The sequence below is a fragment of the Thermodesulfobacteriota bacterium genome, assembly GCA_030583865.1.
Taxonomy (GTDB): Bacteria; Desulfobacterota; GWC2-55-46; order GWC2-55-46; family GWC2-55-46; genus UBA5799.
Window position 1 is genome coordinate 1612762 of the sequence record CP129479.1, and the last position, 920705, is coordinate 2533466.

General features: G+C 58.1%; 879 protein-coding genes, 16 tRNA genes, 6 pseudogenes, 1 CRISPR repeat array and 3 riboswitches (2 of these 905 only partly in view). Of the genes and pseudogenes, 309 read left to right on the forward strand and 592 right to left on the reverse strand.

What is annotated here, in order from left to right:
• The 16 genes from guaA to QY316_07670 all read right to left on the reverse strand — a co-directional run.
• A protein-coding gene (gene guaA, locus QY316_07595; GenBank protein WKZ31783.1) for a glutamine-hydrolyzing GMP synthase crosses the window boundary here: on the reverse strand, positions 1-1415 show its 5' portion. Its footprint begins 136 nt before the window's first position; 1415 of the gene's 1551 nt are visible here — the first part of the coding sequence; its start codon is at positions 1413-1415; its stop codon lies off the left edge, out of view.
• Positions 1416-1472: 57 nt separating this feature from the next.
• Positions 1473-2933, reverse strand: a complete 1461-nt coding sequence (gene guaB / locus QY316_07600) for an IMP dehydrogenase (GenBank protein WKZ31784.1) — start codon at positions 2931-2933, stop codon at positions 1473-1475.
• A gap of 45 nt (positions 2934-2978) precedes the next feature.
• Positions 2979-3950 (reverse strand): exopolyphosphatase, encoded by a 972-nt coding sequence (locus tag QY316_07605; GenBank protein WKZ31785.1) that lies wholly within the window; start codon positions 3948-3950, stop codon positions 2979-2981.
• A complete protein-coding gene (locus QY316_07610; protein ID WKZ31786.1) occupies positions 3947-4372 on the reverse strand; it encodes a biopolymer transporter ExbD in 426 nt (141 codons plus the stop codon). The genes QY316_07605 and QY316_07610 overlap by 4 nt, the downstream gene beginning before the upstream one ends.
• Positions 4347-4988 carry a MotA/TolQ/ExbB proton channel family protein gene (locus QY316_07615; GenBank protein WKZ31787.1) on the reverse strand — a complete coding sequence of 214 codons (642 nt, stop codon included), beginning with the start codon at positions 4986-4988 and terminating at the stop codon, positions 4347-4349. The genes QY316_07610 and QY316_07615 overlap by 26 nt, the downstream gene beginning before the upstream one ends.
• A 66-nt stretch (positions 4989-5054) precedes the next feature.
• Positions 5055-5615 carry a gamma carbonic anhydrase family protein gene (locus QY316_07620; GenBank protein WKZ31788.1) on the reverse strand — a complete coding sequence of 187 codons (561 nt, stop codon included), beginning with the start codon at positions 5613-5615 and terminating at the stop codon, positions 5055-5057.
• 289 nt (positions 5616-5904) lie between these two features.
• The gene (tilS, locus tag QY316_07625) at positions 5905-7293 is read right to left on the reverse strand and encodes a tRNA lysidine(34) synthetase TilS (protein WKZ31789.1); all 1389 of its coding nucleotides are present in this window, start codon (positions 7291-7293) and stop codon (positions 5905-5907) included.
• Between the two features lie 496 nt (positions 7294-7789).
• A complete protein-coding gene (locus tag QY316_07630; GenBank protein ID WKZ31790.1) occupies positions 7790-7918 on the reverse strand; it encodes a FeoB-associated Cys-rich membrane protein in 129 nt (42 codons plus the stop codon).
• Positions 7919-7937: 19 nt separating this feature from the next.
• Complete coding sequence (gene feoB, locus QY316_07635) at positions 7938-10148, reverse strand: ferrous iron transport protein B (protein ID WKZ31791.1); 2211 nt, start codon at positions 10146-10148, stop codon at positions 7938-7940.
• The gene (locus QY316_07640; GenBank protein WKZ31792.1) at positions 10145-10372 is read right to left on the reverse strand and encodes a ferrous iron transport protein A; all 228 of its coding nucleotides are present in this window, start codon (positions 10370-10372) and stop codon (positions 10145-10147) included. The genes feoB and QY316_07640 overlap by 4 nt, the downstream gene beginning before the upstream one ends.
• A 2-nt stretch (positions 10373-10374) precedes the next feature.
• Positions 10375-10638, reverse strand: coding sequence for a FeoA family protein (locus QY316_07645; GenBank protein WKZ31793.1), 264 nt, complete (start codon positions 10636-10638; stop codon positions 10375-10377).
• 41 nt (positions 10639-10679) lie between these two features.
• Complete coding sequence (locus QY316_07650) at positions 10680-11771, reverse strand: LbtU family siderophore porin (protein ID WKZ31794.1); 1092 nt, start codon at positions 11769-11771, stop codon at positions 10680-10682.
• A gap of 262 nt (positions 11772-12033) precedes the next feature.
• Positions 12034-12564, reverse strand: a complete 531-nt coding sequence (locus tag QY316_07655; protein WKZ31795.1) for a PilZ domain-containing protein — start codon at positions 12562-12564, stop codon at positions 12034-12036.
• 3 nt (positions 12565-12567) lie between these two features.
• Entirely contained in the window at positions 12568-14079 is a 1512-nt protein-coding gene (locus QY316_07660; GenBank protein WKZ31796.1) for a response regulator, read from the reverse strand.
• 35 nt (positions 14080-14114) lie between these two features.
• A complete protein-coding gene (locus QY316_07665; protein WKZ31797.1) occupies positions 14115-14714 on the reverse strand; it encodes a response regulator in 600 nt (199 codons plus the stop codon).
• A gap of 158 nt (positions 14715-14872) precedes the next feature.
• The gene (locus QY316_07670; protein ID WKZ31798.1) at positions 14873-15064 is read right to left on the reverse strand and encodes a hypothetical protein; all 192 of its coding nucleotides are present in this window, start codon (positions 15062-15064) and stop codon (positions 14873-14875) included.
• Between QY316_07670 and QY316_07675 the strand changes: the two genes are divergently transcribed.
• Entirely contained in the window at positions 15063-15263 is a 201-nt protein-coding gene (locus QY316_07675) for a hypothetical protein (GenBank protein WKZ31799.1), read from the forward strand. The genes QY316_07670 and QY316_07675 overlap by 2 nt on opposite strands.
• A 96-nt stretch (positions 15264-15359) precedes the next feature.
• Here QY316_07675 and QY316_07680 read toward each other — a convergent pair whose 3' ends face one another.
• The 77 genes from QY316_07680 to QY316_08060 all read right to left on the reverse strand — a co-directional run bounded on the left by QY316_07680 (position 15360) and on the right by QY316_08060 (position 86510).
• Positions 15360-15674, reverse strand: coding sequence for a flagellar protein FliT (locus QY316_07680; protein ID WKZ31800.1), 315 nt, complete (start codon positions 15672-15674; stop codon positions 15360-15362).
• Positions 15664-16071: a flagellar export chaperone FliS gene (gene fliS / locus QY316_07685; protein ID WKZ31801.1), complete on the reverse strand. Its 408-nt coding sequence runs from the start codon at positions 16069-16071 to the stop codon at positions 15664-15666. Before fliS ends, QY316_07680 begins: the two co-directional genes overlap by 11 nt.
• A complete protein-coding gene (gene fliD, locus QY316_07690; GenBank protein WKZ31802.1) occupies positions 16068-17414 on the reverse strand; it encodes a flagellar filament capping protein FliD in 1347 nt (448 codons plus the stop codon). The genes fliS and fliD overlap by 4 nt, the downstream gene beginning before the upstream one ends.
• 21 nt (positions 17415-17435) lie before the next feature.
• On the reverse strand, positions 17436-17783 hold the full coding sequence (locus tag QY316_07695) for a flagellar protein FlaG (protein WKZ31803.1): 348 nt from the start codon (positions 17781-17783) through the stop codon (positions 17436-17438).
• A gap of 74 nt (positions 17784-17857) precedes the next feature.
• On the reverse strand, positions 17858-18682 hold the full coding sequence (locus QY316_07700; GenBank protein ID WKZ31804.1) for a flagellin: 825 nt from the start codon (positions 18680-18682) through the stop codon (positions 17858-17860).
• A gap of 156 nt (positions 18683-18838) precedes the next feature.
• Positions 18839-19438 carry a hypothetical protein gene (locus tag QY316_07705; GenBank protein WKZ31805.1) on the reverse strand — a complete coding sequence of 200 codons (600 nt, stop codon included), beginning with the start codon at positions 19436-19438 and terminating at the stop codon, positions 18839-18841.
• Positions 19439-19451: 13 nt separating this feature from the next.
• Positions 19452-21365, reverse strand: coding sequence for a DUF115 domain-containing protein (locus tag QY316_07710; GenBank protein WKZ31806.1), 1914 nt, complete (start codon positions 21363-21365; stop codon positions 19452-19454).
• Between the two features lie 5 nt (positions 21366-21370).
• A complete protein-coding gene (locus tag QY316_07715; GenBank protein ID WKZ31807.1) occupies positions 21371-23419 on the reverse strand; it encodes a hypothetical protein in 2049 nt (682 codons plus the stop codon).
• A gap of 3 nt (positions 23420-23422) precedes the next feature.
• Positions 23423-24193: a 5-deoxy-glucuronate isomerase gene (locus tag QY316_07720; GenBank protein WKZ31808.1), complete on the reverse strand. Its 771-nt coding sequence runs from the start codon at positions 24191-24193 to the stop codon at positions 23423-23425.
• Positions 24186-25409, reverse strand: coding sequence for an ATP-grasp domain-containing protein (locus QY316_07725; GenBank protein ID WKZ31809.1), 1224 nt, complete (start codon positions 25407-25409; stop codon positions 24186-24188). The genes QY316_07720 and QY316_07725 overlap by 8 nt, the downstream gene beginning before the upstream one ends.
• Positions 25406-26170 carry a glucose 1-dehydrogenase gene (locus tag QY316_07730; protein WKZ31810.1) on the reverse strand — a complete coding sequence of 255 codons (765 nt, stop codon included), beginning with the start codon at positions 26168-26170 and terminating at the stop codon, positions 25406-25408. The genes QY316_07725 and QY316_07730 overlap by 4 nt, the downstream gene beginning before the upstream one ends.
• Positions 26167-26991 carry a class I SAM-dependent methyltransferase gene (locus QY316_07735; protein WKZ31811.1) on the reverse strand — a complete coding sequence of 275 codons (825 nt, stop codon included), beginning with the start codon at positions 26989-26991 and terminating at the stop codon, positions 26167-26169. Before QY316_07735 ends, QY316_07730 begins: the two co-directional genes overlap by 4 nt.
• Positions 26988-27893: a class I SAM-dependent methyltransferase gene (locus QY316_07740; GenBank protein ID WKZ31812.1), complete on the reverse strand. Its 906-nt coding sequence runs from the start codon at positions 27891-27893 to the stop codon at positions 26988-26990. Before QY316_07740 ends, QY316_07735 begins: the two co-directional genes overlap by 4 nt.
• Entirely contained in the window at positions 27881-28894 is a 1014-nt protein-coding gene (locus tag QY316_07745; protein WKZ31813.1) for a hypothetical protein, read from the reverse strand. The genes QY316_07740 and QY316_07745 overlap by 13 nt, the downstream gene beginning before the upstream one ends.
• Entirely contained in the window at positions 28879-29892 is a 1014-nt protein-coding gene (locus QY316_07750) for a Gfo/Idh/MocA family oxidoreductase (GenBank protein WKZ31814.1), read from the reverse strand. The genes QY316_07745 and QY316_07750 overlap by 16 nt, the downstream gene beginning before the upstream one ends.
• A 46-nt stretch (positions 29893-29938) precedes the next feature.
• A complete protein-coding gene (locus QY316_07755; protein ID WKZ31815.1) occupies positions 29939-31276 on the reverse strand; it encodes an aminotransferase class III-fold pyridoxal phosphate-dependent enzyme in 1338 nt (445 codons plus the stop codon).
• A 120-nt stretch (positions 31277-31396) separates the two neighbouring features.
• Positions 31397-32185 (reverse strand): glycosyltransferase family protein, encoded by a 789-nt coding sequence (locus tag QY316_07760; protein ID WKZ31816.1) that lies wholly within the window; start codon positions 32183-32185, stop codon positions 31397-31399.
• The gene (locus QY316_07765; protein ID WKZ31817.1) at positions 32176-33219 is read right to left on the reverse strand and encodes an N-acetylneuraminate synthase family protein; all 1044 of its coding nucleotides are present in this window, start codon (positions 33217-33219) and stop codon (positions 32176-32178) included. Before QY316_07765 ends, QY316_07760 begins: the two co-directional genes overlap by 10 nt.
• Before the next feature lie 31 nt (positions 33220-33250).
• Entirely contained in the window at positions 33251-33430 is a 180-nt protein-coding gene (locus tag QY316_07770) for a hypothetical protein (protein ID WKZ31818.1), read from the reverse strand.
• Positions 33431-33444: 14 nt separating this feature from the next.
• A complete protein-coding gene (gene pseC / locus QY316_07775; protein ID WKZ31819.1) occupies positions 33445-34650 on the reverse strand; it encodes a UDP-4-amino-4,6-dideoxy-N-acetyl-beta-L-altrosamine transaminase in 1206 nt (401 codons plus the stop codon).
• The gene (gene pseB, locus QY316_07780) at positions 34610-35623 is read right to left on the reverse strand and encodes a UDP-N-acetylglucosamine 4,6-dehydratase (inverting) (protein ID WKZ31820.1); all 1014 of its coding nucleotides are present in this window, start codon (positions 35621-35623) and stop codon (positions 34610-34612) included. Before pseB ends, pseC begins: the two co-directional genes overlap by 41 nt.
• Before the next feature lie 289 nt (positions 35624-35912).
• Positions 35913-36371, reverse strand: a complete 459-nt coding sequence (locus QY316_07785; GenBank protein WKZ31821.1) for a flagellar assembly protein FliW — start codon at positions 36369-36371, stop codon at positions 35913-35915.
• Complete coding sequence (gene csrA / locus QY316_07790) at positions 36368-36595, reverse strand: carbon storage regulator CsrA (GenBank protein WKZ31822.1); 228 nt, start codon at positions 36593-36595, stop codon at positions 36368-36370. The genes QY316_07785 and csrA overlap by 4 nt, the downstream gene beginning before the upstream one ends.
• 57 nt (positions 36596-36652) lie before the next feature.
• On the reverse strand, positions 36653-37081 hold the full coding sequence (locus tag QY316_07795) for a hypothetical protein (protein WKZ31823.1): 429 nt from the start codon (positions 37079-37081) through the stop codon (positions 36653-36655).
• Positions 37082-37098: 17 nt separating this feature from the next.
• Positions 37099-37983 carry a flagellar hook-associated protein FlgL gene (flgL, locus tag QY316_07800; protein WKZ31824.1) on the reverse strand — a complete coding sequence of 295 codons (885 nt, stop codon included), beginning with the start codon at positions 37981-37983 and terminating at the stop codon, positions 37099-37101.
• 11 nt (positions 37984-37994) lie between these two features.
• The gene (flgK, locus tag QY316_07805) at positions 37995-39632 is read right to left on the reverse strand and encodes a flagellar hook-associated protein FlgK (protein WKZ31825.1); all 1638 of its coding nucleotides are present in this window, start codon (positions 39630-39632) and stop codon (positions 37995-37997) included.
• Positions 39633-39634: 2 nt separating this feature from the next.
• On the reverse strand, positions 39635-40120 hold the full coding sequence (locus tag QY316_07810) for a flagellar protein FlgN (GenBank protein WKZ31826.1): 486 nt from the start codon (positions 40118-40120) through the stop codon (positions 39635-39637).
• Positions 40121-40126: 6 nt separating this feature from the next.
• Complete coding sequence (flgM, locus tag QY316_07815) at positions 40127-40441, reverse strand: flagellar biosynthesis anti-sigma factor FlgM (GenBank protein ID WKZ31827.1); 315 nt, start codon at positions 40439-40441, stop codon at positions 40127-40129.
• A gap of 121 nt (positions 40442-40562) precedes the next feature.
• Positions 40563-41330, reverse strand: a complete 768-nt coding sequence (locus QY316_07820; protein ID WKZ31828.1) for a peptidoglycan DD-metalloendopeptidase family protein — start codon at positions 41328-41330, stop codon at positions 40563-40565.
• 8 nt (positions 41331-41338) lie between these two features.
• Complete coding sequence (locus QY316_07825; GenBank protein ID WKZ31829.1) at positions 41339-41551, reverse strand: hypothetical protein; 213 nt, start codon at positions 41549-41551, stop codon at positions 41339-41341.
• Between the two features lie 18 nt (positions 41552-41569).
• A complete protein-coding gene (locus tag QY316_07830) occupies positions 41570-42676 on the reverse strand; it encodes a flagellar basal body P-ring protein FlgI (protein ID WKZ31830.1) in 1107 nt (368 codons plus the stop codon).
• Positions 42660-43346, reverse strand: a complete 687-nt coding sequence (locus QY316_07835; GenBank protein WKZ31831.1) for a flagellar basal body L-ring protein FlgH — start codon at positions 43344-43346, stop codon at positions 42660-42662. The genes QY316_07830 and QY316_07835 overlap by 17 nt, the downstream gene beginning before the upstream one ends.
• Before the next feature lie 11 nt (positions 43347-43357).
• Positions 43358-44044 (reverse strand): flagellar basal body P-ring formation chaperone FlgA, encoded by a 687-nt coding sequence (gene flgA / locus QY316_07840; protein ID WKZ31832.1) that lies wholly within the window; start codon positions 44042-44044, stop codon positions 43358-43360.
• A 3-nt stretch (positions 44045-44047) separates the two neighbouring features.
• Complete coding sequence (flgG, locus tag QY316_07845) at positions 44048-44836, reverse strand: flagellar basal-body rod protein FlgG (GenBank protein WKZ31833.1); 789 nt, start codon at positions 44834-44836, stop codon at positions 44048-44050.
• 26 nt (positions 44837-44862) lie between these two features.
• The gene (gene flgF, locus QY316_07850) at positions 44863-45573 is read right to left on the reverse strand and encodes a flagellar basal-body rod protein FlgF (GenBank protein ID WKZ31834.1); all 711 of its coding nucleotides are present in this window, start codon (positions 45571-45573) and stop codon (positions 44863-44865) included.
• 133 nt (positions 45574-45706) lie between these two features.
• A complete protein-coding gene (locus QY316_07855; GenBank protein ID WKZ31835.1) occupies positions 45707-46108 on the reverse strand; it encodes a hypothetical protein in 402 nt (133 codons plus the stop codon).
• A 180-nt stretch (positions 46109-46288) separates the two neighbouring features.
• On the reverse strand, positions 46289-47134 hold the full coding sequence (locus QY316_07860) for an HDOD domain-containing protein (protein ID WKZ31836.1): 846 nt from the start codon (positions 47132-47134) through the stop codon (positions 46289-46291).
• A gap of 21 nt (positions 47135-47155) precedes the next feature.
• Positions 47156-49207 carry a methyl-accepting chemotaxis protein gene (locus QY316_07865; GenBank protein WKZ31837.1) on the reverse strand — a complete coding sequence of 684 codons (2052 nt, stop codon included), beginning with the start codon at positions 49205-49207 and terminating at the stop codon, positions 47156-47158.
• Complete coding sequence (locus tag QY316_07870) at positions 49204-49683, reverse strand: chemotaxis protein CheW (GenBank protein ID WKZ31838.1); 480 nt, start codon at positions 49681-49683, stop codon at positions 49204-49206. The genes QY316_07865 and QY316_07870 overlap by 4 nt, the downstream gene beginning before the upstream one ends.
• Before the next feature lie 85 nt (positions 49684-49768).
• Entirely contained in the window at positions 49769-50488 is a 720-nt protein-coding gene (locus tag QY316_07875) for a flagellar motor protein MotB (GenBank protein ID WKZ31839.1), read from the reverse strand.
• Between the two features lie 18 nt (positions 50489-50506).
• A complete protein-coding gene (locus QY316_07880) occupies positions 50507-51262 on the reverse strand; it encodes a flagellar motor protein (protein WKZ31840.1) in 756 nt (251 codons plus the stop codon).
• Between the two features lie 16 nt (positions 51263-51278).
• Complete coding sequence (locus tag QY316_07885) at positions 51279-52331, reverse strand: chemotaxis response regulator protein-glutamate methylesterase (GenBank protein WKZ31841.1); 1053 nt, start codon at positions 52329-52331, stop codon at positions 51279-51281.
• A gap of 9 nt (positions 52332-52340) precedes the next feature.
• Positions 52341-52898 (reverse strand): chemotaxis protein CheW, encoded by a 558-nt coding sequence (locus tag QY316_07890; protein ID WKZ31842.1) that lies wholly within the window; start codon positions 52896-52898, stop codon positions 52341-52343.
• 80 nt (positions 52899-52978) lie between these two features.
• Positions 52979-54073: an Hpt domain-containing protein gene (locus tag QY316_07895; protein WKZ31843.1), complete on the reverse strand. Its 1095-nt coding sequence runs from the start codon at positions 54071-54073 to the stop codon at positions 52979-52981.
• A gap of 77 nt (positions 54074-54150) precedes the next feature.
• A complete protein-coding gene (locus tag QY316_07900; GenBank protein ID WKZ31844.1) occupies positions 54151-54732 on the reverse strand; it encodes a protein phosphatase CheZ in 582 nt (193 codons plus the stop codon).
• Positions 54733-54778: 46 nt separating this feature from the next.
• On the reverse strand, positions 54779-55168 hold the full coding sequence (cheY, locus tag QY316_07905; protein WKZ31845.1) for a chemotaxis response regulator CheY: 390 nt from the start codon (positions 55166-55168) through the stop codon (positions 54779-54781).
• Positions 55169-55208: 40 nt separating this feature from the next.
• The gene (locus tag QY316_07910; GenBank protein ID WKZ31846.1) at positions 55209-55571 is read right to left on the reverse strand and encodes a response regulator; all 363 of its coding nucleotides are present in this window, start codon (positions 55569-55571) and stop codon (positions 55209-55211) included.
• Between the two features lie 16 nt (positions 55572-55587).
• Positions 55588-56442 (reverse strand): protein-glutamate O-methyltransferase CheR, encoded by an 855-nt coding sequence (locus QY316_07915; GenBank protein ID WKZ31847.1) that lies wholly within the window; start codon positions 56440-56442, stop codon positions 55588-55590.
• Entirely contained in the window at positions 56436-58361 is a 1926-nt protein-coding gene (locus QY316_07920) for a HEAT repeat domain-containing protein (protein WKZ31848.1), read from the reverse strand. Before QY316_07920 ends, QY316_07915 begins: the two co-directional genes overlap by 7 nt.
• Positions 58362-58561: 200 nt before the next feature.
• Positions 58562-59284 carry a FliA/WhiG family RNA polymerase sigma factor gene (locus QY316_07925; protein ID WKZ31849.1) on the reverse strand — a complete coding sequence of 241 codons (723 nt, stop codon included), beginning with the start codon at positions 59282-59284 and terminating at the stop codon, positions 58562-58564.
• Between the two features lie 17 nt (positions 59285-59301).
• The gene (locus QY316_07930; GenBank protein WKZ31850.1) at positions 59302-60159 is read right to left on the reverse strand and encodes a MinD/ParA family protein; all 858 of its coding nucleotides are present in this window, start codon (positions 60157-60159) and stop codon (positions 59302-59304) included.
• A gap of 13 nt (positions 60160-60172) precedes the next feature.
• On the reverse strand, positions 60173-61285 hold the full coding sequence (flhF, locus tag QY316_07935) for a flagellar biosynthesis protein FlhF (GenBank protein ID WKZ31851.1): 1113 nt from the start codon (positions 61283-61285) through the stop codon (positions 60173-60175).
• A 1-nt stretch (position 61286) separates the two neighbouring features.
• Positions 61287-63362 (reverse strand): flagellar biosynthesis protein FlhA, encoded by a 2076-nt coding sequence (gene flhA / locus QY316_07940; GenBank protein ID WKZ31852.1) that lies wholly within the window; start codon positions 63360-63362, stop codon positions 61287-61289.
• 6 nt (positions 63363-63368) lie between these two features.
• On the reverse strand, positions 63369-64436 hold the full coding sequence (gene flhB, locus QY316_07945) for a flagellar biosynthesis protein FlhB (GenBank protein WKZ31853.1): 1068 nt from the start codon (positions 64434-64436) through the stop codon (positions 63369-63371).
• Positions 64436-65206 carry a flagellar biosynthetic protein FliR gene (fliR, locus tag QY316_07950; protein WKZ31854.1) on the reverse strand — a complete coding sequence of 257 codons (771 nt, stop codon included), beginning with the start codon at positions 65204-65206 and terminating at the stop codon, positions 64436-64438. The genes flhB and fliR overlap by 1 nt, the downstream gene beginning before the upstream one ends.
• The gene (gene fliQ / locus QY316_07955) at positions 65207-65476 is read right to left on the reverse strand and encodes a flagellar biosynthesis protein FliQ (GenBank protein WKZ31855.1); all 270 of its coding nucleotides are present in this window, start codon (positions 65474-65476) and stop codon (positions 65207-65209) included.
• 10 nt (positions 65477-65486) lie between these two features.
• Entirely contained in the window at positions 65487-66257 is a 771-nt protein-coding gene (fliP, locus tag QY316_07960; GenBank protein WKZ31856.1) for a flagellar type III secretion system pore protein FliP, read from the reverse strand.
• On the reverse strand, positions 66254-66604 hold the full coding sequence (gene fliO, locus QY316_07965) for a flagellar biosynthetic protein FliO (protein ID WKZ31857.1): 351 nt from the start codon (positions 66602-66604) through the stop codon (positions 66254-66256). The genes fliP and fliO overlap by 4 nt, the downstream gene beginning before the upstream one ends.
• Positions 66601-67020, reverse strand: coding sequence for a flagellar motor switch protein FliN (gene fliN / locus QY316_07970; GenBank protein ID WKZ31858.1), 420 nt, complete (start codon positions 67018-67020; stop codon positions 66601-66603). Before fliN ends, fliO begins: the two co-directional genes overlap by 4 nt.
• A 3-nt stretch (positions 67021-67023) precedes the next feature.
• The gene (gene fliM / locus QY316_07975) at positions 67024-68016 is read right to left on the reverse strand and encodes a flagellar motor switch protein FliM (GenBank protein WKZ31859.1); all 993 of its coding nucleotides are present in this window, start codon (positions 68014-68016) and stop codon (positions 67024-67026) included.
• A gap of 10 nt (positions 68017-68026) precedes the next feature.
• The gene (locus QY316_07980) at positions 68027-68515 is read right to left on the reverse strand and encodes a flagellar basal body-associated FliL family protein (GenBank protein ID WKZ31860.1); all 489 of its coding nucleotides are present in this window, start codon (positions 68513-68515) and stop codon (positions 68027-68029) included.
• 279 nt (positions 68516-68794) lie between these two features.
• Positions 68795-70477, reverse strand: a complete 1683-nt coding sequence (locus tag QY316_07985) for a flagellar hook protein FlgE (protein WKZ31861.1) — start codon at positions 70475-70477, stop codon at positions 68795-68797.
• A 59-nt stretch (positions 70478-70536) separates the two neighbouring features.
• Positions 70537-71193: a flagellar hook assembly protein FlgD gene (locus QY316_07990; GenBank protein ID WKZ31862.1), complete on the reverse strand. Its 657-nt coding sequence runs from the start codon at positions 71191-71193 to the stop codon at positions 70537-70539.
• A 13-nt stretch (positions 71194-71206) separates the two neighbouring features.
• Complete coding sequence (locus tag QY316_07995; GenBank protein WKZ31863.1) at positions 71207-73093, reverse strand: flagellar hook-length control protein FliK; 1887 nt, start codon at positions 73091-73093, stop codon at positions 71207-71209.
• A 403-nt stretch (positions 73094-73496) separates the two neighbouring features.
• Positions 73497-74036: a hypothetical protein gene (locus QY316_08000; protein WKZ31864.1), complete on the reverse strand. Its 540-nt coding sequence runs from the start codon at positions 74034-74036 to the stop codon at positions 73497-73499.
• The gene (gene fliJ, locus QY316_08005; GenBank protein ID WKZ31865.1) at positions 74026-74478 is read right to left on the reverse strand and encodes a flagellar export protein FliJ; all 453 of its coding nucleotides are present in this window, start codon (positions 74476-74478) and stop codon (positions 74026-74028) included. Before fliJ ends, QY316_08000 begins: the two co-directional genes overlap by 11 nt.
• A gap of 6 nt (positions 74479-74484) precedes the next feature.
• Positions 74485-75810 carry a flagellar protein export ATPase FliI gene (gene fliI / locus QY316_08010; protein WKZ31866.1) on the reverse strand — a complete coding sequence of 442 codons (1326 nt, stop codon included), beginning with the start codon at positions 75808-75810 and terminating at the stop codon, positions 74485-74487.
• A complete protein-coding gene (locus QY316_08015) occupies positions 75791-76420 on the reverse strand; it encodes a FliH/SctL family protein (GenBank protein ID WKZ31867.1) in 630 nt (209 codons plus the stop codon). The genes fliI and QY316_08015 overlap by 20 nt, the downstream gene beginning before the upstream one ends.
• Complete coding sequence (fliG, locus tag QY316_08020) at positions 76407-77414, reverse strand: flagellar motor switch protein FliG (GenBank protein WKZ31868.1); 1008 nt, start codon at positions 77412-77414, stop codon at positions 76407-76409. The genes QY316_08015 and fliG overlap by 14 nt, the downstream gene beginning before the upstream one ends.
• The gene (gene fliF, locus QY316_08025; GenBank protein WKZ31869.1) at positions 77414-79000 is read right to left on the reverse strand and encodes a flagellar basal-body MS-ring/collar protein FliF; all 1587 of its coding nucleotides are present in this window, start codon (positions 78998-79000) and stop codon (positions 77414-77416) included. The genes fliG and fliF overlap by 1 nt, the downstream gene beginning before the upstream one ends.
• A gap of 3 nt (positions 79001-79003) precedes the next feature.
• Complete coding sequence (fliE, locus tag QY316_08030) at positions 79004-79300, reverse strand: flagellar hook-basal body complex protein FliE (GenBank protein WKZ31870.1); 297 nt, start codon at positions 79298-79300, stop codon at positions 79004-79006.
• Between the two features lie 27 nt (positions 79301-79327).
• Positions 79328-79756, reverse strand: coding sequence for a flagellar basal body rod protein FlgC (flgC, locus tag QY316_08035; GenBank protein WKZ31871.1), 429 nt, complete (start codon positions 79754-79756; stop codon positions 79328-79330).
• A 1-nt stretch (position 79757) separates the two neighbouring features.
• Positions 79758-80168 (reverse strand): flagellar basal body rod protein FlgB, encoded by a 411-nt coding sequence (gene flgB, locus QY316_08040; protein WKZ31872.1) that lies wholly within the window; start codon positions 80166-80168, stop codon positions 79758-79760.
• Between the two features lie 165 nt (positions 80169-80333).
• A complete protein-coding gene (locus QY316_08045; protein ID WKZ31873.1) occupies positions 80334-81686 on the reverse strand; it encodes a sigma-54 dependent transcriptional regulator in 1353 nt (450 codons plus the stop codon).
• The gene (locus tag QY316_08050) at positions 81683-82513 is read right to left on the reverse strand and encodes an ATP-binding protein (GenBank protein WKZ31874.1); all 831 of its coding nucleotides are present in this window, start codon (positions 82511-82513) and stop codon (positions 81683-81685) included. Before QY316_08050 ends, QY316_08045 begins: the two co-directional genes overlap by 4 nt.
• Positions 82514-82520: 7 nt before the next feature.
• Entirely contained in the window at positions 82521-84818 is a 2298-nt protein-coding gene (locus tag QY316_08055) for a tetratricopeptide repeat protein (GenBank protein ID WKZ31875.1), read from the reverse strand.
• A gap of 231 nt (positions 84819-85049) precedes the next feature.
• The gene (locus QY316_08060) at positions 85050-86510 is read right to left on the reverse strand and encodes a sigma-54 dependent transcriptional regulator (GenBank protein ID WKZ31876.1); all 1461 of its coding nucleotides are present in this window, start codon (positions 86508-86510) and stop codon (positions 85050-85052) included.
• 320 nt (positions 86511-86830) lie between these two features.
• Here QY316_08060 and QY316_08065 point away from each other — a divergent pair, with 320 nt between their 5' ends.
• Both QY316_08065 and QY316_08070 read left to right on the forward strand, forming a co-directional pair.
• The gene (locus QY316_08065; protein ID WKZ31877.1) at positions 86831-87967 is read left to right on the forward strand and encodes an aminopeptidase; all 1137 of its coding nucleotides are present in this window, start codon (positions 86831-86833) and stop codon (positions 87965-87967) included.
• A gap of 34 nt (positions 87968-88001) precedes the next feature.
• Positions 88002-88493 carry a GNAT family N-acetyltransferase gene (locus tag QY316_08070; protein WKZ31878.1) on the forward strand — a complete coding sequence of 164 codons (492 nt, stop codon included), beginning with the start codon at positions 88002-88004 and terminating at the stop codon, positions 88491-88493.
• A gap of 171 nt (positions 88494-88664) precedes the next feature.
• On the opposite strand, the gene QY316_08075 is transcribed toward QY316_08070, so the two are convergent.
• The 10 genes from QY316_08075 to QY316_08120 all read right to left on the reverse strand — a co-directional run bounded on the left by QY316_08075 (position 88665) and on the right by QY316_08120 (position 97939).
• Positions 88665-89435, reverse strand: a complete 771-nt coding sequence (locus tag QY316_08075; GenBank protein WKZ31879.1) for a PEP-CTERM sorting domain-containing protein — start codon at positions 89433-89435, stop codon at positions 88665-88667.
• Between the two features lie 287 nt (positions 89436-89722).
• Positions 89723-90262, reverse strand: coding sequence for a transposase (locus tag QY316_08080; protein ID WKZ31880.1), 540 nt, complete (start codon positions 90260-90262; stop codon positions 89723-89725).
• Positions 90263-90328: 66 nt separating this feature from the next.
• Complete coding sequence (locus QY316_08085; GenBank protein WKZ31881.1) at positions 90329-91528, reverse strand: nucleoside transporter C-terminal domain-containing protein; 1200 nt, start codon at positions 91526-91528, stop codon at positions 90329-90331.
• 6 nt (positions 91529-91534) lie between these two features.
• A complete protein-coding gene (locus QY316_08090; GenBank protein WKZ31882.1) occupies positions 91535-91954 on the reverse strand; it encodes a secondary thiamine-phosphate synthase enzyme YjbQ in 420 nt (139 codons plus the stop codon).
• Between the two features lie 187 nt (positions 91955-92141).
• Positions 92142-93320 (reverse strand): FprA family A-type flavoprotein, encoded by a 1179-nt coding sequence (locus QY316_08095; protein WKZ31883.1) that lies wholly within the window; start codon positions 93318-93320, stop codon positions 92142-92144.
• 70 nt (positions 93321-93390) lie between these two features.
• Positions 93391-94512 (reverse strand): ABC transporter permease, encoded by a 1122-nt coding sequence (locus tag QY316_08100; protein ID WKZ31884.1) that lies wholly within the window; start codon positions 94510-94512, stop codon positions 93391-93393.
• Positions 94513-94515: 3 nt separating this feature from the next.
• Entirely contained in the window at positions 94516-95520 is a 1005-nt protein-coding gene (locus QY316_08105) for an ATP-binding cassette domain-containing protein (GenBank protein WKZ31885.1), read from the reverse strand.
• Entirely contained in the window at positions 95517-96572 is a 1056-nt protein-coding gene (locus QY316_08110; protein WKZ31886.1) for an efflux RND transporter periplasmic adaptor subunit, read from the reverse strand. Before QY316_08110 ends, QY316_08105 begins: the two co-directional genes overlap by 4 nt.
• A gap of 266 nt (positions 96573-96838) precedes the next feature.
• Positions 96839-97261 carry a hypothetical protein gene (locus QY316_08115; GenBank protein WKZ31887.1) on the reverse strand — a complete coding sequence of 141 codons (423 nt, stop codon included), beginning with the start codon at positions 97259-97261 and terminating at the stop codon, positions 96839-96841.
• Positions 97262-97336: 75 nt separating this feature from the next.
• Positions 97337-97939, reverse strand: coding sequence for a lytic transglycosylase domain-containing protein (locus QY316_08120; protein ID WKZ31888.1), 603 nt, complete (start codon positions 97937-97939; stop codon positions 97337-97339).
• 202 nt (positions 97940-98141) lie between these two features.
• Between QY316_08120 and QY316_08125 the strand changes: the two genes are divergently transcribed.
• Positions 98142-98759, forward strand: coding sequence for a hypothetical protein (locus tag QY316_08125; GenBank protein ID WKZ31889.1), 618 nt, complete (start codon positions 98142-98144; stop codon positions 98757-98759).
• A 52-nt stretch (positions 98760-98811) separates the two neighbouring features.
• On the opposite strand, the gene QY316_08130 is transcribed toward QY316_08125, so the two are convergent.
• Positions 98812-101073: a PAS domain S-box protein gene (locus QY316_08130; protein ID WKZ31890.1), complete on the reverse strand. Its 2262-nt coding sequence runs from the start codon at positions 101071-101073 to the stop codon at positions 98812-98814.
• Positions 101074-101278: 205 nt separating this feature from the next.
• Between QY316_08130 and QY316_08135 the strand changes: the two genes are divergently transcribed.
• From QY316_08135 to QY316_08150, 4 genes are read left to right on the forward strand one after another with little or no spacing between them, the layout of a single operon-like run.
• A complete protein-coding gene (locus QY316_08135) occupies positions 101279-102484 on the forward strand; it encodes an efflux RND transporter periplasmic adaptor subunit (GenBank protein WKZ31891.1) in 1206 nt (401 codons plus the stop codon).
• Positions 102484-103182 carry an ABC transporter ATP-binding protein gene (locus QY316_08140; GenBank protein ID WKZ31892.1) on the forward strand — a complete coding sequence of 233 codons (699 nt, stop codon included), beginning with the start codon at positions 102484-102486 and terminating at the stop codon, positions 103180-103182. Before QY316_08135 ends, QY316_08140 begins: the two co-directional genes overlap by 1 nt.
• On the forward strand, positions 103166-104326 hold the full coding sequence (locus QY316_08145) for an FtsX-like permease family protein (GenBank protein ID WKZ31893.1): 1161 nt from the start codon (positions 103166-103168) through the stop codon (positions 104324-104326). The genes QY316_08140 and QY316_08145 overlap by 17 nt, the downstream gene beginning before the upstream one ends.
• Positions 104327-104331: 5 nt before the next feature.
• Positions 104332-105498, forward strand: a complete 1167-nt coding sequence (locus QY316_08150) for an ABC transporter permease (GenBank protein ID WKZ31894.1) — start codon at positions 104332-104334, stop codon at positions 105496-105498.
• A gap of 181 nt (positions 105499-105679) precedes the next feature.
• Here the strand turns inward: QY316_08150 and dut are convergent, their stop codons facing one another.
• On the reverse strand, positions 105680-106126 hold the full coding sequence (dut, locus tag QY316_08155; protein ID WKZ31895.1) for a dUTP diphosphatase: 447 nt from the start codon (positions 106124-106126) through the stop codon (positions 105680-105682).
• A 97-nt stretch (positions 106127-106223) separates the two neighbouring features.
• Here dut and QY316_08160 point away from each other — a divergent pair, with 97 nt between their 5' ends.
• A complete protein-coding gene (locus QY316_08160) occupies positions 106224-106871 on the forward strand; it encodes a hypothetical protein (GenBank protein ID WKZ31896.1) in 648 nt (215 codons plus the stop codon).
• A gap of 120 nt (positions 106872-106991) precedes the next feature.
• On the opposite strand, the gene QY316_08165 is transcribed toward QY316_08160, so the two are convergent.
• The 3 genes from QY316_08165 to QY316_08175 all read right to left on the reverse strand — a co-directional run bounded on the left by QY316_08165 (position 106992) and on the right by QY316_08175 (position 109460).
• Positions 106992-108773, reverse strand: a complete 1782-nt coding sequence (locus QY316_08165) for a DEAD/DEAH box helicase (GenBank protein ID WKZ31897.1) — start codon at positions 108771-108773, stop codon at positions 106992-106994.
• 196 nt (positions 108774-108969) lie between these two features.
• Positions 108970-109043, reverse strand: a tRNA-Gly gene (locus QY316_08170).
• A gap of 72 nt (positions 109044-109115) precedes the next feature.
• Positions 109116-109460 (reverse strand): SH3 domain-containing protein, encoded by a 345-nt coding sequence (locus tag QY316_08175; protein WKZ31898.1) that lies wholly within the window; start codon positions 109458-109460, stop codon positions 109116-109118.
• Between the two features lie 271 nt (positions 109461-109731).
• Here QY316_08175 and QY316_08180 point away from each other — a divergent pair, with 271 nt between their 5' ends.
• The 7 genes from QY316_08180 to QY316_08210 all read left to right on the forward strand — a co-directional run bounded on the left by QY316_08180 (position 109732) and on the right by QY316_08210 (position 116805).
• Positions 109732-111225 (forward strand): aldehyde dehydrogenase family protein, encoded by a 1494-nt coding sequence (locus tag QY316_08180; GenBank protein WKZ31899.1) that lies wholly within the window; start codon positions 109732-109734, stop codon positions 111223-111225.
• A 119-nt stretch (positions 111226-111344) separates the two neighbouring features.
• Positions 111345-111839 carry a ferritin family protein gene (locus tag QY316_08185; protein ID WKZ31900.1) on the forward strand — a complete coding sequence of 165 codons (495 nt, stop codon included), beginning with the start codon at positions 111345-111347 and terminating at the stop codon, positions 111837-111839.
• 48 nt (positions 111840-111887) lie between these two features.
• On the forward strand, positions 111888-112136 hold the full coding sequence (locus QY316_08190) for a hypothetical protein (GenBank protein ID WKZ31901.1): 249 nt from the start codon (positions 111888-111890) through the stop codon (positions 112134-112136).
• Between the two features lie 280 nt (positions 112137-112416).
• Positions 112417-113688 (forward strand): aspartate aminotransferase family protein, encoded by a 1272-nt coding sequence (locus QY316_08195; protein ID WKZ31902.1) that lies wholly within the window; start codon positions 112417-112419, stop codon positions 113686-113688.
• Positions 113689-113711: 23 nt separating this feature from the next.
• Positions 113712-115001 carry a GTPase gene (locus tag QY316_08200; protein WKZ34099.1) on the forward strand — a complete coding sequence of 430 codons (1290 nt, stop codon included), beginning with the start codon at positions 113712-113714 and terminating at the stop codon, positions 114999-115001.
• Positions 114998-115846 carry a proline dehydrogenase family protein gene (locus QY316_08205; protein WKZ31903.1) on the forward strand — a complete coding sequence of 283 codons (849 nt, stop codon included), beginning with the start codon at positions 114998-115000 and terminating at the stop codon, positions 115844-115846. Before QY316_08200 ends, QY316_08205 begins: the two co-directional genes overlap by 4 nt.
• An 83-nt stretch (positions 115847-115929) precedes the next feature.
• Positions 115930-116805, forward strand: coding sequence for a hypothetical protein (locus QY316_08210; protein WKZ31904.1), 876 nt, complete (start codon positions 115930-115932; stop codon positions 116803-116805).
• Between the two features lie 52 nt (positions 116806-116857).
• On the opposite strand, the gene QY316_08215 is transcribed toward QY316_08210, so the two are convergent.
• From QY316_08215 to rplU, 12 genes are all read right to left on the reverse strand, one after another.
• Positions 116858-117394 carry a DUF1579 domain-containing protein gene (locus tag QY316_08215; protein WKZ31905.1) on the reverse strand — a complete coding sequence of 179 codons (537 nt, stop codon included), beginning with the start codon at positions 117392-117394 and terminating at the stop codon, positions 116858-116860.
• Positions 117395-117783: 389 nt separating this feature from the next.
• Complete coding sequence (locus tag QY316_08220; GenBank protein ID WKZ31906.1) at positions 117784-118305, reverse strand: type II toxin-antitoxin system VapC family toxin; 522 nt, start codon at positions 118303-118305, stop codon at positions 117784-117786.
• Positions 118306-118311: 6 nt separating this feature from the next.
• Positions 118312-118803: a molybdopterin adenylyltransferase gene (mog, locus tag QY316_08225; GenBank protein WKZ31907.1), complete on the reverse strand. Its 492-nt coding sequence runs from the start codon at positions 118801-118803 to the stop codon at positions 118312-118314.
• Between the two features lie 309 nt (positions 118804-119112).
• Positions 119113-119538 carry a molybdenum cofactor biosynthesis protein MoaE gene (locus QY316_08230; protein WKZ31908.1) on the reverse strand — a complete coding sequence of 142 codons (426 nt, stop codon included), beginning with the start codon at positions 119536-119538 and terminating at the stop codon, positions 119113-119115.
• A 167-nt stretch (positions 119539-119705) separates the two neighbouring features.
• Positions 119706-119954 (reverse strand): MoaD/ThiS family protein, encoded by a 249-nt coding sequence (locus QY316_08235; GenBank protein WKZ31909.1) that lies wholly within the window; start codon positions 119952-119954, stop codon positions 119706-119708.
• Positions 119948-122287: a GAF domain-containing protein gene (locus tag QY316_08240; GenBank protein WKZ31910.1), complete on the reverse strand. Its 2340-nt coding sequence runs from the start codon at positions 122285-122287 to the stop codon at positions 119948-119950. The genes QY316_08235 and QY316_08240 overlap by 7 nt, the downstream gene beginning before the upstream one ends.
• A 2-nt stretch (positions 122288-122289) precedes the next feature.
• Positions 122290-122694: a DUF4388 domain-containing protein gene (locus QY316_08245; GenBank protein WKZ31911.1), complete on the reverse strand. Its 405-nt coding sequence runs from the start codon at positions 122692-122694 to the stop codon at positions 122290-122292.
• An 87-nt stretch (positions 122695-122781) separates the two neighbouring features.
• Positions 122782-124038 (reverse strand): glutamate-5-semialdehyde dehydrogenase, encoded by a 1257-nt coding sequence (locus QY316_08250; GenBank protein ID WKZ31912.1) that lies wholly within the window; start codon positions 124036-124038, stop codon positions 122782-122784.
• A gap of 194 nt (positions 124039-124232) precedes the next feature.
• Positions 124233-125360 carry a glutamate 5-kinase gene (gene proB, locus QY316_08255; protein WKZ31913.1) on the reverse strand — a complete coding sequence of 376 codons (1128 nt, stop codon included), beginning with the start codon at positions 125358-125360 and terminating at the stop codon, positions 124233-124235.
• Positions 125357-126385: a GTPase ObgE gene (gene obgE / locus QY316_08260; protein ID WKZ31914.1), complete on the reverse strand. Its 1029-nt coding sequence runs from the start codon at positions 126383-126385 to the stop codon at positions 125357-125359. Before obgE ends, proB begins: the two co-directional genes overlap by 4 nt.
• A gap of 230 nt (positions 126386-126615) precedes the next feature.
• The gene (gene rpmA / locus QY316_08265; protein WKZ31915.1) at positions 126616-126867 is read right to left on the reverse strand and encodes a 50S ribosomal protein L27; all 252 of its coding nucleotides are present in this window, start codon (positions 126865-126867) and stop codon (positions 126616-126618) included.
• 28 nt (positions 126868-126895) lie between these two features.
• A complete protein-coding gene (gene rplU / locus QY316_08270) occupies positions 126896-127207 on the reverse strand; it encodes a 50S ribosomal protein L21 (GenBank protein ID WKZ31916.1) in 312 nt (103 codons plus the stop codon).
• A gap of 226 nt (positions 127208-127433) precedes the next feature.
• Here rplU and QY316_08275 point away from each other — a divergent pair, with 226 nt between their 5' ends.
• Entirely contained in the window at positions 127434-130025 is a 2592-nt protein-coding gene (locus tag QY316_08275; protein WKZ31917.1) for a fused MFS/spermidine synthase, read from the forward strand.
• Positions 130026-130082: 57 nt separating this feature from the next.
• A complete protein-coding gene (locus tag QY316_08280) occupies positions 130083-131273 on the forward strand; it encodes an MFS transporter (protein WKZ31918.1) in 1191 nt (396 codons plus the stop codon).
• Here the strand turns inward: QY316_08280 and QY316_08285 are convergent.
• Positions 131229-132125 carry a DUF3108 domain-containing protein gene (locus QY316_08285; protein ID WKZ31919.1) on the reverse strand — a complete coding sequence of 299 codons (897 nt, stop codon included), beginning with the start codon at positions 132123-132125 and terminating at the stop codon, positions 131229-131231. The genes QY316_08280 and QY316_08285 overlap by 45 nt on opposite strands.
• A gap of 191 nt (positions 132126-132316) precedes the next feature.
• Between QY316_08285 and QY316_08290 the strand changes: the two genes are divergently transcribed.
• The 4 genes from QY316_08290 (at position 132317) to mazG (ending at position 135158) form a co-directional block, all read left to right on the forward strand.
• The gene (locus tag QY316_08290; protein ID WKZ31920.1) at positions 132317-132703 is read left to right on the forward strand and encodes a hypothetical protein; all 387 of its coding nucleotides are present in this window, start codon (positions 132317-132319) and stop codon (positions 132701-132703) included.
• A gap of 319 nt (positions 132704-133022) precedes the next feature.
• The gene (gene mobB, locus QY316_08295; protein ID WKZ31921.1) at positions 133023-133679 is read left to right on the forward strand and encodes a molybdopterin-guanine dinucleotide biosynthesis protein B; all 657 of its coding nucleotides are present in this window, start codon (positions 133023-133025) and stop codon (positions 133677-133679) included.
• A gap of 116 nt (positions 133680-133795) precedes the next feature.
• Entirely contained in the window at positions 133796-134371 is a 576-nt protein-coding gene (locus QY316_08300; protein ID WKZ31922.1) for a molybdenum cofactor guanylyltransferase, read from the forward strand.
• On the forward strand, positions 134361-135158 hold the full coding sequence (gene mazG, locus QY316_08305) for a nucleoside triphosphate pyrophosphohydrolase (GenBank protein WKZ31923.1): 798 nt from the start codon (positions 134361-134363) through the stop codon (positions 135156-135158). The genes QY316_08300 and mazG overlap by 11 nt, the downstream gene beginning before the upstream one ends.
• A gap of 476 nt (positions 135159-135634) precedes the next feature.
• Here the strand turns inward: mazG and murJ are convergent, their stop codons facing one another.
• Positions 135635-137200 carry a murein biosynthesis integral membrane protein MurJ gene (gene murJ / locus QY316_08310; protein ID WKZ31924.1) on the reverse strand — a complete coding sequence of 522 codons (1566 nt, stop codon included), beginning with the start codon at positions 137198-137200 and terminating at the stop codon, positions 135635-135637.
• A 184-nt stretch (positions 137201-137384) separates the two neighbouring features.
• Between murJ and rpsT the strand changes: the two genes are divergently transcribed.
• Positions 137385-137651: a 30S ribosomal protein S20 gene (rpsT, locus tag QY316_08315; GenBank protein ID WKZ31925.1), complete on the forward strand. Its 267-nt coding sequence runs from the start codon at positions 137385-137387 to the stop codon at positions 137649-137651.
• 166 nt (positions 137652-137817) lie between these two features.
• The gene (mgtE, locus tag QY316_08320; GenBank protein WKZ31926.1) at positions 137818-139170 is read left to right on the forward strand and encodes a magnesium transporter; all 1353 of its coding nucleotides are present in this window, start codon (positions 137818-137820) and stop codon (positions 139168-139170) included.
• 615 nt (positions 139171-139785) lie between these two features.
• On the opposite strand, the gene arfB is transcribed toward mgtE, so the two are convergent.
• The 3 genes from arfB to QY316_08335 form a co-directional block, all read right to left on the reverse strand.
• Positions 139786-140202, reverse strand: a complete 417-nt coding sequence (arfB, locus tag QY316_08325; GenBank protein ID WKZ31927.1) for an alternative ribosome rescue aminoacyl-tRNA hydrolase ArfB — start codon at positions 140200-140202, stop codon at positions 139786-139788.
• Positions 140203-140295: 93 nt separating this feature from the next.
• Complete coding sequence (locus tag QY316_08330) at positions 140296-142179, reverse strand: alpha-amylase family glycosyl hydrolase (protein WKZ31928.1); 1884 nt, start codon at positions 142177-142179, stop codon at positions 140296-140298.
• Positions 142180-142539: 360 nt separating this feature from the next.
• Positions 142540-142770, reverse strand: coding sequence for a hypothetical protein (locus tag QY316_08335; protein WKZ31929.1), 231 nt, complete (start codon positions 142768-142770; stop codon positions 142540-142542).
• A gap of 147 nt (positions 142771-142917) precedes the next feature.
• On the opposite strand from QY316_08335, the gene QY316_08340 reads away from it, so the two are divergent.
• From QY316_08340 to QY316_08355, 4 genes are all read left to right on the forward strand, one after another.
• A complete protein-coding gene (locus tag QY316_08340) occupies positions 142918-143436 on the forward strand; it encodes a YHS domain-containing protein (protein WKZ31930.1) in 519 nt (172 codons plus the stop codon).
• Positions 143437-143524: 88 nt separating this feature from the next.
• Positions 143525-143920, forward strand: coding sequence for a phage holin family protein (locus QY316_08345; GenBank protein WKZ31931.1), 396 nt, complete (start codon positions 143525-143527; stop codon positions 143918-143920).
• On the forward strand, positions 143896-144564 hold the full coding sequence (locus QY316_08350; protein ID WKZ31932.1) for a DUF3618 domain-containing protein: 669 nt from the start codon (positions 143896-143898) through the stop codon (positions 144562-144564). Before QY316_08345 ends, QY316_08350 begins: the two co-directional genes overlap by 25 nt.
• Before the next feature lie 197 nt (positions 144565-144761).
• Complete coding sequence (locus QY316_08355; GenBank protein WKZ31933.1) at positions 144762-145214, forward strand: ferritin-like domain-containing protein; 453 nt, start codon at positions 144762-144764, stop codon at positions 145212-145214.
• Positions 145215-145447: 233 nt separating this feature from the next.
• Here QY316_08355 and QY316_08360 read toward each other — a convergent pair whose 3' ends face one another.
• The 5 genes from QY316_08360 to QY316_08380 all read right to left on the reverse strand — a co-directional run bounded on the left by QY316_08360 (position 145448) and on the right by QY316_08380 (position 148724).
• Positions 145448-145774: a hypothetical protein gene (locus QY316_08360; GenBank protein WKZ31934.1), complete on the reverse strand. Its 327-nt coding sequence runs from the start codon at positions 145772-145774 to the stop codon at positions 145448-145450.
• A 77-nt stretch (positions 145775-145851) separates the two neighbouring features.
• Positions 145852-146148, reverse strand: a complete 297-nt coding sequence (locus tag QY316_08365) for a DUF2325 domain-containing protein (GenBank protein WKZ31935.1) — start codon at positions 146146-146148, stop codon at positions 145852-145854.
• A gap of 97 nt (positions 146149-146245) precedes the next feature.
• Positions 146246-146953, reverse strand: a complete 708-nt coding sequence (locus QY316_08370; protein WKZ31936.1) for a phosphatase PAP2 family protein — start codon at positions 146951-146953, stop codon at positions 146246-146248.
• A gap of 155 nt (positions 146954-147108) precedes the next feature.
• On the reverse strand, positions 147109-148011 hold the full coding sequence (locus tag QY316_08375; protein ID WKZ31937.1) for a hypothetical protein: 903 nt from the start codon (positions 148009-148011) through the stop codon (positions 147109-147111).
• Positions 148012-148538: 527 nt separating this feature from the next.
• Complete coding sequence (locus QY316_08380; GenBank protein WKZ31938.1) at positions 148539-148724, reverse strand: hypothetical protein; 186 nt, start codon at positions 148722-148724, stop codon at positions 148539-148541.
• Positions 148725-148852: 128 nt separating this feature from the next.
• Between QY316_08380 and QY316_08385 the strand changes: the two genes are divergently transcribed.
• The 3 genes from QY316_08385 (at position 148853) to QY316_08395 (ending at position 152421) form a co-directional block, all read left to right on the forward strand.
• Entirely contained in the window at positions 148853-150949 is a 2097-nt protein-coding gene (locus tag QY316_08385; protein WKZ31939.1) for a M1 family aminopeptidase, read from the forward strand.
• A gap of 266 nt (positions 150950-151215) precedes the next feature.
• Positions 151216-152127, forward strand: coding sequence for a hypothetical protein (locus QY316_08390; GenBank protein WKZ31940.1), 912 nt, complete (start codon positions 151216-151218; stop codon positions 152125-152127).
• 218 nt (positions 152128-152345) lie between these two features.
• Positions 152346-152421: transfer RNA gene (locus QY316_08395), tRNA-Glu, on the forward strand.
• A gap of 342 nt (positions 152422-152763) precedes the next feature.
• On the opposite strand, the gene kaiC is transcribed toward QY316_08395, so the two are convergent.
• From kaiC to radA, 12 genes are all read right to left on the reverse strand, one after another.
• Positions 152764-154293: a circadian clock protein KaiC gene (gene kaiC / locus QY316_08400; protein ID WKZ31941.1), complete on the reverse strand. Its 1530-nt coding sequence runs from the start codon at positions 154291-154293 to the stop codon at positions 152764-152766.
• A 22-nt stretch (positions 154294-154315) separates the two neighbouring features.
• Positions 154316-154591: a circadian clock protein KaiB gene (gene kaiB, locus QY316_08405; protein WKZ31942.1), complete on the reverse strand. Its 276-nt coding sequence runs from the start codon at positions 154589-154591 to the stop codon at positions 154316-154318.
• Positions 154588-155436 carry a response regulator gene (locus tag QY316_08410; protein WKZ31943.1) on the reverse strand — a complete coding sequence of 283 codons (849 nt, stop codon included), beginning with the start codon at positions 155434-155436 and terminating at the stop codon, positions 154588-154590. Before QY316_08410 ends, kaiB begins: the two co-directional genes overlap by 4 nt.
• 52 nt (positions 155437-155488) lie before the next feature.
• Positions 155489-157303 carry an ATP-binding protein gene (locus QY316_08415; GenBank protein ID WKZ31944.1) on the reverse strand — a complete coding sequence of 605 codons (1815 nt, stop codon included), beginning with the start codon at positions 157301-157303 and terminating at the stop codon, positions 155489-155491.
• 314 nt (positions 157304-157617) lie between these two features.
• The gene (locus tag QY316_08420) at positions 157618-159594 is read right to left on the reverse strand and encodes a UvrD-helicase domain-containing protein (protein WKZ31945.1); all 1977 of its coding nucleotides are present in this window, start codon (positions 159592-159594) and stop codon (positions 157618-157620) included.
• Positions 159595-159794: 200 nt separating this feature from the next.
• Complete coding sequence (locus QY316_08425) at positions 159795-161699, reverse strand: ATP-binding cassette domain-containing protein (protein WKZ31946.1); 1905 nt, start codon at positions 161697-161699, stop codon at positions 159795-159797.
• 301 nt (positions 161700-162000) lie between these two features.
• The gene (locus QY316_08430; protein ID WKZ31947.1) at positions 162001-162567 is read right to left on the reverse strand and encodes a hypothetical protein; all 567 of its coding nucleotides are present in this window, start codon (positions 162565-162567) and stop codon (positions 162001-162003) included.
• 271 nt (positions 162568-162838) lie between these two features.
• Positions 162839-163867 (reverse strand): 6-phosphofructokinase, encoded by a 1029-nt coding sequence (locus tag QY316_08435; protein WKZ31948.1) that lies wholly within the window; start codon positions 163865-163867, stop codon positions 162839-162841.
• A 94-nt stretch (positions 163868-163961) separates the two neighbouring features.
• Positions 163962-165395, reverse strand: a complete 1434-nt coding sequence (locus QY316_08440) for an ATP-binding protein (protein WKZ31949.1) — start codon at positions 165393-165395, stop codon at positions 163962-163964.
• 45 nt (positions 165396-165440) lie between these two features.
• Positions 165441-166154 (reverse strand): Crp/Fnr family transcriptional regulator, encoded by a 714-nt coding sequence (locus tag QY316_08445; protein ID WKZ31950.1) that lies wholly within the window; start codon positions 166152-166154, stop codon positions 165441-165443.
• Positions 166151-167713 carry a poly-beta-1,6-N-acetyl-D-glucosamine N-deacetylase PgaB gene (locus tag QY316_08450; protein WKZ31951.1) on the reverse strand — a complete coding sequence of 521 codons (1563 nt, stop codon included), beginning with the start codon at positions 167711-167713 and terminating at the stop codon, positions 166151-166153. The genes QY316_08445 and QY316_08450 overlap by 4 nt, the downstream gene beginning before the upstream one ends.
• A 37-nt stretch (positions 167714-167750) precedes the next feature.
• Positions 167751-169139 carry a DNA repair protein RadA gene (gene radA / locus QY316_08455; protein ID WKZ31952.1) on the reverse strand — a complete coding sequence of 463 codons (1389 nt, stop codon included), beginning with the start codon at positions 169137-169139 and terminating at the stop codon, positions 167751-167753.
• A 111-nt stretch (positions 169140-169250) separates the two neighbouring features.
• Between radA and QY316_08460 the strand changes: the two genes are divergently transcribed.
• Positions 169251-170828 carry a HEAT repeat domain-containing protein gene (locus QY316_08460; protein WKZ31953.1) on the forward strand — a complete coding sequence of 526 codons (1578 nt, stop codon included), beginning with the start codon at positions 169251-169253 and terminating at the stop codon, positions 170826-170828.
• Positions 170825-172162 carry an HD-GYP domain-containing protein gene (locus QY316_08465; GenBank protein WKZ31954.1) on the forward strand — a complete coding sequence of 446 codons (1338 nt, stop codon included), beginning with the start codon at positions 170825-170827 and terminating at the stop codon, positions 172160-172162. Before QY316_08460 ends, QY316_08465 begins: the two co-directional genes overlap by 4 nt.
• A 226-nt stretch (positions 172163-172388) precedes the next feature.
• Here the strand turns inward: QY316_08465 and QY316_08470 are convergent, their stop codons facing one another.
• Positions 172389-172952 carry a HEAT repeat domain-containing protein gene (locus QY316_08470; GenBank protein WKZ31955.1) on the reverse strand — a complete coding sequence of 188 codons (564 nt, stop codon included), beginning with the start codon at positions 172950-172952 and terminating at the stop codon, positions 172389-172391.
• Positions 172953-172977: 25 nt separating this feature from the next.
• A complete protein-coding gene (trmFO, locus tag QY316_08475) occupies positions 172978-174270 on the reverse strand; it encodes a methylenetetrahydrofolate--tRNA-(uracil(54)-C(5))-methyltransferase (FADH(2)-oxidizing) TrmFO (protein WKZ31956.1) in 1293 nt (430 codons plus the stop codon).
• Positions 174271-174383: 113 nt separating this feature from the next.
• On the opposite strand from trmFO, the gene QY316_08480 reads away from it, so the two are divergent.
• Together QY316_08480 and QY316_08485 are read left to right on the forward strand one after the other, a co-directional pair.
• On the forward strand, positions 174384-174680 hold the full coding sequence (locus QY316_08480; GenBank protein WKZ31957.1) for an acylphosphatase: 297 nt from the start codon (positions 174384-174386) through the stop codon (positions 174678-174680).
• A 22-nt stretch (positions 174681-174702) separates the two neighbouring features.
• Positions 174703-175308: a hypothetical protein gene (locus QY316_08485; protein WKZ31958.1), complete on the forward strand. Its 606-nt coding sequence runs from the start codon at positions 174703-174705 to the stop codon at positions 175306-175308.
• Here QY316_08485 and QY316_08490 read toward each other — a convergent pair.
• The 7 genes from QY316_08490 to QY316_08520 all read right to left on the reverse strand — a co-directional run bounded on the left by QY316_08490 (position 175289) and on the right by QY316_08520 (position 180539).
• Positions 175289-175591: a hypothetical protein gene (locus QY316_08490; GenBank protein WKZ31959.1), complete on the reverse strand. Its 303-nt coding sequence runs from the start codon at positions 175589-175591 to the stop codon at positions 175289-175291. The genes QY316_08485 and QY316_08490 overlap by 20 nt on opposite strands.
• Positions 175588-176424, reverse strand: coding sequence for a 16S rRNA (cytidine(1402)-2'-O)-methyltransferase (rsmI, locus tag QY316_08495; GenBank protein ID WKZ31960.1), 837 nt, complete (start codon positions 176422-176424; stop codon positions 175588-175590). The genes QY316_08490 and rsmI overlap by 4 nt, the downstream gene beginning before the upstream one ends.
• Entirely contained in the window at positions 176421-177182 is a 762-nt protein-coding gene (locus QY316_08500) for an ABC transporter permease (GenBank protein ID WKZ31961.1), read from the reverse strand. Before QY316_08500 ends, rsmI begins: the two co-directional genes overlap by 4 nt.
• An 11-nt stretch (positions 177183-177193) precedes the next feature.
• Positions 177194-178138, reverse strand: a complete 945-nt coding sequence (locus tag QY316_08505; GenBank protein ID WKZ31962.1) for an ATP-binding cassette domain-containing protein — start codon at positions 178136-178138, stop codon at positions 177194-177196.
• 261 nt (positions 178139-178399) lie between these two features.
• The gene (locus QY316_08510) at positions 178400-179437 is read right to left on the reverse strand and encodes an ATP-binding protein (protein WKZ31963.1); all 1038 of its coding nucleotides are present in this window, start codon (positions 179435-179437) and stop codon (positions 178400-178402) included.
• Between the two features lie 9 nt (positions 179438-179446).
• Entirely contained in the window at positions 179447-180151 is a 705-nt protein-coding gene (locus QY316_08515; protein WKZ31964.1) for a response regulator, read from the reverse strand.
• A complete protein-coding gene (locus QY316_08520; protein ID WKZ31965.1) occupies positions 180114-180539 on the reverse strand; it encodes an arsenate reductase ArsC in 426 nt (141 codons plus the stop codon). The genes QY316_08515 and QY316_08520 overlap by 38 nt, the downstream gene beginning before the upstream one ends.
• 742 nt (positions 180540-181281) lie before the next feature.
• Here QY316_08520 and QY316_08525 point away from each other — a divergent pair.
• The 3 genes from QY316_08525 to QY316_08535 all read left to right on the forward strand — a co-directional run bounded on the left by QY316_08525 (position 181282) and on the right by QY316_08535 (position 182999).
• A complete protein-coding gene (locus QY316_08525) occupies positions 181282-182184 on the forward strand; it encodes a hypothetical protein (protein ID WKZ31966.1) in 903 nt (300 codons plus the stop codon).
• 110 nt (positions 182185-182294) lie between these two features.
• Positions 182295-182576: an ANTAR domain-containing protein gene (locus QY316_08530; GenBank protein ID WKZ31967.1), complete on the forward strand. Its 282-nt coding sequence runs from the start codon at positions 182295-182297 to the stop codon at positions 182574-182576.
• A gap of 93 nt (positions 182577-182669) precedes the next feature.
• On the forward strand, positions 182670-182999 hold the full coding sequence (locus QY316_08535; protein WKZ31968.1) for an ANTAR domain-containing protein: 330 nt from the start codon (positions 182670-182672) through the stop codon (positions 182997-182999).
• Between the two features lie 98 nt (positions 183000-183097).
• On the opposite strand, the gene gltA is transcribed toward QY316_08535, so the two are convergent.
• The 13 genes from gltA to QY316_08600 form a co-directional block, all read right to left on the reverse strand.
• Positions 183098-184516 carry an NADPH-dependent glutamate synthase gene (gene gltA / locus QY316_08540; protein WKZ34100.1) on the reverse strand — a complete coding sequence of 473 codons (1419 nt, stop codon included), beginning with the start codon at positions 184514-184516 and terminating at the stop codon, positions 183098-183100.
• A gap of 126 nt (positions 184517-184642) precedes the next feature.
• Positions 184643-185494 (reverse strand): sulfide/dihydroorotate dehydrogenase-like FAD/NAD-binding protein, encoded by an 852-nt coding sequence (locus QY316_08545; GenBank protein WKZ31969.1) that lies wholly within the window; start codon positions 185492-185494, stop codon positions 184643-184645.
• 97 nt (positions 185495-185591) lie between these two features.
• The gene (locus QY316_08550) at positions 185592-186344 is read right to left on the reverse strand and encodes a TlyA family RNA methyltransferase (GenBank protein ID WKZ31970.1); all 753 of its coding nucleotides are present in this window, start codon (positions 186342-186344) and stop codon (positions 185592-185594) included.
• A gap of 2 nt (positions 186345-186346) precedes the next feature.
• Positions 186347-188239 (reverse strand): 1-deoxy-D-xylulose-5-phosphate synthase, encoded by a 1893-nt coding sequence (dxs, locus tag QY316_08555; GenBank protein ID WKZ31971.1) that lies wholly within the window; start codon positions 188237-188239, stop codon positions 186347-186349.
• A 6-nt stretch (positions 188240-188245) separates the two neighbouring features.
• Positions 188246-189124, reverse strand: a complete 879-nt coding sequence (locus QY316_08560) for a polyprenyl synthetase family protein (protein WKZ31972.1) — start codon at positions 189122-189124, stop codon at positions 188246-188248.
• 468 nt (positions 189125-189592) lie between these two features.
• Positions 189593-189796, reverse strand: a complete 204-nt coding sequence (locus QY316_08565) for a cold-shock protein (protein ID WKZ31973.1) — start codon at positions 189794-189796, stop codon at positions 189593-189595.
• A 238-nt stretch (positions 189797-190034) separates the two neighbouring features.
• The gene (locus QY316_08570; GenBank protein ID WKZ31974.1) at positions 190035-190940 is read right to left on the reverse strand and encodes a divergent polysaccharide deacetylase family protein; all 906 of its coding nucleotides are present in this window, start codon (positions 190938-190940) and stop codon (positions 190035-190037) included.
• 67 nt (positions 190941-191007) lie between these two features.
• Positions 191008-192327: a S41 family peptidase gene (locus QY316_08575; GenBank protein ID WKZ34101.1), complete on the reverse strand. Its 1320-nt coding sequence runs from the start codon at positions 192325-192327 to the stop codon at positions 191008-191010.
• A 251-nt stretch (positions 192328-192578) separates the two neighbouring features.
• On the reverse strand, positions 192579-193742 hold the full coding sequence (locus QY316_08580) for a peptidoglycan DD-metalloendopeptidase family protein (GenBank protein ID WKZ31975.1): 1164 nt from the start codon (positions 193740-193742) through the stop codon (positions 192579-192581).
• Positions 193739-194635, reverse strand: coding sequence for a permease-like cell division protein FtsX (locus tag QY316_08585; GenBank protein WKZ31976.1), 897 nt, complete (start codon positions 194633-194635; stop codon positions 193739-193741). The genes QY316_08580 and QY316_08585 overlap by 4 nt, the downstream gene beginning before the upstream one ends.
• On the reverse strand, positions 194636-195286 hold the full coding sequence (ftsE, locus tag QY316_08590; protein ID WKZ31977.1) for a cell division ATP-binding protein FtsE: 651 nt from the start codon (positions 195284-195286) through the stop codon (positions 194636-194638).
• 344 nt (positions 195287-195630) lie between these two features.
• The gene (locus tag QY316_08595; protein ID WKZ31978.1) at positions 195631-196470 is read right to left on the reverse strand and encodes a phosphosulfolactate synthase; all 840 of its coding nucleotides are present in this window, start codon (positions 196468-196470) and stop codon (positions 195631-195633) included.
• 86 nt (positions 196471-196556) lie between these two features.
• A complete protein-coding gene (locus QY316_08600; GenBank protein ID WKZ31979.1) occupies positions 196557-199289 on the reverse strand; it encodes a cation-transporting P-type ATPase in 2733 nt (910 codons plus the stop codon).
• A gap of 239 nt (positions 199290-199528) precedes the next feature.
• Between QY316_08600 and hrpB the strand changes: the two genes are divergently transcribed.
• Genes hrpB through QY316_08615 form a run of 3 tightly spaced genes read left to right on the forward strand, consistent with a single transcriptional unit; the run spans position 199529 to position 203735 of the window.
• A complete protein-coding gene (hrpB, locus tag QY316_08605; protein WKZ31980.1) occupies positions 199529-202087 on the forward strand; it encodes an ATP-dependent helicase HrpB in 2559 nt (852 codons plus the stop codon).
• A gap of 16 nt (positions 202088-202103) precedes the next feature.
• Positions 202104-203273 (forward strand): MalY/PatB family protein, encoded by a 1170-nt coding sequence (locus tag QY316_08610; GenBank protein WKZ31981.1) that lies wholly within the window; start codon positions 202104-202106, stop codon positions 203271-203273.
• A 54-nt stretch (positions 203274-203327) separates the two neighbouring features.
• A complete protein-coding gene (locus QY316_08615; GenBank protein ID WKZ31982.1) occupies positions 203328-203735 on the forward strand; it encodes a cupredoxin domain-containing protein in 408 nt (135 codons plus the stop codon).
• A 95-nt stretch (positions 203736-203830) separates the two neighbouring features.
• On the opposite strand, the gene QY316_08620 is transcribed toward QY316_08615, so the two are convergent.
• The 4 genes from QY316_08620 to QY316_08635 all read right to left on the reverse strand — a co-directional run bounded on the left by QY316_08620 (position 203831) and on the right by QY316_08635 (position 207779).
• The gene (locus QY316_08620) at positions 203831-204157 is read right to left on the reverse strand and encodes a (2Fe-2S) ferredoxin domain-containing protein (GenBank protein ID WKZ31983.1); all 327 of its coding nucleotides are present in this window, start codon (positions 204155-204157) and stop codon (positions 203831-203833) included.
• A gap of 188 nt (positions 204158-204345) precedes the next feature.
• Entirely contained in the window at positions 204346-204720 is a 375-nt protein-coding gene (locus tag QY316_08625; GenBank protein ID WKZ31984.1) for a DUF1622 domain-containing protein, read from the reverse strand.
• Positions 204721-204946: 226 nt separating this feature from the next.
• Positions 204947-206464, reverse strand: a complete 1518-nt coding sequence (locus QY316_08630) for an arylsulfatase (protein ID WKZ31985.1) — start codon at positions 206462-206464, stop codon at positions 204947-204949.
• Positions 206465-206552: 88 nt separating this feature from the next.
• A complete protein-coding gene (locus QY316_08635) occupies positions 206553-207779 on the reverse strand; it encodes an anaerobic sulfatase maturase (GenBank protein ID WKZ31986.1) in 1227 nt (408 codons plus the stop codon).
• Between the two features lie 331 nt (positions 207780-208110).
• On the opposite strand from QY316_08635, the gene QY316_08640 reads away from it, so the two are divergent.
• The 4 genes from QY316_08640 (at position 208111) to QY316_08655 (ending at position 211035) form a co-directional block, all read left to right on the forward strand.
• Positions 208111-209205, forward strand: a complete 1095-nt coding sequence (locus QY316_08640; GenBank protein WKZ31987.1) for a hypothetical protein — start codon at positions 208111-208113, stop codon at positions 209203-209205.
• A gap of 115 nt (positions 209206-209320) precedes the next feature.
• Positions 209321-209659, forward strand: a complete 339-nt coding sequence (locus QY316_08645) for a hypothetical protein (GenBank protein ID WKZ31988.1) — start codon at positions 209321-209323, stop codon at positions 209657-209659.
• Complete coding sequence (locus QY316_08650; protein ID WKZ31989.1) at positions 209656-210042, forward strand: DUF202 domain-containing protein; 387 nt, start codon at positions 209656-209658, stop codon at positions 210040-210042. Before QY316_08645 ends, QY316_08650 begins: the two co-directional genes overlap by 4 nt.
• A gap of 198 nt (positions 210043-210240) precedes the next feature.
• Positions 210241-211035, forward strand: coding sequence for a hypothetical protein (locus QY316_08655; protein ID WKZ31990.1), 795 nt, complete (start codon positions 210241-210243; stop codon positions 211033-211035).
• 74 nt (positions 211036-211109) lie between these two features.
• On the opposite strand, the gene QY316_08660 is transcribed toward QY316_08655, so the two are convergent.
• The 20 genes from QY316_08660 to kdsB all read right to left on the reverse strand — a co-directional run bounded on the left by QY316_08660 (position 211110) and on the right by kdsB (position 235110).
• Positions 211110-211186, reverse strand: a tRNA-Asp gene (locus QY316_08660).
• Between the two features lie 58 nt (positions 211187-211244).
• A tRNA-Val gene (locus QY316_08665) sits at positions 211245-211320 on the reverse strand.
• 143 nt (positions 211321-211463) lie between these two features.
• Entirely contained in the window at positions 211464-213902 is a 2439-nt protein-coding gene (gene lon, locus QY316_08670; protein WKZ34102.1) for an endopeptidase La, read from the reverse strand.
• A 115-nt stretch (positions 213903-214017) separates the two neighbouring features.
• A complete protein-coding gene (clpX, locus tag QY316_08675) occupies positions 214018-215274 on the reverse strand; it encodes an ATP-dependent Clp protease ATP-binding subunit ClpX (GenBank protein ID WKZ31991.1) in 1257 nt (418 codons plus the stop codon).
• A 46-nt stretch (positions 215275-215320) separates the two neighbouring features.
• Positions 215321-215923, reverse strand: coding sequence for an ATP-dependent Clp endopeptidase proteolytic subunit ClpP (gene clpP / locus QY316_08680; GenBank protein WKZ31992.1), 603 nt, complete (start codon positions 215921-215923; stop codon positions 215321-215323).
• A 111-nt stretch (positions 215924-216034) separates the two neighbouring features.
• A complete protein-coding gene (gene tig, locus QY316_08685; protein ID WKZ31993.1) occupies positions 216035-217321 on the reverse strand; it encodes a trigger factor in 1287 nt (428 codons plus the stop codon).
• Between the two features lie 93 nt (positions 217322-217414).
• Positions 217415-217497 (reverse strand) — tRNA-Leu (locus QY316_08690).
• 243 nt (positions 217498-217740) lie between these two features.
• Positions 217741-219927 (reverse strand): methyl-accepting chemotaxis protein, encoded by a 2187-nt coding sequence (locus tag QY316_08695; protein WKZ31994.1) that lies wholly within the window; start codon positions 219925-219927, stop codon positions 217741-217743.
• Between the two features lie 372 nt (positions 219928-220299).
• Positions 220300-220965, reverse strand: coding sequence for a hypothetical protein (locus QY316_08700; protein ID WKZ31995.1), 666 nt, complete (start codon positions 220963-220965; stop codon positions 220300-220302).
• Positions 220966-222558, reverse strand: a complete 1593-nt coding sequence (locus tag QY316_08705; GenBank protein WKZ31996.1) for a hydrogenase iron-sulfur subunit — start codon at positions 222556-222558, stop codon at positions 220966-220968.
• Positions 222540-223346 carry an SCO family protein gene (locus tag QY316_08710; protein ID WKZ31997.1) on the reverse strand — a complete coding sequence of 269 codons (807 nt, stop codon included), beginning with the start codon at positions 223344-223346 and terminating at the stop codon, positions 222540-222542. The genes QY316_08705 and QY316_08710 overlap by 19 nt, the downstream gene beginning before the upstream one ends.
• Before the next feature lie 437 nt (positions 223347-223783).
• Positions 223784-225292: a cbb3-type cytochrome c oxidase subunit I gene (locus tag QY316_08715; GenBank protein WKZ31998.1), complete on the reverse strand. Its 1509-nt coding sequence runs from the start codon at positions 225290-225292 to the stop codon at positions 223784-223786.
• Positions 225293-225507: 215 nt separating this feature from the next.
• Entirely contained in the window at positions 225508-225642 is a 135-nt protein-coding gene (locus QY316_08720; protein ID WKZ31999.1) for a hypothetical protein, read from the reverse strand.
• Positions 225643-225865: 223 nt separating this feature from the next.
• Positions 225866-226402 (reverse strand): cytochrome C oxidase subunit II, encoded by a 537-nt coding sequence (locus QY316_08725; GenBank protein ID WKZ32000.1) that lies wholly within the window; start codon positions 226400-226402, stop codon positions 225866-225868.
• Between the two features lie 11 nt (positions 226403-226413).
• Positions 226414-226572: a hypothetical protein gene (locus tag QY316_08730; protein WKZ32001.1), complete on the reverse strand. Its 159-nt coding sequence runs from the start codon at positions 226570-226572 to the stop codon at positions 226414-226416.
• A 1477-nt stretch (positions 226573-228049) separates the two neighbouring features.
• On the reverse strand, positions 228050-229303 hold the full coding sequence (locus QY316_08735) for an alginate export family protein (protein WKZ32002.1): 1254 nt from the start codon (positions 229301-229303) through the stop codon (positions 228050-228052).
• Positions 229304-230160: 857 nt separating this feature from the next.
• Positions 230161-231126: a KpsF/GutQ family sugar-phosphate isomerase gene (locus QY316_08740; GenBank protein WKZ32003.1), complete on the reverse strand. Its 966-nt coding sequence runs from the start codon at positions 231124-231126 to the stop codon at positions 230161-230163.
• 485 nt (positions 231127-231611) lie between these two features.
• Positions 231612-232442 (reverse strand): 3-deoxy-8-phosphooctulonate synthase, encoded by an 831-nt coding sequence (gene kdsA / locus QY316_08745; protein WKZ32004.1) that lies wholly within the window; start codon positions 232440-232442, stop codon positions 231612-231614.
• A complete protein-coding gene (locus QY316_08750; protein ID WKZ32005.1) occupies positions 232423-234141 on the reverse strand; it encodes a CTP synthase in 1719 nt (572 codons plus the stop codon). The genes kdsA and QY316_08750 overlap by 20 nt, the downstream gene beginning before the upstream one ends.
• A 234-nt stretch (positions 234142-234375) precedes the next feature.
• Complete coding sequence (gene kdsB / locus QY316_08755; protein ID WKZ32006.1) at positions 234376-235110, reverse strand: 3-deoxy-manno-octulosonate cytidylyltransferase; 735 nt, start codon at positions 235108-235110, stop codon at positions 234376-234378.
• 433 nt (positions 235111-235543) lie between these two features.
• On the opposite strand from kdsB, the gene QY316_08760 reads away from it, so the two are divergent.
• Together QY316_08760 and QY316_08765 are read left to right on the forward strand one after the other, a co-directional pair.
• Positions 235544-235631, forward strand: a tRNA-Leu gene (locus QY316_08760).
• Positions 235632-236156: 525 nt separating this feature from the next.
• Positions 236157-236507, forward strand: coding sequence for a carboxymuconolactone decarboxylase family protein (locus QY316_08765; protein WKZ32007.1), 351 nt, complete (start codon positions 236157-236159; stop codon positions 236505-236507).
• Positions 236508-236729: 222 nt separating this feature from the next.
• On the opposite strand, the gene QY316_08770 is transcribed toward QY316_08765, so the two are convergent.
• From QY316_08770 to QY316_08780, 3 genes are all read right to left on the reverse strand, one after another.
• Positions 236730-237056, reverse strand: coding sequence for a BON domain-containing protein (locus tag QY316_08770; protein WKZ32008.1), 327 nt, complete (start codon positions 237054-237056; stop codon positions 236730-236732).
• Between the two features lie 100 nt (positions 237057-237156).
• Positions 237157-237657: a transglycosylase SLT domain-containing protein gene (locus QY316_08775; GenBank protein WKZ32009.1), complete on the reverse strand. Its 501-nt coding sequence runs from the start codon at positions 237655-237657 to the stop codon at positions 237157-237159.
• 640 nt (positions 237658-238297) lie between these two features.
• Positions 238298-238942, reverse strand: a complete 645-nt coding sequence (locus QY316_08780; protein WKZ32010.1) for a hypothetical protein — start codon at positions 238940-238942, stop codon at positions 238298-238300.
• 179 nt (positions 238943-239121) lie between these two features.
• On the opposite strand from QY316_08780, the gene QY316_08785 reads away from it, so the two are divergent.
• Entirely contained in the window at positions 239122-239427 is a 306-nt protein-coding gene (locus QY316_08785) for a DUF1540 domain-containing protein (GenBank protein ID WKZ32011.1), read from the forward strand.
• 75 nt (positions 239428-239502) lie between these two features.
• Here the strand turns inward: QY316_08785 and QY316_08790 are convergent, their stop codons facing one another.
• The 4 genes from QY316_08790 to QY316_08805 are packed head-to-tail and all read right to left on the reverse strand — an operon-like array spanning position 239503 to position 244226.
• Positions 239503-241554, reverse strand: a complete 2052-nt coding sequence (locus tag QY316_08790; GenBank protein WKZ32012.1) for a VWA domain-containing protein — start codon at positions 241552-241554, stop codon at positions 239503-239505.
• 21 nt (positions 241555-241575) lie between these two features.
• Complete coding sequence (locus QY316_08795) at positions 241576-242400, reverse strand: CbbQ/NirQ/NorQ/GpvN family protein (protein WKZ32013.1); 825 nt, start codon at positions 242398-242400, stop codon at positions 241576-241578.
• Positions 242401-242413: 13 nt separating this feature from the next.
• Positions 242414-243754, reverse strand: coding sequence for a cbb3-type cytochrome c oxidase subunit I (locus QY316_08800; GenBank protein ID WKZ32014.1), 1341 nt, complete (start codon positions 243752-243754; stop codon positions 242414-242416).
• Between the two features lie 55 nt (positions 243755-243809).
• Positions 243810-244226 (reverse strand): cytochrome c, encoded by a 417-nt coding sequence (locus QY316_08805; protein WKZ32015.1) that lies wholly within the window; start codon positions 244224-244226, stop codon positions 243810-243812.
• A 502-nt stretch (positions 244227-244728) separates the two neighbouring features.
• Here QY316_08805 and QY316_08810 point away from each other — a divergent pair.
• Together QY316_08810 and QY316_08815 are read left to right on the forward strand one after the other, a co-directional pair.
• A complete protein-coding gene (locus QY316_08810; protein ID WKZ32016.1) occupies positions 244729-245187 on the forward strand; it encodes an ester cyclase in 459 nt (152 codons plus the stop codon).
• 416 nt (positions 245188-245603) lie between these two features.
• Complete coding sequence (locus QY316_08815; protein ID WKZ32017.1) at positions 245604-248447, forward strand: N-6 DNA methylase; 2844 nt, start codon at positions 245604-245606, stop codon at positions 248445-248447.
• A 396-nt stretch (positions 248448-248843) separates the two neighbouring features.
• On the opposite strand, the gene QY316_08820 is transcribed toward QY316_08815, so the two are convergent.
• Together QY316_08820 and QY316_08825 are read right to left on the reverse strand one after the other, a co-directional pair.
• Positions 248844-249638 (reverse strand): tetratricopeptide repeat protein, encoded by a 795-nt coding sequence (locus QY316_08820; protein WKZ32018.1) that lies wholly within the window; start codon positions 249636-249638, stop codon positions 248844-248846.
• A 537-nt stretch (positions 249639-250175) separates the two neighbouring features.
• A complete protein-coding gene (locus QY316_08825; GenBank protein ID WKZ34103.1) occupies positions 250176-250685 on the reverse strand; it encodes a class I SAM-dependent methyltransferase in 510 nt (169 codons plus the stop codon).
• A 664-nt stretch (positions 250686-251349) separates the two neighbouring features.
• Between QY316_08825 and QY316_08830 the strand changes: the two genes are divergently transcribed.
• Positions 251350-252558 (forward strand): tyrosine-type recombinase/integrase, encoded by a 1209-nt coding sequence (locus QY316_08830; protein WKZ32019.1) that lies wholly within the window; start codon positions 251350-251352, stop codon positions 252556-252558.
• Between the two features lie 431 nt (positions 252559-252989).
• The gene (locus QY316_08835; GenBank protein ID WKZ32020.1) at positions 252990-253127 is read left to right on the forward strand and encodes a hypothetical protein; all 138 of its coding nucleotides are present in this window, start codon (positions 252990-252992) and stop codon (positions 253125-253127) included.
• Positions 253128-253943: 816 nt separating this feature from the next.
• Here the strand turns inward: QY316_08835 and QY316_08840 are convergent.
• Positions 253944-255055, reverse strand: a pseudogene (locus QY316_08840) (IS3 family transposase).
• Here QY316_08840 and QY316_08845 point away from each other — a divergent pair.
• Complete coding sequence (locus QY316_08845) at positions 255048-255605, forward strand: nucleotidyl transferase AbiEii/AbiGii toxin family protein (protein WKZ32021.1); 558 nt, start codon at positions 255048-255050, stop codon at positions 255603-255605. The pseudogene QY316_08840 and the gene QY316_08845 overlap by 8 nt on opposite strands.
• Positions 255606-255875: 270 nt before the next feature.
• Here the strand turns inward: QY316_08845 and QY316_08850 are convergent, their stop codons facing one another.
• The 29 genes and pseudogenes from QY316_08850 to QY316_08990 all read right to left on the reverse strand — a co-directional run bounded on the left by QY316_08850 (position 255876) and on the right by QY316_08990 (position 289553).
• Entirely contained in the window at positions 255876-256145 is a 270-nt protein-coding gene (locus QY316_08850; protein WKZ34104.1) for a sulfurtransferase TusA family protein, read from the reverse strand.
• Positions 256137-256877: pseudogene (locus QY316_08855) on the reverse strand (phosphate ABC transporter ATP-binding protein). Before QY316_08855 ends, QY316_08850 begins: the two are co-directional and overlap by 9 nt.
• A gap of 9 nt (positions 256878-256886) precedes the next feature.
• Positions 256887-257738 carry a phosphate ABC transporter permease PstA gene (pstA, locus tag QY316_08860; protein WKZ32022.1) on the reverse strand — a complete coding sequence of 284 codons (852 nt, stop codon included), beginning with the start codon at positions 257736-257738 and terminating at the stop codon, positions 256887-256889.
• A complete protein-coding gene (gene pstC, locus QY316_08865; GenBank protein ID WKZ32023.1) occupies positions 257738-258661 on the reverse strand; it encodes a phosphate ABC transporter permease subunit PstC in 924 nt (307 codons plus the stop codon). Before pstC ends, pstA begins: the two co-directional genes overlap by 1 nt.
• Before the next feature lie 57 nt (positions 258662-258718).
• Complete coding sequence (locus tag QY316_08870) at positions 258719-259654, reverse strand: substrate-binding domain-containing protein (protein WKZ32024.1); 936 nt, start codon at positions 259652-259654, stop codon at positions 258719-258721.
• A 10-nt stretch (positions 259655-259664) separates the two neighbouring features.
• Positions 259665-260768 carry a porin gene (locus tag QY316_08875; GenBank protein ID WKZ32025.1) on the reverse strand — a complete coding sequence of 368 codons (1104 nt, stop codon included), beginning with the start codon at positions 260766-260768 and terminating at the stop codon, positions 259665-259667.
• 93 nt (positions 260769-260861) lie between these two features.
• Positions 260862-261017: a YezD family protein gene (locus QY316_08880; protein WKZ32026.1), complete on the reverse strand. Its 156-nt coding sequence runs from the start codon at positions 261015-261017 to the stop codon at positions 260862-260864.
• Between the two features lie 1365 nt (positions 261018-262382).
• A complete protein-coding gene (locus QY316_08885) occupies positions 262383-263849 on the reverse strand; it encodes a catalase (protein ID WKZ32027.1) in 1467 nt (488 codons plus the stop codon).
• A 365-nt stretch (positions 263850-264214) separates the two neighbouring features.
• Positions 264215-264565, reverse strand: coding sequence for a DUF2149 domain-containing protein (locus QY316_08890; protein WKZ32028.1), 351 nt, complete (start codon positions 264563-264565; stop codon positions 264215-264217).
• Entirely contained in the window at positions 264558-265028 is a 471-nt protein-coding gene (locus QY316_08895; protein WKZ32029.1) for a MotA/TolQ/ExbB proton channel family protein, read from the reverse strand. The genes QY316_08890 and QY316_08895 overlap by 8 nt, the downstream gene beginning before the upstream one ends.
• 47 nt (positions 265029-265075) lie before the next feature.
• A complete protein-coding gene (gene cobN / locus QY316_08900) occupies positions 265076-269005 on the reverse strand; it encodes a cobaltochelatase subunit CobN (GenBank protein WKZ32030.1) in 3930 nt (1309 codons plus the stop codon).
• 18 nt (positions 269006-269023) lie between these two features.
• Positions 269024-270982 carry a TonB-dependent receptor gene (locus QY316_08905; protein WKZ32031.1) on the reverse strand — a complete coding sequence of 653 codons (1959 nt, stop codon included), beginning with the start codon at positions 270980-270982 and terminating at the stop codon, positions 269024-269026.
• A 144-nt stretch (positions 270983-271126) separates the two neighbouring features.
• Positions 271127-271915 (reverse strand): TonB family protein, encoded by a 789-nt coding sequence (locus QY316_08910; GenBank protein WKZ32032.1) that lies wholly within the window; start codon positions 271913-271915, stop codon positions 271127-271129.
• On the reverse strand, positions 271912-272334 hold the full coding sequence (exbD, locus tag QY316_08915) for a TonB system transport protein ExbD (protein ID WKZ32033.1): 423 nt from the start codon (positions 272332-272334) through the stop codon (positions 271912-271914). The genes QY316_08910 and exbD overlap by 4 nt, the downstream gene beginning before the upstream one ends.
• Positions 272325-273017, reverse strand: a pseudogene (gene exbB, locus QY316_08920) (tonB-system energizer ExbB). The gene exbD and the pseudogene exbB overlap by 10 nt, the downstream one beginning before the upstream one ends.
• A 551-nt stretch (positions 273018-273568) precedes the next feature.
• A complete protein-coding gene (locus QY316_08925) occupies positions 273569-273739 on the reverse strand; it encodes a hypothetical protein (protein WKZ32034.1) in 171 nt (56 codons plus the stop codon).
• 730 nt (positions 273740-274469) lie between these two features.
• Entirely contained in the window at positions 274470-275639 is a 1170-nt protein-coding gene (locus tag QY316_08930) for a Fic family protein (protein WKZ32035.1), read from the reverse strand.
• 755 nt (positions 275640-276394) lie between these two features.
• Positions 276395-276862, reverse strand: a complete 468-nt coding sequence (locus QY316_08935; protein ID WKZ32036.1) for a prepilin-type N-terminal cleavage/methylation domain-containing protein — start codon at positions 276860-276862, stop codon at positions 276395-276397.
• The gene (locus tag QY316_08940; protein ID WKZ32037.1) at positions 276852-277724 is read right to left on the reverse strand and encodes a hypothetical protein; all 873 of its coding nucleotides are present in this window, start codon (positions 277722-277724) and stop codon (positions 276852-276854) included. Before QY316_08940 ends, QY316_08935 begins: the two co-directional genes overlap by 11 nt.
• A gap of 22 nt (positions 277725-277746) precedes the next feature.
• Positions 277747-278091 carry a DUF5666 domain-containing protein gene (locus tag QY316_08945; protein WKZ32038.1) on the reverse strand — a complete coding sequence of 115 codons (345 nt, stop codon included), beginning with the start codon at positions 278089-278091 and terminating at the stop codon, positions 277747-277749.
• Positions 278091-281300, reverse strand: a complete 3210-nt coding sequence (locus tag QY316_08950) for a PilC/PilY family type IV pilus protein (protein ID WKZ32039.1) — start codon at positions 281298-281300, stop codon at positions 278091-278093. The genes QY316_08945 and QY316_08950 overlap by 1 nt, the downstream gene beginning before the upstream one ends.
• On the reverse strand, positions 281272-281724 hold the full coding sequence (locus QY316_08955; protein WKZ32040.1) for a pilus assembly PilX N-terminal domain-containing protein: 453 nt from the start codon (positions 281722-281724) through the stop codon (positions 281272-281274). The genes QY316_08950 and QY316_08955 overlap by 29 nt, the downstream gene beginning before the upstream one ends.
• 1 nt (position 281725) lies before the next feature.
• The gene (locus QY316_08960; GenBank protein WKZ32041.1) at positions 281726-282628 is read right to left on the reverse strand and encodes a prepilin-type N-terminal cleavage/methylation domain-containing protein; all 903 of its coding nucleotides are present in this window, start codon (positions 282626-282628) and stop codon (positions 281726-281728) included.
• Positions 282629-282641: 13 nt separating this feature from the next.
• Positions 282642-283046 (reverse strand): prepilin-type N-terminal cleavage/methylation domain-containing protein, encoded by a 405-nt coding sequence (locus QY316_08965; protein ID WKZ32042.1) that lies wholly within the window; start codon positions 283044-283046, stop codon positions 282642-282644.
• A gap of 223 nt (positions 283047-283269) precedes the next feature.
• Positions 283270-284577, reverse strand: coding sequence for a sigma-54 dependent transcriptional regulator (locus tag QY316_08970; protein WKZ32043.1), 1308 nt, complete (start codon positions 284575-284577; stop codon positions 283270-283272).
• Between the two features lie 711 nt (positions 284578-285288).
• A CRISPR array of direct repeats spans positions 285289-286538; the repeat unit is 29 nt; unit sequence CGGTTCATCCCCACGCCCGTGGGGAACAC.
• A 186-nt stretch (positions 286539-286724) separates the two neighbouring features.
• Positions 286725-287075 carry a heavy metal-binding domain-containing protein gene (locus QY316_08975; GenBank protein ID WKZ32044.1) on the reverse strand — a complete coding sequence of 117 codons (351 nt, stop codon included), beginning with the start codon at positions 287073-287075 and terminating at the stop codon, positions 286725-286727.
• Between the two features lie 893 nt (positions 287076-287968).
• The gene (locus tag QY316_08980; GenBank protein WKZ32045.1) at positions 287969-288202 is read right to left on the reverse strand and encodes a hypothetical protein; all 234 of its coding nucleotides are present in this window, start codon (positions 288200-288202) and stop codon (positions 287969-287971) included.
• A 17-nt stretch (positions 288203-288219) separates the two neighbouring features.
• The gene (locus tag QY316_08985; protein WKZ32046.1) at positions 288220-288834 is read right to left on the reverse strand and encodes an outer membrane beta-barrel protein; all 615 of its coding nucleotides are present in this window, start codon (positions 288832-288834) and stop codon (positions 288220-288222) included.
• A gap of 170 nt (positions 288835-289004) precedes the next feature.
• Positions 289005-289553 (reverse strand): hypothetical protein, encoded by a 549-nt coding sequence (locus QY316_08990; protein ID WKZ32047.1) that lies wholly within the window; start codon positions 289551-289553, stop codon positions 289005-289007.
• A gap of 219 nt (positions 289554-289772) precedes the next feature.
• Here QY316_08990 and QY316_08995 point away from each other — a divergent pair, with 219 nt between their 5' ends.
• The 7 genes from QY316_08995 to QY316_09025 all read left to right on the forward strand — a co-directional run bounded on the left by QY316_08995 (position 289773) and on the right by QY316_09025 (position 292937).
• Positions 289773-290099 (forward strand): helix-turn-helix transcriptional regulator, encoded by a 327-nt coding sequence (locus QY316_08995; GenBank protein WKZ32048.1) that lies wholly within the window; start codon positions 289773-289775, stop codon positions 290097-290099.
• A 99-nt stretch (positions 290100-290198) separates the two neighbouring features.
• On the forward strand, positions 290199-290444 hold the full coding sequence (locus QY316_09000; protein ID WKZ32049.1) for a hypothetical protein: 246 nt from the start codon (positions 290199-290201) through the stop codon (positions 290442-290444).
• A gap of 78 nt (positions 290445-290522) precedes the next feature.
• Entirely contained in the window at positions 290523-290783 is a 261-nt protein-coding gene (locus QY316_09005) for a type II toxin-antitoxin system prevent-host-death family antitoxin (protein WKZ32050.1), read from the forward strand.
• Positions 290780-291202, forward strand: a complete 423-nt coding sequence (locus tag QY316_09010; protein ID WKZ32051.1) for a type II toxin-antitoxin system VapC family toxin — start codon at positions 290780-290782, stop codon at positions 291200-291202. The genes QY316_09005 and QY316_09010 overlap by 4 nt, the downstream gene beginning before the upstream one ends.
• Before the next feature lie 163 nt (positions 291203-291365).
• On the forward strand, positions 291366-291965 hold the full coding sequence (locus QY316_09015) for a plasmid pRiA4b ORF-3 family protein (GenBank protein ID WKZ32052.1): 600 nt from the start codon (positions 291366-291368) through the stop codon (positions 291963-291965).
• Positions 291966-292104: 139 nt separating this feature from the next.
• Positions 292105-292509: a nucleotidyltransferase domain-containing protein gene (locus QY316_09020; protein WKZ32053.1), complete on the forward strand. Its 405-nt coding sequence runs from the start codon at positions 292105-292107 to the stop codon at positions 292507-292509.
• Entirely contained in the window at positions 292506-292937 is a 432-nt protein-coding gene (locus QY316_09025; GenBank protein ID WKZ32054.1) for a DUF86 domain-containing protein, read from the forward strand. Before QY316_09020 ends, QY316_09025 begins: the two co-directional genes overlap by 4 nt.
• 408 nt (positions 292938-293345) lie before the next feature.
• On the opposite strand, the gene QY316_09030 is transcribed toward QY316_09025, so the two are convergent.
• Positions 293346-293747 carry a helix-turn-helix transcriptional regulator gene (locus QY316_09030; protein WKZ32055.1) on the reverse strand — a complete coding sequence of 134 codons (402 nt, stop codon included), beginning with the start codon at positions 293745-293747 and terminating at the stop codon, positions 293346-293348.
• A gap of 522 nt (positions 293748-294269) precedes the next feature.
• On the opposite strand from QY316_09030, the gene QY316_09035 reads away from it, so the two are divergent.
• The 5 genes from QY316_09035 (at position 294270) to QY316_09055 (ending at position 298076) form a co-directional block, all read left to right on the forward strand.
• Positions 294270-296309, forward strand: a complete 2040-nt coding sequence (locus tag QY316_09035) for a methyl-accepting chemotaxis protein (GenBank protein WKZ32056.1) — start codon at positions 294270-294272, stop codon at positions 296307-296309.
• A complete protein-coding gene (locus QY316_09040) occupies positions 296309-296836 on the forward strand; it encodes a chemotaxis protein CheW (GenBank protein ID WKZ32057.1) in 528 nt (175 codons plus the stop codon). The genes QY316_09035 and QY316_09040 overlap by 1 nt, the downstream gene beginning before the upstream one ends.
• Positions 296837-296906: 70 nt before the next feature.
• Positions 296907-297332 carry a bacteriohemerythrin gene (locus QY316_09045; GenBank protein WKZ32058.1) on the forward strand — a complete coding sequence of 142 codons (426 nt, stop codon included), beginning with the start codon at positions 296907-296909 and terminating at the stop codon, positions 297330-297332.
• A 24-nt stretch (positions 297333-297356) separates the two neighbouring features.
• Positions 297357-297638 carry a DUF86 domain-containing protein gene (locus QY316_09050; GenBank protein WKZ32059.1) on the forward strand — a complete coding sequence of 94 codons (282 nt, stop codon included), beginning with the start codon at positions 297357-297359 and terminating at the stop codon, positions 297636-297638.
• A gap of 156 nt (positions 297639-297794) precedes the next feature.
• A complete protein-coding gene (locus tag QY316_09055; protein ID WKZ32060.1) occupies positions 297795-298076 on the forward strand; it encodes an HU family DNA-binding protein in 282 nt (93 codons plus the stop codon).
• 406 nt (positions 298077-298482) lie between these two features.
• On the opposite strand, the gene QY316_09060 is transcribed toward QY316_09055, so the two are convergent.
• The 44 genes from QY316_09060 to QY316_09275 all read right to left on the reverse strand — a co-directional run bounded on the left by QY316_09060 (position 298483) and on the right by QY316_09275 (position 341251).
• Positions 298483-298740 (reverse strand): hypothetical protein, encoded by a 258-nt coding sequence (locus tag QY316_09060; GenBank protein ID WKZ34105.1) that lies wholly within the window; start codon positions 298738-298740, stop codon positions 298483-298485.
• Complete coding sequence (locus QY316_09065) at positions 298716-299618, reverse strand: hypothetical protein (protein ID WKZ32061.1); 903 nt, start codon at positions 299616-299618, stop codon at positions 298716-298718. The genes QY316_09060 and QY316_09065 overlap by 25 nt, the downstream gene beginning before the upstream one ends.
• Positions 299619-299778: 160 nt before the next feature.
• Positions 299779-299855 (reverse strand) — tRNA-Pro (locus tag QY316_09070).
• 125 nt (positions 299856-299980) lie between these two features.
• Positions 299981-300331 carry a MerR family transcriptional regulator gene (locus QY316_09075; GenBank protein WKZ32062.1) on the reverse strand — a complete coding sequence of 117 codons (351 nt, stop codon included), beginning with the start codon at positions 300329-300331 and terminating at the stop codon, positions 299981-299983.
• 113 nt (positions 300332-300444) lie between these two features.
• A complete protein-coding gene (locus QY316_09080; GenBank protein WKZ32063.1) occupies positions 300445-300753 on the reverse strand; it encodes an integration host factor subunit alpha in 309 nt (102 codons plus the stop codon).
• 43 nt (positions 300754-300796) lie between these two features.
• Positions 300797-303184 (reverse strand): phenylalanine--tRNA ligase subunit beta, encoded by a 2388-nt coding sequence (gene pheT / locus QY316_09085; GenBank protein WKZ32064.1) that lies wholly within the window; start codon positions 303182-303184, stop codon positions 300797-300799.
• An 82-nt stretch (positions 303185-303266) separates the two neighbouring features.
• Positions 303267-304283: a phenylalanine--tRNA ligase subunit alpha gene (pheS, locus tag QY316_09090; GenBank protein WKZ32065.1), complete on the reverse strand. Its 1017-nt coding sequence runs from the start codon at positions 304281-304283 to the stop codon at positions 303267-303269.
• Complete coding sequence (gene rplT, locus QY316_09095) at positions 304280-304639, reverse strand: 50S ribosomal protein L20 (protein ID WKZ32066.1); 360 nt, start codon at positions 304637-304639, stop codon at positions 304280-304282. Before rplT ends, pheS begins: the two co-directional genes overlap by 4 nt.
• A 112-nt stretch (positions 304640-304751) precedes the next feature.
• Positions 304752-304949, reverse strand: a complete 198-nt coding sequence (gene rpmI, locus QY316_09100; protein WKZ32067.1) for a 50S ribosomal protein L35 — start codon at positions 304947-304949, stop codon at positions 304752-304754.
• Positions 304950-304955: 6 nt separating this feature from the next.
• Positions 304956-305534, reverse strand: coding sequence for a translation initiation factor IF-3 (infC, locus tag QY316_09105; GenBank protein ID WKZ34106.1), 579 nt, complete (start codon positions 305532-305534; stop codon positions 304956-304958).
• Positions 305535-305613: 79 nt separating this feature from the next.
• On the reverse strand, positions 305614-307539 hold the full coding sequence (gene thrS, locus QY316_09110; GenBank protein WKZ32068.1) for a threonine--tRNA ligase: 1926 nt from the start codon (positions 307537-307539) through the stop codon (positions 305614-305616).
• 111 nt (positions 307540-307650) lie between these two features.
• Positions 307651-307725: transfer RNA gene (locus QY316_09115), tRNA-Val, on the reverse strand.
• Positions 307726-308018: 293 nt separating this feature from the next.
• Positions 308019-310820, reverse strand: a complete 2802-nt coding sequence (locus QY316_09120; GenBank protein ID WKZ32069.1) for an ATP-binding protein — start codon at positions 310818-310820, stop codon at positions 308019-308021.
• On the reverse strand, positions 310817-311452 hold the full coding sequence (locus tag QY316_09125; GenBank protein ID WKZ32070.1) for a hypothetical protein: 636 nt from the start codon (positions 311450-311452) through the stop codon (positions 310817-310819). Before QY316_09125 ends, QY316_09120 begins: the two co-directional genes overlap by 4 nt.
• A gap of 294 nt (positions 311453-311746) precedes the next feature.
• Positions 311747-314029 (reverse strand): type II secretion system secretin GspD, encoded by a 2283-nt coding sequence (gene gspD, locus QY316_09130; protein WKZ32071.1) that lies wholly within the window; start codon positions 314027-314029, stop codon positions 311747-311749.
• Positions 314026-314487, reverse strand: a complete 462-nt coding sequence (locus QY316_09135) for a hypothetical protein (GenBank protein ID WKZ32072.1) — start codon at positions 314485-314487, stop codon at positions 314026-314028. Before QY316_09135 ends, gspD begins: the two co-directional genes overlap by 4 nt.
• Before the next feature lie 128 nt (positions 314488-314615).
• Positions 314616-315188, reverse strand: coding sequence for a type II secretion system protein GspM (gene gspM / locus QY316_09140; protein ID WKZ32073.1), 573 nt, complete (start codon positions 315186-315188; stop codon positions 314616-314618).
• Positions 315175-316518, reverse strand: a complete 1344-nt coding sequence (locus QY316_09145; protein WKZ32074.1) for a hypothetical protein — start codon at positions 316516-316518, stop codon at positions 315175-315177. Before QY316_09145 ends, gspM begins: the two co-directional genes overlap by 14 nt.
• Positions 316515-317438, reverse strand: a complete 924-nt coding sequence (locus tag QY316_09150; GenBank protein WKZ32075.1) for a type II secretion system protein GspK — start codon at positions 317436-317438, stop codon at positions 316515-316517. Before QY316_09150 ends, QY316_09145 begins: the two co-directional genes overlap by 4 nt.
• Positions 317435-318013: a prepilin-type N-terminal cleavage/methylation domain-containing protein gene (locus tag QY316_09155; protein ID WKZ32076.1), complete on the reverse strand. Its 579-nt coding sequence runs from the start codon at positions 318011-318013 to the stop codon at positions 317435-317437. The genes QY316_09150 and QY316_09155 overlap by 4 nt, the downstream gene beginning before the upstream one ends.
• On the reverse strand, positions 318006-318371 hold the full coding sequence (locus QY316_09160; protein WKZ32077.1) for a type II secretion system protein: 366 nt from the start codon (positions 318369-318371) through the stop codon (positions 318006-318008). The genes QY316_09155 and QY316_09160 overlap by 8 nt, the downstream gene beginning before the upstream one ends.
• The gene (locus tag QY316_09165) at positions 318368-318793 is read right to left on the reverse strand and encodes a prepilin-type N-terminal cleavage/methylation domain-containing protein (GenBank protein WKZ32078.1); all 426 of its coding nucleotides are present in this window, start codon (positions 318791-318793) and stop codon (positions 318368-318370) included. Before QY316_09165 ends, QY316_09160 begins: the two co-directional genes overlap by 4 nt.
• The gene (gene gspG, locus QY316_09170) at positions 318780-319235 is read right to left on the reverse strand and encodes a type II secretion system major pseudopilin GspG (GenBank protein WKZ32079.1); all 456 of its coding nucleotides are present in this window, start codon (positions 319233-319235) and stop codon (positions 318780-318782) included. Before gspG ends, QY316_09165 begins: the two co-directional genes overlap by 14 nt.
• A 37-nt stretch (positions 319236-319272) precedes the next feature.
• On the reverse strand, positions 319273-320484 hold the full coding sequence (locus tag QY316_09175) for a type II secretion system F family protein (GenBank protein WKZ32080.1): 1212 nt from the start codon (positions 320482-320484) through the stop codon (positions 319273-319275).
• Positions 320485-322179, reverse strand: a complete 1695-nt coding sequence (locus QY316_09180; protein ID WKZ32081.1) for an ATPase, T2SS/T4P/T4SS family — start codon at positions 322177-322179, stop codon at positions 320485-320487.
• 433 nt (positions 322180-322612) lie between these two features.
• Entirely contained in the window at positions 322613-322981 is a 369-nt protein-coding gene (locus QY316_09185) for a hypothetical protein (protein ID WKZ32082.1), read from the reverse strand.
• Entirely contained in the window at positions 322966-323571 is a 606-nt protein-coding gene (locus tag QY316_09190) for a CehA/McbA family metallohydrolase (GenBank protein ID WKZ32083.1), read from the reverse strand. Before QY316_09190 ends, QY316_09185 begins: the two co-directional genes overlap by 16 nt.
• A gap of 19 nt (positions 323572-323590) precedes the next feature.
• Complete coding sequence (locus tag QY316_09195; GenBank protein WKZ32084.1) at positions 323591-325327, reverse strand: hypothetical protein; 1737 nt, start codon at positions 325325-325327, stop codon at positions 323591-323593.
• Positions 325324-326097 (reverse strand): class I SAM-dependent methyltransferase, encoded by a 774-nt coding sequence (locus QY316_09200; GenBank protein WKZ32085.1) that lies wholly within the window; start codon positions 326095-326097, stop codon positions 325324-325326. The genes QY316_09195 and QY316_09200 overlap by 4 nt, the downstream gene beginning before the upstream one ends.
• Entirely contained in the window at positions 326090-327082 is a 993-nt protein-coding gene (locus QY316_09205) for a GNAT family N-acetyltransferase (GenBank protein WKZ32086.1), read from the reverse strand. Before QY316_09205 ends, QY316_09200 begins: the two co-directional genes overlap by 8 nt.
• On the reverse strand, positions 327066-328136 hold the full coding sequence (locus tag QY316_09210; GenBank protein ID WKZ32087.1) for a glycosyltransferase: 1071 nt from the start codon (positions 328134-328136) through the stop codon (positions 327066-327068). The genes QY316_09205 and QY316_09210 overlap by 17 nt, the downstream gene beginning before the upstream one ends.
• The gene (locus tag QY316_09215) at positions 328133-328981 is read right to left on the reverse strand and encodes a PIG-L family deacetylase (protein ID WKZ32088.1); all 849 of its coding nucleotides are present in this window, start codon (positions 328979-328981) and stop codon (positions 328133-328135) included. Before QY316_09215 ends, QY316_09210 begins: the two co-directional genes overlap by 4 nt.
• The gene (locus tag QY316_09220; protein ID WKZ32089.1) at positions 328962-329858 is read right to left on the reverse strand and encodes a beta-xylosidase; all 897 of its coding nucleotides are present in this window, start codon (positions 329856-329858) and stop codon (positions 328962-328964) included. Before QY316_09220 ends, QY316_09215 begins: the two co-directional genes overlap by 20 nt.
• The gene (locus QY316_09225; protein WKZ32090.1) at positions 329855-330592 is read right to left on the reverse strand and encodes a TIGR04290 family methyltransferase; all 738 of its coding nucleotides are present in this window, start codon (positions 330590-330592) and stop codon (positions 329855-329857) included. Before QY316_09225 ends, QY316_09220 begins: the two co-directional genes overlap by 4 nt.
• On the reverse strand, positions 330579-331325 hold the full coding sequence (locus QY316_09230) for a sugar phosphate nucleotidyltransferase (GenBank protein ID WKZ32091.1): 747 nt from the start codon (positions 331323-331325) through the stop codon (positions 330579-330581). Before QY316_09230 ends, QY316_09225 begins: the two co-directional genes overlap by 14 nt.
• Complete coding sequence (locus QY316_09235) at positions 331313-332404, reverse strand: glycosyltransferase (GenBank protein ID WKZ32092.1); 1092 nt, start codon at positions 332402-332404, stop codon at positions 331313-331315. The genes QY316_09230 and QY316_09235 overlap by 13 nt, the downstream gene beginning before the upstream one ends.
• Before the next feature lie 47 nt (positions 332405-332451).
• Positions 332452-333621, reverse strand: coding sequence for a zinc-dependent alcohol dehydrogenase (locus QY316_09240; GenBank protein ID WKZ32093.1), 1170 nt, complete (start codon positions 333619-333621; stop codon positions 332452-332454).
• 8 nt (positions 333622-333629) lie between these two features.
• Positions 333630-334340: an SRPBCC family protein gene (locus QY316_09245; protein ID WKZ32094.1), complete on the reverse strand. Its 711-nt coding sequence runs from the start codon at positions 334338-334340 to the stop codon at positions 333630-333632.
• A complete protein-coding gene (locus QY316_09250) occupies positions 334337-335428 on the reverse strand; it encodes a glycosyltransferase (protein WKZ32095.1) in 1092 nt (363 codons plus the stop codon). Before QY316_09250 ends, QY316_09245 begins: the two co-directional genes overlap by 4 nt.
• Before the next feature lie 24 nt (positions 335429-335452).
• Positions 335453-336535 carry a glycosyltransferase gene (locus QY316_09255; protein ID WKZ32096.1) on the reverse strand — a complete coding sequence of 361 codons (1083 nt, stop codon included), beginning with the start codon at positions 336533-336535 and terminating at the stop codon, positions 335453-335455.
• An 88-nt stretch (positions 336536-336623) separates the two neighbouring features.
• Positions 336624-337724 (reverse strand): glycosyltransferase, encoded by a 1101-nt coding sequence (locus tag QY316_09260; protein ID WKZ32097.1) that lies wholly within the window; start codon positions 337722-337724, stop codon positions 336624-336626.
• Positions 337712-338833 (reverse strand): glycosyltransferase family 4 protein, encoded by a 1122-nt coding sequence (locus tag QY316_09265; GenBank protein WKZ32098.1) that lies wholly within the window; start codon positions 338831-338833, stop codon positions 337712-337714. Before QY316_09265 ends, QY316_09260 begins: the two co-directional genes overlap by 13 nt.
• Entirely contained in the window at positions 338830-340107 is a 1278-nt protein-coding gene (locus tag QY316_09270; protein WKZ32099.1) for a TIGR04295 family B12-binding domain-containing radical SAM protein, read from the reverse strand. Before QY316_09270 ends, QY316_09265 begins: the two co-directional genes overlap by 4 nt.
• 31 nt (positions 340108-340138) lie before the next feature.
• Complete coding sequence (locus QY316_09275; protein ID WKZ32100.1) at positions 340139-341251, reverse strand: NAD-dependent epimerase/dehydratase family protein; 1113 nt, start codon at positions 341249-341251, stop codon at positions 340139-340141.
• Between the two features lie 476 nt (positions 341252-341727).
• Between QY316_09275 and QY316_09280 the strand changes: the two genes are divergently transcribed.
• Positions 341728-342447, forward strand: coding sequence for an endonuclease/exonuclease/phosphatase family protein (locus QY316_09280; GenBank protein WKZ32101.1), 720 nt, complete (start codon positions 341728-341730; stop codon positions 342445-342447).
• Positions 342448-342481: 34 nt separating this feature from the next.
• Positions 342482-344026 (forward strand): phospholipase D-like domain-containing protein, encoded by a 1545-nt coding sequence (locus tag QY316_09285; GenBank protein ID WKZ32102.1) that lies wholly within the window; start codon positions 342482-342484, stop codon positions 344024-344026.
• Between the two features lie 51 nt (positions 344027-344077).
• Here QY316_09285 and QY316_09290 read toward each other — a convergent pair whose 3' ends face one another.
• From QY316_09290 to QY316_09400, 23 genes are all read right to left on the reverse strand, one after another.
• Complete coding sequence (locus QY316_09290; GenBank protein ID WKZ34107.1) at positions 344078-345628, reverse strand: DEAD/DEAH box helicase; 1551 nt, start codon at positions 345626-345628, stop codon at positions 344078-344080.
• 453 nt (positions 345629-346081) lie between these two features.
• Complete coding sequence (gene dinB, locus QY316_09295) at positions 346082-347305, reverse strand: DNA polymerase IV (protein ID WKZ34108.1); 1224 nt, start codon at positions 347303-347305, stop codon at positions 346082-346084.
• Positions 347306-347320: 15 nt separating this feature from the next.
• Positions 347321-347557 (reverse strand): hypothetical protein, encoded by a 237-nt coding sequence (locus QY316_09300; protein WKZ32103.1) that lies wholly within the window; start codon positions 347555-347557, stop codon positions 347321-347323.
• Between the two features lie 196 nt (positions 347558-347753).
• Positions 347754-348371, reverse strand: a complete 618-nt coding sequence (gene lexA / locus QY316_09305; GenBank protein WKZ32104.1) for a transcriptional repressor LexA — start codon at positions 348369-348371, stop codon at positions 347754-347756.
• A gap of 131 nt (positions 348372-348502) precedes the next feature.
• Positions 348503-349990 (reverse strand): nitronate monooxygenase, encoded by a 1488-nt coding sequence (locus tag QY316_09310; protein ID WKZ32105.1) that lies wholly within the window; start codon positions 349988-349990, stop codon positions 348503-348505.
• Between the two features lie 350 nt (positions 349991-350340).
• Positions 350341-351222: a monofunctional biosynthetic peptidoglycan transglycosylase gene (mtgA, locus tag QY316_09315; GenBank protein WKZ32106.1), complete on the reverse strand. Its 882-nt coding sequence runs from the start codon at positions 351220-351222 to the stop codon at positions 350341-350343.
• A 75-nt stretch (positions 351223-351297) separates the two neighbouring features.
• Positions 351298-352512, reverse strand: a complete 1215-nt coding sequence (locus QY316_09320) for a cofactor-independent phosphoglycerate mutase (protein ID WKZ32107.1) — start codon at positions 352510-352512, stop codon at positions 351298-351300.
• 146 nt (positions 352513-352658) lie between these two features.
• Entirely contained in the window at positions 352659-353729 is a 1071-nt protein-coding gene (gene thrC, locus QY316_09325) for a threonine synthase (protein WKZ32108.1), read from the reverse strand.
• A complete protein-coding gene (locus QY316_09330) occupies positions 353716-355086 on the reverse strand; it encodes a homoserine dehydrogenase (GenBank protein ID WKZ32109.1) in 1371 nt (456 codons plus the stop codon). Before QY316_09330 ends, thrC begins: the two co-directional genes overlap by 14 nt.
• Positions 355083-356273 carry an alanine transaminase gene (gene alaC / locus QY316_09335; GenBank protein ID WKZ32110.1) on the reverse strand — a complete coding sequence of 397 codons (1191 nt, stop codon included), beginning with the start codon at positions 356271-356273 and terminating at the stop codon, positions 355083-355085. The genes QY316_09330 and alaC overlap by 4 nt, the downstream gene beginning before the upstream one ends.
• A gap of 151 nt (positions 356274-356424) precedes the next feature.
• A complete protein-coding gene (lipA, locus tag QY316_09340) occupies positions 356425-357279 on the reverse strand; it encodes a lipoyl synthase (protein WKZ32111.1) in 855 nt (284 codons plus the stop codon).
• Positions 357280-357521: 242 nt separating this feature from the next.
• Positions 357522-357689 carry a hypothetical protein gene (locus QY316_09345; GenBank protein ID WKZ32112.1) on the reverse strand — a complete coding sequence of 56 codons (168 nt, stop codon included), beginning with the start codon at positions 357687-357689 and terminating at the stop codon, positions 357522-357524.
• Positions 357676-357939 (reverse strand): DUF3343 domain-containing protein, encoded by a 264-nt coding sequence (locus QY316_09350; protein ID WKZ32113.1) that lies wholly within the window; start codon positions 357937-357939, stop codon positions 357676-357678. The genes QY316_09345 and QY316_09350 overlap by 14 nt, the downstream gene beginning before the upstream one ends.
• Positions 357940-358034: 95 nt before the next feature.
• Positions 358035-359291: a serine hydroxymethyltransferase gene (gene glyA / locus QY316_09355; protein ID WKZ32114.1), complete on the reverse strand. Its 1257-nt coding sequence runs from the start codon at positions 359289-359291 to the stop codon at positions 358035-358037.
• Between the two features lie 60 nt (positions 359292-359351).
• Entirely contained in the window at positions 359352-359804 is a 453-nt protein-coding gene (rpiB, locus tag QY316_09360) for a ribose 5-phosphate isomerase B (protein ID WKZ34109.1), read from the reverse strand.
• A gap of 77 nt (positions 359805-359881) precedes the next feature.
• Complete coding sequence (gene fabF, locus QY316_09365) at positions 359882-361117, reverse strand: beta-ketoacyl-ACP synthase II (protein ID WKZ32115.1); 1236 nt, start codon at positions 361115-361117, stop codon at positions 359882-359884.
• A 365-nt stretch (positions 361118-361482) separates the two neighbouring features.
• The gene (acpP, locus tag QY316_09370) at positions 361483-361725 is read right to left on the reverse strand and encodes an acyl carrier protein (protein ID WKZ32116.1); all 243 of its coding nucleotides are present in this window, start codon (positions 361723-361725) and stop codon (positions 361483-361485) included.
• A gap of 94 nt (positions 361726-361819) precedes the next feature.
• A complete protein-coding gene (gene fabG, locus QY316_09375) occupies positions 361820-362563 on the reverse strand; it encodes a 3-oxoacyl-[acyl-carrier-protein] reductase (protein WKZ32117.1) in 744 nt (247 codons plus the stop codon).
• 201 nt (positions 362564-362764) lie between these two features.
• Entirely contained in the window at positions 362765-363706 is a 942-nt protein-coding gene (gene fabD, locus QY316_09380) for an ACP S-malonyltransferase (GenBank protein WKZ32118.1), read from the reverse strand.
• A 117-nt stretch (positions 363707-363823) separates the two neighbouring features.
• Complete coding sequence (locus tag QY316_09385; GenBank protein WKZ32119.1) at positions 363824-364798, reverse strand: beta-ketoacyl-ACP synthase III; 975 nt, start codon at positions 364796-364798, stop codon at positions 363824-363826.
• Between the two features lie 2 nt (positions 364799-364800).
• Positions 364801-365835: a phosphate acyltransferase PlsX gene (gene plsX / locus QY316_09390; GenBank protein ID WKZ32120.1), complete on the reverse strand. Its 1035-nt coding sequence runs from the start codon at positions 365833-365835 to the stop codon at positions 364801-364803.
• Between the two features lie 99 nt (positions 365836-365934).
• A complete protein-coding gene (gene rpmF / locus QY316_09395) occupies positions 365935-366120 on the reverse strand; it encodes a 50S ribosomal protein L32 (GenBank protein WKZ32121.1) in 186 nt (61 codons plus the stop codon).
• A 446-nt stretch (positions 366121-366566) separates the two neighbouring features.
• Complete coding sequence (locus QY316_09400; protein ID WKZ32122.1) at positions 366567-367088, reverse strand: DUF177 domain-containing protein; 522 nt, start codon at positions 367086-367088, stop codon at positions 366567-366569.
• Positions 367089-367202: 114 nt separating this feature from the next.
• Between QY316_09400 and QY316_09405 the strand changes: the two genes are divergently transcribed.
• From QY316_09405 to QY316_09425, 5 genes are all read left to right on the forward strand, one after another.
• Positions 367203-367276 (forward strand) — tRNA-Gln (locus QY316_09405).
• Between the two features lie 267 nt (positions 367277-367543).
• A complete protein-coding gene (locus QY316_09410) occupies positions 367544-367771 on the forward strand; it encodes an AbrB/MazE/SpoVT family DNA-binding domain-containing protein (protein WKZ32123.1) in 228 nt (75 codons plus the stop codon).
• Positions 367771-368166 (forward strand): type II toxin-antitoxin system death-on-curing family toxin, encoded by a 396-nt coding sequence (locus QY316_09415; GenBank protein WKZ32124.1) that lies wholly within the window; start codon positions 367771-367773, stop codon positions 368164-368166. Before QY316_09410 ends, QY316_09415 begins: the two co-directional genes overlap by 1 nt.
• 104 nt (positions 368167-368270) lie before the next feature.
• Positions 368271-368621, forward strand: coding sequence for a hypothetical protein (locus tag QY316_09420; protein WKZ32125.1), 351 nt, complete (start codon positions 368271-368273; stop codon positions 368619-368621).
• A 254-nt stretch (positions 368622-368875) separates the two neighbouring features.
• Positions 368876-369532 carry a hypothetical protein gene (locus tag QY316_09425; GenBank protein ID WKZ32126.1) on the forward strand — a complete coding sequence of 219 codons (657 nt, stop codon included), beginning with the start codon at positions 368876-368878 and terminating at the stop codon, positions 369530-369532.
• A gap of 115 nt (positions 369533-369647) precedes the next feature.
• Here QY316_09425 and QY316_09430 read toward each other — a convergent pair whose 3' ends face one another.
• Positions 369648-370208, reverse strand: a complete 561-nt coding sequence (locus QY316_09430; GenBank protein WKZ32127.1) for a flavin reductase family protein — start codon at positions 370206-370208, stop codon at positions 369648-369650.
• A gap of 13 nt (positions 370209-370221) precedes the next feature.
• Positions 370222-370911 carry a PAS domain-containing protein gene (locus QY316_09435; protein WKZ32128.1) on the reverse strand — a complete coding sequence of 230 codons (690 nt, stop codon included), beginning with the start codon at positions 370909-370911 and terminating at the stop codon, positions 370222-370224.
• A gap of 102 nt (positions 370912-371013) precedes the next feature.
• Positions 371014-371215, forward strand: a riboswitch (cobalamin riboswitch).
• A 289-nt stretch (positions 371216-371504) separates the two neighbouring features.
• Here QY316_09435 and thiC point away from each other — a divergent pair.
• The 7 genes and pseudogenes from thiC (at position 371505) to QY316_09470 (ending at position 378309) form a co-directional block, all read left to right on the forward strand.
• Entirely contained in the window at positions 371505-372806 is a 1302-nt protein-coding gene (gene thiC, locus QY316_09440) for a phosphomethylpyrimidine synthase ThiC (protein ID WKZ32129.1), read from the forward strand.
• 126 nt (positions 372807-372932) lie between these two features.
• Entirely contained in the window at positions 372933-373277 is a 345-nt protein-coding gene (locus QY316_09445) for a metalloregulator ArsR/SmtB family transcription factor (protein WKZ32130.1), read from the forward strand.
• Positions 373274-373741: a hypothetical protein gene (locus QY316_09450; protein ID WKZ32131.1), complete on the forward strand. Its 468-nt coding sequence runs from the start codon at positions 373274-373276 to the stop codon at positions 373739-373741. Before QY316_09445 ends, QY316_09450 begins: the two co-directional genes overlap by 4 nt.
• Positions 373742-374097: 356 nt before the next feature.
• Positions 374098-376470, forward strand: a complete 2373-nt coding sequence (locus QY316_09455; protein WKZ32132.1) for a fused MFS/spermidine synthase — start codon at positions 374098-374100, stop codon at positions 376468-376470.
• Positions 376471-376587: 117 nt separating this feature from the next.
• Positions 376588-377121, forward strand: a pseudogene (locus QY316_09460) (cytochrome b).
• Between the two features lie 72 nt (positions 377122-377193).
• Complete coding sequence (locus QY316_09465; GenBank protein ID WKZ34110.1) at positions 377194-377679, forward strand: YceI family protein; 486 nt, start codon at positions 377194-377196, stop codon at positions 377677-377679.
• Positions 377680-377724: 45 nt separating this feature from the next.
• The gene (locus QY316_09470) at positions 377725-378309 is read left to right on the forward strand and encodes a YceI family protein (GenBank protein ID WKZ32133.1); all 585 of its coding nucleotides are present in this window, start codon (positions 377725-377727) and stop codon (positions 378307-378309) included.
• A gap of 46 nt (positions 378310-378355) precedes the next feature.
• On the opposite strand, the gene QY316_09475 is transcribed toward QY316_09470, so the two are convergent.
• Positions 378356-379141 (reverse strand): DNA-formamidopyrimidine glycosylase family protein, encoded by a 786-nt coding sequence (locus QY316_09475; protein WKZ32134.1) that lies wholly within the window; start codon positions 379139-379141, stop codon positions 378356-378358.
• A 3-nt stretch (positions 379142-379144) separates the two neighbouring features.
• Positions 379145-379504, reverse strand: coding sequence for a hypothetical protein (locus QY316_09480; protein WKZ32135.1), 360 nt, complete (start codon positions 379502-379504; stop codon positions 379145-379147).
• 287 nt (positions 379505-379791) lie between these two features.
• On the opposite strand from QY316_09480, the gene QY316_09485 reads away from it, so the two are divergent.
• Positions 379792-380226, forward strand: coding sequence for a CBS domain-containing protein (locus tag QY316_09485; protein WKZ32136.1), 435 nt, complete (start codon positions 379792-379794; stop codon positions 380224-380226).
• Between the two features lie 438 nt (positions 380227-380664).
• Here the strand turns inward: QY316_09485 and QY316_09490 are convergent, their stop codons facing one another.
• A complete protein-coding gene (locus QY316_09490) occupies positions 380665-381399 on the reverse strand; it encodes a hypothetical protein (protein ID WKZ32137.1) in 735 nt (244 codons plus the stop codon).
• A gap of 83 nt (positions 381400-381482) precedes the next feature.
• Between QY316_09490 and QY316_09495 the strand changes: the two genes are divergently transcribed.
• Both QY316_09495 and QY316_09500 read left to right on the forward strand, forming a co-directional pair.
• The gene (locus QY316_09495) at positions 381483-381983 is read left to right on the forward strand and encodes a hypothetical protein (GenBank protein WKZ32138.1); all 501 of its coding nucleotides are present in this window, start codon (positions 381483-381485) and stop codon (positions 381981-381983) included.
• 70 nt (positions 381984-382053) lie between these two features.
• On the forward strand, positions 382054-382245 hold the full coding sequence (locus QY316_09500; protein ID WKZ32139.1) for a hypothetical protein: 192 nt from the start codon (positions 382054-382056) through the stop codon (positions 382243-382245).
• Here the strand turns inward: QY316_09500 and QY316_09505 are convergent.
• From QY316_09505 to QY316_09530, 6 genes are all read right to left on the reverse strand, one after another.
• The gene (locus QY316_09505; protein ID WKZ32140.1) at positions 382240-382833 is read right to left on the reverse strand and encodes a uracil-DNA glycosylase; all 594 of its coding nucleotides are present in this window, start codon (positions 382831-382833) and stop codon (positions 382240-382242) included. The genes QY316_09500 and QY316_09505 overlap by 6 nt on opposite strands.
• Positions 382830-383873 carry an HD domain-containing protein gene (locus tag QY316_09510; GenBank protein WKZ32141.1) on the reverse strand — a complete coding sequence of 348 codons (1044 nt, stop codon included), beginning with the start codon at positions 383871-383873 and terminating at the stop codon, positions 382830-382832. Before QY316_09510 ends, QY316_09505 begins: the two co-directional genes overlap by 4 nt.
• 1 nt (position 383874) lies before the next feature.
• Positions 383875-384855 carry a GDP-mannose 4,6-dehydratase gene (locus QY316_09515; protein ID WKZ32142.1) on the reverse strand — a complete coding sequence of 327 codons (981 nt, stop codon included), beginning with the start codon at positions 384853-384855 and terminating at the stop codon, positions 383875-383877.
• Between the two features lie 96 nt (positions 384856-384951).
• The gene (locus tag QY316_09520; GenBank protein ID WKZ32143.1) at positions 384952-385383 is read right to left on the reverse strand and encodes a hypothetical protein; all 432 of its coding nucleotides are present in this window, start codon (positions 385381-385383) and stop codon (positions 384952-384954) included.
• Between the two features lie 11 nt (positions 385384-385394).
• Complete coding sequence (locus QY316_09525) at positions 385395-385817, reverse strand: hypothetical protein (GenBank protein ID WKZ32144.1); 423 nt, start codon at positions 385815-385817, stop codon at positions 385395-385397.
• A gap of 85 nt (positions 385818-385902) precedes the next feature.
• Complete coding sequence (locus QY316_09530) at positions 385903-386334, reverse strand: hypothetical protein (protein WKZ32145.1); 432 nt, start codon at positions 386332-386334, stop codon at positions 385903-385905.
• A gap of 241 nt (positions 386335-386575) precedes the next feature.
• On the opposite strand from QY316_09530, the gene QY316_09535 reads away from it, so the two are divergent.
• Together QY316_09535 and QY316_09540 are read left to right on the forward strand one after the other, a co-directional pair.
• Complete coding sequence (locus tag QY316_09535; protein WKZ32146.1) at positions 386576-388033, forward strand: RtcB family protein; 1458 nt, start codon at positions 386576-386578, stop codon at positions 388031-388033.
• Positions 388034-388081: 48 nt separating this feature from the next.
• Positions 388082-388513: an archease gene (locus QY316_09540; protein ID WKZ32147.1), complete on the forward strand. Its 432-nt coding sequence runs from the start codon at positions 388082-388084 to the stop codon at positions 388511-388513.
• 51 nt (positions 388514-388564) lie between these two features.
• On the opposite strand, the gene QY316_09545 is transcribed toward QY316_09540, so the two are convergent.
• The gene (locus QY316_09545) at positions 388565-388738 is read right to left on the reverse strand and encodes a hypothetical protein (GenBank protein WKZ32148.1); all 174 of its coding nucleotides are present in this window, start codon (positions 388736-388738) and stop codon (positions 388565-388567) included.
• A gap of 309 nt (positions 388739-389047) precedes the next feature.
• Between QY316_09545 and QY316_09550 the strand changes: the two genes are divergently transcribed.
• Positions 389048-389275 (forward strand): DUF3553 domain-containing protein, encoded by a 228-nt coding sequence (locus QY316_09550; GenBank protein ID WKZ32149.1) that lies wholly within the window; start codon positions 389048-389050, stop codon positions 389273-389275.
• A gap of 249 nt (positions 389276-389524) precedes the next feature.
• Here QY316_09550 and gpmI read toward each other — a convergent pair whose 3' ends face one another.
• From gpmI to nadD, 5 genes are all read right to left on the reverse strand, one after another.
• Positions 389525-391057 (reverse strand): 2,3-bisphosphoglycerate-independent phosphoglycerate mutase, encoded by a 1533-nt coding sequence (gene gpmI / locus QY316_09555; GenBank protein WKZ32150.1) that lies wholly within the window; start codon positions 391055-391057, stop codon positions 389525-389527.
• Positions 391058-391185: 128 nt separating this feature from the next.
• Positions 391186-392529, reverse strand: coding sequence for a tetratricopeptide repeat protein (locus QY316_09560; GenBank protein WKZ32151.1), 1344 nt, complete (start codon positions 392527-392529; stop codon positions 391186-391188).
• A gap of 171 nt (positions 392530-392700) precedes the next feature.
• Positions 392701-393171 carry a 23S rRNA (pseudouridine(1915)-N(3))-methyltransferase RlmH gene (locus QY316_09565; GenBank protein ID WKZ32152.1) on the reverse strand — a complete coding sequence of 157 codons (471 nt, stop codon included), beginning with the start codon at positions 393169-393171 and terminating at the stop codon, positions 392701-392703.
• A 12-nt stretch (positions 393172-393183) separates the two neighbouring features.
• On the reverse strand, positions 393184-393600 hold the full coding sequence (gene rsfS, locus QY316_09570; protein WKZ34111.1) for a ribosome silencing factor: 417 nt from the start codon (positions 393598-393600) through the stop codon (positions 393184-393186).
• A gap of 71 nt (positions 393601-393671) precedes the next feature.
• Complete coding sequence (gene nadD, locus QY316_09575; GenBank protein WKZ32153.1) at positions 393672-394313, reverse strand: nicotinate-nucleotide adenylyltransferase; 642 nt, start codon at positions 394311-394313, stop codon at positions 393672-393674.
• Between the two features lie 144 nt (positions 394314-394457).
• Between nadD and QY316_09580 the strand changes: the two genes are divergently transcribed.
• The 8 genes from QY316_09580 to bioD all read left to right on the forward strand — a co-directional run bounded on the left by QY316_09580 (position 394458) and on the right by bioD (position 402691).
• Positions 394458-395783 (forward strand): replication-associated recombination protein A, encoded by a 1326-nt coding sequence (locus QY316_09580; protein ID WKZ32154.1) that lies wholly within the window; start codon positions 394458-394460, stop codon positions 395781-395783.
• Between the two features lie 204 nt (positions 395784-395987).
• Positions 395988-396497, forward strand: a complete 510-nt coding sequence (locus QY316_09585) for a hypothetical protein (GenBank protein ID WKZ32155.1) — start codon at positions 395988-395990, stop codon at positions 396495-396497.
• Positions 396498-396726: 229 nt separating this feature from the next.
• Positions 396727-397710 carry a biotin synthase BioB gene (bioB, locus tag QY316_09590; GenBank protein WKZ32156.1) on the forward strand — a complete coding sequence of 328 codons (984 nt, stop codon included), beginning with the start codon at positions 396727-396729 and terminating at the stop codon, positions 397708-397710.
• A gap of 182 nt (positions 397711-397892) precedes the next feature.
• Positions 397893-399047 carry an 8-amino-7-oxononanoate synthase gene (gene bioF, locus QY316_09595; GenBank protein WKZ34112.1) on the forward strand — a complete coding sequence of 385 codons (1155 nt, stop codon included), beginning with the start codon at positions 397893-397895 and terminating at the stop codon, positions 399045-399047.
• Positions 399040-399825, forward strand: coding sequence for an alpha/beta fold hydrolase (locus QY316_09600; GenBank protein WKZ32157.1), 786 nt, complete (start codon positions 399040-399042; stop codon positions 399823-399825). Before bioF ends, QY316_09600 begins: the two co-directional genes overlap by 8 nt.
• 6 nt (positions 399826-399831) lie before the next feature.
• Positions 399832-400638, forward strand: coding sequence for a methyltransferase domain-containing protein (locus QY316_09605; GenBank protein ID WKZ32158.1), 807 nt, complete (start codon positions 399832-399834; stop codon positions 400636-400638).
• Positions 400635-402005: an adenosylmethionine--8-amino-7-oxononanoate transaminase gene (bioA, locus tag QY316_09610; protein WKZ32159.1), complete on the forward strand. Its 1371-nt coding sequence runs from the start codon at positions 400635-400637 to the stop codon at positions 402003-402005. Before QY316_09605 ends, bioA begins: the two co-directional genes overlap by 4 nt.
• On the forward strand, positions 402002-402691 hold the full coding sequence (gene bioD / locus QY316_09615; protein WKZ32160.1) for a dethiobiotin synthase: 690 nt from the start codon (positions 402002-402004) through the stop codon (positions 402689-402691). The genes bioA and bioD overlap by 4 nt, the downstream gene beginning before the upstream one ends.
• Before the next feature lie 15 nt (positions 402692-402706).
• On the opposite strand, the gene QY316_09620 is transcribed toward bioD, so the two are convergent.
• The 5 genes from QY316_09620 to QY316_09640 form a co-directional block, all read right to left on the reverse strand.
• Complete coding sequence (locus tag QY316_09620; GenBank protein WKZ32161.1) at positions 402707-404641, reverse strand: aconitate hydratase; 1935 nt, start codon at positions 404639-404641, stop codon at positions 402707-402709.
• Positions 404642-404892: 251 nt separating this feature from the next.
• Positions 404893-406773, reverse strand: coding sequence for a methyl-accepting chemotaxis protein (locus QY316_09625; protein WKZ32162.1), 1881 nt, complete (start codon positions 406771-406773; stop codon positions 404893-404895).
• Between the two features lie 14 nt (positions 406774-406787).
• Positions 406788-407354 carry a cytochrome c family protein gene (locus QY316_09630; GenBank protein WKZ32163.1) on the reverse strand — a complete coding sequence of 189 codons (567 nt, stop codon included), beginning with the start codon at positions 407352-407354 and terminating at the stop codon, positions 406788-406790.
• A 66-nt stretch (positions 407355-407420) separates the two neighbouring features.
• Positions 407421-409448, reverse strand: coding sequence for an MtrB/PioB family decaheme-associated outer membrane protein (locus QY316_09635; protein ID WKZ32164.1), 2028 nt, complete (start codon positions 409446-409448; stop codon positions 407421-407423).
• 25 nt (positions 409449-409473) lie between these two features.
• Complete coding sequence (locus tag QY316_09640) at positions 409474-410349, reverse strand: DmsE family decaheme c-type cytochrome (protein ID WKZ32165.1); 876 nt, start codon at positions 410347-410349, stop codon at positions 409474-409476.
• A gap of 172 nt (positions 410350-410521) precedes the next feature.
• On the opposite strand from QY316_09640, the gene QY316_09645 reads away from it, so the two are divergent.
• The 6 genes from QY316_09645 to QY316_09670 are packed head-to-tail and all read left to right on the forward strand — an operon-like array spanning position 410522 to position 416439.
• Positions 410522-410902 carry a DUF2267 domain-containing protein gene (locus tag QY316_09645; protein ID WKZ32166.1) on the forward strand — a complete coding sequence of 127 codons (381 nt, stop codon included), beginning with the start codon at positions 410522-410524 and terminating at the stop codon, positions 410900-410902.
• Positions 410903-410950: 48 nt separating this feature from the next.
• Entirely contained in the window at positions 410951-411958 is a 1008-nt protein-coding gene (locus QY316_09650) for an NAD(P)-dependent oxidoreductase (GenBank protein ID WKZ32167.1), read from the forward strand.
• 3 nt (positions 411959-411961) lie between these two features.
• Positions 411962-413785, forward strand: a complete 1824-nt coding sequence (locus QY316_09655) for a glycoside hydrolase family 15 protein (GenBank protein WKZ32168.1) — start codon at positions 411962-411964, stop codon at positions 413783-413785.
• Between the two features lie 60 nt (positions 413786-413845).
• Positions 413846-414253: a hypothetical protein gene (locus QY316_09660; protein ID WKZ32169.1), complete on the forward strand. Its 408-nt coding sequence runs from the start codon at positions 413846-413848 to the stop codon at positions 414251-414253.
• A gap of 1 nt (position 414254) precedes the next feature.
• Positions 414255-414851: a gluconate 2-dehydrogenase subunit 3 family protein gene (locus QY316_09665; protein ID WKZ32170.1), complete on the forward strand. Its 597-nt coding sequence runs from the start codon at positions 414255-414257 to the stop codon at positions 414849-414851.
• Positions 414852-414864: 13 nt separating this feature from the next.
• Complete coding sequence (locus QY316_09670; GenBank protein WKZ32171.1) at positions 414865-416439, forward strand: GMC family oxidoreductase; 1575 nt, start codon at positions 414865-414867, stop codon at positions 416437-416439.
• A gap of 8 nt (positions 416440-416447) precedes the next feature.
• Here QY316_09670 and QY316_09675 read toward each other — a convergent pair whose 3' ends face one another.
• From QY316_09675 to QY316_09785, 23 genes are all read right to left on the reverse strand, one after another.
• The gene (locus QY316_09675) at positions 416448-417647 is read right to left on the reverse strand and encodes an HlyD family efflux transporter periplasmic adaptor subunit (protein ID WKZ32172.1); all 1200 of its coding nucleotides are present in this window, start codon (positions 417645-417647) and stop codon (positions 416448-416450) included.
• A 3-nt stretch (positions 417648-417650) separates the two neighbouring features.
• The gene (locus tag QY316_09680) at positions 417651-420014 is read right to left on the reverse strand and encodes an ABC transporter permease (protein WKZ32173.1); all 2364 of its coding nucleotides are present in this window, start codon (positions 420012-420014) and stop codon (positions 417651-417653) included.
• Position 420015: 1 nt separating this feature from the next.
• Positions 420016-420726, reverse strand: a complete 711-nt coding sequence (locus tag QY316_09685) for an ABC transporter ATP-binding protein (GenBank protein ID WKZ32174.1) — start codon at positions 420724-420726, stop codon at positions 420016-420018.
• Positions 420727-420887: 161 nt separating this feature from the next.
• Positions 420888-421916, reverse strand: coding sequence for a glycosyltransferase (locus QY316_09690; protein WKZ32175.1), 1029 nt, complete (start codon positions 421914-421916; stop codon positions 420888-420890).
• Positions 421917-421951: 35 nt separating this feature from the next.
• A complete protein-coding gene (locus tag QY316_09695; GenBank protein ID WKZ32176.1) occupies positions 421952-422806 on the reverse strand; it encodes a glycosyltransferase family 2 protein in 855 nt (284 codons plus the stop codon).
• Positions 422807-422836: 30 nt separating this feature from the next.
• Positions 422837-424036 (reverse strand): glycosyltransferase, encoded by a 1200-nt coding sequence (locus QY316_09700; protein ID WKZ32177.1) that lies wholly within the window; start codon positions 424034-424036, stop codon positions 422837-422839.
• Positions 424037-424088: 52 nt separating this feature from the next.
• Complete coding sequence (locus QY316_09705; GenBank protein WKZ32178.1) at positions 424089-424910, reverse strand: class I SAM-dependent methyltransferase; 822 nt, start codon at positions 424908-424910, stop codon at positions 424089-424091.
• Between the two features lie 46 nt (positions 424911-424956).
• A complete protein-coding gene (locus QY316_09710) occupies positions 424957-425979 on the reverse strand; it encodes a class I SAM-dependent methyltransferase (GenBank protein ID WKZ32179.1) in 1023 nt (340 codons plus the stop codon).
• A gap of 19 nt (positions 425980-425998) precedes the next feature.
• Positions 425999-426202, reverse strand: a complete 204-nt coding sequence (locus tag QY316_09715) for a hypothetical protein (GenBank protein ID WKZ32180.1) — start codon at positions 426200-426202, stop codon at positions 425999-426001.
• 17 nt (positions 426203-426219) lie between these two features.
• The gene (locus tag QY316_09720; GenBank protein ID WKZ32181.1) at positions 426220-427632 is read right to left on the reverse strand and encodes a glycosyltransferase family 4 protein; all 1413 of its coding nucleotides are present in this window, start codon (positions 427630-427632) and stop codon (positions 426220-426222) included.
• On the reverse strand, positions 427616-428710 hold the full coding sequence (locus QY316_09725; protein ID WKZ32182.1) for a glycosyltransferase: 1095 nt from the start codon (positions 428708-428710) through the stop codon (positions 427616-427618). The genes QY316_09720 and QY316_09725 overlap by 17 nt, the downstream gene beginning before the upstream one ends.
• Before the next feature lie 2 nt (positions 428711-428712).
• Positions 428713-429666, reverse strand: a complete 954-nt coding sequence (locus tag QY316_09730) for a glycosyltransferase family 2 protein (protein ID WKZ32183.1) — start codon at positions 429664-429666, stop codon at positions 428713-428715.
• On the reverse strand, positions 429663-430676 hold the full coding sequence (locus QY316_09735; protein WKZ32184.1) for a class I SAM-dependent methyltransferase: 1014 nt from the start codon (positions 430674-430676) through the stop codon (positions 429663-429665). The genes QY316_09730 and QY316_09735 overlap by 4 nt, the downstream gene beginning before the upstream one ends.
• The gene (locus tag QY316_09740; GenBank protein ID WKZ32185.1) at positions 430651-430878 is read right to left on the reverse strand and encodes a hypothetical protein; all 228 of its coding nucleotides are present in this window, start codon (positions 430876-430878) and stop codon (positions 430651-430653) included. The genes QY316_09735 and QY316_09740 overlap by 26 nt, the downstream gene beginning before the upstream one ends.
• Positions 430879-432195: a glycosyltransferase gene (locus QY316_09745; protein ID WKZ32186.1), complete on the reverse strand. Its 1317-nt coding sequence runs from the start codon at positions 432193-432195 to the stop codon at positions 430879-430881. It abuts the gene before it with no gap.
• A 364-nt stretch (positions 432196-432559) separates the two neighbouring features.
• Positions 432560-433285, reverse strand: a complete 726-nt coding sequence (locus QY316_09750) for a methyltransferase domain-containing protein (protein WKZ32187.1) — start codon at positions 433283-433285, stop codon at positions 432560-432562.
• Between the two features lie 28 nt (positions 433286-433313).
• The gene (gene cysC, locus QY316_09755) at positions 433314-433865 is read right to left on the reverse strand and encodes an adenylyl-sulfate kinase (protein ID WKZ32188.1); all 552 of its coding nucleotides are present in this window, start codon (positions 433863-433865) and stop codon (positions 433314-433316) included.
• Positions 433866-433867: 2 nt separating this feature from the next.
• Positions 433868-434608 (reverse strand): sulfotransferase, encoded by a 741-nt coding sequence (locus QY316_09760; protein WKZ32189.1) that lies wholly within the window; start codon positions 434606-434608, stop codon positions 433868-433870.
• A gap of 11 nt (positions 434609-434619) precedes the next feature.
• Complete coding sequence (locus QY316_09765) at positions 434620-435909, reverse strand: ABC transporter ATP-binding protein (protein WKZ32190.1); 1290 nt, start codon at positions 435907-435909, stop codon at positions 434620-434622.
• A 4-nt stretch (positions 435910-435913) separates the two neighbouring features.
• Positions 435914-436732 (reverse strand): ABC transporter permease, encoded by an 819-nt coding sequence (locus QY316_09770; protein WKZ32191.1) that lies wholly within the window; start codon positions 436730-436732, stop codon positions 435914-435916.
• A gap of 725 nt (positions 436733-437457) precedes the next feature.
• Positions 437458-437532: transfer RNA gene (locus QY316_09775), tRNA-Cys, on the reverse strand.
• A 190-nt stretch (positions 437533-437722) separates the two neighbouring features.
• On the reverse strand, positions 437723-438487 hold the full coding sequence (locus QY316_09780) for a thermonuclease family protein (GenBank protein ID WKZ32192.1): 765 nt from the start codon (positions 438485-438487) through the stop codon (positions 437723-437725).
• On the reverse strand, positions 438484-439020 hold the full coding sequence (locus QY316_09785) for a hypothetical protein (protein WKZ32193.1): 537 nt from the start codon (positions 439018-439020) through the stop codon (positions 438484-438486). The genes QY316_09780 and QY316_09785 overlap by 4 nt, the downstream gene beginning before the upstream one ends.
• Positions 439021-439497: 477 nt before the next feature.
• On the opposite strand from QY316_09785, the gene QY316_09790 reads away from it, so the two are divergent.
• Positions 439498-439698, forward strand: a complete 201-nt coding sequence (locus QY316_09790) for a hypothetical protein (GenBank protein ID WKZ32194.1) — start codon at positions 439498-439500, stop codon at positions 439696-439698.
• On the forward strand, positions 439695-440141 hold the full coding sequence (locus QY316_09795) for a cupin domain-containing protein (GenBank protein WKZ32195.1): 447 nt from the start codon (positions 439695-439697) through the stop codon (positions 440139-440141). Before QY316_09790 ends, QY316_09795 begins: the two co-directional genes overlap by 4 nt.
• 521 nt (positions 440142-440662) lie before the next feature.
• Here QY316_09795 and QY316_09800 read toward each other — a convergent pair.
• The 36 genes from QY316_09800 to tmk all read right to left on the reverse strand — a co-directional run bounded on the left by QY316_09800 (position 440663) and on the right by tmk (position 478406).
• Positions 440663-441535: a methylenetetrahydrofolate reductase gene (locus QY316_09800; protein ID WKZ32196.1), complete on the reverse strand. Its 873-nt coding sequence runs from the start codon at positions 441533-441535 to the stop codon at positions 440663-440665.
• 138 nt (positions 441536-441673) lie between these two features.
• A complete protein-coding gene (gene purQ, locus QY316_09805) occupies positions 441674-442366 on the reverse strand; it encodes a phosphoribosylformylglycinamidine synthase subunit PurQ (GenBank protein WKZ32197.1) in 693 nt (230 codons plus the stop codon).
• 220 nt (positions 442367-442586) lie between these two features.
• Complete coding sequence (gene purS, locus QY316_09810) at positions 442587-442835, reverse strand: phosphoribosylformylglycinamidine synthase subunit PurS (GenBank protein WKZ32198.1); 249 nt, start codon at positions 442833-442835, stop codon at positions 442587-442589.
• Positions 442832-443536, reverse strand: coding sequence for a phosphoribosylaminoimidazolesuccinocarboxamide synthase (locus QY316_09815; GenBank protein ID WKZ32199.1), 705 nt, complete (start codon positions 443534-443536; stop codon positions 442832-442834). Before QY316_09815 ends, purS begins: the two co-directional genes overlap by 4 nt.
• 14 nt (positions 443537-443550) lie before the next feature.
• On the reverse strand, positions 443551-444459 hold the full coding sequence (locus QY316_09820) for a restriction endonuclease (GenBank protein ID WKZ32200.1): 909 nt from the start codon (positions 444457-444459) through the stop codon (positions 443551-443553).
• Positions 444446-445756 (reverse strand): adenylosuccinate lyase, encoded by a 1311-nt coding sequence (gene purB / locus QY316_09825; protein WKZ32201.1) that lies wholly within the window; start codon positions 445754-445756, stop codon positions 444446-444448. Before purB ends, QY316_09820 begins: the two co-directional genes overlap by 14 nt.
• A 144-nt stretch (positions 445757-445900) precedes the next feature.
• Complete coding sequence (locus QY316_09830; protein ID WKZ32202.1) at positions 445901-446542, reverse strand: V-type ATP synthase subunit D; 642 nt, start codon at positions 446540-446542, stop codon at positions 445901-445903.
• Positions 446543-447895 carry a V-type ATP synthase subunit B gene (locus QY316_09835; GenBank protein ID WKZ32203.1) on the reverse strand — a complete coding sequence of 451 codons (1353 nt, stop codon included), beginning with the start codon at positions 447893-447895 and terminating at the stop codon, positions 446543-446545.
• A 118-nt stretch (positions 447896-448013) separates the two neighbouring features.
• Positions 448014-449768 (reverse strand): V-type ATP synthase subunit A, encoded by a 1755-nt coding sequence (locus QY316_09840; GenBank protein ID WKZ32204.1) that lies wholly within the window; start codon positions 449766-449768, stop codon positions 448014-448016.
• Between the two features lie 9 nt (positions 449769-449777).
• A complete protein-coding gene (locus QY316_09845; protein WKZ32205.1) occupies positions 449778-450107 on the reverse strand; it encodes a V-type ATP synthase subunit F in 330 nt (109 codons plus the stop codon).
• 12 nt (positions 450108-450119) lie between these two features.
• A complete protein-coding gene (locus QY316_09850; protein ID WKZ32206.1) occupies positions 450120-451199 on the reverse strand; it encodes a V-type ATPase subunit in 1080 nt (359 codons plus the stop codon).
• 2 nt (positions 451200-451201) lie between these two features.
• Positions 451202-451801 (reverse strand): V-type ATP synthase subunit E, encoded by a 600-nt coding sequence (locus QY316_09855; GenBank protein WKZ32207.1) that lies wholly within the window; start codon positions 451799-451801, stop codon positions 451202-451204.
• A 9-nt stretch (positions 451802-451810) separates the two neighbouring features.
• Entirely contained in the window at positions 451811-452023 is a 213-nt protein-coding gene (locus tag QY316_09860) for an ATPase (protein ID WKZ32208.1), read from the reverse strand.
• A gap of 29 nt (positions 452024-452052) precedes the next feature.
• Positions 452053-453930, reverse strand: coding sequence for a V-type ATPase 116kDa subunit family protein (locus tag QY316_09865; protein WKZ32209.1), 1878 nt, complete (start codon positions 453928-453930; stop codon positions 452053-452055).
• Positions 453927-454256, reverse strand: a complete 330-nt coding sequence (locus QY316_09870; protein WKZ32210.1) for a V-type ATPase subunit subunit G family protein — start codon at positions 454254-454256, stop codon at positions 453927-453929. Before QY316_09870 ends, QY316_09865 begins: the two co-directional genes overlap by 4 nt.
• Before the next feature lie 83 nt (positions 454257-454339).
• Positions 454340-454765: a helix-hairpin-helix domain-containing protein gene (locus tag QY316_09875; GenBank protein WKZ32211.1), complete on the reverse strand. Its 426-nt coding sequence runs from the start codon at positions 454763-454765 to the stop codon at positions 454340-454342.
• Between the two features lie 53 nt (positions 454766-454818).
• Positions 454819-456411 (reverse strand): citramalate synthase, encoded by a 1593-nt coding sequence (gene cimA / locus QY316_09880; protein WKZ34113.1) that lies wholly within the window; start codon positions 456409-456411, stop codon positions 454819-454821.
• A gap of 63 nt (positions 456412-456474) precedes the next feature.
• Positions 456475-457716, reverse strand: coding sequence for an aspartate kinase (locus QY316_09885; protein ID WKZ32212.1), 1242 nt, complete (start codon positions 457714-457716; stop codon positions 456475-456477).
• Between the two features lie 156 nt (positions 457717-457872).
• Positions 457873-459261 carry a dihydrolipoyl dehydrogenase gene (gene lpdA / locus QY316_09890; protein ID WKZ32213.1) on the reverse strand — a complete coding sequence of 463 codons (1389 nt, stop codon included), beginning with the start codon at positions 459259-459261 and terminating at the stop codon, positions 457873-457875.
• Positions 459262-459445: 184 nt separating this feature from the next.
• Positions 459446-459907, reverse strand: a complete 462-nt coding sequence (gene tsaE / locus QY316_09895; protein ID WKZ32214.1) for a tRNA (adenosine(37)-N6)-threonylcarbamoyltransferase complex ATPase subunit type 1 TsaE — start codon at positions 459905-459907, stop codon at positions 459446-459448.
• Positions 459908-461455, reverse strand: coding sequence for an NAD(P)H-hydrate dehydratase (locus QY316_09900; GenBank protein ID WKZ32215.1), 1548 nt, complete (start codon positions 461453-461455; stop codon positions 459908-459910). It lies immediately after the preceding gene.
• Positions 461452-461802, reverse strand: coding sequence for a holo-ACP synthase (gene acpS / locus QY316_09905; GenBank protein WKZ32216.1), 351 nt, complete (start codon positions 461800-461802; stop codon positions 461452-461454). The genes QY316_09900 and acpS (QY316_09905) overlap by 4 nt, the downstream gene beginning before the upstream one ends.
• A 7-nt stretch (positions 461803-461809) precedes the next feature.
• Complete coding sequence (locus QY316_09910) at positions 461810-462538, reverse strand: pyridoxine 5'-phosphate synthase (GenBank protein ID WKZ32217.1); 729 nt, start codon at positions 462536-462538, stop codon at positions 461810-461812.
• A 59-nt stretch (positions 462539-462597) separates the two neighbouring features.
• Complete coding sequence (gene glmM, locus QY316_09915; protein WKZ32218.1) at positions 462598-463956, reverse strand: phosphoglucosamine mutase; 1359 nt, start codon at positions 463954-463956, stop codon at positions 462598-462600.
• A gap of 3 nt (positions 463957-463959) precedes the next feature.
• On the reverse strand, positions 463960-464607 hold the full coding sequence (locus tag QY316_09920; protein ID WKZ32219.1) for a CdaR family protein: 648 nt from the start codon (positions 464605-464607) through the stop codon (positions 463960-463962).
• Entirely contained in the window at positions 464604-465410 is an 807-nt protein-coding gene (cdaA, locus tag QY316_09925) for a diadenylate cyclase CdaA (GenBank protein WKZ32220.1), read from the reverse strand. Before cdaA ends, QY316_09920 begins: the two co-directional genes overlap by 4 nt.
• Complete coding sequence (folP, locus tag QY316_09930) at positions 465407-466552, reverse strand: dihydropteroate synthase (GenBank protein ID WKZ32221.1); 1146 nt, start codon at positions 466550-466552, stop codon at positions 465407-465409. The genes cdaA and folP overlap by 4 nt, the downstream gene beginning before the upstream one ends.
• 147 nt (positions 466553-466699) lie before the next feature.
• Positions 466700-468580: an ATP-dependent zinc metalloprotease FtsH gene (gene ftsH, locus QY316_09935; protein ID WKZ32222.1), complete on the reverse strand. Its 1881-nt coding sequence runs from the start codon at positions 468578-468580 to the stop codon at positions 466700-466702.
• Positions 468581-468707: 127 nt separating this feature from the next.
• A complete protein-coding gene (locus QY316_09940) occupies positions 468708-469562 on the reverse strand; it encodes a YihY/virulence factor BrkB family protein (GenBank protein WKZ32223.1) in 855 nt (284 codons plus the stop codon).
• Positions 469563-469565: 3 nt separating this feature from the next.
• Positions 469566-470876, reverse strand: a complete 1311-nt coding sequence (gene der / locus QY316_09945) for a ribosome biogenesis GTPase Der (protein WKZ32224.1) — start codon at positions 470874-470876, stop codon at positions 469566-469568.
• 118 nt (positions 470877-470994) lie between these two features.
• The gene (gene era / locus QY316_09950) at positions 470995-471873 is read right to left on the reverse strand and encodes a GTPase Era (protein WKZ32225.1); all 879 of its coding nucleotides are present in this window, start codon (positions 471871-471873) and stop codon (positions 470995-470997) included.
• A gap of 780 nt (positions 471874-472653) precedes the next feature.
• Positions 472654-474087, reverse strand: coding sequence for a YchF/TatD family DNA exonuclease (locus QY316_09955; protein WKZ32226.1), 1434 nt, complete (start codon positions 474085-474087; stop codon positions 472654-472656).
• Positions 474088-474181: 94 nt separating this feature from the next.
• Positions 474182-475714, reverse strand: a complete 1533-nt coding sequence (gene metG / locus QY316_09960; GenBank protein WKZ32227.1) for a methionine--tRNA ligase — start codon at positions 475712-475714, stop codon at positions 474182-474184.
• Positions 475707-476684, reverse strand: coding sequence for a stage 0 sporulation family protein (locus tag QY316_09965; GenBank protein ID WKZ32228.1), 978 nt, complete (start codon positions 476682-476684; stop codon positions 475707-475709). The genes metG and QY316_09965 overlap by 8 nt, the downstream gene beginning before the upstream one ends.
• Before the next feature lie 67 nt (positions 476685-476751).
• Complete coding sequence (gene holB, locus QY316_09970; protein WKZ32229.1) at positions 476752-477768, reverse strand: DNA polymerase III subunit delta'; 1017 nt, start codon at positions 477766-477768, stop codon at positions 476752-476754.
• 5 nt (positions 477769-477773) lie between these two features.
• Complete coding sequence (gene tmk / locus QY316_09975; protein ID WKZ32230.1) at positions 477774-478406, reverse strand: dTMP kinase; 633 nt, start codon at positions 478404-478406, stop codon at positions 477774-477776.
• A gap of 124 nt (positions 478407-478530) precedes the next feature.
• Between tmk and QY316_09980 the strand changes: the two genes are divergently transcribed.
• From QY316_09980 to QY316_10005, 6 genes are all read left to right on the forward strand, one after another.
• On the forward strand, positions 478531-478953 hold the full coding sequence (locus QY316_09980; GenBank protein WKZ32231.1) for a BlaI/MecI/CopY family transcriptional regulator: 423 nt from the start codon (positions 478531-478533) through the stop codon (positions 478951-478953).
• The gene (locus tag QY316_09985) at positions 478953-479840 is read left to right on the forward strand and encodes a M56 family metallopeptidase (GenBank protein WKZ32232.1); all 888 of its coding nucleotides are present in this window, start codon (positions 478953-478955) and stop codon (positions 479838-479840) included. Before QY316_09980 ends, QY316_09985 begins: the two co-directional genes overlap by 1 nt.
• Before the next feature lie 45 nt (positions 479841-479885).
• Positions 479886-481157, forward strand: coding sequence for a TolC family protein (locus QY316_09990; GenBank protein WKZ32233.1), 1272 nt, complete (start codon positions 479886-479888; stop codon positions 481155-481157).
• Between the two features lie 28 nt (positions 481158-481185).
• Positions 481186-482625, forward strand: a complete 1440-nt coding sequence (locus QY316_09995; GenBank protein ID WKZ32234.1) for an efflux RND transporter periplasmic adaptor subunit — start codon at positions 481186-481188, stop codon at positions 482623-482625.
• 2 nt (positions 482626-482627) lie between these two features.
• Positions 482628-485768 (forward strand): efflux RND transporter permease subunit, encoded by a 3141-nt coding sequence (locus QY316_10000; GenBank protein WKZ32235.1) that lies wholly within the window; start codon positions 482628-482630, stop codon positions 485766-485768.
• A 211-nt stretch (positions 485769-485979) separates the two neighbouring features.
• Entirely contained in the window at positions 485980-486306 is a 327-nt protein-coding gene (locus tag QY316_10005; protein WKZ32236.1) for a hypothetical protein, read from the forward strand.
• A gap of 582 nt (positions 486307-486888) precedes the next feature.
• Here the strand turns inward: QY316_10005 and QY316_10010 are convergent.
• A complete protein-coding gene (locus tag QY316_10010) occupies positions 486889-487287 on the reverse strand; it encodes a hypothetical protein (protein WKZ32237.1) in 399 nt (132 codons plus the stop codon).
• Positions 487288-487753: 466 nt separating this feature from the next.
• Here QY316_10010 and QY316_10015 point away from each other — a divergent pair, with 466 nt between their 5' ends.
• The 6 genes from QY316_10015 (at position 487754) to QY316_10040 (ending at position 493979) form a co-directional block, all read left to right on the forward strand.
• Positions 487754-488713 (forward strand): ATP synthase F0 subunit B, encoded by a 960-nt coding sequence (locus QY316_10015; GenBank protein WKZ32238.1) that lies wholly within the window; start codon positions 487754-487756, stop codon positions 488711-488713.
• A complete protein-coding gene (gene atpH, locus QY316_10020) occupies positions 488713-489258 on the forward strand; it encodes an ATP synthase F1 subunit delta (GenBank protein WKZ32239.1) in 546 nt (181 codons plus the stop codon). Before QY316_10015 ends, atpH begins: the two co-directional genes overlap by 1 nt.
• A 3-nt stretch (positions 489259-489261) precedes the next feature.
• A complete protein-coding gene (atpA, locus tag QY316_10025; protein ID WKZ32240.1) occupies positions 489262-490776 on the forward strand; it encodes a F0F1 ATP synthase subunit alpha in 1515 nt (504 codons plus the stop codon).
• 165 nt (positions 490777-490941) lie between these two features.
• Complete coding sequence (atpG, locus tag QY316_10030) at positions 490942-491808, forward strand: ATP synthase F1 subunit gamma (GenBank protein WKZ32241.1); 867 nt, start codon at positions 490942-490944, stop codon at positions 491806-491808.
• A 263-nt stretch (positions 491809-492071) separates the two neighbouring features.
• Positions 492072-493541 (forward strand): F0F1 ATP synthase subunit beta, encoded by a 1470-nt coding sequence (atpD, locus tag QY316_10035; GenBank protein WKZ32242.1) that lies wholly within the window; start codon positions 492072-492074, stop codon positions 493539-493541.
• Between the two features lie 39 nt (positions 493542-493580).
• Positions 493581-493979, forward strand: coding sequence for a F0F1 ATP synthase subunit epsilon (locus QY316_10040; GenBank protein ID WKZ32243.1), 399 nt, complete (start codon positions 493581-493583; stop codon positions 493977-493979).
• A 101-nt stretch (positions 493980-494080) separates the two neighbouring features.
• On the opposite strand, the gene QY316_10045 is transcribed toward QY316_10040, so the two are convergent.
• The 4 genes from QY316_10045 to QY316_10060 form a co-directional block, all read right to left on the reverse strand.
• Positions 494081-494665, reverse strand: coding sequence for an MXAN_5187 C-terminal domain-containing protein (locus tag QY316_10045; GenBank protein WKZ32244.1), 585 nt, complete (start codon positions 494663-494665; stop codon positions 494081-494083).
• A 70-nt stretch (positions 494666-494735) separates the two neighbouring features.
• Positions 494736-495722: an ethylbenzene dehydrogenase-related protein gene (locus tag QY316_10050; GenBank protein WKZ32245.1), complete on the reverse strand. Its 987-nt coding sequence runs from the start codon at positions 495720-495722 to the stop codon at positions 494736-494738.
• 16 nt (positions 495723-495738) lie between these two features.
• Entirely contained in the window at positions 495739-497931 is a 2193-nt protein-coding gene (locus tag QY316_10055; protein WKZ32246.1) for a methyl-accepting chemotaxis protein, read from the reverse strand.
• Positions 497932-498209: 278 nt separating this feature from the next.
• The gene (locus QY316_10060) at positions 498210-498485 is read right to left on the reverse strand and encodes a hypothetical protein (GenBank protein ID WKZ32247.1); all 276 of its coding nucleotides are present in this window, start codon (positions 498483-498485) and stop codon (positions 498210-498212) included.
• 596 nt (positions 498486-499081) lie between these two features.
• Here QY316_10060 and trpE point away from each other — a divergent pair.
• The 11 genes from trpE to QY316_10115 all read left to right on the forward strand — a co-directional run bounded on the left by trpE (position 499082) and on the right by QY316_10115 (position 511786).
• Positions 499082-500587, forward strand: coding sequence for an anthranilate synthase component I (gene trpE, locus QY316_10065; GenBank protein ID WKZ32248.1), 1506 nt, complete (start codon positions 499082-499084; stop codon positions 500585-500587).
• 2 nt (positions 500588-500589) lie between these two features.
• Complete coding sequence (gene pabA, locus QY316_10070; protein WKZ32249.1) at positions 500590-501183, forward strand: aminodeoxychorismate/anthranilate synthase component II; 594 nt, start codon at positions 500590-500592, stop codon at positions 501181-501183.
• A complete protein-coding gene (gene trpD, locus QY316_10075; GenBank protein WKZ32250.1) occupies positions 501176-502183 on the forward strand; it encodes an anthranilate phosphoribosyltransferase in 1008 nt (335 codons plus the stop codon). Before pabA ends, trpD begins: the two co-directional genes overlap by 8 nt.
• On the forward strand, positions 502180-503004 hold the full coding sequence (gene trpC / locus QY316_10080; GenBank protein ID WKZ32251.1) for an indole-3-glycerol phosphate synthase TrpC: 825 nt from the start codon (positions 502180-502182) through the stop codon (positions 503002-503004). The genes trpD and trpC overlap by 4 nt, the downstream gene beginning before the upstream one ends.
• Positions 502958-503581, forward strand: coding sequence for a phosphoribosylanthranilate isomerase (locus QY316_10085; protein WKZ32252.1), 624 nt, complete (start codon positions 502958-502960; stop codon positions 503579-503581). Before trpC ends, QY316_10085 begins: the two co-directional genes overlap by 47 nt.
• Positions 503578-504822, forward strand: a complete 1245-nt coding sequence (trpB, locus tag QY316_10090; GenBank protein ID WKZ32253.1) for a tryptophan synthase subunit beta — start codon at positions 503578-503580, stop codon at positions 504820-504822. The genes QY316_10085 and trpB overlap by 4 nt, the downstream gene beginning before the upstream one ends.
• Positions 504823-504853: 31 nt before the next feature.
• Entirely contained in the window at positions 504854-505669 is an 816-nt protein-coding gene (gene trpA, locus QY316_10095) for a tryptophan synthase subunit alpha (protein ID WKZ34114.1), read from the forward strand.
• A 168-nt stretch (positions 505670-505837) separates the two neighbouring features.
• On the forward strand, positions 505838-506680 hold the full coding sequence (gene accD, locus QY316_10100; GenBank protein WKZ32254.1) for an acetyl-CoA carboxylase, carboxyltransferase subunit beta: 843 nt from the start codon (positions 505838-505840) through the stop codon (positions 506678-506680).
• A gap of 122 nt (positions 506681-506802) precedes the next feature.
• The gene (locus tag QY316_10105; GenBank protein ID WKZ32255.1) at positions 506803-508131 is read left to right on the forward strand and encodes a folylpolyglutamate synthase/dihydrofolate synthase family protein; all 1329 of its coding nucleotides are present in this window, start codon (positions 506803-506805) and stop codon (positions 508129-508131) included.
• A gap of 667 nt (positions 508132-508798) precedes the next feature.
• Positions 508799-510958 carry an LPS assembly protein LptD gene (lptD, locus tag QY316_10110; protein WKZ32256.1) on the forward strand — a complete coding sequence of 720 codons (2160 nt, stop codon included), beginning with the start codon at positions 508799-508801 and terminating at the stop codon, positions 510956-510958.
• A gap of 135 nt (positions 510959-511093) precedes the next feature.
• On the forward strand, positions 511094-511786 hold the full coding sequence (locus QY316_10115) for a response regulator (protein ID WKZ32257.1): 693 nt from the start codon (positions 511094-511096) through the stop codon (positions 511784-511786).
• A 200-nt stretch (positions 511787-511986) separates the two neighbouring features.
• Here QY316_10115 and folE2 read toward each other — a convergent pair whose 3' ends face one another.
• Both folE2 and queD read right to left on the reverse strand, forming a co-directional pair.
• A complete protein-coding gene (folE2, locus tag QY316_10120; GenBank protein WKZ32258.1) occupies positions 511987-512769 on the reverse strand; it encodes a GTP cyclohydrolase FolE2 in 783 nt (260 codons plus the stop codon).
• A 10-nt stretch (positions 512770-512779) separates the two neighbouring features.
• On the reverse strand, positions 512780-513157 hold the full coding sequence (queD, locus tag QY316_10125) for a 6-carboxytetrahydropterin synthase QueD (GenBank protein WKZ32259.1): 378 nt from the start codon (positions 513155-513157) through the stop codon (positions 512780-512782).
• A 100-nt stretch (positions 513158-513257) separates the two neighbouring features.
• Here queD and QY316_10130 point away from each other — a divergent pair, with 100 nt between their 5' ends.
• The 5 genes from QY316_10130 (at position 513258) to QY316_10150 (ending at position 517749) form a co-directional block, all read left to right on the forward strand.
• Positions 513258-514136: a DUF4350 domain-containing protein gene (locus QY316_10130; protein ID WKZ32260.1), complete on the forward strand. Its 879-nt coding sequence runs from the start codon at positions 513258-513260 to the stop codon at positions 514134-514136.
• A 1-nt stretch (position 514137) separates the two neighbouring features.
• Positions 514138-515193, forward strand: coding sequence for a cytochrome c biogenesis protein ResB (locus QY316_10135; GenBank protein ID WKZ32261.1), 1056 nt, complete (start codon positions 514138-514140; stop codon positions 515191-515193).
• Positions 515190-516212: a sodium:calcium antiporter gene (locus tag QY316_10140; GenBank protein ID WKZ32262.1), complete on the forward strand. Its 1023-nt coding sequence runs from the start codon at positions 515190-515192 to the stop codon at positions 516210-516212. The genes QY316_10135 and QY316_10140 overlap by 4 nt, the downstream gene beginning before the upstream one ends.
• A gap of 20 nt (positions 516213-516232) precedes the next feature.
• Entirely contained in the window at positions 516233-517111 is an 879-nt protein-coding gene (locus tag QY316_10145) for a prenyltransferase (GenBank protein ID WKZ32263.1), read from the forward strand.
• 158 nt (positions 517112-517269) lie between these two features.
• Positions 517270-517749, forward strand: a complete 480-nt coding sequence (locus QY316_10150; protein ID WKZ32264.1) for an Hsp20/alpha crystallin family protein — start codon at positions 517270-517272, stop codon at positions 517747-517749.
• A gap of 233 nt (positions 517750-517982) precedes the next feature.
• On the opposite strand, the gene QY316_10155 is transcribed toward QY316_10150, so the two are convergent.
• A complete protein-coding gene (locus tag QY316_10155; protein ID WKZ32265.1) occupies positions 517983-518387 on the reverse strand; it encodes a hypothetical protein in 405 nt (134 codons plus the stop codon).
• 199 nt (positions 518388-518586) lie between these two features.
• Here QY316_10155 and QY316_10160 point away from each other — a divergent pair, with 199 nt between their 5' ends.
• The 6 genes from QY316_10160 (at position 518587) to QY316_10185 (ending at position 524906) form a co-directional block, all read left to right on the forward strand.
• Positions 518587-519954: an MmgE/PrpD family protein gene (locus QY316_10160; protein ID WKZ32266.1), complete on the forward strand. Its 1368-nt coding sequence runs from the start codon at positions 518587-518589 to the stop codon at positions 519952-519954.
• Positions 519955-520043: 89 nt separating this feature from the next.
• Positions 520044-520238, forward strand: a complete 195-nt coding sequence (locus tag QY316_10165) for a uracil-DNA glycosylase (GenBank protein ID WKZ32267.1) — start codon at positions 520044-520046, stop codon at positions 520236-520238.
• A 32-nt stretch (positions 520239-520270) separates the two neighbouring features.
• Positions 520271-521662, forward strand: a complete 1392-nt coding sequence (locus tag QY316_10170) for a TldD/PmbA family protein (GenBank protein WKZ32268.1) — start codon at positions 520271-520273, stop codon at positions 521660-521662.
• 39 nt (positions 521663-521701) lie between these two features.
• Positions 521702-522109, forward strand: coding sequence for a hypothetical protein (locus QY316_10175; protein ID WKZ32269.1), 408 nt, complete (start codon positions 521702-521704; stop codon positions 522107-522109).
• A 143-nt stretch (positions 522110-522252) separates the two neighbouring features.
• On the forward strand, positions 522253-524163 hold the full coding sequence (locus tag QY316_10180; GenBank protein ID WKZ32270.1) for a carbon starvation CstA family protein: 1911 nt from the start codon (positions 522253-522255) through the stop codon (positions 524161-524163).
• A 71-nt stretch (positions 524164-524234) separates the two neighbouring features.
• Positions 524235-524906 carry a phosphoribosyltransferase family protein gene (locus tag QY316_10185; GenBank protein WKZ32271.1) on the forward strand — a complete coding sequence of 224 codons (672 nt, stop codon included), beginning with the start codon at positions 524235-524237 and terminating at the stop codon, positions 524904-524906.
• A 1-nt stretch (position 524907) separates the two neighbouring features.
• On the opposite strand, the gene QY316_10190 is transcribed toward QY316_10185, so the two are convergent.
• A complete protein-coding gene (locus QY316_10190) occupies positions 524908-525606 on the reverse strand; it encodes a PilZ domain-containing protein (protein WKZ32272.1) in 699 nt (232 codons plus the stop codon).
• Positions 525603-526871: a P-loop NTPase gene (locus QY316_10195; protein WKZ32273.1), complete on the reverse strand. Its 1269-nt coding sequence runs from the start codon at positions 526869-526871 to the stop codon at positions 525603-525605. The genes QY316_10190 and QY316_10195 overlap by 4 nt, the downstream gene beginning before the upstream one ends.
• A 309-nt stretch (positions 526872-527180) precedes the next feature.
• Here QY316_10195 and QY316_10200 point away from each other — a divergent pair, with 309 nt between their 5' ends.
• The 10 genes from QY316_10200 to QY316_10245 all read left to right on the forward strand — a co-directional run bounded on the left by QY316_10200 (position 527181) and on the right by QY316_10245 (position 539051).
• Positions 527181-527807, forward strand: coding sequence for a cytochrome c3 family protein (locus tag QY316_10200; protein WKZ32274.1), 627 nt, complete (start codon positions 527181-527183; stop codon positions 527805-527807).
• 202 nt (positions 527808-528009) lie between these two features.
• The gene (locus tag QY316_10205; protein WKZ32275.1) at positions 528010-529059 is read left to right on the forward strand and encodes a 6-bladed beta-propeller; all 1050 of its coding nucleotides are present in this window, start codon (positions 528010-528012) and stop codon (positions 529057-529059) included.
• Positions 529060-529378: 319 nt separating this feature from the next.
• On the forward strand, positions 529379-530422 hold the full coding sequence (locus tag QY316_10210; GenBank protein ID WKZ32276.1) for a hypothetical protein: 1044 nt from the start codon (positions 529379-529381) through the stop codon (positions 530420-530422).
• Positions 530423-530991: 569 nt separating this feature from the next.
• On the forward strand, positions 530992-532011 hold the full coding sequence (locus QY316_10215) for a peptidylprolyl isomerase (GenBank protein ID WKZ32277.1): 1020 nt from the start codon (positions 530992-530994) through the stop codon (positions 532009-532011).
• 148 nt (positions 532012-532159) lie between these two features.
• Entirely contained in the window at positions 532160-532651 is a 492-nt protein-coding gene (locus QY316_10220) for a cytochrome c (protein ID WKZ32278.1), read from the forward strand.
• Positions 532641-533657 carry a formylglycine-generating enzyme family protein gene (locus QY316_10225; GenBank protein WKZ32279.1) on the forward strand — a complete coding sequence of 339 codons (1017 nt, stop codon included), beginning with the start codon at positions 532641-532643 and terminating at the stop codon, positions 533655-533657. The genes QY316_10220 and QY316_10225 overlap by 11 nt, the downstream gene beginning before the upstream one ends.
• Entirely contained in the window at positions 533626-535251 is a 1626-nt protein-coding gene (locus QY316_10230; GenBank protein WKZ32280.1) for a fused MFS/spermidine synthase, read from the forward strand. The genes QY316_10225 and QY316_10230 overlap by 32 nt, the downstream gene beginning before the upstream one ends.
• Positions 535252-535305: 54 nt before the next feature.
• On the forward strand, positions 535306-536103 hold the full coding sequence (locus tag QY316_10235) for an SUMF1/EgtB/PvdO family nonheme iron enzyme (GenBank protein WKZ32281.1): 798 nt from the start codon (positions 535306-535308) through the stop codon (positions 536101-536103).
• Between the two features lie 71 nt (positions 536104-536174).
• A complete protein-coding gene (locus QY316_10240) occupies positions 536175-538235 on the forward strand; it encodes a hypothetical protein (protein WKZ32282.1) in 2061 nt (686 codons plus the stop codon).
• Between the two features lie 6 nt (positions 538236-538241).
• Positions 538242-539051: a tetratricopeptide repeat protein gene (locus QY316_10245; GenBank protein ID WKZ32283.1), complete on the forward strand. Its 810-nt coding sequence runs from the start codon at positions 538242-538244 to the stop codon at positions 539049-539051.
• Here QY316_10245 and QY316_10250 read toward each other — a convergent pair.
• On the reverse strand, positions 539048-539839 hold the full coding sequence (locus QY316_10250) for a HEAT repeat domain-containing protein (GenBank protein ID WKZ32284.1): 792 nt from the start codon (positions 539837-539839) through the stop codon (positions 539048-539050). The genes QY316_10245 and QY316_10250 overlap by 4 nt on opposite strands.
• 418 nt (positions 539840-540257) lie before the next feature.
• On the opposite strand from QY316_10250, the gene QY316_10255 reads away from it, so the two are divergent.
• Positions 540258-542969: a hypothetical protein gene (locus QY316_10255; GenBank protein ID WKZ32285.1), complete on the forward strand. Its 2712-nt coding sequence runs from the start codon at positions 540258-540260 to the stop codon at positions 542967-542969.
• Between the two features lie 4 nt (positions 542970-542973).
• On the opposite strand, the gene larE is transcribed toward QY316_10255, so the two are convergent.
• Together larE and QY316_10265 are read right to left on the reverse strand one after the other, a co-directional pair.
• Positions 542974-543834 (reverse strand): ATP-dependent sacrificial sulfur transferase LarE, encoded by an 861-nt coding sequence (larE, locus tag QY316_10260; protein ID WKZ32286.1) that lies wholly within the window; start codon positions 543832-543834, stop codon positions 542974-542976.
• Positions 543828-544841 (reverse strand): 7-cyano-7-deazaguanine synthase, encoded by a 1014-nt coding sequence (locus QY316_10265; GenBank protein ID WKZ32287.1) that lies wholly within the window; start codon positions 544839-544841, stop codon positions 543828-543830. The genes larE and QY316_10265 overlap by 7 nt, the downstream gene beginning before the upstream one ends.
• A 165-nt stretch (positions 544842-545006) precedes the next feature.
• On the opposite strand from QY316_10265, the gene QY316_10270 reads away from it, so the two are divergent.
• Genes QY316_10270 through QY316_10285 form a run of 4 tightly spaced genes read left to right on the forward strand, consistent with a single transcriptional unit; the run spans position 545007 to position 547965 of the window.
• Positions 545007-546062, forward strand: a complete 1056-nt coding sequence (locus QY316_10270) for an AI-2E family transporter (protein WKZ32288.1) — start codon at positions 545007-545009, stop codon at positions 546060-546062.
• Positions 546063-546944, forward strand: a complete 882-nt coding sequence (locus QY316_10275) for a site-2 protease family protein (GenBank protein ID WKZ32289.1) — start codon at positions 546063-546065, stop codon at positions 546942-546944.
• A 2-nt stretch (positions 546945-546946) separates the two neighbouring features.
• A complete protein-coding gene (locus QY316_10280; GenBank protein WKZ32290.1) occupies positions 546947-547180 on the forward strand; it encodes a cytochrome b5 domain-containing protein in 234 nt (77 codons plus the stop codon).
• Positions 547181-547203: 23 nt separating this feature from the next.
• A complete protein-coding gene (locus QY316_10285; GenBank protein ID WKZ32291.1) occupies positions 547204-547965 on the forward strand; it encodes a GPMC system MBL fold metallohydrolase in 762 nt (253 codons plus the stop codon).
• 268 nt (positions 547966-548233) lie between these two features.
• Here the strand turns inward: QY316_10285 and QY316_10290 are convergent, their stop codons facing one another.
• The 29 genes from QY316_10290 to QY316_10430 form a co-directional block, all read right to left on the reverse strand.
• Positions 548234-549349, reverse strand: a complete 1116-nt coding sequence (locus tag QY316_10290; protein WKZ32292.1) for a glucose 1-dehydrogenase — start codon at positions 549347-549349, stop codon at positions 548234-548236.
• A gap of 22 nt (positions 549350-549371) precedes the next feature.
• Complete coding sequence (locus QY316_10295) at positions 549372-549731, reverse strand: hypothetical protein (GenBank protein WKZ32293.1); 360 nt, start codon at positions 549729-549731, stop codon at positions 549372-549374.
• A gap of 303 nt (positions 549732-550034) precedes the next feature.
• The gene (locus tag QY316_10300) at positions 550035-550880 is read right to left on the reverse strand and encodes an ion transporter (GenBank protein ID WKZ32294.1); all 846 of its coding nucleotides are present in this window, start codon (positions 550878-550880) and stop codon (positions 550035-550037) included.
• A gap of 1 nt (position 550881) precedes the next feature.
• On the reverse strand, positions 550882-551148 hold the full coding sequence (locus QY316_10305; GenBank protein WKZ32295.1) for a zinc ribbon domain-containing protein: 267 nt from the start codon (positions 551146-551148) through the stop codon (positions 550882-550884).
• 48 nt (positions 551149-551196) lie between these two features.
• Positions 551197-552435 (reverse strand): DUF2130 domain-containing protein, encoded by a 1239-nt coding sequence (locus tag QY316_10310; protein WKZ32296.1) that lies wholly within the window; start codon positions 552433-552435, stop codon positions 551197-551199.
• A 92-nt stretch (positions 552436-552527) separates the two neighbouring features.
• The gene (gene trxB, locus QY316_10315; protein ID WKZ32297.1) at positions 552528-553451 is read right to left on the reverse strand and encodes a thioredoxin-disulfide reductase; all 924 of its coding nucleotides are present in this window, start codon (positions 553449-553451) and stop codon (positions 552528-552530) included.
• 74 nt (positions 553452-553525) lie between these two features.
• The gene (locus QY316_10320) at positions 553526-554374 is read right to left on the reverse strand and encodes a deoxyribonuclease IV (GenBank protein WKZ32298.1); all 849 of its coding nucleotides are present in this window, start codon (positions 554372-554374) and stop codon (positions 553526-553528) included.
• On the reverse strand, positions 554374-555354 hold the full coding sequence (locus QY316_10325) for a hypothetical protein (protein WKZ32299.1): 981 nt from the start codon (positions 555352-555354) through the stop codon (positions 554374-554376). Before QY316_10325 ends, QY316_10320 begins: the two co-directional genes overlap by 1 nt.
• 4 nt (positions 555355-555358) lie before the next feature.
• Positions 555359-557458: an elongation factor G gene (fusA, locus tag QY316_10330; GenBank protein WKZ32300.1), complete on the reverse strand. Its 2100-nt coding sequence runs from the start codon at positions 557456-557458 to the stop codon at positions 555359-555361.
• Between the two features lie 179 nt (positions 557459-557637).
• Positions 557638-558105, reverse strand: coding sequence for a tetratricopeptide repeat protein (locus tag QY316_10335; protein WKZ32301.1), 468 nt, complete (start codon positions 558103-558105; stop codon positions 557638-557640).
• Complete coding sequence (locus QY316_10340) at positions 558106-558870, reverse strand: type III pantothenate kinase (protein WKZ32302.1); 765 nt, start codon at positions 558868-558870, stop codon at positions 558106-558108.
• Positions 558871-559854, reverse strand: a complete 984-nt coding sequence (locus QY316_10345; protein ID WKZ32303.1) for a biotin--[acetyl-CoA-carboxylase] ligase — start codon at positions 559852-559854, stop codon at positions 558871-558873.
• Positions 559824-560663: a carboxylating nicotinate-nucleotide diphosphorylase gene (gene nadC, locus QY316_10350; protein WKZ34115.1), complete on the reverse strand. Its 840-nt coding sequence runs from the start codon at positions 560661-560663 to the stop codon at positions 559824-559826. Before nadC ends, QY316_10345 begins: the two co-directional genes overlap by 31 nt.
• 383 nt (positions 560664-561046) lie before the next feature.
• On the reverse strand, positions 561047-563737 hold the full coding sequence (locus QY316_10355) for a valine--tRNA ligase (protein WKZ32304.1): 2691 nt from the start codon (positions 563735-563737) through the stop codon (positions 561047-561049).
• A gap of 242 nt (positions 563738-563979) precedes the next feature.
• Positions 563980-565464: a response regulator gene (locus QY316_10360; protein ID WKZ32305.1), complete on the reverse strand. Its 1485-nt coding sequence runs from the start codon at positions 565462-565464 to the stop codon at positions 563980-563982.
• A gap of 593 nt (positions 565465-566057) precedes the next feature.
• Positions 566058-567338, reverse strand: coding sequence for a methyl-accepting chemotaxis protein (locus QY316_10365; protein ID WKZ32306.1), 1281 nt, complete (start codon positions 567336-567338; stop codon positions 566058-566060).
• Positions 567339-567346: 8 nt separating this feature from the next.
• Complete coding sequence (locus QY316_10370; GenBank protein ID WKZ32307.1) at positions 567347-567745, reverse strand: hypothetical protein; 399 nt, start codon at positions 567743-567745, stop codon at positions 567347-567349.
• 267 nt (positions 567746-568012) lie between these two features.
• A complete protein-coding gene (locus QY316_10375) occupies positions 568013-568666 on the reverse strand; it encodes a response regulator transcription factor (GenBank protein ID WKZ32308.1) in 654 nt (217 codons plus the stop codon).
• Between the two features lie 306 nt (positions 568667-568972).
• Entirely contained in the window at positions 568973-570886 is a 1914-nt protein-coding gene (gene ftsH, locus QY316_10380; GenBank protein ID WKZ32309.1) for an ATP-dependent zinc metalloprotease FtsH, read from the reverse strand.
• Positions 570887-571320: 434 nt separating this feature from the next.
• Positions 571321-573798 (reverse strand): PAS domain S-box protein, encoded by a 2478-nt coding sequence (locus QY316_10385; GenBank protein ID WKZ32310.1) that lies wholly within the window; start codon positions 573796-573798, stop codon positions 571321-571323.
• Between the two features lie 56 nt (positions 573799-573854).
• The gene (locus QY316_10390; GenBank protein ID WKZ32311.1) at positions 573855-576461 is read right to left on the reverse strand and encodes a PAS domain S-box protein; all 2607 of its coding nucleotides are present in this window, start codon (positions 576459-576461) and stop codon (positions 573855-573857) included.
• A gap of 112 nt (positions 576462-576573) precedes the next feature.
• On the reverse strand, positions 576574-577062 hold the full coding sequence (locus QY316_10395; protein WKZ32312.1) for an inorganic diphosphatase: 489 nt from the start codon (positions 577060-577062) through the stop codon (positions 576574-576576).
• 216 nt (positions 577063-577278) lie between these two features.
• Entirely contained in the window at positions 577279-577914 is a 636-nt protein-coding gene (locus tag QY316_10400; protein WKZ32313.1) for a response regulator transcription factor, read from the reverse strand.
• A 228-nt stretch (positions 577915-578142) separates the two neighbouring features.
• Positions 578143-579267: a sigma-70 family RNA polymerase sigma factor gene (locus tag QY316_10405; protein WKZ32314.1), complete on the reverse strand. Its 1125-nt coding sequence runs from the start codon at positions 579265-579267 to the stop codon at positions 578143-578145.
• 24 nt (positions 579268-579291) lie between these two features.
• Positions 579292-580089, reverse strand: a complete 798-nt coding sequence (locus QY316_10410) for a response regulator (protein ID WKZ32315.1) — start codon at positions 580087-580089, stop codon at positions 579292-579294.
• A gap of 546 nt (positions 580090-580635) precedes the next feature.
• Positions 580636-582054 carry a sigma-54 dependent transcriptional regulator gene (locus tag QY316_10415; protein ID WKZ32316.1) on the reverse strand — a complete coding sequence of 473 codons (1419 nt, stop codon included), beginning with the start codon at positions 582052-582054 and terminating at the stop codon, positions 580636-580638.
• 229 nt (positions 582055-582283) lie between these two features.
• Positions 582284-583897: a hypothetical protein gene (locus QY316_10420; GenBank protein ID WKZ32317.1), complete on the reverse strand. Its 1614-nt coding sequence runs from the start codon at positions 583895-583897 to the stop codon at positions 582284-582286.
• A 136-nt stretch (positions 583898-584033) separates the two neighbouring features.
• Positions 584034-586913, reverse strand: coding sequence for an ATP-binding protein (locus QY316_10425; protein WKZ32318.1), 2880 nt, complete (start codon positions 586911-586913; stop codon positions 584034-584036).
• Positions 586910-587713, reverse strand: coding sequence for a protein-glutamate O-methyltransferase CheR (locus QY316_10430; protein WKZ32319.1), 804 nt, complete (start codon positions 587711-587713; stop codon positions 586910-586912). The genes QY316_10425 and QY316_10430 overlap by 4 nt, the downstream gene beginning before the upstream one ends.
• A gap of 424 nt (positions 587714-588137) precedes the next feature.
• On the opposite strand from QY316_10430, the gene QY316_10435 reads away from it, so the two are divergent.
• The 3 genes from QY316_10435 (at position 588138) to udp (ending at position 589889) form a co-directional block, all read left to right on the forward strand.
• A complete protein-coding gene (locus tag QY316_10435) occupies positions 588138-588647 on the forward strand; it encodes a DsrE/DsrF/DrsH-like family protein (GenBank protein WKZ32320.1) in 510 nt (169 codons plus the stop codon).
• A 209-nt stretch (positions 588648-588856) separates the two neighbouring features.
• Positions 588857-589093: a sulfurtransferase TusA family protein gene (locus QY316_10440; protein ID WKZ32321.1), complete on the forward strand. Its 237-nt coding sequence runs from the start codon at positions 588857-588859 to the stop codon at positions 589091-589093.
• 7 nt (positions 589094-589100) lie between these two features.
• Entirely contained in the window at positions 589101-589889 is a 789-nt protein-coding gene (udp, locus tag QY316_10445) for a uridine phosphorylase (protein WKZ32322.1), read from the forward strand.
• A gap of 87 nt (positions 589890-589976) precedes the next feature.
• Here the strand turns inward: udp and QY316_10450 are convergent, their stop codons facing one another.
• Positions 589977-590369: a DNA polymerase ligase N-terminal domain-containing protein gene (locus tag QY316_10450; GenBank protein WKZ32323.1), complete on the reverse strand. Its 393-nt coding sequence runs from the start codon at positions 590367-590369 to the stop codon at positions 589977-589979.
• A gap of 89 nt (positions 590370-590458) precedes the next feature.
• Here QY316_10450 and QY316_10455 point away from each other — a divergent pair, with 89 nt between their 5' ends.
• Positions 590459-590962, forward strand: a complete 504-nt coding sequence (locus QY316_10455; protein ID WKZ32324.1) for a Slp/YeaY family lipoprotein — start codon at positions 590459-590461, stop codon at positions 590960-590962.
• On the opposite strand, the gene QY316_10460 is transcribed toward QY316_10455, so the two are convergent.
• The 5 genes from QY316_10460 to trxA all read right to left on the reverse strand — a co-directional run bounded on the left by QY316_10460 (position 590944) and on the right by trxA (position 597571).
• Positions 590944-593598: a GAF domain-containing protein gene (locus QY316_10460; protein ID WKZ32325.1), complete on the reverse strand. Its 2655-nt coding sequence runs from the start codon at positions 593596-593598 to the stop codon at positions 590944-590946. The two genes, QY316_10455 and QY316_10460, sit on opposite strands and share 19 nt — an antisense overlap.
• A 144-nt stretch (positions 593599-593742) precedes the next feature.
• A complete protein-coding gene (rpe, locus tag QY316_10465; GenBank protein ID WKZ32326.1) occupies positions 593743-594399 on the reverse strand; it encodes a ribulose-phosphate 3-epimerase in 657 nt (218 codons plus the stop codon).
• A gap of 102 nt (positions 594400-594501) precedes the next feature.
• Positions 594502-596232, reverse strand: a complete 1731-nt coding sequence (locus tag QY316_10470; GenBank protein WKZ32327.1) for an adenosylcobalamin-dependent ribonucleoside-diphosphate reductase — start codon at positions 596230-596232, stop codon at positions 594502-594504.
• 275 nt (positions 596233-596507) lie between these two features.
• The gene (locus QY316_10475) at positions 596508-597059 is read right to left on the reverse strand and encodes a TlpA disulfide reductase family protein (GenBank protein WKZ32328.1); all 552 of its coding nucleotides are present in this window, start codon (positions 597057-597059) and stop codon (positions 596508-596510) included.
• A gap of 185 nt (positions 597060-597244) precedes the next feature.
• Positions 597245-597571: a thioredoxin gene (trxA, locus tag QY316_10480; protein ID WKZ32329.1), complete on the reverse strand. Its 327-nt coding sequence runs from the start codon at positions 597569-597571 to the stop codon at positions 597245-597247.
• Between the two features lie 265 nt (positions 597572-597836).
• Here trxA and QY316_10485 point away from each other — a divergent pair, with 265 nt between their 5' ends.
• The 10 genes from QY316_10485 (at position 597837) to QY316_10530 (ending at position 607703) form a co-directional block, all read left to right on the forward strand.
• Positions 597837-598130 carry a hypothetical protein gene (locus QY316_10485; protein WKZ32330.1) on the forward strand — a complete coding sequence of 98 codons (294 nt, stop codon included), beginning with the start codon at positions 597837-597839 and terminating at the stop codon, positions 598128-598130.
• Positions 598131-598517: 387 nt separating this feature from the next.
• The gene (locus QY316_10490) at positions 598518-600248 is read left to right on the forward strand and encodes a tetratricopeptide repeat protein (GenBank protein WKZ32331.1); all 1731 of its coding nucleotides are present in this window, start codon (positions 598518-598520) and stop codon (positions 600246-600248) included.
• On the forward strand, positions 600245-600886 hold the full coding sequence (locus QY316_10495; protein WKZ32332.1) for a lipoprotein insertase outer membrane protein LolB: 642 nt from the start codon (positions 600245-600247) through the stop codon (positions 600884-600886). Before QY316_10490 ends, QY316_10495 begins: the two co-directional genes overlap by 4 nt.
• A gap of 77 nt (positions 600887-600963) precedes the next feature.
• Positions 600964-601470: a CarD family transcriptional regulator gene (locus QY316_10500; GenBank protein ID WKZ32333.1), complete on the forward strand. Its 507-nt coding sequence runs from the start codon at positions 600964-600966 to the stop codon at positions 601468-601470.
• Between the two features lie 10 nt (positions 601471-601480).
• The gene (locus QY316_10505; GenBank protein WKZ32334.1) at positions 601481-602527 is read left to right on the forward strand and encodes a TRAM domain-containing protein; all 1047 of its coding nucleotides are present in this window, start codon (positions 601481-601483) and stop codon (positions 602525-602527) included.
• Positions 602528-602791: 264 nt separating this feature from the next.
• A complete protein-coding gene (gene ispD / locus QY316_10510; GenBank protein ID WKZ32335.1) occupies positions 602792-603430 on the forward strand; it encodes a 2-C-methyl-D-erythritol 4-phosphate cytidylyltransferase in 639 nt (212 codons plus the stop codon).
• Positions 603427-603906 carry a 2-C-methyl-D-erythritol 2,4-cyclodiphosphate synthase gene (gene ispF, locus QY316_10515; protein ID WKZ32336.1) on the forward strand — a complete coding sequence of 160 codons (480 nt, stop codon included), beginning with the start codon at positions 603427-603429 and terminating at the stop codon, positions 603904-603906. The genes ispD and ispF overlap by 4 nt, the downstream gene beginning before the upstream one ends.
• Positions 603906-605282, forward strand: coding sequence for a glutamate--tRNA ligase (gene gltX, locus QY316_10520; GenBank protein ID WKZ32337.1), 1377 nt, complete (start codon positions 603906-603908; stop codon positions 605280-605282). The genes ispF and gltX overlap by 1 nt, the downstream gene beginning before the upstream one ends.
• Positions 605270-606721, forward strand: a complete 1452-nt coding sequence (gene cysS / locus QY316_10525; GenBank protein ID WKZ32338.1) for a cysteine--tRNA ligase — start codon at positions 605270-605272, stop codon at positions 606719-606721. The genes gltX and cysS overlap by 13 nt, the downstream gene beginning before the upstream one ends.
• Before the next feature lie 64 nt (positions 606722-606785).
• Positions 606786-607703 carry an endonuclease NucS gene (locus QY316_10530; protein ID WKZ32339.1) on the forward strand — a complete coding sequence of 306 codons (918 nt, stop codon included), beginning with the start codon at positions 606786-606788 and terminating at the stop codon, positions 607701-607703.
• Between the two features lie 253 nt (positions 607704-607956).
• Here the strand turns inward: QY316_10530 and QY316_10535 are convergent, their stop codons facing one another.
• The 4 genes from QY316_10535 to ftsY form a co-directional block, all read right to left on the reverse strand.
• On the reverse strand, positions 607957-608286 hold the full coding sequence (locus tag QY316_10535; protein WKZ32340.1) for a PilZ domain-containing protein: 330 nt from the start codon (positions 608284-608286) through the stop codon (positions 607957-607959).
• Between the two features lie 218 nt (positions 608287-608504).
• Positions 608505-608870, reverse strand: a complete 366-nt coding sequence (locus QY316_10540; protein WKZ32341.1) for a PilZ domain-containing protein — start codon at positions 608868-608870, stop codon at positions 608505-608507.
• Positions 608857-609390: a nitroreductase family protein gene (locus QY316_10545; protein ID WKZ32342.1), complete on the reverse strand. Its 534-nt coding sequence runs from the start codon at positions 609388-609390 to the stop codon at positions 608857-608859. Before QY316_10545 ends, QY316_10540 begins: the two co-directional genes overlap by 14 nt.
• A 12-nt stretch (positions 609391-609402) precedes the next feature.
• The gene (gene ftsY / locus QY316_10550; GenBank protein WKZ32343.1) at positions 609403-610308 is read right to left on the reverse strand and encodes a signal recognition particle-docking protein FtsY; all 906 of its coding nucleotides are present in this window, start codon (positions 610306-610308) and stop codon (positions 609403-609405) included.
• A gap of 486 nt (positions 610309-610794) precedes the next feature.
• Between ftsY and QY316_10555 the strand changes: the two genes are divergently transcribed.
• Genes QY316_10555 through rfaE2 form a run of 4 tightly spaced genes read left to right on the forward strand, consistent with a single transcriptional unit; the run spans position 610795 to position 613759 of the window.
• Entirely contained in the window at positions 610795-611328 is a 534-nt protein-coding gene (locus QY316_10555) for a PAS domain-containing protein (GenBank protein ID WKZ32344.1), read from the forward strand.
• Entirely contained in the window at positions 611300-612490 is a 1191-nt protein-coding gene (locus tag QY316_10560; GenBank protein WKZ32345.1) for an ATP-binding protein, read from the forward strand. The genes QY316_10555 and QY316_10560 overlap by 29 nt, the downstream gene beginning before the upstream one ends.
• Positions 612491-612536: 46 nt before the next feature.
• On the forward strand, positions 612537-613238 hold the full coding sequence (locus QY316_10565) for a ComF family protein (protein ID WKZ32346.1): 702 nt from the start codon (positions 612537-612539) through the stop codon (positions 613236-613238).
• Between the two features lie 26 nt (positions 613239-613264).
• Positions 613265-613759: a D-glycero-beta-D-manno-heptose 1-phosphate adenylyltransferase gene (rfaE2, locus tag QY316_10570; GenBank protein WKZ32347.1), complete on the forward strand. Its 495-nt coding sequence runs from the start codon at positions 613265-613267 to the stop codon at positions 613757-613759.
• Here rfaE2 and QY316_10575 read toward each other — a convergent pair.
• From QY316_10575 to QY316_10590, 4 genes are all read right to left on the reverse strand, one after another.
• Positions 613750-614181, reverse strand: a complete 432-nt coding sequence (locus QY316_10575; protein ID WKZ32348.1) for a response regulator — start codon at positions 614179-614181, stop codon at positions 613750-613752. The two genes, rfaE2 and QY316_10575, sit on opposite strands and share 10 nt — an antisense overlap.
• A complete protein-coding gene (locus QY316_10580; GenBank protein WKZ32349.1) occupies positions 614181-617588 on the reverse strand; it encodes a PAS domain S-box protein in 3408 nt (1135 codons plus the stop codon). Before QY316_10580 ends, QY316_10575 begins: the two co-directional genes overlap by 1 nt.
• Before the next feature lie 514 nt (positions 617589-618102).
• A complete protein-coding gene (glnA, locus tag QY316_10585; GenBank protein ID WKZ32350.1) occupies positions 618103-619515 on the reverse strand; it encodes a type I glutamate--ammonia ligase in 1413 nt (470 codons plus the stop codon).
• A 200-nt stretch (positions 619516-619715) separates the two neighbouring features.
• The gene (locus QY316_10590; protein ID WKZ32351.1) at positions 619716-620054 is read right to left on the reverse strand and encodes a P-II family nitrogen regulator; all 339 of its coding nucleotides are present in this window, start codon (positions 620052-620054) and stop codon (positions 619716-619718) included.
• Positions 620055-620915: 861 nt separating this feature from the next.
• On the opposite strand from QY316_10590, the gene QY316_10595 reads away from it, so the two are divergent.
• Positions 620916-621416: an NYN domain-containing protein gene (locus tag QY316_10595; protein WKZ32352.1), complete on the forward strand. Its 501-nt coding sequence runs from the start codon at positions 620916-620918 to the stop codon at positions 621414-621416.
• A gap of 177 nt (positions 621417-621593) precedes the next feature.
• A complete protein-coding gene (locus QY316_10600) occupies positions 621594-622622 on the forward strand; it encodes an MBL fold metallo-hydrolase (GenBank protein WKZ32353.1) in 1029 nt (342 codons plus the stop codon).
• A 166-nt stretch (positions 622623-622788) separates the two neighbouring features.
• Here the strand turns inward: QY316_10600 and plsY are convergent, their stop codons facing one another.
• The 10 genes and pseudogenes from plsY to QY316_10650 form a co-directional block, all read right to left on the reverse strand.
• Positions 622789-623391 carry a glycerol-3-phosphate 1-O-acyltransferase PlsY gene (gene plsY, locus QY316_10605; protein WKZ32354.1) on the reverse strand — a complete coding sequence of 201 codons (603 nt, stop codon included), beginning with the start codon at positions 623389-623391 and terminating at the stop codon, positions 622789-622791.
• A 126-nt stretch (positions 623392-623517) separates the two neighbouring features.
• A complete protein-coding gene (locus tag QY316_10610; protein WKZ32355.1) occupies positions 623518-624699 on the reverse strand; it encodes a PAS domain S-box protein in 1182 nt (393 codons plus the stop codon).
• 145 nt (positions 624700-624844) lie between these two features.
• Positions 624845-626664, reverse strand: a pseudogene (glmS, locus tag QY316_10615) (glutamine--fructose-6-phosphate transaminase (isomerizing)).
• A complete protein-coding gene (gene glmU, locus QY316_10620) occupies positions 626664-628058 on the reverse strand; it encodes a bifunctional UDP-N-acetylglucosamine diphosphorylase/glucosamine-1-phosphate N-acetyltransferase GlmU (protein WKZ32356.1) in 1395 nt (464 codons plus the stop codon). Before glmU ends, glmS begins: the two are co-directional and overlap by 1 nt.
• A gap of 551 nt (positions 628059-628609) precedes the next feature.
• Positions 628610-629077: a hypothetical protein gene (locus tag QY316_10625; GenBank protein ID WKZ32357.1), complete on the reverse strand. Its 468-nt coding sequence runs from the start codon at positions 629075-629077 to the stop codon at positions 628610-628612.
• Positions 629078-629081: 4 nt separating this feature from the next.
• Complete coding sequence (locus tag QY316_10630) at positions 629082-629441, reverse strand: hypothetical protein (protein ID WKZ32358.1); 360 nt, start codon at positions 629439-629441, stop codon at positions 629082-629084.
• Between the two features lie 296 nt (positions 629442-629737).
• Entirely contained in the window at positions 629738-629986 is a 249-nt protein-coding gene (locus tag QY316_10635) for a hypothetical protein (protein WKZ32359.1), read from the reverse strand.
• A gap of 281 nt (positions 629987-630267) precedes the next feature.
• Positions 630268-632640, reverse strand: a complete 2373-nt coding sequence (locus QY316_10640) for a vitamin B12-dependent ribonucleotide reductase (protein WKZ32360.1) — start codon at positions 632638-632640, stop codon at positions 630268-630270.
• A gap of 325 nt (positions 632641-632965) precedes the next feature.
• The gene (locus tag QY316_10645) at positions 632966-633307 is read right to left on the reverse strand and encodes a DUF190 domain-containing protein (GenBank protein ID WKZ32361.1); all 342 of its coding nucleotides are present in this window, start codon (positions 633305-633307) and stop codon (positions 632966-632968) included.
• Between the two features lie 350 nt (positions 633308-633657).
• Entirely contained in the window at positions 633658-634032 is a 375-nt protein-coding gene (locus QY316_10650; GenBank protein ID WKZ32362.1) for a CrcB family protein, read from the reverse strand.
• A 260-nt stretch (positions 634033-634292) separates the two neighbouring features.
• Between QY316_10650 and tolQ the strand changes: the two genes are divergently transcribed.
• The 7 genes from tolQ to QY316_10685 all read left to right on the forward strand — a co-directional run bounded on the left by tolQ (position 634293) and on the right by QY316_10685 (position 639916).
• Positions 634293-634991 carry a protein TolQ gene (tolQ, locus tag QY316_10655; GenBank protein WKZ32363.1) on the forward strand — a complete coding sequence of 233 codons (699 nt, stop codon included), beginning with the start codon at positions 634293-634295 and terminating at the stop codon, positions 634989-634991.
• Between the two features lie 3 nt (positions 634992-634994).
• Positions 634995-635411 carry a protein TolR gene (gene tolR, locus QY316_10660; protein ID WKZ32364.1) on the forward strand — a complete coding sequence of 139 codons (417 nt, stop codon included), beginning with the start codon at positions 634995-634997 and terminating at the stop codon, positions 635409-635411.
• Positions 635408-636313 (forward strand): cell envelope integrity protein TolA, encoded by a 906-nt coding sequence (locus tag QY316_10665; GenBank protein WKZ32365.1) that lies wholly within the window; start codon positions 635408-635410, stop codon positions 636311-636313. The genes tolR and QY316_10665 overlap by 4 nt, the downstream gene beginning before the upstream one ends.
• Complete coding sequence (gene tolB, locus QY316_10670) at positions 636310-637641, forward strand: Tol-Pal system beta propeller repeat protein TolB (GenBank protein ID WKZ32366.1); 1332 nt, start codon at positions 636310-636312, stop codon at positions 637639-637641. The genes QY316_10665 and tolB overlap by 4 nt, the downstream gene beginning before the upstream one ends.
• 41 nt (positions 637642-637682) lie before the next feature.
• Positions 637683-638288 carry a peptidoglycan-associated lipoprotein Pal gene (pal, locus tag QY316_10675; protein ID WKZ32367.1) on the forward strand — a complete coding sequence of 202 codons (606 nt, stop codon included), beginning with the start codon at positions 637683-637685 and terminating at the stop codon, positions 638286-638288.
• A gap of 4 nt (positions 638289-638292) precedes the next feature.
• On the forward strand, positions 638293-639237 hold the full coding sequence (gene ybgF, locus QY316_10680; protein ID WKZ32368.1) for a tol-pal system protein YbgF: 945 nt from the start codon (positions 638293-638295) through the stop codon (positions 639235-639237).
• Between the two features lie 196 nt (positions 639238-639433).
• Positions 639434-639916: an adenosine-specific kinase gene (locus tag QY316_10685; GenBank protein ID WKZ32369.1), complete on the forward strand. Its 483-nt coding sequence runs from the start codon at positions 639434-639436 to the stop codon at positions 639914-639916.
• 120 nt (positions 639917-640036) lie between these two features.
• On the opposite strand, the gene QY316_10690 is transcribed toward QY316_10685, so the two are convergent.
• The 3 genes from QY316_10690 to QY316_10700 form a co-directional block, all read right to left on the reverse strand.
• Positions 640037-641110, reverse strand: coding sequence for a response regulator (locus QY316_10690; GenBank protein WKZ32370.1), 1074 nt, complete (start codon positions 641108-641110; stop codon positions 640037-640039).
• 208 nt (positions 641111-641318) lie between these two features.
• Positions 641319-641864, reverse strand: coding sequence for a hypothetical protein (locus tag QY316_10695; protein WKZ32371.1), 546 nt, complete (start codon positions 641862-641864; stop codon positions 641319-641321).
• 164 nt (positions 641865-642028) lie between these two features.
• The gene (locus QY316_10700) at positions 642029-642907 is read right to left on the reverse strand and encodes a response regulator (protein WKZ32372.1); all 879 of its coding nucleotides are present in this window, start codon (positions 642905-642907) and stop codon (positions 642029-642031) included.
• Between the two features lie 96 nt (positions 642908-643003).
• On the opposite strand from QY316_10700, the gene QY316_10705 reads away from it, so the two are divergent.
• Positions 643004-643720, forward strand: coding sequence for a hypothetical protein (locus QY316_10705; GenBank protein ID WKZ32373.1), 717 nt, complete (start codon positions 643004-643006; stop codon positions 643718-643720).
• A gap of 175 nt (positions 643721-643895) precedes the next feature.
• Here QY316_10705 and QY316_10710 read toward each other — a convergent pair whose 3' ends face one another.
• From QY316_10710 to QY316_10770, 13 genes are all read right to left on the reverse strand, one after another.
• On the reverse strand, positions 643896-644633 hold the full coding sequence (locus QY316_10710) for a cytochrome b/b6 domain-containing protein (GenBank protein ID WKZ32374.1): 738 nt from the start codon (positions 644631-644633) through the stop codon (positions 643896-643898).
• 98 nt (positions 644634-644731) lie between these two features.
• Complete coding sequence (locus QY316_10715) at positions 644732-645283, reverse strand: hypothetical protein (GenBank protein ID WKZ32375.1); 552 nt, start codon at positions 645281-645283, stop codon at positions 644732-644734.
• Complete coding sequence (locus QY316_10720) at positions 645280-645882, reverse strand: FMN-binding protein (protein WKZ32376.1); 603 nt, start codon at positions 645880-645882, stop codon at positions 645280-645282. The genes QY316_10715 and QY316_10720 overlap by 4 nt, the downstream gene beginning before the upstream one ends.
• A 16-nt stretch (positions 645883-645898) precedes the next feature.
• A complete protein-coding gene (locus QY316_10725; protein ID WKZ32377.1) occupies positions 645899-647209 on the reverse strand; it encodes a hypothetical protein in 1311 nt (436 codons plus the stop codon).
• Between the two features lie 258 nt (positions 647210-647467).
• Positions 647468-647626, reverse strand: a complete 159-nt coding sequence (locus QY316_10730; protein WKZ32378.1) for a Com family DNA-binding transcriptional regulator — start codon at positions 647624-647626, stop codon at positions 647468-647470.
• A gap of 387 nt (positions 647627-648013) precedes the next feature.
• A complete protein-coding gene (locus QY316_10735; GenBank protein WKZ32379.1) occupies positions 648014-648778 on the reverse strand; it encodes an SCO family protein in 765 nt (254 codons plus the stop codon).
• A gap of 2 nt (positions 648779-648780) precedes the next feature.
• Positions 648781-649704 carry a heme o synthase gene (gene cyoE / locus QY316_10740; GenBank protein ID WKZ32380.1) on the reverse strand — a complete coding sequence of 308 codons (924 nt, stop codon included), beginning with the start codon at positions 649702-649704 and terminating at the stop codon, positions 648781-648783.
• A gap of 185 nt (positions 649705-649889) precedes the next feature.
• Entirely contained in the window at positions 649890-651518 is a 1629-nt protein-coding gene (locus QY316_10745) for a cbb3-type cytochrome c oxidase subunit I (GenBank protein ID WKZ32381.1), read from the reverse strand.
• Positions 651519-651527: 9 nt separating this feature from the next.
• Positions 651528-652241 carry a cytochrome c oxidase subunit II gene (coxB, locus tag QY316_10750; protein WKZ32382.1) on the reverse strand — a complete coding sequence of 238 codons (714 nt, stop codon included), beginning with the start codon at positions 652239-652241 and terminating at the stop codon, positions 651528-651530.
• A gap of 40 nt (positions 652242-652281) precedes the next feature.
• Positions 652282-653043 (reverse strand): heme-copper oxidase subunit III, encoded by a 762-nt coding sequence (locus QY316_10755; GenBank protein ID WKZ32383.1) that lies wholly within the window; start codon positions 653041-653043, stop codon positions 652282-652284.
• An 82-nt stretch (positions 653044-653125) separates the two neighbouring features.
• The gene (locus QY316_10760; protein WKZ32384.1) at positions 653126-653539 is read right to left on the reverse strand and encodes an Rrf2 family transcriptional regulator; all 414 of its coding nucleotides are present in this window, start codon (positions 653537-653539) and stop codon (positions 653126-653128) included.
• A gap of 282 nt (positions 653540-653821) precedes the next feature.
• Positions 653822-655135, reverse strand: coding sequence for a sigma-54 dependent transcriptional regulator (locus tag QY316_10765; GenBank protein WKZ32385.1), 1314 nt, complete (start codon positions 655133-655135; stop codon positions 653822-653824).
• Positions 655135-656223, reverse strand: coding sequence for an ATP-binding protein (locus QY316_10770; protein ID WKZ32386.1), 1089 nt, complete (start codon positions 656221-656223; stop codon positions 655135-655137). The genes QY316_10765 and QY316_10770 overlap by 1 nt, the downstream gene beginning before the upstream one ends.
• Before the next feature lie 307 nt (positions 656224-656530).
• Between QY316_10770 and QY316_10775 the strand changes: the two genes are divergently transcribed.
• From QY316_10775 to QY316_10825, 11 genes are read left to right on the forward strand one after another with little or no spacing between them, the layout of a single operon-like run.
• The gene (locus QY316_10775; protein WKZ32387.1) at positions 656531-657850 is read left to right on the forward strand and encodes a ferric reductase-like transmembrane domain-containing protein; all 1320 of its coding nucleotides are present in this window, start codon (positions 656531-656533) and stop codon (positions 657848-657850) included.
• Positions 657847-658311, forward strand: a complete 465-nt coding sequence (locus QY316_10780; GenBank protein ID WKZ32388.1) for a hypothetical protein — start codon at positions 657847-657849, stop codon at positions 658309-658311. The genes QY316_10775 and QY316_10780 overlap by 4 nt, the downstream gene beginning before the upstream one ends.
• A gap of 11 nt (positions 658312-658322) precedes the next feature.
• Positions 658323-658850, forward strand: coding sequence for a Na+/H+ antiporter subunit E (locus QY316_10785; GenBank protein ID WKZ32389.1), 528 nt, complete (start codon positions 658323-658325; stop codon positions 658848-658850).
• Positions 658851-658861: 11 nt separating this feature from the next.
• Positions 658862-659149: a monovalent cation/H+ antiporter complex subunit F gene (locus QY316_10790; protein ID WKZ32390.1), complete on the forward strand. Its 288-nt coding sequence runs from the start codon at positions 658862-658864 to the stop codon at positions 659147-659149.
• Positions 659136-659450, forward strand: coding sequence for a monovalent cation/H(+) antiporter subunit G (gene mnhG / locus QY316_10795; GenBank protein WKZ32391.1), 315 nt, complete (start codon positions 659136-659138; stop codon positions 659448-659450). Before QY316_10790 ends, mnhG begins: the two co-directional genes overlap by 14 nt.
• Entirely contained in the window at positions 659437-659721 is a 285-nt protein-coding gene (locus QY316_10800) for a DUF4040 domain-containing protein (protein WKZ32392.1), read from the forward strand. The genes mnhG and QY316_10800 overlap by 14 nt, the downstream gene beginning before the upstream one ends.
• A gap of 9 nt (positions 659722-659730) precedes the next feature.
• Positions 659731-660420 (forward strand): MnhB domain-containing protein, encoded by a 690-nt coding sequence (locus QY316_10805; protein WKZ32393.1) that lies wholly within the window; start codon positions 659731-659733, stop codon positions 660418-660420.
• Positions 660417-660743 carry a cation:proton antiporter subunit C gene (locus tag QY316_10810; protein ID WKZ32394.1) on the forward strand — a complete coding sequence of 109 codons (327 nt, stop codon included), beginning with the start codon at positions 660417-660419 and terminating at the stop codon, positions 660741-660743. The genes QY316_10805 and QY316_10810 overlap by 4 nt, the downstream gene beginning before the upstream one ends.
• Positions 660743-662161 (forward strand): proton-conducting transporter membrane subunit, encoded by a 1419-nt coding sequence (locus tag QY316_10815; protein ID WKZ32395.1) that lies wholly within the window; start codon positions 660743-660745, stop codon positions 662159-662161. Before QY316_10810 ends, QY316_10815 begins: the two co-directional genes overlap by 1 nt.
• 26 nt (positions 662162-662187) lie before the next feature.
• Positions 662188-663684: a proton-conducting transporter membrane subunit gene (locus QY316_10820; GenBank protein ID WKZ32396.1), complete on the forward strand. Its 1497-nt coding sequence runs from the start codon at positions 662188-662190 to the stop codon at positions 663682-663684.
• Positions 663681-665453 carry a complex I subunit 5 family protein gene (locus QY316_10825; protein ID WKZ32397.1) on the forward strand — a complete coding sequence of 591 codons (1773 nt, stop codon included), beginning with the start codon at positions 663681-663683 and terminating at the stop codon, positions 665451-665453. The genes QY316_10820 and QY316_10825 overlap by 4 nt, the downstream gene beginning before the upstream one ends.
• Positions 665454-665494: 41 nt before the next feature.
• On the opposite strand, the gene QY316_10830 is transcribed toward QY316_10825, so the two are convergent.
• Complete coding sequence (locus tag QY316_10830; protein WKZ32398.1) at positions 665495-666253, reverse strand: glucose 1-dehydrogenase; 759 nt, start codon at positions 666251-666253, stop codon at positions 665495-665497.
• A gap of 337 nt (positions 666254-666590) precedes the next feature.
• Here QY316_10830 and QY316_10835 point away from each other — a divergent pair, with 337 nt between their 5' ends.
• From QY316_10835 to QY316_10845, 3 genes are all read left to right on the forward strand, one after another.
• Complete coding sequence (locus QY316_10835; GenBank protein WKZ32399.1) at positions 666591-667109, forward strand: PEP-CTERM sorting domain-containing protein; 519 nt, start codon at positions 666591-666593, stop codon at positions 667107-667109.
• A gap of 278 nt (positions 667110-667387) precedes the next feature.
• Positions 667388-667966, forward strand: a complete 579-nt coding sequence (locus QY316_10840; GenBank protein WKZ32400.1) for an OsmC family protein — start codon at positions 667388-667390, stop codon at positions 667964-667966.
• A gap of 242 nt (positions 667967-668208) precedes the next feature.
• Positions 668209-670893, forward strand: a complete 2685-nt coding sequence (locus QY316_10845; GenBank protein WKZ32401.1) for a transporter substrate-binding domain-containing protein — start codon at positions 668209-668211, stop codon at positions 670891-670893.
• Between the two features lie 153 nt (positions 670894-671046).
• Here QY316_10845 and QY316_10850 read toward each other — a convergent pair.
• The 4 genes from QY316_10850 to QY316_10865 form a co-directional block, all read right to left on the reverse strand.
• Positions 671047-671122 (reverse strand) — tRNA-Glu (locus tag QY316_10850).
• A 21-nt stretch (positions 671123-671143) separates the two neighbouring features.
• Positions 671144-671219, reverse strand: a tRNA-Lys gene (locus QY316_10855).
• A gap of 85 nt (positions 671220-671304) precedes the next feature.
• Entirely contained in the window at positions 671305-671700 is a 396-nt protein-coding gene (locus QY316_10860) for a helix-turn-helix transcriptional regulator (protein WKZ32402.1), read from the reverse strand.
• Between the two features lie 115 nt (positions 671701-671815).
• Positions 671816-672205, reverse strand: coding sequence for a HEPN domain-containing protein (locus QY316_10865; GenBank protein WKZ32403.1), 390 nt, complete (start codon positions 672203-672205; stop codon positions 671816-671818).
• Between the two features lie 269 nt (positions 672206-672474).
• On the opposite strand from QY316_10865, the gene lptF reads away from it, so the two are divergent.
• Together lptF and lptG are read left to right on the forward strand one after the other, a co-directional pair.
• Positions 672475-673617 carry an LPS export ABC transporter permease LptF gene (gene lptF, locus QY316_10870; GenBank protein ID WKZ32404.1) on the forward strand — a complete coding sequence of 381 codons (1143 nt, stop codon included), beginning with the start codon at positions 672475-672477 and terminating at the stop codon, positions 673615-673617.
• On the forward strand, positions 673614-674687 hold the full coding sequence (lptG, locus tag QY316_10875; GenBank protein WKZ32405.1) for an LPS export ABC transporter permease LptG: 1074 nt from the start codon (positions 673614-673616) through the stop codon (positions 674685-674687). Before lptF ends, lptG begins: the two co-directional genes overlap by 4 nt.
• A gap of 36 nt (positions 674688-674723) precedes the next feature.
• On the opposite strand, the gene QY316_10880 is transcribed toward lptG, so the two are convergent.
• Both QY316_10880 and aspS read right to left on the reverse strand, forming a co-directional pair.
• A complete protein-coding gene (locus tag QY316_10880) occupies positions 674724-675407 on the reverse strand; it encodes a hypothetical protein (protein WKZ32406.1) in 684 nt (227 codons plus the stop codon).
• A gap of 228 nt (positions 675408-675635) precedes the next feature.
• Complete coding sequence (gene aspS / locus QY316_10885) at positions 675636-677435, reverse strand: aspartate--tRNA ligase (protein ID WKZ32407.1); 1800 nt, start codon at positions 677433-677435, stop codon at positions 675636-675638.
• Positions 677436-677862: 427 nt separating this feature from the next.
• On the opposite strand from aspS, the gene QY316_10890 reads away from it, so the two are divergent.
• Genes QY316_10890 through QY316_10900 form a run of 3 tightly spaced genes read left to right on the forward strand, consistent with a single transcriptional unit; the run spans position 677863 to position 679265 of the window.
• Entirely contained in the window at positions 677863-678246 is a 384-nt protein-coding gene (locus tag QY316_10890) for a cytochrome c3 family protein (GenBank protein WKZ32408.1), read from the forward strand.
• Positions 678247-678258: 12 nt separating this feature from the next.
• Complete coding sequence (locus tag QY316_10895) at positions 678259-678918, forward strand: cytochrome c3 family protein (GenBank protein ID WKZ32409.1); 660 nt, start codon at positions 678259-678261, stop codon at positions 678916-678918.
• Between the two features lie 5 nt (positions 678919-678923).
• Positions 678924-679265 carry a cytochrome c3 family protein gene (locus QY316_10900; GenBank protein ID WKZ32410.1) on the forward strand — a complete coding sequence of 114 codons (342 nt, stop codon included), beginning with the start codon at positions 678924-678926 and terminating at the stop codon, positions 679263-679265.
• Between the two features lie 52 nt (positions 679266-679317).
• Here the strand turns inward: QY316_10900 and pgl are convergent, their stop codons facing one another.
• From pgl to QY316_11020, 24 genes are all read right to left on the reverse strand, one after another.
• Positions 679318-680055: a 6-phosphogluconolactonase gene (gene pgl / locus QY316_10905; GenBank protein ID WKZ32411.1), complete on the reverse strand. Its 738-nt coding sequence runs from the start codon at positions 680053-680055 to the stop codon at positions 679318-679320.
• 10 nt (positions 680056-680065) lie between these two features.
• On the reverse strand, positions 680066-681097 hold the full coding sequence (glk, locus tag QY316_10910; GenBank protein ID WKZ32412.1) for a glucokinase: 1032 nt from the start codon (positions 681095-681097) through the stop codon (positions 680066-680068).
• Positions 681087-682649 carry a glucose-6-phosphate dehydrogenase gene (gene zwf, locus QY316_10915; protein ID WKZ32413.1) on the reverse strand — a complete coding sequence of 521 codons (1563 nt, stop codon included), beginning with the start codon at positions 682647-682649 and terminating at the stop codon, positions 681087-681089. The genes glk and zwf overlap by 11 nt, the downstream gene beginning before the upstream one ends.
• A 76-nt stretch (positions 682650-682725) precedes the next feature.
• Positions 682726-683634 (reverse strand): decarboxylating 6-phosphogluconate dehydrogenase, encoded by a 909-nt coding sequence (gene gnd / locus QY316_10920; GenBank protein WKZ34116.1) that lies wholly within the window; start codon positions 683632-683634, stop codon positions 682726-682728.
• A 24-nt stretch (positions 683635-683658) separates the two neighbouring features.
• Positions 683659-686505: a bifunctional transaldolase/phosoglucose isomerase gene (locus QY316_10925; GenBank protein ID WKZ32414.1), complete on the reverse strand. Its 2847-nt coding sequence runs from the start codon at positions 686503-686505 to the stop codon at positions 683659-683661.
• A 176-nt stretch (positions 686506-686681) separates the two neighbouring features.
• Positions 686682-688733 carry a transketolase gene (tkt, locus tag QY316_10930; GenBank protein WKZ32415.1) on the reverse strand — a complete coding sequence of 684 codons (2052 nt, stop codon included), beginning with the start codon at positions 688731-688733 and terminating at the stop codon, positions 686682-686684.
• 131 nt (positions 688734-688864) lie between these two features.
• Positions 688865-689536, reverse strand: coding sequence for a DUF502 domain-containing protein (locus QY316_10935; GenBank protein ID WKZ32416.1), 672 nt, complete (start codon positions 689534-689536; stop codon positions 688865-688867).
• Entirely contained in the window at positions 689533-689913 is a 381-nt protein-coding gene (locus QY316_10940; GenBank protein ID WKZ32417.1) for an aspartate 1-decarboxylase, read from the reverse strand. Before QY316_10940 ends, QY316_10935 begins: the two co-directional genes overlap by 4 nt.
• A 21-nt stretch (positions 689914-689934) precedes the next feature.
• Positions 689935-690783: a pantoate--beta-alanine ligase gene (gene panC, locus QY316_10945; GenBank protein ID WKZ32418.1), complete on the reverse strand. Its 849-nt coding sequence runs from the start codon at positions 690781-690783 to the stop codon at positions 689935-689937.
• 327 nt (positions 690784-691110) lie between these two features.
• The gene (panB, locus tag QY316_10950) at positions 691111-691911 is read right to left on the reverse strand and encodes a 3-methyl-2-oxobutanoate hydroxymethyltransferase (GenBank protein ID WKZ32419.1); all 801 of its coding nucleotides are present in this window, start codon (positions 691909-691911) and stop codon (positions 691111-691113) included.
• A gap of 388 nt (positions 691912-692299) precedes the next feature.
• Positions 692300-692941, reverse strand: coding sequence for a deoxynucleoside kinase (locus QY316_10955; GenBank protein ID WKZ32420.1), 642 nt, complete (start codon positions 692939-692941; stop codon positions 692300-692302).
• Positions 692942-693058: 117 nt separating this feature from the next.
• Positions 693059-693916 (reverse strand): 16S rRNA (adenine(1518)-N(6)/adenine(1519)-N(6))-dimethyltransferase RsmA, encoded by an 858-nt coding sequence (gene rsmA, locus QY316_10960; GenBank protein WKZ32421.1) that lies wholly within the window; start codon positions 693914-693916, stop codon positions 693059-693061.
• A 52-nt stretch (positions 693917-693968) separates the two neighbouring features.
• A complete protein-coding gene (tsaD, locus tag QY316_10965; GenBank protein ID WKZ34117.1) occupies positions 693969-694991 on the reverse strand; it encodes a tRNA (adenosine(37)-N6)-threonylcarbamoyltransferase complex transferase subunit TsaD in 1023 nt (340 codons plus the stop codon).
• 249 nt (positions 694992-695240) lie between these two features.
• Positions 695241-696371: an aminotransferase class V-fold PLP-dependent enzyme gene (locus QY316_10970; protein WKZ32422.1), complete on the reverse strand. Its 1131-nt coding sequence runs from the start codon at positions 696369-696371 to the stop codon at positions 695241-695243.
• A gap of 333 nt (positions 696372-696704) precedes the next feature.
• Positions 696705-699605, reverse strand: coding sequence for a PAS domain S-box protein (locus QY316_10975; GenBank protein WKZ32423.1), 2901 nt, complete (start codon positions 699603-699605; stop codon positions 696705-696707).
• Positions 699605-701131, reverse strand: coding sequence for a YifB family Mg chelatase-like AAA ATPase (locus QY316_10980; GenBank protein ID WKZ32424.1), 1527 nt, complete (start codon positions 701129-701131; stop codon positions 699605-699607). The genes QY316_10975 and QY316_10980 overlap by 1 nt, the downstream gene beginning before the upstream one ends.
• 226 nt (positions 701132-701357) lie before the next feature.
• The gene (locus QY316_10985; GenBank protein ID WKZ32425.1) at positions 701358-702731 is read right to left on the reverse strand and encodes a cobyrinate a,c-diamide synthase; all 1374 of its coding nucleotides are present in this window, start codon (positions 702729-702731) and stop codon (positions 701358-701360) included.
• 162 nt (positions 702732-702893) lie between these two features.
• Entirely contained in the window at positions 702894-703529 is a 636-nt protein-coding gene (locus tag QY316_10990; GenBank protein ID WKZ32426.1) for a histidine phosphatase family protein, read from the reverse strand.
• On the reverse strand, positions 703526-704293 hold the full coding sequence (gene cobS / locus QY316_10995) for an adenosylcobinamide-GDP ribazoletransferase (GenBank protein ID WKZ32427.1): 768 nt from the start codon (positions 704291-704293) through the stop codon (positions 703526-703528). The genes QY316_10990 and cobS overlap by 4 nt, the downstream gene beginning before the upstream one ends.
• 175 nt (positions 704294-704468) lie before the next feature.
• Positions 704469-705524, reverse strand: a complete 1056-nt coding sequence (cobT, locus tag QY316_11000) for a nicotinate-nucleotide--dimethylbenzimidazole phosphoribosyltransferase (protein ID WKZ32428.1) — start codon at positions 705522-705524, stop codon at positions 704469-704471.
• Positions 705511-706008, reverse strand: a complete 498-nt coding sequence (locus QY316_11005; protein ID WKZ32429.1) for a hypothetical protein — start codon at positions 706006-706008, stop codon at positions 705511-705513. Before QY316_11005 ends, cobT begins: the two co-directional genes overlap by 14 nt.
• Positions 706005-706523, reverse strand: coding sequence for a bifunctional adenosylcobinamide kinase/adenosylcobinamide-phosphate guanylyltransferase (gene cobU / locus QY316_11010; protein ID WKZ32430.1), 519 nt, complete (start codon positions 706521-706523; stop codon positions 706005-706007). The genes QY316_11005 and cobU overlap by 4 nt, the downstream gene beginning before the upstream one ends.
• Complete coding sequence (locus QY316_11015; protein WKZ32431.1) at positions 706523-707050, reverse strand: cob(I)yrinic acid a,c-diamide adenosyltransferase; 528 nt, start codon at positions 707048-707050, stop codon at positions 706523-706525. Before QY316_11015 ends, cobU begins: the two co-directional genes overlap by 1 nt.
• Before the next feature lie 129 nt (positions 707051-707179).
• Positions 707180-707359: riboswitch (cobalamin riboswitch) on the reverse strand.
• A gap of 311 nt (positions 707360-707670) precedes the next feature.
• Positions 707671-708456 (reverse strand): sugar phosphate isomerase/epimerase family protein, encoded by a 786-nt coding sequence (locus tag QY316_11020; protein WKZ32432.1) that lies wholly within the window; start codon positions 708454-708456, stop codon positions 707671-707673.
• A gap of 357 nt (positions 708457-708813) precedes the next feature.
• On the opposite strand from QY316_11020, the gene QY316_11025 reads away from it, so the two are divergent.
• The 22 genes from QY316_11025 to QY316_11130 all read left to right on the forward strand — a co-directional run bounded on the left by QY316_11025 (position 708814) and on the right by QY316_11130 (position 727200).
• Positions 708814-709503, forward strand: coding sequence for a GntR family transcriptional regulator (locus QY316_11025; GenBank protein WKZ32433.1), 690 nt, complete (start codon positions 708814-708816; stop codon positions 709501-709503).
• Positions 709500-709766, forward strand: a complete 267-nt coding sequence (locus QY316_11030) for a hypothetical protein (GenBank protein ID WKZ32434.1) — start codon at positions 709500-709502, stop codon at positions 709764-709766. Before QY316_11025 ends, QY316_11030 begins: the two co-directional genes overlap by 4 nt.
• A gap of 81 nt (positions 709767-709847) precedes the next feature.
• On the forward strand, positions 709848-710834 hold the full coding sequence (locus QY316_11035; protein WKZ32435.1) for an RluA family pseudouridine synthase: 987 nt from the start codon (positions 709848-709850) through the stop codon (positions 710832-710834).
• Positions 710813-711595: a peptidoglycan editing factor PgeF gene (pgeF, locus tag QY316_11040; GenBank protein WKZ32436.1), complete on the forward strand. Its 783-nt coding sequence runs from the start codon at positions 710813-710815 to the stop codon at positions 711593-711595. The genes QY316_11035 and pgeF overlap by 22 nt, the downstream gene beginning before the upstream one ends.
• Positions 711592-712215: a dephospho-CoA kinase gene (gene coaE, locus QY316_11045; protein ID WKZ32437.1), complete on the forward strand. Its 624-nt coding sequence runs from the start codon at positions 711592-711594 to the stop codon at positions 712213-712215. Before pgeF ends, coaE begins: the two co-directional genes overlap by 4 nt.
• Before the next feature lie 202 nt (positions 712216-712417).
• On the forward strand, positions 712418-713683 hold the full coding sequence (gene rho / locus QY316_11050) for a transcription termination factor Rho (GenBank protein WKZ32438.1): 1266 nt from the start codon (positions 712418-712420) through the stop codon (positions 713681-713683).
• A gap of 250 nt (positions 713684-713933) precedes the next feature.
• Positions 713934-714146, forward strand: a complete 213-nt coding sequence (gene rpmE, locus QY316_11055) for a 50S ribosomal protein L31 (GenBank protein ID WKZ32439.1) — start codon at positions 713934-713936, stop codon at positions 714144-714146.
• Between the two features lie 13 nt (positions 714147-714159).
• A complete protein-coding gene (thyX, locus tag QY316_11060; GenBank protein ID WKZ32440.1) occupies positions 714160-714846 on the forward strand; it encodes an FAD-dependent thymidylate synthase in 687 nt (228 codons plus the stop codon).
• 161 nt (positions 714847-715007) lie between these two features.
• Positions 715008-716081, forward strand: coding sequence for a peptide chain release factor 1 (prfA, locus tag QY316_11065; GenBank protein ID WKZ32441.1), 1074 nt, complete (start codon positions 715008-715010; stop codon positions 716079-716081).
• Positions 716082-716716: 635 nt separating this feature from the next.
• Positions 716717-718021: a UDP-N-acetylglucosamine 1-carboxyvinyltransferase gene (gene murA / locus QY316_11070; protein ID WKZ32442.1), complete on the forward strand. Its 1305-nt coding sequence runs from the start codon at positions 716717-716719 to the stop codon at positions 718019-718021.
• Entirely contained in the window at positions 718021-718695 is a 675-nt protein-coding gene (hisG, locus tag QY316_11075) for an ATP phosphoribosyltransferase (protein ID WKZ32443.1), read from the forward strand. Before murA ends, hisG begins: the two co-directional genes overlap by 1 nt.
• Positions 718692-719990: a histidinol dehydrogenase gene (gene hisD / locus QY316_11080; protein ID WKZ32444.1), complete on the forward strand. Its 1299-nt coding sequence runs from the start codon at positions 718692-718694 to the stop codon at positions 719988-719990. Before hisG ends, hisD begins: the two co-directional genes overlap by 4 nt.
• A gap of 110 nt (positions 719991-720100) precedes the next feature.
• A complete protein-coding gene (hisB, locus tag QY316_11085; GenBank protein WKZ32445.1) occupies positions 720101-720727 on the forward strand; it encodes an imidazoleglycerol-phosphate dehydratase HisB in 627 nt (208 codons plus the stop codon).
• A gap of 36 nt (positions 720728-720763) precedes the next feature.
• Positions 720764-721372 (forward strand): imidazole glycerol phosphate synthase subunit HisH, encoded by a 609-nt coding sequence (gene hisH, locus QY316_11090; protein WKZ32446.1) that lies wholly within the window; start codon positions 720764-720766, stop codon positions 721370-721372.
• 13 nt (positions 721373-721385) lie between these two features.
• On the forward strand, positions 721386-722108 hold the full coding sequence (gene hisA, locus QY316_11095) for a 1-(5-phosphoribosyl)-5-[(5-phosphoribosylamino)methylideneamino]imidazole-4-carboxamide isomerase (GenBank protein ID WKZ32447.1): 723 nt from the start codon (positions 721386-721388) through the stop codon (positions 722106-722108).
• A gap of 153 nt (positions 722109-722261) precedes the next feature.
• The gene (gene hisF / locus QY316_11100) at positions 722262-723029 is read left to right on the forward strand and encodes an imidazole glycerol phosphate synthase subunit HisF (protein WKZ32448.1); all 768 of its coding nucleotides are present in this window, start codon (positions 722262-722264) and stop codon (positions 723027-723029) included.
• Positions 723026-723538 carry a DUF2127 domain-containing protein gene (locus tag QY316_11105; protein ID WKZ32449.1) on the forward strand — a complete coding sequence of 171 codons (513 nt, stop codon included), beginning with the start codon at positions 723026-723028 and terminating at the stop codon, positions 723536-723538. The genes hisF and QY316_11105 overlap by 4 nt, the downstream gene beginning before the upstream one ends.
• A gap of 168 nt (positions 723539-723706) precedes the next feature.
• The gene (gene rpsF, locus QY316_11110; GenBank protein WKZ32450.1) at positions 723707-724081 is read left to right on the forward strand and encodes a 30S ribosomal protein S6; all 375 of its coding nucleotides are present in this window, start codon (positions 723707-723709) and stop codon (positions 724079-724081) included.
• Entirely contained in the window at positions 724074-724397 is a 324-nt protein-coding gene (gene rpsR, locus QY316_11115) for a 30S ribosomal protein S18 (protein WKZ32451.1), read from the forward strand. Before rpsF ends, rpsR begins: the two co-directional genes overlap by 8 nt.
• Before the next feature lie 11 nt (positions 724398-724408).
• Complete coding sequence (rplI, locus tag QY316_11120; protein ID WKZ32452.1) at positions 724409-724855, forward strand: 50S ribosomal protein L9; 447 nt, start codon at positions 724409-724411, stop codon at positions 724853-724855.
• Between the two features lie 48 nt (positions 724856-724903).
• The gene (gene dnaB, locus QY316_11125) at positions 724904-726310 is read left to right on the forward strand and encodes a replicative DNA helicase (GenBank protein ID WKZ32453.1); all 1407 of its coding nucleotides are present in this window, start codon (positions 724904-724906) and stop codon (positions 726308-726310) included.
• Positions 726298-727200 (forward strand): nucleotidyl transferase AbiEii/AbiGii toxin family protein, encoded by a 903-nt coding sequence (locus QY316_11130; protein ID WKZ32454.1) that lies wholly within the window; start codon positions 726298-726300, stop codon positions 727198-727200. Before dnaB ends, QY316_11130 begins: the two co-directional genes overlap by 13 nt.
• Here the strand turns inward: QY316_11130 and QY316_11135 are convergent.
• On the reverse strand, positions 727177-728040 hold the full coding sequence (locus QY316_11135) for a hypothetical protein (GenBank protein ID WKZ32455.1): 864 nt from the start codon (positions 728038-728040) through the stop codon (positions 727177-727179). The genes QY316_11130 and QY316_11135 overlap by 24 nt on opposite strands.
• A 251-nt stretch (positions 728041-728291) precedes the next feature.
• Between QY316_11135 and priA the strand changes: the two genes are divergently transcribed.
• The 6 genes from priA (at position 728292) to htpX (ending at position 735315) form a co-directional block, all read left to right on the forward strand.
• A complete protein-coding gene (gene priA, locus QY316_11140) occupies positions 728292-730694 on the forward strand; it encodes a primosomal protein N' (protein ID WKZ32456.1) in 2403 nt (800 codons plus the stop codon).
• Positions 730695-730998: 304 nt separating this feature from the next.
• The gene (locus tag QY316_11145) at positions 730999-731616 is read left to right on the forward strand and encodes a hypothetical protein (GenBank protein ID WKZ32457.1); all 618 of its coding nucleotides are present in this window, start codon (positions 730999-731001) and stop codon (positions 731614-731616) included.
• 232 nt (positions 731617-731848) lie between these two features.
• Positions 731849-732379, forward strand: a complete 531-nt coding sequence (gene def, locus QY316_11150; GenBank protein WKZ32458.1) for a peptide deformylase — start codon at positions 731849-731851, stop codon at positions 732377-732379.
• 179 nt (positions 732380-732558) lie between these two features.
• A complete protein-coding gene (gene fmt, locus QY316_11155; protein WKZ32459.1) occupies positions 732559-733506 on the forward strand; it encodes a methionyl-tRNA formyltransferase in 948 nt (315 codons plus the stop codon).
• Positions 733499-734320: a DUF116 domain-containing protein gene (locus QY316_11160; protein ID WKZ32460.1), complete on the forward strand. Its 822-nt coding sequence runs from the start codon at positions 733499-733501 to the stop codon at positions 734318-734320. The genes fmt and QY316_11160 overlap by 8 nt, the downstream gene beginning before the upstream one ends.
• Before the next feature lie 158 nt (positions 734321-734478).
• Positions 734479-735315, forward strand: a complete 837-nt coding sequence (htpX, locus tag QY316_11165) for a zinc metalloprotease HtpX (protein WKZ32461.1) — start codon at positions 734479-734481, stop codon at positions 735313-735315.
• Between the two features lie 72 nt (positions 735316-735387).
• On the opposite strand, the gene QY316_11170 is transcribed toward htpX, so the two are convergent.
• Positions 735388-735795: a PilZ domain-containing protein gene (locus tag QY316_11170; GenBank protein ID WKZ32462.1), complete on the reverse strand. Its 408-nt coding sequence runs from the start codon at positions 735793-735795 to the stop codon at positions 735388-735390.
• 213 nt (positions 735796-736008) lie between these two features.
• Here QY316_11170 and QY316_11175 point away from each other — a divergent pair, with 213 nt between their 5' ends.
• The gene (locus tag QY316_11175; protein ID WKZ32463.1) at positions 736009-736575 is read left to right on the forward strand and encodes a tetratricopeptide repeat protein; all 567 of its coding nucleotides are present in this window, start codon (positions 736009-736011) and stop codon (positions 736573-736575) included.
• A gap of 90 nt (positions 736576-736665) precedes the next feature.
• Here the strand turns inward: QY316_11175 and QY316_11180 are convergent, their stop codons facing one another.
• The 4 genes from QY316_11180 to QY316_11195 all read right to left on the reverse strand — a co-directional run bounded on the left by QY316_11180 (position 736666) and on the right by QY316_11195 (position 741810).
• The gene (locus tag QY316_11180; protein ID WKZ34118.1) at positions 736666-737958 is read right to left on the reverse strand and encodes an adenylosuccinate synthase; all 1293 of its coding nucleotides are present in this window, start codon (positions 737956-737958) and stop codon (positions 736666-736668) included.
• A gap of 26 nt (positions 737959-737984) precedes the next feature.
• A complete protein-coding gene (gene hisZ / locus QY316_11185; GenBank protein ID WKZ32464.1) occupies positions 737985-738989 on the reverse strand; it encodes an ATP phosphoribosyltransferase regulatory subunit in 1005 nt (334 codons plus the stop codon).
• Between the two features lie 90 nt (positions 738990-739079).
• Positions 739080-740663, reverse strand: coding sequence for a phosphoglycerate dehydrogenase (serA, locus tag QY316_11190; GenBank protein WKZ32465.1), 1584 nt, complete (start codon positions 740661-740663; stop codon positions 739080-739082).
• Position 740664: 1 nt separating this feature from the next.
• On the reverse strand, positions 740665-741810 hold the full coding sequence (locus QY316_11195; GenBank protein ID WKZ32466.1) for an alanine--glyoxylate aminotransferase family protein: 1146 nt from the start codon (positions 741808-741810) through the stop codon (positions 740665-740667).
• Positions 741811-742016: 206 nt separating this feature from the next.
• Positions 742017-742102, reverse strand: a riboswitch (ZMP/ZTP riboswitch).
• Positions 742103-742487: 385 nt separating this feature from the next.
• Between QY316_11195 and QY316_11200 the strand changes: the two genes are divergently transcribed.
• The 3 genes from QY316_11200 to QY316_11210 all read left to right on the forward strand — a co-directional run bounded on the left by QY316_11200 (position 742488) and on the right by QY316_11210 (position 745436).
• Complete coding sequence (locus QY316_11200; GenBank protein WKZ32467.1) at positions 742488-743192, forward strand: polyprenol monophosphomannose synthase; 705 nt, start codon at positions 742488-742490, stop codon at positions 743190-743192.
• Between the two features lie 257 nt (positions 743193-743449).
• On the forward strand, positions 743450-744688 hold the full coding sequence (locus QY316_11205; protein ID WKZ32468.1) for a DegT/DnrJ/EryC1/StrS family aminotransferase: 1239 nt from the start codon (positions 743450-743452) through the stop codon (positions 744686-744688).
• A gap of 1 nt (position 744689) precedes the next feature.
• Positions 744690-745436 (forward strand): class I SAM-dependent methyltransferase, encoded by a 747-nt coding sequence (locus tag QY316_11210; GenBank protein WKZ32469.1) that lies wholly within the window; start codon positions 744690-744692, stop codon positions 745434-745436.
• Positions 745437-745502: 66 nt separating this feature from the next.
• Here QY316_11210 and QY316_11215 read toward each other — a convergent pair whose 3' ends face one another.
• Complete coding sequence (locus QY316_11215) at positions 745503-746918, reverse strand: radical SAM protein (protein ID WKZ32470.1); 1416 nt, start codon at positions 746916-746918, stop codon at positions 745503-745505.
• A gap of 122 nt (positions 746919-747040) precedes the next feature.
• Here QY316_11215 and QY316_11220 point away from each other — a divergent pair, with 122 nt between their 5' ends.
• From QY316_11220 to QY316_11230, 3 genes are all read left to right on the forward strand, one after another.
• Entirely contained in the window at positions 747041-748801 is a 1761-nt protein-coding gene (locus QY316_11220; protein WKZ32471.1) for a hypothetical protein, read from the forward strand.
• A gap of 77 nt (positions 748802-748878) precedes the next feature.
• Entirely contained in the window at positions 748879-750630 is a 1752-nt protein-coding gene (locus QY316_11225; protein WKZ32472.1) for a hypothetical protein, read from the forward strand.
• Between the two features lie 293 nt (positions 750631-750923).
• Positions 750924-752522 (forward strand): cytochrome D1 domain-containing protein, encoded by a 1599-nt coding sequence (locus QY316_11230; protein ID WKZ32473.1) that lies wholly within the window; start codon positions 750924-750926, stop codon positions 752520-752522.
• A 356-nt stretch (positions 752523-752878) separates the two neighbouring features.
• Here QY316_11230 and QY316_11235 read toward each other — a convergent pair whose 3' ends face one another.
• The 4 genes from QY316_11235 to QY316_11250 all read right to left on the reverse strand — a co-directional run bounded on the left by QY316_11235 (position 752879) and on the right by QY316_11250 (position 755925).
• A complete protein-coding gene (locus QY316_11235) occupies positions 752879-753346 on the reverse strand; it encodes a hypothetical protein (GenBank protein ID WKZ32474.1) in 468 nt (155 codons plus the stop codon).
• Between the two features lie 202 nt (positions 753347-753548).
• Positions 753549-754958 carry a cytochrome D1 domain-containing protein gene (locus QY316_11240; GenBank protein ID WKZ32475.1) on the reverse strand — a complete coding sequence of 470 codons (1410 nt, stop codon included), beginning with the start codon at positions 754956-754958 and terminating at the stop codon, positions 753549-753551.
• Positions 754955-755464 carry an Lrp/AsnC family transcriptional regulator gene (locus QY316_11245; protein ID WKZ32476.1) on the reverse strand — a complete coding sequence of 170 codons (510 nt, stop codon included), beginning with the start codon at positions 755462-755464 and terminating at the stop codon, positions 754955-754957. Before QY316_11245 ends, QY316_11240 begins: the two co-directional genes overlap by 4 nt.
• Positions 755461-755925 (reverse strand): AsnC family transcriptional regulator, encoded by a 465-nt coding sequence (locus QY316_11250; GenBank protein ID WKZ32477.1) that lies wholly within the window; start codon positions 755923-755925, stop codon positions 755461-755463. The genes QY316_11245 and QY316_11250 overlap by 4 nt, the downstream gene beginning before the upstream one ends.
• A 151-nt stretch (positions 755926-756076) precedes the next feature.
• Here QY316_11250 and QY316_11255 point away from each other — a divergent pair, with 151 nt between their 5' ends.
• Genes QY316_11255 through QY316_11265 form a run of 3 tightly spaced genes read left to right on the forward strand, consistent with a single transcriptional unit; the run spans position 756077 to position 758835 of the window.
• Positions 756077-757234 carry a radical SAM protein gene (locus QY316_11255; GenBank protein WKZ32478.1) on the forward strand — a complete coding sequence of 386 codons (1158 nt, stop codon included), beginning with the start codon at positions 756077-756079 and terminating at the stop codon, positions 757232-757234.
• Positions 757235-757286: 52 nt separating this feature from the next.
• Complete coding sequence (locus QY316_11260) at positions 757287-758516, forward strand: cytochrome D1 domain-containing protein (protein WKZ32479.1); 1230 nt, start codon at positions 757287-757289, stop codon at positions 758514-758516.
• A 22-nt stretch (positions 758517-758538) separates the two neighbouring features.
• Positions 758539-758835 carry a hypothetical protein gene (locus tag QY316_11265; GenBank protein ID WKZ32480.1) on the forward strand — a complete coding sequence of 99 codons (297 nt, stop codon included), beginning with the start codon at positions 758539-758541 and terminating at the stop codon, positions 758833-758835.
• 531 nt (positions 758836-759366) lie between these two features.
• On the opposite strand, the gene QY316_11270 is transcribed toward QY316_11265, so the two are convergent.
• Together QY316_11270 and QY316_11275 are read right to left on the reverse strand one after the other, a co-directional pair.
• Positions 759367-759810 (reverse strand): hypothetical protein, encoded by a 444-nt coding sequence (locus QY316_11270; GenBank protein ID WKZ32481.1) that lies wholly within the window; start codon positions 759808-759810, stop codon positions 759367-759369.
• Positions 759811-759948: 138 nt separating this feature from the next.
• A complete protein-coding gene (locus QY316_11275; protein ID WKZ32482.1) occupies positions 759949-760575 on the reverse strand; it encodes a YqgE/AlgH family protein in 627 nt (208 codons plus the stop codon).
• Between the two features lie 215 nt (positions 760576-760790).
• Between QY316_11275 and QY316_11280 the strand changes: the two genes are divergently transcribed.
• Entirely contained in the window at positions 760791-761471 is a 681-nt protein-coding gene (locus QY316_11280) for an FkbM family methyltransferase (protein ID WKZ32483.1), read from the forward strand.
• 155 nt (positions 761472-761626) lie between these two features.
• Here QY316_11280 and QY316_11285 read toward each other — a convergent pair whose 3' ends face one another.
• The 11 genes from QY316_11285 to QY316_11335 all read right to left on the reverse strand — a co-directional run bounded on the left by QY316_11285 (position 761627) and on the right by QY316_11335 (position 771748).
• Entirely contained in the window at positions 761627-762583 is a 957-nt protein-coding gene (locus QY316_11285; protein ID WKZ32484.1) for an NAD-dependent epimerase/dehydratase family protein, read from the reverse strand.
• A 51-nt stretch (positions 762584-762634) separates the two neighbouring features.
• A complete protein-coding gene (locus QY316_11290; protein WKZ32485.1) occupies positions 762635-763537 on the reverse strand; it encodes a glycosyltransferase family 2 protein in 903 nt (300 codons plus the stop codon).
• Complete coding sequence (locus QY316_11295) at positions 763537-764769, reverse strand: glycosyltransferase family 4 protein (protein ID WKZ32486.1); 1233 nt, start codon at positions 764767-764769, stop codon at positions 763537-763539. Before QY316_11295 ends, QY316_11290 begins: the two co-directional genes overlap by 1 nt.
• 7 nt (positions 764770-764776) lie before the next feature.
• Complete coding sequence (gene rfbB / locus QY316_11300) at positions 764777-765868, reverse strand: dTDP-glucose 4,6-dehydratase (protein WKZ32487.1); 1092 nt, start codon at positions 765866-765868, stop codon at positions 764777-764779.
• Complete coding sequence (gene rfbD, locus QY316_11305) at positions 765861-766751, reverse strand: dTDP-4-dehydrorhamnose reductase (protein ID WKZ32488.1); 891 nt, start codon at positions 766749-766751, stop codon at positions 765861-765863. The genes rfbB and rfbD overlap by 8 nt, the downstream gene beginning before the upstream one ends.
• A complete protein-coding gene (locus QY316_11310; GenBank protein ID WKZ32489.1) occupies positions 766751-767224 on the reverse strand; it encodes a dTDP-4-dehydrorhamnose 3,5-epimerase family protein in 474 nt (157 codons plus the stop codon). The genes rfbD and QY316_11310 overlap by 1 nt, the downstream gene beginning before the upstream one ends.
• A gap of 3 nt (positions 767225-767227) precedes the next feature.
• A complete protein-coding gene (locus QY316_11315) occupies positions 767228-768292 on the reverse strand; it encodes a glucose-1-phosphate thymidylyltransferase (protein WKZ34119.1) in 1065 nt (354 codons plus the stop codon).
• Positions 768293-768335: 43 nt separating this feature from the next.
• Entirely contained in the window at positions 768336-769277 is a 942-nt protein-coding gene (locus QY316_11320; protein ID WKZ32490.1) for a GDP-L-fucose synthase, read from the reverse strand.
• A gap of 145 nt (positions 769278-769422) precedes the next feature.
• Positions 769423-770058, reverse strand: coding sequence for a winged helix-turn-helix transcriptional regulator (locus QY316_11325; protein ID WKZ32491.1), 636 nt, complete (start codon positions 770056-770058; stop codon positions 769423-769425).
• Between the two features lie 59 nt (positions 770059-770117).
• Positions 770118-770744: a hypothetical protein gene (locus tag QY316_11330; GenBank protein ID WKZ32492.1), complete on the reverse strand. Its 627-nt coding sequence runs from the start codon at positions 770742-770744 to the stop codon at positions 770118-770120.
• Between the two features lie 323 nt (positions 770745-771067).
• Entirely contained in the window at positions 771068-771748 is a 681-nt protein-coding gene (locus QY316_11335; protein WKZ32493.1) for a hypothetical protein, read from the reverse strand.
• 437 nt (positions 771749-772185) lie between these two features.
• On the opposite strand from QY316_11335, the gene QY316_11340 reads away from it, so the two are divergent.
• Genes QY316_11340 through QY316_11355 form a run of 4 tightly spaced genes read left to right on the forward strand, consistent with a single transcriptional unit; the run spans position 772186 to position 774125 of the window.
• Positions 772186-772587, forward strand: coding sequence for a hypothetical protein (locus QY316_11340; GenBank protein WKZ32494.1), 402 nt, complete (start codon positions 772186-772188; stop codon positions 772585-772587).
• Between the two features lie 14 nt (positions 772588-772601).
• Positions 772602-773078 (forward strand): protein kinase, encoded by a 477-nt coding sequence (locus QY316_11345; GenBank protein WKZ34120.1) that lies wholly within the window; start codon positions 772602-772604, stop codon positions 773076-773078.
• Positions 773075-773590: a hypothetical protein gene (locus QY316_11350; GenBank protein ID WKZ32495.1), complete on the forward strand. Its 516-nt coding sequence runs from the start codon at positions 773075-773077 to the stop codon at positions 773588-773590. The genes QY316_11345 and QY316_11350 overlap by 4 nt, the downstream gene beginning before the upstream one ends.
• The gene (locus tag QY316_11355) at positions 773580-774125 is read left to right on the forward strand and encodes a hypothetical protein (protein ID WKZ32496.1); all 546 of its coding nucleotides are present in this window, start codon (positions 773580-773582) and stop codon (positions 774123-774125) included. The genes QY316_11350 and QY316_11355 overlap by 11 nt, the downstream gene beginning before the upstream one ends.
• Here the strand turns inward: QY316_11355 and QY316_11360 are convergent.
• The 5 genes from QY316_11360 to QY316_11380 all read right to left on the reverse strand — a co-directional run bounded on the left by QY316_11360 (position 774103) and on the right by QY316_11380 (position 776797).
• The gene (locus tag QY316_11360; GenBank protein ID WKZ32497.1) at positions 774103-774624 is read right to left on the reverse strand and encodes a hypothetical protein; all 522 of its coding nucleotides are present in this window, start codon (positions 774622-774624) and stop codon (positions 774103-774105) included. The two genes, QY316_11355 and QY316_11360, sit on opposite strands and share 23 nt — an antisense overlap.
• Positions 774625-774745: 121 nt before the next feature.
• The gene (locus QY316_11365) at positions 774746-775534 is read right to left on the reverse strand and encodes a dienelactone hydrolase family protein (protein WKZ32498.1); all 789 of its coding nucleotides are present in this window, start codon (positions 775532-775534) and stop codon (positions 774746-774748) included.
• Between the two features lie 206 nt (positions 775535-775740).
• A complete protein-coding gene (locus QY316_11370; protein ID WKZ32499.1) occupies positions 775741-776073 on the reverse strand; it encodes a hypothetical protein in 333 nt (110 codons plus the stop codon).
• Positions 776074-776580: 507 nt separating this feature from the next.
• A tRNA-Lys gene (locus QY316_11375) sits at positions 776581-776656 on the reverse strand.
• A 65-nt stretch (positions 776657-776721) separates the two neighbouring features.
• Positions 776722-776797: transfer RNA gene (locus QY316_11380), tRNA-Arg, on the reverse strand.
• A 297-nt stretch (positions 776798-777094) separates the two neighbouring features.
• On the opposite strand from QY316_11380, the gene queF reads away from it, so the two are divergent.
• Positions 777095-777463, forward strand: a complete 369-nt coding sequence (gene queF, locus QY316_11385) for a preQ(1) synthase (protein ID WKZ32500.1) — start codon at positions 777095-777097, stop codon at positions 777461-777463.
• A gap of 127 nt (positions 777464-777590) precedes the next feature.
• On the opposite strand, the gene cobD is transcribed toward queF, so the two are convergent.
• The 7 genes from cobD to QY316_11420 all read right to left on the reverse strand — a co-directional run bounded on the left by cobD (position 777591) and on the right by QY316_11420 (position 784210).
• Positions 777591-778715: a threonine-phosphate decarboxylase CobD gene (cobD, locus tag QY316_11390; GenBank protein ID WKZ32501.1), complete on the reverse strand. Its 1125-nt coding sequence runs from the start codon at positions 778713-778715 to the stop codon at positions 777591-777593.
• A gap of 173 nt (positions 778716-778888) precedes the next feature.
• Positions 778889-779593, reverse strand: coding sequence for an acetate--CoA ligase family protein (locus QY316_11395; GenBank protein WKZ32502.1), 705 nt, complete (start codon positions 779591-779593; stop codon positions 778889-778891).
• Positions 779594-779601: 8 nt separating this feature from the next.
• Positions 779602-780969 (reverse strand): CoA-binding protein, encoded by a 1368-nt coding sequence (locus tag QY316_11400; GenBank protein ID WKZ32503.1) that lies wholly within the window; start codon positions 780967-780969, stop codon positions 779602-779604.
• 18 nt (positions 780970-780987) lie between these two features.
• Positions 780988-781194: a dodecin family protein gene (locus QY316_11405; GenBank protein WKZ32504.1), complete on the reverse strand. Its 207-nt coding sequence runs from the start codon at positions 781192-781194 to the stop codon at positions 780988-780990.
• A 43-nt stretch (positions 781195-781237) separates the two neighbouring features.
• Positions 781238-781708 carry a DUF4149 domain-containing protein gene (locus tag QY316_11410; protein WKZ32505.1) on the reverse strand — a complete coding sequence of 157 codons (471 nt, stop codon included), beginning with the start codon at positions 781706-781708 and terminating at the stop codon, positions 781238-781240.
• A gap of 43 nt (positions 781709-781751) precedes the next feature.
• Positions 781752-782747, reverse strand: a complete 996-nt coding sequence (gene cbiB, locus QY316_11415; GenBank protein ID WKZ32506.1) for an adenosylcobinamide-phosphate synthase CbiB — start codon at positions 782745-782747, stop codon at positions 781752-781754.
• A complete protein-coding gene (locus tag QY316_11420) occupies positions 782744-784210 on the reverse strand; it encodes a cobyric acid synthase (protein WKZ32507.1) in 1467 nt (488 codons plus the stop codon). The genes cbiB and QY316_11420 overlap by 4 nt, the downstream gene beginning before the upstream one ends.
• Positions 784211-784271: 61 nt before the next feature.
• Between QY316_11420 and QY316_11425 the strand changes: the two genes are divergently transcribed.
• Both QY316_11425 and QY316_11430 read left to right on the forward strand, forming a co-directional pair.
• On the forward strand, positions 784272-784781 hold the full coding sequence (locus tag QY316_11425) for a M48 family metallopeptidase (protein WKZ32508.1): 510 nt from the start codon (positions 784272-784274) through the stop codon (positions 784779-784781).
• A gap of 91 nt (positions 784782-784872) precedes the next feature.
• A complete protein-coding gene (locus QY316_11430; protein WKZ32509.1) occupies positions 784873-785616 on the forward strand; it encodes an RsmE family RNA methyltransferase in 744 nt (247 codons plus the stop codon).
• Between the two features lie 162 nt (positions 785617-785778).
• Here QY316_11430 and QY316_11435 read toward each other — a convergent pair whose 3' ends face one another.
• The gene (locus QY316_11435; protein ID WKZ32510.1) at positions 785779-786474 is read right to left on the reverse strand and encodes a response regulator; all 696 of its coding nucleotides are present in this window, start codon (positions 786472-786474) and stop codon (positions 785779-785781) included.
• Between the two features lie 147 nt (positions 786475-786621).
• Between QY316_11435 and QY316_11440 the strand changes: the two genes are divergently transcribed.
• The 8 genes from QY316_11440 to QY316_11475 all read left to right on the forward strand — a co-directional run bounded on the left by QY316_11440 (position 786622) and on the right by QY316_11475 (position 792777).
• On the forward strand, positions 786622-786795 hold the full coding sequence (locus tag QY316_11440; GenBank protein WKZ32511.1) for a hypothetical protein: 174 nt from the start codon (positions 786622-786624) through the stop codon (positions 786793-786795).
• 275 nt (positions 786796-787070) lie between these two features.
• Entirely contained in the window at positions 787071-787712 is a 642-nt protein-coding gene (locus QY316_11445) for a stage II sporulation protein M (protein ID WKZ32512.1), read from the forward strand.
• 177 nt (positions 787713-787889) lie between these two features.
• A complete protein-coding gene (locus QY316_11450; protein ID WKZ32513.1) occupies positions 787890-788609 on the forward strand; it encodes a YggS family pyridoxal phosphate-dependent enzyme in 720 nt (239 codons plus the stop codon).
• Between the two features lie 281 nt (positions 788610-788890).
• Positions 788891-789727: a pyrroline-5-carboxylate reductase gene (proC, locus tag QY316_11455; GenBank protein WKZ32514.1), complete on the forward strand. Its 837-nt coding sequence runs from the start codon at positions 788891-788893 to the stop codon at positions 789725-789727.
• A 53-nt stretch (positions 789728-789780) separates the two neighbouring features.
• Complete coding sequence (locus QY316_11460; GenBank protein WKZ32515.1) at positions 789781-790092, forward strand: YggT family protein; 312 nt, start codon at positions 789781-789783, stop codon at positions 790090-790092.
• Positions 790092-790589, forward strand: coding sequence for a DivIVA domain-containing protein (locus QY316_11465; GenBank protein WKZ32516.1), 498 nt, complete (start codon positions 790092-790094; stop codon positions 790587-790589). The genes QY316_11460 and QY316_11465 overlap by 1 nt, the downstream gene beginning before the upstream one ends.
• A gap of 43 nt (positions 790590-790632) precedes the next feature.
• Entirely contained in the window at positions 790633-790887 is a 255-nt protein-coding gene (locus QY316_11470; GenBank protein WKZ32517.1) for a DUF167 domain-containing protein, read from the forward strand.
• A 750-nt stretch (positions 790888-791637) separates the two neighbouring features.
• Positions 791638-792777, forward strand: a complete 1140-nt coding sequence (locus tag QY316_11475; protein ID WKZ32518.1) for a radical SAM protein — start codon at positions 791638-791640, stop codon at positions 792775-792777.
• A gap of 295 nt (positions 792778-793072) precedes the next feature.
• Here QY316_11475 and rpoD read toward each other — a convergent pair whose 3' ends face one another.
• Entirely contained in the window at positions 793073-794590 is a 1518-nt protein-coding gene (rpoD, locus tag QY316_11480) for an RNA polymerase sigma factor RpoD (GenBank protein WKZ32519.1), read from the reverse strand.
• 251 nt (positions 794591-794841) lie between these two features.
• Between rpoD and QY316_11485 the strand changes: the two genes are divergently transcribed.
• From QY316_11485 to QY316_11500, 4 genes are all read left to right on the forward strand, one after another.
• On the forward strand, positions 794842-797082 hold the full coding sequence (locus QY316_11485) for an ABC transporter substrate-binding protein (GenBank protein WKZ32520.1): 2241 nt from the start codon (positions 794842-794844) through the stop codon (positions 797080-797082).
• A gap of 6 nt (positions 797083-797088) precedes the next feature.
• A complete protein-coding gene (locus QY316_11490; GenBank protein WKZ32521.1) occupies positions 797089-798069 on the forward strand; it encodes an ABC transporter permease in 981 nt (326 codons plus the stop codon).
• Positions 798070-798076: 7 nt separating this feature from the next.
• Positions 798077-799249, forward strand: a complete 1173-nt coding sequence (locus QY316_11495; GenBank protein ID WKZ32522.1) for an ABC transporter permease — start codon at positions 798077-798079, stop codon at positions 799247-799249.
• A gap of 212 nt (positions 799250-799461) precedes the next feature.
• On the forward strand, positions 799462-801342 hold the full coding sequence (locus QY316_11500; GenBank protein ID WKZ32523.1) for an ABC transporter ATP-binding protein: 1881 nt from the start codon (positions 799462-799464) through the stop codon (positions 801340-801342).
• 420 nt (positions 801343-801762) lie between these two features.
• Here QY316_11500 and rpoZ read toward each other — a convergent pair whose 3' ends face one another.
• The 11 genes from rpoZ to QY316_11555 form a co-directional block, all read right to left on the reverse strand.
• Positions 801763-801975, reverse strand: a complete 213-nt coding sequence (gene rpoZ / locus QY316_11505) for a DNA-directed RNA polymerase subunit omega (protein WKZ32524.1) — start codon at positions 801973-801975, stop codon at positions 801763-801765.
• Between the two features lie 65 nt (positions 801976-802040).
• Entirely contained in the window at positions 802041-802652 is a 612-nt protein-coding gene (gmk, locus tag QY316_11510) for a guanylate kinase (GenBank protein ID WKZ32525.1), read from the reverse strand.
• Between the two features lie 25 nt (positions 802653-802677).
• The gene (locus tag QY316_11515; GenBank protein ID WKZ32526.1) at positions 802678-803547 is read right to left on the reverse strand and encodes a YicC/YloC family endoribonuclease; all 870 of its coding nucleotides are present in this window, start codon (positions 803545-803547) and stop codon (positions 802678-802680) included.
• 31 nt (positions 803548-803578) lie between these two features.
• Positions 803579-804589, reverse strand: coding sequence for a D-glycero-beta-D-manno-heptose-7-phosphate kinase (gene rfaE1 / locus QY316_11520; GenBank protein WKZ32527.1), 1011 nt, complete (start codon positions 804587-804589; stop codon positions 803579-803581).
• A gap of 145 nt (positions 804590-804734) precedes the next feature.
• The gene (locus QY316_11525; protein WKZ32528.1) at positions 804735-805730 is read right to left on the reverse strand and encodes a glycosyltransferase family 4 protein; all 996 of its coding nucleotides are present in this window, start codon (positions 805728-805730) and stop codon (positions 804735-804737) included.
• A complete protein-coding gene (locus QY316_11530; GenBank protein WKZ32529.1) occupies positions 805727-807013 on the reverse strand; it encodes an O-antigen ligase family protein in 1287 nt (428 codons plus the stop codon). Before QY316_11530 ends, QY316_11525 begins: the two co-directional genes overlap by 4 nt.
• The gene (locus QY316_11535; protein WKZ32530.1) at positions 806988-807902 is read right to left on the reverse strand and encodes a glycosyltransferase; all 915 of its coding nucleotides are present in this window, start codon (positions 807900-807902) and stop codon (positions 806988-806990) included. Before QY316_11535 ends, QY316_11530 begins: the two co-directional genes overlap by 26 nt.
• On the reverse strand, positions 807902-808738 hold the full coding sequence (locus QY316_11540; GenBank protein ID WKZ32531.1) for a glycosyltransferase: 837 nt from the start codon (positions 808736-808738) through the stop codon (positions 807902-807904). Before QY316_11540 ends, QY316_11535 begins: the two co-directional genes overlap by 1 nt.
• Positions 808739-808740: 2 nt before the next feature.
• Positions 808741-809961, reverse strand: coding sequence for a glycosyltransferase family 4 protein (locus QY316_11545; GenBank protein ID WKZ32532.1), 1221 nt, complete (start codon positions 809959-809961; stop codon positions 808741-808743).
• Positions 809958-811112, reverse strand: coding sequence for a glycosyltransferase (locus QY316_11550; GenBank protein ID WKZ32533.1), 1155 nt, complete (start codon positions 811110-811112; stop codon positions 809958-809960). Before QY316_11550 ends, QY316_11545 begins: the two co-directional genes overlap by 4 nt.
• A gap of 408 nt (positions 811113-811520) precedes the next feature.
• On the reverse strand, positions 811521-812273 hold the full coding sequence (locus QY316_11555; GenBank protein WKZ32534.1) for a glycosyltransferase family 2 protein: 753 nt from the start codon (positions 812271-812273) through the stop codon (positions 811521-811523).
• Between the two features lie 371 nt (positions 812274-812644).
• Between QY316_11555 and QY316_11560 the strand changes: the two genes are divergently transcribed.
• The 6 genes from QY316_11560 to QY316_11585 all read left to right on the forward strand — a co-directional run bounded on the left by QY316_11560 (position 812645) and on the right by QY316_11585 (position 817867).
• A complete protein-coding gene (locus QY316_11560) occupies positions 812645-813637 on the forward strand; it encodes a glycosyltransferase family 2 protein (GenBank protein WKZ32535.1) in 993 nt (330 codons plus the stop codon).
• Positions 813638-813766: 129 nt separating this feature from the next.
• Complete coding sequence (locus QY316_11565) at positions 813767-814546, forward strand: glycosyltransferase family 2 protein (GenBank protein WKZ32536.1); 780 nt, start codon at positions 813767-813769, stop codon at positions 814544-814546.
• Entirely contained in the window at positions 814546-815289 is a 744-nt protein-coding gene (locus tag QY316_11570; GenBank protein ID WKZ32537.1) for an FkbM family methyltransferase, read from the forward strand. The genes QY316_11565 and QY316_11570 overlap by 1 nt, the downstream gene beginning before the upstream one ends.
• Positions 815290-815315: 26 nt before the next feature.
• On the forward strand, positions 815316-815954 hold the full coding sequence (locus QY316_11575; GenBank protein ID WKZ32538.1) for a class I SAM-dependent methyltransferase: 639 nt from the start codon (positions 815316-815318) through the stop codon (positions 815952-815954).
• Positions 815955-815960: 6 nt separating this feature from the next.
• The gene (locus QY316_11580; GenBank protein WKZ32539.1) at positions 815961-816776 is read left to right on the forward strand and encodes a DUF6492 family protein; all 816 of its coding nucleotides are present in this window, start codon (positions 815961-815963) and stop codon (positions 816774-816776) included.
• Between the two features lie 8 nt (positions 816777-816784).
• Positions 816785-817867 carry a glycosyltransferase family 9 protein gene (locus QY316_11585; GenBank protein WKZ32540.1) on the forward strand — a complete coding sequence of 361 codons (1083 nt, stop codon included), beginning with the start codon at positions 816785-816787 and terminating at the stop codon, positions 817865-817867.
• A 7-nt stretch (positions 817868-817874) separates the two neighbouring features.
• On the opposite strand, the gene QY316_11590 is transcribed toward QY316_11585, so the two are convergent.
• From QY316_11590 to waaF, 11 genes are all read right to left on the reverse strand, one after another.
• The gene (locus QY316_11590; GenBank protein ID WKZ32541.1) at positions 817875-819023 is read right to left on the reverse strand and encodes a glycosyltransferase; all 1149 of its coding nucleotides are present in this window, start codon (positions 819021-819023) and stop codon (positions 817875-817877) included.
• Between the two features lie 14 nt (positions 819024-819037).
• Positions 819038-819805 (reverse strand): hypothetical protein, encoded by a 768-nt coding sequence (locus QY316_11595; GenBank protein ID WKZ32542.1) that lies wholly within the window; start codon positions 819803-819805, stop codon positions 819038-819040.
• 166 nt (positions 819806-819971) lie between these two features.
• A complete protein-coding gene (locus tag QY316_11600) occupies positions 819972-820781 on the reverse strand; it encodes a hypothetical protein (GenBank protein WKZ32543.1) in 810 nt (269 codons plus the stop codon).
• A 60-nt stretch (positions 820782-820841) separates the two neighbouring features.
• Positions 820842-821714 carry a glycosyltransferase family 2 protein gene (locus QY316_11605; GenBank protein WKZ32544.1) on the reverse strand — a complete coding sequence of 291 codons (873 nt, stop codon included), beginning with the start codon at positions 821712-821714 and terminating at the stop codon, positions 820842-820844.
• Positions 821714-822907, reverse strand: coding sequence for a glycosyltransferase family 4 protein (locus QY316_11610; GenBank protein ID WKZ32545.1), 1194 nt, complete (start codon positions 822905-822907; stop codon positions 821714-821716). Before QY316_11610 ends, QY316_11605 begins: the two co-directional genes overlap by 1 nt.
• Positions 822907-823077, reverse strand: coding sequence for a Trm112 family protein (locus QY316_11615; protein ID WKZ32546.1), 171 nt, complete (start codon positions 823075-823077; stop codon positions 822907-822909). The genes QY316_11610 and QY316_11615 overlap by 1 nt, the downstream gene beginning before the upstream one ends.
• A gap of 201 nt (positions 823078-823278) precedes the next feature.
• Complete coding sequence (locus tag QY316_11620; protein ID WKZ32547.1) at positions 823279-824244, reverse strand: lysylphosphatidylglycerol synthase transmembrane domain-containing protein; 966 nt, start codon at positions 824242-824244, stop codon at positions 823279-823281.
• 95 nt (positions 824245-824339) lie between these two features.
• Positions 824340-824933 (reverse strand): phosphatase PAP2 family protein, encoded by a 594-nt coding sequence (locus QY316_11625; GenBank protein WKZ32548.1) that lies wholly within the window; start codon positions 824931-824933, stop codon positions 824340-824342.
• Complete coding sequence (locus QY316_11630; GenBank protein ID WKZ32549.1) at positions 824933-825961, reverse strand: glycosyltransferase family 9 protein; 1029 nt, start codon at positions 825959-825961, stop codon at positions 824933-824935. The genes QY316_11625 and QY316_11630 overlap by 1 nt, the downstream gene beginning before the upstream one ends.
• Entirely contained in the window at positions 825958-826518 is a 561-nt protein-coding gene (locus QY316_11635; protein WKZ32550.1) for an HAD family hydrolase, read from the reverse strand. Before QY316_11635 ends, QY316_11630 begins: the two co-directional genes overlap by 4 nt.
• On the reverse strand, positions 826515-827546 hold the full coding sequence (gene waaF, locus QY316_11640) for a lipopolysaccharide heptosyltransferase II (protein ID WKZ32551.1): 1032 nt from the start codon (positions 827544-827546) through the stop codon (positions 826515-826517). Before waaF ends, QY316_11635 begins: the two co-directional genes overlap by 4 nt.
• Positions 827547-827863: 317 nt before the next feature.
• Between waaF and QY316_11645 the strand changes: the two genes are divergently transcribed.
• On the forward strand, positions 827864-830476 hold the full coding sequence (locus QY316_11645; protein ID WKZ32552.1) for a cation-translocating P-type ATPase: 2613 nt from the start codon (positions 827864-827866) through the stop codon (positions 830474-830476).
• A 465-nt stretch (positions 830477-830941) separates the two neighbouring features.
• Here the strand turns inward: QY316_11645 and nadA are convergent, their stop codons facing one another.
• Complete coding sequence (nadA, locus tag QY316_11650; GenBank protein ID WKZ34121.1) at positions 830942-831862, reverse strand: quinolinate synthase NadA; 921 nt, start codon at positions 831860-831862, stop codon at positions 830942-830944.
• A gap of 104 nt (positions 831863-831966) precedes the next feature.
• Here nadA and amrA point away from each other — a divergent pair, with 104 nt between their 5' ends.
• Positions 831967-832548 carry an AmmeMemoRadiSam system protein A gene (gene amrA / locus QY316_11655; protein ID WKZ32553.1) on the forward strand — a complete coding sequence of 194 codons (582 nt, stop codon included), beginning with the start codon at positions 831967-831969 and terminating at the stop codon, positions 832546-832548.
• A 49-nt stretch (positions 832549-832597) separates the two neighbouring features.
• Here the strand turns inward: amrA and QY316_11660 are convergent, their stop codons facing one another.
• The 8 genes from QY316_11660 to QY316_11695 form a co-directional block, all read right to left on the reverse strand.
• Positions 832598-832852, reverse strand: coding sequence for a hypothetical protein (locus tag QY316_11660; protein ID WKZ32554.1), 255 nt, complete (start codon positions 832850-832852; stop codon positions 832598-832600).
• Positions 832853-832864: 12 nt separating this feature from the next.
• Positions 832865-833257, reverse strand: a complete 393-nt coding sequence (locus QY316_11665) for a hypothetical protein (GenBank protein WKZ32555.1) — start codon at positions 833255-833257, stop codon at positions 832865-832867.
• Positions 833258-833436: 179 nt separating this feature from the next.
• Positions 833437-834633 (reverse strand): pyridoxal phosphate-dependent aminotransferase, encoded by a 1197-nt coding sequence (locus QY316_11670; GenBank protein ID WKZ32556.1) that lies wholly within the window; start codon positions 834631-834633, stop codon positions 833437-833439.
• 216 nt (positions 834634-834849) lie between these two features.
• Positions 834850-835371: a pantetheine-phosphate adenylyltransferase gene (coaD, locus tag QY316_11675; protein WKZ32557.1), complete on the reverse strand. Its 522-nt coding sequence runs from the start codon at positions 835369-835371 to the stop codon at positions 834850-834852.
• 1 nt (position 835372) lies between these two features.
• Positions 835373-835921: a 16S rRNA (guanine(966)-N(2))-methyltransferase RsmD gene (gene rsmD / locus QY316_11680; protein WKZ32558.1), complete on the reverse strand. Its 549-nt coding sequence runs from the start codon at positions 835919-835921 to the stop codon at positions 835373-835375.
• Positions 835922-835924: 3 nt separating this feature from the next.
• On the reverse strand, positions 835925-836359 hold the full coding sequence (locus tag QY316_11685; GenBank protein WKZ32559.1) for a secondary thiamine-phosphate synthase enzyme YjbQ: 435 nt from the start codon (positions 836357-836359) through the stop codon (positions 835925-835927).
• Between the two features lie 92 nt (positions 836360-836451).
• Positions 836452-837165 (reverse strand): NAD-dependent deacylase, encoded by a 714-nt coding sequence (locus QY316_11690; protein ID WKZ32560.1) that lies wholly within the window; start codon positions 837163-837165, stop codon positions 836452-836454.
• A gap of 93 nt (positions 837166-837258) precedes the next feature.
• Positions 837259-837519, reverse strand: coding sequence for a DUF2007 domain-containing protein (locus tag QY316_11695; protein WKZ32561.1), 261 nt, complete (start codon positions 837517-837519; stop codon positions 837259-837261).
• Between the two features lie 375 nt (positions 837520-837894).
• Here QY316_11695 and QY316_11700 point away from each other — a divergent pair, with 375 nt between their 5' ends.
• Entirely contained in the window at positions 837895-838305 is a 411-nt protein-coding gene (locus QY316_11700; protein ID WKZ32562.1) for a hypothetical protein, read from the forward strand.
• 69 nt (positions 838306-838374) lie between these two features.
• Here the strand turns inward: QY316_11700 and QY316_11705 are convergent, their stop codons facing one another.
• The 7 genes from QY316_11705 to QY316_11735 all read right to left on the reverse strand — a co-directional run bounded on the left by QY316_11705 (position 838375) and on the right by QY316_11735 (position 845372).
• Positions 838375-839112 (reverse strand): 16S rRNA (uracil(1498)-N(3))-methyltransferase, encoded by a 738-nt coding sequence (locus QY316_11705; protein WKZ32563.1) that lies wholly within the window; start codon positions 839110-839112, stop codon positions 838375-838377.
• A complete protein-coding gene (locus QY316_11710) occupies positions 839109-840044 on the reverse strand; it encodes a 50S ribosomal protein L11 methyltransferase (protein WKZ32564.1) in 936 nt (311 codons plus the stop codon). Before QY316_11710 ends, QY316_11705 begins: the two co-directional genes overlap by 4 nt.
• Before the next feature lie 8 nt (positions 840045-840052).
• Positions 840053-840541 carry a YajQ family cyclic di-GMP-binding protein gene (locus QY316_11715; protein WKZ32565.1) on the reverse strand — a complete coding sequence of 163 codons (489 nt, stop codon included), beginning with the start codon at positions 840539-840541 and terminating at the stop codon, positions 840053-840055.
• 53 nt (positions 840542-840594) lie between these two features.
• On the reverse strand, positions 840595-841236 hold the full coding sequence (lolA, locus tag QY316_11720; GenBank protein ID WKZ32566.1) for an outer membrane lipoprotein chaperone LolA: 642 nt from the start codon (positions 841234-841236) through the stop codon (positions 840595-840597).
• Between the two features lie 261 nt (positions 841237-841497).
• Positions 841498-843639: a DNA translocase FtsK 4TM domain-containing protein gene (locus QY316_11725; GenBank protein ID WKZ32567.1), complete on the reverse strand. Its 2142-nt coding sequence runs from the start codon at positions 843637-843639 to the stop codon at positions 841498-841500.
• A 49-nt stretch (positions 843640-843688) separates the two neighbouring features.
• Positions 843689-844831 carry a 2'-deoxycytidine 5'-triphosphate deaminase gene (locus tag QY316_11730; GenBank protein ID WKZ32568.1) on the reverse strand — a complete coding sequence of 381 codons (1143 nt, stop codon included), beginning with the start codon at positions 844829-844831 and terminating at the stop codon, positions 843689-843691.
• 160 nt (positions 844832-844991) lie between these two features.
• The gene (locus tag QY316_11735; protein ID WKZ32569.1) at positions 844992-845372 is read right to left on the reverse strand and encodes a PilZ domain-containing protein; all 381 of its coding nucleotides are present in this window, start codon (positions 845370-845372) and stop codon (positions 844992-844994) included.
• A gap of 197 nt (positions 845373-845569) precedes the next feature.
• Here QY316_11735 and QY316_11740 point away from each other — a divergent pair, with 197 nt between their 5' ends.
• From QY316_11740 to QY316_11755, 4 genes are all read left to right on the forward strand, one after another.
• Entirely contained in the window at positions 845570-845884 is a 315-nt protein-coding gene (locus QY316_11740) for a septum formation initiator family protein (protein WKZ32570.1), read from the forward strand.
• A gap of 81 nt (positions 845885-845965) precedes the next feature.
• Positions 845966-846796 (forward strand): nitrilase-related carbon-nitrogen hydrolase, encoded by an 831-nt coding sequence (locus QY316_11745; protein WKZ32571.1) that lies wholly within the window; start codon positions 845966-845968, stop codon positions 846794-846796.
• On the forward strand, positions 846793-848439 hold the full coding sequence (gene argS, locus QY316_11750; protein ID WKZ32572.1) for an arginine--tRNA ligase: 1647 nt from the start codon (positions 846793-846795) through the stop codon (positions 848437-848439). The genes QY316_11745 and argS overlap by 4 nt, the downstream gene beginning before the upstream one ends.
• 392 nt (positions 848440-848831) lie before the next feature.
• A tRNA-Met gene (locus tag QY316_11755) sits at positions 848832-848908 on the forward strand.
• 267 nt (positions 848909-849175) lie between these two features.
• On the opposite strand, the gene QY316_11760 is transcribed toward QY316_11755, so the two are convergent.
• Complete coding sequence (locus tag QY316_11760) at positions 849176-849409, reverse strand: hypothetical protein (protein ID WKZ32573.1); 234 nt, start codon at positions 849407-849409, stop codon at positions 849176-849178.
• A gap of 294 nt (positions 849410-849703) precedes the next feature.
• Positions 849704-850240 carry a hypothetical protein gene (locus QY316_11765; GenBank protein ID WKZ32574.1) on the reverse strand — a complete coding sequence of 179 codons (537 nt, stop codon included), beginning with the start codon at positions 850238-850240 and terminating at the stop codon, positions 849704-849706.
• 413 nt (positions 850241-850653) lie between these two features.
• On the opposite strand from QY316_11765, the gene QY316_11770 reads away from it, so the two are divergent.
• On the forward strand, positions 850654-851628 hold the full coding sequence (locus QY316_11770; protein WKZ32575.1) for a glycosyltransferase family 2 protein: 975 nt from the start codon (positions 850654-850656) through the stop codon (positions 851626-851628).
• A gap of 644 nt (positions 851629-852272) precedes the next feature.
• Here the strand turns inward: QY316_11770 and QY316_11775 are convergent.
• The 23 genes from QY316_11775 to folD form a co-directional block, all read right to left on the reverse strand.
• Positions 852273-853187, reverse strand: coding sequence for a lysophospholipid acyltransferase family protein (locus QY316_11775; GenBank protein WKZ32576.1), 915 nt, complete (start codon positions 853185-853187; stop codon positions 852273-852275).
• Entirely contained in the window at positions 853187-854251 is a 1065-nt protein-coding gene (lpxK, locus tag QY316_11780; GenBank protein WKZ32577.1) for a tetraacyldisaccharide 4'-kinase, read from the reverse strand. The genes QY316_11775 and lpxK overlap by 1 nt, the downstream gene beginning before the upstream one ends.
• 1 nt (position 854252) lies before the next feature.
• Positions 854253-855596, reverse strand: coding sequence for a 3-deoxy-D-manno-octulosonic acid transferase (locus QY316_11785; GenBank protein WKZ32578.1), 1344 nt, complete (start codon positions 855594-855596; stop codon positions 854253-854255).
• A 114-nt stretch (positions 855597-855710) separates the two neighbouring features.
• Complete coding sequence (locus QY316_11790; protein WKZ32579.1) at positions 855711-856214, reverse strand: lysophospholipid acyltransferase family protein; 504 nt, start codon at positions 856212-856214, stop codon at positions 855711-855713.
• A 101-nt stretch (positions 856215-856315) separates the two neighbouring features.
• Positions 856316-858070: an ABC transporter transmembrane domain-containing protein gene (locus QY316_11795; protein WKZ32580.1), complete on the reverse strand. Its 1755-nt coding sequence runs from the start codon at positions 858068-858070 to the stop codon at positions 856316-856318.
• Complete coding sequence (lpxB, locus tag QY316_11800; GenBank protein ID WKZ32581.1) at positions 858067-859251, reverse strand: lipid-A-disaccharide synthase; 1185 nt, start codon at positions 859249-859251, stop codon at positions 858067-858069. Before lpxB ends, QY316_11795 begins: the two co-directional genes overlap by 4 nt.
• A gap of 129 nt (positions 859252-859380) precedes the next feature.
• Complete coding sequence (locus QY316_11805) at positions 859381-860346, reverse strand: Gfo/Idh/MocA family oxidoreductase (GenBank protein ID WKZ32582.1); 966 nt, start codon at positions 860344-860346, stop codon at positions 859381-859383.
• Positions 860324-861166: an acyl-ACP--UDP-N-acetylglucosamine O-acyltransferase gene (lpxA, locus tag QY316_11810; GenBank protein ID WKZ32583.1), complete on the reverse strand. Its 843-nt coding sequence runs from the start codon at positions 861164-861166 to the stop codon at positions 860324-860326. Before lpxA ends, QY316_11805 begins: the two co-directional genes overlap by 23 nt.
• 28 nt (positions 861167-861194) lie before the next feature.
• On the reverse strand, positions 861195-861623 hold the full coding sequence (fabZ, locus tag QY316_11815; GenBank protein ID WKZ34122.1) for a 3-hydroxyacyl-ACP dehydratase FabZ: 429 nt from the start codon (positions 861621-861623) through the stop codon (positions 861195-861197).
• A 54-nt stretch (positions 861624-861677) separates the two neighbouring features.
• The gene (gene lpxD, locus QY316_11820; protein WKZ32584.1) at positions 861678-862721 is read right to left on the reverse strand and encodes a UDP-3-O-(3-hydroxymyristoyl)glucosamine N-acyltransferase; all 1044 of its coding nucleotides are present in this window, start codon (positions 862719-862721) and stop codon (positions 861678-861680) included.
• A gap of 14 nt (positions 862722-862735) precedes the next feature.
• A complete protein-coding gene (locus QY316_11825; protein ID WKZ32585.1) occupies positions 862736-863260 on the reverse strand; it encodes an OmpH family outer membrane protein in 525 nt (174 codons plus the stop codon).
• A gap of 31 nt (positions 863261-863291) precedes the next feature.
• Positions 863292-865940, reverse strand: coding sequence for an outer membrane protein assembly factor BamA (bamA, locus tag QY316_11830; GenBank protein WKZ32586.1), 2649 nt, complete (start codon positions 865938-865940; stop codon positions 863292-863294).
• Positions 865941-866118: 178 nt separating this feature from the next.
• Entirely contained in the window at positions 866119-866790 is a 672-nt protein-coding gene (locus QY316_11835) for an ABC transporter ATP-binding protein (protein WKZ32587.1), read from the reverse strand.
• Positions 866791-866827: 37 nt separating this feature from the next.
• Positions 866828-868087: a lipoprotein-releasing ABC transporter permease subunit gene (locus tag QY316_11840; GenBank protein WKZ32588.1), complete on the reverse strand. Its 1260-nt coding sequence runs from the start codon at positions 868085-868087 to the stop codon at positions 866828-866830.
• A gap of 68 nt (positions 868088-868155) precedes the next feature.
• Entirely contained in the window at positions 868156-869634 is a 1479-nt protein-coding gene (gene lysS / locus QY316_11845; protein WKZ32589.1) for a lysine--tRNA ligase, read from the reverse strand.
• A gap of 206 nt (positions 869635-869840) precedes the next feature.
• A complete protein-coding gene (ald, locus tag QY316_11850; GenBank protein WKZ32590.1) occupies positions 869841-870962 on the reverse strand; it encodes an alanine dehydrogenase in 1122 nt (373 codons plus the stop codon).
• 96 nt (positions 870963-871058) lie between these two features.
• Positions 871059-872228: an acetoin utilization protein AcuC gene (locus tag QY316_11855; GenBank protein WKZ32591.1), complete on the reverse strand. Its 1170-nt coding sequence runs from the start codon at positions 872226-872228 to the stop codon at positions 871059-871061.
• Positions 872221-873429 (reverse strand): ABC transporter permease, encoded by a 1209-nt coding sequence (locus QY316_11860; protein WKZ32592.1) that lies wholly within the window; start codon positions 873427-873429, stop codon positions 872221-872223. The genes QY316_11855 and QY316_11860 overlap by 8 nt, the downstream gene beginning before the upstream one ends.
• 27 nt (positions 873430-873456) lie before the next feature.
• Positions 873457-874122, reverse strand: a complete 666-nt coding sequence (locus tag QY316_11865) for an ABC transporter ATP-binding protein (protein WKZ32593.1) — start codon at positions 874120-874122, stop codon at positions 873457-873459.
• 37 nt (positions 874123-874159) lie between these two features.
• Positions 874160-875302, reverse strand: a complete 1143-nt coding sequence (locus tag QY316_11870; GenBank protein ID WKZ32594.1) for an efflux RND transporter periplasmic adaptor subunit — start codon at positions 875300-875302, stop codon at positions 874160-874162.
• Positions 875299-876792, reverse strand: coding sequence for a TolC family protein (locus QY316_11875; GenBank protein WKZ32595.1), 1494 nt, complete (start codon positions 876790-876792; stop codon positions 875299-875301). Before QY316_11875 ends, QY316_11870 begins: the two co-directional genes overlap by 4 nt.
• Positions 876793-876910: 118 nt before the next feature.
• Positions 876911-877591, reverse strand: coding sequence for a methylenetetrahydrofolate reductase C-terminal domain-containing protein (locus tag QY316_11880; GenBank protein WKZ32596.1), 681 nt, complete (start codon positions 877589-877591; stop codon positions 876911-876913).
• A gap of 96 nt (positions 877592-877687) precedes the next feature.
• A complete protein-coding gene (folD, locus tag QY316_11885; protein ID WKZ32597.1) occupies positions 877688-878545 on the reverse strand; it encodes a bifunctional methylenetetrahydrofolate dehydrogenase/methenyltetrahydrofolate cyclohydrolase FolD in 858 nt (285 codons plus the stop codon).
• Positions 878546-878691: 146 nt separating this feature from the next.
• Between folD and QY316_11890 the strand changes: the two genes are divergently transcribed.
• Genes QY316_11890 through QY316_11900 form a run of 3 tightly spaced genes read left to right on the forward strand, consistent with a single transcriptional unit; the run spans position 878692 to position 881170 of the window.
• Positions 878692-879201, forward strand: coding sequence for a hypothetical protein (locus tag QY316_11890; protein WKZ32598.1), 510 nt, complete (start codon positions 878692-878694; stop codon positions 879199-879201).
• Positions 879180-880280: a cation:proton antiporter gene (locus tag QY316_11895; GenBank protein ID WKZ32599.1), complete on the forward strand. Its 1101-nt coding sequence runs from the start codon at positions 879180-879182 to the stop codon at positions 880278-880280. Before QY316_11890 ends, QY316_11895 begins: the two co-directional genes overlap by 22 nt.
• A gap of 5 nt (positions 880281-880285) precedes the next feature.
• Positions 880286-881170, forward strand: a complete 885-nt coding sequence (locus QY316_11900; protein ID WKZ32600.1) for an NAD-binding protein — start codon at positions 880286-880288, stop codon at positions 881168-881170.
• 458 nt (positions 881171-881628) lie between these two features.
• Here the strand turns inward: QY316_11900 and QY316_11905 are convergent, their stop codons facing one another.
• Together QY316_11905 and QY316_11910 are read right to left on the reverse strand one after the other, a co-directional pair.
• Complete coding sequence (locus QY316_11905; GenBank protein WKZ32601.1) at positions 881629-881832, reverse strand: hypothetical protein; 204 nt, start codon at positions 881830-881832, stop codon at positions 881629-881631.
• A gap of 108 nt (positions 881833-881940) precedes the next feature.
• A tRNA-Arg gene (locus QY316_11910) sits at positions 881941-882017 on the reverse strand.
• 493 nt (positions 882018-882510) lie between these two features.
• Here QY316_11910 and QY316_11915 point away from each other — a divergent pair.
• The 37 genes and pseudogenes from QY316_11915 to QY316_12095 form a co-directional block, all read left to right on the forward strand.
• Positions 882511-882766: pseudogene (locus QY316_11915) on the forward strand (SemiSWEET transporter).
• A gap of 166 nt (positions 882767-882932) precedes the next feature.
• On the forward strand, positions 882933-883283 hold the full coding sequence (acpS, locus tag QY316_11920) for a holo-ACP synthase (GenBank protein WKZ32602.1): 351 nt from the start codon (positions 882933-882935) through the stop codon (positions 883281-883283).
• Positions 883284-883471: 188 nt separating this feature from the next.
• Complete coding sequence (locus QY316_11925) at positions 883472-884116, forward strand: response regulator transcription factor (GenBank protein WKZ32603.1); 645 nt, start codon at positions 883472-883474, stop codon at positions 884114-884116.
• A 242-nt stretch (positions 884117-884358) separates the two neighbouring features.
• Positions 884359-884721, forward strand: a complete 363-nt coding sequence (locus QY316_11930; GenBank protein WKZ32604.1) for a hypothetical protein — start codon at positions 884359-884361, stop codon at positions 884719-884721.
• Positions 884722-884731: 10 nt separating this feature from the next.
• Entirely contained in the window at positions 884732-885316 is a 585-nt protein-coding gene (locus tag QY316_11935; protein ID WKZ32605.1) for a polysaccharide biosynthesis/export family protein, read from the forward strand.
• Positions 885306-886436: an outer membrane beta-barrel protein gene (locus tag QY316_11940; protein WKZ32606.1), complete on the forward strand. Its 1131-nt coding sequence runs from the start codon at positions 885306-885308 to the stop codon at positions 886434-886436. The genes QY316_11935 and QY316_11940 overlap by 11 nt, the downstream gene beginning before the upstream one ends.
• Before the next feature lie 2 nt (positions 886437-886438).
• On the forward strand, positions 886439-887947 hold the full coding sequence (locus QY316_11945) for a Wzz/FepE/Etk N-terminal domain-containing protein (protein ID WKZ32607.1): 1509 nt from the start codon (positions 886439-886441) through the stop codon (positions 887945-887947).
• The gene (locus QY316_11950; GenBank protein ID WKZ32608.1) at positions 887944-888984 is read left to right on the forward strand and encodes an AAA family ATPase; all 1041 of its coding nucleotides are present in this window, start codon (positions 887944-887946) and stop codon (positions 888982-888984) included. Before QY316_11945 ends, QY316_11950 begins: the two co-directional genes overlap by 4 nt.
• Entirely contained in the window at positions 888981-889967 is a 987-nt protein-coding gene (locus QY316_11955) for a polysaccharide biosynthesis tyrosine autokinase (GenBank protein WKZ32609.1), read from the forward strand. The genes QY316_11950 and QY316_11955 overlap by 4 nt, the downstream gene beginning before the upstream one ends.
• Before the next feature lie 18 nt (positions 889968-889985).
• Complete coding sequence (locus QY316_11960; GenBank protein WKZ32610.1) at positions 889986-891374, forward strand: TIGR03013 family PEP-CTERM/XrtA system glycosyltransferase; 1389 nt, start codon at positions 889986-889988, stop codon at positions 891372-891374.
• Positions 891375-891421: 47 nt separating this feature from the next.
• Entirely contained in the window at positions 891422-891907 is a 486-nt protein-coding gene (locus QY316_11965; GenBank protein ID WKZ32611.1) for a transcription termination/antitermination NusG family protein, read from the forward strand.
• A 139-nt stretch (positions 891908-892046) separates the two neighbouring features.
• The gene (asnB, locus tag QY316_11970) at positions 892047-894020 is read left to right on the forward strand and encodes an asparagine synthase (glutamine-hydrolyzing) (GenBank protein ID WKZ32612.1); all 1974 of its coding nucleotides are present in this window, start codon (positions 892047-892049) and stop codon (positions 894018-894020) included.
• A gap of 24 nt (positions 894021-894044) precedes the next feature.
• Entirely contained in the window at positions 894045-894305 is a 261-nt protein-coding gene (locus QY316_11975; GenBank protein ID WKZ32613.1) for an acyl carrier protein, read from the forward strand.
• A 98-nt stretch (positions 894306-894403) separates the two neighbouring features.
• A complete protein-coding gene (locus QY316_11980) occupies positions 894404-895981 on the forward strand; it encodes a class I adenylate-forming enzyme family protein (GenBank protein WKZ32614.1) in 1578 nt (525 codons plus the stop codon).
• Positions 895978-896976 carry a hypothetical protein gene (locus QY316_11985; GenBank protein ID WKZ32615.1) on the forward strand — a complete coding sequence of 333 codons (999 nt, stop codon included), beginning with the start codon at positions 895978-895980 and terminating at the stop codon, positions 896974-896976. Before QY316_11980 ends, QY316_11985 begins: the two co-directional genes overlap by 4 nt.
• Before the next feature lie 79 nt (positions 896977-897055).
• Complete coding sequence (locus QY316_11990) at positions 897056-898606, forward strand: AMP-binding protein (GenBank protein ID WKZ32616.1); 1551 nt, start codon at positions 897056-897058, stop codon at positions 898604-898606.
• On the forward strand, positions 898603-899442 hold the full coding sequence (locus QY316_11995; protein WKZ32617.1) for a DUF3473 domain-containing protein: 840 nt from the start codon (positions 898603-898605) through the stop codon (positions 899440-899442). Before QY316_11990 ends, QY316_11995 begins: the two co-directional genes overlap by 4 nt.
• Positions 899435-900964 (forward strand): exosortase W, encoded by a 1530-nt coding sequence (gene xrtW / locus QY316_12000; protein WKZ32618.1) that lies wholly within the window; start codon positions 899435-899437, stop codon positions 900962-900964. The genes QY316_11995 and xrtW overlap by 8 nt, the downstream gene beginning before the upstream one ends.
• Entirely contained in the window at positions 900961-901800 is an 840-nt protein-coding gene (locus QY316_12005; GenBank protein ID WKZ32619.1) for a hypothetical protein, read from the forward strand. The genes xrtW and QY316_12005 overlap by 4 nt, the downstream gene beginning before the upstream one ends.
• Positions 901801-901958: 158 nt before the next feature.
• A complete protein-coding gene (locus QY316_12010) occupies positions 901959-902999 on the forward strand; it encodes a FemAB family PEP-CTERM system-associated protein (GenBank protein ID WKZ32620.1) in 1041 nt (346 codons plus the stop codon).
• A 4-nt stretch (positions 903000-903003) separates the two neighbouring features.
• Positions 903004-904206, forward strand: a complete 1203-nt coding sequence (locus QY316_12015; GenBank protein ID WKZ32621.1) for a DegT/DnrJ/EryC1/StrS family aminotransferase — start codon at positions 903004-903006, stop codon at positions 904204-904206.
• A gap of 2 nt (positions 904207-904208) precedes the next feature.
• Positions 904209-905273: a GNAT family N-acetyltransferase gene (locus QY316_12020; protein ID WKZ32622.1), complete on the forward strand. Its 1065-nt coding sequence runs from the start codon at positions 904209-904211 to the stop codon at positions 905271-905273.
• Between the two features lie 5 nt (positions 905274-905278).
• Complete coding sequence (locus tag QY316_12025; protein ID WKZ32623.1) at positions 905279-907420, forward strand: GNAT family N-acetyltransferase; 2142 nt, start codon at positions 905279-905281, stop codon at positions 907418-907420.
• 3 nt (positions 907421-907423) lie between these two features.
• The gene (locus QY316_12030) at positions 907424-908443 is read left to right on the forward strand and encodes a polysaccharide deacetylase family protein (protein WKZ32624.1); all 1020 of its coding nucleotides are present in this window, start codon (positions 907424-907426) and stop codon (positions 908441-908443) included.
• A 6-nt stretch (positions 908444-908449) separates the two neighbouring features.
• Positions 908450-909643, forward strand: coding sequence for an ATP-grasp domain-containing protein (locus QY316_12035; protein WKZ32625.1), 1194 nt, complete (start codon positions 908450-908452; stop codon positions 909641-909643).
• Positions 909644-909646: 3 nt separating this feature from the next.
• Positions 909647-910390 carry a PHP domain-containing protein gene (locus QY316_12040; GenBank protein WKZ32626.1) on the forward strand — a complete coding sequence of 248 codons (744 nt, stop codon included), beginning with the start codon at positions 909647-909649 and terminating at the stop codon, positions 910388-910390.
• On the forward strand, positions 910387-911547 hold the full coding sequence (locus QY316_12045; protein WKZ32627.1) for a glycosyltransferase family 2 protein: 1161 nt from the start codon (positions 910387-910389) through the stop codon (positions 911545-911547). The genes QY316_12040 and QY316_12045 overlap by 4 nt, the downstream gene beginning before the upstream one ends.
• Before the next feature lies 1 nt (position 911548).
• Positions 911549-912364, forward strand: a complete 816-nt coding sequence (locus QY316_12050; protein ID WKZ32628.1) for an alpha/beta hydrolase — start codon at positions 911549-911551, stop codon at positions 912362-912364.
• Positions 912346-913293 carry a hypothetical protein gene (locus QY316_12055; GenBank protein WKZ32629.1) on the forward strand — a complete coding sequence of 316 codons (948 nt, stop codon included), beginning with the start codon at positions 912346-912348 and terminating at the stop codon, positions 913291-913293. The genes QY316_12050 and QY316_12055 overlap by 19 nt, the downstream gene beginning before the upstream one ends.
• The gene (locus QY316_12060) at positions 913290-914180 is read left to right on the forward strand and encodes a hypothetical protein (GenBank protein WKZ32630.1); all 891 of its coding nucleotides are present in this window, start codon (positions 913290-913292) and stop codon (positions 914178-914180) included. The genes QY316_12055 and QY316_12060 overlap by 4 nt, the downstream gene beginning before the upstream one ends.
• Before the next feature lie 13 nt (positions 914181-914193).
• Positions 914194-914940 carry a class I SAM-dependent methyltransferase gene (locus QY316_12065; GenBank protein ID WKZ32631.1) on the forward strand — a complete coding sequence of 249 codons (747 nt, stop codon included), beginning with the start codon at positions 914194-914196 and terminating at the stop codon, positions 914938-914940.
• Positions 914940-916418: a lipopolysaccharide biosynthesis protein gene (locus QY316_12070; protein ID WKZ32632.1), complete on the forward strand. Its 1479-nt coding sequence runs from the start codon at positions 914940-914942 to the stop codon at positions 916416-916418. The genes QY316_12065 and QY316_12070 overlap by 1 nt, the downstream gene beginning before the upstream one ends.
• Positions 916419-916430: 12 nt before the next feature.
• The gene (locus tag QY316_12075) at positions 916431-917660 is read left to right on the forward strand and encodes a glycosyltransferase family 4 protein (GenBank protein WKZ32633.1); all 1230 of its coding nucleotides are present in this window, start codon (positions 916431-916433) and stop codon (positions 917658-917660) included.
• Between the two features lie 45 nt (positions 917661-917705).
• On the forward strand, positions 917706-918995 hold the full coding sequence (locus QY316_12080) for an O-antigen ligase family protein (protein WKZ32634.1): 1290 nt from the start codon (positions 917706-917708) through the stop codon (positions 918993-918995).
• A gap of 152 nt (positions 918996-919147) precedes the next feature.
• Complete coding sequence (locus QY316_12085; GenBank protein ID WKZ32635.1) at positions 919148-919756, forward strand: acyltransferase; 609 nt, start codon at positions 919148-919150, stop codon at positions 919754-919756.
• A 21-nt stretch (positions 919757-919777) separates the two neighbouring features.
• On the forward strand, positions 919778-920599 hold the full coding sequence (locus QY316_12090; GenBank protein WKZ32636.1) for a class I SAM-dependent methyltransferase: 822 nt from the start codon (positions 919778-919780) through the stop codon (positions 920597-920599).
• Between the two features lie 43 nt (positions 920600-920642).
• On the forward strand, positions 920643-920705 hold the 5' portion of the coding sequence (locus tag QY316_12095) for a glycosyltransferase family 4 protein (GenBank protein ID WKZ32637.1). Its footprint extends 1074 nt past the window's final position; the window shows 63 of its 1137 coding nt (coding positions 1-63); the start codon lies at positions 920643-920645; the stop codon falls past the right edge of the window.

Consider the following 920705-nt stretch of genomic DNA (forward strand, 5'->3'; position numbering starts at 1 on the left):
ATGCCGTCCACGCTCTCCACGGCCCGGAGCGCCACGGTGTTCTCGTAGGTCCTCTCGTCGCCCATGACGCCCACTGTCCTTACGGGCAGGAGCACTGCAAAGGACTGCCACATCCTGGCGTAGAGTCCAGCTTTCTTTATCTCCTCGAGCACTATGGCGTCCGCCTCGCGGAGTATGCCGCACCTTTTTTTCGTGACCTCTCCGAGTATCCTTATGGCAAGCCCGGGGCCGGGGAAGGGCTGGCGGCTGACTATCTCATCGGGCATTCCGAGCTCTTTTCCGAGAAGGCGCACCTCGTCCTTGAAAAGCTCCCGGAGCGGCTCGACGAGGCCGAGCTTCATCTTCTTAAGGAGCCCGCCGACGTTGTGGTGGCTCTTTATGGTGGCCGAGGGGCCCTTGAAGGAGACGCTCTCTATGACGTCCGGGTAGAGCGTGCCCTGCGCGAGGAATTTTACATCCTTAATCCTCTTGGCCTCCGACTCGAAGACCCTCACGAACTCGCCGCCTATTATCTTCCTCTTCCTCTCGGGGTCGGTCACGCCCTTTAGCTTTTTAAGGAACCGTTCGGAAGCGTCCACCCTCCTTATGTTCATATGGAAGCTCTTCTTGAGGGTCGCCTCGACTTTGTCGGCCTCGCCCTTCCGGAGCACGCCGTTGTCGACGAAGATGCAGACAAGGCGGCTCCCTATGGCCCGGTGGACCAAAAGCGCGGCTACGGCAGAGTCCACGCCGCCGCTTATGCCGCAAACGACACGGGCATCGCCTACCTTCTCGCGGATGGCCTCGACGGATGTATCGATGAAGGACTTCATGGTCCATTTGGGCTTGCACCCGCAGATACCCATGACGAAGTTCTTAAGTATGATCTCGCCCTTGGGCGTATGCGCCACCTCGGGGTGGAACTGGACCCCGTATATGAGCCCGTTTTTATCGCGCATGGCGCAGATGCCGGAATTGCCGCTTGCGCCGATGGAGACGAACCCCGGCGGGAGCTTCCTTACCTTGTCGCCGTGGCTCATCCAGACGCGGACAGGGCCCTTGCCGAGCCCCCTGAAGATGGCGTCGGGCTTCTTCATCTCAAGGTCCGCCGCTCCGTACTCCCTTTTCCCGGACCTCTCGACCTCGCCGCCCAACGCCTTGGCCGTAAGCTGCATGCCGTAGCAGATGCCGAGGAGAGGCACCTTGAGCCCGTCGAAAAATGACTTTGGAAGGGTCGGCGCGCCCTTGTCATAGACGCTCGAAGGGCCGCCTGAGAGGATTATGCCCCTGGGGTTGAACTTCCTTATGAACTCCGGGCCGCAGTTATAGGGGTGTATCTCGCAGTAGACCTTCGCCTCCCTCACCCGCCGGGCTATTAGCTGGGTGTACTGGGAGCCGAAATCGAGTATCAATATCTTCTGGGAATGTATATCCATTTCGATTGCTGGCCGAAAATGCCGCCGCTGCCGGAAACCGGCAAGGGCATAACGGCTTCAGACCTCCTGCTTGTAGTTTGGGGCCTCTTTGGTGATGGTCACGTCGTGCACGTGGCTTTCCCTCAAGCCCGAGGGGGTTATCTTTACGAAACGCGCCTTCCTGTGGAGCTCTGCTATTGTCTTCGCCCCGCAATAGCCCATGCCGGCCCTGAGGCCGCCGACGAGCTGGAAGATGGTGGCGGCAATGGGGCCCTTATGGGGGACCCTGCCTTCTATGCCCTCGGGAACGAGCTTAAGGTCGCTCTCAACATCTTCCTGGAAGTATCTGTCCTTACTGCCTTTTTTCATGGCCTCGATGGAGCCCATGCCTCTGTAGAGCTTGAAGGTCCTGCCCTGGTAGAGTATGGTCTCTCCGGGGCTTTCGTCGGTCCCGGCAAAAAGGCCGCCTATCATGACCGAGTCCGCGCCTGCGGCGACCGCCTTGGTAACGTCCCCCGAATACTTTATGCCTCCGTCCGAGATGACCGGGATGCCTTTCTTTCGCGCCACCCTCACAACGTCCGCGACAGCCGTTATCTGGGGGACCCCTATGCCGGTTACGACCCTTGTCGTGCAGATGGACCCCGGGCCCACTCCGACCTTTATGGCGTCGACCCCTGCTTTTATGAGGGCGTCGGCAGCCTCGGCCGTGGCGACGTTGCCGGCAATAAGCTGGCAGTTGAAGCTTTTCTTGGTGGACCTCACGGCTTCGAGCACGCCCTTGCTGTGGCCGTGCGCGGTATCGATTACTATAACGTCCACGCCTGACTTCAGTAGGGCGTCAATCCTTGCCTCTCTGTCAAATGAGACCCCGACCGCAGCGCCTACCCTGAGCCTCCCCTGCCCGTCCTTGCATGAGTTGGGGAACTTCTCGCGCTTCACGATGTCGGTGACGGTTATGAGACCCTTGAGCCTCCTCTTCGAGTCCACAACCGGGAGCTTCTCTATCCTGTGCTTGTGGAGCAGGGCCTTTGCCTTTTCTATGGCGATGCCGTAGGGCGCGGTTATGACGTCCTTCGTCATAATCTCCGATATCTTCCGTGACGGGTTCGTCTCGAAGCGGAGGTCCCTGTTCGTGAGTATGCCGACGAGCACGCCGTCTTTCACTATGGGGAACCCGGAGATGTTCTCCTTCTTCATTATGTCGAGGGCGTCGGAGACGAGCTGGTCGGGGCTCAGGGTGAGCGGCTTCGTGATGACGACCGACTCGTATTTCTTGACCTTGTCGACCATCGCCGACTGCTCGTCTATGGAAAGGTTCTTGTGTATCATGCCTATGCCGCCTTCGAGCGCGATGGCTATGGCCATCCTCCACTCGGTCACGGTGTCCATCGCCGCGCTCACGAGCGGCATGTTGAGCCGTATCTCGTTAGTAAGCCTCGTCGAGATGTCTACGTCCCGCGGAAGCACCTGCGAGAAAGCCGGCTCAAGGAGCACGTCGTCGAATGTAAGGGCGGTCCTTACCTTGATTGATTCCATCTATTTAAAACCTCCTCCCATTTCATAAAGGAAGCCGAAGCCTCTTTACTGGTACTTTATGGAACTGATCCCGGGCTTGAGCCTGTCGATGATGATGCCTTCCAGGAGGCCCGCGTCGCTTACCCTGGCCTCATTGAAACCGAACGCCCCCATCACAAGAAGGGTTATCGCTGTCCCGGGTATTATAAGGTCCTCCCTCCCCTTCTCAAGGGAGAGGACCTCTTCGCGCTCTTTAAGCCGGAGGCCCGAAAGCCTTCTAAGTATTTCGGCAACCTTCTCTTTCTTGAGCGTGTGCCTGTTTATCCTGGACCTGTCGTACTCCTTGAGGTCCTGGTCTATGGAAGCGAGCGTGGTTATGGTGCCTGCCGTGCCCACGAACTCGGCCCCGCTTTTCCCCGAATACTCCCCGGGGTCAACACCGTCCGCCCTCATGCGGGCCTTGAGGTCGTTTATCGTCCTCAAGGCCTCCCCGGCGACGAGCGCAAGCTCGCTTTCCGCGGGGGGGTCGCTCTTGAGATACTTTTCAGTCAAATGGACGACCCCGAGCTCCATGGACCAAGCGCCTATCTCGGCCCCGCCGGACGAGGCTATGAACTCGGTAGAGCCGCCGCCTATGTCCATGACGAGCTTCCTGCCATTGGTCCCGTCCAGGACCGAAAGCACTCCCAGTAGCGAAAGGCGCGCCTCCTCGTTCCCCGATATGACGGTAACGTCTATCCCCGTCCGCCTTTTAGTCTCATCCATGAACCAGCCGCGGTTCACGGCCCTCCTTACGACGCTCGTCGCAAAGGCCATTACTGCTTCCGCGCCAGTCGAGTCTATCTCTTCCTTGTACTCCCTGAGGGCCGCGAACGTCCTCTCGGCGGAGGCGGCGTCTATCCCTGATTCTTCTTTGTAACAGCCCCCGAGCCTCGTTATCTTCCTTTTATAGACCAGGGGCCGGAGGTCCCTGCCCGAAGGCTCTGCTATGAGGAGCCTTAATGTGTTCGTCCCGATATCTATGGAGGCGTATCTCATGGGAGCGGAGAGCGCCTCTCCTGTTCCGCAGCTATTGAGAGCCTTTCCGCCCCGGCTTGCCTCGCGTTATCGAGTACGTTCACCACGATACCGTGCCTTACGCCCCTATCGGCCCTTACTATGACGGTCCTCTCGCTACTCTGGCCGAATGCCGTCTTGAGGGCATCCTGAAGGCCGTCAAGCGCCACGGCCCTGCCGTTCAATGTAATCTCCCCGGCCTCGCTTATAGCCACGACCATCCCCTTTCCGGGCTCGGCGTCCGCGCTTACCGCCCTCGGGAGCCTCACCTTGAACGAGTCCGTCATTATGAGCGGGGTCGTCACCATGAATATGACGAGAAGGACGAGCATCACGTCCGCAAGCGGCGTGATGTTTATCTCCGCCATCGTCCTCTCGCTACCTTGCCTCAGTTTCCAGCCCATGCCTGCCTATGGGGTCAACGAACTCCGAGGCGCAAGACTCGAGGTCGAGCATGCGCCTGGAGGCCGACCTGACGAAAAGGTTATACGCCACTACCGCCGGGACCGCGACGAAAAGCCCCGCCGCGGTCGCGACCAGCGCCTCTGCTATGCCGTCGGATACGGCAGCCGGGCCCGCGCCGTCGGTTATTGCAAGGTCGCTGAAGGCATGGATTATGCCGAGGACCGTGCCGAAAAGGCCAATAAAGGGGGCTGTAGAGCCTATGGTGCCGAGGATACCGAGATACCGTTCGAGCCTGGATAGCTCCCTTCTACCGGCAAGCTCCATGGCCTCCGCCACCTCTTCCTTTCCCCTTCCCGACCGCTCGAAGCCGGAAAGTAGCACCGGGGCAAGCGGCGAGCTATTGGCCTTGCACATCTGATAGACCGCTGATATGCCGCTTTCACGGGCCGCGCTCCTCAAGGCGGGGAAGAACTCCTCGACGCCCCTTGAGAACTTCCTGTGCGCCCAGGCGCGCTCGAGTATGATGGCGATTGAAAGGACGGAAAGGAGCGCCAGGACGGCTACGGTTATCCCGCCCTTTTGCATGAGGCTTATGAATGAAAGGTCTTCGAACATCCTTTTCCTGAAGGCTGCTGAAAAAGCCCGAAGATGAGATTTTGAGCTTGTCAGCAACCTGCCGAATTAATTCTCCGAAGGCGTCTTTGCGGCCTGCGGCGCGCCAGCTTCGATGGCATCCGGGCCGACATAATTCCTGGTATATTCGATATAGTTCCTGGCCGACCTGAGTATCCGGGCCTTTTCCTCAGGCTTAAGCTCCCTTACCACCTTTGCGGGCATCCCGAGCACTAGCGACCCTGGCGGCACTTTCGTACCTTCGGTCACGAGCGCCCCGGCGCCGACGATACAGTCCTCCCCTATCTCGGCCCTGTCGAGTATTATTGCGCCCATGCCGATAAGGCACCTGTCCTTTACGGTGCAGCCGTGGAGCACCACGCTATGTCCGATGGTGATGTCGCTTCCGATTATTAGCGGGCAGGTGTCCTTGGTGACGTGGAGGGTGGAGTTGTCCTGGACGTTGGTCCTGTCGCCTATCCTGATGTAGTTGACGTCGCCACGTACCACGGCGTTGAACCAGATGCTCGAGCCCTCGCCTATCCACACGTCCCCTATGACCTGGGCGCTCTCCTCCACGAATACGCTCTCATGGAGCTTGGGCCATATCCCCTTGTAAGGCTTGAGCATTTCCAACCCCGCGAAAAATGCCTGGTAAATTCAGATAATATACCAAAAAAGACCGTGAACCACAAAGGGAAAATGGAAACCGGCGGCAGTGCCTCTCGCAGCTTGCTGAAAAACTCCGTTTTTATTCAGGCTGCTCAAAAAGCTCCAGATGCGAGGCCTCATTGGACAAGGGAGCGAGGAATGAGGCGTACTTTTCGTGTACGCCGGAGTGTCCAGCGACGAAGACAACGACGCAGATGGACTTTTTCAGCAGCCTGCCAGGGCACAAACATATCGGTGTTGCCCTGGTTCAGGCCGGTATGAACTCTACCCTCAGGGCCTTTGGCGCGCCCTTTTCGACCCTGTAGAGGCCTGAGCGCCTTAAGCCAGCTACCCAGATTATGTCGTCGCCCGAAAAAACGACCGGCGTCCGGCGCCTCTCTCCTGGCGGGATTTTCATGTCTATGAAGAGGTCCTTAAGCTTCCTCCGCCCTTTCATGCCGAAGGGCGCGAGCCTGTCTCCGGGGCGCGCCCGCCTCGCGATTAGCGGCCCTGTGGAAAGCGCCTTCAAATCGAACCAGGCAACGGCCTCGCCTTCCTTAAGGCCCCCTGCACGGGGCTTTTTGAGCTCTGCCCTGAACTCTCCTATGCCCTCGATGACGGTCCTCCCGGGGACGTTAATAACCGCCTCGAACCCGGCCGCTTCCCGGGCCGCCTCCGCAGTTACGACGACCCTGTCGTAAACGCGCTCCGCCCGTATCCCGAAGGGGAGCGCTATGGAGGCGTTCGGCTTTTTCCCCTTCGCCATATCCATGAAGGCCTCGACATGGGCGCTCCCGAGCTCGAGCCCCTCTTTCCCGAGGCTCCTTCCGGCAAGGAGAAAGACCCTGGAGATTATCGCCCCGTGGGCGCTAAGAAGCTTAAGCCTATCGAGCGTTATTGAATGATGGCGCGCCTCGATGCAGGCGGAGCGAAAAGCCCTTTTCGCAGCCTTCTCAATGTACTCGTCATCGGCCCGAAGGAGAGCGGCCGTCCGCGACAGCGTCTCCCTGATATTTGGGTTGTATTCCCTTTGGAGCACGGGGATGAGGTCGAGGCGTATGCGGTTTCTCAGGTATTTGCGTTCGAGGTTGGTGGAATCAATGACGAATGAGAGGCCCTCTGCCGCTGCGTACTCCTCGATCTCCTTCCTGCTTATTGAAAGGAGCGGCCTTATGTACTTATCCCTCTTTGCCGGGATTCCCGCGAGGCCTGAAAGGGATGCGCCCTTTAGAAGCCGCATGAGTACCGTCTCTGCCTGGTCGTCGAGCGTGTGGCCGAGCGCAATCCTGGCTGCCTCGTTGTCTGCAGCCGCCCGTTCGAGGAACTCGTACCTCTTCTCCCTTGCGGCCTCCTGCGGCGAGCCGGGAAGCCTCTTGAGCTCCCCGGGCTTCAGTCTCCCGCCCTCGAACCGCAGGCCGAGGCCCTTCGCGAGCCCCTCTGTAAAAAGGTAGTCCCTCCTTGATTCGCGGCCGCGGAGGCCGTGGTCAAGGTGGGCGACGATTATCTTGAGCTCCATCTCCTCCCTCATCCTCCAGAGGAGATGGAGCATTACGACCGAATCGGCCCCGCCCGAGACGGCGGCGATTACAACATCGCCAGGCGATAGCATACGGCTGCGCCTTATATCTTCCCTTACGCGGACGAGAAGGTCTGACATCGGAAATATAACCTTTAAAAAGGAATGAAGTGCCTCTTCCGGCATTATGGAATGCCGGAAGCCTTTTTGGCAACCTCTAAAAAACAGATATTTTTCCCCGATTTTCCCGGAAGTCCGGGAATAAAAAGCGGAGCATATATGAATAATATGTGAGCATTTTTATTCACGGCCTGACACAAAGTCCGGGGAAAAGATCAATTTTCAGAGGTTTCCTTTTGATTATACTTGCATGGAGGGGCTCAAGACAAGGGAATCCCTGAGATAAATGGAATCGAGCCGGGTATTAAAACCCCGGCTCGACAGGAAAGCTATGCGCTCACGCATAATAAATATTTCAGTGAACTTCTGACCAATTCAAGCGTTCGGCATTGCGAGCGCGTGAGCCAAAGCCGCGAGCGAAACGTAGGGAAATCCGGCGCTTTGGATTGCCTCGTCGTTTCGCTGAGAATCGATCAGAGCTTCTTTAGTACTCTGAGGATTCGAAAATGGTTTCGCCCTACTCCTCCTTATCGCACCCTGTCGAGCAGCCCTGGCAATGGCCCTTCTTTTTCCAGAGCGAGCGGTAGAGGAGATAAAGCGCTCCGCCTATGATGGCGGCCGCTATGATTATATCCGGAAGTCCCATGACATCCCTCCTTTCGAGGCTACCCGAGCCCCAGGAGCCTGCCGCCCTGGTAGATAATGAACGCCGCGGTCCAGGCGAGCGCGCTCTGGTAGGCGAAGGCTATGCCGAACCACTTCCATGTGCCGAACTCGTGTTTCATGGCTATGGCGACCACAACGCATGGCATGTAAAGTAGCACGAAGACCATGAAGGCGTACGCGGTAAGAGGCGTGAACGCGCCCTGCACGACCTTCCGTAACGATTCCCCGCTTTCGTCTTCCGCCGATATGCTGGCTATACCTATGGTTGAGAAGACGTTCGTCCCGGCGTCCCTCAACGCCCCGCCGAAAGAGGTGACGACCTCGGCAAGGTCCTCGCCGAAGGTGGGCGGCTCGCCCCCGTCCTCCTCCGCGGCCTCCGATATGTATATCTCCCCCATTGTACCGACCACTATCTCCTTGGCGATAAGGCCGGATATGAGGGACGAGGCCGCCTCCCAGTTGCCGAAGCCGAGCGGCGCAAGCACCGGCGCTACCGCCTGCCCCATCTGCCCGAGATACGAGTCCTTCTTCTGCTCGACCCCCCACGGCAGGTTGAGCATGAACCAGATGAGAATCGAGACCGCGAGTATGTAGGTGCCGGCCTTTATGAGGAAGTGCTTGCCCTTCTCCCACGTGTGTATCACAAGGCTCTTGAAAGAGGGCATCCTGTAGGGCGGAAGCTCCATTATGAAGACCGGCGCCTCCCCCCTGAAAAGGGTCCTTTTGAAGACCATGCCCGCGAGCACGGCAAGGACTATGCCGAGGACGTAGAGCGACCAGAGGACGGTGCCCGCGCTCGCCGCGAAGAAGACGCCCACGAAAAGCACGTATACCGGGAGCCTGGCGCCGCAGGACATGAGCGGTATGAGGAGGGCCGTAAGGGCCTTGTCCCTCGGGTTCTCGAGCGTCCTCGTCGCGTATATGGCCGGCACGTTGCAGCCGAAGCCCATGAGCATGGGTATGAAGGATTTCCCGTGGAGCCCCATCGAGTGCATGGCCCTGTCCATGACGAACGCGGCCCTGGCCATGTAGCCGCTCCCCTCGAGGAAGCTTATGAAAAAGAGCATGGCGAATATGACCGGCACGAAGACCAGCACGAAGCCGACACCCGCGATTATGCCTTCCGTAACGAGCGAGACCGTCCAGTCAGGGGCGGAGACGGCCCCCATGACCGCAGCCGCCCACCGGCTGAACGGCCCAGCCGTCACGCCGTCTATCCAGTCCACGAAAGGACTGGCGATGTCGAACGTGAGCTTGAACATGACCCACATGGCCGCGAGGAATATAGGGATGCCGAGGATGCGGTTGAGGACTATGGCGTCTATCTTTTCCGTAAGCTCCCTCTTCCTCGTCTCCGGTTTTTTGAGGACCTCCCGCGAAAGGCCCGCTGCCTGGGCGTATCTCGCGTCGGCCATGAGCGACTGCATGTCCTCGCCGTGCGCTTTTTTAAGATGCCCGACAACCTCGTCGCCCGCGAGCAGCTGGCCGACGGAAGCCTCTCCCGCCAACACCTCGTCTCCCTCCAGGAGCTTGAACGCGAGCCAGCGCGCCGGGTACTTCTCCGCAACGCGCGGTGCCGACTCCTGCATCTTGGAGGAGAGCGACTTTACGGCGGCCTCAATGTCCTCGCCGTAATTGAGCGCGCGGGGCTTGTGCGCTTCGGGGTCCCGGGCCGCTGAAAGGGCCGCATTGAGTAGCTCATCGAGACCTTTTTTCCTGGTCGCCACGGTCGGGACGACCATGACCCCGAGGAGGCCGCTGAGCTTGGCTATATCGATGGTGATGCCCTTCTTCTCGGCCTCGTCGTAGATATTGAGCGCTATGACGACCGGGATGCCGAGCTCGAGGAGCTGGACGGTGAGGTAGAGGTTCCTTTCGAGGTTGGTCGCATCGACGACGTTTATTATGACGTCCGGCTTCTTGTGCACCAGGTAGTCGCGAGCTATTATCTCCTCCTGCGTGTACGGGCTCAGGCTGTAGGTGCCCGGCAGGTCCACGAGCTTCAGGTCCCTGCCCTCGAAGGAAAATGCGGCCTCCTTCTTCTCCACAGTGACGCCGGGCCAGTTGCCTACGTGGAGCCTCGTGCCGGCTATCGCGTTTATGAGGGTCGATTTGCCGGAGTTCGGGTTCCCAGCGACCGCGATCGCCACCTTCCTTTCGAGAGAACGCGCACCCGGCGCCCTTTTATCAGCAAGCTCAACAGAGCTCATCTAAGCACCTCCACGCTTATGCCCTCAGCCTCCCGTTTTCTGAGAGAGAGCTTGTAGCTCTTTATGGTAACCTCTATGGGGTCCCCGAGCGGCGCGACCTTTTCGACCCTCACTTCCTCGCCGTGGACAACGCCCATGTCCATAAGCCTTCTCTTCAGCGGGCCCGTCACTCCGAGGGAGATTATCCTGCCTTTTTCCCCGGGCTTTAGCATGGAAAGGTTCATGGCTATATCCTCCTCAGGAATATCTTCATTGCCATGCCTCTGGCGAGCGCTATCCTCGATTCGTCCACCTTTATGAGCATTGGCCCGCTGCCTTCGTTACGCAGCACCTCAACGACCTTGCCGCTCCTTATGCCCATGTTCTCGGCATGGCAGCGGCTCTTCTCTTTTTCCAGGCATTCCGCCCCGGCCTGGATTTCGGCTGCGCCGGCCTTTATCTCCAGCACCTCGCCCTTCTCGCCCGACATGAAAAGCCCCAAAGGCATCATGGCTGCCTCCTTCCTTAATGCTTATGCCCGGTTTGCGCGGCTCAGAACTCGACCGCGAGCTGGACTGTTACAACGTCCCTGTCCCCGGCGTCGTCCGCGAACTCGCCGTGAAGGAACTCGATTGAAGCCGAAACGTTCTCGAAGAGAGCGTACGAGGCGTCGACCCCGTACTGCCTCTTGGGAAAGCCCGCGAAGTCGTCGCTACCCTCGTACTTGGCCGCCATCTCGAGCTTATCCGAAATGTCGTAGGCGACCTCGAGATTATAAGCCATTGGCTTGTCTCCACCCGCATTGGCCGAGGCGAGGTCCGCAGGGTCGAACCTCTTTACAGCGGAAATTATTTCCGCGCTGACCTGGACCGCGCCCCTTGTGACGCCGGCAAAGACGCCCCATCCTGCGATGGTATCCGCCATGAATGGAGCGTTTGCGACCGGAAGGCCCGCGTCTGTGTCTGCGATATCGGAAAGGTAAAAGGCGCTGAGGACTATATCGTCATTCGGTGCATACGTAACTGAAAGGACATAGTCTCTCACGTCGTCCTCTTCGCCCTGTTCGGCCACCGAGCCCCTGAACGCGCCGGCGGAAAGCCCGAGCGGGCCAGCCGAGTATGAAAGGAGGAGCGCCGTCTCGTTAGTCTCCCCGAGTTCGAGCGTCAACGGGTCGGATATGAAATGGCTCTCGAACACCCCGAATGGCAGGTACATCTTCCCGGCAGTGAGGCTCACGCCTTTTGAAAGGTCAATGGTGATAGTGCCCTCGTCGAGCGCAACGGGGTCAGTATCGTCCTCCTCCCAGAGGAAGAGCACGTGCGCCCTGACCCGCTCGTTTATCTCGGCGTCGACCGCGAGCTCGACGGTTGCGAGCGTTATGTCCGAGGAGTTGCCGTCGACGTAAGCCTCGACCTCCAAAAGACCGCCGAACCTGATCCTGTCCGATATCATGGACTTTAGCCCAGGCTCTTTTTTCTCCTCGAGCGTGTGGTACAGTTCTGACTGCGACTTTTCGATCTTGAGGAGCCGTTCATTCAGGTCGCCCAGCTCGTCGGCGACGGCAAGCTGAGGTGAGAGCGCCAGCACGCCTGGGACAATTATCGTAAGCACAGCTTTAGAGAGTCTATTCAGGAAAAACCGCATTGCAAGCCACCGGAACGGATTATTTTGATTCTGAATATCATTTTCAAAATGCCGTGTCAACAACTTTCTTCAGGGAGGCCGGGGAGGATGCGCGGACAATCCATGGGGGCGCGCATGCAGGCCGAGTCAAATAGCTGAAAGTATTAAGAAAATTATAGCAGGGTTTTTCCAGGGTGTCTTACAGGAGAATATTGATGGGACGGCGGAAACGGCGGCCCGGATGGTGCGGGCCGAGGACCGCAGGCGCGGCCCCTCCCCGCCCTCAGGGCTTGTTCTTCTCGCTCCGGAGCATCTGCCTCTGGCGGGCGAAGATGTACTTTATTATCTTGTCGCGGGTGGTGTCGTCTATGTCCGTGTACTTGACGGCCGTTTCAAACCCGTCCGCAATGGGGACCGACCTCACGACCTCGCATTTTAGCTTTATGACGTGGGCGTAGGTCGGGAGAAAGGTCTTGAGCACGAGCCTGTCGCCGACCTCGAACTTCTCCTTGGCCAGGAACCTCAGGCCGCCTCCGCTTATGTTTACTTCCCTCGCCTCAGGCATGTTGAAGCCGTTTTTTTCCGAGAGGTGGTTGAGGAGTATGTTGAGCTTCTGGTTTATATCGAAAAGAAGCTCGTAAAGCCTCGGGTTCTCCTCGGGCCTGGGCTCTATCTCGTCAAAGAGGAGCTCCCAGTCGAAGACCGTCTTCTGCTCCTCGGCCCCTTCCCCGAGGGCCTCGTAGTAGACCGGTATGACGTCGCTCGTCCTTACGAACTCCCGCCTGGGGTCCTGTTCCATCTCTTCTTCGCTCATGTCCTACGCCTTCAGAATTTCGCTTTCGAGGAACGCGCTCACGACTTCCGGATCGAACTGCGTGCCCTTGCACCTCGTTATCTCGTCCCTTGCCACGTCTATCCCGAGCGCCCGCCTGTAGGGCCTCGTGGAGGTCATGGCGTCGAAGGTGTCGGCGACGCTGAAAATGCGAGCAACGAGCGGTATCTCGCACCCGGCAAGCCCCATCGGGTAGCCGTTGCCGTCCCACCTCTCGTGGTGGTAGAGGACGACCGCCTTTTCCGAGGTCAAGAGGTTCAGGGGCCTCAGTATCTCCTCGCCCCTGACCACGTGGCTCTTCATTACTTCACGCTCCTCGACCGTGAAGTTCCCCGCCTTGAGGAGTATGTCGTCGCGGACCCCTATCTTCCCGATGTCGTGCAGGGGGCCCGCGAAGCTAATGCTGTCGATGACGTCCTGGGGGCACCCCATAGCCTTCGCGATCTTGACGGCGTATTGCGTGACCCTGTGAGAATGGTCTTTCGTGTAGGTATCGCGGGCGTCCAGTGCGTTCAATAGCGAGTTCATGGCGGCTATGATGCTCAGGAATATGTTCTCGGAAAGGGCTATGTTCTCGAGCTTGAGCGCAGCCTTGGCCGTGAGGTTCAGAAGGAGCGACAGGGCGTCGTTCGTAAGCTCCTTTCCGCCTGTTTTTCCCGCAAGGCCCAGGATAACCACGACTTCCCTGTTGATGACCAGCGGAGCAAGGAGCACCGGCACGGAGCCGAGGCCAGGAAGCAGGCTTCCGAGCGCCCCGCCCCCGGAGGCGAAATACGAATAGGACTTCGTGGAGATGACCTCGCGGAACGGGTCGTCATTCGTGCTGAGCTTCATGCCGACTATGGATGGGCCGCTTTCATACCCGGCAGCCCCCCTGACGACAAGGTCGTTCGTGTCGTGCTCCGCGACGAGCACGAAGGCCCGCTCGGAGTCCGCGATTATCTGCGCGATGTCCATCGTCTTCCGGAAGATGTCCTCTTTTTCGTTCACATCGTCCAGCGACTCGCTTATCGTGTGGAGTATAGAAAGCTCCTTTATCTTGTCTTCGAGCCTCTTCCTCGCAAGCTCCGGAAGGGTGCCTATGGCCCTGGTCTTGTCGACAGGCCGGCCGGCGGCCTCGGAGCCCGCGTTCCTCACGGCTTTTCTTACGATAATCTCCAGCTCCTCGGCCTTGAACGGCTTTGGCAGGAAATCCACGGCCCCGAATTTGATGGCCTCGACCGCGAGGTCTATGGAGGGGTATCCGGTTATCATGATGACCGGCACCGCCGGGGCGGACTCCTTCGCCATGCGGAGAAAGTCCATGCCGCCGATACCCGGCATGTTGATGTCCGCCAGGACCGCGTCGAAACGCTCTTGCCTCAGGGCCTTTATCGCCTCCTCGGCGTCCCCGAAGTCGGATACCTTCCAGCCCCGCCTTGAAAGTATCTCGGAGAGCGCCTCGCGTACGCTCGTTTCGTCGTCGACGAGCATTATCCTCAGCTGTTCTATCTGCAACAACCTTGCTGCCTGCAACTTGAAATCCCCTCCAGTCAGGTCTTTGGCGCGGTCTTCTTGGAGAACCTGTCGGCCTCCCTCATATACTCCTGGTACTTGAGCGGGTTGAGTCCGTCCTTGTGCGCGGCCTCGGCCAGGGCCTCCCGGTCCCGCCCGGACCCTGGAGCCTCGGCGCCTGTCCCGAGCGCCTTCTTCAGGACGGCTATTTCGCCGTAGGCGGTCCGGAGCTCCTCCAGAAGGTTCCTGTTCTGCAGCATGAGCCTCAGGCGCTCGCAAGCGTTCTTAATGACTATCATGAGCTCGTCGAGCCTGAATGGCTTCGCGATGTAGTCGTACGCGCCGGTCTCTATGGCCTTGACCGCGGTCTCTATCGTGGCGTAGCCGGTTATTATGATGACGAGTATGTCGCCGTCGAGCTCCCTTATGCGCTGAAGGAGCTGGAGGCCGTCCATGCCAGGCATCATCAGGTCGGTTATGACCATGTGGAAGTGGTCCATCCTGAGCTTCTTCAGCGCCTCCTCGCCGTCCCTGGCGAGAGACACTTCATAGCCCCAGTTCCTGACCGCTTCGATAAGGAGCTCCCTCAAATCGAGGTCGTCGTCCGCTATGAGTATCTTGAATTTCTCTTCGGACATCTTCGTCCAGCTCGCTATCCCCTGGGCAAAACGCGCGATGCGCCCGGCCCGGAAAAGATGAGCCGGGCGAAGGATAAATAATGTTTTCCTGGTTGAATCAGGATAGTCACTGCCTGCCAAGTCAGGCCAGGCATGTTAACGGGCATGGCATACCACGGTCAGTACCCTTTGTACGGTCCCTGCCCGGAAATCCTGGCCTGTATCTGCGAGAGTATGTGCTTTCTCTTGCCGTCCTCGGATATATGGACCTTGTCCACAGCCCCGGCGCTTTTTTCCGGCTCCTTACGCGCTCCCTTTTCAAGCTCCGGCAAGCCCAGCCCCGCGATAACAGTCCCGTCGACTTTTATCATGCTCCCCTCCCCGCAGTTCCGACAAGGTCATATCGACTGTCAAAGAGGTATACTTGAGGCGTTTTTAACATTTCAAGGGCTTGAGAAGGAAGAAAAATCTGAAGGGGGCATGGCATTAAAAGTTGCTGAAAAACCCAAAATCACATCCAGGCTGCTCAAAAAGGTCGAGATGCAAGGAGTCGCGAAAAATGAGGAATGATGAGTACTTATCTTGTACGCCGCAATGACGAATTTTGAAGACGACGCCGCAGATTGGCCTTTTTCAGCAGCCTGTTAAGGCCCGGTCCGTCTCACATCACCGGGAGTAGGCCTTGAGCGCGCTCCGTCCGGTCTTTACCTGGCCGAGCTTCGACGAGATGCCGCCCATGACGGCCCGCACCTCTGAGGCGAGAAGGTTGTCGTTTTCGAGGAGCTTTTCAAGAAGCCGCCGGGCCTCCGTGTCATTGCAGCCCTCGACTGGAAGGCCCAGGTCCAGGAAAAGCCTTTCCCTTTCGGCCTGACAAGCCACAAACTCATCTATTCTTTTTTCCTTTATAAATCGAAGCTGTATAGTAGAAATCTCAAGCAGCCTGTTAAGCTTTTCCCTGAGGGCCGATCTGTTAAGCTCCACAGCTTAAGCTCCTCGGCTCAGCCCTCTCCTGCTTCTGCCTTTCGGTCGAGATGGCCTCCCAGCCGGCCTTGAGCTCTGATATCACCCTGTTCACCGGCTCTATACTGGAGGCGTCGTTTTTAAGGTTCGCCTCGGTGAGGGCCAGGGTGCAGAACTCATAGAGCCTTGCGAGGTTCGAGGCTATCTCGCCCCCCCCGTCGCCGTCGAGGGCCGTAGTAAGCTCGCCGATTATCGCGAGCGACCTGTTGAGATACCTGCCCCTCCCGCCTATGTCGTTATTGCCGATGGCCATCTGGGCGAGCTTGTTGAAGCGCAAAATCCCGTCGTAGAGCATTATGATCAGGCTGACCTTGTCGGCCGTCATTACCTGCACGGTCTGGTATTTGGCTACGCTCAAAACGCCCCCCCCCCTAAATAGTTCAAAAGAGTGGCCCCCTGGCTCTTGAGACTCGCGAGCATGGTCTCAAGGGTCATGAACTGCGCCCTCAGCCGCTCCTCGTAGGTCACAAGGTGGTCCTCTTTCCTCCGTATGTCTTCCTCTATCCTCTTTATGTTCTTGTCTATGCCGCTCTGGCGGTTCTTTATCCTGCCGTCCACGATGTCGTTTATGCCGTTCGCCACCTCGTGGATGAGCTCGCCGAAGCCGGAGACGTCCCCCTTCGTGAAGAGGCCCAATACCCCTTCATAGTTCTCAGAGAGGGCGCTCGTGAACTTCGATGAGTCGAGCGTAAGGAGCCCGTCCTCGCCGGTCTTTACGCCGACGTGCATAAGCCTGTTCATGTCCTCGGGCAGCCCGCTTATGGCCGACCCGAACACCCTCCTCAAGTCCTCCCAGACGCTCCTGGCGACGCTGTCGCCGAAGAAGGGGCCTCCCTTCTTGGTCTCGCTGTCGTACCTGTTGTTGGACTTGATATAGCTTACGACGCCGTTGTACGCGTCAATCAGGGCCTTTACCTTCTTTTCGGCCTCCTCCGTGTCCCTGTCGACTGAAAGAGTGACGGTGGCCCCCGGGTCGGCTGCCTTGAGGTTGAGGGTGACTCCGGTAACGAGGTCCGATATCGTATTGGAGGACCTGGTGACCGGCAGGCCGTCGATTGTCAGCGTGGCGTCCTGGGCTTCCTGGAGCGTTGTCGAGAAGACGAGGTCAGTGTCGTTCTGCGTGACGTTTATTGCGGCGGCTGTCCCGGTGGTGTCGCTCTTCAGGACCAGCCTGTAGGAGTTCCCGCCCGAGCCGTCGTTTACGATGGAGGCTGTCACCCCGGCATTGAGGGCGTTTATGGAGTCCTTGAGGCCCGCGAGCGTGGTGGTAGAGTCGACAGAGACGGTCTCTACGTCGCCCCCGCCCACCTGGAAGCTGAAAGAGCCGGCTCCCGGCGAGATTACCGCCGTATCGGAGCTCACTCCGTCCGCGGCTATCTTGTGGGCCTTGGCAAGGGTGTTTACTGTTATCTCGTGGGTGCCCGCCGCAGCGGACTGGCTTGCGGACGCCGTGAAGTACGTGCTGTCGCTTACGGTCGCCTTGAAGGAATTGAAAGCGTTTCCGGTCCTCAGCGCGTTAGCGGCGGTTACGAGCGCCGAAACCTTGTTGCCGAGCTCCGAATACGCGGATTTGGCCTTGTTGAGGACTGTCTTGTCGTACTCAAGCTGGTTCAGGGACTGCTTTCTTATGCTTACGAGCTGGGTTATGAGCGACTGGTATTCGATGTTGCTCACGACACCCGAAGTGGCGCTTATGCTCATGGTGCCCTCCCGTCCGGGCGTTTAGGAATGGTTTTTATTGAGCATCCGCAGAAGCTCGTCCATCCTCTTCCTGATGGCAATCATCTCCTCGGACGGTATCTGCCGTATGACCTCGTCCGTCTCAGGGTCGATGATCTTGACGAGGACCTCTTTCAGGCGGCTGTCGGCCTCGAACCGGAGCTCGGTGTTCATCCTCTTCAGGTATATCCGTTCATCCGACGCGGCCTTGTCGAGCTCGCTTGCGCTCTCGGACTTATCCGGGCCGGGCCCGGCGGACGCCTTCTCCTTTTCGGCTGGCTTTTGCGGCTCGGGACGCCTCGCGTGCTCGATATCGATTGCAGTGACGCCTTTTATTTTTTCTATGCTCATGTCGCGCCTCATAGCGGGCGGGGATGGCAGACCCATCCCCGCCCCTGCTACGGACCCGTCGGATTACGGGATTATTACCTCAGGAGTCCAAGTACGTTCTGAGGCAGCTGGTTCGCCTGTGCGAGGACCGAGGTGCCGGCCTGTACCATTATCTGGTTCCTAGTGTACTGGGCGGTCTCCATCGCGAAGTCCGCGTCCCTTATCCTCGATTCCGCGGCCTGGAAGTTGGTGTAGGTGACCTGCAGGTTCGAGAGGGCTGCGGTAAGCCGGTTGCTGGACGCACCGTAGATGGCGCGGGCGTCGTTTATGGTCTTGAGTGCGGTGTTTATCGAGCTCAGGGTATCGAAGGCCTCGGCCCTGGTCGATATGGCCCCGGACACGAGCCCGAGCACGCCGGTCGTGAGCGCGTTGAGGCTTACGCTCAGCTCGTCGTTGGAGGTGTTCTTGAAGCCTATGAACATCGTGAGCGCGGCGGTGCCGCCGTCGAGGATCTTGTATCCGCCAAATTCCGTGGTGGCCGCGATCCTGTCGATTTCCTTGATGAGGGTGTTGAACTCGTCGCTGTAGTAGGACCTGTTGTCGTCGTCCAGGGTGCCCTGGGCAGCGCTGGCGGCGAGTTCGCCCATCCTCGTGACGATGTTGGTTATCTGCTCGGCGGCCTTGTCGCTTATCTCCATCGCGCTTATGCCGTCATTGATGTTCCTGATGGACGCCTGGATCATCCTGGACTGGCTGCGGAGCTGGTCCGCCCTGCCGAGGCCGGCGGCGTCGTCGGCGGCGCTGTTGATCCTGAAGCCTGACGAGAGCCTGGAAACGCTTACCTTGAGCTGGGAGTTGGTGACCGCGAGGTTCTGCTGTGCTACAAGAGCGGATACGTTGGTATTGATTACGAGTGACATTATGATACCCTCCTTAGTGTTTGGTTCGGCATCCTTGCCGTTTTTTTTCGGGTCCTGCCCCGGCCTTTTCCGACCTGCCTCCCTTTCGGCCTGTCTTGGGCTGAAGCCCTCTTAATGCTATTATCGGAAAGCCGCCTGGAATCCTTTAGGGAAAAATCAGGCGTTGAAGTGGAAAAGTTTCTCCTCCATCTCCCCGACAAAGGGCGAGAGCTCGTATTCCATGAGGTCGGCGAGCGCGACGTGGTCGCCGGATTCCCTTGCCTCCTTCATGTCCTCGAGGAATTTGACTATGGGGCCGAAGTAACCGGCCGGGTTGACGTTAAAAAGGTCCATGTTATACTTCTCTCCGCCCTTGACCAGGGCGTCTATGGTCCTCACCACCTCGACAAGGCCGTCGAAAACCGACGAGAACGACGCGTCCGCCCTGGTGTTCCCGGTCCTGAGATCGCTTATGCAGAGCTTTATATTGTCCCCGGTGACCCTCAGGTATTCCTGGGCGAGGTCGAGTCCCTCGAGCGCCACCTCCTCCATCGAGGCGGTCTTGAGGACAAAGCCCCTGTGCACGGAAAGGGGTTTCTTCATGACTTCGGTACCCCTCCACCCCGAAAGCCTCTCCCCGTCGACCCAGAGCTCCATTACGAAACGCCTGTGGGACGTGAGGTCCTTCTCGACCGCGTCTATGAGCTCCCCTATCGTAGAGCTCCTGCCGCGGTCCTCGAAATCCAGCCTTGTGTCGTCCAGGTATACCTCGGTCATGTCTGTATTCTCCTCAGGTTCGTAAAGTGACTTCCCTGGCCCTGTGCGCCCCTGCATGGCGCTTGAGCGCCCTGGATGCGGCCAGCAGGACCGGCCTGTACCTTTTGCAGGCCTCGGCTACCTTGCCGTAGGAGGAGGCCATGGAATCAAGCTCCTGCCTTATGAGCTTTTCCGGATCGTTTTCGTCATGGTCGTCCCGCAGGCGCTCTTTGAGCCTGTAAGTATTTTCCATCAGCGCTTCCCATATGAAAGGCGAGCTCTCGGCGGACTTGAAAAGCCTCTCCTCCAGCCTCTTGATCCTCGCGACACCTGACTCTATCTCGCGCGGGTCCAGATGGTCCCTCAGGAGCTTCCTTATGGAAGATACTTCCTTGAGTATAGAATCGGCAAATCCGCCCGCTTCCTTTAGCTTCATCTGCATGGCCTCAAGGGACGATGAAAGCCCTTTGAGATCGGCAGGTTTGGCCGAGGACCTGGCGGCGCTTATGACATCATCGAGCATGACTTCATTTATTGCACATTTTTCAAGCACTTGGGAAAGCGGGATGTGCTCCATCCCCTCGATATAGGCCCCGCCCTCGGTCGCGTTTATCACGTTGAGGGGAACACCCTTTTTTTTCACCACGGCCAGGTAGTTCTCGAACCACTGGTGGAAGGTCACCCAGTCGTACTTGCTCGGCACGGGCTTGCCGTCGACGCCCTTGAGCCACATGAGCTTGAAGGCGCTTCTTGCCTTTTCGCTCAGGGTCACATAGTCCTCCTCTACGACCACCTCGCCTTTTTCAGCGTCTATCCTGACGTCCTGGGCCATATAGACCCCGCCCTTCGCGTGAGTGCCGCTTTCGCCGAAACACAGGTCCTGGCCTATGAAGATTATCGGGCTGCACCCGAGCATGGCCCCGATATCGAGCGCGGCCGTTGTGACGCTTCCGCCGCTTGCGGGGAAGTAGTCCGAGCCGAAAAACCCGGCGTGCTCCTGGCCGAGCGTCATGAACGGGCTGAAAAAGACGAACTTTTCCTTTACCTCCCTCGTGAACATGCCGGGGTGCGAGACCTCTCCGAGTATGAGCCTGGTCTGCCGGTCGTTTTCGTCATACGCGAAATACTCCGGTAAATCGACCTTCTCGGAGGCTATTATGAAGTCCGGCACCACACCGTGCTTGAGGAGCGGCTTATAGGCGGTGATGGCCGCGATGATTACGGCCTTGCCCCTGGCCTCCCTGAGTAGATGGGCGTTCTTATGGAGAGACGGCCCCGCGCCCGCGATTACGAGGGGCAGCCCCTTTAGGCCGTCCCTCAAGGCGTCTATGGGCGTGCAGTCCAGTATCTGCGGGATGTTCTCAAGGTAGTTCCTTATCCAGGCCCCCCTGGAATCCATATCGGTCCTGATATTGACCTTGTTGCTTACCTGCGCGTTGTTTACCTTGTTTATGAAATCGAGGTACTCCTTCGGGAAGCTCATCTTGTAAGGGCTGGTCGTATAGCAGAGCAGGTCGTCGAATCCGTCCATCTGCCTTACCTTCGCGACCACGCCCTGCGTATCGTCGCAGAGAAAGACATCGTCCAGGGCGAGCATGCCTGAGAGGTCGGCCTGCCTCAAGACCCCGTTAAGGACCTCCGGCGAGGGCTCGTAGACCACCACATTTTTCTGTCCTTTTTCAACAAGCGCCTTGAGGAGATGCCCGCAGCCGAGGCCGAAGAGGAGCACCCAGTCCGCCTTTTTCGATACAAGCTCCTCAGCCTGCGCCACTGCCTCCTTTGCCGGGTCGTACGCGCTATGGAAGAGGCGTCCCATGTGCCTGAATGTAGGCTCCCCGGATTTGGCGGCCTCGACTTTTACGGATTCGCCGCTCCATCCGGCAATGCGCCCGGCGAGGGCCGTGTCCTTTTTCCCTATGGCATCGAGGTTTTTCGCAAGCGGCCCCATATCCGTCAACTCCTCACTGCCCTTATCGTGAAGACGGCCTCGTTAAAGCCTCTCCATACCCACCATGCCGTATCGTCGAACTCGCCCAGCGAATGATAGACCCGGAGGAAGAAGGAGTCCTCGCCGGTGAGCTCCATGTATCTCAGCATGGGGACGGTATATAGCCTTGCCTTGTCGGTCGATATCTCGACTGCCTTCTCCCTGTCGCCTATCCTCAGCCAGCCCTCGGTCGCGCCGAGGCACGAGCTTGCGGAAACACCCTGGCTGACGGGCTCCTCATGGGCGAGCGAACGCCCGCCGAGGATGAACCTCTCGGGGCCGGAGCCGCCGTTGACGGTCTCGAACCAGAGGCTGTCGCGGTCGAAGCTCGAAGGGACTAGGGTGAATATCCCCGCCCTAAGCGACGACGCCGTTAGGCCGTTGACCTTGAGCCTGTAGGTTAGCACGACCTCAGGCTCGGTCTTCGAGATGTCGTACCTCTTCCAGAGGACCCCTATGTCGAGCGGGCTTTTTACTAGTACGCTTACCTTCTCGCGCTCCTCCTTTACCTCCACCTGCGAACGGCCGAGGTCGGCCGTCTGCTTCCCCTCGCGCGAGGTATGTATAAGGTGGCCGCTGAAGTAGTCGGCCCCGAGCCTAATGTCCTCGTAATGGCCGTGCGGAAGAGTTCCAAGAAGAGGCGATTTCGAAATGGACGGGAAGACGAGGGATTTTATCGCATAGCCCTTGTTAGGCATGAACTCGGCAATAACGGCCGGTGTCGAAACCTTCAGCTCGCTTTCGGAAGACCGGACCTGCGAGCGCCCTTCAGCGCCCATTGAGGCGCCGTCCACGCGCCCCTCCTCTCCTTCCAGTGCGAGCGCCGGGGACACGGGGTTTCCTCCGTACACCCAGGCAAGGAGCGGGGTCCTGTGCTGGTGGTTTCCGAGGAGCCTTTCCGTCTCCATCTTGAGCCACCCGAGCCTGTTCTGGAACCAGGCGTACTTCTCGTCTATCGTGTTGGTCCTGTAATCGCTCCCCCAGAGGTCGCAGAGCACCTCCTTGAAGTCCTCTATAGGTTCCTTCTCAAGGGCCCCCTGCCTGATGAGGGCCTTCAGGTTATTGTAGACCCTGTGGCATTCGGTATTCACGTGTATGCTGTCCCTGCCCGAGGCGGCCCAGCGGAGCGGGTTGTACTTCTCCTGTTTCTTGCATACCACCGGGGTCTCGGCCGACTCGAGCCTTATGAGGTTCCCGGCGCCCTTGCTGCCCCTGAGGGATTCGAGCATGCGGCCCGGAGTAGTTAGCCTTACCCTGGGGTCCTCAGCAGCCTTCCTGAGCAGGCGGGCCATCCTCCCGTGCTCATCCGCTGCCGTCGGCTCGCCACCTGGCCTGTATCCGAAGACCTCGGCGTCGTTACTGTAGGCCGTGAACCCCCTCTCCTCGTCCCCGTCCTTCGGAGCGTGGGAGAAGAGATACTCGAAGTACTCGGCCTCGGGTATCTCGCCGTGCACGCACCTCTGGAACTTCTGGAAGGCGATGGAATGGCTCCATATGACTTCCACTTCGGTGGAAAGTCCGGCTGCCCTCTGCGGGAGGTACTTGTATTGGAGAGGGTACCTGTTATGCTGGAACGAATTGTTCCAGTCCATGATTATGGCCTCGTACCCGGCTTCCCTGTAAAGGTCCACGATGCCCCTTGAAAAGGTCTGCTCGTTTACGAGGGCTATTTTCGGCCTCCTGCCGAGGAGGTCGAGATAATATTTGTTCCCCAGCTCCAGGTTCCACCTGTTCACATCCGTCGGCACCAGCGGGAATATCGACTGCGAATAGCCCGAGCCGATGAACTCGCATCTACCCTCGTCCCAGAGCGAACGGAGCCTCTCGATGAAATACGGGTCTATGGTGTTGACCTCCTTGAGAGTCCAGGCCGTCATCTCGACGGCGACAGGTATGCCGCTCTCTGCAAGGCCAAGGAGCGGGGCATAGCACCTCTCGACCACGAGAGGGAAATGCTCCCTCGGGATGGAGGAGAAGGCAAGGTTACAGTGGAACATCGTGTACAGGTTAAGCACGGGCTAAGCCTCAAGCCATTTGAATTTCGGGTCCGTATTGGGCCTTAATATCCTGTTGTCACCGGCGAGGAACCAGAGGTAGTAAAGTGAATGCCCTGGCATGGCAGATACCGGGTGATAGCCCCAGGGTATTGTTACGGCGTCATAGTCTTCTACCATGAAGGAATGGCTTCCCTGTTCGCCATATATGGCCTGGGTGCCGAAGCCGGTTGCCGGGTCGAGCCTGAAAAGATATATCTCCTCCATCCTGGCCTCCTGGCCGGGGATTTCGGTATCGTGCTTGTGGGGAGGGAAGCTCGACCAGCCCCCGGGAGGGTTGAATGTCTCGCCGAGGACAAGCCTCGATGCGCCCTCCTCAGGGCCGATTATATCCACGACCTTCCTCTTCCAGGCGTCCCTGCCGACCGTCTTCTCCTTGCCCGAAGGCACGTGGAAAACGGCCCTCTTTTCATCCGTCCTGGCCTTGCATAACGCAAGCTCGCTGTATCTTGAGGCCTTGATCGCAGCGCTCGAACCCCTCGGGATGTAAAGGGCGGAGCCCGGGGTTTTCCAGACGCTCTCCCTTTGAAGACTGTACGCGCCGCCCTCAACTGAAAAGCAGGCATCGCCGGCAAGCGGGACTATGGCCATTTCATACTCGCCTGTCTCAAGGGTAAAGGAGTCTCCTGTATCGAGCACAAGGAGGTCGAGCGCAAGGCATTCAAGCTCCCTGCCGCCAAAGACCGTGTTCAGCCCCTTGTCTTTCGCCGCCATTTTCTTTATTGGGCTAAGCATGTTTCCTCGCGGGAACTGTCGTTATCCTCAATGTCCCGGCAGCCGCTTCCCAGTTTTCCAGCGCTTCGGCCCGGGTGCCGCCTACCGCGATTATGTAACATACCCTGTGGGCGCAGTTCCTGTATGGAAGGACCTCATCACCGGGCTTTACCATCAGGAAGACCTCCTCGACCCCGGGGCGCCTCCTCACCTCTTCAAGGCCCTCTATCGAGCTTACGATCCCCGGCTCGGGAAAGACCGCCTTGCAGATTGCGGTCCTCTCAAGGGAGGGAGTGAAATAATCTTCCCTTACCGGAAGCCCTGTTGCGAGGGCTATGGCCATCTTCTGCGGCTCGAGACCTGTCGCGAGCGGCGTCGTGTACTGCGAATGGAAGCCGCCCGAGAGCCTCGCCGGAAGCTCGAGGACCATCGGCCCCTTTTTCGTCATAATGGTGTCGGCCTTGTACGGGCCGAATTCGATGCCGAGCGAAATTGCGGCCCTTGTCACGAGCCCGTAAAGGCCCTCCTGGGCCGTAATAGAAAGGGCCGTGGGGTTCGTGTGGCCGGTCTCTATGGGGAAAGGCCGGAAACCGAAGTGCCTGTCCACGATGCCGAACCTGTAATGCCTGCCGGCGTGCGCGATAAGCTCCACGCTCTGCTCGTCTCCCTCGACGAACTCCTCTACGAGAGCGGTCCTGGTGGAAGAATGGTTTTTTGCGTCCTCAAGGGCCTCGGGAAGCTCATCAAGTGAATCTATCCTCCGCGAGCCCCTTGATGCCGCGTTGTCTATGGCTTTCACCATGCAGGGGAAACCGACCTTGCTTGCCGCCATCCGGGCCTCTGAAAGGCTTACGACCTCTTCGGCGTAAGGAGTCGGGACCCTGTCCGCCAGCCACCTCTTCTTCATGAGCCACTTGTTATTCGACCTCTCGGCGGCCTCGACTGGTATGCCGGGAAGGCCGAGCGCGCTCGATACCGAAGCCGCTGTTATGGCTACGTCCGCGCCTGCGACAACGCCGCCCAGATTGAGGCGTTCGCGGTTCTCAAGCGCCCATCTGACGTGCGCTTCGGGGTCTTTTATATCCAGCACGAGCGCCTGGTCTGCCTCTTTAAAACCCTCAGCCTCCGGGTTCCTGTCAGAGGCGATTGTATAGAGCCCCATGCCCCTGGCTTTCCGTATGAGAGAGACCTGCATGGGGCCCGCGCCGAGTATCAATATGGATTTCCTTGTCATCATATGCCCCAGGCGAGAAACCCGCCGTCTACCGGGATAACGGCGCCGGTCACGAAATCGGACGCCGAGCTCGCGAGATAGACGGCAGTCCCGGCCAGCTCCTCGGCCCTGCCGAGGCGCTTCATCGGGGTGTTCGCCAATATCCTCTCGAGCCTCTCGCCTACAAGCACCTTCTCGTTCAGCGCGGTCCTGAAGACTCCGGGGGCTATGGCGTTCACCTGTATGTTGTCAGGGGCGAGCTCGACCGCCAGGTTCATCGTAAGGAGCACAAGACCCGCCTTTGACGACGTGTACGCTGCCGCATCCTTTAGCGCCCTGAAAGAACCGAGCGAGGCGATATTGATTATCTTCCCGCTGCCCTGCCTCTTCATTATCGTCCCGACGGCCCTGCATACCCTGAACGCGCCCGTGAGGTTGGTGTCGAGTACGCGGCTCCACTCCTCTTCGGTCACTTCGAGCGTCGGCTTTTTAAGGTGCACCCCCGCCGAGTTGACGAGTATGTGTATACCCCCGGCCTTTTCCGCGGCCTCCTGGACGGCATGCCTTACCGATCCCCCGTCGAGTATGTCCATGCGGACCGGGAATGCCGAGCCGCCGGAGCCCTCAATGAGGCGCACTGTCTCGTCGAGCTTCGATACGTCCCTGCCCGCAACCGCAACGGTCGCGCCCGCCCTTGAGAGGCCGACGGCTATGGCCTGACCGAGGCCGCTTCCGCCCCCGGTCACGAGGGCCGTCTTGCCTGTGAGGCTGAAAAGTCCTGTCAATTGCCCACCTTCCTTGCCCTGAGCGCGATGGTGTCGCCTATGCAGAGGCGCTTCGTTATCGTGTCTATGACCCTTTTATTCAAATCGGGTATCGAGCCCCTGGGGTTGCAGCTCCCGAACCTTACCCAGCTTACGACCGCGAAGCCCGTCTCCGAAAGGAGCCTGAAGAGCGACTCCTGCGAAAAGAGATGCAGGTGCTGGACCGGAAGGTAATAGAGCCACCTGTCGCCGAAAAGCTCGGATATCATGCCCGTGCACGGGGTCTGGATGACCACCTCTCCGTTGGCTGCAAGGACAGACCTTGATTTCTCGAGCATCCGCCTCGGGTCCGGCACGTGCTCTATCACGTCCCAGAAGGTGAGCATGTCATATTCGCCTTCGATATCGAAGAGGTCCTTTACAACGCAGCTGAGGCCGTTCTTCCTTGCGGCCTCGACCATCTCCGCGGAGATGTCTATGCCGGAGCCGTCCATGCCGAGCCTGTTCGCGTACTCGATGAACTGTCCGTTCGCGCAGCCCACGTCAAGGAGCTTCCTGCCCCGTAGCGCGGCACGGTCCAGGCGGAGGTCGGCGAAGGTCAGGTCCTTTTCCGCGAAATAGGTCTCCCTGTACTCCGGCGCGAAATGGAGGTGGTGCCCCAGGTTGTTGAATTCTTTCTCCATGTAGCCTGACTCGTAAAACCTGCTGCATTCCTCGGCTGAAGGGTACTCCGTCATACGCTCAACGCCGCACCCGGCGCACCGCACGTACTGGTATCCGGCGACCGTCGCCGTTGCCGCGGCTTCGGCCCCGCCGCATATCCTGCACCTGTCGAGCTTCATTCCCTCACCCCGTATATGACCATTTCCCGGCCTATGCCGTGCCTGGCCATGAGCTCATACATCTCCTTTTTGAAACCCGCGAGGCCCGGCTCGTTCAGCAAGAGGTCGAGCCTTTTTCTCCTGGCGTGGCATTCCCTTCCGAGGCTGTCGTTCCCGACGTAGTTGTCTCCCATGAGGAGGAAAAGGTCGATGGGGAACATTGAAGTCCTCCCGACAACCCTGAACCCCGACCTTTCAAGTAGGGCCGACAGCGATTCGAAGCTGAAATAATTTACATGGTGCGGGGGGGCGAGCCAGTACTGGCCGAACCCGAGCCTGTCGGTCAATACCTTCTGGACCGGGCTGAAGTCGTTCGGGACGACACAGCATATGACGCCGCCCTTTGAAAGGAGCCCTGCCGCTTCCATAAGGAGCGCGTCGGGCTCCGGCACGTGCTCAAGCACCTCCGAGAGGTGGAGCGCGTCGAACTTCCTCTTGATGCCTGAGGCCGTCTCCTTATTGAAAAAGCCGTTTATGACTTCGACGCCGAGCGTCATTGCGTGGGCCGAGGCCTGCCTTGACGGCTCTATTCCCAGGCCGCTCCAGCCACGCTCCATGCCCCTTTTGAGGAAATATCCGGGGCCTGAGCCGATGTCGAGTATCGAGCGCCGCCCGTCCTTGAGCCTCGATTCGAGAAAATCCAACCTCTCGTCGTAGACAGACCTCCACCAGTCAAGGTCCTCTATGACGCGCTCGATGAATAGAGGCTTTTCGTCCCTGTAATATTCCTCGGCGTAGACACTCTGAAGCTCGGCGGGCCCTGGCACAGGGTCCATGTGTATGAAGCCGCACTCAATGCAGTCGATTATCCCGTAGCCGTTCGCGTTCCCGACGACGCTCCCGGCGTGCTTTATCCCGGCCATCCGTCCCTCCCCGCTTCCCGGGCCCCATCGAGGAGCGACCTTATAAGCGACGCTATCCGGAAAGCTCCCTTCCCGTCGGTAAGGCTCATGGCCTTCGCGGACATTTCCTCCCACTCCCGCCTGTTAGTTTTGAAAAAATCGATTGCCCCGGCTATGCTGGACGCGCTTACTTCCGTCTGGCAGCCTAGGCTCCTGGATATGCCGAGCCTTTCGACTGCGGCGAGGTCCTCCCTGTCGCTCTCGTAATTGCCGATAAGGACCGAGGGCACGCCCATGTACGCAAGCTCGAATACGGTCGTGCCCATTGCCGTGAAGGCCAAGTGGGTTTCCTTCATAAGCGGGGCCAGGTCCTTGACGTTATGGACGAACCTGAACCTACCGCCGCAGCCGGCCATGAATTCCTCGAGGGCGCCTCCGGTCCTGAAGGCCGGCCCTATGACTGCGGTGACCTCTATGTCCCTTACATCGTAGAGGCCCTTGAGCGCGAGCCCGGTCAGGTTGAAAGGGTCCGAGCCGCCCATTGTGACGAGCACCTTCAGCGGCATGGAGTGGCCTGGCCGCTTCCCGTCCCGCGCCCGCCTGAAGTTCTCGCCGATGATTATGTATTCGTTGCCGGAAACGAGGTTGCCGTTCACCCCTCCCCTGTAAAGCGGCGTCGGCATGACTACCGCGTCGGCCTCCCCGGAAGATGAGTTATCTATAAGGACGACCTTCTTGCCCTCGTCCTTGAGTGCGTGCACCTGCTCGCATACGTCCCTTTTGGTGTCTATCACGACGACGCCGCCTGTCAAGCGGCCAGCGTGCCTGCCCGTAATGGGATAGGTGATATGGAAGAGCGACTCGGAGTTGAGCCGGTCTATGACGGGCCGTTCGTTGTTCACGAGGAAATGGAGCGGGAGCTCTTCCGACTCGAGCGCGTGGGCGATGTTGATGCACCGCATCACGTGCCCCATCCCGACGGTGGAGCCGCCCTCGGTCCAGAAAGTCACGCCGTTTTGCACCGGGCCTCCCTTCCCTCCAGGAGGTTCCTCGAGCCCTTCACCCTTAGCGCCAGTTCGAGCGTCGCAATGCCTTCGCGCACGCCGGCGCGCGGGGGAAGCCCCCTCTCTATGCATTCGAGGAAATGCCTCGACTCTGCCAAGTACATCTCGTTTACCTCGAAGCCTATCCTGCCCTTGTACCACTTTCCAAGCTCAGCCGAATAGGTCTCCACGGTACCGTCAAGCAGGTCGGCCCTTATGGTCCCCCTCGATCCGGCCACGACCAGCCTGTGCTGGTTCGCCCTCTGGATGAAATCGGTCTGCCAGTTCACGTACGCCCCGCTTTTAAGCCTCATGACGGCAGTTGCGATGTCCTCGACGTCCATCTCGAGCCCGCTCACCCTGTCTACGAAAGCGAAGACCTCGTCGACCTCGCCGAAAAGCCACCTGATGTTGTCGAGCCCGTGTATGCTCGTCAGGACCACCCCGCCGCCGAGGTCCTTCCTCGCCGCGTACTCGGTCCTGTAATCGGCCTGAGGGTGCCAGTCGGGGAGATAATGCCCGCCGTAGTAATTGACATGGTGGACCTTGCCTATGACCTCGGACGCAAGAAGGCTCTCTATCTGGAGGAATACTGGATGGAACCTGTAGCACATGGCCATCATGGCCGTTATGCCCTTCCCGTCCGCGAGCTTCAGAAGCTCAGTTACCCCGTCCATCTTGTCGGAAAGCGGCTTTTCTATTAGGATGTGCACCCCGCGCCTGGCAAGCTCAAGCGCCATGTCGAGGTGCATGGAAGACGGAGTGCATATGACAGCCGCGTCGGGCAGCTTCGCCAGCGCATCGTTGAAGCTCGTGGTAAAGACCGGCCTCTCGATGCCCCTCGCGGCTCTATCGAGCGCGCCCGCATTCGTGTCGCAGAGTATGAAATCCCTTACGCCGAGGGCCGCCAGGTTCTTTATGTGCCGTTTCCCTATCGAGCCGCAGCCCACCACGAGCGTTTTAAGGCCTTTTCCCATCAATCCGATTCTCCTTGCCTTATTGCTTTGAAATGAAAACCCGCGTTCAGTTCCTTTGCCTGAAGACGACGCCTATCGGCTCGCCTTCCAGAAACCCGGCTGGGTTTCCGCTGTCGACCGCCTTTTTAAGGACCGAGAGCGCCTCCCTTGAAGCCTCTATCGTCTTTGCTATGTCCTCGTCGGTATGCGAGTAGCTTATGAAGACCGGCCCCCCGTAGAGCACTCCCCTCTTCACGGTCTCCTGGAGGAATACGCTCTTAAGGAGCAGGTCGTCTTCTCCGGAGGAGTTCCTTGCCGATATGCCTCCCCTCGGCGGCTTCCCGGTTATGCTGAAATCCACGCCTATCTCCCTGGCGAACCCGTTTATGCCGTCATGGAGCCTCTTGCCGGCCTCCCATATCCGGTCTATCACGGGCTTCGTCATAAGCTCGTTTATGGTTGCCCTGGCCGCTGAAAGGCCTATCGCGTCTCCCGAATAGGTCATGGAGAAGAAGACCTCGTTCAATTCCTTCATGAACTCGCGCTTCCCGGCGATAGCCGATATCGGGAACCCGTTCGCCATGCCCTTCCCGAAGCAGGCGAGGTCCGGGACGACCCCGTAGTATTTCCCCGCGCCCCCGAGCGAATACCTGAAGCCGGTCACTATCTCGTCGAGCACGAAGAGAGCGCCGTTCCTGTTCGCGGCTTCCTTTGCGAGCTGGAGGAAGTTCTTTCCGGTCTCCGGGTCAACGAGCGGGTCGGTCCCCGGGACCTCCATTATGACGCAGGCAATCTTCCCGGGGTTTTCGGCGAAGGCCTTCTCAAGGGTCTCTATACGGTTGTATTCGAACTTGTGCATGTAATCGGCGAGAGGGCGCGGGATGCCCTTGTTGCGGGGCGTTACGACAGCGTACCAGTCCTGGCAGCCGTGGTAGCCGCAGTACGCGATGTGGTCCCTTCCCGTGGAGGCCCTCGCCACCTTTACTGCGGCGCTCGTGGCGTCCGCGCCGTTCTTGCCGAACCTCACCATCTCGGCGCACGGGATGACCGAGCGCATGAGCTCCGCCACCTCTACCTCGAGCGGGTGCATGAGCGTGAATGTCGTGCCTTCCCTGACCTGCCTTATGACTGCCTCGCTCACCGGAGCGTAGTCGTAGCCGAGGAGTATGGGCCCGAGGGCCAGGGGGTAGTCTATGTACTCGTTCCCGTCCAGGTCCCATACGCGGGCGCCCTTGCCGCGGCAAAGGTACTTGGGGGTCACGCCCCTTACGAACTGGTCGGGCCCCTTGCTCAGCGTCTGCGTGCCTGCGGGTATGACCTCTATTGCGCGTTCCCACATGGCGTCGGATGCGGGGAAAAGACTTTCGTTCGAATGCTTTTTAAGCGCCTGTTCCATTGCCATCATCCACCTTTCGGAATAATTTTCGCGCAGCCCTCATTTTTCAACAAAGCAATTCTATCGATTGGATTTTTTCCCGCTTTTACCAAAGGCCGGGATGTTGGAAAAGCTTGGAGTTTTTTACCCCTATACCGCCTTGTCCTCACTTAAAGACCTGGCATAGCCCTCGTTCCGCTCAATATCCGCGTTTATTCCCAGAAGCGCAGGGTGCGCCTCCAGGAATTCAAGTATCTTTTCCATGTGGAAAATCCCGCCGTTCGCGCCGATGCCGTCGTATATGGCGTTTACGAGCGTCAGGTCCCTCTCGTCGTCCACGGTCCAGCGCATCTTCGAAAGGTCGGTTTCGCACCGTATCTTGCATATCCTGAAAATCGTGTGGTTTTTCCAGATATACGGGGTCACATGCTCGCGCTCCGAGGAAAGCGCGGCCCGCATATAGGCCTTCTCAAGCGCCTCGAACGAGAAGACCTCGGCGTCGAGCCCGTCCGGGAAGCTCGGGTCTATGCTTACGTAATCGAGCCCGCCCTCGCCGAACTTCCTTATGGCCCTGTCCACGAGCGCCGGGTCGAGCAAAGGGCAGTCAGAGGTTATCCTCACGACCGTCCTGGCCTTGGACGCCAGTGCGGCGTAGAAGTACCTGTCCAGGACGTCGTTTACGCTCCCCCTGTGGCAGCACACGTTGTTCTCGGCGCACCACTCCGCGATCCTGTCGTCCGATCCTTCCTGGGTCGTGGCTACCACAATCTTTTCGACGAGAGCGGAGGCGGCGAGCCTCGTCACAACGTGCCACAGCATGGGTTTTCCGCCTATCTCCATCATTACCTTGCCCGGGAGCCTGGTGGAGCCCATGCGGGCCTGCACTATCCCCACTACCGGCCCTATTGCCGCCTTGACGTCCTTATCCGTTATCTGCATAGGTCCTCGCTCCTTACCGGCATGTCCTTGCGGAGGTCCCTTGCCGCGACGCTCCCTATGACACGCCCCATCTCTTTTGGCTCAAGCCCGTATGCGTGTCGAACGAGCTTCAATTTCTCCGACGTGACGACCTCGCCTTTCGGTATGTCGGTCTTCGCGTATATGGACCTCCTTGCGCCGGTCCTCTCGGCCATCTCGTTAGGCGACGGCTTTTTTATGCCGTCGCCGAGCGCCTTTTCGAGGTCCCTTACCCCGGATATCATTGTCCTGAACTCCTCGACCTCCATCGCGTACGGGTGGTCGGGGCCCTTAAGGTTCCTGTCGAGTGTCAGATGCTTTTCTACGATCGACGCCCCGAGCGCCACTGCCCCGAGGGCCACGGTGCTGCCCGGCGTGTGGTCGGATATCCCGACCGGGCAGGCGAACTCCCTCGCGAGCGCGGCCATTGCCCTGATGTTCACGTCCTCGTATGAAGGCGGATAGAGCGATGCGCAATGCAGCAGCGCCACCTGGTGGTTCTTCTGCCCTGTTACGAGCTCGACCGCCCTCCTTACCTCTTCCATGTAGGCCGCGCCGGTGGACAGTATAACTGGCTTCCCGAAGGAGGCGACCTCCTCTATGAACGGCTCGTTCGTAAGCTCGCCTGAGGCGAGCTTGAACGCATCTACCCCTATCTCGTTCAAGAGCGCGGCCCTTTTGCTCTCGAACGGCGCGGAAAGGAAGGTTATCCCGACCGAGGCGCAGTGCATCTTCAGGATCTCATGCCATTCCTCCGGAAGCGTAAGCCTCTCCAATACGGGATACGCCGGGTGCGGCGCCCATTTTCCGCTCTCGTCAGGCCTCAAGGGATTAAGTAGCCCCTCTGCCGTAAAGGACTGGAACTTTACCGCGTCGGCTCCGGCGTATTTCGCCGCTTCTATCAGTTCCCTGGCCCTGCCGAGGTCGGAGTCGTGGTTCGAGCCTATCTCGGCTATCACATAGGCCGGGTATCCCGCGCCTACAGGGCGATTTCCTATACTGATGACGCTTCTCATGGTCCCGCCTTTCAACCAGTATTCCGCCCTCTCAGGCGGCTTTCCAGGGGTTTCCGGCAGGTTTGCGCACGCCGGCCTTCCCGATATCCTTTTTCTCCGTAAGCTCGCCTTCGCATTCCGGGCACGAGTGCCTTCCGGACCTCATCATGTATTCGGCGCCCCATCCGCAGTATTCTTTTTTGCATTTCCCGCACACGTAAGTCGGCATCATCGCGCACCCCCTTTTTAAACCGCGACCGGTCTCTTTGCCTGGACCGAAAGGCAGGCCAGGGACGAAAGGAGCCCCTCGGCAACCGCCCCGGCCTCCTCGTCCGAAAGGAGCGGGTATATGGGGAGGCTTACCTCCTCGGCGTAGAACCTGAGCGCCCTCGGGAAATCCCCGGGCTTGAACCCCATTGCCCTGTAATATGGCTGCGTATGGACGGGTATGTAATGGACCTGCAGGCCTATGCCTATCTCGGACATGAGCCTGAAGAGGTCTTTCCTTTCGACCCCGAGCTCGGAAAAGGGTATCCTTACCGGATAGAGGTGCCACGCGCTCCTCGCCCCCTCGGGCGCGGAAGGGGGCCTAACGAACGGGTACTTGGAGAAGAGCCTGTCGTAGAGGGCGGCTATGCCGGCCCTCCTCTCGATGAAGCGGTCGAGCTTCTTCAATTGGCTTATGCCGAGGGCGCAGTTTATGTCCGGGAGCCTGTAGTTGAAGCCGAGGTCCTGCATCTCGTAATACCAGGGGCCCTCGGCTTTTGAAAGCCTTGCGGGGTCCTTGACGACGCCGTGGCTCCGTAGCGTCTTGAGCTTCTCATAAAGCGCGGGGTCGTTGGTCGTGACCGCCCCGCCCTCGCCTGTCGTTATGGATTTGACGGGGTGGAAACTGAATACAGTCATGTCCGAATGGCTGCAAGAGCCGACCTTCCGTACCTTGCCTTTCGAGTCGGTCCACCCGGCCCCGAGCGCGTGGCAGGCGTCCTCTATGACGATAAGGCCGTGCTTGATGGCGGCCTCACGTATCTCCTCCATGCGGCACGGGACCCCAGCGAAATGGACCGGCACGACCGCCTTTACGGCCCTGTCTTTCGCGGCCTTTCTCCTCAAGCTTTCGGGGTCCAGGTTCATGCCGTCCGCCTCAATGTCGGCGAAGTCGGGCCTCGCGCCGGCGTATAGCGCGGCGTTCGCCGAGGCGAGAAAGGTTATCGGGGATGTCACGGCCTTGTGCCCCTCGCCGAGCCCGGCGGCCTTCATCGCGAGATGGAGCGCTGCGGTCCCGTTCGAGCATACGACCGCGTATCTTGCGCCGGTGTATCCGGCTATCTCCGCCTCGAAGGCCTCGACGAGCGGGCCCTGGGTAAGCATGCCGTCGAGGGACTTCGCGACCGCCTCTATGTCGGAAAGGTCAATTGTTTGCCGCCCGTAGGATATGGCTGTCTTCGCCATCGGAGAACTCCTGTATTATTTTCCGTATCTCAAGGACGTTCAGCACGCTGTCGTTCCTCTCGCTCGAGTAGACGAAGCCCTCGGTCACCGGCCTTCCGCCGTTCTTCCTTTCCTCCCCCCACCACTTGAACTGCGGCTGTATGACATAGTAGTCGTCGTATTCGAGGGTGAGCCTGCCGTCGTCCTCGGATATGAGCGTCTCGTGGAGCTTCTCGCCCGGACGTATGCCCACGACCTCTACCGAGCAATCGGGGGCCACCGCCTTCGCGATCTCCGTTATCGCGGCGCTCGGTATCTTCGGGACGAATATCTCCCCGCCCTTCATCCTTTCGAGGGAGGCGAGCACGAACTCGGCGCCCTCGTCGAGGGTAATCCAGAACCTCGTCATCCTGGTGTCGGTTACCGGGAGCACGCCCTTCTCCTTGAGCTTCAAAAAGAGGGGTATGACGCTTCCGCGGCTCCCGACGACGTTCCCGTAACGGACCACAGAGAACCTCGTGGGCTTGGAACCTGCATATGAATTGCCCGCTATGAAGAGCTTGTCAGAGCAGAGCTTTGTCGCTCCGTAGAGGTTAATGGGGTTTGCGGCCTTGTCGGTCGAGAGCGCGACCACCTTTTTGACCCCCAGGTCCACGCATACGTCTATGACGTTCTGAGCGCCGAGGACGTTTGTCTTTATCGCCTCGAACGGGTTGTATTCGGCCGCCGGGACCTGCTTGAGGGCCGCCGCGTGGACGACGTAGTCGACACCGTCGAAGGCCCTGTAGAGCCTCTCCTTGTCCCTTACGTCGCCTATGAAGAACCTCAAAGAGGGATCGTTGAACGACTGCATCATCTCCGACTGCTTGAGCTCGTCCCTGCTGAGTATTACGAGCCTTTTGGGCCTGTACCTCGAAAGTATCTTCCTTGTGAGCTTCTTTCCGAGGGAACCCGTGCCGCCGGTGATGAGTATGGTCCTGCCGTTCAAGTCCATGAATAAGCTCTCCTTGAGGTTTTAAGGTGCGGGTTGATCTCGCAATAGGTACTTAGCAATATGCGTGCCACATTAAAGAGATAATGCCTGCTTTAAATAAAACTAGCAAAAACAGGGCATTAGAATGAGCAGCAGAAGCTGTGGGCTGGTTTGAGGCAGGTTCGGGACAGTGAAAGTCAAATATCTGACAAGGCCGGTGATGAATAGGGAAAAGATTTCCCGGTCAATAAACCTCTTTCCGGAAAGGCAGTTGCGCGGGCTGACCGGGAAAAAGGGACTTCTTCCCGGGTCAGACCTTGATCGGGAAGTTGGAAGGGTAATCGTCCCTGTCTATGACGCACTGGATGGCGTTCATGCTCTCGGCGTTGAAAACGACCGGGCCCTTGAGGTTCAGGCTCAACTCCCTCGCGTCGCGGGCAACGCAGACCATAACAAGCGTAACAAGCCCTTCGGGGCTTTCCGCCCCAAGCTTCTCCATCTCCCATTTCTTGAGCGGGACCGAGTAGCCGGGCTTGAAGGCGCTCGGGTCGGTAAGGAGAAAGGCCACTCCCGGGTCGTCGATCGACTGCATCCACCTGAACGTGCCCTGTTCGTCGTGGTCGATGATTATGAACCTCCTGAGCCTTTCGAAACCAGGCATGGCCTGTACGAACCTGATGACCTTGTTCTCGGGGACCGATATCTCGCCGAAGCGGGAAGTCGAGAAGCTTATCGCGGACGAAGGGGCCTTCACCGTAGCAGTGATCATTTTTTCCTGAATCCTTTCAATTTATCAGCCACTTCGCTCGGAAGCCCGGCGGCTTTCACGTTCGTTTCCTGTATCCTCAGGTATATCTCCTCGCGGTGCACCGCGCAGCTCTGCGGGGCCTCTATCCCGAGCTTTACATGGTTGTCCTTGACCTCTACCACGACGAGCTTTATGTCGTCGCCGATCCTTATCCCCTCTCCCGACTTCCTTGTCAGTACCAGCATGGCGCCCTCCCTGGCTTACCTTTTTTTTCGGGGACGGTGCCCCGGTTTATCCTATTTTCACGCCGCCGGCCTCAATCTGTCAAGGAGGCTGTAAAGCCCCCGGTCCTCGCGCTCTATCATCTTTGCCATAACGTAGAAAAACATTCTCGTCTCATACATGAACCCCACGGGGTTGGCCCGTATCGAGCCCGGGTCGCCCCACTTGAGCCTGTAGGCCGTAAAGGACGCGAGCGTAATCTCCATATCGTCGATGAACCTGCAGGCGTCGGCCCTGTGCGACTCCCCCATTCTCCGGGAAAGGGCCTCCTTGAGCGAATCGACCTCGGACTCGACGTGCACCGAGAGTTTTCCCGAGAGGCGCGACAGCCGTTCTGCAGCCCTTTCTGCTTCGGTCCTGAGAGCCCCGGCGCTAAGGGACTTCACAAGCCCCGCTATCTCCCTCAGGAGTTCATTGTGCTGCCTTCTCAGGCTTTCCGAGGTTGCCATGCCCGCCCCCGGCTTACTCAGCGCAGGTAATCGAATATGCTGAGGCTGAAGACCCTTCCGGCGGACGCGAGCGCGGCCTGCAGGGCCACCTCGCCCGCCTTGAGGTCGGTTATGAGCTCCGCCATGTCCGCGTCCTCAAGCACCGATACGGTCGACTGGAGCTCGAGCTTGTAGACCGAGAGGTCCTGCTCGGCGGCGTTGAGCCGTGTGACCCTGCCGCCTATGCCGGATACTCCCTTTGAGAGCTGCGCAAACCCGGCATCGAGGCCGTCGATGGCCGCGCGCACGCCGTCGCCGTCGTCGGCTGCCAGGGCTGCGGAAAAGGCCGCGACGGTAGCCATTATGTCCGTTCCGCCGCCGCTGCCTCCGAAGACTTCTCCGCCGTTAATAGCCATGTCGACCGAGGCCGACGAGCCTATCTTTATCGCCTGCACGTTCGAGTCGCCCTGAAAAGCGCCCGAAGGGTCGAACGCCGGCGAGTCGGACCTGTATCCAGCGAAGATATACCTGTTGTCGAACCTGGTGTTCCCTATGCTTACGAGCTCGTCGAAGAGGTTGTCGACCTCCGCCTTTATCATCTCCCTGGTCTCGGAGGTCGCGGTGCCGCTGGCGGCAGTGACCGCAAGCTCCTGGAGCCTTATGACCGCGTCCTTGGCCCTGTCCAGCGCCTGCTCCGTGATCCCCAGGTGCGAAAGGGCGTAGCCTATGTTCCTCTCGTACTGGCCGAACTGGGATATGAGGGACTTGGAGGTCAGTATCTTGTGCGCGTTCACCGGGTCGTCGGAAGGGGCGTTGACCTTCCGGCCCGACGAAATCTGCTTGTTTATGTTGTATATCTTCTCCTGGCGAAGGAGGAGGTCGCTTACGTACCTGTCATATGAAAGCTTCTGGGTGACCCTCATCTTACCGCCTCCTATCTGATGCTGAGGAGCGTTTCAAGCATCTGGTCCACGGTCGACATGACCTTCGCGGCCGCTTCGTATGCCCTCTGGAGCTTAACGAGGTTTATGGCCTCCTCCTCTATGGAGACCCCGGAGACCGAGTCCCTGGCCGCCCGGAGCTCGGACATGTATATCTTCTGGGCCTCGGCCCTGGCCTTCGCGTTTCCGGCGCTGGTCCCGAGGTCCGTTACCACCCTGTTGTAGAAGTTCCCGAACGAGGCGCCGCTTATCGAAGCCTTGTCCCTCAGCCCGGCAAGCTCCGTGGCGTTCGTGTTGTCGCCGGGGACGCCCGCGGACGTGGAGGAAGCCGCGACCTTGTCAGGGTCCGTTACCGCCACCGAGAAATTCCTGGCAGCGCTTTCGGTCGCGCTTACCATGAACTTGTCCCCTGCCGCCGGAGGGCGGGCGCCGTCGGTTATGGTGACGCTCAGGCCGTCGAAGCCAATGGTGGAGCCCGAAGTGTAAGCGCCTGTCGCGACTACGCTATTCTGCCCTGCATTGAATACCGTATACGCGCCGGGCCCGGAAAACCGTATCTCGTAGTCGTCGAGCGTAAGCTGGCTTAAGTCGGTGACGGCCCCCGCGGATATGACCGCGCCGCCCTGGTTCGTGCCTGCGGACCGAGTGGACACGGAAAGTGGTGTAAAGAAATCGACCCCTGTCGAGCCGTCAAGGCCCCATCCGGCCGAGTGCTGCAGGTTGACCTCCTTTACGAGCGATGCCGCGAGGAGGTTTATCTTCGAGTGGGCGTCCTTGAAATACGCGTATCCGTCGATATCTCCCTTTATGCTGCCGCTCGATATCCTCGACTCGATCGATGCGCCGTTCAGGTAGAGCTTGAACGCGTCAATGGAGTCAGGGTCGGTCCCTGCCGTCATCTCCGAGCTCTTTACGCCGGCTACTATGAACGAGCCGCCGAGGAATACGTCTACCTGGCCCTGGTCGTTCTCCGCTACCGAGACGTCCACGACCTTCGCGAGGCCCTCAAGGAGGACGTCCCTCCTGTCCCTTAGGTCGTTGGCGTCCATGCCTGAAAGCTCGGTGGCCGATATCTGCTGGTTGAGGCCCGCTATCTCGGAGGCTATCCCGTTTATCTCGCTTACCTTGGCCTCTATCGAGCCCCTTATGTTGGAGACGTTGTCCCTTATCGCGCCGTCGATGGAATTTATCGTGTCGGCGAGGACGGTGGCCCTCGCTATCAGGGACGACCTCTCGCCGTAGGACGACGGATTGGCCGCGAGCTCCTGGAAGGCGTTGAAAAGGGCGTCGAGCCTGGAGCTCAGGCCCGAGCCGTCGAAGTCGTTCAATATCGATTCCAGGGCATACAAGTGGCTGCCCGCGGTCTCGTAGCTGGAGAAAAGCGACACCGCGCTCCTCAACTGGACCGTCCGGAAGGAATCGTAGACCCGCTCTATGGCCGTGACGCTTACGCCGGTGCCGTACTGGAGGCCTCCGAAGGTCACGGGGTTGTTCGCCGAAAGCACGGCCCGCTGCCTGGTATACCCGTCGGTGTTGGCGTTCGAGATGTTGTGGGATGTGACGTTCAGGGCCTTCTGGCTGGTCATGAGGGCCGATTTGGCTATGTTGAAGACACCGTTCAGGCTCGACATGCTCAGGCCCCCTTGCTCAAGCGCGAGCCCTTGAAGGCGAGCTCTTCGGCCTTGCCGCCGGGCCTGTACGCGCTCGGCTGAAGGAAGTTGCCCAGGAACCCGAGGGTCTTCTTGACGTTGTCGAGAGAGCTCCGGATCGCCAGGCTGTTGAGGTCGTTAAGCTCCTTTATGCTCGCCGCGAGCGACGCGAGTGTTTTAAGGCACCCGTCGAGCTCGGCCCCTAACTCGCCTCCATGCCTCACTATGCTTTCGAGCGCGGGTCCGTCGTCGCACTGAATGCCGAGAGAAGCGCATGCATCCTCTATGCGCTTTACCCTCGCCGCTACGGAGGCGTCGATCTTTCTTACGAGCCCTTCTTTTTCACCCGCTGCCTCATAGAGCGCCTTGTAGTCCCTCGCTACTATGGACTCCGTCTCCCTGTGGAGAACGGCTATGAGCTCCTTGCAGAGCCCTATCTCTTTTTTGAGGTGTCCTATGAGCCCGTCCATATCATCCTATTTTTTGGCTTGCAGGGCGTCCCTGACCGCACGCTCTATCATCTTTTCCGCCACTTTGCCGGCGTCTACCTCGTAGCTCCCCTGGTCCACTTCGTTCTTGAGCTTTACTACTTTTTCGACCCTCATGTCAGGGACCGTGTCGAGGAGCGACTTGGCCCTCTGGAACTCCCTTGCCCTGGGTGATATGTCTACGCTGTCGCCGGAAGTCGCTCCGCCGCTGCCGCCGCTTTTCTTTACATTTCCGCCGTCACCGGCCTTTTTAACGTAATTGTCAGTCCCTACTCCGCCTGGCTTTTTGCCGCCGATTTTCATGAATTCCTCCTAAAGTGCCATATGAATCAACTTACGTCCATATCGGCGGCGTTTTTCCAAAACTTTAGGAGTGCGGGGCCTTTTGCGTCAATATTCCGGACATGCCGGGGCTTAATGCGTTTCAGCCGTAAAAAGTGTCAGGGTTCAGGGCAATCCCGTTCATCAGGACCTCGAAATGGAGGTGAGGCCCGGTGGAGCGGCCTGTGGAGCCGACATATGCTATGGGCCTGGAGAAATCGACCCTGTCCCCGGCCTTTACGAGGTTTTCGGCGTTATGCCCGTACCTGGTAACATGGCCGTCATCATGGAGCACCTCGACAAGGTTCCCGTAACCGCCCTTCCAGCCGCTGAAGACTACCCTGCCCGGAGCGGCCGGGAAAACGGGAGTGCCCTCGGCCGCGGCTATGTCGATCCCGTGATGGAACCTCTCCTCACGGGTCAGGGGGTCGGTCCTCATCCCGAAACCCGAGCTTACCTTTGCTTCCCCCTTGACCGGGAACATGAACTCCATGCCCCTTGCCGGTGCCTCAGGCGCAAAGGGCATTCGGACCTCAGGCGCATGTGCATATGCCCTTAAAGGGAGGCCCTTATCGAGCAGAAGGGGATCGGCCCCCGTGAAATCCCTGAGGAGTATATCCCCGAGCCCGATGCCGCCCGCCCGGGCCATTACCCTCGAAAGCTCGGCGTCGAGAAGAGAGGTATATATCTCCTCGCCGCTGCCGCCGCTAAACAGGTCGCCTTTATTAACGGTCTCCCTCATGGTCTTCAGCATCTGGTTTATGAACAGGGCCTCGAAATCGGCCACAGCCTTCCTGAGTTCCGCCTGGGTCCCGTCCCTACCGGCAGATACGCCTTCCCGGGCCCCGCTTATCGTATTTACGACGTCCATGTGCATTCCTAAAGGCCGACCTTTTCGAGGTCGCCGGCTATGTGGATTATCGCGCCCTCGAGCTCCTTTAGCGCGCCTGGCTCTTCCTGTATCTTCATCGCGAGGCCCATGATGGATACGAGGCCGTTCCTCACATGGTGTGAGATATAATGCTTGCACTCCTTCGGTATCCTGTGTGAGCTCCTTATAGCAAGTTCTTCGCCGACGACGTCCGCGCCCATTGTGCACTCACCCGCCTTTCAGATTATTTCAAGAGTTGCCTGCAGCGCTCCCGCCGCCTTTATGGCCTGGAGTATGGCGACAAGGTCGCGCGGGGTCACTCCTATGAGATTCAAGGCCCTCACCACCTCCCCGAGTGTCACGCTCTCCGGGAGGACTATGAGCCTTGATTTCTGCTCGTCCACCTCGACCTCGTCGTATGGGACTACGACCGTTTCACCCTTCGGAGAGAAAGGCCCCGGTTGCGAGATCGCGTACTGCGTCCTTATCTCTATCGAGATGTCCCCGTGGGACACGGCGACCGTCGATATCCTGACGTTTTCGCCCATGACGACGGTCCCGGTCCTCTCGTTCACCACTATCCTGGTGACCGCATCGGGGCTCACGTCTATCCTCTCCACCGTGGAGATGAAAGCGACCGGGTTGTCGAAACCACCGGGCAGGTTTAGCCTTATGCTCCCGGGGTCTACGGCGGTCGCGACGCCTTCCATGCCGAAATGCTCGTTTACCGCGCTTGCAACCCTCTCGGCGGTCGTAAAATCGGGCGACCGGAGCGAAAGGAAGAGCTCCTGCCTGCCGGCAATCGAGAGCGGGACTTCCTTCTCTATAATCGCGCCGTCGGGTATCTTGGCCGCTGTCTGGTGGTTCTTGGTTACCCTTGCCGTCTCGGTGCCAGCCGCAAAGCCCGCGAGCGCAAGGGGGCCCTGCGCCACCGCGTAGACCGCGCCGTCATGCCCCCTTAACGGAGTGGCGATGAGCGTGCCGCCCTGGAGGCTCGTCGCGTCACCGAGCGAGGAGACGACTACGTCTATGCCGGAGCCGGGCTTCGCAAAGGCCTGGATCTCGGCCGTTACGAGCACCGCGGCGGTGTTCTTGACCTTTATGCTGCTGGGGTCGAACTTGAGCCCGAGCTTGTTGAGCATGTTCGCGATGGACTGAGTCGTGTAGACCGCGCTCGACTTGTCGCCGGTGCCGTTAAGCCCGACGACCAGGCCGTACCCTATGAGCTGGTTCGGCCTTACGCCCTCGACATATGCTATGTCCTTTATGCGGGCGGCGCCTGCGTCCTGGACCGCCGCCAGAAGGAACGCGGCGAGCGTTATGAAAACCCTAAAAAGGCCAGACATTGTCAAGTACCCTCCTGAGCCATCCCGGCGATTGCCCGTCCGCGACCACGCCGCTTCCGGAATACTCTATTTTAGCGTCCGAAAGGAGTATGGACGGGATCACGTTCTCCTCGTTTATGTCCTCGGGCCGCGCTATGCCGCTTAAAACTATGTACTGCTGCTCGTTATTGACTATCGTGTCCTTCCTGCCCTCCAGTACCAGGTTCCCGTTCTGGAGGACTTCCACGACCCTTGTCGCTATGACCGCGCTCAATTCGCCGCTCCTGCTGGTCGTGCCGGAGCCGTCGAATTCGGCGTCGTAGCTCGACTGCACCTCGGGGCTGAACGGCTGCCCCTGGCCGAGGAAGTTCCTCATGCCGAAATTAAGCGGCATGCCGAAGAACCTCGATATGCTTATGTCGTTCGATGACGCCCTGGCGGTAGAGGTATTGGCCCCGTTTATGGCGCTCGTCTTCTCGGTTATCCTGACGGTCACTATGTCGCCGACGTTCTTGGCCCTGAGGTCCTGGAAAAAGGCGTTCCTCGAAGTCTCGCCGGGCCATATGGAGCCTGTGGTCGCCGGAGTATCCCCCCCCTTTACGGGTATCCGGGTCAGGTCTATCTTCCTGGGCTGCGGCGTTGAGCAGCCCGCGACCAGTGCCAGGATTATTATGAATAGAGCTTTTTTCATGCCCACCTTCTTTAGAATTTTATGACTACCCTGCCCGGCCCGGCCACGGTGCCTAGCACCTCTCTGCCATTCGCGGTCTTTACCGGTATCTTCGAGCCCCTGTGGCCGTCCCGGGAGGCCACTCCCGTGGACCTCACGGTAATATTCTCGCCCTCGAGCTTCAGAAGGACCCTTTCACCCCTTTTAACGACCACCTCCGGGCCCACATGCGTCTTTTTTATGACAGAGCCCGCAGGGACCGGCCTTGTCGCAATGAGGCCTGCAAGCTCGCTGGTCGCGGCAAAGGAATCCCTGGCCTCTTCGAGCTCCACCCTTGCCACCTTGAGGTCGTCCTCGCTTATCTTCGTGCGCGCCTTCAAGGGCTTAAGGGCCAGGACCGCGTCCCTGAAGACCCTTACCCTGGCGCTGCCCCAGACCGTCCTCGGTTCCTGCCCTGCCCTTTTCAATTCAAGCTGGTAAGAGACCTTGCCCGGCTGGGATATCCTCCTCGGGAGCACGAGCCTCATGGAATCGTATTTCGCAGGCCCGAGCCCGGATATATCTATCTCGTCAATCTCGATTGCCTCCCTCTCCCAGGGAAGCCCCTTCGCGAGCTCGGCCTTTACGAACGAAATAGCGCCCGCGCTGCTCCCGGCCTCGGCAGTGCAGGCGAGGAAGAGCGGGAGAAACGCGAATATGAACAGTATCCTTGAAATCATCACTTATCTCTTCATTGACGTGGCGGTCTGGAGCATCTCGTCGGTCGTCTGTATGGACTTGGAGTTTATCTCGTATGCCCTCTGCGCGGCTATCATGCTGACCATCTCCTCGACCACGCTCACGTTCGACATCTCGAGGAAGCCCTGGGCGAGCGTGCCGAGGCCGTCGGTCCCCGGTGCGCCGACCGTGGCCTGGCCGGACGCCGCGGTCTCCTGGTAGAGGTTTCTTCCGACCGGCTGCAGGCCGGCGGGGTTTACGAACCTCGCCAGTTCCATGGTGCCCACCTGCGTGGGTATCGCTATGCCGGGCTGTGTGGCCGATACTATGCCGTCCGCGCTGATGCTCAAGGCTATCGCGTCCGCCGGTATGGTTATCTGCGGCTCGACAAGGTACCCGTCAGAGGTGACGAGGCGGCCTTCGCTGTCGACCTTGAACTCGCCGGTCCGGGTGTACGCCGTGAGGCCGTCGGGCTTCGCTATCTGGAAGAACCCGTCGCCCTCTATGGCGAGGTCGAGAGGGTTCCCGCTCTGCTTGAAATTCCCCTGGCTGAAGACCTTCTCGGTCGAGACGGTCCTTACGCCCTGGCCCACCTGTATGCCCGTCGGGACCATTGTCGACGGCGATGACGAAGAGCCCGCTGATTTCATCTCCTGGTAGAGGAGGTCCTGGTAGTCGGCCCTGCTCCTTTTGAACCCCGTGGTGTTCACGTTCGCGAGGTTGTGGGCTATTATGTCTATGTTCATCTGCTGGGCTTCCATACCGGTGGAAGCCGTCCAAAGAGCCCTTATCATCGTCAAATCCTCCTTTTCATGCCTTGTCAGGACGTCCTGCCTACTTCGTCTATGGCCTTTTTGGTCATCTCGTCCATGCTCTGTATGAGCTTGGTGTTGGTCTCATATGACCTCATTGCCTCTATCATCGTCGTCATGGCCCTTACGGCGTTCACGTTCGAGCCCTCGAGAAAGCCCTGGTCCACCTGGGTATCGGGGCTTGCGGGCATCTCCCCCGCGCCCGGGAGCGCCACGAAGTAGTTGCCCTCCCTCCTGAGCTCCAAAGGGTTGGCGAACGAGACGAGCTTTAGCCTGCCGATTGCGGCCTCGTTCACGTGCATGCCGCCGTCCGGGTCTATAAGCACGTCCGGCCCAGCGAGCGTTATCGGACCGTCCTCGCCCATGACCCTGTGCCCTTCCTTGGTCACGAGCACGCCCGCGGGGTCGAGCACGAAACTGCCGTCCCTCGTATACCTCGTGCCGGCCTGCGTATCGACCGCGAAAAACCCCTCGCCCCTTACGGCTACGTCGAGCTTCCTGTGCGTCATCTGCGAAGGCCCCTGGCCTATGTCGGTCACGACGTCGTCGAGCCTCCCGAAGGTCCGGACGCGGAAAGCGTCCGTCATCGAGTCCTCGAAAAGGGGCCTCTGGGCCTTGAAGCCGGTCGTGTTTACGTTCGCGAGGTTGTCGGTCAGGACCTCCATCCTCCTTTCCTGGAGCACGGCGCCTGAGAGAGCTACGAAGATCGATTTATCCATTTACGACTCCTTTGATGCAATTTACCTTTGCAACCGCCATGCCAAGACGAAGGTCATAAGAAAGTCGAATAAAGAACGCCTTTGCGGGCCAAGCAGGTGGACTATTTTTCCCGCTGCGGAATTTTTTTCCGCATCAAAGCCGTTTAAGCGAGCATAGAAGCTCGACCTCGCCGTTAAAAAGCCCCAGCACCCTCGCTATCTCGCTCACAGGTACCCCGGAGCTCTGCATCTTGAGCGCCCTTGAATATACGTCGTCCCGGCCCTCCGGCGCGCCGCTGTATTGGAGAGCGGGAGGCACAGCGTCGAGCGTGGCTTTTTTACCGGAGAGGCCGGCCTCGGTACGCCGTATCTCAGAGCCGAGCGCCGAGGCGGCCCTACGCATTTCCGTAAGCTCGGTCCTCAGCTTTTCAAGGTCGTACGTCCCGGCATGAGCGCCAGGCGCGGCCACGGCGCCCCTCCTGCAGAGCAATATGTAGAGTATTCCGCCCATGAAGGCGACGTTGATCACAAGGAGGACGACTGCCCAGATGAACATGCTAGACCCCTGTCCGATTATTTTCGGGCCGGACACGGCCCTGTAAGCCGGTCAAGTAAAACTGCAAAACCCGTGCCCTTCATCTTTCAATGTGATTGTTTTGACTAAGAGGCCAGGAGCAGAAATGAAAAAAGGGGCCCGAGGCCCCAGGGAGGAAGAAAAAACAATCGATAAAACAGGCTAATACAGGTCAGCGCTCTCTGCAAAGGCGAGTTTCACCTTCTCCTCGAGCGCCTCTAACCCCTTTTTCTCAAGGCCGAGCGACTTTGGCAGTCCGCCGTAGGCTATCTCATCACCGCCAGGTTTCCTCCATCCCATGCCAAACTTTTGGCACATGCTGTCCGCCAGGGCTATCGTATTGACGAGGTTCCGGATGTTTTCATCCACTGAGGGAGCACCCTTGCCGTCAAAACCGCGTATCAGGTTCTCGAGTGACTCGGGGAAGCCCCACTTCCTGACTATATAGGCGCCTACGTCCCTCTGGGAAAAATCAAAGTGCTCCCTTTCCGCTACATCGAACGGGACCATCTCGTTATACACGCTCTGCAACATGAGCGCGAACTTCTCGGGGAACTCGTTATTCAAGACCACCTTGCCGACGTCATGCAGAAGGCCCCCTATGAAGGCGTCCTCCGGGTCGGAGCGGCGCGTGTCCCTGGCTATGATGCTCGCCGCGACAGCGGCCCCGATCATCTGCTCCCATATGAGCTTCTCGGTGAGGCCGAACCTCTTATAGACGTTTTTCATCGAGGTCGCAACGACTATGTTCCTGACAGAGTTGAGCCCGAGCCTGAGTATCGCCTGTGTCGGGTTCTGGATATTGCGGTAGCTCCCGTAAAAGGCTGAATTGGCCACCTTCATGATCTTCGTGGTAAGCCCCGGGTCGGTGCTGATTATCTTCTTTATCTTCTCTATCGAGACGTCCGGGTCGGCCATCATCCCGAGCACTCTCTGGGTCGTGGCCGGCAGGACCGGCAGGTCAAGGGTCCTGTTGATGACCTCTTCAAGATTTCTGGCTGGCTGCATGGCGCTCTCCTTTTGTTCCTATTAGATGGTCCCGGCGGCTTCCAGTCTCTCGCTTGGTGGCAGGAAAACGTCACCATCAAGCGCCTCTCTGCCGCCCGCTGTCCCGGACGAAACCCTGAAATTCGAGACGAGGTCGCTTAGGTCGCCGGCGAGCCGGGCCATTTCATTGGTCGCCTTGGTAACCTCTTCTATCGCGTACGCGTTGGTCCTTGCGACCTCCGCTATCGAGTCCATGTTCCTGGCTATTTCGTCGGCAGTCGAGCTCTGCTCCTCGGCAGACGTGGCTATATGGGCGATGCGGTCAGTGACGTTCTCCACCCCCGTGACTATCTGCTTGAGGGCGGTCCCGGCGCTGTTCGCGAGCGAAACGCCGTTCTCGACCTTCTTCGAGCCCGCGGACATGGCCGAGACCGCCTTGCCGGTCTCGCCCTGTATCGCTCCTATCATCCCGCTTATTTCCTTGGTGGCCTTCGTCGTCCTTTCGGCGAGCTTCCTTACCTCGTCAGCGACCACGGCAAAGCCCCTGCCCTGCTCGCCGGCCCTCGCCGCCTCTATCGCGGCGTTCAGCGCAAGAAGGTTCGTCTGGTCGGCTATGTCGTTTATGACGGAGACTATCGTCCCTATCTCCTCCGAGCTCCTGTCGAGGCTTTTTATGGTATCGGAGGTCGCGCTTGTGGCCCGCGCGACCTCCATCATTGCCGAGATTGCGTCGGATACTATGCTCCCGCCCTCGATAGCTATCTCCTGTGCCGCCTTCGCTGATTCCGAGACCTGCTGGGAATTCCGCGCCACTTCTATGACAGTGGCGTTCATCTCCTCCATCGCGGTAGCGACCTGTGTAGTCTGCGAGGACTGCCTGCCGGCGCCTTCCGACATCTGGGCCGCCGATACGGAGAGCTCCTCGGATGCCGAGGCCAGGTGGCTGGAGGTCTCGGCTATCTTGCCGATGAGGGCCGAGATCTGCTCGCCGATCCTGTCGGTGCTCCTGCCGAGCGCCCATATCTCGTCCCTGGCGTCCATTTCCGTTAAGGCCGCGCCCAGTCCGGTCCTTCTCGTGAGGTCGCCCGCGGCAAAACCCTCGACCGTCCCCGCGATCCTGCCGAGCGGCTCAAGCACGCGCCTGTTAACCGCCCACATGAGGAAGACCACGCAGGCGACGGAAGCGAGTATCGACGTTGCGACAACGGCCATGCCCTTAAGCGCGCCGTTCCATGCGCCCGGCGCGGCGCCCCCGGAAAGCCTCTCGCTTGCGTCCGCTACCTTCGGGAGGTGCACGGCCGATATCTCTTTGGCCCTGGATGAAAACTCGTCCTTGCTCTTTACGGCCCTGTCGATAAGTTCTTTCCTTTCAGCCCAGAGCGGGTCTATCTGGCCGAATATCCGTTCCAGCTCCCTGCCGGAAGCGGGCTTCATGCCAAGCGGCGCCGAGCCGTTCCGAATAAGATCGAGCTCTTTATCGAACTCGTCAAGCGTGACGTAAAGCTCTGCTCCAGTGTGCTGCGTGTCGTAGTCGGACCTGGCGTAGCGCTCGGCGAGGAACGCGAGCCTCGCGTTCTTTTCCATGAGCGAGCCGGCCACCTCGACGTGCCTTGCATATGATGCGTCGCGCAGCAGCGCGCTCCCCAGCTCCTTAAGCCTCTCGGCGGACGGGCCGGTCCCGTCCTCGATCCCCGCCATCGCCGAGGCCAGCCTCTCGCCGCTCCTCGCGGCATTGTCAAGGGCTCTGCCCATTGAATGCCATGCGTCGGAAAGGGACGCAATCTCGTCACTTCCTGTCCCGCGGCTTTTCTCTTTAAGCGCGGCGAGGATCTCGCCGAACTCAGCCTTTTTAGCGTCCAAGAGGCGCTCGATGCCCTCGCCCCCGCTCAAAGTGCGCCTGTTGAGGACCTGTTCCATTTCGACGGCCCTGGCCTTCAGGTCCCCGGCGATTTCCAGCCGGGCATACTTGCCGCTCAGGCCGTCAACCACGAAGTAGACCACAGGGATCTGAAGAAGGAGCACGAAAAGTATGAAGGCGTAGCTTCCGAGCAGCCTCGACCTTACGGTCCCGAAGATTTCACGCACACTTCTCATGCAACCGCCGTCAAAGCCTCCTTCTCGTTCCTGGAGAGCACCTTTTCGACGTCAAGAAGGATGAGGAGCCTTCCGTCGAGCTTGCCTACCCCTTTGATGTACTCGGACTCGACGCCGGTCACCATCTCCGGGGGCGCCTCGACCCTGTCGGCCGGAAGCCTCAGGACCTCTGAGACCGCGTCGACCTTGAGCCCCACCGTCTTGTCGTCGACTTCGACGACTATTATCCGTGTTTCATTCGTCATCTCGTCCGACCCGAGCCCGAACCGTTTCCTGAGGTCAAGTACCGGTATGACCTTGCCCCTGAGGTTTATGACCCCGTCCACGAAATCCGGCGTCTTGGGGACCCTCGTCAGCTCCATGTGCCGGATTATCTCCTGCACCCGGAGTATGTCGAGAGAGAACTCCTCTTTTCCGAGCCTGAAGGTGACGAGCTGGAGCACCTCCCTTGCGTCTAGATCCTTTTTCGCTTCCATTTGAACCTCCATACGTCCGCTTGAGCGCGCACTCTTCTATTCGGACGGCGTCCGCGGAAACTTGAGGCCCCCTGCGGGGCGCGGTTTACATCAGCTGCAGGTCCGGGCTGTGCACCATGATGTCGACCCTCCTGTTTTTCGTCCTGCCGGAGGGCGTGTCGTTCGTGTCTATGGGCCTGTACTCGCCGAAGCCTATGGCGGATAGCTTCCTCGGGTCGTGGCTGTGGTTGTCGATGAAATACTTGAGTATCCTTATGGACCGGGCGCTGGAGAGGTCCCAGTTTGAAGGGAATCGCTCGGTGGATATTGGTATGTTGTCGGTATGCCCCTCTATCCTCACGCTGTTGGGCATGTCGACGAGCGCCCTGGCGACCTCGTCGATTACGGGAAGGCCCTCGTCCAGCAGCTTGTCGCTCCCCGGCTCGAAGAGCATCCCCTCGGAAATCCTGATGGTCACCTTCTGCTCCTCGAATATGAGCGTGAGCTTCTGGTTCTCCTGAAGCTCACGGAGGGCGGCCTGGATCTTCTCGTAGTTGTTGGTGTGCATGTCCTTGAACTCGTCCCTGACCTGGGCGCGCTGCTCCCTTACGAACTTCGGGCCCTCCTGCATGCGGGTCGAGGTGAAAAGCGTCGGGTTGAAGGCTATGGCAAGCGACTCGCTCATTATACGGAACTTGCCCTCGTTTACCGAGGAGATGGCGTACATGCTCGTAAAGAACGCGAAGAGGAGCGTTATGAAGTCCGCGTAGGATACGAGCCAGCGCTCGTGGTTCTCGTGCTCCTCGTGTTTTTTCTTCCTGGCCATACTGTCTATTTCCTCTGGCTATTTCCTCTGGGACTCCCTCAGGAAGCCGACGAGCTTCTCCTCGACCCTCCTCGGGTTTTCGCCCTCTGAAAGGGATATGAGCCCCTCCACCGCCATCTCCTGCATTATCACCTGCTCGCGTATCTTCATCTTTATCTTTCCGGCCATAGGCAGGTAGACGAGGTTGGCGGAGGCGACGCCGTATACCGTGGCGACGAACGCGACCGCTATTCCAGCGCCGAGCTTCGAGGGGTCAGAGAGGTTCTCCATTACGTGGATGAGCCCGAGGACCGCGCCTATGATGCCTATGGTCGGGGCGTAGCCGCCCGCCGACTCGTACACCTTGGCTGACGTGAGGTTGTATTCCTCGGTATGCGCTATGTCTATCTCCAGTATCTCGCGGGTGAGCTTGGGCTCGGCCCCGTCCACCACGAGCTGCAGGCCCTTCCGGAGGAACGGGTCCTGTACCCTCTTGATGCTCGACTCGAGCGCAAGGAGGCCGTCCTTCCTGGCGGTGGCCGAAAGCTCGGCTATGAGCTTTATGACCGTGTAAGGGTCGCTCGTCTTCTGGAAAAGCGCGAGCTTCGCGTTCTTGAGCGCCAGGACGAATACGTTAAGCGGGTAATTGACGAGGACCGCGCCGAGGGTCCCGCCGAATACGATGACTGCCGCAGCCACCTGGGCAATGGACCCGAGGTGCCCGCCTTCGAGCACCATGCCGCCGAGAACGGCCCCGAAGCCGAGTACGAGCCCGAGTATAGTCAATATATCCATTAAGCCGGTACTCCCGTCATATCATATTTATTATTTCTGCAGCTATGAGCTCGATCGGAACGACCTTGTCGGCCAGCCCGGCCTCTATGACCGACTTCGGCATCCCGTAGACTGTGCAGGTGTGCTCGTCCTGGGCTATGGTCTTTCCGCCCTTCTCCTTTATGAGCCGCATGCCCTCCCTGCCGTCGCTCCCCATCCCGGTAAGGATCACGCCGAGCGACCTGCCGGGATAGCTCTCGGCAACGGAAGACATGGATATGTCGATTGAGGGCCTGTACATGGCGTCCCTGGGCTCGTTGTCGACCTGGAAGAAGAACTCCGTAAGCCCCTTCCTCCTGACCCGCGTCTGAAGGCCGCCTGGAGATACGAACACCTTGCCGAAGCCGACGCTCTCGCCGTTTTCGGCCTCCTTGACCGGGAGCTTGCAGACCTCGTTCATCCTCTCGGCGAACGCGCCCGTGAACATCCTCGGCATGTGGACCGAGACGAGTATGCTCGTATCGAGGCCTGCCGGCAGGTTCGCAAGGACGGCCTGGACGGCCCTCGGCCCGCCCGTGGACGCGCCTATTGAAACGAAGGCGACCTTGAGGCTCGCAAGCCCTCTTTTTACCGCCGGGACCGGGGGCGGCGGGCCGGGTTTCGCGGCCCTGAGCGAGGCGAAATGGTGCTTTTTCCTCGCTATCGCCTTGACCTTTGTTATGAGCTCGTCCTGTATCTTCATGAGGTCCAGGGCGGAGGTGACGAGGTTTTTGGAGATATAGTCCGCGGCGCCCTTGTCCATCGCCTCGAAGGTCGCCTTGGCCCCTTCCTTGGTAATCGAGCTCACCATCAGTATGGGGACTGGCATCCTTTCCATGAGCGCCTCTGTCGCCTCGAGGCCGTTCATCTTCGGCATCTCGACGTCCATGGTGATAACGTCGGGCTTGAGCTCAAGCGCCATCGAGACGCCCTCGGCCCCGTCCCGCGCGGTCCCGGCGACCTCGATCCCGGGGTCGGTCTCCAGCATCTGCTTCAAGACGCGCCTCATGAAGGCCGAATCGTCGACTACGAGCACCCTTATCTTGGACATTTCACTCCCTCAATGGACATAGGCGCCCTTGGCTGACGTCAGGAGTCCCGCCATGTCGAGTATCAATATTACGTTGCCGTCGCCCGTGATGCATGCCCCGGCGACACCTTCCGTGCCCTTAAGGTACTCGCTCATGGACTTCATGACTATCTCTTCCTGGCCGTGGAGCCTGTCTACCAGGACCCCGAAGGACTTCTCGCCTATGCCTATGACAACGATATATTTCCATTCGGACTTAGACGGAGAGTCCTTGCCGGAGACGAGGGCGCCGAGCCTCACGACCGGGACGACCCTGTCCCTTATGTTTATGGCCTCCCTGCCCTCAATCGTCTTTATCTCGTCCGCGGTCACCCGGATGTTCTCTATTACGTTCGAAAGCGGTATGGCGTAGACCTCTCCTCCGGCCTCGACCGTAAGCGCCTGTATTATCGCGAGCGTCAGGGGGAGCCTGAACACTATCCTCGTCCCCTTGCCGATTTCCGAATCTATGGATATGGTGCCGTTTATGCGCGATATGTTCGTCTTTACCACGTCCATGCCCACGCCGCGCCCGGAGATGCTGCTCACCTCTTTTGCGGTAGAGAAGCCCGGAAGGAAGATCAGTCCCAGCGCGTCGCGCTCGGAGAGCCTCTCGGCCTCGTCCTCGCTTATTCGGAGAGCCTCTCGGCCTCGTCCTCGCTTATGATGCCCTTCTCGACAGCCGACCTTTTTACCGCCTCGGGGTCTATGCCCTTGCCGTCGTCCGAAACCGAGACGATTATGTTCCTCCCCTCCTGGTAGGCAGAAAGGGCGATCGTGCCGGATTGCGGCTTGCCCTTTGCGGCCCGCTCTTCCGGGAGCTCCATCCCGTGGTCCACGGCGTTCCTTATGAGGTGGACGAGGGGGTCGCCTATCTCTTCGATTACGGTCTTGTCCATCTCGGTCTCCTCGCCGCTCAGGACAAGCTCCACCTGTTTTCCCGTCTGCCTCGCAAGGTCCCTCACCATCCTCGGGAACTTGTTGAAGACCTTGGCGATGGGCTGCATCCTTATCTTCATGACGCCGAGCTGGAGGTCGGAGGTCACGAGGTCCAGCTGTGCTATCGCCTCGCTCACCTGGGACTGCAACTCGCCGTCGATGCTGCTTTCGGACAGCCTCGTCCCGAGCCTCATGAGCCTGTTCCTCGAAAGCACCAGCTCGCCGGCGAGGTTAAGGACGGTATCCAGCCTGTCTATGTCGACCCTTATGGCGTGGTCCTTGGCCGATGCTGCGGCGCCCTGGGCCTCGTCGGGCCGCTGCTGTTTCTGCTCCTCGTCCGCCGCGGACTTCTCCGGAATGGTGGGCGCGCCTGCGTCCTTCCCTGCCGCCTCGCCGTTCAGTATGCCTCCAAGCAGCGCAAGGACCCCGCTCGTGTCCTCTTTTCTCCCGTTCTTTTCGCGTATATTGGCGAGTATGACCCTGATCATGTCAACCGCGCGCAATATGGCGTCCATCACGGCAGGGGTCACGCTCATCTCGGATTTCCTGAGCTTGTTGAGCACGTCCTCGGTCACGTGAGTGACCTCGACCATCTGGTCGAAGCCAAGGAAACCTGCCGCGCCCTTGATGGTGTGAATGGACCTGAATATGTCGTTAAGGAGCGGCAGGTCCCCCGGCTTCTTCTCGAGCTCCACGAATTTCTGGTCGAGGGTCTCCAGCGATTCCGCGGATTCCGCGATGAAATCGTTTATAATGTCGTCCATCTCGTCCGTGGGGAATGACACGGCTCTTCCTCTCTCTTTAAGAATTCCGTCCAGGCCTTTTCAGGCGCGACAAAAGGCTGAACCGTCTAGATGCGGGGCTACGAGCCTATCTCCTTCAGGAGCCTGTCCACCATGTCCTGGCTCGCAGGCGCCTCCTTCGGCTTCCTGGGCTCGCTCGGCTTCGATGCCGCGCCGCCGTCCTCGAACCCGAAGCTCATGGCCACCTCGACTATCTTCTGCTCGACGAACGAGAGCGATTTTATGACTTTCGCGAGCTTCTGGCCGGTCAGGTCCTGGAAGGACATGAGGGCGAAGAGCTCGACCATCTCGCCCTTGCTCTTGGCGTTTATCATCTGGAGCTCGCTTATGAGCGACGCGCCCTTCCCGGGGTCGCTCCCCGGCGAAGCGGCCCACTCCGAGAGCGACTTGAGCGCCGTCCCCGCCTTGTCCTGCTCAGCCATGAGCCCCTCGACTATGTTCATTATCTTGTTTGCGGCGGTCTCGAGGTCCCCCGTGACCGACGAAAGCTGCGTCGACGCTTCCGGGAACTGCTCGGTTCCCATCTTGACGGTAGTCTCTATGGTGTCTATCCCCTGCCTTGTCTTGTCAATGAACTTTGCGAGGCCGGTAAGCTCCTCGCGTATCTTGCTCATCACGCCGCTCCATTCCCTCTGTGTCATCTTTTCCCTCCGTGGCAATTCGTTTATGCGCCGACGCGGCGCCTTATTACTGGTTTACCTTCTGCAGGATGAGGTCTATCCTCTCCTTGAGCGCCGCCGCGGTAAAAGGCTTCACTATGTAGTTGTTCACGCCGGCCTGCACCGCGCTCACGATGTTTTCCTTCGCCGCCTCCGCCGTCACCATCAGGACCGGGGTGTCCTTGAGGGCCCCGTCCGACCTTATCGCCTTCAAAAGTTCTATCCCTGGCATGTTCGGCATGTTCCAGTCGGTGACGACGAAGTCGAACTTCGACGCCCTGAGCTTCTCGAGCGCGGTAGTCCCGTCGTCGGCCTCCTCGACGTTGTTGTAGCCTATCTCCCGGAGGATGTTCTTTATTATCCTTCTCATCGTGGAGAAGTCGTCCACTACGAGTATCTTCATGTTCTGGTCCAGCATCTGGCCCCCCTCCTCTTTATATATGGCGAATGGAATCAGTTCATATCAGTTTTTCGATCTCGTAAAGAAGCCTTTGCGGCGATATGGGTTTTGAGAGATAGGTCGTGACGCCCGCCTCCAGGCCCATCCGCCTGTCCGCCTCCCCGGCCTCGGTCGTTATCATTATTATCGGGATCTCCCTGTAGGCGTCCTGCCCGCGGAGGCTCTTGGAGAGCTCGTATCCGTCCATCTGCGGCATGTTGAGGTCGGTGACTATGAGGTCTATGGGGCTCGTGGCCATCAATTCCAGCGCCTCTATCCCGTTCGACGCGCTGATTATCTTGTACCCCTTCTCCTTGATGATGTAGGACAGGAGCTTCCTCGTCGTGTCGCAGTCGTCGACCACAAGAATTTTCTTCTCCATGCTACGGCCCCTTGAATCAGATTTTTTTATAGACTACCGAGCGCTCCACGCTCACCGGCCTGAAAAGCCTGGTTACGCTGTGGAGCGATTCCGAAAACCCCACCAGCAGGTACCCGCCTTTTTCCATGCTGTCGTAGAGATGACCTATCGCCTTTTTCTTGGACGCGTCGTCGAAGTATATGAGCACGTTCCTGCAGAAGACTATGTCCATGCCGCGGACCATCCTCGTCTCGTTGGCGTCTACGAGGTTTATCTTCTTGTAGCGCACGAGCGAGCGGGCCTTGCTGCTTATGGTGTACGTTTCGCCGTTGCCGGTGAAGTATTTCCTTATATACTCCTCCGGCGTGTTCCGGAGGGAGTACTTGTCGTATACCCCGGCAGCTGCGGCCCTGAGGACGCCGTCGCTTATGTCGCTTCCGAGTATGTCGACGTTCCAGCCCCTCGCCGGCACCCCCTCCTCGTGGAGCATCATGGAGATGGTGAGCGGCTCCTCGCCCGTCGAGCACGCGGCGCTCCAGACCCTGATGCTCCTGTTGGAGGCCCTTGACTTCTCCTCGATCACCCTGGAAACCACTCCCTTCCTGAAAGCCTCCAGCTGGGGGCCGTCCCTGAAAAAGCTCGTCTCGTTCGTGACGACCGAATTGCAGAGGGCCTGGAGCTCGCGCTCCCTCTCCGCGTCGTAGGTGAGGAAGTAATAGTAGTCCTCGAAGGTCTTCAGGTCCTTCAGCTCAAGCCTCCTCGCGAGCCTCGTCTCCAGGAGATACTTCTTGTTCTCCGGGAAGAAGATTCCCGACCGCTTGTAGACGATGTCCCGGAGTAGATAGAAGGTCTCGTCGGACAGCTTGGGCTTATTTATTCCCAGAGTCAGCATCTAAGAGTTTCTATGGCGCTCTCGACCGCCCCCCTGACGCTGGGGTCGGGATGGTTTACGAACTGCTCGAGCGCGCCTATGGCGCCGGTTGCGCCGAGCCTCTCGAGGGCCCTGGCCGCAGCGGCCTTCACGGGCGCCTCGTCCTTTATGAGCTTTTCTATTATGAGGCCCTCGATATCGTGCTCGCCCAGTTCCCCGAGAAGCAGCACCGAGTGGTACCTCACCCAGATGTTCCTGTCCTTTAGCGTCCTGAGCAGCGCGGCTTTGATCTTCTCGCCGCACCAGCCGTTGAGGCCTTTCAGGACAGACAGCTTCACTTCGTCGCTGTCGTCCGCGAGCCCCTCTATGAGGGCGTCTATCGCGTACGGGAGCCCGAGCCTGGCCATGGACTTGTATGCGGCCTTCCTGACGCCGGGGCATTTGTCCCGGGCGGCGGCCTTGAGCGCGTCCAGGGCCTTGTCGTCGCCGATGAGCCCCAGGCCCCTTGCCCCCATCTCCCTCATCTGCTCGTTCGGGTCTTCGAGAAGCGACGTGAAGCCCTTCCTTGCCGAATCCGCGGGGATGAGCGCGAGGCTGTCCGTTATCTCCTCCATTACGTCCCTGTACGACTCTTTCCGCACCGCGTCGAAAAGCCTTGAGACGGCCGCCGGCCCGGCGAGCGAAGCGAGCGCCCTGGCCGCGATCTTCCGGGTATGCCCGTCCGGCCCCTCGAGGAAATCATAGAGCACCTCTATGGAGCTGGGCGAACCAATGGCTTCGAGTGCAGCGACCACTTCGCGGAGCTCGTTCTTCCCGACCTTGCTCACGAGTTCCTTCAGCGCAGGTACCGCGGCCACGGCCTTCATCTCGCCGAGCGCCTTGACCGTCAACTTGAGGCTTTTGCCTCCATTATGGACCTTCTCCTTCAGGGCCGGCAGGAACCTCCGGCCTGAAACGCTCACTATCGAGTCGACCAGCAGGGCTTCGGTCTCCTCGTCAATGTCGTTCTGGCCCTCTATGTAGCTGAATATGCAGTCCAGCGACTCGGGCAGCTTGAGGAGCGAAAGCCCCCTTATGGCCTTCAGCTGCCCGGCCCTGTCGGTCTCCTCGCTGAAATTCCTTGTCAGGAAGGCGAAGTAGGTCTTCCTGAACTCCGGGCCGGGCCTGAAGTCCGACCCTGCCGAGAAGACCTTTTCGAGGAGCTCGACTATCGCCCCGGTGCTGAAGTCCTTACCTTTCCGCACCATCGGCTCGAGCTTCTGGAGGACTGCGGACGCGTCAACGGCGGAAGCCATCTTCGCGACGGCGTCGATAGCCGCCTCCTTTATGAGCCCCGAGTCCGTCTCGGTCATCCTCATGAGCGGCTGAAGGGCCCGCCTGTCCTGCATGAGGCCGAGTCCCTCGATTGCGGAAAACTTGACCCATTCCTCGGGGTCCTCGAGCGCGTTAAGGAGCTCGGGGACCGACTCCTGGTCCCTGAGCTTTCCGAGGCAGACCGCAACCGAGGCCCTGACGTTCGGGTTTTCGTGCCTGATGAGCGGATAAAGGAGGCTCAGGAACCCGTCGTTCCTGGTATTTGAAATTATGTCGATGGCGAACTTGACAACGTCCTGGTCGCTGTCCTTAAGGAGGGTCGCGATCGCAGACGAGGCGTCCTGCCCCAGGAGCTCGAGTATCTCTATCCCGATGTTCCTTATGGCCGCGCTCGAATCTCTAAGGAGCGGCACCATTGCGTCGGCGACCTCCGGGCCCCCGATCGAGGACAGGGCATTAAGGGCAGCTTCCCTCACGCCCGGGTCGGCGTCCCTCAAAGCCTCCGTAAGGGCGGGCACGAACTGGCAAAGCCTGCCCTCCTCGATCCTCTCGCAGGCGTCCCTTCTCAGGCAGGGGTCCTGGGAGGCGAGCATTTCCCTCAGGGAATCGATATCGACGTTTTCCATAACCACCCCTTCATGTTATCGGGTAAAAGGCAGTTTTCCTTTAATTTATTCGAAAAAGGCCTGCTTCCGGCCTGATGCTTTTTCCATTCCCGGAAAGCCGGGAATAAAAAAGCGGAGCATATGCGTGAATATGTGAGCTTTTTTATTCGTCTACGCAGAGTCAGGGGAAAATAGCAATTATTCAGACGTGCCCGAGTGGATTATAGGGTCCTCTTAAGCCTCCCCTTGAGCCTGTGCATGGTCTGGCTGTGGAGCTGGCAGACGCGGGACTCGGTTATGTCCAGGACCTTGCCGATTTCCTTCAAGGTAAGCTCGTCGTAATAGTAGAGGGATATTATGAGCTTTTCCTTGTCCGGGAGCGTTTCCACGGCCTCGGCCACCTTCTTCTTTATCTGCTCGAGCTTGATGAGCTGCATGGGGTCGGTGCCGTCGGGGTCCTTTATGCATTCGAGTATGTTCATCCCCTCGTCATGGCTCATGCCGAGGTCCTCGAGGTTCAGGACGCTCACCGCGCTCACCTGGCTCAACATGCTGTTAAGCTCGTCGGTCGATATCTCCAGGAACCTGGCCACCTCCTCGGTCTCGGCGGGCCGCCCGGTCTTCCTCTCTATCTGGTCGTACGCCTTCTCGAGCTGGTTCGACTTGTCCCTCATGGACCTCGTCATCCAGTCCATGCTCCGCAGCTCGTCCATAATCGCGCCCCTTATCCTGATGGATGCGTAGGTATTGAACTGGACGCCCTTCGCGGAGTCGAACCTGTCGATGGACTCGAGGAGCCCGATGGTCCCGGCGCTTATGAGGTCGTTCACGTCGATGTGCGGCGGTAGGTTCACCGCGACCTGGTAGGCTATTATCTTCACCAGGTGTATGTTCTCCTCAAGCAGCCTGTCTCTCTCAGTCTTCACGTTCTGCATTGTAGTCATATGCCTGCCCTTCTTTTTCAGATATTCCGGTCCAGGAACTGTCTCCAGAAAAACTGCATCCCGCCCTTGAGGGCGCCCTCTGCCGGCGCTTCGCTTATCTCCCTCGCTATCTCCTCGTAGCACTGGCAGGCCTTGGACCCCGGAAAGAGCTCCATGACCGCCTTCTGCCTTGCGACCGACTTCTGGACGTTCTCGTCCAGAAGCACGCAGCCGACATACTCGACCGAGATGCTCAGGAACCTTTCAGCCGCGAGGCTTATCTTCCTGTAGACCTCGATCCCCTCCTTCCGGTTCCTGGCCTCGTTCACGAGGAGCTTGAACCTCCTCTCGCCGTGCTTGTGGAGGAGGACCTTCATCAGGGCGTAGGCGTCGGTGATGGAGGTCGGCTCCGGGGTGACCACCACCATTATCTCCTGGGCCGCCATGTTGAAGAAAAGGACGTTATCGGAGATGCCGGCCCCGGTGTCGATTATCATGACGTCGAACTCTGACTCGAGTGTTTCCAGGTGCGAGGCGAGCGCGAGACGCTCCTCGGCGGAGAGGCTCGTAAGCTCCTGCACACCGGAGCTCGCCGGGAGTATCTTTATGCCTCCGGGGCCGTCGGCCAGGACCTCCTTTATGTTCCTTTCGCCGCGAAGGAGGTGCCCGATATTGTACCTGGGCGCAAGCCCCAGGAGCACGTCGAGGTTGCCGAGCCCGAGGTCCGCGTCAAGGAGGAGCACCCTCTTTCCCATCCGCGTAAACGCTATCGCAAGGTTCACCACCGAATTGGTCTTGCCGACGCCGCCCTTTCCGCTGCTGACCGAGATGACCCTCGTCTCCCTGGCCGCCGGGTTCGCCTGTGCGTACTTCATTAAAGTAACTGCCTGGTCCATTCAATCCTTCTCCTTAATTCGGCATGATGAACTTCACGAGATTTTCCCTGGAGGCGGGCTCCAGGTCTTCCGGCACCCGCGACCCGGTCGAAAGGTACGCGACCGGTTTCCTCGCGAGCATCATCGCATTCAGTATCGGCCCGTGGGCACCGCCCTCGTCGAGGCGCGTAAATGACAGCGAATCTATGGGCAGGGCGGAGAAGCCCTTCACGGCGTCGTACATGGCCTCGTCCCTGGTCTGGGAATTGAGGACGAGGTTGAACCTTATCGATGGCGAAGCCCCGGCAAGCTCATGGAGCTCCTTCATGCGGGCCGGGTCCTTCTGGCTCCTCCCGGCGGTATCAACGAGGACCAGGTCCTTGTCCCTGTGCACGCTCAAAAGGGCCTTCAGCTCGCCGGGGTCCCTCGCGACGTCCACGGGCACGCCCATGAGCTTGCCGTAGACGCGGAGCTGCTCGGCGGCCGCAATCCTGTACGTGTCCATGGTCACGAGGGCCATGCTCCTCTTTTTCTTCAGCGCGTTAAGGGCCGCGAGCTTTGCTATAGTGGTGGTCTTCCCGACGCCGGACGGCCCGATGAAGGCGACGACCCCCTTCTCCGAGAGCGGGTCCGCCACAGCCAGCTTTTCGTACACCTTCTCCCTTATGCACGACTTCAGGTAGGCTATGTCGGACGCCTTGTCCCTGGCAACTCCGCCGAGGGTATTGAGGAGTATTTTCCTCGCGAGCCTCCTGTCGATTCCGTTCGCGGCAAGGTTCTCCTCGAGCCTCCTGAAGACGCCTGAGACCGGGCTCCCGGAATTGGAGACTACCGCCATGCAGAGCCTTTTGAGCTCCTTAAGCTCCCCCAGCTCCCTCCTGAGCTCTTCAGCCAGCAGGTCCGGGCGGCCGTCCCGGACAAAGTCATTTGCGCCTGACCGGGGCTTCTCCGGGCCTGCGCTCATATCATCCTTTTCCATGTCCAGCGTAACCGGGGCTGAAAGGTCGTAGTCGACCGCGGCCACTACCTCGTGCCGCCCTGCGCCGAGCCGCTTCGTGGAGAGTATGAGGGCGTTCTCCCCGAACTCATCCTTTACAGCCTTGATCGCCTCCCTGACGGTTACGCCGTTGAACCTTTTTATCCTCATGCTACAACCTCACCACTTTTAATGTCTGGACCCTTGCGTTTCCGGCAATCTCGTTATGGGAAAGGATGGCTATCGCCGGGAAGACCCTCTCGGTAAGCCTCCTTACGAACCTTCTCGTCTGGTGCGATACGAGGAGCACCGGCTGGTGCCCTTTCGACATCGTCTCCTCGAGCCCCTCCTTGAGCCTCGAAAGTATCCTCTGCGCGAGCCCCGGCTCTATGGTGAGGAACGAGCCCTGCGGCGTCTCATGCACCGACTTCGTTATCGCCTCCTCGATCTCGTGGCTGAGTGAAATGGCCTGTATGGTCGAATCGCCTGATATGTGGCTTTTGGTAATCTGCCTCGCGAGACCCATCCTCACGTATTCGGTGAGCAGGTCGGTGTCTTTTGTTATAGGGGCGTAGTCGGCCAGGGTCTCGAGTATGGTCTGGAGGTCCCTTATCGATATCCTCTCCTTCAGGAGGTTCTGGAGGACCTTCTGCACGGCCCCGAGGCTCAGGAGCCCCGGCACCAGCTCCTCTACTACCTTCGGGTGTGTCTTCGCCACCCTGTCGATGAGGGACTGAACCTCCTGGCGCCCGAGTATCTCGTTCGCGTAGCTCCTTATGACCTCGGTAACGTGAGTCGCGACTATGGCCGAGTGGTTTACGACGGTATAGCCCATGAGCTGCGCCCTCTCGACCTGCGCGTCAGGCACCCATATGGAGGGGAGCCCGAAAGCCGGGTCGGTCGTCGCAACGCCTTCAAGGCCGGGCTGTGCGTTACCCGGGTCTATGGCGAGCGAATGCCCGGCGAGGAGCTCGCCTTTCGCGACCTCAACGCCCTTTACGAGGAACACGTACTCGGAAGGCTTAAGCTGCAGGTTGTCCTTTATGTGCACCGGAGGCACCATTATGCCCATGTCCTCGGCGAACTGCCTCCTTATTGCCTTTATCCTCTCCAGGAGCTCGCCTCCCTCGCTCGAATCCACGAGCGGGATGAGCCTGTAGCCGACTTCGAGGCTCAGGGTGTCTATGAGCGGCACCTCGTCAGTCGCCTCTTTAGCCGCCGGCTTGGCCTCGGCCGCCTTCCTCTCGGTCTCTTCCGCCATAATCTTCTCCTCCGCCGACCTGTAGACCAGGTAGCCGATAGCGCCGGTTATCGCGGAAAGCGTGAGAAAGGCAAGGTGCGGAAGGCCCGGGACCAGGCCGAAGACGAAGAGTATGGCGGCTGCTATGAAGAGCGGCTTGGGGCTCAGGAGGAACTGCCTGCCTATGGAGTCGCTCAGGCCGGACTCCGAGCTTACGTTAGTTACGACGATACCTGCGGCAGTCGATATGATGAGGGCCGGTATCTGGGTGACCAGGCCGTCTCCGACCGTGAGGAGCGTGTAGGTCATGGCCGCCTCGCCGACCGGGAGCCCCTGCTGGAGTACCCCGATGACCAGGCCGCCCGCGATATTGATTATGGTGATAAGGATGCCGGCGACCGCGTCTCCCCTGACGAACTTGCTTGCGCCGTCCATGGCCCCGTAGAAGTCCGACTCCTGGGAGACCTCTTTCCTCCGCCTCCTCGCCTCCTCGTCGCCTATGAGCCCGGCGTTCAGGTCCGCGTCGATGGCCATCTGCTTGCCTGGCATTGCGTCCAGGGTGAACCTGGCGGCTACCTCGGCTATGCGGCCTGCGCCCTTTGTGATGACCACGAAGTTTATGATGACGAGTATCGAGAATACTATGAAGCCGACGGCGTAGTTTCCGCCGACGACGAAATTCCCGAATGACATGATCACCTGCCCCGCAGCTGACGGGCCCTCCGAGCCGTGCAGGAGTATGAGCCTCGTCGACGCAACGTTCAGGGCGAGCCTGAAAAGGGTCGTGACCAGAAGTAGTATCGGGAATGTCGAGAAATCGAGCGGCTTCTTGACATAGACTGCCACGAGCAGGATGATTATGGCGGCGGTCACGTTGAACGTAAGGAGGAGGTCGAGCGCCAGCGGCGGCACCGGCAGTATCATTATGAAGATGACCGCCACGATGCCGGCGGGCAGCATCAGGTCCGAACCCTTCTTCCAGGAAGCGATATCCCTCAAACCAGCCATAACCCTCTATCTCCCGGCCTTTCCCTTGAGCCTGTAGACGTAGGCCAGCACCTCGGCCACCGCCTTGTACATGTTGACCGGCACCTCGGCGCCTATCTTGACCGCCTTGTAGAGGCCCCTTGCGAGGGGCTTGTTCTCAAGCACGGGCACGTTGTGCTTCCGCGCCAGTTCCTTTATCTTTTCGGCTATGAGGCCGGCGCCCTTTGCGACGACGACCGGCGCGTTCGATTTCGACCTGTCGTACTTCAAGGCGACCGCGATGTGCGTGGGGTTCGTCACCACGACGTCGGCCTTGGGCACGTCCTGCATCATCCTCTTCCGGGCCATGTCCCTCTGCATGGACTTTATCCTAGCCTTCACGATGGGGTCGCCCTCGGACTCCTTGTGCTCCTCTTTTATCTGCTGCTTTGTCATCCGGAGGCCCTTCTCGAAATTCCATCTCTGGAAGGCGTAGTCGATAACGGCTATGGCCGCTATCACCCAGACCGTCCTGAGCATTATTCTGAACGTGACCTGCCCGACGTACAGGACCGAGGCCGCCGAGTCCACGTCTATGAGGAAAGGGAGGTTCTCCCACTCGGCCTTTACGCTTGCGTAGACGACATACGTGAGAACCGACACCTTGAGGACCGACTTCACCAGCTCGGCAAGCGAGTTCATGGAGAAGAGCCTTCCAAGACCCGCTATCGGGTTTATCTTCTTGAAGTCCGGCTCAAGGGGCTTGGTCGAGAGGTTGAAGCCGTTCTGGAGCACGTACGAAATGGCGCCGAAAAGCGGTATCGCGAGCGCCGGGGCGATGATCACGAGGTATCTCCAGGACAGGTCCTGGAAAATCGTATGCGCGTCCTTTATGGTAAGCTCGCCCCTGAAAAGGCCGAAGTACTTCCTCATTACCTCTGACATTCCCGAATACATCCAGGCCGAGGAAAAATAAAGGACTACTATCCCGGCGGTTATCATGAAGAGGGTGCTGACCTCGCGGGAGGTCGCAAAGCTCCCATCCTGCCGGGCCTGCTCGCGCCTTCTGGATGTAGGTTGTTCTGTCCGTTCCTGGTCCTTGTCGTCGTCAGCCATCACATCGCTCTCATGAGGTTAAATACGCCGGTCCACATCCGGTCGAAGACCGCCTGTACGGCGGTCCCGAATACCGGGAGGGACATGCTTATCACCAGGAAACCGGATATTATCGTCAGGGCGAACCCTATTACGAACATGTTTATCTGCGGCACCGTCCTAGCCATTATGCCGAGCGAGACGTTCACGAATATCAGCATCGCAACCACCGGGGCCGAAAACTTGAAGGCCAGGACGAATATCTCCCTTGAGAAAGCGACGAAACTCTCCATGAGCCCCGCGGAAAGAGTGAAGCTGAAGGGCGGGATGGAATCGAAGCTTTTCTGAAGGACCATCAGGACCATCAGGTGGCCGTTGACCGAAAGGAATATGAGGAGCGTCAAAATGCTCAGGAATTTCCCGAGCACCGTCACCTGTGAGCTGTTAATTGGGTCGTAGGCGGTAGCCATGCCTATGCCCATCTGGAAGCCTGCGACCTGCCCGGCGAACTCTATGCCCGCCAACACGAACCTTATCGCGAGCCCTATGGCGGCGCCTATGAGGACCTCTCCTGCCAGTGCGACAGTGAGGCCCACGAGGGTCGCCGGCATCGGGACCTGGGGCGTAAGGGGCGTCAGGAGAAGCGCCACCATGAGCGTAAGCCCCAGCTTCACCTGCATGGGCACGTTCAAGGCCCCGAATATCGGGGCCGCAAGCAGTATCGAGCCCGTCCTCACCATTACGAAAAGGAAGGTCGAATAATTTGCGGCTATGTAGTTCGCGAATTCCATCTATCTTATATAGTTGGGTATGTTCGTGAATATCTGGCTCGTATATTTCACTATCACCTCCATCATCCAGGGCGAGAGCGCAAGGAGGACAAGGAGTACGGTTATTATCTTTGGCACGAACGAGAGCGTCATCTCCTGGATCTGCGTCACCGCCTGGAAGATGCTTATGACGAGGCCCACCGCCATCCCGGCGAAGAGGACCGGGGCGGATATGAGGAGTATCATCGTTATCGTCTCCTTGCCGATGCCTGTCACGAATTCCGGCGTCACTCTCTTCCCCCTATCCGAAGCTCTGGACGAGCGAGCCGACGAGCAGGTACCAGCCGTCGACCAGCACGAAGAGCATGAGTTTGAAAGGCATGGAAACCATTACCGGGGGCACCATCATCATGCCCATGGACATGAGGACGCTCGCGACTATCATGTCTATGGCGAGGAACGGCAGGTAGATGAGGAACCCGATCTGGAACGCGGTCTTCAATTCGCTCGTGACGAACGCCGGTATGAGGGCGAGCGTCGGGATATCGTCCTTCGTGCGGGGGGCCTCGGATTTCGAGAGCCTGAGGAACAGCTCCATGTCCTTTTCCCTGGTGTTCTTCAGCATGAACTCGCGGAGCGGCTCTATTGCGCCAGTGAATGCGGCCTCCTGCGATATGGCCCCCTGCATGTACGGCCTGAGCGCGTTCTCGTTTATCTTCATGAAAGCCGGTGACATTATGAAAAAAGTAAGGAAGAGCGCGAGCCCCACGACGACCTGGTTGGGCGGGGCCTGCTGGACGCCGAGGGCCTGCCTCAAAAGCGAGAACACGATCACAAGCCTCGTAAACGAGGTCATCATCAATAATATGGCCGGAGCGACCGTGAGGACCGTAAGGAGAAGGACTATCTGGATTGCGGTGCTCAGCCCCTGCGGCGAGCTCTCCCCGCCTATCGAGAGGTTGACGTTCGGAAGCCCCAGAGCGTCGGCGGCAAGCGAGGCGCCTGGCGCAAGGAGGACGGGCGCGGCGGCCGATGCGATACAGAACGCTTTTTTAAGGGCCCCTGGCGTCATATGCCCCCCTGCAGGAGCCCGAAGAGCGACCTCTGCTTCCCGTCCTTGAGTCTCCTGAGGTCCTCAAGCGCGTCCTTTCCCTCTATCTTGGAAAGGAACGTTATTGTGGTCGGCGTAAGCCCCAGGACCAGCATCTCCCCCGCGACCTCCACTATGGCTATGTTCCTCTTGGGGCCGAGGAAGGCGGATGCGATGACCTTCACTGGCTTCATAGCCGCCCTGGAAGAGGGGGCGCCCCCGGAGCGCGCGAAACGCTTGAGCGCGTACATGGCGGCTCCGAAAAGGCCAAGGAGGAAAACGAGCGTGAGTATGGATTTCACGAGGAGATACATGTACGATTCGGTCATTTCAGCCTGCTTATCCTCTCGCTCGGGCTTACTATGTCGGTGAGCTTCACCCCGAACTTCTCGTTAACCACGACTGCCTCGCCGCGGGCGATGAGCCTGCCGTTCACGAGTATTTCCATGGGCTCCCCGGCGAGCTTCTCGAGCTCTATGACCGCGCCCTGGCCGAGCTGAAGGAGGTCCTTCACAAGTAGCCTGGTCCTCCCTATCTCGACGGACACCGTTAGCGGTATGTCGAGGAGCATGTCCATGTTGGTCACGGCGCCGGAATTCTCCGGCTTCAGGTTCGAGAAGCTTGCCGGCCTTGCCTCGACCTCGTCCTTTTTGGCTGGAGCCTGGGCCTGCCTGGTCTCCTCGAAGGCCGCGCCCCACTCGTCGTTCAGGGAACCGGACTGGATACCTTCTTCGTTCTCTTTCATCGCCTAACCCCTTTCTCCTTTTGCTGCGTCCACGACCTTTAGGGCGTAATTGCCGTCCATGACCCCGGGCCTCGCCAGGAGCTTGGTCATGCCTTCCACCTCGACCTCCAAGAGGTCCTTTACCTTCCTGTTGAGCTGTATGACGTCCCCGGACCGCAGGCTAAGGAGGTCCGAGAGGCTTATCTCCGCCCTGCCCATCTCCCCGGAGACCGCCAGCGGCACGTACCCGAACTGCTCCCGGAGATTGTCGAACCACCGGGCGTCCACCTCGGAGGTGTCTATCCGCTGGGTGCCGAGGAGCTTGTCCTTTATGGGCTCGATCGTGTTGTAGGGCAGGCAAAGCGTGAAGTTGCCGGCATTGGACTCGATCTCCATCCTGAAGGCCGAGAGTATGACGTGCTCGGAGACGCCCACAACGTTCACGAACTGGGGGTTCATCTCCGTCCTCATGTACTTGAAATCCACTGGATGGACCGCCTTCCATACGGCCGTCATCTCGTGGAATATGATGTCCACGACCTTCTTTATGACCGCCTGCTCGACGTTCGTGAAGTCCCGCCCCTCGATCCGCGTCTGGAACCTGCCGTCCCCGCCGAAGTAGCTGTCCACTATGAGAAAGACCAGGCTCGGGTCAATGGCGAGGACCCCCTGCCCCCTGAACGGGACGAACTGGAATACGTTGAGGCTCGAGGGGACCTGAAGGTTCCGGACGAAGTCCTCGTACTTGGCCGTCCTCATGCTCTCGGGGCTTATGTCGACCGACTTCCTCATGAGGTTGAAGACCGACGCCCTGAGTGACCTGCTGAACTTCTCGTTTATCATCTCGAGTGTCGGGAGCTTGCCCCGGACCACCTTCTCCTGGTTGGCGAAATCGTACGGCTGGACGTCGCCGGTATCCGGCCCTTCGGCCCTTTCCTGCTCGGTCTGTATGTCGCCGTTCGAAAGCCCCCTCAGGAGGGCGTCTACCTCGACCTGTGTAAGTATCTGCTCTGCCATCCGGCGCCCCTTACTGGATTACGAACTCGGTGAAATATGCCGTATTCACCTTGCTTTTGGTCAGGTACTGGTTAACCCTGGCCACTATCTCGTCGCGCATCCTGTACTTGCCCTCGACGGTGCCTATGTCCGAGTAGCTCTTGCTGCTCAAGAGTATGATGAGGGAGTCGCGTATCTGGGTCGACTGGTTGTTGAGCTCGGTAAGCATGGAGCCCGGAGGAAGCTCGAGGTTCACGGTGAGCTTGAGGTATCTGGTGCCCGAGTTGTCCTGAAGGTTTACTATGAAGGGCTCCAGGGCGAATATGGTGCCCTTGGCCGGTTCCGCGGACTGGCTCTCGTCGACCTGCTTTGCGCTCTCCCCCCCTCCCTTTGAGCTTGAGAGGACGATATACGCCCCGGCCGCGGCGGCAAGGAGCACCACCGCGACTATGCCTATGATGAGACCGGCCCCTTTTTTCTTTGGAGCTGCCTCTTCCTTTTTATCGACTTCCGCCGCCATACCTGCCTCCTTTAGTTCAAGCGGCCCGGACCGGGCCCTGGCATATAAGTGAATGCAGGGTTGTTTTGCAATACCTGTGCCAGCTGCCGGCCAGTAGCCCTGAAATCGCAAGTATGCGGAATATCGGAATAAAAAGTCGTGTCCAGTTGATGGGTGGGGAGATGGGGAATACGAAGGTCAACCTATTGCAGTTGCGAGCGTCATAAAAATGACTGGGTCGGCCAGGACAGGAACAAAAAAAAGGGCGGCGGCCTGAGCCGCCGCCCTTCATGACCTGTGTTAACGCTTGAGGTTCACGAGTTCCATAAGGAGCTCATCGGTCGTCGTTATTATCTTGGAGTTGGCCTGAAAGCCGCGCTGGGCGGTTATCATGTTCACGAACTCCCTTGCGAGGTCGACGTTCGAAAGCTCAAGGGTCTCGGACTGGACAAGCCCCATCCCCGAGGTCCCGGGCGTGCCGATAAGGGGCTGGCCCGAGTCGAAGGTCTCGGAGTAGAGGTTCATGCCGGCGCTCGAAAGGGAGGTGGGGCTCGGGAAATCGGCCAGGAGCACCTGCGCGAGGTTGAGGGCCCTGCCGTTCGTGAATATGCCCTGTATGACGCCGTCCTGGTTGATGGCTATCCTCTGGAGCGTGCCCGAGGAGTAGCCGTCCTGTATAAGCCTGGATACGCCCGAGGCGGTGGCGTACTGGGTGGTGCCGTTGGTGCCTGTTCCGCCCTCGGTTATGCTGGCTCCGAAGTCGAAGGCTATGGTCTGCCCGCCGCCTGCCCCGCCGGTAAAGTCGAACCCGGTCGCCGGCGTGCCAGCGGGGTTGCTGACCGAGTAATGGGTATAATCAATGGGGTCTTCGGAATGGAGCGCGCCGCTCGAATCGAAGGTGACCCTGCCCTGGGCCTGTATCTCGGTTTCGCCGGTCAGAGACTCGCTCCCGTCAACCACCGCGAACCACTGCCATGTGTTGCCGATGCTCCCGAGCGACTCCTTCCTGAAAAACATGGTGACTGTATGGTCGTTACCGAGGGTGTCGTAGACCGTGAGCGGAACGGAAAAGTTGGAGGTGTTACCGGCGTTCGCGAGGTCGAAGGCGCCGCCCGCCGCGTCGGAGGTATAGCTCGAACCGTCGGCTGCAAGGGGCGCGCCGGGGTTGGCAGTATATCCGAGGAGCGAACCGGCGCTCGACGAGACCATGTCGAAATCGAGGGTGCCGGTATTGCCAGCGTCATTTGCTATGGTGAACATGCCGGTCTGGTCGTCGTAGGAAACGGTATAGGTATTTCCGCTCGCCGCGCCCTGGAGGACGGCCCTTACCGCGGCGTTTACCTGGTCGGCGGTCGCGGCGGCGCCGGATATGAGGCCGCCGTCGGTCACGAGGCTCCTGGTATAGGCGGTGCCGCCTATGTCGAAGGTGAGCTCGTCGTTTACGCCGGTAGTGAAAACGAAGCCGGTTATCGGCGCGTTCGAGTCGAGGTTCGCGTTCAGGAGCGCGCTCGTCGTCGCGCTCGGGGTAATTATCCTGGTCGCAAGCTGTATGTCAGATATCGAGTTCTGGAAGGTGCCGGCGGCGTTTGCCATGTAGCCCTGAAGGCGCATGCCCTCGGGGTTCACTATGAAGCCCTCCTTGTCGGTCGAGAACTGGCCTGCCCTGGTATAGTACCTGGTATCCAGCACTGGGTCGTTCACCATGTAAAACCCGTTGCCGCTTATTGCGAGGTCGAGGGCGTTCCCGGTGCTCTCGAAGGCGCCCTGGGTGAAGACCTTCTGGATGCTGCTCATGACGACTCCGAGGCCTATCTGGTTGGTGCCGCCGCCGCCTGAAAGGGTCTGGCTCAGGACGTCGCCGAACGTGACCCTGCTCCCCTTGAAGCCCACGGTGTTGACGTTTGAGATGTTGTTGCCGATTACCGAGAGGTTGGACATGTTCGCGTTCAGGCCGCTTATTCCGGTATAGAGAGCTGACTGCATATTCACTTCCTCCTTTGGTTGCCTTGAGTTTTTCGGCGCCCTTAAGCGCCAGTCAGTTACTAATATATTTCCTTTATGCTTTCCTTTTTGACTGGTGTACCGTTCACGTAGAGGCTTGAGCCTCCGGCTTCGGAGAGGTTGACTCCGGTAACGAAGCCGAGGAGATATCTCGCGGCCCCGATTGCCGAGCCGTTGGAGCCCCTGGCGCCGACCGAGAAGGAGTACTTTCCGGGGGGAAGCTGTGAGCCGCTGCCGTCGGTGCCGTCCCAGACGATCTCGTGCTCGCCCGCGGGCAGGGGGCCGAGGTCGAAAGTCCTTACCGCCAGGCCGTATTCGTTGCTGATAGTAAGCTGCGTCGAGCTTGACGCGGAGCCGAGCTCGAAGCCGATGCCGTGCTCCTGTCCGGCAACGCGCTCGAAAACGTCCGCCTCCGCCTTGACCATCCTGCCGATGAGCCCGGCGGAACCCATGTCGCTCAGGGCGCCAAGGCTCCCGGCCATGCCCGTCATGGTTGAATTCAGGTTCTGTATCCCCTCGAGCGAGCTGAACTGCGCAAGCTGGGCAACAAACTCGGTATTCTCCATGGGGTTGAGCGGGTCCTGGTTCTGGAGCTGCGTGACAAGGAGCTTAAGGAACGCGTCCTTGCCCATCGCCTCCTCGGCCCTTGTCCTGTTGAGTCCCGTAGACGAACCGTATACTCCTACATTAGAAACCATTCTCTTTCACCTCTCAGGCAAAAAGGTCTATGCCGCCGTAAGCGGGTTGATACTTCCTTTGGCTGCTCCCGTCGTAGCCGCTCTTCCGTCCGTCCTTCCCTTCGCTGCCGCTCCCGCGGGCCTCCTCCCGGCGCTCCTCGAAGAGGCCTTCCCTCCGTTCCGGCAGGCCGGCGTCAACCCTGGAACTCACGCTTACCACGCATTCGCGGAGCACAAGCCCCTGCTGCGCCAGCGAGTCTTTTAGCATGGAGGAGTTTGCCTCCAGGAGCGCCTTGGCCTCGTGGCTCTCGGCGGTTATCTCGGCAGTTACAGCGCCATTGCTTATGCTGAGCCGTATCGAGAGCTCGCCGAGGCTTTCAGGGTTGAGCTTCATCCTGACCTCGCCCCCGCCGTTCCGGACCGAGATGCGGAGGACCTCATCGAGCTGCTTCCCCATCTCAACCGGGTATGCCTGGGGCTCGGGCCTGTAAGCCGAGGCCGAATCGACAAGGTTTCTGAAAGCGGCCCCCGGGAGCGCCCCGTGAGCGGGCCTCTGGGCGTCAGGTTCCGCCTCCGGCCGCCCGCCGTCCCCGTCCTGCGAGAGGTCGAGCTTCAATCCGGTCTCGCCGGCATCCTTCAAGGAAAACTCATTGGCGCCTTCGGCCTGGGGCGCGTCAGCGCCTTCCTGGCCATTGGAATCGACGTAAGCGTCAGTCCGTGCGGCAGGCACTCCGTTCGCGATGTCTTTTTGCAACCCGTTTTCAACGGCAACAGCGACGGGCCTGGGAGAACTGCCATGCAGAGGACCCATCCCGGCATGCAGGCTTTCTGTCTTTTGAGAGAGCCTTGGAGCGATATTGTCCGCTGCGTCCGGCTCTTTACCTGAAACTTCAATCCCCGGCCTTTCCGCGCTGCCCATATCCTCTTCCGGCAAGGGCATCTGTCCCGTCTTGTCAGGTCCGTTCCCGGTGACCCGGCCATCGGCTGACGGCGTCTCAGGCGGAACTGCCCGCACCCTTTCACCACTTCCGGAGCCCGCGGCTGACTCTGAGCCTTGAGCCGTCCAGGTGCTCCCGGAGACGGCTGCATCCGCGTGCGTCTCGCCGCGGGCTGCCAATACCGGCTCCTTGATTGCTTGATACGGAGCTCTTTCGAAATGCCCGGCAATCCTTTCGCCTTCTTCTGAAGCTGCCGGCCTGGCGTCTTCTGCCGGCCCGGCGTCCTCTGAATGAACGGCCCTGTCACGCCCGGCCTGAGCTTCTGAAACAGGCACAGCCGGGCCGGGCACATTGATATCGGCTTTGGCATTGCCATGACCATACTGACGGACACTCGGCACCGCCGCTTCAGTCGGCGCATCGCTTCCTGCAAGGCCGTTACCCGGCTGTGTCACCTTTACTTCATTGGCGGCAATCGGACGGGATGCCGGGAAAGCGGCATATTCCAGGCCCTGGGCTTTGAATTCCTTCTGGGAGTCCGCCACAAAACCTGAGCCTTTGCCTTCCGGATCATTTGAGCCTTCGTAATGCGCGGGCTCAAGGAGCTGTATATTGTTTTTTACCGCCTCGGTCTGAGGCTCGCTGCCTTTAAAGAACTTAGCGGGAATGTAATTTGCCTGGTGCAGGAGGTCCGCCGGGCCTGCCGAGACATCCTCGGGCCCGGACCCATCGTGAATCTGCCTTCCTGTATGGAGAGCGCCGGACATGACGGTCTCCTGGGCTTTTGCGGCCTCGGCATGCACGTCGCCGGAGTTGTCCGCGAACACCATCCCATTACGGTACGTTTCCATGAGGGACATGAATTCTCCGCCGGTGGAAGCCGCCTTTACGCCGGCTGCTGTCTCCGTGCCCGGCTCGGGTAATGCCGGTCCAAATATCGAAAGAAACGGTATGTTCACCTGCTCCACCTTTCGGTCGTTCACAATAGCGTTATAGCAACCCGCGTGCCAAACAGAATGGACGTTCAAATGTCCGATTTTCAATATAAAAAGAAGGAGCGAGACTGGAAGGAGCGGGGAAGTTCATCCTGGGTAGGAATCTTTTTCCCGGCTCGGCGGGCAGCTTTTTCCGCTGGCCGGTTTTTCGCTGGCCAGATGGGGCCAGCGTAAAAAAAAAAGGGCGGCTTAGCCGCCCCGCTCACCGGGGAAAAGATTAATTTTTAGCAGCTTGCTGAAAAATTCCGTTTTTATTCAGGCTGCTCAAAAAGCTCCAGGTGCGAGGCGTCGAGGAGCGAGGAATGAGGCGTACTTTTCGTGTACGCCGCAGTGACGAGCGACGAAGACAACGACGCAGATGGACTTTTTCAGCAGCCTGTTAGAGGTTGCCTTATTTTTTGGCCCTGAACATCCTGCTCAGCTCCACGGCCTTGTCCACGCTTACGAACTCCAGGAGCTTCGCAGCCTTCTTTTCGTTCATCGAGGAAAGTATCATCACGGCCATGTCATTGTCGAGCCCCTCGAGCCTCGGCGCGGCCTCCTCGGGGTTCATCGTCTCGTATATCTTTACGATCCGCCTTATCCTTTCCTCGCGGGCCTCGTTTATCTTCCTGACCATTGCCTCGATGTCCTGATGGACCTTCCTGAGCTCCGCTGACCTGGCTTCCATGTCGGCCTTTATCGCCTCGAGCCTGGCCTCCTTTGCCCTGAGGGCCTCTTCCCGGGCTTCGAGCTCCTTCTCCTTCCTGTTTATCGCGGCTATGAGCGACCTTTCGGGCGCGGTCACGAAAGGCTCCGGCTGCCCGGGGGCCCCGCCCTCCGCTGGCTGGCTCGCGAGCACCGGCGAGGCTATGACCCCATACCACCCGAATATAAGGACAAATGCCGTGAATACCCCGGCGAGCATTTGCACACGCACCCTATTTTTCATCGCCGTTCCTCCCGTACCTCAATGTCACGAGCTCGTCGGACTCCCTCTGTTCTCTGCGCCTGGCCTCTTTATTGTACGATTCCAGCGACTTGTCCTTGAAGGCCTCTATGACCTTCCTGTTTTTGGAAGCCTCGACCAGCTCGCCCCTTTTCCTCTCGGCGAGCAGGTTGACCTCCCTCAATATCCTCTCCTGGTCTGCTATATGCTTTTTAAGCCCGTCGACATACGAGTAATGAAGGTCGAGATCTCCCGGGGACTCGCCCTTCTCCTTAAGCGAGTCTATCTCCGCGCTCGACTGCCTGTAGAGCTCCCTAAGGCGCTCTATCTTCCTTTCCTCTTCCTTTAGGAGGCCGAGGGCCTCCTCGAAACCCTTCCGGCAGAGGTCTTCCAGCCTCTGCCTGTAGTTGAATAGCGGCTCAAGCGTGAAGGTGAACTTTTTCATGCGCCTCTAAGCCGGGAGGGCGAACAGCGCCTGCAGGCTGTTGTCATAGCCCACCCCTTCAGATATGTCCTGCCTGAGGAAAGCGTTCACCTTGTCTATGACCTCTATTGCATGGTCCACGGCAGGGTCGCTCCCTTTTTTGTACGCGCCTATGCTTATGAGGTCGTACGCCTTTTTGTAGGTCGAGAGCACTGAGCGCAGCCGCGTGGCCGCCTTCCTGTGCTCGGGGTTCACGATGTCGTTCATTACCCTGCTTATGCTCGAAAGTACGTCTATCGCGGGGTAATGCGCCTGGTGGGCGAGTTCCCTCGAAAGGACTATGTGGCCGTCGAGCACCGCCCTCGCGGCGTCGGCGACAGGATCGTTCACGTCGTCTCCTTCGGCGAGTATAGTGTAAAAACCAGTTATGCTCCCCTTCCCCTCGGAGGTGCCGGCCCGCTCAAGGAGCCTCGGCAAATGCGCAAAAACCGAGGGCGGATAGCCTTTTGTGGCGGGCGGCTCGCCAATGGCAAGTCCTATCTCCCTCTGGGCCATGCAGAACCGCGATATCGAGTCCATCATGAGGAGGACGTTCTTGCCCTGGTCCCTGAAATACTCGGCTATGGCAGTCGCCACCATCGGCGCCCTCATCCGGAGGAGAGGCGGCTGGTCGGAGGTCGCGACCACCAGCACGGACCTTTTAAGGCCCTCCTCGCCGAGGTCCTTCTCTATGAACTCCTTTACCTCCCTGCCCCTCTCGCCTATGAGGCCGATGACGTTCACGTCGGCCTCGGTATTCCGGGCCATCATGCCCATGAGTACGCTTTTTCCAACGCCGCTTCCGGCGAAGATGCCTATCCTCTGCCCCTTGCCCACGGTAAGGACGCTGTTTATCGCCCTTATGCCGACGTTGAGCGGCTCCTCTATCCTCTTTCTCGAAAGCGGGTTCGGAGGGGTCGAATAAAGAGGGTATTCGGTTTCGGCCTCGAAGGAGCCGAGCCCGTCAAGGGGGGAGCCGAGCCCGTCAAGGGTCCTCCCGAGAAGCCCCGGCCCGACCTTGACCGATGCGCTCACCCTTTTCGATACTATCTTGCTGCCCGGCCCGATGCCCCTTACTTCCCCGAGGGGCATGAGGAGTATCTTGTCATCCGAAAAACCGACGACCTCGCACTGGATGGGCTCGTGCCCGTCCTTCGGGTACACGTGGCAGAACTCGCCGACCGAAGACCCGGGACCGAGCCCTTCCATCACGAGTCCGACTACCCTCGTGACCCTGCCGTGCACCCTCACGGGGTTTATCTCCCCGACGGCATTCCTCTGCCTTCGGAGATATTCAATCGCGCGCGTATGCATCCTTTAGCTTCGCCTCTATTTCCTCCGAGATGGACGCGATCGTCGCGTCTATCTCGCCGCAGCTCGTGGACACGAGGCAGCCTCCCCTCTGGACTAGCTCGTCGGGCTCGACGCTCAAACCCCTCAGGCCGCCGCAGAGCCTCATGAGCTCGGGCCTGAAGTTGTTGACGACTTCGAACTCCTTCGGGTTTACCCTTATCGTGACCTCGCCGCTTGCAGCGACCGCCCTGAGCGCGGACTTGACGCATTCGAGGACCCCGTCCGGATTGATTTCAACCTCCCTCTGGACGACTTTCACGGCTATGGCCAGCGCGAGGGCTGTAATCTCCCTTTCGCACTCGGCGTAGAGCGATTCCCTGAACGATACGAGATCCCTTACAAGCCCCTCGAGGCCGCTGAAATGGACCTCGGCCTTTTTAAGGCCGAATTCGAACCCGGCCTTTTCGCCGGCGCTGAAGCCCCTCTCGTAGGCCTCTCTCTCCAGGGCCTCCAGGCGGCTGCCGACATCCTCGGTCTTCTCCTCCTGCTGCGTTTCCTGGCCGGAGACGAGCGTGAAGGGCTCGGACATTATCCTGACGGCCCTGTTCCTTATGATGTTAGATGAGGACATCCCCGCTCCTTCCGGACCTTACGAGCTTCCCTTCCTGCTCGAGCCTCCTCGCTATCTTTATTATCTCCTGCTGGGACTTCTCCACCTCCGAAAGCTTCACGGGGCCCTTGGCCTCCATGTCCTCGAGGAGCATCTCTGAGGCGCGCTCGGACATGTTGCCGAGGAACTTTTCCCTGATGGCCTCGTCCGCGGCCTTGAGGGCGAGGCAGAGTACGTCGCCGCTGAGTTCCTTTATGATGAGCTGCAGGCCCCTGTCGTCGACCTCCATGAGGTCGGCGAAGACGAACATCTTTTCCTGTATGCGCATGGCGAGATCCGGGCTCGCCTTCTCTATCGCGTCTATTATATCGCCCTCCGCCTTCGAATCCACCTGGTTCAGTATCTCGGCGGCAAGCTTCACGCCTTCGACAGACGCGCCCTGGCTGGACTCGGCAGAGAGCATCTGCTCGCTTATGAGCGCCTCGAGGTCCCTTACCGCAGCCTGGGGTATCCTCTTCAGGTTCCCAACCCTCAGCATGACCTCGCCCCTGAGCCTCTCGTTCTGGATGTTAAGGAGCACCATGGCTGCCCTGTCCGCGTCGAGGTGCGCGAGTATCAGGGCTATTATCTGCGGGTGCTCGTCCTTTATTATATTGGCGACAATCGCGGGGTCCATCCATTTGAGGGACTCTATGCCCCCGCCGCCCATCTCCCTGGTTATCTGGTCGAGTATGTACTGGGCCCTTTCCGGGCCGAGCGTCTTTACGAGCACGTTCCTCGTGAACTCGATGCCCTCGACGAAGAGCTCCCCCTTGTCGAGTATCTCTATGAACTCGCCCACGACGTGCCTCCCCATCTGGAGAGAAACGGACTCCTTCCTGACCATCATGCCGCCAAGGAGCTGCATCTCCGAGGGGGTCATGAACTTGAAGACCTCGCTCGCAAGCTCCTCGCCGATGTTCATGAGGAGGACGGCGGCCTTCTCCGGCCCCGTAAGCCTCGGCTCCTTGGCCATCACTTCTCCTTTATCCAGTTCTTGAGGACCATAGCCACCTGCTGAGGGTTCTCCTTCACTGTCTTCTTGAGCCTGTCGATAGAGTCCCTGTCGGCGCTGACGGCGGATTCGCTCAGCTCGGCGCCGCCCGCTGTAAGTACCTGCGGCATCCTCCTCTGGATCTCCTCGAGCGCCATGGTTTCCTTCGTGACCCTCTTGATGAGGGGACGCACGACGAAGAGCAGGATGAAAAGGGTTATCAGGACCACGGTACCGTACTTGATGAGAACCGGCACGAGGTGGGGCGGTATATAATCATCGGGTCCGCCGGCGGCCTCGAACGCGGCAGCCGCCGCCCCGGCCCCGGCCTGCTCGAAAGGCGTGCTGACGACGACGACGGTATCGCCCCTCGATTCCTCGTAGCCTACGGCGGCCTTGACCATCTCGGTGAACTTCGAGAGCTCCTCGTCGGTCCTCGGCGAGTAGGCCGTCGTCTCGTTCCCATCGGCGTCCTTTACCGCCTGGTATGTGCCGTCCACCAGAACCGAGACCGCGAGCCTCTTGAGCGAACCTACGGGCTCGACCACGCGGCTCGTGACCTTGCTTATTTCATAGTTGATGAGTTCGTCCTGCCTCTGGGTCTGGGCTGGTGTCGCGGCCACCTGGGGTATCTCGACCGCGGTCTCGGGGAGGTTCGAGAGGACGCCGGGTATGCCGACCGGGGCAGTTCCGCCTATGCTCTTTTCCTTGTTCCTGTGCTCGCTCCTCACGACCTGGCCGTCGGGGTCGAACCTCTCTTCCGTCCTCTCCACGTGCCGCGTGTCCACCTCGACCGCGACCCTGGCCACGACCCTGTTCGCGCCCACCGCCTTCTCGAGCATGCTCTGGAGCCTCTGCTCGAAATGGTTCTCGATGGACCTCTTGTACTCGAGCTGCGTGCCCGAAAGCATCAAGGCGTCATCGTCGCCGGCCTCCCTCGTCCACATCCTCCCGGAAGTGTCGACCACCGCGACGTCCTCGGGCTTGAGGTTGTCGGTGCTGTTCGCCACGAGGTGAACTATGGAGCTCACCTGGCCGCGGCTCAATTCCTTGCCGGCCCTGAGCTTCACTATTACCGACGCGCGAGCCTTTTTCTGGTCGTCGAGGAAGACTCCCTTTTCGGGTAGCGCGAGGTGGACCCGGGCGCTCTCTATTTCCTTTATCTGCGTTACGGTCCTCGCGAGCTCGCCCTGGAGCGCCCGCTTGTAGTTGACCTTCTGCACGAAATCGGTGATGCCGAAGGACGTCTTGTCGAATATCTCGAAGCCCACGCCGCCGCCCTGGGGAAGCCCCTCTCCGGCAAGCTCCATCCTGGTCTCGTACACCTTGTCCGCCGGCACGCTTATCGTACCGCCGTCCACCCTGTAGGGGACCCGCTTCTCCTTCAGCCGCTCGATGACCGAGCCTGCGTCCTCGTCCGAGAGCTGGGTGTAGAGGGTCTGGTACTCCGGCCCCTGGTTCCATAGTATGAGGACCACCACCGCGGCTATGATTGCCGCTGCAGAGGCGAGCACAATGGCCGGCCTCTGTCCCACGAACTTCTTCAGGTCCTGGAGGAGCTTTTCCATCCGTTACACCTGCGTCCTCATTACTTCCTCATACGCATGGACAAGCTTGTTCCTGACCTGGAGCATGAGGTTGAAAGACAGGCTGGCCTTCTCTATGGCTATCATCGTATCGTGTATGTTGTTGACCTGCCCGGAGGCGAGCCCCTGTATGGCCTGGTCGGCGTCGCTCTGGAGCTTGTTTACGCTCTCGATCGACTGCTTGAGGACGTCTGAAAAACCGGTGCCGGAGGCGGCTTCTGTCGTCGCCTTGCCGAGCGAGTTCAACTCCGCGCTGAGCGCGCCTTTTATCGAATCGACCATTTCCGTTCTCCTTTTTTGAAGCTTCCGTTACTGGCCTATCTCAAGCGCCTTTAAAGCCATCTCTCTCGTCGCCTTGAAGGCGGTCACGTTAGCCTCGTAGCTCCTCGATGCCGCTATCATGTTTACCATCTCCTCGGCCACGTTGATGTTCGGGAAAGCGACATACCCGTCCCTTCCGGCGTCCGGATGGGCCGGGTCGTATACGTATTTCAGGGGCCTGGCGTCCTCGATTATCCCCGCCACCTTCACCTTGGTATTGTATGCGGAGGAGGCCTCCTTCAGCAGGCTCCCGAAATCATTCCGGTTCTCGGCGGCAAAGACTATGTCCTTCCTCCTGTAGGCACCGCCGTTCGCGGTCCTGGTGGTCTCGACGTTAGCGAGGTTGCTCGCAATTAGGTTCATCCTGAGCCTCTGGGCCTCCATGCCCGAGGCCGCCACGGAGAATAGATCCGACATGTTATCTGCCTCCTTCCTTTATCGCGTTCATCAGCCCGTTGAACTTGCCCTTGAGGAGCCTTGACGAGACGGTGTACATGAGCGTGTTCTCGGAAAGCCTCGCCATCTCGGCCTCGATGCCGACCGAGTTCCCGTCAAAGCCGGGCAGGTCTGTCGCCCTGTCGAGCACCCTCGGCGCGGACGAGCCGTAGTAGCCGGTCATGTGCCCCCGGCTGGTCCTCGCGAGATCGACGAAAGGGGCGCCGCCCTCCCGCCTTCTCAGTTCGTCCTCGAAGTTGATGTCCACGGCCCTGTAGCCGGGGGTCTCCTGGTTCGCGATGTTTGATGTCAGGAGCTTGTGCCTTGCGGCCCTCAAGTCCATGGAATTGGTGAGGACCGTTATTGCCTTGCTATCGAATAGGCCTGTCGGCATGTCTTTACCCCTGTCTTATGAAAAAAGGCTGATTTTGGTCAGCGGATTGAACTTGATGGCACCTTAATAGCAAAACATTTGCAAATGCCATACCAAACACATCCAGCCATCAATCCCCATGATCTCCCCGGGCCCAGGGGAATGAAGGCTTCGGGAAAATTTTTCCTACCCCGGCAAAAGCTGCCCATATTCCTTGAGTTTATTCCTTAGGGTCCTTACCGAGATGCCGAGTATCCTGGCCGCCTGGGTCCTATTTCCCTCGACCTCGCCGAGCGTGCGGGTTATGAGCCCCTTTTCCATCTCCCAGAGCGTCATTAAATTGGCGCCGCCGTCATCAGGTTTCCTGTCAACAGGGCAATCCTCCTGGGCCTCACTACGGCAAGATTCAGGAGACACGAGTATGTGCTCGACCTCGAGCGTCCTGCCCTCAGCAAGGAGGACGGCCCGCTCAAGGGTATTCTCCATCTCCCTTATGTTGCCCCTCCATTCGCATCTTTTTATATGCTCCATCGCCTCAGGGGACACCCCTTCAAGGCGCCTGCCGTACTTGGCGCTGAACTTTTTTATGAAATGCTCCGCAAGGAATTCTACTTCCTCGCCGCGCTCGCGTAGCGGCGGGAGCGTAAGCGGGAAGATATTGAGGCGGTAGTAGAGGTCTTCCCTGAAGCGGCCCTCCCTTACCTCTTTCTTCATGTCCCTGTTGGTCGTTGCTATTATCCTGATGTCCAGGGGCACGGGCGAGCTCCCGCCCACCCTCTCGACTTCCTTTTCCTGGATGACGCGCAGCAGCTTGGCCTGCAGCTTTATGTCCATCTCGCTTATCTCGTCAAGGAGTATGGTGCCCTTGTCCGCAAGCTCGAACCTGCCCTGCCGGAGGGCATGGGCCCCCGTAAACGCCCCTTTCTCATGGCCGAAAAGCTCGCTTTCAAGGAGCCCCTCGGGGATGGACGCGCAGTTTACTGCCACGAAGGGCATCTTCCGCCTCGGGCTGTTCTCGTGTATGAAGCGGGCTAGCAGCTCTTTCCCCGTTCCGCTCTCGCCGGATATGAGGACGGTCGCGTCGCTCGCAGCGGCGACCATTGCCATTGAGACCACCTTCTGCATGACCGGGGCCCTTGCGAGCATATTCTTTCCCCTGGTCTCGAATCCGGATATGCCCTCCCTCATCCTGAAGGCCTTCTCGACCGTCTCTTCGAGCGATTGCAGGCTGAAGGGCTTAAGGATAAAGTCCACCGCTCCTTCCTTTACAGCCTCGACCGCTTTCTGGACCGTTCCGAACGCGGTTATGAGGAGGACAGGCACATGGGGGGATAACTTCTTCACCTCGCGCAGGAGCTCCATGCCGCCGAGGCCCGGCATGTTCACGTCGCTTATGACCATTCCGTAGCCCCGGGGGAGTTTCTTAAGCGCCTCCCTGCCATCCTCGGCAAGCTCCACCTCATAGCCCTTCCGGCAGAGCGCCTCGTTTATGGCTATCCTCATTCCCGCTTCGTCGTCGACCACAAGCACCCTCTTCATGACAGATACTCCCTTCCCGCCGGGATCCCGAGCGTGAACGTCGTCCCCTTGCCCGGCTCCGACCGTACGTCCAGGCGGCCCATGTGCGCGTCAACGACCGCGGAGACTATCGCGAGGCCGAGGCCTGTGCCCCTCTCCTTAGTGGAGAAGAACGGGTCGAATATCCTGTCTATCTGTTCGCGCGGGATGCCCCTGCCGTTGTCGCTCACCTTTATTACCACGCTGCCTTCTTCCGTTTCGGTATCGACGCTTATTCCGATACGGCCGTCTTCCTCGACCGCGTCGAGCGCGTTTATGACGAGGTTAAGGAATAGCTGCCTCAAGAGGTTCGGGTCGGCCATGACGCGCTTCCGGCCCTTGTAGGAGGCCCGTATCTCCACCCCGGCCTTCCCCCTGTCCCCTGCAAGGAGTATGGCGTCGTCCACTATGTCATTGAGCTCTACCGGCTTGAGCTTCGCCTCGGGCGCGCCGGCAAAGAGGAGCATGTTCGAAAGTAGGTTGTCGAGGGTCTTTATGCCCTTGCTGATATGCTCCGCGAGCTTCGCCCTGTCAGGCACGTCCGCGAGCTCCCTTTCAAGGAGGGTCGCGAATATGGCCATCGAGCCGAGCGGGTTCCGTATCTCGTGGGCTATCCTTGCGGCCATCTCGCCCATTGCCGCGAGCCTCCTCGACCGCTCTATGGCCCTGTTCTTCTCCGCGAGCTCCGCGTTCAGCTCCTCTATCCTGGTTTCCAGGAGCGAGTACTGCTGCTCGAGTTTTTTGGAAGCGTCCCTGAAGACGTTGAAAGCGTCGTTCAGGAGCTCGATCGGTACCTGCGTGGTCATCATGCCTCCTTTAAATGCCTGCCGGGTCCATCATTATGGCTTCGGACCACGGGGCCAGCTCGCCGCCAAGCGCTTCAAGCTCCCTGAGCGCCGACGCCTTGTCATCGGCGCGGCCTAGCCTTCCGTAGCACTGGGCCATCCTGTAGAGCGCCCAGGACCTGTCCGCTGTCTCTTTTTCATCCATGTGCCTTATGGCCTGCCTGTACGCCTCGGCAGCCCGCGCGAAGTTACCGGCCTCGAAGAGGGCGTCGGCGGACTTGATGAACGACCTTGAGGCCTCGCTTTCGTTCCCCTCGGCCTTGAACCCTTTTGCCGCGCTCTCGAAGAGCGGGGCCGACTGGCCCGTCAGTCCGGCCCGGTAGCTCGATTCGGCTTTCATGAGGACGGCCCCGGGCCTGTCCACGGCCTTTTCGCGCGAGACCTTCCCGTACTCCCCCTTTTCGAATGCTATGAGCGTTTCAAGCTCCCGTATCTCGGCGGCCCTGCCGTTCGCCGGAAACTTCGCCCTGAAGGCCTTGAGCATCCTTTCCGCCGAGCCAGTGTCCTTCTGCTCGATATAGACCCGGATGAGCGCCATCATCGCCTCCTCGGTAACCTGTCCGCTCCCGAGCTTGACGGCGTTGTCGAGCATGTTGACGGCTTCGTTCCTCAGGCCCGCGGCCATGCACGACTTTCCGACCTTCAGGTAGGTCTCTGCCTTTTTGCCGAAAGGCGCGGCGAGAGGGACGTCGAGGAATAGCTTTACCACAGCGAGGTGGTCGCCCTTTTTGTAAAGTGAGTCCAGCCATTCGTAAAAAAGGACCGACGAAAGGAGGCCCATGTCCTGCCTGTAGATGCTGAGCGGGTATTTGCTGTTGAACGCCTTGAAGGAGGCATAGCCCTCCTCGAATTTTCCGAGCCGTATCCTGGCCGAGAGGAGCTTGAGCGCCGTTATCTCGGAGGCCGCGAAGCCGCCGGCGGCAACAGTCCCGTAGAGCCTTTCTGCCTCCTCGAGCGGCCCGGCCTCACCTGAAAGGAAGTAGGCGTCAGCGAGCGAGAGCGTTGCCATTGCCCACACTTCGCCAGTAAACCTCCCCTTTGCGCCTATGTATAATTGGAGCGCCTCCTTTGCCCTGCCTTCCGCAAGGAGCGTGTCGCCCTCCTTGAGCAACAGGAATACGCCTATGAACCCGTCCGCCGGATACCCGGCGCTCATCTCGCGATATATCCTCCGGGCCTCGGCGTAATCGCCCCTTGTGAGGTGCATGTCGCCGAGGCTGAGCCTCGATATGCCGTCAAGAGCGGCAGAAGCGGCGTTTTCCCTGTATAGCGTCCACGCGCTCTCGATCTCTCCTTTAATGAGCGCCGTGTTCGCAAGCCACAGCCCTGCGCCCTTATAGCCCGCTTCCAGCGAGGCCCTGAAGAGTTCCTTGGCCTCGGCGTATTTCCTTTCGAAAAAGAATATGCGCGCCTTCCTGAATAGGGCCTCGCCCTTGACGGGATTGTCCTCTCCCTCGGCTGCGCGCGAGAACTTGCCGGCTGCTTCGGGATAAAAGCCTTTCCGCTCAAAATGGTCGCCCAGCACGAAATAGCCGAGCCGCGAATAGAGAGGGTCGGGGTTGGACCTTAGAGCCATATCGAGCTCGTGGGGGGCCGTCTTTCCGCCGGCGAAGTCGATTACGGCGTTCAATGCGCCTGCCTTCCCGTGCTCACCCTTCTTCCTGTGCTCCGATGCGGCCTTCACGGCCTCATCGAGGAACCTGTCATTTCCGGGCTCAAGCCCCAGCACGCCCCTGAACGCCCCGGATACCGGGTCGCCGTATAGCTCGGGCTTGAGCATTTCAACGGCCTTGTTCCTGTAGACCCACCTCCATGAATCGTTGAAGGCAACGAGCTTCGAGGAATGGGGCTTGAGGAACTGGGCCTCGACCGTCGTCCTCCGTTCTTCCTGAAAATCTTTTTCCTCGGGGGCTGACGGCGGGTATACGTCCACCATCAGCCTGAATGGATCGGACTGCATGGAATGACGGACTGTTGCCCCCTCAGTCACCTGCAACTCGAGCATCGCGAAGACGCCCGAGGGGTCGGAGCCGCGGCTTAAACCGTTCACCTTGAAAAACCCGGTCGAAGGAAAGTTGCTCATTACGCCGGCCCTTATGTCCCTCATGCGGACGAATAGCTTGTCGCCCTTCCTCGACACGCCGGTATCGACTTTTTCGGAGAAAACGAGGGTAAGCCTGTGGAAGTCGTCCTGCTCGGAAGCGCGGATGGCGACTATCTCAGCCGCTTCAACAGACGACCACAGCGGGACAGAAAGGATGGATATCAATATAGCGAAGAATATTCTCATGGCATGGGTGTGGTTACCGGGTAAGGCTTTTTGCAACTACCATGCCAGCCAGAGGCAGAGATTGTATGAGGAGATAGGAAGGAGGATTATTTATCTAAATATTTCAGCCGGTTGGGAATTTAAGATGAGACGGCCTATCAAGCGATTCCCGCCTTGGTTGGCAGGTCTATGCGGGTGTTTTCAGGTGGCCGGGGCCAATGAACGTCAAATTCATGACCCGGCGAACTCATTTTCAGCGGCCTCAGCTGAATCGAATTGCTCAAGAAGCCCCTTCCTCTTCATCTTCTCGATGAGGGTGGTCCTGTTGAGGTTCAGGTACTCGGCGGCCTTCTTCTTTATGCCGTTCACCCTCTGGAGGGCCGAGATTATGAGCTCCTTCTCGAAGTTGTCGACAGCCACGTTGAAGTCTATGCCCTTGTCGGAGAGGTTGACTGACCCTGCGCTCAGGGTGAAGCCTTCGAGTTTAGCCTGGCGTATCTTGTCAGGCAGGTCGCGCAGGGTGATGGAGCTGCCGTCCTCCTTGAGCACCACGAGCCTCTCTATCAGGTTTTCGAGCTCCCGGATGTTCCCCGGCCAGTCGTATGCCGCAAGAAGCCTCATGGTGTCCGTGGCGGTCCCCCTTATCTTCTTCCTCTTCCGGGTGGATATCTTTTCAATGAAATGGTCTACGAGGACCGGTATGTCCTCATTCCTTTCCCTCAAGGGCGGAAGGTTAACCGGGATGACGTTCAGCCTGTAGTAGAGGTCGTTCCTGAACTTCTTCTCCGCGACCGCCTTTTCAAGGTCCTGGTTGGTCGCGGCAACGACCCTTACGTCGACCTTGATGGTATTCCTGCCGCCGACCCTCTCGAACTCCTTCTCCTGGAGGACCCGTAGTATCTTTACCTGAAGGCCCGGGCTCATGTCCCCTATCTCGTCGAGGAAAACGGTCCCGTCGTTGGCGGCCTCGAACCTGCCTATCTTCGTGGCTATGGCGCCGGTGAACGCGCCTTTCTCATAGCCGAAGAGCTCGCTTTCAAGGAGGTCCTCGGGTATGGCCCCGCAGTTTATGGGCACAAAGGGCTTGTTCTTCCTCGAACTTCCGTAATGCAGGGCCCTGGCCACGAGCTCTTTGCCGGTGCCGCTCTCGCCGAGTATGAGTACCGTCGAGTCCGTGTCGGCTATCCTGTCTATGATGTCCCGTATCCTCTGTATCTCCTGGCTCGTGCCGAGGATCGCGGTCGTGCAGGTTTTCTTGAGCTCGTCCCTGAGCTTGGAGTTCTCTTCCTTCAGTAAAGGGACCTCCCTGGCCTGCCTCGCGTTATTTCGGACCTCCGCCGCCTTCTCAAGCGTCACAAGGAGCTTGTCCTTGCCGATGACCGGCTTTTCAAGATAGGTGAAGGCGCCGAGCCTCATGGCCTCTACCGTGCTCTCAATAGACGGGTTGCCGGTTATGATTATGCAGGCGGTATCAGGGGATGCGGACTTTACGGAGCGGATCACGTCGATTCCGCTCATGCCGGGGAGCATGAGGTCTGAAAGGACTATGTCGAATTCGATTTTGCGGGCAAGCTCAATGCCTTCCTCGCCTGTGGGCGAGGCAATGACGCTGTACCCGTTCATCTCGAGGATTTCCTTAAGGGATTCGCGGACTGATTCCTCGTCCTCAACGAGTAGGATATTACAGCTCATGAACGGTTCGCTCCAGATGCTGGTGCATGGACGGGCTTGTATTTTGGCACGCATTATAGAACAACTCACAACCCATGTCAATATTTTGAACAAGGGGCATGTTAATGACCAAAGGCTACCTCTAAAAATTAGAGATTTTCCCGCAATCAAGGAAGGCCGGTATGCAATATGTGAGCATTTTTAGTTCCGCCCTGACACAGAGATCAGGAAAAATAATCATTTTTCAGAGATAGCCCGAAATTGACAAAAGGCCTGCCGATGATATATTGATGGTACTGATTGCCATCGGATTCAATGGCAATGGAGATGGGAGGACGGAAATGCCCGACGAAGCGATAAAAAAGATTTTTACGGTAAATCTGGGGGTGCAAAAGGACGAGGAAGTGCTGGTCTTTACCGACCTCATCGAAGACCCTGATGCGGTGCCGCTTGAAGAGCGGAAGAAACGGGAAGCCCTCGTGCCACTTGCGAAAGAGGCCGCCGAAATAGGGAGCGCCCTCTGCAGGACCGCCTATTTCGAGTTCCAGGCTGCCGGAAGCCACGGCAAGGAGCCCCCAAAGTCCCTGTGGGAGGCGGCCTTCGGGGGCGCGGCGGTAAGGGAGCTTGAAAGAAAATGCCTGCTCGAAAAGATATTGAAAAAAGAGGCCAAGCCGCGGGACCTCGCCGAGGCCGAAGGCGTAATAAGGGAGCTTGCCGAGTCCCCTGACGCGGTCATCGCCCTCTCGAACTACTCTACCTCGCATACCAGGTTCAGGGACCTCCTTACGAGGGTAATGGGGACGCGCTACGCGAGCATGCCGCTATTCGAGCGCGAGATGCTCGACGGCTCCATGACCGCCGACTGGAAAGAGGTCGAGAGGCGGACCATCAGGCTTGCCCGGATGATGTCGGGCGCTGATACGGCTGTAATCACATCGCATAACGGCACATCTATAAGTTTTTCGATAAAGGGACGGGACGCCAAGCCAGATACAGGAATACTCGTTGAGCGCGGCTCGTTCGGCAATCTCCCGGCAGGCGAGGCCTTCCTTGCGCCTGTGGAAGGGACAGCCGAGGGGGTCCTCATACTCGAATGGGCGCCGACGGGGCGGCTCCATAAGCCTGTCGAGCTGGTGGTAAAAAAAGGACTTGTTGTCGAGGTGGTCGGGACTGACGACTTCTCAAGGAAGCTAAGGGAGAGGATAGAGGCGAACCCGCTCTGCGGCAACATCGCGGAACTCGGCATAGGCACGAACGAGAAAGCGTCGAGGCCGGACAACATCCTTGAAACAGAGAAGATACTCGGCACCGTGCATATCGCGCTCGGCGACAACTCGTCGTTCGGGGGAAAGGTGAGCGTGCCCTTCCACCAGGACTTCATCTTCTTCAGGCCCAACCTTGAGGTAATAAAAGGAGAGGAGAAGATAGAGCTTTTAATCGACGGGGAGCCGAGGTTTGAGGCGGAGGGAATAAGGTGAGCCCATTTTCGGCAGGGCTGCCGCTCTAACGCCCATGAAAGTGCGCCTTGCCGAGGTCGGGAACGCGGACCTGCCTCTTATCGAAAAATGGTTTCGCTCGGAGCATGTGATACGGTTCTGGGGCGAACCAGCTAAAAACATCCGGCTCCTCCGCGAACCGGAGCCGGAGACCCGGAGGGCGATAATAGAAGCCGACGGGCGGAAGGTCGGTCTCATACTCTGGCAGCACCCGACGCGGGCGGAGCTCGACGGGGCCGGGCTTCATGAGATACCAACCAGCGTAATCGACATGGACGTAATGGTAGGCGAGCAGGAGACTACCGGAAAAGGCGTCGGCACCGCCGCCATAAGGCTCGTGGCCGAAAAGGCTCTTTCTGACCCTGACGTTCCATTCGTAATAGGCGAAACATCGATATGGAACACGGCATCCATAAGGGCGTTTGAAAAGGCAGGGTTCAGGCGGGAAAGGGAGTTCGATGACCCGGAGAGCGGCAGGTGCGTACTAATGGTGCGGGGAAGGGATTAGTTCCGTAGGGTGCGCCGTGCGCATCATTTGAGTTGGGTTACGCTGCGCCCCCCAACTTACCAGCTGAAATAAGTTGGGGGGGGGTGGCATACGCCACCCCCCCCATGTTTGCATTTCTGCCGGGCTTCATAAAGCACGCCCATTTAAGTAAGCGCAATTGACTATGGCTTTTTACGCAAGTCGATTTCCAGTATTTAGCTGAGAGAAACGGCGTGCCGCAAACACGCCGGCACCGGCCAGTCCAAGCAGAATCATTGACGATGGCTCAGGGACGGCCGCCTTTTTCTTTGTACCATCAAAAAAGGCATAGCTATTTCCTACAGCATCAGTTCCTTGGGTTACTTTATATTGAAGAGTGTAACTATCCGGCGCAGGCGCAGTCCAACTCCAGTGTTCCCATGGGAGTGGCCCAAAATCAGCAATTTTATTAATTTCACCCATCGCTTGACCTTCGGATGTTGTCACACGATAACCTATATCAAAGGAATCAGCGTACCAAGGCACATCTACAATATTGCCTTGACTGTTCAAGATACTAATTAAGGCATAATCATTATAATTATCCGCATCAATAGGCTGATACGGATAATATACTTCTGAACCGCAACAAAAAGTAGCCCAGCCTTCGAGCTTGTCGCCTCTGTTTAAAGAAACTCTCTGAGAGAGCATGGTAAAATCTCTATCAGGCTCACCCGTTTCAAGGACTGCGAAGTAATTGCCCTCAACAGGCTTATAGGTTGCAGTCCACCTTTCTGAAGCACCCGCAATAGTGCTCTGACCGGTCCAGTCAGCCACAACATCAATTTTGCCAAAGTTTTGCGGATAAGTCTCCGTCCAGCCGGTAGTATCCCCCGTTTCAAAACCAAAATTCTGCGGAAGCGCGAATGCGGTGCCTGACAAAGCCATAAAAGAAACAGAGAACGCAAGTATGAATCTCTTCATGCCCCCCCCTTTTTGATTGAGGATTAACAATTATTATCGAAAGTACATACAAAGAGTCTAATACACTTTTCAGGAATTTCAATTTGTGAGCTGCCACACGATAAACGCGCACTCTCGTAGTGTGCGCTGTGCGCACCATTTAAATCCGGCGGGCGCAGCCTGCCCTACCTTATTTATTCCGCCCCTATGCCGGCAAAATCGACAACGCCCCCACCCCAATCCGCAGTCTCGTAGGGTGCGCTGTGCGCACCATTTAAATCCGGCGGGCGCAGCCCGTCCTAACTTATTTACTCCGCCCCTATGCCTGCGCACTCGACAACACCCCCGCCCCAATCCGGGGCGTAAAGCCTTTTTTCGACATATTCGCGGAAAGACGAATACACCCACTCCCTCGGGGCGGAAGCAAGCCCATGTTTCACGGGATTGTAATGAATGTATTCTACATGGGCGCTGAGGTCGGCATCATCCCTTATTTTGTGCTCCCAGAAACGCCTTTGCCAGACCGTCCCCTCTCTCCTTTTAATCCGCGACGAATCCGGGTGCGGGGTCTTGAGGCTTCCGCTCACCTTCTTTGTGAATCCTTTTTTGATCAAGGCCCATCTGGTCGAAAAATCCGAATCGCCGTCCGGAAGCTCCCATATCGCATGAATATGGTCCGGCAAGACAACCCATGCCTTTAGCTCGAAAGGCCTGTCGCGCCTAACCTCGCGAGTCGTCTCCTCGAAAGCCTTCAATGAATAATCAAGACACAGTATAGGCTGGCGCATGTAAGTAACGACCGTGAAAAAATATGTGCTACCACCTCGCGCCCTTCTGTAATCAGACATGTCGGCGTAAGCAACCCCACAAAATGAATTGAATGGTGCGCAGAGCGCACCCTACATTTGATTAACTCACAGCAGCATCCCCGCTATCGTAGCGGTCGTGAAGCTCGCGAGCACACCGGCTGCGAGGGCCTTGAGGCTCAGGCGGGCAATCTCCTTTTTCCTCTCGGGCGCAATCGAGCCTATGCCGCCGATGAGAATTGCAATCGACCCGAAATTCGCGAAGCTGCATAGCGCATATGTGGCTATGGCGATTGAGCGCGGCTGTAAGGCCCCTGCCTCTATCATCCCCTGCATCCGCTGGTAGGAGATGAACTCGTTAAAGACTATCTTTATGCCGAGAAGCTCGCCCACCTTGAAGCAGTCCTCCCAGGGCACGCCCATGAGGAAGGCGAACGGCGTGAACACATAGCCAGATATCTCCTCGAAGGACGTCCCGGCAAGGCCGAGGAAGTGGTTTGCCATGCCGATGAGCGCGACAAAGGCAAGGAGCATCGCTCCGATCGTGGCGGCAAGCTTCACGCCCTCGGATGCGCCGTTCGCCGCGGCTTCTATTATGTTCGAGTCCCCGCTCCGGAAAAGAACGGCATTCCCTTCGGCCTTTGCCCGTCCCTTTTCAGTCTCGGGCAGCATGAGTTTCGCCATGACCAGGGCAGCGGGCGCGCTCATGACCGACGCGGCAAGGAGGTGCCCGGGGCTAGCGCCGAAGCTCGCGTAGACCGCCATGACGCTCCCGGCTATCGTTGACATGAAGGCAGTCATGACCGCGAACACTTCCGAAGCGGTCATGCGCCGGAAGTATTCCCTTGCCCCTGAGACGGCCTCTATGCCCATGAAGACGAAGACCGAGGCCATGAACGCCTCAATGCCCGAGGCCTTCATGGTCCGCTCCATGACCCAGGCCATTCCGGCCACTATGAGCTGGATGACCCGCAGGTAATAGAGTATGCCCATGAGGGATGATACGAAGATTATGACCGGGAGCACCTTGAAGGCGAGGACCGCCCCGATGTTCAAGTCGGTTGTGAGGCTGCCGAAGAGGAAGCGCGAGCCTATGTCCGTAAAATCAAGGACGCTCGTCATCACGACGCGGGCGAAATCGAAGACCAAAAGGCCCGGCCCTGTCTTGAGTATCACGACTGCGAAAAGGGCCTGAAGCCCAACGCCCCAGGCGACGAGCCTCCAGCTTATTGATTTGCGTGAACTGCTCAAGCCCCATGCTATAAGAAGGAATACAAAAAGCCCTGCAAGGCCAAGAAGCTTCTCCAAACGCGGCTACTCCCCGATTATCTTTACAAGCACCCTTTTTCTCCGCCTGCCGTCGAACTCGCCGTAGAATATCTGTTCCCAGGTGCCGAAGTCAAGCCTTCCGCCGGTTACGGCGACAACGACCTCGCGCCCCATGATTGTCCTCTTGAGATGCGCGTCAGCGTTGTCCTCGCCAGTGTCGTTGTGCCTGTAGCCGGAGACTGGCTCGTGCGGGGCGAGCTTTTCAAGCCACTTCCTGAAATCATTATGCAGCCCGCTCTCGTCGTCGTTTATGAAGACCGACGAGGTGATGTGCATGGAGTTTACGAGGACAAGGCCCTCTTTGATGCCGCTCTCTTTAAGGCATTCATCGACGTTCGGGGTTATGTTCACGAAGCCGACCCTCTCCGGGATGTTGAAAAAAAGCTCCTTCCTGAATGATTTCATCCGCGCCCCCTTATATTGAACCCGAACCTCTGCAAGCGGCAGGTTCAAGCCAGGTAGGGTGGGCACAGCCCACCATTTTTTGGCGGGCAATGCCCGCCCTACGAGACTGCCTCTCCCACAAGGGGAGAGGGGATTAGAAATATCAGCTCCTCGATGTAAAAGAGAAAGTCAAGATAACTCGACAACTTTACAGCAGCCCGGCTTCCTTGTGCTTCGCTGCTATGGCCCGGGCGAGCCTTTCTATCTCGGCGAAATCCGCTTCCCTCGGTTTGCCTTTTACGAGCACGGGGGCAAGCATCTCGGCCTTGAGGTTCCCCATGTTCGACGTCAATTGCTCGGGCATCCTGCCGGCCCAGCCGAGCGAGCCGATGATGGAGGCGAACCTGAGCTTTGGCCTTAGCGCGTTCACGAGGAAGGCGGCTGAGACCGCGAGCGGGTGCGCTCCGCCGAGCACGGTCGGTGAGCCGATGACTATCGTCGCCGCGTCCACGAGCGACATGGCGAGCTTCCCTAGGTCCGCGTGCGCGAGGTTGAAGACCTCGACCTCCACGCCATCCCTCCAGAGCGCCTCGGAAAGCGCCTCGGAAAGCGCCTCCGTCGAGCCGTGCATGGTCGCGAAGGCGATGACAGCGCTGTTCCTTACCCTGTCCGAGACCCATTCCGCGTGCGAATCCATTATGCACCGGGGGTCTTTATAGACCGGGCCGTGGCTCGAGGCTATGGTCTTTATGTGGTATTTCGCGAAGCGCTCCAGGTGCTTCCTTATGGTCGGCCTGAAGGGCATCATGACCTCGGAGAAGTACCTCTTGGAGGCCTCGCATACCTTCTGTTCGTCCTCGATATATATGCCTGAAAACGAGAGGTGCGAGCCGAAAAGGTCGCAGCTGAAGAGTATGCCGTCCTCTTCGAGGAAGGTGCATATCGTCTCCGGCCAGTGCACCCAGGGCGTGTGTATGAACTCGAGCGTCTTCCCTCCGAGGGAGAGCTTCTCGCCGTCCGCGACCGTCCTCACGCGGCCTTCCGCGATGTGGAGGTGGTCTATAAGGAGCTCCCTGCCCTTGGGGCTTGCGACGACCACCGCGTCCCTGTACTTATCGAGCACGGCGGGCAGCGCGCCCGAGTGGTCCTGCTCGGCGTGGTGCGCGACCACGTAGTCTATTTTCGCGATTTTTTCGAGCCTGGCCATGAGCTCGTGCGTCTTTGACGGGTCGACGGTGTCGAGGAGCGCGGTCTTTTCCGTCCCCTCGACGATGTAGGCGTTGTAGCTCGTCCCGTCCGGGAGCGGTATGAGGGAGTCGAAGAGCCGCCGGTCCCTGTCGACAGCCCCGGCCCAAAAAACACCTTCGGTTATCTTCCTGGGTTCCATCGGTCCTCCTTCCTTGCGTTACGATATTCGATACATATCACAGGGGCCGGTTTTTTTCAACGAAGCGGGCTCAGAGCGCCCGCTTGAATATCAGGAGGCCGGACGAGATGGATATGACGGCGAATACCGCAAGGAAGATTATGTCGTACTGCACGGCCGCGAGCCCCGCGCCCTTGAAAAGGAGGGCCCGGATCGCGTGGACGGAGTATGTCTCTGGGTTCGCCATCGCGAAGGCCCGGAGCCACCCTGGAAAGCTCTCCACGGGATATATGGCGCCGCTCGGAAAGAAGAGTATGACGTTAAGGAAGCCGCCGAGCACGCCGACGATCCTCGGGTGGTTTATCCGGCCCATTATCATGAACATGAGCCCCTGCAGGCCGAGCGTCGAGAGGACGATAACGAGCATGAGGAGGAAGAGCGAGCCCGGCGTGAGCATGCTCCAGAGATGGATGCCCGAGATAAGGGACCCGATAAACAGTACCAGCACGGCGAGGACGGTCGTTATAAGAAGCCCGCTCGCGATAAGCCCCATGACTATGTCGCCCTTGGTAAGGGGCGTGAGGAAATAGCTCTCCTCGATGCCGAGGAACTTGTCCATGACCATGTTGAACGCGCCCGTCGTCATCGCGCCCAGGAATATGGCCATTATTACGACGCCCGGGAGTAGCGACTGGTCGTAGTCGACCTTCCTGTAGAGCTCCATGTCCCGGAGCACTGGGCGCGACCTCTCCTCCCGTATGGGGATGAACTCTTCTCCAAGCGAAGGGAGGGCCGAGGAGACTGCCATGCGTATGGCGTTGGCGGATATGGCCTCGGTATTGTCGAGGTAAAGGCCGAGCTCGGGCCAGGCCCCCCTTATGGACCTTCTCGTAAAGTCCGGCGGTATGACCATCACGCCTTTATAGTCCCCTTCCCTAAGCCCCCGCATGGCCTCGCCCTGGTCAGCGACCATTCTCACCTCGATGGTAGCCGGCCCGGCCTCTATCGCGCGAAGGAGGTCCATGACGCTCTCGGCCCTGGGCCCGTTGTCCTGGTCGACGACCGCAAGGGGCAGGCGCTTGAGCTCGCCCTGGAAGGAATGGCCGAGCACAAGGAGGTAGATTATCGGCATAAGGAGGCTCATGGCCACCACGAGCGGGTTTCTTATGAACTTCCTCAAGTCCCTTTCGAATATGGCGATAAAGCGGTTCAACCCCTATCTCCCCCACTTCGTCGGGATGCCCGCGCCGAGGAGGAAGCTCACCTTCCTCGCCTCCTCCTCGCGTATGGGCCTTCCGGTATAGTGGATAAAGACGTCCTCAAGCGTCTGCTCCTTGAGAGTGACCCTTGAAACCCTGCCCCCCAGGGCCCTGAGCGCTTCCACGGCCTCGGGGATTATCTCCGCGCCCTTGTCGGAGGAAAGGATGATGCTCTCTCCGCTATAGTCAGCGGAGGCCGCGCCGGGGACCGCCTTCACGCGCTCTGCGGCCTTTTCCATGTCAATGCCGCTTACGACAAGCTCGACCCTGTCCTTCTGCGGAATTGCCCACTTGAGCCCCGGCACTGTATCGAGCGCGACTATCTTCCCGTAGTCGATTATGGCCACGTGGTCGCAGAGCGTCTCGGCCTCTTCCATGTAGTGCGTCGTAAGGAGAATCGTCAGCCTGTCCGCCTTCCTGAAGTTGTCGAGGAGCTCCCAGACCACGTGCCTTGACTGCGGGTCGAGGCCTATGGTCGGCTCGTCGAGTATCAGTAGCGAGGGCCTGTGCACAAGCCCCCTCGCGATCTCGAGCCTCCGCCTCATGCCGCCCGAATACGTCGCGACGAGGTCGCCCGCCCTCTCCTTCAAGCCGACCATCGAAAGGAGCTCATCCGCCCTTTCCCTCCGCTCGGCCCTGGGTATCCCGTAGAACCGGGCGTATATGTCCATTGTCTCGTAGCCTGTAAGGTCGAGGTCGCTCGTCATTGCCTGCGGCACGACTCCTATTTCCGCCCGGACAGCCGATGGCTCGCGGACCACGTCCCTGCCCATGACCCTTGCCGAGCCGGAGGTCGGCCTTATGAGGGTGGTGAGTATCCTTATTAGAGTAGTCTTCCCCGCGCCGTTCGGGCCCAGAAGGCCGAAGAAGTCGCCCTCTGGTATAGTAAGGCCAACGCCGTCGAGGGCCTTGACATCCCCGTAGCTCTTTGAAAGGTCTTTTGTCTCTACAGCGGCTCTCATCTCTCGGCCCTGCCGAAATATATCCTTGCCACTACGGTCATGCCGGGCTTGATAACGCCGCCGGTATCGCCCAGCGCTATCCTTACCCTGAAGGTCTTAATGTCCAGGCGGCCCCTGGTCACGTCCCTCTGGGTCGCGAAGCCGCCGAGCTGGCCTATTTCGGCCACCTCGCCGGTAAAGGTCCTTTCGCCGCCTATGGGCGTCACCTCGGCCCTGCCGCCGACCACTATCTCCTGTATGCCGGTCTCGGGTATGTCCACGCGCGCCCAGATGTCGTCAGGGTCGTAAATCGCATATATCACATCGCCGGGGTTCGCGTATTCCCCTGCCTCGAAAGCCTTGTACGAGATTATCCCGCTTATCGGGGAGGTCAAAACCGCGTCCTCGAGGCGCGCCTCGAGCGCGCGCACCTCTGCCTCTGCCTGGCCGAGCCTTGCCCTGGAAGCGGCGATCCTGGCCTCGGCGGCCCTGATGCGGACCGCCGCGTTCCGAAGGTCCGCCTCCGAGCTCCTCTGCCTAGACCTTGCGCTCTCAAGGAGCGCCCGGCTCGAATCGTATGCGGCCCTTGCCCCGTCCAGTTCCCTTCTGGAGACGAAGCCCCGGCTAAAAAGCCCCTCGGCCCTTTCGAAGTTCTCGCCGGCCTCCTGAAGGCGCGCGCTTGCGGCCTCGGCCTCGGCCCGGAGCGCCTCGGCCTCGTGCGCCGCCGCTTCCCTCTCTACCCTGGCGTTATCGAGAGCAGACCTGGCCTCTTCTATCGCCTCCCTCTCCGCGGCGGCTGCGGCCCTCCCTTGCTCGACCCTGGCCAGAAGCTCCCTTTCATCGAGCCTCGCGGCGACAGCGCCCTTTTCTATCCGCTCTCCCTCCCTGCAGCAGAGCCAGTCGATACGCCCGGGTATTTTAGGCGCGAGGTCTACTTCGGTCGCTTCCGCCACCCCTGCCGTCTCTACGAAACCCGGAGGGGACTTCGGGCTCAAATAAAAGAAATACGCGGCAAACGCAACTGCCAGCAGAAATACGAATATCGCCAGGGACTTGAGTCTCTTTAGAGCCATTACGAAGCTCCACGATTTTTCTGTAAGCTTAACAGAATAAGCCTGATATTACCATGCACCAGCATTGATTGTTACAAGGCGGAGCAGAGGAAACTAATCCTCCGGGGGCCCGGCAGGTTAGAAGGAGAGCTGTCTTGCAGGTTTAAGGGGACTTAAAAAGGAAACCGCCGGCATGCGCGAAAAAAACCGGCGGTGAAATCACCTGCATTTGAATACGGACGGACTAATCGGATTTGCCTCCGAAGGAGGCCTGGACCCCTCTGCTTCTAGCCATTTGCCTTCTCGGCGTTTGCCACTATCATCCCGCCTATCTCGATGCCGCCCTCCTGCGCGGCCTTGACCGAGGCATGGTCCCAGTCCTGGCCGTCCTGCCTCCAGACGGCGTTAAAGACCATCCGCTCGCCGCCCGCGAGCATCTCAAGGGGCGGGCTTTTGGTCTTGTACCTCGGGACGAAAAGGAGGCTTTTGAAGACGGAATCGCCGTATTTTATGGGAGTGCATGCGGCCACGAACCAGTGCTCTGTAAGCACCTCAACGGTCTTTGCGCCGGCTATCATGTCAGCGGCCCTGGGCATGGCCTCGACCTCCCTTGAGCCGCTCAAGCCGTCAACGACCGTCGCTGTAAACCTGTTTGTCCCGTCGCCCGAGTCGAAACCACGCGGCTCGCCGACCTGGATCGCCAATTTCATCAGCCACTCCTCTGCCCTTTTTTTATCAGTTCATGTTATAACACCGGGCGCTCAGGTTGCAAATGAAAAAAATGCTCAGCTATAGCGGCCCAGCGCGGCCTTTACCTTTACGATGTAGTTCTCGCCGCTCACCGGAAGGTTGCCCCTGTAATACCTGGCTATGCCTTCGTCGAAGCCCCAGCGCCGTATGTTCTCGGCAAGTATCCGGCACCCCGCGTTTATGTTATTGTCTATGTCGAAGAGCGTGCCATGCACTCCCAGCTCCTTTTTCCAGAACGGCATAACCTGCATGAGGCCCTGCGCCCCCTTGCTGCTCACCGCAAACGGGTTGCCGCTGGATTCGACTTTTATTATCGCGGCGACGAGGCCGGGCTCAAGCCCGTACCGGCTGCTGTAGCGAAGGAGCGCCCTCACGATCTCGCCGGCTTCCCGATCGGTGAGCCGCGGGTTCATCGCCGAGATCAGCCCCTGCCAGTACGCGCTGTCCGCATCGAGCCGCCCTTCGTGGCCGTAAAGCCCTTCTGAAGGCGCATCGTCGAACGGCCCGCTTCCGGTGTGCCGCTCAAAGGCCGCGCTCGTCGCGAGCCAGAACGGCAGAAAAACGGCCAGGCAGAAGAAGAAAGAGGAATAGCCGCCTGAGCGCCTCTTCAAGGCCAAACAATCTCCCCTTGGCTCCATCGGTCATCCTCCTTTTCCGGCAGAGTTGAAAAACTCCATCGCAGCGCATCGCCGCCGGGCAACATGCCTCTAAAGACGGGCTTTCATCCGGCCCCATAAAGTATAGCCGGGGTTTCCAGTTTCTGCAGAAGTACGGACGGGATTGACTTGCGCCTCGAGGCCTTCCTGCTATCCTTTTATGTGACCGGAGGAGGAATATCGGATGCGCAAACAGACCAGGGCAGCAGTTTTCGCGGCCCTTCTCGCGATTTTGGGAGCCGTTGCGGGCTTAAGTCACGCCGGAGCAGCGGAGCCCGGGTATTCCTTCAGCGTAAAGACGGCGATGGACACCGTCTCCCGCTGGCCCGACGCTTCCAGGGGAGCCGCAATGGAGATGATAGGGAAGTACGGCGCCCCTGACGGCTTGACAGTCGAGATTATTTACTGGAGGAACAGGGGCGAATGGCTTGAGATTACGGTAAGGAGAACGGGGGCGCCCCATAATTTCCCGGCGCCCCACGAGGACGTGCTCGAGCAGGTCGTGGCCTATGAGGTACCGCCGGGGAGGCATAACGACCTCGCCGTATTCGACGGAAGCGTCGTCGCCGAGCGCACGAGAGGGACCCTCTCTGCCCGGTGCCGGAGCGAGGCCATGAACTATGCGGCCCTCAACCTCGCGCACGAAATCATAACCGAGGGCATGAGCATAGAGGCCGCAAGGGAGAGCTTCGCCGCGATAATGCGCGGCCATGCGGAGGGGAGGGAGCACAGGTATACGCGCGGCCTGCAGTTCCGGCTGGAGATACCTGAAGATACAAGGGACCCGGACTTCGCCTTTTGAGGCCAGATTTGAATCGGGATCATCCGCCCCCCCCCGTTTCAGTCAGGGACGGTCATTCCTCCCCACCAGGCCCAGCCGTCAGGAACTTTCCCACCAGCGCCATCATCTCCCTTGCCTTGTACGGCTTGGAGATGACGCCTGAGAAGCCGAACTTGCCGTAGTCGGACATGACAGGGTCGTCGGAGTAGCCGCTTGATACTATAACCCTGGCCGCCGGGTCTATCTCGAGGACGCGGCGGACAGCCTCCTTCCCGCCCATGCCTGCAGGGATGGTAAGGTCCATTATCACGAGGTCGAAGCCCCTGCCCCCCGACCTGGCCTCCTTGAAAAGCGCGACCGCCTCGGCCCCGTCCCTTGCCGATTCCACCTCGCACTCCATGCCCTTAAGCATCTCGCCCAGGGCTTCCCTGATGGTCTCGTCGTCGTCCATGACCAGGACCCTGCCCTTATGCGAAGGCGCCGGGAACGGATCCATCTCCATATACGCGCCCGCGTCGGGTGACGCCGGGAGGTAGACGGAGAAGGCCGAGCCCTTTCCCGGCGCTGACTCAACCTCTATGAAGCCCCCGTGGTCCCTTACTACCGAATACGCGGCGGCAAGGCCTAGCCCGCTCCCGCCTTCCTTCGTCGTGTAGTAAGGGTCGAAGACCTTTTCCACGTCCGCATCCGGTATTCCCGCGCCATTGTCTTCCACGCGGATGCACACGTGCGGCGGGCCGAGAGGACGGTCCTTGGCGGACGAGGCGTTGAACGCGCTCACCTTTATCACTCCCCCGGAAGGCATGGCCTCGTCGGCGTTGACGATTATGTTCTGGATGGCCTGGGAGAGCATTCCCTCGTCCGCCTCTATCGGCAGGAGGCCGGGGGCTATCGAGAACTCGCATTTCGATTTGGAGCCAGTGGTAACGAACGAACACCAGTCGGCTATTACGTTTTCAAGGAAGAGCATGCTCTTTACCGGCGCCCCTCCCTTTGAGAACGTCAGGAACTGGCGCACCAGCCGCTTGGCCTCGTTGCAGGCCTTCTCCGCTTCCCTTAGCCGCCCGGACACCTTCTCGTCAGGCCCGTAAAAGAGCGCGAGCGAGACGTTCCCGATTATCCCGGTGAGGAGGTTATTGAAGTCGTGGGCTATGCCGCCGGCGAGCCTGCCGAGGGATTCGAGCTTCTGCGACTTGATAAACTCGGCCTCAAGCCCCTTCCTCAGGGTGATGTCCTTGACCGTGGCGCAGTAATTGAGGATGTTGCCCTTCTGGTCGGTTATGACGTAAGGGCTTATGATGACCGGGAAGAGGCTTCCGTCCTTTCTCCTGAAGACGAACTCATGGTCGCCCTCTTTCCCGGCTTCAAGGTCCGAAAAGGCCGCCTCAATCCTGGGCAGCTCCTCCTCGGGCCAGTAAGGCATCGGGGCTTTTCTACCGGCAAGCTCGTCTTTCTTAAATCCGACCATATTGAAAAAGGCCGGGTTCCCGTCCACGAACCTCCGTTCGCCGTCGAACATGCTGAAGCCGTCGTGCATGGACCTTATGAGGCTCTCGGTGCGGCTCTTGCTGTCGATGAGGGCCTTTTCGTATTCAACCCTGTCGCTTATGTCCCTGAAGATGCCGAGTATGCGCCCGCCCTCTCCGAACGAGAGCGGGGCCGCGCTTATACGGACGTTTACTATCGTGCCGTCCTTCCTTATTACCTCCCCGTCGTAGTCGGCGGCCCTGCCCTTTACCGAATGGGCGGCGAACTTGCCCCTGTATTCCTCGGCCTTTCCGGGAGGGTGGAGCTTCGACTGGTGCATCCCGATAAGCTCTTCCCTCGTCCTCCCGGTAAGGACCTCGGCCTCCTTGTTTGCGTCGACAAGGAATCCGGTCTCCATATCGGCGAGGAAGGCGGCGTCATTTAGGTTCTCGAAGAGGTGCCTGTACTTCTCCTCCGAGACCCGGAGACGCTCCTCCGCCATCCTGTAATCCGTTATGTCCCTGGCCATGACCACGGCCCCGGCTACGGTCCCGTCGTAGTCGAGATAGGGGTAGTACGTGACGTTCATGAACCTGCGGCCGGCGGCCCGGAAGGTGAACCATGCCCTGTAATTTATGACCTCTCCTGCAAAGCAGCGGTCCAGGTAGTCTTTTATGAAATTATTAAATACGGCATCACCGAGGAGCTCTGGGACCTTATGCCCTACGATCTCCTCCCTGCTCTTTCCGTGGGCCTTCAAATATGCGTAGCTTACTACAAGGTATTCGTAATTCCTGCCGACTATCGAGATATGGTCCGGGGAGGGGGAGATGAACCGCTCGTAAAACCTGAGGAATTCCTGTGGCATACGGCTTCTCCTGATGGCTTTTGGAAGGGATGGGCACCACAGTTTTTAAAGCGCTGGCGCACCCTGTTGGCACCATCCCGGGACAGGAAGCAACCCCCATCCAGCGCTGAAATTATATCACAAACGTAACCACCCTGTCATCCGATAAAGGCCCTGGGCGGGCGCAGCGCCCCGGGACTTCGGCTATAATCGCAAATAGGTAAAAATGCCAGAAGACATATCAAAACTCAGGATCGAGAAGAGTCCAGGAAAGGGGTACAGGAGAAGAAAATGGAGGCCTGCATACTGGGGGGCCGCCCTTTTACTACTCTTCCTCTCCGGCTACCTGGCCTTTCGCACCCTGAGCGTTACACAGGTAAGGGCGGCGGAGGTGTCCGTCACGTACCCTTCAGAAGGCCTTACCGTCCTTAACGCGAGCGGCTATGTCGAGGCCGAACGGAAGGCCGCGCTCTCCTCCAAGATAACGGGAAGGCTCGTATGGCTCGGGGTCGAGGAAGGGAGCCCCGTCGAGAAGGGACAGATCGTCGCGCGCCTTGAAAGCGCCGACCTCGAGGCCGCGCTCGACGAGGCAAGGGCCTCTCTCAGGGCCTCCAGGGACAACATGGAGGCCGCAAGGGCCGAGCTCGATGACGCAAGGAGCGACTACCGGAGGAAAAAAGAGCTTATGGATATGGAGTTCATAGCCCGAAGCGTCTTCGATGCCGCGGGTGCGAGGCTCAAGAAAGCGGAGGCCGCTTTCGAGGCGGCCAGGGCGGGGGTGCGGGCTGCCGAGGCCGCTGAGCGGGGCGCAAGCGCCTCGCTCGGCTTCACGGAAATAAGGGCCCCCTTCAGCGGGGTCGTCCTCACAAAGAACGCGGACATTGGCGATATCGTCACCCCGGTCGGAGCCGCGGCTGACGCCAAGGCGGCCGTGGTTACGGTCGCGGACATGGATACGCTCTACGTCGAGGCCGACATATCCGAGGCGAATATCGGGAAGGTATACGCCGGAATGCCGTGCGAGATCGAGCTGGATTCGTCGCCCGGCGAAAAGAGGAGGGGGAGCGTCCACATGATAGTGCCAACAGCCGACAGGACCAAGGCCTCCGTAATGGTAAAGGTCCGGTTCCTTGACGGCACCGAGAGGGTGCTTCCCGAGATGAGCGCCAAGGTGGCCTTCCTCTCAAGGGCACCTTCCCGGGAAGAGAACAAACCGCTGCCGACGGTTCCCGGCCAGTCGATAGTCTCCGAGGAGGGCCGGGATTTCGTCTTTATAATCGACGGCGAAAGGGCAGGGAAAAAAGAGGTGCGGACAGGGAAACGGATAGGAGAGGCGATCGAGGTATCGGGAGTGGAGCCCGGGACGAGGATAGTCCTCGCCCCTCCCGAAGGCCTCGAAGACGGCTCGAAGATAGAGGTCATAGAGGAATAATGGCAGGGGCAAAGGAAAGCCCGCTTGTGAGGATAAGGGGCCTTAACAAGTCTTACGCGCGGGGCAGCCGCGTTATCCCGGTCCTCCGGGACATAGACCTCGACATCGAAAATGCCGGGTTCATGGCGCTAATGGGCCCTTCGGGCTCGGGGAAGAGCACGCTCCTTAACCTCATAGCCGGAATAGACAGGCCGGACAGCGGCACAATCGAAATCGGCGGCATAGAGACCACCTCTCTTGCCGAGTCCGAGCTCGCCTCCTGGCGCTCGGACCACGTAGGCTTCATATTCCAGTTCTACAACCTCATGCCGGTCCTTACCGCCCTCGAAAACGTGGAGCTTCCGCTCCTTCTTAAGGACATGCCCCGGAAAGAAAGGCGCGAGAGGGCCGGAATGCTCCTCGGGCTCGTAGGCCTCTCCGAGCGCCTGGACCATTACCCCGGCGAGCTCTCGGGCGGGGAACAGCAGCGGGTCGCCATATCGAGGGCGATGGTCACGGACCCTACCATTCTCGTCGCGGACGAGCCGACCGGCGACCTTGACATGGAATCCGCGGAAGAGGTGCTGCGCTTAATGGAGAGGCTGAACGTGGAATTCGGGAAGACCGTCATCCTGGTCACGCACGACCCCAAGGCCGCCGGGAAGGCGCGCACCGTTAGGCGCCTCGAAAAGGGTTACCTTAATGCCGCTGTTTTTTAAGCTACTATTGAGGAACGCCTTCCGCCACAGGCTCCGCACCATGCTCACGGTCCTCGGCATGGCGGTCGCTATACTCTCATTCGGGCTACTCCGTACGGTAGTGGACGCCTGGTACGCGGGGGTCGAGGCCTCGGCGGCCAACCGGCTCATAACCAGAAACGCCATATCCCTCACATTTTCGCTCCCGCTCTCATATTACGAGAAGATACGGCAGGTCGACGGGGTCGAGAAGCTCTCTTACGGCAACTGGTTCGGCGGCGTATACGGGGACGAGCGGAAATTCTTCGCCAACTTCGCGATGCAGGCGGAAAGCCACCTCAACATAGTGACCGAGCTCGTCCTCTCCCCCGGGGAAAAAGACGCATACCTGAAAGACAGGAAAGGCGCGATAGCCGGAAAAAAACTCGCCCAGAGGTTCGGCTGGGAGATCGGAGACGCCATAACGCTTAAAGGCACTGTCTTTTCAGGCGATTGGGACTTTACTCTCCGGGGCATATACAGGGGACGGGACGACACCGTTGACGAGAGCCTTTTTTTCTTCCACTGGGAATACCTGAACGAGACCCTTGAGGCGCGCGAGCCGATGAGGGCCGGAAGGGTAGGCTTCTACCTCGCGGAGATCGAAAGGCCAGAACTCGCAGCCGTCGTCTCGGGCCGCATAGACTCTCTCTTCGAGAACTCCCTTGCGGAGACGCTCACTGAAACGGAGCGCTCTTTCCAGATGAGCTTCGTAAGCATGACGGAGGCGATAATGACAGCGATCCGGCTCGTCTCGGTCGTGGTCATATTCATAATCATGGCGGTCGTGGCTAACACGATGGCGATGTCGGTCAGGGAGCGCATGGGCGAGTTCGCGGTCATGAAGGCGCTGGGCTTCGGGGCCCGGCATATCACTCTACTCGTATTCGGGGAGTCGCTGGCCATCGCGGCCCTCGGCGCGGCCCTCGGGGCCGCCCTCACCTTCCCCGCCGCTTCTTTTTTCAGGGCCGAACTCGGGCAATACTTTCCGGTGTTCATCATAAAGCCAGCTACCTTCTGGCTGGACGCGGCAGCCGCCCTGATAGTCGCCGCATCCGCTTCCGTCATCCCTTCATACAGGGCCTCGACCGTCCCCATAACCGCCGCCTTGAGAAGGGCGGTATAACAACAATGCCAGTACCGCTCTCATACAGCCTCAAGTCGCTCCTTGCAAGAAAGCTCACGACAGCCCTCACCGCCGGCGGCATGGCCCTCGTCGTCTTCGTCTTCGCCGCGATAACGATGCTGGCCGAGGGGCTCGAGGCCACCCTGGTAGAGACCGGCTCAAGGGACAACATGATCGTCGTAAGGAAGGGAGCGCCATCGGAGGTCCAGAGCACAATAACCCGGGACCAGGCCGCCATAATAGAGTCGCTTCCCGGCGTGGCGCCGGGCCCCGGCGGGATCAGGCTCGCGGCAAAAGAGATAGTCGTCCTCATATCGCTCCAAAAGCGCGGCACCGAAAGCCCCTCCAACGTGGTCATACGGGGGATAACGCCCGCTTCTCTCGAACTCAGGCCGCAGGCAAGGCTCGTCGAAGGCAGGATGCCGAGGCCCGGCACTTACGAGATAATATCCGGAAAGGCGGTCTCAGGCAGGTTCGAGGGGGCGGGCATGGGGGAAAAGCTCTCCTTTGCGATGAGGGAATGGACTGTCGTCGGCATATTCGACGCCGGCGCTACCGGGTTCTCCTCCGAGATATGGGGCGACACCGACTCCCTCATGCAGGCCTTCAGACGTCCCATCTACTCGTCAGTGGTATTCAGGATGGAAGACCCGGAAAGGCTCGATTCCATAAAGGCCGCGATTGAAGACGACCCCAGGCTAAGCCTCGACGCCAAGCGCGAGACGGAGTTCTACTCCGAGCAGTCCAGGGCCCTCTCCCTCTTCCTGAGGGTACTCGGCACCACGCTCACGGCCATATTTTCAATAGGGGCCGTAATCGGGGCCATGATAACAATGTACTCGGCTGTGGCAGGGAGGGTCGGCGAGATCGGGACGCTCCGCGCCCTCGGCTTCGGCAGGACCAGCATACTCGCGGCCTTCCTCGTCGAGTCGCTCCTTACCGGCCTGGCCGGAGGCGCAATCGGCCTCCTTGCCGCATCGTTCCTCCGCTTCATCTCGTTCTCCACGCTCAACTTCCAGACCTTCTCGGAGCTGGCCTTCTCGTTCACCCTCACCCTGAAAACAGCCGTGCTCTCCATAACCGTCGCGCTCATCATGGGCCTCGCAGGAGGACTCCTGCCGGCCCTCAAAGCCTCAAGGATGAAGATAACGGACGCACTCCGGACCGGATAGGCTGCCGGAGCCTCTTGGGGGAAACTTTCTGTAGAAAGTTTCCCCCAAACCCCCTTCAAAGACTTTTAGTTCCTGAGCGTACCCCCTATTTGGGGGTACGCTCAGGAAAAACTGAAAATTTTTGGAGAGAGTTTGAGATGACCTTTTACAAAGGGCCCTCTTAAGGGGTCTTCGGCACCTGTCAGCGTCCGGTGCTTCCGAATCCGTTTTCGCCTCGTGTGGAGGTTGAGAGGTCTTCGGCGAGTTCGATTGCTACCTGGGGGACCGGGAGGAAGACCATTTGCGCGACCTTGTCGCCGGGCCTGAAGGCGAAGGCAGGGCCGTCCGGGGCGGAGTTGCCGTTTATCGCGACTACGCCTATCTCGCCCCTGTAGGAGCTGTCGACGACTCCTGCCGTCACGATGAGGCCTTTTGCGCCGAGGCCGCTCCTGGATTTTATCTGACCGTACCAGCCGTGCGGTATCTGCATTGCGATGCCGGTTTTTATAATCATTGTGCCGCCCGGGGGTATGGTCGCCTCCTCGGACGCGAAGAGGTCCCAGCCCGCGTCGCCGTCGTGCGACTTGCAGGGCGCCTTGGCGGACGCGGAAAGGAGCCTTATCCTGACCGTGAGCGGGGCTTTTTCCATTTTTTCTCCTCTCAAGGGCTGAATTGATATCATATCTGCGCAGCCGGGCGCAAAAGTATTTGTAATCGGCCCGCGCTTATAATAAAATATCCGGACTATGGAAAACAAGAAGACAAAGACGCGGCAAGAGCTAGAGGCTTACCTTAAATCACTTCTGCAGTTCATGCTGAAATCCGGACAGGCGTATGACATGGGGTTCGAGGGCGAGGCCCAGAGGCTTGCGGTGGCGCTGAAGGCCATACTCGATGACCCTGACGGCTCGGGCTCGCTCATCGAGAAGATCGGGCTCGACCTCTACTTTTACGACAACTGCCCGGACTACGACGAGAAGCTCGCGCTGCCGATGAGCGGGCTTGCGCTCTTTGCGCCGTCGAGCAAGGAAAAGAACAGGTATGTTCCGAGGCTCGGCAGGAACCCCGGGATTGCCATGAACAAGGCCAAGTTCGGCGAATGGTGGAGCAAGCCGGTCATCGTGGACGACATCAAAGGGGTGCGCCTCACAAGGAAAGACATAGTAAACGCCGTTTCAAATACCGAGGCAAAGGGCGCGAGGCCGGTCCTTAACGAGGACTTCAACAAGCTCCTTAAGGAGAACCCCATCGGCTGGGTGGACGATGAGGCCGGGCTCAAAAAAGAGCCACTTCTGGGGATGGAGTTCGCGAGCGCCAGGCATATCGCCTTCGAGGTGCTGGTCTCATTCGAGGAGCAGCTCCCGCATTACTTCGAAGGCCTTTACCCGAACTGACCCAATCCGACGATTCAAATCCAGGGCTTTAAAAGACAAGGGGAGCTTCTTTCGAAGCTCCCCTTGGTTTTTTTGTTTTCAAATTAGATTAAGGCATCCTCTTTTAGAGGCTGCCTTGCCTCAGGATTTTTTCAGGAACTTAAGGAAACGCTTGAGAAGCCCCGTCTTTTCCTCTTTTTGAGCCGGCTGCACCTTCGAGGGCTCAAATGCCTTGGACTCCTTCTCCTGCCTCGCTATCGCCATTGCGGCCTGCTCTACCTGCCTTGTATTGTACTGCCTGCCGCCTGCCGGCCTCTTCGTTTCCCGGTCTCCGGCCTTGAAGCCCTGGCCCCTTTTCCTGGGCGGCCTCTGGCCCCTCTCCTGGGACTGCCGGCTGCCTGGCTCGGGTTTCGCGTTCAGGGCGCGCGGCTCTCCTGAAGTAATCTCTTTCGGATTCGCCCCAGCCGGGCTGTTCCCTTTCCGGCGGTTTCTCGGGCGGTTCCTTTTCGGACGGTCCCCGGGCTGACGGCTGCCGGGCTGCCCTGGCTGACTATCAGGCCGAGCGGCCTTTTCCGGTTCCAACGGCAAGGCCTGCGCCAAGGCAGGTCCTGCCGCCGCCTTATCATCGCGCGGAGGGCCCTTTTTCTCATGGCGCCTCTCCGGCCGCTTTCCGTCTTTCTGGAAAGACCTCTCGCGCCCGCCTGGGCCCGGCCTTTTTCCGCCGCCCCCTGCCCTCTCGTGCGGCCTCTCCCTTCTCGGCCTCTCCTTTATGACGAGGTCCCTGACCATTTCCCCTTCTTCTATCCATTCGGTCTCGAGTTTGCGCTCGATGTACTTCTCTATCTCCGGGAGGTTAAGTACATGGTCTTCGCATGCGAGGCTGTACGCCTTGCCGCTTTTACCGGCCCTCGCGGTCCTGCCGATGCGGTGGACGTAATTCGCCGCGTCGTCCGGGAGGTCGTAGTTTATGACGTGGGTCACTCCCTCTATGTGCAGCCCGCGCGCCGCGACGTCCGTGGCGACAAGCACGTTGATCTTCCCGGCCTTGATGCCCTCAATTATCTTCTCGCGCCTGGCCTGGGTCACGTCGCCGGTGAGGACCTTGGCCGGGATGCCGTTCGCCACGAGGTTTATGCCGACCTTCTCGGCTGTGGATTTCATGTTCGTGAATATGATGGCGCGCTCGACGTCGGGGCGCTTGAGGAGCGCAAAGAGTGACGGAAGCTTCTCCTCGTTCGAGACGTAGATTATCCTCTGGTCTATCGCGCTTACGGTAACCTGCTCGGGCTCTATCTCGACCATGACCGGGTCGGGTTTCATGTAGCGCGACGCGAGCCTCCTGACGTTCGAGTCGATGGTCGCGGAAAAGAGCATCGTCTGGCGGGGCTTGCCTTTCGGGAGCTTGCTTGCGATGTACATGATGTCCGGGGCGAAGCCCATGTCGAACATGCGGTCCGCCTCGTCTATGACGAATATCTCGATGGAGTCGAGCGAGAGTGTCTTGGACTTGTAGAGGTCTATCATGCGGCCCGGGGTGGCGACCACCAGCTCGACCCCTTCCTTCAACGCGTTCACCTGCTTGCCGTACTCCACGCCGCCGTAGACTGCGACCGACCTGAACGGCAGGTGCTTTCCGAGCTTTTCTGCATCTTCGATTATCTGGGACGCAAGCTCGCGGGTCGGGGCCATGACGAGCGCCCTTGGCTGCCCGGTCGTATTGGGTCCGGCTGCCATGACCCTGCTGAATATCGTAAGGAGGAAGACCGCGGTCTTTCCTGTGCCGGTCTGGGACTGAGCTATGACGTCCTGCCCGTCAAGGCACGTTGGAAGGGATTGCTCCTGAATGGGTGTACAGTGCTCGAATCCGGCATCGCTAATCCCTCTAAGGATGTCCGGGTGCAGAGCTAAACTTTCAAATTTCATCCGTTCTTTTCAAATCTCCTTTGTTCGGCTATGGCATCTGCCGGTCTGATTGCATAAAACAATATAATATTACACCATTTTTAGCACAATGGAGTCAAGGATTAGTTTCAGGGTACGATTTCGAGTGGAAAGGCGGCCTGAAGATACAATAAAAAAAGCCGGCCACGGAACCTCCGGGCCGGCTCTATTTCGAATCTGGAGCGGGCGATGGGAATCGAACCCACGTCTAAAGCTTGGGAAGCTTTCATTCTACCATTGAACTACGCCCGCGTGATTTCGCTATAAAAATACATCATGCCCGCCGTCGAGTCAAGTCCAATTCCGGGAGCGCGGCTCTTATATTCACCACCATTTAGGCTTGCATTCCTCGCCGTCGCCGGGCTCCTGGACGAAGGTCGTCTCCACAATCGAGCTGCTCACCCAGCCCACATGCCCGCCCTGCTCGTCAGAAGACCTGACCTTCACGAACCCATCGCTCTTTTCGAGCACCTGTACCAGCGCGCCGGGCCTGAGAGTGCCTACTATCTTCACCATGCCCGGCGAGTCCCACATGAGTATCGAGATCCTGCCCTGGGCCCAGTTTGTCGCGAAGTAATCCATGTCGCGGATAACGCCGTGCTCAACGCAGGCAAAGGCCCAGGCGGACATCATTACGCTCAGAACTATCGAGAGGACGACTTTTTTCATGATGTGTTCTCGCCGCAGCCGACCCGGAAGCCTCAGCCGAAACTTCACCTAATTATAACTATTGTAACATTCTTTCATGTTTTGTCCCGTTTGTCCACTGTTTCCCGAAATTTCCTGGGCCCCCGGCTCGCTTGCCCGTCATTTTCAGCTCTGATATACTCAACTGGATTTTATATTATTTCGGTTCCCACTGAACGCACACCCGTAGCCGCAAAATGACCTCTCAGGGTCTGAGCAAGGGTCTTGACGCCTTAGCCTGATAGGAGGAGCGATGCCCCCTGAATTCCTGAACCTCATAGGCGGGAAATGGTCCGCCGCCTCGTCGGGGAAGACGATCGAGAGCGTAAACCCTGCGGATACCGGCGACATAGTCGGCCTTGTCCCGGCTTCAGGAAAAGAGGAGGTCGACAGGGCGGTGGCGGCGGCACGGGAGGCCTACGAGGGCTGGCGCCTTACTCCCGCGCCCAAGCGCGGGGAGATACTATTCAGGGCCGCGGAGCTGCTTCTTAAGCACAAGGACGAGCTTTCAAGGCTCGTAACGAGGGAGATGGGGAAGATACTCCCCGAGGGCATGGGAGACGTGCAGGAGGCCATTGACATGGCCTACTACATGGCGGGGGAAGGCAGGAGGCTGTCCGGCGAGACCGTCCCTTCAGAGCTGTTCGCAAAGGACTGCAAGTCGCTCCGCGTACCCATAGGCGTATTCGCGCTAATAACCCCCTGGAACTTCCCGACCGCCATCCCCGCGTGGAAGATATTCCCCTGCATGATAGCCGGGAATACCGCTGTCTTCAAGCCGTCGAGCTACACGCCCATAGCCGCGGCAAGGCTCGTGGAGCTAATCGCCGAATCCGGCCTCCCGCCCGGCGTACTCAACCTCGTACACGGGACCGGGGATGATACCGGGGAGTACCTTGCCACGCACCCTGGAGTTGACGGGGTCTCCTTCACGGGGTCGTCTGCCGTGGGCGAGAGGCTTGCCAAGCTCTGCAGCGGCCTGGAAAAGGAGATATCCTGCGAGATGGGCGGAAAAAACCCCATCATCGTCATGGACGACGCAAGGCTCGACCTCGCGGTCGAGGGCGCGCTCTGGGGGGCCTTCGGCACTTCCGGGCAGAGGTGCACTGCGGCGAGCAGGCTCATCGTCCATGAGAAGGTCTACGACCGCTTCCTCGGGATGTTCCTCGACGCGGCCCGGAGGCTCAAGACAGGGCGCGGGCTCGACCCCGGCACCCACATGGGGCCGGTCATAAACGAGGCCCAGATGAAGAAGGTTCTGGGCTATATTGAAATCGGCAAGAAGGAAGGCGCGAGGCTCGTCCTCGGAGGCAACAGGCTTGATGACGGAAACTACTCGAAAGGCTTCTTCATAGAGCCGACCGTGTTCGCGGACGTGTCCCCGGAGATGAGGATAGCCCAGGAGGAGATATTCGGCCCCGTCGCCTCGGTCATCAGGTCAAAAGACCTGAAGGACGCCATAGGGATAGCGAACGGGGTCCGGTACGGCCTTTCGTCTTCGATATACACCCAGGACGTGAATAGCTCGGCCATAGCAGAGCGCGACCTCGAAGCCGGGATAGTCTACATAAACGCGCCGACAATCGGGGCCGAGGTGCAGCTCCCGTTCGGCGGGACGAAAAGGAGCGGGCTCGGCAGGAAGGAGGCGGGCGGAAGGGGCGGCTCGCTCGACATGTTCACGAAATGGAAGGTCGTATACAGGGACTTCAGCGGCCGCCTCCAGAAAGCCCAGATAGACAAGGAGTGAAACCGGCGGGCAAAAGGGACAAACGTCCGTTTTTGATCTGGAAAGGACCCGGGTCTTAAACCTCTTCAACCACCTCCCCTTTTTTGCTATAATCCGAAAAAATCAGACTGGAGGGGGGTATGGACCCGGTGCATTTCACAGGCAAGGAAGTTCTCGACATGGCTGTCAGGATAGAGGAAAACGGGATGCGTTTCTACGCGGACGCGTCGAAGGGCGCAAGCAGCAAGGAATTGAAGGCGCTCTTCAAGGCCCTTTCCGAGGAGGAAGGCACCCACATAAAGCTCTTCCTCGAACTCAAGAAGCTCTTGACCGATGAGACGTCCAACGGGTTCGACCCGTATCTCGAAGAGGCGCAGCAGTACCTCAAGACCATGGCCGACGGCGAGGTCTTCACGAACCCGGACGCGGGCAAGGAAGCGGCTGGCGCCGTGAAGAACGAGGAAGAGGCCCTCAAGATGGCGATAGACATGGAGAAGGACTCGCTCCTCTTCTACTACGAGCTTGAGAGGATGATAAGAGAGAAGGACAGGAAGGTCATAGATTCCCTTATAGAGCAGGAAAAGGAGCATGTGAGGAAACTCACCGCGATACAGGCGAGCCTCTTCGGGAAATAAGCGGCTCTTTTCAGGCAGGCAATTCAAAACATTACAAGGAGCGTTCGGATGGTACAATACGTCAAGACCTATTCCTGTCCCACATGCAGCGGGCTCGCGAGCGGACGCGGCCACCTCTGCCACCCGAGGACCGAGGGCCTGCCGTTCGTGTGCGAGTTCTGCGGCAAGGAAGTCTCCGACCCCAGGCACGTCTGCCCCAAGATGGTCGACGAGATCGAGTACGTCTGCAAGAAATGCGGCAGGCTCGCCATCTACGACTCCCTCCTCTGCGAGCCCCAGCCGATAGACACGGAATGAAGCCGGAGCCGGATGGCGCAGGCCGTCCGGCTTGCATTCCATCCTTCCCGGAATGAACTGAAGGCAACCTCAAAAATCTCAGATTTTCCCCGCGATCAATACGCAGAGTCCGGGGAATAAATCGATCTCAAAATCTTATTCAGGCTGCTCAAAAAGCTCAAGATGCAAGGAGTCGAAAATGAGGGCTGAGGCATACTTTTATTGTACGCCGGAATGTCCAATTTTGAAGACAACGCCTTGAAGCGGGTTTTTCAGCAGCCTGTAGGGGATTCGGAGGCCCATGGGGAACGACCTTAAAGAGCGGGCGAAGAAACACATAACCCCGGCCCTTGTTTTCCACACCGACATAGAGGTCAAAAAGGCGGAAGGGCTCTATGTCGAATCGACCGGGGGGAAGAGGTACATGGACTTCTCCTCGGGCCTTGCGACCGCGAACCTGGGGCACTGCCCGCCAGAGGTGCTCGAAGCCGCCAGGCGCCAGATGGACTCTCTCGTCCATTCGGGCTGCATATTCAGGTACTCGTCGCAGGTCGAGCTTGCCGAAAGGCTTGCTGAGATAACCCCCGGCGCAATCGACATGTTCTTCTTCTCAAATAGCGGCGCGGAAGCTATAGAAGGGGCCATAAAGCTCGCGCGCTTTGCAACCGGGCGCCAGGGAATAATCAGCTTCACCGGCGGGTTCCACGGGAGGACGATGGGGGCCCTGACGCTTACGACCTCTGCCGCCAAATACAGGCGCGGCTTCCACCCTCTCTTGCCGTCCGTCTACCACGCGCCCTACCCTTACTGCTACCGCTGCCTGCTCGGGCATCAGAGGAAAGACTGCTCTCTCGAATGCTACGAATACCTCGAAGGCATCCTGAGGCACCAGATATCGCCTGAGGACGTTGCCTGCATGGTAATCGAGCCGGTACTGGGCGAAGGAGGATACGCCCCTCCGCCTCCAGAGGTCCTCTTCAGGCTCCGCGACCTCTGCTCAAGGCACGGCATCCTCCTTATCGCCGACGAGGTGCAGAGCGGTTTCGGCAGGACCGGGAGATGGTTCGCCTCCGAGCACTTCGGCCTTGAGCCTGACATAATCGTCATGGCAAAAGGCATAGCCTCGGGCTTTCCGCTGAGCGCCTTCGGGGCCTCAGCAAGCCTCATGTCAAAGTGGCCTCCCGGAGCGCACGGCACCACATTCGGCGGGAACCCGGTCTCCGCTGCCGCGGCTGTAGCTACAATCGACACAATAAGAAAAAGGGGCCTCCTTGAGAACTCCGCGAGGACCGGAGAGTACGCGCTATCCAGGCTGAACGACATGAAAAAGCGGCACAGCATAATCGGCGACGTGCGCGGGCTCGGCCTCATGATAGGCATCGAGTTCGTGAAGGAGGACGGAGGCCCTGATAAGGAAGGGCTCGAAAGGGTGATGGAACGGTGCCTGGATAACGGGCTAGTCATAATCGAGTGCGGCCCGGGAAAGAACGTCGCCCGCCTCATGCCGCCGCTCACCGTGACCAGGGAAGAGATGGACGCGGCGCTTTCCATATTCGAGGAGGCCCTTCCTTGAGCCGAAGGAAGCGCATTATCATCATGGGGGCCGCCGGACGGGACTTCCACAACTTCAACGTCCTCTACAGGGACGACCCTTCGATAGAGGTCGTCGCCTTCACCGCCGCCCAGATACCCTTTATCGAAAACCGGACCTACCCCCCTTCCCTCGCGGGCCCGCTCTATCCCGAAGGCATAAGGATATATCCGGAAGACGAGCTTCCGGAGCTTATTAAAAAATACGGGGCCGACGAGGTCGTCTTCTCCTACAGCGACGTCTCTTACGAATACGTCATGCAAAGGGCCGCGCTCGCAATCTCGCTGGGCGCGGGTTTTGTGCTACCCTCGGCAGAGGCCGCGATGATAAAGGCAGAAAGGCCGGTTATCTCGGTTTCTGCCGTGCGGACCGGGTGCGGCAAGAGCGGGGTAACGAGGTATATCGGTAAAAAACTCCTCCAAGCCGGGAAAAGGCCGGTTGCCATACGCCATCCCATGCCGTACGGCGACCTCGAGAGGCAGCGGCTGCAGAGGTTCTCATCCCGCGAGGATCTGGTAAAAGCGCAGTGCACTATTGAGGAGCTCGAGGAATACGAGCCGCTTGTCGAATCCGGCCTCGTTGTATACGCCGGGGTCGACTACAGGGCGATACTTGACGAGGCCGAAAAAGAAGGCAACATCATCCTCTGGGACGGCGGGAATAACGACCTCCCTTTCATCCGTCCGGATTTCGAGATTGTCGTCACTGACCCGCTAAGGCCGGGGCACGAACTCGGATATTACCCCGGGGAAGCGAACCTCCGGAGGGCGCATCTCGTGGTCGTCAACAAGGCCGGGAGCGCCGGGGCGGAGGTGGAGCTTGTCGCCTCGAACGCGAGGGCCGTAAACCCCCGCGCCACGATATTGAGGACCGATTCGGCGATAACTGTCGAGGGAGATATAAAGGGGAAGAAGGCGCTGGTCGTGGAGGACGGCCCCACCCTCACCCACGGAGGCATGGCCTTCGGCGCCGGGATTGCAGCAGCAAGGGCATTCGGGGCCGTGCCCGTGGACCCGAGGCCCTACGCCTCCGGCACGATAAAGGAGGCCTTCCGCAAATACCCGGACCTTCAAAACCTCCTGCCGGCGATGGGCTATTCGGAGGGGCAGAAAAAAGAGCTTCAGGAGATAATAGAGAAGACCCCTGCGGACCTGGTCCTCATAGCCACGCCTATAGACCTTTCCCGCGTCGTCCCGATAACGAAACCGGCTGTGCGAGTCCGCTATGAGATAGAGGAGATGGACAGGCCCGGGCTATGGGACGAGGTGCGCGCCTTCCTTTCAAAAACCGGATGAAGGATTTTCTCCTTATACTCGCCAGTAGATACATAGCAGGGACCGAGAGGCGGGACGCGATAGGCGCGGCAGCGGCCCTGAACGCTCTCGGTTTGAAGGCGACCATAGACAGCCTCGGAGAGAACGTAAATACCGCCGAAGAGGCCGCGCGCTCTGCCGAAGAGTACCTGGCCCTCCTCGCCGACATCAAAGAATCCGGCGTAGACTCTCACGTATCCTTGAAGCTAACGCATATGGGCCTTGCGCTATCGGATGAACTCGCCCGGAAGAACACGGAAAAAGTAGTGCAAAGAGCCGCTGACCTCGGGAACTTCGTCCGCATCGACATGGAGGGCTCGGCATTCACGCAGGCGACCATCGACATCTTTCTCGGACTGAGGGACAAATACCCGGACGTCGGAATCGCAATACAGAGCGCCCTTAAAAGGAGCATGGAAGACGCGAGGCGGGTCGCCGCTTCTGGCGGAAGCATCAGGCTCGTAAAGGGCGCGTACAAGGAGCCGCCGTCCATCGCCTTCGCCGACAAGAAAGACGTGGACAGGAGCTTTGAGCGTATCATGAAAGAGCTCCTCTTGAGCGATACCCGCCCAGCCATAGCCACCCACGACGAGAGGCTCATAGACGAAACCAAAAGGTTCGCGGAGGAAAAAGGCATCCCGAAGGGGGCGTTCGATTTCGAGATGCTACTCGGCATCAAAAGGACTCTCCAGAAGAGGCTTTCCGGCGAGGGATATGCCATGAGGGTCTATGTGCCTTATGGCAGGGACTGGCTACCGTACATGCTGAGGAGGGTCCGCGAGCGGAAGGAAAACGCCTGGTTCGTGCTGAGGAACATTCTCGATTGAAATATCGGGCAATCCATTCTATACTTTGGCGATTGATTGAGGCTGCTGAGTGACAATGGCATCGCGGGGGGTCACGAATGGGGATGGACAAAACTATCGGAGGCCTTCTTGCGATGCGTGAGATAACCGACTGGCTGTGCCGGGTCGAGGCAGCCGCGGCTGAGGCATACGGGCTCGCGGCCTCGGTGTTTTCCGAGGACGAGGAATTCGTCCGGCTGCTCCACAAGCTCAAGGCAGACGAACTGGAGCACTATAAGGCCGCCAGGAAGGCTTCGGAGCTTATTGCGGGCGGGATAGACCTGCCCTGCATATTGTCCCTTGACCGCGCTGACATGGAGTATGTGGAAGACTTTCTCCTCTTCCTCAAGGGCAGGATAATGGCGGGCAAGATGACCAAGGAGGGCCTGCTCCATTATATCATCACCATAGAATCCAAGGAATGCAACGACTTCATGTCCTATGTGGTCAACTGGCTTTTCAGGGAGGGCCATTTGGACGGAAATGCGGAAGAGCTCGTCTTCGGGCACAGGAAGAGACTGGAGGATTATGTCGAGTCATTGAACTGGGACCCGCTCATCCAAAGGCTCGAAACCGGTTTTTCGCCGCTACGCGGCAAGAGGCTCCTCGTGGTCTCCCGCGATGGGCTGCTCGAGGAAGGCCTTAAGGCCATATACTCCGGCGTGGAGGTCGTCCTCGACAGCGCAGTGACCGGTAAAGAGGCCCTCGACAGGATTGGCCAATGCGGGTATTCCGCCGTCATGGCCGACGAAGACGTATCCGGCCTTGACCAGGAGTTATTCCCAGCGGCCACGGGGCTCCGCCCGGAGCTGAAAGACAGGCTCATTCTCCTTACGCGAAAACCGGCCTCAGACCCCTCGTTCACGTTAGACGGGCTCAGGGTCCTTCGCAAACCTGCGAGGGTACAGGAGATAAAAAACGCGCTTAATGAAATTGCCTGAGCGCCCTCGCCTTATCGTTCGACTCGCGCTTCCGGCCTATTCCGCATTTCACCTACTGCTTCCGGGTATACGTAATCTCCATCATCTTCTCTTCCTTTCCTCCGACGGGCGTGCCGTACATCTCGAAGGTCACGGTATTGTCGTCCACGAGCCTGCATGTGGAACGCCATTCGGTCGGGCCCTTGACCGGGTCGTCATAGCGGCTCCGCTGTGTGAAGCCCTTGCCGTCTTTATCGATCGGGCCCTCGAAGTAGTATATGGCCGTGCCCATCGAGTCCATCCAGGTGGAGACGAACTTCTTTGTGTTGTTGTCGTATCCCGTGAAGCCCAGGCCGTTGAAGGTGCCGCCCATCCACTCGCCTGTGGACTCCTGCTGAAGGATCCTCCCTCCGAGTATCATCTTCTGCTCGCACGTGCCTGATGATTCCTCAGGCGGCATGCCGGGCTCCCATGATTTCGTCTTCGTATTCCAGCTCCCGGCCATGCGGGAGAGCAACGCATGCGGCGCTCCCGGGGTGCCGAGCTTTATGTAAAGCTCCTTCATGGCCTCGGGGTCCATCTTTCTTTCAGGCTTTCTCTCGGTAGCCATAAAAGCCTCCTTTCAATGCATACCATTACATCATAATTAAGAATATGCGCGGGATGGGGTGGTGTCAAGACGGGAGGGGCGTTGAATGTCATTCCGAAGGAAATCGCTTGTCATCCTGAGCGGAGCGAAGAATCTGCTTTGGGAGGAGTTAAAAATCCCTCTTTTCTAAAGGAAGATTAGATACAGTTAATCTCCCCCGCCCCTCTTTAAAAAAGAGGGGAAAAGCCTTTGCAGGGTGCGACGCTTCGCGCACAAAGTCCTTTGAATTCCAAGGGCAGATGGATTCAAAAAAAGGGCTCACGGAAAAGGGTTACCGCATATCAGTGGTGCGCATAGCGCACCCTACGGAACTGGTGCGCACAACGCACCCCTACGTATTCATCATTACATTAAGGTGGATTAGAATCTTTCAAAACATTCCAGCAGAGAACTCCAAAATCATTTGCCGCCTGTGATAGTTTTTCGTCTGCTGTAACAAAGATACCTTTACTTGCAAATTCAAATCTGCAATGATTCAAAAAAAGAGCGTCAAGAAAGTCAACATCGTATTTTTTTACAATCTCAGAAGATTCTCCGAAGTACTTGGACAATGACAAATCATGCAGAACAAGCCGCTTGTTATCAATTTTGTATCTGATTCTGTTAATCAGCAAAAGATATCCATCCACAGAAAGCACTCCATCACGAAACCATTTTCTTTTCAACACTCCAAATACTTCCCCAATACAATATTCAGAAGTATGGATTCGTATACCAGGTTGCCTTGATAAATATGATTGCAAAATTTCCGTTCCAGGCTCATTTAATTCATTCGCCAACAATTTAAAAAGCGCACATGTATCTAAGAACAAATTGGCGTACTTGGCAGATTTATCCTCTGCAATGAATTTAGGAGGGTTATTTATGTTCATAAAAGACTACCCCCTCCCGCACTCCTCCTTGCTTCCCTTTATCTTCTCTATCGTGTGATTTAGGGCGGGCATGACTACCGCTAAGTTTTCGCGTACGGCCCTGGGACTTCCGGGTAGGTTAATTATGAGGGAGCATTTCCGTATCCCGCAGACCGCGCGGGATATCATTGCGTTGGGGGTCTTCTTGAGGCTCTCGGCGCGCATGGCCTCCGACATCCCGGGGAGCTCCCTTTCGATTACGGCCTTTGTGGCCTCGGGGGTCACGTCCCTGGGGGTTACGCCGGTGCCGCCGGTAGTGAGGATGAGGTCCAGATTCAGAACATCGGCGTATTCGATGAGCTTGGCCTTGATTATGTCCGTCTCGTCCGGGATGACCTCATAGGCCTTTACCTCGGCGGGGAGCGTCTTTATCATGCGCTCGATCTCGGCGCCGCTAAGGTCTTCCCTTTCGCCGCGCGAGCCCTTGTCGCTCATAGTGAGTATTCCGACTGTTACCATGACATGACTCTCCTAAGGAAGCTCTGATTAATTCACAAATGTTGTCATTCTGAGCGCAGCGAAGAAGCTCGTATTTAGAAAATCAGCAACTTACGAGATTCTTCGGTCGCTTACGCTCCCTCAGAATGAAAGAAAACGGAATAAATCAGACCTTACCTAATGTTGCTTAAAACTCAACTCACATGCAGGCTGCTCAAAAAGCTCCAGATGCGAGGCGTCGAGGAGCGAGGAATGAGGCGTACTTTTCGTGTACGCCGCAGTGACGAGCGACGAAGACAACGAAGCAGATGGACTTTTTCAGTAGCCTGCTTAAGGCGTCTCCGAGACCCAGACATCCCCCTTCGAGGTCGTCTCGCTCTTCCAGATGGGGGTCGTCCTCTTGAGCTCGGTTATGGCCCACTCGCAGGCCATGAAGGAGTCGTTCCTGTGCGCGGAGGCGGCGACGATAAGGACGATGTTCTCGCCTATGTCTATCTTCCCTGTCCTGTGGACTATGCCCATCTCTATTATGTTGAAGTTCCTGAGGGCCCTCTCCCTTATGTCCGCGAGCTTCTTCTCGGCCATCACCGGATAATGCTCGAATGAAAGGCCGGTTATGGTCTCGCCCTTGGAGAAGTCCCTTGCCGCGCCTAAAAAAGTGACCACCGCGCCGATGCCATTTGAGGCGGCGGTCACACGGCGCACCTCCTCGTCAATGGAGAAGTCCTTTTCCTGTATCCTTACGAGATCTGACATCAGGTTATCACTCCCTGCTCAAGGAAAGTTGAAAAGATATAGCTCCCCTTTTTTCTAATTAGGGGCAGGGGAGATTATTTGGGTGCGCTATGCGCACCATTATAAATCCCCCTCATTCCCCCTTTAGGAAAGGGGGTAATTCAATTGGCCCCGAAAAGTCTTTAAGCCTACCCGCCCGAGAAAGGCGGCAAAAATCCCACCTCGTCGCCGTCCTTCACGACTGCGTCTTTCTCAGCGAACTCCTGGTTTATGGAGACGAGCACCGAGCGGCTGTCAAGGAGCCCCTTGAGCGCCGGGAAGTCCCTTTTGATGAGGGACTTGAGCTCGTCAAGCGGCAGAGGCGAGCTTATGTCGTATTCCTTTATCTCAGTCTTCGCAAGCCCCTTGAGCATGGCGAAGAACCTTACGGTTACCATTGCTGACCCAGTCCCTTCAGTTCAGTGTCCTGGACCCTGTTCAAGTCCAATTTGACCCTGTTCGAGGCCTTTGCGAATAGCTCGGCAAAAGAGTCGCCCTCCCTCGGGAAGGTGGCATACCCGTAGAGTATGTCGGCCCTGCCCTCGGAAAAGGCGCTCTTGAAGGCCGGCTCGTTCGCTATGACCGCTGATATGGAATGGAGGAGCCTTGTGACCTTCTCGTCGGTATCGAGGAAGAGGAAGCCGAAGGTCTCCTCGTTGAGCCTTATTACTATATCGAAGCTACGGGTCTTTTTCCGTATCTCGCCTATGAGCCTCGTCTCGAAATCGGATTTCCCGGTGCCCATGTCCTTGAGGCCCGCGACCCTTATCGTAGCCAGCACCAGGCCCCTGTCGAACCTCCTTGCGCGGTTAAGCTCCTGCTCGACCTTCTCCTCGAAGATGGTTAGGGGCGCAGGGCCCGTAGCCTCGGCCTCTTTCGAGGCCTCCTTCGGCGCTGGCGCGTGCATGTTGGCGAGAGCTTTTTCCGCGTACACGCAGAAGCGGGAGAGTATCTCGAGGTCCTGCTTCGTGAAGCCGCACGGGAAGATCGAATTGTCCCCGGTCTTGTTGAAGAGCGAGATGACCGCGACCGTCTCCTCGCCTATCATAATGGGCTTCGAGAGGACCGACCTTATGTAAGGGCTCGCCTCCTCGGAAAACTCGCGCATTACCGGCTCTTTTCTCCGGAGGACCTCCATGACCGTTTCCTTCTCGAACGGAAGGAAGTAGTCCCGGACTGCCGCGTCGTCGAGCCCGTAGGTGGCCGCGGTCTGGAACCTCTTGGAGCCGGCCTGCTTTATCCTGAGGAGCGCCCCCTCCGCCCCGAGTATGACGGCGGGGGTGGTGGCGATAATGGTGACGAGCTTCTTCGGGTCCTTCATGGATATCATCTCAAGGCCCGCTTCGTCCACGGCGAACATCTTCCTTGAGCGGAGCTTGTCCTTCTCGCTCTGCTTGTGCTTCCATATGCTCTCGGCAAGGAGGGTCCTTATGTCCTTCAGGAAAGACTCGTGGTAGACCGAAAGCCCGCCGTGGGATATTATCTGCCCGTTCAGGGTGCCCACGAGCCGCCCCTTGGTTATCATGGGAAGCGAAAGATAGACCTTCTTTATCTGACCGTGCTCGGTCCTGTCGACAAGGAAGGTGTCGACCACCCCGTCGAGCGACGCGCCCTCTATGCCCTCGCCCGGGCGGAGCGTAAGGAGCCCGAGGCCCTTGGTGTCCCTGATGCTCGAGGCCTGCAGCATGAGCCTTCCGGAGTCGTCGTCCAGGATGTAGATGAAGCAGGTCAGCCCCGGCACTATCTCCACGAGCCTCTTGCATACGGCGCTCAGGCGCTTCTCCATCGGCTGGTTGGAGGACATGAGCGAGTCCACCTCTTTCCAGAAGGTGAACTTGGCGGAATCCACCCGGAGCTTCTCGTACTCGTTCGACCTCTGTATGACCTCGGCGGCCAGACCGGCAAGGCTCGTAAGGAAGTTAAGGTCTTCCTCAGTGAAGACGTGGGTCGATTCGCTCGAGCTTACGTTTATGACGCCGATTACCTCGCCGTTTACGACGAGCGGGACAGACATTGCGCTCTTTACGTCGCTACGGTCCATTGGACGCGAGAACTGCCCTGACTTGGCCTTTCCGCTCAAGAGCAAGGGCTTTGCCGTGCCGGCGACCTTCCCGGAGACGCCCTCGCCCACCGAGACCCGTATCTTCCTCACGACCTCCTCGTCCATGCCCTTCGCGATCTCGACCCTCAGCATCTTCTCGTCGTTCATGAGCATTATCGAGCCGCGCTCGGCGCGGGTGGACTCTGTCGCGAGCTTCAAGATAACGGAGAGGAGCTCTTTCCTGTCTATGGTGAGCCTTACGGCGTCCACTATCTCGCGGAAGGAGGTGAGTAGGTTGGCCTGCTCGTGCACCTTGTCCTGGCAGTGCCCGTCGTGCGCGGTCGAGGCCCTCACGCCCCATATGAGCCTGGTGGAAAGCGGGCCGAGCTTCTCGACGTCCCTGAACTCCGGCGATTCGAGGAACTTTTCGGTTGCCTGGTCCTGGAGCGCGTTCACGATTACGTCGAGGTCGGGGATTTTCTTGAGGCTTTCGAGGTCGGTGGTCGTCTCTACGTTGAACCTCGAGGCTATGCGGTATCCCAGCTCCTTCAATTTGAAGAGCATGGCGTTCCTGTTCGGGTCGGCTATGAGGCGGATGCGCGTACGCTGGTCCCCGAGGAGAATGGGCAGGAGCTTCAATCCTTCCTTGTTCGCGCCTATCAGGGCTATGTTCTTGACCTCGGCGGGCATACTCAGGACTTCTCCAGTATCTCAAGCTCTATGAGCCTGTTCATGAGCCTTATGGACTCAAGGTCCCCTACGTTCCCCCCGGCCCGCACGTCCTTGCCCCTGGTTTCGTCAAGCCTCCGGAGGCCTTCGAGTATGAGCCCCTCAGAGGACTCGTTTATGGTCCTGTCGTGCGTGACGGCGTCAGGCTCCACCTCGAACTCGCCGTCCTTCCACGCAAGGAGCTGGAAGAAGCCCTCCGCGCCGAGTGCGTCCCTGTAAACGGCGTGCACTACCTGGCCGTCCTTTAGATACACACGCCCGTAACCGAGCTCCGAGCCGAGGTGTATGGCGACCGTCTTCCGTTCCGCATTGAAGATCTGGATTATGTCCACGAGGCTCATGTCCCTGAGCCTGCCCTTGACGCCCACGCCCGCCTCCCGGCCCCGGAAAAGGGCCCTTTTAACCGTTTTATTTTATCCTAAAACCCTTATTTTTTCTACCCTTCGCGCCAGGCCCTATTCCCTTACCTGGCCTTCGCCGAAGATTATGAATTTGCGGGTAGTAAGCTCCTCAAGCCCCATCGGGCCGAAGGCGTGTATCTTGGTGGTCGATATGCCTATCTCCGCGCCGAGCCCGAGCTGGAAACCGTCCGAAAACCTCGTCGAGGCGTTGACGAGCACGGTCGAGGAGTTGACCTCTCGGAGAAACCTCTGGGCGTTGCCGTAGTCGCTCGTGACTATCGATTCGGTATGGAGCGAACCGTACCGCGCTATGTGCCCTATGGCCTCGTCCATGCCGTCGACCACCTTTACCGCGAGTATGAGGTCGAGGTACTCGGATCCCCAGTCCTCTTCGGTCGCGGGGACGGCGTCTTTCAAAATCTCCCTCGTCCTTTCGCAGCCCCTCACTTCCACCCCGGCGGCCTTGTATTTTTCATACATGGAAGGCAGGAACTTCACGGCTGCGTCCTTATGGACGAGGAGCGTCTCCATCGCGTTGCATACGCCAGGCCTCTGGACCTTGGCGTTGAAGGCTATCCTCTCGGCCATCCCGAGGTCGGCTGAAGAGTCGACAAATACGTGGCAGACCCCCTTATAGTGCTTTATTACAGGTATTTTCGAGTTCTCGACTACGAACCTTATGAGCCCCTCGCCTCCCCTCGGTATTATGAGGTCGATCTCCTCCTCGAGCTTCAGCATCTCGAGGACGGCCTCCCTCTCAATCGTGGGTATGACCTGTATCGCGCCCGAAGGCACGCCGGCTTCTGCGCATGCCTCCTTCAGCACTTTTGCGATGGCGTTGTTGGAGTTAATGGCTTCGCTCCCGCCCCGCAGTATCACGGCGTTCCCGGACTTAAGGCAGAGGCCTGCCGCGTCCGCGGTCACGTTCGGCCTGGACTCGTAGATAATGCCTATCACCCCGATGGGGATGCGCATCCTACCGACCATGAGGCCGTTCGGCCTCTTCTGCATCCCGGTTATCTCTCCCACCGGGTCGGGCAGGGCCGCGACTTCCTTGAGCCCGGCTGCCATGGAGCCTATGACCTTATCCGAGAGCGTGAGCCTCTCGACCATTGCCTTCTGAAGGCCCTTGGCCGTGGCAGCCTCCACGTCCTTCCGGTTTTCCTTCTTTAGAAAGTCCGAGGCGACCAAAAGCCCCTCGGCCATATTCACAAGGGCCCGGTTCTTTGCGGCAGTATCGAGCCTTGCCACACCGTAAGAGGCCTCTTTAGCAGCCTTTGCAATCCCCAGGACGCTATCCCTTACAGACATGAAAATCTCCTTGAGAAAATAAATGTAACTACCTTGTTTTTCTCCGGTTTTCCATTCCGAAAGGGGCATCCAAAATGGCGGGGCGATTTGGCCGCGCTCTATGCCGATACGATACTATCGGTAGGAACCCCCCAAGGGTTTAGGAAAAACACGCATTTACATTCCAGGGTGCCTCTAAAAAGAGGCCCCCTCAATCAGAGCACGACCAGGTTGTCCCTGTGGATGACCTCGTCATAGACCTTGTATCCGAGGACGCCCACCACGTCGGCGGTCTTGAGGCCCTTTATCCTCTTTATCTCGGATGAGCTGTAGTTTGCGACCCCCCTCGCGAACTCCATCCCCGACTGGTCCACGCAGTGGACTACCTCCCCGGCCTCGAATGCGCCGTCGACCTCGCTTATGCCGGAGGGCAGCAGGCTCCTCCCCTTTTCAAGGAGAGCGTCCCTTGCGCCGTTGTCTACGAAGACCCTTCCGGTGGGCCGCGCGGAGAAGGCTATCCAGTGCTTCTTGCTTGTCAGCCTGTCCTCCTTGGGGAGAAATAGCGTGCCCTCGTCCTCGCCGGCCATTACGCGGGAGATTACGCCCGGCCTGTTCCCGTTTGCGATGACCGTCGCGGCCCCGAAGTGGGCCGCGAGCCTTGCGGCCTCGCACTTGGACCTTATGCCGCCGGTGCCGAGCCGGTTCGCTGAATTTGCCATCGAGTCGGTCCTCAAGGCGTCGACGTCCTCGACCACGTGCACCTTTTTCGCGTCAGGGAACGCCTTTGGGTCCTTTTCATAGAGCCCGTCTATGTCGGAGAGTATGAGAAGGAGGTCGGCCTCGACCAGGTTCGTGGCAAGGGCCGAGAGTGCGTCGTTGTCGCCGAACTTTATCTCCTCCACGGCCACGGTGTCGTTCTCGTTTATGACAGGCACTATGCCGAGCCTGAAAAGGGCAGTGAGGGTATTGCGGGCGTTAAGGAAGCGCTTGCGGCTCCCCAGGTCGTCGTGGGTAAGGAGCACCTGCGCGGCCTTCTCTTCAACCGCCGAGAACGCGCTGTCGTACATGGCCATGAGCGAGCCCTGCCCCACGGCGGCGGCGGCCTGCCGCTCGGGGATGGCAACGGGCCTATCCCTCATGCCGAGCCTTCTCATGCCGAGGGCGATGGCGCCCGAGCTTACTACCGCTGTCTCCCTGCCCGAGGTCTTAAGCTCCTTTATCGCGGAGGCGAGCCTTGCGAATATGTCCGCGCCGTCAACGGGCGGTGCGGCTATTACGGCGCTCCCGACCTTTATTACGACCCTGCGGGCCTTCTTTGCTATCTTCTTCCTTAAGTCCTTCACCTTGCCTCGGATGCTCCCCCGCCCTTTGAGGCGGATACCTCCCTGCCGACGTAGTTCACAAGCTCCTTAAGGCCTTTTCCCGTGGCTGCTGAGATCGGAAATACCTTTATACCCAAACCGTTAAAAAATTTCAATAACTCCGCGACCTTCTCCTCGGCCTCCGGTATGTCGGTCTTGTTGAGCGCAACCACCTGGGGCCTCTCCGCCAGCTCGGCCTTGAAGGCCCGCAGCTCCCGGTTCACTACCTCGAAGTCCTCTTTCGGGTCCCTGCCCGACACGGGAGAGAGGTCTATGACATGGATGAATATGCTCGTCCGCTCGATGTGCTTCAAAAACCTCACGCCGAGCCCCTTGCCCTCGTGCGCCCCTTCTATGAGGCCCGGGATGTCGGCCACGACGAACCCGCCAAAATCTCCGAATTTCACAATGCCGAGGTTCGGGACGAGGGTCGTGAAGGGGTAATCGGCAATCCTGGGCTTTGCAGCCGAGATATGTGAGATCAGGGTCGATTTCCCGGCGTTCGGAAAGCCTATTATGCCGACGTCGGCAAGGAGCTTGAGCTCTAATTTAAGATTTTTCTCCTCGCCCGGCTCGCCGGGCTGGGCGAACCTGGGCGTCTGGTGGGTGGAGGTCGCGAAATGGGCGTTCCCCTTGCCGCCCCTTCCGCCACGCGATACCAGGTACTCCTGGCCGTCCGCCACGAGGTCGGCGAGCGCCTCCCCGGTGTCCGCGTCCTTTACGACAGTGCCAACGGGCACGTTTATCCTCAAGTCAAGCCCGTCCCTGCCGCTGCACATGCTGCCCATGCCGTGCTGGCCGCGCTCCGCCTTGTATTCGCGCTTGTACTTGAAGTCAAGGAGGCTCGCGAGCCTGCCCTCGGCAATGAGGAGGACGTCGCCGCCCCTTCCGCCGTTGCCGCCGTCAGGGCCGCCCTTGGGCACGTATTTCTCGCGCCTGAAGCTGACGCAGCCCCTGCCGCCGTCGCCGGCCTTTACGTATATCTTTGCCTCGTCTATGAACTTCATCTTTATAATTCCGTTCGGCGCTCACGCGGATTGCCTCCGGTAAGGCACGTTTTATTTACAAGAGACCTTTTAACGCGCTGGAGCGCTGTGCGCGCCATGAATTGTCCGCTCCGCTTATGCCCGGACTACTTCTTAAATATAAAAAAGCGCTGAAATGCAAAAAGGGCGGATGGAAAGACTGAAAAAGCCTCTCCTTTCCGCCCTTATGAATGATTTTTCCAGACCCTTTTCTACTGCGGAAGGATGTTTACGACCTTCTTGGCTCCCCTGTCCTCGAACTGGACCACCCCGCTTACCTTCGCGAATATGGTGAAGTCCCTGCCCATGCCTGCGTTCGAGCCGGGGTATACCTTGCTCCCCACCTGCCTGACTATTATGGAGCCGGCGGAGACGGCCTGGCCCGAGAAGCGCTTGACACCCCTTCTCTGGCCGTTCGAGTCCCTGCCGTTCCTTGAGCTTCCGCCCGCCTTTTTATGTGCCACTGTAAAACCTCCTGAAAGCCTTAAAATATCAAGACCTGATTTCCTGTATCTTTATGCTGGTGAAGGGCTGCCTGTGACCCTGGCGCTTGTCGTAGCCCTTCCTCCTCTTCTTCTTGTAGATGATAACCTTCTTGTCCCTGTCCTGGGTGAGTATCTCGGCGACGACTACCGCCCCCTCCACCCTCGGGGAGCCCACCTTTATGCTCTCTCCCTCGCCGACAGCAAGCACGTCGGAAAGCTCTATTCTCGCGCCGGGCTCGCCGGAGAGCTTCTCAACGTTCAGGACGTCTCCTTCCGAGACCCTGTACTGCTTTCCGCCTGTTTTAATGACCGCATACATCTTCTAATGCCCTCCAGGAATCTATTCCAAGCCTTTTGAATGTTAAATAATAACGGTTTTGGAAACCCGTGTCAAGCCCTTTGTCACAGGGTGCAAGGCGACCCGCGCCTGGTGCAATCCGGCCTTGCAAACACATCTCGGATATTCTATCCTGTCTCCTAACAAAAACAAATCATTAAATATTTCCATAGAGAGCCAGCCTGCTCAGTATCGCAGCCTGAAGACCATGCCGCCAGTAAGAGAGCTCCGGAAAGACCATATCGTACTCGCCTTTTTTTTCGTAACCGGCCTTACCGGCCTCGCCTACGAGGTCGTGTGGATACGGCTTCTGATACTCTCCTTCGGCTCCACCCAGTTCGCGGTCACCACGGTCCTTTCGACCTTCATGGCCGGGCTCGCGCTCGGGAGCGCCATTTTCGGCAGGGTCGTCGACCGCTCCGACGCTCCCCTCAGGACCTACGCCGTCCTCATAATAGCGCTCGGGGCATACTGCATCGCCTCGCCCCTGGTCTTCAGCCTCGTAAAGGGCGTCTACCTTTACGCCTCGCCCATAACCGGGGATTCCACTTACAGGGCCGGTTTCGAGCCGGCGCAGTTCGGGCTGTCGCTCCTGGCCCTTATCGTCCCTACGACGCTCATGGGCGGCACCCTGCCAGCCGTTGTCAAACACTTCGCATCTACAGAGAGGATCGGTTTCCATATAGCCGTCCCGTATGCCGTAAACACACTCGGGGCTGTAACGGGCTGCCTCGCCACGGGGCTCTTTTCGCTTTACTACCTCGGCGTTAGCTCGACCCTTTACCTGGCAGGGGCGGTGGACATCATCGCCGGGCTCCTGTTACTCGCTTTTTTCAGGCATGACGGCGCGCGGAAGGCGGGCCCGGCGCCGGTGGCGGAAGCTCCTTGCGCCCAGGAGGCAGGCGCCGCAAAAATGAGGCTGAACGCCTTCATCATATCCGCCTTCTTCCTTTCCGGCTTCGCGAGCCTCGCCTATGAAGTCCTCTGGACGCGGATACTCTCGCTTGTCCTGGGCTCGTCAGTGTACGCGTTCACCATAATGCTCTCGACATTTCTCGCAGGGATCGGCCTCGGGAGCATCGCCTTCGCCCCGCTCGTGGACAGGTTGAGGCGGCCCGTATTCTGGTTCGCGCTCCTCGAAGCCGTGATAGGCCTATTCGCCCTCGCCTCCATATTCCTTTATAAAGAGCTCCCGTTCGTGTTCTTCAACCTGAAGCAGGCCTTCGGCGAGAGGTTCTGGCTCTTCCTCGTCTTCAAGTTCCTCATGGCCTCAATGGTCATGATAGTGCCCGCGCTCGCGATGGGCGCCCTATTCCCGCTCGTCAACAGGATATATTCGGAGGGGCGCCGGTCAATCGGAAAGAGGGTCGGGAACGTCTACTTCTTCAACACCTCCGGAGCGATACTCGGCTCTTTCTCCGGCGGCTTTATCCTCATCCCCTGGCTCGGGGCCCAGAACGGGGTCGTCCTCATAGCGGCCCTCAATATGGCGATATGCATTTCCGCGCTGGCCTTCTCAGGCCTTTCCGCCTCATGGAAATCCCGGTGGGCGGCCGCGTTTGCGGCAATTTACATCGTGACGGCCCTAATGCTCCCGTCATGGGAAAGGCAGGCCATGACGACTGGGATGTACGCAAACGATTACGGGAATACAGGCGGAAAGGCTTCCTTCAGGGACTGGGCATTCAACGACAAACTCCTCTACTATAACGAGGGGCTTAACGCCGTCATAACCGTCCGGAGCTCAGGGCCCGACGGCGAGACGCTCACCTACCAGGCGAACGGGAAACAGGAGGCCAGAAGCGACCGGGGGAAGCCCCCGGCAAGCTGGACGGTGCTCGGCCACATCCCGGCCATACTACACCGCGGGGACCCCCGGGACGCGCTCCTCATAGGCCTCGGCTCGGGCGTGACCCTCGGCATGTTGGAGCTTTACCCTTTCAGTGCCTTCGACGTGGTCGAGCTCGAGCCCGCCGTAGTGGACGCGGCAAGGTTCTTCTCCAGGGCAAACAACAACGCGCTGGAAGACCCCAGGGTGCGCCTCCATGTGACCGACGGCAGGAGCTTCCTCTCGTCGGTCAAGCGCAAATACGACGTCATCGTGTCGGGCGTTTCAGACCCCTGGATCTCCGGGGTCTCGAACCTTTTCACATACGACTATTTCATGGAGCTCAAGGGCAGGCTGAATGATGGCGGCATAGTGGCGGTCTGGTTTTCCAATTACAACAGCACGCCCGAGGACTTCAAAACAGGCCTCAACTCCTTTGCCGCCGCTTTCCCGCACGCGAGCGTATGGTTCCATTTCAGGGAGTCCCTCGACCTGGTGGTCATCGGGAGCGTCGGGGAGCACCCGGTCGACATGGCGCGCCTCAGGGCAGTCTTCGCGGACCGAAGGATAAGGGAGAGCCTTCAAAGCGTGGACATGAACACACCCTACGACTTCTTCGGCCTGCACCTTGCCGGCGATGCGGAACTCCGTAAATACATAGGGGACTCCGTCATAAACACGGACGAGAGGCCGGTACTCGAATTCTCTCTCCCGAAGAGCCTTTACAGGAAGGTGACCGGCCCGGACAGGGTCGCGGAGCTACTTGAATCTGCCGGATGGGAAGCGCCGGGAGTGGTCCTCCGTGGAGAGGAGCCCGGGGAATTCTATCTTAACCTCGGGAAGAGCTACAACCAGTACGCGTTCAGGCTCGAACAGGCCCGCCGGGCTTTCCTAAGGTCGCTCGAATCAGACCCCGGCAATGCGGAAGCGCGGGTTTACGCCGAAAGGCTCGGAAAAGAGCTCGGCCGCTGACCCCTCCTTTCCTCCCCTCCTTGCAAAACACGGCAAAATCGGCAAGAATCACATTGTATGGACCGGGGCGGAGGAGAAAGAAAATATATCTTCGGGCTCAACCGGAACGTATTCTATACCGGTTTCGTGAGCATGCTGATGGACATCTCTTCAGAGATGGTCTATCCGCTCCTGCCTCTTTTCCTCACGACGGTACTAGGCGCCACAAAGACCGCCGTAGGCATAATCGAGGGCATAGCCGAGACCACTGCCTCGATCCTCAAGATCTTCTCGGGCTGGCTCTCTGACAAGCTCGGCAAAAGGAAGCTCCTCATGGGCGCGGGCTACGGCATATCCGCCGTGAGCAGGCCCCTCATCGCGATCGCGACAGCGTGGTCGCACGTGCTCGGCGCTCGGTTCATAGACAGGGTCGGCAAGGGCACCAGGACCGCCCCGCGTGACGCGATAATCGCAGACTCGACGGAAAAGGAGAAGCTCGGCCTGGCGTTCGGCTTCCACAGGTCGATGGATACCGTGGGGGCCATAATAGGCCCGGGCATCGCGTTCCTTATACTCCTTTTCTTCGTAGGCAACCTCCGGCTCGTGTTCCTCCTCTCGACCATACCGGCCCTTATATCCGTCCTGGTCATAATAATTTTCATAACCGAAAAAAAGAGGACCAGAGAGGAGGCCGCGAGGCTACCGAGGTTCTCGATATCCGATTTCGACGGCCCGTTCAGGCGCTACCTTGTGGTAGTCGGGATTTTCTCGCTCGGATATTTCGCCGACGCCTTCGTGATACTCAGGGCCGAAGACCTGGGGGTGAGTAGCGCCCTCATCCCGATAATATATCTCGCTTTCAATATCGTCTACGCGCTTTCTTCGACGCCAATGGGGGCGCTCGCAGACAAGATAGGCCTCCGGCGCATGGTGCTGGCCGGCTTCGTTTATTACTCCGTTATATTCGTCCTCATCGCCTTCTCTACCGAAGCACTCCACATCTGGATATTATTCCCGCTCTACGGCATATTCAAGGGCATGAGCGAGGGGACACTCCGGGCCTACCTCGCGACCCTCGCCCCGCCGGAGCGGAAGGCCACGGCATTCGGCGTGTACCATACGGTGGTCGGCCTCATGCTCCTTCCGGCAAGCGTGATGGCAGGATACCTCTGGGACAACGTGGGCCCGGAAGCGACCTTCCTTTACGGAAGCGGCATGTCCGCCTTAGCCGCCCTTGTTTTCGTGGTATTCAGGCCGGGGAAGGGATGAGATGGCCGGCGCGGCTTGAGACGCCGCGACAGTGCGGGAAAGGTTTACTTCGCGGAGCTTGCCCTTGACGTCGCCGAATAGGATCACGCCCTTGGCGACGGCCTGCACAGGCAGCATCCCGTTGGTGAAATTTATCTCTATCTCGCCGTTCTTGGAGCCGAAGAGGTCCTTGTCTATCCGGGCGTCCGCCAGGTAGTCGGAGGTCCTCCTTTTTCTTTTCTTCTTAAGCTCCTTTTCAGGCACTATCCTTATGCTTATCTCGGGGAAGCGGCCGTCCCTGGGAAAGCTCGCTATATTGTAGACGCGACCTTCCTCTATTTTACCGTACGACCCGAACCTGAAGTTATAGAAGGCGGCTATGGGGTCATCGACGAACATGCCCTCCGGTATGTCCGCCGCACCCTCCTTATCCTTCTTTTCGCCCTTCCAATAGTCCCAGATCACGGTCATTTTCGCGTAATCCACGGTATGGACCGACCTTTTCCTGTCCTTCCCGTCTATCTCGACCTCTTTCTCGAAGCGCTCGGTCACGAACCTTTTGCCGTCGTCGGTCATCCTGAGAGTTGCGATATACTTATCCCGCCTGTGGCGCAAAATCGTTCCCACGAAGCCCGAGGTCTGGGCCGTAAGGGTCGCCGTGTACAGGCCGCCTTCCCCCTCCTCTATCTTGAGCCTGCCTTCAGCGACGTCGTCGAATATCCAGAAACCTATCTCATAGACGAGTTCCTCGCCGGCAAAGGCCTGGCCTATCGTCTTTTCGTTTCCGGACCCCGCATGCAGGGGGGCGGCTGTCGATGAGAGGAGAAGTAAAACCAGACTTAAGCTGAAAAGGCACTTGATTGAATTACGCATGGGTTTTATTTTAAAGAATTTCAGGAGGTAAATCAAGCAAATACAAACGCGAGCCCGGCCCGGGGTTGCGCTGGCCGGTTCTTGACATATAATTGTTGGAAGGGATGCTTCATTTCCATGTCATCGGTATGGGAATAGTCTGCGTCCCGCCAACCGGCAGTCAAATAAACCCCAACGAGGAGGAGAATGAAATGAAGAGGTCAACTCTTTCAGCCGTAGCCGTATCGTTTTTCCTGTCCGCATTCGCCGTAGCGCCGGCTATTTCCAACGCGCAGGATATGACCGCCCAGCAGAGGCAGCAGCAGATGCAGCAGCCCATGACCCAGCAGCAGGCCGTGCAGCAGACGCAGCAGGCGATAGACAACCTCAAATCGGCCCTCAAGACCTTCCAGCAGCAGCAACAGGCCGCGGCAGATGACGAGCACATCAAGGAGGCGGTAAGCAACACCGAAGAGGCGATAGAGAACGCCGAGAAGGCCCTTGAGCACGCGAGGCTTTCCCAGCCCCAGGCAGGCGCAGGGCAGCAGCCCCGCGCAACACCCGGCTCGGAGCGCGGCACGACCGGCGGCGGGATGTAAGAGAGCCCAGCCTGGACTTTAAATCCAGGGCCCAAGGGAACGATAGCGCCTGAACGTTGGCACACTGGCAATAATCAGAGGGACGGGCAAAAACCCGTCCCTTTCTTTTTTCATCCTGTTCGCTTCCGGAGCGCCCATGCCAGTGCCTCCTCTCAGGAATTGCAAGCCTTTAAGGGTTTGCGATTCAAGAATCACGTTCAGGCTGCCCAAACAGCTCAATTTCACACCAGCGCACTTTTACCGGTTTTCAAGACACGGGCTGCCTTTAAAATGATTTACAAGCCGCCATAAGTCATAGTATATTAAGCGTTATCCAACCATGGCGCCCATCGTATCGATAGTAGGGAAATCCGGGAGCGGCAAGACTACGCTCCTCGAGAAGGTCATCTCCGAGCTTACCCGGAGGGGCTACAGGGTAGGCGTATTGAAGCACGACGCGCACGGCTTCGAGATAGACCACGAGGGCAAGGACTCCTGGAGGCACAAGCAGGCCGGCGCAAGGGTCGTGGCCCTCTCGTCTCCAGAGAAGTTCGCGGTAATAAAAGACGTTGAAAAGGAATGGCCGCCCGAGAGGCTTATCGCCTCCTATCTTTCCGGGGTGGATGTGGTCGTCCTCGAAGGCTTCAAGAAATCGCCCTTCCCCAAAATAGAGGTGGTGCGGAAGGCGAACTCGTCAAGGCCGGTCTGCGCCAAGGACAAGAACCTCATGGCCTTTGCCTCGGACTTCAAGGTGAGCAGGCGCCTGCCCGTCTATAAGCTTAACGATTTCAAAGGCATATCCGACCTCATCGAAGAGAGGATAATAAAGGGGCACAGGGACCCCGGCGTAAGCCTTCTGGTTAACGGGACCAACGTTGAGCTGAAGCCGTTCATAGAAAACCTCCTCCGGGACGGCGTGACCGGCATGATAAAGAGCCTAAAGGGATGCGGCGAAGCCGACGAGATCGAGATAAGGATCACCAGGCGCGGCTCATGAACGCTTGTACCTGAGGCTCTTCCGAGAACTGAATCGCGCCAAGGGCGATATGCCTCCACAAACGGCTTGATAAACCACTCGCCTTGAACAACTTACCTCAAAATCCGCCCTTGAAGATGACCGGAGCGATACTCGCCGGCGGCCAGAGCCGCCGGATGGGCTTCAACAAGGCCTTCATAGATACTGCCCAGGGCACCATTATAGAAAGGACGGTCCGCGTCGTGGGGTCGGTATTCGACCCCGCCTTCATAGTCGCGAACGATATTGCGCTGTACGGCAGCCTGGGTCTTCCTGTGCACGAGGACATAATCAAGGGGGCCGGGAGCCTGGGAGGGATCTACACCGCCCTTTACCTTTCCGGATCCGAGCATGCGTTCGTAACGGCCTGCGACATGCCTCACCTCGACGCTGGATGCGTAAGGGCGGTCGCGGAAAGGGCATCGAAAGCGGACTGCGTCATACCTTTCATAGGCGGCATGCTACACCCCATGCACGCGGCCTACTCCAAAAGGTGCATGTCGGCAATAGAGGAGATGGTAAGGGCCGGAAACCTCAGGATAAACGACCTCTTCGGGAAGATAGATACGATGAGGCTTACGGAAGAGGACTTCCCGGGCCTCGACATATCCATATCCGTCGAGAACGTGAACACCAGAGACGACCTCAAAAGGGCCGGGATAGATGAAAAGTGACGGGAAAGCGGATATCGGAAAGCTCGAAACCCTGATGGAGAGGCTGCGGGCAGAGGACGGCTGCCCCTGGGACAGGGCGCAGTCCATGGATTCCCTCGTGCCTTTCATAATCGAGGAGGCCTACGAGGTCATATGCGCCATAGACTCCGGCATTCCCGATGAAATCCGGGACGAGCTGGGGGACCTCCTTTTCCAGGTCATATTCATTTCGCAAATAGCGAAGGAAAAAGGGGACTTCACGCTCGCAGACGTCATAGACCGCTCAAACTCGAAGATGATAAGCCGACACCCCCATGTGTTCGGAGAGGCCAGGGCCGAAACGCCCGAAGAGGTGCTCCGCCAGTGGGCTGAGATAAAAAAGAAGGAGAAGAGCGGCAAGGAGACCGGCGGACGCCTTGCCGGGGTCCCGGAAGTCCTGCCTGCGCTCCTTCGGGCGCACAAGATAAGCCAGAAGGCGGCAAAGGCGGGATTCGACTGGAAGAATACGGAAGAGGTACTGGAAAAACTCAACGAGGAGCTTGACGAATTCAAGGAGGCTGTAAGGAAGAAGGAGCCTCTTCAAATGGAAGAAGAGCTCGGCGACATGCTCTTCACCCTCGTAAACGTCGGGAGGTTCCTCGAAGTAAACCCCGAGGACGCACTTAGAAAGACCATCGCGAAGTTCATAACCCGCTTCCACCACATCGAAAGCGAGCTCCTTAAACAGGGCCGCGACCTCTCATCAACCCCCATTGACGAGCTCGAACGCCTCTGGCAAGAGGCAAAGTCGCCCAAAAGACAGGATTAGCAGGCGGCAGAAAGACTCTGGGGAAAACTTTCCGTAGAAAGCCTGGTGACGCTCTGCGCACCAGCGAATTGCAAAGGCCTTTTAACGCGCTGCCGCGCTTTTCGGCATAAGGCTCCGCTCTCTTTCCGCCACCAGCCTCCGGGCTCGGCCCTTATGTCGCTCGGCCCGCTACGGGGCCTCGCTCCTGTTGCCCCGCCTCGCCCGCCCTTCCTCCAACCCTATGTTCGCTCCGCCTTATGCCAGGGTTATTTTGTAGAAGCAAAACAAAAAGTGCCTCTCAAAAAAATTTTTCCAGCAGCCTGCTAAATCAAGGGCTTCAGGAGATTTCCCCACATGCTGTGGATAAGCTGTTGAAAAGAGGGCCTATGCAAAAAACGGCAAAACCGGATTATATGGGCGTTCTGAACGTTGCTCTTTTTTTAGGCACAAAATAACTCGGTAAATTAAACGCTTGGGGCCATTCGCCCCTTATTCATTTAACCCGCCTTTTTGCCTCTCCGAAATAAAAAACCTTTTAAAAACGCGAGCTCAGTAACGCCCATGAGCCTGGATGCCGCGACATAGGAAATAACACCCAGTCCGAGACAGGCGCTTAAGAGGGCCGCCTTCCACACGCCTCCCGGGATATCGACTATGCCGAATGCCAGTAGATATACGAGGACGCCCATGACGAGCGCAGCTCCCGTGGACTTAAGCCCTGAGACTAACATCCCTGTCACGCCGAAACGCCCGAACTTCATCCGGAGGACGACAAAGAGAATCGAGCAGTTCACAAGCGCGGCGAGCGTTGTCGCCAGCGCGAGCCCGCCGTGCCCGAGCGGTCCTATGAGCACGAAGCAGAAGACCGCATTGAACAGGAAGGCTATGAGGGCTATCCAGACAGGGGTCATGGTGTCCTTGAGCGAATAGAAGACCGAGGTGAGTATCCGGGCGATTGCCACCGGCACTAGGCCGAAGGCGTAAAAGTAGAGGGCGGTCGCGGTCCCGGCGGCGTCGGCGGCGCTGAACTCCCCTCTCGTGAAAAGGAGCTCGATTATCGGGTATGAGAGGACCAGGAGGCCGATGGTAGCCGGTATCATGACGAAATTCACTATCCTCACGGCAAAGGAGATGGAGCCCTTGAAGCCGTCCCAGTCTTGTCTCGTCACCTGCTCGGAGAGGCTCGGGAGCACCGCGGTCGTTACCGAGACCCCAAAAACGCCGAGCGGGAGCTCCATGAGCCTCCCCGCGTAATAAAGGTACGAGACAGCTCCCTCGGGCAGCCCGGAGGCGAACCACATGGTTACGAATATATTGAGCTGGTATACGCCTATGCCGAAGGCGGCAGGCCCCATGAGGGCGAATATCTTCCTTATTGCGCTGTCCCTGAACCCGAATGAGAATCTAGGGAGCATCCCGACCCTGCCCAGGAACGGCACCTGCAGAAGCAGCTGGAAAACACCGCCCGCAAGCACCCCCACCACCAGGGCGTAGACCGGGGAGTCGAGGTACGGGGCTATCGCGAAGATGCTCGCGATGATGGCCAGATTGAAAAGGACCGGCGAAAGGGCCGGGGCCGTGAAATGCCTGTAGGAATTCAAGACCCCCATGGCGATGCCCATTAGCCCCACGAAGAGCATGTAGGGGAACATCCACCTGGTTAGGGATACCGTAAGCTCGAATTTGCCCGGGTCGGAGAGGAAGCCCGGGGCCATCAACCAGACTATCTCCCTTGAGAAGATGATGCCGATTATGGCGAGGGCGGCAAGGATAAGTGCGAAGAGGGTGAAGACGCTCGAGGCGAGAGACCTCAATGCGCTCCGGTCCCTTCTGCTCATCTCGTCCGTGAATATGGGGATAAATGAGGATGTAAGGGCGCCCTCGCCCACGAGCCGGCGGAGGAGGTTCGATATCCTGAAGGCCATGAAGAAGGCGTCCGCAACAAGGCCGGCGCCGAAAACATAGGCCAGGGCCGCGTCCCTCAGGTAGCCGAGCACCCTGCTTGCCGCTGTAAGGGCGCTTATGACCGAGGCGGCCCCGGTGATCCTCCTTTCGTGGCTCACACGGCGCACCCAAAGGGCTTGACAAGGGGTCTAAAAACAAATATCATGTCTCTTTATCCGAAAACCGGGCCTATCTCGGACGAAGCAGGCCAATATAGATGCAATCTATAAAGATCAAGGTTAACAAATTAGCGCCTTAAAAGGTAGCATAAATTAAAGGGAAAGATACTTTCAGGAGGATATCTTGGCCAATCACGCGTCGGCAATAAAGAGGCACAAACAGAGCGAGAAGAGGAGGCAGAGGAACGCCTCCGTTAAGTCCTCGTTGAGGACGGCGGTAAAGAAAGTGAAAGAGGCGGTTGCGGCAGGAAAGGCCGACGAGGCGAAAACGAGCCTCAAGAACGCGATAACCGAGCTTGACAAGGCCGCTTCAAAGGGCGTTCTCCACAAGAATAACGCCTCAAGGAGGGTATCCCGCCTCTCTAAGCTTGTTAACCAGAAGACGAAGTAGATAATACCTCATAGAAACCAGAAGACCTCCGGGCAAAAACCCGGAGGTCTTTTTTTTGCGTTCAGTACTCCCTGAGAGAAGTTCCCTTCCAGAAGCTTATTTGCGCCCCTCATGTTTGTCGGTTAAGCTGATTATCAGCTGAAATCCCCGACCTTCAGGAGGACCCATGAAAAGACGCCTTCCTGCCCACGACGAGGTCCGAAGGACTCTCATGCACGGTGACTTTGGCCGCATTCAGGAGCTTGCCGGCAAGCTCCACACAGCGGACCTCGCTCATTACCTTGGCGAGCTCCTTCCAGCAGAGGCGGCGCGTATCATCACGATACTCCAGGAAAGGAACCAGGCCGAGGTCCTGAGCTATTTTCCCCTCCCCTACCAGCTCGCGCTCGTAAGAGAGCTCGGCCCCGGAAGGCTCGGGCCGATAATGAACCTCATGTCGCACGACGACCGCGCCGACCTCCTCAAGGCCCTCCCGGAGGACCTCCGCTACGACGTCCTCCATTCCATGGCAAAGGCCGAGAGGGAGGACATAATAATGCTCGGAGCCTATCCCGAGGGGAGCGCCGGGTCGATAATGACGTCCGACTACGCGGTCCTCTACCCCGAGCTTACAGCCGCTGCCTCGGTAGAGACGCTAAGGAGGGAAGCGCCGGAAAAGGAGACCATAGACAGGGCGTTCGTAATCGACCCCGACCGCCGCCTCCTCGGTACCGTGAGGTTCCAGTCCCTGGTATTCGCTAAGCCGGGCACGCTCGTGCGGGAGTTGATGGAGGGGCTTACCCACGCCGTAAGGACGGACGACACGGCCGAACACGCGGCAAGGCAGATAGGGCGCTACGACATACCGGCCCTGCCCGTCGTGGACGGAGAGGACAGGCTCGTGGGCATCATCACCCACGACGACGCGATGGACGTCCTGCAGGCGGAGGCTACCGAAGACTTCCACAAGGCCGGGACCATAGGGAAGCTCCCAGGGAACGTCAGGACCGCGAGCCCGTGGCTCCTTTACCGGAAGAGAGTGGTATGGCTGGTGCTTCTCGTATTCGGGAACGTCTTCTCCGGCGCAGGCATAGCGTATTTCGAGGAGACCATCGCGGCATTCGTCACGCTGGTATTTTTCCTCCCGCTCCTCATTGACAGCAGCGGGAACGCGGGTTCGCAGGCCGCAACCCTCATGATACGCGCGCTCGCCACCGGGGACGTGGAGGTTAAGGACTGGGGACGGATGCTCGGGCGCGAGATATTCATCGCGCTCGCCCTCGGGCTGACCATGGCCGCTGCGGTCTCTCTCATAGGGGTTGCGCGCGGCGGGCCGGAAATAGCGCTCGTCGTATCGCTATCCATGCTGGCGGTAGTGATAATCGGGAGCCTTTTCGGCCTGAGCCTGCCCTTTATCCTGAGCCGCCTCAGGATGGACCCCGCGGCCGCGAGCGCGCCCCTTATAACGTCGGTAGCCGACGCCCTGGGCGTTTTCATCTATTTCCTGATAGCGAACGCGCTCCTCATGAGGGGGGTGTAAGGAGCTTTTGTCCTAAAGACCTTATGCGCGCTGCCGCGCTTTTTTTCGGACTTAAGCGGAAGACCTTTTCCGCACTGCCGTGCGTTTTCGAGGGTAAGACTCGCTTGCTAGCCCCCTCCCCGTGAACACACAAAAGCGAAGAGAGACCCCGGAATTTTTTCGGGGTCGAGCGAGCGGATGCAAATCCGGAAATCTTCCTCTTGTGTTGAAGATTCCCGGCGGAATGCCGGGAATCTTCAACGGGCCCCCAAAGTCGCGGAGTTTACCCTGAGCAAAGCGAAGGGCTAGTTCTACTTCCCCGGCCCGTTCACGCTCTTCCTCCCTATGCAGCGCTCGCCTTACCCTCAGGGGTTTGTTTAAAGACAAAAAAAGGAATTCGTGCCGCAAATTTGTTTTTGCATTTCAAGATACCGGGGCACAAGGCGTTGCGAGTGCATAGGGATGGAGGAAGGGCGGGCGAGGCGGAGCAGCAGGAGCGAGGCCCCGAAGGGGGCCGAGCGACTTAAGGGCCGAGCCCGGAGGCGGATAGCGAGCCGAGCCTTGTGCCCAAAAAAGCGCGGCAGCGCGCAAAAGGCTTTTGGTAAGAGCATAGCTGAACGACCCGCAAAATCCTCTCTACTCCTCCCCTCCCTTTCTCCTCATCTTCTTTTTCACTCCCCTTATCGACTTTGCTTTCAAGCGCCGCTCCTTAGACGCGGCGGTGGGCCTCGTCTTTCTCCTCCGCCTCGGTTTTTCCGTTGCGCGCGCTACGAGGTCTATGAGCTTTTGAAGGGCTTCGGTCCTGTTCCGCTCCTGACTCCTGGACTCACGCGCCTCTATGACAATGTCCCCCGCAGCCGTAAGCCTGTGCCCGGCAATCGCCTTGAGCCTGTCCTTTACGTCCTGGGGCAGGGAGGAGGAATTTACGTTGAACCTGAGCTGCACGGCCGTCGAGGCCTTGTTTACGTGCTGCCCGCCCGGCCCGCCCGCGCGGACGAACTCCCACGAAAGCTCGCCCTCAAGGAGCCATATGGTATCTGTCACCTTTATCATGGGGTGAGTTTACACCAGCCGGGGGCCGCGCTCAAGGCGCAAAAAAAGCCGCGGAAGGCTTCCGCGGCTTGAAATACTGGCGAGCTTCAGGCGTTACTGCCCGATTGTCCATACCCTCCCGTAATTGCCCGGTATCGGGAGCCTTATGTTCTCATCGGCCTGGATGTTCCAGAGGTTCACGTCAGCCCCTTCCCTGCCGTGGAGCTCCTCTATGTAGTTTCCGCTTACCGGGAACGGGAAAGAGACCTCCTGGTCCTGGTCGCTGAAGTTGAGGGCCGTAAGGCTGAAGGCCCCGTCCATCTTTCTCGAAAAGAGCAGCACGCCCTTCGATATGTACTGGTCGTCGTTGTAGAAGAAATGCTCGCCGTTCCTGAACTGGGCGCTTCTCCTCCGGAGGTCGAGAAGCTTTCTTACGAGCGCGACCATGTTCTTTCCGACTTCGTCGTAGAAGTACTCCCAGCGCATGGGCCTGAAGAGCGCCACCCTGCCCCATCCCTGGTCGGGCACGTAGTAGTTTTCGCCGAACTCCTGCCCCTGCCACAGCATCGGGATGCCCTTTGCCGTCAAAAGGCCTATTAGGTATGGCTGCACCTTGTACCACATGGAGCGGTCGCCCTCGGCAAGGAGCTCGTTGCCGTTGAAGAAGGTCTTGAAGTTGCAGATGAAGCGGGCATGGTCGTGGTTCTCGATGTACTGCACCGCGCTCTTTCGTATCCTGTCGCCGTTATAGGTTACCGCGTCAGGGTAGCCCATGAGGCCGAACTGGAACCCGAGGCTCCGGAGGGCCTCGGCGCTTCCGCGCGTCACGTCCTCCGCCGCGCCGAGGGTCTCGTTCTGCCAGGTGCAGTTGGAATAAGTATCCTCGACTATCTCCCTGGGCCTCTCGAGCTGCTCGGCGCACTGCACGAGGTTTATCCCCTCTTCGGAGAAGAACCTCTGCCAATGGGTCATCCAGTGCCCCTCGCCCGCCTTTGCCTGCACGGTCTTGTAGGTCTCGTAGGTGAGGGCGGCGTAGCCGGTCCCGAGCGGACCGTCCCACCAGTCGGGCACGCAGTCGTAGCGGAAGCCGTCCACGTGGTAGCAGTCCAGCCAGTGGCAGTTCACCGTGTAGAAAAAGTCCCTTGTGAACCCGCGCCTGAAATCCGTGCTCTCGCCGTAATAGTCCTTCGCGAAATGCCCTATGAAGGGGTTCTCCTCGTACCCGAGCCTCTTGTACACGTAGGAGTACGGGAAGTGCTCGCTCGTGTGCCCGTATACGGAGTCGATGAGGACCGCCATGTCTTTCCTGTGCGCCTCCTCTATGAGCCTCTGCATGTCCCTTCTCTTCCCGAACCTCTCGTCCACCCCGAAATACCCTATCGGGAGATATCCCCAGTCCACCTGGTTGGCGACGTTCGATACCGGCATGAGCTGGATGCAGTTCACCCCGAGGTCACGGAGGTAATCGAGATGTGCTATGGTCCTTTCAACGTCGCCGCCGAACTCGCTTATTATGAGCTCGTATATGACGAGGTTATCGACCCTCGGCGTCTTCCAGCGTATCTCGTTATCGTGCCACTTGTAGTGCTCGTACCCGAGGGTGAATGCCGAGAGCTTCCCGACCCCGAACTCCCTGGCAAATGGGTCGATTATCCAGTCTATTTCGCGGGCCGGCGCGGAAGCCGCGTTCGGGTTTTCGAGGAAGTACCTGTAGACATAGCGGCCCGGCCTTCCCCATGCCGATTTCTCGACCGGCTTTGAATCCGGTGTTATGGGGACCTGGACCGACCAGTAATCGCCGTACTCCGGGTCGGTCGCGTGGCCCATCTCGAACCGGAGGGGCTGTATATCCTGTATGAACTGGTCGTTCTCATGTATGACCTTTACCCATAACCTGTGCCCGTTCTCCGGCGTTACCCAGGGGAGGAATATGCCGAACCGGACAACCCCGTTCTCCATTTCCCTGGTCCCGAGCTTCTCAAGAGGAAGTAGCTTCATGGTCGTTCTCTCCTTTCAGAAGGCCTAAAGGCCGAACGTATCAGGCCCGCGAGCCGGCGCGAGCCAAGCGCCCGAAAAACCGGACGTTTCAGGGGAAACCGGGCCTTTTGAAGCCCGATAAAAATTAAGTATAGCAGGGTTTTGGGATGACGCTGAATTCGGGAAAGAGCGTGTTCGCCTTTAGAATGCCTGGCCAGAAAGGCAGGAATGCAGGGAAATCTAATTCAAGGCAAGCCCTGAAATCAGAGATTTTCCCGCTTTCCGGAAGGGCTGTAATGAAAGCGGAGCATATATGTGAATATGTGAGCTTCCGGGTATAAGATTGATTTCAACTTCCTCAAGAGCAGGGAAAAGGCAGGCTCAGCCTTTCTCCATCATGGTAAGTTCCCATTCGTCCATGCCCCTGTCATATTTGATGATATATGTGCAGTCGTCGTCAGCCCGGAGCTTATAATACTCCTCCGCCTCCCCCTGCCACCTGTCGAGTATCTCCTCGATATTGAGGGTCTTTCCCCCGATGGTGAAAGAGACGGGCTTCTCCTCGGACTCGTAGCCCGAGTATGTGTTGACCCTTATGTTGATCCCGGTCATATACGTTAATTATACCTCATTTTTCCGGCCCCTCATCCTTGCACGCAAAAAATCCGGCGAGTGACTTGCCCGTATTATGGAAACTCCTTATGGTTAAAGTAGGCATGTATCCGGAAGCAACCGAAATAACAAAGGGGGTAAAGGCAAATGGAAAAAGACCCCGTATGCGGCAATATGATAGACCCGGCGTCTGCCGGGCACCTGAGCGAGTACGGCGGGAAGGTATACCGGTTCGATTCCTCCAAATGCAAGCACGATTTCGATTCCGACCCTGCGAAATACATATCGGGAGGCGGAGCGGCGGCGAAGGAGGTACGCGAAACCGGCAGGAAGGCCGCTCAAAAATCGCGCTCGTTCGCCAAAAGCGTCGTCTCCGGCAGGAAATCCCAGGCTGCGGACGTGATCGGGAGCGTATCAAAGGCCCTGCACGACCTCTCAAGGTCACTTGACGAGAAGGACAGGCACGAGCTCTCGCGCGTGGTTGAGAAGACGGCGGAAGAGACGGACGCGGCATCGACGTATTTCAGGGACAGGGACGCGGACGACATAATCGAGCGCATCGAGGAGTTCGTGAACGAAAGGCCAGGGCTTTCCATAGGAGGCGCGCTCGGCGCCGGTTTCATCGCCGCGCGGCTCCTTAAGGGCGACAGCGCCTGGAGAGAATGACCGCGTCCTGGAACCGACCGGAAAGGCAGGCGCGTTGATTCCGATGCCAATCCAGGACCCAAGACCGGATATACGGCAGGAGGTTAAAATGGCTTACGTCAGGAAAGATGAACGGACGCTCGGGGAATTGTTCTCCGACCTCTCGGACCAGTTACAGGACATGGTCCGGAAAGAGTTCCTGCTCGCCAGGAACGAGATGGCTACAAAGGTCTCCCGCGGCGCGGAGGACGCAAGGAGCGCCGCCATAGGCGGGGTGCTGATGCACACTGGCGCGCTTGCGGTCGCTGCGGCGGTGATACTGCTCCTCGGCCTCATAATACCGCTCTGGCTCTCGGCGCTCATCGTGGGGATAGGGGCGGCCTGGTTCGGGTACGGCCTCGCGCAAAAGGGCATCTCGGACCTTAAGCGGATCGACATAACTCCTCACCAAACCGTATCTACACTAAAGGAGAACAGACAATGGCTGAGAAGAAAGGCGCATTGACCGAAAGGGAGAGGGAAAACCGGGCCGAGGCCCGCGAAGAGTCCGCCAGCAGGCGCCCGGAACATGGAAAAGGCCCGTACGAGCTCCGTGAGGACATAGCGCGCGACCGCGCAGAAATTTCGGAGACCATTGACCTCATCGCAAGGAAGTTCTCCACGGAGCGCCTTAAGGGCATGGTAAAGGAAGAAGTACGCGAGTTCGGAGGCTACGACAGGGTAAGGGACTTTACCGGCTCGGTCATGGACACGATAAGGGAAAACCCCATTCCGGCGGCGCTTGCCTCGGCCGGCCTTATACTTCTCTTCGCAAAGGGAGAGGAACGGGTAAAGGCCGGAAGTGAAGGGCTTAGGGGAGAGAAAGAGGAGCTACGGGCCAGGGTCGAGGGTAAGGGGGCCGAGATTGCCGGAAGGGCAAGGGAGGCCAGGGAAGCGATATCAGGCAGGGCCGGCGCGGCAAAGGGCACTATCCAGGAGGCCTTTCGAGGCAACATGCTGGCCGCCGTAGCTGCAGCGTTCGCGATAGGCGCGGTTGCCGGCCTGGTCCTCCCGGAAACAAGGAAGGAAGAGGAAGTCCTGGGCCAGGCAGCCGGAGAAATAAAGGAGGCTGCCCGGGAAGCGGAAGGCGAAGCGCGGAAGGCAGCCTGAATGGGAAACCGCTCCTATCTCCCTTGCTCCACAAGCGTCCTTCCAAAAGTCGGCGGCTGCCCGAGCCTTGAACGTACTCAGGTACGGGACTATAATCTGAACAGGAGTCGGGCATGCTTGTTTGTGCCTGCGCCCCCTATATAGGGTCAGGGGAGGCAGGGCATGCGTCCAACACGAAAGGGACAAGGAGGGCATTTATGGAGAACAAGGAAATCGCAAAGGAGCTCATTTCCCTCTGTAAAATAGACATAGACGCGGTGCACGCCTATAACCAGGCCTTGCGCCACCTCGACATCGCAGGAGTCAGGAATGAGATAGAGTCGTTCAGGGGTGACCATGAGCGGCATATAAAGGAGCTTTCCGACGCGATTCGCACTTTCGACGAGGAGCCTCCCGAGTTCTCAAAGGACTTCAAGGGCTATCTCCTTGACGCATTCACCCGTGTGCGGAGCCTTACCGGGGCCGAGGGCGCGTTGAAGGCCCTGAAGGGCGGCGAGGAGATGACCAACAGGAACTACTCGAACGCCGTAAAGATGGCCTTCCCCCCGCCGCTCAAGTCCCTCATTGAAAAGAACTACAGGGACGAACAGAGGCACTTGAATTACATTGAGCAGGCCATCAGGGACCAGGTCTGGAAAAAAGCGGCCTGACGAACTCCCGATAAAGGAAAAAGCCGTAAATCAATGATTACGGCTTTCTCTTTTATGATTGCGTTAAACAGTTCTAACAGACTGGCATCGAAAAACCCAATTCTTTCAGGCTGCCCAAAAAGCTCCAGCTGCGAGGCCCCATTAGGAACAGGGAGCGAGGCGTATTTTTGTATACGCCGGAGTGTCAAAGCGACGTAGCTTCCGAAGCAGATGGGGACTTTTTGAGCAGCCTGCTAATTGGATACGGCAGCGCCGCCGCTCAAGACGCGGACGAATATCAGGAATGCCTCTTCCTCCTGCCAGAGTATCTCGGAAGCGGTTATCTCGACCCTGACCTCTTCCCCGTTCCGGCCCCTTACAACGGTTTCGTACTGGCAGACGTAAGGGGCGCGCCTTACTACGCTCCTGTAGAGCTTGAGCGCCCTTGAAAGCTTCTCGATGAATTCGGGCATGCGTCCGCGCTCCCCGGATAATTTCTCCGCGAGCGCGGCCATGCAGTGGTTCACGTATACGGTCCTCTCCGTATGCACGGTAGAGACGACCGCGCCGTCCCCGGGCATGCCATCTTCCGATGCTCCGGGACCATTGCAGGGCGGTTCTCCCGTCCGCCCGCCGACTACCTTCAAACGTCCGGCAATCATGACCACGCCTCCTTTCCGGAAATGCCGGCAAGGCACTTCTCGAAGCTCGATACCCCGCACCCCTTGCACATGACGACCGGGACGCCAGCCGCCCTGCCGGTGGCCCTTGCGGCGTTTGCGATCTTGTGGGAGGCCATGCCCGAGAAAACTATTATTGCGTCCACGCCGCCGAGCCTCCTTTCAAGCCGCGGGCAGGACCTCAGGTAGTGCTGCAGGGTAACCTTGTGCCTGCCGGCTATCTCCCTGTAGCCTGCGCTCAATCTGTCCATCCCTCCTATAACGGCTATGCACATTTGGGCCCTCCTAAATGAAAATGACTTTCATTTTCATTTAGTATAGCAGAACCGCCTCCCCTGTCAAGCGGGAACTCGGTCGGGTCCGGAAAAATTGTCAGGACAGTATTATTATTACGAGCTTCCTTACCCCCCGGAGCAACCCGCGGCTGCTGCTGAAGAGGTCGGCTATCTGGTACGTGACGAGGAAAAGAAGCGGGTAAAAGACGGCGGGCCTTGAGTCCAGCCATGCGTAGGCTGACTTGAAAGCGCGGCTTCCCGCGAGGTAAGGCACGGCGAGCCACCCTATGGCTATGCCCATGCCCGCGCCCGCGAGCACGTCCGTGGGGTAATGGAAGCCGAGGTATACCCGCGGGAGCCCTATCACGAAAGCGGCATACGCGAGCGCGAAGACCCCGGCGGGCCTCGATATATAGAGGAGGCCGGTCGCTATGGTGAAGAAGAGGACGGCGTGGTCGCTCGGAAATGAGCTCCACCCGTCAAGGACGCTCTGGTCGACCCCGTGCGGCATGACGAACCCGCCTTCCGGCTCGTGAAGCGGGCGAAGTCTCATGGGCAGGGCGGCTGCAAGCCCCCGCGCCAGGGCAATGGCTGGAAAACAGGCGAGGAGCGCCGCAAGCACGCGCTCGCGGCCAAGCTCGCGCGTGCCGCCGCACCTGAACCAAAGCCACCATACGAGGGTGGCCAAAACGCCCCCCTTGATGAGCGGGTTTATTGCTACCCATCCGACCAGGTTGTCGAAGAATTCAGATTGCCTGGCATAGGCGTTTATGAGGGCAATCAGGGGCCCGTCGATGAAATTCATAGGCCTTGGCCTCCCTTGCTTTAAGCGACATCAAAAAAATGGAGATTTCCCGCTCTTTCCGGAAGTCCGGAAAAAAAAGCGGAATACATATGCGAATATGTGCGCCTTTTTATCACGTAACTACGCAGAGTCCTTGGAAAGGACATTTTGAGGCTTTATTTATGGTGGCATGTCCGGCATACGCCGGAGCCGCTGTTCCCGCCCACCCGCCTCAGGAAGAGCCCGTTCGACTCGAACCTCAGGTTCTGCACGCCGCCTGGACCGTATGTGTAGTCGATCTCGGTCCAGGACTTATTGTTGAAATGAGGGTCGTGGCACGAGGTGCATTCGACCCTCCACTGCCCGTCCGTGACCCTCAAAAGGTCCTGGATGGTCGCGGTATCGGATATGTAGCCCATCACGGCCCAGAGATTCCTGTCGAGGTTTCCCCGATCGAATTGAAGCGCGCCCGTATTGAGCCCGTCGGCGAGGTCTATGTCGCTTATGACCGTGTCCATCGGCCTCAAGCCGGCCGTGAACTCGGTATAAGGGATCGATATAGGGTGGTCGTTCGACAGGTCGCGGCCGATATTAAGCGCCGGGTCGGTTATATAGTCCGCGGTCTGGCCCGAAGGGCTGAAAAAGCTCCATCCCCTGTCAGTGCCGGTCAGTGTCACTCCACCCTTGCCAGGCGCGTTCACGAGGCTGTCGAAGGTGACGACGCCGTCATGGCAGCTAAGGCAGGCGAGCGAGGACGAGCCGATGCTCGTGGCCCCGGCGAACTCTTCACCCATAGTCGGGCCGTAGGCCACAAACGACGCGGAGCTGGCGGAATACCTGTTCCAGAGCGGCTTTATCCCGTTCTCCCTGTTAGAGTGGTGCGGCGTGTGGCAGAAAACGCATATCTCCGTCGTATTGCCGGTCATCGTGAAAAAACCGGTTGCGCCGAGGTTGTGCCGCGACGAGGCTATGCCGGTAGCCGCGTCGCCGACGGTGTACGTATCGATCGCTTCAGCCGTGCCGGCTGTCCAGAAGCAGGCTGAAATGACCGCCATCGTAATACAGGTTAGTCTTTTCATCTCCGTGCTCCTTTCAGGTTGTCTTTCGCGGCGTTCGGAAATTGGAAAAGGAAATAGCGCGGCCTCGCCGTGTGAAAAGGCGCTGCTTGTCGTGATTTTTATTAACCGGCTATTCGGTACGGAAGAGACCTGCAGCATTTGCGGCTGCATGGAAGAGGGCTGCCCAAGCCCGGCAAGCGTCTACATAAAAAATTTTAGCAGAGAAATCCGCGCCCGCTCGCGGAAATACGGAAGAAAAATCGGCTGTAAAAAATACTGCATGGCTGAAAAAATCCTTTATAGGCGGAAGTAAAGAAGCTTTACTCGTGAGGCTTCCGGCCTGAAAGGGAAAAGCGAGTCAGCATCGCGCATTTGTGAAAAAAGGCGCGATTGCCATCCTCAAGAGGTATTTCCGTTGTAAATTGATTTTACCGGACGGGAGGTCAAAAAAAATTCTGGCCCACGGCGCGAATGGGGAAATCCAGGGCCAGGGGCCTGGAGCGGGACCGCAAAATCCATGCCGCCGCTCCGGGCCGCCAGGCCCGGGTCTACTGAAGCTTGCTGCAGGATTTCTCGCTGAGAAGCAGAACGCTCGTCTCGCTCAAAAGGTAGTACACGCCCGGCGGTATCGGAGGGTTCCCGTCCGCTCCGGACGCATTCTCTTCAGCCGCTTTTTCCTCGGAAAGGCCTTTCTCAAAGGAAACGAACTCATTGAAGTTCATCCTCCTTGCCATTTTTCCTCTCCTTGCGTTTATTTTGCGGCTTTCCTCAAGTATAGCAGATAAACCGGGTTGTCATGCCGGGCCAAACAGCCTGGCGGATAATAGACCAAAGGGCCCCGATATGGTATCCTTAGCCGAGGATGAGAGACCTTAAGCTCATAGTATTATCGCTTATGGCAGCTTTTATTGCGCTCCTTGCGCTTTCAGGAAGCGTTGCCGCGGGGCCGCCGGTTCCAGAGCCCGTTACCCGCCATTCGCTCAAGGTGTCTCTCGATATCGCCTCGGGGACGGTGGAGGGCACGGACCATATAACACTTTGGCGGGAGGCTCAAGAAGCGCGTTTCATACTGAGGGACGGGACGGAAGTGATTCGGGCCAGTGCGGAAGATTCCGAGCTTCAGTTCGAACTCTCTCACATAGGCGGCGGCTTGCAAGAGTTGAAGGTGAAACTCCCTTCCGGCGGGAAGAGGCTTTCAATAGCGTTCAGCGGAAAATTCCAGTCCCCGGCAGAGGCTTCCCGGCAAATCAAGAAGGGCGTTGCTCATCTCAAGGACGGCATCATCGGCGAGGAAGGGGTCTTTCTACCGTCCTTCTCGTACTGGTTTCCGCAGGAGCCGGAAACGCTGATGGTCTTCGAGGCCGAGGTCGCCCTGCCCGAGGGATACAAATCGGTAATGGAGGGCGAGCTCGTCTCAAACGAGGAAAAGGACGGCGGCACGGTCGAGAGATGGAAGGAATGGAAGCCGGTGGACGGGATCGACCTTGTGGCCGGCAGGTACTTCGTCGAAAAAGAGGCCCATGACGGCATAGACATCTACACGTATTTCTTCTCCAGGGACGACGCCCTCTCCAAAACCTATATCGAAAAGACGAAGGAGCGCCTGGACGCCCTGCAGCGGCTCATAGGCCCCTACCCTTTCAGGAAGTTCGCGGTGGTCGAGAACTTCATGCCCACGGGGTACGGGATGCCTTCATTCACGCTTCTCGGCTCTGCCGTCATAAGGCTTCCCTTCATACCCGACACCTCGCTCGGCCACGAGATAGCGCACAACTGGTGGGGCAATTCCGTGTTCGTCGACCCCTCGGAGGGGAACTGGGTCGAGGCCATAACGACCTATGTCGCGGATTATTCATACGAGAGGGAAAAGGGGCCTGAGAAGGCAAGGGAGTTCCGCGCAGCCAAGCTCCGCGGTTTCAAGAACTACGCCGGCGGCTCGGAGATAGCGCTCAAGGACTTCATCGACACCTCGGATTCGGCATCGAGGGCCGTGGGCTACAACAAAGGCTTTATGGTCTTCAACATGCTCGAAGAGACGCTCGGCGAAGATACGTTCAAGGCCGGGCTGAGAAGGCTCTATTCCGATAACGCCTTCGGGCGCGCGTCCTGGTCCGGAGTGCGCGAGGCCTTTGAGGCCGCGTCTGGCAGGGACCTGAAATGGTTCTTCAGCCAGTGGCTGGAATCGCCGGGCGGGCCGGTCCTTCGACTTGAAAACGCAGCCTACGCCAAAAAATCAGGCAGCCATGCGGTCTCTTTCAAGCTCAGGCAGGGCTCCCCGCCGTACGCGCTGGACCTGCCGGTCCTCATAAAAACCGAGGCAGGCGAGGTCTGGAAGACCGTAAGGCTCGAAAAGGAATCCGAGGGGTTCACCATAGAGTCCGGCTCAAAACCCATATCGATTGAAATCGACCCCGGGCTCCACGTCTTCAGGATACTGGACGATAGCGAGGTCCCGCCGACCTTCGCGGGCCTCCTTGGAGACAAGGGCTCAAAAATAATCGTTCCGGAAAAAGAAAAGGCCGGGCAAAAATATCAGGGCGCGGCAGATCTCTTTTCGTCTGATTTCGGGCTCGATACCATATCCGACGACGAGGCCGGGAAAACAGGCTACTTGAAGGACTCTTTTCTTATCCTGGGCGGGCCGGGCGAGAACAGGTTTTACAGGCTTATGGGCCAGCACTTCTCCCGGAATATCAGGATTAATGACGCTACCGTCGAGGTTGCAGGAAAGAGCTTTCCGAGAAAGGGGACAACGCTTGCCGTGGCGATCAAGAACCCGAACGACACCACGAAGACGCTGGTCCTTCTCCTGGGCGAGGACGACGCCGAAGGCATAAGCGCGACGGCGCGGAGGATCCGCCACCTGACCGATTTCAGCTACCTTGTCTTTACGCCCGACGGCAAGGTTGAGAAAGGCCACTTCGAGGGTGATAAGGTCCTGAAGCACGTATTCCGGTAACCGAGCTTTCACACCATCCGTCCTGGAAGGCATGAGAGGCATAAGGAAGGCCTGATCAATTCCGTTTCCGGTTGCCATTGCGAGGAGTAGCTCCGAAGCAATCTAAAAATGTTGAACTTCCGAAAAATGAGATTTTCATATCGCTCGCAATGACGAACACATGAATATCAGATATTCATGGTTTAGAGAAACATCCCCCGCCCCCATTTATCGAGGGGCCCCCTGCATCTCGATTTTCACCTCCGACGAACCCAAAGGAGGTAAGTATGTTTAAGTCGTCCCTCATCGCACTGGTCACCGCACTCGTCACCGCACTCTTCTCAGCCCCGTCAATCGCTGCAGCAGCAGGGCCGGACAATGACCGGCGCGCGGCGGAAATAAGCGCAATCGAGCTGAAATTGGGAAAGAGCCTCGTCCTCATGAAGGGGGCGAGAAAGATCGTTGACGAAAGCGGCTCGCCGGAGGCTGCGGCCCTCATGCAAGAAGCCGAGGCTTCCTTAAAAGAGGCTTTTGAGTTACTCGATTCAGGCGACCACGATTCGGCCCGGAAAGCGGCCTTTGACTCCATCCAGGCGGCGGTCAGCGCGATAGTCGCCTCAAAGGGGCCGGGCGCCGGCGCGCTCCGTGATACGGCCATGGAAGAGAAGGCTGTCAAAAGGGCCGCAAGGGACGAGGACCAGTTGGAAGCGAGGCTCCATAAGCTCGCCTCAGAGGTCGAGACCTTCCTCAAGGTGGCTGAAAGGCTCTCGGGCCGCACGGACGCCAACGCAAGCATGGCAGAGGCAAGAAAGCTTCACGCATCGTCGCTTGAGAGGTCTGCCGCGGGCGACCGTGACGGGGCGCTTGTTGATATGAAGGCGGCTTACAGGCTGGCCACCGCCGGGGTAAGGGAGCTTAAGCGCTCGCGCGGCGAGGTCATAACATTCCCGCCCCCCTCCCCGTCCGACCCGGACGAGGCCCTCGCCTACGAGCTGAGGAAGAATGACACATACGCCTTCTTTTCATCGAACCTGTTAGATGAGGTGGAAGGCGCGCAGGTTGGTAAGCTCAAGGCGGCTTTTGCGGCCCGGGAGGATGCCATGAAATCGATGCGCTCTGGGGATACGGAAAGAGCACTGGAGCGCATCCGCGCCTCGACCGAGCTTTATATAAACGCTATCAAGGCACCCGGCAGGTGACCTGCTAACAGGCTGCTGAAAAAGTCCATCTGCTTCGTTGTCTTCTCGCTCGTCATTGCGGCGTATACAAAAATACGCCTCATTCCTCGCTTCTCGACGCCTCGCATCTGGAGCTTTTTGAGCAGCCTGATCGGATTTCGCGTTTTTCCGCAACCTGCTAAAAACCGGTTGACAACCGTAGCCACTATATTATATCTTTTTAAGGATAAAGTTCGATTGGTCCTATCGTCTAGAGGCCTAGGACGTGGCCCTCTCAAGGCTAAAACCGGGGTTCGAATCCCCGTAGGACCGCCAGAAAAATCAAGGGGTTACGCTATGCGTAACCCCTTTTTTCTTTCCAGTGCCACCAGATTGTAACCATTTTTGGCCTTGCAAGGACACTTGAGCCCAGCTAATGTACCACTTCAATGTATATCCAACAGGATGTTGAAAGAGTCCTTCCTGGCTTTTTCAACCATTGGCCGGAATGGATCGTCCAGATTGATTACTGCGTAATTTTAACACTTGTGATGCAAAAAGGTCGAACTTAGTTGCATCTTAGCTGTTCCGTCCAAATATGGAATGCCAATGCTCTGTCACACCAAGCAAGGCGGCGGGGATACAAAATCGTCTTTCTGCATCGAAAACGCCCGAGTATTACTCCTTGAACATCTCGTCAAGCCTTTGAAGCCTTTCAGGCACTATCTGCATGGGCGTGCCTGTAAGTATTCCGCTTATCGTCCTGAAGGGCTTTCCTATGTGCATCCCGTTCCCGTCAATTGAAAACTCGCGTATGTCCTTATCGTGCATCGACCCGCGCATCTTGAGTACGGTCAGGCCCCTGAGCATCTCGCCGTACATCTCCACATAGCGCAGCAGTATTATGGAATCAGTTATGGTAGATATGTGCGCCTCGGTTATCGAAGTGCCGCCGATAAGGTTCGAGGTCGTTGCGGTAAACAGTCCCGCCACCTCCTGGTGCTTTATGAACGAGGTCAGGCTTATTACGAACTCACGGAAGCCCTTTGTGGTCGATACCCGCTCAAGGGCCGAAAGGCTGTCGACCGCGACCCGGTGAGGCTTGAACTCCTCCATTATGTGCTTTATGCGGATAAGCAGGTCTTCGAGGCTTGTTGCCTCCGGGTACTCGCAGGCTATCTTGAGCTTGCCCTCGGCTTCCATCCTTTTGAAATCTATTCCCCAGCCGGTGGCGTTCCTCATGAGCTGCTCGCGGCTCTCTTCGAAGCCCAATAGCAGGCACCGCTCGCCGGTCGTATACCCTCCATTCATGAACTGCGTCACTATCAGGGTCTTCCCGGCGCCGGTCGCCCCTGACACGAGGACGATGGAGTCGCGGAAAAAACCGCCCCCGCACATCCTGTCGAGCTCGCTTGAACCTGAGGTGATGCGCTTGTAGGAAGACTTCTGCTTGAGCTCCAGGGCCGAAAGGGGTATCACCATTATGCCCTGGTGGGGGAATATGGTGAAGGGGAACTCCCCTTTCTGGTGGTATGTGCCTCGGAACTTGAGTATCTCGACCGTTCTCCTGCGCTTTTCGTCCTCAAGGACGTTCCTCAGTATGACTACGCTGTCCGCGACGAACTCCTCGATGCCGAAGCGCGTGATGCCGCCGTATTCCTGGTTTCTCTCGGCTGTCAGTACTGCGGTGACCTTCATCTTTTTAAGCGCCGCCGAGATCCTGAAGATCTCCTTCCGCACAAGCGAGGAATCTGTGAACTGGTTGAAGACCGCCCCTAGCGAGTCCATCGAGACCCTGGAGGCGCCGATCTTCCGCACCGCGTGCTCTATCCTCGCAAGGAGCGCCCCGAAATCGTAAGACCCGCTTTCCACCTGGTCATTCGAAGGCTGGGGAGATGCGTCGACGAACGCCCATTTCCCCTCCTTTTCCAGCCTGCCGATGTCCCAGCCGAAGCTCATCATGTTCTTGCGGATGTCCTCAGGGGGCTCTTCGAAGGTCACGAACACGCCCGGCTCGTCTTTCTTGTATATGCCAGCGGAAAGGAACTGCGCGGCAAAGATGGTCTTGGCGCTCCCGGCGGTCCCGGCGACCAGGCATGCGCGCCCCCTGGGGATGCCGCCGTCGGCTATGAGGTCGAACCCCTCGATGCCGGTCTCGATCTTTTCGACGGCCCTCTTCGATTTCCTGACAATGTTTTTAGCGGCCATTTTGCGCACCTCTTAAATTTTCTTACTTGATATGCTGGAGATCCAGGCCTAGCAGCACTTTTTCGGTATTCGAAAGATCGCCTATGATTCTCCGCAAAGGAGGCGGGAGCTCTTTGATGAGGGTGGGCGTCGCCAGGATCTTTTCGTCCTCGGCCAGCTGCGGCTGCTCGAGAACATCGATTATCTGCAATAGGTAATTGTCCTTAAGCTCCTCGGAGCAGATATCCTGCAGGTTGGATATCGCCTTTTGAGACCTCGATGTCTTTCCCGTGATGTAGAGCTTGAGCTTGATTTTCATTCCACTGTCCCTTTTGTCTGGATTGAGTACGAGTTATTCTGATAGTACATGATCATGAAGCCCATCAGCTCCAGGACTATCATTTGAGCCTCTTCCACATAAATCCCGGCTTTCAGCTGGTTTGATGACTTGAACTTCTCATACAGAGCTTCGCGGTGCATGCCGAGAACGTCTTTGGGCCCGGCCCTCAGGAAGCCCAGCCTCTCGGACATGGAGCGGAGCTTTCCGGATATGTCGTATTCGACCTTATATGCGCGCTGCTCAAGGGCCATGTCCAGGATGTCACAGTATTCCCTTACCAGCTCCTTGTATATTGAGGGTTGGTTTTCCTTAACGGACGCAAGGCCGAATGCGCTTGCCGTTACCGGCGTCGGATTCGAAGTGGCAAGGCGGTCGAACCCGTCCATCGCCCTCGTGCGGTTCTCAACGGCCCTGTGCCGCTCCACCTCTGCTATGAGCCTCCGCCTCTCGATCGCATAGCGGAGCGACCTTACGAGCAGGGCGCTCGGGAGCCTGTTTTTCACGAGGTAATCCTGGGCGCCTTTTTTCAGGGCTTCCATCCCGGTCTTTTCGCTCATCTTGTCGGTAAGGACTACTATCGGCGTGTTGTCCGCCTTCTCGATGCAGGCCATCAGCGCTTCAGTCCCTGAAAAGCCCGGCAACGCCAAATCCAGCAATATCACATCAGCTTTTTTCCTGGAAAGGTGCTTGAGCCCGGCTGAGACCGAGCCCGCCGCATGGACGGAGAACTTCACATGCTCGGTCCTGGAAAGCAGCTCCTTGATGCGCGCGGCATACAAGGGAGAGCTCTCAATCAGCAATGCCGAGATATTCTCATGTTTCATTACTCACCACCCCGGCAGGGCCGCGGCTTCGCGGCCAGTTTGCGAATACGCACTAATTCAGCACTTTTTGCAGAACGGAGCTGAAGCTTTTGATGGTATATGGCTTCAGGATCACATCGGAGAAACCGTACTCCTTGAAATTCGCTATTATTGTGTCGCTGGAATAACCGCTCGACACTATCGCTTTGGCGTTCGGGTCTATTTCGAGCAGTTGCTTGATCGCCTCCTTGCCTCCCATGCCGCCCGGCACGGTCAGGTCCATTATCACCGCGTCGAACGGAACTCCGACCTCAAGGGCGCGCATGTACTTCTGCAAGGCCTCAATGCCGTCCTTGGCGGTCGCCACCTCGCATCCCATGCATTCGAGCAGCTCCCCTGCCACTTCCCTGATGATATCCTCGTCGTCCATCACGAGGACCCTTCCCCTGGCCTTGAAGATGCTAGCCGATTCATCGGCCTCCCGCTCTGTTGACGCGGAAGTCGAGATAGATGCAGGGATGTAGACATTGAAGATGGTCCCGGCGCCGGGGCTTGAGATGAAATCGATATGCCCGCCGTGTTTCTTTATTATGGAGTATGTTATGGCCAGCCCCAGGCCGTTCCCCTTGTGCTTGGTCGTGAAATAGGGGTCGAATATCTTCTGGAAATGCTCCTCGGGGATGCCAGTGCCCTGGTCCTTGATGGATATTTTCACATAAGCGCATTCCTCGCCGGACGGTTCGTTGTTTTTGAGCCGCACGTTCTCACAGCAGACGCTAATGATGCCGCCGTTCGGCATGGACTGCGAGGCGTTCAGGACCAGGTTGTTTATCACCTGGCCTATCTGGCCGGGGTCCGCGTCCGCGGGCCACAGTGTGTCGGGGATGACGAACTCTGAAAGCGCCTTCGAGCCGCTGAGGGCGAATGTCGCGGCTTCGGTTACGACCTCCTTGAGGGCGACAGTCTTTTTTACCGGCTCTCCGCCCTTTGCGAACACAAGGAGCTGGTTCGTGAGGTCGGCGGCCCTTTTTGCGGCCCTCTCGCTGTCCGAGAGTATCTTGTAAGCCCTGTCGCCAGGGCTCAACAGCACCTTCGCCAGTGAAATGCTCCCGGTAATGCCCGTAAGCAGGTTGTTGAAGTCGTGGGCTATGCCGCCTGCAAGTACCCCGAGCGAGTCGAGCTTCTGGCTCTTGATGATCTCTTCCTCTATCCTCTTCCTTTCGGTAAGGTCGAGTATCGTCCCAATGATGCTTCCGACCTTGCCGGCCCTGTCCAGCTTAGGCTGGGCATGGCAATGCACGAACCTCTCCCTGTTGTTCGGCTGGATGATCCTGAAATCAAGGCTGCAGGTCCCGGCATGGGCGGCCTTTACCATCATGCCCCGAACCGCTTCCCTGTCCTCGGGGTGGACGCTATGAAGGAAAGCCTCGAGAGTTTCCGAAAACCCATCGCTCATGATGCCGAGTATGTTGAATATCTCTTCAGAGCACTTCAAGGACGAGCTTGCAAGGTCCCATTCCCAGCTGCCGATATGGGCGATGTGCTGCGCCTCTGCAAGGCTTTCTTCGCTTATGTGGAGGGCGTCTTCGGCTTTCTTGAGGTCGGTTACGTCACGGAGATACGCTATGTAGGAAGGCCCGCCGAGGCATATCGACTTTTCGGCATACAGTTCGGCCACACCGTAATCCCCGCCTTTCCGGACAAAATCTATCTCGATTTTTGAACCGTCGAGAGGGACCCCGAATTCCTTGCCTAGAAGGTCTTCCGCGTCACGTCCCAGAAGGGCCTCGCCGGCAGGATTTACGTACCTTACGGCGCCATCCGAATCGAGGACGATTATCCCTTCGGAAGTCTTTTCGACAATTTCCTTGAAAAACAGACTGTCCACGCTGAGTCTCTCGAAAAACGGAATATTACCCTGGGTATTCTGAAAGGCTCGGGCCTTTTTTGGAAAGCCCGGTTCGAAATACTTCTACGGTATTAAACTTACCATCATCACAAAATCCGCTCAAGGATTTTTTGATGCGTAAGGACTTGAAATAAATAGGATTACCATACTCTTTTAATCGGTTTTTTTGATAATCTTCCATCCCGATTTACTTGCGCTGAATATGCGGAAGGCCAAAAAAAACCAAGACATTCGACAAATCTACCGGATAGCGAATATTGACCTGGAGTGAAGCGAGAAGCCCGATCGGCATTCTACGCCGGGTTCAGTATCTTCCTTATGGCGTCCATGTGCTCCCGTATCCTCTCGGCAGGGACATAGGCCTTTTTCGTTACGAACGCAGCGTCTATCTCCGCTATGAAACGCGAGGGCAGCTGCGAAGAGGTCTCCTTGCCGCTCGTGCGGTGCTTTGCCGAGGTCAGGAATAGGAGCCTCCTTGCGCGGGTCATGCCCACGTAGCAGAGCCTACGTTCCTCCTCTTCGGTCTCCTCGTCGATGCTCCTCTTGTGCGGGAAAAGCCCCTCCTCCATGCCCACCATGAAGACGACCGGGAACTCGAGCCCCTTCGCCGAGTGGATGGTCATCAGGGTGACCCTGTTGTGCCTGTCCTCGACCTGGTCGGCGTCGCTCATGAGGGAAACAAGATTAAGGTAGTCGGATAGAGCCGCCTTCGGATGGGCCTCGACGTATTTCTTGACCGACGCCACAAGGCCCTGCAGGTTCTTTACGCGCACGTCAGCCTCTTCAGTCCGTTTCCTTGCCCAGAAGTCCTCGTATCCGGTTATGTCGAGCACCCTTGCGACGAAATCATGGAGAGGCATGCCCGGCATCTCCTCGCGGAGCATCTCGAAGGTGCCGATGAAGTCGCTTGCGTCCTGGTTGAGCGCGCCTTCTTTTCTCGCCTTCCTGAATGCCTCGTAAAGGGACGTTTCGTGGGCGTCGCTTATCCTGTGCACCCTTTCAAGCGTGGCCTTTCCGATGCCCCTCGGCGGCACGTTCACGATCCGGAGGAAGTTAAGGGAGTCGTCGGGGTTCTGTATGGCCTTGAGATAGGCAAGGCTGTCCTTTATCTCCCGCCTGTCGAAAAACCTGAAGCCTCCGACTATCGTATAGGGCAAGCCCTCCTCGAAGAAAAGCTCCTCAAAGGGCCTCGACTGCGTGTTGGTCCTGTAGAGTATCGTAAAGTCCTTGAACTTCATCGAAGGGTCGGCGGCCTTGAGCCTCTTTATCTCCTTTACGACGAAGCGGGCCTCCTCGTCCTCGTTCAGGCATTCCTCATATGTGACGGGCTCTCCCTGACCGTTACCAGTCCAGAGGTTTTTTTCTATCCTGTCCTCGTTGTTCATTATGACGGAATTGGCGGCCCCGAGGATGTTGCTCGTGGAGCGGTAGTTCTGCTCGAGCTTGATCAAGGTCGCGCCCTTGTAGTCTTCCTGGAACTTGAGGATGTTATCTATAGACGCCCCCCTCCACCCGTATATCGACTGGTCCGGGTCGCCGACAGCGCAGAGGTCGGCCTGGCCTGAGGCAATGAGCCTCGTCATGGTGTACTGCGACCTGTTTGTATCCTGGTACTCGTCAATGAGTATGGATGAGAACCTCTCCTGGTATTTCCTGAGCGCCGCCTCGTCGGTCTTCAATAGCTCTATCGGCTTCATGATGAGGTCGCCGAAGTCCACCGCGTTCAGTGTCTTGAGCTTTCTCTGGTAGGCCCGGTATATCGGTGCGATTGCGTCCCTCAGGTCGGACTCCCCGCGCCTTGCGTACTCGTCTGGCGACAGGCAGTTGTTCTTCGCGAGGTTTATCTCCCAGAGGACGGTCTTGTACGGCAGGTCCTTGTTGTTCATCGATAGCTCGGACATGACATAATTCACGAGAAGAAGCTGCTCCTCCTCGTCGTATATCGTAAGGTTGGGCTTTAGGCCGTAGTGCTTGGCCTCTTCCCTTATTATCCGGAGGCCTATGGTGTGGAACGTCCCGGCCCATATCTTTTCGGCCCTCTCCCCTATGAGCCCTTGAAGCCGTTCCTTTATCTCCTGGGCCGCCTTGTTCGTGAAGGTGACCGCCAGGATGCTTTCGGGCCTGGCCTTCCTGTCCAGTATGAGATGGGCGATCCTTGAGGTAAGGACCTTCGTCTTCCCGCTTCCGGCGCCCGCAAGGACAAGGAGAGGGCCTTTCCCGTATGTCGCCGCCCTGAGCTGCAGGGGGTTAAGGGATTTCAAATGACTCATTTCGGCCTTTCGTGAAGCATTGATTATCTCTTGTGTCACATACCCCGCAGCTTGCTGCGCCAGTATTTGACTCCTCCCCCTTGACGGGGGAGGCAGGGAGGGGGTGTAGAGATTTCACCCTCCCCTCTTATCCCCTCCCATCATGGGAGGGGAGGTTTTATAGATACCCCGCAGCTTGCTGCGGAGAGGTTCATTTCGGCTTACGACCGGGCGCGTCCTGACGCGGCTTCGCTACGCGCCTCAAGCTCTTCCCATTTCGAATAGAGGGCCTTAAGCTCCGCCTCTATCTCCACGGCCCTCGCCCCTGCCCCGGCGGCATTCTGCCCTTCCAGCCTGTAGAAATCCGGGTCTGCCATTCTGGAATATAAGGAGTTCTGCTCGGCTTCGAGCGCCTCTATCCGGCCGGGCAGCTCCTTAAGCTCCCGCTCCTCCTTGAAGCTGAGCTTCAGGGGCTTGTCTTTTTTCGGCTTCTCCTGCTTTTCTTTCCTCTCCGCCTTTTCGGGAAGGGATTCCGGCCTCTGGCTGAGCCAGTCGTCATACCCGCCTACGTACTCGTTCAGGCCGTTGTTCTCGAACACGATCGTGCTCGTGACCGTGTTATTGAGAAAAGCCCTGTCGTGGCTTACGAGTAGCACCGTCCCGGCGTACTCGACGATGATGTCTTCGAGGAGGTCGAGGGTTTCAATGTCCAGGTCGTTCGTCGGCTCGTCCATGACGAGGAGGTTCGAGGGCCTTGAAAAGAGCTTCGCGAGCATGAGCCTGTTCCTCTCGCCGCCGGAGAGCGCCTTTACAGGGGTCCTCGACCTCTCGGGCGAGAAGAGGAAGTCCTGGAGGTAGCCGATAACGTGCCTGGGCTTGCCGTCGATCGTTATCGTGTCGTTCCCTTCGCCGACGTTCTCCTGGACCGTCCTCTCCTCGTCAAGCGCGGCCCTGTGCTGGTCGAAATACGAAACCTCGAGGCGGCTCCCCAGCCGCACCGTGCCCGAAACGGGCTTGAGCTTTCCCAGGAGGAGGTTTATGAGGGTGGTCTTCCCGGACCCGTTCGGGCCTATGATGCCGACCTTGTCTCCTCTCATTATGACCGTGGAGAAGCCTTCTATGGCCGGGCCCTTTCCGTTCCCGTACGAAAAGCTTATGTCCTTTGCCTCTAGCACGAGCCTTCCTGAAAGCTCGGCCGCCTCAGACCTTATCCTTGCGCTCCCTTCGAGGTCGCGCCGCTCCATGCGGCGCTTCCTCATCTCCATCAACGCCCTCACCCTGCCTTCGTTCCTGGTCCGGCGTGCCTTTATGCCCTGCCGCACCCAGGCCTCTTCCTGGGAGAGCTTCTTGTCGAAAAGGGCGTTCTCCCTGGCCTCGGCGTTAAGTAGAGATTCCTTGCGCTCAAGGTATTCCCTGTAGCCGCATTGCCAGTTGATCAGCCGTCCCCTGTCTATCTCTATTATCCTCGTAGCCGCCTTCTGCATGAGCATCCTGTCATGCGTGACGAAGAGGAGGGTGCCCCTGTAGCCGAGGATGAAATCCTCGAGCCAGCTTATGGACTCCATGTCGAGGTGGTTTGTCGGCTCGTCGAGGAGAAGGATATCGGGCTCCGAAACGAGCGCCCTCCCGAGGAGGACCCTTCTCTTGTAACCCCCTGAAAGCTCGGAGAACCCGGCCTTGTCCGGGAGCCTGAGCCTCGAGACGACCGCCTCTACCCTCTGGGCGGCCTGCCATGAGCCCTTTGCCTCCAGCTCATGGTGGACCCTCTCAAGCTCGGCCATTGCCCTTTCCTCGCCGTTTTCGAGGGCGGAAAGGGCCGCGTGGTACTCGGCCAGAAGCCCGTGTATGTCGCCGAGTCCGTTGGTTATGACGTCGAACACGCTCCCCTGCAGGTCTTTGGGGACCTCCTGGGAAAGGATAGCCGCCCTGAGCCCAGGAGAGCGGGCTACCTCGCCCCCGTCCGGATTGAGTTCGCCGCTTAATATGCGCATGAGGGTCGTCTTCCCTGCCCCGTTACGCCCGACCAGGCAGATGCGCTCGCCTCTCTCGATCTGCAGGTCGACCCCGTCGAGGAGCATGGGGTTTCCGAACCCGAGCTTTACTTTTTTAAGTGTTATAAGCGCCATTATCCTCTTGTTGCGTCAAACGCTCCTTCCTGAACTATTTATACTAAACTCAGCTCAAATCAAAGACAAGCCCAAACCTGCATGTTCCTATCATTTTTTTTCGTTGGAGGGCGCTAAGGGCTCTCGTTCCGGTCCAAAGGCTATCAGGAATGCTATGTTCCCAAGCCGTCGAGTTTTATGAGCTTTTTTGCCGGACGGCAGACGTGTATTTTGTACCGGCTCGCGCCAGGGATTCCAGGCCGCGAAAAAAAAAGAGGCCCCGGACGGATTCCGGGGCCTCTTTGCGAAGCAAGCCTTGCTGTCAGCGTAATGCCGGCGGGCGCTTGCCGTTTTTCTTGAAGGACTTCTTGAAATTGTTCTTATTGTACTTATTATACGAGGCATTGCCCTTCTTGTGCTTCTTGGCATTGATGATCTTCTTCTTGCTGTCATGCTTGGACGGCTTGCAGACGGTATTTTTCTTGTTGTGCTTATTGTTATTCTTAAGAGAGATCTTCTTCTTGCTCTTCTTGGTGAAGTGCTTTCCGTCAGGCTTGCAGCAGCCGTTCAGGTTGCCGTTCACGTAACCGTTGCCGACGCCCTTTCCGTTTATCCAGCCCTTGCCCTTGCTAATGCCGTTGTTCTTCTTGAGCTTCTTCTTGACATAGGAATTGCCGCTCATGTTGACTTGCTTCTTGGTTTTCTTGCCGTGCTTGAGGAACGACTTCTTCTGGTTGAAGTTCTTGCCCTTGCCATAAGTGCTGTTGGTGTTTTTGCCATACGAGCTGCCCCACGTGGCGCCGCCGGCGCTTGCGGGCGCCACGGAAGCAAAGAGAGACCCGACTGAGAACAAGAGTGCTGTGGATACGGCAATGAGAAACTTGCCCATAATATTCCCCCTCTTTTTGTTTTCAGCGTCTTCTGTGCTTATGTACAAAAGGCTAATCACAAAAGAACTCTGGTGCAAGTAGGTTGGAAAAATATCCGGCCCGGGCGGGAGTATTGCGCGGCTTCGACGCGATTGAAAGTGCTTGTTATCTGCGTAGATACGGCGTGAAGGGAAGGAACCGGCAAGGACGGAAAAAAATCGAAGGGCGGGCCGAAGCCCGCCCTGGCAAGGCGGTAGATTGGGTTTTTAATTAGCTACTATCCGCGCCGTATCAGCCAAAGAAAATCTGGGCCGTCCGGAGCATCTCGAGGTCCACGGTCTTGAGCTCGGCGGTGGCCTCTTTCAACGAGACGTCAACGACCTTGTTCCCCTGCAGCGCGACCATCCTCCCGTACTTTCCGTCGTGCACCATCTCGATTGCCTTCACCCCGAAGCGCGTGGCGAGCACCCTGTCGTAGGCCGTCGGCGTGCCGCCCCTCTGGAGATGGCCGAGAACGACATACCTGGACTCGACGCCGAGCCTCTTCTCTATCTCGTTCGCGAGGAACTCGCCGACCCCGCCGAGCCTTGCGTGCCCGAAGGCGTCGAGCGCCTTGTCCTTCGTTATCATGCCGCCTGCCCCCTTGGGAAAGGCGCCCTCCGCGGCGACGATGAGGCTGAAGTATTTGCCTGCTTCCCTCCGCTTCGTCACGTATCCGCAGACCTCGTCTATGTCAAAAGGCTGCTCGGGGATGAGTATCACGTCAGCGCCGCCGGCCATGCCGCCGTACACCGCTATCCACCCGGCGTGCCTGCCCATCACCTCCACTACCATCACCCTCTGGTGCGCCTCGGTCGTCGAATGGAGCCTGTCCAGGGCCCATGTCACTATGCTCACGGCGGTGTCGAAGCCGAAGGTGAAGTCGGTTCCCGAGAGGTCGTTGTCTATGGTCTTAGGCACGCCGACGGTCTTTACGCCCTTCTCATGTAGCTTCGAGGCGACGCTCAGGGTGTCGTCGCCACCTATGCAGACGAGGGCGTCTATCTTCAATTCATCAAGGTTCCTGAAGAGCTTCTCGGCGTCCCTGGGGTCCTTCAAGGGGTTCGTGCGCGAGGTGCCCAGTATGGTCCCTCCGAGAGGCAGGAGGCCCGAGACCGACTCCCTCGCAAGCTTCATGGTCCTGGCCTCGACGAGCCCCCTCCAGCCCTCGCGTATCCCCGTGAACTCGTGCCCGAGCTGGAGCCCTCTCTTCACGACCGACCTTATGACCGCATTAAGCCCGGGGCAGTCGCCACCCCCGGTAAGTATGCCGATATTCATCCGTCCCCCCTCCGTTCTGCATGCTTCGATTTGCGCGCTTTCGAACTCCCGCCCCTGCTCAAGACTCTCGTATATGAAACCTGCGGTGCAAAAATCATGTTACGGCATGCCGGCCAGCGGCCCCCGCAAGCGGGAGGCTCACGATGAAGGTGGAGCCCTTTCCGGGCTCGCTCTCAACGTCTATCGAGCCGCCGTGGGCAAGCGCTATCTCCTTGCAGATGCTCAGGCCCAGCCCCGCCCCGTGCACGTCCCTCGTCCGGACCTTGTCAACGCGGTAGAACCTGTCGAATATGTAAGGGAGGTCCTCCTTCGAGATGCCTACCCCGGTGTCCCTGACCCTGAAAAGGGCTTTCCCGCCATTCCCAGTCAAGGAGAGCTCGACCCTTCCGCCCCGGGGCGTGTACTTAATGGCGTTGTCGATGAGGTTGAAGACGAGCTGGCTTACCCTCACGAGGTCGCCCTTTATTACAAGCGGCTTATTCTCAATGATATCCAACTGTATTCCGCTGTCAAGGGCGCGCCTTTTGAGCTGGTCGTGCCTTTCGGCGACGACCCTGTCGAGGCCGACCTTCTCCTTCGCGGTCGCCCCCTTTTCGACGTCCATCTTCGCGAGGTCGAGGAGGTTCCTCACGATGTAGCTCATCCTGTCTATCTCCTCGAGGCTCGATTCCAGGACCTCCCTCATGTAGGCGGTATCGCCCCTGGAGCGGAGCGCTATCTCCATCTCGCCCTTCAAGATCGTAAGCGGTGTCTTGAGCTCGTGGGAAGCGTCCGCCGTGAACTGCTTTATCTGCTTGAAGGAGTTCTCGAGCCTTTCTATCATCTCGTTCATGGTGGCCGTGAGCCTGCCTATCTCGTCCTGCGGCCCTGCAGCGGGTATGCGCTCGTTGAGGTTCTCGGCCTTTATCCTCCTTGCGGCCTCGGTTATGGTCGTAACCGGCTTCAAGGCCTTTTTCGCGAGGAACGAGCCCACTGCCGCCGCGACTATGACCGACGCGAATATGGCGGAGATGAGGATGTACGCCATGGAATGGAATATCTCGTCCATTCCCTCGAGGGAGGACCCGACCTGCACTATCATCACGAGACGGTTGTCGCCGATTATCAAGGGTTTCGTCACCACCCGGACAGGGTACCTGCCGATGTTCCTTACGACCTCGTAGGTCGTGGCCCCGCCCAAGGCGGCGTGGTAGGTGCCCTTCGTAAGCGGGAGCCTGAAGTTGTCGAGGTTGGAGGACCTGGCGACCATCTCGCCGTGGGGGTCTAGGACCTGTATGAAGTTGCCGGCCGTCCTTACGCCGAAGAACCTGCCGAGGATTATGTCGAAGTCCCTCGGCAGGAATATCTCGCCGGACGGCCTTATGATGGCGTGGGTCATCATGTTGGCGACCGAGCTTATCTGGTCGTCCATGCGGTAGATGAATATCTTGAGGAGCGAGTAAGAGAAGACCGCGCCGAAGGCTATGAGGCTCACGAAGAGGAGCGATGTGTACCAGAGCGTGAGTTTTGTGCGGATGGAAAGGTTCATCAGAATGCTTTCGCCGCCCTGCGGGGGCGGGACTTCCGCCCGCCCCTATTCACCGAGCTCCTTGAGCCTTGAGAGCGAGTTTATGACTATTTCCTTACGCCTTATGTCGATGATGCCCTCTTCCTTGAAGCTCTTCAGGAGCCTTATCGACGTCTCCTGCGTTATGCCGAGGAGCTCCGCTATCTCGAGCCTCGAAAGCGTAAGGTTGAGCTTTACGGCGCCGTCCTCCTTGACCCCGTAGTCGGTCGCGAGGGTGTAGAGGAGGTGCGCGAGCTTCTCCCTGGCATTAAGGAGCCCGAGGCGGCTTATCCTCTCGTACGCGCTATTGAGCTCCTTGCCCAGCGCGATTATAAGCTTACGGGCGATGGCCGGTTCGGTCTCCAGTATCTTGAAGAGCGCGTGCCGGTCGATGTAGCAGAGGTCGCAGTCATCCATCGAGACGGCGGTGTTCTTGTAGGTGCGCGCGTTGTAGAAGACCTCGAAGCCGAGGAGGTCTCCGGGATTGAGTATCTTTATTATATGTTCCTTCCCCGTTGAGGACGACCTTACGAGCTTGACCCTGCCGGCCCTCAGGATGTAGATGCCGGTGCAGTCGTCGCCTTCCATGAAGACTATGCCGCGCTTCTTGTAGTTGTTTACGACTACCGCTTCCTTGAAGGCCTCGAGCTGCCTTTCGTTCAAGCCGGTGAAAAGGGTGTTCTCCCTTATGTGGCACCTGCAGAGCGCGCAGACCGATTCCTTGTCCAGCATGGTTTTCATTCAGCCGCCCCCGTCACGAAATGGCCGCCTTCCAGCGCCGCGAGCCTTCCGCCGGAGAGCTCGCTGAAGGGGAAATCACCCCTGTACGGCACGACCGCAAGGCTCACGTCCTTCCTCCTCATGTCCCTTATAAGCTCCACGACCTCGCTGTCCGATATCGGCCCCCCGGTCCTCCAGTCTATCGTCTGGAGCTTGATGAGGACCCTGGCGGGCTCGCCCACCGTCCTGACAGCGTCCTCGGCCATCCTGGTTATCATCTCCCGTATCTCGCCCTCCGTCTTTTCCAGCTCCTCGCCCATCTGCCTGTGGTATGCCATTATCGAGAAATAATCGAAACCGGCCATGAGCGCGGCGCTCAGGTCCTGGGAAAGCCAGGCGAGCGCGTAAGGCGGGTTCGTGAGGCTCTCGTACATGAGGTTTATGGCGAACGCGGTCCCGGGCCTCTTTTCACTTACCGCCTCTTTCAAGCGACCAGCTACTTCCAGAAGACGCCTGTTCTTCCACGTGGCCCACTTCCAGAAAAGAGGCGTGTAATGCACGGCGCCTGAATCCGGAATCCGCACATACAGCTCCTCCGGGGCCAGATCTTTCCCGAAGTCATCCCTGAAGAGCGCCGCGGCGTGAGGCCCGAGCCCCTCGTTGTGCCTGAGGACCATGTCGTCCTGGAAGAGGACCCCGTCTATGTCGTTAAGCGCGAGGTCCGAATATATCCTTTCGAGCCGCTCGACTGCCGCCTCGTTAAAGAGGTCCAGCCCCTTGCACCTGGAATACGCCCTTGCCGAAAGGTCGTACGATACGCACGCGAGCCCCTCGTCGTCCTCGATACCGTAGTCCGCGTACCGGGTGGTCATCCACGCGAAGACCTTTAGCCCGTTGGCGCGCGCAAGCTCGATAAGCTTCGGGAGCATGTCGTCCACCACCGGCGCGTGCTCGGTTGCGAAGTACACTCCACGCCTGGCAGCCGGGGAGGCTGCGGGATAGAACCTGTCGCCGCTATTGTGGAAGACGCGGAGTATGACAGTGTCGATGCCCGAGGCCTTGAGGGCCGCCATCTCGGTGCCGACCTCGTCGAAGGTCATGCCCTCGAAGCGCATGACCTGGACCGCCCTCAAACCCGGCCTTTTCTCCCTGAGGACAGGCCCAGGCCGGGCCGCAGGAGACGGGCGCTTGCGCTTCTCCAGGGCTTCCAGCATCCTTATTTCAGCTACTATCGAGAACGGGCTTTCAGGGAAGTTCGAGATATAGAGCTTCCACTGGGATTCGGCCTCATTGAACCTGCCGGCGAGCATGTAGGCCTCGGCCATGCTGAACTGGGCCTCTGGCATGAGCGGGCTTCCCGGGAAGTTCTCTATGAACCTCCCGAATTCCCTCAGGGCGCCGTCGTAATCGCCCTCGTCCATCAGGAACTTGGCATAGTTGAACTGCCCGATGTCCGTGAAGTATTTATTCGACCCCGCGCCGGCGTCCCCCGGCAGGCCGGGGAACAGGGAGGCCAGGCAGAATATCAAAGCCGCAATGACGGCGGAGGCCTTAGCTGCCGCGCTTGAACCCGTTTTCAATAGCCCGCTCCAGCTGGTAAATTCAGGTTTTATTATATCAAAATGGGCCCTTCCGGGCCACAGTTAAAGAAAAGAGCCCCTCCAGGGCCTCCTTGACCGTAGAAACGCCGTCGAGGGCTATGTCCCGGTGCCCCTTCATGCCCTTCAAGCTGTCCCTGGGCATTACGCACCTCTTGAACCCGAGCTTGGCGGCCTCCCGTATCCTCGGCTCGACCTGGCTTATGGCCCTCACCTCCCCGGCAAGGCCGACCTCCCCGAATATGACCGTGCTCGGCTCGATGGGCTTGTCCAAGTAGTTGGAGGCTATGGCGGCCAGGACGCCCAAATCGACCGCAGGCTCCTCAAGCTTAAGCCCGCCCGCCACCTTTATGAATATGTCGTGGTTCGCGAGCTGCACCCCGGCCTTTTTCTCGAGGACCGCGGCCAGGAGCATGACCTTGTTGTAGTCCACACCCACGACCGTCCGCCTCGGCATGCCGAAAAGCGTCGGGCAGACGAGCGACTGGACCTCAACGAGTATGGTCCGCGTGCCTTCGAGACTTGAGACCACGGCCGAGCCCGAGGCGCCCTCTGGCCTTTCGGCCAGGAATACCTCCGACGGGTTCGAAACCTCCCGGAGCCCCTCCTCCTTCATCTCGAAGACGCCTATCTCCATGACCGAGCCGAACCTGTTCTTTACGGCCCTCAATATCCTGAATGCGTGCCCCCGCTCGCCCTCGAAATAAAGTACGGTATCGACCATGTGCTCGAGGACCTTTGGTCCCGCTATGGCCCCCTCCTTGGTGACGTGCCCGACAAGGAAGACCGGGACCTCCATCGACTTGGCGAGGGCGGTCAGCCTGGCCGATATCTCCCGCACCTGGCTCACGCTGCCAGGAGAAGATTCGAGCGCCTCGGAGTAGATGGTCTGCACGGAGTCCACCACGACGGCCGCCGGCCGTATCTCCTTGAAGGCCTCGATGATCCTTTCAAGGGAGGTCTCGGGATAGACCAGGAGGTCGCCGCTTACGGCCCCGAGGCGCTCGCCCCTGAGCCGTATCTGCCTCGATGATTCCTCGCCGGTCACATAGAGCACCTTGAGCCCCTTCCCGGCAAGCGCGCTCATGGCCTGAAGGAGTATTGTCGATTTGCCTATGCCCGGGTCGCCGCCTATGAGTATCGCGGAGCCCGGCACGATGCCGCCCCCGAGCACCCTGTCGAATTCGGCTATGCCGGTCTGGATCCTGTCCTCTTCGGTTATGCTGAGCGCGTCGATCGGCTCCGGGCGGGCGGACGACTCGGGGCGCCTGGGGTCGGACTTCCTTCGGGGCGCGGCCTTCTCCTCCAGGAACGTGTTCCAGCCCCCGCAGTCAGGGCACTTGCCGAGCCATTTGTATGAGGTGTTCCCGCATCCCTGGCAGGAGTATGTCGTCTTTTCCCTGGCCATCTCTTCCTTCCAAAAACCGGCTTGCGGCAAATTATTCAAGGGCGGGCTTACAGATTGACAAAGACGGCAGTTTTGCTATGATAACCGGGTCAAAATATGGAAGCCCGGGAAATGCCTGCAGAAACCGACAACTACGCCACCATACTAATGGAACTCATAAAGGCTGTCAAGATGCACAATTTCTATCCGCAGGGGCATCCGCAGCTCGAGTCCGTAATCGATAAGTCCTTCCTGCACCTCAAAAAAAGCATAGAGAAGACCGGTGAGCTCAAGTGGCGCGTGGACCAGCGCGGCTTCTATTTCGGCAAGGTCCCCTTCGGCGCCGGGAACCCCGAGATAGCCGGCATGGCCAAGAAGCTCTTTTTCAGGAAGGTGAAGGAGATAGCCTTCACCCCGGAGCTAAGGCCTCCGGACCTGAAGGTGTTCATCTCAGCGGTGAACACCGAGCCCGAGGATATACAGGCCGGGGGGGGCATAGAGGCCTTTTTCGCGAGCCGCGGCATAGAAGGCATCCTGCTTAACGAGCAGCGCTATGAAGACATAAAAAAGCTCAAGGCCGAGCTAAAGGACAAGGAAGAGGAAAAGGCCGTCACCGACGACCATGCGAAAAAGGCCGGGGACTCCGAGCAGAGCAAGAAGGAAGAGGAGGAAAAGCCCAAAGAAGAGGTCCGGGACGAGCCGCTCCATGAGCTCGTCGAGCGGCTTAAGGCCGAGGATGACTCCATAAAATATAACGACCTCGCCGTGAGGGTAAAGGAGAAGATCGAACTCCTCCTGATCGAAGGGAAGACGGACGAGGCTTTTCCCGTCCTCATCGTACTCCATGAGCATTCGGACAAGTATTCCGGGAAAAGCGCCGCGATAACGGAAGCGGCGCTTGTGGTTCTCAAGGGCCTCTTGACACCTGAGACCCTCAAGTACCTCGCAGGCAAAGCCGGCTCTAATGACGAGGCTAACCGGTGGGCGGTGCAGGGGATGCTCATCGCGGCAGGCCCGGCCGGCGCCGATGCGCTCCTGGACGAAATAATAACCGCCCCGGAGGCTGCGGCAAGGCGGAACCTCTTTAACGCCCTCGTGCTCTTCGGGCCGGGGCTCCGCCCGCTTGCCGAGGCCAGGCTCGAGCACCAGGAATGGTACGTAACGAGGCAGATGGCCGCGCTCCTTGGCGAGATAGGCGGCGAGGAGGCCCTGCCCGCGCTTGAGGCCGCGTACGACAACCCCGAGCCACGCGTGAAAAAAGAGGTCCTCAAGAGCATGGTCAAGATAGGCGGCGGCCGCGTGACCAATTTCATGGTCAAGGTGCTTGATGAGGACGACCAGTCCATAGTCGCTCAGGCCATAATCTCGCTCGGGGCGTTGAAAGACGCAGCAGCCGTTGACGCTCTCAAGGACATAGCATTCCAGCGGGAGGGTTTTGCCGAGCCCTCCGACGCCGCGAAGGAAGCGGTCAAGGCACTCGGCATGATTGGCGACCCGAAGGCGGTGCCGCACCTTAAAAGGATACTCTCAAGGAAGGTCTGGTTCGGAAGGAAAGCCAACGAGGAGATGCGCTCGATGGCCGCCATGTCCCTCGGCATGATAGGCACCCCGGAGGCGATACAGGCCGTTGAAGACGTTTTCGCCCACTCGGCAGGCGAGCTCTTCATGGCCTGCAAGAGGGTACTCGACGGAAGAGGGAAAGATAGATGAACGCAGACAGGGAAAACATCCTTAAAAACATCAACGCCGCGCTAAAGAGCAGAAAACTCTACCCGGCAGGCCACCCGGCGACCACCGCTCCGGTAGCGAAGACCTACGCCCTGCTCGTGGACGAGCTGAAATCCAGGAACAATCTTGTCATCGCCCTGACAGGCGAGGCGCTCCTCTACGAGGAGGACTTCATCCAGGACGCCGAGAAGCTCTACGCCGACCTCATACAGCACATGGGCGCGAAGAACATCGACGCCATCATCTTCGAGAAAGGCCTTTCGGAGAAGGAGATGGGCTCGCTTTTCGAGATAATGGCCGGGGCCGACATAAAAGGCGCGGAGCTCCAGAGGGAGATGTACAACAAGGGCGTGACCCACATAACGCTGAAATCCATGCCCATCGGCAAGAGGAACATCCTCGAGATATACAACGGGGCGGTCGAGGTCGTAAAGAACGTCATGGGCGAGGTCCGGATGGGGAAGATCCCCAAATCCGAGCCGGTCGAGAGCATTATCGGCGAGATGACGGATTCGGTCCTCTCGGACCCGAACGCCATGATCGGGCTTACGATGATAAAGAACTACGACAACTACCTTTACAACCATTCGGTGAACGTCTCCATACTGTCGCTGTCGCTCGCGAAGTTCATGGGCCTTTCGGACCAGGAAGTCCACGACGCTGGCGTCGGCGCGCTCCTCCACGACATCGGGAAGACGGGCGTATCAGAGCAGATAATAAGGAAGCCCGGGGGGCTCAGTTCCGAGGAATGGGAGAAGATAAAGGAGCACCCCCTGCTCGGCTCGAACATCATAAAGAGGATGGAGGGGATGAACGAGGCGGTCGGCAGGATCATATACGAGCACCATATAAAGTACGACCACTCGGGCTACCCGCAGACCACTTCGAGCCTCCATCCCCTGAGCCAGATAATCTGCATCTGCGACGCGTACGACGCGCTCACGACCTTAAGGGTCTACCAGAAGCCTCACGACCCGTCCGAGGCCATAAGGATACTCACGAACTTCTCGGGCAAGCACTTCAACCCCGAGACTTTGAGCGCGTTCGTCCGCATGATGGGCGTCTACCCCGTCGGCACGATGGTAAGGCTTTCGACGAACGAATTGGGCGTGGTCACGAGGCTCAACCAGGAGTCGCCGGAAAGGCCCGTGGTCAAGGTGCTCTACGGGAGCGACGGCGTCGAAGTGGCCTCCCCTTACGAGCTCGACCTCATCTCGGACGGCTCCCTGGACATCGTGACCAACGTAAACCCCTCTTTTACCGTAACGGACCTCGAAGCCTTTTTCGAGAGGGAGGCGGCTGAAGGCCAGGGTTGATGCTGTCCGTTCCAGTCTGAAAAACTAAAAGGCAAGCCGGATGGCTTGCCTTTTTAATTTTAATTAACAGTTTGCCGGATAACTCAAAACCATGTACAGGCTGCTCAAAAAGTCCAAGATGCGAGGAGTCGAAAAATGAGGAATGAGGCGTACTTTTTTTGTACGCCGCAATGACGAATTTTGAAGACGACAAAGCAGATTGGTCTTTTTCAGCAGCCTGTTAGATTTACCTGTCCATAACCCCGAGGCCTCTGAGCGCTATAGACCTCATCCTCTGGTTGCCGTTCTTAGCGAAGTGCACGAGCGCGTCCTCGGCCCTCTTATCCCCTATCATTGAAACCGCCTCGAGCGCGCGCTCCACGACACCCGGGTCCTTGTGCTTGAGGGCGTGCACCAACGGGCCGAGAAGCCTCTGGTCCCTGAACCCGGAGAGCGATTCTACGGCTGCCCTGACCACTATTTCGTTTTCGTCCTTGAGGGCCTCGACAAGGGCCTGAAGGGTCGAGTGGTCGCCGAGAGAGCCCAGCGCCCTCGCCGCAGCGGCCCTGACGTCGTCTGAATCGTCCTTCAGGGCCCCCGTAAGCGCCCCTGCTATCTGCGGGCCCCTCAAGTCGGAAAGAGCGTAGATGACGCGTATCTTCTCGAGCATCGCGCCCGCAGAGAGCTTTTTAAGGAGCTCTTCGAGCCTGTCCCTCGCCTGGAGCTTCTCAAGCGCCCATGCGGCTGATTTCCTTACCTCCTCGTCGGTCTCCTTGAGCGCGCCGATGAGGACCTCTTTACGCCTGTCCATGCGCTAATCTATATCAGAACGGAAATCAAGTTGCAAGGGCTTCCTCGGCCCACCTTCCGAAGTCCTCTATCGCCCTCGCCGCCTGCATCTCCCTCCTCGTCTTGCCCTCGATGTATGGCAGGAGGCCCATGTTGGCGTTCATGGGTGAAAACTCCCCTTCCTTTCCGGAAATGTAGCGCATGAGCGCCCCTGAAATTGTAGTCTCCGGCGGACATACGGGAATAAGCCCCCTGGAATACTTCAAGGCGTTTATGCCTGCCAGGGCCCCTGACATCGCTGATTCCACGTAGCCTTCAACTCCGGTAATCTGCCCGGCGAAAAAGAGCCCCGGGGAATCCTTAAGCTCCTGGCCGCTTGAAAGGAGCCTCGGGGAGTCCAGGTAGCTGTTCCGGTGTAGCTTCCCGAGCCTCGCGAACTCCGCCCTTTCGAGCGCGGGTATCATCCTGAATATCCTTTTCTGCTCCGGGTACGCGAGCCTCGTCTGGAAGCCTACCATATTATAGAGCGTGCCTTCCCTGTTCTCGCGCCTTAGCTGCACGACCGCAAAGGGCCTCTTCCCTGTCCCAGGGTCGATAAGTCCCACGGGACGCATGGGGCCGAAGAGGAGGGTCCTGGGGCCCCTCTCGGCCATCGCCTCTACTGGCATGCAGGCCTCGAAGCTTTCCATCTTCTCGAACTCGCGCTCCCTGGCCCTGTCCGCTTTTACAAGCTCTGCATAAAAGGCCTCGTACTCGCTCTCGGTAAGGGGACAGTTGATGTAATCGTCCCCGCCCTTCCCGTAGCGGGAGGCCAGGAATGCGCGCTCCATGTCTATCGACTCAGCGTATACTATGGGCGCGACCGCGTCGTAGAAGTTGAGCCCCTTGCCTACGAGCCCTTCAAGCGCCGCCGCAAAGGCGTCAGAGGTGAGCGGGCCTGTGGCCACGACCAGCGGGCGGTCTTCCGGAAGCTCCATCACCTCTCCCCTTTCCACCTGCACCCCGGCCCGTTCAAGCCCGGAGGTGACGAATTCCGAGAAAGCGGCCCTGTCGACCGCCAGGGTCTTGCCGGCAGGCACCCTCGTCGCCTCGGCGGCCCTTATTATGAGCGAATCGATTGCGCGGAGCTCGGACTTCAGCACCCCCGAGGCGTTATCAAGGCTGTCGGATTTCAAGGAGTTGCTGCAGACAAGCTCGGCCAATGTCGGCATATTGTGCGCGGGAGAAAACCTCTCCGGCTTCATCTCGCGGATGACGGCCTTTCCGCCGAGCCTCGATATCTGCCAGGCTGCCTCGCACCCGGCAAGCCCGCCGCCTATTATGATAATATTTTCGATCACATGCCCTCCGGTTGTCCTTCCATATTAACCCCCGGCCATCTCCTCTTCAAGCCCATTATGCGAATAGTTTCCGGGCACTTGCGGGTAGTGATTTTTTGTGATAGCTTCTCAGGATGGAAAAGATGGTAAGGGCCCGCGTAGTCATCGAAGGCCGCGTGCAGGGAGTGGCCTTCCGCGCCAGCATGGTCGAGGAGGCCAGGCGCCACGGCGTGGCCGGATGGGTGAAGAACAACCCTGACGGCACGGTCGAGGCCGTGGTCGAGGGCAAGGAAGGGCCGGTCAAAAAATTGCTCGCATGGTGCCAGAATGGGCCGACGCTTGCGCGGGTTGACGACGTCAGGCTTGCATGGGAGCCCTTCAAGAACGAATTCGACGACTTTACCGCGCTTACGAGATACAGCACGTATTGAGGGCAAGATGAGGGTTGATGGAATGAAGAGGCGTGCAGGCTCAAAAGGGACGGCGCCCGGGCTCCGGATATTCATTGCCCTTCTCGTCATGATCGCACTGGCCTGCGGCTGCCACCCTAAACCCAGGGCCGCGATGTACCTTGCGCCCGATGAGAAGGGGCCGGCAGGCTACAAGGCAGCAGCCGGGGCCGGGGTAATCGAGAACGGCCATATGAAAGTCGCAGCCCGCCAGGTACGGAAAGGCGAGGAAGGCTCTGCCCTCCTTGCGAGGCTCCTGGAGGAAAACTTCATAATAATAGACCTCGTTATCCAGAACACCTCGGACAGGACGATCATCTACAAGCCGAACCTCACTTCGCTTACGAACGACGCGATGGACTTCCTTAGGCCGCTCGACTATACCGACCTCTACGATCTCGGAGACTTCGACGCGCTCGACGAGATACGCGGGAGGTTTTACGACCTAGACGTCACGCTCAGGCCCGGCCAGAGGTCCTCGCGGCTCCTCATATTCAGGCCCGTATCAAAAAACGCAAAAAAGGCCGTCCTCAACATAGACGACCTTTACCTCGGGACCGACACGCTGAGGCTCACCTTCCCCTTTTCGTTCAAGGCGCATACTCTTTGACCTTGTCCGCGCCCTTGTCCACGGCCTCTTTGGTCTTCCCTATCGTCTTCTGGACGGCCCCCTTGGCGTTTTCGGCCTTTTCCTTGACCGTCTCAGCCGTATCCGTTATGGCCTCCTTTGCCTCCTGAGCCGTGTGCTTAAGCCCCTTCTCGTACTTCTCAAGCCTTGCCCCGGCCTCTTCGGTCTTGCTGCCCGCGAGCTTCACGTAGCCGGGTCCGCCGAAATAGAGGAACGCGGTGATTGCGATTATTCCGAGCAGGAAACCGAACAGCACTTTTTTCATTCCTTGTCCTCCCTTGATTCCGCCCTGATCGCGAGGGCCGCCTTATAGACCTCGGCCCTTGGAAGGCCGAAGTCTTTTGCCACGGCCTTTACGGCCTCGTTGAGCTTCGCCCCGGATGAAAGGAGTGTTTCCAGGGCCGGCATGAAATCACCCTTTGCCTCCTCCCCGGTCCGGACGGCTATGGTCACCTCACCTTTTACCTCCCCTGCCCTGAGCCTGTCCATGACCATGCTCACATTTCCCCTTATAACCTCCTCGTGCACCTTCGTAAGCTCGCGTCCTACCGCTATTTCCACCTCACCGAGCGCCTCTCTTATCACCGCGAGCGTCTTTTTGAGCCTCCTGGGGGATTCGTAAAAAATGTAGGTGTGAGAGCCGGAAAGGCCCGAAAGGAGGTCCCGGAGGGCGCCCTCCTTTTCCGGGAGAAAGCCCTTGAAGGTGAACTCGTCAGTCGGCAGGCCTGATACGCTGACGAGCGAGATTATGGCCGAAGGGCCCGGCACCGGCACGACCTCGATAGAGTGCTCCAGCGCGAGCCTCACTATCCTGAAACCAGGGTCGGATATGCCGGGCGTGCCCGCGTCGGATACGAGCGCGACATCCGTTCCGGCCTCGAGCCTATCGAGGAGCAGGCCAGCTTTTTCGCGTTCGTTATGCTCGTGGTAGCTCGTAAGCGGGGTATCTATCCCGTAATGGGCAAGGAGCTTTCTGGTGTGCCTCGTGTCCTCGGCGGCTATGAGGCCCGCCTCCTTCAGCACCCTTACTGCCCTGAAGGTCATGTCCTCGAGGTTCCCTATCGGGGTAGCGACGACGAAAAGCCTTCCCTTCCTCATTTCCTCCTCTCGAAGACAAATGCCGAAGCGAAGGTAAAGGCGATCGCGAAGACCGAGACGAAAGCGATGTCGAGAAGCATCGGGAACTCCGGCGCGAGCCGCCCGGTCCCCGGAAGAAGGACGTGCTTGAATGAATCGACCCCGTAGCAGAGCGGGTTTACATACGCGAACACCTTTATATACGGCGGCAGCGACCCGACCGGGTATAGCGCTCCGCTCAGGAAGAACATCGGTAGCACTATGAAGTTCATGATCACGTTAAAGCCTTCGAGCGAGGCAAGGAACGAGGCCACGAAAAGGCCGAGCGCCGTTATGGCGAGCGCGACAAGCGCCATGAGGGCGAACATGGCGAGGAAGTCGAGGACGCCCACGCCGAGCCCCAGGAAGGGGGCTATGAGAAGGAGTGCAGCGCCCTGAAATACCGACAGGGTGGTCCCGGAAAGGAGCTTCCCGAATACTATCGTGACCCTCGAAACCGGGGATACCAGCATCTCCCGGAGGAACCCGAACTCCCTGTCCCAGACAACGGATATGGTCGAGAAAATTGAGCTGAAGAGTATGGTCATGCCGACTATGCCCGGCAGTATGAACTGGATGTACTCGACCTCGTCGGTGTCGATGAGCATGGTAAAGCCCGAGCCCACGATGAAGAGCCATATAAGCGGCCTCGCGGCAGTGACAACAAGCCTTCCCTTCTGGCGGAAGAACCTCTTAAATTCCCTTAAGGTTATGACGTAAATGGCCTTGTATGTTAGCATTTTTAGACCAGCTACCCCCGGAGCCTCTGCTGAACGCCGTTATCCCGTATCTCCCTGCCAGTGAGGTTTATGAAGACGTCCTCCAGGCTGGGCCTCTTCAGGTTCACGGAGACGACTCCCACGGAAAGGGCCTCGAAGAGCCGGGGTATAAACTTTTCGCCGCTCTCGACCGTGAAGGCGAGCCCGCCTTCGAGCCGCCGGGGACTGAGGCCCAGTCTGCCGCTTATTTCAGACGCGGCGGTAGCGTCATCAGTTGTCCGGAGGTATATAGTATCTCCACGGAGCGCCCTTTTGAGCTCATCAGGGCTTCCGCATGCGATTATCCGGCCCCGGTCTATTATGGCGATCCTGTCGCAGACCTCCGCCTCTTCCATGTAATGGGTGGTCATGAATACGGTATTTCCCTCCGACCTCTTAAGCTCCATTATGAACTCCCATACATGGCTCCTGGTCTGAGGGTCAAGCCCGAGCGTGGGCTCGTCGAGGAAAAGGACCTTGGGCCTGTGGAGGAGCCCACGCGCTATCTCGAGCCGCCTCTTCATGCCGCCCGAGAACTTCCTTACGAGGTCGTCTCTCCGTTCGCTCAAGCCGACCACGTCCAGTATCTCCCTTATCCTGGCCTCCGCGAGCCTCTTCTCCATGTTGTACATATAGCAGTGGAACTTGAGGTTCTCGTATGCGGTAAGGTCGTTATCAAGGGTTATCTCCTGGAATACGAGGCCGATGGATGAGCGGACGCTGTGGGGCTCGTTCCTGCAATCGTGTCCGTTCACCAGGGCGGTACCGGAATCGAAGCCGAGGAGCGTGCAGAGGATATTTATGGTCGTGGTCTTTCCAGCGCCGTTCGGGCCGAGAAAGCCGAAAGTCTCCCCTTCCTCCACATCGAAGGAGACGCCGCTTACAGCCTCTGTACCGTTATACCTCTTTACGAGGTCCTTTACCTGGATGATCGACATCGAACCTGCCCATTTGGAATAACCGGCGGATTATATCACGAACCTGAACGGCCGTCCTGTTTTATTGCTGTACCGGGAGATAGCCCCTGGGGGGCGAAGCGCCTTTTTTCGGAGTCTACGGCATGGTTTGAAGAGGTGGCAACCTTTAAAATTAGAGATCTTTATCGCAATCAAGGGAAGGCGGGAATTAAAAGCGGAGCACATGACAATGTGAGCATTTTTATTCCCGTAATTACGCAGAGTCCGGGGAAAAGATCAATTTTAGAGATTGCCGGGCTTGCAGGCCTTGAGCGAAAAGCTGAAAGTCGAGCCTACGCCGGGGGCGCTCTCTACGTGCAGCCTGCCGTTATGCCCCTGTATTATGTGCTTTACTATCGCGAGGCCGAGTCCGGTGCCGCCGAGTTCCCTGCTCCGGGCCTTGTCCACCCGGTAAAAGCGCTCGAATATCCTCGGTATGTCGGCAGCCGGTATGCCGATGCCGGTGTCCTTCACCTCCACCCTGACGCTCTGGCCGTCGGAACCGGCGGTGACCGTAACCCTTCCGCCGGACGGGGTGTACTTTATGGCGTTATCGAGGAGGTTCACGAGCACCTGTTCGAGCCTGTCGTGGTCGCCGAGAGCCTTCGGGAGCCCGTCCGGGATGCCGGTCGATACCGTTATGGACTTGTCCCTTGCCTGCTTCTCGAACGCGGGTATCATCGAGAGCACGAGGTCTTTTATGTCGACCGGCGCGGAGACTATCGTCATCTGGTGGGATTCGAGCCTGGAAAGGGTAAGGAGGTCGTCGATGAGCCTCGACATCCTTGTCGCGTGCCTGTCGATCACGCGAAGGAACTCCCTCAGCGTCTCCCCGTCCTCCATGCCGCCGTCAAGGAGGGTCTCGGAGTAGCCCTTTATGGAGGCGAGCGGGGTCCGGAGCTCGTGCGAGACGTTCGCAACGAAGTCCCTTTTTATGGTCTCGACCCTCTTCTCCTCGGTTATGTCCTGGAGGAAGAGGATAAGCGAGAAGTCCGCCTTCTCCTTTATCGGGACGAGCCTGGCGCTGTAGAAGACAGGGCCCTCGCCTATCTCCATGCTCTCGGGGATTGCGCGCCTCTTCTCGAGGAACCCCGCCACGGCCTTAAGTAGAGCCGCGTTGGTCATGAACCCGGAAACGTGCTTCCCCTCGACCCCGCCCTCGACCGGGAAGAACTGCAGGAAGGACGGGTTTGCGTAGAGCGCCGAGCCGTTCCGGTCAAGGACAAGGACGCCTATCCTCATCTCGCGGGCGATGGTCTCCAATATCAGGTACTTGCCCATGCGGCGAACCTACTCCTCTTTAAACCTGTAACCAGCGCCCCGCACCGTCTCGATAAAGTCTCCGGCCCTGCCGAGCTTCGACCGGAGCCTCCTCACATGGGTATCAACGGTCCTCGGTATGACGAAACAGTCCCTGCCCCAAGCCCTGTCCAGGATGGCGTCCCTGCTCAAGACCCTTCCTCCTGCCTGCATGAGCGCGGAAAGGAGCCGGAATTCGGTGGTCGAAAGTTCTACGGGCCTGCCTTCGACAGAGACCTTGTGTTTCGAGAGGTCGACCGTGAGACAGTTGAAGGTCATGACCCGGCCCTCCTCCTCGCCTCCGGGCCGCTCGGACGTTCTCTTCAGGACCGCCTTGACCCTGAGTATCAGCTCCCTCGGGCTGAAGGGCTTGGTTATGTAGTCCTCGGCCCCGAGCTCGAAACCGATCACCTTGTCGATTTCCTCGCCCTTGGCCGTGAGCATTATGACTGGTATGCTTTTTGTGGAGTCACTGGATTTAAGACGCCTGAGGACCTCGGTCCCTTCCATATTGGGGAGCATTATATCGAGTATGACGAGGTCGGGCCTGTTGGCCCTTGCGGACTCTATGGCCTCCGGGCCGTCCCTGGCGAGGAGTATGCGGAACCCGGCCTTCTTGAGGTTGTACTCAAGCAGGTTCAGTATGTCGGATTCGTCGTCAACGACAAGTATCCGGGACCCGTTCGCATTCTGCAATGATAAGCTCCCTGACCCTTTTCTCAATATCGTCCCTGACCCGCTGCATGACATCCCAGGGCCTTCCGAGCGGGTCCTCTATCCTCCAGTCGTATTTCCTGCCCTTGAACCAGCCAGGGCATATCTCGTCGGCAGGGGCCGAGCCCATCGTTACAACCACGTCCGCCCACCGGATGTGCTCGTCCGTAAGCTGGTCCGAAGACTGGCCGGAGATATCTATCCCGGCCTCCTTCATGGCCTCGACGGTGCTCCTGTTGAGAAAACCGGATGCGCTAGTGCCGGCGCTACGCACCTCCACCTTGACCCCGCCGTGCCGCTTTGCGAAACCCTCGGCTATCTGGCTCCGGCAGGTGTTGCCTACGCACACGAATAATAATTTAATCGGCATCAAAACGCCTTTCTTCAGGATATCACGTTATTTTAACACCCGGACCGACCGGGAGGCAATGATAAATAACCGAGCGACCGGCCCTGAGTAAAATTTGAAGCGTTTTCAGGCAGGGGGATGCAGTAGTTACAATTCCACGCAGCCGCATGCATAACCCGAAGATTAATAAGAGATTAATTTTTTAGCTTGACAATTTTAATCCCATTCAATAGAATGGGCTGACTTATATATAATCAAGACCAGAGAGGCTTCAAGTGAGAAGAGAGGGTCATACAGAACCCCAGGCAGTTATTTTCCACAAAGGCGCAAAAGACTATTGCCTTTTTATGCGTTAAGGCGCATAGAAGGGCTTTTTTTTTGAACTCACACCTTCCGCTGTCAAAAAAATTAGTAGGGGTTCCAGAAGGTTTGCCCCTTAACGAGCTGAAACAGGGCCGGACGTAGCTCAAGGCGGGCTGCCCGGCTTTTTGAAGCCATGCATGTCGGTTTGCTCGGCACCTTTGAAGCAATGACCTGACATTGCCGCTTGAACAATTACAGCCGGAGCCCATGAAGGGCTCCGGTGTCAAGGCCACGAATGCCTCGCAGTATCGCCGATTTCATATCGGCATGCTCAAGGCATTTTTTTTTGGCCTTGGGCGGCCCGCTGCATGCGGGACCTGAGCAGTGTTCATGAAACGGCCCTGCGAAGGTAGGGGCCTCGACGCCCCCTCAACCCATAAACGACTAAAGGAGAACTTCCATGAAAAGGTTTCTCATATTCGCAGTAGCAGCCGCTTCAGCTGGCTTCATAGCCCTCGGCACCGCCTCGGTCGCCAACGCGGTCGACGTCGACGACTACCCGGCTGATGCTCCGGCCAACGGCATAGGCAAATCCAGGCACAACCTCGGTGCCCTGGGTATGCACAGGATCGCCGACGAAATACCCGGCACGACCGAGATATGCGTGTTCTGCCATACGCCTCACCATACGAACGTGACCGGGTTCGCCGCCGGTGAGGCAGCGCCCCTCTGGAACAGGACCAACTCCACAAGTAGCTACACCCCCTACGGCCCGAACGGCGCAACCGTTGGCGGCACCACCGTCACACAGGTCGGCGGCGCAACGCTCGCCAGCCTGAGCTGCCATGACGGCGTCACCACCTTCGACAACCTGGTGAACGCGCCCGGCAAGGGCCTTAACTCGGGCAGCCAGGGCTGGAACTTCAACGAGGACGGAAACCCGATCGGCAACGGCATAACTGGCAGCTCCCGCCTGAACATCGGCACGGACCTGACGAACGACCACCCGGTCTCAATCGAGTACATCGCCCCGAGGGCCAGCTTGAGGGACACGTCGACGACGCTCGATTCGATAGACCTCACCTCTGACGTCTTCTCGACGACCCACAGCGCGATCACCACAAACCTCAACCAGAACCGCTGGGCGGTCAACGGTTACATATGCGCGGACTGCACCATCGAAACCCTGCTCAGGAACGGCAAGGTCGAGTGCTCCAGCTGCCACGACCCGCACTTCGCCAACAAGTCCTGGGACGAGGTCGACGACACCTGGGGTAGCGAGGATGACTCGGACGGCATGTTCCTCAGAAGGGTCGGCGGAAACACCGGCTCCGGCGTCTGCAAGACCTGCCACGCGAAGTAAGCTTTTCGCTCTGCCGTGCAATCCGGAGCGGGCCGGGGTTTCCCCGGCCCCGCCCGGTTGTACAAGGACCAAAAGACATCATGCATACAGCCAGGACGAACCGAAACCAAATGAGCGGAAAATCGCACCGAAAGACATGCAAGCCGTTAGCCGAACTCCGCGCTGAAATAGACCGGCTCAAGCTCGAACTCGAGGAGAAACGGGTCGTGGAAAAGGCCAAGGGGCTTCTCGTAAGCACCAAGGGCGTAACGGAAAGAGAGGCTTGCGAACTGCTTGAGAGCTTCTCGATTGAACACAACAAGACCCTTATTGAAGCCGCGGAGATCATACTATTCGGTAACAGGCTGCTCAAGCCGGTATCGCGGCGGCGGAAAGCCAAAAGAAAACAGTAGGGGATCAGTGCTGCGAAAGCGGCTCCACCCGGGTTGGCATGCTTTTATGAAAATGTAACGGCCCTCAACATTCGAACAGGGAGGGATACGGAAATGGAGAACTGCAATCAGCATGGGAACTGCAACTTCCCTCGCAGCATATGCGAGAAGATATGCACCGCTTACATAAACCTCTCGTCGGAAGCCGAAGTCATAAGGGGAAAAATAGGCGAGAAAAACCTGGTCAACAAGGCCAAATGGACCTTGGTTGAGCAGAAAGGTCTGAGCGAGAAGGAGGCCCTCGGCATCATGGTGAGGGAAAGCCGCAAGAAAAGGCAGAAGCTGGCCGAAACCGCGGCGCTGGTACTGACTGGAAAGGCCATCGAAGAGCCTTATGCGAGCGCACGGAAGCTCCAAAAGTCATCCGGGGTCCAGGCGGGCTGACCAAAGCCAGGGTTGGCAGCCACCGCAAGCAGCGGGGTATCTCTACAGCTTCCCGTACCTTGACGGGAGGCCACCGGGCGTCCGGGATTCCCTATAAGCTACCAGAGGCCGGTCGTAAGGTACTCGTGCATGGACTCGGCGGCCTTTCTGCCGTCGCCCATGGCGAGTATGACGGTTGCGCCTCCCCTCACGATGTCGCCGCCGGAGAAGACCCCCTTCTTGCTGGTCCTGCCGGTATCAGGGTCCACGGTGATGTTCCCCCACTTGTTTACCTTTATGTCGGGCGAGGTCTGGGGTATGAGGGGGTTGGCCCCGTTCCCTATCGCCACGATCGCCACGTCCACTTCCATCGTGAACTCGGAGCCCGGGACCTCCACGGGCCTTCTCCTACCCGAATCGTCTGGCGGGCCAAGCTCCATCCTGAGGCATTCCATCGCCTTGAGCCTTCCGTCGTCGTCGCCTATGAACCTCTTGGGAGCCGTGAGGAGCTTGAAGACGAGCCCCTCCTCCTCGCCGTGGTGTATCTCCTCGACCCTCGCTGGCATCTCCTCCCTCGAACGCCTGTAGACTATCGAGACCTCCTCGGGGCAGAGCCTTAGCGCGGTCCGGGCCGCGTCCATGGCCGTGTTGCCGCCGCCGATTACGACGACCCTCTTGCCGCGTATGATCGGGGTGTCGTACTCCGGGAACATGTAGGCCTTCATGAGGTTGACCCTCGTAAGATACTCGTTCGCGGAATAGACGCCCGCGAGGTTCTCGCCGGGTATGTTCATGAAGTTCGGAAGCCCTGCGCCCGAGCCGATGAACACGGCGTCAAAGCCGTTCGAAAGGAGCTCGTCGACCGTCTCTATCTTCCCCACCACGGCGTTCAATACTATCTCGACGCCCATGCGCCTGAGGTAATCGACCTCCGACTGGACTATCTTCTTGGGGAGCCTGAACTCGGGTATGCCGTAGACAAGGACGCCGCCCGCCACGTGGAGCGCCTCGAAGACCGTTACCTTGTGCCCCTTCTTTACCATATCCCCTGCCACGGTAAGCCCCGCCGGGCCCGCGCCGACCACGGCCACCTTCTTGCCGCTCCAGGAGGGTATATGCGGTATGGTTATCTCGCCGTGCTCCCTCTCGAAGTCGGCTGCGAACCTCTCAAGCCTCCCTATGGAGACCGGCTCGTTCTTTTTCCCTATGACGCAGACCTTCTCGCACTGGTCCTCCTGCGGGCAGACCCTGCCGCAGACCGCCGGAAGCCCGTTCGTCTCCTTTATCTTCCTCGCCGCCTCGACGAACTTGCCCTCGGCTAAGAGCCTCAGGAACCAGGGTATGTCTATATTGACCGGGCAGCCGCCCACGCAAAGGGGCTTCTTGCACTGGATGCACCGCCTGGCCTCCTCCATCGCCTGCTCAGGCGTGTACCCGTAAGGCACCTCGTAGAAGTTCCCCACCCTCTCCTTCGGGTCCTGCTCAGCCATGGGCTGCTTCGGTATTTTCATCCGTTCCTTGATCTCTTTCGGGGCCATATCCATCTCGGGACTCGCTCCTTATATCATCGTAGATGAGGTCAGCCTGTAGGGCCTGTCAGAGTATTCCGGGGGAAGCTTTCTGTAAAAAGGTTCTCTCAAGAAAAGCTCCAACAATCCTCCGGGCTACTTCCTCTCGTAGCACTTCGCGCCTTCGTGGTAGGTGAGCTCCTCCATCGCGAGCTTCTCTTCCTTGATGTAGCTCCTGTTCCTGAGTATGAGCTCTGCGAAGTCGACCTGGTGGCCGTCGAACTCCGGACCGTCCACGCACACGAACTTGGTCTTTCCGCCTATTGTCACCCTGCATGCCCCGCACATGCCCGTTCCGTCCACCATTATCGGGTTGAGGCTCACGACCGTCGGGATGCCGTAGGGCTTGGTTACGTTGCTTACGGCCCTCATCATGGGCACCGGGCCTATGCCCACGACGCAGCCTATCTTCATGCCTTCGTCGATGAGGTTCTGGAGGACCTGCGTTACGAACCCGTGGTGGCCGTAGCTCCCGTCGTCTGTCGTCACATGCAGCTCGTCGCTTACCTCCCTCATCTCCTGCTCGAGTATGAGGAGGGGCTTGCTGCGCGCGCCTATTATGGAGACGACCCTGTTCCCGGCCTCCTTCATGGCCTTGGCTATCGGATACACCGGCGCGGTGCCGATGCCCCCGCCAACGCAAACGGCTATCCCGAAGTCCTCAATGTGGGTGGGTTTGCCGAGCGGGCCGACGACGTCGAGGATGTTGTCGCCTACTCCCATGTTCCCGAGCATGGCGGTCGATTTACCGACCTCCTGGACGATTATGGTGATCGTCCCCTCGCGGGCGTCGGAATCGACGATGGTGAGCGGGATGCGCTCGCCGTTTTCGTTCATCCGGAGGACCACGAACTGCCCGGCCTTCCGCTTGGCAGCTATCTTCGGGGCCTTTACCTTGAACTGGTATACGGTATGGGCAAGCTCTTTCTTGTCCGTTATCTCGAACATCTTTGGACTCCTTGTGAAGTTACCCGTCAAGTTATCAGGGCGCCAAAAGCCGGAGAATGATACCAGAAGAGTTTCCGGGTTTCAATGAAATCAGCGATCACGATTTTTCCAGCCGAATCCAGAACTCCCTGTTTCCCTTTGCCCCGGTTATGGGGGACTCGCCTGTTGAAATGACCTTGTAGCCAACGCCTTCCGAGAACCTCGATATCCTCTCCACGACTTCGGCGTGCATGCGGGGGTCCCTCACTACCCCGCCCTTGCCCACCTGTCCCTTCCCTACCTCGAACTGGGGCTTTATCAGCGCCAGTACCGCCCCTTTTTCCTTAAGGAACTCCATTACCCTGGGCAATACCTTTTCAAGGGATATGAACGAGACGTCTATGACCGCGAGGTCTACCGGGACGCCGACCTCGGAGGGGTCCAGATACCTTATGTTCCTTTCCTCAAGGACGACTACCCTTGGGTCGGACCGGAGGCCCTGGTCTATGAGCCCCTTACCGACGTCAACGGCGTATACCCTTGCCGCGCCCCTTTTAAGGAGGCAATCCGTAAAGCCGCCGGTCGATGCGCCTATGTCAATGGCCGTCATCCCGGCCACATCAAGGCCCGTCTGGTCGAGAAACGAGGCGAGCTTCACGCCTCCCCGCCCAACGAACGGCAGGCCTTCCTTCAGCGATATTTCGGACTCGGGGTCTATTTCCCTGCCCGGCTTATCAACAAGCTCGCCGTCCACGAAGACCTTGCCGGCCATTATGAGGGCCTGGGCCTTCTGGCGGCTCTGAACCAGTCCCTTTTCCACAAGGAGGCTGTCTATCCGCTCCTTTTTCCTTTTCTGCCCGGAGCCGCCCACCCTTAGAAGGCCATCTTGAGCTTGCCTGAGCCCGAGACAAGCGCCTTTGCCGCGGCCTCGATGCCCTCGGCGGTAAGGCCGAGCCTTGCCCGAAGCTCCTCCTGGCTCCCGTGCTCGATGAACTCGTCCGGCACTCCGAGCCTTTTTACAGGGACCTGCACGCCGCGCTCTTCGAGGAGCTCCAGTACCGCGCTCCCGAAGCCGCCCTGGAGCGAACCCTCCTCGACGGTCAAGAGCGCCCCTGCAGAGGAAGCGGCCTGGAGGATGCACTCGGCGTCAAGCGGCTTCGCGAACCTCGCGTTTATTACCCCGGCCTTGACGCCCGCCTTCTCAAGGCGGCCTGCCGCTTCGAGCGCCGGATGCACCATGTTGCCTATAGCGAGTATAGCCGCGTCCTTGCCTTCCTTAAGCACCTCGGCCATGCCGAGGGGTATCTGCCTCATGGGCCCTGAGGTGTCTACGCCCGTGCAGGCGCCCCTGGGGTACCTGAGCGCGACGGGCCTGCCGTAATTCACGGCGGAATAAAGGAGGTGCCTCAGCTCGTCCTCGTCCCTGGGCGCGGCTACTATCATATTCGGCAGGTGCCTGAGATACGCGATATCGAATAGGCCGTGGTGGGTGGGGCCGTCCTGCCCCACTATGCCGGCCCTGTCCATCGCAATGACGACCGGCAGGTCCTGGAGGCAGACGTCATGGAAGACCTCGTCATAGGCCCTCTGCAGGAAGGTCGAATAGATTGCCGTGACCGGGACAAAACCCTCCCTAGCGAGCCCGGCGGCGAAGGTAAGGGCGTGCTGCTCCGCTATGCCCACGTCAAAAAACCTGTCCGGGTATCTTTCCGCGAATTTGGAGAGGCCAGTCCCCTCGGGCATTGCGGCGGTTATGGCGACTACTCGCCTGTCCGAGGCGGCGATATCAAGGAGCGCGGAGCTGAAGACGTTGGTATAGGAGGGTTTCGAGGGCTTCCTCGGCTTTCCGGTCTCCCTTATGAACGGCCCCACGCCGTGGAAGGCGGCAGGGTCGGACTCCGCAGGGAGATAGCCCTTGCCTTTCTTTGTAAGGACGTGCAGCAGTACCGGGCCGTCGACGGATGAGACGTCCTTGAGAGAGGCGACCAGGGCCTCGATGTCATGTCCGTCAAGAGGGCCGACATAGTGGAACCCGAGGCCCTCGAAGAGCATGCCGGGCGTAAGCAGCGTTATAATCGAGTCCTCCGCCCTCTTGGCGATATCGAGGAGCCTCGTCCCGAACCTGGGTATCGTCTTTATGAACCTCTCGATCTCCTTCTTGAGGTTCATGGCGAAGCGGCCCGTCAATTTTCTGCTCAGGAACTGCGAGAGGGCCCCGACGTTTTTGGAGATGGACATCTCGTTGTCGTTGAGGATGACTATCAGGTCCTTCTTGAGGTGCCCCGCCTGGTTGAGCCCCTCGAATGCGAGCCCGGCCGTAAGCGAGCCGTCGCCGATTACGGCAACCACCTTTCTCGCGCTGCCCGCGAGATCGCGCGCGGAGGCCATGCCGAGGGCGGCGGAGATGGACGTGGACGAGTGTCCGGCCACGAAGGCGTCGTAGGGGCTCTCCGAGGGTTTCGGAAAGCCGCTTATCCCGCCGTACTGCCTGAGCGTCCTGAACTCGTCTCTCCTTCCGGTCAGTATCTTGTGCGCGTAGGCCTGGTGGCCCACGTCCCATACGATCCTGTCGTGGGGGGTGTCGAGCGCATGGTGGAGCGCTATCGCTATCTCGACGGCCCCGAGGCTCGAGGCGAGATGGCCGCCCTTGTCGGAGACGGTCTCGATTATGAGTTCCCTCACCTCTTCGGCAAGGGTCCTGAGCTCGTCCGGGCCGAGGGCCTTCAAGTCCGCCGGGGACTCGATTTTCTCAAGGACGCTCTTCAACGCGGCCTACCTTTTCCTCTCGACTATGTACCTTGCGATCTCACGGAGCGGGTCGGCCTTCTCGTCCAGGCCGGATATGGAATGCAGCGCTATCTCAAGGAGCTCCGAGGCCCTTTTTTTCGACTCGTCGAGGCCGATCGCGGCAGGGTACGTCGCCTTGCCCTTCTTCTCGTCAGACCCGGCGTTCTTGCCCATCTCCAGGGTAGAGCCCTCGACGTCCAGTATGTCATCGGCTATCTGGAAGGCAAGGCCGATGGATTTGCCGAACTTCGTAAGAGAATCGAGTTCCTTCTTTTTGGCGCCGCCGAGGATGGCCCCGCACTTTACGGCCGCGAGCAGGAGCTCCCCTGTCTTGTGTATGTGTATGTACTCGAGGACCGGGAATAGGATTTCCCTGCCCTCGGATTCAATGTCTATCATCTGCCCGCCAATCATCCCGGTCGAGCCCGCGGCCTTCGCCATCTCGAGGATGCACCTGGTTACCGCCGACCTCTTGCCCCCGCTCCTTGCGGCCATGTCGAACGCAGCCGTGAGGAGCGCGTCACCCGCCAGTATGGCCGCGGCCTCGCCGAAGGCCTTGTGGCAGGTGGGCCTGCCTCTCCGGAGGTCGTCGTTGTCTATGGCTGGCAGGTCGTCGTGGATGAGCGAGTAGGTGTGGATGCACTCGAAGGCGCAGGCTATGTTCAGGGCGCCCGATGCTTCTCCCCCCGCGGCCTCGGCAGAGGCAAGGACCAGTATCGGCCTTATCCTCTTCCCGCCGGCAAAGAGGCTGTAGTGCATGGCCCTGTGCAGGGTCTGAGGGTACTCCTCCTCACCCGGCAGGAGCTCCTTGAGCGTCCTGTTTATGATCTCGGTCTTTTCAGTAAAATATTTATTAAGGTCCAAGGTCGCTCCAACCGGTCTTACGCAAGATTACGCAAGAGGCTTGCCCAAGGCACGCAAGAGACTACGCCTTGAACGGCTAATATATTATATTATCAGAACAAAAATTTAATTACAAGGGCATGAAGGAAGGATTCAGAGGTAAGAAAACAAACGGTTTTACGATTTGGTTGCGACCTCCTTGTGCCAAAAGCGCATGTAGTCATTGGCAGTTTTTAGCACCTTGCCAAAAAAAACCATGTCTTATTCAGGCTGCTCAAAAAGCTCCGGACCGCGAGGCCCCGTTGGAACAGGGGAGCGAGAAATGAGGCCGTACTTTTCGTGTACGCCGGAGTGTCAAACGGCGCAGCCTTCGACGCAGATGGACTCTTTCATCAGCCTTAAAATTAAAAACCCCCTCCTGCCTGGGCAGGAGGGGGAGTGCGGTTCAGGAACAAAGCCGTCCGCGGTTTAAGATCGGCAGGGCCGGCCTTAAGCCACTTTCATTACGTTCGACGCCTGGGGGCCCTTGGGTCCCTGGGTTATCTCGAATTCAACCTCTTCGCCTTCCTTAAGGGTCTTGAAACCCTCGCCGGTGATGGCCGTATAATGCACGAATACGTCCTCGCCGGATTCCTGCTGGATGAACCCGAAACCCTTGGTGTCGTTGAACCACTTCACTCTGCCTCTTGCCATTACAGTGCCTCCTTGTTTTTCTGGTACCCTCTTGCAGCATAAAAAAGCCGCGGAGTTACTGAGTCCCTCCACGGCCTGACTGGCAATAACCCCATCCCATACTGCAAAGAATCCCATGTATAATTTGACGCAATACTATCAATATAAATTTTTGGTGTCAAGGACTTTTTTATTAAAACTAAACTTTTAATTTTGCTGCATTTTTCTGAGTTTACCACGGAAATGACCCGGCCGTCCTTCACTCCGCTATCTCGGATAGTCCGACTATCTCGACGCCTTCGAGGCCTGGAATGGCCTCCTTGAGCGCCCTTATGGTCTCGGGATAGGGATGCCCTATGGCGACGGCCTTGCCGCTCTTCCTCGCTATGCTGACCGCTTCCATCAGCTGGCCCTTTATGTAGTCCACGTCCCTATTGTTGTCGAGGAAGACGTCCCTCTCCGCGCTCCTGACCTTGAGCTTGCGCGCGATAGAGCCTCCGACGGTCTCGGCCGAGGTGCGGCTGTCGAGGAATAGCAGCCCCCTATCCTTTACGTTCCTAAGGACCACTCTCATCTTCTCAGGGTCTTCGGTAAACCTCGAGCCCATGTGGTTATTGAGGCCGATTGCGCCCGGGACGGACTTGAATCCCTCATCCAGCAGATAGGCTATCTCCTCGTCGGTCATCGCGACCAGGAGTGCGCCGTTCCCTGGGTTGTGCCCTTCCGTGTTCCTGGGCTCCATCGGCATGTGCACTATTACGTCAAGGCCGCCCGAGGCCGCCTCCCTGGAAACCTCCTTTGAATACCGCATCTTCGGCATCACCGCAATGGTGACGGGCTTATCGAGCGCAAGAAGCTCGCGGAGCTTATTGAGGTCGGGGCCCATGTCGTCTATGACGACGGCAAGCCTGGGTAGCGGAGGACGGGGTATCGCCTTCCCCGGCACCGGCTCTTCTTCAATGGGCGGAGGCGCTTCATGCGGAACGGGCCTCCTCTCGGGCTCGACCATCGCGGGAGGAGGAACGCTCGCCCTGGGCCTCTCCGGAGCTGTCCTCTCAAAGCCCATGTACTTGAGCCCCAGGACGGCAATGATGGCGCCCGTTATAAACCCTAGCGCTATGAGCGCCAGGGTATACCCTCCGGTCTTTTTCCTTCTCTTTCCCATTCAGGCCGCCTCCATAAGGCAAAGGCCCCTTTCGGGGCCTTTGCCGACATCCTTACTGTTCTGAGTTTCAGCTCGCCTTGGCAGTGACCTTCTTCTGCAGCTGCTTCTTCAGGTACTCGACCGCTTCCTTGAGCTGTATGTCCTCGGGCTCTTCGCCCGGCTTGGACGGCTCAGCCGGGGCCGCCTTTATCTTTTCTATTTCCGGCTTCTCGCCCTTTTCCTCTGCAGCCGGCCCCTCGGGCGCGAGATGGCCCTCGAGGTCTGCCTCTTTGATATGCCCTTTCGGGGCCTCGCCCACCACGATGTCTGGCTCGATGCCTTTGGCCTGTATGGACCTGCCAGACGGCGTGTAATACTTGGACGTCGTAAGCCTGACGGCCGAGCCGTCCGAGAGCGGGATTATGGTCTGGACAGAGCCCTTGCCGAAGGTGGGCACGCCCATGACGACCGCCCTCTTGTGGTCCTGTAGGGCCCCGGCGACTATCTCGGAGGCCGAAGCGCTCCCGTTATTCACGAGCACTATTATCGGATAGTCCGGCTGGCTCCGGGCCTTGTCCGCGTTGAAGGTCATGTTCTGCCCGGGCGCCCTGCCCTTCGTATAGACAATGAGGCCGGAGTCGAGGAACTCGTTCGAGACAGAGACCGCCTCCTGGAGGAGCCCTCCGGGGTTGTTCCTCAAATCCAGCACCAGCCCCGTAAGCCCGCCGTTGGTCCTGGAGGCGAGGTCCTTCAAAGCCTTGTCAAGGTCCTCGGAGGTGCGCTCCTGGAACTGGTTCAGCTTGACGTAGCCGATGCCTTCCTCGAGCATCTTATATTTGACGCTCTTGACCTTTATGATGGCCCTGACGATCGTGAACGGCTTGGGCTCGTCGAACCCTTCCCTCATTATATGGATGGTCACCGGGGTGCCCTTGGGCCCCCTCATGAGACCTATCGCGTCCTGGATGCTTATGTCCTTGGTGTGCTTGTCCCCTATCTTCACGATCCTGTCGCCCGCGAGGATGCCTGCCGTGAAGGCCGGGGTGTCCTCTATGGGGGCGACTACCGTAAGGGCGTTGTCCCGCATGCCTATCTCGATGCCGAGGCCGCCGAAGCTCCCCCTGGTGTCGACCTGCATCTCCTTGTACTCTTCGGGGGTCATGAAGCTCGAATGAGGGTCGAGCCCCTTGACCATGCCCTTTATGGAGTTGTAGATGACGTCCTTCGAGTCGATGTCCTCGGCATAGCTATCCTGCACGATGCCCAGGACGTCGGTATAGAGCTTCAGGGTCTCGTAGGTGCCGTCCGGCACCGAAGCCGACTTCTGCACCCCCCAGGATGAAAATGAGAAGACCGCTATTATGGCCAAAGCCCCGGCCAGGAGCCTGGGGTCGAATATCTTCCTCATCAAAATTTTTTCCTCCTTCTCTGCGCTATGAAAGCCGAAACTGGCCGCAGTTCCAACATTATAACAAATGACGAGCCGTCCTTAAAACACAAAAATCACATAAGGGTGACTCTAAAAATTAAGGATTTTTCCGAGGTCAAGGAAGGGCGGAAATAAAAAGCGCAGCATATATGGGAATATGTGAGCTTTTTTATTCAGCCCTGACACAGAGACCAGGAAAAATAATCATTTTTAGAGGTAGCCTTAATTTTTTACCGCGTTGAAAGCCAGGCCATCGGGTCCCTGGGGACCCCCTTCTGCCGTATCTCGAAATAAAGGCCGGGCCTGCCGTCCGGGCCGGAGTCGCCTATCAGGCCGACCTCAGCCCCGGATTCGACCTCGTCGCCCGTCTCCTTCAGGACCTTGCCGAGATGCGCGTAAAGGGTATAGAAGCCGCCCTTGTGGTCTATAATCATAACCTGCCCGTAGCCCTTGAGCCACCCGACATAAATCACCTTGCCGGCGTAGACGCCCTTTACCGGCTGCCCGAGCGGTGACTCTATCGTGATGCCGTTATTGAAGGTAACCGTCTGGAACTTCGGGTGTTTTACCTTCCCGTAGAACGAGACGACCTTTCCCTTTACCGGCATGGGCAGCCTCCCCTTCATCGAAGGGAAACCGGCGCCCGGCGGCGGCGATTCGTCTTCCGCGGCCCTCAGCCTGTCTATGAGCTTCGATAGCTCCGCCGCGGCCTCCTCTAGCTCCTTGGCGACCCGCTCGCGCCTCGCCTTCTCCTGCTTGACGCTCGCAAGGAGCGCGAGCTTTTTCCTCTGGATGGCCTCAGCCTCCTTCTGCCTTGAGAGGGCCTCTCCCCTGGCCTTGCCTAGCTCGGCAAGGAGCCCGGCGTTTTTCTCCTTCTCGGCCTCAAGGCTTGCTATTATCGCCGAGAAGTCCTCCATGAGCTCGGCGTCCATGTCCATCAGCATCGTGAGGTATTTGTGCCTCTTGCCAAGGTTCCCGGCGTCCGATGAGAAGAGGACCTCCACCGCCTCGCCCCTTTTCATCTTGTACATGGCCTTGAGCCTTGCCTTGAGCCTGTCCGCGAGCTCCTTTTTCCGCGCCTCGAGCCTCTCTATCTCGGCGCCGACCTTCGCCGACTCCTTCCGTATCTTCTGGATCGAAGCCCTTACGGCCCTGAGCTCTTCCCTCTTGGCCTCGAGGTCCTTGCTTATCCCCTCGAGCTCGCCGAGTATGCCGGTTTCCTTCTCGGCGGCCTCGGTAATCCCTTTTTTATTTTCCCTTATCTGCCGCTTTACGTCCTCGAGGCTCTTCTCTTTTTTAAGAAGCTCCTGCCTTGCGCTCTTCTCGGCGGCAAGGGCATTGCCCCAGCACGCCGCGATAAGGAGCGGGAGGAGCGCAAGGACAAGCCGCCTCATACCTTGAGGAACCTGTTCATGGATATGAGGCTCCCGGCAACGCCCATTATTACACCCGAGGCGGCGAGCACAACGAGAAAGAGCGGGACCGGGTAGGGCATCTCAAGGGCGAACCTCAGGTACGGAGGCACCTGGCCCATTATCGCGGCCCTGCCGGCGGCCAGTATGCCCATCGCGAGGAGGCCGCCGAAAACGCCCTGGATTACGCCCTCTATCATGAAGGGCGCCTTCACGTACATGTCAGAGGCGCCGACGAGCTTCATTATCTCGATCTCGTCCCGGCGCGAGTAGACCGCGAGCCTTATCGTATTGGAGATTATGAAGAGGGTCGCGGCGGCGAGAAAAAGGCCGATGGTCGCGGCGGCGAGCTTTATGAACCTCAGCAGGGAGGCGAGCTTCTCGGCCCATTCCTTGCTGTACTGCACCTCCTCGACCCAGGCCTCGGCCTTGAGCCCCGAAACGATTGATGCAAGCCTCGCGGGCTCTATGTACTCTTCGTGTACCTTGATCTCGAACGACGCCGGGAGCGGGTTTGAATCGACCCCTTCGAGTATGCCCTCGTGCCCCTTGAGCTCGAGCCTCAATTCTCCGAGGGCCTTCTCCTTGGATACGAACTCCGCGCCCCTGACCCCTTCCATCCCGAGTATCTTCTCCTTCAGGGCCTCTGGGGACGGGCCGGGGGCGTCTTTCAGGTAAGCTATGACCTGGGTCCTGTCGCCCCAGCTCTTTACGACCGTATTGAGGTTCGTTATCACGAAGGCGAAGAGCGAGAATATCGCGAGCGAAAACCCGAGCGTAAGCGAGGTAAGCGCCGTCGTGCCCTTGTTCTCCTTGAGGGAGCCCAGGGCGTCGGAGACGATGTAGAAGATATTCGCCGAGCCTGTCCCCGCCATCTACGCGAGCCTCCCGGCCTCGAGGGCTATGGTGCGCTTCGCGTACCTTTCAAGGAGGCCCTTGTCGTGCGTTGCGACTACCACGGTAGTGCCGCGGCTGTTCACTTCCCTGAAAAGCTCTATTATCTGGACCGAGAGCTCGGGGTCGAGGTTTCCCGTAGGCTCGTCCGCGAGTATTATGGCCGGGTCCTTCACGAGGGCCCTTGCGATGGCCACCCTCTGCTGCTCCCCGCCGGAGAGCTGAAGCGGCTTGAAATTCGCGCGGTGCTGGAGCCTCACATAGGAGAGCATTTTCGTTACCCGCTTTTTTATCTCCGAAGGAGGCGTCCCCATGACCTTCAGGGAAAGGGCTATGTTGTCGTATACGCTTTTTTTCGGAAGGAGCTTGAAATCCTGGAATACGAACCCGATACGCCTCCTCAAGGGCGGGAGCTCCTCAGGGGGTATCCTCACGTAGTTCCTCCCGTCGAGTATTATCTGACCCTCGGTAGGCGCCTCGGAGCCGCACATTATCTTAAGGAGGGTGGATTTGCCGGCGCCGCTCGGCCCGGTTATGAAGACGAACTCGCCTTTCTGCACCTTGAGCGTTATGTCCGTAAGGGCCGGCGCGCCGCCCTCGTAGCTCTTGGAGACATGGAACATCTGTATCATCGGCAACAGTCCTCTGGGGAGGAAATATCTGGAAAAGACTCGTTTTTTCAGCTACTTGAGGAAAAACCGGGACCGGGATATTATCCCAGCAGCGCCCTTTCCTGTCAAGCGGTATCGGGCCTTGGAAAGCGGGGAATAACATCGAGAAGCGTATCGAAGGACTTTTTGCTCAGGAAAGAAAGAATTTGGCGTGATTGCTTATGGGCAACCTCTAAAAATTGGAAATTTTTCCCGCAATCAAGGAAGGGCGGGAATAGAAAGCGGAGCATATACGTGAATATGTGAGCATTTTTATTCCCGCCCTGACGCAGAGTCCGGGGAAAATAGCAATTTTTAGAGGTTGCCTAAGGCTTGTATGTGACCACCCTCCCCCACACGTCCTTCGTGCCCCATATGCCGGAACGTAGGCTTTCGAGGAGCACAATCTGGCTGTGGTCCACGAAGAGGTTCACCTCCGGACCGTAGCTCTTAACGTACCATGTGAAGACCTCGGGGTCCGCGGCCTCGAACATGACCCGGTCGAGCCCCAGCTCCCCGATAAAGGCGCTTATCACGTCCGTCCGCCAGCTTGAGACGCCTTCGGTTATGCCTTCCGACTCGACCATGATCATCGACGCGCCCGCGTCAAGGTGCCTTTTAGCCTGCCGGATGGCCCAGCCGGGGTCCTGGACGCCTTCGGAGGCGAGCTCCCTTGAGGGGCTGCCCCCACCGGCTCCGAACTGTATCCCGACCTCGGCCTTGGCCCTCAAGCCCGCGGCGACTATCTTCGAGGTCAGCCTTACCATGTCGTCCACCGGGACGGAGATGAATCCCTTCGAGACCTCTATTATGTCGAACTCGAAATCCTTGCATTCTTCAATGTATTTATCGACCGCGTCCGCGCCCCTCGTGAGCACATGCTCGATGAATCCGCCGGTATCGACCTCCACGCCGTAGGCGTGCGCAAGGTCTATTATGTCGCGGAGCGCCTGCGCCGGCATGAGGGAGAAGGAGCCGCCGGCGAACTTCAATATGTCGACGTATTCGCCGAAGGTCTCGAATATGTCCTCGAGCTGCCTTTTGCCCACGGGCGTATAATAGGGGCCGCGTATCTCGGTTATTCCCCTTTGCCTGGGCTTGGCATCCCGCCTGTTAAGCCCCATGAACGAAAAGGCGCGCCGCTCTTTCCCGGAAGTCTCATCCATGACGGCCTCCCTGGTCGAGATTCGCAATATGAAACCGCCCCTACGCTAGGGGCCTGTAGAATTTCAAAAACAGGACTGGCGCGGAATCAGGACCCGTGCCTTCCATGCCTGATCCCGGTCGTCCTCTGGCTTTTCCTGTCTATCAGGAATTTCTCCAGTTCCACGAGGACGAAAACCGTAAACGCGACCGCCACTATCCTCAGCCAGTCCGATGCTCCTATATCGGCCGTACCGAAGAGCGTCTGCAAGAACGGAACGTATGTGAACAGGAGCTGGAAGAAGACGACCAGGGTTATCGCGACAAGGGCGTACCTGTTGCCGAAGAACCCTTCGAAGGACACCACGGACCTCCTCAGGTACCTGGTGTTCAGGAGATAGAAGACCTCGAACATGACGAGCGTATTCACGGCCACCGTCCGGGCCTCCTCTATCGGGGTACCGTTAGTCCTCTCCATGACGAAGAGCCCGAACGTCCCGACAATGATGATGCCGGAGACGAAAAGTATCCTCCATATGAGAAAGGCCGAGAGTATCGGCTCCTTGGGGTCCCTCGGGGGACGCCTCATGATGTCCGCCTCGGGCGGCTCGAAGGCGAGCGAAAGGGCAAGGGTCACGGCGGTTATCATGTTAACCCAGAGTATCTGGACCGGGGTTATCGGGAGCATCATCCCGGAGAATATGGCGGCAAGTATTATGCCCGCCTCGCCCCCGTTCGTGGGGAGTATGAACGTTATCGACTTTATTATGTTGTCGTAGACGGTCCTACCCTCCTCGACCGCGTTCGATATCGAGGCGAAGTTGTCGTCGGCAAGTACCATCTCCGAGGACTCCTTAGCGACCTCGGTCCCCTTTATGCCCATTGCCACTCCGACGTCGGCCCTCTTGAGGGCCGGGGCGTCGTTCACGCCGTCGCCTGTCATGGCCGCTATCTCGCCGTTGTCCTGAAGGGCCTCGACGAGCTTCAGCTTGTGCTCAGGGCTTACGCGCGCGAAGACGTCGCAGTCGGTGACCGCTTCTTTCAGGCTGGCCGCGTCCATTGACTCGACCTCCTCGCCGGTTATGGCCTGTTTGTTCTCGCCTATGCCGATGGCGGTGCCTATGGCCCGGGCGGTGAGGGCGTGGTCGCCGGTTATCATCTTGACACGTATTCCGGCGGACTTGCAGAGCGCCACGGCGCTTATCGCCTCGGCCCTGGGCGGGTCGATTATGCCGAACATCCCTAGAAGCGTAAGGCCGCCTTCCACGTCTGAAAAGGAAAGCTCATGCATATCCGCCGATACCGGCTTGCAAGCGACCGCTATGAGCCTCTGCCCCTGGCTCGCGGTTTCCGCCACCTTGCCCTGCCACCAGGACGCGTCAAGGGGCTCTTCGCCTCCCCCGGGAGCCCTTTGCGCGCGACACATCCTCAAGACCCGTTCAGGCGCGCCCTTTAGAAATATGAAGGCGTGCCCTTCGTGGTCGTGGTTGAGGGTCGCCATGAAGCGGTGCTCGGATTCGAAGGGTATCGCGTCCTCCCTCGGGAACGTCTCGTTGAGGAGCGCGTGGTCCAGCCCGGCCTTGAGCGCCAGGGTCACGAGCGCCCCCTCGGTAGGGTCGCCGTTTACCATCCACCCTTCGTCGTCCTTGCTGAGGCTGGCGTCGTTACATAGGAGGCCGGCCCTCGCCATATCCATGAGCCACGGGTGGTCGTCGGGGACTGCGTCCCTGCCTTCGAGGAGAAAGCCGCCGTGGGGGTCGTAGCCCACGCCGCTCACGGCGAAGGTCTTGCCCGGGGTTATTACCGTCTGGACGGTCATCTCGTTACGGGTGAGCGTGCCTGTCTTGTCCGAGCATATGACGGTCACGGAGCCGAGCGTTTCGACCGCCGGGAGGCGCCTTATTATCGCGTTACGCCTCGCCATCCTCTGGACGCCTATGGCGAGCGTTATCGTAATTATGGCGGGCAGCCCCTCGGGTATGGCGGCGACCGCGAGGCCAATGCCGGCGAGGAACATCTCTCCTGCCGAATAGTCCCTCACGAGTATGCCGAAAAAGAACGTCGCGGCGGCAAGCGCGATTATCGCGGCGGAGAGCCACCTTCCGAACTGGGCCATGCTGAGGAGGAGGCGAGTCGTAAGGGGCTCTACCTCAGAAAGGAGAGAGCTTATGCGTCCTATCTCCGTCGAGTCGCCCGTCGCAACGACGACCCCGCTCGCCTGGCCGTAAGTGACGAGCGTGCCTGAAAAGGCGAGAGAGCTCCTGTCGCCGATGGTCGCTTGCTCCGGCACGGGCTCGGCCCTTTTTTCGACCGGCACCGACTCGCCGGTGAGAGCCGCCTCGTCGACCCTCAGGCTCTTGACCGAAACCAGCCTCATGTCTGCCGGCACCTTGTCCCCGGACTGGAGGAAGACCATGTCGCCCGGGACAAGCTCCTCGGCGTGGATAGTGGTCTTCACGTTGTCACGGAGGACGAGCGCGTTCAGCGACAGCATCTTCTTTATCGCGTCCAGCGCCTTTTCGGCCTTGCCCTCCTGGATGAACCCGATGAGCGCGTTTACGAGGACGACCCCCAGAATGACCCCGGAGTCCACCCAGTGCTCAAGGAGCGCCGTTATCACAGCGGCAATAAGGAGCACGTAGATGAGGACGTTATGGAATTGCGAGAAAAACCTGGCGAGCGGCCCCCGCTTTTTCTGCGGAGTGAGGCGGTTGGGGCCGAACTCCTTGAGCCTCCGGGCCGCCTCTGGCGCGGTAATACCCTTTGGCCCCGAATCGAGGGCCTCCAGGGCCTCCTTTACGCCGAGCGAATGCCATTTCACTTCAGTCAACTTCTCCTTCATCTGACCCCCCGAAAAAATCCGGGCCGTCGGCCCGGAGGACTGTTCACTGGCTGCGCCAAGTTACCGGCTGCTTCCAGGGTTGGCAGCCCTGGACCGACCGGCTTGATAAACCTATAAAAGTCTATCAGATTACAAAATAACATCAAATATCGGCCCCCGGAAGCGGAATCGGGTTTTTAACGCGAGGACGCGGACTTGAATTGATTTGGGCCCGGGTTGTTTTTATGTTAAAAATCCATATGCTTAAAGACCTTTCCAATCTCGTCAGGGACGCCGGCCTGCCGGTTAACGAGGCCGTTCCGGAACTCCTTTTTGCGCTCAAGAGAGGACGGAACGCTGTACTCGAGGCCCCTCCTGGCGCGGGAAAGACCACGATGGTCCCACTGGCGGTCCTCGGAGAGGGCGGTGGCGACGGGTGGCTCGCGAAAAATCGCATCCTGATGCTCGAGCCGAGGAGGCTCGCGGCAAGGGCCGCGGCATCGAGGATGGCCGAACTCCTCGGCGAAAAGACCGGCGAGACCGTGGGCTACAGGACAAGGCTCGACAGCGCCATCGGCCCTCGGACGAGGATAGAGGTGGTTACGGAAGGGATACTCACGCGCCTCATTCAGGACGACCCATCGCTCGAAGGGACCGGGATAGTCGTCTTCGACGAATTCCATGAAAGGAGCGTGCACGCGGACCTCGGGCTCGCCCTGACTCTCGAATGCCAGTCGGCGTTAAGGGAAGACCTCCGGATACTCGTCATGTCGGCGACGCTCGACGGCAGGGAGATAGCCTCCCTCCTTGGAGGTGCGCCTGTCATAAGGAGCTTCGGGAGCTCGTATCCGGTGGACGTCAGGTATCTGCCCGGCGCATTGAGGCCCGAGCGGGCCGATACTGAGACCGGGCCGGATTTCATTAAAAAGGCGGTTTCAGCGGCCCTTTCGGCCTTGAGGGAAGAGGCCGGGAGCGTCCTGGTCTTTCTTCCCGGTAGCGGCGAGATAAAGCGGGTGGAAGCCGCGCTCAGGGAAAAGACCCTTACGCCGGACGTGGACATAGTCCCGCTATATGGAGACCTCTCCAGGGAGGCGCAGGACCTGGCCATAAGGCCCTCTCCTTTGGGGAGGAGAAAAATAGTGCTCGCGACTTCCATAGCGGAGACGAGCCTCACGATAGACGGTATACGGGTGGTCATAGACTCGGGGCTTAAGCGCGTGCCGCGCTTTTCTCCGGCAACAGGCTTGAGCAGGCTGGAGACGGTCAGGGTCACAAAGGACTCCGCGGCCCAGAGATGCGGCAGGGCCGGGAGGATAGCGCCCGGCGTCTGCCTGAGGCTATGGCCCGAGCACATGAACGCGGCCCTTAAGGAACGCGCGTCGCCCGAGATACTGGAAGCCGACCTCCTGCCCCTGGCCCTTGAGCTTTCGGTCTGGGGGGCCGCCGGCCCGGAGAAGCTCAAGTGGCTCGACCCGCCGCCAAAAGGGGCGCTCTCCCAGGCAAGGGAGCTTCTCCTCCGGCTTGGGGCCGTCAACTGCGACGGAGCCGCGACCGCCCACGGAAGGGATATGGCGAGGCTTCCCCTTCACCCGCGCCTTGCTCACATGGTCATCAAGGGAAATTCAATCGGACTCGGCGCGCTCGCATGCGGTATCGCCGCCTTCCTTACTGAGCGGGACTTCCTCAAGGACGAAAGGGACCCGGACCTTAGGCACAGGCTGGAGCTACTCTCCGGCAACGCCAGCGGCGGGGCCCGTTCAATAGACAGGCACGCCCTTGAAAGGGTAAAGTCGGCCTCCCGGCAGCTCGAAAAACAGCTCGGCATAAGGGGCCGGCCACGAGACCCGGACAAGGCAGGGCTGCTCCTCGCCTTCGCGTACCCGGACAGGATCGGAAAAAGGAGGGGCGGCGCGCGGGACGGACGCTATCTCCTCGCAAACGGAAGGGGCGCTATCCTTCAGGCCTCGACCGCGGGCGCGGAGTATATCGTAGCCGCAAGCCTCGAAGGCGGAGAGAGGGACTCGCGCGTATTTCTCGCGGCCCCGCTCATCGAATCCTGGATAGACGAACATTTCAGCGACCTGATCGAAGCAGTTGAAATCATCGATTGGGACCAGCAGGAGAAATGCGTCATAGCCAGGACCGAAAGGAGGCTCTCGGCGCTCGTCCTATCCGAAAGGCAGATAAAGGACCCGGACAGGGAAAGGGTGCTTGATGCGCTCTTCAAGGGAATAAGGCTGAACGGCATCAAGGCGCTACCCTGGGACAGGCACTCGGAAGGCCTCAGGGCGCGCATAAACTTTCTAAACCGCGTAGGCAATCTTACCGGGGCCGCCTTCCCCGGCCTTACGGACGAGAAGCTCCTGGGCTCGCTTGAGGAATGGCTCGGGCCGTGCGCATCCGGCATGACAAGGCTTGAGCACCTTAAAGGAATCGACATGAAGGCCGCCATGCTCGGCTTGCTTTCGTGGGATGAGCGCGAATCGCTCGAAAGGCTCGCCCCGTCCCACATCATAGTACCGAGCGGCTCCAGGATAGCCATAGACTATTCGGGCGAGCGCCCTGTGCTCGCCGTAAGGCTCCAGGAGATGTTCGGGCTCGCCTCGACCCCCGCGATAGCAGGAGGAAAAGCAAAGCTCCTCCTGCACCTCCTTTCCCCCGCGGGCCGCCCGATGCAGGTAACCGACGACCTTGCCGGTTTCTGGGCCTCAAGCTACCAGCTCGTCAAAAAGGAGCTCCGGGGAAGGTACCCGAAGCACCACTGGCCGGACGACCCGATGGCTGCCGAGCCGTCAAGGGGCGCTAAAAGGAAGAAATAGAAAATCGGAGGAATGCGTGAAATACGACTTCGACAGGATAATCCCCAGGACCGGGACAGATTCGGTCAAATGGGACCACCACCAGATGAAGGGCGAGGTGGACGAGATGATCCCCATGTCCATAGCGGACATGGACTTCGAGGCCCCTGACTTCGTTATTGAAGCGATAATAGAAAGGGCCAGGCACGGCATCTTCGGTTATACGGTAGTGCCTGAGGGCTATTATTCTTCGCTCTCCGGATGGCTCTTTAGGAGGTCGGGCTGGGAGGTGAGGAAGGAATGGATACGGCCCACTCCCGGGGTAATCCCGGCCCTCGCCTTTGCGGTGCAGTCATTCACCGAGCCCGGGGATGGAGTAATAATTCAGCCGCCCGTCTACCACCCGTTCAGGGCCGTAATCGCCGATAACGGCAGGACCGTCGTGAATAACCCGCTCAAATGCGAAGGAAACGCGTATTCGATGGATATCGAGGGGCTTAAGCGCGCAGCCAACGGCAGGACGAAGATGATAATCATCTCCAGCCCGCACAACCCTGTAGGCAGGGTATGGCGACGGGAGGAGCTTGAGGAGCTGGCGGAAGTCTGCCTTGAAAACGGCATTATAATCATATCCGACGAGATACACGCGGACCTCGTTATGCCAGGCTGCACGCACACGCCCACGGCAACGCTTTCGGACGAGGTTTCGAAAATAACCGTAACTTGCACATCCCCGAGCAAGACCTTCAACCTCGCGGAGCTTCACGTTGCAAACACCATAATCCCTGACAGGGGGCTCTATGAAAGGTTCGACCTGGCGCTCTCCAAGGCGGGGCTCAAGAGGCCGAACGTGCTCGGCATGGCCGCACTGGAGGCCGCCTACACAAAGGGCGGCGCATGGGTAAATGAGCTCATCGCCTATCTCAACGGGAACTACCTTTTCATGAGGGACTTTTTTCCGGAAAAGCTCCCTGAGGTAAAGGTATCGGCAATGGAAGGGACCTATCTCGGATGGCTCGATTTCAGGGGTCTAGGCCTCCCGGAGGCCGCGGTGGATGAAAGGCTCCTTTTGAAGGCAAGGGTGGACATGACGCCCGGGCGCATATTCGGCCCGGGCGGGGAAGGCTTCTACAGGATGAACCTGGCCTGCCCGAGGGCGGCGCTTGAAAAGGCGCTCACGCGGATATACGGGGCCTTCAGGGAATAGCGTCGCCTCTTTCTGTTATACTCCTTATGAAAAAGATGAGGAACCGGAGGCCGGATGAGTCATCTGATTATTGCCGTTATCCTGATTGCGCTCGGGGCGGTACCGGCGCTTACGCAGCAGAAAGGCGATGCATACGAGGCGCAAACCGGTCCGGACGGCGTTCAAAGGGCTGCGGTAACAGCCAGGAGCTATTATTTCAGGCCGGATCATATTATCGTCAAGGCCGGGGAGCCTGTCGAGCTTGAGTTAAGGTCCGATTCACTCATCGTCCCGCACGATTTTATCATAGACGCCCCTGAAGCGGGTATCGAGGTCTCGGAGGAGCTTACCAGGAAGCCTGTCTTCGTAAGGTTCACGCCGGTAAAAACCGGGATATACCGGTTCTACTGCGGGAAGGACTTCCCTCTTCAAAGGAGCCACAGGGAAAAGGGGATGGAAGGGGTGCTTGAAGTCATGCCCTGATATTGCGTTCTCGTGCGGCAGTGGAAAGGAAAAGGGAGGCTGTCCCGCCTGGGACAGCCTCCCTTTGACATTGCCCCTGCTTTCTTCTGCTCCGTCTACTTCCAGTCCCTGTCCTCCATCACCTTCCTGTTGACGGGTTTTCCACCGACAAGGTGCTCCTTTGTGATGGCCGCCGCGTCTGCCGGGGCCAAGTCCCTGTAGAAGACGTTGTCCGGGAATACGGCGGCAATGGGCCCCTCGAAGCACGGCCCCATGCAGCCTGTCTGCACGAGCGCGAACCTGCCGAAGAGGTCCTGCTGCTCGAATTCCTTCGCGAATGCCATTAGCACCTCGCGGCCACCCCTCAGCGTGCATGAGCCCTTCGGGTGCCCTTCGGGCCTCTCGTTCACGCATACGTAGACGAACTTTTCCGGTTTTGCCATGTATCCCCCTCCTGCAGAAAATCTGATTTGCGGCCCCACGGGGCCCGGCCAATGGATTATATCAAAAAATCGAATTCGCGGCAGGGTACCCTGAAAAAAAGCCCTGAAACCCGTTTTTCCGGGTTTCAGGGCTTTTCGTGTCTGCGGGGCCGACGGGAGCGGAGGGCCATCGGGTGACTTCTTGAAAGTCAGTGCTTTTCGCCCCTACCCTCAGGTGCCGTCTTTTTCGATCCCTGCCAGGGCCAGTGCCCTTCGATGTCAAGAGAAAGGGTCCATCCCAGGAACGTCCGCACCACTACGAGGCCGCCCAGCAGAGCGAGACTTTGCGGCGTCATCTCGACGACGGTACGGATTATATCAGCGGCCACCAGGAGTTCGAGACCTAGCAGGAGCGTCTTCCCCAGCACTATACGGTACCTCTCATAGGCGCCTGCGACCGTCGTCGTCGCCGAGTTTAAAAGCCATCGTACCGTTCCGAATGTGATGAGGCAGACCATGACCAGCACAGCCAATGCCTCAATGCCGGTGGCGGCGAGTTCGCTCCAGCCGCTTACCTGTTCCATCGCCTGCCTCCTGCCCCGTGTTCCTGGCGTCCGAAAGCGGCACGAGCTCTGCCTGCTTTCCCGCCACGCTGCCCGTCGTCAAGGCAATCGACCGGCCTCGGATACGGATACCCTGCAAAGCGCTATGGCGTCCTTCCGCTGTCAATGTAAATAAATCCAAATAAAAAGCCGCGGTATTTGACCGGCGGACTACAGTCCGGCGGTCAAGTGCCGGGTTCAGGCTTGCTCAAGCCGCCTTTGAGCCCGACGAGGCGGATTCAAGAGCCTCTTTCTTTCGCTGGAGGCTCTCCATCACATCGCCCATAGCCCAGCTTTCCGGGCGCTGCCTTGGCGGAAATTCCATCAAGGTCTTCATATATTCGCCAACGAGCGCGCTGGCCGGGATAAGCATGAACATCCGGTCAGCACGCCACTTCTGGTAGAAGACGTCAGCGGATACTTCCGCGTTCTCGAAAGGATCAGACCGCAGGTTGACGAGTATCGGCCACCTCAAATTTGTGAACGGTTCCTGCCAAACCTGAAGGCCCTCCCCCCGCTGGACGGTAAAATGGACTTTCCAGTTGCCGTAACGGAGCGCCATCAGGTCGCCTTCGTCGCTCCAGTAAAGAAAGCCATGCCGCGGGTTCTCCTTTACCTCGCCTTTCCAGTAAGGGAGGAGATTTATGCCGTCAATATGGACCTTGAATCTCTTCTTGCCTGCGGCGTAGCCTTTTTTGAGCTTCTCGACGATGTCCGGTTCCCCGGCTGCTGCCGCAAGCGTCGGCAGCATGTCCTGGTGAGAGAATATGTCGTTGCTGACGGTGCCCGGCTTTATTACCCCGGGCCAGCGTATGGCGCACGGCACGCGCCAGCCGCCTTCCCAGTTAGTGTCCTTCTCCCCGCGGAAAGGGGTAGTGCCCCCGTCCGGCCAGCTCAGCTCTTCGGCGCCGTTGTCGGTAGAGTACATGACGATAGTGTTGTCGGCTATACCGAGTTCATCGAGCTTGGCAAGGATCTCGCCCACCTGGCGGTCGTGTTCGACCAGTCCGTCGGCGGTAACGCCCAAGCCTGTCCTGCCCGCGCATTCCTTTTTCAAGTGCGTCCAGACGTGCATTTTTGTCGAGTTCCACCAGCAGAAGAAGGGCTTTCCGGCCTTGTGCTGGCGCTCGATGAAGTCTATCGCGCTTGCCGTTACCTCCTCGTCCATTGTCTCCATGCGCTTTCTGGTCAGCGGGCCGGTATCCTCGATCTTCTGTGTGCCGTCAGGATTCGCCAAGCAGCGCAGCACGCCCCGCGGCCCGAACTTCTTCCTGAATTCGGGGTCCTTGGGGTAGTCCTCGTTTTCCGGTTCCTCTTCAGCGTTCAAGTGATAAAGGTTTCCGAAAAACTCGTCGAAGCCGTGAACAGTGGGCAAAAACTCATCCCGGTCGCCGAGGTGATTTTTGCCGAACTGGCCGCAGACGTACCCGTGCGGCTTGAGCATGTCGGCGATGGTGGGGTCTTCCGGCTGAAGGCCGATCTTGGAGCCGGGGAGCCCGACCTTCGTCAGCCCCGTCCGGATCGGGGACTGGCCGGTGATGAAAGCCGCCCTCCCGGCGGTGCAGCTTTGCTGCCCGTACCAGTCCGTGAACATCGCCCCTTCCCTGGCGATCCGGTCGATGTTTGGGGTCCTATAGCCCATGATGCCGTGGTTGTATGCGCTTATGTTGAACCAGCCGATATCATCACCAAACAGAATCAGAATATTCGGTTGTTTCTTGGCCATGTTTTTCCTCCCGTTCTGATTGACCTTCATTGACGCGCCGAGACCGCGGCATCGGTCATGGAATCCATTTTGCCGAAAAATCCGGTCTTTACGTCGCGTTTTGCACCTTGCCTCTTCGTTTTCGTTCCGCTCCCATCAAATTCATGACCTCACCAGCCGGCCTTCCTCGCCGGATCAGGCCGGCCATAATTTTCATGGGACGGTCCGCATGCCTGAAAAACGCCTTGTAGCCGCCGCAGAGGTAGTTCAAACCAGCCTCTCCGTCCGGCGTGCGCATGAAACGGTTCTTTGGACATTCGCCGTTGCAGATATGAAGGACTTCGCATTTGAGGCAATACCCTGGGAGCGTGTCCCGCTTGTCGTTCCCGAACCGCTCCTGTTGGGCCGAGGACACGAGCTCTATCATCGGCGTCTTAAGTATGTTTCCCAGGTAGAAATCGGGCGAGACGAAGTGGTCGCAGGAATACAGGTCGCCATTGTGTTCCAGCGCCGTCCCCTGGCCGCATGTAGGCCCGAATATGCAAAGGGTCCCCGCCATTCCGAGCCAGCCGGCAAGGGCCCCGTCAAAGTTCAGGATGAAGGACCGGCCCACGTCGTTTACGACCCATTCGTCAAAGATCTCGATCAGAAAGCGCGCCCATTGCCCTGGCCGAACGCTCTTTTCCGTGACCGCATTGCCTTCTGCTTCCCTCTCTACTATCGGGATGAACTGGAGATACTGTGATCTGAGCTCGTCGCGAAGAAACCGGTATACCTTAAGAGGATGCTCGGCGTTCATCCTGTTGACCGTGCAGAGGATGTTGAATTCCACGCGGTGCTTCTGCAGCAGCCTGGCGGCCTTCATGGCCCGCTCGAACGTCCCATGACCTCCCATGTCCTTCCGGTAGAAGTCGTGAAGTTCTCGGGGGCCGTCCATGCTCAAGCCGACGAGGAAATTGTTCTCATGAAAGAATTGACACCAATTGTCGGCGAGCAGTACTCCGTTGGTCTGGAAAGAGTTCTCGATTACGGTTCCGGGCTTTTTGTACCTTCTTTGCAGCTCGACCGAACGCCTGAAAAAGTCTAGCCCCATGAGCGTCGGCTCGCCGCCCTGCCATGCCACGGTCACTCGCGGCACCTGATGAGCCTCGAAGAGCTGCCTTATGTAAGACTCGTGGACGTCGTCCGGCATCCGGAAATTGCTTCCAGGATACAGTTCCTTTTTTTTAAGGAAAAAACAGTAGTCGCAATTCAGATTGCAGGCGGAGCCTGACGGCTTTGCCATGACATGAAATGCCATGGGGGCTTTTATCGACCCGCTTTCGGCCTTTGTCATGCGTGTTGTGCCTCTTCTGGAATTCAGCCGTATCGACTGCGTTTGGCTCATGCACTATGCCGGTGTGCGGCGCTTCCACAGCCCGTGCATACTGCTTGGGCGTCCTGTCCTCTTATTTAAGTTTTATCTCAATTCCGATTTTGTCAAACCATAAGCCTCTGGCGGCCTGCGGCCACCCTAGGCCGCTTGCAGGCAGATGAATCGGTGCTAAGCTAATATGTATCTGAACAGTTTTTCAATTCCTCACCTGAAGGCAGGGCTTCACGGACCCTTACCAGCCGCGCCGCAAAATGGGGCAAGCGTCCAATTCATAGAACCAGGGGACGAGCGGATGCAGGAGCATGGCGGGGAAAATGCTATCACTCGCGGGGAGCGGCGCTTTGTGGCCCTGTGGTCCGCGCTAATCCTGCTACTTTATGCCATTTACGGAGCTGCTGCCGTAAGCAAGTTGCTGCATTACAGGAGCGAGGCGGAAAGGACGCAATCGTACGCTTTCGGCAGCGCGCCCGCCGGACCTTCCGTACAGCCTGAAAGTGAGTTCGGGCAAGTCGTCACGGGAATATACGTCAATCACATCGGGGAATTTTCCGTCAGGGAGGGCGGCTGGGCGGCCGACTTTGACATCTGGTTCCGGTGGGCCGGAAGCGAGGTCAACCCGGCAGAGAGGTTTCGCGTTGTTAACGGCGAAGTCGATTCGAGCCAAAAGATTGAGTCATATGTCCGGCGGGGGGAGGGATACGAGCGTTACCGCGTTAAGGCGCGTTTCACTAAAGACTTCGATTCCGGCAGGTTCCCTTACAGTGATGAAATTTTGACCATTCAGATAGAGGACGCCGTCCAGGGTGCGCAGGCGTTAAGCTATGTTGCCGACGAAACCGGAAGCGCTGTCAACGCCGCCGGGGTTCCGAGCTTCCTTAAGATTGAGAAAACGACGATTAGAAGCAAGCTGCAAGAAAGCAGAGCGCGCGTGGGCTCGCCTGGCCTTCCAAATGGAGGTCCTAAAACTCGCTCCACGCTCATCTTTGCCATGCTTGTGGATCTTCCCGGCTCGGCCATTTACATGCGGTTGTCCCAGGCGCTTTTCGCCTCCGTAGCTATTGCGTTCATTGCCTTCTTTATCAAGCCCACTCATGTAGACCCGCGCTTCGGGCTGGGCATCGGAGCTGTTTTTGCCTCGGTCGCCAACAACATTTCCGTCCAGGCAGCGCTGCCACCCCCGATGCATATTACCATTCTCCAGATGGCCTATACCGTGTGCCTGGCGACGATATTCTTCGTACTTGTTCAGTCGGCCATTTCCCTGTACATACTTGATACGCTTGGCAGGGAAAAGCTGTACCGTTATTTCGACAAGGCGTCTTTTGCTGTTTTCGCGTTCGGATATACGGCCGTAAATCTTGCGCTGCCGATTGCAGCAAGTGCATGAAGGAGCGAAAATGAACACGTCAGCTGGCTCAGGACGGCTCGGATGAAAAAGGGTACATGCGTTGGATGATCTGACACGCACATTCGAGGATATAATCGGTCGGATAAGCGGGCCGATGAAGTTCCGGCTGGTCCTTCAGCCGCTCATCGCATCGCTTTTTGCGATCCGCGACGGGCTTAAGGACGCCAGAGAGGCCCGCCCCGCCTATTTATGGGCCATATTCACCCAGGCAGGTCACCGACGGGAGCTTTTGCGGGACGGCTGGAAATCGGTTGCCAGGGTCTTTACATTCGCCGTCTTCATGGACGCTCTTTACCAATTGATAGCCCTCCGGTGGTTCTATCCCGGCGAGGCGCTCATGGTCGCCGCGACCCTGGCTTTCGTCCCCTATCTGCTGATTCGCGGCCCTGTCAACCGGATAGCCAGGCGCGCCCATGTGGGCCGTGAAAGATGACCGGCCGGACCGTCGAGACCGCAGCCGGCCCTTCGGCTGGCACGAAACTCGCGGTCGCGCGCACCAACTTGGCCTGGGAACGCACATTGATGGCCTGGATACGCACATCCATGTCGTTGATAACATTCGGGTTCACGATTTACAAGATATTTCAATTCGAAGAGAGGGAGGGCCTTCGGCAGTACATAGGGCCGCGCGAGTTTGCTATGATTATGATAGCAATAGCCCTGGTCTCGCTAACTGCGGCAACTGTGCAGAACCTGAAGAACAGGGCAGCCCTCGGGAAAATAACCGAACTCCCGCGTTCGGTGGCGGTATGGGCATCGGCGCTGACATCGCTGCTCGGAATCGGAGCAATGATCGCCGTGGTCTTCAGGCTGTAACCGGCGCCATCGTGTGACTTCGCCAGGGCGCAAAAAAATCTATCCAGGCAGATTGCGCAGCGCGGAATCTGTGCTAAACTTTTTGAATCACGAAACCGTTACCCGGATTTTGCCGCCGAATTCTCGACAAACCAACGCCGCAGGCCGTGTGGCCGCCTCAAACTACCGGCAACTATGAAGCGACCAAGGAGAATTCTCATGCTCAAGAGACTGGTTATGGCGTTATTCGTCCTCGTTGGGACCACTTCAGTGGCTGTGGCGCAGGATGACGAAAAAAGCAAACAGGATGTAACGATAGAGCTGGAGGGGCGCTATTTGTTTCCAGATTTCGAGGCGGACGTGAGGGCTGGGTTGGGCAACATACAAGGCTCCGACATAGACCTCGAAAGAGACTTTGATGCAGATATCGACGACATACCAATCGGCAGGCTGAACTGGTACACCGGCCCCAAGAGCAGGATCTTCCTGGAATATCGCAGGAGTAAAATCGACGGGGAGGCGGCTCTCGCGAGGCCTATAACCTTCAAGGACGTCACCTACGATGTGAATGCTTCGGCCAGCGCTGAACTCGAGATAGACTACTACAGGCTGGGCTGGATATGGCAGTTCATAACCGCATCAGAGGGCAAATTCAAGTTCGGAACCCAGCTCGAGGCGAGATACTTGCACGCAGAAGCTACCCTTGAAGGACAGGTAGGCGGCACTTTCGCATCGAGGTCCGAGAATTTTGACGCGGCATTGCCTGTTATCGGCCTAGCCCTCGATGTCAACCCCGTCGAGGAGATCAACCTGTTCGTCAGCGTTGTAGGCCTGCCCGAGATCGAGGGAGTACGCTATTTCACCGCAAAAGGTGGACTGAAGTTCATACCCATAAGAAATTTCAGCATATCCGCTGGCTACAGGTATGACGAGGTGAAGGCCGAAGGCGATAATGACGACTTCATCAAGGTATCCATCAATGGGCCGGTTGTCGCCGCTTCGTTGAGGTTCTGAGGTTCGGCAAGCATTATTCGAAATAAAACAAAGCCCTAAAACCAGATTTTCTCGGTTTTAGGGCTTTTTTTGTCTGGCGGGGCCGACGGGACTCGAACCCGCGCCCTCTGGCTTGACAGGCCAGCGTTATAACCGACTTAACTACGGCCCCGTTTTTTACGCTTTAAAAGCCCACCCTCTTTATTATAGCAGGGTGCGGCTGCATTTCATGGTAGGCGGAACAGGGTTCGAACCTGTGACCCCAGCCTTGTAAGGGCTGTGCTCTACCGACTGAGCTATCCGCCCTCTGAAACCGGCGCGGCATCCGGGCTTTTATAGCGCCCAATTGAATGGAACTGCCCGGCCTCTCAAGTTGAATCCCCCGCCTTTCGGTGGGGGATTTGATTTTATATCAATTCCAGCTCTCCCTGTCAAGGAGATTCGGAGCTTTAGTGCCTTACGAGGTCACCTGCAACCGGCGCGGGCGGCTCGGCAGGAGCTTCAGGGACGACAGCCGTCTCTACGGCCTTGACCTTGAAAATCTCCTCCCTGGTCTTCGCGTCCAGCGCCTTTATCAGCACCTCGTCCATGTGCTCGACGAGCTCGGTCTTGACCTTCTTCAATATCTGCTGCGGTATCTCCTTGAGGTCCTTCTCGTTCTCCGCCGGGATGAGCACCTTTGGTATGCCGGCCCTGTGCGCCGCGAGGAGCTTCTCCTTCAGGCCGCCTATGGGAAGTACCTTTCCGCGTAGCGTTATCTCTCCGGTCATCGCGACGTCCTTACGGACGGGTATCTTCGTAAGCGCGGACACGAGCGCCGTTGCCATTGTGATGCCCGCGGACGGCCCGTCCTTCGGGATCGCGCCCTCGGGGACGTGGATGTGCGTATCGAGCTTCTGGTAGAAGTCCCTCTCGAGGCCGAGCTCGGTTGCGCGGCTCCGGACGTAGGTCATGGCGGCCTGCGCGGACTCCTGCATCACCTCTCCGAGCTTCCCGGTTATCGTTAGCTTCCCTTTTCCGGGGACCAGCGCCACCTCTATTACCAGGAGCTCGCCGCCGACCTCGGTCCAGGCAAGGCCCGTGGCCATGCCCACCTCGTTCGTCTTGTCCACGGTGCCGTAGCGGTAGGGCGGCACGCCGAGGTACTTGGCGAGCGACCTGGCCGTTACCGTCACCTTCGCGTTCAGGCCCTTCTTCAGTATCTCCTTGGCCGCCTTCCTGCATATGGCAGCGACCTGGCGCTCGAGGTTCCTTACGCCCGCCTCTTTCGTGTATCTCCTTATGAGCATGAGGATGGTGGACTTCCCCATGTCCAGGTTCGTCTTTGTAAGGCCGTGCATCTTGAGCTGCTTCGGGAGCAGGAACCGCTCCACGATATGGAGCTTCTCAAGCTCGGTGTACCCGGGTATCCTTATAAGCTCCATCCTGTCGAGGAGCGGATAAGGGATGCCCTGCACCGAATTGGCGGTCGTTATGAACATTATCTTCGAGAGGTCGTAGTCGCAGTCGAGGTAATGGTCGCTGAACGTATGGTTCTGCTCAGGGTCCAGCACCTCAAGGAGCGCGCTAGCCGGGTCGCCCCTGAAGTCGTGGCTCATCTTGTCCACCTCGTCAAGGAGGAAGACCGGGTTGTTGGAGCCGGCTTTTTTCAAGGACTGCACGATCTTACCGGGCATGGAGCCTATGTACGTCCTCCTGTGGCCCCGTATCTCGGCCTCGTCCTTCACTCCGCCCAGCGATAGCCTGACGAAGTTCCTGCCGGTCGCCCTTGCGATGGACTTCGCGAGCGAGGTCTTCCCGACGCCCGGAGGGCCGACGAGGCAGAGTATCGGGCCCTTCATCTCGTCCACGAGGCCCCTTACCGCCAGGTACTCGATTATCCGCTCTTTCACGGCCTTTAGCCCGTAATGGTCTTCGTCCAGGACCTTCTCGGCCTCGGTTATGTCCTTCTTCTCGTCGGTGACGTTCTCCCAGGGGAGCGAGAGGAGCCAGTCTATGTAATTCCTGGAGACCGTGGCCTCCGCCGACATGGGCGACATCAGGCGGAGCTTCTTAAGCTCCTGCTTGGCCTTCCTGGTCGCCTCCTTGGACATCTTCTTGGTCTTGAGCTTTTCCTCGAACTCCTGTATCTCGCCCTTAAGGTCGTCCTTCTCGCCGAGCTCCTTCTGTATGGCCTTCATCTGCTCGGAGAGGTAGTACTCCTTCTGGGTCTTCTCCATCTGGCGCTTCACCCTCTGGCGGATCTTCTGCTCCACCTCGAGTATCTCTATCTCGCTCTCCATGATGGAGTAGAGCCTCTCGAGCCTCTTCGTGGGGCTCGGGAGCGCGAGGAGCGCCTGCTTGTCCTCTATCTTGATCGTCAGGTGCGAACAGATGGTGTCCGCGAGCCTGCCCGGGTCCTCTATCGAGGATACGCTCATCAGCATCTCGGGCGGGACCCTCTTGTTGAACTTGACGTAGCTCTCGAAGGACTTTATGACCGACCTCGTGAGGGCCTCGGTCTCGACGGTCTCGTCTATTACCTCATCGACCTCCTCGACCGCGACCATGAAACAGTCGTCCTCGGAGACGTACTCCTTTATCTTCGCCCTCTTCTTGCCCTCGACCAGCACCTTGACTGTCCCGTCCGGGAGCCTCAAGAGCTGGAGGATGGTGCCGAGCGTGCCGACCTCGTAGATGTCGTCCTGGCCGGGCTCCTCCGTCTTGGCCTTCTTCTGGGCCGCGAGCAGTATGGATTTGTCCGAGCCCATCGCGAGCTCGAGGGCCTTTATGGACTTCTCCCTTCCCACGAAGAGGGGCACTACCATGTATGGAAATATTATTATGTCCCTTAACGGTATGAGCGGGACTATCATCCTGTCTCTCTTCAAATCCCTTCCTCCCTTTATGAAGGACAGCATCTCTGAAACCCTCCGGGCCCGGGCTTACGGCCTGCCCTGGCGCCGCCCGCCTGCCCGGCGGCCAGTTGTCCGAAAACTTGAATACGCCGTCTCAGGCGGGGTCTCAGGCCGTCTCGGCCCTGTTGCCGTACACGATAATGGGCTTGGCCTTGTCGAAGATAACGTCCTCGTTGATTATGCACTCCTTGATGTTGGTCTGCGAGGGGAGCTCGTACATCGTATCGAGCATCACGTTCTCGAGGATTGCGCGGAGGCCCCTTGCCCCTGCCTTCCTCCTCATCGACTCCTTCGCGACCGCGGAGAGCGCGCTGTCGGTGAACTTGAGCTTCACGTTCTCGAACTCGAAAAGCTTCTGGTACTGCTTTATGAGGGCGTTCCTGGGCTCCGTGAGTATCCTCACCAGGTCCTTTTCGCTCAGTTCGTCGAGGACGGCCGTCACCGGGAGCCTCCCCATGAACTCGGGTATAAGCCCGTATTTCAGGAAATCCCCGGGCTCGACCTGGTGCATGAGCTTCGTGTAGCTCGTGTCCACGTCCTTCTGCTTAGATTCGTCCGTACTGAACCCCACGGCCCTCTTCCCTACCCTCTGGGCCACGATGGAATCCAGGCCCGAGAAGGCGCCGCCGCAGATGAAAAGTATGTTGGTGGTGTCCACCTGCAGGAACTCCTGCTGAGGGTGCTTGCGGCCTCCCTTGGGCGGCACGTTTGCGACCGTGCCCTCGATAATCTTCAGGAGCGCCTGCTGTACGCCCTCTCCGGAGACGTCCCTTGTTATCGAGGGGCTGTCGCTCTTCCTCGATATCTTGTCGATCTCGTCTATGTAGACTATGCCCTTCTGGCACCTCTCGATGTCGTACTCCGAGTTCTGCAGAAGGGAGAGTATTATGTTCTCCACGTCCTCGCCGACGTACCCGGCCTCGGTCAGGGTGGTGGCGTCGGCTATGGTGAAGGGCACGTTCAGTATCTTCGCGAGTGTCTGCGCAAGGAGGGTCTTCCCTGAGCCGGTCGGGCCGACGAGCAGTATGTTGGACTTCTGGAGCTCAACGTTCCCGAGGGACACCTTGGACTCGATCCGCTTGTAGTGGTTGTGGACCGCGACCGAAAGGACCCTCTTCGCGTGCTCCTGCCCGATGACGTACTCGTCGAGGATGTTCTTTATCTCCGCGGGCTTGGGGATGGCATGCTCCCTCTTCTTGAACTCCTCTTTCTCGTACTCCTCGGCAATGATGTCATTGCAGAGCTCTATGCACTCGTCGCAGATGTACACCATCGGCCCGGCTACGAGCTTCCTCACCTCATCCTGCCCCTTGCTGCAAAACGAGCAGGTCAGGTAGCTGCCGCTTTTCTTGTTGATCGACATCTTCTCCTCCGACCATTCCTTTGGCCGAAACCCGCGTTTTTAATCCCTATTTCGGCTTGGCTTCAGTTGTGACCCTCTTCTCTATGACCTTGTCAATTATACCATACTCGACCGCCTGCTGCCCAGTCATAAAAAAGTCGCGCTCCGTGTCCCTGTGTATCCTGTCGAGAGGCTGGCCGGTATGCCGGGCCAGTATGGTTGTCAGCTCTTCCCTTACACGCAGTATCTCCTTGGCCTGTATGTCTATGTCGGTAGCCTGCCCCTGCGCGCCTCCGAGCGGCTGGTGTATGAGTATCCTCGAATGCGGGAGAGCGTAGCGCTTGCCCGGCGCGCCGCCCGCGAGGAGGAGCGCCCCCATCGACGCCGCCTGCCCGATGCAGATGGTCGAGACGTCGGGCTTTACGTACTGCATGGTGTCGTAGATCGCGAGGCCGGCGGTAACGAGCCCTCCGGGGGAGTTCACGTAGATGTGGATGTCCTTATCAGGGTCTTCGGATTCGAGGAAAAGGAGCTGGGCGACGATCAGGTTCGCGATGTTGTCGTCCACGCCGCTCCCCAGGAAGATTATCCTGTCCTTGAGGAGCCTTGAATAGATGTCGTACGACCGCTCTCCCCTGCCAGTCTGCTCGACTACTATAGGGACAAGCATTTACCCCTCCGTTTATCGGCAACCTCTAAAAACGATCTTTTTTCCGGCCTTCCTTGATTGCGGAAAAAATCTCCAATTTTATAGGTTGCCTGTTTTTATTGCCCGCCCCGATTACGGGGCCGGCTTGCTCGCCTCTATGATGATGTCGAAAACCTTCTCGTGCCTGAGCCCGTCCCTTATGACCCCGAGGGCCCCTTCCCTCTCTATCCTGGCCATGAGGGACTCGTAGGAAACGCCCCGCTGGGCCGCTATGTTCCTTACAGCTTCCTCCACCTCGAGGGAGCTCGCGTCCACCTGCTCCTTCGCTGATATGTAGTCGAGCACTATGTCTTCCTTGACAGAACGCACAGCCGCGGGCGCGTACTTCTCCTTTAGCTTCTCTATGTCGAGCCCCTTGTCCTCCGGGGCTATCACCCCGGCCTTCATGTTCTCAATAACCCTGCCTAGTATTATGCCCAGGTACCTGTTGACGAGCGCCTGGGGCACATCGAACGGGTGTTTCTCTATGAGCCTCGTGAGTATTTCGGTCTTAAGGCGCTCCTTGGCATCGGCTTTCTTGTGCTTCTCTATTTCCTCCCTGACCTTTGCGCGAAGCGCCTCTACGCTCTCGAGGCCCAGCTCCTTGGCGAAGTCGTCGTTCACCTCGGGGGTCCCCTTCTCCTTCACGGATTTCACGACCACCTTGAAAAGGCCGGTCTTGCCGGCAAGGCCGGTTTCGCTGTAGTTCTCGGGGAACTTGATTTCAAATTCCCTTTTCTCGCCTTTTTTTGCGCCCTTGAGCGCCTCGTCAAATCCGGGCAGGAGCGTCTTCTCACCTATTATACACCCGTAATCCGAGCTTTTTCCGTTCTTTATCGGCTCCCCGTCGAGGAACGCCTCGAAGTCCACTACGGCCATGTCGCCGTTCTCCGCGCTTCTATCCGCCTCGACCCATTCGCCAGCGGCCTTGCAGAGGTTGTCAAGGCCCCTTTTGATGTCTTCCTCCGTGACCGTAACCTCCTCCTTTTTAAGCTCCATGCCCTTGTAGCCGTCGATATCGACGCTAGGCTGGACCTCAACGGTCACCGAATATGAGAAGTCGTTGTCCTCGCTTATCTTCTCGGTCTTGAGCTCGAAGCTCGGGGCCTCTACAGGCATGAGCTTCTTCTCCTCCAGAGCATGGGGGTAGGTCGACTCTATCAGCTTCCTGGTCACGTCCTCCTGGACATGGCCTGCGAACCTGGCCTTCAAGATATTCAGCGGGACCGAGCCCTTCCTGAACCCGGCGACGTTCGCCGTGGACTTCATAGAGCGGTACGCCGCGTCTATTTCCTTCCTTACCGTCTCGGCGGGCACCGAGATATCGAGCTTCTTCTTTACCGGGGTCAAATCCTCGACTTCGACTCTGATGTTCTGCATCGTACCCTTCCCTCTATTCTATATGAGATTTCTGTCAGGCTGCAGCCTGAACATGCTTTGAGTCTTTCAGTAACCTGCGAGACCCTAAGAAACTGGTGCGAGAGGGGGGAGTTGAACCCCCACGGTTGCCCACCAGATCCTAAGTCTGGCGCGTCTGCCGATTCCGCCACTCTCGCAAGGGACTTTTCCTTCCGGGCCGAAGAGCAGGCCCATTCCCATGTTCAGGAGCAATGCCGCCAGCTGAGAAGCTTCAAAATAAGGCAGGTTTGCTTAGGCCGGAGCCCTTTAAGAGGGCTTTGCAGCGCAAAAAGGCGACTTTTATAACAAACTTAGGGTATTATAAGGTATCAAATCCCCCCATGCAAGCCCTTTTACTGCCGGAAGGCCCTGGTTTCAGGCCGTTTAACCCCGGTCCCCTCCTATTTGAGCTTGAACCTCTTTACCCGCTCGGTCATCTCGCGGTCGAGCCTGGCAAGCTCCTCGACCGCCCTGTCCGCGGCAACCGCCCTCTCGATGTTCTCGAATGAGACCTTCCGGACGGCGTCCAGCGCCTCGATGACCTTGGTGGTATTCCTGCTCTGCTCCTTTATTACGTCGTTTATGTATGTGACCATCCTGTTTACGTCGCCTATGGTGGATGTTATCTGGCGAGTCGACTCGGCCTGAGATTTGGTGGTGGCCTTGACCCTGTAGGTTATATCGGACATGCGCTCGGTCGCCTTGTTTATGAGCTCGCTGCCCCTGGCGTGCTCGTGGGTGGCGTTCACGATCCTCCTCGTCATCTCCGCGAGCTTTTCGGTGGTCTCGGCGACCATCCTGCTCTCTCTTGCCTGGAGCTCGGATGCGGCGGCTATCTGCCTTACGCTCGTCGTCGACCGCTGGGCGCTCCCCAGTATCTTCTCGAGCCCCTCCCCGGCCTTCATCGAGAGCCTTACGCCCTCCTCTACGCTCAGGTAGCCGCGCTCCATTGACTTCACCGCCCTGTCGGACTCTATCTCAACCGCGTGGATTATCTCCGAAACTTCTTTTGCGGAGGTGGAGGCCCTTTCGGCCAGGTCCTTTATCTCGTTGGCCACGACCGAGAAGCTCTTGCCGTGGTCGCCGGTCTGGGCCGCGATGATGGCGGCGTTAAGGGCCAGGAGGTTCGTCTCCTCCGCCACCTCCTGTATCACATCGAGAATTTTGCCGATTTCTTTAATCCTTTCAGAGAGGCTGTTTATAACGTGCGTCGACTCCCTGGTTATCTCCTTGGCCTTGAGTATCCCGTCTATGGTCGACTCGACAGTCTCCATGCCTGCCTTGGCGTCCTTTATGACCTCTTCCGCGAACATCGAGGCCTCCGCGGCGTTCGCCTCAACCTCCCTTATGCTCGCGCTTATGTGGGTTATCGACGACGAGACCTGGGTTACGGCCGAAGAGAGGCTCTCAATGCTCTCGGATACGTCCTTTATCGAGAAGGACATATCCCTCGTCGAGGACGAGGTCTCGTCAACGCTCATTGATAGCGCCTCCATGCTGTCAACGACCTCGTTTATGCTAGCCCCGAGCTCGAGCACCGAAATGGAGCCCTTTTCGAGCGACTTAGCAAGGACCTCGGTGTAGTTTGCTATGCCTGATATGGAGGCGTTTATACCGCCCATGTTGGCGCCTATTGAATCAAGTGCCGCGCCCTGGGCGTTCGAGCCCTCGAGGACGGAGCTGCTCATCTCGGCGACCCTCTTCGAGATTCCCGTGGCCTCGTCAGAGGTCCTCCTCATGTCCTCTATCATCCTGTGGAGGTTCCTTACGACCTCGTTCATCTGCACCCCGAGGTCGCCTATCTCGTCGTTCGAGTCAACCTCGGCCTTGCCCGTGAGGTCGCCGGATGCGAGGTGCCTCGTCGTCTCGACGAGGGAGAGTATCGGCGATGTGACGACCTTCCTTATGAAGGCCAGCCCCACGAGGCCCATTGCAAGGACCACCACGAAACCGAAGCCTATTGAGCGCCATATGTCGTTCATGGCCGCCGCAAGCTCGTTCTCTATTGGTATTATGACCTCGAGCCCGCCGGTGACGTCACCTATCCTGTAGTCCTTTTTCGGGCTTGCCGCATGATTGTTGTGGCAGTCGACGCAGGTCTGGGAAGTGGCCACGTCCGGCAGCATGTACCTTATGGACCTCTTCCCCTTATAGTCCTCAAACCTGTAGAACTCGGCTGAAGCGCCCTTGTCGAACCTGCCGAGGGCCTCCCTCTGGAAGTCGTCCTTCGGAAGGTTGGCGGGGTTTACGGGCCGGAGGCTCACGAGCTCCATGTGGAAGAAGCCCTCTGAGCCGAGGCCCTGGGAGGCCTCCTTAAGGAAAGTCAAATGTAGCGGTATGGACCGTTCCTCATCGAGATAGGAACTCGACACGGAAAGGCCGGAATCGAGGGCCTTTTTTACGACCGTCGAGGTATAGTACTGCCGCCCGGCGGCGAGCTCCCGAGTAAGATAGCTCGCTGTCATGTGGGCCATCCTCTGGGTCTGGGCGATCCTCTCGTTATATATGTATACGCTGTAGATGCCGAAGATAACGGCCCAGACAAGGGCGGCGAAGATGAGGAGCTTGACCCTGATACCTATTCTCATTAAACCCCTTTTGAAAGGCTGGCATTCATGCGCAGGAAAGCACCGGATGCGCAACGTACTGTGGCGTAACCACCTCGTATTATAACCTAAAATGCCATTTTACAAAGGAATTTCTGCAAGGCGGGATGGAAAGGGGACGGGAGTGGCGAAACTGGAGAGACTACTGGGGGGAACTTTCTATAGAAAGCTCCCCCCGATTAGCTTTCGACTTTACTATTAATGCAACCTCTTAAAATTTGAGATTTTTTCCCGCAATCAAGGAAGACCGGGAATAAAAAGCGGAGCATATATGAAAATATGTGAGCATTTTTATTCCCGGCCTGACGCAGAGTCCGGGGAAAAGATCAATTTTCAGAGGTTGCAGGCCCCTGGCTAATCCAGGGCAAGGTTACCTGCCTTATCGCTGAACCAGATGACCTTCACGTCGCCGGGCGCGACGTCGATGGTTGTTTCGACAGCATAGGCGGGTTTTTCCTTTGTCCCGGCGTTATACATGAGCGCCTTTATCCTCCGCTCGCCGGGTTTGAGGCTTAATTCGCTATAGATATAGGAAGCCATGTCCCTTTTAAGGCCGGTGGGCGCGTAAGATTTATCGAGCGCCTTTTCACCGTCTATGTATACCTCGACCATGACGGGGTGCCTCTCGCGCGAGCACTTGGCGAGCCTCGCGATGTCCATCTGCACCCTTCTCGCGTCCTTAAGCTCTCCCCTGTACCTCTCGCCCTCCTGCCTTATGAGCCCGCCTTCGTCGCAGTCCTCGACCCTTTGCCCGGACTGCTTGAAGGCGACCTTCAGGAGCGAATCATCCGGGCCGTAATGTGCGTACGGCGGGTCGGATATGAAATAGACCGGGGCGAGGAGTATGAGAAGCGCAAGGGTCGCCCTTACGACCCCCCATATCGGCACGGGCTCCTTTTTTTTCGGGACAATGCCTTCCCTGGCATCCTTTTCCCTGCCCTTCCTCCATTCCCTCCACAGCACGAACGCTACCGGGATGAGGAAAGCGAAAAGGGTTACCAGGATTATGGCCATCTTCATTTATTTACTCCTGTCAGCGAGCGAGGAGCGGAACTCGTCCAGGACCTTGAAGAATTCGCTCTCTTCGGCTGACGATAGATAAACGGTCCGTATCCTGGACCTGTCGATTGATTTCCTGACGAGCGGCGGCCTGTACCCGTGGAGCCTTCCCGTGAACCACTCGTCCCCCTTTCTGTACTGGCAGTCGCCCTGGCGGCAGCTCGAGACGAAGACGCCGTCGAGGCCTACGGACTTCTCGAACGGTATGGATAGCATCGACGGCTGGAGCATGCCTATGCACGGGAGTGATACCACCCTGGCCCATTCGCGGCCCTTGAGCCTTCCGTCGGGGCCCGTGAAGGCGTCGAGCCTTGCGCCCTTGGCGCACGCGAATACGAGCACACCGGGGCCTTCCACCCCGGATTCCTTAATCTCCTTTGAAAGGCCCCGTATCCTGGCCTTTACGTCCGCCTCGGTCATGTCCGGGAGGTCAAGGGCCTTGTAGTCGCAGGAGCCCATGCATATGCCGCAGCTTGCGCACCGCTTCGGCACTATCACCGCCTCAAGAGGGTAAGGCATGCCGTCGGTCCTCTTCCTCATGTATATTGCCTGGTACGGGCAGTCCTCCATGCATAGCTCGCACCCGGTGCAGTTTTCGAGCGTAAGCCGCACCGCCGGGCCGCGCCTTGAGCGCGTAAGCCACGGCACCGCCGCGGCGACAAGGGTCGCGGCGGCCAAAAAGCCCCAGAGCTGGTGGGCGCTCATGTAGGCGAGGAGCGGGTATATGAACATGTAAAACCAGTCGAACGGGACCGCCTCGACGAGCCTGCCGAGCTCCGCGGGCGGCGCGCTCGTGGCGGGCCTTATGAACGAGACCGCGAACAGGGCGGCCATTACCGCGTAGGCAAGGACCCGCGGCGGGTTTATGACGGCCCTCGTTACCCTGACTATGTGGACGAGGAGCAGTATGAAAAGGAAGAATATGGACGAGAAGTGGATGAATAGTATTATGTAGAAGAACTGGTCGGTCAGGTGCTCGGCCCTCGCGAAATTGAGGCTCAAGGGTATGCCGAATATGGGTATGTTCTCGAGCATGTGCGCCGAGAGAGTGGCTATGAGCTGCGCCCTCTGGTCCCACACCATCCAGTACCCGAAAATGCCGGCCGCGACTATCACCCAGGCTATGCCTATGCCCGTGACCCACGCCACCCACCTCCAGTGGGCGTACCTGTCGAGCATGTAGCACCTTAAGGCGTGGAGTACCATGACGAGCACGAGGGCGTCGGACGCGTACCTGTGTAGGCTCCTCATGACCCCGCCGAGGTACCACTGGTTGACGGTCAGGTCCTGTACCGAGAGCCACGCGCCCTTTACGCTTATGCTGTAGAAGAGGAAGAGGTATATGCCTGAGACGAGTATGACCCAGAGGAAGAATATCCCGAGCGCGCCGAGGTAGTAGAAGGGGTTGTAGGCAGGGGTCGTCAGGCGGTTCACCTGGGCCTCCATCAGTAGCCACAACCTCTGGAGCGCGCCGCCCGAGAACTCCCGTTTAGCTCCCGGAGCGCCTCCGCCGACCGGCGCTTCCGCGCTCCTCGTCATTTCCTTTTCATCCATCTGCCTATCCTTCTCCCCCATACCGCGTATACTATGGCACCGATTATGAGCGCCTGGAGCGCTATGCTCACGAAGACGGGGTAGTCGAGCACGTATTTACCGGACTGCGGGTCGTACCTGTAGCAGAAGAACTTTATCCTGTCCACCAACGTGAGCGAGCCCGAGACCGCGGCCTTGCCAGCTATGAGCTCGTCAAGGCGCATGGCAAGGTTCTGCGGCTGGGAACGGATGCTGAAGACCTGCCTGTAAATCGTGCCGTCCGGCTTTACCGTGGTCACCATGTCCATGTGGTCGAAGCTCCCGTCGTCCTGCCTGAAGGAGAAAAACCCGGCGTCGGCGAGGAGCTTCTCTATTGTCTCATGGTCGCCGCCCGCGAACCTGAAGCCCTCGAAGCTCTTGGTGTAGCTCGACCCGTATCTATTAAGGCGCTCCGGGGTGTCGTTCGCCGCGTCAAAGCCTATGGTAAGGACCTCGAACCTGTCCCCGAACTTCGCCCTTGCGCCGTCGACCGCCCTCTTAAGCTCCATCGTTATCGTGGGGCATACCTCCGGGCAGCTCGTGTAGATATAGCTCAGCACCAGCGGCTTTCCCTTCCCGAAATACTCGCTCAGCATGAAACGGTTCCCGTCCTGGTCGAAGAGGGCGTAGTCGCCGAGCTTGCGGCCCTCGGCCTTCAGCGAATTGTCTACGGCGGCCTTAAGGACCACGGGGTCGGGCTGCTGGAGAGCGAAAGAGGGCGCGGGAAAGACGTGCAGGAAGATGAGCAACAGTGCCAGGTATGCGGGCATTTCAGGTCCTTCCGGAACGTAATCTAAGGAAGCTCTGATTTATTCCGTTTCTGTCATTCTGAGGGAGCGTAAGCGACAGAAGAATCTCGTGACTTGCAGGTTTTTCAGAATACGAGATCCTGATCTCGCCCCGTCCTGGGGCACGCCCCTTCGGGCCTTGCACCTTTGGTGCAAGTTCAATTTTCGCTATCCTGCGAAAATTGTCGCTTCGCTCAGAATGACAACATTTGCGAATTAATCAGAACTTCCCTAATACAATCGTAACAGCCGGGGATGGTTCTTTACATGACCTTTGTCAGGAAGCTAATGCCTTGAAAATTATATCATTTTACGGCAAGGAAATACAGGGGACTGCCCCATAAAAAAAGCGGGGCCGCAAAACGGCCCCGCCTGCCTGTGCGTTCAAGTAAAGCGCAGTCCCTGCGCTCCCATCCTGGTCAGCCCTCTATCCTTTTCCCCCAGATGATTGAGCCGAACGAGAGCGCTATGTAGAGCGCGCCGCCGGTGACCGCGAGCACGCCCCCGACGCCCATCATTGAGAGGAAGAGGTCGATGGACGGGTCGAAGGAGAATGAGAAGGGCGCGCCCGAGAAGGTTATGTCGTAGTGCCTCCTGGGTACGCCAAACGAGCCCGCCGACATCATGCCGATTGAGAGGAGCGCGACCCCGACGCCGTAAATATAGGGCTGTATGCTCGCAAAGCCCTTCCAGATGAGCTCCCTCCTGAAGACGTAAGGCACGAGGAGGTAGGTGAAGCCCATGAAGGCCACTGTCGTGCCCGCGACGACGGTGCCGTGGAAGTGGCCCGTTATGGCGATCGTGTTGTGGCGGATGATGTTGAACTGCTCGGTGCCGAAGATGACGCCGGTGATGCCGCCGAGGAAACCGAAGAGGAGTATCGAGATGGCGATGGACGAGAAGGCCGGGTTGCCCCAGGGCGCCTTCTTGAGCCACTCGAAGAGGCCCCTCGTGTGCCCCTGGTTCCTCAAGGCCACTTCCATCGAGGCCGGGACCGCGAAGGCGTGTATCATGCTGGCGAGGACCGCGAGGTGCATCATGTAGCTCGTGTTCACGATCTTGTGCCAGTTCGAGAGCGCCGGGTCCACGAGAAGGTGGTGCTCGGAGGCGACGTTTATGAAGAGTATGTAGAGGACGAATGCCGTCCTCGAGAGCTTCTCGTTAAGTGGCTTGCCGCCGATGACGAAGTACGAGGTCATGTACCACACCGCGACCATCGCGCTGACGTTTATCTGCTGCGAGGGGTGGCCGAGGCCCCAGAACACCAGCCTGTACGCCGCCGGGTCGATGTAGCTCATTATGTCCATCGACCAGAGGAGAGTTGGTATCATGATGGCCGCGCCGTGGGCGAGCGTGAGGATGCCTATGATGCTCGCGGCCAGCATGCCGAAAGCGCCGAGCGGCAGGGTCCGCTTGTACCCGCCGTCCCTCTTCGAGAGCGCGACGTTTATGAAGAAGATGATGAAGCCGATGAGCGCGCCCACCGCGAAGAGGATGACCCCGAGGTAATAGAGCGGGTCGCCCTTCAAGGGCACGTACGAGGTGAACATAACGTCGGCACCGCCCATGAGGACGATTATGTTGATTATCGCCCCGCCTATGAGCATGAGCGCGAATGCCACCCAGCCGAGCCACGGCACGTATGAGCGCGTGCCCAGGAGCGCCGCGGAGGTGAAGTGCACGAGCGCGACCTCGAAGAAGATTATCCAGGCAAGGAGCGCGTCTATGCCGTGGAGCGTCAGGAACCTGTAATAGTAATCGAGCGGCAGGAGATGCACGCTCGGCCACCTGGTAAGGACGACGAGGAGCCCCAGAAGGCCGCCTACCGCGAATGTCGCGAGGGCGGCGATCACGTTCCACCTTACCAGGTGCTCGGTCTGCGAATCTATCTTGAGCCCTGAGAGCGGGTCCGTCCTGAAAATAGCCATATTATGTCAAGCACCTCCCGTTCTGATTTTAGGCAGCCTTTAGCAGGCTGCTGAAAAAGCTCAATCTGCTGAGCCTTCAAACTTGGCAACTCCGGCGTTCAAAAAAGTACGCCTCATTCCTCATTTTTCGACTTCTTGCATCTTGAGCTTTTTGAGCAGCCTGAACGTGCTTTGGTTTCAACAAACAGAACCCTGCGTCCGGGCAGCGCCGGATGCTACTGCACGCCCCAGACGTCCGTAAGCCATTTGAGGTGCACGAACCATATCACGATGAAAACGACTAGGAATATGAGGGCAAGGACGAAAACGCCCGGCGCCTCGATTATGTCCCTGTGGTCCTGCTTAGGCATTTCAGACCTCCTTTGGTTGAGCCTTGATAACTCCGCGCCTCCCCTTGTCTATTCAGCAGAGGTAGGGTGCGCTATGCGCACCATGCTCCGGCGGGCACAGCCCGCCCTACAATTGCCGAATTTCCCCCTTTTCCAAAGGGGGACTGAGAAGGATTTGTAATGGCGCGCAGGCGCACACTAGATAATCTCCCCTGCCCCTCTTTATGAAAGAGGGGGATACCTGTCAAGCCTCCGGCTCACTCACGTACATCTTGCCCACCATCAGGTGGTGGCCCAGGCCGCAGTACTCGTTGCAGACTATGTGGAACTCGCCTGAAGTCGTCGGCGTGAGCGTAAGCACGTAATCATAGTCCGGGAGCACCATGAAGTTCATGTTTATGGGCAGTATGGAGAACCCGTGCTGTATGTCCACTGACGAGAGGTGGAGCTTGTAGGTCCTACCCTTCTCAAGCTCGACTATGGGGTACCACTGCCACATGGACGCCCTTATGTAGACCGGCTCGTCCGGGTTGGGGCGGACGACAGGGAAGCCGGCCTCCTCGCCCACCTGGTATTTCTCCACCATGCCGTCTACGAGCCTGTCAAAGTCCTCGGCTGAGACCCTGTACGTCTCGGAAGGCGGGTTCTGCGCGCCCACGAGGTGGTATACCGGCATGAAGACGAACGAGACGAGCATCCAGATGAGGGCCAGCGCGACCCATATCCTCTCGTCCTTGCTTAGCGGGTTCCACCATACTCTTTCAGGTTCGTGTATCGCCATTTCCTACCTCCTTAAGGGGCCACGGGGAGCTGCGGCACCATTACTATCTCTATGAGCCCCCATACCGTGTAGACCACAGTCGGCAGAACGACGCCGAGTATCAGAAGAAGCCAGATGTTGTCGTAAAAGACCTGCCAGGCCGGAATCGGCCCATCCGCTTTTTCAGCCATTTACTCCTCCTTTTTTGGCGTCTGCCGCCGGCACGAAGGTGCACTTGTGCCGTTTTCAGGTAAGTTCCGGGACACTATATAAGGATGCCGCCGGGAGAGAATATGACATTTGTCATATTTCCTGAACTTCCAATAATTTTTGAGAAACTACGGAATTCCAACGGGCCGCAAGCGTATTTAACGCTTTTTCCGGCCCGGATGCCGGTTCGTACGGCCTTTGAAACATGGAAGAAAGGACCTGATGAGTCGACGGGCATGCCCGTCCGCGGACAACTACAGCTTACCTCGCAAGAATTTATATCAAATCCGGGTATTTGTCAATAATTGAACCTGACAGCCTCCCCTCCCCATTGTTTAATCAGGCGGGAGGGGATAAATGGGAAGGGTGATGCTTAAATCACTAATGACGCGCGGAGCTATTTCGCGGCACTGCCGCCATTGCGAGGGACTTTAGTCCCGAAACAATCTCATGCACTTACGGAAATATATGAGATTGCCGAGGCGCTTAAGCGCCTCGCAATAACCGCAATCGGTTAATCTCCCCTTTCCCCCTCTTTAAAAAAGAGGGGAACCCTTTTAACTTCCACCTTAGAAAAGGCGCGGTATAAGGGATTTCCCCCTTTTCTAAAGGGGGAAGGAGGGGGATTATATTAGGGATGCGCGGAGCGCAACCAATGCTATTGGCAGGAATCAGTGTCCCAGTTCTGAGGTCCGGAATCGTATCGCAACTGGGAAGGGTCTCTTTAATCTCCCCTGTTCCCTCTTTAGAAAAGAGGGGGACCCTCATAACCTACACCTTAGAAAAGGCGGGACCGGAAATTTTCTCCCTTTTCTAAAGGGGGACGGAGGGGGATTATATTAATGGTGCGCACACACACCCTACGCAAACTGAAGCGCCTCGCAATGACTGCAATCGGTTAATCTCCCCTTTCCCCCTCTTTAGAAAAGAGGGGAACCCTCATAATCAACACCTTAGAAAAGGCGGAACCGGGAATTTTCTCCCTTTCCTAAAGGGGGACGGAGGGGGATTATATTAATGGTGCGCACAGCGCACCGTACGCAACTGGGAAGGGTCTCTTTAATCTCCCCTGTCCCCTCTTTAGAAAAGAGGGGGACCCTCATAACCTACACCTTAGAAAAGGCGGGCTCAGGAATCTCCCACTTTTCTAAAGGGGGACGGAGGGGGATTATATTAATGGTGCGCACAGCGCACCGTACGCAACTGGGAAGGGTCTCTTTAATCTCCCCTGTTCCCTCTTTAGAAAAGAGGGGGACCCTCATAACCTACACCTTAGAAAAGGCGGGACCGGAAATTTTCTCCCTTTTCTAAAGGGGGACGGAGGGGGATTATATTAATGGTGCGCACACACACCCTACGCCACTGCCGCTCTTTAGGAAAAAGGGAGTAGGAAACAAAAAAAACGGGGCAGGCTAAAAAGCCTGCCCCGTTCGGTTGTGCTTGATTCAGACTGCCAGATTAGAACTTGCCGGTGAACTGGAGGTATGCCCAGTCCTGGTCGTCGTCCGGGCTCCCGGCAGGGGCCTGAATGTCGCCGGGCATAAGGCGGGAAGCGCCGGCTTCGATGGTCAGGTTGTTGTTGTACTTGTAGGTGGCCACGAGGTCGATGGAGCTGCCGAGGTCGTCAGAAGCGCCGGGTGCCACTTCGTTACGGGTGTAATCCCAGTACGCCGCATAGACCCTGAGCTTTTCGGTGACATTGGCCGAGACATTGAGGCTCCAGGCCTGGATGTTCGACCAGGTGTTCACGCTCGGGTCGTCGATGTTGCCGAAGTGGGCGTGGTTGGTCGGGAAGAGGTTCCTGAACGTCTCGTCGTCAGTATCAGTCGGATCGTCATCGCCGGTGGCGTAATCAAACTCCGCACCCACCCTGAGGTTCATGGGAGCGCCGGGGATGGTGTAGCCGGCCTTGGCGGCAAGGGCCCACGCCTTTATGTCGTTGCCGGTCGCGTTGTCGCCGAACTGATAGGGGAACTCGACGGTGTAGTCGAGGCCTGCGGCAGAGCCCGCGAGCCTGGCGCCTACGGTGTAGACGTCATCGCCGATCGCCGCGCCCCATGTGCCGCCGCCGTTGTGGACGTTAAGGAGGTACACATCAAGGGTGTTGTTCGGGATTATCTGGCCGAGGGTGGCATAGATGCCGTTCAGTGTGGTGTCGTCGTTGGTGCCGGTCAGGGTCACGCCGCCGGTGTTGGCGCTAGTGGCAACGACTACGGTCTCGGTCAGGGTCATCCTGAAGATGTCTACATTGAGCCCTTCCTGAGCGTAGCTGAGCTTGATGCCGTCAAAGGCCCTGCCGTTGTTCGACCATGCGAAGTTGCCGATGAGCCTCTGGTCGCCATAGGCGAGCTCCATGCGGCCTATCCTGAAGTTCACAGGGGTGTCGAAGATGTTGCTGACGTTCAGGTATGCCTCGTGGAAGTCCGGGCTCTCGGTGGTGTCGGTGATGAGGGCGTCCGAGCCGCCGAGTATCCTTGTGTCCTGGAGTGTGAACTTCATGGAAACGTCGTCGGTCGCCTGGGCGTTGGCGGTGATCCTGATCCTCTGGCCTATGTAGGCCCTGCTGTCATCGACATTGTCATCGAAGAGCTGGTTATTCCTGTACTCGCCCCTTGCCCTATACTCCCCGCCAAATGTCACGTCAGCACTCGCGGGAACCGTCCATGCCACGGTCACCGCAGCCGCAAATACAGACAACAAGATTCTCTTCATCCGTCTCTTCCTCCTTCTTCTGTGTGAGTTAGTACTGCACTCTGCGTTATAAACGCATGCTTGCATGCGCTTTGGGCTCAGCTTCAACGGTGCGCGAAGAACTTAAGAGACTCTTGCCTTGCTATCCATCGGTGCGCGCGGCGCACCGGCTTATCTTTTTTTGCGTTTTCTTTTTTTTCGGGAGCCGCTTGCAGTTTCGTCATTCGTGTTGACACCAACTTCAGCTTCGCTACGGTACGGCTTTGTCAGACTTGACTGAGACTGGACTTCGGGAACTCCCCGCCTAAATCGGCGAGGCCTGGTCGGAATTTGGCTTATTTTTGACGACGTTATACAACACCAGGAATATGCTGTCAAGCGTTTTAGTTAAAAAATCTTGAAAAAATGATTAAAACGTAAAAATAAGAACCTGCCGGTATCTTAAGTCACTGCGATGGGCGCATGTCCCGAAGCGATCTCAGGCGCTTATTTGCATGAGATTGCCACGGCGCTTAAGCGCCTCGCAATGACTCATCGGATAATCTCCCCTGTCCCCTCTTTAAAAAAGAGGGGGAGTTTCCCCCTTTTCCAAATGGGGATCATATTAATGGTGCGCACAGCGCCCCCTACGCCTGCTGAGGGAGTGAAACGACCGAAGAATCCCGGCGCGTTCAAATCAAAAAGCAGATTCTTATCTCGCCCCGTCCTGGGGCTCGACCCTTCGGGCTGCCTCGCCAAGAGGCTCGGCATTCAATTTTTGCTGTCCTGCAAAAATTGTCGTCGCCTCCGGCTCCTCAGAATGACAGCCGCTAATGGTGCTACAATGCTCCGCTCAGCCTGGTTTAGCTCCGTAGCGGGGAAGAGGCGGGCCGCCCGCCTCACACCACCCCCGCCTTCAAAAGGTCGTGCATGTGGACGACGCCGACGGTTGCGCCGTCCTCGCCGGTGACGAAGAGCGAGGTTATGGAGTGCTCTTCCATCATGCGGAGCGCGGCCTCGGCAAGAGAGTCGCCCGGTATGGTCTTGGGGTTTCTGTGCATCACCTCTCGGGCTGAAAGGCCCATTATGTCCGAGCCCTTCTCAAGCGCCCTCCTTAAATCGCCGTCGGTTATGACGCCCGCGAGCCTCTCGCCCTCGAAGACGCCCGTAAGGCCCATGCGCTTCGCGGTCATCTCGAATATCGCGTCCTTCATCGACGCGCCGGGGCCGACTTTAGGCATGGCGCTGCCGCTGTGCATGAGCTCGGAGACCTTCTGGAGCTTCCTCCCGAGGCTTCCCGCAGGGTGGAGCCCGGCGAAGTCCTCGACCCTGAACCCCTTCTTCTCTATGAGGGCAACGGCGAGCGCGTCGCCCATCGCGAGCGTGGCGGTCGTGGAGGCCGTGGGCGCAAGCCCGAGAGGGCAGGCCTCCTCGGCCACGCCCACGTCGAGGACAGCGTCGCCGTGGCGGGCAAGCGTAGAGTCCTTCCGCCCGGTCATGGCTATCATCTTGAGGCCCATCCTCTTAACGATGGGTATTATCTTTATAAGCTCTTCGGTTTCGCCGGAATTCGAGATGGCTATGAGTACGTCGGTCTTCATGAGCATCCCGAGGTCTCCGTGGACGCCCTCCGCGGGGTGGAGGAAAAAGGACGGCGTGCCTGTTGAGGCGAGCGTCGAGGCTATCTTCTGCCCGATGATGCCGGACTTGCCCATACCGCAGACCACGACCTTGCCCGGTGCGGCGCAGATGATGTCAACGGCCCTTGCGAAATCCGCATCGAGCCTGTCGATAAGCGCCCTCACGGCCTCGGCCTCTATTGCGAGCACCCTTTTCGCGGTCTCTATGGCGTCTTTGGTCAGCATCCGGATTTGCTACGTTTTCCAAAACTGGAATTCAACTTAATCTCCCCTGCCCTATTTTATAAAGAGGGGCACACTCGTAATCTCCCCATTTTCTAAAGGGGACGGAGGGGGATTATATGAATGGTGCGCACAGCGCACCCTACGACCACGACACTCATTGTAATGGAGCGAGCGTATTTTAAAATGACAAAAAGCAGGTTTTCAGCCGATTACATGGACCGCTTTAAGGAAGGGCTGATTAATTCCGTTTTCTGTCATTCTGAGGGAGCGTAAGCGACCGAAGAACCTTTTAACTTGCTGTTTTTCTAAATACGAGATCCTTCGCTGCGCTCAGAATGACAACATTCTATTAATCAGGCCTTACTTAAGATAATCTCCCCTGTCCCCTCTTTAGAAAAGAGGGGAACCCTTTGGCGTACTTTTCGTGTACGCCTTCGTAGCCAGCGACGTAGCCTTCGACGCAGATGGACTTTTTCAGCAGCCTGCTACCCCGCGGCCAGCGCTGCCTTATCAATCGCCCCGTCTATCCCGACTACCTCCTTGAGGAGGCCGGAGACGTCCTTCAGGGCTATGGAGTTCGGGCCGTCGCAGAGGGCCTTGTCAGGCTCGGGGTGCACCTCGAAGAAAAAGCCGTCCACGCCGATTGCGGCTGCGGCCCTGGCAAGGTGCATGGCCATCGCCCTGTCCCCCCCGGACGACGCGCCCATGCCTCCGGGAGACTGCACGCTATGCGTCGCGTCGAATACCACCGGGTATCCGAAGCCCCTCATTATTGGTATCGACCTGAAATCCACGACAAGGTTGTTGTAGCCGAAGCTCGTGCCTCGCTCGGTAAGGAAGATATTGTCGTTCCCGGCTGAGAGGGCCTTTTTCACGGGATTGAGCATGTCCTTGGGGGACATGAACTGGCCCTTCTTTATATTGATGACGCGCCCGGTGCGCGCGGCGGCGACAATGAGGTCGGTCTGCCTGCAGAGGAACGCTGGTATCTGGAGTATGTCCGCGACCTGGGCTGCCTCTTCCGCCTCCTCGGGGGAATGCACATCGGTGAGTATGGGGACACTGAACTCCTTGCCAACTTTCCCTAATATGCGGAGCCCCTCCTTTATGCCGGGGCCGCGAAAGGACGAGACGGAAGTCCTGTTTGCCTTGTCGTAGGACGATTTGAATACGAAGGGGACCTTGAGCTCTGCGGTTATGCGCTTAAGCGCCTCTGCCGTACGGAGGGTAGTTGCCTCGTTCTCTATCACGCAGGGGCCGAGGATGAAAAAAAGCCCCTCGCCTATGGCGAAGTCCTTAAGACCTATCCGCTTCATTCAGGTGGACCTGTCTTTTCGAATTCGCCTTGCGCGGGGCCGATTTCCCCTTACGCGGGGCCTTGCCGCCTTTGGCGGCCTGGAGCTTTTCGGACAGAACGGCCTTTATGAAGCCCTTGAAAAGAGGGTGCGGCTCCATGGGCCTGCTCTTGAACTCCGGGTGGAACTGGCAGGCCACGAACCAGGGGTGGTTTCTGTATTCCATTATCTCGACGAGCGAGCCGTCCGGCGAAAGGCCGCTGAACTCGACCCCGGCCTTCTCAAGCTCGGCCCTGTAGGAGTTGTTCACCTCGAAGCGGTGCCTGTGGCGCTCGCTTATCTCCGTGGAGCCGTAGGCCGCGTGCGCCCTGGTGCCCCTCTTTATGACGCAGGGATACGCCCCGAGCCTCATGGTGCCGCCCTTTGCGTTCACGGCCCTCTGGGCCTCCATTATATGGACCACCGGGTAAGGCGTCTCAGGGTCGAACTCAGAGGAGTTCGCGAATTTCATGGAGGCGAGCCCCCTCGCTATCTCGATGATCGCGACCTGCATGCCGAGGCAGATGCCGAAAAAGGGCATTCTGGATTCGCGGGCGTATTTGATGGAGGCTATCTTCCCCTCGACCCCCCTGCCGCCGAAGCCGCCGGGGATGAGTATGCCGTCAACGCCCTTCAAGAGCGCCTGCGGGCCCTTCTTCTCTATCTCCTCGGAGTCTATGTAGCGCATCGTGACCTTGCAGTTCGCGGCAATGCCGCCGTGAATAAGCGCCTCGTGGAGGCTCTTGTACGAGTCCTGCAGGTTAACGTACTTGCCGACCACGCCGATGGTGACCTCGTGCTTGGGGTTTCCCACCCTCTTGACGAGCGCCTCCCAGTCCTCCAATTTCGGCGAGCGGGTCCAGATATTGAGGAGCTTCACTATCTTCTCGTCAAGCGCCTGGCTGTGGAATACGAGCGGCACCTCGTAGATGCATTTGACGTCTTCGGCTGAGATGACGGCGTCCTTATCGACGTTGCAGAAGAGGGCTATCTTGCCCTTCAGCTCCGGCGTAAGCGCCCTGTCCGAGCGGCAGAGGAGTATGTCGGGCTGGATGCCTATCTCGCGGAGCTTGTTTACGCTGTGCTGTGTGGGCTTGGTCTTTACCTCGTGGGCCGTGGCTATATAAGGAAGGAGCGTAAGGTGGACGTAAAGGACGTTCTCTTTCCCGAGGTCGAACCGGAGCTGCCTTATGGCCTCGAGGAAGGGCAGCGATTCTATGTCGCCCACGGTTCCGCCTATCTCTATTATGGCTATGTCGACGCCGTTCCCGATGGCGAGTATCTTCCCCTTTATCTCGTCGGTCACGTGCGGCACGACCTGGACGGTGCAGCCGAGGTAGTCGCCCCGCCTCTCCTTCTGTATTATGGAGTCGTAGACCTGGCCCGTTGTGAAGTTGTTCCTCCGGGAGAGCCGGGCGTTCGTGAACCTCTCGTAGTGGCCGAGGTCGAGGTCCGTCTCAGCGCCGTCGTCCGTCACGAAGACCTCTCCGTGCTGGAAGGGGCTCATGGTGCCGGGGTCTACGTTAATATATGGGTCGAGCTTCTGCAGCGTAATCGTGAGGCCGCGCGATTCGAGCAGCGCGCCGATGGACGCGCTCGCAAGGCCCTTGCCCAGGGAGGAGACGACACCACCGGTAACGAAAATGTATTTTGTCTTTGATTGTTTTTTGTGCTCGCTCATTGGCAAAAGAAGGGAGTTATTTGGATTAAAGCGATACTATAACCTGAAACCGCTCCTGATTTGAACTACTTTTTACGGCTTACCGTCATTTATTTTGTCATATACCCCCGGCAAAACCGGGTTGCTTGAAAATACGCACCTCAAAGGAGCTAAATACTAACTGCAAGACTTCCCCTCCCTTTCCCTTGACGGGGGAGGGGTCAAAACCAAAACGCGCCGCAAGCGGCGGGGAATTCAACCCGTAGAGATTAACGCCCGCACCCTCTCCAGGTCTTCGGGGGTATCTACCGATATAGGGTTATAATCCACCTCCACCACCTTTATCCTGAGCCCGTTCTCAAGAGCGCGGAGCTGCTCAAGCATCTCGGTATTCTCAAGGGGCGCGGGCTTAAGCCGCGTGAACTCGAAGAGCGCGTCCCGCCTGTAAACGTAAAGCCCTATGTGCTTAAAGGGCGGGGAATGAAGCTCATTGAATAGGGTGCGGCCAGCGGGGATGGGGCTCCGGGAAAAATATAGGGCGTACCCGTCCCTGTCCGTCACCACCTTGACCGCGTTCGGGTTCCGGTACTCTTCTTCCGTGGTTATCCTTGTCTTGAGCGTGGAGATGCGGACCTGGGGGTCGTCGAGCATGGGGCGGATGGCGGCGTCTATGCAGCGGGGGTCGATAAGCGGCTCGTCGCCCTGGAGGTTTACGATTATTTCGGCGTCGGTTGACAGCGCGGCCTCTGCAACCCTGTCCGTGCCGGATGCGTGCGAGGCCGAGGTCATTACAGCCCTGCCGCCCAGGTTCGTGACCGCATCGAATATTCTCTCGTCGTCGGTAGCGACCAAGACTTCATCAGGGAGGCCCGCCGCCATTGCCCTCTCGTATACCCGCCAGACCATCGGCTTTCCGTTCAGGTCGGCAAGGGGCTTTCCTTCCAGGCGGGTGGATGCGTGCCTGGCCGGGATTATGACGGCGATTTTCATTCACGCCAATATATCAAAACGGGTTTTGAAGTCAATAGGTGAGGACTGGGGTTTTGGGGGGATTTGCCCCTCCCCCTTATGGGGGAGGCCGGGCGGGGGTGAAGGAAAGTTCCCCACCTTTCAAAGGGCGCGGTATTATAAATCCGATACGCCCTCCACTCTGACGGGGTCAAGGGGGAGGGCAATATCCCTCCTTTTCTAAAGGGGGGGGTTGGGGGGATTACTTCATCATTAAAGAATAGGGGCGCACAGGGGTTGTCCGGGGGCTGGAACAGCCCCGGACATTCGCGTTGACAGTAAACAGGCGCTGTGATATTTTTTTGCAGGAAACTTCCTAAAAATTAGAGATTTTTCCCGCAATCGAGGAAGGCCGGGAAAAAGATCAATTTTTAGAGGTTGCCTGAAGTGCATTTCCTTTCAATCCGACCTCTTAGCCGGAGTGGTGAAACTGGCAGACGCGCGGGACTCAAAATCCCGTGGGGTATCCCCCCGTGCGGGTTCGACCCCCGCCTCCGGCACCAATATTTGATAAGTATAGGCGCGTCAACCCCTTCATATAATTTCAATATTTTTCTCAGGAAAGTGTATGTAATTATTCTGAGATAGAATTAATAACCGAAAGCGATAACCCGACCCCTTAAATTCTTCGCAAAAAAAACGGGGGCAGCCAATTGGCTGCCCCCGTTTTAATTCTATCTACCTTTAAAGAAACCTGAGCGCCTTCCCGTTCTTTGCCCCTATCCCCTCGGCGCCGGCGGCGTTTGCAGGTTATTCTGCACCGAGGCGACGCCCATTAATTTTCAAGGCGCCATAGTCTTGTAGGTCGGGGCAGCGGAGCGAATAACCCGACAATCGATTTTCGTAGTGCCCCCCTCCCCCCGTGTGGATTGAGCCATCCGCGGGGTCCCTGGGCGCGCCCTTACCGGCCCCTGCAGGCCTGGTCAGCATCGCGCAACCCGGCATTCCTTCTGGCACCCGTCCGATTGACCATGCCAAGTAGTGGGGATATACTTAATATGAATTTGCTCTAAACAGAGGAGGGCGACATGAAAGCAGACGTTAGAAAAGAGCTGCCCGAGTTCCTTCAAAATGTAATAAAAAGGTACCCGGGGGTGTGGGACAGCTTTGACGCGCTCGGGAACTCCATCAGAGACCTGCCCGGCGGCATCGACAGGAAAACCCAGCACCTTGTGAAGCTGGGGATAGCCATAGGCGCAGGCAGCGAAGGGGCCGTCCACTCACATGTGCGGAGGGCCAAAAAGGCCGGTTTCACGAACGAAGAGATATACCATGCCGCGCTGCTCTCGATAACAACCATAGGCTGGCCCGGCGCGGTGGCAAGGCTCTCCTGGATAGACGATGAGCTGAAGGAGATCAAGGCCAAAAAGGTCGCCTGACTCTGAGCGGCGCCCACCAGAGGTAGCCTCGCAGGTCGTGCGGCGAAGCATAACCTGACATCATAAACCTCGCACAAAAAAACGGGGGCAACCGGCTGGTTGCCCCCGTTCATTATTTTCGTCCGCAAAAAGTAACTACGGGTGCTCTGTGCGCGCGCCAATTCATGTAGCGACGTATCCAATCACGACCGCCAACCCGACTTATACCCCATTCCTTTAACCCTATCCCCTCGGCGGTGGCGGCGTTTGCAGGTTGTTCTGCACCGAGGCCACGCCCGGGGTTTCCCTTGCTATCTCGGCCGCCCTCCTGGCGTCTTCATCAGTGTTCACAAACCCGTTCAGCTGGACAACGCCCCTGTATGTGTCCACGTCTATCTGGAGCGCCCGCAAAGCCTCGTCCTGCAGGAGGTTGGCTTTTACTCGCGACGTTACCGTAGCGTCGTCCACCGTCTCGCCCGCGGTCCTTGTCGTCTCTGTCGCGGCGCAGGCGCTCAGCACGGCTGCGAGAATGAAGACTGCAAGGAACCTCGATACTTTATATCTCACCATGGTTTCGCTCCTTTTCTGTTTGAAAATCCCCCTACAGAAAAGGATAAGCCAGAATGAACGCCTGTCAAATCCAGCTCTGGCTTTCAAGCCGCGAGCAAGCTCAGCCGATGGACTCCATCGCCTTTTGCACCTTCCCGATGTAAGCGTCCCCGCTCACCGGAAGTGTCCCGCGGTAATACCTTGCTATCCCCTCCTCGAACCCATAGCGGTTGATATAATGAGCAAGTATATGAGCGCCGGCCCCTATGTTCGTGTCGATATCGAAAAGCGTGCCCTCGATGCCCAGCTCTTTTTTCCAGAACGGCATCACCTGCATCAGACCCTTCGCCCCCTTCGGGCTCACGGCAGAAACCCTGCCGCTCGATTCGACCATGATTACGGCCACGATGAGCCTTGGCGAAAGCCCGTACTGGCCGCTGTATTTGACGACGGCGCTGCCGATCTCGTCCGCCTCGGAGCTTGTAAGCGATGGGTTCATCGACGCGACCAGGCCGCCCCAGTAGCGCATCTCCTCAATGCTCTTGGCAATCTCACGACGGTTCTCTGCCTCAATGTCTTCGCCTGACGCGTGCTTTGCCAATGTGTCCTTTATCGAGGGCATGGCCGCCGACCCTGACAGCGCATACGCGAATACTGAAACGGTCAGGACACTGAGCAGAACGGCTGTCCGCCGTCCGCGGGAAATGTGCCGTGGGCGCCAAAGCGCGGCAGCTTTGAAAAGGATTTTTTTCATCGTCATATTTCACCTCCGCACATTCTCGGCCCACTGCCTTCGCAAACACCTTGCCAAACCCTTCCTGTCCGTTCCTAAGTGTCTGTTTTAATGAAAATCCGGATAATCACGCGTGAGCCGGCATGCAAAATTGTAAAGAATCTGGACACCTTGAATCGACTTTCAAGAGGGATATTAGCGAGTGAATACTTTTATAAATCGGAAAGTTACTGAGCAAATCCCCCTGCCCAGCCATGCTTTGGGACGAAATAAAAAAAGGCCTGGGCGCGTCCCAAGCCTAATTCCTCCTTTTTATGTACGAATTTATTCATCGCAGCGCTTCAGAGGCCCGCGCTACTGTCGGATTACTTTACACTCGCCCCCGCCGGTTTTGGCAAAAGAAAAAAACGGGGCAGCCATTTGGCTGCCCCGTTCCGCTTTTAAATACATTCAGGCAATCTCAAAAAAAACATATTTTCCCGCATCCGGGGAAAAGATCAATTTTGAAGGTTGCCTCAGCTCCCTGCCCCTAACCCGACCACGCGGCTTTAACCCACCTCCAAGCCGCTGGAAACCCCGGCCCTGCAACGAACATGGCCGAGCGCACCTTCCTCAGCTCCCTGCCCTTGACGCGCGAAGACAGCCCTTCCAGAAGGCCTGTCGACTCGACCGGGTCTATCTTCCTCAAGAGCTTCGAAAGCTCCATCGTGACCTCGAAATTCCAGGGGTCGAGTTCAAAGGCCTTTCTCAGCATGCTTACGGCCTTTCCCCTTTCAGGCCCGTTCCTGAAAAAGCGGTGCCCGTTGAAAAGGGTATGCATGGCCTCGGCCCTTCTCCCCTGCATCATATAGACGTTGGCCATCGTCTCCCATACCTCGGGGTTCCTCGGCATGAACTTGGCCGCCTGCGCATACATGCTTATCGCCTTCTGGCTGAAACCGGCTGCGAGGTATCTTGAACCGGCTATCTTGAAGCTCATCCAGGCCTCCTCGAAATTCCTGATGCGCGCAAGGAGCGGCGCCATCTTTGCGTGCACGAGGTAATCGTCGGGGTCCGCTTCGAGGACCCTCCTGTAATGGCCGACGGCCTTTTTAAGCCTTCCCCCGGCCTGCGCCTTTGCGGCGTCCGCAAGGCACCTTTCCCTGTCATAGGACTTTTCGCGCCAAAAAAACATGTGTCTCCCCTGCCCTGCGGGTCATTTCCTGACCAGCCCCCATCACATTCTTCTACAAGCGTTTTTCTTTTTATGTGACTTTTGGCACCTCGCGCCGCTTGCGGCCCTCCCCGGTTTGACAAAATGAGTCTTCGAATTATATTCAATACATAGGGTTCATTACAAAAAAGGAGGGGCACATGGCAAAGCCGATACAATCATGCACCGATATGCCGAAGGTAAAGGCCTGCGAGGTTACCGATTGCGCATACAACATCGACAGGAACTGCCATGCCATAGCCATAACCGTCGGCAATTCGGAGGCGGCAAGGTGCGATACCTTCTACAGGCATAAAAAAGGCGGCATAAGGAGCCTGACCGGCGGCGTCGGCGCCTGCAAGATGGACGATTGCAAGTTCAACACCGACCTTGAGTGCTACGCTGAGGGCATAAATGTCGCGACCAACGGGGGCGAGGCGATCTGCAAGACCTTCGCGAGGAGATAGGATTTGAAAATGAAGACGGCACGGGTGTCTTTCGCTAAGGACACCCGGGCGCGGTCTTTTGTCAGCAGGTTCCGGTCAGAGCTTATGGATTATCCTTGCGTACAGCTCCGGGAGCTTCTTTGCGAGCATGTCAACACCGGGGAGGACCGCATAGTTCCCGCGCCCGAAGACCCCCGGCAGGTAGTCGGAAGCGCCCGTGTCCACGGTAAGGCAGAAGGGGGTTATCCCCTCTCTCTCAGCCTCCTTTATCGCCATCCTCGTATCCTCTAGGCCGTACCTCCCTTCGTATACGTCCACGTCGTTCGGCTTGCCGTCGGAGAGGATAAAAAGGAGCTTTGTCCGGGCCCTCTCGGTTGCGAGTATCGCGGTCGCGTGCCTTACGGCCGCCCCCATCCGTGTATATGAATAGGGTATGAGCCCGCCTATCCTCTTTTTCACAGTCTCTCCATAGCTTTCCTTGAAGCCCTTTACGCGGAAGAAACGGCAGCCCTTCCTGGATTTACCCGAAAAGCCGTAAATCGCGTACCTGTCGCGCAGCTTCTTCATCGCCTCGCAGAGTATGACGAGCGATTCCTTTTCATGGTCTATTATCTTTGAGCCTCCGGCCCATCCGTCTGTCGACATGCTCAAATCCACGAGAAAGAGAGCCGATATATCGCGCTCGGTCTTTACGTACGCGGAATAAAGCCTCTCGTCGGGCGTGTGCCCCGCCTCGAGGTCTGCCATCGCGTCCACGGCCGCGTTGAGGTCGATTGACGTCCCCTCGGCCTGGCGTCCCAGGAGCCTTGCGGAAGGTGACACCATCTCGAAGCTCCTCGTCACCTGCCTTATAAGCCCGCGCTTTTCGCAAAGCACCCTTTCCGAGAAGCCCGCGTCCTCTCCTTCGGCAGGGGCTTCCACGAGGCGGGAGTAATCGGGCCTGTAGGCGCGCCTCTTGTAGTCCCATTCAGGGTAGAAAAAAGACTCTTCCACGGGGTCGGCTTCCTGCTCCTCGGCCCCGGCGTATGCGCCGGCTTTTTCAAGCTCGGCGTTAAAGGTGTTTGCCGTAGTCCTTTCAAGGGAAGCGGTTGAGAGCTCCTCGCACTCGTCGGCCTTTTTACCGGGGTCGTCCTCAGGGTCGTCGTCAAAGGGCCTTTTGACGTTCACGAACTCGGCCCAGGTGATTATCTTGTCGTAGATATTGAGCGTAAGGCCGTTCTCGTTCTCCTTCTCGTCGACCTTTTCGGTCCGGGCCGCGTACCTTGAGCCCTTCCGCGGCCCTTCCTTTTCAGGGGCCTTCTCGTCGCCTGCCGGGGCCGGGGCGGCGCTCGCAATATTACCAGCCTGAAAAGAAGCCGCGCCGCCGTGTTTAATCCTCTCGGTAATGAGCTTCCCCCAGGGGAAAAAAGGGACTATAGCCCTGTATTGCGACGTCTTTATCCCTTCGGCATTCCATTTTCCTTTTATCCCGGCCGCGAGCCGGAGGCTCTCCCCGGCGCTCCTGGAATTGAAAAGGCCGCCTGCGCCCCGGAAGGTCGATTCGAGCGCCTCTTTAAGGAACTCCTCAACCTTTTCCTCGGCCTTGTTAAGGTGCCTGGCCGGAGGCCTTCTTTCAAGGAGATGGCCCGCCAGCGCGTTCCATTCCCTCAATACTCCAGGATACTCGGCGAATATCTCACGGCAAAGCCTCGCGTTCTCGACAATCCAGAAAAGGTCGGCAGTGAGGCGGTCGGACGCGAGCATGGAGCGGTTTTCGAATGCGACGGCGAGCGTGCCACGGCTCGCCTGAAAGGAAAGGAAGAAGAGTAGCGCCCTTGCCACCCCTTCCCTCGCAGCCTCGTCCGGCATCTCGACTATCGAGACCGGAAAAAAATGCGTCTCGCCATCGCTCCAGCCGAACCCGTGCTCTGGGAGAAGGGCCGGGTGCGCCATTTTATAGAGGACCGGCCAATAGGGCCGAGGGGGCGTGTCTCCCCTTATGTGCGAGACCTCGATTTCGCGCCCGGCTATAATCGACGCGACAGCCGAAAACCTCCGGCAATTGCCCTCCATTCCAAAAGGCGCGCCCTCGCCCTTCCAGGCCTCCATGCGCTTACGGTGGATTAGCTGGATGGCCTTGTCCACGCCTTTTCCGATCAGATGTTCCATAAAAGCCCTGTTTCCAGCGCGTTAGAATGAGGCGTTGAGTATGTCCATCATGGCCTTGTGCAGCTCAGGGTCGTCGGTTACAGGCCTTACGACCGCCGCCTCAAAGGCCTCCCCAGGCGAAAGCCCCTTGTTTATGAGGGCCGCCGCGTGAACCAGAAGCCTGGTGCCGGGAGGCGATTCGAGACCCGAGTCCACGAGCTTCCTCATCCTCCGCCCGGCGCGGACGAGCCTGCCTGCAAGGTCCGCGTCGAGCCCGCCCTCCCTTGCGACTATCTCCGATTCGACGTCCTCGGGCGGGTAATCGAATTCGAGTGAGATGAACCTCTGGCGCGTGGACGGCTTCAGGTCCTTCAGTATGTGCTGGTATCCGGGGTTGTAGGATATGACCAGCATGAAACTGTCCGGCGCATGGAGCTCCTCGCCGGTCTTTTCGACCGAAAGGATGCGCCTGTCGTCCGAAAGGGGATGGAGTATTACGGTAGTGTCCTTCCGGGCCTCCACCACCTCGTCAAGGTAGCATATGCCGCCGCCCCGGACGGCGGTGGTAAGCGGGCCGTCCATCCATATTGTCTCGCGCCCCTTTATGAGGTAGCGCCCGACGAGGTCCGAGCTCGTGAGGTCGTCATGGCAGGCTACGGTATGGACCGGAAGCCCGAGCCTCCATGCCATGTGCGAGACGAAACGGGTCTTCCCGCACCCGGTCGGCCCTTTGAGAAGCACGGCCATCCTCGATTTGTATGCGGCCTCGAATATCTCTATTTCACGGCCCAGTGGCCTGTAGTAAGGCTCTTTGGTAGAGGAGGCGCAGGCCTCGGCCTGCGCCTCCTTCGCGTCTGAATTGCCCATTTCCTGCTCCCGCTTATGCCACGTTAAGGGACTTGGACCTTCCCGGGAAGAAGAAGTCGTAGAGGTAAACCACGAGCCCTATGGCGAAGGTCACCCCGAAGAAGAGCCTGATGCCGTAGAAGAGGCCCATGTACGCCTGCGTCTCCATATAGGAGATGCCGAGCACCCTCTGGAGGTACACCTGGACAATCCCCGCCCCGGTAAGCGCAAGCGCTATGAAGACCATCGAGACGGCCATGGTCCAGAAGGCGAATACTTCCTGCTTCTGGTGGGTGATTATGCCGCTGGACTTCCTCAGGTTCGGGACCGCGTAGCTCGCCATCGCGAGGACTATTACGGCGTATGCGCCGTAGAAGGCGAGGTGGCCGTGGCTCGCGGTTATCTGGGTGCCGTGCGTGTAGAAGTTGACCGACGGGAGCGTGTGCATAAAGCCCCATACCCCGGCGCCGAGAAAGCTCAGCACCGCGGCGCCGACTGTCCAGAGGACGGCCGCGCGGTTCGGGTGCTGGCGTGCGCGCTTGCTGACCATCTTGAAGCTGAAGGCCACCATAGCGGCGAAGGGCAGCACCTCTATTGCTGAAAACCACGCGCCCCAGGTCTGCCAGAAAGCCGGGGTGCCTATCCAGTAATAATGGTGGCCGGTGCCTATGATGCCGGTAAGGAAGGTGAGCCCGACAATGACATATAGCCACTTCTCGGCGACCTCGCGGTCTATGCCCGTGAGCTTTATCAAGAGGAACGAGAGGAAAGCGGCCATGATAAGCTCCCACACTCCCTCGACCCAGAGATGGACCACCCACCACCAGTAGTACTTGTCCACGGTCATGTTAGCGGGCTTGTAGAACGCGAATAGATAGAAGACCGCGAGCCCGAGGAAGCCTATGAGAAGCACTATCGAGATGCTGGTCCTGCGCCTCCCCTTTATCATGGTCATTATCATGTTGTAGATGAACATCAGGACCACTATGACTATGCCTATCTTTATGATGGTAGGCTGCTCAAGGAACTCCCTGCCGTCGTGCCACCTGAAGAGATAGCCGACTATTGCGGCAGCGCCGCCCGCGAGAAAAAGCCAGAACTGTACCATCGCCAGTTTAGGGCTATATATCTCGCCCTCGACCTCCTCGGGCAAGAGGTAATAGGCCGCGCCCATGAAGCCGAATATGAGCCAAACTATAAGCAGGTTAATGTGTATCATCCTGCCGATGTTGAAAGGGATGGCCGGGAAGAGAAGGTCCGGCCAGAGGTACTGCGCGCCGATAAGGAGCCCGAAGATAATCTGGGCGCCGAAGAGCAGCATGGCGGCTACGAAGTAAGGGTAGCTGAGCCGTTGCGATTCGTACTGGTATTTCATCAACTCGTCTCCTGTTTGTCGTTTTTCCTGCCCGGCTTTCCGAATCCGCCCGGTGTCAGCCTTCCTTGTTCGGGGGCCAGTTGTGCGTGTCAACCCGGTTCATCCATTTGAAGAACTCGACAAGCGCGTCAATGTCCGACTCTGAAAGGTCGAAGCGCGGCATCCTCCTCGTCCCGCCCCAGCCCTCGACTGCAGTGGTCTCAAGGACCGTGCGGAGGAACGCCTCGCCGCGCCTATCGATCACGTTTCCGAGCTCGGGCGCGTAATAGGCCCCCTCCCCGAGTAGCGTGTGGCAGTTTATGCACGCGTGCTTTTCCCAGACCTCCTTGCCGTGCGCCACCTGGGGGGTGATGTCCTCGGGGTTCGTCATGGCGGTGAAGGCCACGTGGGACAGGTAGGTGAGGTATAGGAATACAGCCGTCACTACGACAGTCGCCACGATGAACATGTTTCTTGCCGACATCTTGGTCATTATCGTTCCCTTCTCCTTATCTTGATGGCCGCTCAAGGGATTGCGCGGGGGCATGGCGTCCCATGTGCCCCGTAAACCCTCTGCGTGCCCCTTTTCAGGCGCAACTATAGCCTGGCAGGCGCGAAACTCAGTTTCGCGCGCCCATTACGGAACACCTCCGTGACTTTTTCTGTTTTTTTCCTACACCGGATGGCAGGGTGGCCTGTCCCTGGGGACCGGCTCTGGCGCGTCTTCTACTAAAGTCCTTCTCTCCCAAAAGGACAGAGCCAGAAGACAGCTCCGATTTTAACAGGGCGCGCTGAAAACAAAATGATTTATATCAACACATGAAAAACAAAATGCCTCCTTTTCCCTGCAGGGCTTGTTCCTCTTTAATACAGGCCAGGATGCGGCGGAAGCTTCCCTCTTCTTGACCATCGACAGCGGCCCTGTGATACTTAAAAGAGGACCACAATAATCGTTTTGGCCGCGGCCTTCACGCATGCGGCCGGGGAGGTGCGATATGGAAGCAAGGAAGTTCAATATCGAAGAGATAGAAGAAGAGAACCTTTCGAAGTTCGACGACCTGGATTACAACGTCTTTTCGGGCCAGAAATGGGACCAGTTCAAGAGGAGCCACGATAACGACATAGTCGTGCACTGGCCCGACGGACGCGAGACCAGGGGCCTCGGCGTGCACATAAAGGACCTCAAGGAGATGTTCGTATACGCGCCGGACACACACATAAAGGAGCACCCCATAAGGATAGCCCAGGGCGAATGGACGGCGGTGATGGGCATCATGGAGGGGACCTTCTCGAAGCCCATGCCCGCCGGGAACGGCCAGACGATCCAGCCGACCGGCAAATCCTTCAGGCTGACGATGGCCACGATCGGGCGCTGGAAGGACGGCGTGATGGTGGAGGAGTGGCTATTCTGGGACAACAAGGCCTTCATGAAACAGATAGGCCTTCTGGAGTAGCCGCAGGGCCGGCTTTTAAGCGTTGTCATTCTGATCGGGCGGAGAATCTCGCACAGAATGACAGAAAACTGAACTGAACCGCTACCGCCCGGGAAGCGGCAGGTTCAAGGCTGAAAAGGCCGACCGGGAGTCAAACCATTAGCTTCGGCTGTTGCCCCCTCTTGTCCCCTCTCCCGCGAAGGGAGAGGAAATTATAAATTTCCCCTCCCTTGATGGGAGGGGATGGAGGGGAGGGTGAAACTCTTTCTCACCCCCACCCCTGCCCTCCCCCGTCAAGGTGGAGGGAGAAAAAAACGATGTGCGGTTTTTTATTCCCGTAACTACCCAAAGTCCGGGGAAAAAAGTTCAAATGTTGCCCTGAAGCCGCCCTTCCTATTCTCTTCAAAACGCCTTCATTCCGTGTTACATTACGCCCCATGCCGTTATCCCTGAACGAGATTAAAGACCGGGCTCTCGCATTTTCGCGCGAGTGGACGGGCGAGCGCTCGGAAAAGGCCGAGGCGCAGACCTTCTGGAACGAGTTTTTCAACGTCTTCGGCGTAACGCGAAGGCGGCTCGCGAGCTTCGAGGAGCCGGTGCGCATGGCGCGCACTAGGTTCGAGGCAAAAGGCGGCAAGGGCGGCTTCATAGACCTATTCTGGCGCGGCATGCTCATAGCCGAGCACAAGTCCCTGGGCCGCGACCTCGACTCGGCCTACGAGCAGGCCCTTGAGTATTTCGAGGGGCTTGCCGAGCGCGACCTCCCCCGCTATGTCATCGTCTCGGACTTCGCGCGCATCCGACTCTACGACCTCGACGCCGGAAGCGAAGACGAGTTCCCCCTTAAAGACCTCTACCGGAACATCAGGCTTTTCGGGTTTATCGCCGGGTATACCACGCAGCGGATAACCGCGCAGGACCCGGTCAATATAAAGGCCGCCGAGCGCATGGGCAGGCTCCACGATCGCCTCCGCTCAGCCGGTTACAGGGGGCACGCCCTCGAGGTGCTCCTTGTCCGCCTCCTCTTCTGCCTTTTCGCCGAGGACACCTCGCTTTTCGAGCGCGGCTCGTTCCGCGATTTCCTAGAGAACAGCACGCGCGAGGACGGCTCCGACCTCGGCCCCAGGCTCATGCATCTTTTCCAGGTGCTGAACACCCCTGAAAGCAGCCGCCAGACGAACCTCGACGAGGGGCTTGCCGCCTTCCCGTATGTGAACGGCAAGCTCTTCGAGGAGGCCCTGCCCATCCCGGCCTGCGACGCCGCGATGCGCGGCCTCCTGCTCGACTGCTGCGCGCTCGACTGGGGCAAGATTTCCCCGGCCATCTTCGGCGCGCTCTTCCAGTGCGTGATGGACGAGGAGGGCTCTTCCCGCCGCCGCAACCTCGGCGCGCACTACACGAGCGAGGAGAACATCCTGAAGCTCATAAACCCGCTCTTCCTCGACGGCCTTCGGGCCGAGTTCGAGTCCGCGAAGCGGAGCACCAGCAGGCTTTTCGAGCTGCTGAAGAAGATAGAAAGGCTCAAGTTCCTCGACCCGGCCTGCGGGTGCGGCAACTTCCTCGTCATCGCCTACAGGGAGCTGAGGGAGCTTGAGCTTGAGATACTCCGCGCCGCGCGCGCGACCGGCCAGAGGCACCTCGACATCTTCCAGCTCGTTCAGGCGAGCGTAAGCCAGTTCCACGGAATAGAGATAGAGGAGTTCCCGGCCCAGATAGCCCAGGTCGCGCTATGGCTCACCGACCACCAGATGAACATGAAGGTTTCAGAGGAGTTCGGGCAGTACTTCCGCCGCCTTCCGCTCATCGACTCCGCGAAAATCGTTTGCGGCAACGCCCTCCGCATGGACTGGAACGAGGTAATATCCGCGGAGCAGGTGGACTACATACTCGGCAACCCGCCGTTTGTGGGCTCTAAATTTCAGAACGCTTCACAGCGGGCGGACATGGAACATGTTTTCAACGGCATAAAAGGAGCTGGCGTCCTCGATTATGTCTCCGCATGGTATCTGAAGGCGGCGAAATATATCAGGGGAGACGAAAAGATCGACAAAGCCTTGGAAGCGATGCCAGGAGCCCAGAAGCCGCCAAGGGAGAGGGTGATGGCCGCCTTTGTCTCGACGAACTCCATCACACAGGGCGAGCAGGTCGGCGTGCTGTGGACCGAGCTCCTGAGGCGCGGGGTAAAGATACACTTCGCCCACCGCACCTTTCAATGGAGCAACGAGGCGCGAGGCAAGGCCGCGGTGCATTGCGTGATAATCGGATTTGCCCTGCACGACACCGCACGAAAGGTCATTTACGATTATGAAGACATCAGGGGCGATGCGCATGCAGTGGTGGCGGACAACATTAATCCATATATAGCAAACGCGCCAGACGTAGTATTGCAACGCCGAAACTTGCCTCTCTGCGATGTTCCAATCATGCGCAGCGGCAACAAACCAATCGACGATGGCAATTTTTTATTCACGCCCGAGGAAAAAGCCGACTTCATCAAAAGAGAGCCAATGTCTGCGCAATGGTTTAAACTCTGGCTGGGCGGCGAGGAATTTATTAATAATATTGAACGTTGGTATCTCTGGTTGGGTGATTGCCCTCCTCAGGACTTGAAAAAAATGCCTGAGGTAATGAAGCGTGTTGAGGCAGTCGCTTCGTTCCGGCGCAATAGCGTAAGCGCACCAACTCGAATGATTGCCGATATGCCTACTCGATTCCACACGGAATGTATTCCAAACGGACGTTATCTTGCGTTACCGGAAGTTTCATCAGAACGCCGCCCTTATATACCAATTGCGTTTCTAGATAAATCCGTTCTTTGTGGAAACAAGCTGAGGATAGTTGAACCTGCAACAATGTATCATTTCGGCGTATTACATTCTTTAATGCACATGGCATGGGTACGATATACAAGCGGCAGGTTGAAAAGTGATTACCAGTATTCAATCATCATCGTCTACAACAACTTCCCCTGGCCTGACGCGCCCACCGAAAAACAGAAGGCGGCAATAGAGGCCGCCGCGCAAGCGGTGCTCGACGCGCGCTCCGCGCACCCCGAGGCCTCGCTCGCGGACCTCTACGACCCCATAGCCATGCCGCCTGATTTGAGGCGCGCGCACCAGGCCCTTGACAGGGCCGTTGACGCGGCCTACGGGAAGAAGGCCTTCTCATCCGACGCGGAACGGGTCGCGTTCCTCTTCGAGCTCTACCACAGGTACACGAGCCTCTTCCCCGCCCCGGCCAAGCCTAGAAAACGAAAGAAGCCTGCCCCGTCCTTCGCCTGAGCGCGCCGCATTGATGCCTCACAATGGTATCTAAACCCCTCGCCTTCAGGCGAAAACTTCCGGTGCGTGTTGAGTGGCTAAAAACATCCCCTTCCATAATTCAATCAGGCTAGAGGGATAATTATAGAGCCCCCTCTCCCCTTGCGGGAGAGGGCAGGGTGAGGGGGCAACAAGCCGAAGCTCAATGATTGGACCCTCAGTCGGGCTTTCATCCGGCCAGGACTTTAAGCCTGCCCTTCAGAGGGTAGTGGTTCAGTAAAAAAAGAGGGATTACGGTTTGAAAAACCGTAATCCCTCTTTTCAATCTGGCGGGTGCGAATGGGTCCCGGACCCCGGCGCCTGCCAGGAACAAAGGCCCGGAAAGTGGACGCCAGCGGAAAACCGGGGCGCGCGGCATTACCTGGGCGGCCTGGGCTTGAATTCCCTTGAGAGCTTTTGCCCTCTTGCAATCTGGGCAGGCGTCATTATTATTTCAAGCTCCTTGAGGTTCTTTCTTGCTATCTCATATCCCTGTGCCGCCGAAAGATGATACCACTTGTAAGCCGCAACGTAATCCTTTGGCACGCCGCGCCCGTTGTGATACATGGCCCCGAGGTTATTCTGAGCGGACGCGTTCCCCTGCTCCGCCGCCCGCGTGTACCATTTTAGCGCCTCGGAATAGTCCCTCGGCATTCCCTTGCCCTCGAAATACATGAGGCCCAGGTTATACTGGGCGGCATCAGAGCCCTGCCTTGCCGCCTTCGTGCTCCATTTCAGCGATTCGGAATAGTTCCGCGGCACTCCCTTGCCGGCCCCGTAAATATACCCGAGCTGGGCCTGGGCGTCCACATTTCCCTGCTCCGCCGCCCTTGTGTACCACTTTATCGCTTCGGCGTAGTCCCCCGGCCCCTTGCCGCGGCTGTACAACATGTGCCCCAGGCTGTTTTGAGCGAAGGAGTTACCCTGCTCCGCGGCTTTTGTGTACCACCTTATCGCCTTCGCGTAATCCCTTTCCACTCCCTCGCCGTGCTCGTACAAAGACCCGAGAATGGCCTGGGCCTGGGCATGCCCCTGCTCTGCCGGAATTTTGCACTCCTTGAAAGCAATGTCGAAATCATCTTCCGAATACGCTTCAAAGCAGCTTTTAAAATCGGCGAAAGAATGCGATGCGGTAAATAAAAGCAATGCTGAAATCGCAAATAGTCGCGTCATGGCGCTAAATCTCCCCGTTGGCGGATACACAAGAGCCGATTAAATAATATCTCATGGTTGCCCGCGGCGTCAAATAGCGAAGGCCAAAGCCGTTTGCCGGGATGAGATGTCTTTTTCGGCTTTATAAGCTGGGGGAAAAGTCGGCAGCTGTCATTCTGAGGGAGCGTAAGCGGCATTCAATTTTTGCAGGACAGCAAAAATTGAATGCCGAGCCTTTTGGCGAGGCAGCCCGAAAGGTCGAGCCCCAGGCGAGATAAGAACCTATAGTAACTTGCTGATTTTTCAATTACGAGATCCTTCGCTACGCTCAGAATGACATGCGGTTGCGAATTAATCAGAGCTTCCATTGAAATTGATCTTTTCCCCGACCCCGGGTAGTTACGGGAAAAAATGCCCAGATTGTCATATATGCTCCGCTTTTTACTCCCCCCTTTCTCGATTTCGGAAAAGGGCTTGGAAAACTCCGCAAATCCTTGTTCAATCTGGTCGGGGCAAGAGAAGGGGCTGTTGCCAGTTGTCGCATCCTTGAATCTGTCCTTATCCCTTTTCAAGCCTCACAGACACAAACCCGGCCTTCTCGTCATAAAAGGAAACTGGCTCTTCTAAGCGGGCAGGGCCGGATGGGGCCTGAAAAAGCGTGCTCGAAATCGAAGCGACACGAAAACCCGCGGCGTTCGCTGACCTTTCGATATCCGGCAGGGACAGGAATCTCGCGCCACTGTAAAAGGGACTCCCTTCGCGCTTCTTTTTTTCGTAAAGCTCGCCCCACGGCGAGCCGCGCGGAATGAACCCCGCTACGGCGCTCCCGCCGGATGCCAGGACGCGGGCGGCCTCATCAAAAACGGCCTGCGGCTCCCGGACAAAGCAGAGAGTTACGACCATGAGGACCGCATTGAAGATACCATCCCTGAACGGAAGGGATTCCCCTGCCCCGCACACGCACCTGATCCCCCTCGTCATGGCGAATTTCAGCGCCCCAGGCGCCGGGTCGAGCCCGAAAGCGCCGGAAAAGCGCATGGCGACGAACCTCCCAGTGCCTACGCCTATTTCAAGCAGGGGATTAAGCCTTGCCGGGAGAACGGCCTCAACGCACCGGAACTCGCTCTCATAAATGGGCCTGCCCCGGCCTGAATCATACCAGGAGTCGTATCAGCCGTCATCCTGTCGAATGGGCTTTCCATGACACGATTATCCCCGACTCTCAAAGCGGAAGCAAAGAAAAAAGGGGTTACGGAAACTCCGTAACCCTTTGATTCAATTGGTCGGGGCGAGAGGATTCGGCTTCCACTCGTTCGCCTTCCTGGCTCCTCGTTCCCAGCCGCGCCGCTTCGCTTTCGGCCCCGTCCCTGGGGCCTCATCCTCGCTGTCGCTCGGCGCTCAGCGTCTTTCGAATCCTGCCACCATAGAATAAGAAGGGCCAATCCATTCGGATTGGCCCTTCTTTATTCTGGTCGGGGCGAGAGGATTCGAACCTCCGACCACTAGCACCCCATGAGAATGCAGACCATTTTCAGGCCCTTTCGACTCCCTTCACCTTACGCCAGAAAAACCTTGACATAATCGCTATTTTGGCCTAATCTGCCGTTCAAGCTGTTCACCTTGGCAAGCTGTTTTTCATGTCAAAATGGATAACAGTTGGATAACAGTTTCCGACCACTTTTTACCCCGGAAATATAAGTGGTCGGTATAATGCGTCATAAGGAGGGGCAAAATGCTCACCGATTTGAAGCTCAAAAGGTACAAATGCACGCCAGGGAAGCGAGAGATTTTATGGGATAGGAACGGGCTTGGCTTACTCACCGGCGCAAGGAAAAAAACATGGGTCTTCAGATACACCTTTGATGCAGAACGCAAGCTCATTACGCTGGGCGAGTATCCGGTAATGGGGCTCGAGGAGGCCAGGAAGGAAGCAGCGGAAGCCAAGCTGAAGGTCAAGAAAGGGATTGACCCTGGGACGATTAAAAAAATCGAAAAGGCCGAAAGACAGGCCTCACCTACCTTCGAGGAACTAGTCAGCGAGTTTTGGGACCGGGAGCTGAGCAAGCAGAAATCCGGCGCAGACAGGCGGCGGCTCCTCCTGAAAGACGTTGTGCCGGTATGGGGGCGGCTCAAGGTAAAGGATATCAAGCGCCGTCATATCGTCGTCCTCCTGGACGAAATAGAAAAGCGATCCAAATCTACCAGAAACCACGTCCACGGCGTATTGGGGCGGCTCTTTAATTTCGCAGCCGAGCGCGGCGTTATCGAGGATAGCCCTTGCACCCGCATAAAGAAGCCCAAAGAGGAATCCAGAAGCCGCGTCCTATCGGATAAAGAAATCAAGCTGGTATGGGCGGCCCTGGACCCTTCAAACAAAAAGATAGACATGTACGTTATTACAAAACTGGCCTTGAGGATGATTCTACTCACTGGCCAGAGGCCCGGAGAGGTTGCGGGAATGTCATTGGAGGAGCTCACCCCGGAGGGATTCTGGACCATACCGGCTGAAAGGATGAAAGGCTCCGAGGCTCACACGGTTCCGCTCTGTCCTCTGGCGCTTGAGACGATAGAACGGGCCCGGAGCTTCTCGGGAGATTGCCCTTTCGTATTCAGAAGCTCCTACAAAGAGAATGCACCCGTAACCAGGGCGGCCCTATCCCGCGCCGTCGTCCGGCATTGGAAGGCTATGGGGCTTAAAGAAGCCTTCACACCTCACGATCTCAGGCGAACCCTCCGCACAAGGCTTGCCGAATTGGGTATAGATGATATCGTCGCAGAAAAGGTAATCGGGCACCGGCTCCAAGGGATGCTGGCCGTCTACAACAGGCATAGCTACGACATGGAAAAACGACATACCCTCGAATTATGGGAGCGGAAACTCCGGTCGATATTGGAGATCGATGCGCCGGTAGTGGCGAAAATCATACCGATGGGGAGGTAGGGTCACTAAGCAGTGGGCCGGGGGTTCGAATCCCTCCAGGCGAGCCAATCAAATCATGGGGCTACGGGATTTTTCTTAACCCTTTTTTCTTAAAAAGCACATTGTTATACAATTTACCAGCCACCAGCCTACATCTATGCGATGTTTTTCAATTAAGTCCAGGACCTCCGCAAAAGACCGAGCCTACTTAGTAGGAGATTAACTTTACCCGTGAATAGGCCCTGGCTTCCGGGCCTCCGTTCTGACTCTGCTCGCCAATAGATCAAATTATTGTTATCTCCTTAAATTATATTTCCTTTGGGCTTAAGGGTCACAAAACCAGAATAAATTTCTTTAAAATATTCTTTAAAAACCAGCCTTTCCGAAATCAGGGGTAGAAAAAATACCGCATATATATAGAAGTCAAATTCAGTGCGGGAGGTGCACATCATATGGACGAGAGGGAGAGACTGGTTTTTGGCTTTGAACGACTCTGCGAAGAAAGGAAAGCTGCCTTGCTGGAGGTTCTTGATGCGTTCCTTTCAGCGGAGGTTCTGCTCGCTATAAATGCTCTAAAAGTTCCGGGGTGACGGTTTATACTTTTGATGTTGAATCTCTCTACAATGGTTTCAAGGCGTGATAGCGCTCGTCGTTATCCCATTTCGAGTATCAGAACGATGCCGGGCTTTCGGTCAGTCTTGATTCCTGTCAAGGGGCACTGACTGACCGATTAGCCTCGGCTCCCACTGTTCGTGAAGTCTAACTCGATTGCGTACTCATAAGTAAGACCATGTGCGTTTTGTCTTCGAATTAGAACTCACCTCCCCTCCAGGCGGCCTGGGGCTCCTAGTCCTTCTCCCGAATAGCAATTTTCCCAATTCCCAGATATACTTATTGATACAACTCGTTTTTTCCTGCCAGAGCATCCAGCTGACTTCCGCAAAATTTCGTAAAGAAGCGTGTTTCTCAAAAATTCATTTGGGATTGAAGCGAACTTTTCATTTTAATCCTGAAAGAACATGTCATTATTTCAAATTATATTCTCATTATCCCTACTTATTACTTTGAATATCCCCCTTACAGCTGAAGCTTGCTCTTGTTTTGATGATGATTTTGAGATTTATAAACCGACTTACGGAATTCTTCAATTTGGCACGATAGATCGGAATAATAATAGTGATTCGACTACCGTGAAATTTCAAGTGAACTTCACAAAAAATGTAACCAAGGGGGAGCTGCTCGCAATACCGATGGAGCTAGAGTTCGCTTACACTCTCAAAGCATTATGGAATATAGAGGTGGCCCCGGTTGTTTGGACAGGTTGGCGGCATAAATAAGGTGGAAAGCCATGGGGGTTAAGCCGCCTGTACGGAGGGACGGCTGGAGTAGCCGGCCCTGGGTTTTTGCCAGTATGCCTCAAAAGGGGTCTTGTCGTCCAGACTTGAGTGCGGACGGCGCTCGTTGTAGAAGCTGATCCAGCGAGAGAGTCCATCCCGGAGCTCGCTTCCGGTTTCATAGGCGTTCAGATACACGCATTCATACTTGAGAGACCGCCAGAGCCTCTCGATCATCACATTATCCATCCAGCGCCCCTTGCCGTCCATCGAGATCCGGATACCGGCATCTTTGAGCGCGTTGGTAAAAGCAAAGCTTGTGAACTGGCTTCCCTGGTCGGTGTTGAAGATCTCAGGGCGCCCGTAACGCTCCAGGGCATCCTCCAGGGCCGCCACGCAGAAGTCGGCGTCCAGGGTGTTAGAGAGCCGCCAGGACAGGACCTTGCGGCTGGCCCAGTCCATGATGGCTACCAGGTGTAGAAAGCCTCGACGCATCGGGATATAGCTGACGCCGGCGCACCAGACCTGGTTCGGAGTGTCAATTGCCATGCCGCGTAGCAGATACGGATAGATCTTGTGTTCCGGGTGCGGCTTTGAAGTGTTGGGCCGCTGATAGATCGGCGAGAGCCCCATGACCCTCATAAGCCGGCCAATACGCTTGCGGCTTACACAGTACCCAAGGCGACGCAGGTGACGTGCCATCTGCCTGGCGCCGTAACACGGGGTTTCCAGAAACTGCTCGTCAACCAGGCGCATCAGTTCCAGGTTCAGCGGTGTCTCGCCGAGGGACTGATAATACCAGGATGACCGCTTAATCGAGAGCAGTCTGCATTGCCGGGCAATGCTCAAGCCTTGGGCATGCCCGGGTTCGACCAGGCTTTTCCTCCGGACGTGGCTCAACGACCGAAGGCTTTGGCTAAAAAATCCCGCTCCACCGTCAACTGCCCGATCTTGGCGTGCAGATCCTTGATCTGGGCCTCGTTGGCGGCGCCGGCACGCTCAGCCCTGCCGGAAAAGGTCTCGGCCATGTTCTCGATGGCCTGGCGCTTCCAGGTGGCAATCATATTCGGGTGTACGTCGTATCTGGTGGCCAGTTCGGACAGGGTCTTTTCGCCCCTGATGGCATCCAGGGCGACCTTGGCCTTGAACTCTGCTGAATAACGGGTTCGTTTCGTCTTGCTCATCGGTGGTCCTCCTTCAGTGTGCGGCTTTACACCTTATCACACTGTCCAAATTTTGGGGACCACCTCTGGTTTTGGCGATATAATAATTCCTTCACCTCTTTCTCTAGATTATCCTACGATACTCGAATTCCCAGCACCACACCTTCGTGGTTACACCATGGAAAGCACTATTGCAGAAAAATTTGAAGCGATGGTAAAGCTGGATATTTTGAACAGCCGCATGAAAGATTTCTTCGATATTTGGTTACTATCAAGACAGTTTGATTTTGATGGAGAAACATTAGCAAAGGCAATCACGATGACCTTCTCTGCGCGTGGCACGGGAATCCCGTCAGAGCCGCCTCCTTTGACAGATACCTTTGCTTCCGATGCCACAAAAGTTAAACAATGGCAAGGTTTTATCCGCAAAAACAGATTAACCGATGTCCCGGAGGATTTCGGAAAAATAATTAAGAATCTCGCTACCTTCCTTGGACCTATTGCCGTAAGTTTGGCCGCGGGTCATGATTTCAAAGGTATCTGGAAAGCACCAGGCCCTTGGTCAAGCTAAATCTCATTGGCTACACTACTGCAAAATTGTTGCAGACAGGGCGTTGGGGGAAGGAAGAGAACATATAACTCTTTGATTTTCAAGTCAAAACCGGAATGCCAGACTGGAGTATATTCCCACAACGCGATAAGGGGATTACAGCTTTCGCTGTAACCACTTAATTTTAATTGCTGGGACAGGAGGTTTCAGTAGTTGTATTTTAAAAAACAATTGCGCCTGCCACTAGCGGTTTAACCGAAAAACCTCGGAAAAACCATCATCTATTTGTCATCAAAAATCGGCTTCACCGCTCTTCTGGACAAGCACCTCCCAGTCGGTGGAGTTCAGTCGTTTGACCTCAAGCACCCTGTGCCCCTCGAACTCTATCGCCCTTGGCATCTCGGTTACGGCCTGCTCATGGTCGACTATTATCTTCAATACCTGGCCTTCGTTAAGCTTTTCAAGCGATAGCTTTGCGTGGACGAAGTTTCCCGGGCAGGTGGTGCCCTTCAGGTCAATTTCTTTGTCCGGTCTGTGTTCTACAATCGATTGCCCGTTTATGTAAGCTCTCGTCTTTGCGAACCTCGGGTTGTTGAAGAACTCTTCAGCAGGGCCGTGCTCGATAAGGTTCCCAAGGTACATGAAAAGGACATAGTCGGCGAGCTTTCTTGCCTGCCTCAGGCTGTGGGTCACAAGGACGATGGTATATCTGCCCTTCAGCTCCTGAAACTTGTTTTCAATATGCTCCGCGGAGATAGGGTCGAGCGCGGAGGTGGGCTCGTCGCCGAGTATCACTTCAGGCTCTACCGCAAGGCTCCGGGCAAGGCATAGCCTCTGTTGCTGTCCTATGGAAAGGGCCGACGCTGGAAACGCAAGACGGCCCCTCACCTCTTCCCAAAGGCCAGCTATCCTGAGCTTCTCTTCAATAATAGCGTCAAGTGTCTTCCTGTCTTTTATGCCGTGTATCCTCGGGCCGTAAGCTATATTGTCGTATATGGACATTGGCAGCGTCTGCGGCCTCTGGGCAAGAAGCCCCACCTTCTTCCTTAAATGAGTAACTTCGGTCTTGGGGCTGTAGATATCCTCCCCGTCTATCAACACCTGCCCGTCTACCTTTACACCGTCATTAAGCTCAAGTAGCCTGTTAAAGGATTTAAGGAGCGTGGTCTTGCCGCAGCCCGAAGGGCCGATGATGGCTGTGACCTTTTTATCGGGTATATCGACTGAAATATTGTTGAGGGCCTTGTGGCCTCCGTACGAAACAGTAAGGTCTTTTATCTGGATGTGTTTCATCTTCTTCTCCTACTTGACAGTGTTTTTTGTAAACCTTCTGCTTATGATCCTCGCGGCGATGCTTATCGCCAGTATTATCACAGTAAGGACGAGGGCTGACGCATAGCCTCGTTCCTGTACTTCCGGAAATGGAGTGCCCAGTTGGAAGAAGATTGCAAGAGGCAATGTGGCAACCGGCTGGAAGAGCGAATAAGGGAGCGAATCCGTAAAGCCAGCCGTAAAAAGCACTGAAGCGGCGTCACTTATGGCCCTCCCGAAGGAAATGAGAACGGCGGTAAGTAGACCCGGCAAGGCCTGCCGCAGCATTACTTTCAGCCCGGTTTCAAGCCTGTTCGCGCCTAAAGCCAGCGAGACTTCCTTGAGGTCAAAGGGCACGGTCTTCAAGACCTCGTCCATGGCCCTTGTCATGACAGGGACTACGAGCAGCGCGACGGTTATTACCCCTGCAAGGAGCGATGCCCTGAGCCCGAAGAAGACCATTATGATGAAGCCGAAAGCGCCGTATACGATCGACGGCACCCCGAATAGTATGTCCAAAAGAAAGCGTGCCGAAAAAGCGAACCTCGATGACTTCCGGAGGTAAAGGTTCAAGTAGAGTGCCAAAGGCAGGCTCAAGATAAAGGCCAGCGCCGTGGCCCCCAGGCTCAATACCAGAGAGCCCGTGATGGCATTGAGTATGCCGCCCTCCTTGCCCATGTAGAAGCCGCCCTGCGGCGTCTTAATCAGCATATCGATAGAGAGAGCGCTGAAGCCTTTTATGAAAACGGTAGCGAGGATGAGCGCGAGAGAGCCGACGACGATAAAGGTGGCGGCGAGCATGAGCGCCTTGAATATCTTTTCTTCCAAAAGCGGCCTTTTCACTACGCGCCTCCTTTTTCCAATTTGAGGAGTATCCCCCAGCCGAGCATGTTGAACGCGGCAGTGACCGCCAGAAGAACGAAGGCAGCGAGAAATACGGCTGAATCGTAAAGCGGTATGGACATGAGCTCGCCGTATGTATTTGCGATAAAGGCCGGGAGCGGATAGGCCGTGTCGAATATGGATGCCGGAAGGACATTAAGAGCAGAGCCAGCCACCATCAGCACAGCCATCGTCTCGCCTAAGGCCCTTGAGAGCCCCAGTATCACGGCAGCTATAATTCCAGGCCATGCCTTTCTTACAACCGCGTGCTTGACCGTCTGCCACTTTGTCGCTCCCAACGAAAGAGAAACTTCCCGCAATCCTTCAGGCACGGTCCTCATGACCTCTTCGGCAACAGAGATGATTATCGGGAAGACCATCACCGAAAGAACAATACCCGCGCTCAGGGCTGAAAAGCCCGTGTAGTTGTCAGAGGCGAACGGGAAGAACGGGAATGTTTCGCTTACGAACGGCATGATGTAGTCCCGCACCAGCGGCACGACCACTATTACGCCCCATACGCCGTATATGATGGGAGATATCCCTGCGAGCAAGTCTATTACCGGCTTGATGATACCTCTTACCCGTCTATCGGCATACTCGGACAAATAAATGGCCGTCAACATGCCGAGGGGGACGGCTATTACAATCGCGACTCCAGTGACAAGGAATGTGCCGATTATGAAGTTGGCTAGCCCGAACCTGCCTTCATCGGGGTGCCAATAGCCGGAGAGCAATATGTCTCCTATACCCGCCGATGAAAAGACGGGGGTAGCCCTCGCGAAAAGAACAAGGGCAATAAAAAACGCGAGGCTTATAACCGAGGCGCAGATGAAAAACATCACGCGCCTGGCGAGCCTGTCTTTAAGTTTTCTGATATCCATCCATTATTCTCCCTATGTGGCGCCCCTTCCGTTCGGGCCGGAAGGGGCTTTTATTTCTTACTGCAGGCTCTTCAATACCTTTTCGCGCTCTGCCTTTGGGATGGGCAGGCTTGTGCCTACCTCATCGACTATCCTTGCGCCTTCGTCCGACAAGGCGAACCTGATGAATTCCAACACGTGCCCCTGCGGCTTTTCCTTCACGAAGAAGTAGTTCTTCCTCGTCGCGGGATAACGCCCGGCTTCGATAGCCTTTATCGCAGAGTCACGGTCCTTAAAGACCTCGTCAGGGTCTGCCTTGCCGTTGCCGTTCGCGTCGATGGGAACGAGCTTAATTCCCTTCGCGACTGCTCCTTCACGGGTGAAGACAAAGCTGAAGTTACTGTAACCGATGCCCAGGGGGTCTCTCCTTACTGCCTCTACGAGGCCCGGGTCGCCGTAGACTCCCACGCCTTTAAGATCTTCCTGCTTTTTATTGCCTATGTATTTGGCCCAGCTTGCGGCAGCGCCGCAGGAATCAGAGCGTGTGTAGACATGGACCTTTTTGCCTGTCTTTGTCCCGGCGACTTCGTCCCATGTGGAGAGGAGGCCAGTGATGTAGAGGCCTGACCACTTGTCTTTCGCGATCCCCTTTTTCAAAAGGCCATCCAGCGAAGGGTTTCTCTCGCTCACAATCGGGAAGACCGCGTCATGCAGGATGTATACCGGCGTTACGCCTTTCTTTAGCTCGGCCGGGTCAGGCTCCCTTGAGACCATCCCTATATCCGCGAGCCCTGCGATGGCATCGGCCGCGCCTTTCCCAGCCCCTCCGGCTGATATATCTATCCTCACTTCAGGGTGCTTTGCCCGGAAGGCATCGGCCCAGGCGACCGCTGTCGGATATATGGCCCACGCACCCGAGATCGTTATGGACCCCTTCAGCTCGGCAGCATGGGCGGCTCGCCCCCCGGACAACAACAGTAAAAATGCAAAAAACAGTAACGCTATCTTTTTCATTCCGGCCTCCTTAGAATTGAACAGTCAACTGCCCAGTGAGGGCGTTATTGTCGACCTTGGTCCCCTTTTCCCTTTTGTCCTCATAGTTCACCTGCAGGAAGGACCATTTATTGAAGTAGATGTTCGCGCCAGCCGTATAGACGTCTGTTTCGTTTTTACTCACGCCCTTGTCAGGGTCGAACGTGTCGAACTTGACTACCCCCTGAAGCAGCTTCGGGATGATGAAATACCCCGCCTGCAGGTACCAGCCTTCCTTGTCCTTCGAGCCGTCCTCCCCGCGGATATACTCGCCTTTTATGGAGAAGGGGTCGCCAGTGTAGGCGAACTCCACTCCGACCCTGTCCCTGTTCGCTCCGGTATAGCTGCCTTCATAAACGGACGTGCCTATGGAAAGGTCATTGAGGACGCGAAAGGCCACTCGGCCGATGATGTCCTTTTGCTCATCCTGGTCGGCCCTGTTTATGCCTGAGCCGTTGAATACGCCCACAGAGTATTCGACGAGCTTGCGGCCGCCGTAGTCGATGAGACTGCCGCTTGCCTGCACGCCGGTATCGCGCCCGTTGTGGTTGCCGATCACATCGCTGCCGCGCGCGACAAGGGCTTCGACCACCTGCGAACGATTTATGGTCTCGAGCTTTGTATTGGAGGTGACGTTCTCGAGACTGAAGGGGACTAGGAACTGCCCTGCAGTTATCCTGAGACCAGGGGACCATGCGTAGGCTGCCGTGGCATCGAGTATTTTGGCCGATGAACCCGCAAGCTCGGTCTGAAGCCTCAACTCAAGCCTTTCGGTAGGCGCGGCCCTCAGGTCAAGCCTTGCCCGCCTTACATCGAAGGTATCTTTTATGCTCTCATCATTTCTGTATCTGACCTGCGCGTAGCCGCCGAGCTTTACCGGCCTCCCGGCGATTACAAAGAACTCTTTCTGGTTTTCCTTTTCTTCCTGTTCCCTTACCGCCTCCTCGGCCCTTAAACTCGCGGCATCTTCCTTGCTCACCGAGCCCTTCTCCACAAGCAGGTCAAGGAGCCTGTCGTACCCTTGTCCTGCCCAGGAAAGAGGGGTTAAAACAAAAAGGCTGACAAACAGCCCAATGGAAAGCGCAAAACTCTTCATACATACCTCCAAAGTTTTTGCGGCCTCCAGTTGACTGGTCAGCCTATTATTATTTTTTTATGCCTGAGAACCTTACATCTGGAAAAAACTTTCTTAAGCTTCACCTCCTTTTTTGCAATTCTGGCCGAGCCTTATCTTTTCCGTCTTGTCGATCTGCACGACTTTTGAGTCCTGGATGATTATCTGCACGTTCCCGAACTTTACGCTCTTTACGGCCTTCAATATTTCCTCGCTTATCCCCTTTTCCATTTCCCTCTCCATTTGGTCGCTAAAAAAACAAAAAACCCACTACCGTACTCGGGTAATGGGTTTTGGGGAGCCGTTCTGTAGTTGTTTTTCTTACACGGATAGACCCCTGCCCATTACCATATGCGTACAACAACACATACACGTGGTAGTGGACAAATTTAAGATGTTAGAAAGGTCTATTTTCATGGTCTAAATACTTGAGTAACGCAGTAAGATATTAAGAAGATACTCTGAGCTTAGTTCATTGTCAAGAAAAAAGATTTTGTGAGCTGAAAAGAAGGAAATGGAAACCATTTCAGTTCGTAACAAAGGAGCTATTCAGGTAACTGTATTAATTTTGTAGTAGAATTCGCGGCTGTCTTTAGACTCAGTAGCCTCTTTAGCCTTCCTGGAAAACCTTCCAACCCCCTATTTCATAAGGCAAAACGGGAAATCAAGCCTAAGATCAGGGAGTTATGTTTTTGGGCTTTATTGCCCTCAAAATCCCGTGGGGTATCCCCCCGTGCGGGTTCGACCCCCGCCTCCGGCACCATCTAATCCCCTGAAAACATTATGTTTTCAGGCCGTTGCGACTTCCGAAGCTTCCACGACCTTCAGGTGGTTTTTACCCGACTGTACTAATTTTGTATTAATTTTTTTCTGGAGGCGGTCGAAACTCGCCTCTGAACACAAAATTTTCCTCTTCGAAATTAATGACTTACATTTTTCATTCTCAATTAGCTTCTTCCCGCGCGGGACTTTTTGTGCAGTGCGTTTCTTTGCTGTAAAATAATAACAATTTCAAACGGTTTAAGATGAACTCAATAAACATAAAAGAGCTTAGGGCTGAATTACGACGTTATCTCGACAGGGTATTGCATGGCGAGTAGTTCGTCATAACAGACCGCGGGAAGGAAGTGGCCTTATTAGCACCTGTTCCAAGCGATGGTCATGTCATCCGTTTACTCATCGATGCCAAAAAAGCGAAATTGAACGGAGGGAAGCCAGCAGGCATAAAAGGTATCCGCATAAAAGGTGAACTCCTTTCGGAGACCACCCTTAAGAAGAGGCGGTGAGGTGAATTGATCTTTATGTCGATAACGGCAGCATGTGTATAAGTGGCGAGTTCGGGTCTTCCCCTGCCATTTGAATGTATTAGCAAAGGGAATTTACTTCAGACATCGACTGAAGTCAGCAAAACAGCTAAGGGCAACACGTGAAGGTGGTTGTGATTGTCATTGTTTGCCCCTCTTTATGATGAGCCCAGCATCTGCGATTGATAACTGCAAAAAAAGATGGAGGACAATTATTATTGCCCCCCATCCTCTAACAGGCACCACACTTCATTTCAAATAACGGGTAGAAATGACAATCTATGGCCAGCCGCTACGCTTTAGACGACAATTCATCGAGTTCGATTCCGAGCGCGTCAGCCACTCCCTTTCCGTAAGCCGCATCGCATTTCAGGCAGTTGTTGATGTGTCGGGTTTTGATCTCCCTGGGCGCGTCGCCCATAGCAGCGGCCGTATTCGAAAAGAGCGTCTTCTGCTGTTCGGCGCTCATAAGTCTGAAGAGTAGCCGGGGCTGGGAGTAGTAATCGTCGTCATCGCGATGGTTCCAGTGATCAGCGGCCCCTTCAAGGCTGAGTGGCGGTTCGCTGAAATCCGGCTGCTGTTGCCACTCGCCGTAGCTGTTAGGCTCATAACCAAGCGTGCTGCCGTGATTGCCATCCACCCTCATGGCCCCATCCCTATGGTAACTGTGTGCGGGGCATCGAGAGGCATTGACCGGGATCAAGTGGTGGTTTACGCCAAGGCGGTACCGCTGGGCATCGGCATAGGAGAAGAGCCGACCCTGGAGCATCTTGTCCGGCGAGAAACCGATGCCAGGCACCACGCTGGCCGGATTGAAGGCCGCCTGTTCAACTTCGGCGAAATAGTTCTCGGGATTCCTGTTAAGCTCAAGGACGCCGACTTCCATAAGAGGGTAGTCCTTGTGCAGCCAGACCTTTGTGAGATCAAAGGGGTTGTACGGACATTTGGAAGCGTCTTTCTCCGGCATTACCTGAATATACATGGTCCAACGGGGGAACTCTTTCCGCTCGATGCTCTCGTATAGGTCGCGCTGATGGCTTTCCCGGTCTTTGGCTATGATAGCTTCCGCCTCGGCATTTGTGAGGTTCCGGATCCCCTGCTGCGTCTTGAAATGGAACTTCACCCAATGCCGCTCTTTTTTGGCATTTATCATGCTGAAAGTGTGGCTGCCGAAGCCGTGCATGTGGCGGTATGAATAGGGAATGCCCCTGTCGCTCATCACTATTGTAACCTGATGCAGCGCCTCGGGCAGCGATGTCCAGAAGTCCCAGTTGTTGCGTGCGCTCCTCATATTGGTGCGCGGGTCGCGCTTGACCGCGTGGTTGAGATCAGGGAACTTGAGCGGGTCGCGCAGGAAAAAGACGGGTGTATTATTGCCGACCAGGTCCCAGTTGCCCTCTTCCGTATAGAACTTCAAGGCAAAGCCCCTGATGTCGCGCTCGGCATCGGCTGCCCCGCGCTCTCCCGCCACGGTGGAAAAACGGACGAAGAGGTCCGTTTTTTTGCCGATTCCAGCGAATATTTTCGCCTTCGTGTATCTCGTCATGTCGTGCGTGACGGTAAACGTACCGTAGGCGGCTGAGCCTTTTGCGTGCATGCGGCGTTCCGGTATCACCTCTCTGTCGAAATGAGCGAGCTTCTCCAGAAACCAGACGTCCTGCAGGAGCATCGGCCCGCGCCTGCCGGCAGTTAAAACGTTCTGGTTGTCCACAACCGGGGAGCCGGCGTTGTTTGTGAGCTTCTTCTTATCGTCTTTCATAGACTCTTCTCTCCATTAATCAGGATTCGTGCTTCGGATTCTTACTTGCACGTGACCTTTCAATCCGCGCCATTGGATTTTGCATCCAGGCCCTTTCGGAGCTTCCAATGCGAGGTTTGCTAAAGCTTATCCAACAGGTCGGCTGCTGTCAACCTATGCCGTTCCGGGCTCTTCTCCGCGCGTTCGGTCACTGGAGCCACGGTCTATTCCCCGCCGTGTAAAGCAATATATATTATCCTTGCCTGAAACCCTCATGGCATTTCACGCCCTTCATAACGCCGGAAAACCGCCGGGTACGCTCGTAGTCTTTCCTCTCGCGTCCTCGGCCAACCTTATGGCCTTTATCAAGGCCTGTCTGCTCCGCCCTAAGGCTTGTTCTCCCCCTCAGGCACGTAGATCATGGTGCCGTCAGCCAGCCTGTAGGCAACGCCTGCACGCATGCCCTCCCCCTCCCCGATCTCGCCGGTAGACTTGTAGTGCTTCAATTCCTGCCCCTCCTTCATGAGTATCTCCATGTTCTCCTTGCCGGGGTTCTTGATTACCGTGACATCCTCATTCGAAAACGGGTTCAGCGGGTTCTGCGATATTATGATCACCAGCACCGCTATGACTACAAGAAAGACGTCGACGATATTGATTGCAGAGAGCACCGGGTCCTCTGTCTCATCTCCCTGAAGGTACCGCCTTCTCGGCTGGTGGACGGTTTTTTCAGACATGGCCCCGCTCCTCCAGCCTTCTTAAATCGTCCATCAGCCACCGCCTGCGCACGGTAAGGAGCCAGAAGGATATGGAGGCCGCTATGAGCGCGATTATGACAGCGGCGAACGCGATTACCAGGTTTTCACTCACTCCCTGCGTGTTGCCGTCCGTAAGCGACATAAGCGCAGGCCCCATCGGTATCATGGTTGCCACCAGACCCAGCATGGGGGCTGTGCGCGAGGCCAGGCGCAGGGGCTCGAGCCTCCGAAGCATCCAGAGCTCAAGGTCCTCGGCGGCGCAGCCGGTGCGTTCCCAATGAATATGTAAGTCGGGTTTATTGCCCTTCCGCCTCTGCCATGCCTCGACCGCGAAACGCCCGCTGGAATAGAACGCGAATACGAAGAGCCCCAGTATTATGAGTAGCACCGGGGCAAGAAAGAGCTGCCCCAGCTGGTACATCAGCACTTCAAGAGCGTACATCGAAATTCTCCTTTCAACCTTTTCATCTTTTGTATTGTCCGGCCAGTCTACTCTGCCTGGCGCCTCTGCCTGCCCTTGTTCCATTGCGCCAGCGCCCCTGAGAGGAAGACCACAGCCAGGAGCCCCGCCATAAGGAAGACCATCCGGAGGTCGTGCGTGTTGATTGATTCAGCTGCTTTCATGACCTGGCCTGCGACCTTGGCGGCCGCGTTCGCGGCCCCGCCGCTGCCACTCGCCTTGAAGCCGTCCATCCCGAAACCCGCGGCCGCCTGGCGCGCGTACTCGTCAAGGAGCTTGTTATCCGTCTTGTAGTCGTGCCGCTCGACCGCGTCCAGGTATGTTTCGACCAGGGCGCGTACAGTGGCTTCGTCCGCGTCCCAGTAGTCCTTCCTTACGGCTTCGAGCATGCGCTCGGCGACCTGGGCCAGGGCAACTGGGTTGGTCTCCTCGAACCACTCCCGGATGCCGAGGTCGAGCGAGTCCTTGACGTATACGTCGAAGAAGCTTTGCCACTGGTCGTCACGGACTATCTCGGGCGCGGTTACCTGCCAGCCCCAGAAATTATTGACCGTATCCACGATATTAAGGGTGCCGGCGTGGCCTTCGGACTTCATGGCCTCCACCCACTGGGGATGGTGATAGCGGGTGCGGAGCTCTGAAGCCAGGAATTTCGCGGCAGACTCCGTCCGGCCGTTGGCTGAGTCCCTCAGGTTGCTGATGTACAGTCCGGGGCTTTTCCCGTCGATGTTCCGAACTGCCAGCGAAATGCCGCCCAGATACTGGAACGGGTCGTCGGTGCTGAGCATGCCGTAGAGGTTTGAGGAACGGGAGAGCACTGCGGCCTCGACTCCCTTGAGCTGCTCCTTGTACAGGTTCAATCCCTCGGGCTTCATCCCCCAGCGCTCCGGATCAGGGCCGTACGCGTACTGCATCTTGCTGAGGTAGAGATCCGCCATGCGGCTGTCGTTCTCCCAGGTGTCGGAAGCAAGGGCAGCGTCCTCAAGTCCGGTGCCGTACGCGCCGCTCTCGCTGGAAAAGACCCTTGTCAGGGCCATGTCCCTCGCCTCCGCGGCGGCGATGCCCTTTTCGAGCAGCGCCTTCTCAAGCGCGATGGCGTTCGTGCGCACGGCGTTGTCAGGCTCGTCCAGTTCCGCCACCTTCACCACGGCCTTTGCAATCTGGTCAATGATGATGGGGAAGTGGTCGCGGTACAGGCCGGTGGCCGAGACCACGACGTCTATGCGGGGCCTTCCGAGCTCGTCGCGGGGGATGACCTCTATTTCGGTTACCCGGCCTGCCTTGTCCCAGACCGGACGGACGCCGAGGGCGTAAAAGACCTGAGCCTCCAGAACCCCGAGGTGGCGCATCGTCTCGACAGACCAAAGGGAAAAGGCAAGCTTCTCCGGATAGCCGCCGTTCTCGGCCTTGTGAGCCTCCAGAAGGGAGTTCAGGGCCTCGCGGCCAGCCTTAGACGCCTGGACGGTAGGCACCTTCGAAGGGTCGAAACCGTACAGGTTCCGGCCGGTCGGCAGCGTGTCCGTATTCCGGATCGGGTCGCCTCCATAGCTCGTCTCCACGTGGCGCCCGCCGAGCGCTGCCAGCACCCCCGAAAACTCCTTGCCCGCGCCGAAGGAATCGTAATACTCGCGCGCTTTCTCAATGAACGGGCGGAGCGACTTGTCCGCAACAGGGACTCTTTTTGCCACATGGCGCTCCAGGAAACGATACGGCGCGGACTGGGTAAGCTTCGAGTAGTCCTCTACGAAAAGCTCCTCGCTGTCTTCGAGCGCGAGCTTCTCATAGAAGTCGGGGCCCAGCATCTGCATGACGGTCATGAGCCTGTGGACCGGTTCAGGGGCTTCGCCGAGGGTATGAAGGCCCAGCGGCTGCGCGGCCTGGGCCAGTTCATGAAGATAATCATGAAGCTGGCGATGGAACCCCGGGAAATCACCGCGCGCGGACTCGGCGGTCCAGCCCAGGTCCTCAAGCATCTTCCGCTCGGCTGCCGCCTCGACTATGGCCTCGCCGGTCCGGACCTTCACCGCGCCCTCGTCAAGCAGCTCGTACTCGTGGATAAGGTCGTGTAGCGGCATAAGCTCCTTATGCAGGCCTGCCGGGGCGAACGGGGGCGTCTGGTGGCTAATGATAACGGCCCTGCCGCGGCGCTTGGCCTGGGTCGCCTCGCCTATGTTGTCCACTATATACGGATAGACCACCGGCAGGTCACCGAGAACCAGCAGCGGGTCGTCGTATATCGAAAGACCCCGCTCCTTGCCCGGCGTCCACTCCTGGCTGCCGTGCGTGCCCAGATGGATGAGCGCGTCGGCGCTGAAGGCCTTCCGCACATACAGGTATGCGGCCGCATAGAAATGGTTTATCGGGACCTTGCTGTCGTGATAGATGGCCTTTTCCGCCGGTTCGCCGGCCTGCCCCCTGGGCGGCTGCGGCATTATAAGGAGGTTGCCGCGCACCATGCGCGGGACGGCGAAGTACTTTGCCCCGTCGCGCTCAATGACCATCGGGTCGGTTTCAGGGCCTCCCCAGCGCGCCTCAATCCTGTCCTGCACCTTTTTCGGGAGGGCCCTGTACCAGCCCAGATAATCCTCCATGGGCAAAAGACCTGCCAGGTCGCGCTCCAGAAGCGCCGTAAGCTGGTCGTCCCTATAAAAAGGCCTAAGCATGGCCGTGCATTCGTCAACGGCCGTTTTCTCCTCAAGGGGGCCGGTAGCATACCCCTCCCCTTTCAATGCGCCGTTCAGGGTCACAAGGCTCCTCGGGACGTTCAAAAACGAGGCCGAGAGATTCTTTTCGCCCCGAGGGTAGTTGTAGAACATCACAGCCACCCTCTTCTGGGCGTTGGGCATTGCGCGAAGCCGGGCGAGCCGCATGGCCTTGGCCACCATCGCGTCCATCTGCTCCGGTATGGCCGCAAGTCGGCCGCCCTCAACGGCGGAGACCACCATTGGGTCTATGACACCGGTATACTCCGGTATTGCGAGATAGAACGGGATGCCGCTCATGGGGATGCCTATCTTGCTCTCGGACCAATCGGCAATGTCACCGTTCCGCCAGCTTATGGCGTGGAGGACCGGCACGCCGAGCGCCGCGTAGGAATCGCGCCGCACGTCAAGGTACATGACCTGGTAGTTGATGAGCACGTCGACCGCAGGCCTCCCGTCCTCTCTCGTAATCAATGCAAGAGGCTGCCCGCCGCTCCGCTGAGGCTCGAGCGGCTCGTAGAAGACAACCGGGAGCGCCCCCTGCTTTTCCAGCCTGGATATAAGCGCGTCTATATGGTCCGTCAGCGCGTCGCTTATCGAAGCCTTGTGGATGGATACCCCTATGACAGGGGTGCGGCTGGAAGCCTCCTTGCCGAGCCAATCCAGATACTCATCCAGGCTTTCGACCACGCGCTCGGGATGGCCGGGGTGGTATATGCCCGTTGCCGGCAGTACTACGGGCGGCGGGACTTCGCCTCCGCCGCCCAGCACCGCGCTCTCAAGATAGCGGAAAAAGTTCCCGAAGTTTATAAGCCCGCCGTTCCTGTAATAGGCATACAGGGTTTCCGCCTGCTCTTTTTCAAGACCGGCGTACTCAGGCCCGGCTCCCGTCACAAGCAGCCAAGGAGCGCCAGCTTCCTGCAGAGCCTGGCCGGCCTTTTCACGGGCCTTGGACGCATCGGACGCCCTTGGGGCATCCAAGAGAACGAGTTCGGCCCTGCGCATGGCGGGAATCAAATCAGCCGGGTCCGTCTCGTCGAGGTTGTATTTCACGGCACTCACGCCCGCAGCACGCGCGGCATCCGTGACCGTATCGAATTTCCCGGCCAGGACGAAGCTGTTACTGAGGATTACCACCTGCGGACCGGCGGAAGCCTTCCTGTTTTTAACGACCCCAAAGAGGACGGCGGCCACCGCTATGAATACGGCGAGGCCCGCTGCCAGCCAGGGAGTGCGTAAGTAAGCCTTTTTTTTCATTAACCTCTGCCCCCCAACCTAAAACTGCGCCCGCAGGCTCGCGTAGTAAAAGCGGCCGCGCTCGACAGTCGTGAAATTCCGGGATTTATCGCTCAGGCGCTCGTCCGTAAGGTTCTCTATGCCAACACCGAGCTCGACTCCGGGGGCAATCTCCTTCCTGACGTTCATGTGCCACAGGGTATATGCCGGCAGGTCCACCGGCGTATTTACGTTGTAAACCACCTGCTCGCCCGTGTAGACCCCGCGGACCTGGGGCTTTAACCCCCACGGGGCTTCGCTCCAGTCTACCCGTAGAGAGGCCGCATGCCTGGGCCGCTCCGCCAACGCGCGGTTGTTAGTCAGGTCGTCCGCCTCAAGCCACGAGTGGTTGAAGGAGACGTCAATACCGTACTGGAAGGCGTAGCCCAATACGAGCTCGGTGCCCTGCGTGCGCGCCTTTTCCACATTGAGATGCTCGTATACGCGCCCGAGCGGAGCAAGGCAGTTCGAGACGCAGACGTTCATTATCAGGTCGTCGATCTCGTTCCTGAAGACCGTGAGCTGCGCGCTCAGGGCACCGGCGCGGTACTCGGCACCTGCCTCATAGCTCTGCGAGCGCTCGGGCTTGAGGTCCGGGTTGCCCGTGAACGTGTACGGCCCCACAAAGATGTATTCCGGCGATATCTGCTTCAAGGTCGGCGCCCTGAATCCTTCGCCGTAGCCCGCCTTGAAGGTCCACTGCGGGTTGGCATGATAGACTATATATCCCTTGGGGCTGAGCTCTGAGCCGAAAAAGGCGTGGCTGTCGTTACGCGCCCCAATGGTTACTGATAGGGCGTCCGTGAGGAATATCTCGTCCTGGAGAAATATGGCCCGGTTTATCGCCTTTCCCTCGCCGCCGGCGAGGGCGGCGTGCTCGAGTATCTCCTCGCGGAACTCGCCGCCGAAGGTTACCAGCTGTTTTTTACCGAGCGGTATCGTCAGCTGCGCGTCCGCGACCCTGTCTATGAGCTTCTGGGACTCTGTTGGAGCCACAAGCGCGTTATCGGTCCGATTTTCCGCCTTCAGGCTGTTCTGGTACGCGTTTGCCGAGACCCTTGCCGCTCCGAACTCGCCGTGATAACTCAGGGAATTCTGCTCCCTGGTCAGGTCATAGCTGCTTACATGCAGTATGGTGTTGTTGCGGTTGAAGGTATTCCGCCAGCGCTCCTCGTCGCCACGGGTAAAGGTCAGCTCGAAACGATGCCCGTCGACGGGGGACAGGGTTATCCCGGCGGTGCCGGTAAGTAGGTCCTTGCCCTCAAGCTCGGAAATCCTCGAATCGATCGCGCTCGGCGTGGCCCCGACCCAGGCGTTCTGCACCGACAGCTTCAGTCCGAGCCGGTCCTGCACGATCGGACCCGTGAGGGACAATCCGAGCTGGTATTCGTCGCCGCCCCGCCCGTCCTCTCGCTTGCCGCCCATTGCGCTTATAGAGCCGCGCCATTCCTTGCCGACCGGCCTGGTGATTATGTTGACGACGCCCCCCATCGCGTCTGAGCCGTATAATGACGACGCGGGGCCGCGCACCACCTCTATCCGCTCGATGTCTTCGAGCGGGATCCAGGTAAATCCGTAGTCGGAATGCCCGATGTACTCATCAGAGGCCGTAATCCGGCGCCCGTCGACCATGAGCAGCACGTGCTTGCTGTCGAAGCCGCGGAGCCTTATCGTTTCCCGCCCGCTCAGGCCCTTTCCGGACAGGGTTATTCCAGGCACGTCGCGTATGGCGTCGACTATGTCGCGCGCCGGGCGCGACTCGATGTCCTCGCGAGTGATGACGGTCACTGAAGCCGGCACGTCTTCCAGCGAAACCTCCGTCTTTGTGGCGGTGACGAAAACGCCCTTCGATTCGACCGACTCGCTCTCGGCGGCGCCCGCGACCGCCGCGCCTGAAACCACGAAAGCCGTTAACAGACCGCATACTCCTGTAATGACCTTTCTTTTTTGCACTTCCATCTTTCTTCTCCCGTCTTTTTTATTGATTGCGGCTCGCGCCTGCCTATATAATTTAATATTGAAATTGAATGTCATTTTCATATGCTGAACAGGGTTTCGCACGGCGGGCCGCGCAAGCTGGCCGGCGTGGCTTTGCGAAGCCGCTCATCTCAGCGAGAAAAAAATCGGCACCACCAGTTCAAGCTGCTCTGACGCGATTTCCATCGGCAGGGCCGGGAGCGGCTCGGAACGCCTGAGTAGCGCCATCGATTCATGGTCCAGGGAGCTTATGCCCGAGCTTCTTTCTATATCCAGCGAGACAACATCCCCGCGCCTGTTCATCACAAACCTGAGGTAGACCACCCCTTCCTGGCGGCGGAGCCTCGCGTCCCTCGGATATCGCTTGTTCCTTTCCAGATGGGCCAGGAGCCTTGTTTCAAACCTCTCAATGCCCAGCCTGGTGGCCGCGGCCTGAGGCGGAGGCCCGGGTTCATGCTCATCCTCCCGGCCCCCCTCCCGGGTTTCAACCGAAGCCTCGGAGGCAGAGGCGGCAGCCTTTGGCTGTGCTTCAAACGCCTCTGGAGTCGGTTCCGCCTCTCTTGCGCTTAAGCTTGCCGCCTCCTGGAGAGGCTTCTCAACAGGCTCCTCAGCCGCGTCCGGCTCAGTCCTGGCCGGCTCCGCCAATACCGGCCGTTCGATCGCTTGATCCTTTTTCACGGCCTGTTTTTCGGCTGAAGCAACGGCCTTTTCGATTTTCGGCCTGCTCGGGGTCTCATGCGACGCCTCGGCAGGCGCATTAGCAAACCCGATCCCTATCTCGAATTCAAGCGGCAGCCCTGCAGGCTCCACGTCAACTGCATGCCCGGCCAGGTATAGAGTGATCGCCAGGTGCGCGAAGGCCGCAGCCATGAAGCTTGCGAGCCAACGGCGGCGCTCCCCGGAGAATATTTTCATCTCCGGACTTCCTCGCGTCCAACCAGCGCGACCTTCAGGTAGCCTGACGAACGCAGGGAATTGAGCACTTCCATGAGCGCCTCATAGGACACCGTCCTGTCGGCCCTGAAGAAAATCCGCCTGTCCCTGTCATTCCCCGTGGCCCTGTCAAGGGCCGGCGTGAGTTCATTCAGCGCTACTGCCGAGTTTCCGAGCACGAGGCTCAGGTCTGACTTCAGAGTCAGGTAAAGCGGCTCCTCGGGCCGCTCCTGCGGCGCGGCGTTTGAAGCCGGTAAGTCGACCGGCACGTCGACCGTTGCGAGAGGGGCGGCGACCATGAAGATTATGAGGAGGACGAGCATAACGTCTATGAATGGAGTGACGTTTATCTCATGGTTCTCGCTTAGGCCGTCGTCGCTGCGGTCGAGCATTACGCCCATGAGCCCTCCTCGGCCCCGGACGGCCCCGCGCCCCTATCCATGTCGCGGGAGACGAGCTTTTGTATCTCAGAAGACACATCGGCCAGTTCCGCCTTCGTTTCCGATATCGAGCGCGCGAAATGGTTGTAGATGACTACCGCCGGGATTGCGGCGATAAGCCCGGCGGCGGTCGCAAGAAGCGCCTCGGCAATGCCGGGCGCGACGACCGCCAGATTGGTCGTCTGGGTTTTCGATATACCGATAAAGCTGTTCATTATCCCCCAAACCGTGCCGAACAGGCCGACAAACGGCGCGGTCGAACCGATGGTGGCCAGAACGCCCGTGCCGGTCTTGAGACGCCTCCCAGCGGACGCCTCAACCCGTTCGAGACTCAGCGCGACGCGTTCCTTTACGCTTGTGTTTGAACGGGAGCCCCCGGACAGGCGCAGCTCGGATTTGGCGGCGTGGAGGAGCTCACCGGCCTCGCCACCCTTCACGCGTGCGGCAGCTTCTTCAAGCGAGGCGGCATTCCGCAGGTCCTCGACGGAGCGGCAAATCCTCTTTTTAGCCGAAGACAGCTCTCTCGTCTTCGCGATCCAGACTGTCCATGTGAGCACGGACGCAAGGACCAACCCGGCCATCACGGCCTTAACGACGGCGTCAGCCGCCATGAACATTCCGGAGATCGAAAGGTCATGCGGGATAGATGTCTCTGCCGACGCATCAACAGCACCGAAAAGCATGGCAGGCAATACATAAAATATGAGCCTGCTTAAGCCCGGGGGCTTGATTACGGGACGGAAAGCCTTCTTTAATTTGAATAATAATGTTCCATATCTCATATGCGATCCCTTCCATGGCTGAAAAAACCGATGTCGCCTTCATGTTCCGGGTCCTTTTACCGTGCGGGCGGAAGCGCGGCGGCGGACAAAGGAGGAGGAAAATCCGCCGCCGCGCTTCACACCCTGCCCCTTCTCTCCACTCCAGGAGTCCCCGGTCCTGTAGCGGAGCTGGTTCGAGGGGAGGCCGCGCCTGCAACTCACATGCAGGCAGGGCCAACGGCTTAAGCCCTTGATACCCTCATTTATTACGCCCGAGAAGGAACTGCCCCCATTGCCTTGCGCCCGACTTAAGTCTCAATCGGACCAATTCTGAAATTGAATATCATTTTCATTTTGTGGCGTCAAGCTGTTTTTTTTAGTGAGCTGCCAATCCTTAGTCGGTTTTTATTTTCCAAGCGAGAGTTTGTTCTGGTTTACTGGGGGTTTTCCTGCCGGGGGCGCTTAATGCCCCTGGCTTCTGACTCGAAGCCGAGGAGCATGGACATGAATGAATTTCCGTGGAGACCAGCTGAGTTCACGACTCTGTCGAAGACGATCGCGGCCATAGCCATGTACTTGCTTTTAGATGTAGCTTTTAATATCATCGCGAATATCTCGCCACGAACACGAGCGCGAACCCTACCCCGGTGAGTGTGCCTTTGGTAACAAGCGGGACCGTCCAGTCGGGGCGTATGCGGCCGCCATGACCGCTGCCCGCCCGCCTGCCGAACGGTCCCGCTGTTACGCCGTCTGGCCAGCCCACAAAAGGCTTACGCCGTCAAATGCGAGTTTGAATATGACCCACATGTCAGCTAAAATGAGCGGGGCCAAGCACCCTGTTCAATACTATCGAGTCCGTCTTTTCCGCCAGTTCCACTTTCGCGCTAAGGTAACCATCTAAAGACACTTGCTGCAACAACCTTCCATGTCGATACCGAACCAGGACGCAATTTCGTCTGGACCCAGGCTCTGCAGCTCAAGCCCCTTTGAATCGGTTATCCTCTGCAAAGGCAGATAAACATTGCGCCCTCCTTTTTTGAAAATAATATTCATTTTCAATTAAAAGTCAGGCACAATAAAAAACACCGGGAGCCAACTATGCATTCACAGGACCCCTTTTCCATCAAACAGAAAAGGGGTCCTGTGTCTGTTCTAGTAGCCGTAGAACTGGTTTGTGGGGCTGCTTTGGTAATATTCGTATATTACGCTAAAGGCTGGCTTTAATTCTTTCAAGGCCGTTTTAACCCATTCAAACCCGATTATCTCTTCTCCGACATGCCCGCTGGAATCGTCGCAGTTCCCAGCGGCGCATGCGTTTAAGTCCGGCCAGCTTTGTCACTGCCCTGGCAATCCGGCGCCCCGGTTCATTATATCGATGTAACGCGTATAGCTAAAAAGCCGGTTGCGCCTTTTGGCGGTCAACTCCCGCACGATACCAAGACGCTCCAGATGGCCCAGACACTTGTTGACCGTGGCCGGAGTTATGCCGGTCTTGTCCACCAGATAGCCTGCTGATGCAATTGGATGCTCCATCAAGGCTCGGTACACCTGTAAGGTGGAAGCCGCAGCCCTGCCAAGTCCGAGGACCTTGGCACGGTCCTTGTTCGATAGGTCGAGAAGCTGCTGGGCCGTTTCCACCGCCTGGGTCGCGGTAACAACTACCGCCTCCGCGAAAAAATCGAGCCAAGCTTCCCAGTCACCTGTCAGGCGGACGTTATTCAGCAGTTCGTAGTAGTATTGCCGATGCGTCTTGAAGTAGAGGCTCAGGTAGAGCATCGGGGAGCGCAATACCTTCTGCTCGCACAAGAGCAGCGTTATCAATAGGCGGCCAAGACGGCCGTTACCGTCCAGAAATGGATGGATGGTCTCGAATTGCACATGAGCCAACGCCGCTTTTAGCAGCACTGGCGTAGGCTCGGGCTTATCGTGCAGGAACAATTCAAGTTTGCCCATGCACTCCATTACCCGCTCGGCCGGAGGCGGAACGAAGGCGGCGTTGCCAGGCCGCGTTCCTCCAATCCAGTTCTGGCTGCGCCTGAACTCGCCCGGCGTCTGATTGCTGCCGCGCCCCCTGGCCAGCAACACGCCGTGAATCTCTTTGATGAGACGCAGCGACAACGGAAAACCATCAGCCAACCGGTTCAGCCCATAATTCAGGGCGGCAACATAGTTGCTGACCTCCTGGACATCGTCAAGCGGTACACCCGGCTCCAGATCAAGCTCAAATAACAGCAGGTCGGAGAGCGATGACTGCGTTCCCTCAATCATGGAGGAGAGCACAGCCTCCTTGCGGACATACATGTAAAGAAAGCGCGAAGTGTCCTGTAGCAGCGTGGAGACGCTGTCTAACCGGCCGAGCGCCAGCAAAGCCTGGTCAAACCTGTTACGCAGTTCCGGTGTCCAGTCGACGGACGGGCGCGGCGGTAGCGGCGCGGGTACAAAGGCCTTGACCTTCTCACCCACGGTAGACACAGTCACATAATGTCCTTGGAGCTCTCGCTTCATTTGTCCTGCCACGAACCTAAAATAAGATATCTTGTTATTTTAATTTAAAGCCAAATCATAAAATAACAAGATAGAAAACAAAAAGCAAGGGCATTTTCTAACTTAAGAGTCAACTCTGAAATTGTATTAATTTTGTATTAGATTTGGCGGCAGACAGTGGAATTCTACAGCCTCGTTTGACTCCTAAGAAAATCTCGCAACCCCTTGGTTCATAAGGCAAAACGTAAAATCAAGTCTGATACCGGGGAGTTACGATTTTTTGCCTCAAACAGCCTGGCAGTCTTGAGGTCAGGGGTTCGATCCCCCTCTGCTCCACCAAGAAAAACAAGGGGTTACGCGTTAAGCGTAGCCCCTTGTTTCTTTGGACTGTTGCAGCTTTATCCAGCACCTCTACCCAGTCCCTCAAGCTCTCGGGTAATGATGCGAATACCTCTGTGTCATTTTTATATCCTTATGCCCCAAGCTTCGCTATCTTGTATAGATCTACACCGGCCTGGGCAAGCCCTTGTGGCGAAGGTATGGCGGAGGTCAAGGATGCGGCTGCCATTGGATTGCGCTGCAACCAGAATAGGGGTCCGCCTTCGCGCGGACTCTGGATTTGGTCCTGTTCTTAGACCGCTCTTCTTCGCTCAGTTCTCTATTGCGACAGCCCTTCTTCTGGGTAAAGTCCCTAGCCTTCGGCGCATGCTCCCGGATAATGCTGCCTTGCCGCGAGTCGCCCCATACCCGCGTTTCGATGGCCCACCCGCTTTACCTCAAGTGATCGAAGCCCTTCCGCTAGTGGCGTTCAGGTTTATGCGGAACCTTACTGCCGCGTACGGGTCCTTTATGCAGAGGGTCGCGGCCTGGGCCGAGCCGTTGGGCTTGAATGTGATGTTCAGGCCCGCGGTGCTGACGCAGGCGTCTCCGCTCGCGTAATTCGCGCTCCGGGGAAGCTCCGTCCACTGCCTTACAGGCGTCCATACGTTGCTGCCCGAGGGGCGGTCGCCCCTGGCCAGCCTGAACCTCTTTGATGCGAAATCAACCTCCACCCTGTGCTCAAGGTTCGTGGACATGGCTAGCTGCTTGCAGTCCCTGAGCCCGGCAAGCATGCTCCAGGCCGCCTCCTTGAACTCAAGCGATTGCGACCACCTGTAGAGCGACGGGACCGCTATGGCCGCGAGCACGCCTGCTATGCCGATGGCGATTATCGTCTCGACGAGCGAATACCCGCTATTCCGCATCCTGCCCCTCCTTTCCGACGGAAAGCCTGAACGACTGGAGAGCGCTCCCGCCGTGGCCGTCGTCCGCTGATATCACGACCTCGGCCTGGCCCTCGCCGCCCTTTGCCTCCCATTCGAGCCTGTTGCCGTTAAGCGTCATGCCCTCGGGCTTTTTTTCAAGAGTGAAGCTTACCTCGTCGCCGTCCGGGTCAATGGCCTTTACCTCGTAGATAAAGAGCCCGGAAAACTCGGCGGGCGGAGACGATACGAAGCGGGGCGGGGAATTCGCCGCGGAGATGCCCGGGACCTCGAAAGGCTCGCTCTCGTCGTCGCCGTCAAAGGCGGCCACCCTTAATGAAATCTCCTCTCCGCGCCTCACGTGCTCCCCGGAAAGGGCCTCCCCGTAAAACCGCTCGCCGTTGACAGACCAGACGAAATCATAGCTGAGGAGGTCGTTATCCGGGTCGTGCCCCTGGGCCTCCGCCGAAATCCCGGTGCCGGAGCCAAAGACCTCAGGCCGTATCCTTACGGATAATATCGAGGGGGGCATGTTCGCGGCCACGGTCTCGGCAGATGATTCCATGCCCCCGGCCCCTGCCGTGACCCTTATCGTATCGCCTTTCCTGAACGTGCCTTTCCCGAGCGTGTCGCCGTCCGCTTCGACTGCCTCGCCGTTTACCTCCCAGAGGAACTCGACCTCTCCGGCCTGCCCGCTTACGACGGCTCTTACCTCGGCTCCAGCGCTCGGGCGCTCAGGCGCGAGAACGACAGAAAAGGCGCCCTGGTTTTCATCCGTCAGGGTCCAGGGCTCCTCGGGCGCGCTATCGCCTTTACAGCCAAACGCGAGGGCCAAAGGCGCCAGGAGAAGCAGGAGCCGGAACATCCGGCCCGCAAATGACTCGACCTCAGGGCGACTGCATGAAATCATACCTCTTCTTCCCTTCCCTGCCTTCGGGCAGTATGTATATCTTTTCAGCCTCGATGCTCCCGTCCGGATAAGGCACGCCTTCCACATAGACCCTCTTTTTCGGTTCGAGGCTGTAATAGGCGGCCTCCCTGCCCGATGCGTCGTAAAAAGAGGTCTCATGCGTGACGGCCACCCTGTGTCGCTCGTTAAGGACGAAACCCGGGCCGTCGAAGCCGCTCACCACACCCTTCAGAAATTTGTATTCGGCGATGCCGCTCTCCTCCGCGCCGCACGCCGTGGCGAAGGCAAGGAGGATTATCCCAATCCAAAACGCGTTCCTCATCAGCGCACCTCCCTCCAGTAGAGCGGGATGCTCGAACCGCCCTCTTTCACATCGGGCTTTATTATGGCGCCGCCGGAGCCGATAAGCGCCGAGAACCCGCCCGGGCCGACCGATGTCACGATGCCCGAGGCCATGCCGGGGCCTATCACCTTCGACCTGTCTGTACTGTCCTTTACCGGCCCGTTGTCCTCGCCGCCTTCACCGCCGTCCGGGACAGGGTCGTTGTAGGGGTTATAGTTGTAGGCCGCGGCGGCGGTCAGGTAGTCGACGGCGTAGAGCCTTGAGGTGCCGCTGCTGTCGGTCGAGCATACGCCTGCCGTGGAAGCGGGCTCGTATGTCGTATAGTAGGCTACCTTGCCGAAGACGGCGGCCCCGGCAAGGGCCTTTTCCCCGCCGTTTTCAAGGTCTATGTACCAGCCGTACACGCCTTCAATGTCCACATAGTCCACGCTGGTGGCGTCCAGGAGGTCGCCGTCGGTCCTTGCAGTCGTCTGCCCTGCGTCCTTCAGGGCATAGAGCCTGTCGGATACGCCCGTGGATAGCGGGTGCTCGCGGTCGCCCGTTCCGAAGAAGAGGAGCTCGTAGCCCGGCTCAAGCGCTACCGATGGCTTGTAGAAAATCTTCCTCCCGCCGCCCGCGCTGAATATCTTTTCTCCGTCCCAGGAGGACGTAAGAGTCGAGCCGAGGCTTAAGCGCCACACGTTCCCGGCAAGGTCGCCCGCGTAGACGGTATCAGCGTAGCCGTTCCCGTTTACGTCAAGCACGGCCATCTGCGAAGGCATGGACCTCGCCATGCCCGCGTCGTCCGCGCGGGTGTAGCCCCATATCTTCCAGCCGCTACGCGCAAGGCTTATCGAGCCCGGCGTCGTTATGTCCGCGACCTCTACGACGTACATGCCCCTCCCTGTCGTGGACTCGCCCGCAGGCTCGAGGTCCTCGGCCAGGTTGTCGTATCCGGCGCCTATGAAGGCCGCGACCTTCCTTTTTACGACCCCGGCGACGTTCACGCGCACCTTTGCGAATACCGGCTCGGACCAGCTCTCCGCAAGCTCGGAGTATTCGGTATTCACCCCGGACGGGCTCTCCGTGGAGCTTATCCTCCAGAGATACACAGGCTGGTCCGGGTCTGTCACGTCCAGCGCGTAATAATAGCCCCCCCCCCTACGCTCCCCGAAGATCACGATGACCCTGTCGCTCCCCGCGTCTATCCTGCCGTCTCCGTTCGCGTCAAAGGTGTATGCCACGGGGGACGAGTCCACGAAATAGGTGTGGACGGCGGCTGGCATGTGCTTGAGGTTCGGTAGGAGGTCGGGCGGGACAAAGGCCCATCTTTCGCTTCCGTCGCAGTCGCTGAAGGCGTGGAGCATGCCGTCGTTCGCCCCGACCAGGACTATCGACTCGTTCGCGCCGCAGTTGCCCTCGTCTACGTACGAGTACCTGTCATACTTCACGACCTGGGGCCTGGAATGGAGCACGTCCCCCATTATCCAGTCCCTCTTCTCGTCGGTTACGCCGTTCCCGTCCTCGTCGTAAGAGTCGTATCCGTGCACGTATCCTATGAGCCGGCCTTTTTCTGTATCGTCCGAGAGCCCGAGCATGGCTGCCGTGACCGCCGCGTTAGAGGCCGAAAAGAGGTTTGTCGGGTCGGTCAGGTCCGCGCTCGAACCGGTGTAGGTGTAGATGTTACGGGGGGCGGTCCTGGTAAGGAGGGCCGCCCCGGCGCCGCCGCGCTCCACCTCGCCGCCGTCCGGGGCCGAGCTCCAGAACGACACGGCGTTCTCCCTCAGGCTCCCGTCCGAGTTGGTCGCCCTGGCGCCGCTGCTGTCCACCACGTCGCCATCGGCGTCCAGGCCGAATTTCTTGAGGTTCCCGCTCCAGAAGGCCTTGCCCTTGGGCTTGAAAAAACCCATATATATCCTGTCGCCGGAGTAGGTGCGGTTCTCGGGGCTTACCGGGAGGACGGGCGCCACGAACGACGTGTTGTCCTCGACTATTATCGAGAGTATCTGCCTCAGGGATTCGCTCAGACCCGCTGTCGAGTCCGCGGAGTAATACTCGCCGCCGCCGTTATAGGCCGTCTCCCTCAGGAGCTCCTCCGCATACTGCACCCCTGCGAGGCCGAAGCCTATCGTATACGTGACCGCGTACTGCCTGCCGAAGGTCCTCTCCTGACCCGTATCTGGCAGAAGGTCGGTCTCGTAAATGTATTTGGCGACGTCGTCCAGGTAGTCCGAGCCCTGGGAATCGTAGACCTTATCAGGGTCGCCCGCCGGCTCGAACCGGTCGCCGTCGCAGTCGCCGTCATTGCAGATGCTCCTCAAGACGGGGCTCCTGTCCTCCGTGGACATGCCGTCGCTTATGAGTATTATGTAGTTCTTCTGGCAGCTGTACTCTATGGGGCTCGAATATACGTAGCTCCCGTTGAAGGCCGTCCTCTCGCCCTGGAAATACTTCATTGCCTCGAACATGGTCTCGGCAAGGGGGGTCCAGGTGCTCGGCTCCACGTTGTTTATGGTATTGACGAGCGCGGTCCTGTTGGTGGTAGAGCCCGAGAATATCTCCTCCATGTCCTTTACGTAAGCGTCGTATCCATTGTGGCCGTAGCTGTCGCCCACGCCCGCGACGTGTCCGCCGTTCGACTGGTTGAAGAGCATGAGCCCGAACTTTACTCCCGAGGTGGTGTTGACGAGGCTCGAAAGCACCTCCTGCGCGACCTCCATCTTCGAGCGGTAGCCGCCGCTGGCCGTAAGCCAGTTTACGTAGTTGCCGAGCGCGAAGCTCCCGGTCGTGTTGGTGCAGGTCCCGTTCGTCCGGAGACGGCCCTGGTAGAGCCCGCTCTCAAGGAGGGCGCTCCTCGCGGAGTTGCAGCTTATGGAGTTCACGTCGCTTATGTAGTTGACCCACTTTCCCTCTATGGCCCTCCACCTGTACACCCTGTTTGTCTCGCAGGGCTGTCCCTGGCAGCCGTCGCCCGGCGGATAGACCGTAGCCGAGTCGTAGGGGCCGCCCGAGACTATCTCATCGTCCATGCTGCCCGAGTTGTCGAGTATGATAAGGACGTTCGGCTGAATGGTCTCGGTGGACGCGCCGTAGATGACCGTATCGCCCGGGTACTGGTCCAGCGCCGATGAAGCCGGTGCCGCCAGGTGCGAAGAGGCGAGGAACGCGATGAAGGCGAGGCTAATTTTTAGGGACGATCTTTGCGACATTTACCTCTATCTCCGTTCTTGAGTTGAGAGGGCCGGCGCCTTCCACGTTCACGGCGAAATAGTTTGCCTCGAACTCGGTCGCGTCCATCCCTGAGCCCCTGGGCGGGTTGCCGCGGGTCAGGTATTCAACCGTACCCGAGGCGTCGCTCGTACCGGATTCGAGGCTCACGCCGCCCACGGGTATGGCGACCGACCCCGTGCCTACTGCCGCGTATATGGCCGGGTCGCTCTTGGCGTATTCTACGCCCCTCTCCGCGGCGTAGAGCGCCTCGTTCATCACCTTGTAGTTCTTTGCGCCGAGCATCTCCGAGCTTGAGGTCGTGAAGACGATCCCTCCCAGCATGCTCATCAAAAAAAGAGCTATAAGGGCTATGACCAGTGCCATCCCGCTCTCGTTGCCCGCTATCTTCTTCGTCTTCATCATGTCACCTGTTCCGTATCCTTGAGATTGCCGCGAACTCCCTGGTCTTCGGCGAGCCCGAGAGCGCCGCGGTTTCCACCGTCTCGCCCGATACCGTTATCCGCACGTCGCGGACGGACGAGAGGTCGGCAGGGGCGGCGGTCTCAGCCGTGCTGCCGTCCAGGACATATCTGAACTGGAGGCCGCCCATGTTGGTTGCAACGATGGAGTCCTCGGACGGCTCGTTGTTCACTATCCTCATCAGGCAATCGCCTGCGGGACACGGCACGTCCGGGGCGCACGCGGGGGCCGGCCCCATGCAGTACCTCACGGTATTCGGGAAGGTATCGGGCAGGGACTGCCCGGTCCTGGCGATAACGAACCCCCTCTTGAACTCCACGGCGCCTCCATCGAACTGCGGACTCAAGGTTATGCTCGGGGCTGCGGCGTTTTTGGAGACCACCGTATACGCGGTCTCCGCAGGCTGGGCCCGCTCGCCGGGGCTTAATATCCTTACCGAGTCCCCGGCGGCAAAGCCGTCGAGATCGCGCTCGGACGAAACCGCGAGCGTGAAGGCGGCCCCTGACAGGATATCGACGGTCAGGTCGGCGTCCACCCTGCAAACGGCCCCGTTAGCGGCGGCGGTATTTATCGTAATGAGGTCGCTCGCCGCAGGGCCTGCCCCGTCCATTGCCGATTCGATGGGGTCCTGCCCGTCCGGCACCATGAGCCCGGCCATCCTCAGGTCCTTGAGCATGCTTTGGACCGCGAGCCTCAGGTTCTGCTGCACGTCAGCGACGTCCGTCTCGATATAGGCGACCTTGCGCTGGGTATTGTAGACCGAGAATATCGCAGCAGTGACCAGCCCGAGGATGCCCATTGCTATGATGAGCTCTACGAGCGTAAAGCCTTTGTCGTCCGTTCTCATCCCTTGCCCCGCCTCATAGCACGCTCTTAAGCGATGAATACCTCGCCATGCGTCCGCTGCTTGTCACCACCACCTCTATGCTCGCAACCCCGGCGACCGGGGAGTTGGGAGCTACCGAGTAGACTGCAGAATACCTCCTGCCCTGCACTACAAGGCTTATTTCGGCAGAGGACGGGTCAAGGTCGTAGACCGCGTTCGCGATGCTGGACGAGAAGACCGGGTCTGAGCCGTCCCTCGACATCAACTCCTCGAGCACCGAAACAGCGACCGAGCTCTCGGCGGCCACCATGTGCGCGAACCGTCCTGACTTTATTCCAGTCGTCATCATCGTGGCAACGCCCAGTATGCCGACCGAAAGTATCGACATGGCGATGAGCAGCTCAAGAAGCGTATAACCTTTATCGCCGCATTTGCCCATAGGTCCCCCGTAATTTAGAGTGTCGTGAGGAATAATCGCAATACCCATGCCATGCCCATAGACGCGGCTAACCACTTGTTTCTGCTATTTAATTTTTCTTGGGCTGGATTTCGAAGCTGCGATTGGTGTGCGGTTTTGGCACACCCGTATGATGTGCCTTTGTGACTTTAATCACTAAATATGTGGAATTATTTGAAATTCGTTGGTGTGCGCTTTTGGACGGTCAATCCACAGAGTACTTTTCGAGCTTCCTTAGAAGCGCCCTTCTGCTAATCCCTAATGCCTTTGCAGCCTTTGTCCTGTTCCCCCCGAATTCGTCGAGGACGGCAGTTATGTGCCCTTTTATGACGTCTTCGAGCTTTTTCGGGAACGGCCCGGCACTGCTGGCCCCTGGCAAGGACTCTATTATTTCCGCGCCGAGGTGCTCTATCTTTACGAATGGCTCGCTGGCGAGTATGGCCGCGTGCTCGATAACATTTTCGAGCTCCCTGATGTTGCCGGGCCAGTCGTAGGCCATGAGCGCCGCCTGTGCGGGCCGCGACACGCCCGCAACCTCTTTTCCGGTCTTTTTGCGGAAATTATCGAGTATGTGCCTTGCGAGGAGCGGTATATCGTCCTTCCGCTCCCGCAGAGGCGGCACATGTACCGAAAGCGGCGTAAGCCTGAAATACAGGTCCTCCCTGAACCTGCCCTCGGCTACTTCCTTTTTCAGGTCCTTGTTGGTCGCGGCGATCACCCTGCACGAGGTCTTGAGGGGCTTTGCGCTACCGAGCTTCCTGAACTCGCCGTTCTGAAGCACCCTCAAAAGGTGCGGCTGGAACGAAAGCGGCAAGTCTCCTATCTCGTCGAGGAAGACTACACCTTCGCCAGCGGTCTCGAATACGCCCGTCTTGTCGGAATTGGCGCCCGTGAAGGCGCCCTTTACATGGCCAAAAAACTCGGATTCCACGAGGCTCTCGACGAGGCCGCCGCAATTGCAGGCCACGAAAGGCTGACCGGAAAGGGGGCTCAGCGAGTGCAGCGCCTTGGCAACGGCCTCCTTGCCCGTGCCGGTCTCCCCGGTAACGGTCACCGTCTTGTAATACGGGGCTATCTTTCTCAGGAACCTGAATAGCTCGAGCATTCGGGGGTTCCTGGCGACGATGCCGGCATAGGTGTATTTCTCGACGAGGAGCCTCTCCAACTCGTCGGTTTCGCTCATCAGGTTTACGTGCGCGACGACCGACTCGACTGCCGCCCTGAACCTCTCCCTGTCTATGGGCCGGGTAAAACAGGCCGTCGCGCCCATCTTCAAATGACCGATGGCGTCCGCGCACCTTTCCCCGACCACGAATATCTCGGCCCTCGGGTCGGCTGCCGTTATCGATGGAATAAGCTTTACCGACTCTTCAAGGATTATGAGATGGTAGGAGCCGCTGAGGGCCTTCAGCACAAGCTCTTCTTTTTTACAGGTCTTCTCGACGGAATGCCCGGAAAGCAAATCCCGGATATCCGACGCAGTACCTTCTCCGTACAATAGTACCTTGAGCATCTCTCTTTCCTGAGTGGCTATTTCCTGATATCCTTGTTTTCCTGTTTTATACCATTTGCGCTTGAAGAAAGGCCAAAAAAAAACCGCGATTCGCCATTCCCCTTCCGGCACATAGACCCTGTTGCCGTCGGCCAGCCTGCAAACGGAAGATAAAGCAGCCTCTACCTGTCCAGCCTCTGAAGGCATAGAGAGTCCACCAGGACTGACTGACCGATTAGCCTCGGCTCCCACTGTTCGTGAAGTCTAACTCGATTGCGTACTCATAACTAAGACCACGTGCGCTTTGTCTTCGAATTAGAACTCGCTCGATATGGGTTTCCCGTCCACGCCGTTGCACTCCAGCGCTCCCGTAGGGTCGACTAATGGCCCTTGCTGATCACCTCGCCCTTCATCACCGTCGTGTCGCCGCCCGCCTTCTTGAGCATTCTGAAGAGCCCCCTGACCCCGGCGAGGTCCATTTTGACGTTTATATCCATACTTGATATATCCAAACCCTGTTTGATATCTCATATCGTGGAATGATGGTTGGGCTGCCCGCCCCGATAACGGTTATTCCTACCCGCCATGCGGCAGAATGGGAGTGAGGGCCCTAATGGAGCGCGCTGAATAGCGCGCTTTCATCATTTCGGCCTGGTCCATATGAGCCTTACGACCCGCTGCTTATTTAGATAATTCATGTCCGTTGTCGGAACCATGCCGCCTCCTTTAGCCCGGTTCATCCCCACGCCCGTGGGGAACACACAAACCCCGCGCCCGCGCCGATTGCCGCGCTCGGTTCATCCCCACGCCCGTGGGGAACACAGCTCGTCATACCCGGCCCACAGCTCGACCTGCGGTTCATCCCCACGCCCGTGGGGAACACTTTACCCGGATTTCCTGCACCGCGAAGTCGAACGGTTCATCCCCACGCCCGTGGGGAACACGGGACGTAATAGTGGACTATGTAGGCGTTCAGCGGTTCATCCCCACGCCCGTGGGGAACACGAGGATATATCCGCATACATATTGAACAGAGTCGGTTCATCCCCACGCCCGTGGGGAACACGCATAGTGACCCGTGAGGTCTATTTGAGCGACCGGTTCATCCCCACGCCCGTGGGGAACACCAAAAGTGTAGACCCGCCGACCCTCGGGTTGACGGTTCATCCCCACGCCCGTGGGGAACACGAAGACGTTCCGCCGGTGAAATACTATGTCCTCGGTTCATCCCCACGCCCGTGGGGAACACTCGTAGAAGGGTATGTATTCGAGCACCCTGTCGAGGTTCATCCCCACGCCCGTGGGGAACACTAGAAATCATCACGAGTGGCCCTAAACCACATCGGTTCATCCCCACGCCCGTGGGGAACACCCCGGTGATGCTCGTCGAACTTTTTTTTCGTGCGGTTCATCCCCACGCCCGTGGGGAACACATGTAACCATGCTCCGGAAAGAAACGTTTGAACGGTTCATCCCCACGCCCGTGGGGAACACCATGGCGGGCTTCTATCTCAACCTCGTCCTTACGGTTCATCCCCACGCCCGTGGGGAACACGCCCTGCACGCGCTGGAGGGCTTTTAAAAAGACGGTTCATCCCCACGCCCGTGGGGAACACTTGCCCGTCTCCGTTTCCGGCTGCTCGTGATGCGGTTCATCCCCACGCCCGTGGGGAACACTCTCGGTGCAAACACCATTGCATATCAGCCTGCGGTTCATCCCCACGCCCGTGGGGAACACTCTCGGTGCAAACACCATTGCATATCAGCCTGCGGTTCATCCCCACGCCCGTGGGGAACACACAAGCACCAGAAGTGGGAATATTTTTTCCTGCGGTTCATCCCCACGCCCGTGGGGAACACTTTTTCAGTGCATGAAGCACCTCCGTTCTAGCCGGTTCATCCCCACGCCCGTGGGGAACACCCAAAGAGCCGCCCGATGAACTCTATCATCTCCGGTTCATCCCCACGCCCGTGGGGAACACATTGGAATGAGTTACTCCTCTCAAAAGGGCTCCTGATACCGCAGAGATATCGAATTCGATTTTTATTTCTTATAAGATTCAGTCTCTGAGTCAACAATGGTCTCACAATGGCCCAATCTCCTCAACCTGTACCAATAGACCGGTCGAGGAGATATTGGACGGGTTGTTTCAGCTTCAGGAGGATGACTACCTTTTAATCAGGACCGCTGTACCGGTATAGGTCACCTTGGAGACCATCCACTGGGAGCCCTGCTGCTGATAGCTCCCGGTACTCATCTTAAGGTCGACGACCCCGTTTGCTCCGAGCTCAAGGGCACGGTTCATAAGATTATAGAGGGCTTCTTTCTCCGCCAGCTTGAATTCCTCCCCGAATGAAGCGGCCGTGTCCGATACCCCGCTGACGACACCTATGATATCGAGCTCCTTGCCAGGGATGGCGCTTGAGGTGACTACAAGAATCTTCTCCCCCAGTTCCTTGCACTTCTTCTCCGTATCTGCCAGCTTGGCAGTGGCTCTTAGTCTTGCTGCAATGATCAATATACTACAATCACAGCTCCGATTAAAATTATTGTAAGCATTTTTTCTATTCTCCTTTTTCTGAAAACTTAATCAGTCATTTACAGACAAGACAGGTTCTTCCTATCCACCTCATGTCGCCATGCTTCAATTTGAGGTACTTCCAATAACTCTGGAAACCTTACTGGGGCTCGGGATTCGATGCGGCTGACTGTGAATCAGCTTGGTCCTAGCGGCCTTTATGGGTTCGAATCCCTCCCCCCTGTAAGGTTTTAGCCCCTATGGGCCGTGAACGGCGGCATTGATGTAAGTGCAATGAGCTTCATTTTCACAGCCGCCGTTCTCCTCATCACCTCCCTTCTTGAGAATTTATCTATCCCCCACACCAGGAAGCCCTATGGCTTCCATTTGCTATCTCGTCTTCCTTTCAGCCTCTATTTTCCGGTCATGCCGGCGTACCAGGTATGTCCCGACGAGGCCTATGACCGTCATTACCGCAAAGAATATCTCCAGCGTTCCCATAATTTAGCTCCTTTCAATGCCACAATTTGCAGTCCTTTGATTTTAAATATCTTTTCAAATGCCTTTTCTTTTTTTCCTTTTAATTGTCCTACGCCTTAAGATGATTTATGAGGTCCCGTATAGGCGCTATGGTCAGTAATATAGTCATGAGGTCCGCCGTTACGGCTATGAGCTGCTTGATAAGCCCTGCCATGTATCCCCTCCTTTCCGCCCCCAAGGCTACTTAAAGCCCCTGAGGCCGTTCTCTTTGTTTTCCCAGTATCAATTTGCGTGTTTCGTGTTGCCCGTTTCGTTATCCCTGCCTTGCCCTCCAATCACTATTTTCCGTATTTTCCACTCAGCTTCATGATAACATACCGTTCGGGGGCAAAAATTTCGTGCCCGTTCTCGAATCAGTTCTGAAGCTCCTCCCTGGCCTCCTCTGCAAGAGCCAGAATCCTTATGAGCTTCTTCTTTGAGGCCATCCTGGTTACGTAATGCCTGAGTTCATTGGAATCGAGCTCGAAGCTCAGGAACTCCCCGCTCTTTCTGTCAAGGAGGCTTATCCTGAGCCCGGCCTTGCGGATGCTTATTCCCATAAGAAGGTCCGCTTCTTTCATCGTTCCCCATTCTTTTATGAGTGGCATGGTCATTTGTAACTCCTTTACAGCTTATATATGAGGTTCAGGAAGGTGCTGGTAAACCTGAACGAGCCTAATTTGGTTGTGGCCATATGATACTTGAGGTCTGCACCTACGCCGACACGGTTGGTAAACATGTACTCAAGACCAAGGCCGGGGACCAGGCCCCAGCCCCGGCGGGTCCCGTCCTCAGGGTGGATGTCCTCCCATTTGGTCTGGTAGTAGCCAAGCCCAAACGAAACATATGGCCTGACCCCGTATGCCAGGAAAGCATCGGAATAACCCCGTAAGCTCAAAATGAGACCGAGCAGCATGGCGTCCGCATTCGAGATGGACTTGCCATGGGCCTCCCAGATGTCCTTGGAAGCATCCCAGGTAGTGCCCTGGTACGACTGGTACAGAAAATCGAGCCGGACCTCGGTGGATTCCTCGATCTCTGCGCCTATCCCGAGGTTAAGGCCGTAGGTCAGCTCGCCATTTAATCCGGAGGTCAGTTCATATCCCAAGGACAATTTTGTATCCCCCAATTGTGCCCATGCCATGGTAGGGCTTAATATGATTAGAACGAAGGCGATCAGAACGAATATCCTCTTCACGGCTGTTCTCCATGTTTGTTTTTTTATCGTTTTAATGTTCATTATTTTCGCCTTCAATCCGCATATGTGCCTGAAATACAAGGACTAATCACCAATCCGATTAAAGAGAAATTACTCCACCCCTGCCCTGACACAAGTACAGGGCAGCCGAATCCGCCATCTCCCCCGTTCAGTGCGTATCCCTTTTAGCTTTTAATCAGCAGACGTGGAACCTATCTGGGCAGGATGCCCCCGGGCTCGGATACCTTGGAGCTCTTTATAAGCTCAGCCCCGGGGACAAGGGTTGAGAGCTTCTCGGCTATCTTGTCCAGACTCCGCTCGGCTGCGTCCTCGTTACTGCCTACGAGGCCCTTTTTAACCGCCGAGTTGACCATCCCGGTGAGCCCGTCTCTGTGGGTCGTGGTGCTTACGACCACGATATGGACTCTGGTGCCTTCCCTATATGGATAGAGGCAGGCGGTGTAGTTATCCGACTGGGTAGTGCCGGATCTCGAGAAGCCGCCGCTATTTGAAATAATGGTATACGCATTAGGGCACTTGACCGTCTGGAAACTCATGCCGGCTCCAAAGGGCATCGCTATCTGCTGGAGGCCCATCTCGAAGTTCCCGGGCCTCTCGGGCAAGGTATCCGATACGATTCCTCTTGTGACCATGAGGTTGCTTGCCCTCACGGCCATGGCCGTCTTTACCGGCTCGACGAGCCTCTCCGGGCTCATCGAAAGTGGCACGTCATAGCTCCTGAACGAGGTCACGGATTCCATGCGAGGGGTAGTAGCGCAGCCTGCCAACACCAGAAAACCTAAACAGATTAAAAACAGTCTCATAAGTATCAGCCTCCTTAAGAATTGAAATTGAGCAAAACTTCAACCAGATGGGTAGAATACTCTACCTAAAAGGGAAATTTTTGTCAATAGCTTCTACCATATCAATAGTTTCAATCCTCCGATAATTCAGGGAAATTATCCGGACCGGAGGTGAGCATGAAAAAGGATATGAATAAGCTGTTCGGGAACAGGATCAAGAGCCTCAGGAAGAGATTGGGCTATTCGCAGGAGAAGCTTGCGGAAATGACTGAAATAAGCTCAAAGTATTTAAGCAGGCTCGAGACGGGAGACCAGTTCCCGTCATTGGAGGTGCTGGAGAGGCTTGCGGAAAACCTTAATGTCGAGCCAAAGGACCTTTTCGAGTTCTATCATGAAGAACAGAGTCCGAGAAAGCTCAAGGAGACCCTAACGGCCCTCATAACCAAAGCGGACGAAGAGGAACTGCGCATACTGGTGAGGATTGCCAGAGCAATACTGAAGTAGCAGCATATGTTTATTTGTATCCAGATGAATCGTCTGCCGTCCCGAAGACCTGGACAATGGTCCACTCCTTCTTTATTGATCTTATGCAGTTTATGGGGCGTGAGTACGAATACATTCCCGCTCTCAAGGGCCGACCTGAAGACCAGGTCTTGCATATCCGCGAAGTTAAGCGTCCGTCCGGCGTCGCACCCCAGGGATTCCGCAAAGAGGCTCCTTTCGCGTTCTGTGGCGCCTCCATGCATCAGCCTCGTCCTCGTCCATGCCAAACGCGAACCTGTCGATGCGCGCCTGGAGCTTAAGCCCGGTGCTCACGGCATTTATGCAGAGGGTGTTTATGGCCCCTGAGGCCAGGGAGGAGACTTGACAAATAACCATAATTTTGGTAAAAAGTAGTTATAAATAATAGTGGAGGTAGTCCTTTATATGCATACAGTAGGCATAAAAGAGCTCAAGGCCAAATTAAGCAGCTATGTCGATAAAGCCTCGCATGGTGAAAAAATCATCATAACCGATCACGGGAAAGAAGTGGCCCTGATAGTGCCCATTTCAAGTGAGCGCCATGCTATAAGCTCGCTAATGGAGGCCAATAAGGCGCAATGGGATGGCGGAAAGCCGTCGGGGTTAAAAGGCATCCACATCAAGGGCAAGCCCCTTTCGGAGACCGTGCTGGAGGAAAGACGTTGATCCTTTATCTCGACACCAGCAGTATCGTAAAATTGTACATCGAGGAGGAAGGGACGGAAGCCGTAAGAAGGTGGGCCGAAGAGGCTGAAGTGTTGGCCACTTGCCGGGTAGCCTGCCCGGAATTTATTTCCGCCCTTACACGGCGCTTTAAAGTAGGCGATTTATCCAAAAAAGAGTTCCGGGCCCTGGTCGACGGATTTTTAAAAGAGTGGAGCGAATTCGCCGTAATAGACTTTGACGAGTTGGAGGCCGCCCGTCTTGCCGAAAAACACGGGCTGAGAGGCTTTGATGCCATTCATCTTTCAGCATTGAAATTATTAAAAAAAAGAGATAATAATATTTCAGTGGCTTTTTCCTCTTTCGACAAGGAGCTGAACCGGGCCGCCGCCTCGGAGGGATTCACAGTCTTGACCACCTGACAGTCTCCGACCCACTCCGAGGCCATTTTGGCAACGGTGACCTTTACATCGGCCATAACATATGCAGCTTTAACTCGAATGAGCTAACTCCGAGTTTTTCAGCAAGCTGCCAAAGAAAAACTGTCTATCTGAATACCTCTGAAATCCAAAGAAGGATTTCATAATGGCGAGCAGGTTCGAGAACGTCTATGAATTCAAGATTACATTGCTTGGAATCGATCCGCCGGTATGGCGGAAGATCAGGGTTCCCGAAAACTATACGTTCTGGGATTTGCATGTAGCAATACAAGACTCGATGGGCTGGATGGATTCGCATCTCCACGAGTTCAACTTGAAAAACCCTTCAACATCGAGGAAAGCTGTTATCGGTATTCCAGACGACTCGTTCGACGACAAAAGGGGTGTCCTGCCTGGTTGGGAGCAAAAGATTGCTGATTACTTCTCACCAAAGAACCCAAAGGCAGCCTATTTATATGACTTTGGGGATGATTGGACGCATGAGGTAAAACTCGAAAAGATACTCGCTCGGGAAAAGGGCAAGCGCTATCCGGTCTGCATTGCCGGCGAGCGTGCGTGTCCGCCTGAGGACTGCGGCGGGATATGGGGTTACCAGAATTTTCTAAAAATCATCGCCAACCTGGCCCACCAGGAACACGCGGAAACGCTCGAGTGGGTCGGCGGTTCCTTCGACCCGGAGCGTTTCGACCCCAAAGGCGTCCTTTTCGACAACCCGAAGAAGCGCTGGAAACTGGCGTTCGAGTGAGTTTCACTGCCTAATTCGGTTGTCTGCCCTCCGTCCACCATTCCAAGCCGTCCTATAAACGCACGTGATGACTCCGGATGTTTACCTGTTGATTTAACCCACCTTTTGTGGAAGAATCTACACACAGGAGGCTTGCAATATGCTTTCCATATCCGACATAAAGGAGAGGCTTGCTCCCCTTTTCGATGCTGACGGCCTTAGTCTAATCATCTTGTTCGGATCCATGGCCTCTGGAGCTGTCCACGCCCGAAGCGACGTGGACCTCGCCTTTCTCTATGACGATAAAGTAGACATCCTTGAGCTTACAAACAGGACTTCTGCGCTGCTTGGGATCAACAGGGTCGACTTGGTAGACTTGAGGCTCGCAGACCCCCTTCTTAAGTTCGCTATTGCCAAGACCGGAAAGATCGTCTACGAGAGGTCGCCGGGGGAATTCAGCGAATTCTACTCCCTCGCTTTCAGAAGATATGTGGACACGAAAAAGCTCCGGGACGCCCAGGAAGGCTCCGTAAGGATGTTCCTGGCTGAAAGGGGGCTTTCGTGAGCCCGTTTGAGAAGGATATCCTCAGAAGAAAGCTTGCCGTGATCGTTGAATGCCTGAGAGCCCTCGCTCCCATAAAGGAGATGGAACCCGATAAATACGCAGAAGACATCTACAAAAGGAAAGCGACCGAGAGACTCCTGCAGGAGATGATCGAGGCTGCGATAGACATAAATACTCACATAATCGTCTCGGCCGGAGGAGGAGCCCCTGAGGATTACTTCCAGAGCTTCATCAAGCTCGGCGAGATGGGTGTTATCCCTGTAAAGCTGGCCAAAAATCTCGCCCCCTCGACGGGCCTGAGAAACAGACTCGTCCACGAGTACGACGACACCGACAACACGATCGTCCTCGCCGCCGTCAAGATGGCTGACGACCTCTACCCCCAATATATCGGGGCGGTAGAGGCCCACATAAAATCGACTGACTGAACCTATCAGGATGTTGAAAAAGTCCGTCCTGGACTTTTTCAAGCGCGACTTGCCCGAAGTGAATTCGTGCAAGTTTTACAAATTACTCGACTTTTACAGTCTCGCAATTTGGCACTCCAGCCATGGCTTGCCTTAGCAGGGTGTTTTTCAACCCTGCTAGAGCTATTGAGCTTTTCGCGTAATTTCCTTGACCTGCAATTTGGAAAGCATATTCCTTGCATTTATCTAATTTGCTCTCATTCGACAATCTATCAAGCTTGATGGGATTTACAGGAAAAATTCCCTTTAGCGCTCAAAAGCGCTCTACAGTAAGATTATGTGTCAAAATTTTCGGAGGAGATTTGAATGGGAATTTTCACTGGAATAGCAGGGCATGGAATTTGAGTCTGGTTCATCTCCTGAACGGATTTAGGAGTTGATTATCTCGATAATTTTTTTAAGTTTATGGAACTCATTTCTTTTTTTCGCGCGCATATCAAGCAGAATGGAAATCAGACTTGATATCTCGGGAGGGTACATATCCAGATCCCGGGAATGCCTTTCCTTGCAAAGTTCCGTACAGTACTTATAGAGATCAGGCCTCGCTAGCTTGACCAGCCGACCGAAATCGCCCTGCAGCGTTTCACTGATTTTCCATAGAGTATCAATATCCAGCTCCTTCCCCCGCCTGCCGTGCATCCAGTTTTGGTATGCCTGGGCAGTAACCCCTATTTTTTCGGCGACTTTCCTCTGAGTCCACTTTTCGTTGGTCTTTCCGGTAAGCTCGGCCCTGAGCCGCTCCAGCTCTTTACCTAAAGATGTCTTTGGCATATATCTTCCCCGGATGAGAATGCTGCAACTCCCGCTGGCGGTCGGGATTAGAAGAAAATAATCTAATTAAGAGCCGCGCTCAAGTTATGCAAATTTGAATGCTGCGCTTGCTGTATAAAAACAGAGATGCCGGTGCGGGCACGAGAAAATTGTGATGGCGGTCGGGCCGAAAGCAACAGTGCCGGGGTGATGCTTGAAATTTAGCAAATTTTCCAGATTTGTAAAGCAACGTAGTGTTATGAAATTTTACGGATTTGCCTGCGATGGCCTCCCCCTAAACGAATCAAAGCCCCATTGTTTTTTGTTTATATTATTGTTTTATATGGTTTTTTTAAAAAAGACTAAAGCAGTAATCTTTCGGGCCGATAATATAACAGTTTGTTATGGTATATCTGAATTCAGGTGGACAAATCCTCCTGCAACGGGTTGCGATGGGGGCCTTTCCGGCCTGGTAGCCACGAGCGCGCGCCCGGTTTTTGAAGCTGTCAAAAAAAGGGATGGGGAGGGAACATGTTGAATCGTTTGAGCATCAAGTTTTTTCTGACGGGAGTCATAGGTCTATTGGTCCTCTTTCTTATTGGGATTTCAGCCGGCAATGTCTGGGATTCTTACAAAAAAGCGACCGCGGTAAAGCAGCTGGAAAAAGCCAACCGCCTTTCCGATCACATCCTGCGCGCTTCAGGTTACCAGGCCAAAGAACGAGGGATCACCGCAATATTCCTTGCTCCTGAAGCGGTCATGGACGACACTACTTTTATGAAACTTAAAGAAATCAGGAGCGCCGGGGACGAAGCTTTCAATAATGCGCAAAGCCTGGCCAAGGAGCTTTTTGAGCACGACCCGTCAAACCTCCTTTTGAAGACCGCGATGGAAAGGGCCAGCGGCTCCTTTTCCGGATTGCATGAGATGAGAAAGAGCGTCGACGGAAACCTGATGAACCCGACCAAGACACTCACGGCAACGAGCTGGATAGGCTCAATGACGAGGTTGATCGACGACTGCGCCGAACTTCGTCTTGCCCCATTCATGTCCTCAAAGAACAGCGAAACCCTGCATGATGCGCTCAGGATGAATATTGAGATTAAGCAGGCGGTGTGGCTTGTAAGCGAGTACGCCGGCAGGGAGCGCGCCACCATGGGTAGTTTCGTAAGTTCGAGAAGACCGGTTGAGCCTGCCGCCCTCGAGAGGCTTAATACATTCAGGGCGGTAGTCGAGATCAACATAATACCGATATTGCGCCTTAAGGAGACGGCAGGAATCGATCCGGCAGTACTGAGGGCCGTAACGGAAATGGAAAAGGTATTCCTCAGCGCCTTCGGGGAGGTCAGAAGTGGAGTCTACGCAGCAACTTCCACCGGAAACTATCCTGTTACCGGAAAGGAATGGGTTGAAAAAAGCAGCGAAGGCATAGACAGCATTCTGCATGTTTCAGACGCCATTGGAAAGATGGTCAGCTCTAAGCTCGACAGCGAGCTTAGAAGATACGAAAAGAGCATTTTACTGGATTCGGCTCTGCTTGCGGCGGTAGCGGCGATCTGCTTGATCTCGGTCATTTTCATCACGAGAAAAGTCATAGGACCGATGAATTACCTCAAGGAGGCGATGTCGGAAATCGAACGGACCGGCAATATCTCTTTAAAGCTCAAGGTGGATTCTCGCGACGAATGCGGCCAGATGGCCGAGACATTTAACCGGATGATGGGGCATATTCACGCCATAATCAAGGACATCAACGGTTCGGTTGAGCAGCTCGCGTCTTCATCCGAGGAGCTGAACGGCAGCGCCCAGCAGATATCCTCCGGCGCGACAGAGCAGGCCTCCTCTATTGAGGAAACCTCGACGGCAATGGAGCAAATGGCATCGAACATAAGGCAAAACACAACAAACGCAAGCGAGACCGAGGCGATAGCCATAAAGTCGGCCTCCGACGCGCTCAAGAGCGGTAAGGCAGTGGCTGAAACTGTAAGCGCGATGAAGGATATCGCCACCAGGATATCAATTATCGAGGAGATAGCGCGGCAGACGAACCTGCTCGCATTGAATGCCGCCATCGAGGCGGCGAGGGCCGGGGAGCACGGCAAGGGGTTTGCGGTAGTGGCATCCGAGGTCAGGAAGCTGGCCGAGCGGAGCCAGGCCGCGGCAGGGGAGATAGGCAAACTCTCTACCGCCAGCGTGCACACGGCCGAAGAGACTGGCGAAATGCTCGCCACGCTCGTGCCGGACATACAGAAAACGGCTGATCTCGTTAAAGAGATCACCTCCGCAAGCAACGAGCAAAGCGCAGGCGCGGACCAGATAAACAAGGCTATCCAGGAGCTTGACCACATAATCCAGCAGAACGCAAGCGGGGCCGAAGAGCTCTCGGCGACATCCGAGGAACTCGCAGCGCAGGCGGCAAGGCTCCAAAGCGCGATAGCCTACTTTAAACTCGAAGATAAGAAGGCGGGGGCCGGACCGACCAGCCGTAAATCCCATGCACCTTTACGCGTCGCACAGCTCAAGAAGCCCGAGGCTGTAAATGGCGCTCCCGGCGCGGGGATACGAGTCCAGGAGGCCTATTAATGGACACTGCATCCGTTTCCGGACCGAGACAGTACCTTACCTTCATGCTTGAGGACGAGGTCTTCGCGCTCGAGATCTCGCAAGTAAAAGAGATCCTCGACCTCACATATATCACGAAGGTTCCGCGCATGCCGGAATTCATGAGGGGGGTCATCAACCTAAGGGGGAATGTCGTCCCGGTATTGGACCTCAGGCTCAAACTTGGCCTCTCCGAGAAAGACAACAGCAAGGACACGTGCATAATCATAGTCGAGGTCGCGCATGAGGGCGCTCAAACTGTAATAGGAGCGTTGGCGGATTCGGTCCGGGAGGTGATCTGCCTTGAACCAGCTCAGATAGAGCCCCCTCCCAGGGTTGGTATGACCGTGGACGCGACGATTATCAAAGGAATGGGGAAGCTGGACCAGGAGTTCGTAATCATATTGGATTCCGGCCGCGTTTTCACGGCTGAAAAGATAGAAGCCACCCATGTGATGCAGGAAGCCCTTCAGCACGGGCCTGGAGAGGTGGCCGTGCTGAGCGTTTAGAATCAATTCAAGTTGCAGGTCTACGCCACGGGGCAGTAATGCATGAACACGCAAGGGGGGGGGCGAACCTATGACGATAGAATGGAACGACTCATACATGGTGGGCTTGGATATCTTGGACTCGCAGCACAAGGAGCTGGTCGAAAGGATAAGGGTTCTGCTCGAAGCTATGCGACAGGGAAGGGGCGACGTGGCAACCATTTTGGGGGTTCTCGAAGGATATGCGATAGAGCACTTCGACACGGAGGAGCGGCTTATGTCATCAAAGCCTGAAATCGATTTCAGCAAGCATAAAGAGCAGCACTATTTTTTCAGGCGGGCCATGACCAACTTGATGGATAAATATAGCTCTCGCGGCGAATCAGCCAAACTGGCCCTAAACCTGCAACAGAACCTATGGCAATGGCTCGGAAGTCATATGATGATAACAGACAAAAAGTTTGCAAAAATATTGCGCGGGAAAGAATCTGCGCAGATGATTCAGCTATCCGCGTAAAAAATTCAACCAATCAATCAGGAATTGAGAACTATCCCGACTACTTATCAGCACGCATATAATCGTCTCGGCCGGAGGAGGCGCCCCACGGACTACTTCCAGAGCTTCATCAAGCTCGGCGAGCTGGGTATTATCCCTTTAAAGCTGGCCAAAGACCTCGCCCCCTCGACAGGGCTAAGAAACAGACTCGTCCACGAGTACGACGACACCGACAACTCGATCGTCCTCGCCGCCGTCAAGATGGCTGACGACCTCTATCCCAAATATATAAGTGCGGTAGAGGCCCACATAAAATCGACTGACTGAACAAAGAGCTACTGAGACTTGGCACTGAAAATCAGCTCGATATCAAGAGCACGGGCGATTCATGGGCCAGTTTACGGGTAAAAATTCACTTTTAGCTTAAAAAAAGAAGCGATTCCCCTGTAAGATTCCGTATCAAATTTTTTGAAGGAGATTTAAATGGCCAAGGCACTCACAAAATCCCAAATAGCTGAAAGCATCGCCAAGAAAAACGGTGTTACAAAAAAGCTGGCCGCGGATGTGATTGCAGCTCTGACTCAGCTGGCCTATAAAGAGGTCAAAAACGCTTTTACGCTACCAGGAATCGGCAAGCTCGTTCTTGTTAAGAGAAAGGCAAGGATGGGCAGAAACCCCCAGACAGGAAAGGCTATAAAGATTCCCGCTAAGAAGGTCGTGAAGTTCAGGGTGGCAAAGGCATGCAAGGATGCGGTGCTGGGGTAGGTAGGCTGTAGTATCGAAATTTGAATCGTCCCAATCGGCCCCCGAGAGTGTATCGTGGGGGCTTTTTAATTGTGAGTTTTTCAGTAATGCAGTCGGTATCGAAAGCCATACGTTTTCCGTAAGGCAATCGATTTTAATCTGTTAATGTAGTTCTAACCTGCTGCTTCATGGAAGCATAAAATAGGGCCGACTATAGGGGATAAAGGCTATAGGCCTTCAGCCCCAAAAAGCTTCAGAAAAACAAGTACTTTGAAGAAATTTTCCGCTCTACCCGAAAGCCACTATTGACGCCATGTCCGGAGCCACTCCTTTTTTAGCCCTCACGAACAACTTGGCGTGTCTGAAATTGTATAGGAAGCTGCCAACCCCATAAGGGTTTTATTTTCAGCAACTGCATCATGCGGAATCAGCAGATAGGCACACGGCTTACCCCCTGCTTCATCTCGTGGTCCGTCGCGTTGGCGCACCACTCTGCGGCCGCCCTTGCCTTGGCCTGGACTTCCCTGTCATCCAGTTCATCTGCGGCTTTCGGCTCGCAAAGAAATTTCATCTTATTTGTTTCTACCACAAAGTCTGGCTCGTAAGACGCGTCACTGCAGTAATGGATTTGAAAATCCCCCCTGCCCGGCTTGAACCACTTCAGGACGTCCCTGTCCTTTTCCAGTATGACGGCGAATCGCCTCTCAGTGTCCGAATCGAATTTCTGAACCCTATAAAGGCATTCTCGAACCCGGTGAAAAGCATTCTTCGAATGTCTTGTTTATTGGATACAGGCACATTGAAATCACGCTCAGCCTCCCCGGCGGGTGCCGAATAATTATGGACTCGCAAGTTGGTGAATCCCCTGCTCACATGAATTTCGTAACCTGCCGCCTTCTCCTCGTAGTGGGATTGCATCTGTGCGTGTATCAGGTTAACCAGAGGCTGCTGATGATATTGAAGCACATTTAAAACTTCATCCTCGTTCTTCAGGTAGGTCCTTAGATGTGCGACTGCCTGTCCGGCCAGATCATATAGAAGCCCGGCGTGCTCGTCATAACAAATGTCGTTGAACTCCATCAAGCCGCGCACTATGTAATCTTCCGGCTTATCCTCAGGCATAATACCCGTCCCGCTCATGATAAGGCTTTGCTGCCTGCGGTGCAATTCCTGAATCAAGATTTCATTCTCTACCGGTTGGAGGCGCACGCCCGAAAGGTCCAGCGTAAACTCCTTGTATCCCCGAGTCACATTTCCAACCGGCTGGATTATAATGCGTGGGATATCAATTGAAAGCTCATTCCTGAGAGAAATGGTCCTTGCGACGACATCGGCCAGGTTTATAGGCTTTTCAAGATCGAGCTCCTTCTGCACAGGGATTACTATCTCAGAACAGCCTTGTATTGAGCCGCTTCCCGTCTCTGGAAGAGTGGCTTTTTTTATTGCATTAACAAAGTGGACAACAAAGTGGATAACAGTTCCATTTTTCAAGAAAAAAGGGGTTACGGAAAACTCCGTAACCCCATGATTTAACTGGTCGGGGCGAGAGGATTCGGCTTCCACTCGTTCGCCTTCCTGGCTCCTCGTTCCAGCCGCGCCGCTTCGCTTTCGGCCCCGTCCCTGGGGCCTCATCCTCGCTGTCGCTCGGCGCTCAGCGTCTTTCGAATCCTGCCACCATAGAATAAAGAAGGGCCAATCCATTCGGATTGGCCCTTCTTTATTCTGGTCGGGGCGAGAGGATTCGAACCTCCGACCACTAGCACCCCATGCTAGTGCGCTACCAGGCTGCGCTACGCCCCGAAAGTGATTCAATTTTTAAGGGGGCCAGCGGCCCCCGTACAATCATTGGTAGGGTGCGCTATGCGCACCGTAAATATCTTAGCACACCGCCAAACGCCTTACCAGAAAAAACCCGGAAAATTTTCTCAGGCCAGCATCTTTCTTATCGACGCAAGCTCCTTCTGGATGGCCTTGAGCGCGCCGTGCACCTTCTTTTCCGAAAACCCGAGGTCGAGCTGTTTCGCGCGCTCGGCCTGTATCTCCTTAACCTTCTTCTTCGCGCCTTCGAGCGTGAAGCCTTCCTTGTAAAGGAGCCGCTTTATGTCGAGTATGAGCTCTATGTCCCGCCTGCTGTACACCCTCTGCTTGGTGAGGGACTTTTTCGGGCTGATTATCCTGAACTCGCTCTCCCAATACCTGAGAACGTAGGGCTTGACCTTGGTGATGCTTGCGACCTCGCCGATCTTGAAATAGAGCTTTTCCGGTATCTGCGTCATCAGGGCCTGCGTGGGTTCTCTTCAACTTGGTACCGCGAAAGCTTACGCGGGGCTCATCATGCCGGCGGCCTTCGGGCCGCGGCTCAAGGACCGCTTGAAAACGAGCTCTACGGCTAAACTGCCGCTGTCGGCGCCTGCGCGGGGGCGCCCTGGTTTATGGCCTTCTTGAGGAGCTGGCTCGCCTTGAAGGTCATGACCCTGCGCTCTTCTATGGTTATCTCGCTGCCGGTCTGGGGGTTTCTGCCCCTCCTGGCCCTCTTCTGGCGGATGGTAAAATTGCCGAAACCGGAGATCTTGACCTTCTCGCCCGTCTCAAGGGTCGTCTTGATGGTCTCGAAAATCTCCTCGATAACGGTGGATACGTCCTTCTTTGAAAAGCCTACCTTCTCGAAGACAATCTCTACGATATCCGCCTTGGTCATGGTAAAACCTCCTCTTAAAAGCGGGGCTGAATGGTGCGCGTCATCATGAAACCCGGATTTCCGCCTTGAACCTCTCGGAAAGCATCTTAACTACCTTGCCGTGCGTGTCTTCGACTTCCTGGTTGGTAAGGGTCCTCTCCCTTGACCTGTAGGTAACCCTGACCGCGAGACTCCTTGTACCGGAAGGTATGTTCCGGCCATAGTATACATCAAACAATTCAACCGTTTCAATAGTTTTCAGGTCCGTTTTTCTTATGGCTTCCAGTATGTCCCCGAAAGGCACATCTTCGGAGACGATGAAGGCTATGTCCCTGGCCGACTCCGGAAACCTGGGGAGTTCCCTGTATTTTTTGCCCTTGCCGGACGCCTTCTCGATCGGCTCGATATCGAGCTCAAAGGCGTAAGCGGGTTTCCGAAGGCCGTAGCGGCCCCAGAGGTCGGGGTGGAGTTCGCCCAGGACCCCGGCGTTTTTGCCTTCAATTCTGAGGGCGGCAGTCTTGCCCGGATGAAGGAGCGGATGCCCGGAAGCCTCGAAACGGGCACCCTGGATTCCCAGCCCTTCGAGAAGGCGCTCGACAACCCCTTTGGCGTCGAAGAAATCGACCGTGTCCTTCGGATAGCTCCATCCCGGCTCGTAACGGTTCCCGTAGAGGAGCCCGGCGAGCCTCCATCTTTCCTCCGGCAGGCCTTCTCCGGGGACGAACGCCGGGGCTATCTCGTATATCCTCAAATCCTCGCGCTTCCACGCGAGGTTCCGGGCCATGTTCTCAATGAGCGACGGGATGAGGCCGGCCCTCATGACCGTCTGCTCCTCGGTGAGCGGGTTAAGAAGCTCGACACCCTTTCCCGCTTCCACCCCGGACATGGCGAACAGCTCCCTTGAAACAAAGCTATAGTTCATGACCTCGGTAAAACCGGAGCCGGAGAGGAGGCTTCTTATCCTCCGCCGGAGGGCCGTGGCCTTCCCGGTCTCGCCGGGGGACATGGCCGCTATGGGCAGCGTCGTCGGTATATTATTATACCCGAAAATCCTGGCGACCTCTTCCATGAGGTCTATCTCGGTCGTCAGGTCCATCCTGTAGGACGGCGGGGCCGCGCTTATCACGCCGGGCGATGTTTCGCGGGCCGATATGCCGAGCCTCGATAGAATTTCAAGCGCCTCTTCCGCGCTTACTTCGACACCGAGCACACGGGCGGCCCTTTCGGTCCTGAAAATTATCTCGGCCGGTGCATGCTTCCCCGGATACATGTCTATGGAGCCTTTTGCGGCCTTCCCGCCCGCGAGCTTGAGGACAAGGCTTGCGGCCATGTCCAGCGCCCTTTTTACGCCTTCGATGTCCACACCCCTCTCGAACCTGTAGGAGGATTCTGACGAAAGGGCCTGCCTCCTCGACGTTTTCCTTACGCTCGACGGCTCGAACCACGCGCTCTCGATGAGGATCCGTTTTGTGGAATCCGTCACCTCGCTTCCGCTCCCGCCCATTACTCCGGCAAGGGCGACAGGGCCTTTCGAGTCGGCTATGACGAGAGTCGATGGGTCTAGGTTACGGCTCTTCCCGTCTATCGTCTCGATCGTCTCGCCTTCTCCGGCGAATCTCACGATTATGGAAGCCCCGTTGAGCCTGTCGAGGTCGAATGCGTGTAGCGGCTGGCCTGTTTCAAGGAGGACGAGGTTGGTGACGTCCACGACGTTGTTTATCGACCTTACGCCGTGGGCTTCGAGCCTTTTTTTAATATCATCGGGCGAGGGGCCGATGGCAACGCCCTCGATAACCCTGGCGGCGTATCTCCGGCACGTCGCGCCCTCTTCGATTGTAACGGTCGCGCACTCCCCTATCGGCCTTCCGGCCTCGTCTACCTTGAACTCCTTTTCCCTGAAGGCGGCCCTGGTGACGGCTGCCGCCTCCCTTGCCATGCCCCTTATGGAGAGGAGGTCAGCCCTGTTCGGGGTTATCCCGGCCTCCATCATGAAATCAGCGCCCAATATCGACCGGAAATCGACCCCGAGCGGCGCGTCCTCCGGGAGTATCATTATGCCCTCGGATGTGTCCTTAAGCCCGAGCTCCACCTCGGAGCACATCATGCCCTGGGACTCGACACCGCGTATCTTGGACTTCTTTATCTTGAAGCCGCCCGGAAGCTCCGCGCCGGGAATGGCCAGGGCGACCTTGTCGCCCGGCTTCATGTTCTTCGCGCCGCAGACGATGGAAAACTCTTCCTTGTCGGTCCTCACCTTGCAGAGCGAGAGCTTGTCGGCGTTCGGGTGCTTCTCGCACTCCACGACCTGGGCCGTAATAACGTTCGTAAACCCGCCGCCGATTTCCGCGACCGACTCTATCTCCGTGCCGGTCATGGTGAGCCTTTCGGCAAGCTCGCGGGCAGGTGGCGCGCCTTCGAGATACTCTTTTAGCCAATTGTAGCTGAAAAGCATTTTACTACCCTTTAACAGCCAGAATGATATTTTTAATTAACTTATTTGCGTAAGATATTGATTCAGAAAGGGAATGAACTGCCTAAAACTGCTCCAGGAACCTCATGTCGTTCTCGAAGAGGAGCCTCAAGTCGCCTATGCCGAATTTGAGCATCGCGACCCTCTCTACACCCAGCCCGAATGCGAAGCCGGTGTATTCCTCGGGGTCGTAGCCCACGCTTCTAAAGACGTTCGGGTGTATCATCCCGGCGCCCAGTATCTCGAGCCAGCCCGTGCCCTTGCATACCCTGCAGCCGTTGCCGCCACAGATTACGCACCTTATGTCAACCTCGGCCCCGGGCTCGACGAACGGGAAGAAGCTCGGGCGGAACCTGACGGCCGTCTGGCCGAATAGCCTTTCGAGGAATAGAGTAAGCACTGCCTTGAGGTTTGCGAACGATATGTCCCTGTCCACCATGAAACCCTCTATCTGGTGGAACATCGGGGAATGGGTAAGGTCGGAGTCCCTGCGGTAGACGGTGCCGGGGGCGATTACCCGGAGCGGCGGACGGCCCTTCTCCATGACCCGTATCTGGACCGGGGACGTATGCGTGCGGAGCACCACCTCGTCCGAGACGAAGAAGGTGTCCTGCATGTCCCTTGCTGGATGGTCCTTGGGGAAATTCAGGGCCTCGAAGTTGTAGTAGTCGAGCTCGACCTCCGGGCCCTCGGCTATGTCGAAGCCAAGGCCAGTGAAGATGTCCTCGATCTCGTCTGTTATCTGGGTTACGGGATGGAGCTTTCCGGGGCGTATGGACCTTCCGGGAAGGGTTATGTCGACCCGTTCCTTTTCGAGCCTTTCCCTCTTCCCGCTTTCATCCAGGGCCGAGAGAGCCCTGTCAAAGGCCTCTTCGAGCCGGGTCTTGAGGTTATTTATGGCTTCCCCGGCCTTCTTTCTCTCTTCAGGCGGAAGGGTGCCGAGGCCCTTCAGAAGCTCCGCGACCTCCCCCTTCCTCCCGAGATACCTGTTCCGGGCCTCCCTGAGGGCCTCCCTTTCCGAGGAGGCCCCTGAAAGCTCGTCGAGGGCCTCCCTTTCGAGGTCTTCGACTCTCCGGCTCATGCAGCGAGGCTGGTCCTGGCTATCTCGACTACCCTGGTGAAGGCGGCCGGATCCTTTACGGCCATGTCGGCCAGGGTCTTCCTGTCGATCTCGACATTGGCCCTCAAGAGCCCGTTCATCAAGCGGCTGTAGGTGATGTCGTTCATCCTGGCCGCCGCGTTTATCCTGGCTATCCAGAGGCTCCTTATCTCCCTCTTCTTGGTCCTCCTGTGCGCGTACGCGTACACGAGGGCCCTGTCCACGGCCTCCGTCGCTATGCGGTAGAGCTTTCCGCGGCCCGCCCTGTAGCCCTTTGCGGCCTTTAGTACCTTCTTCCTCTTCTTCTTGGCGTTGACGCCTCTTTTGACCCTCGGCATAACTGCTCCTTGACTGGTGATTTCATGCGGCGGGACTGCTGCGCTGGCACGACGGCCCCGCGCCCGCCTTTATTCGTTTCGGCCCTGCAGGTTTCCGGCAGGGCGAGCATCCTTAACCGTATGGCAGGAGCTTCTTTATCGAGTCCTCGTGCGTCGCGGAAATGAGGTCGGATTTCCTGAGCACCCTCTTGGCCTTGCTGGCCTTGCTCGTGAGGATGTGCCTCATGCCGGACTTCATCCTCTTGACCTTGCCTGTGCCGGTTATCTTGAACCTCTTCGCGGCGCCCTTGTTCGTCTTAAGCTTTGGCATTGCCTTCTATTCCTCCTGTGTCGTGGCCCCTGCGTCCTGGGCCGCTTCCGCCTTTACCGGCTTCTCGGCCTTTTGCGGGGCCGGCGCCAATATCATGCTCATGTTCCGGCCCTCGAGCCTTGGCGACGACTCGATGACCGCAAGGTCCTTGACCTCTTCGGCCACCCTCTTGAGCATCCCCATGCCGAGCTCGGTATGCGTTATCTCGCGGCCCCTGAAGATGATGGTGACCTTTACCTTGTCGCCCTCGCTCAGGAACCTCTTTATGTTCCGGAGCTTGAACTGGAAATCGTGCTCCCCGGTCTTGCCACGGAGCTTCATCTCCTTGATGCTGATAACGGTCTGCTTCTTCTTGGCTTCCTTGGCCTTCTTGCTCGTCTGGTACTTGAACTTGCCATAGTCCATTATGCGGCAGACCGGCGGGACCGCGGTCGGGGCCACCTCTACGAGGTCGAGCCCGACGCCCTCGGCTGCCGCGAGCGCGTCCCTCGTGGCCATGACCCCGAGCTGGTTGCCCTCGGCGTCAATGACCCTCACCTGCGGGACCCTTATCATCCTGTTTATTCTCGTAGTATCCTTTGCTATGAAAAATCACCCCCTAACTATTTCGGGCCTGTGCGGCTTTGTAGCGTTGCAAAATCGAATACGGGAGACTTGCCCCCGGTCAGCCCTGGACAACGGGCCTGTTCTCGGCCTTTATTACGGCAAGGAACTCCTCAACCGCCATCGACGGAAGCGTTGCCCCTCCACGTAGCCTCGGGGATACCTGCCTCGACTCGGTCTCCTTGTCGCCAATCACGAGCTGGTAGGGGACCTTCCGCAGCTGCGCCTCCCTCACCTTGAAACCGAGCTTCTCGTTTCTAATGTCGAGCTCGGCCCTTATGCCCTCGGCCTTGAGCTTCCTGTGGACCTCGCGGGCGAAGTCGTCGTTCCTCTCCGTGACCGTGAGCACTATGGCCTGCACCGGCGCGAGCCAGACCGGGAAAGCGCCGGCATAGTGCTCAACAAGGCAGCCGAAGAAGCGCTCGAGCGAGCCCATGAGCGCCCTGTGTATCATGATGGGCCTGCTCTCGCCGCCGTTTTCGTCCCTGTACGTGACGTCGAACCTCTCCGGGAGGTTGAAGTCGACCTGTATGGTCGAGCACTGCCATGCCCTCCCGAGGACGTCTTTTATCTTTATGTCTATCTTCGGGCCGTAGAAGACCCCCTCGCCGGGGTCTATGCTGTATTTCAATCCCTGGGATTCGAGCGCGCCCTTAAGGGCGGATTCCGCCTTTGCCCAGTTATCGAGGCTCCCGACGTACTTCTCGGGCCTGGTGCTCAAGTATATATCAAATTCGCTGAATCCAAAAGAATTTAATACGAAAAGGGTAAATTTCAGGACCCCCTTGATCTCGTCCTCAAGCTGGTCCGGGGTCATGAAAATGTGCGCGTCGTCCTGGGTGAAGCCCCTTACCCTCAAAAGCCCGTGCAGCGCGCCGGAGCGCTCATATCTGTAAACCGTGCCGAGCTCGGCGTAACGCATGGGCAGGTCCCTGTAGCTACGGAGCTGGCTCTTGTATATATTGATGTGGAACGGGCAGTTCATGGGCTTGACTATATAGTCCTGCCCCTCGACGTCCATCGGGGAGAAGAGGCTCTCCCTGTAGAAGTCCCAGTGCCCGCTCGTCTTCCAGAGGCCCACCTGCGCTATGTGCGGGGTGTATATTATCGAGTAATCGGCCTTTACGTGCTCGGCCTTCCAGAAGTCCTCGATAAGCATCCTGACGGTTGCGCCGTTCGGGTGCCAGAGGACCAGGCCGGAGCCTATGTCCTCCCCGGTAGAGAAAAGGTCAAGCTCCTTGCCGAGCTTCCTGTGGTCCCTCCTCTTTGCCTCCTCGAGCCTCTCAAGGTGCGCCTTAAGGTCCTCTTTCCTGGCGAAGGCCGTGCCGTAGACCCTCTGGAGCATCTTCCTCTTCTCGTCGCCCCTCCAGTAGGCACCGGCTGCGCCGGTGAGCTTGAATGCCTTTATCCAGCCCGTTGACGGGAGGTGCGGCCCCCGGCAGAGGTCGACGAAACCGGAGTGCCTGTAAAGGCTCACCTCGCCTTCGGGCAGCTCCCGTATTATCTCTTCCTTGTATGTCTCGCCCATTCCGGAGAAGAGCTTCAGGGCATCTTCCCTGGAGACCGCCTCCCTCGCGAACGGGTGGTCGCCCTTTATTATCTCCCCCATCCTCTTTTCGATCTTCTCGATGTCCTCGGGGGTGAAGGGCCGGTCGACTTCGAAATCGTAGTAGAACCCGTCCTCGATGGCCGGGCCTATGGCTATCCTGGCCTCCTTGTAAAGCGACTTCACGGCCTCCGCCATGACGTGCGCGGCGGAGTGGCGGAGTATCTCAAGGCCTTCGGGCGATTCGAGCGTTACCGGCTCGACCTTAATGGCCCCGTTCCCGGCGCCGAGCCTGGACCTCAAGTCCCTTGCGGATCCGTCAACCCTGGCTGCCACGGTCTTTTTCAGAAGGTCCCTGTCATGGGCCTTCAAGACCTCGAAGAGGCACGCCTCTGGGGCGAATTCCAGCTCGTCCCCGCTCGGGAAAATAACTTTTGCCATCAAAGACCTGTGCCCGGCTCCGTTTCTGTGAAATCAACAAAAGGCATCACCCGCCACAAACGGCAATATCTAGCTGCTGCCGCCGTGGTGCATGATACCTTGGCTAACAAATGGTAGGCACGGGCGGTTTCGAACCGCCGACCTCTACCGTGTCAAGGTAGCGCTCTACCCCTGAGCTACGCGCCTATGGGATTCTCAAGTTCCAACAGTCCTGAACGCAGCCTGCAAGGCGTCCCTCTCCGGCTTGTCCAGGGCATATTCTCCCGGGCCTCTCATTGTAAATCCCGGGGAAATGAACATAGAACCTGAATATATAAACATTTTTGAAGATTTTGTCAAGACAGTTTATGACCTTAAGGCGCGTCCGTTGCCAGCGCTTTATATATTAACAGAAACAATACATCCGATAAACCATTTTCAAGCCGGTCGAAACACCGGGCTTGCCGTTCCGCTGGATGCGCTTATCTATGGATTTTGCCTCATCCGCCCGGGAAGGCGGTTTTCGGGATTGTGAAATGGAAGCTTGAGCCGGCTCCTGGCTCCGACTCCACCCATATTCGGCCGCCATGCCTCTCGACCACCTTCTTTGATATCGCGAGCCCGAGGCCGGTCCCGGGGTACTCCGGCCCGTGAAGCCGCTGGAAGAGGTCGAATACCTTATCCAGATGCGCCGGGTCTATCCCTATGCCGTTGTCGGCAACAGTAAAGACCCATTCACCCTCTCCCTCCGCGGCAAAAACCCGTATCTCCGGCCTCCTGGCCTTTTCGCGGAACTTCATCGCGTTCGCCAGAAGGTTCTGGAAGACCTGCGAGAGCTGGACCGGGTCTGCCATGACCCGCGGCAGCTCGCCCTTTTCAATGACGGCCCGCGACTCCTTTATCGCGACCGTGAGGTTCCCGAGCACCTCGTCAAGCACCTCTCCGGTGTCGACTGGCTCGAACGGCCGCGCCTGGGTGGTGACGCGCGAGTATTCGAGGAGGTCGTCGATTATCTTCTGCATCCTTGCCGCCCCTGCAGAGGCGAACGCTATCCGCTTCCTGGCCTCCTCGTCGAGGCTTCCGGCGTACTTCCTCTCGACCAGCCTCAAGTACCCGTCTATCATCCGGAGCGGCTCCTTAAGGTCGTGCGAGGCGATATATGCGAAATTCTGGAGCTCTTCGTTGCTCCTTTCAAGCTCCCTGGCGTACGACCTCGTCTCCCTGAAAAGGCGGGCGATCGATATCGCGAGGGCGGCCCTGTCCGCAAGGTCCTGGAGAAGGAGCTTCTCCGCCGGGGTGAACGATTCGCCTTCATCCGGCCTGAAGCATGCGATAAGCCCGATGACCCTGCCTTCAGACCTGAGCGGGGTAACGAGAGCGCTCCTTATCCCGAGGCGCTCCATCACGGCGCGGTATTCGGGCCGGATGGTCTTCCAAATCTCCTCGGGCGAGCCGAATGAAAACTGGCGGCCCTCGCTCATCATCCTGCCGCCCACTCCCCTGCCGGAGGGCTGGGGATTGGAGGCTATGAATCCCAGCATCTCCTCACGAAGCCCCTTTTCAGGATGGTAAACGGCCACGGGTTCGAGCCACTTGCCGTCCCTGGAGACAAGCCTTATTACGCATGGCACCTTCACGAGGTCGCCTATGTACTTCGCTATCGTGTCCAGCACGCCCTGGTAATCGGTAACCACGTTGGCCATGGCGTCCGAGAGCTCGGAGAGCGCCCTGGACCTCTCGGCCTCCCTCCTCACTTCTTCCGCCCTCTTGAGCCCGGTTATATCCAGCATGGTCCCGGAGATTACCTCATGAAGGACGGTAGCGCTCATGAGAATGGTCTTCACCTCGCCGGTCTTCGTAAGCCCCTCGACCTCGAAGGCGTCGACCCGCCCTTTTTCACTGAGTATCCCCAGGAACTCCGCCCTTGATGAAGGGTCCCTGTACCTCGGCATCGCGCCCGCCCTCACCATCTCTTCAGGCGAGTCGAAGTCGAATATCCTGGCAAGCGCCGCGTTCGCGAAAAGAAGCTCTCCATCGAATGTAGACCTGAATATGCCGGCAAGAGACGTGTCTACAAGGTTCCTGTACTTGGTTTCCGAAAGCCTCAAGGCCTCTATGGCCCGGATCCTTTCAGCCGTTTCCCTGGCAAGCTCGTCCCTTGACGCTGTGACTTTCTTAAGGTCCTCCGCCATCTTGTCGAACGACCTTGAAAAAGCGGCCAGCTCGTCCTTCCCTTCTATCCCGACCCTGTAGTCGAGGTTGCCTGTCGCGAACTCCATCGCCCCTTTCCTCAGCTCTTCAATGGGCCGCGTAATGGCGAGCGCGGTGGAATATGATATGAATACAGCGACCACGGCAACGCACGCGCCGACGAGGAAGATGACATAGTTCACGTTTTTGAGCGGCGCTACGGCATAAGACTCCTCCTGCTCTACGACGAGCGCCCACCTGGGCCCGTCCTGGATATTCACGCACTCGGACGCGCCCCAGACGTTTTGTCCGACCTTGTCGACCCACATGCCGAGCGCGTCGCTCGACCGGGCCAGGCATTCATCGACCGGGAAGGTCAGTATCTTTTCCGAAAGCGGCGCTAAAACCGGGGCCTTCCTGGAGCTCGTGAGAAGGAGCCCCTCCCGGTTCACGATGAAGATGTCGACCCCTGCCCGCCTTTCTATCTCGGACGGCTCGTCGCCGAGCCTTTCGAGCCGCTCGCCCGTCACAAGCTCGTCGGCAAGGGTTATGCTGTACCCGTTCATAAGGACGCCCACTACTTCTCCGCCGCTCCTTACGGGCGCTGATACCGGTATGTAATAATGTGTCCGTCCGGCATGGTAATGGAGACTCGCGTCCTGTATGTTGCTCTTTTGAAGTCCGGTCCTGAAATAGGGTTCTTCGCTCTCGTCCCTGCCGACGAAATCGGGGTCCGTGCTCGCGACCACCCTCCCTGAAAGGTCAAGCAGGTGTATCTCTATTATCTCCTCATCCAGGGGGCGCTTATCCGCCCTAAGGTAGTCTCCGAGTGCTCCGCCCTCTATCGTAATCTCAGGCGGGGACATGGCGCGCATGCGGGCGAGCGTCCCGGCTATCCTGTCGTCTGAGGAGAATACCCGCGCGATTTCCTTTTTAGCCTGCAGGAACTCAAGGAGTTGCGCCTTTTTCGTGACTGCCAGGAAGCTCAGGTTTGACAGCGTGTTCCTTTCGATGTACCTTCTGCCGTTCTCAAGGAGGAGAAGGCCGATGAAAATGGCCGGTATGAGAGAAAAGGCGAGGAAAAGTATGATGAGGCGGGACTTTATGCTCATCTCCGCGACCTCGCTATTATAATGAGGCAGATCCCAATCGATACGAAGAGTATGGCGGTCGGGACTGCCATCGCCCCGCTCACCCCCGGCATCAGGAAATAGAGTCCGGGCTCGCCGAGCAGATAGCCGAGGAGGGATGAAAGTCCAGTGAGCGCGATGAAGACGCCAAAGGCCCAGGACCACCAGGGAAGGACCCTTTGCCTGAGGAGCACGGCTATCGCGAGGGCGGCGATAAGTATGAAATCCAGCATGGTGGCTATGGAGGGCATGCCCGGCACCTCGGTCATTGCCGCGGACGGGTCCTCCCTTACGAACAGGGCCTCGACTCCCGCCGCGACGCCGAATAACGAGGAAGCGAAAAGCGTTGCCATGAGGAGGAGTATCACGAGAGCCGATATAGGGAGCGCCACCTGCGCCCCCGACATCTCGCCCCTTGCGGCCTCGGCGAGGTAATAAAGGACCACTCCGCTAAGGAAAAAAGACAGTGCGGTTGAGAACTTCATGGTCACATAGCCCGGGGCGAACGTCGTCAGGAATTCCAGCCCCAGCCACCAGGCCGCCATCTCGACCAAACCGCCCGCCGCCACAGCGATTGAAATGGCCCTGGCAGCCCTGAGCCTGTCGATTGCCATCACCTGCACCCCCGTATCCGGCGCTCCAATATGGTCAGCTGTCCCCAATATAAAAAGGCTGCATGAGGGCCGTTTTGTCAAACGCCCAAACAAAAAAGCCCGCCTTATGGCGGGCTTTTTATTGCTCCGTACGCGGCTCCTGTCAGGATGCTGGAAAAGTCCTTCCTGGACCTTTTAACCACTGCTTGGCCGGAATGAATCCGTCCAAACCTCACAAATTGCCCGGCTTGGATAGTCTTCGCAATTCTGCAATCCATCCGCGGATTGCCCCGGCAGGGTGTTTCCAGCACCGTGTCAGCTGTTTTTCCCTTTTTCCCTCAGCTGTTTCCTGAGGGCGGGGAGCTTGTCCCTGAACTCGCGTGTTGCCGAGGCCGCGTCCCCGGGCCCGGCAACCACAGTGGGCTTTATGAGTATCACGAGCTCTGTCTTGCTTTTGGATCTGCTGCTGAACTTGAAAAGGTTCCCGATTACTGGCACCCTGCTCAAGACCGGTATCCCGCTCGAGGAGGAATCGAACCTCTCCTGTATGAGCCCGCCTATGACGAGCGTTTCACCGTCGGAGGCAACTACCGAGGTCTCGGCCTCCCTCTTCGTGAAGGACGGATAGGTGGCGTTCCCTATAACCCTGTCAGTTGACCTGTCGCTCACCTCCTGTCTGATGGTCATGGCTACCTTGCCGGTCTCCGTTATGTAAGGCACGACCGTGAGTATCACGCCCGTTTTCCTGTACTCGATATTCTGGATAATTCCGGCGGTGCCGGTTACCGCGTTCTGGGTAGACTGGGTCGAGACTGGCTCGTCGCTCCCGACGTTTATGGACGCCTTCTCGTAGTTCTTAACCATGATATGCGGGTTGCTCAATATGTCCACCTTGCCCTCCGAGGCAAGGGCCTGTATGGCCGCGAAGAACCTGCTCGCGTCGGTAGCGAGTACCGACAGCCCGGATGGCGCAGGAGCGCCTATGGGAGGTATTATAGGCGCCCTCGGGTCGGCAAGCGTGGGGTTTGGCACAATCCCGGTATTCTGCTGAAGGTTCGCCTCGCCCGAAAGGAGCGACCACTGTATGCCGAACCTCGTGCTCTCATCGAGCTTTATCTCCGCGATGAGCGCCTCGATGAGCACCTGCCTGGGGAACTTATCGAGCTCGTTTAGCGTACCCAGCATCTTGAGGTACTCTCCCTGTGGGGCGTTTATGATGAGCGCGTTGGCAGGCTCGTATAGCAGTATCCTGGCCCGGTCGCCGGATCGCAGTGCGCCGCGCACCTGAGCCTGCTCAGGTATGGGAGCTATGTTCGCCGGGGCAGGAGGGGCTGCGCCGGTCCGGGACGAAGGGCCGCCTCCGTAGACCTCCTCGAGCACGGCCATAAGGTTCGAGGCCATGTCGTTCCTGGCGTAATAAACGTGAATCGAAGTCGACCCGGCCGGGGAAGCGGTATCGAGCCGGGCTATCCACCCGGCCACGGACTCCATCAACTCCTTGCCTGAAGAGAGGACGATGATGCTATTAAGGCGCTCAAGCGGCACGACCGCAAGCTGCGCGTCATCCTTGCCGATGCCGACGGCCGAGAGGATCTCCTCAAGCTCGCCGTAAAGGGCCCTTGCGTCCGCGTTCCTTACCGGGACCATCGCTATCTCCACCCTCTCGAAGGCGTCCACGTCGAGGCTTTTGATGAGCTCTATCATGCCCCTGCCCCTGGCCGAGCCATCGGTTATCACAAGGGTATTCGACCTTGGCAGCGCGGTTATGCTACCCGCGCTTGAGAGCATGGGCTTAAGGACTGCAAGCATGTCGTTGGCCGATATGAAATGAAGCGGCACTACGATGGTCGTTAGGCCGCTTGCAAGGCTTATCTCCCCCGGGTCCTTTTTGCTCAGGATGTTCCCTGGATGCTGCCTTCCGCCCGATGCCGGGACGACCTTGTAATAGTCCCCGGATTTCACTGCCGAAAGGCCGTTCACCTCCAGTATCGATTCGAGTATGGCAAGCATGTCTTCGCGCCGCACCGGCCTCACCGTCTCGACAGACACCCTGGCGTTTATGCCCGGAGCGATTATGAAGTTCTCGCCGGTGAGCTCGCCTATTGTGCGGAGCACTTCCCGGAGGCCGGCGTCGTTGAAGTTAAGCATGGCACTGCCGGCTGCGGGCCTCAAGCCCCTGCCTGGCCGGAGCTCCTGGTCCGGGCCTGACCGGCTGAGCGGAGGAAGCCCGTGATGGGTGTCGGGACCCTCCATCACATTATCTGAAGGACTCTCGGATGACGGCGCCATACCGCCGGAAGCCTCCTCCGGGACAAGCTCTTGAGAAGGGACCTGGTCCGGCGAAACCCCCTTGACCGGGCCGTCTCCGGGGGCGGTCGTTTCCGGGGCGGCCTCCGCGGCAATTCGATGAGCATCATCAGGGGAAATTCTTTTCTCTTCAAGGATGGGCGTTATTGTGACCTCGTCTGATGTGAAAAATGGCCTTGCTGAAGCCTCCTCTGCATGCGAGAGGCCCGGTAAAAGGAGCGCCCCGCAGAGCGCGAGCGCACAAAAGACGCCGCCGGAGAGCGGCTTATGGGACGCCATGTTTTCCGTCATTCGCCGGCCCATTCGTTTCCGCCGTTCTCTTCCATCCCGTCCTCTGTTTTTCCGGGGGCCGGCATATCTGATTGGACGCCGCCCCCGGTAACGGCAGGCGAAAAATTCCGGAACGCCCCTGTGCGATGCTGCCCGGGAACCCGGTCTGCCGCGGGCTTTCGCCCGCTGGACATCCTCGCCCTAAGCACCTCGTCACCGCGCTTAAGGACGACCGTGTCCCTCGTTATGTCCACTATGATGAATTCCTCTATCTGGTCTCCCACCCTGTAAGCACCGGAGCCGGAAGAGGAGCCATGCCAGCTGAGCATCGCCACGCCGCCCGTATCGAGTATCACGGTGCCGGTGAGGGTCACCTCGGGAGCCGGCCTCTGGGGCGGCTTGACCGGCCCGGATTTCGTACCGGGCCTCCGCGCCTGATCGGGCTTCTCCCTCGACGGCCTGAAAAGGTCCTTATCCACTATCACTCCGAGATTCGCCTCGCCTTTGCGGACAGCCGCCTCCGAGGGGCTGGAAGCCTCATGGACCGTAGCGAGCGCGGCAAACGCCGCAAAAATCAACCAGGCGTTTGGGCAAGGTCGCCTCCGCATCAGCTCGCAAGCTCCACTTTCCTTATGACCCCTTCGACCACGAGCGTAACGTCAAGCCTTCCGGGCTCGCGCTCTCCCCGCGACCGTATCCTTACCGACCTTACTCCCATTGCCGGACTGGAGCCCTTCATATCCGAAAGGAGCTCCTTCAATTCCGAGATGCCGGCCCTGAACCGGAACTCAACCGGCACGCCGACGTATCTCCCCCTGTCAACGGTCTTGAGGGCGCGCTCGGAAGATATCCTTATGCCGCTCCTGGCGGAATGGTCCCTGAACGCGCCCTGAAGGTGCGCGGCCCCGAGCGACGGCGTCGTGCCGGGAAGAAGCCCCTCTTCGAGCTTTTGAAGCTCCTCCGTCTTTTTCTCCACAAGCTCCTCCAGTTCATCGGCTCGGTCGACGAGGTCGGCCCAGACGACAAGCTCCCCGCTCTTCAACCGGGCCTCCTCTTTCATGCCTGAGTAATACTCGGAAACCGAGCCTGCGGCCAGGAACGCGACAAGCGCAGCGGCCAGAAGGTATACCGCCGAAGGCACTTTCCCGGCCCGGGACCGGAGCCCGTCACCTCCGCGCATCGGCTTCCTCCCCGGCCGGGTTGTTGACCCTGAACCGTATCCTGAAGCGCTCCTTCCCGTCCGGCCCTGCGGTGACCGGGCCGTCGAACTCGATTGAGCTGCCGAGCCCGGAGCGTTCAAGCGCCATGAAAAGCCCTGAGGCCTTTCCTGAGGCCCCCTCGACCTCTATCGTCTTCCCGTCGTATTCCATCCCGGTCAGATAGGTGTCGGACGGGGTGGCCTCGGTAAGCCTCTTCAAAATCTCCAGGAACTCCGGAGCGCCCTCTCCCCTGACCTCGCGGAAAACGCTTATGTCTGCCTCTATGGCTGAGAGAGCGGCGGTAAGCGCCTGGGCCCTGCCCCTCTCAGGCCCGAGCTCGGCAAGCGCCCTGTTGAGCTTCCTTAGCGTGAGCGCTTCGTTCACCAGAAAGAACGCGGGAAGGAGGAGCGCGAGCCCGAGCGCACCGCCTGCCGCCGTCAGTGCCGCGCCCCTGGCCTTAAGCGCGCCCTTCGACCTCGGCTGAAGGCCGGCTGACCTTGCTTTCCTGTCGAACAGAAGGAGCGCGGCCCCGTTCGCAACGGATATGGCCGGCGCATCATCGTATCCGGAAACCTCAAGCCCAGTTTGCCGGGCTGCCTCCTGTGCCTCTTCCGCCTGCCGCGAATCCCCGCCTTCGCATACTATGAAACAGCGGCTCAGGGCCCCTTCCGCCGCCATCGATGCGAACCTGAGCTCCCTCTCGAACGCGCCCCGCCCGGCAGCCTTGAAGGAGCGGGAATAGCACGGCGTTCTGGCTCTTGCCCATGCGATTATTTGGACCCCGTCCTCCTTTATTGCGAGCAAAGCGGCCCCGAGAGGAGGCGCTTTGCTCGCACGGGAGAGCGCCTTCAGGACGGCCCTTTCCGCGGTAGTCACAAAGAGGAGGCGCAGCCCGGCGCTCTCAAGCGCCTTAAGCGTCATCTCGACTGTCTCCGAAGGCGCTGCGGAAAAGAGCAACAGCTGACTCTCCGGCCCCGACTCGATCTTTTCGAATGAGTACGCCCATTCCGACGAATCGGAAGGCAGGTGCTTTTCGAGCTCAAAGGCCAGCACCCCCCGGAGCGAATCCCCCCCGGCGGGAGGCAGCCCTATCGACCTTGAGACATAGCCTCCAAAGGGAAGCGCAACAGAGACCCCAAGCCCCATGAGGCGCTTCCTCTCCGCGTATTCCTTGAGCCCTGCGGCCCTTTCATCGACGCTTCCATCGAGCGTAAAGGCCCTTTCAGCCCTTAGCCCCGAGGCCTTCCTCCTCAGGTGAAATGCATTCCAGCGGCGCTTTCCCGCCTCAATGCCTATCGCGTTCAGTATCAACGGTACCCGACCCCATGCTCGCGCCAGGAGATGAAGACCGCGTCCTTTCCGCCGGGCTTTTTCGCTATGGCGGCCTCTATCGTGTACCGGATGCCGCCCTTTTCGCCGGTCGAGGTAGCGACGAAGAACTCCGAGGTGACGAGCCCGCCGTGCGACCTGATACTCATGAAGCCCTCGGTCTTTCTCTTGAGGAGTATCTCGTTCGCGACCCCGGGCCCGTAAACGGCCGAAAGCACCGTCTCGCCCGCGGTATTGAGGTTCAGTCTGCCGTCCCCGTGCACGGTAACGAGCCTCCCGATGCCGCCATTCCCGCCGTCCCGCCCGTAAAAGAACTCCCGGCTTACGCCCTTCACGAGCAGCAGCTCTTCCGTGAAATCGAAAGGGCCGTCCTTTGAGCCGTAGGGGAAAGGCAGCGAGCCGTAATAGTCGTCCTCGGCGCCGTTCATGTGATAGTCGCCGTTTTCGTCACGCCAGTCGATTATGGAATCGGTTATCGAGTCCCTCGCGGCCTTGTCCGCTCCGGAAAGGCGCAGAAGCTCGTCGATTACACCCCGCTGGGCCGTGTTCAGGTTTACCTTGGCCCGCTCGTCCTCTATTCCGTATGAGACCGTGCCCTCTCCCAGCTTGAACTCCCTTTTGGAAGGAAGCGGATGAAATCCGTCCGAAGTCTTTTCAAGGAACACGAGCCCGGCCTCGCTTGACGCCACCACCTCGTAGTCTGCCGAGACCTCGGCAGCCGCCATGTACACCCCTGCCACCGCGAGCGCCCATGCAGAGGCCTCGTCCTCGAAGCTCGATGTCGCGGCGCTTTCAATCCTCATCGTGTACACGAACCCAGGCGCTATGAGGAACATGAGCGCAAGGAGCCATAAGACCAGCACGAGCGAGAGGCCTCTTTCGGAAGCGCGGGCGGCCTTCAATCACCTGCCCCGCTGCCTTTCCCGGCCATGAGCGCCGTCTCGAATGAGACCGGAGCGCCGCTATTTCCTGAAAGCCTCACCCTCACCATTTGAGGGAGCTTCTTCGTGAGCGCCGCGTCCCACTCATCGCGCCACGCGCCGTCGCCGAAATAGGCGAACTCCAGGGCCGCGGCAGCGCCTGCCACGACTGAACGCTTTCCGCCCCCGTCCGCGAGCGGGAGAGCGGATTCTTCCAGCAGAAGCCCCTCTCCCGTGGCCGAATACCGTATGAGCACCGCGCCGCCCCAGGGCACGCCGGGAGAAACGGTCCTCCCCGAAGTGACGAAGGCGATGCTTTCCGGGCCGCCGAGGAAGATGATTTCCCCTTCCCCGTCCCTGTATGGGTAAGCTGACGCGAGCGTTTTCCTCATCTCGCCCGAGACATACCTTTTCATGAACGCCTCTTCCGCCGCCCTGTCGCCGCTCTCCCAGACCCCTAGCCCGAACCTCAGGGCTGCAAGGGCGGTAAGGGCGATTACAGCGACGACCGAGATTGAGATTAGGACCTCCAAAAGGGTGAATCCCCTTTTATCCACCAGAGAGGCCCTTTAACGAAATGAGCCTGAACTCGGCCCCGGAGGCGAGGTCCGTCGTCGTGACGACCACCTTGAGCAGCCTGGGAGCGCCGTCTACAGCCGCGCCGTAAGGATAGGCCTCCATCCTCCAGGCGAACCCGTCGCCCGTGACCCCTTCGGAGACGCCTTCTTCCATAAGCCCCTCGAACATGGACCCGAACCTCTCACTGGCTGCGAGAACAAGCCCTGTCCGGCCGTTCGCCTCCTTGGCGAGCCTGAGCCCGCCGGCTACAAGCGCAAGGAGCACGCCCAGGGCCGCCCCCATGATGGCAATGGAGGCCATGACCTCTATAAGGGTAAAACCGTTTTTATCCTTCACTCGCCTGCGGCCTCGACCCTCACTCGGCCCGAGCCGTCTAGTACGAGCCTGTATGCGGCCTCTCCGTATTTCACGTCGAACTCAGCGGGGCTTGAAGTGCCTGCCGGAAAGAACGCGGCCTCGGATCCCCTGACCTCCCCGTTCCCTTGAGGGAGCGCGACCTCTTTCACCGTCCCTATTCCGTCACGTATGGCGAGTACGCCGCCGGTATAGACCGCGTAATGGACTGCCCTGTCCCTTACGGCCCTTATCCGGGCGTCTTCCAGCCCGGCCTTGAGCGTACGCACGGCCGATTTGGCCCTGAAACCTTCCAGCCCCGGGGTAATGGAAGGCGCCACAAATGCCGCCGCCACCCCGATGATGACCAGCACAAGGAGGAGTTCCAGGAACGTAAAGCCCCCTGGCCTTCTACAGGCCGCCATCGAGGCTTCTCCAGCTTACGATGTCCGTGGCGTCTCCCTCGCCGCCTGGCGCGCCGTCTGAGCCGAAGGAGACTATTTCGTACTCCTCGCGCTCGCCCGGCGACCTGTACATGAACTCCCGTCCCCAGGGGTCTTTTGGTATCTCCTTCCTCAGATATGGCCCCCGCCAGCGCTCTATATTCATCGGGTTCTCCCGGAGCGCGGCCAGGCCTTCAACCGTCGTCGGGTATCTCCCCGCGTCGAGGCGGAACTGGTCAAGGGCCGCCCCGAATAGCTCTATCTGGACCTCTGCGGCCTTGATCCTCGACCGCTCGACTTTTCCGAGGAACCTGGGGGCCACAAGGGCCGCAAGGAGGCCGATGATAACGACCACGACCATGAGTTCGACGAGCGTGAAGGCGCGCTCTGACGAAACAAAGGCCGTTTTCCCGGCGTGCCGCATCTCGCTCCTTTCCTTTAAGACCCGCGGAGGGGCGCCCCTAAAGGGGGATGTCGTTAAGGCTGAAGACCGCAAGGAGCATCGATATGACGATCGAGCCGACGATAAGGGACATGACGAGTATTATGGCGGGCTCAAGCGTAGAGACTGCCCTCTTGACCGAAGTCCTTATCTCGTGCTCGTAGTCCGAAGCTACTTTAAGGAGCATCTCATCGAGTCTACCGGTCTCCTCGCCGACCGCGAGCATGTGGGAGGCGAGCCTCGGGAAGGAGCCGGTTTCCGCGACCGGGGCCGCCACTCCCCTTCCCTTCCTTACCCCTTCGAGCACCGGGGCAAGGTCTTTTTCCATCGCCACGTTCCCCGTAGACCTGACAGAGAGGCCGAGGGCCTCGATAATCGGCACGCCGGACTTAAGGAGCATCCCGAGCGTCCTTGAAAACCTCGCGGCAGCCGCCTTCCCAAGTATCGGACCGAGTATCGGCAGGGAGAGCTTGCGGCGGTCGAGCCAGAGCCGCCCATCCGGGCTGCCGCGGAACCTCTCAAGCCCGAGCCATGCGAGCCCAAACGCGAGCGGCAGGACCCAGAACCACGAAGAGAGGAAACGCCCTGCCGCAACGAGCGCCACAGCCGGAAGCGGCGCGGCCCCGCCGAGGTCCTCGAAGATCATTGCGAACCTCGGCACGACGAAGATGAGCATGAAGACCACGGCCCCGCCGCCGAAAGTCGTAAGGAGCAGGGGGTATACAAGCGCCGACCGTATCTCGTCCTTCAGCCTCTCGGTCTCCTCAAGATACGCGCCGAGCCGCTTAAGGCAATCCTCTAGCGTGCCGCCGGCCTCCCCTGCCCTGGCGGTATTTACATAAAGTGCCGGGAACTCCACGTTACGCTCAAGGCAGTCCGCCAGCGGCCTCCCGCCCCGGACTCCATTGAGTACGTCGCTTATGACAGCCGTGAAAGAGGCGTCCTCCTCAAGCTCGGCAAGGAGCGCGAGCGACTTATCCAGAGGTATGCCGGCCTCGAGCATGCTCGCGAGCTGGTGCGTGAACGAGGCTACGCGCCTGCAGCCGGCCTTCCTCTTGAAAAGGGACCTCCCTTTCGGCTCTTTTTCCGTCCGGGCGGCCCTGGACGCGGATGAAGGATAATAGCCCATTGAGCGGAGCCTATCGGCAAGGTCCCGCTCGTCCCTGGCCTTGAGCCTCCCCCTTATCTCCTTTCCGGACCGGTCTACAGCCTTGTAGCTGAATGTCTCCATTTACTGAAGGGTAACCCGTTCCACCTCTTCCACCGTGGTAATTCCCGAGATGACCTTGTCCCAGCCGTCGGACCTCAATGGCGCCATGCCCTCCGAGATGGCGGCGCGCTTGATCGCCGCTGCCCCCTGCCGCTCTACCGTAAGCTCCCGGATCCTGTCAGTCACGGCCATGAGCTCGAATATCCCGGTCCGGCCCCTGTAGCCGGTCCCGCCGCACTCCGCGCAGCCGCCGCCCCTCGCAAGGACTGCGATGCGTTCAGGAGGAACCCTTGCTTCAATGAGGAGCTTGAGTTCCCTCTCAGACGGGGCATAGCTCTCCCTGCAGGCGGGGCAGATGACCCGCACGAGCCTCTGGGCGAGCACGCCGAGGAGGCATGAGGAGATGAGATACCCTTCGATGCCCATGTCCAGGAGCCTTGCCACCGCGCCGGCGGCGTCGTTCGTGTGCATGGTCGAGAGTATCAGGTGCCCGGTAAGGGCCGAATGGACGGCTATTTCGGCCGTCTCGGCGTCCCTTATCTCGCCCACCATTATTATGTCAGGGTCCTGCCTCACGATTGAGCGGAGGCCGTTCGCGAAGGTCAGGCCTATGCCCGGCTTGACCTGTATCTGGTTCACTCCCTCGAGCTTGTACTCTATCGGGTCCTCGATGGTTATGACCTTCCTGCTGCAGGTGTCCATCCTGGAGAGGGCCGCATAGAGCGTGGTCGTTTTCCCGCTCCCGGTCGGGCCGGTGACCAGTATCATCCCGTGCGGCTGGGCGGCGAGGGCGGAGAAGGCGTCCCTTGTTTGCCCGGGAAAGCCGAGGCCATCGAGCGCGAGCGCGGGGTCCGGGTCAAGGAGCCTCATTACGATGCTCTCGCCGTAGAGGGTCGGCACCGTCGAGACCCTTATGTCGACCTCCCTGCCCGAGGCCGTGTGCTTTATCCTGCCGTCCTGGGGAAGCCTCCTCTCGGCTATATTGAGCCTGGCCATTATCTTGACCCTCGAAGAGACGACCGGATGGAGCCTTCCGGGCAGGGTCTCCGAGAGGTGGAGGACGCCGTCGACCCTGTACCTGATATTCAGCCCGCCCTCGAACGGCTCTATGTGGATGTCGCTTGCGCGCCTCTCAACCGCCCTCGCGATCACGAGGTTCACGAGCTCTATTACCGGGGCCTCGAGCGCGGCCTCCTTGAGCCCCTCCATTTCGTCACGGTCCCTGCGGGCCTGGCCCGTCTCCTTCTCGTCGAGGTCGCCGATCAGCTCGTTCATTTCCCTGCCCCGGCTGCCGTAACTCCTTTCAATGAAATCGAGTATCTGCCCCGGCGCCCCGAAAGCCAGCTCTACCTCCATGCCGGTAAACGCCTTCAGGGCCTCGGCAGGGAAAGGGTCCTGCGGGCGCGCCGAGGCGACCAGAAGCGTTCCGCCTTCGACTGCCACCGGGACCACGCGGTTCTCTTTCAGGAAAGCGCAGGCAGGCTGCCGCCCTAAAGGGACAGGCCCCTCCGGGAAATCCTTTTCCACCACCGCCCGCACTCCCAGGGAGCCCGCTACCTGAAGCGCGAAATCATCGGCCGAGATGAAACCCAGCCGCGCGAGCGCCTCTCCGGTCATGCGTCCTGTCCGCGACCCTTCATCCAGCGCGGCCAGGAGCATCTCCTCCGTGATGAGAGAGAGCCTCATGAGCCTCTCGCCGATCCTCTCGCGGCACATAGGCAGAAGGGCGCCCGACCCTTTTCGCTCAATTACGGACAAAGGGCGGCGGTGCACCGGCTGAATTTTTTCCGGGCCAAATTGCCTCGTTATGCCTGCAACGGCTGTCGATAAAGGATGAAAGGAAACGCCTGGCGACTCCACCCTTCGCATTGCCGGCCCGCAGGCCGGACCAGTATGGAGTTGGAGCCCGCTATCGGTTTTCACGTGCGGGTGGAGGCGTCAAGCGTATTCCGGCCAGGCCAGAGCCCGTGGCCGGGTTTCAGGAAAAAACGCGCTTGGCTCAGGTCAAGGCCGGTGATCGGCTACCGGCGATTTTGGTTGTTTATGGAAGTTAGCGCCCGCCGCGGCAGGGCGCATGGGAAGAACCACGGCATCGACGAAATAACTCTATACCATCTTTTCCGGTTGTCAATGGAGCGGAGTAAAATGTTCAGCCGCGGACTACAGCTGCGGAAGAAAATTTTCCAATCACCACGAGGACGCTGTCGCCGGGCTTTAGTATGTTACCGTGATTGGGGATCGTTACGCGCGAAGTTCCGCTCTCGTACCTCAAGGGGCAGCTCAGCCACACGCCCGTCCCCTGGTGGACTACCGCTACCCTGTCGCTCCCGGACAAGGCGCGGACGAGCCCGCCGGGCCCGGTCTCTTCGAGGATTATGACCGCCGTGCCGTCCCCTTCAAGCTCCACCCCCTTGAGCTCGGCCCGGTTCGCGCCTGAACGGTCCTCGCACGAGGCCAGGAAGAGCAGGCATAAAATGGCGAGCGCAAAAGGACGCGCTTTAATCAGGGCCTCGCGCATACGCCCCTGTAGCGCCCTGACTTCAGGGCCGCGGCCAGGCCGTCCTCCGTTACAATGTCGAGGAATTCCGTATAGCACCTGCCCACGTCCTCCTTGCCGTGAGAGTCGCTCCCGCCCGTGGCCGGCAAGCCCAGGGACATGGCCGCGCGCAGGGCCTTCTCGTTCTCACCGGCGGTGTTGTGGCCGTTGAACGCCTCTATTGCGGTAATTCCTTGCACCATTGAAAGGTCTGTTTTGAAAGGGCCCGCGCCCCTGAAAGGGTGCGCGACTATGGCGACCGCCCCCCTGGGCTCAAGGTACGTCAGTACCTCGGAGGCCGGCGCGAACATGCCGAGGTCCATGAAGCCGTTGTCTGTTATGCCGAAAAGAAGAAGGTGCCCTTCGGCGGCGTCGTATTCGGCGCCCCTGAATATCGTAATCCTCCCCGAATACTCGCGCTTCAGCTCCTCGGCCCTAAGGCTTGCCGAATACGAATTGTGCTCGGTGAAAACTATGCCGTCGAGGCCGGCGGCTATCGCGGCCTCTATCACCTCCTCCGGCCCGGAGGCGCTTTCATAGGTGAACGCATGGTTATGAATGTCTATCTTCAATAACCTCAATCCCGCTATCTCAATCCGCCAGCCAGAGGAGCTCCCTTTTGAGCCTCGAGGCGTAGCGGTGCGCGAGCGACCTGAACCTCGGCCCCTCGGGTGTTGCGGCAAGCTCCTCCGAGGCGAAGGACGAGTAACCGAGCCTGAACGCCAGATAGGCTATGAGATATAACCGGAAGCGCTCGCTTCCGACCGTGTCGCCGGAAGCGGCCGCGTACCTCGAAAGCATGTAATTGAGCTCCATCGGGTTCATCTCGAACTCCACGGCGGCCATCGCCAGGTCCCATGCTATGTCCTGGCAGGCCGGAAAGAACTGGTCGAGGTGGTGGTCCAGGCAATCGGTTTTCCTGTACCCCTTTGACGTGATGATCCACTCGAAAGGGAACATCCTGCCGTCCAGCTCGATCGGCTCGAAACCCTCGTAGACGCCGCGCATGCGTTCGAGTGGGGCCGCTTTCACAGCCCAGTCCTCCCCAAGCCCCAGGGTGATATTGCGGGCGGCCATGCCGTGGAACTCCTCGAAGCTCATCCTCTCGCACGCATGGAAGTTCCTTTTGAGGAAGGCGCTGTACCTGGCTATTTCGTCGAGGAGGATCTGGTTCAACTCCCTTTCCGTGACCGGCCTGCCCGGGACGAACTCCTGCACCACGAACCCGTTCGTGAAGCCGGAGACCGGGGGCATGAGGCCCTCCCCGGCAAGGAGCCCGGCCCTTTCGAGCTTGGAGACACCGTACCTGCCGTGCCCCGCGAACTTTAGCAACAGGGTCTTCCCGCCGGCTCCCCTGCCCAGGTACTTCCTCCTCTCGTGCCTGGGATGCGCGGCCGGGTAATCGGCCCCGTCCTGGTAAAAAAGCCCCCGCCACATCCCGGCGGAGATGTCCATCGGAGCGGACTCAAGGCCCGCCTCCTTTTCGAGCCTCCCGCTTTCGAGCCAGACCTTCTCGAAAAAAGAAACGTACTTGGGATGTCTGTCCCACACTTCCCGGGCCGAATTCGAGAGGAATGAACTGCCGTCCGGAAGCCAGCTCGGGAAAATGACGATATTTTTCTCGGGCACCCCGAGGCCCAAGAGTTTCCGGGCAACAGACGAAAAGGACGAGCCGGACAGGCCAGGCCCCTCGTCGACCATGATAAAGGCGCTCCCCCTCAGGCAGCTTACGATCTCCTCCAGCTCAGGCGTGAAGAAAGCCTTTCTCTTGAAGGGGTGCCCCCTGGGCCTGAGCGTAAAGGAGACTACCTGGCAGCCGAGCGATTCAAGAGCGGCGGAGACTACCGAAGAGAGGCTCGCGCCTATGCTCCTTAATCCGATGCACACCACATGGCAGCGCCCGCGCTCCCTGAAGAAGTCGCGCGCGGATTCTACATAGACCTCGGGAAAGAGGCCGTAATGCGCATAGCCTTCGGGGATGCGGGTCTCCATCCTATCCGGGAGCCCGGTCATGAGGGCGGCGGAAAGGAGGTCCTTGAAAAGCGCGGCCCATTTCCCGGCCTCGTCATTTCTCCCTTCCCAGGAGGCGCAAAAAAGGCGTCCTGCTGCCAGGGAGGCGTTCCGGAGTGCGCCGCTCTCCTCGCGTATCCCGTCCCGTTCGGGAAAGATGGCGTCGGCAAGGCCGGACTCGAACCTCCCGGCCTCCATGAGAAGCTCGGTTGCGTGCTCGTGGCTAAGTCCTTTTCCGGCAAGGTCCGCGAGGGCGAACAGCTCATCAGCGAACGGCTTGGTATCCTTCGTCTCCAGGGTCTTCCTGTACACTATCAACCAGGCCCCACCTCCCTTTTTTTAGCCCTTATGAACACCCTCCCCGTGCCCTCGTCCGCCGGCATGTCGAAATCTACTCCCGCCCGGCTGACCTCGATACCGCTAAAGCCGCAGGATTCAAGGGAAGAGACCACTTCGCCGAGCGGGTGGAACCTCTCAGTGACGGTCACGTCGTCTCTTTTCCAGCCGCCGTCGTCCCTGAAGAGCGTAAGCTTCACGCTTGCCATGCGCGTCGGGCGGTCGTATGTCCCGCAGATGAGGCATGCGTTGTCATCCTCGAGGAAAAAGCCCGATTTTTTCCACATCACCTCGTAAGCCTCCTCGAGGAGAAGGTCGAACGCGAAGACCCCGCCTTCGCAAAGCGACGCTTCCACGTTCCTGAATACGCGCTCGAGGTCCAGCGGCTCCATTATGTGGTTCATGCTGTCGAAGGTAGAGACCACGGCGTCGAACCGGGCCGGCAAAACAAGCGTCCTCGCGTCAGCCGCGAAAAAGCCGGCTCCGGGCGTTTTCCTTTTCGCGAACCTGAGCATCTCAAGCGAGCAGTCCGCCCCGACAACCTTGAAGCCCCGGTCGAAGAGCATCCTCGTAAGGTGCCCCGTTCCGCAGCAGAGGTCCAGGACCAGTGCCCCGGGCGGAAGCTCGGACAAAAGCACCTTGTCGAGGGCGGCCATGACGAAGCTGTGGAAGTTATAGCCGCTCCCGCCCCAGTACCTGTCGTAAAACCACGCCAGGCAGTCGTAAGGGGAATTGTCTCTCGTTTCACCCATGCTCTATCACCAGTGTCGAGTTTCTTTTCTCATCCGGCCCCCAGGCGTATTTGTACTTCTCGCCGCCCCTAAGGAAATCCAGCTCCCTTACGCCCTCCTTTACCGCGTCCTCCACGGCGCGCCGGAGTATATGCGCTCCCGGGCTGAATTCAAGGAAAGCGGGGTCGAACCCGCCAAGGTACGCGTACATGCGTTCGCGGTGGATGAAGGCGTACAGGGCCGCTAAATCAATGCCCCTGTATCTCATCCTGTAGAGCCTGAGGATGCCTTTCCCGAGGAGGCCCGAGGCGGCCTCCTCGTGGAAAGACCTGAGCTCCGGCCCGCTCAGGACGCCTGTCCCGCCGAGAGCCCGCCATCTCATATCATGCAGGCGGAAGAACGCATCCATGAACGCTGAAAGATTACCCCAGCCTGCGGTCTCGACCAGAAGCTCTCCGCTTTCCTCCAGCATCCTTCTCGTGCGCTTGGAGCCGTTCTTCCCGCTTCGCGGCCCACGCCTCCCGAGCTTATCCGCCCTGTCCGGGAGGCTCACGGTGAGGCAGGGCTCGCCTGCGCTTCTTGAGACGTTGAGGCCGAAAGGCGGGGCAGCGGCAAGGAGCTTGGACCCGGACCGGAGCTCGTAAAGGGCGCACCTTCTCCAGCTGTCTTTTCTCCTCAGAAGGCATTCAAAAAAGACCGACGCCGCTTCATCCCCGATTTCAGGGACTGCCAGCATGTCCAGGTAATCCGAAACGCCCGTCCCGATGAAGGCCGCCTCCTCGCCGCGGAGCATCAGGGGCAGAAGGGCCGAGAGCACCCCGCTCTGCCTCAGGGCCAGGACAAAGGGCCTGCCGTTCCCGAGATGCCTCATCCAGGGCAGAAGCCACCCCGGCGACTGGAACGGGGTGGCTGCGGGGCACTTATCGAAAAGAGAATCCCACTCAGGGGCGAGGTCTTCAAGCCTCTCTTTGTCGGAGACCTCCTCTATCTCAAACACCTCTCCCATTCCATCTTCCCCCGTTCCTCCTGATATTGATAATCCTCCTGTAGAGGTCAATGTAACGACCTGCCATAAGGGTAGACGAAAACGTGCGGGAGGCCTGCATGCAGGCGTCCGAAGAGATGGTGCCCGCCCTCCTTATGGCCCTCGCCATACCCTCCACCCCTTGCACAAGGAACCCGGTCCTGCCGTGCTCGACCACCTCAACGAGGGCGCCTGCAGGGAAGGCTATTACCGGAGCGCCTGCCGCAAGGGCCTCCATCGCGACGAGCGAGCTAGTCTCTGGCACGATTGATGGTATGAGGACGCACCGCGCTCCTGCAAGGAGCCGCCTTTTCCTGTCGAACCCTGCAGGGCCGGCGAACCAGAAGCCCTTGTCCCCGAGCTTCGGAGCGATATTCTCCTTGAAATACTCCTCGTGCTCGGGGTAGGGGAAAACGGCCCCGGCCAGGACAAAAGGCGCCCCGGCCATTCTCGCGGCCTTCATCGCGATGTGGAAGCCCTTTTCCGGGCATATCCTCCCGAGCGAGAGCGCGTACTGCCTTCGCCTGACCGCGGCCTTAAGCCGCTCAACCGGAACGCCGTTCCGGATAGTGCAAACGACCTCGAGCCATTCCGGCGCATCGTCCCTCTGGGTGGCCGAGACGCAGTTAAAAAAAGTATGTGGCCGCCCGGTGCGGAAAGCCTGCTCGGGATACCACTTGAGCGGCAGATGGAGCGTCACGAGGAGGGGCACGCCCGCAGCCGGCATATAATCGTGGAAGTCAAGGCCGTGCATGTGGACAATGTCTATCTTCCAGTGCCGGAGGGCGAAGCCTATGGCCTTCCTGTAGAGCCCGTGGATATAGGACCGGACCTGCCAGTCTATCCTGCCCTTTACGAACGGGGCCGGTATGAGCGTCCCCTCGACCTTCGAGCCCTCGGGGGCTATGACGACCGAGCCCCATCCTTCGGATACGAGCGCGGCGTCGAGAGAAAGCAGCACCTGTTCGGCCCCGCCGGGCGTATCGGGCCTGACCTGCGCGAAGGGAAAGGAGACCCCGAGGACCACAGGCTTCACATCGGGCTCCCCAGCCCAAGCTCCTTCATGGCCCCGGAGGCGAGCTCTCTCCATTCCTTTCCGTCGATGCCCCAGTCGAACTGCTCGTAATGGAGCCTCCCCTCGTGAGGAGGCGCGGTAAAGTCGTAGGCCGGGGCCGGCCTGAACCTCTCTGTCTGCAGCGGGAACATGCTGAGCACCGCGGACTGTGTTACGAAACAGTCCACCATCAGGCCCTTTATCCGCCTGTCCTCCTCGGAGAGCATGAACGTTATCTCGTCGAATCCCTCCCTCGGTATGAACTCGAGCGAGGTCAATTTGCCGTCCATGGCGTTGTACAGCGCATACTCTATGATCGGCGGCGGGTGGTCGCCCCCTTTACGGATAAGACCGGCCGCCGCGTGCGCGGCAAAAGAGACCGAGTCATGGTCCGGATGGCCGCCCTCATAGGATGGGACAAGGACCGATTCAGCCCCGGTACCGATTATCGCGTCCCTGAGCTTGAGGGTTATCTCAGCGAGATGCGACCCGGCCTCCCTGTCAGGCACCCAGGGCGGGAAGCAGTCCTCCGGCCTTATGCCCGCCAGCGAAAGGGCGGAGAAAAGCTCCCTCCTCCTCGCATCGGCATACTCCCCGGCGGAGCCGAAGCCGTGCGAGACGGCGTCTGCCATGTCCCTCGGCGCGCCGTCGGTTACGTGGACGAACAAGGCGCGCTCCAGGTGCCTCAAAAGCGCCCCCGCGCCGGCGACCTCGTCATCCGGGTGCGCCGCCACGACGAGCGTTTTTCCGCCGAATATGTCCTTCACGAACTCCCTCACGTAGCCCATGAAGGAGGTCCTTATGAACCTAAGCTCCCGCGTGCGCATATCTCCTGACCATTGCCGAGCAGAATTCAGCGAATTCCTCGGGCCTGGAAGGCGGACTCGTGTGGTCGGGCCTCAAGCCCCTCGAATCCGGGGTGAAGCAGAACGTGAGCGTCAGGTCGAATTCCTCGAGCGCCCTCATCTGCCTGTCGAACCAGGCGCCGGCGTTCGGGCGGAAGCTGTCTGCCCAGCTGAGCCCGGTCCTGAGCTTCCTAACCCCGAGCCTCCTGAGCCAATTGACCGCGCCCTCGAGCCTGTGGTCCTCGAAATGGAACCACTGGCAGATGCCGAGGCTGGGCGCGTACTCTGTAAAGAGCCTCAAGGCCCTCTTGGGCGTCCCGTCCTCTCGGAGGAGCCCCATGTAAAAATGCCTGTAATATGCAGAGCCCTCGGCCTCGCGGTGCCTGGTCGTGGCGGGCCATGTCCTCGGGAGGTCGTAGAGGCTGTACCAATGTATCCGCTCCGCCCTCCCGATAAGGAGTTCGGCCGACCGCTTGAGCCCGAACTCCTGGACCTCCTCTGCCCCGAAGGTCGATACCCCCACCTCGGAAACCCATACGGGCAGGTCCGTGACGGCCTGTATCTCGGAAATCTTCTCCGGCCATTCGTGAATGGTCCAGTGGTTCCAGTCGAGAGGGAAGCCGTGGACGGCCACTACATCGATTGAATCGAGCACCCCCTTGCCCTTGAGGTTCGTTATAAAGCCCGGGTCAATGGGCGATATGCCTCCCAGCACCTTCCGGACCTCGCCGTCCTCAGCGGAGACCGCCTCTGAGGCGAGCTTCACCATGCCGGAGTATATGGCCCAGTCCGGGTCGAGGTGGAAGTCCCAGTGCGACAGGTTATTCGGCTCGTTCCAGAACATCACCGCTTCGATCACGGCGTCCCGAACCCCCTTTCCGACCTTCCGCAGATATAGACCTCTTCCTCGGGGCGGCTCATTATCCTGAAGCCGGAGCTCCTGAGCATGGCCTCCACGCACGACCTGTTCGGAAGCCACCAGTTCGTGGGGTCGCCGGAGTAGCTCTTTTCCATGAAATAGAGCTTCGGAAAACAGGGCCTGTCGAAAACGCCCGTCTCGGAAAAAGGATAGTCGTCCTCCGTCTCCTCGACATCGCCGCAGCCCCGGAGCATCGACTGGAATACCATGAGGTCCGAGACAGCGTACTCATGAAGGAGGTCGAGCGCTAATAGCGGGTGCCTCAGGTGATACAGCACGCCCATGAATAGCACTATGTCGAACCTCTCCCTGAGGTCCGGCACCTCGTAGACCGACATCTTCATGAAATCGACATCGACGCCCCTCACGCGGGCCGCGAAGCGGGCCTGCTCGAGATAGAGCTCGTCGATGTCTATTCCCAGGACCCTTGTCGCCCCCCTCTCCTTCATCTCTATGGAATAAAAGCCGGCGTTGCAGCCCACGTCCAGCACCGTAGAGCCCTCGAGGCTTTCAGGAATGGCGTGCGAGAACTTCCTCCATTTGACCATGGGGTAGTCGCCCAGGAAATGCCCGGGCGCGGTAAAGACCCCCTTGAGCTCTATGTTCTGGAACCAGGGGCCCAGTTCCCTGACCCTTCTCTCTACTTCATCGGGCGTCAGCTCATTGCTTCCCATCCATCGTTTCTCCGGGCGAGCCAAGGAGCCTCATTGCCTCCCTATAGCCGTTTATCGTGCCGACGTCCACATACGAGCTGCCGCCCCTCACGCCGACGGCCCTGCCCCCTGACTCAAGATAGGCGTTCACGAGCGTGCCGATGTACTCGTCTTCCTTTCCCCTTGCGAGCCAGAGTCCGTACAGCTCCGCCAGGACAGCCCCGCTCAGCTTGAAGGAGCCCCAGACCCAGTTGGTCGAGGCCCGTTTCCGCTTTACCTGCACCTCGACGACTCCGCCCGCCTCGTCAAGGACGACGGCGTCGAAATATTCAGGCGAGCCGACGGGGAAGAGGAGGAAGGAAAGGCCGTCCTCGCCGAGCGAGCTGAAGCCGTCCTCAGGGAACCATATGGTGTCCGGAAGGCCCACAAGCACATGCTCGCCGGGGCCCACGAGCGGGAGCGCCCTGAAAATGGAATCGCAGAGGCCGCGCGGCTCGGGCTGCACCACGTAGCATATGCTAGCCCGCCCTATATGGCCGCCGTAATACTCGAGTATGTCGGATTTGCCGGGCGAGATTATGAAACATATCTTCGTTGCCCCGGCCATGAGCATCCGGTCAAGAAGGTATTCGCTTACGGCCCTGGGGCGCTCGTCCGTGCCCTCTCCTCGGCTACCCACCGGGAGGAGCTCCTTTGAGAACGCCAACGGCTGTATCCTCGACCCGGCGCCTGCCGCCGGGATTATCCCCCACATGCCTCTCCCTTTCCGCGGAGCGCCTCTTCCATAAGCCTTTCGAATTCGGCGACCCTCTCATGGGACGTATGCTCCGCCAGCGCCCGCTCCCTTGCCCTTCTCGAGATCCTCTTCCTCTCCGCCCAGGTCATGCTCAGCGCTTCCCTTACGTCGTCCGCCGAGCGCACTATGGCTATCTCCGAGCCCGGCGCGAAGAAACCGTCAATGCCCTCCCACCAGTCGCTGAGGACAGGGCTGCCGCATGCCGCCGCCTCGAATAGCCTTCCCGAAGGGCACCAGCCGAGCCCGGCCATCGCGCCCCTTGTGACATTGAGCGTCCATGCGGCCGACGAATAAAAGGCCGGGTGCATGGGCGGCGGCACGTGCCTTACGAAGTACATGTTTTCAGTCCAGGGAAAGCTTTCCGGATAAAGCGAGCCGCCGAGCACGAACCTTTTCCCCGGGGCCGTCCTGGCCGGCTTTACGAAAAGCTCGATGAGCGCGGCCTGCCTGTCCTCGGAAAAGGTGCCGAGGTACGAAAGGTCCGCCCTGTATTCCTCCACGCCCGAAGAAGGGAAATGAGAAGCCGGATCCACGCTCCCGTAGAGGGGCTCCGCCCTTCTCGCGCCCAGGAGCGACTTAAGCTCTTTGAGGGCCCTTCCGCCCGTGTAGCTCAGGACGATATCGAAGCCGCCGAGCCCGTCCACCGGCAGATAACCGGCCCTTTTGCCTTCCTTCAGGCCCTTCAGCGTCACCGGCGTATCCAGGTCGTAAAAACACTTTATCCGCGCGCCTGAAGAGAGGAGGAGGCCCGAGGCCTCTACCCCGTCGGGGCAGTACGAAGTCACCATCCCGACGTCGGAGTCCTTAAGCTCTTCCGATGCCCTGCCCCTTATGCCGTCCCAGTCTTTATAGATGACGAGAGAGGCCCACGGCGGCGCATCGAGGTCCCTGTGGGACGCGTAATACGGCGCGTCCTTCTCGAAAAATACGACCTTGTGCCCCCGCCCGTTGAGCGCCTTTGCGAGGCCCCGCCAGATGGTGGCGTGCCCGTTGCCCCATGACGAGCTCATCGTAAGCCCGAAGACCACGAGCTTCATCCCGGCTCCTTAAAGCGTTTTTTCGGAAGCTAACGTCCATAACCGGCTCATGGCTTAAGGACCACCTTTACGCAGCCGTCCTCCTTGTGCTTGAAGACCTCGTAGGCGATGGGGCCTTCCTCAAGGCCGAAACTGTGGGTTATGACGTCCGAGGGGTCGGCCTTGCCGTCCTCGACGAGGTTGAGGAGGCGTGGCATGTACTTCTGCACATGGGTCTGCCCGCCTTTGATTGTGATGCCCTTGTTGAAGGCCGCTCCGACCGGGACCTTGTCCACATACCCGGCATAGGCCCCCGCGATCGAGACCGTCCCGCCCTTCCTGCAGGCGAGGATGGCCTGGCGTAGAGCGGTGGGCCTGTCGGTCTCGGCCCGGAGCTTATTTTTAACCGCGTCGTAGACCCGGCCGTGGCCCTTGCCGTGCGCCTCCATGCCCACGGCGTCTATGCAGGCGTCGGGCCCCATTCCGCCGGTTATGTCGCGGAGCGCCTCGTCTACGTCCACGTCCTCGTAATTGAGGGCTACGGCGTCCGCGAGCCTGGAGGCGAGGCCGAGCCTTTCAGGGAACCTGTCTATCGCGATTACCCTTTCAGCCCCCAGAAGTGACGCGCTCTTCATGGCGAGAAGCCCCACCGGTCCCGCGCCCCATACCGCGACCGTGTCCCCTTCCTGTATGGAGCAGTTCTCCGCGGCCATGTAGCCGGTCGGGAAGACGTCGCAAAGGAGGACCGCCTTCTCGTCGGATACGCTCTCCGGGAGCTTCAGGAGTCCCGAGTCAGCGAAGGGGACCCTTACGTACTCGGCCTGCCCCCCGGCGTAGCCGCCGAAGAGATGCGAGTAGCCGTAGATGCCTGCCGGCGAATAGCCGTAGAGGGCCTCAGCCGCGTAAGCGTTCGGGTTCGAGTTGTCGCAGAGCGACCATAGCTCCCTTTCGCAGAAGAAGCACCTGCCGCACGAGATGGTGAACGGGACGGCGACCCTGTCTCCGGGGCGGAAGCCTTCGACCCTTCCGCCCACGTCCACGACCGTGCCCACGAACTCGTGACCGAGTATGTCGCCCCTTTCCATCGAGGGCACATGGCCGTTATAGAGGTGGAGGTCCGAGCCGCAGACCGCGGAAAGCGACACCCGCACAATGGCGTCCCTCGGCCCGAGTATCTCAGGCTCCGGGACTTCCATGACCCTCAAGTCACGCTTGCCGTACCAGCACAGGGCTTTCATCGCTTCTCCTATTCCCCGACCGCGCGGCCCCGGACCTGGCCCTCGGTGGTGGGGACTTCCCCGGTCTCCATTATCTGCTTGAACCTCCTGAGCTCTTCGCGTATCTGCCTGAAGGATATTGCGGCAAGCAGCCTCTGTACAGGCGCGGAGGCGCCGTCGCCCGGGAGGTTGTATATCATGTGCACCCGGAGCTCCGTGCCCCTGTGGCCGGGCGCGGTGCTGAACTCGACCATGCCCTCGCTCTCAATATCCGAGAAGGGGAGCGACTTCCATGCTATGTACTCGTTCTCCCTTTCTCCGGTTATTTCCGCGTCCCATTCGACTTTTATGCCGCCGGGCGCGCTCGCCACCCAATGGGAGCGCTTGTCGTCTATGACCCTTACCTCTTCTATGTGCCTCATGAACTCCGGGATGTTGCCGAGGTTCCTCCAATATGAATAAATCTCGTGGACTGGCCTGTTTATGATGACGCTCTCGTCTATCTCTATGGCGCGCCTGGCCGTGCTGACGCCAATTTTCTCGTAAAGGTTGCAGCGGCCCGTCGAGCCCCTGTACATTAGATATCCTCCGGCGAGCGCGGTAGCGAGTCCACCGAGCCTGCCTTTCCTCACGCCCCTGGCCGCCATATAGCCTCCGAGGAGGACAGAAAGAAGCCGCTCCGACGGGCCTACGTTGACGTCTTTCCCGGTCTTCGGGTATCTGGGTTCGTAGCGTGTCATTTCACTACCTCCTGTTTTTTTAGGACGCGGGCCATGAAGCCCTCCAGCTCGTCCACCCTGTGGACGGCCGTGTGGCCCTCAAGCACCCTTTGCCTCCCCCTTTCGCCGATCTTCCGGACCTCCTCGTCGGGGGTCTCCCTGAGGTGCCTCATGGTGTCTTCCGGAGACCTTGAGACGAGTATCTCGGTCCCGGGTGTGAAGAACCTGTCCAGCCCGACCCACCAGTCTGAAATGACCGCTGTGCCGCAGGCTGCGGCCTCGAAAAGCCGTACGCTCGGCGAATAGCCTGCCCGCACCATGTCCGCCCTGGTTATGTTCATCGTGAACTTCATCGAGTTGTAGAATGAGCGGTGCCTGCCCGGCGGCAGGTGCTCTATCCTCTCGACGTTCGCGGGCCAGTCGATGCCTTCCGGGTAGAGCGGCCCGGCTACTATGAAGCTCCCCTCGAGCCTTCTTGCAGGCTCGAGGAGAAGCGAGTCGAGCGCTTCCTGCCTGTCCGCGCTGTATGTGCCTATGTAGCCGATATCCCAGGCATTGGGAGCACGCGAAGGCCTGTAAAACTCAGTATCGACCGAACAATAGAGGGGCCTCGCCATGGGCGAGCCGTATTCGCTCTCTATCCTTTCGAGTATCGGCCCGCCCGTGAACGAAAGGTAGATGTCGAACCTGGATATGAGCTCCGGGGTAAGGTACTCGCAATCCCCTCTTCTGAGCCTCGATAGCGTCACGGGGGTATCTATGTCATAGAACGCCGCCGCGCCCCGGGAGATACCCAGCACCCAGTCCGCCACAATTGCGCCCTCCGGCACATACGAGCCCACCATCACGAAATCAGCCTCGCTTATTTCCCGGCAGAAGCGATCTTTAAGCTCCTCCATCGACGAATATAGCCCGGTCCTCCCCCACGGCGGCCTTTCGAGGTCGCGGTTGTCGCGGTACCACGGCACGTCCCGCTCGAGGAAGAGGACGTCGTGCCCCCTGGCGGAGAGCTCCCTTACGAGGCTCCTGTAAGTGGTTGCGTGCCCGTTCCCCCAGGACGAGGTTATCGAAAGCCCGAGCATCACGATCTTTACAGGCTCTAGCGCCATTTGCGCTCCTCAAATAAGGCCGGCTCAGTTACGGACAAGCCCGCATAGTATGGAATCCACTTCCCTCGCCCTAGCCTCATAGGTATGCTCGGAGGTCACGCGCCTGAATGCGTTCCTCCCTATCCGGGCGGCCCTCTCGGGCGTAAGGCCCTTCAGTATTTCAGCCACCTCGCTCCCGTCCGACGCGACCAGCACCTCGCTTCCGGGTTCGAGAAATCGCTCTATGCCCTCCCACCTGTCCGTTATTATGCACGCGCCGGCGCCCGCGGCCTCGAAGACGCGCGTGGGCGGAGAATACCCGTACCTGGCCATTGATTCCCTGTTTATGTTGAGGACGGCCAGGCAGGTGGAGTTGAACGCGTTGTGCTCTGCGGTATAGACGTGCCCCAGCCGCCTTACGTTCTTTACCTCGATATCGTCCCAGCCGCTGCCGCCGAGTATGAACCGTTTCTCCGGGAGATCTGATGCCGCCCTGAAAAAGAACTCCCAGACCCTGGACTCGCGGTCCGGCATGCGGTTCCCCAGGAACCCGAGGTCCGCGTTGAACTTCTCGACCGGCTGGACAGGGTAGTGCGTCTCCGGGTCGAGGGCGTTGTAGACCGGCGTGCACTCCTTTGCGCCGAAGGCAAGGTAGTCCTCGACCACCCGGGGCCCGCCCCCGTATGTAAAGACCATGTCGTACTCTCCGACAAGGGGCCTGAAGTAGTCGGCCTTTCTTTTTTTCATCCTCTCGAGGGTAGCGGGCGCGTCCACGTCCCAGAAGGCGGCGAGCGCCCCGGGCCTCCTGGCCGCCGGCACCGCCTTTTCGAGGTACTCGTCGAATACGCCCACGCCGCTCGCCTTTATTATGAGGTCGGCGCTCCTGCCCTCATCAAGCGCCGCTTCCACCCCCTCCACGGTCGGCTTGTATACGACGACCCTCGCCCACTCAGGGTCTGGTATGTCCCTGTGCGACTGCCTGTTATACGCGTCCGGCTCATAGAAGGTCACCTCGTACCCGAGCTCATCAAGGCCCCTTATTATCCCCCTGTAGTACGTCGCGGCCCCGTTCCAGTATGCCGAGACGAGGCTCGACCCGAAAAACGAAATTCTCATGCCCTTTCCCATTCTGAACGCCCCCTCTTTCTGTCCGCCCGCAAGCCGCGGGGTCATATTCAATCGTTTTAACGCCGGCACTTTAAAAGAAATACGCTTCCTACGCGCCTGCCGTCATATTGATCTCCGAGCAAATCGTGAAGAGCTCATCGACCCTGTTTCCGCACGTGTGGCGCATCAGGACCGTCTCAATCCCGTTTTTTGCAAGCTCCTCCCTCATCCCGGCGTCGTTCAGAAGCTCCCTCAGGCGCCTTGCCATCTCATTTCCGTTCCTCGCGACAAGATAGTCTTTTCCGGGCCTGAAGAGCCCCTCGGAATCCTCCCACGGGGCCGAGACAAGGGGGATTCCGCACGATAAGGCCTCAAAGACCCTTATCGTGGGTATGCCGGGGAGCGTCTCGGCATATGGCCTCCTCGGCACGTGCACCGTGCACATGAATGAAGCGAATACCTTTGGCGCCTCGAAATTCGGCAGCCAGCCGCCGTACTCGATGCCGGCCTCTCCGAGGAGCTTGAGAGCGCACTCCGGGTATCTCACGCCGTGCGCCCTGGCCTTGAGCCCAAGGGTCTTCACCGGGCCTAAAAGGAACTCCCCGAGCTCGGCCGTCCTCTCGTCGTCCCCCCAGTTCCCAATCCAGACGAGGTCGCCTTTTTTTCCGCGAAAGGGCCTGGGCCGGAACACCCGGGTATCGGCGGCCTCGTGCCACGTCCATACCCTCCTGGCCCAGCCGCGCCGTATATAGACCTCCTTCACCGCCTCGCCGAAGGCGAGCACCCCGTCATAGCCGGAAAGGTCGTATGAGGCCATGTTCCATGGCTCGGTCATGGAGCGGTGGTGCGTGTCGTGGAAAAAGAGCGTGTACGGGGCGCGACCGGCCCTGTGCCGCCCAATTCTTCTAACAAGCTCATGCTCGTTCCACTCGTGGACTATCACCACGTCAGCGCCTTCGAGCGCCTCGTCGAGGTCGAGGTCGTCGATGTCGTAGCGCGTGCTCCCCAGATGGGGATACGCGGAATGGAAGAGCCCTGAAGCTTCTCCGCACGTCTCGAACAGGTTCCTGACGCACCATGAATCCCTCGGCTCGTATACCGAGACCTCGTGCCCCCTTGAAAGGAGCTCCGTTGCAACGCCCCGGAGGAAATGCGCGTTCCCGTGGTTCCAGTCGGAGACGAGTGATTGATAGAACATCACAAAGCGCACGCATCACCTTCCCTTTCCGCGGCGCTCGAAAGCCGGCCATAGAGCGCATGATACGCCCCGGCCATCCTTTCCGGCGCGTACTCCGCCGCCCTCTCCCTCGCCAGCATGCCGAGCCTTGCCCGGAGCGCCCTGTCGGAAGCGAGCATCTCGAGCGCTATCGCAAGCCGCCCGGCGTCTCCGGGCTCGACGAAAAGCGCCGCGCCGTCCCAGAGCTCCCTCAGGCTCGGTATATCGCCTAGGACGAGTGCGCACTCTGAAAGGGCCGCTTCCAGGACCGTAAGGCCGAAGGGCTCGTACCTTGCCGGGAGCGCGAATATGGAGGCCCTGGACATCCACTCAGCCATCTCCGTCTTCGACAGCCGCCCGAGCATCCTGATGGCTCCATCGGGGATAAAACTCCCTTGGTCGTGCTCATACGCGCCTGCCGCGCATACGGGCCAGCTTATGGAACGAGCCGCCCGCTCCAGGGCCCGGATGTTTTTGGCCTCGTCCCAGAGCCTGCCCGCCGTGAGGATGAAGTCCTCCTTTACGCCGGGCCTGAAGCTCTCATTGCTCCTGCCGTTATATATTACAAACGCCGGGGCGCTGAACGCGTGTGTCCTTTTGAGCGACTCCAGCATCGCATACGACGGCGCTATAACGGCTTGAGCGCTCCTTAAGCCCTTTTCCACTTCCATACCGTACCTCGTCCATCCGCCCCCTGCGGGCCCCTCCTTCACCGCCTCCCACCAGGAGAGGACGCACGAGTGCGCGACGATTATAACCGGCGCACTCCAGCGAAGAGCGCCGTGGCAGTAGCCGTTAAGGTGAACGACATCCGGGCTCAAGGATTTTTCGAGGCCAAGGAGCCATTCCCCGGCTTCCGCGACGCTTTCCCAGGGGTCTTCCATCCACTCGAGCCTGAAGCCGCCCTGAAAGATTTCGAGCCCCTTTACCTCACGGGCCTCGTCCATCTGCCCCTTCGTGACCTCCGGGCCCATGGTCGCGAGGAACACCTTTACACCCCGGGCCGAGAGCGCGGAGGCAAGCTCCATTGAATAGGCCCATACGCCGCCGACCGTGTCTGCGGTCATAAGGACAGTCAGGGGTCTTTCCCCGCCATTGCTCATGCGCCCTCCAGCTCGGCCAGGGGCAGGGGGGCGCTCTCCTGGATGTCGCTGAAGGACCCGTTCTCGGCGAGGTAGTGCTCGTGCGCGCGCTCCCATGCATTTGAATCCGGCTCGCCCCACCTCCTCGAGTACTCTTCAGAGCCCGGATACGGGAAGAGCGGCACCGGACTGTTCACCCATATGCCCGCGCTTATGAGAAGCGACCTCCACGCCTCCACGACCTCGGGGTCGTCCATGCTCGAATCGAGGAGAGTCGCCTGCACGAAATTGACTCCCCTCTTCGCGGTCATCAGGAGGAACGCCAACTCGTCCGTCGTTATCGCGCACTTCTTCCCGAGGTGCTTTCTTCCGGCCTCCGAAACACTCTCGATGCCCGCTTCTATCGATACGCAGCCCGCCTCGCCAAGAAGCTCGAGCATCTGCGGCTTCCAGAGGTCTATCCGCGTCTGTATCCCGAACTTGACCCTCCTGGCTGAAAGCGACTCGAGGAGCTTCCTGTCGGGCATGAATATCTCGTCGATGAAGTATATGTATTCCACGCCCTCCGCGATAAGCCCGTCTATCTCGTCGAGCACGGCCGGGAGCGGCCTTTTCCGGTAATTGTTACGGAACTCCCTCTTGGCGCAGAAGGTGCACGAATACGGGCACCCCCTCGACGCCTCCACCTCTGCCCCGCAGCCTGAGACATTCGAACAGAACCTGTGGTGGTGATGTGCGCGCCTTCTGACGTATTCACGGGGCCACCTGAGCGCCGGGAGGGCCGTCAGGTCAGAGGCGCGCGGGCCGCCCTGTGTCCTTATGACAGGGCCCGACCGGTAGCATATGGACTTGACCTTGTCGAGGCTACCGCCCGCGAGCTCGGGCAATACCGTCTCGGGCTCGCCCATCACAACGACGTCTGCCCCGAGCTTCGTAAGCGCCGCGGAAGGGGTTACCGAGGCGTGCGGGCCGACAGCCACCTTGATGGCAGGAATGTCTGCAAGCTCCGCAAAGAGCCGCTTGGGGACCCGCAGCTCCGGCTGCGGGCATCTCCAGAAAAGGTATCCGGGCGCGGTCGTTACGACGACGAAGTCGGGCCTAAGTTCCCCGACCCTCTTTTTCGTCTCTTCCGGGGAGAGGCCTTCGAGGTGCGCGTCGATTATGCGGGCGCTGTGCCCGGCCCTTTCGATGAGCGCCTTCGAGTAGCCGAGCTCGAGCGGGAAATGGGGCTCCCTGCACCCGAAATATATGCTCCCTGAAAAATCCCAACCAGGGTTGACCAGCGCGAATATCATCGGTCCGATCCTGTTGTTTTTAGGCCGCCTTTTATATCGTGAGTCCGCGCCCCGCCAGTTCCTCGCTCGCTTCCGCCACGCGGTCCGGGGCGTCCTTCCCCTCAAGCCATGACGCAAGCTCGACAAGCCCGTCCTCGAGGGCCACCCTCGGCTCGTAGCCCAGGACGGCCCTCGCAAGGCCTATGTCCGCAAAGCAGTGCCTTATGTCGCCCATCCTGCACTTGCCCGTTATCTCCGGGCTTATCTCCTTGCCGAACATGCGCGACATCCTCTCGGCGATCTCGACCACCGCGTGGCTCCTGCCGCTCCCGACGTTGAAGGCCCTGTAGTCCGCCCCTTCCGACTCAAGGGCGAGCCTGCAGGCGTATGCCACGTCGCGCACGTTCACGAAGTCCCTCTGCTGCAGCCCGTCCTCGTATATGAGGGGCGGCTTCCCGTTGATGAGCCTCGCCGAGAAAATAGCGAGGACGCCGGTATAGGGATTGGAGAACGCCTGCCTCGGCCCGAATGCGTTGAAGAACCTGAGGGCCACGGTCGGTATGCCGTATGCGCTCCCGGTTACCAGGCACATCCTCTCCTGGTCGAATTTCGTGAGCGCGTATATCGAGGCTATCGAAGGTGGCTTGGTCTCGGGCGTCGGCACCGGGACGAGCACACGCCCGGCCTGGTCCACGAGCTCCCATTCGCCTTTCCTCAGGCGCCCTATGGACCTCTCCGCCGTCTCGGCCGCGGCCCCGTCGACCGTACGGTACAGGCCCTCGCCGTATATGCTCATGCTGGACGCGACCACGAGCTTTTCGACGGGCCTTTTGATTAAAGCCTCAAGGAGGACCGCCGTGCCCCTGCAGTTGACGTCCACGTAGTCTTCTATCCGGTACATCGACTGCCCGACTCCCACGGCCGCCGCGAGATGAAAGACCGCGTCGACGCCCTCGAGCGCCTTCCCGACCGCCTCGGGATCCCTTATGTCGCCGGCAAGGAGCTCCACCTCGTCAGGAAGGTATTCCGGCCTTTTTCCGCCTGGCCCGTGCACCTGCTCGACGAGCGAATCAAGGGCCCTTACCTTGTAGCCGCAATTAAGCAGCTCATCCGCGAGGTGCGAGCCTATGAACCCGGCCCCTCCGGTAACCAGTATCTTCTCCATTCGATATCCTCCCTGCTCTCCCTGCGGGCGTTGTCGAGCGGCACCTCCGGGCAATAGTCTGCTGATGCCAAATTTCAGAGAAACCAGCACGGTGCAGGGCGTTCGATTTTCGGCTAAGCGCTTCAGACGGACCGCTGGAAAGGGGAAAATGCAACCGGCTACGGGCTCGCGGGCAGAGGCATAAGCAGCTCCTTTAGAATGAATGAAGCTTTCCTTCTAAACTTATATCAGGAATCGGCTTTGTCAAGGAGGAGCGGCCCACAACGCGGGATTGGCGGGGCCGTGGCACAAATCCTTTCCAATCCCGCCCCGGGCGTGTTATAATTTTCGCGGTCAAACCAGTCCACGGCAGCCATAGCGCGCACCCCGCTCACGTCGTCCCACGCTCATAGACCGCCTCCGGTTGAGATTCTGCCGCCATCACCTATAATAGAAATAGCAGCGATATGCCGTATCCGCAAAAGCCGCTCCGGGTAATGACATACAACGTACACAGCTGCGTGGGCTCGGACGGAAAGCTATCCTCCTACAGGATAGCCGACGTCATCGCCAGGTACGAGCCTGACATCGTGGCCCTGCAGGAGCTGGATGCCGGGCTCGCCAGGACGAACCACGCGCACCAGGCGGAGGAGATAGCCGCGCACCTCGACATGGATTTCCATTTCCATCCGTCGCTGGAGATCCAGAACGGCAAGTACGGCAACGCTGTCCTGAGCAGGTACCCGCTCCGCCTCGTGCAGGCGGGAGCGCTGCCGTCGCCCTGGTGGTTCCGGCCCTTCGAAAGGAGGGGGGCGCTCTGGGCGGCGGTGAGTTTCAGGGGGAGGGAAGTCCAGATAATAAACACGCATTTCGGGCACAACTGGAGGGAAAGGGTGCTGCAGGCCGAGGCGCTTCTGGGGGCCGAGTGGGCCGCGCACTCTTCATGCGCGCCGCCGCTACTCCTCTGCGGCGACCTCAACACCCTTCCGGTCTCGTCCGTTTACAAAAGGTTCAGGAGGTCCCTCTCGGACGCGCAGCTCTCGATTTCGGGCAAGAAGCCCGGGAAGACGTACCCGAGCCGCTATCCGATCGCCCGTATCGACCACATCTTCTCGAGCCGCGAGGTCATGGTCCTTAATACCGACGTGCCGAGGACGATCCTTACCCGGGCCGCCTCGGACCACCTCCCCCTCATAGCAGATATTGACATACGCTGACACCGGAAGAAAGACCCGGAGGTGCGAACACATAATGTGGGACCGGATAATAGAGCCGGGCCGCAACTGCTTCGGGAATTCCGCCGTCGAGGAATCGGGGGTCTACGTCGACGGCGCGGAATACTATAGCGCCTTCTACCGCGCGGCCCTCAAAGCGCGGAGATACATAATAATCTCCGGCTGGCAGTTCGACAGCGAGGTGTCCCTCATCCGCGGCCCGGAGGCCATGAGGGCAAGGCGGGATGTGACGCTTCTCAAGTTCCTCGATTCGCTCTGCAGGAGGAACCCGGAGCTCCGCGTCTACATACTCGCCTGGGACTTCAGCCTCATATTCCTGCACGAGCGCGAATGGATGCAGGAGGTGGTCTTCAACTGGTCCACGAGCGAGCGCCTCCTCTTCCGCTTCGACGGCAAGCACGCCATAGGCGCGAGCCAGCACCAGAAATACACGGTCATAGACGGGGCCATAGCCTTCCTCGGCGGCATGGACTTCGCCGCAGGCAGGTGGGACGACAGGCGCCATCTCGCGCGGAACCCCGATAGGACCAACCCTGACGGAAAGTCCTACGCCCCCTACCATGACATGCAGGCCTACTTCACCGGCCCGCTCGTCTCCGACCTTTCAAGGATGTTCGAGGAGCGCTGGAGGCTTTCGGCGGGAAACGAGATCCGTCTTCCCGGCCCCCTCGAAGGCGACTACCTGCCGACGGGAATAGGGACACCCATACGGGCCAGGAGCGCTTCGCTCAGCAGGACCCAGGGCAAGACGTTCTTCAGGCCCGACGGGCCCGTGAAGGAGATACGGGCCCTCTTCCTCGACGCCATAAAGGCCGCCCGGAAGCTCGTCTACATCGAAAGCCAGTACTTCAGCTCGCATGCAATATACAGGGCTTTGACGGAAAGGATGGAGGACGGGTCGGCCCCCAAGCTCGACATAGTCATCATACTCCCCATGAAGCCCCACGCGCTCGTGGAGGAGCTCTCAGTGGGCCTCCTTCAGACGCGGATACTGAGCCTTTTGAGGCAGACGGCCAAACGCCAGGGCCACTCGCTCGGCATCTACTATTCGGCGGCGCCTGGAGAGGGCGGGGAAGAGGTCCCGGTGTACATACATTCCAAGATAATGATAGTGGACGACAGGTTCCTTACCGTGGGCTCGGCTAACGCCACGAACAGGAGCATGGGGCTTGACTCGGAGCTGAATATCTCGTGGGAGGCCTGTTCTCTCCGGGACTTGAGCCTCATCCGTTCAATAAGGGAGTTCAGGGCGGGTCTCCTCGCCGAATACATCGGGACCGACTCCGGGATAGACATGAGGAGGCTTAGGAGGCCGCCGGGACTTGTCGAGTACCTCGACTACCTGGCGGAGACCAGGCTGTACCGGCTCCAGAGGCACAACATAAGCGGCTATCTTGCAGGCAATGAGATCCTGAAGGCGCTCGATGAGCTCCTGATGGACCCGGAAAAGGCATTCATAGAAGAGAACGTCTTCGAGATATTCTCTCCGGACGTTGCGTCGGCCTTCTCCGAAGGGATGACCTTATTCAAGAAATACCTCTTCAGGAAACGCGCCGGCTGAAATGCAAAAGCCCGGCATGGCCGGGCTTTATCGTTCTATCCAAGGCCTGTATTATTTCCTGAGGGCCCTGGGCTTTGCCGGGGCCACCGCCACCTTCCTCCCCGAGATTATCGAGCGGTGCATGAACTCGATTATCTTTTCAGCTGACTCCCTCGGCACCTCGACGAATGTGAAGGACTCGAATATGCTGACCTTCTTTATCTGCTGCCTCGGGAGGTCGGCCTTTTTCGATATCGCGTCAACAATGTCCATTGCGCTTACGCCCTGCTCCCTGCCGATGGTCATGAAGAGCCTCGCCATGCCGGGTGCCGCCCCGGTGTCGTCGAGCGAGCCCCTCTCATCCATTTCTTCGGGGGCCCTGTCAAAGCCTTCGAGCTGGAACTTAAGGAGCGCCGCGAGCGCCTCGACGGGCTTAAGCCTCTCCGAGAGCTTCTCGGCCATGCCGAGGAACCTGTCGAACTTCTTGTCGTCGATGAACTCGTTTATCTTCTCCTCCAGGGAGGCGAGCCTTACGCCGAGGACCTCTTCCCTGCTGGGGAGCTTGCCCTTCTTTATCTCCGCCTTGGACACTGCCTTTATGAGCCGGAATTGCCTGTCCTCCCTCGGGGTGACGAAGGTTATTGCCACCCCTTCCCTTCCGGCCCTGCCGGTCCTCCCGATCCTGTGCACGTACGATTCGGGGTTCTGCGGGATTGAATAGTTCACGACGTGGGAGATGCTGCTTATGTCGAGGCCGCGCGCGGCGACGTCGGTTGCGACGAGCACGTCCACCTTGCCGCCCTTGAATTTCTTGAGCACGGCCTCCCTCTGCGACTGCGTGTAGTCGCCGTGCATGGCGTCCGCGTCGTATCCGCGGAGTTTGAGGTTAGAGGTGACCTCGTCCACCTCTTTCTTGGTGTGGCAGAAGACCAGGAACGTGCCCTCGGCGTCGAAGTCGATGAGCCTCGAGAGCGCGTCCATCTTGTCCGAATTCCTCAGCTCGTAGACTATCTGCCGTATCTTCGCCGCAGTGAGCGTGTCAGCGGCTATCCGGACCCTCTCCGGGCTCTTCATGTATCTCTTGGATATCCGGAGGACCTCTTCGGGCATGGTCGCGGAGAAAAGGAGCGTCTGCCTGGCCTCCGGCGTGTCCTTGAGTATCTTCGTGATGTCGTCGATGAAGCCCATGTCGAGCATCTCGTCGGCCTCGTCGAGGACCACGATCCTTACGTCCTTCAGAGAAAGCGTCCGCCTCTCTATGTGGTCCAATACCCTGCCGGGCGTGCCTACGACGATCTGGACACCTTTGGCTATGGCCTTTATCTGACGGTCTATTGAGGTCCCGCCGTAGACCGGAAGGGCGTGCACCTTCTTGTAGGCCCCGAGCTTGTTTATCTCCTCGGCGGCCTGGATCGCGAGCTCCCTCGTCGGCGCGAGAATGATGGCCTGGACCGGGCCCCTGCCCTTGTCGACCTTTTCTATCACGGGTATGCCGAATGCTGCCGTCTTCCCGGTGCCTGTCTGCGCCTGGCCTATCACGTCCTTCCCGGACAGAAGGAGCGGTATCGTCTTCTCCTGTATGGGGGTCGGCTCCTCGAACCCCATTGCCGCCACTGCCTTCATGACCTCCGGCGAGAGTCCGAAGTCATTGAAACTCTTCTTTTCCCTGCTTTCCAATTGTGTTCCGTCTCCTTTTTGCAATCTGTGGTGATTTAATCTTCAAATATATCATGGAAGCGGTCATTTTGGTAACGAAATCGGCCCATGTCCCACGATTCCGGTTCAATTCCAAAGTATTGGGGAATTGCCTTCTCAGGCGGCCCGGGCGCAAAAAAAGCCGGGAGTGGGCGCTCCCGGCAAGAGGGGGGTAAACAGGGCTCCCACGGAAAAACAGGGAACCATGCTGGAAAAAACTTTAGCAGGGTTTTCCGGGTTGTCAACATGGTTTACAGAAATTTCTTTTGTGCAGAGCCGTTTTTACAGCTGCCTGCAAAGTTTTTTACGGCTATATAAAAACTGGGCACAATGAGCATTAATTTACGCCTGGCAGACAGACCAGGGTGAAAAGCGATTTTTTCACCTTACATCGACCCTCTTAACACCCTCGGGCCTCCACGCCGGGGATATTACGCCGGCAGGGTCGTCCCAGGGGTCCTTCTCAAAGAGCGCGGCCCATGTGACGGTCGAGGAGCCGAAGGACCTGTTCAGGCCGTCCATTGCGCCGAGGAGCCTCTCGCGCCTCCGGTCGTCCTCGAAAAGCTGCATCTGGAGCGAGCCCTTTGAGATGTCCGAGAGCGTGACGCCGAGGAGACGCACCGCTGTCTTAAGACGCAGGCCTTCGAGTATCCCCAATGCCGCCGAGTATATGGCCCGCGTGTCGTTCGTCGGGGCCGGGAGGGTCTTCTGCTTCGAGAAGGTATAGAAGTCCGGATACCTTATGGTAAGGGCCACTTTGCGGCCATAGAGGCTGTGCTCCCTTGCCCTTGCGCCGACCTTCTCGGACAACTTCAGCATGTGCCTCCTTATTACCGGCTTATCCGAGGCGTCGACAGGCAGTGTCATGGAGTGCCCGACGCTCTTTGCCTCTTCCTCCTGTCCGATGGGCACTACACCGCTCTCGTATATGCCCCGCCCCATCAATTTAAGCCTCTCGCCTATTATGCCGAAGCGCTCCCTCAAGATGCTCGCCGGGAACCTGCCGAGCTCACCGCAGGTAACGACCCCAAGGGCGGCGAGGTGGGCCGTGAGCCTCGGGCCTATGCCCCAGAGCTCATTTACCGGCAGGTCCTCGAGGAGGGCCGGGACCTCTTCCGGCGCCAGGACGACAAGACCGTCGGGCTTTTTCATGTCGGATGCGAGCTTTGCGATGAGCTTATTCGGGGCTATGCCTATGGAGCATGTAAGGCGGCTCCCGAGCTCCTCCCGTATCCTCTTCTTTACTGCCGCTGCAAGGGCCGAGGGAGAGCCGTATGCAGAGAGGCAGCCCGTTATGTCCACGAACGCCTCGTCGATGGAATACGCCTCGACCATCGGCGAGAAGTCCTTCAGTATCCCGATTATCCGGACCGAGGCGTCGGTGTATTTGCGGTTGTCCCCTGCGACGAATATAAGGCCGGGGCAGGCCCTTTTGGCCTCGACCCTGTTCATGCCGGTCTTTACGCCGAACGCCCTTGCCTCGTAGGAGGCGGTCGTCACTACGGTCCTCTGGGCCGAGCCCACGACCGCTATGGGCTTTCCTCTCAGGGAGGGGTTCGCCTGCTGCTCTACCGAGGCGAAAAAGGCGTTCATGTCGATGTGCATGATGAGGCGGCCCAATTACTCGACCTCCTCGATCGACCAGCCGAGGCTCGACGAGTCATAGGCGAGCTCGAAAAGCGTTGCGCCGTCAGAGACCGTGAAATGGAGGATGCGCGCGCTCCCCTCCCTGGACGCCCAAGTGTATGTTATTTCCTTTACGCCGTATACCCGCCCCCTCCATTTGAACTTTACAGGCCTTACCCCCTTGTCGAAGATTGCCACGACCTTTATCGGGTCCTTTACCTTTGTCGCCATTGCACATCCCCAAGGGCATCTGACGGCGGTCTCTCGCCTGCGATGCCCGGTTACGCTATTCCAACCTCTAAAAATCAGAGATTTTTCCCGCAACAAGGAGGGGCGGGAATAAAAAGCGGAGCATATATGAACAATATGTGAGCATTTTTATTCCCGGCCCGACGCAGAGTCCGGGGAAAAAGATCAATTTTTAGGCCTATTCAAGCCGCCTTATTACGGATATGACCTTTCCTATAATGGCGAAATCGCTGCCGTCTTTGACTACGATAGGCTCCATCGAATGGTTCTCGGGCTTAAGTACGACCCTCCCGCCGGTCTTCAATAGCCTCTTGACAGTGGCCTCGTTATCCACGAGGGCCACGACTATGTCTCCGCCCGAGGCGTCGGGCTGGGGCCTTACGACCACGAGGTCGCCCTCGGAGATGCCCGCTTCCACCATGCTCTCTCCCTCGACCTTCAAAAGGAACGCGTCCCTGCACTTGAAGAAGCGCTCATCGAGCACCACATGGCCGAGTACGTCCTCGACCGCCTCTTCAGGCGCGCCCGCCCTCACCCGTCCGGCTATCGGCAGAAGGACGCCGCCCTGTTGCGCCCTGTTGCGCCCAAGGAGGGAGATCGCGCGCGATGCCGAGCCGCCCCTTTTTATGAAGCCCTTCTTTTCGAGGGCAACAAGGTGCTTTGCGGCGTTCTTCGGCCCCTTTATCCCGAACCTGGCGCATATGTCCCTAAGGGAAGGCGGGTAGCCCGCCTCCCCTATGAACTCGCGGAGGAAATCGAGTATCTCTTTCTGGCGTGATGTAAGCTCGCTGTCCATAGGGCTACATTTGTTACCCTAAGGATAATCCAGGAACTTTCGCGTGTCAAGGGAAGAAGATGGGAAGAACGGCTATGAGGGAATAGCCCTAACCATTTGGAATATGAATCATTTCACGGCAAGGCCGGATATCAGCGGCAATTAGAGCTTTTTGCAAGGAGCTCCTCTTTGAGAATGAAGTCAAGGATGTCTTTCGCGGAATACGAAAGCTTGCCGGTCTTCTCAAGGACCTCCTTTATAAGGGAGAAGTCCTTGCCGGCCGTTATCAGCGGCTTCTCGACATAGCCGCACGACCTTACCTGCGGGAGGCCGATATTGGCCATGAGCCCGTTACAGAGGCATTTGCAGCCTTCGGTATCCTCGATTCTGCCGCCCTTACGGACGTATTCATCAACAGGCTCTGCCGGGCAGCGATAGCCCAGGGAGCCGCCGTCCTTTTTATAGACGTGCCTCAGGTATCCGAGGTCGCAGACCCTCTCCCTTTCCTCGAAGACGTCCTTCTCGGAATGCGAGCCTGAGACGGCGGCCACCTTGAAGGGGAAGCCCGTCGGAGACGCCTTGGAATCCGTAAAGACGCGGACCGAGCCGGATGAGACGGCCGAGAGCACTTCAGCCCGGATCTCATCGGTCAAGCCGGACTCCGCAGAGAATGCGAACGGGGTTCCGGCCTGGATGCCGCTTGCGCCGAGCGATAGCGCCTCCTTGAGCCTCATGGCCCCGCCGTACGCGCCGGCGAGCCAGAAAGGCACGCCGAGGGCTTTTATGCTGTCGAGGTCGACATCGTCCTTGGGGCCGTATACCGGTTCATCGTGCTCGTCGAGCCTCAGCGCACCCCTGGGGAGCGCGTTGTGCCCGCCTGCCGAGGCCCCCTCTATGACGAGCCCGTCCACCCGGCCCGTGCCCTTCTTTACTAGCGTCTGGGCCAGCACCGTAGAGGCGACTATGGCGATGAATGCCGGGCGCTTCAATGTGGGGAGTTCGGCACCTTCCGCGAACTCATGCGGACTGAACGTAATCCTGAAGTCGTCGTCCTTGTCCGCGCCGAGCACGTTGAGCTTGAGCGAGGCGTCCCTGTTGGCCGCGAACTCATCGAGGACGCCTGGTATCTCCCTGGGTATGCCGGCGCCTACCATGACATAATCCACCCCGGCAAGCATCGCCCCGTATATGGAGGCGAGCTGCGGAAGCTGTATCTTCTCAAGATAATTTATCCCGACCCTGCCGGCGTGCCCCTCCTTCGCAAGATAGACCTCGACGAAGTTGGCTACGGCTATGAGCTCCAGGTGCGCTTTTGAAAGCGCTGCCGAGCACATGGGCACCGGCTTGAACGGCTCGCCTTCTCCCTTGCCGCCGGGCATGAAATACCTTTCAAGCACGCGCGCGGCCATGGCCGGGAAAGGGAACTGCATGAGGGCGCGGCGCATATGCCCGCCTGCGTCTCCTTTCTGCAGCCTCCGGGCAAGTATCATGTCAAGGGCCGTGCCGGAAACTACCCCGAGCTGGCCCGCTTTTGAGACCATTTTGGCCAGGGTCCAGGAGGATACCCCCGCGCCCATGCCTCCCTGTATCACAAGCGGGCTCCAAATGGCAGCGCACTCCTTTAATTCATGAACTTTCATAATGTGGCGTCCTGATTTGTGGTGAAATGGGGCCTGTTTGGCCTGTGCCTTTGCCGGGAACTTCAGGAAAATTGGAGTCAGAGGGGATTAAAAGAGGGAATTCCGCAAGCTGAGTCCAGACCTGAACCTTTTTCCTCGTGTATTCTAACCTATTTGCCTTATCATTTGCAAACAAAGTATCTCAGGGCCCCGGATGATTCAAGGCAACCTCTGAAATCAGCAGGGTGTTGACAAAACCCTGCCAGGCAATCCACGGATGGGTTGCCAGATTGCGAAGACCTATTCCAAGTCGAGCATTGAGTGACCGGGCTGATTCATTCCGGGCCAAGCCTTGGTTGAAAAGCCCTTCTTTACTCCATTGCCTGAATGCCGCCGGGCCCATTGATGGTCTCTTGCTCCGGCCCCGGTCCGGGTTCCGGCGCGGACGTATCGGCAGCTTCCTCGCTGGTTTCCGCTTGAGGCGCCCCGTAAGGTGCTTCCTCTACCGGAACGGCCTCGGGCACGACCGCCTCTTCCAGCGGCCCGGGTTCAAGCTCTTCGAATTCCGGCACCACGAAGCCCCTTTTTACCATGATGTTGTATATGACGTCGGCCCTTTTCTCCACATACCGCTGCGTTCCTGAGGCGTTGAGCCGCCTCGGGTTCGGCAGCACGACCGCAAGCCTGGCCGCCTCCAACGGTGTAAGCTCCGCGGCGGACTTCCCGAAATGATGGCGCGAGGCGGCCTCGACCCCGAATATGCCCTCGCCCCATTCGGCTACGTTCAGATAAAGCTCGAGTATCCGGCGCTTCTTTAGCGCCCTTTCGAGCCTCCACGTGATTATCGCCTCCCGTACTTTCCGTATCGGGGATTTCGTCGGCTTAAGGAAGAGGTTTTTCGCGAGCTGCTGGCTTATGGTCGAGCCCCCGGCCTTGAATTTGCGGGCCTTGAGGTCTTTTTCGAGCGCCTTCTGTATGGCCTCGAAATCAAAGCCCTCATGGCTCCAGAACTTGTCGTCCTCGGCTATTATCACCGCCTTCACCATGTGAGGTGATATCCGCGAGTAAGGGACCCATTTGTGGCGGACCTTTACCTTCTTGCCAGCGGCCTTCCACTCGGCCTCCCTGTGCTCCATCATGGCGGTCTTCTCCGGGTTTTCCTTTTCAAGGCGCGAGACATCCGGGAAGAACGCAAGATAGAGGATGGAAAGTATGGGTATCGATATCAGGACGGCGTAGAACGCCTTTTTCACCGGACTGACCTTTTTAGCGGGTTATAAAAAAGGCCCGCTAAGCGGGCCTTTTTTATGGATTATACCTGCCTATTTTCAGGAGAGCGCCTTTTTCTCGGCCCTTCCGTAGAAGTCCCGGGCGAGCGCTCCGCATTCCTCTATTACGAGGCCGGTTGCCGCCGCGTTCTTTTCCGAGAACTTCACGGGGCTTCCCTCGTCGCCGTCCCTGAAAAGGACGAACGGGACCGGGTCCGAGGTGTGGGTCTTGAGCGCTATGGGCGTCGGATGGTCAGGGAGGACCATGACCGCGAACGGGCCCAGGCGGCGCGCGCCCTCCAGCACGGGCCCGACTATCCTCAAGTCGAAGTCCTCTATGGCCTGGAGCTTGTGCCCGAGGTTCCCGTTGTGGCCCGCCTCGTCAGGCGCCTCTATATGCACGCAGATGAGGTCCCTCGTCTCAAGCGCCTTCAAGGCCGCTTCGGCCTTGCCCTTGTAGTTCGTGTCGATATAGCCTGTTGCGCCCTCAACCTTTATCACGTCGAGCCCGGCGTATATGCCTATGCCCTTCATCAGGTCCACTGCCGATATTATCGCGCCGTTCACGCCGAACCTCTCCTTCAACGTGGGCATGGCAGGGGCGCTCCCCTGCCCCCAGAGCCAGATCGAGGTCGCGGGCTTCTTTCCTTCCGCGGTCCTTCTGGCGTTTACCGGATGGTCCCTGAGCACATCCTGCGATAGCCTCATCAGGTTGATAAGCTTATCGGCCCCTTCGCCTTTCGGGAGATGGGGCCCTGTCGCCTTGTCGGATATGTCGTGCGGGGGCACTGTCTTTAATTCCTTCGAGCCGTTGCCCCAGACCATGAGGTGCCTGTAGCCGGTGCCGGGATAGAACCTCACGCCCTCGCGCGAAAGGGCCCTGTCGAGGTCGAGGACCATCTCCCTCGCCTCCTCAGTGGAGATGTGCCCGGCGCTGTAGTCGCCCATGACCGTAGAGCCGTCCTTCTCGATGAGGGTCACGAGGTTGCACCTGAAAGCGATGTCGGAGGGGCCGAGCTTCACGCCTATGGAGGCCGCCTCAAGCGGCGCCCTGCCCGAATAGTATTTTGCCGGGCTGTAGCCGAGTACGCTCAGGTTCGCGACGTCGCTCCCGGGCGAAAAGCCGTCGGGGACCGTCCTGAAGAGGCCGAACCTCCCCGCGCCGGCGAGCCTGTCCATGTTCGGGGTGTCAGCGGCCTCGAGCGGCGTCTTTCCGCCGAGGCTTTCGATCGGTGCGTCGGCCATGCCGTCGCCTATGAGGATTATGTATTTCATTCAGTCAACAACCTCTAAAAATTGGAGATTTTCCCGGAATCAAGGAAGGCCGGGAATTAAAAGCGGAGCATATATGATAAGTATATGAGCATTTTTATTGCCGGGCTGACACAGAGTCCGGGGAAAGATCAATTTTTAGTCCTCTTTCAGAATCCCATCGCCTTCAGTATCTTCGCCGTCTCGGCGGCAACCTTCAAGGGCTTCTCCGAGGACTTTAGCGCTATGTCCGGGTCTTTCAGGCCGTGGCCCGTGAGCGTGCAGACGACCGTGTCGCCGTCATTGAGGACGCCTTCCTTCTTGAGCTTCAGCGCCCCCGCGAGGCTCGCCGCGGACGCGGGCTCGCAGAATATGCCCTCGCGCGAGGCGAGGAGCTTGTATGCATCGAGTATCTCGGCGTCGCTTACCGCCTCTATCACCCCGCCGCTCTCGTCCCTGGCCTTGAGGGCCGAGTCCCAGCTCGCCGGGTTCCCTATCTTTATCGCCGTCGCGATGGTCTCTGGCTTCTCGACCGGGCGGCCCAGCACTATGGGGGACGCGCCCTCGGCCTGGAAGCCCATCATCTTCGGAAGGTTCGATATTATGCCCTCGTTATGGTACTGCTTGTAGCCTTTCCAGTAGGCCGTGATGTTGCCGGCGTTCCCGACCGGGAGGAAGTGGTATGTGGGCGCGTATCCCAGGTGCTCGCATACCTCGAAGGCGCCGGTCTTCTGCCCCTCTATCCTGAAGGGGTTTATCGAGTTTACCATCTTTACGGGGTAGCCCCCGGTTATCTCCTTCACTATCTCCAGCGCGTCATCGAAGCTCCCCTTTATCTGGAGGACGAGCGCCCCGTGCATGATGGCCTGCGAGAGTTTCCCCATTGCTATCGACCCGTCCGGCACGAGGACGAACGCCTTCATCCCGGCCTTCGAGGCGTACGCGGCCGCCGAGGCAGAGGTGTTTCCGGTCGAGGCGCAGATTATGGCCTCGGCCCCCTCCTCCCTGGCCTTGGATACAGCCATCGTCATGCCGCGGTCCTTGAACGAGCCCGTGGGGTTCAAGCCCTCGCACTTAAGTAGGAGCCTCAGGTCTCCGAACACATCCTTCAGGTTCACGCTCTCGACAAGAGGTGTATTCCCCTCAAGGAGCGTAGTTATCGAGCCGTCGCCGACCTCCGGAAGGAAGTCCCTGAACTCCCTTATAATGCCGCCCCAAAGGCCTTTCCTAGTTAGCTGCACCCAGGTTCTCCTCTATCCTTATATAGACTATCTTGTCGTGTATTATGTCCATCTTGGATACTTCCGCGACCGCTGCCCGCAGCTCCCTCTCAAGGGCGTTATGCGTAAGCACCACGAGCGGGACCGCGCCGCCGACCTTCCTGTCCCTCTGTATTACCGAAGATATGCTTATGTTGTGGCTTCCGAGCACGCCGGATATCTTCGAGAGGACCCCGGGCTTGTCCATCGCCAGGAAGCGTATGTAATATGGCATCTCAACGGATTCCGTCTCGCGTAAAGCGACGGGCCTCGCCTCCTCTTCCGGACACGAAAGCGGAGGGACTCGCCGGACCGCTCCGGTAGAGATGTTCCTCGCAATGTCCATGAGGTCCGAAACGACCGCGCTCGCCGTGGGCATCATGCCTGCGCCCATGCCGTAGAGGAGGACCGAGCCAACGGCGTTACCCTTGAGATATATGCCGTTATAGGCGCCGTCGATGGTCGCGAGCGGGTGCTGGGCCGGTATCATCGTGGGGTGCACCCTGGCCTCTACCTTCCCGTCGACCGATTTAGTTATGGCCAGGAGCTTTATCCTGTAGCCGAACTCCTTTGCGAACTTTATATCGAGCTGGCTTATGCTCGATATGCCCTCCGTATAGATGTCCTCGAGCCTTATGTGCGTGCCGTACGCGAGGTTTATGAGTATGGCGAGCTTGTGGGCCGTATCTATGCCTTCGACGTCATAGGTGGGGTCGGCCTCGGCATAGCCCTTCTCCTGCGCCCTCCTCAAGACGTCCTCGAACTTGCCGCCCTCGTTCGTCATCTTGGAAAGGATGTAATTGGCCGTACCGTTTATTATGCCGTAGATGGACTCTATCCTGTTCGCGGCGAGCCCTTCGCGCAGAGCCTTTATAACCGGGATGCCGCCCCCGACGCTCGCCTCGAAGCCGATATCGACCCCCTTCCCGGCGGCCTTGCCGAATATCTCTTTGCCGTGGGTCGAAAGGAGGGCCTTATTGGCGGTCACGACGTGCTTTCCGCGCTCGAAGGCTTCCAGTATGAATTCCTTTGCGACCCCGGTGCCGCCGACGAGCTCTATGACGATTGAGATGTCAGGGTCGTTTATTATGTCCCTTGCGTCGGCGGTAAGTACACCGTCGGCGAGCCTGACGCCCCTGTCCCTCGCAAGGTCCCTGTCGGCCACCCGCTTAAGGACGAGCTCGCAGCCGAGCTTCGCCGCTATTATGTCGGCGTTCTCCTTCAATACCCTGACGACGCCCGTGCCGACGGTGCCGAAGCCTATGAGCCCGACGTTTATGCTTTTGGCCCTCGCCCCGTGCGCTCCGGAAAGGCTCTCTATCGACGCGGTCTTCGTCATACGGCCTCTTTTGCCGAGCCATCCAGGGCCTTCTTTATGCACTTGGCCGCCTGGCGTATCCTGTGCTCGTTCTCGACGAGCGCGAGCCTGACGTAATCGTCGCCGTACTCGCCGAAGCCCACCCCGGGCGATACGGCCACCTTGGCCTTCTTAAGTAGGAACTTCGAGAACTCGAGCGACTTCATGGAGCTGAACGGCTCGGGTATCTTCGCCCAGACGAACATGCTGGCCTTGGGCTTCTCTATCTCCCAGCCGGCCTTTCCGAAGCTCTCTACGAGGGCGTTCCTCCTCGATTCGTACGTGCCGCACATCTCGGTCACGCAGTCCTGGGGGCCGTTGAGGGCTATTATCCCGGCTATCTGTATGGGCTGGAACATGCCGTAGTCCAGGTAGCTCTTGATCCTCGTAAGCGCCCCCACGAGCTTTCTGTTGCCGACCGCAAAGCCCACCCTCCATCCGGGCATGTTGTAGCTCTTGGAGAGGGTAAAGAACTCCACGCCCACGTCCTTGGCCCCCGGCACCTCTAAAAAGCTCGGTGCCTTGTAGCCGTCGAAGACTATGTCGGCGTAGGCCAGGTCGTGAACCACCATGAGGTCGTTCTCCTTTGCGAAGTCCACGACCTTTACGAAGAACTCCCTTTCGACCACAAGGGTTGTCGGGTTGTGCGGGTAGTTTATTATGAGCATCTTCGGCTTGGGCCAGGTCTGCTTCACTGCCTTCTGGAGCTCGTCGAAAAAGTCCACTCCGGGGAGGAGAGGTATGCTCCTCAAGTCACCGCCCGCGATGACGACAGAATAGGCGTGTATGGGATATGTCGGGTTCGGGACGAAGACGACGTCTCCGGGGCCTATGACCGCGAGCGCAAGGTGGGCTATGCCCTCCTTGGAGCCGATGGTGGCGACCGCTTCTGTCTCAGGGTCTATCTCGACGTTATAGCGCCTCTTGTACCAGTCGGCTATGGCGAGCCGGAGCTTATATATGCCCCTCGAAGCCGAATACCTGTGGTTCCTCGGGTTGTGGGCCGCCTCTATGAGCTTGTCGACTATGTGCCTGGGCGTGGGCTGGTCGGGGTTGCCCATCCCGAAGTCTATTATGTCCTCGCCTCTCTTCCGGGCCTCTACCTTGAGCTCCGTCACAATGTTGAACACATACGGCGGAAGCCTTTTTATCCTGTGAAACTCATCCATCTACGGCGCACCTTTCAGTTCATGCACTTCTAAAACTTAGTTTTTTTCCGCAATCAAGAAGGGCCGGGAATAAAAGCGGAGCATAATATATGAAACAAATGTGAGCTTTTATATTTCCGGCCCGACGCAGAGTCCGGGGAAAATATCAATTTTAGCCGCCCATTTCTCCGAGAAGCCTCTCAGCATTATAAGAGCTTCTTACGAACGGCCCGGAATAGACGTGCCTTATCCCTATGCTCTTTCCGAAATCCTCGTATTCCTTGAACTTTTCTGGATCGACATATTCCTCGACCTCGAGGCTTTTTCTGGTCGGGCGGAGGTACTGCCCTATGGTGACCGCGTCGCATCCGGCGGACTTCAAGTCCTTTAAGAGGGCCATCACCTCTTCCGTGGTCTCGCCCAGGCCGACCATGATGCCGGATTTCACCACTATTCCCGGGCGCTTCGCCTCCCGGAGCACATTAAGCGACCGTTCATACCCGGCCCCGGGCCTTACCTTGGGATAAAGCGACGGGACGGTCTCGAGGTTGTGGTTGAAGATGTCCGGGCGGGCTTCGAGGACCGTACCAAGCGCCTCCGTGTCCCCCTTGAAATCAGGGGTCAGGACCTCCACTAAAATGCCGGAAATGTTATCCTTAACGGCCTTTATTGTCAAGGCAAATTGCCCCGCTCCGCCATCGGAGAGGTCGTCCCTTGTGACGGACGTGATCACCACGTGCCTCAAGCCGAGCTCCCTTGAGGCAAGGGCGATATTGGCCGGCTCGTCGGGGTCTGCCTGAAGTGGCCTTGCCCCCTTATCGACCGAGCAGAAGCCGCAGCGCCTGGTGCAGACGTCCCCCAGTATCATGAAGGTGGCCGTTGGTTTCGTGAAGCATTCCCCGATGTTCGGGCACCTTGCCGATTCGCAGACCGTGTGGAGGTTCCTTTTACGCAAGATGGATTTGACCTCGTGCAGGCGCGTAAGCGGACCTATCGATTTCTTCGTCCAGGGCGGAAGGCGCTTCATGCATGTAGGATAACATGACGGCCCCTCTTCCGCAATGAGGAACCCCCCTCCGGGGGCCGATGGAGAGCGCGCGGAATCTTAATGCCGTGATTCAGACAAGGGATATAAACACTCGAATTCCGGATAGTTTGGGTTGAATTGACACACGGGAGGAAACAGGCGGTAGTCTGGCATTGGTCCTGGCTGGACAATCAGGCCCCCTGGATTCAGTAAAGCGGGCTGTGCAGGCCGCCCTGTTGCCGCTACTTCCCGGCCTTCAGCCTTGCCTGGCGCTCCCGCTCCTTCTTAAGTGAGCAATCGGGGCAGGCATATCTTTTTTCGTGCTTGACCGTGAGCCTGTCATAGTCCTGGTCAAGGGCCACCCTGGCGACATTATCCGATTCCCTGCCGCAGAAATCACACTTTAACATACTCCTCACCTTCTTTCCTGTACACGTTCCTTGGCAAAAGCCCTCCTTTTTGAAGGGTCTGGTAAGCCTCGTCGAACAAGCCCCCGTCAACGGATATGACAAGCCCGCACGCCGAATCAAGGGCCTTTGGCACAGGGAGCAGCCTGAAAGGGATGGCCGCGCTCTTCAATAGCTCCTCTGCCTTCAAGGCCCTGTGGGTCGAGCCGAAGCCCAGTATATACTCTATTTGCCGGAAATTATCAAATTTCATGGCGCTACGCAAGAACGGGATTTTCAGGCCAAAAAAAACGCCCGCCGCATTCATGGAATGGGCGGGCGGTCCTGGTCATCACCATCGAGCTTTTTTCAGACCGAAGCCTTTTCCAACCTGTTCTTATAAAGCGGGAACCTCGAGCAGAGCTCCTTTACCTCTGCCTTTATGCCTTCGAGGGCGGCATCGTCGTTCCTCTTCTCAAGGGCCCTCTGGATGAAGCCGGCTATGACCTTCATCTCCGGCTCCTTCATGCCCTTGGTGGTGGCCGCGGGCACGCCTATCCTTACGCCGCTCGTTACAAAGGGGCTCCTCGTCTCGAACGGGATGGTGTTCTTGTTGACGGTAATCCCGGCCTTGACGAGCGCCTCCTCGGCCTCCTTGCCGGTTATGTCCTGCTTCGTGAGGTCCACGAGCATGAGGTGGTTGTCGGTCCCGCCGGATACGAGCGTAAAGCCCCTTGAGACGAGCTCGCCCGAGAGGACTTTGGCATTCGCGAGCACCTGCTTCTGGTAGGCCGTAAACGAGGGCTCCAGCGCCTCCTTGAAGGCCACGGCCTTGGCCGCTATTATGTGCATGAGCGGGCCGCCCTGGATCCCGGGGAATATCTGCTTATCCACAGCCTTCGCGAACTCCTCCCTGCACATGATGACGCCGCTACGCGGGCCTCTGAGCGTCTTGTGCGTGGTGGTGGTGACGAACTCGGCGTGGGGCACCGGGCTCGGGTGGAGGCCTGTTGCCACGAGCCCTGCTATATGGGCTATGTCCACCATGACCTTCGCGCCGACCTCGTCAGCAACTTCCCTGAAGGCCTTGAAATCTATTATCCTCGGATAGGCGCTCGCGCCTACCACGATAAGCTTGGGGTTGTTTTTCTTCGCGAGGTCCCGGACCTGGTCCATGTCGATCCTCTGGTCGCCCTGGCGGACGCCGTAGAAGACGACATTATAGAGCTGGCCCGAAAAGTTCACGGGGCTTCCGTGCGTAAGGTGCCCGCCGTGGGACAAATTCATGCCCATGACGGTGTCGCCGGGCTTTACGGTAGCGAGGTAGACCGCCATGTTTGCCTGCGAGCCGGAATGGGGCTGCACGTTCACGTGGTCTGCGCCGAAGAGCTTCTTCGCCCTCTCTATCGCGAGCCTCTCGACTATGTCCACGAACTCGCAGCCGCCGTAATAGCGCTTGCCGGGGTAGCCTTCGGCGTACTTGTTGGTCATTACGCTACCGGCAGCCTCCAAAACAGCCTCGCTTACAAAGTTCTCGGACGCGATGAGCTCGAGCTTAAGCTCCTGCCTTTCGGTCTCAAGCCGTATGGCGTCGTATACTTCGGGGTCGAATTCCTTAAGGGCCATCTTCTTTACTGCCTCCCGTTTTAAAATAACACGGGCCGCGCTAAAAGGCGCGGCCTCTACTTACCTTCCGTTTTTCTTCTCGACTTCCCTGATCTTGTCGAGCCGCTTCTGGTGCCTTCCGCCCTCGAAGGCCGTCTCGAGCCAGGTCTTGAGCATCTCCCTGGCAAGCCCCTTCCCGGCTATCCTGCCGCCTATCACGAGTATATTTGCGTCGTTATGCTCCTTGGCCATGCGGGCGGTGTAGACGTCGTTCACAAGCGCGGCCCGGACATTGCTGAACTTGTTGGCGAGTATGCTCATCCCTATGCCCGTGCCGCAAACGAGCACCCCTTTGGGGACATCGCCTTTCGAGACCCTCTCCGCCACAGGTATGCCGTAATCAGGGTAGTCGACGGACTTGTCGTCGTTAACGCCCATGTCCAGCACTTCCACTCCGAGGGAGGCCATGAACTCCTTAAGGTCTTCCTTGAGCTCTCTCCCGGCATGGTCGCTTGCTATGGCTATCCTTTCCATCTGATCCATCTGGCGCCTCTTTCCCGCTTAATCCTCATTCTAATATTATGCGCCTTTCAAGGACACGAGGCAAGGCCTTACTCGAACCTCTTGAAGGCGAGCACGCCGTTGGTGCCGCCGAAGCCGAAGGAGTTCGAGAGCGCCGCCTTTACCCTGGCCTCCCTTGCGGCGTTCGGCACGTAGTCGAGGTCGCATTCCGGGTCGGGCGTGGTGTAGTTTATGGTCGGGGGGAGCACCCCGTGGTGGAGCGAGAGCGCGGTGAATACGGCCTCTATGCCGCCGGCAGCCCCGAGGAGATGGCCTGTCATGCCCTTTGTCGAGCTTACGGCGAGCTTACTTGCGTGCCCGCCGAAAACGGTCTTTACCGCCATCGTCTCGTAGAGGTCGTTATAGTAGGTAGATGTGCCGTGGGCGTTTATGTAGCCGATGTCCTCGGGGTTGAGCCCCGCCGTCCTCAAGGCCATCTTCATGCACCTGGCAGCTCCTTCTCCGTTGGGCGCGGGCGTGGTCATGTGGTTGGCGTCGGCATTCAGTCCATACCCGGCTATCTCCGCGTATATCTTCGCGCCGCGTTTTTTGGCTGATTCCAGCTCTTCGAGGAAAAGGACCCCCGCGCCCTCGCCTATGACGAAGCCGTCCCTGTCCTTGTCAAATGGCCTGCTCGCGGCCTTCGGGTCGTCGTTCCTCGTCGAGAGGGCCTTCATGGCGTTAAAGCCCGCCACACAGAGCGGGGTTATGGTGGACTCGGCCCCGCCAGCGACCATCACATCCGCCACGCCCGTCTGTATGAGCCTGGCTGCGTCCCCTATGGAATGGGTGCCGGTCGCGCAGGCCGTGACAGCGCAGCTATTGGGGCCCTTTGCGCCGAGCTTTATCGATACCTGCCCGGAGGCGAGGTTTATTATGACCATCGGGATGAAGAAAGGGGTTATCCGGTCCGGCCCCTTTTCCTTCAGGACGTCGAACCAGTGCTCGATGGCGGGGAGGCCGCCTATTCCGGCCCCGATATAGACCCCGGCCATCTCGGCGTTCTCGTCGGTTATCCTGTAACCGGAGTCCTCGTAGGCCATCTGGCTCGCGGCGACCGCGTACTGGATGAAGAGGTCCATCTTCTTGACCTCTTTCTTCTCTATGTACTGGAGCGGGTCGAAGTCAGGGACCTCGCCTGCTATCTTCACGGGGAAGCTCGAAGCGTCGAAACGGGTTATCTCCCTCACGCCGGAGCGGCCCTGGATAACGGCCTCCCAGTTCTTTTCGACTCCGGTCCCGAGCGGGCTCGTTATGCCGATGCCTGTTACTGCTACCCTTCTCATCTTTATATTCCTCTGGATTCCCGGATTTCCCTGGGCTTTCAAGGCCAGGGATGAAAGAATCGCCCGGAGCGAGCCGAACTTTCAGGCGGGCGCCAGTCCATAATCGTTTTGAAAACCCGGTTTTCAGGACACCCTGGATTTCAAGCCGGCGTGGTCATTGGGCCAGGGACTTGATAGCAGGCTCCCTACTCCCCTTGCCGTCCGCCTTAAAAAACCGCCGGGGGTCGAAGCTCCTCCCGGCGGGCATGTAGGAATGCGGTCCTGAAAACAGATTTCCTTCCCGGGGCCGCAGGGGAAAATAACAAAACGATACGGGCGTTAACCGCCCCTGCGAAAGGATCGGGGAAAAAGCGGCAAGGCGCGGGCTACTTCCCGGCCTTTTTATTGATGTACTCTATCGCGTCCTGGACGGTCTTTATCTTCTCTGCGTCCTCGTCGGGTATCTCTATCCCGAACTCCTCCTCGAAGGCCATGACCATCTCGACGGTGTCGAGGGAGTCGGCCCCGAGGTCGTCCACGAAGGAGGCCTGCTGGGTGACCTCGTCCTCGGTCACGTCCAGCTGGTCTATTATTATCTTCTTAACCTTATTCTCAACAGACATTCTCATCCCTCCTGGAATATTGTCCGAAATTACCGCCTTTTGCGCCAGACCCCAGTGTATAACACCTACCGGGGAGGTTGTCAATTTTAAACATGCGCCATTACTGCATGGCCATGCCGCCGTTTACGTTGAGAACGTGCCCGGTTATGTAGCCCGAGGCGTTCGAGGAGAGGAAGAGCACCCCGTTGGCCACGTCCGCGGGGCCGCCGAGCCTGCCGAGCGGTATCCTGTCCATGAGCTCCTTTTTCACGTTCTCGGAAAGGGCGTCGGTCATGGCCGTCTCTATGAAGCCAGGGGCCACGGCGTTACAGGTTATGTTCCTGCTCGCGAACTCCCTGGCTATTGTCTTTGTCAATCCGATGAGCCCGGCCTTGCTCGCGGCGTAGTTCGCCTGCCCGGCGTTGCCCATGACCCCCACGACAGAGGCTATGTTGACGATCCTCCCCCAGCGCGCCTTTGTCATGTACTTCAGGACGGCCTTGGTGCAGTTGAACGCGCCCTTCAGGTTCACGTTCATTACCGCGTCCCAGTCCTCTTCCGTCATCCTGAGGACGAGGCCGTCCCTGGTGATCCCGGCGTTATTGACGAGTATGTGGATGGCCTCGAACTCCTTGAAGATCTTTTCAGCAGCCTCCTCGCACTCCTTCAAGTTCGTGACGTCGAGCTTGAGGGCCATAGCGCGCCTGCCCATGGCCTTTATGGAATTGGCCACCTCGGTCGCCTTCTCGAGGTTCACATCGGCCACGGCCACGTCGGCCCCGTAAGAGCCGAGCTTCTCGGCTATCGACCTGCCGATGCCCTGCGCGCCGCCTGTAACGAGGGCTATCCTTCCGGTTACGTTCATCTGTCTCCTCCTCTTTTAACAGGCTGCTGAAAAGTCCATCTGCTTCGAAGGCTACGTCGCTGGCTACGAAGGCGTACAAAATAGTACGCCTCATCCCTCGCTCCCCTGTTCCAACGGGGCCTCGCATCTGGAGCTTTTTGAGCAGCCCAAGCGAATTTTACGTTTTTCCGCACCCTGTTAAGTCGAGCTGGCCTGAACCGCTTACGCCCCGAATAAAGGAAGCGCCTTCTCTATATCCGAAGCCTCCGAGACGCTCAAGGCGTTCATGTCCTTCTCTATCCTCTTTACAAGGCCCGTAAGCACCTTGCCGGGGCCGACCTCGATGATGGTGTCGACCCCGTCGGCCTTCATCTGCCGCACTATATCCACCCACCTCACGGGGCTCGTAAGCTGGAGGCAAAGGAGCTCCTTGATCCTTGAGCCGTCCTTTACAGGCGCGGCCTCGACGTTAGTATATACGGGTATCCTCAGTCCATCCACGCTTATCTTCTGAAGCTCCCCGCCGAGGCGCTCGCTCGCCTTCTCCATAAGGGGCGAATGCGAAGGGGCGCTCACCTGCAGCGGCACCACCCTCTTCGCGCCCCTCTCCCTGGCGAGGTTTGCGGCTATCTCGACAGCGGCGGCGCTGCCGGAAATGACTATCTGCTCCGGGGTGTTTATGTTCGCCGGGACGACCCGGGCCGTGTCAATGGATGCGGAATCGCATATGACCTGGACAGTAGCGAGGTCGAGTCCCAGTATGGCGCACATCTTTCCGGCGCCCTGAGGCACGCTCTCCTGCATGAATTTCCCGCGAAGATGGACGAGCCGGACGGCGTCCCTGAAATCGAGCGCGCCGGAGGCCACGAGGGCCGTGTACTCGCCAAGGCTGTGCCCGGCCATGCAGGCCGGGGTGAAACCCGTCCTCTCGCCGAGCGCCCGAAGCGCAGCGATGGAGGCCGAAAGTAGCGCTGGCTGCGTGTACTCGGTCCTGTCGAGGAGGTCCGCAGGCCCTTCGAACGCAAGCTTCGAAAGCTCGCACCCCATCGCCTCGTCAGCTTCGGCAAAGGTCTTTCTGGCGGCCTCGGAGGAATCGTAAAAGCTCTTCCCCATGCCGACCGACTGCGAGCCTTGGCCAGGGAATACAAAAGCTATTTTACCCATGAGCCCCATTCTCCTCAGGATAAGACTTCAATATCTTTTAGGCAACCTCTAAAATCAGAGATTTTTCCCGCAATCGAGGAAGTCCGGGGAAAAGATCGATTTTTAGAGGTTGCCTGATTACCACCTTACGGCCGCTGACGCCCACGTGAGCCCGCCGCCGAAGGCCACGAACAATATTATGTCGTTGTCTTTAATCTTTCCGTCCCTCACCGCCTCGTCAAGGGCGATGGGGATTGAGGCCGCCGAGGTGTTCCCGTACCTGTCTAGGTTCGTGTAGACCCTTTCCTCGGGGAGCTTAAGCCTCTCCCTTGCGGCGTTTATTATCCTCATGTTGGCCTGGTGGGGGATGAGCAGCGATATGTCCTCGGGCTTGAGCCCCGTCTCCTCCATCACCTCTTTTATGGCCTGGCCCATTGTGCGGACCGCTATCTTGAAGGTCTCGTTGCCGTTCATTACGAGATATGGCTGCTCGTTGCCCTTATCCTCGAACGGGCTATCCGGCCGGGAGGCCCTGCAATAAAGGGTGTCCCAGTGCCTTCCGTCGGAATGGACTCGGCATGAGAGTACGCCTCTCGGCCCCTTTTCCGCGGAGAGGACGGCAGCGCCCGCCCCGTCGCCGAAGAGGACGCAGGTGGACCTGTCTTTCCAGTCTATGAGGTTGGAGAACTTGTCTACCCCGATGACCAGGGCCTTCCCCGCCCCGCCTGACCTCAAGTACCTGTCGGCTATGTCCAGCGCGTATAGGAACCCGGAGCAGGCAGCAGACACGTCGAAAGCCGCTGCCCCGGACTTTATGCCGAGCTCGGACTGTATAAGGCAGGCTACCGACGGGAACGCCATCTCGGCGGTCACGGTGCCGACTACCACGAGGTCTATGTCCTTTGCAGACAACCCCGCGGCCTTGAGCGCAGCCTTCGCGGCCCTGGCCGCCATCCCGGAGGCTGTCTCCCCGGCGGCGATCCTCCGCTCCCTTATCCCGGTGCGGGTGGATATCCATTCGTCCGAGGTCTCGACCATGCCCTCCAGATCGCGGTTGGTGAGAACCTTTTCCGGCACGTAAGAGCCGGTGCCTATTATCCTCGACCTGAGCATTTCTAACTGCCCGAGACGGCTTCGCTGCGGCCGTTCTTCATGAGGTCCTGGTTTTTTTCCATCTCTTCCATCAGGTGGGAGTTCACGTTCCCCTGTGCGTACTCGTGGGCGCGGAGCACCGCGTTCCTCATGGCCTTGGCGTTCGACCTGCCGTGGCTTATGATGCAGACGCCCTCTATGCCGAGGAGCGGCGCGCCGCCGTACTCCGAATAGTCTATTTTCTTTTTGAGCCTCTTGAAAGCGCCCTTGGAGAGGAGATAGCCTATCCTCGACGGGAGGCTAGACATTATCTCGTTCTTGAGCATGGTTGTCACGGCCTCGACAAGCCCCTCGCTGAGCTTGAGGACGACGTTCCCGACGAAGCCGTCGGTCACGACAACGTCCACCCCGCCCTGGTATATGTCCCTGCCCTCGACGTAGCCTATGTAGTTTATGGAGGCCTTCTTTAAAAGGGCGTGGGTCTCCCTCGTAAGCTCGTTGCCCTTGCCGTCCTCCTCTCCGTTCGAGAGGAGGCCGACCCTGGGCCTCTTCTCCTTGAGGACGTACCTTGCGTAGACCTCGCCCATGAGGGCGAACTGGAAAAGGTGCACTGGCTTGCAGTCGACGTTGCCGCCCACGTCGAGGACTATGGCCGGGTCTTTTATGGTGGGGACGGATACTGCTATGGCGGGCCTGTCGATGCCCTTTACCTTCTTAAGGAGGAGTATCCCGGCGGCCATTGCCGCGCCGGAGTTCCCGGCGCTAACGACGGCCCCGGCCTCTCCGCTCCTTACGAGCTCGAAGCAGACCCGTAGCGACGAGTCCTTCTTTTTCCTGACGGCCTGAGTGGGGGATTCGTCCATGCCCACGACCTCAGAGGCGTGGACGATGGAGACGTTGGACGGAACGCCCTTGTGCTTCGCAAGCTCGTCCTCTACCCGGGATTTGTCTCCGACGAGGACGATGGGGATATTGAGCTCGCTCGCGGCCCGGACGGCCCCTTCTACAACCATGGCGGGGGCGAAATCCCCGCCCATCGCGTCAACGGCAATCTTCATCTCTATTCGGCTGAGAACGCAAAAAAGGATGCGGCTCCCGGCAAGGCCGGATTAAAGGCCTTTTCGGAAGCCGTGGCGGTTGATGAAAGGAGCACGGCCTTAGACGGCCTCTTTCTTCTTGATAACAGTCCTGCCCTTGTATGTGCCGCAGCTCGGACAGACGTGGTGCGGGCGCTTGGGCTCGCCGCACTGGGGGCAGGTGGAGACCGCCGGAGCGGACAGCGCGTCGTGGCTCCTTCTCTGGCCCCTCTTGCAGCTCGAATGTCTTTTCTTGGGGTTCGGCATGTCTAAAACCTCTCTTTTCGGTTTGGGTTCGCTTATTGAAAAACTATAGCCTGTCATTCTGAGCGAAGCGAAGAATCTCGGGGCTGATAAAATCAACAAATTACGAGGTTCCTATCCCGCCCCGCCCTGGAGCTCGACCCTTCGGCTCTTCAGAATGACGGTATCTCGGGCCTTTTCATGCTAAGGAAGCTCTGATTAATTCTCGTTTCCTGTCATTCTGAGGGCGCGTAAGCGACCGAAGAATCTTGCAGCTACTTATCTTGAATACCAGATTCTTCGCTACGCTCAGAATGACAACATTCACGAATCGATCAGGCATTACCTAAACGGAGTCCGGCCCCCTTGAAGAGCCTCACATCCGGATTACCTCCCGGACCACACCTTTATATAGGATTTGGCCGCGCTCTTCAATAATAAAAATCACGGGCGCTAATCGCCGCGCCCTGTCAGCGCTTGAAGTCCTTGAGCTTGGCGAGCCTCGGGTCTGTCTTATCCTCGCCCCCGCAGCCGCAGTCGCCGAGGTTCAGGTCTGCCCCGCACTTCGGGCAGAGCCCCTTGCAATCAGGCCTGCAGAGCGGCTGCATGGGGAGCTCAAGGGCTATCTGGCCCAGGAGCACCTCTGAGGTGTCGAGGGAGTCGCCCGCTATGAAGTTAACGTCCATGTCCTCGGGCTTGAGTTCCTTCTCCTTCTCAGGCTCCCTGCCCAGCTCGTAATAGGAGGCGAAATCAGACGCGTAAGGGTACTCGAACTCCTTAAGGCACCTGCTGCACTCCACCTTGATGCCGGCCTTTATGTCCCCGGAGACGAATACGCTCTGCCCCCTCTTCGAGACCTCAAGGTGGGCCTTCACGGGAGTCGAGAAGTCGAGGTCGAGCTTCCCTCCGGCGAATTCCTTCAAAGCCGCGCAGCTCTCCTCGATGTCGAGCGAAAGCCCTGAAGGCGGTATGTCCTCTATCCGTATCTTCATCTATTGCCCCGCATAAAGACCTATAAGTATACAAGAACCGGTTCGATAGTGTCAACAGAATTTGCTTGACTTGGACGGCAAGGATAATTATATTGGAATATCTTTGTCCGAGATTGGGGGATCGTCTAACGGCAGGACAACGGGCTCTGAACTCGTTTATCCAGGTTCGAATCCTGGTCCCCCAGCCAGAAAATCAAAGGGGTTACAGCGGATGCTGTAACCCCTTATTGCATTTCGGGGGTTTAGCAATTGACGACAGCGCATCCTGGTGATACAATGTTAGTACATTGTTTGCAGAAAGGTCTGTGTAACGAGGTTTGTCATTCTGAGAACGCGCGAAGAATCTATTTTTTGTAGAAATCAGCAAGTATGAGATTCTTCGGTCGCTTATGCTCCCTCAGAATGACAAAAAAATTGAATCAGCAGACATTCCAACTTAACGAAGGAGCATGGCCTTGATAAAAAAACTCGCCAAACACGGGAACAGCCTGGCCCTCGTAATCGATAAAGGAGTGCTTGAGCTCCTTGAAATTGACGACAAGACCCCCCTCGACATCTCGACTGACGGCAAGGTGCTCATAATCGCCCCTGTAAGGGACGAGAAGCGACGCAAGCAGTTCGAGGAGGCCCTTGAAAAGGCCAACCGGAAGTACGGCCGCGCGCTCAAAAAGCTTGCGAGCTGATGGAGTTTGTATTCCTAGGCCTTGACGAGGTCGTGGAGATACACCGCGACCAGATAACGAGATACGGGGGAAGCCCCGGCATCCGCGACATGGAGTTATTGCAGTCCGCGGTTGCAATGCCGTCCGCAGCCTATGGTGGGGAATACCTCCATGCCGATATCTCCGAGATGGCCGCCGCCTACCTCTTCCACATCATCCGCAACCACCCCTTCGTGGACGGCAACAAGAGGACCGGCGCTGTCGCCGCCCTTGTCTTTCTCGCCCTTAACGGGACGGAACTCCACGCGAGCGAAAAGAGCTTTGAATCGATGGTGCGCTCAACAGCCGAAGGGAAGCTTGAAAAATCTAAAATCGCTTCCTTCTTTCGAAGGCACGTGAGGGAGCAAGGGGGTTGATGTAAGGCAAACCCTTAGGATGAGCGCACGTACAGGCTCCGGGCAAGGTAGTTGCGAAGATAAAGAAGGATTACAGTATATCAACGACATAGATGGAGGTAAAAATGGGAATTCTCGAAAATGCCAAAGATGTGGTGAAGCTTGTTAAAGAAATTGATAACATTGAACTCTATAGAAAGATACTAGATCTTCAATCTGAATTAATGGATGTACTCCAAGAATTAGGCGAACTCAAAAAAGAGAATGCATCGTTAAAAGAACTTCTCGAAAGAAGGGAATCTTTAAAATATGAAAATAACGCATACTGGCGCGACCTAAATGGCAAGAAAGAAGGGCCATTCTGTGCAACTTGCCACGACACAAAAGAACTCCTTGTGAGGTTGCATTATGTCAATGGAGACGGAATTATTGAACCATATCATGTTTGTAGGTCTTGTGGAACTTCAATTGACTAAATAATTCCCCTGCACAGATTGAATAACCGAATAGCCGCGACCTTGACGGCCTTGCTGGGAGTGAACTTACAAGTCACATATGGCGCGAAACCCTACCTTCCATCTGAAGCTGGTGGGTTCACACCGGAACACGAGGCGTGCGCCTCGCCCACCAATTTTCTTTCACGCCTCCGCTCTGGCTTTTCCTGAGACAATCACATATAATAACCCGGCATGTTGTTCTAAATCCCTGCCATACCCACAGGAGAAAACCTTTGAAACTCGCAAAGCTCTTTATCGCGACCATTATGGCTGTTCTGTTAATGACCGCCTCATATGCGTTCGCCGGGCCGCAGCACACCGGAGTCGTCCTTGAGGCCGTCTCGGGCGGCGGGTACACCTATCTGGAGGTCAATGAAAACGGAAATAAATTCTGGATAGCAAGCCCGGAAACTCCGGTCAGCACAGGGGCGACCGTCAGCTTCTCCGAACAGATATGGATGCCCAACTTCACGAGCAAGGCGCTGAACCGCACATTCGAGAAGATATTGTTCGTAGACGGTATCAACGTCGCATCATCCGGGACGAGCCCGTCCGCAGAGGCGCAGGATGCACCAGCCAAGCCGGCCCAGGCTGCCACGGCATATACCATCAAGGAAATATACACAAAGAGGTATGAATTAAGCGGGCAGCCCATCAAGGTGCGCGGGAATGTCGTAAAGGTATCTGAAAACATCATGGGGAAGACCTGGGTGCACATCAAGGACGGCACTGGAAATGAAGGCCGCGATACGCTTATATTCCTTTCAAAGGGTGACTCGGCGGCGGTAGGGTCTGTCGTGACCGCCGAGGGCGTGCTTGAAACGGACAAGAATTTCGGGTTCGGATATTTTTACTCCGTGATAGTAGACGGGTCGACCTTTTCGGAATAGAAACACTTGGGAGGATGGTTTAAGCCTCGCGGGGTGGGCGCATAGCCCACCCTCTTTTTTTTCAGAACTTCGCCTCTTTTCGCGACGCTGCTGGATCAGCAAGCCGGCAGAGCGATCAAAGCATCCCTGGCCTGAAGAGCTTCCTCTTGTTGATGGTCTTGCCTGAAACCATGAATACGCCGTCTCCGGTGTAGTGGAGCGTCTCGGGATACTTCGGCGTAACGGCGGCATGGGCCTTCACCACTTCGAAGATGAAGAAATCGTATTTTTCGACGAGCGCGTCGTCGTAGAGCCTGCATTCGAAGTTGGCGTGGCATTCTTTTATCAAGGGCGCGCCAACCTCAAACGCCTCCTCGGGCGTAAGGCCGAATTCCTTGAACTTGTCGATTTCCGCGCCGGTGGTGTTCCCCACCCTTACGACAGTGTCCGCAAGGCCGGCGGTCGGAAGGTTTATGACGCATTCGCCGCTGCCGCGTATCATCCGGAAGCTGTGGTTGGCGCTTGAGATGACGCAGCCGACGAGCGAGGGAGTGAATTCCATCACCGTGTGCCAGCCCATCGTCATTATATTCGTCTTCCCTTTCCACCTCGACGAAACGAGCACGATTGGGCCGGGCTCAAGGAAGCGCCTCACCTCGCTTACCGGGAGGTCCCTCTTTTTGGGATATTTGACCATTGTTCATCGCCAGTCATTTATCTGTCTTCTCACCTTTTTCGCCGTAAAGCCTTTCAGCGCAGTCCGGGCATATGCCGTGGCTGAAGACCGCTTCCGAGCGCTGCTCTATGTATTTCTCGATGGACTGCCAGTTGCCCAAGTCGTCCTGGATCCGTTTGCATACGGCGCATAGGTTAAGCATGCCGCTCAGCACCTTCACCTTCCTCAGGGCCTCGTTCAGCTCGATGTTCAGACTCCTTATCCTTTCCTCGGCGGCCTTGCGCTCGCTTATGTCAACCCACGAAAGCACGGCGCCGACCACTTCGCCAGCCTCGTTCAAGACCGGACACGAATTCATGAGAACGATGACTTTCGCTCCTTCAGGAGTCCTGAAAACCCATTCTTCGTTCTCAAAACAGGCATTTTGATCAATCGTCCTCTTGAGTATGAACTCATCGTCCGTGGGCTTGCTTACGCCGTCGCTTTTGAAGATATGCCATCGCTCGACCACCTCGTCAATCGGTATGCGTTCGAGCTCTTCCCTTGTGCGCCTCGCGTACAATGCCGCATATCTGCTGACGCTCTTGACGGTATTGCTATCAGTGTCTATCAGGGCAAGCCCCTCTGGAACATGCTCTATGACGGCATCAAAATAGCTTGCCCTGCGTTGGAGCTCGTATCCTTCCCTTTCAAGGTATATCCTGAGCGCGTTTTCTTCCTGCATAGCCCCCTCCACTTTATTCAAGTATAAACGGAATCTGCTAAAGAGCGAGCCGAGGCATCAGCCGAGGCAAACCCCTTGACAGCGGAAGCCCTCCATATTAAAGTACGCCCACATATATCAGGTAATCCCCTTCGGGGATTAAGAGGGAATCCCGTGGCCGGTTTCTGAAACCGGGAATCGGGAGCGGTCCCGCCGCTGTGACCGGGGACGAAAGCCGACAATACCACTGGGAACCATCCTGGGAAGGTCGGGCGAGTAGGCTGATCCGGAAGCCAGAAGACCTGCCTGATGTGAATTGCCGAAGGCCTTCTCGCGGACTGGAAGGCCTCGCCGAAAACACAAATTACTGAGGGTGAAGTAACGGGTGCAATCCTCAGAGCGAAAGCTCTGAGGATTTTTTTATTTCAGCAAGTTGCAAAAAGTTTATCGAAAATAAGCATTTCATTCTGGGCATAGCGAAGAATCTCGGTTTTTTATGAATCAGCCGTGTCACGGATTCCCCGTCGCCTTCGGCTCCTCAAAATGACATCGATATATCGTTCAAAAAGACTTTTTAATCCCATGCCATGGAACTGGCAAATTCAGGAGAAAACATGACGCAGATAGAAGCCGCAAGGAAAGGCGTTAAAACGAAAGAGATGGAAGAGGCCGCGGTAAGCGAAGGCAGGACGGCCGAATACATCCGGCAGATGATAGCCGAGGGAAAAGCCGTAATCCCCAACAACACCGGAAGGAAGGCCCGGCTCGTGGCAATAGGCGCTGGTCTCAGGACCAAGGTCAACGCGAGCATCGGGACGTCTTCCGACATAATCGACGTGAAGGCCGAGGTGGAAAAGGCCATTGCCGCCGAGAAGGCCGGGGCAGACACCCTGATGGAGCTTTCCGTCGGAGGAGACCTCGACGCCATAAGGAAGGAGGTGCTTGCGGCCACCTCCCTTTCTGTAGGGAGCGTCCCGCTCTACCAGGCCTTCAAGGAGGCGATCGAAAAATACCACGACCCGAACAAGCTTACGGAAGAGCTCCTTTTCGACGTGCTTGAGAGGCAGTGCGCGGACGGCATCTCTTTCATGGCCGTCCACTGCGGCATCAACAGGCTCACGATAGAGCGATTGAACAGGCAGGGCTACCGCTACGGCGGGCTCGTATCCCGGGGCGGCTCCTACATGGTCGGCTGGATGCTCAGGAATAACAAGGAGAACCCGCTCTACGAGAAATTCGACAAAGTAGTCGGGATACTCAAGAAGTACGACTGCGTGCTGAGCCTCGGGAACGGCCTGCGAGCCGGCGCGGTGCACGACAGCCTCGACAGGGCCCAGGTGCAGGAGCTACTCATAAACTGCGAGCTTGCGGAGGCCGGGCAGGAGATGGGCTGCCAGATGATGTGCGAGGGGCCGGGGCATCTGCCGCTCGACGACATAGAGGCCAACGTCAAGCTGCAAAAGAGGATGAGCAATGACGCCCCGTTCTACGTGCTCGGCCCGCTCACGACCGACGTCGCAGCCGGGTACGACCACATATCCGCGGCAATAGGGGCTGCCGAGGCCGCGCGCTACGGGGCAGACCTCATATGCTACGTGACCCCGGCGGAGCACCTTGCCCTGCCGAACAAAGACGACGTCGTCGAGGGAGTGAGGGCCGCAAGGATAGCCGCGCACGCAGGCGACATGGTGAAGCTCAAGAACGGCTCAAGGGATATGGCGATGGCAAAGGCCAGGAGGGACTTAAAGTGGGACGAGCAGCAGAGGCTCGGCTTGTTCGGCGAGAGGGCCGCCGAGATAAGAATGAGCCGCGCACCTGAGGAGCCCGACACCTGCACCATGTGCGGGAGCTTCTGCGCGCTCGACAACGTGAACACATATTTCAGGGATAGCCTACGAGGCGGCGGGAAGGCCTGAATTCAATGCAAGGCAGGGGAAACGTCCCGCCTTCCCCTGCCCTCTTTTTTCCCTTGACCGGAAGGCCCGGCCCGGGCTATTATTTAAGTAGTTTATTAAATAATTGAATCTACGGGAATCGACCAGGTGAGCAAAAAGGACTCCATACGGAAAGAGGTCTTCGAGATACAGGCGGGCGTATGCCAGTGCCTTGCGAACCCCAAGCGCCTCGAGATACTCCATATCCTCCGCGACAGGGAGCTTTCGGCGACCGATATAGCAGGAAAGGTCGGCATCTCCAACGCGAACGCATCCCAGCACCTGGCCATCATGCGGACCAAGGGGCTCCTTAAGAGCAGGCGCGAGGGGGTGAGCATCCGCTACTCGCTAGCGAACCCGAAGGTAACGACGGCCTGCGACATCATGAGGGAGGTCCTTTTCGAGCACCTTGACGAAAAGCGGCGCCTTACGGGAAGGGTGAGGACGCCATGATATCGAAAGAGGAGAAGACAATGACGCACGATTTCTCAAAGGAGTTTTTCGCCGCATACCACGCGGCCGTTTTCGAGGCCCTCGGCGAGGACGCGCAGAAATATAACGCCAGGATAGGGGCGCTCCTTGCCAATGCCTGGCAGAAGACGCTGAAGGAGCTTCCAGCTGACCGGGCAGGGTTCAAGGAAGCGATAGAGGCCTGGATGAGCGGGCCGTTCAGGTTTTCGGACGTGGCCAGGCTTGAGTTCAACGACGACGGCACCGCCTACCTCTACGTCAAGGGCTGCGACATCTGCAACGGCAACGAGGTCCTGAGAAGCGGCGGCAAAAAGGGCGTGTGCCCCATAAGCCAGATGGTCAAGTCCGCGATGGGGAAGGCCCTCAAGACTGGGATAGAGCTTACGGGGAGCGAGAAGCCGGGCCCTGTCGGGGAGTGCTACTTGAGATACAAGCTCGGCAAATGACCCCGGCGCTCTCCTCGGGGTGGATATAAGCTCAATCCACGCCTCCCGCGCAGTATCTCGCTATTCCGCTCGAATCCGCCGCGCCCTGCCGCCTTGCCAGCCATAACCGATGTCCCCACCGGGCCCTATTTCTATTTGAAAACGCAGGGATAGCCCCTCGCCCCTTTCCTCCGGCCCATTTTGCCTGTTGATAATTGTTCCGATTTTTTATACAATTCCGGAACGCTCCAGAAAACAGGGGACCGCTTGAGGGGACCGGACCTGATGCGGTGCAATCATGCCTCAAGCTCAGCCCGGTTTGGAAACGCATTCGCCTTGCACATCAGCCTCAGCGAAAGGATAAGCGTGTTGGGAATATGAGAAGGAAGGGGGTCGCCGTACTGCTTCTGACCGCGTTCGCGGTCAATTTCATCTCCCTCGTCTACCAGGTCCTCTGGACCCGCAACATAATGGCAATATTCGGCTCGACCGCCCTCTCAATATCGACCACTCTTACCGTATTCCTCTCAGGCATAGCCCTGGGCGGCTATCTCGGCGGCATCTGGATACGGAAGGCGAAGAACAAATACATGACCATGGGCGCGCTCCTCGTGTTGCTTGGCGCCTATTGCTTCTTCATAGGGCACCTCTTCGGCCTGGTTGACCTCATATATACAAGCCTCTCAGGCAATATCGAATCCGCCCTCGCCTCAAACCTTATCAAGCTCGTACTCATATTCGCGATACTCATATTCCCGACGACCATAATAGGCTCCATGTTCCCCATATGCACCTACCTTTATTCAATCGAGTTCGGCAAGCTCGGGAAGGACGTGGCCTTCATATATTTCCTCGACACGCTCGGGGCGGCCCTCGGCGCGGTCGTGAGCGGGTTCGTCCTCGTCCCGCATATTGGCCTCCGGGAGTCCTCCTTTATCGCGGCCCTCGCCTATGTGCTCCTCGGCGCGTTCATACTGGCCACGAAGCGTGGCGCGCCGGAAGAGGCGGCCGTGGCGGAGGGAGCCGCGGGCGCAAAGGCCGGGCTAAAGCTCGACCCTGCAAGGGCCTTCATACTCGCGGCCCTCTTTTTCGGGGGCTTCTCCGCCCTCATGCTCGAGGTCGTCTGGTCCAGGTATTTCCACCTCATTTTCGGCACCAGCATATACGCGTTCTCGATTGTAATCGCGGCGTTTCTCCTGGGGCTCTCCATCGGAAGCTTCGCGGTAAAGCGCCGCATCGAAAGCCTCAGGAATCCGCTACTCCTTTTCGCCTACATCGAAATCCTTATCGGGGGGTTCGCGCTCCTGGTCATACGCTCCTCATCATGGATCGAGACGATATACTTCAAGCTCTTCCTGGCCATTGACAATTTCTATATCTTTCAAGGCACCCTCTTCACAATCGCCTTCGTCATAATGCTCGTGCCTGCCGCCCTCATGGGCGCCAACTTCCCGCTGGCGGTCAGGATATTCGGGAGGAAAAAGGAGACCAGGGGCGAGGACGCGGGCATAACCTTCGCCTTCAACACCGCGGGCGGGATAGCCGGGGCCTTTGCCGCCGGTTTCTTCATTATACCCTCCCTCGGCCTCGAAAAGACCAACTTCCTGGCCTTCGCGGCATATCTCCTCATCGGCTTCGCGGCCCTCGCGATGGCCGGAGGCCGCGCCAGGCTCCATTACGCCCTTGGCGCAGGCCTGGCCGGAGTCTTTCTCGCTGGAGGCTATCTCTTCGGCAACCCGCCCTCGCTCAACTGGGGCGTATATTACGGGGGCATAAGGAAATCATCGCTCGAAGAATTCAAGTACAACAAGTACTACATGGAAAGGGACATCATCTACTCCAGGCACGGGCACTACGGGCTCGTCTCCGTCCGGCACGACAAGGTCCAGAACGAGCTCCAGCTCATCAATAACGGCAAGGTGGACGCGTCCAACAACATCGCCGACACCCATACGCAGCTCCTGATAGGGCACCTGCCGCTTTTCCTCCACAAAAACCCCGAGAGGGTGCTGAACATAGGGCTGGGCGGCGGGTTTACAGTAGGGGCCATAAAGGCCCATCCGCAGGTGAAGCACATAGACGTGGTGGAGATCGACCCGCTGGTCGTCGAGGCCACCGGGACCCATTTCAGGGGGGTAAATAACGACGCCCTGAACGACCCGAGGATAAGCGTCCACATCCACGACGGCCGCCATTTCATAAAGACTACCCCCCACAAGTACGACGTAATCGTTTCCGAACCGCCGAATATCTGGGTCTCGGGGGTTTCGATGCTCTTTACGCGCGAGTTCTACAAGCTCGCCGACGAGCGGCTCAAAAAAGGCGGCCTCCTTTTCCAGTGGGCGCCCGGCTACGAGATGAGCATAGAGGACATGAAGCTCATAATCAAGACCCTGAGGGAGCGGTTCGAATACGTCTCATACTGGGTCGAGGGCTTCGACGTGGCCATCATCGCCTCTCACGAATATCCGGCCGTGGACCCGGCCTACATAGAAAGCCTTCTCGCCATACCTAGGATCAAGTACGACGCGGGGAACCTTTTTGCCAAGGCCACTTCGGATTTCATCGTCTCATACATCCAGACGCCGGTAGTGCCTTTCGATATGATCGACTATCACCTGAGAGACTTCAACCTCGTGAATACCGACAACCTGCCCCACCTCGAATTCAATACTGCGCGGAACATGTTCAACTTCCAGAAGGCCGTCGATGAAGGCCCTTCTGCCAATAAGCGGAAGCAGGGGCATTGACTCACTGGCGGCAAAGCGGTCTCCTTCACGCTCGGCATGAGGAAGACAGGCAGACTATAAAATCGCATAATTAACGACTTATCCGTCAGGCAGGCCTTGGAGAAGCGATCGCGTAATATGATAGTCGAAGCCGGTCCAGGCAGGTACACCCTCACCGCCATAGCCCTACACTGGGCGAGCGCGGTCCTCGTCGTCTCCGCGTTTGCGCTCGGCGCGTACATGGTAACGCTTGCCTTTTCGCCCCTCAAGCTCCAGCTCTTCTCCTATCACAAATGGGCCGGGGTCGCCGTCTTTCTACTCGCAGTCATAAGGCTGGGCTGGCGGTCCTTCAACGCCCCGCCGCCCCTTCCAGAGAAGATGCCTTCATGGGAACGCGCCGCGGCCAGGGCCTCGCATATCATCCTTTACCTGCTCGCGCTGGCTGTCCCGCTCTCAGGCTGGCTCATGAGCTCGGCCCACGGCTTCCAGACCGTCTTTCTCGGGGCCTTTCCTATTCCCGACCTCGTAGGCAAGGACAAGGCCCTTGCGGAGCGGCTCGAGCTCGTCCACTTCATCATGAACAAGGCCTTTCTGGCCGCGGTCGCGCTCCACATAATGGCGGCCCTCAAGCACCACTTCATTGACAGGGACGACGTCCTCCGGCGCATGCTCGGGCTCCGCACGATTGCTGGCGCCCTCCTTCTGATCGCCATGCTGCCTGACGCTGCAGCTTCAGTCCCTATAATGAAGGAAGACAGCCGTATCGACTTCATATCAAGGCAGATGGGTGTCCCGATCAAGGGGGGCTTCGGGAAGTTCGACGCCGACGTGAATTTCGACTCTGCGGACCCCGGGAAGAGCAGCGCATCCATAACCATATACCTCGACAGCATTGACGCGGGCTCGGACGAGGCCACAATCGAGATAAAACGCAAACCCTGGTTCCATACGGCAAGCTACCCCAGGGCGGAGTTCAGGTCGAGTTCGCTAAAGGAGACCGGGCCCGGCCGATACGTCGTAAACGGGACCATGACCATAAAGGGCCGGGAAAAGGAGGCAAGCGCGCCCTTTACCGCCAAAAAGGCCGGGGATTCGTGGGTCTTCGAAGGCAGGTTCGTAATAAAGCGCCTTGATTTCGGGATAGGCGAAGGCGCATGGTCCGACACCGGCACCGTTGCGGACGAGGTGGAGATACACTTCAGGTTCAAGGCGCCGGCGGTAAGGAAATAAATGATAACCGGCAATTCAACCATCAAAAAGGAGGGCTTGACGGGCATGAAAAGACTGATGGCAACGGTTTCGCTCCTATTCATCGCGCTCCCGGCCTACGCGGAGGTGGAGAACTTCGTTATCGACCAGAGGCACACTTACCCGAGCTTCGAGGTGAGCCACATGGGGCTTTCGACCCAGCGGGGCCGCTTCGATGGGACGAGCGGCCGCATAACGCTCGACCGCGCGGCAAAGACGGGCTCCGTGGAGATAACGATAGACGCCAGGACAGTAAGCACCGGGCTCGATGAGCTGGAGAAGCACTTGAGGAACGAAGATTTCTTTAACGTCGAGAAGCACCCGACCATAACCTTCAAGTCAAGCTCGATCGAGTTCGAGAATGATGTGCCAAAGAGCGTCGTCGGCGATCTCACGCTTCTGGGAATAACCAGGCCCGTCACCCTCTCGATATCATCTTTCGACTGCAAGGTGCATCCGATAAACAAGAAGTTCGTCTGCGGGGCTGACGCGGCCACGACGATAAAGCGCTCGGAGTTCGGAATGACTTACGCCATACCGGCCGTAAGCGACGAGGTGAAGCTCCTCCTGCAGGTGGAGGCGTTCAAGGAAGGGCAGCAAACGCAACCTTAGTACATGGAAATTCAAAAGGGGCGCTCTCCGAAAGGGGCGCCCCTTTTTATTTTCCTCGCCTCTGGCAGGCCGGGCAGAAATAAGCCGTCCTTTTCTGTATGGAGAGCGCCTCGATTGCCGCCCCGCACCTCGGGCAGCGCGCGCCTTTGTGCCTTTTCGGTATTATGAACCCCTCCGGGAACCGGGACGCTTGAGCCTCAAGGCCCACTGCCTTCCGTAGCGATTTTCCAATGGCCTCGAAAAGCCTCCGCGCCTCGTCGTCGCCAAGGCCTCCGGCGTCCTCAAGCGGGTGTATGCCGGCCTGGAAAAGGGCCTCGTCGGCGTACACGTTACCGAGCCCGGCCAGGACCGACTGGTCCATGAGGGCCTGCTTTATCCCCCTCCTCGTCTTTTTGAGGGCCGCCCTGAACGGGCCGAAATCGATCGAGAGCGCGTCCGGTCCGAGCCTTTTCCGCCTGATGAACTCGTCGACGTCGCCCGATATGCCGGCCCTGCCGAACATCCTCGTGTCGAAAAAATAGAGACGCGAGCCGTCGTCAAAGCCGAAGGCCACCCTCGAGTGCGGAGGCGGGGCTTTGCCGTCTGTCTTGAGCTCGATCCCGCCAGTCATGCCGAAGTGGAGCACCAGCCACGGGCCTTCCGCCGAGGCGAAGAGGTACTTCCCGTGCCTCCTCGTGGAGGTGAACCGCCTTCCTTTCAATGCGGCCCGGAATTCGCCCGGGCTGCCATCGAGCACGCTCCGTGTCATTATCTCGACCTCAGCCACCCGTTTTCCGAGGGAAGTCCTTTCAAAGTAGCGCCTCATCGTCTCCACGTCGGGGAGCTCGGGCATCGACTAGTCCGCCTCCGGCCAGGCATAGAGGCGCATCCCGGTCTTCACAAGCTTCCTCATAAGGCTCGCGAACCCGGAGCCCTGCTCGGAAGCGCCGTCCGCCTTACGTTTTTCAGGTATGGGCTTTATAAACGAGCCGTCCTCGTACCCGGCCTTGCCGGCTTTACTCAGGTCCCTGCACGGGACCGGCGCCCTTCCCGAAGCGCCGGCGCAGTCGCCTGGGGTTCCATCCTTCGCGACGGCGCTACCCGCTGCCATCGCCATCGTCCCCTTCTTCGGCTCTATGACGATGACGGAGTCTATCAACTCGCACCCGGAGACCAGGAAAAAGAGTACGGGGATAGCGTATGCCAGGAGGCCCATGTGCCCACTCCGGTCCGGTAAATTGGTTTCAATCTTTTCTTTGCAAGGGAGGCCTTGCCCGGGCAGGAAGGGCGCGGCTTCGGAAGACGTATTTTAAAAGTATACTCCCGGACAATGGCGAGTCAAACGATGAGCCGTGAGCCCATGTGCGCATATCCATCTATTCCCGCCCGACTTGACACCCCCCGATTTTGGGATACCATCAAAGTAAGGCATTGACGCAAGGGTTCGGGCGTCTTGACAAAGACAGGTTATGGATTACGATTTATACATGAGCCTGTCTCCCCATGAACAGGAAAGGGGTAAGGGAAATGCAGCTAAGGCAGATAATGCAGAAAAAGGTCGTAACGGCCAGTCCTGACGCGAGCGTAAGGGAAGTCGCGAAGAAGATGAAGGACTACAGGATAGGGTATCTGCTTCTCACGAACGGAGAGTCGATCAAGGGTTGCGTGACAGACCGCGACATAGTCGTGTGGCTGGCGGGAGGAAAGGATCCGGACGCGACGAAAATAAATTCGATAATGCGGTCGAACGTCATAACCTCGCCTCCGGACACCGACGTCTTCGACGCCTCAAGGCTCATGGCGAGGAAGAAGATCCGGAGGCTGCCGATCGTGGAGGGCAATAAGCTCCTGGGCCTCGTCTCGGTTTCGGACCTCGCGTCGGTAATCGAGGAGGAAGTCGACAACTTCTTCCACGTGGAAGAGGCGTACCAGATTTAGCAGGTACGAAAAATCGAAATCCGCTGGAAGCTGCCCAAAAAGCTCCAGATGCGAGGCGTCGAGAAGCTAGGAATGAGGCGTATTTTTTGTATACGCTGCAAGACAACGAAGCAGATGGGCTTTTTCAGCAGCCGACTTGAAGGTTGCTTTCCCGGACCGGGATATCCGGCTGGTAAGAGGAGAGATAAGAAAGCCGTCTTCGGATGGTTGTCGAAACCTCCTCTAACCGGCTGGAAAAACCGGTCCGGGAAAGCAAGGGCTGTCTTCGCGGGCAGGAAACCCGATCGGCAAGAGAAGGATGTGGGGGCCGTCTTCGGATGGCTTAACTATCCATCTCTTACCGACCGGAGAGTACTGTCCGCGGAGACAAAAAGGCGGCAGGTAAGACCTGCCGCCTTTATTTTTGTCATCCTCCGGCCCGCCTCGCCAGGACGGGGCTTATTCAGTGTCCCGAGCGCCCTCTTCCGTCGGCCCGGCCCCTGGGTCCGCCCGTTTAATCCGCGCCCTCGCTCGTTTCATCCTGTTACCCGTTCCGAATACTTCGCCTAGGGGCCTGGCAAGCCTTTTCCGTTCGTCCGGGTTCGCGTATCTGACATAAGCCATGCCCAGCGCCGCGACGACCGAGCCGCCCATAAAGTCGCTTATGAGGTCCCACATCGTGTCGCCGAGCCCCTTCTGGGTGTTCTTACCGAAGAGGCTGTCGACCGTAAACTCCCCGATCTCCCACATGGCGCCCATGGCCATGGCGAACGTCAAGGTAAAGACCCCGATAAAAGGCAACGAGAGGCGCACTTTTCCGGTATAATTCAAAGTATATACGACGATGAAAGCCAGGAGGCCCACGACGCCGCTGCTGTATACGTGAAGGAGCTTGTCGTAAAGCCATACCTTCTCGTAGAAATCGAGCCATTCGCCCATGAACGTGTTCGCGAATATGGAGACGGTTATAAGCAGGTCCATCTCGAAAGGGAGCGTCACCTTGTAGTTCCTCTCCAGTAGGCTCGGTATAAGGGACACCGCTATCGAGAAGAATATGAGTGCGATAAAGAGGTATTCTCCCTTTATGGCCGCGACCGGGAGAAGCAGCGCCATAAGGAGCTTCATAATCCATGAAAGTCCGGCTGTTATCGAGAGCGTGCGCCAGTTCTTAAGGATACTTGCGATGCCCGGCATGGAAGACCCTTCCTCGGGATTTCGTCACGGATGAATCAATTATATATGCGTATGCCCTGCCGGCAACCGTGAACGGGAAAACAATGCCCCTATTATTATTGTATGGCATGCTCGCGGCCACATTCCATGCAGCTGCACCTGCACTTTCCGGCACTCTGCCAGGCGCATGGTGGAGCGACCCGCCCATGCAGGGCGAAGGCCCGGGAGCGCCTCAGGATCCCTTAAGCTCCATACTCGACCCGGGTTTCCCGCCGACCCTTTACGGCCTCATGGAAGGCAATTACACCAGGGACAGCGCACGGCTCCTGAGCATCCCCGGCGCCGGGGTTTCGGACCTCCTTTCCGACGAAAGCCGGATGGTAGGCACCGGGCTGGGGCTTAACCTCGGCCCCGGCATAAAGTTCCAGGGCTTCGGCGTCTATGACATGGAGGAGGGGAGCACGTTTGCAGGCCCGGCGCTGAAGTACGACCTGCCCGGCGGCCTGGATTTCACTACCGGGGTGCAGATACCCCTTAACGACAGGAGAGAGATTGCCTCCGGAAGCTCGGATTTCTACTTCGCCGAGTTCAGGCTCCTTTTCTGACGCAACGGCAGGGTTTCGCACGCGGGCTGGAACGGCGGTATAATTAATAAAAAAGGCCCGAGGGGTTCTTATGGAATTGAGCGAGGGGAAAAAAGACAAAAAGATGAACGTGCCAGGGGAGGAGGTCTGCCCGGTCTGCACCTACCCTGCCGAGGACTGCGTCTGCTGCGCAGAGTGCGGCCATGATTGCCCGCTCGACGCCGGTCTCCCGTATTGCCCGGTATGCAGCCCCGTCAGTCAACAAAAGGGCGGCGGCCTATGACCCGAGCTTCTCTCTAACGGATTCAAGCGAGCCCTTCAGCTCCGCGACGCTCTCCTTGAGCCTTTTCTGCCTTCTCAAGAGGTATGACGGATGGTAGACGGGCATGACCGCCCTGCCCTCGTATTCGGCCCATTCGCCGGGCATAAAGGGCCTCCCGGGGAAAAGCGCCAAAAATGCCGTCTTGCCGGCTGTTATGATGACAGCCGGGTCCACTATGCCTATCTCCTCAAGAAGGAATGGGACGAAGAACGCGGCTTCGTCTCTCTCCGGGGGCCTTGTCCGGCGCCTTTTCGTCTCGACATTGGGCCAGATATTGAGGACGTTCGTTATATAAACCTCGTCCCTCCCCAGCCCCAGCGCCTCTTCAAGGACGCCAACAAAAAAAGACCCGCCCTTGCCCACGAAAGGCCTCCCGAGCCTGGTTTCGTCGCGCCCCGGGGCCTCGCCTATGACCATGAGCCTGCACGGGACAGGGCCCTCTCCGAATACCGGGACGGAGCCCTTGAAGTTGACCGCGCACGCACGGGCGATCCTTCTCCGGAGCGCCTCTCTTTTCTTTTCGGGGTCCATCGTGAAGGCGGGGCTCATTTGAAGAGGTTCAGGTTTCCCTTGCCGTCCTCGCCGCCGTCATCCGTCCTGTCCGCCCTGTCAGCGGCCCGCTCGTCTTGACCTCCCGCAGGGGTCCCGCCCTTGTAGATGTAACGCTCGAAGAGCCTCTGGTAGGATGTCCAGTTGGAGCCGTCGCCCTTGTCCTCGATAAGCCCCTTTACGGTGCTGACCTTGGCGTCGAGGTCGTCGAGGTAGGAAAGTATTATGGCCTCGATCGTCTTGGGCCTCTTGGGCGAGCCGAACTCGAGCTGGCCGTGGTGGGATAGCACGAGGTGCTTGAGGAGCATCGAAAGCTCCCTCGGAAAGCCAGGGATGGCGCCGGCCTTTCTCTCGATGAGGTCCGTACCCATCGTGATATGCCCGATAAGCCTGCCCTCGTCAGTGTAGTCGAAGGACCTCTGGTATGAAAGCTCCCATATTTTGCCTATGTCGTGGAGCAGCGCGCCTGCCGTGAGGAGGTCTTTGTTCACGCACTCCCCGTAGTGCCCAGCCACCTTCTCGACCAGGCCGCATATCGAGAGCACGTGCTCAGCGAGTCCGCCCAGGTACGGATGGTGCATGGATTTGGCAGCAGGGGCCATTAGGAAGGCCCCCCTTATCTCCGGGTCGGAGAATATGGATTCGATGAGCGCCTTTATATGCCTGTCCTTTATGCCCGCGATGACCGAAGCGAGGCCGGATGAAAGCTCCTCGTGCGTCTTTCCTGAAGACGGAAGGAAGTCCCGGAGCTGGTACTTCTCCTCAGGCGCAGCCTTTACGGCGGACACATTGAGCTGAACGCCGCCCTGGTAGGCTACGGCAAAGCCCTTGATTATGACTATGTCGTCCTTCTTGAAGCCCCTTGAAAGCTCCTCGGCGTCGTCCCATACCCTCGCCTCCATCTCCCCGGTCGAGTCCATGAGCTTCATGTTAAGATAGGGCTTCCCGGACTTGCTTATGCCGGTCTCCTTTTTCGTGACGAGGAAGGCGTCCTGGACGCTGTCCCTTTCCTTTATCGATTTTATGAAGGTCTTTTTCAATTCACGCTCCCGGCCGAGTGCAAGCGGAGAGCCTGCGCTCCCTCTCGACGAACCATTTTACGTATCTCCCGACTCCCTCTTGTATCCCCACGGAAGGGCTGAAACCCAGGAGCCTTTTCGCCCTGGATACGTCCGCGTGCGTAATGGGCACGTCCCCCGGCGCGGGCGGCAGGTGCCTTACCTTCGCCTTCGTTCCGAGGGCCGCCTCTATTAGGGCGATAAGCCCCCTCACCTCGATCGTATTGGCCCCGCCGAGGTTTATTATCTCGTACCTCGAAGGCGAGTATATCGACTTGAGTATTCCGGAGACGATGTCGCCGATGTAGGTGAAGTCCCTCCTGGCCGTTCCGTCGCCGTAGACCTCTATCTCCTTGCCGGCGCTTATTAGGCGGGTGAATTTGGCGACCGCCATGTCGGGCCTCCCCCTTTCGCCGTACACCGTAAAGAAACGGAGGCACGTAACCGGGAGGTTCCAGAGATGCGAGTAGGTGAAGCACATTAGCTCGCCTGACCTTTTCGTGGCCGCGTAGGGGGATATCGGACAGGTTATCGGGTCCTCTTCGGAAAAGGGGGTCTTGCTGTTTATGCCGTACACGGATGACGACGAGGCGAAGACGAAGTTGGTCATGCCGCTCTTCCTCGAGAGCTCGAGGAGGTTCAGCGTTCCGAGGCAGTTCACTTCCTCGTAGAGGACTGGGTCGTCTATGGAGGGCCTCACCCCGGCCCTGGCCGCAAGATGGCATATGGCGTCGGGCTTGAACGCGGCGAACGCTTTTTCGACCGCCTTGCGGTCCCTTATGTCCGCTTCGAAAAGTCTGAAAGACGGGTTTTTCAGGAGCGTTTCCGCGTTCTCCCTCTTGAGACGCGGGTCGTAGAAGTCGTTGAAGTCGTCTATTGCGGCAACTTGTTCCCCGCGCTCGAGGAGCGCGGCCGCGAGGTGCGAGCCTATGAAGCCGGCACCGCCGGTCACGATTATTTTCATGCGGATAAAGCTATCACAGTTCTTCTCAGGGGGTCAAGGGAAAGGGCCGGAAACCCGGGGGCTGGCGCTCCAATGCGCGCCAGCCCCCGGCACCTGTCAGCCTATGCCATCGAGGCCGGCTGCGAAGGCCGTCTGCATCCCCTCCACGGTCGGGGCGCCTTCCGGGTGCCAGGCCACCTCGATCCTTTCCCATCTCGCCAGTTCCTCTTCAGGTATGGCGGCGCTGAAAACACCTTTCCCCTCGGAGTCGGTCCTGAAGCCGTGCTCCATCGGGCTTACCATCTCCGCCTCGCTCCTCTCTTCGCTCACGAGCCAGACTGTGTACACGGAGTCCGGCATGAGGTCATCGGCGCGAATCGTTATCTCCTTTTCGCCCTCGGCCGCGTCAGTAATCTCGACCTCGGCCCTTGAGTCCTCCCAGAGGAAGCTCTCCATCTCCATCGTTCCGGCATATGCTGAAGCCTGCGGGAGCGCCAATGCGACCGCAGCCGCGAGCGCCAATCCCAAGGCTATTCCAAGCGCGTTCATTTGCGCCTCCTTTAACCCCAGAAGCTGCCCAGGAGCGCGAGCTCGGCGCCCTCCAGGTCCTCGGTGTCGTTATTCGGATGGTGCAGTATCTCTATCTTGTCCCAGTCCTTGAACTGCCGGGCCGGGATCCTGACTATATAGGTGCCGTTCCCCTCGGCGTCGGTCTCGAACGTCAGGTCCCCGGAGCCTATCCCGATGTCTCCGAGCATCGGCGTTTCGTCTATCAGCCATATGGAGTAAATGGAGTTGGGCTGGAGGCCGCTGGCTTCCACCCGTATCTCCTTCTCCTCGTTCTCGACGTCGGTTATCACGGCTTCGCCCGCGGCGCTGTCCCATGCCTCGCCCGTGAGCTCGACCCTGGAGGATGAGCCCCATACGGCGGCGGAGGTAAGGAAGACTGCCGCGAACGCGATTATCAAAAGGCGGTACTTCATCGTTTACCTCTCTTTTTGCAGCCCGGAAAATCAAAAGGGCCTCCGGCTTGAGCCGAGGCCCTCGACAACCGAACCCTTGCGCGATTTAGCCATACAGGCCCAGTTCGCCCCTGAGGGCTATTTCCGCGTTTTCGAGATCAGCCGGGTCTCCGGTGGGGTGATAGGCTATCTCGAGCATGTCCCACCTGTTAAGCTCGCCCTCGGGCACAGTGGCTATGAACCTGCCGTTGCCTGCCGCGTCGGTGCGGAAGGAGTAATCGTCCACGCCGAGGCCCTGCATCCTTTCAGGCCCGTCAGCCAGCCACGCCGTGTACACGGAATTGGGCCTCAAACCCCTTACCTCGACAGTAACCTCCTGCTGCGCCGTCCCGGACGGATAATCGCTCACCTCTATGGTGCCCTCGGCATCCGGGAACTGGAAGACGCCTTCGAGCGGGATCCTGTACTGGGCGTCGGCAGTGGATATGAAAGCGGCCGAAATGAAGCCCATTACGGCCGCCATTAAAAACTTTTTCATACTCGCACCTCCATTATATGCAAAACACTCGAAATCATGCCGCGAATCGACTGCTTGCGGCCGCGTAAACCATTCATATCTTGATTCTAGACCCGCGGACAGGCTTGTCAAGTAGCCGGAATTTTCCGGTCCTGCCCGGAAAACAAGCTTGCTTTTTTCTGATAAAGTAATGACTATACCGGGACCAGGGCGCCCGCCGTGAGGGCCCGCGCCGGAAATTAATAAACCTGAAAGGCCAGGCATGGGCGCTCCTCCGTCAATAAAAAGAATATCCGAGACCGTCTGGGAGATCCCCAAGGGCTACAAGCAGGGTATGCTCGTCCCGGCGCGCATATACGCGACCGAGAAGCTCATAGGGGAGATGGACGAAGGCGTCTTCAACCAGGTGACGAACGTCGCATGCCTGCCGGGCATAGTCAAATACGCCTGCTGCATGCCTGACGGGCACTGGGGCTACGGCTTCCCCATAGGCGGTGTGGCCGCCATGGACATCCATGAAGGGGTGATATCGCCCGGCGGCATAGGCTTCGACATAAACTGCGGGATGAGGCTTGCCGTAACGGACCTCACCCTCGAAGAGGTGAAGCCCAGGCTCAAGGAGCTCGTTGACGCGCTCTTCTACAGGATACCCTCGGGCGTGGGCTCCACGGGCTTTCTGAGGCTCGACCGCAACGAGTTCAGGGAGGCGCTTGAAGAGGGCTCGCGCTGGTGCCTCAAAAAGGGCTACGCCTGGCCCGAGGACATCGAGCTTACCGAGGAGCGGGGCTGCTTCGAGGGGGCGGACGCCTCGAAGGTGAGCGAAAAGGCCATAGACCGGGGGTTCGACCAGGTGGGCACGCTCGGGAGCGGGAACCACTACTGCGAGATACAGGTAGCGAAACCCGAGAACGTCATCGACGGAGAGACGGCCAGGGCCTTCGGTTTCACTCTCCCCGACCAGGTGGCCATAATGTTCCACTGCGGGAGCCGCGGGTTCGGCCACCAGGTGGCGACCGACTACCTTCAGTCATTCCTGCGTGTGATGGAGCCGAAGTACGGGATAAAGGTGCTCGACAGGGAGCTCGCCTCCGCGCCATTCAACTCTCGTGAAGGGCAGGACTATTTCAAGGCCATGAAGTGCGCCGCCAACATGGCGTTCGTGAACAGGCAGGTGATACTCCACAGGATACGCGAGGTCTTCTCGGCTGTATTCAGGAGGCCGCCCGAGGACCTCGGGATACGGATGGTATACGACGTAACCCACAACACGGCCAAGGTGGAAAGGCATATGGTCGACGGCAGGGAGATGGAGCTCCTCGTCCACAGGAAGGGCGCGACAAGGGCCTTCCCGCCCGGCATGAAGGGACTGCCCGGGAAATACATGCAGACCGGCCAGCCGGTCATAATCGGCGGGAGCATGGAGACGGGCTCATATCTGCTCGCGGGCCTCGCGACCGGCAAGGACGCGTTCTACACGACAGCGCACGGGAGCGGCAGGACCATGAGCAGGCACCACGCGAAACGCATGTACAGGGGCTCGAAGCTCCAGCACGAGATGGAGGAGAGGGGCATATACGTGAGGAGCGTTACATGGGGCGGGCTTGCCGAGGAGGCGGGCGCGGCATATAAAAAAATCGACGAGGTGGTCGGGGCCACGGAATCGGCCGGGCTCAGCAAGCGCGTAGTCCGGCTCATACCCATCGGGAACATAAAAGGCTAGCCGTAATAAAAATGCGGCGCATGAAATCCGCGCAAGGGGAAAACCGGGATGCCGTACCGCTATCTCGATGAAATCGCAACTGCCGACGTCGCGTTCGAGGCAACAGGCGGAAGCCTTGAAGAGGTCTTCACATCCGCAGCCGAGGCGACGGTGAACGTGATGGTAGACGAGCCGGAGAGGATAGAGAGGAGGAAGCGCGTGGCCGTAAAGCTCGAAAACCCTGAACGGGACATGCTCCTCTACGATTTTCTTAACGAGCTCGTGTACCTGAAAGACGCGAAAAAGCTCCTTATGCGGGTGGAAAAAATGGAGATAAAGGAGGGAGCTGAGGGCTTAAGCCTCGTCGCCGAACTATCTGGAGAGGAGCTTGACCCCGCGAAGCACCCGCTCGGCGCCGACGTGAAGGCAGTTACGCTCCACATGTTCAGCCTGGAGAGGGACGGCGGCGGGTGGAAGGCTACCGCCGTGCTGGACATCTAGCAGGTTGCTGAATCACTCAAATCGCGTTCAGGCTTTTTCAGCAGCCCGCGTTCAGAAATCCTCCTCAAGAAAGAGCTCTTCCGTCTCCTTCTCCTTCCGGAGCGCGAGCGGGGTCTGGCAGTAGGGGCAATAGACGCTCTCCCCGATCTTTTCATCCCCGGCCATCGGCACTTCCACATCGCACATCGGGCAGGTGAGATAATTACAGGAGCCTTTCTGCGGCATAGGTCGCCCTCCCTGGAGGATGTTGAACTTTTTCAATAACGGTTTGGCCGGAATGAATCCGTCCAGGCCTCGCAATGCCGGACTTTCAAGCCTTCGCAATTTGGCAATCCATCCGCAGATTGATCGCCTGGCAGGGTGTTTTCAACACCCTGCAGTGAAATCCCGCATATCATCTCATACCGGGGCCGCGGTTTCAAGGGCCTCCGGGACTCTCGTCCATCGCCGGTAAAAAAAAACGCATGGCGCGTTTCACCCAGTCGCTACGCGGGTTTTCCTTGACGGAGCTCACCAAAAGACGGAAAATTAATTATGCGCGAGGAGAGAAGAAAACTGTACCTCTCCGTAGGAGAAGTAGTCGTCCACCTGAGGCACCCGGAGTGGGGCCAGGGACGGGTGGTCGAGGAGATGAACTCCACCATACCAGGGGGCATATCCTTCATCAGGATAGAGTTCAGGTACGCAGGCAGGAGGACCTTCGATAACAATATCGAAAGCCTGCAGTGCTGCTACCATGCGGGCGTAAGAAGGGTAGGCTGAAAAAAGGAATACCTGCCGAGGAGCTTCCAGGCGGATTGCAGTATTCGCAGCCCGCTTTTTTTGAGCGAATAAGAGAGGCGAAATCCAACAGCTTGCTGAAAAACTCCGTTTTTATTCAGGCTGCTCAAAAAGCTCCAGATGCGAGGCCCCATTAGGAGCAGGGGAGCGAGGAATGAGGCGTACTTTTCGCGTACGCCGGAGTTATGAGCGACGTAGCCTTCGAAGCAGATGGACTTTTTCAGCAGCCTGCTAAAAAAGCGGCTTGCCGGTCATCTCCGAGGGCTGGGGCAGTCCCATGAGCTTAAGGATGGTCGGAGCGACGTCGTCAAGCCCGCCGTGCTTGAGCCTCGTCCCCTTCATATCGGGGTCAACCAGTATGAACGGCGCAAGGTTCGTGGTGTGGGCCGTGTGGACCTCTCCCGAAGACTGGTCTTTCATCTGCTCGGCATTGCCGTGGTCGGCGGTTATCAATACCGACCAGCCGTTTTCAATGGCCGCCCCGGCCACGATGCCCAGGGCCCGATCCACCGCCTCGCAGGCCTTGATCGCGGCGTCCAGGACCCCGGTGTGTCCCACCATGTCGCAGTTCGCGAAGTTCATGAGCATGAAGGAATAGCGCCCCTCCCGTATCTTCATGGCCGCGGCCTCGGCTATCTCAAGGGCCCGCATCTCCGGCTTCTTGTCGTAAGTCGGCACGTCCTGCGCCGACGGGATAAGGAGCCTCTCCTCCCCCTCGAACGGCTCTTCCCTTCCGCCGTTGAAGAAAAAGGTCACGTGGGCGTACTTCTCGGTCTCTGAGACCCTGAACTGCCTGAGCCCGCTTGAGGAGAGAACGTCCGCGAGTATGTTCCTTAGCGCCTGCGGCGCGAACAGGACCGGAAGCCCGAGCCTCTGGTCGTACTCGGTCATGCAGACGAACCTCGAAAGGGCAGGCCTCGCCTTCCTCTCGAAGCCGGTAAAGCCGTCGTCCACGAAGGCCCTTGTTATCTCCCTTGCCCTGTCCGACCTGAAATTGAAGAAGAGGACGGCATCTCCGTCCGAGACCGGGGCCACGGGCCTTCCTTCCCGGACCAGCACCGTAGGCTGGACGAACTCGTCCGTCTCCTCCCTCGCGTAAGCCGCCTTCACTGCTTCGAGAGGGTCTTCGGCGGCCGCCCCCATCCCCCCGGCAATCGCGTCATACGCCTTCTTTACGCGCTCCCACCTGTTGTCACGGTCCATCGCGTAATACCTGCCGCACACTGTGGCCACCCTGGCAGGCGAGTTGCTTTTCGCAAGGTACGAAAGGAGCGACTCCATGTAGGCGGCGCCGCTCGAAGGAGGGGTGTCCCTGCCGTCGAGTATAGCGTGTATAAAGACCCTCTCAACGCCCTTTCTCCTGAAGATGTCCAGAAGGCCGAAGAGGTGCTCGATATGGCTGTGCACCCCGCCGTCCGAGAGGAGGCCAATGAGATGGAGCGCGCCGCCACTCCGTTTCAGTCCGCTTGCGAGCTCGTCGATCATGGGGCGGGATTCAAGCTCGCCTTCCTTTATGGCCTTTGATATCCTCACGAGTTCCTGGTATACGACCCTGCCCGCGCCCATTGTGAGATGGCCGACCTCGGAATTCCCCATCTGCCCCTCCGGGAGGCCCACTGAAAACCCGGAGGTGTCTATCGTCGATACGGGATATTCCCGGACCAGGCGGTCATAATTGGGGGTCGAGGCCAGGAGCACGGCGTTCGAGTCGTTGTCCTGGTTAATGCCCCATCCGTCCAGCACGATCAGGCAGACCTTTTTCAATCCGGTTCTCCTGCTTTTTTTTGAAAGGGGAATAAACAGAGCACGGTCAGGCGGCATGACGGCCCCGGTCAAGTCGCCCGCGAATGGCCGCCATCAGCTCCGCCTGATGTGGCGGGACTTTGAAGGGCTCAGAAGAGCTTTCTCAGGGCCGGCGCCCTGTGCTGGGATTCCAACCCCCTCATTACAAGTGTATCCCACTCCCCGCAAGAGGTACACCTGGCCTTCCATGAGACCACATCGGAGCCGCACCCGGAGCACCTGAAATGAGGGCTGTACTCCCTGTCAAGCCCGAGCGCCCTGTGGAAGAGGTGCGCGGCCCTGCCACCCTGCTTGCGCCTGAGATAGGCCTCGCCAAGGAGCACCGAATGGTAAAAGCCTTCCTCGCCCTCGTTCTGGAGCCTTTCGAGCTCTTCTATGGCGTTGTCGACCATCTCGAGCCTCAGGTAAAGGCGTGCCAGCAGGAGCCTCATATTGGGCCCGTTCGAATGCGTGAGTATCTCCTTATTATACCTTTCGAGTATCCTCTCCGGGGCCGATTCCTTTATGCAGAGGTCTTCGAGCTTGAGGATGATCGGTTCGGGCGTGCTGAACCTGGCGAGCGCCTTCTCCCATACCTTTGCGGCGCTCGCAGAGCTCCCCTGCCTGTCGAGCACCTCTCCGAGGAGGATATGCCCGGGTAGGAACTTGTCGTCGTTCTTCAACGCCTCTTTTACCCTGACGAGCGCCTCGGTAAGCCTCCCCTCGTTCATGGACACGCATGCCGACTCGTAAAGGAGCCCCGTAAGGAGCTTTTTCTCCTTTTTCCTGAGTTCCTCGTTCCTTTCGGAATCCATGACCTTCTTCTGCAGCTCCGCCGCATCGGACCAGAGGGCCTCCCTTGTCCTCAGGTCCCTCAATTTCCTTAATGCGTAGAGGTTGCCCGGGTCGAGCTTCACGACCTCCTCCAGGGCCTTGGCCGCCCTCTGCGCGTCCCCGGATTCGGTCGCGCAACGGGCAAGCGAGCTCAATACGCCTATGGAGGAAGGGTTGTTGAGGAACCCCTTCTCAAGCACCTTGACCGCCTCCCTGGGCCTGTCCTCCCTCATGTATGTCTCGGCGAGGCTTATTATCATGCCGGTCTCGTTCGGCTTTGCGGCGTGGGCCTTCTCGAAAAGCTCCCTTGCGGAAGAGGTATCGCCCTTCACAAGGAGCTCGGCCCCTTTTCTATAATTCTCGTCGGCCTGCGCAAGGAGCTTCTTCTCCTTCCGCTCCTTCATCTCCTTAAGGGCCCTCCTTGCGTCGGCCACGAGCGAATTCAGGACCGCAAGCACGACGCCAGCGAGGAAGCCGAAAAAGACGAGGAGGGCGGCCGGGAGCGCGTAGGTGTACTCGCTCGTTACGACGAAGGTGACGATGCCGGGGTTCTTGGTATGTAGATAGAAGAACGCCCCCAGGACGAGTATGATTACTACGAGGAGTACCTTGGTGTACATCTGCCGCCGCTTCTTCCTTTGTTCAGTCAACTCTAACTCTAAAAATCGACCTTTTCCCCGGGCTCCGCGTGGCTACGGGATAAAAATGCTCGCATATCAGCATGATGCTCCGCTTTTTATTCCCGGCTTCCCTTGGATTGCAGGAAAAACCAAAATTTTCAGAAGTTGCCTTCAGTGCGAGTAGGGTTCGTTCCGCATTATGGTGAAGCCCCTGTAGACCTGCTCGTACAGGACAAGCCTCGCGAGGTCATGGGGCAGCGTCATCGACGAAAGCGAAAGCACCATTTGAGACCTGTCGTATACGTCCTTGTGGAGGCCCCACGCGCCGCCCACTATGAAGACCAGCCTTTTCCTGCCCGAGGACATGATGCCGGAGAGGAACTCCGCGAGGCCCGCGGAAGTCATTCCGGTCCCCGTGTCGGCGAGCGAGACGACATAATCGCCGGGCATGAGCTTCGCGATTATCCTCTGCCCCTCGCCCCTTGCCACGTCCTCCCTGGGCGCCTTGGCCGGGGCCTTCTCGTCCTTTACCTCCACGGCCTCGACGGGCGCGTATCTCCGTATCCTTTTAAGATATTCCGCTGCGGCTTCCCTCAGGCTCTCCTTCTTCATCCGGCCCACGGAGATGAAAACTATCTTCAAGGCGCCACCGGCCTAACCGCCCTTTTTACCCGGCCCTTTTTTGCCGCCCTTTGCGCCGGGTTTCGCCGCGCCGGAAAGCTTCAATTTATCCGCGACCTCCGTGGCCGGCGCCTCGGCCCACAGCCCTTCGAGGTCGTAGAAAGACCTTATATGCTCGAGGAAGACATGGACCACGACGTCGTTATAGTCCATGAGCGCCCACTTCCCTTCGGCTGCGCCTTCAATGCCGAGAGGCCGCTCTCCGGCCTTCCTGAGCCCCTCTTCCACGGCATTGACTATGGCCTGGACCTGCCTCTCGGATTCCGCGCTGCATATGACGAGATAGTCAGATACAGTGGAGAGCTTCTTGATATTCAGTATCACTACTTTCTCGGCCTTCTTGTCGAGGGCGAGCCTTGCGATCTCGAGCGCCTTCTTCTTTGGTTCCAGTTTAAGAGCTCCTTGATGGATTTTTGGGGGCCTCCCCCATTACGGACGGGCCGCCTAAGCGGCAGGCCCGGTCATCGATAAAGCTCATGCTCTTCTATGAGCTTAAGGACGCTCTCGGGCACGAGGTACCTTATCGAGAGCCCTTTGCGCACCTTCTCCCTTATGGCCGATGAAGAGATGTCCATAAGGGTCGTACTCAGGTAAGTTATAGAGATACCGGCGGAATTGACGTAAGCTCCGGTTTCCGAATCATACCAGAACTTACGGGCCACTTCAACCGGCAACACCTCCGCCGGTTTTTTGACCGGGTGCCCGGGCCTCGGCACGACTATGAGGCTTGCGAGGCCCAAAAGCTCCTCGTACTCATACCATGAGGTTATCTCGTTAAAAGAGTCGTTCCCTATTATGAGGCTCACGGAGGACCCGGGCCGCTCCCTCCTAAGCTCCCTCACGGTGTCGACGGTAAAAGACCTGCCCCCGCGCCGTATCTCGATATCCGAGACCTCGAAGCCGGGGTTCCCCTCAATCGCGCGCCTTACAAGCTCATGGCGCGCTTCAGGCGGCGTAAGCGACTCCCTCAGCTTATGCGGGGTTATGTGCGTGGGCACGAAGACCACGCGCTCGAACGAAAGCGCCTCCCTGGCCTCCTCAGCAATCCTCAGGTGGCCCAGGTGTATGGGATTGAACGTGCCCCCTAAAACCGCTACCCGCATTGAAGCTCTCTCAAGGAATTTGAGTGCTGATTTCGGTGGATATGCTATCCCATAGGGTCTCTGCTGTCAACGGTTAAGGGTGCTGCCCCTTCCTTCCATTTCCTTTCCGCATATAGTAAAATTTCGTTAAAGGAGACATTTTATATGGAACTTGAGCTTTTCGATGAAGGCCGAAGTGGGCTCAACCCCGCCCCTCTTGCCGAAAGGATGCGGCCAAAGGACCTTTCGGGCTTCATAGGGCAGGAGCACCTCATTGGAGAGGGGAAGCTCCTGGACAGGGTGATAAAAAAGGGCGACCTCCCCTCCCTGATCCTCTGGGGGCCGCCCGGCACAGGGAAGACCACCATCGCCAGGATAGCGGCCGAGGCCTCGAAATCGGAATTTCTGGAGTTTTCGGCGGTCCTCTCGGGCGTGAAGGAGATTCGGGAGGTAATAAAGGTTGCAAAGGAAAACCTCCGGCGCGGCAAAAAGACCGTCCTTTTCGTGGACGAGATACACAGGTTCAACAAGGCGCAGCAGGACGCGTTCCTGCATAGCGTGGAGGACGGCACCATAACCCTCATAGGGGCGACGACCGAGAACCCGTCTTTCGAGGTGAACGCGCCGCTCCTTTCGAGGTGCAAGGTGCTGGTGCTCGAATCCCTCTCCTCCGGGGCGCTCAGGGAGATACTGGGTCGCGCCATGAAGGACAAAGAGCGCGGTCTCGGCAAATTCAGGGCCGAGCTTGAGGAGGGCGTCGTCGATTTCCTCTCCGAGATATCGGCGGGAGACGCGAGGACGGCGCTAAACGCCCTTGAGGCCGCCTACATGCTTGCCGAGCCTGACCCCGAAGGGGTCAGGCATATAAGCCTGAAGGCCGCCGAGGAAGCGGTGCAGAGGAAGGCCATCCTATACGACAAGGGCGGGGAGGAGCACTATAACGTCATCTCTGCCTTCATAAAATCCATGCGGGGGAGCGACCCGCACGCTGCAATCTACTGGCTCGCAAGGATGGTCGAGGCGGGCGAGGACCCGCTCTTTATCGCGAGGCGCATGGTAATATTCGCATCCGAAGACATCGGTAACGCCGACCCAGCTGCCCTGAGGCTCGCGATCGACGTAAAGGACGCGGTCGACTTCGTGGGGATGCCCGAGGGCTGGATACCGCTGGCGCACGGGGTCGCCTATCTCGCGACAGCCCCGAAATCCAACGCCTCGTATCTCGCCTATCTCGAAGCCGCTGGAGACGTAAGGAAGCACGGCGCCCTCCCGGCGCCGCTCCATATAAGGAACGCGCCCACAAGCCTCATGAAAGGCCTCGGCTACGGCAAGGGCTACAAGTACCCGCACAGCTTCAAGGACGCGGAGGTCGAGCAGGAATACCTGCCCGAGACCCTTAAGGGCAGCATTTATTACAGGCCGAATGAGAGGGGAAATGAAATCGAAATCGCCGAGAGGATGAGAAGGAAAGGGAAAAAGGAGCAAAAATAAGGAGTTTAAAAATCAAGATTTGCCATGGATAAGTCCGTGACCCAGGTCACGGACTTAAGAGACAAAAAAACGATAGAAGGAAAGGAGAGGTTTAAAAAAAGTAAAAATCGGCTTTTCAGTAAACCGGTTCTTTTCAAAACCTCACATCACAATTTCCAGCCCGGTCCCGCACCACGACTGAAATAGAATAGAAAGGAAGGCGCCATGAAGAGATACGCGCTCTTGGCTGCGGGTCCCAAGGGCAGGAAGCTCACGGAACTCTTCTGCTCGCTCAAGGATAGCGGGTGCCTGGTCGGGGATTCCATAATATCGTCCTTTGGCGGCCACTTTGCGGCAGTAATCGAAGTAATCGGAAAGGACCGGAAGACCCTTGTAAGGGCCGTAAACAGGGTAAAGGGCCTGTTGACCCTGAAATCAAAGGAGCTTGCAATCGAAAAAAGCCGGACCTTCGGAAACGTGCATATCATGCTACACGGCCCGAACAGGCCCGACGCCCTCTACATGGTCTCGAAGCTCCTTGACGGCTCCAAGGCGGCAGTGACCTGCATTGAGTCCAAGTCCGATTCAGGGGGCATGCTATTCGCGGTAACGATAGAGGCCTATTGCCCTTCCAGCTCCGCCCGGAAAAAGCTTGAGGGCCAGGTCCATTCACTTGCCCGGCGGCTCGGCGTGAAATCCTCTGTAAGCTTCCTGGACTCGGACGAGATCCCCTGATTTCACATGTCTACCTTTTCGCACCAGATTATGCCTATGAAACAAGGCCGTTCCGCCCGCAAGGGCATTGTCAACCTATTCTATGTTTAAGTTGACAATGCCCTTGCGCTATGCTATTCAAATCCTGGGAACATACTTCAAATAATTGGAGGCAGCCTCTAAAAAATCAGAGCTTTTTCCCGCAGAGTCCTGGGAAAAGATCAATTTTAGAAGGCTGCCTGGAAAGACAATGGAAACCATACTGAAGACCGCCCTTGAAAAGGGCCTCTCGGGCGAAGGCCTCTCCGAAGGCGAGGCCCTTGAGTTTGCAAGCCTGCCGGATTCGTCCATTTACGAATCACTCGCAATTACCGAGAAAGTCAGGCGCCGTCACAAGGGGGTCGAGGTAAACCTCTGCGCCATCGTAAACGCAAAGAGCGGCCTGTGCAAGGAGGACTGCTCCTTCTGCTCCCAATCCGTCAAGTACCCCACGGGAGCGGCCGAATACCCCATGTCCGGGCCATCCGAGATCATCGGCGCGGCAATAGAAGCGGCAAGGACCGGGGCGCGCGAGTTCTCGATAGTCGCAAGCGGCACCCGGATAGAGAAGGAGAAGGACATATCCGCGCTTTCCGAAGCCATAAGAGGGATGCGGGGCATGGAGCTTGAGAGCTGCGCCTCGCTCGGCATGCTCACGAGAGATACCCTGAAGAAATTAAAAGAGAGCGGGCTTGAGAGCTACCACCACAACCTCGAGACCGGTCGGAGCTTCTTTCCAAAGGTTTGCACGACACACGAATACGAAGAGGACGTTGCGGTTATAAAGGCAGCCAAGGAACTCGGGTTTCACGTCTGCTCGGGCGGCATATTCGGGCTCGGAGAGGGCTGGGATGTGAGGATAGAGCTACTTTCCACCTTAAGGGAGCTTGAGGTCGATTCCATCCCCATAAACTTCCTGAACCCCAGGCCGGGCACGCCGCTCGAAGGGGCGAGCTACCTTACCCCGATAGAGTGCCTGAAGATAATAGCCCTCGCGAGGCTCATGCTCCCTGCGAGGGACATAATAATCTGCGGCGGCAGGCAGGTGAACCTCCGCGACCTGCAGCCCCTCATATTCGCGGCAGGCGCGAACGGCATGATGATAGGCAACTACCTCACCACACCCGGGCGGGCCCCTGAAGAAGACCTCCGGATGCTCTCGGACCTGGGCCTCAGGCCCCGCGGCTACAAGTAATCTTTATATAGCAGCTTTCTAAAACTCCGTTTTTATCCAGGCTGCTCAAAAAGCTCCAGATGCGAGGCCCCACTGGAACAGGGGAGCAAGGAATGAGGCGTACTTTTCGTGTACGCCGGAGTGTCCAGCGACGTAGCCTTCGACGCAGATGGACTTTTTCAGTAGCCTGATAGATGAACCCCATGCTCAAATACATAGATGAAGAGCTATTGAGGCTCGACTCCCTGGGCCTTTTGCGGAAGCTCAAGACCGTTCACGGGCCGCAGGGGCCGAGGGGCGTCGTGAACGGCAGGGAAGCGCTTATAATGTGCTCTAATGATTACCTGGGCCTTGCCGGACACCCGCTCGTAAAGGAGGCCGCAATCGAGGCCGTCAGGAAGTGGGGGGCCGGGGCCGGGGCGTCGAGGCTCGTATCAGGCACAATGGAGCCCCATGTAATGCTCGAAGGGCGGATAACGGCCTTCAAAAAGGCCGAGGCCGCGCTCCTATTCAATTCCGGCTATAATGCGAACCTCGGCGTCATCTCCGCCCTTATGGACAGGTCCTCCGAGGTATTCTCGGATAAACTTAATCATGCGTCCATCGTGGACGCCTGCGTACTCAGCCGGGCCAAGGCCAGGAGATACCCTTCAAGGGACGTAAACGCCCTTGAAAGGCTCCTCAAGGCTTCGAAGGCTAAAAGAAAGCTGATAGCCACCGACAGCGTCTTCAGCATGGACGGGACCATAGCGCCATTGAACGATATTACAGGACTCCTCGATAAATACGGGGCCATGCTCCTTGTCGATGACGCGCACTCAACCGGCGTCCTCGGCCCCGGAGGCCGCGGGAGCCTCGAGCATTTCAGCATCAGCCACCCGGCTGTAATCGTAATGGGCACTCTCGGCAAGGCGCTCGGCTCATTCGGAGCGTTCGTGACAGGGGGCCGCGCCTTGATAGGCCTCCTGGTCTCGAAGGCACGGCCGTTCATCTACACGACCGCCCTTCCACCCTCGGTCTGCGGCGCGGCCATGAAGGCGTTCGATATCGTGGAGAACGAGCCCGGCCTCAGGCAAAGGCTCTGGGAGAATACGGCAAGGCTCAAGGAAGGCCTTTTGGGTTTGGGGCTCGACACACTGGGGAGCGAAACGCCCATTGTGCCGGTAAAGCTCGGCGCAGCAAAAAAGGCAATGGACATATCGGACAGGCTCCTTGAAAGGGGCGTCTTCATACAGGCCATCAGGCCTCCGACCGTGCCCGAGGGGACCTCGCGCCTCCGGATGACATTGTCCGCATCGCACACCGCGGAGGACGTCGATTCCGTGCTCTCCGCGCTGAGGGATGCCCTCTATGGCTGAGGGCGGCTTAGTATTCGTCCACGGATGGGCGACAGACAGCCGGTCCTGGGACGCGGCAACGGAAAGGCTCGGGAGCGGACATATAACGGTAAATCTGCCCGGCCACGGCGGCCAAAGGGCCTGGGACGAACCTACCCTTGCCCCGGCAATAAGGGAGCTATCGGAGCGCACGCAAGGCCTCAGGGACGCGGTCGGCATAGGATGGTCACTCGGCGCGGAGGTGCTTATTGCGGCATATCCGGCTCTTAAGGAAAGGTTCCGCGCCCTCATACTCGTCGGCTCGACCCCGTGCTTCGTTGCAAAGGATGACTTCCCCTGGGGCCAGTCCAGGGCGCTCGTGAAACGCATGATAACGGACATGAAAAAAGACCCGGCCTCGACGGTCGAAAGGTTTTATAAGCTCAACTTCACGGACGAGGAGCTGGCTTCTGCCGGGGCCACGGCCTTTCTTGGGCGATACAGGTATCCGGGGCCGATATCCTGCGAAGGCCCGGTCCCCGGCTGTTTTCCGTCTTTCAGGTACGATGAAATAACCAGGGCGCTTGAGGCGCTTTACTCCGCTGACCTGAGGGACAGGCTAAAGGAAATAAACTTGCCGGTACTCCTCGTACACGGGGCGATGGACACCGTTTGCCCGCCAGGGGCCGCCGAGTACATGGCCGAAAAAATAAAAAACGCCAGGCTCGAAATAATGAGGGGGACCGGGCATGCGCCCTTCATTACAAAGCCCGATTCGTTCATGTCCGTCGTAAACGATTTTATTTCCTCATCGGGGTAGGTTTGCATGCTAAAGGCCTGTTTCGACAAATCAGCGGTCAGGAGGTCCTTTTCGCGGGCGGCATCCACCTACGACGAGTTCGCGGACTTTCAGTACGAAACCGCCAATAAAGTCTCGGCAGCGCTGAGAGAACTCCTTCCGGAAGGCGGAATCGGCAAGGGCATGTCCGTCCTCGATATAGGCTGCGGCACAGGCTCGCTCGCGGAGCTTATACTGTCATGCCTTCCGGGGGCCAGGGTCTTCGGGTGCGACCTGGCCTTCCCTATGCTCCGCAGGGCAGGCGAGAAGCTCGGACAGAGGCTTACGGGCCTTGCAGGGGCGGACTGCGAAGCCCTTCCGTTCAGGGATTCCACCTTTGATTGCGCGGCATCAAGCCTTACATACCAGTGGGCCGGGGACCTCTCCTCGGCTTTTGCCGAGGCGTGCCGCGTGCTCAAGCCGGGCGGCCTCTTCGCCATCTCTACGCTCGGGCCAGGGACCTTGTCCGAATTGAGGGAATGCTACCCCGGATACCGGGGCCTTGAGTTCAAAGCTTCCGATGAAGTCACGAACGAGGCGGAGAGGGCCGGTCTTGAGATAATAAGTGCGGATAAAAGAATTGTCAAAAAGGCCTATAAGGATTTCTATGAGCTTCTACGGACGCTCAAGCACATAGGCGCCGCGCCTCCGTTGGAGCGCGGCAAAGGGCTTGCGCCCGTAAGGGAGCTCAGGGAGGCAGGGGCTGCCTATGCCCGGAAGTTCCCGGCTGATGGCCAGGGCGTCACCGCAAGCTACGGGCTTATAATAATCACCGCAAGGAAAAAACGGCCATGAAAAAAAAGACAGCCGGGCTAGTCGGGCTGGATAAAAACCACGTGTGGCATCCCTTCACGCAGATGCGCGAATGGGAGGCTTCCGACCCCCTTGTAATCGAGCGGGGACAAGGGAGCTACCTCATCGATACCGAGGGCAGGCGCTACCTGGACGGCGTATCCTCCCTTTGGGTCAATGTCCACGGCCACAGGAAAAGGGAGGTAGACCGGGCCATAAAAGAGCAGCTGGGCCGAATCGCCCACTCGACTCTCCTCGGGCTCGCAAACGTCCCATCCATAAAACTTGCGGAAAGGCTCGTAAAGGCCGCGCCGAAGGGGCTTACCAGGGTCTTCTATTCGGACAACGGCTCTACTGCCGTCGAGATAGCCCTCAAGATGGCCTTCCAGTTCTGTGAAGAGACCGCAAAACCCGGGAAGAAACGGTTCGTCGCCTTCACCGGGGCCTATCACGGCGACACCTTCGGGTCAATGAGCGTCGGCGAGATAGACATATTCGTAAAGAAGTACAGGCCGCTCCTCTTCAGGCCCTTCCGCGCTCCATACCCGTACTGCTACAGGTGCCCGATCAAGGCGAAAAAAGCCTTCCCGGACTGCAAGACCGCGTGCCTCAAGGCTTTCGAGGATGTGTTAAAGAAGCACCACAAGGAGATCGCGGCCTGCGTGATCGAGCCGATCCTTCAGGGCGCGGCGGGCGTGGTCATCTCGCCCCCCGGGTTCCTCAAGGAAGTAAGAAGGCTTACGAAAAAATATGACGTCCTCCTCATAGCCGACGAGGTCGCTACAGGCTTCGGCAGGACCGGCCATATGTTCGCCTGCGATGCCGAAAAGGTCTCCCCTGATTTCCTCTGCCTTGCCAAGGGCCTTACAGGGGGCTACCTCCCGCTTGCCGCGACCCTCACGACGGACAGGGTCTATAAGGCATTTTTAGGCAAATACGAGGAGTACAAGAGCTTCTTCCACGGGCACACCTATACCGGGAACCCGCTAGGTTGCGCTGCCGCAATCGCCAGCCTCGATGTATTTGAAAAGGAAAAGGTGCTGCAAAAACTCGCACCAAAAGTGAATATTTTCAACGTGTTACTTGAGAAGCTTAAAGGACTGCCGCATGTCGGCGACGTCAGGCGGATAGGGCTCGTTGCCGGGATAGAGCTCGTAAAGGACAAAAGGACGAAAGAGGCCTACACTGCCCGCGAGCGGGTGGGCTACCGGGCCTGCCTCCGCGCCAGGGACTACGGGGTAATACTCCGGCCCCTCGGGGACGTTGTCGTCATAATGCCGCCCTTGAGCGCTACCGCAAGAGAAATAGAGAAGATAGTGGATGCGGCCTACAGGGGGATAAGGGAGATTACGGAGGGCATTGCCCAGTGAAACGCGCCTTCTTCATCACAGGCACCGACACCGGAGTCGGCAAGACCGAGGCCGCCTGCATGCTCGCAAGGGCCTTCAGGGCAGCGGGCTTGAAGCCCGGGGTCATGAAGCCGGTGGAGACCGGCTGCCCTGAAAGGGACGGCAGGCTCGTGCCGACTGACGCCCTGAGGCTCAAGGAGGCATCCGGCACCGAAGCCCCGCTTGAGCTTATAAACCCATACAGGTTCGCGCCGCCGCTCGCGCCTTTTACCGCTTCTGAGCTTTCAGGCGCAACAATTGATTTTGAGAGGATAAGATCCTGCCTTAAAGAGCTTTCGAATATGCATGACCTCATGCTCGTCGAGGGTGCGGGCGGACTCCTTACGCCGATCGCTCAGGATACATACATGGCAGACCTTGCCCTCGACCTCGGCCTCCCTGCCATCATCGTTTCAGCCAACCGGCTCGGCACAATCAACCACACGCTCATGACGATTAAGTGCGCCGGGTACATGGGCATCAAAGTGGCCGGGATAATCCTCAACAACCCCGGCCCCAACGGAAGCGACCCGAGCCGCGCACACAACCGGGCCTCAATCGAAAGGCTCTCCCCAGCGCCAATCCTCTTCGAAGCGCCGTTCTCCTCAAAAAACGAGGCCCCCTTCCTTCCGGAAGAGGGCCTCGTCGCAAGCCTTCTCAGGGCCTGACCCTTTCGGATCCGCTTAAGCCCTTGCGGCGGTCGTGTAATTGAGCGTGCCGCCCGCGAGTATGGTCTCTATCTGCCTCGGCGAATAGCCGTGCCTGAGCTTGTATTCGCTGCCCTTGGTCACGTTCTTGAGCGTTACCGTCTCGCTTGAGGTCAGGGCCTGCCTGAGGCCGGGAAGCTCGAGCTCGTCGCCGTCGGCAATGGAGTCATAATCCGCCGGGTTCTCGAAGGTAAGGGGCAGTATGCCGAAGTTCACGAGGTTGTCCTTGTGGATGCGGGCGAAGCTCTTGGCGATAATCGCCTTTATCCCGAGGTACATGGGGCAGAGGGCCGCGTGCTCGCGCGAAGAGCCCTGGCCGTAGTTCTCGCCGCCCAGCACGAACCCGCCTCCGGCGGCCTTGGCCTTCTCGTGGAACTTGGCGTCTATCTGCGAAAAGACGCTCTCGGAATACTTGGGCACGTTAGAGCGGTACTTGAGCCACGTGCCCGCAGGGGTTATGTGGTCGGTCGTAATGTTGTCCCCGAGCTTTATGAGCACATTGCCCTTCAATGAATCCGGCAGGGCGGCCTGCTTGGGTAGCTCCTTTATGTTCGGGCCCCTGGCTACGGTCACCTTCGAGGGGTCCTTTGCCGGGGGTATTACCATCGAATCGTCTATGAGGAACTTGGCCGGCGCCTTGACCTTGGGGAACTTGCCGAGCTTCCTCGGGTCGGTTATTACGCCGTATACCGCGGCGGCCACAGCCACCTCGGGGCTGCAGAGGTAGACCTTGCCGTCCTTGGTGCCGGACCTTCCCTCGAAGTTCCTGTTGAATGTGCGGAGAGATACGCCTCCGGACGGGGGCGACTGGCCGTTCCCTATGCACGGGCCGCAGGTGGCTTCGAGTATCCTCGCGCCAGCCTCTATCAGGTGCGAAAGCCCCTTGTTCAAGGCCATCATGTCGAGCACCTGCTTGGAGCCCGGGGAGATGGTCATGCTTACCTCGGGGTGCACCTTGTGCCCGCCCTTGTGAAGGACCTCGGAAACGAGCATCAGGTCCCTGTATGAGGAGTTCGTGCAGCTTCCCACGCAGACCTGGTCGACCTTAAGCCCCTCGACTTCCGAGACCTTGCAGACCTGGTCAGGCATGTGGGGCCTGGCTATCATGGGCTCGAGCTTGGAGAGGTCTATGTCTATCACCTCGTCGTACTTCGCGTCCTCGTCCGCCTTGAGCTCTATCCAGTCCGCTTCCCTGCCCTGCGCGGCGAGGAATTCCATTGTGACCTCGTCGGAGGGGAAAACCGAGCTTGTGGCGCCGAGCTCCGCGCCCATGTTGGTTATCGTGGCCCTCTCCGGGACCGAGAGGGATTTCACGCCCTCTCCGCCGTACTCGATTACCTTGCCAACGCCGCCCTTCACGGTCATCCTGCGGAGGAGCTCGAGGATCACGTCCTTGGCGGACACCCAGGGCTTGAGCTTGCCCTTGAGCTTGACGAGGACTATCTTCGGATAGGTAAGGCTGAACGGGCCGCCGCCCATGGCGACGGCAACGTCGAGGCCGCCCGCGCCTATGGCAAGCATGCCTATGCCGCCGCCCGTGGGGGTGTGGCTGTCGGAGCCGAGCATGGTCTTGCCGGGCTTTCCGAACCTTTCGAGATGGACCTGGTGGCAGATGCCGTTCCCGGGCTTTGAAAAGTAGATGCCGTATTTGGAGGCGAGGGTCTGGAGGAACCTGTGGTCGTCGGCGTTCTCGAATCCGCCGTACTGGAGCGTGTTGTGATCTACGTAGCTCACCGAAAGCTCGGTTGCGACCCTCGGCACGCCCATCGCCTCGAACTGCAGGTACGCCATCGTGCCCGTGGCGTCCTGGGTGATGGTCTGGTCTATCCTGATGTTCACCTCTTTGCCCTTTACGGGCTCACCTGAGACCAGGTGGCTGTCAATCAGCTTTTCCGCAACGCTCTTGCCCACGATTGCTCCTCCTGTTATGGTATGGAAGACGACTTCTTATTATATCTTACCAGGGTCCTTTATTCCACAAAAACAGGCACTTACGTTTTGAGGAATTTGGAGCAAATGAGGATACACAAATAAGCCCGAAAAGTCAATCTAAACCGGAGGGAAGCAAGGTGAGATAAAGGGCGGCACAGTGTGCGGAGCGCGCAATTAAAAAGGCCTCCCCTTTGGGGGGAGGCCTCTGGCAAATCGAATTCGGACACTTCTTATTTCACGAGGGCGAGCTTCCTTTTCCGCTCTACCGGCCGCTCCTGGACCGAAGGCGCCTCGGGCTTGTCGCCGTGGGCGGTCTTGAAGAGCGATATCATCTCCTTGAGCCTTGCCGAGAGCTTGGCGAGGTCCACCGCGGCGTCGGCCACGTGCCCCACGTCGTCCGCCCTGCTCTTCGCCACCTCGGCAACGGCCTCGATGTCGCGGCTTATCTGGCCCGCGGCTGTGGACTGCTGCTCCGAGGCGGTCGCTATCTGCTGGACCATCACCGAGACCTGCTCGACCTGGAGGAGTATCTCGTCAAGCGCTGCCCCGGCTTCCTTGGCGTAGCCCGACGCTTCCTCGACGGCCTTGACCTCCTTGTCGGTGCTCTCTATGGCCTTCTTCGTGTCCTCCTGGATCGCCTTTATCATGACGCTTATTTCCTTGGTGGCAAGGGTCGTCCTCTCGGCGAGCTTCTTCACCTCGTCCGCGACCACGGCAAAGCCCCTGCCCTGCTCGCCGGCCCTCGCGGCCTCGATCGCAGCGTTCAGCGCAAGCAGGTTCGTCTGGTCGGCGATGTCGTTGATGACGCCGACTATCTTCCCTATCTCGGCGGAGCGGCTGCCGAGCTTGGATATGGTCTCCGAAGACTCGTTCACTATCGGCACTATGGAGCTCATGCCGTTTATGGAATGGGCCACTATGTCCGCGCCCATCCTCGCGGCGCTGCTGGCCTTCTTGGCGGCCTCGGCCGCGCCGTGCGTATTGCCGGCGACCTCGTTTATGGTGGCCGAGAGCTCCTCGGACGCGGTAGCGACCTGCGCGGTCTTTGCCTTCTGGGCGTCCGTGCCGTTCACTATCTGGGTAGACGAGGCCGAGAGCTCCTCGGAGGTGACCGCCATCTTGACCGTAGCGTCCTGTATCTCGCCTATCATGCCGTTGAACCTGTCGACGAACGAGTTGAAGCCGCGGGCGAGCTTGCCCATCTCGTCCTCGCTCTCGACCTTGAGCTTGGCGGAAAAGTCGCCGCCTGATAGCCTGTTGAACCCGGCGAGGAGCGACCTCACGTTCCTTATGACGAAAACGGACATGAAGAACGAGAGTATGCCGAGTATTATCGCAAGCCTCACGGCGCCGACCCCGGCGGTCTTCAGGTTATTGGCGACTATGTCCTTCTGTATGTCGGCTATCGAGAACTCCATGCTTATCGCGCCGAGGACGTCGCCCTCCCTGGCCATCTTATGGCAGCCGCTCGTGGATGCGCAGCTCTTCTGCGCGATATAGGGGATGAGGACCCTGCCCTTGTCGCCGGCGAAATGGTATATCGGCTGGCCTGTCGCGAGCACTTCCCTGTCGAGGTCGTCCTTGGGTACCTCCCTAGGGTCGGTCTCGCGGACGAGCCTGGCATTCGTTATCTTCTCCTCGGCGTCGGCTATGTAGCCCTTTATGTCCTCTATCTCCTCTTTTATCTCGTCCCTTTCATCGGGGTCCCTCGCGGCCATGAGGTCGTCCTCAAGGCTTGCGATGTCGTCCTTGAAGGCCTTTATGGCCTCTATCTCCCTGGGGATGAGCTCCTGCTCGTTCATCATCCTGAAGCCCTCGTCGACCTTGGGGCCCCTTATTATCCTCACGTGCTCGACGCCGCTTATCTCCTTTGACATGGCGTCGAGCATGGAGAAGCGGATGTCCATCTTGTCCTCGCGCATGAGGGTGTTGAGGGTGGTCCTCACGTTCTCGGCAAAGACGAAGGTCCACTTCTTGATGTCCTTGTACATTATGTCCTTTTCCTTTTTCATGCTGAACCACACGTCAAAGGCCGTAAGGACCACAAGGGCGGCGCCGATGGTTATCATCACCTTCGCGCCAAGGCTCAAATTCCGGAACTTTTTCTTCATCGATCTCCCCGGACTCAGTGTTTACCCTCGAGCGGGTAATATTCATGGAAGGCGCGGTTTTTCTTGAGCGCATCCTGCACGTTGAAATCATCGCTCCTGAAGGGGTTGTCCTTGTGCTTGTGGCACGAGTTGCAGACCTCGGGGTCGAGCGAGCCGTAGAGCTGCCCCGCAGCCATCGCCTCCGCCCGGGTGAACTTCGTCGTCTTCTCCTTATGGAGCGCCCTGTATTCGCTTCCCGGGCCGTGGCACATCTCGCAGCCCACGCCGGTCATCTTCGGAGTCGAGGCCGTATTGGCGAAACCGCCGTCCTTCTCGTATCCGGTTGTATGGCATTTGAGGCATTTGGCGTCGTTCCCGTAGTCCTTGTCCGGCTCAAGCCCGGCGCTCTTCTTCTTTGAGGCTTTCTTCCCCGACTGCAGCAGGTCTACGGCCTTTGAATGCACGCTCCGTTCCCAGTCGGCTATCTCGGATTTATGGCACTTGCACCCGTCTACCCCCACGTATTTCGGCGCGGTCTCCGCCTCTGATGCCGAAAGAGTCAACACAAACGCCGCTGATACCACCATGCCCCAGAACCTCATCTGAATCGCGCTCCTTTCAATCCTTGATGATTTTTATTTCTGCTCCATTGCCTGCTGCGCCGGACTTCAGCTGCCGAAACGGTATGTCAGGAACAAGAGCGCCTGGTGCGCCTCGTAGTCCTGGACCGGGCCGCTAAGGGTGATTACGTTGGCGATATCAGCCGAACCCGGGTCTACGACATCGGTCTGCCAGTCGTCGGACCGGTAGTTCTCATATCTGTACCCGGCACTGAGGCTCAGGTTTTTATCGATATTGTACGTGCCTGTAAGGGCGGCGGAGTGGAGCCTCGTAACAAGGTCCGGCATAGGCGGGCGGCCAGGCAGGAAGGTCAGTCTCGCGGTGCTCTGTGAATATGAGTAGTCCGTCTTGAATACGAGCCTGTTCTCCAGGAACCCGAAATTGACCCCGATACCGGCCGTGTCTATGTCCTCGTCATGGTTTACGGCCCAGTCCAGATTACCGCCCGTCCTGCCGACCTGGCCGGTGTCTATGCGCTCCCTCGTATAAAAGCCGTAGAAGGCTGCCTCCCTGGAGAACGTCCAGTTGGCGTCAACGGTATAGGTATTCCCTTTCCTAACCTGAAGGCCGAGGGCTGAGTTGTCGAAATCGTCCTGGAAATACGAAGCCGCCGCTGAAAAGGCGAGGGCCGCCGAAGGCAGGTAGGTAGCGCTTGCGCTCACCTTCGTCCTGTCGCGGTCGGCAAGGTCGATCTGGAGTATAGTATCCCCCTCCTCGGCCTTCCTTTCGGAATAGGCCACGTTCAGGCCGAGCGACAGGTTACCGAAATACCCGCTCTGTACCCCTGCCTTCAGGGTATTCTCCCTTGTCTTCTCCGCGTCGCGGTGGGACCTCTTGACGACCTCTTTTTCGTACCCGGCCCTCAAGGTGGTCGCGCCGGAGAGGAAGTACGAGCCGTCGAGGCTCAAGTTGTTCGAGGTGTAATCGAAAGGCTCGCTGGTCAATGTTGTCGTGGTCACGGTGTTGTCGTTCCGCAGGTATACGAAAGTCTCCTCGGGCGTCCTGTTGTCGGTCGAGTAGTACCTGTACCTGAGGTTCAGCCCGAGCCTGGGCGCGGGCCTGGAAGCCGCGTTGAAGACCAGCGTCTTGGTCCTTATCTCGGCCTCCGCGCTCTCCCTGGGCGGGATATTGGCCGGGTCGTTCTCGGGGAGGTTGACCGAAAAGGGCAATAGCTTCTCGTCCTGCTCCATCATCCCGTACTCGGCGAGGAAGTTCACCCTCGTCGAATAGAACGGAAGGGCCGTGCCGCCGGAAAGGCTGAACCTCTGGTGCCTGTTGTCCGGGGGCAGGGATATCCTCGCGAAATCAACCGTGGTAAAAGGACTTTCCCATGAAAGCGTCTCGATGCTGTTGTCGAAGTCGGAAAGGAGATAGTCGAACCGGATATAAGACGCCTCTTTCTGCCAGTCCAATCCGGCCCTCAACTCGTCAACCCTGTAATCGACAGGCTCCGGCAGGATCACTCCTCTTGCGCTGGCTGGGCTGCCGGACGTACCGACGGTGCCGCCGATTGATTTCAGGCCTTCCTTGTCCTCCCTGGAGACCGCAAGCGAGTAACCGAACCCGCTCCGAAGCCTCTCGGAGAAGCCAAGCGCAGCCTTCTTCCTTTTCAGCTCAAGCTTTACGTCCTGAAGGTTATCTCCGATGTTGGTCAGGGCGGGTGTGTTGGTGCCTCGTACAAAGCCTGCAGGCAGCGTAAGGTTTGAACTCCCCACGCCGTCGAAGAACGTCCTGCTGTTATTGGATATGAGCCTTGGCGTCTGGCTGAACGATATGAACGAATCGAACCTCCCGAACTGCCCGCCCCTCAGGAAGAGCTCCCTGCTGTCGAGCCCGATGTCACTGGCAGCGAACTCGAGATAATAGGGCCCGCTGTAGCGCCCGATATCCGCGCTCCCCAGGAGATACGCGCCGTCCTTTGCAAGCCCGGAGTATTCCCCGAACTTGTATGACTCGTTGTCGATATCGAGGATGCCGACCCCGATCGAAGCCGAACCGGCAAGCTCTGCCCCGCTTGAGTCGGCAGGAGCCGCGAGAAGGGCGGCGACTGCGGCGATATAAAGGAATCTTTTCATCTCAGGCCTTTTCCTCCAGCTTCGGTTACCTCTGGAACCTTGCTCCAGAAGGATGGTTTGAGCCGTGCACCTGGCTGTGGCAATTGAGGCAACCTTTTCCGGCAAGCTGTTGCGCTGTAAGATTGCCGCCGTCATACCTGTTTCGCGGATGGCTGCCCAGAGTGGTGTGGCACGTCTGGCAAAGGTACGGGTTCTTTATCTTGAGGAGCGATTCGAAGTTCGACCCGTGCGGGTCGTGGCAGTTCGCGCAGTTCTCCCTAACGGGCGGGTGCTCCCATATCACGGGCCCGCGCTTCTCCTGGTGGCAGGCGTAGCAGTTCTCGTTCACGGACGCCTGCCTCAGAGCGCTCGGTCCCGGGCCGCCGTGGGGGTTGTGGCAGTTATTGCAGGTCATCTTCCCTTCACGGAGCGGCATGTGGGAAGTCCTCTGGAGCTGCGCCCTCCTCTCCTGGTGGCAGGCGAAGCATACGTCCATCGCGGGCCTCGCCTCCTCGGCGTGTATCTTGTGGCAGGACGCGCACCTCATGCCCGAGAGTTCGTGCCGGCTCCCTTTCCAGAAGCCCCTTTCGCCGTTCTCGTGGCAGGCGAGGCACCTTGCGTTAGCCTCGGTCGGAATGCCCTTTTCCGGCCTGAAGTTCTGTATCCTCAGGTCGAGGTCCTCCCTGTCCACGGCGTCTATATGCTCGGCGCCGGGACCGTGGCAGGCCTCGCAACCCCTGGCCTGGAGCTCGCCGTTGGGGGCCGAGGTAAATACCCTCCCGTGCCTGTCCTTCGCGTATTCCGCCCTTATCTCCTTGTGGCAGGCGTAACATTCCCTTTCACCGACATATCCGCCGTTGTCAGCGGCGTATGCCGGGGATATGGCGAGAAACAAGATGGCGACATAGAACAACCTGAGCATGACTTCCCCCCGAGCCTGTTTCTTTCCTTGCTTATCGTCCGGCGTCCTGGAAACTTTATTCTTTTTCACAACCAGGCGCATTTTCCCCTGATTTGACAATCAGATAACATATGTTTAAATCGATTTAGAAGCGGTAATTATTCCCCTGATCCTCATTCAAAGAGAGGGCTTTATGGAGTACGTACGGTTCATAGACGAGGTAAAAAAATTCGACTTCATAGGAAGCGAGGAGCGGGCCGATTCCCTCGTCAAGGCGGTCCTCGGCATTCTCGCAAGCTCGGTTGACGAAGAAACGGCGCGCAAATTCACCGAAAGGCTTCCGGACCCGCTTACGTTCGAAAAGCTCCGGGGCCATCAGGCGAGGCCCGTCGAAATAACCATGGAGGAGTTCTTTTCCGAGATAGGCGCGCAGTTCAAGATTAACCCTGACGAGGCCAAGACGGCTGTGGACGCCGTCTTCCACCTTGTAAAAGAGGCGGTGGGTGCCCCTACGCTCTCTGAAGTGGAATACTCCATGCCTCCGGACGTGGCCGAGGAACTCGAGGCGGCCTGAGCGCCCTCCTCCCCGCCACCTGGGCGCCTTTACGAACGGCGAGTCCCCATGAAGATAATCTTCTTTGAGACAGGGCCGTGGGAGGAAAAGGCGCTTGAAGGGCTTTCCGGGCATGAGGTCGTGTTCAGCGCCGAGCCGCTTACCGTCGAAAACGCCGGGCTCGCTTCGGGCGCCGAGGTCGTATCCGCCTCCATATACTCGAATCTCTCATCCGGGGTGCTGGAAAAGCTCGACCGCCTCGGCATGGTGGCCGTCCGCTCGGTCGGGTATGACAACGTGGACGTGGGCTATTGCCTCAAGCGCGGCATCGTGGTCTCCCGGGTGCCAGAGTACGGCGGGAACACTGTAGCCGAGTTCACCCTCGCGCTCATGCTCGCGGCGAGCAGGAAGGTGGTCCGGGCGGCTGCCAGGGCCAGGGAGGGGGATTTTTCGCTCGCGGGCCTGAACGGGTTCGACCTGGCCGGGCGCGTCCTGGGCGTCATAGGGACCGGGAGGATAGGGAAGCAGGTTATAAAATACGCCGGGTGCATGGGCATGGAGGCGGTCGCGTTCAGCAGGACGAGGTACGCGGACCTCGAAAGGGAGCTGGGCTTCAGGTATACGGGGTTCCGCGAGCTCCTCTCCCTCTCCGATATCGTCTCGCTCCACGTGCCAGCCACTCCCCAGACCCGGGGCATGCTCTCCGACGGCGAGTTCGCGGCAATGAAGAAAGGCGCGGTGCTCGTAAACACATCGAGGGGTGAGGTAGTGGACACAAAGGCGCTCCTCCGGGCCCTCGCGTCAGGAAGGGTTTCGGCGGCGGCGCTCGACGTGCTGCCCCGCGAAAAGACACTGAGGAGCGAACCGGAGATGCTCCGCGCCGCATGCGAGGGGTGCGAAGACCCGGAGGGGCTGCTCGCGGCTGAGGCGCTCCTTCGCCACAGGAACGTGATCGCAACCCCGCATATCGCCTTCTTCACGGACGAGGCCATGAGGCGCGCCCTGGAGGTCACCATCGAGAACATAGCCTCCTATATAAAGGGACAGCCCGTCAACTCGGTAACCCGGGCCGCTTGACCCATGTACAAGAAGATATCTGATTACGGCGTAATCGGGAACTTCCACTCCCTCGCGCTGATAGGGCTCGACGGCTCGATAGACTGGCTCTGCCTCCCCCACCTCTATTCCCCCAGCATCTTCGGCGCGCTCCTGGATTCCGAAAAGGGCGGCTACTTCTCCGTGACCCCTGAGGGCGAGTACGACTCCACGGCCGAATACCTGGAAAACACGAACATACTCTCGACCTGTTTCAGGACCCGGCAGGGAGAGGCTACCCTTACCGACTTCATGACCGTGCCGTTCGGGCCGGAGGAGGAAAGAAAGAAGGAGCGGCATGAGCTCTACAGGCGTATCGAGGTAGTCAAGGGGGGAATGGAATTCCGCGTGCGCTTTGAGCCGCGGCTCGATTACGGAAGGGCCGCTGCAAAAATCAGCGGCATTGACTGCACGGTAAAGGCCGTGGCCGGGCGGGATAGTATTCATCTCGAGGCCACCAGGCCTCTTGAGATCCTCGGAGACAGGGCCGAAGGCGCCTGGGTCGTGAGGGAGGGCGAGACGGCCTGGCTCCATATGAGATACGGCATCGGCATAGAGGGCGGCTTCGACGCCGCGAAGGCCGAACGGGCGCTCGACCAGTCTGCCAGGTACTGGAGGATATGGGCCAAGAAGAGCGAGACCGGGGTCAGGGTGGACCTCGGGCCCTACAAGGAGATGATAATGCGCTCGGCCCTCATATTGAAGCTCCTCTATTTCTACCCGAAAGGGACGATGGCGGCCGCGGCCACGACCTCGCTCCCCGAAGTGGTCCGGGGCGTAAGGAACTGGGACTACAGGCACGCGTGGCTCAGGGACACGTTCTTCACCCTGGAGGCGCTCTTCAACATAGGGCACGGCGAGGAGGCGCACGGGTACTTCGGCTGGATAGAGGAGCTTGTGATGAAGTACGGCCCGGCAATCCAGAGCGTATACGGCCTGAACGGCGAAAAGGACCTGCCTGAATGCGAGCTCGGCCATCTGGACGGGTACAAGGGCTCGAGGCCGGTACGCATAGGCAACAACGCGGCTCTGCAGCGCCAGAACGATATCTACGGGGATATACTCAATGCCGTGCACAAGCACGCGGAGCTCACCGGCGAACTCAACCCGAGGCTGTGGCCGTCGCTACGGAGCATCTGCGATTTCGCCGCCGAAAGCTGGCGCGACAAGGACTACGGCATATGGGAGATGAAGAGCGGGCCGCACCATTTCACGTATTCGAAGGTAATGTGCTGGACCGCGCTCGAAAGGGGCATCAGGCTCGCCGAGAGCTACGGCCTTAACGGCGACACCAGGGGATGGAAGGACGAGGCGGGCGAGATAAGGCGCGACATAATGGAAAATGGCTGGGACGAGGGCAGGCTGGCGTTCGTCCAGCACTATGAGACCGACCGCATGGACGCGAGCAGCCTCCTGATACCGATGGTGGGCTTCCTGCCATTCGACGACCCAAGGGTAATATCGACGGTCGAGGCGACGAAGCGCGAGCTATCGTTCAATGATTGCTTCTTTTACAGGTACAAGACCGACGACGGGCTCCCCGGAGAGGAAGGCGCATTCCTCATCTGCTCCTTCTGGTACATCGACTACCTTATCGCCAGGTGGAGGCTCGAGGAGGCGGAGACGTATCTCAGGAGGACCGAGACGGTCTCGAACCACCTAGGCCTTTTCTCGGAGGAGTACGATTTCAAATGGATGGAGCCGCTGGGGAATTTCCCCCAGGCGTACACGCACCTCGGCTATATAAACTCGGTGCTCGCTCTCAGGAAGGCCAGGGCGGCCCTCAAAAGGGCCGGGCCTGTGGTTTGACACCGGTTCAAGTGGTGCTTTACTTGAATCATGGCCTGCCATCCAGGCGCGGAGACTGTCATGGAAAGATGGGACGCATGGACTCCGGAGCGCTTCTTTTACCTCTTCATCGGGCTCGCGTACCTGATGGTCTGGGTCCAGGCGCTCCTGATGCACTGGAGGGGAGCCTTCCGCTTCAGGGTCATGTGGGCGCCGGTCATCGAAGGACCGGCGCTTTCTCTCATGGGTGTCGTTTTCGCCTTCGTTCACGGCGGCTGGCTCAATACGCTTTTCATAATCGTCTTCACTTTGGGCGCGCTTGGCGGCCTGGCCGGGACGTACTTTCATTTAAAGGGAATACGGCGCTACATAGGCGGGTGGACCCTCCGGAACTTCTTGGCAGGGCCGCCGCCCATGCTGCCGCTTACCTTCTCCGCGCTCTCGATAGGCGCGCTCCTCGTCTACTTCGCCTGGCACACGGGAGGATAGGATGGCGCTCACCAGGAAAGACTTCGAGGCCTTCATGGAGAACTGGGACGAAAAGGCCAGGCGCATCATAACCGGGCGCATGGAGGGCCGTTTCGTACGGGAGCGTCTCCTGAGGTTCACACCCGAAGAGGGAGAGATCCTGAGGGCTCTTCTTAAGCGCCTCATCCCCGGGGACGAGGGCATAGACCTCGTCGGCTTTCTCGACTGGGCGCTCGACAAGCCGCTCGGGCGCGGGGACAGGCCTGAAGGCATGCCCGAAGACCACGTCCTTTTCAAGGAAGGGCTGAGGGGAATAGAGGAGAGCGTAATGGCAGGCTATAATAAAAGCTCCTTCATTGAGCTTGCTCCTGGTGAACAGGACCGGTTTCTAACGGCTCTCCAGGAAGGGCGGCTCAAGGGCGGGGTGTGGGAAAGGATACCCCCGTCCTATTTCTTTATAAAGCTCCTTACAAGGGCCCTTACGGGCTACTGCTCGCACCCGCTCGTGTGGATGCGTATGGGGTTCCCCGGCCCGAGCTTTCCCGAGGGCTATGTCTGGATAAGCCGCGAAGAGGTCTCGGCCAGGCGGCGGCACGCGCCCGGCTGGAAGACCCTTTAATGAGGATTAAGTAATGAAGCCCATGCGCGAGCACATGAGAAGACATGATGGCCCGGTGGACGTCTGCATCGTCGGGGCTGGCGCAGCCGGTGCCGTGCTCGCAAAGGAGCTGTCCGAGGGCGGGTCGAGTGTCGTAGTAATCGAGGCCGGGCCCTGGCTTGATACCGGTGAAGACTTCGTAAACGACGAATTGACCATGCTCGACGGCCGCATGGACTGGGACGACCTGAGGATAACTGGCGGGAGCGACCCTATCCCCCTCGGGAGGAACAACACCGGGAGGGCGGTCGGCGGCAGCACGGTCCATTATACGGCAGCCACGCTACGCCTCCACGAGGACGACTTCGAGCTTAAATCCCGCGAGGGCCTGGCAGACGACTGGCCCATAAAGTACCATGAGCTGGCCCCGTATTACGACAGGGTGGAAAGGTATCTAGGGGTGTCCGGGCCCAGGCGCTTCCCGTGGCCTCCGCACCACGGGCCGTTCCCTTACCCGGAACTCCCCTGGAGCGCGAGGGACCAGTACCTGGGCCGGGGCATGATACGCCTCGGGCTTACTCCCGCAAAGGCGCCTCACGCCATAATAACCGGCTCGAAGGACGGCAGGTCCCCGTGCATGATGTACGGCTTCTGCACGAGCGGCTGCAAATCCGACGCGAAGTCGAGCACCCTCGTTACCTACATACCGGACGCAGTGAAGGCGGGCGCCGAGATCAGGGAGGGCTCTTTCGCGGTCAAGGTGAATACGAGGGCCGACGGCCTGGCCAGGTCAGTCACTTACATCCGAGAGGGAAGGGAATACGAGCAGGAGGCCGCAATAATAATCCTTTCATGCTATGCGGTAGAGACGCCGAGGCTCCTCTTGAACTCCGCGCCCGGAGGCCTTGCGAATTCGAGCGGCATGGTCGGGAGGAACTTCATGGTCCACCTCGGCGACAACGTCATCGGGAGCTTCGACGAGCCGGTGGACAACTGGGTAACGCCGCCAGTCGGCATCATGAACCAGGACCGATACGGCACGATAAAGGGCAATGACTTCGTCCGGGGCTATACGCTCGAGGCCTACAACATGTTCCCCATAGAGTTCTACACGGGCTTCGTCGAGGCGAACCCCCACCTTTGGGGAGGGAAGTTGATGGATTTCATAGACTCCTACCAGAACCGGACCATGATAGGGAACGTCGGCGAGGTCCTCCCGAACGAGGGCAATTACGTGGGGCTTGCCGCCGAGACCGACCGGCACGGCGTGCCTGTTGCGAAGGTGGTGTTTTCAAGGGACGAGAACACGAGGAAGCTATCGAAAGACTCGATGGACCTCTGCGAGGAGATACTCAAGGCTGCGGGGGCCAGGGATGTTATGCGGCAGGAATCGACCATACACGTGCTCGGGACCTGCAGAATGGGCGACGACCCTTCGAGGTCCGTCGTTGACAAGTGGTGCCGCTCTCACGACATCCCCAACCTCTTCATCTGCGACGGCAGCGTCTTCGTGACCGGCGGCGCCGTGAACCCGAGCCTTACGATAGAGGCGCTCGCCACGAGGACCGCGGGACACATACTGGAATACGGCGGAGCGAAGGCCGCCTGAAAGGAGCCTCACCTCTTCATCCTGGTTATCCTCGAGCCGTCCTCGAGCGCTTCGTCCGGATGCACAACTACCTCCTCGCCTTCCGACAGGCCTGATAACACCTCTGCCGTGAAGCCGTTCCTGTGTCCTATGGAGATCATCCTCTCCCTGGCCCTCCCGTTATCCGCAATGAATACAGCGTCCCGGTCCCCGGACCTGAAAAGGGCGCTCACGGGGACCTTGAGGACGCTCTCGTCCTCCCAGACAATGAAGCTCGTCTCGACCCTGTAGCCGTCCCCGAGCCTGTGCCAGGTCCCGGCAGGGGAGAGAATATCCACGGTCACGAAGACCCTCTGCTCCTCGACGCCGAGGCTCGATACCTTCGTGAATGCCGAGGGCTCGACAATCCTGACGCTCCCGTCGAGCGGGACGCCCCCTCCCCACCGCTCTATGACGACCGGGGTGCCGGGGCGAAGGAGCACCGCGTCCGACGAGAGCACCTCCGCGCGTATCTCGAGGGCTCCTGTGTTGCCGATGTCAACAAGCGGCTCCCCTGCCCTCACGGCCCCTTCGCTCTCGCGGTGGAGCCTCAAGACCCGCCCGACTATCGGGCTCCTGACATGGACTGTCCTCAAACCGCCGTTTTCAGCCCCTTCTCCAGCCGGAATGAGCGCGGCCCGCGCCCTCTGGAGCTCCGAGCGCGCGGCGTTCACGTTGGCCTCGGCCGAGTTAAGGACCGCCTCGGCCTGCCTGGCCGCGGCCTCGACCCGGTCCATCTCGCTCCTCGGGACGTGCCCGCCGCTAAAGAGCTCCCTGGTCCTCGAAAGCGTTTCCCTGGCGTATTCGGCTTCCGCGCGCCTCGCTTCAGCCACCTCCCTCGCCGCGCGTAACGACGCCTCGGCTGCCGAGACCGCCGCCTCGGAAGCAGCCCTTGTCCTCGGGTCGAGCGGCTCGGCCCTCAAGGGCTCGATTTCCGCGAGCGCCTCGCCTTCGGCCACGAGCGCGCCTGCCCTCAGGCCTATGCGCCTCATATGGCCGGATACGGGGGCCGATACGACGAACCTGTCGGTCACGATCGCCCTGCCCTCCTCGCTCACGGTAACCGACATGGGGCCGCGCTCTACTCGCGCAGTCTCGACCCTTGCGGGCCCGGGCATGAGCCCGTATACGACGGCCAGGACGACGAGGGCCGTTCCCGCCGCTATCAATATCTTCTTTCTTCTATCCATGTTTTATTCCCTTGCCTTCAGGACTTCCACCAGGTCCAGCCTGTCGAGCCTCCTCCTGACTATGAGGCCGGAGACCGCGGCAGAGCCGAGGACCACGGCCGCCGACATGGCGTAAGTCGACGTGTCTATCACAAGAGGGAGGCGGAAGAGGTCGGAGCCCAGCTCGTTGACCATGTACGCCGCTATCCCTCTCCCGAAAAGGAACCCGAGCGGCACCGAGGCGAGCGTAAGGACCGCAAGCTCGCCGAGGAGTATATATGATATCTCCCCCCTGGTATACCCTAAAACACGGAGGCTCGCAAGCTCCCTGCTCCTTTCCGAGAGCGCAATGCGGGCGGTATTGTAGATCACGCCGAAAGCTATCGTCGCCGCCAGCAGAGTCGCGATGAACGTGAAAAACAGGAATACCTCCGCCTGGGTCTCGTAGAAGTTCCTTATGTCGTCGGTCCTCACCGCCGTGCCCGCTACCCTGGGCATGCCCGAAAGCTCGCCGTATATCGCCGGGAGGCGCGCCCTGTCTATCACGAGGTTTGCCCCGGTCACCGCCCTCCCCTCGCCCGCGAGCCTGTTAAGCTCGTCAATGTCCATGTAGGCCGAAACGCCGATGTATTGCTTGACGAGCATCGCTACAGGCGCCTCCACGACCGGCTTCGCGCCCTCGAGGACTTCGATCGTCACGAGGTCGCCGGGCCCGGCCCCGAGGATGCTCCCCAGATGGTCCGTAAGCACGAGCCCCTTGGGCGGCACCTCTATCGGATTGAGGTCTGTATCAAGGAGGTCCTGGAGGCGGTTTTCAGGCGCCACCCCCTGCACCGCGGTCCTGTAGCTCCTGTGCCTGAACCTGAGCGTTGCCGGGACTGACCTCGCCGGCTCGGCCCTGTAGACCCCCTCGACCCCTTCAAGGCCGTAAAGCGCCGTCCATGAGACCGGGCCAGTGAAGGTCACCCTCATGTCCTCCCTCTGGGCGAGCCTGAACTGCACGTCTACAAGGAAATCGATTGCGTCGTTGAAGAATATGCCAGCGATGAGAATCGCGCCGGCGAGCGAAATGCCGATAATCGACAAGAGGGACTTTATCGGCCTCCTCTCTATGTTCCTGATTATCATCCTCGACGGCTGCGAGAGCACGCGGCCGTACCCGAGGGTATCGAGGAGCGTCTGCCTGTACCGTGCCGGGGGCTCGGGCCGCAAGGCCTCGGCGGGCGGGAGCGCGGCCGCCCTGTAGACCGCGAATATCGTCCCGGCAAGGGCCGCGGCGCCGGTTATGGCGGAAGCAATGATGACGACCCCGGGCCTCAGGTCGTAAAGGAGGTGCGGGAACCTGTAGAAATCCATGTAGAGCTCCGAAAGCCTTGTGCCTAGCCACACGCCGGCCGCGAGCCCTCCCGCCGTGCCGGCAATGACGATAAGGAACATGAGCTGCACGTAATGCAGGCCTATTGCGAAGTTGCCGTACCCGAAGGCCTTGAGCGCGGCTATCTGCTCGCGCTGCGTGCTCACCGTGCGGCTTATGACGACGTTAAGGAGGAACGCGGCCACCCCAATGAATATGGCCGGGAATATGGTCGCGCTCCTTTCGAGCTGGTTGAACTCCTCGGTAAGGTACCTGTGCGAGACCTGGTCTTCGCGCGTGGTAGCGCCGAGCGCGCCGTAGCGGGCGAGAAGCTCATCCAATCCTGCTATCACCCGGGAGGGGTCCGCCCCTGAAGAGAGCGAGGCTACGACGTCGTTGAAGGCGCCCTCCATGTCATAGGCCGCCTCTACCGCGTCCCTTGACATCCAGACTATCGCGTACCGCTTGAAATCCGGGCTCAAGGCCCCGGGCCTTACCTGCAGGATGAACTCCGGCGAGAGCGCGATCCCCGAAATGCTCAGCTCCTTCATCCGACCTTCGATGACGGCTTTTACGGTGTCCCCGATGCCCAGTCCGTGCGCCTCGGCAAAGGCCTCGCTCAAGACCGCCTCGTCGTCCCTATCCGGGTCCGGGAGCCTACCCTGCCTGAGGTACAGCCTGTTGAGGTGCGCGGGCCGCTCCGGCGGAAGCGAGACGAGCATGCCAGATACCGGCTCACCGAAGCCGCTTACCTCAAGCCTTATGTCGGCAACGACCCTGGTCTCTGCCAGCTCGACCCCGGGAATCTCCTCTATCCTCTCCTTGAGGCCCTCGGGCGCGCGCTTGAGCCTCGAGAAGACCTCGGCAAAGCCGTATTCCCTGTAGAACGAGTCCCTCATCAGCTTCAGGGAATCCATCGTGCTCGCGAGGAGGATGAAGGTGGCCACCCCGCTCGCGATGACCAGGGAGATGGCAAGGGCCTGCCCCCTCATGAGCCAGAGGTCCCTTATGAGCTTCCTGTCAAGCGCCTTCATGTCACCAGTGGAGCTCCCTAGGGGGTTTCTTCACGGGATTGGAGAGGACCTCGGAGATATGGCCGTTGCTCAGGTGGATGACGCGGTCGGCCATGCCCGCGATATCGGAGTTGTGGGTTATGACCGCGGTCGTGGTGCCGAGCTCCTTGTTTATCCTGTCGAGGGCCTCAAGAACGACTATGCCGGTCTCGGAATCGAGCGCGCCGGTGGGCTCGTCGCAGAGGAGCACGTCGGGGTTCTTCGAGATGGCCCTGGCTATGGCGACACGCTGCTGCTCGCCGCCCGAGAGCTGGGCCGGAAAGTGGTCGAGCCTTTCGCCGAGCCCCACAATCGATAGCGCGTCCTCGGGCCGCATGGGCTTCGCAGCTATCTCCGTGACCACGGCGACGTTCTCCCTCGCGGTGAGGCTCGGTATGAGGTTATAGAACTGGAAGACGAAGCCTACGTGGAAGCGGCGGTATTCGGTAAGCTCCGCCTCGTTTGCCCTCGTAAGCTCCCTTTCCCTGTACATGACCCTGCCGCTCGTCGCGACGTCAAGCCCGCCCATGATGTTCAAGAGGGTCGATTTGCCGCTCCCGGACGGGCCGAGGAACACTACAAGCTCGCCTGACCAGAGCTCGAGGTCAACGCCCCGGAGAGCGTGCACCTCCACCTCTCCCATCCGGTAGACCTTTGTAAGGCCCTGTATGCTGAAGACCAGGTCCCTTTGCATCGCTCCTCCGAAGAACCGTTTTTCACAGGCGATTATAAGCGGATACCGAGTACAATGGAAGGCTATCCTGAAATGGAGCCGGACCAGGGAAGGGGGCTAAAGAAATTTGAGATCATGCGCTTAAATGCCTCATGGCATCAATCATCGACATGGGCATGCCGCTAAGGCAACAACCCCTTGAGCGAACCGTAGAACGCCCTCATGGGCGCGGTCAGCTTCCTGCCGAATGCCTGGAATATCGAATGGCGTTTTTTCTTAAACCCGGCGAATGTCTCAAGTGCCCTCAGGACCCTGAAGTCGTCCTGGGGGTCTGAGACAAGGATCTGATGCAAAAACCCCATTGCGTACCTCTCCTGGCATCTCATCGTAAATTCCGGCACGCCCATGGTCCTCTCAAGATCCCTGGCCGAAAGGCGGAGCTGGGTGTAAGGATATGTTCTCAAGGCGCTCCCCAGTACGGCATCGGAACGGCCCTGCCAATAAAAGCGGCGCAAGAACCACCTCTTGTTGAGCCTCGACGCGGATATCTTATGGTGCACCACGGCCCCCGGCACGAGGACCGTGCGCTTCCCTTCACGTTTAATCCTCGCGCAAAGGAGTATCTCCTCGTTGGACAAGAGGAGCTTCCCCTTCCTCCCGAGGTCTTCGGGAAATCCGCCGAACTCCTCGAAGACGCGCCTCCTGAAGGCCATGTTGGCGCCCCAGGGGTTGTCGTTCTCGTCCTTGAACTCGTTGCCGTTTTTGCGGGCCTCCATGAATTCGCTTACGGCGAGGAAGCCGAGGAACCCGTCGGTCAGCCATTCAGGACGCTGCCCCGGCCAGACCGGCCTTAAGGGCCCTCCGGCGGCATATACCTCCGGGTCCCTGAATGCGGTGTCATATTCCCTGAGCCAGCTCGGGTCGGCCTCTATGTCGTCGTCCGTAAAGACGATGACCTCGCCTTCCGCGTGCATTACGCCCGTGTTCCTGGCGTTCGAGAGCCCCTGCCTGCCCTCGAAGACATACTTTATCCTGACCGGGGAGGATGAAGCGAAGCCCTCGACGACCTCTTTTGTCGAGTCGTTCGAGTTGTTGTCCACCACGACTAATTCGTATTCGCCCTTGGGGAAGTCCTGGCTGATTATGGAGCGCATGGAATCCTTCAGCAGGGCCGAACGGTTGTATGTGCAGATTATTACCGATACCCTCATCTTTGCTCCTTGGGGCGGGCAAGCCGGGGGGGCTTTCATCTTACATACCTCTTCGTGAAATGATTACCCTTGAATATGAATACCGGCCTTATGAACGGAAAAAGGAACTCGGCTGGCCGCCTCATCTCGAACCGCGAGAGGCCGCGTATATACCCAAGCATAACGCCGAAGTTGAAAAAATCACGCACCATATCGGTTGCGGAGTAATCCTGCCCTACGTTCCTCCAGCCGAGTCCTTCGTTTTCGCACCTTTTGGCAAGCTCGGAAAAACCATATTGATGCGAATGGAATACAACGGACTTCTCTTGCAATACAATTCTCTGCCCTTTCTCCGTAAGCTTTTTCTGGAAGACCTTGTCCTCGCTCATCTCTACCAGGCCGAGCCTGTTCTCCTCCCAGACGCTCCTACGGACCGCGCAGCAGACGAATGAAAGCCCGAGGCCTCCGTTCCGACTAATCCAGTCCGCGCATTCCCTCGTATAAAAGAAAAGCCGGGCCTTATGCCAGTAAAATGCGTCAGCGCCCCGGGGAATCTCTTCGACCCCCTGGACGGCGGCGACCGAGGGGTCGTCAAAAGGCGAGAACAGGTCCTTCAACCAGTTCCGCCCAACAGGCACCGCGTCCTGCGAGAGTGTAATGAGTATCTCGCCCTTCGCAAGGGAGAAGCCGTAGTCGCGCGTAAGCCCGAAGTTGAACTCTTCCGGCCTTATCGAATGCACCCTCACGGGACGCTCTTTCATTATTCCGAGCGTCCCGTCGGTCGAGCCGGAATCGACCGCTATCACCTCGAACTCGAAGGGCGCCTCCTGCGAAAGGACGGCATCGAGGGATTCCCTGAATACCGCGCCACCGTTCCTGGTCAAGTATATTATAGAGGCTTTAACGCCCACGGCTGCTGCCCTATCATACAAGGCCGGGGTTCATGCCTGTCTTGCGGCCTTTTTATCTATTTCCTGGAATATCTCGCCCAAAAACCCGGCGACTATCTCAGGCGAGTATTTGTTTTTTATGTAGTTGAAGCTGTTCCCTGAAACGCTCCTGTAAAGCGCTTCATCCTCGCTGAGCCTCAATATGCATTCGGAAAAGGCCTCGGGCGTGTCGCCCACCATTATATCCCGACCGATGCGGGCATCCATGCCCTGCACCCCTATGGAGGTCGTAACTACCGGAAGGCCGATGGACATTGCCTCGCCTATCTTGCCCTTTAGTCCAGCGCCGAACCGGAGCGGCGCTATTGAGATATGGCTCGTCCGGAGATATGGCATGGTATCCGGCACGCGCCCGGTCACCTCTATGGAACCCGACCGCAGGGCGGTGATCGAGGGCGGGGGGCTGTCGCCGACAATCCTGAGCCTCACTCCAGGCATTCGTTTCCTCACGAGCGGCAGCACCTCGTTGCAGAAATAGAGCACCGCGTCCTCGTTCGGCCTGTGCCTGAACCCGCCGACGAACACGAGGACGCCCTTTTCCCTTTCGGAGGTGTCGGACGGAGCGGCGCTCATCTCATGCACGTTGGGGACAATGGCTACGTTCAGCCCAGGCTCCTCAGCGAGAAGTACGTCCATGTCGAGCCCGGTAACGGTCCAGACCATGTCCGATTTCTTGTATACGTCGAGCTCCCTTTTCCTGGTCTCAAGGGCGCTCCTGCGCATTTCGCCGTCGTTATAGACCTCGGCCATCTTCATCTCGCGGTAGAAAAAGACGTCGACCGAGTCGGTGATTATGAACGTATCCGGGCTCCGGGCCCTGATCTCATCGATGTATTTCTCCGCCGTTGAGTAGACCTCGAGCAGGGCGAACCGGAAATTCTCCTTGAGTATGCTCTTGAGAGTGAAACGCGCCACATGGACAGTAACGCCCAGTTCTCGAAGCGCGTCTACATACTTGTCGCTTCTCCCTTTCCTGTACCCTTGGTGGCGCTCCCGGGAGAGATAGGTGATGTTGTAGCGCCTGGAAAGAAGCCTTATTATCGAAAGAAACCTGAGCTCGCCCGACCCGCGGTCGAATTCCGGGACGAACCTGGAGATTATGAGGAGGTTCATCTTCCCGTTATCTTCAGGGGGATGCGCGGGTGTGGACCCGGAAAGGAGTGTCTCGCATGCGGCCCGGAAAGGCGCCATCAATTTTTTAAAGCCCTTCACCTTCATCGCTTATGCATTCCGTTTTTTCGCCTTAAAAATCAAGCATGGAAGCAAGGTCGAAGTTCGGATTTCTGGCTCCGATAATGACGCCTTGCCGCGGGACGCCCAGTTGAGCCAACTCCCTTTCGAAATAAATGGTTGTGAACCCGACGCCCCTCATCGCATCAAGGAGGTCCCGGCCGTAATCGCGGTACACGAGCGTCCGGCCCCCGTGGTAGACCGGCGGCAGCAGGTGGTGGTCCTCGTCACCCCTCGTCTCCACGCGAGTTACGGTCTTCTCCATCGAATGGTCGTAGGGTATCTGAAGGAGAAAGACCCCATCTGTGTCAAGCACCCTGCAGACCTCCTTCAAAGCGGCCTCGTACAGCCGCACGTGCTCAAGGACATCCGAAGCTATAACGACATCAAAGGAGCGGTCAGGGTAGTGCAGGGACTGGAGGTCGGCGTATTTCCTGCGGTCGAAGGTCCTTTTTTTTAGCACCCCGGGGTCGTACTGCGCGTTTATGTAGTCGAATGTCCTGGCAAGATAACTGCAGTATCTTGCGACCCCGCTCGCCTCGAATATCCTGACGCTCCTCTCTTTTCCAAGCATGGCCAGCGGCTCTTCCTTGAATCCAAGCACCAGCCCGAGCGTATAGACCAGGAACCTGTTCCTGCTCGTCGAATTGCATAAGGGGCAGCGAAAGCTTTCCCTGGGGCTTGAGGGCTCGACATCCTCGAAGGCGACCTCGCAGCCGCATATATTGCAAATGCCCCTGGGCGATCCCGGGCGCTCCGCCCTGAACCCGTAGGTCATCCTCCTTGAAAGGTGCTCAAGCTCGCCGTAGATCTTTCTGAGTAATTGCGCTCTCATAGTGCGCCGCAGCCCTCCAAAACAGGCTCGCCCTTCTACCTGGGAATTATCCATTCCCGAATATGCCCAGGAACTCGGTCGGGCGGAGCGCTTTTGAATCTACGCTCCTGTCGTCCTCTTGAATGAGGTAATCAAGTACGCCCCTGGCCTCGGCCGTGTCCTCGGAGAGGTTCCTCCCCAGAACGGGATGGGTTGCGATGAACCTGATGAACGCGTTATGGGGGTAGACGAACTTCGTTTTCATGTGGTCGAGAAGGATGCCGTACAGCTCCTCCTGCCTGATCCCCTCCATGCCTTCCCCCTTGCTGATGGATATCTTCTTTATCAGGCGGCCTCTCTCGTCCCTCCTGAACCTCTCCGGTATTTCACGGACGAGCCTGTTAAGGAACCTGAGGTTCTCGTCCCAGAGGATAACGCGATTCTTTCCGATTATGTCAGCTATGTAAAACTCGCCGTTCTCCGATAGGGCCTTCCTTATCTGATCGAAGAGGTGCTCGAGGTTCATTATATGATGGAGGGAGGCCTGCGAAAAGATGAAATCAAATCCGCCCTCGGGAAGGGATATGTAGTTCAGGTCCGCGCACTCGAACTTGATGTTCAGTTTCTCGCGGGCCGCCGTCTCGCGCGCCGTCTTCAATATGTTCTCGTTCAGGTCGAGCGCGGTTATATGGTAGCCTGTCCTGAGCCTCCTCGCCAGGCCCAGCTCGTGCCCCCCGTGGCCGCAGCCCAGGCTCAATATCCTGGGCCGCTCCATCGCGTTCGCGTTTTTTTCCATTAGTGGCCATATGTTGGAGCAGCCCAGGCGCTCCTCGACCCTTCTGTTCACGTGCTTCCAGTAATAGTGCCACGCGCCCATGTCATGTATCCCGCCAAGCTTCAAATCCTTCGTTATCTCGACGCTGCTGTACTCGGCTATCTCCTCCTGCACGAGTTTCTTGTACTCCTGGTTGTCGCACCTGTCGTTTTTGACGTTCCCGACCTGCCAGGGGTGCTTTATGGATGGGGCCGCGTCAGGCGTGCCCCGCCCGGCGAACCTACCGGAGAGAATAGAGAAGAGCTTGTTCAGCACGGCTGCTCCACAAGTAATGTCAGGACTTTTTCATCATCCCGAGTATGCGCCGTACAGGCGCGGTTATTTTCCAGCTCCATGAGTTCAGTATAGACTGGAGCTGGCGGTCTTTTTCCGCAAGCTCGCTTGAGAGCTTCCGGTTACGCTCCACGAGATTACGGAGCCTATCTCCCACTTCTCCGGGAGTGAACTCCCATTCGGCCTTATTTCCCGTGTTCTTCATATGCCATATTCTTCAAGTCAGGGCTTCCTTGCGCTTTCAAAAACGCGGCGGAGCGGCCCTGTGACCTTCCAGCTCCAGGAATCGAGCAGCGCCTGTATCTGGCGGTCCTTCTCGGCTAGCAGGCGGTCCTTCTCCGCAAGCTCGCGCTCCATTTTGGCGAGCTTGCTTATCTGCATGAAAATCCCGTACAGCTCGTCAGGCCCTATTATGGAGGAGACATCATAGAGCAGCTTCTCATGAGTGGATGGCCGGGGAGCTTCTTTTTCGTATCGTCCGTGAACTTCCCTGAATACGCTCTCGATGCCCGAAATGTAATTCTCTTTTGTGAACACATTCAGGACGCGCTCCCTTCCGGCTGCCCCCATCCTTTCGGCAAGCGCGGGGTCGCCGAGTATCCTCATTATGGCCTCTGCCATTCTGTCCGGGGCGCGCACAGGCACGAGGAGCCCTGTCACGCCGTCGACAACTATTTCCGGAGACGCGCCGGTATTTGTCGCGACAACGGGTTTTCCAGCTGCCATCGCCTCGATGGTCGTCCTCCCGAAGGGCTCGCCGAGCGAGGCGACGACTATTATATCCAGCTCGCTGAAGACCTCGGGCATGTCGTTACGGAAGTCGACGAATTTGACGGAGTCGCCGAGGCTGTGCCTTTCAATAAGCTCAAGGAGGACGGGCTTGTATTCGCGGTCGGGCTGCCCGATTATAAGGAGCTTCGCCTTGCTCTCATCCTTTTTGAGGTGCGCGAACGCGTTCAGGAGGTCTTCGTGGTTTTTGTGCCTGTGTATGGTGCCGATTATCCCGACAAGGGGGCAGTCCTGGCCGATGCCGAGCTCGTTCCGGAGTTTCCCGGCCGGCTTCGCGCTTACGAACGCGCCGGTATCGACCGCGTTGTACACGACCGAGACCTTGCCCTCCGGGGCGGACGGGAACTGCGCTGCCACGCTCTTCGAGTTGGTTATGAGCCGGTCGGAGAGACATTCGACAATGCCGAATGTCGCGTCGATGCTGAAAGGGCTCCTTAGAGGGTGGTCCTTCAACACCTCCCTTATGTGCCAGACATGCGGCTTTCCGGCGAGCCTGGCCGCTATGGCCCCGGAAATCCTGGTCATGGTGTTCGTATAGACAATGTCTATCGACTCGTCGCGTATGAGATTTACGAGGGGCCCGACGAGCTTAAGCTCGCTAACGAGCCCTGCCGCGGCCTCCAAAGGGGCAGCCGGGCGTATCCACGAGGTCGGGGCTTCAAGGACAATCTTTTTAAGGCCCAGGCCGTCGAGCTTATCGACAAGCGCGCCCTTCCCTCCCGGGAGCACGACAACGGGCTCGAAGACGCCCCTGTCCATGTGCCGGAGCAGAAAAAACATGCTCTGCTCCGCGCCGTAGAACGCGGAGGAATGGGAGATGAAGAGGATTTTAATTTTTTTGTTCATGGCAATTTACGCGGCCTAAAAGAGTCCCGAACGCCATGCGTGAAATCTCCGCCGACCTCTCCCAGCTGTAGGCTGATGCCTTTACACAGGCGGCCTCAGACGCCTTCGCAAAATCAACCGTTCTTATCTTCCGCATGGCTTCTAAAAGGTTTTCGTTAGCCGCGTCCGGCGAATACTTTACCCCGCAGCTATCGTCCACCACCTCCGAGATTATGCCCATATCCGGTGCGACCACCGGCCTGCTGAAGGTCAACGCCAGGAAGAGATTGCCGGACGTGAATACCTGTCTGTACGGGAGCAGAACGGCATCCGAGGCGTTAAAAAAATACTGGACTTCGTTTTTTTCTATGAACCTGAGGAAAGGGAATATCCGGGTGTTCGACCTTGCCTCGTCCGAGACGAAGTCGCCCAGGTGCTTGTCTTTCGGGTTCCCGGCGACGATTAGGACCGAGCCCTTGTCGTCCATCTTTTTGAAGGCCTGAATCGCGCTCTCAATCCCCTTATAGGGCCTTACCGGACCGAAGAGGATGTAGACGAATGCATCCGGCGGGATGCCGAGCCGTTTTCTCGCCTCATCCCTGCCGCATTTATTTTCGAAGATTGCGCTGAAATTGCCGTGGGGTATCATATAGACATCTTTCTTTCTCAGAAAAAACCGGGACACCATTCCTTTCGCCTCAAGAAAATGCACGAATACGACATCCGAAAACCACGATATGGCAAGCCGCCCAGCGTATTCGAGCGCCATATTGTTCCGCTCATGGGGGAAGAGGTTGTGAACTGTCCACGCTATCTTATATCCCATTGATTTTGCGCGGCGGAGGTTCAGGATGAAAAGAAGAAGCTTTTTCAAAAAAACAAGGGCGTTCCGGTCAGAATACAAATACGCTGGCCAGTGGAAATGCAATATCCGCACCCTGCCGCTGTTCTCCTTGAGCCAGGCCGGGCCGAAGGATTTACCCTTCGTGTCCACTATCTTATACCCATGCTTCGCAAGCGCGTCATAGTAAAGCCTGAAATAATAGGTGTCCTCGTCGGGCATGGGGAAGGAGGCGATTTCTATTGCTCTCTCAGCCATATCTACCTGACCCAGAACCGGCGGAAGTCGAGGTTGTTTCTTTTCCCTAATCTTCCCAGCATGAAATCGAGCTCGCCCGCGAACATCGCAAAAAGCCTTTCAATCCGCTGTTCGGGGTTCTCCAATTCAAGCCACCTTAAATTCCTTCTCAGGCATTTAAGATAGGCTTTCAGGCGGGCAAGGCCGCTAAGGTGGCGGTTTACCAGGAGGAGATTATTCCTGACGTAATAGTATATCCAGGAAGGCGCGCGGGCCGCCCGTTTGGCGCGAGGCTTGCCGAAGGAAAAGGAGGTAGAGCATTTATGGTAGACTCTTGCGCCGGGCACATAGAATATCCCGTATCCCGCCTTTCTTGCCCTGAGGCACCAGTCGGTCTCTTCAAAGAGCAGAAAATAATCGGGGGACATGAGCCCGACCTCGTTTATGACACCTGCCTTTATAAGAAATGCGCAGCCCGTTATGTAATCCGTCTCGACGGCCTCGTCGAACTTACCGTCGTCGGGCCTGCCGCCGCCCCTGTGAGAGGAGCCCTTGTCGAAATCGACGATACCGCCAGCGAACCATATCCTTCCGGGCTCAGAATAAAAAAGGATCTTCGGCCCGACTATGCCTGTCCTTGTATCTGTTTCCGCAAAATCGACCAGATGGCCCAATGCGTCCGGCTCTATCGTCGTGTCGTTATTCAGTAGAAAAACATATTCCGCGCCGTTCTTAAGCGCGTATCTTATCCCGACGTTATTTCCTTCCGCAAAGCCGAGGTTCTCCCCGGTCTCTATCAGGCGCAACCCGGGGAATTTCTCTTTTAGTGCCTCTACGGAACCGTCACTTGACCCGTTATCAACGACTATGGTCTCGAAGTTGGGATAGCTGAGCTTGCCGACGGACTCAAGGCATTCCAGCGTGTCCTTCTTCCCGTTCCAGTTAAGGATGATAAGGTGGACCTTCGGGCGGTTCATCCCCGTGTTTTTTTCCTCATCCAGAAGCTGCCGCCGCCCCAGAACGGCTCCGAATTGGGGAAAGCGGCCTTCATCTCCGGAAGGAACTTGAGCGCCATATAGCTGTTGCAGAAGAGCACTTCGTATTGGTTGTTAAATGCCAGAAAGCCCTGGAGCAAATACTGCTCCGTCCAGGAGCGGTACAGCTTGAACATCCAGCTCTTCGGGTATTCCTTCGGGAAGAATATGTCATGCACATGGATAATGACCCCCGGCGCGAGCCTCGGGATTATCTCCAGGTATATCCTGTGCACGTCGTTGCCGCACCTCAACACATGAGACGTATCGATGAATAAGATGTCCCCATCCTTCAACTCGCTGAAGATGGACAGGTCGACCTCTTCTATCTTCTGCACGCTGAGCCTTGAGAGCCCTGGAAAACCCTTTTTAAGGACTTCGGAAGGATAAGGCTCTATCGAGGTCAGTTCGGTATTCCCGTTCATCAGTGCGGCCTTTGCGGACATGAGCGTCGAGAAGCCCGAACCGCACTCGATTATCCGTTTGGGCTTGAAATGGCGCACCATGCAGTAGAGGACGAGCGCGTCCGTGCCGTCGAACATCCTGTTATTGAAGTGGAACTCGTGCGGAACGCCGGTCGGCCCCTTCGGGAACCCGTCATACTCTTCCCTGAACCGGGGGAATATGTTTAGAAGGAAATCCTTCTGGGCCTCGACTCTCATGTCCACGCCAGGCATCTCTGATTCGCGTTCCCATAATTCGTCCTTTAGAGTCCGGGTGTCGGGTATGGGCTGGTAATAGTGGTTCGGGGTGACATGGAAGCCGTTCTTTTCCCAGAAAGGGAACCACTTCATGTAATTCGTTCCCTTGACATACTTCGGCAGAAGCTTCGCTATCAAGGAGGCGACCTCCACCTCGTTCTCTTCGTGGCCGGCGTACTTGAGGACCTCGCCCATCAGGTCCTTTTTTTCAGTTTCCGCCTTTTCCCTATTTAGTATCTTTGAAAAAACCATACAAGCTCCTCAGAGGCCCCGTTATTTTCCAGCTTATGCTGTTATAAATAGCCTGAATCTCGTTTTCCAACCGGAATACCTGCGCTTCGAGAATTTTTATGCGCTCGTTCTTCCGTGCATGATTTTTTTTGTATTCGGTCAGTTTCTCAATAATGGCGCTGCTGTCCTTCTGAAGGATCCTGCTACTCTCGCCATCGCTCATTTAGCTGCCCTCCCCGATGCAGGTTTTCTCAAGCTCGTCGACGTATCGGCTGATATTCTGAAGCTCTCTCTCGTATGCGCGTATCTTCCCGGATTTTACATTCAGTTCCTCTTTCTTTTGCTGCAAATCGCTCTCAAATTCGGCGGCAAAGCCCCTCACCCTTTCTTCGAGCATTTGCCTGAGGCTTCCGGAAAGTCCGGATATGGGCTCCCGCCCTTTCAGCAGTCCCTTGAAAAGGCCTTCGAGCCTTTCCATCTCAGCCCCGTGGCTGTAAAGCCTTTCTATATTTGCCCTGCCCTCTTTTCCCATCCGCCTTCTCAGGTCAGGGTCGCGGATAAGCTCCTTTAGCCTCCGGGCAAGCAGGGCAGTGTCCTTCTCGGGCGCAAGGAATCCGGTCTTCCCGTCTATGACGACCTCCGGGATGCCGGTGTGCAGGCTCGATACCACCGGCAGGCCAGTTGCCGAGGCCTCCATTATCGAGACTGGCACGCCCTCCCTGTCGCCGTTTTCAGCGGTAACGGAGGGAAGGAGGAATATGTCAGCTCCTTCCATCTCTTTCAAGACGGCAGACTGCGGCATGGGGCCGAGGAGCACGACCTTCTCTTGGAGGTTGAAGGCGTTTATCATCCCGACGATTTCGTCCTTCAGCTCCCCGTCGCCGATTATCCTTAGTTCCGCATTGCCTATCTCAGAGGCGACATCTTTGAATGCCTCAATCGCGTGGCGGATTCCTTTTTTCTCGACAAAGCGTCCGACAAAGAGAATCCTTACCTTGTCTCCGGGATTCCTCTCGACTAAATTAAAATCCTCAAGCCTGACCCCGCACCTTACGACCTCTATCTTTTCCCTCAGGTCCTCGCCGAGCAGTTTTAAAAGATAGTCCTTGTTGAAATGCGAAATCGTAATCGCCTTTGATGCCGCTTCGAACTTCTCGCGGAGCGCGCCTGCATCCGGGTTTACGAATATGTCATAGGCATGGGCCGTGAAAACATACGGGATGCCGAACGACCTCGCAATTTTCAGGGCTACTTCCGTCTGTCTCGCCGCAAAGTGGGCGTGGATGATATCGGTGAAAAAAAGGGCGGAGACGAGCCTCTCGTTAAGCTCGAAACCGATGGTTGACTGGTTTCTCGTAAGGTAATGGGTCTTCCGGAGAAGGCCGTATCGCTCAACGCTCTCGTGGACGACCTCTTCCTTCGGCCTGTTCGCTGATATTATCTCGACGTCGTGACCCATGTCAATGAGGTCGGTTATCTGGTTCAGCACGAACGTCTCTGATAGCTTGGGGAAAATGCCGACTATGTATGTTATCTTCACTCTATTACCCTGCAAAAAGAAGGTTAGGGAAGGTCTGATTAATTCGGAAATTCATTCTGAGCGAAGCGAAGAATCTCGTATTTAGGAAACAACAAGTTACGAGATTCTTCGGTCGCTTTCGCTCCCTCAGAATGACAGAAAAAGGAATTAATCAGACTTTCCTTAGTCATTGAGCGGCTCAGTTTGCTTTAGAGCTTTCTCCCGAACGGCGAATTAAAAATTACTGGTCGGCTGAAAGCCCGGCTGAATAATCCCCCTTTTCTAAAGGGGGACAGAGGGGGATTAATAATGGTGCGCATAGCGCAACAAGATAATCTCCCCTCCCCCTCTCTAGAAAAGATGGGAGCAGAACTTTTCTTAGCCCTCAAACCGCCTTCGTCTTTATGACCACCTGATACCCGAAAAGGTTCGGGTATTTTCTCATGAACCCGTTCACCATGCCTTTCGGGAGGTACTTCTGCATGAACTTGGGCGGGATGAACTCGCCGCCTATTTCCAGCGACTCAAGCCCGGAGTCCTTCAAGAGCTTCATGAAAGTGTGCATAGTGAAATCATGCAGGTGCTCGGCATGATGGTAAAGCCTGCTCTCCTCAGGGAAGTGCCCCTTAAGGAGCGTCAATCTGTATTTCCACCAGGCGATATTCGGGAAGGAGACTATCATCCTGCCGTCCTTTGAAAGGAGGCCCTTCAACTTCTTTAGCGCCCTGTCCGGGTGCATGAGATGTTCGAGTATCTCGACGCATACGATATAATCGAACCTCTCGTTCCCGACCCTTTGCTCAAGGCTGTCGTTATCAAGGTCCACCTGGGCCGTCTTGTCGTAAAAGGGGCGCGCGAGCTCGACGGTGTTTTCGGAAATGTCGCACCCGACAGCGTAGAGGTCCTTGAACTTCTCCTTGAGGAGCATCCCCAAGGTGCCCTCGCCGCAGCCCATGTCGAGCACCTTTATTTTTCTGCCGTCGGCGGGCATGAGGGAGACAACGGCCTTTAGCCTCTCCGGGATATAATATCCCTTCTTGGTGTGTATCTTCCCTATCTGTTTCCGGTGCTCCCAGTAGCCTTCGTAGAAATCTTTGAAATCTCTGCTCATAACCTATTCGCCCCTTCGGGAATACAGTTCAGATAAGCCCTTTTTCGGAGATATGCTTCAATATCATATCCACGCCTTGTTGCACCGAGACCTGGTCGGTCCTTATATGGATTTCAGGATTGTGCGGCGGCTCGTAAGGGTCGTCAACCCCGGTGAAGAGCTTAAGCTCGCCGGCCCTCGCCTTTGCATAAAGGCCCTTCACATCCCTCTTTTCGCAGACCTCGACCGGGCAGTCGACGAACACCTCAATAAACTCTCCCCCGGTGTGTTCTATCAAGTTCCTGACCTCGTCCCTGACTTCCCTGTATGGTGAAATGGCGGATACGAGATTCGGAACCCTGTGCTTGGAAAGGAGGTGGGCGACCCAGCCTATCCTCCTTATGTTGGTGTCCCTGTCTTCCTTGGTGAAGCCCAGCCCCTTGGAAAGGTGCGTCCTTACGACATCGCCGTCAAGCACCTCGACGTTTGTCACGCCCCTTTCCTGAAGGCTATGGTGCAGGAGGTTCGAAAGCGTCGTTTTTCCCGCGCCGGATAGCCCGGTGAACCAGATTGTGAAGCCTTTTTGCATGTATGAGCCCATCCTTACTTCAACTCCGAATAGGAAAACTCTTTCAAATAAGGCCTGCAAACGTCATTAATTATCCCAATGTTACTTTTCCCGAAAAATTCCGCGAGAGGCTTGCCCCTTCCAGAGCCCCTTGACTGATATTGGATATCGAGAAGCCCTGAAATGTCATTCTTCTGCTCGATTCCAAGTTTTTCAGCGGTCCTTTTTATGAAACCGTATTTATCGCAAACAAAATCTTCGTATTTCGCCAGCAGCATCCTGTCCCTGTTCTTCAAATATACTTCTGTAGCAATGACCCATCTCCTTGCGAGCCTTTCAATGTACTTTTCACTTCCTTTCAGATTTAGAAGGGAGCCGTAAAAAACATCCCTCCAGGCCTTGTGAAATCCATCGGCAAGCTCGACATCTTCAAGGTCTCCAGGCACTTTCAGCCTGTCCAGCATACTCCTGATATTGTCAGCCGGATGCCGGACCACAAAAATATGCCGCGAATCAGGGAAAACCTTCAGGACATCATCGTAAAAAAATGTCAGGCATGGCTCTTTGAGCAAAGAAACCGCATACCTGTGCGGATTAGCATTTACAAAAGACTCGAAAGACAATCTGCCGGAATGAATGCTCTGCTCGGCTTCCCAAAATTCGGGAATATCCATTTGCTTCGACAAGCCTCCGAAATCCGCTATGAGACTGGCTATTGCAGTAGTCCCCGACTTTTGATTGCCAAACACTATGTATTTCAGAAGAGCGCGGTCCATAATCGTTCGCCTTATATATTTGTCATATCGATCCGGCTTAGTGAAATCGAACTATTGCAATCAATCAGTCCGTGAGATCCTGTCGTACCTATCACCTTGAAAAATATCACGTCAAGCCTTCTGTCGTGGAATACCCTTTCGCTCTTGTCGAATTCCGCAACCGAGGAAGTTATCGCGTACTGGCCGGGGTTGAGGTTCATTTTCTGGTCGAAGCGTATCTCCCTGACATCTCCCTTCTTTACAGCCCCTATCGGGGTCTTCGCAGATTCGGTGCTCGCGCCTGAAAGCTCCAGGCCGTTCAGCGTCTTTATCATGAAGCCCAGGACAGGCTCTTCCATGTCCTTTTTAAAGAGCACCCTGGCTCTGACTGTATACGGCTCTCCGGCCTCGACGAATGTCGTCGGCTCGCCATTCCCGTTCAGAAGCTCGATTTCCTTCAATTCCGCGCCGCCCGCGCCGAAGCGAAATTCGCCGGTGCCCTCGACCCTCTCGTCCTCCCCGTCCTCCGTCCAGTTCGTTGCCGCAGCATCTTTCCCGCCGCTCATCTTCCTGGCGTACTCGGCCTCCCTCTCAGCCAGCGCCTTGCTGTATGCGTTCACCACCTCTTTGGGGCTTCCCATGCACACCACCCTGCCCCTGTCAAGGAACATGGCCTGCGTGCAGATGCTCGTGACGGTGCCGACGTTGTGCGAGACGAACAATATCGTCTTCCCGCTCTTCTGGAACTCCTCAAGCCTCCGGTAGCACCGCCTTTGGAACATCGCGTCGCCCACGGCAAGCGCCTCGTCCACTATGAGTATCTCCGGGTCTATGTTTATGGCGCAGGCGAAGGCGAGCCGCACGTACATGCCGCTCGAATACTTCTTAACGGGCTGGTCTATGAAGTGGCCTATGTCGGCAAAGGCCGTTATGGAGTCGAACTTCTCCTCCATCTCCTCCCTCGATATTCCCCGCATCGCGCCCTGCAGGAAGACGTTCTCCCTGCCGGTGAATTCCTTGTTAAAACCAGCGCCGAGCTCAAGAAGGGCCGATATCCTGCCGCTTACCTCAACGCTCCCCGTAGTGGGGCTGAGTATCCCGGCGATTATCTGCAAAAGCGTGCTTTTCCCGGAGCCGTTCTGCCCGACTATGCCGAAGGTCGTGCCCTTCGGCACCTCAAGGCTTACGTCCCGGAGCGCCCAGAAGTCCTTGTGGTATTTCTTGCCGAAGGGATGGAGGAGCTCCTTCATCCTGTCGGCAGGGGCGGGGTACATACGGTAGCTCTTGCTTACGTTATTTATGCGTATGGCGGTCCCGGACATAGGCCTACAGGACCTCCGCGAAGCCGGGCTTCAGGCGCCTGAAAAAGAGGCCGCCGATGCCGAAGGTTATTAACGAAACGAACGCCAAATAGGCGATGACCTGCGGGTTCGGAAGCCTGCCGGAGAGGAGCGATTCCCTGAACCCCTCTACCACCAGGAAAAGCGGGTTGAACTTGAGGAATGCCATCATGCCCGGCGGCACTATGGACGGCGGATAGAATATCGGAGTGAGGAAGAACCACGCCAGCATGAGCATGTCGATTACCTGCTTCAAATCCCTGAGATACACGCTTACGCTCGAAAGTATCCAGCCGAGCCCTATCGCGAAAAGGGAGATGAAGAAGAGATAGGGGATTATCAAAGGCGCATACAGCGGGACATGCCACTCTATGAGCACGAGCGCGGCGAACAAAAGGCCCAGCCCGATGAGGTGGTTGATAAAGCTGCTCATTATCGAGATTATGGGCAGAAGCTCCGACGGGAAGCCCACGGCCTTCTTGACGAGGTTGCTGTTCGAGTTTATGGAGCCCATTGCCGATGTGACGCCCTGCTGGAAGAACTGCCAGGGGAGTATGCCGGTGAGGAGGAAAAGGATATAGCTGTCGGTGCCGTATGACTCATCGGGCCTGGACTTGAAGATGACGCCGAAGACCAGGCCGTATACCAGGACCTGCACTAGCGGGTGGACGACCGCCCAGGTGAGGCCGAAGACGCTCCCCACGTATTTGGCCTTGAGGTCGCGGAGGGCCATAGCCCAGAGCATCTGCCTGCTTTTGAAGAGCTTCCGCACGAAATCAACGGAGATAAGTACGCTTTGCTTCATCGGCTATTTTCAGCTCTCTGCGGGGATTTTTCAGGCCTTTTCGGCCCCGGCAGCCACACAAAACCGCGCCGGATAGAACATGGGGCGCATGGTCTGTTCACAAAATGAACATAGCATGGCAAAGGAACCCCTGTCAAGGCCAATGTCGGGCGGAAAGGCTTCGGCGAGGGGGGTGAAATACCATTTTCTAAGGGGGGGGAAGAAGGGGGAATGAACCTCCCCGCAGCAAGCTGCGGGGTATCTTCAAACATCCCCTCCCTTGATGGGAGGGGATAAGAGGGGAGGGTGACTTATCCTTCACCCCTCCCAACCTCCCCCATCAAGGGGGAGGAGTTAAAAGACAGCGCAGCAAGCTGCGGGGATTTGACCCGAACATGATTAAAACCAAGGAAGGTCTGATTATCATTGCGAGCGGTAGCGAAGCAATCTGATCTTTTTGAAAATCAAGCACTTTGAGATTGCTTCGGAGCTAAAGCTCCTCGCAATGACGGCAGAAACGGGAATTAATCAGACCTTCCCTAATCTCCCCCTGCCCCTCTTTATGAAAGAGGGGGTGCAAGGGTGCAACATCCCCCTTTCCTAAAGGGGGATGAAGGGGGATTACAAATGACTTCAAGATAATCTCCCTTTCCCCTATCTAAAAAAGATGGGTGGAATAATCATGAAGCCGAAAACATGATGATCCGGGGGTTACGAGGGTATGCGGCGCGAAAAAAGGGAGAAAATGGAGGCGGCGAGCGGATTCGAACCGCTGGATGGCAGTTTTGCAGACTGCTCCCTTGCCACTTGGGTACGCCGCCTTAAGTTTTCATCTTAATCAACCGGGCTCGGTATTGTCAACACAAAAAACAGGGGGAGCTCCCTCCAGGCAACCTCTAAAAATTAGAGATTTTTCACGCAATCAAGGAAGGCCGGGAATAAAAAGCGGAGCATATATGATAATATGTGAGCATTTTTATTCCCGGCCTGACACAGAGTCCGTGAAAAAGATCAATTTTTAGAGTTTGCCTCTATCCTCGAAGGCGAGTCTATGAGTATCTCCAGGCCGCTCCTGCCTTCATGAAGTATGCCTGTTACGGTTATAGTCTTTCCCTTGAAGGAATGCAGGCTTATGCCCCTTCTCTCGAACTCGAAGAAGGCCCTCGGCATGACGACGGCCTTCACGTCATCCGGCCAGAACTCCAGGAACCAGGTGTCGCCGAACCTGACCGCGTCGCTCACCTCTCCCGTCATCCTGACCATCTCGCCAACGTGCATCCAGGCCTCGAACGGGGCTATCGAGAGCGCCTGAGATTTGGCCGCGCTCCCCCAAATTCCGCGCTTCTCGGACTTTGCCTCGGCTTCGACAGCCGCAAGCCTCTTCGCGGTCCTCACCCCGCAGGGCGGTATGGCAAGGGCCCTGCCGAGCCCCTCCCTTATGAGGGTCTCGCTCACGAGCTCGCCTTCAGGCGAGTAGACCCACGCGAGCACCCTGCCGTACTTGTCCCGTTTTTCAGCCCCGCAGACGTCCACGCGGACAAGCCTGCCGAGCACGAGAGACATGTTCCTCACCCTGGCCTCCAGCCAGTGGAACTCGTTCACCTCAGGGGTGTCCACCCCTATATACCTGACCGTCTCTCCGTTCGAGAGTATGACGGTGTCGCCGTCAATCACCTCGCGCACCCGGTAGTCGCCTGAGGGCATTGCAAAGGCATACTCGGAAAATATGACAATCGCCGCCATTGCGAGCGCCATTATGCGGATTGCCCGGATCATTTTCCCGCCTCCTTGACCTTGCCGATAAGCTCTTTAAGCTCGGCGCACAGGCCGGGGTCGCCCTTCCCTGAATCGAGCTCACCGGCTATCCGCTCAAGCCTTGAAAGTATCTCTACCAAGAGCCGTTCCTCGTTCTTTTTAGCGGCCTCGAAGCCGGCAACGAAAGAGTTTACGAAATTTATGAAGTTCCTTATGTGCAGGTCGTCCTGCGTCCTGACCGAGAGCCGCTTGGACAAGTCCCCGGCCTGTATGAGCTTCATCTCGTATTCAAGACGCCTGAAAGGTCCCACGAGACGGTAGGTGAAGAAGACGGCAAGTAGGAGCACGATGCCGACGTATCCGGCTGCCAGGAAAACGGCCAGCAGGGGGGAGCTCATGCCATACCAGGTGATAAGGGCCGAGGACACGGCCTGGAGGAATATGCCCGCAAGGAGGGCGAGCACCACGAGCAGGGCTATGGAGAACTGCAGGTCCCTGGACGAGAAATACCGCTGCTTGGTAATCCTCGATATGAGGCGGTTCTCCTTCTGCATGTTTGCCCTTTAGCAGGCTGCTCAAAAAGCCCAATCTGCGTCGTCTTCAAATTCGTCACTGCGGCGTACAAAAAAGTACGCCTCATTCCTCATTTTTCGACTCCTTGCATCTTGGACTTTTTGAGCAGCCTGCACGTGCCATGAGTTTTTAAGCAACCTGTTAGTCATGAGCGCCTTGTGTTGCGTCAGGCGTTCGAAAGCAAGCTGTCTTCTTCGAAAGGCCTGCCCGAACGGGAAGAGTGCGAGGCCCGCTTGAAAAAAAGGTGGGGGCATCCGGAGCGGCCGACCCCTGGACCGCGGTCCAGGTTTATCCGGAAAGCCGAGTTCAGCTTGATATACGCCGCTCACCTGAAATTATTGCAAAAAAGAAGGTCATTGTACACTTAAATTCTTGACTACTCCGGGAGCTGCCTAATATACTATATACGATGGCATGCACCGTGCTTCGGCACGCGCTTCAAAAACTCATCTATACCCATGAAAGACAAGATAATAAAAATCGAGAAGGGCAAGGAAGGCGTCGTCCTCCCCGCTGAGTACCTGAGGTTTTTAGAGCTCATCCCAGGGGCCGAGGTGGAGGTCCTGCTTGACCGCGAAAAAAAAGAGATCATAGTCCGCCCGCTCCGCGGCGAGGACTTTATCGAGCACTTCAAGGACACGATGGAATCGATGGCATGAAGATATACAGGCTGCCGCAGCTCGCCGAAGCCCGCGAAGACGGGACGTACACCCTCGGCATCGAGGAACTGAAGTCCAATGCGGTCTACATGGCATACGCAAGGCTCAGGCCCGGAGACGCGCCAAGGAAACTCGCCCCGCCGGACGGCAGGGAGGAAATAATATTAGTTTTGAAGGGGAGCCTCCTCGTAAAGAGCGGCAAGACCTCCGTGCCGGTCGGCCCTGGCGAGGCCTTCCATGTCAAAGGTTCCGACAACACCAGCCTTGAGAACAACGGCAGCGAGGACGCGGTCTATATCAGAGCAGGCGGCAGCGCCTTTAAGGCCGAGGAGGTGTTAAGGGAGGAGGCCATCGAGGCCCCCCCCGTAAACCAGGCCTTTGAGGCCGCACCCGAGGAAGGGGAGCCTGAATTCATAATAACCAGAGAGGGCTCAGGCGAGTAACCGCATAGGGCCGCGCCATTCCATCCTGACATTCTTTCCAGAAGCAGCCACTTCCAATTCCTGATGAGAGAAATTTCTAAAACCCGTGTGAGCGTTTCACGCGTTTTCAAGCATGGCCTCTGCCATTCCGGTACGCTGAGCGCAACGGGTCATTGCGAGGGACTTTAGTCCTGAAGCAATCCAATTTCTACTGCATTCGGATGAGATTGCCACGGAGCCAAGCTCCTCGATGACAGACTCATGCCCTTAGTACGTGAACTACCCTGCGCCAAGAGCGCAGGGCGTCTTGCAAAAAACAGTATGTCATTCTGAGCGCAGCGAAGGATCTCGTCTTTACAAACCGGCGGCTCATGTGATTCTTCGGTCGCTTGCGCTCCCTCAGAATGACAGAAAAAAAATACTCTGAGGCGCTTTCTTGGCCGATTTTAAAGACCAGAGTATACGTTTGAAATGGTTTATGGTTCAAGAAGAACCGGCCGGCTTGCGGTAAATCGGGGGCTGGAGTTTGCGCGCGCGGGGGCTCAAGCCCCTTCTATTATTTCCACCACGCTCTCTTCCTGGCCGATGGCCATAATGTGAGCGCCGTGGCAGAAGCCTTTAAGCTCCCGCACCTGCCTTGACGCTATCTCTATGCCTTTTTTCAACTGGTCGGGCGCGGCCTCGAGCTCGTCTATAAGCCCCTGCGGCACGTGGACGCCCGGGACGTTGTTATTCAGGTAATGCGCCATCTTCGCGGACTTTAAAAGCAGTATCCCGCCGAGCACCTTGACCCCGCTTTTTCCCGCGCCTTCGAAAAACCTCTTGAACTTCTCCATGTCGAAGATGGCCTGGGTCTGGAAGAACCTGGCCCCGGACGCGACCTTTTTCTCGAATTTTATCCCCTCCGGCCCCCAGGGATTGGCCTCGGGCGCGACTACAGCGCCGATATAGAAGTCAGTCTTTCCGCGCAGCTCCGTATCCTTCATGTTCCTGCCGCGGTTCAGGGTGTCTATGAGGCCCACGAGCTGGACAGAGTCCACGTCGAAGACGGCCTTTGCCTCCCTGTGGTCGCCGAAGGCGACATGGTCGCCGGTAAGTGCCAGTATGTTCCTCACCCCCAGGACCCACGCGCCCATGATGTCCGACTGGAGCGCGAGCCTGTTCCTGTCCCTGCAGGTCATCTGGAAGACGGGGTCTATGCCCTCGTTAAGTAGGAGCACAGAGCAGGCAAGCGAAGAAAGGCGCATGACCGCCCTCTGGTTGTCCGTGACGTTCGCGGCGGCGATCCTGCCCTTCAAGAGCCTGGCCTTTCTCACGAACGCCCCGGTGTCCGTGCCCCTGGGCGGGCATATCTCGGCTGTTATGACGAACCTTCCTGATTCGAGCTCGTCTTTGAAGCGCGTCTTCGGTTCCATGTTCACCTGTTCTGATTCAAAAAAACCAGGATTAAATCGTGTATTCGTCATTGCGAGCGCGTGAGCCGAAGCCGCGAGCGAAGCGTGGCGGGAAGCAATGACAGCAAATGAGAATTAATCAGAGCTTCATTAAGGAGTTTATGCCCTTACGCGGCCAAGTATCGACTCAAATACGCCCCTGCCGTCGAGCGAGCCCAGCTCGCCCTCAAGCGCCCTCTCCGGGTGCGGCATCATGCCGAGCACGTTCCCCTTCTCGTTCAAGATGCCCGCTATGTTTGAAATGGAGCCGTTGGGGTTTGCCGCGTCGCTAACGATGCCGTCCGGGGTCGAATACCTGAAGGCAACCCTGCCCTCCCCTTCGAGCCTCGCTATGGTCTCGGGGTCCGCGTAGTAGTTGCCGTCCGCGTGGGCTATGGGTATGTCCACGACCTGGCCGCCTGAGTAGCGGCTTGTGAAGCGCGATTCATTGTTCTCCACCCTTAAATGGGTGTGCTCGCAGATGAACTTAAGTCCCTTGTTCCGCATGAGCACGCCCGGAAGGAGGCCGGTTTCGGTCAGAATCTGGAAGCCGTTGCAGATGCCTATTACGAGGCCCCCTTTTTTAGCGAACGAGACGACCTCGTTCATGACCGGCGAAAAGCTCGCGATCGCGCCGGTGCGGAGGTAGTCGCCGTAGGAAAAGCCGCCCGGCAGTATGACGCAGTCGAAGCCATCGAGGCTCGTGGACTTGTGCCAGACGTATTCGGCCTCCTGGCCGAATACGTGCTTTACGGCGTGGTAGCAGTCGTGGTCGCAGTTGGACCCGGGGAAAACGATTATACCGAACTTCATAAATTCCCTTCATCTCGCATACCTGCCATACGGGGCCGGTATGCGCTTTTCTATTCAAGGCAGCCTCTAAAAAACAGGGGAAGGTCTAATTAATTCGCAAACGCTGTCATTCTGAGCGAAGCGAAGAATCTCGTATTTAGGTAATTCAGCAAGTTACGAGATTCTTCGGTCGCTTTTACGCTCCCTCAGAATGACAGAAACGGAACTGATCAGACCTTCCTTAGAGGGTTGCCTCCAGCTCTATCCTGTAGTTCTCTATCACCGTGTTTGCGAGGAGCTTCTCGCACATCTCGCGGAGCCTCTTCTCTGCCGCTTCCGGCGAAGCACCGTCAAGCTCCACCTCCATGAACTTCCCGACCCTTACGTCCTGCACTTCATCGAAGCCCATCGAGCCCAGCGCGCCCATAACCGCCTTGCCCTGCGGGTCGAGTACGCCCTTCTTGAGCGTCACGTATACCTTCGCCCTCATTCCATCACCTTCCTCAGGACCTCCTGGTAGGCCTCGCCGACCTTGCCGAGGTCCCTCCTGAACCTGTCCTTGTCGAGCTTCTCGCGCGTCTTCTTGTCCCAGAGCCTGCATCCGTCCGGGGTTATCTCGTCGCCCAGAAGCACCTCTCCCTTGTGCTCGCCGAACTCGAGCTTGAAATCCACCAGTATTATACCCCTCTCGTCGAAAAACCGGGAGAGTATTTCGTTTATCCTGAGCGCGGCCACTGACATTTCCTTGAGCTCGGCGTCGGTCGCCCACCCGAAGGCCCTGGCGTGGTACTCGTTTATCATGGGGTCGCCGAGCGGGTCGCTCTTGTAGAAGAACTCGACGATGGGCTCGCTCAAGGCCGTCCCCTCCTCTATGCCGAGCCTCTTTGAAAGGCTTCCGGCGATGAGGTTCCTTACGACCACCTCGACCGGGATTATGCGGAGCCTTTTAACCAGCATCTCCCTGTCGTTCAACTGCTCGACGAAATGGGTCTTTACGCCGTTGGATTCGAGCATCTTGAAGATGGCCGATGATATCTTGTTATTGAGGACGCCCTTCTCCTCGATAACGCCTTTTTTCTTCCCGTCAAAGGCGGTCGCCTCGTCCTTGAAATACTGTATCAGCAGGTCCTTGTCATCCGTGGAGTACAGGACCTTCGCCTTGCCCTCGTAAAGTTTTTCGCGCTTTTCCATAGCCCCCTCCAAATCTATTCTTCTGCAAAGTAATCTGAGTCTATTTTCTTAACATCGTAGGATGCAATCCTTGAAACACCCACATCGTAATCCATCATTAATTGGGATAATGACTCGCCGTCGATTAAAACTATTTTCGTATCGATACGAGCGGCATAATCGAGGGCCTCTCTGGAAAAATCCGAGGTGGTAATGAAAATCCCCTTTTTTGCTCTAACTCCTTGCAATGCTCCGGCAAACTTCTGTATTTCTGGGCGACCGACTGTGGACTCCCATCTCTTTGCTTGTAAATAAATAGCATCCAATCCGAGCTTATCCTCTTTGATTATTCCGTCAATGCCTCCGTCTCCGCTCTTTCCCACAGCGCTTCCAGCATCTTTTCTGGAGCCGCCGTAACCCATTTTGACAAGTAATTCGACAACTGTTTTTTCAAAAAAAGATGGGGAGCTATTTTTAACTTTTGTCAATAATTCAAATGCCAAATCTTGTCTGATTTTTTGATAACTATGTTCAAAGACTTCTTCAGGAGTTTGCCCGTCCGCTCCTGTTTCAATTGCATCAACTTCGTTTATACCGACCTTTGTACTTCTAAATTCAAGAAATTCCGGGAATTGCTTCAAAAACTTAATATTGATATACTCCGGGTTTTGCTTGACCACATCCAAACCGCTATTGGTTATTTTGAAGCAGCCTCTTTTTGTATATTCGATCAGGCCAGCTTTTTTCAAATAAGAACGCGCCCAGCCAACCCTGTTTGCAAAAACACCTTGTTGGCCGCTGGGCAACATCTCTTCCAATTCATCATCAGAAAGGCTGAAGCATTTTGCGAGGTATTCTCTCGCGTCGCTTATAGTATGCTCTTGCTTATCGCCGGCATATTTCAAGAAAGGGAACATTATGCTCTGGAAATCAGGAATTGGCATCTTTCTTCCCGAAGGTCCTCTTGAAGATATAGTCGACGTGCTTCAAATACGGCTTTATGTCGAAAGAGGACTCTATCTCCTTCTCCGTAAGATAGCCCCTCACTTCATCGTCGTCCATGAGTATGGATTTGAAGTCCCCGAGCCCTTCCCAGACCTTCATGGCGTTTCTCTGCACTATGGCGTAAGCCTCTTCCCTGATTACGCCCTTGTCGACGAGCTTAAGGAGCACCTTCTGCGAAAATACGATTCCCTTCAGCCTGTCGATATTTTCCATCATGTTCGCCGGGTATACGACAAGGTCCCTTACGAGGCCCGTGGCCCTCGAAAGCATGAAGTCGACGAGTATCGTCGCATCCGGCGCTATTACCCGCTCTACCGACGAATGGCTTATGTCCCTCTCGTGCCAGAGCGGGATGTTCTCTATGGCGCTCACGGAATATCCGCGCACAAGCCTCGCAAGCCCGGTCAGGTTTTCCGAGAGTATGGGGTTTCTCTTGTGAGGCATGGCGGACGAGCCCTTCTGCCCCTTGGTGAAAGGCTCCTCAGCCTCCAGGACCTCCGTCCTCTGGAGGTGCCGTATCTCGACCGCGAACTTCTCTATGGACGACGCGATGATGGCGAGCGTGGAGAAGAACTCCGCGTGCCTGTCCCTGTGGACGACCTGGGTTGCGACCGTCTCGGGCTTCAAGCCGAGCTTCTTGAGGGTATACTTCTCCACCCTCGGGTCTATCTGCGAGAAGGTGCCGACCGCGCCGGAGAGCTTGCCGTAGGAGATTACCTCCCTTGCCCGCTCCATCCGTTCGAGGTTCCTCCCCATCTCGTCATACCAGAGGGCCATCTTGAGGCCGAAGGTCGTGGGCTCCGCGTGTATGCCGTGCGAGCGGCCCATCATGGGGGTCGTCTTGTGCTCGAATGCCTTCTTTTCAAGCGCCGCCATGAGGCCCTTTATGTCGGCTATTATCAGGTCTGCGGATTCCCTCAAAAGGAGCGCGAGAGAGGTGTCAAGGACATCCGACGAGGTAAGCCCCATGTGTATGAAGCGCGAGTCAGGCCCGACGAACTCGGCAACCGATGTAAGAAAGGCGATTACGTCGTGCTTTACCGTCCTCTCTATCTCGTCGATGCGCGCGACGTTGAAATCCGCTTTCTTTTTGATTACTTCCAGGGATTTTCTCGGGATCTTCCCGAGCCTTTCCCAGGCCTCGCAGGCCGCGATCTCCACCTCGAGCCACTTCCGGAACCTGTTCTCAGGCTCCCATATGCGGCCCATCTCCTTCCTCGTGTACCTCTCTATCACCTTGAAACCCCTGCGGATGGAATGAAAAAAATTAATATACCAGAAGGGGACGGCCCAATACAAGAGGGATATGAAAGGGAGTTTTCCGATTTTGGGTAGGGTTGGAAGGCTGCGAGCCGGACAGGATTCAGCCCCAGGCCGGGCTCAGCTCCCCTCCCCGGCCTGCCTTTTCGCCTTGTTCCTCTTCAACCTGAATATCTCTTCCCTCTCCCTTTCCTCGAGCACGCGCTCTATGTATTTTATCCTGTCCTTTATGGAAGGGAGTATTACCTCGCTTATGGCGTTTATCTTACGGGAGTCCGAGCGTATGACCTCGCCTATGCGGGTTAGCCTTATCTCACGCGAGGCAATCTTTACGATAAGCTCCGTCGCGGCCTCGAACTCTTTTGCCGCGTCGAGCACCTCGGCCCTTTCGCCGAGCGGGGAAATGTCCCGCGCCTCAAGCGACCTCGTGAGGCTCACCTCGTCTATCTCGGGTATGAATATGCCCCATATGTTCCTGGCCTTTATGCTCAAGGGCACGCTCCTTTTCGAGGCATGGGCAAACGATTCTATCGACGCTCCGTCTATGGCCCTCGCGCGCTCTACCCGCCTCTGGGCGTCGGCAAGGAGATTGTTCAACTCTTCGCGCATTCTTATCGATTCGTCAACGATGCCGAAGAACTCCTTCATGAGCGCTTCGCGCTTGCTCTTAAGGAGTTCCAGGCCCTTGCCTATGACCTCGTACCTCCGCCGGAGGGCCATGAACTGCTCACGGGTCGGCGCGCTCTTTTCGAGTACCGCCATCTATTTTCTCCTTGCCACTGCCTCCCTCTCGGGCACGGCCTTAAGGAGCTCAAGCCCGAGGTCCAGTGTCTCGTCAATCGAGCGGTCTTCCCAGCCCTGGCCCACAAACCTCTTTTCGAACTCGTCGGAGAAAGAGAGGTATCTCCTGTCAAGGTCAGAGAGCCCCTCCTCGCCGACAATGGTCACGAGCCTCCTTACGTCGATGCCCCTTGCGTAGGCCGAATAGAGCTGGTCGGCTATGGTCCTGTGCCCGTCCCTCGTCTTCCCCTTCCCTATGCCGAGGTTCATGAGCCTCGAAAGGCACGGGAGTACGTCTATGGGCGGGTATATCCCTTTCCTGTGCAAGGCCCTGCTCAAGACTATCTGCCCCTCGGTGATGTAGCCTGTAAGGTCGGGTATGGGGTGCGTTATGTCGTCGTCAGGCATGGTTAATATGGGCATGAGCGTCACGGAGCCCTTGCCGCCCTTGAGCCTCCCTGCCCTCTCGTAGAGGGTCGCAAGGTCGGTGTACATGTAGCCTGGGTAGCTCCGTCTTCCGGGGATCTCCTCGCGCGCGCTCCCTATCTCCCGTAGCGATTCGCAGTATGATGTCATGTCGGTAAGGACCACCATCACGTGAAAACCGCGCTCGAAGGCGAGGTACTCGGCTACCGTTAGCGCTATACGAGGCGTAAAGAGCCTTTCTATGGTCGGGTCGTTCACCTGGTTTATGAAGGCGATCGTCCGCTCAAGCGCCCCCGCCTCCTCAAGCGACCTCCTGAAAAAGAAGCTCTCCCTCGATGTTATGCCCATTGCGCCGAGTATGACGGCGAACTCTTCCGCCTCCGCGACCCTTGCTTGCCTCACTATCTGAAGGGCCAGCTCCTTTGCCGGGAGCCCGGCGCCCGAGAATATCGGGAGCTTCTGCCCTCTTACGAGCGTATTGAGCCCGTCTATCGCGGAGATGCCGGTCTGGACGAAAAAGTCCGGCTTCTCGCGCGCGGCCGGGTTCATGGGAAGGCCGTTTATGTCCTTGTACTCGTCAGGCACGATGGGCGGCAGGCCGTCTATGGGCTCGCCGAAGCCGTTAAGCACCCTGCCGAAGAGGTCCATCGAGACGCCTACCCTCGCCGTCTCGCCGGTCGGCAGCACGCTCGACTCGTCCGAGTCTATGCCGGAGGTACCCTCGAGCACCTGTATGACGGCCCTCTCCCCCATTAGCTGGAGTATCTGCCCGGTCCTCTGCTCGCCCTCGGGGAGGTCGACGACGCACATCTCGCCGAGGCTCCCCCTTGTCATCCTGTCCACGAATATGAGCGGGCCTGATATGGTCGCCAGCGTCCGGTACTGTCTTTTTATGAGGTCTAATGACATGGTAACCTCTATTGCTATAAATCTTCCCTCCCTCGATGAGAGGGGAGGTTTGGAGATACTCCGGAGCTTCCTGCGGGGAGGTTCTTAAAGAGGTTCCTTGGAGATTCTTCCCGCGTTCCTATTTTTCCTCCAACATGCTGAACTCGCTCACTACCTCGCCTATGAGGGCCCGGGCCTTACCGGAGAAGCCCTCGTTCGGCTCGTCTTTCATGCGCGCGAGCTTCCATTTCACTGGGCTTTCCAGTATGGTCTCAATGAAGACCCCTCTTTCCAGGGCCTCCTCTGCGCTCTCAAGGTAGGCGAATATGGACTTGAGCATCCAGTACTGTTTCTCGTAGGTGTTGAAGGCGTCTATCTCGCTGAATGCGCTCTGCTTCAAGAAGGCGTCGGTTGCGATGTTCGCCGCCTCCAGGGTAAGCCTGTCCGATTCCTGCAGCGCCTCCACGCCTATTATCTGTATTATGTCCTTCAATTCCGTCTGCCTCTGGAGTAGCGAGTAGAGCCTGTCCCTGAGCCTCACCATGTCCTCCGCCACCTCCCTTCCGAACCAGTCGTCGAGCTCGGCCTGGAAGAGGCTGAAGCTCGCAAGCCAGTTTACGGCCGGGAAGTGCCTCCTGTAAGCGAGGTCAGGGTCGAGAGCCCATAGCGTGCCCGCGAACCGGAGAGAAGCCTGCGTTACGGGCTCGGAGAAGTCCCCGCCCGGAGGAGAGACGGCGCTTATTACCGTGACGGAGCCGGTCCGCTCTTCCGACCCCAGGCACCTGACCTTCCCGGAACGCTCGTAGAACATGCCCAGCTGGGTCGCCAGATACGGCGGAAAGCCCTCCTCTCCGGGCATCTCCTCGAGCCTCGACGATATCTCACGGAGGGCCTCGGCCCATCTCGATATGGAGTCCGCGAGCATGGCTACGCTGTAGCCCATGTCCCTGAAATACTCGGCGATCGTAATGCCGGTAAAGATCGAGGCCTCGCGCGCCGCAACCGGCATGTTGGAGGTATTGACGACTATGACCGTCCGGAGGCTCAGCGGAAGCCCGGAGGTCGGGTCCTTGAGCTTGGGGAAATCCGAGAGTATCTCAGACATCTCGTTTCCCCTCTCGCCGCACCCGACGTATACGACTATGTCGCTACGCGAGAACTTCGCGATGGTCTGCTCGACGACGGTCTTCCCTGTCCCGAAGCCGCCGGGCACTATGGCCGTTCCTCCCTCGGCGACCGGCAAGAGCGTATCGAAGACCCTCTGCCCGGTTATGAAAGGCGCCTCGGGCTGAAGCTTCGCCTTGAAGGGCCTGGGCCTTCTCACGGGCCATTCCTGGTAGAGCTCTATGAATTGCCCATTCTCGAGCATGCATATGTACTCGGCCCCGGAGACCTTCCCGGACTTTATCTCCTTTACAACGCCCCCGAGCCCCGGCGGCACCATCACCCTGTGCGTAATGCGCTCCGTCTCCTCGATGGTGCCGAGTATGTCGCCGGGCGCGACCGTGTCGCCCTTTTTCCTTATTGGAGTGAACTCCCATATTCTATCCAAGTCGAGCGCCTCGACCTTGACGCCCCTTGTAAGAAACCCCCCTGCGGTGTCCCGTATCTTGTCGAGCGGCCTCTGTATGCCGTCGAATAGGCCCGAAAGGAGACCCGGTCCGAGCGTGACGCTAAGGGGGATGCCGTAGCTTATTACGTCCTCGCCGACCGATATCCCGACGGTGTCCTCGTAGACCTGGAGCGTCGCCATGTCGTCCTTTATGCGGATTATCTCGCCGAGGAGCCCGTGCCTGCCCACGAGGCAGACGGTATTCATTATCGCGCCGGTCATGCCCTTTACCATGACCGTCGGGCCGGCTACCCCGTATATCTTTCCCCTCGTCTCTTTCATGCTATCTCATTATCTCTTTATCTTTATCTGATACCCTATCGCCCTTCTTATAAGGCGCACCACCGGGGACTCGGCTGCCCCGGCCTCGCCCCACTTGAGCGGCAGACTAATGGGCATGATAATGGGGAGACCCTTTTTCCTCAAGCGCTTCATCGCAAGCTCAGGCACCCTCTCCAGGAGCCGCTCCTCGACCGCGACGAGCCCGTACTTTCCGGTCGACTGGATATTGAGGAGCGTACCCGATATATCGGCGTCCTCCTTGACCTCAAGGGTGTCGACCCCGGCGCACCTGAAACCGAGAGAGGCGCCCGGGCCTGTTATGACCAGAAGTTCCGCCATTTTCTTTCCGGCTTATAAAGGAATGAAGATGAGCTTCCGTACCTCGTCTTCCGGCATCCCGAAGAGCTTTCCCCTGTATATGAGCCTCAGGTTCCTGGTCTCACGGACTTTCATGTGTATGTAAGCCGCGCCCAGGGCTATTGAGAGCGGCTCCGAGACCGCGATCCCGGCAAGACGCCTCTCGAGCGCCTTTTCAGCCGCCTCTTCAAGGAGCGCAGGGTCGCGCGGGTCAGATGAGTCGAGCACACCTTTTATGGCAGGCTCGGCTATAACTCCTCTGAGCGCCTCGAAAAGCTCCTCCCTGGTCGTAAGCGACGAAAGCCTTATGAACTCGCTTTTCCTCAGCGCCTTTCCGCCCTTTACGAAGAACTCCCCCGCGCCCTCGGCGGTATAGGATTCGCCGGAGATCTTGACGAGGGTGGTTATATTGATGAAGTCTATCCTCATCGCGGTCCAGCCCCTCATTATGCGCGCGTCCAGCCATTCGCCTTCGAGCGCGGAAAGAAGCTCCTCGCCCGAATGCCTGTCGAGGGCTATCTCCATCTCCGCGGTCCTGCCGTTTTTAAGGAACGCGGGCAGGCCCTTTGAGACCGGCCTGGCGTATGTGCTCCCCCATGTACGGAGGAAGCTCGCAAGGTCCTCGACGTTCCTGGATGAAAGGAGGGTGTTGAGCGCGGCTGTATCGAGCTCTCCCGCGGGTATGAGGACGTCGCGGATGTCGTCGCTCCTTACGCCCCTCGATATCCCGCGTATGATGGCCTTGAGGTCAAAGGCCTCCCAGATGCTTAAGACGGCCTTGAGGAAAGGCCTTGCGCCTTCGGGGGCCAGTTTCCAGAGAAGCTTGAACGAGTCCGAGAGGCTGGATTTGAGGGCCGCCGGGAACGCCTCCTCGATCGAGCCGAAACGCGCCAGTGCGGCTTCCATATCCGCTCCGTAAGCGGTCGAGCGGAGCCTTTCCGCCGCCTGGGCGGGGCTTTCGGCCTGGATTAGCGCCTCATAGTCCTGGCTCTTGAGGAGCCTTCCCCGTAACCCCCTGACCCTGGAGTTAAAGTAGCTCAAGTCCGTCCGGGACGGGAGCATAGAGGCAGGCATTATCACGGGAGCGCCTCCCTGAAGAGGAGCTTGTCGATTGGGACCATGAGCTTTCTTGCCCGCTCGACGACCGACTGGACCGTGTTCTCGAAGACCACCCTGCCGTCGACCGAGGTGAAGACGACCCCGCCCGCCACCTTGGAGTCCGGCTCGACCCTGGCGCCGTCGGCCCGCACGCGGGCAGCGTCAGCCGGGTTCAGGCGGATAATGGCCTGCTCGCCGGGCCTCGCCTTATCCCATTCGCCCTTCAGGGCTTCGTAAAGGCTTGTAACAAGCCTTCCGTACTCGGCGTCCGGGAGCGAGACGAGCCTCTTTTGCGCCTCAACGAGAACGCTATCGAGAAGCTCCTGCCTGACCCCCAGCTTGAGTCCCGCGGCCCTTGTCCTGGCGCTATTCAGCTTCGCGGCCCTCTCGCGGCCAAGCCTTTCGCGCACCATCGAGAGGCGCTCGTCCGCCTCTTTCGCGGCCTCGGCCCTTGCGCGCCGGAGCATCTCCTCCCTCGCCTCTTCGGCCTCCTCGACGAGCCTAGAAGCCTGGGCCCTGGCGTCCTCCTCAAGCGCGGCTATGAGCGGGTCCCGGGAGTCCTGTGGGTTGGCGGCCATGCCCGCCCCCTATCCGCTTATAACGAGGTACGCGACGACAAAGCCCAGGAGCACCATTGTCTCGGGGATGGCGACCAGGATGATGACTATGCCTGTGAGCTCCGGTTTTTCCGCCACGGCCCCGGCCCCGGCAGCGCCTATCTTGCTCTGCGCCCAGCCGGTAGCCAGGGCCGGCAGCCCTATGGCCAGCGCGGCTGCGAGAGCTATGAGTCCCTCTTGCATATTCGCCTCCTAAGGTTTTTGTGCTTCGGCTAACGCCTCCTGAAAGGCCTGTATCTCCTCCCGCCGCCCTCGTAGAACTTGCTGAAGAACTCTACATACTGGAGCCTCATGGACTGTATCGAGGGGCTCAGGATGCTCAAGAGCAGGTTGAGGACATGCACGAGCCCTGCTACGAGCACGCCGATCGCCAGGCTCTCCGGGATGGACCCCAGCTTGTTCGCGACCAGGGCCATGACGACCGAAGCCGTGCCGACTGCCATGATACGGACGTAGGATACGATATTGCCGAGGGCCTCGAGGAAGTCCACGGGGCCGAGTATGCCCTCCAGGAGGACGAGCGCCGCAAAGGAAAGGGCCGAAACAACAGCCGCTGCCATGAGGTATTCGCCCGGCAGGTTGCCCGTCGTTGCGCCGAGCACGCAGAGGAACGAGACTACGAGCAGGAAGAAAGCCGCCTTTGCCGCCGCCTTTTTGTTTTTTTTCCTGGCGATGCTGCTCTTTATGCCGAGCGCTATGCCCAGAAGCACATGGAAGACGCCTATACCTATGGTGACGTAAATGAGCGTAGTAAGGGCCTCTATCCTGTGAAAGATTATGGGATGTAGCCCGAGCCTCTCTCCCAGGTCGCCGAAGAACTCGCCGAAAAGAAAGCCGAAGACGATGGCCGAGGCGCTCGCAATCGCAAGCACCGTCGCTATGTCCCTGTATGCCTTTCTTTCCTTGAGCCTTGAGCGGAGGGTCAAGGCCAGCGCCATCGTGACTGCGCCGTAGCCCATGTCCGCAACTATAAGGCCGAAGAAGGCCGGGAAGAATATAGCCACATAAAGGGTCGGGTCCACAGAGCCGTATCTCGGCGGCGGCAGCGCCGAGAGGAAGACCTCGAAAGGCCTTATGAACCAGGGGTTCCTTATGAGTACCGGCACCGAGTCGTCCTGGGCCAAGTCCGTTTCCATGATACTTACCATCACGCTCCCGCCGAACGACCTCCGGAACTCCTCTTTCAGGGCGCCATACCTCTCGGCAGGGACCCATCCCTCGATTATGAACGCGAAGGAGCTCGCCGCAGCGTACGAGAACGCGCCGAACTCGTCGAGCGCGTTATCTATCGCCCTCGCGGTCCCGTCTATTTCGTCGTACCATTGCAATGAAATGGTCGACAACTCCCTGTCGATGTCGCTTACGAGGCCCGGTATCAGGGCCCGCCTCCTCCCCATCAGCACCAGGGCCTCTACGAGGGCCATGTCCGCGTACTCGTCCGGCAGGCGCACCTCGCCGATGGCCCTGCCCGCAAGGAGCGTTTTGACCTGTTGGTCGAAGTGCTTCGGGTATGCGAGCACCACCCCGATGGTCCCGGCGTCCAGGTCCTTCGTAAGGATCCTGTAGGCGCCTTCGGTTATCCTCGACACCTCGGATTCAAGAAGGCCCGCTATGTCCTCCCTCGTCCGCTCGAGCGTGACGCCGGTGACCTCGAAGTTCTTCAGGCCCCCGAGCCTCGATACGATGGGCGCGAAGCCGCGGAGCAGCTTCTCGTATTTCCCCAAGGAGGAAAGCTCCTCCGAGAGCGCGTCCTTCCGCGCCCGGAGCTCCCTTGCCCTCTCGCCGATATGGGCGAGGTCGCCCATGTACCGGGGTATTTCCCGGGCCTCGACCCGCACGGGCCTTACGACCGGCGGCTCAGGCAGAAGGGCCGCGAGGTTCTTAAGCGCGTCGCGCGCCTTTTCGAGCTCTTCCCTCTCCCTTACCCTTTCCGCCTCTATGGGGAGCCTCCGTAGGAGCCCGCCGTTACCGATGTCCTCCTCAGGGACCGTCTCTATATGGAGCACGGCGGCCGAGTGCAGCGCCTTTACGGCCTCATCGATGCGGCTCTTCGGGCCGATTATCCTCGCCTTGAGCATCTTCTTTATCACCTTGGCGCACCTATCGATTCCATGAGGAAACGCATGACCTCCGAAACGGCCCCCTCGAACTTCCTTTCGCCCTTTTCCCTCAGTTCACTCGCCTCTCTCCTGCCCCTTTCCCCTATTTCACCGGCTTCTCTTTCTGTCTTTTCGCGCTCTGACGCGGCAAGCCGAGCCGCCTCGGCATCGGCCGCGGCCACGAGCGACTCCTTGAGCGCCCTGGCTTCCCTGGCCGCCTCCTCCCTTATGCGGGCGGCCCTTTGCCTGGCGTCGTTTATCAGGGCCTCCATCTCCTCTTCCCTGGCCCTGAGCTCTGAGAGAATGTCATCCGGCATAATCAAGACCCGCCCTTAAAGAGACCTTCTATGTGCTTGTTTTTCGTGAAAAAATTAGAAGGACGGCTATTTACGGAAGGCTATCATGGAGCGGAACGCGGCGGCGCGGCGTAGGGCCCGGCAAAGACGAGGGCGCGTATCCTCTCCAACTTGACTTTACCAACCCACTTGACCTCTGTCAAATCGTCGACCGTCCGGAAACCGTCCATTTCCGCCCTTTTCTCGACTATCCTCAATGCGGTCTTTTCGCCGATGCCGGGAAGCAGCATCAGGTCTTCGACGGCGGCCTTATTGATGTCGAGCGGGAATACCGGGATGGAGGGCGGCCTCGGGTCCTCCGGGGCCGCACTTGCGAGCGGGGCGGGAGCATGGCCCGCCTGGGCGGTTGAAAGCGGCTTTTCCGGCGGTGTTGAAGGGTTTTCAGGAAAGAGCGACGGGTTGCGGTAGATGAATAGAACCAGAAGGGCTATTGAGACGAGGAGGAAAGCAGGGTAGCGCTTGTCTCTCATTTTGCCCCCTGACCTTGAAAGGGACCGGTTAAGAACAACTGCAGGCGCAAGGCTTACGCGCGGGGCTTGCCTTTCCTTTTCTTCCCGTCCTTGAAGAGCTTGTATTCGAGGCTGTCGACAAGTGCCTGCCAGCTCGCCTCGATAACGTTTTCGGAAACCCCGACGGTGCCCCATTTATCAGCCCCGTCGCCGGACTCGACAAGGACGCGCACCTTCGCCGCGGTGCCCTGCATCCCGGCGAGCACCCTCACCTTGAAATCCAGGAGTTCCACTTCCCGGATGGAAGGGTAGAACCTCTCAAGCGCCTTCCGGAGGGCCCTGTCAAGGGCGTTTACAGGGCCGTTACCCTCGGCGGCGGTGTGCTCGACCACCCCGTTAACCTCGAGCTTTATGGTGGCCTCGGAGTGGGGGGCTTCGTCCTCGCTCTTTTTCTCGTCAATGACCCTGAAGTCGAGGAGCTTGAAGTACCTCTCCTTTTTCTTCATGGCCTTGCGGATGAGGAGCTCGAACGATGCCTCGGCCCCCTCGTACTGGAAGCCCTGGTGCTCAAGCAGCTTAAGCTCGTTAAGGACGCCCTTTACTACCTCCGAGCCGCTCGATATGTCGACCCCGTACTCCTCGGCCTTGTAGATGATATTGGACCTGCCGGAGAGGTCGGACACGAGCACGCGCTGGATGTTGCCCACGAGATCCGGGCTCATGTGCTCGTAGGTCGCGGGGTTCTTAAGTATGGCGCTCACGTGGATGCCGCCCTTGTGCGCGAAGGCGCTGTCGCCCACATAGGGCTGGTGCTTCAGATGAGGGAGGTTCGCAAGCTCGTTTACGAACCTCGCCGTGCTCCTCAGTTTCCTGAGCCTCTCGGAGGTGATGCAGTCGAGGCCCATCTTGACCTTCAGGGCCGGTATTATGGAGCAGAGGTTCGCGTTGCCGCACCTCTCCCCGAAGCCGTTCACCGTGCCCTGCACCATTACGGCCCCTTCCCTTACGGCGGACAGTGAGTTCGCAACGGCGGTGTCGGAGTCGTTATGCGCATGAATGCCTATCCGGGCCGAGGTATTGAGCCTGACTTCCCTCGTTATCTCGGCGACCTCGAAGGGCAGGGTCCCGCCGTTCGTGTCGCAGAGGACCAGGAAGTCCGCCCCTGCCTCCTCCGCCGCCTTGAGGGTCTTGAGCGCATAGGCCGGGTCGTCCTTATAGGCGTCGAAGAAGTGCTCGGCGTCGTAGAAGACCTCGCCGACCCGCTTCTTGAGATAGGCTACCGAGTCGAATATCATCTCGACGTTCTCGTCGAGCGAAACCCTGATGGCCTTCAAGACATGGAGCTTCCAGGTCTTCCCGAAGATGGCGACAGCCGGGGTGCGCGACGAGACGAGGGCCTTCAAGTTCGCGTCTTGCGCGGCCCTTGCGCCAGCGCGCCTGGTGGAGCCGAAGCTCACGAGCCTGGAACTCCCGAGCTTCTCCCCGGACATGGACTTGAAGAACTCGATATCGCGCGGGTTGCTGCCGGGCCAGCCGCCCTCGATGTAGTGGACCCCGAGGTCGTCGAGCGCCCTGGCTATCCGTACCTTGTCCTCGACGGAAAAGGAGATGTCCTCGGCCTGCGTGCCGTCGCGGAGCGTAGTGTCGTAAAGGAAGATCATCCAAATACTCTCAAATGAAATGCGGCTGCCTTATGAGATGCCCCGCCGAAAGCGGCGGGTATCGAACCCTTATGCCCCCGCCTCCTCCGTAACCTCGCCCCTGCCGAGGCCGAAGGCCTCGTGGAGGACCCTTACCGCGAGCTCGGTGTACTTCACGTCCACCACTATCGATATCTTTATCTCCGAGGTGGATATCATCTGTATGTTTATGCCCTCGTTGGCCATGACGTCGAACATCTTCGAGGCCACTCCCGCGTGGCTCCTCATCCCCGCGCCAACTATGGAGACCTTGGCTATGCCGGTGTCACCCCTGACCTCCTTGGCCTCGATGGAAGCCGCCGTGGCCTCGACGATCTTCAAGGCCCTCTTGTAGTCCTCCTTGGAGACCGTGAAGGTCAGGTCGGTGTGCGCGTCGTGGCTTATGTTCTGCACGATCACGTCGACGTTTATGCCGGCCTCGGTAAGCGGCCTGAAGAGCTTGGCGGCTATGCCCGGCCTGTCCGGCACCCGGAGGACCGAAATCTTGGCCTCGTTCTTATTGTAGGTGATGCCTGAGACCACCACTTTTTCCATTTCCTTGTCCTCCTTGCAGACGAGCGTGCCCTCTGAATCGTTGAACGAGGACCTCACCATGACAGGCACCTCGTATTTCTTCGCGAACTCGACGGACCTCGTCTGCAGCACCTTGGCCCCGAGGCTCGCCATCTCGAGCATCTCGTCGTAGGAGACCTTCTTCAATTTCCGGGCCTCCTGGCAGATGTTGGGGTCGGTCGTGTAGACTCCGTCCACGTCGGTGTATATCTCGCAGAGGTCGGCCTTCAATGCCGCGGCAAGCGCGACGGCGGTGGTATCAGAGCCGCCCCTGCCGAGCGTAGTTATGTTGCCCTCCGGGTCAACGCCCTGGAAGCCCGCCACAACCACTATCGAGCCCTTCGCGAGCTCGTCCTTTATGCCCGTTCCGTCGATGGACTCTATCCGGGCGGAGCCGAACTGCGAGTCGGTCACAATCGGCACCTGGTGGCCCGTGAAGCTCCTGGCCTTGAGGCCCATCTCCTTCAGGACGATCGAGAGCAGCCCTATGGTGACCTGCTCGCCAGTGGAGATTACGACGTCGTACTCGCGGCCTATCGGGAACTCGCTCGCCTCATGGCAAAGGGCCACCAGCCTGTTGGTCTCGCCGGACATGGCGGAGAGTACCACGACTACGTCGTTGCCTTCTCCCCTGGCCTTGGCGGCCCTCCTGGCCACGTTCTTGATGCGCTCGACATTGCCTACCGACGTCCCGCCGTACTTCTGGACTATCAATGCCATAAAACTACCTTTCAATGCGTCTGTGCTTTGATAGGCTTCTTTTGCTTGCTGTCATTCTGAGGGAGCGCAAGCGACCGAAGAATCTCGTGATTTGCCGATTCTAAAAACAAAGTCCTTCGCTTCGCTCGGTAAGACACTCACCATTTCCTTTTACGCCTACCTCTTTCTCCCTATCTTATGGATCGCCATGCCGTGCACGTCCTCCGCGGCCTCCATGACGAGCTCGGGAAGCGTCGGATGCGCGTGTATTGTCTCCGCGAGATCCTTCACGGTTACCCCGGCCCGCATGGCAATGGCGGCCTCGCCAATGAGGTCGGTCGCGTGCGCGCCCACTATCGAGCAGCCGAGGACCTTGTCGGTCCCCGGGTCGGCGACTATCTGGACGAAGCCTTCGGTCTCGCCCATGCCGAGCGCCTTGCCGCTCGCAGCGTACGGGAACCTGCCGACCCTGACCTCGATGCCCTTTTCCACAGCGTCCTTTTCACGCAAGCCGACGCTCGCTATCTCGGGGTCGGTGAATATACCGGCCGGTATCACGGAATAGTCCATCCTGGCGTCCTTGCCGAGCGCGGCGTTTGCGGCGACGATGCCCTGTGTCGAGGCCACGTGCGCAAGGAGCATCTTGCCTGTAACGTCGCCTATGGCGTAGACGCCCTTGACGTTCGTCTCCATGCGCTCGTCAACCGCTATCCTGCCCTTTTCGATATTCACGCCCAGGGCGTCAAGGCCTATGCCGGAAGAGTTGAACGAGCGGCCTATGGCGACCATGACCTTCTCGGTAATGAACTCGCGCCCGTCCTTGAGCCTGGTCTTTACGCAGCCGTCCTCGGGGACGACCGCCTCGACCTGGACGTCCGTAAGCACGTTCACGCCGGTCTCCTTGAACCTCTTGGCGATGACCCTTGAGACCATCCTGTCCTCGGTAGTTAGTATGGAGGGAAGGAGCTCGACTACCATGACCCTGCTCCCGAAGGCTGAGAAGAGGGTGGCGAACTCGCAGCCCATGACGCCCCCGCCTATCACGAGGAGCGATTCCGGCACCTTCTTAACGTCCAGCATCTCCGTGGACGTGAGCACGTTTTTCCCGTCTATGTTGAAGGCGGGTATCATGGCCGGCTCAGAGCCGGTCGCGACTATTATGGACTTTGCGGCAATGGCCTCGGTCGAGCCGTTGGTAACCCTCACCCTTCCGGCGGACTCAAGGAAGGCGCTCCCCTTTATGACCTCGACCTTGTTGCCCTTAAGGAGCTGCTCGACCCCTCCGACGAGCTTCTTTACGACCCCGTCCTTCCGCTCTACCGCCTTCGCAAGGTCGAAGGATATCTCCCCCACGTTCACGCCGAAATCCGCGGCGTGCTTCGAGGCCTCCAGGGCCTTTGCCGAATAATAAAGGGCCTTGGTCGGTATGCAGCCCCGGTTGAGGCAAGTGCCGCCGATACTGTCCCTTTCGACCAGGGCGGTCTTGGCGCCGAGCTGCGCGGCCCTTATCGCCGCGACATACCCGCCTGGCCCGGCCCCGACTACAACGATATCGAACTCTCGCACTCTCGAATACCCCCGCTATAAAAATATAAGGCAACCTCTAAAAATTATATATTTTTCACGCAATCAAGGAAGGCCGGGAATAAAAAGCGGAGCATATATGATAATATGTGAGCATTTTTATTCCCGGCCTGACGCAGAGTCCGGGGAAAAGATCAATTTTTAGAGCTTGCCATAAGTCTTTCACTTATAACACAGGCTTTCCATGCTTTCCAGCGTCGTCTTTTATCCTGAGCTCGATCTCCCTCTCGGTATCCGAGACGTACCTGAACCGGACCATTATCCTGCAGTCACGGAGGAGCGATGGCGCGCGCTCGGCCCATTCAATGACGGCGACCCCATTTCCGTGGACATATTCCTCGAGCCCGGCGAAAAGGAACTCCTCCTCGCCCATTATCCTGTAGAGGTCCATGTGGTAGAGGGGCAGCCTGCCCCCTTCGTAGATATTGAGTATCGTGAAGCTCGGGCTCTTTACGGCCCCTTTTGCGCCGAGGCCCCTGGCCAAGCCCCTTACGAAGCGGGTCTTGCCGCCGCCGAGCTCGCCTGTTAGCGCAACACAGTCCCCAGCCCCTAGCTTCACCGCAAGCCCTTCGCCTATGCGTTCCGTCTCTTCAGGGGAGGAAGTCAGGTATGTGAATGCCTCTTCCATTCAGGAGTGGTCTACAAAGGAGTTCATCAGGCGTGGGATCTCCGGCACGAGGTCCATCGCCATCATCCCGAGCTCGCCCTGCGCCCTCTTCACCTCGTCGCCGGCAAGGCCGTGGATGTAGGCGGCAGCGCACGCGGCCTGGGCCGGGCCATAACCCTGGGCAAGGAGGCCGCCGAGCATGCCGGCGAGCACGTCGCCGGTGCCGGCTGTCGCAAGCCCCGGGTTTCCCGTGAGGTTTATGAATATCTCGCCCGAAGGGACGGATATGAGGGTCCCGGCGCCTTTCAAGACGACTGTCGCGCCCGTTATGCGCGTAAGCTCCTCTGCCGCGCCTATCCTGTCGGACTGGACCTCTGCCGCGCTCCTCCCGAGGAGCCTTGCCATCTCGCCCGGGTGCGGGGTAAGGACGATATCCAGGCCCTCTCTCTTGACGGCGGCTATTCCAGGGCCGAAGGAATTGAGCCCGTCGGCGTCGATCACGACCGGGACCCGGACCTCATGAAGGAGCGTCTCGATAAGCCGCCTTGCCTCATCCGAGCTCCTCATCCCGGGTCCGACCACCACGGCGGTCTTGCCGGGCAGGAGTTTTTTTATTGCCTCGAAGGAGACTGCGCCGAGAGTCCCTTCCCTGGTCTCAGGAAGGCCCAGGCTCATCACCTCGGTCGTCTTTGCCTCCATGATAACGTTCAGCCGTTCCGGAACGCCGAGTGTGGCAAGCCCCGTCCCTGCCCTCATGGCTGCGACAGCCGCCATGTAAGCGGCCCCGGTCATGCCTGGAGAGCCCGCGAGCACAAGGAGATGCCCGTGCGTGGACTTATGGGCCTCGGGCCGCCTGGGCCTAAGGGTCTTCCTTATATCAGCCCCTGTAAGGAGGTTCCATCTAATGCCGCCGTCTTCAAGGAGCTCGCGCGGGACGCCTATGTCTATAACCTCTACCCTGCCCGCGTAAGTCCTTCCGGGATAGAGCAGGAGCCCGAGCTTGGGCATTGCCATTGTGGCCGTTATATCGGCCATTACGGCAGAGCCCCATAACTTACCGGTCGTGGCGTCTATGCCGGAAGGGACGTCGACGGCTATGGTCTTTTTTCCGAGAGAGTTGATGAATTCTATCGCGCTTGCGTGTATCCCTGAAATATCGGCCTTAAGCCCTGTCCCGAATATAGCGTCTACGACCAGTGACGAATGCCTTATCGAGGACGCGGCTGAATCGAGGCCCGCGCTTGAGAGGACCTCCCGCGCATCGCCGCCCATCTTCCGCCATATCCCGGCGTTCGTTGCGGCATCGCCGCTTAGCTCCTCGGTCCTGCAAAGGGAATAGACAACGGCATCGCGCCCCGAGTTCCTCAGGTGCCTGGCAGCCACATAACCATCCCCGCCGTTATTGCCCTTTCCGGCGAATATGGCCACCCGGCCCGGGCCAGCCTCCTTCAGCGCGATTTCGGCCACGCCCCGTCCGGCGTTCTCCATGAGCTGCAAGCCCGTCAGTCCGTACCTCTCCAGCGCGGCCCCATCCACCTTGCGTATGGTCTCGGAATCGGCGGCCTTCAAGAGTCCCTCTCGATTATGGTCTCCGCGATGCTCAGGTCCCCGTCGTGGGATATGGAAACGCTCACCCTCAGGCCCTCGGAGAGGCCCTTTACGCTAAGGGCTGGCGCGCCGGACGAGGCCCTTACGACCTCTACGTCCCTCCACGGCACGGGTTTTCCGAGGGCCTTGAAGAAGCTCACCTTGGCGGCGAACCTCGCGGCAAGGTGGCGCTCGGGCCTCCTAAGGCGGAGCGAATACGCGAGCTCCGGCCCGGTAAAGAGCCTTGAGGTAAGCCTTTCGCCCCACCTCTCCATTGCCCGCTTGAACCTGGGGACCTCTACAGCGTCTATGCCTATGCCGTGGATCATGGCTTTATTATCTGGGCCTCGATTCCATTATGAGGCGCTTCATCTCGCGGACCGCCTCGCCGATGCCGGTATATACCGCGCGGGAGACGATGCTGAACCCTATGGCGAAGCCGTCTATCTCCCTTATGGCCGCGACGTCGAGGATGTTCAGGTAGTCGAGTCCGTGGCCCGCGTGCGTCTTAAGGCCGAGCTTCCTCGACAGCACCGCCGAATCATGTATCCGCCTCAGCTCACCTTGCCTTGCCTGCTCCCCCTTGGCTTCGGCGTATGTGCCCGTGTGGAGCTCGACCCCGTCCGAGCCTATCCTGGCAGAGGCCTTAACCGCCTCGGGCGAGGGGTCTATGAAGAGGTTCACCCTTATACGCCCATCCCGGAGCTGCCCAACAAACTTCCTGAGGTACTCGGCATGCGGTTTCAAGTCGAGGCCGCCCTCGGTCGTGAGCTCCTTCCTCTTTTCCGGGACGAGCGTCACAAGCTCGGGCTTCACCTCAAGCGCCATGTCGAGCATCTCTTTCGTTGCGGCCATCTCGAGGTTAAGCTCGGTCTTCACCGTTTTCCTCAAGACCCGGAGGTCCCTGTCCTGTATGTGCCTCCTGTCCTCCCGGAGGTGGACGGTTATGCCGTCAGCGCCTGCAAGCTCCGCCATCATAGCGGCGGCGACCGGGTCCGGTTCGCTCCCGAGCCGCGCCTGCCTTATTGTAGCCACATGGTCAACGTTAACAGAAAGCCTGGACATCCAAGGGGACTCCTTTCAGCATGTTCAGATCGGACTGTTCCAATTAAAAGGCGCCTTTCTCAGCCTATTTCCTTTTTCAACAGCTCCGCAAGCTCGCTGGCCATGACCGAGATCTCGTCCTCTTTCTCGCCCTCTATGGTTATCCTCGCGAGCGGCTCGGTCCCGGAATAGCGTATGAACGCCCGGCCCCGGTTGCTGAGCTTCTCCTCGACCGCCTTCAACGCCTTCGTGACCGCCGGTATGGAGCCCAGGTCCTTTTTCTCCCTGACCCTTACGTTAAGGAGTATCTGCGGGTAGGTCTTCATGGCCGAGGCGAGCTCGGAAAGGGGCTTCCCCTCCTCGGCCATCCTCTTCAAGACCTGCAGGGCCGATATGACGCCGTCTCCGGTAGTGGTGTGGTCGAGGTAGACGATATGGCCGGACTGCTCACCTCCGAGGTTGTAGCCGCGCCTGAGCATCTCCTCCACCACGTACCTGTCGCCGACAGAGGTCCTTACGACCTTGCCCCCGGCCCGCTCTATGGCCTCCTCAAGGCCCGAGTTGCTCATTATGGTGGCGACGACCGTATTGCCCTTGAGGGAGCCCTCCCTCAGCATGGCCGTGGCCGAGACCGCGAGCATGTGGTCGCCGTCGAGGATAGTGCCCTTCTCGTCGACCATTATGCACCTGTCGCCGTCGCCGTCGAGCGCGAACCCCGCGTGCGCCCCGGACTCCCTCACCGCCGCGGCGAGCCTCTCCGGGTGGAGCGCCCCGCAGTCGCGGTTTATGTTCTCGCCGTCGGGCTTGACGCCCAGGGGTATGACCTCGGCCCCGAGCTCGTAGAAGACCGCCGGGGCCACCTTGTACGCGGCGCCGTTCGCGCAGTCGACCGCTATCCTGAGTCCGTCGAGCGTAAGCTCCCTGGGGAAGGTGTTCTTCGCGAACACGACGTAGCGGCCAATCGCGTCGTCCACCCTGTATGCCTTGCCGACCTCGCTCGCCGTGGGACGGTGGCTCGGGTCCTGGTTCTCGAAGATGAACTCCTCTATCTTAAGCTCCATCTCGTCCGGGAGCTTAAGGCCGCTCCTCGAGAAGAACTTGATGCCGTTGTCCTGGTACTGGTTGTGGGAGGCCGATATGACGACACCCGCGTCCGCCCTCATGCTGGAGGTGAGGAAGGCTATGCCCGGGGTGGGGAGCGGCCCCACCATGAGCGCGTCCACCCCCATTGAGCAGATGCCGGCCATCATCGCGCCCTCGAGCATGTAGCCCGAGAGCCGGGTGTCCTTCCCGACCACTATCCTGTGGCGCCTCGCCTCCTTCTTGAATATGTAGGCGATGGCCCTGCCGAGCTGCAGGGCCATCTCTGCGGTCATTGGCTCGATGTTCGCAACGCCCCTTACGCCGTCGGTGCCGAAGAGCCTCTTCCTGGCCTGCATGGGCTATCTCTCCTTCCTCGGGAGTATTCTCACTTCAACGCTGTCGATGCTCAGGCTCCGGAGCTCAAGGCCTGCATGGTCCAACTGGACCTTGACGCTCAGCGGGGCGTCTATCCCGGAGATGTCGATGGGCCTGGTGCTAATCTCCTTTATCTTCCTCATCTCCTTTTCAGTGCCGGTTACGGATATGGTCGCCGGCGCTACTGTCACGTCCGCGACCCTGTACCCGGCCGCCGGCCTGCCGGTGAGCTTCGCCTTTACGGGCAGCTCTGCCCTTACGACCTTTTCGAGCTTCACCTCTATGGAGCTTGGCCGGAGCCTCTGGACCTCGACGCCCATGGGCGTGATTATGTCCTTGGACTGTATGCGGTAGGTATTGAGCCCTTCCCTTGCGCCGCTCAAGTCTATCTCGGCGGTTATGTGGGTGGGCGAGAGGTTGTTTATGAAGAGCTTGGGCCCGGTGACCCTCACCTCCAGCTCGTCAGGCGGCATGCTGGTCATGACCATGTCCTTGGGTATACCCTTGAACCCCAGCGGCACCAGGAAGCCCACCTCTGTCCTCGACTGCCCGGCCACGAAGAACCAGAGCGCAAGGGCGAATACGAGGGCCAGCACCTTGAGTTTCGTGTTGGATGCGAGAAAGGACCTCATTTCGCCCCGGACCTCCAGGGGAATATGGCCTCGCTGCCTGCAAAACCCGCGGCAAAGAGCTTTCTAAGGTCGTCAAGGAGCTTTTCAGCCCCGAGGCCCACGAAAAGGCCGTCCTCGACCGCGAGCGTCACCTCTCCGGTCTCCTCGGAGACGACTATTATGGCCGCGTCCGTCTCCTCGGCAAGGCCTATCGCGGCCCTGTGCCTCGTGCCCATTGATTTGGAGAGCTCCTTGTTGGTGAGCGGCAGTATGCACCCGGCCCTGAGCACCCTTCCCTTCCGGATTATTACCGCGCCGTCGTGTATGGGGGACGACGGGTTGAATATCGAGAGGACTAGCTCCTTTGAGACCTTCGCGTCTATCTCGAGCCCGGCCCCCTCGCCGACGAAGTCCGTCAAGTCTATCGAGCGCTCCAGCACAATGATGCCGCCGGTCCTCGACTCCGACATCATAGAGACGGCCTTTACAATCTCGTCGAGCGCGCCGTCCGAGGTCATGGCGTCCCTGGTGCTGAAGGGCTTTCCCATGTGGACTAGCGCGCGCCTTATGTCCTGCTGGAATACGACTATTATGAATATGACTATGGACCCGAGGAAGTTCGAGAGTATCCAGTGGAGCGTCAGCAGCTCGAACCTCTGGGACACGAAGTAGACCGTCACGATTATCCCGAGCCCCCATAGCATCCTCTCGGCCCTGGTGCCCTTGAACATGAGCATGAGCCAGTAGAGGACGAAGGCCACGATGAGGACGTCGAGCACGGCCACCACGGCGTTGAAGCCGAATATGTTCTCCATGAAGTTCATAATTGAGCCACGGCGTCCGCGAGCGCGGACGCCTCCCTGGCCTCCCTTACGTCATGCACCCTGAGTATAGAGGCGCCGTTAAGTACCGAGGCCGCGAGCGCCGCAAGGGTCGCCGGAAGCCTCTCGCCTGCCCCCTTGCCGGACGAGAACCTTCCGAGGAAGGACTTCCTCGAAGGCCCCGCGAGAACGGGCCTGCCCAGAGACTTGAATTCCCTCAGCCTCTTCAATATCTCGATATTGCCCTCGCCGGACTTCCCGAAGCCTATGCCGGGGTCTATGATAGTGCTCTCAGGGTCTATACCCTTGGATACGGCGTACTCAAGCCTCGAATGAAGCCAGCCGTAGACCTCCCCAATGAGGTCATCGTATGATGTGTCGAGCTGCATGGTCCTGGGCGTGCCCCTCGTGTGCATGAGGACGACCGGCGCCCCGCTTTCCGCTACCACTTCCGCCATCCTCCCGTCATACGACATGGCGCTTATGTCGTTTACGATGGAGGCCCCTGCCTCAAGGGCCGCCCTGGCGACCTCCGCCTTTGTCGTGTCGACGGATACGATCGCCCCCGCTTTTGAAAGGGCCCCTATGACAGGGACGACCCGGGCGGCCTCGGAAGCCGCATCGACCGGCTCGGCCCCAGGCCTCGTGGACTCGCCGCCTACGTCTATCCAGTCCGCGCCCTCCTCGAGCATCTCAAGCCCCCTCTGGACCGCGGCATCGAGGTCCAGGAACCTCCCCCCGTCCGAGAAGGAGTCCGGGGTCACGTTCAGTATCCCCATTATGACAGTGCGGGGGCCGACCTCGAAGCTCCGCTTCCGGCCACGGACTGACCAGGTTTTGAGGTCCCTGCTCCCTATGGCCCTCCTGAGCGAGCCCGCGACCTCCGGAAGGCCGAAGGGCTGGCATTCGAGCTTGCCTATGAGGTCGGTTATCTGCCTGAGCGTGCCAGAGACGATGGCGTCGGTCCGTTCGACTGCCGAAGAGACGGTCCCCCATGCGACAGCGGCCTCGCCCCCGATGGAAAGGGCGTCCTGCTTAAGGATATTCGCCTCTGCCGGGGTGAGCCCTTCTATCTTCAAGTTGTAATGGAAATGCTTCGGGGCCATTATGCGGACCCCGGCGGGGTCTACGCCGATACGCTCCATCTCTCTTTGCGATATCCCGGCTGAAGCGATCTCAAGACACCGTACTGGCAACCTCAAGGTATCGGTCCGAATAATTTTAAGGGTTAAAGGCCGGACGCCCTGTGGCGTCCGGCCTGCTTTATGGATAGGTTGTGGAGCGGGGCCGGGCTATTTCAGGACGACACCGAGCCTGGCCGCGTCCTCCGGCTTGAGCGATTCGGGCCTGGCCTCGGGGGGCGTCCCCTCTCCAGGGTCGTCCTCGCCGCCCGAGGAGATGAGCCTGTCTATCTCCGGGGCGTCCAGGACCTCTTTTTCAAGCAGGGCCTTGGCGAGCCTGTGGAGGGCGCCCATGTGGGATTCTATGAGCTTCCTGGCCCTGGTGTAGTTCTCGAGGACCACCTTCTTTATCTCGGCGTCTATCTCCTCGGCGGTCTCCTCGCTGAAGTCCCTTCTCTGGGCCATCTCCTTGCCAAGGAAGATATGCTCCTCCTTCTTGCCGAAGGTAAGGGGACCGAGCTTCTCGCTCATGCCCCATTCGCAGACCATCTTGCGCGCCATCTCGGTCGCCCTCTCGATGTCGTTGCCGGCGCCGGTAGTCATGTGGTTAAGCACGAGCTCCTCGGCGGCCCTGCCGCCCATGAGGACGGAGATGTTGTTCTGCAGGAACTCCTTGCTGTAGGTGTGCCTCTCGTCTATGGGGAGCTGCTGGGTAAGGCCCAAAGCCATGCCCCTCGGTATTATCGAGACCTTGTGTATGGGGTCGGTGCCCGGGATGAGGCGCGCTACCAGCGTGTGGCCCGCCTCGTGGTAGGCGGTGTTCCTCTTCTCGGCCTCGCTTATTATCATGCTCCTCCTCTCGGTGCCCATGAGGAGCTTGTCTTTCGCGTCGTCGAATTCCGCCTTTTCGAGCTTGTCCTTGCCTCTCCTTGCCGCAAGGAGGGCCGCCTCGTTCACGAGGTTCGAGAGGTCGGCGCCGGAGAACCCCGGGGTGCCCCGGGCTATTATCTCCATGTTCACGTCCGAGGCGAGCGGGGTCTTCGACGTGTGGACCCTGAGTATCTCCTCCCTGCCCTTAAGGTCGGGCTTCGGCACCACGACGTTCCTGTCGAACCTCCCGGGACGCAGCAGCGCCGGGTCGAGCACGTCGGGCCTGTTGGTGGCCGCTATTATTATGACGCCCTCGTTCGACTCGAAGCCGTCCATCTCGACGAGGAGCTGGTTAAGGGTCTGCTCCCTCTCGTCGTGGCCGCCTCCGAGGCCCGCGCCCCTGTGGCGCCCGACCGCGTCTATCTCGTCTATGAATATTATGCAGGGCGCGTTCTTCTTGCCCTGGACAAAGAGGTCGCGGACGCGCGATGCGCCGACGCCCACGAACATCTCGACGAAGTCGCTTCCGGATATCGAGAAGAACGGCACTCCCGCCTCGCCTGCTATGGCCTTGGCAAGGAGCGTCTTTCCGGTGCCGGGCTGACCTACGAGGAGCACTCCCTTGGGGATGCGGCCGCCGAGGCGCGTGAACTTCTTCGGGTCCTTGAGGAAGTCTATTATCTCCTCGACCTCCTCCTTGGCCTCCTCGATGCCTGCCACGTCCTTGAAGGTGACCCTGTGCTGGGTTTCGCTAAGAAGCTTGGCCTTGGATTTCCCGAAGCTCATGGCCTTGCCGCCGCCGCTCTGCATCTGGCGCATGAAGAATATCCACACTCCTATAAGGAGTATCATTGGGAACCAGGATACGAATATCGTGCCCCATGAAGGGCTGTCGACTACCGGCTCGGCTGCTATCTTCACGCCGCTTGTGCGGAGCTTGGCTATCAGGTCGGGGTACTGCGGGGAGAAGGTCTGGAACGTCTTCCCGTCCTTGTATTTCCCGCTTATGTCATTGCCCTGTATGGTGACCTCGACGACGTTCCCGGACTCGACTTCCTGGATGAAATCGCTGAAGACGACCTTGTCCGAGGAGGGCTGCTTATAGCTTATGAGATTGAACATGAGCACGACCGTGGCGATAATGATGAGCCACATGGCTATGTTCTTGTATAGCTGGTTCATCTATGCTCCTATGTAATGAGTAGTTTTCATCGCAATTTAAATACGAACAATTGTGTCACAGATTCCGCCGTTTTACAATAAAAATCTCAACCACAAAAGCCCGTAACCCCCGTAAAGACCACGGTTTTCAATGTGTTCGGGGCCGCGGCGCCCGCCGCGGCCCCGAGGCGAGGTACGCGGCCCTGGCAACCGACGCCGAGAGAAGGAACAGGCTCGCGGAGTAGTATATCCACATGAGCAGTATCATGAGCGCGCCTATGGAGCCGTAGAACTTATTATAACTCTGAAAATTCGCCACGTAGAGGGCGAAGAGCTGCTTTGCCGCCTCCCACAGGATGGCGAAGACCATGCTGCCCAGGAAGGCGTGCCTGAAATCCAGGTTTGCCCCCGCAAGCACCCTGAAGACCACGGCTATTATGCCAGCCACCAGGAAAAACGGCAGTATGAGCCCGAATAGCAGGAGCGAAAGAAGGTTAAAAACGTACTGGAGCCCCTGTATTCCGGTATTGAGGTCCTGGATCGTGTACGACAGGGCGGTCACGGCTACGGATGAGAGTGCGGCCAGGATGGCGAGGAGTATCATCAAGAGGCCTATGAGCCTTGTGCGGAGTATCCCGAAGCTCTTTTCCGTGCCGAATATCGAGGTAAGCGCCCGGACCATCGCGCTCATCACGAACTCCGCCGCGAAGACCAGCGAGAGGAGGCCTATCCAGCCGAAGGTCCTCCAGTTCTCCGAAAGCTCCTCGAGCTCCCTGATTATCGTGTCGCTCAGGTAGGGAAGGCTCTCGCTCACCATGCCCACGACCCTTTCCTGGAGCTCGGGCCTCGCGCCGAGGACGAAGCCGACCCCGGCGGTCACGAGGAACATGACCGGTATGAGCGAAAAGAAGGCGTAGAAGGAAATGGCCGCGGCGTTCGTCGAGCCGCTTGCGCGCATGAAAATCCTTATCCCCTCACGTGCGACGGATATGAATTCCCTCATCCCTCAATGTCTTTCCCTGAAAACGAGCCTCAAGGGTACCTCCTCGAGCCCGAGTGTTTCCCGGAGCCCCGATGCCAGGTACCGCTTGTAGGAGTCTTCGACGCCCTCCGGGTGGTTGGTGAAGATTATGAAGGCAGGCGGCGCGGTGCCGACCTGGGTGGCGTAGTAGAACTTCACTTCCTTGCCCCTGAAGGCGTGGGGGCCGTACCTTGAGACCACCGATTCAAGGGCGCTGTTAAGGGCCGAGGTGGCCACCTGCCTCCTTGATTTCTCGACCAGCGAGTCCACTGTCTCCAATATCCTCGGCACCCTCTGGCCGGTGAGGGCAGAGACGAATAGCACGGGCGCGTAGGAGATGAACGGGAGCTTCTTCCTTATGGTATCCGCCGCGTAGTCGGCGGTACGCGTGTCCTTCTCCACGAGGTCCCACTTATTGACGAGGACGACGCAGCATTTTTTCCTGTCCTCGATGAGGCCCGCTATCTTCTCGTCCTGCGAGGTTATGCCGTCCTTGCCGTCTACCACGAGGATGGCGGCGTCGCACCGCTCTATCGACCTTATGGCCTCCATGACCGAGTAGGTCTCGACAGTCATGCTGACCTTGCTCTTCCTCCTTATCCCCGCGGTATCGACGAAGAGGTATTTCCTGCCGTCTATATCGACCGGCATGTCAACGGGGTCCCTGGTCGTACCGGCGACGGCGCTCACTATGGCCCTGGGCCTGCCGGTTATGCGGTTGAGGAGCGAGGACTTTCCGACGTTGGGCCTTCCCACTATCGCAACCCTCACCCTCTCCTCGTCCTCGGGGGCCTGGGGCTTCTGAGGGAGCTTTTCCAGCACCGCGTCCAGGAGCTCGTTTATTCCCGCGCCGTGCTCCGCCGATATCGCCAGCACCTCGCCTATGCCGAGAGAGTAGAACTCCATGGCGAGGGCCTCATACCTGGGCGTGTCTATCTTGTTTACCGCGTACACGACGGGCTTCCCTGATTTCCTGAGCATCCCCACGAGCTCGATATCGTCCGGGGCCGGGCCATTTCTACCGTCCATTACGAATACGATGAGGTCCGCGTCCTCGATCGCAAGGCGGGCCTGCTCCCGCACCTGGGCAAGGACGATGTCTTCGGTTTCGGATTCGAAGCCGCCGGTGTCCACGAGCGTGAACTGGCGGCCTCCTTCCTCCATGTCGGCGAAATTCAGGTCTCTCGTCACCCCCGGCATATCGTGCACGATGGCCCGTTTCCTCCCGAGGAGCTTGTTAAAAAGGGTCGACTTCCCCACGTTGGGCCTGCCGACGATAGCTACGACCGGTTTCATAAATGCTTACGCCTGGACTCCTTTAATCTACTCTCACTTACAATCCCTCCGCCTTAGGGGAGGTCCATAACCGCCACCCTCTCCCCTTGCGGGAGAGGGCAGGGGTGAGTGGTATCAATCAGTATCCGAATTCCTTCAACGCGCCCGGCTTTTTTGTCCACTCCTTCTGGACGCGTACGAACAGCTCCAAAAAGACCCTGGAGCCGAGGAGCTTTTCTATCTCCTCGCGCGCGGAAGTGCCAATCTTCTTGAGCATGGACCCGCCCTTGCCGATGATTATGCCCTTCTGGGACTCCCTCTCGACGTTTATGGTGGCGGTTATGGATATGAGCCCCTTCTTTTCGACGAACTTGTCCACGACCACTGCGACCGAGTATGGTATCTCCTCGCGGACGAAGAGGAAGACCTTCTCCCTCACTATCTCCGCGGCTATGAACCTCTCGGGCACGTCGGTAAGGATGTCGTCCGGGAAGTATTTCGGCCCCTCTGGCATGAGGGCCGAGAGCGTCCCTACAAGGAGCTCCACACCCTCTCCTTTTAGCGCCGAAAGGGGAATCACTTCCCTGAAGGCGTACATCTTCGAGTATTCGTCGATAAGGGGGAGTATCTGCCGCTTGTCTATCCTGTCTACCTTGTTTACCCCGAGAAGGACAGGGCACTTGAGGCCCTTCAGCGAGTTGATTATTTGCCTGTCCTCGTCCGTAACGGGCCTGTCCGCCTCCACGAGGAGGACCACCGCGTCCACGTCCTTTAGTGAAGCGACAGCCTCCCTTACCATACGTTCGTTAAGGAGGCCCTTGCCCTTGTGTATGCCGGGCGTGTCTATGAAGACCATCTGGCAGTCTTCGAGGTTCTTGATGCCCCTTACGACGTTCCGGGTCGTCTGCGGCTTGGGCGAGACGATGGATATCTTCTCGCCGAGGACGCTATTCAAGAGCGTGGACTTCCCAGCATTGGGCCTGCCTATTATGGAAACAAAACCTGACCTGAATGACATAAGCTTCTACTCCAATGGATGAGGATACCATCAAGGGATGGGAGTGTCAAAAGAAGGATTAGGGTTGATTCCGCAAAGCGAATAGTTTCTGATGACAAACGGAGCAGACCTTTTCCGGATTGCCGTGAGATTTGTGCAAAAGGCCTTTTCCGCGCTTCCCGCGGTTTTGTGCAAAAGACCTTTTCCGCGCTTCCGCGCGGTTTTCGAGGGTAAGACTCGCTTGCTTGCCACCTCCCCACCCCGTGAACGGGCCCCTGAAGTCGCGGAGTTTACCCTGAGCGAAGCGAAGGGCCTCGTTCTACATCCCCAGCCCGTTCACGCTCTGCATCCCTTATGCTACGCTCGCCTTACCCTCTGGGGTTTGTTTCAAGACCAAAAGAATCTCACATCACCTTTGTTTTTGCATTTCAAACCACCCAGGGGCATAAGGCGTGCGAGCATAAGGCAGGGGGAAGAAGCGAGCGGAGCCTTATGCCCAAAAAAAGCGCGGCAGCGCGTTAATGGCTTTTTGCACAAGGCCTGAGAATGTCTTTAACCGTATTGCGCGAATCCCATTAAGAGAGAGCACAAAGCTTTGTCGGGTTACGCTGCGCTAACCCGACCTACAATCTTACTGCGCGAATTCCGTCAGGCAACCTCTGAAAATTGGAGATTTTTCCCGAAATCAAGGAAGGCCGGGAATAAAAAGCGGAGCATATGTGACAATATGTGAGCAATTTTATTCCCGGCCTGACACAGAGTCCGGAGAAAAGATCAATTTTCCAGAGGTTGCCTAAGCGCTCACCCTACCGTATTATACTCCCTCACCCTGAACTTCACTCCTATCTCGTCTTCGGCAACTTTACGGCAGGCCTCGATATCAAGGCCGGGCACGGCCACGACGCTTGCCACCACCTTCGATATGTGCTTCTTGGCTTCCCTCAAGAAAAAGAGTATGGCGGGAAAGGCGTCGTCCTTGAACGGGGTCTTGACGAGCTTCTGGTATGTCTTCGAGTCCGGGGCATTGAGGCTCACGGAAACGCAGTCAACGAACTTCAGTTCCGGAAGAACGTTCCTCCCGTGGACGAGGTTCGCAAGGCCGTCGGTGTCTATCCGGATCCTGCAGCCCCTACGCTTAAGGTACATCCCGACTTCTTTGACGATATCGAGCCTTATTAGCGGCTCCCCGAATCCGCAGAAGACTATCTCGTCGTACTTCTCCTCCGGGTCAGGGCCTATGGCGGAGACTATCTCGGCGAATGTCGGCTCCTCGCGTAGCCTCAGGTAATGCCCCTTGACCGTATATGACTTGAACTTGGCGCAGAAGGTGCAATGGTTCGAGCACCTGTTTGTTATGTTGAGGTACAGGGACTTCCTTATGGGATAAGCTATCCGGGCCTTGTCAATTGCGCCCCTGAGGCCGAAGAGGTCTTCCGCGTTGAGGCTCGTTATCCTGGCCACATCGTCGAAGCTCAAGCCCTTTACGGCCGCTATCTCCCTTGCCGTCTCCAGGACGAACGAGGGCTCGTTCCTCCGGCCCCTGTAGGGCTCGGGCGCGAGATACGGGCAGTCGGTCTCGATGAGCATCTTCTCTATGGGCACGGTCTTTACGACCTCGCGGAGCGCTTCGGCTTTGGCGAATGTGACGACCCCGGTGAAGGAAAGATGGAAGCCCATGTCCAGTGCTGCCTTTGCCATCTCCTTCGAGCCTGAGAAGCAATGGAAGACCCCGCCGATCTCTCCCGCCCCCTCGGAGCGGAGGATGTCGAGGGTGTCGGCCTCAGCGTCCCTCGTGTGTATGATGAGAGGGAGGTTCAGCTCCCTCGCAAGCCTTATCTGCTTAAGGAACGCGTCCTTCTGCGCCTTCTTGGGCGAGTGGTCGTAATAATAGTCGAGCCCGGTCTCGCCTATCGCCACGAGCTTTTTTATCGCGGGGCCCTCTCCGAGAGCGAACTTCCGTATCTCGTCCCAGGGGGCCTTGCCCGCGGCGTCCCTTGAGTCGTGCGGGTGAACCCCGAGCGCGAGATAGATGAAATCGTGCTTCGAGGCAAGCTCCACCGGCCTTACGAAGCCGTCCTTCTTGCTCCAGCACCCTACGGTGATTATGGTCTTTAGCCCCGCCTCTTTTGCCCTGGTTATGACCTCATCGAGGTCGTCCGCGAACCTCGGGTCGTCGAGGTGGGCGTGGCTGTCGATCAGATATGGTTTTTCCATCAACGAATCAATATATCCCATATGAATATCCCCCTTTTCTAAAGGGGGATAAAGGGGGATTATAAAATCGATTTGATAATCTCCCCGTTCCCCTCTTTAAAAAAGAGGGGCCTCGCTACTGCACCCTCGGGAAGAGCGGGGGCGTTTTTTTGACCTTGAGGCCTGAAAGCGTATTTCCCCAGGCCACTGCCTCATCGAACCCTGCCTTTCCTATGTCGCCTTCAAGCCCGAGGCTCTCCCATATCTTTTGGGCAGAGTCCGGGATAACGGGCCATGCGTATATCGCGATTATCCGGAGCCCTTCCGCGAGGGTCGCCAGCACAGCCGAAAGCGTCGCCTCGTCCTTCTCCTTCCACGGAGCGGCCTTGTCGACGTACATGTTGAGCTCCCTTACGATTGCCCATGCCTTTCCGATGGCCTCGTGGAAAGAGAGCCCGTTCATTTTTTCTTCGTACTGGTGCGGGAGCTCTTTAAAAAGGAACCTGACCCTCCCTTCAAGCTCCTCCCTCTCGACCGAATCCGCCCGGGGGACGACGCCTGCCCTGTACTTCTCTATCATGGTGACCGACCTGCTCAAGAGATTCCCGAGGTCGTTCGCGAGGTCGCTATTGAGCCTCCCTACAAGTGCCTTCTCGGAAAAGTCGCCGTCGACCCCGAACGGCACCTCGCGCAAAAGGAAATAGCGGAACGCGTCAACCCCGAACTTCTCGGCAGTCGCCCAGGGGTCCACGACATTCCCCTTTGACTTGCTCATCTTCTGCCCCTCGATGGTCCACCACCCGTGGGCAAAGACCTCTTTCGGAGGCTCAAGGCCCGCTGCCATGAGGAAGGCGGGCCAGTATACCGCATGGAAGCGGAGTATGTCTTTCCCGATAAGATGCACGTCAGCGGGCCAGTACCTTTTGTTCCGGCCCATGTCGTCCGGGTAGCCCGTCGCGGTCAGGTAATTGGTGAGCGCGTCGAACCAGACGTACATGACGTGCGCCGGGTCGCCCGGCACCGGTATGCCCCATTTGAAGGTGGTCCTGCTTACGCTCAGGTCGCGGAGCCCTTCTCTTAAAAAGGAGACGACCTCGTTTCTCCTGTTCTCGGGCCTTATGAAGCCCGGGTTCCCTTCAATATGTTTAAGTAGCGGCTCGCCGTATTTGGAGAGCCTGAAAAAATAGCTCGGCTCCTTGAGCTTCTCAACCGGGCGGCCGCAGTCCGGGCATTTGCCGTCCTTGAGCTGCTTGTCGGTCCAGAAACTCTCGCACGGGGTGCAGTACCAGTCCTCGTACTCGCCGAGATAGATTTCGCCCTTTGCCTGCACCGTCTCCCAGAGCCTGGAGACCGCCTTAAGGTGCCTCTCCTCGGTAGTCCTTATGAAGTCGTCGTTCGTGATATTGAGCCTGGCCCAGAGGTCCTTGAACCTCTGCCCCACGCCCGAGGCGAAATCCGAAGGCGCTAGCCCGGCAGCCGCAGCGGCCTTCTCGACCTTCTGGCCGTGCTCGTCGGTGCCTGTCAGGAAAAGGACGTCGAGGCCCTTGAGCCTCTTGAAACGGGCTATGCAGTCCGCGGCTACGGTCGTGTAGGCGTGCCCTATGTGCGGCACGTCGTTCACGTAATAAATCGGCGTGGTGACGTAAAAGGTCTTTTCAGCCTCAGGCATTTCCGTCAGCCCCCTGCCCGGGTTTTCCGTCAGCCCCCTGCCCGGGTTTCCCGTCATTCCTGGGCCTGTGCTTTTTCTTGTCATGCCTTCCGCAGCCGCCGCACCCGCTTTTCTGTCCCTGCTGTCCCTGCTGTCCCTGCTGTCCCTGCTGTCCCTGCTGTCCCTGCTGTCCCTGCTGTCCCTGCTGTCCTTGTGCGGCCTTGCCCGGCTTTTTTCCACGGTCCCGGTCGGGCCTCTGGCGCTTCTCGTCGCCCTTGCCCCTGTCGTTTGTGTCCTTGGCGCCGTCCCTTACGCCATCCCTTTCCTTTTCCCTGTCCCTCTTCCTCTCGCTCTGGTAGAAGTCGTGCTCGTAGGAGAGGCAGCACATGAGCCTGCCGCATATGCCGGAGATCTTGACGGGGTTCAAGGCCAGGTTCTGCTCCTTGGCCATCTTTATGGTCACGGGCTCGAAGTCCGCGAGGAACCCCGAGCAGCATAGCTCCCTGCCGCACGGGCCGAGGCCGCCTATCATCTTGGCCTCGTCCCTCACGCCTATCTGCCGCATCTCTATCCTGGTGTGGAAGGTAGCGGCAAGGTCCTTTACCAGCTCGCGGAAATCGACCCTGGTGTCGGACGTGAAATAGAATATGGCCTTGCTCGAATCGAAGAGGTACTCTACCCTTATGAGCTTCATGGGAAGGTTGTACTTGAGTATCCTCTCCTTGCAAATGGCCAAGGCCTCGTTCTCCCTCTCGGTATTGAAGCCGAGCCTTTCTATGTCCACGGCGTCGGCCTTCCTGACAATCTTCTTAAGCGGCCTCGCGAGCGTTGCCGGGTCCACCTCCCTGGGGCTGTAGACGAGCGTCCCCATGCCGAGGCCCCTTTCGACCTCCACTATCACTGCGTCCCCCGGACGGAGCTCCAGGACCCCGGCCTCGAAATCGTAGACCTTGCAAGCCTTCTTGAACCTGACTCCAGCTACCCTTACCATGCCTTTATCCTTTGCCTGTGCGTCCGCCCGTCAATCCCGCGGCTTAGCCATCCTGTTCCGGTTTGAGCTACATCAGGAGCGCGCCAGAGAGCTTCAAGACCAGCGCCTCCATCGTGAGCTGCCTGTTCCCGTACCTCGGGGGCGCGATGTTCCTCAGTGCCTCCTCGACCGCCCAGAAAGAGGAAGAGAGGCGGTTAAAGTCCTCCACGCGGTCGTCCTTCATGCGCCTTTGCATGTCGGTATTGGCTATGAGGTGCGGCGCGCCCTCGAACGCCACTATCCTGTCCCTGTACCACGATTTAAGGAAGTCGAGCGTCTCGTCGAGGTCGTCCCTCTTTGAAAGCTCCTCGGCGAACTTAAGCGCCTCGTCCGCGTCGTTCGGGCCGAACGACAGGAGCCTCTCGACGACGTCTCTCCTCTTCTGGAGCCAACCCTCTTCGATATAATTTACGGCCATCGATACGGAGCCCCCGGAAAGGCGCGCCACGGCCCCTGCCTCGGCCGGGGCGACTCCCTTTTTTTCTATGAGGAAGGCCCTTACAGCGTCCTCGGAGAGCGGCCTGAAGTTTACCCTCCTGCACCTTGAGACGACCGTAGGGAGGAGGTCCGCGGGCCTGGAGGATACGAGTATGATCACAGACCCGCCGGGCGGCTCTTCGAGGGTCTTCAAAAACGCGTTCGCGGCGGCGGGCATGAACCTGTCGGCCCCGTTCACGATTACGACCTTCGAGCCGCGCTCGGCCCTGTACCTGAGGACCGACTGCACCTCCCTTATCTGGTCTATCCTTACGAGGCCGAGCGGGTCCCTTTCGCCCCCCTTGTCGACCGGCTTATCGAGCGGCCATATCTCTATTACGTTGGGGTGCGACCCGCCCTCGATCGCGGCGCAGTCGCGGCATAGCCCGCACGAGTTGCCGCCGGGAGATTCGCAGTTGAGCGCCGCGGCAAAGGCCCTTGCCACGAGCTTCTTTCCAATGCCGTCAGGACCCGCGAACAGGAACGCGTGCGGGACCCTTCCCGAATTTATGAGCCCCTTGAGTATCGCTATCTCGCGCTCGTGCCCGGTTATCTCCTGAAAGCCCATTTCAGCTAGCCCATCGCCCTGTCAATGATATCACATATCTCCTTGTGGACCGTAGAGATTTCAGCGGAGCCGTCCACGACCCTCATCCTCGGCTCCCGTTTTGCCGCCCTGAGAAACCCGTCCCTTACGCGCCTGTGGAAATCGAGGTCCTCCCTTTCGAAACGGTCCTCCCTTGCTCCTTTTGCGGAGGCTATGCGCGAAAAGGCCCTCTTCAAGCCCTCTTCCACTTCGCAATCTATGAGGAAGGTCAGATCCGGGACCAGGCCGCCGGAGCCGAGGCTATTGAGCTTTTTTACAGCCGCCCTGTCAAGGCCTCTTCCATAGCCCTGGTAGGCGAGGGTCGAGTCGTAGAAACGGTCGGATATGACCACCTTGCCGGCCTCAAGGGCCGGCCTTATGACGCGCGTTACGAGCTGCGCCCTGCAGGCCTGGTAAAGGAACAGCTCGGCCCAGGGGGCTATGGGTTCCTCCCCGCGCTCAAGAAGGACGGCCCTTACCTTCTCTCCAAGGAGAGTGCCGCCAGGCTCCCTGACCGTAATGACCTCCCTGCCCTTCCGTTCGAGATAGCCCTTAAGGAGCTCCCGCTGGGTGGATTTGCCGCAGCCCTCTATGCCCTCGAATGTTATAAAGAAACCCAAAAAGCCTCCGAATGGAAAAGAAACGGGTTTGTTGGATTTTTAATGGTACAGCAATAGAACCCTCCTTGGCAAGGAATTCCTCTTGACTTTCTACGCCTTGTCGAATATATTGAAAGCGGAGAAGATGATGACCAAAAAGGCCAGATTCGACGGATACGGCAAGCTCCTGGGGCCCCTTGAGCAGGAGATAATGGAGTTCCTCTGGAATAGCGGGGAGGCTAGCGGCAGGGAACTCCATTCAGGGCTCGCCTCAAGGCAGGTCGCACTCACGACCGTCCTGACGGTACTTGAAAGGCTCGTGAACAAGGGGCTCGTCAGTAAATCCAAGGGCGAGAGCGTATTCCTGTTCAGGCCGGCGTACACCAAAGACGAGTTCGCCAGGGCCGTGTCCCAGGACGTCTTCCGGGGCATAATGGAGATATCATCTTCCGGCATATGCGCCTCGTTCGTGGACGCCCTGGCCGACGCCGACCCGGATGAGCTCGAACGCCTGTCAACGCTCATTGAGACGAAAAAAAGAGAGCTGCAGTCAAAGGAGGAAGGCTGATGGCCGCCCCTCTCCTTTTCATATCCGTATTCGCGTTTTCAGCCGCATGGCTCATTTACGCGCTGCCGACCCTACTCTTCTTTACCGGGAGCGTGCTTGAGGCATGCCAATCTCTCCTTGTCATGTGCATAGAGTTCCTTTCCATCGGCAAGCTTGCGTTCTTCTGGTCCGGGGCAATCCTCGCCGCCACCGGCTTCGCGTATGCCGCTTTCCGGGCGGCCTCGTCCCTCGCAAGCACGAGAAAGGCTGTAATAAAACTCCCGGTGCATTACTGCGAGGGCGGGCTCGCCGTCATAAAAGACGATAGCGTCAGGGCCGCGTTTACCTGCGGCCTTTTGAGGCCCAGGGTCTATATATCCACCGGGCTCTTCAAAAGCCTTTCAAGTGAAGAGGCGAAGGCCGTCCTCCTGCATGAGATAAACCATAAAAGGAGAAAGGACCCGTTGAGGTTTTTCGTCTTCGGCTTCCTCAAGGACGCATTCTTCTATATCCCGGCTGCGCGCCAGCTCGCATCATACTCAAGGCTAAAAAGGGAAGAGGAGGCGGACGACTCGGCGGCAAGGTCTTCCTGCGGGCCGGTCACGCTCGCGTCCGCCATACTCAAGGTCGCAAGGAACAACATCTGCCTGCCTGTCCCTTCGATAACCGGCAGCCAGGCGGACGTATCCGGCAGGATACGGAGGCTTGTCGAAGGGAAAAAGACCGCGTTCTCAGTCACGCCCGGGAAAGCGGCTGCGAGCGTGGCAATCGCCTTTCTCCTGGCGGCATCCCTCGCCATGCCGATATATGCGGGCCCGCTTTCGCATGATTGCACGATGGATCGGTGCGAGACCCATGCCGAGCTGATAGACGACTGCAAGACCCACTGCTCTCACAAGGGACACTGATTTTTTTGGATTTTGATTCTACATTTTGTAGAAGGAGGAGCGGGGATGATAGGAAGCACCCGAGTGCTGGCATATGTTGCATCGGCATTCATTGCCGTTTTCTCGCTCGCCTCTCCGGGCGCGGCGCATTCGGAAGACGAGCTTCAGCTCCGCCCCCTTCTCGATGAGGCCCTGGCCAACAACCCGGAGATACGGGCCATGCAGGAGAGGGCCAGCGCCCTCATGGCCCGCTCCAGGGCCGAGGGCGCCCTTGACGACCCGGTCTTCCGGATCGAGAGAGAAGAGATACCGACCGGAAGCCCCTTCGAGCTCGGAAGCCCGCCGGCAATAACCAGATATTCGATAAGCCAGATGTTCCCCTTCCCCGGCAAAAGGCCGCTCAGGGAGAATATCGCGCTAAGGGAGGCCGGGGCCGCGAAGGCGGAATTGAGGGCCAGGGAGCTCGAGGTCATCGAATCGGTAAAGAACGCATACTACGATTACGCGCTTCTGGATGAATCCATCAGGATTACGCGGGAGATAAAAAGACTGCTTGAGGACATGACAAGGATAGCTGAGTCGAAGTACGCGACAGGTCAGGCCTCCCAGCAGGACGTCATAAGGGTGAACGTCGAGACAGCGGCCATAAACGAGGAAATAATCTCGCTCGAGGCCCGGAAGGGGATAGCGGCTTCAAGGCTCAAGGCCCTCTTGGACAGGCCGCAGGATTCGGCATTGCCGGAAAGGGCGGCGCTCCCGCTTAACAGGGCGGCGCTCGACCTTGAAGGGCTTACCAGGGCCGCCCTCTCGCAAAACCCTGAGGTAAAGGCGCTCGAATCCGAGGCCGAGGCCAACGAGCTCTCGGCCAGGCTGGCGAAAAAGAACTACTACCCCGACTTCATGGTGGGGTTCGAGCCCATGGAGCGGGACGGCAGGTTCGACAGCTACGGGGTGATGTTCCAGATGAACATCCCCATCTGGCGGGGCAAGTACGACAGCCTCTCGGAAGAGGCGCGCGCGGGGGCGCGCTCGGCAAAGGCGCGGCTCCGGGCAGCGGAGAACCGCAAGGGCTTTGAGGTAAGGAGCGCGGTCCTCTTGATCGAGGCCGCCGAAAGGACCATAGACCTCTATGAGACGAGCCTTCTGCCCCTCGTCGAGCTTTCGTACGAATCAGCGGTCAGGAACTACCAGGCCGGGAAGGCCGGTCTCCTTGCCCTCCTCGACACGGAACGGGAGCTTAAGAGGGTCAGGGTAGAGCGCGTAGCGGCAGTAGCGGAGTACATGAAGAGGATCGCCGAACTCGAGAAGGTCATAGGGTCCGGCCTGGACTTCAACTGAGAGGGTAAAGAAATATCAGGAGATACGGATGAAGAAGCCTTATCTGGCCGCTATCGTTTTTCTTGCGCTCGGACTGGCAGCCGGCGGGCTGCTTGCATGGAACCTTAAGCCTGGCGAGGCACCGGTCCGGACCGAGACAGAAAGAAAAGTCCTCTATTACCGCAACCCCATGAACCCGGAGATAACCTCCCCGGTTCCCATGAAGGACTCGATGGGCATGGACTACATACCGGTGTACGAGGGCGACGCACCGGAGGTGCCTGGCACAGTGAGGATAAGCCCGGAGCGGCTTCAGATGATAGGGGTAAGGTCGGAGGAGGCCGCCCGCCGGAGGCTTGAGAGGGTCATAAGGACCGTAGGCAGGGTCGAGCCGGTGGAGAACAGGGTCTTCGTCATAAACGCGAAGGTGCCAGGATGGGTCGAGAAGCTTTACGTGGACCGGACGGACCAGATGGTCGAGACGGGGCAGAAGCTCCTTGAGCTCTTCAGCCCCGACCTCGTCTCGGCGCAGGAGGAATACCTCCTTGCGTGGAAGGGCGCGGAAGAGGTCAATGGAAGCCCGTACCCCGAGGTCCGTAAAGGGGCCCGGGCCCTCCTCGAGGCCGCAGGGCAGCGCCTCAGGTACTGGGACATCTCGGAGGAGCAGATTGAGCTCCTGAGGAAATCCGGGAAGGTCATGAGGACCATGACCATAAGCGCCCCGTCGAGCGGGAGCGTTACCGAGAAGATGGTCGTAGAGGGGCAGCGTATAGACGCGGGAGAGCCCCTTTTCAAGATAATAGACCACTCGGCGGTATGGGTCTACGGCGAGATATACGAATACGAGATGCCGTATGTGAAGAAGGGGCAGAAGGCGGCCCTCACCCCTGCCTATTCGCCCGGAGAGGCCTACGCCGGGAAGATAGAACACATATACAGCCACCTGGGCTCCATAAGATACGTGCCGGAGGCCGGCACGGAAGTGAGGACAATGAAGGTCAGGTTCGAGCTCCCTAACCCTGGCCACAGGCTTAAGCTCGGCATGTACCTGAACGTGGAGCTTTCTGTAAATATCGCGGAATCCGCCGTAGCCGTGCCGGATTCCGCCGTGATCGATTCCGGCGAGAGGCAGATAATCATAATCGACAGGCGGGACGGGACCTTTGAGCCCAGGGAAGTAACGACCGGCGGCAAGGCTGACGGCTGGTTCCAGGTGCTGAAAGGCGTAAGGGAAGGCGAATGGGTCGTAACCCAGGCAAACTTCCTCATCGACTCGGAAAGCAAGCTCAAGGCAGCCGTCGCCGGTCTGGGAGCGCACAGGCACGGCAATGGAGCGACCGGGAAGGAAGCCCCGGCCCCTCCTCCGGAAAAGGCTCAAGAAGACCATTCAGGACATATCACGCCCCAGGGTGGCCCCGGGAGCCTGCCGCACGGGACCGGCCTTGACCGCTCAGGCCGCGAACTGGCCGATCCGCACGAGGGGCACTGAAGATGCTCGGCAGGATAATAGAGATTTCCGTAAGGAACAGGCTCCTGGTCCTCCTCGCGACCGCGTTCCTCATCGGCTGGGGCGTGTACGCGGTCTCGAAGACCCCGGTTGACGCCATACCCGACCTTTCCGACGTGCAGGTAATCATATATACGGAACACCCGGGCCAGGCCCCGCAGGTCGTGGAGGACCAGGTCACGTACCCGCTCGCCACCGCGATGATGTCGGTACCAAAGGCAAAGACCGTCCGGGGCTATTCCTTCTTCGGCGTCTCGTTCGTGTACGTCATCTTCGAGGACGGCACGGACATATACTGGGCCAGGAGCCGCGTCCTCGAATACCTGAACTTCGCCTCGGGCAAGCTCCCGAAGGGCGTTACGCCTTCCCTCGGCCCCGACGCCACGGGCGTCGGATGGGTCTACGAGTATACAATCGAGGGCAAGGGGTACAGCCTCGCGGAGCTCCGCTCCATACAGGACTGGTACATAAGATACCAGCTCACCTCTGTGCCGGGAGTTGCCGAGGTGGCCTCCATCGGCGGGTTCGTAAAGCAATACCAGGTCAACGTCGACCCCAACAGGCTCCTTACATACGGCGTCTCCATCGGCGAAGTCGCGAAAGCCATAGAGATGAGCAACCGCGACGTGGGCGGCAGGGTCATCGAGATGGCCGAGCGCGAGTACATGGTGAGGGGCCTCGGCTATATCGAGGGCGTAGCGGACATAGAGGACATCGTACTGAAGACGGACAGGACCGGCACGCCGGTAAGGATACGGGACATTGCGAGGGTCGAGCTCGGGCCCGACGAGAGGCGGGGCCTTGCGGAGCTTAACGGCAAGGGCGAGGCCGTGGGCGGCATAGTCGTCATGCGCTTCGGCGAGAACGCCCTTGATGTCATACAAGGGGTAAAGGACAAGCTCAGGGAGCTTGAGGCGGGCCTCCCGCCGGGGGTCGAGATAAGGACGGCCTACGACAGGAGCGGCCTCATTCACCGGGCAATAGACACGCTGAAGGAAAAGATAGTCGAGGAGCTAGTCCTCGTCTCGCTCGTCTGCGTCGTCTTCCTCCTCCATTTCAGGTCGTCGCTCGTCGCGATAATAACGCTACCCATAGCGGTCCTCGCCTCCTTCATCGTCATGAGGCTCATGGGGATAAACGCCAACATCATGAGCCTCGGCGGCATCGCCATAGCCATAGGCGCGATGATAGACGGCGCGATAGTAATGATCGAGAACGCCCACAAGCACATCGAGAGGGGGGAAGGCAAGGGCAAAGACCACTGGGGCATGATAACCGAGGCCGCAAAGGAGGTGGGGCCCGCCCTCTTCTTCTCGCTCCTCATAATCACCGTCTCTTTCATGCCGGTCTTCACGCTGGAGGCCGAGGAAGGCAGGCTCTTCAAGCCCCTTGCCTTCACCAAGACCTTCGCGATGGCCGCGGCCGCGTTCCTTACCATAACGCTCGTCCCGGTCCTCATGGGCATATTCATAAAGGGGCGGATAAGGCCCGAGGAAAAAAACCCCATCACGAAATTCCTCGTCTGGCTCTACAGGCCCGCGGTCCTGAAAACACTGAAATACAGGAAGACGGCAATCTTTATCGCGCTCCTTGCCCTTGCCTCGGCCATCTATCCCATGAAGAGGATAGGGAGCGAGTTCATGCCTCCGCTGAACGAAGGTACCCTCTTCTACATGCCCGTTACGCTTCCGGGCGTATCCGTGACAAAGGCGCAGGAGATGCTCCAGACGCAGAACAGGATAATAAAGGGCTTTCCGGAGGTCGAGAGCGTCTTCGGCAAGTCAGGGCGCGCCATGACCGCAACCGACCCGGCCCCGTTCGAGATGTTCGAGACGATAATCAACCTCAAGCCCGAAAGGGAATGGCGTCCCGGCATGACGATGGAAAGGCTCATCGAGGAGCTTGACGAGGCCCTCCGGATGCCGGGCGTGACAAACGCCTGGACAATGCCCATAAAGGCCAGGCTCGACATGCTCTCCACGGGCATAAGGACTCCGGTGGGTGTGAAGGTCTTCGGGAATGACCTTTCCGAGCTCGAAAGGCTCTCCCTCGAGATAGAGGCTGCGCTCAAAGAGGTGCCCGGCACGGCGAGCGCCTTCGCCGAAAGGGCGCTAGGTGGATACTACCTCGACATCCGCATAAAGCGCGGCGAGGCGGCGAGGTACGGGCTCAGGGTGGAGGACATACAGGAGGTCATAACCTCGGCCGTGGGGGGGGAGAACGTGACCACCACGGTCGAGGGGCTTGAACGGTATCCCGTGAACGTGAGGTACAAGCGGGAGTTGAGGGACGACATCGTAAAGATAGGACGCGTGCTCGTCCCCGCGGAAGGAGGGCAGCACGTGCCGCTATCGCAGGTGGCGCTCATAGAGGTCAGGAAGGGCCCGGCCGCGGTAAGGACCGAGAACGCGCTTCTCACCAACTGGATATTCGTGGACGTGAGGGGAAGGGACATCGGCGGCTTCGTGCAGGACGCGAAGGCGGCCATATCGGAGAACATAGAATTCCCTCCGGGCTATTACGCCGTGTGGACCGGCCAATACGAGTACATGGAGAGGGCCTACGGAAAGCTCAAGGTCATAGTGCCGCTTACGCTCGGCATAATTTTCCTCCTCCTTTATCTCAATTTCAAGTCCGTAACCGAGTGCCTGATAATACTCCTTGCCGTCCCTTTCTCGCTCATCGGGGCCGCATGGACGCTCTACCTCCTCGACTACAACCTGAGCATAGGGGTGGCGGTGGGGCTTCTGGCGCTGGCGGGCCTCGACGCCGAGACCGGCATCATCATGCTCATGTACCTGAAGCACGCCTACGAGAAACGGGCCTCCGAAGGGAGGATGAATACGCGCGAGGACCTCTACGAGGCGATTCGGGAGGGCGCGGTCATGAGGGTCAGGCCCAAGGTGATGACCGCGTCGGCCACGATAGCCGGACTCCTGCCCATAATGTGGAGCGCCGGCACCGGCGCCGACGTGATGAAAAGGATAGCCGCGCCCATGGTCGGCGGCATGGTGACGGCCGTCCTCCTCGAATTGCTCGTGCTCCCGGCCATCTACGCCCTCTGGAAAGGGAGGAGGCTTGGCGGTGAAGTGATCCCGCCCGGGACCGGGAAGCCGCCCTCCTAACAACTTGCTGAAAAACTCCATTTTTATTCAGGCTGCTCAAAAAGCTCCAGCTGCGAGACGTCGAGGAGCGAGGAATGAGGCGTACTTTTCGTGTACGCCTTCGTAGCCAGCGACGAAGACAACGAAGCAGATGGACTTTTTCAGCAGCCTGCTAACGCGCCATGAAAGTTCTGCTATAGTCGAGACAGGAAATCCATGCGGAGGGATGAGCATGAAAAAGACCTGGTTTCCGCTTCTTGCCTCGCTTCTGCTCCTTTCAGCGCATTCCGCCTCGGCTGGACCGGGCGGGCGCGCGATACCCGTGCAATTGCCTCCACAGGAATTCCGGCAGCCTGCCGATCCCTTCCTGGCAATGGAAAGGGAGCAGCTCATGCAGGAGACACTGATGGCCCTCCGTGAGCTCATAGACCTGATGGAGCAGGTCGGGGAGATGCCGCCCGATGCGAGGGACAGGCTTGCGATGCTCTCCGAGAGGATGGACTTCCTCATAACTCGACAGCAGGACCTTGCCATGCGGCAGAGGATGGGGATGCGGTAAGCGCGCGACAGGCTCGGCCTCTTCTGAAGGTATGTTCTTTTTAGCAGCTTGCTGAAAAACTCCGTTTTATCCAGGCTGCTCAAAAAGCTCCAGATGCGAGGCCCCCTTTGGAGTAGGGGAGCGAGGAATGAGGCGTACTTTTCGTGTACGCCTTCGTAGCCAGCGACGTAGCCTTCGAAGCAGATGGACTTTTTCTGCAGCCTGAGGTCTTCTGAAGGTATGCTCTTTTTCGTGCATACTTTAATGATAGTGCATCCGACTTATCCGAAAAGGAGGAAAACCTGTCATGAAAAAGACGACCGCACCTCTAGCCGCCGTCTTTTCCGTCTTTCTAACCGCAGGCGTCGCGTCCGCCCAGGCCGGGGCAGCCCCGGCGCCCGGAGCGCCTTCCGGTGCGCCGTCCCTGGGGCCGCCTCAGGCAACGACGCCCTTGCCGCCTCCGACAACCGCGACGCCGCCTCCGGTTACCGCGACCCCTCCGCCTGCTACGACGATACCTCCTCCCACGACAACCGTCCCTCCCCCGACTGCACAGCTTCCGCAGACGACAACTCCGCTGCCTCCGGCCACTACCGAGATCCCTCAGCCGACGACACCGCTTCCGCCAGCGACAACCGAACTTCCCCAGACCACGACACCGCTTCCGCCTGCCACTACCGAGCTTCCCCCGGCTACAACGCCGCTTCCGCCTCCGGTTGCAGGCGGGATATCTCCGTTTGAAACTCCGCCCCAGCCGTCCCTGGGGCCGCCCAGGGCGCTTAGCGAAACTCCCCCCGTGCTTCCTGATGTGCCGTCCCCGGCAGTCGACGTCCCTCCTGAGACGGCCCTCCTTTTTCCCCCGTTCCCTTCGCCTGGCGAGCTCGAGCCGGGGGTAACCCCGGGGATAACCATTGTCCAGCCGCCGCCGGTCGCCCAGGCCGTCCCGGGCATTACGGAAGAGCCCGGCTCCCTTTCGCCCGGCAGCGACTCCCTGGGCCGCACAGAAGGCCGGGTCCTCCGTGATTTCGAAAGCGAGACCCCGGTCACGATACTGGGGGAGCAGGGACGACCATAATTAAGGAGCCAGGCGGCGAAAAGGATTGAATGGCTCCGCATCCCTGTGTTACAATCCCCTCCGAAGTGCAGGGCCGCGTAGCGGCCCTGCACTTTTCATGAGGACCCTCAGCCAGCCGTTCCGACCTCCTGCATGTCCCCTTACCATGGCCGGGTTCTTGATAACCGCGCACGCGTTAAGCGTACCGGCGCACCGGTGTTTTTATAACGCGCGGACGGCTCAAGCCCGCAAATTAAATCGCTTGACAACGAACTTTTGTATATGATAGCAATACCCTGTTTTAGTTTTGAAAAATCGGCTTTCACACACCCCGGACAATCTGAGGCCCCCATGCGGCCCGCGGTTCAGGGCGCTTACGGAAGAAGTGTAAAAAAAACCAAAGGCTCTCTATAGATGATATCACTCGACCAGACCCTCCTTTTCCAGATAATCGGCTTTTTCGTGCTGCTTATCATCCTCAACAGGCTCCTTTACAGGCCCGTCCAGCGTATATTGAAGGAACGGGACGAGCGCATAGCCGGGAGCCTCAAGAAGGCCGCCGGGACCGAGAAAGAAGTCGCCGACGGGCTCCTCGGATATGAGAAGAGGCTCAAGGAAGCGGCCATTAAGGGGCACGAGGAGAGGGGCAGGCTCAGGCAGGAAGGCATCGACAGGGAAAAGGCAATAATCGAGGCCGCCCGGGCCGAGGCCGCTTCCGAGCTCGCCAAGATAAGAAAGGAACTCGATTCGAGCAGGCAGGGCGCGCTTGCCGGATTGAAGACCGAGGCAAGGGGCCTTGCCAGGGAGATAGCCGGTAAAGTCCTCGACAGGAGCGTTGCCGGGCTTATCGCGATATTCCTCCTTGTGCCGTCCTTTGCCTTCGCAGCCGCCGGAGGCGACCACGGAAACGGCATGATATGGAAGGTCGCCAACTTCATCGTGCTCGCAATCGGCGTCTACCTGGTATGGACGAAGGTCGTAAACAAGCTCCTGGACAAGAGGAGCGCCGAGATAAAGACCGCCATCGAAGAGGCCCAGGCAGCCAAGGAAGAGGCCGAGAGGAAGGCCGCGGAGTACAGGGCCAAGCTGGGCCTCCTTGACGCGAGGATAGCCGAGATACATAACGAGCTACGGGCGGAGGGCGAATCCGAGAGGGAAAGGATAATAGCCGAGGCGGGGAAATCAGCCGAGAGGCTCAAGGAGCAGGCAAAGGCCGCCGCCGAGCAGGAAATAAAGAAGGCGAAGATCGAGATACGCGAAGAGGCCGCAAGGGCCGCGGTCGAGCTGGCCGAGGAGATACTCAAGAAGGAGTTCACCCCTGCGGACCAGGACAGGCTCGTTAAAGGATACCTAAACAACCTGAGGATCAACTGATGAAGAGTTCCGCGTCCAAGAGGTTCGCGAAGGCCCTCATAGAGGTCGGAAGGGAAAACAACACCTGGGACCAGTACGGGAAGGAGCTCCGCTCGGTGCTCGCGGTATTCAGCGGCAACCCCGGGCTCGAAAAGGCGCTCCTTAACCCCATGTACAAGCTGGAGGACCGCCTGTCCCTGATGGACAACGTGGCCGCCTCCGCCGGGCTCTCGTCCCATGTCGCCAAATTCCTCGGGATACTCGTCCGCACCAGGAACTTGAGGTTCCTGGACGAGATAACAGCCGCGTACTCGGCCTACGAGGACGGGCTCGCGGGCAGGATCAGGGCCTCGGTGGACTCCCCGACCGAGCTTCCCCTGGCCCTCGTCGATGAGATAAGGAAAAAACTCTCATCCCTTACCGGCAAGGACGTGGTACTTACATGCAATCATAACCCTCTCCTCCTGGGCGGGCTTGTCCTCAAGATCGGGAACACCATCCTGGACGGGAGCTTGAAGACCCAGCTCGAACTCATGAAGGAAAAAATACTCGAAGGGGTGGTTTAGAAGATGATCAAGGTAGAGGAAATAAGCCAGCTCATAAAGACCCAGATAAAGGGATTTGAGAAGGAAATCGACATACAGGAAGTCGGCACCGTCATATCTGTCGGCGACGGGATAGCGAGGATATACGGCCTCGAGAAGGCAATGGCCGGGGAACTCCTCGAATTCCAGGGCGGCCTCCAGGGCATGGTCCTGAACCTCGAGGAGGACAACGTCGGAGCGGCGCTCCTCGGAAGCGACCAGACGGTAAAGGAAGGCTCGACGGTCAAGAGGACCGGAAGGATAGTCGAGGTCCCGGTCGGCAAGGGCCTCATGGGCAGGGTCGTAAACGCCCTCGGGCAGCCCATAGACAACAAGGGCCCCTTGGAGGCGGCAGAGAGGCGGAGGGTCGAGATAAAGGCCCCCGGCATAGTCGCGAGGAAATCCGTCAAGGAGCCGCTCCAGACCGGAATCAAGGCCATAGACGCCATGATACCCATCGGCAGGGGCCAGAGGGAGCTCATAATCGGCGACCGCCAGACCGGAAAGACCGCGGTCGCGATCGACACCATCATAAACCAGAAAGGGCAGAACGTCTTCTGCATATACGTCGCCATCGGCCAGAAGCAGTCGACGGTCGCCCAGATATCCGAGAAATTGAAGCAGTTCGGCGCGATGGACTACACCGTTATCGTCGCCGCCACTGCAAGCTCCCCGGCTCCCCTGCAGTTCCTGGCCCCGTACGCAGGCTGCGCCATAGGCGAGTACTTCAGGGACAACGGGATGCACGCCCTCATAATCTACGACGACCTCTCGAAGCACGCGGTCGCCTACAGGCAGCTTTCGCTCCTGCTCCGCAGGCCCCCGGGCCGAGAGGCATACCCCGGAGACGTCTTCTACCTCCACTCAAGGCTCCTCGAGAGGGCCGCGAAGCTCTCTGACACCCTCGGAGGCGGGTCGCTTACGGCGCTCCCGATAATCGAGACGCAGGCTGGCGACGTCTCGGCCTACATCCCGACGAACGTCATATCCATTACCGACGGGCAGATATTCCTCGAGACCGACCTCTTCTACTCCGGCATAAGGCCCGCCATCAACGTCGGGCTTTCGGTCTCCCGCGTCGGCGGAAGCGCCCAGATAAAGGCCATGAAGTCGGTCGCCGGCACATTGAGGCTCGAGCTAGCGCAGTACAGGGAGCTCGCGGCGTTCGCCCAGTTCGGAAGCGACCTCGACCCGGCGACACAGAAGCAGCTCAACAGGGGCTCCAAGCTCGTCGAGATACTTAAGCAGGGGCAGTACAAGCCCCTTCCCGTCGAAAAGCAGGTGCTCGTCATATACGCCGCCACAAACGGCTATGTTGACGCCTACCCCAACTCGGCCCTCAAGAGGTACGAGGAAGAGCTCATAGCCTTCATGGAGTCCAGGCACCCCGAGATAATAGAGGAGATACGCACCAAGAAGGCCATAGACAACGACCTTAAGCCCAGGCTCAATAAGGCGCTTGACGACTTGAAGGGCCTGTTCGTTGCCGAGGGCAAATAGCACAAGGCAATACCTGAAAATTAGAGATTTTTCCCGCAATCAAGGAAGGGCCGGGAATAAAAAGCGGAGCATATATGTAATATGTGAGCATTTTTATTCACGGCCTGACGCAGAGTCCGGGGAAAAGATCAATTTTCAAGAAAACTACCGGGGACGACCACATAGATGCCCAGCCTCAAGGACATAAAAAGACGGATAAAGTCGGTCAAGAACACGCGGCAGATAACCAAGGCCATGAAGATGGTCTCCGCCGCGAAGCTCAAGAAGGCCCAGGACGAGATAGTCGCGGCCCGGCCCTATGCCGAGAAGATGCTCGAGCTCATAGGCTCGCTCGCATCCAAGGCCTCGCCCGACAGCCATCCCCTTCTTGAAAAAAGGGACGTAAAGAACGTCACCCTTGCGCTCTTCACCTCGGACAGGGGACTTTGCGGAAGCTTCAACTCGCAGCTCCTCCGGACCGCGGAAAGGTTCCTCCGCGAGCGCGGCTCGTCCGGCGCAAGCCTTTATCTCGTCGGCAAGCGCGGCGGCGAGTACTTCAAGAGGCGCAGCATCAAGGTCCTCAACGCACGCCCTGTCGGGAGCGGCAGGCCGGCTTACGGCACCGCCGTGGAGATAGCCAACGACCTCGTGGGCTCGTATTTGAAGGGCGAGACCGACGAGGTCCACATGATATTCAGCGAATTCAAATCCGCCCTCACCCAGAAGCCGCTTACGATAAAGCTTCTGCCCGTCTCGGCCCCCGAGGACGAGGAAAATAAGGAAGGCGAGGGCAAGGGCGAGTATATCTACGAGCCCGGCGAAGAGGCGGTGCTTGCGAGCCTCCTTCCGAAGTATGTTGAGGTGCAGGCCTTCAGGGCCCTTCTGGAAACCTCGGCCAGCGAGCACGGGGCGAGGATGACGGCAATGGACTCGGCCTCGAAGAACGCGGGCCAGATGATAAGCGGCCTTACGCTCGTGTATAACAGGCTCCGCCAGGCCGCCATCACCAAGGAGCTCATGGAGATAATCGGAGGCGCGGAGGCGCTTAAGTAACCCGCGCGTCGGGTCACTGATTTCAACCCCGGAAACGGGCAACAGGGGAAAGGGCCGAAAGGCCGTTCCAAAACTTTCAAGCAACCAAGGTAACCTCTAAAAATTTGAGATTTTTCCCGCAATCAAGAAAGGCCGGGAATAAAAAGCGGAACATATTATGATAATATGTGAGCATTTTTATTCCCGGACTGACACAGAGTCCGGGGCAAAGATCGATTTTTAGAGATTGCCTCAAAAGATTCCGCAAGGGAGGTCTTCCTCAAATGTCCGAAGTCCAGAGAACAGCAGCCGGCCTGACAGCCGAGGGTGTCGGGAAGGAAAGGAATATCGGCAGGATCACGCAGGTCATCGGCCCGGTGCTCGACATCGAGTTCCCGCCCGGCAGGCTCCCGGCCATAAATAACGCCGTGAGGGTCACCAACAAGAGCATCAGCAATGATGAATGGAACCTCGTTACCGAAGTCGCCCAGCACCTCGGTGAAAACACGGTAAGGTGCATAGCCATGGACGCGAGCGAAGGCCTCGTAAGGGGCACCGAGGCCTGGGACACCGGCGCCGCCATAACCGTCCCGGTCGGCAAGCCCGTCCTCGGGCGCATAATAAACGTCATCGGCGAGCCGGTCGACGAGCTCGGCCCCATAGCGAGCGAGAAGAAGTACGGCATACACCGCCCTGCCCCGACCTTCGAGCAGCAGTCGACCAAGATGGAGGTCTTCGAGACCGGCATCAAGGTCGTCGACCTCCTCACCCCCTACCTTAAGGGCGGCAAGATCGGCCTCTTCGGCGGCGCGGGCGTTGGGAAGACCGTGCTCATCATGGAGCTCATCAACAACGTCGCCATGCAGCACGGCGGGTTCTCGGTCTTCGGCGGAGTCGGCGAGAGGACAAGGGAAGGAAACGACCTCTGGGAGGAGATGAAGGAGTCTGGCGTTCTCGGGAAGACCGCCCTCGTCTACGGGCAGATGAACGAGCCCCCTGGAGCGAGGGCAAGGGTCGCTCTCACGGCGCTCACGATGGCCGAGTACTTCAGGGACGAGGAGAACCAGGACGTCCTCCTCTTCATAGACAACATATTCAGGTTCGTGCAGGCCAACTCGGAAGTCTCCGCGCTCCTGGGCCGCATACCCTCGGCCGTCGGATACCAGCCGACGCTCGGCACCGACGTGGGCGGCCTCCAGGAGAGGATCACCTCGACGCTCAACGGCTCCATCACCTCGGTGCAGGCCATATACGTGCCGGCGGACGACCTGACCGACCCGGCCCCTGCGACGACTTTCGCGCACCTTGACGCAACCACCGTTCTTTCGAGGCAGATAGCCGAGCTCGGCATCTATCCTGCCGTGGACCCGCTGGACTCCACCTCGAGGATCCTCGACCCGCAGATAGTCGGCGACGAGCATTACTCCACCGCAAGGCGGGTGCAGGCGATACTCCAGAAGTACAAGGACCTACAGGACATCATCGCCATCCTCGGCATGGACGAGCTCTCGGAAGAGGACAAGCTCGTGGTCGCCCGCGCGAGGAAGATACAGAGGTTCCTCTCGCAGCCTTTCTTCGTGGCCGAGCAGTTCACCGGAACGCCCGGCAAGTACGTAAGCGTGAAGGACACCATCAAGGGCTTCAACATGATAGCCAACGGCGAGCTTGACGACATCCCGGAGCAGGCCTTCTACATGGTCGGCACCATAGAAGAGGCGCTGGAGAAGGCCGAGAAGATACGGGCGAGCGTCTAACCCAAGGGCAGGACAATGGCGGAAAATACTACAACCTTTTTGCTCGAAATAGTAACACCCCAGAGGAAGCTCCTCTCAATGGAGGTCGAGGAAACGACCGCCCCCGGACAGGAAGGCGAGTTCGGGGTGCTCGCGGGGCATACCCCGTTCCTCACGGTATTGAAGCCCGGCGAGGTGGCCTTCAAGAAAGGCGCTGAATCAGGCGTGCTCGCCGTGGGGAGGGGCTACGCGGAGGTGCTGCCCGGGAAGACCACCATACTGGTCGACACTGCTGCAAGGGAATCCGAGATCGACGTTGAGGCCGCCAGGAAGGAAGCCCAAGAGGCTTCCGCGGTCCTCGGCTCCCTGAGCCAGGATGACGCGGCCTATGCGCAGGCCCAGGACAGGCTCGAGTACGCGCAAGCCAGGCTCAGGGTAAAGGAAAAGGGCAGGGCTTAGGATACGGAAATACAGGATTAAAAAGGAAGGCGGGCCAAGAGCCCGCCTTTTTTGTTGGAAGCAACAACTACTTATGACAGGGAAGACACTGCTTTTCCCGCCTACTTCTTCGGCACGATCGTAAGCTTCGCCTTCCCGTCCTTCACATAGACCCTGACGTCCACGTTGCTCGTCTTGTACTGCTCCTCCACCTTCTTCTTGTACTGCTCTATAGTCTTTTTGAGGCTCTCGACGGTTATGCCCTCCACCGGCTCGCGGCACTCCTTTCTCGCCTCTATGTACCTCTTGTAGATGTCCTCGAAGCCGCCGTCCGACGGCGCGGGGCCTTTTGCGCCGGCCTTTTGCGCCTGCACAGGCTGACTGGACGGGGCAGGCCGTCCCGCCTCGGCAGCCACCTGCCCCGGCGCGCCCTCGGCCTTCCTGACGTAAGTCCCCTCCTCTATTGCGCGGAGCACCCTGTCCCAGTGCTGCCTGTATGAATTGTACCTGGCGACGATCGAATTGAGCTTGAACTTTGTCGAGGTATTGTTTATGGTCCTGCCGTTCAGGGAGAGTATCGTTTTTTCGATGTCGTTCCTGAGCTTTGACGGCTCGCGCTTCAATACCCTGGCAAAGTACTGCTCGTACTCGACCTTGAGCCGGATGATCTTCCCGTCCAGTATCTCTATGTCCTCTCTATCGCCCATATGCCTCTGAGTCTAACAGATTACCTGATGCAAGGCCGGGAAGTATGTGATTTGCGTCCGGGCCTTTTCTTCAGTCCTTGAGCCTTATTGCCTGTATATCGCCGCCCGAGCCGATTCCTATCGAGACCGGCAGGGAGACGTAATGCCTCCTCTCCCTTGTCCCGTCCTCGTGGATTGCGATGGCGATGGTAAAGACATCGCCTTCGGAGACTGCCATGTCATATTTGCCTGCCCGGCCCATAGGCTTCTTGAAAACCGCCGTGTACGCGCCCTCCGACCAGTATCCCGAGCCTTCGAAAGCAGGCCTCTCTTCCCATGCCTTTTCATCATAGACCCATCCGTCGGCGGCCCTGGCGAGCCCCTTCCCCAGCTCTACCGATTTCAGGTCTATGAGCCCGGCGGCCTTGCTGTCCTCCGCATCGGCTTTCCTTTTGTCCCAGGACGATTTCGCGTGGACGGAATACAGGCTCACCTCGTCCTTGCCCCTGTAGGCCGGATGCTCGCCTATCTCCTTTTTGGAAGGGGCGTGCGGCATGGTTGAAAGGTCGTTATGGCATGTTATGAAGCAGCCGCTCGCCCTGAATAACGGGTCCGACTTATTCGCCTGCACTGATATCCTGTCAGGGGTTTTTGCCGACTTGTCCCATCCGGCGCCGGCTGAGCTCCACCTGAACCTTAGGTAAAGGTGCTCGCCGTCGTACGCGGCCTGGACCTCCGCCGAGATGAAGCCCTTCCTGCCGGCGCCCGGCTCAGGCTCGAAGGGCTTCAAAGACCTCTTCATCTTGAGCGAGCCCGAGGCTATCTCGTCGGCCTTTATGTCGAGCGTCCCGTCCTTTGCGAGATGGCAGTTCCTGCAGTCCTTCCTGCCGGACTTTATCATCCTTGCGCCCAGCCTGTGGTCCTCGCTCACGAGGAATTCCCAGGAGACGACACCCGGGTAGAAGAGGGCGATCTTGGCGGGCTTGACCCCGCGCCAGTCAACGTCCGCGGCCTCCGACGGGGCGGCAAGCACGGCGCCGGAAAGCAACAGCGCCAAAAGGATGACCCTGGCACGCATAAAAACGACCTTTCCGCTACGCCTTGAAGTTCGCAACCGTGCTCTTCAACGCGTCAGCCTCCCTGTTCATCTCCTCGACGGTCCTCTCGAGCCTTGCCGCCAGGGTCGCGTTGTCCTCAGCGGTCTTCTTGATTGTATCTACCGCGTTCACTATCCTTTTCGAGAAGACCATCTGCTCGGAGGTGGCGTCGGCAACCTTCGATATCTTCTCCAGCACCCTGAATATCGCCTCCGCGACCCTCCTCGTCTCCCTGGCCTGCTCCATAGTCGAGGACTTGACCTTCTCCATGAACTCGCGCATCTGGGCCGTGTCCTTCAGGATCTCCTTTGCCGCGTGGGACTGCTCTCCCGCCGCGTTCTTTATGTCGCCGACCATGTGGCTCATCACCTGCACGGCGCTCGCGATCTGGCCCGTGCCCCTGGTCTGCTCTATGGTGGCCTTCTCGATGAGCTTGGCCATCTCGAAGGACCTCCGGGACGAATCGAGTATCTTTATGAGCGCCTCCTGCGCGTTCCTCGAAAGGAGCACCCCGTCCTCGACCTTCTCCGAGCTCCTCCTCATGGACTCGACCGCCACCGAGACCTCGCTCTGGACCTGCGTTATGAGGCCCGCTATCTCCTTGGTGGAAGAGGTAGTCTTGGTGGCAAGCTCCTTAACCTGGCGGGCGACGACAGCGAACCCCTTGCCGTGCTCTCCGGCCTGGGCCGCCAGTATCGTGGCGTTCAACGCAAGGAGGTGGGTCGTGTCCGCTATGTCGTTTATGACGGTAAGTATCTTCCCTATCTCCTTCGACCTCTCGCCGAGGCGGTTAACGACGAGGGCCGTGGAGGCCACCTCCTCGCTCACCTTCTCTATCCCCTCCCTCGTCTTCACGACCGACGCCATGCCGAGGTCCTCGGCGTCCACCCTGACACGTTCCGCGAGCTCGGCCTGGCTCCTCGAATAGGCCTCGACCTCCTTGACGTTCTCTCCTATGTCGATGATGGAGGAGACGACGTCCTCCGTGTTCTTGAAGAGCTCGTCAACGTGGGAGGCCACCTGGTTTATGGAGACCGCTATCTCGTTTATCGACGACGTGGTCGACGAGCCGGAGATGAAGAGCTTCTCTATGTTGACCTTAACGTCCTCGACCGAGCCTGACATGGTGCGGACCGACTCCGAGACCTCGCTAGAGGAGCTACGGAGCGCCTCGGCCTCCTCCGCGACCGTCTTTATCGACGCGTCCATCTCCTGTATGGAGGCGGACGTGTCCTCGGCGGCCTGGAGCTGTTTTTTCGCAGCGTCTATTATCTTTTCCGAGGACGCCCCGATCTGCCGGGAAGCTGCCGAGACCTCCCTGGAGATGCCGAAGATGTCGCTGACCATTACCTGCATGCCCTCGACGAACTTATTGAACCACCTGCCCAAAAGACCTATCTCGTCGTTCGAGCTTATCTCGAGCCTCTTCGTAAGGTCGCCCTTGCCCTCGGCTATCGCCTTGAGCATGACGACCGCCCGGTCGATGGGGCGTGTGATGACGCCGGTCACGAGGAAACTGAGCGTCACGGCTATGGCGCTCATGGTCAGCAGGCCGTAGAATATCCACTTGTTCCTCGCCCCGTCGAGGATGCCGTACATCTCGTCAAGCGAGGTGGTTATCATGAGTACACCCCTCGCCGCCTCCTCGTGCTCGTGGCATGAGGAGCATTTGGGCCTGTACTCTATTGGCCGGAGATAAGTGAAAAGGCTTCTGTCCCCCTCGCTCTCGATGTACCAGGCCGCCTCTTTCTGCCCCTCGTTGAAGGCCTGGAGGACCTCCTTGAAATCGGGGTTGTTTATGCCCTTGGCGATGTTATTTAGCTTATTGGGGTGGTCGACGAGCCACTCGGGCTTTATCTCCCCGAATTCGGCCTTGACCGCCTCGAGGGTCTTGAAATCCTGGAAGGCCTCCTCTACGCCGTTAGACCTTATGAGCTGGACCCGCTCAACGCCCTTGATGGTCTTCAGGCCCTCTATGAGGAAGCGCGGCATGTCCGCGCGCTCGTCGAGCATGTCCTTGTAAATCGTGTGGAGTATGGGCTGGGCCATGAGTTCGCTCGCGTTGAAGCGCTCTCTCAAGAGGCTCTTCTCCTCCTCGTTTATGACGAGATAGATGAGCGCCCCGAAGCCGATGAGGGTGAGCCCGATGGTAAGGGTCAGTATCTTGGATTTCAAGCCCTGCCGGAACATCGCATTACCCCTGGAATGTCTCGGCGCAAGCCGGAAGAAAGGTCAGCAAAAACGCGGTACGGCGAAATGGATGAAAGGTCGTTCTCCGCAAGGAAAAACGGCTTGCACGTTTGAAGGTATTATAAGATTTCAGGGCGCGGAATTCTATCGAAATGGGACTGTCCCCGTCATGAGGTTATCCCGGGCCGGTCCCGGGCGCATGCCCGCCGTCAGGCTGCGTTCCATCATATCGGACGATGACGGTGTTACTTTAGCTGGAATGGCCAGGCTGAAGGGCGTTATCTCCTGGCCTTTTTAGGCGCAGGCCTTGACCTCAGCACCTCTATTTCCATCCTCCTCGCGTCAAGCTCGGCTGTAAGGGCCGTGACCCTCGACTTCGTGTCCCCGAGCTCCTTCTGGAGATAGGCGACCTCGGCCTGGAGCGCGCCCTTTTCCCCGTCGAGTTCCGAGATGCGGGCCTTGAGGTTCTCGTTCTCCTTCTTTATCGACTGCCCGCAGCCCGAAATTACAAGCAATGCCGCCAGCGCGGTCCCCAGGTAAAGAACTCTTCTCATCCCCCAGTCCTGCAACTCCCTTCAATGCCGGATTGCGCGATTGTACGAAAAAGCCCGGAGAGCTGTCAAGGCCCAAAAAAGGTCCTCGCCGGACGGGCAATTGCGCCTGGTCGCTTTCATGGGAGCTGTCGGCAGCACATCTGATACAAGCATTTGGTTCTATCAACAAAAAAAGAGCAAAAAACCCTGCAATATGGTATTCTTACGGCTGTCACCGGCGGTTTCGAAGCCGGGTGAAAAACGAGGCAACCTCTAAAAATTAGAGATTTTTCCCGCTTTTCCCGGAAGGCCGGGAATAAAAAGCGGAGCATATATGGCAATATGTGAGCATTTTTATTCCCGTAACTACACAGAATCCGGGGAAAAGATCGAGTTTTCAGTAGCTTGCTGAAAAACTCTATTTTTATTCAGGCTGCTCAAAAAGCTCCAGATGCGAGGCCCCGTTGGAATAGGGGTGCGAGGAATGAGGCGTACTTTATCGTGTACGCCTTCGTAGCCAGCGACGTAGCCTTCGAAGCAGATGGACTTTTTCAGCAGCCTGCCAGAGGTTGCCATAATTGACTATGCTACATATACTGTGATATTGTAGGTTGCTTATGAGAAGGCCCATCCACTGCCCTTCCCCCGAAGTATTCAAGGAATTAGCCAAAACGCGCAATATTGTGCCCGTCGTGAGGGAGATCCTCGCGGACACCGACACGCCTGTCTCCGCCTTCATGAAGATAGACGGAGGCGGCGACGCGTTCCTCCTCGAAAGCGTCGAGGGCGGCGAGAAATGGGGCAGGTACAGCATCCTCGGCAACTCACCCAGGAAAGTCGTACGGGGCTCGGGGAGAAAGCTTGAAGTAATCGAGAACGGAAGAACAAAAATACTTGAAGGCAACCCGCTAGACATCATACGGGAGATGATGTCCGCGTACGACCCGGCTGAGGTCGAGGGCGCGCCCAGGTTTTCGGGCGGCGCGATCGGCTACATGGGCTACGACATAGTCCGCCATATAGAGGTCCTCCCGGATTCAACCCCCAAGGAGCTCGGCCTCGACGACATATACCTCATATTCACCGATACCTTCCTCGTCTTCGACAACGTCGAGCACAGGATAAAGATAGTCTCGAACGCATACATGAACGAGGGAGACGACCCTGACAAGGCCTACAAAGACTGCGTTGAGAAAATTGACGCGCTGGTCCGGAAGATGAGGGGGCCGGCGCCTGGGACTTCCGTCATAAGAGAAACCGACGCGATATTGAACGAGGGGCGCAGGCTTGAGACCGTCTCGAACTTCAAGAGGGAGGAGTTCCTCCGGGCGGTAGAGCGCATAAAGGAGTACATCGTCGAGGGCGACATATTCCAGGCTGTCATATCGCAGAGGTTCTCCGCGCCGCTCGCCTGCGACCCGTTCGAGATATACCGGGCGTTGAGGGTCATAAACCCCTCCCCCTACATGTTCTTCCTGAGGCTCGGGGAAGCCACCCTCGTCGGGTCCTCTCCGGAGATACTCGTCAGGGTCGACGGCGGGAGCGTGAACGTAAAGCCCATAGCAGGCACGCGGAAACGCGGCAGGGACGAGGGCGAGGACACATCGCTCGAAAAGGACCTCCTTTCAGACCCCAAGGAACTCTCGGAGCACATCATGCTCGTGGACCTCGGGAGAAACGACGTGGGCAGGGTCGCACGGGCCGGGACTGTCGAGGTGGACGAGCTGATGGCGATCGAGAGGTACTCGCATGTCATGCACATCGTCTCCAACGTAAAGGGCGAGCTCGTAAAAGGCATGGGCCCGTTCGACGCATTAAAGGCCTGCTTCCCCGCGGGCACCCTCACCGGCGCGCCCAAGGTGCGGGCAATGGAGATAATTGAGGAGCTCGAGCCCTCGAAGAGGGAGGTCTACGGCGGCTGCGTAGGGTACTTCGGCTTCTCAGGAAACATGGACATGTGCATAGCCATACGGACGCTCGTCATATCAGGGGGCCGCATACACATGCAGGCCGGGGCTGGCGTGGTAGCCGACTCGGTCCCCGAAAAGGAGTTCGAGGAGACCGAGAACAAGGCAAAAGGCATGCTCAAGGCCGTCGAGATGGCAATGGAAGGGCTTTTCTGAATATGATACTCATGATAGACAACTACGATTCCTTCACCTTCAACCTTGTCCAGTATTTCATGGAGCTCGGCGAGGACGTCCTGGTAAGAAGGAACGACGCCATAAAGGTCTCGGACATCGAGAAGCTCGCGCCCGGCGCGATAGTCGTCTCTCCGGGGCCGTGCGACCCGCCCAGGGCCGGCATTTCGGTCGAGGCCATAAAGGTTTTTGCAGGGAAGATACCCATACTCGGGGTATGCCTCGGCCACCAGGCTATTGGCTACGCCTTCGGCGGGGAGATCGTAAAGGCACCGCGCCTCATGCACGGCAAGACCTCGATGATATACCACGACGGGAAGACCGTATTCGAGGGCATCCCGAACCCGTTCGAGGCAAACCGCTACCATTCGCTCATCGTAAGGAAGGAAAGCCTGCCCGAATGCCTCGAGATAAGCGCCTGGACCGAGATGGACGAGATAATGGGCCTCCGGCACAAAGAGCTTCCGATAGAGGGCGTCCAGTTCCACCCGGAATCGATACTCACGAAGGCCGGGAAGGATATTTTGAGGAACTTCCTCAGGACGTACCGGGCCCGGGAGGCGAGAAGCAATGATTAAGGAAGCCCTTGGGAAGGTCATAAAAGGAACGGACCTGAGCGAGTCCGAGATGTCCGGGGTCATGAACGAGGTCATGACCGGCGCGGCGAGCCCTGCCCAGATAGGGGCGTTCCTCACCGCGCTCAGGATGAAGGGCGAGACCGTCGACGAGATAACCGGCGCCGCCAGGGTCATGCGCGAGAAGGCCACGAGGATAGACGCGCCCGAGGGCGCCGTCGATACCTGCGGCACGGGCGGGGACGAGTCCATGACCTTCAACATCTCGACCGCCGCCGCGCTCGTAGCCTCCGCTGCGGGCGTAACCATAGCCAAGCACGGGAACCGCTCCGTATCGTCCAGGTGCGGGAGCGCTGACGTGCTCCGCGCCCTCGGCGTAAACATAGAGGCCGAGTGCGCGAGGGTCGAGGAGTGCATACGCGAGGCCGGAATAGGCTTCCTCTTCGCGCCCATGCTCCACGGCGCCATGAAATACGCGGCCCCGGTAAGGAGGGAGATAGGCATAAGGAGCGTATTCAACATCCTCGGCCCGCTCACGAACCCGGCTGGCTCCAAGAGGCAGGTAATAGGGGTCTACGACCCGGCGCTCACGGACACGCTCGCAAAGGTGCTCTTTAACCTGGGCTCAATCCGCGCCTTCATCGTCCGGGGCGAGGACGGCCTGGACGAGATAACGCTTGCCGCCGAGACGAAGATAACGGAGCTTAAGGACGGCTCCATCCATACCTATCACCTCAAGCCCGAGGACCTGGGCTTCGAGAGGTGCGCGCCCGGGGACCTTAAGGGCGGCGGGCCTGACGAGAACGCCGATATCATACTCAACGTCCTCCGGGGAGGAAAAGGCCCTGCAAGGGACATCGTAATACTGAACGCGGCCGCCGCGATAACCGCGGCAGGCTCCGTACCTGGCTTTAGAGAGGGCGTTGCCGCCGCAAGGGGCGCCATAGATTCGGGCAAGGCCCTCGAGAAGCTCGAAAAGCTAAAGGAAATATCCAACAGATGATACTCGACGACATACTTCAAAACAAAAGACTGGAGATAGAGAAGGCCAAGGCCGAGTTCCCCATTGACGGCATAATGGACAAGCTCACCAAGGTGCCCAGGCCCAAGGACTTCGAGAGGGCCGTCGCCTACAGGGGCGGCGCGGACCGCATACGGATAATAGCCGAGATAAAGAGGGGCTCCCCTTCCAAGGGGATGATACGGGAATACTTCGTGCCTGCCGAGATAGCGCGCGGATACATAGAAGGCGGCGCAGCGGCCATCTCGGTCATAACCGACGAGAAGTTCTTCATGGGTAAGCTAGAATACCTCACGGCCTTGAGAGGCAACATAAGGCTTCCGCTACTCCGGAAGGACTTCATCATAGACGAATACCAGGTCTATGAATCGAGGGTATCCGGGGCCGACGCGCTCCTCCTCATCGTCGCGGCGCTCCCGAAGGACGAGCTTAAGAGGCTCCTCGGCCTTACCTGCTCGCTCGGCATGTCCGCCCTTGTAGAGGTGCACGACGAAAAGGAACTTGAGACGGCTTTGGACTCGGGCGCCAGGATAATAGGCGTAAACAACAGGGACTTGAAGACCTTCAAGACCGACCTTGAGACGACTGAGAGGCTCGCCCCTTACGTGCCGAAGGACAGGGTCCTCGTAAGCGAGAGCGGCATAAACACGCACGATGACATACTGAGGCTCAGGGAATGCGGGGTCGAGGCCTTCCTCATCGGAGAGGCGCTCATGAGGGAGGAGAACTTCAGAAGGAAGCTGAGGGAACTTAGAGGTGTCAAAGAGTATACGGGTAAAGATATGTGGAATCACAAACCTTGAGGACGCGCTCAAGGCCGCCGAGCTCGGGGCCGATTCGCTTGGCTTCATCTTCTACAAGAAGAGCCCGAGGCACATAAGCCCGAGGACGGCAGGGCTCATAATAAGGGAGCTGCCGCCTTTCGTGACCCCTGTCGGCGTCTTCGTGGACGAGGAGCTTTCAAGGGCTGCCGCGACCGTTGCCGAGACGGGAATATGCACGGCGCAGCTACACGGCAACGAGACGCCGGAGTACTGCGAACGGCTCGGCATAAAGGTAATAAAGGCCATAAGGGTCAGGGACATGGCCGACATAAACAGGCTCAGGCCCTACAGCGTCTCGGCCTACCTCCTCGACACCTTCAAGGAGGGGGTCCACGGCGGCACAGGCGAGACCTTCGACTGGGACATAGCAGTGGAGGCAAAGGCGCTCGGGCGCATCGTACTCTCAGGCGGCCTGAACCCGGAAAACGTGAAAGAGGCCGTGGAGAAGGTCAGGCCATACGCGGTGGACGCCTGCTCCGGCGTGGAGATGAAGGACAGGCCGGGCAGGAAGGACCACGCAAAGCTTAAGGAATTCATGGAGCGGGTAAGAGGATGAGAAAAACAGGCAAGGGCAGCAGGGCTTCGGCGCAAAATGGTTCACGACCCGGCAGGGTACCGGACAGGCTCGGCCACTTCGGCATCTACGGCGGAAGATACATCTCCGAGACCCTTATGCCCGCCGTGGTGGAGCTCGAAGAGGCCTATCTAAAGTGGAAGAAAGACCCGGAGTTCAAGAAGGAATTCGCCTACTACCTCGGCGAGTACGTCGGAAGGCCGACCCCGTTATACTACGCGGAGAGGCTCACGAAGAAGGCCGGCGGCGCCGACATATTCCTTAAAAGGGAGGACCTCTGCCACACCGGCGCGCACAAGATAAACAACACCATCGGCCAGATACTCCTCGCGAAGAGAATGGGGAAGAAACGCGTCATTGCGGAAACCGGCGCGGGCCAGCACGGGGTGGCGACCGCCACGGTCGCGGCGATGTTCGGCCTCGAATGCGAGATATACATGGGAGAGGACGACATAAAAAGGCAGCTCCCCAACGTCTTCAGGATGAAGCTCCTGGGCGCGAAGGTGACCCCCGTGACCTCGGGCAGCAGGACGCTTAAAGACGCCATGAACGAGGCGCTCCGTGACTGGGTAACGAACGTCTACAATACCTTTTACATAATAGGGACTGTCGCGGGGCCGCACCCCTACCCCATGCTCGTCAGGGACTTCCAGTCGATAATAGGCGTTGAGGCGAGAAAGCAGATGCGGGAGATGACCGGCGGGCTTCCCGAGCTGCTTGTTGCCTGCGTGGGCGGCGGCAGCAACGCCATAGGCCTTTTCCACGCATTCCTCGAAGACAGGAAAGTCAGGATGGCGGGGGTCGAGGCCGGGGGCGAGGGCTTGAGGACCGGCAGGCACGCGGCATCGATAAACGGCGGAAGGGTCGGCGTGCTCCACGGCAACAAGACCTATCTCCTGCAGGACAATTACGGCCAGATAATAGACACCCACTCCATATCGGCAGGTCTCGACTACCCCGGCGTAGGCCCGGAGCACGCGTACCTCAACGATACGGGCAGGGTCGGGTATACTACCATCACCGATAAAGAGGCGCTCGAAGGCTTCAAGGCGCTTACGCTCTCAGAGGGCATCATACCCGCGCTCGAAAGCTCCCATGCGGTCGCGTATGCCATGAAGGCGGCAAGGGAGATGAAGAAGGGCTCGAAGATAATAGTCTGCCTCTCGGGGAGGGGCGATAAGGACCTGAATACCGTATCGAAGGCCTTCAATTTCGAGATATGATATGCCCATGCATACACCAAGAGGGGTCGAGATGGCCGTAAAGGGAAAAAACAGGATAGAATCACTATTCGAGAGGCTCAGGGCGGACGGGAGAAAGGCGCTGATCACATTCGTCACAGCCGGCGACCCTGACCTCGCGACCTCGAAAAAAATCGTCCGGGAGCTTGAGAGTGCCGGGGCAGACCTCATAGAGCTCGGCATCCCCTTCTCCGACCCAATGGCGGACGGCCCGACGATACAGGCCTCGTCGGAGCGCGCTCTCAAGAAGGATGTCCATATCGATGAAGTGCTGGGACTCGTCCGCGAGATAAGGAAAGGAAGCGAAATACCGATCGTCCTCTTCGGCTACTATAATCCGGTCTTCAGCTACGGCCTTAAGAGGTTCGCGAAGGAAATCCGCGCCGCCGGGGCAGACGGGGTCCTCATAGTGGACCTCCCCGCAGAGGAGGCCGACGAGCTCAAAGCTGAGCTCGACAGGAACTCCGTGGACCTCATATTCCTCCTTACGCCCACGAGCGACGAGAGGAGGATGCGGCTTGTGGCCTCGAAGGCGTCGGGGTTCATATACTTCGTAAGCGTCACGGGGGTCACCGGCGCTCGGAAGAGCGTCTCTGCTGACATCCCCGCTTATGTGAGGCGCTTAAGGAAATTCACGAAGCTTCCGATAGGAGTGGGCTTCGGCATCTCGACGCCAAAGCAGGCGCGCGAGGTCTGCAAAAGCGCGGACGCGGCTGTAGTCGGGAGCGCGATCGTAAACATAATCGCGGGCATGAAGGGCTCGAAAAAGCGCATGGGCGAGCTTGGGGCTTTTGTCTCGGGGCTTAAAAAAGGCATAAGCAGGCCTTAAATAACGGCATAGAGGCAACCTCGTTTTGAGATCTTTCCCGCAATCAAGGAAGGCCGTAATCAAAAGCGGAGCATACATGATAACAAGCGTGCATTTTTATTCTTGTAACCGCAAAGAGTCCGGGGAAAAGACCAATTTTCAGAGGTTGCCTTCAAGACCGGAGGAAATATGATCTGGTTCAAGAAAGACCTCTTCACGAACGGGGAAGAGAGCAAAAGCGTCAAGGTCCCTTTCGGGCTTTGGGTGAAATGCGACCACTGCGGCGAGATAATCTACAAGAAAGAGGTAGAGCGCAACCTCGACGTCTGCCCCAAGTGCGACTACCACTTCCGCATCTCCGCAAAGGCCAGGATAGAGATAACCTTCGACGAGGGGACATTCCGCGAGTTCGACCAGGCAATGGAGCCGGTGGACGCCCTGGAGTTCAGGGACGTAAAGAAGTACAAGGACAGACTCAAGTCGGCGCAGAGGGAGACCGGGCTCAAGGACGCGATGGTCTCCGGCGAGGGCCTCATAGGCGGCGAGCGGGCTACCGCCGCTGTCTTCGAGTTCTCGTACATGGGCGGCTCGATGGGGTCGGTAGTGGGCGAGAAGATCGCCCGCGCGGTGGAGAGGGCGGTCGAAAGCCGCTCCGGCGTGGTCATATTCTCGTCGTCCGGAGGGGCCAGGATGCAGGAGTCGATACTTTCGCTCATGCAGATGGCCAAGACCTCGGCTGCGCTCGCGAAGCTCCGCGAATCAGGGCTCCCCTACATATCGGTCCTCACCGACCCAACGATGGGCGGCGTCTCGGCGAGCTTCGCCATGCTCGGCGACGTGATAATCGCCGAGCCCAGGGCTCTCATCGGCTTCGCGGGCCCCAGGGTCATAGCCGAAACAATTAGGCAGAAGCTCCCTGAAGGCTTCCAGAGGTCCGAGTATCTCCTCGAGCACGGCATTATCGACATGATAGTCGAAAGGAAGCTCATGAAGGAGACGATCTCGAAGCTCCTTTCCATGCTCAAGGGCTGAATCCCGCCAACATGTTGCTGAAAAATTCATGAACATATGCAGGCTGCTCAAAAAGCTCAAAATGCAAGTAGTCGAAAAATAAGGAATGAGGCATACTTTTTTGTACGCCTCATTGACGAATTTTGAAGACGACACAGCAGATTGGGCTTTTCGAGCGGCATGCCGACCCGGCCCTCAGATTCCTCTATGGCCTCGAGAAGCACGGCATAAAACCCGGCCTCGGGAGAATAAATAAAATAGTCTCGCTCCTCGGAGGCCCCCAGAAGAGCTTCCCTGTCGTTCACGTGGCCGGCACCAACGGCAAGGGTTCCACGTCCGCCATCATAGCATCCATACTCCAGGAAGCCGGCCTCCGGACAGGCCTTTACACCTCGCCCCACCTCGAAAAGTTCAATGAGAGAATACGCGTCTCCGGGAAGATGATAACCGGACCGGAGCTCATCCGCGCGGTCAAGGCCGTCAGGTCGGCGGCGAGGAAGATGGCCGGCAGCTCCCCCCTCACTTTCTTCGAGTTCACGACCGCGATGGCGTTCCTGCATTTCAGGGAAAAGAAGGTCGATATGGCGGTAATCGAGACCGGCATGGGCGGGAGGTTCGACGCGACGAACGTAGTCACCCCGGAAGTGTCCGTGATAACAAACATAGGCATGGACCATACGCGCTTTCTCGGCAAAAGCCTCGAAGACATAGCCTTTGAAAAGGCGGGGATAATAAAACCAGGAACGCCTGTGGTAACGGGAGAGGGCAGAAAGGGCCCCCTCTCCGTAATAAGGAAGACCGCAAAACGCCTGTCCGCGCCGCTCCATGTAATCGACAAGGATTTCAGCGCCACAGGCGGGCCGCGCTCATTCGCTTACGATGGAGTCAACAGCCGCCTTGTAAGCCTGAAGCTCGGGCTCCTGGGCCCCCACCAGGTAAGGAACGCGGCGTGCGCGCTCGCGGCAATAGAGGTGCTCAGGGGAAAGGGCTTCGAAATCCCGGCAAAGGCTGCAAGGGAAGGACTTAAAAAAGCCGCCTGGCCGGGCAGGTTCGAGATCATCTCAAGAAGGCCCCTGGTCGTGCTCGACGGCGCGCACAACCCGGCCGGCGCAAGGACGCTCGCCCTTGCACTTGAGGGCCTTGGGAAAAAACCCGTGCTTGTGCTTGGCGTAATGGCGGACAAGGACATGGACGGCATACTCAGGGAGATCCTCCCCTCGTGTGGGACGGTAATCGCTACGAGCCCGAGGAACGAGCGCTCCGAGAACGCCTTTGCGCTGGCTGAAAAAATAAAACGGCTCGGGAAAGATGCAGTCGCAAGGGAAAGCGTAAAAGAGGCCGTTAAAGAGGCCGTCCTGAGGGCAGGCACGCACGGCGCGGTCTGCGTGACAGGCTCGCTCTTCACGGTCGGAGAGGCAAGGGGTTATCTGAGGAGGGCCGTCCTGCTTAAAAGGTACATCCTTTTTATTTAAATCAAATTAAACTTATCGCCGATGACTTTTCCGCGCTTCCGCGCGGTTTCGAGGGTAAGGCTCGCTCGCTTGCCCCCTCCCCCACCCCGTGAACACACAAAAGCGAGCAGAGACCCCGGAGCTTTTTCGGGGTCGAGCGAGCGGATGCAAATCCGGAAATCTTCCTCTTGTGTCGGAGATTCCCGGCGTTACGCCGGGAAATCTTCAACGGGCCCCTGAAGTCGCTCCGCTCCTGACTTCCTCGGCCCGTTCACGCTCATCCTCCCTTATGCTACGCTCACCTTACCCTCCGGGGTTTGTTTAATGACAAAAACCACCATTACTGCTCCTGTTTTTGCTTTTCAAAACAACCCAGGGGCATAAGGCGTTGCGAGCATAAGGCTGGGGGAAGGGCGAGCGAGGCGAGGAAGCAGGAGCTCGGCCCCAAGGGGCCGAGCGACATAAGGGCCGAGCTCGGAGGATGGAGGCGGAGAGCGAGCCGAGCCTTATGCCCAAAAAAAGCGCGGCAGCGCGCAAAAGGCCTTTTTCCAAAAGAAAATATATAGACCTCGGTTTTTTACCTTTAAGAGACACCGAGCACAAGGTGGCCAGCTTTGCCTTGTAAAAACCCCCTTCATGTGCTAATTTTTTTCGCTAATCCGCATCTACTCCCCAAGGCAAGGAAACGGTGGCGACCGCAATAAGACCCTTACTGATAACGCTCCTCCTTTTTTCTTTTGCGCTCGCCGGGGCCGCATACGCCCAGGAGGAGAGGCCCCACGGCGAGCTCTTCAGCCCTGACATGCCTGTCGAGATAACGGCGGACTCGATAACCTACGACAGGGCCGCGGACAGGTATCACGCCTCGGGGAACGTCGAGATAGCCCAGGAGGGCATCTCCGTCAGGGCGGATACCGCGATACTCGACATGGCGGCGGGGGTCGGAACCGTCTCGGGCAACATAAGGGCGGTTGACGAGGGCGGGAGCGCCCTCACGGGCAACACCCTCCAGTTCAACATAAGGGACAAGACCGCCGTGCTCGCGAACGGCAGGCTCTTCTACCGCGAGGGCAACGTCCACCTTACCGCGGACTCCATCAGGAAGACCGGCCCGGAGTCCTACGCGGCGGAGCGCGTGACCTACACAACCTGCGACTGCCCACCGGAGGAAGACCCGGACTGGAGCTTCGCGGCCACCTCGGCGCGCGTAACGGTGGGCCGGTACCTTACAGGCTGGAACGCGAGGTTCTACATAAAAGGCGTCCCTGTCCTCTACTCGCCCTATATATCAATCCCTATAAAGCGCGAAAGGCAGTCGGGCTTCCTCCAGCCAAGGCCCGGCTTTTCGGAATTGAGGGGCTTCATCCTCGACACCTCCTATTTCTGGGCCATTGCCAGGAACCAGGACGCCACCTTCTACCTCGACGTGGAGTCGAGGCGCGGCCTCGGCAAAGGCGCCGAATACAGGTATATCCGCACCCGGAAGAGCTCCGGCGAGATATTCCTCTACCAGTTCCAGGAAAAAAGCATAGAGAGGGCCAGGGAATTCAGGCAGGACGTTGACAACCTTTCAAGGCCGGAGGAGGCTACCGACAACAGGTGGAGGCTCAGGCTCGTGCACAGGGAGCTTTTCGAGAGCGGCCTGAACCTCCGCGCAAACCTGAACCTCGTAAGCGACGACGAGTACTTCATAGACTTCGGAAGGGGCCAGGAAGAGCGCTCGCTGGAGGCGCTGGAAAGCAACCTTTCCGCCAGCTTCAACCGTGGCAACTGGAGCCTCGTGGGCCAGGCGAGGTTTTTCGACAACCTCCTTGACGCGGAAGACGACGAAACGCTCCAGAGACTCCCGGAAATAACGCTCGCGAGCACGGCGGAGAGGATATCCGGCACCCCCTTGTACTTCTCCAGCCAGTCCTCTTACGTGAACTTCTGGAGGGAGGAGGGCCTACGGGGGCAGAGGCTCGATTTCCGGCCCCGGCTATCCATGCCCATAAGGCCGGGCGGCTATTTCGATTTCCTGCTCTCTGCGGGCCCTGCGGCGACCCTCTGGTTCGTGGAGCGGCACCCCGAGAAAGACCGCTTCGACAGGTTCACATACGACGTTACCGCCGAGCTGACCACTACATTCGTCCGGGTCTTCAGGGCCGAAGAGCCCGGCGTTACCGCCCTCAGGCATACTCTGAGGCCCGGGATCGCTTACGTCTACGCGCCAGACATCTTTCAGGACGACCTTCCCAGCTTCGACGACCTCGACAGGATATCGGCCGCTAACAGCATAAGCTATTCCCTGAACTCCACGCTCACCGGAAGGAGCGGCGAGGGCGACGGGGCGGTCTATTTCGAGTACCTCTACCTCGACCTCAGGCAGAGCTACAACTTCCACGAGGCTGAAAGGGAGCTTGCAGGGCCGGGCGACAAGAAGAGGCCCTTTTCCGACGTCACGGGCGAGCTGATCTTGAGGCCCCTGCCGCTCGTGACCGGTGTGGCCAAGGGCACGCTCGACGTATACGAGAGCCACTTCACCGCCTACGAGGTCTCGGTGACCGCATCCGACAGGAGGGGCGACAGCCTTGCCGTATCCCACAGGTTCGTAAAGGACGGTGCCAACTACCTTGAAGGGTCGCTCCGGGCGCGGCTCCCAAAGGGGATCGACTTCACCTTCCTCAAGAGGTTCTCCTTCGACGAGCGGAGGTCCCTTGAGACATCCTACGGGATCGAGTACTTCCAGCAGTGCTGGAGCGCAACCCTCACCTACACGGAACGGCTCGAGGAGAAGATGGTATACCTGACCTTCAACCTGCTGGGCCTCGGCAGGGTCGCGGGCGTGCAGGGGAGGCTCGAACATTAACGAACCATTGACACCCGGAGCCCTGTTGGGTTAAACTGCTTTTTCAATTGAACTATATACCCTTGGAATTCAAGCCGTTCTGCCAATGCCGGACTTTCTGGTCCCTGGCGGGCGGCAATGGATTGAAAAGTCCTTATGCCTGATACGCAAGTCAACAAAACAGTCGCTGGGAAAGAACCCGTTGAGGTCGCCTGCGCCGGGTGCGGTTCGAGGTTCAGGCTCTGGGTCCCGGTTGAATCTTTTCCTGAATGGGAACAAGGCGTTAACATAAGCTGCGTAAGGTGCGGGGCGCGTTTCCTTGCAAAGAGGGAGGCCGAGGCCTTCGTCATAACGCCGGTTGCCGCCGAGAAGCCGGAACCCAAAGCGCCCGAAGCGCCGAAAAAGGAGGCTTACGAGGCCCCTGAGGAAAGAGCCGAGCCGGAGGCGGGTGTTGAGACTATCCTCCTCATAGAAGACGACCGTATCGCGAGGGAGATGGTGGAAACGGCGCTCTCGGACATCGGCTTCAGGATAGTAAAGGCAAAGAACGCCTCAGAGGCGCTCACGGCAGCCCGGAAGGAGCGGCCTGACCTTATCGTATCCGACCTCTATCTCAAGAACGCGGCCGACCCGTCCTCGGACATGGACGGCGGCGAGCTGCTCCAGAAGATGCAAGACGCCGGGACAGGCGCGCCGGCCATCATAACCACTGGCAAGGAGATATTCGACGACCTGCTCCTCGACCCCAGGTGGTTCGACCTCAAGGTAAAGGGCTTCATACAGAAAGGGAACCCGTTCTGGGTGGAGGAGCTTAAGCTAAAGGTAAAGGAAGTCCTCTACAAGGGATAAACGGCGATTGCAGAAAGATGAAACGGCCCGGGGGCGACCCGGGCCGTTTTGATTTCAGGCGGGACCTCTGAAAATTCAGGATTCTTCCCGCAATTCAAGGAAGGCCGGGAATGAAAAGCGGAGCATCATGGCAATATGTGAGCATTTTAATTCCTGTAACTACCCGGAGCCCGGGAAAATATCATTTTAGCGGTCGCCTTTCAGAGCTTCTTTTCAAGGAAGGCGTAGGCGCTGTGGTTGTGGATGGATTCCCAGTTCTCGGCCTCCACCCTGAACCACTTGAGCTTCTTCAGCTTCCCGAGGTTTATGGCCACTTCCCTTACCACGTCCTCAACGAACATGGGGTTGTCATAGGCCCTCTCGGTCACGTACTTCTCATCCGGCCTCTTCAAGAGCGAGTAGACCGGGCTCGATGCCGACCTTTCGACCGCCGCTATTATGTCCTCGAGCCAGACGAACCCCTTGAAGCGGACCCCGACCTTGACCTTGCCCCTCTGGTTGTGCGCGCCCCTCTCGCTTATCTCTTTCGAGCAGGGGCAAAGGGTCGAGACCGGCACCTCGACCTCGAGCATGAAATCCCTTTCGGCCCCGAGCACCCCGAGATACCTGCACCTGTATTCCATCATGCCCCTGGATTTCGAAACCGGCGCGCTCTTCTCGATGAAATAGGGGAACTCGACCTCCAGGTGGGCGGTTGAAGCCGATAGCTTCACCTTCATCTTCTCCAGTATCTGCGGGAAGTTCTTTACCGTGAGCTCGCCCCTGTGCTCGTTAAGTATCTCGACGAACCTCGACATGTGCGTGCCCTTGAACTGGTGCGGGAGGTCGACGTACATGCTTATGGTAGCCACCGTGTGCTGGAATTTGTTCTTCCTGTCGAGCACCACGATAGGGTAGCGGATGTCCTTCACACCCACCTTGTCGATGGGTATCTGCCTGTAGTCCGGCTCGGCCTGGACGTCCCTCAGTTTCTTAACCGGCATCCGGCCCCTCCTATTCATAATAAGCAGCAGCCGCGCTCTCGGATTCCCATACCCTGACCTTCGAGACCTTCACGGCGCCGAAGCCGCCGCCTTCGAGGGCCGCCGATACCTCCTTGAAAATATGCCTTGCGATGTTCTCGGCAGTCGCGTTCTCCTTGTCGAACGGCGGCACCTCGTTCAGGTACTTGTGGTCGAGCCGGTCGATTACGCCCCTCGCCTTTTCCTTGAGCGACTTGAAATCGACTACCATGCCGAGGCCGTCGAGACTCCCGGAGCGCACCTCCACCTCCACCTTCCAGTTGTGGCCGTGGAGGTTCTCGCAGGCCCCCTGGTAGCCCCTCAGGTTGTGAGCGGACGAAAACCAGGAAATTATCAAAAGCTCGTACATCCCCTCAGTTTATCATATCCGGACGCCTTGAAATCAAGTGGAATTCCAGCCCCCTTTCTTTTCCTTGACACGCCCATGCCGCAACCGCTATCCTGAACCGGTGAGACCGACGGCAACCTTTTTACGCGCTTCAAGGGCGATCAGGACGGCCCTCCTGTCGATATCCGTCCTGGCCCTGGCAGCCGCCATCCCGCTCTTTTCAGCGGATAATGCCCAGGCCAGGGCCGAAAGGGCTCTTTTTGACGCCGCGGGCCAGCCTGCCGGGCCGGGCCTCACGGCAAAGGCACGGAAAACTGTATTCGACCTCTCTCATTCCGAGATATTCTCGCCCGTAAGGGCGGGAGAGCTGGATTATTCCTCTTTCTATTCGCTCATAAGGGACAGCGGCACGGGGGCCGAGGTCGGGGTGAACGAGGGGCCGGTTACCGCTGAATCGCTCGAAGGGGTCGGGACCTATATAATAGCCGGTCCGGCCCGCGGTTTTTCGCCCGGTGAGTCAGCGGCGCTCAAGGGGTTCGTCGAGCGGGGCGGGAACCTACTGGTGCTCCTCCACATCTCCCCTCCTGTCGCGTCGCTTACGCACGAGTTCGGCATCATAGTCTCGAACTTCGTCGTATGCGAGAGGTCCGGCCTGATAGGCGGGAAGCCTCAGGATTTTCTGGTCACCAGATTCGCGGCGCACCCGGTTACATCCGGGCTCAAGGGGATAGCCGTATACGGCACTTGGGGGCTTCTGCCGGTGAACGGGGCCTCTCCGGTCGCGATGACCTCCGGGGCCGCGTGGGCCGACCTTGATAGAAATAGGGAATTCAGGGAAGGCGAGCCGGTAGAGGAGTTCGCTATCATAGCCGTGCGCGAGCTCGGGGCAGGCAAGGTCGTGGTCGTGGCCGACGACGCGCCCTTTCAGAACCGCTTCATAAACGACGCGGACAACAGGAAGCTCGCCGAAAACATAATCAGGTGGTTCAAGCAGCGGTAATATGAGAAGCGTCTGGAAATTTTTTTCATCTGTCTACCTAACCATATTCCTTGCCGTCATTATCTGCGCCATTTCGGCCTGGGGCTCGATGGTCGTCGTAAGGAACCAGCGTTTCTTCAGCGCGCTCGACCACGAGGTGCTTTTCCCCTTCCTCCTTTCCCTGAAAACGGAATACATCGGGCTTACGCTCTGGGTCTGGGCCCTCATATTCCTTACGGCCGTCTTCGCCGTGAACACGGTCGTATGCACGGCTGACAAGGCCTGGTCCGTCATCCGGACGAGGAAGCCCTGGCAGGCCCTTTTCCCCCACATAGTGCACGTCGGCTTCCTTATCGCGCTCCTCGGGCACCTGGTGGGTAGCGTCTGGGGTTTCAGGAGCTACGGCCATGTGCTCTATAAGGGCGAATCCATCCCTGTCCCATACCAGAGCGGCGTCCAGGTAAGGCTCGACGAGACGGAGATGAGGGCGGGCATAAGGGGCGACCTTGATTACCTCCGGACCAGGCTTACGCTCGTAAACGAGGACGGGAGCGAGGTCGTCACCAAGGACATAGGCCTTAATAACCCCCTCATATGGAAGGGCATAGCCTTTTACCATTTCGACCAGGGGCAGAGCCCGACCGGGCTCGTTTTGGACGCGGGCGGCCGCACTTCCGAGGTCGCCCTGGAGGGCTCCTTCAGCGCCCCTGACGGGAGCACATACAGGCTCGGGAGCGTTTACCCGGATTTCGCGCTCGACGAAAGCGGCAGGCCATTCAGCCGCTCTGGCCTCTTCGCCAACCCGCATATCGAAATAATATCGGCTGGCGGAAGCGTCTACTTCCTCAACATCTCCGAGCCCGGCACGTCCGTTACCGGCGCGCGGCACGCCATAACGCTCAAGGGATACGTGTTCACCCCGTACGTCGTCCTCACCATCAACAAGGACCCGGGCATCGGTTTCATAATAGCCGGCTCGATTGTCCTGGTCGTCGGAATGGTGCTCCTACTCTTTTTCAGGGGCGAACGGGCCGAGCTCGTCCGGCCCAGGCCGGGGGTGGAGGAGAGGGGCGCTTGATACAGGAGCTGCTCTTACTCGTCTTCTGGCTGGTCGTGATAGTCGCGGCGGCCGAGGTGTTCACAAACGCGATAGAGTCGCTCGGGGCCAGGCTCAAGTTCTCAGAAGGCGTCACCGGGAGCATTTTCGCCGCGGTCGGCACGGCGCTCCCCGAGACCATGGTGCCGCTCGTCGCCATATTCGGCGGCGGGAGCGTCCATGTCAGGGAGGAGGTAGGCGTCGGCGCGATACTCGGCGCCCCCTTCATGCTCTCGACCCTCGCCATGTTCCTCATCGGGGCGGCCCTCTGGCAGTTCCAGGGCACGAGGAGGAAGACCAGCCTCACGCCCGAGAGGAGCGGCTTCAGGAGAGACATCGAGTTTTTCCTCTTCGCCTTCACCCTGGCTTTTCTCGTCGCCTTCACCCCGCAGGAATACCGGCTCTTGAGGGTATTCATCGCGGCGGTCCTCGTCATAACGTACTTCTACTACATACTCGAGACCGTAAAGGCCAGCGCCGCGCTTGTCGAGGACGGGCACGCGACCGAGAACTCCAAGCCCCTTTACCTGGGGGTCGTCCTCAAGGACCGCATGTGGGTCATCGTCCTCCAGCTCCTCCTGGCGCTCGGGCTGATAATAGCCGGGGCAAAGGGTTTCGTGCACGGGGTCGAGTATCTTTCAGAGGCGCTCCGAATGCCTGTAATGGCGCTCGCCCTCCTCATAATCCCCGTGGCTACCGAGCTCCCGGAGAAGGTAAACAGCATAATCTGGATAAGGAGGGGCAAGGACACCATGGCCCTCGGGAACATCACCGGGGCCATGGTCTTCCAAGGCACGCTCCTGCCCGCTATCGGAATATTCCTCACGCCCTGGACAGTCAACCTGACGGTCGTAGCTAGCAGCGCCCTCACCATCGCAGCCGGCGTCTGGCTCTACTTCATCGCGATGAGGGTCAAAAGGATAGCCCCCTGGCTCTTCATAGTCAACGGCGCGCTGTACATGGCATTCGTCTACATAGTCCTCGTCATAGCGCGAGCATGAAAAACCCGGCGACCCTTTTCATGGCGACGAGGCCGCAGTTCCTCCCGGCGACCGCGGTCGCGGTCGGGCTCGGCGCATCAGTTGCCTGGCGCGAGGCCCGCGCGTTCGACATGGCTGTTTTCGCCTTGTCCATGCTAGCCGCCCTCCTCTGCCACGCGGGAATGAACACCCTGAACGACTATTACGACTCGAAGAACGGGGCCGACGACCTCAACAGGAGCGCGCTCACCCCTTTTACCGGCGGAAGCAGGTTCATACAAAAGGGCCTCATGACCCAGGGTGAGACGCTGGCGCTGGGTGCGGCCCTCGTTCTGGCCGGTGGTTTGACCGGCGCATACCTTGCGTTCACAATAAGCCCGGTCCTTTTCGTAATAGGGCTCCTCGGAATCGCCTCAGGGTACTTCTACTCGGCCCCTCCTTTTTTCCTGGCCGGACGCGGGCTCGGGGAGATTACGGTGGGCGTTACCTTCGGCCTCCTTATAGTGCTCGGGGCCTATGCGGCGCAGACCGGGTCAATCGGGGCAGGCCCGGCAATAGCCTCGCTCCCCCTCACCTTCCTCATAGCCGCCATACTTTTCGTAAACGAGTTCCCGGATTTCGAGTCTGACCGGGCCGCCGGAAAAAGGACCCTCGTAGTCCGTCTCGGGCCGCAAAGGGCCCGGTGGGGGCTCGCACTGATATTCGCGATGGCGTACGCGAGCGTCGTTGCCGGGGTCATCCTGGGCCTCCTTCCCACAGGGTCGCTTATCGCCCTCCTTACCGTCTTCATAGCCATACCTGGCGCGCTGCGCCTCCTCAGAAATTACGACCGGACGGGAGCGCTTACCCCGGCCATCAAGGCCGTGATCGCCATACACTTCTTTACAGGCCTCATACAGATAGCCGCGAACCTCGTCTGAGCGCTCCCGTTCGCGGGGTACAGTCCTTCCTTTTTCCAAGTCCCTTGCCCCCCGTGCCTTGACATACGGCGGCCCCGTACCTATCATTTAAGCAAAGGACGGCTTTGTTCCGGGGCCCCGGGCCGAAATTTTCCAACAGAAGGCGAAAGGAGGACAGCATGCCGCTTGAGAAATGGAACCCTTTAAGGGAGCTTGAGACGATGAGGAGGGAGATGGACAGGATATGGGACGACGTATTCCCGTCCAGGAAGATGGGCCTGTCCTGGAAAAGGCAGCCCGGCGCGCAAGCCGAGACCGGGGCCGCCACACCGGCCATAGACGTCATAGACAAGAACGACTCGGTTGTGGTAAAGGCCGAGATGCCCGGCGTTTCAAAGGACTCCGTAGACGTCACCCTCGAGGACAACGTCCTTACGCTCAGGGGCGAGCTGAAGGAAGAACCAGAGATAAAGGAAGGGAACTACGCCTACTCCGAGAGGAACTACAGGTATTTCCTCAGGGCCATAAGCATACCTTTCAAGATACGCAGGGACGGCATAAAGGCGTCTCTCAAGGACGGGGTCTTGAGCGTCGTCCTACCCAAGGCCGTGGAGGAGCAGACAAAGAAGATAACTGTCGAGGTCTCCGGACAGCCATAGTTATATACCATGAACGCCGCGGAGCCGCGCCTGGCGCGGCTCCGCAGGCGCTTACGCCTTGACCAACTTTCCAACAGGTTCCGAAAAACTCGAAATCACATTCAGGCTGCTCAAAAAGCTCAAGATGCAAGGAGTCGGAAAATGAGGAATGAGACGTACTTTTATCGTACGTCGCAATGACGAATTTTGAAGACGACGCAGCAGATTGGGCTTTTTCAGCAGCCTGCCAACCCTCATTCAATACGGGCCTGAAAGGAAGGCCTCCCGCCTGCCTGAATGTCTCCCGGAGAGGCGGTCCAGACAGTTATGCCGAGCCCTGCCGATGCCCTCAAAAGCCTCTCAAGATGCTTCCTGTCCTTTTCGTCGCGCATTATGAGGAGTATGCCCGGCTTCTTCCCGGTCACCGCGGCATAATAAAGGGACTGGCCTATTGCCTCGGCCCACTTGGGCGCGAAATCCACCTCGACCGCGTGCTCATCCGTAAGGCAGTCCACCCTGGCCCTGTCCGGCAGCACGAATTCCGCGGTACCGCCCGCCTGGCCGCACCAATGAGATTGATAATCCCGCTCGGGATGGCGCTCCCCTGCCAGGAGAGCGGACGGCGTAATCAGCAGGAGCGCCAAAAATACGTTCTTCATCCCTTTTCCCGTCCCTTCCGCCGGGCCCCTTGCCGGGGCGGCGGTTGTGGGCTATATTCATCAAGTCGCGGACGATTTCATCACACTGCTTGCAACGGGATTCGACGCAGACGTGCTGACGGGTGCGAAAGCGGCTTGTCGCATTATAGCAGACGAAAACGGTCCTGTACGGAATGCGCCAGGCTTGAAAGGAGAACTATTGAAAAAAGGCTTTCTTGCCGAAAGGATAGCTGATTACGCGCTTGGCCTGAAGTCCGCTGACCTGCCGCAAGCAATAGCGCACGAGGCCAAAAAGCGTGTCGTGGACTCCTTTGCCTGCATGCTCGGCGCTCTGGAATCCCCTCCGGCACGGGCCGCCATCGGAGCCTTGCCCGAAGTCTCGCGCGGGCTCTCGGCAACCGTCCTCGGAACGAAAATCCGCACGACACCTGAGCACGCCGCGTTCTCTAACGGCATACTGGTCCGGTATCTCGACTTTAACGACACATATCTCTCGAAAGAGCCCTCGCACCCGTCGGACAATATCGCCGCCGCGCTCGCAGCGGCTGAAGCGTCCGGCGCAAGCGGCACGGATTTCATAAAAGCGGTCGTTACGGCCTATGAGGTGCAGATGAGGCTCTGCGACGCGGCAAGGCTGAGGGACCGCGGATGGGACCACGTGGCCTACGGCGCGTTCTCGGCAACGGCCGCCGCTGCCATGCTCCTTGGCCTAGGAAGGGACGAGTTTGTGAACGCCCTCAACATAGCCGGGACCGTCTCCCCCGCGCTCCGGCAGTCGCGCGCGGGGGAGCTCTCGATGTGGAAGGGGTGCGCGTTCGCCAACACCTCTAAAGACGCGCTCTTCTCTGCCATCATGGCGAAGAACGGCATGACAGGCCCGGCCCCGATATTCGAGGGCGAGTTCGGGTTCGAGAAGGTCGTATCCGGCCCACTCGCGCTCTCTCCCACATTCGGCGGCGAAGGGGGCGAGCCGTTCAAGATACCCGACAGCTCGCTTAAGTTCTACCCCGCCGAGCACCATTCGCAGAGCGCCATAGCCGCCGCCATCGAGCTTGTTTCTGAAATTGAAGACATCAAGGAGATAGAGTCCGTCCGCGTAAGCACCTTCGGCGCGGGATACGAGATAATCGGCTCAGGCCCGGAGAAGTGGCGGCCCTCGACCAGGGAGGCCGCTGACCACAGCCTCCCCTTCCTCGTCTCCGCCGCGCTCATCGACGGGAACGTTAATCTCGCAACCTATTCCGAAAGGATGGACGACCCTGATTTGAAGGAGCTTATCCGAAAGGTAAGCGTCGTCAAAGACCCGGAGCTCGACAGGCTCTATCCGGAGGCGGTGCCGAACAGGGTCGAGGTCAGGCTATCATCCGGGAAGGTCCTTTCAAGCGAGGTCATTTATCCGAGGGGGCACCCGAAAAATCCGATGACGGAAAAGGAAATAGAAGACAAGTTCAAATATTTGAGCGGCTGGTATCTCGGGGACGGCCTTGCTGAAAAGGTCCTCCCGGCCCTCTGGGATATAGACCGGGCCGGGAGCATTGGCAAGATCATGGCCCTCTTCATAAGATGAGCTTGCATATCCAGAACAGGCTGGATGAACGGAATGAAATGGGTTATGCTTTTAGCTCCGCCCTGCAATCTTCGAGGCGGTTTTAGGACATGGCGGCAGATGAAGACCACATAAACTGCTTCCAATGCAGTCACTTCTACGTGACCTGGGACGAGTTCTTCCCCAGGGGGTGCAAGGCCCTGCGCTTCAAAAGCAGGGAGATGCCCTCTGACGTGGTAAGGAGGTCCTCGGGCATGGATTGCCAGCTGTTCGAAAAGAAAGAACGGGGAAGACGAAGCGGGTAAAAAGCTCTCCCGTTAAGGAGGTTTGAGGATCGATGGGACTAATTGACGCGTTCGACCCTTTCAGGGTCCTTAAGGCCGCTCTCGCAAACGGGGGCGAGTACGCGGACATCTACGTTGAAGACACCGCCAACACCTCGATAGTCGCCGAGGAAAAAAGGATAGAGCGGGTCGTAACCGGCAGGGACCGGGGCGCGGGGATACGGGTAATAGCAGGGCTCAAGACCTACTACGCGTACACGAACGACCTTACGGAGAAGGGGCTTATTGAAGTGGCAGGCGCGGTTGCCAAGGGGGTTAGCGAAGGGAAAGAAATAGGCGACCTGAACCTCACCAGGAAAGAGGCCGCGCCTGGTTTCGATATAAAGCGCCTGCCGTATAAGGCTCCGCTCGACGAGAAGGTCGGCTTTGTAAAGAGGGCCGAGAAGACGGCCTGGGCGTTCGATAAGAGGATACGGCAGGTCAGGGTCGTCTACGGCGACGGCCTCCGGAGGACCGCAGTCGTAAACTCGCTCGGCGAGTGGGTCGAGGAGGAGAGGAACGCGCTCCTCTTCCTCTGTAACGCCGTATCCGCCGAAGGCGATGTCATGCAGACCGGATACGAGCCGCTCGGCGGCATAATGGGCCTTGAGGCCTTTGACGAGACCCCGCCAGAGGCCATAGCCGAGGCAGCCGCAAAAAGGGCGATTATGATGCTCGCCGCAAGGCGGGCCCCCGGCGGGAGCATGGCCGTGGTTCTCTCAAGCGATGCCGGAGGCACCATGATACACGAGGCAGTGGGCCACGGCCTTGAGGCCGACCTCGCCTTACAGAACCTTTCGGTTTATTCCGGGAAACTCGGTGAGAAGGTAGCAAACGAATCCATAACGGTGCTCGACGACGCTACAATTCCATACAAGAGGGGCTCGTTCTTTTTCGACGACGAGGGCACCCCGGCGGAAAGGACCGTGCTCGTCGAGAACGGAATCCTCCGCTCGTACATGTGCGACAGGCTCAATTCCATGAAATCCGGCCTCAGGCCTACAGGGAACGGCAGGCGGGAGTCCTACCACCACAGGCCAATACCGAGGATGACGAACACCATAATCGCGCCAGGGAAGGAAAGCCCGGAGGCCATAATAAGCTCGCTTGAAAAGGGGCTATTCGTAAAGAAGATGGGCGGCGGCCAGGTGAATACCGTGAACGGGGATTTCGTCTTCGAGGTGACCGAGGGCTACCTTATCGAGAAGGGCAAAATAGGCGAGCCTGTCCGCGGCGCGACTCTTACCGGGAACGGCCCGGACGTGCTCATGAAGATAGACATGGTCGGCACAGACCTTGGCTTCGGCATAGGCACCTGCGGGAAGGACAGCCAGGGCGTGCCTGTCTCGGATGCGCAGCCTACTCTTCGTATTCCGGAGATTACGGTCGGGGGAGAGGCGAAGTAGCTCTGTCAAGGGATGTGATTTTCTGCTGAGGAGGAGCTTATGAGTGATTTGGTTCTTTCGCCTTATTGTGTGTACACAATTCTTCATTCCGAAAAGCTGCACGCTGCCTATGAGAAAGCCGGAAAAGGCGTATTTAAGGAAGAAACAAACTGGAAGTCGGGTTTCGAACTACTGCAAGAATCAAAGGAAGAAAACCAAATTCTTCCGATAATTTTCGCCGCCGCAGAATCGACCTCGAAACTTTTATACTGGGGTCGTCTAGTAGATATCAAAATTGAACAGCCTTCGGAAAAGAATTTTAAAACTACCTATAAGTTTGAGGCCCTGAAAAGGATAGGAAAAGGACATGTTAAAACAGATCTAATTTTGCGGTTCTCAGGTAAAAATATCTCAGAAGGTTACATCAGGCCTTATTCGATTTGCAGAACACCGGACTTCTTGAAGTAAAAGATGGAAGAAAGAGTAATAACCTTAAACTAAAAAGGAACTTACATTAAAATCAATTTGAGAAAACCCATGCTCCCTTGACACCTCCATGCCGCCTGCCTTAAAATACCCCACCTGCGACTCTCCCTAAAGGCATACGCTCCATGAAGCTTTCAGGCATTGTGATAGCCGTCCTTGCTCTCCTCTTCGCGATTTCCTTTGGCGTGGCAACCCGCATCGTAAACCCCTCTGAGAGCGTAAACGCCCTCTGGCTCGTCATTGCCGCCGCGTGCTTCTTCATAATCGCATACCGCCTTTACGGGGCCTTCATAGCCGCGAAGGTCCTGGCCCTTGACGACAGGAGGACCACCCCGGCAATTCGCCTGAACGACGGGTCTGACTTTCACCCCACGCATCCGCTTGTCCTCTTCGGCCACCACTTCGCCTCCATCGCCGGGGCAGGCCCCCTCATAGGCCCTGTGCTTGCCGCCCAGTTCGGCTATCTGCCGGGCTTTCTCTGGATACTCGTGGGAGCGGTCTTCGGCGGCGCGGTACACGACATGGTCATACTATTCGCTTCGGTCAGGAGGAACGGCTGCTCCCTTGCCGAGATAGCAAGGAAGGAGATAGGGCCGGTCGCTGGCTTCACGGCGGCGCTTGCCGTCCTCTTCATCATAATAGTCGCCCTTGCCGGGCTCGGGCTCGCGGTCGTGAACGCCCTATTCAAAAGCCCCTGGGGCACCTTCACCATAGCCGCCACAATCCCCATAGCCCTTTTCATGGGCATATACCTGCAGAAGCTCCGGCCCGGAAGGGTCGGGGAAGTGAGCGTCATCGGGATAGCCCTTCTCATAGCCGCAGTCATCGGCGGCAGCTATATCCAGGGCACTTTTCTTGAGCCCATATTCGACAGGGACAGGGAGTTCCTCATCTGGTCAATCGCCGTGTACGGCTTTTTCGCGTCGGTGCTGCCCATCTGGCTCCTCCTTGCGCCAAGGGACTACCTCTCCACCTTCATGAAGATAGGGACTGTCGTATTACTCGCCGCAGGGGTCATATTCCTTGCGCCCGAGATACAGATGCCGGCTGTGACGCGCTTCATCGACGGCGGCGGGCCCATAATCCCGGGCACCGTCTTCCCGTTCATGTTCATAACAATAGCGTGCGGGGCCATCTCCGGCTTCCATTCGCTCATAGCATCGGGCACGACGCCCAAGATGATAATAAGGGAGCGTGACATAAAGCCCATCGGATTCGGCGCCATGCTCGCGGAGGGGTTCGTCGCGGTCATCGCCCTCATAGCCGCGTCAGTCCTCATCCCGGGCGACTACTTCGCCATAAACACCACCCTCTCATTTGACGCGCTCTCGGCAATGGGCTTTGCCCCTGAAAAGATAAAAGAGCTCTCCGCAACCGTGGGCACCGATGTTGCCGGAAGGCCCGGCGGCGCGGTCTCGCTCGCCGTAGGCATGGCATACATCTTCAGCGCCCTCCCCGGCATGACAGGGCTCATGCCGTACTGGTACAACTTCGCGCTCATGTTCGAGGCGCTTTTCATACTCACCACCATAGACGGCGGAACAAGGGTGGCGCGGTTCATACTCCAGGAGTTCGGCGCTACTTTCTATAAGCCCCTGGGTAGGACGGGCTCCATGCCCGCCATCATAGTCCTCACGGCGCTTGTGGTAGCGGCATGGGGCTACCTCATAAGCTCGGGGAGCGTGGCCACAATCTGGCCCATGTTCGGCGTGGCCAACCAGCTCCTTGCCGCCATAGCGCTATCGGTCGGGACTACCATACTCATCAGGATGGGCAATGCCAGGTACGCATGGGTAACGCTTGTCCCGATGGCCTTCATGGTGGTAATGACCCTCGTTGCCGCCTGGAAGCTCTTCTGGATCTTCTCAGCCAAGGCAGCTGCGGCGGCAGACCCCTCTCAGGCCTTTACCTTCCGCCTCGATTCCGTGCTCGTAGCCGTGATGGCCGTGCTCGCCGTGATAGCGGTCGCGGACGCGGCAGTCAAATGGATAGGCCTGGCAAATCAAAAGCATATTCCCTCAGCTGAAACGGAATAGGATGGACGCAAGCCTTTCCCTCTCTTGACAAGGGTTCATTAAAAGATAAGATTTAGGCAGGAGGCAATCGAATGGACAGGCCTGCCCCTTACCAGGACAGGGTGGATGCCGGACGCGCCCTTGCGGAGAGCCTGAAGAGGTACGCTGGCGAAGCGCCGGTGATCGTGGGGCTCCCGAGGGGCGGGGTTGTTGTGGCCGCGGAGCTGGCAAGGGCACTCGGGGCCGAGCTCGACGTCATACTCGCGGGAAAGCTCAGGGCCCAGTACAACCCGGAGCTCGCCATCGGGGCGGTATCAGAGGACGGGCATGTGTACCTTAACCGCCTCGCGATACGGGGATTGCACGTCAAGGACAGCTATATCGAAGAGGAGACAAAATCGAGGCTCCGCACCATGAGGGAGCGCCTTAACCTATACAGGGCCGTAAAGGGGAAGGTGCCGCTGAAGGGGAGGACCGTCGTCATAGTCGACGACGGTCTCGCCACCGGCTCCACCATGATCTCAGCCATACAGGCCGCGCACGCCTCGGGCGCAAAAAAGATAATAGCCGCCGTGCCCGGCGGGCCCGCGGACACGGTTGAGCGCATACGCGAGATGGAAGAGGTCTCGGAGGTCGTATGCCCGCACATACCCGACCTCTTCTTCGCGGTAAGCCAGCTATACGTGGATTTCAGCCAGGTAGAGGACAGCGAGGTGGCGGAGATACTCAGGACATCGAGCAAAGAGGAACGGAAGCGCGCCTGAGCTAAAAAACCGTCTCTATGTAACTCTCTATAAGGTTCCTGTCCTTTTCGGGCATGTCCGTGAAGAGAAGCGCCATGCCCGGATGAGACACGAGCCTTTTGAAAGGGTCCCCGGGGCTCGATATGATATTCAAGTCCCTGTTCACGCTAATCTGGTAAAGGACCCTGGCCCCGGTCGCAAGCTCTTTTTGTGTGCCGGGAAGGTTGAAACGCAGCGTGCAGGTCGAGTTCACAGGCGGCGGATTGAGGCTCACGACGAATATGCCGTCCCTGCTCAGGAGAGTCGCAAAGGAGCTTACCTCCCTCGGGCCGAATGAGAGCGCAACAGGTATGTTTACCGGGGCCCTCGGGTTACGGCGCAGCATCTTTTCATAGAAGAAGGCCTTCTTAAGGAGGAACGCAAGGTCCTCGGGCGGAGTCTCCTCAAAAATGACCCCGAGAAGGCCGGCCTCCTTGAGCTTCTGCATCTCGGCCTCGGGCATAACGAGTCCTGTATAGACGAGAAAGGGCCTCGGGGTCTCGAAGTCCGCAGCCTTAAGCCCCTCCGCGCCGGAAACGCCCACGACAGGCAGGTCGTCGGCTTCGGGGGCAACGCCCCGGCCCCCGACAAAGACCGGGAAGCCGCATTCAGCGACGAGGTCGTTGAACGCTGGATGAAAGGCTTCAAGGTCTCCAGTGATAAATACCCTGCCCGAGCTCATGTCTTTATCGTTATCCTGTTCGCTTTTATTGCCGCCACCGCTGCCCTGTGCTGCCTTGCGGCGAACTCCTTGAAGCCTGCCCGGGCCGCTTCCGGGGCCGCTTCCTTCCAGCGGGTCCTTTTCGAGAAGAATATCCTGCCGCCGTTGTAGATGATGGTCTCGATGAATGCGTCGGCGCCGCCCTGGGCCTCCGTCTGCACGTGGAAGACGGCCCCTTCATGGCTTATGTTCTCGTTGAAGCCGAAGACCTCATCTCCGGCAGGCACACCAGCTTGGGCCGCCGGGACCGCGGGAGTCGCGGGCTCAGGGCCTTTTTCCGGGCGGCCTTCCTGACCATTTGCCTCAGGCTCTTCTTTCACAAGCTCTTCGGATCCAAGGAGGTTCCGTATTATCCTTTTCATGTCTTCGTTAGCGTCCACAGCCGATTCCTCCAGCATAAAGGGCCTCATCTTCCGCGCCGCGTCTTTAATGATGCGCCTTGACATGACGGCGCCGATAAAGTCGGTCTCAAGGCCGAGAAATGTAGCGGCCGCGCCCTTGAAGGCCTCGGCCACCCTGACGTCTTCCGCGGAAGACGCCATGTTCAGGAGGAGCCTGGGCCTGAAGCCCTTGACCTCCGTAACGGCGCGGGACGCCGCGTCCCTGTCCTCGGCCGCTATCCTTTCGCAAAGGTCCGGGAAGGACTTGACCGCGCCCCGGCTCCTCGGGTCCGTCGCGTCCTGTATTATTTCAATGAGCCTCTGGTTTCCCGAGAAGAGCCTCTGAAGCCTCCTGTACACGAAGCTCTTCAGGAATATGTAGGCGTTCTGTATGGCGGCCGGCTCGGGCGCAAGGACCACAATCCCCTGGCTTGAGAGCGAGAAGAAATCAAGGGTGTTGAAGGAAGAACCCGCGCCGAGGTCGACGATTATGTAATCCGCGGCGAGCTTCCTTATGCCGTTCATGAGCTTCTGCTTTTTGGCATGGGCCGGGTTGGCGATGCCGAGGAACTCGCCCGCGCCGCATATGAGGCTGAGGCCGGGGAGCGCCGTCCCTATCATGGCCTGGTCGAGCTCGGCTATCCGGCCCTTCAGGAAGTCGTCAAGGCCGGTCGGAGGGTATTTTATACCGAAATAGGTGTGTAGGTTGGCCCCTCCGAGGTCCGCGTCAACGAGGACCACCTTCTTTCCCATACCGGCGAGAGCGCATCCTATGTTGGCGGTCATGACGCTCTTGCCTATGCCGCCCTTTCCCCCGCCAATGGACCATATGGCCTTTCTTTTCATGCGTCCTAAAGTATATCTTTGTACGGGAATTGTCAAATATATTCAAGATATGCGCGCCATAATGCTTGACAAAATCCACTCGCGTCTGGTACAAAGTATATGGACGGGAAAATGTAAAAATCGCAACCTGTCCGTTGGCAGGGTGTTGAAAAACACGCTGCCAATGCAATCCATGGATGGATTGCCAAATTGCGAGGCTTGGAAAGTCGAGCAATTTGTGAGGTTTGGCCGAATTCAATTCGGACAAACCGTGGTTGAAAAAGTCCAGGAAGGACTTTTTCAACATCCTGTTAGTTAGAAGGCCTGCAATTGAAACCTCTCCCATTGAAAAAGCGCCTCTTCGCCATCTTCTCCATTCTTTTAATGGCCCTCGCCGCCGTTGGCTGCGGTGAAACCCTCGACACTTTAATCGACCCCAGGGCGCAAAAAACCGCCAGCGCCAAGGCAACCCGCGAGTCTGAGACGGATTATTACGAGAAATTCTATAAAGAGCTCGCTACCAGGGCGGTGATCCGAAAGGGGACAACCGATATACAGGCGCTTGACGCGCTGCCGAAGGACCCCTCGGGCGAGGTCAACTGGACCGCCGCGGTCATGGGAGGATATATAAACCCCAGGGGCTCCATCGACCCGGGGGCAGAGGAGGAACCGATACTTGACCTGAACGTCTTTATCGAGGCGAAGGTCCCCCTCATGTTCAACGTCCTGTTCCCGCACTCCATTCATACTTACTGGCTGAGCTGCAACAACTGCCATCCCAAGATATTCATCCCCGAGGTCGGCGCAAACCCGATAACGATGGACGAGATATTCCAGGGCCAGTGGTGCGGGAGGTGCCACGGCAAGGTCGCCTTCACCTTCTGGCCCAGGGACAACTGCGTAAGATGCCATATAGTTAAGAAGGGCGAATCCCTTGAAAGGGAACGGTGGAGGTGACAAAACCCTGAATCCTCGAGCGGCGAAGAGGTCCAAACAGCTTGACTCGCCGGATTCAGCTGTGTAATATATCCCCTGGCGGGAGCGGCATTCGCAAAATACCAGAACACCAGGTATCTTATAAAAACCGCCGTGGTCCTTTCGGCTACAGGCTATGGCAACCCATAATCATTATCATTTGAAAAGGAACGAGGAAGGCAAAATGAGCAGATTCGCAAGGAAGCTTCTTTTCGTTTTGGCCGGCGCAATGATACTCTACGGGTGCGCGCAGACAAACCCTCACGGCGACCTCTTCTGGCCCGAACCGCCTGACCAGCCCCGCATTAAATACGTAAGGGCCCACAGGGGCACCGCCGACTTCTCCAAAAGCGGGGTCGCTGCCAGCCTGTTCCTAGGCGAGACCTCCGGGACGAACCTCAGCAAGCCCATGGGTGTGCACGTGGACAGGCACGGAAAGGTCTTCGTGACCGACACGGCCAAATCCGACATCTTCGTCTTCGATGCAAAAAACTCGAAGGTGTTCACCTTGAGCGGCATGGGCGTAAAAATATTCTACAAGCCCATAAGCGTGGTGACCGACGACTCCGACAGGATATTCGTCTCAGACTCCCAGGTCGACACCGTGACCGTCATCGCCCCGGACGGGAAGGTCATCGCGATATTAAAGCCCGAGGTCCCATTCCAGCAGCCCACTGGGCTGGCGGTCGACAATAAAAACAAAAAGCTTTATGTAATCGACACGCATACGCACGACGTGAGGGTCTTCGACCTCGAAACGCTCAAGCAAATAAACACCATCGGGAAAAGGGGCAAGGAGGAAGGCGAATTCAACTTTCCGTCCCACATAGCCGTGGACGCAACCGGCAATATTTACGTCGTCGACACCATGAACGGCAGGATGCAGATATTCGATTCGGAAGGCAAGTTCATCAGGGCGTTCGGCCAGTTCGGGGACTCGCCCGGCATGTTCGCGCGGCCGAGGGGTGTCGCGCTCGACAGCGAGGGGCACCTGTATGTGGTGGATGCGGCCTTCAATAACGTCCAGATATTCAATGCTGAGGGACGGATACTCCTCGGCTTCTCGGGATACGGCAGCGGAAGGGGCGCGATGATACTCCCTGCCGGCATAGCCATCGACAACGAGGACCATATATATGTAGTCGACTCATGGAACTCGAGGGTAAACGTATACGAGTTCCTTGGCGAGAAATCAAAGGCAAGGGCCCAGGCCGCCCAGGTAAAGAAAAAATAAAAGCCCCAGCCCCTCAAAGGCCGCCCCTCCCGGGGCGGCCTTTTTTTGGAACATATTGACTTATAAAGAAAAAACCCGGCCCACTGCCAGGCATATCCCCGGATTAAATTCAGATTAATTTTCCCTTGACAGCTTTTAATTTCGAGGTATAATGGAGCTAACCTAAGTAGACTCGAGGGCTCACGGTGGGCCTTCAAAAGTTTTGCCGGCGACGATGCCGCAATACTGCCGATGACGGCGGACAGTATTGACGGCCTTTTTTTTGGCCGTCACGGACGATCTTCAAAACAACGAAAAAACAAATCAAAGGAGTAGGATTATGAAAAGGTTCACTCTCAGAAAAGCGCTCCTTACAGCCGCCGTCTTCACAGCCGCCGTCTGTACCGGAAGCGTCGTAAGCGCGACCGACTTCTCAACTGAATTCCAGGCCGGCTCCGCCGCGAACGGCATCGGTAAATCCAGGCACAACCTGGGAGCCTTGGGCGGTCCGATAGCGACCCAGAACACCACCGAAATATGCGTGTTCTGTCACACCCCTCACCATTCCAACACGACCGGGTTCGCGGCTGGCGAAGCAGCTCCCCTTTGGAACAGGACCAACCAGTCCGCAACGCCTTACACCCCCTACGGCACGACTGCTGCAGGCACCACGATCACCCAGGTGGGCGGCGCGACACTGGCCTGTCTTAGCTGCCACGACGGCGTAACGACCTTCGACAACCTCGTGAACGCGCCCGGCAAGGGTCTCAACACCGGCGACCAGGGTTGGACCTTCCAGATGGGTGTTCTGAGCGTAGGCAGCTACAGGGCCCCCGGCAACGGCCGCGACACACTCGGCTGTACCTACGGCTGCCACGGCGGCACCACCACGACCTTCGCTGTCAGCCAGATCGGCAGGCTCAACATCGGCACTGACCTCAGCAACGACCACCCGGTCTCCGTAACCTACTACGGCGCGGACCATGTCGATGGCGGCAGGGCGAGCCTCAGGGCCACCACCACGGACATAGCCTCGATCGACCTCGCCTCTGACGTATGGTCGACCGCTCACAGCGCTGTCCAGGCCGGCGGCAACCTCACCCAGAACCGCTGGGCCGTAGGCGGTTTCGTGTCCGACACCGCGACCATCGCCGACCTCCTCAGGAACGACAAGGTCGAGTGCGTCAGCTGCCACGACCCGCACTTCAAGAACACCAGCTGGGATGAGGTCAAGCACACCTACCTCGACGGCTATGAGCACACCGGCAACAGCTGGTCCAACTGGTGCGGCAACAGCGGCGAAACCTGCACCGACGGTATGTTCCTCAGAAGGGTCGGTGGAAACACGGGTTCCGGCGTTTGCAAGACCTGCCACGAGAAGTAAAACAGCCCGCGCCTGAAAGGGCGCTCGGTTGAGAGTTGAAGAAGGGCCGGCTATATGCCGGCCCTTCTTTTTTATTCCGCCTTTTCCCGCCCTGTCCTTGAATCAACCAAATCCTTGCCTGCAAGCACGTGAGTGCAGGCGCAGAGGGATACCAGCTCGATAACGCCTTGTGCAACCGAGCCGTCAGGATTCCGGCCATGACTGTCCTAAATCCGCGTAGCGGCGCAGACCTCCATTGTGCAACCCCAAAAAATGCCATTTTTCCGGCTTTCCGGGACTCGGGAATAAAAAGCCGAGCAAATTGACGGATCAGCATGCGTTTATTCACATTCAGGTCGCCTTATTAAAAATTTTTAATAACCCGATAACCCATGTTTTAAGCAAAAAAGGCTAAGATGGCCCTGAACCATACCATGCCAATCGGTAGGATATCGCGTCGGCTTTTTTCGTTTCCTAAGGTCCGCGGCTTAAGGAGGCACCCCGGGGAAAATACGGCGGAACGCCTGAAAAATGTTTTATATTCCCGAGCTTTGTATTATAATGCAGCCCATAAAAACGGAGGTTCTCATATGATGCGTCCATTCCTGGGTTCTTTATTGGCCTCAGTCTCCGCCGTGCTTATCGCCTTCTCGCCGGCCGGAGCAGAACAGAACTATCAACTGCTCGGCCCTACTGACGCGGTAGCCAAGGTGAACGGAGTAACCATCACCAAGGGGCAGCTCGAAGGGACCATGAACAAGCTGCTCCCCTTCATGACATATCATAGTTCTGTCTCTGACGAGCGTTATATCAAGATACAGAAAAAAGCGCTCAATACCCTGATAGAGACGGAGCTCATCTACGATTTCGCGAAAAAGAACAAGCTGGACAAGGTCGAAAAAAAGGAACTTGACAAGGCTGTAAGCGACGTCAAGAAGAACGTGCCCAAGGGGGACAGCTTCGAAAAGGTGCTTAAAAGGAGCAACATGACCGTGAACGACCTGCGCGAAATGCTGAAGAAGGAGCGCGTGGTCACCAAGATTTCGGCTGAGAAGAGGGACGAGTTCGAGAAGAAGGCTTTTGAGGCGGTTACAGAGGAGTTCATGAGGGACTACTACAACAAGAACAAGGAAAAGTTCATGGAGCCCGAGAAGCTGCATTTAAGGTCCATCCTCGTCAAGGCCGACCCGGGCGGCGGCGCCGTCGTCTGGAACGAGTCCAAGAGGAAGGCCGAGGAGATACTGAAACAGGCGAAATCGGGCAAGGACTTTGCCAAGCTGGCGGAAGAGTTCTCCGAGGACCCTTACGCCAAAACCGGCGGGGACATGGGCTGGGCCCACGTGGGCAGCATATTCGAGGAGATCGAGGAGGCGGTGGAAACCGCGGAAGTGGGCAAGATGCTCGGGCCCGTGATGACCATACACGGCTATCACCTGATAAAGGTCGAGGGCCGCAAGCCACCGGTCCAGAAGAAATTCGAGGAGCTCGACATCGAGAAGCTGAATTTCGACCTCAGGCAGAAAGAGCACAGGAAATACTGGAGCGACTGGATGAAAGGCATGATGGACGCCGCGAAGATCGAGTACGTGCTCGAATCCCTGAAAGAGTAGCCCCGGGTCCCCGGTCTGGCGGCCAAGTCCATTGCCGGGGACCAAATCAAGACCAAGAGCTTCGGTTGGGCTCGCGTCCAGTCCATACGGTTCGCAATCGAAGCCCTAATCGCCTTCATTTAACATCAGCATCGAAGGAACGAGACGCATGAGCGATCCTGTAAACAGGAAACCACGGGCCGGCGCGGTTTTTGCCGCGGCTGCGCTGGCTGTTATCGCCGCGCTGGCAATCGGCTGCTCAGGAGGGAGCTCCGCGCCCGGCAACGGCCCCAAAAAGCCGGCGAGGACTGATCTCGCCCAGGGCGAGGAGGTCTACTTCAGGTATTGCCACTTCTGCCACGGCCGCAAGGGGTACGGAGACGGCCCGGTCGGGATAGCGCTAACACCACACCCCGCTAACTTCGTCGAGGACAGGAAGAGAATGGCCAAGACCGACCTGGAGATGTTCGACTCCATAACGGAAGGCATACACAAGGACATCGGCGGAGAGGCCATGTCCATGCCGAGGTGGCAGGAGATTTTGACCGACGAGGAGCGATGGAACGTGCTCGCATATATCAGGCACCTCGAAAAAGAGGGCCTCAAGGCCCTGGAGGCAGAGGGCCTGCCCGCCGCCACGGAGGGCGCTGATGAGAAATAGCTCCAAGGGCATCATAGCGGCGCTATTCCTGGCGTCGGCAGCCGCAGGAGTAAACGGGCTCGCCGGGCAGTCCGGCGACTACGACCCGGTCACCGGCGAGCCTGACTGCACCAAATGCCATACCCCGGACCGGCGGTACTCGATCGACTACACGAGGGACGACACCTGCGCCGAGTGCCACGGGCCGGGCCTGAGCGAAAGCTATCTCGATATTAACGAGAGGTACGGGTCGCCACACGGCGCGGAAGAGGCGGACAAGTACGCCAGGGCCGCGGCAAAGGCGGAGGAGAGGAAGAAATCCCCCGCAAAAGGCCCCTCGGCGGCCCCCGAGGGCATGGTCCTGGTGCCTGCCGGCGAGTTCACGATGGGCTCTGACGACTGGTGGCCCAAGAGCCAGCCCGAGCACAAGGTCAGGCTGGACTCGTTCTATATCGACAGGTACGAAGTCACCAACAAGCGGTTCAAGCGGTTTGTGGACGCGACCGGCCGCTCCCATCCTGACCACTGGAAAGACGGCCGCATACCCGACGGCAAGGAAGACCACCCGGTGGTGTACGTGAGCTGGGCCGACGCCGACGCCTTCTGCAAATGGGAGGGCAAAAGGCTCCCGACCGAGCAGGAATGGGAGAAGGCCGCAAGGGGCACCGACGGCAGGACCTTCCCCTGGGGCGACAAGTTCGACAGGAACAAGGGCAACACCCCCCAGTACGGGAACGAGGACACGCTGCCTGTCGGGAGCTTCGAGGACGGCAAGAGCCCGTATGGCGTGTACGACATGGCCGGCAACGCCTTCGAATGGACCGACAGCTGGTTCAAGCCCCATCCCGGGAATACCCACGAGGACGAGAACTACGGCGAGATATACAAGGTCCTTAAAGGCGGCTCCTGGTACGACTGCACCTATTACAAGTGCGGCATCAGCGCCCCGGTTTTCAACAGGATATTTTTCCATACTCTGACGAGGAATAACAACTTTGGCTTCAGGTGCGCAAAAGACGCAAGATAGCGCCGGGGCATGGAGGGGTGCTGAGCGGAGCGGGACCGCAATAGGAGCGTACCTGGTCTTCACCGCTTTTCTAAGCGGCGCTATCGTGATGGTAATCGAGCTCCTCGGCTCGAGGATCATCGGCCCGCCGTTCGGCGTAAGCCTTTTCGTATGGACCTCGCTCATAACCGTGGCCCTCGTCTCCCTGGCCATCGGATACTGGTTCGGCGGCAGGCTCGCTGACAGGAGAGCAAGCTGCGGCGCCCTCTTCTCCATAATACTGCTTGCCGGCGCCTTCGTGCTCTCGATCCCCCTCATCAAGGGGGTCGTCATAGGAAAGGCCGTCTACCTGGGCCTCCGGGCCGGGTCGCTGGCGAGCTCCGCCGTCCTTTTCGGCCCGCCCCTCTTTCTCCTCGGCATGGTAAGCCCGTATACGGTCAAGCTTTACATGCGCGACGGCATGGGGGTCGGAAGGACCGTCGGATGGCTCTATGCCGTTTCCACATTAGGGAGCGTCACGGGTACTGTCCTTACGGGCTTTATCCTCATCCCGAACCTCGGTGTCAACAACATCATTTATCTGTCCGCCTTCGTCCTCTTCGGGATTTCCGCCGCTTACTGGGCGGTCTTCATGAGGAAGCCGCTTGCGGTCGCCCTCATGGCCCTCCCCGCGGTCTTTTTTTTCATCCCTGACGAGCTCCCCTCGATTACGAGGCCGGACGGCACCAGCGTATCGGTAGTCATGAGCAAGGACAGCCCCTACGGGCAGATAAAGGTCGTGGACTACTCCTATGGAGACACCAGGTACAGGGAGTTCCTCCTTGAGAACATAATCCAGGGCGCAATCGACGTCACGACCGGCCTCCCAATATCGAAATACACCTATTACGCCGAGCAGCTCGCGATAACGTACCGGCCGGATTCAGAGCGGGCCCTCGTTATAGGTCTGGGGAGCGGCATACTCCCCAAGAGGTTCAGCCGCTACGGCATCTCCACGGATATTGTCGAGATAGACCGGACTGTCATAGACACGGCCTCGAAGTACTTCTCGTTCGACCCGGGAAAGCACAGGATATTCATCCAGGACGGGCGGTACTTCCTCAAGTCCCCGGGAGAGGACTACGATGTCATCTTCCTCGACGCGTTCTCAGGCGATACTCCGCCAAGCCACCTTGTGAGCATCGAGGCGTTCGAACTCATGAAAAAAAGGCTCTCAAGCGGCGGGGTACTTCTTATAAACTTCATCGGCGAGAGCCGGACAGGAACGCACGAGGTCCCTTCCATGCTTAAGGGCACGCTCAAGCGCGTCTTTTCGCACGTGGACGTATACGCGTCAGCGGGATATTTTTCCGACACTCCGCAGGTCGTCAATCTCCTTTTCGCCGCTTACGACGGGGAAAGGGACATTGACGGCGGGTTCGTGCCGGATGACGTGTTCCCGCCGTTCATTGAAGACCTGAAGGGGCTTTATTCCAGGAAGATACCGCTCGAAAAGACAGGCGGCATTCTTTTCACCGACGACCACAACCCTATCGATTTTCATGACCTGAAGACCAGGGAACGGTTCAGGGAGTCGATAATTTCAAGCACCGACAGCGCTGTTTTCATCCACTGATACAAACCCCCGGAGGCCGGCGGCTGCCCGGGTTTACACACAAGGAGGCCTTTGATGCTCGGGACTGTATTGAGGAACTTCGCGCTCGTTTCCGCGCTCGCGGTTTTGACCGCCTGCTCTTCCGCCACGCCTCCCGAGGGCATGATACGCGTCCCTAAGGGGAAGTTCACGATGGGAAGCAACGAGGTCGACAAGGACGCCAAATCGATACAATACGGCGACAGGAGGCCCTGGTACGCCAACGAATGGCCTGAAAGGACGGAGAAGCTCAAGGAGTTCCACATCGACGCCACGGAGGTGACCAACCGCCAGTTCATGGAATTCCTGGCGGCCACCGGACGGCCCGCGCCGCCGCACTGGATGGAAGGCAGCTATCCGGCCGGACTCGACGACCACCCGGTAGTCATGGTCACATGGAATGAAGCCGACGAGTTCTGCAGATGGACAGGGAAACGGCTCCCCACGGAAGCCGAATGGGAAAAAGCCGCCCGCGGCACGGACGGAAGGCGGTTCCCCTGGGGGGACGATTTCGACCTTAAGAAAGTGAACACGCTTGGGGCGTACAACGGCACCCTGCCGGTCGGCACCTTAAAGGACGGGGCCAGCCCGTACGGCGTGATGGACATGGCGGGGAACGCCCAGGAATGGACCGCCGACTGGTACCAGCCATATCCGGGAAACGATTTCAACGACAAGGATTACGGCGAGCGCTTCAAGGTAGTGCGCGGCGGCGGGTGGGGAGGCATGGGCCATTACAGCCTGCAGGTCTATGTGAGGACGGCTTTCAGGAACGCCGCGCCACCTCAGGGCCGGTTTGACGACGTGGGGTTCAGGTGCGCCTGGCAGGGGTAGCCGGTTTCCCCCTGCCGCGGGCCCGGTCCCCGGCGCGATAACGGCTGAACTGATGGAAAGGACTGTTTTTGATGTCTGTTGGCGGCAAAAAGGCGATATGGTTGACCCTGTTCCTGGCTACGACAGGCGTTCTATTGCCGGCTGCCGGACTCTGCGACGACCCGCGGGACCCGTATATATACAGGCTCCTGTACGGGAGCGTCCAGTTCGATTTCAAGCACCATACCTCTGAGGACGAGAACCGCACAAGGGAGAGCGATTCATTCAAGCAGACCTACAAGCTTGACACCCTGGGCAATATCTATTCGCGCTACCTTATGACGTACAACGCCGGGGTGCGGTTCGTAACGAGCGACTCCACGTATTCCTATACCGCCGACCGCAAAAGGGACGCCTTGAATTACTATCTCAAGACCTCGTTCCTCCCGAAGTCGACGATGCCGCTGGACCTCTCGGTAAACCGGACCACGAACACGACCTCATTCTCCGGGACCGAGGCCGAAGACACCGTCACTAAATACACCCTCAGGTGGGCCTTGAAGCGGGACGACCTCCCCAAGACCCTTCTTACGGCCTCGCAGACCGAGTCCGACCACAACGGCGCCACCTCGACCGCCTCGCATTACAGGCTCGAGATGCAAAAGCAACTCGGGCGCACGCACAACAACTTCTATTACAACTACACGACCGGCGACAACTCGGATAGCATAACCGGCGTCAACTTCATAAACCGGACCATCCTATCAAGGGACACGACACTTAGGTTCGGGTATGCGAGGAACCACAAGGACCCGCGTTTCGATAACGAATCCGAAGAGACCACCCAGGGTATAACCATCAACCTGAGGTCCAGGCCCGGACGGGAATTCAGCCAGTCCCACAACTACAGCTATTACCTGACCGAGAACGAAACGCAAGATATCCACGGGCAGTCATACAGCGGCGCGGTCAACTATAGGTTTTCGAGCAACCTGAGCACGAACATGAGCCTCTATACCAGCGAGTCGGTAACCGAATCAGCGACATCGACGCTCGAAAGCTCAAGCATGGACCTGAACCTCGGCGCGAGCTATATACTCAGCCAGAACGTTTCGCTGGGGCAGACGGTCACTTATAATTATGACAAGTTCACAAACGGCAGGATCAGGGAAAGCATCATTACCCAGACCTCGGTCACCTACGGTAAAGGCCTGGGTTGGGCGGACCTCTCCACCTCTTACGGGCTCGGCTACAGGGAAAACGCCCTGGACGAGGACCGGCTGAATACGAGCACGGAGCTCACCGGCCTAGACCAGAACGTCTCCGCTACCCTCAGCAATATCGACCTGACCAGGTTCGTTCTATTCAACGCCTCAGCCAGCTACAATCTTTTTATCGACGGGTCCGAGACTCTCAGCGAAGGCCTCTCGTATTCACTGAGCGCATCGAGCCGGGAGTGGCTGAAATACGCTACTGTCACCACTAACTATTTTTATTTCACGAACACCTCGCAGATACTCATCGACACCAAGGACGAGGAACGCATCAACCTGAACGCAAACTCGAGCTATTTCAAATACCTGGACCTGAGCCTCTTTTATGAGACCGTCTCGAAAACCAATGAGTTCGTGGAGCTTGAAAACAGGGAGGAGGAGCAGTTCAAGTTTACCGCCAATTCAACATATTTCAAGAACACCACCCTGAGCTTCTCTTACGACTTCTTCAAGGTCACCGACCCTGTGAACGGCACGTCAAAAACAACGAACACGAACTTCGGGGCCGGACACCTCCTCACGCACAGGAGGAGCCTCATGGGAGGCGACCTGGTCCTGCGCCTCGGGCTTACTCGTAGGAAGAACGATTACTACGTGGAAAGTGAAACGATAACGGCGCTGAACCTCTCCGCCGCATACAGGAGGCGCATATTAAGAAACTCGGAATGGAACGCGACCGCCGAAAGGTCGTCCACCTGGCGGAACGACGAGCTCATAGAGATAACCTCCATTACCAATGCCCTCAATACCGGCCTCAGGCATTGGAACTTCTTTCTCGAGCACCGTTTCCTGATACACGAGGAGGACCGGAACGAGAGGACTGAGAACACTTTCTACCTGAGGGCGTCAAGGGGCTTCTTCAGAATGCTGCCTTTTTAGCTTGAAATGGACAGGACACGCGCGATAGCGGCATCGCTCGCGTCGGGCCTCCTGCTCGCCGCGGCGGTGGCCCTCTCCTTCGCCACCCACGCGAGAAACGCGGTGTGGTCGGACCAGCTCGCGATGTGGAGCGACGTCGTGGAAAAGTCGCCCATGAAGGCCAGGGCGCACCTGAACTACGCGATAGTGCTCGCAAGGCAGGGGCAGCTCGACAAGGCGCTGGATGAGAACATGAAGGCGGCCGCTCTAAGCCCCGGCCTTGCAAAGGCGCACTTCAACATAGGCGCCATATACCACCTTCGCGGTTGGGCCGACGAGGCCGTCGAAAAATACCGGCTTGCCCTGTCGCTGGACCCGCAGATAGCGCAGGCCCGCAACAACCTCGGATACGCGTATTACACGCAAGGACTTCTGGACGAGGCCATGGAGGAATACAGGCTCGCCATCGAGATAAAGCCCGCCAACACGAGCTCGCATATCAATATCGGGAAGATCCACGCGGACAGGGGGGAGCTTGAAAAGGCTCTGGAAGCGTACGGGAAGGCCCTGTCTTACGAGCCTGGGAACCTCGTGGCTGGCTTGGGGGCCGGGGCCGCCCTGATTGCCATTGATAGGCACGGGGAGGCGGAGTCCGCCCTCAGGGAGACCGTAAGGCTCAACCCGGGCTCAGCCGAGGCACATTACGCCCTTGGAGACGTCCTTATGAAATCCGGGAAGACGGATGAGGCGAGGGCCGAGTTCCAGACCGCCCTGCGGCTGGACCCTTCGCATGAGAAAGCGGGGGAATCTCTCAAAGGCGCGTACCGCGCCCGTTAGGGCCTTATCTTCCGGAGTGCGCTCGTTGCCTCGGACCTTACCTGCTCGAAGGGGGAGTCAGCGAAGGCCTGTATGAACCCCTCGAAGCCCCTTGCCTTGTCCCTGAGCGACGCGACCACCTTCAGCAGCCCTATTATCGAGGCGCGGTCTTCCCTGTCTCCGGCGTTCGTAAGCGCCTCAAAGACCTTCTGCACGTCACCCGCGCCCAACTCCTCGGCGGAATCCGCCAGCGCCTCTGCCGCGACATCCAGCCCCTCAGGGCTCCCGGAGCCGAGGACCATTAGGAGAGCCTCCACACCCTTCCTGCCCGATTCAACCAGTGCCTGGGCCGACGAGGACCTGAGTTCCGGCTCCCTGTCCCCGATCACGTGGCGCTTGACTATGTCCAGCCCTTCGGGAAAACCCTGTATGAGCGCTACGGCCGAGGCTTTCCTCACATGGGGGGTATCGTGGTTCAGATTTTCCGTAAGGAGGTTCCTGGCCTCGAAGGACTTTATCCTGGCAAGCTCCTGGGCCGACAGAATGGAGACGTCCTCGTCCCTGTTCAAGAGCCCTGTGGCCATGATCTCGTAAAAGGCCTTGTTCCTTGCAAGCGCCACCATGTGCAGAATGGTCTTTGGGTAGACACCCTGGGGGGGCGCATCGACAAGGCTTAAAAGCTCTTCAGCCGTCCCGGAAGGGTCCTCTTTCGCCAGGTGGTTGAGGAGCATCGCCCCTTCCTCCCTGGTTACGGTCCCGGCCACCACCTTGAGGAACATGTTGTTAAGCTTTTCTTTTATCGAGCTCATCTGCATTAAATCCTCGATTGGATTTGGCCCGTATAGCTTTCGCCCGGGCTGGACTCTTGCCTGTCAGCTGATGAGAAGAACGATTCCCCGGGTCTTATACCACAAAAACGGCCTGGGGAAAACAGGTTTAATGCGTTCCCGCCAGGCGGCTGGAACTTACCGCAGATACCGGTTCAACGGACCTGGAAGCTGCAGGGCCTGTTTTTTTATCGTAAACCATGGAATCGAATCTCTTCAGTGACCGGGCGCACTAGCGCCCTGGAGGTGTGACTTAAACCCTTGATTTGAAGTCCTTTGTACTGATAAGCTTAGGTTGCGCAGGGTCCTTTCGCGGGGCCTTGTTACAAGCTTATTCTTTCCGGGCCGGGACTGGCAAGCCATCCAGGGCCGGCCGGAGCTGACCCCTAAAGGATTGCAGATGAGCGGCTATAACGGCAGGAGGCTTGAGCTTCTGAACCGGCTCGCCTCAAGGAATGTTGACTTTACCGGGGGCAGGCCCTGGACGATAGACCCCCGGGAACTGCGCTTCAAGCACGGCGAGACCATAACGGAACTCAAGCTCCCGTATCACATGGGGGGCGAGGACGAGGCCTGCGTTGAAGAGGCCGTCTTGGGGCTGGCCTCCAATCTCTGCAAGCGTTACGACCCCAAGATGGAAGGCGCGGACCCGGCCCCCATGCTCCTCCTTACGGGCCAGCTCAAGCCCAAGACCTTCAGGACCGACCTCTTCATCTCCGGCTCGCTCGAAAAAGAGACCGCTTCCCTGGCGCTCGCCGGGGTGCCGTACGTAGACAGCGCCATACTCGCCAACTGGCTGGGCTCTGAGGGCCACGGCAGGAAGTTCGTAAAATGGGTCTACGGGTACTTTGAAAAGATGCTCAAAGAGGAAGCCCGCTCCGGAGGGGAGGAAAGGACCTCCTATATCGCGCTCCTGGCCCTCATAAATACGATAAGAAAAAAGAAGGAGAAGGCAAAAGGGCTCAGGATAAAAGGCATCCCTTACGAAAAAGCCGACCTCGCCACGGGCCTCGTGATGTTTCTTACGCTCAGCGGGGCGCTAAGCTCCTTTCTTGAAAGGCTCAGGGAATCGGAGGCCTCGTATTTAAACGACGATACCCGGCTCCTCCTCGTCTCGGCCCTTGCCCCAAAGTCATTTCTCTCCATACCCGACGCCCTCGTCTCCAGCGCGATAAACCCCTACGGGATAAACAAAGATACTTTCGCAGCGCTCTCGAAGGTTGCTGCCGGTCTCGACGAGGCCCTCTCGATCGAAGACATGGTCAAGGCCACACTTAAGGCCGCCGGCAAGGACCCTGAAGTAAGCGAGGCCGTGCGCGCCCAGTCGTACATAAACGCCTTCCGGCGCGAATCGCTCGCCTTCCTTTCCGAATTCGACCAGCCCTCGGAAGCGCAATCGGCCCTCTTTGAGACATACAACGAGGACAGGCTCATAAGGAGCTTCCTCTCGGACCAGAAGCAGATCTCCGACCTCTGGGCAGGGCTCGAGGAGACAAGGAAAAGGTATGCGCTCGACCGGCAGAGGAACGATACGGTGCTGTCCTTCCAGAAGTTTATCGAGGGTTTCAGGAAATCGAGGTTCGGAAGCCTCCTTAAGCGCCCGAAGAGGCCCGGGGAAGACGCGGCCGGGGTCATAGAAGGCTATTACGCCTGCGTCTTCGACGACCTCGTTGAAAGTTTCACCGGGCCCATGAGGAACTGCCTCGCTGACAGGCGCGGGGAGCTCAAGCCGGGCCTCCTGGTCGAGGAATACGGGAGGGGACGCCTTTACCGTTTTTCGGTGGACGACAGGGCCGTCCTCAAGGGGCTCGCCCTCGAAGAGGAAGGCCAGCTCTTCATAGACATGAAGGACTTCTCGAGGAGGACCTTGAAGGTCAGGGAAATAGCCATGGCGGACTTCATGCGGGAGCACTTCTACAAGCCCATACTGGACGCGGCCAGCAGGTACGGGACTGGAAGCGGGGTCGCCGCCGACGAGCGCGGCATAAGGCTTGCGAACCTCCCTGGGGACGCGGCGATATTTTCCGGCGGGGTATCATACCTCGTGGCCCTGGCCAGGGACATCCAGCAGATAATACGGAAGTACAGGGAAGAGCTCCTTAAAAAGCTCCCGCCAAAAAGGGAGGAAGAGCTCCTTGATGAGGTGCACAGGAGGTTCGCCGCGAGGAAAGACGACCTCAAGCGCAAAAGGGCCGAGATAAACGCGGCGCTTGCGAGGAACGAGGCAGGGGTGGAGGAAAGGCTCGCCTCCCTCGGGGAGGAGGAGCACAGGCTGGAGGCCACCTACAGGGAAGAACTTGAGACGGCCATAAAGGGCGAGCTCGAGGCAGGACTCTACATCGCCTACGGCGCAAAGGCCGAGACCCTCATAATCGAGACCAGGCAGGGCTTTTCCGACCCCGTGAGCGTCTCCATAGGCGGCAAGATAAACGAGGCCTCCAGGGGCACATTCAGGAACCCGCTCGTAAGGGCGAAGCTCGAGCGCTCGCTCGAAAACGAGAGGGCTAAACGCGGCCACAAGGGGCTGAAGTATCCCTTCAACGCCTACATAGACAGGGTCTGCTCGGTCAAGCTCCCGCCCGAGCTCGACAACGCCTTCGAGAAGCTCGTATACTCGAGGATGGCCGCGAACTCGAAGGCAATGGCGCAGGTGCTGGCGAACGAGTTCCTGAACGACGTAAACCGCATAATCTCCGGCGAGCCGTTCTCGAACCTCAAGGTCATCTCGCCGACAGCCGACATCTACAACAAGGGCGAAGTGCTGAGCCTCAATGCGCTCGAGGCTTATATCAAGGAAGGAAAGGGCTCGAAATGGTTCTTCAAAAAGCAGGTCAGGCCGGAGGACCTGCACCAATCCATAAGGGATGAGTTCTTCTTCCCGTTCGAGCCTCTCGACTTCTGGTTCAGCCACGAGCAGGTGAAAGGGGCGGATAAGGTCGAGGCCTTCTGCAAGATAGGAGAGGTCATCTTCAAGGGCTTCGAGGAAGCGACACCCATGCCCGTCTACGAGATAGTGAACTCGGAAGGGGACTTCTTCAAGGCCCTCTTGAAGCACCATTTCAGGGAATGGCGCGATGAGGCGCGAAAGGAAAGGACGGCTGAAGTGGTTTGACGAATCACGCCTTTTTAAGCGACTCGTTCATGCTTCCGGTCCTGTAGCCCTGCAGGTCGAGCGTGATATAATCGAAACCCGCTGATTTAAGCCCGAGGACGACCTTCTTCCTCAGGGCGTCGTCGAGGAAACGCCCGAGGTCCCCTTCCTCCACCTCTATTCTCACGGTCTCGCCGTGGTAGCGCACCCTGAACTGCCTGAAACCGAGAGACCTCAAGAGCTCCTCGCCGAGGGCGACCTTTTCAATGCGCTCCACGGTTATCCTGGTCCCGTACGGGAAGCGGGACGAAAGGCAGGCCTGGCTAGGCTTGTCCCAGGTCGGGAGGCCGAGATCTTTACTCAAAAGCCTTATTTCAGCCTTTGTCAGCCCGGCTTCATGAAGAGGGCTCCTCACGCCGAGCTCGGAAGCGGCGGTCCTCCCGGGCCTGTAATCGAGGGCGTCGTCGGCGTTCGATCCGTCGGCTACGTTTTTAAAGCCCAGCGACCCGGCCCTTTCCCGGCTTATGGCGAAAAGCTCGCTCTTGCAGTAATAACACCTTTTTTCGTCGTTCTCGGCGAAGTTCGGTATCTCGAGCTCGTTTGAGTCCACTATGACGTGCCTTGCCCCGATAAGACCGGCGAGCGAGCATGCCTCCTTAAGCTCGCTTTCGGGATAGGTGGGGGACACCGCGGTAATGGCGGCGGCCTTCTCGCCGAGCGTATCCACGGCCGCCTTCAAAAGGAAGGTCGAATCGACCCCGCCTGAGAATGCAACGAGCACGGAATCCATGCCGAGGAGTATGCCCTTGAGCTTCGCGAGCTTGAGGAGAGCCGGCTCCCTCTCAGCGCCTCCCGACGGCTCGCCGGAAGCCGGGCCGCTCAGCATACCCTCGTCTCCTCGATAACCGGCTCGGGGGCCGGGCCCTCCACCTCGAATTCCATCGACCAGTCGCCGCGCGTGGCCTTGAGGCCTCTCAGCCCTCCTGCCTTGTCGAGGGCGTATTTGAGGATAAGGCTACCCGCGAACCGGAGCGCGTCTTCCCCGCCCTCGCCGGATAGGACCGCGACCGGGCCCGGGAACCCGCCCGGCTCTATGAGGGTGTCCCCTTCCTGGAGCATGTGGCGGAGCCTCGTATTGTCGGCCTCGTTCCTTCCGATTATTACCTTTGATTTCTTGTACCTGAAGTGCCTGCCGGTTTTAAGGAGCTCCAGGTCCCTCTTGGTGACGTCCGACTTGTTCCGGAGGAGGTCCCTCACCTTCTTCGAGAAGATCTTGTCCGTAAGGAGGCAGCCTCCGGAAGGGCACGGGTAATCGTTTATATCGAGGTCCTCGGCAAGGTCTATCTGCTTACGCCTCGACCTGCCGAGGACGTCGAGGAGCCTTTCCCTGTCGACCAGCCCCTCTTTTTCGGGTATCGTGGGCTCGAGCTGCTTGGCGCTCAAGGGCCGGAGGATAAGCCCTTCGAGCCCGCTCTCCCTCTCGATCACCCTCATGGCGTCCTTCCTCTGGCTCATGGGACGCTGGCCGAGCACCTCTCCGGTTATGATGAAAGACGCCCCAATCTCGCGCATGTACTCCCCCGCGCGCCTGAACATGTAGACCCTGCAGTCGACGCAGGGGTTCATGCCCTTGCCGTAGCCGTGCCTGGGGTTGCGGACGATCTCGATATAGTCCATGCCCTTGGCGAGCACCTTGATGGGGATGCCGAACTCCTCGGCGACCCTCCTTGCCTCGCTCTTGCAGCCGCCCCCTCCACTGCCGCCGTGGTTGCAGGTGCAGAAACCTGAAGTGAAGTTGAGCGCGTATACCTCTATGCCCTGGTCGAGCATGAGCTTTACAGCGAGCGTCGAGTCCAGGCCGCCTGAAAGAAGCGCCACTGCCTTTATAGCCACTTTGCAAACTCCATGTTGGGATTATTGGGTCAAGTTGATATGCCGGGATTTCAAGCCTTTACAGGGAGTTCTCGCGAACACGATAAATCCTTGTATTTCCGCGAAATATAATTATACTGAGAAGGTGCGGGGAAATCAAAAAGATTCTCCTTCGCCTACTTAGCCATGAAATGGGAATACCTTCTCACCCTTGTAATTTCAGTCATAATCGGCTACCTGATGTACCTGGTCATGGTGCCGTTCCTTATACCGGTTTTCTGGGCCATAATCTTCGTAATCCTTTTCTATCCCTATTATATTTGGCTCACAAGGCGGTTTCGAGGGCGGAAGTCGCTTGCCTCCATTATCGCGTGCGCCAGCATAGCCCTTTTCCTGATAGTGCCCATGGCCATCCTGGGGTCGGCGCTTGCCGCCGAGCTGCTTAACCTGTATGCGTGGGCCGAGAACTATATCAAGGACATATCGGCACGCGCCGCCACACCTGGCTTTTTCTTCACGTGGGCCGAAAAATACCTCGGCGGCTATGTAGACCTGGGGGCGCTTGACATAAGGGGCATGGCCGCCACGGTAATAAGGGAGGCCGCAGGCTTCGCCGGCCAGGGTATAACCGGCTTCTTCAAAGGCTTCGCAAGCCTCGTAATAAACCTCTTTCTCGCGTTTTTCACCATGTATTTCCTTTTCAAGGACGGAGACAAGCTCTTCAGGGTCGTAAAGGACCTCGTGCCGGTCTCCCCGGAGCACAAGGAGGAGATAATACGGAAGAACAGGGGGGTCATATACGCGACCATTTACGGAGGCGTGCTCGTTGGCGTGGTGCAGGCCATACTGGGCGGCATAGCCCTGTGGTATCTGGGCATAGAGGCTGTACTGGTCCTGACTTTCGTCATGTTCCTCACCACGTTCATCCCGAACATCGGGGCTTCGCTCGTATGGGCGCCTGTCGCCGTTTACCTTGCGGTGAACGGCGACTACATCGGCGCCGTCGGGCTTTCGGTCTGGGGCATATTCGTAATAGGCCTTGTTGATAATTTCATGAGGCCGTATCTCGTGAGCGGCAGGACCAACCTCCACCCGCTCCTCCTCTTCTTCAGCATACTCGGGGCAATGAACGCGTTCGGGCTCATCGGCATAATCGCCGGTCCGCTGATAATCTCCATCGGGCAGGCCATGGTCGAGTTCTATCACGAGTACGTCGAAAAGCAGAACACCCGGGCGGGTTAAATGAACGGCGACAACGGATACACAATCGCATACGGGCCTGAAAGGCCCCGGGTGCTCCTGCCTCTGGCCCTCTTCATGCTAACGGTAGCAACTACCGTCGCATCCGGGGCCATGCAGCAGGGGGTGGACATATTTTCAAACCCTTATGGGCTTACGCAGGGCATCCCATTCTCCGCCTCGCTCCTCCTTATACTCGGGACGCATGAGCTCGGACATTTCATCGCTTCCAGGAGGCACGGCGTGCTTACGACCCTGCCGACGTTCATACCCGCGCCCCCGTTCCCGCCCATGATAGGCACCTTCGGGGCGCTCATCAAGATAAAGTCCCCCATAACCACGAAGGCCGCGCTCGTCGATATCGGGGCGGCAGGGCCGCTCGCGGGGTTCGTCATAGCGATATTCGTGACCATCTGGGGGCTCGGGGAGTCGATGATAGTGCCAAAGGGCGCGGTCGCGGGCTCGCTCGGCCTCGGCTCGTCGATAATATTCCAGGCCCTTTCGTATCTGGTCATGGGCCCTCTCCCGGATACGCACGACGTGCTCTTGAGCCCGGTGGCCTTCGCCGGGTGGATAGGCATGTTCGTCACGGCCATGAACCTCCTGCCCATAGGCCAGCTCGACGGCGGCCACCTCGTCTACGCGCTCCTCGGCCCGATGCACAGGGCCTTTTCTTTCGGCATGCTCGCCGTCCTCGTAATTCTCGGGTTCGCGGCCTGGCCAGGCTGGTTCATATGGGCCGCCCTGATAGCGGTAATCGGCACCTTCCACCCGCCGGTAGAAGACCAGCACGAGCCCATGGACGGCAGAAGGATGCTCATAACAGCCGCAACCACGGCGGTATTTGTATTGACTTTCATACCCGCGCCATTTTATATTGCATGATCATGAAGATATTCGATGAAAAAGAGCTCAAGCAGTTCGACGGCAGCGACCCCTCCAGGCCCGTCTACATAGCGTACAACGGCAAGGTCTATGACGTGACCGGAAACCCGCTCTTTATCGACGGCATGCATTTCGAGCATTACTCAGGGGAGGACCTTACGGATTTCATTGCCGACGCCCCCCACGGCGAGGACGTCTTCGAGAAGCTCACTATCGTAGGCGAGTTAAAAAAGTAAAGCCCCAAAGAGAAGCCGGCTGGATGAATATCGTTATACTCGGCTGCGGCACGTCCACCGGCGTGCCGGTCATAGGCTGCCACTGCGAGGTCTGCTCCTCCCCGAACCCGCTCGATAAGCGCACCAGGTCTTCCCTCCTCATACGGACAAACGGCAGGAACATCCTCATAGATACCTCGACCGACTTAAGGGCGCAGGCCCTCGCGAACGGGGTCGAAAGGATAGACGCGGTACTCTATACGCACCCGCACGCCGACCACATCCACGGCATAGACGACCTACGGGCCTTCAACCTCTCCAACGATAACGCCGCCATCCCATGCTACGGGAGCCAAAGGACCGTAAGCCGCATAAAATCCACTTTCGAGTACATATTCAAAGACGACGGCAGGGACGGCTGGAAGCCGAACCTCTCGATACAGGCGGTCGAGGGGCCTTTCGAGCTATTCGGCGAGAATGTCGCGCCCGTGCCGGTCATGCACGGACAGGCGACGATATTCGGCTGGAGGGTCGGGCAGCTCGCTTACGTGACCGACTGCAGCGAGATACCCGAAGGCTCTTTCGAGGCGCTCCGCGGCGCTGAAATCCTTGTCCTCGGCGCATTGAGGCATAAGCCGCACCCCACTCACTTCACCATATCCCAGGCGCTGGAGGCCGCGGGGAAAATAGGCGCTCCCAGGACCATCTTCACCCACCTCAGCCACAACGTCCTCTATGGAAGGGACGGCAAGACCCTGCCCCCGGGAGTCGAATTCGCTTACGACGGGCTTACAGCGGAGATATAATCAGGTTGCCGGAAATCCTTTGGGGGTAACTTTCTGTAGAAAGTTTCCCCCAAGCCCTTTCAAAGACTTTTAGTTCCTGAGAAAACCCCCTATTGGGGGTTTTCTCAGGAAGAACTGAAAATTTTTGGAGAGAGTGTTAGGGTCCGATGGATGAAAATGTGATCTATGAGGCTATAAGCCCTATGAGCCTCTTAAGCATCCAACGGCTCTAGAACCTTTTATAAAAAGGTCCTCTCAAGAATCTTTCGGCAGCTTGCTAATAAAACCCCTAAGCCGCCCATTTCAGGACGGCCTTTATCTCTTCCTCGGGATGCGTGGTCATGGCCTCCCTGTATTCCGTGAAGTCGAGCTCCCGGTTTATCATCTTCGCCGTATGCCCCCGCCAACTGTACTCGGCCATTGCGAAGTCGTCGAGGGCCATCCTGAAGTGCCCCTCAGCGGAGCTTACGGTCCCGAAGACGAGCTGGTTTTTCCTTACGAGCTGGTCCATCAACCGGGCGCCCGGTATGCGGATTGTCCTCTCGTGGACCGCCTCGGATGGGATGCCCGCCACGACATAAACGGCGTTCCTCGCCAGGGCGTCTATCAGGTTGAACATGAGCCCCGGCACGCCAGCGGACTCGAATACCAGGTCCATTGGCCCCAGTTCCTCGTCTACCTTCTCGGGCTTGACATTTCTGCCGTCTATGTAGGTCCCCTGTATTCCTGAAAGCCAGCGGGGCCTCGGAGAATCCCCGTCCAGGATGTCCACGCCGTAAACCGAAGCTCCCCGGAGCCTAAGGGCCAGGCAGGCAAGGAGGCCTATCGTCCCTGTACCTGCTACGAGCGCCCTTTTCCCACGGAACCAGTCGCTCCCTATATTTGCTTCAGGCAGCCTCGCTGACTGGAACTTCACAACTTCATCAAGGGCCTTTTCGACGACCGACATTGGCTCCAGGAGGACGCCTGCCGGAGCAAGCTCTTCAGGGACGTGTATTACGTGCCTCTGGCTGTCAACGACGTACTCGGAATTGAACCCGTCGATCCCGGAAAGGCCCCTGTCCCTGTATTTCCCCGTCCTGCACATGTCCGGGCGGCCCATGCGGCATGGGGCGCACTCGTCGCAGCCCCGCCTTATGGTAAAGACGGCGTAGTCGCCGGGGCTGACCGCGTCGACCTCCTTCCCTGCCTCCACCACTCTTCCGAAGCTCTCGTGCCCGATGACCAGGTCGTCGAAGCCCTCGGGCGGCGGAGCCTTGCCCTCGGCTATGCGCTCGCGGTCGGTGCCGCAGACGCCCACCCTCGAGACCATCAGCTTGACCTGGTCACCGGCCCTTATGGCCGGTTCGGGCCGCTCGACAATCCCAAGCTCCCTTCTGCCTGGAGAATACGCTATGGCCTTCATACGCTAACCTCCTGAGGGCTTCCTATATCTCCAACCCGTACATGGCCCGGTTGTTCTTGAGGTAGAAGGCCCCTTTCACTATCCTGTAGATGACCCATACGGCCACGGCCAGGAGTATGAAATACCCTATTACGAGGAGATAGGTCAGGGCGCCTATGACGGCCCACAGTATGCTGAACCAGAAGGTCCTTATCTGCCACCTGAAGTGCGACTCTATCCACGTGCCTCTTACGTCGGATGCCTTGACGTAATTGATTATGACCGCGATTATGTACGTTATGCCTATGAAAAGGCCGATGGCCTGCAGGACATATACGGTTGCGGCTATCTTTTTGCCTGCGACCACGGTATCTTCGTAAGTGTCGACCGTTGTCCTTGGCATGGCATTACTCCTTTCCCCCGGTTTCATTCAAGCCGGCAAGACCTGCCCTACATGGCTGGAGGGCCGCTTATCGTCCATATTAAAGTATAACCCCTATTGAGTGTAGATGGCCCGCAATCTGCGAAAAGCGGGAGGTTGGCGTGAAAAAGCGGAATAGCAGGGCGTTGAAACACCCTGCCAAGCGATCAAGGATGGATTGCCGAATTCCGAAGACTATCCAAAGTCTGGCAATTTATGAGGCTTGGACGGATTCATCCGGCCAGGCCGTGGTCGAAAGTCCAGAAAGGATTTTTCAGCATTCTGTTAGTTGAGTTTCGAGCCGCAGCATTTGCAGAAGACCGCGTCCGTGTCATGGCCTTCAGCGACGCACGATGGGCAGGCCTGGGTCGATTTCCTCGAGGACGCCGCCTGCTGCACCATCTCGACCGTCACTATGCCGGTGGGGATGGCGATTATCCCGTACCCGATTATCATGACCGCCGTGGCAAGCCCCATGCCGAGCGCGGTATTGGGCGCGATGTCGCCGTAACCCACAGTCGTGAGCGTCACCACGCACCAGTATACGCTCATGGGGATGCTGGTAAAGCCGTTCTCCTCGCCCTCCACGAGGTACATGAGCGAGCCGAGGACGACGACGAGGTTCATGACAGCGAAAAGGAAAACGGATATTTTTTTCCTGCTGGCCTTGAGCGCCCTTATGATGTAAGCGCCCTCGTCCATGTACTCGAAGAGCTTGAAGGTGCGGAATATGCGTAGCACCCTGAGCACCCGGACCGCCATCAGGTAGCGGCCGCCCGGCAGGAGGAGGTCGATATAGGTAGGGATTACGGCAAGGAGGTCTATTATGCCTAAGGTGCTTGTAGCGTACTTTAGGGGCCTTGCGACGCAGATGAGCCTCAAGGCGTATTCTATCGTAAACAGGACGGTGAAGAACCACTCGGCCACATATAGCGCGGTCCCGTATTCCTCGGAAATCCAGGACACGCTGTCGAGCATGACTACAAGGACGCTAAGGAGTATGGCGGCTATGAGTGCCTTGTCGAAAAGCCTGCCGGCCGGAGTGTCGGCCTCGTATATTATCTGATGAAGGGCCGCCCTCCAGCCCGTCAGCACGCTTTTTCCGCGTATCGCGCCCGCTCTCCCGTCCATCTCAGAATTCTATAAACTCGTGTCCGCACCTGGGGCAGTGCGCGGCGGATATGTTCACCTTCATCCTGCAGAAGCCGCAGGTCCTTGTGCCTCCGCCCACGAACCTCAGGCCCCTGTCCAGAAATAGGGCGTGCGGCATGGCGATAATGAACGCCAGCGTGCCGTAGACCCACCATTTAAGGAAGCTCCGGCCCTTCTGCATGGCTATGAAAGCGGGCATTATCCCGAGCGAGACCGCTATTATGATCACGAGCACTACCGTATGCATATCATCACTTCTCCCGGCCCGGCTTCCCGGGCCATTTGCGTTCCTGCCTTACTCCTCTTCCCCGGAGCCGAGCTCCAGGGACTTAAGCTCAGGCAAAGTAGAGCCTATTATGCCCTGCATGTCGCCGTACATGCCTGCCGTGTTGGCGACGGCCCTCTCGAGCTGTTTTTCCCTGCGCGCCCACAGCTTGGTCATGGCCCTCTTCTCGGCCTCGAGCTCCTCCTTGAGCTCCTTGAAGGACTCCACTATCCCCTCGACCCTCTGCCTGAAGCCCTGGCCGGAAAGATAGTCGTATATGGCCTCCATCTTCTCGTTCTTTCCGACCGACGAAAGCCTCGCAAGCGACAGCTGGATGAGCCCGGCCCGGAGCACTTCAGCAAGGCAGCCCGCAAGGCCGACGACCGACACCCACACGCCGTCCATCTGGGCGAAGGACGAGACACCCTTTGGAAGGGCCTCGGTCACGAGCACCGCGACCTCGGCCTTTATGTCCCTCTGGTCGTCCTTGAGCTTTGCCAGCCACTCGTCGTTCCACGCCTTGGTCCTCTTGGACTCCCACACGATGGAGCCGCAGTGCTGTCCGGTCCGCGTGTAGACCTTCTGGATTATGTCCGCGCCCCGCACGCCCTTGGGCACCGGCTCGATGATGTCCACCGGGAACATCGACTTCAAAAGAGCTTCGAGGTCGAGCTCCAGGACCTCGCCCTGGGCCTGCATGGAGCCCTGCTCGCCCTTACGCTTAAGCTCCTCTATGGTCTTGAGCATATCGCTTATCTTCTTGTCCTTCTCAAGGTCCCTGAGCCTGTGCTCCTCGGAGAAGATCTCGAGGGCCGACTGGCGTATCTTATCCCTCTCGGAGTCGATCTTCCTGGCCACCTCGATATCGAGCGCCTTCTTCGCCTCCTCGAGCTCCCTTGCCTTTTTCCTCAGCTCAAGCTCCCTTTTCCGGGCGTCTTCAAGGAGCTCGTCCTTCCTGGCCTGCTCCTCCTTCATGTCCCTGAGCTCGGTCTCGAACCTCTCAAGGGCCTTTTTCCGCGCCTCTTCGACAAGCTTCGCCTTCTCGGCGGATAGCCTCGACGCGACAGTATCCTCGACCGCTTTCCTCGCCTCATCCAGCTCCGAAAGCTTTTTCCTGAGCTCCTCTTCCCTCTTCCGGACCTCCAATTCCTTCCGGACGGCCTTCTCCTCGTACTCGGCCCTGAGCCCCTCCTTGATGCGGTCCGAAAGCGCTTCGGTGAGCTGGAACTCGATATGGCAGTTGGGACACTTTATCGTATGGTCGGACATCGAGAAATCAAGGACGCTTAACAGGTTGGCGAGAGGCTTTTTGGGGGAAACTTTCTGTAGAAAGGTTTCCCCCAGAGTCTTTCAGCAGCCTGCTATGCCCTTGCCTCCGTTTCGAATTGTTCGATATAGTCTATGGCGGATGCCGCGGCTATGGCCCCGTCGCCGACCGCTGTCGCCACCTGTAGTAAAGGGGTTGTCCGGCAGTCGCCTGCCGCGAATACGCCCGGCATGCTCGTCTGCAGCCTTGCATCCGTCTTTATAAAGCCGTTATCGTCCTTGTCAACGTCCACGAAGTCGGTCGTTGGGTTTATGCCCACGAATATGAAGACCCCCTCGACGTCTATGGACTTCTTCTCTCCTGTTCTGATGTCGTCAAGGATGGCGCTCTTGACGAGCCCGGCTTCTTCTTTTATGTGCGTGAGTATGTGGCTCTTCAATATCTCTATATTGGGCGTGCTCTCGAGTTTCTCCTGGTGCATCTTCTCGGCCCTGAACCTGTCCCTCCTGTGGGAGATGTATACCTTGGCCGCTATCCTCGAAAGGTAGACTGCCTCCTTTACGGCGGTGTCGCCCCCGCCCACGACCAGGACCTTGAGGTTCCTGAAGAACGGGCCGTCGCAGGTGGCGCAGTAGGAGACGCCCTTTCCGGTAAGCTCTTTCTCTCCGGGCACGCCGAGCCTCTTAGGTCTGGCGCCTGTCGCTATTATAACGGCCTTGGCCCTTATTTCGCCCTCGGTGGTCTTTAATACCTTTACGCCGCCTTCGAGCGCGATGTCATTTACGCCCGCGAGCCGTATCTCGAGGCCGAGGCCGCGCGCGTGCTCCTCGAACTTCTCCATGAGCCCTGCGCCGCTTATGGACGGGAAACCGGGATAGTTCTCGATAACGTCGCTCACGGCTATCTGGCCGCCCACCATCTGCTTCTCAATAAGCACCGTCTTGAGCCTCGCCCTTTGCGCGTATATGCCGGCCGTGAGCCCGGCAGGCCCGCCCCCGATTATGACAAGATCGTACATCGCGTGAAAGCCTCCTTCTGAGCGTATAAGAATAATCCTAAACCAGATAAGGGGTATAATTCAAGGCAATCTATCTATGCCCCGAGTATCCGCCTGACCTCTGCGAGGTTCCTCAAGTCGTCCTCGTCCGAGTCCTTCGGGGTCTCGAGTATCATGGGCACCTTCTTTATCTTCGGGTGGTTGAGGAAGTGCCTGAACGATTCGCTCCCTATCGCGCCCTTGCCGATATCGGCGTGCCGGTCGAGCTTCGAGCCAAGTCCGCCGCGCGAGTCGTTAAGGTGTATGACCCTGAGGCTCCCGCGTCCGGCCTCCGCTTCTATCCTCTTTGCGAGTGAATCGGCCTCTTTCGCTGTCGAGTAGGAATAGCCTGCTGCGAACGCATGGCATGTGTCGAAGCAGAGGCCCGCATCGAGCCCGTTTTCCTTGGCGCCCCTTATTATCCGCCCGATGTCGTCGAGCCTGCTCCCGAAGCCCGACCCTGATCCCGATGTGTTCTCAAGGAGGACGCGCGTGGTCCTGCCGAGGCCGCTGCCCGCCACCTCCATGAGGGCAAGGGAAACCCTCTTCAGCGCGAAAGCGGGGCCCATGTCCTGCGGGCTTCCGAGGTGCGTGACCAGGTAGTCCGCGCCTATGGCCTCGGCTATTCCCAGCTCCTTTTTGAACATGTCGATCGACTTGTGGAAGATGGCGTCGTCCGGCGCGGTGAGGTTTATGAGGTAGTTCGTATGGACGACCACCGGGAAAAGGCCGGCCTCCTTCCTCAGGGCCCTGAAGAGCCGGGCCTCGGCTTCGGGGAGCGGCGTGTATATCCAGCTCCTCGGGTTCCTGCCGAATATCTGCATGGCGTCGCACCCGAGCCGCCTGGCCCTCTCTATCGACTTCGAGACCCCTCCGGCGATCGAGACATGGACGCCGAGCGGCATCAGCCCCTGCCCGCCTTGGCCTCGAGCCTTCTCCTCGCGGCGGACGCGAGGGCCGAGGATACGTTCTTGCTTTTGGCTATCGTCTGCAGGTCCTTTTCGAACACCGTATCGAGGAGCTTAAGTGAAATGGCGAGCGGCGTCTTTGGGTTTGACAGCATCCCGGTCCTTATCGTATGGCTCTTCATCCATTCCTTATTCCGGGATATCTGGCGCAGCAGGTCGTCGCTCGTCCCTTTTGAAGCCGTAACCTTCTGGACCTCCTCCTCGGTGACCCTCGGGTTTTTGAGCACCGCCACCGCGATTATCTTGTTCGGGTCTTTTACAAGGAGCTCCCTCGCGGCCTTGTTCCCGCAAAGCGCGAGCTTAAGCTTCTGGCCCATTGTCATGCTGGATACGGCCTTGTAGATGTTCTGCTCGTCCGCCTTGGCCCTCTTTTCGTCAAGGAGGTCTTTCTCTATCTGCTCGGAGGGGAGGGGGCCTGCCTCGCCCGGTTTCGCCGTCCCGGGGTTAAGCAACCGCTCTTCAAGGAGGCCGGACATGGAAAGCGTCATGAGGGGGTTCTTTCTGAGCGCCTCGACGAGAAAGGGCTTTCTTGAAAGCAAAGCGCCGTCCTCTGAAATAGCGGCCACGACCTCCTCAGGCCCGGTCTCGGCAAGTGACTTCAGCGTCTCGTCATCGGTGCCCGGGTTAAGAGCGGCCATTATCCGGAGCGAGTCGTCGTCCCTGAGCTCGAGCGCCTTTTTTATGACAAGCGGGTCGAGCTTCTCTTCAAGCGCCTTTATCAGACCCTCAAGTGGATACTCGCCGAGGCTCTTTTTTGCCGCGCCCGACACTGCCGGGTCCTTGTCAAAGCCCAGGACAAAGAGGACCGTCACCTCGTCTGAGGGAGGGAGCGCCTCGTCCCCGGCCCTTTTTGCCAGCGCGAGCCGACCCTCGGGCGGCGCCTTGAAAAACCTGAGAAGCTCCTGCCGGACCTTCATCCCTTCACTCCGCCTTTTCCTTCTCCGGCCTGTGCGCGGCTATTATCTTCTGGCGGAGGTGCGTCGGCACCTCCTCGTAATGCGAGAACTCCATCGTGAATATGCCCCTGTCGCCCGTCATTCCTCGGAGATCAGTCGCGTATGTAATGACCTCCGCCATGGGCACGAGGGCCCTTATGGTCTGGCTGCCTGCCTTGGGCTCGGCGCCCAGTATCTTCCCGCGCCGCGAGTTTATGTCTCCGATAACGTCCCCGAGCTTCTCTTCCGGTACGCCTATCTCCATCCTCATGACCGGTTCGAGGATGACCGGGTTTGCCTCCTCAAGCCCCTTCTTGAAGCCCATTGACCCCGCTATCTTGAAGGCCATCTCGGACGAATCTACCGTGTGGTAAGTGCCGTCATAGAGGGCTACCCTGACGTCCACGACCGGGAACCCGGCAAGCACCCCGTGCCTCATGGCCTCGATTACGCCTTTTTCTACGGCGGGTATGTACTGCCTCGGTATGGCGCCCCCGGTTATCTGGTCCACGAACTCGAATCCCTTGCCCCTGGGGAGCGGGCTTATGTCGAGCCACGTATCCCCGTACTGCCCCCTGCCGCCCGACTGCTTTTTGTATTTCCCCTGCACCTTCACATGGGACCTTATGGTCTCCTTGTAGGGCACCATCGGGGTCTTGAGCTCCACCTCGCAGCCGAACTTCCTTTTAAGCTTCTCGACCGATACTTCGATGTGCACCTGCCCCACGCCGGAGAGGAGAAATTCGTGCGTCTCCTCTTCCATCCTGAAATCCAGGCTCGGGTCCTCCTCCATGAGCTTGGCTATGGCGAGCGGGGCCTTGTCCTCGTCCGCCTTGGTCTTCGGGTGTATGGCATAGGAGAGCGATGACACGATAGGCGGAAACTGCGGGAAGCTCACGGGCCCGGCGATGTCCGATAGCGTGTCGCCTATGTGAGTGTCCTTCAATTTCGAGACGGCCGCTATGTCCCCGGCCTCTACCCTCCCTACCTCTTTCAGTTTCTTCCCCTCCATCAGGTAAAGGTGGCTTATCTTCTCTTTTATGTCCCTCGTGGGGTTGAGGACCGTAGAGTCGGCGTGCAGGGCCCCGGAGAAGACCCTGAATATGGAGAGCTTTCCGGTGTAGGGGTCGATGAGCGACTTGAAGACGAAAGCCGAAAAGGGCTCCTCGACCCTGGGCTCCCGCTCTATCTCCTCCCCGGTCCTCGGGTCAACGCCCCTTATATGCCCACGGATGGCGCCCTTGTCGAGCGGAGAAGGCAGGTTCCCGTTCACCGCGTCCATCAACAGATTCACGCCCATGTTCTTGAGCGCGGAGCCCAGGTAGACAGGGATGAACCTCCTTGTGAGGACCCCTTCCCTCAGGGCCTTCATGAGCTCCTCTTTCGATATCTCGTCGCCGTTAAGGTATTTCTCCGTAAGCGCCTCGTCCGATTCGGCCACCGCGGCTATCATGTTCTCCCTCATTGCCGCGGCCTCGGATTCGAGCTCTTTCGGGACTACGCCGGTTTCGAATCCTCCGGAGCCGTCGTCCTTGTATATATAGGCCTTCATGGAGACGAGGTCCACGAGCCCCCTGAAGCCGTGCCCCTCGCCTATGGGTATCTGCATGGGCACGCCCTTGACCTTGAGGACCTTCTCCATGTCGTCCACGGCCCTTAGATAGCCCGCCCTCTCGCGGTCCATCTTGTTGACGAAGGCTATGCGGGAGACCTCGAACTCGTCAGCGAACTCCCAAATCTTTTCTGTCTGGACTTTCACGCCGGATATGGCGCTGAGGATGACCACGGCCCCGCCGACCACCCTGAGCGAGTCCCTGGTCTCGGTGAGGAAGTTCGAATACCCCGGGGTGTCTATCACGTTCACCCGGCAGCCGTCCCAATCGTAGTGGTGTATGGCCGCGGAAATGGTAATCTTCCGCTTCTGCTCCTCGGGCTCGAAGTCGAGGTGCGAAGTGCCGTCGTCCACCTTGCCGAGCCTGTCGATCGCCCCGGCGTTGAAGAGCATCGCCTCAGCGAGGGAGGTCTTGCCCGCGCCGCCGTGCGCGATGACGGATATGTTCCTCTTTTTCTCCAGCGAGACTTCCATCAAACCACCTCCTCCGGGTTGAGGGTCTCACGTATGTTTGGCAATCTCTAAAGATCAGAGATCTTTCCTGAAATCAAGGAAGGCCGGAATAAAAAGCGGAGCATATATGACAATATGTGAGCATTTTTATTCCAGTAACTACCCGGATTCCGGGGAAAGACCAATCTTCAGAGGTTGCCCTATCTGTTTTTCTTTTTTCCCAGAAGGCCGGGGACCGTCCTCCTCAGTAGTATCCCGAGGAACTTGTTCAGCGGGTTAGACCTGTCGAGGACCGGGATGACCGGCCTGTTCCTGAACCCGAGCTGTATGAGGAGCGAGTTCATCTCCTCGTTCGCGGCGTCGTACCTCAAGCCCTTCTTGAATACCTTTATGGCCCCTTTTTTATTTCCCGCGGCCATGTAGACCTTGCCGAGGTTCAGGTAGAACTCGGCCCTGAAGAACTCCTTCTTTACGGCCCTGGTGCAGAACTCGAGGCCAAGGCCGATCTCCCCGGCCCTCATGGCCCTGACCATGCCGTAGTACGACATGTACTCAGGGTTCTCCTTGTCCTCTTTCCAGGCCTTGTCGAACGATTTCAAGGCCCTGTCAAGGTTGTCTTCCTTAAGAAAGCGTTTCCCAGCGATGAAGTGTTCCCGGCCTTCAGACATCTAATCTATCTTCCCTCCGTGGATTATCCTTAAGCCCTTGAGGGTCAGGAATTCGTCTACTTCGGTTATGCGCCTCGACCTGCCCTTGAAAAGGCCCGCGTATCCGCCTGTCGCGACCACCATGGGCCTTGTCCCGGCTTCTTCGGCCATCCTCTCCAGTATGCCCTCCACGAGCCCCAGGAATCCGTAGAATATCCCGGAGCGCATGGCCTCGACAGTGTTCCTGCCGATAACCCTGTCGGGCTTATCGGGCTCGACCCTTGGGAGCACTGCGGTCTTCGAATGGAGCGCCTCTGCCGACAAGCCCATGCCAGGGGCGATCGCGCCGCCTGCGAACTCGCCTTTCCCCGTAACGTAATCGAATGTCGCCGCGGTCCCGAGATCGGCCACTATGAGCGGCTTCCTATGTATGCTGAAAGCCGCGACCGCGTTTACGAGCCTGTCAGGGCCTACCTCCGAGGGTCTTTCCGTGAGGACCTTAATCCCGCAGTTCTCATGCGTGACGAACGTCGCGCTAAGGCCCAGGTATCTGGCGAGCGCGTCCTTCATGGCCCCATTCAGCTGCGGAACGACCGAAGAGACTATGGCCGCCTTGAGGTCCGGTGCCTTTATGCCCGAGGATGACAAGAGCGCAACGAGCGAGGCCCCGTACTCGTCAGCCGTCCTACCGGCGTCCGTCGAGAGACGCCAGCTCTCCGTAAGCCCTGCGCCCCTGAAAGCACCCAGGGTGATGGATGTATTGCCTATGTCTACGGTCAGGAGCACCTATTCGGATGCCGCCTCCATGTCTCCGGCCACTATCTTTCTTACGGCGCCGCCCGGCTCCCTGATAAGGAGCGCCCCGGTATCGTCGACACCCAGGCAGACGCCTTTTACGGCATTGCCGAACGAGACGACCCGTATCTCCTTGCCCTCAAAGCCGAAATACCTCTTCCATTCCGAAAGTATGGGCACGGGACCCTCGGCTAAGTATACCTTATACCACAGCTCGACGCTCGATAAAAGGCGGGCCGCCAGGGCGCTTCTATCGACCTCGCCCCCCTTGGCCTCCCGGACGGAAGTGGCCGTATTCCTTATGTATTCCGGGAACATGGACCTGGTCATATTGACGTTCACGCCGATGCCCATCACCACGAAATGCACCCTCTCGGGCTCGGAGCCCATCTCAAGGAGTATGCCTGCCGCCTTCCTCCCGTTGATGAGTACGTCGTTCGGCCATTTCAGGACCGGCCTTGCCGGGCAAAATTCCGATATCGCCTCTGCCGCTGCAACGGCCGCCACGAACGTAAGCCAGTGCGCCTCTTCCGGCGGTATGAGCGGCCTTAAGAGTATCGACATGTAGATATTTAGCCCTGCAGGAGACTCCCATTTCCTCCCGAGCCGCCCCTTTCCACCGGCCTGGCTCTCGGCCATTACGACCGTGCCTTCTCTTGACCCGTTCCGGGCAAGCTCAAAGGCCTCGGCATTGGTGGAGCCGACTTCATTGTGGAAGCGGAGTTCCCTTCCGATAAAGCCTGTCTTGAGAAGTGACGATACCTCCGTGCCGTTAAACGGTAGGGAGCCCTCCAGCCTGTAGCCCTTTGAAGGGCTTGCCTCTATCGTGTAACCGGATTTCCTGAGGGCCTCGATGTGCTTCCAGACCGCGGTCCTGGTAACACCCAGCGCCCTGCTGAGCTTCTGCCCCGAGACATGGCCCGGCCCCGCCTTTAGGAGCCTTATTATCTCTCTTTCCTGACCCTTGTCCCGCATAGGGATACCACTTCCATGCTGATGTCCACGGCCCGCGCCGAATGTGTAATGCTCCCGGCGGATATGAAATCCACGCCCGTTTTCGATATGGGGCCTATGGTTTCAAGGCTCACGTTCCCCGACGCCTCCACGAGCGCCCTTTTCCCGATTATCTTCACGGCCTTCCTCATCTCAGAGGGGGCCATGTTGTCGAGCATTATTATATCCGCCCCGCCTGCTTCCAGGGCTTCCCTTGTCTCGCGGAGGTCCGTGACCTCCACTTCCACCTTCACCCTGCCCCGGTATTTCCTCCTCACTGAATCCAGCGCGGCGGCAACCGACCCCGCCGCCTTTATGTGGTTGTCCTTTATCAAGACCGCATCGAAGAGGCCTGACCTGTGGTTCTCCCCGCCCCCGGCTTTAACGGCATACCTCTCAAGGGGCCTCATGCACGGGGTCGTCTTCCTGGTGTCCAGGAGTTTCACGTCCGGGGACTTTATTCTCCGCGCGAACTCATGGGTCCTCGTAGCTATGCCGGAGAGGCGCTGCAGGAAGTTGAGGGCGACCCTTTCGCCCGTAAGGAGCGCGGAGAGCTTGCCCGAGACTGTAGCGATGGCCTGCCCTTTCCCCACCCGCTCGCCGTCTGTAAAGCCGGACCTGAATACGGCCTTTCTGTCGAGCTTTTTAAAGACCATCTCCGGGATGAAGAGCCCGGCTATTACCATGTCTTCCTTTGCAATGAACTCCGCGGCCCCGGCCTGCCCTTTTTTGACTATCGCATCGGTCGTAATGTCGCCGGCGCCCACGTCCTCTGCAAGGGCCGCGTCTATGAGAAGGGCCGCGTAGTTTTTGAGCGCCTTGCCTACACCAAGTCGGCCACGTTTTTCCCGGGCGATATTCTTTCTCAAGGCAACCTCTAAAAATTTGAGATTTTTCCCGCTTTTCCCGAAGGCCGGGGATAAAAGGCGGAGCATATATGACAATACGTGAACATTTTTATTCCCGCTAACTACGCGGTTAGGGGAAAATATCAATTTTTAGCTTGCTGAAAAACTCCGTTTTTATTCAGGCTGCTCAAAAAGCTCCAGATGCGAGGCCCCAGTTGGAACAGGGGAGAGAGGAATGCGGCGTACTTTTCGTGTACGCCTTCGTAGCCAGCGACGTAGCCTTCGACGCAGATGGACTTTTTCAGCAGCCTGTGTCAGAGGCTGCCTCAAGCCCTTATGCTCCTTATGCGCTCCAGCCCGGCCTTGAGCTTTCCTGTCTTTTCCTCCAAAGCTTCGAGCCTGGCCCTGTCCTTCTCGACCACCTCGGGCGGGGCCTTTTTCGTGAACTCCTCGTTCCCGAGCTTCTTTGCGAGTCCCGAGGCTTCGGCCTCAGTCTTGGAAAGCTCCTTCGTTATCCTTTTCTCCTCGACTTCGAAGTCCACGAGACCGCCGAGCGGCACGAAGACCTCGGCCTTCTTCTGCCCTGCCCCGGCCACGGCTGATACGGAATCCCCGGGCCTTTCCCCTTTTTCGGCAATGACCAGCCCCTTTATCCTCGCGAGGAGCTTGATGTACTCCGCCCCCTCTGAAATCGTCTCCCTCAAGCCAGGGTCGTCGGCAAAGCAGAAACAATCGGCCATTGCCGAAGGCGGGACGTTCATGTCGGTCCTGATGTTCCTTACGGCCCTTATGACGTCCATCACGTCCTCCATGCGCGCGGCCTCGTCGGGAAATGCCCTGCCCTCTTTCGGGAAGTCGCCTGACATGAGGCTCCCTTTGTATCCAGGGAGCTTTTCCGCTATCTCCTCGGTTATGAAGGGCATGAAGGGATGGAGGAGCTTCATGGTGTCCATCATGACTGCCGCGAGGGTCGCCTGCGCTTCGAGCTTCCTCTCGGCGCCGCTCTCGCCACGGAGGTCGAGCTTTACAAGCTCCACGTACCAGTCGCATAGCTCGTGCCATACGAACCTGTAAAGGACCCTGGCGGCCTCGTCGAACCTGTAGGTGTCGATGGCCTCGGTCACCTCCCGTATGCAGGCGTTCCGACGCTCCCATATCCACTTGTCCGCCATGTTGAAGCGGGATTCGTCCACCCCGGCCTTGCCCGAAGCCATTGCCTCGAAAAACGGCCCGTCGAGGTTCATGAGCGTGAACCTCGCGACGTTCCATATCTTGTTGCAGAAGTTCCTGTATCCGGCGATGCGGTCCTCCGCGAGCTTTATGTCCCTGCCCTGCGCCGCGAGCACGGCGAGCGTGAACCTGAAGGCGTCGGTCCCGTACTGCTCCATCATCACAAGGGGGTCTATGACGTTCCCCTTGCTCTTGCTCATCTTCTGCCCCTTGGCGTCCCTTATGAGGGCATGAATATAGACGTCCTTGAAAGGTACGTCTCCCATGAACTTAAGGCCCATCATCGCCATCCTGGCGACCCAGAAAAAGATGATGTCGAAGCTCGTGGAAAGTACCGACGTGGGGTAGAAGGCCTTAAGGTCATTTGTCTTATCGGGCCAGCCGAGTGTCGAGAAAGGCCAGAGGGCCGACGAGAACCAGGTATCGAGCACGTCCGGGTCCTGCTCGATATTCCCGCCCCCGCACTTCTCGCACTTCTCCGGGACTGCGGCAGAGACAGTCACCCCGCCGCAGTCCTTGCAATGCCACGCGGGTATCCTGTGCCCCCACCATATCTGGCGGGATATGCACCAGTCCCGGATGTTCCTCATCCAGTCGAAATACAGGTTCTCCCAGTTCTTCGGCACGAATTTTATGCGGCCGTCCTCCACGGCCTCGATGGCCGGGCCGGCCAGCGGCGCGACCTTCACGAACCACTGCTTGGATAAGGTCGGCTCTACGATTGTAGCGCACCTGTAGCAGGCGCCGAGCATGAGCTTGTGCTTCTCCGTTTTTTCGAGGAGGCCCTTTTCCTCGAGCCCGGAGATTACCTTTTTCCGGGCCTCATATCTATCCATGCCCTTGAAGGGCCCTGCGTTCTCGTTCATCCGGGCGCTCTCGTCCATTACCTTTATGGACGGTAGATTGTGCCTTCTGCCGACCTCGAAGTCATTGAAGTCGTGGGCGGGGGTTATCTTGACCGCGCCGGTGCCGAACTCTATGGAGACCGAATCGTCTCCTATTACTGGTATCTCGCGCTCGACGAACGGCAGCCTGAGCTTCTTCCCGATGACGGCCTTGTACCTCTCGTCCTCGGGGTTTACTGCCACGGCGGTATCGCCCAGCATAGTCTCAGGCCTGGTGGTGGCGACCGTAAGGTATTCGATATTGCCAGCCGGCTCAACGAGCGGGTAGCGCATGTACCAGAGGCTGCCTTCGGTCTCGTTGAACTCGACCTCGAGGTCGGAGAGCGCGGTATGGCACCTGGGGCACCAGTTTATGATGTAGTCGCCCCTGTATATGAGCCCCTCTTTGTAGAGCGAGGTAAAGACCTCGCGGACGGCCTTCGAGAGCCCCTCGTCCATTGTGAAGCGGAGCCTCGTCCAGTCGCACGAGGCCCCGAGCCTTTTAAGCTGATTTATTATAGTGCCGCCGGACTCGTTCTTCCATTTCCAGACCCGCTCCATGAAGGCTTCTCTTCCGACCTTGTGCCTGTCGAGGCCTTCAACGGCAAGCTGCTTCTCCACCACGTTCTGCGTCGCTATGCCGGCGTGGTCTATGCCCGGAAGCCAGAGGACGTTAAAGCCCCTCATGCGCCTGGACCTTGCGAGTATGTCCTGGAGGGTTGAATTCAGTGCGTGGCCGAGATGCAGGGCGCCGGTGATGTTAGGCGGCGGTATGACCATCGAGAAAGGGGGTTTTTCGGAGCGCTCATCGGGAGTCGCGAGCTTCTCCCGTATCCAGTGCTCCGCCCACCGGCCCTCGACGGAGCCGGGCTCGTAAGTCTTCTCAAGCGTCTTCTCGCTCATCCAAACCTTCCTGATTTTTTTTGACGGGAAAAACCGCTGCGGGCGGAACGGCTGCAGGCACAATACTGGGCCATGCCGCCGGTGAGGGGAAGGACCCCGGAGCCGAAGCCACGGCTTGCAAGCCGTTTTATTTCTCGGACCGCCAATTTGAAATTATAAGTTGGAACGGCCGTAAAAAAAACAAAAAAATTCTCTGCCGCTCGGAAAACGGCAGAGAATTCGATAATTGCCTATGGCCGCGCTTACCTGGTCTTGAGGAACGCTTCCTTGGCCTTTCTGATCTCCTCTTTTATGAGGCGCTCCGCAAGCTCGGGGACCACATCCCAAGAGACGTGCTCCACGACCTGCTTGGCGGACCTGGAGACGACTGCTTCCACCTGCTCCTTCGGGACCGAGAGCCCCTGGAGGCGCTGAACGAGCTCTCCCCGTATCTTCTCTTCCATCCTCTCGGCTGCCCTTTCGGCGGCCTCGGCGACAAGGGAATCGAGGCGGGCAAGCTTCGATGCGAGCTCATTCCTGAGCCTTTCCTCGACCCTCTCCGCCACCTTCTCAATGACCTCAGCCGCATTGGCCTCGGCCTTCCCGAGCCTCTTCTCGAGGTTGGAGGCGATCCTCTCCTCTATCCCGTCCGCAACGCGCTCGACCGCGGCCCGTATCTCGGACTCGGGCGCCACTGCGGAGCGCGGCTGGGGTGCGCTGGCCGGCGGCTCCGGAACTGCCTTCATTAAAGACGGCGCCTCAGGCCTGGAGTCGATAACCTCTTCCGGTATCTCCAGGAGGTCGGGCTCGGCTATCTCGCCTTCCTCCTCAAAAATGTCTTCAACCCTGGATATCTCCTCTACCGGAGCGGTTTCCTCCCTGAAGGGCTGGAAAGAACCAATACCTGGGATCTCTTCCGCTTCCTCCCTCTTCGCAGGTCCGCTCCCGAACGGCTCGGCTTCGAGCGCCACGGTTGACCTGTTATCCGCGTTATAGAAACTGTCGAACGCGCCAAGGTCGAACGGCGGCTCGCCTTTCCTTTCCTCCTCGCCGGAATCGAAGCCTTTAAGCTCGAACGGGGCTTCGGGGGCCGCTTCAGTGACGGCAGGACCGGAGCCCGTCTTAAACTCGTCTTCGTTTATAACGAGGTCCGTGAAGTCGTCCGCCTTCGGCTGCCCCTTCTCATCGTCCTCGAAAAGCCCGCCGGAGGTCAGGAAATCAAGGTCAACGCCGCCCGTATCCTCGACTTTAGTCTCGAACTCGTCCGGCGCGCTGAGGAACCCTCCCGCAGACCAGATATCCTCCGCCCCTGCGCCCTGGGCGGCGGATGCGCCGGTCTTCGAAGGGGCCGTTGAGGCGGCCTGCGCCTGTCTCGACTCGGCGCTTGCAAGTAGGTCCCTTACCTTGTCCAGGAGGTCCTGGGACTCGAAGGGCTTGACTATGCTGTCGTCCGCGCCTACCCTCATGGCCTCGTTCCTGTCGAGCGGCTCGAACGTGCCCGCAAGCAGGAGGACCGGCGTATTCCTAAGCTCCGGGTCGGACTTTACAGCGGCCGCAACCTCATAACCCGACTTTCCGGGCATGGCTATATCGGCTATGATGAGGTCCGGCTTCTCCTCCCAGGCTTTTCTCAAGGCCGTATCCCCGTCACCAGCTATGATAAGCTCATAGTCTTCAGAGGCGAAAGTAATGGATATGACCTTCTGGATCGTAATGGAATCGTCTGCCAGAAGTATCTTCCTTGCCATTATAAGGCCCCCTTTTATTGACGTGTTCAACTGGAAACTTACCCCTTGCCAGCTGGAAAGTCAAGGTAAATTTGACAGTTACGGCCCTCGGCGCATCTCCCGCTTCCACCCTGGGAACGCAAGTGCCCGTCCACTACTCTTCGGCGGTTCCGGTTGAAATATTAAGAATTTTGTTGAAACCGCCGCTGAGGTGGGCCGGTGCCGCCCCGGGCGGCGCTTGACTCAAAAAAGGCGGCCTCTAGAAATTAGAGTTTTTTCGCTTTTCCCGGAAGGCCGGAATAAAAAGCGGAGCATATATGACAATATGCGAGCATTTTCATTCCAGCTAACTACGCGGTTAGGGGAAAATATCAATTTTTAGCTTGCTGAAAAACTCCGTTTCTACTCAGGCTGCTCAAAAAGCTCCAGATGCGAGGCCCCTGTGGGACAGGGGAGCGAGGAATGAGGCGTGTTTTTCGTGTACGCCTTCGTAGCCAGCGACGTAGCCTTCGACGCAGATGGACTTTTTCAGCAGCCTGTCAGCGGTTGCCAAAAAGGGAGTGGATGGCGCCCCCCGGTGGACGGGGGGCGGCAGGCAGTCGCTTAAGCTGGTGCTACGCTTCTCTGGTGTAGGCTGGAGTGGCTTTACGGAGGGGATGCACTATGCGGAGCCTGTTGTGAACGGCCCTTTCCGGGCCGGTCTCTTCATCATCTCGGTCTTTTGCCTTGAAGCCCGATACGAGGCTTTTTAGCTCAGCAGCCAGAGCCGCAAGCTCGCCCGTGGCCCTCGCCACCTCGCCAGTGGCGGAAACGTTCTCCTTTGAGACCTCTGCTATCGATTCAACGCTCCTTGCGATCTCGTCCGTCGTGGCGCTCTGCTCCTCGGCGGAGGTCGCTATCTGCGCTATCATGTCGGTCACGAGCTCGACACCCGATACGATGTCTTTAAGGGCCTGGCCTGCCTCGTTTGCGAGCCTGACGCCGTTTTCTACCTTCAGGTTGCCTTCGTTCATCGCCGAAACCGCCCTGGAGGTCTCCTCCTGTATTGAAGTTATCATGACCCCGATCTCCCTCGTCGCCCGGGTCGTCCTTTCCGCAAGCTTCCTGACCTCGTCGGCGACGACCGCGAAACCGCGGCCCTGCTCGCCGGCCCTCGCGGCCTCTATCGCTGCGTTGAGCGCAAGGAGGTTCGTCTGGTCCGCTATGTCGTTTATGACGGAAACGATCGTCCCTATCTCCTCCGACCTGCTGCCGAGCCTCTGTATCGTGGTGGCCGAAACGGACGTGGCTTCGGCGACCTCCTGCATGGCGGAGGTCGCCCCGCTCACCACCTGTCCGCCCCTTGAGGCAGTCTCGCTCGCTTTTTTCGCGTCTATCGAGGCCTGGTGGGAGTTCTTCGCGACCTCCAGTACCGTGGCGTTCATCTGGTCCATTGCGGTCGCGGTGTAGGAGGTCTGGCCGGACTGCCTCATCGCGCCCTCGGATATGTGCGCGGAGGTGGCCGAGAGCTCTTCCGACGCCGAAGCGAGATGGGTCGAGGTCTCTTCTATCTTTTCTATGAGGCGCGATACCTTTTCAGCCATGCAGTTCACGCTCTCGCTCAGCCCAGCAAACTCGTCCTTCATCTCGATACCAAGCACCCTTACCTTAACGTCCGACCTTACCGAGAAGTTCCCTGCCGAAAGCCCGTCTATGGCGTTTTTGATGTCGCGTAGCGGTGCGAGTATGTGTCTTCCGGCAATGAGCATGAAGACCGCCGTGAGCCCGCAAATCGCCGCCGATATGAGCGCAAACGCGACGATGCCTGTTGACGAGCCTGCCGCCCAATAGACGAACAGCGCGAAAAGGCCGAGCAGTATGCCGAAACCGCCAGTCAACCGTATTTTAATTGACATCCAATCCATCAGAGGTTCCTCGTCGATTTTGCGTTGAAAAGGGCTATTTTCACCATTTCAAGAAGCTGCTCCGAAGAGAACGGGGCCGCAAGCAGGCACGCGGCCCCGGCCTCCATCCATTCCATACGCCTGTCCAGGTCGTCCCGCGATGCCAGTATCGCCAGTATCGGCGAGCGCCTTAGCACTGAAAGGCCGCTTATGCTCCTGAGCCACCCCCCTGCGGCGGGCCACGGGCCGCACCCGCATATGACGAGCTCGGGCGCGAAGCCGGAGCTTATCGCGCTCAACGCGGAGCTGGCGCCGGACGCTTCCTTCACCTCGAAATCCTCAAGGGCCAGCGAGAAGCCGACCATTGTCCTCATCATGCGGTCCTCGGAGACCACCAGTATCCTTGCGCGCTGTTTCACCCTTTATTCCTTATCGGTGGAACTGGAGCGCTGATAATCGGGACTAAACCCTATTTTGAGGGATTTAAATCGATGATTCAGGACTAATGCGAAAGGTTGAGGCTCGACCGGGCAAAAGGTTTAGCAGGCTGGGCCTCTATGACGAAAGCCCTGATTGCCGTGTGTCGCGCAGGGCCCCGCATGGGTTTTGCCGGAGATTTAAACTAAATACTGGTGGTGCTTGGCAGGAGGTGGGCTGGTTGCGAGGGCAGGAGGCTCATGGTCCCGTCAATCTGGCTGGACCATGCCTTTCCTGATCGCAATCTTTATAAGGCTCGCCATGTCGCTCACCTTCAGTTTCTTCATTATGTTGTTCCTGTGGCTTTTTACGGTAGCAAGCGATATGAAGAGCTTTTCGGCTATTTCCTTGCTGGTGGACCCGTCCGCGATGTGTTTGAGCACCTCTTTTTCCCTTCCGGAGAGGGTGTCGAAGGGGTCGTGGCTCTGCTCTTTCTTTATGACGTCCACGAAGTCGTTAAGTATCTCCTCCGTGACGGCCGGGCTCGCGTACTTGCTCCCGGTCCTCACTTTCTCGACCGCCCTCAAGAGCTCCCCCGGCTCCGAGTCCTTGAGCACGTAGCCGAGCGCCCCTGCCCTGAAGGCCTCCAGCGGGCGCGACAGGTCCGCGTGCATGGAGAGTATGATTATCCTGGTCTCCGGGAATTCCTCCACCACGCGCCTCGTTACCGCTATGCCGTCCAGGTCCGGCATGGTGATGTCGAGAATGGCTATGTCCGGCCTGAGCGCGGCTATGCCCTTCAAGGCCGCCATGCCGTTGTCGGCCTCCCCCACCACCTCGTATTCATCCGGGGGGAAAATCGCCTTTATGCCCCTGCGCAGCACCGGATGGTCGTCGGCTATGAACACTGTGGTCTTTTGCATACCTGCCTGAAGGGAAGAGGCATCGCCTCTTCGGTACCGAAACCGCCGGGACACGGGGCCGCCGGCTCCTGTGGGGGGGTAAATGGATTAAGGACGGTTTATTATATGAAAGGGCGGGGGTAAAAGCAAGGACTCTCACGCGCGTACGCGTTATTGGGTTGCTGAAATACTCAAAATTACATGAAGGCTGCTCAAAAAGCTCAAGATGCAAGGAGTCGAAAAGCGAGGAATGAGGCGTACTTCTGTGGTACGCCGGAGTGTCCAACTTTGAAGACGACACAGCAGATTGGGCTTTTTCAGCAGCCTTTAGTTGCTTATTTTACGGAGGGGCTCAACCCCTTTCGTCCTCCTGATTATCTTCTCCACGTCCTCCTTATCGAGGGACTCGTCCTTGAGGAGCGCGGCCGCAAGCTCCTCGAGTGTTTTCCGCCCCCGGAGAAGGAGCTCGTCAGCCTTTCTTTCAGCCGTCAGTATGAGGTTCCTTATCTCCTTGTCCATGAGCCAGGCCATCGTCTCGCTGTACCGCTTCTGGACAGATATGTCCCTGCCGATGAACGGGTGCTCCTCGCCCCTGCCGAAGTTTATGGGCCCGACCTTGTCGGACATGCCCCACTGGGCGACCATCTTCTCCGCAAGGGCCGTTGCGTTCTTCAAGTCGTCGTTCGCGCCGCTGCTTACGTCCATGAAGACCAGCTTTTCGGCGGCCCTCCCCGCGAGCGCGACGCAGAGCCTGTTTATGAGGTAGCTCTTCGGGTAATAGTGCCGGTCCTCCTCGGGAAGGAACTGGGTTACTCCGAGGGCCATGCCCCTCGGTATTATCGAGACCTTGTGTATGGGGTCCGTATGCGGGAGCTCCCAGGAGACCAGCGTGTGGCCGGCCTCGTGGTACGCGGTTATCCTCTTTTCGTCCTCGGAGAAGCTCTCCTCCCTCTTGGAGCCCATCATGACCCTGTCCCTCGCCTCCTCGAAGTCCCTCATCTCTACCCGCTCCTTGCCTTTTTTCACGGCTTCGAGCGCGGCCTCGTTCATGAGGTTCTCAAGGTCGGCCCCGGTCATGCCGGGCGTTCCCTTTGCTATCTTCTCGAAGTCGACCTCTGGGGCTATCCTCTTGTTCCTTGCGTGGACCTCGAGTATGGACTTCCTGTCCTTCCAGCCTGGCCTGTCTATGACGATGTGGCGGTCGAAGCGGCCGGGCCTCAAGAGCGCCGGGTCGAGCACGTCAGGCCTGTTGGTCGCGGCTATGACGATTATCTCATCGTGCGGCTCGAATCCGTCCATCTCGCTCAAAAGCTGGTTCAAGGTCTGCTCCCTCTCGTCGTGCCCCCCGCCGAGGCCCGCGCCCCTTACCCTCCCGACGGAATCTATCTCGTCTATAAATATTATCGATGGCCTGGTCTCCTTGGCCTTCTTGAACATGTCCCTCACCCTGGACGCACCCACGCCAACGAACATCTCGACGAACTCTGAGGCGCTTATGCTGAAGAAGGGGACGCCGGCCTCGCCTGCAGTGGCCCGGGCAAGGAGCGTTTTGCCGGTGCCGGGCGGCCCTATCAGGAGTATGCCCTTGGGGACCTTGGCCCCTATGGACGTGAACCGGGCCGGGTTCTTGAGGAACTCGACCGTCTCCTGGAGCTCTACTTTCGCGTTCTCAAGCCCGGCGACGTTCATGAAGGTTATGCTGGGCTTGCGCATATTGTAGAGCTTCGCCTTGCTCATGCCGAAGTTGAAGAGCCCCGGCTGCCCTCCGCCCTGCGATTGCTGCACCCTCCTTATGATGAGGAACCATATGCCGATAATGAGGACCCACGGCAGCAGCAGTATCACGAACTGCCATAAAGGGGACCCGCCTTCGTCAGGCTCGACGTTCACGGCAATGCCTTTCTTTTCGAATTCACCCAGTATCTCCGGGCCCTGGAACACAGGGAGATAGGTCATGAAACCTGCGGCAGGCCCGGGCGCGCCATCAGGTCCTGGGGCGCCCACCTGGACCGGGCTCTTGAACTCGCCGGTCACCTCCTGCCCCTTCATGGTTATCGAGCGGATGTTCCCGGCCTCGAGCTGCTCCTGGAACTCGGTGTAGCTTATCCTCTGCGCGGTCCCTGTATCCTCCTCGACCGACTGGCCCCATATATAGAGGAAGAGCCCGAAGAGCACCAGGGCAATCAATATCTTCCACCCGCCCCCCCTCTCGGAGTTGGGGTATTTGGAGTCCTCGGCCATATTTAGAGTCTATAAGATATTCCGATTAAATCAATCCGCGAGAAATGAATCGGCCTGAGAGACTGGAAGGATTGCAGGATTCTTTGAGGAGTCTACGGGTGACGCGAGTGCCGGATTCAGACAACCTCTAAGGATTAGAGATTGTCTCCGCTTTTCTCGGAAGGCCGGGAATAAAAAGTGGAGCATATATGTCATATGTGAGCATTTTTATTCCCGTCATTACGCAAAGTCAGGGGAAAAGATTCAATCTTTTAGCAGCTTGCTGAAAAACTCCGTTTTTATTCAGGCTGCTCAAAAAGCTCCAGATGCGAAGCCCCATTAGGAACAGGGGAGCGAGGAATGAGGCGTACTTTTCGTGTACGCCGGAGTGTCCAGCGACGTAGCCTTCGAAGCAGATGGACTTTTTCAGCAGCCTAATATGGGTTGTCTGGATTCTATGCCGCCGGAAGCCTTATGGAAACGGTAGTGCCTTTCCCTGGCTCGGATTCAAAGTCCATGCTACCTCTGTGCTCCCTTATTATCGAATAGGATATGGAAAGGCCGAGCCCAGTGCCTCCGGCATCACCCCTCGTCGTAAAAAAGGGCTCGGTTATCCTCTCCAGCACCTCCCTGGACATTCCCGCGCCCTCGTCACGGACCTCGATAACCACCTCGCCCTTTTCCTTGTCATGGAAAGACCTTACATGGACGCCCCTCGACCTGTCCGGGAGCGCGTGGAGGGCGTTGATTACAAGATTTATGAGCACCTGCTCTATTTTCTGGGAGCTGCCCCGGACGGCAGGGAGGCCCTCGGCGGTCGAGACCTCGAATTTGTCCGTGTGCTTCATTATCTGGCTGCTGAGGATCGACACCGCCGCCAGCACCGCCCTGTTCACGTCGAGTTTCCCATCGAAGCAGGCCTTGTCCGGCCTCGAGAAGTCCTTCAAGCTATCCACTATCCCCTTTATCCTCCTCGACCCGTCGGTTATCCCCGAAAGGAGCTCGGGTATGACCTCGGACATCTCCGAGTAAGGGAGCCCCCCGAGCGAGAAGTCGCCGTGCTCGCGGTAATACCCGTCGAGTATCCTTACAGAGTCCTTCCACGCGTCCGCGAGAAGGGACGAGTTGAAGAGTATGAAATTATTGGGGTTGTTTATCTCGTGGGCGACCCCGGACGCGAGCGTCCCTATAGAGGTCATCTTGTTCGCGTGTATGAGCTTGGCCTGCATGAGGCGGGCCTCCTCCTCCATCCTTATGAAGTCGGTCAGGTCCTGGACCGTGCAGAGGACCATCTTCCCGTCCCTGCCCTTGAGCTTTATGACCTGGCCCCTTGCCGAGAAGGTCACCCTGGTGCCGTCCTTCCGCACGCTCTCCGACCTGTCTATGACGAACCCGGCCTCCCTGGCCGAAAGTCTATTTACCGACTCCGAAAGGACATGGAGGAACGGCGGCGGGTCGGATGAGGCGAGCTCCTCCCTCGAATATCCGAAGAGCATTATGGCCGCCGGGTTCGCGTCGGTTATCCTGCAGCTCCCGTCTTCTATGAGTATCTGCGCGTTCTGGTTCTGCTCGAATATCTGCCTGAACCGCTCCTCGCTTTCCCTGAGGGCGTCCTCGGCGTTTTTTCTCGCGGTTATGTCCCTTTTTATGCCGAGGGCGAGTTCCCTTTCGCCGACCTTGAAAGGCGTTATGGCCATGTCCACCCAAAGGACCGAGCCGTCCTTCCTCCGTAGCGGCACCTCCTGCACGAAACCGCCCTTTTTCCAGAGGTCCCTGTGCAGCTTGAGCCTGTCGAGCCTCCCGGGGATGGCGAGCAGGGTCACGTCGGACGAGAGTATCTCCTCGCGCGAATAGCCGGCCATAAGGCAGCCCGCGAGGTTTACGTCGAGGTAGCGCCCCTCCATGTCGATGACGAACATGCCGTCCATCGCGGATTCGAAGATGGTCCTCAGGCGCTCCTCGCTCTCCCTGAGGGCCTCTACCGCCTTCCTGCGCTCCGCGGCCTCCTCTATCGATTGGAGTGCAAACCCCACGTCCGCGGCAAGGCTCTGAAGAAGGTCCACCATTTTCTCGAAAAAGACAGAGGGGTTTTCAGAGTAGACGGTAAGGGCTCCGAAAACCGACCCCCTTACCACGAGAGGGAAAGAAGCGCACGCCCTGTAACCCCGGCTCGCGGCCTCGCCCGCCAGTGGGTTCAGGCTTTCGTCGCCTCCGATATCGAGGCACACGGAATAGGAGCCGGTGTCGATTGCCCTGTCCACGGTGCCGGGCCCGGGCGGGATACCGTCGCGCCTCCTCCGGGCTATCCGAAGGAAATCATTGTCGCAGCCTGAGGCTGCAAGCGGTACGACCTCGCCGGTCGAAACTCCCGATTTCCCTATCCAAGCCGCCCTGAACCCGGCCTTTTCAACGAGTATGCGGCAGGTCTCGGAAAGGACGCTCCGCCCGGAGGACTCCCTTACGAGCATCTTGTCGACCTCGGTCAGGGTCTCAAGGAGCCGGTTAAGGGCCCGGAGCTCCTCTTCAGCCTTCCTGTGCGCCCTTTTCGTGGCATAGTCGCGAAGCTCGCGCTCAATTGCCGGGAGGAGCCTGAAGAGCCTGTCCTTCAATATGTAGTCGTCAGCCCCGGCCTTCATGGTGGTGACCGCCAGGTCCTCGCCCATGAGGCCCGACACGACTATGACCGGCACCTCGAGGCCGCGCTCCCTTACGGCCTTCACCACCTCGAGGCCGCAGAGCCTCGGCATTATGTAATCCGAGATGACAATGTCCCACGGGCCTTTTTCAAGGGCGTCCTGCAGGTCCCTTTCATCGTCCACCCTTAAAAAGGACATCTCGTAGCCGCCGCGCCGGAGTTCGCGCATGAGGAATATGAGATCGTCTTCCGAGTCTTCGGCGATAAGGACCTTTAGAGGGATGGCTTCAGGGTGCATTCGCTCTCAGGGTGCCTCCCGGTTTAAAAATTGTAACAATTGTAACCCACTTACGGTTAAAGAGTAAAATAAAAAGTTGCGCCCTTTTCCCTTTCTCCTTCGGCCCGGATACTGCCCCCGTGTCGCTGTATTATCCTCTGGACCGTTGCAAGGCCGATGCCGGTGCCCGGAAATTCGTCCTCGCCGTGGAGCCTCTGGAATGGGTTAAAGAGCCTTTCCGCGTACTTCATCTCGAAACCTGCGCCGTTGTCTCTCACGAAAAAGACCGTCTTCCCGTCCTCCATCCCGGATGAGCCGAACTCGATCCTGGCCGCGTCTTTCTTGGAGGTGAACTTCCAGGCGTTCCCCAGGAGGTTCTCCATCACGGTTTTTAGAAGCCCCGGGTCGCCGTCCGCGGCAAGGTTCTCATGGATGATAAACTCGGCATTTCGCTCGGGCTGGGCCCTCCTGAGGTCCGAGGCGATGGCCCTCGCGATGCCGCTCAAGTACACCCGCTCTAGCGTCATCTCCGCCCTCATGACGCGCGAGAGCTTCAAGAGCGCGTCTATGAGCTCGCCCATGCGCCTGCTCGCGGCAACGAGCCTTTCAAGGTATTCCCTTCCCGAGGGGCCGAGCGCCTCGGGGCTGTCCTTCATGAGTATCCGGGCGAACCCGTCTATCGTCCTCAACGGGGTCTTCAGGTCGTGCGCGACGCTGTAGCTGAAGGCCTCGAGCTCGCGGTTCGCCGCCTCGAGCTCCGCCGTCCTCTCGGCCACGCGCTCCTCGAGCTCGGCATTGAGTTTCCGTATTTCGTCCTCGGCCTTCTTCCGCTCGGTTATGTCCAGGACCGTGCCGGTCATTCTGAGGGGTTTGCCGTCATCATAGACGACTTCTCCTTCCTCATGCACTGTCTTCCCGGTCCCGTCATGGAGCACTATCATGTGGTCGATGGAGTAGGGCTTTTTATCATAGAGCGCCTCGTTGACCGCAGTAATTACCTTATCCCTGTCGTCCGGGTGCACGTAGTTGAGGAAAGCATCGTAAGTCGCCCCGAATTCCCTGGGAGCGACCCCGAATATCCTGTATATCTCGTCCGACCAGTGAAGCTCGTTCGTACCTATGTCCCAGTCCCAGTTCCCGAGACTCGCTATCCTCTGCGCGTTGGCGAGCCTCGATTCGCTCTTTCTCAAGGCGTCCTCGGCCGCCTTCCTTTCGGTTACGTCCCTGTCAATGCCACGGTAGCCCCGGAAGACCCCGTTAGAATCGAAGATTGGGGAGGCGTTTGTCTCAAGCACGACGATGGAGCCGTCTTTTTTCAGGTTCGTGTTCTCGTAGGCGTTGAACGGCTCTCTTCTTTCGACCGCCTGCGCGACGTCTTTCTCGACCCTTTCGGCCTCTTCCGGCGGCATGAGCATAAAGGGCGTCCTTCCGACGAGCTCTTCGGGCTCGTATCCGAGGAGGCTCCTGACCTTCGGGCTTACGTAGGTATATACGAGGTTCTCGTCCACTTCCCAGACCCAGTCGTTTATGGCCTCGATGAGGCCCCTGAACCTCTCTTCGCTCTCCTTCAGGGCGCGGCTCCTTTCCTGCACGTCGGCAACCATCCTGTTGAAATGGCCCGCAAGGATACCTATCTCGTCCCCGCTCCTTACCGGCACTCGGGCGGCATAGTTCCCGGCGGCTATCTCCTTCGAGGCTGAGGCAATGGTCTTGAGCTGCCTGGCCATCCTGAGGAAATAAAGAGCGAATCCGGAGACGAGGACCAGCACCGCTACCCCGGTCAGCGCACCGTAATTAACCAGGCGACTGATCGGCACGAAGGCCTCTTTTTTGTCCACCTCCGTCAAGAGGACCCAGCCGAAATCCGGCATGCAGATGGACGTCCCGAATACGGCCTCGCCCCTGTAGTCTTCGTAGACGCCCATGTGTTCCCTTCCTTCATTCAGGCAGGCCCTCACCGCCTCGGTGTCCACGGTGGTCCTGAAGACGGTGCCCTCGATGAGCCACGAAGGGGTTATCATGAGCCTGTCCATATTCACGAGGTATATATCCAGTGTCCTGTAGCCCTCCAGCGCGTAGCGGGTGATGCCGATGTCACGCCCCCTTTCGCGTGCCAGTATATCCCCAAGCCGCTCCTTGGGGACAAAGGCCGCGAGCACGCCTATGAAATCTCCATTCTCCCTGCTCCGGAGCGGTACCGAGACGACAAGATCAGGAACACCGGTAGGCCTGACCGTGATCGAAGGAACCTCGCTCCCCTTCAGGAAAAAATCCTGGCCTGAGCGGTCCTCCCCGATAACGGCCTGGTCCGTAGAGGAGACGACCTTTCCGTCCATGCGCATCACCGAAAGCCTGTATGCGTCCTCAAGGACCGGGAGCTTATGCTCGGTTAGATAAGCGCTAAGTGCAGGGTCCTCGGAAAGGCCGTCCCTGACCGCCCTCTCCGGGTTGTCCCTTATCATCCCGTCGGTCGAGAAATCCACGACACGCTCCTTAAGCGATTCAAGGAAGAAGAGGAGTTCCGCTGACCTGGCTTCCGCGGTAGCCCTTAAGTTCTCATTCACAAGGGCGCCTGTGTTCCTGCTGATGCTCTTGAGGCTAATGAGGAACATGGCGGATATGGGAAGGAGGACTACAAGGAATGCCAACACGACTTTGTATGCGAGGGGAAAGGGCCTTTTCATTCTCTCTCTGCTGAAAGGCGTCCAGGATGAGATAAGGGAGCGCCTTACGCACTCCGTAATTGTTGATGTGCCGCCTTTGCTCCGAATAAAGGCTATACCGCTACGGTCCTGTCTACTGCCCGCGGAACCGGGCCCTCGACTCGGCTATGACCTTTTCCGCGGATTCCCGGCCTGCCCAGCCCTCGACACCGGTCTTTTTCTCTTCCAGGTCCTTGTAAATCTCGAAGAAGTGGCCTATCTCCTTGAGTAAATGCGGCGGTACGTCCTTAAGCTCGTTTATGTAGTTCCAGAGCGGGTCTTTTAGCGGCACGCAGAGTATCTTCTCGTCAGGCCCCTTCTCGTCCCGCATCTTGAATACGCCCACCGCCTTGGCTTCGATATGGCATCCGGGAAAGGTCGGCTCCCATACGAGCACCAGCGCGTCGAGCGCGTCGCCGTCCCCGGCGAGCGTGTCGGGTATGAAGCCGTAGTCGCTCGGGTAATGGACCGCCGAGAAGAGCATCCGGTCGAACCGGATGACCTTTGCCACAGGGTCGTACTCGTACTTGTTGCGGCACCCTTTCGGTATCTCCACGACTACAGTGACGGCCTTGTCCTTCAAAGGCCCTCCGGCTTATGGATTGTCCGCCCCGGCCAGGCGGCCGCTTTGACCGGCCGCTTCCTAAGGGGGCGCATGGGGATTGAGAAGACTTTCAGGCGCTCGAAGGGACAGCTTTGCCTGAAACGGCGGGCTGTAGCGTCTCCGCCTTGAAAGGATTTTATATCAGGGCACGGAGTGTGTCAAACCCCTCTGTCCGTACGGACAGGCCGGAGGCGGTCAGGCGCTCCCCTCGGCCTGGCGCTCGTTCCGGTTCCTCAGGGCGAACGTTATGAGCTGGGGCCTGTTCTGGATATCGAGCTTGTGGAATATGCGCTGGAGGTGTGTTTTGACGGTCGGCTCGCTTATGCAGAGCCTCAAGGCAATCTCCTTGTTCCTGAACCCCTGGCCCACGAGGCTAACGACCTCCCATTCCCGTTCGGAAAGAGACGGCCTTGCAGCCTTCTTGAGGGCGTGGAGCCCGGTCAGTATGTTTTTCACTTCTATCTTGTCCAGCCATATCTCGCCGCAGGCGACGGCCCTTATGGCCTTCTTGAGAAGAAGCGGGGTCGAGCCTGCGGACAGGACCCCCTTGAGCCCCTTTGTGAGCACCGCCGAGACTATGTTCTCTTCGCCGCATCTGGTGTCGAGGAGTATGAACCTGCCCGAGGCGGGGCCGTCGTCCCCGAACCCGTTGAAAAGGGTGGTGAAATCCACCAGTACGCAGTCTGGTCTCAGGGATTCCATGGCCTCCCTGGGGCTTGCGCCAGGCTCTACCGTCCCGGCGACCTGTATATCCCCGGTCCCTTCCAGTAGCTTCCTTATGCCTTCAGAGAAGAGCCGGTTGCTGAAGGCGATGAGGACTTTTATCGTCATACCGCCTCCTTCCATTTTGTGCCGCAGCAGGATTTCATTTGGAACGCCCAAGACCCGCTCCCCGGGCCGGACCTTTCATTGGCAACCTCTAAAAATTAGAGATTTTTCCCGCTTTTCCCGGAAGGCCGGGAATAAAATGCGGAGCATATATGACAATATGTGAGCATTTTTATTCCCGGACTGACGCAGAGTCCGGGGAAAAGATCAATTTTTAGAGGTTGCCCATTATCAGACCGAATCGAACGAAAGTATGTCCGACTGGCGTATTATCTTCTTGAGCTTGTCAAGTGCCTTTACTTCTATCTGGCGCACGCGCTCCCTGGTCACGCCGAACGACTTTCCTATGGCTTCGAGCGTCTGGGGCTCGTCCTCCTCCAGGCCGAACCTGAGCTTGAGTATCGTCCTCTCGTTCTCGTCAAGCATCCCGAGCCAGGAGTTTATCCTGTCGACCCTCCGGGAATCGTCGATGACCTCCATCGGGGTCGGGAACCTGTCGTCCTCCAGCCTGTCGAGGAGCGACTGGTCGGTGTCGTCCGGGAAGCTCGCCTCGAGAGAATAGCTTTTCTTGCTGATGGTGTTGAGCTTCTTTACGTACCTCCCGGAGAGCCCCGTCTTTTCCGAGAGCTCGACCAGGCTCGGCTCCCTTTTAAGCGACCTCGTAAGCTCCCTGTTGGCCCGGGTGAGCTTGGATATGTCCGCCGTCACGTGTATAGGGAGCCGCACTATCGAGGACTGGTTGGCTATGGCGCGCTCTATCGCCTGCTTTATCCAGTAGGTTGCGTAGGTGGAGAACTTGCACCCTTTCGTGGCCTTGAACCGCTCGACGGATTTTATGAGGCCGATATTCCCTTCCTCTATGAGGTCCTGGAGCGGAAGACCGCGGTTGAGGTACCTTTTCGCTATGTTGACCACGAGCCGGAGGTTCGCCTCTATCATCTTCCTCCTGGCCTGGGTATCGCCTTTCGCGATCCTCCTGGCGAGCGTCTTCTCCTCGTCCGACGTAAGGAGCGCGAACTTCTTTATGCCGCTGAAATATACCTTCACCGAATCGGTAGCGGTAGTTTCCTTTTCCCTGTCCTCTTTCCTGCCGCGCCTTTTCCCGGCCGGCTTGGCGGCCGCTTCGGGCCCGAGGGCCGATTCGTCTTTCATGTAGTCGCGTCCGGGCCTGTCCTCGTGGCCGGGGACGGCCTTTCCGGCATCCTCCGCTTTATTCCTGCGGTAGGGGAGGGGCCACTTCTGCTGGGTCCGCGACGGCGCCCCTTCCGAGAGTTTTTTCATGGGCACGAACGGCTTCTCCTCGCCGTTTCCGCCGAAGCCCACGTATTTCTTGTCCTTGCCTTTGCCTTTGAGCATTTGCTCCTCCTTAGGCGCTGATTTTCAAAGATGTTTTTGAGGAAGGGCGTTTCCAGGACGGAATTCCCGGGCCTCTGGCCCCGCCTGCCTGGCCGCCGCGTTTACGAGTGAAGATACCGGCACCGGCTCGTCCAGCCTGAGCCCCGAGAGAATGGAGCCGCCTGCCTGTGCCGACCACGCCACTACCGCCTTTCTCCCGGTCTCGAACCCCCGGCCTATGCCGAGGCTAAGGCCGATAACAGCGCCTGTCTCAAGAAGGTCGCCGCCCGGATACTCCACCTTCACGCCGTGCGGTGAGATGTCGACAGTCCGGGCCGCGAGCTCCGCGCCGCACGCCGTGATACGACAGTCCAGGGCGGTATCGATCCTCCCCTCGGCCCTCTTGCCTCCGCCGCTCCCCGGCGCCCCCATGAGCGACTTCTCCATGAGCTTTTCCACCCTTTCGAGGAACTCTGATATCCGGAAAGGCTTGGGGAGGCAGGAGAGCCCGGCATCCGCGACGCGGCCGAACGCCCAATCGGGGTTGCCGGTCACGAAAAGGAACTTCTCCCGGAGCCCGGGGCTATTCTCCAGGGCGGCCCTGTAGAACTCCATGCCGCCGAGCCCGGGCATGTTCATGTCGGAGACGACCAGGTCGTATCGGAAACCCGAATTCCGGAGCCTCTCAAGGCCCTCGAGCCCGTGCCTTGCGGTATCCACCTGGTACCCGGCAACGCGCAGCACCTCCGAGCAGAGGTCCCGTATGTTCTCGTCGTCGTCGACGACGAGTATCTTCCTCGAGTCGAGCATGCCTGTATCCACGAGCTGAGTTTTCCCGCTCACCCGGGAGCGCCGGGCTTCGTTTTCATGACCTGCGAATCAGAAAGCGTTCTGTCTGGGAGGTCCGGCCTTCAGAGGTATCCTAAGGGAATCCTGAAAGGGCACTCACATATGCGCTTGGCCGCTTGTCTCAGTGAAGGGGATGTTTTGCAGAAAGCATGCCACGGGGCCGGCATCGGATTTCGCAGACAATATGGGCGCCCTGGGCCTTTCCGCATGCGGGATGGGATGCGACGGTTGTTCAAAGGTTTTGTGCCTGGCAAGCGAAATGGACTGTCGGGGCAAGGGTTTCATGCGGGTGCAAAAAAAATCGCAGGAGCAAAAATTGTCTCAGGGGTGTTTCAGGCCAGGCCTTGGGACGGTTCGGGGAGGAAATGAGATTAATTACGCCATGCCGGAATGACAGATGGCTCGGGGGTGGACGGAATGCTTAAAGGATCAAGGAAGAGTCGGCAATTCGCAAACGCTGTTAACACCTGGAAACAGATGTCTCCGCTTCGCTCAAAATGACAATATTCAATCCTTGCAAAGGGAAGATCCTGATTATCCCTAACGCTTGCGTAGGTCCTTTCTCTTCAGCCGTTTATTCAGCGCTTGGCGGGTAATCCCAAGGAGGCTCGCGGCTATGCCCTGGTTACCGTGGGAAAGCTCAAGTGCCCTGGCTATGAGGGCGTCTTCCGATTCCTTCAGGGTGGGGAAGTTCTCGGCGGATACGGGCGGCCCCGGCTTAAGCTCCTTTTGAGGGGCGGCCGCCGTCCTCTCCCTGCCTATTATGTCCCTGAAGCTTTCCATCGATAGCACGCCGCCCTTGTGCCTGGCTACGGCGTCGTAGACCATTGCCTGGAGCTCCCGGACGTTTCCCGGGAAATGATAGGTGGACATGAGGGTGGCGAGCTCGGTCGGCGGGGTAGGCTTCTTTTTTTTCATGGCGTCCGCGGCCTCTGCGATGAAGTGGTTAAGGAGCACCGGGATGTCCTCCTGGCGTTCGCGAAGAGGCGGGATGTGGACCTGGTGGGCCCGGAGCCTGTAGTAGAGGTCCTTCCTGAAGCCGCCTTCGGCAATTAGCTTCCGGAAGTCGTGGTTCGTGGCGACGACTATACGGACGTCGCTCTTCTTGGGGACGTCCGATCCCAGCGGGTAGTATTTCTGGTCCTGAAGTAGACGCAGGAGCTTCACCTGGGAGGACTCGTTCGTGTCCCCGATCTCGTCAAGGAAGAGGGTCCCGCCTGCGGCATGGGCTATGAGCCCCTCCCTCGCCTCGTCCGCCCCGGTATACGCGCCCTTCTTGTGGCCGAAAAGCGTGTCCGAGAACATTGTATCGTCAAGCCCGGCCACGTTCACGGCCACGAACTCCCCTTTCCTGCCGCTTATGTCGTGGACCGCCCTTGCGAAGAGCTCCTTCCCTACCCCGGTCTCGCCGGTTATGAGGACCGGCTGCTGGGTGGCTGCTATGACCTCGACGTACTGGAATATGGCCCTCATCTTCTTGTTTACGGTGATTATGGAGGAGAAGGCCTCCTCGTTCTCGAGGTCGCCCATCAAGAGGCTCCTCTTGAGGGAAAGGACCTCGATCCGGAGAGAATGGAAATCGAGCGCCCTCCTTACGCTCGCCTCGAACCTGCTACGCTCCACGGGCTTCACGAGATAATCGAACGCGCCCGACTTCATGCATTCGACCGCCGTCTCGATGTCGTTTACGGCCGTGAGTATTATGACCGGCACCATCGGGCGGCTGTTCGCTATTTCATGGAGGAGTTTCGTCCCGGAGACATGGGGCATGGAAAGGTCGAGGGCGATGGCCGCGACCTCCTGCTTCTCGAGTAGCGGCATCACCTGCCTGCTGTCGTCGACCGTCAGGACCTGCTTTATCCCGGCGCTACGGAGCATGACGCTGTAGCTCTTGAGTATCTGGGCCTCGTCGTCGACAAGGAGGACCGGCAGGGGCATTTTAGCGGATTTTACCGACATTCTCGTTCCTTTCCTCAAGCCCGGGGGCTGATGCGGGCCGCCCCCGGCTACTGACTATCGGCAACCTCTAAAAATCGATCTTTTCCCCGGACTCTGTGTCAGGCCGTGAATAAAAATGCTCACATATTCCCATATATGCTCCGCTTTTTATTCCCGGCCTTCCTTGATTGCGGGAAAAATCTCTAATTTTTTAGAGGTTGCCTTATCTTCGCTTCGCGCGGCGCATCCGTCAAGGGGAAAAGACCCTCCCCAGCCTGCATATTATAAACTGGTCCTCTATGGAGCTGAAAGTGCGGCACTCCTCTTTAACGGCGTACATTTCGAATTTGCCAGCGGTGCTCTCTATCTGCAATATGTTCGGGAAAGGCACCAGGATATATGCCGGGCCGTTATGGTTTTTCAGAAGCTCCCGTATCTCCGCCTGGAATTTCGTGTCCTTGTGCGGGGCGGTAAAATTGCTCTCGACCCTCACGAAACGGACATTCTCCGGGAAATACGGGATTATATACGAATACGGCCGTATCCCTGCCATTATTACGACCGAACCTTTCTCAATGGCCGCGGGCGGCCTCTCAAGCCCGAACAGTGTCTCCGACCAGCTGGTCCTTCCCCAATCCGGGGCCTTCGCAAACGATATGATGGAAATAAACGCTGCGGCGACCGAGATGTAGAACCACGGCCTGCCTTTTACGATATGGCTCAAAAGCACCGCAATCAGGACCGGGGACAACAACTCCAGCGGCACGATATACCTGTAATACGGCAAATTGACCTGCCAAACAATATAGGAAACCACGAAAAAGACGGCCATGAATGCGTATTTGTCTCTCGATTGGCGGTCCAGTCCGGCCGGCGTTTCGGCCCTCTTCCTGAAAATATCATACAGGAGCACGGCCGCTGCGAGCACTATCAGGACATATGCCACTGCAAAGCGTATGTCCCTGAAGTGCAGTTCCAGCACCAGGTTGTTGCTCTTCGCGAAATAGAACGGATAGAAAAGCGCCTGGACTGCTCCTTTCGGGTAAAAGCGCGCGTCTCCTATCTCAACCGGGTCGAAATACGGCGATTTGAAGATGGAATTGAAGAACGGGAAAAACGGGCTTTCGAACCTTTTCCACAACATGAACATCCAGACGCCGGAGGACAGCAATAGCCCGAAGGCGATGCCGAGTCCCCATGATACAGCGCTTGCAGCGGCCTTTCCGAGGGCCCTTGACGCGGCAAGCACGGCAATGAGGGCGCCAACGGCATATATCAATAGCGTAAGCTTAAGCCCAACGCCTGCGCCGAGGGCGAGGCCGCTCAGGAAAACGAGGCATAAGTATGCCCGCCGGTCCTCCTTTTCAAAAGCCAGTAGCATCAGGAGAAATGCTCCCAGCACGAAAATGGCGACGAGGTTGTCGTTCAAGGTCGTGCCGAGCTCGGCGATGAAGCCGGCGCCAAGGACGCCGACAACGGCAGCGAAGAACGAAAGGGCGCTTCTTTTGAGGCCATCCTCAAATGTAAACAGCTTCAGGCCTATGAGGTACAACAGCCAGAAATTAATCCCGTGCAGGGCGCCCATGACAAAGCCCGCGCATACCGGTTTCCCGAGGTAATGGACGGAGAGATAGAACGGCAAGTCAAGTACCGGGTTCAGATAGTTCTGGAGCTGGGCAGGCCCGAAATCGAAGTCGAGGCGGCCGTTGAGGAAAGCGTACGGGTTGTAGAAATGGTAGTTCTTCAAGTCCCAGTCTATGACCGGGCCCAGGGCTACGGACAGGGCTCCGAAAAAAAGCATGCTTGAAAAAAGGAGCAGCAGGCCCTGCGCTCCAGGGGTGAGGAAATGCTTTTTTTGCCCCATTTTTCAAGGCTCCAAGCTGGACTACGGATGACTCAGGCCGGGAATTGCCGGCCCATACTATACATCCTTTCGTGTCAGCGCTTCAACGGGGAATTGGCCGGAGGGGAGGCGCTGACGCGTCGCCGGGGCCGGGCTCTCAATTCACCAGTTTCGAGACGACGCTGCTGAGCTCGTCTATAGTGAAAGGCTTCTTGATGGAAGGCGCGCCCACCCTGGAAAGGAAGGCCTGCGTCTCCGTGTTTATGCTGTCTCCCGATATGAAGATCATCTTCTTGAGGGCCTCCGGCCTCAGGACCTGCACCTCGTTGTAGAACCCCTTGCCGCCGAGCCCCGGCATCTTGATGTCGCTTATTATGAGGTCGTAGTCCGAGCCGGACACCTTGACGATGGCGTCCTCGGCGGACGAGCACCTGTCCACCACGAATCCGAAGCCGGTGAGCGAGTCCATGAGGAGGTCAAGCACTATGGGCTCGTCGTCCACTACGAGGGCCTTCTTGCCGTCCACCTTCAGCTTCTCGGATGCTTCGCCTCCGCTGTAAAAGAGGCCTTCGGAGCCGTCACCCGCTACCGGCAGCTCCACGATGAAGGTGGTCCCGTTCCTCCTCCGGCTGGACGCGTATATGTTGCCGCCGTGCTCGTGCACTATGCCGTACGAGATGGAGAGGCCGAGCCCGGTCCCCTTCCCCACCTCCTTTGTGGTAAAGAACGGGTCGAATATCCTGTTGGCTATCTCCTCGGATATGCCCTTGCCGGAATCCTCTACGCTTACGACTATCTTCCCGTTGCCGTGCCTGCTTGTTATCCTGATAGTGCCGCCGGAGCCGCCCTCCTTTATCGCGTCGCTCGCGTTGTTTATGAGGTTCAGGAACACCTGCTGTATCTGGTTGGCGTCCAGCATGGTCCCGGGTATCGATTCGTCAAGGTCGAGGTCGATTTTTATGTTGTCGATCCTCAGCTGGTACGCCCTGAAGTCCAGGCTGTCCCTTATTATGCGGTTTACGTCGCCGTACTTCTTCTCCGGCCTCTTCCACCTGGCGAAGGTGAGGAGGTTCTCGATTATCTTCTTGCAGCGGTGCGAGGCCTCGTTGATCTTCCGTATCTTGGAGCTTGCGCTCTCGCCGAGCTTGTCCTCGAGGAGGAGCTCGGAGAAGCACATTATCCCGGTAAGCGGGTTATTGAGCTCGTGGGCGACCCCGGATACGAGCTCCCCGAGAGACGAAAGCTTGTCCGACTGGAGGAGCTTCTGCGTAAGGAGCCGCTTCTCCGTAACGTCGTGGACGTAGACGACGGCGCTCCCGGGATTTGCCCCGTCCAGCACCGGATAGGACTGCCAGACGAACACCTTGCCGTCCGGGGTAGTGAACTCCATCTCGGCGGTGGACGAGTGATCTATCGACTTCCTTACCGGGCAGTTCCTGGCCGGCGGCTCAAGCCCGAACGCGGCGTACACGTTCCTGCCGACGGCTGCCCGCTCCGTCAGGCCCGTCATCTCAAGGAAAGACCTGTTCGCCTCGACTATCTTGTAATCGCTCCCGACGAGCAGTATGAAATCCCTTATGCCGTCGTAGATGAGCCGTAGCTTGTTCTTGGCCTTCTTGAGTTCCTCTTCCTCCTTGAGTATTATCCTGTTGGCCTTCTGGAGCTCGGTGTTCTTCCTGTCCAGGTCCTCGTTAAGGAGCTTCAGCTCCTCGTTAATGGCATGGAGCTCCTCGGTCTGGCTCTGCGTTTCCTCGTACGCGATCTCGAGCTCCTCGTTGGATATCCGGAGCTCCTCGTTCAGGTGGGCAAGCTCGGTGTTCTTGGCCTCTATCTCGGCAAGGTACCTGGCCTTCTCGGCCTCCCTTCCGTCCGCCTCGTCCGCCATCCTGTTGAACACCTTCGCGAGCACGGCTATCTCGTCCACGGCCTCGGCGTCCTCGACCGCTATCCTGACGCCCTGGTCGCCCCTGCCGTACGCGAGAAGCTTCTCCTTTACCTCCTTGAGGGGCCTCGTTATCCTGTGGGTCGAGACGAAGGCGGCCATGAGCGCGAAGCTGAAGCCTATGAGGGTTATTACTGCTATGACCAGCTGGTTTTCCCTCTGTATGGCCCAAAGCCTCTCCTTGGAGATGCCGACTTGCAGGGAGCCGACTATATTGCCCCTCGAGTCCCTGATCGGCTCGGACAACGATATCAGCGAAAGCCCTCCTACGGCCATCTCGCCGAGGAAAGACTTGCCTGCCGCAAGCTCCGAATATGCAGTCCCGTTTATGCGCGTGCCGCGCATATTCCTTCCGTTCTCGTCGGTTATGTTTGTCGATACGCGCACGCCCATGGCGGATATGGTCGTGAAGAACCCGGGGAGCTTCCGGGACACCATGTCAGGCACGAAGCTGTCGTTATTAAGCACGTCACCGGTTATTATGGTGCCGGTTACCGCGCCGCGCCCGTCCAGCACCGGCGTGACCACCATGAGCGCCAGCACGCCGGGGGAGTCGCCGCCGGGCGCGCTCGCGTCCGGCGACGCGTTCATGGCAAGCTCCGGCCCTTCGAGCCTCAAGGCCGCCCCGTCGAGGAGCTCGGTGGAAGTCCGGGCCTCCCTGCCCTCCACGGCCTGCCTGGTAAGCCCGCCGAGGAGGAAGAGGTCGCCGGCGGATGCGCTGTTGAGCCTTGCTATGACCCTGCCTTCACCGTCGGTAACGGCCCAGATGTCCACATATGGCCTCGCCTTTTTCCAGGATGCCATGCTGTCCCTGAGATACCTGGCGTCCCCCGAGGCGACCGCCTCCTGTATCTCGCGCATTGCAGCGGCCTGGAGCATGCCGTAGCGCATCTGGTCGCCGCGGACGTGATACTCGGTCCACGCCGCCTTTATGCCCGTGGAGACCTGCTCGACCGCGTGCTCCATGAGCCTCGTGTCTATCACCCTGTAGGAGATATAGGCAAGGAGGAACATCGGGACAAGGACGACGGAAAGGAAGACGACCGTGAACTTGAAACCCATCGGCCGTCCGTAGAAGTACCTGAGCGGTCTCATGGGCATTTCCTGTAGATGTTGAGGCCGCGCGCGAGCGGCTCATACCCTGCGGAGTACATGTGCGGCAGCACCTCCGCCTTCCCCATGACCAATATGCCGCCTGGGCGGAGCGCGTAATCGAGCTTCGCGAAGACCTTCTCCTGGAGGGGCTTGTTGAAATATATGAAAAGGTTCCTGCAGAAGAGTATGTTCACCCCCCTTATGGAAGGGCTCTGGACTATGTCCAGGGTGCCGAACCGCACCAGGCCCCTCAAGTCCATGCTCACCCGGTAGAAGCCGTCCGCCGGCACGAAGTACTTCTCCCGGAGCGCAGGCGGGACGTTCGCTATAGCTTCCTCCCTGTATACGGCCCTCCTGGCCTGGTCAAGCGCGTCGCAATCCATGTCGGTCGCGAAGATACGCGAGCCGGCAAGCGCCTCGGGGCTCATGGCCTCGGCAAAGAGCGCGCCGAGCGAATAGGCCTCCTCGCCGTAGGCGCACCCGCAGCACCAAGACTTCAACGGCGTATTTCGGAACTCGCGCCTGACGATGCCTTCCAGGACGGAGAAGACCTCCGGCTCCCTGAAAAACTCGCTTACCTTTATCGTGAGCGTGGAGAAGAGCCTGTGGTACTCGTAAGGGTCTTTTCCGAGGATATGGAGGTAGTCTTCGCAGGAGCGCGCCCTGGCGGAGTGAAGGAGTTTCGAGACCCTCCGCGAAAGCGTCGACCTCTTGTAATTTCTGAAATCCCAGCCCCGCTCCTCGTAGACCTTCTCCAGAAGCGAGGAAAGTCCGTCTGAGGAACCGCTCTGGCCGTGCATATGGAGGGTCCCGTGGACAAGATTCATAAGTTGTATACCAGGAAGAGGTAAAGGCCTAAATAGCAGGGTTTGAAAACACCCCGCCAGGCAATCCACGATGGATTGCCAAATTGCGAAGACTTTCCGAGTCGGGCAATTTGTGAGGCCTGGACGGATTCATTCCGGCCAGGCCGTAGTTGAAAAAATCCAAGAAGGATTTTTTCAACACCCTGATTGAAGGGAGTTTTGGTTCCGAGTGCCCCCTCAACCAGAACAGATAGCACAAATCTGTTTTTTTTGCAATAATTTGTTTAGGCCTGACGAACCGACGGTCTAATTTACTCACCCAACCGTGCCTGGGGGCGCGCTGCCGGGCCAAGCTGGAGGCGAGCGTTTTCCCCGAAAAACCTTGAACATAATGCGGTTTCCGGGGTATCATACCCGTATGGCAACCGGTTTACAAACAGCTCCGGCGGAGCCCCGAAAAAGCGTCACAATCGTCCTTTTCAGCGGCGACCTCGACAAGGCCATCGCGGCCTTCGTCATAGCCACTGCCGCCGCTTCAATGGGCATGAAAGTCAACATCTTCTTCACCTTCTGGGGGCTTAACGCCATAAAGAGAAAGGGCGGGCTCATAAAAGGGCAGGGCTGGATGCAGAAGATGCTGAATATAATGAATTACGGCCATGCCAGGAAGCTCGCCCTATCGAAGCTCAACATGATGGGCATGGGCCCGGCAATGCTGAAGACCATGATGTCTAAAAAGCGGGTGCCGAGCCTCGATGAATTCATAAAGACCGCTTCCGCCCTGGGCGTCGGGTTCTATGCCTGCGAGATGAGCATGACGGTGATGGGCCTCCGGAAGGAGGACTTCATAGACGAGTGCCGCGACGTCATAGGGGCGGTAAGCTATATTTCCATAGCAAAGGACTCGAACGTCAACCTTTTCATTTGAGGCCGGGTCCGCCTTGCGGAACGGCACAACCGGCGGACTTCTAACAGCTTGCCGTTTTATTCAGGCTGCTCAAAAAGCTCCGGATGCGAGGCCCCGTTGGAACAGGGGAGCAAGGATGCGGCGTGCTTTTCGTGTACGCCGGAGTGTCAATCGACGCAGATGGGCTTTTTCAGCAGCCTGCCTAGCCGTTCAGGAAAAGAGAGGGTATCATGGAAGAGTTCGCTCCTGACAAGACCCTTGACGCAAGGGGCTTAAGCTGTCCCATGCCGTCCGTAAAGACGGCCCTGGCGCTCGAAGGGATGGTCCCGGGACAGGTGCTCCTGGTGCTTACGGACGACCCTGTCTCCCAGAAAGAGCTGCCGCTCTGGGCCGAAGCGACCGGCAACAAGCTCCTGGCCCTCGACCGCGAGGAGAAGACCATCAGGATATTCCTCAGGAAGGGATGACCGCCGGATGGCGAAGGCCTACCACCTCGACCTTGACAGGAAAGCGATAAAGGGCGCTGCTATCGCGCTTCTCCCGGGCGACCCAGGGAGGTCAAGGCCCATAGCCGAGGCAGTCGCCAGGGCCTACGGCACCGATTTCTCCCTCGTCGCATCCAGGCGCGAGTTCACCACCTGCCTTACGGAGGCCCTCGGCAGGAAGGTGCTCGTAACCTCAACTGGCATAGGCGGCCCGTCCACATCCATAGCGATCGACGAGCTCGCCCAGCTGGGCGTCACCCATTTCATCCGCGTCGGCACGACCGGGGCAATACAGGACAATATAAAGAACGGGGACTGCGTCATAACCACGGGCTCGGTACGCCTTGACGGCGCGTCCACGCACTACGCCCCCATCGAATACCCGGCTGTCGCGGATTTTTCGATTGTGGCAGCCCTCGTCCTCGGCGCGAAAGAGGCCGGCGTCCGGTTCCATGTGGGCGTGACGGCCTCGTCCGACACCTTCTACCCCGGCGAGGAGAGGCCGGACTCCTTCATGAAGTACAAGCTCCGGAGGTTCAGGGGCGCGACGAGGGAATGGAAGGCGCTCCATGTGCTCAACTACGAGATGGAGTCCTCGACGCTGCTTACGGTTACCTCTGCCCTGGGGTTAAAGGGCGGCTGCGTGACCGGGGTCGTGAACAGGGGCAGCACCGGGAAGATAACCGCGAACGCGCTCCGGGCAGGCACGGAGAACGCGGTCAGGACCGCTGTTGCAGCGATAGGGTTCCTGCTTGAAGGGGAAGGCGGGCTTCCCTGAGTCTCCAGTGCCGTTCAGGTCCCGGCAGTTCTATCAGGATGTTAAAAAGTCCTTCCTGGACTTTTCGAACCTCCTGACAAAAGAGCTTCATCCGGAACGGATCACTCCGCGCGGCTTGAGCTTGAGGAGAAGCCAGTTCTTCTCCATGAAGCGGACCAGGGCATATCTCCCGGAAATCTTCTTGCCAATTAATTCAACGACTATCCTGTCTTTTTCCCAGGCCTCCACGACGTAGGCGCCGAGGTCCCAGACCTCTATCTTGCCTGCGCCGTACCGCCCTTCAGGTATGGCGCCTTCGAAGCCGAAGTGCTCGAGCGGGTGGTCCTCCACCTCGATTGCCAGCCTTTTTACCCCGGGCTGCCCGGGCATTCCCTTGGGGACGGCCCAGCTCTTCAATACCCCTCCCCTTTCGAGCCTCAGGTCATAATGCGGGCGCCTTGCCTCGTGCCAGTGCACGACGAATTTCCGGTTTTCCCCCAATCCGTCCTCCGGGTTGACAGCTCCCATTTACATGCTATTTTCATTATAGTGGCCGCACTGCGATTACACAACCAGGAAGGATAACGCCAATGGCCAAGAGGTTCCTCCTGCTTTCAGCGCTTGCAGCCGTTCTATTCTCGGGATGCGCGCCGGTCATCTCAAAGGAAACGCTCGGGACCGTCAACCGCGGACTCGAGTTCAGCGAGGTCGCATCCAGGCCGGCGGACTACGTGGGCACGTCGGTTGTCTTCGGAGGGACCATCCTCGAGACCCGCAACGAAGAGGGCCGGACGGTCGTCGAGGTACTCCAGGAGGGTCTCGATTCCAGGCTCAGGCCCTCCGAGCGGGGCGAATCGGAAGGGCGGTTCCTTGTAGAGTTCGAGGGTTTCAGGGACCCGGCCATATACTCGAAGGGCAAGAGGATAACCGTCGCGGGCGAGGTCATCGGCACAGAGAGGCTCCGCGTCGGCAGGGGCGCATACGACTACCCGGTGATACAGCCAAGGGAGCATGCGCTCCTCGACCCCCCTTCGTACGACCCGGGGCCGCGCATCGGCATAGGCATAGGGCTCGGCTACACCCGCGTGAGGTGACCTGGCCTCCCGTCGACCGTCCTCAGGAATGCCTTGACCACCTCCGGGTCGAACTGCGTGCCCGAGCACCTCTTAAGCTCCCGCAGGATGTTCTCGATGGGCAGGCCCTTCCTGTATGGCCTGTCGGCGCTCATGGCGTCCACGGTGTCCGCAACTGCCAGTATCCGCGCCATGAGCGGTATCTCGCCGCCCTTGAAGCCCCCGGGATAACCCGATCCGTCGTATGACTCGTGATGGTGCATTATGGCAGGAACTATCCTTTTCATCTGCCTTATGGGCGAGAGTATGTCCGCGCCCTTCTGCGGGTGCCTCCTTATGATGGCTATCTCCTCGTCGGTGAGCCTGCCGGGCTTGTCCAGTATGGACTCGTAGGTCCCGAGCTTACCTATGTCATGGAGGAGCCCCGCAAGCTCCATGTCCTTGAGCTCCTCCGCCGAGAAGGACATCTCGCGCGCTATTTCCATCGCGTATTTCGTGACCCTGTCCGAGTGCCCCTTTGTCCAGGAGCTCTTGGCGTCGATCGCCTCGGAAAGGGTCTTCACTATGCCGAGGAAAAGCTCGCTCAAGTCGCTTACCAGCCGCGCGTTCTCGAGGGCCACCCCTATCTGGGAGGCGAGCTTCTCCATGACCGACAGGTCGTCGGAGGTGAAGGCGGCCTTCCTCCTGGCCCCGACCGTAAGCACCCCGACCACCTCTCCCTTTATCGCGAGCGGGACCCTTAGGTGCGAAAGGAAACCGTCCTTGAACAAGGCCTCCTCGAGGCGCAGCCGGACGGATTCGGCTATATCAGGCACGAACTGCGGCCTGCCGGCGCTCAATATATCGGTCGTGGTCGTGTCCGAAAACGTGATGAGGCTCCCCTTCTCGAGGGATATTCCGAAGCCCGCCTCGTATACGAACCCGCCTTTTTCCCTGTCGACGAGGGCCACGGTGGCCCGGTCGCAGGAGATTATCTTCGAGACCATCCTGGCGGCTATCTCGAGTATCTCGTTGGGCTCGAGGGTGGAGAGGATGGACTTGTCTATCTCGTGCATGATGCCTATGGTCTCGACCTTCCTTGACAGGTCGAGCGCCCTGTTTATAGAGTCCTGGTAGAGCTTGGCCTCGTCCAGCGCGGTCGAGACCTGGTAGGATATGCCGCCGAGCACATCCTTGTCCCTCCTTGTAAGTCCCCCGCTGTACTTGCCCGGCGGGCAGGTATAAAGGCAGAGGAGCACGCCCAGCCATTCGCTTTTACGGACAAGTGGCAGGATTATCGCGGCCTCGGCGCCGCCCGTCCATTCAAGCGCCTCTTTCCCGCTGCCGCCCCCCTCGAAGACCTCGATGCCCGGGCCGGACTCCATTGCATTCATGATGAACGGCAGGTCGGGCTTAAGGGGGTTTATCCTGAAGAGGGGGGCCAGGTCGGCCGGGAGCCCCTTCTGGGTCGATGGCTCGAAGACGCCCTTTTCCCTGTCCCAGAGGTACGAAATGCAGCAATCCGCCTCCATTATGGATCGAAGGCTCTCGACCACGTGCCCCATGAGCTTGTCTATGTCCGTCGTGTGCTCGGTGGCAAAGGCTATGGCGAGGAGGTGCCTCGTTATCTCCATCTCCTCTTTCATCCTCTGCGAGGTCTCCTTGAGCTCGCTGAATAGCTTCGCGTTCCTGATGCAGAGGGCCGCGTGGTTCGCAAGGGTCTGGAGGAACGGGACCTCGTTTTGCGGGAATTCTTCCTTTTCGGAGCAGATGGTAAGAACGGCGATGGGTTTCCCGGCCTCGGTTATGGGGAAAGAGGCCGCGGACCCCGGCCCTGGTTCCGTACCGTCCGGGACGGCCTTCCACGGGGCCGGGACAACGTTCTGGATCTCCGGGACCCCGCTCCTTACTGCACTCGACGAGAGCCCCTCGGCGTACTGCAGATGACCGGAAGGGCCCGATGCGGCCTCGGTTACCGATGGCGGGCGCCCCTCGGAAGCCGTTGCGAGCGTCCTGGACAGTATCTCTCCGGTATCCGGGTCGAGGAGCCCCACCCAGGCGATGCTGAAGCCGAAACTTACGGCCGTGCCGCATATCCTCTTGAGCCTGAACGCGAGGTCGAGGCTCCCCATGACGTCCTGCGAGAGCTCGTATACGAGCCGTTCCCTTTCGGTCCTCCTCTTCTCCTCCGTTATGTCCCTGAATATCTGGATGGCCGTGGGCTCGTCCTTTTCGAGCACATAGAAACTCACATCGTAGACCCTGTCAGGGCCCGCAACCCGTATCTCCTCGGTGCAGGCGTGGTGCTCCCCTTTCCCGATCATCTTCCTGCACGCCTCGAAGGGCCCGGGCATTTTCGGGAAGACCTCGTAGTACCTCCTCCCTATGATCGCGCTGAACGGCATGCCCGCGGCGTCCTGGTAGGCCCTGTTGCACTTCAAGACCCTCATGTCGGAATCGTGGATGAGAATGGGGTCGAGTATGCTGTCGAAGGTGGTCTCCCATTCCCTCTTGGATTTCATAATGCCCTCGGCGATGGCGGTGTTGTCCTCGAGGAGCGAGAGCATCGCGCGGCGCGTGCTTATGAACTCCTTCTCGCGCTCCCTCGCCCTTTCAAGCTCTTTCCTGAGCTTTCCCAGTTCCGCTGAGGCGCGGCCGCTTGAGGCGGGTCTATTCAAGAGGTCTTCTCCTCCGGGCGGCCCCTTTTGGCCAAGGGGCCGCCGAATCTCCCTGGAGGACGGGATGCGGGTTTCAGGTTGAAGGGAGAACTAATATGAAAGTGAGCGCGAGGTGAATGGCGGGATGGGTGCCGGAATCCGGACTTATGCGGAAGCGATCTCTTTTTTCATCTGCGCTATCGTCTTCGCGTAATCGGGGGTTGAGAAGACACCCGAGCCCGAGACGAAGACGTCGGCCCCGGCGGCCGCCACGGTACGGATGTTCCCGGCCTTTATGCCGCCGTCCACTTCGAGCTCTATTTTCCTGCCCGTGGACTCTATCATTGCGCGGACCGTCTTTATCTTGCCGAGTGTCGCGGGTATGAAGTCCTGGCCGCTGAACCCCGGGTTCACGGACATGACGAGGACTAGGTCCACGTCCCCGATTATCGCTTCGAGGGACGACGCCGGGGTGCCGGGGTTTATCGAAACGCCCGCCCTGAGCCCGTGCCCCTTTATGGCCTGCACCGCTTTGTGGAGGTGGGTGGCGGCCTCGACGTGGACGGTTATGATGGAGCTTCCGGCCCTGGCGAAATCGTCTATATACCTTTCCGGCTCCTCTATCATGAGGTGCACGTCAAGCGGGAGCTTAGTCCCCCTCCTTATGGCCTCGACGACGAAAGGCCCTATGGTGATGTTGGGGACGAACCGCCCGTCCATTACGTCCACATGGACGTAATCGGCGCCTCCGTCCTCAAGGGCCTTGAGTTCCTGGCCGAGCCTGGTGAAGTCGGCCGAGAGTATCGAGGGGGAAATCTTCATTTTTACCGTCCAATCACGTGGGAGTATGGGTCGCGGGATGCGGAGCTAAGCGCCTCGTCCCAATTTCTTATCAGAATCGAGGAGCTTTGTCCACCCGTACTTTCAGCAATAGAGGGGGCTTTTGCAGGTCAGCACCTGCTCTGCCCTGGTCCCCGACCTGTAGACGGTAACGCCCTTGCAGCCGAGGCTCCATGCGGCGAGGTAGGCGGCCCTCACGTCCTCGACAGAGGCGTCAGGCGGAAGGTTTATGGTCTTTGAAACCGCGTTGTCGGTATATTCCTGGAAGGCGGCCTGCATCTTTATATGCGCCTCGGGCGGCAGCTCATAGGCGGCCACGAATATATCCCTTATCCGCTCCGGCACCTCGTCCCTGTCCCTCAAATCGCCTCCCCTGGCCACGTGCTCGATGAGGCTCTCGTTATGGAACCCCTCTTCCTTCGCGACCTCGGCGACGAGCGGGTTCACCTCGGGTATCTCGACTCCGTTCAAGACCTGCCTTATATAGCTGAGTGAGAAGAAAGGCTCGATACCCGAGGAGCAGGCGGCTATGATGCTGAGCGTCCCTGTGGGCGCTATGGTCGTAACCGTCGCGTTCCTTACGGGAGCGGCCCCCGGCTTGTCAAAGACGCTCCCCATTATATTGGGGAAGGGGCCCCTTTCACGGGCAAGGGCCCTGGAAGCCTCCCACGCCCTCTCGCTTATGAACCGCATGAGCCTGCGCGCGAACGCGATGCTTTCGTCGCTGCCGTACCGGAGCCGGAGGCGGACGAGGAGGTCGGCAAAGCCCATGACGCCGAGGCCGACTTTCCTATTTCCCTTGGCCATCGCGTCTATCTCGCTCGTGGGGTACTTGCTCATCTCTATGACGTCGTCGAGGAAGCGGACGGAGAGGTCCACCGTATTTTGAAGCTTCTCCCAATCAAGGGCCCATGCGCCGCGCTCATCCTTCACCATCTTCCCGAGGTTTATGGAGCCCAGGTTGCACGGCTCATAGGGCAGAAGAGGCTGCTCGCCGCAGGGGTTCGTAGCCTCGAATGGGCCGAGGCGCGGGGTCGGGTTCATCCTGTTTATGCGGTCTATGAAGAGGACCCCTGGCTCGCCGCTCCTCCAGGCGCTCCTCGCTATGAGGCCGAAGACCTCGCTTGCGGAGAGCTTCCCGGCAGGCGCGCCGGTCCTCGGGTTCACGAGCTCGTATGAGCCGCCCTCATCGAGGGCGCGCATGAAAAGGTCGGTGACCGCGACAGAGAGGTTGAAGTTCCTGAACTCGGCGGGGTCTTCCTTTACGGTTATGAACTGTATTACGTCCGGGTGGTCCACGCGGAGCACCCCCATGTTCGCGCCCCTTCGCGTGCCGCCCTGCTTTATCGCCTCGGTCGCTGCGTTAAAGACCCTCATGAACGAGACCGGCCCGCTCGCGGCGCCTCCGGTAGAGCTTACGATGTCGTCCGCCGGGCGGAGCCTTGAGAACGAAAACCCGGTGCCGCCGCCGGACTGGTGTATGAGCGCGGTATTCTTTACCGCCTTGAATATTGATTCGAGGGAGTCGTCGACAGGGATGACGAAGCAGGCCGCGAGCTGCTGGAGCCTTCTCCCGGCGTTCATGAGGGTCGGGGAGTTCGGAAGGAATTCGAGCCGGGACATGAGGCCGTAGAAGGCCTCCCCGTAGCTGGAGGCGTCCCCGGGCCTCCCGAATAGGGCCTCGGCCTGCGCAATATTTTCGGCCACGCGCCTGAACATCCCTTCAGGGCTTTCGACCACGCGGCCTGATTCGTCTTTCTTGAGATAGCGCTTCTCAAGGACGGTCATTGCGCCGGGCGAAAGCCGGAGGGCCATCAGGCACACCTCACAAGGATGATTTTACATGTTTTTAACTTATCAGGCTTTTTAAAGGCTATGAAGGCAACCTCTAAAAATTCGAGATTTTTCCCGCAATCAAGGAAGGCCGGGAATAAAAAGCGGAGCATATATGATAATATGTGAGCATTTTTATTCCCGTAACTACACAGAGTCCGGGGAAAAGACCAATTTTCAGATGTTGCCTGAATAGATTTTAACAGTGAAGGAAATGAGGCGCAACCGGGCCGGGGAAAACCGGTGGCCGGCTACCCCTAAAGATGGCCCTGGATAAGGTCGGAGAGTGTTTTCTGCGTCACCATGCCGTTAAAGACCTGGAGGACCGTGCCGTCCCTCCCTATGACGTAGGTCATGGGTATGAAGCCTATCTTGTAATCGGAGATTATCCGCCTGTCGGAATCGATGCCCGCCGGGAAGGTGACATTGTACCTCTTTATGAACTCACGCGCGTTTGTCTCAGTGTCGTCGACCGCGATGGCCACGAACTCGACGCCGCTGCCCTTGAACTCGGCCCAGGTCCGCTCAAGCTCAGGGGCCTCCATCCTGCACGGCCCGCACCAGCTCGCGAAGAAATTGACGACCACGAGCTTGCCCTTTAGATCATCAAGCCCAAGCTCCCTGCCGTCGAACCCCATTATCTTGAAAGGTATCGCCTTCTGGGGGGCAGCCTCACGGGCGGCATTGGATTTCTCTTCCGTCTTCGGCCTGTCCTCGACTTTGCCGCAGCCCCAGAGGCCGACAACGAAGGATAAGAGGACTACCGCTATATTGAGCACATGGCCGCGCGGGCCTGCATTAGTTCCCATCTCAGTGTACCTTCCGGCTTTTTTTGTGATTTTAACCTTATTGGAGGCGCTTTGCAACGGAAAGCAAAAGAGGCAGGCCTTTCGGCCTGCCTCCGGATACCAGACATATTTTGGATAAATCCAGGATTTTCCCAGCTTTTCCCGTAACTATGCAGAGTCCGAGGAAAAGATCAATTTTAACTGTATCAAAGCGCCTTTTCGATGAGCTCTTTTACCTGGTCTTTCGGCACCGCTCCGACAAGCTGGTCAACGACCTTCCCGTCCTTGAAGAGTATCAGGGTAGGTATGCCCCTTACGCCATACCTGCCCGGGGTGGATGGGTTATCGTCCACGTTCATCTTAGCCACCCTCACCTTGCCGGAATAGGCCGCGGCCATCTCGTCGACGATGGGGGCGATAGCCTTGCACGGGGCGCACCAGCTCGCCCAGAAGTCCACCAGGGCCGGGATTTCGGATTTCAGCACCATGGACTCAAAATTGGAATCTGATACGTTTATCGTGTTCTCGCCCATCTACGGCTCCTTTCAAGGCTATTATGCAGAAAAGCGGCTTTCCAAAGAGAAAATGGAAGATTCCGGGCAATTCAATACTGTATGAATATAATTCAACTACCCTGGTGTGTCAACTTATTTGTCCGAAGCCCGATAGCATCGTTTAAACCGGGTCAGAAAGGCCGAAGGCGGCCCTGCATAAAAGCGTATCGGGCTCAATAGCCGGTCGGGCCGGGACCTCTTTTGACTTGACACAAGGGCGCCTTTCCTGGAAAATATACCGGCAATGAAGGACGAAGCACTACTCCAGGCACTCGAAGAAGCAGCCGAACGGCTCTCGATAAAGCTCTCGTATGAAGACCTCCGGAAAGGCGAAGTCACCGCCCGTGGCGGCATCTTCCAGCTCCGGGGCGAGACGCGGATAATCGTACACAGGGGCCTTCCCGTGAAGGACAGGGCCGAAGTGTTGATCGATATCCTCTCGGGGGTGGATACGTCCTCAATACACCTTGCGCCCGGAGTGCGGGAAAGGCTTGAAAAAGCAAGGGAAAGGGCCATCCCCAGGGCTGCCGAGGCCTGATCAGGCCCGGCATGAGCACATGCTCTAACCCGGGTCTTTAATTGCTTCTGGAGACTCCTTAAAACCGCATACCCCCAGTTCACGCTCCCGGCTCTAACCAGCGCTCCCGATACTCTTCCAATTGATTCCGGCTCGTTTCCGGCCTTAAACAAATGCCGGTGTTTATCTGCATTGCCGCCAACAGGCTTTTCTTATCTTCTTTCTTGGATTGACTCCTGGATATTGCGGATGGTATCATAGGAAGCGGCAGATTTTTGGCCGGAAAAACCCCGGAGATTACGGGGCCCCAATGGAACCAGGCTCCGCCGCCAATGGACCGCGGCACCAGTCAGGCCTGAAGCGAAGCGCGATTGAGCGCATCTTCGAGGCCGGTTCGGAGGAATAGTCGTGAAAGAATCCACCTATTTCAGAAAACTGGTAGTGCCCGCGCTTGCGGCGCTCCTTCTTGTGCCTTCCTTTGCCGCCAAATCGCACGCCAAGGACAACAAAAGCGCCAAGGTCAGCCTGAAAAAATCCGGAAAGGCGGGCGACTCCTATTACTACTACATGGCCGCGCAGATGCTCAGGAATAGCGGCGACCTCGCCGGCGCAATAGACCTCTACAAGCGCTCCGTCTCCCTGAACCCTGGTTCCGCGGTACTGCATTCCGAGCTGGGGAGCCTCTATATAGGCTCCGGAGACGTGCAGTCCGCGAAAAAACACCTCGAAACCGCGATAGAGAAGGACCCCGGGTACGCGCCCCCGTACGCGCTGCTTGCGGAGATACACTCCTTCCAGAAGGACCTGGCGGGAGCCGCCAGGAACTACGAGAAAGCCATCGAGCTCGACCCCTCCGACAGCAAGAGCTACCTGATGCTCGGCTCCATGCATTCCAAATCGAAGGAATACGATAAGGCCGAGGCGGTCCTGAAGAAGCTCCTTTCCGTCAAGCCGGACTCCGCGATGGCGTATTACTACCTCGCCAAGAACGAGTTCGACAGGGCTGACTACGGCAAGGCCGCCGAGTATTACCAGGGCGCCCTCAACCTCAACTCGCGCTTCGGGACCGTTTACTTCGAGCTCGGGGTCACCTTCGAGCTTGCCAAGCAGTTCGACAAGGCTATCGAGATATATTCGCAGGGCGTGCTCCTCATGCCCAACGATACCGGCATGGTAAACCGTCTTAGCACGCTCTACATCCAGCAGAACAGGCTCGATGAGGCGCTGGAGCAGCTCAGGAAGCTCGAGAACAGGGACGAGACGCGCCTGGACGCGATGGTCAGGACCGGGCTCATCTACTTCGAGAAAAAGAGGTTCGACGACGCCATCGCGAAGTTCAACGACATACTCTCCATAAACCCCGAGCTCCACAGGGTCCGCTACTACCTCGGGACCACATACGAGGAGAAGGGGGACCTCGCCAACGCGGCGGCAGAGTTCGTAAAGATACCGGAGAAGGACACGAGCTTCATCGACTCTAAGATACACCTGGCGTACATATACGAGCGCCAGGGAAGGCTCGACAGCACAATAAAGGAGCTGAACGAGGCCATAAAGGCCCGTGGCGAGAGCGTTGAGCTTCTTAAGCTCCTCGCCACCATATACCGCGACGCCAAGAGGCACACCGAATCGATAGATACGCTCGAAGTGGCCGTGAAGCTCAAGCCCGATGACCCGGACCTCCTGTTCCTCCTCGGTGTCCTCTACGACGAGGCCAAGGTCGATGACAAGTTCATCCCCACCATGTACAGGGTGATCGAGCTTGACCCCAGGCACGCCAACGCCCTTAACTATATCGGCTACACCTACGCCGAGAGGGGCATCGAGCTCGACAAGGCCGAGGAGCTCATAAAGAGGGCTTTGGAGGTATCGCCCGAGAGCGGCCACATACTCGACAGCCTCGGCTGGGTCTATTTCAAGAAAGGCGAGATAGACAAGGCCATCGCCGAGCTCGAAAAGGCCCTTAAGCTCCTTCCAGACGACCCGGTCGTGATAGAGCACCTCGGTGACGCGTATGCGAGCAGGGACACGGAGAGGGCGCTTTCTCTCTTCGAGTCCGCCCTCGGCAAAGACCCGGAAAACCAGGGGCTGAGGGAGAAAATAGACCGCCTCAGGAAAGAAATGAAGGCCGCCAAGTGAGGAGGCTCCTTCTGCTTGCCGCCCTTGTCCCGCTCCTTGCGGCAGGGTGCGCGGCAAAACGCCCCCTGACTCTTTCCCCCCCCGAGATAACCCCGGTAACGCTACGCGCATACGGGGCCGTCGAGATGAAGCGGGTCTTCACCGTAAGCGGCAGGGCCTTGATACTCGCCAGCAGCCCCGCCTCCTTCAGGATAGAGGTCTACGGGCCCTTCGGCCAGACCGCCGCGATAATTGCGAGCGACGGAGAGACGGTTTACACCGTTACTGAAGACGGCGCCGAGTCTTTCAACCGCGATGAACCCGGCGTTCCATATTCGATTAAGCCCGAGGACGTCACATCCTTCCTGCTTGGGAACCCCCGCCCGGCATACGAGCTTTCCGGAAACATGGTCGAGACGGCGATGGACGAGCACGGAAGGCTCCGGCTCTTTTCCAGGCCGGCTGAAGACGGAGGGCGCGGCCTCAAGGTGCTCCTCGAGGACTACAGGGAGGTGTCGGGGGCCCACATACCTTTCAGGATAATCATCGACGACGGCAAAAGGACGGTCACGATAAAATACAATGAAGTCGAGGTAAACCCGGCGCTTCCGGAAGACCTCTTCAGCGCCGGACAGGCAGCCCGGGAGGCCAGCCCGTAAAGGCAAAGAAGTTGACTATAAAAGACGGATATGTTATAAAGATAATACCTCTTTTCCCCACATTCTAAAGGACCTTCATGTCCAAAATCGTAATAGACATCTTCAAGACCGGCGAGCTTGCCGTCTACCCTGCCCATGGCGTCGGAATGATAATGGGCATCGAGACAAGGGAAGTATCGGGTGTAAACAAAAACTTTTACATAATCAAGATACTCGACACTGAAGCCACGATAATGGTGCCGACCGACACGGCCGCTGCGGTAGGGCTCCGCAAGATAGTAAAGAAGTCCCTTGTCCCCAAGGTGTACGAGATATTGAAGGACCGCTCCGAGGTCTGCCTCGACAACCAGACATGGAACAGAAGATACAGGGACTACACCGACAAGATAAAAAGCGGCTGCGTGATGGAAGTGGCGCGGGTGCTAAGGGACCTCTACATCCTCAAGTACGACAAGGAATTGTCGTTCGGCGAACGCAGGATGCTGGACACGGCCAAGAACCTCCTTGTAAAAGAGATCTCGATCGCCAAGAAGATAAAGGAAGAGAAGGTCGAGGAAGAGCTTTTCCGCCTGATGCAGCGTTAAGGAGGCCGACTTGTATCTCGTAATGCGCTCCCTTCTGGTGATATTCGCTTCGGCCAGCGGGTACTACATAGTCCTCCGGATACTCGGCGGAAAGTTCGCCCTCGTGGGCCTCGTAAGCGGACTGCTCATTTCCGTCCTCGCCATCTTTTTCGAAAAGCGCGTAAAGAAGACCCCTTTGAGGATCGTCCTCGGCGGGGCCATAGGGCTCATAATAGGGCTCACTGTCGCTAACCTCCTCACTTATCCGCTGATGCTCAAATCCCAGTTCGGGAGCGAGTACTTCGAGCTGGCGGTCTACCTCCTTACAAACATAATCATCGGCTACCTGGGCCTTAGCATCGGGATGAAAAAAGGAGACGAGTTCGACTGGCACAAGGCCGTCAAGCTCTTCACCGAGCACCAGAAGGGCGGAGAGGCGCCGGAAAAGGCCGCCATAAAGGCAAGCCCGCTCGTGATAGACACGAGCGTCATAATAGACGGCAGGATAGCCGAGGTCACGGAGACCGGCTTCCTGGAAGGCAAGCTCATAGTGCCGCAGTTCGTGCTCCAGGAGCTCCAGCACATAGCCGACTCGGCAGACCCGGTCAAAAGGGCCCGCGGCAAGAGGGGGCTCGACGTATTGAAGCAGATACAGTCAACGAACAGGACGTCGGTCGAGATATCCGGGAGGGACTTCCCTGAAATAAGGGAGGTTGACTCGAAGCTCGTGGCGCTCGCAAAGGAGATTTCCGGGAAGATACTCACGAACGACGCCAACCTCAACAAGGTGGCGGAGCTCCACGGCGTGAGCGTACTCAACATGAACAAGCTCGCGACAGCCATGAAGCCCGTGGTGCTCCCCGGAGAGGCCCTCAACATCCTGGTCCTCAAGGAGGGCAAGGAGCACGGCCAGGGCGTGGGCTACCTCGAGGACGGGACAATGGTCGTCATAGACAACGGCCGCGAGTTCGTGGGAAAGACCATAGACGTCACCATAACGAGCGTCCTTCAGACGACCGGCGGGAGGATGATATTCTCCAAGGCCCGGGAGGACTTCAGGAAAGCCGCCTACCAGTAGACGTTTGCAAAAAGCCCTTCGGCTGTCGGCCGCGCTATTCCGATTCCCTGTACGATCAGGCAGTACCATCGTCCCCGAAATCCGCTTAAAAATCCTTTAAATCGAGCCGAAATAATATTAAACTGTCCGGAGCCGTCAAACCTGACGATTCCTTTCATCTCTTTTTGAGCCGCCTTGACTGATATGAAAAATCCGTGTGAACGGGTTAAAACTCTCGCCATAATACCTTCCGCCGGCATGGGGCGCAGGATGGGGTCAGGGAAGATGAAGAACTACATCGACCTCCTCGGAAAACCGGTGCTCGCCCGCACGATAGAGCCTTTCGAGGCCTCGGGCATGGTCGATTCCATCGTCGTCGTAGCGCCCCCGGCAGACGAGAGGTTCTGCAGGGAGCGGATAATAGAGGAGTACGGCTTCCAGAAGGTCATCTGCGTGGCAGGCGGCGGGGCCGAGAGGCAGGACTCGGTCGAGAACGGCCTCAATGCCGCCGGAGAGGGTTTCGGGGCCGTCATAGTCCACGACGGGGCTCGGCCCCTCGTCACACCTGATATAATCGAGAAGACCATAAGGGCCGCGCTCGATATCGGCGCGGCCATAGCCGCGGTGCCGGTAAAGGACACTATAAAGGAAGCGGGCGACGGCATCGTGAGGTCGACCCTTAAAAGGGAAGCGCTCATCGCGGTGCAGACCCCGCAGGCCTTCAGGACCGAGGTGCTCATAGAGGCCTTCAGGAAGGCGAAGGCAGACGGATTCTTAGGCACGGACGAAAGCTCTCTCGTGGAGAGGACGGGCGCGAAGGTGAAGGTGGTCATCGGCTCATACGAAAACATAAAGATAACGACGCCAGGCGACCTCTTGCTCGCCGAATGCATATTGAGGCAGAGGGAGGGGATAACGACATGAGGATAGGTTTCGGATACGACGTCCACAGGCTTGTGGAGGGAAGAAGGCTCGTGCTCGGGGGCGTGGAGGTGCCCTTTGAAAAGGGCCTTGACGGCCACTCCGACGCTGACGTCCTCCTCCATGCGGTGATAGACGCGCTCATCGGGGCCGCGGGCCTTGGCGACATCGGAAAGCACTTTCCCCCGACGGACCCCGCGTGGAAGGGCGCATCGAGCCTCGACCTCCTGGCCAGGGCCGCGTCACTTCTTAGGGAAAAGGGCTATACCGTCGGGAACATCGACTCGACCATCGTATGCGAGGCTCCCAAGCTCCTCGGCCACATGCCCGGCATAGTCAGGAACATCTCGCGGGTGCTTGGCTGCGGCGAAGAGAGAGTGAACGTAAAGGCCAAGACAGAGGAAGGGCTCGGCTTTACCGGGAGCGGGGACGGCATAAGCGCCTACGCCGTTGTCCTCATCGAGGGGGGCCGCGGGTAATGGTCCGGACCAGGTTCGCGCCGAGCCCGACTGGCGCGCTCCACCTGGGGAACGCCAGGACCGCGCTGTTCAACTGGCTTTTCGCCCGCCGCCATAAAGGGAGCTTCATACTCAGGATAGAGGATACCGACACCAAAAGGTCCACCTACGAGGCCGAGAAAGGCATATACGAGGACCTCAAGTGGCTCGGGCTCAACTGGGACGAGGGGCCGGATGCAGGCGGGCCATTTGGCCCATACAGGCAATCAGAGCGGCTTTCCATTTACAAAGACGAGGCCGAGAGGCTCGTTGACGAGGGCAAGGCGTACAGGTGCTATTGCACTGTCGAGAGGCTTGAAGAGCTCCGCGCGGAACAGGCCGCAAAGGGCCTGCCCTCGCGCTATGACGGCAGGTGCAGGGAGCTCGACCCCCGGAAGGCGCCTGAGGGCGCGCCTTCTGTCATACGCTTCAAGGTGCCTGTAAAAGACGTCATGCTCATGGACGCGGTCCACGGGCTTTTGAGCTTCGATTCACGCGCCATAGGCGACTTCGTCATAATGGGCTCTGATGGCATCGCGGCCTATAATTTCGCCGCCGTTGTGGACGACTCCGGGATGAGCATTTCCCACGTGATACGCGGTGACGACCACCTCTCGAACACGCCGAGGCAGATACTCCTTTTCGAGTCGCTCGGCAGGCGCGCGCCCATATACAGCCATGTGCCGCTGGTACTCGGGCCTGACAGGACGCCCCTCAGCAAGCGCCACGGCGACTTCTCACTAAAGGGCCTCCGGGAAGAGGGCTATCTACCCGAGGCAATCGCTAACGCAATAGCCCGGCTCGGATGGAGCCCGGGCGAAGGTCTTTTTACGCTTGAAGAGATGGCCGGGAGGTTTACGCTTGAGCGGCTCTCGAAATCCGGCTCGGAATTCGATATCGCGAGGCTTAAGTCCTACAGCAAGGTAGCGCTCGCCAGGAGGTCCGGGGAAGGGCTTGCCTCTCTCGTTGGGATCGAGGGCGCGGATACCAATAAGCTCGTTGAGCTTTCGGACGCGCTCAAGAAGAACGCATCGACCATTAACGAGCTACGCGCCCTCATGCGTCCGTTCCTCTCAGAACCCGCTCCCGGAGAGGCCGCGCTTTCGGAATTAAAAGAAGAGCGGAGCCGCAGGGTAATAACGGCGTTCAAGGAAGAGCTGGAGAAGATTACCGGGCCGGAGGATTACGAGGCGATAATAGAAAGGGTCAAGGCCGCCACGGGCGAAAAGGGTAGGCATCTTCTCATGCCCGCGCGGCTCGCCCTCACGGGCGAGCGCGAAGGCATAGAGCTACCCGGGGTCTTTAGGCTCCTCGGAAAAAGAGAAGCGATAAGGAGGCTTGAAAAATGGCTTCGATAAGGGTCTTCAACTCCCTCACGGGCGAGAGGGAGGAGTTTAAGCCGAAGGAGCCCGGCAAGGTCTCGATGTACGTATGCGGCCCGACCGTCTACGACCTGAGCCACATAGGGCACGCGAGGAGCGCGGTCTCCTTCGACGCCATACAGAAATACTTCAGGTACAGGGGGTACGAGGTCAAATACGCCCGGAACTACACGGACGTAGACGACAAGATAATCAAGAGGGCCGCTACAGAGGGCATCTCTTCCGAAGCTGTCGCGGAGAAGTACATCAAGGCCTTTGACGAGGACATGGCCGCCCTCGGCGTGGGCCTCCCGGACCTGAGGCCCAAGGCAACCGAGAGCATAGGGAAGATAATAGAGGTCACGGATTCCCTCATAAAGAATGGCTTCGCCTATGAGATGGGAGGAGACGTCTACTACTCAGTCAGGAAAAAAGCCGACTACGGGAAGCTCTCCGGCAAGAACATAGACGAGCTCGAAAGCGGCGCGAGGGTAGAGGTGGACGAGCGTAAGAAAGACCCGCTGGATTTCGCCCTCTGGAAGGCGAGTAAGCCCGGCGAGCCCTCGTGGGAAAGCCCCTGGGGCAAGGGCCGCCCGGGCTGGCACATTGAGTGCAGCGCGATGGTATTGGAATGGCTCGGAGACACCATAGACATACACGGCGGCGGCAAGGACCTCATCTTCCCGCACCACGAAAACGAGATAGCGCAGAGCGAGGCCGCCACAGGCAAAACACCCTATGCAAGTTATTGGCTCCACAACGGGTTCGTGAATATCGAAAAAGAAAAGATGAGCAAGTCCCTCGGGAACATCCTTAACATCAGGGACGCGCTCAAGGACCACACGGCAGAGGCCATAAGGCTTTTCCTGCTTTCGAGCCACTACCGCTCGCCCATAGACTACACGGCGGAGTCGCTACGCGAATCCGAGAGCGCGGTAGAGAGATATTACAAGACCCTCCAGCGCGCGGCAGCCGAGTACCCGACCATACTCGAGGCCGAGCCTTGCTTAAGCTGTGTGGAGGACAGGCTACACGACGCCTTCAAGCCCATGGACGACGACTTCAACACCGCCGAGGTCATAGGGAACCTCTTCAAGGAAATAACGCGCATGAACAAGGCCATGGACGAGGCAAGGAGCAAAGGCGAGAAAAAGGGCGTATGGGAGGAGCTTTCGAACTCGCTCGCGGTCATACGCGAGGCAGCGAAGTTCCTGGGCGTCTTCAACCGCACGCCAGAGGAGTATTACAGGGACAAGAACTCCCGCGTCCGGCTTGAGCTTTCGGCGGAAGAGATCGAGAGGCTTATTGCCGAAAGGAACGATGCCCGTAAAAGGAAAGACTTTGCCCGGGCCGACGCGATAAGAAAAGAGCTATCGGACAAGGGCGTCGAGCTTGAGGACACGCCGAAGGGGACGACGTGGAGCGTGAAGGGGTGAGGGCCGGCAATGCATTGTTGGGCTACTAAAAGGCTTATCAAAATCTTTTCAGAGGAGGACATTAATGCCTCGCTATTGGGTGATTGCTCCTGTCGAATCTAAGCCTTCGGAATTGTTCGATAAGGTCTGGCAGTTTGATCTTACCAACAAATTAATCTCAATTGGCTGGAAACAGCTTGGCGATGTATCAAAAATGAGTCGAGAGGAGCTTTTTAATGCAATCGCATCAACATATCCAGATAAGCCACAGGCAACGAAATCGCTTTATGCAAATATGATTTGGGCCTTCTATCATGAAATCAAGCCGGGCGACATAGTTATTGCTCGAAGAGGACGCAAGATCCTTGCAGCTATTGGAAAGGTGAGCCGATCAGCTTTTTATACTCCAGGAAAAAATCCTATTCACTACCATTCACACTTCATAGAAGTCGCCTGGCAGGATTTTCCGCGCGACAAGGTCTTCTCCACAGTTGTATTTCCAATGCACACACTCACCGAATTTTCTGAGGAACAATTTCATAATCTCTTAGAAGGATCGGGAATTCAATTTCAGCCGGACGTTTCTGCGGCGATTGAGGACCTCAATGCTTTTGTCCTTGAGAAATATCTCGAAGATTTCATTGTAAGTAACTTCGACACGATTTTCAAAGGTGAACTGAAGATATACGAGGATGAAGAGGGCAATGATGGTCAGCAATACGCAACGGAAATCGGTCCAATAGATATTTTAGCGGTTGACCCCACATCAAAGGCGTTCGTAGTCATCGAGTTGAAAAAAGGTCGTCCATCTGATTCCGTTATTGGTCAGGTCCTGCGTTATATGGGTTGGGTCAAGCAGAACCTTTGCGCAGCAAACCAAGCCGTAAAGGGACTCATCATCTGCCGCGATCCCGATCCCAAATTGTCTTATGCATTGGAAATGACGAAAAACGTGTTGGTTCGGTATTATAGTGTTTCTTTCAAACTTAGAGAAGTCTCGTAGCGTACGCTCCACGCACCAAATCTCATTTTAAAATTTTGTATCCGGAATCAGTCTCGTAGGGTGGGCACCGCCCACCAAATCGTATTGAAATCGGCACCTCCACCGTGGACAAGTAACCTTCGAATCGCGAAGCGTAACCCAACACAAGGGGTCTGTGTGACTTTTTCCTGTTGGGTCTGCTTCGCGACCCTAACCTACAAGAAATCTCAAAATGAATGGTGCGCACATCTCACCCTGCGAGCTGAGAGGCCTTTCAGTGCCGCGCCTTCCTATTATGGTAGTGCTTTGTGAGCCCCTCGTCCACGCGCGAGAACTCGACCCCCATCCCGCATTTGGCGATGTGCACCATGCCATGCGGGACCTTCTTTGCCCAGGCCACCACGCCCTCGGCCATGTAGTCAACATCGTCTATGGTAATCTTGAGATATAGCTTCGTCCCGACGCCGAAAACCTGGCTGGCCTTTATGCAGATGCCTGTCTCCGACAGGTCAGTGATGAACGCGAACTGCTCTGGCGGATCGGTCAACCCGTAACGGACGCTTGCGCGCATTTTTAACCTGGGGCTTTTTCTTTTGTCGACCATCGCTTTCTTTTTTTCTGCGAATTCTTACGGCTTATGCGCCTTATACTTGAGGGAGGCCGGACCGTAGTCTCGTAGGGTGCGCTCAACGCGCCAAATCTCACTTAAATATTTTGCATCCGGAATCAAAGCAAACGGTGCCTGAGCGCACCGTACCACTTATCCAAAAAAAGGCGGACAGTTTTTCCTGTCCGCCTTTTACGATTTCGCAATTAATTTCCCTACTGCCTCTTGAGCCACTCCTCTACCGCGTTCTTGCCCGCCTCGTCGAGGTCCAGGAACTGTATGCCCATGCCCGGCTCCTTTTTCACAAGCGAGTCGTACTCCCTCGACCAGGCGACCACGCACCTGCATTTTATGTCGAGGTCGCCGAGCTTGAAGGAAATCTCGAACTCCTCGCCGGCTTTTTTCGGGTTTACGGAGGCTATGAACATGCCGCCCCTGCCGACCGTCTTGGCGTAGCCGAAAAAGACCCCGGCCTTGTCCTCGCCCCTGACCTTGAGGACAAGCAACTGCTTTCGGAGGTTCTTCCTCCTGTCAGACCTCAGGACAACGTAATCGTCTTCCGGGTTCTTACCATTTCCCATTATGGATTATCTCCGAGACGGGTTTTCTGGTCTTGGCCTCTCTTTTGAGCTCGTCCTTAGGGTACCCTATGGCTATGACGGCGACCACCTCTATCTTTTCGGGTATTCCGAGCCTTTTCTTTACCGCTTCGGCGTCTATGGCTGCCACCCAGCAGGTGCCGAGCCCTTCGGCGGTCGCGGCCCCTATCATCTCAGTCACGGCGATGGTCACGTCCACCCATGAATAATTGATGTTGTCGGTCTTCCTTATCCAGGCCTGGGCGGGGTCCGCGCACGCGACTATCAATACCGGGGCGCGCTTGAAGCCCTCCTTCGTAAAGAGGTCATTTATCCGCCCCCTCCCCTCCTCGTCGGAAAGGACGACGAAGTGCCACGGCTGCCTGTTCGCCGCGCTCTGGGCCCTGCAGAGGGATATGATCAGCCTCTCAAGCTTTTCGGGCTCAACGGGCCTGTCCGCGAAATCCCGTATGCTCTTTCTCCTCTCGTAGAGGTCGTAAAAGTCCCTGAGCTTTTCGTCCACGCTGCCCCTCCGCTATATAAGCGCCTCTGCGAACTCCCTGGCGTCGAATTCCTTCAAGTCCTCGACCGTTTCTCCCACTCCCACGAACCTTACGGGGATGCCGAGCTCCCTGGCTATGGCGATGATGATGCCGCCCTTTGCCGTGCCGTCGAGCTTTGTAAGCGCTATGCCGGTTACGCCCACGGCCTCGTTGAAGAGCCTGGCCTGGTTGAGGGCGTTCTGCCCGGTTGAGGCGTCGAGCACGAGGAGGTTTTCATGCGGCGCGCCGGGGAGCTCCCTTGCAGCCACACGCGTTACCTTCTTAAGCTCCTCCATGAGGTTTACTTTCGTATGGAGCCTTCCGGCGGTGTCGAGAAGCACCACGTCCGCCCTTCTGGCTGCCGCGGCCTTCATGGCGTCGAAGACGACCGCCCCAGGGTCCCCGCCCTGGGCCTGCCTTATCACGGGGCAGCCTGTGCGCTTGCCCCAGCCTTCGAGCTGCTCGATCGCGGCCGCCCTGAAGGTGTCGCCTGCCGCGAGGACCACCGACCTGCCCTCGGAGGAAAGCCTGGACGCGAGCTTCCCTATGGTCGTGGTCTTCCCCACCCCGTTCACCCCGAGGACCATTATCACGAACGGGCTTGTGGTTATCTCAAGCGGCTTCTCCACCTTTTTGAGTATTTCATATACCGAGTCCCTCAGGTGTTTCCTGAGCTTCTCCTCGTCCTTGCCGACAAGGACTTCTCTCATTTTATCGACGATCTCGGTCGAGGCTGTAACGCCCACGTCCGAGAGGATGAGCGATTCCTCGAGAGATTCGAGGATGTCCTCCCTTGATTTACCGGTAAAGGCGGCCTCGACCCCGCCCATTATCGCGTTATGGGTCCGGGCGAGCCCGGCCTTAAGGCCCTCGAAGCCGGCCTTCAGCTTTTTAAACATCCTGTCTTCTTTCCCTTTCGATTCGTTCATGTTCTTTTAGCACAAAAAACTTATTATTTGAAGTTTTTTAAGCCCGCGCCACTGAAACGCCTCTCACATGATTATAACCCAAGCGGTTTCCGCTTGATTTGGGCTCCCGCGAAATGTTAGATTCCATAAACAGGCAGTTACCTCACCTCGGAAACTCACCAGGCCACATTCCCAGGGCTTCACCTCGACAGAGCATCCCAGTCTGGCCCCAAAAGGGCACGTATGTCAGTACGCAAACTCACAATCATTTCCGCTTCTGGCCTTGCGCTCTCGGCTATTCCGCTTCTTTTATATTCGGCATGGCTGGGCGGCTTTACGTTCTTCCTGTTTGTATTTGCGGCCATCTCCCTGTCAGGAGCTTTGGCCGCGTGGTGGGCGATGCGGAGTCTAAGCAGGCCGCTTTTACTGGCCTCTTCCGGTCGGTTGAATGCCTGTCCGAAAGGGATTCCGCGAGAGATGAAGGTAATAGCCGGGCGCATTGTCGAGGGCACAGCGGCCCGGGAGGCGATAACGAAAGAGGTGCTGGACTCGCTCCCCGACCCTGTGATCGAGACCGATAGCGCGGGCCGTATCGTCTTCGTCAACAAGGCCGCTCTCCTCGCGTCCGGCTCTGATGCAGAGGCGTTCGGAAAACAGTGCACGGAGTTCCTGACGGCGGCAGCCCGCTCTCTTTCTCGGCATGAGACTTTCGAGGCGCCTCTTTTGATAGAGGACGGGAGCACGCGTTTTTTCGAGTTCAAATCAGCAAGGCACGGGAACGGCTCGATATTCATAGGCAGGGACTCGGATGAGAGGAAGCGCATCCTGGATGAGCTTACCACGGCCCGGACGCAGGAGGTCGAGGCCTCGACAAAGCTCAAAAAAACCATAAGCGACCTCGAGGAGTTCGCCCTTCTCGCGATACGGAGGGAGCTTAAGATGCAGGAGCTCAGGGAGCGCTTCGTAAGTCTCAAGGAGGAGCATGAGATTACTAAAGACTTCCCGGGCTGATGCGGAAGGCGCGCGCACAGTTGAGCCGGCCTGGCCCGGAGTGATAGCATCGAGCCCGCTCCCGGCCGCTCTCCTCTTTCCTGACCGCTCCATTGCCGAGCCAAGCGAGGGGCTTATGCTGCTTACGGGCTTCACCTGGAGCGAGCTTGCCGGCATGCCCCTTTGCAAGCTCCTTGAGGAGGGTGAGCCCCGGACAGATGCCGGGCATTCCGGACGGCTCCTGACGAAAAGCCGGGGGAAGGTCCCTGTGGCGGCGTATCTGTCGGAAGCGCCCGGACCAACGCTCGCAGCCTTCCACCCTCTCGAAAACGAAATGACGCTCGCAAGTGAGCTTAAGGCCGCAAAGGAGAGGCTCACGGCGCGAGAGAGATATATAGAGGACTTCAGGACCGGGGTCTTCAGGATGATAACCGACCTTGACAGGAGCGAGAGCGAGCTCAAGGGGGCGCTTGAGAGGCTCGGCGAGACACGGATGCAGCTTGTGCAGTCGAGCAAGCTGACCGCGCTTGGCGAGCTCGCAGCCGGGCTCGCCCACGAGGTCAGCCAGCCGCTAACAGTGATAAAGGGCCTTTCCCTGGGCATGCTCCGCTCGCTTCCGGAGGGCTCTCCGTATCTTGAAAAACTGAGCCTCGTAGCCGAGGCCTCGAAGAAGATGGAATCCATAGTCAAGCACCTCCGGGCGTTCACGAGGTCAGAGCCTCCTGTAATGAAGACAGTGGACCTGAACTCGGTCGTGAGGGACGCCTTCCTGATACTCCGCGAGACGCTGAAATCTCATTCGATAGGAACGGCCATCGAGCTAAGGGAAGTGCCTGCCATATCAGGCGACCCGAACAGGCTCGAACAGGTCATAATAAACCTGGTCGCGAACGCCAAGGACGCCATGCCCGGGGGAGGGTCGCTCAGGGTCTCGACCGGAACAGTGGAAATAACGGGCAGGAGATACGCAAGGCTCGTTGTCGAAGACACGGGCGAGGGCATTCCCAGCGAACTTGTCGAAAAGGTATTCGACCCTTTTGTAACGACCAAAGAGGCCGGAAAAGGGACGGGCCTGGGCCTCTCCATAACGAGCGGTATAATAAAGGAGCACCGGGGCGAGATAACGGTCGATAGCGAGCGCGGCAGGGGGACGGCCATCACCATCACCATCCCGTCCGGCTGAGAAGGTATTGAACTCGCCTTCCTGAAATGATAGAAATCGCAGAAGCGTGCTGAAGGCCTTACTGGACATATTGCTCCCCCGCCTCTGCCTCCTCTGCGCATCCGACGCAGAGGACGATGGCCTTTGCCCCGGGTGCGCCGACCTCTTCATGGAAAAAAAGATTGGCCCGCCCGTGTGCAGCGTATGCGGGGAGCCCTTTCCGGACTCGGCGGGGCCTGACCGCGAGTGCGGCGCGTGCATCTCGAAGGCCCCGCCCTTCATCTCGGCCCGGAGCGCCTATCTGTATGAAGGGGCCGTGCAGGACGCGGTGCACAGGCTCAAGTACGCGGGAGAGGTGGGGCTTGCAAAACCGCTGGGAAGGCTCCTTTCCCGGCTCCCGATGCAGTACATCCCGCATAAGGTCGTGCCGGTCCCTCTCCATCCGGGGAGGCTCAGGGAGCGCGGCTTCAACCAGTCGCTCCTGCTTGCAGGGGCGCTCTGCAAAGGGCTCGGGCTCCCTCTTGCCAGGGCCGGGCTCGAAAGGACGAGGGACACGGAAAAGCAGACCGGCCTCGGGGCCGACGAGAGAAAAAAGAACGTCGCGGGAGCCTTCAGGGTGAGAGGGCCCGGCTCATTCAAGGGGATGCGTGTGCTCCTCGTAGACGACGTATACACTACGGGCGCTACCATAAGGGAGTGCGCCAGGGCGCTAAAAAAGGACGGGGCCGAGGTCATGGTCCTGACCCTTGCGAGGGCAAAAAGGGTATGATAACCTCTTCAGGAAAAGGGGTACGCATGGGAAAATTGATAGCCCGGTCGATGCTCGCAAAAGAGCTTGCCGGAGCGCGAAGAAAAAAGAAAAAGATCGTCTTCACGAACGGCTGCTTCGACATCATCCACGCCGGACACGTAAGGTACCTTAAAAAAGCAAGGTCCCTGGGAGACGTGCTCGTCGTGGGCCTGAATAGCGACTCATCGGTGCGTTCGATAAAAGGCGACAAGCGGCCCATAGTCCCGTGCAGGGAGCGCGCCGAGGTGCTCTCCGCGCTCGGGTGCGTCGACTATGTGGTCGTATTCAACGAAGACACCCCCTTGAGGCTCATCGAGGCCGTGAGGCCGGACGTCCTCGCCAAGGGCGCGGACTGGGCCGCGAAAGACATAGTCGGCGGGGACGCGGTCAGGAAGGGCGGCGGAAGGGTCGCCAGGATAAATCTCGTCAAGGGCAAATCCACCACCAACATAATAAGAAGGGTGCTCGAGCTCCATAAGGGGCGCAGCCGTCAGGCATAGGGCCGCCTGTTGAAGCATACCCAGTACTCGCAGGCTGCCCTTATCATCCTCGTGTACTCGTCATAGTCGAGCGGCTTCACGAGGAAGCTGTTCGCCCCGAGCCTGTAGGCCGTCTCCATGTCGCTTTTAAGCTCGGATATGGTCAGCATCACGACGGGGACCATCGAAGTAAGCCTCTCGGCGCGTATCTTCTGAAGCGCCTCGAAGCCGCTCATGCCGGGAAGCCGTATGTCCATGAGCACGAGCTCCGGCCTCCTTGCCGGGTCCCTTCCGGCGTATTTCCCTGTCCCGGAGAGCCATTCCAGCGCCTCTTCGCCATTTCTCGCAATCACCAGCTCCGCCTGTACCGGACAGCCCGAGAAGGCGCCCCTTGTCAGCGTTATCGATTCGGGGCTGTCCTCGATCAAGAGTATCGTCGCCATCAGCCTTCTCCCTTCTGGAGGGTGAAATAGAAGGCGGCCCCCCTGCCCGGCTCGCCCTCGGCCCAGACCCTGCCGCCGTGCCTCTGGATTATCCTCTGCACCGTAGCGAGTCCTATTCCGGTGCCCGGGAACTCATCGGATGGATGGAGCCTCTGGAAGGGATGGAAGAGCCTGTCCGCGTGCTTCATGTCAAAGCCCGCCCCGTTGTCCCTGACATGGAGTATCATCCTGCCGTCCTCATGGCCCGTGACTCCCAGCTCTATCCTTGGTGCCGGGGTCTTCGATGTGAACTTCCACGCGTTCCCCAGAAGGTTCTCAAGAACGAGCTTCAGGAGCTTCTCGTCGCCCCTGGCCTTGAGGCCTTCTTCTATGTGGAATGACGCGATCCTCTCGGGCTCGGCCTTCACGAGGTTGCCCGCTATGGACCTGGCAAGGCCGCTCAGGTCCACGCCCTCGTAGGCTATCTCCGCCCTCATAACGTACGAAAGGTTAAGGAGGTCGTCGATGAGCTCCCCCATGCGCTTGACGGCCTCCCGTATCCTCATTATCTGGTCCTGGGCGTCCTTGTCGAGCTTCTCCTTCTGCTTCTTCACGAGGAGCATGCTGAAGCCGTCCACGAGCCTCAAGGGCGAGCGGAGGTCGTGCGCGACCGAATATGTGAAAGTCTCTATCTCCCTGTTGGCCGCCGAGAGGCCCTCCATCGCCGTCTTGAGCTCCGCCGTCCTCTCCTCCACCCGCTTCTCGAGCTCGATGTTTAATTTCCTGACCTCCTCCTCGGCCCTCTTTCTTTCGGTTATATCGAGGATTATGCCCGTCATGCGGGTCGGCCTGCCTTCCTTGTCGAGAATGCACTCCGCCTCGGAATGTACTATCCTCTCCTCGCCGCCGGGCCTCAGTATCCTGTAATCTATGGAGTAGGGCCTGGCCTCGTTAAGGAGCCCCCTCATGGCCTCCTTAACCCTTTCAAGGTCGTCCGGGTGGACGGCGCTTGTGAAGTCCATCAGGTTCTCAAGCTCACCTTTTCCCCTGCCGGATATGCGGTAGACCTCGTCCGAGATATACAGCATGTCGGTTGTGACGTCGTGCTCGAAATTTCCGAGGTGGGCGATACGCTGCGCCTCTCGGAGGCTCGCCTCGCTCCGCCGGAGCGCATCCTCCGCGCGCTTGAGGGATGTTATGTCGGTCACGACCCCGCACATGGCGTACTTTTTGCCGTCCTTGTCCCTGAGCGTGAACTTTGTAGTAAGGGCGTAATGCAGCCCGTCCGGGAGCGGGACCTCGTCTTCGAACTGTATGGGCTCGTCCGCCTCCATCGCCCTCAGGTCGTCTTCATGCAGTTCTTTCGCTACTTCAGGCGGGAATATGTCGAATACGCTCTTTCCGTAGGCCTCTTCCGGCTCAAGCTCAAGGCTGGAAAGGAAAATCCTGTTCACGAACAAGAACTTTCCATCCATGTCCTGTATAAAGACAGGGTTCCCCATGCCTTCGAGTATTGCCCTGAGCCTTTTCTCGCTTTCCCTCAAGGCGTCCTCGGCAAGCCTCTTTTCGCTTGTGTCGATTAACCCGGTGATTGAGCCCCTGTACTCGCCGCCTTTCATCAAAGGCGCCGCCGCGACAGTCACATAGAGCGCCCCTCCGTCTTTTTTCAGATACTCCGAATCGAAGTTCTGGGTTATGCCCTGTCTCCTGCGTTCGAGCCTTTCCCTGGCCCTTTCAGACTCAGCCCTGTCCATGAACTCGAAGAGCGGCCTTCCCATCATATCCTGCACCGTGTATCCGAGCATCTCCGCCATCCTCGGGTTCACGTAGACGATGTTGTCATTTTCATCCAACGCAATTATCCCTTCCTGCAAGTTCTCTACGAGCGTCCTGTATCTCAGCTCGCTCTCTTCGAGCGCCCTTTCGACCCGCCTGTGCTCGGTTATATCCTGCACTGTCCCGGACATCCTGGCCGGGTTCCCGCTTTCGTCTTTCACTACCTCGGCCTCCTCATGTACTATCCTTTCCGTCCCGTCCGCGCGTATGATCCTGTGCTCATGGGAATAGTGCCCACCATTTTGGAGCGCCTCGCTGACTTTCCTTTCCAGCGTCTCCCTGTCATCCGGGTGCGCAAAGGACAGGAAACCCTTGTAATCCGGGGCCGGGGCCGAGGTTTCCAGGCCGAATATCCTGTAAGTCTCCTCAGACCAGGTCGCTGCATCGTTAACAATGTCCCACTCCCAGCCCCCCAGCCGCGCTATCCTCTGGGCGTTCGCGAGGGTCTCGCGCTCTTTCCTAAGCTCGCTTGTCCTCGTCTCTATGCTCGCGGCCATCGCGTTGAAAGCCCCTGTGAGGGCGCCCATCTCATCCCTGCTACGGACAGGCACCCGAACTCCGTAGTCCCCGGAAGCGACCGCAGTTGCCCCGGCCATGAGCCTTCGGACCTGGGCGATGACTGCCATTAAAAAATAGAGCACAAGCGCCCCGATAAAAAGCAACACGACTATTATCAGGACGATTATGTTCTGCTGAAAGCCGCGGACAGGCTCAAAGACATCAAACGTGTTCACCTCGGTGACGAAGGTCCACCCGAGGGAGGGCAGGCACATTGAGGCGCCAGCAACCTCGACGCCCCTGTAATCTCGATAAATTTCCGCTATCTCCCTGCCCTCCTCAAGACAGGCCCTGACCGGCGGCGTATCAACCCGTTGCTTGAGGACCGCATCAGGCGTAAACACGGATTCCGTAATCATGAGCTTGTCCCTGTTCACTATATATATCTCCATTGTTTCCCAGGGAGGGGGGCTCCATGAGAGCGCGCCGAGCCCCTTTATGAATTCGCCTGTGAAGAGCTCACCGAACCTCTCAAGGTCCATGAAGCCGGTTATTACCCCCAGGAGCCTGCCGCCGTTGCGCCTGCTGTAGATGGGGGCCGAGAATGCCAGTTCGGGCATGTCGTCAGGGCCTATTACCTCCACCACGGAAAGACCCTTGCTGCCCTGCAGAAAAAACTCTTCATGTGAAAAATCCATTCCTTCGAAGCCAGGGAGAGTGGAGGCCAACACTATTCCATCAGGGGCCGTAAGCACGCTTAAGCGGTACATTTGCCTCAAAACAGGCAGCTTGTGACGGCTTATGTAATCCGAAAGCTCCCGCCCGCCCGCCTCCCTGCCCTTGATGTCCTCAAGGGCGTTCACTATGGTGCCGTCAGTGGAGAAGTCCTGTATCCTGTTCCTGCTCATCTCGATATACATGAGCACATAGGCCTGTCGCTCGTCGGCTATACGTTTAAGTGTGCTGAAAAATTCTTTTCGGAGCTCGTTCCTCTCCTGGATGAATAGCGCGCTTATTGCCATGAATATTGGGACGAGGATGAGGAGAAAGGCTATAAGCACCTTTTGTATAAGGGTCAGGCCGGTTTTGGACATTTTTCTCCCTCTCGGGGGATGGAGCGGAAAAGGCTCTGATTCGAGTCTACTTTAAGGAAGGGTGTTGTCAACGGGGAGGGCGGGCGGCTTTTGCTATATGATTTTGCAGCGCCTTTCCGCTAATCGCAGGCAGCCTGCTAAGTTCAAAAAAAAACTCAAGACGCAAATGAGCCTAAAAATGTGGGATGAAAACCGGAAGAGATGAAAAAAGGAGCTGCGCCGGGTCAATGGGGAGGGTTTTAGGGCAGTTATCAAAGAGAGAGCCCCGCGCAGAACTGCGCGGGGCTCTCTTATTTCAAGCTATGGTCGGCTGAAAGTCCAGCCGGACACAACACGGTCGTCATTGCGAGGGACTTTAGTCCCGAAGCAATCTCAGGTATTTCTGATAAGCCCTATTGAGATTGCCACGGCGCTAAAGCGCCTCGCAATGACAGACACCGCCCCACAATCTTTAAATCTTCGCCCGGAAGCCGTAGGATTTTACGCTCCAGTCGCGAGACGGTCAGGGATTTCCTTAGCAGTCATAGTAAAGCGCAAACTCAAACGGCACCGGCCTTAGCCTGATGGGATCAAGCTCGGCCTTTTTCTTGTACTCTATCCAGGTGTCGACCACGTCCTGCGTGAAGACGTCGCCCTTAAGGAGGAACTCGTGGTCTTTCTTGAGCGCGTCAAGGGCATCTTCGAGGGAGCCGCAGGCAGAGGGCACCTTTGAGAGCTCCTCGGGCGAGAGGCCGTAGATGTCCTTATCGAGCGGCTCGCCGGGATGTATCTTGTTCTGTATGCCGTCGAGCCCGGCCATCAACATGGCCGCGAAGGCGAGGTAGCCGTTGCAGGACGGGTCCGGGAACCTCACCTCTATCCTCTTGGACTTGGGAGATGGCGAATACATGGGGATCCTGATGGCTGCGGAGCGGTTCCTTGAGGAGTAGGCCAGGTTAATGGGCGCCTCGTAGCCGGGAACGAGCCTCCTGTAGGAGTTGGTGCCCGGGTTGCAGAAGGCGTTCAATGCCCTCGCGTGCTTCAGGATGCCGCCTATGTAATAGAGGGCCATCTCGCTCATGCCGCCGTACTCGCTTCCGGCGAAGAGGGGCTTGCCGCCCTTCCAGATGGACTGGTGCACGTGCATGCCGCTCCCGTTGTCCCCGAATATGGGCTTGGGCATGAAGGTGACGGTCTTCCCCCACCTCTTGGCCACGTTCTTGACGATATACTTGAACCACATGAGCTTATCGCCCATCCGAAGGAGGCTGTCGAACCTCATGTCTATCTCCGCCTGTCCGGCTGTGGCGACCTCGTGGTGCTGCCTCTCCACCCTTATGCCGACCTGCTCCATCGCGAGGCACATCTCGGAGCGGATGTCCTCCTGGCTGTCTGTCGGCGGGACCGGGAAGTAGCCCTCCTTGTGCCTGGGCTTGTAGCCGAGGTTCGGGCATTCCTCCCTGCCGGTATTCCATATGCCCTCGACCGAGTCGATGTGGTAGAAGCCCTGGTTCGCGCTCTGGCTGTACCTGATGTCGTCGAATATGAAGAACTCGGGCTCGGGGCCGAAATACGCGACGTCGCCTATGCCCGTGGATTTCAGATAGGCCTCGGCCTTTGTGGCGATGTTCCTCGGGTCCCTCGAGTAGGGCTCCTTGGTTATGGGGTCGACTATGTTGCATATGATGCTCAGGGAGGGTGTCTCGTGGAACGGGTCCATTATGGCGGTCGTGGGGTCGGGCATCACCAGCATGTCGGATGCGTGTATGGGCTGCCAGCCCCTGATGCTCGAGCCGTCGAAGCCGAGCCCCTCCTCGAATATATCCTCGGAGAGCTCGCTAACGGGCACTGAGAAGTGCTGCCATATGCCCACGAAATCGAGGAACTTGAAATCCACCATCTTCGCGTTCTTTTCCTGTGAAAACTTAAGTACGTCCTTCGGCGTCATTACAGTAACCCTCCTTTTAACAGGCTGCCGAAAAAGCCCAATCTGCTGTGTCGTCTTCAAAGTTGGACACTCCGGCGTACGATAAAAGTACGCCTCATTCCTCACTTTTCGACTCCTTGCATCTTTAGCTTTTTGAGCAGCCTGAATGTGATTTTGAGTTTTTCAGCAACCTGTTAATAATCCGTGTCGCAAAACGCGGCTCAGATCGCCTCTTCCCCGCGCTCTCCGGTCCTTATCCTCACGACCTCGTCGACGGAGGTGACGAAGACCTTGCCGTCCCCTATGCGCCCGGTACGGGCCGCGTTCACGATGGTCTCGACCACCTTGGCGACCATCTCCTCCCTTACGACTATCTCCATCTTTATCTTGGGGAGGAAATCGACGACGTATTCGGTCCCGCGGTAGAGCTCAGTATGCCCCTTCTGGCGGCCGAAGCCCTTCACCTCTGAGACGGTGATGCCCTTTATCCCTATCTCGTTAAGGGCCTCCTTCACCTCGTCGAGCTTGAAAGGCTTTATGATGGCCTCGATCTTCTTCATCGACCGCACCTCCGGGGATTGGATTCCCAAGAAACTAACACACGAAAGCCGCCTTGTAAAGCCGCTTCGGGCCTTTTGGCCGGGCCAGGCAGCCACTTTCTGCATTACTCTGCATTACATTGTTTAGCAATATCCATGCCGCCATATTACTAATAAAAACCGGCTATTTTCATGCTCCGGAAATGCCCGGAAGGTCAAAAAAGATGCAAGGGCGGGAGGTGCTGCACACTTTTTAAGCAGATACGGATATCTATGTTGTATAAAGCCGTTCGAAACTCATTCCAGTAAGGCCATTATCGCGCTGCCGCGCTCTTTTCGAGGGTAAGGGCTCGCTTGTTAGCCGCCCACCCACCCCTTGAACACACAAAAACGAGCAGAGACCCCGAGTTTTGTCGGGGTCGAGCGAGCGGATGTAAATCCGGAAATCTTCCTCTTGCGTTGGAGATTCCCGGCGGAATGCCGGGAATCTCCAACGGGCCCCTGAAGTCGCTCCTCTGCTGCTTTCTCGGCCCGTTCACGTTCTTCCTCCCTTATGCAGCGCTCGCCTTACCCTCCGGTGTTTGATAAAGACAAAAAAATGCAAGAGTAGCGCGATTGCGTTTTTGTTTCTATCTTTCAAAACAACCCCGGGCATAAGGCGGAGCGAACATATGGATGGGGGAAAGCCGAGCGAGCGACATAAGGGCCGAGCCCGGAGGGAGGAGGCGGAAAGGGCGCGAGCCTTATGCCCGAAAAGAGCGCGGCAGCGCGCAAAAGGCCTTTTGGGATGAGTTATAAATAGAACTCAAATATTTGCTTTCATAAACATGCATACGCCCGCGTGCCTTCAAATCCGCACCCTATCCGGTGTATAATATCAAAATGGCCCTGAACCTTATCATAGACGGGTATAACCTCATAGGTTCCAGAAGGGGCGGCCTCGGCGACATAGAAGAAGAGAGGCGGTGCCTCCTCGAAACCCTTGTAATCTATAAGAGGCTCAAGAAGGCCAGGATAACCGTCGTATTCGACGGCCCGGCAATGACATATCCGGGCTCGCATCCCGCAGGGCTCGAGGTCGTCTTCTCAGCCGGAAGGCAGGCTGACGCGGTTATAAGGGATATGGTCGCCCGGAAGGGCTCCGGCGCTACCGTAATCACATCCGACAGGGAAATAGCCGGGTTCGCGAAGGCGCGGGGCGCGGTGGTCCTGGGCTCGGATGAGTTCAGCGCATTTCTTGACGATGCGCTTTACGAAGATATGAAAGGGGTAGCCGCTGAAGAGGAGGACGCGTCCGGCCCGGCCAGGAAAGGCCCTTCACGGAGGCTCCCGAAAGACGAGAGGAAGAAACAGGGCAGAATAAGGAAGCTACGCGGAAAATGAACAACTCCGCTGCAAGCAGCGGGGTATCTTTTAGACTTCCCCTCCCCGAATTTAATCAGGCAGGAGGGGACAAGAGGGGAGGGTGAAATTTTCTTCACCCCCTCCCAGCCTCCCCTATCAAGGGGGAGGAGTCAAGGCAAACACCCGCAAGGAGCGGGTTTCAGACCCTAAGAGAGAATGAAGGCAGCCGCGATCATAACAACCACGGCCATTATGCTTCTGGCCTTATCCCCCTTCATCCAGTGCATTGCCGCGGAGGAACTGTCCTTGAGTAAAGCGCCCGTTGACAAGGACGGCAGGTTCTACAACCCCTGGGCAGGAGAGGCCGGGGGCTCGTTCCTCGATCTCCTCAGATGGAAGCTCTCCAGGAACCCTTATGCCGAGGAAAAGAAGAGGCCGGTCTCTTTTCCGGTTGCGCGGCCCGACTTCGACCATCTCAACACATTGAACGGCGACTGGTTCGTCTGGCTCGGCCACTCTACCGTGCTCATGAGGGCCGGAGGCTCGACCATCATCACCGACCCCGTTTTCTGGGACGTGAACTTCCTCGTAAAGAGGAAGACCCCGTTCCCCGTAGACCCTGCGGAACTGCCGAAGATAGGCATCGTACTCATATCACACGGCCACTACGACCACCTTGACACCAAATCGATAGAGTTCCTTCGGGACAGGGACGACCCGCTATTCATAACCGGCCCCGGCTACGCGGACTATTTCGAATCGCTCGGCATTAAAAAGCATGCCTCCTTGAACTGGTCAGAGGTCTATGCCGCGGATGGGCTCGTGATAACCTCGCTTCCGGTGCAGCACTGGTCCAAGAGGACGCCCTTTGACGGGAACAGGAAGCTTTGGTGCAGCTTCCTTGTCGAACACTCGGATAAAAAATACCTCTGGATAGGTGATTCCGGCTATTTTTCGGGGTTTGGCGAAATAGGAAGGAAACACGGCCCCATGGACGTGGTCTTCGCTCCCATAGGGGCCTATGAGCCGAGATGGTTCATGAAGAAGAACCACATGAACCCGGAAGAGGCGCTAAAGGCCGCGGCAGACCTCCGTGCCCGCGTCTTCGTTCCCATACACTGGGGGACCTTCGACATTACAGACGAGCCGCTCTGGCTTCCCATCGAGCGGCTGAAGGAGGTCTATAATAACGGCTCGGAGCCGGTCCTCAGGATACTCGGCCACGGCGAGCACCTCATACCCTGACCTGAAGTGGCTTCAGAATGCTGAAAAAACTCAAAATCACATGCAGGCTGCTCAAAAAGTCCAAGATGCAAGGAGTCGAAAAATGAGGAATGAGGCGTACTTTTTAGTACGCCGCAATGACGAATTTTGAAGACGACACAGCAGATTGGGCTTTTTCAGCAGCCTGTCAGCCCTTCTTCCCGCCTATCCTGTTCTCCGTCCCCGAGGCGAGCCTTTTGATGTTGTCCTTGTGCTTGAGTATTATGAGGACGGCTATGGAGAGGCCGAGGGGCGCGTATTCCCTTACATCCTCCAGCATATAAAGAAAGGCCGGCATTGAGGCAGCCGAGAGCATCGAGGCGAGCGAGACATACCTCTTAAGGGCTGCGGCAATTACGAATACTGCGGCGCTCAAAAGAGTTGCCAAAGGGCTTATTACCGCGAGCACGCCACAGGCCGTTGCGACCCCCTTCCCTCCCCTGAAGCCGAGGAAGACGGGGAGGAGGTGGCCGATGAAGGCAGCAAGGCCGACCAGGCTTATGAGAAGGGGCCCGCCGCCGAGCCAGAAAGCGGCAAGCACCGGGAGCGCGCCCTTCAGGATGTCGCCGATGAGCGTAAGCGCGCCCGCGAGCTTCCCGGAAGTGCGGCTAACGTTTGTTGCGCCGATATTGCCGCTTCCGGCCTTTCTCGGGTCGACCCCGCCGAAGGCCCTGGTGACAAGCACCCCTGTCGGTATTGAGCCGAGTAGATAGGCGAGAGGCACGAGCGCGTAAAATATATTATTATCCAAACCAGGCGTCCTTCCGAGAGCATCCCGGAAGAGTAAACGTCAATCCCTTCCGGCCCAAGGCCCGGGATTATACCATCCTGCCGCCATCAGGCAAAGGATAGAATAGCGGAAGGGCAGGTCAGGAATTCAGCCCGGCCCGCTGGCGCCGTCCCGGGGCACGTCCTCAAGCTCCCTCACCCGGTCGCGGAGCATCCTCACTTCCTCCCTCAGCTCCTCCATCCTCAACTCCCTCCCTACCATCAGCCGGTTCATCCGTTCCAGGTCTTCGATATTCCGCCTCAGCTCCTCTTCGAGGAGCTTCCGGGCTGTTATGTCCCTGATTATGCCGACGGCGTTCCATTTACCGTCCAGGTTGAACGCGGCAAGCGATACCTCTACAGGGAACTCCGAGCCGTCGCGCCGCATGGATTCGACCTCGACGGTCCTGCCCAGCATGTCGCCTTTGCCTGACCTGAAGAAATCGTTAAGGCGCTTCCGCGCCTTTTCCCTGTAACGCAGAGGCACGATGAGCTCGTGCATCTCGCTTCCCACCGCCTCCGAGGCCGGATAGCCGAACATCTCCTCGGCCTTCCGGTTCCAGATGTAAACCCTGTCCCTGGGGCCGAGACAGACGATCGCGTCGCTCGCTGTCTCCAGCACGGCCCTGAACCTCTCCTCGCTCCCCCGGAGCGCAAGCTCCGCCGCCTTCCTTTCCAGGACCTCGGCGCTCAGCGCCGAGGTCCTCTCCCTCACCATGTCCTCGAGCCTCTCGTTAAGGAGCTTAAGCTCCTCCTGGGCCCTGCATAACTCCTTATTCTGCAATACCGCGTTCTCGTAGGTGGAAAGGAGGAACCTCACGGTCTGGGCCCTTCCGGCGTTCACGGAGAAATGCATGCCGCCGTACTCGAGCTCCATCCTCTTTTCATCTCGGTTATTCTGCACCAGGGGCCCGTTTGAAAGGAGCGACGCTATCCTTGAGAGCACGAATTCCGGATTGAAGGGCCTGGTTATATACCCGTCCGCCCCGCAGTCCAGGCCCTTCAATATGTCCTCGAGGTCCGAAAGCTCCGTGGCGAGCACTACAGGGACGCCGCTTAGCGACGGGTCTGCCTTGAGCTCCCTGCATACGCTCAAACCGTCCATATCGGGCAAGAACATCTCGCTAAGCACAAGGGACGGCCTCTTCTTTCGCGCGCCTTCAATGGCCTCTCTCCCGTTCCGGGCGACAAGCGTGTCATATCCGTTCTTGCCGAGCATGGACTTCAGGGAAAGCGCCTGCGGGGCGCTGCCCTCCACTATTAAAATCGTCTTTTTGCCGGTTCTCTTCATTGTGCGGAAATTCCCCGAATAGCCGGGCTGGACGCTCGGGATGAACGCTTTAAGGTTGATTGCGATGGATGGAATATCGAGATGAGGGATTCGGCCCTTGGGCCGCAATGGACAACCCGGGCAGGACGCCCGGGATTGATAGATTCTACTCTACAGTGACGCTTTTTGCAAGGTTCCTCGGCTGGTCCACGTCAGTGCCCTTGAGTACGGCTATGTGATAGGCCAGGAGCTGAAGGGGCACGGCCATCAGGACCGGCGTAAGATAGGCCGATGCCGCTGGTATTGAGACGATGTCGTCCGCCTTTGTCCCGGCTTCGGTATCGCCCTCGGTGACGACCGCGATTATCCGGCCCCCGCGCGCCTTCACCTCCTCGATATTGCCGAGCATCTTCGGGTAGCTCGCGTCCCTCGGGGCAAGGGCCACCACCGGCATGTCCTCGTCTATGAGGGCGATGGGGCCGTGCTTCATCTCACCGGCGGCGTAGCCCTCGGCGTGTATGTACGATATCTCCTTGAGCTTAAGCGCGCCTTCGAGAGCTATGGGGTAGTTAAGCCCCCTGCCGAGATAGATGAAATCCCTGTAGTGGAAATATTTTTTCGCGAGCGACTCTATTCCCGACGCGCCGTCGAGCACCCTCTCGACCTTCTTTGGGAGCCTTACCAGCTCCTGTATGAGGGCCACCCCCTCTTCCTGCCCGATCCTACCGGATTTCCTGCCCATGTAGAGGGCTATGAGGTAAAGGGCCACGAGCTGGGTTGTGAAGGCCTTTGTCGATGCAACGCCTATCTCGGGGCCCGCGTGCGTCATGAACGACCAGTCGGTCTCGCGCGTAAGGCTCGACTCCATGACGTTGCATATGGAAATCGTCCTTCCGCCGCACCTCCTTACCTCTTTGATCGCGGCGAGAGTGTCTGCGGTCTCGCCCGACTGCGAGATGGATATGACGAGGCAGTCCTCGTCGATGAGCGCGTTCCTGTAGCGGAACTCGCTCGCGAGGTCCACTTCAACCGGGACCCTGAAGAAGTCCTCGATGAGCGATCTCCCACGAGCCCGGCGTGCCAGGAGGTGCCGCAGGCGACTATGTATACGCGCTTTACCTTGTCGAGCGGTATGTCGAAGCCGTTAAGGTAGACGTCCCCGCTTTCTTCGAGTATCAAGCTCCTGAAGGTGTCGGTGAGGGCCCTCGGCTGCTCGAATATCTCCTTGAGCATGAAATGCCTGTAGCCGCCCTTTTCGGCCATGACCGGCGACCAGTTTATGACGCTCGGCTCTCTCGTGACCTTCTTCCCGTCGAAGGTCGTTATCTCGGCACCGTCGTCCGTGATGGTGACTATCTCGCCGTCCTTGAGGAATATGGCCTCCCGCGTTATGTCCAGTATGGCCGGTATGTCGGATGAGAGGATGGACTCGCGCTCGCCTATGCCGAGGATGAGGGGGCACTCCATGCGCGCGCCCACGACCTTTCCCGGCTCGCTCTCGCATATCGCGGCCAGGGCATATGTGCCCTTAACGAGCCGCACGGCGGCCCGTACCGCCCCGGCGAGGTCGAGCCCTTTTTTCATCTCGCGGCATATGAGGTGGCTGAGTATCTCGGTATCGGTTTCGGACTTGAAGCTCGCGCCCTCTTTAAGGAGCTCTTCCTTGAGGGTAAGGTAGTTCTCGATTATCCCGTTATGGACGACCGCAACGCCGCCCTCTATATGGGGGTGCGCGTTCTGCTCGGACGGCCTGCCGTGGGTCGCCCAGCGCGTGTGGCCTATGCCGACGTTCCCGACGAGGGGCCTCTTCACGAGCTCTGCGGCGAGCTTCTCAAGCTTGCCGACGCTTCTACGTAGCTCGATCTTGCCTTCCTTGAAGACCGCAAGGCCCGAGGAGTCGTAGCCCCTGTATTCGAGGCGCTTCAACCCCCCCATGAGTATCCCGACCGAGTCCTTCGGCCCGACATATCCTACGATGCCGCACATCAGCCCTTACCCCCGGACTTCTTTTTCCTCTCGGCCCAGCCCTCGATGACCTTCTCTGGCGCCCTCGTCACCACGAGCGCGCCCGGAGGCACGTCTTTGGTTACCGTCGTCCCGGAGCCCACATAAGCGCCCTTGCCGACGGTTACGGGCGCGACGAGCTGGGAATCGCTCCCTATGAATGCGCCGTCCTCGATGACGGTCCGGTGTTTATTCACGCCGTCGTAGTTGCAGGTTATGGAGCCAGCGCCGATGTTAACGCCTTCGCCGACGGTCGTGTCGCCTATGTAGCTCAAGTGGTTTGCCTTGCTCCCCTTGCCGATGGCGCTCTTCTTTATCTCCACAAAATTTCCCACCCGGGCCTGGTCGCCTATGGAACTTCCGGGCCGCAGGCGCGCAAAGGGGCCTATGCATACGCCCTTTCCTATCTTCGAGTCCTCGATTACGGACGAGCTTTTTACGACTGTCCCGTCCCCGATTTCAGCCGACTCTATCACGCAGTTGTCTTCGATTAAGCAGCCGGAGCCTATGGAGCTTTTCCCCGTAATTCGCGTTCCGGGGTATATGACCGTATCAGATCCGGCTGCAACGCCGTAATCCACATATGTGGCCGCAGGGTCGACTACCGTCACCCCGGAGAGCATGAGTGTTTCGAGTATCCTGGAGCGCATGTTGGCCTCTGCCCTCGCAAGCTCTATTCTGTTATTTATTCCCATGACCTCGACCGGGTCAGGCGCTATAAGCGCCTCTACGCGCCCGCCCTGGGTAACGGCAAGCTGAACGAGGTCAGGCAGATAATACTCGCCCTGTGCGTTATTCTTCCCGATCTTTCTTATGTTCTTTGAAAGAAAGCCGCTTTCCGCGAGATAGATGCCGCAATTAACCTCTTTTATGGCCTTCTGGAGCGGGCTTGCGTCCTTGTCCTCGACTATCCGCGTGATATGGCCGTGCTCGTCGCGGACGATGCGCCCGTACCCGGCAGGGTTATCGACGACTGTCGTTACAAGCGAAAGGACGGCCTTTTTCCTGCCCTTCCCGTGGAGGCTTGCGAGCCCCGAAAGGGTCTCTTTTTTGATGAGCGGCACGTCCCCGGAAAGGATGAGCACGTCGCCCTCAAAGCCCTTGAGTTCCTTTAAGGCGCACATTACCGCGTGCCCGGTGCCGAGCTGCTCCGTCTGATGGACGAACGCGGCCTTCTCGCCATCAAAGGCCTTCCGTATCCCGTCCGCGCCGTGGCCCACGACCACGAGCACCCTTCCGGCCTTCAATTCCTTAAGGAGTTGAAGGGGATAAAAAAGCATAGGCCTGCCGGCTATGCCGTGCAGGACCTTGGGTGTCCTGGATTTCATCCTCGTGCCTTTGCCCGCGGCGAGCACGATTGCCGCTAAATTCCTCATAGGTTCAAAGATATATGAACCGCTCTGGTTCGTCAAGGAGTTTGATAGTGGTTGAAATATAAAGATATTTTATTTGTATAGTCAACGGTCGGGAAGGGTCCGGAAACTGGCAGGACAGGACGGCTTAGTGTTTATTTGAGGGTATTTACAATCTCCCCTCCCTTGATGGGAGGGGATGAGAGGGGAGGGTGAAAGGAACTTTACAAATTGAGGAGGTAGGGTGTGCTCCGCGCACCAGAGTTTTTCCTCTGTCATTCTGAGGGAACGCAAGCTCCCGAAAGAATCTCATAGAGCAAGGCCTGTAGCAAAAGGCCCTTTAACGCGCTGCCGCGCTCTTTTTGGGCATAAGGCTCCGCTCTCTTTCCGCCTCCATCCTCCGGGCTCGGCCCTTAAGTCGCTCGGCCTTGGGCCTCGCTCCTACAGCCCCGCCTCGCCCGCCCCTCCCCCAACCCTATGTTCGCTCCGCCTTATGCCCCTGGGTTGTTTTTAAGACAAAACTATGAGGATGTGGCGCGCACGGCGCGCCCTGCCGGGCTGCCGGGCTAGCCATCTCAGGCCAAAAAATCTCCCTCAATATTTAAGCACTCTGCTTCTACTAATCGAGACAGAATCTCACGACATGCATGTTCTAAATCTAAGAATTTATCCTGTCCCAAAAATGTACACTCATGAACAAGTATATGTCTGTATTCGATAGCATACAAAAAGTTTTCCCAAATTTTATCTCCGAAAAAAAATTTAGGCTCTGGCAATCCTTTTGCTCTTAGATACAATTCAATCAAACAAATAGGATTTTTATATTTATATTCATTGTATATTTTAGATAGTTCTTCCTTCGCTTCTGCTTTTTGGTGCATAGCAAGCGCGCGAGCAAAGCCTTCCACGGCAGAAACATAAATCACAAGGACATCAGGGCCATACCCAAGTTCAATTCTTTGACGAATTATATGCAATCGCTGCTTAATACTTGCCTCAATATAAAATTTTCTTAAATCACCTATATGCTGCCTGTAATCCATTTATTTACTTACCCCTATAGATTGACAATATTTCTCCTGATGATTTTTCAACAAAAATTCCTAAATCGCCCCCTAAAATTATATTGGTATCTCCTATGTTATGAAAAAAATAAATTAAATAATAAGATTTATTTTTTAATTTTTTTTGCCTTTCTAAAACATATTCAGATTCTGAATCTTTTGGCAACAGATTATTCCAAGGAGTTGTATATTCATAAATCTCAACTTCCATGACATTTATATCACAACCAAGCTCGTTTGCTTTTATTTGAGCTATATTCAAAGCTTTTTCGTGTGGTATTTCCATTTCTGCATATGAATTAAGTGGAACTAGAATTATTAAAAGTATCAGAAACCTAAGCATACTCATTTTACTCACAATTAGCTTCATCGGACACCAAGTTGTTGTTTTGCCAGTCGCAATAGGGTGCGCTCCGCCTCATAATGATTGTTTCTCCAAATCCATCTAATCTTATTCCCCTCAAAACAAGAAAGGCGCCTTCCGCGCCTCTCTTTAAGGCAACCTCTAAAAATTAGAGATTTTTCCCGAAATCAAGGAAGGCCGGGAATAAAAAGCGGAGCATATATGAATCATATGTGAGCATTTTTATTCCCGGCCTGACACAGAGTCCGAGGAAAAGATCAATTTTTTGAGGTTGCCTATAGCTTTATCTTGTTCTCTGCCAGATACCTGGCCCCGGGCAGTCGTTCCGGCGCGCCGGACTCGTCCCCGTCCGTAAGCGCCCTTTCGCTTCTCATTAAAAGGGCCGTGCCCGAGCAGAACGGGCATTTCACGGCCCTCCCGTGTTCCATCTCAAGGAAGCTCTTGGTAAAGAGCCAGCCGCAGTCGCGGCACTCGAAATCCATCTCTATGTCCATTGCTTCCCCTTTCGTCTCCAGCTGCATCATTTGCTTTTGCCCCCTCCCCCTTGATGGGGGAGGCTGGGAGGGGGTGAAGAGATTTCACCCTCCCCTCTCATCCCCTCCCATCAAGGGAGGGGACGTTTAAAGATACCCGGTTGCTTGCGGCGGGGCAGTCTATTCAGGGTGCCTCTAAAAAATAGATATTTTTTCCGAGGTCGAGGCAGCGCGAAAATAAAGAGCGGAGCATATATAAGAATATGTGAGCATTTTTATTTTCGCGCTAACGAAGAGATCGGGAAAAAGAGCATTTTTTAGAGGCGCCCGGCTTAGCCGCACTCGCTATACCCGCACCCCCTGCACACCAGGCACCCGTCCGAATGCTCGACCGCGCTCCCGCAATCGGGGCATGCGCCGCGCTTAAATACCTCGGGGCCCATCGTGAACTGCTTGGGGAGCGTCGAGAGCGCGTCCCTGTCCGCGGTTATGCACCCGGTCTGCCTCTTGTAGCCGAGATACCAGTCCATTGCCTGGGCCATCGCGTCGGCGCATGACATGACCCTTCCCGCGCCGAAGCCCACGGGCAGGTGGCAGCTTATGCCGCGCATCTGCTTCACTATCTCGTGGGGCTCCACACCGCTACGGAGCGCAAGCGATGTCATCCTGCCCATAGCCTCGCACTGGGATGCAACGCACCCGCCGGCCTTGCCTATCTGCGTGAATATCTCGAAGGGCCTGCCTTCCTCGTCCTCGTTTATCGTGATGTAGAGGTTGCCGCAGCCGGTCTTAATCTTGCGGGTTATGCCGAAGGCCACCTCGCCCCTGGGCTTGGGCCTTGCGGCGTGCTCCATCGCAGGGGCCTGCTCTGCCCTTGCTTCTGCCGCTACTTCCGCCTTTGCCTGCTTTTCGCTCCCCTTGGTGAGGACCTGCACGTCCCTTGAGCCGTCCCTGTAGACGGTGATGCCCTTGCAGCCGAGCTTGTAGGCCAGGAGATACGCGGAGGCCACGTCATCTTCGGTAGCCTCGTTCGGGAAGTTCACGGTCTTGGAGACGGCGTTGTCGGTATATTTCTGGAACGCGGCCTGCATCTTTATGTGCCACTCCGGCGAGATGTCGTGCGCGGTAGTAAAGACCCGCTTCGCCTCGTCCGGGATGCCCTCGACGTCGTGGAGGGTGCCTTTGTTCGCGACCTCTTTCATGATCTCGGGGCTATCGAAGCCCATCTCCTTGGCGTACTCCTCGAATAGGGGGTTCACCTCAAGGAGCTCGGTCCCTTCCATGACGTTTCTGGTGAAGGCGAGCGCGAAGAGCGGCTCTATGCCCGACGAGCAGCCCGCTATTATGGAAATGGTGCCGGTCGGCGCTATGGTAGTAACGGTAGCGTTCCTCGGGGGCTTGCCTTTGCCGTCGTATATGGAGCCCTTGAAGTTGGGGAAGGTCCCTCTTTCCGTTGCCAGGTCCCTGGACGCCTGCCTGCCCTTCTTCTGTATGAAGGACATTATCTCCTCGGCGAGCGAGATGGCCTCTTCGGAGTTGTACGGGATGCCCAAGCGGATGAGGAGGTCGGCAAAGCCCATTACGCCGAGGCCTATCTTCCTGTTGGATTTGGTGACCTTCTCTATCTGCTCAATCGGGTACTTGTTCATCTCTATGACGTTGTCGAGGAAGTGTACGGACTTCTTTACCGTCTCCTCGAGCCGGGCCCAGTCGAACTCGCACCCCTCTTCGCCCTTTACGACCATGCGGCTCAAATTTATGGAGCCCAGGTTGCAGGACTCGTAAGGGAGAAGAGGCTGCTCGCCGCACGGGTTGGTGGACTCTATCTGGCCCACGTGCGGGGTGGGGTTGTCGGCGTTCATGCTGTCTATGTATATGATGCCGGGGTCGCCGTTCTTCCAGGCCATCTTGACTATCTTGTCGAAGACCTCGCGTGCCCTGAGCGCTCCCACGGGCTTCCCGTCCCTCGGGTTCTTGAGGTCGAATTCCCCGTCCTCCTCGACCGCCTTCATGAATTCCTCGGTGAGGCTAACGGAGATGTTGAAGTTATTGAGCTTGGAGTTGTCCTCCTTGCAGGTTATGAAGTTCATGATGTCCGGGTGGTCTACCCGGAGTATGCCCATGTTAGCGCCCCTTCTCGTGCCGCCCTGCTTTATGGCCTCGGTCGCGCTGTCGAATACGGTCATGAAGGATATGGGGCCTGAGGAGATCCCGGAGGTAGAGCCGACGGAATCCCCGGAGGGGCGGAGCCGCGAGAACGAAAACCCGGTGCCGCCGCCGGACTTGTGTATGAGCGCCGTATGCTTAACTGCCTCGAAGATGGACTCCATCGAGTCCTCGACCGGGAGGACGAAGCAGGCCGATAGCTGCTGGAGTTCCCTGCCCGCGTTCATGAGCGTCGGGGAGTTGGGCAGGAACTCGAGCGAGGCCATCATCCCGTAGAACTCGTCCGCCACGGCCTCGACGTTTGCGTTGGGGTCGAAGAACCTTTCGGCCTCGGCTATGTTCGAGCTCACGCGCCAGAACATTTCCTCGATCGTCTCTACGGGGTTGCCGAGCACGTCCCTCTTCAAATACCTCTTCTCAAGGACCCTGCGCCCGTTCTCGTTCACCTCTATCCGGGGCTTTGCATGGGCGCCACCCCGTTTCGATGCCTTAGCGGCCGTCTCGGCGGTCAATAAGCGGCTGTAAATGTCACTGTCCATTCCCATTCAATACCCCCCTAATACATTTTTAAACGTCGCATTTTTGAATAACGGATTTTTTTGAGGTGCTTTTATAGAAACCGGAGGCCAGAATCCCGCCCGGAAATAAGTACCTTTCATCTCATATCCAGGGGACCTGAAAGCCCTGCCTTAGGCCCGGATTTACGGAAAAGGCGTCCGGCGTACAACTCATTGATTTACTTGAACAATAGCCTATGTTGTAGGATGAGAGGCAGTAAACCACAATATATTGTGCCTGTCAAGGGGAAATACCGGGGCGGGCCCAAAAAAAATCGGAAAAAAGATAACCAGTGGCGAGGGGCCGTCAGTCCGCCTTCCGGCCCCTGTAGGCGAATACCTTTACCGGCTCGATGGTTATGAGTCCTTCGCCAACCATCCTGTCGAGGACCGGGAGAAAGGCCTCGATGCGCTCGGCCCTGTCGACAAGCTCGACGATCATCGGAAGGTCCTCGGATATCCGGAGCACCTTGGCCGTATGGAGGCGGCTGTGGACCCCGAAGCCCATGAGACCCCTTAAGACCGTCGCGCCGGCAAGTCCGAAGCCGCGCGCCTCTTCCACGATGGCCTGGTAAAGGGGGCGGCCCTCGAATCTATCGCTCTCGCCTATGAATATTCTGACTGACTGCGCCTCTTCCGGAAGCCGCATCTCTCACCTCCAGCTTGATGAACCACCCCGCCGCAAGCGGCGATTTATTCAACCCTTGGAGATTAAAGGCAACCTATGAACCTCTCCCGGGCCTGAAGGCCGGGGTATCGGGAAACCGTGAGGCGATATTGCCTCCGCTACGCCAGCTTACGCTGGCTTCGCTACGGGCGGCCATTCATCCCCGGCCTTGAAAGGCCGGGGGTTTCTGACCGTTTCTCTAAAAATTAGAAATTTTTCCCGCAATCAAGGAAGGCCGGGAATAAAAAGCGGAGCATATATGACAATATGTGAGCATTTTTATTACCGTAACTACACAGACTCCGGGCAAAAGATCAATTTTGAGAGATTGCCTAAAGGAGCCTCCCCAATGCAAGGCCCAGGAAAAGAAAGATTATGCCCGTGACGTTCTGAAGGGCGATGTTACCGATGGCAAGCGCCCACTGGGAGTCCCGCATGAGCGCTCCGGTCTCGAACATGAGGGTCGAAAACGTCGTGAACGCGCCGAAAAACCCGATAAAGACGATTGCCCGCGCCTCGCCGCTGAAGGAGAGCCTCTCCTCGGCAAGGGCCCAGACGAGCCCGAAAAGGAAGGTGCCGCTTATGTTCACGGCAAAGGTGCCCCAGGGGAAGGGCCCGCCGTAGAGCTTCTGGACGATGCCTCCAAGAAAATAACGCGAGAGGGTGCCTGCGGCGCCAGCGGCAGCCATGAGGAGGAGCTTGGTCATATTTTACACCGGATTCGGAAGTTGGTAAGCGTATTCGCGTATTCTATTTTAAACGCGGTCCCAAGGCAAACCTTTTCTCAATTGATTTCCGCGCGAATCCCGCGCCGAATTTTCCGATGTTGATTGACTACGGGAAATAATGATGTTATTTTTGAGGAATGTGCGCGTGAGCGAATAAAAGTCACGGAAACACCCCACCTTATGGGCTATAACGTTTTTTCCGAAGCCTTCCGGAAGGCAATAAAAAAGGAGAAACTCGTTTGGAAACGCCTCTGGCTGCCGTAAACTCCGGTCTCTGGGAAATGGTCTGGAGCGCCGGACCAATGGTCAAATTCGTAATCCTTATCCTCGTCCTTTTCTCGGTCGTCTCGTGGGCCATCATAGGCTACAAGGTCATGGTATTGAGAAAGATCGAAAAGGAATCGACCGCTTTCCACGACCTTTTCTGGGAAAAGCGCCAGTTCGCGCACGTCTTCAACGCTGCCAAGAACTATAAGAACACGCCCCTTGCAGGCATATTCGCCGCCGCTTATAACGAGATAACGGGCCTTAAAAAAGCGGCCGAGGGCGGCGAGTGGCTGAGGAAAGAGGACCTCGAAAGGTTCGAGAGGATACTTAAGAAGGCGATGGACTCGGAGACGGCCAAGCTCGAGTACGCGGTCGGGTTCCTGGCCACTACCGGCAACACCGCCCCTTTCATCGGCCTTTTCGGCACGGTCTGGGGCATAATGACCTCGTTCAGGGACATAGGCGCAAAGGGCGCGGCCAACCTCGCCGTCGTCGCGCCAGGCATCTCGGAGGCCCTTGTGGCCACCGCGATAGGGCTCGTTGCCGCGATACCGGCGGTTATGGGTTATAATCACATACAGATCAGGATAGGGCGCATCTCCACGGAGATGGGCAACTTTTCGGCTGATATTATGAACGTACTTGAGAAGCAGGCGGGCAAGAAGGGTTAGCCGATGGAGACCGGAGGCGGGCGCAACACCAGGCTCATGTCCCAGATAAACGTCACGCCCTTCGTGGACGTGATGCTGGTGCTCCTCATCATCTTCATGGTAACGGCCCCGATGATGCAGGAGGGGCTCGATGTCGACCTGCCGCAGGTCGAGGCGGGCGCGATAAGCTCGGCGGACGAGCCGCTCGTGGTCACTATTGACAGGAAAAAGCGCATATTGCTCAACGACAGGGTGATGAGCGAGAAGGAACTCGGGGCCAAGCTCAAGGCCATAGCCGCAGAGAACGCTGCGCGAATGGTCCTTTTAAGGGCCGACGAATCGGTCCCGTACGGGTTTGTCGTCAGCACCATGAGCGCCATAAGAAAGGCTGGAATAAGCAAGGTGGGCATGGTCACCGAGCCCCCCGGTCGGGGTAGATGACCCGCTACCGCATGAAGGGCTTCGGCAGGGTCGTGTGGGTCTCGGCGCTCCTGCACGCGGGGGTCGCCGTAGCCGTCGCGCTCCTCTTCAACTCCGAGCCCGGCAGGGTCTTCATCAACCCTGTACAGATGGTGGACCTGGTCGCGGAGCCTGGGCCCAGGCAAGCAAAGCCCGCTCCCCAGGCCCCTCCAAAGGCGGAGAAGGAGAAGCCCCCTGCCCCGGCTGAACCGGAAAAGGCGCCTGAGGAAAAGCCCCGGCCAGCGCCGAAGCCGGAAGAGGCCGCAAAAATTGAGACGCCGAAGGAGAGCCCGGCCCAGAGCGTAAAGATAAAGGAAAAAGAGGCCCCGAAGCCCCCGGACGCTTCGATAGACGACACCTTGCGGAGCATAACCGAGAGCGTAAAGAAAAGAGAGGACAAGGCGTCCGTCAGCTCGAAGGTGGACGAGATAAAGAAGAAGCTCGAAGAGGATGAGGCGCGGAAAGACAGGCTTAAGAAGCTCAGGGCCGAGATAGCTTCCCGAGAGAGCAGAAAGCCCCCTGAACCGAGCGCCCAGGCGGGGCCGGCGCCTGCGGAGGGACGCCCGTCCGGCGGGTCGGTAAAGACCTTCGAGGACAAGTACCCGGCGTATTACACGATAATAAAGGCCCGGATAGACGACAACTGGACGTACCCGCAGGCATTGAGGGAGAGCAGGGTATCTCTCATAGTCGCGATAAAGATTGCACGCTCCGGGGAGCTCGTGAGCGCCTCCGTCGAGGTAAGCTCCGGCAACCCGGTCTTTGACGAATCTCTCGTCAGCGCCGTGTGGAGGGCAGCTCCCTTCCCTCCGCTACCGGCTGATTTCGAAGGGAATTTCCTGGAGACGGGCTTGAGGTTCTGTCCTGGATGCACCCAAAGATGACCATCAGAGCATTCGCCTTCGCAGCCGTTTTTCTGCTCCTCCAGACCGCGCTTTCCTCTGCAGCCTGGGGCAAGGTCTATATAGACCTGGCAGGACCCGCTTTCAAGAAGCTCCCAATGGGAGTGCTGGAGTTCAAGGACCTCGGCCCGGCCCCGCGCTCGGCCGAGGAGCGCGCCCTGAGAGAATCGATTAAAAAAGAGCTCCTTGACGCGGCGCTCACGGACTTGAGGTTCTCCGGCTTCTTCACCATTATCGACCAGAAGGCATACATAGAAGAAGCCGGCAGCGCCGGCCTTACCGCCGGGGAGACCAACTTCAGGAACTGGCGGACCATAGGGGCCCAGGCGCTCCTCAAGGGCGGGTTCCTCGTCGAAGGCGAAAAGCTCACGGTCGAGGTCCGCTTCTTCGATACGGCCACTGAAAAGCAGGTAATCGGGAAAAAGCTCTCGGGGTCTGTGAAGAACCCCCGGAGGGTCGTCCATTACTTCTCCGACTCCCTCTACGAGGAGCTTACGGGGAGCAAGGGCATATTCACCACCAAGATACTCTTCGTCTCCGGGGTTGGCGGCAACAAGGAGATATACGTCGCGGACTACGACGGCAAGAACGCCGTGAAGCTCACCCGGAACAGGTCCATAAACCTCTCTCCCCAGTGGTCGCCGGACGGGAAGAAGGTGCTCTATGTCTCCTACAAGAAAGGAGCGCCGTCCCTGTATCTCCTCGACCTCTCGACCGGCAGGGACGAGCCGCTTTCGGCAAAGCCCGGCATAAACATCTCGGGGAGGTTCTCGCCCGACGGCACGAAGGTTGCGCTCACCATGAGCGGCGACAATTCACCCGAGCTGGTGCTCCTGGACTTGAGGACGATGGAGTACAGGAGGCTTACGAGCAACCACGGCATAGACGTCTCGCCTTCGTGGTCGCCGGACGGAACGAAGCTCGCCTACGTCTCCGATAGCGCTGGAAACCCGCATATCTATGTGTTAGACTTGCTTTCTGGAAAATCAAGGAGATTGACCTTTTCCGGGAGGTACAATTCGAGCCCGGCATGGTCGCCGGACGGGAAACTCATTGCATTCGCCCGCTCCGACAAGTCTTTCAACATATGGGTGGTAAGGCCCGACGGCGAAAAGCCGACTCAGCTTACATTCAGCGGGGACAACAGGAACCCCTCGTGGGCCCCTGACGGCAGGCATATCGTCTTCAGCTCCACGGAGAAAGGTGTCGCATCGCTCAAGATAATACGCTCGGACGGGACCGAGGCAATGAGGCTTAATACGGGGATTGGCGGCGAAAAGGCACCGTCCTGGTCGCCATACCTAAAGTGACAATGTACCATGAACATTCAAGCACAGGAGGGGGTAAAAAAATGAAAGGGTCTCTCAGGACACTGCCGGTCATATTACTTATATTCCTGCTTGCGGCCGGATGCGGCAAAAGGATAGCAACAGAGGATTTTGCCGGGGAGGCCGCAGCGCCTGGCGCAGTCACCGAATCAACGGTGGTCGCCCCCGAAGAGGGCGTGGTCTCAGGCGACGTGACCGCCGAGGACATACTCGGCAACGCAGACGCCAGGGTCGGCGGCAGGTACGCCTCGCTCTCGCCCGACGACGAGCTCACGAGGAAGGCCGCCGAAAAAGGGCTCCTCTACACCATCTACTTCGACTATGACAGGTATACGGTGAGGGACACGGACCTCGACAACCTCGGGAAGAACGCCAAATGGCTGGGGCTCAACGCCAACGTAAAGATACGCATCGAGGGGCACGCCGACGAGCGCGGCGAGACGGAATACAACCTCGCGCTCGGCGACAAGAGGGCCAGGAGCGTAAAGAAGTACCTCGAAGACCTCGGCGTCAAGACCGACAGGATGGAAGTGGTGAGCTACGGCGAGGAAAAGCCTGCTGTCGCCGGCTCCAACGAGGAGGCCTGGTCCAAGAACAGAAGGGCCGAGTTCGTAATAATAGCCAACTGACGAGATGAAAAGACATTCGGCTTTCATAGCTCTTCTTTTCCTTGCGATGGCCATTCCGGCCTGCGGCCCTGGTTTTCCCATAATGACGGGCGAGCAGGAAAAGTTCATGAACGACGTGGACAGGCTCGTGAAGGACAACGAGGAACTGAAGCGCAAGGTCGCCGTGCTCGAGGGCTCAGGGGGCCTCTCAAGCCTCAGGACCGAGGTCGACGGGCTTAAAAGGAGCCTTGCCGAGTCCAACATCGGCCTTGACAAGCTCAGGCAGGACATGGCCTTCGTGAGGGGCGCTGTCGAGGAAGGCACGCATGAGAAAGAGGAGATACTCGACGCCGTCAGGGCGGCGGACACCAACTCGGCGGACCTCGTGAGCAGGCTCGCGGCCATAGAGTCCTCCGTAAGGTCAGTCCAGGACGGCCTCGCGTCGATGGAGGTATCCCAGCAGTATAACGACTCCCGCTTTAGCGAGCTCAAGGACGAGGTCGCCGCGCTCAATAAGCAGGCGTTGATGCTTGAGCAGGCGGTCGCCGGGGCCAGGACCGAGGCGGCGGGCCTCAAGGAGGGCGCGGAGGGGCCAGGCGGCGCAGAGGACCTCTATAACAAGGGCTTCAGGGAGACCACGGCCAAGGACTATTCGAGCGCCATACAGTCTTTCCAGAAGTTCCTTTCCGCGCACCCCGAACACAAGCTCGCTGGGAACGCCCAGTACTGGCTTGGCGAGATATACTACGCCAAGGGCGACATGGAGATGGCGATCCTCGAATTCGACAAGGCCCTGAAAAAATACCCGGGGAGCGAAAAGACCCCGGCATCGCTCCTCAAGCAGGCCTTCGCCTTCGAGAAGCTCGGGGCCAAGAAAGAGGCCAGGGTGCTCCTCCAGGAGGTCATACAGAAATACCCTAAATCCGGAGAGGCAGGCCTCGCGCGTAAAAGGCTCGATGCGCTAAAGTAGCCCAAGCCGGACCAGCCCATCAAAGCCGGGGCGCGCCAAGGCCGCGCCCCGGCTTTTCTTTTCCCTTTAAAACCCATTCCGGACGGCAACAATAGTAATCCTCTGGCTCAGGCGCGCGGACTTGCCCGGAACGGGTTTATCTGCTATCTTCAGTATCGTCGGGCTGCACGAATAGTCCGGACCAGGGAGGCACGGCATGGAGCTTCAAGCCGTTGAGGTCGATATACCCGAGGGCTCTAACGTAATACTCGGCCAGGCCCATTTCATAAAGACCGTCGAGGACCTGTATGAGATAATACGGACTACCGTGCCGGAGGCGGGCTTCGGCGTCGCGCTCGCCGAGGCATCGGGCCCGTGCCTTGTGAGGGTGGAGGGGAACGACGAAGCGCTCATGAAGGCCGCGGCCGGGAACGCGGTGGCGATAGGCGCGGGGCACCTGTTCATCATTATCCTCAAAGGCGCTTACCCCATAAGCGTCCTCAACCAGATAAAGAACTGCCCCGAGGTCTGCTCGGTCTGGTGCGCTACAGCCAACCCGCTTCAGGTGATCGTCACGAGGACCGGACAGGGGAAAGGCGTAGTGGGCGTAATCGACGGGTTCAGCCCGCTCATGGCCGAGGGGGAAAAGGACAGGCTTGAGCGGAAGCAATTCCTGAGGAAGATAGGCTACAAGCTCTAGCAGGCTAGCCTTGGATGCGTCGTCTTCAAAATGAACACTAGGAGTTTTTCAGCTTTTAAGAAAAGAACCGGGCTTACCTTCCAGCCACATGGTGACCGGGCGGAACGTCCCGGGTTCACGCTAATCCCTGTAGATCTCGAATATTTCGTTGAAGTCCGCGGAAGCGTCCAGAAAGGCCTCGAGCACGCGCGGGTCGAAGTGCCCGGGGCTAGTCCTTGCGTTCCCCTTGCTTATGACCTTCACGGCCTCTTCATGGCCCATCGCGTCCTTGTAAGGCCTCTTGCTCCTTAACGCGTCATACTGGTCCACTATCATGACTATCCTGCCCTCGAGCGGGATGTCCTCGCCCCTGAGCCCGCCGGGGTAGCCGGAACCGTCCCATCGCTCGTGGTGGGTCCTCGCTATCACGGCCGCGGTCTGGATGGAAGGGTAAGGAGAGTCGAGGAGCATCCTCTCGCCCATGAGAGTGTGCCCCTTCATGGAATCGAACTCCCGGCCGGTGAGCGCCCCCGGCTTGAGGAGGATGACGTCAGGGATGCCCACCTTGCCTATGTCGTGCATGGGGCTTGCGAAGGTTATGCTGTCCACGAAGTCCTCGGACGCGCCGAGCACCCTGGCGAGCCTACCGGAGTAGAGCCCTATCCTCTTTATGTGCGCCCCGGTGTCGCTGTCCCTGAACTCGGATATCCTCATTATCCGGTGGACGAGCTCCTTGCTCGTCTCTTTTATCATCTGGAGCGCGTCCGCGAGCTCCGCCGTCCTTTTCCTTACGTCCTCCTCGAGGCGGTGCTTGTAGTTCCTCTCCATCTGGACGAGCCTCGCGTACTTGACGGCCTTCTCTACCGCGTGGACGAGGTGCTCGGGCTTGTAGGGCTTTATTATGAAGTCGAAGGCGCCCTTCTTGATGGCGTCCACGACCACGTCTACATCCGCGTAGGCGGTCATGAAGATGACCGGGACTTCCTTGTTCGTGGTCCGTATCCTGTCGAGGAGGTCGAGCCCCGAGAGCCCCGGCATCTTGATATCAGTGAGGACCGCGTCCGGCGCACCTCCCCTCAGGGCCTCGATCGACTCGCGCGCGTCCCTGCAGGGGGTTACCTTGAACCCCAGGCCGGAAAGGAGGAGGACCGTGCTCTCCAGCACGAAATGGTTGTCATCCGCGACCAGTATGTGAGCGGGACTTTGAGGTGTCATCTGTCCAGGCCCTTTCCATTCACGCCCCCGGCATTGATTCATGCCCGAACCGATTACGCGGGGCGCATTCTCGCTACGCCTTGCAGCCGGAACCGCCCCCCTTCTCTTATCGGCGTTTATCGAGCGATATTGAGCTATTAAGCCCGGCAAGCTTAGGAGTGGAAAGGACAGGCTGAAAGGCGGCTTGAGGACTTCCGCTTAAAAGTCCTCATGGCGTTTCGCAGGTATATGCGTATGAGACCTCCTCGACCCACCCCTTTGCCGCCCCTACCCTGGCTATGAAGCTTACACAGGGCCCGAGCTGGGCACGGTACTCGACCGTGTGCCTGTCCCGGTAGGTCTCGGCGATGCCCGGATATTCCTTGAGGAGGTCTTTTTCCGAGAGCTTCCCGAGCTCTTTCAATTCGGAGACCATGACGAGCCGCTTGCCCTCGTTAAAGTAGAGCGAGTACATCGTCTGCCAGGGGTTGTAGACGAACTTGAGCTCAGGCAGGCCGCCGGGGGCGGAGGGGTCCTCCTCGGCCTGGCGAACGTCGCCGTCGTAAGGCTTGAAGGGCGCCTCCGGGTGCATCCTCATGGCCTCATCGAGCGTGGTCATTCCGAGCACGAGTGCCCCGGCCTTTTTTCCGTTAGTGAGGAATGACTCGATGACGTACTGCGCGGCCTGGGCCTTTTCCGGCTGCCCGGCCAGGGCCCGGAAATCGGTAAAGATGAACATCCAGGCCAATGGAGCTATTGCGGAGCCTACAGCCAACTTCCTTAGATTCATTTCAGTTTTTCCCGGGAAAAGGTTTTGAGAGCGGTCTATGAGTCATATTTACACCTTTTTCCAAAACTTTTCAACGGGATAGAATGGAGGCGGGGGCAAAACCGGAGCCGGAAGGCACCAAATGCGCGGAGTAGGGCTTTTGAGGCTCTTCAACCCTTCCCTGAATTGACGATCTCCCGGACCCTCAGCCTGATTACGTTTATCGGGGCCGGTTTTCTGAGTAACTTCAAATCCCGTCCCATTATGAACCTGACGCTTTCAGGATCGGCTGAGGCGGTGATAAAGACGAACCTCGACTTATAGCAAGGGGACACCTCGACGGCCTTCAGGTAGAGCTCTATCCCGTTCATCCCAGGCAGGTCGACGTCGGATACTACCGCCGCGAACGGGGGGCCGGATTCGATGGCCTTAAGCGCGTCTCGGCCGTTCGTCGCGGTCTCGATAATCCCCTCTCCGGCCAGCACCGCCCCGAGGAGCTTGAGGTTCATCTCATTGTCCTCAACGAGGAGTATCCTTTCCCTTGCCACCCTCGGCAGCCTCAGGGCCCTCTCCAGAAGCGCATCAAGCCCGGGCCTTCCGGAAAGGAACTCCCTTATGTGGTCCTTGTGCCCGTTCATTTCCCGTGCGACCGAGCTGAACTCTTCCGGCGACCTTTCCCTGAGGACGTCCATGAAATAAAGGAAGATGTCGTTGAACTCGGAAAACTCAATGGTTATAATGTGGCCGAGGAGCTCTTCCCTGGAGAGTGTGCCGCTCTCAAGCCCTGAAGAAAGCTCCTGGAACGGCTTCTCGACCCTCTGCCTGGTCTCCGGGTCGAGGGAGACTACCAGGCCGTCTTCCCGTCCGGAGAGTGCATCTCCGGCGCGGAGTACCAGCTCATGGTGCGTCCTCTCTTCATCCGATAGATGCCTGAGGAGGCCCGCGAGCTCGCTATCGTCCTCAAAGGCGGCTGCCGCGGCTGCGTAGACCTTCGAGGCCGTGTCCTCGACCGATGCGACCCAGTTTATGATCTCTTTTTGATTTTCCATCGTCTTCTCGCGAGATTCCGGCCATACGGGATTCAGGCCATTCTTCAACTATAGCATACGAAAGCCGGGCGGCAATCGGCCGGCCCAGGGAGGAATATGGGAATACCTGCCAAGGTTACGGCCCTTGCGGCCCTTTTTATCTGGTTCGCGGGCTGCGCGGCCATATCGCCCGTTGAGCCGAACACGTTTACGACGGATACGGTTTCCTACTCCATCGGCCAGGTGCATGAAAGGAATACCGGCGAGGCGATCGCCGTGGAGGAGAGGCTCATGGTCCGGCAGGCCCTTGTAGCCATCTCTGATTTCAAGCCCCCCCGGCAGGCCGGGGCCGAATACCCTTCCATAAGGAAAGGGATGGAGCTTAAGCCTTACGGGAAACTGCCTGGCGGCGGTGTGCTTTACACAAACGGGAAGCTCAGGCCCAGGACATCGCTCGGGAGGCCTGCGACATGGGAATACTGCATCGCGGTTGACGAAAAAGGCGCGGCCTACGGCGACGCAGCCTGCGCCCTCGGGCTGGTAAGGGTTTGGGAGCCGAAACCGGATGGGGTCCTCAAGATGAAAACCATTTATAAAAGAGGGTCAATAAGGCGCGAGCTTTCCTACAGCGGCAGGCAGGGGAATTCCATAAGGATGGCCTACCGCGAGTACCGGAGGGGAATGGATGCACCTTCAGTATCCGAAGAACTGGTCTACGACCTCCCCGGCCAGGGGCTCGTCCGCTTCAAGGGCATGGAAATAGAGGTGCTGGAGGCGACGAGGAACGGGATACGGTATGTCGTAAGGTCCAGGATGGACGGGTCGGGGAAGTGAGGCGGGCCCGACTCAGTCCTCGAACAACTTGCTGAAAAACTCCATTTTTATTCGGGCTGCTCAAAAAGCTCCAGATGCGAGGCGTCGAGGAGCGAGGAATGAGGCGTACTTTTCGTGTACGCCGCAGTGACGAGCGACGAAGACAACGATGCAGATGGACTTTTTCAGCAGCCTGTTAATCGACCGGCTTTTTCCCGAAGACCTTCCGCCCGGTAAACATGGCGGAGATTATGCCGTTTCTTTCCCGTATCTCGGTCACGACTGCGCCGGCTATATGCGCGGCTATTAGGGCGAGAAGGACGTAGTAGAGCGTTTCGTGCGTCGTTATGAACGGCTTCCTCAAGGCCCGCATCTCGTTGAATCTGGCCTCGTTCACGTTCTCTTTCGAGTAGGGCCTTATCACCTCAAGGTTGGACCGGTCTTCGGCTATCCATGATTTCATGCTCCCGCCGAAAGGCGGATAGTAGATATCCGTCCCGGCGAGCATGAGGCCCGACCCTCCCATCGCAAGGAGGACCGCGAAGAGGGCCGCGACCATGAGCTTTCCTATCGGGTTATGCCCGAGCCAGCCGGGGGCGTCGCCCATCCTGAAGCCTGCCGAGTATTCCCTCAAATCGGCCATATAGCCCCTGCCGAAGGGCAGCACGGCCCTCCACCTCGCGTAGCGGTTGCCGATGAAGCCCCAGACTATCCTCCATGCGAGGTTCACGACAAAGACATAGCCCGTGAGCACGTGGACGGTCTTAAGGAGCACCTTGCCGTCGTTCCCGATCCCCAGCTCCTTGCTGAAGAGTATGACCGTCCCGAGGACGATAAGCCCAAGGACGGATGCGAAGTTTATCCAGTGGAACCAGCGGACCGTGCGGTCCCAGACATGATATTCCTTGAGGTCAGCCTTTGCGATATGCCCCATATCGACTCCTGAAAAAAATAAATCACACGACGCTTCAACCGTCATTTTATGCCGGACAAAGCGAAAAGTCAATACTGGTTTTTTCTAATTGATTGAATTTACTTGCTTTTTCTGGCAGGCGCAGGATGACGTCTTTCGACGTGGCCTTCGGGTTTCCTGCCTGACGGCGCGCCGTTTTTCGCGACCCTCAACGACAGGAAGGCCGCGATAAGAAGCAGGGCGAAGGAGACCTCGAACAAGGTGAGCGAGGCGATCTTCAAGTAGGCGAATTCTTCCGATACATAGACTATGAGCCAGCCTGAGAGCGCATCCGTAAGGCCGGACGCGATGGGCAGGAGCACGAGCAGGTACTTGGCGGCCATGGAAATCGGCAGGGCAGCCGCGAGATGGCCGGCAAGGAGTATGGCTATGCCCATGGAGAACATGTGCATGTGCGTAATCTCGAGGAGCCCCTGGAATGAGACGGGGTTCTTGAACGCCTCCTCCGAGCCGAGGTAATGGGTCACCACCGCTTCATAGCTCCACCCTATCCTTTCGGCGTGTATTACTATGCCCGACAGGTGCGAGAAGGCGAGATAGAGGAGCCCGGCAAAGAGGACGACCTTCAAGAGATTCCCCTGCGGAGCCTCCCCTTTTCCAAGGTACTTCATCTCATGCCTCCGGGGACGGCTATCTCCATTGTGGCGAGCGTCTTCCTTACTTCCCTCGTTAGTCCGAACGCGGTAAGCGTCGCCCCGGTTATTGCCTGTATGTCCCTGTTTATCCAGAGGCTTTCGGAAAGCCTTTTACCCCTGAACTGGTCGAGCCACCTCTTGGAGGGTATGTATTCGAGCGGCTCGTAGAAGGCGAGTATCTCGACATAGCGGAGCTCCCCTCCTGGACTTATAACGGCCATGTACGCCTCGGGCTTGGTCCTGACTACATGGCTCTCTATTACCGCGTAGCCTTCTATGCCGGCTTTTCCTCGGGCCGCGTAATAGGTGAAGAGCTTTGAGCCCGGCCTCACCCCTGAGGCCTTCTCGATCTCATCGAGGTCCGAGTCCTTGAGGAAGACCGATTCTTTTTGTATCTCAAGGCCGGGGAAGGCCCTCGCCAGGGCCTCGTCCCTCGTCGAAAATACCTTCGCATCGAGGGGCAAGGCCCAGACGAGGAGCGCCGCAAGGACCAGGAAAACCGACCACGCCTTCAATGCGGACGCCCTGGCCGTATTGAAGCGAAGGAGGAAGAGAGGTCTTTTTTTCTGTCCCATGCAGGCGCCTTTCATCTTAGAATATGAAGCCGACTCCCAGGTTGAACTGGTCTATCTTGTTCTCGTCGAGCCCGGTCCCCTTGCCTTCCGGCAGGCCGGAAGCGGTGTCCCTTATCTGGTAGTCCGCCTTTATGACGACGTTATGTATGGGCTTGTAGCCGACGCCTATGGTCGTTATCTTCCTGTGCTGGGTCGGGTCCTTCGTAACGCCCGCGAAGACCTCGTGGTGGGTGTCGTAGTCCTCGTAGCGTATAAATGGCGTAAGCGACGACTCGGACATGGGCTTTATATGGGGCATTACATCATAGGCAGCCTCCACATACCAGCCCTTGGCCTTCTTGCCTACCGGAGCAGTAGTAAGAGGATCCGCCGTTGTGCCCGGAGGTGCCGTCTCGAACGCGCTATTGCCGTCGAGCTTGCCCTCGGCATACAGGCCGCGTAGCTCAAGCCCCTTCTGCCGGAATATGGTGTGAACCTCCCAGAAATCAATGTCTGCGTTCTTGTCCGCAGCCGAAACCACGCTTCCGCCCGCGCCTGCCCCGGCCTCGCCGAAGTAGTAGCTGCCGCCGACGGAAAAGCCCTCTGTCACCCCGTACTCGAGGCTCAGGACATAGGCCAGGCTCTCGGCGTTGGCGCTCGTGCCCTTGAACCTGCCGTTCCTTATCCAGTCGGCCTTCCTGAAGCTGTCGGATCTAAGGCCGTTCAAGACCGCGGCCTTGTAGGAGAGGCCGCCCACCTCGCCGTGCACCATTACGCCGAGGTCGCGCCAGGTGGTGGGGATTATGTTCCTCTCGACCTCGGGGCGGTTGACCCCGTGGAAGGTCGTGGGCTCGTGGAACTCGTTCACTATGCCCATGGGCACGAGCACGAGTCCGGGCCTTACGTTGAAGGCCTCGTTAATAAGGAAGTCGATATAAAGGAACTCTACGAAGACCTCGTTCGCGTGCTCGAACTCTATCTCCGCGTTGAGGACGATGTTGTCCGTGAACTTGTACCCGGTGTACAGGATGAACCTGAGCGTATCAGCCAGGTCTTTTTTCGTGTCGTCGAGATAGTTGGTGTAGAAGAACTCGCCGTAGCCGCCTATCGAGAGGCCGCCCCTTTTGCCGTAGACCTTCGATGCCGCCGGGCCGAGGCCGGAGAACGACTCGTACTTGTCGTCCGCCACCTCACCGAGCTTCAATTTCTCGACCTCTCCGGTCAGGATTTCCACCTTCCTGTTAAGCTCGCTCAAATCGCTTTCCGCCGCCCGGCTCTCCGGCGGCGCGACCCCCAAAAGCAGCGCAGCCGTGAACGCCATCGCGGTCATGTTTCTCAAGCCCTTCATCTTCCCCTCCTTGCATGGTTGATTGTCTTCACCAGCCCGGCATTGCAGCCGACCGGCAGTGCAGCCGAAAAAACCCAATCGGCTCCGAACGCCAGCTTGCATCCAGAGCCCCGCTTGCTACTACTCGAGCCGCATGCATTGTGCGGCATCTGTACGGGACTCGGAATCCTCTACAAACTACATACGGCGCTCGGAAAGCACTCGCCCTGGCCCGGGATGGGCATTGGAGGGGTAAACACAGGTACTAGACGGGGGAAATCATTCTTCGGCCTCAGGCGTGCCGATCTCCTGGATGAGGCCGCATTTCGGGCATTTTATCTCGATATGCCTGACCTCTCCCTTCATGAGGAGCCTTTTGCATTTCCGGCACCTTATCTCGCTTTTCATCTGCTTCTCGTAGTCAACGCACATGTTCATGCTCCGCCTCATTTTTGAACATGAATTTCACTTTCATTACCCAGCAAAAGGCCAGCCATGATTTTGATTTTCATATTCATCAGCTCAGGAATCGTGGCTCGCGAAGGACTCTGGCCTGCCACATGGAGGGCCTTAGCCCCTGGACCGCAAGGCGCCCTCTTTCGCGCCACATGGCCGGAGCGCGTCTATGAATTTGACTTTCATATTCATTTACACCGGATCTACTCGCCTTGTCAAGCGGATTCGTGCAGGCCGCTCCTTTTTCTTTATCCGTGTTTTTCGGCCCAGGAATAATGCCGCAGTAAGTCCCTGTCCTGGAAAGGAAATTCCTTATAAGGTCCTTGAACCTCAGGAAGGGCCTTGGTGCGGAGCGGCGCCCGTTTTCAGCTAAAGGCCGGGCCTTTTCCTTGCCGATCGGAATATGTAGAGCGCGAAGAAGAGGAAGGCCGTATAGACCACGAGCCCCATCCCGACCTTTGCGAGGAAGCCGTAATCGGGGCCGTATGTCCCGGTCTCCTCGTCGTAGGTGTAGCAGATGGATTTGAGAAAGGCCATGATGCCCGAGGACGCCGGGACAGCCGGCCCGGCCGCCGGGTCCGTTGAGAGCCTTATTGCCCTGGAGAGTTCTCCCGGGTCGACCTGGTTGCCGTAAAGCCTCGTTGCCACCCTGCCGTCGGGCCCGATGACGACCGCCAGGCTGGGGTGGTCGAAGCCGTTTTCGGTCTTCCTGTACGCGAAGCCCGCCTCCTTTACGAGCGCGTCAACCGTCTCCTGGCCGGATGTCGCAAACCTCCACGGGCCGAAGTCGTCCGTGAAGTTCGCGCCGTACTCCTTGAGGGCAGCCGGGGTGTCGTTCGCCGTATCGAAGCCTATTGTAAGCGCGTTGAATTCAGTGCCGAAGCCCGAGCCGGGGCTCGTGAACGCGCCCTTGAGGCTGTCGGTATGGGTCCCGCAGGTATGTGTACAGTCGGTGTAGACGAAGCTCAGGACGATGGGCTTCCCGTAGAGATCGCTCAGCCTGAAGGCCTTGCCGTCCTGGTCCACGAGCGCGCGGTCGGTCAGCCGGGCGCCTGCGGGGACCTCGGCAAAGGGCGCGGGCGGGGCGGCAAGGGCCAGTATCGCTATCATTATGAAGACAAGCGCGCGGAGCATGGCTATCCTGCCAGGGCGTCCAGCATTACGCCTGCGAAGAGTATGGCAAGATACGCCATTGAGGCCTTGAAGTTCCTCCATGCGGCTTCCTTTGACTGCTCTCTTACGAGGAGCGCGCTCCGGTAAAGGAAGAGCCCCCCGGCGACCGAGGCGGCGGCAGCGTAGAGCGCCCCGAAAAGGCCGAGGGCTACCGGCACGAAAGAGGACGCGACGAGCACCGCGGTATTCCCCATTATCCAGAGGGCCGCCTTCCGGTTGCCCACGACGTTCGGGAGCATCGGCACCCCCGCCCTCTCGTAGTCTTCCCTGTGCACTATCGCGAAACTCCAGAAGTGCGAAGGGGTCCAGAAAAAGAGCACCACCGCGAGCAGGGCAGGCGCAGAGCAGAAGGCCGGCTCGGCCGACGCCCCTCCGGCGAGCACGGCGAAGCTGCCGGCGAGGCCGCCTATGACGATATTGAGGCTGCTCCTTCTTTTGAGCCACACCGTATAGACGACCGCGTAGACGAACGCGCCCAGGAATAGGTGCAGGACCACCATGTAGTTGAGCTTGAGTAGCGAGACCGCCGCCGAAACGGCAAGGAGGACAAGGGCGAGCGCCGGGGCTGCCGAAGGCGGGCAGGCCCCGACGAGCGGCCTGCCCCTGGTCCTTTTCATTACAGCGTCTATGTCCCTGTCGAAATAGTGGTTGAGCGCGCTCGCCGCCGAGGCCGCGGCCAGCGTCGCGAGCGCGAGATACAGCGCCTTTTCAGCCGAAAAGCCGTACGGCGCGGCCATAAGCCCCACCACCGCAGTGAGCGTTATGAGCCAGCATATCCTGAGCTTCAGAAGGGCCAGGCACCTCGATTGCCTGAGGAGCCCCGCGGCTCCGGAAGCCGCGACGGCCCTGAGCCCGGATGGGACTATATGCATCATCGTTCCCCGCATGGCAGCCTCCCTGTCAGTCTCTCATCTCGGCCCGGCCGGGCCTTGCAACGTGCCTGCATCTCTCGCTCGCTGGGCAGCCTGACCCGGCCCTGCACGCCGGACATGCGACCGCCTCCGGCGCCCCGTCCGGCCGCTCGGGAATCACCCCTGTTCCGCCCATGGCCGGACCATTTCCTGGCCTTATGCTATTTGCCGTATCCGTAAGGGCTCCAGTCCTCCGGTACCTTCACCTCCCCGCCGAAGTTGCCGGGCGGAGGGGGCGAGGGAGCGTGCGTCCATTCGAGCGAGCGCGAGCCCCAGGGGTTGGGCCCGACCTTCTTGCCGAAAAAGACGCAGTGCAGCCAGGAGACGAGCACAACGAGCGCCCCCAGTAGTATTATATACGAGCCGATGGTCGCCCACTGCTGCATCCATTCGAGCTCGGGGAACTGCTGGTAGTCGTAATACCTCCTCGGAAGGCCCTTAACCCCCATCAGGAGAGTGAACATGAAGGTTATGTTCACGCCAATGAAGAAGAGAATGAAGCCGAGCTTCCCAAGCGTTTCGCTGTACATCCTGCCGGTCATCTTGGGGAGCACGTAATAGGTGCCGCCGAGGATCGCGGTAGTCATGGAAACCGCCATGACGTAATGGAAGTGGCCGGGCATCCAGTAGGTGTCCGTGAGGTGCATGTAAATGGCGGACATGGCGTTCGGTATGCCGGTCAGGCCCCCTATGAGGAAAAGGAAGAGGAACCCTGCGGCGTAGAGCATCGGCGTCGAGTACTGGATGGAGCCCTTGTAGAGCGTGCCGACGAGCCCTATCATGAGGAGCCCCACAGGGATGCTTATCAGAAGCGTTGTGAATACATGCACGAGGACCATCCAGTTGGGTATGCCCGCGATGTAGAGGTGGTGGGCCCAGACGAGGCCCGTTAGCGCCAGGACGCCGAAGATGCCGTAGTAGACCATCTTCATGTGGTTGAATATCCTGTTCCTCGCGAAGGTGGCCACTATCTCGTATATGAGACCGACCGCGGGGAGGAATATGACGTAGACCGCCGGGTGCGAATAGAACCAGAAGAGGTTCTCGTATATGAGGGCGCTCCCGCCGGCGGCGGCGTTGAAGAAGTGCGTGCCGAGATACTTGTCGAGCGAGAGCATCGTGACCGCCACGCCCAGTATCGGGACGAAGATTATCTGAATGATGAAGGCCGCCAGCGTGCACCAGATGAAGATATTGAGCTTGCTCCAGGTCAGGCCGGGCGCCCTCATGTAGATTATGGTCGTAAGGAAGTTCACGCCCGCCGCTATGGAGGAAAAGCCCATCAGGAGCACTGTGAAGGTGTAGAAGGCCGTGTTCCCGCCGGTGAGTATGGAGTACGGCGGGTACCCCGTCCACATTATGTCCGGCGGGTCGGGTATTACGAAGGTGAGTAGCGCCACCACAAGGCCCATCCAGAAGAGCCAGACGCTCAACGCGTTCACCCTCGGGAACGCCACGTCCTTCGCGCCTATCATGAGGGGGACGTAGTAGTTGGCGAAAAACCCGGTGAGGGCCGGTATCTGGTAGCCGAGTATCATCGCGGCCCCATGGAAGTAGAGCCATGTGTTATAGGTGCTCGGGTTGTCGGTAACGGTAGGGCCGAGGCTCGCGAGCTCCGTCCTCATGAGGATGGCCATTATGCCCGCTATAAGGAAGGCGGCGAAGGCGCCTACCATGTAGAGCACCGCGACCCTCTTGTGGTCGGTAGTGAAGACCCATTCCTTCAAACTGAAACCGGAGCCGGCCGCGTGGTGCGTTTCAACGGAACCGGTGACCATGGTTGAGCTCATATACCCCTCCTAAGCTTCTTTATTCCGAGGAGTGTTCTCCTCTATCCATTTTTTAAACTCGGCCTCGGGCATCACGATGACCTTGCCGTGCATGCTCGAATGCAGCACCCCGCAGAACTCCGCGCAGGTCATGACGTGCTCGCCCGCCTTCTTCGGGTAGAACCAGATGTAGGTGTCCATGCCCGGGACCGTGTCCCACTTGACCTTGAAATCAGGTATGAAGAAGCTGTGGAGGACGTCCCTGCTCGAGAGCGAGACCTTTATGGGCGTGCCCTCCGGCACCCTGAGCTCGTTCGTGGCGGTCGCCCCGCCCGGGTAGGTTATGTCCCAGCCCCACATGTAGGACTCGACCTTGACCTCGTAGGCCCCTTCCGGCACTTCCCTCATCTTGTTCCACAGCTCGAAGTTCTTGGCGGCCAGGTAGACGTCGTCCGCGAGGAAGATGAACGCGGGTATGAGCACCCAGCCCAGCGAGGCCAGGGGCGAGAGACTTGAGCCCTTCCCCTCCTCCCCTTCCCTCCTCCTCCTGTACTTAATAAGGAGATACAGCGTCACGGCCGCGAAGATGACGCCTATTATGGTAATATCGAGAATGAGCTCCTGCCAGAGGTGGTGCCAGCCCTCGGTTATGTCCGGCACTGCCCCGCCGCCCTCCGCAGCCTCGGAGGCCGCGGCGGGAAGGAGGAGGGCGCCCCCCGCGATGAGCCGCTTGAATGTCTTCATATGTACCAGCTCCTTTCCTTTCATGATAATCTCCCCCGCCCTACCAGAAATAGAGCTGCGAGACCACGAAGAACCAGACTACGTCCACGAAGTGCCAGTAGACCGATGCCGATTTTACGAAGGCCTTGTTGACCTTGCCCGAGAGCGCCGGCAGCAGTATGCACAGGAATAGCGCAAGCCCCACCAGGACGTGCGAGCCGTGGAAACCCGTTATGGAGAAGAAAGACGACGAGAAGACGTTCGTGCCGAAGGTGAAGCCGTGGTGGTAGAACTCGGTCCACTCGAAGGCGGATATGCCGAGGAAGACCGTGCCCAATACCATCGTGACCACCAGCCAGAAGATGAACCCCTTCCTGTCGTAATGCTCGTCCTCGATCTTCCCCTCGGCGAGGTGGATGGTGAAGCTCGAGGCCACCAGTATGAAAGTCATGACGACCGGCAGCGCCATCGATATATCCGGGGTGCCCGGCGGCGGCCAGAAGGGGGCCGTAAGCCTCGTCACCCAGTATGCCGCGAAAAAGCCTACGAAAAGGAAGGCCTCGGCCACTATGAAAAACGGCATCGCCCAGACGCTTAAGCCCATCGAGTACCCGTGCTCGTCCTCCAGCCCCTCCCTGACCCAGCCTACGATGGATATGAGCACCAGGGGGGTCCCTATCCCGAGGCAGATCAAGGCCGCCATCGGCATCTTGTAGACGAAATAGAAGCCGAAGGCCAGCGGCGCGAGGAAGAGTATCCCCACGCTCACCAGGAGAGGCCAGTAACTGGTGTGCCACTTCAGTTCATGCGCGTGCCCGTTCATCTCGTTTTTACCTCCTGGACAGTCCGGCCCTCAGGCCGGATTTTTGCGATTTTCTGGATAATTAAGGTCTTCTTAGTCCTTTTTATTTGCAAAAAAAACCGGGCCCTATCCCCCCGATGCTCTCGGATGCGAGGATGCCCGCGACGCTCAACGAACACCTTTTAAGCACGGCGTGCAGCAGGCATTCGGAAAGGTCCGAGCAATCGCCGTCCTTTATGGCGCACCCTGCCTCGACCGGGCCGTCTATGGCCTCCACGACCTCGAGGAGGGTGATGGCGCCCGGGTCCCTGTCGAGCATGAACCCGCCGTCCCTACCCCTTGCCGACCTGATGATGCCCCTTGATGCGAGCGTCCGGAAGAGCTTCGCGAGGTACTGCTTCGAAATCCCCGTGGCCCTCGATATCTCGTCTATCCCGGTGTAATCGGATGCCTTGCTGGTGGATATGTACACGAGACCGGCTATCGCGTAACCGGAACCTTTGCTGAACCTGAACAAATTACACCCTCTCTTCCCGCGCCGGTTGGAAGACAGCCGAGCAGCCGTTGTGTATAGCTTAGCATGTATTGACATATTGGCAACTTAGCAACAAGCGTGCCAATAACGCATAAGGCTTTTTCAAAGGGGTTTTTCGGAATCCAGACTGGTTCTGGCGGAAGGACGCTGCGGCATAATGCCGCTCTGTTGGATTTTTCCTGAAGGAAAAAAGCTGTAATACCGTAAGCTTACCGGCAGATGCGCCATTTTGCCGCATGCGGCATTTTTGCGCCTTGCCACGTATCAGGCGGGGCCGCCCTGCCTCAAGCCGTACTTGGCGATCTTCCTCTGGAGGGTGCGGCGGTCTATCCTGAGGACCCGTGCCGAGCGGCTTACGTTCCAGCCGTTGGCCTCAAGGACGCCTGCTATGCAGTCCCTCTCGGAGCATTCGAGCGTGCCTGTTTCCGGGCGCGCCAGGGGACCGGAGCGGCGTCTTTTGAGCGAATCCGAAAGCAGGCCCTCTGTTATGGCCTCGCCCGTGCTCATGACCGCCGCGCTTTCAATGAGGTTCTTAAGCTCCCTTACGTTACCCGGCCAGTTGTGGGCTTTAAGGATATCGAGCGCGCCCTGGCCGAAGCAGAGCCTTTTCCCGCGCGCCTTAGAAGCCCGCTCAAGGAAAAAGGACGCGAGCGCCGGTATGTCCTCGGGCCTTTCCCTGAGCGGCGGTATATGGACCCTGCATACGTTCAGCCTGTAATAGAAGTCCAGCCTGAACCTCCCGGCCGCAACCTCCTTTTCAATGTCCTTGTTGATGGCCGCCACTATCCGGGTGTTTACGCTCATCTCGCGGTTCGAGCCCAGTGGCCGGAACGAGCCCGTCTCCATGAACCTCAAGAGCATGGCCTGCACCGGGAGTTCCATGTCGCCTATCTCGTCGATGAAGAGGGTGCCGTTGTCGGCTGCCCGCAGCAACCCGTCCTTCGAGTCCAGCGCGCCCGTGAACGCGCCCTTTACGTGCCCGAAGAGCTCGTTCTCCAGGAGGCCCGCTTTCAAAGAGGCGCAGTTCACGGCGATGAAGGGCATCTCCTTTCTCACGCTCTCGAAATGGAGGGCGCGCGCAACAAGCTCCTTTCCCGTGCCGCTCTCGCCGGAGATGAGCACAGGAAGGCCCGTGTCCTTTACCCGCAGCACGAACCTCGCGACCTCCTTCATGGCGGGGCTCGACCCTGCCATGCCCTGGCAGGCGGGCTCGGGCCCGTCCGCCGGGGTCATGCCCGAGAGCACCTTCTCTATCTCGTCTATGGAGCACGGTTTCGTGAGGTAGTTATAGCCGCCGAGCTTCATGGCGGTCACCGCGTCGGCTATGGAGCCGTACCCTGTAAGTATGATGCAGGCCGTGGCGGGCCTGGCCACCCGGAGCCTTGAAAGCACCTCGAAGCCGTTCATGCCGGGCATCATCATGTCTATAATGGCGGCGTCAAAGGGCGAAGACGAGGCGATCGCGAGCGCCTCGTCGCCTGTAGCCGCGGGCTTAACGTCGTGTCCGCGGGCGGAGAGCGCCATGCAGAGCGTTTTCCTGAAGACCCTGTCGTCGTCGAGGACCAGTATGCGCGCCATCAGCCTGCCCCCTTTCCGCTACCATCGGCAGCCGGGGGCAGGAGGAGGTCCACCCTGGTGAGGCCGGGCCTGCTCTCTATCCGTATCTCGCCCTTAAGGTCGCGCATTATGCCGTAGCTCACGGAGAGGCCGAGGCCCGTGCCCTTGCCGACCGGCTTTGTCGTGAAGAAGGGCTCGAAGACCCTCTTTAAGAGCTCCCTGGGGATGCCTGGACCGTCGTCCGACACGCTCACCCGCACGAAGCCGGAGAAGGAGGTAGAAACCGAAACCTTTCCGCCCCCGTTCTCCTCGACCGCGTCCATCGCGTTCCTTACGACGTTAAAGAGGACCTGCCTGAACCTGTCCGGGTCCGTGGAGGCAAGCGGTATTTCGGGATCGAGGCTGGTGGAAAGCTCGACCGATTTCGACCCCTCCCCCCTGGTGGCGAACTTCAAGGCCCTCTGGACGAGCGGGTTTATGTCGGTCGGCTGAAGGCGAGTGGCCCCGGCCTGCGAGAAACCCAGGAGGTCGTTTATTATGCCCCTGCACCTTTCTATCTCGCCCTTCATGTCTGAGAGGTGCTCGCTCAGGACCTCCCGAGGGAGGTCCTGAGAGCCGCCCCTTTCCACCATGCGCGCTATTTCGTCGGAGATTATCGAGATGGTGCCGAGGGGGGTATTGAGCTCATGGGCTATGCCGGCGGCAAGCTGGCCTATGGCGGCCATCTTCTCGACCTTCTCCATAAGCTCCTCCTGCTTGATCCTTATGAGCCCCTTTCCGGTCACGTCCATTATGATCTCGAAGACGCTGCCCGGGGCGCCGCCCTTGCCGCCCGCAGGGACGGCAACCACCTCGAGCTCGCGCGGCCCGCCGTCGCCCTCGAGCGTGAACTCGTAGTGGGCGGGCGCGCCGCATTCGATGGCTCGCCCGGTGGGGCAGATGGCGCAGAACTCCAACCCCCTGCTCGCGACCCTGTAGCAGGCCCTTCTCCTGCCCGTCCGGGCCCCGAACCACTCGGCGGCCCTCCGGTTCATCCACTGTATCTGGTGCCGGCAGTCTATATAGAGCAGCGCGGCATCCAGGCTGTCGAGCGCTTCCTCGATCTTCATGGGTCAATCCGGTTTGAGAAAAGGACCGCTTTCCTGGCCAAGGCGGCTCGGAACTTCTGACGCGGCCCTGCCCCTGGATTATACTCCTAAGAAACCGCCCCAGACAAGAAGAGAGATGCCAGGCCGCACGGTGCGGCGCTTTTGTATTTAGCCCCGGCAGGTCTTAAACCAAAAAAAGACGGGTCCAAAATGGATTGACAAAGGCGTAAAAGATAAATAATCTGGTCAGGGCCTGCCGGTCCGGACGTAGTCTGCGCGATACGCCCGGACCGGGCCCGCAAACCGCCTTCAGGGGGACCATCTCCGCATGAGGCACCTCCTTTACGGGGCCTTCTGGATAACGATATATCTCGTGCTCGCCGTCTCGCCGCTTCTCGTCCTCCTCCTCGGCGATGCCCCTTCCGGAAGGGACTTCTGGAGGGACTTCTCTGTCGGCCTGGGGTTCACGGGCCTTTCCATGGCCGGGCTCCAGTTTTTCCTCACCGGGCGCTTCAAGGGGCTTACGCTCCCATACGGCATAGACGTGGTCTACCATTTCCACCGCCAGATATCCATAATCGCCTTCTTCTTCGTCCTATCCCACCCGGCAATCCTCATCATATCGAGCCCGGAGACGCTCTCCATCCTCCGGCCTTCCGGGATGCCCTGGAGGACGGCAGCCGGGGTCGCCGCGCTCGCCTCCTTCGCGGTTATAATAATAACTTCCGTTTACCGCGGACGGCTCGGCATCGCGTACGAGCGCTGGCGGGTGATACACGGGTATGTGGCGGTCGGCGCAGTGGCCCTTGCAGTGGCGCACATAATCGGGGTGGACTACTACACGCAGGCACCGCTTAAGCGCTGGTTCTGGGTGGCCCTCGCGTCCGCCTGGGTGCTGGCCCTCGTCTATATCCGCATCGGCAAGCCGGCGATGATGCTCAGGAGACCGTACAGGGTGGAGAAGGTGATAAGGGAGCGGGGCAGCTCCTGGACCCTGGTATTGAAGCCCGACGGGCACGCGGGCATCCGGTTCAAGCCCGGGCAGTTCGCGTGGCTCACGCTCGGCAGGTCGCCTTTCTCGATAAAGGAGAACCCGTTCTCGTTCTCGTCGAGCGCCATGAGGACCGGCGAAGTCCGCATGACCATCAAGGAGCTCGGGGACTTCACCTCGCGAATAAAGGACACGGCTCCGGGCACGCGCGCCTACATAGACGGGCCATACGGCATGTTCACCATAGACAGGCACCTGGCCCCGGGCTATGTCTTCATAGCGGGCGGGGTCGGGATAGCCCCGATCATGGGCATGCTGCGGACGCTTGCCGACAGGGCGGACAAGCGCCCGCTCTTCCTTTTCTATTGCAGCAGGTCGTGGGAGGAGGCAACGTTCCGGGAAGAGATCGCCGAGCTTGAGGAGAGGCTCGACCTCAAGACCGTATACATACTCGAGAAGCACCATGAAGGCTGGGCCGGGGAGACCGGCTATATAAGCGCCCCTGTTATGTCGCGACACCTGAAGACGCCTGAAAGGCTGGATTACGAGTATTTCGTATGCGGCACGCACCTCATGCAGCTGGCGGTAAAGGACGCCCTGGACGAGCTCGGGGTGCCCATGGAGCAGGTCCAGTCGGAGAGCTTCAATTTCATATGAGAGAGACGTATTCGACGCACATAGCCCTCCTTACCGGCTTCCTAATACTCGTGGTCACGGCCGCCTTCGCGCTTATCCAGAACCCCGGCCTTTCGGCCCTGGACAGGAGGAGCGCCCCGTACATCCCTCACGGGACAGATGGAAAGGAGAACTGCCTGGCCTGCCACGGGCACGGCGCCACGAGCCCGTACCCGCAAAAACACCTTGGCTGGAAAGAGGCGAGCTGCACGAGGTGCCATGTCCAGGCGGCCAGGCCGGAGGCCGGGCCTGAGCCGGACGCCAATCCCGCGCCCCCCGCCGGGGCGTCTGCAGCGCACGCACGCCCCGTACCGCATCCGTTCGACGGATACGAAAGATGTTTCGGCTGCCACCACCCGGATACAGGCATGATGCGGGCGCCGTCGGACCACAGGGACCGGCCGGAGGGCGGCTGCTCGGGATGCCATGCCGACGGCTTGTAGACGGGCAAGGCTTGGCAAGCCAGGGCCCGGTGTTCTATAATAGCGCCATGCCTGTAGCGAGCCGAAATTTTTCGTATATGCGCCTGGCCCTTCATACCGCTCTGCTCCTCGTCATCTGGTGGTCTCTCACTGACGGCGATACGGGGGCGCTCTTCGCGGGCCTGCCCTTTGCCGTCATAGGCGCCGTCATCTGGTCGCTTCTCGGAAGCCCGCCTCCGATAAGCGCCCGGGGGCTTGCGGCCTTCGTGCCCTTTTTCGCGTGGGAGTCGCTCCAGTCCGGGCTCGACGTTGCCTTCAGGGTATTCAACCCGCGCATCCCGGTGGCGCCGGCCTTCATCCTTGTCCCGCTCCGGCTGCCCGAGAGCGCGCCGAGGACCTTCCTTGCCGGCGCGCTCAACCTCCTGCCGGGGACGCTTAGCGTGGAGATAAACGGGGACCTGATCCAAGTGCACGTGATCGACGAAAACGGAGGCGCCATGAGGCGATTGAAGATGCTTGAAGAGCGCGTGGCCGGCGTATTCGGCCTGCGGCTCGATTGACGGGGGCCGGAATGGACAGGCTCTTCTTCGCCCTTGCGGTCTTCCTGATACTCAACATACTCGCGGGCCTGTACCGCGTGCTGCGCGGCCCGACCAGGGCCGACAGGATGCTGGCCTTCCAGCTCTTCGGGACTACCGGGGTAGCAGCGCTCCTCCTCCTTTCCGAGGCCGCTCAGGAACCCATGCTCCGTGATATCGCCCTTGTCTTCGCGCTCCTTTCGGTCATAACGTCCGCCGGTTTCGCGAGGACGGTAAGAGGCCGTACGGCCCCGGGGGGAGCGGCAGATGACCGTGGTTGACGCGCTCTCGACGGCCCTCCTCCTTTCAGGCGCGGTCTTTTTCCTCGCGGGGACGGTCGGCATCATACGCCTCCCGGACGTCTACACGAGGCTACATGCCCTTACCAAGGCCGACAACCTGGGGCTGGGGCTCATAACGGCGGGGCTCGTCCTGCAGGCAGGGTCCCTTCCCGGAGCGATAAAACTCGCCCTCATCTGGTTCCTGGTGATATCAAACAGCTCTACCATAAGCTATCTGATAGCGAACGCCGCGAAGAAATCGGGCGTAATGCCCTGGAGGAAGGGCGATGGAAAACGCTAGCCTACTCGACATTATCCTCGCCGCCTCGCTTGTCCTCCTTGCCTGGCGTCTCATCACGACCCCTGACCTTTTCAAGGCGGCGGTCCTTTTCATCACGCTGAGCCTCTTGATGGCGCTGGCCTGGGTGCGCCTCAAAGCCCCGGACATAGCCCTTGCCGAGGCGGCCATAGGCGCCGGGATCACCGGCATCCTCCTCATAGACACGCTCGGGCGGCTCGGCACGGGACGTCGCGGCAGAGGGGACGGCGGCTGCGGCAGGCAGGGAGAGTAAGGATATTGGATGGGAACAAGCAGGCTTCATAAGATATTGGCCGCCCTCCTTTCGGGAGGCCTCGCGCTGGCCCTTGTCGCAGCTATTTCCGGCCTGAACGGGGGAGAGGGCCTTTCGCGCCAGGTCCGCGCCTCGCTCGCGGAAAGCGGCGTGAAAAGCGAGGTAACCGCCGTGCTCCTCAATTTCAGGGGCTATGATACGCTCCTCGAGATAGCGGTGCTCCTCCTGGCGCTCATAGGCGTGACGGCCCTGGCCGAGGGGGAAGCGGCCCCGGAAAAGGCAGTAGCCCGCGACCCGGCCCTCTCGGGCCTTGCGGAGCTTATACTGCCTCTCATGGTGCTGGCCTCGGGCTATCTCCTCTATGCCGGCACATACGCGCCCGGAGGGGCGTTCCAGGCAGGGGCGGTGCTGGCGGCCGCCATACTCCTGGCGCGCCTTGCCGGGATTGCCGAGCCTGAAAGGCGGAAAGGCGCGCTCGCTGGCATTGCGGCCATCGGTTTCGCCGCGTTCCTCTCCGCGGCACTCGTCCCGCTTCTGCTCGGCGCTCGTTTTTTCGATTATCCCGGACAGGCCGCGCACGTAATCATCATCGTAATCGAGGCGGCCCTTACCATCTCGACCGCCCTGATACTCTACCTCCTGTTTTCCGGATGCTCCTCCATCCGGCAGTGGCGCGGTCGGGAAGGAGGGGCAGAATGACCCAGTGGATGACGTATTCCGTATGCGGGCTGCTCCTCTTCACAATCGGCCTGTACGGCGCCATAGCCTACGGCCACATCTTCCGGAAAGTACTCTCCTTCAACATAATGGGGAGCGGCATATTCCTTTTCCTCGTAAGCATAGCCAGCCGCTCGCCAGGCTCCACCGACCCGGTGCCCCATGCAATGGTGCTTACCGGCATAGTGGTGACCGTGAGCGCAACGGCCTTTGCCCTCGCGCTCCTGGGAAAAATAAATTCTGAAACCGGAGAGGAAAGCCTCGGGCCGGGGCAGGAGCACCATTCCGGGAAGGGGGGCGAGTGATGCAGGGCGCTCCGCCGTGGGCCGCACTGGCCATAGCCCTGCCGCTCGCCGCCGGGGTTTTGGCGCTCCTCATCAGGGGCCGCCCGGCAAGGGCCGTTTCGGCTGCAACGGCGCTCCTCATACCCGGCTCGCTCGCGCTGCTCTCGGAAACGGTCCTCCGGGGCGGCGCGCTCCGTTATCGCGTAGGCGGGTGGGGAGCGCCGCTGGGCATAGACCTTTTCGCGGACGGCCTGAGCATGGTAATGCTCTGGATGACCGCGCTCGTGGGGACGGCCGTCACTGCCTACTCCGTCTTCTACTTCCGGGACAATACCGAAAAAGAGCGCTTCTTCTGGCCGCTCTGGATGTTCCTCTGGGCGGGGCTCAACGCCATTTTCCTTTCAGGAGACGTCTTCAACCTCTACGTCTCCATAGAGGTGATGGGGCTCTCGGCGGTGGCCCTCGTCTGCATCGCGGGAGGCAGAGATGCACTCACTGCGGGCATGAGGTACTTCCTTGTGGCCATAACGGGCTCTCTCACCTATCTCCTCGGCGTGGCCATGCTCTACGCCCAGTACGGGGCGCTCGACCTCTCCCTTATCGGGGAGGCTGCCGGGCCCGGGCCTGCCGCGGCTATGGCGGCGGCGCTCATGACAGCCGGCCTCCTTGCCAAGACCGCGCTCTTCCCGCTCCATTTCTGGCTCCCGAGGGCGCACGCGAGCGCGCTCTCCCCGGTCAGCGCCGTCCTTTCGGCGCTGGTCGTAAAGGCGTCCTTCTACATGGTTCTGCGCCTCTGGACCGGCGCCTTCGAGAAAGTGCTTGCCCCTCAGGCCGGCCTCATCCTCGGCGCGCTCGGATGCGCGGCCGTCATCTGGGGCGCGCTCATGGCAATGAGGCAGAAGAGGCTAAAGATGCTCGTGGCCTACTCTACAGTCAGCCAGATAGGCTACCTCTTTCTCTTCTTCCCCATGTCGGCCCATTCGGACGCTTTTACCGGGGCCGTGTACCAGGCCCTCTCCCACGCGTTCGCAAAGGCGTCCATATTCCTGTCCGTCGGCAACATGATGAAGGCTATCGGGAACGACTCCGTCGACGGGCTCGCCGGGGCAGGGAAGAGCGTCCAGACAAGCGTGTTCGCCTTCGGCATCTCGGGGGCGAGCCTGATGGGACTTCCGCCGAGCGGAGGCTTCATAGCCAAATGGCAGCTCGTAAAGGCCTCCGTCGAAACAGGGCAGTGGTGGTGGGCCGCCGTGATAATGGCCGGGGGGCTGCTTGCGGCGGCATACGTGTTCCCGGTCCTCCGGCGCTCTTTCGCGGACGGGGAGGCCGCCGGAGAGGCTAAAAGGGTGCCGTACGGGATGGAGGCGGCGGCTATGGCCCTGGCCGTGCTTTCCCTTGTCCTCGGGATAGGCGCGGCGATACCGCTTTCTTTCTTCTGACCTGCGCGGCATAAGGAAGGGATCAAATGAGCGCTGAAAACTGGATGCCGATATTCGTCCTCATGAGCTCTTTCATGACCGGGCTCCTCATCTTCAGCCTGGATGAGGGCCGGCACGCGCTCCGGACCGTCCTTAACATGCTCGGGGCCACCATTAAGCTCGTCCTCGTCGGCGTCATGCTCTGGGGCGTCTTCCACGAGAGGGCGTACGAGATGCGCTTTCCCGTGGTCCCGGGCGTTGAAATGATATTGCGGGCGGACGCCCTGGCCATGATATTCCTCACGCTCTCCGCGGTACTCTGGCTCGTGACCACTGCCTATGCGGTCGGCTACCTCGAGGGCGCGCCGAACAGGAGGAGGTTTTTCGGGTTCTTCAGCCTCTGCGTCACCTCCACAATGGGCATCTCGCTGGCCGGGAACCTCTTTACCTTCTTCATATTCTACGAGATGCTCACGCTCACGACCTATCCGCTCGTGGTGCACAGGGGCACGAAAAAGGCCCTTGACGCCGGCGCTGCATATCTAAGGTACACGCTCGCCGGCGGCGCCGTGCTGCTTGTCGGCATAGTCTGGCTCCACGCGCTCGCCGGGCCGTTCGAGTTCACGACCGGCGGGGCGCTCGGCCATTTGGGCACGGAGCACGCGTCCTCCCTCGTCATCATCTTCGCTATCCTCATGGCCGGGCTCGGGGTGAAGGCGGCCATAGTGCCCCTTCACGGATGGCTCCCGACAGCAATGGTCGCGCCCGCGCCGGTAAGCGCGCTCCTGCATGCGGTCGCCGTCGTCAAGGCGGGTGTCTTCGGCATCGTGCGGGTTGTCTATAACGTCTACGGCATCGAGTCCGCCTCGGCCCTGGGCGTGACCGCGCCGCTGGCGGCTGTCGCGGCTGTGACGATCGTGTACGCATCCGTAAGGGCCCTTTCGCAGGACGACTTGAAAAGACGGCTCGCCTTTTCTACCGTCAGCCAGTTGTCGTACATAATCCTCGGCATAGCGCTTGCCGGGCCGATATCCACGGTCGGGGGGCTCGCACACCTGGCGCACCAGGGCATAATGAAGATTACCCTCTTCTTCTCGGCAGGGATAATAGCCGAGACAATAGGGCTCCACAGGATAAGCGAGATGAACGGGGTTGGCCGAAGGCTCCCAGTCACCTCAGCCGCGTTCACGATCGCGGCCCTCGGCATGATAGGCGTTCCGCCCACGGCGGGTTTCATATCCAAATGGTACCTCGGGACCGGCGCGCTCGCCTCCGGGCAGCCCTGGGTCCTCGCCGTGCTGGCCGTGAGCACGCTCCTGAACGCGGCCTACTTCCTTCCCGTAATAAACGCCCTTTGGTTCGGGGAGCGCAGCGCCTCCTGGCCGGAAGAGAAGGGCCGCGGGCGGTTGTGGGAGACCGACCCGTGGCTCCTCGTCCCGATGTGCGTGACCGCGGCCATGACCGTGCTCGCGGGCCTGCTTGCAGGCGAGTTCTTGAGCCCCCTCGAATGGGCGAAGCTCATAGCCTGGAGGGAGTACAAGTGACGGAGGAGCTCCTCATATCCGCAGGGGGCGCGCTCAGGCCGTGGCTGCCGGTTATCGCCGCCGCCCTGCCGCTCTTTGCAGCTCTCCTTTTAGCTCTCATTGCGAGATTCAGGGAAAGCCGGTCGGTCATCCTATGGCTTGCGCTCATCCCGGCTCTAGTCGCGGCTAGCCTGGCCGTATCCGGCTACAGGTCTATCGAAGTCTATCCGGGCGCGCTCCTGGGCCTGAGGCTCGGTCTCGACGACATCGGGGCGGCGTTCCTCCTTTTCACCTCCTTTCTATGGGCGGCCTCCGGCGCATACGCGAACCATTATATAAAGGGAGATGGCTCGCGGAGGAGGTTCTTCTTTTTCCACCTACTAGCGATGTCCGGCAATTTCGGAGTGATACTGGCGCAGGATATCGCGGGCTTTTACATGTTCTTCGCGCTCCTGACCTTTTCAGCCTACGCGCTGGTGATACATGACGGCACCGGGGCGGCGCTCCGCGCCGGCAGGGTGTACATTGCAATGGCGGTCCTCGGCGAGGCCCTCCTTGCGATAGCTTTCTTCCTTGCAGCTGACGCGGCGGGCGGGCTGACAGATTTATCCATCATCCCGTCGGTTGTCGCGAGCGGTACCTACCGCGACTTGATCATCGCTCTCCTAATCTCAGGCTTCGGCATAAAGGCCGGCATGGTGGTCCTTCACGTGTGGCTGCCGCTCGCCCACCCGGTCGCCCCGGTGCCGGCGAGCGCGCTCCTTAGCGGCGCAATGATCAAGGCGGGCTTGCTCGGATGGATAAGGTTTCTGCCGCTTGGTGAGGCCGCGCTTCCGGAATGGGGTTGGCTCCTCATGGGAGCCGGCCTTTCAGGGGCCTTTTTTGGAGCAATCGCGGGCTCTCTACAGGAGGACAAAAAGACCGTCCTCGCGTATTCGAGCGTAAGCCAGATGGGAGTGATGGCGGCCGCCCTGGGCATTGCCCTCGTCGCGCCGGACGCGTGGCCAGGGGTCCTCGCGGCCGTCCTCATCCTTGCGGCGCACCATGCATTCGCAAAGGGTGCGCTATTTCTTTCGACCGGCATCCCAATGCCGGGCAGGCACCGTGCGCCGGCACGCGCTCTTTTTTTAACAGGCGTGCTGCTGCCTGCCCTGGCCCTTGCCGGAGCGCCGTTTACGACCGGCGTTATGGCAAAGTCGGCCCTCAAGGAGAGCCTTTCCTTCCTCCCCGCGGACGGAGGACCGGCAATGGAGGTTATGCTCCTTCTCTCGTCAATTGCCACTTCCGTTATCATGGCAAGGTTCGTTGTCGTCATGCTCCGGACGGAAAGCCCCCATGCCGGAGGCAGCCTGGCCCGGCCCGGCCTGGTGCTCCCCTGGGCCGCGCTGGTCGCGCTCGCTCCGGCCGTTCTTTTCGCGCTCTATCGGGAAAGCTCCGCGGTATTGAATCCCTCGGTCCAGTCCGTGGCCGCGTCCGTCTACCCGGTCATGGCAGGGGTCCTTGCCTACGCCATCATGGCGATACTGGCCCGAAGGACGGCCTTCAGGATATCCGTCCCTCCCGGGGATCTGCTGGTCATTATGGTTCTTTTGCTGGGCGCGGCAAGGAGGGCTTTAACGGGTATCCCTTCCGCACTTTCAATCGGGCCGGGCCGGGCCGCCGCCAGGACGGCAGGGCTCAATGAGGCCCTTACAAGCACCCTGGAAAGGCTTGAGGCGAGGTTCCTCGACGGCCTGGGCTGGCTTTTATTTCTCGCCATCGCTGCCGGGCTGGCGCTCATATTCTATTAAGGGCCGGAACGCATAACGGATGATGACCGGTCCTATGCCGGTCAGAGCATCGCTGTCCAGCCGCCGTCTATGACTAGCGCGTGGCCTGTTACGTAATCCGACGCCCTTGAGGCCAGGAAGACCGCGGTCCCCGCGAGCTCTTCCGGCCTTGCGCCCCTTCCGAGCGGGACCCTTTCCCTTATGAACTCCATGAATGAGCTGTCGCCCGTCAAGTCCATGGTCATGTCCGTCTCGAACAAGCCGGGGCAGACCGCGTTCACCTGTATGTTGTGCTTGCCCCACTCGGCGGCAAGGGTCTTGGTAAGGAGTATCACCCCTGCCTTGCTCGCGTTATAGGCCGCCGATTCGGGAAATGCCGCGAGCCCGGCAACGCTCGCGATATTGATTATCTTGCCGGAGCGCTGCCGTATCATGTGCCTGCCCGCCTCCTTTGCGCAAAGGAGCTGTCCCCTGAGGTTAACGTCCAATACCGCGTCCCAGTCCTCTGTCTTCATATTCTCCGCGGAGGATATCCTGAAGATGCCCGCGTTATTGACGAGTATGTCTATTCTGCCGAGCTCTGCTATCGTCTTTTCGACCAATGTCCTTACGCTCCCCTCGTCTCCGACGTCGGCCTTAACGCCAATCGCGTTTCTCCCCAGGGCCATCACTCCGTCCACCGCTTCGCCAGTGTCGATTATATCCGATACAGCCACATCGGCGCCTGCGCCGGCGAGGCCAAGGGCCATTGCCCTGCCGAGCCCCCTTGCCCCGCCCGTCACGATGGCGACCTTGCCCGCCAGATCGAAAAGACCAGTCATAGCCCACCTCTGTTTCAATTTCGGAATAAAAACCGTTTGTGCGAACCGGACCTCTTATAAGTATACCAACCGCTGTTCAGTTTTGTTTTCTGGCAGGACAGCCGGCGCATTGCTGCTCTGCCGTGGAACTCTCGATTTGACAAGAGAGCAATATGGGTCAGAATAGAAATATAGAGAAGAGCATCTGTCCAGAAGGTGAATACCTTCCCCTCTGCTTTAAACCTCTTAGGACCGTTCACCAAGAATCACGCCACCTTCTCCCAAACAATCAATCTCGAGCGACAGGGGAACAAGAACCCCTTGAGGGGGAACCCTTCCGATAAAGGAGGTGCATGAGATGGCAAAGAGGCACATTCTGAGCGGCGTAATATCGGCAGCAACTCTTGCTGCGTTATCCATAACCGATGTCAATGCGGCTTCATTGGACGGAGCCTCTCTTATTAAAAAAGACCCCGCCACAGCCGAGGAACCCACGGTGGGGAGAGCCCCTATCCCCGTAGCCGAGGAGCCCACGGTGGGGAGAGCCCCTATCCCCGTAGCCGAGGAGCCCACGGTGGGGAGAGCCCCTATACCCGTAGCCGAGGAGCCCACGGTGGGGAGAGCCCCTATACCCGTAGCCGAGGAGCCCACGGTGGGGAGAGCCCCTATACCCATAGCCGAGGAGCCCACGGTGGGGAGAGCCCCTATACCCGTAGCCGAGGAACCCACGGTGACAAGGGCGCGTATTCCAGTGACCGTACCTGAAAGGCCTACTCAGGTTCCCGAGCCTGCGACCATGGCCATGCTTGGTGCAGCTTTTGGCGGGCTGTTTTTTACGCGTCGTTATTTGCGCGAACTGAAAAATCCTAAGCTGTAAAGGGTCCCCCCCTGTCGCCAAGTCCCGCTTTCAGGCGGGACTGGCCCCGCCATTCCGGCGGGGCTTTTTCGTCTACTCAATCGACTTGCCTTTTTCCAATCCCGGTGATGTAAATGATGCTGACCAGCGCCCAGTGCCGCGTAATAACGTGGTTTCCATTGGTTGTTTACGCCTATCACAAATATACATAGCCATTCCTACCCCACATTCCTGGTGTGAATTGAAATCCGGGCCGGTTCATATAGAATCGGTTTATGGGGACATAAGGAGGTATTGCCATGTCGGTAAAAAGACTTGAGGAATTCGAAGGCAGGCCCGAGGTCTTGAACGGAATAGACCTTAATAAGCTCCTCGCCTCGGTGGATGCGCTGAAAAACAACCCCGAGCTCGCGAAGTTCAAGTTCAGGCTGCACAACAGATGGATAGGAGGCGGGCACAACCGATCCCGGATAAGCGGGTTTTTCGGGGTCAGCCAGGAGAACAGGCACAGGCAGCCCTTCGAGCTCGACGGCGACGAACCCGATGTGCTGGCCGGCACGGATGAAGGGGCAAACCCGGTAGAGCACCTGCTTAACGCCCTTGCCGCCTGCCTTACCACGACGATGGTCTACCATGCGGCCCTGAGGAATATCAAGATAGACGAGCTCGAATCGGAGCTGGAGGGCGATATAGACCTGAGGGGCTTCCTCGGCCTGTCGAACGACGTGCGGCGTGGTTACCAGGACATCCGGGTAACCTTCAGGGTCAAGACCGACGAGAAGAACCTGGACAGGCTCAGGGCCTTGTCCAAGCTCTCGCCGGTGTTCGACGTCACGTCCAACGGCACCGCTATAGACGTACGGGTGGAAAGGAAATAGTCGAAACGGCTCACATGCATCAGGCGGGCCGCGCCAAGGCCCGCCATGCCTGGCAGCTTGGACGAAAAAAAACAGCCCTCCCCCGCTGCATGGGCTCACTCGCCTACGCTTCTCTTTTTTTCCAGATATATAATATTCATTTTAAAAAAAGTTAAAACCGTGGTAAATATTTTCATATTTGATTAAAAACATGGATCCTCCATGTCAAAATATTCAGCGAGCCGCATTAAAACAAAGACCAGATGAAATCAGCCGTTCAGTCGCGTTTACATTTTATCGGCCTTTTCGCCGCGCTGCTCGCGTTCCTCTTCGCCGGGAGCGCGTCCAGTGCGGAAGTCCCTGCCTCAATCCGAGTAGCCTCCGAGCGGGAGTTCAAGCCCTACGCCTTTGAAGACGCAAGCGGCAGGCCCGCCGGCTTCGGCGTAGAGCTAATAAGTGCTGTTGCAGAGGCTATGGACATCCCCGTGGAAATATATTCCGTCTCGTGGGATACCGCCTGGAACGGGCTTGTAGAGGGCCGCTTCGACGCGCTCCCGATCGTCGCGAAGCTTCCGAGCCGCGTACCCCTCGTCGACTTCAGCCTTCCTCATACCGAGACCTTTGATTCGTTTTTCGTCCGCGACGGCGCCCCCCTCATCAGGGACATCGCAGGGGCCGAAGGCAAGGAAATAATAGTCATGCGCTCGGACGCGGCCCACCACGCGCTTTTGGAGCGCGGGTTCAATGGCAAGGTCGTCCCTGTAGAGACCATCTCGGAAATGCTCCACCTACTCGCGTCCGGGAAATACGACGCGCTACTTTACCCGAAACTCCTCGGCATGATAATGATGAAAGACCTCAAGATAAAAGGTGTCGTGGCCGGGCCGACCATACCGGACTACAAGCGCGAGTTCTCCTTTGCGGTAAAGAAGGGAGACAGAGAGCTCCTTGAAAAACTCAACCAGGGCCTCCTCATAGTCAAATCCAACGGGGAATACGAGCGCATTTACAAAAAATGGTTCGGGTTCGAGAACCCGTGGCGGAGATACGTCGAATATTTCTGGCCAGTGATGGTCGTCTCAGCCGTGATAGCGGTTACGGCTTCCGTGAGCGCGGTAATGCTCCGGGGGATGGTAAGAAAGCGCACCGACGAGCTGGCTGAAAAGAACAGGCTCCTTAGCCTTGCAAGGGAAGAGCTGAACGACAGGGTCGTGCAGAGGACGGCGGAGCTTTTGAAGGCGAACGCCGCGCTCATGAGCGAGAACGCGGAGCGGAGGCTCGCCGAGGCCACTCTACGGGACAGCGAGGAGCGGTACCGGTCGCACATAGAAGTGACCGGCCAGATCGGCTGGTCCACTGACGCGGGAGGAAATGTCGTGGACGACATCCCGGCCTGGAGGAGGTACACCGGGCAGACCATGGATGAAATAAAGGGGGCGGGCTGGGCCAGGGCCGTCCATCCGGACGATTTAAACCGCACTATCGAGAAGTGGCAAAAGTCAATTACCGAAGGGGGCTTTTACGAGACGGAGTACAGGATCCGAAGGCTTGACGGCGCGTACCGCCATTTCATGGCCCGCGGCATACCCCTTTTCAGGGAGGACGGGAGGATACGGGAATGGGTGGGCACCTGCATAGACATAACCGAGCGGAAGCAGTCTGAAGACCTCCTGAGGAAGGCGCACGAGGAGCTGGAAACGAGGATCATAGAGCGCACGGCCGAGCTCAAGGCCGCCAACATGCGACTCAAGCAGGAGATAGCCGAGCGGGAGCGGATGGAGGACGAGCTTATAAAGGCGCAAAAGCTCGAATCGCTGGGAGTGTTCGCGGGCGGCATCGCCCACGACTTCAACAACCTCCTTCAGTCCATAACGAACAACATAGGCGTCGCCAGGCTTTACGCTTCTGAGAAAAACAGCGTGGAGGGCGCGCTGGGCGACGCTGAAACGGCGGCGAAGTACGCCTCGCAGCTTAGCCAGCGCCTCCTGACCTTCGCAAAGGGAGGCAGCCCCGTAAAGAAGGCCACCCCCGTATCCCGCCTTATAGAGGAATCTATCTGTATCTCGCTTAGCGGCTCGAATATCCTCACCGAGTGCGAAATCCCGGAGGGCCTGAGCCCCGTGGAAGCGGACGAGGGGCAGATAAACCAGGTGCTCAACAACCTGCTGATAAACGCCAAGGAGGCCATGCCCCGCGGCGGAAAGATAAGGATACGGGCCGAGGGCGTGAAGGCCGGCGAGAGCGACAATCTTTTCCTTAACGAAGGAGACTACGTGCGGATATCCGTGGAGGACCAGGGAGCAGGCATACCCGGGGAAAACCTCTTAAGGATATTCGACCCCTATTTCAGCACTAAGGAGCGGGGGGCGGAGAAGGGCACCGGGCTCGGGCTCTCGGTCTGCCACTCGATACTCATGAAGCACGGCGGGCTGATAAGCGTTGAGTCGAAGGTGGGCGTCGGCTCTATCTTCCATGTCTTCCTTCCCGCTTCAAAGGAGCCGCTTCCCGAGGCCGAGGACAGGGCGCCCGGATTTGGCTCGCCAGGCGGAAGGATATTGTTCATGGAGGACGAAAAGACCATGTGGAAGTCCGCCGGGCTGCTTCTCAAGACGATGGGGCTCGATGTGGAGTTCACGATGAACGGGGCTGAGGCCCTATCCCTTTATGAGAAGGCGCTCGGAGACGGGCGGCCGTTCGACGGCGTCATCCTCGACCTCACGATACCGGGGGGCATGGGAGGCAAGGAGACAATAGCGCGCCTCCGCGAGATCGACAGCGGCGTAAAGGCGATAGTCGTGAGCGGCTATACCGACGACCCGGTGATGACGAACTTCAGGGAATACGGTTTCGTGCGCGCCCTGGCAAAGCCGTACACGGTGGAGCAGCTGAATAACGCCGTCCGCGAGGAATTCGGAGGCGCCCGGCCCGCGTCCGCGGGGCTGAGCTGAAGTGAACCAGCCTGTTCTGAGATAGTAATCACCTGACACTTGACTGCTTTTAAATCGGAATAATACGCTTTATAGATTGCATACCCCTTTCCAGCGGAGGCCCCGGAAACAAAAATGCCGCAATCGCGAAGCGATTGCGGCATCGATTTTTCTTGGCGTCCCCACAGGGATTCGAACCCTGGTCGCCGCCGTGAAAGGGCGGTGTCCTTGGCCTCTAGACGATGGGGACTTTATGATTTATTTTTTCTTATGGTGAGCCGCCCGGGACTCGAACCCGGGACCACCTGCTTAAAAGGCAGATGCTCTACCAACTGAGCTAGCGGCTCATGGACCCTGGGGGGCATCGAACTTAGACAAAATAAAATATCACAGCACCCCTGGGTTGTCAAACGCAAAACCGGCACAGCCGGTTCAGGCCTCTGCCGCCAGCCTCTTCAGGGCATCCAGCGCCGCCTTCCTTCTTATGCTCTTGAACTTCAGGTATACCGTGCCGACGAAATCGTCCTGCTCGGCAGGCCTGAGCATACGGTAAAACCTTACGAGCCTGCGCTCCCTGGGAGCGAGATCGGACATGACCAACACGGATTTTCCCGAGGCGTTGAAAAAAAACGACGGGTCGCGGCCCAGCGCCTTCGCGAGCTTGAGCCATTCGTCTGTGGTTATCGGGATGGCCCCAAGTTCCTTCCGGACGTAGGTAGACCTGTCCACCCCGAGGCGCGCCGCAAGGTGCTCCTGCCTGAGGACAAGCTCTTCCCTGAGCTCTCTGAGCCTCGCGAGAATATCTCCGGTGCTGAAGGTGCCGCCCATATCCCTTATACTACCTTAACGAGCGTTCCAAGTCGAGATGCATGGCGACCACCGCGTATTCCCGGCAGATGCCCGGACCGGAATGGGGCTTGCCGGCCCCATGCAGAAGAACCCCTCAGCCCTTCACCGTCCGCCTGAGAAAGTCCTTGACCTCGTACAGAAGGTCTCTTGCCTGATATATGCGAAAAAGCGATTCGTTCTCGGTGTAGTCGATTGCGGCGCTGTAGCCCCATTCCTTTCTCGACTCCAGGAGCTTCTCCAGGAAAGGGTCCAGCTTGGAGCTGAACTTCTGAAGCGAGTTGACGAAGCCCGTAAACGAGCTCGCCTGCGCCTTGACCGTACCGGCAGTGAGGAACGCAGCCAGGGCCGCATGGACCGAGGAATAGCAGGCAAGCGTCATGGCCGGGTTGTAAAGGCCGCTCTTATGCAGCGCCTCTGCCGCATGAAAGTACTCCTCGGCCATACGGAACTCGACCTTTATCCTCTCAGCGCTTCTGGACCTCAAAAGCAAAGCCTCGCGGGAAGAGGTGATTCCCGGCATTGATGAACTGGTTAACATAAAAAACCTTGACTCGCGTCGTATTAGGCACGCGGGATTTTAAATACCTGAAATCCAGGCCATTGTCAATATCCCTATGAGCCGGCCCGGTATTTGTCTCGAAATAAAACGCCTATATTTCTTTTTCGGACGAGCGGGCGGATTCTTTAATTTACAAAAAGGACGGGCCCCTTTAACAGATTGTCCGTAAACCGTCTTTATAGTATTATTGTGTAATGCGCTGGATCCTCGGCCGTTACATACTCAAGGAGATATGGACCCCGTTTCTCCTGAGCCTCGTCATATTGACCGCGATTTCGCTACTTACAAAGGCGGTCCGGATAGTAGAGCTCCTGCTCGTGCAGGGCGTTGGCGGCGGGTTCATCCTGTGGTTCATCGTCTCGGTGCTGCCGTCGCTCCTTCTCTACACCCTTCCCATCGCATTTCTCATAGGCGTCCTCGTGGCGTTCACGCGGCTCAGCTCCGACAGCGAGCTTACGGCCATGAAGGCCTCGGGCCTGAGCCTTTACGCGGCGCTCCGGCCCGTCCTTCTTTTCGCGGCGTTCGTGTACGCGGCGAGCCTCGTCGTTACCCTTTACCTCTTCCCCTGGGGGAACCTCACTCTCAAGAACCTCGTCTACGAGGCCTCAAAGGAAAGGTTCATCTCCGGCCTCGAGGAAAAGACATTTTACGACAGTTTCAAGGGCTTCGTCATCTATATAGACAAGATAAACCTCAAGAACGGAGAGATGGAAGGCATATTCATCTCGGAGTCCGGCGGCGAGGGCGAGCCGAGCCTCTTCTTCGCTGCAGGCGGCGTGTTTTCCCCGGCAACCGACCGCCACACGGTCTATCTCAAGCTGAACGACGGGGTAATGCACCGGAAGACCGAGGGCGACCGCACCTATCACATAGCCGATTTCTCCTCGTACACACTTGAGCTCGGCCTCTCGGGCCAGCCCGGCTCCGCCGGCGAAAGGCGCAACAAGGAAATGTACGCCGGAGAGCTGCGGGATAAGATAGAGCTTGCAAAGGCATCCGGCGAAGACCCTTCACGCCACATAATAGACCTGCATAAGAGGTTCGCCATCCCCTCGTCCGTCTTCGTCTTCGCGCTCCTGGGGGTCCCGCTGGGGCTTCAGAAGATACGGGTTGCGCGCTTTACGGGCTTCTCGATAGCCATAGGCGTGGTGCTCGTATATTACCTCCTCTCAACGGGCTTCGAGGCCCTTGGCGAGAGCGGCTCGTTAAACCCGTTCGTCGCTGTCTGGGCGACCGACTTCGTCTTCCTAGTCGCGGGCCTTTTTGTATTCTCACGGACATCGGCCGACAGGCCGGCAAACCCGCTGATGATGTTCCGCGCGGGGAGGTCGAGATGAAGGTACTGCAGAAATACCTCCTCCGCGAGTTCCTCAAGCTCGCCGCCATCGCCGCGGCAGGCTTCGTCGTGCTCTTCGTGACGGTCGATATTTTCGAGAACATGGACAGCCTCATGGAGCACAAGGTCCCGCTCGTCTCAGCCGCGGGGTTCTTCCTTTACAAGATACCTTTCATAATAAGCCAGGTCCTGCCGGTCGCGCTCCTGGTGGCGACGTTCGTCTCTCTCGGCCTCCTCTCAAGGCACGGCGAGATAACTGCTGTAAAAGCCGGGGGCGTGCGGGTGCTCCGGGCGGCCTTGCCACTTCTTGCCGCGGGGCTCGTCGCAAGCGCCGGCGTGATACTCATGAACGAATACGTAACGCCGACCGCCATGAAAAAGGCCGATTCCTTCCGGCAGAGGTGGCTCGGCGCACAGGAAGGGAGCTTCGGCAGGGAAGGCCTCTGGATAAAGACCTCCGAGGGCATACTGAACGCGAAAAACATGGACCCCGACGGCAGCCGCCTTCACGGCGTGACATATTATTTCATCGGAAAGCCCTTCACGCCCACGGGCCGGGTCCATTCGAGGACGGCCGTCTGGAAAGGGAGCGCATGGGCCGCAGAGGAAGCGACGGTCTGGAATTTCACACCGGGGAGAGAGGCCCAGATGACTGAAAGGGCCTCTTTTATACTTCCGGGGCTCGCGAAGCCGGAAGAGATGATAAACATGGAGAGCTTCCAGCGGAACATGGGCTTCATGGACTTAAGGGAATACGTGAAAGACCTCGAAAAGGAGGGCTACGAGGCGACCCGGTTCAAAACCGACCTCTGGAGCAAGCTCTCATTCCCGCTCGTCAACTTCATAATGGTGCTCGTGGGCATCCCCTTCGCCCTACGGACAGGAAGGCAAAGCGGCATAGCAGCCGGAATAGGCCTGAGCATCGTTATCGCTTTCAGCTACTGGGGGGTGTACGCGCTTACGAGGTCGCTCGGACAGAGCCAGCTCGTGCCGCCGTTCCTCGCGGCTTTCTTCCCGGATATACTTTTTGTCGCAATCGGCGCGCTGATGCTGGGGTATGTGAGGGAGTAGGGGCAAATACAAGCTGGTTACGCTAAGACAAGAGAATTACTCGAAACGCACCCGTTGATAATTTGGCATTACTTTGATTTGTGCAAAAAAAGCGTCAGCAAATTCGACAACAGAACTAATTGCCCAAAAAGCACAACCCGCTCCGAGGCATTTGTCAGGGAAAAAAGGATTTCCGCTATTTTTCATCATTTTATTTTCAGGAAAATATGATTTCAAAGAATCGCCCAATTCGTGTGGAATATCACTACAGACATCCTCTGGCATGAAATGAACAAGCGTATTACGTAATTTTATTACTAAAGCGACCTCTTGGAATGGAGTTTTTCCTTTATCGAATGGCTTTAGCCCACAACATTCCATTGCTATATTATATTTTTCAAGTATTGATTTATGTATTCTTCGTGATCCATAAAACCATTCTTTCCACTTCGCTCCGAGTAAACCTATTGCTTTTTTACTGAGCGGTTCGATATAACTCAAATCCTTCTTATCTGTGGCATCTTGGTATAATTCATTAATGGCAGATTCAAGAAAAGCCACAGAGGAAAGAATAGTTCCATTAATCAACGCTCGATGTCTAATATCAAATTTTGATTTTTCTCCCGAGTGCATTTTTTCCAATGCTTGCGCTTCATCAGCAAACATCCTTGCTGCCCAAAGATGATGGCTTGAAAAATAATTTCGCATTGAAATGCGAAGTTCAAAAATGTCACTACTCATATTATAAATGGCATTATCAAAACCTTAAATCAGCCGGGTAGGGTACGCTGTGCGCACCATCGATGTGAGCCCGCCTGAGATTGCTTCGGGGCCTCGCCCCTCGCAATGACGACCTGAATCTCCCCCTTTTTCTAAAGGGGGACGAAGGGGGATTTGTTATGGTGCGCATAGCGCACCATAACAAGATAATCTCCACCGTCTCCTCTTTAAAAAAGAGGGGCGTTTTTCCTACGCCCCCGTCTTCTCCGCCTGCCTCTTGGCTACCCTTATAAAGAGATCGTCGAGCTGCTTCTGGTCCACTACCGACGGCGCGTCGCTCATGAGGTCAGTGCCCTTCTGCGTCTTGGGGAAGGCTATTACGTCCCTGATGGACTCCGATCCCGTCATTATGGCGAGTATCCTATCGAGGCCGAAGGCTATGCCGCCGTGCGGGGGCGTGCCGAACTTCAATGCATCTAGGAGGAAGCCGAACCTTGCCTTTGCCTCCTCCTCGGCTATGCCGAGCATCTTGAATACACGGGCCTGCACGTCGCTCCTGTGTATCCTTATGGAGCCGCCTCCTATTTCGCTGCCGTTCAATACGAGGTCATAGGCCTTTGCCCTGACGCTAAGGGGCGCGCTCTCCATCCTGTCGATGTCCTCGTCCATCGGAGAGGTGAATGGGTGGTGGACAGCCACGTGCCTCTTCTCGGCCTCGTCGTACTCGAACATCGGGAAGTCGGTCACCCAGACGAAGCTCGTGCCCTCTTTCGGGATAAGGCCGAGCCTTCCGCCGATGTTGAGCCTCAAGCGCCCGAGCACGGTATTGGCTATCGAGGGCTTATCCGCCCCGAAGAGGAGGAGGTCGCCTGTCGCCGCGCCAGTGGCCTTTGCTATGCCTTCCTTTTCCGCGTCGCTCAGGAACTTGGCGATGGGCGACTGCCAGCCTTCTTCGGTTATCTTCACCCAAGCGAGCCCCTTTGCGCCGAAAGAGACGGCGAACTCGGTGAGGTCGTCGAGGTCCTTCCTCGAAAAAGAGGCCCCGCCCTTTACGCATAGCGCCTTCACGATTCCGCCTTTCGATACTGCGTCCGCAAAGACCTTGAAGCCCGAGCCTGAAAGGAGGGTCGAAAGGTCGACGAGCTCGAGGCCGAACCTGACGTCAGGGTTATCCACCCCGTACCTGCCGATTGCTTCCGAATAGGTGAGCCTCGGGAAAGGCGGCTTAAGCTCCACGCCCGCCTCCTTGAAGAGCCGCACGATAAGCCCTTCCATCAGGGCCATCACGTCTTCCCTGTCCACAAAGCTCATCTCCGCGTCTATCTGCGTGAACTCGGGCTGGCGGTCCGCGCGAAGGTCCTCGTCCCTGAAGCACTTGACTACCTGGAAGTACCTGTCGAACCCGGCTATCATCAGTATCTGCTTAAAAAGCTGCGGCGACTGCGGCAGGGCGAAGAAGCTCCCGGGGTTAAGCCTGCTCGGCACGAGGAAGTCCCTCGCGCCCTCGGGGGTGCTCTTCGTAAGGACAGGTGTTTCCATCTCGATAAAGCCGTTCTCCGCGAGATAGTTCCTGGCGGCCATGGCCACCCTGTGCCTCAGCATCAGCTTTTTCTGCAGCTCTGGCCTCCGGAGGTCGAGGTACCTGTATGTGAGCCTCGTCGTCTCGGACACGTCGGTGTCGTCCTCTATCATGAAGGGGAGCGTTTCCGAGTCGTTCAGGATCCTGAGCTCGTGCACCTCTATCTCGACCTCGCCGGTAGGGATGTTCGGGTTGTCCGTCCCCTCCGGGCGCTTCCTTACGAGGCCCTCGATCGCCAGCACGAACTCGTTCCTCAATCCGTGAGCCCTCTTATGCACCTCGTTAGGGCTGTTTGGGCTGAATACGAGCTGCACGATCCCTGCCCTGTCCCTCAGGTCTATGAATATAAGCCCGCCGTGGTCCCTCCTCCTCTGCACCCAGCCCATAAGGCAGGCCTTTTTTCCTATATCGGCCCGGGAGAGATCCCCGCAGTAGGAGCTCCTTCTCCAGCCACCCATTTTCTCAAACAAATCGAATACCTCCTTCAAGCGGTTGTAAATATGATTTTTCAGGCTATCATATACTGTATACGCTACCTCTAAAAATGATTATTTTTCCTGATCTCTGTGTCAGGGCTGAAATAAAAATGCTCACATATTCCCATATATGCTGCGCTTTTTATTTCCGCCCTTCCTTGACCTCAGAAAAAAATTCCTAAATTTTAGAGGCATCTTATAATAAATAGCAACCGTTCCAAAAAACAAGAAAAATCTTGACTGGTCCGCGCCTTCGGGAGCGGAGCGCCTCCGTCATGAGCCTGCCCCATCAAGAGCCATAAAATTATACGGCAAAATCCATTTTTGTCTTGACAGTAAGTACGTACTCAGGGCTATAATGCAACTTCTGTAACCCCAAAAAAGCCCATATCCCAGGGAAACATACACAAGGAGGCACCCGATGAAGAGAACGCGCTTCTGGACTCTCCTCCTGGCTTGTATCGGTATGGCCGCAGGGTTGCTCGTTCCGGGCAGCGGCCAGGCGGAATACGGGGACATAGTCCTCAACAACAAGTCAGAGAGCATGCAAAAGGCCGGAGTGGACCCGGTCCTCTTTCCGCATTGGTTCCACAGGATCAGGTTCAAGTGCAAGGTTTGCCACGAGGACATATTCATCCTCAAAAAGGGCGCCAACGACATCAACATGGCCGCCATAATGAGCGGCGAGTTCTGCGGCAAATGCCACAACGGACTGGTAGCCTGGGAGCCTCTTTATTGCGACAGGTGCCATAGCTACAAAGGCGATCCGGCGGCGGCCGGCGCTCCAAGCAGGATTTCCGAATAAAGGAGGATTGAGATGAACGCATCTTCATTCAGAAAATTGAAGGTCGCTCTCCTCTGCTCGCTTGTGGCGGTAATCGGCTATACTTTCGCCGGCACGGTCGCCGACGCGGCGCAGACAAAGAGGCAGCAGCCACCAGCATCCAAGGAAACGGCGCCTCCGCCAAAGATAGACCCCAACGACCCGTCGAGCGTCATCTACCTCGACAGCGCCGGGAAGCCGGCAGGCATAGGCGACCCGAACAAGCCCGCGAGCGAGGCCTTCAAGGCCGGCATGGGCTGGCACCCGCAGGCCCTTTCAGCCGCAGGGCTCCCCAAGGACAGGTACGGGCTCGTCGACTGGGCGAAGCTCGTGAGGCAGAACATAATAAACCCCAAGCACTCGCTCGACCCGGCCGAGGAAGAGGCCCCGCCCCTTAAAATGGACGTGGTGATACCGGCCAAGGGCGACTTCGTGGACGACGTCATATACCCGCACGAGATGCACACCTACTGGCTCAAGTGCGACGTATGCCATCCCCAGATATTCGTCCCCGCAAGGGGCGCGAACGAAATGACGATGGTGGGCATAGTTAAGGGCGACTGGTGCGGCAGGTGCCACGGGAAGGTGGCCTTCCCGCTCACGGACTGCAATAAGTGCCATTCCGTGCCCAAGAACAAGGCCTCGAAGAAGTAATCCGTATGCGGCCAGGCTTGATCGCGTTCGTAGCTGCCCTGGCGATGGCACTGCCGGGAACCGTACCGGCGGCGGCCGTTGGAGACATAGTGCTCGACTCCAAATCAGGGAGCATGGGCAAGGCGGGCGTCGGGCCGGTCGTTTACCCGCACGCGCTTCACGAGAAGCTCTATAAATGCGCCGCATGCCACCCGAAGATTTTCAAGGAGAAGGCCGGCGCGACAGAGATGTCGATGAAGCTCAACATGGAGGGCAAGCTCTGCGGCTCTCCGAACTGCCACAACAGCGAGAAGGCCTTCCCGCTTTACAATTGCGTCAAGTGCCATACCAAAGCAGGGGCGAAGTGATCCGCCCCTGCTTTTTTTCATCCCTTCGCTGAAATCCTCTCATAATGCGCTTTTAATTGGATTGTTCCCCCAGGAGGGCCGCCGCCTCCCTGTCAACATGCCACACGACCTCCCTGGCTTCGACCAGTCCGGCCGGACCGGCCCCCGGCGCTTCGCCCCGCAGGACGTCCCTCAAGGCCGCAGCCTTGTCCCAGCCGGAGGTGAGGAACATTGCCTTGCGGGACTCCCTGAGGGCGCTTATGGTGAGCGTCACCCTCCACGAGCCGAGCATGCTTACGTAGTTCTCGGTGACGAGCCTTTCCTTCTCTCCGAGGGCATTTGTCCCCTGGAAGACTGAGAGCGTGTGGCCGTCTGCGCCGAGTCCCAGGAGCACGAGGTCGAAAGGGGGCGGCTTTCCGGGGCCGAGGCTGAAAAACGACCGTATCTCGTCCTCATAGGCCCGGGCAGCCTCTTCCGGGGGGAGCTCCCCTTTTATGCGGTGGATGTTTTCGGGAGGTATCGCTATCCGGGAGATGAGGCTTTCGCTTGCCGCCTTGAAATTGCTCTCGTCGCTCTCGGGCGGGACGCACCTTTCGTCGCCCCAGAAAAGGTGCACGCGGCTCCACTCGATCTTGTCGCGGTATTCCGCGCCAAGGAGCTCGTACAGCGCCCTGGGGGTCCTTCCGCCCGAAAGGACTGCCGTAAAAAAGCCCCTCTCGCGGACGGCTGCCCTGCCGGCATCATGGAATATCGAGGCGGCACCCCTTGCAAGCTCCTTTACCCCGCGGTGGATGACAAGGCCTTTTCTCATCCGCGTCCCCCTACTTCCCGTTGGCCCCGATTATCCTCTCGGCCCTTTCCCCGGCGAGAAGGGCCGCGTAGCTCGCCGCGCCCATGAGCCCGGTCCTGTCATTGAGGATCACACGGACAGGGATGCCTGCCATGAAATCCCTGAACCTGCCCTTGTCCCTGAAGGCTTCGAGGAACCCGCCTTTCTTTAACGCTTCGATTATCTTCGGAGCGATCCCTCCGCCGATGTAGACCCCGGCAATCGAAAGGGCCTTCAAGGCCAGGTTTCCCGCCTCCGCGCCGTATACAGAGACGAAAAGGGCAAGGGCTTCTTTACAGTCCGCGTCCGTGCCGTTTATCGCCTCGTCCGATATAACTGGAGCAGCGCCTTCGGCTTCCATCCTCGCCCGAAGGCGCTCAGGCGGCTTCCTGTCATTTTTCGCAAGCAGGAACTCGTATATGTTCGCGAGGCCCGGGCCTGAGACTATCCTTTCATAGCTCACGTGCCCGTACCTGGGAATGAGGTATTGAAGCAGCCCTATTTCAATGTCGTTCCTCGGGCCGAAGTCCGTGTGCCCGCCTTCGGAAGCGGACGGCCTGAACCCCTCTGCTTCCCTCACGAGTATCGCCTCTCCGAGCCCCGTTCCGGCGGCTATGAGCGCCGCGTTTCCGGGCCCTGCGGCCCCCTCCTGCAAGGCTAAAAAATCAGCCTTGCCCAGCAGCCCTACGCCCCATCCCAGGGCCTCGAGGTCGTTTATGAGGCCGAGCTTTTTGAGCCCGAACCTTTTCTTAAGCCCCTCGCCGTCAACTACCCAGCCGAGGTTCGTGAGAGTGCAGCGGTTCCCGATAATCGGGCATGCGAGCCCGAGGGCCGCGCCCTCGACCTTCGGGGCCTCGCCCTCCTCCAGGAACTCGCCGAGTATGGCCTCCGGCCCGGAGTAGCGTTCGTTGGAGTATACGCTTTCTCTTATGGAGGAGAGCGCACCTGCGGAGAGCGCGTAAAGCGCCATGTAGGTCTTTGTGCCGCCTATGTCTCCGGCGAGGACGAGCCGCTCACCCTTCATAGTTCACCCAGGCCCTCCCGTCCCTTGCCATCATCCTTTCCGCCTCGGCCGGGCCGAAGCTCCCGGCCCTGTAAAGGTGGAGGTCCGATCTTCCGGGACCCTTGCCGTCCGCGCGGTCGAGTGCCGGGCCGAGCCAGCTCCAGCTGAGTTCCATTCCGTCCCTCCTTACGAAGAGCATCTTGTCGCCAGTCATGCAGTCCATGAGCACTCTCTCGTAAGCGTCGAGCACCAGCCCCTGATAGCCGGAGAGGTATGAAAAATCCATGACCACGTCCCTCAGGCAGACCCTCGACCCCGGGTTCTTGGCGTGGAACTTGAGCTGTATCCTCTCGTCCGGCTGTATCCTCATTATGAGGGCGTTGGGGCCTATCTCGCCGGGGAAAACGCCCCTGAACATGAGGTGCGGCACGTTCTTGAACTGAATGGTTATTTGCGTGAAGCGGCTCCTGAGCCTCTTCCCCGAGCGGAGGTAAAAAGGGACCCCCTGCCATCTCCAGTTGTCTATGTGCGCCTTCATGGCGGCGAAGGTCGGCACGATCGAATGGCTGGAGACCCCCTCCTCCTCGGTATACCCTTTCACGTGCCTGCCCTCTGATTCGCCTTCCACATATTGCCCGAGGACAAGCGATTCGTCGAGCAGGCTGTCGAGCGGACGGATCGCCCTCAAAAGCTTCACCCTCTCGTCCCTGACAAGTTCGGACGAGTAGACCGAGGGCGGCTCCATCGTGACAAAGGAAAGGACCTGCAGCATGTGGTTCTGGAAGATGTCCCTCAAGACCCCCGACTCCTCGTAGAAGCCCGCCCTCTTTCCTATGCCGATGGATTCCGCCACGGTTATCTGGACGTGGTCTATGAAGTGCCTGTTCCAGACCGGCTCGAATATGGCGTTCGCGAACCTGAACATCATTATGTTCTGGACGGTGTCCTTGCCGAGGTAGTGGTCTATCCTGAAGACCTGCCCTTCGCGGAGGCAGCGGCCCACGGTCTCCTCGAGGGCGAGAGCGCTTGCGAGGTCCCTGCCGTGGGGCTTCTCGATGACGAGCCTCACCCAGCCGCCCTCCTCTCTGAAAAGGCCCGCGCCCGCGGTGGACTCTATGATGTCGGAGTAGACCGATGGAGGGGTGGCGAGATAGAACATCCTGTTCCCGCCGGTCCCGTACTCCCCTGCCTTCTCGTGAAGGAACGCCTTGAGCGCGCCCAAGGACGCGCTGTCCCCGTAGTCGGCCCTCCTGTAATAAAGCCTGCCGGCGAATTCGGCCCATGCGGACTCGTCGAAGTTGCCGGCCTTCTTCACCGCCTTTTCCATCTCGGCGCGGAAAGAGCCGTCGTCGAGCTCGGTCCTCGCGACCCCGAGCATGAAAAAGTTACTGGAAAGGAGCTTGTTCCTGAAGAGGAAAAAGAGGGCCGGGAGGAGCTTCCTTTTCGTAAGGTCGCCGGAGGCCCCGAATATCACCATCGCGCACGGGTCCGGGGCCGTCTCCTCGCAGGGCTGGCCCGTTGCGGCGACCTTGCCGATCCTTATGGCCGGGCGCCCTTCTGAACTGTCGTCCATCTTCACCTGTTTTCCATCGGATTATTCGCTAACGGGTTTTCCGAGTATCCAATAGCTTGCTGAAAAAACTCCGTTTTTATTCAGGGACGCGCTTTACGGCATGGCCGCCGAACTCCTCCCTCAAGGCGGCAAGGAGCTTTTCTCCAAAGGGCTCCTCCTGCCTGGAGCGGAACCTCCGCATGAGTGACTCGGTTATGGCCGGGATGCTTACGCCCATGTCCACCGCCTCCTTGACCATCCACCTGCCCTCGCCAGAGTCCTCGACGTATCCGATTATGGATTCGAGCCCGTCTTCCTTATCAAAAGCGCTCTCAAGGAGCTCCAGCAGCCATGACCGCACGACGCTTCCCCTGTTCCAGAGGCGCGCAAGCTCAGCGTTCCTGATTCCCTCGCCGTACGGAGAGGCCTTTATGAGCTCGAAACCTTCCGCATAGGCCTCCATGAGGCCGTATTCTATCCCGTTATGCACCATCTTCATGAAATGCCCTGCGCCGACCTCTCCGCACCAGAGATAGCCTCCGGGCGGGGCGAGGGTCTTAAGGACCGGCTCCAGGACTTCGAACGCGGCCCTCTCACCGCCTATCATCGTGCAATAGCCTTTTTCGAGCCCCCATATGCCTCCGCTTACGCCGGCGTCCACGTAACGAAGCCCGAGCGGCTTTAGACCCTCGGACCTCCGGAGGTCGTCCTTGTAATATGTATTCCCGCCCTCCACCACCATATCTCCGGATGCCAGGAGCGGCTTAAGAGACTCTATGGTGTCGTCCACTGGCCTGCCTGCCGGGAGCATCATCCAGACGGTCCTCGGCCTCGGGAGCTTATCGACCAGTTCGGCGAGCGAATATGCGCCCTCGATGCCTTCCGCCTCGGCGCTCTTCGTCGCCTGTGCCGTCCTGTTGTAGCCGACAACCCTGTGCCCGCCCCTCGCGAGCCGCCTGGCCATGTTGAGCCCCATGCGGCCCAGGCCTATCATGCCGACGTCCATCATCCCTCCCGGTGCATCGCTTTTTTATTGAGCGCTCTTGAGAAGAGACTCGAATTCCCTGAGGCACCCTGTGCCGGGTTCCTTCATGTCAACGAGCGCGACCCTCAGGCCCTTGGAGTCGAGCGCCTCCATGTCGCCGTAGGCCTGCGAGAGCTCAAGCTCTGAAAAGCTGAAATTGCTCCCAGGCACTTTAATGTCATCCCCGGGCCTGTGGCAGAGGATGAGGAACACGCCGCTACGCGGCCCGCCCTTATGCAGCTGCCCTGTAGAGTGCAGGTACCTCGGCCCGTACCCGAGCTGGACCGCCGCGCCCGTCATCTCTCTCAGCGTTCTCCTCAGGCTTTCAAGCCCCGCTCCTATCCCGGTGTCAGAGGGGTTGTAATAGGCGAGGAGGCCTATGTAGTCGCCCGCCCCTACCAGGCCCACGAACTCCTTGAGCATCTTTCCAGGGTCGGAATCAACGGCCCCGAGCTTATCGAAGGTGTTCCTCCCGAGGCGCACCCCGAACCTTTCCGCCTCAGTGCCGATGCCGGGAGGCTTGAGCCCGTCGGGTTTCCCGATGCTGTTGAGCCTAGATATGGTAAGCTTCTTGGCGAGCTCTACATCAGGCTGGTCAAAGGGGTTTATGCCGAGTATCTGCCCGGCTACTGCCGTAGCTATCTCCCACCTCAGGAACTCGCCGCCGAGCTCGTACTTGCTCTCGAGCCTGAAATCGATGATGGGATGCCCGTCCTCGGCCAGCCGTTTCAAGGCCCGTCCGCGCTCGGCGTCCTCTTCTCCGAGCGTGATGGATATGAAGACCCTGTCGTTCCCGTAGCTTCCCGGGTCCCCGAGCGGCTCGCCCACGACTGGCACGAGCCCCTTCCCCTCCTTGCCGGTGCTCTCCGCTATGAGCTGCTCAAGCCACATGCCGAACGGCGCTATCTCTTTCGAGATGAAAAAAGTGAGCTTGTCCCTTCCGAGCCTCCCGAGCGTGCCGAGCGCGGCACCGAGCATGAGGACCGGGTTCTCGTCGGTCGCGCACGGATGGACCGCCGCCTCCACCCTCGATGCGTGCTCAAGGAGCATTGTGAGGTCCATGCCAATGAGGCCGGCTGGAACGAGCCCGAAATATGAAAGCACTGAGAACCTGCCGCCTATGTCGCTCGGGTTCGTGAATAGCTTCCTGAAACCGTACTTCCGGGCAAAGCCCTCCAACGGCGTGCCGGGGTCGGTTATGGCGATAAAGCTCTTCCCTGCCGCCTCGCCCATGCCTGAAGACAACTTATCGTGGAAGAACTCGAATAGGCTCAGAGGCTCTATGGTCGAGCCGGACTTGCTCGACACGATAAACAGCGTCCTCTCCGGGTCGATGGCCCTTGCGACCGAGCTTACGGCCTCCGGGTCGGTAGAGTCCAGGACCGTAAGCCCGGGATACCCCGGGGCGCTGCCGAAGGCCTCGGCAAAGACGAGAGGAGCGAGGCTCGACCCGCCCATGCCTAAGAGGACCGCGTCCCTGAAGCCCGCCTCCTTCACCTCTTTCGCGAAGCCTTCTATCTCGCCTATATGGTCGTCCATTATCTCGGCCAGGGCCACCCAGCCGAGCGCGTCCTTTATGAGCTTCCTGTCCTCGGGCCCCGTCTTCCAGAGGGTGGGGTCCTTGGCCCAGAGCCTCTCAAGGAAGTTTTCGCTCCCGACCTCCTGGAGCGCCTCGGAGACGGCTGCCTCGAACCCGTTCAGGGAAAACCTAACGGCAAACGCCTTCTTTCTTTCCAGCGCCTCCCTTTTAGCGGCTATCGAGGAGAGTATGCCGATATAGGAGACGGAGAAGGCGTCTATGCCCTCCTTTTCGAGCCTGTCGGTCGCCGCCCGGTAGTCGATGCCGAGGGACTTTATCTCCTCGAAGACCTTTTCCGGGCCGTCGAACTCCTCGACGAGGGCCGGCTCGGCCTTGCCGTGGTCGTAGAAGGCGAGCATCGTATGGAGCGGCATGGTGTTCACCGTGCCGCTCATGACGAGCTCCTCGACGTATTTGACATCAGAATAGCGCGGGTTCTTGGTCCCGGTGCTCGCCCAGAGGAGCCTCTGGGGCCTTGCACCTGCGTCCTTCAACTTCCTGAACCTCTCCCCCGAGTATATCTCCCCGAATTTGAGATAGGCGAGCTTCGCGTTGGCAACGGCCACCCTGCCGAGAAGGGATTTGAAGTGCGCCTTCTCGTCATTCGATTTTGAGCGCTCTATCCTTTCCTCCATTGTCCTGTCGAAAATGGAATCGACCCTGCTCACGAAAAAACTCGCCACACTCGATATGTTGTCCACCGGCAGGCCGTTCGAAAGCCTCTTCTCAAGCCCCCTTATGTAGGCGTCCGCTACCTCCGCGTACCGGTCGACTGAGAAGAGGAGCGTGACGTTTATGTTCCGGCCTTCGAGCGTAAGCTCCTCGAGCGCCTTCAGACCCTCGACGGTGCCCGGCACCTTTACCATGACGTTCGGCCTGTCCACGGCCTCAAAAAGCCTCCTCGCCTCGTCGATGGTCGAGCCCGCGTCCCCGGCAAGCCTCGGGTCGACCTCGATGGAGACGAACCCGTCGATGCCGCCCGTGGCCTTTGAGGACTCGGCCATGACGTCGGCAGCCAGCCTTATGTCCCTCGTAACCAGCCTTTCGAGTATGGCGTCGTCGTCGAGGCCTTCCTTGAGGAGCCTGCGGATGTCCTCGTCGTACTCGGTCGTCCCAGCTATGGCCCTCTCGAAGGTATTTGGGTTCGAGGTCACGCCCGATACGGCGTACTCGTCCATGAAGCGCTTGAGCTCCCCTGAGGTGACGAGGCCCTTCCGGAGGTTGTCATACCAGACGCTCTGGCCGATCTTGTTAAGCTCTATCAAGGGGTTCATAAAGGACTCCTGGACCGGAAAAACTCCTCCGGAAAAGAACGGGGCCCTCAGCAAGGCGCGCGCAACCGCCCGCCCCGCAAGGGACTTTCGATTAAAGGCAAGAAGGACCTGGGAAACGGATATACAGAAGGCCGGTTTAACTTTTTCAGGGCCTGCTGTAAACTATAGCAGGGATATCAGATTCCATCAACAAACCGGCCCTTTTTGGCGTTGAGAAGGGCCAGCGCCTTTTCGGCGACGTTTCCGGCAGTGAGGCCGTATTTCTCGAAGACGATTTTGTAGGGGGCGGATGCGCCGAAACGGTCTATGCCTATTACAGCCCCGTCGATGCCGGTGTACCTGTGCCAGCCCATTGGCGAGGCCGCCTCAACCGCGACCCTGACCCTTACATCCTGAGGGAACACGCTTGATTTATAGGCATCGTCCTGGGCCTCAAAGAGCTCCCAGCTCGGCATGTTCACGACCCTCGCCCTGACGCCCCTCTTCGAGAGGTCCTCGTAGGCGGCGACCGCAAGTTGCACCTCGGAGCCGGTTGCCATGATGATGACCTCGGGTTTGCCTTCCCTGGGGTCGGCCAGCACATAGGCGCCCTTCGAGAGGCCTTCCGCCGGGGCGTATTTCGTCCTGTCTATTACGGGCACGCCCTGCCTCGTGAGCACGAGCGCGGTGGGGCCGGTCTCGTTAAGGAGCGCGGCCTTCCATGCCTCGGCGGTCTCGTTCGCGTCAGCGGGCCTTATTACGGTCAGGTTCGGAATGGCCCTGAGGCCCGCGAGCTGCTCGACGGGCTGGTGGGTGGGGCCGTCCTCGCCGAGGCCGATGGAGTCGTGCGTGAAGACATAGACGACCTGGAGGCCCATGAGGGCCGCAAGCCGTATCGCGGGCTTCATGTAATCGGAAAATATGAGGAAAGTAGCGCCGTAGGGCACCACTCCCTTTGTGAGGGCCATTCCGTTAAGGAGCGAGCCCATCGCGTGCTCGCGGACGCCGAAGTGGAGGTTCCTGCCGACCCCAGTGGGGAGGAAGTTACCCATGCCCTTCATGAGGGTGTTGGTCGAGGGCGCAAGGTCGGCAGAGCCGCCTATGAGGAACGGCGCGCTCGCCGCTATTGCATTAAGCACCTTGCCGGAGGCGCTCCGGGTGGCCACTGCGCCGTCCTTTTCCGCGAAGGACGGCAGTTTCCCCATCCATGCACTGTCCCGCGTCCCGTTCATTATCGCCCTGACTTCGCGCCCCTCCTCCGGGTATTCCTTCTCGTATTTTTCGAGCATGGAAAGCCATTCCCTCTCAAGGGCCTCTCCCCTGGGGAGCAATTCCCTGAAGTCCTTCAAGACCTCCTCGGGGATGAAGAACTCGGGCTCGAGCGGCCAGCCGAGCTTCTCCTTGGTGGCCCTTACCTCGTCCTTGCCTAATGGCGCGCCGTGCACCTCGGCGGTGTCCTGCTTGCCGGGGCTCCCGAAGCCGATGATGGTCCTCGCGATTATTATGGAAGGCCTCGTGCGCTCTTCTTTTGCCGACTCTATCGCAAGGGCGATCGCTCCGAGGTCGTTTCCGCCTACGTGCTGCACGTGCCAGCCGAGCGCCTCGAACCTTTTCCCCGCGTCCTCGGACATGGAGAGGTCGGTCTTGCCCTCGATGGTTATCCTGTTGTCCGAATAGAGATATATTATATTCCCGAGCTTGAGATGTCCGGCGATGGAGGCCGCCTCGTTCGAGACGCCTTCCATTATATCGCCGTCGCTGCATATGGCGTAGATGTCGTAGTCGAAAAGCGGATAGCCGGGCCTGTTGAACCTGTGCGCGAGGTATTTCTGTGCCATCGCCATGCCGACGCCGTTAGCGAAACCCTGGCCAAGAGGGCCGGTCGTCGTCTCTATCCCGATTTTCGGGTCGTGCTCGGGGTGGCCCGGCGTGTGGCTCCCCCACTGCCTGAACCTCTTTATCTCGTCGATCGGGAGCGGATAGCCCGAGAGGTGTAGGAGCGCGTAGAGGAGCATGGAGCCGTGTCCGGCTGAGAGGACGAACCTGTCCCTTGCGGGCCACTGGGGGTTCGAGGGATTATGCCTCAAGATGCGCCTCCAGAGGACATATGCCATGGGAGCGTCCCCCATCGGCATCCCGGGATGGCCGGAATTGGCGGCCTCGACTGCGTCGACTGCAAGGAAGCGCAATGTATTTATGGACATTTCGTCAAGGGGTTCGAATTTGTAGGAACGTGGTCTCTTTTCCATCAGGTCCTCTTAAAATCGGGTATTCTGAAAAGATTGCATATTATCAGATCCGGCCAAAAAGACAACGTAAATTTGCGCATTTCAAGCGGAATGTTCTGGCCGAAATTATGCTTTGGGATTATAGATGTGGATCAGGGGATATTGCCTGCAGCGTCCTTGGCTGCCGGGTTCTGCACGACCACCTTGAGCCCGTTCTTGCCCTCAGGAGGGGCGACCATGCCGCCTGTCATTATGACCTTGAACGCGTCCTCCACCGACATGTCGAGGAACACGACCTCGTTCTCCGGGATGACGGCGAAATAGCCGGATGTGGGGTTCGGGGTTGTGGGGATGAAGACGCATATGGAAGGCTCCGAGGTCTTGCACTTTATTTCCCCGCAGGTGACCCTGCTGGTCATGAAGCCCATGGAGAATAGCCCTTTCCTGGGGAACTCCACCAGCACGACCTGCCTGAAGCCCTGGTTCCCGTGGGTAAAAAAAGTCTCCATGAACTGCTTGGTGGCGTTATATATCATTCTCGCCACAGGCACTTTGAGCATTATCCTCTCGGCGAACTCAAGGACCCTTTTCCCAAGGAAGTTGGTTGCAAGGACGCCGATTATGATTATGCTCAGGACGGTAAAGATTATGCCGAGGCCCGGTATGTGGAAAGGCAGATAGGTGTGCGGATGCACAACCTTCGGGAGCAGGTTCAGCATGCTGTCCATGAACCTGACTATGAGCGAGACGACGTAGATGGACAGGTAAAGGGGCACCACCACCAGAAGCCCGGTAATGAAATAGCCTCTCAGGTGTTTTGTCATAGGCAGTGGGCCGCCAGCTCAGCGCTTATCTTCTTAATAGAGTTCTTTTCGTCGACGTAGACGAGAACAGGCGCGTGCTTCCTGGCCTCGGACTCCTCAAGGACAGAATAGCTCGCTATTATGACCAGGTCCCCCCTGGCGGCAAGGTGGGCCGCGGCCCCGTTTATGGAAATAACGCCGCTCCCCCGCTCGCCTTTTATGGCATAGGTGGTAAGCCGGTTTCCGTTCCGGATGTTGTATATCTGGACCTGCTCGAACTCGTAGATTCCGGCAGCTTCCATAAGGGCCTCGTCGATAGCGACCGAGCCCTCGTAATCGAGGTTGGCGTCAGTGACGGTGGCCCTGTGAATCTTGCTCTTGAGCATCATCCGCTGCATCTTGTAGAAATGTCCTCCCTTTTATTGCACGAGCTTCGTGTTGTCTATGAGCCTCGCCTTCCCTATCCTGACCGCGAGGAAAAGAACGGAGCCGCTTGACGTAATTTCGGTATCCTCAAGCGATTCGCCGTCGCACACCCTGATATATTCTATCACGGCTAGAGGCTCTCCCTCTATGATTTTTTTCACTTTTTCGATGATTATCCGGCTTTCCCGCACCCCGGCCCCTACCGCCTCGCGGGCCGCCGTAATGGAGGCCGGGATGGCGCGGGCGGCCATCCTCTCAACAGGCGTAAGATACGAATTACGTGAGCTCATGGCCAGGCCGTCAGCCTCCCTTACGGTTTCTACCCCGATTATTTCAACGGGAAGGTCGAGGTCCCTGGCCATTTTCCGTATTACCCTGAACTGCTGGAAGTCCTTCAGCCCGAATACGGCCTTTTGAGGCTGGACCGCGTTAAAGAGCTTCAGGACGACCGTCGCGACCCCCCTGAAGTGGCCGGGCCTTGCCGCCCCGCAGAGCTTCTCCGACAGCCCCTCTACCTCGACCCACGTACTGAACCGGGGGGGGTACATCTCACCGGCGTTCGGCGCGAATACGATATCCACGCCCTCTTCGGAGGCTGTCTTCAGGTCCCGGTCAAGGTCCCTCGGATAGGACGCGAAATCCTCTGCCGGGCCGAACTGGGAAGGGTTTACGAAAAGGCTCATCACGAGGAGGCCCCCCTCGGCCCTGCCCTTTTTGAGGAGCGCCCTGTGGCCGTCGTGGAGATACCCCATTGTCGGCACGAGGACGACCGCCTTCCCCTTTGAACGCGCCTCGCTGGAGGCCTCGCGCATATCTCTTATACTGGTTACGACTCTTGTCATATACGACAAAGCACCTTAAAATTTCTTCCCTAATAAATAGCAAAATCAAAAAGTAATTCGGGCTGCTCAAAAAGCTCAAGATGCAAGGAGTCGAAAAATGAGGGATGAGGCGTACTTTCTTTGTACGCCGCAGTGACGAATTTGAAGACGACGCCTTGAAGCGGGCTTTTTCAGCAGCCTGCTAATGGCAACCTCTAAAAATTCGAGAATTTTCCCGCAATCGAGGAAGACAGGGAATAAAAAGCGGAGCATATATTACAATATGTGAGCATTTTTATTCACGGCCTGACAAAGAGTCCGGGAAAAAGATCAATTTTTCGAGGTTGCCTAATACGAATGCTCCTTTGAGGGAAACCTCTCCTCCACAACGTCCTTTATATACTCGGTAGCCGCAAGGAAGATGAGATTCCTCAAGTCCGCATACCTCTTCACGAACCTCGGGACCTTCTGCCCGGTGAGCCCGAGCATGTCGTTCACCACCAGCACCTGCCCGTCGCAGTGCGGTCCCGCGCCTATGCCTATGGTCGGTATGCCGAGCCTTCCGGTTATCTCCCTTGCGAGCCCCGAGGGCACGCCTTCGAGGACTATAGAGAAGGCGCCCGCCTCCTCCACGGCAAGCGCGTCCTCGAGTATCTCCTCGGCCTCGTCTTTTGTCTTCCCCTGCACCCTGTAGCCGCCCATCCTGTGGACCGACTGGGGCGTAAGCCCCACGTGGCCCATCACAGGCACGTCCATGCCCGTTATGGCCCTTATGGCCTCCGCGGCCCGTCTTCCGCCTTCGAGCTTTACCGCCTCTGCCCCGCCCTCCTTGACAATCCTCGCGGCGTTCCTCCGTGCGTCGTCAATGGAGGCCTGGTAAGAGCCGAAGGGCATGTCGCTAACGACGAGCGCGTTGGTCCTGCCCCTCGCTACGGCCCTCGTATGGTAGATTATCTCGTCAACGGTCACGGGGAGGGTGGTCTCGTAGCCAGCCTCGACCATGCCCGCCGAATCTCCCACCAGTAATAGCGGTATCCCGGCCTCGTCCAGTATGCTTGCGGTCGCGAAATCATAGGCAGTAAGGACGGGTATCTTCCTCCCGTCCTTCTTCATTTTCAGGATTTCCGCTATCGTGTACTTCTTCATCATCTGGACCCGCCGCTTTCTGGTTGAGAGGGTGTTGAAAAACACCCTGCCAGGCAATCCACGGATGGATCGCCAGATTACGAAGACTTTCCAAGTCGAGCAGTTTGTGAGGCCTGGGCGGATTCATTCCGGCCAAGCCGTGTTGAAAAAATCCAGAAGGACTTTTTCAACATCCTGCCGGTGGCTTACTACTGCGCCTCTTATTATTCAATCCCATTATCCGGGTTATTGCAAGGGGAATGGGGTACATGCACGGCCTCTACCTATGTATGCTGAAGGCCAAAAAGCTCCGGTATTCCCTTTTTTCAAGCCAGGCCGCCGGCAATCCGGTATTATAAACCAATGCCGACACTGGTACAATATCCCCAATACGGGTCAAAAAAGGGTGGGTTTACCTTGAGGCGACTGGGATATAGTGCTGGGACCCGCCTCTTATGGACCTTATTTCCTTGACAAGGCTTGCGAGGTCGGCGGGGTTGTTGACGAAATCTATGTCGGTCGTGTTTACGACAAGAAGGGGCGTGTCGCTGTAATAGAAGAAATACCTGTTGTAGGCGTCGACGAGCTTCTCAAGGTAGTCCTCCCTGACATGCTTCTCGTAATCTATGCCCCTGCCGGCTATCCTTTCAAGGAGCACCCCTGTCGAGGCCTGGAGGTATATGACGAGGTCCGGCTTCGGTATCCTCGTATCGAGGAGCCTGTAGACCTGCTCGTAGAGGCATAGCTCGTTCTCGTCGAGGTTCAGGTAGGCGAATATCCTGTCCTTGGCAAAAAGGTAGTCCGCGACCACCGATGTCTTGAAGAGGTCCTGCTGGAACATCTCTTTCTGCTGCTGGTAGCGGCTCAGGAGAAAGAAAAGCTGGGTCTGGAACGCGTATTTCTTTATGTCCGAGTAGAACCTGGGGAGGAACGGGTTATCGTCGACCGCCTCGAGGAGGGTCCTCCCTCCGAGCTCCTTTGCAAGGAGCTCGACAAGGCTCGATTTGCCGACCCCGATCGGGCCCTCTATGGCTACGTATTGCGATTTTTCCATTAAGTCTCGGGGATGAAACCTGGCTGAAATCCAGCTGGTTTTCGGGAATCCGGGAATCGAAGCAGAGACAAGTTATCTCAGGGGCAGAAAAAAGTCAAGAGCGTATAAAGACTGATTTTACGCGCCCGGCCCGGCCTTTTTCCTTTCCAGTAGGGCGCGCGTAAGCCGCCCGAAATCATTCAAATCGAGGGTCTCGCCGCGCCTTCCGGGGTCTATCCCGGCCTCCTTGAGGGCCGCCTCGATGTCCGGCTTTTGAAGGCCGGTTAATGCGAGCGAATTTATGAGCATCTTGCGCCGTGTCCCGAACGCCGCCCTCACGGTTGACTTGAAAAACCGCTCGTCTTCAATTGGCACCTTCGGCGAGTCCAGCACCCTGAAGCTCAAAACCGTCGAGTCGACCTTCGGCTTCGGGAAAAAGAGCCTGGCAGGCACGTCGAATTCCCTTTTTACTTCAGTATACGCCTGCGCAAGTACGGAGAGTATGCCGTAGTCGCGGCTCCCTGGCCCGGATACGATCCTGTCGCCGACCTCCTTCTGGAACATGAGCACCATCACCGTGAAGGCATCCCTCTCGTCGAGGAGCTTTGCGAGGACCGGCCCCGAGATGTAATAGGGCAGGTTGGCGACGAGCTTTAGCTTCCCGTGCCGCTCTCCCAACTCCCTGCCCAGTTCCCGGAACGACAGCTTCAAGGCGTCGCCCTTTATGACCTCGACCCTGTCCGCCGGGAACCTCTCCCTTAAGCCGTCGGCCAGCTCCTCATCCACCTCTATGGCGAGGACCCTTGCCCCTGCTTCGACGAGCGCCTCGGTAAGCGCGCCTCTTCCCGGGCCTATTTCCAGGACCAGTTCGCCTTCCGAGACTTCCGCGGCTGAGACTATTTTCCTTACGATATTCTTATCGGTAAGGAAGTGCTGCCCGTACCTCTTCTTTGGCCTTGCCGGACGTGTGCCGCCTTTACGCGTGGCTGAAGACATAAAAAACCCTTTCAAAGGGGATGCTGCTTCGAAAAAAAGCCCTGCGCCCTGGTCAGAACCCCTCCCAGGTTGGTTTTGCGTTCATGTCGAGCCCCGCAAGCCGGCCTTTCCTGATCTGGTGAAAGCCGAGGGACGCGACCATCGAGGCGTTGTCTGTGCAATATTTTGGCGGCGGAATGAAAAGCCTGAGCCCCTCTTCTTCGGCCATCTCCGCAAGCCTTGCCCTGAACCGCGAATTCGAGGCCACGCCCCCGGCTGCCACGAGGTCTTTTGCGCCCGTAGCCCGGAGGGCCCAGAGCGCCTTTGTTACGAGGGCGTCTACGACCGCCTCCTGGAAGCTCGCCGAAAGGTCTTTTAAATGCGCCTCCGTCGGCGGCCCGTCGAGCTTCCTGACATGGGTTAGCATCGAGGTCTTGAGCCCGCTGAAGCTGAAGTCCAGGCTGCCCTTGCCCATGAGCGGCCTGGGGAAATCGATCGCCCTCCTGTCGCCCTCCCGGGCGAGCCTGTCTATTGCCGCGCCCCCGGGATACCCGAGCCCCAGTAGCTTCGCCACCTTGTCGAAGGCCTCGCCCGCAGAGTCGTCAAGGGTCTGGCCGAGCACCCTGTAAGAGGTAACGTCCTCGAAGAGGAGCAGTGTCGTATGCCCGCCGGAGACGATGAGCGCGACAAAGGGGAAGCCCGGCCCCTCGCCCTCTCCCTCTCTTTCCGTAAGGAAGGCCGCGTGCGCGTGCGCCTCGATATGGTTTACGCCGGTAAGCGGAAGCCCCCTTGCAAGCGAAAGCGACTTGGCGAAGGAGAGGCCTATGAGGAGCGAGCCCACGAGCCCGGGGCCCTGCGTAACGGAGATGCCGTCGATATCGTCGAGAGTCTTCCCGGCTTCAGACAGGGCTTCTTCCACAACGGGCACTATTGCTTCTATGTGCCTCCGCGACGCAAGTTCAGGGACAACGCCCCCGTATTTCGCGTGGACGGACTCCTGCGACGCGACCACCGACGAGAGCACGACCCGGCCATTGTGCAGGACTGACGCGGCCGTGTCGTCGCACGAGGATTCTATGCCGAGGATTATCATAATGGCGTGCGTTTTCCCGATTTCGTACTAACAGCTTGCTGAAAAACTCCGTTTTTGTTCAGGCTGCTCAAAAAGCTCCAGATGCGAGGCCCCATCAGGAACAGGGGAGCGAGGAATGAGGCGTACTTTTCGTGTACGCCTTCGTAGCCAGCGACGTAGCCTTCGAAGCAGATGGACTTTTTCAGCAGCCTGCAAGGGCATGATAACCGAGGAGGGGGGCCGATATCCAGCCTTAAAGCGGCAAGGGGCTGGCTATCTCGACGCCAGCTTTTTTACGGCCCGTATGAGCGCCTCTATCTCTTCTTCGGTCGTGAAATATCCTGGGCTCACCCTTATCGAGCCTTCGGGCCAGGTGCCTGCCTGCCTGTGCGCCTCGGGCGCGCAATGCGTGCCGCACCTCGCCATTATGCCGAACTCCTGGTCGAGCCTGAGCCCGGCCTCGGAGGGAGACACGCCCTCAATATTGAAGGAGACGAGCGCGGTTCTCCTGGACGCGTCCCGGGGCCCTGTGATGGAGACCTTGTCTATGCCTGAAATGCCCCTTAGGACCATGTCCACGAGATCCTCCTCCCTGGCTTTTATCCTGGGAAGCTTTTCGGAAAGGAGGAACTCAACGCCCGCGCCGAGGCCGCCAATGCCCGGGGTATTGTGGGTCCCGGCCTCGAGCCTCTCGGGGAGCTCCGCCGCGTGCGCGCCCTCGCCACCCGAGCCTCCATCGACCAGGGGCTCGGGCTCGATGCCCTCTTCCACGTAAAGAAACCCTGTGCCCTGCGGGCCGAAAAGGGCCTTGTGTCCGGTCGCGGCCAGGACATTCACCCCCATGCCCCTCACGTCCAGCGGCATGGCCCCCATCGTCTGCGCGGCATCGGACATGAAGACAACCCCCTTCCTCTTGCAAATCTTGCCGATTTCATCGAGGGGCTGTATGGCGCCGAATACGTTCGAGGCGTGGGAGATTACTACCATCCTTGTATTCCGCCTGATGGCCGCCCCTATCGAGGCGGGCGAGAGGAACCCCTCCTCATCCGGCGCTACCCTTGTCGCCTCCACCCCGGACTTTTCAAGTCTCAGGACGCACCTTGCGACCGCGTTGTGCTCGAAGGTGGAGGTGACAAGGTGGTCGCCGGGCTTCAAGAGCCCTTTAAGCGCGATGTTTATGGCCTCGGTAGCGTTCTTGGTGAATACTATCCTCGACGAGTCCGGGATCCCCATGAGCATGGCAACGGACTCCCTGGCCCTGAATACTACGCGGCTCGCCTCTATGGCAAGTGTGTGGCTCGCCTTCCCGGGGTTGCCGCCCTTTTCCCTAAGGACCTCGTTGATCCTCTGGTAGACCGATTCCGGCTTGGGGAATGAGGTGGCGGCATTGTCGAGGTAAATCATGAGATGACCTTTCTTGAGGAAAAACCCTGATGGAAATTCCAAAACAGGCGGCTGTTACTCAACAGGCTGCTGAAAAACTATTTTAGCCTGTCATTCTGAGCGAAGCGAAGAATCTCGGCGCTAATAAGATCAATGAATCTACGAGATTCTTCGTCGCCTTCGGCTCCTCAGAATGACAGCTCTCGGGATTTTTCCCGCAATCGAGGAAGGCCGGGAATAAAAAGCGGAGCATATATGATTAATTTGTGAGCATTTTTATGCCCGGCCTGACAAAGAGTCCGGGGAAAAGATCAATTTTTAGGGGTTGCCTTATTAAATGATAGCACCTTTTTTCTACCCCTTGCCTCCCTGCTCATTCCCGCCGTCGCCTACGACCTTCTTTACGACCTTGCTGAACTCGGCCACCCTGTAGGGCTTGGCCATTACGGCCGAGAACCCGAACTTCCTGTAATCCGCCATTATCGGGTCTTTGGAGTAGCCGCTTGACACTATGGCCCTTACGCCGGGGTCTATCTCCTTAAGCTTCTGCATGGTCTCCATGCCGCCGAGGCCGCCGGGGACCGTCAAGTCGAGTATGACTGCGTCAAAAGGCCTGCCCTCGTCCCTGGCCTTCATGAAAAGCTCTATCGCCTCGCCGCCGCTTACGGCGAAGACGGCCTCATATCCGAGGAGCTTGAGCATCTCTCCGGAGACGTCACGTATAAGCTCCTCGTCGTCCATGACGAGGACCCTGCCCGCGCCCTTTACTACCGTGTCGTCGGAGGCCGCATCAACAGGCTTCCCCGCCGACGCGGGCAGGTACACGTGGAACGAGGAACCCTCGCCAATTTCAGAGTCCACGCCTATGTGGCCGCTGTGCTTCTTTATTATGGAATAGGTGACCGATAGCCCGAGGCCGCTCGCCTTTTTCCTGGTCGTGAAGAACGGGTCGAAGAGCTTGGGGAGGAGCTTTACGGGAATGCCGGTCCCGTAGTCCCTGAAGGTCGTCTTTATGTATTTGCCTGGCTTAAGCGGCAGGTGCGCCTGCTCGTCCACTTCGATATTCGAGGCGCTCACCCGGAGCCTTCCGCCGTCCGGCATGGCCTGGAGGGCATTGAGGACTATGTTGCTCACGGCCTGGGCCATCTGCCCCTGGTCGACCTCGACCGGCCAGAGCCCGTCCGGGAACGAGTACTCGCAGACCACCTCGGAGCCCCGTAATACCAGGGGCGCGGAGTCCCTCACAATCTGCTCGATCGACGCAGGCTCCCGCACCGGCTCCCCGCCCCGCGAAAAAGTGAGTAGCTGGCGCGTGAGGCTCTTTGTCCGTAAGGCCGCCTTCTCTATCTCATCGAGCACGCCCGCGACCCTGTCAGCGGGCTTCACCAGGTTCTTGGCTATTGAGACGTTCCCCAGTATCCCGAGCAGCAGATTATTGAAGTCATGTGCTATGCCACCGGCAAGGACGCCGATCGAGTCGAGCTTCTGCGCCCTCAGCATCTCGGCCTCGAGCCTCTTGTGCTCGGTAACATCCTGGACAGTGCCGTACATGCGGACGGGCTTCCCTTCGGGGTCCCTCACGACCTCGGCCCGCTCGGTCACGATGCGCTCGGTTCCGTCTGGCCGGAGCACCCTGTGCCGGACATCGTAAGGCTTGCCGTGCTCCAGCGCCTCTTTCACCGCTATCTGCACCTCATCCCTGTCGTCCGGATGGACGAGCGAGAGGAAGGCGTCGTAAGTGGCCTCGAACTCCGCGGCGTCGAGGCCGAATATCCTGAATATCTCGTCCGACCAGTGGAGCCTGTTATTCGGTATGTCCCAGTCCCAGTTCCCGATATGCGCTATGGCCTGGGCCTCCCTGAGCCGCTCCTCGCTCCTTCTCAAGGCCTCTTCGATCTTCTTCCTTTCGGTTATGTCCGTGGAGATGGCGCAGATGGCGCCCGGCAGACCGGGGACCGGGAACTTGACCGAAAGGAAGGTAAGGAGCCTGCCGTCGGGGTTCAAGACCTCCTCCTCGAACTCGACGGGCCTGCCAGCCTCGAGCGCCTTTATGTCGTTCGCCCTGAAGCCCGCCGCGGTCAGCGCCGGAAAGAGGTCACGGTCCCTTAAGCCGAGTATCTCCTCTTTCTTCCTTTTGAACAGGTCCTCGAACGACTTGTTTACGAATATGTGCCTGCCTTCCGAATCCTTGATCAATATCGCCGCGCCCGAGTGGTCGGAGATGATATTGAGCATCTCGATGGACTTCTTCCTCTCGTCCTCGGACCTCTTCCTCTCCAGTTCGAGGGCCGCCCTGAGCGCAAAGAGGCGCATTAGCGCCCTCGCGTCATGCTCCACGACAAGGGGCTTGTCGTCTATGGCCACAAGGAGGCCCAGGGCCCTGCCGTCCGAGCCCACGAGCGGCACGCCCACGTAGCTCTCGGCCTCCATCTGGACGAGATACCGGTCCCGGGGAAAGGCCTCCTGCACGCGGCTCGGGTATGCGCAGAGCTCGCCCCTGGCGACATTTTCACAAGGGGTGCCTTCGAGCGCGTATTCGAAATTATCCGCGAACCGCCCCTTGGCCCAGAACGCCAGGGTTCGGGCCTTCATCCCGCCGACGTGCTCCGCCACGAGCGCGTATTTGAATTCCAGCGCGACGGCGAGATGGCGGACGAGGGTACGCAGGAACTCCTCGCCCGTTACGGACGAGGTCGCCTTCAGGATGGTATGGAGGAGCTCTTCGGTCCTCACCCTCTTCGATATCTGCATCTCGAGGGACCTGTTGACCGACTTCAGCTCGGCCGTGCGCCTCCTGACCTTCTCTTCCAGCTGCTCCTTCGAGGTCCTTATCCCGTCGAGGTACTTCTTCCGCTCGGTAACGTCCCTTTTTACGGCAAGCTTGAGCTTCTCGCCGCCGGCCTGGACCGTCTTGACCGTCATGCCCACCCAGACCTCGGACCCGTCCTTCCTCCTCATCCTGTAGCTCGGGTGAAATACCCCGTCACTACTCCTTATCTCCTCGAAGGCCCTCGGCGCGTCCTCGGGGAAAAGGAGGAGGCTCGTATCCGAGATCATGAGCTCTTCACGCGAGTACCCGAACATCATGCAGCCCGCTGGGTTCACCTCGCGGTATCTCCCGTCCATGCCGATGACGAATATCCCGTCCATCGCGGAATCGAAGATGGCTGAGAGTAGCTCGATATCCGCGCCTCCGGGCCAGCGCTTCGCCTCCGGCTTGCCCGGGGCCTCTTTTATGTCCTTACCGTCCTTCATCAAACGAGCTGCCTGTCGAGGCTCCTGTACTGGATGGCCTCGGATACGTGGTTCGAAAGTATTATTTCCGAGCCGTCGAGGTCGGCTATCGTCCTTGCGACCTTCAATACCCTCGTATACGCCCTTGCCGAGAGGCCGAGCCTCTCGACGGCGGTCTCAAGGAGCTTCGAGGTCTCTCCCTTCACCTCGCAGAACTTCCTTACGAGCCTTGCCGTGAGCCTGCTGTTCGAGAATATGCCCAGGCCCTTGAACCGCTCGGCCTGCGCGGCCCTGGCCCTGTCGACCCTCTCCTTTATGTCCGCCGAGGCCTCCCCGGACCTCGATCCCGAAAGCTCCCTGAACCTCACGGCAGGCACCTCGCAGTGTATGTCTATCCTATCGAGAAGCGGCCCGGATATCCTCGACCTGTACTGCTGCACCTGAAGGGGCGTGCACACGCATTCCTTGTGCGCGTCTCCCAGATACCCGCAAGGGCAGGGGTTCATGGCCCCTATAAGCATGAACTCGGCCGGATATGTGAGCGATACCGCGGCCCGGGAGATGGTGACCTTGCCGTCTTCCAAGGGCTGCCTCAGGACCTCGAGGACGTTCTTCCTGAACTCGGGCAGCTCGTCGAGGAAAAGTACCCCGTTATGGGCGAGGCTCACCTCGCCCGGGCGGGGCACCCGCCCGCCGCCGATGAGCCCGGCGTCGGATATCGTGTGGTGCGGCGACCTGAACGGCCGCTCGGTTACGAGCGCGCTCCCCGGCAGAAGCATTCCGGCCACGCTGTGCACCTTTGTCGTACCGATCGCCTCGTCGAGGGTGAAGTCCGGCAATATCGTCGGGACCCTCTTTGCGAGCATGGTCTTCCCGGAGCCGGGCGGGCCTATCATAAGGACGTTGTGCCCGCCGGCGGCCGCGACCTCAAGCGCCCGCTTTACGTGCTCCTGCCCCTTGACGTCTGAGATATCAAGGCGGCTCCCTGGATCGGCGCTCAAGGCCGCATTTTCATCTATAGTAAAAGGCTCGATGCTGGAATTGCCGTTCAGGAACTCCATAAGCTCCGCAAGGCTCCCTACCCCGAAGACGTCCACGCCCTTCACTATGGCCGCCTCGCTACGGTTCTCCAACGGCAGGATGATTTTTTTACGCAGCTCGCGCGCGAGCACGGCCACGGAGAGCGCCCCCCTTATGGGCCTAATGCCGCCGTCGAGCGAAAGCTCGCCCATTACCAGGTAATCCTCGATCGACTCGCTCTTTATCATGCCTTCGGCTTTGAGTATGCCGACAGCGACCGGCAGGTCGAAGGTGGTCCCTTCTTTCTTGATGTAGGCAGGGGCGAGGTTTACGGTAATCTTCTTGGCCGGGAGCGCATATCCCGAGTTCTTGACAGCGGCCCTTACCCTGTCCTTGCTTTCCTTGACCGCGTTGTCAGGAAGGCCGACCGTTGAAAAGGAGGGGAGGCCCCTTGAAATGTCGACCTCTACCTCTACGAGCAGGGCATCAACTCCGAGCGTAGATGCCGTAAGCACCCTTGAAAGCATATGGCGGAACCCGTCTGAATTGTGAAGGAGCCCAAGTGGAACGGAGGGATATAGTACCAGAAAAAAACGGCTGGTTACAAGCGGAACGGGAGACTGCCCAGGATGAGGCCCAAGCCCTTGATTAACATGCGTTTACTTTAGGGCGCCTCTAAATTAGGATTTTTTCTGAGGTCGAGGAAGGGCGGAAAATAAAAAGCGCAGCATCTATGTGAATATGTGAGCATTTTCATTTCAGCCTCCGGTATAGCATCGCGGTACGGAGAAAGGCCCTGGGGAAGGCCGGGTTGCTCGCGAAATGGAGATGTATATAGCTCGCAAGGGCGCTCCCTTTGCTGAACCCTTCTGGAAAGGTTTCAGGGCCGCCCCTGGCCATGTAACCCATGCCCACCCCCTTTGGGCCGGAAGCCATCTCCGAGTAATGGAACTCATGCCCCCGGACCGTGCCCCTCTTGAGGAAAGGGCACTCCTGCGTAAGAGAGACCTCCCTGTAGCCGAGCGCCTTTCTCCTGGAAAGAAGCCGCGTGGTCCAGGGAAAGACCCCTGCCATGCCGGACCTTTTACCCTCGCGCTCGATCGCCTTCCCGAGATACATGAGGCCGCCGCATTCGGCATATATGGGAAGCCCTTTTTTTGCAAGCACCCTTATTGAGTCCCTCAAGAATCTATTCGCTTCGAGGGCCGGGGCATGCAGCTCCGGGTATCCGCCTCCGATATAGAGGCCGTCAACGCCTTCGGGCAGCTTTTCGTCCCTTAAGGGGCTGAAGGGCAAGATATCCGCCCCGAGCCATACAAGGATATCGAGGTTCTCCTGGTAATAAAAGGAGAAGGCCTCGTCCATTGCGACAGCTATCCTGACCTTCCCGCCTTTAGCGGGCCGGGTTTCAGTAAAGCGCGCTACCTTCACACCCTGCTTAAGGAGCCTGTCGAGGTCGATGGAGGACTCAATGGCGAGCGCCGCCTTTTTTGCCGCTCTCCTTATGATATCCGGGTCTTCCGAGGCGGTCACAAGGCCAAGGTGCCTTTCCTTTATCCCGAGGGACTCGTCCCTCCTGATACACCCCAAGAGCTTTATACCCGAACCCCGGGGCATGGAGTCCATCAATATTTCAGCGTGCCTTGGGCTCCCGGTCTTGTTGAATATCGCCCATCTTATGTCCACTCCGGGGTCATACGCCTCGAAGCCCTTTATGACCGCGCCCATGCTGCGGGCGGCCTTCTCGGCGTTGGCAACGAGAAGTACCGGCACGCCGAGCGTCTTTGAAAGGTGCGCTGTTGAGCCTTCCTCGCTCCTGCCGTCCCTGCCGTCAAAGAGCCCCATGACGCCTTCTATTACCGCGCAGTCCGCGTCTTTTACCGCACGGGCGAAGGTCTCCCTTACGCCTTCTGCACCCATCATCCAGGTGTCGAGGTTATAGGAGGGGCGTCCGAGGACAGCCCTGTGGAGGCCGGGGTCTATGTAGTCCGGCCCGGCCTTGAAGGCCTGCACCTTGAGGCCCCGCTTCTTAAGCGCCTCCAATATGCCGAGGGTCACAAGCGTCTTTCCTGAGCCGCTCGCCGCCCCTGCCACGATGAATGCGGGTATCTTTCGGGTCTCTGACAAAGGAATCCTACCGGCTTACCAAGCTCGGCTTTAAGGCTGATCAAAAAGCTCCGGATGCGAGGCCCCCATTGGAACAGGGGAGCGAGTAACGAGGCGTACTTTTCGTGTACGCCTTCGTAGCCAGCGACGTAGCCTTCGACGCAGATGGATTTTTTGAGCAGCCTAGTATATTTCCGTGGGCCGCATATCCTGGTTCGGCCCCCCGTTAAGTAGCTTCACTACCTTCAGGCCGTCGTCCAGGTAGTCGATTACGTTGAGGCAGCCGAAGTCCTGCTCGATGCTGAAAAACCTTTCGAGCGGCAGGCCCATTGCCTCGCTCAAGACCACCCTGTTTACGCCCCCGTGTGCGACGACGCATACGGACTCGTGCCTGTGGCGGTCGAGTAGGGTGGCGAGGGCCGGGACCACCCTTGCCCGGAGCTCCACGAGGCTTTCGCCTTCCTTCACCTTGCTCGTCGCAAGGTCCTTGAAGCTGAAGTCCGCCTCCTCGGGGTATCTGGCTATGGCCTCCTCCCTCGTAAGGCCCTCCCACCTCCCGAGGTTAAGCTCGCGGAGGTCGTGCACCATGACCGGCTCGATCCCCAGGGCCTTGCCTATGATGCGCGCGCCCTTCACGGCCCTCTGGAGGTCGCTCGAATAGACCGCCTTTATGGGCTCCGTTGCGAGGAACTCGGACACCCTCCTCATCTGATCGACCCCGGTAGGGGTTATGTCGATATCGAAGTGGCCGTTATAGCGGTACTCGTGGTGGTTCACCACCTGTCCGTGCCTTATCAGGTAAAGCCTTGTGGCTCTCATATCCCAATGCCTCCGGTCGATCTCGTGCCTGCTATCGCGAGCGCCCCGATAAGGAAAAGGAGCTCGGCCATCTCGCTGTGGAAACCGAACACGTCACCCGTCACCCCGCCGAGCTTTCTTTTGAAGTATAGTGACGACATATAGATTATAACCCCGAGAAGAGCGAAAATGAGAACGGGAAACGGACCGGCGAACGGCGCGGCAAGGACGACCGCGAGCAACGTGGCCATAACGAGCACACCTTTCGTATTCCCGGCGAATGCCTCTCCGAGGCCGCCCGAGGGCCTCGCGTAGCCGGAGAACGCGGCAAGCGGCACCATCGCCCACCTCCCGAATACCGGAAATAGGAATATGGCCCAGGCCTTATCGCTTGAAGGAAGCTCGTGGAGCGAAAGGAACTTCAAAAGGATAATGAGCGTGACTCCTGCCGCGCCTATGGCGCCCACGGAGCTGTCGCGCATTATGCGGAGGATATCCTCCCTGTCCCTTCCGCCCGCGAGCCCGTCTATCGTGTCAGCGAACCCGTCCAGGTGAAGTCCCCCGTTCGTAAGGAGGAGGACCGGGATGAGGGAGGCCAGGGCCACACTCTCGGGCAGGAACGCCTTAAGGACGGAATACGCGACGACCAGTATAAGCCCCTGGAGCGCCCCGACTACCGGGAACCAGGCCATTGAGCGGGAAAGCTCCCGGGGCTCGGGCACACTTACGGGCTTCCCGATCCTGAAGATGGTAAGGAACTGGAGGGCTACTATGAATCCTTTCAATTTCTCTCCCGTTTTAATTAGCAGGCTGCCGGAAAACTCGGAATCACATTTTCAGGCTGCTCAAAAAGTTCAAGATGCAAGGAGTCGAAAAATGAGGAATGAGGCGTACTTTTTGGTACGCCGCAATGACGAATTTTGAAGACGACGCCGCAGATTGAGCTTTTTGAGCAGCCTGCTACGCGTTTTCTTCAGAGACGCCCGCGTCCCCGAAGGTCGCCATCTCGTTATACGCCCTTAAAGCGGCTTCGATGAGCGTTATGCCTATGGCCGCGCCAGTGCCCTCCCCGAGCCTCAAATCCAGGTCCACGAAAGGCTTAAGGCCCAGCCTTTCGAGCATCGCGCCGTGCCCCTTCTCCACAGACCTGTGCGCGGCGAACATGTACTGGGCGGTAACTGGCTCAAGCTCGCGTGCCATGAGAGCGCCCGCGGTGGAGATGAAGCCGTCCACCACGACAGGCACCCTTTTTGAGGCCGCGCCTATTACAAGCCCGGCTATACCCGCTATCTCCGCGCCGCCGAGCTTTGCGAGCACGTCGAGCGGGTCCGAGGGGTCGGGCCTGTTGACGGCTATCGCGTCCTCAATGACCTTCACCTTGTGCCTGAATATCGCGTGGTCTATCCCGGTGCCCCTTCCGGTTACCGCCTCCGGCGGAAGGCCCGAGAGCGCGGCTATTATGGCGCTCGCCGGGGTGGTATTCGCTATGCCCATCTCCCCTGTGCCGAATATCGCGCCCTTGCCGGCGTAATCCCTGGCAAGGGAAATGCCGACCTCAATGCAGTTTACCGTCTCTCCCCTGGTCATGGCCGGGCCCTTCCGGATATTCCGCGTGCCACGGACGACCTTCCTTTTAACCAGCCCCGGCGCGTCGTCGAAATCAAAGTCCACGCCTATGTCGACCACCACCACATCCGCGCCTGCGTGCCTGGCAAGGGCGTTTATCCCGGCCCCGCCCATGAGGAAGTTATGGACCATCTGCCGTGTGACTTCCTTCGGGAACGCCGATACCCCTTCGTCGGCCACCCCGTGGTCACCGGCAAAGGTGAAGATCGTTTTCCTGTCCAGACAAGGCCTGAGCTCGCCGGTTATTGCGACCATCCTTTTCGCGAACTCCTCGAGCCTTCCCAGGCTGTCCCTGGGCTTAGTAAGTGAGTCGAGCCGCTTCCGGGCCTCTTCGATGAGCCCGGCGTCGACCGGCCTTATGCCCCCGAGGGCTTCCTCAAACATCGACATCCGCCGTCTCCTTTTTATTTTTACCGAAGACCGCGCTCCCGGCAATGCCGCCGAGCGCGGTCATAGCGAGAAACAGGGCCAGGTACATCAACCTTTCCGGGCCTCCGCCTGCTTTTACGAGGAAGAAGACGGAGAGCGGAGACGCCGCGAGGACCGACCATACTATCGCGAGCCTTCTATTTTTCGCGAGCATCGCCCCGGCAAAAAAGCCCATTACGAAACCGGAAACCGGCGTGAGGAAGAGGTTGGCGAACGTCGAGGCCTCGGCCAGCATCGATTCGAAAAGGGCCCTCTCCGACTCTATCCGCGCCGCTGCCTCTTCCCTGGTCCTGCCCCTGAAAAAGGCCGCCACGAACCTGCCGTATGGGGTGATATTGAAAAAGGCCAGGGCCCAGGCGATTGCCGCGTTAAAGAAAACGAAGACAAGGTTTCCGCCGAAAACGGCGGCAAAGATGCGGGTTTTTGACGTCGCGCTCTTCGTCATTTCATTCTAAGGGGCAGGCCCGCCGCGAGAAACCATACCTCTTTAGCGGAGGAAGCCATCTCCTTATTGACCGCGCCCGAGAGGTCCCTGAACCTCCTTGCGAGCGCGTTCTCCGGCACTATGCCGAGTCCGACCTCGTTTGATACGGCGACCACGCTTGAGGCGGACTCTTTGCACGCCATTGCGAGCGCCCCTGCCTCGTCCAATATATCCCTGTCAGAAAGGCCCCGGGAGATTAAATTCGTTATCCACAGCGTAAGGCAATCTATTACCACGGCGCATCCCGGGCCGAGCGACGATACCCTCTTGCCCAGCTCCTTACCCTCTTCGATAGTCTCCCATTCCGCGCCGCGCTCCTCCCTGTGCCTCCGTATCCTCTCATCCATCTCCGGGTCGAGGGCCTCGGCTGTAGCTATGTAGACCTTCCTCCCGGGCAGGTTCGAGGCGAGGCCGAGCGCGAACGCGCTCTTGCCGGAACGCGCGCCGCCGATGACGAAAGAGAACTCTCCCGGCATCAGAACTCTATCCCCTTCCTCGCCTGCACCCCGTGGTCGAACGGGTGCTTTATCTTGAGCATCTCGGTTACGTAGTCAGCCGCCTTCACAAGCTCCAGGGGCGCGTTCCTTCCGGTAAGGACGACTTCGAGAGAGGCCGGCCTTGAATCGAAAAAGCCGAGCACGTCGTCAGCGCTTATCCAGCCGCCGTTCACGGCAGACATTATCTCGTCGAAGACCGCGAGGCCGTAGCCGCCTTCCGACAGCTTGTCCTTTGCCGCCTCGTAGGTCCCCACAACGGACGCCTTGACCGCCTGTAGGTCGGTCTTCCCGCCTGTGAACATGGGATGACGCACATCGGACCGGACAAGGTCCACCCCGAGACTCCTCAGGCTCTCCTTTTCGCCGGACGAGGCCTTCTCCTCCTTGAAGAACTGTATAAAAAGCACCTTCATGCCCTGGCCGGCGGCCCTGGCCGCGAGCCCCACAGCGGCGGTAGTCTTCCCCTTGCCTTCGCCGGTATAAATGTGAACCAGACCACGCTCCATGCGGACCTCCATTTACGGTCTCAAATGCCGGAAATGAGAAAACCCGGCCTTCTCTTCCGAAGGACGGGTCACGGGCAAGCCATGCGCCACAATCATGCTTCCAGCGCCTGCCGACCCTCTCCCTCGGAAGGTCTTCGAAAAAGCTCCGGCAGGTCTCCTGGCTCGCGGGTCTTCCTACTCCCTCGCCCTTCCCGGCCAAGGCCAGTGGATCCGCAAGGTTTCGTCGCCGCTCACAGTTGCGGGGCAGCTCCCGTTTTTACGGGAATTCCCTATTGGCCCGGCTGAGAGGCAGAAGACTTTTGAGAGAACCTTTTTGTAAAAAGGTTCTCTCAAACTCTTTTTGAAGGGGGTCTGGGGGAAACTTTCTACAGAAAGTTTCCCCCAAAAGGTTCTTCAGCCTCCAAGCGGGCACCGGTGCGTCGAGTTTCGCGTAAGGCTAACAGGTTGCCCGGGGGCAGTCAAGGGAAAAGCTTTTAAAGGCAACCTCTAAAAACTAGAGATTTTTCACGCACTCAAGGAAAGCCGGGAATAAAAAGCGGGGCATATATGATTAATATGTGAGCATCTTTATTCACGGCCTGACACAGAATCCGGGGAAAAGATCACTTTTTAGAGGTTGCCTACAGGTAGCGCCTGACCGCCTCGATGGCCCGGAACATGGCGTCCTCGCCGTGCGGCTCGATCGTGTAGACGGGGTCTTTAGTATATTTCGAGAGGAGGTCCATGAACCTTTCGAAGTCTATCGAGCCGTCGCCTATGGGGAGGTGGTCGTCGCGCTTTCCGTGGTTGTCGTGCAAATGGACCTCGGCGACCCTCGGGCCGAGCGCGGCGAACCATTCCTCGAAATCCACCTCCGAGAAGACCCTCATGTGGCCGGCGTCCAGGCAGATCCCCAGGTTCGGGGAGGGTAATTCATCCATGAGAAGCCTCAAGGTCGAAGGCTCCCTCTCGAATATGTTCTCCACGGCAATAACGGTACCTATGCGCTCTGCCCTTTTGACGAACTCAGGCCAGGTCTTGAGGCTCTGAGAGAGCCAGAGGTCCTTATCCCCCTTGTATTTGCGCTCGTGGTAGCCGGCATGGAGGACCACTGTCCTGGGCTTCAAAATCTCCACCACCCCGAAGAGCCTGTCATAAACGCCGACGGTCAGTAACCTCGTCTTCTCTTCCCTGCTCCCGGGGTTAAGGTCGATGTAAGGGCCGTGGACTGTAATCGTGAGCCCCTTTTCCGCGAAGGCGTCGCGTATGCGCTCAAGGTCCCTTGGCCTGGCCTCCTCGATGAAGAAGGCGTCCATGAATATCTCGGGGTTGATGCCCAGGTCCATGAGGCGTCCGGTCTTTTCGAGCAGATACGGATAGGGCACATGTACCTGCACTCTTTTCCTGTCTCCCATTACCTCGAGCACACCTTTCCGTCCGGACTCAAAATAAACATTAAACCTGAAATGATGGCCGGGCGCAAGCAATTCCGGGCGAACGGGTCCGTTCGCCCGGAGCCCGGCCCGCCGTCAATACATGCCCTGCTCCCCTCCCAGGCAGACTGCCTTAACCCCGAAAACGCTTGACTTTTCGCTATGTATACAGTATACATTAATATCAAATGGACTGTGTTCTTGCCGCAGGCGGCCGGGTACCAGGGCTCCCGGAAGGGCCCGCACGGCAAAAAGCGGGCGATTGGGTCTGCTTCCATCTTTAAAAAGCCCCGCCCCGGAGAGCAGGGAGGATTAACCCTGAATCTACCCACCAGAACCCGATTGACTGAAATGGAAAAGATAAAGGTGCTTGATTACCCGGTGGAGAGGCCCCTCACACTGAGGGAACGGATAGTGGACTTCATAAAGGACTCCATCGTCACAGGCCGCCTTAAGCCCGGCGAAAGGGTCCCGGAGCAGGAGATAGCCGCAAGCTTCGGCATATCGAGGACACCTATCCGCGAGGCCTTCCGCCAGCTCGAGAGCGAAGGCTTCATCTCGGTCGTGCCCAGGAAGGGCGCGGTAGTAAGCCCTATAACCGACAAGGACGTAAGCGAGTTCTACGAGATAAAGGGCCTCCTCGAGGGCTACGCCGCGAGGACCGCCTGCGGGAAGCTCTCGGACAAGGACATCGAGAGGCTCGAATCCCTTAACGCGAAGATGGAAAAATGCGCGGAAAGGGGCGACGTGAAGAACTTCTTCCGGCTCGACAACCAGTTCCACGACACCTTCCTAGTCTCCTGCGGGAATGACAAGCTCTGCGCCACGGTGCACCACCTTGTCCGGCAGTTCGAGAGGTTCAGGATAACCGCGCTCTCGCTCCCGGGCCGCATGTCCGACTCGGTGCGGCAGCACAAGGACATAATAGAAGCGTTCAGGCAGAAAGACTCGTCCCTCATAGAGTCGCTCGTGAGGGCGAACGCCGAGAGGGGCAGGGACGTGCTCGTAAACGAGATCACACAGAAGAGGGTCCAGGCATGAGTCTTATAACCAACCGCGAGGCGGCCGCGAGGCTCGCAAGGACCATAGTCTCCGACATAGCCATCTACAACAAGGAAAAGATCCTCGAAGGCATAAAGAACGACAACATCTTCGACCTCCTCGAAAAGGAGATCAACGAGGGGCTCGAGCTCTACAGGAGCAGGGTGGCCCCGGACCTCGACAAGAAGAACGGCCTGTACAACCGGGCCATCGTGGACATCCTCATAAAAAGGAACGGCAATATCGAGTCCGGGATCTGGTAGCCCCTTTTCGCTTTCTTCAAGGCCCCGCGCATGGTACCGGGCAGCCGCCCGTAAAACTCTCTCCCGCGGTCTGATTCTTTGATGGGAAAAATCAGCACCTTCACGGTAACGCCCGAGAAATCCCGGCAAAGGGTCGACGTATTTTTATCGTCCATGATGCCCGAAGTCACCCGTTCGCGCATGAAGGCCCTTTCGGAGGAAGGAAGGGTCCTTGTGAACGGGAAGCCCGTGAAGGCCGGGCACAAGGTCCGTGAAAACGATTCAGTACAGGTCTCCTTGCCGGAGCGGGCCCCGGAGTACCCGGAGCCCGAGGACATGCCCCTAGACATACTCTACGAGGACAAGGACATAATCGTCGTAAACAAGCCCGCGGGCATGGCGGTCCACCCCGGCGCCGGGAGGACAAGCGGGACTCTCGTGAACGCGCTCCTCCACCACACCGGCCCCGGCGGGCTTGCCTTGACCGGCGCGCCTCTCCGCCCCGGCATAGTGCACAGGCTGGACAGGGACACGACCGGGTCGCTCGCGGTCGCCAAAAACGACAGGAGCTATCTTTCCCTTGCAAGGCAGCTAAAAGAGCGTAGCGCGAGGAGGAGGTACATAGCGCTCGTCTGGGGCTCGTTCAAGGACGACGAGGGCTCGATAGACCTCGCCATAGGCAGGGACCCCGTGCAGAGGAAAAAGATCTCCACGAGGGCAAGGATAAAGAGGCGCGCGGTCACGAGGTACAAGGTGCTCAAGAGGTTCCCGCTCATGACGCTCCTTGAGCTAAGGCTCGAGACCGGGAGGACGCACCAGATAAGGGTGCATTTGAACGCCGTGCACCACCCCGTGGTCGGCGACCAGGTCTACGGGAAACGGGCCATTCCGCCCGCGCTCCCCAAGGCCGCTACGGACGTCCTCAAGGGCATAAGACGGCAGATGCTCCATGCCTGGTCGCTCGGCATAGAGCACCCGGCGACCGGCGAGCACATGGAGTTCAGGGCGCCGATACCGCCGGACATGCAAAGGCTCGTCAACGCGCTTGAAAAGGGATCGGAACCCGAATGCGGACACTTAACGGCATAACATACCTCTCGTCGCACGTATTCGACGAAGGGGTTGCCCACGGCTTCCTCACGAGGAAGGGGGGCGTAAGCGCGCCCCCGTATGAAAGCCTCAACTTCGGCGAGCGGGAAGCCGATAAGAGGGAACACGTCGACGAGAACAGGAAACGGGTGCTCGCCGCGTTCGGCGCGGGCTCGCTTTTTACTATAAACCAGGTGCATGGAGCCTCGGTCTTCCGCCTGGGGCCCGACGCCCCGCTTGCCCCGCCCGATGCGGACGCGATAATCACGGCAGAGGAAGGGGCCGCCATAGGCATACTCACAGCCGACTGCCTTCCGGTGCTCCTCTTCGACCCGGTGAACCGAGCGGTCTCCGCCGTACACGCCGGATGGAGAGGGACCGCGCTCGGGGTCACGCTCAATGCAGTAAGGGAGATGGGGAAGGCCTTCGGCACAAAGCCCCGCGACCTCAAGGCCGCCATAGGGCCGTCCATAGGGCCGTGCTGCTATTCGGTCGGCGAGAACGTCTACGAGGAATTCAGGGCAGAGGGCAGGTCGCTCGACTCGTTCATCTCGCTCGACGACGGCCTGAGGCTCGACCTCGGGGCCGAGAACATAAGCCAGCTCCTGAGCCTCGGCGTGGGGCAGCGTAATATAAGCGGCTCCGCCCCGTGCACGTCCTGCTCCGGGGACTTTTTCTCGTACAGGCGGGACCAGGGCAGGACCGGCAGGCAGCTGAGCTTCATAATGCTCGTGGCCCGCGGCGGGGCGGCAGGACGATGATAGTAGGCCTCACGGGCGGCATAGCCACCGGCAAGAGCCTGGTCTCGGCGGAGCTCAAGCGGCTCGGGGCAAAAGTCATCGACGCGGACGAGATAGCGCGCGAGGTGGTGGAGCCTGGAAAACCGGCCTATGTAGAGATAATAGCGGAGTTCGGAAGCCCGGTCCTTAACCCCGACGCTACCATCAACAGGAAGGCCCTGGCCGAAAGGGTCTTCTCCGATAAAGAGGCGCTCGCGAAGCTTAACGGGATCACTCATCCGAGAATACGGATGAGGATACGGGAGAGGATACGCGAGGAGATGGCCCGGGCAGGGACGGACGAGCTCGTGGTCATCGACGTGCCGCTCCTCCTCGAGGGGCCCTTGAAAGACGAGGTTGACAGGATAATAGTAGTCTATGCCGACGAGGAAAGACAGCTGGAGAGGCTCGCGAAAAGGAACGGCGCGTCAAGGGAGGAAGCTCTCCGAAGGCTTGCTTCCCAGATGCCCGTAAGCGAGAAGCTCAAGTACGCGGACTACGTGATAGATAATAACGGAGCGATAGAGGAGACCCTCTCCAGGGCGCGGGAGCTCTTCGGGGAGCTCGCAAGCGCCCTTAAAACCGGAAAAAAAGGCACTTGACAGCCCATTTCAGCCGTGTTAAAGTTGAGATACCTTTCAAAATATAGTTCAACATTACTGCTGCCCTCAAAGCTACAATCCGAAAGATTTAAGCCCAGAGGAAAACAAACCCATTACATGACCCGCTTCAAAATCGCAAAAGGCCTGGAGTAAGACCGCTTACCCCTATTTCATCTTCACAACACCCTTCACAGGAGTACATATGAACCTCAAGGAATTAAAGGAAAAAAAGATAAACGAGCTCACATCGCTCGCGAAGAAATATAACATAGAATCCGCGTCCAGCATGAGAAAGCAGGACCTCATCTTCGCGCTCCTCCAGTCGCAGAGCGAGCAGAACGGGATGATATACGGAGAGGGCGTGCTGGAAACGCTCCCGGACGGCTTCGGCTTCCTCCGCGCGCCGGACTATAACTACCTGCCCGGGCCTGACGACATATACGTATCTCCCTCGCAGATACGGAGGTTCAACCTCCGGACCGGCGACATAGTCTCGGGCCAGATACGGCCGCCCAAGGAGGGCGAGAGGTACTTCGCGCTCCTCAAGGTCGAAAAGGTAAACTACGAGGACCCCGAGGTCGCAAGGGACAAGATCCTCTTCGACAACCTCACGCCGCTCTATCCACAGGAAAAGATACACCTGGAATTGAAGAGCGAGGCAAAGGGCGCCCCGAGCGACATATCGATGAGGATAATGGACCTCTTCACCCCCATCGGAAAGGGGCAAAGGGGCCTCATAGTCTCCCCGCCCAGGGCCGGCAAGACCATCCTCCTCCAGAAGATAGCCAACTCCATTACCACGAACCACCCGGAAGTCGTCCTCCTCGTTCTCCTCATAGACGAGCGGCCCGAAGAGGTGACCGACATGCAGCGCTCCGTTAACGGCGAGGTCATAAGCTCGACCTTCGACGAGCCCGCGCAAAGGCACGTCCAGGTGGCCGAGATGATAATAGAGAAGGCGAAGAGGCTCGTCGAGCACCAGAAGGACGTCGTCATACTGCTCGACTCAATAACGAGGCTCGCGAGGGCCTATAACGCGGTAGTGCCGCCGAGCGGCAAGGTCCTCTCGGGCGGCGTCGACTCGAACGCGCTCCACAAGCCCAAGAGGTTTTTCGGCGCGGCGAGGAACATCGAGGAGGGCGGAAGCCTCACCATCATAGCGACGGCCCTCATAGACACCGGAAGCCGCATGGACGAGGTCATCTTCGAGGAGTTCAAGGGTACCGGCAACATGGAAATAGTCCTCGACAGGAAGCTCGCTGAGAGGAGGATCTTCCCGGCCATAGACCTCAACAAGTCGGGTACGAGGAAGGAGGACCTCCTCCTTACGAAAGAGGCGCTCAACAGGATATGGATACTCCGGAAGGTGCTCCAGCCTCTGAACCCCATCGAGTCGATGGAGTTCCTGCTCGATAAGATACAGAGCACGCCCAGCAACAAGGCCTTCCTAGATTCCATGAGCAGGTAGGCGCACCACGCTAAAAAAGAGGCAATCCAGGCCTGCCCGCGCCTTTTCGGGCGGGCCTTCCTTTTATGTTGAAATCCAGGCATATAGTTGCTATTATGTGCTATTACGCTTGGCCGGGAAGGGTCTTCCCCGGCATTTCCGCCCCCGGATAACGGGGCGGTATTAGCAGAGTTGCCGAAAAAAAACATTTGCTCGCCCGCACATCGAAAGAGATGGAAAGCGCTGCGAGGCATTATCAGGAGGGAAGAAGATGAAAGAGGGAATACACCCCGCCTACAACGAGACAAAGATACACTGCGCGTGCGGGAACGTGGTCGCAACCGGCTCGACGAAGAAGGACATATCGGTCGAGATATGCTCCAACTGCCATCCCTTCTACACCGGGGAGCAGAAATTCCTCGACACCGCCGGGAAGATCGAGAAGTTCAGGAAGAAGTACCAGAAGCACGCGAAACAGGCCTGAGCCCGGAGGTCCGGTGAAGGTTATCCTCCTCAGGCACACGCCGGAGCCGGAGAAGACCGTCGCCATGGCGGCCCGGCTCTGCTATTCGGACTCCGGCATCCGTGAGATTGAGGAGAAGGTCTCGGGGATCTCCATCGAGAAGTTCCTCGGGAAGATCCTCAAGATGGGGCACCTTTCGGTCCTTGAGCACGCCTCCTTTACCTTCGGCATAGAAGGCATCTCAAGGGCCACGTCTCACCAGCTCGTGCGCCACAGGCTCGCCTCCTATTCCCAGCAAAGCCAGAGATACGTGACCGCCTCCGCCCCGGAGTACGCGGTGCCGCACACAATCGCCTCGGACCCGGAAAAGAAAAAGCTCTTCGAAGGGGCCGTAAAGCGGGCCTACAGGGATTACAGGAAGCTCGTGGATATGGGCATCCCGGCAGAGGACGCGAGGTACCTTCTCCCCAACGCCGCCTGCACCAAGATAATAGTCACGATGAACGCCCGGGAGCTATTGCATTTCTTAAGCCTCCGCTGCTGCGAAAGGGCCCAATGGGAGATCCGCGAGATGGCCGTCGAGATGCTCCGGTGCGTTAAAAACGTAGCCCCGTTCATATTCAGGGACTCGGGCCCGTCGTGCGTTAGCGGCAAATGCTCCGAGGGCGAGATGACCTGCGGCAAACCCAAAGAGACCAGGGAAAGGTTCAGGAGCCTGTAGCCCGGCGGCGCGCTTCCTTTTCAGCCGTCCCGCGCAATCCGGCGCATGAATACGGGCCCTTTTCAGTATCCCGTTTTCCAAAGGGGGACTGAGGTGGATTAAAATTCAAGATTAATCTCCCCTGCCCCTCTTTAGAAATGAGGGGCACTTGATATTCCAAAATGATTGAAAAAAGACTTGAAGACATAGAAGCCCGGCACGCCGAGATTTCAGATATGCTGGCCCTCCCTGATGTGGCAGGAAACCCCGAGGTCTACCAGAAATACGCCAGGGAGCAGGCCGCTATCAATGATATAGTCGAGGCGTACAGGGAATTGAAGAGGCTCGACCGCGAACTAGCCGATAACAGGCAGATACTCGAAGGAAAGGACGCGGAGCTTAGGGAGCTTGCCAAAGAGGAGATACCGCTTCTCCAGGAAAAAAGGGAGGAGGTCTCAAAGGCCATTAAGATAATGCTCCTCCCAAAAGACCCCAATGACGAAAAGGGCATAATCCTCGAGATACGGGCCGGGGCGGGCGGGGAGGAATCGTCGCTCTTCGCCGGGGAGCTCTTCAGGATGTACTCGAGGTACGCCGAGCAGCGCGGCTGGAAGGTCGAGGTCATGAGCTCAAGCCCCACGGGCCTTAACGGCCTTAAGGAGGTCATAGCCTCCATAGAGGGCAAGGGCGCGTACTCGCGCTTCAAGTACGAGAGCGGGGTGCACCGCGTGCAGAGGGTCCCGGAGACAGAGGCATCCGGCAGGAGGCACACCTCCACCGTGACGGTCGCGGTCATGCCCGAGGCCGAGGACGTCGAGGTCGACATCCGCATGGACGACATAAGGGTCGATACCTTCAGGTCGGGCGGGCACGGAGGACAGAACGTCAACAAGGTCGAGACCGCCGTCCGCATGACCCACATCCCCACGGGCGTGGTCGTGGCCTGCCAGGAGGAGAAGAGCCAGCACAAGAACCGGGAGAAGGCCTTCAAGGTATTGAAGGCCCGGATACTCGACATGAAGATACAGGAGCAGCAGAAAAAGATCGCGGCGGACAGGAAAACCCAGGTCGGCACCGGCGACAGGAGCGAGAAGATACGGACCTACAACTTCCCGCAGAACAGGGTCACGGACCACAGGATAGGGCTTACGCTCCACAGGCTAACCGAGGTCATGGAGGGCGACCTCGACGAGCTTACGGACAGCCTCATAGGCTATTACCAGACCGAGGCCTTGAAGGAGCAAGGAGCGGCCTGAAGCAACAAGGACCTTTTCCGCACTACCGTGCGGTTTTGAGGGTAAGGCTCGCTTGCTAGCCTCCTCCCCCACCCCGTGAACGGGCCCCTTAAGTCGCTTCGCTCCTGGCTTCCCCGGCCCGTTCACGCTCCGCCTCCCTTATGCAGCGCTCGCCTTACCCTCCGGGGTTTGTTTCAAGACAAAAAGAATCTCACTCGTTTTTGTTTTCTGCATTTCAAACCACCACGGGGCATAAGGCGGAGCGAACATAGGGTTGGAGGAGGGGCGGGCGAGGCGGGGCAGCAGGAGCGAGGCCAAAGGCCGAGCGACTTAAGGGCCGAGCCCGGAGGATGGAGGCGGAAGGGAGCGGAGCCTTATGCCCAAAAAGAGCGCGACAGCGCGATAAAGGGCTTTTTGCAACAAGGCTTAGTACAAGATTCTTCGGTCGCTAACACTCCCTCAGAATGACGAAAAAATCAGAAAGGCAGAGGCCGGGCAACATGGCGGTCTGAACGCATGGACTGCCCCCGTAAGGGTGAAACCCTCAAAAGTCTTAAATCGCCCTACCCTTCAAAAAGTTTTCAAATTCTTTCGTTCCATGATATTAATATCCGATATCCGGCAGGACATAATACCAAAAAGGGCTTTTTTCTGAGATGGATAAGATACTAATCAGGGGCGGCAGGCGCCTCGTAGGGGAAGTCACGGTAGGAGGGGCGAAGAACGCTGTTCTGCCGCTCATGGCCGCATCTCTCCTCGTAGACGGCTGGATGACGATAACGAACGTCCCGAGGCTCAGGGACATAGACACCTTCAAGGTGCTCCTTGCCCACCTGGGCTCCGAGATATCCGGAGACGACGGGAACCGTACCTTGCGGATACGGACAAGGGACGTGGCCGCCCCCGAAGCCCCCTACGAGCTCGTAAAGACGATGCGTGCCGCCGTCCTCGTCCTCGGGCCGCTTGTCGCCCGGTTCAAGAGGGCAAGGGTGTCGCTGCCCGGCGGGTGCGCAATCGGGGCGAGGCCCATAGACCTGCACTTGAAAGGCCTTAAGGCCATGGGCGCGGAGGTCGAGATAGAGCACGGGTACGTGACCGTCTCAGCCGAAAGGCTCAGGGGAGCCAAGATTTACATGGACACGGTCACGGTCACGGGCACCGAGAATCTCATGCTCGCGGCCGTCCATGCCGATGGCACCACCATATTGGAGAACGCGGCCCTTGAGCCCGAGGTCGTATGCCTCGCGGACGCGCTTAACGCCATGGGAGCGAGGATAACCGGGGCCGGGACTGACACCATAAAAATAGAAGGGGTCGAGAAGCTACACCCCGTAGAGACGAGGGTCATACCGGACAGGATAGAGGCGGGCACCTTCATGGTCGCCGCGGCCATGACCAAGGGCAACGTCCTAATAAAGGACTGCCCGCACGAGCACCTCCATGCCCTTAACCTCAAGCTCAAGGAAGCTGGCACGGAGATAATCCAGGAGGACGGGGGCGTAAGGGTCATAGGCGACATACCCATAAGGAGCGTGGACGTTAAGACCCTCCCCTACCCCGGCTTTCCGACTGACATGCAGGCCCAGGTCATGGCCATGATGGCCGTTGCGAGCGGCCTTTCGGTAATAACCGAGACGGTATTCGAGAACAGGTTCATGCACGTGGGAGAGCTTAAGAGGATGGGCGCGGACATAACCATAGACGGCAGGAGCGCTGTCGTGAAGGGCGTAAAAAGATTGAGCGGCGCGCCCCTCATGGCCACGGACCTCCGCGCGAGCGCCTCCCTCATATTGGCCGGGCTTGTGGCAGACGGCCTTACCGAGGTATCTCGGATATACCACCTGGACCGCGGGTACGAAAAGATAGAAGAGAAGCTTATGGCGCTGGGTGCGGACATAGAGCGGATAAAAAGCAAGGAGACCGCAGCCAGGGCCTCGAACCACGCAAAGGCGGAGGCGTGATGCCGGGCCGTGACGTACTTACCATAGCGCTCCCCAAGGGGCGGATACTCAAAGAGGCGGCCTCGCTCTTCAAGGCCGCTGGCGTCGACATCACCCCAGTGATGCAGGACGACCGGAGGCTCATCTTCGAGGACATCGCGGACGGCCTCAGGTTCATGGTCATAAGGAGCCAGGACGTGCCCACGTACGTGGAGTACGGGGCAGCTGACATAGGCATCGCCGGTAAGGACGTGCTCCTTGAGCAGGCAAAGGACCTCTACGAGCCGCTCGACTTGAACATAGGCGTGTGCAGGATGATGGTCGCCGAGCCTGTCGAGCTCTCTGCCAGGGACAACCCCAAGCAGTGGACGCACATAAGGGTCGCGACCAAGTACCCGAACATCACCATGAACCACTTCTTAGGCAAAGGCATCCAGGTCGACATAATAAAGCTCTACGGCTCCATAGAGCTTGCGCCGCTCCTCGGCCTCTCCGAAAGGATAGTGGACCTCGTGCAGACTGGCGAAACCTTGAGGAAAAACGGCCTCACCGAGGTCGAGCACATAATGCACATCTCGTCGAAGCTCGTCTGCAACAGGGCAAGCCTGAAGACCAAGCCCAGGCGCGTAAAGGAGCTCGTGGACGCGCTCGGGAGGTCGGTCGCGCAGAACGGACGGTCCGCCGTAAAGTCATGAAGATAGTGTCTTCCAGTGACAAGGGATTCAGGACGCTCCTCGCCTCCATACTCCGGCGCGGCGACGAGGACACCTCCGCAGTCGAGGCCGCGGTAAAGGATATAATCAGCGCGGTAAAAACGCGCGGCGACAAGGCCCTCGTAGACTATACAAGCAAGTTCGACAGGGCCGACATCGGCGGGAGGATAGAGGTCCCCAGGGCCGAGATAAAAAAAGCGGCCCGGTCCGTGCCGAAAAAAGAGCTCGAACTCATTGAGCTTGCCGCCTCGCGCATAAGGGCCTTTCACGAGCTCCAGAAAGAGAATTCGTGGTTTACGACGAGCCCGGACGGGACACTGCTGGGCTCAAAGGTAGCGCCCCTTGAGCGCGTCGGCATATACGTGCCGGGCGGCAAGGCGGCCTATCCTTCGACCGTCCTCATGAACGCCATCCCCGCGCGTGTCGCCGGTGTGGGCGAGGTCGTTATGGCCACTCCCCCGGGTAGAAACGGCATAAACCCGCTCGTCCTTGCGGCAGCCGACATTGCCGGGGTAGACAGGGTCTTCAGGGCGGGCGGGGCGCAGGCAATAGCCGCCCTCGCCTACGGCACCAGGACCGTGCCGAGGGTCGATAAGATTACCGGCCCGGGCAACATATATGTCGCCACGGCAAAAAGGCTCGTCTTCGGCGCGGTCGATATCGACATGATAGCCGGGCCGAGCGAGATACTAATAATAAACGACGGCACAGGCGACCCGTCCTGGATCGCGATGGACCTGCTCTCGCAGGCTGAGCACGACGAGTTAGCGTCGTCCATACTCGTAACCACCTCGCGCCGGATGGCAAAGGAGGTATCGGAAGAGGTCGGAAGGCAGATCAAGAAGCTAAAAAGGAAAGAGATAGCCGGGGCCTCGATAGAACGCTACGGCGTCATAATAACGGCAAAAGACCTTGCAGAGGCTGCGGACATATCGAACGGCATAGCGCCAGAGCACCTGGAACTTTTCGTCGAGCGGCCTTTCGAGCTTCTCGGTTCCATTAAAAACGCCGGCGCGGTATTCCTCGGCCACTACACGCCCGAGGCCGCAGGGGATTATATCGCGGGCCCTAACCACACGCTCCCTACAGGCGGCACGGCCCGCTTCTCATCCCCGCTGGGGGTGTACGATTTCGTAAAGAGGATGAGCGTTGTAAGCTTCTCGCGCTCTTCCTTCGAGAAGCTCGGGGGGAGCGTAAAGAGGTTCGCGGACCTCGAAGGGCTCGAGGCCCACGGCCTGAGCGCGGCAAAGAGGCTCGGGCCGGGAAAGAAATCATAATAATGTCATTCTGAGGGGCGACGAAGAATCACTGAGCTTATTGACTCGCCGGCCCGGAGATTCTTCACTTCGTTCAGAATGACCTTTTATCTCTGATACGGAGTGCAATCATGGCCCGCAAGGCGAAGATCGCAAGAAAGACCCGGGAGACGGACATAACCATCGAGGTAAACCTTGACGGCTCGGGAAAAGCGGACGTAAAGACGCCGCTCCCGTTCTTCGACCACATGCTCGCGAACATGGCAAGGCACGGCCTCCTTGACTTGAAGGTCCGCGCAAAGGGCGACATAGAGGTAGACTTCCACCACACGGTAGAGGACGTGGGCATAACCCTCGGCGAGGCCGTAAGGAAGGCCCTTGGGAAGAACGCCGGGATAAGGAGGTGCGCCTCCGCGACCGTGCCCATGATGGACTCGCTCTCGACAGTCGTGCTGGACGCAAGCAACAGGCCCTATTTCAAGTTCAACCAGACGAAGGCCTCTTTCTCGGTCAACGAGGTCTACTCCTCGGTCAAGGGCAATACCGTAGAGAAGACCTTCGACATGGGCCTCATGAAGGAGTTCATGAAGGCCCTCTCGAACAGCGCCGGGCTCGACCTCCACATAACCCTCCACTACGGGGAGGACATCCACCACGCGATAGAGTCCGTGTACAAGGCCCTGGGCCGGGCGCTCGGCGCGGCGACTGCCATAGACCCCAGGATAAAAGGGGTGCTCTCTACAAAGGGCAAGCTCTGAGGAGCCGCCCTCCGCGTTCCCATACAAGATTCGATTATGATAGCGATAATAGATTACGACATGGGGAACCTCCGAAGCGTTGCCAAGGGCTTCGAAAGGGTCGGCGCGAATGCGCTTGTGACCAGGGACAGCCGCGCCATAATGGACGCGAGCCATTTGGTGCTTCCGGGTGTCGGAGCGTTCAAGGACTGCATGAGGAACCTGGAGGAATACGGGCTGGTGGAGCCCATCCTAAAATCCATAGAAAAGGGAAAGCCGTTCCTCGGCATATGCCTGGGACTTCAGCTCCTTTTCGAGGAATCCGAGGAGTTCGGCCCGCATAAGGGCCTCGGGGTCATAAGGGGACGGGTGAAGCGATTTCCCGCCGCACAGGGGCTCAAGGTGCCGCACATGGGCTGGAACGAGGCCAGGAAAAAGAAGGGCTCGGCCCTTCTCGAAGGGATAGAGGACAATTCCTTCTTCTACTTCGTGCACTCGTACTACGCCTCTCCGGAGGACAGGTCGGTGGACCTTACCACCACCGAATACGGAGTGGAGTTCACGAGCGCGATAGAGCGGGATAACGTCATGGCCTGCCAGTTCCACCCTGAAAAGAGCCAGAAGACGGGCCTCAAGGTGCTCGATAATTTCAGCAGGATGCGCTAAAGGGAGGCAGGAAATGATAATTTTCCCTGCAATAGACATAAAGAACGGCAGGTGCGTGCGCCTTACGCAGGGCCGGATGGAGGACGAGACCGTCTACTCGGACGAGCCCTGGGAAGTGGCGAAGAGGTGGGAGTCCCTGGGCGCGTCGGTCATACACCTTGTCGACCTTGACGGCGCGGTCGAGGGCAATGCCCGGAACCTGCCTGTCATAAAGAAGATAATCTCCAACATAAAGATTCCCGTGCAGATAGGCGGCGGCATAAGGGACGTAAAGACCGCAGAGACCTATGTATCCATCCCAGGCGTAAAGAGGATCATAATCGGCACGGCGGCCTACGAGAACCCGGCGCTCGTCCACACCCTCACCCGCAAGTACCCGGGGAGGGTCGCGGTCGGCATAGACGCGAAGAACGGGAAAGTGGCCATAAAGGGGTGGGTCACCGTCACCGACGAGCGGGCTTCCGAGTTCGCTAAGAAGCTCGAAGGCGCGGGGGTCGCCTGCATCATCTACACCGACATCTCCCGTGACGGGATGCTTGCCGGGCCGAACGTAGAGGCGACGAGGGAGATGGCCGAAAGCGTGAATATCCCGGTCGTGGCCTCGGGCGGCATATCGGCCATCGCGGACATCGAATCATACAGGGGCGTGCCCCTCGAGGGCATGATCATCGGCAAAGCGCTCTATTCCGGCGCAATCGACCTCGGAGAGGCGATAAAAGCCGCGGGAAATCTTTAGCAGCTTGATGAAGAACTCTATTTTTATTCAGGCTGCTCAAAAAGCTCCAGATGCGAGGCGTCGAGGAGCGAGGAATGAGGCGTACTTTTCGTGTACGCCGCAGTGACGAGTGACGAAACAACGACGCAGATGGACTTTTTGAGCAGCCTATAGATGCTTACCAAAAGGATAATACCCTGCCTGGACGTCAAGGACGGCCGGGTGGTAAAGGGCGTAAGCTTCCTCGAGCTACGGGACGCGGGAGACCCTGTCGAGTCGGCCAAGGCCTACGAGGAGCAGGGCGCGGACGAGCTCGTCTTCCTCGACATTACCGCCTCGCACGAGGAGAGAAAGACCATCCTCGACGTGGTCGAGAAGACGGCCTCCGAGGTCTTCATGCCGCTTACCGTGGGCGGCGGCATAAGGACGCTCGGCGACATAAGGGAGCTTCTGCACGCCGGGACAGACAAGGTCTCGATAAATACGACCGCGGTCGAGGACCCGGACTTCGTAAGGCGCGCCTCCGAGCGCTTCGGCAGCCAATGCATAGTCGTCGCCATAGACGCGAAGAGAGCGGGCAACGGCTGGGAGGTCTTCACCCACGGCGGGAGGAAACCGCGCGGCCTCGACGTTGTAGAATGGGCGCGGAAGGTCGAGTCCCTCGGCGCCGGGGAGATACTCCTTACGAGCATGGACAGGGACGGGACCAAAGACGGCTACGACCTGGAGCTTACGAGGGCAGTTTCGCTTGCCACCTCCATACCGGTCATCGCATCTGGCGGGGCAGGCACACTGGAGCACATGTACGAGGCGTTCGAGGCCGGGCTCGCGGACGCGGCGCTCGCGGCCTCCATCTTCCACTTCGGGGTCTTCACCATACCGGAGACAAAGGAATACCTTAAGAGGAAGGGCGTAAGGGTGCGCCCGCCCGGGAAGGGATGAAAAAAAAGAACGACGGGTTCCTTAAATTCATCATAGCCTACAAAATCGTCCTCGGGATAGCCGAGGTGGCCGTGGGCTTGAGCATCTACAGGCACCTCGGGGCGGACGTCCAGGAGGCCCTGACCGTAATGGCAGTGAACCTCAACCTCGACGCCGACAACAGGTTCATAGGCGCGGTCATAAGCAGGGCCGGCATGATGGGAAGCGGGACCCTGAAGCTCATGGTCGGGGTCGTCCTCTTCCTCGGGGTGCTCAACTTCTTCGAGTGCGCGGGCCTGTACTTGAGGCAGCGCTGGGCCGAATGGACGACCGTCTTTACGACCGGCATATTCATACCCTTCGAAATATACGAGATATTGGACGAACCGACCCTTTTCCGGACGGCTATCCTCGCGATAAACATAGCTATTGTCTACTATCTCGCCAAGCACAAGGAACTTTTCGGCAGGCGTCCCCGTGCCGCGCACAACCCCCGTAAGCCGTCTTATACCAATCCCGCCAGCAAATAAAACTTGCGCATTCCCGGCTGAAATAGTATAAAATCTGTTTCCATAAGTGCATAGGGGCTATGCACCCGGCCGCTGCTTCGAGAGTGCCGGCCTATATCAACCACCACCTTGTCCCGTAAAAACGGGAACAGACCCGCTCGAATTAGCGGGGGACCAGAAGGAGGAAACATGAACAGGTACGAAACGGTCTGCATTGTCCGGCCCGACATTGCAGAGGATGCCATAAAAGGCATCATCCAGAAGGCCTCGTCGTCGCTCGAAGGCGCCGGCGGGACCGTGGTAAGGGTCGACGAATGGGGGAGGAGGAAGCTCGCCTATCCCATTCAGAAAAAGGGAGAGGGCTACTATTTCGTCCTCCAGTACACGAGCTCGCCCGAGGCCAGCAAGGAAGTCGAAAGGCTCTTCAAGTTGAGCGAGGACGTGCTCCGTTACCAGACCATCAGGATCATCGCCACAAAGAAGGCTGAGGAGAAGACGGCGGCAGAGGCCCCGGCGGCCGCTGCCGAAGCAGCCCCGGCGGAAGGAGGTCAGGCAAATGGCTAACGAAAGACCTGAGAGGCCCGAAAGGCCTGAAAGACCCTCAAGGCCGGGCGGCGGCAGGCCTGACAGGCGCGAAGGCGGACGCCCCGATAGAAGGCCCTACCACAAGAAAAAAGTCTGCCGCTTCTGCAAGGACAAGGCGCTGGCGATGATAGACTACAAGGACGCAAAGGCCCTGCGGCCTTTCGTGACGGAAAAGGGCAGGATAGTCCCGAGGAGGATTTCCGGGACCTGCGCCAAGCACCAGAGGATGGTCAGCAACGCCCTGAAGAGGGCGCGTAACCTCGCCATCCTGCCGTTCACGACTACCAGCATATAGGAGCTAATGTCATGAGGGTGATACTTAAAAAAGACATGGATAACCTCGGGGCATTCGGCGACGTGGTCAAGGTGGCCCCGGGATATGCAAGGAACTACCTCATACCGCAGGGCATCGCGGCAGAGGCCAACAGGAGCAACTTGAGGCAGTTCGAGGCGGAGAAGGATGCGCACCTCCGTAAGCTCCAGGCGAAAAGAGAAAAGGCCGAGACGCTGAAAGCCAGGCTCGACGCGGTCTCATTGAGCTTTACGAGGAAGACATCCGAAGAGGACAAGCTCTTCGGCTCGGTCACGGCTCACGACATCGAGGAAGGGCTCAAGGCCCAGGGCTTCGAGTTCGAGAGAAAGGACATCGTGCTCGAAGAGCCCATAAAGAGCCTCGGGGAGCACGCGGTGAAAGTAAAGCTCCACCCCGGCATTTCAGCGGAAGTCAAGGTCAGCGTCCTTAAAGAAGAATAACCTCCCAACTTGGGCCGCCGCCCAGGCGGCGGCCCTTTTTTTCTCCCCATGGCTATTCAGGCACCGAAAGAGATCGCCACCCGCAGGGTGCCGCCGCACAACATCGAAGCGGAGCAGTCGGTCCTCGGCGGCATACTCCTTGAAAAAGACTCCATAAACAAGGTCCTCGAAGTCCTTTCCCCCGACGGCTCGGATTTCTACCACGACGCGCACGCGAAGCTATTCAAGGGCATGGTCAAGCTCTTCGAGAAGACGACGCCCATTGACGTCGTGACCCTATCGGACCTCTTCAAGGGCTCGGACGAGCTCGCGTCCGTAGGCGGACTGCCCTACATAATCGAGCTCGTTGAGACCACGCCCACTGCCGCCAACATCATGTACTACGCCCGGATCGTAAAGGGCAAGGCGGTGGTGAGGCGGCTCATAGGCGCGGCGACCGAAATCGCCACCCTGGGGTACGAGGGGGTCGAAAACCCAGACGACTTCGTTGACCAGGCCGAGCAGAAGATATTCCAGATATCCCAGGACAGGACCAAGAAGTCCTTTTATGCGTTAAAAGACCTCATAAAGGGCGCCTTCGAGTCCATAGAGAAGCTATACGAGAGGAAGAGCCACGTTACTGGCATCTCCACGGGCTTCAGGGAGCTCGACAAGCTCACAGCGGGGCTACAGGATTCCGACCTCGTAATCATAGCCGGAAGGCCGGGCATGGGGAAGACCTCCTTTGCCCTGAACCTCGCCGAGAACGCCGCTATCGACGCGAACGCCCCAGTCGCCGTCTTTTCGCTCGAGATGAGCAAGGAGCAGCTCGTCCAGAGGATGCTCGCCTCAAGGGCCAGGATAGACCTCCAGAAGCTCAGGAACGGGTTTCTGAAAGACGAGGACTGGGGAAAGCTCACGACAGCCGTGGGCACCCTGTACGAGGCGCCCATCTACATAGACGACACGCCCGCGCAGACCGTCCTAGAGATGAGGGCAAAGGCCCGCAGGTGGAAAGAAGAGTTCGGCCTCAGGCTCATAATGGTAGACTATTTGCAGCTCATGCGCGGCAGGAAGGGCGCGGACAGCCGCGAGCAGGAGATATCCGACATATCGCGGTCTTTAAAGGCCCTGGCAAAGGAGCTGCACGTGCCTGTTGTGGCCCTCTCGCAGCTTTCGAGGCGGGCTGAGCAGCGCGAGGGGAGCGTTCCCCAGCTATCGGACCTCCGCGAATCAGGGGCGATAGAGCAGGACGCGGACGTCGTAATGTTCGTCTACAGGGAAGGCGTCTACAAGAAGTGCGAGTGCCCTGCGGACCTATGCACCTGCGGCGTGAGGAAGAGCGCGGAGATACGGGTCGAGAAGCAGAGGAACGGCCCCACCGGGGTAGCCAGGCTCACCTTCATGAACGAGTACACCCGGTTCGAGGACCAGGCCCCGCACGAGTACGACATACAGGGCGAGTGGGTGGAGTAGTGTTAACGCGTGATAATAAAAAATCTCAAATAGAATTCATTAAGAGAACCGCGATAATCGCCCTTTTTTCTGACGATCATCTCATGAATATATTTGTCTTGAAAGGAGGTAACGCCATTGATTTAATTCTGAATATCAATGAAAGGTCTTCAATGGATCTGGATTTTTCAATTGAAAACGACTTTTCAGAAGAAGAACTTGACCAAATTAAATTGAGAATCGAGCGTACTCTTGAGAATACTTTCAAAACACATGGATTCGTAGTCTTTGATTTGTCTTTTCAGAAAAGGCCGGAGATCATTCCGGATAGCATTAAAGAATTTTGGGGCGGCTATCAAATTGAATTCAAAGTAATAGACATGGTAAAAAAAGGGTTCGCAAAAAATTTGAATGATTTGAGAAGAAGGGCAGAGATTATCGGCAATAAACAGCAGAAAAAAATCAAAGTCGATATCAGTAAATATGAATATTGCATTCCGAAGATCGAAAAAGAGATCGACGGCTATACGATTTACATATATTCTCCTGAAATGATTGTATGCGAAAAACTACGCGCAATATGCCAGCAAATGCCTGAATACATTGAAAAAACAGGCAACAGAAAACCATCGGCCCGCGCCAGAGATTTCTTTGATATCTATCATGTTTCAAAAAATTTTGGAATTGATTTGGCTGAGGAGGAAAATTCGAGACTACTTAAGCTCATTTTTGAAGCAAAACGAGTTCCTTTACATTTAATTGGACAAATAGAAAAGGAAAAAGAATTTCACAGTCACGACTTTATTGCTGTCAAAGATACGGTGAGAAGCAACAAAATAGAAGATTTTGCTTTTTATTTCGAATACGTTGTTAACATGACCAAAGGATTAAAACCCCTTTGGGAAATATAACTTCCAAGTCTTTGAATATTCCATTTCATGCATCTGATAAGTCAGATAAAAATCATATTTGATTTCAAATTTTCTCATAAGATTAATTTGAGTCTCTGAATATTTGCCAGTCCGCTCCAGATAGAATCCAACGGCCTGATGATACGGATAAATATAATTCAGTTGTTTTAAAACAGCAGAAAGCTTATTGACAGAAACCCTTTCACTTGCCGATCTATACGCATTAAGTACTTCGAAAACTCCACCTGAGTAATTAGGCCTTACTACTATATCAATCAGAGTTCTCTCAATGTCAGTAATTGGCAATAAGCTCGCCCCCACCTCCATGTCGATTACACTCAAACTGCCGGTATGCATGCCATTTAAAATACAGACCTTTTTGCCGTCAAATTCCGCAATATTGTTCGATTGGCGTGGTCTTTTTTTAAAAGCCAGGTCAATACGGTTTTGTTCCAAATTGCCTTCTTGTCGAATTTTGGGCGGTTGTTCGAAATTTAGATAAATTGTATTTGGTATTTGCTCCGTCAAGTCGTGCAAAAACATCGCGGTATAGTGTGAAAAATATGCATTTGGTTTTAACGACAAAACAAGTTCAAAAATTGATGCTTCTCCCAAGCTGTACCTTATTATATTTCTTGACGGAAAGCTGAACCTGAGTTCCTTTAAGCCAATGTTATCGATTAAAAAAGCTATGAATTTCTGAACAGTAATTGATTCTGGCAGCTCCCACGCGACCCTATTCAGATTCATATGACCTTCGATATTGGCGCGGGTCATCACTCGCGATGCGTTCTCAAAAAAGCTTTTTATCTCAGGTAATTTTTTTCTGGTTTTTTTCATTCTCAATCAAGATACACTTCCATCATGTTATATATATGGAAGTGCCTATTATAGAGTATATGTAGTATATATACAACATATACTCGGCATCTAACGATTGCCATAGGTGAGTATGTTGTATATATACATCATACTCACTGAATAGCCACAGGTCAAACTAAAAAAACAATGAAACCAACCACTTCAAAAATGACTTGCCATACTTGACAGGCATGGTGTTGTATATATACTACACCATGCCAAATCCTACAATGAAAAAATACGCAGAGATAGCCGTGGCCCTTCCGGTCGAGACGACCTTCACCTACAGCGTCCCGGAGGAGTTGGCGGGAGAGGCGGCCCTGGGAAAGCGCGCCCTCGTGCCCTTCGGGAGGCGGCTCGTGACCGGATACATCATAGGTCTCCATGCCGCCCCTCCCGCAGGGATAAAGGAGATAAAGGCCGTCTCGGACATACTCGACGCCTATCCTCTTTTCGACGAAAAGCGCCTCAAGTTCTTCAAATGGCTCTCCTCATATTATTACGCGCCCCTCGGCGAGGCGCTCTCTCTCATACACCCCGGGGCCGCCAACCTCAAAAGCTCCCGCTTTATACGGGCCTCCGCGGACGTGGAAGTCCCGAGCGGGCTCTGCCGGCTTGAGGCTTCCATACTTGAAGCGGCTGCCGGGAAGGGCGTCTCGGTCTCGGCATTGAAAAAGAGGTTCAGCGGAAAACCCGTATATAGCGTCATCTCGAGACTCGGGAAAAAGGGCCTCATAATCGAGGAAGATTCAATCGAGGGCGGCGGCTCGAAAAAGACCGAAAGGCTCGTGAAGCTGCTGGACCAGGGGGCCGCCGAGGCCGTCAAGGCCCCTCTCCAGAAAAATGTATTGGCTTTCCTTGACGGCGCTGGCGGCGAGGCAACGATGGGGGCGCTCGTTGACGGGCTCGGAAACGGCGCAAGAAACGCTGTGGCGAGGCTTGCGGAAAAGGGCATGGTGAAGATAGAGGAGCGCCGTGTCCACAGGGACCCCTTTTCTGCCATAGCCCCGAGACAGGTCCTGTTCGAGCCCAATGCCGAGCAGAAGGCCGCTATAGACAGGATAGCCGAGGCCATCGGCACGGGCGGCTACAGCCCCTTCCTCCTCTACGGCGTGACCGGGAGCGGGAAAACGCTCGTGTATCTCAAGGCCCTGCAAAAGGCGGTGGAGGCAGGGAAAAGGGCCATCATCCTCTCGCCGGAGATAGCCCTCACGCCCTGGCCCGCAGCCTACCTTAGCGCCCTTTTCCCCGGAAGGGTAGCGCTCGCGCATAGCGGCCTTTCCGAAGGCGAGAGGCTTGACGAGTGGCAGAAGGCGGTGGAGGGCAGGGCCGACATAGTGGTCGGGGCGCGCTCGGCCCTTTTCACGCCTTTAAGCAGCCTCGGGCTCATCATAGTGGACGAGGAGCACGAGACCTCCTACAAGCAGGAGGACGGGGTAAGGTACAATGCGCGCGACTCGGCCCTCATGCTCGCAAAGCACCTGGGCATAACGGTGGTCCTCGGCTCGGCTACGCCTTCCATAGAGACCTTCCATAACGCAAACACCGGGAAGCTTGCGCCGCTCGTCATAACGAAGAGGGTGGATTCAAGGCCGCTCCCCACGATGGAGCTTGAGGACATGCGGGGGAAAAAAGAGGTCGTCTCAGAGAGGCTCTCCTCACTCCTTTCCGAGACCCTGGCCTCGGGAATGCAGTCGCTCCTTTTCCTCAACAGGCGCGGGTTCGGAAGCTCCATAATATGCAAGGATTGCGGAAGGCGTTTCGAGTGCCTGAACTGCTCGGTGCCCCTTACGCTGCATAAGGGAAAAAGGAAGCTCCTCTGCCACTACTGCGACCTCTCCATTCCGGCGCCCTCGCTCTGCCCGGACTGCTCCGGGGCAAACCTCGCCTCGATCGGCGCTGGGACCGAGAGGGTCGAGGAGGAGGTCCTGCGAATCCTGCCTGAGGCCCGCGTCGGCAGGATGGACCGGGACACCGCATCGCTTAAAGGGGCAGCGAGGAGGATAATCGGGGAGGTGGAGGATAAGAAACTCGACGTCCTCATAGGCACGCAGATGGCCTCGAAAGGGCACCACTTCCCGGGTGTTACGCTCGTGGGTGTAGTGTCCGGCGACACGTCCCTCAATATCCCGGATTTCAGGTCTACTGAAAGGACATTCCAGCTCATAACCCAGGCAGCCGGACGGGCCGGGAGGGGGAACGACCCGGGGCACGTGGTCATACAGACCCTGAACCCGGGCCATTACTGCTTCAGGGCCATAATGGCCCATGATTACGACTCCTTTTTCAGGGAGGAGATCGAGAACCGTAGAGAGCTACTCTATCCTCCCTTTACCCGCCTCTGCGTCTTGAGGTTCGACGGCTTGAACGAAGGAGAGGTGGCCAAGGCCGCAAGCGCCCTCAAATTGGCGGCAGAGAAGATAATCACGGTTAAAAAATTTGAAATATTTGCGCTCGGACCTGCCCCGGCCCTTGTGCAGATGGTGAAAAACCGGCATAGATGGCAGATACTGTTGAAAAGCAGCGAAATAAACCCCCTCCATTCGCTGGTCCGCGCCCTCAAGGCCCATTTCGAGGCCGGCAAAAGCAGGGTTGCCCTCTCCATAGACATGGACCCGGCAACCGTGGTCTAAGCAGGCTGCTGAAAAATCCATCTGCGTCGAAGGCTACGCCGCTGGCTACGAAGGCGGACACGAAAAGCACGCCTCATTCCTCCCTCCCCTGTTCCAATGGGGCCTCGCATCTTGAGCTTTTTTGAACAGCCTGTATAAAACCTGTATAAAAAAGGAGCTCCAGCAGGCTGCTGGCCCGGCACGAAGGAAAAACCGCCCCTGAACCCTCTCCCAAGCCCGAATTGACACCCCCCACACCCGGGTATAGACTTAAAATAGGTACTCTAAGTAGGTGTAACATATATGTTTTAAGGAAGGAGGCAATATGGCATACGTATCGGACACCGGTACTCCCGGCATGTACAAATACGAGCCCTGGTACTACCGTGTCTCATGGGGCGGGATCTTTGCCGGCACGCTGGTAGCCCTTGGCACACAGCTGCTGCTGATGCTGCTGGGCATGGGTATCGGCATGGGTATCATCAGCCCTGCCGAGGGTTTTGAGGGCGTAGGGGTCGGCACAGGTATCTATATCCTTCTGGCAACGCTGGTGTCGCTCTTTGTAGGCGGCTGGGTTGCCTGCAGGATTTCCGGGATAACCGATAAGCTCAAAAGCGGCCTTCATGGTCTTGTCGTCTGGGCGCTTTTCACATTCACGGCGTTCTACCTCATGACCACGGCCGCGGGCGGGCTTATCAGCTCCTTTGCAGGCATAATCGGCAGGAGCGCGGCGATAGCAGCCGGCGAATTCCCGGGCGTAACCCCTGAGATGACGCAGGCAGCCCTTGACGCGGCTTCACGGGCTTCGCTCTGGGCTTTCTTCGCCCTTATCCTGAGCGCCGCAGCGGCGGTGCTCGGCGGATGGGTGGGCCGCTCCAAGGAGGTAACCACCATCGGCGCGGCAGCTGCCGAGGAAAGGGAAAGAGGCAGAAGGGCCGCATAATGGCTGCGTTCACCTCAAAAAGCCCGCGTGTAGACGCACGCGGGCTTTTTTTGGGCCTGAGATAACTGGTTTGTGCTCAAATACCGCCTTTACAAGGGCCCGGCCCGTGTATTATCATATTGTAATAAGGCCTTTAGCGGCCTTATGGCGTAAAAAGCAAGGCATCCGCCAAAAATCAGGCACTTTCCCGCTTCTCCCGTAAGGCCGGGAATATAAGCGGAGCATACATGGCATGATACTCGAAATACTGAAATATCCCGACCCTTTCCTGAAGACAAAGGCCGGGCCCGTTGAGGCCGTTGACGACGGCATAAGGAAGCTCATAGACGACATGGTCGAGACCATGTACCACGCGAAGGGAATCGGCCTCGCCTCCGTGCAGGTAGGCGTGGACAAGAGGGTCGTTGTCCTCGACGTCCCCGATGAAGACGACCGGGAGCGGGTAAAGGGAAAAAACCTTCTGGCGCTCGTGAACCCCGAGATAATATACAAAGAGGGCGTGACCACCTTCGAGGAGGGCTGCCTGAGCGTCCCCGGCTTCACAGCTGACGTCGAGCGAGCCTCGGTCTTGAAGGTCAAGGCCCTTGACAGGAACGGCAGCCCTGTCGAAATAGAGGCCGGCGGACTTCTGGCCATCGCCATCCAGCACGAGATAGACCACATAGACGGGTTCCTTTTTATCGACAGGCTCTCGCGCATAAAAAAGGAAATGATGAAGAGAAAGATAAAGAAGGCGCTGGAGGCGGAGGAGAAGGCCCTCTGAAACCGGGCCCGGCTTCTTCATCGGCAAACCTTTTCTCGTAAACTTTTTTAAGCCAACCTCTAAAGAGAGCTTTCCCGCAATCAAAGGAAAAGTATTTTTATTCGCGTAATTACGCAGAGTCAGGGGAAAAGATCAATTTTTAAAGGTTGACTTATTCCGCCCAGGAGACCTTTCAAGCATTGGCCGGGCCGGCAGCAAAGATAATTTTCATGGGAACGCCGCTTTTCGCGGTGCCGTCTCTTCGCGCCCTCATTGCCGCAGGGCACCATGTGCTCGCGGTCGTGACCCAGCCGGACAAGCCCCGTGGAAGGGGTCTTTCTCCCCTGCCCTCTCCGGTAAAGGTCCTTGCGCTCGAAAACGGCATACCCGTAATCGAACCACTGAAATTGAGGGACGAATCCTTCGTCGAAAGACTTCGGAGCCTCGGGCCCGACCTTATCGCAGTCGTGGCCTACGGGAAGATACTGCCGCCTGCCATACTCTCACTCCCCCCGAAGGGGTGCGTCAACCTCCACGCGTCGCTTCTGCCGAAATACAGGGGTGCGGCCCCCATAAACCGGGCCATAATGAACGGCGAGAAGGAGACCGGCGTTTGCACCATGCTCATGGACGAGGGCATGGACACCGGGGACACGCTCATCTGCGAACGCGTGCCCATAGGAGAGGATGATACGGCAGAGGACCTCGCGAGGACGCTTTCGGAAAAAGGGGCCGCAGCGCTCCTTAACACCGTGGACCTCATGGTAAAAGACGCTGTGAAGCCCGTTCCGCAGGACGATAGCCTCGCCACGTACGCGCCTGTTTTAAAAAAAGAAGACGGCAGGGTCGATTGGACCAGGAGCGGCATTGAGGTAAAAAACCAGGTCAGGGGGCTCTACCCGTGGCCCGGCGCTTTTACTTGCCGGAAGGGCTCGCTTTTGAAAATACACCGCGGCATGGCAAAAGAGTCCGCAGCCCCTGCGGGCGAGCCCGGGGCCGTGCTGGAGGCGGGCAAGGACGGCATACTCGTGGCCTGCGGGAAAGGGGCTTTCCTCATAACCGAGCTTCAGCCCGAGAATAAGAAACGGATGAGCGCGGCAGAGTTCGTGGCCGGCTACAGGATCGCACAGGGGGAGCGGCTTGGCTGACGGGCGCACGCACGGAGGGACGCATGGCATAGGTCGCGGGAGCGCCGGGAGCGTTTCCTACAGACCCGGGCGGAGCCTCTTCGCGGGCCTTGTCTTGCTCCTTGCATTTGCGGCGGCGACCTTCGGCTTTCTCCTGTGGTATGTGCCGACCGTGGGCCTCAGGAACATCCACCCGGCGCTTCCCTGGCTCCTGGGCGTCGTAACGCTCGTACTTTCGCTTGCCATCTTCGGCGGCGGCGCCATCATACTCAATGCCGCGCTCCGGGGCAAGGTCCCCTTCTACGCCGGGTGGCTCCGCTGGCTCATAATGAGGTTCTATCTCCCGGTCATGTCCATGGCCGGGGCGCTCCTCAAGATGCCGAAGATACGGGTCGAGCAGGCCTTCATAGATCTCAACAACCAGATGGTCAGGATGATGGCCAGGGGCTTGAAACCAGGGCGCCTCCTCATACTCATGCCCCACTGCATACAGTTCGACAACTGCAGGATAAAGGTAACGAGGGACGTAAGGAACTGCGCCGGCTGCGGAAAGTGCGAGATAGGAGAGCTCATTTCGCTAAGCGACGAGTTCGGCGTCAGCCTCTTCATCTCGACCGGCGGCACCGTCGCAAGGAGAAAAGTCCAGGAGGAGAGGCCGGACGCGGTCATAGCGGTCGCATGCGAGAGGGACCTCGCGAGCGGCCTTCAGGACGCATATCCCCTTCCGGTCCTGGCCATAGTGAACGAAAGGCCCCGCGGCTACTGCATGGAGACCGGGGTCGCGGTCAAAGACGTGCGGCAGGCCGTCATAGAGCTTGCAGGCCGGGCCCCTTAGCCCTTTTTCAGCGCAGGAATCGGAAGCATTTTCTTCCCCATCCCAACCCTTCAAACAGTACTCCCTTAATAAGATATAATCAAAAGAGGGCCCGGTAGCTTCCCGGAGCCGGGATTGAGAGGGTTTCCGGCGGGCAGGCCCGGGCCGGGAGGGGCCTTATGAATTATTTGAAGACAGCCGCCCTTTTAGCGGTGCTTACAGCCTTGTTGATCTTTCTGGGAGACATGCTCGGCGGACGCCAGGGCGCGGTCCTCGCGCTCGTCTTCGCGGGAGCCATGAACTTCGGTGCCTACTGGTGGAGCGACAGGATAGTCCTTCGGATGTATAATGCAAGGAGGGTGGACGAGGGGAGCGCGCCCGGACTCTATAGCATAGTGGCGGAGCTTGCGGGAAGGGCCGGGATGCCGGTGCCGGCGGTCTATGTAATAGAGAACGACACCCCGAACGCCTTTGCGACCGGCCGGAACCCTGACCACGCCGCGGTGGCCGTGACCACCGGCATCGTGAGGATACTCGAAAGGGAGGAGCTCGAAGGGGTAATAGCGCACGAGCTTTCGCACGTAAGGCACCGGGACATACTCATCTCATCAATCGCGGCGACCATCGCCGGCGCCATAATCCTTCTTGCGCGCCTCGCGTACTTTTCGGCCATATTCGGCGGGCGGCGCGGACGGGGCGGCAACCCTCTTGCGCTGCTCGTGATGATGATAGTCGCGCCGATTGCCGCGATGATAGTGCGGCTCGCGGTGTCGAGGTCGAGGGAGTACGGCGCCGACGACGGAGGGGCCGGCCTTACGAACCCCCTTTACCTGGCGAGCGCCTTAAGGAAGCTCGAATACCAGAACAGGAGCCATCCCATGCAGGTGAACGACGCCACGGCGCACCTCTTCATCGTGAACCCGCTAAGCGGGCAGTCGTTCGCGAGGCTCTTCTCAACCCACCCGCCCATAGCGGAACGGGTCCGGCGGCTTGAGGGTAAAGCCGCGGGCATGTGAGGCGAGCGCAAAAAAAAGGCGGCCCGTTGGAAGGGACCGCCTTTTGATTTCAAACAGAGCGCCTGGCAGGGTTCAGGTCCTCTGGTGCTCGTTCCTTTTCTTGTAGAAGGTCAGGAATTCGTCCATCGCGACCCTGTCAGAGTCGTTAAGGTCGAGGAACATGATGCCGTAGCGGAGTATCTTCCTCGTGTTTTCGCCCGAGGGCCGTATCCTCCTCGGCGCATCCGTCCCGGGCTCCACGCGAATAATCTCGCCTGTTATCTCAACCGACCTGTCGGTGCCGGGCAGGGTGAAGGTGTACTTCACGAGGGAGCCCTTGGGGACGATGAAGCCGGTCTCCACGAGCGCGCCGCTCGTGCTTATGTTCACGGTGTTGCAGAGGCATGATTCCGCCGGAACGGAGCTCCCTTCGAGCTTGAGCTTGCCGAGTATCTGCAGCTCAAACCTGTCCGCCCTCGCCAGCTCCTTCAGGTTGCCCATCTCGAATCCCCTCTCGTGGCCGATGCGTAAAAGGCTTTCCTACCAGTTGAAATCCAAGGATTTGCACTATATATCACGAATGAAAGCTCAGGTGAAATCTTTTTTTCATGCGCGGGCCGGGCCGCCTTTATGCCAAATATGATTTGCGTTGATTTTCAGGCCATGTTTTGTTAGTATCCGAAAAAATACCCCTGTCTAAGCAATAGGAGGAATATGGGCAGCTCAAACGCATATGATAGGCTTTTAAAGACGACAATATTGTCCCTGACCGCTCTAATTCTGGTTGCGCCTTACGGCTGCTCCAAGGCCGAGAAGGAAGCCGCCGCTCCCGCGGAACAGCAGCAGCAAGGGCAGCAGACCGCCGACCCTTCCGACCCGGCAAAGGCGCACTTCGAAAAAGGTGTGCAGCATCTCCTTAAAAAGGAATACGACCTCGCAATAAAGGAATACGAGACCGTGCTCCAGTACAATCCCAGGAGCGCCGAGGCCCACAACAACCTCGGGTTCGCTTATTTCGACACCGGGGAGTTTGAAAAGGCCGCGGAGTCCCAGAAGAAGGCGATTGAGATAAAGCCCGACCTCGCAAACGCATACTACGGCCTCGCAATGGCCCAGGAAAAGGCCGGCGACCTTATAGGGGCCCTTGAGAGCTGGAAGTCCTTCTCGGACCTTTCGCAGCCGAACAGCAAGTGGTGGACCAAGGCCCAGGAGCGCATACAGATCCTGGAAAACTACAAGTCAGCCCACGGCGAGGACGCAGGCAAGCCCGCCGGACACTAAAACCCGCAAGACCTTAAAACGAAAGAGGCAGGCCTTCCGGCCTGCCTCTTTTTTTTCTTTGATGAGGTGTGGTCTAAGGACGCGCTGAATCTACCTGAACGGGTCTTTCATTACGATCGCGTCTTTCCTGTTAGCGCCAACAGAGACTATGACGGCCTCCACCCCTGAGAGCTCTTCAAGCCGCCTTACGTAATCCTGCGCCTTGCCCGGCAGCCTCTCGAAACTCGTCACGCCCTGCGTGGGCGCGCGCCAGCCCTCCATCTCCTCGTAGACCGGCTCGCAGCCGGAAAGGACCGAGCCTTCGGTCGGGAAGTCGTCTATCAACTTCCCCTTGTACCTGTAGCCGGTGCAGACCTTTATCTTCTCGAGCTTGTCAAGCACGTCGAGCTTGGTTATCACGAGGCCGTCAAGCCCGTTGACCCTGGCAGCGTACCGCAAGGCCACCGCGTCGAACCAGCCGCACCTCCTCGGCCTGCCGGTCGTCGCGCCGTACTCGCCGCCCTGCTCGCGGAGCCATTCGGCCTCGGCCCCGGAAAGCTCGGTCGGAAAGGGCCCCTCGCCCACCCTCGTGCAGTACGCCTTTGTTATGCCTATGACCTTGTCTATCCTTGAAGGCCCCATGCCGCTCCCGGTGGCCGCGCCGCCCGCGACAGTGCTGCTGGACGTGACGTAGGGATACGTCCCGTGGTCTATGTCGAGGAGAGTGCCCTGGGCGCCCTCGAAGAGTATCTTTTTGCCTTTGGACGAGGCGGACCAGAGGAACCTTGACGTATCGCTTATGAAAGGCGCGATAGCCTTTGCATAGGACATGTACGCCTCATGGACCTGGCCGGCCTCGAAGCCTTCCTCTCCCAGTATGGCGCTTATGAAATGGTTCTTCTCGACGAGGTTGGCGTCGAGCTTCTTCCTGAATGAGTCGGCGTCGAGGAGGTCTCCGCACTTAATGCCGCACCTTGCGACCTTGTCCTCGTAGGCCGGGCCGATGCCGCGCCCGGTCGTGCCAATTTTCGCCGCGCCCCTCAGCTTTTCACGCGCTATGTCGAGCATCTTGTGATAGGGCATTATGAGGTGCGCGTCCTTGCTTATAAGGAGGTCCTCGGGCCTGAACATGCCTTTAGCCTTCAGGAGCTCTATCTCCTTCACGAGCACCTCCGGGTCTAGCACCACGCCCGCGCCGATCACGCAGGTCTTTCCCGGATGGAGCACGCCGGACGGAAGGAGGTGGAATATGTACTTTTCCTCGCCGACGATGACGGTATGACCCGCGTTATTCCCGCCCTGGAAGCGGACGACCACGTCCGCGCTCTCCGTTAGTATGTCGACTATCTTCCCCTTGCCCTCGTCCCCCCACTGGGCGCCTACTATTACTATGTTCCTGGCCATCCTTCCCCTGTCCTTTTCCGAATTCTTCATTTTCCGCCGGGCCTGGACTCCAGGCCGGACGAGAGCTGCTCGACGTCGAAGGCGAAGCCGGTGGCCCTGCACGGATAACCGTACTTCTCAAGCAGGCTGTCGTACCTGCCGCCCGAGAGTATGGGCTTTCCGATGCCCGGGGCGAAGCCTTCGAATATGATGCCCGTGTAATAGTCGAAGCCCCTGACCTCGCCTAGGTCTATGGTTATCCAGTCCTTGAGCCCTTTGGACGCTATCGCCTCAACGACGCTCCTCAGGTAATCGAGCGATGCAAGGGCCGAAGGGTCTTTCGTGAGAGACGCGGCCTTTTCTATGACCTCTTCCTCGCCGTAGAAGTTGGTGAGGTTCATAAGGAGCTCCTTGTCGCCCGCGCCTATGCTGCCGGTCCCGCGAAGGAGCGCTTCCAGCCCCGAGGTGTCCTTTTTCTCGAGGAGCCCCTGCACGGCCTTCCTCGATCCCTCGTCAAAATGGCTCTCAAGGACCTTCTTGAGGAACCCGACGTCGCCGATGTCGATCTTGAAGTCCTTGAGGCCCACGGACTTAAGGGCCTCGATGGCCATTATAATCATCCTGGCGTCGTCTTCCGGGGAGGCCTCGGAGGATATGTACTCCGCCCCTATCTGCAGGACCTCCCTTTTCCTTCCGTCCCTCGCGTCCTGGTACCTTACGACGCTTTCGTTATAGCAGAGCTTCAAGGGGAGCGCGTGAGCGCGCATCCTGGTAGCGGCCACCCTCGCTATCTGGGGCGTTATGTCCGGCCTTATGGCTATGACGCGGCCGGTGGGCGGGTCTATGAACTTTATGACGCTCTCCAGGAGGTCGGCCCCTGCCCCGATGGAAAGGACGTCCGCGTACTCGAGGAGCGGCGTTATCACCTTCCTGAAGCCGTACCTTGAGAAAACCGAGAGTATCCCGGACTCGACTGCCCCGATCCTCTCGGCCTCGTCAGGCAATATGTCTCTGACGCCCTGCGGCAGGGATATGGTTGGCGTATCTATCATCTTTTTCCCGGAAAAAAGCCGTGTTACGCATAACATAACACGGCTTTATCCGACGGTCTATTGATTTTTATTAAAGGATTTTCGTGCGGCTCAGAGCTCCACCACGTCCGCCTTAAGCATGTGGGGGAGCTTGAGTATCTTCTCTATCAGGCCCTTGGATATGGGCGTATCAACGCTCCAGACCGATACGGCCGCGCCGCCGACCGCCTGCCTGCCGAGGTGGAGCCTGGCGACGTTTATGTTGTTCGCGGCAAGGAGCGTGCCCACGTTCCCGATGACGCCCGGCTTGTCCTCGTTCTGGAGAAGGAGGAGGTACCCTTCCGGCACGGCGTCGAGGAGGAACTTGTCTATCCTCACTATCCGCGGCTCCTTCTTGCCGAAGAGCGCTCCCTCGACCACGTTCTCCTCGTCCTTGGTGCCGACCTTTATGGTAACGGAGCTTGCGAAGTCGGTGGACCTCGAGCTCTTTATCTCGACCACCTTTATCCCGCGCTCCTTTGCGACGAACGGGGCGTTCACGAAATTGACGTACATGTCGAGCACCTGGTCGAGGAGGCCTTTAAGACACGCTATTGTTATGGGCGCGACGTCATAGTTTACGACGTCGCCGCTGTACTCGATAGTGACCTCCTCAATGCCGCCCTTAAGTATCTGCCCCTGGAAGCTCCCGAGCTTCTCGCCGAGTGAGATATAGGGCCCGAGGGCAGCGAGGAGCTCGGCCGGGATGGAAGGCACGTTCACAGCGTTCCTTATTGTGCCGTTCACGAGGTAGTCGACGATCTGCTCGGCTATGGCGACCGCAACGCTTTCCTGGGCCTCCTGGGTGGATGCGCCGAGGTGCGGGGTGAGGATAACCTCTTCGAGGTTGAGAAGCGGGTTGTCGGCCGGGGTGGGCTCCTTCTCGAAGACGTCCATTGCCGCGCCCGAGACTATCTTGTCCTTTATGGCCTGGGCGAGGTCGGCCTCGCTCACGATGCCGCCCCTTGCGCAGTTTATTATCTTAACGCCCTTCTTCATCTTCCGGAAGGCGTCGGCGTTCACTACGTTCCTGGTCTCGTTCGTAAGCGGCACGTGTATGGAGATGAAGTCGCTCCTCCTGAAGAGCTCGTCCATGGTGACGAGGGCGATGCCCATCTTGTCGGCGGCCTCCTCGGATATGAAGGGGTCGTAGGCTATGACGTTCATCCTGAGGCCCAGGGCCCTGCTCGCGACGACGCTCCCGATATTGCCCACGCCGAGGATGCCGAGGGTCTTGCCGGTTATTTCGGTCCCCTCGAACTTCTTCTTCTCCCATTCGCCCTTCCTCATGGAAGCGGTAGCCTGGGGTATCTTCCGAGCAAGCGCCATCATCATGGCGATCGCGTGCTCTGCCGTAGTTACGGTGTTGCCGCCAGGGGTGTTCATGACGACTATGCCCTTTTTGGTGGCGGCGACCGTGTCTATGTTGTCCACACCCGTGCCGGCGCGGCCTATGACCTTCAAGTTCTCCGCTGCCTCGATTATCTCGGCGGTCGCCTTCGTGGCGCTCCTTACGACAAGGCCGTGGTAGTCCTTTATCTTCGCCTTGAGCTCATCGGGCTTCAAGTTGGTTATTACGTCCACTTCGAGGCCGGGGGTGTTTTTGAGGACGTCCACGGCCCTGGAAGACATGCTGTCGCTTATGAGTACCTTCATATCACTTGTATCCTTCCGCGAGAATTTGAAGGGCGGCAGCAACACCCTTCCCGTACTGGGCCTTGTACCCGAACTTGTTGAGGGCTACTTCAAGGGCCGAGACGGCCGTTACGACGTCGAAGGTGTCCACGTACCCGAGGTGCGCGACCCTGACTATCTTGCCCTTCAAGTGGTCCTGGCCGCCGGCCATCGTGACGCCCATGACGTCCCTCATGTATTTCACGAGCTTTCCGCCTTCGACCCCCTCGGGGACGAAAATGCCGGTGGTTGCATTGGAAGGGCTCTCGGGGGCGAGGAGCTTAAGCCCCAGGGCAACGGCCGCGGCCCTTGTGGCCCTGGCTAATCTATCGTGCCTCGCGAATACGTTCTGGAGCCCTTCCTCCTTTATCATAAGAAGGGCCTGCCTCAGGCCGGTTATGAGGGAGACGGCCGGGGTATATGCAGATGTATTGTCCTTGAGGTTCTTCCTCTCTTTCTTGAAGTCGAAATAGAACCTGGGGCACTTGGCGGTCTCCTGGAACCTCCAGGCCTTCTCCGAAAGGGCCACGAAAGCAAGCCCGGGCGGGAGCATGAACGCCTTCTGCGAGCCGGATACGAGGACGTCTATGCCCCAATCGTCCATCGGGAGGTCGAATACGCCGACGCCGGTTATGCCGTCGACTATGAGAAGGCATTCCCTGTCCTTCGTAAGGGCCGCAAGCTCCTTTGTCGGGTGGGCTACTGTCGTCGAGGTCTCGCTCGCCTGGACCAGCACTGCCCGTGACTTCGGGTTTTCGTCAAGGACCTTCTTGACGACAGCCGGGTCAACTGCCTTGCCCCATTCGACGTTTATCCAGTGGGCCTTCAGGCCGTAGGCCTCGGAGATCTTCCCCCACCTCTCGCCGAATTTTCCGCCGTTTATTACGACCACCTCGTCACCGGGGGAGAAGAGGTTCGTGATAGAGCCTTCCATGGCGCCGGTCCCGGAGGCGGCCAGCATGAGGACGTCCTGTTTGGTCTGGAAAACGTATTTAAGGAGCTCGGCCGTCTCCTTGAAGACCTCCGAAAACTGGGGGGTCCTGTGGTGGATTATGGGCTGGGCCATCGCAAGGAGCGCCGACTCGGGCACAGGTGTAGGGCCGGGCGCCAGAAGGTAATTCTTTCTCATGACTAAGATTCCTCCCTTTCATCTTTATAAAAATAAATTAAGTATCAGAACACAAGAAGGCCGCCAGCCCCACCCATAAATGGCGGCATACCGGCTGCGCCACCTAAGGGGCGGCCCTAACCGCCTGATCATAAAGGCATTTTATGGCCCTTCTGCAGCCAAAAAAAACCGCCTGGAGCCGTTACATACTACCTCGGAAGAGGTAAATGCGATGCCCAGACGGTCGACAAGTATATGATCCTTCGCTCCCCGGTGGTCCCCCACCTTGATTCCGTCAGTCACGAAGGAGACTGCCTCTGTATGGGGTCTATACTAATCTCACTCCGGGGTTTTTGTCAAGCGGGATTTTGGGTCCTTGCCGGACGGGCAATTCCACTCCCGTACGCATTTCTGGAAATCAGCTCCTGACCTGTTTTGCACAATATGCGCTTGACGTTACCTTTGGGTCCTCGCCGGACGGGCAATTGCTCATGGTGCGGTTTTGTTGAAACCGGATTCCGATTGCCCGGCCGCACAGAGGCCTTGACCTTGCCTCCGGGCACCGGGCCGGAACCAGGCGGGCCCGCCAGCCGCTTCCCCTTGCTTTCCTTTTGGTTTTGCTTACGCGGACGAAAAGGGTTATATTGGAGACGGCCCTCGGGGCCCGAGATTCAGCAACCCTCGAAGGACGGTATGTGGTGCCAAAAGGCGTAACTGTAGTGCTCCCGACCTATAACGAAAGGGAGAACATAGGGAAGCTCGTCCGCGGGATACTAGATTCCGTAAAGGCCGACGTCGAGATAATAGTCGTTGACGACGACTCGAAAGACCTCACATGGAAGGCGGTGGAGGATATGAACCTGCCTTCGGTCCGGGTCATAAGGAGGGTCGGCGAGAACGGGCTCACCTCGGCGATAAAGCGCGGCATAGACGAAAGCCGCAATGAGACCGTGGTCTGGATGGACGCGGACCTCTCCATGCCGCCGGAGAAGATAAACGACCTCCTGGCCTGCCTTGAGAGCCGCGACATAGCCATAGGCTCGCGGTACGTCCCAGGCGGCAGGGACATGGGGGACTCGATGACCGCGCGCTTCATGAGCCGCCTACTCGGCATAATCGCCAAGACTGTCCTGAATGTCCCGGTGAACGACATGAACAGCGGCTTTGTCGCAACGAAAAAAAGGATAGTCAAGGAGCTCGGGCTGAGGGGCGATTACGGCGAATACTGCCTCGACTTCCTCTACAGGGCCCATAAGAAAGGATATAGCATAGCCGAGGCGCCGTATGTGTGCGTGCCGCGGCTTAAGGGCGTATCCAAGACCGCCACCGGCCTCCTGGGCTTTTTCTGGCGCGGGAGAAAGTACATATACGCCATAATGAAGCTGCGGCTTTCCCGGATATGAGACCGGCGTTCGGTCGGCAGAAGAGCCTCCCCTCCGCCCATCCTGCTCCCTATACAAGGTCGCCCCAAATCCTCCTATCAGACCGTCCTGCAGCCCCCCTTATCCTACAATTCTCTTGAATAAAGCCGGTTTATTAGAGTAAAATACCCGTCTGGCAAAAGACATTCTTCAATATGTTCCGTTTTTTTTCGAGCTTGCAAGCGCAGCGCTCTTCGGCTCCGGACTGGCAGGCGGAACGGGAAAGCGGGGTTAATGGCATGCTTAAAAGAACCGTACAGCCGGAAGATTATTCCTTCGGGGAAAAGCTCAATGTGCTTCCCGGCAAGGACCCGGAGGTAAAGATAACCCTAAAGCGCATCCCGGTTGTCGAGGAAGAGGGGAAGATGATCCCGGTCTGCGAGCCTACACTCCAGGGGAACGAGCTCAAGTACCTGAAGGAGTGCGTGGAGACGAACTGGATATCCTCAACCGGCCGGAAGATAATCGCCTTTGAAGAGGCCTTTGCCGAAAAGGTGGGGGCAAAGTATGGCGTTTCCTGCACCAACGGCACAACGGCCCTCCAGCTCGCCCTCTACGTGGCTGGGATAGGGCCGGGCGACGAGGTGATACTCCCGACCTTTACCATGATAGCCACTGCAAACGTGGTCACTCACCTGGGCGCCAGGCCCGTCCTCGTGGATGCCGACCCGTACACCTATACGATGGACCCAGGCAAAGTCGAGGAGAAGATAACCGAAAAGACCAGGGCCATAGTGCCGGTGGACATCTACGGCCACCCCTGCGACATGGACCCCCTACTTGAGATGGCCGACAAGCACGGCCTCGCGGTCATCGAGGACGCGGCAGAGGCGCACGGCGCGGAATACCGCGGAAGGAAGATAGGCTCCATTTCAGACGCCTCGACTTTCAGCTTCTACGCCAATAAGATAATCACCACCGGCGAGGGCGGCATGATAACGACCGACAGCCGCGAGTTCTACGACAAGGCCAGGAACATAAGGGACCACGCCTTCTCGGAAGAGAGGCACTTCTGGCACAAGTACGTGGGCTTCAACTTCCGGATGACCAACCTCCAGGCCGCGATAGGGCTTGCGCAGGTAGAGCGCTTCGAAGAGCTCGTGGGCGCCCGCATAAGGAACGCAGCGCTTTACAACTCGCTCCTCAGGGACGTCCCGGGCCTGAGATTGCCGCCGGAGGCCGAAGGGGTCAAGAACGTCTTCTGGATGTATGCCCTCGTCGTGGAGGACGAGTTCGGCATGAGCCGCGACGAATTGAGGAAACAGCTTGCGGACAGGGGCATCGAGACGAGGACGTTCTTCATCCCCATACACCTCCAGCCCATATACCACAAGCTATTCAAGGGAGAGTCCTTCCCCGTTTCGGAGTCCCTTTGCGCCAGGGGCCTGTACCTGCCCTCTTCGTCCGGCCTGAGCGAAAGGGACATCAGGCACGTATCTGCCGCCGTCAGAGAGATCAGGGAGGCGGCTGTCAGCTAAGGTGGAAGAATATGTATACAAAGACCTGTACGAGATGGAGGACACGTACTGGTGGTTCAGGGGGCAGAGAGAAGTGCTCTCCTCTCTTTTCGGAAAACTGGGGATCTCTTCGGGAACAGGGGCAAGGAAAAAGATACTGGACATGGGCTGCGGCACAGGGAGGATGCTGGAGAGCCTTGCCGAGATCGGAGACGCCTATGGAATCGACTTTTCACCCACCGCGATAGACTTTTGCAGGGAGCGGAATCTCCGAAAGATCGTCCGGGGCACAGGGGAGGTCCTGCCTTTCGCCGACAGGACCTTTGATATCGTAACCGCACTTGGCGTACTGTGCCATCGCGGCATTCGCGATGACGGGGCAACTCTTAAAGAGCTGGCGCGCACCATAAAGAGCGGCGGATATCTGGTACTGAGCGAACCGGCCTTCATGTTCGTGTACGGCCCGCATGACGAAGCGCAGCACTGCAGAAAAAGGTATACTGCGGGAGAAATGAAGAAACTCACCGAAGCATGCGGACTGAGAGTTGAAAAACTCACTTATTTCAATTTCTTCCTCTTTCCGGTTTTCGTAGCCCACAGGCTCCGCAAAAGATGGAGCGGCATCGAATCGGAATCCGACGTGCAGAGAATAAGCCCTCTGCTCAACAGCCTTCTATGCATCCTGCTCAGGCTTGAGGCTGGCATCATAGGCGGCCTGACGAGCCTTCCGCTCGGAAGCTCCGTCGTCTGCATCGCGAGAAAACCCTAAACGAGTACTCCACGAAAACGCCTGGCCGGTCATCGTCAGGTGCTCCCAAATCCAAAGGCTTGCGGTTCAAAGTTCGAAGATGGCGAAGAAGCCGTTCACCTGGCCTTTGAGCTGGTCAAGCGACCTTATGGAGAGGAGCCTTCTCAGGATATAGGAGGGCCGGAGATAGAAGCTCCGGTACATCCGGTCGAGGTATTTCCTGTAGGCATCGGGGTCTATGCCCTCAGGCACGTACAGCAGGGCCGAGTGGTCGAGTATGCTCGAGCTCTTCGTGAAGTCGAATTTATATCCCTTGGAGGTTAGGCTGTTGTAAAGCTCGGTCCCGGGGAGCGGGACGAACTTGTTGAAGTGGGCGTAGTCGACCTTGAGCCGCTTGGCGAAATCGAGGGTTTTTTTCATGCTATCGAGGGTCTCCCCGGGCGTGCCCACGATGAAGTCGGCCCTGACGCTCAGGCCGATCTGCTTGGCCCACCTGGTCGCGTCCTCGCTCTGCTTTAGGGTTATACCCTTGCTCAAGAGATTGAGCATCCCCTCGTCGCCGGATTCGAGGCCGTAGAGGACCTGCCAGCAGCCCGCCTGCTTCATCCTCTTGAGCATCTCAAGAGTAACGGAGCTGACGCGCGTCAGGCACGTCCAGGGTATCCTTATCTTCCTCTTTTCGAACTCGTCGCATATCTCGAAGACGCGCTTCTTGTTCATGGTGAGCGTGTCGTCGAAAAACCTTATCTCCCGTGCGCCGTACCTGCCAATAAGCTCCTCGACCTCGTCCATCACGTTGGCCGCGCTCCGCACCCGGTAGGTGGTGCCGAATACGGCCCGGTCGCAGAACGTGCACTGGAAAGGGCATCCCCTCGAGGTTATCATGACCCCGAGAGGCAGCTTCCTGTAGGACGCAGGAGTCGGCCTGTAGGCCGAAAGAGGCGGGAGGAGGTGTCTGGCGGGAAAAGGAAGGCTGTCCAGGTCTTTTATGAATGGGCGCCTGCCCGTCGATCTGACCTTCTCCTCCTCCCTGAAGACTATGCCCTGGACGTCGCCAAAGTTCCTGCGCCCGTGCTCCTCGAAGTGCCGCACCAGGGCCAGAAAGGTCTCCTCGCCCTCGCCGATTACGCCGGCGTCAAACGGCGCGGAGGCCATAGCCTCGCCGGGGAGCGCGGTCATGTGCGCGCCGCCGCCCACAATCAAGGCACCAGGCAGGATGCCCCGGGCATCCCTGGCCACCCTGTACATGCTCACGGACGAAGGGGTCGTGCCGGTTATGCCTATGACGCCAGGGCGCTCCCTTTTAAGCGCCTCGACAAGCTCCGAATGGGACATGCCGAGGGTGCAGTCGAATATCTTGACCTCGTAGCCGGCCCTCTCTGCATAGGCGGCGACGTAGGCGAGGCCGAGGGCCGGGATGACGTTCAATACCTTCTGGATGCTCTTGCTCGCGCCGACCGAGAGCTCTTCTTCGAATGGGGGGTCTACGAGTACGATCTTCATCGGAGTCACTGCCTGCTATTTTATGCCAAAGCCCCGTAAATGGCAAATAAAAAAAGGGAAATTTGCAACCAGGGCCCTCTTTACGGCTTGTTTTTCACCCAGAAAAACAGTATAAAAATACCATGCCAAACGGAAAAGACCGGAAGCTGAACCGCCTGCTTTTCGCCCTCGCGGCCGTATTGCTCATACTTTTCTCGGTGAGCATCTTCAGGCACATCTCCTACCCGCTCCTCTGGAATGACGAGGGCGACACCGCCATGTTCGCCACCCGCATCCTCGAATACGGGTTCCCCAAGGTCCACGACGGGAAGAACGTGCTCTACGTCCACCCGGTCCGCATGGACCTGGGAGTGAATAAATTCGGCATGTACACGGCCGACGCGGTCCTGACATACTACATGGCTGTCCCTGGCGCATGGCTCGCGCAAATGTCAGAGGACATTTACACCAAGACCCTTCTTTTCAGACTCCCTTTCGCCATCATGGGCCTTCTTGGCGTCCTCGTATTCGCGTTGACAGCTTCCAATTTTTTCGAGAAAAAGAAACCAGCGAGGCCTCTCTTTTACGCGCTCTACTTCCTTTTCGCCCTCACTTCCATATCCCTGGCCCTCCATCTGAGGGAAGCGCGTTACTACTCGCCCATAGTGCTCTTTTCCGCCTGCATATTTTACTCCTACATAAACCACAGGCTTTTTGGAAAATTGAGCTTCATGCTCCATACGGCGGTAGTAGCGGCCATGCTCCTTTTCATATTCCATAACTTCTACCCGCTCTATATCGTTTTCATAGCGTTTATCGGCGCCTATGAACTCGTGGAGATGGCCAAGAAGCTGAGAAGAGAACGGGAACAGGGCCGCGCCTTTGCGCTTCCGGGCATAAGGGACTTCAGGCATTTCCTGCCGCTCGTCTTTTCCATACTTACCGTAATACCCTTCGTCATAGTCTTCAGGACGGTCGAGGTCATACTGGACGGGGCCCCGGCAATGGGCTTCAGCCTGGCCAAATACCTCGAAAACCTCTATTTCACCATGAGCTTTTTCGCAAAACACGAATTCCTGTACCTTGCCATCTTCACGAAGGCCGCTCTTGTCCTCGCCATCCTGCTTAACCGTCCCGCGGGAAAAAGGACTTCCGGGTCGATATCCAAAAGAATCATCGCCTCCAACTTCCTTACATTCTTTTTCGCGGTACATGTTATCGCCATAGCCGGAGTGCCGTACGAGTTCACACGCTACTTCATCGTCCTCCTGCCTGTGCTGTACATAATACTGCTGCTCGACGCCTCCTCTGTGTACGCCATCCTCGAGGAGAGAGGCGGCTCCGGAAGGAAATGGCAGCGATTGTTCCTCATCGCGGCCGCCGGGATATTCCTGTTCACCGCATATGGCAAGGCGGAAGACATCAAGGGACGGATTTACGAGCTTACGCATCAATATAGAGGCCCCCTGGACTTTATCGTCGCTTACGTAAAAGAGAACCATGAGAAACCCGAGGACCTCATAATCGCCACCAACTATGAAGAAGCCTCCCTGATGTATTACCTGGGGAGCAAGGTGATAATCGGCTACACCTGGAACAACTTCGAAGAAGACATGAGGGAAACCGCGGACATACTGGTCTACCGGAGCTTCTGGGGGGGCGACCACACAAGGGGGCTCTTTTATCGGCGGCTCATGAAAAAGGCCGACTATGAAGCGGTCACCTTTCCCGTTCTGGACCTCCCGGCAAACAATATTCCGGACCTGCATTACAGAATCAGACATTTTTACCGGACTCCCATAGCCGAGTATGAAGCCGGTCGTCTTAAGATCCACATCAGAAGAGACAATCCCACGGGAGGAGCGCGGCAGACGGCAGGGCCAGAACCTGTTTTTCAACGATAATAACCCCTCGACCGCTTGCGGCTGCAGCCCAGGTCCTAAGCGCCAGGGAGCATGATTTCCCCGGAAATAATCAGACCATGCAGAACGTAAAAGAAAAAAAACTGAACCGCCTCTTCGTAGCCCTCGCGGCAGTGATGGTGGTGCTCTTTTCAATCACCCTCTTCAAGCACCTCTCATACCCGCTCCTCTGGAACGACGAGGGCGACACGGCCATGTTCGCGACGCGCGTCCTCGAGTACGGTTTCCCAAAGGTCTATGACGGGAAGAACGTGGTCTACGTCCACCCGGTCGATATAAAAATCGGCGTAAACAAGTTCGGCATGTTCGTCGCAGACCCCATACTCATCTATTATCTGGCAGCTCCAGGCGCCTGGCTCGCGGAAAAGGTGGCAGACGTATACGACAAAACGCTCCTCTTCAGGCTGCCCTTTGCTCTTGCAGGGCTAATTGGGGCATTCGTAATGGCGATAGCCGGGGCCGGCCTTTTCGAAAAGGGACGTCCGGGCAGGCCCCTTTTCATTGCGCTATTTTTCCTTTTCGCGACACTCTCAATCTCCCTGGCCCTCCACCTCCGGGAGGCCCGGTATTATTCGCCGCTCGTCCTCTTCTCGGCCATCCTCTTCTATTTCCATTTCAAGCACCGGCTCCTCGGGGAATCGAGCTACAAGGCGTATTTCGCCGTGTCCGTATTCATGCTCTTTCTTGTCTACAACACCTTCTACCCGCTCTATTTCATGCTGCTCGCCTCTATCGGCCTCTACGAGATATTCACGCTTCTGGGGAAGATGCGTAAGGAACGGGCCACGGGCCGGGCCCTCGCGCCCCCTGGACTCAAGGACCTGAAGCCCTTTATCCCGCTGATCGTCTCCTTCATTACCGTCATCCCCCTGATGATATTCTTCAGGACCATAGAGGTGGCCCTCCTGAAGGGGTCTACCGTCGGTTTCAGCATGGGAAGGTACATCGCGAACCTGCAGTTCATCTTCGGCTACTTCGCAAAGCACGAGTTCCTCTATATCGCGCTCATGATAAAGGCCGCCCTCGCCTTTGTTCTCCTGCGGGGCCGCATAACGGGGGAGGCGCTGCAGGAAGAAACCGCGAGGAAGGTAAGCGCCTCCAACTTCCTTACCCTTTTCTTCCTCGTCCACGTATTCGTGACCGCAGCCACCCCTCTCATGTTCACCCGTTACTTCATAGTGCTCCTGCCGGTCGTGACTGTCATAATGCTACTCGACGCCTTCACCGTTTTTGAGATTGCTAAAAAATTTCCAGCCACGTCACGGAAGGCATGGCAGGGCGCCCTGGTCGCCGCCTCGGCAGCGCTCTTTATCCTGGGGCTTGCCGGCAAGGCCGGGGACATGTTGGGGCGCGCTTACGAGCTCACCCATCAGTACAAGGGGCCCCTTGATTTCGTGGTGCCCTTCGTAATCGAGAACTACGAAAGGCCCGAGGACATAATCATAGCAACGAACTACGAAGAGGCCTCGCTCATGTACTACACTAAGAGCATGGTCATAATCGGTTTCATCGGGATAAACCTCACTGAAGACATGAAAGAGACGCCTGACGTCATAATCCACAGGGACTTCTGGCCCGATATCCCCTATCCATTCCCGGCCCTCCTTCAAAAAGCCGAGTACGTGAAGGTCGCCTTCCCGGTAAGAGACTACCAGGTGAACAACATACCCGACCTCCACATCACTCCGAGGCACCTCTACCGGACCAGGACCCCCCCGGACCGAGGCCGAAAGCATGACCATATTCGTCAGGAGATAGCCCCGGTCCCGCCGAGTGCCGTTAAATTGAACCACCGGGCCGCCCCAATTTGACAACCCGGCCTTCTTGAGCTATCGTTTCCATATCTCTGCGTCTGCCGTCCTTTGAACGGTTTCCCCGGTCTGCCTCTTTTTCAAACGCCGCATCGAATATTTTAGCAGCTTGCTGAAAAACTCCGTTTTTATTCAGGCTGCTCAAAAAGCTCCGGATGCGAGACGTCGAGGAGCGAGGAATGAGGGCGTACTTTTCGTGTACGCCGGAGTGTCCAGCGACGTAGCCTTCGAAGCAGATGGACTTTTTCAGCAGCCTGTTAGGATTTAACAACCTGCCTACAAGGAGAGACCGCATGGCCCTAACTGGCGTCCTCAAGCTCGCTATTCTCGCCGTTTCCCTTGCAGCATCCGTTCCGGCCTTTGCGGAGGAGGCCGCGCCCAAGCTTTCAGATTCGGAATTCGCCAGGGCCAAGCAGATATACTTTGACAGGTGCGCCGGATGCCACGGCACCCTTAGGAAGGGGGCGACCGGGCCCAACCTGGAGCCCGAAAAGACGCGGGTGATACCGGTAGAATCGCTGGCCATCATACTCGCCGAAGGCACCGCCGGAGGCATGCCGCCCTGGAAGGACATACTCTCGAACGAGGAGATGGAGCTGGTATCCAGGTACCTGCACCTCGACCCGCCGCTTCCGCCTGAATGGAGCATGGACCAGGTAAGGGAGTCATGGAAGCTCGTGGTCCCTGTCGACAAGAGGCCCCAAAGCCCCCCGAAGAGGAACTGGCAGAACTACTTCGGCGTCATACAGAGGGACGTGGGCCAGGTCAGCATAATAGACGGCGACACCAAGGAGGTACTCTCCACCCTTGATACTGGGTTCGCGGTCCATATCCTGCGCACGTCGGCATCGGGCAGGTACATGTACTCCATAGGCCGGGACGGAAAGGCCACCATGATAGACCTCTGGATGGACCCGCCCGGCATAGCAGCCGAGATAAAGACAGGCATAGACGCGCGCTCGATAGACACGAGCAAGTACAAGGGCGAACTCGGGGACTTTACCGACACCTACGCGGTGGTCGGCAATTACTGGCCGCCGCATTATGTGATCATGAAAGGAGACACCCTCGAGCCGCTCAAGATCGTAAGCACGAGGGGTTACACCTACGACACGAACGAGTTCCACCCCGAGCCGAGGGTCGCCTCGATAGTATCGTCACATAACGCGCCCGAGTTCGTCCTGAACATAAAAGAAACCGGGGTCGTCCTCCTTGTGGACTACAGCAAGCTCGACGCAGGGACCGTGACCGAAACCAAGATAAACGCCGAACGATTCCTGCATGACGGCGGCTGGGACTCTACCAAGCGCTACTTCCTCGTTGCCGCTAACATGAGGAACAAGGTCGCGGCCATAGACACCCTGGAAAGAAAACTTACCGCCCTAATAGAGACAGGGAACAAGCCGCACCCCGGGAGGGGCGCCAACTGGATAGACCCCGAGTACGGCCCTGTCTGGGCCACCCCGCACATGGGCGAGCCAATGGTGGCCGTCATAGGCACGGACCCCGAGGGGCACCCCGAGCACGCCTGGAAGGTCGTAAGGAAGATACCGGTTGCCGGGAACGGGCTCTTCATCAAGACCCACCCGAAGAGCGACAATATCTGGATCGACAATATCCTCAGCAAGGACGCGGAGGTCGCACAGACGCTCACGGTCATAAGCAAGAGCGACATCGGAGCTGAGCCGGTAAACCTCCGGCTCAGCGACTGGGGCAAGCTGGTCCATATGGAGTACAACCGGGCGGGCGACGAGGTGTGGGTATCTGTCTGGGAAAGGGAGGGCGAGATAATCGTAATAGACGACAAGACCCGGGAGATAAAGAATAGAATCAAGCTCGCCACCCCCACGGGAAAGTTCAACGTCTACAATACGATGATGGACATATATTGAAGACAACCTATGAACCTCTCCCCGGCCTGAAGGCCGGGGTATCGGGAAACCGTGAGGCGATATTGCCTCCGCTACGCCAGCTTACGCTGGCTTCGCTACGGGCGGCCATTCATCCCCGGCCTTGAAAGGCCGGGGGTTTCTGACCGTTTCTCTAAAAATTGATCTTTTCCCCGGACTCTGTGTCAGGCCGTGAATAAAAATGCTCACATATTAATAATATATCCTCCGCTTTTAATTCCCGGCCTTCCGGGAAAAGCGGGAAAAACTTCTAATTTTTAGAGGTTTTCTGAAAAAAAGAGGGGGCTAAAAAGCCCCCTCTTTGCTTTACGTGGATTTTCTTGCAATGCGCCCGCGCATCACCTGCATGCCGATGAATAGGACGCCGCCGCCTCTCCGAGGAGGTCCGCGTCTGTATGCGCGCAACTGTCCTTCAGCACGCTGAACCTGCTCCTCTCCATGATCGCCGGATACCTTTCCGGGCTGTATCGGTCTTCAAGGGCGGTGAATATGCTCTCCTGTGAATGGATGTTCCTGTAGGACGCCGGCACGGAGGGCTCAGCGCCTTCGCCGCTCTCTTTTTTGTCCCTGGCCGCGCCCCCGTCGCTCTCCTTCTTGTCTTTATCCAGGGCCGCGCTCTCGCGGTTGTCTTCCAGGGCGGACACGAACCTCTGGAAGTTGGTGTAGGTCGATTTATTCAGGTAGGCGACCTGCACCTCCGATGACCCGTCCCTGCCGGAAATACTCCCGGATGCGGATGCCTGGGAGGCAACCGAAACTGCCGTGAATGCCGCCAGGGCAAACGAAAAAAACGTAAACCTCTTCACCTTCTGCCTCCTTCCTCGCGATATGCTGCACGCAATAGAATGCCGCGCCCCCGGATCGGGGCCTTTTTGCCGATTGGTCCAGTTGATGGTGATCGCAAGAGAGAGAAGCGAGCTGCAGGAGGGTACATCTATAATACGAAATGGGCGCCCTTGTCAAGGCCAAAGTTCCAACGGGCGCTTAAACAGCGGATGAAACGGGTATTCAGAACCGCCTGTTCGAGGCGTTATACTTGCCGACGGGCCTTTTGAAGGGGATCCCCTTTACAGGCTCAAGAGTCCTGGTGTCGTATACGGCTATCCTCCCGTCGTCTTCCGAGACGCTGACGAGCGCATACGCCCCGTCCCCCGTGAACTCGATGTGCATGGCCTTTTTCCCTGGCTCAGGGACCACCTCGCCCGCGATGGCGAGGGTCTTTTTATCTATGAGCTGGATCGTGTCCGTTCCGGTATCGACCCAGACGTGCGGGACGTTCTCATGCGTGCGGGCGAAAAAGCCCGGCCCCTTCACCTTTATTTCTGCCAGAAGCTCCCAGTCCCCGAGCCTGAGGACGCTCAAGACCGGCTCGCCTATGTGCGGGAACGCGGCGAACCTTTCATTGTCCGACTCCCAGAACGACGCTGAGGCGAGGTGCGGCATGCCCGATTTCAAGGGAATCTCCTTTACGGTCTTCTCTTCCTTCAAGTCCACTACCCATAGTTTCCCGCTTCCCCTTGAGGTGGCGGCCATGTATCTTTCGCCCGGCTCGATGAAGAAATCCGTCACGGGCATCGGTGTCCGCATGAACTTTTCCTCAAGCGTTCCGTCGTCGATAAAAACAAGGCCTGCCCTGTCCCTTGTTGCAGCAACGAACCTCCGCCCCTCTCTCAAGGCGTAGACAGCGCTCATGGCCCCGGAATCCCGGAACGACTTTACCGGCAGAAGGGTCGCGGCATCGAAGACCACGAGCCCCGCCGGCAGAAGGGACGCTACCGCCACTTTTTTGCCGTCAGACGAAATTGCCAGGTTCCTCGCGCTTATGCCTGCCCGTATCCTGCCGGCTTCCCTCAAGTTCAGGAGGTCGTATTTTATGACCCACCCGTCTCTTGACGAGATGAACGCATGCTCAAGGCCGGGGCCGAACTTTGGCCCGCCGTGGACAGCTCCGGCCTTAACGCTCCCCATAAGCTCGAATCTCGCTCCGTCCATGAAATGGACCGTCCCCTTCCCGGCCTCGACGACCATGAAAAGGTTCTCCCTGTCGTATCCAAGGCCGTGGCCTGGCCCGTACTCCTCCGACGAGACAACCCGGGTCGAGAGCATCTCCTCAAAGCCCCACTCAGGGGCCTTTGCCGGCGTCTTTATGAAGCGGACGGTGTCAAGGATCTCTTCTTCGGAAAGAACGCCCTTGAAGGCGGGCATATTGGTCGCCTCAAGCCCGTTTCGTATTATCAGGGCGAGCTCGGTTTCATTTTTGGAGCCGAGGTACTCTGGTATGAGGGGCGGCCCGCTCAGGCCGTGCCTTTCCGGGTGGTGGCAGGATGCGCAGTGCTTGAGATACAGGTCTTCTACCCCGGCCAGGGCGCTTGAGCATAGCAGTAACAGGCCGATTACGACAGTAAAGGGGAGTCTCATGCTTTTGAGCTCCCTGCGGGCTCAACCCGGTAATCCATGAAATATACAGGCGAGCTTTTTTTAAACTCCCTCACTGTGTGCAGCGCCTTTTGCCTGGACGCGCCCGCCCTTTCCGCCAGCTCGGCTGTCACGCCCTCAAGGTCTTCGCGCGAATTCCCGTGGACCATCGTGTAGATATTGAAGGGGAAGCCCTCGAACCTGGGCCTTATGTAGCAGTGGCTCACCCTCGGGTGCCCGGAAAGGGCGCTCCCGGCCTCCTCTGCCTTTTTGTCGTCGATATCCCAGACCACCATCGCGTTATGCCTGAACCCCGCGTTCCTTGGGGTAAGCGCGGCCCCGAACCTCCTTATGACCCCGCGCTCAAGCAGTGCTGCCGAGCGCTCAAGCGCCTCCTCCACGCTCCAGCCGAGGCGCTCCGCCGCCTCGTGGAAGGGCCTGGCCGTGAGGAAGAGTCCCTCGTCCTGGAGGACCCTTATAAGCGCTATGTCCCTGGGGTCGTTTATCATTCCACTTTTAAATCCACCTTGACCTTGAACATCTTTGAAGCCGGGATATTATGCACCCGGCATATCCCGGCCCTTTCGCATATGTCGGATATGACCTCGCCTATGGCCTCTTTCGAAGGGGCGATTACCGTGAACCATAGGTTCGGGACCCCGTCACGCTGGTAGTTATGCGTGACCTCGGGCCGGGAATTCACGACCGACGCGACGTGCTCTATATTCTCCGGAGGCACATGGACAGCACAGAGCGTGGATGCGGAGCCCATCTTTCTGGCGTCGAAGAACGGCCCCACCTTGCGGACGACCCCGGCTTCAACAAGCCGCCTGACCCGGGAAAGCGCCTCATCCCCGGACACCCCCGCCATTCTCCCAAGCTCCTCATAGGGCTCCGCCTTGAGCGGGAAGCCGCCCTGGATTATATTGAGGAGCGCCTTGTCGATGCTGTCGAGCATATGTTCTGCCATGCCATCCCCCGGGCCGTGCCTAAGGAAAGTAGAACACCACAAATGCGCCATGTCAACCGGGCGCATGGCAGTGCGGATTTCCTTTTTTCTGCTATGCTGACTAATATCCAGGCCGGGGGCCGGGCGCATTGGCGGCCCCCTTGGGGGTGCGATGCTATCGGTTTCAGCGCTACTTTCCGGAAAGGTCCTTTGCAGCAGCCCGACGGAAAGGCTCCGCTATTCGCGGGAGCCCAGGCCGGTAGTCGTCTGGAACCTGACCAGGAGCTGCACCTTGAGGTGCCTGCATTGCTATAACGATTCCCGGGACAGGGCGTTCGGAGGGGAGCTTCCGACCAAAGAGGCCGCCTCGGTAATCGACGGCCTTTCCGCGTTCCACGTACCTGCCATAATCTTCTCCGGCGGCGACCCGCTTACGAGGGCCGACATCTTTTACCTGGCGGAATACGCAGGCGCAAAAGGGATACGGACCGTCCTCTCGACAAGCGGGGTGCTCATCGACAAACCGGCTGCCCGGAAGATAAAAAAAGCCGGGTTCTCGTATGCGGGAGTAAGCATCGACGGGAGCGAGGAGACGAACGACAGGCTCAGGGGCTCGAAGGGGAGCTTCAAAAAGGCCCTGGACGGGATAAGACGCCTGAAGGACCAGTGCATACCCACGGGCGTCCGCCTGACCTTGAGCAGGAGCAACGTCGGGGAGCTCCCCTTCATATTCGACCTTATTGAAAACGAGGGGCTTGACAGGGGGTATTTTGCGCACCTCGTCTACTCCGGCAGGGGCGGGGCCTTTTCAAAGGAAGACCTCGGATACACCGAGACGAGGGCGGCGCTCGATTATATATTCGAGCGCGCGGCAGGCCTTATCGAAAAGGGCGTCCATAGGGAGATCGTCACGGGCAGTAACGACGCCGACGGGGCCTATCTGTATTTGAAGCTCAAGGAGAGCGACCCGGAAAGGGCGGAGGCGGTGCGCGGGCTCCTTTCCGGAAGGGGCGGCAACACCGCAGGCGTGAACATCGCCTGCATAGACAACCTCGGCATGGTGCACGCGGACCAGTTCTGGCAAGGGCATACGCTCGGGAGCGTAAGGGAGCGGCCCTTCGGAGACATATGGAAGGGCCCGGAGCCGCTCCTTAATGCCCTCAGGGACAGGAAGGCGTTCATAAAAGGCCGCTGCAACTGGTGCTCTTTCTTCGACATCTGCGGCGGGAACAGCAGGGCAAGGGCCGCGTCCGCATACGGCGATTTCTGGGCAGAGGACCCCGCCTGCTATCTTACGGACGAGGAGATAGGGATAACGCTCGGCAAATGAACCGCCAGGCAAGCGGCGGGTAATTCAATCTTAGGGGTTAAAAGGAGGCGGAATGAGAATTTCGGGTATCATAATCGGGGCCCTTTTCTTTTTCCTTTCAAGCGCGTGCCAGTCCATAGCGGAGGAGAGCGCAAGAAAAGTCTACGGGACCGCGGCCCTGATGGTCGTGGTCGAAAGGGAAGACGGCAGGGTCGCGGTCTTCGATTCCGTGAACCACGAGCTCATAGGTAGGATAGCGGGGCTCGGCAACCTGAAGCACGCCTCGATCGTATTTTCAAGGGACGCACGGTTCGCGTTCGTCGCGGCAAGGGACGGCACGATAAGCAAGATAGACCTCCTGGGCATGGAACTCGCCGCACAGAAGAAGGCGGGCGAAAGCTCCATCGGCATCGCCATATCCAGGGACAACAGGTACATAATGGTATGCAACTACGAGCCGGGCGGGGCCGTCGTAATGGACTCCGCGACCCTTGAAGTGGTAAAGGATATCCCGGCGGAGTTCACCCTGCCGGACGGGAGCAAGTCGAGGGCGAGGACAATCGGCCCGCTCGACACTGCCGACAACCTCATGATATTCGCCCTCATGGAAGGGAACGCGGTCTGGGTGGTGGACATGAGGCAGGAAGGGTTCCCGGCTGTCAGGAAATTCGAGGACGTGGGCGATACCCCCTACGACCAGCTCATAACGCCCGACGGCAGGCACTACATGGTCGGCCTCCTCAATTCCGACTGGATGGGGCTTCTGGATACCTGGAAGCTCGACGGGATGAAGAGGATAGACGTACGCGAGAGGAGGTCGGCCATAAAGAAGGACGCCGAAAAAGTGCCGCTCCACCATATCCCTCACCTCGAGTCCTGGGCCATAGCAGGGAGGCTCGCATTTGTTCCGGCCTTCGCTGAAAAGAGGGTGATAGTCTATGAGACGGACGGCTGGACGGTGGTGAAGTCCATACCCGTCTCAGGCACGCCGCTTTTCGTCGTGGCGCGTCCGGGAGGCAGGGAGATATGGGTCGATAACGTCGGAGAGCCAGGAAGCAAGGAGGAAAGGCTTATTGAAGTCATCGACGTCGAACGGCTCGAGGTCAAGAAGACCATAGACGCGGGCAAGGGGGCCATCCACCCGCAGTTCACGCCAAAGGGCGAGGCGGTCTACGTATCGATACAGGGCGAGGACAGGATAGCGGTCTACGACGCCGACACCTACACGCTCATAAAGGATTTTCCGGCAAATAGGCCCTCCGGGATATTCTCGTCGGACAGGGCCTCGAAGTTCGGCCTCTGATACGGGTTTTGATTTCAAACGCATGGGTGTTATAATAACGGCCATGGCACAGTGCTTCCACTGCAAGAAGGCCATCGAGGCCAGGTACAGGCCCGGAAGGGGCGAGGCATGCCCGGTCTGCGGCTCGGACCTCCTCGTGTGCCTGAACTGCAGGTTCTACGACCCAGCCTCATACAATGAATGCAGGGAACCGGCGGCAGAGCGCGTGCTCGACAAGGAAAAGTCCAACTTCTGCGAGTACTTCGAGTTCAGGGAGGCGGCAGGAAGCGGCAAGGCAATCGACCCGGTAGAGGAGCTTAAGAAGCTATTCAAGTCCTGAAAAGCCGCTGCGCTTAAAGATAGCTTTTTTTGCAGAAGGCCTTTTAACGCGCTACCGCGCTCTTTTGGGCATAAGGCTCCGCTCGCTTTCCGCCCCCATCCTCCTCGCTCGGCCCCTTGGCCGAGTTCCTGCTTCCTCGCCTCGCTCGCCCTTTCCCCGGGGTGGTTTGAAAAACAAAAGTGCTTCGATTCTTTTTTGTCTTTAACAAACCCCGGAGGGTAAGGTGAGCGCGGCATAAGGGAGGAAGAGCGTGAACGGGCCGGGGAAGCAGAACGAGGCCCTTCGCTTCGCTCAGGGTAAACTCCGCGACTTAAGGGGCCCGTTGAAGATTCCCGGCATTTCGCCGGGAATCTCCGACACAAGAGGAAGATTGCCGGATTTAAATCCGCTCGCTCGACCCCGGAAAAATAACTCCGGGGTCTCTGCTCGCTTTTGTGTGTTCACGGGGTCGGGGAGGCGGCTAGCAAGCGATCCTTACCCTCGAAAGCCGCACGGCAGTGCGGAAAAAGTTCTTTTAGCCCCCGTCCAATCCTAATCGTGCACCTTGTGCCCGTTCTCCGAGAGCCAGTTCATCTGCTCGGCGCTGAGCCTTTTCTGGCAGACGTACCAGTTCTCGTTATATATCCTCACCCAGCCCTGGTCCTCAAGCTCAGGCACCTTCATGCCGAGGACGCAGAACGCGAGCACGTCGTGCGCGTAGGTGGGGCAGCCATAGAACCTCCCTTCGCGCGACAGCCACCCGGAATTGCATTCCGGGTCGTAGTACGGTGTCCTTGTCCAATCAAGGAGGCGGATGTGCTCTGACGAGACCGATTCCAGCACAATGTCTCGCACGTCCTTTTCCTTCCAGCGGCTCCGCGCGGCATCTTCCCAATGCCCGCCCTTGTCCCTCATCCAGTAAGCCGGGGGCCCTGGCTTGTCCAGCTCGGAGCCGGGGGAGACGAGGAAGTATTTCTTATGTCCGGGACTTTTCATCCGAAAACGCCCATTCTTGCATGGCCCTGCTCATTCAGGCCATGATTTTTACGGGCCGTATTTGCTTATGTTCAAAGTATAGACCTGGCCGTGAAACCGGTCAAACGTTGGCGCAATCCCGGGAAAAGGCGAGGCGGCTCAGCCCGGCAGCAGCTCGTCCCAGAGCCTCGCGGGATCAGGGGAGAAGACCGCGTCCGGGACAGCGTCTATGACATGCCAGCCGCCCCTGAGGAGTTCCCTCTCGAGCTGGCTCGTGGCCCATCCGGCGTACCCGGCATAGATGCGGAAAGAATCCGACGGCATGCCGGCCTCCATACCCTTTTTGAGGTTCGCCTCGCTCGTGCTCACGCAAACGCCGGGGAGTACCGGCCCGCAGCCCTCAATATCCTCCTCGGTCCGGAATAGCATCCAGACATTGCCGGGCTCGACCGGGCCGCCGAAGAAAAGCGGGTCGTCCTTTCGGGAATCGGCAACACCCGGTATGCTGTCCGCGAGCTTCATTTTCAAGGGCCGGTTGAGTATCAGCCCGGCTGCGCCGTGGCTCCCGTATTCAAATAGGAGTATAACGGTCTTATTAAAGACCGGGTCATTCAAGCCGGCCTCTGCCACAAGAAACTTGCCCTTTGCCAGCGGCAAATCATGCCTGTACGTCTCGGGGTCGAGCCTTTCGGGTTCGTCTTGCGCTATATGTGCGCGGATGGGGGGAAGCGCAATGCCCCAGATGAGAAGCGTTAGCAGGACCGTCTTCAAAGTGGATGACTTCATGCCTGAGACCCCTGGAAGGTATATCGAAAACCACCGTATCCGGCCACTGTGAATGAAGGCCAATTTTATCTTAAAACGGCCCAGTTTGCACCATGAAACAGAGAAACGCGAGCGATTCCGAACCGAGGGACTCAGCCATGTCCGACAAAGGACTTTATAACCGGTCCCGTAAGTGATAACCTCGAAATGCAAAGATTTTTCCGGGAGCGGTCCCTATGCCTCATTTCGATCTCCGCCATTTCCTTGAAACGCTCGGCCAAAGGCTCGGGAGCCGCGCCTTTGTCGTCCAGGTCGGCGCCATGGACGGCAGGACCTTCGACCCGGTGCACGAATATATAAGGCGATTCGGCTGGGGCGGGCTCCTTATCGAGCCCGTAATGGAGCATTTCGAGAAGCTGAAGGAGACCTACCGGGAAAACCCGGGGATCGCCTTTTCAAACGTGGCTGTTGCCGGGCACTGCGGGACTATAGATCTCTTCAGGGTCCCTTCCGAGCATGTCATCGAAGGCCGCGTGCCGAGATGGGGGCTTGGTGCCGCATCAATCTACGCGGACCGGAACGCCCTATCCTTCCCCGAGGTCCGTCCGTTCGTGGTGAAGGAGGAGGTGCCCTGCATGACCCTTCCGGAGGTATTGAGGGAGCATAATGTGGCGCGGATAGACATCATGCAGATAGACGCCGAGGGCTTTGATTACCATGTCCTGAAGCAGCTCGACTTCAGCGCCTTCCATCCCTGGGTCATAAACATGGAAATCGTCAACATGCCAAAAAGCGAACGGACCGCCTGCAAGCGCCTTCTTGATTCACACGGGTACACCTATGTAAAGGCAGGGTATGACCTGCTTGCGATCTCGCTCGAAGATTTCGTGAAGCAGGAAGAGAGCCGGGAATCCTGACAGCTTGCGGAAACGCAAAATCCGCTTAGGCTGTTCAAAAAGCTCCAGATGCGAGGCCCCCATTGGAATAGGGGAGCGATGAATGAGGCGTATTTTTGTATACGCCTTCGTAGCCAGCGACGTAGCCTTCGAAGCAGATGGACTTTTTCAGCAGCCTAAAGCGTTTTCCCGAGTCTCCAGTCGAGGGTTAATCCCAGTCCGCCTTCGAGCCGAACAATCGGTTCCCAGTCAAGCCCCTTTTTTGCCCTCTCAATCCTCAGGCAGCTCCTTTTGATATCCCCGGGCCTCGCATCGCCTTTAGCAGGGGTTTTTATGGCCTCAGGCAAGGGTCTGACCCGGCTCAGGGCTGAAGCGATGCCGTTAAAGAGCTCCAATGTATGGGTCGCGATGCCTGTGCCTATATTGTATATGCCCCCGCTACCCTTTTCGAGGGCCAGGAGGTTGGCCCGGGCCACATCAGACACGAAACAGTAGTCCCTGGTCATGCCCTTCGGCTCGTCCTTATAGGCGTTGACCGTGCAGGGAAGCCCGGATATGAGCCTGTCCATGAATATGGCGACAACGCCGGCCTCGCCGTGCGGGACCTGCCTGGGGCCGTATATGTTAGCGTACCTCAATACCGAGTAGTCGAGCCCGTACTGGTTCCGGTAGAAGTCGAGGTACTTCTCGGAAACGAGCTTTGTTATGGCGTAGGGCGACGCGGGCCTGGGAGGATAATCCTCCCCGGTCGGGTATTCCGCAGCCTCTCCGTAGACGGCCCCGCCCGAGGATATGAATATCACCTTTTTCGTCCCGTTCCTCCTTGCGGCCTCGAGGACGTTGAGAAAGCCCCTTACGTTCACGTCCGCGTCGAAGAGCGGGTCCTCGACCGAGGCCGGGACAGACATCTGCGCCGCGTGGTGGTTAACGACATCCGGCCTTTCGTGCTCGAACACCTTTCGGACCTCGGGCGAGCGCACGTCCATGAGGTAGAACTTCGCCCTTGGGTTCAGGTTCTCACGCCTGCCGGTAAAGAGGTTGTCGAGTATGACCACCTCGTGCCCGGCCTCTATGTACGCGTCGGCCACGTTCGAGCCGATGAATCCCGCGCCGCCTGTAACAAGTATCTTCATATCGCCCCTCTGAAATGGAAAATGGAATTCAGCAAGTCCGTCATTTCGCGTTCAGCGCAATTCCCCTTTTATCCCCCTCAGGTAGTCCCTGAAGCCCTTTATAATCAGCCTCGCGCCGGGGGCCGCCGGGGTCTTCATGGTAAAAAGGCTTAAAAACGAGGCTGCGAATATCGAAAGGTACCTCGCGTGCCGCAATGGAAAGGGTAAAGGCCTGTTCAGGTCAACGCACCTCAAGGTGTTCCGGGTCGAGTAATAAAGCGACGCGGCCACCCCTACGGCCCCGCTCGATGCCGATACCTTGTGCCAGACCTTCGAGGAGGGCACGTAGAGCACCTTGAACCCGGACTTTTTCGCGCGCATTCCCCAGTCGAGGTCCTCGGCGTAGCAGAAATAGTCCTCGTCGAAGAGGCCTGTCCTCTCGCAAAGCTCCCTCGTCACCATCATGGCGCATCCCGTGGGACGGCCTGTCTCCATTGCCCCGGAACCGCCGGGGTCCTTCCTATTGAAACCCAGGTGCCTGCCCCAACCCAAAAGGCTGTTGAAGTACGCCCCCGAGTACCATACTACATCAGGCCTGTCATGGAAATACACCTTTGAGCAGAGTATTCCCGCCCGGGGCTCGACTTCAGCGGCGGCAACAAGCTCTTTTACGAAATCGGGCGCTACGACCGTGTCGTTATTCAGGAGCAGGACATAATCCGCCCCGTCTTGAAGGGCCTGCCTTATGCCCGCATTGCAGCCACCGGCAAAGCCAAGGTTTTTCCCGGTCCCGATGAACCTTATGCCGGATGGAAAACGCCTCTTGAGGGCATTCAAGGAGCCGTCTACAGAGCCGTTATCGACGACTATTATCTCAAGGTCCGGATAGGCTGCTTTTTTAAGCGACTGCACGCACTCCGCCGTATCCTTATACCCGTTCCAGTTGAGGACGATTATCGAGACCTTCGGGGCCATTAATTCAGCGCCTTCCGGTTTCCAGGGGCCTTTCTGCCCTTTTCCGCGAGGAGCTCCATGTATCTCCGCTCAAGCCCGGCCGCTATCTTCTCCCAGGAATACTTCTCCGTGACAAGGGCGTAGCCGCCCCTCCGTATCCTGTCGGATAGAGGGCGGTCTTCCATGAGCCTCTTGCAGGCCTCCGCGAACTCCCGGGGGGTATCGGCTATGAGGATGTTCTCGTTATTCCTTGCCTCTATGCCCTCGCACCCTATCGAGGTCGAAACGACCGGCGAGCCGGCTGCCATCGCCTCCAGTATCTTAAGCCTAGTGCCGCTCCCGACCCTGAGCGGCACTATGGATATTGCCTTTTTTAGCATCGGCCCGGTCTCTTTGACGAACCCGTGAAGCCTTATATCCGGGTCTGACTCAAGGGGCTTAAGCGCGCCCACGGGGTCGCTCCCCGCCACGTCCAATTTCACGCCCGGGCATATCTCCTTGAGTATCGGGAATATGGCTTCATGGAAGTAGAGGAGGCCGTCCCTGTTCGGCCAGTGGCCGGTAGAACCTATGTATAGCAGCCTTTTCCCAGGCTCAAAAGGCGCGAGCGCCTCTTCGGGGCTTAAAGGATTCGCCCCGTTCGGCGTAACCAGAAACCTGTCTCCCGGACAAAGCCTCCGGAGCGTTTCCGCGTCGGATTCCGACATCATTATCCTGAGGTCGAAGCGTCCGGAAAGTTTTTTCTCAAGCCACCTGCTCTTAAGCCACTGGATGTAGAAAAACGCCTTCCAGACAATGCCGGGGGCGTTCCTGGCGCGGCGGTGCTGGGTCACGAATGAAAGGTCCTGCTCGGTAAGGGCCTTTACGCCGGGAAAGGCCTCCGGGAGATAGCGCGCCATCTCCGTAAGCTCAATCTGGACGACGTCGAAGGAGCCCGAGGCAAGCAGGGCGTTCAGCCTTTCATGCATCCGCTTCGAGCGGTAAGCGAGGGATATTATCGGGTATGGCGAGAGTATGTGGCGCATGTTGAAGAAGAGGGAGCCAAGCCCGACGAGTTCCCTTCTTTCCACCGGCTCGACCCTGCAGTATCTCTCGAGCTCCTTGAGGGCGGAAAGCTCGCCCTCTCCGGCGTAGAAGCATATGAGCGTGACCTCGTTCCTTTGCGAAAGCTCCCTTATGAGGTTAAAGACCCTGACCTTGCCGCCGTCGGCAGGCGGAAAGGGCGGGAAGGGCGATACTACGAGTATCCTCATAAAGGCTTCATTCAACCTGCTTGACCAGTCTTCCGCCGTACTGGAGGCTGAAATATTTCGTATACTCGCCGGAGATTATACGCTCCCACCAGTCGCGGTTGGCGATGTACCAGCCTATGGTCTTCGCTATCCCGTCCTCGAAGCAATGCGCCGGGGCCCAGCCGAGCTCCTTCTCCATCTTAGAGCAATCGATGGCGTACCTCCGGTCGTGGCCGGGCCTGTCCTTGACGAAAGTTATGAGCTTTTCGCGGCTCCCCTCGAACGGGTATTCCTTAAGCGCGCCTTCCGCCGCCTTCCTGTCCAGTACCGAGCAGATGAGCTTCACTATCTCGATATTTTTCTTCTCGTTCCGGCCGCCTATGTTGTAGGTCTCGCCGAGCATGCCTTTTTCAAGTACCGTGTCCACGGCCCTGCAGTGGTCCTCGACATAGAGCCAGTCCCGGACGTTCAGCCCGTCGCCGTAGACCGGCAGGGACTTGCCCTTAAGGGCGTTTATGACCATGAGCGGGATGAGCTTTTCCGGGAACTGGTACGGCCCGTAGTTGTTCGAGCAGTTGGTCGTAAGCACAGGGAGCCCGTAGGTGTGGAAATAGGCCCTGACGAGATGGTCGGACGAGGCCTTGCTCGCGGCATATGGCGAGTTGGGGCTGTAGGCGGTCGTCTCGGTGAAAAAGCCCGTGGGCCCGAGCGTGCCGTAGACCTCGTCCGTAGAGACGTGCAGGAACCTTTTCCCGCCGTGATTATCGCCCCAGTGCTTCCTCGCGGCCTCGAGGAGCGTAAAGGTGCCGAGGATGTTCGTTTCGATAAAGTCCCTGGGGCCGAGTATGGAGCGATCGACGTGCGATTCCGCCGCGAAGTTAACGACAGTGTCCAGGCCCTCCTCCGTAAAGAGCGCGTCAACGAGGTTCTTGTCGGTTATATCGCCCTTTACGAACCTGTAGAGCGGCCCCTCCTTTAAGGACGCGAGGTTTTCGAGGTTGCCCGCATATGTGAGCTTGTCGAGCACCACGAGCCTGTCGCCGGGGTGGGCGGCCCTCATGTGGAGGACGAAATTTGAGCCGATGAAACCTGCGCCGCCGGTTATTAGTATCTTACGCATTGCCGACCCCCTTGAGTTCCTTTAGCATCGAACGGAGCGAATCTCTCCAGTAGGGGATCCTGAGCCCGAAGGCCCCCTTTATCTTCGCCTTGTCCAGGACCGAGAAAGCGGGCCTCCTGGCCGGGACAGGATATTCAGCCGTGAGTATCGGCTCTATGGACGAGCACTTGAGCCCCATGCCCAGCGCCCTCGCCTCCTCGCAGATAGCAACCGCGAAGTCGAACCAGCTCGCAACACCCTCATTGGAATAATGGTAAATACCCCACGGGGTCTTGCCCGCGCTGATTGCCTTTGCGGCCTCGACTATAGCGGAGGCCAAGTCAGCGCTCCAGGTGGGCGAGCCTACCTGGTCGTATACCACCCTGAGCGTTTCTCGCTCGGATGCGAGCCTTAAAATCGTCTTTACGAAATTATGCCCCGTAACACCATAGACCCATGAGGTGCGTATTACCGCGCGCTTATCCAAAAGGACCGCAAGCGCCGCCTCGCCCGCGAGCTTGGATTCGCCATAGGCGCTCTGGGGGTTGGTCGCGTCGTCTTCCCTGTAAGGGACCGCCCTCGCCCCGTCGAACACGAAATCCGTCGAGACGTGTATGACCGGGACCCCGGATTCCAGCGCGGCCCTCCCGAGGTTTGCCGGGCCGTCGGAATTCACGGCAAAGGCCCTCTCCCGTTCCTTTTCCGCGAGGTCGACCTTCGTATAGGCCGCCGCGTTTATGATAAGGCCGGGCTTCTCCTTGCGGACGGCCCCGAAGACCGCAGCGGCGTCGCTAATGTCTAGCTCAGTAGAGCCGAAGGCAGCGGCCTCAAAACCGGCCTTCTCAAGGAGCGGCCCGAGGTCGCTCCCGAGCTGCCCTTTTGCGCCCGTGAGAAGTACCTTCATCAATCCAGCCTGTATGGGGAGTTCGGGTCGTTCTCGTACCTCACCTCGTCCACGGGCTCCTTCTTGCCTTCTCCCTTAAAGAGCCTGTTCGGGCAGTTTATGACGAGCCCGTCCTCGCTCCCCACGTTCCTGTACGCGTGCACTACCTTCTTAGGGACGATGACTACCGAGGGGCTGGATTCGCCGGCGATGAACGCCATCCTGTTCCCGTAGGTCTTTGAATCCATTCTATTGTCCCAGAGGTACACCTTGAAATCCGACGGCCCGGCAAAGCAGAAGTAGTCTGCCTGGTCCATGTGCTCATGCGGCCCCCTCGCCACCCCCGGCCTCGTAAGCGAGACGTAGGTCATGACCGGCACGTACTCAGCTGAAATCTCGTCGGTCCGGAAGAGCTCCATGAGCCACCCGCGGTCGTCCGCATACCTCTTGAGCTCCTTTATCACAATACCTTCGATCGGCCCGTCCTTGAACATGCCCTACACCTCCACCACGGAATCGTCGCCTATCATTAGACGGAGCGCCTCGTGCTTCTCATGGCACCTCCGGACCTTCGCGTTCCTGCCGATAAGGCTGTCCTCGAGCCTGTCCACGTGATCGACCTCGGAGCCGGAGAGTATGACGCAGTGCTCGACGATGGATTTGAAGACGCGCGTCTTCGCGCCTATGCTCGTGAAGGGGCCGATGAAGCTACCTTCTATCAAGGCCCCCTTGCCTATCACAATCGGCCCCCTGAGCGTGCTGTTTACGACCTTGGCCCCTTCCTCTATCGTAACCCTGCCGGTTATCTCGGAATTCTCCACCTCGCCCCTTATGTCGCGCTTGTACCATTCGTCAAGGACGATGGTATTGGCGGCCAGGAGGTCGTCTTTCTTTCCGGTGTCGAGCCACCAGGTGTCGAGGACATGGCTGTGAACCGGCCTCCCCTGGTTTATCAGCTCCTGTATGGCGTCGGTTATCTCGAGCTCGCCCCGCGCCGAGGGCTTTATCCTCGATATCGCCCTGTGTATCTCCGTCGAGAATATGTATACGCCGACGAGCGCAAGGTTGCTCTTCGGGGCCTTGGGTTTTTCCTCAAGACATATTATACGCCCTGTCCCGTCGGTCTCAGCCACCCCGAATGAGGACGGGTTTTCCACTGGCTTTAAGAGGATGACCGCGTCGGCCCCTGTTGATTTGAACGTGCTTACGAAAGACTCTATCCCGGTGCCGATGAGGTTGTCGCCGAGGTACATGACAAATGGGCTGCCGCCGAGGAATGCGCTCCCGGTGATGACCGCGTGGGCGAGGCCGCCGGGCTTCTCCTGCATGATGTAGGTGATGGCGACCCCCCAGTCCGAGCCGTCGCCCATTGTGTCCTTCACCTCCTGCCCTGTCTCCGGGGAGATGATTATGCCGACCTCCTTTATGCCCGCCCTGGCGATATTATCGAGCACATAGGCGAGTATGGGGCGGTTGGCTATGGGGACGAGCTGCTTCGCGCCCGTATGCGTAAGGGGCCGGAGCCTCGTGCCTTTGCCGCCGCTTAGGACAAGGGCCTTCATCTCGGACATGACTCGGTATCCTCCTCTTCGTCTTGTTTCTTCCTCAGCCGGGCTGAAGCGACCCCTTGTACCACTCTATCGTGTTACGGAGCCCTTCCTCAAAGCCTGTCGCCGCCCTGAAGCCGAACTCCTTCTCGGCCCTCGTGACGTCGAGGCACCTCCTGGGCTGGCCGTCGGGCTTGGAGGTGTCCCATATTATCTCGCCCTTGAAGCCCGTAAGCTTCGCTATGAGCTGGACGAGTTCCCTTATGGAAATCTCGAAGCCCGCGCCGAGGTTCACGGGCTCGGGCTTCTCGTATTTTTCGGTCGCGAGCGCGATTCCCTCTGCCGCGTCCTCGGCGTAAAGGAACTCCCTTGTGGCCCTGCCCGTGCCCCAGACGGTTATGGAGGGCGCGCCCGCCTCAATGGCGTCGAGGCACTTCTTTATGAGGGCCGGGATCACATGGGAGGAGGCCGGGTCGAAGTTGTCGCGCGGGCCGTACAGGTTTACGGGCAGAAGATAGATGGAGTTGAAGCCGTACTGCTCCCTGTAAGCCTCGGACTGCACAAGGAGCATCTTTTTCGCGATGCCGTAGGGCGCGTTCGTCTCCTCGGGGTAGCCGTTCCAGAGGTTTTCTTCCTTGAACGGCACTGGTGTGAACTTTGGGTAGGCGCAGATGGTGCCGAGCGCGACGAACTTCTCTATTCCGAAGAGCCTCCCCTCCTCCATCATGAGCGCGCCCATCATAAGGTTGTCGAAAAAGAACTTCCCGGGGTTTTCCCTGTTCGCGCCTATGCCGCCCACCTTGGCGGCAAGGTGTATGACTATATCCGGGCGCGCGTCCTTGTAGAGCCTTTTGCAGGCGTCCCTCTCGACGAGGTCGTATACGGCGCTCCTCGGCACGAAGACCTCGGCGCCCCTCTCTTTAAGCTTGTCCACGGCAAAGGAGCCCAGGAAACCCGCGCCGCCGGTCACCACAATCCTTTTCCCCTTCAAAACTCGCATCCTACCAAGACCCCCTGCCTGGTCTAATTCAAATCTTTGTCAATTCCTTGCTGTGGCAAATTCCTCCTTTTCTAAAGGGGGAGAGGGGGATTATCAAGATAATCTCCCCCGCCCCCTCTTTATTAAAGAGGGGTTATCAAAAAACTCACGCTGCCGGGCCTTCTATCTTCTTGAGCCATCCGCCTGAGCTTATGGAGAGGACCTTCTTCTCATCGACCCCGGCGCGGACAAGCCCCTTCCGCAGGGCCTCGTCGTCCTTGAAATTCGTTATCACCACCACATCAAAGGGAATGCTCTTTATGTCCGCAACGGCCCTGACCTCGTGGCCGAGGAACCTCTGCTTGGCGGGTTCGGAGTCCACGATGCCGGTAAGCTCAAGGTCGGTATCCTTCAAGGAAAGGTAAGCTATCTCTGTCACCTCGTCAACCCCGGAGAACGCGACCCTCTTTACGCCCGAGGCCGCTAGCCTGGTGAAAAGGGCGCTAAAGTCCCTACGGGCCACCCTGTAGAGCGCCGTGAAGTTCTGCAGGTGGCGGTATGTGAGGCGGGTCTTCTCCGCGAAGCCGTGAGGCGTGAGGTAATATGCGTATCTTTTCCGGGGTATGGTGGATATGGTTATGTAGCCCTTGGCGGCAAGGTTCTTGAGGTATGAGTTTATGAGGCCGAGCGCGACCCCGAGCTTCCGGCTAAGGTCACGCTGGGTAAGCTCGTGGTTCCTGGATATCTCGTCAAGGAGCTGTAGCGAGCGGTAGTCGTCTGTCTGCTCGTCCTTGTTGTTCATGAAATGAACATACCATAGGAAAGCTGGTGCAGTCAAGGGGGAGGGGGGCTAGTCGGGGGTTATATTTCTACAAACTGATTCCCTATAAACTGACACACAATGGGCGCAGAATCAGCCTTCCATTCACTGGGATGCGGAAGAAAGGCTGCATAAATATTTCCTCTACATGCTCCGGCAGGTTTCGCGAGGGTTTTCATGAATTTTTTGCACATGACACTATCTTTCGCTTTACTGTTATTTTTTACCAATGACCCAACAAACAACTTATTATCTGCCGAGCCCAGAACAAGTTTATTAAAATCAATGATCGCCTGTTTACTATCTCTGGCAAACTCGGATTCAACCTGCCAATATACTCTTGTAATATAGCTGAGCTTCACCTTTTTTTGTTTCGGTGCTTTAGATTTTGAAACGCTGCAAACAGCAATGTCATGCAATAACTCATTTAGTCCGAAGCTGCATCTATTCTTTCTACACCCTCTTGAAAAAACAATAATTTTTTCAGACTTATGCTTTTTATATCTTTTATATTCATTATCAAAGTTCTCGGCCAGCATCTCGACGAAGTTCTTCGAACGCTGCCTATTACGGTCACCTTCAGTCGAAGCAATTATCTGAGGTTTCGCTCCATTAGACGCATCATAAGCTTTCTTATAACTTTTTATTATTATATTTTTGATATCCATTTTGACTGTTTTCCTCCATAGCTGCTTTGGCCAAAATAATTCAATAAGGTAACTGGGTCGTAGCAAAAAAAAGGTGTTTTATTGCCTATGACCTGCGGCGATATGCTTTCATGACATGAATTCCGAGACCTGAGGATACGGATCTTCCCCCTTTGAAAAAGGGGGATAAGAGGGGGATTTTTCGAATGTTTTAATCCCCCCTCGCCCCCCTTTGGAAAGGGGGAAGTTAACGGGACAGCAATGAGCGTATATGTCAATATGTGAGCATCTTTATTCCCTAACTACCCAGAGTCTTCGGAAAAGATCAATTTTTGGAACTTGCCTTATCTCAAGGGCGAACGGACTATGAATCTGATATCAGAGTGCGTGGCCTCAAGCACCTCAATCTTCATGTTCTTGAAGCCGATGGTCCTCGATTCAGAAAGATTGTAGGAGAGGTCCTGGTAAAAGGCGGGCCTCGTGAAATCGTCCCGGTACTCCCTGTAGGAGAGCCTTATCGTGTCCTGTGATTTGCCGTCATAGACGATCTCGGCCTTGAAAGACCCCTTCTGGTAGATCCTCCCCGGTTTGAACGGCGTGCCCGACAGGTTCCAGTCGCGCACAAATCCGAGCACGCATTCCGCGTCGCCATAGACCTGGTTCATCTCGTTAACGGCGAGGCAGTAGTTCCAGCTGCCCTTTTGGGAGATGATCTTATTCGGCTCTCTGTAAAGCGTCGCCCCGCTCGTCAATTTTCCGTAGGCCCTGAAACCGGCTCCGGCGGGAATGATTGGGTATGGTGGGGCGCCCATCTGGGCGGGCGGCTGGAAGTCTTCTGTCGCGACTATGCCCTCATAAAAGGTGGCGTCCTCCTCTACTATCATGGGGTTGCCGACCACGGCCTCCTGGATTTCATTGATCTGAAAAGAGGTAAAGCTCGCATGCTCCACGGGATTGGAAACCATCGAGACCGCGGCACACCCGGAAATAAAAACAATGGACAGCAAGGCCAGTATCCGCTTCATGCCTCCTCCGCGATTCCGTGATGCCGGTTCCTGTAAACCGGGCTTTGGTTGCATGCGAGACGACGCACGATTGAGGGTGCAAAAGACCGGAAGCAAAAAATATGAATAGCTCACAAGAAACTATATAGCCGTAACCAGACCTGGATGAATGCGGTAAATGAGACGCGTCTTATCGCCGTGAGGCGTATGATTACAGGCCTATCTTTTCAAGGGAATGGTGGATATGATTATCGAGCGGTAGTCGCCTGCCTGCTCGTCATTATTGTTCACGAAATGAACATACCATAGGAAAGCTGGTGCGGTCAAGGGCCTCTTTTGAAACGTTTCCATAACATAAACAAAGAACAACCTTGAAAAAAATTCTAATTAATGTTAAAAAATTTATATTCAAAAAGTTGCATATCGCACTTTTTAATTTGCAAGCAGAATGAGGCAATATGCCACCGTCAATTGAAAAAATTTCGAGCCATTTCGAACAACTCACGGAAATCGAGTTAATTGATAGCGGAGGTTTTAAGGTTGTCTACAAAGCGCGAATTGAAGGAAAAATAGAAGCTTTGAAACTTGTTAAGATACCCAAGTCCGCTGGAATAAATCCCGAAGAAGCAGAAAGTTTTAGACAGGAACAAATTAGAAGAATTTCACGAGAATTAAATGTCCTTGCAAAATGCTCAACTCCTGAAATAGTAAGGCTTGGCAAATTAAAGCCGACGCCTATAACTATTGATGAAGAAGACTATATATTTTATTCAGAAGAATTCCTCGATGGAAAATCATTACGGAAATCTATCTTCGTAAAAGAGCACCCAGCTGAACCCGAGCTCAAAATTTTACTATAAATCTTTTAAAAGCAATAGATTCATTATGGGCCTTAGGGATCGTTCATCGAGATATTAAGCCCGAAAACGTGATAAAACTGGATACTCCCGAACGCCCTTTTGTTCTGATTGATCTAGGTATTGCTTTTTCTGTTATAGATACTCCCCTTACAGTCAATCCCTATCAAATCCCTGGAACAGCTCGCTATATAGCACCTGAAATGTTAAAGTTTAGTTTCCGTAAATCGCTCGACTATAGAAGCGATTTATATACAGCCGGTTTAACTGTATACGAATATGCATCAGGCATTTATCCATTTGCTCAGATAGGAGATGATCTTTATAAGACATTTTACAGAATAGAAAAAGAAAAAGCTGCTCCTCTTAAAGCACATCGACCTGATTTATCCGATTCCTTTGTTTTAATAATTGAGCAATTACTTAGAAAAAAACCTGTCTTAAGGCCTTCAAATATTGAGGGCTTAATTAGGCAATTGGAGGCTGGCACATGAAGCTATACGCACAACATGGGTATGGAGAAGGTGATAAAATATCTCTAGGTCTAAGTAATAATGTACTTTCTGGAGTTATTTACGGAGGAAAAGATGTGTCACCTGTTAATCTAAGAGGGAAATTGGCAGACATAGCTGAAACATATCCAAGTGCAGGTCGGCTATTTGATTCTCAATTTTATGTAAACTTATATACATCTGAGCCCAACATCAAGCTTGGGAATCTTGAGGATTATCCTTATTACAATCCATTACGGCGCAGTCAACTTGAAGATAGTGCATTTGTGTCTGAACAAATACGTAGAGTTTTAGAATTTCAAATTTCTTTGCCTGTTAGCCACATTATAGCGCCTAATATATTCATTTCTAATTCCTTTGATTCTATAGAATCTGTAATATCAAAAAATTTCATACGTAAGAGTATGGAAATTTATAAAAGTTTTGGAGATACTAGGCCTTTACTATCTACCCTCGCTGTTTCAAAAGATGCTTTGATCTTGGATGCTTCTTAATTATGCCTTGAAAAGCAATGACTTTTTAATTGTAAACGGATATTCTGATATTATTTCTCCTTTCCTCGGTGCAGTTGGTGGAGACATAGGATGCACTGGTTGGTGGTCTAACCTCAGACAATTCTCAATAGAAAGATGGTTGCCTGAAGCAACTGGAGGAAGACAGCCCGTACCTCGATATCTGGTAATCAAGCTTCTTAATAGAATTACTTTCGATGAATTAAACAGATTGAGCAGATTCTTACCTGAAATAGTGAATGGACTGGGAACGGATAGTGGGTATACTGCTGCTCACCCCACCCGAGTTGAAGAGATACTTCAATCCTGGGATGCCCTAAATACTTTATTGAGTACTCTTACATCCAATGATCTGAATACAAATTTAAAAAAATGTATAGAATTAATCAATGGGGCGGAAGGATTATATGGGGCCATTTCGACATTTAGTGCAACTCTTGATTCGAAATCAGGAAATTATCATTTAGACCCGCTTAAAGATGGCATAGCTCTATTTAGACAGAAAGCAGAGATTTGAAATTTTCAATAAAAAGAGCTCTAGCCTTTTCATTTGCAACTTTGCTTAAAGGCAATTCTTGTTTGGGCTCATAAAAAGTATGAATAATTTTTCTGCTGGCATCAAAAGCAATCAAGCCAATATTTAAAATTTGAAATAATTTTAAATATTGACTAGCCTTTTCTGCCTCATTAAAAGGAAGCACCACGGATACCAAATCCGAATAATACTTATAACGATAAGCTTGAGAGAGTGCCTTACGCCATCCTTTTAATTTCATCTCAAAAGCATATAAAAATGTATCGTTTCGATTTTGACGCACTGCTACCATATCCGCTATTCCAAATCCAGGAATATACATTTCCCTCACAAGCTCAAAGACCTGATTTTTCCTAAGTTTCTTATTAACTTCAACACGAAAAGCTCTCCCAAAGGCAAGCACAAAATCAGACTCCTTACGCTTTCTGCCGTTTGGTAAATTCTTTCGTGGATGCTTGCTATAAGAAGTTATATATTTCATGCTCTTATTATATCGCAAATTGCAGACTACTTTAACGATAAAGTTCAAAATGTCAATAAGTTTTTTGTTTTAGTCAATCATTGTCCTCGTCTCGCTTAATCCTGTGTATTATCCATTTTCATCATCTCCGTTCCCCAAGCACCTCCCTTAGAAAATCCTTCATCGCCTCCCAGGAGCGTTTGTCAGCCTTTTCGTTATAGGCAAGGCCGTCCGAGGGGTCCGTGTCGTTATTCGGGTTTGAGAAGCCGTGCACCGCGCCGCCGTAGCTTGTGAAGACCCAGTCCACTCCTGCCTTACGCATCTCTTCCTTGAAGGCGCGCACATCCTCGGGCTTTACATGCGGGTCTTCCGCGCCGTGCAGCACCAGGACGCTCCCCTTTATGTCGCCGGGCCTGGCCGGGTTTTTCGTGGCGAGGCTCCCATGAAAAGAAACTGTGCCGGAGACGGGCGCGCCGCTTCTCGCAAGCTCAAGGGCCGCTCCGCCGCCGAAGCAATACCCGATGGCAGCTATGCGCGAAGTGTCCGCGAGCTCGACTTCCCTCAAGGCCTCAAGCCCGGCAATCGCGCGGGAGCGCATGAGGGCGTTATCGGCCCGTAGCTTCCCGGCGGCCTCCCCGGCCGCCCTGGGGTCGGTCGGGCGCACTCCTTTCCCGTACATATCCGGCGCGAAGGCCACATAGCCGAGCCTCGCGAGCTCGTCCGCGCGCCCTCTAATATAATCGTTTATCCCCCACCACTCGTGAAAGACAAGCACGCCCGGCCTCGGGCCGCTCACCTCGTCGTCGTATACGAGATATCCCTCAAGGACGGTATCATTGGAATTGTATTCGATCGTCTCGCCGACTATCTTCGCGTGCGCGTTCACGGAAAAGAGAAGCAGGACTGCCGCAGCCGCAATAAGGCTCTTCATCGTGACCTCCTTGAAGGCCGCCCTTCAGGCAAACAGGGCCGGGAGTTTTTTGGCATCGGGCATTCAGACTTCTCGCCTGTTCATAAGGAGTATACAGTATTTTTTGAAAGTGGAGGGGCCTGGTGCGAGCAAGAAAGGGGTTACCATTAATCGAGTATCGCGGGTCCGAGAAGCTTCGACCAAGATGACAATTTAATCAGGTCAACTTAACTTCGAACCACGCCATTCCGTGAGACATTACCAGGAGTTCCCATTGTATTGTAGTCCCTGAAATAAACCGCCAATGCCCGGAGGATGACCAGAGGGATACCCAGCTCCAAGGATTCTTCGAGATAGGTGAAATACTCCGCGCGGGCATCCGGCAGATATACTCCCAGAGACCTGAGCTTCCGCTGGAACCCATCGAGGGTTTTCGCCAGGGCTGCCAGCAGAAAACCAGCTATGGACAATATGTAAAGCCTGCGATAAATGGCAAAGTCCTGCCTGAAACGGAACAGGTGTTGCCGCAGGATCGTCACGGCAATCCACGCCAGCATCATAAGCACCAGACCCCCCAACAACTTTTCCCCTAACGGAGCATGCCCTGTATAAAGCTCGAGCTTCAGCAAGCCGACTGATGTGAATCTTCTATTGAAATCCAACTCTCTCAACGCGCAAAAAACAAACAGAACAATAAAGTAAACCGGGTACGGACGAACCGAGTACCCCCTTTGAGAACGGCGTAAGCCATTGCCAGGCCGTATCCCAGCGCCGACAAGCTCTCGATCAAATTATGTTCCTCGAATAATGCGGCAGAGCCAGGCAGGAGGTAAGGCAGAAACGAAACTCCAAAAAGGGTCAGCACCAAGAAGAAACAGAACAGGATATCCCTCGCGTTGCATGGCAATAAACAGCCTCCGCGCGTGGAGGTTCACCGCTGACAAAGACAATTCAGGCCGTTGAAGTGCTTCAGAGGCTATAACCGGGACATCGATTATACAAAAGTATACCGTACAAAAAGAAAAAGGGGTTGCAGGACCATGAAAAATCCCGTAACCCCTTCAACTTGGTGGGCCGCGTAGGGATCGAACCTACGACCCGCTGATTAAGAGTCAGCTGCTCTACCAACTGAGCTAGCGGCCCAAGAAGAAATCTATTTGAAAGTCAGCGCCTGTACTGCGTTTTTCCTTCCCGGCCCGCCCTGAATCTGGCGCGCCTGAGAGGATTTGAACCTCCGACCCTCGGCTTCGGAGGCCGATGCTCTATCCACTGAGCTACAGGCGCGTAAAACCGAATCTTTTCAGGTTACAAAAAAGGAGGCTTTTTGTCAAGGCAAAATCCATATTCCCTGAAAACGGGGGCGTCACGCCTTTTATGCCCTGAGCTCCCTGCCCGTGCTATTCTATCACCCAGGGCTCCCTCCCGGAGCATCGGGTGCACTCCCATTAAGCCCGAAAATACCGCCCCCTGTCAAGCCATTCAGGAAATGCCGCTCAAAACGGCTTTATTTTTTACCGGATTTTGCTAATATGGTTCATAAGCCCGCTTCGCGGCGGGTTTCAAAAGAAAGGCTTTAAACGGATGACCGAAAAGAAATACGGCGCAAAGGCCATAGAGGAAGCCAAGCTCGAGGCCTGGGACAACGCCAGCCCGGACAGGGACTATACGATAGAGATAAGCTACCCGGAGTTCACCTGCGTGTGCCCGCGCTCGGGGTATCCCGACTTCGCGACGATCAACGTAACCTATGTGCCTGACAGGAAGGTCGTAGAGCTTAAGTCGCTTAAACTTTACCTCAACTCCTTCCGCGAAAGGGCCATCTCGCACGAGGCCGCAACGAACCTCATCTTCGACGATTTGAAGAAGCTCCTCTCCCCGAGGAAGCTCGACGTAGTCGCGGATTTCAATGTGCGCGGGAATGTGAAGACGGTCGTGAAAGTAAGCCTTTAGGCTCTTTCGCGGCGGGAAGCTTGTGAGTATTTTCTGAAAGGGAGATTATACATGATTTTGAATAATCTCCCATGCCCCCTCTTCAAGAATGAGGGGGAAAGACCCTCTTACGGAACGGGAAGAATCCTCACGCGGTCCGTTCGCCCCGCTTCCTGGCGCCCTTCTTCCGAGCGCCAGCTTCGCCCATCGCCTGTTTAAGAGAATTTATAAGAAACCTGTTAGCATCCCTCCCGAGCACGGCCACCCTGAAGAACTCAGGGCCGAGCCCCCTGAAGGCGCTCAAATCGCGTATGAGTATCCCCTGCTGAAAAAGTCTGGAAGCGAGCGCCCTGGCGTCAAGGCGCGGCTTTGATATCCTTACCATCAGGTAATTGGCCGAGGACGGGAGCGGCTCAAGTCCCTTTACGGAAGCGATGCCTTTCGAGAGCGCATCCCTCTCCGTCGAAAGCCATTCTGCCGTCAGATCACTGTATCGCGCGTCAGCGAGGCAGGCGGCCCCTGCAATGGACGAGAGCGTATTTACAGACCAGGGCGGTTTGAGCCTTTCAAGCCTTGAGAGGAGCTTCCTTTCCGCCGCCGCGTACCCGAGCCGGAGGCCCGCGAGCGCGTAGAACTTGGTCATTGAGCGGAGCACGATGGCATTACCCGCCCTTATTGCCTCCCGCATTACGCTACCGCCCGAGAAGTCTATGAAGGCCTCGTCGAGCACAGCCAGGGCTCCGCTCGTGCGCGATAGCTTCAGGAACGAAAGCGTCTCTTCTTCGGAATAGAGTACGCCCGTCGGGTTCGCGGGGTTTGCCATGAAGACCAGGCTGAAGCCCTTTGAGAGCCTTCTCCCGAGCTTCCCGAGGTCGAGCCTGAAGCCATCCTCTTTGTCCATGACAAAGCTCTCGGCCTTCCATCCCGCAAGGGCAAGGGCCTTTTTGTATTCGCTGAAGGCGGGCTCTATGATTAACGCCCTGCCGGGTTTAATGAGCCTGGGGATCAGATAGATAAGCTCGGTCGAGCCGTTTGCAGGGAGTATATTGTCCGTTGATACGCCATGACGTGCCGCGAGCGCCTCCTTGAGGGCGTTCGCGGAAGGGTCCGGGTAAGGGGGTATGAGCCTCAGCCCTTCCTCTATCGCCTTTATGGCCGAAGTCGGCGGGCCGAGCGGGTTTATGCTAGCGCTGAAATCGATTATCTTTTCAAGGGGCCTGGAGGCCTCTTTAGCCGCCTGCCAGATATTCCCCCCGTGTATGTCCTTGACCAACGAACCAGACCTCGAAATTTGTGAATACCTTAACTCTGATGAATTCCACTTTCCTAAGGGAGACAAGGGGGGATTTGCAATGGTGCGCATAGCGCACCCTAGAAAACTAATCACAGCTTCCTGAGCACTTTACTTGACCCCTCTTTAGAAAAGAGGGGAAGCAACAAAGCCTGCTATCCAAGCACTGCCCGGGCATCCACCGCCAGGGCCCCTCTCTCATACACCACAAGGGGGTTTATCTCAAGCTCTTTTATGGCGCTGACCCCCTCCATTATCCTTCCGATCTTCATTATGACGTCGGCTATGGCGTCCAGGTCCTTGTGGCTTCCACCCCTGAAGCCGGTAAGGAGAGGGTAGCTCTTTACCTCGGAGATCATATCAAAGGCCTCCTCCCTCGAAACCGGGGCGAGCCTGAAGGCTACGTCCTTAAGAAGCTCTACGGCCACGCCGCCGAGGCCGAACATCACGGCGGGGCCGAACTGCGCGTCCCTTATGCCGCCGACGATTACCTCTGTCCCTTGTCCGGCCATCTCCTCGATAAGGAAGCCTTCGATAACGGAGGCCGGGGCCTCGTCCGCAGCGCCGAGTATAATCCGCGACCAGTTCAGTTCAAGCTCCCCAGCGTCCCTTATGCCAAGCGCCACGCCGCCTATGTCGCTCTTGTGCAGTATGTCCGGCGATATGAGCTTAAGCGCGACCGGATAGCCTATCTCTGAAGCGGCCTCGACCGCCCCGGCCATGTCCTTAACCACCTTGTGCCTGGGTACCGGGATGGACGCTAGGCTTATGACGGCCTTTGCCTCGGGCTCGATGAGCGTCTTTCTCCCCAGGCTCAAGGTCTCCTTTACTATCTTCTCTATCGCGGCCTTTTCCGCCATAGGCGCTCCTATCGTCCCCTTGCGAGGACAGCCGCCGCGCGCACCGCACCCTCGGGTGTCGTGAATACAGGGAGCCCCGCTTCCCTGAAGAGCCTCAGGCGCGACCTCGAATACTCGCCCCCCGGCGAGCAGATGATGATGGGCTTCTCGGAAAACCCCGGCTTCTGCGCGAGCATGCCCGGGAGAGCGTCCGTAAGCGCTGGCGGGCCCCAGAGCGCCGCGACTATGGCGATGTCGTAATGCCCGCCCGCCATCGTCTTCTGCACCGAGAGGGCAAATGACTCGTCCGTTGCGCTCCCTGTAAGGTCAAGGGGGTTTGAGACGGAAAAATACGGCGGGAAGACGGCCTTGAGCCCTTGTTCCAGTTCCTGCGGAAGCGGCGCGGCATCGAGCCCGAGGGCGTGGCAGGCGTCCGCGATGCCCACGCCCATGCCGCCGCCGTCCGTTATTATCATGACCCTTTTGCCTCCGGCCCTCCCCTGAAGCCCGAAGGCCTTGCAGGCTGCCTGGAACTCCTCGTAGCCGTTAAGCTCGGTAACGCCCGTCTTCTTGAAAGCGGCCCTGTATATCTCGTACCTTCCGGCGATCGCGCCGGTGTGGGAACGGGCGGCGGCAGCGCCCGCGCCGAATTTCCCGACCTTGACGGCCATGACGGGCTTTTGAGCGGCACACCTCGATGCGGCTTCGACGAACCTCCTGCCGTCGGCGACCGATTCCATGTACAAGACGACGGCCTTCGTCTCCGGGTCGGATGCGAGGAACTCCAGGCAGTCCGACTCATTGACGTCAACGGCGTTCCCATAGCTCACTATCTTTGCGGCGCCGATGCCTTCCGCCGCGAGCTCGTCCATGGCGACCGCGGCGAAGGAGCCGCTCTGCGAGAGAATGGAAAGGCCTCCCCTTCCCGGCCTGCCGGCCCTGTCCGTGGGTATGAAGAAGGTATCCACCTTCGAGGCAGCGTCGTAGATGCCGAGGCAGTTCGGACCGATTACGCGCACCCCGCCTTTTCGCGCTATCTCCAGGACCTCCTTTTCAAGGGCCTTCCCCTTTTCACCGGCCTCCCCGAAACCGCCGCTCACTATTACCGCGCCCCGCACCTTCCCTTCGGCGCGCCTGAGCGCGGCTGGTACGGACGCAGCGGGTATGGCGAAGACGGCAAGGTCTACTACCTCCCTCGAATCCTCAAGGGACGGCAGGCACTCAAGCCCCATGATGGAGGCCTGCCCGGGGTTCACCGGGATAATCCTCTTGCCGAATCCCGCGCCGACGAGGTTCCTGAGAATTATATTCGATATCTTCCCGGGCTCAGGCGAGGCGCCGACCACGGCCACGCTTGCAGGATTAAAGAAGAACGATATGTCCCCGCCATTCGGCATGAGTTCCGGCCCGCCTCCCTAATCGTCGAGCTTGAAAGCCACCCTTACGACAGCCTGGAACTCGGCTATCTTGCCGTCAGCGACCCTGCCGTGCTGCTCGACGACCTCGAACCACGCGAGGCCGTGGAGGGTCTTGGAGGCCTTTTCTATCGCGTGCGTAACCGCGTCCTCGAAACTCTTGGAAGAGATGCCGACAAGCTCTATCTTCTTGTATACCCTGTTCATGCCGCCTCCCTTTCTATCTTCTACAGGTCTTTTGAGGACTGCATTACAGCCTGAGATTCCTCGAAACGAGGAATACGAGGACAATGCCTGCGACCATGATCACCAGGTTCAGGGCAAAGCTCGTCCTGTGGACGCCCCTGAATTCGCTCCGGAGCTCTTCGAGCCTCTGGGGGTCCTCTACAACCTTCATCTGGGCCTTAATCGTCTGCGCCTCCGGAGCCACAACAAGCCCCGAGTAGAAGGTGAGCGCGGTCATGAGCGCCAGGATGAGTATCCTGGCCATGGGGAATACCTTCTCGATGAACGACATCGCGATGAGGGAGGCAAGCGAGAGTATGGCCGCTACATAGCCGATGCCCCAGTATCTGGGGAATATGTGCGAGACCACGTCGCCCGCCAGCTCCCTCGGCAGGGCCCTGAATATGCTCGGGGTTACGAAGAGGGTATAGAAGATTATCATCCCCACCCATGTCACGATGCTCATGAGGAAGATGAACCTGAGCGCGTTAAGCATCGATCTCCTCTTTCTGCCCCGGACACGGTCCGATGGGCGGCATTCAGTCGAAAAGGAGCATTATCGTCATTACGGCCCCGGCCATCGTCAGGCCCGCTGCCCGCATTATACTGACCGAGGACATTACCGTTCCCGTGTCAATGTCCTTAACCGGGTCGCCGATCCAGGGCTTTTCAGAGAATACGCCGCCGTAGAACGACCCTCCGCCGAGCTTCACACCCAGCGCGCCGGCCATCGCGGCCTCCGGGACCCCGGAGTTGGGGCTAAGGTGGTTGCGGCCGTCTCGCGCCAGCATGGCCGCGGACTTCATCCAATTATATCCTAAAATGAAAGAGGCTGTGATTATGAGCGCGCCCGAGAGCCTCGCGGGCACAAAATTCGCCGCGTCGTCCATCCTCGCCGAAAACCAGCCGAAGTGCCTGTACCTCTCGTTCCGGTAGCCCACCATCGAATCGAGCGTGTTTACGGCCTTGTAGGCCATCATGAGCGCCGGGCCGCCGAGCAAAAGGAAACAGAGCGGGGCTATGACGCCGTCGGAGGTGTTCTCGGCAACCGTCTCGACAGCGGCCTTGAGCACCTCTTTCTCTTCAAGATCGCCGGTGTCCCTCCCCACTATGCGGCCGAGCCGCCTTCTCCCCTCGTCCAGCCCATGCCCGAGCGCCCTTACGACCGCCAGGGCCTCGTCCCCGAGAGCCTTCATGGAAAGACCGGCCCATATGAAAAAGACCGAAAGCACAAAGGAAAGCGCGGTCGAATGGAGGCCCGCATAATGAATGACAAGGGCCGTTGCCGCGTAAGCGCCGCCCACAACGAAGACCCACAGGAGCGCTCCGCCGAGCCTCTCCCATCCGGCGCTATTTGGCAGGGCCTTCCTTATTGCGGCCTCAAGGAAGGCCGCAATCCTCCCGATCCACCTGACCGGGTGCGGCGCCTTTTCAGGGTCCCCTATGATAAGGTCGAGGATTAGCGCCGTAAGGAACGCGAGCGCGGAAAGGGGGACGATATCAAGCGCGCCTTCAAGCGCCTCGTGGCCTGTCATGCCCCGATTATCCGGAGGACGCGCTCCATGTCCACGCTACCCTCGAATATCGAGGCAAGCGAAGCGAGCGCGCTCTCGCGCCCGGATTCGAAGCTCGCTACTGTCCCGCACTTTCCGCCGGAGAGCGCGGATACTACAGCCTGCCTGAAGACGTCGTTATCGAATACTCCGTGCACATAGGTGCCCCAGACCATGCCGTCATGGGTCGCCGCCCCGTCCGGGGCGTAGCATGTCCTGCCGTTCCGCTCAAGTATCCTTGCGAACGGGCTTCCCTTTACAATGGTCTCGCCCATGTGTATCTCATAGCCCCTGACCTCGTAGTCCCTTCCCATCAGCCTTGCCACAGCCGAGACTTCGAAGGTCTTCTTCTCCCTGCGCAGGACCGTCACGGCGTCCACGAGGCCGAAGCCCTCGGCCTCACCGGCGGCTGCTTCCACTCCCTGCGGGTCCTTTACAGCTGTCCCGAGCATCTGGAACCCCCCGCAAATGCCCGCTACCATGCCGCCTTTCTCGATGTGTTCCCTTATTGCCGGGCCGAAACCCCTGGATTTCATCCACATGAGGTCGGCTATCGTGCTCTTTGTGCCCGGTATTATGACGAGCCCTGCCCCGGCCATCTCATGCGGGGAGCTTATGAACGATAGCTCTATGCCGGCGTCGCCCCTGAACGGGTCGAAGTCCGTGAAATTCGAAAGGCGCGGCAGCTTAAGAACCGCTATTTTCAACCCGCTGCCTGGCTTTAACGCGCTCCTTTCATCGAGGGAGACGCTGTCCTCGTCCGGTATGAGGAGGCCCGAAAAGCTCGGCACAACTCCCAAAACCTGCTTCCCGATCCGTGCCTCCAGGAAATCGAGCCCCGGCCTAAGGAGGCCTATGTCGCCCCTGAACTTGTTTATTATGAACCCCTTTACCCTCTCCCTTTCTTCAATCGAAAGGAGCTCGAGCGTGCCCACGAGCGAGGCGAACACCCCGCCCCTGTCTATGTCGCCGATGAGGACGACGGGGCTCCCGACCGCGCCCGCCATGCCCATGTTGGCTATGTCGTTATCGCGTAGGTTCACCTCCGCCGGGCTTCCGGCCCCTTCGATGACGATTACGTCGTAATCAAGGGCAAGTTTCGAATAGCTCTCCAGCACATGGCCCAGGGCCTCCTTCTTGAAGGCATGGTACTCGGCTGCGGTCATCATGCCGACAGGCTTGCCGTGAATTATGACCTGGGACATGGAATCGCCGGTTGGCTTGAGGAGCACTGGGTTCATGTGTACCGAGGGCTTGAGGCCAGCCGCCTCGGCCTGAAAGGCCTGAGCCCTGCCTATCTCGCCTCCCTCAACCGCGACAGCCGAATTGAGGGCCATATTCTGTGCCTTGAAAGGGGCGACCCTGAAGCCCCTGTCCTTCAGGGCTCTTATGAGCGCAGCCGAGAGGACGCTTTTCCCCACATGGGAAGAAGTGCCCTGAAACATTATATTTTTCGCGTAGTTTCCCATTGAATCCACACCCGGGCCGTGCTAAAATATGCGGCTGATGCTTACTTTCCTTAAAAAATCAGTCCTATCCATCGTCATTGCGGCTTTCATCGCGGCGGCAGCGCCTTTTTCCGTGGCGTATGCCGGAGAAGCGGCAGACCCCAGGATGACAATGATAGCGGACGTCCTCTCAAGGATCGAGGCTGCAACCGGCTTCAGCCCCAGGGTGACATTAAGCGATGACGCCTCAATGAGCGCCTTTGTCATGCCCGACGGAACGGTCGTCCTCTCGGCCGGGCTGGTCTCCGCCACCATGACCGACGACGAGATGGCTTTCATTATCGCCCATGAGGCCTCCCACATACTCGCCGGGGACCAGTCTCCGGCGCTCGCAGACAGCGACAGCCCCCTTCTGCGGGAGATGGAGGCTGATGCAAGCGCCCTCGACATCATGGAGCGGGCCGGGTTCGATCCCGGCGCCTCGGTCGACATCCTCTTGAGGCTCTCCGGAAGGGCCGAGATCAAGTCCCGCATACTCGCCATCTCAAGGCTCCTCGGCCTGAATTAGCCGCCTTAAAACAGCCCATATCGCCCTTCCAAGCCCCCGGGCGCTGGTGTAAGATTATACTACTTCACTCCGCTTCAACAAGGAGATTCTGGTGTTTTCCGGCCTCGGAGAGATACGGGTAGAAAGGGTTCTCCTCAACGGAGACAACTTTACGCTCGACAATGAAAATACCTGCAGGCTCCTTTCATGGGAGCCCAGGCCGGGCGAGGCGTTCACTATAATTGACGGGCGGGGCGAGCTTGTCCGTGGAAGGCTCATCTCATTATCTGATGGAAAAGCCGAGATCACGGTCTTCGAGGAGATGGGGGCTATCGAGCCCGGCCCCGTGGTGCTCCTTATCCAGGCCCTGCCCGATAGGGAGCGGATGGAGGCCATAATACAGAAAACGACCGAGCTCGGGGTCACCGCGGTTCTCCCATTCAAGTCCGATAAATCCATTTCAATCGAGGAACTCGACTCAAGGCAGAAGAGGTCGCATAACTGGCAGCGGATAGCTCTCAAGGCCGCGAGGCAGTCGAGGAGGAGGGACATACCCGTATTACTCCCCTATGCGACTTACAAGGAAGCGCTGCGCGAAACCGTGGCTACGGAGCTTAAAATAATGCTCCGGGAAGGTCAAGGACTGAAAGGCTTGAAGGCGTTCTTAAGCGAGATTAAACAGCCGGTCAGGAGCGTTGCGTTGCTCGTGGGGCCTGAAGGCGGCTTCACCGAAGAAGAGGCGGCCCTGGCAAAGGAAATGGGTTTTGTTCAGGCAAGCCTCGGAAGCAGGGTCTTACGGACGGAGACCGCCGCGATATTCGGAGTCGGGCTATTGAGGTACGAGCTCGGCGGGTAGATTCCTAATAATTCTGTTTCTGCTGTCATTGCAAGGATTTGGCTCCGAAGCAATCCTCAAAATGGTTGATTTATTAAAAAGATTGCTTCCCGCCGTGCTCGCTCGCGGCTTCGGCTCACAATTCGCAATGACGAATAAAGGAAAATTTAATCAGGGCTTCAATCAGAGCAGACCTTCTCCGCCCTCTCCTATGACCTGGTCCTCGATGAACTTACGGAGGCCTGCCTGTATATTCGGGTCGAGGCCGACGAACCTTATGCCCATGCCGGGCTCCGAGAGCTTGTCCGGCATCTCCTTGACGGCATAGAGCACTTCTCCGTCGAGCACAAGGGGCTTGGGCGTCGGGAGCTCCAGCGAGACCTTGACATTCGTGCCCTCGGCAAAGGGCTTGAGCGTCCTTATGAAAACACCCTGCTCCGAGAGGGCGGTCGCGAATGTAGAGCGGCCAGTAGCGCCGGTTATGACCGTCGCCTTGAAAAGGACCCGTATCCTCAAAAAGTTCCTTGGCCGGGGCTCGATGAGCTTTTGTATGGTCCTGTAGAGCTCGGTCGGGCTTACGGGCCTTGTGACATATCCCGCGGCGCCCCTTGAAAGCGAGGCCACGAGGTCGGCTGTGCGCCCCACCTCCGAGGTCGTGATTATCTTGATAATGCTCAGGCTCCTGTTAGACCTCAAGGCCTCCAGGCAGGGCTGGCCTGATATGGGGGGCATATCGAGGTCAAGGAGCACGGCGTTCGGTATTATGCCGGAGGTTATCCGGACAAGGTCAGAGCCGTTCGAGGCGAGGAAGACGTTGTAGTCGAGCCTTTTGACCATCGTGGCGAGCTTAAGGCACCTTGAGGCGTCAGGATCGGCCACGACGATTGTCTTCGGTGGAGTAAGAATGGGTGCGGCTCCTTTTTAGGTTCCAATACATTTAAGGGATTTCCATCCTTTTGTCAACATCGGAGGCTCAGGGCCGAGATTCCGCTTGAGGAAGCGCGTATAAGGCATTAAAATCCACCCATGAGCGGACCGACAACCTGCATAGAATGCGTCCATGCCGTTTTCCTGGATCCTAAAAAAGAGATCTGCTACAAGACCGGGGGCCTTTACTGCAAGAAGCTCAAGGCGATAGTCGGGAAATACGACCCGTGCCGCATGAAACCCGCGAAGAAGGCTAAAGACAAGGACAAGTAGCCATAACCGGCCCCGGGCCTCACAGCCTATGACGGTTTCACGGCGCCCGGCCCTTCCCATTTCCGATTCTGGTATATTATATAATTCGCCCTTGTTTTTACGCATACCTAAACAACTGAAGGGTGCCTCTAAAAATTATGAATTTTTTCTGAGGTCAAGGAAGGGCGGAAATAAAAAGCGAAGCATACATGGGAATATGTGAACATTTTTATTTCCGCCCTGACACAGAGATCAGGAAAAATAATCATTTTTAGAGGTAGCCTGAAAGAGTCCGAATGGAACTCAACGCGACATTCGCCAAATCGCTCGGGGCGGCAGGGAAACTCAGGAACCTCATCATATTCTATGCGGCCGTCCATGTGATATTCCTCTTTTTCGGGCAATGGATGGTTGCCCAGGGATATCCGGGGGTGATCGAGCTCCGGGAGGAGCAGCTTAAGGAGATACAGGAGCTCCCGTATCTTAAGCCGCTCACGGGCGTGCTCGCCGAGAACCTCCCGCTCAAGGTCCTCTACACTTTCTCTTTCAACCTGGTATTCGGGGCGTTCCTCAGCACCACCCTTACCGGACTCGTATTCTTCCTGCCTTATGTCGTAGCCGTCTGGAGGGGATTTATCATAGGGATACTCATAGCCGGAATGGACGTGAACGCTACGATGCTCATCGTATTCTACGGCACTTTTGTCCTCGAATTCGGAGCATACTGCCTTTCGTCCTCGGTAGGGACCGACCTGGGCCTTTCCCTCATCTGGCCTGACCGCAAGGGCACGTCCTCGAGGAAAGAAGCCCTCCTCGCTGCCGGAAGGAACGGGGCGAGGCTGTATGTGTTTATAATCATTATTCTTTTCATAGCCGCCATATGGGAGATGTCCCTGCTGCATTACCTGCGGCCGATATCGGGCCCTGTAGCTTCCTGATTTTTTCCAGCAAAATCCGCCTGAAAACCAAGATTTCTCTTGGACACTTCCCCCCATATATGCTATAAGGTCTCGTAAACAACAGGTGATAAGTTATTTCCAGCAAAGTCGCTTCTCTTCTCCCCGCTCGGTTTTAAAGGGCCGTCGGCCCCTAAATACTGTTTGCCGGATTCCCTGATGGCTGGAAACAATATTTCTGAGAATATCCTTAATATTTACGACCGGATAAGGAGGGCGGCACGGAAGGCTGGCCGCGACCCCGGCGAGATAACGGTCGTGGCTGTCACCAAGATGGTGGAAGCCAAAAAGGTCAAGGAGGCCGTATCGGCTGGCCTCCGGGTCTTCGGCGAAAACTACGTGCAGGAGGCCCAGGAAAAGATAAGTAAGGTCAAGGACAAGAAGATAAAGTGGCACTTCATAGGCCATCTCCAGAAGAACAAGGCTAAACTCGCCGTAGAGCTTTTTGACATGATCGAGAGCGTGGACTCGATAGAGCTCGCAAAGGAGCTTGAAAAGAGGGCTTCCGCGCCGCTCGATATCATGATAGAGGTGAACATAGCGAGGGAGAAGACAAAAGGCGGGGTAAGCCCGGACGAGGCCGTGAAGCTCGCCAGGGGCGTATCAGGCATGGCGAACCTCCGGCTCAAGGGCCTTATGGCCATCCCCCCCTTCTTCGAGGACGCCGAGATGTCAAGGCCGTACTTCGCCATGCTCCGGCGCCTCGCCGAGCGCATCAATAAGGAAAGGTTCCCCGGCGTTTTCCTTAAGGACCTCTCGATGGGCATGTCAAGCGACTTCGAGGTGGCAATAGAGGAAGGCGCCACTATCGTCCGGATCGGGACCGCCATATTCGGCAGCAGGGAAGCACAAGGTAAAAAGGCCGCCAAGTCCGCCTGACAGGCTCCCGGAAAAGCTCAAGTGCAGGGTCGAAAAATAAGGGCTCCGGGCGTGTTTTCCCGAATGCCGGAGCGTCCGAATTTTGAGGACCCGCTCGATGGCTTTTTCAGCAGCCGAATTAATGACAACCTCTAAAAATTGAAGATTTTTCCCGCAATCAAGGAAGGCCGGGAATAAAAAGCGGAGCATATATGATAATATGTGAGCATTTTTATTCATGGCCTGACGCAGAGTCCGGGGAAAAGATTAATTTTTAGAGTTGCCTTAATCCTGCAAACAACATGCTCACAAGGAAAACCATAGGCTTTCTCGGAAGCGGGAACCTGGCCGAGGCCCTCATCAAGGGGCTGCTCGCCTCATCGAAGTTAAGTCCCGGGCAGATAATCGCAAGCGACAGGATAAACGAGCGGCTCATCCACCTCGCCGAGAGCTACGAGGTAAAGGTCCTCAGCAAGAACTTCGAAACCGCCAGGAATGCTGATATAATATTCCTGACGGTCAAGCCAGGCGACGTCGAAGGCGTCTTGAGGGAGATAGCCCCCGAGATAGAGGCCGGGAAGCTCCTTATCTCGACCGCAGCCGGCATAACCACCTCGCGCATACTCGAGGTCCTGAAGGAAGCGGGCCTTTCGCATTTTCTGCCTGTAGTGAGGGCCATGCCCAATACCCCCGCGATCGTCCGCGAGGGGGTTACGGCCGTTTGCGCTGGGCTCGGCACTGGCGAGCGCCACCTCGAGTTCGCAACCGAGATATTCGGGTCTATCGGGAAGGTAGTCGCGGTAAAGGAAGAGTCCCTTATGGACGCGGTAACGGGACTTAGCGGAAGCGGGCCCGCGTACGTCTTCCTCTTTATCGAAGCGCTCATCGACGGCGGGATAAGGGCGGGCCTTCCTGCGGACACGTCAAAGGAGCTCGCCTTCCAGACCGTGCTCGGCGCCGCGAAGCTCGCGATGGAGAGCCCGATGGGGCTTGACGCGCTCAGGCGCATGGTCGCCTCCCCAGGCGGGACCACGATCGAGGGCCTCCGGAGGCTCGATGAGGGCGGCCTAAAGGAGACGGTCGCTTCCGCCGTAATCGCTGCGGCTAAAAGGGCACGGGAGCTTTCAGGGGGGAAGTAGGCGCGAGCTCCCGTAAGTCATCAAAGACAAAACCATATAACAAGGAAAACTGAATGTTCATGCTGGCCAATATCATAATCGGGCTCACAAAGGTGCTCGACACTGTCCTGACCCTCTATTTCTGGATAATAGTCATAAGGGCCATCCTCTCGTGGGTGAACCCGGACCCCTATAATCCAATAGTAAGGTTCCTGTACCAGATAACGGAACCGGTCCTCGGAAGGGTGCGGAGGATGCTGCCCCAGATGGGCGGGCTCGATATCTCTCCTCTCGTTGTGATTTTAATCATATATTTCATTCAGGCCGGCATAATACCCTCCCTATATGAACTCGCCAGCAGGCTCAAGACAGGAGGAGGCTTCTGATGAAGATAACCGCGCTCGAGATAAAGGGGCACGCATTAAGGAAGCGCTTCAGGGGCTATGACGTAAAGGAAGTGGAGGAGCTCCGCGATGCCGCTTCCGAGGCCCTGGGCGAGGCGACGAAAGAGATAATGGACCTTAAGGAGAGGCTCGAAGACGCAGGGGAGCGCATACGTGCGTACGCTTCCAACGAGAACATCCTCCGGGAGGCAATCACCACGGTGCAGAGGATGGCCGAGGAGATGAAAGCTAACGCGAGGAAAGAGGCGGAAATACTCCTTGCCGAGGCAAGGCTCCAGGCAGACGAGATAATCAGGCAGGCCCAGTCCCGCTCATCCGCGCTCCAGGACGAGATATTCCGGTTGAGGAAGCAGAGGAAAGAGCTGGAATCCTCCATAAAATCGGTCATAGAATACCATTCATCCATCCTGCTCCTTGAAGAGGAAGAGGCCAGAAAGGCCGATGAGGAATCGGACAAGCTCAAGTTCCTCCCGAAATAGCTCTTCATATGTAACGCCCGCCGAAGGGGGCGCGTTCATCAGGGTGAGGCTCAAGCCGCGCTCCTCAAGAAACATGGTCGAGGGCGTGGAGGAGGGCTCGCTCAAGATACGGATAACGGCCCCGCCTGTAGAGGGCGAGGCGAACAGGGCCCTCATAGAGTTCCTCTCCGCCCTTACCGGCATAAGGAAAAGCGCCTTCCACATAGAGTCCGGCCTCAAATCCAGGGAAAAGAAAGTATTCGTGGCAGGGGCGACCGCAGCCGAAATTGAAGAGGCCGTCTCGTCCAGGATTTCTTAGACCTGAACCGTTAAATTTTTCCATTTTGTTAATGTCAGCATTTTGCGCACTGGTATGCGTTTTTTGTGCAAAGGGCTTTTAACATGCTATCGCGCTTTCGGGCATAAGCGAAAGACCTTTTTCCGCGCTTTCCGCGTGGTTTCGAGGGTACGGCTCGTTTGCTGTCTACCTCCACCACCCCGTGAACACACAAAAGCGAGCAGCGACCCAGGAGCTTTTTCTGGGTCAAGCGAGCGGATGCAAATCCGGGAATCTTCAACGGGCCCCCAAAGTCGCGGAGTTTACCTGAGCGAAGCGAAGGGCCTCGTTCTACTTACCCGGCCCGTTCACGCTCCGCTCCCTAAGGCTACGCTCGCCTTACCCTCCAGGGTCTGTTGAAATACAAAAACCTCTTTGTTTTGTCTTTGAGAATAACCCGGGCGTAAGGCGGAGCGAACATAGGGATGGGGGAGGGGCGGGCGAGGCGGGGCAGCAGGAGCGAGGCTAAAGGCCGAGCGATAATGGTGCGCACAGCGCACCTACAGGGCCGAGCCTGGAGGATGGAGGCGGGTAGTGAGGAGCCTTATGCAAAAAAGCGCGGCAGCGCCCAAACGGCCTTTGGATAAAAACCGCACGGCAGTGCGGAAAAGGCCTTTTGCTACCGGCTTACCAGTGTGAATTGCCAATGGTATCAGTAATTGTACAATGTTATAATGTACCCTGTCCGGCCTTCCTCCCGGAAACGGCCCTGGGATTTTCAAGGAGATGCTAATGGACGGCATAATCTGCCCCGCGCCCTGGAATAGCCTCCATTTTTTCGAGGCCGGGCGCGTATTCACCTGCTGCACCGGATGGGTAAAATCCCCGGTAGGGAGCCTCAGGAAGCAGACCATCTCCGAGATATGGAACGGCCCGGAAATCCAGTCCATGCGGAAAAGGATGCTCGAAGGGGCATGGCAGGAGATATGCCGCCCATCTTGCCCTTTCATCCAGTGGCACCTCTCGGGGGGCAGAGACGTAAAATTCGCCGACCTTGAAAAGCACGGGGTCATACCCGCCGCAGCGGACGAGATACGGGCCGGGAAGACCGTCGTCTCGACCCCGCCCACCGTATTCAACTTCTCCAACTCCGGCTACTGCAACCTGAAGTGCATCATGTGCAACACCAATCTCAAGGAGGACAAGGACCTCCTTGAGAGGGCCTATAATGACTTCATCACCTACCTGCCCACGGCGCGGAAGGTGATCCTGAGCGGCTGGGGAGACCCCTTCGCGAGGCCCGATACGCGCAAGATACTCACCGAATTCGACGGGAGCCGCTACCCTGACTTGAAGTTCAGCCTCATAACGAACGGGCTCCTCCTCAAGAGGTACTGGGAAAGGATCAAGCACCAGAACTTCGCCGGAATAAACATCTCGGTCGACGCGGCGACAAAGGAGACGTACGAGAAGATACGGGTGGGCGGCAGGTGGGAGGACCTCCTTGAAAACCTCGACCTGGTGAGGGAGGTGAGGGGCAGGTTCAGCGAGGTCGTCATAAACATGACCGTCATGAGGGCCAACTACAGGGAGATACCTGCCTTCGTGGACTTCGGCGAAAGCTACGGGTTCAACGTGGTCTTCCAGAAGATAACCGGGAGGTGCGGCGACCAGAACTTCTTCCTGCACGGGGACAGGCAGCTCATCGCAGAGGTCAAGGCGATGCTAACGGAAATAAAGGCGTCCAGGAAGGCGCGGAAGATCTCCGTGGACGTCGAATCGAACTTCGGGAACCTCCTTTCAGGAGACGACGGAGGGGAAAGGCGCCTGCACGCGCTCATCAATTACTGGGGCTGGAAGCTTACGGCCCCGGTATCAAAGGCGGTTGAGCTATTAAAGGGGCGGCCCGGAACGCCTGGCCACCCTGACTGAACAGGATAATCCGACAGGCGGAGAGATAAAAAAAGGGAGGCGATTCACGCCCCCCCTTTTTTTTGAGTCCCATTTTAAGACAATTACTAAAAATTAGAGATTTTCCCCGCAATCAAGGAAGGGCGGGAATAAAAAGCGGAGCATATATATCAGGGTGCCTCTAAAAATTAGCCATTTTTCCCGAGGTCGAGGCAGGGTGGAAGTAAAAAGCGCAGCATATATGCCAATATGTGAGCATTTTTACTTACACCCTAACGAAGAGATCTGGGAAAAGGGCAACTTTTAGAGCAGCCTGCTAGCCTTCGCTGAAGCCCTTAAGGAGCTTGGCCCTCGTCGGGTGCCTGAGCCTCCTTATGGCCTTGGCCTCTATCTGGCGCACCCTCTCGCGGGTTACGCCGAGAACCTTGCCGACCTCTTCCAGCGTATAGTCCTGCTTCTCGCCGATCCCGAACCTCATACGGAGGACCTTCTCCTCCCTCGGGGTAAGGGTCTCGAGGACCGAGTTCGTCTGGTCCGAGAGGTCCTTTTCTATTGCCGCGTCCGAAGGCGAAGGAGACTTCTCGTCCTCGATGAAATCGCCTAGCGAGCTCTCCTCGTCGTCGCCTATCGGGGTTTCGAGGGAGAGCGTCTGCTTCATCAGCCTGAGGATGCGCCTGACCTTCTGGATGGGGATGTCCATCCTTTCGGCTATCTCCTCGGGATAGGGCTCCCTGCCGAGTTCCTTGAGGAGCTGCCTCGAGGTCTGCAATAGCCTGTTGATGGTCTCTATCATGTGGACGGGGATCCTTATGGTCCTCCCGTGGTCGGCTATGGACCTTGTGATAGCCTGCCGTATCCACCATGTGGCGTAGGTCGAGAACTTGTAGCCCTTCTTGTAGTCGAACTTGTCGACGGCCTTCATGAGGCCGATATTGCCTTCCTGGATGAGGTCCGAGAACTTGAGCCCCAGGTTCACGTATCTCTTCGCGATGGAGACCACGAGCCGGAGGTTGGCCTCTATGAGCCTCTGCTTGGCTTCCCACATGTTGAAGTCGTGTATCTTTACCTGCCTTGCGATCTCGCGGAGGTCGCCCCTCTTCATCTCGAGGCGCCTCATTATCTTCCTGATGCGGGCCTTTGCGCGCTCCTGCTTGCGGGGGCCTTTTTTCGACTCTTCGCGCTCGATGAGGTGCTCCAGGCGGACTATCCTCTTGACGACGCGCCTTATGATGTTGGCGCTCAGGTTCATGTCCTTCAGGAGCTTGTACGCGCTATCGGGCTTGCGCCTCCTGAGCCTTTCGAACTTGGCGAGCACCTCGTCCGTCGCCGCGGTAGCCTCTTCGGCCTGGTTTTCCTCGGCCTCTTCCTCTATGAGGTCGCGCAGCGACGCCTTTCCGGCTTTCACGCGGCCCACCAGCCTCAATATCTCTATGACCGCAAAGGGGCTGGAGAGGGTAAGCCTCCTGAGTTCGTTCCTGCTCTCCTCTATCCTCTTCGCGTAGACTATCTCTTCCTCGCGCTTAAGGAGCGGTACGGCGCCCATCTCGCGCATGTAGATCCTTACCGGGTCTTCGACCCGCTCCACTTCCTCGACCTCGAACTCGCGCGGCTCCGCGGGTTCCTGGGCCTCCTGGCCGCCCTTTTCGGCGCTATCCACAACGTCTATTCCGAGCTCACCGAGGGTCTCAAGCAAGTTGTCCATCTCCTCCACAGAAAAATTGTCCTGCGGGAACGCGTCGTTTATTTCATCATAGGTGAGAAAGCCTTTGTCCTTCCCTATGTCGATAAGGCCCAAAAGTTCCACGCTCTGGCTGTTTCCTGCTTTTTTGCTCATAAACCCTTCCTTTACTTGCTTTCCCTGGGCAGAAAAATTATTTAATCCTAACATAACTATAAGACAAATGTCAAGCCCCGTCAAGCCATGCCAAGTTACCGATTTTACGCTCTTTTGGGCCGTCCCGCTTGACCTCGCAGCCTGGATGTGTTAAAGTTTTTAATTCTAACATATTGTTCATTATAAGCTTTTTTACAGCACCGGTCAGTGACTTATGTTGCCCAGACGCACGTCAATTAAATATGAAGTTTATGGAGAGAGGAGCAATCGGTAGGAACCTTCCCAGAGCCCTCGGGGCGCTGGCCCTCGCGCTATTGGTATTCATCGCAGGCTGCACGCCCAACGACCCGTACCGCCCGTCCGAACGCGGCAAGAACATCTTCTACACCACCTTTTTCGAGCCCCCCAAGCACCTCGACCCAGGCCGCGCCTACAGTTCCGACGAATACGACATAATCGGGCAGATATACGAGCCCCCGCTCGAATACCATTACCTGAAGAGGCCGTATGAACTCAAGCCCCTCACGGTCGAGGAGGTCCCGGAACCCGTCTATTTCGGCAAGGACGGGCGGATGCTCCCTGCCGGAGCGCCGGCAGAGGCCGTGCACAGGGCCGTCTACGAGCTGAAAGTCAGGGATGGGATACTCTACCAGGACCACCCCGCATTTGCCCTTGACCGGGACGGAGACCCTCTTTACAGGGGCCTTGCGAATAGCGACATGGCCGGGATAAAGAATGTCTCTGATTTCAAGGTCAAAGGCACGAGGGAGCTTACAGCCGACGACTTCATCTACCAGATAATGAGGCTCGCGGACCCGCAGGTCGAAAGCCCCATACTCTCCATCCTTGAAAAATACATACTCGGGCTCGAAGAGTATGCAAAAGCCTTGAGGGCCGACCTGGAAGAGATAAGGGCCAAGAGGCGGGCCGAAGCCGGTTTCTCCTACAACCAGGCGGCTGACGAGAAAGAGAACCCCATCGTCCTCGACTACCGGAAGCACCCCTTCCCAGGGGTCGAGAAGATAGACGACCGCACGTTCAGGATAGTCTTGAAGACCAAGTACCCGCAGTTCGTCTACTGGCTGGCCATGCCCTTTTTCGCGCCCATGCCCAGGGAGGCCGCCGAGTTCTACAAGCAGGGCGCGCTCGGCGACAGGAACATGACCCTCAACAGGTTCCCGGTGGGCACGGGCCCGTACATGATGGAGACCTTCAACCCGAACATGGAGATAGTGCTCGCAAAAAACGGGAACTACCGACATGACCCGTATCCCGGGGCCGGCGAGGAGGGCGACGCCGAAAAGGGGCTTCTCAGGCACGCGGGAGCGGGCCTGCCTTTCATCGAGAAGATAATCTTCAAGCTCGAAAAGGAGGCCATCCCCAGGTGGAACAAGTTCCTCCAGGGCTATTATGACAACTCCGGCATAAGCTCGGAAAGCTTCGACCAGGCCGTCTCCATAGGCAGCGGCGGAAGGCCCGAGCTTACGGACGATATGCGGGAGAGGGGCATGAGGCTCCTTACGTCGGTCCGCCCCTCGGTCTATTACTCCGGGTTCAACATGCTCGATGACGTAGTGGGGGGCTACACGCCGGAAAAGCAGAAGCTCCGGCAGGCCATCTCCATAGTTCTCGACTACGATGAATTCATCTCGATATTCAATAACGGGAGGGGCATAGGCGCGATGTCGCCTATCCCGCCGGGCATATTCGGCCACAAGGAAGGCGAGGAGGGAATAAACCCGTACGCCTACGGCTGGGACCCGAAAAGGAACAGGCCTGTCAGGAAGTCGCTGGACGAGGCCAGGAAGCTCATGGCTGAGGCCGGCTACCCCGGCGGAAGGACCCCCGGCGGAAGGCCGCTCGTCATCACCTTCGACAACGCCTGGACCGGGGCCGATTCCACCCCGCTCATAAACTGGTACATAAAGAAGTTCGCGCTCCTCGGCATCCAGCTCGAAAACAGGACGACCGACTACAACCGCTTCCAGGAAAAGATGTTCAAGGGCAACTTCCAGTTCTTCTCCTGGGGCTGGAACGCCGACTATCCTGACCCGGAGAACTTCTTCTTCCTCCTTGCCGGCCCGAACGGCAAGGTGAAGTTCCAGGGCGAGAACACCGCCAACTACTCGAACCCCGAGTTCGACAGGCTCTTCAAAAGGATGGAGAACATGGAGAACGGCCCTGCCCGGCAGGAGGTCATAGACGGGATGATAGAGATACTCAGAAGGGACGCGCCCTGGGTATGGGGATACCACCCCGTTGCGTTCTCGCTCTTCCACGGCTGGGTGGAGAACGTAAAGCCCAACGCCATGTCGAACAACACGATGAAGTATATAAAACTGGACGCGGAGAAGCGGCAGGCGTCCAGGGACGAATGGAACAGGCCCGTAATATGGCCGGTAGCGGCGCTCATAGCCGTGATAATCATCGGGTCGCTCCCGGCCATAATAACCGTCCGCAGAAGGCGCGGCCTCGGCACGAAGGCCAGGTAGGGCAACATGCTATCGTACATCATAAGAAGGATACTCTACGCCGTCCCCATAATAATCGGCGTGAACGTGCTGACCGCGCTCCTCTTCTTCTACGTGAACACGCCCGACGACATGGCCCGCCAGGTATTAGGGGAAAAGAACGTCACTCCGGCTGCCATTGAAAACTGGAAGAGGGACCACGGCTACGACCTGCCGGCCTTCGTGAACACGGAGGAGCCGGGCTTGAAGAAGGTGACGGAGACGGTCTTCTTCCAGAAGTCCGTGCCGCTACTCTGGTTCGACTTCAGCAGGTCCGACCGGAACAATATCGACATCGGCCAGGAGATACGGACGCGCATGTGGGCGAGCCTCGCCATAAGCGTCCCAATGTTCATGGCCGGGGTGGCGGTGAACCTCTTCTTGGCGATGATGTTAGCCTATTACCGGGCAACCTACATAGACATATGGGGGGTTATTCTGGCGGTCGTCCTCATGTCCGTATCGACCCTCTTCTATATCATCGGCGGGCAGTACATACTCGGGAAACTCCTCCGTCTGTTCCCCATTTCGGGCTTTGACGCGGGGCTCCACTCCGTCAAGTTCCTGGTGCTCCCGGTCATAATCGGGATCATAGCGTCCATAGGCACGGGGGTCCGCTTCTACAGGACTGTTTTCCTCGAGGAGATAAACAAGGATTATGTAAGGACAGCAAGGGCAAAAGGGCTCACCGAAGGCAGGGTGCTCTTCAAGCACGCGCTTAAGAACGCGATGATACCGGTCTTAACGAACGTGGTCGTATCCATACCCTTCCTCTTTTACGGAAGCCTTATACTCGAGACCTTTTTCGCCATACCAGGGCTCGGGAGCTTCACCATAGACGCCATACAGTCCCAGGACTTCGCCATAGTGCGCTCAATGGTATATCTTGGCTCGATACTCTACATAATCGGGCTCATTATGACCGACATAAGCTACACCCTCGTTGACCCGAGGGTCAGGTTCGAATAGGAATGAAATGCCAGTAATCCTAGCGACAGATTTCATAGTATTTTTCCTTGCCGGCGCGATTGTATACTTCGCGGTTGCCGTACGGAAGGACGGCGCCGCGGCTTCGGCCTGGCGGGAGATAAGAAAGAACAGGCTCGCCATGGCCTGCCTCGCGGTATTGGCGCTTTATTTTTCGGTTGCGCTGCTCGACAGCATCCGCTACAGGGATCCGGTGATTGCCGAGGACGGCGTCCAGGCCAGGACAGCGGAGGGCAGCGCGATCTATAGCGCGCAGGCCCTGAGCCTCCTTGACAGGGCATTCGAGGGCATGAGGACAAACCACGAAAAGACCTACTCGGCCCCGCTCGCAAAGCACCTCTTCGTAAAGGAGAATATCGAGCTCCCGGACGGGACTACCGTACGCGAATACGCGCCTCTCAAGCACCCGGGGGCGCACTGGCTCGGCACGGACAAGGTCGGAAACGACGTCTTTTTCAACGCCCTCAAGGGCGTAAGGACAGCGGTCGTCATTGGCGCGGGCACGACCCTCATAATAGTCCCGTTCGCTATCTTCTTCGGGGTGGTCGCAGGGTACTTCGGCGGCATACTCGACGACATAGTCCAGTACATATATACGACCCTCGCCTCGATACCCGGCGTGCTCCTCATAGTGGCGTTCATGCTCCTTTTCGGCACATCAGGCTACCAGGGCGGGCTCATATCCGAGGGGCAGTTGAGCCTCGGGGTCTTCGTCTTCAACGACCGGCTCTTCTGGCTCGCCCTCATATTAGGCATCACCTCGTGGACCGACCTCTGCAGGCTCATAAGGGGTGAAACGCTTAAATTGCGGGAGCTCGAATACGTGCAGGCTTCGAGGGCCTTCGGAGTATCCAGGCCCGGCATAATCTACAGGCACATCGTGCCTAACGTAATGCACCTGGTCCTCATAACCTTCGTCCTCCAGTTCAGCGCCCTTGTGCTCGCGGAGGCCATATTGAGCTACATAGGCATAGGCGTGGGCCCGCAGATGGGGAGCTGGGGCAACATGATAAACACCTCCCGGCTGGAACTCTCGATGGACCCGGTCGTCTGGTGGAACCTTACGGCCTCGTTCATATTCATGTTCGGACTGGTCCTCCCCGCCAATATATTCGGGGACGCCGTAAGGGACGCGCTCGACCCGAGGCTCAGGTACAGGTAGCGCATTTATCATTGTCATTCTGAGGCGAAGCCGAAGAATCCAGGCGCTGATGAACCACTACCGCCTGGAAGGCGGTAAGTTCAAAGTTTTGGTCGGCTGAAAGCCCGACTGAATTTCCCCCTTTTCTAAAGGGGGACAAAGGGGGATTACAAATTGACTTTAAAGTAATCTCCCCTCCCCCTCTTTAAAAAAGAGGGGAACATGACATCAATATGGAACCTGTCATAAAAGTAAAAGACCTCCGCGCCTATTTCAAGACCCCCAAGGGGCTTGCGAAGGCCGTTGACGGCGTCTCGTTCGAGATACCGAAGGGGGGGACATTTGCCCTGGTCGGGGAATCCGGGTGCGGAAAGTCCGTTACCGCGCTCTCCCTCATACAGCTCGTGCCCGAGCCCGCGGGCTACATAGCAGGAGGGGAAATATTCCTTAACGGCAGGGACATAGTGCCGCTCGATGAGAGATCGAAAAGGGAGATACGCGGCAACAAGATCTCCATGATATTCCAGGAGCCCATGACGTCCCTTAACCCGGTCTTCACCATCGGCGACCAGCTCATGGAGACCATCGTCCTCCATCAGGGGAAGCGCAAGGGAGAGGCCCGGAAGGCGGCAATCGAGATGCTCGAAAAGGTGCATCTCCCTGAGCCGGAGAGGCTTTTCGGCGAGTACCCGCACAGGCTTTCGGGCGGGCAGCGACAGAGGGTTATGATAGCAATGGCCCTTGCCTGCAGGCCCGACCTCCTCATAGCCGACGAGCCCACCACCGCCCTCGACGTGACCATCCAGGAGGAGATACTCAGGCTCATAAGGGAGATGAAGGACACCCTCGGCACAGCCGTCCTCCTCATAACCCACAATATGGCGCTCGTTTACAGGAACGCGGACATGGTCGGGGTGATGTACGCGGGGAAGCTCGTTGAGTCCGCCTCAACGCAGGAGCTATTCCGTAACCCCATGCACCCGTATACCATAAAGCTCCTTCGCTCCATACCGGGGCAGGAGAAAAGGGGCAAGGCGCTCGACACCATACCCGGCGCGGTCCCCTCGGCGGTCTCCTATCCTGCTGGGTGCCACTTCTCGGGCAGATGCCCGAGGGAGATGGAAGGGTGCGCATCGATTGAGCCGCCACTTGCCGAGAGGGCCCAGGGGCATTCAGTTGCATGCCACCTCCACGACCCTGGCTTCATGGACCGGCCCCATTCAAGGCCCTTGAGGCAGGAGCCGGACGCGCTCCCGCCTCTGGCAGTGCCGGCTTCCGAGAGGGAGACCATCCTTGAAGTGCGCAATTTGAAGACATGGTATCCCATAAGGAAAGGGGTGCTTAAAAGGACGGTGGGCCATGTGAAGGCCGTGGACGGCATCGACATTACCATAAGAAAGGGCTCGACCCTTGCTCTTGTGGGAGAATCGGGCTGCGGGAAGACGACCGCGGGCAAGTCAATAATTCAGCTCATAAAGCCCACAGGAGGGGAAGTCCTCTACAAGGGCGCGGATATCGCCGCGCTCGGCGAGCGGAGGCTCAAGACCTTCAGGTCGTCGCTCCAGATTATATTCCAGGACCCGTACTCGTCCCTGAACCCGAGGCTCACCGTTAGGGAAACAATAGAGGAGGGGCTCCGGGCCGTAAAGCCCGGCATGGGGAAGATTGAAAGGGCCGAGAAGGTAAGAAGCGTCCTCGAACGGGTCGGGCTCGGGCCAGAGGCCATGTCCCGGTACCCGCACGAGTTCTCTGGCGGCCAGCGCCAGAGGATAGGCATAGCCAGGGCCCTTGCCGTGGACCCCGAGTTCATAGTCTGCGACGAGGCGGTCTCGGCCCTGGACGTCTCGGTGCAGGCGCAGATATTAAATCTCTTGAAATCCATACAGAGGGACTTCGGCCTCTCGTTCCTCTTCATAACCCACGACCTCGGGGTGGTCGAGTACATAGCGGACGAAGTGGCCGTCATGCACAGGGGGATGATCGTCGAGCGCGGGACCACAACCGAGATATTCTCAAACCCCAGGCACGACTACACGAAGAAGCTCCTTTCAGCCGTGCCGAAAATAGACAGCCGCCTCGCCGGTTTCTGGCATTTGCCGGGGCGAAGCCAGTAGGAAGTTCATGGCGGGCACAGTCTGTGGGCTGTGCCCGCCATTTCTCATCATTCTGAGGTGCAAGGCGGTCGAATAATCTCATACTCAAGCCTCGTCGCAAAAAGCCTTTTAACGCGCTGCCGCGCTCTTTTCGGGCATGAGGCTCCGCGCACTTTCCGCCTCCTTCCTCCGGGCCCTTATGTCGCTCGGCCTTTGGCCTCGCTCCTAACAGCCCCGCCTCGCCCGCCCCTCCCCCATCCCTATGTTCGCTATGCCTCATGCCCAGGTTGTTGTGAAAGACGGAACAAAAAACGCAATCGCGCTGCGCGCGCATATTCTTTGTCTTTAACGGACCGAGGCGGTAGAACGCCGCCAAAAAGAAAGGGGGCTGCCAAGGCAGCCCCCTCTTTGCTTTCCAATCCAGTCAGTCTTATTCCGGTCTTATTCCGCCAGCTTTTTCTTATTGCCCGGCTGCTGCGCAACGACCTTCCCTGCCGCGACCTCGCGGAGCGCCGTCACAACGGCCTTGTTGTCCGATTTTATGAACGAGGGTGAGCCCTTTATGAGGTCTCTCGCCCTCTGCGCGGCGAGGTGCACGAGCATGAACCTGCTCGGTATCTCCTTCAAGCAATCCTCTACGGTTATCCTTGCCATTTTAACCCCTCCTTGAAAAACAGGCTTAAATTATACAGTTTCGAGGGGCCGGTGTCAACCGCCCCCTATCCGACGAGGCCGCCGAAAAGCTCCTTGAGCTTACCGGCCATCCGGGACGACCGGGATTTTTCGGCGGTTATGACGGCTGAAAACTCCTCGAAGGCACGCCTCAAGTCGTCGTTTATTATCATATAATCGTACTCGACGGCCCTCTTTATCTCTCCGGCGGCTATGCCGAGCCTCCGACGTATCTCTTCGGTCGTGTCCTTGCCCCTGGCTATGAGCCTTTCCTCGGCTGCCTTTAAAGACGGCGGGAGCACGAAGACGAAGACCCCTCCGTCGAGCCTTTCCCTTACCTTTGCCGCGCCCTGCACGTCTATTTCGAGAATGACGCTTACGCCCTTCTCAAGGAGGTCTTCGAGGTCCTTTCTCGACGTGCCGTACCGCTTCCCGTAAACGTCTGCGTACTCGAGGAACTCTCCCCTTTCCACCATCCCTGCGAAGGTATCTTCGTCCACGAACCAGTAATCGACCCCGTTCACCTCTCCGTGCCTGGGCTTTCTGGTCGTGTAGGATACCGAAATCCTCAGATCCGGGAACCTGTCCGCAGCCATCTTGCAGAGCGTGGTCTTCCCCGAGCCCGAAGGCGCCGAGACTATGAATGCTATGCCGCTCATTTACTCTCTTCCTCTCAGGCCGGCGTCATTCGACGTTCTGGACCTGCTCCCTTATCTTCTCGACCTCGCTCTTCATGTCGATGACGGTCTGGGTGATCTTCACGTCGTTGGCCTTTGAGCCTATGGTGTTTATCTCCCTGCCCAGCTCCTGGCACAGGAAATCGAGCTTCTTGCCGATGGGCCCATCGGAGGCCGCGAGCTTACGGAACATCTCGATATGGCTCTTAAGGCGCGTCGCCTCCTCTGCGGTGTCGGTCTTTTCAGCGAATATGGCGGCTTCCAGGAGTATCCGCGACTCCTCTATCCTCTCGGCCAGCACCTTTTCCATCTCGGCCTTTAGCCTCTCCCTGTATGATTCGAGCATCTTCGGAATCCGGGCCTCTATGGTGAAGAGGAGCCCTTCGAGCGAATCGGCCCTTGAAAGGAGGTCGGTCCTCAGAGCCTCCCCTTCCCTCGCCCTCCAGGCCTCGACCTGGTTGAGGGCGCTTTCGAGCCCGGCGCGAAGCGGTTCCCAGTCCTCGTCCGTTATCGAGCCCCTCCTCTCGAAGGTGAAGATGTCCTTCTGCCTCAAGAGGGAGGCGAGGTCCATCTCGCCCCTTACATCGTAAGCTGACTTTAGCTCCGCTGCGGCGTCCAGATAGAGCTTCGCCATCTGCAGGTTGAGCCTCAATGGCGGCGCTTCCGCGGAGACCGGGATTATGTGGACCGAGAAAGAGCCCCGGGCGAACCTCTTCTTTATCTCGTCGCGGATTTTCGTCTCAAACGGAGAGAACCTCTCGGGCGCCCTCATCGAGATGTCGATGAACCTGTGGTTAAGGGCCTTTACCTCTATGGCGTAAAGGTCTCCCCCGATATTGAAATCGCCTTTGCCCCAGCCTGTCATTGACCTTGCCATGCGGACCCTTCCCGGAAAGATTCTGGCGTGCCTACTTCGGCAGCCCTGTTCTCAGGTTCGATTGAGCCGCCTTGAGTAGCTCAACGGGGGTGAGGGTGGCGGTCCCGATCTTCCCGACCACCACGCCGGCCGCGAAGTTCGCGAGGACGGCGGCCTCCCTGTAACTTGCCCCTGCGGCGAGCGCGAGCGCGAGCGTCCCAATGACCGTGTCTCCGGCGCCGCTTACGTCAAAGACCTCCTGCGCGACGGTCGGTATGTGGGTTTCCCTGCCCGGCTCAAAAAGGCTCATGCCGTTCTCCCCCCTGGTTACGAGGAGCGCCTGGCAACCGAGCCTGCTGAAAAGGGCCTGCCCGGCCCTGTGGAGAGACTCGTCATCGGTTATTTCGATGCCGGAGCCCTGCCCAGCTTCGAGGTTATTGGGGGTGACTATGGACGAGCCCCTGTAGAAGTCGAAATGCTCGACCTTGGGGTCGATTGCCACGGGCTTCCCCATATCGCGGCAGAGCGAGTTCGTCTCATCCATCAGGCGCTGGGTAACAAGCCCCTTGGCATAGTCCGATACGACCACAACGTCAGCGGACCTGGCGGCTTTTTTAATGTATTTCAGCACCTTGTCGGTCGCTTCAGGGTCGATCCTGTCACGCATCTCGCGGTCGAACCTTACGACCTGCTGGTGATGGGCGATTATCCTTGTCTTTATGGTGGTAGGCCTCTTACGGTCGGTTACTATGCCGTCTGCCGGGATGCCCTTCTCCTTAAGGGAGGCGACGAGCTTCTTCCCGTCGGAGTCGTTCCCAACGACTCCCGTTACGAGCGATCTGCCGCCGAGGCTGTGGATGTTGTTCACGACGTTTGCCGCCCCGCCGAGCATTATGGACTCGGAGGTGACCTCGACGACCGGGACCGGGGCCTCAGGCGATATCCTCTTCACCTTGCCCCATATGAAATGGTCCATTATGAGGTCGCCGACCACGAGGACCCGCGCCCTTCCGAACTTCTCGATTATCGACTGCGCCCGCCTGGCGCTCAGGTACTTTTTCATGTCTTTTGCCGTAATTGTGCCAATTGAGATTTATAACACAGATACATTTGGCAAGGCAATAAAGTAAGCTGAAATGTCTCGATGGGCATGGGAATTCAAAAAGAAGGGCAACAGGGCTCAGGGGCAGGGGTCGAATCCGGGCTTTTTACGCACTTCCAGACTGAAGGGCGTTGAGGAAAAACTCCTCGTATTTCCGTGCGATAGCCCCGGGGTCGTTCCGTTTCATAAGGAGCTCATGCCCCTTTTTCCCGAGCCCCTCCCTGAGCGACTTGTCCTTTACGAGCCTGTCGAGGAGCGCGGCCATGCCCTGAATGTCGTTAAGGCGGGCCAGGAGCCCCCCTTCGCCCACAACCTCCCTGTTCGCGGCGTCGTCATAGGTGATTATGGGGAGATTATTCGCCATCGCCTCGAGGAAGACCATGCCGTAGGATTCATTGGATGTGGGATAAAGGAAGACGTCGGAAAGGCGCATGAGGCTCATTTTTTCGTCCTCGGTAAGCCTACTTCTTAGCACCGTAACCCTCTTTCTCCCGAAAAAATAGTTATAGGACCTTTCAGACCTTATGACGAAATGCGCGTCCGGGTTTTCATAGCGCCTCGCTATCCGCATGAAATGTGTGTTCTCTTTCCTGGCGTTCCCGATTGAGCAAATCAAGAGCTTCCCTTCGGGGAGGCCGAAATGGGCCCTCCCGTAGCGGGCGTCGTATTCTCCTGCGTCAAAAGGCAGGTCTATCCGTATTATGTTCTCCTTCCTCTTCTGGAGCGAAAGGACGAAGCCTGAGAGGACGACCGAACCTGCCACGTCGTCGAAGTTTCCGGCCTGCCTCGGGCACATGACCGTCTGTGTTACAGTCGTAAGGCGAGCGGACTTCCTTATGTATTCGTGGTCGCTTCCGCCGCCCGGGGCGCAGTGAACGATGTCGGGCCTTAGCCGCCGTATGTAGTCTTCTATATTCGGATAATCGGGGCCGTCATAGAAGACCGGGTAACTGGCCTCGAACTTTTCGCTCAACCCCCCCTTCCCCATGGCAAGGACGCTCACCATGAACCGGGACCTGTCCAGGTGCTTTGCCCAGTGGTGTATCCCGAGCTGCGAGCCCCCGTAGTCGAGCCTGTGAGGGCATATCAGAAGGTGTATCATGCTGGCCTCCGTTCATCCGTACCGGAACTTTTCAGGCTCCCGAGGACCATGCCCGACAGGGCCCAAAAGGTCTGCCCCGTATGCCGGGTCATTATGTCTTCCGTCATGTTGAGCACCAGAAAGGCCAGGAGGAGCCCCACGCCTGATACGCCTATATAGAACCCTTCCTTTCCCGGGCGGGAAATTGAAACAGCCGAATGCATGAGGCTGAAGAGCCTCCAGAAAAGGAGCAGCAGGAAAATAATCCCGCCTGCCCCGGCCATTACCCCGTAGCTTAAAAAGAGGTTATGCGGATAGACATGGCCGAGCCTGAACGCGGGGACGAATATCTCCTTGTTGCCGAAGCCGAGGCCCTGGAAAGGCCTCTTCATTATCTCACGGAAAGAGCCCTCCCAGATTATCCACCTCTCCTCGACCTTGAGCTCCTTTATCGCGCCCCTCCACCCTTCGATGCTCAAATCCATGTTCAGGTCGCGCGTGGTCGATACCATCGGGACAACCGAGACCAGGACGAGCGCCGCGACCGCAATCGAAGCCAGGCGCACCTTGAGGCCGTACCGCAGTATCTTCCCATATATGATGAAAACCGCGGCAGCGGCTATGACCGCGAGATACCCGGCCCTTAGCCTCGCGAAGTAGATGCCGAGCATGCAAAGCGGCGCAAGCCCAAGCGCGAACGCCCGGACCCAGCCCGGCCCTCTCGCAAGCCCGAGTCCCAGCCCGACCACCGCGGCAGAGGCCATGAAGAAACCGTAATAGGCCCTCTTGCCGTAGGCAAACCCGCTCTCTTCCAGTGAGTCGAAGCCGAGGCCCAGGACATAATAAAAATAGATGCCTGCCGCGACCATGAGCGCGGCCCCTGAAAGAAACCACATGCCGAGATACGCGAAGTCCCGCCCGCTCCTCGTCATTGCATAAAAGACCCAGAAGGCCAGCACAGGATAGACTATCTCTTTCTTTATCTCCGAGAGGGAACGGGAGACGTCCTCGCCGGGGATTATCGTAAGGAGAGCGAGCGCGGGCCAGATGAAGAGTAGAAGGCGCATGGGAGGCCATTCCACCCTGCCCTTTCTCCACATGTGCGCGGCCGCCAGAAAAAGCGCGAGGAAGAAGCCGGCCTCCCTCAGGGTGACAACGCCTGGAAGGTTCAACGCGAAGAGGTACACTCCCATCGAGGCGAGCGCGGCCCTTTCAAGGGCCGGGGTTGGCGAGTTTGAAGGTCCGGATGTGTTCAGGTTGTTTCCCTCTCGGCTTCCGTCACCTGCCGTCGAGAACGGAGGCAATTATTTCGTTGCAACGCTGGAGATAAGTATGGTTCTCAAGCACGCGCCTTTGCCCTTCCCTTGCAATCTCTACCGCCTCTTCCGGGTTTTTAGAGTAGTAGAGGGCCTTTTGAACTGCCTCCTCTTCGGTCCTGTAGCCGATATAATGCCGACCTTCCTCGAAAAGCTCTTCATAGCCGAGCCCCTCGTAGGTGTTGGTAAGGAGCATGCACTGGCCGTTGGCCATTGTCTCGAATACCCGCATGTTCATGTCCATTCCCTTTGCGCCGTCAAAACCGGCCCCGGCGTTGAAGCCGATAGTTGAGCGAGCAAGCTCGCGCGTGGCCGCCACCCCGAACCTCTTCCTGAAAAGGAACCTGGCCGATAGCCCTGATTTCTTGAAAAGCCGCTCGAACCTCCTCCTGTGTTCGTACGGGGCGCCGCACATGGCTATGTCGTAGTGCCTCTTCCGGAAGAGCCTGTCAAAAAATCCCCCCCCTGCCATGCCAGGCCTGTAGGCGTGCGACTCGGGCTCGGCGGCAAGCGGCAGCCACCTTGCGTTACTGCCGAACTCCTTGACGACATGCTTCTGCGCCACCCAGATGAAGTCGAACGCGTACCTCTCACAGAGCGCCCGGTGCATGGGTAGCTTGTGGCAGGAATCTATGCTCACGAAGCCCTTTGCGCCGCCGAAGCTCTCAAGCGCCGGCAAATCGATCGGCAGGCCGCAGTCAATCAGGATAGCCAGGTCCGAGTCAGGTATGCTTTTCAATTCCGGAGTCTCGCGGGGATGGAACGGAAGGTCGACGAGGTCCACTCCAAGCCGCTTGAAGGCCCTGAAATAATACCAGGCGGTCGTATGCGGGACTACGGAGCGGAGGAGCGCTATCCTGGGCCTCCGTGCGGCCATTATTCAGCCCCCGCCATAGACGACGCCGGAGACGGATTGAAGACGCTCCTCACCTTTTTAGCGTCCGCCGCGTCCCTTATCCGGGCCTTTTTGGCCCTGAACATCCCTGCAGATATGTCCTTGCTCCCGGACCTCTCGTGACCAAGGTGGAACTGTATCGCCCTGTACCTCACGGACCTCATGGCAAAGCCCGCTTTCTCAAGCCTGTAGCTTACGTCCGTGTCCTCGCCACCGCCCCTGTGCTCGTACTCCTCGTCAAAGCCGTTGACCGAAAGGAGGTCTTCCCTGTGTATTGAAAAATTGCACCCGAGGAGGCTGAAGGGACTATTCCCCCTCAGGCGATAAAGCGGCCTCAGCGCCTCCTCGTAATACCTGAGCCCCCCCCTGAGCGTATGGTAAAGGCCCCAGAGGGTCGGCCCGTCGAAGTATCCCCTATCGACCATCTCCGCCGTGACCCTCTCGGAGACGGGGATACCCATCATCACCCTCCTCCCGCCGAGGAACTCCCCGCGCCTGCGGCTCCTGAAGTGCACATCGAGGAAGTCCCTTGCGACTATACAGTCCGCGTCAAGGAAGACGATATACCTGCCCCTCGCCTCCATCACCGCGCGGTTCAATATCCTGCATTTCCTGAAGCCCCTCTTCTCCTGCCAGACGTGGCGGAGCGGGAAAAAGGACTTCCGGGCCCTGAGCCATGCCCCGACCTCCGGGCCTGAGCCGTCATCGGCCACAAGCGCCTCAAAGTCCCTGAAGGTCTGCCTTTCAAGCGCGCGGATGCAGAGCTTGAGATACGGGAGGCTGTCATACGCGCCTATGATTACGCTTGCCTCCGGCATGCTCAAGCGAGCCCGGCCTGCAGGGAGGCCTCGTTGAGCGCCCTTTTGGACAGCGCAATTTCGTCAACAAGAGAGGCAAAGACCGCGGTCACCTCCTCGGCCGAGCACTTCTGCGCAGCTTCCCTTCTCCGGGCCCGCTCTCTTGCTAGCCCGCCAATCCGCCTGAGCATCCGGTCCGTCGAAAGCGCCTCCTGGATAAGACCTGCAAGCTCATCCGGGTCGGCAGGGGTCTGGATGACCTTTCCTGCCCTCTCCTTCTGAATAAAAAAAGCTGCGCCCGCCCCCTTCCCTATTATGACCGGCAGCCCGGCTGCGAGGGCTTCGATAGCCGCTGCCCCGAATGTCTCGAAGAGCGACGGCAGCACGAATACATCGGATGCGTCATATAGCGCTCCGACGTCTTTCACCCCGCCCGGAAAATAAACATTCCCGGATACGCCCAGGCTCCTGGCGAGACTGCCAAGCCGCTTTGTCCCGCTCCTGTCCTTTCCCGCCGCAAGCAGGAGCGCTTCCCTGCCGTCACTTTTAAGGGCCGCAAGCGCCCTGATCGTCGCCTCAAGTCCTTTTATGCGGAAACCCGAGCCCACATGGAGAATGACAGGGATTTGGCCGGGTATGCCCAGGGCCTTTCTCGCAGGGCCTTTCCGCTCATCTGTCGGGCTGAACCCTATCCGGTCAAGGTCGACGGCAGGCGGTACGACCGTGAAAAGGTCCCGCTCCAGTCCATGATGGCGGCATATCTCATCCCTCCCGCGGTCGGAGAGGACCACTATCCTCCCTCCCCTTTCCACCAAGCCCCTCAACAGCCTCTTTTCCAGCCCGCTTACCACCGCGTGGAGAGGGTTCATGAGGACCGACAACCTGTCCCTCAGCCCGAAATTATTCTTCCTGAACGCAAGCCATTCCCTGTGGCAGGCGTTCCCTGCCCTGTAGATATCAGCTACGAGCGTCCTGTCAAAGGCGATTACAATATCGAAGCCCCCGGGCCGCCTTGATATAACCGACCTGCTGGAGAGGGCGAAAGAGAGCACCTTGAGCCACGAAGAGAGCCTTATTACCGGCGCCCTTATCACTTCCATGCCTTCTTCCGGGGCCCCTTCGAACGACCCGGCTATTATCGTCACACGGTCGCCCCTTTTTGCAAGCGCCCTTGCAAGGATCGCGGCCTGACGCTCATAGCCCCCGAAGGGGTTGTATTTCATAAGGACGATGGCTACATTCACCTGGTCTCAGCCTTCCATAGGAGGCCCCTGCCGGCTATCCGGCATTTCGATGAGCCGAGGAGCTCCCCATATATCTCCTCTGTCCTGTCGAGCATTCTATTTATTGAAAACCTTTCGATGGCGAGCCTCCGAGCGTTCACGTAAAGCCTCCTGGCAAGCAATCTGTCTTCAAGGAGTATGGATATACTATCGGCGAGCCCCCGGGGGTCGTTTGCCTTGAAGAGGAGCCCCGTCCTCCCGTCCTCCACTATCTCCCTGAAGGAGGGAAGGTCAGAGGCCACGACCGGGACTTTCATGGCCATAGCCTGCATGATCGACTGGGGAACGCCTTCGTTCGCGTACGACGGCTGGACAAACACGTCGAGAGAGGAGAGGAGCATCGGCACATCGTCCCTGTGCCCGAGCATCAGTACGGTCTTTTCGAGCCCGGAAGAGGCGATCTTTTTACTGATATGTTCCCCCCTCGGCCCGTCGCCCGCTATTATGAAGCAGGCCTCGGGATACGTCTTTTTGACGAGCGCTGCCGCATCGATAAGGCAGTCGTGTCCCTTCCAGCTCCTCAAGACCGATACCATCCCTGTAAGGGGAGAAGAAGCAGGAAGCCCAAGTTCCGCCCGGAGGTCCGGGTGCCTGATCTCCGGGTCGAACGCGTCCATGTCTATGCCTGTGTGGACGGAAACGGCCTTCCCGGGCTCGACCCTGTTTACATCGATGAGCCGTTCCCTTATTGCCTCGGAGGTAGTTATTATGCGGTCAGGGATATGCCTGTAGATTATGGAGGACGCGAGCCCTGTCGATACCGGCGTTGATATGTGGCGGGTCCTTATGATGACGGGCCTTGGCCTTATGAGCATGGCCGCGGCCGAGGCGAGCCAGCTGTCCCTTGAGCTGTGCGTGTTTACGATATCCGGCCTTAAGCTCCTTATCATCTTTACGAGCTTCACGAGCGAGGCGGGGTAGTCCTTTTTCCTGAACGAAACAGGCATGGCCTCAATGCCCGCCTGCCGGGCCTTCCGGAAAATCCCGCTGTTCTCCTCTGAGATAATAACAGGCCTGTGCCCCCTGGACTTCATGCCGAGGCACTCGTTCAGCACCCGTATCTCCTGCCCGCCCCAGCCGAGAGAGGCTTCTGTATGGAATATGGTCCACATGATTACGGCCCCAGATTGAATTAAGGCAACCTCTAAAAATTGCTATTTTCCACGGACTCAGCATCAGGGCGCGAATAAAAATGCTCACATATTCACATATATGCTCCGCTTTTTATTCCCGCCCTTCCGGGAAAAGCGGGAAAAATCTCTAATTTTTCGAGGTTGCCTTAATACGATCCGTTATTCCGTTTTCTGTCATCCTGAGGGAGCGCAAGCGACCGGCAATTTTTGCAGGACAGCAAAAATTGAATGCCGAGCCTCTTGGCGAGGCAGTCCGGAGGGGCGAGATACGAATCTCGTATCCTGAAAAGTCAGCATGATACGAGATTCTTCCCCTTCGATTCACTCAGGGCTTCGGCTCACCCGCTCAGAATGACAACGTTTGTTGATTAATCAGGCCTTCCCTGCTCATCCCCTGATGCCAGCCTTCATCTCCCACAGCTTTGCGTACTTGGCGAGCGTATAGGAGGCATAGAGTATGGAGAGGACCACCCCTGCGGTGCCGTCCAGGAAGCCGCGCCTGAGCACATACATCTTGAAAAAAGTGAACGTGGGCCTGAAGAAGATGTCCGCCAGCCCCGCGCTCCTGCCTGCGTTCAGCATCTCCTCCGCGGCGAGGGACGAATATTTTTCCATCCTTTTGAGGTAATCCGAGACATCCCTGTACGTCATGTGGACGAGCGGGTTCGATAGCCTTTCCGTCCGGCCGTTCACGACAACCTTCTCGTGGACGTACCTGTCGATGAACCGGCCCGCGCCCTTCCTGTAGAGCCGCAGGTTGTAGTCCGGCCACCAGCCGCAGTGCCTTATCCACTTGCCTCCGAAAAAGTTCTTTCTCGGAACGAGATACCCGGCCCTTCCGTCCGACCCGATTGCGCGGAGCATCTCGTTCTTCAAGTCGGGGGAGACCCTCTCGTCGGCGTCTATGTTCAGTATCCAGTCGCCGGAGGCCCTGTCTCCCACGAGGTTTTTCTGGCGGCCGAACCCGAGCCATTCGTCGCTATAGACCCTGGCCCCGTACTCCTTGCATATCTCAACGGTCCTGTCGGTGCTGCCGGAGTCCGAGACAAGCACCTCGTCGGCCCAGCTCACGCTCTCAAGGCAGTCGCGGATCCTGGCCTCCTCGTTCAGGGCTATTATGGTTACTGAGATTCTGGGCATAGAAGATGTGTTCCAGTCTAAAGGGCTGCTTAAAAAGCCCAATCTGCCGTGTCGTCTTCAGAATTCGTCATTGCGGCGCACAAAAAAGTACGCTCATTCCTCATTTTTCGACTCCTTGCACCTTGAGCTTTTTGAGCAGCCTGAATGAGATTTGGAAATGGCCTGTAATTGGCAAGTTTAGCACAAAAAAAAATCCCTGCCGGGCGGCCCTCCACGAAAGATAGCCCTCCGGGCGCTTTCCGTCCCGGCGCTCCGGGACCTGCGTAACCGCTCACAATTAGCTTGAAAAAAAAATCCAGATTATTTAGCATATTAAGGCGTTGTGTCCGGGAATGGCCGCCTCCGGCCCCACTCCTTAAATCGGTGAAAATATGGTCAGTCCTGCCGTTTCATTCGTAATCGTAAACTGGAATACCAAGGACCTCCTCCGGGACTGCCTCGAGTCCATCCGGAAGACGGTCAGGCTGCCCTTCGAGATATGGGTCGTTGACAACGGAAGCTCCGACGGGAGCGTCCGCATGGTCCGGGAGCGCTTCCCCCAGGCAAAGCTCATCCAGAACTCCGAAAACCTCGGCTTTGCCAGGGCGAACAACCTTGCCCTCAAGAGGATTTCCGGCAAATACGCCGTGCTACTCAACTCCGATACGGTCCTTAAGGAGAACGCGATAGCGTCTCTCGTCGAGTGCATGGAAAAGAACCCCCGGGCAGGCGTATGCGGCGGCTCCCTCCTTAACGAGGACGGCTCAAGGCAGAACTCGATAGCTAACTTCCCGACGCTCGCAACCGAGCTCCTGAACAAAAGCGTGCTGCGGAGGCTCTTCCCGAAAAGGTTTCCCGGAAAGGAGAACGGGGCAGCCAGGGGGATTCAACAGGTCGAATCCATAGTCGGCGCCTGCATGGTCGTGAGGAAAAAGGCCATTGAGGAGACAGGCCTCCTTGACGAGGACTACTTCTTCTTCCTCGAAGAGACCGACTGGTGCCTGAGGTTCAGGGAAAAAGGCTGGGACGTCCTCCATAACCCGGCAGCGGAGATATACCACCTGCAGGGCGGGAGCGCCCGCAAGGTCCCGGTAAGGGCGAGGACGGAATACTGGCGGTCGCGCTACATATTCTTCCGGAAGAACAGGAGCAGAAAGGCTTTGGCGCTACTCAAGGCCGGGCTTGTGGCGAAGCTCTCCTGGAGCTTCGTTTCCATCGGCCTCCTGAACCTCGCGACCCTGTTTTTAGTCGGGCGGCTTCGCTCGAAGCTCCGGCTCTACGCGGCCCTCCTCAACTGGCACCTCGAAGGCTGCCCGGAAGCGCTGGGGCAGAGGCCTGAAAAGGCGGCCACGCAGAAACCCCGCGAAATACTGAAGGAAGCATAAAGTACGTGGCGGCCGACTTGCCTTCCGGTCAAAATGCGCTTCGGCACGCTTCGGCCAGATCCCCTATCTCCATTCTCAACAAAAAAACCCGCGGCGCCGGCTGGAAGGCGCTTGATTGATTGACAGGACATGGAAACTGCCGTCTCGTGCATATTGATAGTGAAGGACGAGGAGAGGAACATCGGCGCGTGCCTGGATACTCTCTCGTGGGCCGATGAGATAATAGTAGTCGATTCCGGCAGCGCCGACCGGACCGCGGCCATATGCGCCGGATACCCGAAGGTGGTCTACCGCGATTTTCCATGGGAGGGCTTCGGGGCGCAGAAAAACCGCGCGCTCGCTCTCGCCACCAAAGAATGGATCTTCTCGCTGGACGCTGACGAGCGCGTGACCAGAGAGCTTGCAAGCGAGATAATCTCAACGGTCCGGGCCCCGCGATTCGAGGCCTATCGCGTCAAGCGCAAAAACATCTACCAAGGGACCTGGGTGCGAAGGGGCGGCTGGTGGCCGGACGAGGTCTTGCGCCTTTTCAGGCGCGGATCCGCAAGGTTTGACGACCGCATAGTGCACGAGACGGTGCTCTATGGCGGGCAGACTGGGCTCCTTGAGAGCCCGCTTCTCCACCACTCCTATAACGAGGCAGGAGATTTCCTGAGCCGCGTTGACCGCTACTCCACCCTCGGCGCAAGGCTTCTTAACAAGCGCGGCAAGCGCGCCGGGACGCTAAACATACTGGCAAGGACGCTCTTCGTATTCCTTAAGTCTTATGTGTTCAAGCTCGGGTTCCTCGACGGCAGGGCGGGGCTACTCGTCGCGTTCTCGACCGCCGAGGTTACTTTCTACAAGTACATGAAGCTTGCGGAGATGGGGGAAGGAGGCCAAAGAAAGCTTCCGCAATCGCCGACTTGATGTTCAGTTTTTCCGGTTTCCAAAAAAATCCGGCAATTTTGGAGAAAAGTCCCTTGGGTGCGATTAAAAGGTTACTGTTTGGCAAGCATTCGAAAATCAGCTATTCGCAGTGCGGCGAAGACATTATCATCGCGGGCGTCCTTGCCGCTTTAGGCATTAAAAGACCCACTTATATCGATATCGGGGCATTTAATCCTGTCTACCTCAGCAATACCTACTTTTTCTATCAAAAAGGGAGCAACGGGGTCTGCATTGAGCCGAACCGGGTACTGTGCAAGAACATCCAAAGAAAAAGACCGAAAGACATATGCATTAATATGGGCATCGGGCTCTCCGCAGCCGCTGAAGCCCCTTTTTATATTATGAATGAGGCAACGCTCAGCACATTTTCAAAAGAGGAAGCCGAGCGTATGTGTTCATATGGGAATCTGAGCATAGAAAAAGTAATTACAATCCCGCTAATAACCTTAGTGGAAGTCATAGAAAAATATTTAAAGGGTTGTCCCAATTTCATATCCCTGGATGTCGAAGGGCTTGACCTGGAAATCCTGAAATCATTCGATTTTGCCAAGTACCGGCCCGAAATCTTTTGCGTTGAAACAATCACCTATACGGAGGACAAATCCGAAAAGAAGATAGTGCCTACCATCGAGTTCATGCAGAGCAACGGTTATTTTGTTTATGCCGATACCTATATAAACACAATTTTTGTGGATAGGGCTGCTTGGGCAGCCAGGCCATAATGCTGCACATTACGAGGGGGGGTTTCATGGAAGGCATAGATTCGATTGTCGATGAAATAACCGTCTTGGGCAAAGACGACAAGGTGTTTGATAAAATAGAGCTCTCTTTCCAGGAGCAGGCATATGAAAGAGGGAAACCGCATAAATACCTGATGGCTTCATTGAAGCTCTTCAATGCCATAAAAGGCCGTGTCATCGTCGAGATCGGGTGCATGAGAAAGGAGATGCTTCACGGCATAAACGAGTTCAACCCCGAATGCTGCAACGACGGCCATTCAACCGTTATCTGGGCCAGCTCAGGCGCGCAGGTCTATTCCGTGGACATAGACCGCAAAGCCGTTTCAATCGCAAAGAGAAGCTGCAAGAAATACAGGAACTGTACAGTAAAGAAGGCCGATGGGATAGGGTTCCTCGAAAAGTTCAGGGATAAGATCGACCTCCTGTACCTGGACGCATGGGACGTGCTTCCAGGGACCGAATACGCCGAGAATCATGTGCTGGCATACCTCAAGGCCAAGCCCAAGCTCAACAGGCCCAACATAATAGTCATAGACGACACCGATATCGCGTCCGGCGGGAAAGGCCGCCTCCTTTTGCCTGTGCTTGCCGCCGACGGATACCGGATACTAGTTCGCGGGCGCCAGACAGTCGCCATTGCGGGATGATGCGCAATGAAGGTCGACGTCGTCATACCCTTTCACCCGAAAGACATTGATACCCTCCCCTGGTGCATCGAGGGCATACGATCCAATCTCCCGGCATCTCGTGTCCTCGTAATAGGGAGCGCCGCCTCAAGGCCCTTGCTTGAGAAGTACGATATCGAGTTCGTGGACGAGGACGCCGTTATTCCCGGACTCAAGCTCTCCTCCCACTCCGGCAAGCGTTGGGGCTGGTATTTCCAGCAGATATTGAAGCTCGGCATAGCGGATCATGTTACAACGGACCACTACCTTGCGGTCGATGCAGATACCGTTTTTTTGAGAAAAACCCCTCTTTTCAGCGCTTCAGGCAAGCCACTTTACGCTACAAGCGAAAGCATCGACCACCATAAGCCGTATTTCGAAGGTTTCGAGCGGCTGATGGGGTTTCAGGCCGAGCGCGAATATTCGTTCGTAGTCCACCATATGCTATTCAACAAACAGCGTGTCAGCGAGATGCGCGAGATGTTCACCGGCGGCCCTCCCTGGTATGCCGCAATAATCAATCGCATGAATCAGGGGCTGCCTTTTTCCGAGTACGAGACATATGGCCATTATCTCAAGCACAAGTACCCTGATGATTTCGAGCTGCGTCAGTTGCGGTGGTCGGATATTTGGATATTACCGACCCGGCGGTTGATCGGGCGGCTCGCGACATGCTATGATTTTTGCGCCTTCCACGCGCACTTCCGCGAGAAGCCCCTAGGCAGGCTGCAACGTGCCGCGATCCGCTTCAAGATCGAGCGCAGGATTGTCAGACACCGGCTGCGGTCTTGTTTGAAAAGATGAATCATTCTGTGGCCAGCGCATCAAATATTCTTCTCGTCCAGCTCGGCGATATCGGCGACGTCGTCCTCACCACCCCTTCGATACGCGCTATTAAGGAAAAATATCCTGGAGCATTTGTTTCCGTAATGGTGCGGAAGCCGTTTGGCGGCCTCCTCGCGGCCGACCCGCACCTCCATGAGGTCGTGGAGGCCGGGAAGGTGCGCGGCAACCCCTTGAAAGCCTTTGCAGGACAAGCGTCTTTAGTCCGCCGCATCCGCAAGGCGCGGTACGACCTCGTAATAGACCTCCGCACCGGGGACAGGGGGGCCGTCATGAGCTTTCTTACAGGCGCGCGGACGCGCGTCGGCGTGCACTGCAAAAAGCCCGTCTGGCGTAACCTCCTTTTCACCAGGACAGTCCGGGACCTCATGCCCGCTCCTTTGCCTGTTCACCCCGGAGCGGACCAGTCGCTCCGCATACTCCGCGCCATCGGCATAGAGACAAAAGACTCGATGCCGCGCCTTTATTTTTCGCAGAACGACCTCGCGCGCGCCCGGACGCTCGTTTCAGAATCAGGTCTTCCGCGCGGCACAAGGCTGATCACGATAAACCCCTTTTCGCGCTGGAAGTACAAGGAATGGCCGGGGAGGAAATGGGGGGAGGTCATTGACGAGCTCTGGGGAAATTGCCGGGTTCCATCAGTGCTGGTCGGCTCCAAAGACGAATCTCCGGAAGCGGAAAAAATCAGAACAGGCCGCGAGGGTCACACTTTCAATCTTGCCGGGAAGACTAATCTTCCGGAGCTTTCAGCTCTCATTGCACTGAGCGCGCTCCAGTTGGGGGTGGACAGCGCCGCATCCCATATCGCGGCGGCAGTAGGGACGCCGACAATCACAATCCACGGCCCCACGGACTGGCGCGACTGGCGGGTGCTGGACGGCCTTCACAGGGTTGTTGCCCCGGAAATGCATTGCCTGCCTTGCAGCAATAAGGGCTGTAACGGGAGCGGAAAGAGCATCTGCCTTGACGAGCTGACAGCAGTACCCGTCATTAAAGAAGCGTTATCAATACTGGACATGAAAAAAACCGGGCCGGTTGCAATACGCGAGTAGGTTCTGTTCAGCAATTCTTACTCAACGCCCCTACAAGCCGGAACGCCCTCTCGAACCTCATCTCCCACGTGTGCTCGCGTAGCGCGCGCTCCCTGCCCGCGCGGCGTATGGCCTCAGCCTCGTCCGGGCTGGAAAGTAGCCGGCGTATCTTTTCGACCAGGTCGTCGAAACCGGAATATGTGGCTATCTCGCGGCCTATCTCGTAAAACGGGGCGAGCTCTTCGTGGTGCTCCGTGAGGTAGAGCCCGCCGCTCATGGGCACCTCGAAATCGCGGCCCTTGAGGCAGAAAGCGCCCTTGTGCCCGAGAACTCCGCCGAAGCCGAGGTTTATGCGGGAGCGGGACCATGTGCGGACCATCTCTTCGGTCGGCAGTGGGCCGTTAGGCCAGCCCGGCCCAAAGGCCTCGATCTTTATGCCTGCCGCCCTCAGCCGAGAGACGACCTCTGGCCGGTTCCCGTAGCACTGCCCCACGAAGGAAATATCGAACTCCTTCTCCACCTCATACGGCCTGTGGACGAGCGGGTTGGCCCCCTCGGGCATGTAAATGGGTATCGCGCCTTCGGCCAGGTACTTCGGGAGCGCGTCCTCGGTGCTGGTCCAGCAGAGGTCAAAGCGGCCGCATATGTCCCTTGCGCCGCGAGCGCGTCCGCCGCGTACCTTGCCGACAAAGGCCTCCTTGTCGTTAAGGGCGAGATTGACAATGGGCGCGCCAAGCGCGCGAAGCCCGTCCATCGCCTCGGGCGTTATCTGCTCGCCTGATATGTAGGTGAAGACTGCGTCAAAGGGGCGGACTGAATTCCATTCAGCCGCCTTCCGAAGGAGGCCCCCGTTCATCCGGGCCATCCAGCCCTTTTCGCCCTGCTTTATTCCACCCGCGAGCGCGGGGTCGCGCCAGTCGATCGTGCGCACCTCGCCGAATGCCGCAAGCGACGGCCCGAAGGACGGCCCCTCCCAGTTGTAATTGTGATAGACGGCTAAGATGTGCAGGCGGACTTTCGGCTTGGGGGTCTTATCCGGGAAGCGCCTCTTTACGAGCGCGCTGATTTCCGCGTCCCCGGGGATGGAGAGGCCCCGCTCCCGGAAGAGCCTTTCATAATGCCCCCCCTCCTTTTCAAGGCGGCGGCAGTTCTTCCAGGCCCGGAAGGACCGTCTCATTTCACGGAGCTTGCTCATCTCTTGAATGTATACAGGCGCGGCCCGTTTGACTTCCGCTCAAGCCCGTTCATCATGTTTATGATGTGCCCCGCGTCAATGGCGGGGACGGAAAACCTCTTGGCCGCATCCACGCACACCTGGAGCGCGCCCACGCCTGCCCCCACCAGGAAGCAGTCCGGCTTTTCCTTGACCGCGCGGAAAACGCCCTCTCGCATCGAGTCCCACCTGGTCGCGGCGTATGAATCAGGGATGGGTGCGTGTATGAGCCTCGGATGAGAACCAGCCCGCCCGAACCAGCCATAGCATTCTTTCTCGTTAAAATCCGAATTGATGACGCAGACCGTCTTGCTATCCACTGCCGCCGCGAACCTTTCTCCTGAAAGATAGGCGTAGACCGCGTAAAAAGGCATGTAATTGGCGCCGGTCAGGTTTATCCCGTATCGGGCAAGAAACTCGAGGAAACGGAGCGCGGAATCCTCCCCGTTCTTTTTACCCAGGAGCGCGCGAAACCGGCCACGGCGGCGCATGTTGCCGGGGAAAAGAAGCGGGGCCATGAAGCCGTTCATGGAAAGATACCTGAGGGCTTCCGCGTGCGCCGGGAACGCCGCGCGGATAGCCTCGACGGACTCGGCCTGCTTATACAGGCCATTGCATTTAAGTGAAGCGCTGTAGAACTCGTATTCGCCGTCAGCGAAACGGACGACAGGAAGCGGGCGGCGGTCTTTTATTCCTGTCTCGACGCGCTCGGAAAGGAGGGAGACATAAGCATCACCTGAGGGCATGTCCTTATGGAAAAGGCAAAATTCCTCTTCCCTCTGTCCAGGCGCGTTCCGGGAGAGGACAGGCTCATTATCGATGCCGGATATGGCAAGGCGCTCGAAGCGGAAGTCTTCGCAGCCGGGTAATGCGCCGACAGACACAGCTTCCGGGATTATTCCCGTTGCAGGCCTATTCCCCATTTCCACCCATGCCCTGCAAGAAATCCTTATACCTTTCGGCAAACTTTGGATTCAGGGAATTGCTGCAAATGATGACATTATCCGAAAACCTGTCGTTCTTGTAAATGTCCACTGTTACGTCCTGGAATACGAACTCAAACAGAGCCTTCGTGTTGTTTTCATCGAAAACATGGAAATGTATGTAAGGGTACTCCAACGGGTACTTCTCATGGAATTTTTTCTGCCAGCCGTCTTTCACAATGGCCGATTGCCTGTAGTCCTCTACATGGCTGGAATCCGAAGCGTCAGCCATTTTCTCAAAATCCTCGATCATGTGCTCAAGAGGCGTAGGGGCCCTGAACTTGTCATAGGTAAAAGAATAATGGGGGATGGCATGGAACTGATGGCCCTCTTCCCTGGTTATAAAATGAAAATTCAGGAGGAGCCATATCGGGTTAGGCGAGTGCTCCAGCAGGTTGGAGGAAATTGAACAATCATATCTGTGCTTCAGCCGCGAAACCTTATGCGCATCGTGCATGTCAAGAATAATGGTTTTCCTGTCCCTGGATATTCTATGCCCGTGCCACAGAAATTTTATTTCCTGCTTTATAAGTCTTCTCAAAATGGAGATGGAATATTTGAAACCGGGCGTATTGCCAGCCTTCCAGACCTTCCCGAAACCCCCATCGGGTATGTTGACGTCTTCCACGGTGCAGGACCCGTATTCTACCAACTGTTCGACTCTCCCCCCAGCACGCGCGACCAGCCCCCGGATATTCTTTTTTACGGAAATATCTATTTCCGTTCCGCGCAGAAGCATTCTAAGCCCTTTCTGAGCCCTTTCAATTCCGACTGCCAAAACCAGCGATTGACCACGCCTCTATCCGGCTGCTTCTTCCATCACAACCCTGTACCTTTCGAGCTTCCGGAGCGCCGCTGTCTTGTCAGCTGCCACGGGGAGCAGCATGCGGATGCTCAATATGCGCCAGAGTGCGTGCAGTCTCTGTGCGTTCCGTATCCTCCGAATGGACTCAGCCCTGTAATGCTTCCGGTAAAACAGGTACTCCGCACGCATTTTTTTCCTGACCAGCTCCGCCGGGAGCGTGTCGATCTCGCTCTGGCCACCGTGGTGCATTATAACGGCGTCCCGGATAAAGCCAATCTCGAAGCCGTGTTTGCGCACCCTGAGGCAGAGGTCCTGGTCCTCGCCGTAGAGAAAAAAATCTTCGTCAAAGCCGCCGAGGTCCCGCATAAGGCTTGCGCGGGCGATCTGGCAGGCCCCCAGCACGCAGGCTATCTCCCCCGGGAGGCGGCCAAGATCAGCGGCCCCGTGCCGGTGCCCCGGGTAGCGTAAGGAGACGGAGTCCTGCCGCGTGCCGTCGGCATTGAGCACCATCGGCCCGGCCAGCCCGGTTTCCGGGTGCCCGTCCATAAACTCGGCCATTTTCCTGAACGAATCCGGCTCGACCGTGGTATCCGGGTTCAGGAGCACAATGTATCTTCCGGCGCAGCCGGGGAGCGCCTGGTTATTAGCGGCCCCGAAGCCCCTGTTGGTTTTGTTGACGATGAGCCTGATTGAGGGGAACCGTTTTCGGACCACCTCGGGGCTTCCGTCCTTTGAGGCGTTGTCCACGACCGTGATTTCATACGAGACGCCCTCTGTAGCCAGGACAGATTCGAGGCAGGACGCGAGCAGGCCCGCGGTATTGTAAGAGACTATCACGACCGATATGTCAGGCGCTTTCCCGGCCATCACGCGCCTGCCCCGGCAAGGGCGCAGCCTTTAAGAAGGACTTCCTGGTAAACTATTCTCATCTTACCGGTCAGTCTGTCCCAGTCGTGTAAAGACGCGGTCCTCGCCGCCGCCTTTCCCATTGCCTCGCGCCGGAGCGCATCCAGCAGCTGCAATACCCTTTCAGCCGCCTCATCCGCGTCCTTTCCGTCCGGCAGGACAAAGCCGTTTACGCCGTCCTCGACCAGGTCCTTTGCCCCGACATTCGGGCTTACTATTACGGGGAGTCCTGCCGCCATTCCTTCCAGGACCACCATGCCGAAGGTATCGAAGGCCGAGAGCATTATAAAAAGGTCTGCGGCCCTGTAATACCTCTCCAGCCCCTCCGCCTGCTTGCCCGCGAATATAACCGCGTCTCCGATGCCGAGCGAGCGGGCAAGCTCGCCGTATCTCTTTTCGTCTCCCCGCCCCACAACCAGAAGCCTTATTCCCGCACCCGGCCTTCTGGAGCGCGCCAGCGAAACGGCCCTTATAATGGCATCCAGCCCCTTGACCTCGAAGTTCATGCCCACGAAAAGGAGGAGGAGGTCCGAATCCTTTATGCCGTAGCGCTCCCGTATCCCGGCCCGGCATGCGGCGCGGTCAGGCCTGGAGAACCTTTCATACTCCACACCCGGGTGCATGGTCTGCCAGCGTCCGGCGAGGGAGGGGTATTCGCGGCGGAACGCCTCTAAAGCGATGGACGAGACCGGAAGGAAGACCGAGGCGCTCCCTGACGCGAGCATCCGCCTCTCAAGGCCCGTTATCGCCCGGTCAAAGAGGCTCGGGTGCTTCCTCCTTACCTCCCGCGCCCAGCCCGCGTGGGGCACGCAGTGCATTGTAAAGACGTCTGCGCGGAATATCCAGTCGTGCGCGTGGACGATATCGAATCCGCCACTGTCTACCAGCTTCTGCGCGAAAAACGCGAACGACAACGGGCGGAGAAACCTGGGGAAGCGGACCATCGGGACCTTGTGGAACGTTATCCGGCCCGAGCGCGCCACCCATTTGTTCGCGAAGACGTGTATCTCGTACTCTCCGGAGAGCGCAAGGCGCTCCGTAAGCTCGCTCGCGAAGCGCTCGCCGCCGCCTACAAGCCCGAACTTTGGGATGGCTACAGCGACCCTTGCCCTTCCGGTTTTATATCCGCCGCCCTGTGGCGTTCCCTGCCCCATTACCTGAGCGGCGAAGCCTCTTCAACGAGCATCACCGGGATATCGTCCTTTATCGGGTAGACGAGCTTGCACCTTTCGCAGACGAGCCCGTCCTTCTTCTCATTCAGCTTTATGCCGCCCTTGCACTTCGGGCACGCAAGTATATCGAGAAGCTCCTTGTCGATTGCCATCAATCACCTCCGTTAAATGATTACGAAAGGCCTGCGCCGCAAAAAACATGTGAAGGGTGCCTCTAAAAATTAAGAATTTTTTCTGAGGTCAAGGAAGGGCGGAAATAAAAAGCGCAGCATATATGGTAATATGTGAGCATTTTTATTTCCGCCCTGACACAGAGATCAGGAAAAATAATCATTTTTAGAGGTAGCCTGAAATCACTTCCGGGCCATGCCTTCCTCGACAGCCTTCCTGCCGCCCATCCTTACGTACTCGACCCCCCCTATGATGCTCACGAACACGCCGGTCGCGAACCAGAGTAGAGATAAAGCGATTGCCTGCTCCTTCGAGGCGCCTATCATCGTGAAGAGGAATATGAACGCGCCCTCCCTTATGCCGAGCCCTGATAGCGAAATAGGGAGCATGGAGATGGCTGTCGTGAGCGGGATGAAGAGGAAGTAGTAGCCCACCGGCACGTCCATCCCCAGCCCTGAGCCGAGCACATAGTAGCCGATTATGACCCCTCCCTGGATGACGAACGAGCAAGCGAATATCCGGTAGAGTATGCCGTGATGCCTCTTATAGCTCATGAGCACCTTGTAGAAGGTGTCTATCTTCCTGTTGATGCCGTAGAAGTGGACCCTGTCCAATATGCGCATGGCCCAGGAATGGAGCGGCCCTATCCAGATGACCATGCTCATGAAGGTGAAGCCGCCTATGAGGAGGACGAAAAAGCCCGGAAGTCCGGTCCCGGCTATGAGCGGGTACCCGGGGACGAGGGCCAGCGCCGTTATGCACATGAGCGCGGCGAAACCCGCGTACCTGTCCATGAATATAGAGGCGAGCGCGACGTCTCCCTTTTTCGAATGCTTGTAGAGATAGTAGCCCTTGACGAGGTCCCCGCCGACCATTGTCGGGAGGAAATTATTGAAGAAGAGGCCGATGAAATAGATGGAGAGGAGCCTTGAATAGGGGACGGTCATGTCCTTCCTGAGTATCACCGACCACCTGTACGTGGCTATGGTCTGCACCGAAAGGAAGACAAAGGCCACGAAGGCGACGGAGAGCGGGTTTACCGAGGCAAATGTCTTCCAGAGCGCGTCAAGGTCGAGGTTCCGGAGGAGCACATACATTATCGCTCCGCTTACGCAGACCTTGACCAGTGTCGAGATTACGCTTTTCATCCGCCTATTCCGCCTTTCCGGGGGAAACCCCCAGATTGTAACCTTTCCCGAGCGATTATTCCAGAGGATTGCCGCGCTTACAGTCTTTAGCCAACCTATTCAGAATACTTCTCTTTATCTTCATCCTCTTTTTCATCCCTGCCCCTGTCGGGGGCCGCGCCCCCGAAAAACCTCTCTTCCGCCTTGATTGCGGCGAGCGCTATAAAAGTCCCGAGGAGCGCGCCGGCGGCGATATCGGCCGGGTAATGCACTCCCGCATAGGGTCGCGTGTACGCGACAAAGGCGGCAAAAACAATAAAAAGCGGCCAGAACCTCCTGTGCCTTGCCGAAAGAAAGACCATCGCCGCAAAGGCGGCGGTAGCGTGCCCGGAAGGGAGCGAATAAGAGGAGGGACAGCCGACAAGAAGCCTGACCCCTTCGAGCGCCTGGCACGGCCTGGGCCTCATGAGGGCGAACTTAAAAAGGGTAGTCATGAGCTCTCCGACTAAAACCGCAGCCGGAAGGATGAAAAGCCCGCGGAAATCGCGCCTCCTCCCCAGTATCCAGACAAGCGCCGCGCCCACTATCATCATGCCGACGAAGTTGAGCTTCTCGGTCGCGTATGCCATGACCGGGTCTAGGGCCTGGGAGGTCCAGGCGGTGTTCATGAGCCGGAAAAGGCGGATGTCGAGTCCCGTGATAAAATCCATCAGCCTTTACGCGACTGGCACATTTTTTCCACCGCCTCCATTACGTCGTCAATAGAAATAAGCGTCATGCACCTCGGGTCCCTGCACTCCCTTTTGAAGCAGGGGCTGCAATCGATGCCTTTCCGTATTACGATGTGCCCGTCTCCATACGGCCCGGTCCTCCAGGGCGCGGTCGGCCCGAAAAGGGCGATAACGCGCGCGCCCGCGGCTGCGGCTATGTGCATGGGGCCGGAATCGACGGTCACGACGAACCTGGATAGCCTCATAAGGGCCGCAAGCTCCTTCAGGTCCGTCTCGCCCGCAAGGCTTACAGCGCCCTTCCCTATGGCCCGGGCCATTGATGAAAGACCTGACGCGTCGGAAGGGCCGCCTATGAGCACGGGCCGTAGTCCCTTCTCTTCCGCTATCCTACGGGCAAGCCCGACGAATTTATCGTCGTCCCAGAGCTTGGTGGCCCACCTCGCCCTGGCCGCCATCACGAAAAAAGGGCCTTCCGCCCCCTTTCCGGCAAGCTTCTTCTTAATAGACCTCTCCGCTCCCCCGAGGCCGCGGGTAAAGGCGGGCGCGTCCAACGGCCCCCCCACCCCAACGACATGCCTTGCGAGGTCGAGGTACCTGTCTACCGCGTGCCTTTCAGGGTCGTAGGCCGGGAGCTTTTCATTTAAAAAAACATGGCTCAACTCCCGTGAATTGGAGAAGCCTACCCTCCTTTTAGCGGCAATAAGCCAGACCCATGCGCCGCTTTTAAGGAGCCCCTGGAAATCGAGCGCAAGGTCGTAGCGCCGCTCTCTCAAGCGCCTCGCGGTCCGGAGGTTATCCTTGAGGTTCCGCGCCCAGCCGCGCCTTACGATTATAACCTCGTCGATGGAGGGGTGCCCCTTCAGGACGCCGCTTGCGGCCTCCTCGACGAGCCAGTCTATCCTGGCCTTAACGCCCTTTGCCCTGAAGCCCTTCTTTAGGGCGTCAAGGGCCGGGAGCGTGTGCACTACGTCCCCGATGGACGATAGCTTGATTATGAGGACCTTCATAAGGGAGGCCGTTCAAGGTCTGCGAGGATCCAGGCCGCGGCTTCGAGGATGTCCCTGGCTATGAAGTCCGGGGCCTCTTCCATGCCCTCGAGCTCGCCCGCGCCCTTGCCCGTAAGGACGAGTATGCCTTTAGCGCCTATGTTCCTGGCAAGCCCGACATCAGAGGCCTTGTCTCCGACCATGTAGGCCTTCTTCGAATCGAACTCGTGCTCAAGCGCCGCGAGCTCCACGAGGCCGGGCAAAGGCTTCCTGCACTGGCAGTCTATATCGGGGTGGTGGTTGCAATAGTATACCCCGTCGATTATCGCGCCTTCCCTGCCGAGGAGGTCCTTGAGCCTCCGGTTCACGGCGTGCACCTGGGCGTCGGTATAATAGCCCCTTCCCACGCCTGACTGGTTGCTCAAGACTATCACCTTAAGGTCGCGCTCGTTAAAGAGCCTTATGGCCTTTGTCGCGCCCTCGATGAGGATAAGGCCGTCCGGGTCCGAAAGATAGCCCACGTCCTCGTTTATGGTGCCGTCCCTGTCGAGGAAGACCGCCCCCGCTGTTTTCTTCATGCGATCAAGCCCTTGGCTGCCTTAAGGACCTCGTCCGCATCTATGGCCCTAAGGCACACGTAGTGTCCGAATTTGCATTCCCTTTTAAAACAGGGGCTGCATTCCATCTTCTTGCCGACGACTGCCGTTTTTTTCCCTACAGGCCCGGTAAGGACGGAATCGGTCGAGCCGAATATGGCTACTGTCGGGACGCCCAATGCGGCTGATATGTGCATGGGCCCCGAGTCGTTCGTGATAAAGGCGTCGAGGAGCGACATGAGCGACATGGACTGCCTGAGACTCAGCTCTCCCGACAAATCCGATGCCCGGGGATACGCCCGCTTGAGCGCGCCGCACGCCTCCTTGTCGTCCGGGCCGCCGAAGACAAGGGCAGCGCCTTTCCGGGCCTCTGAAAGCTCTTTAAGGACCGAGGCGAACCTTTCCGGGGGCCACATCTTTGCCGGGCCGTAGCTCGCTCCCGGCGCGGCCCCGAAAAGAGGGCGGCCTGAAAGCCCTTTGTCCCTCAGGAACCCCCTTGCCCAGCCTGCCTCCTCCTCGCTTATATAGAGCTTCGGGATTGGCGCTATCTCTTTATCTACCGAGCGCCCAAGCGCCTCGACAAGGTTAAGGTAATAGTATACTTGGTGCCTTTTCTTTATTTCCCGGGTCACCGGGACCGCCTTCGTGAGGAAGGCAGACCTAAAGTCCCTTGCGTAGCCGACCCGCTCGGGTATCCTTGAGAGGAAGGAGATGAAGGCGGCCTCAAAGGCGTTCTGAAAAAGAAGGGCCGTATCAAACCCCCTGCCCTTAAGCTCCGAGGAGACGCTAAGCTTTTCGAGTATGCCGCCTTTTTTCGAGCCGAACTCAAGTATTTCCGAAATGGCCGGGTTATTCTCGAATACCGGTATTACCTTGGGTTTCGCGAGTACGGTTATCCTCGAAGAAGGGTACAGGCTCTTCAGCGCCTCCAGTGCCGGCAGGCACATGACCGCATCGCCTATCCAGTTGGGCACCCTTACGAGGATCTTTTTTCCGTCTTCCCTGCGCATACGCCTGCCTAATGACATGAATTCGGGGGAACCAAGGCGCTTGACCGTGCAAGGACCATCCCTGGATTGCATTGATTATAGTACGAAAAAGGGCGGGGTTTCAATCTGCAAAACCCGGGGCGCCTTGACTTGGCGCCAGGCTTTTGCTATTTTTTTCAAATACATCCGTGCCCAAGCCGCTCGAAATCACCCCAGGCGCCTTTTCCATCGGAGTGATGCCTGGCAAGGCCTGTTCATGCCCTTCCTTTTACCTGTGAAAACAGGGAAGTTCAAATCTTCTGATACGACAATAAGGCTTTCACGCCCCCGGAGGACCGATGAACTGGCATCTTAAGGAATACGAGGAAGTCCTTGGCGAGCTACGCTCGGCCCCCCAGGGACTCACGCAGGAGGAGGCCGCCAGGAGGCTCGAAGAGTACGGGCCGAACGTCCTGGAAGAAAAAAAGAAGCGGTCCGTGTTCGCCATGTTCCTCGACCAGTTCAAGGACTTCATGATAATAGTCCTTCTCGCGGCTGCGGTCGTTTCGGGGCTCATAGGGGAGGCGGCCGACACCATCGCCATAATAGTCATAGTCGTACTGAACGCGGTCATAGGCTTTGTCCAGGAGTACAGGGCCGAAAGGGCGATAGCGGCGCTCAAGAAGATGGCCGCGCCCTCGGCGCTCGTCCTCCGGGACGGCGAGCCTGTCGCAGTCCCCGCCTCCATGCTCGTGCCCGGCGACATCGTCATTTTGGAGGCCGGGAACATCGTTCCGGCTGACTTGAGGCTAATCGAGGCTGCGCGGCTCCTCTCCGAGGAGGCCGCGCTCACGGGCGAATCGGCCCCGGTCGAAAAGCACACCCGCGCACTCCACGAAAAAGACCTCCCCATAGGCGACAGGAGGAACATGGCCTTCAGCAGTACCTCCGTGACCCACGGCAGGGGCAGAGGGGTCGTGGCCGCGACAGGCGCTGAGACCGAGATAGGGCGGATCGCCTCGCTCCTCGAGGAAGACGCGGAAATAAAGACCCCCCTTCAGAAAAGGCTGGCGAGCTTCGGGCAGAAGCTCGCCATTGCGGTTATCCTCATCTCCGCCGCAGTATTCGGAATAGGCATGCTCAGGGGGGAGCCTGCGCTCCTCATGCTACTTACGGCCATCTCCCTCGCGGTCGCCGCCATACCAGAGGCCCTTCCCGCTGTCGTTACCATCTCTCTGGCGCTGGGGGCCAAGAGGCTCGTGAGGCAGCACGCCCTCGTAAGGAAGCTCCCGGCTGTGGAAACGCTCGGCTCCATAACCTACATATGCTCGGATAAGACCGGGACGCTCACCATGAACAGGATGGCTGTCGAGGAGGCCTTCATAGGCGAGAGGCTCTGGAAAACCGGGGAGAAGGCCTCGGGAGGCGCATCTCTCGAATTCATGAGGGCCATCGCACTCAGTAACGACGCGCGCGAGGGCGCTGAAGGGATTATCGGCGACCCCACGGAAGTGGCGCTCTTCAGCTACGCGAAAGAGCACGGCTTCGAAAAAAAGGCGCTTGAGGAGGAGTACCCGCGGGAGGACGAGATACCCTTTGACCCTGAAAGAAAGGCCATGACGACCGTGCATCTCCTTCCGGACGGCCGCTTCATGAGCATCACAAAGGGCGCGCTCGAGGTGCTCCTCGAAAGGTCGGTGGACATGCTCACGGACGATGGCAGGAAGCCCCTCGACAGCGCCCGATTAGCCGCGGGCGGAGAGAGGATGGCGGCAGACGGCCTCCGCGTGCTTTGCGTGGCGAAAAGGGACTGGGCGAGCGTCCCCGAGGAGCTTAAGGCCGGAGAGGTGGAAACAGGGCTGACCATATTGGGGCTTGCCGGGATAATGGACCCTCCGAGGGACGAGGCCAGGGAGGCCATCGCCGACTGCAAGAGCGCCGGGATAAAGCCCGTGATGATAACGGGCGACCACCCGATAACCGCGCGTGTGATAGCGAAAAGGCTGGGCCTCATGGAAGGCGACGACGCCAAATCCATAATGACCGGCAGGGAGCTTGAAAAACTCCCCATGGACGAGTTCGAGAACCGGGTGGAGGATATAAGGGTCTACGCGCGCGTGGCTCCAGAACAGAAATTGAAAATAGTGCGGGCGCTCCAGGACAAGGGCGAGTTCGTGGCCATGACCGGAGACGGCGTCAACGACGCGCCTGCCCTCAAGAGGGCCGACATAGGCGTCGCAATGGGCATAACCGGCACCGACGTGGCAAAGGAATCCGCGGACATGGTATTGACCGACGACAACTTCGCGACCATCGTGAAATCGGTGAGGGACGGCAGGAGGATATTCGACAACATAAGGAAGTTCATAAAGTACACCATGACCAGCAACTCGGGCGAGATATGGACCATATCCCTCGCGCCCTTCTTCGGCCTGCCCATACCGCTCCTTCCCATACACATACTCTGGATAAACCTCGTTACGGACGGCCTCCCGGGGCTCGCGCTTGCTGCCGAGCGCTCGGAGAAGGACGTGATGAAAAGGCCGCCCAGGCACCCGAAGGAGAGCATCTTCGCGCACGGGCTCGGGGCGCACATCATCTGGGTCGGGCTCTTGATGGGCGGCATATCTATACTTACCCAGGCCCTGAGCATAAATACGGGCGCTGCCCCCTGGCAGACCATGGTATTTACGGTGCTGTGCCTCAGCCAGATAGGGCACGTCCTTGCGATCAGGTCTGATACCGAGTCGCTCTTCACTATGGGGCTTTTCTCGAACAAGCCCCTTCTCGGGGCCGCCCTTCTTACGTTCGGGCTGCAGATGGCCGTCATCTATGTGCCGTTCCTCAACCCGATATTCAAGACAGAGCCGCTTACGGTTCTCGAGCTTGCGGCAACGCTCGCGCTTTCGTCGGTGGTATTCATAGCGGTAGAGTTCGAGAAGCTCTTCAAGAGGCGTATGAGGCGGGGGTGAATGAAAAATAAAAGCCCCACCGAATGCGGCGGGGTAACAGGGGCCTTTCATCACAAGCATTGTGTCATTCTGAGCGTAGCGAAGAATCTTGACTTAGGGGAAAGCTGCAATTTACGAAATTCTTATCTCACCCCGTCCTGGGGCTCGACCTTTCGGGCTGCCTCAAGAGGCTCGGCATTCAATTTTTGCTGTCTGCAAAATTTGTCGCGCTTACGCTCCCTCAGAATGACGAAACAGATAACGAAGATTCCCGAAATGTGCTTGCTCGCCTTACCCTCACGGTTTTTTTAGAAACAGAAAAACTGTTGTTTCTGTAAAGGCAACCTCTAAAAATCAGAGATTTTTCCCGCTTTTCCCGGAAGACCGGGAATAAAAAGCGGAGCATATATGACAATATGTGAGCATTTTTGATTCCCGGCCTGACAAAGAGTCCGGGGAAAAGATCAATTTTTAGAGGTTGCCTGCTCAGAAATCCCTCGGCACCGCCAACATCCTGTCGAGCGCGGCCTTTGCCCTGGCCCTGATGTCCCCGGGGACCGTTACCACGTTCTTCATCTCCCGGAGGCTCGTCCTTACGTCCTCAAGGGTTATGAGCTTCATATTCGGACAGATAAGGGACTTCGAGGGCAGCACGAAGTTCTTCTCCGGGTTCTCCTTCCTGAGCCTGTAGAGGATGCCCATCTCCGTCCCGATTATGAGGGTCTTTGCGCCGGTAGAGGCCGCGAACTTGTACATGCCGGAGGTAGAGCAGACGTGGTCGGCAAGTTTCACGACCTCGGGCCTGCACTCAGGGTGGCAGACGAAGAGGGCGCCCGGGTTCTCCTCCTTCGCCTTCAAAACGTCCTCGACCGTGAGCCTCTCGTGGGTCGGGCAGTAGCCGTCCCACCACTCCATCCGCTTCTTCGCCCTCAGCGACACGTAATGCGATAGGTTCCTGTCGGGTATCATGTAGGCCCGGTCCTCGGCGAGGGAATCGACCACCTTGACTGCGTTAGCCGAGGTGCAGCAGATGTCGCTCAAGGCCTTGACCGCCGCGCTGGTATTGACATACGCGACCACCGGCACGCCGGGCCTCTTTTCCTTCTCTTTGGCCAGGTCTTCGGGAGTTATCATGTCAGCCATCGGGCAGCCTGCGTCCATCCTCGGGAGTATGACCGTCTTTTGCGGGGATAGTATGGCCGCGCTCTCTGCCATGAAGTGCACACCGCAGAAGACTATCACCCCGGCCTCGCTTTCGGCGGCGGCCTGGCTCAATGCAAGCGAGTCGCCCGTTATGTCGGCTATCTCCTGCACCTCGTCCCTCTGGTAGTTGTGGGCGAGCATTATGGCGTTCCGTTCCTTAAGGAGCGCCCTTACCTCTTTTTTAAGTTCTTCCCTGCCGTCCATCTCTTCCCCATGCGTCATGTATTCCCGCGGACCAACACCCTTTATCCCGCGCGTCAACTTATGATATTATTCCAAAAAAACAGGCCGGTAAAGGATTTAATGAGATGCCGCTTAATGAATCGGAAAAAAGGGAGCTCCTCCTGATAGCGCGCGAGGCCATAGAAAGCAGGGCCCGAAGGACCGCTACGAACTTTAAGATTGATAACGCCTCAGGCGCCTTGAACGAGGATGCAGGCGCGTTCGTAACGATAAACAGGAAAGGACGGCTCCGGGGGTGCATAGGCGTTTTCGCCTCAAAAGACCCGCTCTGGAAGACGGTTGAGCGGATGGCCGGGGCTGCGGCAGCCGAGGACCCGAGGTTCGTGCCTATCGGAGAGGACGAGCTTCCGGATATCGAAATCGAGATTTCCGTCCTTACGCCTTTGAGGAAGATAGACGACCCGGAAGAGGTTGAGGTGGGCCGCCACGGACTCGTCATCGCGCTCGGGATGAAGCGCGGCGCGCTCCTTCCGCAGGTGGCGACCGAGCACGGCTTTGACAGGGAGACATTCCTTTCCGAAACCTGCGTAAAGGCGGGCCTCAAGCCGGACGCGTGGAAAGACGGCGCGTCGATATACGTATTCGAGGCGGAGGTGTTCGGGGAGGTGCCTTCTCCCAAATTAGGTACAAATACTTCGCACCAATGAACCTCTCCCCGGCCTTAAAAGGCCGGGGGGTTCTGACCGTTTCTCTTAATCAGGTTACACTGATATATCCCGGCAGTTCTGATATTGTTATTCTTGTATTTACCTTTACGTTTATATTCAGGTAAGGACATTCCAAAAATTCCTTCTCAGTTCTGAAAAACAGATAACCGCTTGGGTCGCATAATGCTCCAGGGAACTGCGTTAATCTCTCATAAAATTTTCCATCTTTGTGGAATAGAGCTTGTTTAGCACCTATACCCCAAGCTACATTTAACCGTTTCCCAGAATCTGTTCTGTGTGACATCGCTCTTCTCCTTTATTTTGTTAAGTGGTACCCAGAATCAGTAAGCGCTTTTCTGATTGCATTTATTTGGCCGATAGTAGCGTCATTCTCGTGCGCGAATACCGATGCTTCTTCAATTACTTTACGGATTTCTTTTTTTTCATTGCGAGAAGGTAGAACCCATTCCCTTCGAGATCCATTTTGAAAATCCACAACGAGTTTTCCGGCATCATTCACGCGAGTTGATAATCGATTTTTAGTTTTATTTCTACTACGAAACACTCCGTTTTTTTCAAGAGAATCGGATGTTGTCTTTTTTTTATTCAATCCAAAAACGCGTCGAAGGACATCGTCTTCTGTTTCTCCAAAATAACCTCTTTTTGCGATTTCATTCCAAACATCATCTGAAATTCTAATATTTTTCATATTTTTATCCTTTAAGTATTTTCATACTTTTCAGTATAGCAATAAATTAAATACTTGTCAAGTCCCTGCTCAAATGGATTTAGCTTTGTTCCATTTATAAACATGTGCTGATGATGCGCCTCGGGAAAAAAAAGGGCCAGCCTTTTTGGCTGGCCCTTTTTTTTATCAAACAGGAATCTCTACCTAAGCTCCCCTACCGCCTCCCCTATCTTCTTTATTCCCTTTACTATGTTGTCCATCGAGGTCGCGTAGGATAGCCTCATGAAGCGGTCGTCGCCGAAGGGCTCGCCGGGCACGACGGCGATCCCGGCCTCGTCAATGAGGTAAGTCGCTAGCGCAACCGAGCCGTCTATCTTCTTCCCCTTATACGACCTTCCGAAGAGGCCGGAGATGTTCGCGAAGACATAGAACGCGCCCTGCGGCCTTATGGCGCTTATGCCGTCTATGGCGTTCAAGCCGTCCACCATAACGTCCCGCCTCTTGCCGAACTCAGTAAGCATGCGGGTTATGACGTCCTGCGGGCCGCTTATGGCCTCGACCGCCGCCCACTGGCTGATTGACGCCGGGTTCGAGGTGGACTGGCTCTGGATGTTGGTCATGGCCTTTATTATCTCCTTCGGCCCGGCGGCGTAGCCTATCCTCCAGCCTGTCATGGAATAGGTCTTGGAGACTCCGTTAAGGACTATGGTCCTCTTCCTGACCTCGTCGGAGACGGAGGCGATAGAAGTCGCCCGGAAGCCGCCGTAAGTGAGCTTCTCGTAAATCTCATCCGAGATGATGAGGAGGCCGTTCTCAAGCGCTATCTCAGCGAGCCTTTCAAGCTCCTTTTCCGTGTAGGCCGCGCCAGTGGGGTTGGAGGGGCTGTTTATGACGATTGCCTTGGTATTGGGGCCTATGGCCGCCCTGAAGGCCTCCGGGGTCATCCTGAAACCAGCGGCCTCGTCCGTGTGCACGACCCTTGGTATGCCGCCGCCGAGCGCGGCCATGACAGGGTAAGAGACCCAGTACGGCGCGGGTATTATGACCTCGTCGCCGGGGTCGAGTACGGCCTGAAAAAGGTTGAAGATGGAGTGCTTGCCGCCGCAGGATACTATTATCTCGTCGCGCGAATAGTCGAGGGAGTTATCGCGGCTGAACTTCCCGATGATGGCGTCCTTCAATTCATTTATGCCGCCGACCGCCGTATACTTGGTGTGCCCGTCGCGTATGGCCCTTATTGCGGCCTCTTTTATGTTCTCGGGCGTGTCGAAGTCGGGCTCGCCAGCGCCGAAGCCTATTACGTCCCTGCCCTCCGCCTTAAGCGCGCGCGCCTTGGCGGTTATGGCGAGAGTTACCGATTCCTCTAATCCTGAAAGCCTTCCTGCAAGCTTGAACATCCCGATGCTCCTTCGTGCCGTGGTTCGTTATTGAAAATCTTTTTGGGGGAAACTTTCTGTAGAAAGGTTCCCCCCAGACCCCCTTCAAAGACTTTTAGTTCCTGAGGGGAACCCCCAATTCAGGTGGTTCCCCTCAGGAAGAACTTAAAGTTTTTGGAGAGAGTTTGAAAGAAACTTTTTACAAAAAGGTTCTCTCAAGAATTTTTCAGCAACCTGCTATTTCCTGCGGCCACCTTTGACTTTGAGGGCCGACTTAAACTTTTCCTTAAGCCTTTTCGCCACCCTGGGTGTCACAAACGCGTTCACATCGCCGCCGTAGCGGGCTATCTCCTTTATGAACCGCGAGCTGACGGGCGCGTAGTTATCAGAGGTCATCATGAAGACCGTCTCTATCGAGGGGTCGAGCTTCCTGTTTATGAGCGCCATCTGGAACTCGTACTCGAAATCCGACATGACCCGGAGGCCCCGGAGGACTATATTCGCCCCCTTCATTTTCACATAGTCCATTAGGAGCGAGTCGAAGCTCTCTACCTTAACGCTCCTGTGCCTCCCCACCTCTTCCCGTATCATGGCGAGCCGCTCATCTGCCGTGAAGAGCGGGGCCTTCCCCGGGCTCTCGGCAACGGCGACGACAAGGACGTCAAAGAGCTTTACACCGCGCTCTATTATGTCGAGGTGGCCCCTCGTAATCGGGTCGAAGGTCCCGGGGTATACGCATATGCGCCTGGAAGCCGCCATTTTAGCTCCGCTTGAGGAAGTATACGAGCGTATCTCCGTATTTCCTCTGGTCGAAGACCGTAAGACCCTCTATTTCAGTTTCTACGAGCGGCGCCCTTTTAGCCGACTCCGCGATTATCACCCCTTCCGGGGAGACGAGGCCTCCGCGTCCTATGGCCTTAAGTGTACTGACAAACAGCTCTGAGCTGTAGGGGGGGTCTATTATTATAAGGTCGAAGCGGTCGCCCTTCCTCGAAAGCTCCTCAACGGCCTTTACCGCGTCCTTCCGGATTATGCGGGCCTCCTGGCCGCAGATGTCCAAGTTCTTCCGTATGACCTGGGCAGCGCCCTTGTCGCTCTCGACGAAGGTGGCCTCGGAAGCCCCCCTTGAGATGGCCTCGATGCCCATTGCGCCCGTCCCGGCGTAGATGTCGAGGACCGTCCTGAACGGGAACTCCCTGGGGAGGATGTTGAAGACAGCCTCCCTCACCTTGTCAGAGGTGGGCCTTATGTTCAAGCCCCGGAAAGAAGCTAGCCTCCTGCCCTTGAGCCTGCCTCCTATTATCCTCAAAGCCTATTGCCCGCCGCCCGCGGGCACCCCGAAGACCTTTATGGAGATGAGCCTTTTCCTGGGGCCGTCGAACTCGGAAAAGTACACGGCCTGCCACTGCCCCAAGGCGAGCCTCCCCTTCGTGACCGGCACGGTCACGCTGTTTCCGACGAGGAGAGATTTCAGGTGGGCGTCAGCGTTCCTGCCGTAATCGCCCTTGTTGTGCTTGTATTCGGGCTTGTTAGGGACCATCTCCTTAAGGAAGTTATGGAAGTCCTCCTCGAGGTCGCGGTCGGCGTTATTCAGGTGTATGCTCGCTGTCGTATGGCCCGTGAATACCAGCGCCATGCCTTCATGGATGCCGCTCTCCGATATCACGGCCTCCACCTGGTTCGTAATGTTGACCTCCTCGGTCTTGGCACCCGTCTTGACCCTGATAGCGCTGGCAAAGACCTTCATCTGCCCTCCTTGGAATCGGAAATCTGGCCGCCCTCATCTCCCCGCGGGCCAGTATTATACTTTATGTGCCGGGCGAAATTCCACTGGAACAATCAGCCTATGAGCCGGGGCAGCAACTCGCCTGCCCTTCCCTGAAGGACCGCGTCCACGCGCCCCGAAAGGGGCGTTGTCTCCGGGTTTATCTCGATGACGAAAGCGCCCGCGTCCTTTGCCCTGGCCGCGAAAGAGGCGGCAGGCTGGACTATGCCGGAAGTGCCGACGACCAGCATGATATCAGCGCTTGAGGCGGCCTCGAACGACCTGTACAGGAGGTCCTCCGGGAGCGCTTCGCCAAACCAGACGACTCCCGGCCTCAAAAGCCCGCCGCAGCCGCACCTCGGCAGTATTTTTATCGGCACATCCCTGTTTTCGCTTGAATTTCCGCATTCAACGCACCGGACCGTCCATATGGAGCCGTGTATCTCGATTGCGTTCCCGCTCCCGGCGATCCTGTGCAGGCCGTCCACGTTCTGGGTAATTAGAGTGAAGGCAGGATTCCGGCTCTCGAGTTCCGCAAGGGCATAGTGAGCAGGGTTGGGGTTTATCCCGGCAATCAGGGAGCGCCTCCAGTCATACCACTCCCAGACAAGGGCCGGGTCGCGCTCGAACGCCTCCGGGGTCGCGAGGTCCTCGGGCCTGAAATTCCTCCACAGGCCGTCCGGCCCCCTGAAGGTCGGCACGCCGCTCTCGGCGGATATGCCCGCGCCTGTAAGCGCAACCGGCGAGCGGGCCGACATGAGCCTTTCCTTTATCGCTTCAAATTCCATCGGGTATGCTGGTCGGCTGGACGGCTGAGGACCGGCCTAAGGGTCCGGGGCGCGGGTCAGCCGGTTTTCGGAGAGACGGCGCGGGGCGGGGCCTCAGGTCCTGAACTTGCCCTCTTTGGAGATTACTCCGTTCCTTATCGCTTCCTTGATAATCCTTCTTGCGCTCTCGATCTGCTCTTCCTCGACCGCGATCCTCTTTTCGATGTAGGCGCCTATGTCGGTAGCAAAGCGCAGCTTGCCGAGCGACCTGAATGAGCATGTGATATTCCGGCCCTCCATGAGGGTCTCCACTACGCTTGCGTCAAGGTCGTTATAGAAGGAATAAAGGTCTATGAACTTGATCCTGGTTGCCATAAGCCGAAAAAAGTATACTGAAAACCGCTGTTTTTGTCAAACTTTGCTTCGTTTACAGGCCCCCTTGCTCCTTATGTGGGGCCGCATTCCTTCGCGTAATGCGGCGGGTCCGCTTGACTTTTATGGCGTGGGCCTGAGATAATCGGTAAATTCCGCCAAGGCGCGCTCAAGCGAACGTTCAATTATAAGGCAAGCTCTAAAGGGTGCCTCTAAAAATTAAGAATTTTTTCTGAGGTCAAGGAAGGGCGGAAATAAAAAGCGCTGCATATATGGGAATATGTGAGCATTTTTATTTCCGCCCTGACACAGAGATCAGGAAAAATAATCATTTTTAGAGGTAGCCTAAATTACATCGGCTTACGGAGGAACAGCACAGTGCTCATAAAAAGGTCTTTGGCGGTCTTTGCCGCCCTCTTTATCTGGGTCACTCTCTCGGGAATGGGCAAGGGGCCCGGCACCGAGGTCCCGCTGCCTGAGATCAACTTCAAGGCGACCGTAAGGGACGACCAGGACATAACGACAAAGGTGCAGAACGCCTCGTGGGAGGGGGAGATATTCTTCATAGGCACCCGGGGCAAGGGCACCGTTACGGTCTTCTTCGAGAAGACAAGGAAAATAACGGCCACCGGCACCGGGGCCGACAACAAGAGCGACTTCCAGGTCACCATGAAGAACGGCGATGTCGTAGCCATAAGCCTGGATAACGACCAGCGCTTCTTCGGCACCACGAACTACGGCACATACAGGGTGCTCGCGAAGAACATAAAAGAGATAACCTTCGATTAGGGCGCAGCCTGAAAGGGAAAAAGGCGGGCTGGATTCCAGCCCGCCTTTTTTATTCATTATCGGATATCCTCAGCCCAGGTCTCCCTGCGCGTGCTGCACTATGGACATTATGGCCAGGGCAGCGGTCTCGGCGCGTAGTATCCTCGGGCCGAGACCCGCTTTCACGAACCCTGCTCCAATGGCCTCTGCCGCCTCGCCCGGCGATAGCCCGCCTTCGGGGCCGACAAGCACCGAAACGCCGGACTTGCCCCGCGCGCCCTTAAGGGCCTCTTTAAGCCCAACCGCCCCGTCCTTTTCCCATAGGAGGAGCTTGAGGTTATCGTCGTGCCCTTTTAACGCGCCCTTCAGGTCCGGCGCAAAGTTTATCTCAGGGAGTACCGTCCTCCCGCACTGCTTGGCCGCCTCGATTGCTGCCTTTTTCCACCTCGCCTGCCTGGAGGCCTCTTTATCCGAGCTTACGCGGGGTATGGTCCTTGAGGTGCTGTAGAAGCAGACCTCCTTTATCCCGAGCTCGGTCGCCTTCTGGATGATGAACTCGGGCCTGTCTCCCTTGAGGAGCGCCTGGAGGAGGACGAAATTGAGCGGGCTTTCCCTTTCGCCTCTTGAACTCCCCTCGACTATCACGGAAGCGGAGGTCTTGCCGACCTCGTCTATTTTCCCTGAAAGCTCAAGCCCCTTGCCGTTAAACAGGAAAACCGAAGCGCCCGGGGCGAGCCTCAGGACCTTCTTGAGATGGTAAAATTCCTCTCCGGCGATATCCACTCGGGTGGAGTGCTCGCTCAGGTCTTCTTTATAGAACCTTCTCACCGATTGCCTTTCAGCGGCTTATGGAAGACGAGGGCGACCCATTCCTTCGAGGAATATATCTTTTCAAGGGCAAACCCGGGGTATGCCCTTATTACCTCGTCCTTCTCATGGAGGAGGATGCCGGAGAGTATCAGAAGGCCGCCGGGGCTTACCCTGTCGTATAACACAGGCGACAGCCTTTTAAGCTCTCCTGCGAGGATGTTCGCGGCTACGAGGCGGAACCTTCCCCTTGTCCTTTCGACCGGGCGGGAGCTCAAGGTTACCTTTACCCTGTTGTGGGCGGCGTTCTTGCGGGCGACCCTGACGGCCACCTCGTCTATCTCAAGGCCCACGGCCTTCCTGAACCCCAGTTTTTTGGCTGCTATGGCAAGGACTCCCGTGCCTGTGCCCACGTCGAGGAAGTCCGGGTTTGGAGGGAGCTTCCTGTCCATTACGAGCCTCAAGATGGCCCGGAGGCACATCTTTGTCGTAGCGTGGCCTCCAGTGCCGAAGGCCATGCCCGGGTCTATCTCGATTACCTTTTCCCCGGGTCTTTTGGGTGTCCTCTTCCAGGTGGGCCTTACGAGGACGGAACTTCCTTTATAGCTTACCCGCACGGGCCTGAGGCCCTTTTTCCACTTCTCGGACCAGTCGGTCTCCTTGAGGGCGGAAGTTGTCAGCTTCCAGCCAACGCTCCCGAGCTTACGGCGTATGCCATCGAGCTTGGCTTTTTCACCCTCGCCCAGATAGGCCCTGAGCGCCGCCTCGGAAGAATTCGAAGGCGGCTCCTCGCGTGTCTCGTCCTCCCATCTGCTGTAAGAAACGAGCTTACCGGCTGCCCCCTCGCCTGCCTCTTCGAGGACTCCGGGGCTCCCTGCCTCTATGAGGACCGCCGAGACCGCGTCCCTTGATCGGGCCGGGCCTTTTGCCCGTATCTCTATCCATCCGGCCATTCGAGCAGCTATGACCTCATGTTCACGAACTGGAGGCTTATGTCCATGTCCTTGCCTTTAATAGCCTGTATGGCCTCCTGCAGGTCGTCTATCTTCTTCCCGGTGACCCTTATCTGGTCGTCCATTATCTGCGTCTGCACCTTGAGCTTAAGCTCCTTTACGAGCTTCGTTATCTCCTTGGCCTTTTCCGAGGGTATGCCCTGGCGTATCTTGAGGACCTGCTTTTTCATGCTCCCCGAGGCGTCCTCGACCTTGCCGTATTCGAGTGACTTAAGCGACACCCCGCGCTTGACGAGCTTTGTCTGGAGTATGTCGAGGACGCTCCTAAGCTTCCCGTCGTCGTCGGCAATGACGGTTATGTCCTCCTTCTTCTCCCATTTTATCTCGCTCTTGGAGCCCTTGAAGTCGTAGCGCTGCTCCATCTCCTTGACGGCCTGGTTTACGGCGTTGTCGACCTCCTGCACGTCTGTCTTCGAGACTATATCGAATGACGGCATCTCCTACCTCCATATCATTTTTTCAAGGCAATCTCTAAGTCCGTCGGTCAGCCTCAGGGCCTTACTACCTGGGCGCCTTGAGGCGGAGTAAAACTGAATAGCGAGTCGGGCGCGGGAGAATTGACCGAAGTCTCCCTGAACTCCACCCTCGTTTCGGTTCCGAAATGGTCGGTCACCGCGGTCCGTTTTATGAGGAAGCTCTTTTTATCGACTTCAAGCGAGAGGCTTTTGACGTTCGGGCTCTCCTCCCGGGGCGTAAGCACGATGCGCCATGCATCTCCTTTCGAGTCCACGAGCCTTGCCTCGAACTCCTTTTCGAGGTCCCCGACCCCGGAGAGGAAGTCCGTGGCCATACGGGAGGCCGCGGCGTCGATCTCTTTCTCGATGGCCTGGTTAAGGTCGGGCTGGTAAATCCAGACGGTCCTGCCGTCTCCCACAATGAGGTCGCCAGCGGGCTTGCTGTACTCCCAGCGCATCTTGCCCGGCTTCTTGAACCAGACCTTTCCGTTTGCGGTCTCAGGCCTGCCCATGCCCCTTGATGAGACCTCCTGGCTGAATTCAGATTGAAGGGTCGTGACGGACTCGTACCTCTCCTGGAGCTTCGAGATGACCTCCTTAAGCTCCTCTGCAGATGCAACTGCGGGAATAAGGACAAATAAAAGCGCCGATAACGCTAACTTTAGGATGGTCATCATTTCCAAACCCCTCTTAAATGGATTTCCGCGGCATGAGAGGCAAATTTTCCACGGATAACCTTCAATATAACAGAAATCTCCGACATTTTACGAATCGGCAAGGCTTGGTATATTTCTAAATCAAAGCACACTCAGGCTGTTCAAAAAGCTCCATCTGCCAGGCCCCATTGTAAATGGGAGCGAGGAATGAGGCGTACGTTTCGTGTACGCCGCAATTACGAGCGACGTAGACTTCGACGCAGATGGACTTTATTGAGCAGCCTAAGGCGATTTCCTGAGGAGCACCTCCCTGGGGCGGCTCCCCTGTGCGGGGCCGACAACGCCCTCCTTCTCCATCTTCTCGATAATGCGCGCTGCCGTGTTGTAGCCTATCCTGAACCTCCTCTGGATGTAGGAGGTCGATATCATCTCAAGCTGCGCCGCGAGGGCCACTGCCTCGTCATATCTACGGAGGAACTCTTCGCCCAGGTCAGCGTCCTCGTCAACGAGCGCGCTCTCCTCTTCCTCTATCTTCAAGTCCTCGTAGGCCGGGCCGCCCTGCTTCTTCCAGAAATCCGTCACGCGCTTTATCTCGGTCTCGGAGACGTAGGCGCCGTGTATCCTCTGCAGCTTCGATGTTCCGGGCGGCATGAAGAGCATGTCTCCCTGCCCGAGGAGCGTCTCGGCGCCGCCGGAGTCGATGATCGTCCTTGAGTCGGTCCTCGAAGGGAGCTGGAAGGCTATCCTCGAAGGGAAGTTGGTCTTTATGAGGCCGGTGACAACGTCCACAGAAGGCCTCTGGGTGGCTATCATCAGGTGAATCCCCGAGGCCCTCGCCATCTGCGACAGCCTCACGAGGCATTCCTCCACGTCCTTGCCGGAGGTCATCATGAGGTCGGCGAGCTCGTCTATTATGACGACGATGAGCGGAAGCTTCTTCTCCTCCGGGTTCCCGCCCTCCTCGACCATCTGGTTGTATTTATCTATATTCTTTGAGCCCTTCTCGGCCATGAGCTTGTAGCGGCGGCCCATCTCGGTGACGATGCTCTTAAGCGCGCCCGCCGCCTTCTTCGGGTCGGTTATGACCGGCGTTATGAGGTGCGGAATGCCCTCGTAGGCCGATAGCTCGAGCATCTTGGGGTCCACCATGAGGAAGCGGACCTCATCGGGGGTGGCCTTGAAAAGGACGCTCAGTATCATCGCGTTCACGGAAACGCTCTTTCCGGCGCCGGTAGCTCCTGCGACGAGAAGGTGCGGCATCCTGGCGAGGTCCGCCACATAGGGCGTCCCGGAGATGTCCTTTCCGAGCGCGAGCGTAAGGCGCGAGCGGCTCTTTGCGAAGGCCGGGCATTCGAGCATCTCGCGCAGCAGTATCGTGTCCCGCGCCTGGTTCGGCACCTCTATGCCGACCACGGCCTTCCCGGGTATGGGCGCGATTATCCTTATGGACATGGCCTTCATCGCAAGGGCGAGGTCGTCGGAGAGGTTCATTATCCTTCCGACCTTCACCCCGGGAGCGGGCTCGAACTCGTACATGGTGACGACCGGGCCGGGCCTCACTTCGAGCACCCTGCCGTCTATGCCGAAGTCGAGGAGCTTCCTTTCAAGGACCTGCGAATTGGCAAGGAGGGCTTTGTCGTCGACAGAGCTGTTTTTCTTGGGCACCGGGTCGAGGAGGGTAAGGGGCGGGAGCTTGAAAGAGCCCTTTGGGCTTGCGAACTCGAGTGCTTCCTCCGGCTCCTCAGCCTGCCTCTTGCTGTGTATCCTCGGTGTTATTATGGCAGGGGCCACTGCCTGCCTTTCCGGTTCCCTGGGCTGCTCCGCGCTCTTTTTCCTTGGCCTGGGCTCAGGCTCCTCTTCCGTCTCGAGTTCCTCTTCAGGCTCCCCGGCTTTCGCGGCCCGCATCCTGTCGTAGGCAGCCCTGAATACGGATACCGTCGGCGGAAGGGCCTTGAGGGCTATCTGTATGGCGGAGAGGCCCGTTGCCACGAGGAACGCTATCAAGAGGACCGCCGAAAGGAAGATGAACGAGCCGGTCGTCCCGACAAGGCCCATAAGGAAATCGCCAAGGAGCGCGCCGGACGCGCCCCCGTTCGAGTCGATCAGATGGAGAAGGGCCGAGGACGACAGGACGAAAAAGAGGAAGCTTACGGGCACGACCACCCTGAAGCGGAAAAACCTCCGGAGGATCAGCCCGGCTGAGAGGAGAAATAGTATGAACGGGAATACGTAAGAGGTGTATCCGATGGACGCGAGGAACGCCCAGGCCAGGTAGTCCCCTATGACCCCGCCCCAGAGCGCGCCCCTTGCAAAGGAGAAGAGGCTTACGGCGGAGTAGAGCGCCACGGCAAAGAGGAGGATGCCGAGTATCTCCTGCTTCAAGCCCGCGCGGTTATTCTCTTTTTTCGAGGTCGGTCTGGCCATTTGCTCCGAGATGCCGGGCGGCCCCTTTTGCGGGGCGGGCAAAAGAGCGTCAGATGCTCTTGAACTGCTTGCTGAGGGTTATTCCCTGGTACTGGTAAGACGAGCCTATCCTCGGGCCGTAGACCTTGTCCGGCACCTCGGCCATGCGCTCGAAAAAGAGCTTGCAGAAGGTCTGCCCGTCGGAGATCATGAAAGGCACGTCGTGCGCCCTGACCTCAAGGACCGCCTTGGTGCCCTTGACCTCGCCCTTTGTGCCGAAGCCGAAGCCGGGGTCGAAGAAGCCCGCGTAATGGGTCCTGAGCTCTCCCGAGCCGGCCTCGTACGCGACCATCTCGGCCGCGTACCTCGTGGGTATCCTTATCCGCTCCTTGGACGAGAGTATGTAAAAGTCCTCGGGCTCGAGTATGAGAGTGCCCTTGCTGTTCCTGTATATGGGCTCCCAGAAATCGGAGATGCCGTAGTGGTTCTTCATGGTGAGGTCGACCACGTGGCTGTTCTTTTTCGATTTGTAGCCGATTATGCCCGCGGAGTTCTCGCCGCTCAGGTCGACCGACATGAAGATTCCTTTCGATACCTTGACCTCGCCGGGCGCAAGGTGCTCGTCCCCGTTAAAGAGGAGGCGCGAGTCCTTGTGCAGGGCCCTGAGCTTGGAGTCCGTGAGGGCGCATTCACCCCGGAGAAGCCGTAACTGCACGAGCGAGAGCCCTTCCTTGACCTTGATCGTGAAAGACCTCGGCATCACCTCGAGGTAGAGCCCTCCCTTGTAGCCGCAGGCGATGTCGTCGAACCTCGGGTTCCTGTCGGTAAGCACCCTGGCGAATATGTCGAGGCGGCCCGTCGTGGACTTGGGGTTTGCGCGGCCCCTCACGTCGGGCGGGAGGTTAAGCTCCTCAATAAGGGGTATGAGATAGACGTGCCCCTTTTCGAGAATGCCGCCGTTCGAGATGTCGGACTCGTACATGACGAGGTCAGAGCCGTAGAGGTCCGGGGTGTGGAGACGGTCGAGCACGCCCGCGTTCTCCGGCAGGAAGCTCGATATGAGCCTGTAGGCCTTGGGCCCGAGCCGGAGGTCCATGCTCGCGGGCTGTATCTGGGACTCGCCTATGGGCAGCCCCTTCGAGAATACGTGCCTTTTGGCGACGGCCCTGGCTATGGACTGGCAGCTTAAAACGCCGTGGTTTTTATCAGACATGGTTTTTAAGGAGACGCCGGGACATGATACAGAAAAAGCCCCGTACTTGAAAGATTTTTATTAGAGCCCGAAGGGTCGACTTCCCCTACGGGCTGCCGGTTCAAACGGCGAAAAAAAGGCCCGGGGGCCGGGCCTTTCTATTCTCGTTTTTGGCTAAAGCTCAGGCTATGGCCGGCAGCTCGTCGAGGAACCTCAGGCCCGCCCTTGAAATGCCGTAGAACTTCCTGGTCCAGACGACCTGCGCCGGCCTTTCCTCGCCCAGCTCCCTTACGAAGATGTTCACGATGTCGTCAGGGTCAAAGGGCAGGTAGCCCATCATCTTTATGCCGATACCGGTATCCGAGACGTCCACGGCCTTTGCCGGTATCCGGACCTCGCCCTTCATTATGTCGCATAGCCTGAGGCTCGGGCTCCTGGTCCCGCCTCTTCTTTCGCTCTCGCCCGCCTTGAACATGAAGCCGCAGTGCGGGCACGGCAGGTTCGGCTTCATCACCGCCGTAAAGAACGAGTTCTCGCATTTCGGGCAATTGAGCTTGTTCAAGGCCATTCCTTCCCGTTATTCGGCGCCCGCACTCATGAGAAAACGCGCGCCTATATCATATTAAGCGGGGGAAGACATGTCAACTGGTTTCGCTCGCAGGCAGCCCTTTCCTTCATAACGGAAGAGCGCCGGCAGGCCGGAAGACCCCTTGACTTTTAGGGTCCTCTCTGTTACTTCTAATCATTCGGAAAGCTCCCATGAAAAAAAACCCGGAAGGCTTGAAAAAGAAGCGCCTTATCCTGCTTGCGGCCGTCCTTTTTTTCGGCGCGGCCGCCGTCTTTGGAGAAAAGGGCCTCCTTGAGCTCTACAGGGTCAATAAGGAGCTCTCCGGGATACTGGCGTACAACAAGTCCCTTGAGAAGGAGAACAGGGAGCTTCAAGAGAAGATACGCCTCCTCGAGGGCGACAGGCGCTACATAGGCCAGATAGCCAGGGAGGAGCTGGGCAAGCTCGGCCGTAACGAGGTCATATACAGGATCGAGGAGCCCGCTGCCGGAGGAACCCGGCCCTGAAGGCGCTGAACGCCGTCTAAAGCCACTTCTCCCTTGGCGACACGCCGGGCATATCCGCGCATACTTCCGAAAAAATCGCATATGGAAAGAAAGATAAAGATAGCGGGCATTCAGCTTGCCTCCGTGCCCGAAAGGGAGAGGAACATCTCGAAGGCCGACATGCTCGTCGAGCTTGCCGCGAGCGAGGGCGCGAGGGTAATAGCGCTGCCGCCGCTATTCAGCTCGCACTGGTTCCCGGCGGCCATCGACAACCGGAACTTCGCCCTTGCCGAGAAAGAGGACGGGCCGACGGTTGCATTCCTCAGGGAAGCTGCGATAAGGAACAAGGTGGTCGTAATCGGCGGCTTCTTCGAGGAGGACGGGGATAAATACTACAATACCGCCGTCGTCGCCGGCCCTGACGGGCTTATCGGCAAGTACCGGAAGGTCCACGTCCCTCAGATTCCGCTCTGGGAGGAGCGTGCCTATTTCAGCCCCGGCGACCTGGGCTTCCCCGTGTTCGAGACCCCCTTTGGCAAAATAGGCGTACTCATCTGCTGGGACGTATTCTTCCCAGAGGGCTGGCGCGTGCTTGCCCTTAACGGGGCCGAGCTCGTCGTCGCGCTTACCGCCTCGGCGTTCGAGCACTCGCACAGGAAATGGGAGCGGGCCATCTCCGCCGCGGCGCACGCGAACGGGTTTTTCGTCCTCCGCGTTAACAGGGTCGGCAAGGAGGAGAAGCAGGAGTTCTATGGGAGGAGCTTTTCCGCGGGGCCTGACGGCGAGTTCGTCGAGAAGCCGAGCGGCTCGTCCGAAGGCATCGTCGTCTCCGAGGTCGACCTCGGAGAGGTATCGGACGTACGTAACGAATGGGTCTTCCTGAGGGACAGGAGGCCCGGCGAGTATATGGACATCACAAGGGGACCAAAATGAAAGCCGGGGTAATCGGCATACTCGAAGGGGCTCTTTCAGAGGCGAAAAAAGCAGGGCTCATTTCGATTGAGGAAGTCCCGGCCATCGTCCTTGATAAGCCCAAAAAAGAGGAGTTCGGCGACTTCTCGACAAATATAGCCATGCTCCTTGCGCCCCTTGAGAAGAAAAAGCCCAGGGACATCGCCAATGCCGTCGCGGAGAAGGTCGCCGCATATCCGGAGGTCGAAAAATGCGAGGTCGCGGGCCCCGGCTTCATCAATATATTCCTTAAAAGGACCTTCTGGCTCAGGGCCCTCCTCGACATCGCCGGAAAGGGCGAGCGGTTCGGGCAGAGCGAAATAGGGGCGGGTAAAAAAGTGCAGGTCGAGTTCGTCAGCGCCAACCCCACGGGCCCCCTTCATATCGGCCACGGCAGGGGCGCGGCGGTCGGCGACGCCCTCTCGAGGATACTCCGCGCAGCCGGGTTTGACGTTACGAGGGAATATTACATTAACGACGCCGGGAGGCAGGTCTTTACGCTCGGCGAATCGGTGCGCATCCGGTTGGAGGAGCTTAAGGGCAAGACTATCGAGTTCCCGCCCGACCACTACAAGGGCGAGTATGTAAGGGACATCGCGAGGGAATATATCGAAAAATACGGCGAGGGCGGCGAAGGCGCGCCGGGCTATCAGGAGTTCGGCACCTCGGCCATGCTCGAAAGGATTAAAAAGGACCTTGAGGACTTCCGGGTCGGCTTCGACGCCTGGTTCAGCGAAAAAAGCCTCGACGATTCGGGCAAGGTTGCCGAGACCATAAAAGACCTGAAAGATAAAGGCCACATCTACGAGGCCGAAGGCGCGCTCTGGTTCAGGACTACCTCATTCGGCGACGACAAGGACCGGGTGCTGATAAAGGCCGACGGCGAGAGGACCTATTTCGCGTCCGACATCGCATATCACAGGGACAAGATAGAGCGGGGCTTTGACGCGCTCGTGAACATCTGGGGGGCCGACCACCACGGCTACGAGGGAAGGATACGGGCGCTGCTACGCGCCCTCGGCCACGACGATTCTGCGCTCAGGATAATCTTCATCCAGCTCGTGGCCCTCTTGAGAAAAGGCGTGCCGGTGCCGATGGGCAAGCGCGAGGGCGAGTTCGTCACGCTGCGGCAGGTGATGGACGAGGTAGGCACGGACGCCTGCAGGTTTTTCTTCCTCATGAGGAGGCCGGACGCCCAGCTCGACTTCGACCTTGAGCTTGCCAAGAGCCAGGCCCCGGAAAACCCGGTCTATTACGTTCAATACTGCCACGCGAGGATAAAGAGCATCATCGGGTTCGCGGCTGAAAAGGGCATAAACGTGCCCGAGAGGTTCGACGAGAAGCTGCTTTCGAGGCTTGAGGAGAAGGAAGAGTCGGAGATAATAAAGCACCTGGGCGCGTTCGAGGAACTTGTCGAGAGAAGCGCCCTCGCAATGGAGCCGCACAGGATTACCTTTTATCTCATGGAGCTTGCCGGGCTCTTCCATCCCTATTACAACAAGACGAGGGTAGTGACCGACGATCCGGAGCTTACGGTGGCAAGGCTTCTTCTCTGCAGGGCGGTCGCGACGGTTGTGGCGAACGGGCTTGCTCTGCTTGGAGTTTCCGCGCCGGATAAGATGTAGGCTGGGCTGCTTTTCAAACGGCTCTCTTTGATTCCGAATACTCTAATGGAAGTCTTATTAATTCCGTCTTTCTGTCATTCTGAAGAACGAGGCCCTTCGCTCCGATCAGGGTAAACTCCGCGACAGAAGAATCTGATTTCCAAAATACGACATTCTTTCCCTTTTCCACTCAGGGCTTTGCCCCACCCGCTCAGAAATGAGTATTATTTTGTCGAATTAATCAGACCTTCCCTGGGCTAAAAACAATGCCCCGGAGCCCTGTTTTTCGGACTAAGACTGGCTGACAGACCGACCATCTTGGAAAAACGATGATTTTCCGGTTTTTTACGGCCCTAAGGGTTGACAAACAGGACGGCAGTTGTTAATATATCTGTTCGATGTATTGCTTCTACTGCGGGGTGGAGCAGTCCGGTAGCTCGTCGGGCTCATAACCCGAAGGTCGCAGGTTCAAATCCTGTCCCCGCTACCAAATTTACAAGGGGTTACGGCAAAGCCGTAACCCCTTGTTGCATTTCGGGAGTGGATTTCGTATATTGTTTGAAACGGTACTCAGGTTGACCTGATTTGGTGGGCGGAGCCCACCAATAATCAATTATTTTCACTCGATCGAATCCTCGCAAGACCCGAGAAGAATAAGTTTTTCGACACTCCCAGCCAACAAATTGCAAAGGGTTACGGCAAAGCCGTAACCCTTTTATTTCGGTGGGCTGTGCCCACCCCCTGCCGGCGGCCTCACTTACGAATCGAGCGAGGATTTACCCGTATCGCCGCGCATGATCCAGGCGAGCAGGCCATCCTTATTCTGGCGAAGCGCGTTTAACAGCTCTTCGGCTTCCTGCTCCGGCACTTCTTCATTGAATTGAGCGGCATCGGGCAGGTTTTTCACTATCTCGAACCTCTTCAGGAATTCATCTTTCCTCTCGGGCACGGCCTCCAGTAGGACCTTAAGAAAAATATCGCCGTAAGTCATTAGAAATGCTCCTTTGCGGTTTTAGAGCCTGGGTTCTTCGTTTTCCCCGGAATGACAGGCTGAAATAACTCGGCAACCTGCCCAAAAGACCGGGCCATTCTGGCAAAGAGAATACCACTGCGGCAAGGCCTTAATCAACCATATCGTAAGCGGGATGCGCCGAAGAGGACTAAAGATATAATCGAACCTGCAATGACTTGCATAACAAGGAACGGAGAGTCTCCCAGCTTCCAGGCACTCTATTAAAAAGGGGGTTACGGCAAAGCCGCAACCCCCTTAAAATTTCAGCGTGCCTTAATTCCCCCGGTGCTCCCGCCTCTCCTTTTCCCGCTCCCGGTGGTGTTCCCTTCTGTCCTTTTCCCTTTCCCTCCGCTCTTCCTTTATTTCCTTTTTCCGTTCGCGCCCATTGCTCGCGCGCTCCCATCTCTTCTCTTTTTCCCACTGCCGCCAGTGCTTCTTCATGTGGCCGTAGGGAATTCTTTCATGTCCGGGCGGGACGCGCCTGTAATCCGGAGGAAGCTTAAGTAGCACCCTGGGGACGCGTCCTATCTCGATGACGACCCAGGGGTCTCCGAACTCCACGGCCCTGTACCACCCGCCCCTGTGCGGCCTCCACCAGTAGCCGCCGTAGAAGAAGACCTCGTCGTTTATATCCGGGGCGAAGTATATGTAGGTGCCGGGTATCACTACTACGGCCGGAGGGGCTTTCACCACGATCGCCGGCGGCGGCGCGTTTATGCCTATGTTTATATTTATTTCAGACAGGGCTAAAGAAGGGGCGGAGAAGAGCGCCATTCCGGCGGTTGCGAGCGCAAGCGATAGTCTTTTCATCCAAGCCTCTCAGTGGTTTTCGGGGAATATACCAGCACGGATACCACAAATATGTATCAAAAGCTACATAAACGGGTTTTGACGGAACCAACCGCGGCAGGTCGCCCAATTGAGATTAGACGTGAAGCTTCTCACTATCCAGCGAAACATCAAGAACTCTCATTGTCTTTAGAGGCCAGCCTCTGCCAACAGTTGTAAAATCCTTTTCCCAGAATTGAAAACTCTTTTCAAACCGGGTTTTCCCTGTATTCTCGACACTCTTAAGGGTTTTTCCTCAAGACCGCACCGGTTTTCCGTAAAAAATATTTACATCCGGCCTTCCCTGGCCCCCTGCCTTGCTAATGTAAAACGCGGCTTTTCATAATGGTATGGTAATTGCGTCCGGAAAAAGTAACAACCTTGGGGGGTGGCATATGAGAAAACCGAGATTGAGCATCGGGCTGCCGGTCTATAACGGGGCAAGATACCTTTTCTGCTGTCTCGATTCGATACTCTCGCAGAGCTACGAGGATTTCGAGCTCATCATATCAGACAACGCCTCAACCGACTCGACGCAAGACATCTGCCTGAAATACGCCTCAGGGGACAAGCGTATCAAATACTTCCGCAACCCCAAAAACCTCGGGGCCTCGGCAAACTTCAACGCCGCCTTCCACAAGTCCGAGGGTGAATTCTTCAAGTGGGCCTCCTACGACGACATATGCGCCCCGGGCTTTTTCTCCGAATGCATGGAGCTCCTTGAAAGCGACCCGTCGGACGTGTTGAGCCACCCCCGGACCATGCGCATAGACGCAGACGGGCGGGAGCTTGGGGTCTACGACCTTGAGCTAAGCACCTCCTCGGAGGACCCGGTCGAGCGCTTCCGGGACCTCCTGCTTAAGAAGCACGCCTGCTTCCAGGTCTTCGGCATCATAAGGAGCGAGGTCCTCAAAAAGACGAAGCTAATACACAATTACTCGGGCTCCGACAGGGTGCTCCTTGCCGAGCTTTCGCTTTACGGGAAGTTCAGGGAGGCGCCAAAGCCGCTCTTTTTGAGGAGGAGCCACCCGCATGAATCGGTCCGCCTTTTCCCTGACGCAAACCGGCGCTACGAATGGTTCGATCCTTCCCTGGCCGGAAAAGTAAACTTCACGCAATGGAGGCTCCTGGCAGAATACGCGAGTTCCATAAACCGTGCTCCCATCCCGGCCGGAAGCAAGGCGGCTTGCTCTCTTCTAATCACGAAATGGGCCGCCATGCACTGGAGGCACTTCGCGCATGACATGAAGAACGCCGGAATAGACATGCTCCATGTGGATGCCCTATCGCGACTTATGCAGAGCGGGCTGCGTGCCACAAAGCAAGGCATGGTCTCTGTCTCGGGTATATTGGGAATATACAGGAAGTGATAGAGTTTTTTTGAAAATCAGGTTTAATAAGACTGAAAAACAAAAACCCCTGAAAAGGGGTTTGTTTTTTTATCTCAAATGAAAAAGGTTCCGGAGGGACTCAAAAAAGAAAGGCGTTGCATGGACTGCTTTCAGCCAATCCGTAGGTTTCCTGAAGGTTTTTCCCCTTCGTGCTTTTAACTCCCTGGTTGCGTCCTTTAAGGCGCAACCACTTCGGGGGCGCGTCCTTCAGGGCCTCTTTAGGTGGTTTGTACGCACCTTGCGGATGGGGGTCCAAGGACCCTGGCTCCAGCCCATCAACGCCTGTCTCTCTAACAATATTATATCAATTAACGAGGACTACCGCAACCGCATAAGAAAGATTTTTTTTGGATAAAAGGCGCATCCAACGGAGAAAAGACCAGACGAGCAAGTGGCAGTCCAAGAGAGCGGTTCAGGCTTCCTTCCAAGGGAAATACTCACGTATTCCCTTGAGGGCTTGCTCACCCCGCTCCGGCAGGACCCCTAGCGGGAACTGTAGCTCAACTCCATCAGATGCGCCTTTTATCTCTCTATAACGCCTTGTCCTCTCGGCCTTGTTATTTCTTTTTCTATTATTATATTATCCCTATCGAAAATACTTGTCAATTTTATCCGGGGCCGGTTCAGGAAGGCTTGCCGGCCAGGCCTTCCTCCCTGCCCTCGACGGCATCGCCCGGGCCGGGCCTGGTCTTCCACCTGTTGTGCACCCAGAACCACTCCTCCGGATGTCTTCTTACCATCTCCTCCACTACCCTGGCAAACCTGGCTGTATTTACGGCAGCGTCCTTTTCCCTGTCTCCGGTGGAAGCGACCTCTACCTCTTTTTGGACCTCTATCAAATGCCCGGAGCCCTGTCTCCGTATGAAGACCGGTACGACGGGAGCGCCGCTTGCGAGCGCCAGGAGCGCAGGCCCCTTGTTCGAGCAGGCCGGAACGCCGAAGAAGTCCACGAAGAAGCCCTCGCTCCTCGTAACGTTCTGGTCAACGAGGATGGCCACAGTCGAGTTCCGGGCAAGCCTCTTCATTAACTTTCGCATGGCGCCCTTCTTGTAGACTATCCTGTTCCCCGACCGCGTCCTCACCCATGTGACGAACCTCTCGAAGAGCCTGCTGTCGAGCTCCCGGACGACGATCTCGGGCCTGTAACCCCTGAGGCCCAGGCACGCCCCGAGGAGCTCCCAGTTCCCGAAATGAGCCGTGAGTATGATGACGCCCTTTCCCCTGGCAAGCGCCCTGTCCATGTTTTCGAGCCCGCTCCATTGAACAAGCCCCTCCGTTTTCCTTCCGTTCAGCCAGGGAAGCCTCGTGAACTCCAGGAGCATTATTGAAAGGTGCCTGAAAACATTTCCCGCTATCCTCTCCTTCTCGGCAAGCCCGAGCGCCGGGCCGAATGCCCGATCGAGGTTGTCGAGCGCTATATTGCGGTGCTTCTTAAGGACGCGGAAAGCGATGCTCCCGAGCGCGCCGCCGAGCAGGAATACGGCCCGGTAAGGCATGTGGCCGATGATAAACGAGACGGCCTTGAGTAGAAAGAGCATCAGAGGACACCCCTCAGGACCGGGGCAAGCGAGGAATCGAGGAGCCCCTTCTCTATATCCACCTTGACACTGAGCGCGAAGACAGGCGTCCGCTTTTCCATGCCCTTGAGCTTTACCCCGTCCTTTTCCGTGGTGACGACGAGGTCCGCGTCCCTGGCCTTCTCGGCTATGGCCGATGAATCCGCGTCCGTGTAAGAGTGGTGGTCCGGGAATTCAAGCGAGGAGGATACTACGCATCCCAGCTCATCGAGGCTATTCAGGAACGAGCCGGGCTTTGCGATGCCCGAGACGGCAACGACCTTTTGCCCCCGGAGCGATTCAAGAGGAAGCTCCCTGCCGGAATCTATGTCATAGAGCGAGTCCGGCCTGTAGGAGAATACGATGTACGGGACCGAGTGCTCCCTGAGGAGCTCGAGCGTCCTGCCCTCGGGCTTTCCGCCTTTCACCAGCGCGAAATCCGCCCTTTTAAGCCCGGAGACCGGCTCGCGGAGCACCCCCCTCGGAAGGAGATAGCCGTTCCCGAACCCCTCTTTCGAGTCCATGAGGACTATATTGATGTCCCGCTCAAGCCGCACGTGCTGGAAGGCGTCGTCGAGAATGATTACATGCGGGGAAAACCTTTCGAGCGCGAAGAGACCGGCCTTCACCCGGTCCGGGGAGACCACTACCGGCACGCCCGGAAGCCGCGCTGCCATTAGGTACGGCTCGTCCCCGGCCTCGGCCGGCCCCATGAGAACGCCTTTAGTGTCCGAGACGACCGAAACGCCCCTGGCGCTCCCCCCGTAGCCGCGGCTCAGGACCGCAACCCTCTTGCCGTCCCTCCTGAAAAACTCGGCAAGGAATATGGTCACCGGCGTTTTCCCGGTGCCGCCGACAGTAAGGTTCCCGACGGATACCACTTTCGCGGGGATCCTGTGAGTAGGGAATATGCCCGACCTGTATGAGAAGAGCCTTGCCCGCACGCCGAGGCCGTAGGCAAGGGACGCGGCGTAAAGGAGCGCGTGCGGCCCGAACCCCAGCCTTCCCCCCCTCATGCCCGCCTCTATCTTCCTTGCTATGGACACCCTATCTCCTGAGGAGCTTTTCGATTGCTGCGGCCGCGCGCCCGGAGGCGCCCTTGTTCTCCTCGACCACGCCCCGCGCCTTCCTGCCGGTCCTTTTTCGTAGGACCTCGTTTGAAAGGAGCCCTTCGAGCGCGGGACCAAGCCCGCCGCTTGCGGCCCGTATGCCCCCGCCCTCTTTTTCAAGGAGCTCGGCCATGCCGAGGTAGGCGGCAAGGTGGGGGCCGTATACGACTGGCACGCCGTAGTACGCGGGCTCAAGGAGGTTATGCCCGCCTATGCCGGGGACGAGAGAGCCCCCGACAATCGCGATGTCCGAGAGCGAATAGGCGGTCATGAGCTCGCCGATAGTGTCGAGCAGGACGACCTCCGCGCCCACTCCCCCTTCTACCCTTGACCGCCTCGCGTAACCGAGGCCGCTCTTCCTGATTATCGATTCGACCTCGTTGAACCTCTCGGGGTGCCTCGGGGCGAGCACAAGCCTCAGCCCCGGGAACTTCACCTTGAGTTCTCTGAAAGCGGAAAGGACTATCTCCTCCTCGCCAGGGTGGGTCGAGCCTGCGGCTATGACGAGCGTCCCCGGGCCTCCACCCAGGGCCTCTCTTAACTCAGCCAGAAGCCGGGGGTCAGTGCCGGGCGGCGAGAGGTCGAACTTGAGATTTCCGGCAAGCTTGACCCTTTCTTCCGGTACGCCGACTGATACGGCCTTTTCCATGTCCTCGCCCGTCCTTGCAAGGAAGAGGCTCACATCGTTGAATACGTCCCTGAAAAAGAAAGAGAGCTTTCTGAACCTTTTGGCCGATTTATCCGAGATGGTGCCGTTCACCACCACGACAGGCGCTCCGGCCTTCCTCATTGCCCTGAACGCGTTCGGCCATATCTCCTTCTCCACCACTATGAAAAGAGAGGGCTTTACGAGCAAAATTGCGCGCCGTACCGACCAGGAGAGGTCGAGCGGGTAATATATGAGCGCGTCGATAAGCCCCTTCCCTTCCTTTTCGGCTGTCCTCTGGCCCGTAGCCGTCACCGTCGAGAAGAGTATCTTCATGTCCGGCCGCCTGCGCCTGAGGAGCTTAAGGACCGGGAGCACGGCTTTCGTTTCCCCTACCGATACGGCGTGCACCCACACAACCCTCCCCTTTCCCAGGTTCCTCAACTTCCTTTTCCTTATGAACCCGAACCTCTCGGGGATGCCCTCCCTGTACTTGCGGTAGGTGAGCATTTTAATGAGGAAATACGGTATAAGGAGGAGGGTTGCCGCGTAGAGGAGCGTGTTGTAGAGGAAATATGCCATCGAGGACGAGACGTTACTTCTTGAACCGTTTGTCAGCGGCAGAGGTGATCTCAATCAGGGTCTTCTCCAGTCTGGCCCTTGCCTCTTCCATTTCCCCGGGGCCCGCGTCAACTCCGACCTCTACAGGTTCGCCGCAGATGAAGACCCCCCTGGAGAACGGGTACGGGACTATGAAGCCGTCCCAGCTGCCAAAGGTTTTTTTTTTGAGGCTCCGAAGGAAATGGGGAGTATGGGAAGGCCCGTGGCCTTGGCTATCTGTATGGCCCCCATCTGGGCCCTCATGGCCGGGCCCTTTGGGCCGTCCGGGGTGATGGCCAGGTCGCTGCCCTCGCGGGCGGCCCTCAAAAGTCCCTTGATCCCCGCCACCCACCCCCTTGTGGTGGAGCCGCGGACCGAATCCATGCGGAAGCTGCGGACCGTGCGGGCGATAAGCTCGCCGTCCTTGCTCTGGCTGACCATTATCGATATTCTCTTCCCCAGGTAGCAGTAAGGCATCATGAGGAGCCTGCCGTGCCAGAAGGCGATTATGACCTGCGCGCCCCTGGACGCGTATTCGCGGTAGCGGTCATAGCCGACGTAGTCGATGCGCATGGTGGCCCGGAGGAGCCTTATTACCAAGGCCGCCAGGAAGGGGAGCGCACGCATCACGAATTTTTCGCTGAACCTGCTCATGTCTTTTCTTTCAAGGCGGCCCCGCCCAAGACCTTTTCGACATCTGACAAGTGCGCTCTTAACTTAGCACGGCCCGGGATTTTTCTCAATAGGCGCGCCCATCAGCCTTCAAACTGCATGGCATGAAGGCGCGAGTATTCTCCGCCTGAGGAAAGGAGCTCCTCGTGCCTGCCGGTCTCCTTGATTGAGCCGCCCGAAAGCACCACTATCCTGTCAGCTCCCCTCACGGTCGAGAGCCTGTGGGCTATTACGAACGTGGTGCGGCCGGATATGAGGTTCGAGAGCGCCTTCTGCACCTCCATCTCGGACTCTGTATCGAGGGCCGAGGTGGCCTCGTCGAGTATTAGGATGGGGGCGTCCTTCAATATGGCCCTGGCTATCGATATGCGCTGCCTCTCGCCGCCCGAGAGCTTAAGGCCGCTGTCGCCGATGACCGTATCATAGCCCTGCGGGAGTCTCATTATGAAATCGTGCGCGTTCGCCGCCTTTGCGGCGGCCGTTATTTCCTCATCGCTCCTCTCGACCCCGTATGCGATGTTCCTCTTTACCGTGTCGTTAAAGAGTATTACCTGCTGTGAGACTATCGCCACCATCGACCTGAGGGACTTGAGCGACAGCTCCCTGATGTCCCTGCCGTCCATGAGTATGGCCCCCTCGGTAACGTCGTAGAACCTCGGGATGAGGTTCACGAAGGTGGACTTGCCCGCGCCGGAGCTCCCGACAATGGCCACGACCTCTCCCCTCTTTACGCGGAGGTCGATGCCCTGCAGGACCGATTCGGCGCCGTACCTGAAGCCCACGCCCCTGAACTCGATGGAGTCCGGCGCGCCTGCCTGAAAGCCGCTCTCCCCGACCTTCTCCCCCGGCCTGTCGATTATCTCGAAGACCCTGGCAGCGGCGGCAAGGCCCTGCTGGATGTTGAGGTTCACGCCGTTAAGCGCCTTTATGGGCTGGTAGAACATTATGACCGCGGCGAAAAACGATATGAACGCCTCGGGCTCGAGCGTGCCCTGGCTTATCCTGTAGGCCGCGTACCATATAGTGACGGCGAAGGCGACGGCCCCGATGGTCTCCATGAGCGGAGAGGAGAGGGAGCGCACCTTGGCGGTCTTTATCTGGTTGCGTGTGTAGCTCTCGTTCTCGGCCTGGAACCGCGCGGACTCGTACCCCTCCATGCAGAAGGCCTTCACTATCCGTATCCCGGCTATGGCCTCGTGGAGGAGGGCCGTCATCGCGCCCATCGTTATCTGCCCTTGCGTCGAGACCTTCTTCATCCTCTTCCCGAGCTTCTGCATCGGATATACCGAGAGGGGGAGCGCAACCCCGGCAGCCAGGGCGAGCTGCCAGTCGAGGCTCACGACCACCGCGCCGAGGACTATTATGGTGAGGCTCTGCTTGAGGACCTGCGTGACCGCCTCGGAAGTCGAGGTCTGTATCATGTTGACGTCGTGGGTTATGCGGGAGGTGAGGACCCCTGTGGAGGTGTCCGAAAAGAAGCCGAGCGGCTGGTCGAGTATGTGCGAGTAGAGCTTTTTCCTCAGGTCGCGGACGACACCCTGTCCCACGTAAGCCATGAAATAGGACTGGCCGTACGAGCTTACGCCCTTTACCGCCGCGACGAGAATTATCGCGAACGGTATGGCGAGCATCATCCTGTCCCTGGGGATGGTGAAGATGTCGAAGGGGACGAGCTTTACGTCGCCCCCGCCGCTCGAGAAGAGGAACTTCATTACCGGCCCTATGAGGAAGGCCATAGCGCCGTTCGAGAGGGCGAAGGCGACCATGCACACGAAGGCCATCATGAAATGGACCTTGTAGCGCGGCAGAAGCCTCAGTATGCGGATATACGTGTTCATGTCCTGCGGACCAGGTCCGGGCTTACGTGATAGTCGTGGTAATCGAGGTTGGTGATGAGGTTGTATATGGCCCTGGCCGCCTTTTCCGCGGCCCCGCCCCTGCCGAGGCTTTTCCGTATCTGGTCGTAGCCTCTCAGCATCTCTTCCCTCCGGGGCCCTTCGAGCATGGAGAGCACCTTCCCGGCTATGTTCTCGGGGCTGGCCTCGTCCTGCAGGAGCTCTGGCACCACCTCGCGCTCCGCCACTATGTTCGGAAGGCCGGCATGGGAGAGATTGACGAGCGCCCTGGCTATGCCGTAGGAGACTGGCGACATCTTGTAGACGATGACCATGGGCGTGCCTATGAGAGCCGTCTCCAGAGTGGCCGTGCCCGAGGCGACCACCGCCGCGTCGGATGCCCTGAGAGCCTCGTACATCCGCCCCCGCACTACTCTTATGTCCGCCTTTCCGTCCTTGAGGGCCGCGTTAAAGAGCCCGTCCTCTATGCTCCGGGCCGCCGGAAGGAGGAAAACGGCCTTTCCGTCAAGCTTCTCCGAGATCATGCGGGCCGCCCCGGCCATTGGGCAGATGAGCCTTTTGACCTCGCCCGTCCGGCTCCCGGGGAGAAGCGAGACGACCCGGTCGCTTTCCCCGAGCCCCAGGGCCGCCCTCGCCTCTTCCCTCGTAAGATCGCATCTGACCGTATCGGCGAGCGGATGTCCCACGTACTCGACGTCGACCCCGGCCTCCCTGTAGATATAATACTCGAAGGGGAAGACGACCAGCATCTTGTTCACGAGGCGGGCTATCTTTTTAAGCCTCCCCTTCCTCCAGGCCCAGACCTGGGGGCTTATGTAGTAGATGACCGGGACCCCGAGCCTCCTGGCCTCTTTCGCGATCCTCAGGTTGAAATCAGGGAAGTCTATGAGGACGACCGCGTCGAAGCGCTCGCCCCTGAGCTGGCGCTTCAGGGCGCTCATTGACCTGAGTATTTTCGGGAGCCTGGACGCCACCTCAACGACGCCGACGACCGAGACCTCGCGGGAGTCGAGACCCACGAGCCCCTCTTCCTTCATGCGCCAGCCGCCCATGCCGGCCACGTTGAGCCCGCCCGGGACGAGCTTCTTCAACGCCCTTATGAGGGCCGCGCCGTGGAGGTCCCCGGACTCCTCCCCGCTTACCATCAGTATGCTTTTATCCATTAGGCATGAAAGAACTCGCGAGCAAGCCGGAAAAAGGCCGGTCCGGCGGGGTCGGCTCAAGTTTGAGCCAGGGGCGCGGGGCCCTGCATGAATACCCCGGGCCTAGCTCAAAAACCGGCCTGCCGCTCTTCAAGACCGGCCAAGGCGCATTGAGCCGGACCTGGAGGCCTCCCGTATGCTTTCGGCAAGCTCAAGGGCCCTCAGCCCGTCCCTGCCAGAGACCACCGGGGGAACACCGTCCCTCACTGAAATAATGAAGCTCCTGAGCTCCTCGAGGAGCGAGTCCTTCTTTTCGACCTTTACGTCTTCAGCCGCCTGGGCAGCGACCGGGCCGCTCCCCGGGACCGTCCTGTCAATATAAAGCGCCTGGGCCGCGTAGTCTATCGTGATTATGGCCCCGGGCTGGTAGACCGTTATCTTCCTTACCCGCTCCCTCGCGGCCCTGCTCGCGGTTATCGCGGCAACGCATCCGTTCCTGAAGGCGACCCTGGCGCTCGCGAAGTCGGCCTTGCACTGAGACACAACGGGCAGGGCCGTCGCCTCAACCCGCTCCGGCTCAGACCCGGCCAGTGAGAGGACGAGGTCTATGTCGTGTATCATCACGTCGAGTATGACGTCAACGTCCGTGCTCCTGTTCGGGTAGGGAGAGGTCCTGACGGCCTCTATGTAGAGCGGGTCTTTTATCGCGCCCCCAAGGGCCAGCATGGCCCCGTTGAACCTCTCGATGTGCCCGGCCTGCAAAACGACCCCGGCCCTTTCCGCCTCCCTTACGAGCTCAGCCGCCTCCTTCGAATCGGCGGCAAGGGGCTTCTCCATCATCACATGGACGCCCCTTGAGAGGAACTCCATCCCGATCGGGTGGTGGAATTCTGTGGGAGTGGCTATGCTTACCGCGTCCACGAGCCCGAGGAGCTCGCCGCAGTTCCTGAAGGCCTTTGTGCCGGCCTCTTTCGCGACCGCCTCGGCGCGGAGAGGGTCGGAGTCAACGACCCCCACGAGCTCGGCGTCTTGAAGCGCGGCGTACTTCTGGGCGTGGAACCTGCCGAGGTACCCGACCCCTATTACAGCTGCCTTAATCCTCTTCCGGGAGTTCACTTTTCCTCTTCGTCCTTTCGCGCGCTATGCCCCTCTTCGAGTCCTTGAGGAAATCCGCGAACCGTTTCGCGTGGACGGAGTCCGGCATCTCGGCCACGAGCCTCAGAACGGCCTCTGAGGTCGAGATGGCGGACCTGAAGATTATGTCGTAGGACCTCTTTATCTCATCGATGGCTTCCCTGGAGAAGCCCTGCCTTCTTATGCCCACGGCATTGAGCCTGTACACCCTGGCCCTGTTCCCCACGGCCATGACGTAAGGGGGGATGTCCTTGCTAACCGCCGAGGCGCCCCCTATTATGCAGTACGCGCCGATTCTCACGTGCTGGTGGACCGCCACAAGGCCGCCCACTATGGCGTTGTCGTCTATGGAGACGTGGCCGCCGAGGGTCGCCGAGTTCGCCATTATGACGTTGTTCCCGATCCGGCAGTCGTGCGCTATGTGCACGTAGTTCATGAAGAGGTTGTTGTTTCCGCACACGGTCATGAGCCTGTCCTTGGTGGTGGCCCTGTGTATGGTAACGAACTCCCTGATGGTGTTCCCGTCCCCTATAATGGTTTCGGTCTTCTGCCCCTTGTATCCGAGGTCCTGCGGGGCCGCGCCTATGGAGACGAACTGGAATATGTGGTTACGCTTGCCGATGGTCGTCCACTTGTCTATGACCACGTGGGCGCCGACCTTCGTGTCCTCGCCTATCCTCACACCTTCGCCTATGACCGTGAACGGGCCTATCTCCACGCCCGGAGAGAGCTCCGCCGTGGGGTGGACTGACGCGGTCGGGTCGATACGGATTTCCCTTAGGGAAGCAACTGACTCGCTCATTGTATGAAGTACGCCTTTCGTTGTTGGATTACTTTTCCATTATGGTGGCCATGAGCTCGGCCTCGGCCACGAGGCTCCCGTCCACGTACGCCTCTCCCTTGAAGACCCATATGACACCCCTGCACTTGGTCACGGTTAGCGAGAACTCGATGGAGTCCCCCGGAAGGACCGGCTTCCTGAACCTGGCCTTGTCTATGCCCATGAAGTAGACGACCTTGTTCTTGACGTCCGCCGACTTGAAGGCAAGCACCCCGCCGACCTGGGCCATCGCCTCTATTATGAGGACGCCCGGCATGATGGGGTGCCCCGGGAAATGGCCGTTGAAGAAGGGCTCGTTTATGGTGACGTTCTTGAGCCCCCTTGCGGATTTGCCCGGCTCGAGCTCCAGTATCCTGTCTATCAGGAGAAAGGGATAGCGGTGCGGCAGGATGCTCATTATCTCGTTCGTGTCCAGCAGCGCGGCTTTTGAGACCGGTGCCTCTGCCTGCAAAGTGTCGGTCATATCTCCTCCTTATTCCTTTTCCGCCTTGTCGGCCTCGAGTCCGGCCAGCCTTTTTTCGAGCTCCGCGATCTTTTTCTTGAGTTCCGGCAATTTAGAGTAGACGTTCTGGGCCCGGAGCCAGTCCGCGTGCGGAATGGCCGGGATCCCGGAATATATGTTCCCAGAGGCTATGTCGTGCACCACCCCGGATTTTGCCCCTATTCCCACGTCGTCGCCTATGGAGATGTGCCCGACGACGCCGGTCTGCCCCCCGATTTGCACTCGGCTTCCCACTTTGGAAGAGCCCGCTATGCCGGCCTGGGCGACTATGACGGTGTCCTCGCCAACCCTGACGTTATGGGCGACCTGCACGAGGTTGTCTATCTTGGTGCCTCTGCCGATGACTGTCTCTCCCATGGTGGCCCTGTCTATGGTGACGCACGCGCCTATCTCGACGTCGTCGCCTATCCTCACTATACCGGCCTGGGGCATCTTTACGTACCTTGCCCTGTCCCTGGCGTAGCCGAACCCGTCGCTGCCGATTACGGAATTGCAGTGAATGATGACGCGGGCGCCTATACGGCAGCCCTCTCTTATCGCAACTCCCGGGTAGATTACGCAGTCAGGGCCTATCTCCGCGCCACTGCCCACGTACACTCCCGGGAAAAGGACGGTCCTGTCGCCAACGCTCGCGCCGTCCTCCACGACCGCGAAGGCCTGGACCGAGACCGAAGCGCCCAGCTTGGCGCCAGGATGCACCTCGGCCCCAGGATGCACGCCTGGAGCCGGGAGCATAAGGGGCCTCAGCGCCCCGAGTATCCCGGCAAAGGCGAGCTCGGGGTTTCCCACGAGTATGAGGTTGAGCCCGTCAGGCGCCCCTCCCGCGTCCCTCACGACGACCGCCGACGCGCGGGTCTTTGAGAGGAGGCCAGCGTGTTTTTTCCCTGCCGCAAAAGATACGTCCCCGGGGCCCGCTTCGCCGAGGGGCGCGGCCCCGGTTATGATCGCGCTCCCCTCGCCCCTGACCGTTCCGCCGACAAGCGTGGCAAGCTCTGAAAGGCGCTTCCCCGGCATCTCCGTCCCCCCTTTTACTTTTTCCCCTTCCGGCCGTTATGTATCTTTATTACCTCGTCCGTCAAGTCGAGGTCCTTCGGCGCGTAGAGTATGCCGCCCACCGACCTTTCAAAGACGAAGGTCATCCCTTTCTTCTTCGCGACCTCCTCGACTATGCCACGGAGTTCGTCGATTATCTTCGACTCGGTGTCCTGCTTTCTCTTGTTCAGCTCCTCGCCGTACTCCATGAACTTCTTCTGGAAGTCCGCCGACCTGGCCCTGAACTCCTTTTCCTTGGAGTCCCTGGTCTCCTTGTTCCAGACCGCCCCCTTGGTGTCCAGCTCGTCCTTGAGCTTCTTGAGAGATTCCTGCTCCTTGTTGAGCTCGGATTCGAGCTTCTCGGCCTCGTTCTTCAGGTCGTCCTTGGCCTTCATGCCCGCGTCGCATTCGTTGAGCGCCCTCTGCAGGTTGGCGTAGCCTATCTTCTGCTCGGCGGCCAGGGCCTGGCCGGACACGAAAAACGCAATTGCGATTATAAGCGCGCCCAGTACTTTTGTCATTCTCATCATCTTCTCCTTTTTTATGAGGAAATCAGAACAGGGTCCCGATGGCGAAATCCCATTCCGACCTGCTCTCGTCTTCGTCGGGGTCGAGATTGAACCCCAGCTCTATCCTTATGGGCCCTATGGGAGAGAACCACCTGAGGCCCGCCCCGACAGAGGTCTTCAAGTCGTCCAGGTCTATCGAGTCGAGGTACGCGTTCCCGGCGTCGAAAAATACGAGCCCCCTTATGCTCTGCTCCGCGAAGAGCGGGAAAAGGTACTCGGCGTTGAAAACGAGCATGGACCTTCCACCGATGAGGTCTCCGGTCGCGGGGTCCCTGGGGCTTACGGACCTCGTCTGGAAGCCCCTTATCGTGTTGATGCCGCCGAGGAAATACCTCTCATAGACCGGGGGCTCCCTGCCCTCGTAGCCCTGGACGTGGCCGGCCGAGCCGTGCAGCGATAGCACCGTGTCCCAGGGCATGGGGAAGTATTTGACCGCGTCGGCCTCGTACTTGACGTAATAGCTCGTGCCGCCGAGCGGCCCGCCCGCGAATTCCGTCGTAAGCGTAACGACCGAGCCCTCGGACGGGAAAAAGGCGTCGTTCCTCGAATCCCTCCGGGCCTGGAGCCTTATGCTGCTCTCGGTGCTCGTGCCCTCCTGCTCCTTTATGAGCGTGGACGCGGTGTCGGCCACGTCGGTTATGTGGACGTCCTCGAGCTTGTACGTGATATAGCCTCTCGTATACCGCTTCGTGAGCGGGAACCCGGCCCTGACGTTGAAGCCCTGCTTGCTCAGGTCGAAGTCAGGGTACTCCCTCTCTGTGTTGTAGATGTCGAAGCCCGCGGATATGGGCCTGTCAAAGAGCCACGGCTCGGTTATGCCGAACACGTAGCGCGAGCTAGACGCGCTAACGGTCCCCGAGAGGTCGAGCTTCAAGCCCGTGCCCATGAAGTTCGACTGCGAGATGGAAGCGGTGCCGATGACCTTGTCTACCGAGCTGTAGCCGAGGCCGAGCGAGATGGACCCCGTCGGCCTTTCCTTCACGCCCACGCCCAGGTTCATCCTGTCCGCCGCGCTCCCCCTGGTCTCGGTTATCTGCACGTCCTCGAAGTAGCCGAGCCTGCGGAGGTTCCCGCGCGCCCTCTTGAGCTCGGTCGAAGAGTAGAGCTCGCCCTCGCCTATGGGGACCTCCCTCCTTATGACCTTGTCCCTGGTGCGGGTATTGCCCGTAATATCTATCTTCTCTATGTAGACCAGCTCGTTCTTGGCGATATTCAGGGTTATATCGATCGTACGGGCCTCCTGGTCGACCCTGGTTTCGGGCCTCACCTCCGCGTACGCGTAGCCCTTTTCGCCGTAGATGTCGGTAACCGCCTCTATGCCCCCGGCGAGCCTGCTCCTGCTGAAGACCTGGCCGGTTTCGAGACCGAGCTTTTTGAGCACCTCCTCCTTTGGGACCAGGAGGTCGCCGGCGGCGTCGAGCTTCCCTACGCTGAACCGGGCCCCCTCGGAGACGGCTATCGTTATATAGAACCAGCGCTTGTCTTCGCTGAGGAGCACCCTCGAATCGAGTATGTCCGCGTTTATATAGCCGTTGTCGAAATACAGGTTCATTATGAGGGCCAGGTCGTTCTGGTAGATGAACTCGTTGAACTTCCCGGACTTTGTGAGGGCGGTAAAGAACCCGACCTCTTTCGTGTTCATAGCCTTTTTGAGCCTGGAACCGCTGAACGCCTCGTTCCCGATGAAGGTTATCCTCTTTACCTTTACCTCGGGCCCTTCCTCTATCCTGAACGCCACGGTGGCATCGGTCCCGTCGCTCTCTACCAGAGGCGTGATGGTTGCGAGGTAGAAGCCCTCGTCCTCGTATAGCTTCTTTATCCTCTCGGCGTCCCCGGCAAGGAGCACCCTGTCGAGCACCCTGTTCGTCCGGAGCGTCACCGTCTCCTCAAGCTGCTCGAGCTTTATCTCCTTGTTCCCCCGGTACTCTATCCGCCTTACGAAGGGCAGCTCCTTTACAATGAAGGCGAGGACCCTCCCGGATGCCGTCTCCGAAAGGACTGCCGAGACGTCGTCGAAGTATCCGGTCGCGTATATGGCCCGTATGTCCTCCCTTACGGTGTCGTGTGAAAAGGGCTCGCCCTCCCTGCTCTTCACTTTCCGGAGGACCGCTTCGGAGTCGACCCTCCTGTTTCCGGAGACGGCTATCCTGTCTACTATGCCTTCTTTCTCAACAGGCCTCTCCCTGAGCGCCGAGGCCATTGCCGCGGGCATCTCGACGGCCTTGGCCCTTATCCTTCGAAGGAGTTCGGCCTCGGATACCGAACTCTCGAAATAAAAGGCCTTGGGAGCGCCGTCCTTCAAGTCAAGGACCCGCCAGTCCGCGCTCGATGTCCGGCCCACCCTGGTGATTGAGCCGAGCACCGCGAAATCCGCCCTCACCCTGGACGCGATATCAAAGGCGGCCTCCTCGCCGAAGCTGGTTATGCCCTCGTCCAGCATGAGCCGCCTCGTCTCCTCGATGCCCACGACCTCTATCCCGGCGCTCCCGTCGAGCGTGGAGGCCAGGGCCTCCATGATGTTCCTCCGCAGCGTCGAGATATCGCCCTCGGCGTGCAGCTCAAAGGGCAGCACCAGCACCCTCAGGCCCTCGGCAAAAGACAGGGAGGGGATGAGGAGAAAGAGGAGCGTCAAAAAAAAACGGAAAAAGGCGGCCGGGAACCACGTTCCAGGCCGGGCCGGTCCCATTGGATTCCGTAACGTCATGCTTCGCGTGCCCCTGCCGATTCCTGAGGACAGCCGTACACAGAAGGCGCCTCGATTCTCTATGCCCCCTCGCGGGAGGTCTTTTCTGAACAATTATTCCAGGCGGCTATTCCTCTATCCTGCCGTCGACCATCTTAAGCCGCCTGCCGAGCCTGGAGGCAAGGCCTTCGTTATGCGTCACTATGACCATGGCAGTACCCATGCTTTGGTTGAGGTCAAAGAGGAGGTTGAATACCTCATCCCCGGTCCGGGTGTCCAGGTTCCCGGTCGGCTCGTCCGCAAGGACGACCTCCGGCGATTGCATCAGCGCGCGTACTATGGCCGCCCGCTGCTGCTCCCCTCCCGAGAGCTCCCCTGGTTTGTGGTCGAGCCTCGCCCCGAGGCCCACCTCGGAAAGGAGCTTTGCCGCCCGCTCCCTCGCGGCTTTAAGGCCGCCCCCTCCTATGAGCGCCGGGAGCATGACGTTCTCAAGCGCCGTGAACTCCGGCAGCAGATGGTGGAACTGGAAGACGAACCCCATGTGCCTGTTCCGGAAGGCAGCGAGCTTGCCGTCGTCATACCCGAATACCGGCTCCCCCTTGAAGGACACCTCCCCGGAAGTCGGCCTGTCGAGGGCGCCGAGAATATTCAAGAGCGTCGATTTCCCGGCGCCCGAAGCGCCCACCACGGCGATAGTCTCGCCCTTTGCTATGGAAAGGTCGATGCCCTTGAGGACCTCGACCCTCTTTCCAGCCCCCCCGTATGTCTTACTGAGCCCTGCTGCCCTTATGAGTTCCATGGTACCGGTCCCTGAGCGGAAAGACCGTCCGGCCCGCTCATTCGTATCTCAGCCCCTCGACGGGGTCGAACCTCGACGCCTGCCACGAGGGATAGAGCGTCGCGAGAAAGCTTATGCCTATGGAGATGGCGACTATGGCCGCCACCACCAGAGGCTCGACCTTCGAAGGGAAGGTGTCGATGTAATATATGGACGGGGGCAGCACCTGGAACTGGAAGACCCTCTCGATGAACTGTATTATCTTTTCGAGGTTCAGGGCCGCCGCTACCCCCAGGGCCGTGCCCAAAGCCGTGCCCGTTACCCCGATGATTATGCCCTCCACCATGAATATCCGCATGATGCCGCCCGATGTGGCGCCGAGGCTCTTGAGTATGGCTATGTCCTTGCCCTTTTCCATGACGACCATTATGAGGGTGCTTATGATGTTCATGGCCGCGACCAGTATGATGAGCGTGAGTATTATGAACATGGCCGCCTTCTCGAGCTTCAGGGCCGAGAAAAGGTTCCTGTTCATCTCCATCCACGTCCGCGTCCAGTAGGGGCCGCGCAGCTCCATCATTATGAGGTCCGCGACCTCCTCCGCCTTGTAGATGTCCCGTATCTTGACCTCCACCCCGGAGACGGCGTCCCCCATCCTGAAGAAGCCCTGGGCGTTCTCGATGGACATGAAGGCCAGGGACGAGTCGTACTCGTACATGCCGAGCTCGAAAACGCCCGCCACCCTGAACGCCGCCATCCTGGGCACCGGCCCTGCCGGGGTCATTTTGCCCATCGGCGATATCACGCTTATGTCGTCGCCCACTGAGACGCCCAAGTTCCTCGCTAGCTCACTGCCGATGAGTATGCCCGGCGCGCCTGCTCCTCCACCGATGGCGGGCCTCAAGCCCTCCATCGAGCCTTCCTTGACCTTGCCCGGAAGGACCGCGACCTCGCCTATCGTCTCCAGCTCCAGCCCCCTTATGACCGCGCCGACGACCCCCCCGGGCGCGGATATCATGGCCTGGTTGTATGTAAACGGGGTCGCGCCCACGACGCCGTTTACCTTGCGCACCTTTTCCGCGACCTCCGCGTACCCGGACATCGGCGAGCCGAGCTCGGTCACGACCACGTTGGCGTTTATCCCCAATATCTTTTCCCTCAGGTCCTCCTCGAAGCCGGTCATTACGGAGAGGACGATTATGAGGGCCGTCACGCCGACGGTTATGCCGGCTATGGAGATGAAGGTTATGACCGAGATAAAGGTCTGTTTCCTCTTGGCCTTGAGGTAGCGGAGCCCTATGAAAAGCTCATATGACATTGGCGTTCCGTCTCTCCGGATGCTAGCCCGGCTGCATTAAAAAAGCAGCGGGAAAATGGTTAAAAGGCTCACCTTCTCAGCTGCGGGAAGAGTATCACATCACGTATCGATGGCGAGTCGGTCATGAGCATCACTAATCTGTCTATGCCTATGCCCTCCCCTGCGGTGGGCGGCATCCCGTACTCGAGGGCGCGGACAAAGTCCTCGTCCATCTCGTGCGCCTCCGCGTCACCCGCGGCCTTCTCCTTGAGCTGCGCGATGAACCTTTCTTTCTGGTCTATGGGGTCGTTAAGCTCGGAGAAGGCGTTCGCTATTTCCCTCCCCGCGACCAGGAGCTCGAAACGGTCGACGATGGAAGGGTCGCCGGCGTTCTTCCTCGAAAGCGGCGATACGTCCAGTGGGTAATGCGTTACGAATGTGGGCTGGATGAATTTGGGCTCGGCGACCTCCTCGAATATCTCGGTTATCACCTTGCCGTGGCTCAGGCCTTCGGGGATACTGAGGCCGAGCTTCCTGGAAAACAGGACCGCCTTCTCATGGCTCCTGAAAATGTCCTCGGACGCGTCAGAATACTTGAGTATCGCCTCCCTTACGGAGATCCGGGTCCAGGGCGGGGTGAAGTCTATCCCGGCTCCCTGGTAAGTTATCCTGGACGAGCCGGTGAGCTCGATGGCGAGGGCGCTTATCATCTCCTCGGTGAGGCGCATGAGGTCCTCGAAGGTCGCGTACGCCTGGTAGAACTCGAGCATCGTGAACTCGGGGTTGTGCTGGGTCGATATGCCCTCGTTCCTGAAATTCCTGTTTATCTCGAAGACGCGCTCGAGCCCGGCGACTATGAGCCTTTTAAGGTAAAGCTCCGGCGCTATCCTCATATAGAGCTCCATCTGGAGCGCGTTATGGAAGGTCTTGAAGGGCTTAGCCGCGGCCCCGCCCGGGATGGGCTGGAGCATGGGGGTCTCTACCTCCATGAACTCTCTTGCGGCAAGGAAGTCCCTTATGAATTTTATGATGCGGGACCTCTTTACGAAGACCTCCTTCACCTCGGGGTTTACCATGAGGTCGAGATATCTCTGCCTGTACCTGGCCTCTACGTCGGTGAGGCCGTGCCACTTCTCTGGCAGCGGATGAAGGCCCTTGGCAAGGAGGCGGAGCTTCGCAGCCTCTACCGTAAGCTCGTTGGTCTTGGTCCTGAATACGCGCCCCTCGACCCCGATGACGTCGCCCATGTCGCAGAGCTTGAAAAGTGCGGAGCCCTCATCGCCGAGCAGGTCTTTTTTAAGGTACGCCTGTATGCGGCCCGTCCTGTCCTGAAGGTGCACGAAAGAGGCCTTGCCGAAGTCCCTCTTGGCCATGATGCGGCCCGCGATTGAGACGGTCTCTTCCTTCCGGGCATCGAGCTCTTTGGGGTCGAGCCCGCCAAATTCCTCGGCTATCGAGGCTGCGGTCCGGCCTGGCTTGAAGTCATTAGGGTACGGGTCGACCCCGGCCTCCCGGAGGGCCCCGAGCTTTTCGAGCCTCTGCTGGTACTCAACACTCTTCACTTCCACTATGGACACCTCAAGAAAGGATTACCGGGCGCGCCTGCAGGGCCACCTTCCAGAAAAACCCAGCAGGAAGGCGGACTTCCCCAATCAGGACAGGCCTGAAGATTAATGATAAAAGTTATCTCATTTAATGGTGTGAGTCAAGGTAAAACCGCGGATTTTCAGGCGGTTATTGGGGTGGACCGGCCTATTCGGGTCCATCGAGGCGATCAGGCCGAGAGCCCGCCGTGAGGCAACTCTTCATAGGGTCTTCCGAGCGCGGCGGCCACGTTCCGGTGCACGATCTTCCCGTCGAGCACATTGGCTCCGCGCCTGAGGGCTTCTGAAGAGGCCAGCGCCCTTTTGACACCCTGGCTGGACAAAGCCAGGACATAGGGGAGGGTAGCGTTCGCGAGGGCGAAGGTCGAGGTCCTCGGGACGGCCCCCGGCATGTTGGCGACCCCGTAATGGAGCACCCCATCCTCCACATAGACCGGGTCGGAATGGGTGGTGGGCCTTATGGATTCCACACAGCCGCCCTGGTCGACCGATACGTCCACGATGACAGCGCCTTTTTTCATGAGCCGGAGCATGTCCCTTGTTACGAGCCTCGGGGTCCTTGAGCCGGGTATATGTACCGCGCCTATCAAGAGGTCAGAGCGCCTAAGGCACGTCTCAATATTGTGTGAATTGGAATAGAGCGTTTCCACCTTTACGCCGAAGAGGTCGTCAAGGCATCTCAGGCGCGCCGCGTTCGTATCGAGGACGGTTACGCGCGCCCCCAGGCCCACCGCCATCTTCGCGGCGTTCGCGCCCGCGACCCCGGCGCCTATTATGGTGACCGCCCCGGCCTCGACTCCGGGTACTCCGCTTAGAAGCACGCCCCTTCCGCCCTGCGGCTTAGCAAGGTAATGCGCGCCCGCAAGCACGGCGAGCCTCCCGGCCACCTCGCTCATGGGCGCGAGGACCGGGAGCGTATGGTCCGGGAGTTCTATTGTCTCGTAGGCGATCGCAGCCACGCCCTTTTCTATTAGCTCCCCGGCAAGGCGGTGGTCTGCGGCAAGGTGGAAGAATGTGAATACGGCAAGGCCGGGCCTGAGATAGGCGTACTCCTCCGGCCTCGGCTCCTTTACCTTCACGACCAGCTCCGAGCGCGACCAGACTTCGGAGGCGGACTGGACAATTTCCGCGCCAGCCCCCCTGTATTCCTCATCGGATATGGAACTCCCCTGCCCTGCCCCCTTTTCGACCAGGACCGCGTGGCCGCCCTCCTTGAGGGCCCTTGCGCCGGCAGGCACAAGCCCCACCCGGAACTCGTTGTCCTTTATCTCCCTGGGTACTCCGATTATCATTACTGCCCTGCCAAAAGACTTTGATTTTCAATAACTTGGGGCCGCCGTCCCCGCAAGGACAGGCTATCAGTTTTGCGCCGGGTAGTCAAGGCCGGCTCAAAACTGCTTCTCCCTGGCTTCCCTAATGAGCGGAAAAACTGTGTGCTTCAGGTAATACAGGTCGGCCTCCACGGTCTTCATCTCCTCGTCCCGGAGCGTGAAGGGCGTTATGGGTGTGTCCCGGAGATAGGCGCTGCGGAAGATGTCGCCGTTCCTCCTTAGAAAGTCCTCGGGGATGACGTCGCGGGCGCTGAGCCCGTTCATCCTGCCCCAGGCGAGCGTCCACGCCCTCGCGACATTCGAGAGGTCGTAGCCGCCTCCGCCCAGGGCGACCCAGGGGAGCCTGAATGAACGGAAACGCTCGACCATCTTCTCGAAACTGTTCGTCGTAAGGCTTAAGTGCGTAAGGGGGTCTGTCTCGAATGAATCCACCCCGAGCTGGGTTACCAGCACGTCCGGCTGGAACTCCTCTATGAAGGGCGGGACCACCTCCTCGAATACCTTAAGATAAAGCTCGTCGCCCGTGGAAGGCGGAAGCGGCATATTTACCGAAAAGCCCCTGCCGCTGCCCACCCCTATGTCGGTCACTAACCCCGTGCCGGGAAAGAGCCACTGCCCGCTCTCGTGGATGGATATCGTGAGCACCCGGTCGGTGTCGTAGAAGGCGTACTCGACGCCGTCGCCGTGATGGGCGTCTATGTCCACATAGGCCACGCGCTTTCCGAGGTTTACGAGGTATTTTATCGCTATTGCGGCGTCGTTTATGTAGCAGAACCCCGAGGCCCTGCCGGGCATGGCGTGGTGGAGCCCTCCCGCGATGTTGAAGGCCGTCTCGGCCTTGCCCTCTGCCACGAGCTCCGCTGCCTGGAGGGATGCGCCGGCAGAGAGGGCCGACCACTCGTACATCCCGTTGAAGACCGGGTTGTCCGCGAACCCGAGGCCGTGTAGCGACCCGCCCACCGGGATTATCCCGGTGTTCGCCTCCTTCAGCACCCTCACGTAATCAGGGGTGTGGAAGAGAAGGATGTCTGATTCGCTTGCATGCGCGGCCTCGACAACGACCGACGAGTTGAGGCCCAGGAGGCCCGATTCCCTGATAAGCTCATAGGTGAGGCGGAGCCTCACAGGCTTCATCGGGTGGTCTATGCCGTAGTAAAAGGAGCCGAACCTGTCGGAGTAAACAAAGGCGGTCCTGGCCTTCCCGCCCCTTGCCCGCTGTCTACTCATACCTTAGCGCCTCTATGGGGTCCATGAGCGAGGCCTTCCGCGCAGGGTAAATGCCGAACACAAGCCCCACCAGCGCGGAAAAGAGGAAGCCCAGCACGACGGACCAGAATGTAATCACGGTTTCCCACTCGCCGAACTTCGAAAGGAGCACCGCCATTGACGAGCCCGCGGCTACCCCTATGAGCCCGCCGCAAATTGTTATGACAAGCGCCTCTATGAGGAACTGCTTCAAGATATCGCTCCTCCTTGCGCCGACCGCCATCCTCACGCCTATTTCCCTTGTCCGCTCGGTCACGGAGACGAGCATTATGTTCATGACGCCTATGCCGCCCACGAGGAGCGACACCGCGGCTATGCCGGAAAGGAGGACGGTAAAGGTGCGCGAGGTCTCCTCGAGAGTCCTTACCATCTCGGTAAAGTCCCTTATGGTGAAATCCGAGACGGCCCCGGGCGCTATCCTGTGCCTCTCGCGCAGAAGCCGCTCGAGGTCCTCTTTCACCCTGGGTATCAGGGACGCGTCCTCGACCTGGATATTTATGTCGTTCAGGTAGACCTGGCTGAATAGCCGCCTCTGGGCGGTCGATATGGGGATGAAGACCTGGTCGTCAGGGTCCGACCAGGAGCTCTGCCCCTTTGGGAGCATTATTCCTATTACCGTGAACGTCTGGCCCTGGATCTTTATCTCCTCGCCAAGGGCCGGACTGTCCCCGAAAAGGTCCTTTCTCACGGTATTGCCGAGCACCGCGACCCTTCTCATCACCTTTATATCAGTTTCGTCCAGGAAATGCCCTTCCGCAACCTGAAAATTATTTATGCCGGGATATTCGATGGTTGTGCCGGTTATCATCGTGTTCGCGTTCCTGCTCCCGTACTTGACCTGGCTTGAGCGGCCCGCCACAGGCGCGAGCGCCCGTATGCCGGGCACCTCCCTTGCTATCGCCTCGGCGTCCTTCAAGGTGAGCGTCTCGACCGCCCCCGTCCTTATGTGCCCCATCCTTGCCGAGCCGGGGCGGACGCGAAGGAGGTTCGTGCCGAACCTGGAGATGGACTCCATGACCTGCTGCTTCGCTCCCTCGCCTATTGAAAGCATCGAGATTATCGAGGCAACGCCGATTATTATGCCGAGCATGGTGAGCGCGGTGCGCATCTTGTTTGCCAGGATGCCCCTCAACGCCACCTTTATGACCTGCGCGAGTACCATATGTCTACCGGACCCCGGCTCATGGGCTCATGCCGCCCCGAAGAGCACCTTTCCGTCCCTTAGCGTTATTACCCTCTCTGAATGCGCCGCGATTTCGTTATCATGAGTTACGACCACGAGGGTCGAGCCTTTCCCGTGAAGGTCCTTGAAAAGCTCCATGACCTCGGCTCCGGTGCGCGAGTCGAGGTTGCCTGTCGGCTCGTCGCAGAGTATGATGGGCGGCTTCATCACTATCGCCCGGGCTATCGCCACTCTCTGCCTCTGCCCGCCGGAGAGCTCGTTGGGCCTGTGCCCCATCCTATTCTCCAGCCCGACTTCCCTCAAGGCCTCTGCCGCTATCCGGGCCGCCCCCTCCACCCCGGCGTAGAGGAGCGGAAGCTCGACGTTCTCAAGCGCGGTCTGACGGGCGAGGAGGTTGAAGCTCTGGAACACGAAACCGATGTTCCTGTTCCTCACGGCAGCTAGGCCGTTGTCGTCCATCTCCTCGACCCTTATGCCGTTAAGGGTATAGGCGCCTCCAGTCGGCCTGTCAAGGCACCCTATTATATTCATTAGAGTGGATTTGCCGCTCCCCGATGGGCCCATTATGGAGACGAACTCGCCTTTTGCAATGCGGAGGTCGACAGAAGACAGGGCCTCAACCCGCTGGCCGCCCAAAAAATAGGTCTTTGTTATTCCCTTGAGTTCTATCATTCATTCTATGGCCGGAAGAGGCCTGTATCCGTACTCGTCAGATGAGGAACCTTCTCCTCCTGTTGTCCTTCCTGTCGGGGCTCACCGGCGATGTTACGACCTCGGCCCCCTCGCCGATGCCTCCCTTTACTTCGATCAGGGTCCCGTCGGTCTCGCCTGTCTCTACCTGCACGAATTCCTGCTCCCTGCCCTTTACGACGTAAACCCCGGTTTTCCTGTTAAGCGTCTTTATGGCCTCCCTCGGGACAAGGACCACGCCGTTTTTAGTGCTCGTTACTATCTTTACGTCAGCGGTCATGCCCGGCTTAAGGAGCGCCTTGTCCCTGTCCGTGACCCTCACGACCACGTCGAAGACCGTTATTGCCATCTCGGTCCTCCCCTTGGGCGCGACCCGCTCGACCGCCCCCTGGAACTTCCTTCCCGGCAGGGAATCGGCCCTCACTTCCACGTCCTGCCCGGGCCTTATCTTCGAGATGTCCACCTCGTCTATGTGCGCGGTGACGAATATGTCGTCAAGGTTGGCGATGCTGAATATCTGCGTGCCGTCGGAGGCGGACGAGATGGTCGATGATATGACCTGCCCCCTGTCCACGAACTTCTTCAGTATCGTCCCTGTGAAAGGCGACTTTATCTTCGTGTCAGCGAGCCTGTCCCTGGCCTCTTTAAGCGCCTCTGCGGACTGCAGGAGCTCGGCCTCCGAGAGCTTCACGTCGGCCCCGGCCTTCTCGAAAACTATCTCGGAATCATCGAGTTCCTGCCGCGAGATGATGCCGTCCTCATAGAGCGTCCCCTGCCTTTTGAGCCTCACCCCGGCGTCCTTGAGGGCTATCCTGGCCTTCTCAAGCCTCGCCTCGGCCATGAGGAGCACCGCCTCGGCCTGCTTTGCCCTGGCCTCCTCGGTTGCCGGGTCGAGGCTTACTACCACCTCGCCTTTTTTCACCAGGTCGCCCTCGTTGAACGGGAAGTCTATTATCTCGCCGCCCGCCTTGCTCTTGACTATGACCTCGACCTCGGGGTTTATGACCCCGTTGGCAGCGGCCTCTATCTTGAGGTCCCCTATCCCGGCCTTTGCGGTCTTTCTCTCTTCCGCGCCCGTGCCTTGCCCGGCGCTCAGCCAGAATGCCGCGACGGCTGCCAGGATAACGGCCGCTCCGAGCCCGAACAATATCTTCTTTTTCATCTCACCTCTGAAGCGTCTTTTATGTTGATGCCAAGCTCCTCAAGGAGGGTCCCCTTTTCCCTGTAGAACCTGAGGAGCGCGATATTATACCCCGACACGGCGTCAAGCCGCTTGAGCTTCGACTGGAGTAGGTCGTCCTGGATCCTCAAGACGTTGAAGGTCGTCGACCTCCCTGCCGCGAGCTTCCTCTCTTCCGCCGCGAGCGTTTCTTCCGCGAGCGCTACCGACTCATCCGCCGCTTCAAGCCTCTTTTTGTCGGTGTCTATCGCCTTTATGGCCTCGTCGAGCCCGAAGACGATATCCTGCTCGATTCGCTTTAGGAGCATCTTAAGCTGGAGCGCTTCAACGCCAGCGGCCTCCTGCGAGCCCCTGGCCGTCCTGTTCCCGAGCGGGTAGCTGAAGGCGAGGCCCACGAGCCATTGGGGGTTGGAATCCAGCCCGCTGAACGAGCCGGAAAAAGACTCGCCGAGGCCGCTATAGCCGAACCTGGCCTCGACGTCAACGGCAGGATATCCGAGGTTCTTCGCGTACCTCGCCTGTATTCTGTTTCTTTCGAGGGCGGCCCGGGCCTCAAGGTACTCGGGCCTGGCCTCGAGCGCTTTCGCTACCGAGGCCTCGAGACCTTCCCCCGGGGGCTTGAGCGTCCCGTCCCCTGCCGGGACGACCTCGGTGCCGGCCATTTCATATGGGTCGCCCGCGATAAGAGACTTAAACGAGCGCTCGGCGGACTGGACCGCCTTCCTCGCTATCAGCACGTCCTCTTCCCTCGACGCGACTGCAGCCTCGGCCTGCACGAGCTCGAGCCTGGAGATGACGCCGGCCTCCAGGCGTTTTCTTCCGGCTTCGAGAAGGGTCTCGGCCAGCCTTAGGGATTCAGTCCGCACGTCCAGCGCGCCCCGGGCGTTCATTAGACTCCACCATGCCTCGCCGTAAAAGGTAAGCGCGTCCAGAAGGGCGCGCTTGAGCACTTCCTCGGATATCTGCCTGTCCTTCCTCAAAAGGTTTATATCGACGAGGTTCGAGTCGCCGTAGCCCCGGAGGAGCGGCTGGCGGATAGAGACCCCGGTAAAGGACTCGTATTCGAACTCCTGTCCGCTCAGGGTGTCAGCTGTCCAGGCGGAAGTCGCCTCGAGGGTGTACTGGGTGCCGAGTCCGGTCCGCCCCGTAACGCCTGCGTTGAGATAATAAGACTCGGACTCTATCGAGCGGAGCCCGCCCGCGGCAACGCTCGAACGCGAGCTCAAGGGCGTGGATATGTCCTGCCTCGAGAGCGTGCCGAAGGCGACCGGGTCGAACGCCCCGTGGGCGCCGAGCACCCTTGCGTCGACCGATTTCGGCTCAAGCCTCCTTACGCCAAGGTCGAGGTTATTGTCGAGGAGCATGAGGATGCCGCTTCTGAAGCCGAGCTCAAGGGTCTCTGCATAGGCGGGCGCGCCTGAAAGGAGTGCCAGTAACGAGGCAAGTACGGCAAGTATCCGGATGTTAGGCATCGGAAATAGAACGTAATTAGCGGGGGAAAAGTTCCGTCAAGCCGGGCCCCTGGGTGCCGGCGGAGCGAAGCCTGGACCTGCAAGACCTCAAAAAACCGCGGCGGCCTGCCCTAAGGCCTCAGGTCGTTTTTTTTCCTGCTGGCCTCGCGGGCTCCCTCAAAAGGGTCTTTCTCGGCCTTATGCCGACTGAGTGGTCCTTGGGAGGGGCCGTCTTCTTGAGGAGGCCGAGTCGTTTCTGCCGCTCAAGCCTCCTGTATATGCGCACCCAGGCGCACTCGCATTCGATGTTGACCTCGCACATGCCGTCTGCCACGCCGCCGCACGGGCCGTTAAGGAGGCCCTTGGGGCATTCCGTGTGCGGGCATATGCCGCCGGTCGCCGCCAGTACGCATTCGCCGCAGAGGGAGCACCCCTCGAAGAACCTGCCGACCCGCTCGACGGTTGCGAGGTAGTTCGAGTCCAGCGCCGGGAGAACGGGCTGCGTCTCTTCAGCCACATCCGCGACCGTCCGGACGCCAGCGCCGCAGGCGAGCACAAGCACCGCCTCGGCCTCCTTGAGGCTCTCGTTCTCCCTGTAGGCCTTCAGTACCAGCTGCCTGTAGCAGGTCTCTTCCGGGAGCGAGCTCCCCAGTACCTTTATGCCGTTCTCCTCCAGGAGGCGGGCCATCTCATCGAGCTCTTTTTTCCCGCCGGTCGAGCACTGCTCGGCGCAGGAGTTGCAGCCGAAGAGGTACACGGTCTTTTTACCATCGAGCGACCCGAGTATCTCATGTATGTCTTTCTTTTCGGTGATTATCATCTTAAAGGGAAAGAGAGCAAGGTTTTGTCAACATACGAGCAAGACACGATAGCGAGCGAAAAGAAAGAGTGAATCTGCTGCCGGGGAGCCCCTGCCTTATGAGGCGCTTCGCTTGGCGGCTTCCACCGTGTTCTTAAGGAGCATGGCTATGGTCATGGGGCCCACTCCGCCGGGAACCGGAGTTATGAAGCCGGCCCGCCTGGATGCGCCATCGAAATCAACGTCGCCAACGAGCCTGCCCTCAGGGGTCCGGTTTATGCCCACGTCGATGACAACGGCCCCTTCCTTTACCCAGTCGCCGCGCACGAACTCGGCCCTGCCGACCGCCGCAACGACCACGTCAGCGCCACTTACCCTCTCCGGCAGGTCCCTTGTCTTGGAATGGCAGATGGTCACGGTAGCGTTTCTCCTCAAGAGCATCATGGACATGGGCTTGCCGACTATGTTGCTTCTTCCGATGACGACGGCGTCCTTGCCGGAAAGGTCCATCCCGGTCGAGTCTATGAGGTGCATTACGCCGTACGGGGTGCAGGGCTGGAGCACCGGATTACCTATCATTAGCCGCCCGATATTGTAAGGATGGAAGCCGTCGACGTCTTTCCGTGGAGATATCTCCTCGAGGACGGTCTCCTCGTTGATCTGCTTGGGGAGCGGAAGCTGGACAAGTATGCCGTGCACGTCCCTCGATGCGTTCAGGTCCCTTATGAGGCGAAGGAGCTCTTCCTGGGTGGTGGATTCGGGGAGGGCGTGCCTGTCAGACCTTATGCCGACCTCCTCGCAGGCCTTGACCTTGTTCCGCACATAGAGCTGGGAGGCCTGGTTCTCTCCCACCAGTACCACGGTGAGGCCCGGGACTATGCCGGACTCCTCCTTCAAGGCAAGTATCTCGGACTTGAGCTCCGCCCTTACCCTGGCGGCGATTTCCTTCCCGTCTATTATAGCGGCTCTCTTCATGACCTCTCGCAGACGCTCTCTTTTTCAAAGGAGTATACTTTAATGCTCCCTGTAATGCAAAGAAAATTGAAGACTTCGGCAAAACAGCGCTTTTCCCGGCGCCAGGGAGCCGCATTCCATGAAGGGGCAATTCGTCTTGACACGGCATGATGCGCGGTGATTTATTATCGGGGTTTTCGAAAGAACAAGGAATAGCCTTACAGCACTGTTTGCAGGGCAGGCCAATGCCCATTTTTCTCTGGAAGGCACGAAGGAAAGGAGGGATAATGAATTTTCTGGAGAGCGTTAATGACGAGCTTAAAAAGGCGGTCGAGGAAGGCTGGGCTGCCTTAAAGGAAAGCGCACAATCCGGGAAACTCCGGCTTAAGCTCCACAGCCTCAACAGGGAAGCGGAGAAACGCTTCAGGGAGATAGGCGGGATAGTGTATGAATCGGATAGGCTCCACAGGGAAGACCCGCTCAAAAGCCCAGAATTGCAGAGGCTTGTTGCCGAGATCAGGCAGATAGAGGCGGAAACGGAAGCCCTCAGGGACGAGTTGAGTAAACTCAAGGGGCAAGGAACCGTCATAAGAGACAGCATGCCTCCATGCAGCCCACCTTTGCATCGGCCCGAAGATAAGCCTTTTATACCCATATGGAAAACATACCGCTTCTAAGGGACATAGTAATCCTGCTTGCGGTCTCGGTGCCGCTGCCGCTAAGCATGCTCCTTTCAAGGCTTGGTCTCCCGACCGTCGTGGGATTCCTCATGACCGGCATCGTCATCGGCCCCTACGGGTTCGGGCTCGTGAAGGACGTGCATACCGTGGAGCTCCTTGCGCAGGTCGGGGTGGTGCTCCTCCCTTTCACCATCGGCCTCGAGTTCTCTATTTCCAAGCTCCTTAAGATACGGCGCGAGGGACTTATCGGCGGCGGGCTCCAGGTGGGGCTCACGGTGCTTTGCGTCGCGCTCATCTCCCTTGTTTTCGGGCAGGACCTTAAAGTCGCCGTGCTCCTGGGCTTCGTCGTGTCCCTTTCATCGACCGCCATCGTCTTGAAGCTCCTGGCCGACAGGGGGGACGTGAATACGCCCCACGGGAACTTTTCGGTCGGGGTGCTCATATTCCAGGACCTGGCCGTGGTCCTCATGGTCATGGTCCTGCAGTCAATAGGGCTTAACGGAGAGGCCTCTCCGCTGGATATTTCGAAGAAGCTCGGGGTCTCGTTCGCGGCGTTCGCAGTAATCGTCGCCGGGGTGGTGTGGCTAATTCCGAGGCTATTCGACCAGGTCGTGAAGCTCCGCAATAGAGAGGTCTTCATCCTCACCACCGTCCTCGTCTGCCTGGGCACGGCCTGGTTCACGTCCCTTTTCGGCCTCTCGCTCGCGCTCGGGGCCTTCATAGCCGGTCTCGCCATCTCGGAATCCGAGTACAGCAACCAGATAGTGGCGGAGGTCATCCCGTTCAGGGACACATTCTCAAGCCTCTTTTTCATATCCATCGGGATGCTCCTAGACCTGAGCTTCTTCATCGGCCATATAGGGTGGATAGCGCTCCTGGTGGCGGCCATCATAGCGGCCAAGGCGCTGGTCGTAATCGGCATCGGGCGGGTACTGAAGTACCCGTTCAGGCTCTCGGTGATAGTGGGCCTGAACCTCGCGCAGATAGGCGAGTTCTCCTTCATCTTGATAAAGATGGGACAGGACTATAACCTCCTTAATGAGGTCCTTTACAGTCCTTCCTGGCCTCGGCCATAATAACGATGTCCCTTACGCCATTCATTTACCAGAGGTCGGCCAGGCTCGCCTTTGACCTCGGAAAGCTCCTCGGCATGGGCGGCGGGCACCCGGGGCAGAAAAAGACCCATCTCTCGAATCACGTCATAATAATCGGCTACGGGCTGAACGGGCGGAACCTCGCGCGGGTCTTGAAGGAGACGGGCATCCCCCACGCCATCATGGAGATGAACATGGAGCGGGTGAAGGCGGCCAAAGCCGAGGGGCACAGCGCCTATTTCGGCGACGCGAGCCACCCGGAGGTCTTCAAGAAACTGGGTGTGGAGAAGGCAAAGATGGTGGTGACCGCCATATCAGACCCGATAAGCACGAGGGCGATAGTAAAGACCGCGCGTGAAATAAGCCCGACAGTCTCCATAATAGTGCGGACCAGGTTCGTGAAGGAGGTGGAGGACCTTTACAGGCTCGGCGCCAACCAGGTCATACCGGAGGAGTTCGAGACCTCGGTGGAGATATTCGCGCGCGTGCTCAGGGACTACCGGGTCCCCACGAACATCATCCAGAACCAGATAGACCTTATCCGGCAGGAAGGATACGCGATGCTGCGGAACCTGGCGCTCTCGACCGACAGGCTCTCGAGGCTCTCGGCCATACTGGAGAAGACGGTCATGGACACCTTCTATGTGGACGATGTCTGTTCGGTTGCAGGTTCGACCCTGAGGGACCTGGATTTCAGGAAGAGGACCGGCGCGACGGGTCATAGCCATAGCAAGGGGGAACGTGGCCAATACGAACCCCGGGCCGGATTTCAGGATAGAGAAGGGGGACATACTGTACTTCTGGGGAGCCACGCCCAGCTTGCCGCGGCATTTCAGATACTGAACGAAAAGTGCCCTGTTACGAAGGCATGAACCCTTGCCGGGAGCAAATACCCCGCAAATTCTTTCGCTCCTCGACTCACAGTCCCGGTTTTCAATTTCCAGGGAAGCTAAATGAACCTCCCCGCAGGAAGCTCTGGGGTATCTTCAAACCTCCCCTCCCTTGATGGGAGGGGATAGAGGGGAGGGTGACTTATCCTTCACCCCTCCCCAGCCTCCCCCATCAAGGGGAGGAGTTAAAAACAGCGCAGCAAACTGCGGGGAATTTGACCCGTATATGATTAATTCCGTTTTCTGTCATTCTGATGGAGCGTCAGCGACCAGAGAATCTCGTACATGCTGATTCAGAACACGGGATCCTTCCCCTTCGTTTCACTCAGGGCTTCGGCTCACGCGCTCAGAATGACACGTTTGTTGATTAATCAGACCTTCCCGTAATGAAAAAGGGAGCTAAAAAGCTCCCTTTTCTCTGGTTAAAAAACCTCCGGCTCTCAATCCCTTTTTTCGCTTTCAGGCATATCGCTACCCGCCTCTTCCGGCTCGGGCGGGAAAGGGCCGTTGGAATACCTGCACGGGCCGGTCTTAAGGAAGCACGACTGGATGAGCTTCCTCTTCTCGTACTGGTTGTAGCAGAGCCAGCTCTCTTTTCCGTTCTCGTTCTTGATTATGGTAAGGAACCTGCAGCGGCTGTCCATGTAAAAACCCCTGATTTGATGGTAACATTTATGCGGACAGGGGTCAATGGAGCAGCACCAGGGGATAAGGGAAACAGGGTGAGGGGAATGAGTTTTATTGTGGAAAATTGGCGCGCCCGGAGGGATTCGAACCCCCGACCCTCTGATTCGTAGTCAGATGCTCTGTCCAGCTGAGCCACGGGCGCTTATGCTTGCTTTTCCCTGGAATGCCCCGAAAGGCCTGAAAGAAAACCTGCTTGCAACCAAAGACCGGCCCAAAATAACGGCCCGGCATTGTTCGTCAAAAGATTTTAACATCTGGGGATTTTCAGTCAAGAGATTAGTATGGGCGCTCTCAGTGAATGAGATTCCGGGCCTCTGCGTCCGGGCCGCCACCGGGCAGACGTCTGGTATTTTTAGCGTCAAATAAAAAAGGCAGGGAGCTTCGCTCGCCTGCCTTTTTCCTTGAAAGGCGTCCGGGCCTGAGCCCATCCCCAGCCCCGCTCCGGGCCCGGACGCCTTGTAAGGCATGATATGGATTTTTTAAACTTGCCGGACGAAACACCCGCATTATATACCTGAGGCCTGGTTATTGGAACTGTACCCAAGTACAGTCCGCCAACCCCGCTTATTAACCTTTGCAACTCTCTGGATAATCAAATAGAATAGAAAGACGGCTGTGATCTTCAGGAGGCTTGGATGGACTCGATAACTCTTCTGGGGCTTCTGGGCGGGGACCCTGACTACCGCCTCTTTTTTCCCCCAGGTGATCAAGACTATAAAGACCCGCTCGACGAAGGACGTTTCGTTCGCGATGTTCCTGCTCCTCTCCGTCGGAATAACCATTTGGATAATATACGGTATCAAGATAGGCTCCGTCCCGGTGGTGATAGCGAATTCTGTCTCGCTCGTTTTTTCGCTCATCATCCTTATACTCAAGCTGGTATATAAATAGGCGGTCTGCAAAAACCTTTTCTGCATGGCCGGGGTGCAAGGCTTCGTCTGTTTGCCATGCTGGCATTATATGATATAATCGCGGTCAAACATCCCCCCAAACAGTAACATTGCAAGAAGGCAGGCGACGGAACCGGTCTGTGGGCAACTTTTCTTCAGGAATTGACGTGGTTTCCCTCGAAAGGGCCGAAAGGTCTTTTTCAAACGCCCGTTTCCTTAACTCGGTCTTTACAGACCGGGAGATCGAGCTGGCGTACTCCATGAGGGAGCCGGAAAGGCACCTGGCCGGCAGGTTCGCCGCCAAGGAGGCCTTTGTGAAGGCCCTCTCCAGGGGCATCCTCTCGGGCATAAGGCTCAGGGACATAGAGGTCACGGCAACACCCGGCGGCCCTCCGGCTTTCAAGCTCGGCAAAAAGCCCGAAGGCCTTGTGGCCGGCAGGAGCGTACACTTAAGCCTTTCATATACAAGTCATTTCGCATTCGCTCTCGTCGTAATAGGCGGAGCGGCCCGGCCTTAAACGGTGCATTTGGCGCTCAAAAATATTTAATAATCCTACTTTTCTTCCGAAATATACGGTATGCTTGCAGCTCCTTGTTTTCCACTTGAAAAATTGTGATATACTGTTTTAGAATGCTCGCAAGAACACTGAACGTTTAAAGTCGTAACAAAGTCGGATTACAGTTGAGTCTGCACCGGAGGATGGAGTTGGCACAGGTAGTAATAGCGATGAGCAATATCCTTTTATCCGAGGGTATCGCCAGGCTGATAGGGTCGGAAAAGGAACTCTCGGTTTCCAGAATACTCGCGCCGGGGAAGGAATACTCGAACGAGGAGCTTCAGTCCCTGGGTTCGTCCGTCGTCATAACGGATTTCATGACCCTGCACAATTCGTTCCCCGGCCTTGATGAAGCCGTAAAGAAACCCCCTTTCATCCTCATAGACACGGACTGCGGCAGGGAAAACCTCGTCTCGGCGGTCCTCCGGAAGAAGATAAACGGGGTACTTCTCGGCGATTCGAGCCCGGAACTACTTATAAAGGCGATAAAGGCAGTCGCTAAAGGCGACATCTGGCTTGACAAGCAGACCTTCAAGAACATACTCCACGGCATAAACGCGCTGGGGAACGAGAAAAACTCCCTGTCCCCCCGGGAAAAGGAAATAGTCCAGCTTACTGGAAAGGGGCTAAGGAACAAGGAGATAGCCCAACAGCTCAATATCAGCGAGACGACGGTAAAGACGCACCTTAACAGGATTTTCCAGAAGCTAAATATAAAAGCCCGCTCCGAGCTCATAAGCTACGCGATAAAGAACCACGCCATGAACAACCACAACATGAGGAATACGATTTAAGCCCACCGATTTTCCGCTCGCCGTAACCTACCGATAAGAAAAACACTTATTTAAAGACCTGCCGCACGGGACCAGCCCTTGCAGCCAGTTGCCCGCCCTTGTCAATACAACCAAAGTACTACTCCCGCCTGAAAAGGTTGTACTACCTCTTTCGTGATTTTGTATACCTTCGAAGGATTGCCAATTCCCCGGACCGCGACTATCATAGGCCGTTCAAAATACGTTTCAGGGTCAAGGGCCTGTTGAAAAAATCCAAGGACATCACCAGTACTCGCGTATGCCCGTCTTGCGGGAAGGCTTTCATCTGGTTTGTCGAGACCCCGCTCTCATGCCCTTACTGCGGCTATCTGCCCCGTGATAAAAGGGGTGAAGGCAGGACCGCCCTTGAGAGGACGTTCGAGCTCAAGCTCGGCAAAAAGAAATTCACGGCGAACCTCCTCGATTATTCGGCGTCCGGTGTGAGGCTTTCCTGTCCGGAGCGCATAGGCATGGACACGCTAGTGTCCATAGACATAACGGAATTGGGCATTCACAGGTCCGCAAGGGCCGTCTGGACCCTGTCGATATTGCCGGGGGTGGCAATGGCGGGGTTCGAGTTCATCTGAGGGGAAATCCATGTTCTCAAGGCACCTGCTTAAAATGCTCACGTGTGCGCTTTTTGCGCTCTTTCTGGCCGGCGCGCCTGCCAATGCCGCCAATGAAGCGGGCGGGCCCGAATACCTGATAGGCCCCGAGGACGTGCTCGAAATAGTGGTCTGGAGGAACACCGAACTGTCAAGGCTGGTCACGGTCAGGCCCGACGGCAGGATAACGCTGCCGCTCATCGGCGAGCTCACGGCCGCGGGCTTCACGCCCGAGGAACTCAGGGCAGATATAGTCGAGCGCCTCAAGGAGTACCAGCAAAGCGCGGTCGTGGCCTCTGTAATAGTGCAGAGCGTCAACAGCTACAGGGTGTACGTGCTCGGGCAGGTGCAGGTGCCCGGGAGCTATTCCCTAAAATCCAGGACCACTGTCCTGCAGGCATTGTCGCTCGCCGGTGGTTTCAGCCAGTTCGCGTCCAAGAACAAGATAGTGCTCATAAGAAAACGGCCCGACGGGCTGGATGACAAGATCCAGGTCAAGTTCAACGACCTGGTATACGACGAAGAGAGCCGCGCGAACGAGTACCTTTTGCCGGGAGACACGATTTTTGTTCCGTAGGCTGCTCCTTACCGGTCTTTTATTGTCAATCCCGGCCTCGGAGGCCTGGGCATGGGTCGCAAGGCCCTCGTTATCGACCGAGTTCCGTTTCGAGAAGAACTCCGGCCCCGCATCGGACGGAAGCGGCTCAGCGGACGACAGTATCCTGAGGTCGTCTCCAAGGCTCGACCTTGAAAAAAGCGGCATGAACACCGGCTTCAACGCCGGGTACGCGTTTACCTGGAACCGATACCTCGGCGACAGCGACAGGGACTGGACAGCCCGTAACGCAGTAGCGGGACTTGAAATGAGGATTTCACATTTGACTGAGCTGCGGGCCGGATACGATTTTACCTACACGAGGGAGCCGAGGGAGGCCACCTTGACAGGCATCGAGGCCTTCCGGACCGCCGATATCCGCTCGCATAACGCCAGTGTAAGCGGCTCTCACATGATAAGTCCCAGGCTCACGGGCACGCTCTCGCTTTCCGGCGGCGTCCTCGAGTTCGAGGACCCCTCTGCCGTGGACAGCAGGACGTTCTCGGCGGGCGCAGCCGGAGAGTTCCGCTGGACTGAAAGGACGAGCTTCACCCCGGCATATGAGTACACGAACCTCGACTACGACTCCGTCCCGTCGACGGACATACAGAGCCATTCGCTCAACGCGGGCTTTTCAACCCGGCACTCGGAGAGCCTTACCTATAACATTTCCGCGGGCCTGGCCTATTCGACGGGCCTTAGCGACAGGGTAGACTGGACGGCAGCCGCCGGACTCTCAAAGTCGTTCCAGCGGGGCTCCGTTTCGGCCTCCTACTCGAGAGGCGTATCGGACAGCTCCGGGCTGACCGATGAACTCAACATAAGCGAGTCCGTCACGGCAGGCCTCTCCAGGAACCTGAGCGATTCAGCCTCTTTTTCCTTGTCCGCCGGCTATGCCAGGAACAGGACAAGGCCCTCGGGCGCGGTCGACCTTAAATCATTTTCAGCCGACGCTGGCGTAAGATGGCAGCCGCTACGCTGGGCGACAATCGGCGCCGGCATAAGCCACTTCAACCAGCTCTCAGACGGGATTACCGGCTCGGACGTGGAGAGGAACGCCTTTTATCTCAACCTGATCCTGCAGAACGAATACAGGCCCTGAAAATGGAAAACTTCAACGCCATATCCTTTCTCGAGGCGGCATACAGGCGCAAGTGGCTGGTCATTGCGCCCGCCGCGCTGGGCACCGCCATAGCCGCCATAGTGGCCTGGCTCATGCCTTCGTATTACCTCTCCACGACACTGATACTCGTCGAGCAGCAGCAAGTGCCGACGTCCTACGTGACCCCTACGGACGTCACGCCGTTCAACCAGCGCCTCAATACCATCCGGCAGCAGATACTCAGCAGGCCGAACCTGGAACGCATCATAAACGAGTTCAGCCTCTACCAGACGAGCGGCGGCCTCCTCGAGCGGGCGGCTTCGAAAGCGGACATCGACATGAGCAGGCCGCTAAGCCGCGAGAGCGCCCTTAACAGGCTCGTCTCGAGCCTCGAGATACGGCTCGTGGGGGAGAGAAGGGCGGAGGACGCGTTCAGCATCAGCTACTCGGGCACCGACCCCTACACCACCATGCAGGTCACGAGCGCCCTCGCGTCGATGTTCATAAACGAGAACCTTAAGCGGAGAGAAATGTACGCCGAGGGGACCTCGGAGTTCCTGTCTGACGAGCTGGCGCGGGCCAAGAGCGAGCTAGAGGCCCAGGAGCGCGCGGTGCGGGACTTCAAGGAAAGATACATGGGAGGGCTTCCGGAGCAGCTCGACGCGAACCTCCGGACGCTCGACAGGCTACAGCTGGACCTCCAGGCGGTGCGGCTCGAGATAAAGGGCGCGGAGGACAGGAAAATCCAGCTCGAAACCCAGCTTAATTCGCCCGTGGGCGCCGTATCGGGCCCACAGGTCAACCCCCTGGTCGTTGAGATGGAGAGCCTGCAAAGGGAGCTTACGCAGCTCCTTTCGCAGTATAACGAAAACTACCCTGACGTGATAATCGTAAGGAACAGGCTCAAGGAGCTCGGGAGCCTACTTGCCTCGAACAGGACCGGGGCTCCCGAGACGACATCCGCAGTACTCCCCGGGCCTGAGATACGGAACCCCGAGGCCTATAACAACCTCGTTTCGGTCGAATCGCAGCTGCGCTCCCTGAGGACAAGGGAACGCGAACTGAACGAGAACATCCGCGCGCTTGAGAAGCGGGTCGAGGACACCCCTGCCAACGAGCAGCGGTACACGGACCTTAACAGGAATTACCAGATATCCTTCGCCAACTACCAGAACCTCCTTGAAAAGAGCCTGAACGCGCGTCTTGCCGAAAACCTCGAGAAGAGGCAGAAAGGCGAAAGGTTCAGGATAATCGACCCGGCAAACCTGCCGGAAGGTCCGTACAAGCCGAAGCGGGGCCTCATTGCGCTGGCCGGCACGGCCATCGGGGCCGGTCTCGGGTTCGGCGTCATATTCCTCCTTGAGTTCACGAGCCCGGCGTTCAGGAAGCCGGAGGAGTTCGAGGGCCTTCTGGACTTCCAGGTCATCGCCTCGATCCCGGCTTTCGAGCCGGACCCGCATGCGAAAAAGGGCAGGTTCGGGAGAGTAAGCGGGGGGAGCGGGAAGAGATGAGCATCCTTTCGAGATTCCTCGGCAAGAGGAAAAAGGCCGAGCCCGAAAAAGCCCCGCCTTCAGGCCGCCTTTCCATAGTCGGGAAGATGCCCCGGCCCCTTTCCCGCATATGGACGATCGGCGGGGGCAAGGGCGGAGTTGGCAAAAGCGTCGTCGCCGCGAACTTCGGAACGCTCCTCGCCGGCTCCGGACGGAGGACGCTCATCGTCGACGCGGACTTCGGCGCGGCCAACCTGCATACCCTTTTCGGCATACAGGGCTCCAACCCGTCCCTTTCGAGCTTCCTTAAATCGGAGGTCACGGATATCAAAAGGCTCATCACCGGGACAGGCATCCAGAAACTCGATATAATTACGGGTGCCATGGACTCGCTCAATATCGCGGACGTGGACGCGTCGTCACTTATGCGCCTGCAGCGGGCCATCTCGGAGCTCGACTACGACCATGTCGTCCTCGACCTCTCGCCCGGCACCTCATCCGACGTGCTCGACTGCTTTCTGATGTCTGACGAAGGGATACTCGTGACCACACCGGAGCCCACCTCAATAGAGAACACCTACAGGTTCATGAAGTGCCTGTTCCTCCGGAGGATACGGGCGATCATAAACTCCGGCGAGCCTGGGCGCCTGAAAGAAACGCTCAAGGCGGCCCTGGAGCGCGACCCGAGGATAGGGACCGTCTCGGAGTTCATGAAGAACTACAAGCTCAGCGCCGGAGCCGGATCGGCCCCGGAGGAGATACTGGGAGGCATGGGGGGCCACCTCGTCGTAAACAGGACCCGGCTCCCGGAAGACCGCGCCATCGGGCCGCATATGCAGCGGGCCTGCATGAGCTACTTCGGCGTGCGTTTCAACCACCTGGGCGACATCGGCCAGGACACCTCTATAGAGGATTCCGTCCGGGCGAGAAGGCCTCTCGTCAGGGACTATCCCGGGAGCCCCGCCGCGCTCTCGCTCGTCTCCTGCTTCAGAAAGCTCGCATCCATCGAGCAGGAGAAGGCCGGGCAGGAGGCCGATAAGGGGCTTATGCAGATATGAACCAGCGAGTGAACATCGACTATTACGAGCTCTTGGATATCGCACCGGGGGCGGCTTCCTCCGAGGTGGAAGAGGCCTACAGGAAGGCCCTGTCCGACCTGGGCGGCGACTCCGTGGCCATCTACTCGCTTTACACCCCGGAGGAGAAGGAAGAGCTTATCTCAAGGATCAACGAGGCATACGAGGTCTTGAGCGACCCGGAGAGGAGGGCCGCGTACGACGCCGGGGCCGCCGCGAAACCGGAGCCGGCCGTAACGCGCGAATTCGAGCTGGGCGACCTGGGCCCCGCGGTCGACGCGCGCCACTTCAAAAGGTACGGGAAGACCACCGGCTTTATAAGGCCGCCGGTCTCCGCCTCGGGCGAAAACTCCATCATAACGGAGCAGTACCGGATCCTGTATTCAAGGATACACCGGATGGCCGACGATGGGCAGTTGAGGATCATAGCCGTGACCAGCGCCGTAAAGGGAGAGGGGAAATCGGTCACCTCGCTCAACCTGGCGTACGTCACGGCCTGCGAGTTCAAGAAAAGGGTGCTCCTCGTCGAGTGCGACCTGCGGAAAACCTCTACCCTCTCGAGGATGATAGAGCGCGGGGAAGAGTGCGGGCTCGCGGATGTCCTCGAGGGCAGGGCCGACATACGGGACGCAGTCTGCCGCGTGGACGGGACAAGCCTTTACATGCTTACCTCGGGCACGTGCTCGAGGAGCTCATCAGAGCTCATAGACTCGCCCTATCTCAAGTCTCTATTCAACGGGTTCAGGGACGAATTCGACTATATATTCGTGGACACCCCGCCGATACTGCCCCTGGCTGACATGAACATCATTTCGAGGCTTGTGGACGGGACGCTATTGGTGGTAAGGGCCGGGGCCACCCCGAAGAAGGTGGTCCTCAATGCGGCCCAATCCCTTTCAGAGGGACGGTTCATCGGCATAGTGCTTAACGGCGCCGAGGCCGCGCTGGCCGGTTACTATTATTAGGGGAAAACGGGGGACTACATGCTCTTCAACAGGCACCCTTCCAAGCGACTGCTGTACATAGCCCTCATCGAGGGCCTTCTCATATTCCTTGCCGCGCTCGTGTCGGTTGCGATACGCCTCTCTTTCGAGGGCGGCGCAATGGTCGAATACGACCCCAGCTACTTGAAGAGCCTGGTGCTGACCGCGATCTACCTCATCACCTTCTACTACTTCGACCTCTACACGCCCGACATGTACAGGCCGAGCCGATACATGTTCTCGAGGCTCATAAAGGCCATGATAGTAGCGGCCATAATACAGTTCAGCATCTTCTACATCATCCCGTCCCTCAAGATATGGCGTGGCATCCTGCTCATCAACATGCTCATAATGCCCGCGGCCATCATATGCTTCAGGCTCATCTTCTCGAAGATACTGAAGATAAAGCTCCCCGGGAAGCGCGTCCTCATCATCGGCGCCGGCGACCTCGCCAAGAGGATCGGGAGCGAGATATACACCAAGCCCGAGCACGGCCTCAATCTCGTGGGATTCATCGACGACGACCCGACCAAATACGGGGTATCCATCGTAAACCCGGGCGTTATCGGCGGATACGGAGACATCTCGAGGCTCGCGGACGAGCAGAATATCGACCTCATAATAGTCGCTCTCCCGGACAGGAGGGCCAAGCTCCCCATGTCCGCCCTCCTCGACTGCAAGCTCAAGGGCATATCGGTCGAGGAAAGCGAGACCTTCAAGGAAAGGCTCACCGGCAAGATACCACTCGACCACCTGAAGCCTAGCTGGATGGTATTCTCGGACGGCTTCAGGTCGCTCAGGTCCAGGAAGTTCGTGAAGAGGTCCCTCGACATCGTATTCGCGTCCCTCTGGCTTGTAATGGCGGCGCCGGTAATGCTCCTTACGGCAGCGATAATCAAGCTCGAATCAAAGGGGCCGGTCATATTCAGGCAGGTCAGGGTGGGAGAGCACGGGAGGGAGTTCAGCATCTACAAGTTCCGCTCGATGCGCCAGGACGCTGAGGCCAAGACCGGGCCGGTATGGGCGGTGGCCAACGACGACAGGGTCACCCTGGTGGGTCGCATAATCAGGAAGCTCCGCATAGACGAGCTGCCGCAGCTCGTAAACGTCCTTAAGGGCGACATGAGCTTCGTCGGCCCGAGGCCCGAGCGCCCGTACTTCGTAAACAAGCTCAGGGAGGAGATCCCTTACTACAATATCAGGACGGTGGTGAAGCCGGGCCTCACCGGGTGGGCGCAGATAAAATATCCATACGGCGCGAACATGGAGGACGCGGTCGAGAAGCTCCAGTACGAGATATTCTATATCAAGAACATGTCCCCTCTCCTCGACCTAATGATAATGTTCTGGACCATAAAAGTCGTGCTCACCGGCAGGGGGGCGAGATAGGGCTACGGAACCTCCTTTTCCTGCCGATATGGAAAGATAGGAAAAAGATGAACTGGTACGCAATATACACGAAGCCGGGCTGCGAGGAGAGAGTATCCTCCCGTCTTAACGGGGCAGGGTTCAGCGTCCTGAGCCCGCTCCTGAAGGAGAGGAGGCTCTACCGGAGGAAGCTCCAGGAGGTGGTCTCGCCGCTCTTCCCCTGCTACATATTCGCCGAGCTCGATATGCCGACCCATTACCGCCTCATAAGGTACACGAGGGGGGTGCGGCAGATAGTCGGCAACGAGGCCGCGCCACTGCCTGTCCCGGATGCCGTCATAGGCTCGATACTGGGCAGGATGGAAAACGGCCTGGTTTCGGTAAGGCGGGAAGAGTTCAGCCCGGGCGAGAGCGTGGCCATAAAGGGCGGGGCCTTCGAGGGTTTCGAGGCCCTGTTCGAGCGGGAGATGAGCGGCTCCGAGAGAGTGAGCATACTCCTCAAGGCCCTGAACGCCCGGATAATACTGGACAGGGCCCTTCTGGCAAGGCTTTAAAGGCACGGAGCACCAGGGCGGCGGAACCGATGCCGCCTTTTTGAAGAAGCACCTTGTACTACCATTCGGAAATAGCCTGCTTAACGGGTGCAAAAAATCCGATTGCACCTGAACGGCGGTAGCCTGCCCGGAATCTGACATGTGCGGAATAGCTGGAATAACCGGAGGGAACCTGGCTGTCGGCCAGGAGGCCTTGAAGTCGATGCTCTCGATGCTCCGCCACCGGGGGCCGGACGACTTCGGCCTCTATAGCGACGGCCGCGCGGCCCTGGGACACACGAGGCTCAGCATAATTGACCTCGAGGGCGGGCGCCAGCCCATGTCCAACGAGGACGGGAGCGTCTGGATAAGCTTCAACGGGGAGATATTCAACTATATCGAGCTCAAGGACGAACTCGCGAGAAAGGGGCACCGTTTTTCCACAAACTCCGATACCGAGGTAATAATCCACCTCTACGAGGAGCTCGGAGACGGATGCGTTACGCGCCTTAACGGCCAGTTCGCCTTCGCCATATGGGACAAAAACCGCTCCGAGCTCTTTATAGCGCGCGACAGGCTCGGGATACGGCCCCTTTTCTACTCTTCGCACGCGGGCCGCTTCTATTTCGCTTCCGAGATAAAGGCGCTCTTCGCCGGGGGGCCTCTCCCGAGGGAGATAGACCCGGCGGCGCTTAATGAGATATTCACCCTCTGGTGCAGCGTGCCGCCGAGGACCGCCTTCAAGGGAATAAACGAGCTTCCTCCCGCTCACTGGATGAAAATAAAGGACGGGGCAATCGCGTCGGTCGAGCGCTACTGGGACGTGCCGCTCGGCGAAGAAACGCGCGATATGAGCATTGAAGAGGCAGCGGACGGGCTTTTTGATATCCTCTCTGATTCGACGCGCCTGCAGCTACGGGCTGACGTGCCGGTCGGGGCATACTTGAGCGGCGGGCTCGATTCCTCCGTAACCGCCGCGCTGATAACGAAGATTTCCGGAGCCGGCCCGCATACCTTCTCCGTGGCGTTCGAAGACCGGGCATACGACGAGAGCGGGTTCCAGCACGAGATGGCCCGCCACCTCGGGACCGAGCACCACGAGATACGGTGTTCGTACTCCGACATAAGCGGGGTCTTCCCGGAGGTCGTCTGGTATGCCGAGAAGCCGGTCCTAAGGACCGCGCCTGCCCCGCTTTTCATCCTCTCTCGCCTTGTGAGGGAGACCGGGCTCAAGGTAGTCCTTACGGGCGAGGGAGCTGACGAGGCGGCCGGGGGCTACGACATTTTCAAGGAGGCGAAGATACGGGAGTTCTGGGCGCGCGAGCCGGAATCCAGGCTCCGCCCCCTGCTCCTTAAGAAGCTCTATCCTTACCTGAGCGCGTTCCAGGGCCAGTCCGACGCGTACAGGGAAGCCTTCTTCAACGGCGGCCTCTCCGACGTCTCCGACCCTCTCTTCTCACATCGTCCGAGATGGCAGACCACCTCAAGGCTCAAGGCCTTTTTCTCGAAGGACCTCCTGGCCGAATGCACGCCGGGCCCGGAGGAGCGGCTTAAGATGCTCATGCCCCCGGGGTTCGGAAGCTGGAGGGCGCTCGCCAGGGCGCAGTACATAGAGACTGCAAGCCTTCTGCCGGGCTACATACTCTCTTCCCAGGGCGACAGGGTGCTGATGGGTAACTCGGTTGAAGGACGGTACCCTTTCCTGGACCACAGGGTAGTTGAGTACTGCGCCCGGCTGCCGCTTCGCCATAAGATGCGCGGCCTCGACGAAAAGCACGTACTCAAGCGGATGGCGCACGGCATGCTGCCCGCCTCCATCCTCAAGCGGACCAAGCAGCCCTATCTCGCGCCTGACAGCAAGAGCTTTTTTGCCGGGGGCAAGTCGCCCGATTACGTGGAGGAACTCCTATCCGAGGGGTCGCTCAAGGACTCCGGGTATTTCGATCCCGTGTCCGTGGGGCTCCTCGTCAAGAAATGCCGCAGGGGCGCGGCGAGCGGCTTCAGAGACAACATGGCCCTTGTCGGCATACTCTCAACGCAGCTCCTGCATGAGATGTTCATAGCCGGGTTCGAGAACAGGGCCGTGGCCGGGCGCGATGCGGGCCTCCGGGCGCCGGCCGCCGCGGCCTCATAAGCAAATCAAGGAGGGATTCAGCCGATGCACGATAAGATAAGAGAGTTCATCTTCGAGAACTTCCTCTTCAATGCCGAGGGGAGCGCGCTCGACAACGACGCCTCGTTCCTCGAAACAGGAATAATAGACTCTACCGGCATGCTCGAGCTCGTAAACTGGATACAGGAGACCTGCGGCTTCGAGGTCGACGATACCGAGCTCGTCCCCGAGAACCTCGACAGCGTAAACCGGCTCGCCATATACATAGCCAGGAAGACTCAGACAGAGCCCCAGGCATCCGGATAACCGAGTGTTTGGGCTGCCCCCACTCGCGGGTAATACCGGCGGGTGAATTGCGTTTCCTCCGGATCGGGAACCCCGGAAAATCTCAACCTGCTTAATAGATGCTCGTACACGACTACCTCATACGCTCGGCCGAACGCTTCCCCGAGAAGATTGCCCTGGTCCACGGGGGCAGGCGGACCTCGTACTCCGAGCTCCTTTCTGCGGCCTCGTCCGTCTCCGCATGGCTGAGGCACGCGGGCGTGGAAAAAGGCGACCGGGTCGCGATACTGAACGACGACCCGAAGGAGTACATAAGCTCCTACTTCGGCATCCTCATGGCCGGCGGGATAGTCGTCGCGCTTAATACCGATACTTCGGCCAGGACCCTCGGCGCGCAGATAAGCGGGTGCGGCGTTTCCGTGGCGATAACCCAGGCGAAGTTCATGGGCCACTTCAGGGAGCTCGGGAGGGGAGTCACCTCGCTTAAGTCGGTCGCGGCATCCGGGCTCAAGCCCTCGGACGCCGGTGACGAGGGATATGCCCTGTTCGACCTTAAGGACGCCTTCGGATTTCCGCCCGGCGCCCCGGCCCAATCCGTGCGAGCGGACATCGCGCAGGTCATCTATACGTCCGGCACGACCGGCGGATCGAGCGCGGTGACGCTCAGGCACTCCAACCTCGTGGCCAACACGGCTTCGATAATCGAGTACCTAAAGCTGGGAGAGGACGACAGCGTAATGGCCGTGCTGCCTTTTTTCTATTCCTACGGCAACTCGGTAATGCTTACCCATATCGCGGCGGGCGGCAGGCTGGTCGCAAACCAGAACTTCATTTATCCGAACATCATACTCGGCCAGATGGCCGCCGAGGAGGTGACGGGCTTCTCCGGCGTGCCTTCGACCTATGCGATACTCCTCAACCGCTCCGCCCTAAGGCGCTACAAGTTCCCGGCCCTGAGGTACATGACCCAGGCGGGCGGGGCAATGCCGCCCAGGCTCGCGCGCGAGATGAAGGCCATGTTCCCGGAAGTGGACTTCTACATAATGTACGGCCAGACAGAGGCCTCGGCCAGGCTGTCCTACCTTGAGCCTCACGAGCTCCTGAGGAAAGCGGGCTCTGTCGGGAAGGCCATACCCGGCGTACGGCTTGAGGTGCTCGACGAAAACGGCGAGCCGGTAGGGCCGGGCGAGACCGGCGAAATAGTCGCGAGCGGGGAAAACATCATGGCCGGGTACTGGAGAGAGCCCGAGAAGACCGCGAGGGTGCTTAGAAACGGGAAACTCTTGACAGGCGACCTCGCCAGGGTCGACGATGAGGGGTTCATCTACATAGTCAGCCGGAAAAGCGACATAATAAAATGCGGCTCCCACAGGATCCACCCGGCTGAAATAGAAGAAGCCCTGGCCGAACATGCCGCCGTCCACGAGTCCGCTGTAGTAGGCGTGGAGGACGAGATACTCGGCGAGGCGCTGAAGGCCCTCGTCGTATTGAAGACCGGATACCAGTGCTCCCGGACCGAGCTCCTGCAGCACTGCAAGGCGCTGCTTCCGTCGTACAAGGTCCCGCAGCACATCGATTTCATCCCGGAGCTCCCGAAGACATCGAGCGGCAAGATAAAGCGAGCGCTTCTAAAGACCCCTTCCGCGCCGGGGTCGCCAGGGTTAATCGACCAGCGAAGCCAAAAGGAGGCCGGATGATGACAGTCTGCAGGAATTGTGTGCTCCCCTCTACCTTCCCGGGCATAAGTTTCGACGACTCGGGCGTCTGCTCCTTCTGCCGTAACCACAGGCCGGAAAGCGCAGGCGGGAGCGCCATGAAGAAGTTCGAGGAGAAGTTCCTTAAGCTCGCCGCCGAGCACGGCGGCAAGGGCAACTACGACGTGCTCATGGCCTACAGCGGCGGCAAGGACAGCACCTACACCATGGACCTTTTCGCAAGGAAATACGGCTTAAGGGTGCTCGCCTTCACCTTTGACAACACCTTCGTATCTGAGAAGGCGTTTTCGAACATGAGAAAGGTATGCGAAAGCCTCGGGGCCGACCACATCGTGTACAGGCCGGACCCGAAGATGCTCCGTGCAATCTTCAGCGCCGCTTCGGAGCGGGAGCTCTACTCGGCCAAGACCCTTGAGCGCGCGAGCACCATCTGCACGAGCTGCATAGGACTCGTGAAGGCCCTGATACTCAGGACCGCGATCGAGCGCGGGATAGCCATCGTCGGTTTCGGCTGGTCCCCGGGGCAGGCCCCCATACAGGCCTCGGTCATGAGGACGAACCCGTCGCTTATGCGCCTCACGCAGAAGGCCATACACGAGCCTCTCAAGGCCATAGCAGGCGACCGGGTCGAACCTTTCTTCCTTGCCGAGGAGCACTACGGTACTCCAGAGCGGTTCCCGTGGAACGTGCACCCCCTCGCCTTCAACCACTATGACGAGGACATGATAATAGAGAGGAACTCTGAGCTTGGCTGGGAGAAGCCCGACGACACGGACGCGAACTCCACGAACTGCCTCCTTAACGCGTACGCAAACCAGCTCCACAAGGAACGGTACGGGTTCCATCCGTATGTCTGGGAAATAGCGAACATGGTGCGTTCCGGCGCGATGACGCGCGAAAAGGGCCTTGAAAAGATAGACGCGATGGAAGACCCTGAAATGGTCGAACGCGCCCGCAAGGAATTAGTCCGGGGATAACCGGAGCTCTTCGCACCCCGGCATGAAGATGCCCGCCTGCGCCCGCAGTAGCTTACTGCAGCAGCAACGCCCTCCCTATATGACCGTCGACAGATTCCTGGAAGATAGCGCCCGGACGCACCCGGACAGGGAGGCCCTCGTGACAAAGGAGGGCCGCTTCACCTACGGACGTCTCGGCGCGATGGCAGCCGCCTTCTCTTCAGCCCTGGTCTCCGGGGGCCTGAAAAAGGGCGACCGCGTATGCATCCTCCTGGAAAACTCGGCGGAGCTCGTGGCGGCGGTTTTCGGGGTGCTCAGGGCAGGAGGGGTTTTCGTGCTGCTCAACCCCACGACCAAGGCGCGCAAATGCGGGTACATATTCAATGACTGCCGGGCCTCCGCGCTTGTGACTACCTATGAAAAGGCCCAGCTCATAGCTGAAATAGCGGCATCGGCGCCCTCGCTCAAACGCATATGGCTTTCCGGGCAGGCGGCTGTGCTGCCTTCTCCTGTCTCGGGAATAAGCGCGAGCCTCCGTGAGGCGCTCTTGCCGGTGAGCGCCCCCGGGCCGGCGAGCGGGCCCGAAGCAACAGACCTCGCTTCCATTATATACACCTCCGGCTCGACCGGCGCGCCCAAGGGGGTCACAATGGCCCATTCGAACATGGCCGCCGCGGCGGACTCCATCATCAGCTACCTCGGGATTACCCGTGACGACGTAATCCTCAACACCCTGCCCATGTCGTTCGATTACGGCCTTTACCAGGTCCTCATGGGTTTCAGGTCCGGGGCCAGGGTCGTCCTCGAGAAGTTCCTGTATTCCTGGGACATACTGAAGACCATAGAAAAGGAACGGGTGACCGGGTTCCCGATCGTGCCGACAATATCCTCCATACTCCTCAAGACCGAGGACTTCAAGGGCTTGAGCTTTGAGGGCCTGAGATACATCACAAACACCGGCGCGGCCCTCCCTGTGCAGCACATAAAAAGGCTTCGCGAGATATTCCCGAAGACGAAGATATTCTCGATGTACGGCCTTACGGAATGCAAGAGGGTGTCTTACCTGCCGCCTGAAGAGCTCGACAGGCGCCCGACATCGGTCGGGAAGCCGATGCCGAATACCGATGCATACGTGGTCGATTCCGAAGGGAAGCGGGTAGGGCACGGAGTGACCGGCGAGCTCGTAGTAAAAGGGCCTAGCGTGATGGCAGGGTACTGGGGGTTGCCCGAGGAGACGGCGAAAGCGCTCCGGCCCGACGCCGGCGGCGAAACGGTCCTTTATACAGGCGACCTTTTCAGGACCGACGAGGACGGGTTCCTCTACTTCGTGGGCCGGAAGGACGAGATCCTGAAATGCCGGGGCGAGAAGGTGAGCCCCAGGGAGGTGGAAGAGGTCATCCACTGGCATGAAGGTGTGGCCCAGGCCGCGGTCGCCGGGGTGCCTGACGCGGTCCTCGGGACCGCGCTCAAGGCCTTCGTGGTGCGCAAAAGAGGAAGCGAGCTTACCCAGAGGGAGCTCATGCAGCACTGTTCAAGGCACCTCGAGGACTTCATGGTCCCGAAATACATCGTATTCATGGAGGACCTGCCGAAAAACGAGAACGGGAAGGTGGACAGGCCGCGCCTTGCCGAAGGCGGGGCAGCGGGGTGAACATCCAGAACGCATTGACGATAGACGTCGAGGACTACTACATGGTGACCGGCTTCGCCGACAGGGTCAGATTCGAGGACTGGCCGAAGTTCGAAAGCCGGGTGGCCATGAGCACGAGAAAGGTCCTCGCCCTGCTCTCCAGATACGGGGTCAAGGCCACATTCTTCGTCCTCGGCTGGGTGGCTGAAAACGACCCGCGCCTCGTAAGGGAAATACACTCCGAGGGGCACGAGGTGGCCTGCCACGGCTACAACCACCGCCTCATATATGATACGACCCCTGATGAGTTCAGGGAGGACATCCGGAAATCGAAGCGCATACTCGAGGACATCTCAGGGAGGCCGGTCGCCGGCTACAGGGCGGCCAGCTATTCGGTTACAAAAAAGACGCTCTGGGCCCTCGACATACTTATGGAGGAGGGCTTCCTTTACGACTCGAGCATATTCCCCATTCACCACGACAGGTACGGCATACCTGACGCCTGCCGGTTCCCCTACGAGATAAAAAGGAACGGCGGCGCCCTGATGGAGTTCCCCCCGTCAACGCTCCGTCTTCTTGGCCAGAACCTGCCGGTCGCTGGAGGCGGGTATCTCAGGCTTCTACCCTCATGGCTTACAAGGGCGGCAGCGAAAAAAATAAACTCCAAAGAGCGGAAACCGGTAATCTTCTACATACACCCCTGGGAAGTCGACGAGGGGCAGCCGAGGCTCAAGGTCGGCTCTCTTTCCGCGTTCAGGCATTACACAAACATAAAGAGCACGTCAGCCAAGCTCGAGGGGCTCATGAGGGAGTTCAGCTTCAGGCCCCTCTCCGCGTTCCTGGATGGAAATGCATAGCGAAAGGAGTATCCTCCCCTCGCCCTTCCAGCTCAAGCTGGGCGCCCTCGCCGTCCTTTTCGCGCTCGCGTACGGGGAAGCGGTCTCGCACATGGTGCGGACATGGAGCACGAGCAACACCTACTCACACGGCTTCCTTGTCCCCCTGGTAAGCATTTATTTCATATGGATGAAAAGGGGCGCCCTGAGTACGCTCCCCTCAAAGCCGAGCCTGGCGGCCGGTTCGGTCGCGGTCGCAGCGACTTCCATGCTCCTGGCCGCCGGACACGTGAGCAGCCTCGTAATCGTCCAGCAGATATCCCTTGTGCTGGCCCTCCCGGCCCTGGTACTCATGCTCATGGGCCGGAGCTTTCTGCGGGCGCTGGCCCTGCCGCTATCGTATCTCCTCCTCATGGTCCCGGCGCTCGACATCCTCATCGAGCGCGTCCAGTTCCCTTTCCAGCTCGTTACGGCGAAGATGGCAGCCGGGTTTCTGCAGCTCTTCAATGTTCCAGTCTTCCTCAACAGGCAGTTCATCGAGATGCCGAACATAACACTCGAGGTCGCCAGGGCCTGCAGCGGCGTACAGTACCTCGTGGCCATAATAGCGCTCGCTATACCGCTCGCCTACCTGAACCATACCGGCCGCACGAGGCTCGTCATACTCGCCCTCGCCGTCGCGATAGGCGTCGTGGCCAACTGGCTCCGGGTCATACTCATAGCGCTCTGGAGCCATGCGGGTGGCGAAGTCCTGCACGGCCCCATGCACGTGTTCCAGGGGCTCTTCGTGGCTGTCGCGGGGTTTTTCATGCTCTTCGTCGTCTCCATGGTCCTGGCCTGGTCAGGGAGGCGGTCCGGCAAACCAGGCCCTGAGGCGAAGGCAGCGACGACCTGCGGGGCCTTTTCCATGTCGAATGCCGCTTTCGCGGCCGGAGCGCTTCTTTTAGCGGCGACCGCGGCGTACGTGCACCTCTACAAAACTGAGCCGGTCCAGCTTGCCGAGCCACTAAGGAGGCTGCCCATGCATGTAGCTGAATGGAAGGGCTCGGACAGGGCTTCGCATGGCGAACTCCCTTTCCTCATGAAGGGCGCGGATTCCGAGATCTACAGGACGTACACGGGCCCGTCGGGCAGGGAGGTCCGGGTCTACGTGGCGTACTACACGGCACAGACACAGGGAAGGGAGCTGGTGCGCCACGAGCACGCGTCCATGTTCGGCCCGGAACGGATAATCGAGCTCCCGTTCGGCGAAGGGGCAGTCAGGGCAAACCTTGCCGCGTACTCAGGCCCGAGGGATTACCGGATACTCTACTGGTACAGCATAAACGGAAGGCGCATAACCGGGAGGATCGAGGCCAAGCTCATGACCCTCGTGGACGGTGTATTCCGGAAGCGGACCAACGGGGCGGTGGTCATGATATTCTGGGACGCCACTGACGAAGCCGACGCGGGGCTTGACCCCGAGCGGGCGGGCTTTATAGAAGCCCTGCTCCCGGCCATAGAATCAAGGCTCAGCAAATTTGAAACGGAGGAAATCACATGAAGAAAATAATCCTGGCGGCGGCGCTCTCCCTCATGGCCGTCTTTGCCGTCTCACACGGAGGACCTGCAATGGCGGAAGGAGCCAAAACCGGAAACATAGATTCGATTACCGAGAAAGCCTGGGCGAGCCTTGCAAAGAAGAGGATCTACTTCGGGCACCAGTCCGTGGGGAACAACATCCTGGATGGCATATCCGACGTCATGAAGGAGCGCCCCTCCGTAAGGCTCACGGTCTCCGAGACAAGCGACCCGCGCGCCTTCGGAGGCCCGGTCTTCGCGCACTCGAGGGTCGGGAAAAACCAGGACCCTCTCTCAAAGAACATGGAGTTCGCCAGGTTCGTGGAGGCAGGCATAGGCGGAAAGGCCGATTTCGCCTTTTTCAAATACTGCTACATCGACATAAATTCGGGCACGGACGCAAGGACGCTCTTCAGCGAGTACCGGACAACTCTCGCTGCGCTCAAGGCGAAATACCCGGAGACCACGTTTATCCACGTCACGGTCCCCGTGACCGTCGTCCAGACGGGCTGGAAGGTAACGGTCAAAAAAGTCATCGGGCGGCCCATCGGCGGGTACGCGGATAATATCAGGCGTAATGAATTCAACGAGCTGCTTTTGAAGGAATACTCAGGGAAAGAGCCCGTCTTCGACCTTGCTGCAGTTGAATCCCTTGCCCGGGGCGGCGGGAAGACCGGCTTCACCGCGAACGGGCGGCATTACCTTTCCATGACGCCGGAATACGCCAGCGACGGCAGGCACCTGAACGAGAGGGGCAGGAAGGCCGTTGCAGAGGAGCTGCTCGCGTTCCTTGCGGACCTTGCCGCCGGAAAGAAATAGCAGGGTGTTGAAAACACCCTGCCATGCAATCCACGTATGTATTGCCGACTTGCGAAGAGTATCCAAGCCGGGCAACTTGTGAGGCTTGGGCAGATTCATTCCGGGCAAGCCGTGGTCGAAAAAGCCCAGGAAGGACTTTTTGAAAATCCTGACCGGTCATGAGTGGGCTTGAGGTCATAGTCTGCGGTCCGGAGCGGGCACGCGAATGGGACTCCTTCCTGGCCGGGAGGAGCGACTCGTCCTTTTACCACCTTTTCGGCTGGAAGGCCGTTAACGAGGAGAGCTTCGGGCACAGCACCTTTTTCCTCGCCGCGATGCGGGACGGCAGGATGACAGGGGTATTCCCCCTCGTTTACATCAGGAGCCGCGTTTTCGGGCGGATCCTCTGCTCCATGCCCTTTGTAAACTACGGCGGCCCGTCCGCCGCTGACGGCGAAGCAGAGGCCGCTCTCCTTGAGCGGGCCGTTTCAATTGCCGGCGGGCTCAAGGCCGACTACATGGAAATACGGTGCATAAGGAGGCTCCCCGGGGACCTCCCCGCAGGAGAGCACAAAGTGAGCCTCACGATAGAGCTCTCCCCTGGCGCGGACGCGCTGTGGAACGGGCTCAGCACGAAGCAGCGCACGAACGTGAGAAGGGCCTATAAGAACGGCCTCGATGCGCGCGCAGGCGGAATAGACCTGCTGGACGGCTTTTACGCGCTCTTTACCGAGAGCTGGAGGGACCTCGGCACACCGGTCTACAATATCGACTATTTCAGGCGCATCCTCCGCGAGTTCCCTGACAAGACCCGCATATTCCTTGCGTGCATGAAAGACGGCACGCCGGTCGCCGGCGCGTTCAACGGGCATTTCAACGGCACGGTCGAGGGGATGTGGGCGGCCTCGCCGGCCCGCTACCGCCAGCTTCAGGCCAATTACGTATTGTATTGGGAGATGATAAAAGACGCCTGCGAGAAGGGCTTCACCAAATACCATCTCGGGAGGTCCACGGCTGACTCCAGCGGAGAGGCTTTCAAGTCCAAGTGGAACGCCTCTCCCACCCAGCTCTACTGGCACTACCACATGAGGAACAGCGGCCCACTGCCGGGCCTTAATACCGGGAACCCTAAATACCGCATGGCGATAAACGCGTGGAAGCGCCTGCCGGTCCGCTTCGCGAACCTCATAGGCCCGCTCTTTGCGGGGCAGATACCCTGAGCCGATGAGACGCCTTGCCCCTTCCGGAACGCCGGTCAATATGCGCGACCTTGCCGCCTGCATAGGCGGGGCCGCGTCGCCAAAGAGGACGCTAGAAGATTTCAGGGCCGCCGTATGCTCAAAGTTCAACGTCAGGCACTGCTTTTTCGCCTCATCGGGCCGAGCCGCGCTATGCGTGCTCCTTGAGGTCTTCAGGGGGCTCGCCCCCGGCAACCGGGACGAGGTCGTCATACCCTCGTACACCTGTTATTCCGTGCCCTCTACCATCGCAAAGAGCGGCCTCAAAGTGCTTGTGCGCGACATAGACCCGGAAACTCTCGATTACAGCATCCCCGGGCTCAGGGAAACTGACTGGAAGAGAGTCCTTTGCGTCATTACCGCGAACCTTTACGGCCTCCCGAACGACCTGCCGGAGATAAGCCGCATCGCAAAGGAGAACGGGGCTTTCCTTATAGACGACGCCTCGCAGTGCATGGGAGGCATGGTCGGGAGCCGTTTTTCAGGGACCTTCGGGGACGCCGGGGTCTTCAGCCTCGACAAGGGGAAGAACATCACCTCCATGCAGGGGGGCATCATAGTCACAGACTCGGATGAAATAGCCTCGCTCGTCGGGAAGAGGGTCGCGGCCCTCCCCTCGCCCCCGGCCACGAGCGTCATTGCCTCTTCCATGAAGCTCATGGCGTATGCCGCGTTCCTCAACCCGAGGATGTACTGGCTCCCTGAAAGCCTGCCGTTTCTCAACCTCGGCACGACGATATATACGACCGAGTATCCGGTTGAGGCCTACAGCTCGCTACTGGGCGGGTTCGGGGCCTCGCTTTTCAGGAGGTTCGACGAGATAACAGCGGCGCGGGCCGGTAACGGGCTCGCTTATGACAGAGCCCTGGCCGGAGTGAAAGGGCTTGAGCGGATTTCGGCAAAAAAAGGTTCGAAGCCGGTCTATCTCCGCTACCCGGCGCTGGTCAGGGACAAAGGCAGGCGCATCTCCATGCTCGCGAGGCTCAAGGAGAACGGCATAGGCGCGACGGCCTCCTTCCCCCGCTCCGTAATAGACCTCGAAGAGATAGGCGGCATACTCAATAAGGCCGGGAGCTCGGGAAAGAACGGACGGGACGTGGCGGAAAGGATAATAACGCTCCCAACGCACCCGTTCGTAACCGGAAAAGATATCGAGAGGGCGGTTTCGGTCCTGAAAGGGACCGCATAGCAATGGATATACGCGTCGCGACCCGCATCGAGGACATCGGCATATCTCCCGAAGAGTGGAACAGGCTTCTTTCCGGGAGCGAGACGAATACCGTCTTCCAGACCTATGAATGGTTCAGGTCGTGGTGGGACGTCTTCGGCAAGGAAAACCGGCTATTCCTCGTATCCGTATTCGCACCTCAGGGAGACCTCGCCGGCATAGTGCCTCTCATGCTCTCGTCCCGTTCGGGCAGAAGGACCGTCAGGTTCATAGGAGACGAAAAAGCGGATTATTGCGACATTATCAGCGGGCCGGAGAAGCGGAAGACCATCGAATGCGTGGTGGAGGCGCTCATTCTCAATAAAGACGAGTGGGACTGCATCTCTTTGAGGAATATCCCGGAGGACTCCATTACGTGCGCGGAACTGAAACGCATATCACAGAAAGCGGACATGCGTACGATAACGAGCCAGATATCATGCCCCACTCTCTTGATAGCCGGCCGGAAAGAGGACGCAGGCAGGATACTAGGGAAAAAGACCTTAAGGCGCCGCTTCAATTACTTCAAAAAATGCGGCGAGCTGGCCTTCAGGCACATACGGGATGAGGACGAGGCGCTCCGGCGCCTTGAGACCTTTTTTGAGCAGCATATAAAAAGGAGACAGCTCGCCGGAGACAAGAGCCTTTTTTCAGACCCGCGGAACAGGGAGTTCTACGCAAGGCTTACGAGAGGGCTTCTCGGCAAGGGCTGGCTCCTCTTTTCGGCTCTCGAATTCAACGGGTCGCCCATAGCATTCCATTTCGGCTTCGATTACGGCTCGAGGGTCCTATGGTACAAGCCTTCGTTCGATATCGAATTCTCCCGGCGCTCACCCGGCCAGGTCATGCTGATGCACCTGATAAATTACGCAATTGAGAACGGGCGGGCGGAGCTCGACTTCACTATCGGGAACGAACCGTTCAAAAGCCAGTTCACAAACCACGTGCGGATGAACACACAGTTGAACCTTTACAGGAAAAATCCGGCTTACCTTATCGACCTCTCAAAGCATTACATCCTGAAGTCCGTCAAAAAGACCAGGAAATGAATAGCATGAGAGTAAGCATCATCATACCTACCTACAACAGGGCCCGCCTGGTCTGCCTTGCCATAGACAGCATACTGGCGCAGGACTACACGGACTACGAGATAATCGTGGTCGACGACGGCTCGACCGACGGGACCTCAAAGGCTCTCGAAAAATATTCCGGGTCCATACGATACATAAGGCAGGAGAACAGGGGCTTCGGGGCGGCAAGGAACCGCGGCCTTGCCGAGGCCAAAGGGGAATACCTGGCCTTCCTGGATTCCGACGACCTCTGGACCGCCGGAAAGCTCTCCATTCAGGTTGAGATAATGGACCGCTTGAGCGAGACGGCGTTCGCCTTCTCGGATTTCACGATATTGAAGCCCTCCGGCGACCTTATAAGCGAAGGGCTCCGGACGTGGCACAAGAGGAAGACGCCCTGGGAAGAGATCTACTCGAATAAAATAAGCTCGCACGCGCTACTGACGCTGCCCTTAAGCGGATTCGACATCTATACCGGGAACATATACCGGCAACTCCTCGAGGAGCCTCACGTATTGCCGAGCAGCGCGATAGTCCGCCGGAGCATGCTCAAGCCCGGGATAGTCTTCACGGTGGGCGACCCGCTTTACGCGGACTGGGATTTCTTCGCCAGGCTCGCCAGGGACCATACAGTTTGCTTTCTCGATACCGCAACGGCCATAAACAGGAGCCATGACGACCCGGTGAGGCTCACGACCAACTGCGGCACCCGCAAGACGGCGGAATGCAGGCTATCCCTGATAGATAGGGTGTGGAAGAAGGACGCCGAGTTCATGGGACTGCACCGGGAGCTGGTGGAAAATATCGAGGCGGCACAGCTTAAAATCGTCGCCACCCAGCTTCTACTCGAACGGAAGACGCCAGAGGCGAAGGACGCGCTTAAAAAGATTTCAATTCTGGACAAGGGGTCGGGCGCCACACGACTTCTCAAGTTTTTTGCCTACAGCCCCGGAGGACCAGCAGCGCTTACGGCGGCAAGAGGATTAAGGAGACGGATTCGGGGGAAGTCAGCCTCCAGGGCTCTGATGGAAAGCGCCTCATTTAAAACAGAGGTCATAGCCGGCCCTGAGGGCATGCGCGCCATCTCGGAGGAATGGGATTCCCTCGCAGCCCGATACAAGAGCCCTCTTGCGAGCCATGACTGGGCCCTCTCCTGCGCGGAGGCCTTCCATGACCTGATGCCCACGAGGGTGCTCCTGGTACGGAATAGCGGCAAGGCGGCGGCAATAGCCCCGCTCGGGTTGACGGGCGGGGTTTTAAAGAGGCTCGAGTTCCTCGGATCACCTTTTCTCTCGGAGCCAGGAGCCCTCCTCCTGGACGAAAACGAGAGCACAAGATCCGCCATCTTCAAGGCGCTCTCAGATACGGGATATCCGGCCCTTCTCAGGCGGCTTCCGGCTTCGGAGGCGCTTGAGGCTTTCAGGGAGAAGTATACCGCAGGCTGTGTCTGCATAAAGAGCTCCGCGCCTCCCGCGCCTTTTGCCGCGGTCGGGAAGGACTGGTACGGTTTCCACGGCGGGCTCTCCCCGAAGCGCAGGTACGATCTCAGGAGGGCGAAAAAAAGGGCTGAGGAGCACGGCAGGGTTTCGGCGAACATATACTGCCCTGAGCCCTCCGGGCTCGATCGCGAACTCGAAAAGGTCTTCCGGGTTGAAGCGGCAGGATGGAAGGGCCGGAACGGCTCCTCCATGCTGCACAATAAAAGGCTCGGCAGTTTTTTCCGCGCCTACTCGGGGCGGGCCTGCGGGGCCGGCATACTGAGAGTATGCACGCTCGATATCGGCGGGCATACGGCCGCCGCGCAGCTTGCAATCGAATCCGGCGAAAGCTTCTGGGTCCTCAAGATAGGCTATGACGAGAATTGGGCGCGGTGTTCACCCGGCATCCAGCTAACGTACGAGTGCATGAAGTATGCGTTCATGAGGAACCTCGTCTCTTATGAGTTCCTCGGCACTATCGAGCCCTGGCTTAAGCCTTTTGCAAGCGGCAGGCGCGAGCACATTAACGTTTCCATCTACCCGCGCTCCCTTCCCGGCATACTGGCATTGGGTAAGGACGCGCCGCGCCATGCCGCTAAAAAACTCCTCGACCGCCGCCTGCAGGACGAGGCGCTCTCACAGGAGTAAGCAATGGGCGCCAAACTGAAGCTGGCTTTCAAGAGGGCCGTCTCCTCCATGCTCTACTACTCCGGAGCCATTCGCATTTTGAAGCTCATTATCCTCAGGAGGAGGGCCGTGGCTCTCATGTACCACAGGGTGCTCACAAGGGAGGAAAACGGGAGGACGTTTTCGCACGCTGGCATAGTAGTTGAGAAGGAAGTCTTTGAGATGCATATGCGGTTCCTTAAAAAGGAATTCAGGGTGGTCGGCGAAAAAGAGTTCCTCTCACGCCTGAGGGACCGGAAACCCTTCGAGACCGCCACCTGTCTTGTAACCTTCGACGACGGCTGGCTGGATAATGCCGCCAATGCCTTCCCCACGCTCAAAGAACACGGCATACCTGCTCTCGTTTTCCTCAGCGCAGGACACATCGGGTCAAAAGAGCCCTTCTGGCAGGAGCGCATGAAGGCCATGCTGGAGGCAATCTCAAAAGAGAATACCGCCGGGGGAGTTCAGCTGCTCGAATCCTACGGATTAAGCGCGGGCTTGAGCGCAAAAGAGCTTTCAGCAAGCATCAGCGACTTCGTCTACAGCCGGAAATCCTGCGAGCCGGGGAGCATAGCCGGAATAATGCGGGAAATCTCCGGGCATGCCGGGATCAGGCCGCCGCAGAAGACGGACAGGTTCCTGGACTGGGACCAGGTCAAGTCCATGATGTCGTCCGGCATAGTCTTCGGGGCGCACGGCGTAAGCCATAATCTCCTAACGATTATACCGGCGGCAGAGGCCGATTCCGAAATAGTAGAGTCGAGGCGGATGATCGAGAAGAAGACGGGCAGGGCCCCGGATTCGTTCAGCTACCCAAACGGCGACTTCGACGATGGCACGGCGACCCTGGTCAAAAAACACGGTTACGCGGCCGCATTCACCACTAAGCGGGGGTTTGTAAGGCACACTGACGACCCTTTCAGGCTGAAAAGGGTCAACATACATAACGACGCCACAATGACCGTCCCCATGTTCTATTGCAGGATACTCGGGGTCTTCTGAAAATACGTGAAAGTACTTGTAACAGACGGGGATAACAGGGCCGCCCTGGCAATTACGCGCTCGCTGGGCAAAGCCGGCCACCATGTGACCGTGGGCGAGAGGAAGGAGACCTCCCTCTCATCGGTTTCATCCTATTGCCGCGCCAGCTTCGTTTACCCGGACCCAGCTTCCGACCCGCGCGGGTTCATAGAGGCACTCCTCGGGCAGGTGTCAAAGGAGGGGATAGACGTTATCATGCCCGTATCCGACATCTCGACCTTTCTCGTTACAGGCAACCGGCATGTATTCACCTCAAGCAGGGTCCCGTTCGCGTCTTTCGAGACCCTGGACCTGGCTGCGCGGAAGGACCGCCTTTTCGAAACCGCCGGCAGGCTCAATATACCGGCGCCCAGGACGGTCGTCTTAAGGAAAAAGGGCGACGGCTCCAAAAAAAAGCTGGATATAGATTTCCCGGTCGTGGTAAAGCCCCACAGGTCCAGGATACAGGGCCCGGACGGGAAGTGGCTTTCGGCCTCTGTAAGCTACGCCTCCGGCCCGGATGAGCTTGAACAAGTTCTACGGATGAAAAAAGGGCAGTACCCGCTTCTCCTGCAGGAAAGGATAAACGGACCCGGGATAGGGGTCTTCGCCTGCTATGATCGGGGCGCGCTCAAGGCCATGTTCAGCCACAGGAGGCTCAGGGAGAAGCCTCCTTCAGGCGGGGTCAGCGTCCTTTGCGAGAGCATCCCTGTGCCGGCCCTGGCGAAGGAATATACCGAGGCCCTCCTCGGGAGCCTCGGCTGGCACGGTGTGGCCATGGTGGAGTTCAAGCTGGACGAGCGTGACGGGCTCCCGAAGCTCATGGAGATAAACGGGCGCTTCTGGGGCTCTCTCCAGCTGGCGATCGATGCGGGTGTGGACTTCCCGTCCATGCTTATGGATATCGCGATGGAGAAGGAAGTCCGTCCATGTTTCGAGTACAGGACCGGAAGGAGGACGCGCTGGTTCTGGGGAGACGTGGATTCGCTACTCATGGTGCTCCTCAAAAAAAGTCGGTCGCTTAAGCTCCCGCCGGGCCACCCGGGAAAACTCGGCTCCATATTAAGCTTCCTCAAGCCGTCGCTCGGCGGCACTCGCTTCGATGTATTGAGGTTCGATGACCCGCGGCCCTGGCTATACGAGACCTCAATGTGGTTCAGGAACCAACTGGGCAGGGGGTAATCAATGCGGGGCATATTTCACGCGCATTCCACCTATTCGCATGACGGCAGATGCACCCTCCCGGAGCTCGTTGCGCTCTGCAAGGCGCAGGGGCTCGGGTTCGTCGCGCTTTCTGAACACGCGGAGGACATGGATCCCGCCAGGATGGACGCCTTTACCTCGGAGTGCAAGGAGCTATCAAAAAAAGGCGTAATACTTCTGCCCGGGCTCGAGTTCGGGTTCAGCGAATATCCCAAGCTGCACCTTTTGGGCATAGGCGTAACCCGGTATATCCCGCCCGGGAACATATCGCTTACGATAGAAGCCATCCGAGAGCAGCGCGGGCTTTCGGTTATAGCCCATCCGGCCAGGAACGGGCACTTCGTCCCGGAGCACATTAAAGTGAAGCTCGACGGGGTCGAAGTCTGGAACGCCTCGTATGACAGCCGCTATCTGCCGCATCACAGGTCCGTGACTCTATACAGCTCGTTAAGGAAAACAAACAGTTCCCTGCTGGCCTTCGGGGGGCTCGATTTCCATACGGCCCGGAACTTCAGGGAACTGGATCTGGTGGTCAACGGTAGTCCTGCGGATGCCAGGGAGCTCCTTAATCTCCTCAGGGAAGGGAGCTACACAAACAAGGGAAAGCTTTTCAGCATGGGCTCCAGGCAGGAATTCGGATATATGACGGTGGGCGGGATACGGCTTGGCAGGTTGTTCCTCGAGGGGGCGGATACACTTGTATCGCTTGCTAGGGTGAAGAGGTGACTGAAACACTGCATGCCATCGGGATCGCCGAGATCATCTTCTGGCTCTCCCTCGCGGCTGTTTTCTACGCTTACTTCGGCTATCCCGCACTGCTTTTCCTCCTCTCAGGCCTCACGCGGAGGGAAATCCGCGCGGGGAACAGGGACTACACGCCTACGGTATCGCTCCTCATACCTGTCCATAACGAGGAGGCCGTAATCGAACGAAAGCTCAAGAATACCTTTTCAATCGCTTATCCCGCCGAAAGGCTCGAAGTCATAATAGTATCCGACGGCTCCACGGACCGGACAAGGGAGATAGTCGGGCGGAACCTCTCCGGACGGATGCGCTTTCTCGAGCTCCCGACAAGGAGCGGCAAGGCCGCGGCGCTCAACTACGGCCTCAAGTCCGCAACGGGCGAGATAGTCGTATTCTCCGATAGCTCCATAATGCTCGATAAAAACGCTATCAGAAGCATCGTATTGAAATTCCAGGACCCGGCAGTCGGGTGCGTATCAGGCGAGGACCACATAGAGGGTCCCGGCGGAGAGGGGCTATACGGCAGGTACGAGCTCTTCCTCAGGAACCTCGAATCGAGGGTGCATTCCATAGTCGGCGCTAGCGGCTCTTTTTACGCCGAGAGAAGAGAAGCCTGCGAGCCTTTCAGGGAGGGACTTGCCCCGGACTTCCTCTCGGTGCTTAATATAGTCGACAAGGGCTACAGGGCGGTAACGGAGCCCGCGGCTTTCGGGACAATGACGAGCGTAACGGGCGTCAAGGATGAATTCAGGCGGAAGGCCAGGACGCTTGTGAGGGGCATGGCGGCGCTTTTCAGCAATGCCCGCCTTATGAACCCCTTAAGGACTGGCGTCTTCTCGCTGGAGCTCCTGTCGCACAAGGTCGCGCGGTGGCTGGTCCCGTTTTTCATGGTCTCGCTCCTCGTGTCGAACGCGTTTCTCCTCCGGAACCTGCCCTATGCGGTCTTCTTCGCGCTCCAGGCATCTTTCTACGCCCTTGCCGGCCTCGCGTTTCTCCGTATCGGCGGCCTGCATGAGAGGACCCTCGGCAGGGTCCCGCTTTATTTTACGGCAGTGAACGCGGCCATCCTCTACGCCTGGCTCCTTTACGCGACAGGCATTCGCATGGAGATCTGGAACCCTTCCAAAAGGCAGGCCTGAGATGACCGAAAGGCCTCTTTTTTTCAAGAACGGCGACTGCAGCCTCTTCGGGGTCCTGCACGAGCCGGAAGGTGTCAGAAAAGGCCCGGCCTTCGTCTTCTGCTCTCCTTTTGCCGAGGAGAAGCTCTGGGCGCACAGGGTCTTTGTCAACTTCGCGCGCGAGCTTGCAAGCCGCGGCCACACCGTCCTCAGGTTCGACTACATGGGTAACGGCGATAGCGACGGCGACTTCGAGGAGACGACCCTCCAGACATATATCTCTGATGTAAGGGCCGCGGCCGATTTCACCCTGAACTCCGCCGGAGAAAAGGACGGGCTCTGTCTATTGGGCCTGGGCCTCGGCGCTACCTTTGCCGCGCTCGCGGCCGAGGAGATGCCCGGGGCCTCGGGTCTCATTCTGTGGAACCCGGTCGTAAACGGGGCCGCCTACATGCAGGAGATGCTCAAGATAAACCTGACGACCCAGATGTCAGTCTACAAGGAGATACGCCGGACAAGGGCGGAGCTCGCGCGCTTGATGTCCGAGGGCGCGACGGTCAACGTTGACGGCTACGAGATGTCGAACGCGCTCTACGAGCAGGTCTCCGCGATAAGCCTCGCCGGGGAAAAGAAACGGTTCTCCGGGCGGACCCTGATCGTCGAGATACACCGTAAGGAGAAGGAGCCAGGGAAGGATATGGCACAGCTTGCCTCGGCGTACGAGGGCGCGGGCCTTTCTATGGTAATCGAAGAGCCTTTCTGGAAGGAGATAAAGGCATATTCGGCAAAAGCCGAAAACCTCTTCAGGGCGACACTCGAATGGCTGGAACAGCGATAAAAGAGATGCGCCCTGTCGTATTCAGGAACAAAGAGGGACTCGCCCTCCACGGGATTCTACACATGCCCTCCGGGACGCCCAGGCAGCAGGGCATAATCATCTTGAGCCCGGGGATAAAGAGCAGGGTCGCGCCGCACCGGCTTTATGTCAAGATGTCCCGTCGCTTCGTGGAGCTCGGATACGCCGTTCTGAGGTTCGACCCGGCCGGCATGGGCGACTCGGAAGGAGAGATTGACGAAAGGTTCGCAGCCGACGTCTACGGCTCCATCCAGGTGGGCCGGTTCGTGGGCGATACCGTGGCGGCAATGGACTGGATGCAAAGGGAGCTCGGCATAAAGAGCTTCATCCTTTCAGGCCTCTGCGGCGGAGCGATAACTGGGCTACTGGCTGGCGCGGGCGATAACAGGGTGGATTCTCTCCTGGGGCTCGGCATCCCTGTGATACTGGACGGAGCAAGCGTGGACAGGACCAGGCACATGTCAAAAGGGCAGCTCGAGGAAATGCGTAGAGGTTATTTAAGGAAGGCGCTCGACCCCAAGGCATGGACCAGGCTCCTCTCTTTTAAGAGCGACTACAGGCTTCTTATGAAATCGCTGGCCCTTACCCTGTCCGGCAAAAAGAAAAAGCCGATGCCTGCAGGCGTAACCGGAAAGGCCGCGGTCCCGGGCAACTTCAACACCTTGTTCCCGGACGCCTTCAGCCGCATGGCGGAAAAAGGGAAGGTCTGCCTCGTCTTCAGCGAGGCTGACAGGCTCTACTGGGAGTTCGAGGAGAAGTTCGCGGCCACCCACAGGGATTCTATCGCAAGGGCGGGAAAAAACCTGGAAATACATATTACCAAAAACGCCAACCATGTGTTCACCTTCAGGGATTGGCAGGAGAGCGCCCTGGAGACCATGTGCAGCTGGCTGGAAAGGCAGGATGCATGATCGACAGCACTGATGAAAAAAGCGTTTTCCACAGGACGATGCGCATTGCAAAACACAATCCCGCATCGGTATTCGTTTTCAGCAAACTGCTCGAGTATATGTGCCGGGACGTGGAATCATACGTCTTTGTCGCCAATTCCGGCAGGTGCGGCTCCGTAACCCTCAGCAAGATATTCGAGACGGTGGAAGAAGGGATAAGCCTGCATGAGCCGGCCCCGGTCATGTTTAACGATTACGCTCCCGGGACGGACAGAAAGAAGTATTTCCACGACCTCTTCTATATGAGGAAAAGGATATACATTAATACGGCAGCGCGGGGGCACCGCCATTATTTCGAGACTAACCACCAGTTCGTGAAGAACTTCATCGACCCTGCAGTCGAGTATTTCGGGGAGCGGATACGCGTACTCCACCTCGTAAGAGACCCTGTCAGCGTGGCCTCTTCCTTCTACCAGGTAAACACGATACCCGGCCAGCGGGAGGGCGGCGGCGTCCTGTACCTTATCGACCCGCGCGAAAGCGACAATCTAATCAGCGCCGCCGACCTCCTGTACGAGTCTAAGGAGTTCAGCCACGACATATACAAATGCCTCTGGTACTGGTACGAGGTCGAGGCGCGAATAAAGGCCGCGAAGCTCCGGCATGGCTGGATCCAGTTCTACAAATTGAAAACCGAGGACCTGAACGACCCAGGCGCGGTGCTCAAGATGTTCAAGAGTCTCGCGATTGAGATAGACCAGGCCAGGCTAAACGCAGTTGTCGGCGTAAAGGCCAACACCAGAACGAGTGAAAAATTGAAAAGTGTCGATAAGGCGGCTTGCGCCGAAATGAACCAAAAACTGCTGTTCCAGCTCGAAAAGCGATATGGCAAAGACTTCTGGACATAAGGGGGCGGCGGGGATGCGCGTCTCGGACGATCCGAGTAGCGAGAGCCTTCACCTTTACGGCGAGATAGTCAGGGAAATCAGCTTGTCCGGGGAAGAGCTCCAGGACTGGTTCGGAGACTATGCAAGACAGCAGCGTAGCCGGATTGCCTGCGACCTTGACATAATAAGCCGTCTTCTGGGAAGGGATCAAAGGATACTCGAACTGGGCTCGATGCCTTTCATTACGACGATAGCGCTCCGCCGGCTCGGATACGACGTGCGCGGGGTGGATATCCACCCGGAAAGGTTCAGGAAGACCATCGAGGGCTCGGGGATAACCGTCGACGCGTGCGATATCGAGCGCAATGCCCTGCCCTACGAGGACCGGAGCTTCGACTCCGTCATTTTTTTCGAGATATTCGAGCACCTGAGGATAAACCCGGTTTTTACGCTCTCGGAAGCCTACAGGGTCTTAAAGCCCGGCGGCTCGTTCCTTTTCACCACACCCAACCTCAAGTCTCTCACGGGAATGTACGACCTGCTGGTCAGGGACAGGACTGGGGCGGACCCCTTCAAGGAATACGCCAAGCTTGAAGAGATCGGGCACATGGGGCACGTGCGGCTCTACACGGCAGCGGAGGTCGCTTCCCTGCTGGAAAGTGTTGGATTCAAGGTGAACGGCGTCTTTTTCAGGGGCAGGTATAATTCGAAAATGATGCGCCTGCTGACCGGTTTCGTCCCATCCCTTAAGCCAATGATAATGGTTAGCGCATCAAGGTAATGCAGATCGTAGGTAGATTAAAGGCGCTCTCTGAGTTCCTCAGCAGCCATGACGGCACGCTGCGGAAAAAGACCGTCCGCTCAGGGGTCCTCGTCGGCTTCAACAGCATAATCATAAACTCCCTGGGCTTTATAAGGACGATCATACTGGCGCGCCTGCTGGCCCCGGAGGTATTCGGCCTTATGAGCATCTGCCTGATAGTAGTAAAAGCGGCCGAGATATTTACGGAGACAGGCTTCGGGGCGGCGCTCATCCATCGCAAGGACAATTTCGAGGCGTCGAGAGACACGGCTTTTACAATGTCGTTTATAAGAGGGTGCGTGCTGGCTATTTCCGTCTTTTTTCTCTCTCCTCTCATCGCGGCATATTACGACAACCTCCTTCTCGAAGACCTAATCAAGGTAACTGCGCTGATACTCTTTTTCCACGGGACACAGAATATAAACATCATAGCCTTCCAGAAGGAGCTCGACTTCAGGAGAATAGCTGTTCTCGAGCAGGCCAGGGCGGCCTCCGCGTTCATTATACTGGTGGGGCTTGCCTATTACCTCGGGAACATCTGGTCGCTCGTTATCGGATATGTCGCGGTGGCGGCTGTAGATTCCATCCTGACTTACGCCATCATACCCGGGCGCCCCGGAATAAGGTTCAACTTGCCGGTTGCGCGGGAGCTCTTCGCCTACGGCAAATACATAACCGGGCTTTCGATAGTAGTCTTCCTGGCCGCCGAACTGGACAACCTGATAATAGGCAAGGTGCTCGGCATGGAGATGCTCGGTTTCTATGTGATCGCGTTCACGCTCGCCAATCTGCCGACCACGCATATCTCCAAGGTCACTTCCAGGGTCATGTTCCCGTCGTACAGCAAGCTGCAGGACGACCCCCATGCGCTCCGCGAAGCATACCTCAAGGTGCTCAAGCTCGTCGCGAGCATATCCATACCGGCCGGCGCGGGGCTGGCCGTGCTGTCATTGGAGATAGTGAGCGTGCTATACGGGGAGCGGTGGGCATATTCGGCCGGCCCGCTCCGCATATTGTGCGTCTACGGCTGCATAATGGCGATAATGTCGCTGAACGGGTATATCTTCAACGCGATCGGGAAGCCGAGCATCCCATTTTACTTCAACGCGGCGCGGCTTGTCCTTATCACTTTTTTGATCTACCCCTTGACGGCCTGGCTAGGGCTGTACGGCGCCGCCATAGCCGTTACCCTTCCGCTTGCGCTCCAGTTCGGTGCCATTACATTCGTTTTTGCCAGGACGCTCGGCCTCGAGGTCATGAAGATATTTAAGATACTGTCCAACGTACTTTTTTCAACGCTCGTCATGATACTGGTCCTGTTGCTCTACAGGAGGATTATTCACGATGCCGACATATATACCCTGGCCCTCGGGATCGCGATAGGTATCTGCACCTACGCGGCGCTGAACGCGAGGGACCTGAGGAATCTTTTCAGAGGGAGATTCCTCAATTCCTGAGGAGAGGGGCCGATGGCGAGGAAGAACATACTATACGTGGAGAGCAGCTCCGACGGGACCGTGGGCGGGTCGCATTTCTGCCTGCTTGACATAATTAAGCGGCTGGACAGGACCGCCTACAACCCGACAGTGGTATTTTACAACGACAACATGCTCGTGCCTGAATTCCGCGAAGCGGGGTGCAAGGTGATAATATTGAAGAAGCGGCGCGCCCTGAACCTCCTTTCGAGGCGGAGTAAGGACGCTCGCGATTCTCTTTCCGGTCTCGCATCCGGGCCCTTACTGGTTATCCAGAAAGCGCTCAATTACATGATAACTTTCATCTTGCCCGCCCTGTCGAGCTGGAAGGTCATCGTAAGAGAGCGGGCCGACCTTGTGCACCTCAATAACACGCTCGTGCTTTCAGAGCATTGGATCCTGGCTTCACTTTTTACAAAGGCGAGGATCATAGCCCACGAAAGGGGTATAAACACCTTTTTCCCTCCACTGACCAGGTCCTGGGGCAGGTTTTTAAGGGCCGTCATCTGCATATCCGGGGCCGTACTCGCCAATCTCAAGAAGCATGGCTTTCCGCAGACTCAGCTCAGGATGATATACGACGGGCTCGACCCGTATGCATTCAGCGCCAGGGTGAGCCGCGGCAGACAGGAAGTCCTGTCCGAATTCGGGATCGGGCCTGGTTCCCTGGTAATAGGGATTATCGGGAACATAAAGGAATGGAAGGGGCAGAAGACTGTAATCCTCGCCATGAAAACGGTTCTCAAAAAATATCCGGACGCCAGATGCCTCATCATAGGCGGATTATCCGACCGCGCAAGCGACAGCGCGTATTATGAAAGCCTGCTGCGGACCGTACGGGAGGAGGGTCTGGGCTCGAGCGTGGTCTTTACGGGCCAGCGGAGCGACGTGGCTTCCATCGTAAATGCGCTAGACCTCGTCGTCCACGCCTCGATAGAGCCCGAGCCGTTTGGGAGGGTAAACCTCGAAGGCATGGCGCTTTCCAAGCCGGTCATATCCACTACGCTCGGCGCCGGACCTGAGATAATCGTGCACGGTCTAACCGGCTATACAGTGCCCCCGGGCGAGCCTGAGCCGCTGGCACAATCGATTTTATCACTACTCGGCTCCCCGGAGCAGGCGGCCCGTATGGGCAGGGCCGGGAGGGAAAGACTTATGGAGAAATTCCATATTTCGGGGAACATCAGGGGGATTGAGGCGATATACAGAGAGGTCCTGGCCTGAGATTATGCGGCTTTTGCGGCACCCATTAGAATTCAAATAGATTCCATGAAACTGGCTTTTATAGGATACCTGTCGATATTGGCCGTCGAGTACTTCGGCCTGGGCAATCACCTTCCGGCCTTGAAGCACCTGCATTATTCGCTTATCGTCTCGGCAATGGTTTTTGTATACCTCTTCATCAAGGGCGGGAACAGGGGCGTTCAGGACTTTTTTGAGAAGGGCCAGACCCGGCTTTTCCTCGTCTTTATGAGCTTAACCCTTTTCTCTGTCTTTTACGGCCTGGTAAGACTGTACGGTTTCAATAATCTGAAGGCCCAGATCGGATATTTCATGCTCTTCGCGTCCGGCTATTTCCTTGTCAGGGAGCAGAAGCGGCTGGAAGCGCTGGGCCTGTTCCTGCTTTCAATCCACCTTTGCCTTGTTCTCATAAACTTCAAAAACTTTTTTTCCGAGACGAGGACGGAAAGCTTTAACGCCGGCTATTTCCTGGGGGATGGCAATGATTTCGGCTGGGGCCTCAATATCGTCCTCCCGTTCGCGGTCTACGCTATAGTAAAAAATACCAGCATTCTGAAAAAGGGGTTTTTCTTCCTTTGCTCGGCTGTCATATCGGTCGGAATATTCGGGACCCTGTCGAGAGGGGCCACTCTCGCTTTTTCGATCTCCATCCTCTATTTAATACTGAAATCGAAAAACAGAGCTTTAGGCGTGGCCGCCAGCGTATTCATCGCCGCGGGGGTCTTTTTCTTCGCTCCTCCCAAGTACTTTGAAAGAATGGAAACAATCGTCCAGTATTCCTCGGACAGCTCGGCCATGGGCAGGATAGGCGCATGGAAGGCGGCCATCAACATGGCTTCCGAGAACCCGCTTGGCGTAGGCGCCGGGAGTTTCAACTCCGCATATGGACGTTTCTACAGGCCCGCCGAGGCGATTTCGAACAGGTGGATTTCCGCTCACAGCATCTACTTCGTCGTGCTCGGCGAATATGGTTTCCCGGGCCTTATACTGATCGTCTCTATCATCATCATAAACATACGCCAGAACGGCAGGTCAGCCTCGATACTCAAGGGGGACCAATCGCTCGGCATGAACTATTATTGGCCGGTATGCCTTAACATGAGTATAATAGCGTACTCTGTCGGGGGGTTCTTCCTCGGAGGGATAAACTACCCGCATATCTACATACTTTCGGCATTGACCCTCGGCACGAGCCATGTCATAAATGCGAGGACTGCATTAAAGGGGGCCGCTCAACCAGCTGTCGAGCCGGGTCGAACCGGCATAAAGCCCTTTAAGGACAGACAGCGCAGAGCGCCGTCTTATCGACACGCCTGAGCGCGATTCCGGGTTCTTGCTGGTCGGGCCGCGGCATAAGACACCTGACTGCGTGAACTATAAAAATGAGCATAAAAACGAAGATAATGAAAAAGGAAAACCTGTTCTACGCCTTTTTGAACAGGACATATTATTTCATGAAAGGGGCTCGCATGCCGCTGCCTCTTTTCCTTTACAGGGCCATGTACGCCGCCTTAAGGATGTGCTCTGCCGCGCTCTGGTGGCTAGCGAAGGTCCTCTGGCTCGAACCGGTCTTCCGCTCGCAATGCGAGGAATGCGGCAGGAACCTGCAAATGGGGCATTTCCTGCCATATCTTCTCGGGAGCGGCGCTATCCGGCTCGGCGACAATAACCGCCTTAACGGGAAGGTCAACATTTACTTCTCAAACAGGTATTTTGAACGACCCGATCTCAAGATCGGCAGCAATTGCTCGCTTGGACACCTTTTAAACCTGAACATAGCGCAAAGCATCGCCATAGGCGACAACGTAAGGATCGGCAGCCTTGTCTCAATTACCGACTCGGACGGACATCCCGTCGACAAGGTCGCACGCCGCACGCAGCCTTTCCCAAAGGAGGCGATAAGGCCTATCATCATCGGGAACGACGTGTGGATCGGACGCTCGGTCACCATCCTTAAGGGCGTGGTGATAGGCGACGGGGCCATAATCGGCGCAGGCTCGGTCGTGACCAGGGATATTCCCCCGGACTGCATCGCGGGCGGCAATCCTGCCAGGGAGATCAGAAAGCTGAACCAATAGCCAGGCGCACCGGGAGCTCGAATGAACAAACCAAAGAAAGAACATGTAAAAAGCGTAAAGACCTTCCTGTCCGGCAGGCAGATCCATGACCAATGGAGGGCGCACTTCAGAAATAGCGAAAACGAGCGCTTCTACGAGCTGGTCTTTGACAGGCTCGCTGAAATCCTGCCAAAGGGGAAGGATGCGGTCATTCTGGATGCGGGCTGCGGCTCCTGCGCGCACACGGTCCGCCTGGCAAGGCGAGGTTTTTCGGTATGCGCGGTCGATTTTTCAGATGCCGCGCTCAAGATGGCGAGAAAGCACCTTTGGGACCTTGACGCAGGCCGCAGGATCAAGCTCTGCCAGGAGGACCTGCTTTCGATGTCGTTTGAAGACGGCAGATTCGACTCGGCATTATGCTGGGGTGTGCTGATGCACATACCCGAGGTAGAAAAGGCGATTGCCGAGCTTTCGCGAGTCGTTAAAAAGGGCGGGCTCATCATAATAAGCGAGGGCAACATGCATTCCCTTCAATCACTCGCCCTCGGGTGGCTGAAGAAGCTGGCCAAAAAGGAACGCTGCGAAATAAGCAGGCGCAAGAGCGGAATGGAACACTGGAGCTCGGGGGAGAAGGGCCAGATGCTTACGAGGCATGCAGATTGCGCATGGCTCGTTTCGGAATTCAAAAGGAACGGATGCGCCCTGGAGAGCCGTTGCGCAGGCCAGTTCACAGAACTCTATAACAGGTTCGAATCAAGGCCTGTAAGACGGCTGATACACGGCTTCAACAACGTATGGTTCCGCCGGATAAAGGCCCCAGGCCCGGCCTTCGGGAACCTCTTTGTCTTCAGAAAAGAGCAGTAGCTTCTCACGTAACGCCTCAACAGAAAACACCCCTGCCAGCTGCGTGCAGAATACGAAAAGTAAAATAAACCTGCTGATCTTAAATTCGTCTCTTCATTACGGCGGC

Excerpts from the sequence above, each read along its gene's own strand:
- guaB (WKZ31784.1), bottom strand. The coding sequence starts at position 2,933 with ATGGAATCAATCAAGGTAAGGACCGCCCTTACATTCGACGACGTGCTC.
- QY316_07605 (WKZ31785.1), bottom strand. The coding sequence starts at position 3,950 with ATGAGATACGCCTCCATAGATATCGGGACGAACACATTAAGGCTCCTC.
- QY316_07610 (WKZ31786.1), bottom strand. The coding sequence starts at position 4,372 with ATGGGCTGGAAACTGAGGCAAGGTAGCGAGAGGACGATGGCGGAGATA.
- QY316_07615 (WKZ31787.1), bottom strand. The coding sequence starts at position 4,988 with ATGTTCGAAGACCTTTCATTCATAAGCCTCATGCAAAAGGGCGGGATA.
- QY316_07620 (WKZ31788.1), bottom strand. The coding sequence starts at position 5,615 with ATGCTCAAGCCTTACAAGGGGATATGGCCCAAGCTCCATGAGAGCGTA.
- tilS (WKZ31789.1), bottom strand. The coding sequence starts at position 7,293 with ATGTCAGACCTTCTCGTCCGCGTAAGGGAAGATATAAGGCGCAGCCGT.
- QY316_07630 (WKZ31790.1), bottom strand. The coding sequence starts at position 7,918 with ATGGGACTTCCGGATATAATCATAGCGGCCGCCATCATAGGCGGAGCG.
- feoB (WKZ31791.1), bottom strand. The coding sequence starts at position 10,148 with ATGAGCTCTGTTGAGCTTGCTGATAAAAGGGCGCCGGGTGCGCGTTCT.
- QY316_07640 (WKZ31792.1), bottom strand. The coding sequence starts at position 10,372 with ATGAACCTTTCCATGCTAAAGCCCGGGGAAAAAGGCAGGATAATCTCC.
- QY316_07645 (WKZ31793.1), bottom strand. The coding sequence starts at position 10,638 with ATGATGCCTTTGGGGCTTTTCATGTCGGGCGAGAAGGGCGAGGTGCTG.
- QY316_07650 (WKZ31794.1), bottom strand. The coding sequence starts at position 11,771 with ATGCGGTTTTTCCTGAATAGACTCTCTAAAGCTGTGCTTACGATAATT.
- QY316_07655 (WKZ31795.1), bottom strand. The coding sequence starts at position 12,564 with ATGAGCGAAGAAGAGATGGAACAGGACCCCAGGCGGGAGTTCGTAAGG.
- QY316_07665 (WKZ31797.1), bottom strand. The coding sequence starts at position 14,714 with ATGTCCGAAGAGAAATTCAAGATACTCATAGCGGACGACGACCTCGAT.
- QY316_07675 (WKZ31799.1), top strand. The coding sequence starts at position 15,063 with ATGCTCCCCTCCCCGCAGTTCCGACAAGGTCATATCGACTGTCAAAGA.
- QY316_07670 (WKZ31798.1), bottom strand. The coding sequence starts at position 15,064 with ATGATAAAAGTCGACGGGACTGTTATCGCGGGGCTGGGCTTGCCGGAG.
- fliD (WKZ31802.1), bottom strand. The coding sequence starts at position 17,414 with ATGAGCATAAGCGCCACTTCGGGTGTCGTGAGCAACATCGAATACCAG.
- QY316_07695 (WKZ31803.1), bottom strand. The coding sequence starts at position 17,783 with ATGAGCATAGAAAAAATAAAAGGCGTCACTGCAATCGATATCGAGCAC.
- QY316_07700 (WKZ31804.1), bottom strand. The coding sequence starts at position 18,682 with ATGTCACTCGTAATCAATACCAACGTATCCGCTCTTGTAGCACAGCAG.
- QY316_07705 (WKZ31805.1), bottom strand. The coding sequence starts at position 19,438 with ATGACCGAGGTATACCTGGACGACACAAGGCTGGATTTCGAGGACCGC.
- QY316_07710 (WKZ31806.1), bottom strand. The coding sequence starts at position 21,365 with ATGGGGCCGCTTGCGAAAAACCTCGATGCCATAGGGAAAAAGGACACG.
- QY316_07720 (WKZ31808.1), bottom strand. The coding sequence starts at position 24,193 with ATGCTTAGCCCAATAAAGAAAATGGCGGCGAAAGACAAGGGGCTGAAC.
- QY316_07725 (WKZ31809.1), bottom strand. The coding sequence starts at position 25,409 with ATGATGACAAGGAAATCCATATTGATACTCGGCGCGGGCCCCATGCAG.
- QY316_07735 (WKZ31811.1), bottom strand. The coding sequence starts at position 26,991 with ATGAAGCTCGACAGGTGCAGGATATGCGGCGGGGCCGAAGCCGCGGCA.
- QY316_07740 (WKZ31812.1), bottom strand. The coding sequence starts at position 27,893 with ATGGCCGGGATAAAGCACGCCGGGAGCGTCGTCGGGAACGCGAACGGC.
- QY316_07750 (WKZ31814.1), bottom strand. The coding sequence starts at position 29,892 with ATGGGAAAAGGCCTTAAAACGCTCGTGGTGGGCTGCGGCTCGATAGGG.
- QY316_07755 (WKZ31815.1), bottom strand. The coding sequence starts at position 31,276 with ATGATGGCAATGGAACAGGCGCTTAAAAAGCATTCGAACGAAAGTCTT.
- QY316_07760 (WKZ31816.1), bottom strand. The coding sequence starts at position 32,185 with ATGCAGATAACGGATAAGGACGTCAAGGCGGCAATAGGGCCGGTAGTG.
- QY316_07765 (WKZ31817.1), bottom strand. The coding sequence starts at position 33,219 with ATGAGAAGCGTCATCAGTATAGGAAATCGCCCTGTAGGCGCGGGATAC.
- QY316_07770 (WKZ31818.1), bottom strand. The coding sequence starts at position 33,430 with ATGATGCCGACTTACGTGTGCGGGAAATGCAAAAAAGAATACTGCGGA.
- pseC (WKZ31819.1), bottom strand. The coding sequence starts at position 34,650 with ATGGCGAAGACAGCCATATCCTACGGGCGGCAAACAATTGACCTTTCC.
- pseB (WKZ31820.1), bottom strand. The coding sequence starts at position 35,623 with ATGGACTTGAACGGCAGGACCATACTCATCACCGGCGGCACGGGTTCC.
- QY316_07785 (WKZ31821.1), bottom strand. The coding sequence starts at position 36,371 with ATGATCACTGCTACGGTGAAGGCCCCTTCGTCCGCGATAAGCTTCTCG.
- csrA (WKZ31822.1), bottom strand. The coding sequence starts at position 36,595 with ATGCTGGTACTGACAAGGAAGTCGGGAGAGGGGATAAGGATCGGCGAC.
- QY316_07795 (WKZ31823.1), bottom strand. The coding sequence starts at position 37,081 with ATGGCAACCTCGGAAAGCCTGAGAAGGCAGCACAATGAACTCCTGAGG.
- flgL (WKZ31824.1), bottom strand. The coding sequence starts at position 37,983 with ATGAGGGTCACCCAGAAGCTTTCATATGACAGGTACGTAAGCGACCTC.
- flgK (WKZ31825.1), bottom strand. The coding sequence starts at position 39,632 with ATGTCGAGCCTGAACGGTGTCTTCAACATAGCCAAATCGGCCCTCATG.
- QY316_07810 (WKZ31826.1), bottom strand. The coding sequence starts at position 40,120 with ATGGACGGGCTCATAGGACACCTCAAAAAAGAGATAGGGCTCTGCAAG.
- flgM (WKZ31827.1), bottom strand. The coding sequence starts at position 40,441 with ATGAAAATCGGCGGCAAAAAGCCAGGCGGAGTAGGGACTGACAATTAC.
- QY316_07820 (WKZ31828.1), bottom strand. The coding sequence starts at position 41,330 with ATGGACGTCGTAAATACGATAAGCGGGGCCCGGGAAGGCGTATCTGCC.
- QY316_07825 (WKZ31829.1), bottom strand. The coding sequence starts at position 41,551 with ATGGGCGCGGACGTCGTCGGCGAAGAACTTGCTATAAGGAGCTCACAC.
- QY316_07830 (WKZ31830.1), bottom strand. The coding sequence starts at position 42,676 with ATGTCTGGCCTTTTTAGGGTTTTCATAACGCTCGCCGCGTTCCTTCTG.
- QY316_07835 (WKZ31831.1), bottom strand. The coding sequence starts at position 43,346 with ATGAAAAAAGCTCTATTCATAATAATCCTGGCACTGGTCGCGGGCTGC.
- flgA (WKZ31832.1), bottom strand. The coding sequence starts at position 44,044 with ATGATTTCAAGGATACTGTTCATATTCGCGTTTCTCCCGCTCTTCCTC.
- flgG (WKZ31833.1), bottom strand. The coding sequence starts at position 44,836 with ATGATAAGGGCTCTTTGGACGGCTTCCACCGGTATGGAAGCCCAGCAG.
- flgF (WKZ31834.1), bottom strand. The coding sequence starts at position 45,573 with ATGGATAAATCGATCTTCGTAGCTCTCTCAGGCGCCGTGCTCCAGGAA.
- QY316_07855 (WKZ31835.1), bottom strand. The coding sequence starts at position 46,108 with ATGTTCATCTGGGCAGTCGTCCTCCTTGTGATCAACGTCGCCTTCATG.
- QY316_07860 (WKZ31836.1), bottom strand. The coding sequence starts at position 47,134 with ATGCAGCCAGCCAGAAATCTTGAAGAGGTCATCAACAGGACCCTTGAC.
- QY316_07865 (WKZ31837.1), bottom strand. The coding sequence starts at position 49,207 with ATGAGAAGTGTGCGTGAAATCTTCGGGACCGTAAGGTCGAGGCTGCTC.
- QY316_07870 (WKZ31838.1), bottom strand. The coding sequence starts at position 49,683 with ATGGAAGCGAAAAAGGATCTAGACGCAAGGGAGGTGCTCCAGCTCGTC.
- QY316_07875 (WKZ31839.1), bottom strand. The coding sequence starts at position 50,488 with ATGGCCAGGAAGAAAAAACACGAGGAGCACGAGAACCACGAGCGCTGG.
- QY316_07880 (WKZ31840.1), bottom strand. The coding sequence starts at position 51,262 with ATGGATATATTGACTATACTCGGGCTCGTACTCGGCTTCGGGGCCGTT.
- QY316_07885 (WKZ31841.1), bottom strand. The coding sequence starts at position 52,331 with ATGTCCAAGATAAGGGTGCTCGTAGTCGACGATTCGGCCTTCATGAGG.
- QY316_07900 (WKZ31844.1), bottom strand. The coding sequence starts at position 54,732 with ATGACACAGAGGGAATGGAGCGGCGTGATGAGCAAGATACGCGAGGAG.
- cheY (WKZ31845.1), bottom strand. The coding sequence starts at position 55,168 with ATGCTGGACCAGAACATGAAGATACTCGTAGTGGACGACTTCTCCACG.
- QY316_07910 (WKZ31846.1), bottom strand. The coding sequence starts at position 55,571 with ATGGAGAAGAAAATTCTTGTGGTCGACGACTGCGACACGACGAGGAAG.
- QY316_07915 (WKZ31847.1), bottom strand. The coding sequence starts at position 56,442 with ATGCTGACTCTGGGAATAAATAAGCCCAAGCTGTCCGACGAGACCTTC.
- QY316_07920 (WKZ31848.1), bottom strand. The coding sequence starts at position 58,361 with ATGGAAAACGTCGATATCGATTCCCTGAGGGAAATGCTCGCCTCCCAG.
- QY316_07925 (WKZ31849.1), bottom strand. The coding sequence starts at position 59,284 with ATGACTACAATGCAGAACGTGAAGACTGAGAGAGACAGGCTGCTTGAG.
- QY316_07930 (WKZ31850.1), bottom strand. The coding sequence starts at position 60,159 with ATGGACCAGGCAGTTACTTTAATGAAGTACGCACAGGCGAACCCGGCG.
- flhF (WKZ31851.1), bottom strand. The coding sequence starts at position 61,285 with ATGAGGATAAAAAGGTTCAACGGCGTAACCGTCAGGGAGGCGATCAAG.
- flhA (WKZ31852.1), bottom strand. The coding sequence starts at position 63,362 with ATGGCTGGTTTGAGGGATATCGCTTCCTGGAAGAAGGGTTCGGACCTG.
- flhB (WKZ31853.1), bottom strand. The coding sequence starts at position 64,436 with ATGGCTGACGACGACAAGGACCAGGAACGGACAGAACAACCTACATCC.
- fliR (WKZ31854.1), bottom strand. The coding sequence starts at position 65,206 with ATGGAATTCGCGAACTACATAGCCGCAAATTATTCGACCTTCCTTTTC.
- fliP (WKZ31856.1), bottom strand. The coding sequence starts at position 66,257 with ATGACGCCAGGGGCCCTTAAAAAAGCGTTCTGTATCGCATCGGCCGCC.
- fliO (WKZ31857.1), bottom strand. The coding sequence starts at position 66,604 with ATGACCGAATCGTACATGTATCTCCTCGTGAAATCCATACTCACGCTC.
- fliN (WKZ31858.1), bottom strand. The coding sequence starts at position 67,020 with ATGAAAGAGAACGAAGAAGGTATCCAGTCCGGTTCCCTGAACGACGAG.
- fliM (WKZ31859.1), bottom strand. The coding sequence starts at position 68,016 with ATGGCAGAGCAGATACTTACACAGGTCGAGGTAGACGCCCTCCTGAGG.
- QY316_07980 (WKZ31860.1), bottom strand. The coding sequence starts at position 68,515 with ATGGCGGCGGAAGTCGATAAAAAGGAAGAGGCAGCTCCAAAGAAAAAA.
- QY316_07985 (WKZ31861.1), bottom strand. The coding sequence starts at position 70,477 with ATGCAGTCAGCTCTCTATACCGGAATAAGCGGCCTGAACGCGAACATG.
- QY316_07990 (WKZ31862.1), bottom strand. The coding sequence starts at position 71,193 with ATGGTTTCTAATGTAGGAGTATACGGTTCGTCTACGGGACTCAACAGG.
- QY316_08000 (WKZ31864.1), bottom strand. The coding sequence starts at position 74,036 with ATGAAAAATAGGGTGCGTGTGCAAATGCTCGCCGGGGTATTCACGGCA.
- fliJ (WKZ31865.1), bottom strand. The coding sequence starts at position 74,478 with ATGAAAAAGTTCACCTTCACGCTTGAGCCGCTATTCAACTACAGGCAG.
- fliI (WKZ31866.1), bottom strand. The coding sequence starts at position 75,810 with ATGCATACGCGCGCGATTGAATATCTCCGAAGGCAGAGGAATGCCGTC.
- QY316_08015 (WKZ31867.1), bottom strand. The coding sequence starts at position 76,420 with ATGTCCTCATCTAACATCATAAGGAACAGGGCCGTCAGGATAATGTCC.
- fliG (WKZ31868.1), bottom strand. The coding sequence starts at position 77,414 with ATGGCCAAGGAGCCGAGGCTTACGGGGCCGGAGAAGGCCGCCGTCCTC.
- fliF (WKZ31869.1), bottom strand. The coding sequence starts at position 79,000 with ATGGAAAAGCTCCTCCAGGACCTGAAGAAGTTCGTGGGACAGAGGCCG.
- fliE (WKZ31870.1), bottom strand. The coding sequence starts at position 79,300 with ATGGTCGATTCGATAAAAGGCGCGCTCAGCGCGGAGTTGAACTCGCTC.
- flgC (WKZ31871.1), bottom strand. The coding sequence starts at position 79,756 with ATGTCGGATCTATTCTCCGTGGCGGCCTCGGGCATGGAGGCCCAGAGG.
- flgB (WKZ31872.1), bottom strand. The coding sequence starts at position 80,168 with ATGCCGACAGGCCTATTCGATAGCAAGGCAATAACGGTCCTCACCAAT.
- QY316_08045 (WKZ31873.1), bottom strand. The coding sequence starts at position 81,686 with ATGAAGAGGGTGCTTGTGGTCGACGACGAAGCGGGAATGAGGATAGCC.
- QY316_08050 (WKZ31874.1), bottom strand. The coding sequence starts at position 82,513 with ATGATGACCACGCAGGTACCGATCGAGCTCCTGAACGACGCTTTCAAC.
- QY316_08060 (WKZ31876.1), bottom strand. The coding sequence starts at position 86,510 with ATGAGCTGTAATATCCTACTCGTTGAGGACGAGGAATCAGTCCGCGAA.
- QY316_08065 (WKZ31877.1), top strand. The coding sequence starts at position 86,831 with ATGCCCGACGAAGCGATAAAAAAGATTTTTACGGTAAATCTGGGGGTG.
- QY316_08070 (WKZ31878.1), top strand. The coding sequence starts at position 88,002 with ATGAAAGTGCGCCTTGCCGAGGTCGGGAACGCGGACCTGCCTCTTATC.
- QY316_08075 (WKZ31879.1), bottom strand. The coding sequence starts at position 89,435 with ATGAAGAGATTCATACTTGCGTTCTCTGTTTCTTTTATGGCTTTGTCA.
- QY316_08080 (WKZ31880.1), bottom strand. The coding sequence starts at position 90,262 with ATGTCTGATTACAGAAGGGCGCGAGGTGGTAGCACATATTTTTTCACG.
- QY316_08090 (WKZ31882.1), bottom strand. The coding sequence starts at position 91,954 with ATGAAATCATTCAGGAAGGAGCTTTTTTTCAACATCCCGGAGAGGGTC.
- QY316_08095 (WKZ31883.1), bottom strand. The coding sequence starts at position 93,320 with ATGGAACCCAGGAAGATAACCGAAGGTGTTTTTTGGGCCGGGGCTGTC.
- QY316_08105 (WKZ31885.1), bottom strand. The coding sequence starts at position 95,520 with ATGAGAGCCGCTGTAGAGACAAAAGACCTTTCAAAGAGCTACGGGGAT.
- QY316_08110 (WKZ31886.1), bottom strand. The coding sequence starts at position 96,572 with ATGGCTCTAAAGAGACTCAAGTCCCTGGCGATATTCGTATTTCTGCTG.
- QY316_08115 (WKZ31887.1), bottom strand. The coding sequence starts at position 97,261 with ATGAAATTGGCGATCCAGGTCGGCGAGCCGCGTGGTTTCGACTCGGGC.
- QY316_08120 (WKZ31888.1), bottom strand. The coding sequence starts at position 97,939 with ATGGAGCCAAGGGGAGATTGTTTGGCCTTGAAGAGGCGCTCAGGCGGC.
- QY316_08125 (WKZ31889.1), top strand. The coding sequence starts at position 98,142 with ATGCGCAAACAGACCAGGGCAGCAGTTTTCGCGGCCCTTCTCGCGATT.
- QY316_08130 (WKZ31890.1), bottom strand. The coding sequence starts at position 101,073 with ATGCCACAGGAATTCCTCAGGTTTTACGAGCGGTTCATCTCCCCCTCC.
- QY316_08135 (WKZ31891.1), top strand. The coding sequence starts at position 101,279 with ATGCCAGAAGACATATCAAAACTCAGGATCGAGAAGAGTCCAGGAAAG.
- QY316_08140 (WKZ31892.1), top strand. The coding sequence starts at position 102,484 with ATGGCAGGGGCAAAGGAAAGCCCGCTTGTGAGGATAAGGGGCCTTAAC.
- QY316_08145 (WKZ31893.1), top strand. The coding sequence starts at position 103,166 with ATGCCGCTGTTTTTTAAGCTACTATTGAGGAACGCCTTCCGCCACAGG.
- QY316_08150 (WKZ31894.1), top strand. The coding sequence starts at position 104,332 with ATGCCAGTACCGCTCTCATACAGCCTCAAGTCGCTCCTTGCAAGAAAG.
- dut (WKZ31895.1), bottom strand. The coding sequence starts at position 106,126 with ATGGAAAAAGCCCCGCTCACGGTCAGGATAAGGCTCCTTTCCGCGTCC.
- QY316_08160 (WKZ31896.1), top strand. The coding sequence starts at position 106,224 with ATGGAAAACAAGAAGACAAAGACGCGGCAAGAGCTAGAGGCTTACCTT.
- QY316_08165 (WKZ31897.1), bottom strand. The coding sequence starts at position 108,773 with ATGAAATTTGAAAGTTTAGCTCTGCACCCGGACATCCTTAGAGGGATT.
- QY316_08175 (WKZ31898.1), bottom strand. The coding sequence starts at position 109,460 with ATGAAAAAAGTCGTCCTCTCGATAGTTCTGAGCGTAATGATGTCCGCC.
- QY316_08180 (WKZ31899.1), top strand. The coding sequence starts at position 109,732 with ATGCCCCCTGAATTCCTGAACCTCATAGGCGGGAAATGGTCCGCCGCC.
- QY316_08185 (WKZ31900.1), top strand. The coding sequence starts at position 111,345 with ATGGACCCGGTGCATTTCACAGGCAAGGAAGTTCTCGACATGGCTGTC.
- QY316_08190 (WKZ31901.1), top strand. The coding sequence starts at position 111,888 with ATGGTACAATACGTCAAGACCTATTCCTGTCCCACATGCAGCGGGCTC.
- QY316_08195 (WKZ31902.1), top strand. The coding sequence starts at position 112,417 with ATGGGGAACGACCTTAAAGAGCGGGCGAAGAAACACATAACCCCGGCC.
- QY316_08200 (WKZ34099.1), top strand. The coding sequence starts at position 113,712 with ATGGGGGCCGCCGGACGGGACTTCCACAACTTCAACGTCCTCTACAGG.
- QY316_08205 (WKZ31903.1), top strand. The coding sequence starts at position 114,998 with ATGAAGGATTTTCTCCTTATACTCGCCAGTAGATACATAGCAGGGACC.
- QY316_08210 (WKZ31904.1), top strand. The coding sequence starts at position 115,930 with ATGGACAAAACTATCGGAGGCCTTCTTGCGATGCGTGAGATAACCGAC.
- QY316_08215 (WKZ31905.1), bottom strand. The coding sequence starts at position 117,394 with ATGGCTACCGAGAGAAAGCCTGAAAGAAAGATGGACCCCGAGGCCATG.
- QY316_08220 (WKZ31906.1), bottom strand. The coding sequence starts at position 118,305 with ATGAACATAAATAACCCTCCTAAATTCATTGCAGAGGATAAATCTGCC.
- mog (WKZ31907.1), bottom strand. The coding sequence starts at position 118,803 with ATGGTAACAGTCGGAATACTCACTATGAGCGACAAGGGCTCGCGCGGC.
- QY316_08230 (WKZ31908.1), bottom strand. The coding sequence starts at position 119,538 with ATGTCAGATCTCGTAAGGATACAGGAAAAGGACTTCTCCATTGACGAG.
- QY316_08235 (WKZ31909.1), bottom strand. The coding sequence starts at position 119,954 with ATGGTAACCGTAAGGTTCTTCGCCATGCTCAAGGGGCTTGCGAAGACT.
- QY316_08240 (WKZ31910.1), bottom strand. The coding sequence starts at position 122,287 with ATGCCCGCCGAGGTCAAGAACATAGCCCTGATAGGCGCGAACAAGGAA.
- QY316_08250 (WKZ31912.1), bottom strand. The coding sequence starts at position 124,038 with ATGTCTGTAAGGGATAGCGTCCTGGGGATTGCAAAGGCTGCTAAAGAG.
- obgE (WKZ31914.1), bottom strand. The coding sequence starts at position 126,385 with ATGAAGTTCATAGACGAGGCAAAGATATACGTAAAGGCCGGCGACGGC.
- rplU (WKZ31916.1), bottom strand. The coding sequence starts at position 127,207 with ATGTATGCGGTCATTAAAACAGGCGGAAAGCAGTACAGGGTCTCGGAA.
- QY316_08275 (WKZ31917.1), top strand. The coding sequence starts at position 127,434 with ATGCCGCCAGTAAGAGAGCTCCGGAAAGACCATATCGTACTCGCCTTT.
- QY316_08280 (WKZ31918.1), top strand. The coding sequence starts at position 130,083 with ATGGACCGGGGCGGAGGAGAAAGAAAATATATCTTCGGGCTCAACCGG.
- QY316_08285 (WKZ31919.1), bottom strand. The coding sequence starts at position 132,125 with ATGCGTAATTCAATCAAGTGCCTTTTCAGCTTAAGTCTGGTTTTACTT.
- QY316_08290 (WKZ31920.1), top strand. The coding sequence starts at position 132,317 with ATGAAGAGGTCAACTCTTTCAGCCGTAGCCGTATCGTTTTTCCTGTCC.
- mobB (WKZ31921.1), top strand. The coding sequence starts at position 133,023 with ATGGCGCCCATCGTATCGATAGTAGGGAAATCCGGGAGCGGCAAGACT.
- QY316_08300 (WKZ31922.1), top strand. The coding sequence starts at position 133,796 with ATGACCGGAGCGATACTCGCCGGCGGCCAGAGCCGCCGGATGGGCTTC.
- mazG (WKZ31923.1), top strand. The coding sequence starts at position 134,361 with ATGAAAAGTGACGGGAAAGCGGATATCGGAAAGCTCGAAACCCTGATG.
- mgtE (WKZ31926.1), top strand. The coding sequence starts at position 137,818 with ATGAAAAGACGCCTTCCTGCCCACGACGAGGTCCGAAGGACTCTCATG.
- arfB (WKZ31927.1), bottom strand. The coding sequence starts at position 140,202 with ATGATAAAGGTGACAGATACCATATGGCTCCTTGAGGGCGAGCTTTCG.
- QY316_08330 (WKZ31928.1), bottom strand. The coding sequence starts at position 142,179 with ATGAAGCTACTTCCTCTTGAGAAGCTCGGGACCAGGGAAATGGAGAAC.
- QY316_08335 (WKZ31929.1), bottom strand. The coding sequence starts at position 142,770 with ATGACCGGGATCAACATAAGGGTCAACACATACTCGGGCTACGAGTCC.
- QY316_08340 (WKZ31930.1), top strand. The coding sequence starts at position 142,918 with ATGGAAAAAGACCCCGTATGCGGCAATATGATAGACCCGGCGTCTGCC.
- QY316_08345 (WKZ31931.1), top strand. The coding sequence starts at position 143,525 with ATGGCTTACGTCAGGAAAGATGAACGGACGCTCGGGGAATTGTTCTCC.
- QY316_08350 (WKZ31932.1), top strand. The coding sequence starts at position 143,896 with ATGGCTGAGAAGAAAGGCGCATTGACCGAAAGGGAGAGGGAAAACCGG.
- QY316_08355 (WKZ31933.1), top strand. The coding sequence starts at position 144,762 with ATGGAGAACAAGGAAATCGCAAAGGAGCTCATTTCCCTCTGTAAAATA.
- QY316_08360 (WKZ31934.1), bottom strand. The coding sequence starts at position 145,774 with ATGCCCGGGGACGGCGCGGTCGTCTCTACCGTGCATACGGAGAGGACC.
- QY316_08365 (WKZ31935.1), bottom strand. The coding sequence starts at position 146,148 with ATGTGCATAGCCGTTATAGGAGGGATGGACAGATTGAGCGCAGGCTAC.
- QY316_08370 (WKZ31936.1), bottom strand. The coding sequence starts at position 146,953 with ATGAATTTCATCGACGGGCCCCTGATTGCCCTCATAAACGCCTATGCC.
- QY316_08375 (WKZ31937.1), bottom strand. The coding sequence starts at position 148,011 with ATGAAAAGACTAACCTGTATTACGATGGCGGTCATTTCAGCCTGCTTC.
- QY316_08380 (WKZ31938.1), bottom strand. The coding sequence starts at position 148,724 with ATGGCAAGGAGGATGAACTTCAATGAGTTCGTTTCCTTTGAGAAAGGC.
- QY316_08385 (WKZ31939.1), top strand. The coding sequence starts at position 148,853 with ATGAGAGACCTTAAGCTCATAGTATTATCGCTTATGGCAGCTTTTATT.
- QY316_08390 (WKZ31940.1), top strand. The coding sequence starts at position 151,216 with ATGTTTAAGTCGTCCCTCATCGCACTGGTCACCGCACTCGTCACCGCA.
- kaiC (WKZ31941.1), bottom strand. The coding sequence starts at position 154,293 with ATGGCCGCTAAAAACATTGTCAGGAAATCGAAGAGGGCCGTCGAAAAG.
- kaiB (WKZ31942.1), bottom strand. The coding sequence starts at position 154,591 with ATGAAAATCAAGCTCAAGCTCTACATCACGGGAAAGACATCGAGGTCT.
- QY316_08410 (WKZ31943.1), bottom strand. The coding sequence starts at position 155,436 with ATGAAACATGAGAATATCTCGGCATTGCTGATTGAGAGCTCTCCCTTG.
- QY316_08420 (WKZ31945.1), bottom strand. The coding sequence starts at position 159,594 with ATGAGTCATTTGAAATCCCTTAACCCCCTGCAGCTCAGGGCGGCGACA.
- QY316_08425 (WKZ31946.1), bottom strand. The coding sequence starts at position 161,699 with ATGGCGCTTATAACACTTAAAAAAGTAAAGCTCGGGTTCGGAAACCCC.
- QY316_08430 (WKZ31947.1), bottom strand. The coding sequence starts at position 162,567 with ATGGGCAAGTTTCTCATTGCCGTATCCACAGCACTCTTGTTCTCAGTC.
- QY316_08435 (WKZ31948.1), bottom strand. The coding sequence starts at position 163,867 with ATGAATATCGGCATACTTACCGGGGGTGGCGACTGCCCCGGGCTTAAT.
- QY316_08440 (WKZ31949.1), bottom strand. The coding sequence starts at position 165,395 with ATGAACCTTTCCATCCGCACAAAACTCACGCTCTGGTACACATCGCTC.
- QY316_08445 (WKZ31950.1), bottom strand. The coding sequence starts at position 166,154 with ATGAAAACCATGCTGGACAAGGAATCGGTCTGCGCGCTCTGCAGGTGC.
- radA (WKZ31952.1), bottom strand. The coding sequence starts at position 169,139 with ATGGCCAGGGAAAAGACGACATACTCCTGCCAGGGATGCGGGAACACC.
- QY316_08460 (WKZ31953.1), top strand. The coding sequence starts at position 169,251 with ATGCCTGCAGAAACCGACAACTACGCCACCATACTAATGGAACTCATA.
- QY316_08465 (WKZ31954.1), top strand. The coding sequence starts at position 170,825 with ATGAACGCAGACAGGGAAAACATCCTTAAAAACATCAACGCCGCGCTA.
- QY316_08470 (WKZ31955.1), bottom strand. The coding sequence starts at position 172,952 with ATGGACAGGCGTAAAGAGGTCCTCATCGGCGCGCTCAAGGAGACCGAC.
- QY316_08480 (WKZ31957.1), top strand. The coding sequence starts at position 174,384 with ATGGAAAAGATGGTAAGGGCCCGCGTAGTCATCGAAGGCCGCGTGCAG.
- QY316_08485 (WKZ31958.1), top strand. The coding sequence starts at position 174,703 with ATGAAGAGGCGTGCAGGCTCAAAAGGGACGGCGCCCGGGCTCCGGATA.
- QY316_08490 (WKZ31959.1), bottom strand. The coding sequence starts at position 175,591 with ATGAAAAAAGTGCTGTTCGGTTTCCTGCTCGGAATAATCGCAATCACC.
- rsmI (WKZ31960.1), bottom strand. The coding sequence starts at position 176,424 with ATGAGGAAGGGAAGGCTTTTCGTCGTCGCTACCCCGATAGGGAACCTC.
- QY316_08500 (WKZ31961.1), bottom strand. The coding sequence starts at position 177,182 with ATGCTAACATACAAGGCCATTTACGTCATAACCTTAAGGGAATTTAAG.
- QY316_08505 (WKZ31962.1), bottom strand. The coding sequence starts at position 178,138 with ATGTCGATCATCCAGGTAAAGGACCTCGTAAAGAGGTATAACGGTACA.
- QY316_08510 (WKZ31963.1), bottom strand. The coding sequence starts at position 179,437 with ATGGGCAAGTACCTGATATTGGAGACCATCGCCCGCGAGATGAGGATA.
- QY316_08520 (WKZ31965.1), bottom strand. The coding sequence starts at position 180,539 with ATGCCGATTAAATTATTATTCGTGTGCGTAGGCAACACCTGCCGGAGC.
- QY316_08525 (WKZ31966.1), top strand. The coding sequence starts at position 181,282 with ATGAAAAGGTTTCTCATATTCGCAGTAGCAGCCGCTTCAGCTGGCTTC.
- QY316_08530 (WKZ31967.1), top strand. The coding sequence starts at position 182,295 with ATGAGCGGAAAATCGCACCGAAAGACATGCAAGCCGTTAGCCGAACTC.
- QY316_08535 (WKZ31968.1), top strand. The coding sequence starts at position 182,670 with ATGGAGAACTGCAATCAGCATGGGAACTGCAACTTCCCTCGCAGCATA.
- gltA (WKZ34100.1), bottom strand. The coding sequence starts at position 184,516 with ATGGCCCCGAAAGAGATCAAGGAACGGATGAAAATACCGAAGCAGCCC.
- QY316_08545 (WKZ31969.1), bottom strand. The coding sequence starts at position 185,494 with ATGTTCGAGATAACGGACAAGAAAGAGCTTGCCCATACCGTATACCAG.
- QY316_08565 (WKZ31973.1), bottom strand. The coding sequence starts at position 189,796 with ATGGCAAGAGGCAGAGTGAAGTGGTTCAACGACACCAAGGGTTTCGGG.
- QY316_08570 (WKZ31974.1), bottom strand. The coding sequence starts at position 190,940 with ATGGGAAAGAGAAGGAAAAAGACCGGAGGGTATACCCTGGCGCTCATA.
- QY316_08575 (WKZ34101.1), bottom strand. The coding sequence starts at position 192,327 with ATGAGGAAGATATTCGACCCCAGGCTCCTGGCCGGGGCTTTGGCCATA.
- QY316_08580 (WKZ31975.1), bottom strand. The coding sequence starts at position 193,742 with ATGAGGCGGCTTGTCCTTGCGCTCCTCCCGCTCCTTATCGCGGCGTGC.
- QY316_08585 (WKZ31976.1), bottom strand. The coding sequence starts at position 194,635 with ATGGCGGGGACAGGCTCGGCGAATATCTTCTACATCGTCTCCGACGCC.
- ftsE (WKZ31977.1), bottom strand. The coding sequence starts at position 195,286 with ATGATACAGATGTTCCATGTCTCCAAGAGCTACGAGGGCGGCGCGCCG.
- QY316_08595 (WKZ31978.1), bottom strand. The coding sequence starts at position 196,470 with ATGGATGAGACTTCCGGGAAAGAGCGGCGCGCCTTTTCGTTCATGGGG.
- QY316_08600 (WKZ31979.1), bottom strand. The coding sequence starts at position 199,289 with ATGAAGGAGAAGTTGACTGAAGTGAAATGGCATTCGCTCGGCGTAAAG.
- hrpB (WKZ31980.1), top strand. The coding sequence starts at position 199,529 with ATGCTTAAAGACCTTTCCAATCTCGTCAGGGACGCCGGCCTGCCGGTT.
- QY316_08615 (WKZ31982.1), top strand. The coding sequence starts at position 203,328 with ATGAGTCATCTGATTATTGCCGTTATCCTGATTGCGCTCGGGGCGGTA.
- QY316_08620 (WKZ31983.1), bottom strand. The coding sequence starts at position 204,157 with ATGGCAAAACCGGAAAAGTTCGTCTACGTATGCGTGAACGAGAGGCCC.
- QY316_08625 (WKZ31984.1), bottom strand. The coding sequence starts at position 204,720 with ATGGAACAGGTAAGCGGCTGGAGCGAACTCGCCGCCACCGGCATTGAG.
- QY316_08630 (WKZ31985.1), bottom strand. The coding sequence starts at position 206,464 with ATGGCCAAGAAACAACCGAATATTCTGATTCTGTTTGGTGATGATATC.
- QY316_08635 (WKZ31986.1), bottom strand. The coding sequence starts at position 207,779 with ATGACAAAGGCCGAAAGCGGGTCGATAAAAGCCCCCATGGCATTTCAT.
- QY316_08640 (WKZ31987.1), top strand. The coding sequence starts at position 208,111 with ATGCAGGAGCATGGCGGGGAAAATGCTATCACTCGCGGGGAGCGGCGC.
- QY316_08645 (WKZ31988.1), top strand. The coding sequence starts at position 209,321 with ATGAAGTTCCGGCTGGTCCTTCAGCCGCTCATCGCATCGCTTTTTGCG.
- QY316_08650 (WKZ31989.1), top strand. The coding sequence starts at position 209,656 with ATGACCGGCCGGACCGTCGAGACCGCAGCCGGCCCTTCGGCTGGCACG.
- QY316_08655 (WKZ31990.1), top strand. The coding sequence starts at position 210,241 with ATGCTCAAGAGACTGGTTATGGCGTTATTCGTCCTCGTTGGGACCACT.
- clpX (WKZ31991.1), bottom strand. The coding sequence starts at position 215,274 with ATGTCGATCAACAAGAAAAGCGGCAGCTACCTGACCTGCTCGTTTTGC.
- clpP (WKZ31992.1), bottom strand. The coding sequence starts at position 215,923 with ATGCTTGTCCCTATAGTAGTCGAGCAGACTGGCAGGGGAGAGCGGTCG.
- tig (WKZ31993.1), bottom strand. The coding sequence starts at position 217,321 with ATGCAGAACATCAGAGTCGAAGTCGAGGATTTGACCCCGGTAAAGAAG.
- QY316_08695 (WKZ31994.1), bottom strand. The coding sequence starts at position 219,927 with ATGAGAATAGGTATCAGGGTCAAGCTCCTCATCTTCGCCGCCCTTGTC.
- QY316_08700 (WKZ31995.1), bottom strand. The coding sequence starts at position 220,965 with ATGAAGATGGCCATAATCCTGGTAACCCTTTTCGCTTTCCTCATCCCG.
- QY316_08705 (WKZ31996.1), bottom strand. The coding sequence starts at position 222,558 with ATGGATGAAAAGGAAATGACGAGGAGCGCGGAAGCGCCGGTCGGCGGA.
- QY316_08710 (WKZ31997.1), bottom strand. The coding sequence starts at position 223,346 with ATGCCCGCATACCTGGCACTGTTGCTCATCTTCCTGCACGTCTTTCCC.
- QY316_08715 (WKZ31998.1), bottom strand. The coding sequence starts at position 225,292 with ATGGCTATTTTCAGGACGGACCCGCTCTCAGGGCTCAAGATAGATTCG.
- QY316_08720 (WKZ31999.1), bottom strand. The coding sequence starts at position 225,642 with ATGCCTAAGCAGGACCACAGGGACATAATCGAGGCGCCGGGCGTTTTC.
- QY316_08725 (WKZ32000.1), bottom strand. The coding sequence starts at position 226,402 with ATGGCGATACACGAACCTGAAAGAGTATGGTGGAACCCGCTAAGCAAG.
- QY316_08730 (WKZ32001.1), bottom strand. The coding sequence starts at position 226,572 with ATGGCTGAAAAAGCGGATGGGCCGATTCCGGCCTGGCAGGTCTTTTAC.
- QY316_08735 (WKZ32002.1), bottom strand. The coding sequence starts at position 229,303 with ATGAAGAGAATCTTGTTGTCTGTATTTGCGGCTGCGGTGACCGTGGCA.
- QY316_08740 (WKZ32003.1), bottom strand. The coding sequence starts at position 231,126 with ATGCTGACCAAAGACGCCATAGAGACCGCGAAAAGGGTGCTCGCAATA.
- kdsA (WKZ32004.1), bottom strand. The coding sequence starts at position 232,442 with ATGAAGCGGATAGGTCTTAAGGACTTCGCCATAGGCGAGGGGCTTTTT.
- QY316_08750 (WKZ32005.1), bottom strand. The coding sequence starts at position 234,141 with ATGAGCGAGCACAAAAAACAATCAAAGACAAAATACATTTTCGTTACC.
- kdsB (WKZ32006.1), bottom strand. The coding sequence starts at position 235,110 with ATGAAAATCGCCGTCATAATCCCGGCCAGGCACGCATCCACCCGCCTG.
- QY316_08765 (WKZ32007.1), top strand. The coding sequence starts at position 236,157 with ATGAAAGCAGACGTTAGAAAAGAGCTGCCCGAGTTCCTTCAAAATGTA.
- QY316_08770 (WKZ32008.1), bottom strand. The coding sequence starts at position 237,056 with ATGGTGAGATATAAAGTATCGAGGTTCCTTGCAGTCTTCATTCTCGCA.
- QY316_08775 (WKZ32009.1), bottom strand. The coding sequence starts at position 237,657 with ATGCCCTCGATAAAGGACACATTGGCAAAGCACGCGTCAGGCGAAGAC.
- QY316_08780 (WKZ32010.1), bottom strand. The coding sequence starts at position 238,942 with ATGTTTTTTTGGCGCGAAAAGTCCTATGACAGGGAAAGGTGCCTTGCG.
- QY316_08785 (WKZ32011.1), top strand. The coding sequence starts at position 239,122 with ATGGCAAAGCCGATACAATCATGCACCGATATGCCGAAGGTAAAGGCC.
- QY316_08790 (WKZ32012.1), bottom strand. The coding sequence starts at position 241,554 with ATGGAACATCTGATCGGAAAAGGCGTGGACAAGGCCATCCAGCTAATC.
- QY316_08795 (WKZ32013.1), bottom strand. The coding sequence starts at position 242,400 with ATGGGCAATTCAGACGCGAAGGAGGCGCAGGCCGAGGCCTGCGCCTCC.
- QY316_08800 (WKZ32014.1), bottom strand. The coding sequence starts at position 243,754 with ATGAAATACCAGTACGAATCGCAACGGCTCAGCTACCCTTACTTCGTA.
- QY316_08805 (WKZ32015.1), bottom strand. The coding sequence starts at position 244,226 with ATGACCAAGATGTCGGCAAGAAACATGTTCATCGTGGCGACTGTCGTA.
- QY316_08810 (WKZ32016.1), top strand. The coding sequence starts at position 244,729 with ATGGAAGCAAGGAAGTTCAATATCGAAGAGATAGAAGAAGAGAACCTT.
- QY316_08815 (WKZ32017.1), top strand. The coding sequence starts at position 245,604 with ATGCCGTTATCCCTGAACGAGATTAAAGACCGGGCTCTCGCATTTTCG.
- QY316_08820 (WKZ32018.1), bottom strand. The coding sequence starts at position 249,638 with ATGACGCGACTATTTGCGATTTCAGCATTGCTTTTATTTACCGCATCG.
- QY316_08830 (WKZ32019.1), top strand. The coding sequence starts at position 251,350 with ATGCTCACCGATTTGAAGCTCAAAAGGTACAAATGCACGCCAGGGAAG.
- QY316_08835 (WKZ32020.1), top strand. The coding sequence starts at position 252,990 with ATGGACGAGAGGGAGAGACTGGTTTTTGGCTTTGAACGACTCTGCGAA.
- pstC (WKZ32023.1), bottom strand. The coding sequence starts at position 258,661 with ATGGATATCAGAAAACTTAAAGACAGGCTCGCCAGGCGCGTGATGTTT.
- QY316_08870 (WKZ32024.1), bottom strand. The coding sequence starts at position 259,654 with ATGAAAAAGATAGCGTTACTGTTTTTTGCATTTTTACTGTTGTTGTCC.
- QY316_08875 (WKZ32025.1), bottom strand. The coding sequence starts at position 260,768 with ATGAAGAGTTTTGCGCTTTCCATTGGGCTGTTTGTCAGCCTTTTTGTT.
- QY316_08880 (WKZ32026.1), bottom strand. The coding sequence starts at position 261,017 with ATGGAAAAGGGGATAAGCGAGGAAATATTGAAGGCCGTAAAGAGCGTA.
- QY316_08885 (WKZ32027.1), bottom strand. The coding sequence starts at position 263,849 with ATGAAAGACGATAAGAAGAAGCTCACAAACAACGCCGGCTCCCCGGTT.
- QY316_08890 (WKZ32028.1), bottom strand. The coding sequence starts at position 264,565 with ATGTCTGAAAAAACCGTCCACCAGCCGAGAAGGCGGTACCTTCAGGGA.
- QY316_08895 (WKZ32029.1), bottom strand. The coding sequence starts at position 265,028 with ATGTACGCTCTTGAAGTGCTGATGTACCAGCTGGGGCAGCTCTTTCTT.
- cobN (WKZ32030.1), bottom strand. The coding sequence starts at position 269,005 with ATGAAAAAAAAGGCTTACTTACGCACTCCCTGGCTGGCAGCGGGCCTC.
- QY316_08905 (WKZ32031.1), bottom strand. The coding sequence starts at position 270,982 with ATGGAAGTGCAAAAAAGAAAGGTCATTACAGGAGTATGCGGTCTGTTA.
- QY316_08910 (WKZ32032.1), bottom strand. The coding sequence starts at position 271,915 with ATGAAAATATTCTCCGGGGAGCGCCGCCGTTGGCTCGCAAGCTTCATG.
- exbD (WKZ32033.1), bottom strand. The coding sequence starts at position 272,334 with ATGGGCGTAATGCTCGACCGCAGCGACGACGGCCTAAGCGAGAACCAT.
- QY316_08925 (WKZ32034.1), bottom strand. The coding sequence starts at position 273,739 with ATGATATTAAAAGCTACATCTAAAAGCAAGTACATGGCTATGGCCGCG.
- QY316_08930 (WKZ32035.1), bottom strand. The coding sequence starts at position 275,639 with ATGAAGCGAGAGCTCCAAGGACATTATGTGACTGTGTCTACCGTGGGT.
- QY316_08935 (WKZ32036.1), bottom strand. The coding sequence starts at position 276,862 with ATGCGGAATAGCGGGTATTCGCTCGTCGAGACGATAATCGCCATCGGC.
- QY316_08940 (WKZ32037.1), bottom strand. The coding sequence starts at position 277,724 with ATGTTCCGGCTCCTGCTTCTCCTGGCGCCTTTGGCCCTCGCGTTTGGC.
- QY316_08945 (WKZ32038.1), bottom strand. The coding sequence starts at position 278,091 with ATGAGGAACGCGTTTTGGATTGGGATAATCCTCCTTGCCTTCGCCACG.
- QY316_08950 (WKZ32039.1), bottom strand. The coding sequence starts at position 281,300 with ATGTCGCAAAGATCGTCCCTAAAAATTAGCCTCGCCTTCATCGCGTTC.
- QY316_08955 (WKZ32040.1), bottom strand. The coding sequence starts at position 281,724 with ATGATGAAGACGAAGAAGATAGCGGGCAACGAGAGCGGGATGGCACTG.
- QY316_08960 (WKZ32041.1), bottom strand. The coding sequence starts at position 282,628 with ATGAGAACGGACGACAAAGGCTTTACGCTCGTAGAGCTCATCATAGCA.
- QY316_08965 (WKZ32042.1), bottom strand. The coding sequence starts at position 283,046 with ATGGGCAAATGCGGCGATAAAGGTTATACGCTTCTTGAGCTGCTCATC.
- QY316_08970 (WKZ32043.1), bottom strand. The coding sequence starts at position 284,577 with ATGCTCAAGGTACTATTGTACGGAGAAGGTACTGCGTCGGATATCCGG.
- QY316_08980 (WKZ32045.1), bottom strand. The coding sequence starts at position 288,202 with ATGCCACTCATAAAAGAATGGGGAACGATGAAAGAAGCGGACCTTCTT.
- QY316_08985 (WKZ32046.1), bottom strand. The coding sequence starts at position 288,834 with ATGAACATTAAAACGATAAAAAAACAAACATGGAGAACAGCCGTGAAG.
- QY316_08990 (WKZ32047.1), bottom strand. The coding sequence starts at position 289,553 with ATGGAATCCGTGACCTCGTTCAGGAGCTATGACGTGCCACTTTCGATG.
- QY316_08995 (WKZ32048.1), top strand. The coding sequence starts at position 289,773 with ATGAAAAAGGATATGAATAAGCTGTTCGGGAACAGGATCAAGAGCCTC.
- QY316_09005 (WKZ32050.1), top strand. The coding sequence starts at position 290,523 with ATGCATACAGTAGGCATAAAAGAGCTCAAGGCCAAATTAAGCAGCTAT.
- QY316_09015 (WKZ32052.1), top strand. The coding sequence starts at position 291,366 with ATGGCGAGCAGGTTCGAGAACGTCTATGAATTCAAGATTACATTGCTT.
- QY316_09020 (WKZ32053.1), top strand. The coding sequence starts at position 292,105 with ATGCTTTCCATATCCGACATAAAGGAGAGGCTTGCTCCCCTTTTCGAT.
- QY316_09030 (WKZ32055.1), bottom strand. The coding sequence starts at position 293,747 with ATGCCAAAGACATCTTTAGGTAAAGAGCTGGAGCGGCTCAGGGCCGAG.
- QY316_09040 (WKZ32057.1), top strand. The coding sequence starts at position 296,309 with ATGGACACTGCATCCGTTTCCGGACCGAGACAGTACCTTACCTTCATG.
- QY316_09045 (WKZ32058.1), top strand. The coding sequence starts at position 296,907 with ATGACGATAGAATGGAACGACTCATACATGGTGGGCTTGGATATCTTG.
- QY316_09055 (WKZ32060.1), top strand. The coding sequence starts at position 297,795 with ATGGCCAAGGCACTCACAAAATCCCAAATAGCTGAAAGCATCGCCAAG.
- QY316_09075 (WKZ32062.1), bottom strand. The coding sequence starts at position 300,331 with ATGACGCAGATACCGGAAAAGCTCTATTTCAAGATCGGCGAGGTCGCA.
- QY316_09080 (WKZ32063.1), bottom strand. The coding sequence starts at position 300,753 with ATGACCAAGGCGGATATCGTAGAGATTGTCTTCGAGAAGGTAGGCTTT.
- pheT (WKZ32064.1), bottom strand. The coding sequence starts at position 303,184 with ATGCTTTTCAGCTACAATTGGCTAAAAGAGTATCTCGAAGGCGCGCCA.
- pheS (WKZ32065.1), bottom strand. The coding sequence starts at position 304,283 with ATGAGCCGGAGAGTCGAAGACCTCGAAAGGGAGGCCCTCGACGAGCTT.
- rplT (WKZ32066.1), bottom strand. The coding sequence starts at position 304,639 with ATGCCGAGGGTCAAAAGAGGCGTCAACGCCAAGAAGAAGAGGAAGAAG.
- rpmI (WKZ32067.1), bottom strand. The coding sequence starts at position 304,949 with ATGCCAAAGCTTAAGACGAACAAGGGCGCCGCGAAGAGGTTCAAGATA.
- thrS (WKZ32068.1), bottom strand. The coding sequence starts at position 307,539 with ATGGCAAAAGTTATTTTCCCGAGCGGGGACGAGCTGGAATTCGCCCCA.
- QY316_09120 (WKZ32069.1), bottom strand. The coding sequence starts at position 310,820 with ATGAGCATAAAGTCCCGCCTCATCATACTTTTCCTCGCCTTTTCTCTC.
- QY316_09125 (WKZ32070.1), bottom strand. The coding sequence starts at position 311,452 with ATGGCAATCGACAGGCTCAGGGCTGCCAGGGCCATTTCAATCGCTGTG.
- gspD (WKZ32071.1), bottom strand. The coding sequence starts at position 314,029 with ATGACGGAAAACATGGCGTCCCATAAGCCGCTCTCCGGCGGCGTCTTT.
- gspM (WKZ32073.1), bottom strand. The coding sequence starts at position 315,188 with ATGCGCGGAGGTGACGGGCTCCGGTCCCGGGCCGGGAAAGTGCCTTCG.
- QY316_09165 (WKZ32078.1), bottom strand. The coding sequence starts at position 318,793 with ATGGCGGCCTGTAGAAGGCCAGGGGGCTTTACGTTCCTGGAACTCCTC.
- gspG (WKZ32079.1), bottom strand. The coding sequence starts at position 319,235 with ATGCGGCACGCCGGGAAAACGGCCTTTGTTTCGTCAGAGCGCGCCTTC.
- QY316_09175 (WKZ32080.1), bottom strand. The coding sequence starts at position 320,484 with ATGGAGACATTCAGCTACAAGGCTGTAGACCGGTCCGGAAAGGAGATA.
- QY316_09180 (WKZ32081.1), bottom strand. The coding sequence starts at position 322,179 with ATGTGCCGCGAGAGGATCGGCGAGAGGCTCATGAGGCTCTCTCTCATC.
- QY316_09185 (WKZ32082.1), bottom strand. The coding sequence starts at position 322,981 with ATGCGCGAGGCCCTGATTAAAGCGCGTCCTTTTGCGCTCGCCATTTTA.
- QY316_09200 (WKZ32085.1), bottom strand. The coding sequence starts at position 326,097 with ATGGGTGAAACGAGAGACAATTCCCCTTACGACTGCCTGGCGTGGTTT.
- QY316_09205 (WKZ32086.1), bottom strand. The coding sequence starts at position 327,082 with ATGGGAGAGGTGTTTGAGATAGAGGAGGTCTCCGACAAAGAGAGGCTT.
- QY316_09215 (WKZ32088.1), bottom strand. The coding sequence starts at position 328,981 with ATGCGCACGCGGGAGCTTAGGTTCATAAGGACCTCCTTCATGGGCTAC.
- QY316_09225 (WKZ32090.1), bottom strand. The coding sequence starts at position 330,592 with ATGGGAAGCAATGAGCTGACGCCCGATGAAGTAGAGAGAAGGGTCAGG.
- QY316_09230 (WKZ32091.1), bottom strand. The coding sequence starts at position 331,325 with ATGTGGGGGATAATCCCGGCGGCAGGCGCCGGGTCGAGGATACAGCCG.
- QY316_09235 (WKZ32092.1), bottom strand. The coding sequence starts at position 332,404 with ATGAAGCTCGTGGTCTTCGGGCTTACGATGAGCTCGTCATGGGGCAAC.
- QY316_09240 (WKZ32093.1), bottom strand. The coding sequence starts at position 333,621 with ATGAAAGCCCTGTGCTGGTACGGCAAGCGTGACTTGAGGGTCATGGAA.
- QY316_09245 (WKZ32094.1), bottom strand. The coding sequence starts at position 334,340 with ATGACACGCTACGAACCCAGATACCCGAAGACCGGGAAAGACGTCAAC.
- QY316_09250 (WKZ32095.1), bottom strand. The coding sequence starts at position 335,428 with ATGGCGCTAGAGCCTGTAAAGATCGTGATGCTCGGGCTTTCGATAACC.
- QY316_09255 (WKZ32096.1), bottom strand. The coding sequence starts at position 336,535 with ATGGGAAAGGGCATGAGAATTTCGTTTTTCGGGTCGAGCCTCGTCTCG.
- QY316_09265 (WKZ32098.1), bottom strand. The coding sequence starts at position 338,833 with ATGAGCAATGGCGGGGAAAGACCCCTGACTGTCCTTATGACCGCAGAC.
- QY316_09270 (WKZ32099.1), bottom strand. The coding sequence starts at position 340,107 with ATGATATTCGCGCTGGTCAACCCTGGTTGGGATTTTTCAGGGAGCATA.
- QY316_09275 (WKZ32100.1), bottom strand. The coding sequence starts at position 341,251 with ATGGAGAAGATACTGGTTACCGGAGGGGCCGGGTTCATAGGCTCGCAC.
- QY316_09280 (WKZ32101.1), top strand. The coding sequence starts at position 341,728 with ATGACATACAACGTACACAGCTGCGTGGGCTCGGACGGAAAGCTATCC.
- QY316_09285 (WKZ32102.1), top strand. The coding sequence starts at position 342,482 with ATGTGGGACCGGATAATAGAGCCGGGCCGCAACTGCTTCGGGAATTCC.
- QY316_09290 (WKZ34107.1), bottom strand. The coding sequence starts at position 345,628 with ATGAAGGCAGTGGCGGCAATGGGGTTCGAGGAGCCGACCCCCATACAG.
- dinB (WKZ34108.1), bottom strand. The coding sequence starts at position 347,305 with ATGCACATCGACATGAACGCCTTTTTCGCCTCGGTAGAGCAGCAGGCG.
- QY316_09300 (WKZ32103.1), bottom strand. The coding sequence starts at position 347,557 with ATGGCGACAAAGGTAAAGGACCCGATAAAGGTCGTGGCAATCTTCGAC.
- lexA (WKZ32104.1), bottom strand. The coding sequence starts at position 348,371 with ATGGACAGCGAGCTTACATCACGCCAGAAAGAGATACTCGATTTCCTC.
- QY316_09310 (WKZ32105.1), bottom strand. The coding sequence starts at position 349,990 with ATGAAAGTTCATGAATTAAAGGAGTGCGCTGCCATTTGGAGCCCGCTT.
- QY316_09320 (WKZ32107.1), bottom strand. The coding sequence starts at position 352,512 with ATGAAATACATAATCCTCATAGGCGACGGCATGGCCGACGCACCGATC.
- QY316_09330 (WKZ32109.1), bottom strand. The coding sequence starts at position 355,086 with ATGACGAAGACCGCGTCGATAGAGAGCCTTTCCGGAGCGCACGGGGCG.
- alaC (WKZ32110.1), bottom strand. The coding sequence starts at position 356,273 with ATGGATGAGTTTCACAGGATAAAAAGGCTTCCGCCGTATGTGTTCAAC.
- lipA (WKZ32111.1), bottom strand. The coding sequence starts at position 357,279 with ATGAAGCGCCTTCCGCCCTGGACGAAGAAATCGATAGGTCCGCTTACG.
- QY316_09345 (WKZ32112.1), bottom strand. The coding sequence starts at position 357,689 with ATGTTAAAGTGTGATTTCTGCGGCAGGGAATCGGATAATGTCGCCAGG.
- QY316_09350 (WKZ32113.1), bottom strand. The coding sequence starts at position 357,939 with ATGAAATTTGATAATTTCCGGCAAATAGAGTATATACTGGGCTTCGGC.
- glyA (WKZ32114.1), bottom strand. The coding sequence starts at position 359,291 with ATGGCCCTTAAGGAATTCGACCCCGAAGTATACGACGCCATACGGCTT.
- rpiB (WKZ34109.1), bottom strand. The coding sequence starts at position 359,804 with ATGGAAAGGATAGCCATAGCAAGCGACCATGCCGGGAGAGAGCTCAAG.
- fabF (WKZ32115.1), bottom strand. The coding sequence starts at position 361,117 with ATGAGAAGGGTAGCAGTAACAGGCATCGGCATAACGAGCCCGCTCGGG.
- acpP (WKZ32116.1), bottom strand. The coding sequence starts at position 361,725 with ATGAGAATGTCTGTTGAGAATAAGGTTAAGAAGATAATAATAGACCAG.
- fabG (WKZ32117.1), bottom strand. The coding sequence starts at position 362,563 with ATGAACGTAACCGGAAGGATAGCCCTCGTTACAGGCGGCGCGCAGGGC.
- fabD (WKZ32118.1), bottom strand. The coding sequence starts at position 363,706 with ATGGGTAAAATAGCTTTTGTATTCCCTGGCCAAGGCTCGCAGTCGGTC.
- QY316_09385 (WKZ32119.1), bottom strand. The coding sequence starts at position 364,798 with ATGCTCAGGTCGAGGATAATAGGCACCGGCTCTTACGTGCCGGAAAAG.
- plsX (WKZ32120.1), bottom strand. The coding sequence starts at position 365,835 with ATGAAGATTGCCGTTGACGCGATGGGCGGGGATTTCGCCCCCGCCATG.
- rpmF (WKZ32121.1), bottom strand. The coding sequence starts at position 366,120 with ATGCCGAACCCCAAGAAAAGACATTCGAGCTGCAAGAGGGGCCAGAGA.
- QY316_09400 (WKZ32122.1), bottom strand. The coding sequence starts at position 367,088 with ATGAAGATACGGATAGAGGACATACCGCCTTCAGGGCTTTCGCTCGAC.
- QY316_09415 (WKZ32124.1), top strand. The coding sequence starts at position 367,771 with ATGGAGTTTGTATTCCTAGGCCTTGACGAGGTCGTGGAGATACACCGC.
- QY316_09420 (WKZ32125.1), top strand. The coding sequence starts at position 368,271 with ATGGGAATTCTCGAAAATGCCAAAGATGTGGTGAAGCTTGTTAAAGAA.
- QY316_09430 (WKZ32127.1), bottom strand. The coding sequence starts at position 370,208 with ATGGTCAAATATCCCAAAAAGAGGGACCTCCCGGTAAGCGAGGTGAGG.
- QY316_09435 (WKZ32128.1), bottom strand. The coding sequence starts at position 370,911 with ATGCAGGAAGAAAACGCGCTCAGGATATACCTTGAAAGGGAAGGATAC.
- thiC (WKZ32129.1), top strand. The coding sequence starts at position 371,505 with ATGACGCAGATAGAAGCCGCAAGGAAAGGCGTTAAAACGAAAGAGATG.
- QY316_09450 (WKZ32131.1), top strand. The coding sequence starts at position 373,274 with ATGATATCGAAAGAGGAGAAGACAATGACGCACGATTTCTCAAAGGAG.
- QY316_09455 (WKZ32132.1), top strand. The coding sequence starts at position 374,098 with ATGAGAAGGAAGGGGGTCGCCGTACTGCTTCTGACCGCGTTCGCGGTC.
- QY316_09465 (WKZ34110.1), top strand. The coding sequence starts at position 377,194 with ATGAAGGAAGACAGCCGTATCGACTTCATATCAAGGCAGATGGGTGTC.
- QY316_09470 (WKZ32133.1), top strand. The coding sequence starts at position 377,725 with ATGAAAAGACTGATGGCAACGGTTTCGCTCCTATTCATCGCGCTCCCG.
- QY316_09475 (WKZ32134.1), bottom strand. The coding sequence starts at position 379,141 with ATGCCCGAGCTCCCCGACGTGGAGACGATGAGGCGCTACTTTGAAAGG.
- QY316_09480 (WKZ32135.1), bottom strand. The coding sequence starts at position 379,504 with ATGGGCCTCCTGGCATACGCTATCCCCGTACTCTTTTTCCTGGTCTCC.
- QY316_09485 (WKZ32136.1), top strand. The coding sequence starts at position 379,792 with ATGAACAGGAAAGGGGTAAGGGAAATGCAGCTAAGGCAGATAATGCAG.
- QY316_09490 (WKZ32137.1), bottom strand. The coding sequence starts at position 381,399 with ATGCCGGGCATCGCAAGTATCCTTAAGAACTGGCGCACGCTCTCGATA.
- QY316_09495 (WKZ32138.1), top strand. The coding sequence starts at position 381,483 with ATGCCCCTATTATTATTGTATGGCATGCTCGCGGCCACATTCCATGCA.
- QY316_09500 (WKZ32139.1), top strand. The coding sequence starts at position 382,054 with ATGGAATTGAGCGAGGGGAAAAAAGACAAAAAGATGAACGTGCCAGGG.
- QY316_09505 (WKZ32140.1), bottom strand. The coding sequence starts at position 382,833 with ATGAGCCCCGCCTTCACGATGGACCCCGAAAAGAAAAGAGAGGCGCTC.
- QY316_09515 (WKZ32142.1), bottom strand. The coding sequence starts at position 384,855 with ATGAAAATAATCGTGACCGGCGGTGCCGGCTTCATAGGCTCGCACCTC.
- QY316_09520 (WKZ32143.1), bottom strand. The coding sequence starts at position 385,383 with ATGAACGCGCTTGGAATAGCCTTGGGATTGGCGCTCGCGGCTGCGGTC.
- QY316_09525 (WKZ32144.1), bottom strand. The coding sequence starts at position 385,817 with ATGAAGTACCGCCTTTTGATAATCGCGTTCGCGGCAGTCTTCCTTACC.
- QY316_09530 (WKZ32145.1), bottom strand. The coding sequence starts at position 386,334 with ATGAAAAAGTTTTTAATGGCGGCCGTAATGGGCTTCATTTCGGCCGCT.
- QY316_09535 (WKZ32146.1), top strand. The coding sequence starts at position 386,576 with ATGGGCGCTCCTCCGTCAATAAAAAGAATATCCGAGACCGTCTGGGAG.
- QY316_09540 (WKZ32147.1), top strand. The coding sequence starts at position 388,082 with ATGCCGTACCGCTATCTCGATGAAATCGCAACTGCCGACGTCGCGTTC.
- QY316_09545 (WKZ32148.1), bottom strand. The coding sequence starts at position 388,738 with ATGCCGCAGAAAGGCTCCTGTAATTATCTCACCTGCCCGATGTGCGAT.
- QY316_09550 (WKZ32149.1), top strand. The coding sequence starts at position 389,048 with ATGCGCGAGGAGAGAAGAAAACTGTACCTCTCCGTAGGAGAAGTAGTC.
- QY316_09560 (WKZ32151.1), bottom strand. The coding sequence starts at position 392,529 with ATGTACACCAAGGTACTCCTCGTAGTAATCATACTCGTCCTGGGGGCG.
- nadD (WKZ32153.1), bottom strand. The coding sequence starts at position 394,313 with ATGCGGGTAGCGGTTTTAGGGGGCACGTTCAATCCCATACACCTGGGC.
- QY316_09580 (WKZ32154.1), top strand. The coding sequence starts at position 394,458 with ATGGAACTTGAGCTTTTCGATGAAGGCCGAAGTGGGCTCAACCCCGCC.
- QY316_09585 (WKZ32155.1), top strand. The coding sequence starts at position 395,988 with ATGAAGAGATACGCGCTCTTGGCTGCGGGTCCCAAGGGCAGGAAGCTC.
- bioB (WKZ32156.1), top strand. The coding sequence starts at position 396,727 with ATGGAAACCATACTGAAGACCGCCCTTGAAAAGGGCCTCTCGGGCGAA.
- bioF (WKZ34112.1), top strand. The coding sequence starts at position 397,893 with ATGCTCAAATACATAGATGAAGAGCTATTGAGGCTCGACTCCCTGGGC.
- QY316_09600 (WKZ32157.1), top strand. The coding sequence starts at position 399,040 with ATGGCTGAGGGCGGCTTAGTATTCGTCCACGGATGGGCGACAGACAGC.
- QY316_09605 (WKZ32158.1), top strand. The coding sequence starts at position 399,832 with ATGCTAAAGGCCTGTTTCGACAAATCAGCGGTCAGGAGGTCCTTTTCG.
- bioA (WKZ32159.1), top strand. The coding sequence starts at position 400,635 with ATGAAAAAAAAGACAGCCGGGCTAGTCGGGCTGGATAAAAACCACGTG.
- QY316_09625 (WKZ32162.1), bottom strand. The coding sequence starts at position 406,773 with ATGAAGAAAAAGTTCCGGAATTTGAGCCTTGGCGCGAAGGTGATGATA.
- QY316_09630 (WKZ32163.1), bottom strand. The coding sequence starts at position 407,354 with ATGAGGTTCTGGGGCATGGTGGTATCAGCGGCGTTTGTGTTGACTCTT.
- QY316_09635 (WKZ32164.1), bottom strand. The coding sequence starts at position 409,448 with ATGAAAAGATTCCTTTATATCGCCGCAGTCGCCGCCCTTCTCGCGGCT.
- QY316_09640 (WKZ32165.1), bottom strand. The coding sequence starts at position 410,349 with ATGCTCAGGTTGTTCTATGTCGCCATCTTGTTTCTCGCCATATCCCCG.
- QY316_09645 (WKZ32166.1), top strand. The coding sequence starts at position 410,522 with ATGGAGTACGTACGGTTCATAGACGAGGTAAAAAAATTCGACTTCATA.
- QY316_09650 (WKZ32167.1), top strand. The coding sequence starts at position 410,951 with ATGAAGATAATCTTCTTTGAGACAGGGCCGTGGGAGGAAAAGGCGCTT.
- QY316_09655 (WKZ32168.1), top strand. The coding sequence starts at position 411,962 with ATGTACAAGAAGATATCTGATTACGGCGTAATCGGGAACTTCCACTCC.
- QY316_09660 (WKZ32169.1), top strand. The coding sequence starts at position 413,846 with ATGGAAAGATGGGACGCATGGACTCCGGAGCGCTTCTTTTACCTCTTC.
- QY316_09665 (WKZ32170.1), top strand. The coding sequence starts at position 414,255 with ATGGCGCTCACCAGGAAAGACTTCGAGGCCTTCATGGAGAACTGGGAC.
- QY316_09670 (WKZ32171.1), top strand. The coding sequence starts at position 414,865 with ATGAAGCCCATGCGCGAGCACATGAGAAGACATGATGGCCCGGTGGAC.
- QY316_09675 (WKZ32172.1), bottom strand. The coding sequence starts at position 417,647 with ATGGATAGAAGAAAGAAGATATTGATAGCGGCGGGAACGGCCCTCGTC.
- QY316_09680 (WKZ32173.1), bottom strand. The coding sequence starts at position 420,014 with ATGAAGGCGCTTGACAGGAAGCTCATAAGGGACCTCTGGCTCATGAGG.
- QY316_09685 (WKZ32174.1), bottom strand. The coding sequence starts at position 420,726 with ATGCAAAGGGACCTGGTCTTCAGCATACAGGGCCTTACAAAGGTCTAC.
- QY316_09690 (WKZ32175.1), bottom strand. The coding sequence starts at position 421,916 with ATGAGGGTATCGGTAATAATCTGCACATACAACCGTTCGGCCCTGCTG.
- QY316_09700 (WKZ32177.1), bottom strand. The coding sequence starts at position 424,036 with ATGGCGCCTTTCCGGGCCGCATGCGAGACACTCCTTTCCGGGTCCACA.
- QY316_09705 (WKZ32178.1), bottom strand. The coding sequence starts at position 424,910 with ATGAGAGCGCAATTACTCAGAAAGATCTACGGCGAGCTTGAGCACCTT.
- QY316_09715 (WKZ32180.1), bottom strand. The coding sequence starts at position 426,202 with ATGAAGAACACGGGAAATAAGGCCGAATGGGAGTTCACTCCCGGAGAA.
- QY316_09720 (WKZ32181.1), bottom strand. The coding sequence starts at position 427,632 with ATGAACAAAAAAATTAAAATCCTCTTCATCTCCCATTCCTCCGCGTTC.
- QY316_09725 (WKZ32182.1), bottom strand. The coding sequence starts at position 428,710 with ATGGCTGAGAGAGCAATAGAAATCGCCTCCTTCCCCATGCCCGACGAG.
- QY316_09730 (WKZ32183.1), bottom strand. The coding sequence starts at position 429,666 with ATGAACCGCCCGAAGGTCCACCTTATCATCCTTAACTGGAACGGGAAG.
- QY316_09735 (WKZ32184.1), bottom strand. The coding sequence starts at position 430,676 with ATGGTTTTTTCAAAGATACTAAATAGGGAAAAGGCGGAAACTGAAAAA.
- QY316_09740 (WKZ32185.1), bottom strand. The coding sequence starts at position 430,878 with ATGAGCGATGGCGAGAGTAGCAGGATCCTTCAGAAGGACAGCAGCGCC.
- QY316_09750 (WKZ32187.1), bottom strand. The coding sequence starts at position 433,285 with ATGAGCAGAGATTTCAAAGATTTCTACGAAGGCTACTGGGAGCACCGG.
- cysC (WKZ32188.1), bottom strand. The coding sequence starts at position 433,865 with ATGGGCTCATACATGCAAAAAGGCTTCACAATCTGGTTCACCGGGCTA.
- QY316_09760 (WKZ32189.1), bottom strand. The coding sequence starts at position 434,608 with ATGGACCGCGCTCTTCTGAAATACATAGTGTTTGGCAATCAAAAGTCG.
- QY316_09765 (WKZ32190.1), bottom strand. The coding sequence starts at position 435,909 with ATGTCCGGGACCGCCATACGCATAAATAACGTAAGCAAGAGCTACCGT.
- QY316_09770 (WKZ32191.1), bottom strand. The coding sequence starts at position 436,732 with ATGAAGCAAAGCGTACTTATCTCCGTTGATTTCGTGCGGAAGCTCTTC.
- QY316_09780 (WKZ32192.1), bottom strand. The coding sequence starts at position 438,487 with ATGATCCGGGCAATCCGCATAATGGCGCTCGCAATGGCGGCGATTGTC.
- QY316_09785 (WKZ32193.1), bottom strand. The coding sequence starts at position 439,020 with ATGCAGAAGGAGAACCGCCTCATATCGAGGATTACCAAGCAGCGGTAT.
- QY316_09790 (WKZ32194.1), top strand. The coding sequence starts at position 439,498 with ATGAAAGACAAGATAATAAAAATCGAGAAGGGCAAGGAAGGCGTCGTC.
- QY316_09795 (WKZ32195.1), top strand. The coding sequence starts at position 439,695 with ATGAAGATATACAGGCTGCCGCAGCTCGCCGAAGCCCGCGAAGACGGG.
- QY316_09800 (WKZ32196.1), bottom strand. The coding sequence starts at position 441,535 with ATGGAACCGAAGACGCGCTTCAAAGACGAGCTCGAATCAGGAAGGTTC.
- purQ (WKZ32197.1), bottom strand. The coding sequence starts at position 442,366 with ATGAAGTTCGGTATAATCGTTTTCCCCGGGTCCAACTGCGACCACGAC.
- purS (WKZ32198.1), bottom strand. The coding sequence starts at position 442,835 with ATGAGGGCGAAGGTATACGTGACGCTCAAGAAGGGCGTACTCGACCCG.
- QY316_09815 (WKZ32199.1), bottom strand. The coding sequence starts at position 443,536 with ATGGAAAAGCGCGAAAAACTTTACGAGGGCAAGGCGAAGGTCCTGTAC.
- QY316_09820 (WKZ32200.1), bottom strand. The coding sequence starts at position 444,459 with ATGCCAATTCCTGATTTCCAGAGCATAATGTTCCCTTTCTTGAAATAT.
- QY316_09830 (WKZ32202.1), bottom strand. The coding sequence starts at position 446,542 with ATGGCGGTACTCGAAAAGAGCGCGCCGACCCGTGAGCAGTTCATGGCC.
- QY316_09835 (WKZ32203.1), bottom strand. The coding sequence starts at position 447,895 with ATGTCATTAGACCTCATAAAAAGACAGTACCGGACGCTGGCGACCATA.
- QY316_09840 (WKZ32204.1), bottom strand. The coding sequence starts at position 449,768 with ATGAAAGAGACGAGGGGAAAGATATACGGGGTAGCCGGCCCGACGGTC.
- QY316_09845 (WKZ32205.1), bottom strand. The coding sequence starts at position 450,107 with ATGGCGGAACTTCTGGTCATAACAGGCCCGGGCGCCTCTCTCGGTTTC.
- QY316_09850 (WKZ32206.1), bottom strand. The coding sequence starts at position 451,199 with ATGCCTGCCTCTATGCTCCCGTCCCGGACGGACTTGAGCTACTTTAAC.
- QY316_09855 (WKZ32207.1), bottom strand. The coding sequence starts at position 451,801 with ATGGCCGCCAACCCACAGGACTCCCGGGACCCGCTCATAGCCGCGCTT.
- QY316_09860 (WKZ32208.1), bottom strand. The coding sequence starts at position 452,023 with ATGCAAGAGGGACTCATAGCTCTCGCAGCCGCGCTGGCCATAGGGCTG.
- QY316_09870 (WKZ32210.1), bottom strand. The coding sequence starts at position 454,256 with ATGCCGGATGACATTCTCTCAGAGCTCAGGGCCAGGGAAGAGGAGATG.
- QY316_09875 (WKZ32211.1), bottom strand. The coding sequence starts at position 454,765 with ATGAGAGACAAGCGCTACCCTGCTTTCCTCCTCGTCTCAATAGCCCTT.
- QY316_09885 (WKZ32212.1), bottom strand. The coding sequence starts at position 457,716 with ATGGCATTGATAGTCCAGAAGTACGGCGGGACGTCGGTAGGCAATGTC.
- tsaE (WKZ32214.1), bottom strand. The coding sequence starts at position 459,907 with ATGGAAGAGGCATTCACATACCTGACTTCCTCCCCTGAAGAGACGGAA.
- acpS (WKZ32216.1), bottom strand. The coding sequence starts at position 461,802 with ATGATCCACGGCATAGGCATAGACGCTGTAGAGGTCCCCAGGTTCAAG.
- QY316_09910 (WKZ32217.1), bottom strand. The coding sequence starts at position 462,538 with ATGTCCAGGCTTTCTGTTAACGTTGACCATGTGGCTACAATAAGGCAG.
- glmM (WKZ32218.1), bottom strand. The coding sequence starts at position 463,956 with ATGCAGGCCAGGAAGAGGCTCTTCGGCACCGACGGCGTAAGGGGCGTT.
- QY316_09920 (WKZ32219.1), bottom strand. The coding sequence starts at position 464,607 with ATGAGGTCCTTTCTCGCATCCAACACGAAACTCAAGGTGCTGGCCCTC.
- cdaA (WKZ32220.1), bottom strand. The coding sequence starts at position 465,410 with ATGAACTTCATGGAGAACATATTCGGCTTCAACGCCGTGGTGGCCGTG.
- folP (WKZ32221.1), bottom strand. The coding sequence starts at position 466,552 with ATGGAGCGTATCGGCGTAGACCCCGCCGGGGTCCGCATAATGGCCCCG.
- ftsH (WKZ32222.1), bottom strand. The coding sequence starts at position 468,580 with ATGAACCAGCTATACAAGAACATAGCCATGTGGCTCATCATTATCGCC.
- QY316_09940 (WKZ32223.1), bottom strand. The coding sequence starts at position 469,562 with ATGAGGGAATTCATATCCGTCGCACGTGAGGGGATAAGGATTTTCATG.
- der (WKZ32224.1), bottom strand. The coding sequence starts at position 470,876 with ATGAAACCGGTCGTAGCTATCGTCGGCAGGCCCAACGTGGGGAAGTCG.
- era (WKZ32225.1), bottom strand. The coding sequence starts at position 471,873 with ATGTCATTCAGGTCAGGTTTTGTTTCCATAATAGGCAGGCCCAATGCT.
- QY316_09955 (WKZ32226.1), bottom strand. The coding sequence starts at position 474,087 with ATGGGATATATTGATTCGTTGATGGAAAAACCATATCTGATCGACAGC.
- metG (WKZ32227.1), bottom strand. The coding sequence starts at position 475,714 with ATGCCTGAGGCTGAAAAGACCTTTTACGTCACCACGCCGATTTATTAC.
- QY316_09965 (WKZ32228.1), bottom strand. The coding sequence starts at position 476,684 with ATGGTAAGGGTAGCTGGAGTCAGGTTCAAGAAGGCTTGCAAGGTCTAC.
- holB (WKZ32229.1), bottom strand. The coding sequence starts at position 477,768 with ATGGGCTTTCAGGAGATAACCGGGCACGAGCGCGAGATAGCGATACTC.
- QY316_09980 (WKZ32231.1), top strand. The coding sequence starts at position 478,531 with ATGATGACCAAAAAGGCCAGATTCGACGGATACGGCAAGCTCCTGGGG.
- QY316_09985 (WKZ32232.1), top strand. The coding sequence starts at position 478,953 with ATGGCCGCCCCTCTCCTTTTCATATCCGTATTCGCGTTTTCAGCCGCA.
- QY316_09990 (WKZ32233.1), top strand. The coding sequence starts at position 479,886 with ATGATAGGAAGCACCCGAGTGCTGGCATATGTTGCATCGGCATTCATT.
- QY316_09995 (WKZ32234.1), top strand. The coding sequence starts at position 481,186 with ATGAAGAAGCCTTATCTGGCCGCTATCGTTTTTCTTGCGCTCGGACTG.
- QY316_10000 (WKZ32235.1), top strand. The coding sequence starts at position 482,628 with ATGCTCGGCAGGATAATAGAGATTTCCGTAAGGAACAGGCTCCTGGTC.
- QY316_10005 (WKZ32236.1), top strand. The coding sequence starts at position 485,980 with ATGAAAAAGACCTGGTTTCCGCTTCTTGCCTCGCTTCTGCTCCTTTCA.
- QY316_10015 (WKZ32238.1), top strand. The coding sequence starts at position 487,754 with ATGATATCACTCGACCAGACCCTCCTTTTCCAGATAATCGGCTTTTTC.
- atpH (WKZ32239.1), top strand. The coding sequence starts at position 488,713 with ATGAAGAGTTCCGCGTCCAAGAGGTTCGCGAAGGCCCTCATAGAGGTC.
- atpA (WKZ32240.1), top strand. The coding sequence starts at position 489,262 with ATGATCAAGGTAGAGGAAATAAGCCAGCTCATAAAGACCCAGATAAAG.
- atpG (WKZ32241.1), top strand. The coding sequence starts at position 490,942 with ATGCCCAGCCTCAAGGACATAAAAAGACGGATAAAGTCGGTCAAGAAC.
- atpD (WKZ32242.1), top strand. The coding sequence starts at position 492,072 with ATGTCCGAAGTCCAGAGAACAGCAGCCGGCCTGACAGCCGAGGGTGTC.
- QY316_10045 (WKZ32244.1), bottom strand. The coding sequence starts at position 494,665 with ATGGGCGATAGAGAGGACATAGAGATACTGGACGGGAAGATCATCCGG.
- QY316_10050 (WKZ32245.1), bottom strand. The coding sequence starts at position 495,722 with ATGCGTGCCAGGGTCATCCTTTTGGCGCTGTTGCTTTCCGGCGCCGTG.
- QY316_10055 (WKZ32246.1), bottom strand. The coding sequence starts at position 497,931 with ATGTTCCGGCAGGGCTTGAAATCCAAGATACTGACCCTTACCATCGGG.
- QY316_10060 (WKZ32247.1), bottom strand. The coding sequence starts at position 498,485 with ATGAGAAGAGTTCTTTACCTGGGGACCGCGCTGGCGGCATTGCTTGTA.
- trpE (WKZ32248.1), top strand. The coding sequence starts at position 499,082 with ATGAGAAGGCCCATCCACTGCCCTTCCCCCGAAGTATTCAAGGAATTA.
- pabA (WKZ32249.1), top strand. The coding sequence starts at position 500,590 with ATGATACTCATGATAGACAACTACGATTCCTTCACCTTCAACCTTGTC.
- trpD (WKZ32250.1), top strand. The coding sequence starts at position 501,176 with ATGATTAAGGAAGCCCTTGGGAAGGTCATAAAAGGAACGGACCTGAGC.
- trpC (WKZ32251.1), top strand. The coding sequence starts at position 502,180 with ATGATACTCGACGACATACTTCAAAACAAAAGACTGGAGATAGAGAAG.
- trpB (WKZ32253.1), top strand. The coding sequence starts at position 503,578 with ATGAGAAAAACAGGCAAGGGCAGCAGGGCTTCGGCGCAAAATGGTTCA.
- trpA (WKZ34114.1), top strand. The coding sequence starts at position 504,854 with ATGGCCGTAAAGGGAAAAAACAGGATAGAATCACTATTCGAGAGGCTC.
- accD (WKZ32254.1), top strand. The coding sequence starts at position 505,838 with ATGATCTGGTTCAAGAAAGACCTCTTCACGAACGGGGAAGAGAGCAAA.
- QY316_10115 (WKZ32257.1), top strand. The coding sequence starts at position 511,094 with ATGCCTGATACGCAAGTCAACAAAACAGTCGCTGGGAAAGAACCCGTT.
- folE2 (WKZ32258.1), bottom strand. The coding sequence starts at position 512,769 with ATGCCGGTTAAGAAACTGAGGGACGTCCAGGCCGAGCCGGACTACAGG.
- queD (WKZ32259.1), bottom strand. The coding sequence starts at position 513,157 with ATGTACGAGCTTTTGATAATTTCCTGGTTTTCGTCCGCTCACAACCTG.
- QY316_10135 (WKZ32261.1), top strand. The coding sequence starts at position 514,138 with ATGAGAAGCGTCTGGAAATTTTTTTCATCTGTCTACCTAACCATATTC.
- QY316_10145 (WKZ32263.1), top strand. The coding sequence starts at position 516,233 with ATGGCGACGAGGCCGCAGTTCCTCCCGGCGACCGCGGTCGCGGTCGGG.
- QY316_10150 (WKZ32264.1), top strand. The coding sequence starts at position 517,270 with ATGCCGCTTGAGAAATGGAACCCTTTAAGGGAGCTTGAGACGATGAGG.
- QY316_10155 (WKZ32265.1), bottom strand. The coding sequence starts at position 518,387 with ATGAAGAACGTATTTTTGGCGCTCCTGCTGATTACGCCGTCCGCTCTC.
- QY316_10165 (WKZ32267.1), top strand. The coding sequence starts at position 520,044 with ATGGCGGCAGATGAAGACCACATAAACTGCTTCCAATGCAGTCACTTC.
- QY316_10170 (WKZ32268.1), top strand. The coding sequence starts at position 520,271 with ATGGGACTAATTGACGCGTTCGACCCTTTCAGGGTCCTTAAGGCCGCT.
- QY316_10175 (WKZ32269.1), top strand. The coding sequence starts at position 521,702 with ATGAGTGATTTGGTTCTTTCGCCTTATTGTGTGTACACAATTCTTCAT.
- QY316_10180 (WKZ32270.1), top strand. The coding sequence starts at position 522,253 with ATGAAGCTTTCAGGCATTGTGATAGCCGTCCTTGCTCTCCTCTTCGCG.
- QY316_10185 (WKZ32271.1), top strand. The coding sequence starts at position 524,235 with ATGGACAGGCCTGCCCCTTACCAGGACAGGGTGGATGCCGGACGCGCC.
- QY316_10190 (WKZ32272.1), bottom strand. The coding sequence starts at position 525,606 with ATGAGCTCGGGCAGGGTATTTATCACTGGAGACCTTGAAGCCTTTCAT.
- QY316_10195 (WKZ32273.1), bottom strand. The coding sequence starts at position 526,871 with ATGAAAAGAAAGGCCATATGGTCCATTGGCGGGGGAAAGGGCGGCATA.
- QY316_10205 (WKZ32275.1), top strand. The coding sequence starts at position 528,010 with ATGAGCAGATTCGCAAGGAAGCTTCTTTTCGTTTTGGCCGGCGCAATG.
- QY316_10210 (WKZ32276.1), top strand. The coding sequence starts at position 529,379 with ATGAAAAGGTTCACTCTCAGAAAAGCGCTCCTTACAGCCGCCGTCTTC.
- QY316_10215 (WKZ32277.1), top strand. The coding sequence starts at position 530,992 with ATGATGCGTCCATTCCTGGGTTCTTTATTGGCCTCAGTCTCCGCCGTG.
- QY316_10220 (WKZ32278.1), top strand. The coding sequence starts at position 532,160 with ATGAGCGATCCTGTAAACAGGAAACCACGGGCCGGCGCGGTTTTTGCC.
- QY316_10225 (WKZ32279.1), top strand. The coding sequence starts at position 532,641 with ATGAGAAATAGCTCCAAGGGCATCATAGCGGCGCTATTCCTGGCGTCG.
- QY316_10235 (WKZ32281.1), top strand. The coding sequence starts at position 535,306 with ATGCTCGGGACTGTATTGAGGAACTTCGCGCTCGTTTCCGCGCTCGCG.
- QY316_10240 (WKZ32282.1), top strand. The coding sequence starts at position 536,175 with ATGTCTGTTGGCGGCAAAAAGGCGATATGGTTGACCCTGTTCCTGGCT.
- QY316_10245 (WKZ32283.1), top strand. The coding sequence starts at position 538,242 with ATGGACAGGACACGCGCGATAGCGGCATCGCTCGCGTCGGGCCTCCTG.
- QY316_10250 (WKZ32284.1), bottom strand. The coding sequence starts at position 539,839 with ATGAGCTCGATAAAAGAAAAGCTTAACAACATGTTCCTCAAGGTGGTG.
- QY316_10255 (WKZ32285.1), top strand. The coding sequence starts at position 540,258 with ATGAGCGGCTATAACGGCAGGAGGCTTGAGCTTCTGAACCGGCTCGCC.
- larE (WKZ32286.1), bottom strand. The coding sequence starts at position 543,834 with ATGCTGAGCGGCCCGGCTTCCGGCGAGCCGTCGGGAGGCGCTGAGAGG.
- QY316_10270 (WKZ32288.1), top strand. The coding sequence starts at position 545,007 with ATGAAATGGGAATACCTTCTCACCCTTGTAATTTCAGTCATAATCGGC.
- QY316_10275 (WKZ32289.1), top strand. The coding sequence starts at position 546,063 with ATGAACGGCGACAACGGATACACAATCGCATACGGGCCTGAAAGGCCC.
- QY316_10280 (WKZ32290.1), top strand. The coding sequence starts at position 546,947 with ATGAAGATATTCGATGAAAAAGAGCTCAAGCAGTTCGACGGCAGCGAC.
- QY316_10285 (WKZ32291.1), top strand. The coding sequence starts at position 547,204 with ATGAATATCGTTATACTCGGCTGCGGCACGTCCACCGGCGTGCCGGTC.
- QY316_10290 (WKZ32292.1), bottom strand. The coding sequence starts at position 549,349 with ATGAAGGCCATAGCGTATTCTCCAGGCAGAAGGGAGCTTGGGATTGTC.
- QY316_10295 (WKZ32293.1), bottom strand. The coding sequence starts at position 549,731 with ATGCCAAGGACAACGGTCGACACTTACGAAGATACCGTGGTCGCAGGC.
- QY316_10300 (WKZ32294.1), bottom strand. The coding sequence starts at position 550,880 with ATGGACGGGAGAGCGGGCGCGATACGCGGAAAAAGCGTGCTGACGGGC.
- QY316_10305 (WKZ32295.1), bottom strand. The coding sequence starts at position 551,148 with ATGCATACGGTAGTGCTCGTGATCATAATAGCGGTCTCGCTCGGGATA.
- QY316_10310 (WKZ32296.1), bottom strand. The coding sequence starts at position 552,435 with ATGTCCGACCATACGATAAAGTGTCCCAACTGCCATATCGAGTTCCAG.
- trxB (WKZ32297.1), bottom strand. The coding sequence starts at position 553,451 with ATGTACGATCTTGTCATAATCGGGGGCGGGCCTGCCGGGCTCACGGCC.
- QY316_10320 (WKZ32298.1), bottom strand. The coding sequence starts at position 554,374 with ATGCCGCTCGGCGTCCATGTCTCGATCGCCGGAGGGGTCTCGAAGTCG.
- QY316_10325 (WKZ32299.1), bottom strand. The coding sequence starts at position 555,354 with ATGAAGGTCCGGCAGGAGCTTCTCAGGTTTTTCAAGGCGCCGCCCGAG.
- fusA (WKZ32300.1), bottom strand. The coding sequence starts at position 557,458 with ATGGAAGTCTCGCTGGAGAAAAAGAGGAACATATCCGTCATCGCGCAC.
- QY316_10335 (WKZ32301.1), bottom strand. The coding sequence starts at position 558,105 with ATGTCTGAAGGCCGGGAACACTTCATCGCTGGGAAACGCTTTCTTAAG.
- QY316_10345 (WKZ32303.1), bottom strand. The coding sequence starts at position 559,854 with ATGCGGGACAAGGGTCAGGAAAGAGAGATAATAAGGCTCCTAAAGGCG.
- QY316_10355 (WKZ32304.1), bottom strand. The coding sequence starts at position 563,737 with ATGAGCGAGAAGACGCTTGAGAAGACTTACGAGCCCGGCTCCGTCGAG.
- QY316_10360 (WKZ32305.1), bottom strand. The coding sequence starts at position 565,464 with ATGGCAAGGAAGATACTTCTGGCAGACGATTCCATTACGATCCAGAAG.
- QY316_10365 (WKZ32306.1), bottom strand. The coding sequence starts at position 567,338 with ATGTCAATTAAAATACGGTTGACTGGCGGTTTCGGCATACTGCTCGGC.
- QY316_10375 (WKZ32308.1), bottom strand. The coding sequence starts at position 568,666 with ATGCAAAAGACCACAGTGTTCATAGCCGACGACCATCCGGTGCTGCGC.
- ftsH (WKZ32309.1), bottom strand. The coding sequence starts at position 570,886 with ATGGCCGAGGACTCCAAATACCCCAACTCCGAGAGGGGGGGCGGGTGG.
- QY316_10385 (WKZ32310.1), bottom strand. The coding sequence starts at position 573,798 with ATGCACCCTGAAGCCATCCCTCTAAAGGTCCTTATCGCCGAAGACTCG.
- QY316_10390 (WKZ32311.1), bottom strand. The coding sequence starts at position 576,461 with ATGAAAAGGCCCTTTCCCCTCGCATACAAAGTCGTGTTGGCATTCCTT.
- QY316_10400 (WKZ32313.1), bottom strand. The coding sequence starts at position 577,914 with ATGACGATAAAAGTCCTCATCGCCTTCAGCAACCGGCTCTTCTCTGAA.
- QY316_10405 (WKZ32314.1), bottom strand. The coding sequence starts at position 579,267 with ATGCTCAAAGGCAAAGGCAAGGACAAGAAATACGTGGGCTTCGGCGGA.
- QY316_10415 (WKZ32316.1), bottom strand. The coding sequence starts at position 582,054 with ATGTCGGTAAAATCCGCTAAAATGCCCCTGCCGGTCCTCCTTGTCGAC.
- QY316_10420 (WKZ32317.1), bottom strand. The coding sequence starts at position 583,897 with ATGGGGCAAAAAAAGCATTTCCTCACCCCTGGAGCGCAGGGCCTGCTG.
- QY316_10425 (WKZ32318.1), bottom strand. The coding sequence starts at position 586,913 with ATGAGACCGCTCAGGTACTTCTACGGACGGCCGATGGGTTTCAAGTTC.
- QY316_10430 (WKZ32319.1), bottom strand. The coding sequence starts at position 587,713 with ATGCACGGCCAGAGCGGTTCCTCAGACGGACTTTCCTCGCTTCTGGAG.
- QY316_10435 (WKZ32320.1), top strand. The coding sequence starts at position 588,138 with ATGGCAACCGGTTTACAAACAGCTCCGGCGGAGCCCCGAAAAAGCGTC.
- QY316_10440 (WKZ32321.1), top strand. The coding sequence starts at position 588,857 with ATGGAAGAGTTCGCTCCTGACAAGACCCTTGACGCAAGGGGCTTAAGC.
- udp (WKZ32322.1), top strand. The coding sequence starts at position 589,101 with ATGGCGAAGGCCTACCACCTCGACCTTGACAGGAAAGCGATAAAGGGC.
- QY316_10455 (WKZ32324.1), top strand. The coding sequence starts at position 590,459 with ATGGCCAAGAGGTTCCTCCTGCTTTCAGCGCTTGCAGCCGTTCTATTC.
- rpe (WKZ32326.1), bottom strand. The coding sequence starts at position 594,399 with ATGAAGATTTCCCCCTCGATACTCTCGGCCGACTTCACCAGGCTCGGC.
- QY316_10470 (WKZ32327.1), bottom strand. The coding sequence starts at position 596,232 with ATGGCCCTCCGGCTTTCGCCCGGCGCAATGACCGTCCTTGAGAAGCGC.
- QY316_10475 (WKZ32328.1), bottom strand. The coding sequence starts at position 597,059 with ATGGGAACTAATGCAGGCCCGCGCGGCCATGTGCTCAATATAGCGGTA.
- trxA (WKZ32329.1), bottom strand. The coding sequence starts at position 597,571 with ATGGGCGAGAACACGATAAACGTATCAGATTCCAATTTTGAGTCCATG.
- QY316_10485 (WKZ32330.1), top strand. The coding sequence starts at position 597,837 with ATGAAGGACGAAGCACTACTCCAGGCACTCGAAGAAGCAGCCGAACGG.
- QY316_10500 (WKZ32333.1), top strand. The coding sequence starts at position 600,964 with ATGTCCAAAATCGTAATAGACATCTTCAAGACCGGCGAGCTTGCCGTC.
- ispD (WKZ32335.1), top strand. The coding sequence starts at position 602,792 with ATGAAGAACTACATCGACCTCCTCGGAAAACCGGTGCTCGCCCGCACG.
- ispF (WKZ32336.1), top strand. The coding sequence starts at position 603,427 with ATGAGGATAGGTTTCGGATACGACGTCCACAGGCTTGTGGAGGGAAGA.
- gltX (WKZ32337.1), top strand. The coding sequence starts at position 603,906 with ATGGTCCGGACCAGGTTCGCGCCGAGCCCGACTGGCGCGCTCCACCTG.
- cysS (WKZ32338.1), top strand. The coding sequence starts at position 605,270 with ATGGCTTCGATAAGGGTCTTCAACTCCCTCACGGGCGAGAGGGAGGAG.
- QY316_10530 (WKZ32339.1), top strand. The coding sequence starts at position 606,786 with ATGCCTCGCTATTGGGTGATTGCTCCTGTCGAATCTAAGCCTTCGGAA.
- QY316_10535 (WKZ32340.1), bottom strand. The coding sequence starts at position 608,286 with ATGGTCGACAAAAGAAAAAGCCCCAGGTTAAAAATGCGCGCAAGCGTC.
- QY316_10540 (WKZ32341.1), bottom strand. The coding sequence starts at position 608,870 with ATGGGAAATGGTAAGAACCCGGAAGACGATTACGTTGTCCTGAGGTCT.
- ftsY (WKZ32343.1), bottom strand. The coding sequence starts at position 610,308 with ATGTTTAAAAAGCTGAAGGCCGGCTTCGAGGGCCTTAAGGCCGGGCTC.
- QY316_10555 (WKZ32344.1), top strand. The coding sequence starts at position 610,795 with ATGAAGGTAATAGCCGGGCGCATTGTCGAGGGCACAGCGGCCCGGGAG.
- QY316_10560 (WKZ32345.1), top strand. The coding sequence starts at position 611,300 with ATGAGATTACTAAAGACTTCCCGGGCTGATGCGGAAGGCGCGCGCACA.
- rfaE2 (WKZ32347.1), top strand. The coding sequence starts at position 613,265 with ATGGGAAAATTGATAGCCCGGTCGATGCTCGCAAAAGAGCTTGCCGGA.
- QY316_10575 (WKZ32348.1), bottom strand. The coding sequence starts at position 614,181 with ATGGCGACGATACTCTTGATCGAGGACAGCCCCGAATCGATAACGCTG.
- QY316_10580 (WKZ32349.1), bottom strand. The coding sequence starts at position 617,588 with ATGTCCAAAACCGGCCTGACCCTTATACAAAAGGTGCTTATAGCCTTT.
- glnA (WKZ32350.1), bottom strand. The coding sequence starts at position 619,515 with ATGACGCCGAAGGACGTACTTAAGTTTTCACAGGAAAAGAACGCGAAG.
- QY316_10590 (WKZ32351.1), bottom strand. The coding sequence starts at position 620,054 with ATGAAGAAGATCGAGGCCATCATAAAGCCTTTCAAGCTCGACGAGGTG.
- QY316_10595 (WKZ32352.1), top strand. The coding sequence starts at position 620,916 with ATGGCCCTGAACCTTATCATAGACGGGTATAACCTCATAGGTTCCAGA.
- QY316_10600 (WKZ32353.1), top strand. The coding sequence starts at position 621,594 with ATGAAGGCAGCCGCGATCATAACAACCACGGCCATTATGCTTCTGGCC.
- QY316_10610 (WKZ32355.1), bottom strand. The coding sequence starts at position 624,699 with ATGAAGAGAACCGGCAAAAAGACGATTTTAATAGTGGAGGGCAGCGCC.
- glmU (WKZ32356.1), bottom strand. The coding sequence starts at position 628,058 with ATGAGGAATTTAGCGGCAATCGTGCTCGCCGCGGGCAAAGGCACGAGG.
- QY316_10625 (WKZ32357.1), bottom strand. The coding sequence starts at position 629,077 with ATGGATTACAGGCAGCATATAGGTGATTTAAGAAAATTTTATATTGAG.
- QY316_10630 (WKZ32358.1), bottom strand. The coding sequence starts at position 629,441 with ATGCTTAGGTTTCTGATACTTTTAATAATTCTAGTTCCACTTAATTCA.
- QY316_10635 (WKZ32359.1), bottom strand. The coding sequence starts at position 629,986 with ATGATGCAGCTGGAGACGAAAGGGGAAGCAATGGACATAGAGATGGAT.
- QY316_10640 (WKZ32360.1), bottom strand. The coding sequence starts at position 632,640 with ATGGACAGTGACATTTACAGCCGCTTATTGACCGCCGAGACGGCCGCT.
- QY316_10645 (WKZ32361.1), bottom strand. The coding sequence starts at position 633,307 with ATGCGGCTTCCGGAAGAGGCGCAGTCAGTCAGAATATTCATAGGCGAG.
- QY316_10650 (WKZ32362.1), bottom strand. The coding sequence starts at position 634,032 with ATGACCAAGCTCCTCCTCATGGCTGCCGCTGGCGCCGCAGGCACCCTC.
- tolR (WKZ32364.1), top strand. The coding sequence starts at position 634,995 with ATGGAGACCGGAGGCGGGCGCAACACCAGGCTCATGTCCCAGATAAAC.
- QY316_10665 (WKZ32365.1), top strand. The coding sequence starts at position 635,408 with ATGACCCGCTACCGCATGAAGGGCTTCGGCAGGGTCGTGTGGGTCTCG.
- tolB (WKZ32366.1), top strand. The coding sequence starts at position 636,310 with ATGACCATCAGAGCATTCGCCTTCGCAGCCGTTTTTCTGCTCCTCCAG.
- pal (WKZ32367.1), top strand. The coding sequence starts at position 637,683 with ATGAAAGGGTCTCTCAGGACACTGCCGGTCATATTACTTATATTCCTG.
- ybgF (WKZ32368.1), top strand. The coding sequence starts at position 638,293 with ATGAAAAGACATTCGGCTTTCATAGCTCTTCTTTTCCTTGCGATGGCC.
- QY316_10685 (WKZ32369.1), top strand. The coding sequence starts at position 639,434 with ATGGAGCTTCAAGCCGTTGAGGTCGATATACCCGAGGGCTCTAACGTA.
- QY316_10690 (WKZ32370.1), bottom strand. The coding sequence starts at position 641,110 with ATGACACCTCAAAGTCCCGCTCACATACTGGTCGCGGATGACAACCAT.
- QY316_10700 (WKZ32372.1), bottom strand. The coding sequence starts at position 642,907 with ATGGAAAATCAAAAAGAGATCATAAACTGGGTCGCATCGGTCGAGGAC.
- QY316_10705 (WKZ32373.1), top strand. The coding sequence starts at position 643,004 with ATGGGAATACCTGCCAAGGTTACGGCCCTTGCGGCCCTTTTTATCTGG.
- QY316_10710 (WKZ32374.1), bottom strand. The coding sequence starts at position 644,633 with ATGGGGCATATCGCAAAGGCTGACCTCAAGGAATATCATGTCTGGGAC.
- QY316_10715 (WKZ32375.1), bottom strand. The coding sequence starts at position 645,283 with ATGAAGTACCTTGGAAAAGGGGAGGCTCCGCAGGGGAATCTCTTGAAG.
- QY316_10720 (WKZ32376.1), bottom strand. The coding sequence starts at position 645,882 with ATGGGACAGAAAAAAAGACCTCTCTTCCTCCTTCGCTTCAATACGGCC.
- QY316_10725 (WKZ32377.1), bottom strand. The coding sequence starts at position 647,209 with ATGAAGGGCTTGAGAAACATGACCGCGATGGCGTTCACGGCTGCGCTG.
- QY316_10730 (WKZ32378.1), bottom strand. The coding sequence starts at position 647,626 with ATGAACATGTGCGTTGACTACGAGAAGCAGATGAAAAGCGAGATAAGG.
- QY316_10735 (WKZ32379.1), bottom strand. The coding sequence starts at position 648,778 with ATGCTCCGCGCGCTTGTCTTCATAATGATAGCGATACTGGCCCTTGCC.
- cyoE (WKZ32380.1), bottom strand. The coding sequence starts at position 649,704 with ATGCGGGGAACGATGATGCATATAGTCCCATCCGGGCTCAGGGCCGTC.
- QY316_10745 (WKZ32381.1), bottom strand. The coding sequence starts at position 651,518 with ATGAGCTCAACCATGGTCACCGGTTCCGTTGAAACGCACCACGCGGCC.
- coxB (WKZ32382.1), bottom strand. The coding sequence starts at position 652,241 with ATGAAGACATTCAAGCGGCTCATCGCGGGGGGCGCCCTCCTCCTTCCC.
- QY316_10755 (WKZ32383.1), bottom strand. The coding sequence starts at position 653,043 with ATGAACGGGCACGCGCATGAACTGAAGTGGCACACCAGTTACTGGCCT.
- QY316_10765 (WKZ32385.1), bottom strand. The coding sequence starts at position 655,135 with ATGGCGCGCATACTGGTCCTCGACGACGACAGGGTCTTCAGGAAAACG.
- QY316_10770 (WKZ32386.1), bottom strand. The coding sequence starts at position 656,223 with ATGAAGATCGAGGAAGCGCTCGACAGCCTGGATGCCGCGCTGCTCTAT.
- QY316_10775 (WKZ32387.1), top strand. The coding sequence starts at position 656,531 with ATGAGGCACCTCCTTTACGGGGCCTTCTGGATAACGATATATCTCGTG.
- QY316_10780 (WKZ32388.1), top strand. The coding sequence starts at position 657,847 with ATGAGAGAGACGTATTCGACGCACATAGCCCTCCTTACCGGCTTCCTA.
- QY316_10790 (WKZ32390.1), top strand. The coding sequence starts at position 658,862 with ATGGACAGGCTCTTCTTCGCCCTTGCGGTCTTCCTGATACTCAACATA.
- mnhG (WKZ32391.1), top strand. The coding sequence starts at position 659,136 with ATGACCGTGGTTGACGCGCTCTCGACGGCCCTCCTCCTTTCAGGCGCG.
- QY316_10800 (WKZ32392.1), top strand. The coding sequence starts at position 659,437 with ATGGAAAACGCTAGCCTACTCGACATTATCCTCGCCGCCTCGCTTGTC.
- QY316_10805 (WKZ32393.1), top strand. The coding sequence starts at position 659,731 with ATGGGAACAAGCAGGCTTCATAAGATATTGGCCGCCCTCCTTTCGGGA.
- QY316_10810 (WKZ32394.1), top strand. The coding sequence starts at position 660,417 with ATGACCCAGTGGATGACGTATTCCGTATGCGGGCTGCTCCTCTTCACA.
- QY316_10815 (WKZ32395.1), top strand. The coding sequence starts at position 660,743 with ATGCAGGGCGCTCCGCCGTGGGCCGCACTGGCCATAGCCCTGCCGCTC.
- QY316_10820 (WKZ32396.1), top strand. The coding sequence starts at position 662,188 with ATGAGCGCTGAAAACTGGATGCCGATATTCGTCCTCATGAGCTCTTTC.
- QY316_10830 (WKZ32398.1), bottom strand. The coding sequence starts at position 666,253 with ATGACTGGTCTTTTCGATCTGGCGGGCAAGGTCGCCATCGTGACGGGC.
- QY316_10835 (WKZ32399.1), top strand. The coding sequence starts at position 666,591 with ATGGCAAAGAGGCACATTCTGAGCGGCGTAATATCGGCAGCAACTCTT.
- QY316_10840 (WKZ32400.1), top strand. The coding sequence starts at position 667,388 with ATGTCGGTAAAAAGACTTGAGGAATTCGAAGGCAGGCCCGAGGTCTTG.
- QY316_10845 (WKZ32401.1), top strand. The coding sequence starts at position 668,209 with ATGAAATCAGCCGTTCAGTCGCGTTTACATTTTATCGGCCTTTTCGCC.
- QY316_10860 (WKZ32402.1), bottom strand. The coding sequence starts at position 671,700 with ATGGGCGGCACCTTCAGCACCGGAGATATTCTCGCGAGGCTCAGAGAG.
- lptF (WKZ32404.1), top strand. The coding sequence starts at position 672,475 with ATGCGCTGGATCCTCGGCCGTTACATACTCAAGGAGATATGGACCCCG.
- lptG (WKZ32405.1), top strand. The coding sequence starts at position 673,614 with ATGAAGGTACTGCAGAAATACCTCCTCCGCGAGTTCCTCAAGCTCGCC.
- QY316_10880 (WKZ32406.1), bottom strand. The coding sequence starts at position 675,407 with ATGAGTAGTGACATTTTTGAACTTCGCATTTCAATGCGAAATTATTTT.
- QY316_10890 (WKZ32408.1), top strand. The coding sequence starts at position 677,863 with ATGAAGAGAACGCGCTTCTGGACTCTCCTCCTGGCTTGTATCGGTATG.
- QY316_10895 (WKZ32409.1), top strand. The coding sequence starts at position 678,259 with ATGAACGCATCTTCATTCAGAAAATTGAAGGTCGCTCTCCTCTGCTCG.
- QY316_10900 (WKZ32410.1), top strand. The coding sequence starts at position 678,924 with ATGCGGCCAGGCTTGATCGCGTTCGTAGCTGCCCTGGCGATGGCACTG.
- pgl (WKZ32411.1), bottom strand. The coding sequence starts at position 680,055 with ATGAGAAAAGGCCTTGTCATCCACCGCGGGGTAAAGGAGCTTGCAAGG.
- glk (WKZ32412.1), bottom strand. The coding sequence starts at position 681,097 with ATGAAGGGTGAGCGGCTCGTCCTCGCCGGAGACATAGGCGGCACAAAG.
- zwf (WKZ32413.1), bottom strand. The coding sequence starts at position 682,649 with ATGGACGACAGTTCAGAAGGGCGCCCGGCCATAAGGATCGGCAAGGTC.
- gnd (WKZ34116.1), bottom strand. The coding sequence starts at position 683,634 with ATGGACGTCGGCATGATAGGCCTGGGCCGCATGGGGCTCAACATGGCC.
- QY316_10925 (WKZ32414.1), bottom strand. The coding sequence starts at position 686,505 with ATGAACCCCTTGATAGAGCTTAACAAGATCGGCCAGAGCGTCTGGTAT.
- tkt (WKZ32415.1), bottom strand. The coding sequence starts at position 688,733 with ATGGAAAAGAGACCACGTTCCTACAAATTCGAACCCCTTGACGAAATG.
- QY316_10935 (WKZ32416.1), bottom strand. The coding sequence starts at position 689,536 with ATGACAAAACACCTGAGAGGCTATTTCATTACCGGGCTTCTGGTGGTG.
- QY316_10940 (WKZ32417.1), bottom strand. The coding sequence starts at position 689,913 with ATGCAGCGGATGATGCTCAAGAGCAAGATTCACAGGGCCACCGTCACT.
- panC (WKZ32418.1), bottom strand. The coding sequence starts at position 690,783 with ATGACAAGAGTCGTAACCAGTATAAGAGATATGCGCGAGGCCTCCAGC.
- panB (WKZ32419.1), bottom strand. The coding sequence starts at position 691,911 with ATGATGAAGAAGTACACGATAGCGGAAATCCTGAAAATGAAGAAGGAC.
- QY316_10955 (WKZ32420.1), bottom strand. The coding sequence starts at position 692,941 with ATGGAAAAATCGCAATACGTAGCCATAGAGGGCCCGATCGGGGTCGGC.
- rsmA (WKZ32421.1), bottom strand. The coding sequence starts at position 693,916 with ATGTCTTCAGCCACGCGTAAAGGCGGCACACGTCCGGCAAGGCCAAAG.
- QY316_10970 (WKZ32422.1), bottom strand. The coding sequence starts at position 696,371 with ATGATTTACCTCGACAATGCCGCCACCTCATTCCCCAAGCCGGAATCG.
- QY316_10975 (WKZ32423.1), bottom strand. The coding sequence starts at position 699,605 with ATGAAGGACGGTAAGGACATAAAAGAGGCCCCGGGCAAGCCGGAGGCG.
- QY316_10980 (WKZ32424.1), bottom strand. The coding sequence starts at position 701,131 with ATGCTTTCAAGGGTGCTTACGGCATCTACGCTCGGAGTTGATGCCCTG.
- QY316_10990 (WKZ32426.1), bottom strand. The coding sequence starts at position 703,529 with ATGAGAGCCACAAGGCTTTACCTGATAAGGCACGGACAGGTGGTGAAC.
- cobT (WKZ32428.1), bottom strand. The coding sequence starts at position 705,524 with ATGTCGATGTTTGAGGAAGCCCTCGGGGGCATAAGGCCGGTCGACGCC.
- QY316_11005 (WKZ32429.1), bottom strand. The coding sequence starts at position 706,008 with ATGACGAAGAGCGCGACGTCAAAAACCCGCATCTTTGCCGCCGTTTTC.
- cobU (WKZ32430.1), bottom strand. The coding sequence starts at position 706,523 with ATGCCGGGAGAGTTCTCTTTCGTCATCGGCGGCGCGCGTTCCGGCAAG.
- QY316_11015 (WKZ32431.1), bottom strand. The coding sequence starts at position 707,050 with ATGGAGCGTGGTCTGGTTCACATTTATACCGGCGAAGGCAAGGGGAAG.
- QY316_11025 (WKZ32433.1), top strand. The coding sequence starts at position 708,814 with ATGGAAAAGATAAAGGTGCTTGATTACCCGGTGGAGAGGCCCCTCACA.
- QY316_11030 (WKZ32434.1), top strand. The coding sequence starts at position 709,500 with ATGAGTCTTATAACCAACCGCGAGGCGGCCGCGAGGCTCGCAAGGACC.
- QY316_11035 (WKZ32435.1), top strand. The coding sequence starts at position 709,848 with ATGGGAAAAATCAGCACCTTCACGGTAACGCCCGAGAAATCCCGGCAA.
- pgeF (WKZ32436.1), top strand. The coding sequence starts at position 710,813 with ATGCGGACACTTAACGGCATAACATACCTCTCGTCGCACGTATTCGAC.
- coaE (WKZ32437.1), top strand. The coding sequence starts at position 711,592 with ATGATAGTAGGCCTCACGGGCGGCATAGCCACCGGCAAGAGCCTGGTC.
- rho (WKZ32438.1), top strand. The coding sequence starts at position 712,418 with ATGAACCTCAAGGAATTAAAGGAAAAAAAGATAAACGAGCTCACATCG.
- rpmE (WKZ32439.1), top strand. The coding sequence starts at position 713,934 with ATGAAAGAGGGAATACACCCCGCCTACAACGAGACAAAGATACACTGC.
- prfA (WKZ32441.1), top strand. The coding sequence starts at position 715,008 with ATGATTGAAAAAAGACTTGAAGACATAGAAGCCCGGCACGCCGAGATT.
- murA (WKZ32442.1), top strand. The coding sequence starts at position 716,717 with ATGGATAAGATACTAATCAGGGGCGGCAGGCGCCTCGTAGGGGAAGTC.
- hisG (WKZ32443.1), top strand. The coding sequence starts at position 718,021 with ATGCCGGGCCGTGACGTACTTACCATAGCGCTCCCCAAGGGGCGGATA.
- hisD (WKZ32444.1), top strand. The coding sequence starts at position 718,692 with ATGAAGATAGTGTCTTCCAGTGACAAGGGATTCAGGACGCTCCTCGCC.
- hisB (WKZ32445.1), top strand. The coding sequence starts at position 720,101 with ATGGCCCGCAAGGCGAAGATCGCAAGAAAGACCCGGGAGACGGACATA.
- hisH (WKZ32446.1), top strand. The coding sequence starts at position 720,764 with ATGATAGCGATAATAGATTACGACATGGGGAACCTCCGAAGCGTTGCC.
- hisA (WKZ32447.1), top strand. The coding sequence starts at position 721,386 with ATGATAATTTTCCCTGCAATAGACATAAAGAACGGCAGGTGCGTGCGC.
- hisF (WKZ32448.1), top strand. The coding sequence starts at position 722,262 with ATGCTTACCAAAAGGATAATACCCTGCCTGGACGTCAAGGACGGCCGG.
- QY316_11105 (WKZ32449.1), top strand. The coding sequence starts at position 723,026 with ATGAAAAAAAAGAACGACGGGTTCCTTAAATTCATCATAGCCTACAAA.
- rpsF (WKZ32450.1), top strand. The coding sequence starts at position 723,707 with ATGAACAGGTACGAAACGGTCTGCATTGTCCGGCCCGACATTGCAGAG.
- rpsR (WKZ32451.1), top strand. The coding sequence starts at position 724,074 with ATGGCTAACGAAAGACCTGAGAGGCCCGAAAGGCCTGAAAGACCCTCA.
- rplI (WKZ32452.1), top strand. The coding sequence starts at position 724,409 with ATGAGGGTGATACTTAAAAAAGACATGGATAACCTCGGGGCATTCGGC.
- dnaB (WKZ32453.1), top strand. The coding sequence starts at position 724,904 with ATGGCTATTCAGGCACCGAAAGAGATCGCCACCCGCAGGGTGCCGCCG.
- QY316_11135 (WKZ32455.1), bottom strand. The coding sequence starts at position 728,040 with ATGAAAAAAACCAGAAAAAAATTACCTGAGATAAAAAGCTTTTTTGAG.
- priA (WKZ32456.1), top strand. The coding sequence starts at position 728,292 with ATGAAAAAATACGCAGAGATAGCCGTGGCCCTTCCGGTCGAGACGACC.
- QY316_11145 (WKZ32457.1), top strand. The coding sequence starts at position 730,999 with ATGGCATACGTATCGGACACCGGTACTCCCGGCATGTACAAATACGAG.
- def (WKZ32458.1), top strand. The coding sequence starts at position 731,849 with ATGATACTCGAAATACTGAAATATCCCGACCCTTTCCTGAAGACAAAG.
- htpX (WKZ32461.1), top strand. The coding sequence starts at position 734,479 with ATGAATTATTTGAAGACAGCCGCCCTTTTAGCGGTGCTTACAGCCTTG.
- QY316_11170 (WKZ32462.1), bottom strand. The coding sequence starts at position 735,795 with ATGGGCAACCTGAAGGAGCTGGCGAGGGCGGACAGGTTTGAGCTGCAG.
- QY316_11175 (WKZ32463.1), top strand. The coding sequence starts at position 736,009 with ATGGGCAGCTCAAACGCATATGATAGGCTTTTAAAGACGACAATATTG.
- QY316_11180 (WKZ34118.1), bottom strand. The coding sequence starts at position 737,958 with ATGGCCAGGAACATAGTAATAGTAGGCGCCCAGTGGGGGGACGAGGGC.
- hisZ (WKZ32464.1), bottom strand. The coding sequence starts at position 738,989 with ATGATAGATACGCCAACCATATCCCTGCCGCAGGGCGTCAGAGACATA.
- serA (WKZ32465.1), bottom strand. The coding sequence starts at position 740,663 with ATGAAGGTACTCATAAGCGACAGCATGTCTTCCAGGGCCGTGGACGTC.
- QY316_11195 (WKZ32466.1), bottom strand. The coding sequence starts at position 741,810 with ATGAGAAAGAATTACCTTCTGGCGCCCGGCCCTACACCTGTGCCCGAG.
- QY316_11205 (WKZ32468.1), top strand. The coding sequence starts at position 743,450 with ATGCTTAAAAGAACCGTACAGCCGGAAGATTATTCCTTCGGGGAAAAG.
- QY316_11215 (WKZ32470.1), bottom strand. The coding sequence starts at position 746,918 with ATGAAGATCGTACTCGTAGACCCCCCATTCGAAGAAGAGCTCTCGGTC.
- QY316_11220 (WKZ32471.1), top strand. The coding sequence starts at position 747,041 with ATGCCAAACGGAAAAGACCGGAAGCTGAACCGCCTGCTTTTCGCCCTC.
- QY316_11225 (WKZ32472.1), top strand. The coding sequence starts at position 748,879 with ATGCAGAACGTAAAAGAAAAAAAACTGAACCGCCTCTTCGTAGCCCTC.
- QY316_11230 (WKZ32473.1), top strand. The coding sequence starts at position 750,924 with ATGGCCCTAACTGGCGTCCTCAAGCTCGCTATTCTCGCCGTTTCCCTT.
- QY316_11240 (WKZ32475.1), bottom strand. The coding sequence starts at position 754,958 with ATGAGACTCCCCTTTACTGTCGTAATCGGCCTGTTACTGCTATGCTCA.
- QY316_11245 (WKZ32476.1), bottom strand. The coding sequence starts at position 755,464 with ATGATAAACGACCCCAGGGACATAGCGCTTATAAGGGTCCTCCAGGAC.
- QY316_11250 (WKZ32477.1), bottom strand. The coding sequence starts at position 755,925 with ATGGCAGAACATATGCTCGACAGCATCGACAAGGCGCTCCTCAATATA.
- QY316_11255 (WKZ32478.1), top strand. The coding sequence starts at position 756,077 with ATGCTATCGGTTTCAGCGCTACTTTCCGGAAAGGTCCTTTGCAGCAGC.
- QY316_11260 (WKZ32479.1), top strand. The coding sequence starts at position 757,287 with ATGAGAATTTCGGGTATCATAATCGGGGCCCTTTTCTTTTTCCTTTCA.
- QY316_11265 (WKZ32480.1), top strand. The coding sequence starts at position 758,539 with ATGGGTGTTATAATAACGGCCATGGCACAGTGCTTCCACTGCAAGAAG.
- QY316_11270 (WKZ32481.1), bottom strand. The coding sequence starts at position 759,810 with ATGAAAAGTCCCGGACATAAGAAATACTTCCTCGTCTCCCCCGGCTCC.
- QY316_11275 (WKZ32482.1), bottom strand. The coding sequence starts at position 760,575 with ATGAAGTCATCCACTTTGAAGACGGTCCTGCTAACGCTTCTCATCTGG.
- QY316_11280 (WKZ32483.1), top strand. The coding sequence starts at position 760,791 with ATGCCTCATTTCGATCTCCGCCATTTCCTTGAAACGCTCGGCCAAAGG.
- QY316_11285 (WKZ32484.1), bottom strand. The coding sequence starts at position 762,583 with ATGAAGATACTTGTTACAGGCGGCGCGGGATTCATCGGCTCGAACGTG.
- QY316_11290 (WKZ32485.1), bottom strand. The coding sequence starts at position 763,537 with ATGGCCCCGAAGGTCTCGATAATCGTCCTCAACTGGAACGGGTATAAG.
- QY316_11295 (WKZ32486.1), bottom strand. The coding sequence starts at position 764,769 with ATGAGGATACTCGTAGTATCGCCCTTCCCGCCCTTTCCGCCTGCCGAC.
- rfbB (WKZ32487.1), bottom strand. The coding sequence starts at position 765,868 with ATGCGTAAGATACTAATAACCGGCGGCGCAGGTTTCATCGGCTCAAAT.
- rfbD (WKZ32488.1), bottom strand. The coding sequence starts at position 766,751 with ATGAAGGTACTTCTCACGGGCGCAAAAGGGCAGCTCGGGAGCGACCTC.
- QY316_11310 (WKZ32489.1), bottom strand. The coding sequence starts at position 767,224 with ATGTTCAAGGACGGGCCGATCGAAGGTATTGTGATAAAGGAGCTCAAG.
- QY316_11315 (WKZ34119.1), bottom strand. The coding sequence starts at position 768,292 with ATGAAGGCCCTTGTCCTAAGCGGCGGCAAAGGCACGAGGCTCCGGCCC.
- QY316_11320 (WKZ32490.1), bottom strand. The coding sequence starts at position 769,277 with ATGCGAGTTTTGAAGGGGAAAAGGATTGTGGTGACCGGCGGCGCGGGT.
- QY316_11325 (WKZ32491.1), bottom strand. The coding sequence starts at position 770,058 with ATGAACAACAAGGACGAGCAGACAGACGACTACCGCTCGCTACAGCTC.
- QY316_11330 (WKZ32492.1), bottom strand. The coding sequence starts at position 770,744 with ATGGATATCAAAAATATAATAATAAAAAGTTATAAGAAAGCTTATGAT.
- QY316_11335 (WKZ32493.1), bottom strand. The coding sequence starts at position 771,748 with ATGAAGCGGATACTGGCCTTGCTGTCCATTGTTTTTATTTCCGGGTGT.
- QY316_11340 (WKZ32494.1), top strand. The coding sequence starts at position 772,186 with ATGCCACCGTCAATTGAAAAAATTTCGAGCCATTTCGAACAACTCACG.
- QY316_11350 (WKZ32495.1), top strand. The coding sequence starts at position 773,075 with ATGAAGCTATACGCACAACATGGGTATGGAGAAGGTGATAAAATATCT.
- QY316_11355 (WKZ32496.1), top strand. The coding sequence starts at position 773,580 with ATGCTTCTTAATTATGCCTTGAAAAGCAATGACTTTTTAATTGTAAAC.
- QY316_11360 (WKZ32497.1), bottom strand. The coding sequence starts at position 774,624 with ATGAAATATATAACTTCTTATAGCAAGCATCCACGAAAGAATTTACCA.
- QY316_11365 (WKZ32498.1), bottom strand. The coding sequence starts at position 775,534 with ATGAAGAGCCTTATTGCGGCTGCGGCAGTCCTGCTTCTCTTTTCCGTG.
- QY316_11370 (WKZ32499.1), bottom strand. The coding sequence starts at position 776,073 with ATGATGCTGGCGTGGATTGCCGTGACGATCCTGCGGCAACACCTGTTC.
- queF (WKZ32500.1), top strand. The coding sequence starts at position 777,095 with ATGACCGAAAAGAAATACGGCGCAAAGGCCATAGAGGAAGCCAAGCTC.
- QY316_11395 (WKZ32502.1), bottom strand. The coding sequence starts at position 779,593 with ATGGCGGAAAAGGCCGCGATAGAGAAGATAGTAAAGGAGACCTTGAGC.
- QY316_11400 (WKZ32503.1), bottom strand. The coding sequence starts at position 780,969 with ATGCCGAATGGCGGGGACATATCGTTCTTCTTTAATCCTGCAAGCGTG.
- QY316_11405 (WKZ32504.1), bottom strand. The coding sequence starts at position 781,194 with ATGAACAGGGTATACAAGAAGATAGAGCTTGTCGGCATCTCTTCCAAG.
- QY316_11410 (WKZ32505.1), bottom strand. The coding sequence starts at position 781,708 with ATGCTTAACGCGCTCAGGTTCATCTTCCTCATGAGCATCGTGACATGG.
- cbiB (WKZ32506.1), bottom strand. The coding sequence starts at position 782,747 with ATGACAGGCCACGAGGCGCTTGAAGGCGCGCTTGATATCGTCCCCCTT.
- QY316_11420 (WKZ32507.1), bottom strand. The coding sequence starts at position 784,210 with ATGTTTCAGGGCACTTCTTCCCATGTGGGGAAAAGCGTCCTCTCGGCT.
- QY316_11425 (WKZ32508.1), top strand. The coding sequence starts at position 784,272 with ATGCTTACTTTCCTTAAAAAATCAGTCCTATCCATCGTCATTGCGGCT.
- QY316_11440 (WKZ32511.1), top strand. The coding sequence starts at position 786,622 with ATGAGCGGACCGACAACCTGCATAGAATGCGTCCATGCCGTTTTCCTG.
- QY316_11445 (WKZ32512.1), top strand. The coding sequence starts at position 787,071 with ATGGAACTCAACGCGACATTCGCCAAATCGCTCGGGGCGGCAGGGAAA.
- QY316_11450 (WKZ32513.1), top strand. The coding sequence starts at position 787,890 with ATGGCTGGAAACAATATTTCTGAGAATATCCTTAATATTTACGACCGG.
- proC (WKZ32514.1), top strand. The coding sequence starts at position 788,891 with ATGCTCACAAGGAAAACCATAGGCTTTCTCGGAAGCGGGAACCTGGCC.
- QY316_11460 (WKZ32515.1), top strand. The coding sequence starts at position 789,781 with ATGTTCATGCTGGCCAATATCATAATCGGGCTCACAAAGGTGCTCGAC.
- QY316_11465 (WKZ32516.1), top strand. The coding sequence starts at position 790,092 with ATGAAGATAACCGCGCTCGAGATAAAGGGGCACGCATTAAGGAAGCGC.
- QY316_11475 (WKZ32518.1), top strand. The coding sequence starts at position 791,638 with ATGGACGGCATAATCTGCCCCGCGCCCTGGAATAGCCTCCATTTTTTC.
- rpoD (WKZ32519.1), bottom strand. The coding sequence starts at position 794,590 with ATGAGCAAAAAAGCAGGAAACAGCCAGAGCGTGGAACTTTTGGGCCTT.
- QY316_11485 (WKZ32520.1), top strand. The coding sequence starts at position 794,842 with ATGGAGAGAGGAGCAATCGGTAGGAACCTTCCCAGAGCCCTCGGGGCG.
- QY316_11490 (WKZ32521.1), top strand. The coding sequence starts at position 797,089 with ATGCTATCGTACATCATAAGAAGGATACTCTACGCCGTCCCCATAATA.
- QY316_11495 (WKZ32522.1), top strand. The coding sequence starts at position 798,077 with ATGCCAGTAATCCTAGCGACAGATTTCATAGTATTTTTCCTTGCCGGC.
- QY316_11500 (WKZ32523.1), top strand. The coding sequence starts at position 799,462 with ATGGAACCTGTCATAAAAGTAAAAGACCTCCGCGCCTATTTCAAGACC.
- rpoZ (WKZ32524.1), bottom strand. The coding sequence starts at position 801,975 with ATGGCAAGGATAACCGTAGAGGATTGCTTGAAGGAGATACCGAGCAGG.
- gmk (WKZ32525.1), bottom strand. The coding sequence starts at position 802,652 with ATGAGCGGCATAGCATTCATAGTCTCGGCGCCTTCGGGCTCGGGGAAG.
- QY316_11515 (WKZ32526.1), bottom strand. The coding sequence starts at position 803,547 with ATGGCAAGGTCAATGACAGGCTGGGGCAAAGGCGATTTCAATATCGGG.
- rfaE1 (WKZ32527.1), bottom strand. The coding sequence starts at position 804,589 with ATGAAAAAGTACCTGAGCGCCAGGCGGGCGCAGTCGATAATCGAGAAG.
- QY316_11525 (WKZ32528.1), bottom strand. The coding sequence starts at position 805,730 with ATGATACACCTTCTGATATGCCCTCACAGGCTCGACTACGGGGGCTCG.
- QY316_11535 (WKZ32530.1), bottom strand. The coding sequence starts at position 807,902 with ATGGCCGCACGGAGGCCCAGGATAGCGCTCCTCCGCTCCGTAGTCCCG.
- QY316_11540 (WKZ32531.1), bottom strand. The coding sequence starts at position 808,738 with ATGCCGGAGGCAAGCGTAATCATAGGCGCGTATGACAGCCTCCCGTAT.
- QY316_11550 (WKZ32533.1), bottom strand. The coding sequence starts at position 811,112 with ATGTGGACCATATTCCATACAGAAGCCTCTCTCGGCTGGGGCGGGCAG.
- QY316_11555 (WKZ32534.1), bottom strand. The coding sequence starts at position 812,273 with ATGCCCAGAATCTCAGTAACCATAATAGCCCTGAACGAGGAGGCCAGG.
- QY316_11560 (WKZ32535.1), top strand. The coding sequence starts at position 812,645 with ATGGTCAGTCCTGCCGTTTCATTCGTAATCGTAAACTGGAATACCAAG.
- QY316_11565 (WKZ32536.1), top strand. The coding sequence starts at position 813,767 with ATGGAAACTGCCGTCTCGTGCATATTGATAGTGAAGGACGAGGAGAGG.
- QY316_11570 (WKZ32537.1), top strand. The coding sequence starts at position 814,546 with ATGTTCAGTTTTTCCGGTTTCCAAAAAAATCCGGCAATTTTGGAGAAA.
- QY316_11575 (WKZ32538.1), top strand. The coding sequence starts at position 815,316 with ATGGAAGGCATAGATTCGATTGTCGATGAAATAACCGTCTTGGGCAAA.
- QY316_11580 (WKZ32539.1), top strand. The coding sequence starts at position 815,961 with ATGAAGGTCGACGTCGTCATACCCTTTCACCCGAAAGACATTGATACC.
- QY316_11590 (WKZ32541.1), bottom strand. The coding sequence starts at position 819,023 with ATGAGACGGTCCTTCCGGGCCTGGAAGAACTGCCGCCGCCTTGAAAAG.
- QY316_11595 (WKZ32542.1), bottom strand. The coding sequence starts at position 819,805 with ATGCCCTCAGGTGATGCTTATGTCTCCCTCCTTTCCGAGCGCGTCGAG.
- QY316_11600 (WKZ32543.1), bottom strand. The coding sequence starts at position 820,781 with ATGCTTCTGCGCGGAACGGAAATAGATATTTCCGTAAAAAAGAATATC.
- QY316_11605 (WKZ32544.1), bottom strand. The coding sequence starts at position 821,714 with ATGGCCGGGAAAGCGCCTGACATATCGGTCGTGATAGTCTCTTACAAT.
- QY316_11610 (WKZ32545.1), bottom strand. The coding sequence starts at position 822,907 with ATGGGGCAGGGAACGCCACAGGGCGGCGGATATAAAACCGGAAGGGCA.
- QY316_11615 (WKZ32546.1), bottom strand. The coding sequence starts at position 823,077 with ATGGCAATCGACAAGGAGCTTCTCGATATACTTGCGTGCCCGAAGTGC.
- QY316_11620 (WKZ32547.1), bottom strand. The coding sequence starts at position 824,244 with ATGAAAAGCGTAATCTCGACACTGGTCAAGGTCTGCGTAAGCGGAGCG.
- QY316_11625 (WKZ32548.1), bottom strand. The coding sequence starts at position 824,933 with ATGGATTTTATCACGGGACTCGACATCCGCCTTTTCCGGCTCATGAAC.
- QY316_11630 (WKZ32549.1), bottom strand. The coding sequence starts at position 825,961 with ATGAAGGTCCTCATAATCAAGCTATCGTCCATCGGGGACGTAGTGCAC.
- QY316_11635 (WKZ32550.1), bottom strand. The coding sequence starts at position 826,518 with ATGAAGAAAACAGCGGGGGCGGTCTTCCTCGACAGGGACGGCACCATA.
- waaF (WKZ32551.1), bottom strand. The coding sequence starts at position 827,546 with ATGCGCAGGGAAGACGGAAAAAAGATCCTCGTAAGGGTGCCCAACTGG.
- QY316_11645 (WKZ32552.1), top strand. The coding sequence starts at position 827,864 with ATGAACTGGCATCTTAAGGAATACGAGGAAGTCCTTGGCGAGCTACGC.
- nadA (WKZ34121.1), bottom strand. The coding sequence starts at position 831,862 with ATGGACGGCAGGGAAGAACTTAAAAAAGAGGTAAGGGCGCTCCTTAAG.
- amrA (WKZ32553.1), top strand. The coding sequence starts at position 831,967 with ATGCCGCTTAATGAATCGGAAAAAAGGGAGCTCCTCCTGATAGCGCGC.
- QY316_11660 (WKZ32554.1), bottom strand. The coding sequence starts at position 832,852 with ATGTCACACAGAACAGATTCTGGGAAACGGTTAAATGTAGCTTGGGGT.
- QY316_11665 (WKZ32555.1), bottom strand. The coding sequence starts at position 833,257 with ATGAAAAATATTAGAATTTCAGATGATGTTTGGAATGAAATCGCAAAA.
- QY316_11670 (WKZ32556.1), bottom strand. The coding sequence starts at position 834,633 with ATGTTCAAGCTTGCAGGAAGGCTTTCAGGATTAGAGGAATCGGTAACT.
- coaD (WKZ32557.1), bottom strand. The coding sequence starts at position 835,371 with ATGGCGGCTTCCAGGCGCATATGCGTATACCCCGGGACCTTCGACCCG.
- QY316_11685 (WKZ32559.1), bottom strand. The coding sequence starts at position 836,359 with ATGAAGGTCTTTGCCAGCGCTATCAGGGTCAAGACGGGTGCCAAGACC.
- QY316_11690 (WKZ32560.1), bottom strand. The coding sequence starts at position 837,165 with ATGGAATTTGAAGCGATAAAGGAAAGGCTCATGTCGGCCCGCTCGCCG.
- QY316_11695 (WKZ32561.1), bottom strand. The coding sequence starts at position 837,519 with ATGGCAACCAGGATCAAGTTCATAGACCTTTATTCCTTCTATAACGAC.
- QY316_11710 (WKZ32564.1), bottom strand. The coding sequence starts at position 840,044 with ATGGCCGGATGGATAGAGATACGGGCAAAAGGCCCGGCCCGATCAAGG.
- QY316_11715 (WKZ32565.1), bottom strand. The coding sequence starts at position 840,541 with ATGCCGTCATTCGATATAGTCTCGAAGACAGACGTGCAGGAGGTCGAC.
- lolA (WKZ32566.1), bottom strand. The coding sequence starts at position 841,236 with ATGATGACCATCCTAAAGTTAGCGTTATCGGCGCTTTTATTTGTCCTT.
- QY316_11725 (WKZ32567.1), bottom strand. The coding sequence starts at position 843,639 with ATGGCCAGACCGACCTCGAAAAAAGAGAATAACCGCGCGGGCTTGAAG.
- QY316_11730 (WKZ32568.1), bottom strand. The coding sequence starts at position 844,831 with ATGTCTGATAAAAACCACGGCGTTTTAAGCTGCCAGTCCATAGCCAGG.
- QY316_11740 (WKZ32570.1), top strand. The coding sequence starts at position 845,570 with ATGAAAAAAAACCCGGAAGGCTTGAAAAAGAAGCGCCTTATCCTGCTT.
- QY316_11745 (WKZ32571.1), top strand. The coding sequence starts at position 845,966 with ATGGAAAGAAAGATAAAGATAGCGGGCATTCAGCTTGCCTCCGTGCCC.
- argS (WKZ32572.1), top strand. The coding sequence starts at position 846,793 with ATGAAAGCCGGGGTAATCGGCATACTCGAAGGGGCTCTTTCAGAGGCG.
- QY316_11760 (WKZ32573.1), bottom strand. The coding sequence starts at position 849,409 with ATGACTTACGGCGATATTTTTCTTAAGGTCCTACTGGAGGCCGTGCCC.
- QY316_11765 (WKZ32574.1), bottom strand. The coding sequence starts at position 850,240 with ATGAAAAGACTATCGCTTGCGCTCGCAACCGCCGGAATGGCGCTCTTC.
- QY316_11770 (WKZ32575.1), top strand. The coding sequence starts at position 850,654 with ATGAGAAAACCGAGATTGAGCATCGGGCTGCCGGTCTATAACGGGGCA.
- QY316_11775 (WKZ32576.1), bottom strand. The coding sequence starts at position 853,187 with ATGCTCTTTCTACTCAAGGCCGTCTCGTTTATCATCGGCCACATGCCT.
- QY316_11790 (WKZ32579.1), bottom strand. The coding sequence starts at position 856,214 with ATGAGCAGGTTCAGCGAAAAATTCGTGATGCGTGCGCTCCCCTTCCTG.
- QY316_11795 (WKZ32580.1), bottom strand. The coding sequence starts at position 858,070 with ATGAACACGTATATCCGCATACTGAGGCTTCTGCCGCGCTACAAGGTC.
- lpxB (WKZ32581.1), bottom strand. The coding sequence starts at position 859,251 with ATGGATAAAAGCATACTGATGGTAAGCGGGGAGGAGTCCGGGGACCTC.
- lpxA (WKZ32583.1), bottom strand. The coding sequence starts at position 861,166 with ATGAGCGAGTCAGTTGCTTCCCTAAGGGAAATCCGTATCGACCCGACC.
- lpxD (WKZ32584.1), bottom strand. The coding sequence starts at position 862,721 with ATGCCGGGGAAGCGCCTTTCAGAGCTTGCCACGCTTGTCGGCGGAACG.
- QY316_11825 (WKZ32585.1), bottom strand. The coding sequence starts at position 863,260 with ATGACAAAAGTACTGGGCGCGCTTATAATCGCAATTGCGTTTTTCGTG.
- QY316_11835 (WKZ32587.1), bottom strand. The coding sequence starts at position 866,790 with ATGGAACTCATAAGGGCAGCAGGGCTCAGTAAGACATACGGGGGGGCT.
- QY316_11840 (WKZ32588.1), bottom strand. The coding sequence starts at position 868,087 with ATGTCATATGAGCTTTTCATAGGGCTCCGCTACCTCAAGGCCAAGAGG.
- ald (WKZ32590.1), bottom strand. The coding sequence starts at position 870,962 with ATGATAATCGGAGTACCCAGGGAGATAAAGGACAACGAGTTCCGGGTG.
- QY316_11855 (WKZ32591.1), bottom strand. The coding sequence starts at position 872,228 with ATGAGTAGACAGCGGGCAAGGGGCGGGAAGGCCAGGACCGCCTTTGTT.
- QY316_11860 (WKZ32592.1), bottom strand. The coding sequence starts at position 873,429 with ATGGTACTCGCGCAGGTCATAAAGGTGGCGTTGAGGGGCATCCTGGCA.
- QY316_11865 (WKZ32593.1), bottom strand. The coding sequence starts at position 874,122 with ATGATAGAACTCAAGGGAATAACAAAGACCTATTTTTTGGGCGGCCAG.
- QY316_11870 (WKZ32594.1), bottom strand. The coding sequence starts at position 875,302 with ATGAAAAAGAAGATATTGTTCGGGCTCGGAGCGGCCGTTATCCTGGCA.
- QY316_11875 (WKZ32595.1), bottom strand. The coding sequence starts at position 876,792 with ATGCCTAACATCCGGATACTTGCCGTACTTGCCTCGTTACTGGCACTC.
- QY316_11880 (WKZ32596.1), bottom strand. The coding sequence starts at position 877,591 with ATGATAATCACCGAAAAGAAAGACATACATGAGATACTCGGGTCGCTC.
- folD (WKZ32597.1), bottom strand. The coding sequence starts at position 878,545 with ATGAAGAGAGCCGCTATAATAGACGGGAAGGAAATCGCCGCCAGGGTA.
- QY316_11890 (WKZ32598.1), top strand. The coding sequence starts at position 878,692 with ATGATGCGCGGTGATTTATTATCGGGGTTTTCGAAAGAACAAGGAATA.
- QY316_11895 (WKZ32599.1), top strand. The coding sequence starts at position 879,180 with ATGGAAAACATACCGCTTCTAAGGGACATAGTAATCCTGCTTGCGGTC.
- QY316_11900 (WKZ32600.1), top strand. The coding sequence starts at position 880,286 with ATGTCCCTTACGCCATTCATTTACCAGAGGTCGGCCAGGCTCGCCTTT.
- QY316_11905 (WKZ32601.1), bottom strand. The coding sequence starts at position 881,832 with ATGGACAGCCGCTGCAGGTTCCTTACCATAATCAAGAACGAGAACGGA.
- QY316_11935 (WKZ32605.1), top strand. The coding sequence starts at position 884,732 with ATGTTCTCAAGGCACCTGCTTAAAATGCTCACGTGTGCGCTTTTTGCG.
- QY316_11945 (WKZ32607.1), top strand. The coding sequence starts at position 886,439 with ATGGAAAACTTCAACGCCATATCCTTTCTCGAGGCGGCATACAGGCGC.
- QY316_11950 (WKZ32608.1), top strand. The coding sequence starts at position 887,944 with ATGAGCATCCTTTCGAGATTCCTCGGCAAGAGGAAAAAGGCCGAGCCC.
- QY316_11955 (WKZ32609.1), top strand. The coding sequence starts at position 888,981 with ATGAACCAGCGAGTGAACATCGACTATTACGAGCTCTTGGATATCGCA.
- QY316_11960 (WKZ32610.1), top strand. The coding sequence starts at position 889,986 with ATGCTCTTCAACAGGCACCCTTCCAAGCGACTGCTGTACATAGCCCTC.
- QY316_11965 (WKZ32611.1), top strand. The coding sequence starts at position 891,422 with ATGAACTGGTACGCAATATACACGAAGCCGGGCTGCGAGGAGAGAGTA.
- asnB (WKZ32612.1), top strand. The coding sequence starts at position 892,047 with ATGTGCGGAATAGCTGGAATAACCGGAGGGAACCTGGCTGTCGGCCAG.
- QY316_11975 (WKZ32613.1), top strand. The coding sequence starts at position 894,045 with ATGCACGATAAGATAAGAGAGTTCATCTTCGAGAACTTCCTCTTCAAT.
- QY316_11980 (WKZ32614.1), top strand. The coding sequence starts at position 894,404 with ATGCTCGTACACGACTACCTCATACGCTCGGCCGAACGCTTCCCCGAG.
- QY316_11985 (WKZ32615.1), top strand. The coding sequence starts at position 895,978 with ATGATGACAGTCTGCAGGAATTGTGTGCTCCCCTCTACCTTCCCGGGC.
- QY316_11990 (WKZ32616.1), top strand. The coding sequence starts at position 897,056 with ATGACCGTCGACAGATTCCTGGAAGATAGCGCCCGGACGCACCCGGAC.
- xrtW (WKZ32618.1), top strand. The coding sequence starts at position 899,435 with ATGCATAGCGAAAGGAGTATCCTCCCCTCGCCCTTCCAGCTCAAGCTG.
- QY316_12005 (WKZ32619.1), top strand. The coding sequence starts at position 900,961 with ATGAAGAAAATAATCCTGGCGGCGGCGCTCTCCCTCATGGCCGTCTTT.
- QY316_12010 (WKZ32620.1), top strand. The coding sequence starts at position 901,959 with ATGAGTGGGCTTGAGGTCATAGTCTGCGGTCCGGAGCGGGCACGCGAA.
- QY316_12015 (WKZ32621.1), top strand. The coding sequence starts at position 903,004 with ATGAGACGCCTTGCCCCTTCCGGAACGCCGGTCAATATGCGCGACCTT.
- QY316_12020 (WKZ32622.1), top strand. The coding sequence starts at position 904,209 with ATGGATATACGCGTCGCGACCCGCATCGAGGACATCGGCATATCTCCC.
- QY316_12025 (WKZ32623.1), top strand. The coding sequence starts at position 905,279 with ATGAGAGTAAGCATCATCATACCTACCTACAACAGGGCCCGCCTGGTC.
- QY316_12030 (WKZ32624.1), top strand. The coding sequence starts at position 907,424 with ATGGGCGCCAAACTGAAGCTGGCTTTCAAGAGGGCCGTCTCCTCCATG.
- QY316_12040 (WKZ32626.1), top strand. The coding sequence starts at position 909,647 with ATGCGGGGCATATTTCACGCGCATTCCACCTATTCGCATGACGGCAGA.
- QY316_12050 (WKZ32628.1), top strand. The coding sequence starts at position 911,549 with ATGACCGAAAGGCCTCTTTTTTTCAAGAACGGCGACTGCAGCCTCTTC.
- QY316_12055 (WKZ32629.1), top strand. The coding sequence starts at position 912,346 with ATGGCTGGAACAGCGATAAAAGAGATGCGCCCTGTCGTATTCAGGAAC.
- QY316_12060 (WKZ32630.1), top strand. The coding sequence starts at position 913,290 with ATGATCGACAGCACTGATGAAAAAAGCGTTTTCCACAGGACGATGCGC.
- QY316_12065 (WKZ32631.1), top strand. The coding sequence starts at position 914,194 with ATGCGCGTCTCGGACGATCCGAGTAGCGAGAGCCTTCACCTTTACGGC.
- QY316_12070 (WKZ32632.1), top strand. The coding sequence starts at position 914,940 with ATGCAGATCGTAGGTAGATTAAAGGCGCTCTCTGAGTTCCTCAGCAGC.
- QY316_12075 (WKZ32633.1), top strand. The coding sequence starts at position 916,431 with ATGGCGAGGAAGAACATACTATACGTGGAGAGCAGCTCCGACGGGACC.
- QY316_12080 (WKZ32634.1), top strand. The coding sequence starts at position 917,706 with ATGAAACTGGCTTTTATAGGATACCTGTCGATATTGGCCGTCGAGTAC.
- QY316_12085 (WKZ32635.1), top strand. The coding sequence starts at position 919,148 with ATGCCGCTGCCTCTTTTCCTTTACAGGGCCATGTACGCCGCCTTAAGG.
- QY316_12090 (WKZ32636.1), top strand. The coding sequence starts at position 919,778 with ATGAACAAACCAAAGAAAGAACATGTAAAAAGCGTAAAGACCTTCCTG.